This is a genomic window from Bacillus sp. FAU20 (genome assembly GCF_056033865.1).
On the sequence record NZ_JBVYHY010000026.1, the window covers coordinates 57,672 to 769,149 of the forward strand.

660 protein-coding genes, 57 pseudogenes, 2 riboswitches and 7 other annotated features (1 of these 726 running past the window's edge) are annotated in these 711,478 nt (G+C 33.5%); of the genes and pseudogenes, 509 read left to right on the top strand and 208 right to left on the bottom strand.

Annotated elements, in window-relative coordinates; all coding sequences use genetic code 11:
* The 12 genes and pseudogenes from AC0OM3_RS22175 to AC0OM3_RS22230 all read left to right on the top strand — a co-directional run.
* Positions 1-691, top strand: partial view of a penicillin-binding protein gene (locus AC0OM3_RS22175; RefSeq protein WP_001170954.1) — the 3' portion only. It extends 1,448 nt beyond the left edge of the window; only the last 691 of its 2,139 coding nucleotides appear in the window; its start codon lies off the left edge, out of view; it ends in the stop codon at positions 689-691.
* A gap of 190 nt (positions 692-881) precedes the next feature.
* Positions 882-1,478, top strand: a complete 597-nt coding sequence (locus AC0OM3_RS22180; protein ID WP_474213070.1) for a TetR family transcriptional regulator C-terminal domain-containing protein — start codon at positions 882-884, stop codon at positions 1,476-1,478.
* 84 nt (positions 1,479-1,562) lie between these two features.
* Entirely contained in the window at positions 1,563-2,384 is an 822-nt protein-coding gene (locus AC0OM3_RS22185; RefSeq protein WP_474213071.1) for an SDR family NAD(P)-dependent oxidoreductase, read from the top strand.
* 55 nt (positions 2,385-2,439) lie between these two features.
* Positions 2,440-2,698, top strand: a binding site (T-box leader).
* 66 nt (positions 2,699-2,764) lie between these two features.
* On the top strand, positions 2,765-3,997 hold the full coding sequence (locus AC0OM3_RS22190; protein WP_474213072.1) for an MFS transporter: 1,233 nt from the start codon (positions 2,765-2,767) through the stop codon (positions 3,995-3,997).
* A gap of 263 nt (positions 3,998-4,260) precedes the next feature.
* Positions 4,261-5,286 (top strand): serine hydrolase domain-containing protein, encoded by a 1,026-nt coding sequence (locus tag AC0OM3_RS22195; protein ID WP_474213073.1) that lies wholly within the window; start codon positions 4,261-4,263, stop codon positions 5,284-5,286.
* Positions 5,287-5,299: 13 nt separating this feature from the next.
* Positions 5,300-5,368, top strand: a pseudogene (locus tag AC0OM3_RS22200) (GNAT family N-acetyltransferase); the annotation flags it as partial.
* Between the two features lie 143 nt (positions 5,369-5,511).
* Complete coding sequence (locus tag AC0OM3_RS22205) at positions 5,512-6,144, top strand: VanZ family protein (protein WP_000281845.1); 633 nt, start codon at positions 5,512-5,514, stop codon at positions 6,142-6,144.
* Between the two features lie 87 nt (positions 6,145-6,231).
* Positions 6,232-6,738: a DUF3189 family protein gene (locus tag AC0OM3_RS22210; RefSeq protein WP_000639421.1), complete on the top strand. Its 507-nt coding sequence runs from the start codon at positions 6,232-6,234 to the stop codon at positions 6,736-6,738.
* 199 nt (positions 6,739-6,937) lie between these two features.
* Entirely contained in the window at positions 6,938-7,744 is an 807-nt protein-coding gene (locus AC0OM3_RS22215) for a DegV family protein (protein ID WP_474213074.1), read from the top strand.
* 294 nt (positions 7,745-8,038) lie between these two features.
* Positions 8,039-8,464, top strand: a complete 426-nt coding sequence (locus tag AC0OM3_RS22220) for a DUF4879 domain-containing protein (protein WP_000472916.1) — start codon at positions 8,039-8,041, stop codon at positions 8,462-8,464.
* Positions 8,465-8,852: 388 nt separating this feature from the next.
* The gene (locus tag AC0OM3_RS22225) at positions 8,853-10,076 is read left to right on the top strand and encodes a methyltransferase domain-containing protein (protein WP_000703275.1); all 1,224 of its coding nucleotides are present in this window, start codon (positions 8,853-8,855) and stop codon (positions 10,074-10,076) included.
* A 112-nt stretch (positions 10,077-10,188) separates the two neighbouring features.
* Positions 10,189-11,494, top strand: a pseudogene (locus AC0OM3_RS22230) (MFS transporter).
* A gap of 40 nt (positions 11,495-11,534) precedes the next feature.
* Here AC0OM3_RS22230 and AC0OM3_RS22235 read toward each other — a convergent pair.
* Positions 11,535-12,239 carry a hypothetical protein gene (locus AC0OM3_RS22235; RefSeq protein ID WP_000157646.1) on the bottom strand — a complete coding sequence of 235 codons (705 nt, stop codon included), beginning with the start codon at positions 12,237-12,239 and terminating at the stop codon, positions 11,535-11,537.
* A gap of 511 nt (positions 12,240-12,750) precedes the next feature.
* Here AC0OM3_RS22235 and AC0OM3_RS22240 point away from each other — a divergent pair.
* From AC0OM3_RS22240 to AC0OM3_RS22250, 3 genes are all read left to right on the top strand, one after another.
* The gene (locus AC0OM3_RS22240) at positions 12,751-13,551 is read left to right on the top strand and encodes a GNAT family N-acetyltransferase (protein WP_001107070.1); all 801 of its coding nucleotides are present in this window, start codon (positions 12,751-12,753) and stop codon (positions 13,549-13,551) included.
* Between the two features lie 45 nt (positions 13,552-13,596).
* Complete coding sequence (locus tag AC0OM3_RS22245; RefSeq protein WP_089148788.1) at positions 13,597-14,472, top strand: glycerophosphodiester phosphodiesterase; 876 nt, start codon at positions 13,597-13,599, stop codon at positions 14,470-14,472.
* 285 nt (positions 14,473-14,757) lie between these two features.
* Positions 14,758-15,603, top strand: a complete 846-nt coding sequence (locus AC0OM3_RS22250; RefSeq protein WP_000873745.1) for an SH3 domain-containing protein — start codon at positions 14,758-14,760, stop codon at positions 15,601-15,603.
* Between the two features lie 133 nt (positions 15,604-15,736).
* Here the strand turns inward: AC0OM3_RS22250 and AC0OM3_RS22255 are convergent, their stop codons facing one another.
* Positions 15,737-16,198, bottom strand: coding sequence for a DUF2306 domain-containing protein (locus tag AC0OM3_RS22255; RefSeq protein ID WP_046945048.1), 462 nt, complete (start codon positions 16,196-16,198; stop codon positions 15,737-15,739).
* 176 nt (positions 16,199-16,374) lie between these two features.
* Between AC0OM3_RS22255 and AC0OM3_RS22260 the strand changes: the two genes are divergently transcribed.
* Positions 16,375-16,905 carry a DUF4269 domain-containing protein gene (locus AC0OM3_RS22260; protein ID WP_000495166.1) on the top strand — a complete coding sequence of 177 codons (531 nt, stop codon included), beginning with the start codon at positions 16,375-16,377 and terminating at the stop codon, positions 16,903-16,905.
* Positions 16,906-16,949: 44 nt separating this feature from the next.
* Here AC0OM3_RS22260 and norG read toward each other — a convergent pair whose 3' ends face one another.
* The gene (gene norG, locus AC0OM3_RS22265; RefSeq protein WP_046945047.1) at positions 16,950-18,383 is read right to left on the bottom strand and encodes an efflux pump transcription regulator NorG; all 1,434 of its coding nucleotides are present in this window, start codon (positions 18,381-18,383) and stop codon (positions 16,950-16,952) included.
* 152 nt (positions 18,384-18,535) lie between these two features.
* Here norG and AC0OM3_RS22270 point away from each other — a divergent pair, with 152 nt between their 5' ends.
* From AC0OM3_RS22270 to AC0OM3_RS22340, 15 genes and pseudogenes are all read left to right on the top strand, one after another.
* Positions 18,536-19,450 (top strand): DMT family transporter, encoded by a 915-nt coding sequence (locus AC0OM3_RS22270; protein ID WP_000551614.1) that lies wholly within the window; start codon positions 18,536-18,538, stop codon positions 19,448-19,450.
* A gap of 138 nt (positions 19,451-19,588) precedes the next feature.
* Complete coding sequence (locus AC0OM3_RS22275; protein ID WP_474213075.1) at positions 19,589-20,950, top strand: family 8 glycosyl hydrolase; 1,362 nt, start codon at positions 19,589-19,591, stop codon at positions 20,948-20,950.
* Between the two features lie 107 nt (positions 20,951-21,057).
* Positions 21,058-21,681: pseudogene (locus AC0OM3_RS22280) on the top strand (nucleoside hydrolase); the annotation flags it as partial.
* Positions 21,682-21,758: 77 nt separating this feature from the next.
* A complete protein-coding gene (locus AC0OM3_RS22285; RefSeq protein WP_089148784.1) occupies positions 21,759-22,217 on the top strand; it encodes a GNAT family N-acetyltransferase in 459 nt (152 codons plus the stop codon).
* 30 nt (positions 22,218-22,247) lie between these two features.
* Entirely contained in the window at positions 22,248-22,595 is a 348-nt protein-coding gene (gene cutA / locus AC0OM3_RS22290; RefSeq protein ID WP_001160786.1) for a divalent cation tolerance protein CutA, read from the top strand.
* A gap of 16 nt (positions 22,596-22,611) precedes the next feature.
* The gene (locus tag AC0OM3_RS22295) at positions 22,612-23,058 is read left to right on the top strand and encodes an NUDIX domain-containing protein (protein WP_000836825.1); all 447 of its coding nucleotides are present in this window, start codon (positions 22,612-22,614) and stop codon (positions 23,056-23,058) included.
* Between the two features lie 199 nt (positions 23,059-23,257).
* On the top strand, positions 23,258-23,518 hold the full coding sequence (locus AC0OM3_RS22300) for a heterocycloanthracin/sonorensin family bacteriocin (protein ID WP_001071342.1): 261 nt from the start codon (positions 23,258-23,260) through the stop codon (positions 23,516-23,518).
* A gap of 100 nt (positions 23,519-23,618) precedes the next feature.
* Complete coding sequence (locus AC0OM3_RS22305; RefSeq protein WP_474213076.1) at positions 23,619-24,635, top strand: serine hydrolase domain-containing protein; 1,017 nt, start codon at positions 23,619-23,621, stop codon at positions 24,633-24,635.
* A gap of 31 nt (positions 24,636-24,666) precedes the next feature.
* A complete protein-coding gene (locus AC0OM3_RS22310) occupies positions 24,667-24,810 on the top strand; it encodes a hypothetical protein (RefSeq protein WP_000653685.1) in 144 nt (47 codons plus the stop codon).
* A 280-nt stretch (positions 24,811-25,090) separates the two neighbouring features.
* Entirely contained in the window at positions 25,091-26,299 is a 1,209-nt protein-coding gene (locus tag AC0OM3_RS22315; protein ID WP_000815138.1) for an L-lactate MFS transporter, read from the top strand.
* Between the two features lie 271 nt (positions 26,300-26,570).
* Positions 26,571-27,197 (top strand): cadmium resistance transporter, encoded by a 627-nt coding sequence (locus tag AC0OM3_RS22320; protein ID WP_000633412.1) that lies wholly within the window; start codon positions 26,571-26,573, stop codon positions 27,195-27,197.
* Between the two features lie 250 nt (positions 27,198-27,447).
* Positions 27,448-27,873: a GNAT family N-acetyltransferase gene (locus tag AC0OM3_RS22325; RefSeq protein ID WP_474213077.1), complete on the top strand. Its 426-nt coding sequence runs from the start codon at positions 27,448-27,450 to the stop codon at positions 27,871-27,873.
* A gap of 279 nt (positions 27,874-28,152) precedes the next feature.
* A pseudogene (locus tag AC0OM3_RS22330) lies at positions 28,153-28,586 on the top strand (NUDIX hydrolase).
* Between the two features lie 30 nt (positions 28,587-28,616).
* Complete coding sequence (dnaN, locus tag AC0OM3_RS22335; RefSeq protein WP_000394491.1) at positions 28,617-29,747, top strand: DNA polymerase III subunit beta; 1,131 nt, start codon at positions 28,617-28,619, stop codon at positions 29,745-29,747.
* Positions 29,748-29,970: 223 nt separating this feature from the next.
* Positions 29,971-30,894, top strand: a complete 924-nt coding sequence (locus tag AC0OM3_RS22340; protein ID WP_000721072.1) for a hypothetical protein — start codon at positions 29,971-29,973, stop codon at positions 30,892-30,894.
* A gap of 63 nt (positions 30,895-30,957) precedes the next feature.
* On the opposite strand, the gene AC0OM3_RS22345 is transcribed toward AC0OM3_RS22340, so the two are convergent.
* Positions 30,958-31,920, bottom strand: a complete 963-nt coding sequence (locus AC0OM3_RS22345) for an MBL fold metallo-hydrolase (RefSeq protein WP_001037077.1) — start codon at positions 31,918-31,920, stop codon at positions 30,958-30,960.
* A gap of 281 nt (positions 31,921-32,201) precedes the next feature.
* On the opposite strand from AC0OM3_RS22345, the pseudogene AC0OM3_RS22350 reads away from it, so the two are divergent.
* Positions 32,202-32,740 (top strand): annotated as a pseudogene (locus AC0OM3_RS22350) (hypothetical protein).
* A gap of 806 nt (positions 32,741-33,546) precedes the next feature.
* On the opposite strand, the gene AC0OM3_RS22355 reads toward AC0OM3_RS22350, so the two are convergent.
* The 6 genes and pseudogenes from AC0OM3_RS22355 to AC0OM3_RS22380 all read right to left on the bottom strand — a co-directional run bounded on the left by AC0OM3_RS22355 (position 33,547) and on the right by AC0OM3_RS22380 (position 37,876).
* Complete coding sequence (locus AC0OM3_RS22355; protein WP_000799802.1) at positions 33,547-34,362, bottom strand: YwqG family protein; 816 nt, start codon at positions 34,360-34,362, stop codon at positions 33,547-33,549.
* A 78-nt stretch (positions 34,363-34,440) separates the two neighbouring features.
* Positions 34,441-34,704, bottom strand: a complete 264-nt coding sequence (locus AC0OM3_RS22360; RefSeq protein WP_239460905.1) for a DnaJ family domain-containing protein — start codon at positions 34,702-34,704, stop codon at positions 34,441-34,443.
* Between the two features lie 21 nt (positions 34,705-34,725).
* Positions 34,726-35,904 (bottom strand): annotated as a pseudogene (locus AC0OM3_RS22365) (alpha/beta hydrolase-fold protein).
* A gap of 89 nt (positions 35,905-35,993) precedes the next feature.
* Positions 35,994-36,359: a hypothetical protein gene (locus AC0OM3_RS22370; protein WP_000800305.1), complete on the bottom strand. Its 366-nt coding sequence runs from the start codon at positions 36,357-36,359 to the stop codon at positions 35,994-35,996.
* Between the two features lie 281 nt (positions 36,360-36,640).
* Positions 36,641-37,012, bottom strand: coding sequence for a YxiJ-like family protein (locus AC0OM3_RS22375; protein WP_000765936.1), 372 nt, complete (start codon positions 37,010-37,012; stop codon positions 36,641-36,643).
* A gap of 12 nt (positions 37,013-37,024) precedes the next feature.
* Positions 37,025-37,876, bottom strand: a complete 852-nt coding sequence (locus tag AC0OM3_RS22380) for a patatin-like phospholipase family protein (protein WP_000789261.1) — start codon at positions 37,874-37,876, stop codon at positions 37,025-37,027.
* A gap of 179 nt (positions 37,877-38,055) precedes the next feature.
* Between AC0OM3_RS22380 and AC0OM3_RS22385 the strand changes: the two genes are divergently transcribed.
* A complete protein-coding gene (locus tag AC0OM3_RS22385; protein WP_000522472.1) occupies positions 38,056-38,433 on the top strand; it encodes a PH domain-containing protein in 378 nt (125 codons plus the stop codon).
* Positions 38,434-38,553: 120 nt separating this feature from the next.
* Here the strand turns inward: AC0OM3_RS22385 and AC0OM3_RS22390 are convergent, their stop codons facing one another.
* The 5 genes from AC0OM3_RS22390 to AC0OM3_RS22410 all read right to left on the bottom strand — a co-directional run bounded on the left by AC0OM3_RS22390 (position 38,554) and on the right by AC0OM3_RS22410 (position 42,342).
* A complete protein-coding gene (locus tag AC0OM3_RS22390; protein WP_000402628.1) occupies positions 38,554-39,027 on the bottom strand; it encodes a GNAT family N-acetyltransferase in 474 nt (157 codons plus the stop codon).
* A gap of 1 nt (position 39,028) precedes the next feature.
* On the bottom strand, positions 39,029-39,550 hold the full coding sequence (locus tag AC0OM3_RS22395; protein ID WP_000999056.1) for a YfiT family bacillithiol transferase: 522 nt from the start codon (positions 39,548-39,550) through the stop codon (positions 39,029-39,031).
* Between the two features lie 16 nt (positions 39,551-39,566).
* On the bottom strand, positions 39,567-40,094 hold the full coding sequence (locus AC0OM3_RS22400) for a GNAT family N-acetyltransferase (RefSeq protein ID WP_000409248.1): 528 nt from the start codon (positions 40,092-40,094) through the stop codon (positions 39,567-39,569).
* A 63-nt stretch (positions 40,095-40,157) separates the two neighbouring features.
* A complete protein-coding gene (locus tag AC0OM3_RS22405) occupies positions 40,158-41,480 on the bottom strand; it encodes an FAD-dependent oxidoreductase (RefSeq protein ID WP_000482046.1) in 1,323 nt (440 codons plus the stop codon).
* 82 nt (positions 41,481-41,562) lie between these two features.
* Entirely contained in the window at positions 41,563-42,342 is a 780-nt protein-coding gene (locus AC0OM3_RS22410; protein WP_001104297.1) for an undecaprenyl-diphosphate phosphatase, read from the bottom strand.
* A gap of 132 nt (positions 42,343-42,474) precedes the next feature.
* Here AC0OM3_RS22410 and AC0OM3_RS22415 point away from each other — a divergent pair, with 132 nt between their 5' ends.
* A complete protein-coding gene (locus tag AC0OM3_RS22415; protein ID WP_474213078.1) occupies positions 42,475-42,681 on the top strand; it encodes a hypothetical protein in 207 nt (68 codons plus the stop codon).
* A 57-nt stretch (positions 42,682-42,738) separates the two neighbouring features.
* Here AC0OM3_RS22415 and AC0OM3_RS22420 read toward each other — a convergent pair whose 3' ends face one another.
* The 4 genes from AC0OM3_RS22420 to AC0OM3_RS22435 form a co-directional block, all read right to left on the bottom strand.
* On the bottom strand, positions 42,739-43,119 hold the full coding sequence (locus tag AC0OM3_RS22420; RefSeq protein WP_001048941.1) for a nucleotide excision repair endonuclease: 381 nt from the start codon (positions 43,117-43,119) through the stop codon (positions 42,739-42,741).
* Positions 43,120-43,196: 77 nt separating this feature from the next.
* Positions 43,197-43,760, bottom strand: coding sequence for a GNAT family N-acetyltransferase (locus AC0OM3_RS22425; protein WP_000185960.1), 564 nt, complete (start codon positions 43,758-43,760; stop codon positions 43,197-43,199).
* 32 nt (positions 43,761-43,792) lie between these two features.
* Positions 43,793-44,365, bottom strand: a complete 573-nt coding sequence (locus tag AC0OM3_RS22430; RefSeq protein ID WP_196478408.1) for a YybS family protein — start codon at positions 44,363-44,365, stop codon at positions 43,793-43,795.
* Positions 44,366-44,566: 201 nt separating this feature from the next.
* Positions 44,567-45,997 carry a PQQ-dependent sugar dehydrogenase gene (locus AC0OM3_RS22435; RefSeq protein WP_474213079.1) on the bottom strand — a complete coding sequence of 477 codons (1,431 nt, stop codon included), beginning with the start codon at positions 45,995-45,997 and terminating at the stop codon, positions 44,567-44,569.
* A gap of 137 nt (positions 45,998-46,134) precedes the next feature.
* Here AC0OM3_RS22435 and AC0OM3_RS22440 point away from each other — a divergent pair, with 137 nt between their 5' ends.
* Both AC0OM3_RS22440 and AC0OM3_RS22445 read left to right on the top strand, forming a co-directional pair.
* Positions 46,135-46,392, top strand: coding sequence for a hypothetical protein (locus AC0OM3_RS22440; protein WP_000173572.1), 258 nt, complete (start codon positions 46,135-46,137; stop codon positions 46,390-46,392).
* Between the two features lie 91 nt (positions 46,393-46,483).
* Complete coding sequence (locus AC0OM3_RS22445; RefSeq protein ID WP_000026326.1) at positions 46,484-46,663, top strand: hypothetical protein; 180 nt, start codon at positions 46,484-46,486, stop codon at positions 46,661-46,663.
* A 189-nt stretch (positions 46,664-46,852) separates the two neighbouring features.
* Here AC0OM3_RS22445 and AC0OM3_RS22450 read toward each other — a convergent pair whose 3' ends face one another.
* The 8 genes and pseudogenes from AC0OM3_RS22450 to AC0OM3_RS22485 form a co-directional block, all read right to left on the bottom strand.
* Positions 46,853-47,512, bottom strand: coding sequence for a protein kinase family protein (locus AC0OM3_RS22450; protein ID WP_000026516.1), 660 nt, complete (start codon positions 47,510-47,512; stop codon positions 46,853-46,855).
* Between the two features lie 378 nt (positions 47,513-47,890).
* Positions 47,891-48,331, bottom strand: a complete 441-nt coding sequence (locus AC0OM3_RS22455; protein WP_001202585.1) for an NUDIX hydrolase — start codon at positions 48,329-48,331, stop codon at positions 47,891-47,893.
* 216 nt (positions 48,332-48,547) lie between these two features.
* Entirely contained in the window at positions 48,548-49,663 is a 1,116-nt protein-coding gene (locus tag AC0OM3_RS22460) for an NAD(P)/FAD-dependent oxidoreductase (protein ID WP_000844392.1), read from the bottom strand.
* Between the two features lie 127 nt (positions 49,664-49,790).
* Positions 49,791-50,444 (bottom strand): YdeI/OmpD-associated family protein, encoded by a 654-nt coding sequence (locus tag AC0OM3_RS22465; RefSeq protein ID WP_474213080.1) that lies wholly within the window; start codon positions 50,442-50,444, stop codon positions 49,791-49,793.
* Positions 50,445-50,704: 260 nt separating this feature from the next.
* The gene (locus AC0OM3_RS22470) at positions 50,705-51,472 is read right to left on the bottom strand and encodes an arylamine N-acetyltransferase family protein (RefSeq protein ID WP_000202737.1); all 768 of its coding nucleotides are present in this window, start codon (positions 51,470-51,472) and stop codon (positions 50,705-50,707) included.
* 190 nt (positions 51,473-51,662) lie between these two features.
* A complete protein-coding gene (locus AC0OM3_RS22475; protein WP_001058783.1) occupies positions 51,663-52,166 on the bottom strand; it encodes a MepB family protein in 504 nt (167 codons plus the stop codon).
* 108 nt (positions 52,167-52,274) lie between these two features.
* Positions 52,275-52,632 (bottom strand): annotated as a pseudogene (locus AC0OM3_RS22480) (DUF4180 domain-containing protein).
* 205 nt (positions 52,633-52,837) lie between these two features.
* Positions 52,838-53,530, bottom strand: coding sequence for an HAD family hydrolase (locus AC0OM3_RS22485; protein ID WP_000540720.1), 693 nt, complete (start codon positions 53,528-53,530; stop codon positions 52,838-52,840).
* Positions 53,531-53,972: 442 nt separating this feature from the next.
* On the opposite strand from AC0OM3_RS22485, the gene AC0OM3_RS22490 reads away from it, so the two are divergent.
* The 3 genes from AC0OM3_RS22490 to AC0OM3_RS22500 all read left to right on the top strand — a co-directional run bounded on the left by AC0OM3_RS22490 (position 53,973) and on the right by AC0OM3_RS22500 (position 56,968).
* On the top strand, positions 53,973-54,638 hold the full coding sequence (locus AC0OM3_RS22490; RefSeq protein ID WP_000800727.1) for a response regulator transcription factor: 666 nt from the start codon (positions 53,973-53,975) through the stop codon (positions 54,636-54,638).
* A 13-nt stretch (positions 54,639-54,651) separates the two neighbouring features.
* Positions 54,652-56,103 (top strand): sensor histidine kinase, encoded by a 1,452-nt coding sequence (locus AC0OM3_RS22495; protein ID WP_080029687.1) that lies wholly within the window; start codon positions 54,652-54,654, stop codon positions 56,101-56,103.
* A 328-nt stretch (positions 56,104-56,431) separates the two neighbouring features.
* Positions 56,432-56,968 carry a DinB family protein gene (locus AC0OM3_RS22500; RefSeq protein ID WP_001167136.1) on the top strand — a complete coding sequence of 179 codons (537 nt, stop codon included), beginning with the start codon at positions 56,432-56,434 and terminating at the stop codon, positions 56,966-56,968.
* A gap of 231 nt (positions 56,969-57,199) precedes the next feature.
* Here the strand turns inward: AC0OM3_RS22500 and AC0OM3_RS22505 are convergent, their stop codons facing one another.
* Positions 57,200-57,877, bottom strand: a complete 678-nt coding sequence (locus AC0OM3_RS22505) for an ABC transporter ATP-binding protein (protein ID WP_474213081.1) — start codon at positions 57,875-57,877, stop codon at positions 57,200-57,202.
* Between the two features lie 11 nt (positions 57,878-57,888).
* Entirely contained in the window at positions 57,889-59,319 is a 1,431-nt protein-coding gene (locus tag AC0OM3_RS22510) for an ABC transporter permease (protein WP_474213082.1), read from the bottom strand.
* Positions 59,320-59,890: 571 nt separating this feature from the next.
* Between AC0OM3_RS22510 and AC0OM3_RS22515 the strand changes: the two genes are divergently transcribed.
* Together AC0OM3_RS22515 and AC0OM3_RS22520 are read left to right on the top strand one after the other, a co-directional pair.
* Positions 59,891-60,892, top strand: a complete 1,002-nt coding sequence (locus tag AC0OM3_RS22515) for an alpha/beta hydrolase (protein ID WP_000577709.1) — start codon at positions 59,891-59,893, stop codon at positions 60,890-60,892.
* A gap of 593 nt (positions 60,893-61,485) precedes the next feature.
* Complete coding sequence (locus AC0OM3_RS22520) at positions 61,486-62,442, top strand: alpha/beta hydrolase (RefSeq protein ID WP_000857945.1); 957 nt, start codon at positions 61,486-61,488, stop codon at positions 62,440-62,442.
* 110 nt (positions 62,443-62,552) lie between these two features.
* Here AC0OM3_RS22520 and AC0OM3_RS22525 read toward each other — a convergent pair whose 3' ends face one another.
* From AC0OM3_RS22525 to AC0OM3_RS22560, 8 genes and pseudogenes are all read right to left on the bottom strand, one after another.
* A complete protein-coding gene (locus tag AC0OM3_RS22525; RefSeq protein ID WP_000164808.1) occupies positions 62,553-64,007 on the bottom strand; it encodes a pyridoxal phosphate-dependent decarboxylase family protein in 1,455 nt (484 codons plus the stop codon).
* Positions 64,008-64,062: 55 nt separating this feature from the next.
* On the bottom strand, positions 64,063-71,073 hold the full coding sequence (locus tag AC0OM3_RS22530; protein ID WP_474213083.1) for an amino acid adenylation domain-containing protein: 7,011 nt from the start codon (positions 71,071-71,073) through the stop codon (positions 64,063-64,065).
* A 32-nt stretch (positions 71,074-71,105) separates the two neighbouring features.
* A pseudogene (locus tag AC0OM3_RS22535) lies at positions 71,106-72,084 on the bottom strand (SagB family peptide dehydrogenase).
* An 855-nt stretch (positions 72,085-72,939) separates the two neighbouring features.
* Positions 72,940-75,498: a type I pullulanase gene (gene pulA / locus AC0OM3_RS22540; protein WP_474213084.1), complete on the bottom strand. Its 2,559-nt coding sequence runs from the start codon at positions 75,496-75,498 to the stop codon at positions 72,940-72,942.
* A 484-nt stretch (positions 75,499-75,982) separates the two neighbouring features.
* Positions 75,983-77,691 (bottom strand): annotated as a pseudogene (locus tag AC0OM3_RS22545) (M4 family metallopeptidase).
* A 340-nt stretch (positions 77,692-78,031) separates the two neighbouring features.
* Positions 78,032-79,984: a bifunctional metallophosphatase/5'-nucleotidase gene (locus tag AC0OM3_RS22550; RefSeq protein WP_001171080.1), complete on the bottom strand. Its 1,953-nt coding sequence runs from the start codon at positions 79,982-79,984 to the stop codon at positions 78,032-78,034.
* A gap of 510 nt (positions 79,985-80,494) precedes the next feature.
* The gene (locus tag AC0OM3_RS22555; protein ID WP_000379370.1) at positions 80,495-81,010 is read right to left on the bottom strand and encodes a DinB family protein; all 516 of its coding nucleotides are present in this window, start codon (positions 81,008-81,010) and stop codon (positions 80,495-80,497) included.
* 127 nt (positions 81,011-81,137) lie between these two features.
* A complete protein-coding gene (locus tag AC0OM3_RS22560; RefSeq protein WP_000869610.1) occupies positions 81,138-81,614 on the bottom strand; it encodes an AraC family transcriptional regulator in 477 nt (158 codons plus the stop codon).
* A 251-nt stretch (positions 81,615-81,865) separates the two neighbouring features.
* Between AC0OM3_RS22560 and AC0OM3_RS22565 the strand changes: the two genes are divergently transcribed.
* Both AC0OM3_RS22565 and secY read left to right on the top strand, forming a co-directional pair.
* The gene (locus AC0OM3_RS22565) at positions 81,866-82,333 is read left to right on the top strand and encodes a VOC family protein (protein ID WP_097987264.1); all 468 of its coding nucleotides are present in this window, start codon (positions 81,866-81,868) and stop codon (positions 82,331-82,333) included.
* 354 nt (positions 82,334-82,687) lie between these two features.
* Positions 82,688-83,992, top strand: coding sequence for a preprotein translocase subunit SecY (secY, locus tag AC0OM3_RS22570; RefSeq protein WP_000490135.1), 1,305 nt, complete (start codon positions 82,688-82,690; stop codon positions 83,990-83,992).
* A gap of 89 nt (positions 83,993-84,081) precedes the next feature.
* Here secY and AC0OM3_RS22575 read toward each other — a convergent pair whose 3' ends face one another.
* A complete protein-coding gene (locus AC0OM3_RS22575; protein WP_000234327.1) occupies positions 84,082-84,999 on the bottom strand; it encodes a DMT family transporter in 918 nt (305 codons plus the stop codon).
* 148 nt (positions 85,000-85,147) lie between these two features.
* Between AC0OM3_RS22575 and pdxR (AC0OM3_RS22580) the strand changes: the two genes are divergently transcribed.
* Both pdxR (AC0OM3_RS22580) and mleBCA read left to right on the top strand, forming a co-directional pair.
* Positions 85,148-86,581, top strand: coding sequence for a MocR-like pyridoxine biosynthesis transcription factor PdxR (pdxR, locus tag AC0OM3_RS22580; protein WP_000706795.1), 1,434 nt, complete (start codon positions 85,148-85,150; stop codon positions 86,579-86,581).
* A 497-nt stretch (positions 86,582-87,078) separates the two neighbouring features.
* On the top strand, positions 87,079-87,933 hold the full coding sequence (mleBCA, locus tag AC0OM3_RS22585; RefSeq protein WP_001290771.1) for a BCA family alpha/beta fold macrolide esterase: 855 nt from the start codon (positions 87,079-87,081) through the stop codon (positions 87,931-87,933).
* Positions 87,934-88,048: 115 nt separating this feature from the next.
* Here the strand turns inward: mleBCA and AC0OM3_RS22590 are convergent, their stop codons facing one another.
* Positions 88,049-88,384: a hypothetical protein gene (locus tag AC0OM3_RS22590; protein WP_001257760.1), complete on the bottom strand. Its 336-nt coding sequence runs from the start codon at positions 88,382-88,384 to the stop codon at positions 88,049-88,051.
* An 11-nt stretch (positions 88,385-88,395) separates the two neighbouring features.
* On the bottom strand, positions 88,396-89,565 hold the full coding sequence (locus AC0OM3_RS22595; protein WP_000025621.1) for a ParM/StbA family protein: 1,170 nt from the start codon (positions 89,563-89,565) through the stop codon (positions 88,396-88,398).
* A gap of 209 nt (positions 89,566-89,774) precedes the next feature.
* On the opposite strand from AC0OM3_RS22595, the gene AC0OM3_RS22600 reads away from it, so the two are divergent.
* Positions 89,775-90,179, top strand: coding sequence for a hypothetical protein (locus AC0OM3_RS22600; protein WP_474213085.1), 405 nt, complete (start codon positions 89,775-89,777; stop codon positions 90,177-90,179).
* Between the two features lie 44 nt (positions 90,180-90,223).
* Here the strand turns inward: AC0OM3_RS22600 and AC0OM3_RS22605 are convergent, their stop codons facing one another.
* From AC0OM3_RS22605 to sleB, 7 genes and pseudogenes are all read right to left on the bottom strand, one after another.
* The gene (locus AC0OM3_RS22605) at positions 90,224-90,760 is read right to left on the bottom strand and encodes a DUF1697 domain-containing protein (RefSeq protein ID WP_474213086.1); all 537 of its coding nucleotides are present in this window, start codon (positions 90,758-90,760) and stop codon (positions 90,224-90,226) included.
* A gap of 227 nt (positions 90,761-90,987) precedes the next feature.
* Positions 90,988-91,056, bottom strand: a pseudogene (locus tag AC0OM3_RS22610) (hypothetical protein); the annotation flags it as partial.
* 104 nt (positions 91,057-91,160) lie between these two features.
* Positions 91,161-91,673: a GNAT family N-acetyltransferase gene (locus tag AC0OM3_RS22615; RefSeq protein WP_003301495.1), complete on the bottom strand. Its 513-nt coding sequence runs from the start codon at positions 91,671-91,673 to the stop codon at positions 91,161-91,163.
* 11 nt (positions 91,674-91,684) lie between these two features.
* Complete coding sequence (locus AC0OM3_RS22620) at positions 91,685-92,041, bottom strand: hypothetical protein (protein WP_000976446.1); 357 nt, start codon at positions 92,039-92,041, stop codon at positions 91,685-91,687.
* 106 nt (positions 92,042-92,147) lie between these two features.
* Positions 92,148-92,744, bottom strand: coding sequence for a YhcN/YlaJ family sporulation lipoprotein (locus AC0OM3_RS22625; protein ID WP_000854053.1), 597 nt, complete (start codon positions 92,742-92,744; stop codon positions 92,148-92,150).
* 26 nt (positions 92,745-92,770) lie between these two features.
* Positions 92,771-94,111 (bottom strand): germination protein YpeB, encoded by a 1,341-nt coding sequence (gene ypeB / locus AC0OM3_RS22630; protein WP_474213087.1) that lies wholly within the window; start codon positions 94,109-94,111, stop codon positions 92,771-92,773.
* Between the two features lie 15 nt (positions 94,112-94,126).
* The gene (gene sleB / locus AC0OM3_RS22635) at positions 94,127-94,906 is read right to left on the bottom strand and encodes a spore cortex-lytic enzyme (protein ID WP_001249053.1); all 780 of its coding nucleotides are present in this window, start codon (positions 94,904-94,906) and stop codon (positions 94,127-94,129) included.
* Positions 94,907-95,051: 145 nt separating this feature from the next.
* On the opposite strand from sleB, the gene AC0OM3_RS22640 reads away from it, so the two are divergent.
* Entirely contained in the window at positions 95,052-95,384 is a 333-nt protein-coding gene (locus AC0OM3_RS22640) for a DUF3889 domain-containing protein (protein WP_474213088.1), read from the top strand.
* Positions 95,385-95,433: 49 nt separating this feature from the next.
* Here the strand turns inward: AC0OM3_RS22640 and AC0OM3_RS22645 are convergent, their stop codons facing one another.
* The 5 genes from AC0OM3_RS22645 to kynU all read right to left on the bottom strand — a co-directional run bounded on the left by AC0OM3_RS22645 (position 95,434) and on the right by kynU (position 99,901).
* A complete protein-coding gene (locus AC0OM3_RS22645; protein WP_474213089.1) occupies positions 95,434-96,057 on the bottom strand; it encodes a Pr6Pr family membrane protein in 624 nt (207 codons plus the stop codon).
* Between the two features lie 16 nt (positions 96,058-96,073).
* Positions 96,074-96,991, bottom strand: a complete 918-nt coding sequence (locus AC0OM3_RS22650) for a serine hydrolase domain-containing protein (RefSeq protein ID WP_474213090.1) — start codon at positions 96,989-96,991, stop codon at positions 96,074-96,076.
* Between the two features lie 119 nt (positions 96,992-97,110).
* A complete protein-coding gene (kynA, locus tag AC0OM3_RS22655) occupies positions 97,111-97,950 on the bottom strand; it encodes a tryptophan 2,3-dioxygenase (protein WP_000661972.1) in 840 nt (279 codons plus the stop codon).
* Positions 97,951-97,982: 32 nt separating this feature from the next.
* Positions 97,983-98,612: an arylformamidase gene (kynB, locus tag AC0OM3_RS22660; RefSeq protein WP_000858074.1), complete on the bottom strand. Its 630-nt coding sequence runs from the start codon at positions 98,610-98,612 to the stop codon at positions 97,983-97,985.
* Positions 98,613-98,614: 2 nt separating this feature from the next.
* A complete protein-coding gene (gene kynU / locus AC0OM3_RS22665; protein WP_046945025.1) occupies positions 98,615-99,901 on the bottom strand; it encodes a kynureninase in 1,287 nt (428 codons plus the stop codon).
* Positions 99,902-100,060: 159 nt separating this feature from the next.
* Here kynU and AC0OM3_RS22670 point away from each other — a divergent pair, with 159 nt between their 5' ends.
* Positions 100,061-100,672 carry a TetR/AcrR family transcriptional regulator gene (locus tag AC0OM3_RS22670; RefSeq protein ID WP_474213091.1) on the top strand — a complete coding sequence of 204 codons (612 nt, stop codon included), beginning with the start codon at positions 100,061-100,063 and terminating at the stop codon, positions 100,670-100,672.
* A gap of 35 nt (positions 100,673-100,707) precedes the next feature.
* Here AC0OM3_RS22670 and AC0OM3_RS22675 read toward each other — a convergent pair whose 3' ends face one another.
* From AC0OM3_RS22675 to AC0OM3_RS22700, 6 genes are all read right to left on the bottom strand, one after another.
* On the bottom strand, positions 100,708-101,145 hold the full coding sequence (locus AC0OM3_RS22675) for an NUDIX hydrolase (protein WP_474213092.1): 438 nt from the start codon (positions 101,143-101,145) through the stop codon (positions 100,708-100,710).
* A gap of 408 nt (positions 101,146-101,553) precedes the next feature.
* Positions 101,554-101,811: a DUF3977 family protein gene (locus AC0OM3_RS22680; RefSeq protein ID WP_000873843.1), complete on the bottom strand. Its 258-nt coding sequence runs from the start codon at positions 101,809-101,811 to the stop codon at positions 101,554-101,556.
* A gap of 112 nt (positions 101,812-101,923) precedes the next feature.
* On the bottom strand, positions 101,924-103,774 hold the full coding sequence (locus AC0OM3_RS22685) for a sigma-54-dependent Fis family transcriptional regulator (protein WP_000881382.1): 1,851 nt from the start codon (positions 103,772-103,774) through the stop codon (positions 101,924-101,926).
* Between the two features lie 313 nt (positions 103,775-104,087).
* On the bottom strand, positions 104,088-104,426 hold the full coding sequence (locus AC0OM3_RS22690; RefSeq protein WP_046945022.1) for an NIPSNAP family protein: 339 nt from the start codon (positions 104,424-104,426) through the stop codon (positions 104,088-104,090).
* Positions 104,399-104,995 (bottom strand): GNAT family N-acetyltransferase, encoded by a 597-nt coding sequence (locus tag AC0OM3_RS22695; RefSeq protein WP_000635684.1) that lies wholly within the window; start codon positions 104,993-104,995, stop codon positions 104,399-104,401. Before AC0OM3_RS22695 ends, AC0OM3_RS22690 begins: the two co-directional genes overlap by 28 nt.
* Positions 104,992-105,777 (bottom strand): DeoR/GlpR family DNA-binding transcription regulator, encoded by a 786-nt coding sequence (locus tag AC0OM3_RS22700; RefSeq protein ID WP_000493641.1) that lies wholly within the window; start codon positions 105,775-105,777, stop codon positions 104,992-104,994. The genes AC0OM3_RS22695 and AC0OM3_RS22700 overlap by 4 nt, the downstream gene beginning before the upstream one ends.
* 250 nt (positions 105,778-106,027) lie before the next feature.
* Here AC0OM3_RS22700 and AC0OM3_RS22705 point away from each other — a divergent pair, with 250 nt between their 5' ends.
* Positions 106,028-106,525, top strand: coding sequence for a hypothetical protein (locus AC0OM3_RS22705; RefSeq protein WP_000838471.1), 498 nt, complete (start codon positions 106,028-106,030; stop codon positions 106,523-106,525).
* A 58-nt stretch (positions 106,526-106,583) separates the two neighbouring features.
* Here AC0OM3_RS22705 and AC0OM3_RS22710 read toward each other — a convergent pair whose 3' ends face one another.
* From AC0OM3_RS22710 to AC0OM3_RS22725, 4 genes and pseudogenes are all read right to left on the bottom strand, one after another.
* Entirely contained in the window at positions 106,584-107,189 is a 606-nt protein-coding gene (locus AC0OM3_RS22710) for a class I SAM-dependent methyltransferase (RefSeq protein WP_003301475.1), read from the bottom strand.
* Between the two features lie 89 nt (positions 107,190-107,278).
* Positions 107,279-107,680 carry an Rrf2 family transcriptional regulator gene (locus AC0OM3_RS22715; protein WP_000877645.1) on the bottom strand — a complete coding sequence of 134 codons (402 nt, stop codon included), beginning with the start codon at positions 107,678-107,680 and terminating at the stop codon, positions 107,279-107,281.
* A gap of 85 nt (positions 107,681-107,765) precedes the next feature.
* Positions 107,766-107,933: pseudogene (locus tag AC0OM3_RS22720) on the bottom strand (DUF4085 family protein); the annotation flags it as partial.
* A 152-nt stretch (positions 107,934-108,085) separates the two neighbouring features.
* A pseudogene (locus AC0OM3_RS22725) lies at positions 108,086-108,540 on the bottom strand (DUF4085 family protein); the annotation flags it as partial.
* A gap of 220 nt (positions 108,541-108,760) precedes the next feature.
* On the opposite strand from AC0OM3_RS22725, the gene AC0OM3_RS22730 reads away from it, so the two are divergent.
* Complete coding sequence (locus tag AC0OM3_RS22730) at positions 108,761-109,357, top strand: hypothetical protein (RefSeq protein ID WP_000914454.1); 597 nt, start codon at positions 108,761-108,763, stop codon at positions 109,355-109,357.
* Between the two features lie 82 nt (positions 109,358-109,439).
* Here AC0OM3_RS22730 and lpdA read toward each other — a convergent pair whose 3' ends face one another.
* The 5 genes from lpdA to AC0OM3_RS22755 form a co-directional block, all read right to left on the bottom strand.
* Entirely contained in the window at positions 109,440-110,819 is a 1,380-nt protein-coding gene (gene lpdA / locus AC0OM3_RS22735; protein WP_000041209.1) for a dihydrolipoyl dehydrogenase, read from the bottom strand.
* 15 nt (positions 110,820-110,834) lie between these two features.
* The gene (locus AC0OM3_RS22740; RefSeq protein ID WP_474213093.1) at positions 110,835-112,034 is read right to left on the bottom strand and encodes a dihydrolipoamide acetyltransferase family protein; all 1,200 of its coding nucleotides are present in this window, start codon (positions 112,032-112,034) and stop codon (positions 110,835-110,837) included.
* 27 nt (positions 112,035-112,061) lie between these two features.
* Positions 112,062-113,096: an acetoin:2,6-dichlorophenolindophenol oxidoreductase subunit beta gene (gene acoB, locus AC0OM3_RS22745; RefSeq protein WP_474213094.1), complete on the bottom strand. Its 1,035-nt coding sequence runs from the start codon at positions 113,094-113,096 to the stop codon at positions 112,062-112,064.
* A 17-nt stretch (positions 113,097-113,113) separates the two neighbouring features.
* A complete protein-coding gene (gene acoA / locus AC0OM3_RS22750; protein WP_474213095.1) occupies positions 113,114-114,112 on the bottom strand; it encodes an acetoin:2,6-dichlorophenolindophenol oxidoreductase subunit alpha in 999 nt (332 codons plus the stop codon).
* Positions 114,113-114,281: 169 nt separating this feature from the next.
* Positions 114,282-114,761, bottom strand: coding sequence for a DinB family protein (locus AC0OM3_RS22755; RefSeq protein WP_000233784.1), 480 nt, complete (start codon positions 114,759-114,761; stop codon positions 114,282-114,284).
* Between the two features lie 165 nt (positions 114,762-114,926).
* On the opposite strand from AC0OM3_RS22755, the gene AC0OM3_RS22760 reads away from it, so the two are divergent.
* Complete coding sequence (locus tag AC0OM3_RS22760) at positions 114,927-115,772, top strand: SDR family oxidoreductase (RefSeq protein WP_474213096.1); 846 nt, start codon at positions 114,927-114,929, stop codon at positions 115,770-115,772.
* A gap of 76 nt (positions 115,773-115,848) precedes the next feature.
* Here AC0OM3_RS22760 and AC0OM3_RS22765 read toward each other — a convergent pair whose 3' ends face one another.
* From AC0OM3_RS22765 to AC0OM3_RS22780, 4 genes are all read right to left on the bottom strand, one after another.
* On the bottom strand, positions 115,849-116,232 hold the full coding sequence (locus tag AC0OM3_RS22765; RefSeq protein WP_474213097.1) for a DUF4181 domain-containing protein: 384 nt from the start codon (positions 116,230-116,232) through the stop codon (positions 115,849-115,851).
* A 272-nt stretch (positions 116,233-116,504) separates the two neighbouring features.
* Positions 116,505-117,341, bottom strand: a complete 837-nt coding sequence (locus AC0OM3_RS22770) for a PP2C family serine/threonine-protein phosphatase (protein WP_474213098.1) — start codon at positions 117,339-117,341, stop codon at positions 116,505-116,507.
* On the bottom strand, positions 117,325-117,825 hold the full coding sequence (locus tag AC0OM3_RS22775) for an HIT family protein (protein ID WP_474213099.1): 501 nt from the start codon (positions 117,823-117,825) through the stop codon (positions 117,325-117,327). The genes AC0OM3_RS22770 and AC0OM3_RS22775 overlap by 17 nt, the downstream gene beginning before the upstream one ends.
* Before the next feature lie 91 nt (positions 117,826-117,916).
* Positions 117,917-118,084 (bottom strand): glycine zipper domain-containing protein, encoded by a 168-nt coding sequence (locus AC0OM3_RS22780; protein WP_000508470.1) that lies wholly within the window; start codon positions 118,082-118,084, stop codon positions 117,917-117,919.
* Between the two features lie 217 nt (positions 118,085-118,301).
* Between AC0OM3_RS22780 and AC0OM3_RS22785 the strand changes: the two genes are divergently transcribed.
* Complete coding sequence (locus tag AC0OM3_RS22785; RefSeq protein ID WP_000283222.1) at positions 118,302-118,538, top strand: hypothetical protein; 237 nt, start codon at positions 118,302-118,304, stop codon at positions 118,536-118,538.
* 53 nt (positions 118,539-118,591) lie between these two features.
* Here the strand turns inward: AC0OM3_RS22785 and AC0OM3_RS22790 are convergent, their stop codons facing one another.
* The gene (locus tag AC0OM3_RS22790; protein WP_001084769.1) at positions 118,592-119,428 is read right to left on the bottom strand and encodes an ABC transporter permease; all 837 of its coding nucleotides are present in this window, start codon (positions 119,426-119,428) and stop codon (positions 118,592-118,594) included.
* Complete coding sequence (locus AC0OM3_RS22795) at positions 119,421-120,626, bottom strand: quaternary amine ABC transporter ATP-binding protein (protein ID WP_000370606.1); 1,206 nt, start codon at positions 120,624-120,626, stop codon at positions 119,421-119,423. Before AC0OM3_RS22795 ends, AC0OM3_RS22790 begins: the two co-directional genes overlap by 8 nt.
* Positions 120,627-120,797: 171 nt before the next feature.
* Here AC0OM3_RS22795 and AC0OM3_RS22800 point away from each other — a divergent pair, with 171 nt between their 5' ends.
* Entirely contained in the window at positions 120,798-121,655 is an 858-nt protein-coding gene (locus tag AC0OM3_RS22800) for a glycine betaine ABC transporter substrate-binding protein (RefSeq protein ID WP_474213100.1), read from the top strand.
* Between the two features lie 46 nt (positions 121,656-121,701).
* Here the strand turns inward: AC0OM3_RS22800 and clpP are convergent, their stop codons facing one another.
* A complete protein-coding gene (gene clpP, locus AC0OM3_RS22805; protein WP_000991610.1) occupies positions 121,702-122,283 on the bottom strand; it encodes an ATP-dependent Clp endopeptidase proteolytic subunit ClpP in 582 nt (193 codons plus the stop codon).
* A 21-nt stretch (positions 122,284-122,304) separates the two neighbouring features.
* The gene (locus tag AC0OM3_RS22810; RefSeq protein WP_474213101.1) at positions 122,305-122,991 is read right to left on the bottom strand and encodes an RNA polymerase subunit sigma-70; all 687 of its coding nucleotides are present in this window, start codon (positions 122,989-122,991) and stop codon (positions 122,305-122,307) included.
* 141 nt (positions 122,992-123,132) lie between these two features.
* On the opposite strand from AC0OM3_RS22810, the gene AC0OM3_RS22815 reads away from it, so the two are divergent.
* The 6 genes from AC0OM3_RS22815 (at position 123,133) to AC0OM3_RS22840 (ending at position 127,477) form a co-directional block, all read left to right on the top strand.
* Positions 123,133-123,453: a 2Fe-2S iron-sulfur cluster-binding protein gene (locus AC0OM3_RS22815; protein ID WP_001125388.1), complete on the top strand. Its 321-nt coding sequence runs from the start codon at positions 123,133-123,135 to the stop codon at positions 123,451-123,453.
* Between the two features lie 4 nt (positions 123,454-123,457).
* Positions 123,458-124,120, top strand: a complete 663-nt coding sequence (gene rpiA / locus AC0OM3_RS22820; RefSeq protein ID WP_001049985.1) for a ribose 5-phosphate isomerase A — start codon at positions 123,458-123,460, stop codon at positions 124,118-124,120.
* Between the two features lie 114 nt (positions 124,121-124,234).
* The gene (locus tag AC0OM3_RS22825) at positions 124,235-124,669 is read left to right on the top strand and encodes a GNAT family N-acetyltransferase (RefSeq protein ID WP_001190880.1); all 435 of its coding nucleotides are present in this window, start codon (positions 124,235-124,237) and stop codon (positions 124,667-124,669) included.
* 528 nt (positions 124,670-125,197) lie between these two features.
* Entirely contained in the window at positions 125,198-126,535 is a 1,338-nt protein-coding gene (gene brnQ4, locus AC0OM3_RS22830) for a branched-chain amino acid transport system II carrier protein BrnQ4 (RefSeq protein ID WP_000678504.1), read from the top strand.
* A gap of 65 nt (positions 126,536-126,600) precedes the next feature.
* A complete protein-coding gene (gene csaA / locus AC0OM3_RS22835) occupies positions 126,601-126,930 on the top strand; it encodes a chaperone CsaA (protein WP_001263019.1) in 330 nt (109 codons plus the stop codon).
* Positions 126,911-127,477, top strand: coding sequence for a DUF1572 domain-containing protein (locus tag AC0OM3_RS22840; RefSeq protein WP_000435826.1), 567 nt, complete (start codon positions 126,911-126,913; stop codon positions 127,475-127,477). The genes csaA and AC0OM3_RS22840 overlap by 20 nt, the downstream gene beginning before the upstream one ends.
* On the opposite strand, the gene AC0OM3_RS22845 is transcribed toward AC0OM3_RS22840, so the two are convergent.
* On the bottom strand, positions 127,450-127,755 hold the full coding sequence (locus tag AC0OM3_RS22845; RefSeq protein WP_002163956.1) for a hypothetical protein: 306 nt from the start codon (positions 127,753-127,755) through the stop codon (positions 127,450-127,452). The genes AC0OM3_RS22840 and AC0OM3_RS22845 overlap by 28 nt on opposite strands.
* 4 nt (positions 127,756-127,759) lie before the next feature.
* Positions 127,760-128,056 carry a hypothetical protein gene (locus AC0OM3_RS22850; protein WP_000770727.1) on the bottom strand — a complete coding sequence of 99 codons (297 nt, stop codon included), beginning with the start codon at positions 128,054-128,056 and terminating at the stop codon, positions 127,760-127,762.
* An 88-nt stretch (positions 128,057-128,144) separates the two neighbouring features.
* On the opposite strand from AC0OM3_RS22850, the gene spoIIP (AC0OM3_RS22855) reads away from it, so the two are divergent.
* The 5 genes from spoIIP (AC0OM3_RS22855) (at position 128,145) to AC0OM3_RS22875 (ending at position 132,932) form a co-directional block, all read left to right on the top strand.
* Positions 128,145-129,299 carry a stage II sporulation protein P gene (gene spoIIP, locus AC0OM3_RS22855; RefSeq protein ID WP_001079281.1) on the top strand — a complete coding sequence of 385 codons (1,155 nt, stop codon included), beginning with the start codon at positions 128,145-128,147 and terminating at the stop codon, positions 129,297-129,299.
* A gap of 255 nt (positions 129,300-129,554) precedes the next feature.
* Positions 129,555-130,052, top strand: a complete 498-nt coding sequence (locus tag AC0OM3_RS22860) for a GNAT family N-acetyltransferase (protein WP_000617569.1) — start codon at positions 129,555-129,557, stop codon at positions 130,050-130,052.
* Between the two features lie 11 nt (positions 130,053-130,063).
* Positions 130,064-130,804: a M15 family metallopeptidase gene (locus tag AC0OM3_RS22865; protein WP_000747650.1), complete on the top strand. Its 741-nt coding sequence runs from the start codon at positions 130,064-130,066 to the stop codon at positions 130,802-130,804.
* A gap of 23 nt (positions 130,805-130,827) precedes the next feature.
* The gene (locus AC0OM3_RS22870) at positions 130,828-131,274 is read left to right on the top strand and encodes an NUDIX hydrolase (RefSeq protein ID WP_474213102.1); all 447 of its coding nucleotides are present in this window, start codon (positions 130,828-130,830) and stop codon (positions 131,272-131,274) included.
* Positions 131,275-131,456: 182 nt separating this feature from the next.
* A complete protein-coding gene (locus AC0OM3_RS22875) occupies positions 131,457-132,932 on the top strand; it encodes an amidase family protein (RefSeq protein ID WP_474213103.1) in 1,476 nt (491 codons plus the stop codon).
* 49 nt (positions 132,933-132,981) lie between these two features.
* Here AC0OM3_RS22875 and AC0OM3_RS22880 read toward each other — a convergent pair whose 3' ends face one another.
* Positions 132,982-134,199: an MFS transporter gene (locus AC0OM3_RS22880; RefSeq protein WP_001245221.1), complete on the bottom strand. Its 1,218-nt coding sequence runs from the start codon at positions 134,197-134,199 to the stop codon at positions 132,982-132,984.
* Between the two features lie 274 nt (positions 134,200-134,473).
* On the opposite strand from AC0OM3_RS22880, the gene AC0OM3_RS22885 reads away from it, so the two are divergent.
* From AC0OM3_RS22885 to AC0OM3_RS22900, 4 genes are all read left to right on the top strand, one after another.
* Positions 134,474-134,902, top strand: coding sequence for an NfeD family protein (locus AC0OM3_RS22885; protein ID WP_000741974.1), 429 nt, complete (start codon positions 134,474-134,476; stop codon positions 134,900-134,902).
* Between the two features lie 2 nt (positions 134,903-134,904).
* Positions 134,905-135,873, top strand: coding sequence for an SPFH domain-containing protein (locus AC0OM3_RS22890; protein WP_000226252.1), 969 nt, complete (start codon positions 134,905-134,907; stop codon positions 135,871-135,873).
* Positions 135,851-137,098, top strand: coding sequence for a stage II sporulation protein P (gene spoIIP / locus AC0OM3_RS22895; protein ID WP_000613903.1), 1,248 nt, complete (start codon positions 135,851-135,853; stop codon positions 137,096-137,098). The genes AC0OM3_RS22890 and spoIIP (AC0OM3_RS22895) overlap by 23 nt, the downstream gene beginning before the upstream one ends.
* An 89-nt stretch (positions 137,099-137,187) precedes the next feature.
* The gene (locus AC0OM3_RS22900; protein ID WP_001166446.1) at positions 137,188-137,778 is read left to right on the top strand and encodes a histidine phosphatase family protein; all 591 of its coding nucleotides are present in this window, start codon (positions 137,188-137,190) and stop codon (positions 137,776-137,778) included.
* Positions 137,779-137,794: 16 nt separating this feature from the next.
* Here the strand turns inward: AC0OM3_RS22900 and AC0OM3_RS22905 are convergent.
* Positions 137,795-137,890: pseudogene (locus AC0OM3_RS22905) on the bottom strand (DinB family protein); the annotation flags it as partial.
* Between the two features lie 171 nt (positions 137,891-138,061).
* Here AC0OM3_RS22905 and alr point away from each other — a divergent pair.
* Entirely contained in the window at positions 138,062-139,237 is a 1,176-nt protein-coding gene (alr, locus tag AC0OM3_RS22910) for an alanine racemase (RefSeq protein WP_002182683.1), read from the top strand.
* A 30-nt stretch (positions 139,238-139,267) separates the two neighbouring features.
* Here the strand turns inward: alr and AC0OM3_RS22915 are convergent.
* From AC0OM3_RS22915 to AC0OM3_RS22925, 3 genes and pseudogenes are all read right to left on the bottom strand, one after another.
* A pseudogene (locus AC0OM3_RS22915) lies at positions 139,268-139,530 on the bottom strand (class I SAM-dependent methyltransferase); the annotation flags it as partial.
* Positions 139,531-140,400 (bottom strand): GNAT family N-acetyltransferase, encoded by an 870-nt coding sequence (locus AC0OM3_RS22920; RefSeq protein ID WP_061884090.1) that lies wholly within the window; start codon positions 140,398-140,400, stop codon positions 139,531-139,533.
* A gap of 23 nt (positions 140,401-140,423) precedes the next feature.
* Positions 140,424-140,585, bottom strand: a pseudogene (locus AC0OM3_RS22925) (nitrate reductase); the annotation flags it as partial.
* A gap of 379 nt (positions 140,586-140,964) precedes the next feature.
* Between AC0OM3_RS22925 and AC0OM3_RS22930 the strand changes: the two are divergent.
* On the top strand, positions 140,965-142,173 hold the full coding sequence (locus tag AC0OM3_RS22930; RefSeq protein WP_474213104.1) for a macrolide family glycosyltransferase: 1,209 nt from the start codon (positions 140,965-140,967) through the stop codon (positions 142,171-142,173).
* A 180-nt stretch (positions 142,174-142,353) separates the two neighbouring features.
* Positions 142,354-143,199, top strand: coding sequence for a YitT family protein (locus AC0OM3_RS22935; RefSeq protein ID WP_000755126.1), 846 nt, complete (start codon positions 142,354-142,356; stop codon positions 143,197-143,199).
* Positions 143,200-143,288: 89 nt separating this feature from the next.
* Here AC0OM3_RS22935 and pdxR (AC0OM3_RS22940) read toward each other — a convergent pair whose 3' ends face one another.
* The gene (pdxR, locus tag AC0OM3_RS22940; RefSeq protein ID WP_000348033.1) at positions 143,289-144,704 is read right to left on the bottom strand and encodes a MocR-like pyridoxine biosynthesis transcription factor PdxR; all 1,416 of its coding nucleotides are present in this window, start codon (positions 144,702-144,704) and stop codon (positions 143,289-143,291) included.
* A 129-nt stretch (positions 144,705-144,833) separates the two neighbouring features.
* Between pdxR (AC0OM3_RS22940) and AC0OM3_RS22945 the strand changes: the two genes are divergently transcribed.
* Positions 144,834-145,256: a GNAT family N-acetyltransferase gene (locus AC0OM3_RS22945; RefSeq protein ID WP_001101112.1), complete on the top strand. Its 423-nt coding sequence runs from the start codon at positions 144,834-144,836 to the stop codon at positions 145,254-145,256.
* Positions 145,257-145,430: 174 nt separating this feature from the next.
* Positions 145,431-146,557 (top strand): annotated as a pseudogene (locus tag AC0OM3_RS22950) (metallophosphoesterase).
* 20 nt (positions 146,558-146,577) lie between these two features.
* On the opposite strand, the gene AC0OM3_RS22955 reads toward AC0OM3_RS22950, so the two are convergent.
* Positions 146,578-147,204, bottom strand: a complete 627-nt coding sequence (locus tag AC0OM3_RS22955) for a DUF1648 domain-containing protein (RefSeq protein WP_061884092.1) — start codon at positions 147,202-147,204, stop codon at positions 146,578-146,580.
* A 136-nt stretch (positions 147,205-147,340) separates the two neighbouring features.
* Here AC0OM3_RS22955 and AC0OM3_RS22960 point away from each other — a divergent pair, with 136 nt between their 5' ends.
* From AC0OM3_RS22960 to AC0OM3_RS23095, 28 genes and pseudogenes are all read left to right on the top strand, one after another.
* Positions 147,341-147,907 carry a GNAT family N-acetyltransferase gene (locus AC0OM3_RS22960; protein WP_001181857.1) on the top strand — a complete coding sequence of 189 codons (567 nt, stop codon included), beginning with the start codon at positions 147,341-147,343 and terminating at the stop codon, positions 147,905-147,907.
* A gap of 6 nt (positions 147,908-147,913) precedes the next feature.
* Complete coding sequence (locus AC0OM3_RS22965) at positions 147,914-148,474, top strand: 2'-5' RNA ligase family protein (RefSeq protein WP_061884094.1); 561 nt, start codon at positions 147,914-147,916, stop codon at positions 148,472-148,474.
* Positions 148,471-148,956, top strand: a complete 486-nt coding sequence (locus AC0OM3_RS22970; protein WP_000221048.1) for a GNAT family N-acetyltransferase — start codon at positions 148,471-148,473, stop codon at positions 148,954-148,956. The genes AC0OM3_RS22965 and AC0OM3_RS22970 overlap by 4 nt, the downstream gene beginning before the upstream one ends.
* A 12-nt stretch (positions 148,957-148,968) precedes the next feature.
* Positions 148,969-149,486 (top strand): annotated as a pseudogene (locus AC0OM3_RS22975) (cupin).
* Positions 149,487-149,489: 3 nt separating this feature from the next.
* A complete protein-coding gene (locus tag AC0OM3_RS22980) occupies positions 149,490-149,918 on the top strand; it encodes a GNAT family N-acetyltransferase (protein WP_000635650.1) in 429 nt (142 codons plus the stop codon).
* Between the two features lie 298 nt (positions 149,919-150,216).
* The gene (locus tag AC0OM3_RS22985) at positions 150,217-150,513 is read left to right on the top strand and encodes a WXG100 family type VII secretion target (RefSeq protein WP_000918601.1); all 297 of its coding nucleotides are present in this window, start codon (positions 150,217-150,219) and stop codon (positions 150,511-150,513) included.
* Positions 150,514-150,639: 126 nt separating this feature from the next.
* Positions 150,640-154,458: a type VII secretion protein EsaA gene (gene esaA / locus AC0OM3_RS22990; protein ID WP_474213105.1), complete on the top strand. Its 3,819-nt coding sequence runs from the start codon at positions 150,640-150,642 to the stop codon at positions 154,456-154,458.
* Entirely contained in the window at positions 154,430-154,933 is a 504-nt protein-coding gene (gene essA, locus AC0OM3_RS22995; RefSeq protein ID WP_000595655.1) for a type VII secretion protein EssA, read from the top strand. The genes esaA and essA overlap by 29 nt, the downstream gene beginning before the upstream one ends.
* A 4-nt stretch (positions 154,934-154,937) precedes the next feature.
* The gene (locus tag AC0OM3_RS23000) at positions 154,938-155,189 is read left to right on the top strand and encodes an EsaB/YukD family protein (RefSeq protein ID WP_001007571.1); all 252 of its coding nucleotides are present in this window, start codon (positions 154,938-154,940) and stop codon (positions 155,187-155,189) included.
* Positions 155,190-155,262: 73 nt separating this feature from the next.
* Positions 155,263-156,462: a type VII secretion protein EssB gene (gene essB, locus AC0OM3_RS23005; RefSeq protein WP_000136609.1), complete on the top strand. Its 1,200-nt coding sequence runs from the start codon at positions 155,263-155,265 to the stop codon at positions 156,460-156,462.
* A gap of 27 nt (positions 156,463-156,489) precedes the next feature.
* Positions 156,490-161,001, top strand: a complete 4,512-nt coding sequence (gene essC, locus AC0OM3_RS23010) for a type VII secretion protein EssC (protein ID WP_474213106.1) — start codon at positions 156,490-156,492, stop codon at positions 160,999-161,001.
* Positions 161,002-161,013: 12 nt separating this feature from the next.
* Positions 161,014-161,436, top strand: a complete 423-nt coding sequence (locus AC0OM3_RS23015; protein ID WP_000510565.1) for a YwqH-like family protein — start codon at positions 161,014-161,016, stop codon at positions 161,434-161,436.
* A 3-nt stretch (positions 161,437-161,439) separates the two neighbouring features.
* Positions 161,440-161,736, top strand: coding sequence for a TIGR04197 family type VII secretion effector (locus AC0OM3_RS23020; RefSeq protein WP_000503885.1), 297 nt, complete (start codon positions 161,440-161,442; stop codon positions 161,734-161,736).
* Between the two features lie 20 nt (positions 161,737-161,756).
* A complete protein-coding gene (locus AC0OM3_RS23025) occupies positions 161,757-163,241 on the top strand; it encodes a T7SS effector LXG polymorphic toxin (protein WP_000034623.1) in 1,485 nt (494 codons plus the stop codon).
* A 29-nt stretch (positions 163,242-163,270) separates the two neighbouring features.
* Entirely contained in the window at positions 163,271-164,056 is a 786-nt protein-coding gene (locus AC0OM3_RS23030; protein WP_000267115.1) for a hypothetical protein, read from the top strand.
* A 136-nt stretch (positions 164,057-164,192) separates the two neighbouring features.
* Positions 164,193-164,654, top strand: coding sequence for a DUF5085 family protein (locus AC0OM3_RS23035; protein WP_000701786.1), 462 nt, complete (start codon positions 164,193-164,195; stop codon positions 164,652-164,654).
* On the top strand, positions 164,651-165,097 hold the full coding sequence (locus AC0OM3_RS23040) for a DUF5085 family protein (RefSeq protein WP_000582719.1): 447 nt from the start codon (positions 164,651-164,653) through the stop codon (positions 165,095-165,097). Before AC0OM3_RS23035 ends, AC0OM3_RS23040 begins: the two co-directional genes overlap by 4 nt.
* 289 nt (positions 165,098-165,386) lie before the next feature.
* A complete protein-coding gene (locus AC0OM3_RS23045; protein ID WP_000588631.1) occupies positions 165,387-165,632 on the top strand; it encodes a hypothetical protein in 246 nt (81 codons plus the stop codon).
* A 437-nt stretch (positions 165,633-166,069) separates the two neighbouring features.
* A complete protein-coding gene (locus AC0OM3_RS23050) occupies positions 166,070-166,366 on the top strand; it encodes a hypothetical protein (RefSeq protein WP_001177229.1) in 297 nt (98 codons plus the stop codon).
* Between the two features lie 50 nt (positions 166,367-166,416).
* Positions 166,417-167,016: a hypothetical protein gene (locus tag AC0OM3_RS23055; protein ID WP_231122443.1), complete on the top strand. Its 600-nt coding sequence runs from the start codon at positions 166,417-166,419 to the stop codon at positions 167,014-167,016.
* Positions 167,017-167,484: 468 nt separating this feature from the next.
* The gene (locus AC0OM3_RS23060; RefSeq protein ID WP_000267149.1) at positions 167,485-168,243 is read left to right on the top strand and encodes a hypothetical protein; all 759 of its coding nucleotides are present in this window, start codon (positions 167,485-167,487) and stop codon (positions 168,241-168,243) included.
* Positions 168,244-168,318: 75 nt separating this feature from the next.
* A complete protein-coding gene (locus tag AC0OM3_RS23065) occupies positions 168,319-169,122 on the top strand; it encodes a DUF3952 domain-containing protein (protein WP_000768465.1) in 804 nt (267 codons plus the stop codon).
* A 33-nt stretch (positions 169,123-169,155) separates the two neighbouring features.
* Positions 169,156-169,974, top strand: a complete 819-nt coding sequence (locus AC0OM3_RS23070; RefSeq protein ID WP_000044422.1) for a DUF3952 domain-containing protein — start codon at positions 169,156-169,158, stop codon at positions 169,972-169,974.
* A gap of 141 nt (positions 169,975-170,115) precedes the next feature.
* The gene (locus tag AC0OM3_RS23075; RefSeq protein ID WP_229163603.1) at positions 170,116-170,163 is read left to right on the top strand and encodes a hypothetical protein; all 48 of its coding nucleotides are present in this window, start codon (positions 170,116-170,118) and stop codon (positions 170,161-170,163) included.
* A 217-nt stretch (positions 170,164-170,380) separates the two neighbouring features.
* Positions 170,381-171,105 (top strand): annotated as a pseudogene (locus AC0OM3_RS23080) (hypothetical protein).
* Positions 171,106-171,203: 98 nt separating this feature from the next.
* Positions 171,204-171,973: pseudogene (locus AC0OM3_RS23085) on the top strand (hypothetical protein).
* Positions 171,974-172,035: 62 nt separating this feature from the next.
* Positions 172,036-172,811 (top strand): annotated as a pseudogene (locus tag AC0OM3_RS23090) (hypothetical protein).
* A 176-nt stretch (positions 172,812-172,987) separates the two neighbouring features.
* On the top strand, positions 172,988-173,761 hold the full coding sequence (locus tag AC0OM3_RS23095) for a DUF3952 domain-containing protein (RefSeq protein ID WP_061884100.1): 774 nt from the start codon (positions 172,988-172,990) through the stop codon (positions 173,759-173,761).
* Positions 173,762-174,192: 431 nt separating this feature from the next.
* Here AC0OM3_RS23095 and AC0OM3_RS23100 read toward each other — a convergent pair whose 3' ends face one another.
* A complete protein-coding gene (locus AC0OM3_RS23100) occupies positions 174,193-174,978 on the bottom strand; it encodes a GNAT family N-acetyltransferase (protein WP_061884101.1) in 786 nt (261 codons plus the stop codon).
* Positions 174,979-175,109: 131 nt separating this feature from the next.
* Between AC0OM3_RS23100 and ytfJ the strand changes: the two genes are divergently transcribed.
* The 4 genes from ytfJ to AC0OM3_RS23120 all read left to right on the top strand — a co-directional run bounded on the left by ytfJ (position 175,110) and on the right by AC0OM3_RS23120 (position 177,126).
* Positions 175,110-175,535, top strand: a complete 426-nt coding sequence (gene ytfJ, locus AC0OM3_RS23105) for a GerW family sporulation protein (RefSeq protein WP_000349986.1) — start codon at positions 175,110-175,112, stop codon at positions 175,533-175,535.
* 160 nt (positions 175,536-175,695) lie between these two features.
* On the top strand, positions 175,696-176,472 hold the full coding sequence (locus AC0OM3_RS23110; RefSeq protein ID WP_000014087.1) for an oxalate:formate antiporter: 777 nt from the start codon (positions 175,696-175,698) through the stop codon (positions 176,470-176,472).
* A gap of 51 nt (positions 176,473-176,523) precedes the next feature.
* Complete coding sequence (locus AC0OM3_RS23115) at positions 176,524-176,844, top strand: hypothetical protein (RefSeq protein WP_000761174.1); 321 nt, start codon at positions 176,524-176,526, stop codon at positions 176,842-176,844.
* A 69-nt stretch (positions 176,845-176,913) separates the two neighbouring features.
* Positions 176,914-177,126 carry a hypothetical protein gene (locus tag AC0OM3_RS23120; RefSeq protein WP_000798747.1) on the top strand — a complete coding sequence of 71 codons (213 nt, stop codon included), beginning with the start codon at positions 176,914-176,916 and terminating at the stop codon, positions 177,124-177,126.
* 28 nt (positions 177,127-177,154) lie between these two features.
* On the opposite strand, the gene AC0OM3_RS23125 is transcribed toward AC0OM3_RS23120, so the two are convergent.
* A complete protein-coding gene (locus AC0OM3_RS23125; protein WP_001253201.1) occupies positions 177,155-177,493 on the bottom strand; it encodes a hypothetical protein in 339 nt (112 codons plus the stop codon).
* A gap of 335 nt (positions 177,494-177,828) precedes the next feature.
* Between AC0OM3_RS23125 and AC0OM3_RS23130 the strand changes: the two genes are divergently transcribed.
* The 6 genes from AC0OM3_RS23130 (at position 177,829) to AC0OM3_RS23155 (ending at position 183,565) form a co-directional block, all read left to right on the top strand.
* Positions 177,829-178,509, top strand: a complete 681-nt coding sequence (locus tag AC0OM3_RS23130; RefSeq protein ID WP_000160041.1) for a class I SAM-dependent methyltransferase — start codon at positions 177,829-177,831, stop codon at positions 178,507-178,509.
* Between the two features lie 94 nt (positions 178,510-178,603).
* Positions 178,604-180,292, top strand: a complete 1,689-nt coding sequence (locus AC0OM3_RS23135; RefSeq protein ID WP_033672993.1) for a formate--tetrahydrofolate ligase — start codon at positions 178,604-178,606, stop codon at positions 180,290-180,292.
* A gap of 90 nt (positions 180,293-180,382) precedes the next feature.
* Positions 180,383-180,910 carry a hypothetical protein gene (locus AC0OM3_RS23140; RefSeq protein WP_000460219.1) on the top strand — a complete coding sequence of 176 codons (528 nt, stop codon included), beginning with the start codon at positions 180,383-180,385 and terminating at the stop codon, positions 180,908-180,910.
* 19 nt (positions 180,911-180,929) lie between these two features.
* Entirely contained in the window at positions 180,930-182,099 is a 1,170-nt protein-coding gene (locus AC0OM3_RS23145; protein ID WP_000588614.1) for a DEAD/DEAH box helicase, read from the top strand.
* Positions 182,100-182,316: 217 nt separating this feature from the next.
* A complete protein-coding gene (locus AC0OM3_RS23150; RefSeq protein ID WP_000375222.1) occupies positions 182,317-183,126 on the top strand; it encodes a sugar phosphate isomerase/epimerase family protein in 810 nt (269 codons plus the stop codon).
* A gap of 55 nt (positions 183,127-183,181) precedes the next feature.
* Positions 183,182-183,565, top strand: a complete 384-nt coding sequence (locus tag AC0OM3_RS23155) for a VOC family protein (RefSeq protein WP_000581467.1) — start codon at positions 183,182-183,184, stop codon at positions 183,563-183,565.
* A 45-nt stretch (positions 183,566-183,610) separates the two neighbouring features.
* Here AC0OM3_RS23155 and AC0OM3_RS23160 read toward each other — a convergent pair whose 3' ends face one another.
* Together AC0OM3_RS23160 and AC0OM3_RS23165 are read right to left on the bottom strand one after the other, a co-directional pair.
* Complete coding sequence (locus AC0OM3_RS23160) at positions 183,611-184,249, bottom strand: zinc dependent phospholipase C family protein (protein ID WP_000535631.1); 639 nt, start codon at positions 184,247-184,249, stop codon at positions 183,611-183,613.
* Between the two features lie 41 nt (positions 184,250-184,290).
* Positions 184,291-185,265 (bottom strand): quinone oxidoreductase family protein, encoded by a 975-nt coding sequence (locus AC0OM3_RS23165; RefSeq protein WP_000644654.1) that lies wholly within the window; start codon positions 185,263-185,265, stop codon positions 184,291-184,293.
* Positions 185,266-185,471: 206 nt separating this feature from the next.
* Here AC0OM3_RS23165 and AC0OM3_RS23170 point away from each other — a divergent pair, with 206 nt between their 5' ends.
* Both AC0OM3_RS23170 and AC0OM3_RS23175 read left to right on the top strand, forming a co-directional pair.
* Positions 185,472-186,050, top strand: a complete 579-nt coding sequence (locus AC0OM3_RS23170) for a sigma-70 family RNA polymerase sigma factor (RefSeq protein WP_000675554.1) — start codon at positions 185,472-185,474, stop codon at positions 186,048-186,050.
* Positions 186,047-186,727: a DUF3600 domain-containing protein gene (locus AC0OM3_RS23175; protein WP_000050698.1), complete on the top strand. Its 681-nt coding sequence runs from the start codon at positions 186,047-186,049 to the stop codon at positions 186,725-186,727. Before AC0OM3_RS23170 ends, AC0OM3_RS23175 begins: the two co-directional genes overlap by 4 nt.
* A gap of 57 nt (positions 186,728-186,784) precedes the next feature.
* Here AC0OM3_RS23175 and AC0OM3_RS23180 read toward each other — a convergent pair whose 3' ends face one another.
* From AC0OM3_RS23180 to AC0OM3_RS23190, 3 genes are all read right to left on the bottom strand, one after another.
* Positions 186,785-187,219 carry a hypothetical protein gene (locus AC0OM3_RS23180; RefSeq protein ID WP_001174540.1) on the bottom strand — a complete coding sequence of 145 codons (435 nt, stop codon included), beginning with the start codon at positions 187,217-187,219 and terminating at the stop codon, positions 186,785-186,787.
* 85 nt (positions 187,220-187,304) lie between these two features.
* Positions 187,305-188,237: an MBL fold metallo-hydrolase gene (locus AC0OM3_RS23185; protein WP_474213216.1), complete on the bottom strand. Its 933-nt coding sequence runs from the start codon at positions 188,235-188,237 to the stop codon at positions 187,305-187,307.
* Between the two features lie 136 nt (positions 188,238-188,373).
* Positions 188,374-188,583, bottom strand: coding sequence for a DUF3925 domain-containing protein (locus AC0OM3_RS23190; RefSeq protein WP_000844984.1), 210 nt, complete (start codon positions 188,581-188,583; stop codon positions 188,374-188,376).
* A 224-nt stretch (positions 188,584-188,807) separates the two neighbouring features.
* Between AC0OM3_RS23190 and bsaA the strand changes: the two genes are divergently transcribed.
* Positions 188,808-189,290 (top strand): glutathione peroxidase, encoded by a 483-nt coding sequence (gene bsaA, locus AC0OM3_RS23195; protein ID WP_000219442.1) that lies wholly within the window; start codon positions 188,808-188,810, stop codon positions 189,288-189,290.
* An 83-nt stretch (positions 189,291-189,373) separates the two neighbouring features.
* Here the strand turns inward: bsaA and AC0OM3_RS23200 are convergent, their stop codons facing one another.
* From AC0OM3_RS23200 to AC0OM3_RS23210, 3 genes are read right to left on the bottom strand one after another with little or no spacing between them, the layout of a single operon-like run.
* Positions 189,374-191,602, bottom strand: coding sequence for a transglutaminase TgpA family protein (locus AC0OM3_RS23200; protein ID WP_089148424.1), 2,229 nt, complete (start codon positions 191,600-191,602; stop codon positions 189,374-189,376).
* Entirely contained in the window at positions 191,599-192,813 is a 1,215-nt protein-coding gene (locus tag AC0OM3_RS23205) for a DUF58 domain-containing protein (protein WP_000827539.1), read from the bottom strand. Before AC0OM3_RS23205 ends, AC0OM3_RS23200 begins: the two co-directional genes overlap by 4 nt.
* Positions 192,813-193,775 carry an AAA family ATPase gene (locus AC0OM3_RS23210; protein WP_001135813.1) on the bottom strand — a complete coding sequence of 321 codons (963 nt, stop codon included), beginning with the start codon at positions 193,773-193,775 and terminating at the stop codon, positions 192,813-192,815. Before AC0OM3_RS23210 ends, AC0OM3_RS23205 begins: the two co-directional genes overlap by 1 nt.
* 505 nt (positions 193,776-194,280) lie before the next feature.
* Here AC0OM3_RS23210 and AC0OM3_RS23215 point away from each other — a divergent pair.
* Genes AC0OM3_RS23215 through narI form a run of 4 tightly spaced genes read left to right on the top strand, consistent with a single transcriptional unit; the run spans position 194,281 to position 200,686 of the window.
* On the top strand, positions 194,281-197,964 hold the full coding sequence (locus AC0OM3_RS23215; protein WP_046946374.1) for a nitrate reductase subunit alpha: 3,684 nt from the start codon (positions 194,281-194,283) through the stop codon (positions 197,962-197,964).
* On the top strand, positions 197,954-199,429 hold the full coding sequence (narH, locus tag AC0OM3_RS23220; RefSeq protein WP_474213107.1) for a nitrate reductase subunit beta: 1,476 nt from the start codon (positions 197,954-197,956) through the stop codon (positions 199,427-199,429). The genes AC0OM3_RS23215 and narH overlap by 11 nt, the downstream gene beginning before the upstream one ends.
* Positions 199,430-199,448: 19 nt before the next feature.
* The gene (gene narJ, locus AC0OM3_RS23225; protein ID WP_033703548.1) at positions 199,449-199,979 is read left to right on the top strand and encodes a nitrate reductase molybdenum cofactor assembly chaperone; all 531 of its coding nucleotides are present in this window, start codon (positions 199,449-199,451) and stop codon (positions 199,977-199,979) included.
* 17 nt (positions 199,980-199,996) lie between these two features.
* Positions 199,997-200,686, top strand: coding sequence for a respiratory nitrate reductase subunit gamma (gene narI / locus AC0OM3_RS23230; protein WP_474213108.1), 690 nt, complete (start codon positions 199,997-199,999; stop codon positions 200,684-200,686).
* A 136-nt stretch (positions 200,687-200,822) separates the two neighbouring features.
* Here narI and AC0OM3_RS23235 read toward each other — a convergent pair whose 3' ends face one another.
* Entirely contained in the window at positions 200,823-201,515 is a 693-nt protein-coding gene (locus tag AC0OM3_RS23235) for a Crp/Fnr family transcriptional regulator (RefSeq protein WP_000185188.1), read from the bottom strand.
* Positions 201,516-201,793: 278 nt separating this feature from the next.
* Here AC0OM3_RS23235 and moaA point away from each other — a divergent pair, with 278 nt between their 5' ends.
* The 8 genes and pseudogenes from moaA (at position 201,794) to AC0OM3_RS23275 (ending at position 209,424) form a co-directional block, all read left to right on the top strand.
* Positions 201,794-202,807 carry a GTP 3',8-cyclase MoaA gene (gene moaA / locus AC0OM3_RS23240; RefSeq protein ID WP_000544617.1) on the top strand — a complete coding sequence of 338 codons (1,014 nt, stop codon included), beginning with the start codon at positions 201,794-201,796 and terminating at the stop codon, positions 202,805-202,807.
* Positions 202,808-202,824: 17 nt separating this feature from the next.
* Positions 202,825-203,838: a molybdopterin-synthase adenylyltransferase MoeB gene (locus AC0OM3_RS23245; protein ID WP_001158152.1), complete on the top strand. Its 1,014-nt coding sequence runs from the start codon at positions 202,825-202,827 to the stop codon at positions 203,836-203,838.
* Between the two features lie 43 nt (positions 203,839-203,881).
* Positions 203,882-205,171 (top strand): molybdopterin molybdotransferase MoeA, encoded by a 1,290-nt coding sequence (locus tag AC0OM3_RS23250; RefSeq protein WP_474213109.1) that lies wholly within the window; start codon positions 203,882-203,884, stop codon positions 205,169-205,171.
* 44 nt (positions 205,172-205,215) lie between these two features.
* On the top strand, positions 205,216-205,686 hold the full coding sequence (locus tag AC0OM3_RS23255) for a molybdenum cofactor biosynthesis protein MoaE (protein ID WP_474213110.1): 471 nt from the start codon (positions 205,216-205,218) through the stop codon (positions 205,684-205,686).
* Positions 205,683-205,916, top strand: a complete 234-nt coding sequence (gene moaD / locus AC0OM3_RS23260; protein ID WP_000573686.1) for a molybdopterin converting factor subunit 1 — start codon at positions 205,683-205,685, stop codon at positions 205,914-205,916. The genes AC0OM3_RS23255 and moaD overlap by 4 nt, the downstream gene beginning before the upstream one ends.
* An 80-nt stretch (positions 205,917-205,996) precedes the next feature.
* Positions 205,997-207,166: a nitrate transporter NarK gene (gene narK, locus AC0OM3_RS23265; RefSeq protein ID WP_000841864.1), complete on the top strand. Its 1,170-nt coding sequence runs from the start codon at positions 205,997-205,999 to the stop codon at positions 207,164-207,166.
* A 616-nt stretch (positions 207,167-207,782) separates the two neighbouring features.
* The gene (locus AC0OM3_RS23270) at positions 207,783-208,700 is read left to right on the top strand and encodes an AEC family transporter (protein ID WP_000469521.1); all 918 of its coding nucleotides are present in this window, start codon (positions 207,783-207,785) and stop codon (positions 208,698-208,700) included.
* A gap of 304 nt (positions 208,701-209,004) precedes the next feature.
* Positions 209,005-209,424: pseudogene (locus AC0OM3_RS23275) on the top strand (STAS/SEC14 domain-containing protein).
* Between the two features lie 150 nt (positions 209,425-209,574).
* Here the strand turns inward: AC0OM3_RS23275 and AC0OM3_RS23280 are convergent.
* The 7 genes from AC0OM3_RS23280 to AC0OM3_RS23310 all read right to left on the bottom strand — a co-directional run bounded on the left by AC0OM3_RS23280 (position 209,575) and on the right by AC0OM3_RS23310 (position 217,040).
* On the bottom strand, positions 209,575-210,048 hold the full coding sequence (locus tag AC0OM3_RS23280) for a precorrin-2 dehydrogenase (RefSeq protein ID WP_000282585.1): 474 nt from the start codon (positions 210,046-210,048) through the stop codon (positions 209,575-209,577).
* Positions 210,041-210,751 (bottom strand): sirohydrochlorin chelatase, encoded by a 711-nt coding sequence (locus tag AC0OM3_RS23285; protein ID WP_151521994.1) that lies wholly within the window; start codon positions 210,749-210,751, stop codon positions 210,041-210,043. The genes AC0OM3_RS23280 and AC0OM3_RS23285 overlap by 8 nt, the downstream gene beginning before the upstream one ends.
* Positions 210,748-212,172: a uroporphyrin-III C-methyltransferase gene (locus AC0OM3_RS23290; protein ID WP_199717889.1), complete on the bottom strand. Its 1,425-nt coding sequence runs from the start codon at positions 212,170-212,172 to the stop codon at positions 210,748-210,750. Before AC0OM3_RS23290 ends, AC0OM3_RS23285 begins: the two co-directional genes overlap by 4 nt.
* 59 nt (positions 212,173-212,231) lie before the next feature.
* A complete protein-coding gene (nirD, locus tag AC0OM3_RS23295) occupies positions 212,232-212,549 on the bottom strand; it encodes a nitrite reductase small subunit NirD (protein ID WP_000616667.1) in 318 nt (105 codons plus the stop codon).
* Between the two features lie 15 nt (positions 212,550-212,564).
* The gene (gene nirB / locus AC0OM3_RS23300; protein WP_474213111.1) at positions 212,565-214,970 is read right to left on the bottom strand and encodes an NADPH-nitrite reductase large subunit; all 2,406 of its coding nucleotides are present in this window, start codon (positions 214,968-214,970) and stop codon (positions 212,565-212,567) included.
* Positions 214,971-215,178: 208 nt separating this feature from the next.
* On the bottom strand, positions 215,179-215,886 hold the full coding sequence (ric, locus tag AC0OM3_RS23305; protein ID WP_474213112.1) for an iron-sulfur cluster repair di-iron protein: 708 nt from the start codon (positions 215,884-215,886) through the stop codon (positions 215,179-215,181).
* Between the two features lie 203 nt (positions 215,887-216,089).
* Positions 216,090-217,040 carry an excalibur calcium-binding domain-containing protein gene (locus AC0OM3_RS23310; RefSeq protein WP_474213113.1) on the bottom strand — a complete coding sequence of 317 codons (951 nt, stop codon included), beginning with the start codon at positions 217,038-217,040 and terminating at the stop codon, positions 216,090-216,092.
* 208 nt (positions 217,041-217,248) lie between these two features.
* Between AC0OM3_RS23310 and exsG the strand changes: the two genes are divergently transcribed.
* Both exsG and AC0OM3_RS23320 read left to right on the top strand, forming a co-directional pair.
* Complete coding sequence (gene exsG, locus AC0OM3_RS23315; RefSeq protein ID WP_000395679.1) at positions 217,249-217,401, top strand: exosporium protein ExsG; 153 nt, start codon at positions 217,249-217,251, stop codon at positions 217,399-217,401.
* 218 nt (positions 217,402-217,619) lie between these two features.
* On the top strand, positions 217,620-217,829 hold the full coding sequence (locus tag AC0OM3_RS23320) for a hypothetical protein (protein ID WP_000824206.1): 210 nt from the start codon (positions 217,620-217,622) through the stop codon (positions 217,827-217,829).
* A gap of 96 nt (positions 217,830-217,925) precedes the next feature.
* On the opposite strand, the gene AC0OM3_RS23325 is transcribed toward AC0OM3_RS23320, so the two are convergent.
* Entirely contained in the window at positions 217,926-218,765 is an 840-nt protein-coding gene (locus AC0OM3_RS23325; protein WP_151521997.1) for an arylamine N-acetyltransferase family protein, read from the bottom strand.
* A gap of 553 nt (positions 218,766-219,318) precedes the next feature.
* Between AC0OM3_RS23325 and AC0OM3_RS23330 the strand changes: the two genes are divergently transcribed.
* The 5 genes from AC0OM3_RS23330 to AC0OM3_RS23350 all read left to right on the top strand — a co-directional run bounded on the left by AC0OM3_RS23330 (position 219,319) and on the right by AC0OM3_RS23350 (position 222,698).
* Positions 219,319-220,920: an esterase/lipase family protein gene (locus AC0OM3_RS23330; protein WP_001238694.1), complete on the top strand. Its 1,602-nt coding sequence runs from the start codon at positions 219,319-219,321 to the stop codon at positions 220,918-220,920.
* A 40-nt stretch (positions 220,921-220,960) separates the two neighbouring features.
* On the top strand, positions 220,961-221,179 hold the full coding sequence (locus tag AC0OM3_RS23335; RefSeq protein ID WP_000893485.1) for a hypothetical protein: 219 nt from the start codon (positions 220,961-220,963) through the stop codon (positions 221,177-221,179).
* A gap of 501 nt (positions 221,180-221,680) precedes the next feature.
* Positions 221,681-221,956 carry a stage V sporulation protein S gene (locus tag AC0OM3_RS23340; RefSeq protein WP_000427801.1) on the top strand — a complete coding sequence of 92 codons (276 nt, stop codon included), beginning with the start codon at positions 221,681-221,683 and terminating at the stop codon, positions 221,954-221,956.
* Positions 221,957-222,142: 186 nt separating this feature from the next.
* Positions 222,143-222,418, top strand: a complete 276-nt coding sequence (locus tag AC0OM3_RS23345) for a hypothetical protein (protein WP_225989081.1) — start codon at positions 222,143-222,145, stop codon at positions 222,416-222,418.
* A 31-nt stretch (positions 222,419-222,449) separates the two neighbouring features.
* Positions 222,450-222,698 (top strand): hypothetical protein, encoded by a 249-nt coding sequence (locus tag AC0OM3_RS23350; RefSeq protein WP_001008602.1) that lies wholly within the window; start codon positions 222,450-222,452, stop codon positions 222,696-222,698.
* Between the two features lie 91 nt (positions 222,699-222,789).
* On the opposite strand, the gene AC0OM3_RS23355 is transcribed toward AC0OM3_RS23350, so the two are convergent.
* Positions 222,790-223,428 carry an HNH endonuclease gene (locus tag AC0OM3_RS23355; protein WP_474213114.1) on the bottom strand — a complete coding sequence of 213 codons (639 nt, stop codon included), beginning with the start codon at positions 223,426-223,428 and terminating at the stop codon, positions 222,790-222,792.
* Positions 223,429-223,547: 119 nt separating this feature from the next.
* Between AC0OM3_RS23355 and AC0OM3_RS23360 the strand changes: the two genes are divergently transcribed.
* The 3 genes from AC0OM3_RS23360 to AC0OM3_RS23370 all read left to right on the top strand — a co-directional run bounded on the left by AC0OM3_RS23360 (position 223,548) and on the right by AC0OM3_RS23370 (position 224,901).
* A complete protein-coding gene (locus AC0OM3_RS23360; RefSeq protein WP_002025705.1) occupies positions 223,548-223,835 on the top strand; it encodes a nucleoside triphosphate pyrophosphohydrolase family protein in 288 nt (95 codons plus the stop codon).
* A gap of 46 nt (positions 223,836-223,881) precedes the next feature.
* Positions 223,882-224,199 (top strand): restriction endonuclease, encoded by a 318-nt coding sequence (locus AC0OM3_RS23365; RefSeq protein WP_089148427.1) that lies wholly within the window; start codon positions 223,882-223,884, stop codon positions 224,197-224,199.
* Positions 224,200-224,304: 105 nt separating this feature from the next.
* Positions 224,305-224,901, top strand: a complete 597-nt coding sequence (locus tag AC0OM3_RS23370; protein ID WP_474213115.1) for an HNH endonuclease — start codon at positions 224,305-224,307, stop codon at positions 224,899-224,901.
* 258 nt (positions 224,902-225,159) lie between these two features.
* Here the strand turns inward: AC0OM3_RS23370 and AC0OM3_RS23375 are convergent, their stop codons facing one another.
* Positions 225,160-225,411, bottom strand: coding sequence for a YolD-like family protein (locus AC0OM3_RS23375; RefSeq protein ID WP_016098449.1), 252 nt, complete (start codon positions 225,409-225,411; stop codon positions 225,160-225,162).
* 266 nt (positions 225,412-225,677) lie between these two features.
* Here AC0OM3_RS23375 and AC0OM3_RS23380 point away from each other — a divergent pair, with 266 nt between their 5' ends.
* Entirely contained in the window at positions 225,678-226,751 is a 1,074-nt protein-coding gene (locus tag AC0OM3_RS23380; protein ID WP_474213116.1) for a response regulator aspartate phosphatase, read from the top strand.
* Positions 226,748-226,873 carry a hypothetical protein gene (locus AC0OM3_RS23385; RefSeq protein WP_000709202.1) on the top strand — a complete coding sequence of 42 codons (126 nt, stop codon included), beginning with the start codon at positions 226,748-226,750 and terminating at the stop codon, positions 226,871-226,873. Before AC0OM3_RS23380 ends, AC0OM3_RS23385 begins: the two co-directional genes overlap by 4 nt.
* 319 nt (positions 226,874-227,192) lie before the next feature.
* Here the strand turns inward: AC0OM3_RS23385 and AC0OM3_RS23390 are convergent, their stop codons facing one another.
* A complete protein-coding gene (locus tag AC0OM3_RS23390; RefSeq protein WP_474213117.1) occupies positions 227,193-228,020 on the bottom strand; it encodes a hypothetical protein in 828 nt (275 codons plus the stop codon).
* Between the two features lie 109 nt (positions 228,021-228,129).
* Here AC0OM3_RS23390 and AC0OM3_RS23395 point away from each other — a divergent pair, with 109 nt between their 5' ends.
* From AC0OM3_RS23395 to AC0OM3_RS23415, 5 genes are all read left to right on the top strand, one after another.
* Positions 228,130-228,777: an HD domain-containing protein gene (locus tag AC0OM3_RS23395; protein ID WP_474213118.1), complete on the top strand. Its 648-nt coding sequence runs from the start codon at positions 228,130-228,132 to the stop codon at positions 228,775-228,777.
* On the top strand, positions 228,774-230,669 hold the full coding sequence (locus AC0OM3_RS23400) for an ABC-F family ATP-binding cassette domain-containing protein (RefSeq protein WP_474213119.1): 1,896 nt from the start codon (positions 228,774-228,776) through the stop codon (positions 230,667-230,669). The genes AC0OM3_RS23395 and AC0OM3_RS23400 overlap by 4 nt, the downstream gene beginning before the upstream one ends.
* Positions 230,670-230,744: 75 nt before the next feature.
* Positions 230,745-231,476: a Bax inhibitor-1/YccA family protein gene (locus tag AC0OM3_RS23405; RefSeq protein WP_001260655.1), complete on the top strand. Its 732-nt coding sequence runs from the start codon at positions 230,745-230,747 to the stop codon at positions 231,474-231,476.
* Between the two features lie 105 nt (positions 231,477-231,581).
* On the top strand, positions 231,582-231,836 hold the full coding sequence (locus AC0OM3_RS23410) for a DUF4318 domain-containing protein (RefSeq protein ID WP_000975138.1): 255 nt from the start codon (positions 231,582-231,584) through the stop codon (positions 231,834-231,836).
* A gap of 161 nt (positions 231,837-231,997) precedes the next feature.
* Entirely contained in the window at positions 231,998-232,333 is a 336-nt protein-coding gene (locus AC0OM3_RS23415) for a single-stranded DNA-binding protein (protein ID WP_000982014.1), read from the top strand.
* Between the two features lie 271 nt (positions 232,334-232,604).
* On the opposite strand, the gene AC0OM3_RS23420 is transcribed toward AC0OM3_RS23415, so the two are convergent.
* Complete coding sequence (locus tag AC0OM3_RS23420; RefSeq protein WP_000566284.1) at positions 232,605-232,934, bottom strand: hypothetical protein; 330 nt, start codon at positions 232,932-232,934, stop codon at positions 232,605-232,607.
* 139 nt (positions 232,935-233,073) lie between these two features.
* Here AC0OM3_RS23420 and AC0OM3_RS23425 point away from each other — a divergent pair.
* The 12 genes and pseudogenes from AC0OM3_RS23425 to AC0OM3_RS23480 all read left to right on the top strand — a co-directional run.
* Positions 233,074-233,148 (top strand): annotated as a pseudogene (locus tag AC0OM3_RS23425) (transposase); the annotation flags it as partial.
* Between the two features lie 281 nt (positions 233,149-233,429).
* Positions 233,430-234,557 carry a conserved virulence factor C family protein gene (locus AC0OM3_RS23430; protein ID WP_000692564.1) on the top strand — a complete coding sequence of 376 codons (1,128 nt, stop codon included), beginning with the start codon at positions 233,430-233,432 and terminating at the stop codon, positions 234,555-234,557.
* Between the two features lie 3 nt (positions 234,558-234,560).
* Positions 234,561-234,944 (top strand): thiol-disulfide oxidoreductase DCC family protein, encoded by a 384-nt coding sequence (locus AC0OM3_RS23435; RefSeq protein ID WP_089148431.1) that lies wholly within the window; start codon positions 234,561-234,563, stop codon positions 234,942-234,944.
* An 83-nt stretch (positions 234,945-235,027) separates the two neighbouring features.
* Entirely contained in the window at positions 235,028-235,462 is a 435-nt protein-coding gene (locus AC0OM3_RS23440; RefSeq protein WP_000063706.1) for a BrxA/BrxB family bacilliredoxin, read from the top strand.
* Between the two features lie 49 nt (positions 235,463-235,511).
* A complete protein-coding gene (locus AC0OM3_RS23445) occupies positions 235,512-236,288 on the top strand; it encodes a class I SAM-dependent methyltransferase (protein WP_000637452.1) in 777 nt (258 codons plus the stop codon).
* 40 nt (positions 236,289-236,328) lie between these two features.
* Positions 236,329-236,543: a binding site (T-box leader), on the top strand.
* A 45-nt stretch (positions 236,544-236,588) separates the two neighbouring features.
* Positions 236,589-238,277, top strand: a complete 1,689-nt coding sequence (argS, locus tag AC0OM3_RS23450; protein ID WP_474213120.1) for an arginine--tRNA ligase — start codon at positions 236,589-236,591, stop codon at positions 238,275-238,277.
* A gap of 112 nt (positions 238,278-238,389) precedes the next feature.
* Complete coding sequence (locus AC0OM3_RS23455) at positions 238,390-238,719, top strand: DUF2085 domain-containing protein (RefSeq protein ID WP_000621477.1); 330 nt, start codon at positions 238,390-238,392, stop codon at positions 238,717-238,719.
* 29 nt (positions 238,720-238,748) lie between these two features.
* Positions 238,749-238,967 carry a hypothetical protein gene (locus AC0OM3_RS23460; protein ID WP_000498604.1) on the top strand — a complete coding sequence of 73 codons (219 nt, stop codon included), beginning with the start codon at positions 238,749-238,751 and terminating at the stop codon, positions 238,965-238,967.
* A 116-nt stretch (positions 238,968-239,083) separates the two neighbouring features.
* Positions 239,084-239,569, top strand: a pseudogene (locus tag AC0OM3_RS23465) (methyltransferase); the annotation flags it as partial.
* Positions 239,570-239,946: 377 nt separating this feature from the next.
* Positions 239,947-244,149, top strand: coding sequence for a tetratricopeptide repeat protein (locus AC0OM3_RS23470; RefSeq protein WP_474213121.1), 4,203 nt, complete (start codon positions 239,947-239,949; stop codon positions 244,147-244,149).
* A gap of 92 nt (positions 244,150-244,241) precedes the next feature.
* Positions 244,242-244,482, top strand: a binding site (T-box leader).
* Between the two features lie 53 nt (positions 244,483-244,535).
* Entirely contained in the window at positions 244,536-247,637 is a 3,102-nt protein-coding gene (gene ileS / locus AC0OM3_RS23475) for an isoleucine--tRNA ligase (RefSeq protein ID WP_061884115.1), read from the top strand.
* A gap of 321 nt (positions 247,638-247,958) precedes the next feature.
* A complete protein-coding gene (locus AC0OM3_RS23480; RefSeq protein WP_000482279.1) occupies positions 247,959-249,470 on the top strand; it encodes a M36 family metallopeptidase in 1,512 nt (503 codons plus the stop codon).
* A gap of 107 nt (positions 249,471-249,577) precedes the next feature.
* On the opposite strand, the gene AC0OM3_RS23485 is transcribed toward AC0OM3_RS23480, so the two are convergent.
* Positions 249,578-250,057 (bottom strand): hypothetical protein, encoded by a 480-nt coding sequence (locus AC0OM3_RS23485; RefSeq protein WP_001167917.1) that lies wholly within the window; start codon positions 250,055-250,057, stop codon positions 249,578-249,580.
* 222 nt (positions 250,058-250,279) lie between these two features.
* Positions 250,280-250,492: a binding site (T-box leader), on the top strand.
* Between the two features lie 107 nt (positions 250,493-250,599).
* Between AC0OM3_RS23485 and aspS the strand changes: the two genes are divergently transcribed.
* The 3 genes from aspS (at position 250,600) to AC0OM3_RS23500 (ending at position 254,765) form a co-directional block, all read left to right on the top strand.
* On the top strand, positions 250,600-251,898 hold the full coding sequence (gene aspS, locus AC0OM3_RS23490; RefSeq protein WP_474213122.1) for an aspartate--tRNA(Asn) ligase: 1,299 nt from the start codon (positions 250,600-250,602) through the stop codon (positions 251,896-251,898).
* A gap of 209 nt (positions 251,899-252,107) precedes the next feature.
* Positions 252,108-252,356 (top strand) — a binding site (T-box leader).
* Positions 252,357-252,472: 116 nt separating this feature from the next.
* Complete coding sequence (locus AC0OM3_RS23495) at positions 252,473-253,813, top strand: sodium-dependent transporter (protein WP_000814540.1); 1,341 nt, start codon at positions 252,473-252,475, stop codon at positions 253,811-253,813.
* 46 nt (positions 253,814-253,859) lie between these two features.
* A complete protein-coding gene (locus AC0OM3_RS23500) occupies positions 253,860-254,765 on the top strand; it encodes an alpha/beta fold hydrolase (protein WP_074594794.1) in 906 nt (301 codons plus the stop codon).
* Between the two features lie 36 nt (positions 254,766-254,801).
* Here AC0OM3_RS23500 and AC0OM3_RS23505 read toward each other — a convergent pair whose 3' ends face one another.
* Positions 254,802-255,377, bottom strand: coding sequence for a nucleotidyltransferase family protein (locus AC0OM3_RS23505; RefSeq protein WP_046946357.1), 576 nt, complete (start codon positions 255,375-255,377; stop codon positions 254,802-254,804).
* A 34-nt stretch (positions 255,378-255,411) separates the two neighbouring features.
* Positions 255,412-256,209, bottom strand: a complete 798-nt coding sequence (locus AC0OM3_RS23510) for a lipid II flippase Amj family protein (protein ID WP_000028911.1) — start codon at positions 256,207-256,209, stop codon at positions 255,412-255,414.
* Between the two features lie 189 nt (positions 256,210-256,398).
* On the opposite strand from AC0OM3_RS23510, the pseudogene AC0OM3_RS23515 reads away from it, so the two are divergent.
* The 6 genes and pseudogenes from AC0OM3_RS23515 to AC0OM3_RS23540 all read left to right on the top strand — a co-directional run bounded on the left by AC0OM3_RS23515 (position 256,399) and on the right by AC0OM3_RS23540 (position 261,854).
* Positions 256,399-257,063: pseudogene (locus AC0OM3_RS23515) on the top strand (HAD family hydrolase).
* Positions 257,064-257,267: 204 nt separating this feature from the next.
* Positions 257,268-258,707: a GntP family permease gene (locus AC0OM3_RS23520; protein WP_046946355.1), complete on the top strand. Its 1,440-nt coding sequence runs from the start codon at positions 257,268-257,270 to the stop codon at positions 258,705-258,707.
* Positions 258,708-258,786: 79 nt separating this feature from the next.
* Positions 258,787-259,989, top strand: coding sequence for an iron-containing alcohol dehydrogenase (locus AC0OM3_RS23525; protein WP_001158671.1), 1,203 nt, complete (start codon positions 258,787-258,789; stop codon positions 259,987-259,989).
* A 171-nt stretch (positions 259,990-260,160) separates the two neighbouring features.
* Positions 260,161-260,855 (top strand): annotated as a pseudogene (locus tag AC0OM3_RS23530) (aspartate/glutamate racemase family protein).
* A gap of 88 nt (positions 260,856-260,943) precedes the next feature.
* Positions 260,944-261,417: an SAM-dependent methyltransferase gene (locus tag AC0OM3_RS23535; RefSeq protein WP_046946354.1), complete on the top strand. Its 474-nt coding sequence runs from the start codon at positions 260,944-260,946 to the stop codon at positions 261,415-261,417.
* Complete coding sequence (locus tag AC0OM3_RS23540; RefSeq protein WP_001223853.1) at positions 261,414-261,854, top strand: GNAT family N-acetyltransferase; 441 nt, start codon at positions 261,414-261,416, stop codon at positions 261,852-261,854. Before AC0OM3_RS23535 ends, AC0OM3_RS23540 begins: the two co-directional genes overlap by 4 nt.
* A 56-nt stretch (positions 261,855-261,910) precedes the next feature.
* Here AC0OM3_RS23540 and AC0OM3_RS23545 read toward each other — a convergent pair whose 3' ends face one another.
* On the bottom strand, positions 261,911-262,438 hold the full coding sequence (locus tag AC0OM3_RS23545; protein WP_000181773.1) for an HAD-IIIA family hydrolase: 528 nt from the start codon (positions 262,436-262,438) through the stop codon (positions 261,911-261,913).
* 29 nt (positions 262,439-262,467) lie between these two features.
* Positions 262,468-262,899, bottom strand: coding sequence for a GNAT family N-acetyltransferase (locus AC0OM3_RS23550; RefSeq protein ID WP_000009776.1), 432 nt, complete (start codon positions 262,897-262,899; stop codon positions 262,468-262,470).
* Between the two features lie 503 nt (positions 262,900-263,402).
* Between AC0OM3_RS23550 and AC0OM3_RS23555 the strand changes: the two genes are divergently transcribed.
* From AC0OM3_RS23555 to AC0OM3_RS23570, 4 genes are all read left to right on the top strand, one after another.
* Complete coding sequence (locus tag AC0OM3_RS23555) at positions 263,403-263,990, top strand: YpjP family protein (RefSeq protein WP_001134421.1); 588 nt, start codon at positions 263,403-263,405, stop codon at positions 263,988-263,990.
* Positions 263,991-264,096: 106 nt separating this feature from the next.
* Positions 264,097-264,732, top strand: coding sequence for an HAD family hydrolase (locus tag AC0OM3_RS23560; RefSeq protein ID WP_001175004.1), 636 nt, complete (start codon positions 264,097-264,099; stop codon positions 264,730-264,732).
* 1 nt (position 264,733) lies between these two features.
* Positions 264,734-265,120: a VOC family protein gene (locus AC0OM3_RS23565; protein WP_001094649.1), complete on the top strand. Its 387-nt coding sequence runs from the start codon at positions 264,734-264,736 to the stop codon at positions 265,118-265,120.
* A gap of 11 nt (positions 265,121-265,131) precedes the next feature.
* On the top strand, positions 265,132-266,064 hold the full coding sequence (locus AC0OM3_RS23570) for an aminoglycoside phosphotransferase family protein (RefSeq protein WP_000692076.1): 933 nt from the start codon (positions 265,132-265,134) through the stop codon (positions 266,062-266,064).
* A gap of 50 nt (positions 266,065-266,114) precedes the next feature.
* Here AC0OM3_RS23570 and AC0OM3_RS23575 read toward each other — a convergent pair whose 3' ends face one another.
* Positions 266,115-267,572: a serine hydrolase gene (locus tag AC0OM3_RS23575; RefSeq protein ID WP_000040029.1), complete on the bottom strand. Its 1,458-nt coding sequence runs from the start codon at positions 267,570-267,572 to the stop codon at positions 266,115-266,117.
* Positions 267,573-267,770: 198 nt separating this feature from the next.
* On the opposite strand from AC0OM3_RS23575, the gene AC0OM3_RS23580 reads away from it, so the two are divergent.
* From AC0OM3_RS23580 to AC0OM3_RS23600, 5 genes are all read left to right on the top strand, one after another.
* Positions 267,771-268,727, top strand: coding sequence for a thymidylate synthase (locus tag AC0OM3_RS23580; RefSeq protein WP_000679607.1), 957 nt, complete (start codon positions 267,771-267,773; stop codon positions 268,725-268,727).
* A gap of 19 nt (positions 268,728-268,746) precedes the next feature.
* Positions 268,747-269,235, top strand: coding sequence for a dihydrofolate reductase (locus tag AC0OM3_RS23585; RefSeq protein WP_000637212.1), 489 nt, complete (start codon positions 268,747-268,749; stop codon positions 269,233-269,235).
* Between the two features lie 155 nt (positions 269,236-269,390).
* The gene (pbpC, locus tag AC0OM3_RS23590) at positions 269,391-271,376 is read left to right on the top strand and encodes a penicillin-binding protein 3 (protein ID WP_001227260.1); all 1,986 of its coding nucleotides are present in this window, start codon (positions 269,391-269,393) and stop codon (positions 271,374-271,376) included.
* Between the two features lie 239 nt (positions 271,377-271,615).
* On the top strand, positions 271,616-272,251 hold the full coding sequence (locus AC0OM3_RS23595) for an FMN-dependent NADH-azoreductase (RefSeq protein ID WP_000170025.1): 636 nt from the start codon (positions 271,616-271,618) through the stop codon (positions 272,249-272,251).
* Between the two features lie 110 nt (positions 272,252-272,361).
* On the top strand, positions 272,362-273,081 hold the full coding sequence (locus tag AC0OM3_RS23600; RefSeq protein ID WP_000616574.1) for a lysophospholipid acyltransferase family protein: 720 nt from the start codon (positions 272,362-272,364) through the stop codon (positions 273,079-273,081).
* A 41-nt stretch (positions 273,082-273,122) separates the two neighbouring features.
* Here AC0OM3_RS23600 and trhA read toward each other — a convergent pair whose 3' ends face one another.
* Positions 273,123-273,779 carry a PAQR family membrane homeostasis protein TrhA gene (gene trhA / locus AC0OM3_RS23605; RefSeq protein ID WP_002163996.1) on the bottom strand — a complete coding sequence of 219 codons (657 nt, stop codon included), beginning with the start codon at positions 273,777-273,779 and terminating at the stop codon, positions 273,123-273,125.
* Positions 273,780-274,139: 360 nt separating this feature from the next.
* Between trhA and AC0OM3_RS23610 the strand changes: the two genes are divergently transcribed.
* From AC0OM3_RS23610 to AC0OM3_RS23625, 4 genes are all read left to right on the top strand, one after another.
* The gene (locus tag AC0OM3_RS23610) at positions 274,140-274,325 is read left to right on the top strand and encodes a twin-arginine translocase TatA/TatE family subunit (RefSeq protein ID WP_000492443.1); all 186 of its coding nucleotides are present in this window, start codon (positions 274,140-274,142) and stop codon (positions 274,323-274,325) included.
* A gap of 42 nt (positions 274,326-274,367) precedes the next feature.
* Complete coding sequence (gene tatC / locus AC0OM3_RS23615; protein WP_000390118.1) at positions 274,368-275,111, top strand: twin-arginine translocase subunit TatC; 744 nt, start codon at positions 274,368-274,370, stop codon at positions 275,109-275,111.
* A gap of 340 nt (positions 275,112-275,451) precedes the next feature.
* The gene (locus AC0OM3_RS23620; protein WP_000629011.1) at positions 275,452-275,703 is read left to right on the top strand and encodes a DUF2535 family protein; all 252 of its coding nucleotides are present in this window, start codon (positions 275,452-275,454) and stop codon (positions 275,701-275,703) included.
* Between the two features lie 154 nt (positions 275,704-275,857).
* Entirely contained in the window at positions 275,858-276,700 is an 843-nt protein-coding gene (locus tag AC0OM3_RS23625) for a DegV family protein (protein WP_001169470.1), read from the top strand.
* A 287-nt stretch (positions 276,701-276,987) separates the two neighbouring features.
* On the opposite strand, the gene AC0OM3_RS23630 is transcribed toward AC0OM3_RS23625, so the two are convergent.
* Entirely contained in the window at positions 276,988-277,962 is a 975-nt protein-coding gene (locus tag AC0OM3_RS23630; RefSeq protein ID WP_001129635.1) for an MBL fold metallo-hydrolase, read from the bottom strand.
* A gap of 335 nt (positions 277,963-278,297) precedes the next feature.
* On the opposite strand from AC0OM3_RS23630, the gene AC0OM3_RS23635 reads away from it, so the two are divergent.
* Positions 278,298-278,885: an SCO family protein gene (locus AC0OM3_RS23635; protein WP_000833333.1), complete on the top strand. Its 588-nt coding sequence runs from the start codon at positions 278,298-278,300 to the stop codon at positions 278,883-278,885.
* 34 nt (positions 278,886-278,919) lie between these two features.
* On the opposite strand, the gene AC0OM3_RS23640 is transcribed toward AC0OM3_RS23635, so the two are convergent.
* Positions 278,920-279,381, bottom strand: coding sequence for an Hsp20/alpha crystallin family protein (locus AC0OM3_RS23640; protein WP_474213123.1), 462 nt, complete (start codon positions 279,379-279,381; stop codon positions 278,920-278,922).
* A gap of 221 nt (positions 279,382-279,602) precedes the next feature.
* On the opposite strand from AC0OM3_RS23640, the gene asnB reads away from it, so the two are divergent.
* From asnB to AC0OM3_RS23690, 10 genes are all read left to right on the top strand, one after another.
* Entirely contained in the window at positions 279,603-281,504 is a 1,902-nt protein-coding gene (asnB, locus tag AC0OM3_RS23645) for an asparagine synthase (glutamine-hydrolyzing) (RefSeq protein ID WP_000333816.1), read from the top strand.
* Between the two features lie 93 nt (positions 281,505-281,597).
* Positions 281,598-281,957 (top strand): GNAT family N-acetyltransferase, encoded by a 360-nt coding sequence (locus AC0OM3_RS23650; protein ID WP_000627518.1) that lies wholly within the window; start codon positions 281,598-281,600, stop codon positions 281,955-281,957.
* Between the two features lie 51 nt (positions 281,958-282,008).
* Complete coding sequence (locus AC0OM3_RS23655) at positions 282,009-282,338, top strand: hypothetical protein (protein WP_000200462.1); 330 nt, start codon at positions 282,009-282,011, stop codon at positions 282,336-282,338.
* A 102-nt stretch (positions 282,339-282,440) separates the two neighbouring features.
* Positions 282,441-283,412: an N-acetylmuramoyl-L-alanine amidase gene (locus AC0OM3_RS23660; RefSeq protein WP_000779898.1), complete on the top strand. Its 972-nt coding sequence runs from the start codon at positions 282,441-282,443 to the stop codon at positions 283,410-283,412.
* Positions 283,413-283,651: 239 nt separating this feature from the next.
* A complete protein-coding gene (locus tag AC0OM3_RS23665; RefSeq protein WP_474213124.1) occupies positions 283,652-284,614 on the top strand; it encodes an ABC transporter substrate-binding protein in 963 nt (320 codons plus the stop codon).
* 127 nt (positions 284,615-284,741) lie between these two features.
* Entirely contained in the window at positions 284,742-285,617 is an 876-nt protein-coding gene (dat, locus tag AC0OM3_RS23670) for a D-amino-acid transaminase (protein WP_474213125.1), read from the top strand.
* Positions 285,618-285,715: 98 nt separating this feature from the next.
* Positions 285,716-286,363, top strand: coding sequence for a nitroreductase family protein (locus tag AC0OM3_RS23675; RefSeq protein WP_001105286.1), 648 nt, complete (start codon positions 285,716-285,718; stop codon positions 286,361-286,363).
* Positions 286,364-286,621: 258 nt separating this feature from the next.
* Entirely contained in the window at positions 286,622-287,110 is a 489-nt protein-coding gene (locus tag AC0OM3_RS23680; RefSeq protein WP_000713492.1) for a putative periplasmic lipoprotein, read from the top strand.
* Between the two features lie 125 nt (positions 287,111-287,235).
* Entirely contained in the window at positions 287,236-287,430 is a 195-nt protein-coding gene (locus AC0OM3_RS23685; protein ID WP_000136532.1) for a hypothetical protein, read from the top strand.
* A gap of 114 nt (positions 287,431-287,544) precedes the next feature.
* The gene (locus AC0OM3_RS23690; protein ID WP_000816794.1) at positions 287,545-288,093 is read left to right on the top strand and encodes a cysteine hydrolase family protein; all 549 of its coding nucleotides are present in this window, start codon (positions 287,545-287,547) and stop codon (positions 288,091-288,093) included.
* Here AC0OM3_RS23690 and AC0OM3_RS23695 read toward each other — a convergent pair.
* Positions 288,073-288,216: a hypothetical protein gene (locus AC0OM3_RS23695; RefSeq protein ID WP_002163998.1), complete on the bottom strand. Its 144-nt coding sequence runs from the start codon at positions 288,214-288,216 to the stop codon at positions 288,073-288,075. The genes AC0OM3_RS23690 and AC0OM3_RS23695 overlap by 21 nt on opposite strands.
* Before the next feature lie 225 nt (positions 288,217-288,441).
* Here AC0OM3_RS23695 and AC0OM3_RS23700 point away from each other — a divergent pair, with 225 nt between their 5' ends.
* The 7 genes from AC0OM3_RS23700 to adhP all read left to right on the top strand — a co-directional run bounded on the left by AC0OM3_RS23700 (position 288,442) and on the right by adhP (position 295,412).
* The gene (locus AC0OM3_RS23700; protein ID WP_001245051.1) at positions 288,442-288,879 is read left to right on the top strand and encodes an Hsp20/alpha crystallin family protein; all 438 of its coding nucleotides are present in this window, start codon (positions 288,442-288,444) and stop codon (positions 288,877-288,879) included.
* A gap of 293 nt (positions 288,880-289,172) precedes the next feature.
* Positions 289,173-290,066, top strand: a complete 894-nt coding sequence (locus AC0OM3_RS23705; RefSeq protein WP_000055370.1) for a mechanosensitive ion channel family protein — start codon at positions 289,173-289,175, stop codon at positions 290,064-290,066.
* A gap of 158 nt (positions 290,067-290,224) precedes the next feature.
* Positions 290,225-291,343, top strand: coding sequence for a two-component system sensor histidine kinase CasK (casK, locus tag AC0OM3_RS23710; RefSeq protein WP_000007230.1), 1,119 nt, complete (start codon positions 290,225-290,227; stop codon positions 291,341-291,343).
* Positions 291,344-291,357: 14 nt separating this feature from the next.
* Positions 291,358-291,999, top strand: a complete 642-nt coding sequence (gene casR, locus AC0OM3_RS23715; RefSeq protein WP_000694627.1) for a two-component system response regulator CasR — start codon at positions 291,358-291,360, stop codon at positions 291,997-291,999.
* Between the two features lie 203 nt (positions 292,000-292,202).
* A complete protein-coding gene (locus tag AC0OM3_RS23720) occupies positions 292,203-293,057 on the top strand; it encodes a MurR/RpiR family transcriptional regulator (RefSeq protein WP_001113484.1) in 855 nt (284 codons plus the stop codon).
* A gap of 163 nt (positions 293,058-293,220) precedes the next feature.
* A complete protein-coding gene (locus AC0OM3_RS23725) occupies positions 293,221-294,078 on the top strand; it encodes a PhzF family phenazine biosynthesis protein (RefSeq protein WP_474213126.1) in 858 nt (285 codons plus the stop codon).
* A gap of 293 nt (positions 294,079-294,371) precedes the next feature.
* Positions 294,372-295,412, top strand: a complete 1,041-nt coding sequence (gene adhP, locus AC0OM3_RS23730) for an alcohol dehydrogenase AdhP (RefSeq protein ID WP_046946346.1) — start codon at positions 294,372-294,374, stop codon at positions 295,410-295,412.
* A gap of 149 nt (positions 295,413-295,561) precedes the next feature.
* Here adhP and AC0OM3_RS23735 read toward each other — a convergent pair whose 3' ends face one another.
* A complete protein-coding gene (locus AC0OM3_RS23735; RefSeq protein ID WP_474213127.1) occupies positions 295,562-296,581 on the bottom strand; it encodes an ABC transporter permease in 1,020 nt (339 codons plus the stop codon).
* The gene (locus tag AC0OM3_RS23740; RefSeq protein ID WP_046946344.1) at positions 296,578-297,480 is read right to left on the bottom strand and encodes an ABC transporter permease subunit; all 903 of its coding nucleotides are present in this window, start codon (positions 297,478-297,480) and stop codon (positions 296,578-296,580) included. Before AC0OM3_RS23740 ends, AC0OM3_RS23735 begins: the two co-directional genes overlap by 4 nt.
* A 561-nt stretch (positions 297,481-298,041) precedes the next feature.
* Between AC0OM3_RS23740 and gntK the strand changes: the two genes are divergently transcribed.
* Genes gntK through gnd form a run of 3 tightly spaced genes read left to right on the top strand, consistent with a single transcriptional unit; the run spans position 298,042 to position 301,859 of the window.
* Entirely contained in the window at positions 298,042-299,580 is a 1,539-nt protein-coding gene (gene gntK / locus AC0OM3_RS23745; protein WP_000449996.1) for a gluconokinase, read from the top strand.
* Positions 299,581-299,594: 14 nt separating this feature from the next.
* Positions 299,595-300,944 (top strand): GntP family permease, encoded by a 1,350-nt coding sequence (locus AC0OM3_RS23750; protein ID WP_000260203.1) that lies wholly within the window; start codon positions 299,595-299,597, stop codon positions 300,942-300,944.
* Positions 300,945-300,962: 18 nt separating this feature from the next.
* The gene (gnd, locus tag AC0OM3_RS23755; protein ID WP_000765982.1) at positions 300,963-301,859 is read left to right on the top strand and encodes a phosphogluconate dehydrogenase (NAD(+)-dependent, decarboxylating); all 897 of its coding nucleotides are present in this window, start codon (positions 300,963-300,965) and stop codon (positions 301,857-301,859) included.
* 68 nt (positions 301,860-301,927) lie between these two features.
* On the opposite strand, the pseudogene AC0OM3_RS23760 reads toward gnd, so the two are convergent.
* A pseudogene (locus AC0OM3_RS23760) lies at positions 301,928-302,691 on the bottom strand (DUF2711 family protein).
* 139 nt (positions 302,692-302,830) lie between these two features.
* On the opposite strand from AC0OM3_RS23760, the gene AC0OM3_RS23765 reads away from it, so the two are divergent.
* The 12 genes from AC0OM3_RS23765 to AC0OM3_RS23820 all read left to right on the top strand — a co-directional run bounded on the left by AC0OM3_RS23765 (position 302,831) and on the right by AC0OM3_RS23820 (position 316,953).
* Positions 302,831-304,051 (top strand): glycosyltransferase family 2 protein, encoded by a 1,221-nt coding sequence (locus AC0OM3_RS23765; protein WP_000526227.1) that lies wholly within the window; start codon positions 302,831-302,833, stop codon positions 304,049-304,051.
* A gap of 34 nt (positions 304,052-304,085) precedes the next feature.
* Positions 304,086-305,240, top strand: coding sequence for a CgeB family protein (locus tag AC0OM3_RS23770; protein ID WP_000422329.1), 1,155 nt, complete (start codon positions 304,086-304,088; stop codon positions 305,238-305,240).
* 144 nt (positions 305,241-305,384) lie between these two features.
* Positions 305,385-305,921 carry an NADPH-dependent FMN reductase gene (locus AC0OM3_RS23775; protein WP_000780352.1) on the top strand — a complete coding sequence of 179 codons (537 nt, stop codon included), beginning with the start codon at positions 305,385-305,387 and terminating at the stop codon, positions 305,919-305,921.
* A 1-nt stretch (position 305,922) separates the two neighbouring features.
* Positions 305,923-307,152: an MFS transporter gene (locus tag AC0OM3_RS23780; protein WP_474213128.1), complete on the top strand. Its 1,230-nt coding sequence runs from the start codon at positions 305,923-305,925 to the stop codon at positions 307,150-307,152.
* A gap of 64 nt (positions 307,153-307,216) precedes the next feature.
* The gene (locus AC0OM3_RS23785) at positions 307,217-307,774 is read left to right on the top strand and encodes a YdcF family protein (protein WP_474213129.1); all 558 of its coding nucleotides are present in this window, start codon (positions 307,217-307,219) and stop codon (positions 307,772-307,774) included.
* A 100-nt stretch (positions 307,775-307,874) separates the two neighbouring features.
* Positions 307,875-308,822, top strand: coding sequence for an ABC transporter ATP-binding protein (locus AC0OM3_RS23790; RefSeq protein WP_000614074.1), 948 nt, complete (start codon positions 307,875-307,877; stop codon positions 308,820-308,822).
* A 3-nt stretch (positions 308,823-308,825) separates the two neighbouring features.
* Entirely contained in the window at positions 308,826-310,337 is a 1,512-nt protein-coding gene (locus AC0OM3_RS23795) for an ABC transporter permease/substrate-binding protein (RefSeq protein ID WP_000181011.1), read from the top strand.
* 213 nt (positions 310,338-310,550) lie between these two features.
* Positions 310,551-311,978: a basic amino acid/polyamine antiporter gene (locus AC0OM3_RS23800; RefSeq protein WP_000129445.1), complete on the top strand. Its 1,428-nt coding sequence runs from the start codon at positions 310,551-310,553 to the stop codon at positions 311,976-311,978.
* A 77-nt stretch (positions 311,979-312,055) separates the two neighbouring features.
* Positions 312,056-312,316: a hypothetical protein gene (locus AC0OM3_RS23805; protein ID WP_000391449.1), complete on the top strand. Its 261-nt coding sequence runs from the start codon at positions 312,056-312,058 to the stop codon at positions 312,314-312,316.
* A gap of 105 nt (positions 312,317-312,421) precedes the next feature.
* Positions 312,422-314,239, top strand: coding sequence for an AAA family ATPase (locus tag AC0OM3_RS23810; protein WP_474213130.1), 1,818 nt, complete (start codon positions 312,422-312,424; stop codon positions 314,237-314,239).
* A complete protein-coding gene (locus AC0OM3_RS23815; RefSeq protein ID WP_001178723.1) occupies positions 314,229-316,079 on the top strand; it encodes a hypothetical protein in 1,851 nt (616 codons plus the stop codon). The genes AC0OM3_RS23810 and AC0OM3_RS23815 overlap by 11 nt, the downstream gene beginning before the upstream one ends.
* Positions 316,080-316,356: 277 nt before the next feature.
* Positions 316,357-316,953 (top strand): hypothetical protein, encoded by a 597-nt coding sequence (locus tag AC0OM3_RS23820; RefSeq protein WP_000487795.1) that lies wholly within the window; start codon positions 316,357-316,359, stop codon positions 316,951-316,953.
* A 96-nt stretch (positions 316,954-317,049) separates the two neighbouring features.
* Here the strand turns inward: AC0OM3_RS23820 and racA are convergent, their stop codons facing one another.
* On the bottom strand, positions 317,050-317,592 hold the full coding sequence (gene racA, locus AC0OM3_RS23825; protein ID WP_000456019.1) for a chromosome-anchoring protein RacA: 543 nt from the start codon (positions 317,590-317,592) through the stop codon (positions 317,050-317,052).
* 354 nt (positions 317,593-317,946) lie between these two features.
* Here racA and AC0OM3_RS23830 point away from each other — a divergent pair, with 354 nt between their 5' ends.
* Together AC0OM3_RS23830 and AC0OM3_RS23835 are read left to right on the top strand one after the other, a co-directional pair.
* Complete coding sequence (locus tag AC0OM3_RS23830; RefSeq protein WP_000356249.1) at positions 317,947-319,302, top strand: hemolysin family protein; 1,356 nt, start codon at positions 317,947-317,949, stop codon at positions 319,300-319,302.
* Positions 319,303-319,434: 132 nt separating this feature from the next.
* Positions 319,435-320,859 (top strand): aldehyde dehydrogenase family protein, encoded by a 1,425-nt coding sequence (locus tag AC0OM3_RS23835; RefSeq protein ID WP_000716477.1) that lies wholly within the window; start codon positions 319,435-319,437, stop codon positions 320,857-320,859.
* A 102-nt stretch (positions 320,860-320,961) separates the two neighbouring features.
* On the opposite strand, the gene AC0OM3_RS23840 is transcribed toward AC0OM3_RS23835, so the two are convergent.
* Positions 320,962-321,354, bottom strand: a complete 393-nt coding sequence (locus AC0OM3_RS23840; RefSeq protein ID WP_000247560.1) for a YueI family protein — start codon at positions 321,352-321,354, stop codon at positions 320,962-320,964.
* A 237-nt stretch (positions 321,355-321,591) separates the two neighbouring features.
* On the opposite strand from AC0OM3_RS23840, the gene AC0OM3_RS23845 reads away from it, so the two are divergent.
* A complete protein-coding gene (locus AC0OM3_RS23845) occupies positions 321,592-322,725 on the top strand; it encodes a BA2291 family sporulation histidine kinase (RefSeq protein ID WP_000425086.1) in 1,134 nt (377 codons plus the stop codon).
* A gap of 33 nt (positions 322,726-322,758) precedes the next feature.
* On the opposite strand, the gene AC0OM3_RS23850 is transcribed toward AC0OM3_RS23845, so the two are convergent.
* Complete coding sequence (locus AC0OM3_RS23850) at positions 322,759-323,508, bottom strand: DUF4397 domain-containing protein (protein ID WP_000083286.1); 750 nt, start codon at positions 323,506-323,508, stop codon at positions 322,759-322,761.
* Positions 323,509-324,456: 948 nt separating this feature from the next.
* Here AC0OM3_RS23850 and AC0OM3_RS23855 point away from each other — a divergent pair.
* From AC0OM3_RS23855 to AC0OM3_RS23900, 10 genes are all read left to right on the top strand, one after another.
* Complete coding sequence (locus AC0OM3_RS23855) at positions 324,457-325,767, top strand: aspartate aminotransferase family protein (protein WP_474213131.1); 1,311 nt, start codon at positions 324,457-324,459, stop codon at positions 325,765-325,767.
* A complete protein-coding gene (gene atoD / locus AC0OM3_RS23860; RefSeq protein ID WP_000208101.1) occupies positions 325,764-326,462 on the top strand; it encodes an acetate CoA-transferase subunit alpha in 699 nt (232 codons plus the stop codon). Before AC0OM3_RS23855 ends, atoD begins: the two co-directional genes overlap by 4 nt.
* A complete protein-coding gene (locus AC0OM3_RS23865; protein ID WP_000525274.1) occupies positions 326,447-327,109 on the top strand; it encodes a CoA transferase subunit B in 663 nt (220 codons plus the stop codon). The genes atoD and AC0OM3_RS23865 overlap by 16 nt, the downstream gene beginning before the upstream one ends.
* Before the next feature lie 15 nt (positions 327,110-327,124).
* Positions 327,125-328,393 (top strand): peptidase, encoded by a 1,269-nt coding sequence (locus AC0OM3_RS23870; protein WP_202822642.1) that lies wholly within the window; start codon positions 327,125-327,127, stop codon positions 328,391-328,393.
* Positions 328,390-329,289 carry a putative beta-lysine N-acetyltransferase gene (gene ablB, locus AC0OM3_RS23875; protein WP_131249950.1) on the top strand — a complete coding sequence of 300 codons (900 nt, stop codon included), beginning with the start codon at positions 328,390-328,392 and terminating at the stop codon, positions 329,287-329,289. Before AC0OM3_RS23870 ends, ablB begins: the two co-directional genes overlap by 4 nt.
* Before the next feature lie 163 nt (positions 329,290-329,452).
* A complete protein-coding gene (gene rocR / locus AC0OM3_RS23880) occupies positions 329,453-330,838 on the top strand; it encodes an arginine utilization transcriptional regulator RocR (protein WP_080029637.1) in 1,386 nt (461 codons plus the stop codon).
* Positions 330,839-331,048: 210 nt separating this feature from the next.
* The gene (gene kamA, locus AC0OM3_RS23885; RefSeq protein WP_000902147.1) at positions 331,049-332,470 is read left to right on the top strand and encodes a lysine 2,3-aminomutase; all 1,422 of its coding nucleotides are present in this window, start codon (positions 331,049-331,051) and stop codon (positions 332,468-332,470) included.
* A complete protein-coding gene (locus tag AC0OM3_RS23890) occupies positions 332,467-332,739 on the top strand; it encodes a YokU family protein (protein WP_000995763.1) in 273 nt (90 codons plus the stop codon). Before kamA ends, AC0OM3_RS23890 begins: the two co-directional genes overlap by 4 nt.
* A 72-nt stretch (positions 332,740-332,811) precedes the next feature.
* Complete coding sequence (locus AC0OM3_RS23895) at positions 332,812-333,027, top strand: YozE family protein (protein WP_000750717.1); 216 nt, start codon at positions 332,812-332,814, stop codon at positions 333,025-333,027.
* 249 nt (positions 333,028-333,276) lie between these two features.
* The gene (locus AC0OM3_RS23900; RefSeq protein WP_000101499.1) at positions 333,277-333,939 is read left to right on the top strand and encodes a hypothetical protein; all 663 of its coding nucleotides are present in this window, start codon (positions 333,277-333,279) and stop codon (positions 333,937-333,939) included.
* A gap of 4 nt (positions 333,940-333,943) precedes the next feature.
* Here AC0OM3_RS23900 and AC0OM3_RS23905 read toward each other — a convergent pair whose 3' ends face one another.
* Positions 333,944-334,099 carry a DUF3930 family protein gene (locus tag AC0OM3_RS23905; protein ID WP_000431486.1) on the bottom strand — a complete coding sequence of 52 codons (156 nt, stop codon included), beginning with the start codon at positions 334,097-334,099 and terminating at the stop codon, positions 333,944-333,946.
* Positions 334,100-334,248: 149 nt separating this feature from the next.
* Here AC0OM3_RS23905 and AC0OM3_RS23910 point away from each other — a divergent pair, with 149 nt between their 5' ends.
* The 5 genes from AC0OM3_RS23910 to AC0OM3_RS23930 all read left to right on the top strand — a co-directional run bounded on the left by AC0OM3_RS23910 (position 334,249) and on the right by AC0OM3_RS23930 (position 336,992).
* On the top strand, positions 334,249-334,428 hold the full coding sequence (locus AC0OM3_RS23910; protein WP_000658451.1) for a YozD family protein: 180 nt from the start codon (positions 334,249-334,251) through the stop codon (positions 334,426-334,428).
* 110 nt (positions 334,429-334,538) lie between these two features.
* Complete coding sequence (locus AC0OM3_RS23915; RefSeq protein ID WP_000473371.1) at positions 334,539-334,721, top strand: hypothetical protein; 183 nt, start codon at positions 334,539-334,541, stop codon at positions 334,719-334,721.
* Entirely contained in the window at positions 334,721-335,542 is an 822-nt protein-coding gene (locus AC0OM3_RS23920) for a serine/threonine protein kinase (RefSeq protein WP_474213132.1), read from the top strand. Before AC0OM3_RS23915 ends, AC0OM3_RS23920 begins: the two co-directional genes overlap by 1 nt.
* Complete coding sequence (locus AC0OM3_RS23925; protein WP_000486610.1) at positions 335,524-336,279, top strand: sporulation protein; 756 nt, start codon at positions 335,524-335,526, stop codon at positions 336,277-336,279. The genes AC0OM3_RS23920 and AC0OM3_RS23925 overlap by 19 nt, the downstream gene beginning before the upstream one ends.
* Before the next feature lie 77 nt (positions 336,280-336,356).
* Positions 336,357-336,992 (top strand): phosphatase PAP2 family protein, encoded by a 636-nt coding sequence (locus AC0OM3_RS23930; RefSeq protein ID WP_000833370.1) that lies wholly within the window; start codon positions 336,357-336,359, stop codon positions 336,990-336,992.
* Here AC0OM3_RS23930 and AC0OM3_RS23935 read toward each other — a convergent pair.
* The 3 genes from AC0OM3_RS23935 to AC0OM3_RS23945 all read right to left on the bottom strand — a co-directional run bounded on the left by AC0OM3_RS23935 (position 336,982) and on the right by AC0OM3_RS23945 (position 339,339).
* Complete coding sequence (locus AC0OM3_RS23935) at positions 336,982-337,863, bottom strand: cation diffusion facilitator family transporter (RefSeq protein ID WP_474213133.1); 882 nt, start codon at positions 337,861-337,863, stop codon at positions 336,982-336,984. The genes AC0OM3_RS23930 and AC0OM3_RS23935 overlap by 11 nt on opposite strands.
* A 353-nt stretch (positions 337,864-338,216) precedes the next feature.
* Entirely contained in the window at positions 338,217-338,531 is a 315-nt protein-coding gene (locus AC0OM3_RS23940; RefSeq protein ID WP_000658788.1) for a thioredoxin family protein, read from the bottom strand.
* A 277-nt stretch (positions 338,532-338,808) separates the two neighbouring features.
* Positions 338,809-339,339, bottom strand: a complete 531-nt coding sequence (locus AC0OM3_RS23945) for a GNAT family N-acetyltransferase (RefSeq protein WP_474213134.1) — start codon at positions 339,337-339,339, stop codon at positions 338,809-338,811.
* Positions 339,340-340,221: 882 nt separating this feature from the next.
* On the opposite strand from AC0OM3_RS23945, the gene AC0OM3_RS23950 reads away from it, so the two are divergent.
* Together AC0OM3_RS23950 and AC0OM3_RS23955 are read left to right on the top strand one after the other, a co-directional pair.
* A complete protein-coding gene (locus tag AC0OM3_RS23950) occupies positions 340,222-340,548 on the top strand; it encodes a hypothetical protein (RefSeq protein WP_474213135.1) in 327 nt (108 codons plus the stop codon).
* Positions 340,549-341,072: 524 nt separating this feature from the next.
* A complete protein-coding gene (locus AC0OM3_RS23955; RefSeq protein ID WP_046946336.1) occupies positions 341,073-341,729 on the top strand; it encodes a DUF6944 family repetitive protein in 657 nt (218 codons plus the stop codon).
* A gap of 424 nt (positions 341,730-342,153) precedes the next feature.
* Here the strand turns inward: AC0OM3_RS23955 and AC0OM3_RS23960 are convergent, their stop codons facing one another.
* Positions 342,154-342,291: a DUF3956 family protein gene (locus AC0OM3_RS23960; RefSeq protein WP_000443219.1), complete on the bottom strand. Its 138-nt coding sequence runs from the start codon at positions 342,289-342,291 to the stop codon at positions 342,154-342,156.
* A gap of 203 nt (positions 342,292-342,494) precedes the next feature.
* Between AC0OM3_RS23960 and AC0OM3_RS23965 the strand changes: the two genes are divergently transcribed.
* The 4 genes from AC0OM3_RS23965 to AC0OM3_RS23980 all read left to right on the top strand — a co-directional run bounded on the left by AC0OM3_RS23965 (position 342,495) and on the right by AC0OM3_RS23980 (position 344,739).
* Entirely contained in the window at positions 342,495-342,893 is a 399-nt protein-coding gene (locus tag AC0OM3_RS23965) for a CHRD domain-containing protein (RefSeq protein WP_000464545.1), read from the top strand.
* A 191-nt stretch (positions 342,894-343,084) separates the two neighbouring features.
* On the top strand, positions 343,085-343,336 hold the full coding sequence (locus AC0OM3_RS23970) for a DUF3947 family protein (protein ID WP_000500095.1): 252 nt from the start codon (positions 343,085-343,087) through the stop codon (positions 343,334-343,336).
* 137 nt (positions 343,337-343,473) lie between these two features.
* Positions 343,474-344,010 (top strand): C1q-like domain-containing protein, encoded by a 537-nt coding sequence (locus AC0OM3_RS23975; protein WP_001278090.1) that lies wholly within the window; start codon positions 343,474-343,476, stop codon positions 344,008-344,010.
* A 153-nt stretch (positions 344,011-344,163) separates the two neighbouring features.
* Positions 344,164-344,739, top strand: a complete 576-nt coding sequence (locus AC0OM3_RS23980) for a complement C1q domain-containing protein (protein ID WP_000122944.1) — start codon at positions 344,164-344,166, stop codon at positions 344,737-344,739.
* 693 nt (positions 344,740-345,432) lie between these two features.
* On the opposite strand, the gene AC0OM3_RS23985 is transcribed toward AC0OM3_RS23980, so the two are convergent.
* Complete coding sequence (locus tag AC0OM3_RS23985; protein ID WP_000412557.1) at positions 345,433-345,627, bottom strand: hypothetical protein; 195 nt, start codon at positions 345,625-345,627, stop codon at positions 345,433-345,435.
* A 265-nt stretch (positions 345,628-345,892) separates the two neighbouring features.
* Between AC0OM3_RS23985 and AC0OM3_RS23990 the strand changes: the two genes are divergently transcribed.
* From AC0OM3_RS23990 to AC0OM3_RS24020, 7 genes are all read left to right on the top strand, one after another.
* Positions 345,893-346,483 (top strand): hypothetical protein, encoded by a 591-nt coding sequence (locus AC0OM3_RS23990; protein ID WP_000392280.1) that lies wholly within the window; start codon positions 345,893-345,895, stop codon positions 346,481-346,483.
* A gap of 479 nt (positions 346,484-346,962) precedes the next feature.
* A complete protein-coding gene (locus tag AC0OM3_RS23995; protein ID WP_000540657.1) occupies positions 346,963-347,967 on the top strand; it encodes a glycoside hydrolase family 25 protein in 1,005 nt (334 codons plus the stop codon).
* 192 nt (positions 347,968-348,159) lie between these two features.
* Positions 348,160-349,011 carry a peptidylprolyl isomerase PrsA gene (locus AC0OM3_RS24000; RefSeq protein WP_000727343.1) on the top strand — a complete coding sequence of 284 codons (852 nt, stop codon included), beginning with the start codon at positions 348,160-348,162 and terminating at the stop codon, positions 349,009-349,011.
* Between the two features lie 404 nt (positions 349,012-349,415).
* On the top strand, positions 349,416-349,634 hold the full coding sequence (locus tag AC0OM3_RS24005; RefSeq protein WP_000864279.1) for a hypothetical protein: 219 nt from the start codon (positions 349,416-349,418) through the stop codon (positions 349,632-349,634).
* A 249-nt stretch (positions 349,635-349,883) separates the two neighbouring features.
* On the top strand, positions 349,884-350,114 hold the full coding sequence (locus AC0OM3_RS24010; RefSeq protein ID WP_000050497.1) for a KH domain-containing protein: 231 nt from the start codon (positions 349,884-349,886) through the stop codon (positions 350,112-350,114).
* Between the two features lie 14 nt (positions 350,115-350,128).
* A complete protein-coding gene (locus tag AC0OM3_RS24015; RefSeq protein ID WP_000399419.1) occupies positions 350,129-350,290 on the top strand; it encodes a hypothetical protein in 162 nt (53 codons plus the stop codon).
* Positions 350,291-350,612: 322 nt separating this feature from the next.
* Positions 350,613-350,948 (top strand): YolD-like family protein, encoded by a 336-nt coding sequence (locus tag AC0OM3_RS24020; protein ID WP_001999741.1) that lies wholly within the window; start codon positions 350,613-350,615, stop codon positions 350,946-350,948.
* Between the two features lie 208 nt (positions 350,949-351,156).
* Here AC0OM3_RS24020 and gerPF read toward each other — a convergent pair whose 3' ends face one another.
* Entirely contained in the window at positions 351,157-351,372 is a 216-nt protein-coding gene (gene gerPF / locus AC0OM3_RS24025; protein WP_001141569.1) for a spore germination protein GerPF, read from the bottom strand.
* Between the two features lie 208 nt (positions 351,373-351,580).
* On the opposite strand from gerPF, the gene AC0OM3_RS24030 reads away from it, so the two are divergent.
* The 5 genes and pseudogenes from AC0OM3_RS24030 to AC0OM3_RS24050 all read left to right on the top strand — a co-directional run bounded on the left by AC0OM3_RS24030 (position 351,581) and on the right by AC0OM3_RS24050 (position 354,112).
* Complete coding sequence (locus AC0OM3_RS24030) at positions 351,581-351,916, top strand: hypothetical protein (RefSeq protein ID WP_000651907.1); 336 nt, start codon at positions 351,581-351,583, stop codon at positions 351,914-351,916.
* Between the two features lie 32 nt (positions 351,917-351,948).
* Positions 351,949-352,142: pseudogene (locus tag AC0OM3_RS24035) on the top strand (hypothetical protein).
* Positions 352,143-352,284: 142 nt separating this feature from the next.
* Positions 352,285-352,992 (top strand): SDR family oxidoreductase, encoded by a 708-nt coding sequence (locus AC0OM3_RS24040; protein WP_000823067.1) that lies wholly within the window; start codon positions 352,285-352,287, stop codon positions 352,990-352,992.
* Positions 352,993-353,131: 139 nt separating this feature from the next.
* Positions 353,132-353,785, top strand: coding sequence for a DUF6944 family repetitive protein (locus tag AC0OM3_RS24045; protein WP_001070042.1), 654 nt, complete (start codon positions 353,132-353,134; stop codon positions 353,783-353,785).
* A gap of 114 nt (positions 353,786-353,899) precedes the next feature.
* The gene (locus AC0OM3_RS24050) at positions 353,900-354,112 is read left to right on the top strand and encodes a YqaE/Pmp3 family membrane protein (protein ID WP_000990219.1); all 213 of its coding nucleotides are present in this window, start codon (positions 353,900-353,902) and stop codon (positions 354,110-354,112) included.
* A 67-nt stretch (positions 354,113-354,179) separates the two neighbouring features.
* Here the strand turns inward: AC0OM3_RS24050 and AC0OM3_RS24055 are convergent, their stop codons facing one another.
* Positions 354,180-354,386: a KTSC domain-containing protein gene (locus AC0OM3_RS24055; RefSeq protein ID WP_000777844.1), complete on the bottom strand. Its 207-nt coding sequence runs from the start codon at positions 354,384-354,386 to the stop codon at positions 354,180-354,182.
* Between the two features lie 470 nt (positions 354,387-354,856).
* Between AC0OM3_RS24055 and AC0OM3_RS24060 the strand changes: the two genes are divergently transcribed.
* Positions 354,857-357,355, top strand: a complete 2,499-nt coding sequence (locus tag AC0OM3_RS24060) for a transglycosylase domain-containing protein (RefSeq protein WP_001293948.1) — start codon at positions 354,857-354,859, stop codon at positions 357,353-357,355.
* A 391-nt stretch (positions 357,356-357,746) separates the two neighbouring features.
* Here the strand turns inward: AC0OM3_RS24060 and AC0OM3_RS24065 are convergent, their stop codons facing one another.
* A complete protein-coding gene (locus AC0OM3_RS24065) occupies positions 357,747-358,028 on the bottom strand; it encodes a hypothetical protein (RefSeq protein WP_000270088.1) in 282 nt (93 codons plus the stop codon).
* Between the two features lie 235 nt (positions 358,029-358,263).
* Here AC0OM3_RS24065 and AC0OM3_RS24070 point away from each other — a divergent pair, with 235 nt between their 5' ends.
* From AC0OM3_RS24070 to AC0OM3_RS24105, 8 genes are all read left to right on the top strand, one after another.
* Positions 358,264-359,409 carry an MFS transporter gene (locus AC0OM3_RS24070; RefSeq protein WP_000440667.1) on the top strand — a complete coding sequence of 382 codons (1,146 nt, stop codon included), beginning with the start codon at positions 358,264-358,266 and terminating at the stop codon, positions 359,407-359,409.
* Between the two features lie 15 nt (positions 359,410-359,424).
* Positions 359,425-359,715, top strand: coding sequence for a HesB/YadR/YfhF family protein (locus AC0OM3_RS24075; RefSeq protein ID WP_001222842.1), 291 nt, complete (start codon positions 359,425-359,427; stop codon positions 359,713-359,715).
* 395 nt (positions 359,716-360,110) lie between these two features.
* Complete coding sequence (gene mmgD, locus AC0OM3_RS24080; RefSeq protein ID WP_002041090.1) at positions 360,111-361,232, top strand: citrate synthase; 1,122 nt, start codon at positions 360,111-360,113, stop codon at positions 361,230-361,232.
* 98 nt (positions 361,233-361,330) lie between these two features.
* Positions 361,331-362,767, top strand: a complete 1,437-nt coding sequence (gene prpD / locus AC0OM3_RS24085) for a 2-methylcitrate dehydratase (protein ID WP_474213136.1) — start codon at positions 361,331-361,333, stop codon at positions 362,765-362,767.
* Positions 362,768-362,786: 19 nt separating this feature from the next.
* A complete protein-coding gene (prpB, locus tag AC0OM3_RS24090) occupies positions 362,787-363,695 on the top strand; it encodes a methylisocitrate lyase (protein WP_000312639.1) in 909 nt (302 codons plus the stop codon).
* A 152-nt stretch (positions 363,696-363,847) separates the two neighbouring features.
* Positions 363,848-365,557 carry an acyl-CoA dehydrogenase family protein gene (locus AC0OM3_RS24095; protein WP_000415987.1) on the top strand — a complete coding sequence of 570 codons (1,710 nt, stop codon included), beginning with the start codon at positions 363,848-363,850 and terminating at the stop codon, positions 365,555-365,557.
* A 16-nt stretch (positions 365,558-365,573) separates the two neighbouring features.
* Complete coding sequence (locus AC0OM3_RS24100; protein WP_000719411.1) at positions 365,574-366,464, top strand: NAD(P)-dependent oxidoreductase; 891 nt, start codon at positions 365,574-365,576, stop codon at positions 366,462-366,464.
* 22 nt (positions 366,465-366,486) lie between these two features.
* Positions 366,487-367,947, top strand: coding sequence for a CoA-acylating methylmalonate-semialdehyde dehydrogenase (locus tag AC0OM3_RS24105; RefSeq protein ID WP_000633347.1), 1,461 nt, complete (start codon positions 366,487-366,489; stop codon positions 367,945-367,947).
* 70 nt (positions 367,948-368,017) lie between these two features.
* Here the strand turns inward: AC0OM3_RS24105 and AC0OM3_RS24110 are convergent, their stop codons facing one another.
* Positions 368,018-368,650, bottom strand: coding sequence for a LysE family translocator (locus tag AC0OM3_RS24110; RefSeq protein ID WP_000572334.1), 633 nt, complete (start codon positions 368,648-368,650; stop codon positions 368,018-368,020).
* Between the two features lie 253 nt (positions 368,651-368,903).
* Positions 368,904-369,959 (bottom strand): enoyl-CoA hydratase/isomerase family protein, encoded by a 1,056-nt coding sequence (locus AC0OM3_RS24115; protein ID WP_000134923.1) that lies wholly within the window; start codon positions 369,957-369,959, stop codon positions 368,904-368,906.
* Between the two features lie 329 nt (positions 369,960-370,288).
* Between AC0OM3_RS24115 and AC0OM3_RS24120 the strand changes: the two genes are divergently transcribed.
* The 4 genes from AC0OM3_RS24120 (at position 370,289) to AC0OM3_RS24135 (ending at position 375,229) form a co-directional block, all read left to right on the top strand.
* Positions 370,289-370,546 carry a hypothetical protein gene (locus AC0OM3_RS24120; RefSeq protein ID WP_001119404.1) on the top strand — a complete coding sequence of 86 codons (258 nt, stop codon included), beginning with the start codon at positions 370,289-370,291 and terminating at the stop codon, positions 370,544-370,546.
* A 184-nt stretch (positions 370,547-370,730) separates the two neighbouring features.
* Entirely contained in the window at positions 370,731-370,970 is a 240-nt protein-coding gene (locus tag AC0OM3_RS24125) for a DUF2584 family protein (protein WP_000667346.1), read from the top strand.
* Between the two features lie 15 nt (positions 370,971-370,985).
* Complete coding sequence (locus AC0OM3_RS24130) at positions 370,986-372,143, top strand: exonuclease SbcCD subunit D (protein WP_000765150.1); 1,158 nt, start codon at positions 370,986-370,988, stop codon at positions 372,141-372,143.
* The gene (locus tag AC0OM3_RS24135; protein ID WP_001247455.1) at positions 372,140-375,229 is read left to right on the top strand and encodes an AAA family ATPase; all 3,090 of its coding nucleotides are present in this window, start codon (positions 372,140-372,142) and stop codon (positions 375,227-375,229) included. The genes AC0OM3_RS24130 and AC0OM3_RS24135 overlap by 4 nt, the downstream gene beginning before the upstream one ends.
* A gap of 58 nt (positions 375,230-375,287) precedes the next feature.
* On the opposite strand, the gene AC0OM3_RS24140 is transcribed toward AC0OM3_RS24135, so the two are convergent.
* Positions 375,288-376,424, bottom strand: a complete 1,137-nt coding sequence (locus tag AC0OM3_RS24140; RefSeq protein ID WP_474213137.1) for a site-specific integrase — start codon at positions 376,422-376,424, stop codon at positions 375,288-375,290.
* Between the two features lie 499 nt (positions 376,425-376,923).
* Between AC0OM3_RS24140 and AC0OM3_RS24145 the strand changes: the two genes are divergently transcribed.
* Both AC0OM3_RS24145 and AC0OM3_RS24150 read left to right on the top strand, forming a co-directional pair.
* Complete coding sequence (locus tag AC0OM3_RS24145) at positions 376,924-377,583, top strand: DUF3102 domain-containing protein (protein WP_474213138.1); 660 nt, start codon at positions 376,924-376,926, stop codon at positions 377,581-377,583.
* A 607-nt stretch (positions 377,584-378,190) separates the two neighbouring features.
* On the top strand, positions 378,191-378,898 hold the full coding sequence (locus tag AC0OM3_RS24150) for a hypothetical protein (RefSeq protein ID WP_474213139.1): 708 nt from the start codon (positions 378,191-378,193) through the stop codon (positions 378,896-378,898).
* A 459-nt stretch (positions 378,899-379,357) separates the two neighbouring features.
* On the opposite strand, the gene AC0OM3_RS24155 is transcribed toward AC0OM3_RS24150, so the two are convergent.
* Positions 379,358-379,609, bottom strand: a complete 252-nt coding sequence (locus AC0OM3_RS24155) for a TM2 domain-containing protein (RefSeq protein WP_474213140.1) — start codon at positions 379,607-379,609, stop codon at positions 379,358-379,360.
* Positions 379,610-380,318: 709 nt separating this feature from the next.
* Between AC0OM3_RS24155 and AC0OM3_RS24160 the strand changes: the two genes are divergently transcribed.
* From AC0OM3_RS24160 to AC0OM3_RS24200, 9 genes are all read left to right on the top strand, one after another.
* Positions 380,319-380,966: a hypothetical protein gene (locus AC0OM3_RS24160; RefSeq protein ID WP_474213217.1), complete on the top strand. Its 648-nt coding sequence runs from the start codon at positions 380,319-380,321 to the stop codon at positions 380,964-380,966.
* 133 nt (positions 380,967-381,099) lie between these two features.
* Positions 381,100-381,585 (top strand): hypothetical protein, encoded by a 486-nt coding sequence (locus AC0OM3_RS24165; protein ID WP_474213141.1) that lies wholly within the window; start codon positions 381,100-381,102, stop codon positions 381,583-381,585.
* Positions 381,586-381,907: 322 nt separating this feature from the next.
* On the top strand, positions 381,908-382,708 hold the full coding sequence (locus AC0OM3_RS24170; RefSeq protein WP_474213142.1) for a toll/interleukin-1 receptor domain-containing protein: 801 nt from the start codon (positions 381,908-381,910) through the stop codon (positions 382,706-382,708).
* A gap of 87 nt (positions 382,709-382,795) precedes the next feature.
* Positions 382,796-382,987, top strand: coding sequence for a hypothetical protein (locus AC0OM3_RS24175; protein WP_474213143.1), 192 nt, complete (start codon positions 382,796-382,798; stop codon positions 382,985-382,987).
* Between the two features lie 57 nt (positions 382,988-383,044).
* A complete protein-coding gene (locus AC0OM3_RS24180) occupies positions 383,045-383,329 on the top strand; it encodes a hypothetical protein (RefSeq protein WP_474213144.1) in 285 nt (94 codons plus the stop codon).
* Positions 383,330-383,331: 2 nt separating this feature from the next.
* Positions 383,332-383,517: a hypothetical protein gene (locus AC0OM3_RS24185; protein ID WP_086389086.1), complete on the top strand. Its 186-nt coding sequence runs from the start codon at positions 383,332-383,334 to the stop codon at positions 383,515-383,517.
* 54 nt (positions 383,518-383,571) lie between these two features.
* A complete protein-coding gene (locus AC0OM3_RS24190; protein ID WP_474213145.1) occupies positions 383,572-384,066 on the top strand; it encodes a helix-turn-helix domain-containing protein in 495 nt (164 codons plus the stop codon).
* Positions 384,067-384,364: 298 nt separating this feature from the next.
* The gene (locus AC0OM3_RS24195) at positions 384,365-384,583 is read left to right on the top strand and encodes a hypothetical protein (RefSeq protein ID WP_086423377.1); all 219 of its coding nucleotides are present in this window, start codon (positions 384,365-384,367) and stop codon (positions 384,581-384,583) included.
* A 129-nt stretch (positions 384,584-384,712) separates the two neighbouring features.
* A complete protein-coding gene (locus tag AC0OM3_RS24200) occupies positions 384,713-385,843 on the top strand; it encodes a site-specific integrase (protein WP_474213146.1) in 1,131 nt (376 codons plus the stop codon).
* A 204-nt stretch (positions 385,844-386,047) separates the two neighbouring features.
* On the opposite strand, the gene AC0OM3_RS24205 is transcribed toward AC0OM3_RS24200, so the two are convergent.
* Both AC0OM3_RS24205 and AC0OM3_RS24210 read right to left on the bottom strand, forming a co-directional pair.
* A complete protein-coding gene (locus AC0OM3_RS24205) occupies positions 386,048-386,641 on the bottom strand; it encodes a helix-turn-helix domain-containing protein (protein WP_474213147.1) in 594 nt (197 codons plus the stop codon).
* A 271-nt stretch (positions 386,642-386,912) separates the two neighbouring features.
* Positions 386,913-388,463 (bottom strand): hypothetical protein, encoded by a 1,551-nt coding sequence (locus tag AC0OM3_RS24210; protein WP_474213148.1) that lies wholly within the window; start codon positions 388,461-388,463, stop codon positions 386,913-386,915.
* 1,064 nt (positions 388,464-389,527) lie between these two features.
* On the opposite strand from AC0OM3_RS24210, the gene AC0OM3_RS24215 reads away from it, so the two are divergent.
* Positions 389,528-390,136: a recombinase family protein gene (locus AC0OM3_RS24215; RefSeq protein WP_474213149.1), complete on the top strand. Its 609-nt coding sequence runs from the start codon at positions 389,528-389,530 to the stop codon at positions 390,134-390,136.
* A gap of 365 nt (positions 390,137-390,501) precedes the next feature.
* Here the strand turns inward: AC0OM3_RS24215 and AC0OM3_RS24220 are convergent, their stop codons facing one another.
* Positions 390,502-391,413 (bottom strand): hypothetical protein, encoded by a 912-nt coding sequence (locus AC0OM3_RS24220; protein WP_474213150.1) that lies wholly within the window; start codon positions 391,411-391,413, stop codon positions 390,502-390,504.
* A 353-nt stretch (positions 391,414-391,766) separates the two neighbouring features.
* On the opposite strand from AC0OM3_RS24220, the gene AC0OM3_RS24225 reads away from it, so the two are divergent.
* On the top strand, positions 391,767-391,943 hold the full coding sequence (locus tag AC0OM3_RS24225; protein WP_474213151.1) for a hypothetical protein: 177 nt from the start codon (positions 391,767-391,769) through the stop codon (positions 391,941-391,943).
* A gap of 63 nt (positions 391,944-392,006) precedes the next feature.
* On the opposite strand, the gene AC0OM3_RS24230 is transcribed toward AC0OM3_RS24225, so the two are convergent.
* The 4 genes from AC0OM3_RS24230 to AC0OM3_RS24245 all read right to left on the bottom strand — a co-directional run bounded on the left by AC0OM3_RS24230 (position 392,007) and on the right by AC0OM3_RS24245 (position 394,257).
* Positions 392,007-392,705, bottom strand: a complete 699-nt coding sequence (locus AC0OM3_RS24230) for a hypothetical protein (RefSeq protein WP_474213152.1) — start codon at positions 392,703-392,705, stop codon at positions 392,007-392,009.
* Between the two features lie 14 nt (positions 392,706-392,719).
* On the bottom strand, positions 392,720-393,187 hold the full coding sequence (locus AC0OM3_RS24235) for a stress protein (protein ID WP_474213153.1): 468 nt from the start codon (positions 393,185-393,187) through the stop codon (positions 392,720-392,722).
* A gap of 226 nt (positions 393,188-393,413) precedes the next feature.
* A complete protein-coding gene (locus tag AC0OM3_RS24240) occupies positions 393,414-393,908 on the bottom strand; it encodes a PH domain-containing protein (protein WP_474213154.1) in 495 nt (164 codons plus the stop codon).
* A gap of 121 nt (positions 393,909-394,029) precedes the next feature.
* Entirely contained in the window at positions 394,030-394,257 is a 228-nt protein-coding gene (locus tag AC0OM3_RS24245) for a helix-turn-helix domain-containing protein (RefSeq protein WP_422424351.1), read from the bottom strand.
* Between the two features lie 146 nt (positions 394,258-394,403).
* Between AC0OM3_RS24245 and AC0OM3_RS24250 the strand changes: the two genes are divergently transcribed.
* The 12 genes and pseudogenes from AC0OM3_RS24250 to AC0OM3_RS24305 form a co-directional block, all read left to right on the top strand.
* Complete coding sequence (locus tag AC0OM3_RS24250) at positions 394,404-394,709, top strand: hypothetical protein (RefSeq protein WP_474213155.1); 306 nt, start codon at positions 394,404-394,406, stop codon at positions 394,707-394,709.
* A 14-nt stretch (positions 394,710-394,723) separates the two neighbouring features.
* Positions 394,724-394,849: a DUF3961 domain-containing protein gene (locus AC0OM3_RS24255; protein ID WP_422424347.1), complete on the top strand. Its 126-nt coding sequence runs from the start codon at positions 394,724-394,726 to the stop codon at positions 394,847-394,849.
* Positions 394,850-395,026: 177 nt separating this feature from the next.
* Positions 395,027-395,314 (top strand): hypothetical protein, encoded by a 288-nt coding sequence (locus AC0OM3_RS24260; RefSeq protein WP_474213156.1) that lies wholly within the window; start codon positions 395,027-395,029, stop codon positions 395,312-395,314.
* Positions 395,315-395,553: 239 nt separating this feature from the next.
* Positions 395,554-395,799 carry a hypothetical protein gene (locus tag AC0OM3_RS24265; protein ID WP_375231650.1) on the top strand — a complete coding sequence of 82 codons (246 nt, stop codon included), beginning with the start codon at positions 395,554-395,556 and terminating at the stop codon, positions 395,797-395,799.
* Between the two features lie 734 nt (positions 395,800-396,533).
* The gene (locus AC0OM3_RS24270; RefSeq protein ID WP_089148484.1) at positions 396,534-397,445 is read left to right on the top strand and encodes a hypothetical protein; all 912 of its coding nucleotides are present in this window, start codon (positions 396,534-396,536) and stop codon (positions 397,443-397,445) included.
* Between the two features lie 422 nt (positions 397,446-397,867).
* On the top strand, positions 397,868-398,095 hold the full coding sequence (locus tag AC0OM3_RS24275; protein ID WP_375231651.1) for a helix-turn-helix transcriptional regulator: 228 nt from the start codon (positions 397,868-397,870) through the stop codon (positions 398,093-398,095).
* On the top strand, positions 398,092-398,523 hold the full coding sequence (locus AC0OM3_RS24280) for a hypothetical protein (RefSeq protein ID WP_474213157.1): 432 nt from the start codon (positions 398,092-398,094) through the stop codon (positions 398,521-398,523). The genes AC0OM3_RS24275 and AC0OM3_RS24280 overlap by 4 nt, the downstream gene beginning before the upstream one ends.
* On the top strand, positions 398,520-398,762 hold the full coding sequence (locus tag AC0OM3_RS24285) for a hypothetical protein (RefSeq protein ID WP_474213158.1): 243 nt from the start codon (positions 398,520-398,522) through the stop codon (positions 398,760-398,762). Before AC0OM3_RS24280 ends, AC0OM3_RS24285 begins: the two co-directional genes overlap by 4 nt.
* A 291-nt stretch (positions 398,763-399,053) precedes the next feature.
* Complete coding sequence (locus tag AC0OM3_RS24290; protein WP_474213159.1) at positions 399,054-399,305, top strand: hypothetical protein; 252 nt, start codon at positions 399,054-399,056, stop codon at positions 399,303-399,305.
* Between the two features lie 2 nt (positions 399,306-399,307).
* The gene (locus AC0OM3_RS24295; RefSeq protein WP_474213160.1) at positions 399,308-403,120 is read left to right on the top strand and encodes a phage tail tape measure protein; all 3,813 of its coding nucleotides are present in this window, start codon (positions 399,308-399,310) and stop codon (positions 403,118-403,120) included.
* A gap of 121 nt (positions 403,121-403,241) precedes the next feature.
* Positions 403,242-403,604, top strand: a complete 363-nt coding sequence (locus AC0OM3_RS24300) for a cysteine-rich VLP protein (protein WP_205730624.1) — start codon at positions 403,242-403,244, stop codon at positions 403,602-403,604.
* A gap of 352 nt (positions 403,605-403,956) precedes the next feature.
* Positions 403,957-404,307: pseudogene (locus tag AC0OM3_RS24305) on the top strand (SbcC/MukB-like Walker B domain-containing protein); the annotation flags it as partial.
* Between the two features lie 100 nt (positions 404,308-404,407).
* Here AC0OM3_RS24305 and AC0OM3_RS24310 read toward each other — a convergent pair.
* Positions 404,408-404,581: a hypothetical protein gene (locus AC0OM3_RS24310; protein ID WP_001141665.1), complete on the bottom strand. Its 174-nt coding sequence runs from the start codon at positions 404,579-404,581 to the stop codon at positions 404,408-404,410.
* A 457-nt stretch (positions 404,582-405,038) separates the two neighbouring features.
* Here AC0OM3_RS24310 and AC0OM3_RS24315 point away from each other — a divergent pair, with 457 nt between their 5' ends.
* The gene (locus tag AC0OM3_RS24315; protein WP_000214801.1) at positions 405,039-405,338 is read left to right on the top strand and encodes an ArsR/SmtB family transcription factor; all 300 of its coding nucleotides are present in this window, start codon (positions 405,039-405,041) and stop codon (positions 405,336-405,338) included.
* Between the two features lie 58 nt (positions 405,339-405,396).
* Here AC0OM3_RS24315 and AC0OM3_RS24320 read toward each other — a convergent pair whose 3' ends face one another.
* The gene (locus AC0OM3_RS24320) at positions 405,397-405,582 is read right to left on the bottom strand and encodes a YkvS family protein (protein ID WP_000646581.1); all 186 of its coding nucleotides are present in this window, start codon (positions 405,580-405,582) and stop codon (positions 405,397-405,399) included.
* A gap of 458 nt (positions 405,583-406,040) precedes the next feature.
* On the opposite strand from AC0OM3_RS24320, the gene AC0OM3_RS24325 reads away from it, so the two are divergent.
* From AC0OM3_RS24325 to AC0OM3_RS24370, 10 genes are all read left to right on the top strand, one after another.
* The gene (locus tag AC0OM3_RS24325; protein ID WP_000750122.1) at positions 406,041-407,243 is read left to right on the top strand and encodes an L-lactate MFS transporter; all 1,203 of its coding nucleotides are present in this window, start codon (positions 406,041-406,043) and stop codon (positions 407,241-407,243) included.
* Between the two features lie 628 nt (positions 407,244-407,871).
* Entirely contained in the window at positions 407,872-408,657 is a 786-nt protein-coding gene (gene dhbA, locus AC0OM3_RS24330; RefSeq protein WP_001048435.1) for a 2,3-dihydro-2,3-dihydroxybenzoate dehydrogenase, read from the top strand.
* Positions 408,658-408,682: 25 nt separating this feature from the next.
* A complete protein-coding gene (gene dhbC / locus AC0OM3_RS24335) occupies positions 408,683-409,882 on the top strand; it encodes an isochorismate synthase DhbC (protein ID WP_001002065.1) in 1,200 nt (399 codons plus the stop codon).
* A gap of 12 nt (positions 409,883-409,894) precedes the next feature.
* A complete protein-coding gene (locus AC0OM3_RS24340) occupies positions 409,895-411,511 on the top strand; it encodes a (2,3-dihydroxybenzoyl)adenylate synthase (RefSeq protein WP_000960122.1) in 1,617 nt (538 codons plus the stop codon).
* Positions 411,512-411,535: 24 nt separating this feature from the next.
* Positions 411,536-412,429, top strand: coding sequence for an isochorismatase family protein (locus AC0OM3_RS24345; RefSeq protein WP_001007259.1), 894 nt, complete (start codon positions 411,536-411,538; stop codon positions 412,427-412,429).
* 33 nt (positions 412,430-412,462) lie between these two features.
* The gene (locus AC0OM3_RS24350) at positions 412,463-419,620 is read left to right on the top strand and encodes an amino acid adenylation domain-containing protein (protein WP_474213161.1); all 7,158 of its coding nucleotides are present in this window, start codon (positions 412,463-412,465) and stop codon (positions 419,618-419,620) included.
* A complete protein-coding gene (locus AC0OM3_RS24355) occupies positions 419,617-419,841 on the top strand; it encodes an MbtH family protein (protein ID WP_000184059.1) in 225 nt (74 codons plus the stop codon). The genes AC0OM3_RS24350 and AC0OM3_RS24355 overlap by 4 nt, the downstream gene beginning before the upstream one ends.
* Positions 419,841-421,271, top strand: coding sequence for an MDR family MFS transporter (locus tag AC0OM3_RS24360; RefSeq protein ID WP_000660201.1), 1,431 nt, complete (start codon positions 419,841-419,843; stop codon positions 421,269-421,271). The genes AC0OM3_RS24355 and AC0OM3_RS24360 overlap by 1 nt, the downstream gene beginning before the upstream one ends.
* 57 nt (positions 421,272-421,328) lie before the next feature.
* Positions 421,329-422,078: a 4'-phosphopantetheinyl transferase Sfp gene (sfp, locus tag AC0OM3_RS24365; protein ID WP_000573001.1), complete on the top strand. Its 750-nt coding sequence runs from the start codon at positions 421,329-421,331 to the stop codon at positions 422,076-422,078.
* Positions 422,079-422,103: 25 nt separating this feature from the next.
* Complete coding sequence (locus AC0OM3_RS24370; RefSeq protein WP_000959128.1) at positions 422,104-422,646, top strand: hypothetical protein; 543 nt, start codon at positions 422,104-422,106, stop codon at positions 422,644-422,646.
* A gap of 40 nt (positions 422,647-422,686) precedes the next feature.
* Here AC0OM3_RS24370 and AC0OM3_RS24375 read toward each other — a convergent pair whose 3' ends face one another.
* Positions 422,687-422,959, bottom strand: a complete 273-nt coding sequence (locus tag AC0OM3_RS24375; protein ID WP_001043905.1) for an HU family DNA-binding protein — start codon at positions 422,957-422,959, stop codon at positions 422,687-422,689.
* Between the two features lie 204 nt (positions 422,960-423,163).
* On the opposite strand from AC0OM3_RS24375, the gene AC0OM3_RS24380 reads away from it, so the two are divergent.
* Together AC0OM3_RS24380 and AC0OM3_RS24385 are read left to right on the top strand one after the other, a co-directional pair.
* Positions 423,164-423,931 (top strand): DUF3891 family protein, encoded by a 768-nt coding sequence (locus AC0OM3_RS24380; RefSeq protein ID WP_000577280.1) that lies wholly within the window; start codon positions 423,164-423,166, stop codon positions 423,929-423,931.
* A gap of 14 nt (positions 423,932-423,945) precedes the next feature.
* The gene (locus AC0OM3_RS24385; protein ID WP_000656270.1) at positions 423,946-424,470 is read left to right on the top strand and encodes a DinB family protein; all 525 of its coding nucleotides are present in this window, start codon (positions 423,946-423,948) and stop codon (positions 424,468-424,470) included.
* A gap of 100 nt (positions 424,471-424,570) precedes the next feature.
* On the opposite strand, the gene AC0OM3_RS24390 is transcribed toward AC0OM3_RS24385, so the two are convergent.
* The 3 genes from AC0OM3_RS24390 to AC0OM3_RS24400 form a co-directional block, all read right to left on the bottom strand.
* On the bottom strand, positions 424,571-425,764 hold the full coding sequence (locus tag AC0OM3_RS24390; RefSeq protein ID WP_000790911.1) for a S8 family peptidase: 1,194 nt from the start codon (positions 425,762-425,764) through the stop codon (positions 424,571-424,573).
* A gap of 232 nt (positions 425,765-425,996) precedes the next feature.
* Positions 425,997-427,364 carry an alanine/glycine:cation symporter family protein gene (locus tag AC0OM3_RS24395; protein WP_474213162.1) on the bottom strand — a complete coding sequence of 456 codons (1,368 nt, stop codon included), beginning with the start codon at positions 427,362-427,364 and terminating at the stop codon, positions 425,997-425,999.
* A gap of 107 nt (positions 427,365-427,471) precedes the next feature.
* A riboswitch (glycine riboswitch) is annotated at positions 427,472-427,592 on the bottom strand.
* Between the two features lie 185 nt (positions 427,593-427,777).
* Positions 427,778-428,377 carry a hypothetical protein gene (locus tag AC0OM3_RS24400; RefSeq protein WP_474213163.1) on the bottom strand — a complete coding sequence of 200 codons (600 nt, stop codon included), beginning with the start codon at positions 428,375-428,377 and terminating at the stop codon, positions 427,778-427,780.
* Positions 428,378-428,550: 173 nt separating this feature from the next.
* Between AC0OM3_RS24400 and AC0OM3_RS24405 the strand changes: the two genes are divergently transcribed.
* The 6 genes from AC0OM3_RS24405 to AC0OM3_RS24430 all read left to right on the top strand — a co-directional run bounded on the left by AC0OM3_RS24405 (position 428,551) and on the right by AC0OM3_RS24430 (position 436,091).
* Positions 428,551-428,883 (top strand): hypothetical protein, encoded by a 333-nt coding sequence (locus tag AC0OM3_RS24405; RefSeq protein WP_474213164.1) that lies wholly within the window; start codon positions 428,551-428,553, stop codon positions 428,881-428,883.
* 192 nt (positions 428,884-429,075) lie between these two features.
* Complete coding sequence (locus AC0OM3_RS24410; protein WP_000925182.1) at positions 429,076-429,696, top strand: YdbC family protein; 621 nt, start codon at positions 429,076-429,078, stop codon at positions 429,694-429,696.
* A gap of 185 nt (positions 429,697-429,881) precedes the next feature.
* Positions 429,882-430,589 (top strand): 23S rRNA pseudouridine(2604) synthase RluF, encoded by a 708-nt coding sequence (gene rluF, locus AC0OM3_RS24415; RefSeq protein WP_001222158.1) that lies wholly within the window; start codon positions 429,882-429,884, stop codon positions 430,587-430,589.
* A gap of 121 nt (positions 430,590-430,710) precedes the next feature.
* Positions 430,711-430,934 (top strand) — a binding site (T-box leader).
* 37 nt (positions 430,935-430,971) lie between these two features.
* Positions 430,972-431,194, top strand: a binding site (T-box leader).
* Between the two features lie 44 nt (positions 431,195-431,238).
* Positions 431,239-433,158: a threonine--tRNA ligase gene (thrS, locus tag AC0OM3_RS24420; RefSeq protein ID WP_474213165.1), complete on the top strand. Its 1,920-nt coding sequence runs from the start codon at positions 431,239-431,241 to the stop codon at positions 433,156-433,158.
* Between the two features lie 273 nt (positions 433,159-433,431).
* Positions 433,432-434,199, top strand: coding sequence for an ABC transporter ATP-binding protein (locus tag AC0OM3_RS24425; RefSeq protein ID WP_001275722.1), 768 nt, complete (start codon positions 433,432-433,434; stop codon positions 434,197-434,199).
* An 11-nt stretch (positions 434,200-434,210) separates the two neighbouring features.
* Complete coding sequence (locus tag AC0OM3_RS24430) at positions 434,211-436,091, top strand: FtsX-like permease family protein (RefSeq protein WP_000897849.1); 1,881 nt, start codon at positions 434,211-434,213, stop codon at positions 436,089-436,091.
* Positions 436,092-436,415: 324 nt separating this feature from the next.
* Here AC0OM3_RS24430 and AC0OM3_RS24435 read toward each other — a convergent pair whose 3' ends face one another.
* Entirely contained in the window at positions 436,416-437,153 is a 738-nt protein-coding gene (locus tag AC0OM3_RS24435) for a ZIP family metal transporter (RefSeq protein WP_046946324.1), read from the bottom strand.
* A gap of 155 nt (positions 437,154-437,308) precedes the next feature.
* On the opposite strand from AC0OM3_RS24435, the pseudogene AC0OM3_RS24440 reads away from it, so the two are divergent.
* Positions 437,309-438,176: pseudogene (locus AC0OM3_RS24440) on the top strand (MBL fold metallo-hydrolase).
* A gap of 146 nt (positions 438,177-438,322) precedes the next feature.
* Here the strand turns inward: AC0OM3_RS24440 and AC0OM3_RS24445 are convergent.
* Positions 438,323-439,276, bottom strand: a complete 954-nt coding sequence (locus tag AC0OM3_RS24445; RefSeq protein WP_116777596.1) for a nucleoside hydrolase — start codon at positions 439,274-439,276, stop codon at positions 438,323-438,325.
* Positions 439,277-439,297: 21 nt separating this feature from the next.
* A complete protein-coding gene (locus AC0OM3_RS24450; protein ID WP_061884134.1) occupies positions 439,298-439,891 on the bottom strand; it encodes a DUF2441 domain-containing protein in 594 nt (197 codons plus the stop codon).
* 203 nt (positions 439,892-440,094) lie between these two features.
* Between AC0OM3_RS24450 and AC0OM3_RS24455 the strand changes: the two genes are divergently transcribed.
* The 8 genes from AC0OM3_RS24455 (at position 440,095) to AC0OM3_RS24490 (ending at position 446,110) form a co-directional block, all read left to right on the top strand.
* Positions 440,095-440,580 (top strand): DUF2798 domain-containing protein, encoded by a 486-nt coding sequence (locus tag AC0OM3_RS24455; RefSeq protein WP_061884135.1) that lies wholly within the window; start codon positions 440,095-440,097, stop codon positions 440,578-440,580.
* Positions 440,581-440,750: 170 nt separating this feature from the next.
* Positions 440,751-441,176: a DMT family transporter gene (locus AC0OM3_RS24460; protein ID WP_061884136.1), complete on the top strand. Its 426-nt coding sequence runs from the start codon at positions 440,751-440,753 to the stop codon at positions 441,174-441,176.
* A gap of 20 nt (positions 441,177-441,196) precedes the next feature.
* Complete coding sequence (locus AC0OM3_RS24465) at positions 441,197-441,892, top strand: Crp/Fnr family transcriptional regulator (protein ID WP_061884137.1); 696 nt, start codon at positions 441,197-441,199, stop codon at positions 441,890-441,892.
* A 16-nt stretch (positions 441,893-441,908) separates the two neighbouring features.
* Positions 441,909-442,379 carry a DMT family transporter gene (locus AC0OM3_RS24470; RefSeq protein ID WP_061884138.1) on the top strand — a complete coding sequence of 157 codons (471 nt, stop codon included), beginning with the start codon at positions 441,909-441,911 and terminating at the stop codon, positions 442,377-442,379.
* An 81-nt stretch (positions 442,380-442,460) separates the two neighbouring features.
* Positions 442,461-443,354 (top strand): alpha/beta fold hydrolase, encoded by an 894-nt coding sequence (locus AC0OM3_RS24475; RefSeq protein ID WP_061884139.1) that lies wholly within the window; start codon positions 442,461-442,463, stop codon positions 443,352-443,354.
* Between the two features lie 399 nt (positions 443,355-443,753).
* Positions 443,754-444,212, top strand: a complete 459-nt coding sequence (locus AC0OM3_RS24480; RefSeq protein ID WP_061884140.1) for an NUDIX hydrolase — start codon at positions 443,754-443,756, stop codon at positions 444,210-444,212.
* Positions 444,213-444,932: 720 nt separating this feature from the next.
* Positions 444,933-445,340 carry a GNAT family N-acetyltransferase gene (locus AC0OM3_RS24485; protein WP_000431735.1) on the top strand — a complete coding sequence of 136 codons (408 nt, stop codon included), beginning with the start codon at positions 444,933-444,935 and terminating at the stop codon, positions 445,338-445,340.
* A gap of 116 nt (positions 445,341-445,456) precedes the next feature.
* Positions 445,457-446,110, top strand: a complete 654-nt coding sequence (locus tag AC0OM3_RS24490) for an MBL fold metallo-hydrolase (RefSeq protein WP_000401468.1) — start codon at positions 445,457-445,459, stop codon at positions 446,108-446,110.
* A gap of 122 nt (positions 446,111-446,232) precedes the next feature.
* On the opposite strand, the gene AC0OM3_RS24495 is transcribed toward AC0OM3_RS24490, so the two are convergent.
* Positions 446,233-446,856 carry a TetR/AcrR family transcriptional regulator gene (locus AC0OM3_RS24495; protein WP_000436039.1) on the bottom strand — a complete coding sequence of 208 codons (624 nt, stop codon included), beginning with the start codon at positions 446,854-446,856 and terminating at the stop codon, positions 446,233-446,235.
* A gap of 121 nt (positions 446,857-446,977) precedes the next feature.
* Here AC0OM3_RS24495 and AC0OM3_RS24500 point away from each other — a divergent pair, with 121 nt between their 5' ends.
* Positions 446,978-449,209, top strand: a complete 2,232-nt coding sequence (locus tag AC0OM3_RS24500) for an MMPL family transporter (protein ID WP_000716582.1) — start codon at positions 446,978-446,980, stop codon at positions 449,207-449,209.
* A 46-nt stretch (positions 449,210-449,255) separates the two neighbouring features.
* Here the strand turns inward: AC0OM3_RS24500 and AC0OM3_RS24505 are convergent, their stop codons facing one another.
* On the bottom strand, positions 449,256-449,438 hold the full coding sequence (locus tag AC0OM3_RS24505; protein ID WP_001060656.1) for a DUF4021 domain-containing protein: 183 nt from the start codon (positions 449,436-449,438) through the stop codon (positions 449,256-449,258).
* 200 nt (positions 449,439-449,638) lie between these two features.
* On the opposite strand from AC0OM3_RS24505, the gene catA reads away from it, so the two are divergent.
* The 4 genes from catA (at position 449,639) to AC0OM3_RS24525 (ending at position 452,793) form a co-directional block, all read left to right on the top strand.
* On the top strand, positions 449,639-450,289 hold the full coding sequence (gene catA, locus AC0OM3_RS24510) for a type A chloramphenicol O-acetyltransferase (protein WP_000668527.1): 651 nt from the start codon (positions 449,639-449,641) through the stop codon (positions 450,287-450,289).
* 334 nt (positions 450,290-450,623) lie between these two features.
* The gene (locus AC0OM3_RS24515; protein WP_000673978.1) at positions 450,624-451,148 is read left to right on the top strand and encodes a GNAT family N-acetyltransferase; all 525 of its coding nucleotides are present in this window, start codon (positions 450,624-450,626) and stop codon (positions 451,146-451,148) included.
* 37 nt (positions 451,149-451,185) lie between these two features.
* A complete protein-coding gene (locus AC0OM3_RS24520; protein ID WP_061884142.1) occupies positions 451,186-452,130 on the top strand; it encodes a GNAT family N-acetyltransferase in 945 nt (314 codons plus the stop codon).
* 153 nt (positions 452,131-452,283) lie between these two features.
* Positions 452,284-452,793, top strand: a complete 510-nt coding sequence (locus AC0OM3_RS24525) for a GNAT family N-acetyltransferase (RefSeq protein ID WP_000538742.1) — start codon at positions 452,284-452,286, stop codon at positions 452,791-452,793.
* A gap of 25 nt (positions 452,794-452,818) precedes the next feature.
* On the opposite strand, the gene AC0OM3_RS24530 is transcribed toward AC0OM3_RS24525, so the two are convergent.
* Positions 452,819-453,706, bottom strand: coding sequence for a DMT family transporter (locus tag AC0OM3_RS24530; protein ID WP_000841802.1), 888 nt, complete (start codon positions 453,704-453,706; stop codon positions 452,819-452,821).
* Between the two features lie 170 nt (positions 453,707-453,876).
* Here AC0OM3_RS24530 and AC0OM3_RS24535 point away from each other — a divergent pair, with 170 nt between their 5' ends.
* The 4 genes from AC0OM3_RS24535 to AC0OM3_RS24550 all read left to right on the top strand — a co-directional run bounded on the left by AC0OM3_RS24535 (position 453,877) and on the right by AC0OM3_RS24550 (position 456,545).
* Entirely contained in the window at positions 453,877-454,437 is a 561-nt protein-coding gene (locus AC0OM3_RS24535) for a helix-turn-helix domain-containing protein (protein WP_000581041.1), read from the top strand.
* Positions 454,438-454,470: 33 nt separating this feature from the next.
* Entirely contained in the window at positions 454,471-454,656 is a 186-nt protein-coding gene (locus tag AC0OM3_RS24540; RefSeq protein WP_000428904.1) for a hypothetical protein, read from the top strand.
* Positions 454,657-454,826: 170 nt separating this feature from the next.
* Positions 454,827-454,976 carry an aspartyl-phosphate phosphatase Spo0E family protein gene (locus AC0OM3_RS24545; protein ID WP_000417698.1) on the top strand — a complete coding sequence of 50 codons (150 nt, stop codon included), beginning with the start codon at positions 454,827-454,829 and terminating at the stop codon, positions 454,974-454,976.
* Between the two features lie 177 nt (positions 454,977-455,153).
* Positions 455,154-456,545 (top strand): protoporphyrinogen oxidase, encoded by a 1,392-nt coding sequence (locus AC0OM3_RS24550; protein ID WP_000860363.1) that lies wholly within the window; start codon positions 455,154-455,156, stop codon positions 456,543-456,545.
* A gap of 55 nt (positions 456,546-456,600) precedes the next feature.
* Here AC0OM3_RS24550 and AC0OM3_RS24555 read toward each other — a convergent pair whose 3' ends face one another.
* Positions 456,601-457,149 carry a hypothetical protein gene (locus tag AC0OM3_RS24555; protein ID WP_000275250.1) on the bottom strand — a complete coding sequence of 183 codons (549 nt, stop codon included), beginning with the start codon at positions 457,147-457,149 and terminating at the stop codon, positions 456,601-456,603.
* A gap of 310 nt (positions 457,150-457,459) precedes the next feature.
* Between AC0OM3_RS24555 and AC0OM3_RS24560 the strand changes: the two genes are divergently transcribed.
* On the top strand, positions 457,460-458,011 hold the full coding sequence (locus AC0OM3_RS24560) for a GNAT family N-acetyltransferase (protein ID WP_000885386.1): 552 nt from the start codon (positions 457,460-457,462) through the stop codon (positions 458,009-458,011).
* 42 nt (positions 458,012-458,053) lie between these two features.
* Here the strand turns inward: AC0OM3_RS24560 and AC0OM3_RS24565 are convergent, their stop codons facing one another.
* Both AC0OM3_RS24565 and cspD read right to left on the bottom strand, forming a co-directional pair.
* Entirely contained in the window at positions 458,054-458,239 is a 186-nt protein-coding gene (locus tag AC0OM3_RS24565) for a cold-shock protein (protein ID WP_000286203.1), read from the bottom strand.
* 86 nt (positions 458,240-458,325) lie between these two features.
* On the bottom strand, positions 458,326-458,529 hold the full coding sequence (cspD, locus tag AC0OM3_RS24570) for a cold-shock protein CspD (protein WP_000176366.1): 204 nt from the start codon (positions 458,527-458,529) through the stop codon (positions 458,326-458,328).
* Between the two features lie 392 nt (positions 458,530-458,921).
* Between cspD and AC0OM3_RS24575 the strand changes: the two genes are divergently transcribed.
* The 3 genes from AC0OM3_RS24575 (at position 458,922) to AC0OM3_RS24585 (ending at position 461,340) form a co-directional block, all read left to right on the top strand.
* Positions 458,922-459,818, top strand: a complete 897-nt coding sequence (locus AC0OM3_RS24575) for a CPBP family intramembrane glutamic endopeptidase (protein WP_061884144.1) — start codon at positions 458,922-458,924, stop codon at positions 459,816-459,818.
* Positions 459,818-460,477 carry an AAA family ATPase gene (locus AC0OM3_RS24580; RefSeq protein ID WP_116777498.1) on the top strand — a complete coding sequence of 220 codons (660 nt, stop codon included), beginning with the start codon at positions 459,818-459,820 and terminating at the stop codon, positions 460,475-460,477. The genes AC0OM3_RS24575 and AC0OM3_RS24580 overlap by 1 nt, the downstream gene beginning before the upstream one ends.
* Before the next feature lie 257 nt (positions 460,478-460,734).
* Positions 460,735-461,340: a PRK06770 family protein gene (locus AC0OM3_RS24585; protein ID WP_000846985.1), complete on the top strand. Its 606-nt coding sequence runs from the start codon at positions 460,735-460,737 to the stop codon at positions 461,338-461,340.
* A gap of 70 nt (positions 461,341-461,410) precedes the next feature.
* Here the strand turns inward: AC0OM3_RS24585 and AC0OM3_RS24590 are convergent, their stop codons facing one another.
* The gene (locus tag AC0OM3_RS24590; RefSeq protein WP_000425906.1) at positions 461,411-462,277 is read right to left on the bottom strand and encodes a LysR family transcriptional regulator; all 867 of its coding nucleotides are present in this window, start codon (positions 462,275-462,277) and stop codon (positions 461,411-461,413) included.
* A 129-nt stretch (positions 462,278-462,406) separates the two neighbouring features.
* On the opposite strand from AC0OM3_RS24590, the gene AC0OM3_RS24595 reads away from it, so the two are divergent.
* Complete coding sequence (locus tag AC0OM3_RS24595; protein WP_474213166.1) at positions 462,407-463,450, top strand: aspartate-semialdehyde dehydrogenase; 1,044 nt, start codon at positions 462,407-462,409, stop codon at positions 463,448-463,450.
* Between the two features lie 129 nt (positions 463,451-463,579).
* Here AC0OM3_RS24595 and AC0OM3_RS24600 read toward each other — a convergent pair whose 3' ends face one another.
* A complete protein-coding gene (locus AC0OM3_RS24600) occupies positions 463,580-464,011 on the bottom strand; it encodes a hypothetical protein (RefSeq protein ID WP_061884147.1) in 432 nt (143 codons plus the stop codon).
* Between the two features lie 284 nt (positions 464,012-464,295).
* Here AC0OM3_RS24600 and AC0OM3_RS24605 point away from each other — a divergent pair, with 284 nt between their 5' ends.
* Entirely contained in the window at positions 464,296-465,417 is a 1,122-nt protein-coding gene (locus tag AC0OM3_RS24605) for a C45 family autoproteolytic acyltransferase/hydolase (RefSeq protein ID WP_061884148.1), read from the top strand.
* Positions 465,418-465,468: 51 nt separating this feature from the next.
* On the top strand, positions 465,469-465,732 hold the full coding sequence (locus AC0OM3_RS24610) for a hypothetical protein (RefSeq protein ID WP_000921852.1): 264 nt from the start codon (positions 465,469-465,471) through the stop codon (positions 465,730-465,732).
* A gap of 95 nt (positions 465,733-465,827) precedes the next feature.
* Here the strand turns inward: AC0OM3_RS24610 and AC0OM3_RS24615 are convergent, their stop codons facing one another.
* Positions 465,828-466,730: a LysR family transcriptional regulator gene (locus tag AC0OM3_RS24615; RefSeq protein WP_046946310.1), complete on the bottom strand. Its 903-nt coding sequence runs from the start codon at positions 466,728-466,730 to the stop codon at positions 465,828-465,830.
* A gap of 156 nt (positions 466,731-466,886) precedes the next feature.
* Between AC0OM3_RS24615 and AC0OM3_RS24620 the strand changes: the two genes are divergently transcribed.
* The 5 genes and pseudogenes from AC0OM3_RS24620 to AC0OM3_RS24640 all read left to right on the top strand — a co-directional run bounded on the left by AC0OM3_RS24620 (position 466,887) and on the right by AC0OM3_RS24640 (position 473,119).
* Positions 466,887-467,576, top strand: coding sequence for an MOSC domain-containing protein (locus AC0OM3_RS24620; protein WP_474213167.1), 690 nt, complete (start codon positions 466,887-466,889; stop codon positions 467,574-467,576).
* Between the two features lie 258 nt (positions 467,577-467,834).
* A pseudogene (locus tag AC0OM3_RS24625) lies at positions 467,835-468,724 on the top strand (GNAT family N-acetyltransferase).
* A 33-nt stretch (positions 468,725-468,757) separates the two neighbouring features.
* Positions 468,758-469,354: a DUF1349 domain-containing protein gene (locus AC0OM3_RS24630; protein WP_001027685.1), complete on the top strand. Its 597-nt coding sequence runs from the start codon at positions 468,758-468,760 to the stop codon at positions 469,352-469,354.
* A gap of 221 nt (positions 469,355-469,575) precedes the next feature.
* Entirely contained in the window at positions 469,576-471,330 is a 1,755-nt protein-coding gene (locus tag AC0OM3_RS24635) for an ABC transporter ATP-binding protein (protein WP_474213168.1), read from the top strand.
* Positions 471,323-473,119, top strand: coding sequence for an ABC transporter ATP-binding protein (locus AC0OM3_RS24640; RefSeq protein ID WP_001243552.1), 1,797 nt, complete (start codon positions 471,323-471,325; stop codon positions 473,117-473,119). The genes AC0OM3_RS24635 and AC0OM3_RS24640 overlap by 8 nt, the downstream gene beginning before the upstream one ends.
* 667 nt (positions 473,120-473,786) lie before the next feature.
* Here the strand turns inward: AC0OM3_RS24640 and exsF are convergent.
* The 4 genes and pseudogenes from exsF to AC0OM3_RS24660 all read right to left on the bottom strand — a co-directional run bounded on the left by exsF (position 473,787) and on the right by AC0OM3_RS24660 (position 476,398).
* A complete protein-coding gene (gene exsF, locus AC0OM3_RS24645) occupies positions 473,787-474,290 on the bottom strand; it encodes an exosporium protein ExsF (RefSeq protein ID WP_001257879.1) in 504 nt (167 codons plus the stop codon).
* A 385-nt stretch (positions 474,291-474,675) separates the two neighbouring features.
* On the bottom strand, positions 474,676-474,960 hold the full coding sequence (locus tag AC0OM3_RS24650) for a DUF4183 domain-containing protein (protein WP_001123247.1): 285 nt from the start codon (positions 474,958-474,960) through the stop codon (positions 474,676-474,678).
* Positions 474,961-475,201: 241 nt separating this feature from the next.
* Positions 475,202-475,473: pseudogene (locus AC0OM3_RS24655) on the bottom strand (hypothetical protein).
* A 340-nt stretch (positions 475,474-475,813) separates the two neighbouring features.
* Positions 475,814-476,398 carry a LysE family translocator gene (locus tag AC0OM3_RS24660; RefSeq protein WP_001121277.1) on the bottom strand — a complete coding sequence of 195 codons (585 nt, stop codon included), beginning with the start codon at positions 476,396-476,398 and terminating at the stop codon, positions 475,814-475,816.
* A 106-nt stretch (positions 476,399-476,504) separates the two neighbouring features.
* Between AC0OM3_RS24660 and AC0OM3_RS24665 the strand changes: the two genes are divergently transcribed.
* On the top strand, positions 476,505-477,062 hold the full coding sequence (locus AC0OM3_RS24665; RefSeq protein ID WP_000391290.1) for a helix-turn-helix domain-containing protein: 558 nt from the start codon (positions 476,505-476,507) through the stop codon (positions 477,060-477,062).
* 360 nt (positions 477,063-477,422) lie between these two features.
* Here the strand turns inward: AC0OM3_RS24665 and AC0OM3_RS24670 are convergent, their stop codons facing one another.
* Entirely contained in the window at positions 477,423-478,046 is a 624-nt protein-coding gene (locus tag AC0OM3_RS24670; protein WP_474213169.1) for a BclA C-terminal domain-containing protein, read from the bottom strand.
* 217 nt (positions 478,047-478,263) lie between these two features.
* On the opposite strand from AC0OM3_RS24670, the gene AC0OM3_RS24675 reads away from it, so the two are divergent.
* Positions 478,264-479,301, top strand: a complete 1,038-nt coding sequence (locus tag AC0OM3_RS24675; protein WP_474213170.1) for a DUF4183 domain-containing protein — start codon at positions 478,264-478,266, stop codon at positions 479,299-479,301.
* 557 nt (positions 479,302-479,858) lie between these two features.
* A complete protein-coding gene (locus tag AC0OM3_RS24680; protein WP_474213171.1) occupies positions 479,859-481,187 on the top strand; it encodes an exosporium glycoprotein BclB-related protein in 1,329 nt (442 codons plus the stop codon).
* Between the two features lie 563 nt (positions 481,188-481,750).
* On the opposite strand, the gene AC0OM3_RS24685 is transcribed toward AC0OM3_RS24680, so the two are convergent.
* The gene (locus AC0OM3_RS24685; RefSeq protein ID WP_061884152.1) at positions 481,751-482,383 is read right to left on the bottom strand and encodes a cupin domain-containing protein; all 633 of its coding nucleotides are present in this window, start codon (positions 482,381-482,383) and stop codon (positions 481,751-481,753) included.
* A 229-nt stretch (positions 482,384-482,612) separates the two neighbouring features.
* On the opposite strand from AC0OM3_RS24685, the gene AC0OM3_RS24690 reads away from it, so the two are divergent.
* The 3 genes from AC0OM3_RS24690 to AC0OM3_RS24700 all read left to right on the top strand — a co-directional run bounded on the left by AC0OM3_RS24690 (position 482,613) and on the right by AC0OM3_RS24700 (position 485,170).
* Complete coding sequence (locus tag AC0OM3_RS24690; protein WP_000010319.1) at positions 482,613-482,918, top strand: luciferase domain-containing protein; 306 nt, start codon at positions 482,613-482,615, stop codon at positions 482,916-482,918.
* A 94-nt stretch (positions 482,919-483,012) separates the two neighbouring features.
* Positions 483,013-484,323, top strand: a complete 1,311-nt coding sequence (locus tag AC0OM3_RS24695) for a phytoene desaturase family protein (RefSeq protein ID WP_061884153.1) — start codon at positions 483,013-483,015, stop codon at positions 484,321-484,323.
* Entirely contained in the window at positions 484,301-485,170 is an 870-nt protein-coding gene (locus tag AC0OM3_RS24700) for a sigma-70 family RNA polymerase sigma factor (protein ID WP_000447142.1), read from the top strand. Before AC0OM3_RS24695 ends, AC0OM3_RS24700 begins: the two co-directional genes overlap by 23 nt.
* Before the next feature lie 32 nt (positions 485,171-485,202).
* On the opposite strand, the gene AC0OM3_RS24705 is transcribed toward AC0OM3_RS24700, so the two are convergent.
* Positions 485,203-485,361 carry a hypothetical protein gene (locus AC0OM3_RS24705; protein WP_001100984.1) on the bottom strand — a complete coding sequence of 53 codons (159 nt, stop codon included), beginning with the start codon at positions 485,359-485,361 and terminating at the stop codon, positions 485,203-485,205.
* Positions 485,362-485,666: 305 nt separating this feature from the next.
* Here AC0OM3_RS24705 and AC0OM3_RS24710 point away from each other — a divergent pair, with 305 nt between their 5' ends.
* The 4 genes from AC0OM3_RS24710 (at position 485,667) to AC0OM3_RS24725 (ending at position 489,865) form a co-directional block, all read left to right on the top strand.
* Positions 485,667-486,260, top strand: a complete 594-nt coding sequence (locus AC0OM3_RS24710; RefSeq protein ID WP_002094007.1) for an O-methyltransferase — start codon at positions 485,667-485,669, stop codon at positions 486,258-486,260.
* A gap of 314 nt (positions 486,261-486,574) precedes the next feature.
* Positions 486,575-487,687, top strand: coding sequence for a toxic anion resistance protein (locus AC0OM3_RS24715; protein WP_000137407.1), 1,113 nt, complete (start codon positions 486,575-486,577; stop codon positions 487,685-487,687).
* 24 nt (positions 487,688-487,711) lie between these two features.
* Positions 487,712-488,545, top strand: coding sequence for a DUF3974 domain-containing protein (locus AC0OM3_RS24720; RefSeq protein ID WP_000008360.1), 834 nt, complete (start codon positions 487,712-487,714; stop codon positions 488,543-488,545).
* Positions 488,546-488,713: 168 nt separating this feature from the next.
* The gene (locus AC0OM3_RS24725) at positions 488,714-489,865 is read left to right on the top strand and encodes a DUF6688 domain-containing protein (protein ID WP_000904387.1); all 1,152 of its coding nucleotides are present in this window, start codon (positions 488,714-488,716) and stop codon (positions 489,863-489,865) included.
* Between the two features lie 40 nt (positions 489,866-489,905).
* Here AC0OM3_RS24725 and AC0OM3_RS24730 read toward each other — a convergent pair whose 3' ends face one another.
* Complete coding sequence (locus AC0OM3_RS24730) at positions 489,906-491,465, bottom strand: glycoside hydrolase family 10-like protein (RefSeq protein ID WP_000636013.1); 1,560 nt, start codon at positions 491,463-491,465, stop codon at positions 489,906-489,908.
* A 226-nt stretch (positions 491,466-491,691) separates the two neighbouring features.
* On the opposite strand from AC0OM3_RS24730, the gene AC0OM3_RS24735 reads away from it, so the two are divergent.
* The 10 genes from AC0OM3_RS24735 to AC0OM3_RS24780 all read left to right on the top strand — a co-directional run bounded on the left by AC0OM3_RS24735 (position 491,692) and on the right by AC0OM3_RS24780 (position 501,218).
* Positions 491,692-491,997, top strand: coding sequence for a PTS sugar transporter subunit IIB (locus AC0OM3_RS24735; protein WP_000865909.1), 306 nt, complete (start codon positions 491,692-491,694; stop codon positions 491,995-491,997).
* Between the two features lie 11 nt (positions 491,998-492,008).
* On the top strand, positions 492,009-493,292 hold the full coding sequence (locus tag AC0OM3_RS24740) for a PTS sugar transporter subunit IIC (protein WP_001032290.1): 1,284 nt from the start codon (positions 492,009-492,011) through the stop codon (positions 493,290-493,292).
* A 77-nt stretch (positions 493,293-493,369) separates the two neighbouring features.
* A complete protein-coding gene (locus AC0OM3_RS24745) occupies positions 493,370-493,636 on the top strand; it encodes a hypothetical protein (protein WP_001021977.1) in 267 nt (88 codons plus the stop codon).
* A 22-nt stretch (positions 493,637-493,658) separates the two neighbouring features.
* Positions 493,659-494,831 carry an anhydro-N-acetylmuramic acid kinase AnmK gene (gene anmK / locus AC0OM3_RS24750; protein WP_061884154.1) on the top strand — a complete coding sequence of 391 codons (1,173 nt, stop codon included), beginning with the start codon at positions 493,659-493,661 and terminating at the stop codon, positions 494,829-494,831.
* Positions 494,828-495,727, top strand: coding sequence for a BadF/BadG/BcrA/BcrD ATPase family protein (locus AC0OM3_RS24755; protein ID WP_000876613.1), 900 nt, complete (start codon positions 494,828-494,830; stop codon positions 495,725-495,727). Before anmK ends, AC0OM3_RS24755 begins: the two co-directional genes overlap by 4 nt.
* A 132-nt stretch (positions 495,728-495,859) precedes the next feature.
* Positions 495,860-496,408, top strand: coding sequence for a glycerol-3-phosphate 1-O-acyltransferase PlsY (gene plsY, locus AC0OM3_RS24760; protein ID WP_000610866.1), 549 nt, complete (start codon positions 495,860-495,862; stop codon positions 496,406-496,408).
* Between the two features lie 70 nt (positions 496,409-496,478).
* Complete coding sequence (locus tag AC0OM3_RS24765) at positions 496,479-498,044, top strand: aminotransferase class V-fold PLP-dependent enzyme (protein WP_000523053.1); 1,566 nt, start codon at positions 496,479-496,481, stop codon at positions 498,042-498,044.
* A gap of 92 nt (positions 498,045-498,136) precedes the next feature.
* Positions 498,137-499,138, top strand: coding sequence for a bifunctional threonine ammonia-lyase/L-serine ammonia-lyase TdcB (gene tdcB / locus AC0OM3_RS24770; protein WP_000632956.1), 1,002 nt, complete (start codon positions 498,137-498,139; stop codon positions 499,136-499,138).
* Positions 499,139-499,370: 232 nt separating this feature from the next.
* The gene (locus tag AC0OM3_RS24775; protein ID WP_474213172.1) at positions 499,371-499,841 is read left to right on the top strand and encodes a MarR family transcriptional regulator; all 471 of its coding nucleotides are present in this window, start codon (positions 499,371-499,373) and stop codon (positions 499,839-499,841) included.
* 141 nt (positions 499,842-499,982) lie between these two features.
* On the top strand, positions 499,983-501,218 hold the full coding sequence (locus AC0OM3_RS24780) for an MFS transporter (protein WP_000021819.1): 1,236 nt from the start codon (positions 499,983-499,985) through the stop codon (positions 501,216-501,218).
* Between the two features lie 221 nt (positions 501,219-501,439).
* Here the strand turns inward: AC0OM3_RS24780 and AC0OM3_RS24785 are convergent, their stop codons facing one another.
* Entirely contained in the window at positions 501,440-501,769 is a 330-nt protein-coding gene (locus AC0OM3_RS24785; RefSeq protein ID WP_000415089.1) for a YkvA family protein, read from the bottom strand.
* A gap of 246 nt (positions 501,770-502,015) precedes the next feature.
* Here AC0OM3_RS24785 and AC0OM3_RS24790 point away from each other — a divergent pair, with 246 nt between their 5' ends.
* Positions 502,016-502,702 carry an MBL fold metallo-hydrolase gene (locus tag AC0OM3_RS24790; RefSeq protein ID WP_000691173.1) on the top strand — a complete coding sequence of 229 codons (687 nt, stop codon included), beginning with the start codon at positions 502,016-502,018 and terminating at the stop codon, positions 502,700-502,702.
* A gap of 372 nt (positions 502,703-503,074) precedes the next feature.
* On the top strand, positions 503,075-504,451 hold the full coding sequence (locus tag AC0OM3_RS24795) for a DEAD/DEAH box helicase (protein WP_002164013.1): 1,377 nt from the start codon (positions 503,075-503,077) through the stop codon (positions 504,449-504,451).
* Between the two features lie 1,359 nt (positions 504,452-505,810).
* Here AC0OM3_RS24795 and AC0OM3_RS24800 read toward each other — a convergent pair.
* Positions 505,811-506,023 carry a hypothetical protein gene (locus AC0OM3_RS24800; RefSeq protein ID WP_000033163.1) on the bottom strand — a complete coding sequence of 71 codons (213 nt, stop codon included), beginning with the start codon at positions 506,021-506,023 and terminating at the stop codon, positions 505,811-505,813.
* A 238-nt stretch (positions 506,024-506,261) separates the two neighbouring features.
* Between AC0OM3_RS24800 and AC0OM3_RS24805 the strand changes: the two genes are divergently transcribed.
* The 3 genes from AC0OM3_RS24805 (at position 506,262) to AC0OM3_RS24815 (ending at position 508,454) form a co-directional block, all read left to right on the top strand.
* Positions 506,262-506,399, top strand: a complete 138-nt coding sequence (locus AC0OM3_RS24805) for a hypothetical protein (protein WP_003301264.1) — start codon at positions 506,262-506,264, stop codon at positions 506,397-506,399.
* Between the two features lie 110 nt (positions 506,400-506,509).
* Positions 506,510-507,145, top strand: a complete 636-nt coding sequence (locus AC0OM3_RS24810) for a TetR/AcrR family transcriptional regulator (RefSeq protein WP_001223583.1) — start codon at positions 506,510-506,512, stop codon at positions 507,143-507,145.
* 64 nt (positions 507,146-507,209) lie between these two features.
* Entirely contained in the window at positions 507,210-508,454 is a 1,245-nt protein-coding gene (locus AC0OM3_RS24815) for an MFS transporter (protein ID WP_001111726.1), read from the top strand.
* A gap of 18 nt (positions 508,455-508,472) precedes the next feature.
* Here AC0OM3_RS24815 and AC0OM3_RS24820 read toward each other — a convergent pair whose 3' ends face one another.
* Complete coding sequence (locus tag AC0OM3_RS24820; RefSeq protein ID WP_131251300.1) at positions 508,473-508,946, bottom strand: CDI toxin immunity protein; 474 nt, start codon at positions 508,944-508,946, stop codon at positions 508,473-508,475.
* Positions 508,947-509,528: 582 nt separating this feature from the next.
* On the opposite strand from AC0OM3_RS24820, the pseudogene AC0OM3_RS24825 reads away from it, so the two are divergent.
* The 4 genes and pseudogenes from AC0OM3_RS24825 to AC0OM3_RS24840 all read left to right on the top strand — a co-directional run.
* Positions 509,529-509,780: pseudogene (locus tag AC0OM3_RS24825) on the top strand (IS3 family transposase); the annotation flags it as partial.
* A gap of 122 nt (positions 509,781-509,902) precedes the next feature.
* Entirely contained in the window at positions 509,903-510,613 is a 711-nt protein-coding gene (locus AC0OM3_RS24830; RefSeq protein ID WP_000787492.1) for a class I SAM-dependent methyltransferase, read from the top strand.
* Between the two features lie 119 nt (positions 510,614-510,732).
* On the top strand, positions 510,733-511,134 hold the full coding sequence (locus tag AC0OM3_RS24835; protein WP_000072393.1) for a VOC family protein: 402 nt from the start codon (positions 510,733-510,735) through the stop codon (positions 511,132-511,134).
* A gap of 12 nt (positions 511,135-511,146) precedes the next feature.
* A pseudogene (locus tag AC0OM3_RS24840) lies at positions 511,147-511,536 on the top strand (SAM-dependent methyltransferase); the annotation flags it as partial.
* Positions 511,537-511,690: 154 nt separating this feature from the next.
* Here the strand turns inward: AC0OM3_RS24840 and AC0OM3_RS24845 are convergent.
* Positions 511,691-512,536 (bottom strand): annotated as a pseudogene (locus AC0OM3_RS24845) (thiamine pyrophosphate-dependent enzyme); the annotation flags it as partial.
* Positions 512,537-512,788: 252 nt separating this feature from the next.
* On the opposite strand from AC0OM3_RS24845, the gene AC0OM3_RS24850 reads away from it, so the two are divergent.
* From AC0OM3_RS24850 to spoIISB, 5 genes are all read left to right on the top strand, one after another.
* Positions 512,789-513,271 (top strand): MarR family winged helix-turn-helix transcriptional regulator, encoded by a 483-nt coding sequence (locus tag AC0OM3_RS24850; RefSeq protein WP_000191914.1) that lies wholly within the window; start codon positions 512,789-512,791, stop codon positions 513,269-513,271.
* Positions 513,272-513,437: 166 nt separating this feature from the next.
* Positions 513,438-514,175, top strand: coding sequence for a 2,3-diphosphoglycerate-dependent phosphoglycerate mutase (gene gpmA / locus AC0OM3_RS24855; RefSeq protein ID WP_474213173.1), 738 nt, complete (start codon positions 513,438-513,440; stop codon positions 514,173-514,175).
* Positions 514,176-514,413: 238 nt separating this feature from the next.
* Entirely contained in the window at positions 514,414-515,151 is a 738-nt protein-coding gene (locus tag AC0OM3_RS24860) for a type II toxin-antitoxin system SpoIISA family toxin (protein ID WP_000624982.1), read from the top strand.
* Positions 515,152-515,263: 112 nt separating this feature from the next.
* Positions 515,264-515,392 (top strand): hypothetical protein, encoded by a 129-nt coding sequence (locus AC0OM3_RS24865; protein ID WP_046946297.1) that lies wholly within the window; start codon positions 515,264-515,266, stop codon positions 515,390-515,392.
* Positions 515,393-515,464: 72 nt separating this feature from the next.
* Positions 515,465-515,641, top strand: a complete 177-nt coding sequence (spoIISB, locus tag AC0OM3_RS24870; protein WP_000852629.1) for a stage II sporulation protein SB — start codon at positions 515,465-515,467, stop codon at positions 515,639-515,641.
* Between the two features lie 18 nt (positions 515,642-515,659).
* On the opposite strand, the gene AC0OM3_RS24875 is transcribed toward spoIISB, so the two are convergent.
* Positions 515,660-516,049: a YxeA family protein gene (locus AC0OM3_RS24875; protein WP_474213174.1), complete on the bottom strand. Its 390-nt coding sequence runs from the start codon at positions 516,047-516,049 to the stop codon at positions 515,660-515,662.
* A 211-nt stretch (positions 516,050-516,260) separates the two neighbouring features.
* Here AC0OM3_RS24875 and AC0OM3_RS24880 point away from each other — a divergent pair, with 211 nt between their 5' ends.
* From AC0OM3_RS24880 to AC0OM3_RS24890, 3 genes and pseudogenes are all read left to right on the top strand, one after another.
* Complete coding sequence (locus AC0OM3_RS24880; protein WP_474213175.1) at positions 516,261-517,730, top strand: aminoacyl-histidine dipeptidase; 1,470 nt, start codon at positions 516,261-516,263, stop codon at positions 517,728-517,730.
* A 245-nt stretch (positions 517,731-517,975) separates the two neighbouring features.
* Positions 517,976-518,786 (top strand): annotated as a pseudogene (locus AC0OM3_RS24885) (papain-like cysteine protease family protein).
* 25 nt (positions 518,787-518,811) lie between these two features.
* The gene (locus tag AC0OM3_RS24890; protein ID WP_000517278.1) at positions 518,812-519,414 is read left to right on the top strand and encodes a hypothetical protein; all 603 of its coding nucleotides are present in this window, start codon (positions 518,812-518,814) and stop codon (positions 519,412-519,414) included.
* A 241-nt stretch (positions 519,415-519,655) separates the two neighbouring features.
* On the opposite strand, the gene AC0OM3_RS24895 is transcribed toward AC0OM3_RS24890, so the two are convergent.
* Entirely contained in the window at positions 519,656-519,907 is a 252-nt protein-coding gene (locus AC0OM3_RS24895) for a response regulator transcription factor (protein ID WP_000827560.1), read from the bottom strand.
* Positions 519,908-520,281: 374 nt separating this feature from the next.
* Here AC0OM3_RS24895 and AC0OM3_RS24900 point away from each other — a divergent pair.
* The 15 genes and pseudogenes from AC0OM3_RS24900 to AC0OM3_RS24970 all read left to right on the top strand — a co-directional run.
* Positions 520,282-521,161 (top strand): annotated as a pseudogene (locus tag AC0OM3_RS24900) (helix-turn-helix domain-containing protein).
* A gap of 139 nt (positions 521,162-521,300) precedes the next feature.
* Positions 521,301-521,579, top strand: a pseudogene (locus tag AC0OM3_RS24905) (AbrB/MazE/SpoVT family DNA-binding domain-containing protein).
* Positions 521,580-522,104: 525 nt separating this feature from the next.
* A complete protein-coding gene (locus AC0OM3_RS24910) occupies positions 522,105-523,355 on the top strand; it encodes a hypothetical protein (protein WP_046946296.1) in 1,251 nt (416 codons plus the stop codon).
* Positions 523,356-523,422: 67 nt separating this feature from the next.
* The gene (locus tag AC0OM3_RS24915) at positions 523,423-524,181 is read left to right on the top strand and encodes a TSUP family transporter (protein ID WP_474213176.1); all 759 of its coding nucleotides are present in this window, start codon (positions 523,423-523,425) and stop codon (positions 524,179-524,181) included.
* Between the two features lie 252 nt (positions 524,182-524,433).
* Complete coding sequence (locus tag AC0OM3_RS24920) at positions 524,434-525,093, top strand: CatB-related O-acetyltransferase (protein ID WP_000876936.1); 660 nt, start codon at positions 524,434-524,436, stop codon at positions 525,091-525,093.
* 328 nt (positions 525,094-525,421) lie between these two features.
* The gene (locus tag AC0OM3_RS24925; RefSeq protein ID WP_046946294.1) at positions 525,422-526,735 is read left to right on the top strand and encodes a D-alanyl-D-alanine carboxypeptidase family protein; all 1,314 of its coding nucleotides are present in this window, start codon (positions 525,422-525,424) and stop codon (positions 526,733-526,735) included.
* Positions 526,736-526,827: 92 nt separating this feature from the next.
* Positions 526,828-526,980 (top strand): annotated as a pseudogene (locus AC0OM3_RS24930) (acyltransferase family protein); the annotation flags it as partial.
* 176 nt (positions 526,981-527,156) lie between these two features.
* A pseudogene (locus AC0OM3_RS24935) lies at positions 527,157-527,746 on the top strand (SGNH/GDSL hydrolase family protein).
* A 1,091-nt stretch (positions 527,747-528,837) separates the two neighbouring features.
* On the top strand, positions 528,838-530,091 hold the full coding sequence (locus AC0OM3_RS24940) for an MFS transporter (RefSeq protein WP_474213177.1): 1,254 nt from the start codon (positions 528,838-528,840) through the stop codon (positions 530,089-530,091).
* A 13-nt stretch (positions 530,092-530,104) separates the two neighbouring features.
* Positions 530,105-534,661, top strand: a complete 4,557-nt coding sequence (locus AC0OM3_RS24945) for an amino acid adenylation domain-containing protein (protein WP_474213178.1) — start codon at positions 530,105-530,107, stop codon at positions 534,659-534,661.
* Positions 534,662-534,663: 2 nt separating this feature from the next.
* Positions 534,664-541,134 (top strand): amino acid adenylation domain-containing protein, encoded by a 6,471-nt coding sequence (locus tag AC0OM3_RS24950; RefSeq protein ID WP_474213179.1) that lies wholly within the window; start codon positions 534,664-534,666, stop codon positions 541,132-541,134.
* Positions 541,131-556,013 carry a non-ribosomal peptide synthetase gene (locus AC0OM3_RS24955; protein WP_001255748.1) on the top strand — a complete coding sequence of 4,961 codons (14,883 nt, stop codon included), beginning with the start codon at positions 541,131-541,133 and terminating at the stop codon, positions 556,011-556,013. The genes AC0OM3_RS24950 and AC0OM3_RS24955 overlap by 4 nt, the downstream gene beginning before the upstream one ends.
* Positions 556,014-556,376: 363 nt before the next feature.
* The gene (locus AC0OM3_RS24960) at positions 556,377-557,081 is read left to right on the top strand and encodes a 4'-phosphopantetheinyl transferase family protein (RefSeq protein ID WP_061884170.1); all 705 of its coding nucleotides are present in this window, start codon (positions 556,377-556,379) and stop codon (positions 557,079-557,081) included.
* Positions 557,068-557,790 (top strand): thioesterase II family protein, encoded by a 723-nt coding sequence (locus tag AC0OM3_RS24965; protein ID WP_001172939.1) that lies wholly within the window; start codon positions 557,068-557,070, stop codon positions 557,788-557,790. The genes AC0OM3_RS24960 and AC0OM3_RS24965 overlap by 14 nt, the downstream gene beginning before the upstream one ends.
* A gap of 1 nt (position 557,791) precedes the next feature.
* Positions 557,792-557,866 (top strand): annotated as a pseudogene (locus AC0OM3_RS24970) (short-chain dehydrogenase); the annotation flags it as partial.
* Positions 557,867-557,967: 101 nt separating this feature from the next.
* Here the strand turns inward: AC0OM3_RS24970 and AC0OM3_RS24975 are convergent.
* Complete coding sequence (locus AC0OM3_RS24975) at positions 557,968-559,110, bottom strand: anion transporter (protein ID WP_000659270.1); 1,143 nt, start codon at positions 559,108-559,110, stop codon at positions 557,968-557,970.
* Between the two features lie 960 nt (positions 559,111-560,070).
* On the opposite strand from AC0OM3_RS24975, the gene AC0OM3_RS24980 reads away from it, so the two are divergent.
* From AC0OM3_RS24980 to AC0OM3_RS25050, 15 genes and pseudogenes are all read left to right on the top strand, one after another.
* A complete protein-coding gene (locus tag AC0OM3_RS24980) occupies positions 560,071-561,495 on the top strand; it encodes an alanine/glycine:cation symporter family protein (protein WP_000439288.1) in 1,425 nt (474 codons plus the stop codon).
* 124 nt (positions 561,496-561,619) lie between these two features.
* Positions 561,620-562,600, top strand: a complete 981-nt coding sequence (gene glsA / locus AC0OM3_RS24985; protein WP_000588633.1) for a glutaminase GlsA — start codon at positions 561,620-561,622, stop codon at positions 562,598-562,600.
* A gap of 233 nt (positions 562,601-562,833) precedes the next feature.
* Positions 562,834-564,150: an ATP-binding protein gene (locus tag AC0OM3_RS24990; RefSeq protein WP_000584815.1), complete on the top strand. Its 1,317-nt coding sequence runs from the start codon at positions 562,834-562,836 to the stop codon at positions 564,148-564,150.
* Between the two features lie 4 nt (positions 564,151-564,154).
* Positions 564,155-565,099 carry a response regulator gene (locus AC0OM3_RS24995; protein ID WP_061884172.1) on the top strand — a complete coding sequence of 315 codons (945 nt, stop codon included), beginning with the start codon at positions 564,155-564,157 and terminating at the stop codon, positions 565,097-565,099.
* Positions 565,100-565,647: 548 nt separating this feature from the next.
* The gene (locus AC0OM3_RS25000; RefSeq protein WP_000267086.1) at positions 565,648-565,782 is read left to right on the top strand and encodes a hypothetical protein; all 135 of its coding nucleotides are present in this window, start codon (positions 565,648-565,650) and stop codon (positions 565,780-565,782) included.
* Complete coding sequence (locus AC0OM3_RS25005; RefSeq protein WP_131251320.1) at positions 565,779-567,353, top strand: spore germination protein; 1,575 nt, start codon at positions 565,779-565,781, stop codon at positions 567,351-567,353. Before AC0OM3_RS25000 ends, AC0OM3_RS25005 begins: the two co-directional genes overlap by 4 nt.
* 26 nt (positions 567,354-567,379) lie before the next feature.
* Positions 567,380-568,471 carry a spore germination protein gene (locus AC0OM3_RS25010; protein ID WP_131251322.1) on the top strand — a complete coding sequence of 364 codons (1,092 nt, stop codon included), beginning with the start codon at positions 567,380-567,382 and terminating at the stop codon, positions 568,469-568,471.
* Positions 568,468-569,661 carry a Ger(x)C family spore germination protein gene (locus AC0OM3_RS25015; protein WP_000850038.1) on the top strand — a complete coding sequence of 398 codons (1,194 nt, stop codon included), beginning with the start codon at positions 568,468-568,470 and terminating at the stop codon, positions 569,659-569,661. Before AC0OM3_RS25010 ends, AC0OM3_RS25015 begins: the two co-directional genes overlap by 4 nt.
* 235 nt (positions 569,662-569,896) lie before the next feature.
* A pseudogene (locus AC0OM3_RS25020) lies at positions 569,897-570,046 on the top strand (DUF4046 domain-containing protein); the annotation flags it as partial.
* Between the two features lie 36 nt (positions 570,047-570,082).
* Positions 570,083-570,433, top strand: a complete 351-nt coding sequence (locus AC0OM3_RS25025; protein ID WP_474213180.1) for a DoxX family protein — start codon at positions 570,083-570,085, stop codon at positions 570,431-570,433.
* Positions 570,434-570,747: 314 nt separating this feature from the next.
* Entirely contained in the window at positions 570,748-571,566 is an 819-nt protein-coding gene (proC, locus tag AC0OM3_RS25030) for a pyrroline-5-carboxylate reductase (protein ID WP_001041304.1), read from the top strand.
* A 199-nt stretch (positions 571,567-571,765) separates the two neighbouring features.
* Positions 571,766-573,118, top strand: coding sequence for a branched-chain amino acid transport system II carrier protein BrnQ5 (gene brnQ5 / locus AC0OM3_RS25035; RefSeq protein ID WP_000066879.1), 1,353 nt, complete (start codon positions 571,766-571,768; stop codon positions 573,116-573,118).
* Positions 573,119-573,392: 274 nt separating this feature from the next.
* The gene (locus AC0OM3_RS25040; protein WP_474213181.1) at positions 573,393-574,808 is read left to right on the top strand and encodes an amino acid permease; all 1,416 of its coding nucleotides are present in this window, start codon (positions 573,393-573,395) and stop codon (positions 574,806-574,808) included.
* Between the two features lie 166 nt (positions 574,809-574,974).
* Positions 574,975-575,616, top strand: a complete 642-nt coding sequence (locus AC0OM3_RS25045) for a GIY-YIG nuclease family protein (protein ID WP_001292181.1) — start codon at positions 574,975-574,977, stop codon at positions 575,614-575,616.
* A gap of 166 nt (positions 575,617-575,782) precedes the next feature.
* A complete protein-coding gene (locus AC0OM3_RS25050) occupies positions 575,783-575,986 on the top strand; it encodes an alpha/beta-type small acid-soluble spore protein (protein ID WP_000897402.1) in 204 nt (67 codons plus the stop codon).
* A gap of 709 nt (positions 575,987-576,695) precedes the next feature.
* Here AC0OM3_RS25050 and AC0OM3_RS25055 read toward each other — a convergent pair.
* Positions 576,696-576,824, bottom strand: coding sequence for a hypothetical protein (locus AC0OM3_RS25055; RefSeq protein ID WP_000939299.1), 129 nt, complete (start codon positions 576,822-576,824; stop codon positions 576,696-576,698).
* A gap of 429 nt (positions 576,825-577,253) precedes the next feature.
* On the opposite strand from AC0OM3_RS25055, the gene AC0OM3_RS25060 reads away from it, so the two are divergent.
* The 14 genes and pseudogenes from AC0OM3_RS25060 to AC0OM3_RS25125 all read left to right on the top strand — a co-directional run bounded on the left by AC0OM3_RS25060 (position 577,254) and on the right by AC0OM3_RS25125 (position 594,629).
* Positions 577,254-578,483: a helix-turn-helix domain-containing protein gene (locus AC0OM3_RS25060; protein ID WP_474213182.1), complete on the top strand. Its 1,230-nt coding sequence runs from the start codon at positions 577,254-577,256 to the stop codon at positions 578,481-578,483.
* Positions 578,484-579,662: 1,179 nt separating this feature from the next.
* On the top strand, positions 579,663-580,982 hold the full coding sequence (gene hblC, locus AC0OM3_RS25065; RefSeq protein WP_000850233.1) for a hemolytic enterotoxin HBL lytic component L2: 1,320 nt from the start codon (positions 579,663-579,665) through the stop codon (positions 580,980-580,982).
* A gap of 60 nt (positions 580,983-581,042) precedes the next feature.
* The gene (gene hblD / locus AC0OM3_RS25070; RefSeq protein ID WP_000714435.1) at positions 581,043-582,263 is read left to right on the top strand and encodes a hemolytic enterotoxin HBL lytic component L1; all 1,221 of its coding nucleotides are present in this window, start codon (positions 581,043-581,045) and stop codon (positions 582,261-582,263) included.
* Positions 582,264-582,299: 36 nt separating this feature from the next.
* Positions 582,300-583,427: a hemolysin BL binding component B gene (gene hblA / locus AC0OM3_RS25075; RefSeq protein ID WP_000591969.1), complete on the top strand. Its 1,128-nt coding sequence runs from the start codon at positions 582,300-582,302 to the stop codon at positions 583,425-583,427.
* 376 nt (positions 583,428-583,803) lie between these two features.
* Positions 583,804-585,204, top strand: coding sequence for a hemolysin BL regulatory component HblB (hblB, locus tag AC0OM3_RS25080; protein WP_000976162.1), 1,401 nt, complete (start codon positions 583,804-583,806; stop codon positions 585,202-585,204).
* Between the two features lie 20 nt (positions 585,205-585,224).
* Positions 585,225-585,452, top strand: a pseudogene (locus tag AC0OM3_RS25085) (hypothetical protein); the annotation flags it as partial.
* Positions 585,453-585,882: 430 nt separating this feature from the next.
* Positions 585,883-588,288: a PAS domain S-box protein gene (locus AC0OM3_RS25090; protein WP_474213183.1), complete on the top strand. Its 2,406-nt coding sequence runs from the start codon at positions 585,883-585,885 to the stop codon at positions 588,286-588,288.
* Positions 588,289-588,648: 360 nt separating this feature from the next.
* A complete protein-coding gene (locus AC0OM3_RS25095) occupies positions 588,649-590,148 on the top strand; it encodes a spore germination protein (RefSeq protein WP_000802293.1) in 1,500 nt (499 codons plus the stop codon).
* Positions 590,149-590,168: 20 nt separating this feature from the next.
* Entirely contained in the window at positions 590,169-591,251 is a 1,083-nt protein-coding gene (locus tag AC0OM3_RS25100) for a GerAB/ArcD/ProY family transporter (protein ID WP_000815829.1), read from the top strand.
* Between the two features lie 2 nt (positions 591,252-591,253).
* Positions 591,254-592,333: a Ger(x)C family spore germination protein gene (locus AC0OM3_RS25105; RefSeq protein ID WP_000832856.1), complete on the top strand. Its 1,080-nt coding sequence runs from the start codon at positions 591,254-591,256 to the stop codon at positions 592,331-592,333.
* A 320-nt stretch (positions 592,334-592,653) separates the two neighbouring features.
* Positions 592,654-592,758 (top strand): helix-turn-helix domain-containing protein, encoded by a 105-nt coding sequence (locus AC0OM3_RS25110; RefSeq protein ID WP_131251330.1) that lies wholly within the window; start codon positions 592,654-592,656, stop codon positions 592,756-592,758.
* A gap of 1,071 nt (positions 592,759-593,829) precedes the next feature.
* Entirely contained in the window at positions 593,830-594,156 is a 327-nt protein-coding gene (locus AC0OM3_RS25115; protein WP_002181547.1) for an HD domain-containing protein, read from the top strand.
* Positions 594,157-594,171: 15 nt separating this feature from the next.
* Positions 594,172-594,345, top strand: coding sequence for a hypothetical protein (locus AC0OM3_RS25120; RefSeq protein ID WP_002164021.1), 174 nt, complete (start codon positions 594,172-594,174; stop codon positions 594,343-594,345).
* Positions 594,346-594,446: 101 nt separating this feature from the next.
* Positions 594,447-594,629 (top strand): hypothetical protein, encoded by a 183-nt coding sequence (locus AC0OM3_RS25125; protein WP_003301766.1) that lies wholly within the window; start codon positions 594,447-594,449, stop codon positions 594,627-594,629.
* Between the two features lie 108 nt (positions 594,630-594,737).
* Here AC0OM3_RS25125 and AC0OM3_RS25130 read toward each other — a convergent pair.
* Positions 594,738-594,860, bottom strand: a pseudogene (locus tag AC0OM3_RS25130) (vancomycin resistance histidine kinase VanS); the annotation flags it as partial.
* A 213-nt stretch (positions 594,861-595,073) separates the two neighbouring features.
* Here AC0OM3_RS25130 and AC0OM3_RS25135 point away from each other — a divergent pair.
* The gene (locus AC0OM3_RS25135; RefSeq protein ID WP_000655728.1) at positions 595,074-595,721 is read left to right on the top strand and encodes a lysozyme family protein; all 648 of its coding nucleotides are present in this window, start codon (positions 595,074-595,076) and stop codon (positions 595,719-595,721) included.
* Positions 595,722-596,027: 306 nt separating this feature from the next.
* Positions 596,028-596,534 (top strand): GNAT family N-acetyltransferase, encoded by a 507-nt coding sequence (locus AC0OM3_RS25140; RefSeq protein ID WP_000470141.1) that lies wholly within the window; start codon positions 596,028-596,030, stop codon positions 596,532-596,534.
* Positions 596,535-596,901: 367 nt separating this feature from the next.
* Here AC0OM3_RS25140 and AC0OM3_RS25145 read toward each other — a convergent pair.
* From AC0OM3_RS25145 to AC0OM3_RS25165, 5 genes and pseudogenes are all read right to left on the bottom strand, one after another.
* Positions 596,902-597,088 (bottom strand): annotated as a pseudogene (locus AC0OM3_RS25145) (hypothetical protein).
* 1,089 nt (positions 597,089-598,177) lie between these two features.
* Complete coding sequence (locus AC0OM3_RS25150; RefSeq protein ID WP_000878115.1) at positions 598,178-598,519, bottom strand: hypothetical protein; 342 nt, start codon at positions 598,517-598,519, stop codon at positions 598,178-598,180.
* 72 nt (positions 598,520-598,591) lie between these two features.
* Complete coding sequence (locus AC0OM3_RS25155; protein WP_474213218.1) at positions 598,592-598,759, bottom strand: EndoU domain-containing protein; 168 nt, start codon at positions 598,757-598,759, stop codon at positions 598,592-598,594.
* Positions 598,714-599,013, bottom strand: a pseudogene (locus tag AC0OM3_RS25160) (DUF3958 family protein); the annotation flags it as partial. The pseudogene AC0OM3_RS25160 and the gene AC0OM3_RS25155, both read right to left, overlap by 46 nt.
* Positions 599,014-599,081: 68 nt before the next feature.
* Complete coding sequence (locus AC0OM3_RS25165) at positions 599,082-599,354, bottom strand: TIGR04197 family type VII secretion effector (RefSeq protein ID WP_033690113.1); 273 nt, start codon at positions 599,352-599,354, stop codon at positions 599,082-599,084.
* 651 nt (positions 599,355-600,005) lie between these two features.
* Here AC0OM3_RS25165 and AC0OM3_RS25170 point away from each other — a divergent pair.
* Entirely contained in the window at positions 600,006-601,424 is a 1,419-nt protein-coding gene (locus AC0OM3_RS25170) for an S-layer homology domain-containing protein (protein WP_000680973.1), read from the top strand.
* Between the two features lie 135 nt (positions 601,425-601,559).
* Here AC0OM3_RS25170 and AC0OM3_RS25175 read toward each other — a convergent pair whose 3' ends face one another.
* Positions 601,560-602,114 (bottom strand): helix-turn-helix domain-containing protein, encoded by a 555-nt coding sequence (locus AC0OM3_RS25175; RefSeq protein ID WP_474213184.1) that lies wholly within the window; start codon positions 602,112-602,114, stop codon positions 601,560-601,562.
* Between the two features lie 164 nt (positions 602,115-602,278).
* Here AC0OM3_RS25175 and AC0OM3_RS25180 point away from each other — a divergent pair.
* The 8 genes and pseudogenes from AC0OM3_RS25180 to AC0OM3_RS25215 all read left to right on the top strand — a co-directional run.
* Positions 602,279-602,457, top strand: a pseudogene (locus tag AC0OM3_RS25180) (D-serine ammonia-lyase); the annotation flags it as partial.
* 90 nt (positions 602,458-602,547) lie between these two features.
* Entirely contained in the window at positions 602,548-603,051 is a 504-nt protein-coding gene (locus tag AC0OM3_RS25185; protein WP_046946283.1) for a DUF3902 family protein, read from the top strand.
* Between the two features lie 160 nt (positions 603,052-603,211).
* Positions 603,212-604,006 (top strand): peptidoglycan-N-acetylglucosamine deacetylase, encoded by a 795-nt coding sequence (locus AC0OM3_RS25190; RefSeq protein ID WP_474213219.1) that lies wholly within the window; start codon positions 603,212-603,214, stop codon positions 604,004-604,006.
* Between the two features lie 536 nt (positions 604,007-604,542).
* A complete protein-coding gene (locus AC0OM3_RS25195; protein ID WP_033673011.1) occupies positions 604,543-605,055 on the top strand; it encodes a hypothetical protein in 513 nt (170 codons plus the stop codon).
* Between the two features lie 764 nt (positions 605,056-605,819).
* Positions 605,820-606,092, top strand: a complete 273-nt coding sequence (locus tag AC0OM3_RS25200) for a hypothetical protein (RefSeq protein ID WP_000492688.1) — start codon at positions 605,820-605,822, stop codon at positions 606,090-606,092.
* Positions 606,093-606,299: 207 nt separating this feature from the next.
* Positions 606,300-608,267: a penicillin-binding transpeptidase domain-containing protein gene (locus tag AC0OM3_RS25205; protein ID WP_000737762.1), complete on the top strand. Its 1,968-nt coding sequence runs from the start codon at positions 606,300-606,302 to the stop codon at positions 608,265-608,267.
* A 494-nt stretch (positions 608,268-608,761) separates the two neighbouring features.
* Complete coding sequence (locus AC0OM3_RS25210) at positions 608,762-609,295, top strand: RNA polymerase sigma factor (protein WP_000438327.1); 534 nt, start codon at positions 608,762-608,764, stop codon at positions 609,293-609,295.
* Positions 609,285-610,112 (top strand): hypothetical protein, encoded by an 828-nt coding sequence (locus AC0OM3_RS25215; protein WP_001060765.1) that lies wholly within the window; start codon positions 609,285-609,287, stop codon positions 610,110-610,112. Before AC0OM3_RS25210 ends, AC0OM3_RS25215 begins: the two co-directional genes overlap by 11 nt.
* An 11-nt stretch (positions 610,113-610,123) precedes the next feature.
* On the opposite strand, the gene AC0OM3_RS25220 is transcribed toward AC0OM3_RS25215, so the two are convergent.
* Positions 610,124-611,884, bottom strand: coding sequence for a peptidoglycan D,D-transpeptidase FtsI family protein (locus AC0OM3_RS25220; protein ID WP_163051715.1), 1,761 nt, complete (start codon positions 611,882-611,884; stop codon positions 610,124-610,126).
* A gap of 383 nt (positions 611,885-612,267) precedes the next feature.
* Between AC0OM3_RS25220 and AC0OM3_RS25225 the strand changes: the two genes are divergently transcribed.
* The 7 genes from AC0OM3_RS25225 to AC0OM3_RS25255 all read left to right on the top strand — a co-directional run bounded on the left by AC0OM3_RS25225 (position 612,268) and on the right by AC0OM3_RS25255 (position 619,724).
* Complete coding sequence (locus tag AC0OM3_RS25225) at positions 612,268-614,400, top strand: peptidoglycan D,D-transpeptidase FtsI family protein (RefSeq protein ID WP_000662993.1); 2,133 nt, start codon at positions 612,268-612,270, stop codon at positions 614,398-614,400.
* Between the two features lie 221 nt (positions 614,401-614,621).
* A complete protein-coding gene (gene bla, locus AC0OM3_RS25230) occupies positions 614,622-615,548 on the top strand; it encodes a class A beta-lactamase Bla1 (protein ID WP_002164025.1) in 927 nt (308 codons plus the stop codon).
* Between the two features lie 260 nt (positions 615,549-615,808).
* Positions 615,809-616,651 (top strand): metallophosphoesterase, encoded by an 843-nt coding sequence (locus tag AC0OM3_RS25235; RefSeq protein ID WP_474213185.1) that lies wholly within the window; start codon positions 615,809-615,811, stop codon positions 616,649-616,651.
* Between the two features lie 214 nt (positions 616,652-616,865).
* Positions 616,866-617,117 (top strand): hypothetical protein, encoded by a 252-nt coding sequence (locus AC0OM3_RS25240; RefSeq protein ID WP_000548621.1) that lies wholly within the window; start codon positions 616,866-616,868, stop codon positions 617,115-617,117.
* 187 nt (positions 617,118-617,304) lie between these two features.
* Positions 617,305-618,030 carry an ABC transporter ATP-binding protein gene (locus tag AC0OM3_RS25245; RefSeq protein WP_001187072.1) on the top strand — a complete coding sequence of 242 codons (726 nt, stop codon included), beginning with the start codon at positions 617,305-617,307 and terminating at the stop codon, positions 618,028-618,030.
* On the top strand, positions 618,027-619,046 hold the full coding sequence (locus AC0OM3_RS25250) for an ABC transporter permease (RefSeq protein WP_001266725.1): 1,020 nt from the start codon (positions 618,027-618,029) through the stop codon (positions 619,044-619,046). Before AC0OM3_RS25245 ends, AC0OM3_RS25250 begins: the two co-directional genes overlap by 4 nt.
* A gap of 24 nt (positions 619,047-619,070) precedes the next feature.
* Entirely contained in the window at positions 619,071-619,724 is a 654-nt protein-coding gene (locus tag AC0OM3_RS25255; protein ID WP_001168190.1) for a TetR/AcrR family transcriptional regulator, read from the top strand.
* 121 nt (positions 619,725-619,845) lie between these two features.
* Here AC0OM3_RS25255 and AC0OM3_RS25260 read toward each other — a convergent pair whose 3' ends face one another.
* Positions 619,846-620,145 carry a WGxxGxxG family protein gene (locus AC0OM3_RS25260; protein ID WP_000728151.1) on the bottom strand — a complete coding sequence of 100 codons (300 nt, stop codon included), beginning with the start codon at positions 620,143-620,145 and terminating at the stop codon, positions 619,846-619,848.
* A gap of 234 nt (positions 620,146-620,379) precedes the next feature.
* Here AC0OM3_RS25260 and AC0OM3_RS25265 point away from each other — a divergent pair, with 234 nt between their 5' ends.
* The 8 genes from AC0OM3_RS25265 to AC0OM3_RS25300 all read left to right on the top strand — a co-directional run bounded on the left by AC0OM3_RS25265 (position 620,380) and on the right by AC0OM3_RS25300 (position 629,564).
* Positions 620,380-621,348, top strand: coding sequence for a YbgA family protein (locus AC0OM3_RS25265; protein ID WP_001248641.1), 969 nt, complete (start codon positions 620,380-620,382; stop codon positions 621,346-621,348).
* Positions 621,349-621,564: 216 nt separating this feature from the next.
* Entirely contained in the window at positions 621,565-622,710 is a 1,146-nt protein-coding gene (locus AC0OM3_RS25270) for an acyl-CoA dehydrogenase (RefSeq protein ID WP_000397279.1), read from the top strand.
* A gap of 15 nt (positions 622,711-622,725) precedes the next feature.
* Complete coding sequence (locus tag AC0OM3_RS25275) at positions 622,726-624,063, top strand: acetyl-CoA carboxylase biotin carboxylase subunit (protein ID WP_000486751.1); 1,338 nt, start codon at positions 622,726-622,728, stop codon at positions 624,061-624,063.
* A 25-nt stretch (positions 624,064-624,088) separates the two neighbouring features.
* The gene (locus tag AC0OM3_RS25280; protein WP_001987345.1) at positions 624,089-624,304 is read left to right on the top strand and encodes an acetyl-CoA carboxylase biotin carboxyl carrier protein subunit; all 216 of its coding nucleotides are present in this window, start codon (positions 624,089-624,091) and stop codon (positions 624,302-624,304) included.
* Between the two features lie 21 nt (positions 624,305-624,325).
* Complete coding sequence (gene mvaB / locus AC0OM3_RS25285; protein ID WP_061884184.1) at positions 624,326-625,237, top strand: hydroxymethylglutaryl-CoA lyase; 912 nt, start codon at positions 624,326-624,328, stop codon at positions 625,235-625,237.
* Between the two features lie 4 nt (positions 625,238-625,241).
* Positions 625,242-626,030, top strand: coding sequence for an enoyl-CoA hydratase (locus tag AC0OM3_RS25290; protein ID WP_061884185.1), 789 nt, complete (start codon positions 625,242-625,244; stop codon positions 626,028-626,030).
* 2 nt (positions 626,031-626,032) lie between these two features.
* Positions 626,033-627,574, top strand: coding sequence for an acyl-CoA carboxylase subunit beta (locus tag AC0OM3_RS25295; protein ID WP_000886746.1), 1,542 nt, complete (start codon positions 626,033-626,035; stop codon positions 627,572-627,574).
* Between the two features lie 49 nt (positions 627,575-627,623).
* Positions 627,624-629,564: an AMP-binding protein gene (locus AC0OM3_RS25300; RefSeq protein WP_000806507.1), complete on the top strand. Its 1,941-nt coding sequence runs from the start codon at positions 627,624-627,626 to the stop codon at positions 629,562-629,564.
* Positions 629,565-629,884: 320 nt separating this feature from the next.
* On the opposite strand, the gene AC0OM3_RS25305 is transcribed toward AC0OM3_RS25300, so the two are convergent.
* Positions 629,885-630,217 (bottom strand): hypothetical protein, encoded by a 333-nt coding sequence (locus AC0OM3_RS25305; protein ID WP_474213186.1) that lies wholly within the window; start codon positions 630,215-630,217, stop codon positions 629,885-629,887.
* A gap of 598 nt (positions 630,218-630,815) precedes the next feature.
* Between AC0OM3_RS25305 and AC0OM3_RS25310 the strand changes: the two genes are divergently transcribed.
* Both AC0OM3_RS25310 and AC0OM3_RS25315 read left to right on the top strand, forming a co-directional pair.
* A complete protein-coding gene (locus AC0OM3_RS25310) occupies positions 630,816-631,172 on the top strand; it encodes a hypothetical protein (RefSeq protein WP_000535575.1) in 357 nt (118 codons plus the stop codon).
* Positions 631,173-631,277: 105 nt separating this feature from the next.
* Positions 631,278-631,811 (top strand): GNAT family N-acetyltransferase, encoded by a 534-nt coding sequence (locus AC0OM3_RS25315; RefSeq protein ID WP_000990085.1) that lies wholly within the window; start codon positions 631,278-631,280, stop codon positions 631,809-631,811.
* A gap of 270 nt (positions 631,812-632,081) precedes the next feature.
* On the opposite strand, the gene AC0OM3_RS25320 is transcribed toward AC0OM3_RS25315, so the two are convergent.
* The 5 genes from AC0OM3_RS25320 to AC0OM3_RS25340 form a co-directional block, all read right to left on the bottom strand.
* A complete protein-coding gene (locus AC0OM3_RS25320; RefSeq protein ID WP_000136051.1) occupies positions 632,082-632,690 on the bottom strand; it encodes a hypothetical protein in 609 nt (202 codons plus the stop codon).
* A gap of 607 nt (positions 632,691-633,297) precedes the next feature.
* A complete protein-coding gene (locus tag AC0OM3_RS25325; protein WP_000376554.1) occupies positions 633,298-633,435 on the bottom strand; it encodes a DUF3956 domain-containing protein in 138 nt (45 codons plus the stop codon).
* Positions 633,436-633,772: 337 nt separating this feature from the next.
* Positions 633,773-634,789, bottom strand: a complete 1,017-nt coding sequence (locus AC0OM3_RS25330) for a D-alanyl-D-alanine carboxypeptidase family protein (RefSeq protein ID WP_474213187.1) — start codon at positions 634,787-634,789, stop codon at positions 633,773-633,775.
* A gap of 175 nt (positions 634,790-634,964) precedes the next feature.
* Positions 634,965-636,122: a sensor histidine kinase gene (locus tag AC0OM3_RS25335; protein ID WP_001243304.1), complete on the bottom strand. Its 1,158-nt coding sequence runs from the start codon at positions 636,120-636,122 to the stop codon at positions 634,965-634,967.
* Entirely contained in the window at positions 636,112-636,807 is a 696-nt protein-coding gene (locus AC0OM3_RS25340) for a response regulator transcription factor (protein WP_001038807.1), read from the bottom strand. Before AC0OM3_RS25340 ends, AC0OM3_RS25335 begins: the two co-directional genes overlap by 11 nt.
* Positions 636,808-636,999: 192 nt before the next feature.
* Here AC0OM3_RS25340 and yqeK point away from each other — a divergent pair, with 192 nt between their 5' ends.
* The 6 genes and pseudogenes from yqeK to AC0OM3_RS25370 all read left to right on the top strand — a co-directional run bounded on the left by yqeK (position 637,000) and on the right by AC0OM3_RS25370 (position 642,890).
* Positions 637,000-637,608, top strand: a complete 609-nt coding sequence (gene yqeK / locus AC0OM3_RS25345) for a bis(5'-nucleosyl)-tetraphosphatase (symmetrical) YqeK (protein WP_000964995.1) — start codon at positions 637,000-637,002, stop codon at positions 637,606-637,608.
* Between the two features lie 13 nt (positions 637,609-637,621).
* Positions 637,622-638,296: pseudogene (locus tag AC0OM3_RS25350) on the top strand (DUF3885 domain-containing protein).
* Positions 638,293-639,030: a phosphorylase family protein gene (locus AC0OM3_RS25355; protein WP_002164028.1), complete on the top strand. Its 738-nt coding sequence runs from the start codon at positions 638,293-638,295 to the stop codon at positions 639,028-639,030. The pseudogene AC0OM3_RS25350 and the gene AC0OM3_RS25355 overlap by 4 nt, the downstream one beginning before the upstream one ends.
* A gap of 188 nt (positions 639,031-639,218) precedes the next feature.
* Positions 639,219-639,467 (top strand): annotated as a pseudogene (locus AC0OM3_RS25360) (GNAT family N-acetyltransferase); the annotation flags it as partial.
* Between the two features lie 191 nt (positions 639,468-639,658).
* On the top strand, positions 639,659-640,033 hold the full coding sequence (locus tag AC0OM3_RS25365) for a hypothetical protein (protein WP_001059022.1): 375 nt from the start codon (positions 639,659-639,661) through the stop codon (positions 640,031-640,033).
* 175 nt (positions 640,034-640,208) lie between these two features.
* A complete protein-coding gene (locus tag AC0OM3_RS25370; protein ID WP_046946278.1) occupies positions 640,209-642,890 on the top strand; it encodes a M4 family metallopeptidase in 2,682 nt (893 codons plus the stop codon).
* 332 nt (positions 642,891-643,222) lie between these two features.
* Here AC0OM3_RS25370 and AC0OM3_RS25375 read toward each other — a convergent pair whose 3' ends face one another.
* Complete coding sequence (locus AC0OM3_RS25375) at positions 643,223-644,449, bottom strand: AraC family transcriptional regulator (RefSeq protein ID WP_474213188.1); 1,227 nt, start codon at positions 644,447-644,449, stop codon at positions 643,223-643,225.
* A 591-nt stretch (positions 644,450-645,040) separates the two neighbouring features.
* Here AC0OM3_RS25375 and AC0OM3_RS25380 point away from each other — a divergent pair.
* From AC0OM3_RS25380 to AC0OM3_RS25405, 6 genes are all read left to right on the top strand, one after another.
* Positions 645,041-646,702: an LPXTG cell wall anchor domain-containing protein gene (locus AC0OM3_RS25380; RefSeq protein ID WP_000719310.1), complete on the top strand. Its 1,662-nt coding sequence runs from the start codon at positions 645,041-645,043 to the stop codon at positions 646,700-646,702.
* A gap of 87 nt (positions 646,703-646,789) precedes the next feature.
* The gene (locus tag AC0OM3_RS25385; protein ID WP_074593703.1) at positions 646,790-647,593 is read left to right on the top strand and encodes a class C sortase; all 804 of its coding nucleotides are present in this window, start codon (positions 646,790-646,792) and stop codon (positions 647,591-647,593) included.
* 147 nt (positions 647,594-647,740) lie between these two features.
* Positions 647,741-649,696 carry a SpaA isopeptide-forming pilin-related protein gene (locus AC0OM3_RS25390; protein ID WP_474213189.1) on the top strand — a complete coding sequence of 652 codons (1,956 nt, stop codon included), beginning with the start codon at positions 647,741-647,743 and terminating at the stop codon, positions 649,694-649,696.
* Positions 649,697-649,854: 158 nt separating this feature from the next.
* Positions 649,855-650,415, top strand: a complete 561-nt coding sequence (locus AC0OM3_RS25395; protein ID WP_033690256.1) for a class I SAM-dependent methyltransferase — start codon at positions 649,855-649,857, stop codon at positions 650,413-650,415.
* Between the two features lie 240 nt (positions 650,416-650,655).
* Positions 650,656-651,135: an SRPBCC family protein gene (locus tag AC0OM3_RS25400; RefSeq protein WP_000559846.1), complete on the top strand. Its 480-nt coding sequence runs from the start codon at positions 650,656-650,658 to the stop codon at positions 651,133-651,135.
* A gap of 271 nt (positions 651,136-651,406) precedes the next feature.
* Complete coding sequence (locus AC0OM3_RS25405) at positions 651,407-652,219, top strand: MerR family transcriptional regulator (protein WP_000472626.1); 813 nt, start codon at positions 651,407-651,409, stop codon at positions 652,217-652,219.
* Between the two features lie 70 nt (positions 652,220-652,289).
* Here the strand turns inward: AC0OM3_RS25405 and AC0OM3_RS25410 are convergent, their stop codons facing one another.
* Together AC0OM3_RS25410 and AC0OM3_RS25415 are read right to left on the bottom strand one after the other, a co-directional pair.
* Positions 652,290-653,516: an MFS transporter gene (locus AC0OM3_RS25410; RefSeq protein ID WP_000673888.1), complete on the bottom strand. Its 1,227-nt coding sequence runs from the start codon at positions 653,514-653,516 to the stop codon at positions 652,290-652,292.
* 329 nt (positions 653,517-653,845) lie between these two features.
* A pseudogene (locus tag AC0OM3_RS25415) lies at positions 653,846-653,989 on the bottom strand (SDR family oxidoreductase); the annotation flags it as partial.
* Between AC0OM3_RS25415 and AC0OM3_RS25420 the strand changes: the two are divergent.
* The 5 genes and pseudogenes from AC0OM3_RS25420 to AC0OM3_RS25440 form a co-directional block, all read left to right on the top strand.
* Positions 653,986-654,120: pseudogene (locus AC0OM3_RS25420) on the top strand (winged helix-turn-helix transcriptional regulator); the annotation flags it as partial. The pseudogenes AC0OM3_RS25415 and AC0OM3_RS25420 overlap by 4 nt on opposite strands.
* 133 nt (positions 654,121-654,253) lie before the next feature.
* Positions 654,254-655,006 (top strand): class I SAM-dependent methyltransferase, encoded by a 753-nt coding sequence (locus AC0OM3_RS25425; protein WP_474213190.1) that lies wholly within the window; start codon positions 654,254-654,256, stop codon positions 655,004-655,006.
* Positions 655,007-655,085: 79 nt separating this feature from the next.
* Positions 655,086-655,919 (top strand): alpha/beta hydrolase, encoded by an 834-nt coding sequence (locus AC0OM3_RS25430; protein WP_033690253.1) that lies wholly within the window; start codon positions 655,086-655,088, stop codon positions 655,917-655,919.
* 117 nt (positions 655,920-656,036) lie between these two features.
* Positions 656,037-656,831, top strand: a complete 795-nt coding sequence (locus AC0OM3_RS25435; protein WP_474213191.1) for a VOC family protein — start codon at positions 656,037-656,039, stop codon at positions 656,829-656,831.
* Positions 656,832-656,947: 116 nt separating this feature from the next.
* Positions 656,948-657,705 (top strand): annotated as a pseudogene (locus tag AC0OM3_RS25440) (aminoglycoside phosphotransferase family protein).
* Positions 657,706-657,783: 78 nt separating this feature from the next.
* Here AC0OM3_RS25440 and AC0OM3_RS25445 read toward each other — a convergent pair.
* A pseudogene (locus AC0OM3_RS25445) lies at positions 657,784-658,099 on the bottom strand (protein kinase); the annotation flags it as partial.
* Positions 658,100-658,101: 2 nt separating this feature from the next.
* On the opposite strand from AC0OM3_RS25445, the gene AC0OM3_RS25450 reads away from it, so the two are divergent.
* Positions 658,102-658,914, top strand: a complete 813-nt coding sequence (locus tag AC0OM3_RS25450; RefSeq protein ID WP_474213192.1) for an AraC family transcriptional regulator — start codon at positions 658,102-658,104, stop codon at positions 658,912-658,914.
* A gap of 14 nt (positions 658,915-658,928) precedes the next feature.
* Here the strand turns inward: AC0OM3_RS25450 and AC0OM3_RS25455 are convergent, their stop codons facing one another.
* The gene (locus tag AC0OM3_RS25455; protein ID WP_474213193.1) at positions 658,929-660,620 is read right to left on the bottom strand and encodes a M3 family oligoendopeptidase; all 1,692 of its coding nucleotides are present in this window, start codon (positions 660,618-660,620) and stop codon (positions 658,929-658,931) included.
* 17 nt (positions 660,621-660,637) lie between these two features.
* A complete protein-coding gene (locus AC0OM3_RS25460; RefSeq protein WP_000779453.1) occupies positions 660,638-661,576 on the bottom strand; it encodes a DMT family transporter in 939 nt (312 codons plus the stop codon).
* A 127-nt stretch (positions 661,577-661,703) separates the two neighbouring features.
* Here AC0OM3_RS25460 and AC0OM3_RS25465 point away from each other — a divergent pair, with 127 nt between their 5' ends.
* From AC0OM3_RS25465 to AC0OM3_RS25500, 8 genes and pseudogenes are all read left to right on the top strand, one after another.
* Positions 661,704-663,083 (top strand): aminotransferase-like domain-containing protein, encoded by a 1,380-nt coding sequence (locus AC0OM3_RS25465; RefSeq protein ID WP_474213194.1) that lies wholly within the window; start codon positions 661,704-661,706, stop codon positions 663,081-663,083.
* Positions 663,084-663,189: 106 nt separating this feature from the next.
* Positions 663,190-663,498: pseudogene (locus tag AC0OM3_RS25470) on the top strand (helix-turn-helix domain-containing protein); the annotation flags it as partial.
* Between the two features lie 63 nt (positions 663,499-663,561).
* On the top strand, positions 663,562-664,524 hold the full coding sequence (locus tag AC0OM3_RS25475) for a helix-turn-helix transcriptional regulator (protein ID WP_001124115.1): 963 nt from the start codon (positions 663,562-663,564) through the stop codon (positions 664,522-664,524).
* 74 nt (positions 664,525-664,598) lie between these two features.
* Positions 664,599-665,228 carry a type 1 glutamine amidotransferase family protein gene (locus AC0OM3_RS25480; protein WP_474213195.1) on the top strand — a complete coding sequence of 210 codons (630 nt, stop codon included), beginning with the start codon at positions 664,599-664,601 and terminating at the stop codon, positions 665,226-665,228.
* Between the two features lie 351 nt (positions 665,229-665,579).
* Positions 665,580-666,074: pseudogene (locus tag AC0OM3_RS25485) on the top strand (MDR/zinc-dependent alcohol dehydrogenase-like family protein); the annotation flags it as partial.
* A 200-nt stretch (positions 666,075-666,274) separates the two neighbouring features.
* Positions 666,275-666,442, top strand: a complete 168-nt coding sequence (locus AC0OM3_RS25490; RefSeq protein WP_000348946.1) for a hypothetical protein — start codon at positions 666,275-666,277, stop codon at positions 666,440-666,442.
* Positions 666,443-666,633: 191 nt separating this feature from the next.
* Positions 666,634-666,900 (top strand): annotated as a pseudogene (locus tag AC0OM3_RS25495) (DUF421 domain-containing protein); the annotation flags it as partial.
* A gap of 217 nt (positions 666,901-667,117) precedes the next feature.
* Positions 667,118-667,747, top strand: a complete 630-nt coding sequence (locus AC0OM3_RS25500; protein ID WP_474213196.1) for a class I SAM-dependent methyltransferase — start codon at positions 667,118-667,120, stop codon at positions 667,745-667,747.
* Between the two features lie 253 nt (positions 667,748-668,000).
* Here the strand turns inward: AC0OM3_RS25500 and AC0OM3_RS25505 are convergent, their stop codons facing one another.
* Positions 668,001-668,702 carry a class I SAM-dependent methyltransferase gene (locus AC0OM3_RS25505; RefSeq protein ID WP_001079444.1) on the bottom strand — a complete coding sequence of 234 codons (702 nt, stop codon included), beginning with the start codon at positions 668,700-668,702 and terminating at the stop codon, positions 668,001-668,003.
* Positions 668,699-669,601 carry an SMP-30/gluconolactonase/LRE family protein gene (locus tag AC0OM3_RS25510; protein WP_000490520.1) on the bottom strand — a complete coding sequence of 301 codons (903 nt, stop codon included), beginning with the start codon at positions 669,599-669,601 and terminating at the stop codon, positions 668,699-668,701. The genes AC0OM3_RS25505 and AC0OM3_RS25510 overlap by 4 nt, the downstream gene beginning before the upstream one ends.
* Positions 669,602-669,745: 144 nt before the next feature.
* Here AC0OM3_RS25510 and AC0OM3_RS25515 point away from each other — a divergent pair, with 144 nt between their 5' ends.
* On the top strand, positions 669,746-669,916 hold the full coding sequence (locus AC0OM3_RS25515) for a DUF2197 domain-containing protein (RefSeq protein ID WP_000551042.1): 171 nt from the start codon (positions 669,746-669,748) through the stop codon (positions 669,914-669,916).
* A 185-nt stretch (positions 669,917-670,101) separates the two neighbouring features.
* Here the strand turns inward: AC0OM3_RS25515 and AC0OM3_RS25520 are convergent, their stop codons facing one another.
* Together AC0OM3_RS25520 and AC0OM3_RS25525 are read right to left on the bottom strand one after the other, a co-directional pair.
* Positions 670,102-670,485 carry a BA_1872 family lipoprotein gene (locus AC0OM3_RS25520; protein WP_000771814.1) on the bottom strand — a complete coding sequence of 128 codons (384 nt, stop codon included), beginning with the start codon at positions 670,483-670,485 and terminating at the stop codon, positions 670,102-670,104.
* Between the two features lie 284 nt (positions 670,486-670,769).
* The gene (locus tag AC0OM3_RS25525; RefSeq protein WP_001128399.1) at positions 670,770-671,198 is read right to left on the bottom strand and encodes a cell wall hydrolase; all 429 of its coding nucleotides are present in this window, start codon (positions 671,196-671,198) and stop codon (positions 670,770-670,772) included.
* A 149-nt stretch (positions 671,199-671,347) separates the two neighbouring features.
* On the opposite strand from AC0OM3_RS25525, the gene AC0OM3_RS25530 reads away from it, so the two are divergent.
* The 8 genes from AC0OM3_RS25530 to AC0OM3_RS25565 all read left to right on the top strand — a co-directional run bounded on the left by AC0OM3_RS25530 (position 671,348) and on the right by AC0OM3_RS25565 (position 680,422).
* Complete coding sequence (locus AC0OM3_RS25530; RefSeq protein ID WP_131250842.1) at positions 671,348-672,262, top strand: acetamidase/formamidase family protein; 915 nt, start codon at positions 671,348-671,350, stop codon at positions 672,260-672,262.
* A gap of 126 nt (positions 672,263-672,388) precedes the next feature.
* Positions 672,389-673,096, top strand: coding sequence for a response regulator transcription factor (locus tag AC0OM3_RS25535; RefSeq protein WP_131250844.1), 708 nt, complete (start codon positions 672,389-672,391; stop codon positions 673,094-673,096).
* A complete protein-coding gene (locus AC0OM3_RS25540; protein ID WP_163051746.1) occupies positions 673,093-674,076 on the top strand; it encodes a sensor histidine kinase in 984 nt (327 codons plus the stop codon). The genes AC0OM3_RS25535 and AC0OM3_RS25540 overlap by 4 nt, the downstream gene beginning before the upstream one ends.
* 442 nt (positions 674,077-674,518) lie before the next feature.
* Entirely contained in the window at positions 674,519-676,147 is a 1,629-nt protein-coding gene (gene abc-f, locus AC0OM3_RS25545; protein WP_474213197.1) for a ribosomal protection-like ABC-F family protein, read from the top strand.
* 20 nt (positions 676,148-676,167) lie between these two features.
* Positions 676,168-676,752, top strand: coding sequence for a GNAT family N-acetyltransferase (locus AC0OM3_RS25550; RefSeq protein ID WP_474213198.1), 585 nt, complete (start codon positions 676,168-676,170; stop codon positions 676,750-676,752).
* Positions 676,753-677,008: 256 nt separating this feature from the next.
* Positions 677,009-677,779, top strand: a complete 771-nt coding sequence (locus AC0OM3_RS25555) for an ABC transporter ATP-binding protein (protein ID WP_000404440.1) — start codon at positions 677,009-677,011, stop codon at positions 677,777-677,779.
* A complete protein-coding gene (locus AC0OM3_RS25560) occupies positions 677,754-679,685 on the top strand; it encodes an ABC transporter permease (RefSeq protein ID WP_474213199.1) in 1,932 nt (643 codons plus the stop codon). Before AC0OM3_RS25555 ends, AC0OM3_RS25560 begins: the two co-directional genes overlap by 26 nt.
* A 50-nt stretch (positions 679,686-679,735) precedes the next feature.
* The gene (locus AC0OM3_RS25565; RefSeq protein WP_474213200.1) at positions 679,736-680,422 is read left to right on the top strand and encodes a lipoprotein BA_5634 family protein; all 687 of its coding nucleotides are present in this window, start codon (positions 679,736-679,738) and stop codon (positions 680,420-680,422) included.
* A 76-nt stretch (positions 680,423-680,498) separates the two neighbouring features.
* On the opposite strand, the gene AC0OM3_RS25570 is transcribed toward AC0OM3_RS25565, so the two are convergent.
* Positions 680,499-680,840, bottom strand: a complete 342-nt coding sequence (locus AC0OM3_RS25570) for a DUF3914 domain-containing protein (protein WP_474213201.1) — start codon at positions 680,838-680,840, stop codon at positions 680,499-680,501.
* Between the two features lie 279 nt (positions 680,841-681,119).
* On the opposite strand from AC0OM3_RS25570, the gene AC0OM3_RS25575 reads away from it, so the two are divergent.
* The 9 genes and pseudogenes from AC0OM3_RS25575 (at position 681,120) to AC0OM3_RS25615 (ending at position 689,775) form a co-directional block, all read left to right on the top strand.
* On the top strand, positions 681,120-682,361 hold the full coding sequence (locus AC0OM3_RS25575; protein WP_474213202.1) for an esterase/lipase family protein: 1,242 nt from the start codon (positions 681,120-681,122) through the stop codon (positions 682,359-682,361).
* A gap of 87 nt (positions 682,362-682,448) precedes the next feature.
* Positions 682,449-683,474, top strand: a complete 1,026-nt coding sequence (locus AC0OM3_RS25580; protein ID WP_474213203.1) for a homoserine dehydrogenase — start codon at positions 682,449-682,451, stop codon at positions 683,472-683,474.
* Between the two features lie 89 nt (positions 683,475-683,563).
* Positions 683,564-685,012, top strand: a complete 1,449-nt coding sequence (gene pdxR / locus AC0OM3_RS25585) for a MocR-like pyridoxine biosynthesis transcription factor PdxR (protein WP_474213204.1) — start codon at positions 683,564-683,566, stop codon at positions 685,010-685,012.
* A 4-nt stretch (positions 685,013-685,016) separates the two neighbouring features.
* Complete coding sequence (locus AC0OM3_RS25590) at positions 685,017-685,931, top strand: D-alanine--D-alanine ligase (protein ID WP_474213220.1); 915 nt, start codon at positions 685,017-685,019, stop codon at positions 685,929-685,931.
* A gap of 73 nt (positions 685,932-686,004) precedes the next feature.
* Positions 686,005-686,110: riboswitch (TPP riboswitch) on the top strand.
* A 127-nt stretch (positions 686,111-686,237) separates the two neighbouring features.
* A complete protein-coding gene (gene tenA, locus AC0OM3_RS25595) occupies positions 686,238-686,927 on the top strand; it encodes a thiaminase II (protein ID WP_000144509.1) in 690 nt (229 codons plus the stop codon).
* A gap of 397 nt (positions 686,928-687,324) precedes the next feature.
* Positions 687,325-687,588 carry a DUF3937 domain-containing protein gene (locus AC0OM3_RS25600; protein ID WP_002082716.1) on the top strand — a complete coding sequence of 88 codons (264 nt, stop codon included), beginning with the start codon at positions 687,325-687,327 and terminating at the stop codon, positions 687,586-687,588.
* Between the two features lie 351 nt (positions 687,589-687,939).
* Positions 687,940-688,071: pseudogene (locus AC0OM3_RS25605) on the top strand (site-specific integrase); the annotation flags it as partial.
* Positions 688,072-688,278: 207 nt separating this feature from the next.
* A complete protein-coding gene (locus AC0OM3_RS25610; RefSeq protein WP_002164034.1) occupies positions 688,279-688,764 on the top strand; it encodes a hypothetical protein in 486 nt (161 codons plus the stop codon).
* A 309-nt stretch (positions 688,765-689,073) separates the two neighbouring features.
* The gene (locus AC0OM3_RS25615; protein ID WP_046946260.1) at positions 689,074-689,775 is read left to right on the top strand and encodes a pPIWI_RE module domain-containing protein; all 702 of its coding nucleotides are present in this window, start codon (positions 689,074-689,076) and stop codon (positions 689,773-689,775) included.
* Positions 689,776-689,813: 38 nt separating this feature from the next.
* Here AC0OM3_RS25615 and AC0OM3_RS25620 read toward each other — a convergent pair whose 3' ends face one another.
* The gene (locus AC0OM3_RS25620; protein WP_474213205.1) at positions 689,814-690,923 is read right to left on the bottom strand and encodes a site-specific integrase; all 1,110 of its coding nucleotides are present in this window, start codon (positions 690,921-690,923) and stop codon (positions 689,814-689,816) included.
* Between the two features lie 545 nt (positions 690,924-691,468).
* Here AC0OM3_RS25620 and AC0OM3_RS25625 point away from each other — a divergent pair.
* The 3 genes from AC0OM3_RS25625 to AC0OM3_RS25635 all read left to right on the top strand — a co-directional run bounded on the left by AC0OM3_RS25625 (position 691,469) and on the right by AC0OM3_RS25635 (position 693,088).
* Positions 691,469-692,620 (top strand): AimR family lysis-lysogeny pheromone receptor, encoded by a 1,152-nt coding sequence (locus AC0OM3_RS25625; protein ID WP_474213206.1) that lies wholly within the window; start codon positions 691,469-691,471, stop codon positions 692,618-692,620.
* Positions 692,621-692,657: 37 nt separating this feature from the next.
* Entirely contained in the window at positions 692,658-692,804 is a 147-nt protein-coding gene (locus tag AC0OM3_RS25630; RefSeq protein ID WP_474213207.1) for a complement C1q protein, read from the top strand.
* Positions 692,805-692,959: 155 nt separating this feature from the next.
* The gene (locus tag AC0OM3_RS25635) at positions 692,960-693,088 is read left to right on the top strand and encodes a hypothetical protein (RefSeq protein WP_000836783.1); all 129 of its coding nucleotides are present in this window, start codon (positions 692,960-692,962) and stop codon (positions 693,086-693,088) included.
* Between the two features lie 36 nt (positions 693,089-693,124).
* Here the strand turns inward: AC0OM3_RS25635 and AC0OM3_RS25640 are convergent, their stop codons facing one another.
* Positions 693,125-693,478 (bottom strand): helix-turn-helix domain-containing protein, encoded by a 354-nt coding sequence (locus AC0OM3_RS25640; protein WP_097961632.1) that lies wholly within the window; start codon positions 693,476-693,478, stop codon positions 693,125-693,127.
* A 200-nt stretch (positions 693,479-693,678) separates the two neighbouring features.
* Between AC0OM3_RS25640 and AC0OM3_RS25645 the strand changes: the two genes are divergently transcribed.
* From AC0OM3_RS25645 to AC0OM3_RS25695, 11 genes and pseudogenes are all read left to right on the top strand, one after another.
* The gene (locus AC0OM3_RS25645) at positions 693,679-693,870 is read left to right on the top strand and encodes a helix-turn-helix domain-containing protein (protein ID WP_000854271.1); all 192 of its coding nucleotides are present in this window, start codon (positions 693,679-693,681) and stop codon (positions 693,868-693,870) included.
* A gap of 56 nt (positions 693,871-693,926) precedes the next feature.
* Positions 693,927-694,193 carry a helix-turn-helix domain-containing protein gene (locus AC0OM3_RS25650; RefSeq protein WP_000522030.1) on the top strand — a complete coding sequence of 89 codons (267 nt, stop codon included), beginning with the start codon at positions 693,927-693,929 and terminating at the stop codon, positions 694,191-694,193.
* Complete coding sequence (locus AC0OM3_RS25655; protein ID WP_086398373.1) at positions 694,193-694,357, top strand: hypothetical protein; 165 nt, start codon at positions 694,193-694,195, stop codon at positions 694,355-694,357. The genes AC0OM3_RS25650 and AC0OM3_RS25655 overlap by 1 nt, the downstream gene beginning before the upstream one ends.
* Positions 694,358-694,414: 57 nt before the next feature.
* A complete protein-coding gene (locus tag AC0OM3_RS25660) occupies positions 694,415-695,482 on the top strand; it encodes a DnaD domain-containing protein (protein WP_474213208.1) in 1,068 nt (355 codons plus the stop codon).
* Between the two features lie 3 nt (positions 695,483-695,485).
* Complete coding sequence (locus AC0OM3_RS25665; RefSeq protein ID WP_474213209.1) at positions 695,486-695,764, top strand: AbrB/MazE/SpoVT family DNA-binding domain-containing protein; 279 nt, start codon at positions 695,486-695,488, stop codon at positions 695,762-695,764.
* Positions 695,757-696,117 (top strand): annotated as a pseudogene (locus tag AC0OM3_RS25670) (cell division protein SepF). Before AC0OM3_RS25665 ends, AC0OM3_RS25670 begins: the two are co-directional and overlap by 8 nt.
* 18 nt (positions 696,118-696,135) lie before the next feature.
* On the top strand, positions 696,136-696,303 hold the full coding sequence (locus AC0OM3_RS25675; protein ID WP_000754942.1) for a DUF3954 domain-containing protein: 168 nt from the start codon (positions 696,136-696,138) through the stop codon (positions 696,301-696,303).
* Between the two features lie 25 nt (positions 696,304-696,328).
* Positions 696,329-696,580 carry a hypothetical protein gene (locus AC0OM3_RS25680; RefSeq protein ID WP_000109497.1) on the top strand — a complete coding sequence of 84 codons (252 nt, stop codon included), beginning with the start codon at positions 696,329-696,331 and terminating at the stop codon, positions 696,578-696,580.
* Positions 696,581-696,600: 20 nt separating this feature from the next.
* A complete protein-coding gene (locus AC0OM3_RS25685) occupies positions 696,601-697,083 on the top strand; it encodes a nucleoside triphosphate pyrophosphohydrolase family protein (RefSeq protein WP_474213210.1) in 483 nt (160 codons plus the stop codon).
* Positions 697,084-697,098: 15 nt separating this feature from the next.
* Complete coding sequence (locus AC0OM3_RS25690; protein ID WP_474213211.1) at positions 697,099-697,386, top strand: hypothetical protein; 288 nt, start codon at positions 697,099-697,101, stop codon at positions 697,384-697,386.
* 2,180 nt (positions 697,387-699,566) lie between these two features.
* Positions 699,567-700,919 carry an exosporium glycoprotein BclB-related protein gene (locus tag AC0OM3_RS25695; RefSeq protein ID WP_474213212.1) on the top strand — a complete coding sequence of 451 codons (1,353 nt, stop codon included), beginning with the start codon at positions 699,567-699,569 and terminating at the stop codon, positions 700,917-700,919.
* A gap of 755 nt (positions 700,920-701,674) precedes the next feature.
* Here AC0OM3_RS25695 and AC0OM3_RS25700 read toward each other — a convergent pair.
* The 3 genes from AC0OM3_RS25700 to AC0OM3_RS25710 all read right to left on the bottom strand — a co-directional run bounded on the left by AC0OM3_RS25700 (position 701,675) and on the right by AC0OM3_RS25710 (position 703,769).
* Positions 701,675-702,139, bottom strand: a complete 465-nt coding sequence (locus AC0OM3_RS25700) for a hypothetical protein (protein ID WP_474213213.1) — start codon at positions 702,137-702,139, stop codon at positions 701,675-701,677.
* A gap of 191 nt (positions 702,140-702,330) precedes the next feature.
* The gene (locus tag AC0OM3_RS25705; RefSeq protein ID WP_046946249.1) at positions 702,331-703,062 is read right to left on the bottom strand and encodes a hypothetical protein; all 732 of its coding nucleotides are present in this window, start codon (positions 703,060-703,062) and stop codon (positions 702,331-702,333) included.
* 242 nt (positions 703,063-703,304) lie between these two features.
* On the bottom strand, positions 703,305-703,769 hold the full coding sequence (locus tag AC0OM3_RS25710; RefSeq protein WP_474213214.1) for an exosporium protein D: 465 nt from the start codon (positions 703,767-703,769) through the stop codon (positions 703,305-703,307).
* 2,698 nt (positions 703,770-706,467) lie between these two features.
* Between AC0OM3_RS25710 and AC0OM3_RS25715 the strand changes: the two genes are divergently transcribed.
* The 9 genes from AC0OM3_RS25715 to AC0OM3_RS25755 form a co-directional block, all read left to right on the top strand.
* Positions 706,468-707,124, top strand: a complete 657-nt coding sequence (locus tag AC0OM3_RS25715; RefSeq protein WP_046946247.1) for a DUF6944 family repetitive protein — start codon at positions 706,468-706,470, stop codon at positions 707,122-707,124.
* Between the two features lie 349 nt (positions 707,125-707,473).
* Positions 707,474-707,944: an ArpU family phage packaging/lysis transcriptional regulator gene (locus AC0OM3_RS25720; RefSeq protein ID WP_046946246.1), complete on the top strand. Its 471-nt coding sequence runs from the start codon at positions 707,474-707,476 to the stop codon at positions 707,942-707,944.
* On the top strand, positions 707,941-708,483 hold the full coding sequence (locus AC0OM3_RS25725) for a site-specific integrase (protein ID WP_046946245.1): 543 nt from the start codon (positions 707,941-707,943) through the stop codon (positions 708,481-708,483). Before AC0OM3_RS25720 ends, AC0OM3_RS25725 begins: the two co-directional genes overlap by 4 nt.
* Before the next feature lie 667 nt (positions 708,484-709,150).
* On the top strand, positions 709,151-709,549 hold the full coding sequence (locus tag AC0OM3_RS25730) for a DUF3942 family protein (protein ID WP_000096322.1): 399 nt from the start codon (positions 709,151-709,153) through the stop codon (positions 709,547-709,549).
* A 55-nt stretch (positions 709,550-709,604) separates the two neighbouring features.
* Positions 709,605-709,772: a hypothetical protein gene (locus tag AC0OM3_RS25735; protein ID WP_000526239.1), complete on the top strand. Its 168-nt coding sequence runs from the start codon at positions 709,605-709,607 to the stop codon at positions 709,770-709,772.
* The gene (locus AC0OM3_RS25740) at positions 709,772-709,996 is read left to right on the top strand and encodes a hypothetical protein (RefSeq protein ID WP_000422426.1); all 225 of its coding nucleotides are present in this window, start codon (positions 709,772-709,774) and stop codon (positions 709,994-709,996) included. The genes AC0OM3_RS25735 and AC0OM3_RS25740 overlap by 1 nt, the downstream gene beginning before the upstream one ends.
* Positions 709,997-710,477: 481 nt before the next feature.
* Positions 710,478-710,747, top strand: a complete 270-nt coding sequence (locus AC0OM3_RS25745; protein WP_229172754.1) for an HNH endonuclease — start codon at positions 710,478-710,480, stop codon at positions 710,745-710,747.
* Positions 710,748-710,749: 2 nt separating this feature from the next.
* Complete coding sequence (locus AC0OM3_RS25750) at positions 710,750-711,058, top strand: hypothetical protein (RefSeq protein WP_000587661.1); 309 nt, start codon at positions 710,750-710,752, stop codon at positions 711,056-711,058.
* Positions 711,059-711,165: 107 nt separating this feature from the next.
* Positions 711,166-711,478: P27 family phage terminase small subunit (locus AC0OM3_RS25755; protein ID WP_474213215.1), on the top strand; the 313-nt coding region annotated here is incomplete at its 3' end.

A 711,478-nucleotide genomic window follows, 5' to 3' on the forward strand; every position in this document is an offset into this window, starting at 1 on the left:
AGGAACTGGTACAATGTATAAAGTGGATGGTTATCCAATTGGAGGTAAGACAGGAACAGCACAAATCCCGAATCCTGAAAACGGCCGATATATGGAAGGGAAAGAGAATTACATTTTCTCCTTTTTAGGAATGGCTCCAATTGATGATCCGGAGTTAATCGTATACTTAGCTATTAAGCAGCCAAAGTTAAAAGGAGATGAGTATGGAGCTCAGCCTCTTGCTGAAATATTTAAACCTGTTATAAAAAACAGCCTTGAATATTTAAAGGTGAAACCGTATACCGAAAAACAAATAGCTGATGCAGCGAAACAATCTCAATTAAAAGTACAAAATTATGTAAATCAATCGATGGGTACAGCAGAGAAAAGTGTAGAAAAAGAGAAGCTACAGCCGGTAATTTTAGGAGAAGGAAAAATAATAAAACAATATCCACAGTCTGGCGAGGTAATGAGTGAAGGTGATCGTATATTTTTATTAGGGAATAACGCACAAATGCCAAATGTAAAAGGTTGGTCCATGCGTGATGTTATGTATTTCTCTAAGCTTTTGAAATTAGATTTGAAAACTTCTGGTACAGGTTATGTAACGAGCCAAAGTATTGAAAAAGGACAAGATTTACAAGAAGGAGATACACTAGAACTAGAATTAGAACCGCCGTTACAACCGTTAACAGAGGCGAATACGAATTAATTCAAACTTGTTGAAGAACCTATATCCAATAGGTTCTTTTTTAAAAATTTATGAGTAATTTCACGCACCGTATTTTTTAAGAAAATAATAAATAAGATTTTTAACAGTTACTAAAACAAAAAAACTTACATATATTGAAATTAGAACGATTGTTCAATTTTTTTATATTAAACGACAGAAGGAGTCTACATTGAATAAAAGACGATACGATAGCGATTTAGCCAAAGAAATAATAGCAGAGAAAGCGATAGAGTTATTTTCCTTAAAAGGGTATACAAGGACCTCAATTGATAACATTGCGAAATCCTCTGGTTATAGTAAAGGACATATATATTATCATTATAAAAATAAAGAAGAATTATTTGTTTATTTAGCTAAAGACAGTATGAGAAACTGGCACGATAAATGGAAAATAGTAGAAAAACAGTATGCAAATGCTACTGGGAAATTATATGGAATGGCTAAATTTGTACTTTATAATTACAAAACGCCGTTATTAAGGGCAGGGCAAGAGCTTGCCTCTGATCCGAGCACGAATCCTTCTACAGTAAGACAGCTTTATGGTTTAGCTGCTATCCCTTTAAAGGCATATCATAAAATTTTGGATGAAGGTATACAAAGTGGCGAATTTTATATAGAAAATGTTGAGGACTCCAGTCTTTTATTAGCTTCATGGCTTGGTGGTTTATGTCAATTCATTCATTCAATTGAAACAGAGAAATTAGAAGCTTTATTTGATAAAAGCATTACAATTTTTTTACTCTCTATTACAAACAAACATGTGTAGCGTTACAAGCGAATTAGAACGATTGTTCAAATTCTTACACTCGTCCGTTTTCATTATATGTATAAACAACAGGAGGTTATTTATATGGATGAGCAAAGAGTCGCAATTATAACTGGCGGCGCTTCTGGTATTGGTAAAGCTTTAGCCATTCAATTAGCAAATAAAGATATATTTGTAATTATCGCTGATATTAATGAAGTCTGTGGCCAGAACCTTGTGAATAATATAAAAAATAATAATCAACTAGCTAGGTTCGAATATTTAGATGTTACTAACGCTGAATCCGTAGAAAAACTTATTATAAAAATAGTTAATGAGTTTGGTAGAATTGATTATATGTTTAATAATGCAGGAATTGCTATGTATGGAGAAGTATACGATATGTCTTTGGGTGATTGGAAACATATTATTGAAATAAATTTATTAGGAGTAATTTACGGAACACAATTGGCTTACCAATTCATGAAAAAACAAGGATTTGGTCATATCATTAATACTGCTTCTGCAACTGGTTTAGGACCAGCTCCCCTTTGTACCGCGTATGCAACAACCAAACATGCTATCGTAGGTTTAACAACTTCATTACATTATGAGGCGGAAGAATACGGTGTAAATGTAAGTGTGCTTTGTCCAACTTTTGTAGATACACCCATATTTGAAAAATCAATTGCAATTAATATGAATAAGAATCAAATTATAAAACAACTAAAAACAAATAAGCCAATTTCAGCTGACAAGTTTGCTGAAATTGCACTGAAAGCTATTCATAAAAATAAATTAGTAATTTGTCCAATGCCATTAAAAAAAACGATGGACGTATTCTTTACTTTATTTCCTTATCTTCATAAAAAGCTAATGCGTTTCGTATGTCGAATTGGTCGTAAAGCAAAAATGACGAAAATGTAAATATCTGATTATTTTTTATTTACAGTTAAAAACAATTGTGATAATATGGGAAAAATCAAATGCAGTGAAGAGAAGAGTAAATAAAATGAATTTTTCACAGAGAGCTCCATTTAGCTGAAAAGGAGTAAAAATTCTTTATTGAACCAAGCCTCTGAGCAGCGCATCGGAACCTATTATTAGGGGATGGTGTGACGGGAGCTCCCGTTATAGAGCTATGGTATAAGCATGAGTTAGAATGCAGTACCTGATAAGGTTAATATGGTGACATATTAACAAACTAGGGTGGCACCGCGATGATAAATCTCGTCCCTAAGATTAAAAGTCTTGGGGGTGGGATTTTTTTATTGTTGTAAAACAATTTGGAAAGCGGGGGCCAAAAAATGAAAAACTTACTTAAAGATTGGAAATATCCTTTATTACTATTGTCCGGAGTTGGTATTGCGAATTTAGGGGCATGGATTTACTTAATAGCACTGAATGTACTTGTCTATCATATGGGCGGCTCAGCCTTAGCTGTTGCTGCTTTATATGTAATAAAACCATTAGCCACTTTATTTACAAACGCTTGGTCTGGGAGTATGATTGATCGTTTAAATAAACGGAAATTAATGATTCACCTCGATATATATCGTGCGTTATTTATCGCTATTTTACCTTTACTTCCGTCACTTTGGATTGTTTATGTATTTGTATTCTTTATAAGTATGGCCAGTGCAATTTATGAGCCAACTGCTATGACGTATATGACGAAATTAATTCCGGTAGAACAAAGACAACGTTTCAACTCATTACGTAGTTTAATAGGATCTGGTGCATTTTTAATTGGTCCGGCGATAGCAGGGATTTTATTAATTGCGAGTACACCAGAGTTTGCTATATATATAAATGCTATAGCATTTCTCTTATCAGGATTCATTACATTACTTTTACCTAATCTTGATAAGAAAAAAGATTCGGATACAACTAGTAATACATTATCCCTTACAGTATTAATAAAAGATTGGAACACTGTTATAAATTTTAGTAGAAAACATGTGTATGTCGTATGTGTGTATTTCTTATTTCAAAGTATGTTCGTATTAGCGACTGCTACTGATTCACTTGAACTATCGTTTGCGAAAGAGGTATTACTACTAACAGATAGTGAATACGGTTTTCTAGTTAGTATAGCTGGTGCAGGATTTATTTTAGGTGCTATAACAAATACAATTTTATCAAAGAAATTAGCACCTTCATTTCTAATTGGAATAGGATCATTATTTATTGCAATTGGTTATTTAATTTATGCTTTTTCAAATGTATTTTTAATAGCTGCTATTGGATTCTTTATTTTATCTTTTTCAATGGCATATGCAAATACAGGATTTTATACATTTTACCAAAATAATATCCCTGTTCATATGATGGGACGGATTGGGAGTATATATGGACTTGTTATTGCGATAGTAACAATCTTTATTACAATATTATCTGGTGTTGCGACTCAGTTCATTTCTATACAACTTGTAATTATTGTAGGTTCATTGATTATGTTATTTATTACTGTCGTCTTGTGTGTGTTTACTTTATTCCCATCACAATCTAAGTTGTATTCTACTGAATCAATAAAGTGAAACTTTAATCAGGGGGGCATCCCCCACTGATTATCAGCCCTCACCAATCGGGCTTTTACGGGCAGCAGGGTCCCCACTTAACTTCTTTGCTTTCGCTGAATTTTGAGATGGGGGTCTTACTGCCCACAAATAGCGGGATAAATTCGAAATGAACTTTGTGTTCTCATTAACAATTTATCGTATTTAATAAAAGGGTTCTTTCCCCTTTATATGGAAAAATCAATAAGGGGAAAGAACAATACCGAAAGATAAGGGTGGTTGTCGTGATAAAAACAAAAGATGAAATTGATAAAATTGTAAAAGAAATACAAAAGAAAATAAATTTCTCAGGGGTAGTTTTAGTGCAAAAAGAAAAAGACTTAGTCTATGAAAAAGCTTTGGGTTACGCAAACCAAAGTGAATGTATAAACAATACGATACAAACAAGATTTGGCATTGCCTCAGGATGTAAAATTTTCACTGCAATTGGCATCTGTCAACTTGTTGAAAAAGGTTTTATTTCTTTTCATACAAAATTAAAAGATTGTCTAGAGATAAAATTTTCAAACTTCGATGAAGATATTACAATACATCAACTACTAACGCATAGCGCTGGTATACCAGATTATTTTGATGAAAGTATTATGGATAACTTCGAAGATCTTTGGAAACAAACACCTATGTATCTATTAAAGAGCTTAAAAGACTTTTTACCATTATTCCAAAAAAGTAATATGATGTTTGCACCTGGAACTAAGTTTCACTACAACAATGCAGGTTTTATCATACTTGGATTAATAATAGAAGAACAGACGGGACTTAAATTTACGGAGTATATAGAAAAGAACATTTTTAATTCGATTGGCATGAATGATTCTGGCTATTTTTCGTTAGATAGATTACCAAGACATACAGCTCTAGGATATATAAAGGACGAAACCAACCAAAATTGGAGAACAAACGCCTACTCTATACCGATAAAAGGAGGAGCTGATGGAGGTGCATATGTTACTGCACCAGACATGCTGAAATTTTGGGCGGCCCTATTTAATAATGAAATTTTAGGAAAGGAATATACAAAATTACTTTTAACTCCCCACATTCAAGTAAATGATAAACAGTCGTACGGATATGGAATATGGATTGAAACACAAGAAAAGAACATTTTTAAATACCATGTTATGGGTTATGACCCAGGCGTGAGTTTTCGCTCGGCTGTATATCCAGACTTAGGCATTACATTGGTTATTGTTTCAAATAAATGTTCAGGGCCTGAAAAATTATTGACAGAAATCGAAAGAGCTTTTTAATTATATGGATATAAAAGAAGAGATACGAAAACAATTTAAACGGGTTTATGACTGTTTCTGTTTTGAAAAGTATTTTAGTTAATGAGTAACCCTTTATTTAGTAAATAAAGGGTTTTTGTAATTCTGCACAATTACATATGATTATATGGATTTTTAAATTAAAAAACATTACTATATAGTTGTAAATTATAACTATTAATTTATATGAAAGGATGTGTTAGTAATTTGTATATGATCAACGGTAGTTTGTTTATTATTTTAGGGGTTATTTGTTATTTAATTGTACGTGGAATATTAATTGTTACCAAAAATAAAAAACATGTGATTTGGTGGAAAGAAATAATAAGTTTTTTATTCGTGGTCTACATTTGCATGGTTGTTGCAGTAACTTTATTCCCTTTACCAATCGGTTTTCCTTCTAATCTTGAAAATTTGAATCGCTCGGTCAATATAATACCATTTGCATCAATTATTAAAGACATCAATCAAATTGGTAGTGCTTATGATGGAGATGCCCTATTTATGATTGGTCTAATTGTAAGAAATGTAGGCGGAAATATTTTATTATTAATGCCTTTAGGATTTTTAGCACCAATCCTATGGGATAAATATAAGAAATTCAAAAATACAATTTTATTAGGATTTTCTATATCAGCTAGTATTGAATTGTTACAATTAATTCAGTCTTTATTTAGTGGAGTGGGACGTATTACTGATATTGATGATGTGATCTGTAATGTTCTAGGTTCTATTTTTGGATATTGTATTTATAAAATACTTTTAAAACTATCTACTAAATTCAATATTCGAAAGTCAGAAAAAAATGATGGTAGTAATCTGGAATTTATTAATAAATGACATTGAAAATAAATTCATCCTGTGTTTAACGACACTGTGAACGGTAATACTAATTAACATTGAACTTTTACAACAAGGGATGATAATATGATATACATTTACACAGATTTTGGTGGAACACATACTACCTCACTAGCTGCAGCGTATCATTTAAATAAACTACCAACGGATCGCAAATTAACGAAAGAAGAAATTTTGAATGTAGATTACTTTAATAAATTGAAAACAGAAGATATGGGAAAAATTATTTTTCATGGGATCGATGAACATGGTCATCCTGTATATACGATTGGATGCGGCGCATCAAAAGTTGTTGTACCTGCGATGAAGCATTTAGGAGAAATCTTGCAAAAACATTATCAAAGTCATGAAAAAATTATTTTTTCTAATACATCACCAACCGTACCTTTACCAATGACTTTCGGTGGGCTGTTTTCTAGAAGGTTCCATATCGACTTTATTGGTGTACCGTTACTCGTATGGGGAGCAAAAATTTGCTGTGATAATATACAAAGGCTTGTTAGTTATACTAAAGAAGCTGGCCGATTAACGAATGATTATGTTGTAATTTTAGATAATGAAACCTTTAAATAGTATATGATAAGAAGAAAATCGAGCAAATTCCTTGATTTTCTTTTTTATTTGTGAAATAGACAAGAAATAGTCACAATTAATATGCATCTACTATAGCCAAAACAATAAAGTCCTGTTACTATTACAGGGATATTCTCTTTTCGTAACATAAATATATAGAAAAATCAGAAAAGAGGAATTGAATTAAGGGAGGAACAACATGAATCGTGTTGCTTGGATTACTGATAGTACAACTGCGAGTTTTAAAACAGAAGGAGATAACTTTGTTATCCCAATTGAAGTTATTATTGATGGTGTGTCGTACAAAGATTGTGAAGAAGGTGTGCGTGAGCGCGTTTATAATGCTTTGAACGAAGGTAAAACTGTCACTACATCACAGCCTAATATAGGGGAAATGGTAGAGTTATTTTCGAAATGCAAAGAAGAATATGAAGAGGGATTTGCAGTTGCTATTAGCGGAAAAGTAAGTGGAACCTATCAAAATATGAAGTTAGCTGCAGAAATGGCAGGTTTTCCGTTGAAGGTATTAGACAGTGAAACAACAAGTTATCCAATGGATGAACTAATTAGAAAAGCGAAATCGTTATACAATGATGGTATGACGTTACAAGATATACACAAAACATTAGTAGATGAAAAAAGAAGACCTTTCCACGTATTCCCGAAAAGTTTAAAAGGCCTTTACGCAAGTGGGCGTGTAAAAGGAGTTCAATTTTTACTTGGAAGTTTATTAAGTGTGAACTTAATATTAGAAGTAAAAGGTGGAGAGCTTTTACTTGAAAAAAAAGTTCGTAAAATCCAAAAATGTCGAGAATATATTAAAAATGAACTTGAAAAAGAATTACCAAAAGTACTTCACATGTTCCATGCTAACGATAAAACTGGAGCTGAAGAATGGATTGCAGATATTAGACAAGCATTTCCTGAAATGGATTTCAAATTATATCCATTACCAATTTCATTTGCGGTTCATGCAGGTGAAGGTACAATTGCAATTAGTTATTAAAGTAAAACCCGTGAATAATTCACGGGTTTTTTCATAGTGTCGGGAAAGACCTTATTATACTATAAGGTCTTTTGTACCTCTTAAAATGGCTTGAATAGCATTTATTTGAGATCATTAGGTAGTTAGAGATTGATGACTATCTTTAACGAAAAAAGTTGAAGTCATATTTTTTAATGTCAATAAATCAGAATCTTCTTTCTTTTATTTCTACAGTTACAATCTATTTACATATAATATTATTAGGATTATATTGACACTGAAAGAGAAAACAATAGATGGAAGGGGATGTTTTTTATGTTTAAAAAAGCAGCACTAGGGATTTCATCGTTAGCAATCACAGCGTTCGTCGGATTAGGAATGGCAACAGAAGCTTCAGCTGGACCAGCAGCACCACTTACTTCACTAAACGTCGTACAAGTAGAGTCTGAGCTAGGCGGGGTAGAAACAATTAATCAGAACAGCTTCAGCACATCGCGTAACCACGGGGGAAAATATTTATATATTACAACGAAAGAAATGGGCTATGGCCAAAACCCATTTGCTAAAATGAATGGTTCTAATGTAAAAAGCATTGATTCCACTATAATTGGGGGAAGACCAATCGTTGGCTGGTATTATAAATGGGATGCTTCTGGACACCAACAAGGAACCTTTGAGTACCAAAAGACATCTATAAATGCACCATTTAATACAATGCGTACGTCAATTTATATCCAATAATTTTGAAAGCGTTCGCACATATAGAATAGTAAAAAAGGTACTTTTAGGAGTACCTTTTTTTGATTTGAATCACGTTCATCTATATTTATAATCCCGATTCCACAGCAAGAATGCTTCCCATAAAACAAAATCCTAAACGTCTATAAAATTGATATGAACGCGTAGTACAAGTCCTCTACAATAAAAGTACGTAACCTTAAATATTTTCAACTCAATGAAAAAGGAGTAGCTAAACTTATATAAGTTTAGCTTAATGGGTATGTGGCGGAACCCTAAAATTAATTACAACTTTTTCATAGTATAAATAATTTTGCATAGGGCGATGAAAGGATTTCTTAAAATAATAAAGAAGTATGTATAAACAAATATATAAATGGTTGTGATTAGGATGAAAATCAGTAAGTTTGCAGAAGTAAATAATGTAAGTATAGATACGATTAGACATTATATGGACCTTGGACTTGTTATTCCTGAGAAAAAAGGAAGTCACTATTTTTTTGACGAGTATTGTCAAAAGGATATAGAACTTATATTAGAGTACAAATGGCTAGGGTTTAGCTTGAATGAAATTAAAGAACTGTTTCTTTATAAAAATTTAGGGAAATCTTTAGACTATGAAAAGGATATTTTTTATCAGTCTTTATTTAAAGTAAAATATGAAAAGATTGAACAAGAAATAAAGACCTTAGAGGAACGAAAAGATAAATTAAAGGAAGCGTTACATAATTTATCTATAGAAACTGAAATTTCGAGTTCAATTTTAGGGGTAGATTTAAAAGTACTCCATTTATTTAAATGTGTTAAGTGTAACGGAAATTTAATTCTTGAAGATGGCTTTATCAATAAAAATCAAATTATTGAGGGAAAGTTAATTTGTAATTGTGGTGAAGAATACGCGATTATTTCAGGGGTTTTAACAGCTGACAACTCATTGAAAGCGTATGAAAAGACATCACTTGAATATTCTATTTCGGATTATATCCATGAAACTGATACTGCTTTTTTGGAAAATGTTCAAAGAGGAGGAGAATGGGCGAAAAAGAAACTAATGCAACTAGATTTAAATGAAAAAATACTACTTGATTTAGGATCTGGTATTGGGTTCTTTTTACGAAATATTTATGAAGAACTACCAGAAGAGTGTTTATATATTGCTGTTGATCGAGATTTGAATAAACTTTTACTTTTAAAAGATTTAATTGAGAGAAGAAATGCGAAAAGAAATATTGTATTTATTTGTGCCGATTTTCTAAACATACCTATTCAGAGTAATTCTGTTGATATTGTAATCGATCAATCAGGTACAAGTAATTATAGTTTTGAACATGAGGAGTTTTTATTGCACGAATTAAATTCCCTTTTTAAACACAATTGTTATTTATTAAGTTCATTTATTTTATTTAATAAATTTAGTATAAATAGCCAAATTGTACCTAGACTCCGAGGGAATTTTACATCTGCAAAAGTAACGAAAGAAATCCAAAATTTACAGTTTCAATCGATTGATGAAAGTACTTCAAATTATTTAAAACGAGGCGGAAAGTACGAGGATTTCTTTGTTCAAGGAGAAGAAATTTATACATATTCATTTTTCGGAAAAAGATGGGGCTAACTCCATCTTTTATTTATTTTTCCTTAAAACTTTTCAAATCGTACATATTGCTATTGGGTTGACCCAAGAACTTACAATGTACGTAATACAAAGTTATGCAGGGGGAAAAGTGATGGGAAGTTTACGATTACATATAGAAAATAAAAATAGAAACCAAGAACTAAGAAATATTTGTTTATATTCAATTGCAAAAACAGTATCACTATTCGGTAGCTCTATTTATAGTTTTGCATTAGGATTGTATGTTTTACAAATAACCGGATCTGCGTTGAATTTTGCGATTACGCTCATATTAGGAACGATTCCAATGATTGTTATGAATCCATTTGCTGGTGTCATTGCTGATAAGGTTGATAAAAAAGAAACTCGTCGTTTGCATGGATGTACTAAGCGGGTGCTTATTAATAACTGTTTATATATTAAGCAACTATTATGGATTAAACTTATTCATTATTTATACTACTACCTTTCTTATGACAGTATTTACAACGTTTTTTGGAATAGGATTAGAGGCCGTAAAACCGAATATGGTTACTAAAGAACGGTTAATGAGTATTAATTCTATAAGTAAAATTATCGATTCTATATCTTTAATTTTAGGGCCTATGTTAGGGGGCATTGTTTTTGCAGTCTTTGATATGAAAACTTTTATAATTATTAACGGTATTTCATTTATCCTTTCGGCTATATCCATATTGTTTATAAACTTTAAATTGTGCGAGCAAAACATACATGAGGAATGTTCAATTAGAGAAATTAATTTTATTGAAGATATAAAGGAGGGATACTCTTACTTAATGGAGCGGAAAAGCTTAAAAAATACTTTTAGTATTTTAATTTCCCTTAATTTCTTTTTAGGCTTTGCTGTAACTGTTCCGTTGCCATACATTATTAACACAGTTCTCAATCTTAGTTCTAAGCAATTTGGTATGATTCAAGGGACATTTCCGATAGGTATGATAGTTGGTGCAATATTAGTAAAAAAGATAATTGATTGTTTTTCTTATTCTTATCTATTGAAAAAAATAAGTTTTATGTTGGCAATTTTTATGATAGTTTCAGGAATACCTGTTTTATTTAAATCTATTGTAGTAAATAATTTGGTATATGTTACTACGTATTGCATGATTATGTTCTTTTTAGGATTTATGATAGCACAAATTGATATTCCTTTAATGTATTTCATGCAAAATGAGATTCCTGAAGAATATAGAGGAAGAGTTCTTAGTATTGGATTAAGCATAGGTAAAATAATGCAGCCAATAGCACTTGCAATATCAGGACTATTATTAAATTACATGCCAGCCTATATGCTTCCCATTGCAGGGGGGATTGTATTTTTTATTTTGAATAAAATTTTAGCAAATAAGTTAAATTTAGAAATTCATTCAAAAGGGTATAGTGTTGAACATAATTAAATAATATCGAAATAGCGCAGGATGATGATCCTGCGCTTATCTATCGTAATTCAGCTGTTTTTCTAATGACAATTTTATCAATTTCATCTTCTTCATCACCGATAAATAACCCGCGTTCTTTTAAATATGCCTCAAAATATAAATCTGCTTCAGCGCGTTCGTCATATGGCTTTACAGAGAGAACGAAACCTAATTTGTTTTGTTCTTCTAAATGAGAAGTGGAGATGTAAGCCGGTACATTATGGCGTAAAAACAGTTCTTTAACCGGAATAATCATATCTTTCATTAATTTCGTTAGCATACCCATTTCAAACTCGAAATTAAAGCGATCTATACTAGATAAATCAGCGAATACTACACCGATAAAACCTGTATTAAATACTTCTTGATATTCTACATCTTTGTCATGGCCGCCGTAAAAATTCTTTTCGATCAAATAATTTACAAAATAAGCAACGCCATCACTTTGTTCAAATGGTTTCGTTGAAAGAACAAAGCCAATTTTCTTTTGTTTATGTAAATACACACATGACATGTATGCTGAAATGTTATGTTCTTTAAACAAAGCGCTTGTTGCTCCAGAGAGACCATCTAATACGTGATGAACAATTTGAAGTTTTTTACGAGCGAAATAATAGGATTTCTTTTGTAACTCCAATGTATCAATAAAGACAGAGCCGATAAAGCCTGTATTTGAAATAATAGGTGCTTGCTTTTTTCTTCCTCTGCGCTTTAATGAAGCCATTGTTAAAATCATCCCTTCATGTACGTTTAAAATAAAAAAGAACGTTTGTTCGTATATTTATATTTTACTATTAAAACGCTATAAAGTAAAGGGTTTTTAATGAAAATATAACAAAAAAGACACCTTATAAAAGGTGTCTTAAACACTGTAGGGAATAGGATTTACCCTAACTATTTATATTATGATACAGAAACAATCTCTTCTGTATCTTCTACATCTAAATGACAGTCCATAGTACGAACATCTTGATCTTCATGACTTCCGAAATAAATAGTAATTTTCATATGTATCGCTCCTTTATTCTAGGAATACCTAAAATAATTACTAGTAATGTTAATATTTATTATATACCACTTTTTTCATTCCGACAACGTTATATCATTTTTAATTATTTTAAACTATAGAGCACAATTTAAAGAGGTACTTTTTATAGAAAAAGGTAAATTTCTAATATGTTATATTTAATATAGAAGAATTCGAGTATTACTTTTTATGAAAAGGAGAACTATTGATGAATTATAAACAACTACTAATAGATAACTTTGCATATAAAACTTCATATGTTGCGCAATTTGTGACCGGAACGAGTATAAAAGAAACGAAAGATTATATTGCTGTTGATTGCGGATTACCTGCCGATACATTTAATATCATCACTCTACTAAACAATAATTTAACGGTAGGGATAGAGAAATTATATAAGGAGGTAGACTACTATAATCAAAAGAAATTTCCAATGAGTGTTTGGTTATGGGATGAGGAGCAAGAGCGGGATATAAAAAGCGAGTTAATTAAAATCGGTTTAAAAGAAGCGGAGCAAAATATCGCGATGGTAGCAGATTTAAAAACAATTTCTCCAACAATAAACATGCCAGTAAGTTTTACAATTCAACAAGCATCATCACCTGGACTAATAAAAAAATTTGGAAAAACGTTAGCTAATCTATTTGGCACATCAGAGGAAGGTATACATGTACAAGCATTCTATAATCAAATTTCTACTCTTGATTTATGGAACAGTGAGAATATGAAACTATTTTTAGGATTTTATGAAGGCGAAGTCGTAACTGTTGGTTCATTGATATGTTCAAAAGATAGTATTGGTATTTATGACATAGCAACGAAAGAAGAAATGAGAGGACGAGGATTCGGATCTATTATGTTCAATTTCCTTCTGCAAGAAGCACAAAAATTTAAAAATACGTATTGTGTATTACAAGCTTCACCCGATGGAATCAATATTTATAAAAAATCGGGATTTCAAGCTATCGGCAAAATGACTGTATTCGAAAATCGACATTTAATTAAGTAAATCATTCAAGTTAAATCGTCTTTATATAGGAGCTTATAAATCGTTATGAAAAAGATATATCTCGTTACAATAATTTGTGCCTTTATAGTAATAAGTATCTTTGTTTTTCAGAAAACAAATGAATATAAGTATAATAAGGCTATTAACCAATCAAATCATATAAAAAATATCGCACATAGAGGCGCTTCTGCGTATGCACCTGAACATACAATAGCAGCATATCAATTAGGACAACAAATGAATGGAGATTATATAGAAATTGATCTCCAAATGACAAAAGATGGACATTTAGTGGCTATGCATGATGAAACATTAAACCGTACAACGAATGGTACTGGGCTGGTGAAAGAGCATACATTAGAAGAAATAAAGCAACTGAATGCTGGCTCTTTTTTCAATGGAAAATATCCGAACTTAGCAAAGAAAGAATTTGAAAATGTTAAAGTCCCAACATTAACAGAAATTCTTGAAACGTTTGGGCATAACGCGAACTATTATATCGAAACAAAATCACCTGATGAATATCCAGGAATGGAAGGAAAATTATTAGAAATTATTAATCACTACGAAATACATGATAAAGTTATTATTCAATCGTTTAGTGAAGAAAGTCTACAAAAGATTCATAGCTTAAATAGTAATATATCCATAGTACAATTATTACCTTATAAAAAAGTAGTTCAATTAACAAAATTAGAGATAGAAAAGTATAAAATGTACTGCATAGGTCTTGGTATGAATTACAAATATATTGATTCAGATTATGTAAAGAAAATAAAGAAAAGCGGATTAGAAGTTCATCCATTTACAGTAGATAATGAAAATGATATGAAAAAGTTGCTTGCATGGGGAGTCGATGGAATGTTTACTAATTATCCAGATCATTTACATTCAATATTGGATTTGAAAAATCATGAATAAGTAGTGTTATTCATAAAGGGAAAATTTACACAACCTGTATACTAGGATTATCAATGCAAGAAGGCAGGTAGCATATAAAAAGAAAATACCAAAAACCGCAACTGGAAGACTTAGGTTGTGGTTTTTTTATTGCTTCCATTTCAGTTTACAAAGTTTGAAGCTAGAAGTGAAAACCTTTTTAGATGAATTGGCTTCTTATGTATTTGTACTTCGTGTCGTTCTAGGTATATGTACAACCCATGAGATGAATTTTGCATAGGATAATAGAAAAGGAGATGTTGCATATTGAAATACCACAATAGAAATGTAAGTAATCTGAATAAATTAGCGGATAATACGAAAGCTGCAGCTTTTAAGTGGTATCAGTACTGCATTAACAATGGTATTGAAGTGTTAATTTATGAAACAATCCGTACGGTCGAGCAACAACGTGAATATGTTCGTAAAGGAGCATCACAAACGATGCGCTCATATCACTTAGTAGGACAGGCATTAGATTTTGTTCCAATTCAGTCGAATGGTACAGAAGATTGGAATGGCTATAATAAAGAACCGTGGGCATCAGCAATTCGTTATGCTAAACAAATTGGCTTTGAATGGGGCGGTGACTGGAAAGGATTCGTGGATAGCCCGCATTTGCAATATAACTACAAAGGATATGGAACGGATACTTTTGGGAAAGGTGCTCAAAACGTAGTGACTTCTCCTCCATCGAATGATAGTGTAGGGGTTGCGTATATTAACGGTAGTAATGTAAATTTACGAAAAGGACCTGGTACTGGATACGGCGTTATTCGTCAATTAGGGAAAGGAGAGTCCTACAAAGTATTTGGAAAATCAAATGGCTGGTTAAATTTAGGTGGCGATCAGTGGATTTATAACGATCCATCATATATTCGTTATACGGGAGGAAATGTACCAACATCTTCACAATCATCAAACGATGGTGTAGGTGTAGTTACTATAATCGCTGATGTATTGCGTGTTCGTACCGGCCCAGGAACAAATTACGGCATTGTGAAAAACGTGTATCAAGGTGAAAAATATCAATCGTTTGGATATAAAGATGGTTGGTATAATGTTGGTGGAAATCAATGGGTTTCTGGTGAATATGTTACGTTTATAAAGTAAATATAAGAGCCGTCCTGTTGGGCGGCATTTTATTTTAAATATTCATAGGGCGAGCACTCATAATATTATTCGTGATACATAGAGTATAATTTTTCATTCTAATAATCAGAAAGTAATCAAAATGTAATTAATTTCAACTACGCTTTTTATATTTTTTTGATACACTGGCTACGAGGGGAATACCAATTAAGGTGGGTAAAAACCAAAACCATATTGGCGGAAGTAAATTTATAATAGGAATATGGATGCCGACATTTACTAAAAGTGCGGTGACTGCACCTATATAAGAACCTAACATACCTCTGATGTGGTGATGGAGCCAATTTTTCCAACGTTTTTTTCGTGCAAGGTATCCATAAATCGCAAATGAATAAGAGAAGATTGCTACATAAAATAAATATGCGACTTTATCCCAGTTGATAATGGATAATATTATTGCCGTAAGGGTAATGACAACATAGGATGCATGATATATTTCGCCCCATTCGGTATGTTTTCCTTTCTTCTTTTGGGTAACCATCGCTACAATACCAGTGATTAAGCATATTGTTCCAAATAGGATGTGTATGGTTAAAAGAATGTTAAAAATGCTCATAATAATTCCTCCTTTTTTATTTTTATAGTATTGCAGTATAGGAGAAAAGTTGAAAAATATAGTTAGTTCGGCTTAATATATTGAAATAAAGGTACTCCTAGAACAAAATCCAATGATTGAAATGTTTTCTTAAATTTAGTGAGATGATTATTACGTTAAGTGAAGGAGAGACTTCTATGTTTACATCTATTACATATTTACAATCGGGCAATGACAAGCAACAAAAAATATATGATGTTTTGAATAACCTAAACATCATGGAGGATTTAGCTTTATATAACCCCGTTCTTTGTGGGACAATCCCGATAAGAATTGATACTCCTCAATCTGACTTAGATATTGTAATGGAAGTATATAACTTTGATGTTTTTGAGCAGGAAATGAGATCTTTATATGGTTCTTATGGAGGGTTCAACATTAAAAAGAAAAAAATTAAAGGTACTGAATCGATAAAGGTGAATTTTGAATTCGAAGGTTTTGAATTTGAATTATTTGCTCAACCTAAGCCAGTGCGTAATCAAAATGCATATAGACATATGATAGTGGAGCACATGTTATTAATGCAGCATCCCCATATAAGGGAAGAAGTTATTCGCTTAAAGGAACAAGGTTTAAAAACAGAACCTGCATTTGCTCAAGTATTAAATATTGACGGAGATCCTTATGAAAAACTTATTTTATTAGGGCAGGAAATGAAATTGTGGTAAATAAGATACGTAAAAAAATCCTCCAAAAACAAAAGAGGATTTTTTTATGCCGTTAACTTTCGAATTAATTCACTGAGCAATTTAACCCCGTAAGTCATTTGTTCTGGAGAAGCATATCCATATGATAAACGAATGTACTGATCTGATTCTTCTTCATAAATACGTCCCGGGTTTAAAAGAATTCCTTTTGATAGTGCCTCTGAAAATAGTTTTTTCATCGGAATGTTATGCACAACCTTTAGCCATATAAAAAATCCACCACTAGGAATATCCCACGATGCAACATCTGCACAATACTTATTTAAAGCTCGTATCATTATTTGTCTTCGTTCTTTCAGGTGAATTCTTACGTTTGCTACATGGTCTTCATAAAAACCTTTATTTATCCATTCAGCAGCTACTCTTTGAGATAAAGAGCTGGATCCATAGTCTGTTTGCATTTTTATATCTGACAATCTATCAATAACAGGTTCTGGTCCGATTATCCATCCAATTCTAAGTCCTGGGGTAAGTGTTTTAGAGAGACTACCAATATATAATACATGTCCATGTTTATCCATTGACTTTAAAGGAGCTGGTGGTGATTTATCAAGCCATAACTCTCGGTAAATATCATCCTCGATGATAGGCAATTGCTCTTTTTCACATATTTTTAATATTTCTTTTCTTCGCTCTTTGGACATCAATATCCCCGTTGGATTTTGAAAACAAGGGATTGAATATAAAATATTATTTTTTTGACTATACTTAATTCGTTTTAATAAGTCGTTAGGTAAAATACCTTGATTATCCATTGATATACCGGATAAATTTATATTTGCTGATTGAAAAACATGAAGTGAATATAAGTAAGAAGGTTGTTCAAGTAAAACAGTTGATTTTCTATGTAAAAGACCAATTGATATTAATTGTAATGCTTGGAGTGCACCAGAGACTATTAATATAGAACCCGGTGATGCATGTATTCCAAATGATTTTACGTATTTGCTTATTGCTTCACGTAACGGATAAAAACCTTTTTGTTCTTCGTATCCGAAATAATCTAATTCCTCACTGACGTTTTTTATTATAGACTGCATAGTTTCAAGCGGGAAAAGATGAGGTGCAAGTTCACCTTTACTAAGATGAATAAGCGTTTTATTTGCTTCCACTTCATTTATTTCTCGCACCATTAACTTACTTGGTTTATGAATACCGGCCTTTACATATTCACTCCAATCGGGCGGGGGATTAGTTGCTAATAATGACCATGTATTATTTGTTACAATTGTTCCTGCTCCGATTTGTCCTTGAATTAAACCATCTGCCATAAGTTCATCTAGCGCAGTTATTACAGTACTTCGATTTACATGAAATAATTTTGCTAACTGCCGCTGACTAGGGATTTTACTTCCAATTGGCCATTCTCGGTTTTCAATTTTTTCTTTTATATAGTCTATTATCTGCCAATATTTAGGCACTTTTTTATCGGTTGTCATATAAAAAACTCCCTCGTTTATTTAAAAGATTCAAAGTGGTTGGTTTTTCCGATAAATAACTGGTTGAAGACATTGTATCAACTATTAAATATGATGAAAAGAAATAATTGGTAATTTAAAAATGGTTGGTTTTTTAGGGAAGGAGAGAAAACATGCATAATAAAAAATGGGATTTACGCATTATATGTGCTCACGCTTTTACAATTCTTATATGGGGAACTGCTTTTCCAGCAATTCGTATGGGGCTTGAATCTTATACGCCTGAACACCTTACTTTACTACGTTTATTAATCGCCTCATTTATACTTTTGTTATTTTCATTTATATACAAACTACGACTACCGGATTTAAAGGATATCCCAGCATTTTTTATATTTGGTGCTTTAGGGTTTACTATTTATCACATCGCATTAAACTACGGCGAAAAAACAGTAAATGCTGGATCTGCAAGTTTAATTATTTCAGTCACTCCAATAGTGACGGCAATTCTTGCTTCTGTTTTTTTGAATGAAAAAATGAAATTAAATGGCTGGATCGGTGGTGTAATGAGTTTTGCAGGAATTGTCTTAATTTCACTTAGCCAAGGCGACGCTATTCAATTAAATAGCGGGGGATTATTTATATTATTAGCGGCGATTTCAGAAAGTCTATTTTTCGTTTTCCAAACATCTTACTTAAAAAAATATGGCTTCTTACCATTTACCATATATACAATTTTGTCTAGTACTGTATGTATGCTTATTTTCTTACCCGGAGTTTATCAAGAAATACTAGCAGCCCCTCTTGAAGTTAACTTGAGCGTTATATATTTAGGTGTCTTTCCAACAGTACTCCCGTATATTACATTGGCCTATATTATATCTCGTACTGGTGCTTCTGAAGCAACAAGTTCTCTATATTTAACGCCAATAACTGCGTGTTTCATTGCTTGGATATGGTTAGGAGAAGTGCCAACTTTAGTTTCAATAATTGGCGGAGGAATTACTATACTTGGAATTGTGATTGCTCATATACCAGTATTAAGAAAAGAAAAACATAGGAATTTAGCAAATAATCAATCCGTATAATGTAATTCAATAATGATTTTATAATACTTTTTTATATAGTTTCTTTCTTATGTTGATAAATATAATATTTTGTATTTCAGTTAAATATTGTATGTTACATTTTATGTAGTAAGCATTTTAAAAGGAGATGACAACATAATGAATGGAAAAAGAAAAATTTTCACATGTATTTCTATTATAGGAATCGGACTAGCTAGTTTTTCTAATTCTAGTTTCGCAGCAAATGTAACGGACAATTCAGTACAAAATTTTATTCCCATAGTTAATCAACAAGTAGCTGCTGCAAAGGAAATGAAACCATTTCCCCAGCAAGTTAATTATGCAGGCGTTATAAAACCGAATCATATTACACAAGAAAGCTTAAATGCTTCTGTAAGAAGCTACTACGATAATTGGAAAAAGAAATATTTGAAAAATGATTTATCTTCTTTACCTGGTGGTTATTATGTAAAAGGAGAGATTACAGGTGATGCGGATGGATTTAAGCCACTTGGAACTTCAGAAGGTCAAGGGTATGGGATGATAATTACAGTATTAATGGCTGGTTATGATTCGAATGCTCAAAAAATCTATGACGGTTTATTTAAAACAGCAATAACTTTTAAAAGTTCTCAAAATCCTAATTTAATGGGATGGGTTGTCGCAGATAGTAAAAAAGCACAAGGTCATTTTGATTCTGCTACTGATGGGGATTTAGATATTGCGTATTCTCTTCTTCTTGCTCATAAGCAGTGGGGATCTAATGGAACAGTTAATTATTTGAAAGAAGCACAAGACATGATTACAAAAGGTATTAAAGCTAGTAATGTTACAAATAATAACCGACTAAATTTAGGAGATTGGGATTCTAAAAGTTCACTTGATACGAGACCATCTGATTGGATGATGTCACACCTTAGAGCATTTTATGAATTTACAGGTGATAAAACTTGGCTTACTGTTATTAATAATTTGTACGATGTTTATACGCAATTTAGTAATAAGTACTCTCCAAATACAGGACTTATTTCAGATTTCGTTGTAAAAAACCCACCACAACCCGCACCTAAAGACTTCTTAGATGAGTCAGAATATACAAATGCATATTATTACAATGCTAGTCGGGTACCATTGAGAATTGTAATGGACTATGCTATGTACGGCGAGAAAAGAAGTAAAGTCATTTCTGATAAAGTTTCTTCGTGGATTCAAAATAAAACGAATGGAAATCCTTCTAAAATTGTGGATGGTTATCAATTAAATGGATCTAATATTGGTAGTTATTCAACTGCGGTATTTGTTTCACCGTTTATTGCTGCAAGTATAACGAGTAGCAATAATCAAAAGTGGGTAAATAGTGGATGGGATTGGATGAAGAATAAGAGAGAAAGCTATTTTAGTGATAGTTACAATCTATTAACTATGCTTTTTATTACGGGAAATTGGTGGAAGCCTGTACCCGATGATAAAAAAACACAAAATCTAATAAATGATGAAATCTATGAAGGATACGATAAATAATCAAATTTGAGAATATTTACCTAAGAAAAGGAATTAGCATACGCTAGTTCCTTTTTATATCTTGTAAAACATTATCCATTTTAAACTTTGCATATGTATACTTGCTTTTATACAATTTTGGCAGTATTGCTGCGATTCTTATAAAGTACGGAAAAGATCTAACGATTGTTGATGTAGGAAGATTTATCTCGTTAGCAATTCCTTTTAATTTATGGAATGATTTAATGCTAAATGTAAAAGCAATATATTTCATGGGTGGTGTTTTTTTAGAAGTAGGAAACGTTACGCCGTTAGCAGAGGCAAATGTGTATGGAGATCCTATAGCAAGTAAAATTGTTTTCCATCAAGCAAAGAATTTATTAATATTCCCTTTAAATGTAACAAACAAAGCTGTGTTAACACCAAATGTATTTAGCTATATTCAAGCTAATACAAAGAATCCATTTCATATGATAATGAAACCAATGTATGATTACTATTTATCTGCATACCAAAAACTTAATCCATCTATCGAAGGACCTTTGCTACATGATGTGGTTGCAATAAGTGGATTAGTAAATCCAAGTTTTTTTGAATTTGTGCATCGTACAGTAAATGTAGATACATACGGAGATACGAAAGGACAAACATTTGCTGATTTCCGCCCTAGCTCTATATCTGAAGGGGCCCATATAGCATTAGAAATAGATGAACAAAAATTCATTCAAGATTTTATAAAAATCATGTTATAAGTTGTTGTCGAAAAAGGGAATTATTTCAATGCGTTGAATATAAAAATACATCCCTCTAGATAAAGGAGCTTACAATATTGAATGTCCAGTTAAAGGTTGTTACGAGAGAAAATTGGGAAGAAGCATTAAAGCTACAAGTTAAAGAAAATCAGTTGAAATTTGTTCCATCCGTAGCAGTTTCGCTTGCTAAAGTATATATAAAACCAGATGGTGACAATGTAGAGTACATACCATTCGCTATATACGATGGTGACCTTATGGTTGGTTTTGTAATACATGCAGTTGTAAGAGAGACATCGGATATGTATTGGATTAACGGATTTATTATTGATCAATCGCAGCAAGGTAATGGTTATGGAAAAGCAGCCTTACAAGAAAGTATTAATATAATAAAAAATACGTTTAAGGCGTGTAAAGAAATTAGATTAACCGTACATAAAGATAATATCTCTGCAAAGAAACTATATGAACGATACAGTTTCAAATCATTAGAACAGGAGTATGATGGCGAGCAAGTATATCGTTTATTCGTTTAACTATTAGGAAGTAAAGGCGTGAAATGAAATATGCAATTTACTGAAGTGAAAATTGAAGTGTTCATTCCTGAAGAATATATTGAAACATTAAGGGATGAATTAAATAAAATTGGAGCATGTAAAACGGGCGAATATGACCATTGTTTTTCCTATAGTTCAGTGAAAGGATATTGGAGACCTTTAGACGAGGCATCTCCTTTTAATGGAGAAATTGGTCGAATATGCGAAGGGCAAGAATGTAAAGTTGAAATAAAGTGTAAACGAGAACTTGTAAAAGATGCTCTTGAAGTTATTAATGATATTCATCCGTATGAAACACCTATGATTTATATTATACCAATACTAAATGACTATTTTGAGCAACTATACATTGAATAATTAGGAGGAATATCAATTGAAAAGTAAATTTCATCATATTGTACGAGCAGTCATGATAAAAGATGAAAAATTATTAGTTGCTGAATATATTGGCCATCATTATTTTTTACCTGGTGGCCATGTTGAGATTGGAGAATCAGCAGAGAATGCATTAATAAGAGAGTTAAGAGAAGAACTTGGAGTAAACTGTAGTATACAACAATTTTTAGGAGTCATAGAAAATCAATGGCAAGATAAAGAAGTGCTTCATCATGAAATTAACCACATTTTTGAAGTAGAGTCACAAGATTTACATACGGACTTACCACCGAAATCTAGCGAGTCTCATTTAGCATTTCACTGGATAGATTATAATAAAGAATCCTTAAATGATTATGAAATCATGCCAATGCCTTTAGTGAAGGAATTACTTGAAAGAAAGTTAAGTGATGAACTACTAAATTGTTGGATTAGTAATTTTTAAATCACTTTATTTATAGTAAATACGTCCATCGAATGAATATAAAGAAAATAGGCTCAAAAACAAGGTACATCACCTAGTGTAAGTTCATATTTTGTTGATGTACGTATTTAGTCTATAGCCTTGTTTCAATCTTGTTTACAAAAATATATAAACTTTAACGTTTGGGCGGAATTTAAATTTATAAATGGAGGGGTTCGTAATGAATCAATTTCAACATGAACTACAAACATTAAACCTTAATGATTATCAAACTGGTAATGTTGTGTATTGGGATCAACAACAAAGTCAATATCCATACTATTACATTCAAGACGATGCACGTCGTTGCGGAGGATGCGGAGGTTGTGGTGGACGCTGTGGCGGTTGTGGCGGCGGTAGATGTGGTGGCTGTGGTGGACGTTGCGTAGGTTGCGCTGGTTGTTTTGGTTGCTTTAATTGCTGGAACTGGTGGATTATTTAAATATATTACATCATTAATATTTTATATGAAAGAAAGGTGTAAACATTGTTTATACTTTTCTTTCATGCTGTAATTTTCGAACGTATTAAGGGGGATTTATTTGTATATATACGATAAGTTGATTTCTTGGGTAGAAAATATTAAAGAAAAAAATCATAGTTCTGCTACAGCACTTTGTATTATAAAAAATAATAAAATCGTACTAGAGCATTATAGTGGTTACCACTCAAATATCTCTACAAGTAAAAAAGTAACCGCGTCATCACAATTCAACGTTGCTTCTGCGAGAAAAAGTTATTTAGGTTTAATGGTAGCATACGCACTTTACGAGGGGAAAATAAACTCTATTGATGATGAAGCGACAAAGTATTTTAAAGACTTTGATTCTGCATTGCTTGGTAAAACAACGATAAGACATTTAGTAACACATTCGCACGGATTAGAAGAAACGAATGACGGGACAATTTTTCGTGAATTTGAACCGGGACAATCATGGGCATATAGAGATATTAATGTAAGAATGATGACACGTCTTATTTACCAGCTATATAACAAAAGTGTTCCTGAATTGTTAAAGGAGCGTGTGTTTAAACCTGCTAATTTTCAAGAAACAGGTTGGAGAGTTCAGCGAGATGAAAATTTAGTTGACGTTGTTAATAATCCAAATGAAGACGCAATTAGTGAAATTGGTACAGTAGATGACGGTACTGAAAAAAATCTGTTTGTCTCAGCTAGAGAATTTGCTTATTGGGGTAATCTTCATTTAAATCAAGGTGTGATAAACGGTAAACAAATTGTTCCAAAAGAAGTTATAAAAATCGCTACGAGTTTGCAGAGTCCAACATTTATAAACAAAGAGCTACCACAAAATGGGGTGTTTTGGTTCGTCCAAAATGAACCTGCACAATTAAGTGAGCTTGGTGAACGTATTCCAAAAGGGTCGTATCAAATATTAGGGATTACTGGACCGACTATTTTAGTAATACCTGAATATAATGTAGTTGTTGCAAAAATGTATAACAAAAGATATAACTACGGCGGTGATAATTACTTATATTATTTACGTGAATTTAGCAATTTAGTCACTGATACATTTAGTAGCGGTAATAGGGCATAATTAATCCTATAACAAAAAGGAGTGATTGAAAGTGAAAGATAAAGTGAGCAAAAATAAAAAACAAAATATAAAAGATGTAAATACAGAGCAAAATGCAATTTACAGCGATCCTAAAGATGCAGCAAATATGCAAACTGTACCGCAGCCGAAGGATTTTGATGAAATCGAATATTAATTTTTCATCCGACTATATGATGAATGAAAAATACGTCTTAAGTCCCATCACATATAATAAATTATTTGATAACATATATACATAAGCATTTGAAAATGTCTTATCTTAACAAAGCTTTCTTTAGAAACATTCGGTATAACCTGCAAAAAGGCACTTCTTTATGAAGTGTCTTTTTGTGTATATGAACTTAATTACCATTTTCCGTACAGTATCTTACAATTTATGATGGATATACTAACTGTGAAAATTCATGTCAAGATAAAAGAAGGGGACAGTTAGTATGAAACAAACTTCTATAAATCCGTTACTAATTGTTCTAGGTACAATCATTGTTCAAATTGGCCTTGGAACAATTTATACATGGAGTTTATTTAATCAACCCCTTGTAAGTAAGTTTGGATGGAATCTTAATTCAGTAGCGATAACTTTCTCCATAACAAGTTTTTCTTTATCATTCTCAACTTTATTTGCAGCAAAATTGCAGAAAAAATTAGGACTTCGGAAACTTATTGCTACTGCAGGAATTGTTTTAGGACTCGGCTTAATACTTAGTTCACAAGTTTCTTCCTTACCACTATTATATTTATTAGCTGGTGTCGTTGTTGGTTATGCGGATGGAACGGCTTATATTACATCACTATCTAATTTAATTAAATGGTTTCCAAATCGGAAAGGGCTTATTTCAGGTATATCTGTATCAGCATATGGAATGGGCAGCTTAATCTTTAGGTATATAAACGGAAATCTTATCGATAACCTTGGTGTATCACAAGCATTCTTATATTGGGGTATTATCGTGTTACTTTTAGTATTAATCGGATCGTTCTTCTTACGTGAGGCAATTGTAAGTAATGCTGTAACTGAAACATTACAAAATGACTATACTCCGCGTGAAATGATGCGAACGAAACAAGTATATCTCCTATTTTTTATGTTATTCACCTCGTGTATGGGTGGTTTGTATTTAATAAGTATGGTAAAAGATATCGGCGTACAACTCGTTGGACTTAGCGCAGCAACCGCTGCAAACGCCGTTGCTATGATTGCAATCTTTAATACAGTAGGTAGAATCATTCTTGGGACGTTATCAGATAAAATCGGCCGCATGAAAATTGTCTCTGCAACGTTTATTATTATAGGTTTGTCAGTCTTTACTTTAAGTTTTATTCCGCTAAATTACGGAATCTATTTTGCTTGTGTAGCAAGTGTCGCCTTTTGCTTCGGCGGTAATATAACTATATTCCCAGCTATTGTCGGAGATTTCTTTGGATTAAAAAACCATAGTACAAATTATGGGATTGTCTACCAAGGTTTCGGATTTGGTGCGCTTGCAGGATCATTTATTGGAGCGATACTCGGGGGATTTCAACCAACTTTCATTATAATCGGTGTTTTAAGTGTTATTTCCTTTATTATTTCAATATTAATTCGTCCACCAAATGCAGAAAAGAAAAAGGAACTAAAACATTTACATCGGAAAGTAGCTTAATACTAAAAAGAGTCCTAATATAGGTCTCTTTTTTTGTGTAGAGAGAATAGAGTTATTTAATTTAAAATGATTTGAGAAGCAATAAAGTTGTTTATTTCTTAATGAACTAAGTAGCAGATACGTAGAATATTCATATTGTTTTATAAAGGAACTAACATGTTGTTAAAAAACATTTAGAAAATTACAGTTAACCAACTTTGTGATGGAACGTGCACTTCATTCATAGACCATTATTTTCTTATAAGTTTACAATGAAAGTAGTTGGCTTATATTGATTACAACCATAATTTCTTCTGTTGTGGCATTCGCTACAACAAATATTGATGACATTTTTATACTGCTTGTTTTATTTTCACAAGTAAGAACAGAAGTAATTAGGAAAGAAGGTAGAGCTGTCCGCGAAAAAGTTATGAGAAAAAAACTTTATATTGTTATTGGACAATATTTTGGGTTTAGTATGATTGTTTTTCTAAGTATCGTTGGGTCTTTAAGCTCTTTTTTCATTCCTGTTTCGTGGATTGGGTTATTAGGATTCGTGCCAATTTATATGGGGGTTAAAGGACTGTTGTCACTTCGTTCTTATAAAAGTAATGAAGTTATCGATAACGTTACTGGTTCATTATTTAAAGTAGCTTCAATTACATTAGCTAATGGAGCTGACAATATTTCGATTTATATACCAATGTTTGCTAGTCAAACTCTTGAAACAAATATCGTTACATTAGTTATCTTTTTTTTCATGATAGCGATATGGTGTTTTATTAGCTACAAATTGCTAAAAGCTCCTATACTAGCTAAAGTACTTGAGAAAAACTGTTATATTATTGTTCCAATTGTTCTAATTGGTTTAGGAATGTTCATTCTTTTTCGCAGTGATACAATTGGACTATTCTCCTAAGGTGTTGAAATAACGGAAGTTTTCATAAAAAAGAATTGAACAATTTTAATATTTTTTTGAGCAATTACATTCATTGAGATTAATTGGATTCTACACAACGTATATAAGTCTTATTACAGATGAAATGTAGTAGGGCTTTTTTATTTTAGTGAAATGAAACAATTGTATTAGTCATCTACGACTATTATTTAGACAGGACATTAGAATTATGAAGTTGAATAGCTATCGTAAAAGGAGTGTGACACTTAAAATGAAAATAGTACAGCAGTGGGTACAAGAAGATAGTGATTACATAAGAGAGAAAGTGATTGAATACAATCAAAAATGTCTTGCAGATGAAGAAAAAACCCCTTCAGAGAAGGTTAGTTTCATAGTAAGAAATGAAAAAGAAGAAATCGTAGGTGGGGTAACAGCAATAATTTTTTGGCACCATGTACACGTTGACTTTCTATGGGTTTCTGAAGAATATAGGCATGAAGGCTACGGAAGCAAGTTAATAAAACTTATTGAAGAATTTGCAATTGAAAAAGGGTGTAGGTTAATTAATTTAGATACTTTTAGTTTCCAAGCTCCTGATTTTTATAAGAAACATGGATATAAAGTAATTGGAGTAAGTGAAGATCATCCGAAAGGACATAATCATTATTATTTAGAAAAACGGTTAAAAAGTATATAGAATTTGTTAACGTTAGTATTTGAAATACAAATGCAATAAGGGCGAGGTTAATATTAATTTCAGTATTAATTGAATCAATTTTTATACTAAAACTGCAAGAACGTACTTTGGATAATCTTCCTAAGGTACGTTCTTTTTTTATATCAGTAGCCTATTCTTATTAACTCCAACAATAGTGGTAAAGGCAAGACTTAACTAACTTATATATATTAAAAGGAGTTAATGGTAGAATGAATAGAAGACAGAAAATTCCTTTTATTTAAAATAGAGGAGGTACATATGAAAAAAGTTAATGTTACATACGCGATTTTGTACGATAAAACTAATGAAAAGATCTTAATGGTAAAAAACAAAGGGGAAAATGGTTCTTATTATACATTACCAGGTGGCGCAGTTAAACTAGGAGAAACATTAGAAGAAGCAGTAATTCGAGAAGTAAAAGAAGAAACAGGGTTACATATAAATGTAAACGGGATTTGTTCTATCAGCGAAGCCTTTTTTGAGGAAAGAGATCATCATGCAATTTTCTAGGCGAAATAATCGGCGGAGAGACATATATATCAAGGCCAAAAGAAATCGAAGAGATTACTTGGATGGAATTACATATAGCAGCTCCATATTTACGCATACCAGAACATTTACTAGATTTATTACAAAAGAAAGAAACAGTACCTTATTTTTTTAACGGAACAATCGTTCATCAATCTTCATAAAAATATTATCTTATGTAAGGCGGGGAAAACATGGAGTTTATCGTTAATCACAAACAATTCACTCAATCACTTTCAGAAGTCAACAAAGCAATATCAACAAAATCTTTAATTCCTATATTATCTGGTATAAAAATAACTGCAGATCAATCTGGAATTACTTTAATTGCAAGTAACTCGAATATTTTTATTAAAAAATTCATTCCTGTTTCAATTGAAGACGAAAAAATTGCAACTATTTTAAAGGCAGGAACTATTGTTGTACCTGCAAAGTATTTCATTGAAATAATAAAGAAAATGCCAAGTGATATAGCAATAAAAAGTAAGAATGAGCAAATTATTAAGATACAATCAGAAGAAATCACATTAAGTTTAAATGGATTTCCTGCAGATGAGTTTCCGAATGTACCGCTTATAGATAATCATGCAGAAATCAAAGTAGAGACAGAGCAATTGATTGAAGTATTTAAACAAACAGTCTTTGCAGTAGCAAAAAATGAATCTAGACCTGTTCTTACTGGGGTGCATATAGAGTTATCTAATAATAAGTTCATTTGTGCTGCAACTGACTCACATAGACTAGCTATACGCGAAACATTGCTTTCCTCAGATGTAAAAGCAAATTGTATTGTACCAAGCTCAACCATTAGTGAACTTCTAAAATTAATAAACGGCAATTCGGAATTCGTATATATCTACCTTTCAGAGAGTCATATTATATTTACGCTCGGAACAACTACATTATATTCAAGACTAATTGAAGGGAAATATCCTAATATTTCTAACCTTATTCCAAATGACTTTAAAACGATTATTAACATAGATAGAAAAAAGATATTACAAGGTGTAGATCGATCAAGTTTATTAGCAAGTGAATGGGCCAATAACAATGTTAACTTAGAAATCATAAACGAATCTACAATTAAAATTTCTTCAAACGCTTCTCAAATTGGGCAAATATCCGAAACGCAACAGATAGATGCGATTCAAGGTGAAAAACAATTAAATATATCTTTCGATGGGCGTTTTATGGTTGATGCTTTAAGAGCAATAAAAGAAGAAACGATTACTTTAAGCTTTGGCGGTTCTATGAGACCGATATTGATTGAAGCAGGAGAGCAATCTGCAGCAGTACATCTTATATCACCAGTAAGAGCTTATTAGGGATAGAGGAAGTGATTACATTATGTACAAGCAGACTTTTGTTTTATGAAATCATAAATTAATACATTATAAGAATGATGTATTAGTATAGCAAACAGTTTACTAAATCCTACATAATATAATTCAATCATAGACAAAGCAGCAATGGTAATCTGAAATACAAAGCAAAATAATAATAACCTAAATATAAAAGCCATAGATTAATCGATATGGGGTGAGTACGATGAAGAAAATAATTGTTTTACTCATTGGTATAGTTTTAATTATTTTTGCTTTTTATCAATACAACAAAAAAGATTATGCAGCTAAAAGTACTAACTTGTATGTAGAAAACTTTAAAGGGGAAAATGATTCAATAAAAATACAATCTGCTATTAATAAAGCAGAGTCTAGTAAAATTAAAACTGTATTGCTTGATGATAAAAAGTATAAAATCACGTCACCAATCATTGTTAAAAAAGGTGTGAAATTATTATTTGGTTATGGATCCCAATTTGTAGTTGAGGGAAACTTTAGAGTTTTAGAACTAGAGAAAAACGCATCCATTGAAGGAGCGTATATAGCTATTGACGATCCTAAATTTAACTCTGAAGTTATTTATTTAGACGGTAAAAATAAATATTATAACACTTGGAACAAAACACAAATAAAAGATATAAATATTATCAATTGGACGGAAACGAATAAAGGTACCGGAATTTCTTTATACTCTGCTGGAAAAGAAAATGAAATTTCGTTTGTTAACTTCGAAAATATTAAAGTTGTAGGAATGGAAACTGGACTGAAATTAGTAGCGAAAAAACCGAGCACCGGACAAGCTTGGATAAATGCCAATCGTTTTATGAACTTTTCTTTAGAAGACTGTGTAAATATGATTTATATGGATAGTCAAGTAACTACGCCAAATGAAATTAGTGGGAATCAATTTACAAACCTTCAAATACAGCCTTCAAATAAAACAAAAAGCGTTATACAGGTAAGTGGTCAACATAATGAATTTCATGGGATGGTGTGGGATTTAAATAAAATAAAACATGAAAACGAACTCATTGAACTGACTGATAAGAGTATGAATACAGTGGTTGAAATGTCCAGTGTACCAGCAAATAGAGTATTAGATAGTGGGAGATCCAATATAGTAAAATAAGTTTAAATACAGAAAAAAGAGCGAATTCTTTATAAGAGGATTCGCTCTTTTTATGTTTTAAAATTAAATTTCCTTCCACCAAGCTGATAAAGGATAGTCTGTAGATTTTAACGTAATAGATTCGCCAATTTGTGGTGTTGTAATTTTCACTCCTAAACGGTTGGCTTCTTGTGTAACACGTTCTATCGGGTCACTCCATTCGTGTAATGCTAACGTAAAAGCACCCCAATGAATCGGAAGAAGTAATTCTCCTTTAACATCAATATGGGCTTGTACCGTTTCTTCAGGCAACATATGAATAGCAGACCACCTCGGATCATATTGTCCGCATTCCATTAATGTAAGATCGAATGGACCGTATTTATCACCAATTTCCTTAAAGTGAGGGGCATAACCGCTATCACCACTAAAGAAAATTTTAGTCTTTTGACCAAGAATAAGCCATGAACACCATAATGAACAATCTCTATCTGTCATACCACGTCCAGAGAAATGCCTTGCAGGCGCACATACTAACTTAATATTATCAAACGTAATTTCGTCCCACCAATTATGCTCACTAATTTTACTAGGTGAAACACCCCATTTAATAAGATATTGTGCAACTCCAGTTGGAACATAAAAGTGCTTTGCGCGATCTTTTAACTGCATAATACTTTTGTAATTCAAATGATCATAGTGATTATGAGAAATGATAATCGCATCAATTTCTTGAAGGTCATCACGTTCTAAAGAAAAAGCACCACTATAGCGTTTACTATTAAACAAAGGAAATGGGGAAGAGGCATCTCCAAACATAGGGTCTAATAATAGTTTTTTACCTTCTATTTTCAAAAGAGAAGCAGAATGGCCAAACCATGTAACACTCTCAAACGATTCATTATCTTTATTTGATAAAACGATAGGCAAATCCTTTATAGGACGCAGCTTTGATTTCATTTTAAAGTAATCCGTCATTAAACTTATAATATCTTTCGGTTTAAAACTCATATCAGTATGAATTTGATTTGTATATTTCTTATTCATCAGTTCTCCTTTTTACGATTAACAATTTACGTATGTGGTTATTGTAGCTATTTGTAGTTTAAACTATATCATTTTACCTTTCATCATAAATTCGTCAAATTCATTATTCGTATCTATAAAGTACAAATCGCAAAGTGGCAGCTAAAACAAATATTAAGTACATGTTGTAAATTGTTTTTATTTAGTAAATTCCTTCTTATACGCAACAAAGAACATACGTTTCGTTGTGTGTTATAGAAGAAAATATGTCTCTAATAAAAGAAAGGAAGGAGAGGATGTAAGTGCACATAGAGCGAAAAAAGAAATCAAAATGTAAACTATCAAAAGCTGAAATCATTCATATGTATGCAGAAGGGGAAAGTACTTCAGAAATCGCGATGCTTGCTAATGTTTCTGCAAGGTATATTCGTATGGTTCTAACAGACAACAACGTTCCAAGGCGCGCTATAGGGAGCTGGAAGAGAAAGTATGACATAAAAGAAGATTATTTTAAAACTTGGTCAAATAATATGGCTTATATTTTAGGATTTATAGCAGCAGATGGTGTTATACAGAAAGAAAATCAATACAACTATTTTCAAATTGGATTTATAAAGACAAAGATATTTATTTGCATAGAAAATATGAAGTGTTTCAGAAAGAAAGTCTGAGTTTAGATCAATTACAAGATTGAAAATTAAAACAAACTCAAACTGCCGTTAAACAAAGAAAACAAAATTTCCTTGAAGAATATATGAAAAATAAATGTAATGCTACAACTTGTTCAAATTTAGAAATAAGCGAATCGGCTTTCAAACGTTGGCTAAAAAATGATAATTAATTTAAAAGAGATTATGAAAAGATTAAGTTAATTAAAGATAACTTATTAATTGAAATTGAAGCAATTGCTGTAGCAAACTAATTTTAAGAACTTATTCGTAATCATATCAATGCAATTCGTTTAATGCGTTCAGTTAAAACGAATTGCATTTTTTATTGTCTTAAATATAATTTATATCTGGAGACATTATCATCAACAACTCATAAAACAACAACAAATAAGCACACAATCGATTACACAGAATGAATCCGATGAAAAGGGAAGCGTAACAATCTAAACTAACATATAATAAGTTTATTACTTTTATCCAGTTAACATAATATATATTATAGGAAGTTATAGAAACAAATCGATTACAGGTATCAAAAACCAAGTAAACTATACTTAATGAGACGTAACAGAGATTTTTAGTGAGATTTACATGAAATCTTATCTAAACAAATTTCTTCAGTTTTTATCGTTTTTATTTGTTATAAATTCATCACAGCAAATCTTAATCAATAATCGCTTGAGATTTAACGAATCCAAATCATTTTTGATCGGCAAGAAATTTTTATACAGAAAAATTATTTCTATACAAAATATAAATTAGTGATTTTATTTTATGTTTTACTTAATGAATTGATTGCTATTTGCACACATTTTACAACTTTACATTATTTGTTGTTATTTCTGTTATTTAGGCTTGACTTTCATTACACTCATTGTTTTTTATTCTAGTTAACATAACGTTTATTTTTAATATAAAAAAATCTTCCCTTACCTTCAGGAAGATTTTTTGTTTGCTATTATTTTATTTATATCTTCTAGTAACAATCCCAATTGTAAATGACATTGGAAAAATCTAGATTTAACAGCTCTTCCTTACGTATAAAGAAATTAGCAACACCAGAATCTCCCCACATAATATTTAATGAATCGTCTGTATCGATTTGCAGCAATAATATGTCATGCTGTTGGTATTTTTCTTCCCATTCTCTCGGATCTGTCTGTGTGAAAAATGGATATCCGCCAATTTTATGTCCTTGATCTTTACATAAATCATCATACAGTTCGCCTAATTCTATATTATTTTCTTCATCAACAATTTCTTCCCAATCAATGTTATCACTAAAAATCATTTCAAATCGATAATCTCTTGGTGTTACTGGTTGATATGCCAACTCAAACTTTAGTTTTGCTGCTTCGGGTATGATAAAATTCTCTAAATCTAAAGTGTTTAAATAACTAAAATCAGTAATCACCTTAGTTAAATCCGCTGTGATTGTAGAATGATAAACAATTCGAAAGTCTTTTTGGCTTGTGGGATGATCAAAATCTGCTCCAAAAAGATCTTCTTCAGCACTTATGAAAAACTGTAACATTCCATGTTGAGGCATATGTTCAATGTTTGGTATTTCTTCAAGGTTTAACTGCGCAAGTAGCATCATAGGTTGTCCGTTTGAGTCTTTAGGATGCTCTTGATCTATAGGTAAATACGGATAACCACCAAACTTACTTTCAAAAAGGGTTGTCTCTGCTAATGTTCCAGACACTTTAACATACGGTTTCACACTTTCTTCTAAAATACTACGATACTGTTCTAGTTCTTTCGGAATTTGAAGTTGATACGTATTCTTCACTACATTTGCCTCCCTTTAGTAATGAATTGAAAATACCTAACTTAATTATATAGCAAGCGATAGCTTAATTGAAAATCGTTAAAAATCCATTTTCACCCTCATTCTAGGTAATACATGATTATTTTTCAAAGTTCTATACAGTTGCTTTTCAGGATTGTACGAAAGATCTTTATCTAGATTTAGAAGTTTCTCCTTACCAGGTAAATTATCAAAAGACCCTTTCTTTTTTGCTTCTTTTACGATAGAACTAATATGGTCCTCATACGTAAATGTCCAAACTTTCTCATCTTTTACTAAAATCTCTTGCTTTTTTAGTTTTTTATCTAGTTCTTCTTGATTCATAGAATCTCTCCTCTTTACATTTTATAGTAGCGTTTTTGTACGTTTCAATGCTTTCAATCCATCAAATAACTTTTCTCGCCACCAAATACCGTCATATCCGCCTTGAAACTCTTCATAAGTAATCTCTGGATACTCTTTTTCTTTTAAAGCTTTATACAGGCGTCTATTAGCCGTTAAAAGAGGTTTGTTTTCGAGTTCTCCTGCTGCAATATAAAAATGAGGTTGAGTCGCATTTAAATCTATAGATGAAATTTGATTTTCATAACCATCCTTTTTCCAATGCACGGATCCAGACATTGACAACACGTTTCCGAAAACATGTGGATTTTAAAGCGCTGCATAAAAAGCTGCTAGGTCACCAAGACTGAAACCAGCAATTGTTGTATGATTCCTTTCTTGATAAACGTGATACTTAGATTGAATCCACGGAAGTAATTCCTTCGTTAAAAATGCATTCATTTTATCGTTATAAGTTAGCTCTTCTAATCGATCGACAGGATCTATAGCAACAGCAATACACGATGGGATTTCTTTTTCGTAAATTAAATAATTAAGTGTTTTTGTGATTGAAAGGTCATTAATGAATGAATTCCCATCAAATACAATGAGAAGTTCTTGAAGATGTGAAGTGTGAGAATAATCATGAGGCGTATAAATATGAATTTTGCGTGTGTTATTTAAAATCGAACTATAAAAAGAATATGTTTCAATCTTTCCGGATGGATAATCATTTGAAGGAAAACGACTGCTATATTGCACCTCCATTCCTATGTTTAACACAGACGCTTTATTGGTACCTTCTCCAAATGTATTTCGATTAAATTGGTCTATTTCGTACTGTTCACTACGCTTTATCCAATCATTTTCGAAAACATCGTTTACTGAAAAATAGTACGTTGAAATAAAACTCTTATCCGTCCTAAACGTTACATACCAAATATCTGTCTGTAACAATCGTTGTAATTGATTTACAGACAAATCCCAACCAGGAAAACTACCGAATACATAAACGTTTTCAGTGTTTTGATCCCCTAACCATATATACGTTATAAGCTTATACTGATTATCTGCAGGGCATTGTTCTATTAGTGGCGTGTGATTTGACTTTATTTCATGCAAAAAAGTATAAAGAGCTTTTTCGTTTCCATTCTTTAATTGATTTTTAAGCTTCTCTAACTTAGGACTGATTATTGTAGTCACCTCTCTTCCTCCTTTGTAGTATTCTATATGTAGTTTTTTTCATTAGAATCCCTATATAAAAGTAGTCGTAAGTTATTTGTTTAGCGAAGTTATTTATTAGAAAAGTAATCAATTGCCTGAATAGAAAGTTCTAATGATTTTATTCTTCTTTCTAAAAGCGTTCTTTGAGGACTCCCAAGCTTTGACTTAACGTAAATCTTTTCAATTGATGGAAGCAAACCAATTAGAACATTACGAGCTTCTGCTAAATCTTCCTGAGTATAATGATGAGTTTCTTGCTTCCAAACACTTTCTAACATAGCTAAGCCGATACTAGCTGCTTTGAGTCTTTTTTTCACTAAAGTAGTATTTGATCCTTTTTGAGTCATCTGTGATAAGGCATTTTCAAGTTTACTAATTGTTGACTGTAAAGATTTTATTGATTCTACTTTATCTATATTTGATACGTTTTTCATGTTAATGTTATCCCTTCTATGTTGCTAACTTGTTTTGTTTAATGTTTAATGAAATCCTTAAAAGCTTGATTTCACTCGAAATATTTTAACATAAATAACTAACTGTATTCGAGTTGGACAATAACTTAAAGTAAAACAGCTATTCCTCTCTCCTCCCCTGCATCATTCTATTATATGTACTTCTTTCTTCTCATTAGAATTCCTATATAAACTAGTTGTTAATATTGAATGTTTTATGAACAAAAAAACGTACAAGTAATGTAACCTGTACGTTTTCGCTTTTATTCAGTAAGGTAATAAAGTAATAGCTTTCTGGTCTTCTCATAACTTATGAAATCTCTATACAAAATGGGATAATTCACAATTTCTGTTTCTAGAAAACGATATTGCGGAAACCACTCGAAAAACGATTTTCTTAACCACTTTATTTGTTGAAACGTAATGTTCTGTTCGTTTCCATTTAGTACAGAATTTAAAGTAGCTGCTGTATGCATCCAATAATGATTAAAATCAGCGTTTATACAGTCATCTTCGGTAAATTTACTTTTTAAATCTCGCTGCAATTTTGCTGTAGCACGATAAGGAAACGGTTTATGAAGTGGACTATGCATTTTCTGCAATTCCTTAAAAATAATTCGTTTTCCTAACTTCAACTTTCCACCCCTTTATTTCTCTATCCAATTTAATAAGTTTTCATAATGATATTGAGCATCGATATACCCAAGATTATATAGATTAACGAGCTTTTCCTTATTTCTTTCTATTCCGCTTATGGGAAGCTGTACACTTGGTTGAATTACATAAAAATTATCTTTTTGTTCTTCTCGATTCATATAAGATATCGTCTCATTATAAAAACGATAATGGTCTACTAAATTCTCTGCGATTTTCGGATATTTTCTATATAAAATTTTAGCCAGGCCTGAAAATTTATTTCGCTGCTTCTCATATCCTTCTGGCTTTGTCATAATGACAACGTTCTTTTCATAACCATCCTTTTGGGCTTTCAAAACTGGTATAGGGTCTATAATCCCTCCATCTAATAATTTTCGATTATTATATTCTACAGCAGGTGCTATAAACGGCACAGAGCTTGAGGCGCGAATGATTTTTAAAATATCATTTCCGTGTTCTGCTTTATTATAATAAATGGCTTGTCCTGATTCGCAATCAGTCGTCCCTATGACAAACTGTTCATTACAGTTTAAGAAAGTTTGAAAATCAAATGGTACAATTTTATTAGGTACTTCATCAAATAAAAAATCCATTCCGAATAATTCGCGTTTTCGAATCAAATTTCGATAAGATATATAACGGTGATCTGCTACTAGCTCTGTATTTACTTTCTTATTTCTCCCTTTTTGACGTGATAAATAAGTTGCTCCCATACAGGCTCCTGCTGATACGCCGACTACATACGGAAAGAATAAGTTCTTTTCCATGAAATATTCGAGTACACCTGCAGTATATAAACCTTTCATTCCTCCGCCTTCTAATACTAAACCTATATTCTTCATGCTATATCCCTCTGCTTCTTTTTTCTTAATTCCATATTAGCATAAGATTTTAAGATGAGGTTATATAAACTAATTACAACAATAACCAGAAACTACTAAAGTAAAGTCATAATATCTTTGAGAGTAACATGTTACAATATAAGTAATTCATTCCACATATATTAAAGGAGGAATTTAATATGGGGTTATTTAGCGGTATTTTAGGAAATGCATCAAATACGAGTTCTGAAAGTGTAGAACGTGATTTAGAGAAGATTATGCTAGACGATGAAAAAGTAGAGCATGCTTATAAATTAATTCGTGATCTAATCGTATTTACAAATCGTCGTCTTATTTTAGTAGATAAACAAGGAGTAACTGGCAAAAAAACAGAATACCATTCTATTCCTTATAAAAGTATTACACAATATAGCATCGAAACGGCTGGGCATTTTGATTTAGATGCAGAACTTAAAATTTGGGTGTCTAGTATGGAGGATCCAATTACGAAAGAATTTAAAGGTGACGATAGTATTTTAAGCATTCAAAAAGCGTTAGTAACCTTTACGACAAAGTAGTGGTTTTTGTATTTTTATTCATTTCAAAAATTAATAACCCGAGTATTTTGGAAGAATATACATTATTTTTGTATATTTAATCTTAAATAATGTAGAAAGGTAAAGCGTATTTTGTATGCTTTACCTTTCTTTTTTGTAATAAACAAGTGTAGTTTTATCATTTAATTCCTTTTTAGCTTCTGTTCTTTTATACTCCATCTTTTCATACAAAAAACAATTTTTCTCTTCTTCTAAAATAGTAGCAAGTTCCCAGCTCGTTGCTTCAGGAAACATTTCCTCAATTAATGTAAGTACCTTTTGGGCAATTCCTTTTCCTTGATAACTCGGGTGAATAAACATTGGACTGATCCAAAATTTAGAGGGTGTTTCTTTTTGTGAAATGCATATCGCTCCAACAAGATTCATAGCCACTATTATTTTATAGAAGCCACCGTCTACATGATTTATTCTACAAATAGTTTTTTCGATAGTTTCATTTGCTGGATTTGTTTCATAGTCTTTATATTTATGTAATAAAGAGCTAAATGAGTCTATTTGCATTTGAAATATAACTTCTGCATCAGTTTCTGTCGCCTTCTCTAATATAATCTCCATGTTACCAATTTAGACGCTTTCTTAAAGAAGTAATATGAGCGGTATGGTGACGACCATGCCATGCGTATAGTCCTATTGCAACAGCAAGTTTTGTTTCACCAGTTTCAGGATGGTTAAATGTCTTTTCTAAATCTTCAATTTTTAGAGAATATAACAGGTTAACCCATCTTTTATGTAATGAATCTAGCATTACTAGTGAAACATCTACCGGTAATTTTGAATCGGGTAACTCTGCCCACTTCTCTTCTTTATACGGCTTAATAGTTGGATTCTTTTCTGTCAGTGCTAATTTAAAGCGTATGTAGCTATTCATATGGCTATCAACGACGTGATGAACTACTTGACGTACAGTCCAACCTCCAATGCGATATGGTGTATCTAACTGCTTCTGATCTAAATCTTTAATTGCCTTTGTTAGTTCATTAGGTAAATCTTCAATTTCTTGAATCCATGTATCAATCATTTCTGCAGTTATAGGACGTTTGTATGTAAATTGGCCAATTGGATAACGTAAATCATTCATGAATAAGTCCTCCTTATTATAAGCGCGAAGTATTTCTCCAAATATAGTGTACAAACTTCACATGTTCTCCATGTAATTCTACAGATGTTACATCTGATTCGTTTTGATAAGAAGAAAATCCGCTTTTTTCTAGTACAATTTGTGATGCGAGATTATTAGTCGTTGTTTTAGCATGAACTTCAGTAATTTCATTATTTTTCGCTACATCTAAAATTAATTTTACGGCTGCTGTTGCAACTCCTTTTTTAGTAAATTTTTCTCCGACCCGATACCCTAGCGAACTAATTCGAGTTTCTGTATCTATATCTACTAAATTGATTCGTCCTACAATTTCTTTTTCTTCATTACGAATTAAATAAAAATAAGAATTTCCATCCACCTGTTCTATTAATAAATCGTCTAGTAGTTTTTGGAAATATTCAAATTCAAAATATTTTGAGCCACGATTTGGTACCATTGTTTCAAAAAAAGATTTATTCGTAAGTTCAAACGTATATAAATCCTTAGCATCTTGTTTCTTTAGTTGCTCTATGTATATTTCCATCCCGTATTCTCCTTCTTGATTTACTAAATGTTATACATTCTTTTTTAATCAATTATATTCCTGCTATTTCTTTCGATTAAGTAATACAGCTAGTAGCACTTTCGGATGAAAAAGATGAAATGGACTACGAATTAAATTCATCACTCGTACTAACCGAATATAAACATCAGAATTACTTGCAGATAGTCGATATATTTGTTTCGTATACCATAGCTGAAATTTTTGTTTTGTAGTTAATTCTCTCTTTAGTTGCGGGTGACGTGAAATTTCTGTTGTTGTCATATCCCAAGCGGTTTCTATTATAGTAGCTGCCTTTTTATAAAATTGTTGTGTAAATGTTTTATCAAGTTGTTTTCTATCTTGCAAAAGTAATTGCAATTGGTGAGCCTCCATAGCAGCAACTGAAATACCTTGGCCGAAAACGGGATCAAAACGACATTGCGCATCTCCAACAACTAATAATCCTTCTGGTACATTATTCACTAAATCAAATCGCCGGCGTACTTGATAAGGAATTTTGTATGTCTTTATATCAGTAATTCCCTCAGCCTTATTTAGGAAATCTGTAACATTAGAAATTGATAGGTTTTCAGCAAAATCATAAAACTCATCATCTGTTTGTGGTGCTTTCTCATTTGCGTATCCACTAAAAGTAACAAAATAACGATTATCTTCTATCGTTTGAATAAGAACACCATAAGGGTTATCAGGGAAACTCGGAGACATTAGCATGTTACAACAGTCTAACTCCTCATTTTCTTTAAGTTTGAACATTTTCGTTGCGTAAAATAAATCAATACGAACTTTCTCTTCTTTTACTTCAATTTCGTATTCTCGTAGCCACTCTATACTTTTCGAGCCAAATCCACTCGCATCAACTACAAGATCCGCATGAACTTCTTCTTGTGTGTCTGTCTCTAAATATTTAACTTTTACTCCACACACTTTGTTAAGCTTTGCATCTACCAATAACCCTTTAACCAATGTTCCATATTTAATAGTAATATTTGAAATTTGATGTATTCGTTTTTGAATATGCCATTCTAGCAAAGGACGACTTTGTTGAATCATATGTATTTCCCCTATGAACGGTTGTTTCCATAGACCGAATTGATTCCATTTCAAATCACGCGTAAAGTTGTTTATAATACTACCCGCTTCTATTAATTCATTCGTAATATTAGGAAACAATTCCTCAATTGCGATTTCTCCACCTTTTAATAACACATGAGGATGATTACTTTGTGGAACTCTTTTTATCGAAGACTTTCCATCCCATCTTTCACCAGCTTCTATAATGATTACTTCTTTAAAAGAAGTTGATAATGCTTTTGCTGCAAACTTTCCTGCCATGCTTCCACCAATAACGATAGCCTTATTAAACATATTTTCCCCCTTAATAAAAAGAGATCCTGCCTTGTATGAATGAAACAGGATCTTAAACTAATTAACTTCTTTATCATTATACTTAAAATACATCAGTAAATTGCAACATTAAAATTAAAATACCTAATCCCCATACGTAATACGCGAATACTTTTAAGGAGTGACGTTTTAAATATTGAATCATCCATGAAACAGCTATATATCCAAAAAACGCTGCTGATAACGTTCCGACAATTAAAGATGTACTAGAAATAGATTCTGCTTTCCCTTGAAAAACGTCTACAAATTGCAAAATGATAGCTCCGACAATCGCTGGCGTTGATAATAAGAAAGAAAAGTAAGCAGCAGTTTCGCGGTCCAACTTCCTCCATAATGCAGCGACGATTGTCATTCCAGAACGAGAAATTGCCGGAAAAATAGCAGCCGCTTGAAATGAACCGATAATAAATGCATCTTTATATGTAATGTCGTCCATTTTTTTACGACCATTCTTTTGTTTATCCGCCAAGTAGAGAAAGAATCCTGTCACTAAAAACTCCCAACCAATTGTAATACCTGTTTTTGAAATATCCTCAAAAAAATCTTTAAACAACAATCCGATTACAACTGCGGGTATCGTTCCGACAATAAGTAGCAGCATTAATTTTGAAAATGGATTTTTAATTAAATATATAAATTCTTTTTTGTAATAAATAAACACCGCAAGTAAAGTCCCAATATGCAGCATCGTATCTAAAAATAAGCCAGCCTCATCTAATCGGAACAAATGCCTTCCTAAATAAAGATGTCCGGTACTACTGATTGGTAAAAATTCTGTTAAACCTTGAATTATACCTAGTATGAAAGCTTCTAACCAATTCATGATGGTCTCCTTTCTCTTTTGCTTGTACCAATATATGAGGGTTAAATTTTCGATATGAAAAAAACTATATTTCTCTATGAATTTACTTTTCATTTATGGATATATATGTAAAGAGGATTAAGGAGGGTTATTATGTGGAAGCACAAAAAATTCGGTAATGTATTACTTTGGGTGGGCCCTATCCTTGTATTTTTAGGATTATGTATGACAAATGTTATTTTAGATATTCCTTTCTTTGAGGGAAAACATAAAACGGTTGGTATTGTACTTATATTTATAGGTGTAATCTGTTTTGTTGCTGCTAATCATTTGAAAAAAGGAGAAAGATATGAAGAATAAATCTAAATAAAAAACAATCCTGGCATATTAACTAGGATTGCTTTTTATTAATGTTGATTATTTGTAGAATACTTTATCAACGTTATATTTCGCTTTGTATTCATTAATGATATATGTTTCGTAAATTTCTCTTTCTGTTGGATCTTCTACGATACATGCATCAATGCGGTATACTTCATCACGGTGGTTTTTAATTGGTGAAACATTATCTTCAAAATGCTTCTTAATACGTTGTCTAATTTTACGAGCTTTACCTACGAAAAGAAGTTCGTCATTAATATTGTAAAACATAAAAATGCCGCCTTTATCTCTAGGGAACAAGTGGAAATCGATAAATCCATTAATTGGAGTAATGATTGGCTCGTCTCCTTTAATAACTTGTTTACGTTCAGTAATTGAAACATCAGCTTCAGGAATATTAATTTTAATCAAGTTCATTCACGTCCTCTTTTATTATAAAGATAAATAATAGCATACATAAGTAAGAAAAGCTATGCTCAAAGGCATATTTCATTTTATAATTCAAATATTATAGGTGTATCATGTAAACTTTTCTTCCAAATCATATGATCACTGGATTCTCCCCAGTAATCTTTCAATACATAGCTAGGTTTTCCAAACTTTTTTATCCATATACTTTGCGCATTTTTATATCCACTATCTAAACAATATTCTGTTATCCCTCTGCTAAGTAATGTAAGAAACATTGTATGTAGTAATAAACTCCCTATTCCCTTTCTTTGATACTCCGGAAGTATGAATACAGTTCCTATTTCATACAAATTTTTAAGTACACCACCTGTACAACTATTAATCAATGTACTTGCTGGACCGATTTCGATTGTTCCAATGATTTTATCGTTACTTGTATCAATTGCTAATAAAAAGTAACGACTTTCTCCGTTACTATCAAAATCACTTTTCAAATACTGCTTTTTTGAGTTAATTTCATTTTCTATGTCATCCAATAATTGTGACAATCCTTCATTTTTGTATGTATTCGTAATAACTATACGGAAAAATAAATATAGTTCATCTACATCATTCAAATTCGGTCTTCTAACTGCAACGTTAGTCATAAATTCAATCTCCAATCCTCATTATGCCATTATCAATACAACACTTTATATAATCTATTCATCATTATTCTGCAAAAACCTGCATAAATCCAACAGTATAGAAAGCTCATTATAAATATTGATAAAATAATTTTTATATCCATAGTTGTATGAACAGCAGGACCAAGTACCGGAAAGTGGAAAACATCGAGAACGATCATAATACCTATAAGTAGACAAGTTGCTGAAAAAGAAACAATCCAAATTCTCCTCTTTAATATTAAAAAAGATACTCCTAAGGCTAGACCTAATAAGCCTGTAGTAAAAGGAAAGACAATTAGTTCACTGGGCTCAATAATAAATAATAGAAAAATAGTAAGAACATAAGAAAGTATTCCCTCACGAATAGAATAGAAAATAGCAAAAAAAATCGGTAATGTCGAAAATGGACTAATGAGCAAACCTATACCAGGAACTAAGTTCCCAGCTGCTTGAAACATGGTGGCCAATGCACTCATCAAAGCTGTAAGTACTAACTTATTCGCAAGGGACAATTTTCTTTTATGAACAAAGCTCGTATCATGTTCTATCATCAGTTGATACCAATAACGTACAAACCAATTCATTAAAATACCCCCTAAAGATACCACATTCATTACTTTCTATATTATTCATACACTTATGGTTTATGAGTTGCTTTCTACTAGTTATAAATCACTATATAATAGATACTTATAGATTGAAGATTTTTAGGGGGACAAGTCAAGTTGTGCGTTTTGGAAGCAGAATAAACTCTTTATGTTTTTAAACTGAGAATTTATATCGTATCAAGGAATAATTTCAAAAATGGTACCTTTGTTAAAATCAGTTACTTTCATAGAACTGTAAACTCCTAAATATAATTTAGTTTGATCCGAATTTGTTCCTAAACTCATATAATAAGCTGGTTGCGTACCAAAATCATAATTGGTTTCAATAGCATGAAAGTCAGCATGTTTACCATCTGTACCTGCTCTAGTATAAGCTAAAACACCCTTAACTGGTGGTCGAAAATCTTCTTTCTTAGCAAGGTCAGTAAAAACAACGCTACCTGTTAAATTTGGAATTGCATTTCCCATATATGGCTGAACTCCTGTAAGTGAAGTTCCTCCAAACTTATCTGTTCTAGAATCTTTATGAAAATAACTAAGTAGAGGCAGAATACGCTTCACTGAAGTTTGTATTGTTTCATCATAATAAACCATTGTTCTCTCATCCAAAGCCTGATTTTCGGAACAATGTCGTATAAAAGAAGTAGGTAAATCCCCTTCCCATCCTCGCCACCCAAAATTGATAAAACCATCTTGATTGGGAGTTAACCTCATAAAATGCATTTGAACAAGTTCTGTAACTGGTATAGGTTTATATTGAACAAATGAAAAAACAGACTCTACAATATCCTGTCCGACATTTCCGGCGTATTTGATATATTGATTATAAAACCTTTGAAATGAAATGCCGGTTATATTACGTACTCCTTTTGCAACTACTGTAAGTGTTTCTTGTATAGATAAAGGAAGTTCATTAAAACGTGTAACTACAGGAGGGTTATTTATAAATGTATTTTTATTTACATCGATTTCAATTATTTTTCCTGCTATTTCCAAATCATCTTGACTTAAATTAAATGGATCATAACCTGATCCGCCATCTCCATTTGTAAAAACAAGTTTTCCAGTCTCAGGTGAAAAGTTTAAGCTATTGACTCCGTTATGATTAAAAAACGGGCGTTTTATATTAAGTAATGTTCTACGTTTTTGAGGTTGACCGTTTGATTGAAAAATCCATTCTTCAATTGTATCAATATGATCATATTGAGTATCTCTATTTACCCACTTTAAATTTAAAGTTTTAGGGTCACAAGGATTCGGTTTAAATTGTTTAGAAAGTGCACCTGGACCTTGAGTTCCAGCTACTGAATAATGAAGATAAAATAACCCATTTTGAAAAAAGTGTGGATGGAACGCAAGTCCAAGCAATCCGCGTTCATCATAACCGCTACTAGAAACACCTTCTTCAAATGTACCTAATTTAATAATTAGGTGACGAATATCTAAAAATGTCTTTATAACTCCGTCCCCTATGTAAAAAATCTCTCCTAATTGAGTTGCGATAAATAGTCTTTCGGTCGATTCACCTGAAAGTATCGTTGTTTTCAATACAGTTGGTAAATTTACGTTATGAACAATGGGTCGTAAACTAACTTTAACTTTTGTCAATTAACTGTACACCCCTTTTTACTCTTTTTTATAGAAGAATATGATTAGAGTAGTTCTGTTAGTATCAAATAAGTCGCATTCCTTTTTATTACAATTTTGTATATAATATAATTATCGATATATTAGGGGGATTAATTATGACACTCTTATTACAAATCATCGTACCACTTATATGTGCATTATACTTATTTACCCTCTATCATAACGGGAAGTATGGATCAGCTTCATTCATTTTAGCAGTCATGATAGGAATTTTCGGCTTAGAGAATTTCTTTCAATATGCTAGTCTAACAGATCATGCTATTTATCCATATTGGGGCAGTTTGAAGGCCGTTGTTATCGTTTTATCAGTCGTATTTCTATTTAAAAAAGGTGGTTTAACAGGAAAATATTGATTTTTAATGCGGTACCTATTTTCTTGTTAAATTGCTTTTATTTTATAAAAGAAGAAATATTTATGTAAAAACAAGAAGGGATGTGTTACATATGTCTATAAATATTATTTCAATAGTCTCTATCATAATATGGATTGTGTTAATTACAGAACTTATAAAACCTTCAAAAGAACAGAATGGACGAAAGATAGTAACTTTAGTAACTGCTGGTTCCGCATCAACACTTATTTTGACGGTTTCATTTATTCAAAATGTCCCATTTTGGAATTGATAGTGATATAACTAACAAAAATATGTATAAATAAAAAGATTAGGATTCATTCCTAATCTTTTTATATTTTGAGGTAGCACCATATCCCTAGCAAGCTAAGGTCTTGAAGTATCCCCTAAACAAAATTTAAAGTTTTTCTAAAGTTATTTATGTGAATTCAAATCGTTTTCAGGAACATATGTGGTTCTTTTATAATTTAAATTTCTTTTTAAACTTCTTATATTTTCTGTACGAACGTCTAACAATGTTTAACATAAAATACGGTATTTTAACAGTGAAAGGCAATTTATAAATGAAAGGAAAATAAAAAGTGAAATATGCCTTTTCTAGATCCCTCCACTTACTATCTTCTTTTGTTTTTAAGAAATCAGATACATCTACTACATATCCCCTTCCTTTTTCCATCATCACATTTTTCCCGTGAACATCACAAGGAGTTAATCCTTGTTCCCTCGCATACTCTAAAGCCTCATTGATATCAAGTATTACCTGCTTAGGAATTTTAATCCCCTTATGAATAGCATCGTATAAGGTAATTTCTTTTAAACGTTTCAATACTATGAAATTTTCTCCTTTATATATAAGCTTTGAATAAGAAGGATGATCTCCAATTCTTCGGTATACTTCTGACTCTTTTTCAATTCCTTCTCCTTCTCGCACGTAAACTTTCACTACCCAATCTTTGTATTCTCTGTGCATGAATACTGCGGCATAATTACCTGTTCCTAAACACTTCCAAAGTCTAGGAATATCTTTAACTACTACAGGCTCGAATTCATCCACACTTCTTATTCTTACCTCTTTTAATAATTCGTCCTTTATCAATCCCACAAAACTATTTATACTCATCATTCCCACTCCGGTTTTGCTAAAAGGGGCCCACCCACATTTTAACGAAAATATTACACTAAGCGAATTTTAGCATAAAACGATTCATCTTTCTTCTTAAAATAAAAAGCTGAATCGTTCTATTTGAACTGTTGAATACTTAATATTTATTCTGTTATTCATAGCCAAAAACCGTACGACATAAAAATGTTTTTAACTATTTTCATTTTATCAAAGTCAACTGTATAGGTTTTTTCTTAGTGCAAGTTCTCTTAGTTCATTAACCATGCCAAATCTATATTACTCTATTTTATAATCTAAAACATTGTTTAGAAGTGTAGCAAGGTTTTTTTAATTGTTCAATTCTTGTTCCACTAATATCTTTGTTAGCAAAAACTTTTATTGTTTTAATAGTCTTTTGTTTAATTCCCACAATGCTGTTTTGTTGCTATCCCATTTCAAAAGCGTTACTGCTTCCTCGAAGCATAACCATTTATAATTGAAGTGTTCTTTAGATAATGATATGTTTTTTGTAGGGACTTTAACTGCAAAAGAAAATTCTTTTATTACATAAACCTCTTCGCCCCAAAGGAATCCTCCAACTACATCCTCTACTGGTAGTGAAGACACAGAATCTAATTGTATATATGGACATTCTCTTGTAATACCAGCCTCTTCAAACGCTTCCCGTTTTGCTGATTCAATAGGAATCTCACCGTCTTCTCCGCCACCAGCTATTCCTTGCCAATAACCATAATCACTTCGTTTGAAAATAGCATATTGAATGGAATCGGCAGTTTTTATATAAGGAAATATCAATACTTGATATGGTGCTCTCATTGCTTAAGCTCCTCTCGAAAATAAGTTTTAAATAAATATAAATAAAGAGCCGACATCACAATTCTACATTATTAATGCAGGTTTATAATGTCAGCCCTCTATTTTTAAAGAATTTTATTTTTCATAAACAGGCTTACTCTTAACAGAGGAAAAACTGCTTATTCCCTGTCGAATATGTTTGGCATGGTTTTTTCTAAATGTTAGCAGTACCCTATATTATTCAATTGCGCCAGCAACATCATAATCATTTAAATCTAATTCAATCGTTTGTCCGAGCGCTAGTTTAGCAAGTTCCGCTCCTAGGTATGGACCAGCTGTTAAACCCGAAGCGCCTAATCCATTCGCAACGAGAATTCCTTCAAAGTTAGGTAGTGGTCCGATAACAGGTAAGAATCCTGGTGTGAATGGTCTGAATCCAACTCTCGTTTCAAGCATTGTAGCATTTTCTAAGCCAGGTGCAACTGCTAATGCCTTATGGAATACTTCATGTAAACCACCTGCTGTTACACGATGATCGAAACCAGTATCATTCTCATGTGTTGCACCAATTACGACATGCCCATTGTCAAACGTTAAAATATATTGATCGTTCGGTGGCATAACAACTGGCATATTTTCTGTTGCTGTATTTTCGATTTGCAGATGAACAATTTGTCCTTTTTGGAATGTAACTAAGAAATTAATTCCTAATGGGTTCAAGATTTCGTTCGCCCATGCGCCTGCAGTTACAATAACCTTTTCTGCTAAAAGTGTTTCATCGTTTACTGTAACTCCAGTAATATGATTTCCTTCACGGACTAATACTGCATCGCCTTTTATAAAAGTTGCACCATGTTTTTTCGCAGCACTTATTAATGCATTGCGTAATAATCTTCCATTTACTCGTGCAGCACCACTAATATGAACAGAACTATATTCTTCTGATAATGCCGGGAATAATTTTTTTGTTTCTTCAGCTGATAAGCGAGTGATTTCACCAATCTCTGGGGCATCTTCACGTCGTTTATAAGCTCGCTCTTCCATTTGATCTAACTTTTTCTCGTCAGTATGTAAACTAATTGCACCTACACGATTATATCCTGTGTCAGTTTCACCGTCTTCTTCTAATTGCTGAATTAACGAAGAATAGTAACGTGCACCGCCTTTAACAATTTTATACCATGCTTTATTACGACGCTGTGATAGCCATGGACATACAATACCTGCTCCTGCATCAGTTGCTTGCCCTAATTGTTGGCGATCCACGATAGTAACATTCGCACCTGCCTTAGCAAGATGATAAGCAGTAGACGCTCCTAAAATTCCAGATCCAACTACAATATACGATTTCATTTCAAACACCTTTTCTCTTTTTGCTAATTATATAAATATAAGAACATTCCTTAGTATAATGGAAGGAATACTTTTTTCAATGTACTCATCACAATTAATTGTTGCAGCATTGTGACTTTCTTAGTCATTATTTTTTCTTTTTACGGAATAATTCAATTGTTTTATAGCCTTGTGAAAGGATTTCTATCATTTTCTCTAGACGTTTTTCACGTGTTTTTTCTTGTTTCACAGAAAAAAGATTACGTGCCCAATCTTTTTGGTATCCAGGCGTTAAACTTTGATAAAACTTAAGTTCATTCGGATGATTAGCTAATAATGCTTCAACATCTTTAATTCGATCTGCATAATCGACAACACATTGACTCATAGCAGATGTTTTCGTTGTTTTTTTCTTCTCGCGTTTTAAACCTACAACAGTAAAGACTTCATCCATACTTACCATTCGTGCAAATTTAATATCGCTTTCTCCCACATAACCATCTTCTCCAACGTTTAATGCCGGAAACATCTCATCACGGTGAATAAACGTACTATAACGAGCATTACCTTTTTTCGGATATGCGAAGAACACGTAACCTTTTTCAATTAGTAATTCTTCATTACTAATAATAAAATTCGTTTGTTTCACCATTTCATCAAGCGTTTCTACAAATATAAAGATAGCATCGTGTTTTTTTGAGAATGCAGTTTCTTTACCTGTAAAAATGTCATAATTACTTGGTTCGTTAATAACGACCATATTTGTATACTTATTAAGTTTCAATTTATCAATAACTGACATATTAATCTTCCTTTACATTCAAAATTCATTGTACATACTTTTTCGTACTGTTCTAGTGTATTATATGTATTAAGAAAATCAAACTTTAAATCATATTATCCTGCTGCAAAAAAGCCAGTTTTTCATACATATGAAGAAGCTACGGAAATATTAAAAACATTAACTATACCGCAGTTTCCGAAACATATTAGACGAAAACCATTTACACCAAAAATAATAAAGATAGCCACTTCTGAATAAGTACCGGCTATCTTTATTATTCATAACTTAATAGCAAATAAAGTATATAAAAACTCTCTATATTGATCTTCTGTAATTTCACGCTTAGTTTTTTCCCCATGAATCATTTCAGTTAAACTTGTATTCGTTAATGAAATATGGCCGGAGTTCGTCAACTTAACTGCAATTGGTCCTTTATTAAAAATAGACTTCTCATCTTCTATCACTCTTCTTTGAACATCGTTTACTACTATCTCATCAATAATATGTTTATAAAAAGCATGACAAACTTTCCATTCTCCATCAGTATCTATTCTTTCTAAAACATAATTTCCTTTACTCGTATCTTTCCGTCTCACCCGGTACGAACCATTTTTTGAAGAAACAGACTCGCCAGTAAAAGGTACAGGAACTAGAGGTACTAACGAAGCTATACCTACATCAATTAAATACTGTACATTTTCATAAGTTAAAATAATTGTTATATGGCCATCCTCAAGTGCCCATGCACTTATATCATTTTTATAAACCGTACCCAATGCCAGTTGTACATCATAGCCACAGTCTTTTAAGAAATAGTAAAAAAGAGTATTTAATTCGTAGCAAAGTCCACCACGGGAACTAGTTAAAATTTTCTCCCGTAAGTTTTCCAGAGAGATTTGATTCGTATTTCGTGCTATAACATCTAAATTCTCAAATGGTATAGTGTGCGCAAACGAAAAGAGTATAGTAGGTAATTCTTCAAACTTTACTTCATTACGTTTTTTTAGATTTAATCTTGTGAAAATCTGATCTTGTAAACTTGTCATAATTAGCACCCCTTAAAAATTTATAAGTTTAAATAATATATGCTGATTGTAAATTTTAAGGGGCACTGTAACAATGTACATTTCATTTAACTGTACCGGTACAAAAATTACGATTCACGAGTTAAATTAATAGAAGGCGTCATTACAAATATCTTTTCTGTAATTACTTCTTTTCGGGGCAAACCAAAAGCTACGAATATAAATTTAATAGTTTATCTATAGGCAAATTATTACTATCACTTAAATCAACAAAATATTGACGTTGCCACGTTTGGCTCTTTTTAGCTTGATTGCTAACGGTGGTATCCCAAACAGGATAAATTCTCATTGCCATTTTCCCTGTTTGATTTTGTGTTCTCAATATTTTTTCTTTAAGAAGAATCTCTTTAGGAAAAATAAATTGTCCTACTTTATTATCAGCAATACAAGTGATTACTAATAAATCAGGAGCAGCTTCATAAGAGAAAGCTCTATTTCGCATATTTTCATCTTTCTCCCAAAAAGAAACAAATTGCCCAATTTTATTAGGAGTCAATTTTGATTTTCTAAAACGAATGGTTTTGTTATTTAAGTGGAATAAACATCCTGCATATTCTGCGTTTTGCTTTTCTTCTTTTAGATTCGTAATCATTAAATTGTTAGGTTTGTAAACTATATTGTTTAAATTTCGGATCGTATCATTAAAATTGTTCAAAAAAACTCCCCCTTTATTCATCTCTTAGTTTACCACAAACATCAGTTCTTCTATATTGTATATAATCATTAACTAAGTGAAATGGGGGAATTTAGCAGGATATAATTATTACTTTAATGTACTTAGTTTTTCAATTGCTTGTTGTTCAGTTGCTAAGTAAAAAATGTCATTCCCTTTATTACATTCATAAATAAAATCCTTTAAGCTTTTACTAGTATATATAGAGAAATCTCCAACAATAGCAATCTTTACCTTGTAGTTTATAAACTGTTGAAGGATATCGCCCGCAAGCCGTGTTTTTAGATCAAAGAAATCTTCACTTATTAAAGATTTATGGATAATAATATGTTTCGCATCTACCTCATATTGAACTGTTGCCATAGTATCTAATGCAGACTGAACATTCGATATTAATACCAATAACCGCAATATTGATTCCATCGATTACTACTTTCTTTATTTCCATAGTCTCACCCCTTTATAATTTACACAGTATGAGTAAAATTGTTTTACAAAACTTCGTATTAATCATAGATTAAATTAGCCTCAGCTATTAAAATGGCCTCTATTTTTTGTTGTAAATATATATTTTTTTATTACTAATACGGTCAATGAAATTAATGATAGTTCCTTTTTTTTTTATATTTTTGAATATATATATGGAATTACTTTTACTTGTTATAAAAATATTGTGGAGTAACATAACTTAACAAACTATCCAAAGTGTTAATCTCGGCATATGGTTGTATTTTGGTAGTATTCTTGATTTTCTGAGGGTTAAACCACACACCTTTTATATTTGCATTTTGAGGACCAGCAATATCCTTTTCTAAGTCATCTCCAACAAATAAAGTATTTTCCGGTTGTAAATTTAGCTTATTTAATGCTAGTTCGAATATACGTTTATCAGGTTTACTAAATCCCACTTCTTCAGAAATAATGATTGTTTCAAAATACCTATTTAAATTCGTGTTAAATATTTTAGCTTTTTGCCTCTGAGTTGAGCCATTTGTTATAATTCCAACTTTAAAGTGCTTCTTTATTTGATTTAAGAAATGAACAGTATTTTGGTCTATTGAAAAACATCTAGGGAAATTATTATTCCAAAAATCTTGGATGTAATTGCGTGGCAATCTATACTTCGGCGGGAATTCATCAAACAACGATTCTAAAACTATTGTTTTATCACACATGCCGTATTCCCTTTTATCGTATTCTTTGAAATTCTGTAACATGTTGCTTTTAGCCGCACCATCTACATTTTCATAACACTTTTCTAAAACAATTAAAAATAATGCCTCTACTGCTTTATCCCTATCAAGTAATGTATCATCTAAATCAAACAGCATCGCTTTATAACCCATCAAATAATTTCACAACCTTTCTCGCATGATTTAAATAATCCTTAGTTCACACCTTAAGCGTTTACTAAATTAGCAAAAAAACTCTAAAGTTTGTGACGTACACTCTATAATTTCGCTAACTTTTTTTATATTGAAATTCATTTCCGTTTCCCCTTCTAGTAAGTAGCGAAAGTATATGTTCACACAGTTTAAGAAATCACATACAGTTCCCAATATTATACATTAGTTTTTTAGAAATATAAATCGTTCAGCTTTTCATACGATAAGTTTTTTCAAGCATACAATTATTTTTTCATAAAAAGGAATATGGCTAATAATATTTTTTTGGAGAATACACATTCTTGAAAATGAAGCTAATACGTTAAACGTCCTATGAGGTTCCTATTGTATCTCCACATAAACTCCAGATAGTGCGGCTATAATGACTACCAGAGGTGATATTATGAAAAACTATCATATTCTCGTGGTAGAGGACGATCAAGAAATTCAGGAATTAATTAAACAATTTTTAATGACACAGCATTATACAGTGGTAGTCGCATCAGATGGACTAGAGGGTATGACACAATTTAATAAGCAATCGTTTGATTTAATTCTTCTAGATGTCATGATGCCCAATCTTAATGGGTTTGAAGTTTCTAAAATGATTCGAAGTCAGTCAAACGTACCAATTATTATGCTAACTGCGTTGGAAGAAGAGGAAGATCAAATGAAAGGATTCGACCTTGGGATCGATGATTATATAACAAAGCCCTTTTCATTTCATGTTTTGATTAGACGAGTCGAAGCGGTACTTAGAAGAAGTTATGATAAAAATGTAAATAATCATTTGATATTTAAAGAAGTGCGTATTGATGTGGATGCATATAGAGTATATGTAAATGACGTTGAAATTATATTAACGACAAAAGAGTTTGAAATTCTACAACTACTATTTCAAAATGAGAGAAAAGTACTCACAAGAGAAAATATCGTTGAAAAGGTTTGGGGTTACGATTATTTTGGAGAAACACGAATAATTGATACACATATTAAAAACCTACGCAAAAAATTAGCTATCCCTTATATTAAAACAATAAAGGGTATTGGATATAAAATTGATGAATAGTATTGTGAAACTCATGAAAATGAAGCAAATTACTTATAAACTCTTTATGACTACATCTCTCATTTTATTATCCTTTGCAGTATTGATTTATTTAACTTTATACTTCTTTCTCCCTACATTTTATGAGCAATATAAAACAGATCAACTTCAAACAGGGATAAACGAAATCATTGATAAGTCTAAAAATCTTACGTTTCAAGATGCGATACCACTTTTTGATGAATACGCCAAAAAAAATAATGCGATGCTTTATCTTCAAAATAAAGAAGGAGTAATTATTTACTCTCCTTCATTTTCTTTTATTCAAAGTGGTACGCAAAAAACAGTAGTTACTAAAGCAACACGATTCGAGAATACAAGTACCCTTAGCAATTCATATAACGTTACGAAACCAATTCAATTCCAAGATGGTAGTTTAACGCTTATAGTCTTTGCTACATTTCAACCGATTGATGAAGCTTCACAAGTTTTAGTACGCTTTCTCCCCTATATTAGTATCATTGTGCTCGTTATTGGTATAGGAAGTGCTTATTTTTATTCCAGGTTTATTACAAAGCCACTTATTTATATTAATGAAGGTGCACAAAAGATGGCAAATTTAGATTTCTCCGAAAAAATTGAGGTTCGCTCTACAGATGAGTTAGGAGAATTATCTAATAGTTTGAATGACATGTCTATTAACTTGCAACAAGCTATGTTTGATTTAAAAAAAGCAAATGAACAATTAAAAAATGATATTGAAAAAGAAAGAGAAATAGAAACAAAACGAAGAGAGTTTTTTGCGATTGTAGCACATGAATTAAAGTCTCCTCTTACTGTAATGAAAGGATACTTAGAAGGAATGATATACAATATTGGCCCTTATCAAAATCGCGATCAATATTTAAAGAAAAATCATCAAATTATTGAAAGTATGGAACAATTAGTTCGTGAAATTTTAAGCGTATCGAAATTAGAACAACACACCTTCAAACTAAAAGTAGAGGAAGTTAATCCTTCAAAGTTAATAGGTACAATCACAAAAGATCTCGAATTTTTTGCTTCTCAAAAAAGCATCGAAATAATAAAAGAAATTGATTCTGACCTTTCTATTTATACCGATTGTGCTCTTTTAGAAAAAGCATGTAAAAATATTATTCACAATGCGGTTATGTATTCACCACATAATGAAAAAGTCTATATAAAGTTAATTGAGGATTCTAAACAAGGTCAAATCGAAATGAAAATTATAAATACAGGTGTCAATATTAAAGATGAAGAGATACAACAAATTTTCAAACCATTTTATCGAATTGAAAAATCAAGGAATCGAAATACTGGAGGAAATGGTTTAGGGCTATATATTGTTAAACAAATTCTTGAAACGCTAGATATAAAGTATTCAATAAAAAATATGGAACATAGTGTACAATTTTGCATGAGTATTCCATTATCTAAACATAAAAACAAACAAACTCTCCTTTAAATAGGACGAGTTTGTTTGTTTTTGTAGTAAGTATAAATTTATTAACAGGTTTTTCACGTAATGGACAAATGCTGCTTCTTAAATGGCGATTATCATAAGTAGTGACAAACCGTATTCAATTTACATATTTATCTTCTACTATAGCAGCAAAAAAACGACATTCCGCTTAGCAGCAAATTAGATTCTCTTATTTGAGATGCATTTCATCTATGAAACTGAAAAGGAAGATGAAAAATGTATATTTGCCTCCATTTTTCAGATTAATTTGGAATTCTTTTATGGTAAGCTATATGTAAAGATTAAATATAAAACATAAAGGATGATTCGTATGCAAATAAGACCACAAGTAAGTGAATATAACTCCTATTATGCAACGTATACCAACTTGGTATCAGACGGAAATATCATACATATTCTAGAACAACAAATGAAGGAAACGAATCTTTTATTAAAGGGAATTTCTGATAGTGAGGGACTTTTCCGGTATGCTCCTACTAAATGGAGTATAAAAGAAGTAATGGGTCATATAGCAGATACAGAACGGATTATGGCGTATCGATTACTATCAATCGCTCGAGGCGAGACAGCAGAACTTCCAGGCTATAATGATGATATGTATGTTCTTAGAGCTGCTTTTGATAAGCAATCTATGCAAGATCTTCTTGAGAATTTAATAGTTGTTCGCCAATCTACCCTGCATTTACTTAGAAGCTTAGATAAAGAAGCTTGGTCACAAAGAGGAAATGCGAATAATTCTGAAGTTACAGTTCGTGCATTAGCATACATCATTGCTGGTCATGAGCTTCATCATCTTCAAATTATAAAAGAACGTTACCTTGGTTCTAATTTATATCCAGCAACTTAATATATTTCAAGAAAAAGAGTCCTATTTATGTAGGGCTCTTTTTCAGTATTTATAACGGATTAGCGCTTAGAACCATGGCAATATTATTAAAACGGGAACGACAAACTATTTTAACATTCAGTACAGGGAGACCATTTTGATTATGGCTTGATTTTATTATAAATCAAATATAAGCTTTTGAAAGGTCTGAATCTTGAAAATTATGTCAATTAAAAAGCTACGATGTTTATATTAGATTTCATTTACGACCAACTTCTTCTTACTTAAATACACTGCACGATCTGATTTTTTAGCAACCTCCTGTGAGTGCGTCACAACAATAATGCATTTATTCTCTTTATGTGCAAGTTCTTGAAATAGTTCTATTATATCCATTGCGGTGTCCTCGTCGAGGTTTCCTGTCGGTTCATCTGCAATCAGTAAATCAACATTACAAGATAGTGCTCGAGCAATTGCTACACGCTGTTGTTGACCACCACTTAGTTGCAGGACGTTTCGTTTCGCTTCAACTTCTGTGAGTCCTACCCTCTCTAATAATTGTAATGCTCTTGATGTTTTATTTTGCACTTTAACACCTGTAATTTCCATTGCTGTTAAGACATTTTGAAGAGCTGTCATATAGGTTATCAAATTATAAGATTGGAAAATTACAGATACATTTTGATTACGGTATCGATCCAAACCAATTTTTCTAATATCTTTGCCATTATACAGTACATAACCATTTTTAGGGACATCCAGTCCACAACCTAAGCTCAGGGTTGTGGTTTTGCCAGATCCGGATGGTCCTAAAATCGTGTAGAAATGACCTTTTTGAAAAGAAAAGTTAACATTATCTAGTATCGCTACATTTTTTCCATTACTTTCATAATAATAATCCAAATTTTTAAACTGTAAAATCGTCTCCATATCGAGCCTCCTCATTCATCTTTTAAAAGAATTTGTTTTGGGTTTAAACGTAGAATAGATAATGCTGGAAGAAGTGTTGCTATTATAGCAATAGCTAGTCCAATTCCACCCATTTTCCCTACATCTTCTCCTGTTACACTTACATCAATTTTATCAATTGGATCTTCTTTTTGATTTTGTAGAGTACCACCAGGTCCAGCCATCATTACAGTACCATTTTGCGAGGTATTTGTTTCTTCGCCTGCAGTAGCAATTTCATTCGACAGTAAATTATCCCCGATATATTGAGAAACTTTAGCTCCTGTTGTTATGGATAATCCAAATGCTAAAATAGCGACACACACTACTTCTACTACGAATTGCGCCATTAGTTTCCACTTTTTCTCTCCAATAGACAATAGAATTCCCATTTCTTTACGACGTCCTTTAATTGATAGCATAATGATTAATCCTAAAATAATTGCACCTGCAATCGATACAATATAAATAATCATTTGAGAAGTCGAAGAGATATTTTCGATAGGACCAATCATTTGCTTGTACAATGAATCATGCGCATCTAATTTATAATAATTAAAATCAATATTAGATTTTTTTGCTTCTTTTTTAAATGCATCAATATATTGTGGATCATTCAAGAAATACACGACTTGAACACTACTTATACCTGGGTCTACTTCTAATTTTTTTATAGTTGAATGAGGCATATATAGTTTATTAGCTGGATCCATAATAGGAGGAGCCTGTTGCCCCATTGCTTGCTCATTTGTTTCGTAAATACCGATAATTTCAACCTCAAGGGTTTCCTTCTTATCCCCTGATTGCACTTTAACTTTGTCTCCTGCTTTCAAATTGTTTAATTCCGCTAATCGTTTTTCCATTAAAGCTACATTCTTATCCTTCATTTGCTCTGTAATTGGTTTTCCATCAATGATTTTACTTTTTCCGTTTTTAAAGCTTTCTTGTAATGCAGTCTTGCGAACTCCCTCAATCATAAAAGAAGCATTCATATCTATTTCTGTACCAGAGCTTGAACCGCCTCGCGCAGCCGCCATTCCCACTTTACCTTTTCCTTCTTCTTCTCCTTCTGAAGCTCCTACTAGTTTAAGCCCATCAGAAATACCGAAAGTGTTAGCTATGTAATTATAATCTTTTACATACTTGGACTTCGCTAATTGATCTGTTTCTTTTGCATCGAGCTGCGGCGGATTTGGCATTTCTCCAGTTTCCTTAGCTTTTTGACCTAATTTGTCGAAATCAAGACCTAAAGTAACATCTACACCAAGTTTTTTTCTTGCAGCATCCGCTGCTTTTTTTGATGCATTTTGAATTGTGAAACCTGAAAGAACCAAATTTGTAACAATTAGAAAAACTGCCATCAAAATTAATGATGTTCCTATCCTTTTTTTCATACTGAGAATTGCTCGTTTCATAAAATTCATTTTTTCTTACCTCCTTGATATCTTGTATTCTACATAGGTTATCTAGAGTTTATATGGAGCTAATCGGTAGTTTAACGAGAGATATAAGGAGTTTATGTGTAGTTATTCATTTACCTGTTCAAGAAAAACTAGAACACAAATTCAAAAACGCAGTCGTTGTTGAACATTGGTAAGAAGTAGTCAATTTAAGAGAATTATAGAAAAAGAGGCTAAGGCTTGATTTAATGTATGTAACATGAAAGATATATTTATTATATAATTTCTATACAATAAATATATAGAAGCTGATTGTGAATATCTATATGGGAATTGTAAGGTTCCTCATAGAAATTACATCTTTTAATAAGAAAAGAAGCAAGTAAACATTCTTTTATATGGATAAGAATATTAACTTGCTTCTTACATTTTAGTATAAATTATCTATTGTAAGCTTTATAATATAATATACAAATTCATCACCTATTTTTATAATTCAAGCACCTACTAGTAGGAAAAGAAAATATTTCCTACTTAATTTAAAACATAAATTTTGTTTATGTTTTAAACAATATGTATTTTGGAGGAGGTTAATTTGATTTTTTCAAAACTCATTGATCGGTACGCCTTATATGATTTACACAAAAAAAGAAGTGTAGCATTTCAGTTTACTTCCCTTTCTAACACTTCATTAAATATAAAGAACATAGAATCTTTTTATAAAGTAAAACCATCACATTTTCATTTTGACATTAAGCATTCAAAGCAGGAAAATGAATACATGGTTGGGCAATTCAACTATAAAAGTTCGGTTCAATCCGGTGATTCACGCAACGACTCTGTAACTGGGGAATTATTCTTACATAAAAATGAAAATGCACCTCATGTTATCTTTGTTCACGGTTGGAGAATGGATTCTAACGAACGTGTGAAAAACATATTCCACGATCATATGACCAGCCTGAAGTGGAATATGTATTATTTCACTCTACCCTATCATTTTGAAAGAAAACCCGATCAATCCTTATTCAGTGGAGAGTATATGGTAAGTGCAAATATTGAACGAACAGTACAAGCAACTAGACAAGCGGTAGCTGATTTACGAGCTTTGATTAAATGGATTAAAGCAAATAAAAAGGGGCCCCTGATTCTAATAGGAATTAGTTTAGGCGGATTTATTACTAACTTAACCTCTCTTGTTGAAGAAGAAATTGATATGTTAGCATCCATTTTCTATGCAAATCGACTTTCTTATTCTATTTGGAATACAACTCCAGGTAAATTTATTAGAGAAGACTTGGAACATCATGGTGTTACGTATGATGATTTAATAGATTATTGGAAAATCACTGAACCGAGTCAAGCATTGCCAAAAGTAAAAAAAGAAAATATTTTATTAATTTCAGGTAAGCATGATCTATATGTGCATTCTGAGGATACAGACTACTTGTGGGAATCTTGGGAAAGACCTCCACGATATATTTATAAATGTGGGCATGCCGGGATCGTTCTTAAACGTAAAAAAATTGCAACTGATACTATTGATTTTATTCAAAATCGATTGAACTCCCCGCCCTTATCCAATGTCATGCCTTAAATCGCGAGATTACTAAGTACAAAATCTTATACTTATATTGTTATATTTTTTACTAGTCACCTTTGTAAATCTTCGTCCCCTAGCCTTACACGATTGAAAATGAAATAAAATAAATAACTAAGGAACTAATTTACCATATAGAAAAACAATGCTCAGCATTTTCACCAGTGATCGCTGTATATGCAATATTACATACAAAAATCTTTATTTGTTACGTTATTAATTTAAAAATAAATTATTCATCCATTAATCTATACCCTCCGTATTTACAGTTATGGATACCCTAATTACATATGAAAAGAGAGAAGAAACATTGGTTAGTTCTTCTCTCTTTGTTTATTTTTAAGATAACTATCTATAAAATTTTTCTAATGTACATAATTACAACGACATTAAAACACTTTGCTCTTAAATCCACTACTTGTATTACTGATTGCATGAAACTCCTTCTTGAGAAAGATTTTAATTTCTGAATGTTCTGTTGACTGTTATAACATATCCAATTTACAATTTAATTGTGGTGTTCTTTCACAATTAAACTACTTAGAATACACTTCATTTATTTGAAAACAATTACAAATAGAGGTGCTAAAATGAAAACTAGAGTAAATCCAGAATTATTACAAGGGTTAGAGATGTTTCCGGATCTCGATTTACGCCCAGAAAATTTGCAATCAATCAGAGAAGGAATAGCTCAAATGAGACCACCTACCGTTGTTGATGACTCTCTTTCTTTAACAGATAAAGTCATTGTTGGGCCTGATGATAATCCGTTACCATTACGAATTTATCGTCCAAAATCAAATCATGAATCTTTACCTGTCTTATTATGGATACATGGTGGAGGTTATATCTTAGGGTCTATAGATGATAACGATGATACTTGTATGAGGTTTGCAAAAGAAGCTAGCTGTGTGGTCGTGTCTGTAGACTACCGCTTAGCGCCTGAATACCCTTACCCAGCACCAATTGAGGATTGTTATTCAGCTTTAAAATGGATTGCTGATAATGCAAAGTCATTAAACATTGATTCGAATCGAATTGGGGTTGCAGGAGTAAGCGCTGGCGGTGGACTAACAGCAGCATTATCATTATTAGCCCGAGATCGAAAATATCCTTCAATTTGTTTACAAATGCCACTATATCCAATGATTGATGACAGAAATGATACACCTTCAGCGAATGAAATTAAAGAGGGATTTGTTTGGAACCAAAAGGCAAATGAAGCTGGCTGGAAAATGTATTTAGGAGAAATGTATGGAACGGATCAAATCCCTGCCTATGCAGCACCTTCTCGAGCTGAGGATTATAGTGACTTACCGTATACTTACACATTTGTTGGTCAATTAGATCCATTCCGCAGCGAAACATTAACCTATGTAAGCAAACTAGCACAAGCTGGTGTTGATGTGGAGTTTCATTTATATCCAAATGCCTATCACTGGTTTGAAGGGTTAAATCCAAATGCCGATGTATCTATTTATGCTGTGAACGAAATAGTACAAGCAATAAAAACTGGTTTCAAACGAGTATCCAAGGTTGAGGCTTAATCCCATTACAAGAGAAACACTTATAAATAGTATATATGTATTTATCATTTAAATATAATAGCCGATTCTAAATAAGAATCGGCTATTATATTTAAAATCCGCCTAATATATCAAGGTTGAGAAACAGATATAAGATGTTTAGGCGATGTGTTTATTTCCTCTGCTAATGCTTTTATGTTCATCATGATTTGAAGTATTTCTTCTTTTGTTGTCCTTGGGTTGATAGAGCAAAGTCGAATTACTACTTTTTCTTTTAATTTAGTCGTACTTAGCATAGCAAATCCTCTTTGATTAATTTCTTCCACCAATTTTTTGTTTATTTCATGAATTGTATCTGTAGATGTTAGCTCACATGGAATATAACGAAAAGTAACAATTCCTAATTGGGCAGGTGTTACTACTTCCCAATCTTTTTCTTTCCTTAAAAACTCTTCAACTTGTTCAGCTAGCATAATGCCATGATCAATTGCCTCACGAAAAGCTGTAACTCCGAATGCTTTAAAAGAAAGCCATACCTTTAATGCTCTAAATCTACGGGAAAGTTCAATTCCACGCTCTCCAAAATTCACTTTTTCTTCTATATTAGTTTCCGTATCCCTAATATACTCTGGGATCATACGAAACGTTTCGCTTAAATATTGACTATTTCGAATGAGTACACAACCAACATCATAAGGCTGAAAAAGCCATTTGTGCGGGTCTAACGTTAAAGAATCGGCACGATGAATTCCACTTAATAACTCCCTTCCTTTTTCACTGAGAATTGCTGCAGCCCCATAAGCCCCATCCACGTGTAGCCATATATCTTCATCACCACATAGATCAGCCAATTCATCGAGGGAGTCCACCGCTCCGCAATTCGTTGTCCCTGCATTAGCAATAACACAGAATGGTTTTTTCCCTTTTAATCGATCTTCTTTTATTTGTTTTCTTAAAGTACTAACTGAAATTTTTAAATCTTCATCTGTCTCAATTCGGCAAATTTGGTGCTGTTTAAAACCTAATACTTTAAGTGCTCGATCTACAGAAAAATGAGTTTGGTTAGAAAAATAAACAATCGCATTTTCTATGTCATTATTCAGCTTGACCTGTCTCGCTACAGTAAGTGCAGTCAAATTAGCCATGGAACCGCCACTGACAAATAGTCCTTCAGCTGAATCAGGGAATCCTAGCATTGATTTTAACCAGTTAATTGTCGTTAATTCAATTTGTTCGGCACCTGCACCTACTATCCAAGCTGTAGGAAATACATTAAACCCACTTGCTAAAAAATCTGCTAATACACCAACATAATTATTAGGACCTGGCACAAAAGCCATAAAATGAGGATGATCCACATGAGTAATTTGATTAAACACATTGTTATTAAGAAAATGAAGTAATTCTTTTGGATTAGATCCGTTTTCCGGAATCGTTTCAATTAGCTTGTCTCTAAAAATATTACTATCAATCGTTTCTGAAACTGGTTTACTTTTTAAATGATTCATATGATCAACAATCAAGTCAACCGCTTGATATCCTAACTGACGCATCTCTTCGGCTGATAACTGCAAGTTTTTTGTCATTTGGTTTACTCCTATTCTATTTAAAAAGGCGAGTTCTTGCTCGCCTTTTCATTTTTTATAATTTGTAATCACCAATTGCTTGTATTGGATTTTGAAGAATCATGTTGATTAATCCATGGATGTGATTTAATATTCCCTGTATTTTCTCTGCTTCATATACGGTTTGATCAAATCCAAACTTTATTGTAAGCTTTTCTTCAGGGAAGCACATAATTCCATACTTTACATGTGGCTCATCAACAACTGCGTAATCCGTGATAGCAAAATTTCTGTTTTCATTTGAAGAAAAGATTGCTGGATTAGTTGGATAGTTTTCAAAAACCCAAAGATGGTCAGTCAACTCAGTTTTTAATTCACTTTGCTTTTGTATATCAACAAATGAATAGTATGCATACTCATTACATTTCAATGTCTCTAGTTGTACCTTTTGCAGGAAGTCCACAAAAGATTGCGTTTCTGTCCATGCTAATCGGATAGGCAAAACATTTGTGAACAGACCGAACATATTTTCAATTCCTTCTACTTCGGGAGGTCTGACTGATACTAGATTAGGCAATACTACTTCTCTCGTTCCGTTGAATTTGCCAAGCAATATTCCCCATACAGCTAGTAATGCCGTATTCATAGTTATATTATTTTTAGTTACAAATGTCTGTAACTGATCAGTCAAATCCTTGTCTAATGTTAAATCCATAAAAGTGAAGTTTAACCCTTCACTTTTAGATGGGACTTTCTTTTTAGGAATACTAATTTTCTGATTGTATCCTGATAAATAATCTTGCCAAAAATGACGTGCTTTCTCATGATCTTGTGCCAAAGTCCAGTCTATGAATGTTTCAAAAGGTTTTACCATAGGTAACTCCGCCATAGTTCCCGCATTTGTAGTTTCGTAGAGCTGGAATAATTCGTCTATCAAAATGCTGACGCTCCACCCATCACATAATAGATGATGGGAACTCCAAATTACCTTATGCTCATTATTACCTAGTTGGAATATACAGAGACGTGTCATAGGTTCATCATTTTTGAATCCTCGACTTAAATTTTCATTCATCCACTGTTTTAGGAATTCTTGCTGTTCTTGTTTCGTCATCTCAATCAAGTTTTTTATTTCTGAATTTATTTGAACATCATATAGAACAGCTTGCCAAGGTTTTGCTTGTTCATCTTGCACAATTATTGTTCTTAAAGAATCATGACGATCAACTAATTGTTTGAAACACTGAATAAAGAGTTTAATATCCAACTCCCCCTCAAGTGCCCAAATTGTTTGTTCAAAATATGCATTTGTATCAGGTTCATTCGTAGCATGTTCATAAATAACTTCTTGGAAAGGTGCTAACGGGTAAATACGTTCTATTTTTATATCCGGCATTTTTTCTTGTATTTTGGTAAGTGTTTGTTGATTAAGTTGTTTATCTTTAATATTTAGTAATGTAGCTTTATTATCGTTCATTATGTTTACATCATTTGTTTGTGAACTTGAAAAATGGTCTAGCTTTTTAACAAATTGAACCATGTCCCTTAATATAGGAAATGAAAATAGATTTTTTGGTTCAAGCTCAAATCCTTGTCGATACAGTCTGACGGACACTTGAATCGCTTTTATCGAATCTCCACCTAAGGCGAAGAAATGATCATTTACTCCAACTTGATCTATTTTGAGTACTTCTTGCCAAATACTAGTTAATATTTTTTCCATTTCAGTTTTTGGAGCAATAAATACTTCATTTGTTTGTTTCTCGGGAGCAGGGAGCGCTTTCCTATCTAATTTACCGTTTGGAGTCAAGGGTAATTGGTCCAAATAAACAAAATAAGAAGGAATCATGTAATCTGGCAAGTGATCTCGCAAATGCTTTCGTAGTTCTGTTGTACTAATATTTTGCTCAGTTACCACATATGCAACTAAAAATTTTATTCCGTTCTCATCTGTTTGATCAATTACGACAGCATGTTCGACTTGTTTATAAGTTAGAAGACAATGAGCGATTTCTTCTAACTCTACTCGATACCCTTGAATTTTTACTTGGTAATCTTGGCGGCCTAAAAATTCAATATATCCCTCAGAATGCATTTTTCCACAATCTCCTGTTTTGTATATAAGACCAAAATCAGGATGTGACACAAACGCTTCATTTGTTTTCTTTTCATCATTTAAATATCCTTTAGCAAGGCCCACTCCCCCGATATATAAATCTCCAATTACACCAACAGGGCACATTTTCTTTTCATAGTTCAACACATAATACGTTTGGTTTGCCAAGGGCATCCCGTATGGAATACTATTCCAATGTGATTCCACCTGTTTGACCGGATAATAAATTGACCAAATCGATGCTTCTGTTGCCCCTCCTAGTGAAACTACTTCTGCAATCGGAAAATGTCGTTTTATTTTTTCTGGTAAAGAAAGCGGAATCCAATCTCCACTATGTAAAACTAAACGTAAAGAAGAATGTTCAAAATGAGAACCTACTTGATCCAATGCCAAATCCATGATTGCAGGCACTGTATTCCAAATTGTAATCCCTCTACGTTCGACAGTGCGGATTAATTCTTGCATGTCTCTCGGATCACGAATCATTACTAACATTGCACCTGTGCTTAAAGCTCCGAAAATATCGTATACAGATAGGTCAAAACACATGGAAGAGATACCAATAATACGATCATCTTCATTTACCTCATATTTTTGATTTATGTCTTGAATAGTATTTGTAACCGCTTGGTGAGTAATAATTACTCCTTTTGGTTTTCCTGTACTTCCTGAAGTGTATATAATATAGGCAATATCTTCTGGACCAGCAATAGAGGGCATATCTTCTGTTGTATAAAATGACAAATCATTTTCTTCATAAAGACTAGGTTCTAATAAAAGCTTGCATGAGCTATTTTTTAAAATATATGTTTGGCGATCTAAAGGATGATCGGGATCAATCGGAACATAAGCAGCACCTGCTTTTAAAATACCTAGCATATTAACAATTGTGTCAACTCGTCTTTTGGCTAAAAGACCCACTTTGTCACCAAGACCAATCCCCTGCTCTTTTAAGAATTGGGCAATTTGATTGGAGCGTTTATGAAGTTCCGAGTATGTTAACCATTTTTGCTCAAATACCACCGCTACTTCATTCGGTGTACGTTTTACTTGGTCTGTAAATAATTGATACAGAGTAGTTGAAGGTATTTTTTCTGTTGTTTCATTGTATTGTTCAATTAAAGTTTGATCCGATTCTTTCATCTGCAAAGATGTTATATCGCTTTGTTTCACCAATTGTTCCAATAAGTTAACAAATTGGGAAAACATTGCTTCTATCACATCAATATCAAACAACTCTTCAACATAATTCCAGCTAATTAATAACTCTCCATTTTTTTCAATTACTACATTATCCAAATACACTTGTGGAGTCCGAGCATGAATATAGCGAAGAGAACCAAGTTGTTCCCAAGAGAAAGCACCTGCACCTGCTAACATCGAGGTGAAAACGATTGGCATAACTGCTTTTGGCGTCATTTGATGATATCGAGTAAAATCTCGAATAAAGTTAACTCCATCGTAATGACGATGTTCAAGGCCATCTAATAAAGTAGCTTGCGTTTCTTTTACTCTAGTAAAGAAAGTTTGCTCTGGTTTTACATCAACATCCAACAAAATAAGCGATGTGAAATCTCCTACAATCTGTTCTACTTCATCATGAACAGGATAACGGTTAAATACAGTCAAATTAATTGCTAATCGACGTTGATTACTCCAATATGCCAACACATCACCATATATTGTACAAAGTAGAGCGGAAGGCGTTACCTCTTTCTCTTGTGCTAACTTTCGTAGCTTTGTCCATTTTTCATTGTCCAGGATTTTTGTAAGTGATTGGAATTTAGGAGTAGCAATCTCTGCTGGATCCTTTTTTAACAGCAAAGAAGGTGCAAACGGAAAGTCAGGCAGCTTACTTGTCCAATAATCTTTTGCTGTTTTATATTCTTCGCTTTGTTCCATTTCATCATAGATAAACATATAATCTTGAAAATCAAAAGATAAAGATTCTAATTTTTGATTTGGTTTATAATAATAATGCAACAAATCCTGTCCAACAATGTTCATGCTTGCTCCGTCCATTAATAAAGCATCGTATCGAAAACATAATAAATACGTGTCTTCTTTTAAAAGAAAAGCTTTCAATTCAAACAAAGGCCATTGTCCCAAAGGGAATACATGGTTAGTCATTCGAGAACGCTCTTCTTGCAAGCGAGCATTTTGATTCCTATCATCTAAATCTATGAGACTCACTATTTCAATCTCGTAATCAGGAACGCTTTGTAATATTTGCTGTTTTCCCTCTGGTAAAATTACAGCTCGCAACATTGGATGACGATGGATTACCTTTTGAAAACTTTTTGAAAGACGATTGATATCCAATGTTGTTTCATATTCAAAATATGTTTGAGGTGAAATACCACTTAATTCAAACTGTGAATTCCTTCCTAACATATACGCTGTCTGAACTTCTGTTAAGGAAAATGGATTAGATAAATCTTTAACATGAGTTGGTCTACTTTCAAAGTTTTCCTCTTTATGCTCTAACTTTACACAAGAACTCAGTTGAGCGATTGTGGGGTGTTTAAAAAAATCTGTTGTACTTATTTTTAAGCAGTCTTTTCTTAGTAAATTAATTACTTGAAGTGCTTTAATAGATTCTCCTTTTAATGCAAAAAAATTATCATGAATACCGATTCCCTCAATCTCCATAACTTTTTCCCATGCACACACTAATTTTTGTTCAATTTCATTGCGCGGGGCAACGTATGGGATTGATACATAATCCGTTTGTGTTATATCCAATAACCTTTTTCTATCCACTTTTCCATTTGGATTCAATGGAATCTCTTCTACCTGAATCATTTTTTCAGGAATCATAAACTCAGGTAGTTTATCACTTAAATATTTTCTGATTTCACCAAAAGACACCTTGTTATCCGATACATAGTAGGCAGCTAATAATTTCCTATTTCCATACACTTGATCAACAACGATAGCCTGGTTTATTTCTGGATATTCCCTTAATTGAGTTTCGATTTCTCTTAATTCAATCCGATACCCCCGAATTTTCACTTGATGATCCATTCGACCTAAATACTCAAGTTCTCCATTAGGCAACCAACGAACGAGATCACCTGTATGATACATCATTTCTCCTGCCGTAAAAGGACTCGGTACAAATTTTTCATCTGTCAGTTTACTTTTACCAAGATACCCTCGTGCTACCGCTACGCCAGCAATGCAGAGTTCACCAGGAATTCCAAATGGTTTTAATTGGCCATACTTATTCAATATATAGGAATGATAATTCGGATTTGGTTTGCCAATCGTAACTTCTTTGGAAGTGCTCAAGTCTTTTACTGTTGCGCAAATGGTTGTTTCTGTGGGACCATAGATATTTAAAATTATTGCTTCACTGATACAACGAATTTTTTCAACCAAACCAATGGAAAATGATTCTCCTGCTAATAAAATAGATTTTAAATCTTTTAGAAAATTTGCCCCTTCTGGATCACTCAAAATCACTTCCATTCGCGATGGCGTTGATTCCCATAAATCCACTTTATGTTTTTTGACCAAATGAGCCAATTCTTTTGTTGCAAACTGGTCCTCTGTAGCAATTACTACTTTTGAACCTTGCGTTAAAGGAAGACATATTTCTAACAAGGAAATATCAAAAGATACACTAGCAAGAAACAAGAATGATTGATTAGCTTTTACTTTTTCTCTCATTACATTTAAAAAATGAACTAGCGATTTTTGTTCTATCATTACCCCTTTTGGATTTCCTGTCGATCCTGATGTGTAAATAACATAAGCTAAATCATTAGGATTATGTTCTCGTACTAAATTACTTTCTTCACCTTGAAAAAGATGTTCTTTATCAAGATACAGTACTTCACCTGCAAATTTCGGCAATACTTCCTCTGTTCGCTTACTAAGTAAATATTTTGCTTGACTATCTTGTAACATATATTCAATTCGTTCAGTTGGGTAGTTAGGGTCTATTGGTAAATAGGCTGCTCCTGCTTTTAAAATCCCCATCATACCAATAATCATTTCTAATGACCGATCTACCATAACGCCAATAATACTTTCTTTTGAAACACCTTTACTTTGAAGAATAGAAGCCAATTGATTCGCTTTCTTATTCAATTCTCTATATGTCAAAGATTGATCATTACAAACAACAGCAATTTGATCTGGAGTTTTTAATACTTGCGCTTCAAACAAATCTTGAAATGATTGAAACAAGTCTATGCCTGTTTGAAAAGTATTCAATCCTTCTAACAACTCTTTTTCTCCTTCTGCAATAATACAAATATCTTTCAATGCCAAATTCGGATTTTGTGAAACTTGCTTTAAAACATAACAATACGAATTGGCAAACTGTTGCAAAGAAGAGAATGAACGGGACTTGCAAGAAATTTGAAATTCAAATTCATTATGTATTTCATTCCATTTTCTTCGTATCCATAGGACTAAATTATTCTCTGCGTATTCTTCTAGTGAATTTTCATTATGTAATCCTTCCATCCCGATTACAATTTGAAAAGGAGTTAAATTGTGTTTAACTAATAATTCAGAGAGCGGATACTCCTGATTTTCATACCCGAATAAAGTCGTTTGTTCAATCTCATTTACTAACTGTTTAAAGGTGTGATGCGGATGGATTTCACTTCCTAAAGGAATCAACTTATTAAGATTCTCACTTTGTTCAAGATTCTTTTCAATTATAGGAATACCAATAGTAATTCTTTCTTGATCTGTATAATGTGCCAAACAAACTCTTAAAGCGGCTTGAAACCAGCTAAATAATAATAAATCTTGAGACTTACTTATTTTTTGTATATTTTTACTAATTTCTACATTCACTATGACTTGAACGTACTCACAAGGTGTTTCTTTATTTAGTTGGTAATCGCTATTAAATACAGAAAAATCGAGAATCTCGGAAGATAATTGCTCCTTCCAAAACGCTTCTACTTCTTTATTTTCATGAATCGAACTTCGATCTTTAATGTGCATTTTTATCTTTATCCCCCTAATATTCATTTCTTCTACTCGTTAATTTTCAAGCCAACTTCAAGCCCATGGAGAAACACTTGATGGTTATCCAAACATAAAAATTGCTGAATCTCTTCAAATTTCATATGACCAACTGAACAAACCCCTAAATTTAATGTCTCAGCAACCATATTTAAGGTAGCAGTGATAATGCCTGACTCAATACAAGCAAATAAATATCCATCTGAACCGTATTTCGGAATGGAAGCGTTCGCATTATAAACCAAATAAACTGAGAATGCAGATTGAGTAAATAAATCTTGATTAATTAACTCATGATCACTTTTGATCACTTGATCAATGTTGTTTACAATCACAAGACTATTTTTTGATGGGTTATAATAATAAAATCCAGCTTTCATACCCTCTATACGTTTTGGTTTTATATAAACAAAGATATCAATGGGATAGAGCCCGCCTGCACTTGCGTAATGATAGTATATTTTTTCTTCCTTAACCTGTTTTAGAGTTGATAAGAATTGGGAAAATTCCGAAACAACCAATGTGTTCTTCCATTTCAAATTGATGATAAGACCTATGTTCCTTGATTATAGTGGGTAGCTCATCTGTTGTTTCAAGTTGAATTTCGGTTGACCGTGCAGCAACGTGCGTGCGATTTAATTGTTCACTCATATACTTATCTAACTCTTCTTTAGAAAAGCGAATCTGGTTGCTATATGGATTTGGAAAAATCTTTTCTTGTGAAGAAAATACTTCTCTTGGGTGTAATATGTTACTTACTAACACACGATTTTTTATCATGAGTTCTATGTTTTTTTGTGTCTCTTCTACATTTCCTAACGAAAAGCGCTCTACTAGTTCACTAATTTTCACACCTTTTTGAGCCATAAAATAAAAATCAGGAAACCACTCAGACAGAATACCTGTAAATCTCATTTCCCCTATCAAAACTTCATTATGCAACTTCTCCCAATGCTTAATCGGAGACCAGTAATAAATTTGTTCGCTCATATACTCCTCCATAAATGTTTAACTTATTTTTACAATGCACTTTTCCAAGCTACAAAAAATCATCATTTCTCTCATGAAGGTTATAACACGTAATTCAAGAGAATTTTGGGATAATAAAATAACATTTTTCTCATTATTTTTTTTTATTTCATCACAAAAAATGATTTTTTATTAGACATTTCACATCCTTTCCCATAGTAATCCAATAAGGTATAAACCATTTATAACATTGAGAATATTCATTTATTTTCAATGTGAAATTATTGTAATGGATTGGAGAGCAGTTGAATATAGTTATTAAATCAAATAATGTTGAGAAAGTTTTATTTATTATATCGATAAAATTTTATGATTCATTTTATTACAAATAGATTAAGAAAAGAGCTTTAAATTTTTCTTAAAAAGTTAGTGTAAAAATACAACATATTATTACATACAAAGAAGTTACTTACATATCATCTTCAAAATAGAGAAAAGACACCCTTCAAGGTGTCTTTTCTCTATTTTGATTCCATATACTTTTGGCGCCTTCGTTATTTTTAAACGGTTTATAGGAATTAATACAATTCGAACATCTAGCTCGTTATATGTTCGAGTATGTAATAAAAATTATATAAATTACGAATGGATTTCAGATAATTTTATCGATAAACGCAAAGATATATTCTACTCCTACGGTTACAATAGCAATAACCTATTGTTTATTTTTTATTAAATTGTAATATAATTACAGTATGTGAAATTATATTACATTAACTTTAAAAGCGAAGTGAGAATAATCTTCACTTCGCTTTTAAAGTTTGCAATCCTTATTAAATTTGCTCAATTCAGTATTTATTTCCACACTCTTCGCTTTTATTTAATCGGTTTTTCTGATTTTAAAACAATGGAACTTAGTGCAGGAATTTTAATTTTATTGTCATGTACAACATAAAGTGGTTTACTTCCCGCCTGCTTCCCGTCTACTAGTACTTTCCAAGGACCTTTAAATGGAAGTGTTATTTCAACAGCTTCTCTATTTGCATTGTGAGCCACTGTAAAGTATTCATGTTTATTCCCCTCTATTGTATAAGTTACAGTATTTTTCGGAGCATCAATAAATGATACGTGTGTTTTTATTTGATCTGCAGATGTCATTCGAAAAGCTGAGTACTTTTTGCGTAATTCTATTAAACCCTTCATATAATCTACTTCATTATTAAACGTTGCACGGCGCAACCAATCCATCTGGTTAATTGAATCTGGAGATTTGTAACTATTATGATCACCGTATTTCGTCCGCATAAACTCTTGCCCTGCATGTAAGAATGGAATTCCTTGTGATGTTAATAAAATCGAAGAAGACAATTTGTGCATTTGTTTTCGCACTTCATCGCTATCATCTGAATTAGTTAACTCAAGTTTATCCCATAATGTATGATTGTCATGTGCTTCCACATAAGTTAATACCTGTTCCGAATCTTGATAGGTAGATGAATTTTTATCGTAGTCAATACCTGCCGTAATCCCTTTTTTAATACGATCTTCCATGTTTTCCTTCCCATTTATAAAACCATTTTCCTTCTCCTCAAATACACTACCCTTCAATCCATCACGTATATTATCATTAAAATGAGCAATCCCTTTCATTTTCCCTGCATTTTTTTGATTTGCTTTCAGCTCAGCTGCAAGAGGTGTATTTAAATCCCATCCTTCTCCATGTAGTATAATAGAAGGGTCAATTTGATTAACAGCTTTACGTATTTCATTCATCGTTTCATAATCATGAATACCCATTAAATCAAAACGGAATCCATCTAAATTGTATTCTTTTGCCCAATATGTGACGGAATCTATCATAAATTTCCTCATCATTTTTCTTTCTGAAGCAGTATCATTTCCTACTCCAGTTCCATTTGCAAATGTTCCATCTTCATTGTAACGATAATAATAACCTGGAACTAACTTATGAAAATTAGATTCAGCAGCGTTATACATATGGTTATATACGACATCCATCACTACTCGAAGATTATTATCATGTAGTGTTTGAACCATTTGCTTTAATTCAGTTATTCGAACAATTGGCTCATAAGGATTTGTAGAATAGGAGCCTTCTGGAACGTTGAAATTTTTAGGATCATATCCCCAGTTATATTGCGGTTCATTTAAAGTCTCTTCATTTACAGAAGCATAATCAAATATCGGTAAAAACTGAACGTGAGTAACACCAAGATCCTTTATATGATCAACTCCTGTTTTTACACCTTCTGGCCCTTTTGTTCCTTTTTCTGTTACACCTAAATACTTCCCTTTCTGTTTAATACCACTTTCAGGTTGAATGGAAAGATCGCGTACATGTAACTCATAAATAATAGCATCTTCCGGATTTTTAAATTTTGGCTTTTTGTTTGCTTTCCATTTTTTCGGATTTGTTTCTTCTAAATCAACAACTGCACCTTTATCTCCATTTACAGAAGCAGCACGTGCATATGGATCAACTGCTTCAGTCCACTTATCACCAATTTTGACTTTATACGTATAAAAGAGCCCTTTTTGATTCCCCTTTAGTTCTGCAGTCCAAGTTCCTTTTTCACCTTTTTGCATGTTTATTTCAGTACCTATTTTATCACTCCATTTTTTATATGTAACCAACTTCGCTTCACTTGCAGTAGGAGCCCATACACGGAACTTTGTATATTGCGGAGTATATATATTTCCCAAATCATTACCACCATAATAAAATAAATTGTCGAATTCCTCGCTACGAATGACTTTACCGATTTCAGTATTTGTATCATCTAAGTTTTCAATTTTAACTTTGTATGTTTGTTTTAAATCAATTTTCTGTTCCGTAATTATTTTAACCTTATTAGTAACATCTCCACTGTTTATATCATAAGGAGTAATATTCTTAATTTTAATGCCTTCAATTTCAATTTTCTTTTCCTTAATATTAAACGGGACATTAGTCGTTACAGTAATTTCATGGAAACTATCAATAGTTGCTTTTTGAATTGAGAGATCCGATGAAGGCTTAGAGTTATATACTTTTTCATCACCCGAAAGAATCCATACTTCAGCACGACCGTCCTTTATATTTTCAATCCAACGATCTCCACCATCTTTTTCCCATTCATTTGTTCGAACTATAAATCCTACACGATTATAGTCACCTTCTATTTTTATCTTAGCGTATTTTCCAAATTCATCTTCACCAGTAAATTCATAAGATGTACCATTCGCATTTTCTCCCCATAACCAAAGATTCCAGTCTTTTGTATTTCCAAGCTTTTCTTTGTAATGAATGATAATTTCAGTTGTTTTTGAATTTGAAATTGCCTTCACACTCTGAAAGGAGAAAACAGATGATAACATAACGATTAAAGTAAGTAATAAAACTGTTTTGTTAATTAATCTTTTTATAATTTGCACCACATACACCCTTTCTTCAAATATTACTCTCGATTTAATATGTTTACACTACATAACACTGCTTAAATTAATCTAGAAATCTCTTTTACTTCACCTCCATATTGGCTATTTTCACGTATGTATTTCAATGACCTTTTAATACGAAAGCGTTTGCATTAATGGTTAAAAAAATAGATTTGTTTATACCTTCATATATTTGTAAATACTAAAAGATCAGGGAAATCATTTTAAAGCAATCGTTTGTTATCGCTTTCATTTTATAGACTTTCTATCAAGAGGTCAATATATTATTAATTTTCTGTTTTTATACACTTTAAACCTTATTTATATGTCGCTACTTCTTAAAGGTAAAGCGCCTCATTATTGCTTAGTCAGTTTATTTTCAACAATACATTGCTACGTAAAAAACAGCTAATATCCTTAAAATGATATTAGCTGTTTTTTCATAATGTTTTAATATACGAATGAGAACTATACTTCTAAATTATTTAATTTTTGCTGCATCAAATGCTTTTTGAACTGCTTGAACTTCAGCTGTATTTGCACCATATTTATAAGTTGCCACTCGAATACATGCTGATATTCAATTGTTTGAAATTAGAAGTCATGTTTAACTCATCTGTATTTGCATAAATAGAAAATATCAAACATTTTATCTTCACCAATTCCTTTAACAGTTACTCCGTTATGAGTTCCGCCTTTTGCAATGAGATACGCAACTTTATTAATAATACTTGAATTAAAATGAACACCGCCTTGATCCCATCCATTAAAATCGTTAAATTCACTGTAATCATCTGGAGAAGGTATCTCTTAGTGAAGATGGAACAGAAGCTGGGTTTTCCATATCACGGAAAATAGATCCCGTTTGTTCTCCCATTGTCCAGTTAAAGTTTCCATTATTTACGTATTTCTCAATAGATGTTCCCATAATATCAGATAGCGCCTCATTAATCGCACCAGATTCCCCGAAATATTCAAGATTAGATTCGCTAGAAGTAACAGCATGTGTAAATTCATGTCCAGCTACGTCATATGCTTTAACAATAGGATCGCCATATACAAGCATACTTCCATTATTAGCACTTAATGCATTCTGCCAATTTTTCGGATCATTCGTCTCTTCAGAATCCCAAGCGTGTACAACTGAAACTAATTTTTGTCCTTTATTATCAAAGCTATTACGCTTGTATTTATCTTTATAAAAATCAAATACTTTTGTTGCTAAGTAATGAGCACTTACTGCTTTTGGATCGTTAAATGTTGCCGAAGTACTAGTCGCTAATGTACCAGGATAATAGCTTTCTTCTTTAGTAATATCTCTGTAATTCACATCATATGTTTCAATGCCTTGCCCTCTTGTATAATCAGCAAGAGCATATTTGCCATTACTTTGTTTAGAGATACCAAATGAACGAGAAATACCTAAATCATCTTTTCCTGTTCCAATTAATGATGTAAGACTGCTTTGTTTACTTTTCTTTAAAGCGCCAACTAGTTTATCACTGGCTTTTAAGTTAGATTCTTGTACCATATTTTTTAACATATCACCATTTTGTGCATTTACTAAATAAGTACCAGAAATATAGTTTGGTGTTGCAGCTTCAAACGTAACTTGGTATGCATTTTTAGCTTGTCCATTATTTTCATCAACAAAAATAACCTCTTTAACTTCTGGCTCAGAAATAAACTTGATATCGTTCCCGTACTTCGTATAAATAAATTGTTTTGCTTCATCTTTTGATAGATTAATAGGTTTTTTCAATTCTTCTTGTTTTAGATTTTGCGCGCTATCACCTGAAACACTTTTAATAACACCCTTATTATCTACGTGCGCAGTTAATTGATGGCCATATACTTCTTTTCCTTCGTATGTTTGCTGCATACGCACAAGTGTAGTTCCATCATAACGAACCACGTTTTGTAAAGGACTTTATAATCTACTCCAGTTTCTCCATTGACTTGTTTTTGGGACAGAGCTTGTTCTGTTTTCTCCTTAAGTGCATCCTTTACTACATTTTCTGGTGCCTTTTGTGACGGCTGTGTAAGTTCACCCGAACGGAACGATTCCTCCTGAATTTGAACTTGTAGTTGATCTGTTTCCTCTGCATGACCTACCCCATATGGTGCCACAGCTGTTAAAGCCAATCCTGTTGTTAATGCTACCTTAGTTAATGTCTTTTTGTTTTTCATTATTTCACCTCGTATAATTTTTGAAATAGAAAGCTTGTACAAAGTATACTGTCTATTTCTGTCGGAAAAAAGAGAAAATACACAATTTATGTAACATTATGCAAAATTACATAAATTGTGGTCAATATTATAAATAATGAATGGAACACATATGAACATTAATTTGAATAAAAGAGAGTCCTTATAGGCGCTCATCCAATTGGTTAGTTATTAATTATCTATATTCATTCTAATAAAAGTATACTTAAATCTAAATAACAACATAAAAACCCACTCTTTACTACTGTAAGAGTGGGTTTCATGCTATTAAAATAACAATTACTATAAGAAACCTTTTAATTTATATTTTTTTAGTAATCCTACTAAGTTTTTTGTAAAATTCACCTTTTGTCTTTGCATGAATAAACTCATTTGGACTAATATTTACTTTTTGTGAGAGTGCTACAATCTCTTCTTTTGAAATTGAGTCTTTCGTATTTATAGATGCTATATTTGTGTATTTTCCGTCTTCTGTTTTTGGAATTTCTAAAATCCCTTTATTCACGAGATCAACTACAGCCTTATGCTCTGAAGAATGTAAATCTACACCAGTAATTTTCCAATTACGCATAACTTCTGGCGTGTATACACCATTCTTTACCTCTTTTAAATATGTAATAGCAAGGTTACGAATGGTTCCACCTGTTTCTCCAAATGCATTCTCTTGTTTAGATGACCAAATTTGTTCAAACTTACGCCCCTCTAAAGCTCCTCCTTTTGCCTGAAGAGCCTCCATTCTATATGCATTCATTCCCAGCGTCATAACATCGCTCATTTTGATTGGTTTGTTTGTACGAATAGAGCGTAAATTTGTAATTCTGCTTCCGTATGGTTTTGTTAAGTCAATTTCGTATTTTACTCCTCCAAAGAAATCGTTCGTACTGTATTTAGATGCACGGCGGGTTTTATCAAAACTAACGGTTACATCTCCGACACGAGATGAGTTAAAATATCCTGCTGCCCATTCCATATAGTCTTTTAAATCTTTTCCAGAAATCTTATATACTGTAATTTCTCCCAAGGCATATTGGTAATTGTACGCAATATCCTTTTTCTTAATAGGACCTGTATCTAAACGGGCATAATCATTATCAATTTGATGGGCTACTACATCTGCTTTACTGTAGTAGAGCATGACTTCATGAAAGAAATCTGATAAAGGTGTTTCTTGAATCTGAACACTTGGAATACCCTTTATTTCATTTTCAGGAACAAGATTTCTACCCTTTAATTGAGCGACTACAACATTTGCATCTCCTCTCGCATATTCGTGAAAAGGTGTTAATGTTTCTTCAAGTGTAGGATCAGATAATATCGTTGTTCCATCAGCATTTTTTACAGGTATAGCGGTAGCGGTTTTATCTTTTAAAACCAATTTCCCATCTTGCTTTGTAAAAGTAAGGTCAATACGTGAAATATGTGTTCCATATTTATCTGGTTCCGTAATAATTACGCCATTTACAACTTCTTTTTTTACAAGTTTATGCATATGAGCTGCAAAAATAGCGCTTAATTCCGGACAAGCATTTGCAATATCTTGAACACCAGTACCAGGGATACCATTCTCATTTTCTAATCCCATATGCATAACTCCTACCATTACATCTACTTTACCTTCTAATTCCTTAATTGCCTTTTTCGTCTCTTCTACCGGATTTTTCACCACTAAACCATCTAAGTGATCTGTCCCTTTTTCAAAATCACTAATCATTGGTGTATTCATACCAATAATCCCAACTTTAATTCCACCTTTTTCTACAATTGTATATGCAGGAAGAAAGCGCTCTCCATTTTCCTTATAAATATTTCCCGCTAACGTTTTTCCCTTATATTGCTCACTAACTTTTTTCAATGTATCTAATCCAAAATTGAATTCATGATTTCCAAATGCCCAGGCGTCATATCCCATTGTATTCATCGCTACCATCATTGGCGATTGTGGTTTATCGTTGAATAATTCTACTGAGTTTCCTTGAATTGTATCCCCAGCATCTACTAATATGGTATTTGGATTTTCTTGACGGACCTTCTTTATAACCGTATAAAGCTGCGTCAAACTTCCACTCATATTTGCTCCATCAAGCGCATAATCCCAAGGCATAAATCTACCATGAATATCTGCAGTACCTAACAATGTAATATTAACTTCAGATTCCTCAGCCTTAGAGATAGGTGGTTTGACTATTACTGCTGTTCCAAGCAGTAATAGAATTACAAAGTAACATACATAGTTCTTCCATTTCATTTTTTGCATAATAATAATATTTCTCCCCTTTTTGTACTTTCATAAAGTTGCTTGAACTTTAAAAATGTAACTTATTATTCAGGAAACTTCAACTACAAAAGATAATTTTGAAGGGGGTTCTGTTGCAAAAATAAAGAGAATAAATTGCATACATCCCCTGACAGAATACCCCTTCCTTAAGCGTGTGAAGAGTACTTTCAAAATAAGGACATATCATTCATCATCATAAAATCATTATTTCAATTTACTAAAATTCGCATATAAAATATGTTATGATGATTATTTTTTGAATTTCATTGTCGAAGTATTTCCTTCTCAATGAAAATACTTCCAAAAAAATAACCCCGCTCTTCATTTAAGACAGGGTTACACTTATACAGAAAATCGGATAGTTTCATATTTTCTTAAGCTTATTGGTTACTTTCAACTAATTTCATTCTATTTTTGTTTTCTTCTGAATCAATATGAATCAACCGTTTTCCCTGTTTATAATACGCATCAATAAATAGGGAATGATTTTTACTTTTCAATTTCACAAAGCAATTTTATCTCTTTTATTTGTGAAATATGACGCTGTTCATGTAAATAAATCAGTTCTATCCACTGATCAAGGGATAATTCTCCAAGAGCTGGATGCATCACTGCTTTTTTTGCTAATATAGACTCATCTTCTATTGTACTCAGGAAACGCATCAATTCTTTTCTCGATTCGTTTAGCATATTGAGCATTTGCTCCACTTCAAATGGTTCTATACTTGGTTCAATCATTTCTGGAGCTATAAACTTTTTCGTTCTATCTAATAAAATAGTGTGAATTTCTTTACGCTCATTTTGGGTACTATCTAACTTTTTTAATCCTGATGAAATAACTGTTATAACTCTCTCATCTAATAAAACTAAATGATGACAAACTTGTGCAATACTCCATTTATCCTTATCTGGTTTCCTATTAAATTGAGCATCACTCAACAAATTAATTTCCTCAACTAATTGATCTCTCGTTTCATAAAACTTGTCATTTACAAATGTATCCATGTGGATTCTCCTTCATTGCAACCTACATACTTAAATTCCTACGCTAGAAATATTATCTTCAAAAAAAGTTTTTCTTTCACTACTATTCCAATTTCATTTTAAAGCTACAAATGAAATTATTTGTTTTTTATATCTTTTTAATTGGCACAAATAAATTAACCTTTAACTTTCCGTCTAGATCTTCAGCAACATTATTTAAGCAAAACTCTAAATTATCTCTATCATAATCTGCATCATACTCACTATTTGGTAGCCACTCTGCATACATGTATTGATACGCTTCACTTAATTTATGAGGTTCATCATAGAACTGGTATAGACCATATGTACCTCCATCTAATCTTTTAAATTGCACATCATGATGCTTTTCTTTATCGAAGTTTTCAGGAATCGTAACACATGCATCATGCCGGCACTTATGACTTGCAACAAGTTCAGGATTATCCAATGATATTCCGATAAATGATTGCTCTGGTGGATACAGTTTATTTTCAATTGACCAATTCAGTAACTTTCCCCAGTGATCTTGCGGTTCAAAGTAGCTACCAGTTCGTCTTATATACGCTACTTCTAATGGTGGTAATTTTTTTATAACAACTTTCATTTATATCTTCTCCCCTATAAATATGTACACTGTTTAATTAGCTTTCTTTAACATTTATTCCTTCTTAAATAAAAAGAATTCTCTAATCATATAAAGTGAAACTTTAATCAGCGGGAGATGAATTTGAATTGAAATATAATTGATTACTATTACTACTAAAGTAGTATGTACTTTCATACTTTTATTTGATTTTACATTCTTTTTAAATCGATATATTAATTGTAAGAAAATAAAAAGGTGGAGGATTTTAATTGATTAAAGGAATATACGAAGCGCATTTACCAGTGAGTAATTTACAACAATCTATCGAATTTTATGAAAAACTAGGGTTGAAGTTAGCCTGGAGCGATGAATCAACAGCATTCTTTTGGATTGAGGATGGGAAAAGTTGGCTAGGATTATGGGCGGGCTCTGAATACGAAACAAAATATCATCCTTCTTTACGTCATATTGCATTTAGAGTTTCCTATGAGGATTTAAAAGAATCATTACATTGGTTACACTCACTTCAAATTAAAGCTGTTCCGTTTGGGAGTAATGAATCTATTGAACCATTTGTCCGTCCACATCAAGGTAATGCATCTGTTTATTTTATTGATCCAGATGGTAATAGCTTAGAACTTATTTGTCATATTTTTGTACCTAACGCACTAAAACATATAAATGATAAATTATCCTTGAAAGATTGGGAGACACTATTAGCTGACACATTTGAATGAATATTAGTTATAAATCATAATGGCTCACCTTTATTTTTATAACATGTATAACAATCTTGAATAATAATGTCCTATCAATTTATCATTAAATAAATGTAAAAAATGACCCTATTTATTCATTTTTAATGCGTATGTATGTACATTTGTTAATTTATTCGATATATTATGGGTATTGAATGATTACGTGAAGTGTATAGGTCGCTTATATAACACCTTATATTTTTATATCCGTGAAAACTACAAAGTGTATGAAAATCCATTTGTCAAATGAATTTAGTGCGGAAGGAGGTTTGTGGTTACTTCATAGGGTATAATAATCAGTTTTTTACTGATAAAAATATAGGAGGCGACATAATGTTTCGTACGATTTCAAATTTCATGAGAGTAGCTGAGATAAGAAGGAAAATCCTTTTTACACTAGCGATGTTAATCGTTTTTCGAATTGGCACGTTTATTCCAGTTCCTCATACTAACGCAGAGGTATTAAAAGTACAAGATCAAGCTAACGTTCTAGGTATGTTAAACGTATTTGGCGGAGGAGCATTGCAACACTTCTCAATCTTTGCTGTAGGTATTACACCATATATTACAGCTTCCATCATAGTACAGTTACTACAAATGGATGTTATACCTAAATTTTCGGAATGGGCAAAGCAAGGAGAAATGGGCCGTAAGAAATCAGCTCAATTCACTCGATACTTTACAATCATTCTCGCATTCATACAGGCCATCGGAATGTCTTATGGCTTTAATAATATAGCAGGTGGACAATTAATAACAGATCAAAGCTGGACTACATACTTATTTATTGCGACAGTTTTAACTGCAGGTACTGCATTTTTACTTTGGTTAGGCGAACAAATTACCGCTAACGGAGTTGGTAATGGTATTTCGATGATTATCTTCGCAGGTCTCGTTGCCGCCATTCCAAATGTTGCAAATCAAATTTATTTACAACAATTCCAAAATGCTGGCGATCAGCTATTTATGCACATAATAAAAATTGTTTTAATTGGACTCGTAATTTTAGCGATAGTTGTTGGTGTTATTTACATTCAACAAGCTGTACGTAAAATACCGATCCAATATGCAAAAGCTGTTTCAGGAAACAATCAATATCAAGGAGCAAAAAACACTCATTTACCGCTTAAAGTAAATAGTGCTGGTGTTATACCAGTTATCTTTGCTTCTGCATTTTTAATGACGCCGCGTACAATTGCGCAGCTCTTCCCTGATTCAAGCGTATCAAAATGGTTAGTTGCAAATCTTGATTTCGCACATCCAATTGGAATGACACTTTATGTCGGTCTTATTGTTGCTTTCACATACTTCTACGCATTTATTCAAGTAAATCCTGAACAAATGGCTGAGAATTTGAAAAAGCAAAATGGATATGTTCCTGGTATTCGTCCTGGTAAAGCAACTGAACAATATGTAACTAAAATTCTATACCGTTTAACATTTATCGGTGCAATTTTCTTAGGTGCTATTTCTATATTACCGCTCGTATTTACGAAAATTGCTACGTTACCACCTTCTGCTCAAATTGGTGGTACAAGCTTACTTATCATTGTCGGTGTAGCACTAGAAACTATGAAGACGTTAGAAAGCCAGCTTGTAAAACGTCATTATAAAGGCTTTATTAAAAAAGTGAATTAATTATAAAAAACACAGTTGGTTATTTTTCCAACTGTGTTTTTTATTTTATCAGTTCTGTAATTAATATACAGGGCTGTTGCTTTATTAAACTACATCTCCTTCTCTAATAACCGCCCTTTTTTGAAATAAGTCCGTAGTGTTGAACGATTGGCCAAAAATACACCAATCAATATAAGACAAGCCCCCATTCCCATTGTAGGATTTAAAGGTTCTCCTAAAATGATATATCCCACAATTATTGCAATCAATGGTGATACATATAACCACGTCGATGGAAATACTGGATTTGTTTTTGATAAGAGCCAGTAATATAATCCGTGGCCACCAATCGATCCGATAAATATGAGATATAAAATAGGCCATTGCACACTCCATGAAGTTAATACGGTTACATTGGGTTGTTCTACAATAATAGATGCGATTAGTAGTAAAATCCCTCCATAAAACATTTGAATACCGTTAATAAGAAATGGTGATACATTTGATAAATCTGAAAGTATTTCTTTCGAACGAATAGAGCCTATTCCGTAAAATAACTCCCCTATAACTAAAACAATACAAGCAATACTCCATATGAAACTTACTTGTTGATGCATTCCTGGTAAAGAAACAAATATAACACCTATTAGTGCAATAACTAAAGCAACGAGTTGTTCCTTTTGTAGCTTCTCCCTATTCCTCTTTGCTTGTATTAACAAGATCATCATTGGTCCCGTAGCAGAAAGAACAGCAGCTAATCCTGAAGAAATATACTGTTCTGACCAATATAAACTTGCGAATGTCATGAATGTTAAACAAAATCCAGCATACATAATGCGTTTTGAAAATATATGTGGCATAATTTCTTTTCGCTTGAATTTAAAAATAATCATAAGGATTATGCCTGCTAAAAAGAAGCGAATTCCTGCTGAAAACAACGGTGGCGCCCCTGCTTCAATTCCAATTTTTATCGTTAAAAATGTTGTCCCGAAAATAATACATACTAAAATGTAATTAAAAATGACCATTTTGCTTCCTCCTTTTTACTCTTAAAATGAGTATAGAGGGTATGGTGTATAACAGTGTATCGGTACATATAACAGTTACTTCAAGTTGTAGTTGATTCCCTATATATTTTTCGCTTTAATTAAGTTAAAAAGAAAAATAGGTGAACCTATGAAAATTGTATTGCGTAAAGAAACAAACATACCGTATTACAAGCAAATATATATGCAAATTGTTGACAGAATACAAAGTGGTATGCTTTCACATGGTGAATCTCTTCCTTCTTTACGTTGTATGGCCACAGATTTACAAATCAATGTATTAACAGTTCGCAAAGCGTATAAACAATTAGAAACCAAAGGGTATATACGCATCGAACAAGGAAAAGGTGCTTACATATATAAACGGGTAAAGAAAGATTTCAAACCAATTCCGTATAAATGGCAACAAACGAAAACGATTAATGTTATGCGTTCTCAATATGCAATGAATAAACACCGTAAATATTATGATTTTTCACAAGCAATTCTGTATCCTCGTCTATTACCAAATCCATTTTTGGCAGACGAAATGCATAAATTGCTGGATAAAAATCCAATGTTGTTAGCAACTTACGGGCCAGTTCAAGGCGATTATGAACTGCGAGTTGAAATAGCAAATTACTTACATGAACACCAGAAATTAGTGACAGACCCATCCCAATTATTAATTACAAGCGGAGCACAACAAGGAATTGATTTAATTGCTCAAACATTATTAAAACCTGGAGATATTGTATTAGTAGAAAGTCCGTGTTACAGTGCTGCGCTTGATGTTTTCATCAATAAAAGTGTTCAAATCATTCCCGTTTCTCTTGATAATCATGGAGTTCGCGCCGACTTAATTGATGATATTTGTCAAAGTAAAAATCCCGTTTTATTGTATACGAATCCAACCTTCCAAAACCCGACAGGTACAGTAATGAGTAAAGAACGAAGAGTGGAACTTATTGAACTAGCGGAGTTATATCAATTTTTTATCATTGAAGATGATTCTTTCGGGGAAATATATTTTGAGGATGCTATAGTCCCGCCTCCAATCAAAAGTTTTGATAAAGATGGCCACGTAATATATATAAAAGGATTTAGTAAAACGTTAGCACCAGGACTGCGTATCGCAGCACTTATTGCCGATGGTCCTATTTTTGAATGGCTATATGCAGTGAAAGGTTCAATGGATATCGGTAGTCCCTTATTAACACAAAAGGCACTTCTGCCGTTTTTACGTGCGGAACGTATGAAAAACCATTTAGAAAAATTACGTACAGCTTTACAAATGAGACGTGATTTAACAATTAATATATTATCGCCATTAAAAGAACTAAACTTTGAAATACCAAATGGAGGTTTTAATTTATGGGTGACACTGCCTGATTCGATAGATCCCTTTACCTTATTACAAAAAGCAAATGAAGTAGATGTCTCTTTTTTACCAGGAACAGCTTGTCTATTAAATTACGAAACAAATGATAACCAATTAAGAATTAGCTATTCAATGTTAAACGAGAAAGATATGGAAATTGGATTAGAGAAATTACATGATACAATACGAAAAAGTATTTGTTAGAAGCAATCTCACATTAGCCAACAATAAATAATACCCGAAAATGAAATTGTATAGTATGGGATATTATTTATTGTTGAGCTTTTTCGTTATTCTTAACAATCGGTTTTAAAACTTGTCTTTCTTTTAATTCTTCAACACTGCCATATTGATCAATAACAATTGCTTTCATTTCCTCTCCTCTCCTCCTTGCTGTTTATTTTAATAACATACAATTATTTCTCAAAATTTTTTGTCTTGAATTAACATATAATTATTTTTGGGGGTAATTATGTAAGAAGCATTATAAAGTGAAACTTTAATCAACCCTCGTCAATCGGTCTTTTTCAGGAAGTTGGTCCCCTCCCAACTTCTTTACTTTCCCTGAATTTTGAGATGAGACTCTTACCGCCCGGCAAATGGCAAATAGCGGGATGAATTACAATACGAATCTTACACACATCTTAGAATCATCCAAAACTGTTTTATTAATTAAATTCAAAAGAAATGGGGCTAACTATATGAGTGAAAAGATATTTAAAATAAATGGAATTGATATATGTACAGAAAGCTTTGGAAACCCTAAGAACCCTGCTATTTTATTAATTATGGGCGCTACATGTTCCATGGTTTATTGGGACGAAGAGTTTTGTGAGCTGTTGGCTAGTACGGGGAAGTTTGTTATTCGCTTTGATAACCGTGATGTTGGACGCTCTGTTGCCTATGAACCTAGAACTTCCAATTATACAGTAACAGATATGGCTGAAGATGCAATTGGAGTACTAGATGCTTATCATATTGATAAAGCTCACCTATTTGGTATGTCATTAGGTGGTATGATTGCTCAAATTGCCGCTGTAAAACATCCCGAAAGAATTTTGACGCTAACTTTACTAGCGACTAGTGTAATAGGATCTGATGACAATACTCGCGATTTACCTCCAATGGATGAAAGAATTTTAACACATCATGTAAATGGCACAAGTATAGATTGGGCAAATAAAAATGATGTGGCAGAGTATTTAGTTTCAGGATCTCGTCTATTATGTGGATCAGAACGAATATTTGATGAAAATAGAGTTTATAAACAAGTAAAACAAGAAATAGAACGCGCAAACAATTTATTAAGTATGTTTAATCACGCTTTACTTCAAGGTGATGATGCATATGAAGGTGTACTTCAATCCATACAAGCACCTACATTAGTTATTCACGGAACAGACGATACAGCACTCCCATTTGAACATGGCCTCGCACTAATTGGTGAAATTCCAAACTCAGTACTATTAACTCTTAAAGGAGCAGGCCATGAAAACCATCCAGATGACTGGGAAAGCATAATTAATGCTGTTTCTAAACATACATCTAAAATTTAGATAAATAACTAATGGAAGGGGCACAAATTGTATTGTGCCTCCTTCTAGTTACAAACAAAAACCCATCACTGTATTCGTATGTATAGTGATGGGGACTTTTTATACTTTTCTATGTTTAAAAAAATGGACAATCTAATTGATCAACAGATTCCCATAATTTTTTTTTTGCATTTTCGGTGGATGTATTTGTGTCTAGTGTCATGTTTTTAAAAGGGTTTACTTCGACTTTTAATAAGGATGAAGGCTCCACATATAATGAGAAAACATGGCTGCTTGGTAAAGCTTTTGAAACGTCAATATCTCCTACTTGTTTAAATAGTTGCTGTGCAGCAAAAAAGAAGAAATTAGTTGGATTTGATTGTTTATTCAGCCACGCAAGCATTTCAGGTGATACCGATTTATGAATATTGATTTTTACTCGATCACCACGTTTATATCGCCTAGATCGCATACTTCCACCAACTAACTTATCGTTAAGTTTGTAAATCCTAACTCTTTTTGCTTATGCTCTCTATATTTTGGTGAACAAGTATATACTAATAATCCTCGTGCATTTGTAAATAACGGATTATCTACAAAGATTACATTTTTGAGTCGTCCTTTTTGCTTTAAAATCATTTTTAAACTGTTTTTAATAATTACTGCACCCCCGCCATAAATAAACACGTATGGATCGTCTTTCATATCATCAATTTTGTTTATAATATCCGTTGCAACGCGCGCTGCTAAACCTAATAATGCTGGTTGTGATTCCTCAACTAATAATGCATTTCTAGGGTGTTTATCATTTAAATAAATTTGATTGAACTCTGTAATACTATCAATTGTCTTTGTTGGATACTTCCGGTTCCATCTCGTAATAATTTGTAGTAACGTTTCTTTCACACCATACGATAAACCCTTACTTAGTTGTGGTCTAAAGTTTACGCCTAGTGATACTACTTCTTCTGTCGTCCCTGCGCCAATATCAAAAGATAATAGTGTTTTATCAACAAAATCAATTTCTGACACTTTATTTTGTTCACATTCTATTTTATGTTTCACAACATTTCCTTCTTCATCGTATACAATGCCCCACGTCCCAGAAGCACCCTCAGGCAGGCATTTACAATACTCAATTGAAACATTAATTGTCACATCACGTCCGTTCGGATAATGGAAAATAACCTTATGATTTCCCATATAACGTTTTGCATTTTCAGCAGCTATTTCTTGTGTAATAAGCTGCATAGGAAGAGCGACAGATAAATCATAACGAATATTAATATGACTAGAAGTTGGACTTTGACGCATAGCGCTTACAGCTAAACCTGATAGAATTGTAATAACCATTAACTCATCAGTCGACTTATTCGATTTCTTCTCAACCTCAGTACCTTTTAATTGATCTTGGATGACTTTTTCTCCAACGATGTATCGTACATTATTTAACATTAACGATGGCGAACTTATAGTCACATCAATGTGGTTTTCTAATTCAGATAATGAGACATCTACCTCATCTAAGAGTCCTGTAGGCTCACCTATATATAAAGAATAAATACTCGGAATAAAAATAGGGTCTTGCCCTTTCACCATTAACTTCAAACCGTTGTTTCCTGCATCTGCACCAGCCTTTAAAAGTATAGACATAACTACCCCCTAAATTAATCTGACATCCCTTCCAAATATATGCGAGCCCATTCTTTTACATTCAAATGTATTGTAATTTTTTACTCATTACAAAAACAAGATATTACATAATTACGCATTGCGTGTAAAAAACATTTGACACAAAACTTTCCAAATTTTATACTATAGTTGTAAATAGTTTTTTACAATAGTGGAGGTGTTGTTCTAATATGAATCGTCATAAATTCATTTTAATAACAATCGTTTTATCATTAGTCGCAGTCCTTATACATGGTACCTATAAATACATCAATGAAGGTGTAATTTTAGGTGGAACCATTTTCTCAAGCGCTTTAATACTTAGCTACCTCCTTAATCATATTACATGGGGAGATCCCCGCGGTGTGTCAGAAGAAAGTCAAGATGAGATGGGACAACAAATTACATATAAAAGCTTTAAAATCGCATATTTTGTGCTTGTAGTTGTAATGTTCCTTTTATTAATCTTCTCCGAAGGATTTTCTATGGGAGCTAATTTAGATGGAGTAAAAAACCTCCCTCTGTTCATCGCAATTTGCTCTTCATTCTTTATTTATCCTATTGTCGAACTCATAGTTGCAAAACAATATAAATAAAAAGATGAGGTTTTCTACATGTAGAAAACCTCATCTTTTTATATTTACATACTCTCTACAATTGCTTTTAATTTATTCACAGTCCGCCAATTCCTAACTGTAGCTGGTGTATGTAACTTCTGAAACTGGTTCATTAATTTAGAATTACGAATGCTATTTTTGAAAAATAAATAAACGACCTTCTCATCTATATAGCAATCTTCAAGTTCACTTTTAAAAGTAAGCAATTGACGACTCTCCTCTTCAGAAAGTACATTAGCTAAAAAAGCAACATGAACACTTTCTCCTTCTAACAATAAATGAACTTCATACGGACATTGTTTAATAATATTTATAAATTCATCATATGTTCTTAACATGACTGGAACACCGAAATCAAATTCATTTTTTATTTCCGATTGTATTCGGTCTTTTAGAAAGTTTATATCTTCCTCAGATTCGAATACGATATTACCACTTTGTATATATGTTTTCACTTGTTTTAACCCTATTGATTCAAACACTCGTTTTAAATCAGCCATTTTGATTACTTTATGTCCACCGACATTGATTCCTCTTAGTAATGCAATATAAATTGTCATATTATTCCCCCCACAATAAAATGAACTTATCAATTGAATCGATTTCCCCACTCATATTTCTCGGATATTTGTTTTAATTCTTCTAACATATCATGAATAGATAATACCTCAAATAAAATAATAGATTCACTTGAAAAATGGTGATGATAATGATTTGGTTTATAATCTTTTAAATCATTTTTATAACTCCAAGTTGGGATGTTAAAAAAATCACAAACTAACACTGTAAGAAAAACTGCAATCCCAGTTTTAATCACTCTTCCCCCAACAATATACCATTTTCTATCTTGATTCATTTTTTATATCCTTCATTTCTGTTTCATTTTATATACATATATTATATATTGTTAAAATAAAAAAACCTACTACATGAATATTCAAGAGTAAGTTTTTTATCTCGTTATTCCATTATAGGTAAATGCATTATTATTTGTTGGCCAATTGGCCCCATTCTCCTAAAACCTTTATCTTGGAAGCCGACTTTTGCATATAAATTTTGTGCAGGAATATTTCTTTCATTCACAGCCAGTACAACTTCATTTTTTATTGGAAAATAACGTTTTACAAACTCTTCTAATAATAACAATGAATTTTTAGCGTATCCTTTTCTTTGTCTATTGTGATTAATAGAAAATGATGTTAAAAGTAAAGCATCCTCATTATCAGTGAACTTCTTTACTCTATCTCCTGTTTGCAATGCGAAAAGACCAACAGGTAACCCGTTGTAATCTAAAATAACAATCACGTTTTTTGTACGATCACTTTTTGCTTTCTCCAGTAATGCGCTTGGATCTGATGTAAACTGGACTTGTTCACTTGGTAAAGTAAATGTTTGTATAACTTCTTTATATTTCTCCTTATACGGAACTAATTGAATTTCCCCTGTGTGTATGTTCATGCTAAACTCTCCCATTTTTTAGCTTATTAACTTATACCTTGCTGTGCTTTTGAATGCACTCTTCCATCTAAAAAGGTAATTTCAACAAATGAATTTGGATCGTTCCCTTTCCAAGCAAAAATTTGTTTAATTTGTGTAGAATGCTCTACCCCTTCTTCTATAAGTAAATCTCCTTCAAAACCAATTAAATCTTTCACTTCTGTATAAGTCATTCCTTCATTTATACTCGAGAAATGATTTATATTGATAGACTCTTTCTGTTGCCTTTCCATCACAGTAGAAGAAGTTGCTGTTTGGTTTTTCACTTCTTTTCTCTGTTCACACGCTGTCATACTGAAACCTAAGCATAAACTAAACAATATACATGCGCTTTTTTTCATCATAACAGTTGTCCCTCCCATGATAATTAAACCATATATTCCCTTAAAAATAAACTGAATATTTAATATTATATTTAAAAACCTCGTACAATTAAGTACGAGGCTAATTTCATTTATTCAAATGATTATTTGATTGATCATCCTGTTCTTTTCTTAACTCTTGTTCTTCATCTTTTGGTAATTGTTTATCATTATCTTTAATTGGATTCGTTTCTCTATTTTCTATCATATCATTTGGAACTTGTGGCATTACTCGGCCCACAATAGCGGCTAATTCATCTAGTATACCTTCACCTGTTTTTCCTTTTTTAATTTGCTTTCCGATTTGTTTGAGGCGTTCATACGTATCAACATCTGCTACAACGACTGCATTAGCACCGTCAGGGTCATTTTTTAAACTTTCTGCAACAGAGTATTTAATTGATTCAACTCGAGTTCGATCAAGTTTTGCTTTTACATCAATACCTACAATAGCATATTTTCCAACAACGACCGCTGTTGCATCATTCACACCTGGCACACTTGCTGCTAAAGATGCTAAATGATCTGCTGCTTTTTCATTTGGCTTATTTGATTTATTCGTATAATTAACATTTTTCATTGAAACATTTTTTTGTTCCGGCTTTTCGTTTGGATTGTCTTTTTTTCCAATACTGCATCCAGTTATAACGAAGCAAAGCATCAATATATATATTAGAGTTTTCATTATTTTCACCACTTCACTATTAAGGTTTAATCATAAATTTTTTCAACAGCTTGCATTTTCTTTACCTTTTCCTCGGCCCCGTTATTAGCATTAATGAATATTTGGTACGTATCTTTTCCTAAAGTGCCTACAAATTCATAGCAAAGTACTTCATTATGCAAATCATTGACTACTAAAGCTTTACGTTCTTCCATAACTTTTACATCCGGATTGATTTTCTTTCTTGCTTCTGCTGCAGTTAGCTTTGCCGATGGAACTGTTCGCTTTTGATGTGACGCTAAGTATTCTTTTGCGGAGAACCCAACGATAGAACCATCATCTAAAGCAATTTTCATTTGGATTGCTTCTGGATAAATTCGTACTCCATTTTCATTTACTACATACGTAAATACACCAACATTATCATATTGAGAGCTATCATAAGGCTCCATATTATTAAACTTATGGTCCTTTAAAAATTTCAAACCTTTACTACCTGCATCGTTTAAACTAACTTTCTGTTCTTTAATTTCGCGGTTATTCATAACCCAAATTGGATATCCGCCTTTTCCGGTAATATCCATATAGAACTCATTGTTCGTTGCTTCATCTTTAATTTTCACACTATAGAAGGATTCTTTCGCACCTTTTCCGCTTTTCTCAACATCTACTTTTTCATTTCCTTTTAAATTCAAAAACGATTTGGCAATTTTCGCCGCTTCATCTTTAGAAATTGCCTTTCCTTCCGCTTCAAATCCACCTTTTTTATTTTTTTGCGCACTTGTAAAGGTCGGTCCGAAGTTTGTAGAAGAATATGATGTTACGTTTTTCTCTACAGTTTTCAATCCATCAATAATTGTGTTATCTGCTGGATCGCGATTTGATGCAAGTGCCATTTCTACATCCATCCAGCGTAAATTATTTTTCAAAACAAGATGTTGTACTTTTCTTAGTTCATCTTGTATATTTCCTGCATTTGAATATAAAGTTTGCAACGTTTTATATTCTTGCTCATTTAACGGTTCTTTTTCTAAATCACGAATGGCTGCACGGTAACTAAAATCACCGATATTCGCTAAAAATTCTTCCGTTTTATTAAATGGCATTAATGTTAAAGGAAGTTGCCCTACATCCGAGCGAGCTTCAGATGTTAAACGCCATACATCCGCTAATGCAGGTGATAAAGATGATCGTGAATTCATCGCAAGTGTTGTGCCAATTTTATCGTGTAATAAATCGACTTCGTATGCTAAATCATGGAATGCACGTTGATAGCTATTTTCCGCTCGAATTAAAACTGCATTTTTCTCTTGGTGCTCTTTATAGCCCCAATAGCCTGTTCCTACTACACCGACTGTTAATAATACAATGATAATACCTCGTAACATTGTCCCACCTCCACTCTATTTACAGAAAATATGTTTACCGATTTTTTTAATTTGTGGACGAGTCCAAATCCATTTACTAGTCGCAGTATCTGGATTGAAATAATATAAAGCATTTCCTGTTGGATCCCATCCGTTAATCGCATCTAAAACTGCTTTTTTTGCTGTTTCATTTGGCGTTAAATATATTTGTCCATCGGCTACCGCTGTAAATGCTCTAGGTTCAAAGATTACACCTGAAACAGTATTTGGGAATGACGCACTTGTAACACGATTCAAAATAACAGCAGCTACTGCAACTTGTCCTAAATACGGTTCACCACGTGATTCCCCGTATACTGCGTTTGCCATGAGTTGAATATCATTTTGAGAATAACCGTTCGGAACATTTGTCCCTTTATTTTGAGGTGGTTTATTCTCTTGTGCAGTGCCACCACTATTTCCTTTATTCGTTGTCGTCCCTTTATTAGCAGTTGACTTGTCATACTTCGTTGCTTTCACGAGCATTTGCTTCGTTTTAGCTCCAGCTAAACCATCAACGGGCAATCCGAATTTCTCTTGAAAATTCCGAAGTGCCCAGTATGTACCCCATCCGAAAACACCATCCACTTTTCCCGTATAAAATCCGTTATATTTCAAACGAGATTGCAGTTCAATGACATCTTCGCCAGATGCCCCTCTTTGAATGACTTGATTAGAAAAAGCTTCTACATTCTTTAGTTGTATACTACTGACCATTAAAGACAGTCCTATGAACGCAAGTAAAACTGCTATTTTAAAAATAGCCTTTTGGCGCATAATTTTTCCTCCTTAATTACGGAAATGATTTCTTGGTTATGTTTTGTAAAAGCCTCGCTTTTATGTAAAGAAGACAAAAAAATCCAAACTAATATCGTTGAAAAAATATGTAAACAATATACAAAAAAGATAAAAGGAGTTCATCATGAAGAAATTGTTAAAGCGTGTCGCACTTGTCATTCTGTTCCTAACAACATGTTCAAATATATATACAGGCTCATCAATTGTTCATGCGCAGCCGCCGTATGCCAAATGGGGTAAGCTGGCCGTAGAAAAGACGAAAGAAGAATACCCAAAAGCAGAAATTATTGACTATCTTCATATAGGTAGAAAACCAAAAACAGTTCAAATAACTGTTGAAAAATTTAAATTGTGGTTACGTGAAGATGGAAAAGAATATGGTGTTTTTGTTGATGTAGAATTTGAAACAAAGACGGAGAAATTTATAAAGATGTCGTTTCAGAAGACGAGTAGATAAAGTGAAACCCCCACTGTTAAAAACAGACACAGTGGGGGTTCTTGCATTTCTAAAATTCTTTTCTAAAGTTTCGATTCCCTAAAAATCTTACCAATATACAAATAGCGCCAATTACAACTGCTATCCCTATACTGTATAAAAGTACTTTACCATACCCACCTATTCTTGGATCAAAAAACGGATATGGATACCAATTCACGATTGGACCACGTACTAAGCTATATACCACATAAAAAAACGGGAATAAGAGCCAACTTGCAGATTGTTTCCAAGTGATTTTCTTAATAGGTGGATTTAAAATCCAATCTAAAAGCATTGTAATCGGCATGATATAATGTAGCACAGTATTTACCCATGGTATTGCCGTTTGAAGTGATTCTTCTAACCCTCTTAATAATAAAAAATAAATGAGTCCAGTCGTAAGTATGTATACCGTTGCTGCACCACGAAGTATACCAAACTGCTCTGAGCGACCAAATGTAGCTGTTCCGATACTACTTAAAAGGAGAATACATGCAACTAAAATGTTACTTTCGATAGTGAAGAAACTAAAAAAGTTAACTGGGTTGAACGGTTTCACTTGTGCCCGTATTATAAATTGCGTAATGATTGTACTAAATGCTAGAAGGCTTAAACATAGTCTAAATAAAGATAAAATTTTTTCATCTTTCATACATTCCCTCCTTTTCTTATATATAATTAGAATTTCCCTGTACATGCTCAATAAATAATTTTAACGGAACGAGCCCACGTTTTGGCATATGACTACTTATAATAGATACTACTTCTAATTGAGGAATGATAACGATGTATTGTCCGCCGTATCCCATAGCGAAATATATACAATACGGTATGTGAAATCTTTCGTTATGTAATACCCACCAGTGATAGCCATATGCGCCGACATGTTCATATGTTTCAAATTGCGCCCTGCTTGACTCTTCTAACCATTGCGCTGATACAATTTCTTTCCCATTCCAATATCCATTTTGTAAACATAATTTTCCTAATTTTAATAAATCGGTAGATTTCATTTTCATACCGAAGCCACCTACATATATACCCTGCGGATCTTGTTGCCACTCGTATTCGTTAATTTTTAATGGATCAAATAAATATTTCTTTGCAAACCGCTCTGTCGAAATTCCAGTAGCTTCTTGAATAATATAGCTCAGTAAATGAGAAGAACCTGAATTATAATTCATTTTTGTAGCAGGTTCTTCAATTATTGGCTTTTCTAATATGTACTGTACCCAGTTCTCTGATTCTACAAAGTCATTTGGGAATACTACTCCATTCCCAAACTCTTTCCAGTCCTCACCAGTAGTCATTGTTAATAAGTGATATAGCGTTAAATCATGTTTTTCCCCAGGTACATTTTCAATCCACTCTGTAATTGATGTATGTATATCATTTATATAGCCCTTATCAATTGCAATACCAATTAATAAAGATACGATACTTTTTGTAATCGAATTTATTTTATATAAGTTATTTGCACATTCGGGTGTTTTATAATACTCAGTTGTTAATTCCCCTTTTTGATAAACAAGAAATGTATTCACTTTTTTCTTTTCGAATTTATTTTCTAGTTGCTTGAAATCCAAAAACTTTACCTCCATTTAAATAGTTACTCCATTTATTATATCTTGTTCCTTCATTTTAAACATAATTGTGCTCAAATAAAAATAAACCTGTCAGCCATAATGAACTGACAGGTTTATTTTTATAATTTCGTACGAACATTCCAAAGCTCTGGGAAGAATTGTTGATCAAGTACTCGCTTTAAATAAGAAACACCGGAGGATCCACCTGTACCCATTTTATGCCCAATAATTCTTTCTACTGTTTTCATATGACGGAAACGCCATTGTTGTAGCCAGTCTTCAATATCAATCAATTTTTCAGCAAGCTGATATAAATTCCAATATTTTTTCACATCCGCATACACTTCCAACCATGCTGCTTCTACTGTTGCATCTTCTTCATAAGGCTGCGTAATATCACGGTTTAACACATCTTTATGAATAGGGAATCCTTCTTTTACTAATGCTTGAATCGCGACATCATATAGACTTGGTGCATGTAGCGCTTTATGAAGTCGTGCATGTAATTCTGGATCCTTTTCATAAATTTTTAATGCGTGTGGCGTTTTATAGCCAAGTGCATACTCAATCATACGATATTGATACGATTGAAAACCTGAAGCTTGACCGAGTGAATCACGAAACTCAATATATTCTGATGGTGTTAATGTCGCAAGAATATCCCAAGATTGAATAATTTGAGACTGAATTTTTGATACACGTGCTAACATTTTAAAAGCTGGTTGTAATTTATCTTGTTTAATAGATTCAACCGCCGCATTTAGCTCATGTAAAATGAGCTTCATCCAAAGCTCACTTGCTTGGTGAATAACGATAAATAACATTTCATCATGATGGTCCGATAATCTTTTTTGAGAAGATAGTAAACTATCTAATTGTAAATACTCCCCATACGTCATATTCTCTTTAAAATCCGTATGAATCCCTTTTTCCATAATTACTTTTTCATTTTCTTTCATATTAGCCAAACGCCCCTTTTATATGATTCTACTTATATTGGTCTAATAACGGCTCGAACTGGACTTCCATCTGCATCAGTTAATGCAAGTGGTAATGCAATAAGTTCATAATCACCGTCTGCTACATGATCTAGTACGACATTTTCTAAAATATGAATTCCATGTTTAAATAATTGATGATGCGCTGCTAATTCTTTATCATCTAGCGGATCAACTGATGGTACATCTACTCCGATTAAACGAATACCTTTCTCTGAAAGAAACGACGCTATGTCTGCACGTAAATGAGGGATCACCTCTGGAAATTCTTCAGCTTTTCCATGTGAAGATGTACGTAATAATAATCGTTCTACACCTTCTAAATGAAAGCTTTCTAATTCCTTTTTCCCGATGCTTTCAAGATTAGAAACGTCAATAATCCGTGCTGGGCCAACATAAACTTGAACATCTAAATCCAATACTTTCTTTCCATCATTATCAAAATGAAATGGTGCATCAATATGAGTGCCTGTATGAATACTCATCGTTAACTTTCCGACATTTACTGAGCCACTTTCTTCTTTTGACCATGAAACTTCATACGAGAACGGTGTGTCTCCTGGCCACGTTGCAATATTATTATTTAGCGGTTGTGAAATATCAATCCACTCTGATGTTTTCATATTTATGCCACAACCTCTCGCTTATTTTCAAACTGCTTATACTCTTCATTTTTCATAATTTTCTTTAATATTTGTACAGATTTCCACACTTCTTCGTATGTGTTATATAAAGCGACCGGCGCAAGTCTCACCCCATTTGGCGCTCTAAAATCTGGAATTACTCCATTTGCTTTTAGTGCTTTACATATACGTGCTGCTTCTGCATGCTCTAAATAAATGTGCCCGCCTCGTTTTTCATCCTCTAATGGATTTCCAATTGTAAATTCGAAATCTTTTAATTCATGTCCAATTAAATTCAGCATGTATCTCGTAATATGTAAAGATTTCTCACGTAAACGTTCAATACCAGCATCTTTGAAAATTTCAAGTGAACCAATTAATGGTGCTGTACTTAATACGTGCGGTGTACCAATTTGATAAGCACCTGCATGATCAGCAGCTGTTAATGTATGCTCCATATCAAACTGTTTATCTTTTCTAGAACTAAACCATCCAGACAATCCTGGCAGTCTATTAAAATGTTTACTATTTACATAAAGGCCTGCAACACTACCCGGTCCTGCATTTAAATATTTATAATTGCACCAAACAGCAAAATCGACATCCCAATCTTTGAAATGATGCGGAATAGATCCTATTGAATGGCATAAATCAAATCCAATGTGAATGCCGCATTTATGAGCTTCCGTTGTTAAACGTTTCATATCAAGAATTTGACCACTTCTATATAAAACAGAAGGTAATAAAATTAAAGCGATATCATCTTCCATCGCATGGATAATATCTTCTTCAGAAAGTGTTCTACCATCTCTGCTTTTCACTCTTACTAAATGCTCATCTGGATCTAATCCTTTTAAACGAATTTGACTTTGAAGTGCATATATATCTGATGGGAATGTTAATTCATCCGCAAGAATTTTTGTACGTATTCCTTTCGGCTCATAAAATGTGGCAATCACTTGGTGTATATTCGTCGTCGTGGAACCGGTTACAATGGTTTCTTCTGGTAAAGCTCCAATAAGAGGTGCAGTCAACTCACCTAATTTCTCCGAGAGAAAAAACCACGGATGCTCACCCTCTGTCCAGCCGTCAATGCCATACTCTTTCCATGAATCTAGCAAAATAAGTAACGATTTCTCTGCTCTTTTTGAAAGTAGTCCTAATGAGTTTCCATCTAAATATATCGTTCCTTCTTTTTTATAGAATTCAGTTTGAAAATCTTTCAGTTCATCATGTTTATCACATTCAAGCGCATATTCATAATTCGGTTGAAATAGTTCTTTATACATGGTGTCACCTTCTCTTAATTTTCTTTTTATTCTAACTAATTGAAATATATCACCTCAATTGATACGACGTCAATGATATTATGTCAGTTGACTTTATATATGAATTTCTTTTACAATACAGTTATATTTTCAGATATTTCAGTATAAAGAGGTGATTCTTTGAAAAACAGTACCCTTTCATCAAGAAAACACCGCTCCTTAGAAACGAAGAAGAAACTATTACACTCTGGTTACACTATTTTTATACGTAACGGATTTCAAAAAACGACAATTACACAAATTATTAAACATGCAGAAACCGGATATGGTACAGCATATGTATACTTCAAAAACAAAGATGATTTCCTAATTAGTTTAATGGAAGATGTTATGAATCGTTTTTATAATATCGCTGAACGCTCTTTTTCTCCACAAACAAAAGAAGAAGCACGTATAATGATCCAAAATCAAGTTAGAGCATTCCTGCAATTAGCAAATGAAGAACGCGCTATTTTGCAAGTTGTAGAGGAAGCGATAGGATTATCAAGAGAAATACGGCAAAAATGGGATGAGATTCGGGAACGTTTTATAAAAAGCATTAAACAGGATATTACATACTCTCTAGAAAGTGGATTGGCACAACCTAATTTAAATAAAGAGATTGTAGCACGCGGTTGGTTCGCGATGAATGAATCGTTTCTTTGGACTATTATGCAAAACGACAAAAAGATTAACTTAGAGGAAATTGTGTATTCGTTGACGGAGATGTATACGACGGGGTTATATAAATAGCACACCTGCAATAAATACGGTGTGCTATTTTACAACTATAAAAATATTTTATCTGGGTAAGGCAATGCTAAAAGGGGCTTTTCAGATAAAGAGAAATATTTTAGTTTTAACGATTCACCATCTATCGATTTCAACTCGCCACTAGTAAATTCACACTCAAACACAACAACAATATATTCTACTTCATCACCATTCGGATATATATGGCGGTACTTTTCTCCTCCAAATACTCCTTTTTGTTTTTTTACTTGTACTTCCAATCCTGTTTCTTCCCAAACTTCCCGAATTACTGCTTCTTCTGGAGTTTCCCCAAGTTCAATTGCTCCAGCTGGCAAACTCCAGTATTCTCCGCCAGGATATTGAAATAAGATTTCTCCCTGCTCGTTTTTAATAACTGCAGCTACACTTGGCATGAATATTAGTTCATGTCCTAATTGCTCCCGGATTTTTTTATAATATAGCGACATCGACATATAATTCTCTCCTAATCTATTAATAACTATATTTTCTGATATTTATTGCATAATATTCTTAATACAAACTTCTATATAGAAAGGATAAGAACATGTCGCAAGAAAAACTTGCAAACAAATTTCTATCATTTTTAAATACTATAAAACAACCGCTTAGCTTACATTTTTCAAATAAACTTATTAAAGCTCATCAAGAAAGAATAAAGTGGGAGACTTTAACTAAAATTATTGACTGGGAAAATGGAACATATCCTTAGCCCTTCTGAACTTACTTATTGGATAACAAAAAAATTTTGTATTGATAAAGAAATATATGAAAGAGCTATTGAGATTTCCACTAAAAAATCTTCAAATACTGAAAGTGGTACTCAATAGATTGAGTACCACTTTTACTTTACATGTTTTTAATTAGCGCACTTTTTCTTCAGCCATCCTACTCACAATTCCAACAATAAATTTATATTCAACCCTTCTCTTCTTATCTTTCTTAAAACCCTCTTTCGTATCAAAAATAAAACAAGTTTTCCGAAACCAAATACGTACGTATAAAGACTCAAAATAAATAGGTTTTATAATACCTCGTTCTTCAAATTCAGTTCCATCTTTATTTTCGGTTTCTGTTCGAACAAACCACCTATTCCCGATGCCAATTTCAATATACTTCACATAAGTCCCCCTTCCGGAAATTAATTTCTAACAATTCTATTATTTCCCCGGTAAGCGCACATTCCGACAGAACATGAGCCCACAAAGAAAAAGTAGATTACAAAAATCTATTTTATAACTTATATTTTTGCATTCGTTTATAAAATGTACTACGGGGTACATTTAATAGCTTTGCAGCTAACGAAACATTTCCATTTGTCTTTTGTAATGCTTCAATCATGCTATCACGCTGTATTTTTTCGCGAAAATGTAATGTCTGTTCTGTTTTAGTTTCAACTTGTAACTCAAGTTGTTGTTGATTTCCCATCATTGTTTGCAGCAAAAAAGCGACTTGCTTTTCGCATATTTCCCGTCCTTGCGACAAAATGTAAATACGTTCTAATACATTTACTAGTTCCCGAATATTTCCGGGCCATGTATGTTGTAAAAATTGATTGTATATACTCTTTGGAAATACAACATTCCAATTCTTCCGTTCGCAAAAGTGTTGTATAAAATATGGGATATCCTCTTTTCTTTCTATTAACGATGGAACATATAACGGATAAACGTGCAAACGATAATATAAATCTTGACGGAATTTCCCTTCTTCTACTAACCGTAGTAAATCTTTATGTGTGGCAGTAATAATACGAATATTTACTGGTACCTCTTTTGAACTTCCTATTGGAGTTATTGTACGTTCTTGTAAAACACGCAATAATGCTACTTGCATCTCTGGTGGTACTTCACCAATTTCATCTAAAAATAATGTTCCTCCGTTTGCTTGTTCAAATTTCCCTTTATATCCTTGACGTCGCGCACCTGTAAATGCACCTTCAGCATAACCGAACAATTCACTTTCCATTAATTCTTTAGGCAAAGAACCGCAGTTTACAGCTATAAAGGGCCCGTCTTTTCTTGGACTATTTTCATGAATCGCTCTCGCGACATATTCCTTTCCTACTCCTGTCTCACCACATACATACACACTAGCATCAGTCGGTGAAACAAGCTTAATTTCTTCTAGTGTGTGTTGAAATGCTTTACTTGTCCCGGTAACTCCTGGAAAAGTAATTCCTTTTATAAATGTGAGAGTAGAATATGTATTCATTTGTTTGTTTTCCTTTAAATACATACATTTCCCGATCATTCTTTCATTACTATATACCGGTATCTCTAATTTAGTTTCCAATCCATGGTGCACTAACTCTTCAAGTTTCATTCTTGACCAATTAGTTACTCGTTCCCGAACGCTCTTACTCGCAGAAACGATAACATCACGATGATTACAAATAACTACTTGTTCATCACTATCAATGACATCTAAAAAACGATGGATTAAGTGTAATTCATTTTGATGAACTCTTATGCTACATTCACGTTCAATCGCATGTGCAATTGAAGTTACCATACCGAGCATATATGGATGTGAAAATTCAATTGGACAGGAGAAATCTAGAATACCAATTAATTTCCCGTCATCGTTATGAATGGGAGCAGCCGCACAACTCCAGCTATGAGATACCACGGAGTAATGTTCAGTACCACTTATCATAATAGCTTCTTCAATTTCTAGCGCTGTTCCTATTGCGTTTGTCCCCACAGCTGCTTCCGTCCATTTTACACCTTCAATAAAATTAATATGTTTCGCTCGCTTTAACGTTTGTTTATTTCCACTTAACGATAGAACATAACCATCTGGATCGATTAATAATGCCATCATTTGTAGTTCATCAATGGTTTTTCTCATATTTTGTATTTGAGGTAATGCTATATCAAGGAAAATTTCACTCTTTTTCTTTTGTTCTTGAAAAAAAACAGAAGACAAAATTTTCTGACCTTTACTCATATGAGGATTCACATTTGCTTGTTTACATCGGTACCATGATTCTGAAATTCTTTCGTTTATACGGTTCGAATCAAGGACTCCTTCATCAATAAACTTTTTCCATGTATGTAAGTAAAACGGTGAAGCTAACATTGTATCATCTCCCTTTTAATTGTTTTGGAGATTTATAAAACATACTTTTATTATAAAACTGAATAAAAGCGTTTTCAATAAAACTAGAAAGACGACACAAATATGTTAATAATTTGAATATCCTAATGCATTTCTTTATTCTTTTTTAGTAGCACTATATTTTGTATAATGGACGCAAAGAAAATACATAACCAAAACCACTTTTGTGGATTACCATTTATAAAGAAAACAATCACGGCTATTGCAAATAAAATAGTGGATGCTAAACTAAAATATAATTTTGTTCTAATTTCTATTATCCCTCACCCCTCTGTTACTTTACAGTACATACTAACTCTTCATTTTTCATCTCTACTATGTACTCCTGTAAAACGTATTCTTTCCCGCCATGGTTTTCATACCATTCATGTATTCCTTTAATATGCCTCTCATCACTTCTAATTTTCGATTCTATTTCATTATACTGTTCATAACTATCATATTCCCATATGGCAAATACTTCAGACGTACCATTCTTATTATCTTTCATCCAGCGTCCTATTAGCCTAGAACCATGCTTTAATTGATTAGGTACGTTCGTATTATTGAAATGATCATTAAATACTTCTATGAATTCATTTTTCACTACATAGTACTTCCTTCTGTAAAACATACTTCTTCACCTCTTTCATGAAAAGTATTAGTAAATCTTCCCATCACTACCGTATTATAATACTTTCCATCCGATAGTCTTTTGTCATTTTTCAAAATGCCTTCTACTTCAAAACCTAATTTTTTATAAAGATGAATAGCTTTCTCGTTTGTCTCTAATACTTGTAAAGATATTTTATTCACTGCATTTTCGTCAGCCCATTTAATAGATTGTTGTAATAGGCTCTTCCCCATTCTATATCCCCAAAACTCTTTTAAAATGCAAACGCCAAACTCCACTTTATGAGATAATCTCTTAAAATTTGATCCTTCACATCTTGAAAATCCAACGATTCGATTGTGCACTTCTGCAACTAAAAAGAGATTCTTAGTCTCTTCACTATCTGTTTTTATTATTTTTTGAAATCCTAGATTATCTATAAATCCCTCTCCAGCATCTCTATCCATATTTTCAGTTTCTCCATCAATCTGAACTCTAATTTTCGATAACTGCTCAGCATCTTTCTCAGCTGCAGAACGAATTGTATAAGTTAATCCATTTATATAAAACTCTTGCTCTTTTACAATCATGTCAAACTCCTTTCAAATGAATATAATGGCGCTATTACAACTTGTTTACCTTGTTTCTCAAAGTCCTGAACAGTTTCTTTACTAGCCTCTTCGTCAGTTATAATAATGTCAATTTCTTTTAGAGACTCTCCTCTTATAAAACAATCTATTCCAAGTTTATTATGTGGAACTAAACAAATATTTCTTCTAGCAATTTCACTTACTCTTTTACTAAAATAAGCAACTTCAGGTGTTGCAGTACTAATACCTTGTAATGAAATGCCTCCACCTGTAGAGAAATAAAGATCAATAGAAAATCTACTTATCAATTCAGAGGCAAGTGTATCAGTAATATTCCCTGAAGGTTTTACTTTTCCGCCAATTAAATACGTATCAATATTCTTATATTCTCGTAGATAACCAGCTATTTCTATAGAATTCGTAATAACCGTAAATGATACTTCTGGTAAATATTTCAGCATCGCATTATGAACGGAAGCCCCACCAATAAAAATTGAATCACCTTCTTGTATATAAGATACCGCAACTCTTGCAATTGTGTCCTCATACATTGAGCTATCACTATAACGTTTAGCTGGTTCCGCAGCTAAGTTTCTCACTCGCGTAAGTTCAATTGCACCTCCGTGCGTTCTTTTTAATAAACCATCCTTTTCCATAATAGACAAATCTCTTCTTATAGAATCAATAGACATATCAAATCTTTCCGCAAGATCCTTTGCGATTACTCTTCCATCTGTATTAAGTAGCTCTAAAATTTTCTCTCGACGCTCTTCAGTAAACATGTTATCACCACCGTTATTGAAGATTCAGAAACTTAAACTTTATTTTAATTATATGCATGTCTCTTCTGTTTTACAATATTTTCAATTCTTATTTATTCCGTTTTATACAGTCTTCTTCCTCTTTCTATCCTGTTAACTTGACAACCAAATAAATATATATCTGTATATTACGCAAAAATACTTCCATTCACCTTTCTATTGATGTAAAATTATTCCTATGTTTTACTTTTTAATACAGAAAGGGATTACTATGAAATCATTAATCAAAACGACATGTACAGCATTATTATTTACTGGAATATTGACAGGATGTAATAGCAATACTACATCAAAACAAGAAAAGAGTGCTCTCGAAAAGAATGCAATGCACTATGGAGAAATAGTTAAAAACGAATACTATAGAGCGACAGTTGAAAATGCAAAGTTTGAAAAAATAGACAAAGAGCGGCGCCTTACTACTCGTGTTATGATTAATAATGTTCGGGACGATGGACAAACTATTGATCTTTCGGAAATAAAATATTTCATACAAGATGAAAAAACTGGTCAGAAATATGAAGGTGAAGCTCATCCGGTAGATGACGAGCACTATAAAAATGTTCCACACGAATTCTCTTTAACTACTGACGTTGTGTTTGAACTGAAAACTTCACCAAAAGATTTAAATAATATGTATTTATACATAGATAGCAAAGCTGCGCCGTTAACAAATACATATTGGAAGCTTGATAATTTAGTATCTAAATAGAAAGACCAGTCTTACATGACTGGTCTTTTACATTCATACATTTAACTTTCATTAACACTTATAATAATTTTCTAATAACAACTTGAATAACATCAGCTAAACCAGTGTGCCCTTTCCCTTCAATTCGCTCTTGTTCGCCATTAAAGAAATGAATTACCTTATGTTCTTCACACCAAGTAAGGATATCAATTGGATCATACAGCATATCAACATCTTTTGGTCCACCAGTACTATAGTTTATTTGTTTTTTTGAGTAAACTTCAAACATAATTAAACCACCAGGCTTTATCGTTTGTATCATTTTACCTAATATCATTTTTTTATAATCATCATGAAAATGTCCAAATACCATAATTGCTGCATCATATTCATTTTCTGGCAAACTATCAGCTAATAAATCTACTTTTTTTGTATGCACGTTTACGTTATGCTTCTCTGCCAATTTTTTTGTCTTCTCTAATCCATCTTCCGAATAATCAATAGCTGTTACTTCGTTCCCTTGTCTTGCTAGAAATACAGCATTTCTACCTTCTCCCTCCGCGAAAGCTATTACTTTATTGTGATTTGCTAAACGAAATGCTTGTTCTTTAATAAATGTATTAGGTTCTTCCCCGTAAAAATATTCATCTGATTTATATCGATCATTCCAAAATTTAGTCATCATCTTCTCTCCTTCTTCATATCATTTTCTAACTACAATTAAAGATATCAAAGAGTCTTTTTATCCTTAATTAATTTAAAAATAAAAGCAGATTAAAAATCCACTTTTATTTTTTTCGCAAGATCTACGATTTTTTGATTTCGTAACTCTTCTTCCATTTTCTCTTCTGCTGCAAGCATTACTTCATTAATTAAACATCCAGGTTTGTCATGTAAACAACATTCAAACAATGATGTTTTACCTTCAATTGCATGTATAATATCTAAAAATGAAATATCTTCCCAATTCTTACTAAGCGAGTAACCGCCCTTTGGACCAGATGATGAATGTATCATCCCTTCCTTCGTCAACTTAGTTAGTATTTTAGACAAGTACGTTGGTGACACATGTTGCATTTCTGCTAATTGGTGAACACTAACTAACTTATTTGGTGTAGCCTTTGCCAGAAAAAGCATTGTATGAAGAGCATAATTTGTAGCTTTAGAATATTTCATAATACAGCTCCTATTGTAGACTTCATGTATCTACAATAACTTTATTTTTTTATTATGTCAAACGTTTGTAATACTCCATACAACATTATTTCTTCACAAGTAATACATCTGCCGCGCAAATCGTCACTTCTCTAAATGGAGAGTCAAATCAAACACCTAGTTCAAAACCATCTTCAGTAAGAGCTATTTCATGATATAACCACCAAGCATTTTCAAAGTTTTCCGGCATAGAACACTTTGTTACTCCTATAAAGTGAAACTTTAATCAGTGGGGGTTTTGTTCATTTCCCACTGATTATTAGCTCTAACCAATCGGGCTTTTACGGGCAGTTAATTCCCACCTAACTTCTTTGCTTTCGCTGCATTTTGAGGTGGGTGTCTTACTGCCCGTTAATGCGGGATAAAAGTTATTTCAAGTTTATCAAATTCACTAAAAGTACCAATGCAATCTAATATGATAGACAAAATATCTTCTGACTTTCTCTTTACTACTTTAATTACACTATCTTGTAGTGATGTCTTGTGTAACTGAGCAACATTTGACGGAAGTTTTTTCTCAATGGAATTAAAATATTCTACGTATGATTGATCTAATTATTCCACTCTTTTCTCATAATCTGTTGACCACTCTCGCATACGTTTTTTCAATTCACCTGATGGGTACTCTGAATTAATTGTGATGTTTTGTATAATTGAGTATATCGATTCAGGAAGGAATTTTAATAAATCTATTTTCCTTTCCTCTATTTCTTCCTTTAAACTTTGTATATCCATTTCCGACCATTCTTTTATAGACTCTATAAAACTTAAAAATTCTAAAAATTTATTTTTTTATACCAATCTCTTGTAAAATATTTCAATGACACCTCTCCTAAAACATCTTTACATCCAGTAAAAACAATATATCCACTTATTATATCATTCCAATAACTATTTTTTCTAAAGAAAAAATGTAAAACTGTAAATATTCCGCCTATTATTTCTAAAACTTCAGAATATTTACAAAAGTATAAAATTATAATACATTTTAGCTGTACAAGATTCACCTGTACAAAAATCCAAACAAAAAGGGATGGTTATATGTTGAAGAAATTAGTAGCAGGTACATTAGTAGCGGGATTTGCATTAACTGGAGGACTAGGAGTAGCAAGTGCTGAAGAAAAAAGTAACACAATTAAGTCTTTTGATTATTTAAAAGTGGATGAACAGAACGTTAATTCACTTACAAAATTAAGTGATCAAGATAAAAAAGACATCCAAATTACTATGGTATTACCAGAGCAAAATGAAAATGGAGATTGGTTAGCTTACGGTTTTACTAGTAGAGAAACATTGGATGCTTATATTGAAAAGGATAAAAAAGCACTTAAAAATAAAATTAATCCTTTAGGTAGCGGCGCTGGTAGTACTGATTTTTATGAACATATAAATAAAGGTGGACAATACATTTACTGGAGCAGTGGCTTTAAAAACTTACCTTCTAGCTGGAACGACAGAATTTCTTCTGTAAGTACGGCTTCACCTTCTGCAAGTTATTCAACGACACTTTGGGAGCATACTTCTACACAAGGATATGGAAAAGGTGTTGTATTTAAACACGCTGATTGGTATGGTAAAACTGCTAATTTAGCTCCTGAATGGAACGATAAAACTTCAGCTATTGACGTAAAAAAATAATAGGATATTCAATTTCTTCCGTAAAAACTCAAACCACTATTCTCTTATTCATTTAGAGAATAGTGGTTTATTATAATTCCATTTAAGCATGTACAGCATGCCCTACTGCTTGCGATAGCGCTTCATGAATCGCTTCAGATAAAGTCGGATGCGCTGCAATATAATCTCTCATAATATCGGCAGTAACTTCCGTATGAATCATTACAGTTCCTTGACCAATTAGTTCGGTTGCACGTGGACCGATAATAGAAATCCCAACAATTTCTTGATATTTAGGTTCCACAATAACTTTTATTTTCCCCGTTTGTTCTCCAATAATAAGCGCTTTTCCGTTCGCTGTAAAAGGAAATTCTCCAATTTGTATGTCACCGTACTGCTCTTTTGCATCTTTTTCTGTTAGACCAACGCTAGCAATTTCTGGAGCGGTATACATACAACGAGGTACAGCATGATAGTTAACTTTTACATCTTCTCCGCTCGCGTGTAATGCTGCCGTCGTTCCTTCATGGAAGGCAACGTGAGCAAGCTGGATGCCACCAATTACATCACCAGCTGCGTAAATATGTGATACATTGGTTTGCATATGTTCATTTACAGAAATTCCTTTATTTGAATATTGAATGCCTGCTTTTTCTAAATCTAATTGTTGTATACGTGGTTTTCGGCCGACTGAAACGAGAACAAATTCTGGATTAACTTCTTGGATACTTCCTTCATATTCAAATAAAGCCTGCTTCTTATAACTATTTAATCCTTTTAAAGCTGCCCCTGTACATATTTTTACGCCATCAGTTTCTAGTTTTCCTCTTAAAATATGTGCGATATCTTCATCTTCACCAGGTAATAATTGTGGTGCCATTTCAATAATTGTAACTTTTGTTCCAAGACGACTATAAATACTTGCAAACTCGCACCCTATTACACCACCGCCAACGATTAATAATGATTTCGGTATATGATCTATGGACATTGCATGGCTACTATTTAAAACCCACTTTCCATCAAATGGAGCAAAGGGTAATTCAGTCGGTTCTGAACCTGCCGCTATAATGAACTGTTCTCCATCTACTACATCTTCTTTATCACCGTATGTAACTCGCACACGATGATCCGTTTCGAATTTCGCTTTTCCTTTTACAACTTTAATTTTATTTTTCTTCATTAAATATTGTATTCCTTGGACGAGTTGCATTACGATTTGTGATTTCCTTGCCTGTATTTGATCCCAATCAATTGATATACTTCCTGTATTAAGCGTAACCCCATAATCATTCGCTTTTCTCACAATGTCATGCACTTCTGCACTTTCTAACAATGATTTCGTCGGCATACACCCAACATTCAAACACGTTCCGCCAAGGTCAGCTTCATCAATAAGAGTGACCTCTTTTCCATTTTGAGCCGCGGTAATTGCCGCTACATATCCAGCTGGTCCGCCTCCAATTACAACTAATTTACTCATTCTCTCACCTTCTCTTTATAAAAGAATTGTTATAGGTTCTTCTAAATAATATTTAATTGTGCGTAAAAATGCAGCTGCTGGTGCACCGTCTAGTACACGATGATCGAATGTTAAACTTAAAGGTAACATACTACCTTTTTTTAATTTTTTCCCTTTATATACAGGAACATGTTCAATTGCGCCAATACCTAAAATACCAGTCTCAGGTGTATTTAATACAGGTGTGAAATATTCAATACCAAAGCTACCTAAATTACTAATTGTAAATGTCGTTCGGTGCATATCATCACTACTTAAGCTACCTGCTCGCGCCTTTTGTGCCATATCCTTAATCTCTTTAGACAACTCTACTAAAGATAAATTATTTGCAAAGCGAATAGCTGGAACGACTAATCCTTTTTCTAATGCGACTGCCATACCTAAATGAACATGTTCAAATTGATGAATTGCATCATCTATATAAGCGCTGTTCATTTCTTTATGATCCCCAAGCGCTAATATAACAGCTCGAGAAACGAAATCCGTAATGGTTAATTTGTTATCGTATCGTTTTTGTACAACTTCCGCTATTTCTTTATGTAAAGCAACTAAATCTGTAACATCTACTTTCATCGTTAAGGTTAATTGCGCACTATTTTGTAAGCTTGCTTGCATACGGTTTGCGATTGCTTTCCGCATACCAGTAACAGGAATTACTTTACTTTCTTCTTGTTCAAGTACTTCTGGGATTGCTACTCTTTCTTCAAGCGCCTTTAATACATCTACCTTTGTAATTCTTCCGCCGGGGCCTGTACCAACTAATGCCTTGAAATCCAGATTTTCAGACTTTGCAATTTTCTTCGCTACAGGTGAAATTTTAATTCTTTGCTTCGATACTTCTTTCCCATTTGGTTCTTGATTTTGTACATTTTGTACTTCTATATTAGATGTTTTTTCTTCTACAACATGTGTGCTTTCCTGCATTTCTACTTTTTCATTCGGTTTACCGATGTAGCAAATTACAGTACCAGGCGGCACTCCTTCATCTTCACTTACAGCTATATCAAGTACCGTACCATCAACTGGCGCTTCAATTTCCGTTTCAATTTTTTCTGAATTAATACTAGCAATCAGTTCTCCTTTTGCTACATTATCGCCTGCTTTAATATTCCAGCTCGTAATAATACCTTCTTTCATCGCCATACCTAACTTCGGCATTACAACTTCTACAGCCATGTTTCTCTCTCCCTTCACATCGTTTTATTACACATGTAATAAAGATTGGTCTCCAATCATTTCTGATACAGTTTCAATTACTTTTTCTGGCGTTGGCAAATACAATTTTTCAAGTGGTGGTGAAAACGGAACCGGCGTATGTGGTGCTGTAATTCGTTTAATAGGTGCATCTAACAAATCAAAACCTTTATCCGCTACAATTGCCGCAATATCTGTTGCCATACTACATCTTGGATTCGCTTCGTCAATGACGATAAGACAATTTGTTTTTTCAACAGATGATAAAATCGTATCTTCATCAAGCGGTGATAAAGATCGTGGATCGATTACTTCTACTTCAAGCCCCTTTTTCGATAATTGCTTTGCAGCTGCAAGCGCTGTATGAACTTGCTTTCCGATTGCGACAATTGTTACATCAGAACCTTCCCGTTTAATATCTGCTTTTCCTAATGGAATTGTATAATATCCTTCTGGCACTTCACCTTTCATATTGTAAAGTGTTTTATCCTCAAAGAAGATTACTGGATCATCATCTTCAATTGCTGCTAATAATAAGCCTTTTGCATCATACGGTGTGGAAGGAACAACAACTTTAATACCTGGTATGCTCGTAAATAATGCGTACAAACTTTGTGAATGCTGAGCTGCTGCACTAAAACCAGCGCCATGCATCGTACGTACTGTAACGGGTACTTTTGCTTTACCTCCAAACATATAACGGAATTTCGCACCTTGGTTTAATACTTGATCAAGACAACTACCAATAAAATCATTAAACATTAACTCAGCTATCGGACGTAATCCAGTTGCAGCAGCGGCCATCGCAGCTCCCATATAACCCGCTTCAGAAATTGGTGTATCCAATATACGATTTCGACCAAACTCTTGTACAAGTCCTTTCGTAACACCAAGAACACCACCCCAAGCTTCATCATCTTGCAGATGATCAACTTGTGCACCGCCTGCAACGTCCTCTCCTATTAAAATTACATTTTCATCACGGCGCATTGAGATTTTCATCGCTTCATTAATTGCAGTTGACATACTTACTGTTCTAGTCATAATTTTTCACCCTCCTCTTATTTGTAAGAAACGTATACATCTTTTAATAATTCTTCATCCTCTGGATATGGACTATTTTCACTAAATTCAATCGATTTTTGCACCGCTTCATCTACTGCCTTTTCCATATCTACAAGCTCAGATTCAGTTAATAAAGCTTCATGAATTAAATGCTTACGGAAATTCACAATTGCATCTTTTTCATTTAAATGTTCTTCTTTTTCTTCTGAAGTTTTATACGTTTGTGCTTCACCTTCGAAATGACCGTAATTACGATATGTCATACATTCAATTATTGTTGGACCACCGCCTTTACGCGCACGTTCTACTGCTTCTTCAGCAGCTTTATATACAGCTAGAAGATTTTTTCCATCCACTTGAACACCTGGAATGTTATAAGCTTTTGCACGATCCGCAATAGAATCACAACTTGAAGCATATTCAAATGTCGTTGCTTCACCGTAACCGTTATTTTCTGCGATAAAAATAACTGGTAACTTCCAAATCGCCGCTAAATTAACCCCTTCATGGAATGTTCCTTCATTATTTGCTCCGTCACCGAAGAAGCAAACACTTACATCTTTCGTTCCTTTATATTTAGCTGTTAATGCTGAGCCACAAGCAAGTGGGAAACCCCCGCCTACAATGCCATTTGCACCAAGCATTCCTTTATCTAAATCAGCAATATGCATGGAACCGCCTTTACCTTTACATAATCCTGTTGCTTTCCCGAAAAGTTCAGCCATCATACCATTTAAATCACAACCTTTTGCGATACAATGTCCATGACCTCTATGTGTACTTGTAATACTGTCACTATCCGTTAAGTGGGCACATACACCAACTGCTACCGCTTCTTCACCTGCGTATAAATGGACGAAACCTGGCAGCACGCCTTGCGCGAACAATTCATGTACCTTATCTTCAAACTTACGAATCTCTAACATTTTTTTATACATCCAACGAGCTTGTTCTTTCGTAATTTCATTCCCTTTACTTTCAGTTGTTTTTAACATGTCCAGCCCTCCTATTTTCTTGTTCGTCTGTTATATTGCAAGTACCGTGCCAAATTCTAATCCTTGATTTAATAGGTTTTCTCTTTTCTTTCATAATAAAAAAGTGGACAAAACGAGACATCTGTCTCGTTTTGTCCACTTTTGTTCACCTAATTTGAGAACTATTATCTTATTCATTATCAAAGCTCTGCTGTAATTTTCGGATGTAAATAATTTGCCCAATATGATATGCATTATGAGTTGTTACATTCGCTAACACTTCCCACCACTTTGCAGAAACAGGAAGTCCTACTACATCACTTTCAACCTTTTCTTCATTTATAAGATTTTGCCATTGTAACAGTTTTTCTAGTAGTTTTTCCCGTAATTCATCGAAAGTTTGATTATTTGAAAGCATAAAACTTTTGTTATTATCACCAATAGCGGGCACAGCATTCACATTCGATTCTTTATATCTAGTTTGCCACGTAGAATTCCAATACAATAAATGTTGTACAATTTCAGCTATACTGTTACTCTCTTCATTCGGTTTCCAGAAAGCTTCCCTCTCAGATAAATCTTTCACTGCATCTGAAAATGGGATATACCAACTAGGATCGTTTGCATTCGCCAACAATTGATCTGCTAATACATCCTTCACATGGACCATTTTTCTTCCCTCATTTCATTATCATATTAATATACACTACTCTATATACGCTCATTCCCTATAATCCCCTTTTTTACATACAAATTGATTTCATACTGAATGTAAGAATAATAGATTTTCTTATCATAACTCGTTATGATAAAAGAAAAAGAAAGCTGGCGGAAAATGAATAAAAAAATCGCAATAATTACAGGAGCCTCAAGTGGATTTGGACTATTAACTACACTCGAACTCGCAAAAAAAGATTATTTAGTTATCGCTACAATGCGGAACCTTGAAAAACAAGTGAACTTACTATCTCAAGCTACTCAACTCAACTTACAACAAAACATAAAAATTCAACAATTAGATGTAACCGATCAAAACTCTATACATAACTTCCAATTATTTTTAAAAGAAATACAAAAAGTAGACCTTCTTGTTAATAATGCAGGATATGCAAATGGGGGCTTTGTAGAAGAAATTCCAGTAGAGGAATACCGTAAACAATTTGAAACGAACCTATTTGGAGCTATATCAATTACCCGACTTGTCTTACCGTATATGAGAAAACAAAGAAGTGGAAAAATCATCAATATAAGCAGCATTAGCGGCCAAGTTGGATTCCCTGGTTTATCTCCTTATGTATCTTCAAAATATGCATTAGAAGGCTGGAGTGAATCGCTTCGCTTAGAAGTAAAACCTTTCGGAATAGATGTTGCTTTAATTGAACCAGGTTCTTATAACACAAACATATGGGAGGTTGGGAAACAACTCGCTGAAAACCAATCTGATACACCATCTCCTTACAAAGAGTATATGGATAAAATACAAAAACATATTAATAGCGGCAGTGATACATTTGGTAATCCGATAGATGTTGCTAATAAAATTGTAGAAATTGCTGAATCTAAGCGTACAAATTTACGATATCCAATCGGTAAAGGTGTGAAATTTATGATCTTTGCGAAGAAGATTCTTCCTTGGAGATTGTGGGAATATCTTGTTTTGAGGAGTTTTAGGAAGTTGTAAATAAAAAGAGTAACTATCAAGATAAATAATGGTAGCTACTCTTTTTAAATATTCATCATAAAAAAACAAAACGATATTAATATGTAGAAAGAGGATCAAAATAAAGTAACATTGAAACCATAAAAGCAAATGCAAAGAATCCAATTATAGAAAGAATATATTCCTTTGTTTCTCTGTTATACTTCCATTCCATCCATACGCGTAATAAGGAAATTGCTCCAAAATAAGTAAGTACAGCAATTCCTATATTAGCATTTTCTACTTTGAACAGATAAATAAAACTTACTATAAGATATATGATAAAAAGACCTATTGCTAATTTTACATGTAAACCATTTACATGTTTATATATCCAAACATTTCCCTTTGTCATATTTAATTTTTTCCTTAAAAACTTTTCTAAAAAATATCCTCCAATTATCATACTAATAACTATAATCCAAATAGTAGAGTTACCCATTGCATTCCCTCCTATTAAATTAATTATGTTTTCGTAACAAAGTGGACTATATAATTTTTAATGTTACGATAATATCTTCATTTTCTTTATGCTTACTTCTTTAGTAGTAGTTTTATCAAGACATGTTTTATGTATTGTACAACAACAATCTATTTCCCATCCTTTTCTTCGGGATGTATAACCTTTTTCTTGCTATTTTTTCAAAATGAATGTAGATAGTACTCATAAAATTAATAGAGTTATTTTTCTAATTGACAAAAAAACCTATCCTTTTATTTTCTTACTTTCATTTTCTCCGGCTGATCACTCGGATACGTAACATTCTCTTTATTTTCAACGTCCCAACTAATTATAGTCGCACTATCACGTCCCAACTGATGATGCACGTGTTCTAAAACATTGTGAATATTTTCTTTAAGTGTTTTATCATTTCTGTTAATAGTATTATACAAATTTACAGGTATTTCATATCGGCGTTCCCCGCATTCTAATACTCCATCTGTCACCATTACAATTCGGTTCTTTCCAGTACGTAATTCACGAATACCTGATGAATAGCAAGGAACAGGTAAATCAAATGTGTTTACATTTCCAATCCATTCGTAAAAATGACGTTGATTTAATGCATATTGTCCTAACTTATGTAACTCTTCATGAAATACATACACTAAACAATCACCGATAGAAAGCCACCATATATAATTTTCTTTCCTTACACATAGTAAGCAAGCTGTTTCACCTTTAATTTTTTTGCACTTTTCCTTAAATGAAGATGCCTGAAAAATTGTCAGTATATGATTTTCAACAGATTGAAACACTGTATTAATTGGTTCATTCAAAATTACTTTTATATTTTCATATTCTTTTTCGATTGTATTTACTACTAAATCAACACTTTCCGCACTATTATGTCCATCTAATATAGCTGCAAATTCCCAATCACCATTTGACCAAACTAACGCGCCATCTTCGTTCTTTTTTGCTCCGGCGCTTATATTCCCGCCGTATTTACCAAGTACAATATCACCATATTGCTTAACTGAAATTTCTCCTAAGCACATGTCTGTATTTCCAACCCATGAATATTGTCTATTATTTGTTATATGCATATTCACTCACCATATACTTTCGTATTCTTTCGCATAGTTTTTGGATTTTCTCTGCGTCACCATATGGCGCACCATTCCATTTCGCTACTTCAGTCGGTGACCAAAACTCTTTGGGTGTATTTGGATAACGCGGTATGATGTGCATATGCATATGTGGTACACCATTCCCTGAAACAAAAGCATAAATATGTTCTGCTCCCTCACTTTCTTTTAACGCTTTACTTACCCTACTTGTTATAAGTCCGAACGTTTTTGCTTCTTCATCCGTTAATTCAGCAAGGCCAAGTACATGTCTTTTTATATCTATCATGACATAACCAAGGTATGTTTCTTCATTATTCCAATGGACATGTCCAACATAAACGAGTTCATCTTCGTAAATAGCTCCACCTGGAACTATAATATTTCCTTTATGTTTTTTGCAAATGAAGCAGTTTTGTTCTACTTGATTATTTGTTGACATATCCATCACCTTCCTTTTCATATATAATATCACAAAAAAAGGAAAAACAGGTTTCGCATTCCGAATTTTCATTCTTTTTATACAATAATTTTTGAAATGAATTTACATCTCATTATTTCTTCAAAAACGCAATCCCAATTATAATCCCAATCACAATTCCGATTACTAAATTATTTGTAAAGTGCCCTTGAAATACACCAATTACAACCCCTATACCGACACCTATTGCCAAAGCATCATTTCTTTTTTTATTTTTAGCCAAAATTACATCTCCTCCCATCATTTCTCCCTAAATAACATACATTTACTTGAATGTATTAATATACGCACTATCTCGCTTAAATATTTCCCAAAAATGTACTGTAACGTCACATATAATATTTTCCATTTTCTGTACATACTCCTTTTATATTGGAAAATTTTCAAGTAACTATTAATTATACATAGGCATTTACTATAAGAAAGCTTCGTAATTTATTGAAGGAGGAACGATTCAAATGTATCCTCATTGGAATCCAAATATAAATCAACAGTATGTTTATTCCCCTCATCCCGCAAGGAATACATTGCATCATGATTCACAATATATGATGCAGCGTATTGCAAGTCTTGAAAATCAATTAACTAAATTAATCTCATTAATCGAGGAAAATAATCAATTAATTAAATCAATGGAACAACAAAAAAACCAAGTTTGTGCACCAGCTGGAGGTTCTGTTATCGTTCGTATGTGATCTGGATGCAATAAAAAACACACTTTGTATTATAAAAGTGTGTTTTTTATTCATTATTTTCTTTTCGTATGGAACCCTTGTGTAATTCGATCTAATATAATTGCGATTACTACGATAGCTAATCCAGCTTCAAATCCCATTCCGATATTAACTTGTGTTACAGAGCGATATACATCAACTCCAAGTCCTGGAGCTCCTACAAGTGATGCTGTTACAACCATCGATAACGAAAGCATAATGCTTTGGTTCACACCAGCCATAATCGTTCCGGTTGCAAGTGGTAATTGTACTTTAAATAGTTTTTGTGATGCCGTGGATCCAAACGCATTCGCTGCTTCAATTAAATCTTCTGGAACTTGTCTAATTCCTAAGTCAGTAAAACGAATTGTCGGTGGCATTGCAAAGATTACTGATGCAATAATTCCAGGTACTACACCTACTCCGAAAAATGTAATCGCTGGAATAAGGTATACGAATGCAGGCATTGTTTGCATAAAATCTAATGTTGGTTTTAAAAATTTTGAGAAACGTTCATTTTGAGATGCTAATATACCAATTGGAATTCCGACAATAATTGAAATAATAACAGACGTAAGTACGAGTGCTAATGTTTGCATCGTCTGTGCCCAGTAGTTAATATTTAAAATAAATAATAAACCGATCAGTGTAAAAATAATTAAAGATACCTTTCTCGTTGTGTACCAAATGAGGAAACAAAGGATGATAATCATCAATATGGCCGGTATTATTGTTAAAAAATTAGTGAGTAAATCAACGAATCCGCCGATAATATAAGAGAATCCTCGGAATAAGCCTTCAAGGTGCTCATATAAACTTGCAACAAATGAGTCGACCCATTCCCCTAATGGAATCCGCGGTATACTATTCATCGTCTTTCACCTCTTCCTCAATGTTTCCTGCAAGAGCTTGAATGACACTTTCACGTTTAATAATTCCTCTTAGCCTTTTCTTCTCATCGATTACTGGTAACGGATATTTCATCTCTGCCATTTTTGCATATGTCTCTTCCAGTAAAGTATCCAAATACACATGCGGAATATCATTAAGTAATAAATCAGCAATCGGCCACTGTTTTTGTACTGCTTTACTCGCATCATCCGCAGTTAATATACCTAAAAACTCATACTTTTTGTTTACAACATATACAGTTGAGACACCTGCATTCCTCATAATTTGAAGGGCTACACGAGGTCCACGATCAATTAATAAAGTTTCTGGTCGTTTTAAAATAGACTCAGCCGTAATTACTTTTCCTAAATTCACGTCCGCAACAAACTTTTCTACAAATTCATTAGCGGGGCTCATCATAATTTCTTCTGGTGTTCCAATTTGGACAATTTCTCCATCTTTCATTAATGCGATACGATCTCCAATTCGAAGCGCTTCATCTAAATCATGCGTAATAAATATAATCGTTTTTTCCATTTTATCTTGTAACTCTAACAATTCATCTTGCATTTCTTTTCGAATAAGTGGATCTAATGCACTGAATGACTCGTCCATTAGTAATACATCTGGATTATTCGTTAGTGCCCTTGCGATTCCAACGCGCTGCTGCATACCACCACTAAGTTGACTTGGGTAATTATCTTTATGATGATCGAGTCCTACTAACTGTAGCGATTCTAACGCTTTTTTCTCTCGCTCTTCAACCGGAACTCCTTGAATTTCTAAACCATATGCAACATTTTGTATAACTGTACGATGCGGAAATAGAGCGAATTTCTGAAATACCATACTCATTTTCGTTCTTCTTACTCTCCGTAACTCTTCTTTTCCCATCGTTGCGATGTCTTCACCATCTATGTATATATGACCTGCAGTTGGTTTAATCAATTGATTTAACATACGAACTAGCGTAGATTTCCCGCTACCAGACAAACCCATAATAACGAAAATCTCTCCAGAGTAAACTTCAAACGTTGCTTTTTTCACCCCAACGTTCATTCCTGTCTCTTTTAAAATTTCCGATTTACTTTTTCCTTCTTTTAATAAGGAAAGGGCTCTTTGCGGATGTTTCCCGAATACTTTTGTTACGTTTTCAACACGCACCTTTGTATTATCCATGTCACTACTCCTTTTCTACCCATCTATTCACATAGTGTTGCGATTTTACAAAGAAATATTACATAAAAATGACATTCATAAGATTTCTTTAAAATTCTCGTTTCCGTTCATAATAAGAATGCTTACTTATACATTTATTTTATAAGGCAAACGTTACTTAGGAGGTTTTCGATGCGAAAGAAAATTTGGTTTATATGCCTTGCATTATTTATTACTATGATTTTCACTTCATGTAATGCAACAAATGCAAATTCGAAAGGAAAAATTAAACTTGGTGTAACAAGTTGGAAAGAAAATATTGCAACCGCAAACATGTGGAAAGTTTTATTAGAAGAAAAAGGCTACAAAGTTGAACTTATGTATTTAGAAAAAGCCGCAATTTGGACTGGTGTCGCTCGCGGTGATGTTGATGCTAATTTAGAAGTGTGGCTACCCGTTACGGATAAACCGCTAAACGATCGTTATAAAGATGATATTGTTTTAAAATCAAAATGGTATGAAGGTACTGGTCTTGGCCTAGTCGTCCCTTCTTATATGAAAAACATTAACAGTATCGAAGATTTAAATGCACATAAAGGTGAGCTAGATAACAAAATTGTCGGAATCGAACCCGGTAGTAGTCTTATGAATTTAACGAACAAAGCAATGAAGGAATATGATATTAAACTAAAACTTGTCCAATCTTCTGAGGCTGCGATGATGAGTGAATTAAAGAAAGCATATACGAAAAAGAAACCAATCGCTGTTACGCTTTGGAATCCACATTGGGGCTTTTCGGAATTTGACTTGAAATATTTAAAAGACCCTAAGAAAGTATATGGTGAAAAAGATGACATTTATTACTCTGTTCGTAAAGGTTTCGAAAAAGACCATCCGGATATCATAAAATACTTTGACAAATGGAAGATGAACGATGAACAGCTTGGTACGTTAATGGTCCAGTTAAATAAAACGAAAGATCCCGAAGAAGCGGCGCGAAAATGGATTAAGAAGAATCAAGCGCTAGTTGATGAATGGGTAAAAGATTAATAAAAATAGGCTAGAGGGTTAGCATATCCTCTAGCCTATTTTTAACTTATTTTTTCGTAACAACGTCATCTACAATCCCATATGCCTTCGCTTCTTCTGCAGTCATAAAATAATCTCTTTCTGTATCATGTGCTACTCTTTCAATCGGTTGGCCTGTTTTTTCTGCAATCATTTTATTAATATCATGCTTTAACTTTAATATTCTTTTTGCTGTGATTTCAATTTCTGTTGCCTGACCTTGTGCACCACCAAGCGGTTGATGAATCATAATTTCACTGTTAGGGAGTGCAAACCGTTTTCCTTTTGCACCTGATAATAATAACAATGCACCAAATGATGCTGCAAATCCCATGCATAACGTTTGCACATCTGGTTTAATGAGATTCATCGTATCTAATATGGCAAAACCTGCTGTCGTTGAGCCGCCTGGGCTATTGATGTATAAAAATATATCTTTCTCGGCATCTTCCGCTTCTAAAAATAATAATTGCGCTACGACACTACTCGCTACTTGATCATTTATTTCTGAACCGATAATAATAATGCGGTCTTTCAATAACCTTGAATATATATCATAAGAACGTTCTCCTAATTTCGTTTGTTCCACTACATATGGAATTGCATTCATTTTATATCCCTCCAATAATTATTATGCTGCGTAAAGCATATAACTGTAGGAAGAAGGTTTTTTCACATTAAATAATAAGACTGGCTGTTTAGATGGTAACTTAGTAAAATCTATTGTCGGAAGAAGCTTCGTTAATAATTCCGGTCTTTCCTCACGAATAGATGTTACAACAACTTCAATATCCTCTGTGAATTCGACTATCTCAATCCCTTCTTCACTTACAGTTTTCAGCCTATTTCTACTCCGAAATAAAGAAGCTTTCACTGCACCTTCTGATACAGAACACACTTTAGCAATATCAGCGATACTATATTGAAAAACATTTTTTAATAATAAAATTGCGGATTGCTGTACATTTAATGAAGACAATACTTTCCCTACCATTTCATGCAAATCTGCAATGTTCTCATGTGGTTCTTCAAATGTGATTTGTTCTCTTATTTTTTCATAAACAGACTTAGACTTCATCTGATCTAACCAACGATTTCTTGCTATTTTATAGACGAGTGTCATACAAATATCTTTATTTCTATATTTTTGAAGCACTTTACACACTGTTTCTTGGGCGAGATCTTCCCCATCCCATTTGTTTTTCGTTAAAAAAGTACAGTATCTTTTTAACTCTCCATATTGTTCAATTAAAAAGTTTATATTTGAATGATTCATATCGATATGATTCTTTAAAACATGAGTTACTTTTGTGCACAAAATAACCACTCCTTTTCAGCGCTTACTTAATAAACGATTCAACATTAAAAAAAGTTACGGGGATATAAAAAATAATGTTTATGTTCAATAATTCGCGGTCATAAATATGTTATGTACAATTTTACGTGAGGAGGAACAAATTTGCCAAAATTAACAATTGAAGGTGCGGGAACTTTTGATGTGAAAGAAGGAACAAAGTTAGTATTAGCAATTGAAGATAGCGGTGTCAACATTCTTCATCGTTGCGGCGGGAATGCACGTTGCACAACTTGTAGAGTAGAAATACTAGCAGGTGATTTCTGTGAAGCAAGTGCGAATGAGAAACATGCAATGACGGAAAAAGGGATTGAAGATCATTTACGATTATCTTGTCAAATGCGCGTACATAAAGATATAGTCGTTCGTCCGGTACTTACAGTTGAAAATTCAGGTCTTGATGCCGGGCCGCGTCCGGCGGAATAAAGAGATGAATTTAAAACAGCTCGCTGGCGAATATGCCGCTAACTTTGTAAATGATGGCATGAAGATTGGGCTTGGTACAGGTTCTACTGTATATTGGACAATACAAAAATTAGGTGAGCGTGTAAAAGAAGGATTATCATTTCAAGCTGTACCAACATCAAAGGAAACTGAAGCATTAGCACATCAACTAAATATCCCCCTACTTTCGTTAAACGACGTACAAAGTCTTGATCTTACAATTGATGGAGCGGATGAAATTGATTCAAATTTACAGCTTATAAAAGGCGGTGGCGGTGCATTACTTCGTGAAAAAATCGTTGCCTCTTCCTCTAAAGAACTAATTATCATTGCTGATGAATCGAAACTTGTAACACATTTAGGTAATTTTCCATTACCTGTTGAAATCATCCCTTTTTCATGGAAACAAACCGAAAATAAAATTCAGTCTTTAGGGTGTCAAACAACGTTACGTTTAAAAAATAATGAAACCTATATAACCGATAACAATAACATGATTATCGATTGTATATTCCCTAATCATATTTCTAATCCTGCCCATTTACACACCCAATTAAAAATGATTACTGGTGTAGTTGAAACAGGGTTGTTTATAAGTATGACGAGTACAGCAATTATTGGCACTAAAAATGGGATAAAGAAATTGTAATAAAAGCTAACTTTTTAAAGTTGGCTTTTTAGTATGTTCTTCTTCTCTTAATAGTGCTTTATTATGATATACTAGGAAAACGCAAACTGATTACATAAGAAAGGACTGAACATTTTGCAATCCAAACTTATAACAGAACTTACTGATTTAGAAACTGCCTTTCATATTCGAAAAGAAGTATTTGTAAAAGAACAAGGTGTTCCTCTTACAGATGAATTCGATACATTCGATGAAATCGGAGAGCAATGTAAACATATTTTAGTTTATTATCATGATCTTCCTGTAGGCACAGGGCGTATACGATTTGTTGATGGTGTCGGAAAATTAGAACGTATTTGTATTTTAAAAGATTATCGTACATACGGATTAGGTAAAGTCATCATTCAAACGTTAGAAGAAATTGCTCGTAACGAACAAGCTACAAAAGTGAAGCTACACGGTCAAACACAAGCTGAAGGATTTTATAAAAAATTAGACTATCAAACTTCTTCTGATATATTTATGGAAGATGGCATTCCGCACATACTTATGACGAAAGTGTTATCATAATAAAAAGGGTAGTATATGAATCTTATGTATTCATACACTACCCTTTTTTATTAATAGAAAAGCGAATTCTCAAGATTCCCTTTTGCGGCACTTCAATTATGGATGGCTTTTGTTATGTTACGTGTGTAAAGTTATTTGAAAATAACGATAGGATAATAGGTGAGATTGTAACAATATTTGTGTAAGAGAATAAAAATGTAGATAATTTTGATTTTCAAAAAAATCAATTTGAAAATATGTTTTTATTTTGCAACTAAATATGTTACTATATGTGTGATAAAAACAAAGAGGTCTGACAACTATACTCCACGTAATAACACTCTAATGATTTAAAAATTCAAAAAAATCAAAATTCAAAACAGCAATTGTAATAATGATTAGAGTAAAAATAAGGGGAATGGAGAAATTATGGAGAAAGACACTGCTTTGTAAGGGGCATATTTTATCATCTTGAGCAGAGAGGAGGATGCATAGCATATTGTAAAATATAGAGATAAACAATGAAAAAGTGCTATGCAAATAAAGAGCATGAAGGGACGTTTAAGGCCAGGTGATACGGTAGCAATTGGTTTAATGCTATTTGCATTATTTTTAGGAGCAGGAAATTTAATTTTTCCGCCAGTTTTAGGTCAACAAGCAGGAGAGAATGTTTGGATTGCTACAATAGGATTCCTTGTAACGGGAGTCGGATTACCCCTACTAGCTGTAACAGCTGTCGCGTTTGTAGAGGGGGACTTGAAAGCGCTATCTTCTAGAGTCCACCCTATATTTGCGTTTATTTTCCCATTGATTAGTTATTTAGCAATTGGACCATTTTTCGCGATTCCTCGTACTGGAGCTGTTTCGTTTGAAATGGGTATGAAGCCGTTTTTATCAGAGGCAATGGTTTCAGAGTGGTACATGCTATTTCTTTTCACGATAGTTTTCTTCGGAATAACGTGGTATTTATCATTAAATCCATCTAAATTAGTGGATTGGTTTGGAAAGTTTCTTACACCATTATTAGTATTAATTGTCGCTGTTATTGTCGGAAAGGCAATCATTGATCCAATTGGAGAGCCAGCTACGCCGTTAGCTGCTTACAAAGAAAATGCTTTCTTTGGTGGATTTATTCAAGGATATTTAACGATGGATGCAATTAGCGCGCTCGTATTCGGAATTGTCGTCGTCCAAGTTATCCGCTCTAAAGGGATAAAAGAGAGTAGTCAAATTGCAAAAATAACAGTAGTATCAGGTATTATCGCTGTACTTGGTTTAACGTTAATTTATTTATCACTTGCTTATCTTGGTTCAACAAGCACATCACTTGGTATCTCAGAAAACGGTGGTCTTATTTTAACGAATGTTGTAAATGAGCTATATGGGACGAGTGGTAAAATTTTATTAGGGCTTGTTATTATACTCGCTTGTTTAACAACTTCTGTTGGGTTAACATCTGCGTGTGCGGGTTTCTTTACAAACTTATTCCCAAAACTTTCGCATAAAACGATTGTAACAATGGTATGTGTATTTAGTTTAATTGTATCTAACCTAGGTTTAACACAATTAATCGCAGTAACATTACCTGTGTTAATGATTATTTATCCAGTTGCAATTGTATTAATCGTACTTTCGTATTTCCATAAGTGGATTGGGAAGCGTAATACAATTTATATTGGAGCTATTTTAGGTGCATTGTTAATTAGTTTCTTTAACGGTTTAGAAAGTGCGAAAATTAAAATTGACGCGATTTCTAATGTACTACAAATGTTACCGTTATATAACGAAGGAATCGGATGGTTAATTCCATCATGTATTGGCGGGATTCTCGGTTTCTTCTTCTATAAATCAAATGAATCAAGTGAATTACAAAAGAAAGGTGCTTAGGCACCTTTCTTTTTTTAAAGGGGATTTTTGTATTTTGTCTAAGTAATAATTGGGGGGAATGATAAATGGCTAATTTTGAAGATTTTTTAAATTTGGATTTGAGAATTGGAACTGTAATACATGCAGAGGAATTTAAAGAAGCGAGAGTACCAGCGATTAAACTAGCAATAGATTTTGGAGAAATCGGGATAAAGCAGTCAAGTGCTCAAATTACGAAAAGGTATAGTCCAGAAGAGTTAATCGGTCAACAAATCGTTGCTGTTGTAAACTTTCCACCAAAGCGTGTAGCTGGATTCAAATCAGAAGTGCTTGTGCTTGGCGGCGTTCCTGAAGCTGATGATGTAGTGTTGCTTCAGCCTAATATGGAATTGCCAAATGGAACAAAAATTAGCTAGGGTGAAGGTAGGGGCTAATATGGATATCGGACGAGAATATTTACAATGTGCGATTTCGAACTTTAAAGCAATAAAGAAACAAGGAGAACGGGCACTTTCTCAATTATCATATGAACAAATACAATGGTCTTCTCATGAAGAAACAAATAGTATAGCGATTATTATTAAGCATCTGCACGGTAATATGCGTTCTAGATGGACGGATTTTTTTACGTCTGATGGTGAAAAAACAGATCGTAATCGAGATGGTGAATTTGAGGGATGCTATCATTCAAAAGAAGAAGCCATTATAGCTTGGCAAGAAGGATGGAAATATGTTTTTAATACGATAAATACTTTAACGCCGGAACACTTATTGAAGACGGTATACATTCGCGGTGAAGAACATACTGTCATGCAAGCAATTGAAAGGCAAATTTCTCATTATGCATTGCATATTGGTCAGATTATTTACATTGGGAAGATGTTAAAAGAAAATGAGTGGGAATGTTTAAGTATTCCGAGAGATCAGTCTGCGCATTATGTAGAGAAAAAACGTTCAACATAATAATAAGAAAGAAACCGATAAAAAATGGGGAAAAAGAAAGTCAGCCAAATAATAGATGGTTCTGTAATCATAAGAATACTGCCAAAAATAAGTCCATATACAATAAGAAAGAAATTGAAAAGTGTATTCAAAGGGAGAAATCGTGAGATGAACACTTGCTGTCCTTTATAACAATCACTGTGAAATAAATAAAAGCGGAAGTACCATGTGGCTGTAATAAGATCTTTCTTTCTCACAATTCTTTTTTTGCATGTATGACAGATAAATGGTGGTTGCATTTCATTACGCTCCATTTTTTATTTTCATAATAATGTGAGACAAAAGTAGGTACAAAGTGTATGTTCCTATATACGCTCCTGCAATAAGGAAAAATGGATTCAGTAAAATTCCATGAATGCTCGTCATGAAAACTAAATCTTGTATTAAAACATCGTATATATTAATGGAAATAATTATACCGAGTACATAAAGTGCCAAGTACGCAGAAATATGTAGCACAATAGAGATTTTTGGATGCTTAGCGGACAAATAAAAAATGAATGATAGAGCGATTGGTAATATTCCTATTAATAGCTTCAATTCATTTCACCTCATTAACAATATAGCCGAAATTTTAACGGTCTATTCTCTAGGGCTTGTACATAACTTGAAATAGAGAGGTGATAGTATGAATCGGGGCTTTTTTTTTATGAAGTTTACAAGTATGCGTAAGTTAGTTTTATTTGTTATTACTACAGTGCTAGCGACTTTTTTTCTTATTAGTCTGATGGTAACCTCTATGAAAGAGACGAAGTCAACGTATTTATATAATTGGTTAAATGAGTTATCGATGAATGGTTACATGTATGTACTTGGAAAAGAGAATCATTATTTTACACAGGAGTATCGAAATTTGAATCAAGATTTTTCAATTTCTTCTTTTCTCTTTTCTATGGCTACAAATATTCGCTTTAATGATATACGCAGTTTTGTCGGGAAAGAGCTCCCCGGGTTCGGTAAGTACGATACTGAAATTGTTATTGCGGGTGAGGGTACAAATTATTCTAACTTACCGATAGAGTCGAGTGTTCCTCTTGAAGAAGTAGTGAAGGAACGGACTAGTGGAACTGGACAAGCACCTAAACAAGATACGAATAAAGAGAAAAAACAGCCGTCCCAAACGACTGGAAAGAGACAAGTTGCGTTTATTTATCATACACATAGCTGGGAATCTTATTTACCTTTACTTAACTTAACGAATGACCCGAATCCGAATAAAGCAACGAGTTCTGTATCGAATATTTCTATGTTAGGAGACCGTTTCCGTGAACAACTAGAAGGTGAAGGGATTGGAGCTACTAACGATAAGAGTGATGTTGGTCAAAAGTTAATAAGTAAAGGTTTAAATAGTAATAGTTCGTATAAAATGTCACGAGAAATTGTGCAACAAGCTATGGCTGGAAATAAAGATCTTCAATACTTTTTTGATTTGCATCGTGATAGTGCCCGAAAGAATGTAACGACAAAAACAATTGGAGATAAATCATATGCAAAGCTTGCATTTGTAGTAGGGAAAGGAAATAAAAACTATGAAAAAAACTTACAATTAGCGACAGCTTTACATGAGGCGATTAATAAGAAATATCCAGGAGTGAGTCGTGGGGTCATTCAAAAAGGGTTCCAGACAGGAAATGGAATCTATAATCAAGACCTATCAGGACAAGCGATATTAATAGAAGTTGGCGGTGTAGATAATACGGAGGAAGAATTGAATCGATCAATTGATGCACTTGCTAAAGCATTTGGTGAATATTTTTGGCAGGCAGAAAAAGTGAATGGATAAAGTGAAACGTGAATTAGCCAGGACATCTATCGATAATTATTAGCTCACTTCAATTTTGGAAAAACGTAAGTGTAATGCTTGCGTTTTTTCTTTGTAATGGTGAGACGTCACAGAATAGACATAATTTGTCGGTGTTATAGTAATATCGAAATTTGTCAATTTATAGTAGGAGATTTACAAAGGGATTTTCGAGAAAGTAGAGAAAATCTTTTTATAAGGAAAACTTTTTATTATGAAACTGGTAGGGTGATTGAAGTGATTAGGGAGATCGAAATAGAAGATGCAGCATCATTTTTACAATTAAGTAAGCAATTAGATGAAGAAACGAAGTTTATGTTATATGAACCAGGAGAAAGAAAAACTACAGCTGAGCAACAAGAAAAAATAATCCATCGCTTTATAGAAAATGAATATGCAACAATATTTGTAGCAGTTGAAGATGAGAGGATAGTAGGTTTTATATTAGTGAATGGAAATAACATTCAAAGAAAGAGACATGTGGCAACCATTGTAATTGGTATTTTGCAAGAGTATAACGGGCGAGGTATTGGGACGAGATTGTTTAAAGAGGTTGAGAAGTGGGCAAAATTACATGATGTATGGCGTTTAGAATTAACAGTAATGGCCCACAATACAAGAGCTCAGACACTATATAAAAAAGCTGGATTTGAGAAAGAAGGTGTCAAAAAAGCTGCTCTTATTATCGATGGAAAGGAAATCGATGAGTATGAAATGGCCAAATTATTAAAATAAGAGGTCGTTATATGAAAAAAAGATGGGCACTACTCGGTATCGTAGCTGCAATAATTATTGTTGGAGTAGCAGGAATCAATTATAAAATGTATAAGGATAAGCAAGCGCGGGAAGTAAGTGTAAATAGCATATTTCCGAAAGCGAAAGAAACGATTGCTAATATGGATGGGGATATTGCGGTAATTAATAATCCGAATTCAATGCTTGTACTTGTGAATAAAAGTAGGCGTTTACCAGATGGTTATAGACCGCCAGATTTAGTTATTCCGAAAGTGCGCTACTCTAGTGAAGGTGATCAAGAAAAGAAAAAGATGAGAAAAGAGGCAGCGAGGGCGCTTGAGGAAATGTTCCAGCAAGCTAACAACGAGCGTATTTTTCTTTTTGCAGTTTCTGGATTTAGATCCTTTGATCGACAAAAAGCATTAAATACGATGTATAAAAAACAAGATGGGGAAGCAAAAACAGCAATGTCTAGCGCGGTTCCTGGCACAAGTGAGCATCAAACTGGATTAGCTATGGATATTACGTCTCAATCTGCTAAATTTCAGTTAGAGACGGTTTTTGGGGAAACGAAAGAAGGTCAGTGGCTTTCTGAAAATGCCCATAAATTTGGTTTTGTGATTCGATACACAAAAGCGAAAGAAACGATTACGGGCTATCGGTATGAACCATGGCACGTAAGGTATGTGGGAAATCCACAAGCTACATATTTGTATGATAATCAACTGACGCTTGAAGAAGTAACAGAGTAAATGATTGAGGGGAGAGACGTATAATGACGATGTTATATAAGAAAAAAGTACATGCATATATTACAAGAGAAAAAGAGGGGGTTATGCAATTACTTGTTTTTAAACATCGTGATATACATGAAGCTGGTATTCAAGTGCCAGGAGGAACGGTTGATGAAGGTGAAACGTTAGAAGCGGCTATATTGCGTGAAGTACAGGAAGAATCCGGATTGCGTCATTTATGCATAGAACGTTTTTTAGCAGATTACATCATACATATGAAAGAAAAACAGGAATATGAAAAACGCCACTTTTTCCATGTTACTTTACTAACAGATGTAAAGGATACTTGGGAACATATTGTAAGTGCTGATGAGGAAGATAAAGGATTAGTATTTTGCTACGAATGGGTTGATATTGCAAAATGCCCTGAATTAGCTGGGAAACAAGGTGAGTTTTTACATTTATTAGATGAAATATACACACAGTAACGTTAGAGTCTGAAACGAAGGTTAATCCGTTTCAGACTTTTTTTATTTTTCGGGAAATTAAAGGTGTTTAAATAAGGAAATTGAATTTCTTTAAAGGAATATTAATTTAGGATGTGTTGAGGTGAAAAAAATGAAAAAGTAAGGGGTATACGCTAAAAAATTTCATATAAGGGAGAATATAAATGGAAATTCAGTTTAATCCAATCTTAAAAAAGGAATTAACAATTCAAGATATTCAAAATGAAATGGAATCAGGAAAGTTAACTTCAAAAGAGCTAGTGATGTATTATCTTTATAGAATCGCAAAGTATGATCAAGACGGACCGAAAATCAATTCAATTTTAGAAATCAATCCAGATGCAATTTTTATTGCAGAAGCGTTAGATTATGAAAGAAAGACAAAAGGTATAAGGGGTCCATTACATGGAATACCTGTTTTGCTTAAGGATAATATTGAAACGAATGACTCCATGCATACAAGTGCAGGTACAATAGCTCTAGAACAAAATATAAGCAGTGAAGATGCATTTCTCGTTACTCAACTGCGAGAAGCAGGAGCGGTGATAATAGGAAAAACAAATATGACAGAATTAGCAAATGCAATGTCTTTTGAAATGTGGGCTGGATATAGTGCAAGAGGTGGTCAAACAATCAATCCATACGGAACGGGCAAGGACCCTATGTTTGTTGGCGGATCTAGTACAGGATCTGCGATAGCAGTTGCTGCTAACTTTACAGTAGTATCTGTTGGGACAGAAACCGATGCTTCTATTTTGAGCCCCGCTGTTCAAAATTCTGTAGTAGGTATTAAACCGACTGTCGGTTTAATTAGTCGTAGAGGAATTATTCCATTTACTTATTCGCAAGATACAGCTGGACCATTTGCTAGAACGGTAACCGATGCTTCTATTTTGCTAGGGAGTTTAATTGGGGTAGATGAGAAAGATGTTGCTACTCATAGAAGTGAAGGTAGGGGAGAGCATGATTATACAAAATATCTTGATGTTAATGGCTTAAATGGAGCGAAGATTGGTGTGTTTAACGCTGCATCAAAAGATTATTACGAAAATGGTGAGTATGATGAAAACTTGTTTAAGGAAACGATCCAAGTATTACGTAATGAAGGAGCGACAGTAGTAGAAAATATTGATATTCCTTCTTTTCATAGAAAATGGAGTTGGGGAGTTCCGCTTTATGAACTGAAGCATAGTTTAGATAACTATCTTTCTAAATTACCTTCTACTATTCCGATACATTCTATTTCGGAGTTAATGGAGTTTAATAAAAACATAGCAGAAAGAGCTTTAAAATATGGACAAACTAAGTTAGAGGGAAGAAAAGACTTTCCAAATACGTTACGAAATCCAGAATATTTAAATGCGAGATTAGAAGATATATATTTTTCTCAAGAACAAGGCATTGATTTTGCATTGGAAAAATATAATCTTGATGCGATACTGTTTCCTTCCTATATAGGTTCTACTATATGTGCGAAAGCGGGTTATCCGTCTATAGCAATACCAGCTGGGTATATGGAAAGCGGGAGACCTTTTGGAATTACGATTGCAAGTACTGCCTTTAGTGAAGGGATATTAATTAAGCTAGGTTATGCTTTTGAACAAGCGACAAAGCATAGAAAAATCCCCAACTTATCATGAATAGAATAAACAAAGAGGACAGGAATCCCTGTCCTCTTTGTTTTAGTGATTAAAGTGAAATATCGTTCTGCTCTGTCTTATGATATTTTAATAAACTAAAAGATAAACAAGCGGAACATAAAATAAGAATAGAAGCGATGATATAAATTGTACGAACACCGAACATATCAGTAATAATGCCAATGCTAAGCATAGATAGTCCAGAGGCTGTTGAAAGAAGTGCACCATGTGCTGTATACATTTTGGATAATAAAGCAGGGGCGACACTTGATTGTAAAACAGTCGTTTGGGAAATATCTCTAATTTGATAACATGGTCCCATTAGAACACATAGAAAAAGCGCAATAAATCCGCTGCTCGTCATACCGTATAAAAATGTAAGAATGCTAAATATAAGAGAGCCAATCGACATAGATCGTATTAAATTGTTTTGAATATAGGAACTCATTTTCCATGCTAATAGACCACCGATTAACGTGCCAACATAATAACTTGTATTAATATATCCCCACCATTCTTCGCCTTTATGAAGGATAGTCGTAACGTATGCCATCGTAATAGCACCAATCCATATTGTCCCTGCGAAAGTTTCGATTAAGTCCATATATGTAACGGTACGGAGAGAAGGATTTTGAAATAGGAGTTTCCAACCTTCCAATAAAATAGTACTTTTGGAAGAGGGAGAATCTGCTATTCTTTCAGTATGTATGGAACGTAATGAAAAATGTAATGCAATACATCCGAAAATCATTAAAATGTTATTAATCATGAGTGTAGAAGTAGCACCAATGAGAAGAACGACAATACTCGTAAATGAATAAGCAACGGCTTGCACAATTTGTGTTGAAAAGGAAAAGATACTATTTACTTTTACTAATTTTTCTTTCGGTGTAAGGCGCGGAAGAATACCATATAATAATGGAGCACTCCACCCACTACATAATGAAATGACAAAAATAAAAGTTAATAGAGCTATAATGTTTGTGGATAAGACCGGGAACAAAATCATTAATAATAGTAAAAAGACTGTTTTCAGCCATTGGAGCGTATATAACAACGTATAAGATGGAAAACGTTTTATTATAAGTGGTGCAGAGATGTTAGCAATTAGATTTGTGATAACTTGTAATAATGGAAAAAGAGCAGTAATAGTAGCTGATTTAGTTGCTATATAAATATGAGTTGTAATAATCATTACATATACGATGTCAGCGAGAGTAATGCATATTTTTGAACCTAAATAGTAGATTAGTGACAGGTTTCTCAATAAGAATATCACCTCTATAAAAAATAGTATTTAGTAATTAGAATAATTGTAATTTAAAAATTAAAATTTTTAAAGAATTTAATTTTTTGTCACTTTTTGAAAGGGATTTTCATGTATAATGAAGAATATATTGATATAGTATTATATTAATGATCATTGTAACAGTGAATATGTACAATAGCTTGTAGCGAACGCCCGAGTGTAAGAAAGGGCGGATAAACCATTCTTTTCTTCATATACATATAGAAAATGAGAAAGAAAGCGAGGGTTGCATATGGCTGCTTGGGTAATTTGGTTTATAATAGCTGGTATTTTATTTATCGCAGAAATGTTGTCGATTACATTTTACATGCTTTGGCTTGGAATTGGAGCTGTTGTCGGAGGTCTTATTGCTTTGTTTGCTCCTGATGCACTACTGTTACAAGTTACTGTTGGTGCAATTGTAAGTTTAACTTTGACATTCTTTACGAAAAGAATTTCAAAAAACTTTCGAGAAGCAAAAGGATTTACTGATACAGTAGATATGCTTGTTGGTAAAAAAGGGATCGTTATGCAAGCGATTACAAATGAAGCGAATGGTATTGTGAAAGTGGATGGAGATACTTGGACAGCTATTGCAGATTCTTCAATTGATGCTGGAGAAAAAGTCGTTGTTATAAAGAGACATAGTACTATATTACAAGTGAAAAAGGAGAGTGAATAAATATGGTAGCATTAACGTTAACGATTATATTCGCACTAATTGTAGTTACATTTATCGCATTAACAATTAAAATTATTCCTCAGCAAAAAGTTGGGGTTGTTGAAAGATTTGGTAAGTTTCAACGTATCATGCACCCAGGGTTAAATATTTTAATACCAATTGTAGATCGTGTTCGTGTATATCATGACTTACGCATTCAACAAACGAATGTACCACCGCAAAAGGTAATTACGAAAGATAATGTTCAAGTAGAAATTGATACAATTATTTTCTATCAAATTGTTGAACCAGAACTTGCGACATATGGTATTTCAAACTATGAATATGGTGTTCGTAATATTACTTCAGCAACGATGCGTCAAATCATCGGTAAAATGGAACTAGATGAAACGTTATCTGGTCGTGAAAAAATTTCAACAGAAATCCGCTTAGCGCTTGATGAAGCAACAGAAAAATGGGGCGTACGTATTGAACGTGTCGAAGTTGTTGATATTAACCCGCCAAAAGATGTGCAAGCATCAATGGAAAAACAAATGAAGGCTGAGCGTAATAAACGTGCGATTATTTTAGAAGCTGAAGCAGCAAAACAAGATAAAGTCCTTCGCGCTGAAGGGGAAAAGCAAAGTAAAATCTTGATGGCTGAAGGGGATAAAGAAGCGCGTATTCGCGAAGCTGAAGGTATAAAAGAAGCAAAAGAATTAGAAGCACAAGGGGAAGCACGAGCAATTGAAGAAATCGCAAAAGCAGAACAAAATCGTATTGAATTGCTTCGTGAAGCGAATTTGGATGAGCGTATACTTGCTTACAAATCATTTGAATCATTAGCTGAAGTTGCAAAAGGACCAGCAAATAAAGTCTTTATTCCGTCTAATGCAATTGAAACACTTGGTACTCTTGGGGCAATTGGAGAAATATTTAAAGAAAAACAAGCGAAGAAACTACCTTCAAATGATACAGGAAAAGAACAATAAAAGTGAGGAAGAGAAATGGGATACCATTTCTCTTTTTTTTGCGTATATTCCGAAAAGCTTGTACATATCCATGTATAAAGAAGGTGATGCAGTGAAAAAGTATGCAACTCGAATACATGGGAAGAAACTGATTTCGTTACTCCTTTTATATGCGCTAATAGTAATTATGATAGCGTCGATTTTGACGTCATTTTTACATACAATGAAATCGAATTATGCAAATCAATGGTTTGGAAAAGTATCGATGCAAGGTTTTGTTCAAATGATAGAAAGTGAGAATCGCTATTACGGATTTGATTATTTTAAGAAGAATAAAAGAGAGTCAGTTGGGAATTTAATGTTCTCTATCGCGACAGATTTGAAAATTAAAGATTTAAGAACATTCGTCGGTAAAGAAGTACCAGGTATGTCAAAGTATTATTCTAATATTATCGTAGCTGGGGAAGGGACAAACTTGACGAATATCCCAAATGAATCTAGTGTACCGATTGAAGAAGTAACGAAAGAACGTGAAATAGCAAAAGATAAAGTTACAGAAGCGGAAAAGAATAATCCGGTTCAGAAAAAGAACGGAGCGAAAAAAGGTGAAAGTGCAGTATATATTTATCATACACATAGCTGGGAATCCTTCTTTCCATTATTACCAGGGGCAACTGATCCATCTAGCCCAGATGTAAATGTGTCTTTACTAGGGAAACGTATGAAAGAGCAACTTGAAGGACAAGGAATTCCGGTAGTTCATGATAAAACGAATATGGGTGATTTATTAGCGAGTAAAAAGTGGGTATGGTATCAGTCATATAAAGCGTCTCATGAATATGTAAAAGAGGCATTAGCACAAAATAATAAAATTGCGTTTCCGATTGATATACACCGTGACGATCAGCGTAAGAAAGTAACAACAAAAGTAATTAACGGAAAATCGTATGCAAGATTATATTTTATAATTGGGATGGAAAATGAAGGCCGTGCTGAAAATGAAAAAATTGCAAGAGCGATCAATAGTTATTTAGATGAAAACTATTACGGATTAAGTAGAGGGATTTTTCCAAAGTATAAAAAAGATGGAAATGGCGTTTATAATCAAGATTTATCGAAAAATGCGATGTTAATTGAAGTTGGTGGTGTTGATAATACGTTAGATGAATTATATAACACAATTGATGTGTTAACAGAAGCGTTTAGTAAATATTATTGGAATGATGCGGAAAAAGTGAATGGATGAGGGACGGGAGACCGTTCCTTTTTTATTTTGGAATCTTAAAATGTGATATAATGGAATTTTATGAATGTTAAATAAAGGGGGAGAGAAACATGCAAATACTACTAATACGCCACGGAGAATCAGAAGCTGATATTTTACATGTGCATGAAGGACGAGCTGATTTTGAGTTAACTGAAAAAGGGAGACAACAAGTACAAAAACTTGTACAGAAAGTGAAAAAAGATTTTGCACCAGATTTCATTTGGGCAAGCACATTAAAACGCGCTCGTGAAACGGGTGAAACATTAGCAGAAGCAATTGGTTGTCCAATTCAATTAGAAGAGGAATTAATGGAGTTTAATAATGGAGTGCAAGCAGGCTTATCATTTGAAGAAGCAAAGAAATATCCAGAACCAAAGTTTCTTCATGATCGTTTTGAAAACGGGGAATCGTTTATTGAGTTTCGAATGAGAATAGAAGGAATCTTTTCTAAAATCGTGACAGAGAATACATATGACCGAATTGCAATTGTTGCCCATGGAGGCGTAATTAATAGTCTATTACGTGCATTTTTCAAAATGCCAATTTCAATGGACTACTATTTCAAAATGGGAGATACGGGAATAAGTTTAATTGAAATTGAGGGTGAACAAAAAACGGTGCATTTCATTAATGATACGAATCATTTGGACGGGATGTAAAGACTTATGTACAAAGTTGTATTTTTAAATCGTTTTCACTATATTGGTTAAGCATATAAATAGAAGTATCAATAGCAACTTTTAGTTGATGCAATGCAGATTGAACAAACATTGTAATTCTCCTCGTCTCCGTATATAATAGTTTCTTGAGGATATTATATCATACTCAAAATTCCGAAAATTCTAGTAGTTTGACTAGCATAATGAAAAGTATTATATTGTAAAAGGTCATATGAAACGTGAAATAGAATGGAATGCAATTATTGAGTTAGGAGTTAGACCAATGAGTTTGAAATATGGAAGAGATACAATTGTAGAAATTGACTTAAATGCTGTAAAACATAATGTAAAAGAATTTAAAAAACATGTAAATGATGAAGAAATTAAGATGATGGCTGCTGTAAAAGCGAATGGGTATGGCCATGGGGCAGTTGAAGTTGCCAAAGCTGCAATTGAAGCGGGAATACATCAACTTGCAGTTGCATTTGTAGATGAAGCAATAGAATTAAGAGAAGCAGGAATTACTGTACCAATTTTAATTTTAGGATACACACCAGTAGCGGCTGTAGAAGATGTAATTCAATATGACGTTATGATGACTGTTTATAGAGTGGAAGATTTACATGGTATAAATGAAATTGCAAACCGTCTTCAAAAGAAAGTACAAATTCAAGTGAAAATTGATACAGGAATGAGTCGTATCGGTTTACAAGAAGAAGAAGTTAAACCATTTTTAGAAGAATTAAACCGTATGGAGTATGTAGAGGTAGTAGGGATATTTACGCATTACTCTACAGCAGATGAAATCGATAAATCATATACGAATATGCAAACAAGTTTATTTGAAAAGGCTGTTAATACAGCGAAAGAATTAGGAATTCAAATACCATATATTCATAGTTCAAATAGTGCGGGATCAATGGAATTAAGTAACACATTTCAAAATATGGTACGCGTTGGAATAGGAGTGTACGGTATGTATCCATCAAAAGAAGTGGATCATTCAGTCGTTTCTTTACAGCCTGCGTTGTCGTTAAAATCAAAAGTAGCTCATATTAAACATGCGAAGAAGAATCGTGGTGTAAGTTATGGGAATACGTATGTAACAACTGGTGAAGAATGGATTGCGACTGTACCAATTGGTTATGCTGATGGTTATAATCGTCAATTATCTAATAAAGGCTATGCGTTAATTAATGGGGTTCGAGTACCTGTTATTGGCCGTGTTTGTATGGATCAGTTAATGTTGGATGTTTCAAAAGCGATGCCAGTACAAGTAGGAGACGAAGTAGTATTCTACGGTAAACAAGGTGAAGAAAATATCGCAGTAGAAGAAATAGCGGATATGTTAGGTACAATAAACTATGAAGTTACATGTATGCTAGATAGAAGAATTCCGCGTGTCTATAAAGAAAATGACGAAACAACTGCAGTTGTAAATATATTAAGAAAAAACTGAATCATTTCGATTCAGTTTTTTTATTTTTTTATTCATATCAAATGCGAATATACCCTCGTTATGTAATACGGAGTAAACTTTGTGAAACACACTTTTTAGTTCAACTAAATTAAACTATCACCGGCAGAGATGACCAGTCCCGCAACAAAGATCTAATATACGAGAGTAGGGAAGAGCATCTTGTAAAACGAGGCTGGATAGGAGTATTCAACAAAATGTCCCCAATGTTTATTATAGATGTCTGCTAAAATATCATAATTAGAATAAATTGTTTTTTTAACATATGTATTCACCTAAAAATTAATTAAATTATAATAGTCATGCCTCGTGTTAATTTCAAAACCACATTGTGTATATAGTTTTAAAGCGTGGATATTTTTCGTTTCGACGTCTAACTCAATTGTTGAAACTCCTTCTGTAATAAGAGTATGTACTATATTACAAAGAATATCTTTTCCGTATCCTTTACCTTGATAAGAAGGATGAACGGCGAATCCTGATAGTGTAGTAGATTGCTCTTGTTTAGAAACTGTAATTGTTCCTATCACTTTTCCAGCAATAAGGGCACTGTAAACTTGATGGGAAGATGAATTCATCATTTTTTGTAACCATGTAGCCGTATTTTCTACTGAATCACCAAAAGCTTTACTAGAAATTTCAATAAGATCAAGAAGTGATTCTGAAGGTGTAAGAGTAAGCTGTATATTATTATCTGTTGTTTTTTGAATTTCGTTTGTTTTGAACTCCATACTATATTCACTATATAAATATGGTAACTTCATATGTTTTACAAATTCATTCCCAGAAATAGAATCCCCATTAATAATAAGAAGAGCTTCATCTGTCTCTCTATTTTGTATTTCTTTCATTGCAGTTTGTAAAAGGATAGTTCCGAAACGTTGTTTTCTAAAATGAGGATGTACAAAGCCTATTAGTTCAAGCTTTGTTGGTCTTTCGAAATCATACATATTTAAAGCACCAATTAATTGAGTACCGTTATAAAGAAGAAAATCGTTTATATAATCTTCATTTCGATTTTTTAAAAAGTTGATATGTAAATCTGAAGAGTAATCAAGATTGTCTTGTTGCCCACAAATATAAGCCAAATCCTTCATTTGCTGTATTTCACTTTCTGTTACAGAACGCTTTTTCTGAATATCCATTGTATACTCCCTCTCATTTGTATTTAAAAATAGGATGGGTGACTTAACCATTTCTTTAATTCCACATTACCTTGCACAGATAACAGTCGGTATAAATAACGATAAGGCTGTCTATATTCTTCTAAGTGAGGAATAGACATAATTGTTTCGTAACCACTTTTAAAGGCATGCGCTTCTTTTTCTGTAAATTCTATAAATTCATTATATAGCAGATGATGAGTTATGAGGATAAAGATAAAAAGATTGAAAGCATACTTACATTTATAGTGAAAACTCATTAAAAATATTATATTTCTCTATTTTTGTATGAATTGTCTAAAAATAATGGTGGTAATACTTGAATGTAAGACTCGTATCTTTAAATCTATGAAGAGTAAAAGTAAAATTAAGCATTCATTTATAAGATTGTGAATCACAATAATGTAGACTATAGAAAATATTTCTCAATAATAAAATGAAGAGAAAAGCATGAAGAAGTAGAATGCATTCATTTATAATAGACTTAAATTAATTAATATAATTAATTGTTAATTTTATTATATTAATTGGATAGGAGAGAATGTTATGGCAAATGTACTCGTAATAAATTTTCCTGGGGAAGGTCATATTAATCCGACTTTAGCTATTGTAAGTGAGTTAATTCAGCGAGGGGAAACAGTTGTTTCTTATTGTATTGAAGATTATAGAAAGAAGGTTGAAGCAACAGGTGTGGAATTCCGAGTGTTTGAGAATTTTCTCTCTCAAATTAATATTATGGAACGAGTAAATGAAGGTGGGAGCCCTTTGACGATGCTATCTCATATGATTGAAGCATCAGAGCGTATTGTTACTCAAATTGTAGAAGAAACAAAAGAGGAAAAATACGATTATTTAATATATGATAATCATTTTCCAGTAGGACGTATTATAGCGAATATTTTACAATTACCAAGCGTTTCATCCTGTACAACGTTTGCTGTTAATCAGTACATTAATTTTCATGATGAGCAAGAATCGAGACAAGTAGATGAAATGGATCCATTATATCAATCTTGTTTAGCGGGAATGGAAAGATGGAATAAGCAGTATGGAATGAAATGTAATAGTATGTATGATATTATGAACCATCCTGGTGATATTACGATTGTATATACTTCAAAAGAATATCAGCCACGTTCAGATGTATTTGATGAATCGTATAAATTTGTAGGTCCATCAATTGCTACTCGAAAAGAAGTGGGGAATTTTCCTACCGAAGATTTAAAAAATGAAAAAGTGATTTTCATTTCTATGGGAACAGTTTTTAATGAACAACCTGGTCTATATGAAAAATGTTTTGAAGCGCTTAAAGATGTTGATGCGACAGTCGTATTAGTCGTTGGTAAGAAGATAAATATAAGTCAATTTGAAAATATCCCGAAAAACTTTAAATTGTATAATTATGTCTCCCAATTAGAAGTTTTACAGCATGCTGATGTATTCGTGACACATGGTGGTATGAATAGTTCGAGTGAAGCGTTATATTATGGTGTTCCATTAGTTGTAATTCCGGTAACAGGGGATCAGCCATTCGTTGCAAAACGATTGGCTGAAGTAGGGGCAGGCATAACACTTAATCGTAACGAGTTAACTTCTGAATTGTTACGTGAGACTGTAAAGAAAGTAATGGATGATGTGACGTTTAAGGAAAATAGTCGTAAAGTGGGAGAGTCGCTTAGAAATGCTGGTGGATACCAAAGGGCAGTTGAGGAAATATTCAAATTAAAAATGAAGCCGTACGTAAAGATTAAATAGATGTTAAAAACACACTTACTTTTAATTGGTAAGTGTGTTTTTAGTATTACGCGTTACATGTAGTACATAAAAATAGCGATAAAGGTGAAACTTTTCTGTATATAAATCGATACCTTTGAATTAGTAGTAAATTTACGTTAAAATAATACTAAGAAAATATATAAGTTTTGGGGGTAATGAATGAAGAAAGTATTTGAATACGTATTATTAACAATTGGCTCAATTATAGTAGCAGGTTCATTAGAGCTTATTTTAGCACCTAATGGATTAGTAGATGGCGGGGTAACGGCTATTGCTATTATGGCAAATAAAGTCGCAGGATTACCGCTTTATGGTGTGTTCTTAGGAATTAATATCCCAATTTTATTATTTACTGCAAAAGTAATGGGAAAGAAATTTTTTATCCGTACATCTTATGCGAATGTAGTTACAACACTCGGATTAATTTATTTAAAACCATTTCCAGCAATTACGACTTCTGAGTTATTAATTGTACTTTATGGTGGAGTACTGTTTGGAATTGGTGTTGGGATTGTTGTTAAAATGGGTGGAGCAATTGACGGTTCAGAAATGTTAGCAGTTTGGATGAATAAACACTTTAATGTACCGATTAGTACATTTTTACTTGCAGTAAATGCAGTTATTTTCATCTTTGTTGCCATTTTATTTTCAATCGAACAAGCGATGTTCTCGTTAGCAATTTTCTATATTGTTACGAAGATGATTGATTTTATACTAGATGGTATTAATCAAGGTAAGAGCGTTATGATTATTTCTGGTAAGAATAAAGAAATAGGCGATTTACTTATGAAAGAATTGCAACTATCTGTTACGTATCTACATGGAGAAGGTGGTTTTTTAGGGGAGCATAAGAGAATCATTTATTGCATTACAAACCGATTCATTTATCCGAAAATGAAAGATCTCGTTCTCTCTGTAGATCCAACCGCTATAATTGAAGCTTCCTATTCAACAGAAACGACTGGTGTGAAACGTCCGGGAAGGAAAGCTAGGTCAGGTGAATAACTAGAAGAAGGCTGTCCAAAAAGTTATTTTGGAACAGCCTTCTTTTTTATTTTGTTGAGTTGTTAACATGTTACAAGTTAAACCCACTGTTAACAAGTTTCCTTGCAACTAGGGAACCAAGCGTCTTTCAATAATATAGCCAACGTTTCAATTTTATTTTCCGGAATACTACCAAAGCCGAGTAATACGTATGATTCCTCACGTAAATCATTCACGAAATCATATGGAGAAAGTGGGTATAATTTAACGCTTTGTTTTTTAGCGGATTCAATCAGTTCATTTTCATTCATACTGTTATTTACACATAAGACAATATGAAGTCCGGACTGTTCGCCAAGAATTTGAACATTAGCCCCCATTTCTTTCGTAATGGATTTTACTAACGTATGATGTTTTCTTTTATATAGTGTACGACTCCGATTAAGGTGACGTTCCCAATTCCTGTTTTGTATAAAGTTAGCAAAAGCAAGTTGTTGTATTGTAGCGACTGTTTGTTTGAAAATTCCATGCAGTTCTTGATATATCTTTAAAAGGTGTGGTGGTAAAACAACATATCCCATTCGTAAAGAAGGTAAAAAAGATTTTGAGAAAGTCCCCATATAAATAACGCGTTCATTTGAATCAAGACTTTGTAAAGAAGGAATTGGCTTACCAGCGTAGCGAAACTCTCCGTCATAGTCATCTTCAATAATGTATCCATTGCAATCATTAGCCCACTTTAACAATTCTAATCTTCTAGATAAAGGCATAATAATCCCGAGTGGAAATTGGTGTGATGGTGTAACGTATGCGACATTGGAATTTGTATTGTATAAACTAGAAATATCAATCCCTTTTTCATCCAATGGTATGGGATGAATTTGTCTATCACAGCTTTTAATAATTGCGTGTATACGATGAAATCCAGGGTTTTCAATGCCGTATTCTTTTGTAGGGCCAAGCAGTTGAAGTAGTAGCCAGAGAAGTGGCTGTGTACCGGCGCCGATCACAATTTGATCAGGTGAAGAATGTACACCGCGAGAATGATATAAATATGTTGATATATGCTCTCGAAGAGCGAATTCACCTTGAGGATCTTCTTTGGCAAATAGTGCATTTTCGTATGTAAGTATGGATTCTTGTAATGCTCGTTTCCAATTTGTAATCGGAAATGTATTTTGATCAATAAGCCCTTGGCTACAATCATATTCAAATTTTTCTTCTATCAAATTGTTCGTCTTCTTTGCTGCATTTCGTTTGTTATTTGGGATAACGTCAATATCGAAATTTGCTACAAAAATACCACGTTTCGGTTTACTTTCTGCATAACCTTCAGCTAATAACTGTTGATAAGCTGATTCAACAGTAATGCGGCTAATATTAAGTTGTGATGCTAAATTTCTGTGTGAGGGTAGACGTGTGCCAACAGAAATAGTCCCTTGTATAATTTCAGCTTTTATATATTCGTAAATTTGCAAGTAAATAGGTGTGTTACTTTGTAATTGCAATGGGATAGTAAAATCCATATAAAACTCTCCTTTAAAACTGGCCTTATAAAAAACACTTAAACTGTCACTTAAGTGAAGGGCAGTTACTTTCTATAATAATGATATAACATTTAGAAAATTAAATAAATAGTTAGAGGAGAGTTAAAAATGAATGTTAAAGAAGTAGTAACAGAAGAGCAATTACATGAAGTATTACCTGTTTTACAGCAATTACGAATGAAACTTTCAAAAGAGGAAACAAGCTCTTTATTTCGAAATATGAAAGAAGAAAATTATAAACTATTTTCGCTGCGTAATGAGAATGATGAAGTTGTTAGCCTTGCAGGTGTAGCGATTTGTACGAACTTTTATAATAAGAAACACGTTTTCGTATATGACCTTGTAACAGCAGAAGCACATCGTTCAAAAGGACATGGGAAAGTATTACTTTCGTATATAGAGAACTGGGGAAAGGAAAACGGATGTGAGTCTATCGTCCTCACGTCAGCATTTTCAAGAATTGATGCTCATCGTTTTTATGAAAGAGAAGGGTATGATAAGGTGAGTTATTCTTTTTATAAAGAATTATAAAAAAATAAGAAGAAGCTGTCCTGCAAAAGTTGGGAACAGCTTCTTCTTATTTTTTAAGTTATTATTGAACCGTAAATAGGTTGTAAGTTATGGTATATGTATTTGAAAAGGTTATATAGTGTATTTTGTCGAATTGTTTTAATTTAATAAAGAGGATGATTGGAGCGCTTATACTTGAAAAAAATAAAGAAACTATCAATCCCTAATGATGCTAGAGTTATCGTCATATCTGATATTCATGGAGAATTAAATCTTTTAAAAGAAGCACTACATAAAGTTAACTTTAAAGATGAAGATTATTTAATTATTAATGGAGATCTTTGCGAGAAAGGACGAGATAGCGTAGGCGTAGTAAACTACGTTATGAATCTTGTAAAGAACAATTCAAAGGTTCACGTTGTTGAAGGGAATTGTGAAGTTTTAGTTGATGCTCTTCTAAATGAAAATCCTGGTCTTATTAATTATTTATGTACGAGGAAGCATTCAATTTTTAATGAATGGCTAGAGCAATTGGGTTTTTCAGTTCATGAGGGCACTTCAATTCGTGAAGTGAAAGAAGCATTGTTAAGTGAATTTTCACAAGAACTATATTGGCTAACAGAGTTGCCAACAGCGATTGAAACAGAAGATTATATTTTTGTGCATGCCGGTCTAGAAGATAGAGTAGATTGGAAAGAAACTGAGCGCAAAAATGCGATAGCAATGCCGGAGTTTTTCAATCAATCACATAAAGCAAATAAGTATGTAATAGTCGGTCATTGGCCTGTCGTGAACTATTCTGAAGAAGCACCGTCTAATAATCCAGTTATTGATAAGGAGAAAAAAATTATTGCAATTGATGGAGGAAATGCAATTAAAGAAGCAGGGCAATTAAACGTATTTATTATTCAGAGGAAACAAACGGGCGATACGTTTTCTTATACATATGTAGACTATTTTCCAGAGTACGAAGTAATAGCGGATTTTAATGCGAATTCAGAAATGCAGGGCGGAGTGACATATCCGTATTATTACATAGAGCCTATCGAGAAGATGCAAGATTACACCGTATGTAAACAAAAGGAAACGAATAATGTGCTCACTGTAAAAAATGAATATATGAAACAACTTAAGTCAGGTGAATATACAGTGAAAACCGATATTTCTTGTGCGCAAATAAGCGTTAGGAAGGGAGATATCGTTTCTCTCATTGATGATAGCTGTTCAGGATATGATTTAATTAAAAAGATGGCGTAGAGGGTTGGATAGAGAAAGGGATTTTAGTTGAGATAGAAAAAGTGAAAAATAAAACATTAAGCTGAAATAGGAGGGATATAACCTCCTATTTTTTTAAAGGAGTAGATTGCTTGCTGTCTTTAATAAGTAAATAAATCGTACTCGGCAGAATGATAAGCTTCATTCCTAAAAGAATTGCTAGTATAGCATAACCTCTATAGGGAGCAGAAACGATAAAAGGAAGTATCGCTAAAAAAATACCTGCTATCATCATTGAAATACTACTAATATTTGAAGCTCTTTTTTCAAGGTGCTTATCATTCCATTCTAATGAAACGGTTGATTTAGTCGTATCAATTTTGGAACTGAAATAACCTATTAATATAAATAAAAGCCCTAATGCTAAAAATATGAAATGATCAAGAGGAAGTGAAAAGCCAAGAGCGATGAGGGCGATGACAATATCGACAAAAAATAAGAATAGTAACATTGTGTTGCCGATCCAATGGAGAAATTTCTGGTTACTCGCTGCTTTAGATAAAGCTAAAAATACAAAGAATAAGAAGGAACATATAATTATATTTACGATTACAAAAGTGCTTTTATCCATTGTTGATGTAGGCGTTCCATTAAAGTCCCATTTCGTAACAATATTTGATGGTAAGAAGAAATATAGAATAATATTTGTCGTAACAATAGTGAGAAATAAAGCAATACTAAATCGATTCTTCACTGAATCACCAGCTTTCTAAATCAATAATTGGTATCTAATAACAAAATTATACAATATAATAAATGATATTAGTTTTGATTTTTCTGAAAAAATATTATAATTATATATGAAATAAAGAGGAATGCAGGAGGGAATTATGCAAAACGTTGTATTAAAGGGGAAGAAAGTTACAATTCGTACAATAGAAGAATCGGATATAAAAACATTATGGAATATCATATTTAAAGAAGAAAGCCCAGAATGGAAGAAATGGGATGCGCCATATTTCCCGTTCTCAATGCAAGAATACTCTTCCTATAAAGAGAAGATGCAAACTCGTTTGCAAGAAGAACCACTGTCAAATTTAATTATAGAAAATAACGGTCAAATTATAGGGACGGTCGGATTTTATTGGGAGCATAAACCGACGCGTTGGTTGGAGATGGGAATTGTTATTTATAATCCAACTTACTGGAATGGTGGCTACGGTACAGAAGCGTTAACGTTATATCGAGATTTATTATTTGAAAAGATGGAAATTGGTAGAGTAGGGCTCACGACTTGGTCTGGTAATGAACGAATGATGAAAGTAGCGGAGAAAATAGGAATGAGCTTAGAAGGTAGAATGCGAAAGTGTCGTTATTATAACGGAACATACTATGATTCTATTCGAATGGGCATGATTCGTGAAGAATGGGAAGCGCTATGTGTAACGAAGGGGTGAGAAAGATTGTACGCTATTATTGCTACATTTGATCGTGTGTTTACTAATAAAATTACAGAATTGCAAAATGAATTAACAAATGTAATTGGAACAAATCAATTAGCTGGAGTAGAACCTCATATAACGATTGCGGATTATAATGAGTTAGATGTTAATTTATATATTGAAAAATTAAAGGGATTTGTAGCTATTCAAGAAAACATGTCTACAGTCACTTTTCCTTCTGTTGGAATTTTTCCTACTAATGGAACGGTCTTTCTAGCGCCGACCGTTACCGATGAATTGTTAAAACTTTATTATTCTTATCATGATTATTTTAAAACTTTTCATGACAACCCAAATTCATATTACGTACCGGGAAAATGGGTTCCGCATTGTACAATTGCAAATAAATTACATACAAAGCAGTTTTTAAGTGTAATGGAATATATTTATGGAAAGTTTGATTTTGCAACAGCTTCAATTGAGAAATTAAAATTAATTAAGGTGAATTATGAAAATGGTTTTGCCGTTTCTTCTAGTATATTAGCAGAATATAATTTAAAGAGAATGGAGACATCGAGATGACATATATAATTAGAGAAATGAAGCAAGAAGATATTCATGCTGTACAATCAGTAGCAAAAATAGCTTGGCATGATACATATGAAGGCATTATTCCAAGAGAAATTCAAGACAGTTTTTTAGACGAGGCATATTCTGATGAAAAAATGAAATATCGTCTTAAAAATACGCATTTATTCGTTGCGGAAGAAGAAGGAGAAGTAATAGGGTTTGCGAACTTTTCACCTGTTAGACTACAAAATGAAGCGGAATTAGGTGCGATTTATTTGTTACCAGATCAGCAAGGAAAAGGGATCGGAAGTGCTTTATTACAAAAAGGAATTAAAGCATTAAATGGGATACGGAAATTGTACATACATGTAGAAGCAGCAAATGAAAAAGGAAAACGCTTTTATGAAGCGAAAGGTTTTGCTGAATTAGAGCAATTTGAAGAAGACTTTGAAGGACATATGATGCAGACAGTAAGGATGGTTTTATACGTATAAGGAGGACTAGTAATGAAAATTTTTGATTTTAGTGAAAAAGTAGGAAAGCACCTATCAGTATTTCAATCTAATTTCATCATGTCGAAAATATTAAACCATCGAGGAAATATACATATCGGTGCTATGCATTTACACGAGAATGGAATCATCGGTTATCCCGCATTAACGGGCAGTAAGAACCCTGCCTCAAAATTCAGCGAAAGCAAACAAGTTAGGTGGGGGATCAACTGCCCGTAAAAGCCCGATTGGTTTAACTAATAATCAGTGGGGGATGAATAAAACCCCCACTGATTAAAGTTTCACTTTATCACGAAGCAGTTGTATCTCAACTGCTTCTTATTGTGGATGGAGCAGGATATGTATGTGGGGTAAATAAAGAAAAGATAAAGATAGAGGCGGGACAAGCTGTGTTTTGGGAAAAGGGAGAGCTCCATGAAACAAGTACAGAACACGGATTAACAGCAATTGTTATGGAAGCGGAGAATCTTGAACAAGCGATAGTAATGCCTATTATTCAAGGGGAGTTGTGAAAAATGATTGTTAAGGCGAATCAAGAAGATACCAATGAAATATTAAAATATTCGGCTCAATCGCTTTTTGAAGGGACGAGAGGGAATTGTCAATTAAGTACCGAGAAAGCAATTGAGATTACAAAGCCGATTGTAGAAAAAGGAGCATACTATTTAATCGTTAAAGAAAAAAATAAAGTAATGGGATGGATATTAATAGGGGAAAATACAGACTATTTTTCTCGTGAAAAACTTGGATTTATATATGAATTGTACGTTTTCCCAGAATATCGCGGGAGAGGATTATCGCGAGAACTGATGGAAGCTGGTATTAAGGAATTAAAGGAGAAGTATTCAGAAATTCGGTTGAATGTATTTGCTGGGAATTTTGCAAAAGAGATGTACGAAGAGTTTGGGTTTGTTGAAAGGCAGGTAATTATGACTTTGAAGTGAGTAGAATAGTCTGAATGAGAGAAGAGAAAATAATGATTTAGTGGCTACTTTATCGCTGGAATTTAAAGCGAATAAGTATAAAATAGATGGTTTGCCTTTATTTTATAGTAGATTTATAGAGTGTGCTTAAAAAACAAATAAATTAGTATTATATAATATATCGTTATTATAGTAAAAGAGAAATTTTGGAAAAATATCATTTTTTTGTTTAGAAATTTTTAAATTATTGATATAATCAATTTGTAGAATTGATTATTGGTTAATTTTACTATTTTTTAATTTTAAGGGGGATTTAATAATGGCAGGACAAATTCGTATGTCACCAGAGGAGCTTAAATCGAAAGCGACTCGATATGGACAAGGTGCAAATCAAATTGAGGACATTTTACGTCAACTACAAAACTTACAAAATGAATTAAGAGGAGAATGGGAAGGTCGTGCTTTCGAAGGTTTTGACCAACAGTTCAATCAATTAAAGCCAAAAGTACAAAACTTCGCACAGCTATTACAAGAAATTAATATGCAGCTTAATAAAACTGCAGAAGCTGTTGCTAGACATGACGAAGATCTTTCTCGTAATTTCGGTCTACAATAAGACAGATAAAAAGAAATATATAATTTAGCCATGCAACCATACGTTGTATGGCTAAATTACTTTAAAACTAGAGTAAGATACGAAGTCTTTCATCAGATAGACTCGCAGTCGCAGGAGTGATAAGTAGTGAAAAAGTTCAAATGGAGCATCTTGTTGTTTATTATTTTAGCTCTTGTACTATCAACAGGGGTCTCCTATTTAGCATTAAATCAAAATGTTAAGAAAGCTAATGAGAATACTACACCAAAAATGACAGTTGCGTTGGTAAATGAAGATCAGGGCACTGTATTTGAGGGCAATAAAATAGCGTTTGGAGATCAATTTGTTAAAAATGTAAATAAAAATACGAAACAAGAATGGTACGTAGTTAGTCGCGGGGTAGCAGAAAATGGATTGAAAAATAATAATTACAATATGATGATTGTTATTCCAAATGATTTTTCTAGGAAAGCAGTTGCGATTGATTCAGAGATTCCGGAGAAATTAACTTTAAACTACAAAGTAAATGCAACTGGGAATAAGGATTTGAAAGCTGAGGCAGAAAATACAGCTTCTGTTATTTTAGAAGATTTCAATAAGCAAATAATCGACGTTTATTTTGCGAGTATTATCGGTAAGCTACAAGGTGCACAAGATAATATAGGTAAAATAATTGAAAAAGGAAACGTTCAAACAACTATGTATAAAAAAGATATACATAGTCCGTTAGCAAATTACACAAATCAATTTAAAACAGTACAAGATTATACAGGTGTTTCTGTTAATAGTTTCAAAGGATTTCAGGATGTTTTAAAAGGTTTCGGTCAAGCGTTAGATGAAGGGAATAAATCTAACAGTACGTACTTAGATGGTTTTAATAACTTTCAAAAAATGCAAACTGATAACAATTTATTAGCGAATAATTTCACAAATCAATTTAATCAATATATGAATGATATGAATACAGGCGATGCTTTAAAGCAATTAAGTGCATTGGAATCCGCTAATAAAATTATTTCAAATCAATTTACGTTTTCAGAGAAAGAACCGAATATTTTAACTGATGCTTCAGCGATTCAAAAATATTTAGCAGATGTAAAAAAACAAGTGTCTGAATATGATACAGAACTTGCAGGAAAGTTAGAAAGTGATATTCAAGATACGGTAATTAAGAAATTAAAGCAATCAATGTCGAATGATGGAAAGCAAGAAATCTTCATAAATACATTAATGAAACAACCAGATGTTCGAATAAAGAAACAAATCGAGAATTTAATTGCGAAATTACCTAGTTTAAACATGGAAGAAATCGGTCAAAGTGATTTACCAGATACAACGAAATTACAACTGCAAAATGTAATTCAATTTACAAAAAAATATAATAAAGAAAATAATTTTTATTATGATCCTGTAAATAAAATATCTTTAGGAAACGCCATTAAAGAAGTGAAGGATAGACTTTATACAGAGGGAATTACATTTAGTGATACTGCGAAAGTAATTAAAATGGAATCTCCGCAAATTTTGAAGATAAGTATTCCAGAAGAGTTTAAACTAGATGGAAGTACAGAAGCTTTATATATTGATGATGTGGATCGTACAAGTGACTTTCTACAAAGCGAAGCAGGAGAAATTACAATAGCTCCTCGTAATGAAGGGGATATAAAGATTAGCTTGCATGTGAAGCTAAAAGATCCAAACATCAATATAGATGTTTTCTCTCCTGTAACATGGCAGTGGGAATTGAGCGGGACTCATAAAAAAGAAACTAGTCCTGAAAAAGAAGAACCTAATAAAGAGGATAAAGGAACACAAACTGAAAATAGCAAGGTGGAAAATGTGGTTCATAAATCACAGTATGGCATAATGCCGTTAGTACACAATGCTAAAACGCCTATTATCAAAAAAATGGAAAACACAACAGGCAATAATGAAGGAAGCCAAGGAGGCGGAACAGGGAAAGACAACGGAACCGGAGGAAACCCAGGAGGCGGAACGGGAACAGATAACGGAACTGGAGGAAACCCAGGAGGCGGAACGGGAACAGATAACGGAACTGGAGGAAACCCAGGAGGCGGAACGGGAACAGACAACGGAACCGGAGGAAACCCAGGAGGCGGAACGGGAACAGATAACGGAACTGGAGGAAACCCAGGAGGCGGAACGGGAACAGACAACGGAACTGGAGGAAACCCAGGAGGCGGAACGGGAACAGACAACGGAACCGGAGGAAACCCAGGAGGCGAAACGGGAACAGATAACGGAACTGGAGGAAACCCAGGAGGCGGAACGGGAACAGACAACGGAACTGGAGGAAACCCAGGAGGCGGAACGGGAACAGACAACGGAACCGGAGGAAATCCAGGAGGCGGAACGGGGACAGACAACGGAACCGGAGGAAATCCAGGAGGCGAAACGGGGACAGACAACGGAACCGGAGGAAATCCAGGAGGCGAAACGGGAACAGATAACGGTAAAGTTATTGAAAGTACAACGAATCAAGTTGTACATCAAAAAGCAGAAGTATTAACAAAAAATATATCTAGTGCATTAATAAAAGAAGCAGTAGATACAGTCGAAAGTTATCAAGGTTTAATGAGCCTTTACGAAATGTATTATGGGATTGATTTAAGAACGAAAGATGTAGGTCCTAAGTTAGAAGAGGGAAGTTTAGATGCAATTGCGACGAATCAATCTTTGTACTACGTATTAAATAAACAAAGCTTAATTGATTTAATTTCAAATCTTGTTTCATCAAGTATTACTACAGAAATAAAGCAAGATATGTCAGGTTTAAAACAAAAAATAAACTCTTATCAACAATCTATTACTAGTGCGGATCAAAATTCTATGCTACTAGCGGAGAAATTAAATGGAACGACGCAACAAGCAACTAGTATGAATGAAAATTTAGGAGAGTATTTAAAAGGTTTAGCGAAATGGCGTGAGAATAGCTTAAAGCTAGTTGAAGAGCAGCAAGTATTAACAACAAATCATGCTGGTGAGCAAACAGCTATTTTATCGTTAGATTCTGGTATTAAATCATTAATGATGCAAAGTCAGTCATTGGTCGAAAGTTCGAAGCATAGTTTAGCAACTTCAGACGATGTATATAAAACATTTGATCAAATTAATGGACAAGCAAAAGAAATTCAAGACAGCGGAACGACAATTGTTTCAAAAGCTGATTTATTATTAAATGACTTTACGAAGAAAATGGAAGATGATAAATCATTCTCCAAAAACTTTACGAAAATTTTAGCCAATAGCCGTATTGGAGATCGTCAAAATGAGATGCTATATGACTTTTTAGCTAGTCCAGTTCAAAAGCAAAATGATGGAGTAATTGTAGCAGGAAATGCTTTTACACCATACTTAATTGTATTAACTTGTTTCATTGTTGCATTATTTACAGCATACGCAATTGCGAATCAAGAAAAGAAAAGAATGCAATCAGATCATTTTGAAGAGAAATTCTCATTAATTGATATGAATGTACCAACTACAGTAGTAGCTTTCGGTATATCAATTGTGGAAGGGATTAGTATAGGTATCATTTCTGGGCGTCTTTTAAAGTTTGGTCAGGATCAAAGTTTACTATGGATTGCGTTCATCACATTTATTATGATGGCGTTTGTATTAGTCTCAACCTACTTATTACGACAAATAAAAATGGTAGGAATGTTTATACTATTAGTATTTTTAAGCATGTACCTGTTTTTAACTGAGGCAGTTGGAAGTAAAGTAGATCAAATGTCGTCTGTCGGAAAGATACGTCAATTCTCACCGCTTCAGTATATAGAAAGTTTTCTAAATGATTTTATTAGTGGTAAAGATACTGGGAAAGTTATTTTTGTCGTATTGTTTGTAATTGCCATTATTGGATTGGTTAGTAATCTATTTGTATGGCATAAGAAATGGGAGGAAAAAGAAGTAAATGATCAAACAATGGAGCATAGTGGCTAAGTTATCATTTCTCTCTATCCTTTTACTGTTTGTCGCGCTACCGATAAGGAGCGCGGCTGACAGTTATCTTGGTGATGATGGGAAGATTAAGTTTAAAGTGGATCGACTTGAAGAAAGCGACCAAGAAAAAAATAAAAAGGAACATAAGGAAACAGAATTAGATAAAGCATCGATTGAGTTATTTAACAAAGATATAGAAGAAGAAATTGAGAAAAAGAAAAAGAAAGAACAAAAAGATATGGAAGCTTTGCGAGATTCTCTTTTTACAAAACCAAAAGAGAATAATAGTGTTAAAGATACGAAAAATAGTTTGTTTAGCAGTGAATACATTGTCAGAAAAAGTGCAGATGAAGTAGCGAGTAATGAAACAATGAATGAAGAGCCAATTAGTATAACAATAATATTATTATTTGGCGGCGGCATTCTACTTATTTGCATCGGTATTTATACGGTTCTTCGTAAAAGTTGGAGGTAAAGCGATGGCAATACAAACACATATCAATGTGACAGTAGATTTTAGTAAATGGAATGGAAATACATATGATTTGCGTATTCCGAATCATCAATCTATTAAATATTTATTAAAAAACTTATTAGATACGCTAAAGATTGATAATCATGAAGGTTCACATTTTGTAATTAAAGTGAAAAATAAGTCAATTGTTTTAACAGATAATGATCGTTTAATTGATCACCAAATAACAGATGGAGATATTTTGCAAGTTTTATAAAGAATATTTTTTACTTTTAGTTATTTGAAAATAAGTTATTACGGGTTATAAAGAAAAGGAGAAGAGGATAAACATGACGGAAAAAATAATTCAAATTGATGCAATGAACTATCAATTTCAAATAGAAAAAGAAAATTGGAAATTGGAGATGACCAAATCTCAAACACGTATAAAAGACTTCCGTCAATTCGATATAATTACGGGCGAATCATCTGAATTTGTACCATTAACAATAGAAGAAACGGATGATATGTTTACGTTTCTATATCAAGTAGATAAAAAATTACATAAGTGGGACGATCTTAGCCGTTTTGGAAGAAATGAGAAATTAAGACTACTTCGGAATGTTGCGCAGTTTCGTAAATATTTAAATAAACGAATCACGTTCTTTTTACATCCAGACAATATAGTTTTTAATGCTAATTTAATACCAAGTATTATACATAGAGGAATTCGAGATATTGTTCCGCCAACCCCGTTATTAGAAGAGCAATTTTTAACACAATATAAGTGTCTAATTATTGCTTTATTCTCCCAAAAACATAACTTTGATGATTTGTATGCTGGGTTACTAAAAGATGCAAAAGAAACAACATTTGAACAGACCGTTGCTCAAATGGAAAGCTTAGATGCATTACTGCAGTTTCTTGATGACAGCTTTGAGAAGGAACAAACAAAAACAGAAAAAAATATGCAGTTAGTACCTAAAAAAAGCTACAAATCATTTAAATACTTAGCTTTTTCCTTCATAGCGGCGACAGTTATTTTAGCTGCTCCTTTAATATATTTCACTTTTATAAAATTTCCTTATCAAAATAAATTGTTAGAAGCAAATGCAAGTTTCATAGCAACTGATTATGACAAAGTCATTACGCAATTGAATGAAGAGGAGTTTGAATCATTGCCGATTGCATCTAAATATGAGTTAGCATTTGCATACATTACAGCTGAAAAACTAGGTGAAGCTCAAAAGAAATCGATTATGAAAAACATTAGTTTGAAAAGTGATGAAAAGTATTTGCTGTATTGGATGTATAACGGAAAAGGTAATTTTGATAAATCATTAGATTTAGCTAAGACACTTGATGATCCTCAGCTTATTATGTACGGCCTTGTTAAACAAATTGAATCACTGAAAAATAATCCTGATTTATCAGGGGAAGAACGTGATCAAAAGTTAAAAACATATGAGCAACAATTAGATGAATATAAAAAGAAATATGGCAATTCATCAAGCGATAAAAATTTGTCGGACACAGAGAAAAAAGAGTAAGCAGTTGAAAAGGAGCAGTGAACACGGATGGAGCAACTATTAGTATTGACTTATGGAGACAAAATATATAAGTGCACATTACATCCAAATGAGCAATCAATAGTGTCGATTGGAAAAGAGTGGACAAATGATATTACGAATCCAAGTTTAGAACAAGAAATAGAGTTAAAGTGGAATAATGAAGTAAATGCTTGGATGGTACAGGATCAATTAATAGAATTTAATAAGGAAATTGAGATTGGGAAAACAAGAGATGTGAGCTTGAAAATCTTTATATCTATTGTTGGCACAACTAAAGTGTTTGATATCGGAACGAAACATTCTCTTACAGTGAGTCAAAACGATTACGATGATATTTCTATTACCGGGACTATTGTAGATTTAATGCTATCTCGCGAAACGTTGTACGATTCTTTTAAAGTGAACGTGTATGGCGGGGATGTATTTCATAATTATACGAAGTTAAAAGATAGCGTTATGTTGGAATCAGGAGACGTATTATATTTTGATGGTATTTTATTGGAGATTGGTAGTGAAGACATTCAAGTACTTTCTTCAGAAGATAAAGTGAAATCTGCGTTACCTATTTTAGTAGAATCAGAAACAAATTATCAAAGTGGTTATCCAGACTATCATCGTTCACCACGTATTATTTACCGTGAACCAGAAGAGAAAATGACAATTGCAAAGCCTTCAAGTATGCCATCAAAACCAACGGAGCATTTAGCAAGAATCATTGCACCTTCACTTGTCATGATTGTCGTAACTGTATTACTTGCTATTTTCATGAAATATGGAATGTTTATTATCGCATCGATTGCGATGACATTAGTAACAATCATTGTTTCTGTCACATCGTATATTAAAAATTTGAAGCAATATAAAGTCGACATTGTTGAACGAGATAAAAGCTATAGAGAGTATATAAAACAAAAAACGAAAGATTTACATGCAGAAAGTGAAAAACAGCGTCACGCATTACATTATCACAATCCAAATGTAGAAGTAATACGTAATATGGCAGTTCAAGTAAATCCTAGAATTTATGAAAAAACAATGTTACATCATGATTTCTTAACATTTAGCGTTGGAACAGGACAAGCTAATACGAGTTTTGAAATTCAATTTAATGAAGAAGAATTTAGTCAAACGAAAGATGAATTAATCGATATAGCACGTGAACTAAGACAGCGTTATCTATCATTGGAAGATGTACCAGTTGTAACAGATTTAATGAATGGACCAGTCGGTTATATTGGCCAACGCTCTTTAGTGTTAGAGCAATTACAATTATTAGTTGCACAAACGGCTTTATTCCATAGTTATTATGACTTGCAGTTTATTACTATTTTTCCGGAAGAAGAAAAAGAAAAATGGGATTGGATGCGCTGGTTACCTCATGGAAGTGTTCGCGATATAAATGTACGTGGATTTGTATACCATGATCGTAGCCGTGATCAAGTGTTAAATAGTTTGTATCAAATATTGAAAGAACGAAAATTAAAACTAGATGAAAAAAGTTCTACTAATGAAAAAATGTACTTTGCACCGCACTATGTCGTTCTCATTACAGATGAAAAACTAATATTAGACCATGTTGTTATGGAATTCTTTAATGATGATCCGAGTCAATTAGGTGTATCACTTGTATTTGTACAAGATGTTATGCAAAGTTTACCGGAGCATGTGAAAACGGTAATAGATATAAGAGATGCAAAACAAGGGAACATCATCTTAGAGCAAGGAGAGCTTGTTAACCGTCAATTTAAACTAAATCACGTACCGAAAGGGTTTAATTTAGAAGATATTTCACGGGCATTAGCACCATTAAATCATTTGCAAAACTTAAAAAATAGTATTCCAGAAAGCGTAACATTTTTAGAAATGTACGGCGTTGAAAAAGTAAAAGAACTGAATATCACAAGTCGTTGGGAGAAAAATGCAGCGCATAAATCTTTAGCTGTACCACTTGGATTACGTGGTAAAGAAGATATCGTAAACTTAAATTTACACGAAAAAGCACACGGACCACACGGATTAATAGCAGGTACAACAGGTTCAGGTAAATCGGAAATTATACAATCGTACATTTTATCTCTAGCAGTTAATTTCCATCCGTACGAAGTAGCCTTTTTACTAATTGACTATAAAGGCGGCGGTATGGCGAATTTATTCAAAAACTTACCGCATTTATTAGGAACAATTACGAACTTAGATGGAGCACAAAGTATGAGAGCGCTCGCATCAATTAAAGCTGAGTTACAAAAAAGACAACGATTATTTGGGGAAAATGATGTAAACCATATTAATCAGTATCAAAAACTGTATAAAGAAGGCTTAGTAAGTGAACCGATGCCACATCTATTTTTAATTAGTGATGAATTCGCGGAACTGAAGTCAGAACAACCAGAGTTTATGAAAGAGTTAGTTTCAACAGCGCGTATCGGTCGTTCGCTCGGAATCCATTTAATATTAGCTACGCAAAAACCGAGTGGTGTTGTAGATGATCAAATTTGGAGTAACTCGAAATTCAAACTAGCATTAAAAGTTCAAAATACGTCAGATAGTAATGAAATTTTAAAAACACCGGATGCTGCTGAAATTACATTACCAGGACGTGCTTACTTACAAGTTGGGAATAATGAAATTTATGAACTATTCCAATCAGCTTGGAGCGGAGCAGACTATGTAGAAAATAAAGAGGATAAAGAACATTTAGATGCAACAATCTATGCAATAAATGATCTAGGACAATATGAAATATTAAGTGAAGACTTAAGTGGACTTGGTAGCAGTAAAGAAGTAATAAGCGTACCATCTGAACTGGATGCTGTTATTGACTACATTCACGATTACGCAGAAATAAATGAAATTGAAGCATTAGCAAGACCGTGGTTACCACCACTTCCAGAAAGCGTATATTTACAAGACTTACATGCTATTCAGTTCAAAGAAGCATGGACGAAAGAAAAGAAACCATTACAAGCAACAATTGGTCTACTAGATCAGCCTGAATTACAATCACAAACACCATTAACACTAGATATTAGTAAAGACGGACACGTAGCGGTCTTCTCAAGTCCAGGCTACGGAAAATCAACATTCTTACAATCAGTCATTATGGATGTAGCTCGTCAGCATAGTCCGGAGCATTTGCATGTGTATTTATTAGACTTCGGAACAAATGGTTTAATGCCATTAAAATCTTTACCGCATGTGGCAGACATCATTACATTAGACCAAGTTGAAAAATGCGAGAAGTTTCTTCGTCGCATAGAAGACCTATTAAAAGATAGAAAGCAATTGCTAAGTAAATATGGCGTTGCGAGTCTTGAAATGTATGAGAGAGCTAGTAAAGAAGTATTACCAACAATATTAATTACGTTAGATAACTATGATGCTGTTAGAGAAGCTGGATTTGTCGAAGATTTTGAACGCATTATTGCACAAATTGTACGTGAAGGGGCAGCGGTAGGAATTCATTTAATGCTTACAGCTACACGTCAAAATGCATTGAGAGTACAAGTAAATACAAATATTAAACTACAAATTGCTCTATATATGATAGATGAGGCAGAATCTAGAGCGATTGTAGGAAGAACAGAGTTGAAAATTGAAGAATTAGCAGGACGTGGTTTAGTTAAAATTGACGAACCAACAATCTTCCAAACAGCTTTACCGACAGATGGAGAAGATGTCCTTACTCGAATTGAAAATATACAAGCTGAAGGAAAAGAGATGGATTCCTTCTGGGATGGAGAAAGACCGAAAGCAATTCCTATGGTACCTGAAGTTCTAGAATACAAAGAATTTATTGCATGGCCAGAAACAAGAAAAATTATTGAAGCAGGCAAACTAACATTTGGTGTAGAGACAGAAAACGTTACGCCTCTCGAATTAGATTTAACGGAAGCGTCTAATATTGTTGTAGGGGGAATTAAGAAAGATGAAGTTGAAAATGTAGTTCATCAATTCCTTCAACAGTTAGCAGACAGTGGACACTTTGACCTAGGTTTAATTGATACAAGAACACGAAATTTCTCAAACTATAGAGAGAGCGCTGCTTTATATGTAGCTGAAAAAACAGGAATTGAGAAAACGATTAAACAAGTTACAAACGCTTATAAATCGAGAGAAGCGGCGTTTAAAGAGGAGCAGGAAGCATCAAGTGAAACAGTGAACCCGGCAGAATTTATTAAGAAATTTAAGCCGATTGTAATCGTAATTGCAGATGTAAATGATATTTTAAGTAATTTAGAGGATAGCGATATATATAGTTTAGCGGAATTAATAACAAATGGTGCATTTATGGGCATCCACTTCGTAATTGGCTGTGATGTTGATTCAATTGACAGTCGATACGACTTAGTTTCAAAAACAATAAAAACGCAATCTCATGTTATTTTACTTAGAAAATCATCAGGCCAAATGGTCTTCGATGTATCTAATAAAGATTTAAGTAGTACAAAATTAAATCCATTTGAAGGGTATTTTGTTGAAAATCGTTTTGCTACTAGAATTAAAGTGCCAACTATTTAAGGGGGGATTTGCATGGGGATAGAGGAATTAAATAGTCAAAAATCTGGTTTATTAAGTAGTATAAGTCATCAACAAGGGCAATTGGCTGAACTACAAATGAAACTAAGAAGGCTAATAACTGCTAAAGGGAAATTTGTAAATAATCTTGAAGCAATTAAACAAAATCAAGAGCAGTTTAAGTCCTTAGAAATAAACGAGAGTAGTTGGAAAGGGCAAAGAGCAACTACTTTTAAAGAAACATATGAACAACAAGTCATTTCGAATTTAGGGAAGTTTATCGGAGAACTAGGGAGAGTGCAAGAAGACATCGATCAAGCTATACGGCGGCTTGAAAGAGAAATCGCTACATGTGAGTCTAGTATTCTTTCTCTAAGTAGAAGTGTTTCAATGGTTGACGCTAGTATTCAAGTAGAAGTACAGAAGGCGGGGAAATGATAAATGGGGGAAATTAAATTAAATAAAGGGGTATTTGATGCGAAAGTAAGTGATTTGAAAAGTGGTGCTAGTGATTTAGGTAAGACTAAATTTAATGGTATGCAGTTACATCGTACGAATTTAAGTAAACTGAAAAAATATTGTGAAGCGATTGAAAAGTTATCGGAAAAAGTGCAGCAATATGAACAAATACTACAAAAGGATATTAGTAGAATTCAGCAAACAGGACAAGAAATGGTTCAGCAAGATGAAAAGCTTGGAAAAGATTTGAAAGACAGTTCAGCTCACCGTGCTATGTAAAGGGATAGGAGGGGGAAAATATGAGCAAAATCATAGAGTTACAAGAAGTAAAAGAACTGCAAGAGCGGTTTAATTCAAGTGCTGAAGAGTTAAATCAACATTTGGAAACATTGCAGCAAAAAATAGAGGACTTTACACAAATTAACTCTTTTCAAGGGAAAGCTGCTGATACTATTAAGAATCATTTATCTACAGTTCATGGAGCTGTTATCACTGGATTTACAGTTACAACGGAAATGTTAAAAAGTCAATTTCAAAAAGCAATAGAGGAGTTTAACAGTGAGGTTGACAGTGATGCAGATGCAAAAATTCATGGAAGTTATTTGGATGATGTAAAGAAAAAAGTTAATGGATATAGTGAGGGATTTAGCCACTCTAATGAAGAGGCGAAAAAAACAGTAGGTACGATTAGTGACATCGTCGCAATTCAATATCCATCATCATCAAGCATCACTGAAGGCGCTGTAAAAAGCCAAAAAGAAATCAGTGAGACATTAGAAAAATTAGAGACTTATAACAGTAAGCAAAGTGACCTGCAAGAGTTTGATGAATTAATGCGTAAGATAGATGAGGGAATGCAACAAATAAAAGTGAATAATGGAAATTTGTCTATCGCTGCAATAGGGAAGCTTATATCTAGCGTGGCAATTGGAAATATCATTAAGGTAATGGCAGATACAATGACCAAATTCGACATTAGTGTTAAGGGAACTAAGGCTCTTTTAGCTTCCTATATACGCATGCATTATGTTAAAAAGAATTATGCTTTAGACGTCCTTTTTGATCCTAAAGGTCGAAAAGGGAAAGGAGTATATGAACTATCGACATTAAAGAAAGAAGATTTGGTTAAAGTAGCAAAAATCCTTACAATGGATAATAATGATGATGTTTTAGTTCGATTTATCAAGAATAAATTAGAATTTGAATTTGGTGATTTAAAAACAACAAATGCACAAATAAAAAAAGCAAGAAAAACCATTTTAAAATTACCAGAGTTTCAAAGTTATCAAGATTTCCACGTTGATTGGGAGAAGAAAGGATTGCCTACTGCAATTGGGGAGAGAGGATTGAGTGCATTTAAGACTGCTTATGCAGACGGTTTAAAGGATTTACATCCTGGAAAATGGAAAGAAATGTTTAAAGGTATGGGGAAACCGGCCACAGTATTGAAAGGAGCAGGTATTTTTGGGGCTGTTGTGTCAGTCGGAGGGAATGTTGTAGACGCTACTAAAGATGATGGTTGGCAGTTACATGATGTAGCTGATATAGCAACAGATTCAGCTGTAGATATTGGAGCAAATGCTGGAGCGATGGCCGCTGGTGCTGTAGCAGGGTCGTTTTTCCTTCCGCCGCTTGGAACTGTGGTTGGAGCTGGTGTTGCCGTAGGACTTACATGGGCAATTAATAAAAAATGGTCTTTTTTAGGAGGAGAAGACAATGCAATTGATCTTGCTAAAAAAGGAGTTAAAAAAGTAACACACAAACTTGGATCTATATTTTGGTAATAAGACTACAAGAAAGGTGCATATAGGTAATGTGGAATATAAAAGAAGAAGATTTAGATAAATTTCGGATGACATGTAAACGTCGATTAAGTCCTGAAGGTGCTTTTGGATTTATGATAGGAACAATAGTGTTTGTTTCAGTAATGATGTTTTTTCTTATTGGTACTTTAGTAACGTTTGGTTGGGACTATTATACTACTTTCTTTGAGAAAACAATCGTTAGAATGGAACTTGTGTTATATAGCTTACAAATAATTTTTTTAATTCTATATTCATTTCCAAAAGCTCGATTTAAATTTCAAAAGTTACAAACATTTGTTGTATTATTATATGCATTTCAATTAGGTACGATATTATTCACGGCTCTAATTCTTCCTGGAATGTCTGATTATACAATTGATCGAATTACATTAGTATATGTAGGTTTCTTATTTTTTGGAGCAGTGATTGTTCATATTGTGACAACGATTGATACGTTTAAACAGGCAAGTGAAGGTGCGTTTAGTATGAATGAAAGATCCGCTTCCTTTTTTAGTAAAACAAAAGGAACTATGATGAAAGTTGCTTCAATATACGCATTAATCCTACTTATTTTGATTTATTTTCATAATGATTATGCGTTTGATACTTTTATTGGGTATGTAATAGGTACTGTTTTAATGTATACGATAGCCATTGGTGCAGCTGAATTTCAGCTATTAGCGTATTGTAGATTTAAATTCCCTTCATTTAACATATCGTGGGAGCAACATAAAAGAGAGACTCCAAGATATCAAAAGAAAAATAAAAAAGGTAAATCAAAACGTAAGGCGTAAAGGAAATGAGTATAGTAGGTTTAAATGTTCGCCATTTACTATAATGTGGAAGGAATATGAAAGAGAGCGTAAGTGACATTTGAAGAAACAAAAGAATATATAGCCAAGAGAAAGAATAGTAAAAGGAGTAGGTATTATGAAAATTCAATATAAAGCATTATCACTTTTAAATTTAATTAGTATTACTCAAATTGTAAAAAAAGAAGATTGGTTATTACCTGCTATCGCACTGAGAAATCAAGTTGTTCATAATGGAATATATGCTGTAGGTCCTGTTCTTTTTAAATATCAGCCATTGGAAAATGAACCAGAGTACGGTGAATATACGTATTCTGTTCCAGTAAATGAGCGTGTTAAATTGGGAGAGAATTCTGCATATGAATACGTTGATGGATTAATTATTGAAGAGGCATTAAGTGTTCGATTTACTGATGAAGATGGTGATATTGAGGAGGCTTATAATTTAATACATGAGTTTGCAGAACAGCATCATATCAAGTTAGATAATGGTTTTTATCACGTATGTTTAGACGTATACGGTGACATGTGGCTAGATATTTATGCTCCTATTAGAGAAGTAGGTGAAACAATAAAATGATAATTGAAGGACAAAGTATTGCATATACAAATGTTGTTTCGAAAGAGTACTATTTTCATTACGAAGATATGGAAGAAGCAATTGAACATTTTATGTCAGAAATTGCAACAGAGAATTTAACAGTAAAAGGTCCGATGTTTTATGCTTTGAAAAATATACCATCTGATGAAAATATGTACGTTGAATTATTCATGCCAGTGAATGAAGATAAAATTCCAGCATCAGAAACACTTCAATTTAGGAGCTATTATTATGTTGATGAGATGCTCATGAAACGATATACGGGAGATTATGAAAAATTAACAGAGCAGGTATATGGTGAAATGCTTCTGTATATGGAGGATAATAATCTGAATTTAGCCTCGCCAATTTATCATGTGTTTAGCGGTGATGAGTCTTTACAGTATGTTGAAGTGAAGATTGCTGTATTTAATGAAGAATAATATTTTAAGCTTGTGGCTTTTAACATATGGAAACATCATGAAATATCATAAAAGAGATAGTTTTGAATAGGGTTTGGGGAAATATCATAAATAAAACCTTCTCTTCTCGTTAGAATGAGGAGGTTTTTCGTTCTCAAATTTATATGTAATTAACTTAATATTTCGACATGCGATTTTCAACGGGCTCATTCTGTATTGGTAGTAGTTACGTGCTATAGTTCGCTTTGTTGCTAGTTTGAAGGGGAAAGTTTATTCAAAAGTCAATTTGTAAAGAGGGGAAGGTGTTATTTTGATTAAGGATCGGAATGTTTCAGAAACAGAGCAAAGTTTTTTTCAAAGGACAATAGTATCTATCTATCAAGCGTTAGAATTTATAATGAAATATACAATGATTCTAATAATAATAATGTCAATATTTGTGATAATTGCTGCTGTTTATTTTAAAATATATGAGGGTATAGGGGCGGGTGTATTCCTCTTAATTTCGTCATTATTTGCATATTTGGTGTTTTTTAAGAAAAGTAAAAATGCCTAAATTAATAGCAAAAATAAAATTCCAAAGATTAACAACTATAATACGTTATTTGAAGAGGGAAAGTTTTGAATATGGCATGAATGTATAACAGTAAGAAAACCTTCTCTTTTCGTTAAAATGAGAAGGTTTTTATTTTTAATCTATATGATTTAAGTAAAGGTAGTTAAAGGTGGAAAACTTGGATATGGAATATAAAAAAAGAAGATTTAGATAAATTTCGGATGATATGTAAACATCGTTGGAGTCCTGAGGATGCTTTAGGATTTATGATAGGAACAATAAGGGAACGTAATGAAACTAAAAATGCCTAGAGTAACTGGTGACAGTATGAAGTTAAAGAGGAAAGCGAAGCAAGATTATGTGAATTATGAAAAGTCTTTTCATAATAATAAATCATTCTAAGGGAGCTGATTTGTTTTGAAGAATGGAAGATCAATTTGCAGCTAAGTTTAAAATGTGGCGGAGTAAGTTGGGGGAATCATAGACGCAAGAAAAAGAAACCGAAACAAATAAGAAAAGAAGCTGTTCAGATAAAACCGATAGTAGAAGAAAAACCACTAAAGAAGAGTAGCAACAAGTTGGTTGATATTCTCCTAGGTATTCTTCTTTTCCCAATTTTTATATGGGCTGTCTTGGAAGGTTCTACAACACAAGTAAGCAAAGGGAAGACTTTCCTTATTATCGTTTTCTTTCTCTTAATTACAATAGGGTTATCTATGATAGGAAACAAATAAGGGGGAGTTCAGATGTTTAAGAAGAAGGAGAAAAAAACATTTACGTTAGATTGGTAAACACACAAGGGGAAATCATTCGAGAGTTTAATTGTACAGAAAAAGACTTGCGAAAAGTAAAAGAAAATCGTACTGAAATTCGTTTGGTTGGAGATAACTCATATGAGATGGTAGCAACCGATGAACAACTAGAAAAATTAGCAAGAGCTGAAGCAGAAATTGAAGCGGAAATTAAGGCATGGGAAGACGCTTTAAATGAGAGTTTGGATGAACGCGAAGAAAGAGAAGCGAGACAGAAGGAATTGAAAGAAAAGAATAAATGGAGTACAAAGAAGAAAGTCATCGTATTTGGACTCATATTCTTTGTATTTATTGGATTACCTATTATCGAAGGGTATCAAAATAGTAAATTAGTTGAAGAAGGTACATCATTAAATGCAGAAATTGTAGGTAGGCATGTAGAGAAGGAATTCATGTTTACACACCCCACATTAGTAGTTGAGGTAGATGGTAAAAAGCATAATGTATGGGTAAGTGAAGAGACATATAACGGAGCAGAGTGGTTAGGTAGACTAAAAGTCATCAAAACAAAAGATGGTAAAGTTGAGAAAGACCCTAGATATGAGGGGGAAGACTTAATTACGAGTTATTAAGCAGTATGTTTTTAATATTCGCTTCTCTCAAATTAAATAACATTATTATTTGCAAAAATCGAATCCATTAAAATAAAAACAAATTTAAAATAACTGTAATAACCTCCTAGCATATTGTTGATGGGAGGTTATCACCTTTTCTGAAGATAAAATTAAAGAGCTTTATTATCTCGATATAATTGTGATGACAGTAATGTTTTTACTAAGTGAGTGCAGTTTCGGGGGAAACAAAAATAGAGTATGAGGGATATGCTTAAGTGAAAGAGAGAGAAGAATATTTAGAGCTTTTGAGGAGAAAGAAGGCTATTTGAACTATCAAAAGTATTCTGATTATGTACGGTAATTAATATAGAGATAATATTATCTGAATATAGTTACACAAAGATGAATGTACTTAAAAAGTTAGGAATGTAATGGGATTTTAGTGAATGAAAATTATTTAAACTGTATAGAAGGTGAAAAGTCAGGATGTGGAATATAAAAGAGGAAGATTTAGAAGCATTTCGGATGACATGCAGAAGGCGTTTAAGTCTTGAAGGTGCGACGGGATTTATGCTCGGAACGATATTTTATACTTCATTATTTATGGTTATTATTTTTATAGGAGGAATAGATTATTATACTACCTTGTTTGATAAGGTAATTGTTAGGATTGAATTAGTGTTATATGGTTTGCAAGTAATGTTTTTAATTCTATATTTATTCCCTAAAGCTCGTTATAAATTTCAAAAATTACAAACGCTCGTTATATTATTATATGCATTTCAACTTGGAACTATCGGATGCACGTTATTTGTTCTTTCTGGAATGATTGAGCATTCAATTGATCTCAATACACGTGTTTATGTAGGTCTATTAGTATTAGGTGGAATTATTGTTCATATTGTGACAACAGTTGATACATTTAAACAAGCAAGCGAAGGTGCATTTAGTAGTGGGGACAAATCAGATTCGTTTTTTAGTAAAACAAAGGGACATGTTATACAAGGTGCTGTAATTTATGTGTTAATTCTTCTTGTTTTGATTTATATAAATAATAATTACTCATTAAACACAATGTTTGGTTATGTTATGTGTAATGTTGTTATGTATGCAGTAGCCATTGGAGCGGCAGAATTCCAACTATTGGCGTACTGTAGATTTAAATTCAAGTCATTTAATATGTCATGGGAAGAGAATGAGAGAATGCGAAAGCGAAATACAAAATCTAAAACGAAAAGTAAATAAGGGTGAAATGTATTACTTTCCAAAAAGGAACATAATGAACTTAAAAATGCCTAGAGAAATCAACGGGGTGTCAGTATGAAGTTAAAGAAGAAAGCCAAGATGATGATAGTTCTGTCAATAGTATCAAGTTTATTAAGTGGATGTGGTTTTGGGGAGACGAAGATAGAGTATGAGAGATTAGTAAAGGCATTGGATGAAGGTGATATGAAGACGGTTATGTCTGCGAGTGATGATGGATATGCATATGTGAAAGAAGAGGTTAGGGATAGCACGTTTGGGGCGGAAAATGATAATCGCATTAGCGTTGTATATCAAACAACAGGAGGAGTATACAATATTAAAGAAAAAAAGTTCTATGGAACAACTTTGCAAGAAATTGCTAGTTCATTAAATAGTGAGCAAAAAAAAGAAGAGATTGTATATAGAACTAGTATTAAATATGAAGATAATCAATCAAAAAGTCCAGATCAAAATTTGGATGTTTCGAATGTTCGATTTATATTTAATAGATTAAAGGGAATAGATAGTTTAAGACCAAAAAAAGATAAAAAAAGATTTAGTGAGTCATCCAAGGTAACATATTACTTAACTGAATCGGAATTTCAAGAAATAATTAATAATAAGTTAAAGGTGGACTACGATAAATTTGATGAAGCAATATTATTAATGGAATTTAGTTCGGCGAAAGATTCAAAAGAAAATCCAATGGAATTCACTACAATAAGCATCACAATGGGATATGAAAAAAAGAATAAAGAAGGCCGATTAATAAGGCATGATCAAAAAATAGCAATCTATTTAAATACTAAAGAAGATAACGATAAAGCTTCTAAAACCCGATATGAGGAGTATAAAAAACAATATTTGAATAATAAGTAATGTATAAAATAAGGGGAAAGGTGTAGTTATGACATGAGTAAAAGGTTAGTTAAAAAAATAGTTATTGTAATGACAGTAACGTTTTTACTAAGCGCGTGCAGTTTCGGGGAAAAAATAGAGTATGAGAGATTAGTAAAGGCATTGGATGAAGGTGATATGAAAACGGTTATGTCTGCGAGTGATGATGGATATGCATATGTGAAAGAAGAGACTAGCGACAGTACTTATGAAGAAAAAGAAGATGGTGAACATAGCAGGATAATATATCAAACAACCCATGGAGTATATAATGTGAAAGAAGACGACTTATATGGGAAAACAACTCAAAAGGTTGTTACTGATATAAAAAATGATAAAAACGTTGGTAGTAATCAAAATTACAAAAAAGAAACGGTCTATAGTACAAATTTAAAAAATGAAAAATCCCGTTCAGTAGCCCAGGATCAAGCTATGAATGTTTCATATGTAAAATTAATGTTTAGAGGATTAAATGAACTTAGTAAATTGAAACCGAGTGAAGATACAAAAAGATCTAGTGAACCGAGCATAATAAGCTATGATTTAACTGAATTGCAGTTTAAAAACATCATGAATGATAAGTTAAATTTAAAATATGATAAATTTGATTCTGCAATATTGATGATTGAATTTAATACGCCTAATAATACAAAAGAAAATCAAATGAGAATAACACAAATAACAATATCGGTAAATTATGAAGAAAAAAAAGAAGATAAGCTTATAAAACGCAATCAAGAGATTTCAACATATTATCATACCAGGGAAGATAATAATCAAAGTTCCAAAAAAGAATATGTAAATTATGAAAAAGAGTATATAAATCAAAAATAATATATTTTAATTGAATTTTGAGAACGATAAATGTTGTGAAGATATGAGTAAAGGGGTAGTAAAAAATAGTTATTGTGATAACAGTTATGTTTTACTGAGCGCGTATAGTTTTGGTAAATCAAAATAGAGTATGAGAGTCTAATAAAGGCATTGGATGAAGGTGACAAGAAGACGGTTATACTTAATTGAAAGAAGAATATTTGGAACTTTTGAGGAAAAAGAACACTACTTGAACCATCAAAAGGCATTCTGATTAGATGATTATGGTAAGAAATATGGTAATAATATACCTAAAAGATTATGTGAATTTAGTTGTACAAAGATTTATGTACTTAAAAATGTTAAGAATGTAATGGGATTTTAGTGAATGAAAATTATTTAAACTGTATAGAAGGTGAAAAACTGAATGTGGAACATAAAAGAAGAAGATTTAGACAAGTTTCGAATGACATGTCAAGGTCGTTTAAGTTCTGAAGGTGCTGCGGGTTTTATGTTTGGAACAATATTTTATATTTCAATATTTATGTTTATTATTTTTGTAGGGGATTTGAATTACTACAATATTTTTTTGACAGAACTATTGTTAAAACTGAAATTGTGTTATTTAGTATTCAAATTATATTTTTAATTATATATCTATTTCCGAAAGCATGTTTTAAATTTCAAAAGTTACAAACGCTCGTTATATTATTATATGCGTTTCAGCTTGGAACGATATTATTTGTAGTTTCGATTGTCTCTGAAATGGCTGACAATTCAACTGGTAGGATGTATACTGGGCTACTATTTGTAGGGGCAGTTATTATTCATATTGTAGCAACGCTAGATACATTTAAACAAGCAAGTGAAGGTGCGTTTAGTAGTGGTGAAAGATCCACCTCTTTTTTTAGTAAGACAAAAGGAGCTATGATTAAGGGGGCTATAATATATGTATTAATACTACTTATTTTGATGTATTTTCAAAATGATTATTCAATTGATTTTTTTGTTATGTATGGAGTAGGAACTGTTTTAATGTATGCGGTTGCAATTGGAGCGGCAGAATTCCAACTATTGGCGTACTGTAGATTTAAATTCAAGTCATTTAATATGTCATGGGCAGAGAATGAGAGAATGCGTGGGAGAATTTGAAAACAAAATAAGAAATTCAAAATGAAAAATAAATAATATATTAATAGAATTTTAGTGTTTGAAAAATAATTGAAACGTATAGAAGGTGAAGAGCCAGGATGTGGAATATAAAAGAAGAAGATTTAGATAAGTTTAGGATGACATGTAATGATCGTTTAAGTCCTGAGGGTGCTATGGTTTTCTTTATTGGAGGGATAGTTTATACTTCAGTATTTATGTTTTTTATTTTTATGGGGGGGTGGATTATTATCATACTTATTTTGATAAAACAATTGTTAAAACTGAAATTGTTTTATATAGCTTACAATTCATCTTTTTAATTCTATATTCATTTCCAAAAGCACGTTATAAATTTCAAAAGTTCCAAACGCTCGTTGTATTATTATATGCATTTCAATTAGGTACAATAACATTTACAGCGTTAGTTCTTCCTGGGATATCTGATTATTCAATTGACCGAATGACTTTAATTTGTGTAGGGTTATTATTTGTAGGAGCAGCTATCGTTCATATTGTGACAACAATTGATACATTTAAACAAGCGAGTGAAGGTGCGTTTAGTAAGGATGAAAGATCCATCTCATTTTTTAGTAAAAGAAAAGGAGATGTGATGAAGTGGGCTACAATATATGCGCTAATCCTGTTTATTTTGATATATTTTCATAATGGTTATGGAATTGATGTTTTAGTTCTTTATGCGGTAGGTATTGTTTTACTGTATACAGTAGCCATTGGAGCGGCAGAATTCCAACTATTGGTGTACTGTAGATTTAAATTCAAGTCATTTAATATGTCATGGGAAGAGAATGAGAGAATGCGAGGGAGAATTCGAAAGCGAAATACAAAATCCAAATCGAAAAGTAAATAAGAGTGAAATAGAATTGAAGTAAATGGAAATTATTTAAACTGTATAGAAGGTGAAATGTCAAGGTGTGGAATATAAAAGAAGAAGATTTAGATAAGTTTCGAATGACATGTAATGATCGTTTAAGTCCTGAAGGGGCTACGGGTTTTATGTTTGGAGGAATACTTTATAGTTCAATAGCCGTTTTTTCTATTATTGTATCAGGTGGTTGGGAGTACTGTATGGTTCTCCTTAACATAGGGGTTGTTAAGCTAGAGGTGTTGGCATATGCTCTGCAAGTAATTTTTTTCGTGCTATATTTATTTCCAAAAGCACAATTTAAATTTCAAAAGCTACAAACAATTGTTGTAATATTAAATGCATTTCAAATGGCACTATATTACTTACAGTTTTAGTTGTTTCTGAAATAGCTAATAATTCAATGGATCGTATTACGTTGAATTATGTATGTTTGCTATATTTAGGAGCGGTAATTTTCCATATTGTAACAACAATAGATACATTTAAATTGGCAAGTGAAGGTGCGTTTAGTATGGATGAGAGGTCTGCTTCTTTCTTTAGTAAAACAAAAGGAAAGATGATGAAGTGGGCTACACTATACGCATTAATCCTTCTTATTTTGATTTATTTTCATAATGATTATGCGTTTGATACTTTTATTGGATATGTAATAGGTACTGTTTTAATGTATACGATAGCAATCGGAGCAGCTGAATTTCAGCTATTAGCATATTGCAGGTTTAAATTTCCGTCATTTAATAAAACGTGGGAGCAACATAAAAGAGAAACTCCAAGATATCAAAAGAAAAATAAAAAAAGTAAATCGAAACGTAAGGCATAAAGAAAGTGTGTATTGTAAGTTTTGATGATAGAAAAGTAATTATTTACAGGAGAGTATTTTAACTTTTAAAAGAAAATTTAATTATGTAAGGTGATTAAAGTGATTAGAAGGTTATCTGATCGAAAGTGTAGAGAGAGTAGTGTGATGATGAAATGAACAAAAAAAGGGTTTTTAAAATGATTAGTATCATAATAACAATCAGCTTACTACAAGCATGTAGTTTTTTTGAAAAAAAGATAGAGTATGAGCCATTTGTCAAAGCTTTGGATGAAGGTGACATGAAAAAGGTTATGTCCGCTAGTGATGATGGATATGCGTATGTGAAACAAAGAGGTATATATAGTACATATGAGCAAAAGGAAGATGGAGAGCACAGTAAAACAATTTATCAAACTTCGAAAGGTATATATAATACGAAAGATAAAAGTTTATATGGAAATACAACACAAGAAATTACCTCGAAAGTAGATAATAAAAATTATAGAGAAGAAGTTAATTATAGTACAAATATTAGTTATGAGAATGGACAGGTACAAAGTACGGATTCAAGTCTGGATGTTTCATACGTGAACTTAATTGTAGATCGTTTAAAAGGGATTGGGAAACTAAAGATGAAGCCAGGAGATGATATAAAAAAGTTTGGTCAGCCTAGTACTGTTGGATATAAACTAACTGAATCAGAGTTTCAAAGTATTATTAATGATAAGTTGAAAATACAATATGATGAATATGGTGGTGGATCGATCGCACTGCATATTGAGTTTACAAAGGGTTCAGAGCAGATATTGGAAGTAAGTATTGTAATAAATTATAAGAAAAGAAATGATGAAGGCAAGTTAGTAAAATACATATCACAAATACATACATCTTTTGATAGTCACCAAGGTAATAACCAAGATGCGAAACAGGAATATATTGATTTTAAAGCAAAGTATAATAAGACGCAGTAATATTTAGAAGGGCATTTGTACGGAAAGATAATAGCGACATAATTGTGATAAATGTTTCATAAATATAGTGGAAAGAATTTGAGGATAAACGCCCCAATTGCTGGAGTAGATGCAACAATTGGGGCGTTTATCCCGCTTTAATGGGCAGTAAGACCCCCACCTCAAAATGCAGCGAAAGCAAAGAAGTTAGGTGGGGGATCAACTGCCCATAAAAGTCCGATTGGTTCAACTAATAATCAGTGGGGGATGGAGAAAACCCCCCACTGATTAAAGTTTCACTTTATCTGTCTAAATTTAGTTTGAATGCATACCATTTTTTAGTTAGAGTCCTCGCTCCTCAAGTAGTTTCTTCATAATAACGGTGTGAAGTTTTTGTGTAATCGGCTTTTATTGCTAAGTTACAACTATTTTCGTTTATAGAGTATCTCTTATTATCGATACATCGTCCACATACCAATATCTTTAAACCCTAGTCGTTTATAAATTCGTCCAGCAGCTGGATTGTTATAAAATAAACAAAGTGTTCGGCCTTCTTTCGTAAAGTCTTGGATCATTTTTTGTAATATGAGTGAAGCGTAGCCATTTCCGCGATAATTCGGGTGTGTACATACACCAACTACCATAGCGGATAATGAATTTTCAGCGGAAGTAGAGGCGGATGCGATGATCACGCCATCTTTTTCAATATAGTATGTGCGTCCTGTATTTGTTTCGATAGCCTGCCTTAATATTTTCTCTGATTCATTAGTAGTCGGAAATTCAGCGATGTCACTTCGTAATTTCATAATTCGTTCTATATCATCGAGTGAGGCAAGTTTAATTGTTTCATAAATTGGTGTGTTAGGTAAGTTGTTGTCATTTAGACATTCGCAAAAATACATTTCATTTTTGGCGCCTAGTTGTACACTTGGAGCAGTTTCAAATCTTTCTACAATAGTTGACTTGCCAGAGAGTTTAAGTGGCTTATATGCGGAAAGAAGTGCCTCATAATCAGTGGTAACAAAGTCTTCTTTACTATATGGTATAAATGAATCGTGGAATCGGAGTAAAATTGATTTTAATGTTCCATTCTCTTTAAATACTCCCCATAGTTCTTGAAAATCTGTGTCATAACCGAAAGCTTCAATATCTCCAATAATAAACAAGTTAAGGGCTGCTTCTTCTTTTAGGTAAGCGAATACTTGTTCATGATCTTTCTTTGTTAATTTTCGCATCATAATGAATCGACCTCTTTTTTATTTTTCTAAATATTACAACTTAAGTTTTTTGAAATCAATATAAAATTTTATGTTTAGTTCACAAACTTTCGGAAAAACTAGGAAAGATATGACAAAGGAGGTTATGAACGGTGGATCATCCAATTCAAGGGTTAATGAAAGCAGCAATGGAAAATTTAAAAGAAATGGTTGATGTAAATACGATTGTTGGAGAGCCTGTTCAAACGGCTGACGGTGGTGTGGTGTTAACGGTTTCTAAAGTAGCGTTCGGTTTTGGAGCAGGAGGTTCTGATTTCCAAACGAATGATGGACAAAGAGCGAACGGTAACGCTGCATTTGGTGGCGGTAGCGCGGGTGGTGTTTCTATTACACCAGTAGCATTTCTTGTGGTGAATAAAGATGGAGTAAATATTCTTCATCTACAAAATGCGACACATTTAGCAGAAAAAATGATTGAATTAGCTCCACAAACAATTGATAAAATTCAATCGATGTTCCAAAAAGAAGAAAAGAAAGAGGGAAATCATCATCCTCAAAACCCTGATGAAATCCTTTAAAAACGCCTGCTTATGAGCAGGCGTTTTTTCTTGTAATCACTATGTAATAAAACACATGAAATTGTAAATAGTTTTTGAAGTTTTTTCTATGTTTCTAAAATTTTTCATGTTAAAATATGCTATAGAATTGAAACATATAAAACGAAGGTGGCTAGGTGCTTTGTCTGGAGGATCTGACCAAGTAAAGAATATGATATATATTAATGGTAATCGTCGAGGTCATTGTTTTATTACATCAGGAATTACGTTTAAAGAGTTTGCGAGTAACATCCCTTCACCGCTTCATCAAGTGTTGCTTTTGAAGCACAACTTCGAATGGACGGATTTTCATTATCATACTTTATTTGAATATGTTGAGGAAGAAAATATACATAAGTTAATTCAAGCAGAGATTGATGAATTTGATGAATTTTGTTGGGTAGATTTTGATGATGCAAGCGATTTAGATGAATTAGAGCCGAAAGAAATTGCAGAATTATTATATTTGGCTCACAAAAAAGAACCACTTGCAAGAACATTCTTTCCGCTGTTGAAAAATAGATTTGTTTATTTTTCACATGATGACGGATGGTACAACAAAGTGTATTATCGTAGAATTGCTGATTTTGTAGGAATGTTAAGTAAAGTCATTCCGTATAAACTCGGTGCTTTCGGTAAGAAACGTTTTTCTTTCTTCCAAAAATCAAAAATTTTCCCAGCGATTTCAAAAGAATTGATTATGGGACTTATTCCACTAATGGAAGATGGTCTTTACATAGATCTAGCAGGGAAGATTGAGTCAAGAAGAGGTCTTGAAATTCCGGTATATGTAGTTGGTTCGTATGAAAGTACGGATGAGGTGTTAGATAATATCGATGAATTGAAAGAGGAAGCAACAGAAACAGGTTGGCTCATTTTTGATAAGAAAGAACAAGAGTGGCAATGGGTTGTTGACTAAGAAAACTTGGCGTATGAAGTCAAGTTTTCTTGTCATTTGAAAGGAGTACAAATGAAGAAATATTATACAATTGTGGGTATTATAAGTATTATTCTCGTGGCAATATTACTTATAACTTGTCCGAAAGAATCAGATTTTAAAGTGTATGTACAGGATAAGTATGCATTGAATTGTAACGAGAGTAGTTTTGAATGCACGCAAAATGTAGATGGTAAAAAAGAAAAACTACAATTTGAAAGTACAGATGCACGAAATGGTGTATTCTTTATGACTGTAAAGCAAACATTTAAAACAGAAGCTGGTGTTTCAAAAGAATATAGCGGAGTAGGAATGTTTGGTACATTTCTTTTTGTTTCAGAGAAGACTTTCTAGTAATAGAAGGTCTTTTTTTTATGCTTATGTTCATATAGATGAAGTAAGACAAGCATAGGAGGGATAGCGATGAAGAATACATGTATCGTTTGCGGTGGTGAGGAGTTTTTTTCCTCAACGTTATATGCACGTACGAAACAAGATTGGGCATATGCGCCAAACATGTACCGTTTTGAAAAGGTTTTTATTGAGCATAGGGATGAAGAAAATTATCCAGTGTTTCAAGAAATTACAGCGAAACATTGCTGTGGATGCGGTCATATTATGTTGTATCACGAATGAACACACCAAGTATAACTTGGTGTGTTTTTTAAAACGCTGACAAAGCAAGGGGATAAAGTAAAGTAAATAAAACAGAAAAACTACCAAAACCAATTGCTGTATATCCAAGTGTTCTTGCTCCGAAATTGACAGCTAATAGGCCAACTAAAATTGCTAGGGAGCCGAGCGTAACTGGATAAAAAGCAATGGAGAATAACGAAAGAAATAAAGCGACATAGCCTACCATTGCGCCGGTATTTGTACCTTCTATTTCATTTGCAATTTCTTTACGCTTATGTCTAATTGGAATGCCAGCTGGTGATATTTCAGCAGCATACTCTTCGTTTTTTTCACCACTTTTAAAATGATGATTTCTCTTTCTTCGCATGTACATCCCTCTCTTTCAATTGGGTGTATCTATAGTATCTTTCAAAATGAGAAGAGCATGAGTATGAGTTAAACCCAAGTAAAGCAAAAAATGGAGAATACGTATTCCATCGTTAACATATCCATCTCCTATTGAAGATAGAGTGTGGGATTTTTTTCACTAGGACTGATTATCAGCCAGCAACAATTGGATTTTTATTAGCAGTTCTCTCCCATTAACTGGTCCGCATCCATTGAATTTTGAGGTAGGTGTCTTACTACAAGCGGGATAAAACAGGAATTTTGGAAAATGATGTAGAATGAAATGAGTGATAAAGCGTGAAGGTAGGGGAATGTATGACGAAATTTAATTGGCATGAATCAGCAGAAAAGAAATGGGATAGTAGTGCAGAGTTTTGGAATCAAAATAGTCAAGAGATGTGGGACAGCGGGAGTAGGAGCACAATTATTCCGTTTTTTGAACAATACGTGAAGAAAGAAGCACTAGTGCTCGATGTTGGTTGTGGTGATGGGTACGGTACATATAAATTAAGTCGCGCAGGCTATAAAGCAGTGGGAGTAGATTTATCGGAAGTGATGATTCAAAAAGGTAAGGAGCGCGGGGAAGGACCAAATTTATCTTTTATAAAAGGAGATCTTTCTGCATTACCATTTGAAAATGAGCAATTTGAATCAATTATGGCAATTAATTCTTTAGAATGGACGGAAGAGCCATTACGAGCGTTAAATGAAATAAAGCGTGTGTTAAAGAAAGATGGATATGCATGTATTGCAATTTTAGGACCGACAGCAAAGCCACGAGAGAATAGTTATCCTCGCTTGTACGGAAAAGACGTTGTTTGTAATACAATGATGCCTTGGGAATTTGAACAGTTAGCGAAAGAACAAGGTTTTAAAGTTGTAGATGGCATCGGCGTATATAAGCGCGGAGTAAATGAGAAGATGTTAGGTCAACTACCTACAGAGTTGCAACAATCGTTAACATTCTTATGGGTATTTATGTTAAAAAACGTATAAAGAAATGAAAGAATTTTTAGGAGGTAAATAAGTGCAGAAAATACAAAAAACTGATACAATATCATCAGAACCAATTAAAGGGGGACTAGGGTATATGACAACTACTACAACAGTGAAATCCGATATTGAAATCGCACAAGAAGCGAGTATGAAGAAGATTCAAGAAATTGCAGCTGATTTAAATATTTTAGAAGATGAATTAGAGCCATACGGGCATTATAAAGGTAAGTTATCTCTTGATATTTTTAAGCGCTTACAAGATGAGAAAGACGGTAAAGTTGTTTTAGTAACAGCAATTAACCCAACTCCAGCTGGAGAAGGTAAATCAACAGTAACAGTTGGTTTAGGTCAAGCTTTTAACAAAATTGGTAAGAAAACAGTAATTGCACTTCGTGAACCATCTCTTGGACCGACGATGGGATTAAAAGGTGGAGCAGCAGGTGGCGGTTTTTCACAAGTCGTACCAATGGAAGACATTAACCTTCACTTTACTGGAGATATCCATGCGATCACAACTGCCAATAACGCATTAGCAGCGTTTATTGATAATCATATCCAACAAGGAAACCCACTTGGAATTGATACACGTAAAATTGTTTGGAAACGCTGTGTTGACTTAAATGATCGTGCCCTTCGTAACGTAGTAATTGGTCTTGGTGGACCTGTACAAGGTGTACCACGTGAAGACGGTTTTGACATTACAGTAGCATCTGAAATTATGGCCGTGTTCTGCCTTGCAACAGATATTCAAGACTTAAAAGCACGTCTATCTCGCATCGTAGTTGCTTATAACTTTGCAAATCAACCTGTAACGGTTAAAGATTTAGGTGTAGAAGGTGCGTTAACACTATTATTAAAAGACGCATTAAAGCCGAACTTAGTACAAACGTTAGAAAATACACCAGCTATCATTCATGGCGGACCATTTGCGAATATCGCTCACGGTTGTAACAGTGTTATCGCTACAACAATGGCAGCAAAATTAGGTGATTATGTTATTACAGAAGCTGGATTCGGTGCTGATTTAGGCGCTGAGAAGTTTTTAGATATTAAAGCTCGTGCAGCTGGCATTAAACCAGAAGCAGTTGTTATTGTTGCGACGATTCGTGCGCTTAAAATGCATGGCGGCGTTGCAAAAGATCAATTAAAAGAAGAAAATGTAGATGCATTAGCAAAAGGTATGGAAAACTTACAGAAGCATGTTGAAACAATTCAAAGCTTCGGTGTGCCTTTCGTAATTGCAATTAATAAATTCATTACAGATACAGATGCAGAAGTTACATACTTACAAGAGTGGTGTAATGAGCGTGGCTATGCAGTATCCTTAACAGAAGTTTGGGAGAAAGGTGGCCAAGGCGGAGTTGACCTTGCTGAAAAAGTACTAAAAGAAATCGAAAAAGGTGAAAACAACTACGCACCACTTTATGAATTAGAATTACCATTAGAAGAAAAAATTCGTACAATTGCTCAAAAGGTATATGGCGCAAAAGATATTGAATTTGCTCCGAAAGCACGTAAGCAATTAGCTCAATATGAAGGAGAAGGTTGGAGTAACCTACCAGTTTGTATGGCGAAAACACAATACTCTCTTTCTGACGATGCAACAAAATTAGGTCGTCCATCTGACTTTATCGTTACAATTCGTGAGTTAAAACCATCTATCGGTGCAGGCTTTATCGTTGCGTTAACAGGTACAATGTTAACAATGCCAGGTCTTCCAAAACAGCCAGCAGCACTTCAAATGGATGTAAATGAAGATGGAAAAGCAGTAGGTTTATTCTAAAAGGTTGTAATTCATCTCGTTTATCTGTAAACTATATATACATCAAGTGGCGCCTTTCCATCGAAAGGCGCCTGTTTTTTGGAGGAAATTATGTTTGATCCAACTGCTTTTGACAATTTAAAAGTAATCGTAGAAGGTGCTGTGTATGATTTTGATCTACATGGAGATATTCTTGTAACAGATCGAAAAGATATGATGGATCTTGCTTCATTAAGTCGTATATATCATATCTCATTTCAATTAACAGAACCGTTTGAACCATTAGTAGAAGCAACATTTTCATTATCTGTGGATGCAAAGAACTTGTCTGGTGAAATACTAGAAGTGCCTCAGTTTACACCAGGTTGTGAGATGAAGCTAGCATTTTCATTCCCGTTAGAACAACCAGAAGTAAAATGTGAAGAAATTGAAACATTAATGCGTTCTATATGGGGAAAAGAAAGAATGATTATGCAGAAAGTTTCATACGAATATAATAAGCAAGCGATTTCATATCATAATAAGGTAGAGGTTCTATTTCAAAAAGCGATTACAGAAGACCATGTTGATGATTTAATAGCTGTTATTTCACACATGATAGAAACGGTGCGAACAATACAGCATTTTCTTCAAAAATAGAGATAAAGGAGAAAAACAAATGATAAAAGATATGCAACCATTTTTACAACAAGCTTGGGAGAAGGCTGGTTTTAAAGAGTTAACTGAAATTCAAAAACAAGCGATTCCAACTATTTTAGAAGGACAAGACGTTATAGCTGAATCTCCAACTGGAACAGGAAAAACATTAGCGTACTTATTACCCCTTTTACATAAAATTAATCCTGAAGTAAAACAGCCACAAGTTGTTGTTTTAGCGCCAACACGTGAACTTGTAATGCAAATTCATGAAGAGGTTCAAAAGTTTACAGCAGGAACTGAAATTTCAGGTGCATCTTTAATTGGTGGTGCAGATATTAAGCGCCAAGTTGAAAAATTAAAGAAACACCCAAGAGTAATTGTCGGTTCACCAGGCCGTATTTTAGAATTAATTCGTATGAAAAAGCTAAAAATGCATGAAGTAAAAACAATTGTATTTGATGAGTTTGATCAAATTGTAAAGCAAAAAATGATGGGCGCAGTGCAAGATGTAATTAAATCAACGATGCGCGATCGTCAATTAGTATTCTTCTCGGCGACAATGACAAAAGCGGCAGAAGATGCGGCACGTGATTTAGCAGTGGAACCACAATTAGTACGTGTAACACGTGCAGAATCAAAAAGCTTAGTTGAGCATACGTATATCATTTGTGAGCGACGCGAAAAAAATGATTACGTAAGAAGAATTATGCATATGGGCGATGTAAAAGCAGTTGCGTTCTTAAACGACCCATTCCGTTTAGATGAAATTACTGAGAAATTGAAATTCCGTAAAATGAAAGCAGCAGCTCTTCATGCAGAAGCAAGTAAACAAGAGCGTGAAGCGACAATGCGTGCTTTCCGCGGAGGGAAAGTAGAAATTCTACTTGCTACTGATATTGCAGCACGTGGTATCGACATTGACGATTTAACACATGTAATTCACTTAGAATTACCAGACACAGTAGACCAATATATTCACCGCTCAGGACGTACTGGACGTATGGGTAAAGAAGGAACTGTCGTGTCTCTTGTAACACCACAAGAAGAGCGTAAATTACTGCAATTTGCGAAAAAACTAGGCATTGTATTTACGAAGCAAGAAATGTTCAAGGGATCATTCGTAGAAACGAAACCGAAAGCACCAAAGAAAAAGAAACCAGCATTTACTGGGAAGAAAAAGCCTAGATAAATGATGGAGAAGGCGTAACTATTTGTAGTTACGTCTTTTTTGTTTGTAAACAAGTGATAATGGGAATTGTATTAGTGTTTTTAATGTGCCTATCATATATATGCTTCTACTGGGAGTATCGAAAAAAGGGTAGTTTATTTATTTGGTTTATACGAGGAAATAATATAAAAAAGTCGAATATTAAAATGATGCGAAATAATAAAAAGAAGGTACATATATGGATAGGAAATTAGGAATGTTTTTGAATACGAAATATATTGAAGTAAACGAAGGAATACAAAAAGCAAGGGAATGGGATTTAGAATATATTCAATTATATGCTATGAATCCGACTTTCAACTTAGCTAACATCTCAAAGATACAATGGAATACATTAAAAGAAAACTTATCTTTTAATGAGATTCAAGTCCCGTCATTAGCAATTAGCTTCGGAGAAAATGGAATAATAGGAACTGAAGCTGAATGTGTAATAGAGAGTTTTAAATATATTACTGATAAAGGGTTAAGGTTAGGAGCTAACATAGTAACAGCCCATATTGGGAAAATCCCTGAGGATGAAAATAGTGAGTACTATGATAAAATGCTACGTGTTTGTAATGAAATAGGGGACTTAGCGTTCAGATTTGGAGGATTCTTCGCCATTGAGACGGGATCTGAAAAAGCAATAGTATTAAAACGATTTTTAGAAACTGCAAACTCGAAAGGACTAGCTGTTAACTTTGACCCAGCAAATTTAATAAGTGATGTAAATGAAAATCCGGGAGAAGGTTTATTACTATTAAAAGATTATATAGTACAAACTCATATTAAAGATTGTAAAGAAGTGAAAAGTGATCGTTCAACTAAGTATATAGAAGTCGCAGCAGGGAATGGTGAAGTAGATTTCGATATATTCTTCAAAGTATTAGATAAAATTGGATTCGACGGATATAACATGATTGAAAGAAATGATTATTTTGATGAACTGGATGGGATGAGTCAGTCGATAAATTTTGCAAAGAAGTACATACCAACTCAAAAGGAATAACGATAGTATTTGTAGAAAGCTACATAGAATATAAAAACCATTAGGGGGAAATGTAATGATCCATAAAGTAGGACAAATTATGTTATATGTAAATAATCAAGATGAGGCAGTAAATTTTTGGACGGAAAAGGTAGGGTTTCATGTAGTTGCAGAGGAAGATAATAAGCAAGGAATGAGATGGATTGAAATCGCTCCGAAAAGCGGTGCAGAAACGAGCATTATATTACATAATAAAGAAGTTATTTCTAAAATGAGCCCAGAATTGAATCTTGGTACACCGTCCCTAATGTTCTTCTCAGAAAATCTTGATCAATTATATACAGATTTAACAAATAAAAATGTTACTGTTGGAGAAATGGTAACTATGCCTTCTGGTAAAGTGTTTAACTTTGCTGATAGTGAAGGGAATTATTTTGCGGTTATGGAGAAGAACCAATAATAATATTGCTATGTGAAAATCCCCCTCAAATATATTTGAGGGGGATTAAATTTTTGAAGTGGATTTTTCATTAGAGAGTTGTTTAATAAAAAATACTCCTTTTTCAATAGCTGTCTCAATATAGCCAACGATTTGGTCAAACGTAAATACTTGTAAGTCTTCATGCAAATGTTGCTTTGGATATAACATATCTTCAAAAAGATACTTTCGAAATTCTAAAACGTTTTCTTTAGAAACCTCTTCAATATCCACAATGTGAGCCTCTTGATTGAGAAGAGAGAAAAGCTGTTGTTCTTGATCGTAATGATGAAGCAACTTTGCATTTAACAATTTAAAATCGTTATAGTACAGGGGTGCGATAGTTTCGTCATTCTCTATTCTATTTTTTAGCCAAGGTAGAAAAAATCCACTTAGCCAATTATCATCGGCAATGAGGTGGGTATAATAGCCTAAAATAAATGGGGAATCTATATGTGATTCATATTTATGAAAAAATGAATCATAATCTATTCTTCTCGTATAGTTCTTCGTTGTACCGGCATAAAAATGTGAGGTTCCTTTTTCTTTTTTTGAATGAACAGCATCAGGGGCTACAGCTCCAAGTAAGAAAGAAGTCTTATCGTGAATTGATAGTTTCTCAGCAATACCACTAGCGATAATAACATGCATAATTCGTGATCCCATGAATGCCACCTCTGTTTCCAGTATTCATTTCAGGAAGAGGACTAAACAGTTAGTATTACTTTCCCTGTACTTTTTCTACTTTCGACCCATTCATGTGCTTTCCCTGCATTTTGAAGTGGAAAAGATTTCGTAGCCTTAATTTGTAAACGTCCGTCACGCAAATAACGGAAAACTTCATTTGCAGTTTCTTGGAGCAGTTCAGGACGCTTTTTTCGTGTGGTTCCAAAGCTAAAACCGAGTATAGAGCGGCAACTTGCATGTAAATCTTTCGTTTGAAAGTTACCAATTTCACCGCTAGCATTACCGAAATGAACGAGGCGACCGTAATAAGCAAGGCAGTTTAAACTTCTTTCAGAAACCGTTCCAGAAATAGAGTCTAAAATTACATCAACCCCTTTACCATTTGTCAGTTCATTGACTTTCTCTACAAAATCTTCAGCTTGATGACAAATAACATAATCAGCTCCAGCATCTAAAGCAATTTCTTTTTTTGCTTCACTTCCGACAATGCCTATAACTGTTCCAGCCTCTAATAGTTTAGCAAGTTGAATAGCAGTAGTGCCAATTCCGCCAGCAGCCGCATGAATGAGTACAGATTCACCTTGTTGAAGCCTTGCAACATTAGCGAGTAAATTATAGCTTGTAAAAGATACAATTGGACAAGCAGCTGCAGTTTGAAAATCGACTTCATGAGGTAAAGAAAAAGTAAGATTTTCGTTTGCGACAACGTATTCTGCGTAAGATCCATTTTGAGGAAAAGCGATGACTCGCTGTCCAGGATAAATATTTTTCACATGAGAACCGACTCGTTCTACAACACCAGCGACATCTATCCCTGGTATAAAAGGTAGTGCTTTATTTCCTTTTTTACCATAACGGGATTTAATATCGGCGAAATTTACACTAGTAGCAACAACGCGAATTAAAACTTGGTCTTCTGAAATAGTCGGCACATCCACATCTGTATATTTCATCACTTCAGGACCACCGAACGACGTTACAACGATAGCTTTCATCATATATCCTCCTAAATTTGACTATATAAATCATTTTAAATGTTCATTAGAAATTGGAAAATTATATAATAGTTATGTTTGATTATAAGTGAAGCTTATGAACTCAATGAATCATAATATTAATTTATATAAAAAAACTTTTAAAAAATCGAACGAAATATGAATTACCTGCCAATATATAGTGTAAGACAAAGGAGGGCTGGAATATGAAGGGTGAAATAGATTACGCACATTTAATTCAATTAACTTTATCAGGCAATAAAGAAGCGTATAGCGAATTGTATGATGTAACGATTCAAGAAGTATATAAAACAGCACATTTTTTAATTGAAGATAAAACGGATGTAGATGATGTCGTTCAAGAAGTATACATACAGCTATATGAATCGCTTCGTAAATATGATAGGAAGAAGCCATTTCGTCCTTGGCTAATTGGGCTTGCGATTAAACAAATTCATTCTTATAGAAGAAAGAGGTGGATGCGACTACGAATTATAAAAAAAGCAGAAGAGCAAAGAAAGCCAGTGCAAATTGATTTTTCTAACGATGTTGTAAGTAAAATATCAAACCAAAAACTAATCGAACTCATTCATAAATTACCGTATAAATTGAAACAAGTTATTATCTTAAGATACTTACATGATTATTCACAAGAAGAAGTAGCACAAATATTACATATTCCAATTGGTACAGTGAAATCTAGAATTCATGCGGCATTAAAGAAACTACGTCAAAAAGAGCAAGTAGAAGAAATTTTTTTAGGAGAGGTAGGGAATGTGAAATGAGTTTAGATTGTAGAGTTAGAGAATCTATACGAGAAGAAGCGAAGGGAATTGTTGCCCCGCCGGAGTTAAAAGAAAAAATAATTGTTCAAATCAAAATGAATCGCGGGGGAAGTAAGGTGAAGAGACGCCTGATCGCCGGAGTGCTTGCAGCAGCACTTTTAATCCCTACGACCGGTTTTGCATATCAATCTATTATGGCGGATGGTATATACGGTTCTTTTGAGAATTTAAAAAAACATGCTGGAGCGATGACATTAGAGGCGTACATGCGTTTTAGTGCAAAATTATTAGAAGCGAAAGATGAAATGGGTGCGAAGGAATATGAAGAGTTTACAAAAGAATTAAAAAAATTAACAGATGCAAAGCTTGCGTACGGAGATTCAAACGGTAATATTGATTACGATCAATTATCATCAGCTAAAAAAGAAGAAATGAAAAGAATAGAGATGGAGCTTCAGCCGTATTTTGATAAATTAAATGGCCATAAATCTAGTAAAGAAGTATTAACTCCTGAAGAGTATGAACAATATATGGAAGCATTAATGTCATATCAAACCGTATTAGTAAAAACGAAATCGAGTGGGGGGATAACAGTAGAAGAAGTACCTGAAGCGTACAAAGAAAGGTTTATTAAAGCGGAGCAGTTTATGGAGTATGTAAATGAAAAGGTGAGATAAGTAAAAAAGCTCAAAGCTTTAGCTTCGAGCTTTTTTTATTGAAAGAAAATAAAGCATTCAATTATATTTTTTCATCGCTGCATGATCCTTTTGTATAAAACAATCTAAAAGGGAATAACCAGCTATTAAACTAATAATCGTAACAAAAGTTGTATTTATTAGAATAATATTAACTAAATAAGGTAGGTATTCGCCAAGTGGTGAAAAGAGGAGTGCTGGGGAAAAGGAAATGAATAGTGTAGGCACTGTAATAGCGATAAATTTATCCGGTTGAAAGCTCCAATTTTGTTTACTCGTTTCGCGATTAATAGATTGAAGGAATCGTAATAAAATGCCGACTATAAGAGGGAAGAGTGTAAAGTAGAATAATTTTGGATAAACGTTAAAGTTCACTTGCGTGTCTGTATCTAAATAAAATTGAATTTTTACTCCTACAAATAATAATAAGACGATAAATAATGTGAAGCAGAGGTATAGCATTACTTTTTGCATTATATTCCACCATCCTTTACTCAAAATATATTCAAAAAAAGAAGAGATATACAATAACTACTGTTGTATATCTCTTCTTTTACTGTTAGTTAATAGTGGAGTTTGCTTTTTCTTGCTTCGTGAAATAATCAATAATGCCCATTGCGCTAATTTCTATATCTAAATGTAAAATATTATAAACGGAATGATCAGCTGGAACGTTTAACGTTGTAAGATGAGAAGAGATTTTATCCATTAACACAGTTTGTAAAGCTTTAGTTGCTTCATCGAAATCATTATACTGTTCAAAGACTTCCTTACCAGTCTGAATGAAAATAGGTAACCAATGTTCCAATTGATTGTATACTTCTGTAACATGAGAGGATGCGCCGTAATGACCGAAATAAATAGTATCTACATTCATGCTTTGAATGTGATTTTTAGAAGCAATCATCGCATCTGGTTGGAATTGTGAAGGGGACGTTGATGGTAGATATAACTCTACATCAACGTCTGCGAGTTCTCTATAATAAATTCCAATTGTATCGCCAGTAAAAATCCCGTTTGTTAATGAATCGTGAATGCTAATATGGTGCTTCGCATGTCCTGGTGTATCGTAAAATGTAAGTTTACGGTCTTCTGCAATTTGTAATGTATCACCATGTTGTACAATACGAACACGTTCTTCTTCTATAGGAAGAATGGGATCGAAAAGTTTGTCGAAATCTTCTTTGTATACAGCTTTTGCACCTAAAATAAGTTTTGTTGGATCAATCATATGACGAGCACCACGAGAATGCACATATAACGTAGCATTTGGGCACTTTTCCATCATTAAACCAGCTGCGCCAGCGTGATCTAAATGCACATGTGTAACGATAATGTTTTTAACATCGTTTAAATCAATATGTAATTGTTGTAAGCCGTCTAAAATATACGGAAGAGAAGGGGCTGCACAAGTTTCAATTAAAGTAATATCGTCACCTAATAAAACGTACGTACCTGTTCGTTCATTATGCTGTAAATCGAAATCATCAATAAGATATAGGTGAGAAGATAATTGCTCTACTTTTTTTCATATTTACCACTCCTTATATACTGCATGTTTCTATTATACGCTAAAATAGAAAAAAGGCAGAAAACGAAAGCTCGTCTTCTGCCTTTTTGTAATATTATTATTTCGTTTGTTGTTTATTAATAGACATAATGAACAGTCCAACAATCCCACCTACTAATGGAAGCATAATCTCTCCTGCTAAATTAAAGTAGGAGCTTAAGAATAAACCATTTACATCGATTACCCAGCCAGTAACATACAATAACATCATATATAGTACGAAATAAAACTCGCGATTTGAAATCGTTTCATGTTGTGCAGTTTTCATAATGGACACCATCCTTTTCTTTTATAATGGAATATAAACTGTCACATTTTGTTCACATTTCAATTGTAAAACTTTCCAAAATAAAAGTCTAGTATTTTTTGTCGAATTTTTGAACAAAAATAAAGCGCTATCATTTCAGCGTGTAAGTACGTAATAAGAGCTGTATATTCACGAATGTAGTATAGTATAAACATAGAATGATAGTGAAGAGAGGGGCAAAGACAATGACAGTTTATGATTTTTCAGCTAAAACAATTACAGGTGAAGAAAAGTCGTTAAGAGATTATGAAGGAAAAGCACTTCTTATTGTAAATGTAGCTAGTAAATGTGGTTTCACACCTCAATATAAAGGATTACAAGAGGTGTATGATAAATATAAGGACCAAGGACTAGAAATACTCGGTTTCCCTTGTAACCAATTTGGAGGACAAGAGCCAGGTACAGAAGCAGATATTACTAGTTTTTGTGAGTTAAACTACGGTGTAAACTTCCCGATGTTTGCAAAGGTTGATGTGAAAGGTGATAAGGCTCATCCTTTATATACCTACATGACAGAACAAGCACCAGGTTTACTCGGTATGAAAGCAGTGAAATGGAATTTTACGAAGTTTCTAATTGGAAAAGACGGGAAAGTAGTAGGGCGTTTTGCGCCGCAGACGAAGCCGGTAGATTTAGAGGTTGAGATTGAGAAGGTACTTGGAGAATAATTAGGAGTTTCACTTTATTAAAAAACGTCTCAAAGAACAATGTAGTTCTTTGAGACGTTTTCTTTAAACTCACATTTTCAAGATTAAATAACTGTATCAAAGTCATCTGATTTAGGTAGAGAAGCTGCTTTTTTCATAAGCACTTCCCATAAGTGTACAGATTTCTTCCATTCTTCTGCAGTCTGCCTCTGTTTATACATAGCGTTCTCATAACTGGCAGTAAGTTGTTGCATATCGGCCGAGTTGTAAAGTGTATCGATATGGAGAGCGTATTCTCGGAATGTTTGACTTTCACTCCGTGGTATGCCAATTCTCGCAAATTGTTTTAAAAGTGCACCGTAAGCTTTTTGATAAACACCATCATCTTTTCGGTATTTATAGAAATGAATAATAAGAAATGTCCTCCATATCATTCTAGTGGTGAAGAGAATGTATCCCATAATACTAATTAGTATCGTAGAGAGGAATACGTACCACCAAGAAAAACTAGTTTGAGAATTTGTAACCTTTTTAGTAGAAGCTTCTTCTGTATTTTCTATTAAACTTTTAAGTTTTGCTTCATTATTTCGTTGTTGTATTTGCGTGTTATTAGAATTATTTGCTTCGCTATTTTGTGAAATAGGAGCAGGCGTATTATTTATAAAATTATAGGGATTAGTAAATCCTTTTGTTGGTTCGAATGGAATCCATCCGTATCCTGGGAAATATACTTCGACCCAAGAGTGTGCGTTATCGTTCGTGATTGTATAAACATCCTCACCTTCTGCAGAGGCAAGTGTATTGTCAAGAGTTCCTTCTGTATAGCCTTTTACCCAGCGAGCAGGAATCCCGGCAGAACGAAGTAGTACAATCATAGACGTCGAAAAATTATTACAGTAGCCGCTTTTTGTATCGAAAAGGAATTGATCTACATAATCTTGGCTTTTGGCAGGGAATAAGACATTTGTTGATTCGTATGTAAAAGAGTTGTCTGTAAAGTAATTTTCAATAGCTAATACTTTATCATATCGGTTGTCTTTATCATTTGTAAGATTGACAGCCAAGTCTTTTACGCGCTGTGGTAATGACTTGGGAAGTTGTGTGTACTTTGTCATAAAATAAGGATTTGTTTCTTGACCTTCATTTGTTTTTACAGCTTTCAAGTTTTCTATGGAAAACTCAGGGATCTCATATGTTACTTTATACGAATGTAAAGTAGTAGAAGAGTCTCCATTCATTGTATAAATTTTTTCTGAAAACGGGTCAACACTGTATGATACATCAGAAGCAGCCTCAACTGATACTAATCCTGCTGGATAGGTAAGGTGAGGGTAACTTTTTTGCATGGTAATTGTTGCCTCAGTCGTTTTCGTTTTTGTATTTTGTTCGTACCAGCTTACGACGTCGTTTTTATTTTTAAAAGAAATCTTTTTCGGATTTTCAGAAATTTCCCAGCCTTTTCCTGTATAAAAATCTTTTGTTTCTACTCTCCAATATTGTTTGTTTTGCGTTCGTGCTGTGAAAACAATTGTAGGATCCGCCTTAAAAGGACCGCCTAATCGCGAGTCATCTAAACCATACCCAATTGTAGAAACTTTTTGTTCTTTACTTGCTTCAGATGTGTTGAATTTTAAAAAATCCATTGTGTTTGGCCATTGAGGGCCAAATTTTGGAGCAAAGTATGCAATGGTTGCTAATAATACGATAAATATTGTAAGTGGTCTAAGTAATTTTGAGATTTCTCTAGCATAATTTTGTAAGTGTTCACGTTCTTTTATTCGTTCTACTTGAAGAAGACTAAGCATAAAAAAGCCGATGACAACAGTACGAATAATAGCGTAGTTTGCATTGTATAAATGTAAGTTATGAAAAGTTGCGATATAAATAATAGTCAATACAAGGAATAGAAACCCACGTTTTTTATGAATAATCCAAAATGAAGTGAAAGAACTCAAAAACCAAAATGAGAGAAAAAATAAAACCGTCGGAAAAACTGGAGAAATATCTAGTAAATTCCCTTGGAAAAACAGGGAGGAATTTCGAAACATATCAGAAAAGAATGTTGTTAGCCAAGATGGATTTATAAAAGCATTTTTATAATATAGGGAATGAATGATAAATAAGACTGTGACAATTTTTATAGGAATCTGCCACCTCGTTTGAAAAAAAGAGAGAGCGAAGCAAATTCCTATAAATGTTACGAAAATATCTAATCTACCTACATTTGTAATACCTATAAGAGGTCTTATCCATTCTAGTAAAAGAAGAAATACACATGCATGCATGAAGAATCTGTTTGTATCCCACTTGTATTTTGCTTGTAATATCATCATTTGCTCACCTCAAAAAACACGTTTGTATACCGGTTTTCATAAACCGTGTTTACAAATATTTGTCGTTTTTTTAGAGTTTCTAGTATACTGAGTTCTCGGTGTGAAAGTTGATTCGCTTTTTCTTTCACGACAAAAACCATACATTTTCTATTTCTTATAGCAGCACAATCAGCCGCCTTTTGAATATCGGGAGAAAGATTACTGGTCACGAGTATAACCGTGACGGGTTCATAAATTTTTCTTAGTTCCATGTCTACACTCTGGGAGAGCGGAAATACACTGTCTGCTTGTACTTTTGCTAAATGACAAAGGATTTGTTGTAACTGCGTATCTCCATTGTCTAAAGGGAAAATGGTTTGTTCTTTTCCGATAGACACGAATGATGCTGGTGAATTTTGTTTCAAGACAGCCCTTACGATAGAGGCAGTAAATGTGACGACTGATTCGAATAGAGGAGACTCGGTTCTGTCTATGAATATCATAATATTATGGCTGCGCTGTTGTTCAAACTCTTTTGTCATAATATTGTTTGTTCGTGCAGTTGCTTTCCAATCGATCCATGAAAAGCGATCGCCAGGTTTATAGTCTCTGACACCGACCGAGATTGTAGAGTCTTTTGCTGAATTTATATTTGCTGAAAGCGCTCCTTGTTCGAAATGATTTTCCAATTGTCGATACGCTATATCTACATACTGGGGATAGACTAAAAATGTATCTGGAACTAAAAAAGTTACTTCTTTCTCCATCATGCCGAATAAATCGCCAGTTTTGACACGAACGCTTGAAAAAGTGTGCTCGCCTCTAGGGATTGTGTCAATAACATATTGAAACGAAATATTTCGTTTCAATCCTGGGAAGAGTACTACCTTATTCATCTTTATTTGTTTACAACTTATAAATTGTGGTGGCAGTGCATCTTCTATAACTAAATAAAGTAAGGGAAAAGGAAATTTTCTTTTTATTGTAATCGTGCTTACAAATTGTTCTCCTACTACATATCCATTTTGGTTTGTTATTCGCTTTACTTCAGCGTCCCGTAAAGCGTAGAAGGGGAGTAGTAGCGAATAAAGAGCAATGGGAATTATGCTGTAAAATAAAAACCAACTTACAAACCCTCCTTGAAACATAGCGTACACAAATGTTAAGACTAGGCATAAAGGGAGTAGCAATAACTTCATAACGTGATATAGCGCTCGCAGCATTCGTTTCATCAAGGGTTCATCGTCCTTTGAGTAGGCACGGTAGTTCGTGCAACGATTTTTGCGATAACTTGTTTGCCAGTTATTCCTTCAAATTTTGCTTCCATTTTTAGAATGAGTCTATGTGCTAAAACGTAAGGGGCTAAAAGTTTAACATCGTCTGAAATAACATAATTCCTGCCATGGATAAATGCATAAGCTTGTGAAGCTTTCATTAAAGCAATCGAACCACGTGGACTTGCACCTAACTGTATAGAACTGTACGTACGAGTCTGATTAACAAGCTTTACAATGTAATGCTTAATTGCTTTGTCCATACTTACTACCCGTACGCTTTGTTGTAAATAAAGTAATTCTTGTATTGTAGTAATGGTCTGTAATTGAGAGAGTGGATTTGTTTTTTCCATCCGGTTTAAAATTTCAAATTCTTCCTCTGGTGTAGGATATCCCATTTTTAGTTTCAATAAGAAACGATCGAGCTGAGCTTCTGGTAGAGAATATGTTCCTTCATATTCGACCGGATTTTGTGTAGCCATGACAAAGAACGGCTTTGGTAAAGGTCTTGTAATACCATCTATTGTAATATTGCCTTCTTCCATACATTCAAGTAAAGCAGATTGTGTCTTTGGAGATGTACGATTAATTTCATCAGCAAGTACAAAATTCCCCATAATTGGTCCAGGCTTGAACTCAAATTGGAGCTCTTTCGGATTATAAATAGAAACTCCTGTTACATCTGACGGCAGTAAATCAGGTGTAAATTGAATTCGCTTATAATCAGCATCAATGGATTTAGAAAGAGCACGTACTAGCATTGTTTTCCCGACACCAGGAACATCTTCTAATAGCACATGACCTTCAGCTAAGAGAGCTGTCAAAGCTAAGATTGTTTCTTTTCGTTTTCCGACCATTATTTTTTCAATATTATTGATTATTTTTTCTACAGTGGGATGTAATGAATCAAGCTGGGGCATCGTAATCCTCCTAATGTTATTATCGTTTTCTAATCCATTTAGTTGACATATTTCTAATTCTATATATAGATAGTAAAACTTCCACCTTTAATTCTGAGAATATTCAGATTATTTATTTTGATTATATCTAGTATAATTGTTTCCGTAACTAAGGGCAATACAGTAAATAATGATTTGTAGTTTTATGTAAAATGAGACGTGATATTAAAAATGACATTGAAGAAAAAATTCCTTACATACAATTTATATTCTTTTCTTTATGGCATTTTTGAAATAATATCAAAATTCTTTTTCTTTTGCAAAATAGTCGATACCTCAAAATACTATTCTCCTAATAATCACGATTAACCATAACCTTCACAACGGAACAAAAGGTTTTCTCACAAACTTATTTTCTACTGAATTTTTGACAATCTCTTGAACTGTGCGAAATGTCACATCTGTATTTTACAACCTCTCTTATAGTAAGGGTATGTAAGAGAGACGTATTAAAGGAGTGAACAGTATGAAGAAAAAACCTTCAGCACTAATGAGACGTTTAAAATATTTTTCACCAATAGATCGTTATAACGATAATCATACACAAGAAACATATGAAGATCGTGAATGGGAAAATGTGTACAGAAAGCGTTGGCAGCATGATAAAGTAATTCGTTCTACACATGGCGTGAACTGTACTGGTTCATGTAGTTGGAACATTTATGTGAAAGATGGAATTGTAACTTGGGAAGGACAGGAGCTTAACTATCCAACAACAGGTCCTGATATGCCTGATTTTGAACCGCGAGGCTGTCCACGTGGAGCAAGTTTTTCTTGGTACATTTATAGTCCACTTCGTGTGAAATATCCGTATGTACGTGGTGTTCTTTGGAATATGTGGCAAGAAGAATTACAAAATAACGAGTCACCATTAGATGCTTGGAAAAGCATTGTGGAAAACCCTGAAAAAGCACGAAAGTATAAGCAGGCACGTGGTAAAGGAGGATTCATTCGTGCGAATTGGGATGAAGTGTTACAACTCGTTTCAGCTTCATTACTGTATACAGTAATGAAATACGGTCCAGACCGAAATGTTGGTTTCTCACCAATTCCAGCTATGTCGATGTTAAGTCATGCAGCTGGTAGTCGTTTTATGCAACTTATGGGTGGGCCGATGCTTAGTTTTTATGATTGGTACGCAGATTTACCACCAGCTTCTCCGCAAATTTGGGGCGATCAAACAGATGTACCAGAAAGTAGTGACTGGTATAACTCTGGTTACATTATGACATGGGGTTCAAATGTACCGATGACGAGAACACCAGATGCTCACTTTTTAGCAGAGGTTCGATATAAAGGAACGAAAGTCGTTTCTGTCAGTCCTGACTTCGCTGAATCTACAAAGTTTGCGGATGATTGGATTAGTGTGAAACAAGGTACAGATGGTGCACTTGCGATGGCAATGGGGCATGTGATCTTACAAGAATTTTACGTAGATAATCAAGTGGAATATTTCACAAAGTATGCGAAGCAATATACTGATTTTCCTTTCTTTGTCACATTGAAACAAAAAGGAGATCAATTCGTTGCTGATCGTTTCTTAAACGCTGCTGATATTGGACGCGAAACGAAGTTAGGAGAATGGAAACCTGTTCTTTGGAACGAGAACACGAATGATTTTGCAACACCTCAAGGCACAATGGGCTCACGTTGGGATAACGAAAAGAAATGGAACTTGCGTTTAGAAGATGAAGAAACAGGTGAAAAGATTGATCCACGTCTTTCTTTACTTGGAATGGAAGAAACGATTGGAACGGTACAAATTCCGTACTTCTCTGATGATGGAAACAAAGTATTAGAACGTACAATTCCAGTGAAAAAGGTTATGACAGAAGAAGGCGAAGTGTTCGTTACAACTGTATACGACTTAACGTTAGCAAATTACGGGGTGAACCGAGGGTTTGGCGGACAAGAGCCGAAAGACTTCAATGATGATGTACCGTTTACACCTGCATGGCAAGAGAAAATGACAGGAGTGAAACGAGAACTAATTATTCAAATCGCTCGTGAGTTCGCACAAAATGCCGCTGATACAAATGGTCGCTCGATGATTATTGTTGGAGCTGGTATTAACCATTGGTTTAATTCTGATACGATTTATCGCGCAGTTTTAAATCTTGTTCTTCTCGTCGGGGCACAAGGAGTAAACGGCGGGGGATGGGCGCATTATGTTGGTCAAGAAAAGTTACGACCTGCAGAAGGATGGCAAACAATCGCGATGGCAAAAGATTGGCAAGGGCCACCAAAATTACAAAATGGTACGTCTTTCTTCTATTTCGTAACAGATCAATGGCGCTATGAAGATACACCTGTTGGACATTTAGCATCACCAATTGAAGGTAACTCACGTTATCAACATCACGGTGATTACAATGTATTAGCAGCACGACTCGGCTGGTTACCTTCTTATCCAACATTCGAGAAAAATGGAATTGAATTATATAAAGAAGCTGTTGCTGCTGGTGCAACAACGCAAGAAGAAATCGGAAAATATGTTGCACAAAAATTAAAAGAAAAAGAACTGAAATTTGCGATTGAAGATCCTGATAATAAAAACAACTTCCCGCGCAACTTATTCGTTTGGCGTGCGAATTTAATTTCAAGTTCTGGTAAAGGGCATGAATATTTCTTAAAACATTTATTAGGTACAACAAACGGATTAATGAATGACGATAGTGATTCATTACGACCAGAAGAAATTAAGTGGCATGAAGAAGCACCAGAAGGGAAGCTTGATTTACTCATTAATTTAGATTTCCGTATGGCTGGAACAGCGCTGTATTCTGATATCGTCTTACCTGCTTCAACTTGGTACGAAAAACATGATTTAAGTAGTACAGATATGCATCCATTTGTGCATCCATTTAATCCAGCAATCGGTTCACCGTGGGAAGCACGCTCTGACTGGGATATTTTCACTTCACTTTCTAAAGCTGTGTCAGATTTAGCGAAGAAAATAGATCTTGAGCCAATGAAAGAAGTTGTTGCAACACCACTTCTTCATGATACACCGCAAGAATTAGCGCAACCACTTGGCAAGATTAAAGATTGGAGTAAAGGTGAATGTGAACCAATCCCGGGTAAAACGATGCCACAAATTCATGTTGTTGAAAGGGATTATAAAACGATTTATGACAAAATGACAGCACTTGGACCAAATGCCGGAAAACAACCGATTGGTACGAAAGGGATCTCTTGGTCAGCAGAAAAAGAGTATGAGCAATTAAAGAGCAAATTAGGAGTTGTTCGAACGGATACTATTGCGAAAGGTTGCCCAGACATAAAAGAAGCAATCAATGCTGCTGAAGCGGTATTAACGCTTTCTTCTACAACAAACGGTCATATGGCAGTAAAAGCATGGGAAGCACTTGAAAAACAAACAGATCTAAAATTACGTGATTTAGCAGAAGAACGTGAAGAAGAATGCTTTACATTCGAACAAATTACAGCACAACCGAAAACAGTAATTACTTCTCCGGCCTTTACAGGTTCAGAAAAAGGTGGACGACGTTACTCACCGTTTACAACAAATGTGGAACGTCTTATTCCTTGGAGAACGATAACTGGTCGACAATCTTTCTACTTAGACCATGACATGATGAAAGAATTTGGTGAAATGATGGCAACATTTAAACCAATTCTGCAACATAAACCGTTCCGTAAGTCACGCCCTGAAGTAGAAGGGAAAGAGATTACACTAAACTATTTAACACCGCATAATAAGTGGTCGATTCATAGTATGTATTTCGATTCATTACCGATGTTAACGCTGTTTAGAGGTGGTCCAACTGTTTGGATGAATAAAGAGGACGCTGCAGAAGCTGGCGTTGCTGATAATGATTGGATCGAGTGCTTTAACCGTAACGGTGTTGTCGTAGCGCGTGCTGTTGTAACGCACCGTATACCGAGGGGAATGGCATTTATGCACCATGCGCAAGATCGCCACATTAACGTGCCTGGTACGAAATTAACAAGCACCCGTGGGGGAACGCATAATAGTCCAACCCGTATTCATGTTAAACCAACACATATGATTGGTGGATATGGCCAATTAAGCTATGGATTTAACTATTATGGTCCGACTGGGAACCAGCGTGATTTAAATGTTGTAATCCGTAAACTGAAGGAGGTAGATTGGCTTGAAGATTAAAGCGCAAGTCGGAATGGTAATGAACCTAGATAAATGCATCGGCTGTCATACTTGTAGTGTAACGTGCAAAAACACCTGGACAAATCGTCCAGGTGCGGAATATATATACTTCAATAACGTAGAAACGAAGCCCGGAATTGGTTATCCGAAACAATGGGAAGATCAGGAGAAATATAAAGGCGGCTGGGAATTGAAAAATGGTGAAATTCAGCTGAAATCTGGTTCGAAAATGAAACGTCTTATGAACATTTTCCACAATCCAGATCAACCAACAATTGATGATTACTTTGAACCTTGGAATTATGATTATGAAACATTAACAAATAGCCCGCAGCGTAAGCATCAACCAGTTGCTCGTCCGAAATCAGCAATTACAGGCGAATTTATCGACAAAATTGAATGGGGTCCGAACTGGGAAGATGATTTAGCTGGTGGACATATAACAGGATTACAAGATCCGAACGTAAAGAAAATGGAAGAAGAAATTAAAACAGATTTTGAAAACGTCTTTATGATGTATTTACCACGCATATGTGAACATTGTATGAATCCGTCTTGCGTATCATCTTGTCCATCTGGTGCGATGTATAAACGTGAAGAAGACGGCATTGTTCTTGTAGATCAAAATGCATGTCGTGCTTGGAGGTTCTGCGTATCATCTTGTCCATATAAAAAAGTGTATTTTAACTGGCAAACGAATAAAGCTGAAAAATGTACAATGTGTTTCCCACGTATTGAGGCTGGTATGCCAACAATTTGTTCAGAAACATGTGTGGGACGTATCAGGTATATTGGGGTAATGCTATATGACGCTGACAAAGTAAAAGAAGCAGCTTCTGTTGAAGACGAAAAAGATTTATATGAATCTCAGCTTACTGTTTTCCTAGATCCAAATGATCCAGAAGTAGCAGCTGAAGCGAAAAAACAAGGCATTCCTGAAGAATGGATTAAAGCAGCACAAGAGTCACCAATCTATAAAATGATTATCGATTGGAAAATTGCTCTGCCTCTTCATCCAGAGTACCGTACAATGCCGATGGTTTGGTATATTCCGCCGCTTAGCCCAATTATGAATATGGTGGAAGGGAAAGGCAGTAACTGGCAAGCAGAAGAGATTTTCCCTGCTATCGATAATATCCGTATTCCAATTCAATATTTAGCGAATTTACTCACTGCAGGAGATGAATCACACATTCGTCTTACATTGAAGAAAATGGCTGTTATGCGAACGCATATGAGAGCGCTGCAAATTAATAAAGAGCCAAATGAAGCTGTATTAAAAGAACTTGGTTTAACGAAACAGGATGTAGAAGATATGTATCGTCTTCTTGCTATTGCGAAATATAAAGATCGCTTCGTCATTCCGGGCACTCATCGTGAACAAGTGGCAGATTTATATAGCGAACAAGGAAGCTGTGGTTTAGCATTCGCAGGTGGTCCAGGCTCTTGTATGACAATTTCTTAAATAAAGGGGGCAGAAAATGATGAAACAAAGTTTACAAACTGCTTTTTCTTGTTCTTCTTTTCTTCTCTCCTATCCTGAACTAGGGTGGAGAGAAGCTGTAACTGAATTGCAAGAAGAGATTGAAACGATAGAAAAGGAAGAAGTTAAAGCATCACTTACAGCCTTTATAAAGCAAGCGCTAGATAAAACGAATGATCAACTCATTGATAGTTACGTATATACATTCGATTTTGGTAAGAAAACAAATATGTATCTTACTTATATGAACACTGGTGAACAAAGAGAAAGAGGTATTGAATTATTAGAGTTAAAGCAGCATTATAAAAAATCTGGTTTTGAAGTAACGGATAAAGAATTACCTGATTATTTACCACTTTTTCTTGAGTTTTTTGCAAATGCAAATGAGCAAGACAGTGAACCAATTATGAATAAATACAAGGAGAATATACAAGCATTACACGTTCAGTTAAAAGAAGCAGGTAGTATGTATGAACCAATTCTTGCGGCTGTTCTACTCGCTATCGAAGCATGGGATGTACAGAAAAATTAGAAAGGAGAGTTGTTAAAATGATGAATCAATTTCTATGGGTATTGTTTCCCTATATCATTTTTGCAATCTTTATCGGTGGACATATTTTTAGATACAACTATGATCAATTTGGATGGACATCAAAATCTAGTGAACTATTAGAAAAGAAAATGCTCCGAATCGGAAGTCTATTATTCCACTTTGGGATTATGTTCGTAATTGGCGGTCATGTTATGGGGATATTAATTCCAGAAGCTGTATACCGTTCGATAGGTATTTCTGAGCATACGTATCACATAATGGCAATTAGTTTCGGGCTTCCGGCAGGTGTTGCTTCTATTATCGGTTTAATTATATTAACGTACCGCCGCGTAACTGTAAAACGTATCATTGCAACGAGCACAAAGGGAGATTATATTGCGCTTATTTTATTACTTATCGTAATGTTAGCAGGACTTTCTGCAACATTTTTAAATATCGATTCAAAAGGATTTGATTATCGTACAACAATTGGCCCTTGGTTCCGAAGTCTCTTTATTTTCCAACCGAAAGTTGAATATATGACGAAAGTACCAGTATGGTTTAAAATTCATATTCTTGCAGGGATGGGTTTATTCGCAGTGTGGCCATTTACAAGACTAGTACATGTATTTAGTGCCCCAATTAAATATGTAAGCCGTAGTTATGTAATTTACAGAAGACGTATTCCTAATGAGTTGAAAAAATAATACTGCTGTAAACGGATAGGAGCTAATGGTTAAAACGAAACGAGGTCTAATATGGAAGGCCTCGTTTTTGTTTACATAGGGAATAACCGTTAATAAGTAGTTTAAATTGAAAAAAGATTAGCATCTAAATAAGATGCTAATCAATACTACAAACAGAAGCAGAGCAATCTTCACAAGCAATTTCACATTTTAAAAATTGTAAATCGTGAATGGTAATCTTTCCTTTATGAATAGAAATTGTACCTTGCTTTTTTAATTCATTTAACATTCGATTTACGCTTTCACGTGAAGTTGCACAGAAATTAGCTAGTTCTTGATTCGTTAACGGTAAATCGATGAGAATACCATTTTCTTTTAATACACCGTAACTATTTGTCATTCGAATGAGAGTAGAATATAAGGCACCTTTTTTGCCGTGTAACACTAAATCTCGGAACTTCGTTTGCATTCTTCTTAAATGTTCACTAATCCATTTCATAAATTCAAATACAAGAGCGGGTTTTTGGAGTAATGCTTTTTCTAACGCTTCACGCTTTATTACACCTACTTCAACATCTTCAAGACATTTTGAGTTTAATAAATATTTTGCATTATCCGTGAACAACGTTAATTCTCCAATAATGTCATATTCCGAACAAATTCGAAGTGTTAATTCTTGTCCGTCAGCACTAAGTTTACTAATTTGTACTTTTCCTGAGTGGATAATATAGAGTTCGGTTGCCTCCATACCTTCTTGAAAAATAAAACTGCCTTTTTTTATCTGCATTTTATATTCAACAGATGCAAGTAATTCCTTTAAATCTTGAGATAATTTCATACTGTTTGTCACAGCAATCACCTTTCTTCTTATAAGCAATACATTTCCTATTTTGAGTGTAAATATGTTGAAAATGCAAGAGCTATTTTAAAAATATAGTAAAATTTCAATGACCGTAAGGAGGAGAGACTGAAGATGTGAACAAAATGCGAACAGATTTGTGAAGAATTTTTGAATGGGGAAAGTGATGTGAGAAAAGTCACATTGAATTTGCAACTTATTTTTTATAATAAAGGCAAATAAAAAATTGAAAGCTTACTAAGGATTGCAGCAGAAAAGAAGGGATATAGATGCACGAAAAAATGAAAGATTCATTAGAACGGCCACTTCAAGATTTACGTATTTCAGTTATTGATCGTTGTAATTTTAGGTGCACATACTGTATGCCTGCTGAAGTGTTCGGACCTGATTATGCTTTTTTGCAGGAAGAGTTTTTATTAACGTTCGATGAAATAGAAAGATTAGCAAGATTATTTATAAGTATGGGAGTCAATAAAATTAGGCTGACTGGCGGTGAACCGTTATTGCGTAAAGATTTACCTCAGTTAATCGCAAGGCTTACAAAACTAGAAGGCTTAAAAGACATTGGGCTCACAACAAACGGAATTCATTTAGCGAAACAAGCTAAGGCGTTAAAAGACGCGGGATTAAAGCGTGTAAATATTAGTTTAGATGCGATAGAGGATCACGTCTTCAAAAAAATTAACGGAAGAAATGTAAGTACAAAACCTGTACTGAAAGGAATAGCAGCAGCAAAGGCTGCTGGATTAGAGGTAAAGGTAAATATGGTCGTAAAAAAAGGAATGAATGATAGTCAAATTCTTCATATGGCTCGTTATTTTAAAGAAAAAGAAATTCAGCTCCGTTTCATTGAGTTTATGGATGTAGGCAGTACGAACGGATGGAATTTTGAACAAGTGATTACGAAGGAACAATTAATAGAGAAGATTAATCGCGTATATCCGGTTGAACCTGTTACACCTCGTTATTTTGGAGAAGTTGCGAAATTGTATCGATATGTAGGGAGCGATGCAGAAGTTGGATTTATTACTTCAGTATCAGAGTCATTTTGTTCTTCTTGTACGAGAGCTCGTATTTCGGCAGACGGTAAGTTTTTTACGTGTCTATTTGGAACGAAAGGAACGGATTTGCGAACGCTTCTTCGAGAAAATATTTCTGATGCATCACTATTAAAAATTTTACAACATACGTGGCGATATAGAACAGATCGATATTCAGATGAAAGAACGGCGGATAGTACAAATAAACGTCAAAAAGTTGAAATGTCTTACATTGGCGGATAGCGAGAGGAGGATTTCCTATGCAAGAGCGATATTCAAGGCAAGTATTGTTTTCTAGAATAGGTGAAATGGGTCAAAGAAAAATAAGAGAAAAGCATGTACTTTTAATCGGTGCGGGTGCACTAGGAGCTGCGAATGCAGAAGCATTTGCTAGGATGGGAATTGGGAAATTGACAATTGCCGATCGTGACTACGTCGAATGGAGTAATTTACAGCGGCAACAGTTATATACAGAAGAAGATGCAAAGCAATGCAAACCAAAAGCAATTGCAGCAGCAGAACATGTAAGAAAGATTAATTCGGAAGTGGAAATTGTACCGGTTGTAACAGATGTCACAATGCGAGAAATAGAAGAGTTAACAAAAGAAGTGGATCTCATCATAGATGCGACTGACAATTTCGATACGCGCCTACTTATAAATGACATTTCACAAAAAGAAAATATACCTTGGATATACGGTGGATGCGTTGGAAGTTACGGTGTAACGTATACAATTCTCCCTGGGAAAACACCATGTTTTCGCTGTCTGATGGATCATCCTATGAGCGGTGCAACATGCGATACAGCTGGAATCATTCAGCCAGCTGTACAAATGGTCGTTGCTCACCAAATAACAGAGGCGATGAAAATATTAGTGGATGATTATGAGTCGTTAAGAGGGACGATGTTATCATTTGATATTTGGAACAATCAATATCTCTCATTAAAAGTAAATAGACAGAAAAAAAGTACATGTCCATCTTGTGGGAAATTACGAACGTATCCAAGTTTAACATTTGAAGCACAAATGAAAACGGAAGTGTTATGCGGACGGAATACAGTTCAAATCCGTTCAGGAATAAAGAGAAATCTTAATTTAACCGAAATTCAAAAACGATTACAAAAGAGTGTACATGTCAAAAAAACACCTTACTTACTATCATTTTTAATTGATGAATATCGTTTCGTTTTATTTATAGACGGTAGGGCATTTATTCATGGGACAAATGATGTGAAAATAGCAAAACGATTATACGCAACATATATAGGGTGAACAGAAAGTGAGCGTCACCTTATTGAAAAGAGGTGAAAAAAGAATGTTAGAAAAACGTATACCAATTCCAGTGGCAGAAGCAGTTGCGCGTGTAATGGAATATGCCTACCAAGGTGAAATAGAAAAGGTTTCTCTTATAGAAAGCTACGGTAGAACACTTGGAGAAGATGTTATTGCAGATCATGATGTTCCGCATTTTAATCGCTCTCCGTACGATGGGTTTGCGATTCGAGCGGAAGATACAAAAGAAGCGAGTAGTAGTAACCCCATTCAGTTTGAAGTAATTGGCGAAATTGGAGCAGGTTTTGTTTTTACAGAAGAAGTGAAAGAGTTTCAAGCTGTCCGTATTATGACAGGAGCAGCAATTCCGAAAGGGTGTAGTGCGGTTGTTATGTTGGAGCTAACGGAAGGGTTTGAAGAAAATGAAAAGACTTATATGAAATTGAAACGCTCCTTTATTGCTGGGGATAACATTTCTTTTAAAGGAGAAGATGTAAAACAAAATACCGTCCTTGTGAAAAAAGGTACTGTTATTAATCCTGGAGTAGCAGCACTTCTTGCTACGTTTGGTTATAGTTCTGTACACGTTATAAAACAGCCGGTTATTGGAATTGTAACGACAGGAAGCGAACTGCTTGAAGTACATGAACACTTAAAGCCAGGGAAGATTCGAAATAGTAACTCCTATATGATTGCTGCTCAAATTGAACGAGCTGGCGGAGTTGTACAGTATTATGGACAGTTCGCTGACGATATTGAGACGTGTTATAACACTGTAAAAAAAGCGATAAAAGAAGTCGATATTTTAATTACAACTGGTGGCGTTTCGGTAGGAGATTATGACTATTTACCTGCTATTTATGAGAGATTACAAGCAAATGTACTTTTTAGCAAAATAGCGATGCGACCAGGAAGTGTGACAACTGTAGCTGAGGTAGAAGGAAAACTACTATTTGGTTTATCTGGTAATCCTTCTGCTTGTTATGTCGGTTGTGAATTATTTGTTCGGCCAGTTATTCGAACATACTTGCATAGAAAAGATTCGCATGTATTTCGTGCAGAGGCGATTTTACAAAAAGACTTTCCAAAAGCAAACCCATTCACTCGTTTTGTAAGAGGAAAAGTGGAAATTGTAAATGGAAAATTGCAAGCGACACTAGTTGGTTTAGATAAATCTAGTGCAATTTCTTCACTTGCAGAGGCGAACGCATTTATTGTCCTGCCGGGAGGAACAAGGGGATTTGAAGCAGGAATAACTGTTTCGGTACTGTTATTAGAATCAAACGCTGGAAGTGAGTGGCCATGGGAAGAACCACTTCGGTCGTACAAATGATAGAAAAATAGATTGCTAACTTATATGAAGATAAGAGGTGCAAGATGACACATACGTATTATGAAGTGATTGATACAACTATTTCAATTGAGGAAGTTACAAACAAAGTAATTTGTCGTGAGTGCGGCGCAGTTACTACTTTCATTGGTACTGTTAGAGAATTTACGAAAGGCCGTCGTACGCTATATTTAGAGTATGTAGCATATAAAACAATGGCAGAAAAACAGCTTGAGAAAATTGGTACTGAAGTAGGAGAGAGGTGGCCTGGGACATTTGTCGCCATTACACATCGCATTGGTACATTACAAATTTGTGATCTTGCTGTTGTCGTCTCTGTTTCTACACCACACCGGAAAGCAGCCTATGAGGCGAACGAATATATTATGGAGCGTATAAAACAAATCGTTCCCATTTGGAAGAAAGAATTTTGGGAAGATGGTGAATCATGGATAGGTGATCAGTTAGAAAAGGTAGCATATGAGAATGATGAGCCTGGAAAGGGGATGAGAATATGATTGAAGTACTATTATTTGCACATTTACAAGAAGAAGTAAGTAAGTCAGCATTACACATAGATTGTGAAAATATTACGGTTGCTAAACTTAAGGAAGTGCTCATTAAGAAATACGACGTAGCGATTTCAAGTGAGATTATGGTTGCTATAAATGAAGAGTATGCAAATGAGGATGACATCATTCAAACTGGCGATGTTATAGCAATGATTCCGCCAGTGAGTGGTGGTTGATTCTTTTCAGCCTAATCATGTTAGGACGTGATTAGGCTGGAGGGAATGAATATAACTATGCATACATAGGAGGGAACAGGATGAAAAGTCCTAATTTTCAATTAAGTTTACAAACTTCTAATCTAGTTATCGGGTTTATGGTATGGGTCATTTTATCATCATTAATGCCTTATATTAAAGCGGATATTCCATTAACTGCGGGACAAATTTCTATGGTAACAGCAGTACCGGTTATATTAGGTTCTGTTCTTCGCATTCCAATTGGTTATTGGACAAATCGTTTCGGAGCAAGAAAATTATTCTTTATTAGTTTTATTCTATTATTATTTCCTGTCTTTTATATTAGTGTTGCCAATTCAATGATGGATTTAATTATTGGTGGTTTATTTGTCGGAATCGGTGGTGCTGTATTCTCTGTAGGCGTAACTTCTTTACCGAAATACTTTCCGAAAGAGAGTCACGGTTTTGTAAATGGTATATACGGTGTCGGTAACGCAGGAACAGCAATTACTTCGTTCTTAGCACCAGTTATCGCAACTTCAGTTGGCTGGAGAACGACAGTACAGTGTTATTTAGTTTTACTCGCAGCATTTGCACTTATGAACTTTTTATTAGGCGATCGTAAGGAGAAAAAGGTGAATACACCATTAATGGAACAAATAAAAGGTGTATATAAAAATGAAAAACTTTGGTTTTTATGTATCTTTTACTTTTTAACATTTGGATCTTTCGTCGCATTTACTGTATACTTACCAAACTTTTTAGTATCTCACTTCGGATTAGAAAAAGTGGATGCAGGTATGCGGACAGCAGGATTCATTGTACTTGCAACAATTATGCGGCCAATTGGCGGTTGGCTTGGTGATAAATTTAACCCATTTAAAATATTAATCTTCGTATTTATCGGTTTAACACTTTCAGGTATTATTTTATCATTCATGCCTAGTATGAACGTATATACTTTTGGTTGCTTACTAGTCGCATTTTGTGCAGGTATCGGTAATGGTACAATCTTCAAACTCGTTCCAATGTACTTCTCAGAACAAGCTGGTATTGTAAATGGACTCGTTTCAGCTTTAGGCGGACTAGGAGGGTTCTTCCCGCCGCTAATTTTAACATTATTATTCCAACTAACAGGTCATTATGCAATTGGATTTATGGCATTATCAGAAGTCGCACTTGCTTGTTTAATCATTACAGTGTGGATGTATAGTCAAGAAAAGCTGTTAGTGATGTTAAAGAATCATTAAAAAAGAAAAAGAGCCGTCCCGAAGTATTTTGGGATGGTTCTTTTAGTAATAGACTTCAACTTGTTTTTTATTGATATCTTAACAAATGTTTGTTTTCTAAAATATTGTGGTTTTTAAATAAAAAACAGAAGGGTAATGGAATTTTATGTTAAAAAATAGATATCAGATGTTATTCAATTAAAGGGCAGGTTAGCTCAAGCACAAAGATTAAACTAATTTTTAGAAAGCAAATATATCGAGAATGAAAATAATAACTTTTGAATTAAACGATGACTATTGATCGCTAACGAATCGATAAATAGTCGCTCCTTTCTAAAAGCTATCTATTAATATGTATAAAAATATATCAATAGCTTGAAATGTTCCGAAATTCAAAAAACATATAAAGGTATCTATAACAAGAAAAAACTGCATATTTTTTAGGACCAGATTTTTGGGTAAGGCTAATGGAGATTGTGAAAAAGTACACTTAAAATAAAGAATACAGTTTAGGTTGATAAGATAAAATTATGAATTTGTATAAATAATTCATAATTTTCTTTGTGAGTCATATTTGATATGTTAAAGAAAAGAGAGCGTTTAATCCAACTAAAATATATGTAGAATGAGGTTTTAAATGTTTATTTTCATTATATTAGACGTAATAGTGCCAATATTAATATTGATGCTAATTGGTGCAATCTTACAAAGGAAGTTCCAATTTAACTTAAAGCAGCTATCTACACTTATTAATTATTGCTTGATGCCAGCGGCTGTATTTGTGAATATATATGATATTAGTATAGAAACAGGTTTGTTGCTCCAGATCATGTACTATTTAATGTTTTATAGTCTGAGTCTAATGCTAGTAAGTCATTTTATTTCAAAAACATTAAAGTTAGAAAAAGGAGAAAGTGCAGCTCTAAAAAATAGCATTTCGTTAATGAATTCCGGTAATTATGGATTACCAGTAAGTCAATTGATTTTCAGTCACAATCCAGTGGGGGTTTCCATTCAGATTTTCATTGTGATTTTCCAAAACCTTTTAACTTATTCATATGGGATTTATAACTTACTATCAGCAACAAAAACAATCGGAGGTATTATTCAATCATTTATAAGACTGCCTGTATTTCATGCGCTCGTACTAGGGATTCTCTTTCAATCGTTTACAATTCAAATACCTAATTCTATCTTTCTACCTCTTAATCAGCTTGCGAATAGTTTTGTTGCCATAGCACTCATATTGCTAGGAGCACAATTAGCCAACATTAAGCTTAATTTTTTCCATAGAGTCATAACATGGTCTTTAATTGGAAGGTTACTGATGGGGCCATTATTAGCACTTTCCATGATCTACCTCTTAAACATTGATGGAATTGTTGCACAATCATTATTTATTGCAAGTTCTTTTCCTACTTCAAGAAATACATCAACTATTGCTATGGAGTATCAAATAGAGCCTGAACTACATGCACAAATCGTTTTATTTTCAACACTTTTCAGCATTATTACAGTAACTGTCGTTATTTATTTGTCATATATTTTGTTTTGAATATACGTTTAAAACCGAATGGATTTGAGGCGGTAAATGATGGATGGAAATCCCATTGATATGAGAGGAAAACAGTCTATGATATATTGGGGGGCGTTTACAATTGTACCGTGTCTGATAATCAAGTGGCTTAATTCAAAAAAAGGAAACTCGTTACGGGTTATTTCGTATGAAAATCTTTAAAGCATCTGCATATAGACTTGCGAAAAAAGACATAATTTCGCTTATAATTGACGTTACGTGAGCTTAGTTTGATAGCGATGGGGTGGGAGTGTCAAGTAAGAATTTTTTCTTTATTGATTTTATGCGGTTTTTTCGCAAAATTGTAACTAAGGGGGGATTCCAAGTTGAGTAAACAGAATATCAGCACAACAGTTTCAGGAGATATAATTGTTACCCATCTAGTTGGAAATATAAAAACAGATGATGTGTATGAATGGTTTAATGGTTTTGAGCAGGTTTGTCAGCAATTCATTTCTGAAGGGCGGAAATACAAATTGTTGGTGGATAGAAAAGGATACACGCCAAATCATTTTTCTGTTCAAAAAGTATGGAAAGAGAAGTTCTTCAATGAAATCATTTTGAATAACAGTACGGCAATTGCATTTCTCCTTGAAGAGGGGGAGATAATGGATTATTTACAACAATCTAATACGAAAGAATCTGTGAGATTTTTGATGATTATGAACAAGCGCTAATTTGGTTGAATGAATATCCAATATAAAACCTGTATTGAAGCAGTTGCCCTCAAGCAACTGCTTTTTTTGTCCGTAATTGTTGCCGTTATTTTTCTTCACAGATTCTTGTCCAATTGTTTGTCTGATCCTAAAAAACGTTTGTTCAAAGCTAATTACTATTTTAGCTAAGTGATAGATTACATTTTATGAGTACGAGAAAGTCTTTTTATAAGTTTAGCAAGGACAGAAGTTAATTCCTGTTTCATACGCTTCGTAAACGATGGGTCCTTACCTGAAGTTGAAATAGTGACAACATATTCATTATTTCTTATAACGCCAGGTGTGTGAAAAGATGATTCTGTACCATCACTTACAACGTTAACCCACTGGAAATCATGAGCGGCCTGTTTGACCATCATATTTACAGCGTGTTGATTTGTAGCTGCATAAATAAGGTGAGCATCTTTAATATCATCATTACTAAAAGCTTTTTGCTTCCAAGTAATATAAGAAAGTCCCTTCATTTCCTCGCAAATTTCTGGGCTGATAACGGTGACAAAAGCGCCTGTATCTTTTAATCCAGACGCTTTTCGATATGCAATTTTACCTCCACCAATGATAATGACCACTTTATTTTGTAGATTAAACATAAGAGGGTACATGTTATACATATATGCATTCCTCCATTCGTTCTAATAATGTTAACTTCATGTATGTATCAAACTGAAGACAGTTACAAGTCGTAACGTGATCATATTTTTTTGTATGCAATTTAATTTTTTGAAGTAATAATCCGGTAAAGAGAAGGTACGGCATGACATATACATGGGACGCAGTCGATGTTATAGCCTTGAGCTCAGCAGCAAAAGAGGGAGTTCCTTTCGTTAAAAAGGAACAGGATACTGGCATACCAAGTTTTCGTTCGACAGCTGCTCTGATTTGTTGTAATTCATGTATCGGTTGTGGATCACTACTGCCTCGTCCTACGAGTAAAATACTACTATTTTGCATTGACATAGCTTCACGTATTCTTTTCACTACAAGTTCCACCATATGTGGATGTGTACTAAAAGGAGGTACAACTGAAAATGTTATGTGTGGATATTTCTTTTGTAGTTGCTCTATTTCAAAAGGAATATCACGTTTATAGTGAGCTGCTGCAAATAATAAAACAGGTACAATCATTATTTCAGTTACTCCCTCTATTATCGTTTCTGTAACTGCATCCGAAATAGTAGGTGTCGTTAGTTCTAGAAAAGCTATTTTTTGAATTCTTTCGTTTCGCTCTTTCATAACAGATTGAATAAATTGAATGAATTGTTCATTACCTTCTTGTAGCCGGCTCCCATGTCCAACATATACAATTCCTTTCATTGTCTCACCATGTCTTTCTTCATAAGAGTTTCTTGTAATTGATGATCTACGTTATGAAACCCAACTTTATTTGCATAGTGTAAAGTTGGAACGTCGGTATACGAGAATGGGAGAGTAAGAATATTGATAAAGCCAAGGCGTTTTATTTCTGCTAGAAACGTATCAATAGAAGCACGACCTTCAAATACAATGCTATCCCATGAGAATTCAGAAAGAATACGTGAATGAATTTCATCGAAGCGATGATCAATTGTGTACTCATGAGTCATCATATAGGAACCAGCACCAATTTTTTCTTGAATAACAGCAATTCGGTTAATGTTTCGTCCTAAATAAATCGTTGAATTCGAAGAAAATTGCGCAGGTTTACTGAACAATCCATATTGCATGAGCTTTTCTTGAATAGAAAGGTTCATATACTGAAGTTCTGCCTGTAAGGAACGAATATCTTTATAATATTTACTGCATGATTGCATTAAGATGTCTACACTGTCAGCGGAACAAAATACAAGACGATCAACGTTAAAAATCTTATTGATTTGTTCAGAGGTTAATGTGTATTCTTTCTTTTTGAAAGTTGGAATTTGATATATTTCTGCACCGGACTCTTGTAACATTTGCTTTATTGCGCTTTTTTTATTTGTTGCAGATGCAAATAAAACTTTCTTGCTGTGCAATGGCTTGCGTTCTTTCCAAGAGATTTGATTACGTAAGGAAACGACATCACCAACAATTGTCATAGAAGGATTAGAAATATTCTCGTTTTTGACGATAGGAACAATAGTTGAAAGTGTTCCTGTGACAACGCGCTGTTTCCCTGTCGTACCCCATTCGATGACTGCTATTGGTGTATCTTCCTTTTTGCCTGCTTGTAGTAAATTTTCGCAAATTGTAGGTAAGTTTTTTATACCCATGTAGTAGGCGATTGTGTCGCTATTGTGGGATGAATTATATTTTCCATGATCGGTTAAAGGACCTTTCGCATGCCCAGTTAATAAAGTGACGCTATTACTATAGTTGCGGTGGGTGAGGGGGATGCCAGCATAGCTACTAGCGGCGATGCTAGATGTAATGCCTGGTACAATTTCATATGGAATGTTCGCAGATGCTAAAGTTTCTGCTTCTTCACCAACACGGCCAAAAATAGATGGATCTCCGCCCTTTAAGCGGACTACGATTTTTCCTTCTTTCGCAAATTGAAGGAGGTGGGCGTTAATCATTTCTTGTCGCATAGTATGATTCTTTGGCATTTTTCCGCAATAAATAAGTTCGCATGTTTCTTTTGTATAACTAAGAAAGAAAGGGTTTAATAAACGGTCATATAAAACGATATCTGCACGATTTAAACAATCTATCGCTTTCTTTGTAATAAGCCCTTCATCACCTGGTCCTGCACCAACTAAATATACATATCCGTTCATAATCGCACCTCATCTATTTTTATGTAAAAGGAAGCCAGGGGGAGGCTTCCTTTCGTAAATTACATGTATATATAAATATCCCCGTCAATAACTTCTACTTCATACGTTTGAATACAACCGTCATCAGGTTTTTGAACTTCACCTGTTAGTAATGAAATTTTCCAATCATGTAGTGGACAAAAGACGAATTCGCCAGACACAATTCCTTCTGCTAACGGTCCGTTTTTATGAGGACAACGATTTTCTACAGCTCGAACATCGCCATTTGAAAGGCGGAATAGGGCGATAGATATACCTTTCATTTGCACCTCTTTACCGATTTGAATAGGAAGGTCTTCTGCACGCATAATTTTTATTTTATCTTTCGTTTGTATCATATAAATCACAGCTCCTTATTTCACAGTTTCTACTTCATACATCGCTTTTAACGACTTCGTTTCTATTGCTTGTCCCCAAGCTTCTTTATATGTGCCACGAGCTGTTTGGAAGCGTTCATTTAGTGTAGTGACCATATTTGCATCTTGCAGTATTTCTTTTATGTGATCGAAGCCTAAACGCTCTGTCCAGTAGGCAGTACGCTCTCCGTAAATACCAGTTTCACGATAATATTGCATGTAAGCTGTAGCGATGCGAAGGACATCATCTTCAGTAGGGACAATCATTACAAAATCAGCTTCGCGTACTTCCGTACCACCATTTCCGCCAATATAAAGTTGGTATCCATTTTCGACACAAACAACGCCAAAATCTTTCGTCAGTACTTCCGCACAGTTACGCGGACAGCCCGTTACACCCATCTTCATTTTATGAGGTGTATCTACCATTTCTAATGATTGTTCAAGCAACATACCAAGTCCTAATGAATCTTTCGTACCGAAACGGCAGAAACGAGAGCCAACACATGATTTTACATTACGAAGAGATTTTGAATACGCATATCCAGAAGTCATATTTAATTCAGCCCATACGTTAGGTAAATCTTGTTTCTTAATACCGTATAAGCCAATTCGGCTCGCACCTGTAATTTTCACAAGTGGAACATCGTACTTTTTCGCAACTTCAGCAATTTTCATTAAATCATCAGCTGTTGTAACACCTCCGTACATGCGTGGAATAACAGAGAATGTACCATCGTGCTGGATGTTACCATTCATTCTTTCATTCACGAAACGGGATGATTTATCATCTTCATATTCTTCTGGAATCGCCATACGTAAATAGTAGTTTAAAGCAGGACGACATTTTGAACAGCCTTCTTCATGTACAAAACCAAGAACGTTTCGTACTTCTTTTGGAGATTTTAAACCTTTCTCATGAATGGCCGCTACGACTTTATCACGTGATAAAGGTGTACATCCGCACATACCGGTAGACTGCACAGAAGCATCAAAAGCATCTCCAAGTGTATGAGATAAAACTTGTTCTACAAGCGGACGACATTTACCACAAGACCCTGCGGCTTTCGTACAGCCTTTAACTTCTTCAAAAGTCTTTAACTCTTGTTCTAAAATGGCGTGAACGATTGTGCCTTTCGTAACACCATTACATCCGCAAATCGTGTCATCAGCACTCATAGTAGCAACGTTAAGTTCACTTTCTTCACCAGCTTTGTGAAGAATGGAAGCGGCTGTATATTCTTGTATATCTTCTTCTTTCTTTAACATGCTAAAGAGGCGTGTTCCGTCAGCTGTGTCACCATATAAAACGATACCGATGACTTTATTGTCACGAATTAATACTTTTTTATAGGAACGTTTACATTCATCAAAGATTGATATTGCTTTCGTTTGAGCATCTTCATAAATTTGACCAGCAGAGAATAAATCACAACCTGCAACTTTTAATTGCGTACCGACAATACTGCCCGAATATCCATCAGTTTGTAAATTTGTTATATGTTTTGCTAATATCGCACCTTGTTCATAAAGAGGAGCAACAAGTCCATATGCGATACCGTCATGTTCTGCACATTCTCCAACTGCATAAATGGATTCATCATTTGTTAGCATATAGTCATTGACTACAATACCGCGATTTACAATTAAACCAGCATCTTTTGCTATTTGCGTATTTGGGCGTATTCCGACAGCCATTACGATTAAATCGCAATCTACAACTTCACCATCTTCAAATTGAATGCCCTCAACATGGTCTGTACCAAGAATTTTTACAGTTTTCTTTTCCATTAAAAACTTCATGCCTTGGACTTCTAAATCTTCGCGCAGAAGAGAAGCAGCTTTCGTATCTAGTTGCTGCTCCATTAAGCTTGGCATTAAATGAACAACATGTACGTCCATTCCTAAGTCAATAAGACCTCTTGCCGCTTCTAGACCAAGTAACCCACCACCAATAACAACGGCCTTTTTCTTTTCTTTAGCGGTGTCTATCATAAATTGTGTATCTTCAATTGTTCGAAATCCTGTTACACCAGAGAGAGTGGAACCTTCTACAGGCAAAATAAAAGCACTAGAACCTGTTGCGATAATGAGTTTGTCATATGTAAGAGTACGATTTTTTTCTGTGATAATTATTTTTTCTTCTCGGTTAATACTTTGAACCCTTTCATCTGTATACAAAGTTATTTCATTTTCCTCATACCAACTATATTCATTCATAATGATATCTTGCATATTTGTTTTGCCTTGTAAAACATGAGAGAGCATAATGCGATTGTAGTTTGGATGTGGTTCATCTCCAAAAATAGTAATCTCATATGAATCACTATCATGTTTTAATATTTCTTCCATACAACGTATGCCAGCCATACCATTTCCGATCATCACTAAACGTTTTTTCATTTTCGTTTCCCCTTTTTATGTGAAGTATTGAACAAAGGATTATATTTCTATTATAGAAAATTTAAAAAGAGGGAGATGTGATATTTATCACATTTTTATAATGATTCACAAATTGTTAAAATTCGGATTTATTCGAGAGGGATGTGTATATTCTTTACCAAATGAAAAAACAGGACATAAGTATGTATACTCATGTCCTGCACTTGATTTATACTCTCGTAATTGCACGTGGAAATAAAATGTTATTTTCTAAATGAATATGCTCAAATAAATCAGACTCTAGTGCTTCAAGGCGTTGGTAAACAAGTCGATAAGTGCCGCAAGCTCCTTCTGGAGGAGTAAAGTCATTTGTAACTTTACGAAGCTCTTTAATAATGTTGCCTGCGTGGTTATGTTCATTTTCCAACTCATCTACTACTTTACGTAACTTCACATAGTTTTCTTCAGTTGGATTTTGTTCAAATTCTAAAATTAATGGAAAATTTTCTGTTTCTTCTTTAATTAAATGTTGTTCTAGTTCCATCTTTAGTTCATGAAATAGCTTATGAATTTGAGCTAAATGAGGCTGACTTGCCCCATGAACACGTACTACTTTTGTCACATACGGACTTAATTGTGGCAACTCTTCATTTAAATAGCGATGATGCTTATTTATAACATAATCAATCAATTCGCGATAAGAAGCATTTTTCCAATCAATTTCAGATTCATTTAATCGTTTCGTATTATGATAAAGCGTATTTAACTCTGTAAGCACTTCAGTAGCTGATAAATTTCTTTCATGAATTGCATCAATAAGTGGTTTATTGCCACCACAACAAAAATCTATTCTATATGATTTAAAAAGATCACTAGCTTTCGGGAATTGTGTAACAATCTCACCGACAATAGAAGTTTCAGTAAATGTATGTTCCATATGAATGCCTCCATAAAGTTTAAATGTAATATCTGAATTAAGAATAGCGATAAATTAAAATCTATGTAGTGATTGAAATCACTTATTCTGTGTCATTTTTGAGAATAATAATAAGAATGTTATTAAAATAAGGGGGGAAAGTAATAAGTGGTAATATTTTACGTTAATAAAAAAGAAGCTTAGTAAAAGCTTCTTTTTTATTATTATTTTTCACATGCAATTCCATCGCCATCACGATCAAGATGAGAGCTATAACCTGGTTGCCCTTTATGTAAAGGAGCTTTCCCAGCTGCTCTAACTGCAGCACAATTTTTGTAGTATGCACTATCAGTATTACCATTAGCTGGTTGTGTTTGAGCTTGCTGTGCTTTTTGCTCTTCTTGTTGCTTCCGATTTTGTTCGTCAGCTAGGCGTTTTTGTTCTTCTTGTTGTTTACGAGCTTGTTCATCAGCCTGACGTTTTTGTTCTTCTTGTTGCTTACGAGCTTGTTCATCAGCCTGACGTTTTTGTTCTTCTTGTTGTTTACGAGCCTGTTCATCAGCTAGACGTTTTTGCTCTTCTTGTTGTTTACGAGCTTGTTCATCAGCTAGACGTTTTTCATCCTCTTGCTTGCGAGCTTGTTCCTCGGCTTGACGTTTTTCATCTTCTTGCTTACGAGCTTGTTCCTCGGCTTGACGCTTCTCATCTTCTTGCTTTTGAGTTTTTTCGTCCGCCGCTTTCTTTTCTAGCTCTTTTTTCTGTTCGCTATCTTTTTGCTCTTCATTGTTAGAGGCAACTTTTGTACTAGTTGCTGTCGTTTTTTCAGAAGAAGGAGCTGAAATACCTAATAACGCAACAAAAATGACAAATAATACGGCTGTAATAATAAATTGTTTTTTCGCTACACCTGTTTTCTTAATAACAGATAAGATTGCTAGCACAAGGAAGAAAATAAATAAAACAAAACTTAAAATAGAAAAGAATTCAACAATTGGGTTATTAGAAGTTTCAGCACTAGTTATTATTGATACAATCGAAATCATAAAAAGAATAACGGCAGGACGACCATATTGTTTTGCTTCTCCATTTTTCTTAAAGAATGAAATGATACATAAAATTAAAAGAATAAAAGCAATAAAAAATAAAGCAGCACCAATATTACTCAAAATCGCCATTTTCATACCTCCATTTGTAAGATTTTTCTTATTGATTATATAGGAACTTATTGGATATTACACGTTTTATATAAATTTAGAAAATTAATATTTTTCCTAAACTTATAAACATTTATTTTGTATATAAGGAAAAATAGATGTATTTCCTATTACTTTTTGAAAGAGATTTCATAAATTATAGTATATCGATTGAAAGGAGGAGATTTGAATGGAATTTCAATTGTTGGTAACTTGTATATTACAAGAAGGTAATGCTTACTTTTTAGTAACGAAGGTAGACGATGTTATTACGTTAAAAGTACCGATTACTGCGGGAGTAGCAGGTTTATTCTTAGCTTTAGGTGTACCAAGATGTTCTTAATTTAAATCTCTATAGTAGAAGGGGAAGGGACATGCCTTCCTTTTCTATTATTACATAATATAATTATGTAAACTTAAATATCATATTTGTGATAGCACGTTTGAAATGGACATGCATATACTATAATGTTTCATTGGATGTTAGCGGTGAAAGGTAGTTTTAATAAGTGCATCCAGTGATGTTTTTAAGCTATGAAAATAAAAGAGGTGCTATTATATATGAAAAGAAAAACATTGGATATTCCAGTTACATTGCGAAGAGAGTGGTTTTTAATAGAGTTAGCTCATTTAACGAAAAAATATGGAATTGAAATTGCAACTAGCAAAATGGATGCTGCACCGTTTTTAAGAGATCAAGTTACGGAGTCAAAGATAGGGGAAGGGCTACAATACGATAAATATGATGATGAGTATATAATTGAAAATTAAAGGGTAACAACAAAATTAAATTAATTTATAACAAAATATAAAATAAAGCAGATTCTAAATATAGAATCTGCTTTATTATGAAATACTTGTAGTCAACTAGCCTCTTTCTAGTGTTTTTCCTACATATTTCTCTTGCGTTATTCCAAAAGAGTCACGAAGAATGCGAGCATAATCTTTAGATCCTATTGGTCGTTTATTTTTGGTGCCTTTAAAGGTTTCTGTATAATTTTTATTTGTTAATGATATGTGACCATAAGTAGTTAATTTACAAGTGATAGCTCCTTTATTAAAAGGAGATTCTTTATGCTCTACAATCACTTTTTGAATGTTATTCACTTTTTTCTCATCTATTGGATCTACAGTGAAAGCATAGCCTATTTTCCATTCGTTTGAAGGTTCAGATTGTAAGAAACTTGTAGATTCCCCGTTAGCTCCTTTTCTCATTTCTAAAATATGCGTACCTTTTCGAGTATTTTGCTTACGAATTCGATATTCTCCTGTTTGAGAGGAGATGACTTCTCCGTTAAAAGGGACTGGATGTAAAGGGAGATGAGATGCAAAACCTGCATCCACAACATAATCTTTATCCTCATGACTTAATATGATAATGACATGACCATCATCGGGTTTCCATTTATTACCGTACAGATCATAAACAGTACCGGCTACTTTGTATACTTGAAACCCACAATCAATTAAAAAATAATACAATAAGGAGTTTAATTCATAACACAGTCCACCTCGTTTTTGAATAAGTAACTTTTCTATTAAGTTATCTTTTGAGATATTTTTAATAGTACCAGCCATAATATCAAGATTTTCATAGGGGAGAATCATTCCCATTTTTAACAGAATTTCATCTAAATCATCAAATGTTATTTCTTTTGCAGGAATTTTTAAGCGTTTAAAAAACTCCTTTTGTAAATTGGTCATCATAAAGTATTCTCCTTTCTTTTAACAGAATTTTCTTCTGCTCACCGATAGGTTAGTACTTCTAAAAAGTTAATTCAAGTGCGCGGAAATTATCATAATATATGTTTCTGGAAATATGATTTTCTATTCGGAAATTTCAGTTTAATTTTTAATCGTAGGAAAGTCATATAATATAAGCTCCTTTAAAATTAGTTTGTATTTAATGAAAAGAAAGTACATATCTTTATTATATTTTTCAATAACTAACTAGTAATAAAATATTTTTTCACTAAAATTTTTTCAAGATTTGTATGCTTTATATAAACAATAATGATTTAAAAAATATCTGGGTGTAGCGAAGTTAACAATTATTGAGAAACTTTTTTGTCGTATTCTATCAAAAGGAAGAGGTAGAAACAAAGAGAATAACGAGAGTTAAGGAAGAGGGTATACAACTAGTAACCTTCTAAAAATAGGGCTAACATCTTTTTAAAATAAAAGATTAGCTATTATTAAGGAAGGGAAAATATAAAATATTATAAAGAACACCTTCTTTCAAAAAAATAGGGGGAGTAATATGCGACTGATGAGAAGATGTGTGGCCTTACTAATTGTATTTTTTATCATGGCTCCAACGATTAGCACAAATGTACAGGCAGAAGTTGTAAAAGAGCTTGGAAAGGGGTTTCCTGATACAGAAGTATTCACACCTGGAGAATGGTTTTTAGGCCAAAAACCAGCTAATTATGATGAGAATAAACCGCCAATTCTCTTTGTACAAGGAAGAAATGGTAATGCTGATAGTTGGTATGGAAAGACAGTATATCATGATATAAATGATATGTATGATTATGCTTTAAAAGCAGGCTATCAAACAGTGTTTATACAATTGTATGATGCAGCGGGGAAAGGTTCGGCTAGTCAGTGGGATAATGGAAAATTGTTAGCACAAAAACTTGAAGAGATATATAATCATTTCGGTAAAAAAGTTAATATTGTAGCGCATAGTAAAGGTGGTATTGATACACAAGCCGCATTAGTTGAATATGATGCGAATCGATTTGTTGGAAATGTTATTACACTTGCTACACCGCATCACGGCTCAAATTTAGCAGATTTGTCATATAGTTGGTGGGCAGGGTGGCTTGCTTCTATATTAGGTCAAAAAGATGATGGTACGTATTCGTTACAAATAGGTGAAATGGCAAAGTTTCGTTCAATAATAGATAACAACCCAGCAGCTAAATTAAACCGTTACTATACGGCTACTGGAACTAGCTGGGGACCAACATTTTCTGCATTATCTATGGGCGGGTTATATTTATCATCGTACGGTTCAAATGACGGACTAGTAAATGAATGGAGTGCGAAGCTATCGTACGGTACACATTTATTTACAGATTCCAGATTTGATCATGACAATATAAGAAAAGGATCAGCTGTTTTTGCACGAATTGAACCATATTTACGTACGACAAATGTGGGATTACCAGCTTTAGTAGCACCCAGCAATAGTTCAAATGAAAATCTAGAACAATTAAATACAACTTCAAATCAAAATATTTTAGGAGGCGAATTACCACAAAATCAGTGGATAGAGCAAAGTATTTCTGTTGATAAAAAGGCTGAAGGAATAGTTTCTGTACTAACTGCTTCTTCTGATGTAGAAGTACAAATGGTATCTCCAAAAGGAAAAATCTATGCAAATAAAGATAGCGCTATAACTACTGGTGAAGGCGAATCTTTCTTTAATGGGGCGACAATTAGAACATTTAAGTTTGATAAATTGGAAGTAGGCGAATGGAAAATCAAAATGATGGCGAAGCAGTCGAAAGATGCATATTTAGTTGTGAGCGATTACAAGGATGACGCACCATTTGTTCTTCGAATGCCTACAAAAGTTAAAGTAAATAAACTTGAGTATAAACTCAAAAAATCACCTGTAGCACCTGAAATGAAAGGGGATCTTTCCATAACAGTAAGAGTCGTTAATAAAGAAGGTAAGTTAGTCTCTGAATTTAATGAATTACAAAATGTTCATACGAATACATTTTCAGGTGCTTTGAAAGATATAAAACAACCGGGAGTATATAACGTTACGATGGATATAAAAGGGATGAATAAAGAAGGAAAACCATATAATCGTACGATTGTTAAGTCGGTTTATGTAGAGAAATAAGGAAGAATAAATAAGCATAATAAAAAAGTGCAGAAATCTTGTGTTAGAAAGAATTCTGCACTTTTTTATGTGGGGTGAGATAATAAAAGTTGAAGAAAACTGTTATTCAATAAAAAAAGATGCTGAAATAGCATCTGAATGTGAAGAAATAATATTACCTCCGATTCTTAATAAATTAAAACCATATAGTAGTATGTGGAAATTAATTGCAATTGGCATGTATGCTTGTACTATAAAAGGAAATAGATTTGGAATATAAAGCGGTCAAATAATGAAATGTAGTATTTGGGTATTACCTGTAACACCTTTTGAAGATGATAAGCTTCATAATTTGATAGAAAAATCAATGGAATTTCTAAATGGATTGAAGTAACAAGGAAACGTTTATCACGCTATTTTCCGAGCAGTAAGACTCCCACCTCAAAATTCAGGGAAAGCAAAGAAGTTAGATGGGGGATGAACTAAACCCCCACTCATTAAAATTTCACTTTACTATATTAATTTCGTCTGACAAAATAGCAATATTACCTTTAGCTGTATGGATGTTATCATTTGGTGAAGTTATGATATTTAATTGTATGTATATTAGATTATTTAGTTTATTTTTTATTTGCGTAGTTGAGCAGGAAGAAGTCAGAAAATATAGAATAATGTACATATGAAGCATCATTTGTTTTTGGTGTGAATAGTAATTAAAGATACGCTAAAATATTTAAAATTGTAACGAAAGAGAGATTAAATAATAGAAGGAGCAACTTACATGGAAAATATATTAAAGGTATCTTCAAAATCAAGCCCAAATTCAGTCGCAGGTGCAATAGCAGGAGTACTAAGAACAAGTGGTAATGTGGAAATTCAAGCGATTGGGGCTGGAGCTATAAATCAAGCGATTAAAGCAATTGCGATTGCAAGAGGGTTCGTCGCTCCAAGTGGTATTGACTTAGCTTTTGTTCCAGCATTTCAAGAGATTTCTATCAATAATGAAGAAAGAACAGCGATTAAATTAATTGTAGGCCCTAGAAAGAAAAGGTCTTAGTAGAAGAGAGTGTTACTATAAGGGAAAAAGGCCAATTGATTTCCCAGGTTAGATACGTTAGTTTATGTAACCGATTCTTGGGTGTGGACACGGCATTATACCGGACGCATGTCTGTTAATTTCTCCTTAAATTTAGCGCGTGTTCTAGATACTTAAAAATGCCAAATCCTTTGTGATATAAGGAATTTGGCATTTTTGATGTTTTTAAAAATAAACAACCCTAAAACTGCTCATTTAGAAGATTTAGTTTTAGTAGCGGCCATTGAACGTTTTTATGATAGTTTACCTGATAAATGGAGAGAAATAGTAGCAGACAATATTGATTGTGCTAGTTATGTAGATGGGAAATATGAAGCGCACGTTTTAATGGAAAATGGTATGGAAATAAAAATAGAAATCTTTTATGTGGAAGAAGACAAAGATGAAGAATGGATATATAAAGCTTATAAAGTTTTATTATAGAAATTTCATTTTCATACAAAGGGGAATTGATATGAATTTTGAAAACTTTGAAAAACAAGAGCAATTTAAACAGTTACAAAAAAATAATGTTGTAATTGTGAAATGGAAAAAAAGCGTAAGGCAGTACAAGGAATTAGGAGAAATCACACATCATAATTCTCACACAATTAATCGTATAAATGAATTGATTTTGAATGTACCTAGAAATGATTACTTTTCCATCAATAACTATTTAATAGGAGAATCGTGGGCAGAAGAAGTTTATGTAGTGAATCCATAAAAAGAGCAGCTAGCAAAAGCTAATTGCTCCAACCAGTAATATTATTCCAAAGAGTCCTTGCTTATAAAAGGACTCTTATTATTTTTAAATCTTACAGTTTATTTAATAACAGTTGCAGTTCTTCTTTACTCAGCCAGGGCTTCTTCCTATGCAGCACCCTATGACAATTAGCACATACCATTATAATATCCTCTACTTTGGTTACAGAGCCCTCTTTAAGCTCTGATACAGGTACAGTGTGATGACCTTCAATGAAATCTTTTCCTAATTCCCCGTATGCCTTATAAAAATCAAAACCACAAACTTCACAGAACAGCTTCCCACCATGTAGTTGTTTAAATCGCTCCTTAGCCAATTTAATTACTTTGCTGTTGCGCTCGTAGGATAGGTGTGCCTTAAGGATTTGTCTACCTTCAGCAAATGCTTCTTCGCCGTCTATTAAATCAGAATTACTATTATTATCGTAATCTCTTAGCCCCCACAAACCATTTCCTTTACCATTTACAGCATAAAATAAATCTTGCTCACCTTTGTAAATATCACATTCACTTGAATGTTGATAAATGGTCTTTCTAATTCTTGCAGCTATAGACTGTTCGTGTTGGTATCTATTCAAGTCAATTTTATTACGCTCCATAACCTTTGTTTTAATTTGATTCAGTGTTCCTGCTCCATCTAGTTCGGTTAATATTGCTATAATTTCATCTAACCATGAAGTGCTGTTGGACATACATATACCTCCTAATAAAACATATGTACTTATTTTTATTTTAATCTTTTACATTTATATATTCATATTTTTTTGCAATGGAAGTAAATGGTTATGTGTAATTATAGAAGAGTTTACCAATGAAAAGTAACTGGGGGATTCAAAAAATGAATCAAACTATTTTAGAGAAAGTCCTAAAATTTCGGGACGATAGGAACTGGAAGCAGTTCCACAACCCTAAAGATTTAGCTATTTCTCTTTCTTTAGAGGCGAGTGAGTTGTTGGAGAATTTTCAGTGGAAAAGCAGTGAGGAAGCTGTAGAAACAAAAAAAGAAGACATGAAAGATGAGTTGGCAGATCAATTGGATATTGATTTAGAAGAGATTATTATAAACAAAATAGAAAAAATAATAAAAAATATCCAGTAGAGAAATCTCGAGACTCTAAAAAGAAATATAATGAAATTTAAAAAAGGTGGAATTAAATATGTTATATCTTTTTACTGCAAGTAATGATAGTGCTATAAAAAATTTGGAAGCTACTATTGAAAAACCATATCCTATTTCTACATGTTTAGCAGATTTAGATGCCGATACAGTAACTAAACTTAAAGATAATGAATTACATGAGAATGTATGTATGTGGGGAGCAACTCCTGGTTCTTCAAATGTTGATAGATGGGAAAAGTTAAAAGAGGGTGACGGGATTTTAGCATATTCTAAAGGGGAATTTAAGTTTTTCGGGACAATTTTTGCTAAGACTCATAACCCAGATGTGGCTAGAAAAATTTAGAAAACAAACGATAATGATGAAACTTGGGAATACATCTATTTTATTAAGGACCTAAAACCTGTAAACATTAAAGCAATCGAATTCGCAGCTTTCTTTGGCTACAAATTGAACCATACACCACAAGGATTTACTAATATTGATTCAACAAAATTAGAAATTAAATTAGCAAAATATAAATCTATTGATAATATTATTAAAGCGTTGAATGAGAGCTTTATTCTTTCTGAGGATGAGCAAGAGGAAGATATGTATCAGGCTAATATTGATTCGGATTTTAGTAAAGTAAAGATTGCAGAAGAAGAGAAACCGGAAAATCGAAAAAAAACTAAAATGGAATCTGGTAGGGAAGTATGGCCTCGTGATCCGAAAAAAGCTAAACAAGCTATTAAACAGGCAGAATTTAAATGTGAAATAGATGACACACATGAAACATTTGTATCGGAAGCCAGCCGAAAAAATTATATGGAGGCCCATCATCTAATACCGTTAAGAATGCAACATGATTTTGAAAATAGTTTAGATGTTGTTGGAAATATAGTTAGTATATGTCCGAACTGTCATAGGTTGATTCATTATGGAAGAGACAAAGAGAAGAAAAAAGTTTTAGAACTTCTCTTTGAACAAAGAAAAGATTCTTTGAAGAAGTTCGGTATTGAGGTATCTCTCAAAGAGCTATTTGGATACTATGGAATTCTAAAATAAGAATATTCATAGCTATAGTGAAGGTAGAATGTTTCATACTTAAACATAGGTATTATTGTGATGGAAATTTAAATTTCGTCTTTTGAAAGTATCAATAATTTGTATTATTTTTATAGGGTTATATATTTTTCTTTTGCTCTGCTGTATAGCAGAGCTCTTTTTTGTCGTACAAAAGCCACCTATATATGTGAAGTGCACCCCAATTGTTAGGCTGTGTCTAACAATTGGGGTGCACTTCAGTACTGTCGGGCGGCTTCTTTAATTTATATTCACCAATTCATCAAACTTAAACTTAGTATTCAAACCAAAAGCATCTGTACAATATATAGTTTTCGTCATCGGTTCAATATGTAATACATTTATGTACATGTCTTGCACCATTCCATCACGATAGTATGAGGTATGTATTTCTTCTTCCTCGTGAAAAGATTGCATTAACGCTCTTTCTATTCGTTCCATAGTATCTTGTGTTAAAAAAGGTTTAGGTACTTTATATTGTTCCTCAAACATTCTATGTATTTCCTCGTATTGCTCCGGTATTGAAGCAAACGGTTAAATATACTACAGGAAAGCCGTTATATTCCATGATGTAATACCTCACTTTTGTTTTTTTAACTCCACTACAAACAAACGTGTGTTCTTTTTTGGGGTTTGAAAAGGGACCATTTTGTTAACATGAATATTCAAAAATATTTTTTTCAAGTTAGAATATTCAAAAACTTATTTATGCAAACAAGCATGTCATGATAACATTTAACAAAAGGGGGTAGAAGTAGATGAGTGTTGACATTATTTCTAAAGAAGAAATCACAAAATTATTAAACGACTGGTATCAAGCTATGATTTCACAACGTGTATTACAGTCTCAGAAAATAAAAGAAGATATTGCAAATAAAATCAATAATATTAAGGAAGACCAAACAATATTAGTCTACTACGCTTTATTGAATGCACGGTATAAACTGCTAATTCGGGATATGGATAGTACAAAAGATATTCTGGACAAAATCGAGCCTTTACCAGAGTCTACAGAAACATTTTTAGAGTACTATCATCATTTATTTAAAGCAATTTACGCTATTAATAAAGCAAACCATAGTGAAGCAAGAATGCAATTTGAAAAAGCTGAAACGTTTTTAGAGTACATGCATGATGAAATTGAAAAAGCTGAATTTAATTATTGGCTTGCAGTCCATTACTATCACGTATTAAAACCGATCTTAGCAGTTCAATTTGCTACAAAGGCGAATGAAGTATTTTCAATTAGTCCAGGGTATGAATTAAAAACTGCAGCATGCTTAAATACTTTAGGAATGGCACACATTCGACTAAATGAATTCGAAAGTGCAGAGGAATATTTACTTTCAGCACTAGGTACCTTCCAAAAATCTAATGATGAACTTCTTATTAAACGAGTTAAGCATAATTTAGGACTTTTATACGCAAGTCAAAACATGCCAGAGTTAGCAATTAAACACTTAGAGGATTCATTAGAAAATAACGCTAAAACTATGTTTCTTTTAGCAAGAGAACATTTTAAGTTAGGTTATAGTCATATCGCTAATGAATATATTGAGAATGGCTATAAGATTAGCGACTTATGTTATCGTCATCATTTCCGAATTTTAAAAGCAGTACATAACTATGTACCGCAAGAAGAATTAGAAAATGTGGTTATAGAAGGTATTTCGTATTTTGAAAAAGAAGAATTATATGAATGGGTAAAAGAATATGCTTCTCTTTTAGGTGAAATATTCTATGGTTCAGAAAATCACAGAAAAGCAAGCAAGTATTTGCACATCGCTTTAGATGCAGACAAAAATAGCATAGAAAGAAGGGCGCTAAAATGAAAAAAGCAATCTTATTAATGATGATGTTATCCGCTGTTTTTACTTTTGGTCTTACTAATGTAAAAGACATACCACAAAACGAAGCAATTGAAGTGTTTATGGATCATGGAGAACATATTTAAAACCTAAGGAAGAGGGCGCTTATAGTGTCCTCTTTTTAATATCTATTATTTATATGATGAGGTTGCAGGTACGTCTTTTGGTTATTGTTTGATAAACGTAAGATGTTTCTAAAAATGTGTATACAAAGGTGTAATTTTGTACTGTATATGTTCACATATTTGCTCACATTTTGTTCACGTACTATATAAAAAAGTATGAAAATCTATAAAAATAATTATTTCAATAAAATTTGTTTTAGATATTAAAAAGTGCCAAAACCCTTGTGGTATAAGGGGTTTGGCACTTTTGTGTTTTTTATATTTTATCAAATAAACAACCCTAAAACTGCTCATTCTTCTCCCAAGATTCAACGATATAATGTGCAATCGTCGGATTGAAGCCTTTACCAACTAAAAACATAATGGCAGCAACTTCTGTTAATGCGTGTTCGTGTGATGTATGTTTTGCTTCATTTAAACCGTAATCTACCCATGGTTTTACGAAATCTAGTACGGGTTTCTTGAAAGGTAAAAACTGTGTACCGACAACTTGTTGAATTTGTTGTTGTGTTGGTTCAGTAATTGGTCCAGGTGGCAATATTTGTGGTTGTGTAATGTCTAGTGTTGGTCCAGGCGGTAAAATTTGTGGTTGAGTTGGATCTATTGTTGGTGGTTTAGGTGGTGAGACACGTGCGTCGTAGTTTGGTTGATACATTTGTTGTTGGTATTGCGGTTGTTGTGGTTGAGTTGTGTATGGGTTTTGTGGTGCTGCATATGGATTTTGAGGATATTGTTGTTCTTGGTTTTGTGGTGCTACATATGGATTTTGAGGATATTGTTGTTCTTGGTTTTGTGGTACTGCATATGGATTTTGTTGATATTGTTGTTCTTGGTTTTGTGGTGCTGCATATGGATTTTGTTGATATTGTTGTTCTTGGTTTTGTGGTATTACATATGGATTTTGAGGATATTCATAATTTGGACGTGCGTCATATGGATTTTGTTGAAATTCAGTTTCTTGGTTTTGCGTTGTTGCATATGGGTTTTCGTCATATTGTGGTTCTTGCTGTTGTAACTCTTGTTCTTCGTATTGTTCTGTGTATCTCTGTTCTTGTTGTTGAGGATACAATGGTTGCCTTGGATAAGGCGGTTGATTATTATAGAACATGTTTATTCCTCCTTCATGATGATGCCTACCACCTAGTGTATGGGCGGACAAGAAAATATGTGATGAAAAAATGCGGGCGTGTTACAATAAGTAACTGGGTGAAGATAAAATGACAAAACAAGAAAAAATTCAAAAAACAATTACTTTTGTAAAACATATTTTAGAAAAAGATGCGAGTGGGCATGATTGGTATCATATTGAACGTGTACATAAAATGGCGATTTCTTTATCTGAGCAAGAAGGTGGAAATCGTTTTATAATTGAAATGGCAGCATTACTTCACGATGTGGCAGATGAAAAGCTAAATGAAAGTGAAGAAGCAGGAATGAAAAAAGTTTCTGATTGGTTAGAAGAGCTACGGGTTGAAGAAGAGGAAAGTAAACATATTCTTCATATCATCGCCAATATGTCTTATAAAGGTGGCCATGGCGGCACAGTAGAGTCACTTGAAGGGAAAATTGTTCAAGATGCGGATCGTTTAGATGCTCTTGGTGCAATAGGAATTGCTCGTACATTTGCATATGGTGGGGCGAAAGGGAGATTAATGTATGACCCAACTATTCCGCCGCGTGAAGAAATGACGAAAGAAGAATATAGAAAAAATAATGATCCATCTTTAAATCATTTTTATGAAAAACTTTTGAAATTAAAAGATTTAATGAATACGAATGCAGCAAAACAAGAGGCTGAAATTCGTCATCGTTATACGGAACAGTTTATTGAACAATTTATGAAAGAGTGGAATGCACAAATATGAAAATGTTAACTGTGGAGAACTTATCAAAATCATATGGGGAAAAGCCGTTATTTGATGGATTATCATGTAGTATTACAGAAGGACAACGTGTCGGAATTATTGGTGTAAACGGAACTGGTAAATCGACATTATTAAAAATTATTGCAGGATTAGAAACTCCTGATACAGGTGATATGACGCATTCACGTGGGTATACAATTAGTTATTTATCACAGCAACCAGAGTTTGATGAAAAACTGACAGTATTAGAGCAAGTGTTCCATGGTGATACACCTTTAATTCGTCTTCTTCGTGATTATGAAAAAGCACTATTAAATATTGAAAAAGATCCAAGTAATGAAAAAGTACAGGAACAATTATTTGCAGTGCAGCAACGTATGGATGCAATGAGTGCATGGGAAGCAAATGCAAATGCGAAATCTCTTTTAACGAAATTAGGAATTACGGACTTCACTGCAATTGTTGGGAACTTATCTGGTGGACAGAAAAAACGTATCGCAATGGCACAATGTTTTATTGAAACACCTGATTTATTAATTTTAGACGAGCCTACGAACCATCTTGACCATGAGACAGTTGAATGGTTAGAAGAATATTTAGCGAGATATACAGGTTCGGTATTACTTGTAACCCATGATCGTTATTTCTTAGATCGTGTGACGAATCGTATTTTTGAATTAGATAATGGTAAATTATATAGCTACGAAGGAAACTATAGTACATTTTTAGAAGCGAAAGCACTTCGTGAAGAGCAAGAATTGGCACAAGAATCGAAACGCCAAAATTTATATCGTCGTGAACTTGCTTGGATTCGTCGTGGTGCAAAAGCCCGTTCTACGAAACAAAAGGCGCGTATTCAGCGTTTTGATGAGCTAAAGGCACAAGAAGGACCAGCTGCAAAACAGTCAGTTGATATTGCACTAAGCGGAAGTCGTCTAGGAAAGAAAGTACTTGAGTTAAAAGATGTAACGAAAAAATTTGGCGATAAGACGGTATTACATAATTTTAATCATATTGTGAAACCGGGTGATCGTATCGGAATTATTGGGGCGAATGGAAGCGGGAAATCTTCCCTATTAAATATGCTTGCAGGTAAGTTATCTCCTGATAGTGGTGAAGTTGAAGTAGGACAAACTGTAAAAGTTGCTTATTATACGCAAGAAAATGAAGAGATGAATTTAAATCAGCGTATGATTGAATACATTAAAGAGATTGCAGAAGTTATTCATACGACAGATGGAAAAGTAATTGGTGCATCTCAAATGTTAGAACGTTTCTTATTCCCGACGCATTCACATGGTACACCACTTGGTAAACTATCTGGTGGTGAAAGAAGACGTTTATATTTATTACGTATTTTAATGGGAGAACCAAACGTACTTTTACTTGATGAACCTACGAACGATCTAGATACACAAACATTAACAGTACTAGAAGATTATTTAGAAGATTTCCCAGGTGTCGTTTTAACTGTATCGCATGACCGTTACTTCTTAGATAAAGTAGTAGATGAACTGTTCATCTTTACTGGTGGAGGCGAAGTGCGTGAGTTTTTAGGTAGTTATACAGATTATTTAGAAATGAAAAAAACGAGAGAACTTATGGAGAAAGCGGAAGTTCAAAAAGAGAAAAAAGTTGTAGAAGAAGCTCCAAAACAACAACGTAAACGTAAACTTTCATACAATGAACAGCGTGAATGGGAAACGATTGAAGATACAATTGCCGAACTTGAAGAGAAAATTGAGTCAATTGGAGAAGAACTTGCGAAAGTTGGATCTGACTTCACAAAGGCACAAGAATTATCTGAAGCACAGCAGAAAACAGAAGAAGAGCTAGAAAAAAAGATGGAAAGATGGAGTGAACTATCAGACATCGTTGAAGGATTAAAATAAAAACAAGCTGCATATATTGAAAAGTAAAGAGAAAAACTTTACACTATTGGTAGAACCTATTTTAGGAGGGAAAAAATGAGAACATCTAATCCAATGTTGAAAAAAGAGGCATTCCGTAAAGAGGGAGCAAGCGCTTCTGCGATGACGATTGGCGGAACAGTAGGCAAAACGTTTATTATGCTTATCTTGCTACTTGCAACGTCTGTCTATTCATACATACAGATGATGCAGGGGACGATGAAGATGCCAGTATTAATTGGTGCTTTAATCGTTGCGGCAATCATCGCATTCGCGTCTATGTTCTTCCCGCGTATTTCACCTTTTGGTGCACCAATCTATGCAGCGGTAGAAGGGGTTGTGTTAGGAAGTATTTCAGCAGTTTATACAATGAAATTTGGCGATTCTATCGTTTTAAATGCTGTATTACTAACAATCTCAATTCTATTTGCAATGTTAGTGTTATATGCAACACGCGTAGTAAAAGTAACGGATAAATTCCGTACAGGCGTTATGGCAGCAACACTTGGAATTATGGTTATGTATTTAGTCGTATTCCTACTAAATATGTTTGGTGTAACTGTTCCATACATTCACCAAGGTGGTACAATCGGTATTATTATTAGTGCAGTTGTAATTGTAGTTGCTGCATTAAACTTATTACTAGATTTCGATTTAATCGAAAATGGTGTACGTAGTCAAGCTCCGAAATATATGGAGTGGTATACTGCGATGGGACTAATGCTTACATTAGTATGGTTATACTTAGAAATTCTTCGTTTCGTTTCTTACTTTACGAAAAATGACTAATAAAAAAATCCTGCATGAAAAATGCAGGATTTTTTTATTTTCAAAGATATATTGAATGTATGGTATAATATGGATGATAGCAACTTGAAGTGAAGGAGATGGAATATGATGAAAGAGAAGAAGGGGATTATGAAAAAACTATTTTCTAAAAGTTTTTTCATAGAACTAGATGAAGCTTTAACGTATCCATCATCAAAAGTTATTACTTCAGCGATTGAAGGATATGCAACTGAATGCAATGAAAGACTAAAATTTGAGAGTAAAGTTAAACCGATTACTTTCTACTTAGAAAATGCAATGTACCGTGCTGAAATAAAGATGGCTCGCGGAGGATATTACATATCTTGTACTGAAGTGTAATAAATTTTGAAACCATACATGTTTGAACTATGTATGGTTTCTTTTTTTGTTTTGTAAGGTCTAAAATAATACTTTTTACTTATGGATATGTCATTTTGTGCTTTTTACCATTCAAACATTTCTCCTTACAATGAAGAAAAACATGTGAGGTGGTATAACTTATGATGAATCGAGTTGTATTAATCGGTAGATTGACAAAGGAGCCAGAATTATACTACACAAAACAAGGCGTCGCTTATGCACGAATATGTGTTGCGGTGAATAGAGGATTTCGAAATAGTTTAGGTGAACAACAAGTCGATTTTATTAATTGTGTCGTTTGGCGCAAATCGGCTGAGAATGTAGCTGAATATTGTAAGAAGGGGTCGCTCGTTGGGATTACAGGGCGTATTCAGACTAGTAATTACGATGATGAACAAGGCAAGAGAATATATAGAACTGAAGTTGTGATTGAGAGTATTACCTTTTTGGAGAGAAGGCGGGAGGGGGCATCGTAATAAAAGGTGATTTTAAGTAATAGCTTCGGAAAAAATTGTGGAAAGTATTTTAATAAACTTAAAGAAGGAGTACCGCCAGCTTTTTTGAAAAAACAAGTGAAGAGTATATAAAATTTTATAACGTTTTTTGGCTAATCCAGTAACAAACGAGAATCGTAAAACCCATCACAGGATAGGAATGTATAAAAAGATGAATCGAGTGATAGAAAATAAAAAAAGGATCCTTTCTGAGAGTAAGGAATCCCCTTTTTTATTGTTTCTTGCAAGTAAATTATTTAAATTCTTGTCTATATAATTTAAACGAATAAATAGCTCCAACGAAGAATACAAAGGTTTCAAATAATATAAAGATTTGACGGAAATTCTCAATATCTTTACCAACTAAAGAGATAAATATGCAATTCATTAGAATTTGAGTAGTAAACATACAAGAAATAATTTTTAAATAAATAGGATTTGTTCTTTCATCTGGTTTACCAATTTTTTTGTAAATAATAATAAGTGCAATTACTGAACCCAAAAATAGAAGTGCTGTAAGTCCTACAACGATATTGAAATTGCCTGTACTTTCTAACATCCATTTATTTAATAAATCAATCATTATTATCTTCCTTTCCTACATAAGAGAATATTTCGTTCTTCTTTTTCACTATAATAAAAAAAGAAAAAGGAAAACATCGAACTTTCTTACAAACATTCGTGTATTCTTACAGTTTTGTCATTTTGCAAATGTATTCATCGCCTTGTCTTTCACTATTTTCTTTGGAAAACATAGTGAATTACGAGAAAGAGCGCTACAAGATCAACTTCCGAGAACGAAAAATATGTAAATAAGCTATCCATATGGATAGCTTATTATATTTTTTGCTTAGCGTGTTTTTTTCAAAAATAATGGCGATGCCTCAAGAAATGGATAAAAAGTAAAAATCATCGGAAACGAAAGCTTTTAAAATCCCGTTCCTAATTTAAAATGTAAAAAGAATGAAATAGTATGGTAGCGGGAAGAAAGTAGTAAAATTAAGCATCCGAGTAGGAGTATAGAGTGATAACATGTTACAATACAGCTAAGAACATGCAATAAAGGAGAGTTTTTTACGTGAAGATTAAAGCAATTGAACCGACGCCAAGTCCAAATACAATGAAAGTTATTTTGAATGAAGTATTACCATCAGGAGCGCGTAATAATTATACAAATGAAAATAAAGAACAAGCACCAATGCAAGTGCAAGAAATTTTGAAAATTGAAGGCATTAAAGGTGTATATCATGTAGCCGACTTTTTAGCAGTGGAGCGAAATGCGAAGTATGACTGGAAAGTTTTATTACAACAAGTTCGTGCTGTTTTCGGCGAAGAAGTATTGGAAGAAAGTGAAGAACAACAACTTGCTCATTTTGGAGAAGTGAAAGTGTTTGTTCAAATGTTCTTTACAATTCCAATGCAAGTAAAGTTAACAGATGGAACGACGGAAGAACGTGTTGGTTTACCAGATCGTTTTAAAGAATCAATTATGAAAGTGCAAATGTCTGCACCAAACGTTGTAAAAGAGCGTAAATGGGTAGAACAAAGTACACGTTACGGTAACTTTGAAGAAATCGGGAAAGAAGTAGTAGAAGAGATTGTTGCTGCTTATTCAGAAGAACGTGTAAATGAAACGGTTAAAGAATTATTAAATCAAGCAGGTGCTGTTGAAGTAACGATTCAAAAGCGTGAGCCATATAAAGTAACAGAAGAGATGATGAAAGATTCTGACTGGAAAAACCGTTTTGCAGCATTAGAACAAATGGATCCTACTGAAGAAGATATTCCAGTGTTGAAGATGGCGTTAGATGATGAAAAAGTTTCAATTCGTCGTTTAGCAACAGCGTATTTAGGTATGGTAAAAGGTGATGAAGTATTACCGTTATTATATAAAGCTTTATTAGATCGCTCTGTAAGTGTTCGTCGTACTGCAGGAGATTGTTTATCAGATGTAGGTGATCCGGCAGCGATGTTCGTTATGATTAAATCTCTGAAAGATCCAAGTAAATTAGTACGCTGGCGTGCAGCTATGTTCTTATTTGAACTTGGAGATGAAAGTGCGATTCCAGCATTAAAAGCAGCGCAAGATGATCCAGAGTTTGAAGTAGCCATGCAAGCACGTCTAGCATTAGAGCGTATTGAAGGCGGAGAAGAAGCAAAAGGTTCTGTATGGAAACAAATGACGGAGTCTCGTAAAGGGGAATAATATATGATTGTTTTCTATGATAGTTGGTGTCCGATGTGTGCGGCCGTTGCAGAACGTACGAAAAAATTAGATAAAAAGGGTAAGATGGAATTTGTTTCATTTCGAGATGAAAATGTAGTTGAGAAGTATGAACTTTCTCAAGAACTACAAAGCAAGATGGAACAAAGATTGTATATTTTAAAACATAATAAGTGGTATGACGGTATTCAGAGCATAGATGTATTAGCAAAGGCCGTTCCATCTTATTGGTTTGCCGTTCCTTTTATAAAGCTATCTATCGTACTTGGTTTTGGAAGTAAAGTATACGATTATATCGCTAATAATAGAAAACTTGTTCCAGTGGGGCATTGCCGCGGTGGGGTTTGTGAAATCCCTACAAAAAAATGAAATCATCGTTATCTTTCTTTTGCACCTATTAATAGAGCGTGATATGATGAATTTGGAATGAAAGTTGAAGGAGAGATTACAAGATGTCAAATGCTTATGAAGAATACATGCGCCAAATGGTAATCCCAATGCGCCAAGAGTTAGTGCGTTCTGGGTTTGAAGAGTTAACTACAGAAGAAGCTGTAACAGAATTTATGGAAAATACATCAGGTACAACTTTAGTAGTTGTAAACTCTGTTTGTGGTTGTGCAGCTGGTTTAGCACGTCCATCAGCAGGTCAAGCGGTTGTTCGTGCTGAAAAACAACCTGATCATCTTGTAACTGTATTCGCAGGTCAAGATAAAGATGCTACTGCAAAAATGCGTGAATACTTCGGAGAAATTCCTCCATCTTCACCATCTATGGCATTATTAAAAGGAAAAGAAGTTGTTCACTTCATTCACCGTCATGAAATTGAAGGTGCAACTATGGACGAAATTATTACGAACTTAGAACAAGCTTTCGAAAAGAATTGCTAAAGAAGGGGGAGAGTAAATCTCCCTCTTTTCTTTATATAGAGGTGAAACAATGATCGTAACAACAGCAGGAAGAACGAATAAAGAAATGACAGATTATGCAAAGCAGGTAGCCGCAGAATTAAATCGTTCATTCGTTAAACGTAATGACATACCAGTGCATAAATTACATGAGCAGTATCAACAAGATGTGCTTGTCGTAGGGAAGAACCGATTAGCTATTTATCCGAAAGGTACGGAAGAATCGTTTTTCTTTCATCCGAACTCAGCGATGTTTCGTGTGAAAAGGTTAATGCGTGGAGAACACGATCCGTTTGTACAAGCCACGCAATTAGAGAGAGGAATGACAGTGTTAGATTGTACGCTCGGGATGGCATCAGATAGTATTGTAGCTAGTTATGTTGTTGGTGAAAGCGGAAAAGTAACAGGACTTGAAGGCAATGAGTATATGGCTTATATTATGGAAAATGGTTTGAAAACATGGTCTTCATCCGTTTCTGAAATTGATGAAGCAATGCAAAGAATTCAAGTAAAGCAAACGGAGCATTTTTCATTTTTAGCGCAATGTGAAGACAATAGTTACGATGTCGTTTACCTTGATCCGATGTTTGAAGAAACTGTCATAGAATCCGATGGAATTAAAGGATTAAAACACTTCGCTTTGTATCATGATATTACTGACGAAACAATTGCGGAGGCAAAACGAGTGGCGAGAAAACGTGTCGTTTTAAAAGATCATTTTCGTAGTTCTAGATTTGAAAAACACAATTTTCATGTATACAAAAGAAAAAGTGCTAAGTTTCACTTTGGTGTAATTGACCCTTGTTAATTGTTTGAAAAGATGTATAATAAGCAATAATTAATTAAATATACTGTCTGTGATGAAGAGAGTAGTCTTTTTTAGAAGGAAAGCGAGCTAGGGATGGTGTGAGCCTAGTACGGAAGAAAAAGATGAAGCGCACTTCGGAGATGCTTCTTGAACGAATAGTAGAGAAAGCCGAGGCCCCCTGTCCTCGTTATAAACGGGAAAGTGGTTCGTAACGAACAACAAGGGTGGTACCACGGGTTAAAACTCGTCTCTTTTTTAGAGACGAGTTTTTTGTGTTTTAAAAAATAAGGAGGTTGTATCATGGATTATAAAATGCAGTTTGCGGAAAGTTTATCTAATATTTTCACGAATGAATTAACGCAAAAACAAATTTTAGATTTAATTGAAACACCGAAACAAGATGAATTTGGAGATGCAGCGTTCCCATGCTTTTCATTAGCGAAGCAATATAAAAAAGCACCAGCTCTTATCGCAAAGGAAGTTGCTGAGAAATTCAATGATCCGTTTTTTACGAAAGTAGAAGCCGTTGGTCCTTATGTAAATTTATTTTTCAATCGTGAAACTGTAAGTGATGCAGTATTAAAAACAGTTTTAGCGGAGAAAGAAGAGTTCGGTCAAAACCACTTTGGCTGTGAAAAAACAGTAGTAATTGATTATTCCTCTCCTAATATCGCGAAACCTTTTTCGATGGGGCATTTACGTTCTACAATGATAGGAAATTCGCTGAAACAAATCGCTGAAAAATGTGGCTATGAAGTTGTAGGGATTAATTATATAGGAGATTGGGGAACACAGTTTGGAAAGTTAATTACGGCTTATAAAAAATGGGGAAATGAAGCAGTAGTTAAAGAAGATCCAATACGTGAGCTATTTAAGTTATATGTCCAATTCCATGAAGAGGTAAAAGACGACGAAGAACTAGAAGAAGAAGGACGTGCTTGGTTTAAGAAACTAGAAGAAGGTGATGAAGAAGCGGTAGAACTTTGGAATTGGTTCCGTCATGAGTCCCTTAAAGAATTTTCTCGCATTTATGAACTTCTCGGCGTAGAATTTACTAATTTTCAGGGAGAAGCATTTTATAATAATTTAATGGAAGATTTTATTGGGATTTTAGAAGAACATGAGTTGCTTGAAGAATCAGAAGGTGCATTAGTCGTTAATTTAGAAGAAGAAGGAATGCCGCCTTGCTTAATTAGAAAATCAGATGGTGCGACGATTTATGCAACGCGTGACTTAACGGCAGCTTTATATCGTCAAAACACTTATGGGTTTGATAAAGCGCTATATGTTGTTGGTCCAGAACAAAGCTTACATTTCAATCAATTTTTCACCGTATTAAAAAAACTTGGCTATACTTGGGTTGATGGTATGGAACACGTACCGTTTGGCTTCATTTTAAAAGATGGTAAGAAAATGTCGACACGTAAAGGAAGAGTTATTTTACTTGAAGAAGTACTCGAAGAAGCAATCGAACTTGCAAAACAAAATATTGAAGAGAAAAATCCAAACTTAAAACAAAAAGAAGTAGTAGCAAAGCAAGTCGGTGTTGGTGCAGTCATCTTCCACGATTTAAAAAATGAGCGTATGCACAATATTGAATTCTCATTAGAAAACATGCTGAAATTTGAAGGAGAAACAGGCCCGTACGTACAGTACACACATGCACGTGCTTGTTCTATTTTAAGAAAAGAAAGTGTAGAATTTGAAACATGTACATTTGCTTTAAAAGACGATCATAGCTGGAGTGTCGTAAAATTACTAAATAAATTCCCGCAAATAATTGAAGCAGCTTTCAATAAAAATGAGCCATCGTTTATTTCGAAATATATATTAGATGTAGCACAATCATTCAATAAATATTACGGTAATGTTCGTATATTAGAAGAGAGAAAAGAAAAAGACAGCAGACTCGCATTGGTTTATGCTGTGACGGTTGTATTAAAAGAAGGATTACGTTTACTTGGGGTGGAGGCACCTGAGGAAATGTAACATAGTAGTTAACTGACAAACTGGGTCTAGTATAAACCTGGTTTGTTTTTTTATTGGATATATATTTTTTTTGCAAAATCAATTAAAATCTTTTTAGAGAGGGTGATTCATATTGATTCGAACTTTTATTTTACAAATTCCTTGTCATAGAAGATTAGATAGGAGTTTTTTTAAACTACAAAAGTACATACCTTTATGTGCGCGTTGTACAGGCATGCTTATTGGTATTTTAATGTTTCCAATTTATTTTTATATGACACCTTCATTTCTTTTGGCAATCATACTATCATTTTTCGCTCAAATTCCGTTACTTATCGATGGGTTCACCCAAAAGTGGAAATGGAGAAGTAGCTCAAATTTGCTAAGAATAACTACTGGTGTATTAAGCGGTAATGGTATGGGATTATTCATTTCATCTACTGTTATATGGATATTATCTTAAGATATATAGTAATGGAGGTATTTACATAGATGTTCTGGATTTATTTAATTCTAATTTTTATTTCAGGCGGAAGTGGAATTGGTTTTATGACTCAAAATAAGTATACAGAAGCAATAATAGCTTTTGTTATTTGTATACTATTGTTTGGGCTACTGTATTATTATCTTAAAAGAAACAAAAGAAAGAGAAAAGCAGATTGTGACGATTTAGACTGTACGGATTGTTTTGATTGTGATTGTACTTGTTAAATTTTTCTTCCAAATAAAAAGCTAGTGTATTTTTAATAATACACTAGCTTTTTGCTTTGAAATTTTAAGAAAAGTGTAGGAATACGGCTATTATATAGAGAACTTTAGTTTTGTATATAAAAGGAGGCGGGAAAATAATCTGTTTTGAACCACATTGGATTTCTAATATGGCTTCTTATTTACTAGATGGGGAGAAACAATCGGAATTTATTCAGCTAGGTGTTTTGCAGAAATTATTTGAAAGTGATACGCAAAGAAATGGTAAAGATGGCAATATAGGCATGAAAATACCGATATATTTAAGTGAATTAGGTGTGAAAAATATTGAATGTAGAGTAAGCGATAAAGTGAACTTTTTAGATTTAAATATGCATCACAATGATAAAAACGATTTGTATCAATCATTAAAAGAAGAGGGGATTGCAGGTGATCCGGGTGATAAGCAACAATTTGTAGAACGTTTAATAGCCAGAGGATTAATATATGATAATGCGCTAGCTCAATATGAAGCTGAACTACGATTTTTTAAAATATTTCATGTGTATTCTTCTTTTGTATACGCTCCCAATATGAAAATTAAATTTGGTGACATAGTTTGTTAAAAGGTATGATGTATAAGGATTGTCGTTTAATGTCGATAAGTCGATATTCGACATATAATCGCTGATAAATGTTAAGAATCGGTCGATATAATTTGAAAATCGCCGATAAAATGAAAGAATCGCTGATATATTTGAATTATCGCCGAGATAATTTTATGTACTAATTTCAGCTTCTACAAGATTAAAATTGCATGTTACGTTATTCCATATAATTAAACAAAATACGGAGAAAAACAATCATTTTTACTATATTTTGTTATAAATTTGAATAATATTAATTAATACGATCCATTATAAGAGATTTTAGTTGAATACATACTATATGGTGTGTAAAATCTAAGCAAGTAGCAGTTTAAATATAAATTCGAGGTGAATGCATGCTAGATTTTAAGCAGTTAGAAACTTGTTTAAAAGACAAGAGATTTGTAGATGGATTACAGGAAATAAATAATGAAATTTCATATATAAAAGAAAAGAATACTTTATCCTATGTGAAGAATTGGCTGGCCAATATTCCTTCGCATAAGGAGCTCGATATATTAATTCGCCTTACTGATGAAGGGCTTATGCACCAATACAGTTCATTCCTCATTCGTTACGCTTATAAAAAATTCCCAAATATGAGAACGCTCTCTTTATATTGTGATGAGTTAATTGATGAGCGGAAAATTCTTGAAGCAGAGCAGTTGTTAAAATCTTCTTTAGAAGAGTTAAGTAAAGAAGAAATAGATGCAGATTTCTTAGCGAAAACATACTTTACGTTAGTACGATGTCTTTTAGAAATGAAACGAAACGAAGAAGCGTTAGTGTATATGCAAAAAGCAGAGGAGTACAGTATACGCGCAGTGTTTGATAAATGGGGCTACGTTTATATGCATACAGGTGAATGGGAGAAAGCGGAAGAACAATTTATTGCTGGCTTGCAGCATGAAGATTGTGAAGAGTTATCTACCTATTTATTATCACAATTGTATGCGAATAAAGGAGAACAAAAACGCGCGATACAGTTAATCGATGATGCAATTGTAAAATTCCCACAAGTACCATATTTTCATTTTGAGAAGATAAAGTATTTATTAGATTTAGAGCAATATGAAGAGATGTTAGCGGTAATAGATAACATAAATACTCAGCTGCCGTATCATGCCTATAATACTTACTTTATACATTTACGTGCAGAAGCACTGTACAAAATGAATAAATTTGCAGATTTACAAAAACTATTAAAAGAAGAAAAGAGTTTAAAAGAATCTTTATATCATAATTTAGAAAAAAATCCGGATGGAAAAAAGGTTCACTTGCCGATAGTTCCTATTGTACAAAAGGATAATTATTGTGTTCCGACAAGTTTAGAGATGATGTTGCGTATATGGGGAGAGAAACGTACACAAGATGAAATAGCAGAGTTTATTTTTGATATGACAGGTTCGAAGTTTTCAGATACTGTTTCTTATTTAGAAGAATTAGGTTATGAATATCGTTATTTTAAAGGGAATGAAGAGAATTATAAGAGACTGATTGACGAAGGAATTCCTGTTTTATTAAGTATAGATATTGAGCATGCTTCACACGTACAAGTTCTATCTGGATATGATGATACATTGCAAGCTTTCTATGTTCAAGATCCAAACTTTATAGAACCAGTTCTTGTGGAATATAGTAAATTACAAGAAAAATATCGTTATACAGGCTGTTTAGCAATCACGTTTGTTCCGAAAGAAAAGAAGGAGCAACTAGCGTTTCTAAGTGAGGAAGAAAATCGTTATTTTAAATCTATTTTTTCTCTTACGGATCATTTAGATGAACATGACAAAGAGGGGATTAGTAACTTAGTACAATTTTTAAAAGAAACGAGTGATAATCCAAATACGTGGTTATATACGATAAAGCACTTAGATGTTGAAGTAGATAAAGAATTTATTTTATATTGTATCGATAAGTTAATGGAAAAGTTTCCGAACTCGGACTTTGTTAAATTGCATGGTGCACAGTGTTTTATTCGTCTTCAGGAAGTAGAGAAAGCGGAGCAAATGCTGACAAGCGTTGAGACGAAAAATAATCGTGCTTTATATCATTTAATAAACGGAAGATATGCTTTTGAACAGGAAAGTTATCTAGAAGCGATTTCAAGCTTTCGTTCATCGTTACAATTAGACGCAGATCAGCCTATTGCTTGGAGTTTTCTCGCTTTATCCTATATGTATATTGATCAATCTGAAAAAGCATTGCAATACTCTCAAGTTGCGTTAGAGCGTAGTCCTGAAAGGTTCACTTTAACAAATCACGGTTTAATATTAATAGATTTAGAAAAATATGAAGAAGCATATGAGATCTTTAATGACTTGTTAAAAGAGTATAAATATGAAGCACATGTATGGTATGAACGAGCGAGATGTGCACATCAACTAGGAAAATTATATTTAGCAATAAAAGGGCTTAAAGTAGCGATTCATTTGGATAGTAATGCACCTTACATTTATACGAAACTTTCGGAAATATACGAATCTGATTTGAAGGATGAGGAAAGTGCGAAAGAAATTTTATTAAACGGTATTGAGAATTGTGATGATAAAGCACCTCTTTACGTAAAATTAGGTGACTATCATTTTCAAAATGATAGCTTGGAAGAAGCAGAAGTATTGTATAAGCGTGCTTTAGAAGAAAATGATGAGGATGTTTATTCTCACTTCGGACTTACACAAGTGTATATGGCAAGAGAACAATATAAGGAAGCAAAAGAATATATTCTTGGTCTTGAGAAGCAAATTGAAAAGAGCCAAGATTTCCTCATGAATGCAGGAATGGTTTTATGGGATGCTGAAATTGAACTTGGTGGAAATGAAGAAGGGTTTAAAGTAGCGCTATCTAAGTTAGAAAATGGTATAAAGAAAAGTGATTATAATGTAGCAAGTGCGTTAGATGAATATGTGAATCGAATTAAAGGAACGGAATTTGTACAACGAGGTATAGCATTTTTAAGAACGTTACACAAAGAAAGAAATGAAGTAAGTGAGTACGGTTGTTATGCAGGTATTTTATATGAATCTATTGGACAGTACGGCCAAGCGATGAAAAGATATAATAAGGCGATAGAACAAATGGAAACGGCATTACCGTATTACCGAATTGGCGAAACACTTATGGCATTAGGGCAATTGACGGAAGCAAAGCAGGCGTATGAAACATGTTTAGAGCTTGATGGGAATTTCGTAGGTGTACATTTACAGCTTGCGGAAATATACGAAAAAGAAGAAAACCGTTCTAAAGAACAAAGTCATATGGTTCAGGCGATGAAAGAAGAGCCGTTGCATATTAATATGGAATATTTGGCACAGCTTTCAGTAGATATGAATCTTCAGGAAGAATTGCTGACTGAACTAGAACAATTAGCGGACGAAGTACCTGAAATATGGCGTTTAGATGCGATTGCATATGTGTACGGAGCGATGAATGAAACAGATAAAGAACAAGCACAGATTGAATACGCGCTACAATTAGATGGTGAGCATATAGAAGTACTATATCATTATGCAAAAGTATTAGTGAAAAAAAGAAATGTAAAAGCAATTGAAGTTGCAATGAAAGTAATACAAAAAGATTTTGATAATGAACGTATATTTGATGTTTATGTAAAAGCAGTAGAGCAACATAAAAAATTGTCTAACATACGAGATTTTCTTCATACATTAAAGGTGAAAAAAGCAGAAAGAAGTACAGCATTCATGTATGCTGCAGCTGCGGTTACGGAAATATGGATTGAACGCCAGCTGCATGAACAGCCGAAACGATCTATCATTACGAGAGCTTTTTATCGTATGAAAAATCGTGCGAAAGAAATTTCAATGGTTACTATGATAATTGATTTATATGAAATCTCTTTAAAGTTAAATCCGAAAAATAGTATGGCAGCACAGCGATTTGCGCTATTTTATGAGAATGTAGAGATGAATAAAGAAGCAATAGAGATTCTACACACGTCACTAGAAAATAAATGGGATTATGACGTAGCGAAGCAACTTGCAAATCTTTTCGTTGAGTGCGAGGAAGAAGATATGTTAAGAGATGCTTTGGAATTAACGAAACAAATGGTTCGAGAACTACCAGATGATTATGATACTCTTCTTTTGCAAGCACAAGTATTCTTTAAAGCAGGGGAAGAAAGAAAAGCAGAAAAGATTATCTTACAATTAACAGAGCAAACACCGTTTGTAAGTAGAGCATTTCTTGCTTTAGGAGAAATATATCAAAGTCAAGAAAGGTTTGAAGAGGCAATTCATGTATTAGAAAATGCTTCTATACATCATCCAAATGAAACAGCAATTCTTCTTTCTTTAGCATCTTCATATCATGGTGCCGGCCAAACGATAAAGGCAGAAAAAATAACAAATGAAGTATTAATAATTGACGCGAGTGATTTGTTAGCAAGATATGATCGAGCTTGTTATTTAGCACAGTTAAATAGAAATGAAGAGGCGAAGGAAGAGCTTGAATTTGTCCTTCGTGAGGATGAATCGGGATTCTTTGCTGAACTTATTGAGGATGATGAAAATTTAGCAGCATTGCGAGAATTTGAAAAGTAATTGTATAAGAATAGGGAAAAAAGATAAGGATATATTTTGAATTAGTTGACAATTAGTTGCTAAATGGCATAAAATAACTTTTAACAAAGTATACAAATCTGAAGACGAGAAAGAGTAAAATAGTGAGCTGTTCTCCAGAGAGCCGGTATATTGCTGAAAGCCGGTGTGCAGACGTTATTTGAAAATCATCTCCGAGGAGCCGAGGCTGAAAGTAAGTAAGCCCGGACGGATGTCTACCGTTACAAAGAACACGTATGATAGTACGTTGCTAAGTGCTATTAGTGAAAAAGCTAATAGAATTAGGGTGGTATCGCGGGTAAACCCGTCCCTACTTTATAGGGACGGGTTTTTTATGTGCTTTAAAATATTCAAAGGAGTGATTGTATATGGAAAAAGTAGATGTAAAAGAATCAGCTGTAGGAAGAGAAATGCGAATTCGCAAACAGTGGAACGAACAAAATATTTTCGAACAATCAATTCAGAATCGAGAAGGCGCACAGTCTTTCGTATTTTATGAAGGACCACCAACGGCGAACGGACTACCGCATGTAGGTCATGCACTTGGACGAACAATTAAAGACTTAGTAGCAAGATATAAAACGATGGCTGGTTATAAAGTGTTAAGAAAAGCAGGATGGGATACACATGGTTTACCTGTAGAATTAGGCGTTGAGAAGCAACTTGGTATTTCTGGTAAACATGAGATCGAAGAATATGGCATTGAACCATTTATTCAAAAGTGTAAAGAGAGTGTTTTCACATATGAGAAGCAGTGGCGCGAATTCACTGAAAGTATTGGTTATTGGGTAGATATGGATGATCCATATGTAACTTTAAAGAATCCATATATCGAAAGTGTATGGCATATTTTGGGGACAATCCATGAAAAAGGATTGTTATATAAAGGACATAGAGTTTCACCATACTGCCCAAGCTGCCAAACCTCATTGAGCTCACATGAGGTTGCACAAGGGTATAAAACAGTAAAAGATTTAAGTGCAACTGTGAAGTTTAAAGTGAAAGATAGTAAAAATGAGTATTTCTTAGGTTGGACAACGACACCTTGGACACTTCCAGCAAACGTTGCGCTTGCTGTCCATCCAAATATAGAATACGTTAAAGCAAAACAAGAAAGTCATGTATACATTGTTGCGAAAGAACGTGTACAAGAAGTATTAAAAGAGAACTATGAAGTATTATCTGTTCATAAAGGCGAAGAATTATTAAACACATCTTATACAGCGCCATTTCCGATGAAAGAAGTTACAAATGGTTACCGCGTTATTGCAGCAGATTTTGTAACGGGAGATAGTGGTACAGGACTTGTTCATATTGCTCCAGCATATGGAGAGGACGATTATAGAGTTGTCCAAAGTGAAGGATTGTCATTCTTGCACGTTGTAGATGAAAAAGGTGAGTATACAGAGGCAGTACCATTTTTGAAAGGGAAATTTGTAAAAGATTGTGACGTGGATATCGTTCGTTATTTAGCGAAGGAAGGTTTACTGTATCATAAAGAAAAATATGAACATAGCTATCCGCATTGCTGGCGTTGTGATTCACCACTACTTTATTATGCAGGAGAAAGTTGGTTAATCCGAACAACTGCAATTAAAGATACATTTTTACAAAATAATGATTCTGTTACTTGGTATCCGGATCATATGAAACATGGACGTTTTGGTAAGTTTTTAGAAAATATGGTAGATTGGAATATTAGCCGAAATAGATATTGGGGAACGCCATTGAATGTATGGGAATGTGAAAGTTGTGATCATCAGTTCGCACCGAAAAGCATTGCCGAATTAAGAAAGCATAGTACGAAAGAAACACCAGAAGATTTGGAATTGCATAAGCCTTATGTAGATGAAGTGCAAGTCTGCTGCGGGAAATGCGGAGGCACAATGAATCGTACACCAGAAGTGATTGATGTTTGGTTTGATAGTGGTTCTATGCCATTTGCACAATATCATTACCCATTTGAAAATAAAGAGTTATTTGAAGAGCAGTTTCCAGCGGATGTTATTGCAGAAGGAATTGATCAAACACGCGGCTGGTTTTATAGTTTATTAGCAGTATCAGCACTATATACAGGAAAAGTACCGTATAAACGAGTGTTATCACTAGGGCATGTTTTAGATGAAGAAGGGCAGAAAATGTCTAAAAGCAAAGGAAATGCACTAGATCCAGTTGATTTAGTAGATAAATTTGGTGCAGATGCGCTAAGATGGGCTTTACTTGTTGATAGTGCCCCGTGGAATGCGAAGCGTTTTTCTGAAAGAACAGTACTGGAAGCGAAATCTAAATTTGTAGATACATTAGTGAATGTGTATAGCTTCTACGTTTTATATGCAAATTTAGATGAGTATAATCCGAAAGAAACGTATGATGTAAAGCTTACGAAATTAGACGAATGGGTATTATCAAGATTGCATAGTACAACGAAAAAAGTGAGAACTGCACTTGATGATTATCAATTTACGAATGCAGCTCGTGAAATTGCAGCACTTGTAGATGAAGTGAGTAACTGGTATGTAAGACGCTCACGTAATCGTTTCTGGGAATCTGGTATGAACGCTGAGAAAGCAGCTGCGTATGAGACACTTCATGAAGTGCTTGTAACAATTAGTAAATTAATTGCACCATTTACACCGTTTGTTGCGGAAGACATTCATCTGAATTTAGAAGGAAGAAGCGTTCATTTAGCCGATTATCCAGTTGTAAATGAATCACTACTTCAACCGAAATTAGAAGCGGAAATGGATGCTGTTTTACAAGTTGTTGAACTTGGAAGAAGTAACCGTAATCAGCATTCTTTAAAAGTAAAACAGCCGCTAGCAGAACTTGTATTACTTGAGCATAACGAGAATGATATGGATTGGGAATCTTATCGTGATATCGTTATGGATGAGTTAAATGTAAAAGCGTTCCATGTTGAACTCGATGAAACAAAATACACATCATATCAATTGAAGCTTAATTTTAAAACAGCGGGGCCAAAATTCGGTAAAAATGTGAATGCAGTGAATGGTTGGCTAAAACAATTATCACAAGAAGAAGTACAAAACTTTGTATCAACAGGAAGAGCAGTTTACGAAGCAACACTAGGAGAAGAAGTAGTTGTAACTGCTGACGATGTGTTAGTTGAGAAAGTTGCAAAATCAGGATTCTCTAATACGACTAACGGACAATATACAGTTATGTTAGATACGAATGTAACGGAAGAATTGTTACAAGAAGGAGTAGCGCGTGAATTCATTCGTGCGGTTCAAGAATATCGTAAACAGTTGAATTTACCAGTTAATTTACGAGTCGATATTATTCTTGATACAGAAGAAGAACTACAGCGAACGTTAACGAACCATAAAGATTTATTGGAAGAAAACTTACTCGTTAAACAATTTACATTTGGTAACTTAACGAACGAAGACGATGAACTTTCTTTAGGTGAAACAAAACTTAGAATTAAATTAAGTGCAGCTAATTAAAGAAAAAAGGAAGTTGGAATGATTCCAACTTCCTTTTTTGTATGATTAGAATTTATTTGACTATACATTCGATAGGACCACTAGCAATTGTCTTTTTTCATAGCGTACCGAACACAATACCGTAGGAATATATTTCTACAGTATTGTGTTCAATTCATACATAAATATTGAGAAAATTTCACTTACTCTAAATGGAAAGGTAATAGAAGTGTTCATAGAGAATTACTCGTAGATTCAATTTTTATCCATCCGTTTTGCGGGGAATGATTGCCTAGTGGTAATGGGATAAGGTTGAGCTACTTTATTAGGGGGAGTGGTTCTATGTTTAATAAAAAAATGGTGGCAATGGCAATGACTGTGCCGTTAGTAATGGGGACAATTTCTACGGTTTCGGCATTGGAAAAACAACAGCAAGTAAAGTTAGAAGCTTATTCACCGCAGAAAAAAGCAACTGAATATTTAAAAGAAAATGCTGCGCAGTATGGATTGAAAACAGATCTTTCAGACTTGCAATATATTTCTACAACAGAAACATCAGTAGCTTCATATGTTAGGTTCCAACAAGTTGTTAATGGTGCACCTGTATTTTCAAAACAAATAACAGTTACGCTTAACGGAGAGGGAAAGGGAGTACTCGCTGTTTCTGATTATCAGCCTGTTACAGGTGTGAAGGAAGTAACGACAAAAATTAGTGAAAAAGATGCAATACAAAAATCAATGGCGTATGTTGGAGAAGCAAGTGAGCAAAATTTATGGGCTCCTACAGATAAAGAGTTCGGATATATTGTTGAAGAAGGAATTGCTCGTCCAGTATATAAAGTTGTAGTCCATTCTAATAATCCATTTGGTGCGTGGGAAACATTTATTGATGCAGAAAATGGAAAGTTAATTAAAAAAGTTGATATAAACCGAAAAGTAGAAGGAACAGGAAAAGTATTTTTACCTAACCCTGTCGTATCAAGCGGGAGTTTAGTGGGATTAAAAGATAATAATGATGCAGATTCTACAGCGCTAACGAATCAATTAAAAACTGTTACTTTAAAAGGCTTAGATGGGACAGGTTTTTTAATTGGAGAGTATGTAACGATTTCTTCAAAAGCGAGAACAAAATCTACAAACTTACAATTCAACTATACACGTGCAAATGATAGCTTTGAAGATGTAATGTCATATTATCATATTGATACATTGCAACGTTATATTCAAAGTCTAGGGTTTAAAAATATTAATAATCGTTCGATTAAAGTGAATGTGAATGGAACAACAGCTGATAACTCATTCTATTCACCGACAACGAAAGCTTTAACATTTGGTACTGGCGGTGTTGATGATGCAGAAGATGCTGGAATTATCGCACATGAATACGGACATTCGATCCAAGATAACCAAGTTCCTGGCTTTGGTAGTTCAACAGAAGGCGGAGCGATGGGAGAAGGATTTGGTGACTTCTTAGGTGCTACGTATGAAGATGCTGTATCGACAACAGGATATGGAAAAGCATGTGTTGGAGAGTGGGATGCGGCAGCTTACTCTAGTTCAGATCCAACGTGCTTACGCCGATTAGATACGAATAAAGTGTATCCGAAAGATATAAAAAATCAAGTACATGCTGACGGTGAAATTTGGTCACAAGGTCAATACGAAATGGCACAAGCTTTTGGCCGTGATGTAGCAACAAAAATCATTTTACAATCACACTGGTCATTAACACCAAACTCTAAATTCAGTGATGGAGCGAAAGCGATTAAGCAAGCGGATGCTCTTTTATATGGCGGACAACATGCTGCTGATATCGATCGCATTTGGGCAGCGAGAGGCATTAGTACGAATTAATATAAAAAGTCGTGGCATTTATAAGCCACGACTTTTTAATTTGCTTAAGAGCTGGTACTAGTAAGTAAAGCTATATCAATGATAGTGTGAATATATCCGTATCCCATTTACTTTTTAGCTTCTTTAAAAACAAAATGCTCTTTAAATTTTCTAGATTCAACTTTTTGACCATTTCGCATCGATCGGAATGGGTGTTCTTGCCATGTAATAATAACATCAACTTCATCTGCTTTTGTAGCAACGGGTAAATTAGCGTGTTCAAATCCAGTTTTTCCACTTGCCAAACGACTTTCCTTTAGGGAAAAGAGTTCATATTTCGTTTTCTTATTTGGTTCGTTGCGGAATACTTCGACATTTACATTATATACTTCACTATTCCCGACATTCTTTACTGAAAAATGATATGTTTGAAATTCCTCTTTTTTAGCTTGAAGCATATTCTTGTTTGTTTTTTTCGGTTTATCAATATTCACTTGCCATTGATCAGAGTTTTGAGAGATTGGTAAAGATTTTGGTGAATAGGCATACGTTTCGTTTACTACAATTAAGCAAAACAAAAGGAGAAAGAAACTAATTGCTTTTTGCATATACACACCTCGCTTTAAAATTTTTATTAATATGCGTAAATGAATTAGTTTTTATGTAAAAATTGGAAAATATGAAAGGTGTAATTTTGGATTTAATACATAAGAATATGTATTACAAAATTAACTTTTCACACTTTAGAAGAAGTTAGGAGTTATAAAACCAGAATGTTTCAAAAAAAGCTTGCGTTTTATAAGGTAAGGAGTTAGAATACTCTGTAAATATAAAAAGTGATGATCAGGAAAAGTACATGGTGCAAAGGTCTACAGAGAGCAGCCGGTTGCTGGGAAGGTTGCGATACCGCATGATGGAAAGACACCTGTGAGTGTTGCTTTGAACGTGATTATTAGTAAAAGCAAACGGTACCTACCGTTATCAGGGCTAAGATAGTCAGTATGACAATTTGGGTGGTACCGCGGAAAAAATCCGTCCCTATTTTTATAGGGGCGGATTTTTGTATTCTTTGAAAGGGGGTGAGTGACCGTGGATGATGACGATGACAACAATAACGTAAATAAATATAAAATTACTGGAGGGAAAAATAATGGATTCAATAATGAAGCGTTCACTCACAAAAGAATGTACAAAGCAAAGTGGAAAGGTTGTATTACTTCAAGGATGGGTAAAAAAGATTCGACATCTTGGAAATGTTAGTTTTTTATTATTACGGGACAGAACAGGAGTAATTCAATGTGTATTAGAAAATGAATTGGCTGGATATAAAGTTGATGTAGAAAGTATCGTCCATGTAATTGGTGAAATAGTCGAGACGTCGAAAACAGAATTAGGTGTTGAAGTACTTGCTCATGAAGTGAAAGTAATAAACGGTGCAGAACCACTTCCATTTGAAATAAATAAAAAGAAGTTACAAGTTGGCTTAGATCAATTATTGAATGAGCGGGTACTCTCATTAAGACATGAGCGAACTGCAGCGATTTTTAAAGTAAAATCTACACTCGTTCAGAGCTTTAGTGAAGTTCTAATAGAGAACGATTTCACACGAATATTTACTCCAAAAATTGTTTCGCAAGGGGCAGAAGGAGGAGCGAATGTTTTTAAGCTTCCATACTTCCAAAGAGAAGCTTATTTAGCACAATCACCACAGTTCTATAAGCAAATGATGGTGGCTGGGGGACTAGAACGAGTTTTTGAAATTGCACCTGTATATAGAGCGGAACACCATAATTCTTCCCGTCATTTGAATGAATATATATCGTTAGACGTAGAGCTTGGATTTATTCATGATTTTTATGAAGTGATGCAACTAGAAACGGATGTTTTACGATATATGTTTCAACAAGTAGCAAAAAAATGTGAAAAAGAACTACAACTATTACAAATAGAAGTACCTGTTATTACTGAAATACCGAAAATCACATTGTTAGAAGCACAAGAAATTTTGAAAAGTAAGTATCGTAAAGAATCTCCTGTAGAGGATTTAGATACAGAGGGTGAGAAGTTACTAGGGAAATATGTGAAGGAAATATATAATAGTGAATTTGTTTTCATTACACATTATCCGAAAGAAGCGAGACCGATGTATACGATGCCGAATAAAGAGAATCCATCTATTACTGATTCGTTTGACTTATTATATAAAGGGTTAGAAATAACGTCAGGGGCACAGCGGATTCATAATCATGAAATGTTACTCGCTTCGTTTAAAGAAAAACGATTACATCCAGAGAAATTTCAATCTTATTTAAATACATTTCGATATGGTTGTCCACCACATGGAGGTTTCGGAATTGGGTTAGAAAGGGTTGTATATAAACTTTTAGAATTAACAAATGTACGAGAGGCTAGTGCTTTTCCGAGAGATTGTACTCGTCTTATACCGTAAAAAGAATCTTCGCGATTTTCGCGAAGATTCTTTTTTTATAGTTCGTTTGAAAAGGTGAAAATATAGACTATTTCTTTTGCTAATAAGCTTAGTAAAAGTCAGTTGAAATATGAACCATTTCGACAAAAAAAATCAATATATCCCTTGACAGTTACAAATATAACAGATATACTTCATAGTAATTTCAAAAGAAAATATATTCTAAATATTAAAATGTGTTGAATAGGAGTAGTAAGGTCATGTATTTGTACAGAGAGCTATGGGTTGGTGCGACATAGTCAAATGACATCCTGAACTCGCCTAGGAGCAGTAAGGTGGAACGGAATCACATTCTTAGTAAATCTTAACGGTTAACCTTCGATATTAGGTTTGTAATCAAACGATTACTACTAAGGTGGATTCATAATGGAATCAATAAGGGTGGTACCGCGTTAAGTAAATGGCTTAGCGTCTCTTTATATAGAGATGCTAGGCCATTTTTTTATTATATGGAAGAAGAAATGGAGGGTTTATTTGAATAGGTTTATAAAATTTATTTATTTATATAAAAAGATTTAATTAGGAGGAAAATGAGATGAAACAGACGGAGCAATGGACTTCGAAATTAGGTTTTATAATGGCGGCAGCCGGATCAGCAATTGGACTTGGTGCGATATGGAAGTTCCCTTATATCGCTGGGAAGAGTGGGGGAGGAGCGTTCTTTTTAATATTTATATTATTTACTGTTTTAATTGGACTACCGCTACTTATAGCTGAATTTATGATTGGACGCAGTACGCAGAAACAAGCAGTTGGAGCATTTAAAAGCATCGCACCAAATACAGGATGGCATTGGATTGGACGCCTTGGTGTTGGAACTTGTTTTATACTACTTTCGTTTTATAGTGTTGTAGGTGGATGGGTATTAATTTATTTATTCAGAGGAATAACTGGACAACTGATTACTCCAGGACAAAATTACGGTACATTATTTACTGAAACAATTGGGAATCCTGCTTGGGCTATTATGGGACATTTCGCTTTTATGTTCATTACGATATGGGTTGTATCAAAGGGTGTACAAAACGGAATTGAAAAAGCAAGTAAATATATGTTGCCAGCATTGTTCGTTTTATTTGTCGCTCTTATTATTCGTTCGTTAACACTTGATGATGCAATGAAAGGTGTGAAGTTTTTCTTACAACCAGATTTCTCAAAGATTACTTCGGAAAGTATTTTGTTCGCAATGGGGCAATCATTCTTTGCAATTAGTATCGGGATTTCAATTATGGTTACGTATAGTTCCTATTTAAATAAAAAAGAAAGTTTACCAAAATCAGCAATAACAATTGTTGGATTAAATTTATTTGTTTCATTATTTGCAGGTCTTGCTATTTTTCCAGCCGTATTTTCATTAGGAATGGAGCCAACAGAAGGACCTGGATTACTGTTTATCGTATTACCATCTGTATTTAGTCAAATCCCATTCGGTGGATTTTTCTTAACAGTATTTCTTGCACTATTTACATTTGCGACATTAACATCAGCATTTTCTCTACTAGAAACTGTTGTTTCAGCATTAGCAAATGGTGAACAAGAAAGAAGAACGAAATTATCATGGATGATCGGCTTCTGCATTTTCTTAGTAGGTATACCATCTGCGTTATCATTTGGAGTATGGAGTGATATTACGATTTTTGGAAAGAATATTTTTGATGCAGTAGACTTTTTATCTAGTAATATATTAATGCCACTTGGAGCACTATTTATTAGTATTTTCGTTTCATTCAAAATGGAGAAGAAGGTACTAGAAGCAGAGTTTTTTGTAGGTGGAAATTATGGAAAGAAAGTATTTACTTGTTGGGTATTTTTACTTCGATTTGTAGCACCGCTCGCAATCATTATCGTCTTTTTAAATGTAATAGGGATTATTTAACAATAAATGTTATAATATTCAGTAAAAAAAGAAGATGGTGATGTTTATGGCGAATTTGATAGAAACAGGAGAGTATATGAATATTAGAGGGAAAAAGCTATACGTTGAAACACATGGAAATCCTAAAAATAAGCCAGTCTTATACTTGCATGGTGGACCAGGAGAGAGTTGTTATGATTTTTCATTTCATCAAGCGGAACGTTTAAAAGATTCTCTATATGTAATTATGATAGATCAAAGAGGTGTTGGTCGTTCAGAAGAAATTACTGAAGACGAAGCTTTTGGATTAAATGATTTGATTGAAGACTGTGAGGAATTAAAAAAAGTATTACAAATTGAGAAGTGGTCTATAATTGGACATTCTTTCGGTGGATATGTAGCATTGCTTTATGCGTCGATATATCCAAGTTCAATAGAGAAAATAATATTTGAAGGACCAACTTTTGATTTTGCATTAACAAGTAGAGCTTTGTTGCAAAAGACAGGGCATTTATTAAAAAAGTATGGAAAAGAAGAAGTAGCAAAAGAGTGCTTTGCTTATTCATCTAGCGATGCTAGTTCAGAAGAGTTGTTAGAAGCTTATATAAGATTAAGCGCTGAATTAGAAGAAAAAAGAATGGAGATTTACAATAATAAGGAAGATAGGACAGATGAGAGTTTATACAGTGATGAAGAGTGGGAAATATTTTCAAATCGCTCCAAAATGCACTTTGATAGATTAAAATTAGAGGGAGCATGTCATACATCATTATTATCAAAAATAAAAGATGTACAAAATCTAATGTTATTAATTGTAGGAAAACATGATGTAGTAACGTGTGAAGAACAAATTAAAACATTTAATAAAGATGCCCGAAACGGCAAGTATATCGTATTTGAAGAGAGCGGCCATTCACCTCATTATGAGGAAGCAGATAGATTTGCAGAAACAGTCATACATTTTTTGAAATGAAGAAAAGGGTGCTTCTATAAATGAGAGGCACCCTTTCTAAATTTCTGAATATGTGATTGTGATGTTAGGCCACTTACTTTGCCAATTCTTTTTTATAACTCTGTTTTTGTACATATGTAATCGTTCTTTCGATTCAAGAAAGTGAGCTGTTGGTTTCACTTGTAAGGAAAGGACATCTTCAATACCACATGGGGCTGTTAAGATAACGTTGTTTAGTTCATCAAGTGTAACTCCTAAAGCCGTTGCTGTTTCAGGGAATTTAGAAATAGCATTAACAGAAGAAGAATATGGTGGCATATTATTCACTACATGCATACGAGCTTGATTTTTTACAGACCAAGGGATAGTAGCATCAATATTCATTAATTTCGTTTCTAATGATTGTTCGTATATCTCATCTTGATGTAGACTATCATAATAAATCACATCAACATCAGGCATAGCCGTTTTCGCTTCATAGTCATGTAAAGTATCCCAAATTTTAGAACGAACAAATCCGGCACAAATCCACCAATCAGGTAGCTCTAGTGATTTTGCCATTTGTAATACATTCATCATCCATTCGTCGTTTTCTATTAAGCGAATGATATCTTGTTCTGTTTGTATAGTCATTTGTTATCTCACCTGCTTTTTTTAGAGAGTAAATTTAATTCATAAGCTTTATAATCCATGTAATCCAGTAAGCACCTGGTATGAATAACAGTTGAGCTAGTAATGTACCAAAAAGTCTAGAAATCATTAGCCAAGCATACATTTTACTCATTGCTTCAGCACCTTCTTCTGATTGAAGAGCTCGCTCTGTTAAAAGAGCAATACGTGGATCTAGTAGCACTGTTAATAAAATAGTAGCAAAACCATTAATAAGACCGGAAGCTGTAGTGGCTTTTGTTGCGAAAGCTGGAATTAAAAAAGAAGCATATAGTGCGGAAAGAACTCCCGCTGTATAAATAGCAGTAGCAAACATGTTAATAAGCATAATACGCTTTGGAATACCACCGATACGCAGTCTATGAATCATTTCTAACTTTGGAAAGCGGACATATTTTTTTGTGTACTTTAATTTTTGAATGTTATTCGTTTTCATCATTCGAATGAAAGAACCGTCTGTTTCAAAGTTTTGAATGACATATCCAAATAGTTTTGTCAAAGTTGGATACAGTATAATCGCAAGCAATGTACCGATAGAAGCAGATAATAGTACAAGACGTATAATATGCTCTAAATCAATAGAAGGATCTAGTTTTGCTTCGTCCACAATCCCGCCAAGTAAAAAGGCTTGTAGTAAGTTTGACGTTCTTGAAATGAGTAATACGATTCCTACGACGGATAATGCGACAGCAATCTTCTTTAAACGAACCCCCGCTAATCGAATACTATAAGAGCTTGTTTCAACTGCGTGAATCACAATTGTGAAAGCCATTATAAAAATTAACGTAATTGACATTTGTTTCACCAGTTTCTATTAAAATAATTGTAACTTTTTTACTTTATCATATCTATCGTATTTTGTAACTGAAAGTATGTGACATATGGAAATTGATTTTTCGAAAAATAGATAATGATAGTATAATAGGGAGAAGTGGAAGAGATGTTAGCACTTATTTATACCGTAAATTAAGTGGAGGAATGAAGCATGTATAAAACATTTCTATTTGATTTAGATGGAACTTTAACGGATCCGAAAGAAGGGATTGTAAACTCGGTTTTATATGCATTAAAAAAAGTAGGAATTGAAGAAGTACATATAAGTGAGCTAGATTCATTTATAGGTCCTCCTATTCAGCAATCATTCATAGAGAGATATAATATGAGTGAAGGAGAGGTTGAGCGTGCTGTTTTTTACTTCCGTGAGTATTTAAAGCAGCGTGGATTGTTTGAAAATAATGTATACGAGGGGATTCTGAAGCTCTTGCAACAATTAAAAAGTTCAGGGAATCGCATATCCGTAGCAACTTCAAAGCCACTGTATTTGCGAAACAAGTTATAGAGCATTTTCAATTAACGAATTATTTCGAAGACATCATTGGAAGTAATTTAGATGGTACGAGAATAAAAAAAGAAGAAATAATTGCTCATATTTTACAAACACATGAAGAACTAAATAAAGAAGAAATGATAATGATTGGTGATAGAAAGCACGATATAATAGGTGCAAATCAGAATGGAATTGCTTCAATTGGTGTTTTATATGGCTATGGCTGTGAAAAAGAACTGACTGAAGTTAGTGCGACCTACATAGTGAAAGATGTTGAAGAACTGTATCATTTTTGTGTAGAGAAAAATTTAATACAGCAGTAAATATAGATTCTAGCAATCCCTTTATAACGTATGACGATGAATTCGTTTCTGTTTAAAGGGATTTTTCATATGTAATCGAATAATTATAATTAGACATTTTTAGCATAAAAATTTGTATGAATAAGAGGAGGGATGTCAGAATTAAAAGGTTAGTAGAAATTTATCAATAAAATTTTGAATATTCTGTTTAATGGAGGGGTAAAATTGGAGTTAGTTATTATATTATTAGCACTAAGTTTACTTATGTTCGTAGCATACAGAGGTTTTTCTGTTATTTTATTCGCGCCGATATTTGCATTATTTGCAGTATTTTTGACAGAACCTAGTTATGTATTACCTTTCTTTTCTAATATCTTTATGGAGAAAATGGTTGGATTTATAAAATTATATTTTCCTGTGTTTTTATTAGGAGCAATATTTGGAAAAGTAGTGGAAATGTCAGGAATTGCAGATTCTATCGCAAAAACAATTATTGAGTTAGTTGGTGAAAAACGTACTATATTAGCGATTGTATTAATGGGGGCTATTTTAACGTATAGTGGTGTTAGTGTGTATGTAGTAGTGTTTGCTGTTTATCCGTTCGCAGCTAAGTTGTTTCGACAAGCTAATATTCCAAAGCGTTTAATCCCTGGAACGATTGTTCTTGGAGCAGTAACGTTTACAATGGATGCGCTACCTGGATCACCACAAATTCAAAATGTAATACCTACAACATTTTTTAAAACGGATATTTATGCTGCACCGATACTTGGGATTGTAGGAGCAATTTTTGTTCTTACATTAGGTTTACTATATTTAGAGAGTAGACGTAAGAAGGCAAAAGCAGCAGGTGAAGGATATTTTGGTTTTAATGATGGAAATACTGAAATGGCAGCATCTTTGCAAGTAGAACAAAAAAATATGCCATTAATTAATAACATTGAAATCACAAGAGCACAACAACTTATTGCATTTATACCACTTATTTTAGTAGGTGTAATGAATAAAGTGTTTACTATTATGATACCGAAGTGGTATCCAAGCGGTTTTGATTTTTCTGCAATTGGTATGAAAGCATTTGGAAAAGTAGAATTAAGTGCAGTAGTAGGAATTTGGTCTGTAGAATTGGCACTTATTATAGGGATCTTAACAACGTTATTATTATATTGGAATCGAGTAGTAACAGGTTTCCAAGCTGGATTGAATACAAGTATTGGTGGAGCGCTACTTGCAACGATGAATACAGGAGCTGAGTTTGGATTCGGTGGTGTCATTGCAGCACTTCCAGGCTTCGCAATTATGAGAGATGGCATCTCTGCTACTTTCACAAATCCGTTAGTGAATGGTGCAGTAACGACGAATATTTTAGCTGGAATTACAGGTTCGGCATCAGGAGGAATGGGAATAGTATTAAGCGCAATGGGAGATAAATTTATTGCAGCGGCCAATCAATTTGATATTCCATTAGAAGTTATGCACCGTATCGTATCAATGGCATCAGGAGGAATGGATACACTACCACATAACGGGGCTATTATTACTATTCTTACAGTAACGGGATTAACACATAAACAGTCATATAAAGATATATTTGCTATTACTATTTTGAAAACGGTTGCTGTATTTTTAGTTATCGCATTCTATACTTTAACAGGACTCTATTAAAAAATTTGAATCGTAAAGATTCATCAAATCGATAATTTATATTATAAAATATTAATTAGGATAAGAAGGGGTGGGGGACTTGCAAGAGGTTTCTGAGTTTCGTATGCCAAAGTCGGTATTATATGGAAGGAATTCGCTTGAAAAACTGGGAGAACAATCAAAAAAGTTAGGGAAAAGAGCTTTTATAGTTACTGATACAATTATGGAGAAATTAGGATATGTTGAAAAGTGTATGCAACAACTAAATAAGAAAGGTATTACTGTTAGTACATATAATAAAGTGGATGCTGAGCCTACAAATATACACGTATTAGAAGCGTTATCTCTTTGTAAAGAGGAAAAGTGCGATTTTATTATTGGTATTGGTGGTGGAAGTTGTATTGATGCTGCGAAAGCAGTAGCGGTTTTATATACAAATGGTGGAGAAGTTGAGGATTATGTCCAAAAGGATATTGAAATAGAAAACAATCCACTACCACTTATTGCAATTCCAACAACTTCTGGTACTGGTTCGGAAGTTACAAGTGTAGCAGTAATTACGAATAAAAAAACAGATGTAAAAATGATGATGAAGCATCCTAGTTTTATACCGAAAGTAGCAATTATAGATCCAGTTTTGACAAGTTCGTTACCACCACAAATTACGGCAGCAACAGGAATAGATGCGTTATGTCATGCGATTGAAGCTTATATTTCTAAATTTTCACAACCACTTACAGATGTACTTGCTCTTTCAGCTATTGAAAGTATTATGAAATATTTACGTATAGCATATGAAGATGGACGTAATATGGAGGCAAGAGAAGCGATGATGATTGCTTCCTTACAAGCTGGAATTGCATTTTCTAATGCATCAGTTACATTAGTTCATGGAATGTCAAGGCCAGTGGGAGCATTATTTCATGTACCGCATGGAATATCAAATGCCATACTATTACCTACAGTGTTAGAGTTTACGAAAACAAGTGCAGTGAAAAGGTTAGCAAAAATTGGACGTAACTTAAATAAGGATTTGTATTCGAATTCTGATGAGGAAGTAGCAGACTATACGCTTTGGGAAATAAAAAAGCTTTGCTATGATCTTCGTATTCCAAATTTAAAAGAATACGGAATCGATGAAATTGAATTTGAAAATGCTATCTCTAAAATGGCATCAGATGCAATTGAAAGTGGTAGCCCAGCTAATAACCCACGTGTTCCATCATATGATGAAATCAAAGAGTTGTATCGAGAGTGTTTTAATTATAAGTATAAAGAATTTATAAAAATATCAGATCATTAATTTCAGAATATTCTATAAAAATTTCCTTGGAAATGAAAGTACAATTATTCTATATTTACGTTAAAACAAGACCTTATATTCCAAACTTAAAGTCTTGTTTTATTGTGTATAATATACATAATAAAATGTTGTTATTAGTTTTATAAAAAAGTTTAGGTAGGTGTTGTTTATATGAAAACGATAGGTCTTATAGGTGGTATGAGTTGGGAATCAACTTCAGAATATTATCGAATTATTAATGAAGAAATAAAAGAGAGATTAGGAGGGCTACATTCAGCAAAATGTTTGATTAATAGTGTGGATTTTGAAGAGATTGAACGATGTCAGTCTAGCGGAGATTGGGATGGTGCTGGAGAAATTCTAGGAATGCGGCATATTCATTACAAAAGGGAGGAGCAGACTTTATAATTATTTGTACAAATACAATGCATAAGGTAGTTGGAAAAATAAAGGCGAAAATTGATATTCCAGTCTTACATATTGCTGATGCAACTGCAAAAGAAATTAAAAGAAAAGACATTCAAAAGGTTGGTCTGCTTGGAACTAAATATACAATGGAGCAAGATTTCTATAAGTCACGTATAGAAGAAAATAATATAAAAGTAATAGTACCATCAGAAAAAAATAGAAAAGAAATAAATAAAGTAATATATACAGAATTATGTTTAGGAAAAATAGTATCTCAATCTAGAGAATATTATAAAAGAGTCATCGAAGAGTTAGTGCAAAAAGGAGCACAGGGAATCATATTAGGTTGTACAGAAATAGGATTATTAATAAAGCAAGAAAACGTATCTGTCCCGATATTTGATACAACTCATATACATGCAATTGAAGCAGTCAAGGTAGCTCTAGATAGAGTATAATTATATTATGTAAACTTGATTCGTATATCTGGAAAACATTCAGAAAATATTTTATAATGTAAGTGGTTACATTTAAGGGGGAATGCGTATGTTTTCAGTTCAACCAATCGCATTTGTACATAATGAAAGAAAGGAAATAAAAGATGATGAGTGGGGAGAAGTAAGATCCTATATTACTTTAACTGAAATGTATGCAGAAGAAAGTATACAAGGGATTGAAGATTTTTCTCATATTGAAGTTGTTTTTTATTTTCATAAAGTAACTGACGAGCAAATTCAGTATTTTGCTAGACATCCTAGAAATAATAAGGATTATCCTGAAGTAGGTATTTTTGCACAGCGCGGGAAAAATCGTCCGAATCGCATAGGTGTAACAATTGTCAAGATGATCAAAAGAGAAGGTAAATCAATTATTGTTGAGGGATTAGATGCTATTGATGGCACTCCTATATTGGATATAAAACCAATAATGAAAGGGTTTATGCCGACAGAAGAAATACACCAGCCTAAATGGGCAACGGATATAATGAGACAGTATTGGAAGGGGAATGGAGTAAAATGAGAATATATGAGGCAACAATTGCAGATTTAGATGGACTAGCATCAGTTTTTAATAACTATCGCATATTTTATAGACAAGATTCTGATTTAGAAGGGGCAAAAGTATTTTTACGAAATCGAATTGAGAGAAAAGAGTCCGTTATTTTCGTAGCAGTTGAAGACGGCGAATATATTGGGTTCACGCAACTATATCCATCATTTTCTTCTATTTCAATGAAAGAATTATGGATTTTAAATGATTTATTTGTACAAGCGGCGAAGCGTGGAGCCGGAACAGGTAAAAAATTATTAGAAGCTGCTAAAGAATACGCATTAGAAAATGGAGCAAAAGGTGTAAAATTGCAAACAGAGATTGATAATTTATCAGCACAACGATTATACGCTGAAAATGGCTATTTGAGAGATAATCGTTATTTCCATTATGAATTAACGTTTTAAATAATAATAGATTAAAAGAGGCGCTTTCATTTTGAAAACGCCTCTTTTAATTTGTATTATAGTTGATTTAAAATCCAGTTTGTTGCATCTTCAAAGTTATCTGCAATGTAGTTTGGTTCAATATGTGCCCATTTGTCTCGGTACGTATGCAAAGCATCATACCCAGCGCCTGTTCGGACTAGAATCGTTGTCGCATTTACTTTTGCCCCTGCAACAATATCAGTCCAGCGATCGCCAACTACAGCACATTGTGTTAAATCAAGTCCATGTTTTTTTGCTGCTTTAAGCAGCATGCCTGTACTTGGTTTACGGCATTCACAACCATCACCGTGTTTATGAGGACATACATAAACATCATCAAAACCGAAGCCTTCTAATTCTTGTACAAAATCGGCTACAGTTGCTATTCCATCTGCGATACCAGGTTGATTTGTGAAAGAGAAAATTTTTATATTTTTAGCTTTTAGTTTTTGCAAGGATGTTTTTGTGAATGGAAATAATGAAAAAGATCCTGGATAATGTATTGTAGTGTCACCACCAATTGTACCGTCACGATCAATGAAAATTGCTTTAATGTTTGTCATAGTTATAGTCCCTTCAATTTATAAGTAGTTTAAAAATGTTTTACAAATCGGTAGCCATTTACCTCATAGCCTAATTTTTTGTAAAAAGGATGAGCTTCTACTCTTTTTGTTCCACTAACTAGCCATGTGCCAATGCAATTATGTTTCTTTGCTAATTGTTCTGCATAATCCATCAAAACTTGTCCAATGCCTTTACGTCGTATGTTAGAATCAACGCTAATAATTGAAATCTCTCCATAACGTGTTACATCTTCTAAATTTTCACGTATACGAAATCCAAGTAATCCAAATATAGCTTCTTCTTCCTCGTAAACATATAAAAAATCAAACGGACTCATTTGTACGAATTGTAATCGATTGTTCATATCTTCATAGGAAATAGAGGAACCTTTTAATTCTTTCGTTAAAGAACAAAGTGCGTCTATATCATCTATCGTTGCTTCACGAATTTGAAAAGACATATTATCCACTCCAATAAAATGTAATCAAACATTTAATATTCTGTTAAAAAATGTTTTTTCCTGCCATAAAAATAAATATTTTATAATGATATATAGATAGTTATATGTTATTCTTTTCCTTGATTGTAACAGTTATATTTTTACAGTTTTATTTATTGCCAGCTGTGGTAGGCAGTGTTGTTTTTATTTTATTAATTGTATGGATTGTATTTCTACCATTAAAAAAGAGCCATTGACGGCTCTTTTTCTAGTCTGTAACACATTGATAAATAAAATATACTAAAACGAGTATACTTGCGGCGGAATACATGACATCTAAAGTCATCTGATCGCCTCCTTATTGTTGTTGTATTTTTATTGTATGAAATCTTACAATTTCATATTCAAGTGAAAAATATGTGAACGTTAACAAAATTGTAAAGTGCAAAAATTATAATCATTTTGTATAATAGAAGAAACCACCGTTATATAAAAAATAATGAGTGAAAGGGGAGGGAACATAAATGCCAAATTGGTTTAGAAAAACCTTAGTCGCATTAATTACCGTATTTACATTTGGTTTAGTGACGCCTCCTTCCATATTACTTGATAATGCCAAAGCTGCGGACAAGCCTACGAGCACAGCTGGGCAACAAAGTTTGGAGAGCACGTCCTATACATATGAAGAAACGAATGACAGGTTAACCACCGATACTTTTATTACTTATGCAATGCAAGAAGCAGAGAAGCAGTCGATGCAAAAGTTTGGTACTAAAATTGGTCCAGTAATTGAAGATGAATTTAAAGATGTAATATTACCAAAAATTGAAGAGGCAATTGCTGAGCTTGCTAGTGATGTACCAGAAGACTCACTACAATCATTAGCGATTTCTCAAAAACCAGCTGGTGGAAATAATGAAAAGATTTTTCACGTCTACGATACGAAATCAGGAAATGATTTATTGCGTTTCCATGTAAGAAGAGATCATCCGCCGCAAGATGGTTATTATTTTAATTTCCATTATCACCGTTTTGATGATGGATACTCTGGACATCATGAGTTAGGAAATATTTATTGGAATACAAATGTACCGCCGAAATGGTTGTCTTAAAAAGAACAAGAGAAAATCTTGTTCTTTTTTATTTTTATAGAAGGGACAGACAACTATGTTGTTGAATAACATAGGTTTAGAAAAAAGAAGCAAAAGGAGTATGGAGATGCAAAAATATATTGTTTTTGACTTTGATGGCACATTAGTAGATTCACAAAATATATTTGTACGGATTTATAATCAACTTGCTGAAAAACATGGGTATAAAGCAGTAAAGGAAGAAGAAATTGAGCATTTACGTAAATTAACGATGCCAGAGAGATGTAAACAACTTGATGTACCACTGTATAAATTACCGATATTAGCGTTGGAATTTTATAAATTATATCAGCCTGCTATAAAAAATCTCGTTTTGTTCCATGGAATGAAAGATGTATTAGATAAACTACATAAAAAAGGCTACGGAATTGCAGTCATATCATCGAACTCAGAAGAGCATATTCGGGCTTTTTTACACAAGAATGGTATCGAAAATATTCAAGAAGTGTATTGTTCTAAAAATTTGTTTGGTAAAGATAAAATGATAAAAAGGTTTTTAAAATCGAAAAAAATAACAGAGAAAGATATGTTATACGTTGGTGATGAACAGCGAGATGTAGCAGCGTGTAAAAAGGCTGAAGTGAACGTAATTTGGGTATCTTGGGGATATGATGTTATTGAAACAGTGAAAAAAGATGCACCAGATTATATGGTTCATAAGCCGATGGAAATTGTGGAAGTAGTACAAGGAGCGTATTCTTAATATGAATACACTTCGAGCAGGCATTCATCATATTGAATTTTGGGTAGCGAATTTGGAGGAGTCCATTTGTTTTTATAATAAGTTGTTTTCCATAATTGGATGGAGAAAGTTAAATGAAGTAGCATATAGCACAGGAGAAAGTGAAATATATTTTAAAGAAGTAGATGAGGAAATCGTAAGGACGTTAGGGCCTAGACATATTTGTTATCAAGCTATTCATAGAGAGGTAGTTGATGAAGTAGCAGATTTTCTTTCTAGTACGAAAGTGAAGGTAATACGTGGTCCAATTGAAATGAATCATTATTCGGAAGGTTACTATACGATTGATTTTTACGATCCAAATGGATTTATTGTAGAAGTTGCCTATACACCAAATGCAGAAATGTAAGGGGAATAGATATGAAGATAATTACAGCACGGCAAAACAATATACAAATTGTAAAAGATGCAGTGGATATTAAAGAAATTTCTAAAGGTTTTTCGCCTGATAAGAAATATATAATTACGAGTGCGAATAATGAAAAATATTTATTGCGGACAGGCGATATAAAAGAGTATGAAAGAAAGAAAATAGAGTTTCAAATTTTAAATGAAATGCAAAACCGTAGTGTGCAAGCACAAAAACCAATTGAAATGGGTTTGTTGGCAGAAGAAGGTTTATGCTATGGTATCTTTTCATATTTAGAAGGGGAGGAGGCGAAGAAGCTATTGCCTACGTATTCACCAAAAGAACAATATGATATTGGTATAGAGGCAGGAAAAGATTTAGCAAAAATGCATACATATGAAGCTCCTAATGATATACTTCCATGGTATGAAAGAGCAATGAAGAAACATAGTAAATATGTAGAGGCATACAAAACATGTGGAATAAAAATAAAAAATGATGATAAAATCATAAAGTTTATAGAAGAAAATGAAAAATATTTAAAGAACCGCCCGAATCGATTTCAACACGATGATTTTCACTTAGAAAATATAATTGTACGGGATGGAAAATATGTAGGTGTTGTTGATTTTAATGGCTACGACTGGGGCGATCCACTTCATGATTTTGTAAAAATTGCACTGTTTGCAAGGGACATTAGTATTCCGTATTCAATCGGACAAATAGAAGGATACTTTAATAGGAAAATACCAGAGGAGTTCTGGAAATTATACACGGTGTATGTTGGCATGACAGTTTTCTCCTCGATTGTCTGGACATTACGAGCAGCGCCGCATATGTTAGATGATATGTTAGAGCGTCTTACTATAGTTTTAGAGGATCATAATAACTTTGAGTTATCGAAGCCAATTTGGTTTCAACTAGATAAGATTGATAAGGAATAGAAAAGGTAGGTGTAATTCGCACCTACCTTTATTTTTTACCATCAAAATACTTATTTAATTTTCTTAAATGTAAGCGGCTGAGTACTTAATGTAGCTGGTACATATAACTGAAGGGATGGGAATTCACCACTTACATTCATTTCATAAGCGAATAATAAGCTCATTTTCATTTGGAATAAGTCAACTTTTGCAGAGAAGATGTCGTAATGATGATGCCCTAATTGAATATCCATTTCCATAAATTGTACATATAACGAATCATCTCGTTTGTATACTTGTAATGTTCCGTATGCAGGATGTTCAAAAGTACCAGTATAATCCTCTAACTTGTGCGAAGGTGTAGTCCCTTTAATTTGTTCAGGGAGGGATTCAGTTGCTTCTTTCATCATTTCCTTCATTTTTTTAGTATCTTCTACAGCACGTTTATGCCAATCAATGGATTCTAATTCAAGTAGTTCGTCATAAATTTGATTAGCCAGATAAGTAGGAAGTAATGTTCCTCCAGCATTCGTTAAAATGACAAGGCCTATGTTTTCTGTTGGTATGAATGAAACAAGCGCTGAAAATCCATCGATATTACCGCCATGATGAATCACTTTTTTACCACGATAAGCGCTAATAAACCAACCAAGACCGTAACTATTTAATGGAGATTCAGGGAGTGATAAAACCGGTTGATCTGGAATTGAATTGTGTGGTGTATACATTTGTTGTAATAATTCAGAGGAGATTAATTCATGATCTCCAAATTTTCCTTCATTTAAGTGGAGAAGTACCCAATTTGCCATATCTTCAATTGTAGAATTAATACACCCAGCAGCGCCAACTGTATCGATGTTATGGAATGGAACTTCTTTTATTTCACCTTCATTTTCAACGTAAGGTAAAGCATAATCATCTGTAGTTTGTGAATCTGTAACAGAGAAGTTTGTTTGATTCATATTTAAAGGCTCTAAAATATGTTCTGTAGTGTATTGCTCCCACGTTTGATTTGTAATGTTTTCAACAATGTAGCTAATTGTTGCATACATTAAGTTGTTATATAGAAATGCAGTCCGGAACGGTGCATCAAGTGGTAAATGTTTTATTTTTTCAACGAGATCTTTTCGAGATAAGGAAGAACTGTACCAAAGGGCCTCATGACGACTCACTCCAGTTCGATGAGAAGCTAAATCCAGTCCTGTAACTTGTGAGCTAGCAAGTAGTTCAGATAAAGTAAAGTTAGGTATATAAGACTGGATAGGGGTATCCCAATTAAACTTTTTTTGCTGTGCTAACAAACTTAATGAAAGTGTGCCAAATGCTTTCGTTGAGGAACCGATTGCGAATCGAGTATTCGGTGTAACAGCCTCTTTTGTTACTATATTACGATAGCCAAAACCTTCTGAAATAATAACGTCACCGTCTTTTATAACAGCGACAGCAGCACCAGGAACATTTAAATCCTTCATCATTTTTTCAACCGTTGTTTGTAAAGAAGTCATAACAGGCGTTCCAAGTTTAGACATACTTCTAACCTCCAAATATAAATTTTGTTCTACCGCACTATACTTTCGGTAATAGAAAATGAAAACCTTTTAAAATATGGAAACTTAATAATTTTGTAAGAATTAATGTAAGAAATTTTATTAATTAAGATTATTAAATTTACCATTTTTCATGTTATGATAAATTGCATATACGATTGAAAGAAGGTTTTCCTACATATGAAACATGCTGAAAATGAATACTTAAATTTATGCCGCCATGTAATGGAACATGGTACGAAGAAAGAAGACCGTACAGGGACAGGCACTGTATCTGTATTTGGATATCAAATGCGTTTTGATCTAAGTAAAGGTTTTCCTTTATTAACAACAAAGAGAGTACCGTTTCGCCTTGTAGCAAGTGAACTGCTTTGGTTTATGAAAGGTGATACAAATATTCGCTATTTATTGCAGCATAATAATAACATTTGGAATGAATGGGCGTTTAAGAGCTGGGTAGAAAGTGATGAGTATACTGGTCCTGACATGACTGATTTTGGTCTTCGCTCACAACAAGATGAAGAATTTAAAGTACAGTACGATGAGCAAATGGAATTGTTTAAAAAGAACGTTTTAGAAGATGATGAGTTCTCAAATAAATATGGTTATTTAGGAGACGTTTACGGTAAACAGTGGCGTGCTTGGAAAACGACAGCTGGTGAGACACTTGATCAATTAAAAGATGTAATTGAAATGATTAAAAAAACACCAGACTCACGTCGTTTAATCGTTTCTGCTTGGAATCCTGAAGACGTACCAAATATGGCATTACCCCCTTGTCATACATTATTCCAATTTTATGTAGCGGACGGAAAACTTTCTTGTCAGCTATATCAAAGAAGTGGTGACATATTCCTTGGAATTCCATTTAACATCGCAAGTTATTCACTACTAACACATTTAATTGCACATGAATGTGGTCTTGAAGTAGGAGAATTTGTTCATACAATTGGAGATGCACACATTTATACGAATCATTTTGAACAAGTAGAAAAGCAATTGGCACGTGAACCACGTCCATTCCCGAAACTTACATTAAATCCAGATGTGAAATCTGTTTTCGATTTTGAAATGGAAGATTTAACGATTGAAGGATACGATCCGCATCCAGCAATTAAAGCACCGGTTGCAGTATAATTGTAGAGGAGATGAAAAAATGATTGTTTCATTTATGGTCGCTATGGACGAAAATAGAGTAATTGGTAAAGATAATAATTTACCTTGGCGTTTACCGAGTGAATTACAATACGTGAAGAAAACAACGATGGGTCACCCGCTTGTTATGGGAAGAAAGAACTATGAAGCGATTGGTAGACCACTGCCTGGAAGACGTAATATTATTGTAACTCGTAATGAAGGGTATCATGTTGAAGGCTGTGAAGTTGTTCATTCTGTAGAAGAAGTGTTCGAACTATGTAAAAATGAAGAAGAGATTTTTATTTTTGGCGGAGCGCAAATTTACGATCTCTTTTTACCTTATGTAGACAAGTTGTATATAACAAAAATCCATCATGCATTTGAAGGAGATACATTCTTCCCAGAAATGGATATGACAAATTGGAAAGAGATTTTTGTAGAAAAAGGTTTAACGGATGAAAAAAACCCGTATACGTATTATTACCATGTATATGAGAAACAACAATAATAATAAAGATTGATGTGAGAATTCACGTCAATCTTTTTATTTATATTCACCAATATAAGTTTATAGATGAGATTCGATAGTGCTATAATGAGAGGTAGCATGTAAAAATGCTAAAATTTTCAAAAGTACTAATATAGAAAGAGGAGGAGAATCGATTGAGAAAGATATGGGGGATTCTTTTTCTTTGCTTAACATTCATGTTAGTTGGATGTGGTAAAGAAGAAAAACCACAAGAAGTGTTTGATACATATGTAAAAGCGTGGAATAAACAAAAATTTGCAGATATGTATGATCAACTATCAAAAAATGCAAAAAAAGATATTTCAAAGAAAGAGTTTACTGAAAAATATGAGAAAATTTATTCTGGTATCGAAGTGAAAGACTTAAAGGTAGAAACAGGGGAAGTAAAAGAAGATAAAAAAGATGAAGGCCCTGTTCCTTTTAAAGTAAGCATGGATACAGTTGGTGGTAAAATTACATTTGGTCATGAAGCAAAAATGGTGAAAGAAAAAGATGGAGATAAAGAATCTTGGAAAATAGATTGGACTCCTGATTTTATTTTCCCTGGCATGACGAAAGATAGTAAAGTGCGTATGCAGACAACACAGCCAAAACGTGGTGAAATATACGATCGTAATGGAAAAGGTCTTGCAACGAATGGGAAAGCTTCTGAAATCGGATTGATTCCTGAAAAGTTAGGCGATACTGCTCCGCAAACGAAAGAAACAGTAGCGAAGTTGTTAAATATGTCTGTAGAAGAAATTGATCAAAAATTAGCTGCTAAATGGGTAAAACCAGGGTATCTCGTACCAATTGGAATTTTGCCTGAAGGGGCAACACAAAATACGTACATTGATTTACCAGGTGTTTCAACAAAACCTGTAAATGTTCGTACATATCCGTTAGGGGAAGCGGCAGCTCATCTGACTGGTTATATTGGAAAGGTAAATGCTGAAGATTTAAAAACGCTACAAAAGAAAGGCTATCAAGCTGATGATCCAGTTGGTAAAGCTGGTTTAGAGCAAGTATTAGAGGAAAAGCTACGCGGTAAAAAAGGTGGCCGTGTCTTTGTAGAAGATGCGCAAGGAAAAGAAATTAAAAACTTGGCAAAAACAGATGCTGTTGATGGAGAAAATGTAACTTTAACTATTGATAGTGTTGTTCAAGAAAAAACGTATAATGAAATGAAGGGCGAAGCTGGTTCAAGTGCAGCAATTAATCCGAAAAGTGGAGAAACAATTGCACTAGTAAGTAGTCCAGCATATGATCCTAATATAATTGCACGAGGGACATCAAAGGCACAACGCGAAGCGTGGAATAATGATCCGAAAAAACCAATGACAAATCGCTTTACACAATTGTCGGTACCAGGTTCTGTATTTAAACCTATTACAGCTGCAATTGGTCTTGAAACGAAAACGATTGATTCAAAAGAAGAGTTGAAAATTGAAGGATTAAAATGGACAAAAGATTCTTCTTGGGGTAATTACTATGTAACGCGTGTGAAAGATGCAAATCCGATTGATCTTGATAAGGCGATGAAATACTCGGATAATATTTACTTCGCACAAGAAGCTTTAAAAATCGGAAAAGACAAGTTTATGAGTGAAGCAAAAAAATTCGGATTCGATGAGAAACTACCAATTGAATATGGATTCCCTGCTTCTAAAATTGCAAATGACGGTATTAAAAATGATATTCAAATGGCAGATACAGGATATGGACAAGGACAAGTATTAATGACTCCTCTTCATTTAGCTTTAACGTATGCGCCAATTGTAAATGATGGAGCGATTCCGTCACCGTATATTATTAAAACAGATAAACAACCAAAAGCTTGGAAAGAAAATGTAATTTCTAAAGGAAATCAGGATATATTAAAAACTGCAATGACGAAAGTAATTAATGATCCAGATGGTACAGGGAAAATTGCTAAAATTGATGGCATGACTCTTGCTGGAAAAACAGGTACAGCGGAATTAAAAGTATCAAAAGAGGCCGAAGGAAAAGAACTAGGTTGGTTCGCTGCATTTGATTTAAATTCACCAGATGTGGTCATTACAATGATGATTGAAGATGTAAAAGGTAGAGGTGGAAGTAACATTCCAGCTGAAAAAGTAAAACATGTTTTTCAAAAATAATATGTAATAAAAGACTATCTCTATAATTTATAGAGATAGCCTTTTTGTGTGAGAAGTCTTAATATCTGTATACTAAATTTTAAAGAAACAAAATAAATCATTAACTTACGAAAAAAAAGTAGCTATTTTTTATTGACATCGATTGAAACTTTTTGTATCATACTTACATAAGGTAAGTTATTAACTTTCGAAAAATAAATCTTGAATTAAAGATAAAGAGAAAAAAGGGAGAGAATACAATGACAAAAGTACTATTTATTACAGCAAATCCAAATTCAGCAGAAGGTTCTTTCGGAATGGCAGTAGGGGAAGCTTTCATCGAAGCTTATAAAAACGAACATCCACAAGACGAAGTTGTAACAATTGATTTATTCAACACTACAGTACCAGCAATTGATGCAGATGTATTTGCTGCTTGGGGTAAATTTGCAGCAGGTGAAGGCTTTGAAGCTTTAACTGAAGTTCAACAACAAAAAGTAGCAGCAATGAACACAAACTTAGAAACATTTATGAATGCAGATCGTTATGTATTCGTAACTCCAATGTGGAACTTTAGCTATCCACCAGTAGTAAAAGCATACTTAGATAACGTAGCAATCGCAGGTAAAACATTCAAATATACTGAAAATGGTCCAGTCGGCTTATTAGAAGGTAAAAAAGCACTTCACATTCAAGCAACAGGTGGTGTATATTCTGAAGGAGCATACGCAGCTGTAGACTTCGGTCGCAATCATTTAAAAACTGTATTAGGATTTGTTGGTGTAAATGATACTGAATATATTGCAGTTGAAGGTATGAATGCAAACCCTGAAAAAGCACAAGAAATTAAAGAAGCCGCAATTGCTAATGCTCGTGAATTAGCAAAACGTTTCTAATATAGAATGCTTAAAAAGTCCAAACACTTGCTGTTTGGACTTTTTTTCTTCTTTTTCCTTCGTTTGTCTAGTATAATGAAGGTCGGAATGATAATAGGTGGGGGTTCTGTATGATTCAAACGTTTTTTAAAATCTTTTATTTAATTTTAATTGTAATTGCGATTACACCAAGAATGTGGCGTCTTAAAAGACAAGTAAATATGATGGCGCCAAAAGAAAAAGATAATGCTGTGTACAAAACGACAAATTGGTTTGGTAAGAAAATGGTACGTGTAGCTGGAGGGACAGTAGAAGTTAAAGGACTTGAAAATGTTCCGAAAGACAAGCCGGTACTAGTTGTAAGTAATCACCAAAGTAATATGGATATCCCTGTTTTACTAGGTTATTTAAATAAACCAATTGGATTCGTGTCAAAAGCAGAGATTAAAAAGTTCCCAGTTGTACCAACTTGGATGGAACTGATGAATTGTGTATTTATGGATCGTAGCGATCGTCGTCAATCTCTTAAAGCAATTAAAGATGGAATCGAACTATTAAAGAATGGACATTCTATCGTAATTTTCCCAGAAGGAACGAGAAGTAAGGGTGGGGAAGTTGGAGAGTTTAAGGCTGGTAGTTTCCATCTTGCAGTAAAGTCAGGTGTAGCAATTTTACCTGTAACGTTAGATGGTACATATAAGATGTTTGAAGCGAATGGAAATCGTATGAAGCCAGCTCATGCAATAGTAACAATTTCTAAGCCGATTACACCTGAAGATTATGCGAATATGGATATTAAAGAATTAACGAAGCATACACAGGAAGTTATCGCATCACAATTACATAAGTAATAAAAAAGGTTTCAGCTTATAGTAAGCTGAAACCTTTTTTATTATGCTGTAGGTAAGACATAAAAGAGTACACAGAAGAACATCATCGCACTACCACCTAAAACGAAAAGATGCCATATGGCATGGTTGAAAGGTAGCTTTTCCCAAAGGAAGAATATAGCTCCGACAGAATATAAAATTCCTCCTGCTAAAAGTAGTGAAAAACCATGTCCAGTTAGATTTTCATAAAGTGGTTTAATGGCAACGATTATGAGCCAGCCCATAATGATGTAACATAAAGTTGATGCCTTTATAAAGCGACGTACAAAGAAAATTTTGAAGATGATACCTCCGATTGCAAGTGTCCATATAATAGCAAGCAACGTCCATCCTAATGGCCCACGAAGTGTAATAAGTAGAAAAGGAGTATACGTGCCAGCAATTAATAAGTAAATGGCTGAATGATCTAAAATAGTAAATACTTTTTCTACTCTAGGATGATGAATGCTATGTAGCAACGTTGAAAACAAGTACAGTAAGAACATGCTTACACCATAAACAGTAAATGCAACTACAGCTGATGCGGTACCATGCTTTGAAGCATGAATAATCAATATGATTAAGGCAGGGATGCTTAAAATGGCACCGATACCATGTGTAATTGCATTTGCAATTTCTTCTTTTACAAATTGGGTCATTCGTGTCATTTTTTCAGTCATAATGCAAATCCTTTCTACTATCATAAAGTGAAACTTTAATCAGTGGGGGGCATCCCCCACTGATTATTAGTTGAACCAATCGGGCTTTTACGGGCAGTTGAGCCCCCACGTAACTTCTTGGCTTGCATTGAATTTTGAGGTGGTGGTTCTTACTGCCCGTTAAAGCGGGATAAAATAATATGTCATTTCCCTTACCATATCATACACAAGAGCAATAGAAAATGAAATTTGTATAATTGATTATATTTTTGAATTTTTTTGACAAAAGACAATGGATTTGTTGACGTTTTCAAACTTTTTTGACAAAATAAAATTATGTAATAGTAGGACAAGGAAACTACTAATAAAGGGGATGGGGAAATGTTTTCAAATATTGGCTTTCCAGGGTTAATTTTAATTTTAGTAGCAGTACTCATTTTATTTGGACCTAAAAAATTGCCGGAAATCGGGAAGGCTTTAGGGGAAACGTTAAAAGAGTTCAAAAAATCAACGAAAGAATTGACAGATGACGCATTTCAAGAAAAGGAAAAGAAAGAAAAAATGTAGTGTATTTTCCTTGTAATGGATAAATAAAGTGTGGTGAACGAGATGGAAGATCGGGAAATGAGCGTAGTAGAACATATTGTTGAGCTTCGAAAAAGAGTAATATATACGGTGTTATCCTTTGTACTATTTTTAATTATTGGATTTACTTTTACAAAGGATATTTATTTTTGGCTTGTAAAAGATTTACCAATGAAATTAACTGTTCTCGGTCCAAGTGATGTATTGTGGATTTTTTTCTCGATTGCTACAGTATTTGCTATCGTTTGTACAATTCCTTTTGCTGCTATACAAATTTGGTTATTTGTAAAACCAGGTTTACATCCAAATGAACAAAAGTTGACAATAATGTATATACCGGTATTGTCTATATTATTTATTGCAGGTTTATGCTTTGGATATTTCGTTGTAATGCCGTTTTTATTTCATTTTTTAACTACGATAGGTAATGAAATGTTTAATACGATGTTTACGACAGAAAAGTATTTTCATTTTGTTCTTAATTTAACAGTTCCATTTGCTGTAATTTTTGAATTGCCTGTAGTAGTAATGTTTTTAACGAGTATTGGACTATTGACGGCGGAACTTCTAATAAAAATAAGAAGGTATGCTTACGTAGCATTGATTATCATTGCGTCGTGTATATCACCGCCAGATTTTTTATCTCATAGTTTAGTTGCGGTACCGCTTATTTGTATTTATGAAATTAGTATTGCTTTATCAAAGATTGTTAGTAAGCGAAAAAAGAAAAGAGAAGAAGAAATTCAGTCGAAAAGTGCCTCGTTATAAAGGCACTTTTTTTATTTATTTGTTATACTCTAGCTATAAACGTATACAATATAGAGAAGAAAAAAAATATAGAATCTCCAAAATTTAGACAAACTTTGCGCTTTTATAAGTTTATACTAAATATATTAAGCAATATACGGATAACGAGTCCTCGTCTTATTAGAAATTTAGGATGAGGGATGGATTAGGTGGAGATGAATAGAGTATAAATCTTCTAACCATAAGGACTACAGAGATTGTCTAAGGATACTTTTGTATTCATGGGAGTCGCCACTTTAAACAACGTGTTACAAGCGTAAAGTAGAAGTTCAAAAATCCAATGAAAAAGAGGATTGATATTGTGATTACGAAAAGTTTTTATTTCACTCATTCAACAGGGGATTGTATTAAAATATTTGAAATCCCTGTCCTACAGGCACAGCATCCATTATCGTTTCTAATTCAGTCTCGTCTTCAATTATTTATTGCAAAAATTCAAAAACAAAAACACCCAAGATTTTCATATTCTTTCCGTGAATATTTACAAAAATGTTTGAAGTGGAATGATTATTTAAATGTATATAAAACAAATACCCTTGAAAAAAATGCATGATACGAAGTACGGACAGGGTTAGTAAACTCTGTCTTTTTCATTTTAGGTATGAAAATATAATTAATTTGATGAAATTTCGTTCCAAATTGTTGAAAGCAATGGGAATACTAGTATAATAACAAGGAGAGCGTATTGGAAAGGGAAGAAGTATAGTATGCAAAAAATTAAAATTGTAACAGATTCAACGGCAGATTTATCACAAGACGTAATCGAAAAATATGACATTCATGTTTTACCATTATCAATCTCTGTAAATGGACAAACATATTTAGATCGCGTTGATTTACAACCTGACGAATTTATTGAAGAAATGATTAAATCAGAGGAATTACCAAAAACATCACAACCAGCTATGGGTACATTTGTAGAAATGTATGACAAGCTAGGGGAAGATGGAAGCGAAGTCCTTTCTATCCATATGACAAGTGGAATGAGCGGTACTGTAGCAACTGCAAATAGCGCTGCATCAATGACCGATACAAAAGTAACAGTTGTTGATTCTCAATTTATTACACATGCTTTAGCATATCAAGTAATTGAAGCTGCAAAAATGGCAAATGACGGACGCTCACTAGAAGAAATTTTAAAACGTGTAGATGAAGTAAGAAAGAATACTCGTTTATATGTAGTAGTGGATACATTAGAAAACTTAGTGAAGGGTGGACGTATCGGTAAAGGAAAAGCGTTTATCGGTTCGCTACTTAATATAAAGCCAATTGCTAGTCTTGAAGACGGTGTTTATAATCCTGTAACGAAAGTTCGTAGCCAAGGCCAAATTGTAAAAACATTAGCTAAGTTATTTGAGCAAGATACGGCTGGAAAAGTTGTAAAAGCTGTTGCAATTCCGCATGCGAAAGCAATTCCTTTAGCTGAAAGTATGAAAGCGGCGGTTGAAAAAGTGAGTGGATTTGCTCAATCAGAAATTTTCTATACAACGCCTATTATTAGTACTCATACAGGTCCGGGCGCAATCGGATTTATGTATTTAGCAGAGTAATAAAAAAGCTACTTGAAAATATATTTCAAGTAGCTTTTTTATGTAAATAGAAAGTAAGAAATAAGAAGAGCTACACAGGCACTACCGCTAATGATATAGCGAGTCTGTAAATATTCATTCATAGAAAACACCCTTTATCCCGCTATTTGCGGACAATAAAACTCTCTACCTCAAAATTAGCTGGAGCAAAGAGGTAAGGTAGCGGGCTGCCCGTAAAAGCTTGATTATTTGCCTTCACTATAGGATTTTCTATATTATATGTTGGATATAGAAAATCAGTCATTACGTTACACATGTAAAGTTTCAATTTTTTCGTTTATTTGCTTATCATTTGTTGCGTTACTATAAATAAAAGTTTGGCCTAAAAAGAGTACATGCAGTTGTTCCCATGGTAACATGCGCAAATTCCAATTATTTCGAAGTCTAGTTATTGCCTCGCGGGGTGTTTCATCGGCGAGTGCAAAAGCTCCGTAATGCATCGGTATAAAATGCGTAGCGTTTAAATCTAAATAAGCTTGCACGGCCTCTTCAGGTGAAACATGAGATACTTTCATAAACCATTCTGGTTCATAAGCGCCAATGGGCATAAGAGCAATATCAATTAAAAAGCGTTCACCAATTTCTTTGAAACCTTGGAAATAGCCACTGTCGCCACAAAAATATATGGTTTCCATATTCGTTTCATTATCAATAATCCATCCGCCCCAGTGAGACGTATTCATATCAAATAAGAATCTTCTTGTCCAGTGCTGAGCAGGTACGAAGTGAAAAGAAACTTCGTTAATTATCGTACTTTCCCACCATTTATACTCTTCTACATGTTTAAATTTCTTACGAGTAAATAATTTTTTTAATCCAATAGGTACAAGATATAGAACATCATCATTCAACTGACGAAGAGTTGAAAAATCTAAATGATCATAATGACCATGTGAAATAAGGACAATATCAATTTTAGGTAGTTCTTCTATAGAGAGTCCAGGTTCGGTAAGTCTTGGAACTAGCTTTAATTTATTAGCCCATACTGGATCTGTTAATATATTAAGTCCATTCGTTTGAATAAGAAAAGTGGAATGCCCAATCCATGTGACAGTCGTTTTTTCAACATTGCTTTGCAAAAATGCACTTTGTTTAACGGGTGATTGTTCTACTAAGAAAGAAAAATCTTTTTTGTTTTGCTTTCGTTCTTTACGCCAGCGTAAAAAAGAGCGAATTGATTTTTTTGTACTAACATTATCCATATTTTCATAGCGCTTTGCCATAAACATCACCTCATTTAAAATCGTTGTATTTGTATTGTACCGAAATGTTGTTAAGGAATACAGTGTAAAACATGGATTAATGTTTAAGGAATTGTTAAAAAATAGGGAGAGGTATTTACAAAAGTAACAATAAAATTAGTTTTATCAATTCTATTTAGAGAAATAATAGTAAAAAAATATATTTTGTCTAGTAATTCGCTTGAAATAAAGAAGTAACATGCGTAAAATCGTACGATTTCGTGAACAAATGTAGTAAACAATTTTCTCGTAGTGTTAACTTTTGTTATTATAAACATAACCTATTTAAATTTAGGATAGAGAAAAGAGGTTTATAAATGAAGCGTTATCAAAAAATAATTGGTCTTATGGTTGTATTTTGTCTCTTTGTACTTGCCGGATGTAGTGAATCAGGTTCAAAGCTTCGTAAACCATTAAATTGGGATTTAGAAACTTTCCAATTTACAAATCAAGATGGAAAGCAATTCGGTACAAAAGATTTAAAAGGGAAAGTTTGGGTTGCAGATTTTATGTTCACAAATTGTCAGACAGTTTGTCCGCCAATGACTGCAAATATGGCCAAGCTGCAAAAGATGGCAAAAGAAGAGAAATTAGACGTTCAGTTTGTTTCATTTAGTGTAGATCCAGACCTTGATAAGCCAGAAAATCTGAAAGCTTTTATTCAGAAGTTTACAGAGGATACTAGTAACTGGAATTTATTAACAGGTTATTCGTTAGAAGATATTACAAAGTTTTCAAAAGATAATTTCCAATCACTTGTAGATAAGCCGGAGAACGGTCAGGTCATACATGGTACATCATTTTATTTAATTGATCAAAACGGAAAAGTAATGAAAAAGTATAGTGGCATTAGTAATACGCCATATGAAGACATTATACGTGATATGAAGCGATTAGTGGATTAAAAATAAGGGTGCATAGCACCCTTATTTTTTTGCATTAGTCTATGGATAAAATGTCATGTTGCTGGGGAAGTTTCGGCGCTCGAATTTCTAATACGCCGTTTTGATAAGAAGCTTTTGCCGCTTTTTTATTAATTGAATACGGTAACTTAATCAATCTTGATGCTTCTGAAATGGAACGTTCTCGGCGATAATAGTTATGGGATGTTTGTTCTTCTTCCTCTTCAAGTATCTCTTCTTTTACAGAGACTTTTAAGTATTCACTTTGTATTTCAATTTGAATTTGTTCTTTTTGTATACCTGGTAGTTCAGCTGTAACAACGAGTTCTTCACCAACTTCATATAAATCTACAGGGAATGTTAATAAACGGTTTCCTTTTTGGAAAAAATGATTTAAATCAGCGATTACATTGCGAAGAGGTGTTTGCTCGAAGAAATCATCAATTTGCTTTAAGTAATTACGAACCGGTGGGCGAGAAGAATCTTTTTTTTTCTTCACTCATGGTATTCCCTCCTAGAAATCAATTTGCAATATCATATGACAAAAGCGGAGAAAGGTGAGTGCCTAGTTTTCATGTTTTCATAAAAAATTGTTAAAAATGTGAAATGGAGTGATTTTTTTATAGTTTTTGGTCGCCATATTCAGTTGATTATGCTAGTATAAATAGGGTTGATATAGTAGTATAGAGACAGAATGAAAACTGAAAGAGGGTAAGAAGTATGTGTGGTTTTGTAGGATGTTTATGTGAAAACCCTAGAGAGTTTTCAGAAACAGAAAAACATCAATTTGAAAATATGAACACGATGATTTTCCACCGTGGTCCAGATGACGAAGGATATTTTCGTGATGAACATGTACAATTTGGCTTCCGCCGTTTAAGTATCATTGACTTAGAGGCAGGACATCAGCCGCTAACTTATGAAAATGATCGATATGTAATTATTTTTAATGGTGAAATTTACAACTATGTAGAATTACGTGAAATGTTACTTGAAAAAGGTGCAACGTTTGCAACGCAATCTGATACAGAAGTTATCATTGCATTGTATGCACATATGAAAGAAAAATGTGTAGACTACCTTCGTGGTATGTTTGCATTTATGATTTGGGATCGTGAAGAAAAGAAACTTTTCGGTGCACGTGACCACTTCGGTATTAAACCTTTATACATCGCACAACAAGGTGATACTACATTCTTCGCATCTGAGAAGAAAAGTATTATGCATGTGATGGAAGATAAAGGCGTTAATCCAACGTCACTACAACATTACTTTACGTACCAATATGGTCCAGAGCCAGAAACGTTAACAATTGATGTTAATAAAATCGAGCCTGGTCATTATTTCGTAAAAGAAATCGGTAAAGAGATGGAAATCCATCGCTACTGGAAACCTTATTTCAATGCTTCAAGTGCAACGAAAGAGGAGCATATCCAAGCGATTCGTGATGTGTTATATGATTCAGTAAAAGTGCATATGCGTAGTGATGTACCAGTAGGTTCATTCTTATCTGGTGGTATCGATTCATCTATCATCGCTTCTATCGCAAGAGAAATGAATCCAAATCTTTTAACATTCTCTGTTGGTTTTGAGCAACGTGGTTTCAGTGAAGTTGATGTTGCGAAAGAAACTGCTGAGAAATTAGGCGTTAAAAACCATAACGTATTCATTTCAGCGAAAGAATTTATGGATGAGTTCCCAAAAATCATTTGGCATATGGATGATCCTTTAGCTGATCCAGCAGCTGTACCATTGTACTTCGTTGCGAAAGAAGCACGTAAACATGTAACAGTTGTTCTTTCAGGTGAAGGCGCAGACGAGCTATTTGGTGGTTATAACATTTACCGTGAGCCAAACTCACTAAAAATGTTCTCTTACATTCCTAGCCCAGGTAAGAGCGTTCTAAAAGCATTAAGTGGTGCTCTTAAAGAAGGGTTTAAAGGTAAGAGCTTCCTAGAGCGTGGATGTACACCAATTGAAGAGCGTTACTATGGGAATGCTAAAATCTTCCGTGAAGAAGAAAAAGCTGAATTAATGAAGTATTACAATGAAAGTGTTAACTATATGGATATCACGAAACCATTGTATAATGAGATTAAAGATTATGATGATGTAAGTAAAATGCAGTACATTGACATGTTCACATGGTTACGCGGTGACATTTTATTAAAAGCTGATAAAATGACAATGGCAAACTCATTAGAACTTCGTGTACCGTTCTTAGATAAAGAAGTATTCGATGTTGCATCTAAAATTCCAACTGAATTTAAGATTGCTAACGGAACTACGAAAGCTATTTTACGTGAAGCAGCACGCGGAATCGTTCCAGATCACGTATTAGATCGTAAAAAACTTGGATTCCCAGTACCAATTCGTCACTGGTTAAAAGACGAAATGCATGATTGGGCTATAAATATTATAAACGAAAGTAAGACAGAGCATTTAATCGACAAACAGTATGTATTAAACTTACTGGAAGCACATTGTGCAGATAAAGGCGATTATAGCCGTAAAATTTGGACTGTACTTGCGTTTATGGTATGGCACCAAATTTATGTTGAGCATAAATACGATACGAATAAGTTCCATGAAGAAACAAAACGTGCGTATAGCTTAGTTTAAATAGAAAAACCTTAAGATCGCATACGGTCTTAAGGTTTTTTTCATAAATAGGAAGTATTATTGATACAATAATAGTAAAAGGATGGACAACATATGATTACGTTTGAGAAAGTTACTGTAGAAAATGAAAGCGTTGTTAAAGAAATGTTTAAATCGCATAGTTTAGGTGAGAAAAAGGTACAGTACTGTGTAAAAGTTGATGATACATATATTGGTGTAATAGATTATAGTGTACAAGAGGAACAGGCTGTTTTATCACAGCTAATTATTCATTTTGATTACCAAGGTTACGGTTATGGTACAAATACGTATTTTACATTTGAAGAAATGATGAAACAAAGAAATGTGAAAGAAATAAAAGTGCTACAAGAGAAATTAACAGAAAAGGCGAAGTCTTTCATAGAGAGTTTTGGTTTTGCTTCAGAAGATGAAGAGTATGTAAAGAAAATATAACGATGATTATTTATGCGATACAATAAACATAAGGCAGGTGGATGTATGACGATGACTTCTGGTCTTGTATTAATTGGAGGGTGCTTTATAGTAGCAGAATTATGTCATATAATCATTCGGAAAAGAATGAGTAAGAAAAAAAAGCCGTATGAATTACAATACGTCTCTGTCTTTTTCATTATGTTTTGTATGCTTAGTACATTACAAAATCTAATGAACTTTCCACCACTTTTAAATGTTTTTTTAAAGTTCGGTTTACTTTATAGTGGTGTTGGAATAGCACTTTTATTTATTTTATTTTGCATACGTTATGTTCACTATCAATCGTATATATTTATTTTAAATTGGTTAAAGCAAGATGATAGAAACCGCCTTACATAAGGCGGTTTTTTTATTTGCAATTGTAACAGAACTTGTACATTTCACATAAAATAGGACGAGTAGAAATGCAAACATATTACAAGAAAGGGGCGGGGCAATAAAATGAAACTTGTTATAGACGCAGGGCACGGTGGATATGATTCTGGTGCTGTTGGTAATGGTTTAGTAGAAAAAAACTTAACACTTCAAATTGCTAGACGCGTTCGAGACATTTTAACGGTAAATTACCCAATTACAATTAAAATGACACGTGATAGTGATGTGTTTATTTCTTTATCGGAACGTGCTAATATTGCTAATGCTTTCAGTGCGGATTATTTTATTTCATTTCATATTAATAGCGGCGGGGGTACAGGTTTTGAAAGTTATATTTATAATGCGTTATCCAATACCAGCACTGCATATGCAAAGCAACAAAAAATGCATACAGCTGTCAATCCTGTATTAACAAAATACGGTCTTCGTGATCGAGGAGCAAAAAAAGAAAATTATGCGGTATTAAGAGAAACCACAATGGATGCAATTTTAACTGAGACTGCTTTTATTGATACAGCGTTTGATGCAAATTTATTAAAAAATCCACAATTTATTGAAGATCTAAGTCAAGCGTATGCAAATGGAATAGCAGCTATTTTTGGAGTAGATCCAAATCCACAACCGACACCTCAAACGAAGGGAATCGCTTATATTCTTGGGAAAAATGTAAATTTAAGAAATGGTCCATCAACTTCTTCCTCAGTTATTCGTCAATTAAATTCTCCAGAATCTTACGTTGTATATCAGGAAAGTAACGGATGGCTAGATTTGGGGAATGGACAATGGGTGTATAATGATCCTTCTTACATTAATTTTGTAAAGACAAGCAACAGTGATGGAAGCCCGATTGGGGTTGCATATATACAAGGGATGAATGTAAATTTAAGAAGTGGTCCATCAACTACATCTGCAGTTATCCGCAAATTAAATTCTCCAGAATCTTATTTAGTATATATAAATGAAAATGGTTGGTTAAACCTTGGTGGAAATCAGTGGGTATATAATGACCCAGCATATATTAAATATACTCAATATTAGGAATTAAAATGATAATGCAATATGGATGCGTATTCTTGTTATGTATAACAAGAATACGCATTTTAATAACAACATTTATTTTCATACTTATGCACTATGTTTTAAAAAGAAACATTAGAAAAGCGGATAGAATCTAAATAGTATATATTAAAAAAGTTTTCTGATATACATTGACAATGTATGTAACATCCATTAATCTTTAATTGTTAATGATAATCGATTTCATCTAGGGAGGACATATGATACATACTAAAAAACTAATTATGTTCTGCATTACGATACTCATGGTTGTAATTGCAGGATGTAGTAAAGAAGAGAAAAAAGAAAATAATATATCAGCGAAAGCAAAAGATTCATATACGATAAAGCATGCAATGGGTGAAACGATAGTAAATGGTACACCTAAAAAAGTTGTTGTTTTAACAAATGAAGGCGCAGAGGCTCTCCTAGCTGTGGGCGTAACGCCAGTGGGGACTACGAAACCACGTGCTGGTGATGAATGGTATCCTCATATAGCGAAAGAGTTAAAAAACACGGAAGTTGTAGGAACTGAACGTGATATTAATTTAGAGGCTGTAATGAAGCTTAAGCCAGATTTAATTATCGGAAATAAAATGCGTCATGAAAAAATATATGATCAGCTAAAAGAAATCGCACCAACTGTTTATGCAGAAACATTACGCGGTGATTGGAAAAAAAACTTTACACTTTATACAAAAGCTGTAAATAAAGAAAAAGAAGGGCAGAAAGCTCTTGATGATTATAAAAAACGTATTGAAGGAATGAAAGAGAAGTTAGGCGATAATTTGAATTCTAAAGTTTCTATTATTCGTTTCGTACCAGGTGACGTTCGTATTTATCAAAAAAACTCATTCTCGGGCGTTGTTTTAAATGATATTGGATTTAAACGACCACCATTACAAGATAAAGATGATTTTGCGATAAAAGGAATTACAAAAGAGCAAATTCCAAATATGGACGGAGACTACTTATTCTATTTCACGTCTGATAAAGATGCAGATAAGAATAATGAAGGAAATTCGTTAGCAAAGGAATGGATAGAAGATCCACTCTTTAAGCAACTACAGGCTTCTAAAAATAATAAAGTATTCCAAGTAGACGAGGTAATCTGGAATACAGCAGGCGGTATTAAAGCTGCGAACCTTATGTTAGATGATATTGAAAAATATTTCCTTAAATAAATGATAAAATACATCACTTTTACGAAGTGATGTATTTTTTTGTTTGTGAAAATACAGAAAATTCCTTCTTTCAGGTTGTCATAAGTTGTACAATAAAATCAATCATGTGATAAAGGAGTGGGGAAGAATGAAAGCTACTCATAAAGATTGGATCTTGTTTAATGGGAGAATGATTAATACGAAGGAAGAACAGCCGATGGTCGCATTAGAAGAGCGAGGCTTCCAATTTGGTGATGGGATTTATGAAGTATTTAGACTATACGACGGCAAGCCTCATTTATTAGATTTACATTTGAAAAGATTCTTTAACTCTATGGCAGAAATAAAACTAATTCCACCATTTACGAAGGAAGAATTAGTAGAAGAGTTATATCAAATGATTGAAAAAAATCAATTTCAAGAAGATGGGAATGTATATTTACAAATATCAAGAGGTGCACAACCGCGCAATCATGTATATGAATCAGATTTACAACCGACATATTTTGCAAATCTTGTTTCGTTCCCAAGACCAGTTGCTTCAATGGAGGCAGGGATTAAGGTGACAGTAGAAGAGGACATCAGGTGGAAGTTTTGCCATATAAAATCTTTAAATTTGCTTCCTAATATCATGATCAAAAACAAAATAAATGAACAAGGTTATCAAGAAGCAATATTAGTACGAGATGGTATTGTGACTGAAGGATGTCATTCCAATTTCTTTATCGTGAAGAATAATAAGTTAATTACACATCCAGCGGATCATTTCATTTTACATGGTATTACACGTCACTACGTAATTACATTAGCGAAAGAGTTACATATCGATGTAGAGGAACGAGAGTTTTCATTACAAGAAGTATATGACGCTGAGGAGTGCTTCTTTACAGCGACGCCACTTGAAATATTCCCAGTCGTTCAAATTGGTGATGAACAGTTCGAGGCTGGTGAAAGAGGACCAATTACGAAAAAACTACAAGCTGCATACGAAGAGAGTATTCGTTTGTTTAAATTGACAAATTAATCATGAAGAAAAAAGCTGGTATTCTTCCGGCTTTTTTTCATGATATAATTCAAGCATAGGACAAGTTTTGAAAACGCTGTAAAAAGGGGATTTAATATATGAATTATGAAGATTTTAAAGAAGTAATTCACGGAAGACGAAGTGTTAGAAAGTTTACAGATCAAGAAGTATCTACTAATGATATAAAAGAAATAATTGATTGTGCTCGTTACGCACCGAGTGATACCAATTCACAAACGTGGGAATTCTTAGTTATCATGAATCGAGAGAAGATTAAAGAAATTGAACAAATGACATGGGATGCATTACATAAACTTGCGGCAAAAGCAGCAGAAAATGGAGAAGAGAAAGCAGGGAAATTACTTACACGTTCTTTCGGACCATATGCAACAGCTTTCTCGGAGGCACCAGTATTAATCGTATGTTTGGCAACACCATATGAATCAAAGTTCCGTGAAAAGATATTTGATCCAATTGCTTTTGTTCCAAATTCAGTTTGGGAAGAAGAAGGCATTAAGAGTAGTTGTTTAGCGGCACAAAACTTAATGTTAGCTGCACATGCAAAGGGGCTTGGTACTTGTCCAATGACAGGGCCAGTATTGCTAGCTCAAGATGAACTGCGCCAATATTTACAAATTGAGCTTGAAAAACAAATAAATATGGTTATTTCACTCGGATTTCCGAAAGATAAACCGAAGAAACTTCCAAGAAAAGAAGTAGATGAGATTACAACGTTTGTTTTTTAATTGCTGTATAGAAAAGACATTGAACTAACAATGTCTTTTTATTTTTGAGGGTATGTAATTCATATGTTGGGCTAAAATGATAGATAAGAGGAAATTACTATTTATTTCATAAAAAAAATTAATGTTCTATTAAGGAAAGTATGATACATTAATCGTGAGCAAGATTCTATTTGTTCATGAAAGTGTTGAAAGTAGTCTCAAAATTTAAAAGTTATTTTTGTATAATAAATTATAATGAAGTTACAGGGGGGATGAATTTTGAAAAAATTCATAATCACTGGATTGTCTGTATTGTTATTAGTTGGTTGCGGTGCTCCACAGGAAAAAGAGGACGCGCAATCAAAACAGGAAGAACAAGTTGTAAACGCAAGTGATGAGAATATGGTTGAATTTCCTGAAGGAGCAATGTCAATTGGAGAAGGGAAAGTAAAAGTTATTACTCCAGATGGTACTTCAGAAAACGGCAATATACCGACTGTATTCATCAAAAAGGATACGTTAATTCAGCAAGTTGAATTAGAACTTTCTAATTTTCAAAGTGATAAAGAAACATTCGTATTTGTAGATCAAATGTATACGGATAAACATCAAGTAACTAGTACAACGCAGACAACAGTGCAGTTAAAAGAAAAAACGCTGGAAACAGGTAGTCATACAATTACTGCAGTTCAGTATGAAAACAATGACCCGAAAGGAAAGGTTATTAGTTTTAATCAAGCAACATTTGAGACAAAACCAGCGTCTTAATATGAATAAAAAGTACATTACTCAAAAAGTAGTGTGCTTTTTTGTTTGGACTAGAGTGTGCAAGAGTGAATAACTTATTTCATTTTCTAATACGATTAAATAGGAAGTAATCACTTGTTACTACTATGACAGAGAAAGAGGTTGAAGATGTGAATCGGTGTATTCGTATCATTTTGATTAGCCTAATGATGGCAGTAATTTGGTTTACGATACAAGAGATGATTCAAGCTACGCTCAATTATCAAATTCATGACTTGTTAATAGGAGCTATTTGTTTTACCATTGTTTATCTATTATATGATAAACTCGGACTAAGGTAAGTTTCAGAAGAAAAATGTAGGTATTTCATTTAAAATGTCGAATAGTACACATGATGTCGTAATAACAAATTTTCTATTGTTTACTGTGAAACAGAAGAAGGAGAGATGGTGGTTATGAAACGAGCTCTTATTAATATTGATTATACATATGATTTTGTAGCGAAAAAAGGTGCTTTAACTTGCGGAAAACCAGGACAGGAAATTGAGAAGGAAATTGTACATATAACGAAGCAATATATTGAAAATGGAGATTACGTTGTCTTTGCTATTGATAAACATGAAGAAAATGATGTATATCATCCAGAATCAAAGTTATTCCCGTCTCATAATATAGCTGGTACAAGTGGAAGAGATTTGTTTGGTGAATTACAAGATGTGTACGAAACATATAAAAATGCAGAGAATGTATATTACATGGATAAAACACGGTATAGTGCATTTGCTGGAACGGATTTAGAGATGAAGCTAAGAGAAAGAGGAATTGAAGAGGTTCATCTTGTAGGGGTATGTACTGATATTTGTGTTCTTCATACAGCAGTAGATGCGTATAATAAAGGGTTTAAAATTGTTGTTTATGAAAAGGCAGTTGCATCTTTTAATGCGCAAGGACATGAATTTGCACTTGGACATTTTAAATCTTGTTTACATGCAGAAGTGAAATAAAAAAAAGGCCTTTAAAAAGGTCTCTTTTATTTGTCCTTGTTCATTGAAAACAGCTACCGCAACGCCTAATAAATTGAGTGGTCTTGATCCGACAACTTTTCTAAGTTCTTCAATATATCCCATTGTATGTAACCTCCGTAAGAAAAAATAAGAGCAAATAAACTATTCGTTATTATGTAAATATATTCCTCTTTATAAGGGGAGAGATGACATATAACTTATTTGTGTTATTTGGTAAAATATACATCAAAAAAGGTCAAACAAAATCTTTGACCTTTTTTGACCAAGTGTTATAATAAAGGCAGAAAGAGATAATCTTTCATTCATAAATAATAAGGAGGAAAAAATATGCGTAATTTATTTCCAGAGATAACAAAACGTCAAAATGGTATTTTTGATTTTGGGCCTTCTTTATTAGAAGGGATGACAGATGCTTTCTTTAAGCCACTGAACATGGATACTTTTAAAGTAGATGTTCATGAGCAATCTGATAAATATACTGTGAAAGCAGATTTACCAGGTTTTCAAAAAGAAAACATTCAAGTTGATTTTGAACAAGATGTATTAACGATTCAAGCAACTAACCATAATGAAGTAGAAGAAAAAAATGAGAATGGCACATATATTCGTAAAGAACGTTCTATAGGTTCTGTAACTCGACGCTTTAGTTTTAAACAAGTTGAGGCAGAAAATGTTAGAGCAAATTATAAAGATGGCGTACTGACAATAGAATTACCAAAATTGAAAGAAGAAAAAAACAGTAAGACAACAATTAACATCGAATAAAAGAGCTGATGATTTCAGCTCTTTTTTGTACTTAGTTAATAAATTAATTGAAATCTTAATGAGTAGAATAAAGTTGTAATATTAAAAAAATCACTATTAGCTCCCTTTAGATTATTAAAAAGGGTATATTTAAAGGGAAAGGAAAAAGAACACCTAGACATACTGTTTAAAGTGAATTAGTAATAGAGTCAAAATACATAGTAAGGGTAGTGGCATTTAAGATTAGGATAATAGATTTTTCTAGAACAAACTTAGGCGATTACGAATTTTTTAATTAGTAAGGAAGTGGTTAAATGAGCTTATTAACGCATACTGAAGAATTTTTTAATTATGTAAGAGAGTTTTTACTTTTAAGATTTTTACTATTTGCTTTAGTTTTAATCATTATTTCTTTTGTAATAAACCGTATTATTGATTGGTTTTTTAGGAAATCAAGCTTTTTTGATGAAGAGGTAGAGCAGACGATTCAAAGTGTAATTCGATCTATTTTTAGATATATCATTATCATCAGTCTTATCATATATTTAATTAGCCAATTTGTAGATATAAAAAGTATTATTGCAGGTGCAGGGATAGCTGGAGTTGTCATCGGTTTTGCTGCACAACAGATGCTAAAAGATGTTATATTAGGCTTTGCAAGATTAGCGGACAAAGAGTTTCGGGTTGGTGATTTTGTAACTTTTAACGGAACAAATTCAGGAACTATTGAAGAGATTAGTATTCGTTTTATGCAAATTCGTGAATGGTCAGGAAAACTACTTACCATCCCGCACGGAGAGATTAGAACGATACAAAATTTTAATAAAGGATGGATGCGTGTAATTGAACGCATCACGGTAAGTTATCAGGAAGATCCAACAAGAGTGAAGGAATTATTAGAAGAAGTATGTGTTATATGCAATGAAAAATTGAATCAAACTCTTTATAGAGTAGAGGATGAGGCTGTTGAACCATTTAAATACGTCGGTGTTACAGACTTAAATCCTAACTTGAAATATGTTGGGTATGAATTTTGTATTACAGGTTTAATAAAGCCAGAAGATTATTTTGAAACTTCTAGACAAGTAAGATTTGAATTAATGTCTATGTTCCATAAAAATCAAGTGCAAATGCCAGCAGCGAATATGGTTGTTACTACTGAAGGCTTACAGCATATCCATGGTGGACAATCTTTATCGGACAGCTAAAGTAGAATCATTTGTTAACAAAAATTTTGCTTCCAACATTGGATAGAATAACAATAATAAAATGATTGATATAAAGAAAGGGCTGAAGGAATTCGGTTCTTTTTTTATTTATAGAATTTAGAAATTTCTTAATGTTATAATTGTAGTTGGTGATGAGAATGAGCTTTGAAGAAAAAGAGATGCATCGTTTAGAAGCATTAAAAGAAATTGCTGAATTATTAAATGAAGCAACAAACTTACAGGATATGTTAGAAAAAGTGTTGCATACATTGTTACAAGTTATGAATTTACAAACAGGGTGGATATTCTTTATTGATGAAAATGGAAAGCACAGCATGCTTGTAGACGAAAATTTACCAGAGGCTCTTACGTGGCAAGAGAAGAAGCCGATGTGTGAAGGAAACTGTTGGTGTGTAGAACGTTTTGTGAATGGGAGATTGGAAAAAGCGACTAATATTATTGAATGTAAGCGAATAGAAGATGCAATTGAATGTAATTGGGGAGAGACAGAAGATGTTACACATCATGCGACAATTCCGCTTAGGTCTGGATTGGAAAAATTCGGTCTACTAAATGTGGCTGCACCTCACAAGACTCATTTTTCAGAGGAAGAGTTAGCGTTATTAGAATCAATTGCATTTCAAATTGGAACGACAATACAACGTATTCAATTAGTTGAGAAAGAACGTAAATATGTAGTGGTAGCGGAAAGAAATCGACTTGCACGTGATTTACATGATTCAGTAAAACAATTGTTATTTTCTATTATGCTAACAGCGAAAGGTACTCTGAATATGACGCAAGATAGAGAATTGCAAGAGATGTTAAGTTATATTGGAGAATTATCACAAGAAGCATTACAAGAGATGACGCTATTAATTTGGCAATTAAGACCTGAAGGATTAGAGAAAGGATTAGCAGAAGCAATTCAAAATTACGGGAAGTTATTAGGAGTTCAAGTGGAAGTTCGAATTGATGGGATGGTTTTAATTGGGGATGAAATAGAAGAAGTTTTATGGCGTATTAGCCAAGAGGCGTTACATAATTGTAAAAAGCATGCTTCGTGTGAAAAGGTACATGTTCTTTTAAAAATAGAAAATAACCAGTTACATTTTTACATAGAAGACAATGGAATAGGATTTATACAAGAACAAGTAAGGGAATCAGCACTTGGTCTGAAAAGTATGAAGGAACGTATTCAGTTAATGAAGGGATCGTTTCAAATTACAACAGAGCTGAAAAAGGGTACAAAAATAGAAATTCAATTGCCGATTTGAAGGGGAGAATAAGGTTGAAGATTAAACTGCTACTAGTTGAGGATCATCATATCGTTCGAAGAGGACTTGTATTCTTTTTGAAAACGAGAGAAGAATTTGAAATTATTGGGGAAGCGGAAAATGGCGAAGAGGCATTACATTTCGTGCAAAAAGAAAAACCGGATGTCGTACTAATGGATGTATCGATGCCGAAAATGGATGGAATTGAGGCAACAAAACGTCTAAAGCAATACGATGAGACGATAAAGGTACTTATATTAAGTAGTTTTTCAGAGCAAGATTATGTTATACCAGCACTTGAAGCTGGAGCAGATGGTTATCAATTAAAAGAAGTACAACCTGAACAACTTGTCGCTTCTATTATTGCAGTATATCAAGGAAATGCGAATTTTCACCCGAAAGTAACACCTGCATTAATAGGGCGTTCCGCAGTAAAGAAGGAAATAGAAAATCCTTTTTCAATGTTAACGAAAAGAGAGCAAGAGGTACTTCGCGAAATTGCGAAAGGAAGAAGCAACAAGGAGATTGCAGCAGAACTTTATATTACAGAACAAACTGTGAAAACACACGTTTCAAACGTTTTAGCTAAATTGGAAGTGGACGATCGTACGCAAGCCGCATTATACGCAGTTAAACATGGGGAGAATTATTCATAAGTATGAATAATTCTATTATATCGTATGACAGAATACATAGGAGCAATTAAATTTATAGTAATCCCTAATATAGGTTTTTCTTCTTTCAATAATTAGGTACAATAAAGTGAAACTCTAATCAGTGGGGGACCATCCCCACTGATGATTAGTTTAACTAATCGGTTTTTACAGGATAAAGCTACGATGGAAGGGGAGGATATGCTATGCCTGATACAAGAAGTGGGATTGGAAAGATTCAGGCTTCGTTAAATGGTTTATCACCGAAATTGCGAAGTATTGCCGAACATATTTTGAAACATCCACAAGATGTTGTACATAAATCTATTACAGAATTAGCTGAAGTTACGAGTAGTTCCGAAGCTACGATATTCCGCTTATGTAAACACCTTGGTTTGCAAGGTTTTCAAGATTTAAAGATTACATTAGCTCGTGAAATTGTACATACACCGATGCAAAATATTCATGAAGAGGTATCAGCAGAAGATAGTATGGTAACTGTTGCTAAAAAAGTTTTTCATTCGCATATTACAGGACTGCAAGATACTTTACATTTGCTAAATGAAACGGCACTTGAGCAGGCTGTACGAGCCTTGCAAGAAGCAAGTCGAATTGAGTTTTATGGAAATGGTGGCTCTGGTATTATTGCAATGGATGCGTATCATAAGTTTATGAGAACGGGTATTTCTTGTATCGCTCATACTGATTCGCATTTTCAAATTATGGGAGCAGGTTTACTCTCAAAAAACTCAGTTGTTATTGGTATTTCTCATTCTGGTAGCAATAAAGGATTACTTGAAGCATTAGAAGTAGCGAAAGCAAGAGGGGCCAAAATTATTGCGATTACGAGCTATAAGAAATCAGCATTAAGTCAACTTGCTGATATAACGTTATATACATCAACACGTGAGACTGAATTCCGCACAGAAGCAAGTTCATCCAGATTAGCACAGTTAAGCTTATTAGATACTTTGTATGTAGGGTTGTCGTTGCAGCGACAAGAGGAAACTCTAAAAAATTTACAAAGTATACGTGAAACGATTTCGATGAAGCGAATATAAAAAAGCTCTTCAAATGAAGAGCTTTCAGACTGTAGACAAACTATTTTTGGAGAGTTCAAATGCTAAAAGTAGTTTGTCTCTTAATCTATAGATAATTTATCCAATGGCATTTATATGTAGTGCTTTCTATACTACAATTTACTATAAGTGAGGAAGGTGTCTTATGAAAATATCTGTTTATGTTGCAAGTGCATTTAGCAAGGATCATAAAGGCGGAAATAAAGCAGGAGTGGTATTTATTGAGGATACATTGACCACTACTCAAAAAATGGAAATAGCCAAACAACTGGGCTATGCGGAAACCGCATTTATATCAGAATCTGAACTTGCTGATTATAAATTTGAGTATTTTACACCGAAAGAAGAAGTTGATTTATGTGGTCATGCCACAATTGGCTCTTTCGCGATACTAATGCATTTAAATAAACTTTTCAGGAATCGCTATACGATTGAAACGAACAGCGGTGTTCTTACTATTACTATAAAAGAAGACATTATATTCATGGAACAAAATAAACCGATATTCTATGATGTTGTATCTCCAAACGAGTTCACCGACTGTTTTGATAGTAAAGATATAGACAATAAATACCCAATTCAAATTGTCTCCACGGGCTTAAAAGATATTTTAATTCCTATAAAAAGCGAAACACAATTACATGCACTGCAACCTAATTTTGAAAAAATTAAAGAAATCAGCAAGTATTATAATGTTGTCGGGATGCATCTATATACTTTTAATGACAATCGAATTATATGCAGAAATTTTGCTCCGCTATACGACATCAATGAAGAAGCAGCGACTGGAACTTCGAACGGTGCATTAGCTTGCTATCTTTATGAACAGGACTACTTGAAAAAAGAAGTCTATGTATTTGAACAAGGGTATTCTTTACACTCGCCTTCTGAAATATTAGTTAAATTAGCAACCAATAGCAAAAATAAAATAGAAAAAGTTTATGTTGGTGGCAAAGGATATTACTGTGAAACTAAGTGTTTACATGTAGAAAATATTGAGTGAAGAGCTTTTTTATCGGTGAGAAGTTTGTTAATTTATTTTGTTTTAGAAATATGTGACTTACTTATAGTCAATGATAAACTCTCATTTTTAAAAATTTAAAATAAAGACCGATTTGTGTAATAATTCAAATATTGTTCATAATTTCACAAGCTGTTTATGAAGTGTCATGTTATGATGAAGATGTAATGATGATTGAACACTTAAATTTGGTACAATAACTAGCCAAAGTAGTGAAGAAAGTAGTTGTGAGATAAACTCATTAAAATGCTAAAACACTAAAGGGGAGATCACATATGAAAGCAGTAGTGGTTAATAAAAACAGCAAAGCAAACATCGAAGTGATTGAAAAAGAATTACGTCCGTTACACTCAGGTGAAGCGTTAGTAGATGTAGAGTATTGTGGAGTTTGCCACACTGATTTACACGTTGCAAATCATGATTTTGGTAACACTGATGGCCGTATTCTTGGTCATGAGGGTGTAGGTATTGTTACGAAAATAGCTGATGATGTTACTTCACTAAAGATAGGTGACCGTGTAAGCATTGCATGGATGTTCCAATCTTGTGGACGTTGTGAATATTGCGTAACTGGTAGAGAAACATTTTGCCGTGAAGTTAAAAATGCTGGTTATTCAGTGGATGGTGGTATGGCTGAACAATGTATCGTTACAGCTGATTATACGGTAAAAGTACCAGAAGGATTAGATCCTGCTCAAGCATCATCAATTACTTGTGCTGGTGTAACTACATATAAAGCTATTAAAGTATCAGATATTAAACCTAGTCAACCTATTGTAATCTATGGCTGCGGTGGATTAGGTAACTTAGCTATCCAATATGCTAAAAATGTATTTGGTGCAAAGGTAATCGCAGTAGACATTAATGATGACAAATTAGCCTTAGCAAAAGAAGTTGGTGCTGATATGACTATCAATCCAATTTCTCAAGGTCCTGCTGATAAAATTGTGCAAGAGGAGTTTGGTGGCGCTTATGCTGCGGTAGTAACAGCAGTCTCTAAAGTAGCCTTTAACTCAGCAGTTGATGCAGTACGTGCTTGCGGTAAAGTAGTTGCAGTAGGGCTACCAGTAGAAACAATGGACTTAAACATCCCACGACTTGTACTGGATGGAATTGAAGTAGTTGGTTCTCTAGTTGGTACTCGTAAAGATTTGGAAGAGGCGTTTATGTTCGGGGCAGAAGGAAAAGTAGTGCCGGTTGTTCAAACTTGTTCTCTAGATAAAGTACAAAATGTATTCGAAGAAATGGAACAAGGTAGAATTCAAGGGCGTATGGTAATTGATTTTAAAAAACATAATAATTGTGATTGCAAATAATTCACTTTAAATATAAAAAGCATGAGTCTAGCAAATACATGTAAAAAAGTTAGACAGCATAAGAAGATGATCCCTGTATTTAATAGGAATCATCTTCTTTATTTTCTAATAATATCAATGCAAATTCATACTTGATTAATGAGAAATGATTAAAGGTTTACTTTATTTGCAAACGAAAAAGAATCTTTATGTTTAACAAATTTTTTATGATCTGGAACGTTTTGAATTGCTACAATTTGCGAATCTCTTGCTTTCAGTGAATCTTGAATCCCGATGGTCATAAGCTTAATAAATAGAATCGTAATAAAGAATGAAGCGAGAGTATAAAAAATAATCCACCATGAAAGATTCATTTCATTACGATTTAATCCAATAAGGCCTGCCCAATCATTAGATAGAGAAACAGGTTTGAGCACTCCGTCATAGAGTTCACGCATTTGTATGCCGCCAATTACAATGTTAAGCAACGCTAAATGGATAACGAGTATGAGTGTTTGGACGATATGTTCCATAAATAATACAAATAAGCGGCCAAGTAATAAGACTCGTAAGTGTTTTTTAATAATATGAAAACGACTAGCCCCCAGTAATTGTGAACTTAAGATGTAATCTTGTTTCATAAATTCATCAACCTCTGAGGATATGTATAAAGAAAGTGTAGGCAGAGCGACAAAAATAAGTACGAGTACTTGATAAAACGTAAATGAAATATTTGGATCTACCCCATCAGCATTTGATGTAATTATAATATTAACGGGCGTGATGAGTATGAATGCGATAAATAGAGTTGGAATATAATAAAAAACTTCTGAGCATGACTGGAAAAATCTCTTGAGTTTTGGAGCAAATAAACTTAAGAGGATTCCTATACATGTTCCGCATAAAATTCGAAAGAAGCTAATTGCCACGGCTAATAAAATAGTGAATTTTGCTCCTTCTACAATTTGTAAGAAAACAGACTCTCCAAAACGATCAGATCCAAAAGGTGGAATTAACGATGGCGGAAAGGGGGCCTTTCCAAGTAATTCGTTATTGTCATTGTAAAGTAACTGAGGAGGTTTTGGGATGTTATCTTTAAAGAACCAACTATAAATAAAACTAGCTGAAATAAGTATGAATAGATAAGCAAAGCCGATTAAAAAGCGTTTTGATTTCCAAATAGATTTCATAATGATACTCCTTTCAATTGCTTTTTCCATCTATTCATCATGAATGAGGCTATTTGGAAAATGGCGTAAAATGGTAAAATTATCATAACAAGTATGATAAATGCAGCTGGAGGTGAAACAAACGCCTTATTAAATAAAAATTGAATAATGCCTTCCATATTAAAAACAAATTCTAAAATGAATAAATTAGAAAGTAAGAAAACAAAAATTGTTTTTAAATGGTGGAAGAAGTGGATAGATATATTTTTGAATAAATGGATGCATAGTATATAACTTGAGGTAAGGCCTTTTCCATATGCAACCTCTACGTAATGTTTTCCTTGCTCTTCTTTTATGTATAACACCATCATCCGAAACATTTGTAATGTAGGTAAGACAGCTAATGATAAAATAGGGAGTAAATAAGCTCGATTTTCATTAAAAGAAATAATAGTGACAGGAGATTCCCCAAATTTCTGAAGTACCCATATGAAAAATATTTGCAAACAAATCATCATCATCATATCAGGGACAGCTTCTAATATGAACACAATTCGGTTTATCCATTTTTTTATATAATCTTTTGCTAAAAAATAAAAAAATGCCATGCTAGATGATAAAAAGAGAGCAAGAAAAAAGGCTGAAAATAATATAGTAAATGAATATAGGTAAGGTTCTAAAACAGTTGGAAATAATGGTGTTTTTTTGAAATGGCCAAACTTCGGGTCTGATCCTATAATCACTAATGATTCAGGGGAAAAAACCTGTTTTAACATAGTAACGGTCTGATTAAAAAAATAAATTGGTTGAAAGGTAAATCCTTGTTGGGTGATAAATAAATAAGGTAAATTTAATAATAGTAAGAGTGATAAAAGAATTGATGAAAGCTTAATTGTGAATTGAGATATTTTATTTAACATTAAATCCCTCCGACATCTTTTTACAACATTATACAATAAATTCCGTGTTATTGTTTTTATTTTTCTGAAAAATAAAAATACTTTTTGGTTTTATAGTATGCAAGATATATTTACAAGATAAAAAAGGGTTAGTAGGGGGCCGCGCTCTATGTTTATCAAGATAAAAGACTAGTGAACCTAAAACAATAAATAAGAGCAAAATGCACAGAATTCTCATTCTGCGGTTAGTTACTTTTCTTGGTTTGATGGTGATGTTACGTGACCGCTAAAAATGAATATTGTTTTTCAACTCTTTCTTCAAGCAAATAAGTAGAACGTATGGAGGACTATGTATGTGTTGTTAATGGGAGGAAAGAGTGTATTGCGTAACGAATATAACGTAAGTTTACCGCATGGAAAAGCTAAATGTAGTATATAAGTGAAATGGAATGAGGGGATTTATTTTTTGGTACGAAAAAAATTTTCTCTGTATAACTTGATAAATGAAAAAATATTTTATATACTAATTCATGTAAACGGTTTACTAAATCGTATTTTGCTAGAAATGAAGGGAAGATTCGCATGGAAACAAGGGGGAGAGTAATCGGGATTGATATCGGTACCACAAGTACAAAAACGGTTGTGTTCACAGAAAAAGGAAAAGTCATTGCATCACATGCAATCGATTACCCAATTATTCAACCGAATGTAGGATGGGCTGAGCAAGATCCTGATGTAATATGTGCCGCTGTATACAAAAGTGTAAGCGTTGCCATTGAAAAAGGTAATGTATTACCAGAAGATATTTCTTCAATCGGTATTAGTACAGCTATGCACGCATTAATTGCAGTAGATGAAAATGGTGCGCCATTAACGCGTTCTATCATTTGGGCAGATAATCGAAGTACGAAGCAATCAGAAAAATTATTACAACAAATGAATGGGCATGAAATTTATAGACGTACAGGTACACCGATTCATCCGATGTCACCACTTTCTAAATTGTTATGGATGAAAGAAGAGGAACCAGAGTTATATACAAGTGCCTATAAATTCATTTCCATTAAAGAGTATGTGATTTACCAATTATTTTCACGCTACGTAGTTGATTATTCGATTGCTTCTGCTACGGGGTTATTTAATTTAGAAACATTAAACTGGGATGAAGATGTTTTAACTATGTTACATATGTCACCAGAACAATTATCAACCCCTGTACCAACTACATATATTTTATCAGGTATGAAGCTAGAATTAGCACAGAAGATGGGGATAAGTGCAGAAACACCAATTGTCATCGGAGCAAGTGATGGGGTTCTTGCAAATGTAGGAGTTGGTGCGATATCACCGGGTGCGGCTGCAATTACGATTGGAACGAGTGGTGCGGTTCGAACAATCTCATCAAATATAAATACAGATGAGAAAGGGAGAACGTTTTGTTACGCATTAACAGATGAGCACTGGGTAATCGGTGGTCCAACGAATAACGGTGGAATATTACTGAGGTGGTTACGTGATGAATTTGGTAGTCCAGAGCAAGAAGTAGCAAGAAAGCTCGGCATTGATCCTTATGATTTATTAATTAAATATGCAGAAAGCGTACCAGCTGGAGCGGATGGACTATTGTTCTTACCTTTCTTATCTGGAGAACGCGCACCTTACTGGAATGCAAATGCTCGTGGTACATTCTTTGGAATCAATCTTCAACATAAGCGAGAACATTTTATACGTGCAGTGATGGAAGGTGTTTGTATGAGTGTATATTCAGTAGCACTCGCAATCAGGGATTGTACAGGGCCACTTACTGAAATACGAGTTTCAGGAGGGTTTGCAAAATCTGCATTTTGGAGACAAATGTTGTCCGATATGATGGGAAAAGAATTGCTTGTACCTGAAAGTCATGAAGCATCTGCGCTTGGGGCAGCAGCAGTTGCTTTGTATGCTGTAGGAAAAATTGATTCTCTTGAAGAGGTAAAGGATTGGATTGATATTGTCCATCATCATGTACCGAATAAAGAAAATACGGCTATATATTTAGAAATGTTTTATATGTATGAACGACTTTACAATCGCTTGAAAGAAGAATTTGATTGTATAGCTGCTTTCCAACGTAAACAATAGGGGGATTGGGAGAAATGGTAGTTGGGATCGTACTAGCGGCAGTTGTCATACTACTTTTACTTATTACGGTAGTAAAATGGCATCCATTTGTCGCATTAATTTTAACAGCAATTGGTGTAGGATTAGCAATGGGAATGCCTTTAATTGGAACTTCACCAAAAGATCCAGGGATTATTGATTCTATTAAACTAGGGCTTGGTAATACGTTAGGATTTTTAGCAATAGTTTTAGCACTAGGAACGATGCTTGGAAAAATGATGGCCGAATCTGGTGGTGCTGAACGTATCGCTAACACATTAATTAATCGTTTTGGAAAGAAACGAGTTCATTGGGCGATGATGTTCGTTGCATTTTTAGTAGGGATTCCGGTATTTTTCCAAGTTGGATTTGTACTATTAATTCCGTTAGTATTTACAATTGCGTTAGAAACTGGGGTATCACTTATTACAATTGGTATTCCGCTAGTAGCAGGACTGTCAGTCGTACACGGACTTGTTCCACCGCATCCAGCGGCAATGGCGGCAGTTGGTATTTTTAAAGCAGATGTAGGGAAGACAATTTTATATGCGTTAATTGTCGGACTTCCAACTGCAATTATTTCAGGTCCACTTTACGGGAAATGGATTGGTGCTCGTATACATAAGGAAGTACCATTAGATATAGCGGAGCAATTTATTGAAAAAGATAATAAAAAAGAGCTTCCTAGCTTTTGGAATACATTGTTTACAATTTTACTTCCAGTATTTCTTATGCTTGGTGCATCAATAGCAGAAGTTGCATTAAATAAAACGAGTCAACTAGCACAAGTATTACACTTTATTGGAGATCCGATTGTGGCTTTATTAATTGCAACCATTTACTCTTTCTTTAGTCTTGGATATGCAAAAGGTTTCTCAAAAGATAAAGTGTTACAATTTACAAATGATTGCCTTGGACCTATTGCAAACATATTGTTAGTGATTGGTGCAGGCGGTGCATTTAATAAAGTATTATTAGATTCTGGAATTGGAACGACAATTGCAGATATGGCGAAAGAATCACATATTTCACCGATATTATTAGGGTGGGGAATTGCGGCACTAATCCGAATCGCAACTGGATCGGCAACTGTTTCTATGATGACAGCAGCTGGTATTGTTGCGCCGATTGCAGCAAGCACACCAGGTGTAAATGTTGAATTATTAGCACTTGCAACTGGTGCAGGGTCATTAATTTTATCACACGTGAATGATTCAGGATTTTGGATGATTAAAGAGTATTTCGGAATGACTGTGAAAGAAACGTTATTAACATGGACTGCAATGGAGACTATATTATCTGTAGTAGCACTTGGGCTAATTTCGATATTAAATATATTTGTATAGAATAGGAGATTGATTAATATGAAACTAGGTTTAATTGGATTAGGAAAAATGGGATTCCCATTAGCTGAACACTTACATGAAGACAAGCATGAAGTAGTAGTATACGATGTAAATAAAGAGCTTGTTGAAAAGGCAGGAAAACTAGGAATTACTGCACGTCATACATTAAAAGAAATGATTGCTGAACTAGAAGCTCCTCGTACAATTTGGGTAATGGTGCCTGCAGGAGAAGTTGTAGAGTCAGTATTAAAAGATGTTTATCCGTTATTAGATGAAGGTGATATCGTTATTGAAGGCGGAAATTCATTCTATAAAGATACGTTACGCCGTGCTGAAGAAGCAAAAAGCTTCGGATTACATTATGTAGATATCGGTACATCAGGCGGTGTAGAAGGAGCTAGATACGGTGCTTGCTTAATGGTTGGTGGAGAAAAAGAAATTTACGACCAATTAGAACCTTTATTTAAAGATTTAGCAGTAGAAAATGGCTATTCTTATGCTGGCCGTGTTGGTAGTGGTCATTTCTTGAAAATGGTTCATAACGGTATTGAGTACGGCATGATGCAAGCAATCGCTGAAGGATTTGAAGTACTAGATAAGAGTGACTTTGATTTTAATTATGAAGATGTTGCAAAAGTATGGGCGAACGGATCAGTTATCCGTGGTTGGTTAATGGACTTAACTGAAAAAGCATTTGCAGAAGATCCGAAACTAGATGGCATTAAAGGTGTAATGAACTCTTCAGGAGAAGGAAAATGGACTGTTGAAACTGCACTTGAACTTCAAGCTGCAGCACCAGTTATCGCTATGTCATTATTTATGCGCTATCGTTCTCAGGAAGATGATACATTCCATGGAAAAGTAGTTTCAGCACTACGTAATCAGTTCGGTGGACATGAAGTTGTGAAAAAATAAGGATGTTTTTGAAAAGAAACTTGTGCATAAGCGCAAGTTTCTTTTTTATAGTTTAAGAAACTACTAATTTAAAAATACCAATCAATCATCGTTTTTTTGTCACAAATGACAGCTTCAACGTTCATTGAATGAACAATATATTCTATATTTTCTTCTTTAGCTAATAATAAGGTTATAAAGGAATTAAATATACTCATAAACGCATACTCATTATCTTCGCCAGTAATAATTAACTCATTATTGCTAATGTCCCAAATATCTAATGGAGTAGTATTATCTACCGCTAATAATCCGTTTGTATCAAGAATTGGTTCAGAGAAATATAAATTTTTTGCACCTTTAGAACCGAGGAGTTTAAGTAATTTATGTAATAAAAATATAGACGTATAATCTTCTGTTGGATAATAAAGATCTTTTTTTAAGTTTGAATATAGCTTTTCAGCTAAATCCTCTCTTTTATATTCTTCTGTAAAAGCACCAATGGAAGTCAACATGGCCATTGCTAATTCTGCGTATGAATGTAATCCACTATAAGACATCATTTCCTTCCAAGAAACGGATTTCCCATTATGAACGATTTCTTCAGCGCTAGGATAGATGTGCTCATATGGTCTTTTTCTCACAGACTTTTCCCATCCTAAAGGCATTTGGACAAAAGGGTGTAGCAATATAGCTGCAGATTTACAGGTGCTTGGTAGTTGTTCTAAAATTGGTGATTTGTCATCTAGCCAAATGTAATCCAACAAAATATAACCTCCTCTTAGACTTTGAAATGTACGGATTCCCGCATTATGTTTTTTGTATTGATTGTATCAAATATAAAGCGCTGCATGAAATATGTCCCAACATAAAAGTAAGAATAAATAAAATGAAGTTTTCATAAATAGTAAAAGGGTGCTTATGTCATCAGTATAGCTAAGAAATGTTGTTACATATGAGAAGAGCGTGTTAATAAAATATGAGGTGGTTAAATGGGAAATGAGCAAGTGAAGTCTGTAAAGGAAGAAAAAAAGTTATGTCTTTGTATGATCGTCAAAAATGAGTCTAGAATTATGGAAAGATGTTTAAATGCAACAAAATCAATTGTAGACTTTGTTTCTATTTGTGATACTGGATCGACGGATAATACGCCTGAAATTATTGAAAATTGGTGTAAGGAAAATGAGATACCTGGGACGGTTCATCATGAGCCGTTTAAAAACTTTGGTTATAACAGAAGCTTAGCTGTTTCGTTAGCGCAAAAAACATACCCAGAAGCAGATTATTTATTAATATTAGATGCAGATATGATTTTAGAGGTTGGTCCGAATTTCGATAAAACGAGCTTAACGGAAGATCATTATCTTACACTGCAATATGATGTTCATATTAAATATTGGCTTACGCGTCTTTTAAAAGCTTCTTTACCATGGAAATCTGTCGGTGTTACTCATGAGTATTGGGATATAGATCGTTCAAAAGTTGGAGCGAATTACAATACGAGGGTAGCTCGGTTAGAGACTCTTGTCGTGAATGATCCCGGAGATGGCGGGAGCAAAGCTGATAAATTTGAAAGAGATGAGAGGTTGTTGTTACAAGGAATAAACGACCCAGAAACAACGCCAGATTTGCATATAAGATATTTATTTTATTTAGCTCAGACTTATTTTCATTTAAGTCAATTTGAGAATTCAATTAAATGGTATAAAAAACGAGTGGAAGCAGGAGGATGGGTTGAAGAGGTATTCTATTCGTTATTGCGAATAGGATTTTGTTATGAGCAGTTAGCAAATCGTTCAGCAAATAAACAAAATGAAGTGACAGATGCTGATGAAAAAGAAACTGTTAAAGGGCAAGAAGAGCAATATTTAGCATTAGCTGTTTTTTATTTTCAAAAAGCTTGGGAATATAGACCAACCCGGGCTGAACCATTATACCAACTTGCAAGGTTGTATCGATTACGATCTCAAAACAATATTGCTTTGATGTATGCTCTGCAAGGGAAGGAAATTCCTTTTCCAAAGGATGATCTACTATTTGTAGATTATCATGTGTATGATTACTTATTTGACTATGAAATTTCTATTAGTGCTTTCTATATACCTCATAAAAAACATTTAGGAGCGGTGTCGCAGAAGTATTTGGAATCGATAAAAGAAAAGATTCCATTTCATATAGCAAATATAGTAGAGAATAATGCGAAATTTTATTAAATACATTTTCGGTTAAAGGAGTAGTGGAGTAATCATGGAATTAATGCGATGGGCGATTGAACTAGGAGAATCGGTGCATGGAAATACGTATGAAGAATTGATGCCACTACTAGACTATTATTATGATCGTGATCATTTAAAAGCGTATTGTATCGCAAATCTTCTTTTAAACATGGATGTATTAGATGAGGATCGGGAAAGAATCGAATTAAGAAGATGCATCGCTGCTTATTATGCTGGATTATATAAAGTAGCAAGAAAACATGCAAATGAGTTGGTACTTAAACATCCAGATGTAGATTTATATAAAAATAATTTAAGATTAATGGAAGTTTATTTGAATAAAGAATATGATTATTGTCTTTTTATATGCCCAAAGACATACGGTAGTTTCATAGATGTTGCGCGAGCTTTAAAGTGGCGGTTGGAGCAGGAGGGAAATACCGTAATTATATCAGAAACAATACTGGAAAATGTAAAGAATACAGTTGTTTTTGGAGCACATACATACGCATATAACCCGAACCTTCTTCCGAAAGATGCAATTATTTATAATTTAGAACAGCTATACGAAGGAAGTCCATATGCGCACCCCCTTTATTTAATATTATTAAAAGATAGAGTGATTTGGGATTATAGTAAACAAAATATAGAATGGCTTAAACAAAAAGGGGTAGGAAAAGAAATAAAACATGTAGAAATGAACTATGCTCCCACTTTGGAAATAAAAAAAGATGCATTTGAAGATGAGATTACTGAAGATATTGATATTCTGTTTATAGGTGCTCTTAATCCGAGGCGGCAAGCTATTTTTGACCACCTAAAAGCGGTTGCGCCGAATTTAAATATAGTTTTTAAAAATAATGCGTGGGGAATTGTTAGAAATGAATTGATTGCTAGAGCTAAAATTATATTAAATATTCATTTTTACTTATCAGGAATTCTTGAAACACCTCGCGTGTCTTATGCAGTCGCAAATAAGAAATTTATTATTTCCGAAAATAGTAATCCAGAAGATGAGGTAGAGTGGCCAGGAATTGTATTTACTCCGTACGAAAAAATAATTGAAAACGTAATGAAATATATAGAATTACCAGAAGAACGGAAAAAATTAGCGGAAAAAGCATATAATCATTTTGAAGCAAATGAAAGTTTAGGTACGTTGAGTCTGAGAGATGAAACAAAGTAATTGTACGAAACTCATACGAAAGTATGAGTTCTTTTTTGTTTATCATACTATTTTATGAAGCAAGTTAACTCTTTATATTGTGTTTTGTATAGAAATTTCTGATAATATATAAGTAGAACTTGAAAACAAAGGGGAGAAATAATCATGAAACTAGTTGTTATTAACGGTACACCAAGAAAATTTGGTAGAACTCGCGTGGTGGCGAAATATATTGCGGATCAATTTGAAGGGGAATTATATGATTTAGCAATTGAGGATTTACCTTTATACAATGGAGAAGAGTCACAACGTGATTTAGAGGCAGTAAAAAAATTAAAAACGTTAGTGAAAGCTGCGGATGGGGTTGTATTATGTACACCAGAATATCATAATGCGATGAGCGGTGCGCTGAAAAACTCTTTAGATTACTTAAGTAGTAGTGAATTTATTCATAAACCAGTTGCGTTGTTAGCGGTTGCTGGTGGCGGTAAAGGTGGAATAAATGCATTAAACAGCATGCGAACGGTCGCTAGAGGTGTTTATGCAAATGCAATTCCAAAACAAGTTGTGCTTGATGGATTACATGTGCAAGATGGTGAACTTGGGGAAGATGCAAAACCATTAATTCATGATGTAGTTAAAGAATTGAAAGCATATATGAGCGTATATAAAGAGGTGAAAAAACAACTAGGAGTGGAGTGATATGTCCTCACTTTATCATGATTCTCGCTTGTATTACATTCTAGGAGCCAATAGTCTATCTGCTATTGGTTCCGGGATTGTTATGATAACGATTCCTTGGCTGTTAATTAAAGAGAGTGGAGGAGAGACAACATTTGGTTATGTTTCTATCATTGCAACCCTCATTATGTTTTTATTAACACCATTCATTGGGCAAAGTATTGATCGTTTTTCAAGAAAATCTTTATTGCTATGTAACGAAGGAATCGGAATAGCCGTAATCGGAATAATGGTTATATGGGGATTTGCTGGGCAACCTTATCATTCTATTCACTATATTCTTATTTATATAGCCGGATCATTCTACTATTTATTATTTTATCCTACAATATTTGCGTTCAACCAAGAGATATTTCAAGCAGAACATTATAAAAGTTTAAGTGGAACGATGGAAATACAAGGACAGTTAACACAAGTTATTTCTGGAGCGGCCGCGAGCTTCTTAATTGAAATTGTATCTTTGAAGTGGATTTTGTTAGTAGACATGTTAACTTTTGCTGGAGCATTTTTTCTTTTCTTATGTATACCGTACGTAAAGAAAAAAGAAGTGAAAAGAAAAATAACATTTAAGAAGCAATTGTTTGAAGGAATTCACTTTATGAAAAAATGTCCTAAGCTCTTTTGGTTCTTACTGGCCACTTATATGCCGTTTATAGGTGTCATGATGGCAAATTATTTAATACCAGTGTATATTTCGGATATACTAAAAGCCAATGCCTCTGTATACGCAATAGAGGGCACGATGTACGGTGTCGGAGCGGTTGTTGCAGGGATCTGTATTCCACTCATAATGAAATATATCAAAACAGAAGTTTCAATCGTTATGACGATGTTCATTTATGTAATTTCAATTACTGCAATGAGTATTGAACCTTCTGTATTGTTTTTATATGGACTAGCGATTTTTCATGCAATTGGAAATGCGGGTACAAGAGTGGCGAGAAATGTATTGATGATGGAGGAAATTCCAAATGAAGTAATGGGACGTGTAGACAGCTTATTTCGCCTAATTGGTACTGGAATACGAATTGTATTATTAATGTTGTTTACAGCGGGTGTATCTAAAGCCGGAGAAATGCTTCCATTTTACGTATTAAGCTGCATATTGATCTTCTCATTAGGAATAGCTATTTATTATGTACTATCACAACGTAAAGTAGCGGCGAATGTTTCTAATAAATCAATCGTTTAAAAAAACACTTCTGCCTCCCTTTCTTTTTTTATATAATAAAAAGAAAGGGAGTGCAAACTTATTTATGAACAAATGGATCTTTCTTATAATTTTATTATTACCGCCACTATATATCATTTATATGACGTTTAGAATGAACAAAGTTGCTCGTGAAAAGTTGAGCTATCACTCTCTGTACGTTCTTATACTGGGTGCAAAGTTATTTGGAGATAGACCGTCTTTATCTCTTCAAAATCGTTTGGATGTAGCGTTGGAGTATTTATTTTCCCATCCTGAATCGAAAGTAATTGTTTCAGGTGGTCAAGGAGAAGATGAAGATATACCGGAAGCTCACAGCATGAGAAACTATTTAATGGTACACGGTATAGATGAGAGTCGTATTTTAATAGAAGATCAATCTACAAATACGTATGAAAACTTAAAGTTTAGTATGGATTTATATAATGTGAAACATGCAGTAGTTGTAAGTAATACGTATCATTTATATCGAACGAAAATAATTGCAAAGCGTTTAGGCATGAAGATGGAGGCACTAGCTGCTGAAACACCAATTCGTTCTAAGAGAAAAATGTATGTTCGCGAATATGCTGCTATTATGAAAACAATATTGTTCGACCGTTAGAGCTCAAATGTGAGCTCTTTTTTAATTTAAAAGCGTATCATTTGAAATGAATGCCATATTCCATCAAAATAAAGGAAACAACAGTAAAGGAGTTGTATTTGTGATTCAATTTAATCATGTGTCAAAATCGTATGAAGATGGCACGAAAGCAGTGGATTCATTGCATTTAGAAATTAAAAAGGGAGAATTTTTTGTTCTTATCGGTCCGAGTGGTTGCGGGAAAACAACGACAATGAAGATGATTAATCGTTTAATCGAAACGACTGAAGGATCGATTTTAATCGATGGAAAAGATATTCAACAATATAATATAAACGAATTACGTTGGGATATAGGATACGTGTTGCAACAGATTGCTTTGTTTCCTCATATGACAATCGCTGAAAATATTGCAGTTGTTCCTGAAATGAGGCAATGGAGCAAAAAGGAAATAAAAGCACGCGTCGATGACTTGTTACATATGGTTGGATTAGATCCGGATATATATCGAGATCGTATGCCTGATGAATTGTCAGGAGGACAAAAACAACGTGTCGGTGTCGTGCGAGCATTAGCCGCAAACCCGAAAATCGTTCTTATGGATGAACCATTTAGTGCGTTAGATCCATTAAGTAGGGAACAGCTTCAGAAGGATATTGTACAGTTGCAAAAAAAGATTCAAAAAACAATCGTGTTCGTAACACATGATATGCAAGAAGCATTATCACTTGGAGATCGTATTTGTATTATGAAAGAAGGAAAAGTTGTTCAACTAGATACACCAGAAGGAATTATACATAATCCGAAAAATGAATTTGTAGAGGAGTTCATTGGAAATCATGGGCGAACTTGGTATGAGGGGAAAAGTGTAGCAGATGTATTGCCACTTGATCAAAGTGTGCAATTAGAAGGGCAGGCGCTATCATTACATTCTTCCTTACAAGAAGCACTAGTTCGTGTGCGTGATGAAGAGGTCGTTCCAGTTGAAGAAAACGGTCAATATATTGGAGCGTTAACAAGTCGTCATATTGTCAATTACATTGTTGAACAAATGAAGGAAAGAGGCTAAACAGTGACTAATTTTATACAAACGTTCCAAGAACGAAAAATAGAATTACTAACTGCATTAAGTGAGCATTTACAAATATCGCTTATTTCATTATTTTTTGCAGTAATTATAGCAGTGCCACTTGGCATCTTATTAACAAGAAAAGAACGAATGGCTGAATTTATAATAGGAACTTCTGCAGTAATGCAGACAGTGCCATCACTTGCATTGCTTGGACTCTTAATTCCGTTAGTAGGAATCGGAAAACTTCCAGCGATTATCGCATTAGTTGTGTATGCACTATTACCTATTTTACGAAATACATATACAGGAATAAGGGAATTAGATGAATCTCTAATAGAAGCCGCGAAAGCTATGGGGATGAATAGTTGGAGAAGATTGTGGAAGGTAGAACTTCCTCTTGCATTGCCAATTATTATGGCCGGTATTCGTACAGCGATGGTATTAATTGTTGGAACGGCTACATTAGCAGCTCTCATTGGTGCTGGTGGGCTCGGTAAGCTTATATTATTAGGTATAGATCGAAATGATCATGCACTTATCATTTTAGGGGCCGTACCAGCCGCGTTACTCGCTTTATTCTTTGATATAGTACTTCGCATACTTGAACGACCGAAACGCTCTTCTAAGCGTGTTATATTGATGATATGTATTGTTTGTATAATGATTGCTTCTCCATTTCTTTGGAGTACAGAAAAGAAAGATATTGTTATTGCGGGCAAACTTGGATCAGAACCTGAAATTTTAATTCAAATGTATAAGCAGCTTATTGAACAAGATACAGATTTACACGTACAATTAAAACCAGGTCTTGGGAAAACAGCATTTGTATTTGAAGCGTTGAAATCAGGGGAAGTAGATATATACCCAGAATTTTCAGGAACAGCTTTATCTACTTTCGTGAAAGAAGAACCAAAGAGTACAAATCGTGATGAAGTATATGAGCAGGCTCGCGTTGGAATGGAAAAGAAATATAATATGATTATGTTGAAGCCAATGGAGTATAACAATACATATGCACTAGCCATGCCGAAAAAAATAGCAGATCAAAAGAATATAAATACAATTTCTGATTTAGGGAATGTTGCGCAGGAAGCCAAAGTAGGATTTACATTGGAATTTGCTGATCGTGAAGATGGTTATAAAGGAATGCAAAAATTATATAACTATAAGTTCTCGAATGTTAAAACGATGGAGCCGAAGCTGCGTTATAGCGCAATTGAATCTGGAGATGTTAACGTAATTGATGCATATTCAACAGATAGTGAATTGGAGCAATACGGACTGAAAGTGCTAAAAGATGATAAAGGGCTATTCCCACCTTATCAAGGAGCACCATTATTAAGAAAAGAAACGTTACAGAAATATCCTGAACTTGAAAAGGTATTAAATAAATTATCTGGAAAGATTACAGATGAAGAAATGCGAAAAATGAATTATGAAGTTAACGTAAATGGTAAAAGTAGTGAAGAAGTCGCAAAACAATTTTTACAAAAAGAGAATTTACTTCGTTAAATTTACAAGGAATATACAAATTTATATGTTTGAAATGACCGTTCATTACAAAATGAGCGGTTTTTTTGTGCATACTTATACATTTTTTCAAAAAAGTATTCCATTTTTGCTCATTTTCTTTTAGAATAAGTAATGTTTTCCTGAAAAAATATAAGAGAAACGTCTATTAGAGAAAAAGGTGACTTTAATAGTTGAACGAACATAACACCTAGAATGACAGATGGGGTGGTACAAATAGAAAAGAAGTTAGGATTTTTTCCATTAATCGCATTAGTAGTTGGAACAATGGTTGGTGGCGGTGTTTTTAGTTTACCGCATGATTTAGCAGTAGGAGCAAACAGTGGTGCAATAATAATTGGCTGGTGTATTACAGCGATGGGAATGATTCCCCTTGCGCTCGTATATCAAACGTTAGCAAGACAAAAACCGGAACTTGAAGGTGGAATTTATAGTTATGCACGTGCTGGTTTTGGTGAATATATTGGATTTAATAGTGCTTGGGGATATTGGCTAGCAGGAATCTTAGGTAATGTCGCAACAATTATGTTACTGTTTAGTACATTAGGTTATTTCTTTCCAATTTTCAAGGGAGGAAATAATGTTGCGTCTATCGTTGGGGCATCACTTTTATTATGGACACTTCATTTTCTAATTTTATTTGGGATCCGTGAAGCTTCTATTATGAATGTTATCGCAACAATAGGGAAGTTAGTTCCAATCGTTTTATTTATTGTTGTAATGGTAACAGCCTTTCGCTGGGACACATTTACACATGATTTTTGGGGAGAAGGAACGATCTCACTTTCCGCTATACTTGGTCAAGTGAAAAATACAATGCTTGTAACACTTTGGGTTTTCATTGGAGTTGAAGGAGCGGTTGTATTATCTGGAAGAGCGAAGAATAGTCGAGATGTTGGTAAGGCAACAGTATTGGGACTTATTTTAGTAATGTCCATTTATATTTTAATTTCTGTCCTGTCAATGGGAGCTATGACAAGAGGCGAACTTTCTGTGTTAGAAACTCCGTCAATGGGACATGTATTAGAGCACGTTGTTGGTCCATGGGGTGCAGTTGCGATTAACATCGGATTAGTTGCTTCACTTGTCGGTACATTAATTGGCTGGTTTTTACTTGTTTCTGAAATTTCTCATGTAGCAGGAAAAGATGGCGTATTTCCGAAAGTCTTTACGAAAACAAATAAAAAGCAAACACCACACATGGCATTATGGATTTCAAATGGTGTTGCCCAAATTATATTTATCATCGTTTTGTTTTCGGAATCAACATATCAAATTATGTATTTCATTGCATCAACATCAATTTTATTACCATATTTATTATCAGCGTTATTCCAATTTAAATTAGTCATTACAAACGAGCTAAGGGACGCTAAATTCAAAAACGGAGCGTTAGCTTTAATTGCTTCTATTTACTCTGTATGGCTTCTTTATGCAGCTGGTTTAAAGAATTTACTACTCGTTTCAATTGTGTATGGAATTGGAATTATTGTTTACACGTTTGCAAGAAAAGAACAAGGGAACCGTTGCTTTGCAGGTGCAGAGAAATATGTGATGTGGGCAATTATTATTGCGGCTATCACATCACTGTATATGTTATTAACTGGAAATATAAAAATGTAAAAAGTCCTTTTCATTTAAAGGGCTTTTTTCTTCGTTTAGAGAATATTTACTACATAAGATATTCAGGAGGGATGAGAATGGAAGAAAAAGAACAGTTGTCTAGAATAATTGATTTAGCTAGTGAGTTAAGGAAAGTATTAGTGCAAGAATCTTTTTTTAATCATCATCCTGAACTGAGAGGAGTCATTGAAAATTTAGCAAGTTCTGTTGAAAATTTGGCGGAATTACAAACAAGTAAAGATGAAAACGCTGAAGATCGATTACGTTACGTACTTGCGAAAATGAAAATTGCTCATAATGCAATTTTACAAGAGAAAAAAGCATTTCCTTCTCATTAATATAAGTTTTCATTTTGAACCTGGCGGATAATGTCAGGTTTTTTATTTCTAGTTTTTCGTTTCTTTCATACACTAAGAATAGTATGAAAAAAGAAGGTGACTATGGTGAAATTACATAAAGCTCTTCAACCAAGTTTTATAAAACGAATGTACTATATGAGATTTTTAGGGAAATTTACAAAAGCTGAGAAAGAGAAGAGTGGAGAAAATTTCTTTGTACAATGCTTATCGCCAATACCATTCACTTTACAGGAACAATTTGCAAATGAACTATATGTATTTGAAGGGTTATGTAGCAATAAAAAGAATGAAAAAATCTTTTCGGAATTAAAGAAGAGGAAATTAGAAAAGCAATTAGTAATGTTTCGTCTTTATTATGAAAGAGGAAATGTATACGTGGAGTTAATATGTACAGAAGAACCGAAAGAAATAGCAAGTAGCTATAAAATGATTCCGGCACCTAAAGTTACAAATAATAAAAAAAGAGAATCTTTAGAACGAAAACTTAGCAACGGTTATTTATCATTTCTTATGCCAAAATTTCCGAAAGACTTTGAGTCTCCCGAATTATTGTGGCACGATGGAAGACTGTATGGAAACATATCTTTAAAGTCATCAATTAGCTCAATTGCCTATTTTGAACAGAAACGTGAATGTAAATATATAAACTGCAGTGACTGGACGAAGTATGTAGAAATAGCGGTAGAAGATCAATTATATTTTGTAAGTGATCATGTGTATGAGCACTTACAAAAACGAATGCATGAAGAAGGTAAGCTAGTTGAAGTAGAGGATATAAAAGTGCAAAAAGATGAATGGGAATGGGATGAGCGTGAATCGTCTTTTTTACAGTATGTACAAAGTATGGTGCATAATAAAGGGTTATATTTGGATGAAACGGATATTTATAATTTCCATATAAGTGTAAAAACAAATATGTTAACGATTCTTGGTGGTATACCGGGTGTTGGGAAATCGCGTTTTGTGCAAACTTATGCAGAAGCATTAGGATTACAGTATGGGGAAGAGTTGGTTTGGATTCCAATTTCGCCATCGTATCAAGAACCACTTGATTTACTTGGTTACCTTCATCCAAATGGTACTTTTATTGAAAGTGAAACGAAGTTAGTTAGGACGTTAATGAAGGCGAAAGAAAATCCAAATCAACTGTATATAATCGTTTTTGATGAAATGAACATGTCTCATATTGAGCATTGGTTTACTCCGTTTCTATCTGTTCTTGAACTTGAAACAAAAAATCGTATTTTAAACTTGTATGAGGGTGTACAGGACATAGAGAGTTCAATTCCATCAACAATTGAAATTGGAGAAAATATTATATTTGTAGGTACTGTGAATTTTGATGAAACAACGAAAGAGCTCTCTGATCGATTATTAGACCGAACGAACCTAATAACGTTACAGAAAATTCCGTTTTGTGAGATGGGCCTGGAACAGGGGAAAGTCGTATTACATCCACCTTTGAAAGTAACAGCGGGAGAATTTCGGATAAATTGGATGAGAAATAAAGCGATGATTGAAGTATTTTCTGAAGAAGAATTAGAGCTATTAGATAAGTTGCATGTCGTATTGTCATCACATGACGCGTCTAAGGGAATTTCTTTCCGATGTGCAAATGCAATTGCGACTTATTTGCAAAACATACCGTTCCAAAATAACCATACCTATATGATCAGTAGAGAAGAGGGGTTTGATTTACAAATAAAGCAGCGTGTATTGACGAAAATCAGAGGGACCGAAATGATGGTTGGGCCTTTACTTTCTGAAGAAGCAAAAAGGGGGGCGACCTTAGTACCTCTTTTGCAATCTGCACTTGCTAACAGAGTATCTACATTTGAACACTCTTTAGCATATATACGAGAAAAACGTAGAGAACTGGAGTTGTATGGATATGCAAAATGAAGGGCGTTACGAAACAAAAATCGTTGATACGAATGAAACGCTCCCTTTTGTATTAAAGCTAATCATTGGAAATGAGGGGAAAGGAGATTATATTTTATTAAATCGTCTTTGTACATCTACTACAGCATTAGTTCAATGTATTTATAAAGTACAAGAATTAAAACCAATAAGATTGCAGTACAATTATGAAATCCCAATGAATATTACTTTTATATGGAATAAAGTATATGAGGGACAGAAAAATATAAAAGAGGCTCAATATGAAATAAATGAAAAAAAACAAAGAGTATTAATATATGAACATGGGAAAACAGAATTCTTTTATCCATGGCGCTGTGGTCTATACCATTTTGAAGTGCGTATAGAAGATACAACGTATTATGGCGCATTTCAAATCGTACCGAAAAATTTTTTTGATGATCAATTTGAAATGATTCAAGACTATGTGAAGTCAATTTTAAATGAGTTGATTTTGGATAGAGGTTACTATAAAAAGACTTTCTCTGCACTTAGCGATATTGAGGATTCTTCTTATTTAGTGTTACTTAGAAAGTTACCCCAAAAAATGAAAATGATAAAGCCAATTTTTAAGAAAATAGAATCAAGCTCAAAATTTATAAATGAATATAAATGGGAAGGAAAAGAGCGAAAGCCAACAAGAAAAGGAACTATAGTGGCAGAACGAAAACCTTATGCCAAACATTATAATCGTAAGTTTATGGAACAAAAAAATAGTAAGGAAAATGCATTTCTTAAATATAAAGCGATGCAATTTTATCATTATTTAATTGAAGCTAAAAGCTTTTTACGTCAAACAATTGAAATCTTAGAAAGAGAAAAAAAGAAAAAATCAGAAGAGTTTCAAGCTGTAAAAACGATTATACAAACAATTGAGCGTAATGGATCAGTAACCGATAGAGAGAAGCAAAAATATAAAAATATACATTTACTAAAAGAAGCCGATTTACGAAAGAGCTCAATGAAAATACAAGAATATAAAATATTGGCGCATATTGTACATGAAAATGTACAATACTTTCAAATGTTAATGCACTCTTCGTTTTGGAGGGAAGTTACTGAAACAAGTAATATGAACTTACATGATTTACCGATACCACATCAACAATTACTACATCATTTAGAAGTACTCCCGCAATATACGGATCAATCTCCATCGTTATTATTTGTTTATAAGCCAACGTTTTTAGTGTATGAATATTACGCTTTTTTTATCGTTATTTCAATTTTAGAGCAAATTGGTTTTGAGGCTAGAAACTCCATTCGTGAACAAATACAAGAACATTTTTATGTAGATGGATTACAAGATGGAACGACAGTAGTTTTAGAACGAGATGATATAAAGGTGCATGTCGCATTTAATGACTTAATTGAAACACATCCTCTTATTGCATTAAGTAAAGGTAGTAATTTTTACAATGGTGAGGATACGAAGAAGCCAGATATTCGCTTAGACTGTTATGTAAAAGAAGGTGGGAAATACGTATATAAATCTTCTATTATTATTGAAGTGAAGTATAGTCCAATGTACAATATTTTTCAGCACGTCGGAAATACGAAAGCAACTGAGCAAATGTATAAGTACTGGTCTATAAAGTATGTAGAAGAACAGGATGGAAAGCGAGTCTATTATCGAAGGTCAATTTATGAAGTCATTTGTGTATATCCAGGAAGCCATATGCATAGCAAAAAAATTGAGTCTGGATGCGGTGTTTTCTTGCAGTTATATCCATATAAGACGAAACAAGGGGAAGAGAAATTAGCTGGAAAACATGGGATGGTACAAATTTTTGAAAAATGGTTAAAAAGCATTAAGAAGTAAAAGAAATCCTTTTTCATAAAGGATTTCTTTAGATTAAGAAGAATTATATGCTGTATGGAAAGAAACATAATGTAATTTAGATTTGAAAAGTGATACAAATGTGTTATTAAAAGGAATGTGAGCGCGGGATAAAAGTCGATTAAATTGGAATCTAATTCATTTTGCAGAATATAATAAGTCATAAATATTTTTAGTTGCATACGAAGATTTGTTCTTATATGATAGATGGTGAAAGCGTTATCAAAAAACAGAGCGGCGATGGGAAAGGCGGTTAAATATGTTCCAGCGTGTTCAAACAAAGGAAGAACATTTTGGGTTCGAACAACTATGGGGAGATTTTTGTGAAGAAAGAAACTTAATGTTCGTAGAACGTAATTTAAATCCATCACGATTTTTATTAATAGAAGATGAACATCCTATTGGTACAGTAGAATGTATTAAGTATACGGTACCTGAGCAATCGAATTCTGAGTTTTTCTATCCGTTTTCTAAAAATGATTTAGTAAAAGATTTGAAGAATGTGTATGAAATAGGCAAGTTAAGTATTTCGAAAACGTCTCGTGGGAGAGGACATTTCAAAAGGCTAACAGCTATTTTATTTATACATGCGTTAGAAACAAAAGCTGAATGGTACATTGCAGCAGTAACAAAAAGAATGTATATGTATTTACTTACACTTGGTTTTCCAATTGAACCGATAGATAATCCATTTCAGTTTCATGATACTTTACAAGGTGTACCAGTAAGAATTCATGCTCGAAAAGGGGTTACGCATTTGTATTCTTTAAAAGAATTTCGTGATGTGATTCAAGGGAATGCTCATGCACAGGCATTAATTGCAGAATACAGTAAAAATATTATGTTAACGAAATAAAGCGAAGTGAATATGTATAATAAAGAGAATAATATTTGTATAGGATATAACTCTTCATTAAAAAAGACCCTTATTATTTTAATAAGGGTCTAAAAATTATAATCCAAATATACTAAAAATCATTTTGCGGCGCTTCGGTTTCTTTTCTCGTTCATATGTTGGTTTTGAATCAGGAGTAATATAAATGGGTTCTTCTTTCGTTAGGGCAGCTTCTAACTTTTGAATTCGCTCTAACATTTCCTCCATTTCACGACGGTGTTGTAAAAGTTGGTACGTGACGACATCATTTGCCTTATCTTGCATTTGTTCTTCCATTCGATCAAGTCTTCTCGTAATAGTGTTTAATTGATTAGTTAATTGCTCAAAATCATTCGATGATATGTTTTGAACAATTGTATTAACTTGAGTTTTTAATTCCTCAACCTCATCTGAGGAAGCTTTTTGAGTAGATTGAGAATTTTGAGATTGCTCTATTTGAAATCGATGGTGTTCTAACATTTGATCGACATCCTCTTGTGTGAAAATAAAGTGGCCATATTTGTTTTTCTCTATCGTAAGATTTAATTGTTGCGCGATCCGAACAACAGCCTTTGGGCTAACACCTAATTTCTTTGCGATAAATGGTGTTTTATATTCCAAAATAATCCCTCCTATATATATCCTGTTGAATGATTTCGAGCTATAAAGTAAGTTCCCTTCTAGTGCGACAAAAGAAGTGTGGAATCGGCAAAGAAAGTGTTTTTTCACGAAATTAAGTTAAGAAGAATAGTTCGTTTAAATAAAAATGTCTTATCGTAGCATTTAGAATAATTTGACGAGTGTAAATGAATTAGATTATCATAATGATAAATATCTTTTTTATGTATGCATATAATATATAAAAAGGTGGTTGCTAATGTAGAATTTTGTTAGAGTATTAGAATGCTTACTTCACTTGAATAAAATTAAGTAGGAGGTGGCTTCCTTGCTTACAATGTAAGTAAGGAAAAGTATTTGGACATATATAGTATAAGTATAGTGATTGTTTTAATTGCCTTAACGGCATTTTTCGTTGCAGCAGAATTTGCAATTGTTAAAGTGAGAAGTTCACGAATTGACTATTTAATTGCAGAAGGAAATAATCGTGCAACATCGGTCAAAACAGTCATTACAAACTTAGACGAATATCTATCTGCTTGTCAGCTGGGAATTACTGTTACAGCTTTAGGAATTGGGTGGTTTGGTAAACCTGCGTTAAAGCAAATGTTTGATACGCTTTTTGCAAATTGGAATATCTCTACTCAACTAGCAGACATTTTTGCTGTAATTTTAGTGTTTTTGTTAATTACTTTTTTACATGTTGTAATAGGGGAATTGGCCCCAAAAACATTTGCAATTCAAAAATCTGAACAGGTGAGTTTACTTGTTTCTAAGCCGTTAATTTTCTTTTATCGTATTGCATTCCCATTCATTTGGCTATTAAATGGTTCAGCTCGAATCATTACGAAGCTGCTAGGGCTGAAACCGCCGAAGGGGCATGATGAGGTACATTCAGAAGAAGAATTACGGTTGTTAGTTTCAGAAAGTTATAAAAATGGTGAGATTAATCAATCTGAATATAAATATGTGAATAAAATTTTTGAATTTGATGATCGGATTGCAAAAGAAATAATGGTACCTCGAACTGAAATGAATATTATAAGTAAAGAGATGCCTGCTGAAGAAGCTTTGCAAAAAATGTCTCGTGAAAAATATACAAGGTATCCAGTTGTTGATGGCGACAAAGACCATGTAATAGGTTTTGTGAATTTTAAAGATATTTTTACTGAATTTGTACAACATAAAGCTGCTAATAAGAAGACAGTAGAGCAATATATGAGACCAATTATTTTAGTTATCGATTCTATTCCAATTCATGATTTGTTTTTAAAAATGCAAAAAGAAAGAACACATATTGCTATATTGATAGATGAATATGGTGGAACATCTGGACTTGTTACTGTTGAAGATATTCTGGAAGAAATTGTTGGAGATATTCAGGATGAGTTTGATACGGATGAGCAGCCAGAAATTCAAAAGGTTAGTGAAACGAAGACGATACTAGAGGGAAAAGTACTTGTTAGTGAAGTGAATACGTTATTTGGTTTAGGGATTGATGATGATGGTGTTGATACAATCGGTGGTTGGATTTTAACGAAGAATATAGAGATTGCTGAAGAAGATTCCATTGAAATTGAAAATTATAAGTTTTGTGTGAAAGAATTAGATGGACGATATATAAAAAGATTAGAAGTTACAAAGATAGTAGAATCGATTGTTATTTTAGAAGATGAAAAACAAATTTCGTTACAAGAGCAAATTAGCTCGTAAACTCTGCTATATAGCAGAGTTTTTTTGAGCATAATGTTTTTTGAGGGATAGGGGCTATGATACAATGAAATAAGTCAGTTCTTTCACTAGGTGAAATATTGTTGTATACATATATTTGGAAGGAGAAGAAGTATGAAAAAGCATTTATATATAAATGGAGATTGGAAAACTGTAAACACGTATAAACCATTATACGCACCATATTCTGAAGAAACATTAGCGGAAATTGCACAAGGAACGGAAGAAGATGTAAAAGAGGCTGTTACTGCTGCAAAAAATGCAATGACAAAAATGAATAAATTATCTGCATATGATCGTGCGACTATTTTAGAGAAAGTTGCACAAAAAATGGATGAAAGAAGAGAAGAATTTGCAGAGATTATTGCAAAAGAAGCTGCCAAACCAATACGTGCTGCAAGGGGAGAAGTAGATCGTACTGTTCAAACGTACAAATTTGCAGCTGAAGAAGCGAAGCGTATATATGGTGAAACATTGCCATTAGACGCCGCACCTGGTGCGAATGGGCGTATTGCATATACAATCCGAAAGCCGATTGGGGTTATAGGGGCTATTACACCATTTAATTTCCCATTAAATTTAGTAGCGCATAAAGTTGGACCAGCAATTGCTGCCGGAAATACAGTTGTATTAAAGCCAGCTGATCAAACGCCATTATCATCTTATGCATTAGTTGAGTTATTTAAAGAGGCAGGATTGCCAAATGGAGCTTTAAATATCATTTCTGGCCCTGGCTCCACGGTTGGTGAGGCAATCGTCAAAAATGATTATGTTGCTTCTATTACTTTTACCGGAAGTCCAAAAGTTGGAATCGGAATAAAACAAAAGGCTGGGCTAAAACGAGTTACGTTAGAACTAGGCTCAAATGCTGCTGTTATTATTGATGAAGATGTAGAGTTAACAGATGAAATAATTGAACGTGTAAAATGGGGAGCATTTGTTAATAATGGGCAAGTTTGTATTTCCGTACAACGTGTTTTTGTACATGAAACGAAAATACATGAATTTCTTTCGAAGCTAAAGAAAGCGATGGAATCAGTTGTTGTTGGTGATCCACTGCTTGAGGAAACGGATGTATCAGCTTTAATTTCAAAAAAAGATGTAGAGCGAATTGATATGTGGGTTCAAGAAGCAATTAAGGAAGGAGCAACTGTTTTATGCGGTGGTAAAAAGCAGGATGCAAGAATTTTTGAACCAACTGTATTAACAAATGTTCCAGATCATGTATCTGTGCAGTGCCAAGAAGTATTCGGTCCACTCATGACAGTAAATACATTTAAAGAATTTGATGAAGCGATTGAGCAAGTAAATAATTCGCGTTACGGCTTACAGGCAGGGGTATTTACAAATAATTTATTTAAAGCAATGCGTGCAATTGATGAGCTAGAGGTTGGTGGTGTCATGATTAATGATATTCCAACGTTCAGAGTAGATCATATGCCTTATGGTGGCGTGAAAGAAAGTGGCACGGGGCGCGAAGGAATTAAATATGCAATAGAAGAAATGACAGAAATGAAATTAGTATGTATTAAAAAATAAAGTAGAAAAACTTAAAACTTGCGCTAAAAAACGAGTAGGAAATGTTTACGATTCCATACTCGTTTTTTACGCTTCTAGTAACTATTTAATTAAGTGTAACTTTTACTTCATTTCTTGTTTGAAAATAGTATCTTCTACATAAATTTGTTCTTTATCTACAGCAGTAGCATGAGTTAATACTAAACCGATTGGTGTTTTTGTATCTTTATTTTGAACAATTGTAAAAGGAACATTTTTTTCGTTTGCTAATTTAATGTATTTTGATAAATGTGGGTAAGCAATGCCACCATTTAGGAGGAGTTGTAATGATTGAGAAGAGCGCATGCTACCCGCCACTTCAGAGTATACATTACTTTGCATTACTTGACCGATCGTTAAAGCGATTTCCACACGCTCACGTAATGTAGTTAAATACATATTACGTTCTTCTGGTTTGTTTTGCTTTTGGCCGTAAATGCCTTCTTGGAGATAATCTTCCACATTTTTATTTACCATATTTTTCACACCTTTCATTTTCTATTGTACGCAAGAATTAAAAATGATGCAAAAAAAAGTCGTTTTGACTAAGGAAATAATGAAAATATGTGAAGGAAAAAGGGGATTTACATACAATTAGTTAAATAAGAAAGAAAAAAATAATTTTATCAACAGAAATTAACAAAATGTGACAAAAATCTATTAACGAATCTTATTTTTTGTGTTAATATTCAAAATATAAAGGGTATTCGTCGTATGGAAATGGAGGGAATGGAGGTTTTTCCAATCGATAAGGATATTAAAGAAATATTTTGTTCACACTTGAAAAACAATAGGCACCAATTCGTAGAGAACTGGAAAAACAAAATGATAATTTCCGAAAAAGATCCATTTAAACTAGAAGTAGTTCAAAATGGAGAGGATTTACTAGAGTTAATTATCGAACTTACTATGGAAGATAAAGATATAAATTATCTTCAACCGTTATGCGAGAAAATTGCTATTGAACGTGCTGGAGCAGATGCGAATATTGGAGATTTTGTTTATAACGCAAACGTGGGAAGAAATGAACTTTTCGAAGCGATGTGTGAATTAGATGTTAGTGCTCGTGAATTGAAACCAATTATGGCAAAAATACATACTTGTTTTGACAAATTAATTTATTATACCGTTTTAAAATACTCGGAAATTATATCGAAGAATTTAGAGGAAAAACAGCAATATATTAACGAAACACATAAAGAAAGACTGACGATTTTAGGACAAATGTCAGCTAGTTTTGTACATGAATTTCGTAATCCGCTTACTTCCATTATGGGGTTTGTCAAATTATTAAAGGCAGATCATCCGAGTTTATCGTATTTAGATATTATTTCGCATGAATTAGACCAATTAAATTTTCGTATTTCGCAATTTTTACTCGTATCGAAAAAAGAAATGTGGAATGAATCGGAACGGTTTTGGCTTAATGACTTGTTTCAAGACATTATACAATTCTTATATCCGAGTTTGGTCAATGCGAATGTTTTGATTGAAAAGAACTTACCGTATCCAATTCCGCTTGTTGGTTATCGAAGTGAAGTGAGACAAGTATTTTTAAACATATTAATGAATTCAATTGATGCTCTTGAATCAATGAAAGAAGAACGAAAAATTATCATCGATGTATTTGAAGAAGATCAAGCTATTCGAATTGTGATAAAAAATAATGGACCAATGATTCCAGCTGAAAATGTAGAAACGATTTTTGAACCATTTGTAACTACTAAAAAGTTAGGAACTGGTATTGGATTATTTGTATGTAAACAAATTGTGGAAAAACATAATGGGTCCATTATGTGTCGATCAGATAACGATTGGACAGAATTTCAAATTGCATTTCAAAAATAAACAGTCTACACCAAATGAATGGTGTAGACTGTTTTAATTTGTGAGTATGACGGCTTCTAATTTAGGATCTTTAGTTGAATAACCTACTATTGAAATTGTATAAATAACATTTGGTTCAACATTGAATTTCGGTATAGTCAGTAAAACGTTTTTATTATCTGCGAGTGAAATTTCAATATCTGCTGTACCAGGGCTAACTTGCAAAAAATCTGTTATTTGTTTAAAGAGTACATTTTCAAATAAATGATCCCCATCTTTTAAATCTACATTTACAACAGGGGTATCTGGAGAGAAATGTGCAAAGCGTATTTTGGCTTGACCAGCTGGTAAATGTGTATTATCAAGTATAGGTTGTAATTGTAGGTGATTGTCACTATTTATTGCAGCAAGAGTATAAGTATGATTTCCCATTATTGGTACCAGCGCTGAAAAGATTGGAGTTTCATTTCCGACAGGAACAATATCTATACGGTATTTACCTTGTACTAATGATAAATAAGGGCTGAATTGCTTAAATGAAATATTTTTAATAACTTTTTGTCCGTTTACTAAAATGTCAACAGCCGGTATATTTGGATTGGCATGAAAAATTCTTATATGTGAAGGTAAAGCAGCTTCTTGTGAATCTCTTGTTTCATACGCCTGTACAAGTTTTGATAGTGCATCGTAATATTTCATATATAATTCTATATATTTTTTAGGATTACGAAACTGATAGTAACGTGCGAGCTGTTCGTATTGTGTAACTTCTTGTCCATATTTTTCGATTTCAGATTGAGACATGAACATTCCTCCTTTGTCATCATTAAAACTATATGCGAAGCAAGAAAGCGGTTATGCGAAAAAAATGATTTTATAGAGGGGAAATTAAAAATTGACAACAAATATGTTGTCATAAAGAGGTGCTGGTGCTTATGAGTATTTCGCAGAGTAAAGCAGTACATATGACTGTATGAAAGTAAAATAAATGCCAAATTGTAAGTGCATTTCAATTAACATATAGAATACATGTCCAAAAATCGCTAGAAAACTAGGGATTTTTTTAATTATAGGCAAATACACATACAAAGTGATAATTGTCCTACATAAATTATAAAGGAAAGATAATTTAAATCTGAGAAAAGGAGTGCCACTTCGGGATAGGGATATCCCGATAGTAATTGTGAATGAAGTTATGAAAAGATTTTGTGTTATAAGCTGTAGGATGAATTTGTAAACTTCATTTTTCTATTTATTTTAGCAATTGACAGTATTAACCCATAAGAGAGCGTCATGACGAACTGATTAGTGTGGTTAATCGGTTCTTTTTTTATAGTTTAAAAATGAAAAGTTTACATAATAAATAGGAATTTGAATTGATTAGTAAGGTGGGGTGTCGAAATTTGTTTTAAAATATGCAATTTAAAGTAGGATAATAGGAAGGAGTTTAACGGGAGTTCCGTCGAAGTGTACAGAATGTCGGCATTTAAGGACAGCTGACATTATGCTATAAAAACATTTGGTGATGTAGTCATTTCATATAAAAGGGAGGGTTATTTGGGCGTATAGAAAAGGATTGGTCTTCGTTTAGAGTTCTGAATTTTCTGTTTTATAAATATTTTTAAGCACTCATTTGTATATTTTATAATAGTTTTTTGATAAATTCACTGCTTTTGCAGAGGATTCTTTTTTATGAAAGAAACGTCAATTTTCTTCATATATATATACAAATTGGAGAAATGGGGGAGCGCTATGCGCGATTACTTAATTAAACCACTTGTTGGTCAGCCGTATCCAATGATTTCACATGGAAAAGGTGTTTATTTGTATGATCAAAATGGCAATAAATATTTTGATGGTTCGTCAGGAGCAATTACGGCAGGTATTGGGCATGGCGTAAAGGAGATTGCAGACGTTATTAAAAAGCAAGCTGAGGAGATTGCTTTCGTTTATAGATCACAGTTTACGAGTGAACCAGCTGAAAAATTAGCGAAGAAGTTAAGTGATTTAAGTGTAGGAGATTTGAACTGGAGTTTTTTTGTAAATAGTGGTACGGAAGCGAATGAAACAGCTATGAAAATTTCAATTCAGCATTTTCAAGAGCGAGGTATTCAAGGGAAACATAAAATTTTATCAAGATGGATGAGTTATCACGGCATTACGATGGGTGCTTTATCGATGTCTGGTCACCCACTACGTAGACAACGTTTTGTATCTATTTTGGAAGACTATCCGACTATACCAGCTCCATATTGTTTCAGATGTCCTGTTCAAAAGGTATATCCAACTTGTCAGCTGGCATGTGCGACTGAACTAGAAAGATCAATTGAAAGAATTGGTGCAGAGCATATTGCTGCTTTTATTGCTGAGCCGATTATCGGAGCAGCTGGAGGCGCGGTTGTTCCGCCGAAGGACTATTATAAAGTCATTAAAGATATTTGTAATCATTACGATATTTTATTTATTGCGGATGAAGTAATGACTGGGCTTGGTCGTACTGGAGCATGGTTTGCGATGGAGCATTGGGGTGTAGAGCCGGATATTATGACACTTGGTAAAGGGTTAGGAGCGGGATATACACCGATGGCAGCGACAGTTGTAAGTGATCGTGTTATGGAACCAATATTACGTGGATCACGTTCAGTAATGAGCGGTCATACGTTAAGTGCAAATCCCTTGTCTGCAGCAACGGCTTTAGCTGTTATTGAATATATGGAGAAACATAATCTCCCTGAAAAAACAGCAGAAAAGGGAGAGTATTTAATAAAAGGCTTACAGAAAGTTCAGCAACAATCGACAATCATTGCTGATGTGCGCGGAAAAGGGTTGCTAATCGGAGTAGAATTGCAACCGTTTACAAAAGCGTCAGAGCTTATTTCAGTTGCAGCTAAAAATGGGCTACTTTTATACCAAGCCGTTTCAGGGCAAGCAGGAAAAGAAGATAGTGCACTGCTTGTAGCACCGCCAATGACAACTACATATTCCGAGTTAGATGAATTACTTTCAATTTTCTCTAAAAGTGTGGAAGAGATGATGCAAAAAGGAGGGCATAGTATCGCATGACAACTATTACAAATACATTCGGTAAATTAAAAGAAATTGAGGAAGTAATTTCTTTGTTCCATGATGATATGACATTAATGTTTGGGGGATTTGGAGGGATTGGATCCCCTCCATCTTTAATACAGGCAATTTTAGAAAAAGGCATTACAAATTTAAATTTGGTTGGAAATGACACTGGATTTCCTGATGTAGGTATCGGTCGTCTTGTTACAAATGAAAGAGTTAAATCACTAATTACTTCTCACATTGGCTCCAATCCAAATGCAGGAAGGCAACTAAACGAGGGAAGATTACAAATTGAGTTTTCTCCGCAGGGAACATTAGCAGAGCGCATTCGCGCTGGTGGCGTTGGTCTTGGTGGTGTTTTAGTTGATGTTGGTGTTGATACGATTGTGGAAGAGGGAAAACGAACAGTTGAAATGGATGGTAAGACCTACTTAGTTGAAACAGCGTTAACTGCTGAAGTTTCAATTGTATATGCGAAAAAGGCAGATCCGTTTGGTAACCTTGTATTTGACAAAAGTGCACGAAATATGAATCCTCACGTAGCTATGGCTGGGGATATAACAATTGTAGAAGCAGAAGAAATAGTTCCGCTTGGAAGTTTAGATCCAGAGGAAATTGTCGTTCCAGGTGTTTTCGTAAATTATATTGTACCGTCGGAAGGAGTGAACTGGAAATGGGTATGGGCGTAGAAGTGAGGGATAAGATTGCTAGGCGAGCGGCGAAAGAAATACAAAATGGCATGATTGTAAATTTAGGTATTGGCATACCATCGCTTGTACCAAATCATTTGCCTGACGATATAAATGTTATGTTTCATGCGGAAAATGGAATCGTCGGCATGGGACCAACGCCAAGTAAAGGGAATGAAGACGAAAATTTGTGTAACGCAGCAGGTTTACCAACTTCTCTTATAACAGGAGCGAGTTATTTCGATAGTTGCACAGCGTTTGGTATGATTCGAAAAGGTTTGCTAGACATAACGATTCTTGGTTCATTACAAGTAAGTGAAAATGGTGATTTAGCAAACTGGATTGTACCTGGAAAACGTGTTCCAGGTATTGGTGGAGCAATGGATTTAGCACAAAAAGCGAAGCGGGTCGTTGTTGTGATGAATCATGTTGATAAGTACGGAAATGCAAAAATTGTTTCAGAGTGTACATTGCCATTAACTTCAAAGAAATGTGTAGATTTAATTATTACTGATATGGCAGTCATGGAGGTAACTCCGAGTGGACTTATATTACTAGAATTAATGAGCCCATACACAGTAGAAGATGTAAAACGACATACAGAAGCTGATTTTCAAATTAGTTCTAACTTACTAGTAATTGAATGAAGGGAGATGTAATATATGGAGCAATTAAAAAAGCAAGTTTGTGATTATATTGAGAGCCATGAAGAGGAAAGTGTGAAATTTTTAAAACGATTAATTCAAGAAAAGAGCGTATCTGGTGATGAAAGCGGAGCGCAGGCAATTGTGATTGAAAAATTACGTGAATTAGGTTTAGACCTTGATATATGGGAGCCTTCTTTTTCTAAAATGAAAGATCATCCTTATTTTGTATCACCCCGTACAAGTTTTTCAGATAGCCCAAATATTGTAGCAACTTTAAAAGGAAGTGGCGACGGGAAATCTATGATATTAAATGGGCATATTGATGTAGTTCCAGAAGGGGATGTGAATCAGTGGGAACATCATCCTTATAGCGGTGAGAAAATAGGAAATCGTATATATGGCCGTGGAACGACGGATATGAAAGGCGGAAATGTCGCACTTATGCTTGCGATGGAAGCGATTATTGAATCTAACATTGAATTAAAAGGAGACATCTATTTTCAAAGTGTAATAGAAGAGGAAAGTGGCGGAGCTGGGACATTAGCAACTATATTACGAGGATATAAGGCAGATGGTGTCATTATTCCAGAGCCTACTAATATGAAGTTTTTCCCGAAACAACAAGGTTCCATGTGGTTTCGTCTACGTGTAAAAGGGAAAGCTGCACACGGTGGAACGCGCTATGAAGGGGTTAGTGCAATTGAAAAAAGTATGTTTGTTATAGAACATGTAAGAAAGCTAGAGGAGAAAAGAAATAGTCGAATTACAGATCCGTTATTTAAAGGAATTCCGATTCCGATTCCAATTAACATTGGGAAAATTGAAGGAGGGAGTTGGCCAAGTTCTGTTCCCGATGAATTAATTTTAGAAGGAAGATGCGGTGTTGCGCCGAATGAGACTATAGAGGCGGCAAAAGAAGAGTTTGAGAATTGGATTGTTGAATTAAACGATGTGGACAATTGGTTTGTTGAAAATCCGGTAGAAGTAGAATGGTTTGGAGCAAGATGGGTTCCTGGTGAATTAGAAGAAAATCATGAACTCATTACAACACTTCATCATAACTTTGTTGAAATCGAAGGGAACGAACCAATTATTGAAGCATCTCCGTGGGGGACTGATGGAGGTTTATTTACACAAATTGCAAACGTACCAACAATAGTATTTGGTCCAGGAGAGACGAAAGTAGCACACTATCCAAACGAATATATAGAAGTTGATAAAATGATAGCTGCCGCAAAAATTATTGCATGTACATTACTAGATTGGTGTGAGGTGAAAAAATGAAATACTATGAATCTTTTAGAGAACAGACGAATTGTTATACAGTAGAAGGTGTTTTAGATTATTTTAATAAACGTATCCGGGTAGATCACTATACAGGAAATGTTGAAAGTATTATACAGACAATTGACGAACTAGCAGAGAAACATTCTTTCACTAAATGTATTATTAAAGGAAAGGGAGAGCATGTTTCAACATGGCTCTCTTTCGGTTTTTTGTTGGAAGCAACGATACCTCATTATTTTCAAGGACACGATGCATACTTTTTTGTGAAATATAATAATGATGAAAGACGAAATAGTATGCATTGGACTGAGGAAGATACTATATTAAGCGGTGTAAAAGGGAAAGAAATAAAAGAAAAAGTAGTTCCAGAGAAATTTTTGCTGAGAAAAGCGACTGAAGAAGATGCAGAAGAATTAGCAATTGTATTCGGAAAAGTGTTTGAAGTGTATCCGACACCTTTAAATGAAGCGAGTTATGTATTACAGACGATGAAAGAAGACGATACAATTTACTACGTATATGAATTTGAGGGGAAAATTATTAGTACAGCATCTGCAGAAATGAACATAAAGGAAGGGAATGCAGAATTAACAAATTGTGCTACTTTACCTGAATATCGTAAACATGGATTTATGAAAAGTTTACTAATTAAATTAGAGGAAGAGCTTCGAGAAAGATCTATTTTCTGCTCCTATACAATTGCTCGATCGCTTTCTTTCGGAATGAATGCTGCCTTTCATCAGTTAGGCTATACGTATACAGGAAGACTGGCGAATAATTGTTACATTTTCGATAAGTTGGAAGATATGAATATATGGGTGAAAAATCTATCTAGCTATTCGAAAGCAGTAAAAATTTCGCCTCAAAATTTAGCTGTAAAGCAAAACAGTTAGGTGGAGCTGGGTGTTCGAAAAGCCGTACTAATTAGAGTCTCGAGTTATCTAATGAAAATATAAAATTGATCAAAATTATAGAACGGAATCGTCATGCTTACAATCGCACATAGGTATGCCGAAAATTCGGCATATAATTGCCGGATTTTCGGCAAGAGGGGGGATGACATTGCTAGCAGTTTCGACACAAGAAGTCATTGAAGCGATTTTGGGCAGTATTGATGAGGCTATACACGCTGTAGATGAGAATGGAATTACAATATTTTATAATTCTGTAGCTGCAAAACACGATGGATCGAAGATTGAAAAAGTGTTAGGGAAACATCTGTTAGAAGCGTTCCCGTCTTTATCAAGGGAAACGAGTACATTGATGAAAGTACTAGATACAAAAAAACCTATCGTACATCAAGTACAGCATTATCAAAATTTAAATGGTGAAGATGTTTGTACAGTAAATACGACATTACCTATTTTTATAGATGGGAATATTGCTGGGGCTGTTGAAATTGCAAAGGATTACTCTACAATTCAAAAACTTACTGACACAATTGTTGATTTACAGTCGAAAATAAAGCGATCATCTAGAAAAAAAGTGATTAAAAAGCACGCTGCATTTGAGACGATAGTGACAAATGATACGCGGTTTAAACAGACGAAAGAGTTAGCACAAAAAGTAGCACCAACAGACGCGAATGTTTTAATATATGGTGAAACAGGAACAGGAAAAGAACTGTTCGTACAAGCAATTCATGAAGCTTCTAAAAGAAAAAATAAGCCATTTATTGCACAAAACTGTGCAGCTTTACCAGAGTCGCTACTAGAAAGTTTATTGTTTGGAACGACAAAAGGAAGCTATACAGGAGCGATTGAAAGAGCTGGGCTATTTGAACTGGTTGATGGTGGTACATTATTTTTAGATGAACTGAATTCAATGCCTCTTGATTTGCAGGCAAAAATGTTACGAGTGTTAGAAGATGGAGTCATTAGAAGAATTGGTGATAATAAGACGAGAAAAGTAGATGTTCGTGTTATTACCGCGATGAACCAGCCTCCAGAAATATGTTTACGAGAGAATAAAATTCGCACGGATTTATATTATCGCTTAAACGTATTTTCATTATATATCCCACCGCTTCGTGAAAGAACTGAGGATGTACTATTATTAGCATCTTATTTTTTGAAAGAATATAATAAAAGTTATAAAAAAGGTGTACTTCAAATTGATGAGGAAGCGAAAGATAGACTGCAAGCTTATCAGTGGCCTGGAAATGTCCGGGAGTTAAAACATACGATTGAACATGCTGTTATTATTGCAGAAGGAAATACATTAACAGCCAATTGTTTACCACGTATATTTCGGAAAGAGACGTTTTCGAAGAAGAAGGGTATAATGCCACTTAGAGAAGCACTTCATCAAACAGAAAAAGAATTGATAGATCAAGCGTTGATTGAAACGGAAGGGAATATATTACAAGCCGCAAAAATGTTGGGTATCCCTCGTCAAACGCTTCAATATAAACTGAGCAAGTACGACAAAACCGCCGAATAATCGGCGGTTTTTATGTGTTTGCACGAATAAAAGAGCGTTTACATATATAAATAGTAATGAATATGATGTTAAGTATTGATTTCATACAACGCTTAAAAATATTTTTTCGCTTATGTAATAGGGTTCTCCGCACAATTACTTATCAACAATGTAAAGTTGGCATAACTATTGCTTATATAAAGAATGAGCGTATAAAAAGGGGGAATAGCAATGTTACATGATGTATACAAACCAAATCGTCACTGGAAGGATATCGAATTATGGAAAGATGTTACTGAAGAGCAATGGAATGATTGGGTTTGGCAATTAACGAATACGATCAAAACGTTAGATGACTTAAGAAAAGTGATTAACTTAACACCTGAAGAAGAAGAGGGCGTTAAAATTTCAACGAAAACGATCCCGTTAAACATTACACCATACTATGCTTGGCTAATGAATCCTGATGATCCACGCTGTCCGATTCGGATGCAATCAGTACCGATTTCGGAAGAGTTATATAAAACAAAATATGATTTAGAAGATCCACTTCACGAAGATGAAGATTCACCAGTTCCAGGGCTAACACATCGTTATCCAGACCGTGTACTATTCCTGGTAACAAATCAATGTTCTATGTATTGTCGTTACTGTACACGCCGTCGTTTTAGTGGACAAATTGGAATGGGTGTACCGAAGAAACAATTAGATGATGCAATTACTTATATTCGTGAAACGCCACAAGTACGAGATGTATTAATCTCAGGTGGTGACGGACTTCTAATTAACGATAAAATTTTAGAATATGTATTAAAAAATTTAAGAGAGATTCCGCATGTTGAGATTATTCGTATCGGAACGAGAGCACCAGTAGTATTCCCACAACGTATTACAGAAAATTTATGTAACATTATTAAAAAATACCATCCAGTATGGTTAAATACACATTTCAATACATCTATTGAAATTACTGAAGAATCGAAAAAGGCATGTGAAATGTTAGCGAATGCTGGTGTTCCAGTCGGAAACCAAGCAGTAATTTTAGCTGGTATTAACGACAGCGTTCCAATTATGAAAAAACTTATGCATGACTTAGTAAAAATCCGTGTACGTCCATACTACATTTATCAATGTGACTTATCTGAAGGTATCGGTCACTTCCGTGCACCAGTATCTAAAGGTCTTGAAATTATTGAAGGTTTACGTGGACACACATCTGGTTATGCTGTTCCGACATTCGTTGTTGATGCGCCAGGTGGAGGCGGTAAAATTGCACTTCAACCAAACTATTTAATCTCACAAAGTGCAGATAAAGTTGTACTTCGTAACTTTGAAGGTGTTATTACGACGTATCCAGAGCCAGAGAGCTATATTCCAGGAAGAGCGGAAGGATACTTTAAAGAGATTTATCCGAACTACGAAGAAAAACGTTCAGATGTTGGTATCGCAGGTCTTATGAGCGATAAGAAATTTAACCTCGTTCCAGACGACTTACAGCGTATGAACCGTCGTAAAGACTACGAAGATAATGATACTCATGCATCTTTAAAAGATAAACGTGATAAGCGCGATCAATTAAAAGATAAAAAATATCAAGCACAAATGGCTAAATTAGAAGAAAACGACAAAAAAACTGAGGGTGATGCAGTATGAATTGTATGTGGTGTGACAGTACAGAAGCGAAAGAAAGCTTGAATACTGTATATTGGGAATTACCAGATGGTACGAAAGCCATTGAAATCCAAGAGACACCATGTATTTCTTGTTCCTCGTGCGGGATGGACTATCAATCAGACCATACAGTAAAAGAAATTGAAGATCAATTATTCTTAATTTACACGAAAGATTTACCAAAACAACTAACATATGAAGAATTAATGGGAAGACCACGTCTATTAAAAAGAAATTATTTCGACTTTTAACCAGCTTTTATGCTGGTTTTTTTCTTTTTTGCCTTGTATAATGTACCCAAGTTAGAAAGGTAGGGAATATTTTTGAAAAAGACATTTTACCATTATATGATGAAGCATCGTGCAGCTTTATTTAGAAATGAAATTTCAGATTTAGCAGAGGCGATGTATGATGATTTAAGTTTTCCGAAGCAATCTGAAGACTATGATGAAATTAGTTCATACTTAGAGTTGAGCGGAATGCTAGAAAGTATGTCTATATTTGATGAAGCCTGGGATTTATACATACAAGATAGATAAAAACTATTTGAAAACATACAGAATACATTACTTTATTTAAAGTGAAGTATTCTGTATGTTTTTTATTATGAAATTTGTTGATTTGAAGCTAGTCTAGTTACTAGCTTTTTTTTGAGTGTAATGTAAATTTTATAAGATTATATTTTTTATTGAAAAAATTTATGAATATAAGCTTCTGTGATAAGCGTTTTTATGTAGGTTGCATATACTGATATCAAAATCACGACGTCAAAAAAAGGAGAGATAGAGATGGCAAGAAAAAAACAACCTAAATACAACGTAGGGGACATAGTCGTGATTACGCTATATGGAACCGTTGGGAAAATCACAAATATGAAGGTTTTAGATGGAGTTTATGTATACGAAGTCAATAATCACGATGGCTTTTACGTAGAGCAAACATTGCAGCACGTTACAGAGCAAGATATGAAAAAGGGCGATACGGAGTGGATTGAATTAAATTATAATTTTACGTTTGGTGATCTTGTGCAAGTAACTGGATATGATAAAGATGTTTTCCGTATTGTTGGTTTTCGTACAGAAGTATGGAGATATAAGAATGACGCATGGGAAGATACAATTTATGAATTGTCACGGATTACGGATGGTGAATGGTTAGAAGCGGATGAATCAGATTTAACGTTACTCGCCAATGCTCAAACGGCAAATGCAATTTTGAAGAAAATGAAACAAGATAAAGCAGGTATGAATAAATTAGATTTAGGGAAGTTAAAGTCAATTAACAACTCGAAAAAAGTGAGTGTTAAGACGAATCGTCAAGAAATCATTGATGGATTACTTGATATTTATAACGATTATCAATTATTGTTCGATACATTTAAAGATGAAGAATATAAAATTGTAATGGATGTTGTTCATAATTATTTAGTTAAATTGACAGAGAAAAAATAGTTAACTAGAAAGAGAGAATAAATTGAACAACAACATATGCAGTATAAGGTATGCCTACAACTATTAAAAAAATAAAAAGCCACTTTATAAGAGAGTCTGCCCATTGATCTTCATGCATGAACTCTTCTTTTGTTTGTCCCACTTCATATTGATTTTCCATTATTATTTCCCCCTTTGAATAGCTTGTACTACAATCGTATGTATCTCGTCCAAAGGTTATGACCTATAAAAAAATAAAATCTATTTTTCTAATCTCATATACATAATTTTGAGATTTTTTCATAAAACAGAAATAAAGGAGTGATGCTCATGAAGGAAATTGAAGTCGTGATTGATACGGAAGAGATTGCGGAGTTTTTTTATGAGCAACTAATTGAAAGAGGGTACGTCCCAAAACGAGAAGAAATTGAAGATCTCGCAGATATTACATTTGAGTATTTATTAGAGAAATGCATGATTGATGAAGTTTTTGATGAAGAGGATGAATGAAAGTAACGACGGGCATAACTCGTCGTTTTTTACTCTTTACAAACCTGTCACAAATATAGTCAATAATTATTGGTATAATGAAAAGGAAATTTTACTCAAGAGGTGAAGGAATGTTCAAAAAAATTATTGATTCTTTATTAGGAAAGAAAAAATATCGTTCGTATTCAAGTAGTGATTATCGTCGTAGAGGGCGCTCGTATTCAAGTAGCGATTATAAACGACGTTCATCTGGTTATGGACATCAACATTATAAAAGAAAACGTAAAAGCCGTAGCTTCTTTTCAAGCAGCTGATGAAATGGCGTCGTGTACTAGCATTATTTGATAGACCACTGCGAAAAAATACAATTGTTGCAGAGCGTTATAAAATTGAATCAGTAATTGGAATGGGCAGTTATGGGGTTACATATGTCGTTAATGATTTACAAATAAATAGATATAAAGTCTTAAAACAATTAAGACAAAGTAAACAAAGATATGAGTCTGGTAGAAGATCATTTGAACAAGAGAAAATGATTTTACAAACATTAAATCATCATGCAATTCCTAGTCTATATGATCATTTCCTATGGGAGAAAAAGAGCTTCTTTGTGATGGAGTACATGCCTGGTAAAAATTTTGAAGATTATATTTTCATAGATGGGTATGTATATACAGAACGTGAAGTTTTTGAGATTTTATATGAAATATTAGAAATTGTATCGGTGTTTCATAGTGAAGGCATTATTCATCGAGATTTACGCATTCCAAACATACTAATGAAAGAAAATCAAATTAGTATTATTGATTTTGGATTGGCTAAATGGAAAGGTGAGGATGATGAGCGAGCTACAACTTACGAAGGTGAACAAGCTTTGATGCGAGAAGTTCACTTTCGTAGCGACTTTTATGCGCTCGGTCATTTCTCATTATTTTTATTATATGCAGGATATGAATCTAATGAAAAACAGGAAAAACCATGGTACGAAGAATTAACTTTGGAACATTATACTCGCGAAATGCTTATGCGAATGTTACAAATAAAAACGCCGTACTATAAGAATGTACAAGATTTAAAACAAGATGTAGCTTCTGCTTTAGAAAGGATGGAGACTCCATGTTTCAAAAGTTTTTAGCAAGCGTTGGTATTGGAAGGGCAAAGGTAGATACTGTTCTTGAAAAAGATGAGTATATTGTTGGGGAAGAAATAGTTGGAAAAGTTCATATAACTGGAGGTTCAGTTAGCCAACAAATTGAAAGCATTTACTTAACATTATCGACGTCGTATGTACGAGAAGTGGATGATAAAAAAGTAACAACAACATATGATTTAGAGCGAGTACGCTTAACCGAACCTTTTTCTGTAGAACCGAATGAAACAGTTGACATTCCATTTTCTTTTCCAATGCCAATTGAAGCACCACTTACACTTGGTATGAAAACGGTTTGGATTCATACAGGTCTTGATATTAAACGTAGTATAGACCCAAGTGACCGCGACTACGTTCAAGTGTTACCCAATGCATTATTAAGTAGTGTTTTAGATAGTGTAAATGAATTAGGGTTTAAAGCACGTCATATAGAATGTGAAGAATTACCGCATCGATTACGTAAGCAAGTTCCATTCGCACAAGAATTTGAGTTTATTCCGGTTTCTGGAGAGTACTATGGGAAATTAGATGAATTAGAATTATTAATCTTGCCACGTGCATACGACCGATTAGAAATAATTATGGAAGTAGATAGAAAATCACGTGGATTAGCTGGTTTATTCGCTGAGGCACTTGATCTTGATGAGAAGGTGATTCGTTTTACCGTAACAAGAGAAGATATCCCTGAGATGAAGCAAAAAATTAATAATTATATTTTTTAATAAACTATGCATAAAAAAGAAATGGAGAGGAAAACTAAAACAACCGCTCCATTTTTTTGCATAGTGAGGTTATGTATGTGAAACGATATCGACATTTATACTTGCTAAGTTTTACGTTACTCATTTGTTTTGTCGTATTATCACTTTCGTATCATACCGCTTGTATTGAGAACTTTGACAATATAGTCGCACATTTTATTCAAAGCTTTCGAAACGATTATTTGACGACCTATTTTACTTGGGTGTCTTTTATCGGTTCCAAAAGAATATATTTTCCATTACTCATTATTCTTGTAATGTATTTTCTCGTTAGAAAAAAGTTGCTTAGTGCGTTGCTTCTAACAATTAATTACTACGGATCTCGTTATTTAAACAGTATGCTTAAACTATGGTACGAACGAGCAAGACCTGATGTCACGCAGCTTGTTACTGCAACTGGATATAGTTTTCCGAGCGGTCATACGATGAATGCTACTGCTTTTTTAGGATTTATTGCATACGTCACAATTACTGAAGAGCGTATTTCGTTGCATAAAAAATTGTTAATTATTCTTATAGCAAGCTTTGTTGTATTATCTATTTCAGTTAGCCGAATATATCTTGGCGTGCACTATCCATCTGACATATTAGCAGGATGGGCAGCCGGCGGTAGCTGGCTCGTTTTATGTGTTATATTCCATAAAACGTTTATAAAAAAAGAACCTATGTCATAATAGGTTCTTTTTTCATTGGCTCAACATGAATGTGTGCATGGTAAATTCCAAACTTTTTGCGAAGCATAGCTTCGATGTTGTCGGTAATACAGTGACTTTCTCCAACATCCATACGAGCATCTACTTCAATTGTAATATCAACGTACGTTTGATTCCCGTACATACGTGCTCGAATATCTACAATGTTTTCCACACCGCCAATATGCTCAATAGCATCAGCGTATTCTTCCATTTTATCAGGATCAATTCCATCTGTAAGCATATGAGAAGATTCTACGAAAATCTCCCATGCAGTTTTACAAATAATAAGACCGACAATTAAAGCGGCAATAGGGTCTAAAATAGGCATTTGGAACTGAGAACCGACAATACCTACTACAGTACCAATACTTACGAGTGCATCTGATAAGTTATCCTTTGCAGCGGCTTCTAATGATTTACTTTTTGTTCGTGCTGCAATTTTTTTCGTATACAAATACACGCAATACATAACGACAGCAGAAAATAAAGCAATCCATGCAGCGAGTACATTAGGCGCTGCGTGTTTCGGATTTAAGAAAGATTGAATGGCACTAATAACAACTTCTAATCCGACTGTTGCCATAATGAAGGAAGCAACAAGTGATGCGATTTGTTCGGCCCGCGAATGCCCATACGGATGATCTGGGTCACGAGGTTTACGAGATATTTTTAGACCAATTAATATTGCTAAAGAAGCACCGATATCCGTTAAGTTATTTAAACCGTCAGCACGCAATGCGCTAGAGAGGGTAATATAACTGATGATGATTTTCATAGAGGATAAAAATATGTAGGCCATAATGCTGACAATAGCACCTTTATCAGCTTCTTTATGAGAAAGAGTATCCATTTTAATCACTCACCTTTCTTTAAAGGAATTTCTTTCTATAAATAGAGTATCAAACGAAAGTCGTGTGGGTCTATACAAACATTGTTGACGTTTTATAGCTTTTTAAGAAGGGGATAACAAAGTTTCGTGAAGGAAAAATATGTTGAAAAGTACAAAGTCAGGGTGTGAACCTAATTAGAGTTTATTTACTAAAGAGATAGGAGGGTAGATGGATGAAGAAGCGAATACTTTTCTTACTATGTACTATTCTTATAATGACAGGGTGTAATTCATTAAACGATGAAAAACATCAAAAGATAATTGTGAAAACAGATGAAAGCCCTCTGAAAAATATTTTCCAGAGGGCTTTTATTTTAGTATGCTTCTAAAAACTCAGTAACTTGCTCTTCAGTTTTTGCATTAGCACTATGTAAGTGGCCTAGCTTCTCACTATTTTGGTATACAAGTAAACTTGGAATACCCATTACTTGATACTCTTCAGCGATACTTGGAAACTCATCTTTATTAATAGAATACCATTCAAATTTATTGAACTCTTCCATTACATCTCCGATAAAGTTGTCCATACGTACGCAATCTGGGCACCATGTAGTAAAGAACTTAACAACTACAGGCTCCTCGCTTGCGATGATGTCTTTGAATTCTTGTTCTGTTTTAATTTCTTTCATAAGTAAAACTCCTTTCAATATTACACGAATTTATATGCAAAATTCGTATTTGCAAACATGTTGCAAACTTATTATTTGTTTTTTAGTTTTGTAGTTCGTTCACACTTATAAAACTGTATTTTAAATTGTATATAACATGACTGCACTTCTAAGTGTGAAAATAACGGAACCTCACTTTACTTTATAAGCTTTTTCCAGGATTGTGTCAAACTTCTGAATTTTATACAGCAATTAAAGAAGCCCACACTTTGATTGAGTGTGGGCAGAGTGACTAAAATTAATCGCTTATTAATTTCGAATAGATATTTAAATCGATAAGCTTTCCAGCTGATTTTTCGCTCTTTCTCAGAGTCCCTTCAAAAGTAAAGTTTAATTTTTCTAATACCTTTATGGAATTTACATTTGCAGGTTCAACTTTTGCTTCAACACGATATAGTTTTAAATGTGTAAAAGCATAATCTAATAAAGAGGCTATTGCTTCAGGGGCATATCCTTTACCCCAAAATTTTTTTGAAATATCATAACCAATCTCAGTCTTTGAGTTTTCAAAATCTAAGGAATTATAGCCACATGAACCGATAATGTGATTAGATTCTTTTTCAATAATAGTAAAACGTATAGCTTTATTATTTTGAGCGAGTTCGTTAAGAAATTGAATCATATCTTTTGCCTGGCTTTCATCGGTGAAATTACTTATATTCATGAATTTAGTAATATCAGGATCAGACCATATTTTAAACATACTTAATGAATCAGATGCTTTCATTTGCCTTAAATATAATCGTTGTGTGTGTAGTTCAGTAATCAATACTTTTACCTCCGTTATGTTGTAAGAATAGGTAGTTTAAAAATATTGATATCTGCGCATAATTCAGTCCCTTCTAGATTAATTAACTTTTATTATACAAGAAAATTACTACAGTGAACAAAGGCGTTAATTGGTTTAGCTATTTTCTATAATTGATGGAATCAGAGAGACAAAGGAACATGGTTTCAGTGGATTTAAAGATTTTAGCCCGCTATTTGTGAGCAGTAAGACCCCACCTTAAAATTCAGCAGAAGCAAAGAAGTTAGGTGGGGGTCGGGCTGCCCGTAAAAGCCCGATTGGTAAGGGCTAATAATCAGTGGGGGATGAACACCCCCCATTGATTAGAGTTTCACTTTATTCAATTCTTTAACAAACCCCTTATCTGGAAATTAAAGAACGCCTTGGGAGAAAGGCGTTCCATGACCAAGGAATGTATGGAAAATGATACTAAATGATTCATAATGAGATGATCATAAGTATTGTATGTATTTCTCTAATGTATGTGAAGTCTTTATTTCATAATATCGAAAAAGAACATGCATATAAGCATGCTCTTTCACAAGAAAGATAGATTTCTATGAGTGGATGCCTCCATACAATAATATATGCTTGTCCAGTTAAAAGGTGAAAAGTTTTATTAAAATCGTTATTTCAATGGAGAAGCCCTAGGATTAGGAGGCTAGGGCTTCAAGTCATGGTATATCTCACACGAAATTATAAAAAGAAAAGAACGTATTGAAGATAACACATGAATATTTCATATTTTATTATAAAAACTGTATAAGGCTAGAATTTATATAAATGTAATGGAAATTAATTAATAAAAAACTTTATTAGGGATTTGCCTTAATCATTTATAACAGTCAAGAATATTTATAAAATATGACTGTAGAAACAGGTCCGATTTTTATAACGATGGAGGGAATTGGTGTGGACATAACTCAAAGTATGGCCAGAATAGTGGTTAATGGGAAAGATATTCCGTTTACTTCAGTTAGAACTTCAATATGGAATCAAGGACCTGTAAATGATTTAATTGTTTCGACAAATCGGAGAGTCGAGGAGTTTTATCAATTTATGTGGTCACAAGTGCCAGTTACGCTCACAATGTATTTTCTTCAGGGAGCGGACTTGATGAGATTTGCTAGAATTGTTGGAATCGATCAAAGTGTAATGGGAGAATATATATATCATTTCTTTTGGGGATAAAATGAATTTAAAGCAGTTTAATAGCTGTTTTTTTATTTTATAGAGACATGATTCGAAGGCGAAGAATATGTATGGCTAGGAAGAGTAGTTTAGATCGTGATATAGATAAATTATTATCGCTTCTAAGTTTTTAAAAAATTTTCAAGAAAATCGGGAGGTTCTAATTGGATATATATCAACGCTTAGTTATTAATAGGAAATATAATGAAGGTTAAAAAGTTTAATGGGAATTTATTTATTTTTTCCAATCATAAAATGCGCAATTTATGTGAAGAGAATAATGACTAGTAAGTGGTTTAATACATTTAAAGATAGGAACATAAAAAAAGCGGTGTTAGTAATATGTATTATACAAAACAATGTAGAGAAACGATCAATATATAGGTGTTATTTTTAAGGATGTTTGTTTTTATAAGACAATATAATAAAGAAGGAACAGGTTAAGGGACAGTTTGAATTTCTAACAGAGAGCTGTGTGATTAAATAGGATAAAAGTAATTATTTAATGTTGGGATAGGTTATAAATGGAGAACCAATTAAAAGAAATATTTGGTGCATTGATAGCAGCTATAGGTACAATAACTTCCGCTATTGGAAGTACACCGTTCTATTTTATAAGCAGTAATGTAAGGGAGAATCTGAATATATATGGAAACACATTGCAAGCAGTTGGTAACGCTTTAGAGGCTGATGGTCAAGGGGAAATTTCCTTTGAAAAAATTGGAAACGAAATCCAATCAATTGGTAATGTAACTGTAATATCAGGGTTAGTTATTGATTTTACAGATGAAACAAAAGTTAAATTAGTTATTTCTGGAAATTGGGCGCAGGCTTTAGGAGGACTTACAGCATTAGCAGATGAATTTGAAGATACTTCAGATAAAGATGAGTCTTTTAATGTTGTAGGAAACTTATTGCAAGCTATAGGAAATTCCTTGCAAGCGATTGGAGGGATATATGAGCTAAAAAGTATTAGAAGAGATCGGCAGGATAGTAAAGAAAATCTAGTAAATGATACAGGGGAAATTTTAGACAATCAAGCAAATAGTCAACCGGATAAAAAGAAAGAAGGCCAGTCAATAGATACCATAGGAAGTTGGATCCAAGCCGTAGGTTCTGTATTTTCATTAATTGGACAAATACGTGAAGAAAGTGAGGAGTTAGAAGGGAGCGATAAATAGACTAGTTGTAAAAGAGCCTCACATATTGCGCATATTTGATAGTAGGAAAATTTTTTATTGAATGCTAAGTTTAAAATTATATGATGCAGTAAGTAAAAAGGGTTCAAGGAGTATTAATAGTTTAATAAAAAAGAGCGGTTAGCAAAAGCGAAAAGTTTTCATGAAAACTGGTAATAGAAACTGCTTTTTAGAAAAATAACATATACTTATTGAAAATGGAATACAGGAGTTCGTATTGTAGGTTTTGCATATGGCTATTCGTTCTCAGGAATTACACGTGAATTAGTAGGATTGTTAGTTTAGTAGTAATGAAACTTATGACGAATATTTCGATAGATACCATTATCCAAGTGGTGTCTTTTTTATTGTTAAGGAATAAATAAAAAAGAGAGTTTAAACCCTCTTTTTTATAATTATCTAACTATTATGCGCAAATTGGAATTCCTAATGCTATTAGAGTCAATGCTACTTGAAGAGAAAGCTCTAATCTAGCAATTTCGATTCCAGCAACTGAAACCACTAAAAGAGGTTGTCCATTAACGAACAAAACACAACTTTCCATGCTTACGCCTCCTTTCTAGTAATCTAATATAGTATATGGATTAAACTTTAAAAGTGTAATAGTTAAATGTATGAATTTAATATAATTAATAAATTAAACTATTATATTTAATAAATTAAAATTGACCTAACAGCTGCTTTTTTGTCACTTTATAAGAAGGGTCAGAATATATTAGAAGTATAAAAATTATAGGAGTGATAGATATGTTCTTTGCAAAATTGCGTGGTAGAAATGAAGTTCCACCAGTAGAAACAGATGCTCGAGGAGAGGGTTTCTTTAAATTAAGTCGGGACGAGCTTAGCCTAAGGTTCAAGTTAGATTTATTCAATATAGAGGATGTAGTAGCTGCCCATCTGCATCTTGGATTAAAAGGAACGAACGGCCCTGTTGTAGCTTTTTTATTTGGACCGATAACAAATCCAGTTTCAATAGAGTGCGCAACTCTTACGGGAATGATTACTCAAGAAGATTTGGTTGGACCGTTAGCGGGTCAAACATTAGGCACTCTTGTAAATGAGATTATATCTGGAAACATATATATTAATGTTCATACAGTACAACATCCTAATGGTGAAATTCGTGGACAACTAAATTATTGCTAATGAATAATGGTAGTAGGAAAATTTAGCGAGAAACAAAAAGCATCCGTTGAGGGTGCTTTTATTTGGAGAATGATATTTATATTAAAAATGTTTAAACTTAATAAAAGCTAGTGAATTAGCTTTCAGCACTCACTGAAATATAGAATCATAACATACTTTGTAATAAATTATACGGAAGTGAGTTGAAAATCATGTTTTATTCATATTTTAATTCTGAAACTGGTATGCGACCAGCGTATGGTACATCTATAACGTATAGTGGAGCACAAAGTACAGTCCAAGCTATTCAACAAGCATTGCAAATGCAACAACAATTGCAAATGCAGCAGCAAGGTGTACAACCGTATTATTCATCCGTAGAGTATTTTTACCCAGTACATCATGTTACACCGTACGGAAGTTCTTTTCTTACTATTCCATATGGAACTGTATACAACTTATAACTAATAAGGAATGAAGTGGTGTATATAAATAAGGGTGCAGGTTAATAGCGCCCTTATGAATAATAAAAATAGCTAGTCCAAACCTTATAAATCAATCTTACATAATATGTAGTAATAAGTTTGAAAGGGGAATTAGTATGTCTTGTTATTACTACTGTAAGTATTGTAAGGAGTATAAAAAGAAGCTTCATGATTGTTGTAAGAACACTAGTAAGTGCCATGATAACAAGGACAATCTTGTTAGAGCATCGGCATTTAGAGCTAGAAATACAGTAAATCAAAATGTTCCTGCTAATACTTTTGTGAAAGTGTTATTTCAAAATGAACAATTTGATTTAGCGAATGAGTATAATCCAGCAACATCTATTTTTATGCCGAAGACTAAAGGAGTATATTCTATTATTGGAACGATTGGTTTCTTTCCAAACGATCCAACTTTAAATTATAGAGCGCGTGTAGAAATTCGTGTGAATGGAAACGCAGCGATAGCTATAGATAATGACTTTTTTGGTCCAATAAGTTTTGGAAATGTAGTAAGTGTTTCGACGATTGTTCAATTGAATGCAGGGGATGAAGTTGAGATTTATGCACAAAGTAGTATAGATGGAGTTTTAAGTCCTTTAGAAGATGGTGCACATTTTGAAGCAGCAAGATTTCCTTCGCCGATTAAATAAAGTCATTAAACATTGAGTTTACAGAAGCTTAAAGGTAAATCCTCACCGAAATGGTGAGGGTTTTTTACTCTATTAAAAATAGTAACAGGTCGTCCAAGCTATTCTAATCTATATAGCATACTATATAAAAATAAGTGTAAAGGGGGACTAACTATGTCTTATTATTACTGTAAGTATTGTAAAGATTACAAAAAGGAAAGTCATGATTGTTATAGAAAAAGTAGTAAATGTGATAGGAAGTATGTAAAGGTGAAGTGTTGTGATGATAAGAAAGAGGAGCTTGTAAGGGCATCGGCATTTAGAGCTGTGAATACAGTTAATCAACCTGTTCTAGCAAATACTCCTGTTAAAGTATTATTTCAAAATGAACAATTTGATCTAGCGAATGAATATAATCCAGTAACATCCATTTTCACTCCGAAAACTAGAGGGGTATATAGTGTATTAGGAAATATAACATTTTCTCCAAATGATTTTAATGTGAATTACAGAGCTAGAGTAGAAATTCGTGTAAATGGAAATCCAGCAATAGCGATAGATAATGATTTCTTTGGAACAGGAGTATTTTTTAATAATGATGTTTCAGTAACTACTATTCTTCAATTAGAAGCAGGAGATTCAGTTGAAGTTTTTGCAGAAAGTAGTATTGCGGGCGTAATTGTACAAAATGTTAATGGTTTAAATACGGTTCACTTTGAAGCGGCAAGATTTCCTTCTCCAATTAAATAAAACAGATCATTAAATGTTTTTTAGTAGGTTTAGTTAATCCCCTTACCAAATGGTGGGGGATTATTATTGTTTTTCTAAAATATATAAGTAAACAGGTAAAGTGTAGTTTAATTTGTAGAGGCTTTAACCTTATTCAGATAATGAAAAAAATAATATGTAAATAAGTAACATGCTTCTGAAAACTCAGTGTTAGTAAGTTTACTAGTTTTTTTATAGAACAAGAAAGACGAAATACATAAAAGATCGTATCGTTACGTTTTTTCTTTACTATATAGAAATTACATATTGAACATAAACTTGTGTAGGGAATGCTAGTACACTGAAAAGAATAACATAAAGGCGATTACACTATATAAAAACAAAATCAATCCTAAGATGAGTAGTATTGGATGCAGCTTGAACATATTTGACCTCCTTGAGTACATAAAGAATTTTAATATATTGTTGGTCAATTTAGAAGGGGACGGTTACATAAAAAAGAGCATACATAATAAGTACGCTCCAAAGAAAGATAGGTTTTATGAGTGGATAATCTCCATACGATAATATATGTCCTTTTAATAAAAACGTGTAAAAAATCAATGAATTATCAATGGAATATCATAAAATGAGTAATTTTAGTCTAGGAATGCAGTCATTTTCTTTCTCAGTTATTTTAGGTAACAAAGTTGTGAAAATCGTGCATTATGCGGACTAACAACGGGATAACGATCGTACTTCAGTTACATATTTCTTAAAGTCTGGATATTGCGTGATAGTTTGACATTTTGGGGTGCATAGTTGATTAATAATAGACACATTTGTAATTACTTCGTTACAAGGACCGAAAAATGTAACTTTTAGCTTTGAATTTGGTGGGATTTTGAACACGATAGGCTTTTTTTCCATGAAATCAGCTCCTAATATTGAGTATTATAATTTAATGGATATAGAGTCGTATTAGTATAATATGAAATTTCAGTGGATTTGCTTATAATAAAGAATTTCATAGTAGTAAAAGTGCTTAAAGATGTAAAAGGGAAATTGAGAATGCGAAATAAAATGTTTAATTAATATAATCAATAAATACGAAAATAGTTAATATAACTAATACATTTTTTAATTTGTTACATATTATGTTAGTAAGAATGGTATAAGGAGGTAATATAAAGTAGTGGAAGAAAATGTACAAGCTCAGCTTTCGCCACCGTGGATCACATATTTTAATGAATTGAAAAATTCAATAGGTGCTGATCCAACTGTTACAGTTGGGCCACTTATTCCTGTTGGTGGTAATTATATTATTTTAGTGCATGCGTTAAGCAACGAAAAAGCGAGAGCATTAGCAACGCTTTTAAAATCTTTTGTACAATTTGGGAATGTAAGTGTGACAGTTATTGTAACGAATAATGAGAATGAAATTGTAAATCCATTTCCTTGTCCACTAGATGCATTTGAAATAGCTCATTTATTTCAAGTAGCACTAGAAAATAATCCTTATTTTGAACAAGTTGTGGTACAGCCTCAGTTCCCTGGCGGACCGAATGTTGTCTTTCCGGTTTTCGCTGCGGAAGTCATTCAGTTTTTCAATGACGATATTTCTAACTTATGTCAAACGTTTACAGGTGTTGCTGCCAATGTATTTCGTGATGTAATGAATGATGAGATTTGTGGTATCCCAATTCTATTTTCCACAAGTTGTGTTATGAGCAGTGAAAATCAAGAATTACAAAATACAGATTTAGCACCAAAGTTGTTTTATTAAACTGTAAAAAGACATTTTCATTAATAGAAAATGTCTTTTTTTATGCACCAATAGTGTTCAGGTTGGAAAATTGTGATTTAAAAGGAGTAAACTTCAATTAATTAAAATTTTTCTAAATCTCAAATTTCATGTAGAGGTAGTAATTTTGACTTAAGAATATATAGAAAATGAGGGATGAAATTTTTTAGTTGAAAGGAAATCGATACTGAAAGTTATAACTTAATAATATAGGGGATTTTTTCTAATATATGTAAAAATGATTGGTAGGACGAGATTACATAATAAATGAATAGTAGGGTGTATTTCGAATATTTTATGTGGCATACATGTTAAAGTTTATAGAAATATTTCTGAAAGAGAATATATTTTGAAAAACGGTAAAGATTCTTTTTACTTATATTATAGATAGCTAGTTTTAGAGAGCTGAGGCTTACAATAAAACTAGCTATGAATAGGACATTCAAAAGGAGCTGGAATGTATGGGGTATATTGTAGACATTTCAAAATGGAATGGAACTATCAATTGGGATATTGCAGCATCTCAGCTAGATTTAGTGATTGCTAGAGTTCAAGATGGCTCTAATACGGTGGATTTTATGTATCAAAATTATGTTAGTGAAATGAAAAAGCATAGTATCCCATTTGGTAATTATGCTTTTTGCCGTTTTATATCTATTGCTGATGCGAAGAAAGAGGCGCAAGATTTTTGGAATCGTGGTGATCAATCTGCTAAGTTTTGGGTAGCGGACGTAGAAGTTCAAACGATGGCAGATATGCAAGGCGGGACACAGGCATTTATTGATGAATTACGCCGTTTAGGTGCGGAAAAAGTAGGATTATATGTAGGGCATCACACGTATCTATCATTTGGAGCACGTAATATTGAAGCTGATTTCGTATGGATCCCTCGTTATGAAGGGAATAAGCCAGCATATTCATGTGATATGTGGCAATATACGGATTCAGGGAATGTTCCTGGGATTGGGAAATGTGATCTGAATCGATTAGTAGGAAATAAGTCACTTTCTTGGTTTATAGATTCCAACAAAGCAAATCAATCTAACATAGTGTATACACAGCAACCGAATGGCATTGGTATTGCAGTTTCGAAATATCCTGATGGATATGGAATAAATTTATATGAAAACCCCATGAATCCCCAATTTACAGGTACACTCACTCAGAAAATTCCATATTTAATCTTAGCAGGTTATTGGGGAGGCGGTGAGCAAGATATGATTTGTTTAGGGAACGATAAGCAGTGGGTATATTTAAAACATTTTAATGTGAAATGGTTTTATGCAACTTCAAAATATCCTGTCGGTTACGGAGTAAATTATTATGAAGAGCCTGAATGTATGAATTATAAAGGAAACATAGATGGATCGAAATCTTTTCGAGTGTGGGGTAGAGTGGGAAATGCGGTAGATATCGGGCAGAATAGTTGGATACCTGAAAAACATGTAATTATTAAGCAACTATAGAAGCTATATTTTTTTGAGAATTATATAAAGAGTCTTCTTACTATGCATAGTAAGAAGACTCTTTATATTTAAAAATGAAAATACATGATACATAGTCAACTCATATGAAATGAATTACATGTAGAAAACACACTGTTTTCACAATGACTGTGTATAGTTAATTTGCATAATGATAAAAGTGAGGTATTTGAATTGAAAAAGAAGAAAATATTTATTGGAACAATTATTTCATGCATGATGCTAGCATTATCTGCATGTGGTTCCTCAGACAACGTAGTAACATCAAAAGTAGGAAATGTTACAGAGAAAGAATTAAGTAAAGAATTACGACAACAATATGGAGAAAGTACTTTATATCAAATGATGTTAAGTAAGGCATTGTTAGATAAATATAAAGTTTCAGATGAGGAAGCAAAAAAGAAAGTAGAAGAAGCAAAAGATAAAATGGGCGAGAACTTTAAATCGACTTTAGAACAACTTGGGTTGAAAAATGAAGATGAATTAAAAGAAAAAATGAAGCCAGAAATTGCATTTGAGAAAGCGATTAAAGCAACAGTTACAGATAAAGATGTGAAAGATAACTATAAACCAGAAATGAAAGTAAGTCACATTTTAGTGAAAGATGAAAAAACGGCTAAAGAAATAAAGGAGAAAGTAAATAATGGTGAAGATTTTGCTGCCTTAGCAAAACAGTATTCAGAAGATACTGGTTCAAAGGAACAGGGCGGGGAAATATCTAGTTTTGCTCCTGGGCAAACAGTGAAAGAATTTGAGGAAGCTGCGTATAAATTAGATGCAGGCCAAGTAAGTGAGCCGGTTAAAACAACTTACGGTTACCATATTATTAAAGTGACGGATAAAAAAGAATTGAAGCCATTTGATGAAGTAAAGGATAAAATTCGTAAAGATATAGAACAACAAAGACTACAAGATACGACAGGTAAATGGAAACAACAAGTAGTCAATGATTTATTGAAAGATGCTGATATTAAAGTGAATAATAAAGAATTTAAAGATACATTTAAATTTCTAGAAAAGAAATAATGACTGTAATCATAATTAGAAAAGGGAACTCATATAGAGTTCCCTTTTTCTAATTAGTGTGTGAGTTATAAATAGATAGTAAGACAATACAATATTACATTTAAATATTAAGAATTACAATGGGAAATTATGGATTATAATTATTTCAACGAAAGTGAATATTCTAAGGTTTTCATTATGCAAGTTTATTACATATATTTACTCTTTAATAATGGATATCGAACATAATTTAAAAAATAATACATATAATGTTTTTGAATAAATATTTAACATGGATAATTAGTAAAAAGCTGAGCATTCGATTGGAAAGGATGTTCTTTTTCATATGAAAATTTTAGGATAAAGAATGAATTGTTTTAAACGCGTCATTTACCACATCAATAAATTAAGGTGGTGGAGAATATATGAAAGTAATCTTTCAAGGAGAGGGCGGCGCGAAAATTTTTGAGTCATATGATGAAAATGTAAGTGATTTATTAGCTATATTAAAAGAAACGAAAGGGATTAAAATCGGGATGGTTGAGTATAAAGTGTTAAAGTACGAACTTAATTATTTTCGTCATCCGAAAAAAGCGGATACAGAGAGAGAGTTACATATAATAGTACAACCTAAGTATATGTAATAAAATATAATAATAAAAATCATTGATTCAGTTTTGTAAAGTTCCATAGAGTATGTAAGAAAAGAGAGTGTTGTAAATGCTCTCTTTTCTTATGCTTTGTGAGTTCGTTCATCATAGTATATGTTTTCAGTTATAGATGGTTAATAAACGATAAAAATTTAAAACTTTTTCGTTTAGGCAGGGATTTTATATTTGAGTAAATAAATATACTATGAAGTATTTTTTATACGAATACTGGAGGAGTATAAAATGAGTTTAGCAAGTTACATAGGCTGTAATATAGAAATTCCGTTAACGGATCCGGATTCTAATAATCTAATTGTTTTTGGACCGTGTTTTTCAGATGAAAGTATGCTTGAAATTGTACAAGATTATCAATTCCAAACAAATTACACGTATGAGGTTTCAACTAGTTGGGGAATTGAACTTGTCGAGTGGCAAAATGTAAAGGAAAAAAAGAAGCGAAAGAAAAACTTTTAACTTTATGCAAGATTATGGAAGGTTATTTGGAAGATGGAGACTATTTCGAATTATGTAGTTGTTGGGTTGGTGATGAAGATAAGGAACGAGTAGGGGAATTGAACTTAAAAATAAATCATTTTAATATAGATGAATTATGTATTCCAGAAAGAACATTAGTTAGGATAGAAAAATAAGCTTTGAAATATTTTTTAGAAAAAGGCGATTTCACTTTGGGTGAAGTCGCCTTTTAGTTGTTATATGCATGTTATATAAGAAATGAGAAGTTTATTTGATAAAGGAAAAAAGTATGGAGATAAATAAAATTATGTTTTTTGTTAAGAAATAATAAGTATGGCTCTTCTCAAGAGAACGTAAGTTCGTGTATAATAAGAACGAATGTTCTTTTAAGAGGTAACCTAATTATAGTTTAGAAGTAAATCCGAGTTTAGTGAGTATTAAAAATAACTAAGGGATAGTATGGCTAAATAAATGTATAAATGATCAAGGAGATAAAAAATGAACGATGTAAAGATACAAAAAGAAGAAAGAGAGTGGGTTCCGTTTACAGTAATGTCCGAACAACTTTTAAATATGAGAAAGATTATTGGAGAGAAATTAAAAGTACAAAAACCGCTTTTAACAAATGAAGCAAAAGAGAGAATTTCTGATAAATTATTAACGTCATTATTGTCTGAGAAAGAAATATTGGTAACATATTTTGAAGATGGTTACATACTAACAAGCTACATGACTGTTGTACATATCAATCCGGTAAAACAAATTGTAATTTGTACAGACGCCTTTTATAAAACTTACGTATTTAACGCTATGGATATTATTGAAATAACGTAAAAGAAGCTGAATATTAAATGGCAGCTTCTTTTATTTCTGATTTATGAGACAAATAATACAAGAAAAAGCAGCTAGCTTCGTGCTAGCTGCTGAGCCCCAGGGAAAGGGAGAAAAAGATAGGGTACTCCAAAATCAACAAGAGCTGTCAAACAGCCTGATTATAGTATAGACAAATTAAAATTTTCTATACAGAAAGTTGAACATAAGATTAGGCTGTACCCACTTGGTTTTGATCTGCAAGGTCAGAATCAAATGTATTGGTCGCGCTAACACCGCTAAAAGTATTAACAACAAAACCAACGTTTGATGCGCCGGAACCATTATAAGCTTTCGTATTTTCTTTCGGAGATACGTTGTAGAAATCACCTAAGTTAAATGATCCATTGCTATTTTGTACAACTAAATTTCCTACAACTGAGGGCATAATTTTCACCTGCTTTATAATAAGTTGTTAACATTACTATATGGAGTTATAGTCCAGATGGTTCATACAATAAAAATTGTGGAATAGTAAAACGTTTGGAGCGTGGATTTCAATAAAAGTGTGTTAAAATTAATATAATAAAGTTGAGTATTTTTTTTTAAAAATTTTGTATAATTGATATATATGAAAATAAAGGAGGCAAAATGTAATGAAAGATATTATGAAAAAAGTTGATTTAACAGATGCCAAATCAAGTAATCTTGTTGCATTAATTTATAGTAATGAAGTTATATTAGTTGAAGACGCATTTTGTCCAAATGAAATAAAATTAAAGTTTAATGAAATTGCAATTTTATCTGCAATTAAAACAGCTCATATTGCGAAAGTGTCTATTAGGAAAGAACTTGAAGCGCTTTTTCATGACACGGGTGTTATATTAGTGAAACAAAATGTTGATTATGGCAGTAGCCAATCTATTACCATGCATTTTGAGCAATTTAAAAAATTGCAAGATGAGATTGAACATTTAAATAAAAGTATGTAATAAAGCAGCTAAATAAAGGTTCTATCATAAAGGTGGAATGTGTTGTATTGAAAAAGTGGTTTAAAAATTATTTGGGTGAATCGCATTGTAAACATAAATATATTTTTATTAAGAGGCAGGATAATGAGGATTTTAAAAAAGGATTTACCAGTGTGAGAAATGTGAAAAAGAGAAGTTGAAATGTAAAAACAATAATGAAATAAACAATGAATTTTTAGATATATAGCAAAAAGTAACCATGATGGTTACTTTTTTTGCTTATGTATGCAATATCAAAACCATTACTAAAGTATGAGTTGAGTTGATACTATAGTAAATCGCTGAATAAAAATGAAGAGAGTAAGATATAGGGAAGGAGGATGAGAGAAATGAAGCGAAAAGAAATTAGTAAATCTGTAATTATTACAGGTGTGACACAAGGGTTAGGACGTGCGATGGTTGATCGATTTCATGAATTAGGGTGGAACATATATGGTTGTGGACGTTCAAAAAATAAAATTGAAGAACTAAAAAAACAGCACAGTAAAATACATGATTTCCAAGTAATTGATGTTTCAGATTCTCAGCAAGTTAATAACTGGGCAAATTATATACTTAATAGACATACGGCTCCCGATCTGATAATAAATAATGCATCGATTGTAAATCAAAATGCACAACTTTGGAAAATTACGGCTCAAGAATTCGAAAATGTAATGAATGTAAACGTGAATGGTGTAGTAAATGTAATAAGAGCGTTTGTTCCCGCAATGGTATCTAGGAAAGAAGGAATTATCATTAATATGAGTTCTAGTTGGGGGAGAGAAGGTGAAGCTGAGCTTGCGCCATATTGTGCCTCGAAATTTGCAATTGAAGGTATCACTAAATCTATGGCCCTGGAATTACCCCATGGCATGGCTGTAGTTGCTTTAGATCCTGGAGGGAGTATTAGTACTCCAATGCTGAAGTCATGTGCGCCACAATATATAAATGAATCGCCTACACCTGAAACTTGGTCACATAAAGCAATTGAATATATATTGAATATAACAATAGATAAAAATGGAGATTCATTGACATGCCCAGCATGCATATAAAAAGCACCTTTAAGGTGCTTTTTATATTAGTAGCACATTATATCATTCACAAAATTACATCTGAAAAATAAAATAAAAGATTAAGGGTGAGATTTGTTTGTTTTGAAAGCTTTAGAAAATATTTGAATAGGTGATAAAAATGAATCCAAGCAGTTTAAAAGTGACAGGGGCATGGTTTCAAGTAGGGGGGAATCTTACAGCTGCTATTGGAACGACAAGAGGATTTATTGGAGAAGAGAAAGTTGAATCGGAACTTGTTATTGTAGGAAGCTCATTACAAGCCCTCGGGTATATATTACAAATCATTGCGAGCAATTATGATGATGGGGAAGAAAAAAGAGAGAATCAAAGTAAATTACTTGATCAAATAGGAATTGAGTTATTAGCATTAGGAAATATATCAAATGTAATAGGAATATATTTTAATATAAATGAACAATTGAAAGAAAATGATTATCTTATCATTACAGGGAACAGTTTACAATCGATTGGTGCTTTTCTAGGAGTAGAAGCAGCTTTGGTGGATATAAATGTATTACAGAAAATTATTATACTGGGTAACTCCATGCAAAGTTTAGGAGCTGGATTACAAGCGTATCAAGGTGTTTTAAATGTATTGAAAGATGAGAAAGAAAATAAAGATAGTATTTTTGATAAGAAGGATGAGAGAATCATTGCACTCATTGGTATTTGGATACAAGCGACAGGAACGTTAATTTCCGCAATTGGAATAACTGCAATAGAGGAAGAAAATAGGCTAGAAAACAATGAAAAGTCTGAAATACTTATATAAATAGAAGGAGATACATTGATTTTAGAGGCAGGTTAAGATTAAAATGGTAGTAGGTTTTTTTGCGTATATTTTGAAAAGTGATATATAAAATACAAAATAAGGAGTTTTCAAGGGATGATGTATTTATTAGCAATTTTTCTTCCACCTGTTGCTGTATTATTTTGTGGAAAACCAATTCAGGCAATCATAAATTTCATATTAACATTAATATTTTGGGTTCCAGGGGTTATACATGCAATTCTTGTAGTGCATGATAAAAAAGCTGATCGGCGTTTGAAAAAACAAATTCAAGCATATGATGAAATTAATAAGAGGAATCGAAGATAATTCATCTGCAAAATGTTTTTAAAAGAAAGGAGGGTTAACCTCCTTTCTTTTTTAGTGGGTGTTAAGTTTAAATTTTTGTGTGGCGGAAAGAATTTTTAATGTAAGTATTATGATAATAACTTTTAGATTGTGCATGTAATAGGCCAGTATAAATGCTTTCTGGTACATTAAAGAAATCATACATACCATTCTTTAATTGGATTCGCAAAATCATAGAAAAAGGATTATAACCAACAGCAACTATATTTTTTGAGGTAACCGGAGATAGCTTCATTATTATGCAACTCCTTATTTTTCATTTTTAATAATTCTTTGTAGGCAACGGTATTGTGGTGTTGAAATCTTTATAATTAAAGAGGTATTATACTTATATGCAATATATTAAATATTTGTTATACGTAATTATAAGGAAGTTCACACGAAGTACATATCGTTGTGCTATTTTTATTTCACCTTTGATTTATAAATAAGAAAATATTGACCATTTGAAAAAAAAGGTATATTATTTATACGAGGTATTAAAAATTCACTTTTTACATTCTATGCTTAGAGGGGCAGCGTTATTAGGAAAAATAGAAGTGAAAATAGTTTGTATAAGAAGTATTCTAAAATTTATAATCTGTGAATTAGGAAAATATTGAATGCTCCAGGTCAATATACTTTCTTAATCAAATTCATTTTAGAAGGTGACCTCAATATTTTTAAGTAAATCAACGGGAGAATTGAAAGGCAGGAGAAAGTAACATGTCAGAAAATTATCGTTCTCGAGAGGAACGACGACAAGTTAAAAAGAAAAAACAGCCAGCTTCTAAAACACAAAAACCAAAAGGTAAAACATCATTCTTTCGCAAGTTTTTAATTACTTGTTTATTACTTGGTATTGTTGGTTTAGTGGCGGGGGTTGCTACCTTTTTCGTAATGATTAAGGACGCACCAAAACTGGAAAAAGCAAAACTTGTTAATCCGTTATCCTCAAAAATTTATGATAAAAACGGGGATTTGGTATATGAATATGGAAAAGAAAAAAGGACGAATGTTACGTATGATCAAATACCTAAATTAGTAGAAAATGCATTTTTAGCGACAGAAGATTCACGTTTTTATGAGCATAGCGGAGTAGACTTTAAAGGTACTGCCCGTGCTGTTTTAGTGAGTCTTAAAGGAGATTATGGCTCTCAAGGTGGAAGTACGATAACGCAGCAAGTTATTAAAAACTACTTCTTATCAATGGATAAAACACCAAAGCGTAAGGCGCAAGAAATATATCTAGCTTATAAACTAGAACAACAGTATTCAAAACATGAAATATTAGAGATGTACTTAAATAAAATTAACTTAGGTAATCGTTCATATGGTATCGCAACAGCAGCACAAAACTACTATGGTAAAGAATTGAAGGACTTAACATTACCAGAAGTTGCGATGCTTGCAGGTTTACCGAAAGCACCGAATAACTATGATCCAACGAAAAAAGAAAATGTTCAAAAAGCAACAGAAAGAAGAAATGTTGTTCTAAGTTTAATGAACCGACATGGATATATAACAAAACAGGAAATGGAAGAAGCATCAAAAGTTGACGTAGAAAAGGGGCTTAAGCCTGCAGCTCAACTACAAACAATGCCATACCCTGCATTTATGGATGCAGTTGTGAAAGAAGTAGAAAAAGAATTACCAGATGCTAATATCGGTTCTGACGGTTTAGAAATTTATACAACGTTAGATCCGAAAGCACAGAAACTTGCTGATAATATTTTAAATAATAATATCATTGATTATCCGAACGATAAATTCCAAGGTGCATTCACATTTATGGATACGAAAACAGGAGAAGTTCGTGCTATAGGTAGTGGCCGTGGAGAAAATAAAGCTGTATTTAAAGGGCATAATATGGCAATTGAATTAGATCGTGCAGCTGGTTCAACGATGAAGCCGATTTTCGATTACGCTCCTGCAATTGAATATTTAAAATGGGCTACGTACCATCAAATTGATGACTCTCCATTTAAGTATTCAACGGGTCAAGAAGTTCGAAATGCAGATAGAAGTCATATGGGCCCTATTACAATGCGTGTAGCATTAGAAAAGTCACGAAATATCCCAGCAATTAAGACTGCGAAAGAAGTGGGAATTAATAAATCAAAAGACTTCTCTGAGAAATTAGGAATTACATTTAATGCAGCACCGACTGAATCAACAGCGATTGGTACAAATGAAGTATCACCAACTGAAATAGCGGGCGCTTATGCGGCATTTGGTAATGAGGGTAAATATACGAAACCGCATTTTGTTAAGAAAGTCGTTTATCCAGATGGTAAGTCACAAAGTTTTGGACAAAAACCAAAACAAGTTATGGCAGACTCTACAGCATATATGATTACAGATATGCTTCGTTCTGTAGTTACATCAGGTACTGGTACAGCTGCAAATATAGCATCTTTAGATGTAGCTGGTAAAACGGGTACGACAAACTACTCATCAAAACAATTAGCTCAATATAAAATTCCAGAAAGTGCAACTCGTGATAGTTGGTTTGCTGGATATACACCGCAATATACGATGGCAGTATGGACTGGGTATATGAAAGATGGCAAAGACGAGTATATTAGTAGTAAAAATACGAAAATTGCACAGTTGATTTTTAAAGAAATGATGAGTGAAATGGCTACAGATAAATCACGCTTTAAAATGCCAAGTAGCGTTATTCAAGAAGGTAGTGAGCTACGTATAAAAGGTGAAAAACGTGATTCATCGCCAAATACTAGCGTACCGGATACAACGGAGCAACCAAAACAAGATCAACAGCAAAAAACTGAAGAAGAGAAAAAGCAAGAAGAATTAAAGAAACAAGAAGAACTGAAAAAACAAGAAGAACAAAAGAAACAAGAGGAACTTAAGAAGCAAGAAGAACAAAAGAAACTAGAAGAGCAAAAGAAACAAGAAGAAGAAAAGAAACAAAATGAACAAAATAACGGAAATGGTCAAGGAACGACACCTCCAGCGAATAACGGAGGAGGCCAAGGAACGACACCTCCAGCGAATAACGGAGGAGGCCAAGGAACGACACCTCCAGCAAATAACGGAGGAGGCCAAGGAACGACACCTCCAGCAAATAACGGAGGAGGTCAAGGAACGACACCTCCAGCGAATAATAATGGAGGTCAAGGAACTCCAACCCCACCTGCAACAGTACAACCAAATAATGGTGGAAATGCAGGAGAGGTTCCTGCCAATAATGGACAATAAGAAAAATTTATAGAAAAGTTTTCAAAAAGCACTTAAGATTTGTGGAAATTTACAATCTTAAGTGCTTTTTTCATTTTGCTACAGAAAATGTAATGTTAAGGGCTGGATAGAAGAAAAAGAGTGAATTAACGTAAAGAGAGAAAAGTCTACTTGCAAATGATGGTATGTGTTGGTTATCCTGCAAAGGGACTAACTATGATGAATCATATAAAGTATTAAATAAGTAAAAATTATATTCAAATCTTTAATAAATGTCTTTCTTTAACGGTTACTTTAGTTTGAAAAACAATTAAAAAGTCGAATTTCTTATTTAAGGAATTCGACTTTGTTATGTTAAAACTGGATTAAAGGTTCGCCTTATTAAAATGTAGGGGTAATACAGTGAAAGCTATTAAATGTTAAACGTACCATGAAAATTTTGAAAAAAAATTGAAGGGAAATGATAAAAGACTTGAGTCGGAGGTAGTGGAGGATAACTATGGCTATGAATGGGAGTACTACTGGGGTGTGTACCATGATGCCAAAATGATGGGGTAACTTGACCGGGAATTTGATATTGCTGCCAAGTTGCGGGAAGTTCAATTCCTACATCGGAGCTAGCTGTATGAACTGCAGGAACATGTATCCCAGGAGTCGAAGGAACTACGGCAGTTACTCTTAATAATACCCACATAAAATATTCACTCCTAAGTTGTGTTAATAAATTAGTATATTCTTTTCACACGTATAAAGGTACATATATAGGACTTTCGTTTAAAATATGCGTACAAAGTCTTAAGACTAATGTAAGCTGATGGTGGACTATTTAATATGAAAAGATACGTCTATTTGAGGAGGGAAAAGAGATAAAAAAAATATACAATGAGGGTGTTAATCGTAATATTTTACGAGTGTATGGAGGTATTTTTATGGAACGATTATGGACGAAATCATTTATTCAAATGACTTTCGCAATGTTATTTTTATTTACAGGATTTTATTTACTTGTTCCAACGCTCCCGCTCTTTATTAAAGAGATAGGCGGCAATGAATCGCAAGTTGGACTTATGATGGGGATGTTTACAATAGCTGCTGTTGTAATACGACCGATTATTGGAGGAATGTTAGATCAATATGGTAGAAGATCCTTTATTATTTTCGGACTCATCTTTTTTGGCTTAACGATGTACTCCTATAATATAGCATCGACTATTGTCCTTTTAGTTGTTTTACGTGTTATTCACGGAGTAACATGGGCTGTTTCTACAACAGCTGTTGGAACAGCAATAACGGATATTATTCCAGATTCACGCCGCGGTGAAGGTATGGGTTGGTATGGGATGGCGATGACAATTGCAATGGCGATTGGACCTATGATTGGATTATGGGTTGTGCAAAATTATTCATTTGATGGTCTATTTTTATTAGCGACGTTGTTATCTTTTATGGCAGTTGTATTATCATTAATAACGAAGATCCCATTTACGCCACAAAAAGAAAAAGGGAAAATTCAGCTATTTGAGAAATCCGTATTAACAATCACGATTGTAGTATTCTTTTTATCGTTTGCATATGGAGGAATAACAACCTTTTTACCGTTATTTGCATCATCAATTCATGTAAACCCGGGAACTTTCTTTCTTGTATATGCAATTGCATTAACAATTGTAAGACCAATTTCAGGGAAACTATTAGATAAGTATGGAGAAGTATTCATCATACTTCCAGCATTATGTATTACTATTTTAGCTATAGTTGTTTTAACTATCTCAAATGGTTTGATAGGTGTAATTATCGCAGCAACATTATACGGTATTGGATTTGGTTCAGCGCAGCCAGCTTTGCAAGCGGCAATGCTTACAATTGTCGATCCGAGTAAAAGAGGAGTTGCAAATGCTTCATTTTTTACAGCGTTTGATTTAGGAATCGGGTTAGGTGCTATTTTACTTGGAGTTGTTTCACAAATGTTTGGTTATCGTATTTTATTTTCAGGGAGTGCAATTTCAGCATTGATAGCCTTAATTATTTTCGTCTTCTTTGTAAAACAACGATTAGGAAAAAAAGAGTTTGCGTAAACTGGAGGAATAAAGATGAGAATTTCAATTGATCGTAAAGCTCTGCAATGGTTCCAGGAAGAATTACGTATAAAGCACGGTGAATCTGTACGTTTTACTGTAAGGTACGGAGGGGATAGTTCAATTCAGCCCGGATATTCTTTAGGGGTTGTTGCTGAGAAACCCGATGGCGAAATAGTGTCAGTTGAGAAGGAAGGTATTATATTTTTTGTAGATTCTGATGATCTTTGGTATTTTCAAAACTATGATTTATTTGTAAGTTATCATGAGGAAATGGAAGAAATTCAATTTAATTATGTAAAATAATAACTTTATTAAAAATGAATAAGTTTTATATAAAAATTATATTTAAGAGATAGTGAAATAAATATCATATAGTAACGAGCTGTATTTATGTACAGCTCGTTTTTTCTATTTCTCAAATAAAATTAGAATAATTGTATATTTGGCGGTGTTATATGAAAAATCTTTATATCTTGTTTTTGAAAATACGCAAAGAAGTCTATCCTTTCTTTATAAAATATAAGAATTATTTTCAAAAAATTGTATTGTTACAGTAAGAAAAGTGTAGGAAACTTATCATTATAAAATAAATTGAAATCTTCTAAAAACTCTGATACATTGAAATAGAAATGTAGTTTCACAATATTATAAAGGCTTACAGTTATGTGCACGAAGATCTATTAGGATTGGAGGAAATAATGATGAAAGCTGAAGAGAAATTTTCCCCGGGATTAGATGGTATAGTGGCAGCGGAGACGAAAATCTCGTTTCTTGACACAGTAAAAGGTGAAATTGTAATTCAAGGGTATGACTTAATCGAACTCTCAAAAACAAAAGAGTATTTAGACATTGTGCACCTTTTATTGGAGGAACACCTACCGAATGAAGATGAAAAAGTAACACTTGAAAAGAAATTAAAAGAAGAATATGCAGTACCAGAAGGTGTATTCAACGTACTAAAGGCATTGCCTAAAGAGACGCATCCCATGGATGGATTACGTACAGGTGTGTCAGCGTTAGCTGGTTACGATAATGATATCGAAAACCGCTCGTTAGAAGTGAATAAAAGCCGAGGGTACAAGCTGTTAAGTAAAGTGCCAAACATTGTAGCGAATAGCTATCATATTTTAAATAATGAGGAGCCAATTGAACCTCTTAAAGAATTATCTTATAGTGCGAATTTCTTCTATATGTTAACTGGTAAAAAACCAACTGAACTTGAGGAAAAGATCTTTGATCGTTCCCTTGTTTTATATAGTGAGCATGAAATGCCAAACTCTACATTTACAGCTCGCGTTATTGCATCAACACAATCAGATTTATACGGTGCTTTAACAGGTGCAGTTGCATCTTTAAAAGGAAGTTTACATGGCGGTGCAAATGAAGCGGTTATGTACATGCTTTTAGAAGCTGGTAATGTTGAGAAATTTGAAGAGTTATTACAGAAGAAACTATATAACAAAGAAAAAATTATGGGCTTTGGACACCGTGTTTATATGAAGAAGATGGATCCAAGAGCACTTATGATGAAGGAAGCTTTAAAACAGTTATGTGATGTAAAAGGTGATTATACACTATATGAAATGTGTGAAGCTGGAGAAAAGATTATGGAAAAAGAAAAAGGAATTTATCCAAATCTTGATTATTATGCAGCTCCAGTATATTGGATGTTAGGTATTCCAATTCAACTTTACACACCAATCTTCTTTAGCTCTAGAACAGTGGGGTTATGTGCGCACGTTATTGAGCAACATGCAAATAATCGTTTGTTCCGTCCTCGTGTAAATTATATTGGCGAGCGACATGTACTTAGTAAATAAGAACAACTGGGGAGTTGTTAGCGCCGCCCGCCAGATGGGTGTTTGACCGACACCCATCATTAATAATAACGAATTTTCGACAGAAAGGGAAGAATAGCATGATTAAAACAAATGAAATTAAGCAAAAAGATGCATTATTAGAAGAGATTACCGATTATGTATTAAATAAAGAGGTTACTAGTGCAGAAGCATTCAGTACAGCTCGTTACGTATTACTTGATACACTTGGATGTGGAATTTTAGCACTGCAATATCCAGAATGTACGAAATTACTAGGACCAGTTGTGCCAGGAACAATCGTGCCAAATGGTACACGTGTACCAGGTACGTCTTATGTACTAGATCCAGTAAAAGGTGCATTTAATATCGGATGTATGATCCGTTGGTTAGACTATAACGATACTTGGCTTGCAGCAGAGTGGGGACATCCATCTGATAACCTAGGCGGAATTTTAGCAGTTGCAGATTATATTAGCCGTGTTCGTATTTCAGAAGGAAAAGAAGCTTTAAAAGTACGTGAAGTATTAGAAATGATGATTAAAGCACATGAAATTCAAGGCGTGCTTGCTTTAGAAAACAGCTTAAACAGAGTTGGTCTTGACCATGTATTATATGTAAAAGTAGCAACAACTGCAGTAGTTGCGAAAATGCTTGGCGGAACACGTGAAGAAATCTTTAATGCATTATCACATGCGTGGATTGATAATTCTAGTCTTCGTACATATCGTCATGCTCCAAATACGGGCTCACGTAAATCATGGGCTGCAGGCGACGCAACGAGCCGCGGTGTTCATCTTGCAATGACTGCTCTAAAAGGTGAAATGGGTTATCCAACAGCATTATCTGCGCCAGGATGGGGATTCCAAGATGTATTATTCAATAAACAAGAATTAAAATTAGCAAGACCACTAGAGTCATATGTAATGGAAAATGTATTATTTAAAGTGTCATATCCAGCAGAATTCCATGCACAAACGGCTGCAGAATGTGCAGTGAAGTTGCATTCGGAAATTAAAGAGAGATTAGATGAAATTGACCGTATTACAATTACAACTCATGAATCAGCAATTCGTATTATTGATAAAGAAGGTCCATTAAATAACCCAGCTGATCGTGATCATTGTTTACAATACATTACGGCAATTGGTTTATTAAAAGGAGATATCGTTGCAGACGATTATGAAGATGCAGTAGCAAACGATCCACGTGTAGATGAATTACGTAATAAGATGGTTGTTGTTGAAAACAAACAGTACAGTTTAGATTACCTTGACCCGAACAAGCGCTCAATCGCCAACGCTGTTCAAGTTCACTTTAAAGATGGCACAGTAACAGAAAATGTGGAATGTGAATATCCACTTGGTCACCGCTTCCGTAGAGACGAAGCAATTCCAAAAGTTGTTCAAAAATTCACTGCAAATATGGCAGGTCATTATTCTAGTAAGCAACAAGAACAAATTCATGAAGTTTGTTTAAATGAAGAAAAACTAGAAAATATGAATGTAAACGAATTTGTAGATCTATTCTTAATTTAATAATAGGGGGGAATTTAGAATGGCTTGGGTTGTGAAAAAGCAGTCAACACAAGAGGAGCTTGCGAATCGATTCCGAGCTTTAGTAGAAGCAAATGAAATTTTGCAAATTCCAGGTGCTCATGATGCAATGGCAGCTCTTGTTGCGAAAAATACAGGTTTTTCAGCTCTTTATTTATCAGGAGCTGCTTATACTGCAAGTAAAGGCTTACCAGATTTAGGTATCGTGACGTCTACTGAAGTGGCTGAGAGAGCAAGAGATTTAGTAAGAGCTACAGACTTACCTGTTCTTGTTGACATTGATACAGGATTTGGTGGTGTACTAAATGTGGCGAGAACAGCTGTAGAAATGGTGGAAGCGAAAGTAGCAGCTGTCCAAATTGAAGATCAGCAATTACCAAAAAAATGTGGACATTTAAATGGTAAGAAACTTGTTACTACAGAAGAATTGGTTCAAAAAATTAAAGCGATTAAAGAAGTTGCACCGAGCTTATACATTGTAGCACGTACTGATGCTCGTGGCGTTGAAGGATTAGATGAAGCAATTGAAAGAGCAAATGCATATGTAAAAGCAGGTGCAGACGCAATTTTCCCTGAAGCGCTTCAATCAGAGGAAGAATTCCGTCTATTTAATAGTAAGGTAAATGCACCTTTGCTTGCGAATATGACTGAATTCGGAAAAACTCCATATTATAGTGCAGAGGAATTTGCGAATATGGGTTTCCAAATGGTTATTTATCCTGTAACTTCACTTCGCGTTGCAGCGAAAGCGTATGAAAATGTGTTTGCTTTAATTAAAGAAACAGGTTCTCAAAAAGATGCACTTTCTAATATGCAAACGAGAAGTGAATTATACGAAACAATTTCATATCATGACTTTGAAGAGTTAGATACTGGTATTGCAAAAACAGTATTATCAGAAGATCAATAGATAAAGCAGCGAAGGCGATGAAAATACATCTTTGGCAAAATAAAATGCTTGATGTGAAAAATCATCGCCTTCTATTTTCAAAAAAGATATTCCACTCATCGTAGACGAGCATAAGCAAAAAGCTATGAAAGCCGAATGATAGGGGGATACATATGGAGAAAACGAAGTTACCATGGGATGAATTTTTTTCACTTAATAAAGATATAAATCATACTTACTTTACACCAGAAGATTTTTCAGGTGATGAAGATTTAATCGCAAAAACGACAGAACAATTCGTTAAACAAGAAATTGTTCCACAAATGGAGAATATTGAACAACATAACTATAAAGTTTCTCGTCAATTATTTGAGAAAGCTGGGGAACTTGGATTATTAGGCATTGAGGTACCAGAAGATTATGGCGGGTTCGAGTTAGGAAAGGCTGTCTCAGGTCTTGTAGCAGAGAAAATGGGTTACGCTGGTGCGTTTAGCGTTTCTTTTAATATACACGCTGGTGTCGGTACATTGCCTTACATATATTATGGAACGAAAGAGCAAAAAGAAAAATATTTACCGAAAATCGCATCGGGAGAATGGATTGGGGCTTATGCTTTAACAGAGCCAAATGCTGGTTCGGATGCATTAAGTGCAAAAACAAGCGCCGTATTGAATGAAGAGGGAACAGCTTGGAAGTTAAATGGTGAGAAGCAATGGATTACAAATGCTCATATGGCAGATGTATACGTTGTTTTTGCGAAGACAAATAAAGGAATGACAGCGTTTATTGTCGAAAGAACATGTGAAGGTGTATCTATTGGATTAGAAGAAAAGAAAATGGGGATTAAAGGTTCTTCAACAGCGACTCTTATTTTAGAAGATGTTGTCATCCCTGCTGATAATGTTTTAGGGGAAGTTGGGAAAGGGCATCACGTAGCCCTTAATATTCTTAACTTTGCTAGACTTAAACTTGCTTTTGGAAATATTGGAACAGCAAAACAAGCAATTGGTTTGTCGGTTCAATATGGAAAAGAGCGAAAACAGTTCCAAACGGAATTAGTAGACTTTACGATGATTCAAGAGAAAATTGCAAATATGATCATTGCTACATATGGAGCCGAAAGTGCAGCTTATCGTACAGCAGGTGTAATCGATGAAGCAATTCATGAGAGCGATGAAGATCTTATGAAGAAAATGTCCCAATTTGCAATTGAATGTGCACTGAATAAAGTAAATGCTTCTGAAACACTTGCTTATATCGTAGATGAAGCTGTACAAATTCATGGTGGTTACGGTTATATGCAAGAGTATGAGGTAGAACGATTATATCGTGATGCAAGAATTAGTCGTATTTTTGAAGGAACGAACGAAATTAATAGATTAACAGTTGCTAAAATGTTAATGAAACAAATCGAACAATTAGAAGACACTGAAGTAGAAAGTAATGTAGCAAATGTAGAAAGAAACCATCGTTACATTTTATTAGCGAAAAAATTGTTGAAACAATCTTTGAAAACGCTCTCTAAAACTCCAGGCCTAAAAATTGACCAAGAACAAGAATATTCACGTGTAATTTCAAATATGTTGACGGACGTGTACGTCATGGAATCAGCGTTTTTACGTACGAGAAAAGCGGTACGTAAAAATGGAGAGGAAAAAGAACGTACGAAGCAACTAATAACGGATGTTATTTGTGAAGAAGGATACCGTAAAGTAGAAGAAGCGGCGATCTCTGTACTTTCAGCGGCTGTTACAGAAGAACAAGATAGACATGTGATTTTAGCTGAAATCCGTCAATTATTAGTGCCTTTATACACGAACGTATTTACGAAGAAGAGAGAAATTGCGAAAGCTATTATAAATCGCGGGAAATATATTGTGTAAATAGGAGGAAAGCGATATGAAAAAGATTGGTTTTATCGGTTTAGGTAACATGGGCCTTCCAATGTCAAAAAATCTAGTTAAATCAGGTTACACAGTATATGGCGTGGACTTAAATAAAGAGGCGGAAGCGTCCTTTGAAAAAGAAGGCGGAATTATCGGTCTATCAATCTCAAAACTAGCAGAAACATGTGATGTAGTTTTTACAAGTTTACCTTCACCTCGCGCTGTTGAAGCGGTATATTTTGGAGCTGAAGGATTATTTGAAAATGGTCACTCGAATGTAGTTTTCATTGATACAAGTACGGTATCGCCGCAGTTAAACAAACAGTTAGAGGAAGCTGCAAAGGAAAAGAAAGTAGACTTTTTAGCAGCACCTGTGAGCGGTGGTGTAATCGGAGCCGAAAACCGTACATTAACGTTTATGGTTGGTGGATCAAAAGAGGTATATGAGAAAACGGAATCTATCATGGGCGTACTAGGCGCGAACATTTTCCACGTTAGTGAGCAGATTGATAGTGGTACAACTGTTAAGTTAATTAATAACTTATTAATTGGTTTTTATACAGCTGGTGTGAGTGAAGCTTTAACATTAGCGAAAAAGAACAATATGGATTTAGATAAAATGTTTGATATTTTAAATGTAAGTTACGGTCAAAGTAGAATTTATGAACGTAATTATAAAAGTTTTATAGCACCTGAAAACTATGAGCCAGGATTTACTGTGAACTTATTGAAGAAAGATTTAGGATTTGCAGTTGACTTAGCTAAGGAAAGCGAACTCCATTTACCGGTAAGCGAAATGTTATTAAACGTATATGACGAAGCGAGTCAAGCTGGATATGGTGAAAACGATATGGCTGCTTTATATAAGAAAGTTAGCGAGCAATTAATTTCTAATCAAAAATAAATTATACAAAGGAGAGAATACAATGATTACAACTGAAATTAAACGAGTAAAAAATCACATTAACGGTGAGTGGGTTGAATCGACAGGTACGGAAGTAGAAGCAGTTCCAAATCCAGCGACTGGAAAAATTATCGCTTACGTTCCACTATCTCCAAAAGAAGATGTTGAAAAAGCTGTTGAAGCGGCAAAAGCAGCATTCGAAACATGGTCTAAAGTACCAGTTCCAAATCGTTCAAGAAATTTATATAAATATTTACAGCTATTACAAGAAAACAAAGATGAGCTTGCAAAAATCATTACGCTAGAAAATGGTAAAACGCTAACGGATGCAACAGGTGAAGTACAGCGTGGTATTGAAGCGGTAGAACTTGCAACATCTACGCCAAATTTAATGATGGGTCAAGCACTTCCGAATATCGCTAGCGGAATTGATGGATCAATTTGGCGCTACCCAATCGGAGTTGTTGCTGGTATTACGCCGTTTAACTTCCCGATGATGATTCCGTTATGGATGTTCCCACTTGCAATTGCTTGCGGTAATACATTCGTATTAAAAACATCTGAAAGAACGCCACTTTTAGCGGAGCGACTTGTAGAATTATTCTATGAAGCAGGATTCCCAAAAGGCGTATTAAATTTAGTACAAGGCGGAAAAGATGTTGTAAATAGCATTTTAGAAAATAAAGATATTCAGGCTGTCTCGTTCGTTGGCTCTGAGCCGGTAGCACGTTACGTATATGAAACTGGTACGAAACACGGAAAACGTGTACAAGCGTTAGCAGGTGCGAAAAACCATGCGATTGTAATGCCAGATTGCAATCTTGAGAAAACAGTACAAGGTGTAATTGGATCTGCATTTGCAAGTAGTGGAGAGCGCTGCATGGCATGCTCAGTAGTAGCAGTAGTGGATGAAATTGCTGATGAATTCATTGATGTATTAGTAGCAGAAACGAAAAAATTAAAAGTAGGCGATGGCTTTAACGAAGAGAACTATGTTGGACCATTAATCCGTGAATCTCATAAAGAGCGCGTTTTAGGCTACATTAATAGCGGTGTAGCAGATGGGGCAACTTTATTAGTAGATGGCCGTAAAATTAATGAAGAAGTTGGAGAAGGTTACTTTGTAGGTGCGACAATCTTTGATGGCGTGAATCAAGAAATGAAAATTTGGCAAGATGAGATTTTTGCTCCAGTATTAAGCATTGTACGAGTTAAAGATTTAGAAGAAGGTATTAAACTAACAAATCAATCTAAATTTGCAAATGGTGCAGTTATTTATACGTCAAACGGTAAACATGCACAAACGTTCCGTGATAATATCGATGCTGGTATGATCGGTGTAAACGTAAACGTTCCAGCACCAATGGCATTCTTCGCATTTGCAGGAAATAAAGCGTCATTCTTTGGTGATTTAGGTACAAATGGTACAGATGGCGTTCAATTCTATACACGTAAAAAAGTTGTAACTGAGCGCTGGTTTTAATATAAAATAAACAGTCAAATTAGTTATTAAATGAAAACCACCACTATTAATAGTGGTGGTTTTCATCTTGTTAATTACTTTTTTCAAAAGCAAGTTTAATACCAAAACCAATTAAGACGACTCCCGTTAACCCTTGAATATAACGTTGCGTCTTCGGTTTTTTCATAAAAGCACTAATTTTATCAATTAAAAATATATAAAAAGCGAACCAAATGGCTGTTAAAACGAGGTAAGTAAGGCCCATTACGAGTAGTTGGATAAACGTATTATGATTTGGATTTAAAAATTGCGGTAAAAACGTTAAAAAGAATACTGCAACTTTAGGGTTTAATAAATTCGTAAGAAACCCTTGTCGAAAGCAAGAGGTGTGTTCATCTTCATTATTCAAAGATATATCGTTCGTATCAATGCCTTCTTTATTTCTTACTGCTAAAAGTGCTTTAATACCAATATAAATTAAATATAGAGCCCCAACGTACTTGAAAATAGAAAATAAAAGAGCTGACTTTACAATAAGTGCAGAAAGACCAATTACAGCAGCTAAAGTATGAATTAATAGTGCAACACATGTACCAAACACTGTTTTTACTCCGCCGACTTTACCAGCAACTAATGTATTTTTTGTAGCCATTGCTGTATCAGGACCAGGTAAAATAATAAGACAAATAGACATAATGATGAAAAGAAAATAATTTTCAATCATAGTCGCTCCTCCTTTTTTATTTTTAGAATATTTGATTAAAAATAGTGTAGCATATATTTGGATTTAATAAAATTAAATTTTATTAAAAATCATTAAATAAAAAAGGCTATATAGTAGCTGTAATTACACTACTATATAGCTTCGATTTTATACTGCTATTTGCGGGTAGTAAGATTTTCACCGCACAAGATTTAGCTGAAGCAAAGAAGTTAGGTGGGGGATGAACGAGACACCCCCTCATGACAGTTTCATTTTATGCATTAAGTAAGTTAAAGAAACGATTCACATCTTCTTCTGAAACGTCACTTAACTGTTTATATTTATAATTCGGATTTTGATCTTTATCAACGACAACGGAGCGTACTCCTTCGAAGAAATCTTCATGTCTCATGAAATTTTTAGCAAGTATAAGGTCCGTAGCGAAACATTCTTTAACGGATTTATCTTTTCCATCAATAAACTGTTTTAATGTTACTTTTAGTGAAATAGGGGATTTTGATAACAGTGTTTCTTTCGTTTTTAGAGCAAAGGAACTTTCATCTTTCTCCAATGAATGGATGATTTCTTCAATTGTATCGAAAGCAAAATGTGAATTGATTACTTCTATTGAAGGAGCAAGCTCGCTTTCTAAGTTTGGAGCAGTTGCAAATGTACGAATAACTTCTTTTAAATTAGTATGTACATCATCTTCTTTATGCCAATTTACACTTTCAAGTTCAGTAAGAAACTTTGGTAATGAATCAGATGTCATAAAGTAATCAGCAGCATTAATAAATAATACGTCAGAAGCTTTTAAAATAGATGCTGTTAAAGCAACGAATCGTCCTGTATATCCAGGCGCTTTATTTAAGAAATATGCAGCTCCGACGTCTGGGAAGAAGCCGATATTCATCTCTGGCATTGCCCATTTCGTACGCTCAGTTACAATGCGATACTTCGCACCATTTGTAAGACCGACACCACCACCCATTACAATTCCATCTAAACAAGCAATAATCGGTTTTGTATATTGATAAATATATGTATCAATTTCATACTCTTCTTCAAAAAAACGTTCTGCATGTTGCAATGCCACTTCATTGGAACGCGCTTCATAAAGAGTTTTAATGTCGCCGCCTGCACAAAAACCTTTTGTGCCAGCTCCTTTTAACACGATAAGTGCAATACGCTCATCGTGTTCCCATTCTTTCAGTTTTTGTCCGATAGGCTGTAACATGTCATAAGATAAAGAATTAAGTGCTTTTGGACGGTTTAAAGTAATTGTCGCAACGCCGTTTTCACTAACAGAAAATAAAACGTGTTCAGTCATAATGCTTCCTCCCTTACATATCTTCTTATTCTTAATTCTTGATATGTACTGAAATGTCCTTTATAAATTTTGTCAAAAGTTGACGGTAAATATTAATTTGGTCACTGCATATTTTGACGAGTTATCTTTGCAGGATTTCAGAGACTGAGGGGGAATATTACAACATTACTGTAAGTGTAATTATTTGAAGTTATAATGATAAAAGCGCTATTATATAGGTGTGAAATGTTCATTATCAATTCTAAAAGTGTGTTTGAAGAAAAAATAAATCGTACAATTGTAATAAAAAATTTTACACTGAATTAGAAATAGAGAAAGGAGAAATCGGAATGCCAGGACCTTTACTATTGTCGGTTATTATTTTGTCTTTTTTAATGATAGGAATAACGCAGTATTTTCATCATACAGATACGACAGAAGAAGTGAAGGATAAAGTACGTCTTGTATTTCCGATTTTTATAATATCTATTTCATTCTGTATTTTATTAAATAAAGATGGGTACATTGTCGCAGTGTTCTCATTTTTCGTCGCAATCGTTTTAATTACCGTTTTATATTATGTAATGAAAGACTTTATACAAAAATAAAGATGTCATAATAGGCATTTTTATTTTGGGGAAAATATAAAATTTCACATACCGTATTTTATATAAAATACATAAAACATATAACAATAGAAAAGTGTGTACTTTGCTGTGTATGTACTTGTCAATCTTGCATAGCCACTATACTATTAAAATGTAGAGATTATAAAAAGGGGTTGTATCTATCATGAAATTTGAGATGCACACAAAAATTATTTCAAATGAAAAAGAAGTAAGATTACATATTGAAGAAAATATATTTCAATTAATATTGGATGGTTATCACTTATTTACAGTTCAAGAAATATTGCCTTTATATAAATCAAATGAAGAAAGAATTGGAAGTGCAACGATATTGAAGCTAGAGTGGGAGAACGGAAAAACTACAATAAACTATCAACTCGTTTCACTAAAATCAGTAAATTAAAAGGAGTAGAAAAATATGAAGTTATTTCATACAGCGGATTGGCATTTAGGTAAGCTTGTTCATGGCGTGTATATGACTGAAGACCAAAAGATTGTATTAGATCAGTTTGTACAGGCTGTTGAAGAAGAAAAACCAGATGCTGTAATTATTGCAGGGGATTTATATGATCGAGCAATTCCACCTACAGAAGCAGTAGACTTATTAAATGATGTGCTGCAAAAAATAGTTATTGATTTACAAACACCAGTTATTGCAGTAGCTGGTAATCATGATAGTCCGGATCGTATCCATTTTGGAAGTAGTTTAATGAAAAAACAGGGCTTACATATTGCAGGTCAATTTCAATTCCCGTATGAACCTGTTGTACTAAATGATGAATATGGAGAGGTTCACTTCCATCTAATACCGTATGCAGACCCAAGCATAGTGAGGCACGTGTTAAAAAATGAAGACGTACGTTCTCATGATGATGCGATGCGCATTTTTATGAATGAGCTCTCTGAAACGATGGATAAAGAAGCTAGACATGTATTTGTTGGACATGCATTTGTAACTTCTTCAGGAGAAGCGGAGGAGAATACAAGTGATGCAGAACGACCACTTTCAATTGGTGGTGCTGAATATGTAAATAGTCATTATTTTGATAAGTTTCATTACACAGCGCTTGGACATTTACATCAAGCGCATTTCGTACGTAATGAGACGATTCGATATTCAGGTTCACCACTTGCCTATTCAATTTCTGAAGAGAAACATAAAAAAGGTTATTACATTGTAGAACTGAATGAAACTGGTGAAGTAGCAATTGAAAAAAGGTTACTTTCACCACGTCGCAAAATGCGAACAGTAGAAGCGAAAATAGATGAATTATTACAGCACCCAGTAAGTGAAGATTACGTATTTGTAAAATTATTAGACGAAAACCCCGTCTTACAACCAATGGAGAAAATACGATCTGTATATCCAAATGCAATGCACGTTGAAAGAGCGATGCAAAGGCGAGAACTAACAGATACAAATGAAGTAACTGTTTCAAGACATAAAACGGATGATTTATCTCTTTTAAAGGCTTTCTATAAAGAAATGAAAGGGTTAGATTTATCAGAAGAGAAAGAACGCCTATTTATAGATGTATTACAAACAGTGCAAGAACGGGAAGGTGAACGAGGATGAGACCGATTCAGCTTATTATGACAGCATTCGGGCCATATAAACAGAAAGAAGTAATCGATTTTGAAGATCTTGGAGAACATCGTATTTTCGCTATTTCTGGGAATACAGGAGCTGGAAAAACAACGATTTTTGATGCGATTTGTTATGTGTTATATGGTGAGGCTAGTGGAGAAGAACGTAGTGATACGAGCATGCTTCGAAGTCAATTTGCTGATGATAATGTTTATACAAGTGTTGAACTAACCTTTCAGTTAAAAGGGAAACGCTATGAAATAAAACGACAACTTGGACATAAAAAACAAGGGAACAAGACGATCACAGGACATGCAGTAGAATTATATGAAGTAATTGATGAAGAGAAGGTTCCAGCCGTTGATCGTTTTCATGTAACGGATGTAAATAAAAAAGTAGAAGATTTAATTGGTTTAAGTAAACATCAATTTAGCCAAATTGTTATGTTACCCCAAGGGGAATTCCGAAAACTATTAACATCTGAGACGGAAAACAAAGAAGAGATCTTACGTCGTATTTTTAAAACGGATCGTTATAAGTTAATGCGTGAGTTACTTGACCAAAAACGAAAACAATGGAAAGACGTCTTACAAGAAAAGCAGAAAGAGCGAGAGTTATACTTCCGCAATGTTTTTAAATTACCAATCCGTGATGGAGCATTATTAGAGACTTTAGTGGAACAAGAACATGTAAATACGCATCAAGTAGTAGAAGCATTAGAACAAGAAACAGCTGTGTATAAGGCAGAGGTTGAGCAATTACAAGTAGAACAAGATGTTCAAACGAAGCAATTAAAAGATGCTGAAACACGTTTTCATGCAGCGAAATCTGTAAATGATAAATTTATAGATTTACAACAAAAGAATGAGAAATATAACACTTTACAAGAGAACCGTGCAGCAATTGAAAGGAAAGAAAAATTCTTTAAACGTGCGGAACAAGCAAAGCGCTTATTACCATTTGAACAATGGTATGAAGAAGCGATGCAAAATGAGCAGAAAGCTGAAAGTTTGTTAAAACAGATAATTGTCAAACAAGAACAGATAATGAATAGTTTTGAACTTGCTCAGGAGAAGTATGAAGTAGTAAAGAATAAAGAAGCTGAACGAGAAGAGGCTAAAAAACTTGTTCAAAGATTAGAAGAGTTACAAGCGATTATTGCATCATTAGCTGAGAGAAAGTTGAATTTACAAAATGCCGAAATTCAAATAGGGAAATTAAAAGAAAGTATGCAAAAGTTGGATCAACAACTAGAAGAACATACAAACCAAAAACAGAGAATGTCTGATGAAATGCAGCAATTAGAACAAGCACTTGAGCAATATGTAGCTAAAGTGGAAGAACTAACGAATATGCGAGAAGATGCAAAAGTTTTAAAGCAAGCATATGATGTTTGGCAAGAAAAACAAAAATTCGAGCAAGAAAAAGAAGCGGCAAATAATAAAATGCAAGTGGCAGTTCGTGCATATGAAAACATGGAGCGCCGCTGGTTAAGTGAACAAGCTGGTATATTAGCTCGTCATTTACATGACGGTGAATCTTGTCCGGTATGTGGTAGTACGAATCATCCTCAAAAAGCTACAGAGCAAAGTAATGCGATCGATGAAAAAGAGTTAAACGATTTAAGAGATAAGAAGAACATTGCTGAAAAATTCCATGTGCAAGTAGAGGAGAAATGGAATTTCTATCGACTACAATATGAACAAGTGATAGAAGAAGTTGTGAAGCGTGGCTATAACTCCGAAAAATTAGTTGAAACATATAGTGCACTTGTTCAAAAAGGAAAACAATTAGCAGCAGACGTTAATACGTTAAAAGCAAGTGAAGAAACACGTAAGCAGATTGCTGCGAACATGAAAAGCGTAGAAGAAAAAATAGAAGAACTTCAGAAACAAAAACGAGAAGTGGAAACAATGCAGCACCGTACAGAAATCGAGTGTATGCAACTTCGTACGTCATATGAACATGATAAACGAAATATTCCAGAAAACTTACAAACAGTACAAGCTTGGAAAGCACAGTTTAATCAAGCTATGCAGGAACTTAGGTTAATGGAGGACGAATGGAAGAAAGTCCAGGAAGCGTATCAGCATTGGCAAAATGAAAATATACGTATTCAAGCTGAACAAAAAGGTGCTTCTAATCAATTTGAAAGTGCAAAATTAAAGAAAGAAGAGACTTTCGCACGCTTTATGAAAGAGCTAGAACAAAGCGGGTTTACAGATCAATTCACGTATAAAGAAGCCAAATTAAGCGATGCCGAGATGGAGATGTTACAAAAAGAAATTCAAGGTTATTATTCATCGCTTGAAGTACTTGCAAAACAAATTGAAGAGTTAAACTCAGAATTAAAAGATAAAGAGTATATGGATATTACATCTTTAGGTGAACACATAAAAGATCTAGAAATTAATCTCGATATAATTAAAGAAAAACGTCAACGTGCGCAAAATGCGGTAACATATATTTCTGATTTACATGAAAACATTAGACGTATTGACGAACAAATTCACGAGGAAGAAAAAGCCTTCCAAGAACTAGTTGATTTATATGAAGTAATGAAAGGTGATAACGAAAGTCGTATATCATTTGAACGTTACATCTTAATTGAGTATTTAGAACAAATTGTTCAAATCGCAAACGAACGACTACGTAAATTATCAAATGGACAATTTTATTTAAAACGAAGTGAGCGAGTTGAAAAAAGAAACCGCCAAAGTGGATTAGGTTTAGATGTGTACGATGCATACACTGGCCAAACGCGCGATGTAAAAACATTATCCGGCGGAGAGAAATTTAACGCATCACTTTGCCTAGCGCTAGGAATGGCAGATGTCATTCAAGCATATGAAGGCGGTATTTCCATCGAAACGATGTTCATCGATGAAGGGTTCGGTTCATTAGATGAAGAATCATTAACGAAAGCAGTAGATGCCTTAATTGACCTACAAAAATCAGGCCGATTTATCGGTGTCATTTCACACGTACAAGAGCTGAAAAACGCAATGCCAGCTGTATTAGAAGTAACGAAGCAGAAAGATGGATGTAGTCAGACTAGGTTTGTGGTGAAGTAAGCTTAGTTCACCGTCGATTCTTCCACTCGTTTTTTCGAAATTTTAAGGCCGAGTCACACTAGCGGTCACACTTTTCGAATACTTCGTCGAGCTTTTCAGCTACAGAACGTTGCATATCAGGTAACACGTGACTGTACGTATTTAATGTCGTACCTATATCAGCGTGACCAAGTCGTTCTGAAATTAATTTTACATTAACGTTTTGTTGAATTAATAGTGTAGCGTGAGTATGTCGTAAATCATGGAATCTTATTCTCGGTAAGCCGAGTTTTTCGGTTACATTGTAAAATGATCTTCGTATGCTTCGAGAATCTAAAGGTTTCCCATATTTCGAGGGGAGAACTAAGTCTAAGCCGGTGTATTTATCACCGGCTTTTTCTTTTTCATATTCGACGAACTTTCGGTGTGTTTTTAATTCTTCTATTAAAATCTTCGGAATATGAATTGTACGTATACTCGTTTTAGTCTTCGCTCCATACTTTAATTCCCCACGCTCAGACAACGTTTGTCTGACAAAAATTCTATTGTTTTCAAAGTCGATATCTTTCCAGCGTAGCCCCAAAATCTCACCTTGACGCATTCCAGTAAATATCGCAATTGAAAAACTAATACGAAATCTCGTAGTGTTCTTCATTGTCTTATTCCCACTCAAAAAGTAATTTACCTGATCCAACGTCCATACTTCCATTTCAGTTTTAATTATTCTAGGTAAAACAACATCGGTTGCTGGGTTATTTTTTATAAGTTTAAGTACTTTAGCTCTTTTCAAAGAGGTTCTGATAAAACTGAAAGCTAAATTTATTGTACCTTTTGAGTAATAATTCTCCTCTATTAACGTGTTGATGTAATTTTGTAGATGCATTGTTGTAATGTCTTGAATCCTCAAGTGTCCGAGACGAGGTTTTATTATATTTAAGTAATGCGTGTAATTTGCTCGAAAGGTACATTTTTGAAGCTGATTTTGCCTTTCTTTAAACCACTGTTCCATAAATGCTTCGTATGACATATGGGAAAGCTTAAGAAAATCATCGTTAAGATAATCAGCCTTTAAGAGCGTCATTTCTTCATTTGCTTCTCGTTTAGAAGCGAAACCTCTACGGCGTATCTGTTTACGCTTGCCTGTCATTGGATCTTTAATAGCGAAGACAAAATCCCATTTACCTGTATCTTTATTTTTACTTACTGTACCACTCAATCTTATGTCCTCCTTTAAAAAGTCATAAGAAAGAGGTTATATCTTCCATTACCTGTATTCTAAGACTAAAGTCACAAAATGTATAGGGGATATATAGTAGAAAAATGTCAGTTAGGTAATCTAGCCTTGAGAAAATACGGTATATACGATTCTACCGATCAGTCAGCTAACAATATTCGGAAATGAACCGGAATCTATCAGTCCATGTGATGTGTAACCACATATGGTGACCTCCACACATGGTTGTAGTTCACACTAACAAGAACTAACTCTTAACAAGAACTAACTCTTAACAAAAACTAACTCTTAACAAGAACTATCTTTTAACTAGAAAAAGATTAAGAGCTAAAACCTTGAAGTCTATTTCTAGCGAAATATCCTTCCATCATTAATATATTCAGCGGTAATTACTTATATAAAAGAACACCGCTAATAGATGATGATATCCAACAAGCGTAGGCGAAGTTGTTAGGTTTTAAATATTAAGGAGGTGTTATTAATGAGTAATAATTTAATAGAGTTATCGAACGATATTAATATAATAACCGCTGAAATAAATAGCTACAAACAAATCGCTGGTAACGCTATTTTTGAAATAGGGAGAAGGTTAAAGCATGTTAAAGAAAATGATCTAGTGCATGGGGAATATATTATATGGCTTAAGTCGATTGAATTTGACCGTAAGACAGCAGCGAAGTTTTTACAAGCCTATGAGCAATTGTCAAATGTCGCGACGTCGCGACATTTACCTACTGGAAAAATATTCGAAATTATATCATTACCAGGAGAAATTGATCGACAGGAATTCGTAAAGGAACCACATACAATCCCGTCAACCGGCGAAACCAAGACAGTAGACGAAATGACGGTCCGTGAATTACGTGAAGTAAAAAAGGCGTTGAAACAAGCCGAAGAAGATAAACAAGTACTCGGTCAACTACTAACAGAAGAACGTAATAAACAACCAGAAATCGAATACGTAAAAGACACCGAATCAGAAGAACAATTACGTTTGTATCGGGAACGTTATGGGGATATATCCGAAAATGTTTACAGGATTACGAACGAAACTGAAATTTCCGGAATGGTAATGGAATTTTCGGAGCACACACGTGACTTCATCAAGCAGTACGCATTCTTAAAACAATTACGAAGGTGAGTTTCATGCGTTAAACAGGCGATCTAAAGCCGAGTATGAAAGTACGCTGAATGCCTTACGGGATTTCTTAAACGATGTGCAACGCGTAGTAGAATATTCGAAAACTAATGAGCAAGTAATTAGCCATCCTTTCAGTCATGCACCTAACTATAAGTATTATTACGGCTTATTACGGAATGTGGGGCGGTGGTTAGGTATTATTTCCGTTCTTATATTCCTTACGTATTTATAGGTTGCAGAAAGTGGCGAAATCGTGCGGGTAAAAGGAAAAAAATATATAATTATTTGAAAGACATAGCGGAGAAGTATCGATGAAAGTAGCGGAAGAATACGGGGTGGACAGACGTAACTATAAACCTCCGGTACGTAGGAAGCGTACGAGGAAAGAAACGTGGCAAATCGATAGGGACGCGAAGTCTAGAAACGAGGAGAGACGGAGGGCATATCGGGAGTTTACGCGGGTGCAATCAGTTATAGCGTATGTAATTTAGAGATGCTAAATGAAATAAGATTATTTACCTATTTATATTATTCATATGCAAGAAAAATGGTAGTATGTTAGAGAGTATAATCACAATAGAGAGATTGAAAAAGAGGGGATATCTATATGTTTAGAGCGATGATTCAGATTACATCAGCAAAAATAAAATTACACCATTTAAGCAGATATGCTAACGAGATGGAAAATACAAATATATTCAGAGTAGAAGAAATAGAAAGGTTTAGAGAAGAAAATGAGGGGAATCTAGCAGATGGAAATGAGGAAAATTGGGAGCCATATATAGATGAGTTACATGAATATGGAATAGTATTCCCAAGTTTATTAAGGTATTCGGTAATATTATCAACGTATTCTGTTATAGAAGAAACCTTAGTGGGGATAGTTAAATCTCACATGACTAATTCATTTAGCCGTGAAGATATCAAAAAGTTAAATGGGGATTTTCGTAACAAGATGAATAGCTACGGAAATAAAAACGCTAGCTTGTTGAAAAAGTTAGAAAATTATATGTGTAAAGAAATGGAAATTAACTTGTGTTTTAGTCAAAAAACATGGAAATTTATCATGGATTTAAAAACAATTCGTAATAACATTGCACATAATAATGGAAGAATATATGAGGACCAAAACCCTGATAGAGTAGTAAAGGTAATGCAATCATTTGGTTTAATACCTCCTTTATCTGATGAAACCCCTGATAAAGACTCTGATGAACAAAAAGCTAGAGAAATAGAAATCACGAAAGATTTTATTCCTCATATGATTAATCAAGTAGAATGTTTTTTATCATCACTACTAAAAGAGGTGGAATAAGTTAAGTAAATTGATCTTACTATGACTGCTGAAAAAGCGGTCTTTTTTTTATAAAATACTACCCCTATCCTGACTTGTCGTATAGCAGAGAGATACGTCTAACACAGGTAAGGTAATAAGTATATAGTGTCGTAACGAGGTAAGACGGGGATAGTAGCGGGAGTTTACGCGGGTGCAGGCGATAAAAGTATATAACGAAAGAGCTGGTTTCGTGCAGATAAAAGTGGAATTGGATGGTAATATTTCGAAAATAACTACGTATTTTGGAGGGAGATAGTTTTGCGGAGTGGCGTAAGACGTTCTTTTCCGGTAGATATTTTGTATTAAACGCTCATGAAACGAAAGGTAACCTGTGCGTTGATACTCATAAGATTAAGTACGTTGAATGTATCGATTAGAGGTAAGAGAGGTGGTATAAAAAAAGAGACTAGGTTTTTAGCCTAGTCTCTTAATAGTATCTTATTCAGCTTTTGCTTCTCCATGAAGTGACTTATTATTATAAACTCGTAATAGTGCAGAACGTTCCAATTCATCAGTAGTTGCGTGAATCATTGAAGGAATTAAGAATAGATCAATAAATGCCCAGATACCTGAAAAAATACCCAGTGTAAAGATAGTTAAAATAATCATAAAGCAAGCTGATACAGGTTTACCTAGGTAAAATCGGTGTGCGCCCAATGCCCACAAAAATATGTTTAACAGATATGCCACACCATAGATTTTTTTTACTTAGCTACTTCACTTTGTACTAGGATTAATTCTTGTGTTGATAGTTTTTGCTTAATTGCCATGTTCAAGCCCCTTAAGTTTTTATGTTTATAAAAATTAATACATCTTTATATAATGTTATAATTATAAATTAGTGTAAAGAAATAACGATACAATAGAATTAATAAGGTAATGAATAAAATAGCTTTTTTATAACAACCAGGAAAAAGATAATATGTCGGAAATACTGACTTTTGTACTTTGGCTATTTGCAGGTGAGATCGCTTTATATTTAATCGTTCGGGTGATTATTCTAGTCGTTAGAGTACTCGTGGTTGGGGGCACGAGTTTATAAGGATGTAAGTGAGATCTCGTAATAAAGAACGGCAAATGAAGTACCGAGAGTTTACGAGAGTGCAGATGGTTAAGGTATTCAATGAAAGAAAGTATGCTAACAAGATTATAATATTAGAAGTTTTTAAGCATACTGCTATATAGAATACACTTTTTGTCTAGAGATTCATATATTGTTATTAGTGTGAGGTTAATTAAAGTATTAAATTATAAAATATACAATTTTACCTTTTGTTACGTTAAAATATTAATATATAACCAGAAGAATTAGTTATAAAAGGAGGTTGGTTTATATGGAAAAAGAGAGGAAGAAGAGAGAAAAGAAAGGTGGATCACTATAAAATTTCTTTTGGAAAAGATGTTGGTAGAAGTCTTTATGTTAGGATTGGCTGCCTTCGTTGTATATACAATTATTAAGGAAATGTACGATGTAGATTTGATTTTATTAATAAATTCTACTTTAAAGTCATTTCCTGGGGATAATGTAATTCTCATTATGATATGTTTAATTATGGGTATAATAATTAAAAATTTTTATAAACGCTATAAGTTTCTTGAGTTTTTAGATTTTTTAGATCGATTGAAAACGAAATCTGAAAATCCAAAAGCTCGTATTGAAGGTTGTATTGCAGAGGTAAACGGAAAAATTGATTCGTTAAAATTAAAAGCTGATATATTAAAATCTTTTTCTCCAGTTCCAATTATACTTCTATTTATTGGAAGTTTATTTGAAAAAGGTACAGTTATTAATTTAAATTCCTACAGTTTGATAGTTTTAGCTACAGTGTTATTTTATTTTTGGTGGTTAACAAATGTTTATAATAAATTCTCATCCGCTAGGAGGGAACTTGCTCTTTATGAAAAAAGTTTGATTCAAATTGAAAATCCAGATTTCTTTTATAAGAAAATTAGCAGCTCAATACCCTCTCATAAAGATGTAGATTATTTACAGAGAGATATCAGTGAATTGAGAAACCCATTAATTCAAAATAAAAAAAGAGAATAACGATAGTGTGAATTGGTAGTAAAGCGGATGAATTATTTTTACATAGAGCTATAGTGAATAGAATAGATTTCATATATTACCATTTTTAGGTATAATAGTTTAGTTGACTAATATATGTGAAGGTGGCTTTTTTATGAGTTTTGAATGGGACAAAGTATTACCTAGTGTTATCGGAGCATTAACTGGCGGTACCATGTCATTATTAGGGTCGTATTTTTCTGCGAGAAGACAAGCGGAAAAAGAGGAAAATCGTAGGAAGTATGAAGAGAAAAAGGCTGAGAAACTGGCTTTAAATTCCGTAAAGAATGAGATTGAGCATAACTATATACGTTATAACCATTTCAAAAAATTTATGGACGATATAAAAATGCCGACATTTAATTTCAAAAATCACGACTCAAACATTGGGTTAAAAATGGATAAGTGGGATAAACATAGTGACGTTATAGAAAGCATTGAAGATATTGACTACTTAAAAACACTACATGCTATATATATGAATATAAGTGCAGATATAACCAATAAAACTACTGATTTAAAAAGACTAGAGTATATGATTAAAACGACAAAAGAAATGTACGATAAGCTTAACAAAACTATACAAAATAATTATAAATAAACTATTTAAAAACATGTAGTATAGAGAAGAGAGTCCATTGTGGCTCTTTTTTTTGTGAAACAATCCAATTTATTCTTTGCTCATAAAATTTAATAAAGGCTTCTGAAATTATCAATGAAAAGCACGTGATTGTAGATATCGTCGGAAAATTATTTTGTATTCTATATAGTTTACATGCCTACTGCTTAATATCTATATAGGTATAGTTGTTCACCAATTATTAGTTTGTGGTAAAATATTACTTGGAATGAATTTCTTAGAAGTTAATAGAAATATTCTACATTTATACAATAGTATTATTGCTTAGAGGAGAGGAAGTTAAATGGACGTTTTAAAGAGGTTAACAATTGAGATTGAAGGGATTTATGGAACTATTGCAGATTATACTAGTAAACCACATATTAAGAATGTAACAACACAATTAAGGAGAGCAGTCAAAGAGAGACAGATAGAGGATATCATATATTTATTACAGGAAGTTGACCGTTGGTATGAAAAAAATCAATCAGCAATACAGACAAATAGTTATGTCTACAATAAAGAGGATCACATCGAATTAGAGAAAAAAATAAAAGAATACATCGTTGAACTTATAGAATACAAAGAGGAAACCCCTCAAGTAACTACTGAACAAGTTACGGAGAATGCAAAACATAAAATATTTATCAGTCATGCTTCAGCAGATAAGGAAGTTTGTGATGCATTTGTGGATATATTAGAAAACCTAGGTGTTCCAGAGGATGAGATACTCTATACTTCATCGCCAAGGCATGGGGTTCCAGGTGATATGGATATTTTCGAATATTTAAGAAGTAATATATCTAGTGGGATAACAGTTTTTTATATGCTATCTGATAATTATTATAAAAGTGCGTATTGTTTAAATGAGATGGGTGCCGCATGGATTACTCAAAACGATTCTTCCACTTTTATACTACCAAACTTGACGGTTGGAATAAGAGGCGTTATTGATGGTAATAAAAAAGCATACAACCTGTCTGAACCGCTAGAATTAATTCAATTGAAAGGGAAAATACTAGAGGCATTTGGTGGGAAAATTTCCGAAGCAAAATGGGAAGAAGTTAAAAGCGAATTTTTAGGAGTAATTAAAGGTCAAGCATAGATTTTATTTTTTACTACTAATTTCTATCCTCTAATTATTTATTACCGTTCACCCTTTACGTATTATAATCGAAGAGGAGACGATAATATGGTAGATAACTATGCGATTGAAATTAAAGACACGAAAAGCAGAACGTACTTACTTTGCGAAGAAGGTAGCACTGAAGTATTAACGTTCGCTACATACGGAGAAGCAGACGATTATAATTACGAATTTGAAGACACATTAACCGACGGACTTGCGAGCCGCGTCGTAAATACATACGAATACTTTAACTAAGCGAGCCTACAGGTTCGCTTTTTTATTTTACTTTAATTTAACGGAGGTTTTAATTTAATGAAGTTTACAGAGCGAGAACGACATTTAACTAAAATGCTATTACTAATGGATAGATCATGTAACAAACTTTCGGACAAATTAACGAATTTATTTGGCGGCGACTCATATGTAGCTATCGAATTAGTAAAAGATGATTTTATCTTTGACGCATTAGAGATAGGAACGTCCGATGCGGCGGTAAATATCGTAATGGATTACATCAACGGGAAATTAACATTAGATCATGCCGTCGATGAAATTGAAAAATTACTAACACTGTTCGAAGAAAAGGACGTGATTTAACTATGAGTAAACAAAACGAATTTTTCTATTGCTATTCACCAGTATTACACGTCTTCCTAAAGGAACGAGGGCAACGGTATACATGTGCGGGACTTAACGAAAATACGCTACGTAAGTTCTGGCAGTATTACCGTACAGAGGAGTTAGATAGTTTATTAACGGAATGGCAATCGAATAAGCCTAAGTAATTTAATTTTACGTTTACTTTATGTTGAATAACTTATATGCGGAGGACGATATGTATGTCGAATAAATTTGAGTATTTAGCAAACGAAGCTATCCAACGAAAAGAATACGCAATGACGCCAGGGAATGGATTAACGGGTAATGCACCGATTCCACACGACCTTTGGCGTCGGATTATTCCAATCGCTAGAGAGTACGATAAGGCCAACGCGTCTATTGCGCAGTTATATTCGTATCTACTTGCGTATGTAAACGGCAAGAAGGACAACGATCGTTATATGAGTGCGTTTCCTTCGGTTGATAAAATAGCGGAGGAAACGGGCATTGGACGGAATAGGATTGCGAAATTATCCAACGTTTTGGTAGCGGTTGGCTTGATTAAAACAGCGTATGACTATACGACTAACAAACGAGATAAATTATACTTTCCGTTGTATTATTCGTCCTTTACTGACGATGAGATTAGACGGAATTTAGACGAGTTATATCGTAAATCACTCTACAGTGATTTAGGTCGATCACCGAGGAGTGACTTAGGTAAATCACTGTAGAGTGATGGTAATAATAACAAACGTAATAATAACGAACTTAATAATAACAAACAAAAGATTAAGAGAGTGAAAGTATAAGTACTATTCGGTAAGTATTCACTAACGTTCATACTTACCGGTAATCCTTTTCTAACGAAAAGAATTACTATCTTATATATTATCGATAAAGTACTTATATAAAAGATACGCCGCTAATGTATTGAGAAATACATAAGGATATTAAACTTCAAAGGATTCTCCGTAGATAAATAGAAGTATGTTCATATCTGTTTATATTGAAAAGGGAGAGTTGGTTGGTATGATAAGTTTTGGGATTAATTTACGTACTATCATAAGTTATACGCAAGTAAGTAGGAATCGTAATAATATAAAAATACTAAGTAAGTTGGGCATAAGATTATTTGATACGAACGGTGAACCGTTACCTGTTTCGGAGGTTAATCAAGAATTAATGACGGCATTAAAACGTCAAGACATAAATAAGCAACGATATATAATAAGCCATTTAGAAGGATAGAAAATAGGGCATTATTCGGCGTCTCTTAAATAGAGGCGTTTTTATTTTGCGTAGTAAGGAGGATGTATTCTTTTCTCTAAGAGGAAAACGATAAAATACTACGAAAGTAATATAGAGGAGGGATGGCGAGTGAAAGGGAGCGTTTTATTCGATAAGAGCAGAGAGAGTTGGTACTTTTCATTTGATAGAAAGAAGGATCCGTTCACAGGAAAGCGTCGACAAGTGAAGCGAAGGGGCTTTACTTCTAAACAGGAAGCCTACGAAGCGATGGTGAAATTGCAAGCTGAAATGCTAGACGAAGAATTTCCGGATCTATCGACGATGAAATATGGTATATATGTTGATGAATGGATGAAGGAGCGTTCATTTTATCTGCAAAAGTCAACGTTCGATATCCATAAGACGTATATAAAAAATGTAATTAAACCACGTATTGGTCACTTTGGATTGCAAAAGATTCAACCAATACATATGCAATCATTCGTTAATAATTTAGCTATGGAAACTAATTATTCGGCTTATACAGTTCACCTTATATTCCGAATAGTAAGTGCTTCGTTAAAAAAGGCGCAGGTTTTAAAGCTTATTAAAGAAAATCCTACCATAGGAATTACATTACCTAAGATAAGAAAAACAGAGAAAATAAATGTATGGACGTTAGAGGAAGTAAACCATTTTATAAATGAGGGTAAGAATGTTTATCGTCCTACTCGATTTTATATTGCCTGTGTCATCGCATTACTGACGGGTATGCGTCAAGGCGAAATCATGGGGCTACGTTGGAGCGACATCGACTTCGAAAATAGGATAATTTACATAAGACAAACGTTAACTCAGACTGGAGAAATTAAAGTAGGTGCTAAAAATAACGCAAGTGTACGTAATGTACATTTTCCGATAAAACTAATCAAAGAGTTAGAGCTACATCGTGAAACGATAAAGAAAGAACGTGAATCCTACGGTAGAGATTACGAGAATAACGATCTAGTAATATGTACACGTAAAGGAAACCCGTTAATACCTAGAAATGGTCGCATAGAATTCTATAACTTAACGGAGAAACTTGGACTACCTAAGATACGATTCCATGACCTACGCCACACGCACGCAACTATGCTGATTCAACAAAATGTTAATGTAAAGCTGATATCAGAACGGTTGGGGCATACAGATATACAAACGACGCTTAATACGTATAGTCATGTGCTACCGAACATGCAGCGTGAGGTTGCAGAGAAGTTGGATGAGATATTTGGATAAGTAAGAGACTACGGAGTGGTAGAACGTAAAGAAACAGTCCGCACAGAAGGGAAGTTACGTGGAGGAAACGGTCACAATGTTTACGTTATAAAGTCGGTTGTCACTCCGGATGTCCTACCGGAATTGTCATCGCGTAACGAAGTTACTTATAAAAAAGAGCCGCTTGAGATAGCGGCTTTAATCATTATATGCTAGTTTCAGGAATCACTTTACTGTTATGAATTCATTTACAAGTTTAGCTCTACCCTCTTTTGGATACGCGTGTCTTTCTAGAAATTCTTGATGCCACGTTCTATCCTGGACGTTTAAATCCTCTATTTTATAGCCTAAATAAGCGTTCAGTTTATCGCGATTCAATTCGATTCTATAAACTAATCCTTTATAAGGAATATTGATCGAAACGTTATCTAAAAACGAAAACTGGCGTAGTAGGCGGGCGCTTTCTTGAGTTAGTATTTTATTAATCTTGTCGCCTGTTTCGAAGTATTCTTCGTATGATTTAGCGTCATTGCCTGTTTTTTCATTTAGTGCAACATATTCTTCGAAAGAATTAACATATTGAATGTTGACGTTTTTAGAATCCTCGCTTATGCATACGTCCTTTAGAAATGGGCTTCCTTGTATATTCTTTATGTACAAACGTAATGCGGGATGCCCTTGTGTAGCATCGATTACCCACGTTTTCCCTATCTTTTTTGATAGTACATCACCTTTTGCGCATAGATTTTTTATGTATCCAGGCGATAAGTTCCATAAAACTGCTGCTTCTTCAACCCCAATTACTTTATCTAAAATCATTCGATCCCTCCTGTTAAGTGCGGTAACGCACGTTTTATTGTTATTTAAATGTTAACATGCGGTATCGCATTTGTAAATGATTAAATGTGTGTAAACTATCAATTACGAAAAAACTCTGAGCATCTGGATGGCAGATTAGAGTACGTCCAATTTTCGAGTGAAGTCCGTCAGAAATACTTGTATTAAAAAACGAGGCTATCTTAAGCAGAAGCCCCGTTCATCTTGTCTATTAAGTATAGATAGTAAGGTAAAGGTTAGTATTGAAATATTATTAAGACTCGTCAAATTTTGTACCTTGATAGTCAACTTTTATTAAAATGAATGTAAGTATATGCATTAACCGAGCAAATATCTCGATACCTACTTCTTGCGAATTAACATTATAATGAGCTAAATTATTCCTTAAGTTAAGTCCATATTCCTTGTTTACCAAAAAGTACTCCATCGTCTCAATTTCTTCATTAGTAAAGATTTCATTAAGAACATTATTACTGTTTATATCTAACATCTTCCCTAACGTAAATGTCGCCTCTTTAAAAATGCCTGATACTCCATATAACAACTTAAGTATTAATTCCCTTAATAACCTTTCGATTAGTTGTGCTAAAAATGAGGAAGCTAGAAAATAATCTTTCTCATTCACAAATTTTTCAAGTTTTTTTATATCTGTTTTTAAAAATTCACTTATCCCTGTCAGACCTTCAACATCAATTACAAGTTTTAAGAATTCATCCCAAAATACCGCCTTATAGTTAGTAATAAGGTGTATAGTCTCTAACACCATTAGTGTTTCGAAATAATGGAAATTCATCATAAAAGCAACATTCCCGTATTTTTCATGTTTTATTCCTTCCATATTTGAAACATAATCAAGTAGTCCTTTCGATTCTTTATTCTGATATTGCATAAATTGATAGATGGGGAAATTTTCTTTATAAATAAGAAGGTAAAACTTGTCTCGAAAATCAGTGTACAAGCTTTCCAAATCTGCAAACTCTTTCGAGGATATTTCATACTGCATACCTGATTCTTTTAAATTTGCATCGAAGGTTTTTTCAGCCTCCTCAAGTTTATCTTTTAACTGAATTTCACCTTCCAAGCCAAGTATTTTAAATCCTAAAGTATCTCTAAGCATTTTCACTTGTTCCACGTTGGTCAAATTTTTAAATTCTTCTAATTCAAAAAATCTATATAATTCCATCTTGAATTCATTGAATGTTTCCTCAAAGTGTTTTCTTATTTTCAAAGCAATCTCTATTTGTGTCTCATATCTTTTTATAGATACAGGAAATAATATCCTATTAACCATTTTTAAAGTTAAATCATTTAAATTCTTTTTCTTGGTATACCCAAATAATTCGTTAAAATACCGTTCTACTAACAATAATTTTGTGTGAGTTATGATTTCATCCCATACCTTAATCGCACCACTAAAACTAAGACAAATCTTGAGTGTTGTTTTTTGGAGGTTGTAATTATCTTGTTTAAATATATCTAATACATTTTGATTTATATATAGTAATAATTTTTTTCTGATTAGTTTCTGATCAACATTGCTCTCCTCAAGTATTTTGTAAAAATCAATTAACGATCCTGAAAATTCTTGTACATTCATAGTTTCAATTAATGGCTCATAATCAAGAATAACTTGAATTTTTAATATATCTTCATAATCCTGAATTGTTAATATTTCTTTATTTGCTTTTTCAATTAGAAGCTCTACAAACCCTTCATTCTTCAGGTCATTTGCTAATTTTTCTATATAATATCCTGTTGCGGCGTCCTTTAGTCCATAAAATTCTAATGCATATTTCTGTAACACACTCTCACCTCATTATATTCTTAAACCAAAATTCATAACAGATAATAGTCAACTAAACCATTATACTTAAAAGTGGTAATATATGAAATTAACTCCATCTTTTTTCCTTCTTTTTACGCAATTCCTATATACCTTCTTGTTCCCCATTATTTTCTTGAGTTCTCGTTTAACTATATGTCCCCCAACACTCTTCTCCACGCACGGAAGCCGTGCATCGCAACTACTGTAATATCTAACGATGGGAAATGGCGATTTTCCTTCGTATATACAGAAGCATTTACAATAACGACTTCCCAATCGTTCCCATTTCGTCAGTTTTCCGGTCCATACATACGCCCTCTAACCAAATTTCAATAAGGAACTATAATGCAGATAATTCGCGACATATAAGGAATAAATAGGTTGTATCGACTATAGTACGGTATAGTAATTTGCGACTTTTACCAGACGAAAGGATCAGCCGGACTTGCGCCGATAATTTTTTCGATAGGAACAAGTCACAATGTAATCGTTAATTGATTTTCGCTAATATATCGTTGAATCCTCGCTTTTATTCGAAAATTCTAGTGTTTTATCGTTACGGTTCGTTGTGATTTTCACCAGCTTTCGGCTTGTTATATGCAGCCATTCGGAAACTTTTAACGTACATGTAAAGCGGTCTATTTTTCCGCTCTATATAGAAGGAAAGGGATACGGGAGTTTACAACGATTTACATTTCGCCAGTCTCCGCCGTCTGGTAGACACCCAATCGGAACTTTCGGAAGAGGTGTTATTTCGGGGCATATATTAGAAGAAACTCGTTTAGTAGCTTTCTTAATACTTCCAATTTCATCAGCCTAACCCCTCTGGAAGAGACGTGCCTCGAAAACCTCAGCCCTGCCGTCCCGTTACCTCCGTTCATAAAAGTATACCTTTACGAACCACCGATAACGTGTTGATTATTAAGTGAAGAATCGTTCGTTTAATGTGGTAGATGATTTTATGGACGTTCACCTAATTCGTTGACTTTTACGAACGTTTATTTTACAATCGAGTCAAACGTGACGGAAAGGAAGTAAGGGGAATGGCGGAGAATAGAAAAATCGGATACGTAAGGGTAAGCGCTAAGGATCAGAACGAAGGTAGACAGTTAGAAGCGTTAAAGAGATTGGGAATTTCGGAGCGTGACATATACGTAGATAAACGGAGCGGTAAAGACTTCGAACGACCGGAATATCAGACGCTTAAACGTGTGTTACGTAAAGGCGATATATTATACGTTCATTCACTTGATAGGCTAGGACGTAATAAGGATGCGATATTAAAAGAATGGAACGAGATAACACAAGAGATAAAAGCGGACATTATCGTAATTGATATGCCTCTGCTAGATACAACGAAGTACAAAGATAGCGTCGGTACATTTGTAGCTGACTTGGTACTACAAATATTATCGTGGATTGCAGAAGAAGAACGTAAGAAGATACGCACACGACAAGCGGAAGGAATCGCCAACGCACGTAAGCAGGGGAAAGAACTAGGTAGACCGAAAGCACCGATTACAGATAAGTTTATTGAAGCATATAAACGATGGAAAGAGGGAGAAATAACGGCCGTTACAGCAATGAAAGAGGCGAAAGTAGGTAAGACAACGTTTTATAAATTAGTAAAAGAATACGAAGCAAAATTATAGTCGGTAGATAATACCGGCTTTTTTTAGGGGGCGGGGGAGGACTTCGGAATTTTGGTTCGCCAGGTGCCTGCAAAATCCGTGCAAAATTTAAAACTTCAGGTCTAAATCACTAGATAATACTCTACGTTTTAGAGTATATAAGCCGTTTGGAAAGTGTTTGTATTACTTCGGATATACGTACTCGATTTCGTTGATAATTCTCTAGGAAAAATGACCTTAAAACGTATTATATCGACGCTAAAGTTAACGTGAATAGATCACCACAATATAAAGTGCACAATTCTACATTACAGCTAGCCCAACTTATGTTACTGTGCGTTAATATGTACGTAAAAAGACCGCCTATTATGGGCGGTCGATTTTTTTTATTTTATTACTACTCCGCCAGCGACACCAGATAGAGTCATGGCATCCGCGATTGTATTTACGTTTGTTTCTGGGGTTCCATAGAATGCATCTAAAGCTCCGATAAACCAATCAGCATCAACTGTAACTGTGTAGCCATTAGACTTCCAGTTACTGATTAGTCGGTTTGTTAATGTTCGTTTCTCTGCTTCGGATAACTTTAGCCACGCTTCACCCTTACTGTTTGCATCAACAGTTGTAGTCTGAACTTCATTTTGTTTAGGTTGTTGTACTTCTTGTTGCTCGCGTTGTTCTTGTTCTCTTTTTATTTTAGCTCGTTCTTGTTGTGCTTCTTGTTCAGAAAAGCCGTTTTCAATAGATATTATATTTTTTGTGTCAATGTCAATTTTATATTTATCGTAAGAAATATTGTGAATTTTTACTAATTTATCTCCGCTATATTGTTTTTCTACTTCATATTTACTTCCAAGTTTATCAATGAGATGTTTATTTGTAGAAGTATATTCTGCAGTTGAAACATCAATAAGTATTTTCACATAGTATTGTCCGTTTTCGACAAGTTGTGACGGGGAAATAGTTGTTTGTAATTTACCATCTTTAAATACCTCACTACTTGTAGCGGTATAATTGTATTCATCTGATTTATTTGAACGGTATACTTTTATGGTTGCTTTTGTAGAATCAGGAATATTGGTAGTTAAGGATAATTTGAGTTTATTTGTCTCCTTATTATAATCTAACGTATCTAATTGTGCGGATAGTTTTTCTTTTTGTGGTTCAGAGGTAGTATCTTTAACTTTAGTAGATGACTCTGTATTCGATGCCGGTTTATCACCGAATATTACTTTAATAGAGAAACAAAAAATTATAGCTATAAAGACAACTGATATGACAGTCCTAGTTTTAATCAAAACTTCATCTCCTTTTCAATATATAAAATACATAATTAATAAATATAATAATATAACGTTTTTGAATCGAAGTAAATATTTCCATGTGTTTTATATAAAGATATTTAAGTAATAATAATTTGAATTTTAGACAGTATTGAAAAAAATCTTATCTAATATTTTCTTAAAAAGCCTTCTAAAAGAACGTTATTTGTACGGATGCTTTCCGTAACAAACGAACATTTAAATTTATCAATATTATTGACGTAGAGTAAATGTACGCTAAAATTCTTCATACTAGCTTAACGGTGATTTAACGGTACTCTGCTAAACTTAGTTGTATAATTATTACATAACGACAAAGGAGACGAAATATGACTAGTTCCCTATACGAAATATCAATGCCAGGTTACGAAGAACTAAAGTGGTACCCTATCGAAGTAAAACGAGGGAAGCAGACGTTTCAATTCGAAGTATATCGCTCGGATAACGGAATATCCGTATATTTACATCTGAAAGCGCATGTGTTGAACGAGATGGAAGGGAATTGAATACGAAAAGAAAACCGCCTGTGAAGGGCGGTCGATTTTTTTGCAATTACAATCAGTTCTTATTCATTCATGAGTTTCAGGTTCTATAAGAGCGGGGATAGGTGATGATTTTTTTCTGTTTGTTTCTAATTGATCACCAAGTGTATCAGCTGCACCTGTTAAAAAGCCCATTAAGTCGTGCATACTTTCTTTTAAATTTGATAGGCAAATTGGTTCTCGATCATCGCCTAAGTTTTCTAGTTGTTCTATCGGTAATTTTCCTTCTTTCGCCTGTTTACGTTTGGGCTTTGTAAGGGGATAACGAAAAGTAAAAGACAAAGGATCGATTTCTGCAAATTCTTTTATATAATTATCAATTTGTTGTATCTTACCGTCGCCATGTTCCTCTATATCTTTTTTGAATAACTTATTAATAATAATTTTTACTTTATCCCAAAGTTTATCTACCTCATGCCCAAAATCATTCATTATTTCCAACGCGTCCTTTGTAGTATTGGTTTTTAAACTTTCATCAAGTAATATTATTTGTTTTAGTTTTAATTCTAAAGCTTGGCGATATGAAAAAATAATAGGGTAAACTAATCGATCTCCTTTATGTGCATGGTAATTTGCACTTGAATCATCTATCAGGCATTCAGCCGCATCCATATATCCTTTTGAGTACAAGTCCCAACGTGTGTGGTAATAATGGCTGTGAGGAACCCATGTAATCCATGCGTTTGATTCAAAAGGCCCTTCTTTAAATAATTTTCTATTTACCATTGGAATCCCCCTTATTATTTTACTAGTTTATCCATTACCGCTTTATACTTATTGAACTCCTCATCCTTCATATCGCCATTCATTTGTAACAGGAAGTTACCTTTTGCGTATGTATGCGAAAATAGCATAGGAGCTGAGTTTCCTAATTCATCGTAATACTTCTTTGCTTTCTCTAAGTCTTCTTTTTTAGTAATCTCGAATAATCTACCGCCTTTATCTCCTCCAAGTGCCGGTACTACAATACGTTTCCCTTCTTTACGCATATTACCGAACTCTTTTTGTGGTAGATCAGTAGGATTTTCGGCTTCTAGCCCAGTATTTTTAAACTCAGTAATGATAGAATTTACCGTTACCTTCGTTTCTTTCTTTTCTTTTTTTGCTTCTTGCTTCGGCTCAGCGGATGATTTTTCGCCACCACTACTACACCCAGTTAAAGAAGCTAATGATAAACATAATGCTCCAACGACTAATATCTTTTTCAAAGTGAACCCTCCCTAAAGTATCTTATGAGTTTAATTATAACAACTTTTGGATATATTTTCCTACCTGTATTTAATGCTTCAAAGAGGTTCATTGTATGCCGCATGTTTCTTCGCGGGACCAAATTAATACCTATTTAGAAAATCTGTTGTCAAAATGATACCTAAAAGGTGCGACGTCTCAACATTTCTACATAAAAAAGACACCCATAATAGGCGTCCTTATTGATTATATACCTAGTAATTGTTTTTTCTTTGCTGAAAACTCTTCCTCTGTAAGTATCCCTTGATCTTTTAACGAGGCAAGTTTTGCGATTTGGTCAGCGACGTCATGATTGTCTGCGCTCGCAGCAACTTGTGCTCCTGTTTCTTTCTTTTGAATACTTTCTTTCACTATTTCAATAAATTTGGCAATATCGCCGCCGTTAATCCATTTCATTTTAACTTTATTTCCAGACGCAAAGAAATTGATGGAGTGTCCCATAAATCCTTTGCTTACCTCGATTGAACTTATGTTTGTATATGGAAATACTTCCATATCATAACCGAACATTTTCTTTGTATAGAACACTACACGCTTTTCAGTTGCTATGAAAATACCATTTCGAACTGAATCACTTTTCATCACTTTTGTTTCATAAGCACCTAAAATAACTGCTAATACTTGCTCAGTTGGCTCTAAGTGCTCTTTAGCAGCTGATAACAATTTGTCAATCTTCGCCATAATAATAGTCCGCACCTTTCAATATAAAATATGTATACGATTTTAGTATATCAAAAATAAATGAGCTAATCTTACATATTTTTTAATTATTTTCCATTTTAAAGTAAATAAAAAGAACGTCTTATTTGACGCTCTCCTCATCTTTTACAATCTCAAATAATTCTCTAATATCATCTATTTTGAAATGATCAGCTACTTTAGCGAGTGTCTCAATATTTACTCTCTTAATTTCTCCCTTACACAGTTCATTTACTGTTGAAGGACTTACCCCTAATATATCTGCAAGTTTGTTTTGGCTTGTTTTCTTTTCTGTTAATACCTCTTGTAACTTTATTTTGATTTTCCTCATTAATAAAAAGCCCCCTATTGTTTGTTACTATCAATTATAAAAGTATTCGGTTAAACTGTAAAATAAATATTGACATTCGGTTAAACCGAATATAAAATGTAATTAAATCATTCGGATAAACCGAATAAAACGAGGGGGAATGTAAAATGGACGTATCAAACATGAAACAAGTATCAGTAAAGGTAACTATCGAAAATTACGACGGCAGTACCGTTATATTCACCGAAAAGGGGCTGAAAATCAGTGATACATTAATTCTTAGTGTTTATGAAGCTGGCGTATCTATCAACAAGTTTCACTACGATCAAACAGGCGACATAGTTCTAGATGAAGAGATACTCGATTTGCAAGGTGCAGTCGATGACTACGGACTTAACTTAGAAGAGATTAGTAACATGAACGCTATCGAATTCTTGTTGAAAATTGCAATATTAACAAAGGATTTGCATTAATGGAGGCGTGGAAAATGTTTAAAAAAGTGAGTGATTATTTTGGGATAGAGACTCAGTCAGACGGATTATGGTTCTATGGAGTCTTTGGTGTAGGCGGTACGTTATTTTTAATCGACATGGCAATTGCGTATATTTTATAAAAATCGAACAGGTGAAGCGTGAGGTTCATACGTCGGTTGGCAGGACGTTATGAGCAAGCGCTCTTGAATGATGACACGAGATGGTATGGAGTTGTTTGTAGCTGGCACCTCTTACGATTGTGTACCATTTCGGCACAAGCTCATCGGCCTACTTATTTATTAAAGGGGGAAAAGAGAGTGGAATTAAAAGCAGGCGATGTATTTTGTATGGAAAGACAATTTCCAATCGATGATCATTATGAAACTTGCATGTTAGAAGGCATGATGTTAAATGAGGAACTATTTTTAACGGCAGATGAGTACCATATAGGCGTATATGACTTTCAAACATTTTTGGATACGAAGGATTTGAGTGATAACTTTCTCGGAATCCATATTTATAGTAAAAGACCGCTATCTATTAAGGACATTAGTCAGTTTAAAAACAAAAGCGTCATCGATTTAATCTTATATTACGTAAGATAAAATAGTTAACGAGAAAGAACATCGAACGGCAAACGGTGTTCTTTTTTTTTGCGTTTATTTAATTGGAAAGTGTGCGAAAAGAACACGTTACGCGACTTAGTAAGCATAATCGGAAATTTTATCACGTTTATGTGCGCAGTGAGGGACCCACTCGCGTCATACAAAGTGTAAGGGGTAAACGTCACAAAAAAATTTACGGAAAAGCGGGGATTTTTTTACTTTTGAAAGGAGCGGCTAAATTGGATAGAAACGCAGCTAAACAAATAAGGGAAGAAATTCAAGAAGAAACAAGGCGTGAAAAGATGGAACATCAACTAAAGGAAGCGATCGTCAAGTATACAGAGGGAGAGCAAACAATTGATGAAGTGATGTATTCGCTACTACATCAATCAAGTCAAATAGGAGCAAGGTTACGGCAGAAATCAAAGAAATTCATAATCGGAAATTTTGATATAAAGGTTCGATATGTAAAATTTATTGACTGAAGAACTTTGGAAATTCGTCGTAGAAAGTCCAAGGCGCTTCGAGGAAATAATGAGCTATCGGGTTAGTAATAAGGAGATTATGGCGGATGCTTTTAGCGATTTGAAGTCCGTTATAGAATTTGTGCCAAAAGGTATCCACCATAACTAGGAGGTGTAGCTGTTAACAGATTCCGCAGTAATAGCAACAGCTTGCAGCACTTCCTCCGTTTCTTCTACATCGACGATAACATTCCCAACCGTCATTAATTCCACCACCATAGGTATGAAACGGATATAGGTTTGAACTGTAAGGTGTTGCTTGACTTAAGCCATAAGGTACTATAGGTGTTTGGTAAGCGGTGGGTATTAAGTAGGGATAGGTAGGAGCTGAAGTGGGTGGGTAACATGATATAAGGCAATAATCATAATCATGACCCTTTGATTGACAAGACTCCATGCAAGTTGGACGACGGAACATGTATATCACTCCTTGGTTTAAATTAATTATTTTATAGTCTATTGAATTCCGCGCCAATTAGATGATTGTCTTTTCGTAAATAGGTAGTTGTCTAAGTCGATGGGAATATTAGTTAAGAGAGAGTTTATGCACGCATCTTGTACTATGCCTTGAAACGAAAGGTAATATGTAGTGTTTATTTTGTAACAAAAAACATGTATATACACATTTCAAGTTGAAAAGTCGGTGCCTAGGGCGATTCGACATGCCCGATTATTTTAATCGGAGGTAAATGTGTATGTATGAAATTATTACCGCAGAAGAAAAAGGAATTGTTGTACGAAATGAGGAAAGAGATGCAAAGTTTTTAAAGCAACAGGAAGCGAATCAGCTATTTTTAACGTTTTTCGGAGATCAAATTATAAACGTTTTACAGGCGTATTTTGACGACGATTTCCAGTATCGAGCCAATGAGTTACAAGAGGGCGTAAAAAATCTACGTCGTTTTCATCGTAAGGAATGGCTATATCTAATTGAATTAGCATCTTCGAATATTCCCGATTCGGTATTACAGGAAACATACGGAGCGGTAGAAATACGACATATTGCTTCGAATATTAAACCGAACAAGATTAAAGAATGTATCATTTGTGGGAAGGTTTTTTACGATGCTATGCCTGGGGGTAAGAAAACATATTGCTCAAGAATGTCTATCGTTAAGAAAGGTAGAGTAACAAGTTGTGAAAGGGAAGTAAGTAATAGACGTGCAAGAGCATGTTACAACCGTGAGCGATTCGGGGTCTCTACCCACGATTATCACAAAATAATAAGTATCTATAAGTACGAAAAACTATTCGAACCAACCTTAGAAACACTGGAAGCACTCATTCATAATAAATCGGAATTTAGTAACGATCCACAAGATATTGTTTGTGGTACGAAAAGAACGCATGTAATTTATCGTAAGCGTAGTAAGGGGAATTATCCGCTTCAGTTTATGAATGGAAAAGAAGGAAAACATAAACGCAAATTACTATTAGAGTTATCACGAGAGATTCGAAAGGAAGAGATGAGAGATTCCGGAGGTACTTCTATATTTAGAGTTAATTTAATCGAAGGTAAGAAAGAAGAAAACTTGAATTTTACGTTTAAAGGAAAGATGTTGCCGATTAAAGCAGAAAAGAATTTACCGCCAAAAAGAAATTTGTAAAAAAATAAAAAATTTTTGCGTAACCCCCTCTGTATTCGTTAGAAAACGGACTAATAGTGAAGGGGCAGTGGGCTTGAGTATCTAGCGCTAATACTTAAGCAGTATTTCAACGACGGTTATTCGTTTAACTGTCGTTTTTTTATTACACTAACTTATCGCTAAATAATAAGACCTGGCAATCGACTTTTCCGCTTCGCTCCAAAGTCGTTGCATCTATCATTATTATCGCTGATATATACATTATCGGTAAATTAATTATGAAGTCGCAAGGGTTTAATTATTAAGTATTGTTTTTCTCTTTATCTTCTAATTTAATACGTATGTTTAATTTTCAAGTCTATCGTTTTGATAGTCTCTTTTTTATTTTTAGGTGAAGTTATCATATTTATTAATAGGTTTTGTTAAAAGGAGTGATTAGAAAATTGAAGATCGATGGAAAAATGATTCGCTTATTACGTTTATCAGAAGAACTGACCCAGGAGCAACTAGCAGAACGACTAGGTATAGGTGCGGTTACTACTATTTCAAATGCTGAGACAGGATATCGAAAAGTGAGCGATTCGTTGAAAGTAAAGCTAATTAAGGCGTTCAATTTAACGGAAGAAAAAATCGAGGAACTGAAATTGATGGGGAAGGTGATTTACACGTGATTGGTAAAATTTCAAATACCGTAATTGTAGATTTTGCAGCTTTACGTATTCAAAACGGAGCATACATCGCAGGCGCAGCGATAGACTTTTTAAACTTCGATGATGAAGAAAAACGTATTTACACTCCGTACAAGGTAGCGAGTCTTTACATCAATGATACGGAAGTAAATTCAATGAGGAAGTGTATCAAGTGGTTATTAAAACGATTGTCAAAAGAAGTTCTGGAAGGCGTTACACAAATTATATTTCGTTCTGACTTACCTCATCTTATTTGCAATAGATATTACCGAAAAGAAATCGAGAGTTTAACTAACGCTGAGGTTTTTATTAAACATGTCCCTATGTTGGGCAACAAACGAAACGAGATTCGGTTATTAGCAAACGATGCATTAATCCGTAAAAACAGTGTGATAGGAGAGATTAAATGAAAGAGGTAATGGCAAATGTAAATGTAAAAACGCATCCGGTAATAGGGCTCACGGTGTCTTGGCAAATTCTCGATATAGAAAGTGGAGAAGTAATAAGGGATTATGCTTTTGCCCGATATAATTTCGAGATTATCTCAACAATGAATGAGGTGATTCAAGAAATCATTGGTGTGTGTAATGAATATGAGCTACGACTGATAGACATTCAAATGAAACGGAGGGAATTATATGAAACGTGAAATCTATCGTGAAAAATCTAACATAATAATAAGGGAACCAATTTCAAGAGGAAACAGAAACTATAATCTACTATAGTGAAGGCTGTTTTGAAATTTTACTTCCTGAAGAAACTATTTGGATCAAGGGAGAGGAAGGATGTAATGTGTTGCACAAAACATAAAAGGTTAGGAATGAATAATGATATTTAATTTCGAGTCTTGTTAGCTTAAAGGAAACATTGGTAAAGCTAATATACAAGAAGTCACTTTTCTGTGGCCTCTTTTTTTATCCAAAATTAAGGAGTGGATTATATGAACACAATAGAGAATTTGAAAGAAATGGAAAGACTAGCAACGGCATTAATGAAAACATCCGAGTCACCAGAGACGAAGTATCATATCGGCAGGCTGTTACAACTTTTCGGGAAAGAAGCGGAAAATTTCGGGAAGTTAAACCAGGCATTAAGCGGTGAACTAGCTGAATTAGAAGTGTTACGAGAATTCGTTAAGACGCAAGGACTGCAAGTAAACTTTGAATCTTACAAGAAAATCGGGAGCAGATAGTCATGTCTACAAATCGTGTAGAAGTACAATTACTAGCAGATATCTCTAATTTACAAAGAGGTATGCAACAAGCTACACAAGCGGTACGCGACTTTCATCAAGCTGTACGTCAACCAATAAATATACCGGCACCAAGGATGCCAACAATTCCGCCGATACCTAGACCAGCACCTCCGCCACCGCCTGATATGTCAGGTTGGCAACGGACGTTTCAAAATGTAGGTAACGGAGTACAGAATATGGGGCACAGAGTTCAATCAGTCGGTCAAAGCATGACGATGGCTTTTGCACCAGCCGCCACTGCATCAGGATTTTTCCTAGGTCGTATGGTGAAAGATGCTATGAATTTTGAATCTGAGACTCGTAGAGCTGCGATGTTAACGGGTGGTAGTTATAACAAAGTTAAGAAAGATATTTTAGAGATGGCGACCACTTCGGTGTACTCAACTGGGCAAGTAGCCCAAGCATATGCCGAATTAGGAGCGAAAGGGTTTGACGCAGCAAAAGCAACAGCAGCATTACCAGGAGTACTTGTTGCAGCTGCTGCATCGGGTGAAGACCTCGGACTTGTAGCAGATACAGTTACGAGTGCGCTTAACGCATTCGGGTTAGAAGCAGATAGGAGTGGCCATGTTGCTGACGTTTTAGCCCAAGCGGCCAATCAGTCGGCAGCAGGCGTGTATGATATGCAATATGCATTTAAGTACGCGGCAGGTCCGGCAGCACAATTAGGTATCTCTATGGAAGAACTCGCAGCTTCTGTTGGTATTATGTCTGATAATGGTATTCGTGGAGAGACGGCCGGTACAGCGCTTCGGGCATCATTGCTCCGCTTAGTTAAGCCACCCAAAGCCGCTGCAAACGAGTTGAAGCGACTAGGGGTAACCGTTACAGATCAACAAGGAAACATGCGTCCCCTAAGTCAAATTATAGGTGATTTACAAAAAGGCATGGAAGGTATGACAAAAGCCCAAAAAGGAGCGGCGTTAGCTACCATCTTCGGGACTGAAGCTGTTTCCGGTATGATGGCACTAGTTTCTGCAGGTCCTGACGCTATCAATAAGATGACAGACGCCTTAGTAAAAAGTGATGGGGCGGCAGCCGCTGCAGCTAAAAAAATGAACGAAGGTTGGGCGGGCGCAATAAAAGAAATGCTGTCAGTAGTCGATACTGCATCAAAAGCTTTTGTAGACGCATTGGGACCCGCAATTATCTTTGTCGCAAACAAGGTAAGAGACTTAGCGAATTGGTTTACAAACCTCTCTAAACAGATGAAAACAGTCGTTGCAACAACAGCGGTAGCAATGACCGCGTTTTTAGCAATAGCTACTGTTGTTGGGATAATGATAAATGCTATAGGAGCCACCTTACTAGTATTTGGAAAGTTATTTCTAGTGATAGGTAAGTTAGGTTCACTTATCAGCGTATTAGTTGAAGGAATAACTATCTTAGGGACTATAATCGGTGCGCTTTTAGGGCCAGTTGGTATTGTAATCGCAGCTCTTTCTCTACTAGGAACAGCACTTGTCCAACTATACAAACACAACGAAACGTTCCGTAACGCAGTAAATAGCGCTTGGGAATCGATTAAAACTACAACTATATCAGCCGTGGAATCTATGAAAGCGGCATTTGACTCATTTGGTGCGTATCTTGCAACAATCCCCGCTAAATTTACAGCGATGGGCGTTGCGATAGGTACTTTTTTTAGTCCCGTAACCGCTAAGCTAAGCGGTATCGGTCAGAGTATAAGTGGAGCTTTCGGTTCAGCTATTGAAGGATTAACCGCTAAGTTTTCAGGGATGGGAGCAGCGATTTCACCGGTTGTAGATTTTATAAAAGCCTCGTTCTCATCAATCGGTAACACAATCGCTACACTAACACCATTAATTGTACGTTTAGGATTATCGTTTTTAGGTGTGTCTGGTCCTATCGGTTGGGTTATCGCTATTGTCGCTTCATTAGGCGCTACGATTTTTAAACTTGTGAATACGAATGATCAGGCAAAAGCAGCATTGATGTCAGCTTGGGAATCGATTCAGAGTGTATTTAGCACGGTTGCTTCCGTCATCATGCCGATAATTACTTCATTAGCACAAGGTTTTATCGACGCATTCGCGCCGTTAGCACCAGAGTTTCAAAAGATCAGTCAAGTCATCATGGAAAGTTTCGCATCGCTACAGCCAGCATTTGCAGAGTTAGGTGCGGCATTTGGCGAGCTAGGTTCGACTATCATGAGTCTTTTTGGAGACGTCGTAAAACAAGTAATGCCGGTAGCAATGGATTTATTTAAGCTATTCGGAGAAAACATTCAATTAATCATGCCTATGGTTACGGATCTAATGAAACTATTCGCTGATACAACGATTGAAATCATGCCTGCAATTACGCAAGTAGTCCAGGAGCTATCTCAAATGTTTTCAGAATTAGCGGCTGAAGTAATGCCGATGCTTTCACAAGTGGCACAAGAAGTGTTTCCTACGATATTAAGCGTTATTCAAACATCGGTTGGTGTATGGGTAATGCTTATAAAAACTTTCGGTGAAATTCTTGTAATTGTAGCGCAAGAGATGATACCGGTCATACTTACGGTTGTTCAAGAGGTATTTCCTATCATTCAATCGATTATTGAGACGGCTATTCCTATAATCATAGAAATTATTAAATTGTTCGGTGAGATTATAACGATAGTTGCGACGACTGTAGTTCCGCTTATATTGCAAGCGGTGCAAGAGGTCTTTCCGGTAATTCAAGCAATTATTCAGGCTGTAATTCCTATAATTTCAGCATTGTTACAAGGTGCAGCCGAGATTATTAAAGGCGTATTAATTCCAGCAATTCAATTCATTTTACAAATCGTGCAGGCCGTATTCCCAGCGGTAATGGGTATTATTAAATCTGTTATCGGCATCATTACCAACATTATTAAATTATTTACGTCGATATTGAAAGGTGATTGGAGCGGTGCGTGGGATGCGGTTAAGGGAATTACGTCAAATGTGATGTCGTTAATAAAGAGTATTATCGATGGAGCGATTTCTTTAATAGGTGTAATCGTACGTAACGGGTTGAATTTAGTCCAATCGATTTTCTCTAGCGTATTAAATGCGGTATGGAACGTAGTCAAATCTATATTCGAGGGAATACGTAATGTGATTTCATCAGTAATTTCAGCGGTTGGAAATATCATTTCTGCGGGGTGGAATGCAGCTAGTTCCGCAACCTCTAGTATCCTAGACGCAATGTCTAATACAATCTCGAACATATGGGATAACATAATCTCGTTCTTAAAAGGGATTAACCTATTGGATATCGGTAAGAACATCATGGAAGGTATGCTAAATGGTATAACTTCGATGGCTAGTCGTATTTGGGACAAGGTAACCGAGATAGGTAACGGTATTAAGGACAAGCTTACCGGAATATTTTCGATTCATTCTCCTTCACGTTGGATGCGCGACATGATCGGCGTAAACATGATGCAGGGTTGGATTAACGGTGTTGACGGAATGAAAAGTTCGGTGCAACGTACGACGCAACAGATGGCGGACTGGATGAAACCGGAGATGTTAGCGGTGGATACAGGTGCTTCCATACCGAGAGGAGTAAGCGGGTTAGGTGCGTATCAATCAGCTAAACCAACGCCAAGCATGTATAAGCCGAGTCAATACGGTAATCCAACGTCAAGAGATAAGCAACCAGCGTATATTAACGTCCAACTCGGTAAACAAGAGTTTGCGAGATTCGTTGACGATATTACAGGCGAGCAAGAAGCGGTTAAAAGGCGTAGAGAGGTATTTAAAGGAGGGCGGTAGATTGTTAGTTTTTAATGGAATTAATTTAGAAGAATACTTTAAGTAATTATTAAGGCGTGTCTTTCCATTACGGAAGGGCACGTCGTTTTTTATTTGGGTACAAATGAAAGGAAGCGATATTATGAGAGCAGAAACTAAAGTCAAACGATTAGTAAGGGAAACGTGCGCTTGTTACACTCCGAAAGAAGGTAATTGTGTTTACCAGGCGAAATGCCCGTTCCTACAATCGATGTATTATCGCGATAAAGAAGTAAAATTCGAAAGCAAACGCTGTGAATACTTTGAAACGTACGTATTACCGGCTGATAAAGAATTATACGCATTGTACTTTAACGAAGGTCGGAGCGGTAAGGTATGCGAGGTGTGTAACGATTATTTTATCGCTAAAGGCAATCGAGCTAAATACTGTGACGGATGTCGTGACGGGGTGCGTAAGAGACAAGCACGAGAGCGTATGCGTAAGTATAATCGGAAAATAGGATAGATATTGACACAATAGGATGGTAGAAATACGTTATAAGTCTAAATTTTACTGATAATACTCTCGTTAAAACGAACGGTACATATTAGGTCGATTAATTATGTTATGATACGGTTAATCGTAATCTATTACGTAAAATTCTCAAATCTTATGTTGGAAGTGTAAGAGATAGAGACAGTAGGCTAACTTCGTTGATCAAAATAAAAAGCGCAGGAATCCCTACGCTAGTTAAAGGAAGATATAAACTCTTGTCTTGTAACAATTTATTATATAAATTTTACTGTGCTAGCGGTCACACTAGCGGTCACACTTTGTGTAAAAATCCTTATCAAACGTCCTCCACAAAGCCTTTTGTATAGCGGTTTCCGTGTACGATGCATACACTGGCCAAACGCGCGATGTAAAAACATTATCCGGCGGAGAGAAATTTAACGCATCACTTTGCCTAGCGCTAGGAATGGCAGATGTCATTCAAGCATATGAAGGCGGTATTTCCATCGAAACGATGTTCATCGATGAAGGGTTCGGTTCATTAGATGAAGAATCATTAACGAAAGCAGTAGATGCCTTAATTGACCTACAAAAATCAGGCCGATTTATCGGTGTCATTTCACACGTACAAGAGCTGAAAAACGCAATGCCAGCTGTATTAGAAGTAACGAAGCAGAAAGATGGATGTAGTCAGACTAGGTTTGTGGTGAAGTAAGCTTAGAGAATGGAGTAGGGAATCTACCGATACTTTTAGTCTCGTATGTAATAAAATAAAACGTCGTCTCTTCATTGGAGACGACGTTTTATTTATATATCTATGAATTATCGGAAGAAGGCGGCGTATTCTCCAAACGATTATAAGCTTGAAAAGCTGAAATTGCCGATATAGCCCCGCCTACTAAAAATAAAGTCGATCCTCCAACTAAGATGATATGACTGACATATGTTTCCGGTGCTTCTTCGACTTCTTCTTGTAACGCTGTAGGCATATGAATTCCCCTTTATAAAAGTTGCTTTATTTCGCTATTTGCCGTGCAGTAAGACGCCCATCTCAAAATTCAGCGGAAGCAAAGAAATTATGAGGGGGGCAGGTTGCCCGTAAAAGCACGATTGGTGAGGGCTGATTAAAGTTTTACTTTATAAATAGTATATACAAACGCCTAAAATGTGTTAAAATAACTGATGATTTTATGCAGTGAGTAATTAGATGAGTAGGATGCGAGTGGCTAAATAAATCTTCATCACAAATTTATGTGAACTTCACATAGAGCACATATTAACATTGTATTATGTACATGTACCAAATAAATAAATAAAGTGAATGTAAGTTCTGTTTTCAAAAATTTAAAATCCTTTTATTTCTATATAAAAGTTTTAATCAAGGGTTTTAAAAAATTTGGAAATAGATCTTATGAATATGGAATTCATATAAAAGGGGAATGTCTTATGACAACATATACGAGTGAAATGAGAAAAACTTTAGTTTCAGAAGAAGATGTAGATATTTTAAAAATTATGGCGCATCCAATCCGACTGCAAATTGTAAATGAATTAAGTACGAGAAAAACTTGTAATGTAACACAATTAACAGAGTTACTGAATATTCCGCAATCTACTGTTTCACAACATTTATCAAAAATGAAGGGTAAAGTGTTACGAGCAGAGAGAAGAGGTTTAGAAATTTATTATCATATTAACAATTTAAAAGCGAGTAAGATTGTTAATGTTTTAGGGTATATAAACTAGTGAAATATTTTTATATAAAATAGCCCCTGCTGTTGAGCAGGGGCTATTTTGTGTTGTTTTATGTATTTGTATTTAAAACTTTATAGTTTTTATGATTTACAATTGTTCGATCAAATTCAAAAGTACCACCGCTTACATTTGTAATTTCAACTAAGACCGATTCAGTATAAAGTTTTAATACAGATCCTGTAATCTTTAAATTATTTCGTTGAAAAAGTATAGTATCCCCTATGTTTGCTTTCATAGTACCTCCTCATTAAAGACAGAAATTTTTTTATTATATATATTAAACCACGGATAGATATATTAGTGAATATTTAGTTTTATTTATCAAAAAAATATTTGTTGTCTATGTGTGCAGAATTAAAAGAGGTTTTAACAAGACGTATTAAAAATGCTTTCATTATGATGGAATTTGTTTGTTAAATCTTCACATTTTAATAAACAATTATAAGCGTATAAAGAAAGTCAGGCTTTTGAATTGACTTAATAAAACCGTTTCTTTAATAAATAGTTTTTTGTATTTCGTCCTTCATTTTCTGTAACTGATTCCATGTTTTTGACGCTCTATCTTGTAAGTGCTTACATAAATGAAAACATCTTATACAATGAAGGTGTCAAATCAAAAGAGGTGACCAAAATGAACATAAAAAAAGTAAATTTAGCGAATAGCATTGAAATAGAAAGAGGGGGCGGAAAGATATGAAAAAATCAACTGTTAATCCATGGCTTGTTGTCCTTGGCACAGTTATAGTACAGATGGGGCTTGGGACGATATATACATGGAGTTTATTCAATCAGCCTTTAGTTAGTAAATATGGTTGGAGTCTTAACGCTGTTGCGATAACTTTCTCAATTACTAGTCTTTCTTTAGCATTTTCAACTTTATTTGCGAGTAAATTGCAAGAAAAATGGGGACTTCGTAAACTTATTATGATAGCTGGATTAGCATTAGGACTAGGATTAATACTTAGTTCACAAGCATCCTCACTAATATTATTTTATGTACTAGCGGGAGTTGTTGTAGGTTATGCAGATGGTACAGCATATATCACTTCACTATCAAATTTAATAAAGTGGTTTCCAGAGCGTAAAGGTTTAATTGCTGGTATTTCTGTCTCTGCATATGGTTCAGGTAGCTTAATCTTTAAATACGTTAACGCACAGTTGATTGAATCAGTTGGTGTATCCCAAGCATTTATATACTGGGGTTTAATTGTTACAGCTATGATTGTAATTGGTGCTTGTTTAATCCATCAAGCTGCAGATCAAGGAGCAGTTCATGAAACAAAAACTAAGGAATACACAACGAAAGAAATGTTAGGCACAAAACAAGTATACTTATTATTTATCATGTTATTTACATCATGTATGAGTGGCTTATACTTAATTGGTATGGTAAAAGACATTGGTGTTCAACTTGTAGGACTTAGCGCAGCAACAGCAGCTAATGCGGTGGCTATGGTTGCAATCTTCAATACATTAGGTCGTATCATTTTAGGACCATTATCGGATAAAATTGGGCGTTTAAAAATCGTTACTAGTACTTTTGTTGTTATGGCGAGTTCAGTCTTAGTTCTAAGTTTTGTAGATTTAAATTATGGTATTTACTTCGTATGTGTAGCAAGTGTAGCGTTTTGCTTTGGTGGAAATATCACTATTTTCCCAGCTATTGTTGGTGATTTCTTCGGTATGAAAAACCATAGTAAGAACTACGGAATTGTGTATCAAGGGTTTGGATTTGGGGCGCTTGCAGGTTCCTTTATCGGTGCACTTCTAGGTGGATTCAAACCAACGTTCATGGTAATAGGTGTATTATGTGTCGTGTCATTCATTATCGCAATTTTAATTCAAGCACCTAAGCAGAAAAAAGAAAAAGAAGAAGAGTATCGCAGCGTAGCATAAGTATACAAATCTTCTATAACACTATGATTACGAAAAAGCATCCTATTCTATTAATTAGGATGCTTTTTTTATGAGTTATTTTAACAAGGTTAAATTACTTTTGGGATTTTTATAGATGTAAAAGTGAGTGGAATACCCATTTGGAATATAATAAATTGATACATCGTATTCGAAATATATATTAAATCTTAAATGACAAAAAAGACATTCATTAGTATTTGTAAGATATATTTTCAGAAAAATATTGAGAAAATATATACTTGAGTTTTTCATAAAGCATTGTAAATGAACGTATCTCTAGTTTAGTTTCTTCAATTTTAAAAAGAGGACTTTGAATTTTATTTATAATATAAGTACTTTTAATGCGTTTACATATGATTTTATTAAGAAGCATTAAAATGGTTTATCTGAAAAATAAAAAAAGATTGACAAGTTTATTGAGAAACATTATCATTTCGGTGTAAGATGGTAAATGAAAAACATTATCAATAAAATGAATTTTAAAGTAATGCGCACTTGACCAATTAGTTTAGTAAGTGTATTATTTTTTACAACACAACTGATAATGAAAATCAATATCATCGGTGTTACTTAATGAAATTAATGTTTATGTGAAAGGATAGAGAAAATGAACTTAGGGGAATTTGATGGGCAAACAGTTTTAGTAACAGGTGCAGCACAAGGCATAGGCAGTGTCGTTGCCAAAATGTTTTTAGAAAGAGGAGCCAAAGTTATTGCGGTTGATCAAAATGAAGAGGGGTTAAATGTACTCTTAAATCAAAATGAATTAAATAATACACGTATGAAAACGTTTCGTTTAGATGTGAGTGATAGCGCCGCTGTTGAAGACATGGTAAATCATATTACAAATGAAATAGCGCCAATAGATATTTTAATAAATGTTGCAGGGGTTTTACGTATGGGACCAATTCATTCGTTAAGTGATGAAGATTGGAATAAAACATTCTCTGTAAATACGACAGGGGTTTTCAATATGTCCCGAGCGGTAAGTAAAAATATGATGTTAAGAAAATCGGGGGCAATTGTTACAGTCGGTTCAAATGCGGCAAATACGCCAAGAATGGAGATGGCTGCGTATGCTGCGTCAAAGGCCGCAACGACGATGTTTATGAAATGTTTAGGACTAGAGCTTGCGGCATACAATATACGCTGCAACTTAGTTTCTCCAGGTTCTACTGAAACTGAGATGCAAAGATTACTATGGGCTGATGAGAATGGAGCTAAAAATATAATTGCTGGTTCTCAAAATACATATAGACTCGGAATTCCATTACAAAAAATTGCACAACCTTCAGAAGTTGCTGAAGCAGTGTTATTTTTAGCCTCAGATAGAGCGAGTCATATTACAATGCACAATTTATGTGTCGATGGCGGTGCTACGTTAGGAGTTTAATAAAAATTCAGGAGGTTATTATATTATGAATGAACATATAGCTGTAAAGGAATTGTCAGAAAAACTTTTAGATGATTATAAGACTGAATCTTCATTCTTTTTCGCTTCACCAACTCGAACGATATTAACAGAAGGAGAGTTTACTACAGTAAAGCATCGTGAAATTGAAAGTTTCCCAGAGCTTGTGCAAACGACATTAAGTAATGCGAAACAAGCTGGAAATCCAAATCCTATCGTTGTGGGTGCTTTGCCATTTGATCGTAGAAAAGAAGTCCAACTCATCGTACCAGAATATAGCAGAATTTCTGAGCGGTTACAATTGGATACAACAAATCAGCTTGAAACAAATGAGAACGCAACATTTGAAATGACGCCAATGCCAGACCCTGAAGTTTATATGAATGGTGTGAAGCAAGGAATTGAAAAAATACAGGACGGTGATTTAAAGAAAATCGTTCTATCCAGATCGTTAGATGTTAAATCTTCCGAAAAGATTGATAAGCAAAAACTTCTGCGAGAATTAGCAGAGCATAATAAGCATGGTTATACATTTGCTGTGAATTTACCGAAAGATGAAAAGGAGAACAGTAAAACGCTAATTGGAGCAAGCCCTGAATTACTTATTTCACGTAATGGTATGCAAGTTATTTCTAACCCGTTAGCTGGTTCAAGGCCACGTAGTGAGGACCCAGTAGAAGATAAAAGAAGAGCAGAGGAATTACTTTCTTCTCCAAAAGATTTACATGAACATGCGGTAGTAGTGGAAGCGGTTGCCGCTGCACTTCGTCCGTATTGTCATACATTACATGTTCCAGAAAAGCCATCAGTTATTCATAGTGAAGCGATGTGGCATTTGTCTACAGAAGTGAAAGGTGAACTTAAGGATCCAAATACTTCTTCTTTACAATTAGCAATTGCCCTTCATCCTACGCCAGCAGTTTGCGGAACTCCGATGGAAAAAGCAAGAGAGGCTATACAGCATATTGAGCCATTTGACCGCGAGTTCTTTACAGGAATGCTAGGATGGAGCGATTTAAATGGAGATGGAGAATGGATTGTTACAATTCGTTGTGCTGAAGTACAAGAAAATACACTTCGTTTATATGCAGGAGCTGGAGTTGTTGCTGAGTCAAAACCAGAAGATGAGTTAGCAGAAACATCAGCTAAGTTCCAAACAATGCTAAAAGCTTTAGGGTTAAGAGATAGTTCACTTAATGAAAAATAGGGGGAAGAAAGAATGCTAGTAGGTTATACAGAATGGCCAAAAGAATTTGCCGATCGTTACCGAGAAGCAGGATGTTGGCTTGGTGAAACATTTGGAGGAGTGTTAAGAGAGCGAGCTGAGAAATATGGAAATCAAATCGCGGTTGTAAGCGGTAAGACGCATATAACGTACAGTGAACTTAATAAAAAGGTAGATCGTTTAGCAGCAGGTTTACTGAATTTAGGAATAAAGAAAGAGGACAGAGTTGTAATCCAGTTACCTAACATTATCGAGTTTTTCGAAATATGTTTTGCGCTATTTAGAATTGGAGCGCTTCCTGTCTTTGCACTACCTTCACATCGAAGCAGTGAAATTAGTTATTTTTGTGAGTTTGGCGAGGCGAGCGCTTACGTTATTTCAGATAAGGCTCTTGGTTTTGATTATCGAAAACTAGCAAGAGAAGTGAAAGAGAAAGTGCCAAATTTACAACAAGTCATTGTAGTGGGAGAAGAAGAAGAATTTGTGAACATAAATGATCTGTATATGGATCCCGTCTCATTACCAGAAGTTCAGCCAAGTGATGTTGCGTTTCTCCAATTATCAGGAGGGACAACAGGACTTTCTAAATTAATTCCTCGAACGCATGATGATTATATTTATAGTTTACGTGTTAGCGCTGAAATTTGTAATTTAAGTGCAGAGAGTGTCTATATGGCCGTTCTTCCAGTAGCACATAATTACCCGATGAGCTCTCCTGGAACATTTGGAACTTTCTATGCAGGTGGAAAAGTTGTGCTGGCAACTGGGGGTAGTCCGGATGAGGCATTTGCACTTATCGAAAAAGAAAAAGTTACGATTACTGCTCTCGTACCGCCATTAGCAATGATATGGCTTGACGCTGCATCTTCTCGTAATGCTGATTTATCGAGTCTAGAGGTTATTCAAGTAGGTGGTGCTAAGTTTAGTGCTGAGGTTGCAAAACGTATACGCCCTACATTTGGATGTACGTTACAGCAAGTATTTGGTATGGCGGAAGGATTAGTGAACTATACAAGATTAGACGATCCGGAAGAAATTATTATTCATACACAAGGTAGACCAATGTCTGCACTCGATGAAGTACGAGTTGTTGATGAAAATGACAACGATGTAAAACCTGGCGAAGTAGGTAGTTTATTAACACGAGGTCCATATACAATTCGTGGTTACTATAAAGCCGAAGAGCATAATGCCCGATCATTTACAAAGGATGGGTTTTATCGCACAGGTGATCTTGTAAAAGTAAATGAACAAGGATACATCATTGTAGAAGGAAGAGATAAAGATCAAATTAACCGTGGTGGTGAGAAAGTTGCTGCGGAAGAAGTTGAAAATCATCTATTAGCACACGATGCGGTCCATGACGTAGCAATTGTATCTATGCCTGACGATTATTTAGGTGAACGCACCTGTGCTTTTGTTATAGCTCGCGGACAAGTTCCAGCAGTAAGTGAATTAAAAATGTTTTTAAGAGAACGTGGTATAGCGGCTTATAAAATTCCAGATCGAATTGAATTTATTGAATCATTCCCGCAAACAGGAGTCGGAAAAGTCAGCAAAAAGGAACTACGTAAAGTCATTGCTGAAAAACTTATTACAGTAAAACAATAATAAAAACCGGAAGGAAGTGATTAGATGGCTATCCCATCTATTTCAGTATATAAAATGCCAATTGAATCAGAACTACCAAAAAATAAAGTGAATTGGACACCAGATCCGAAACGTGCAGTACTTTTAATTCATGACATGCAAGAATATTTTCTTGATGCATATAGCGATAAAGAATCACCAAAAGTAGAACTTATTTCAAATATTAAAATGATAAGAGAAAAATGTAAGGAACTTGGTATACCAGTTGTTTATACAGCACAACCTGGTGGACAAACGTTGGAACAACGAGGTTTATTACAAGACTTTTGGGGTGACGGTATACCTGCTGGACCAGATAAAAAGAAAATTGTTGATGAACTTACTCCTGATGAGGATGATATATTCCTAACAAAATGGAGATATAGTGCATTTAAAAAGACAAATCTATTAGAAATTTTAAATGAACAAGGAAGAGATCAACTCATTATTTGCGGTATTTATGCGCATATTGGCTGTCTTTTAACAGCTTGTGAAGCATTTATGGATGGTATAGAGCCGTTCTTTGTAGCAGATGCAGTTGCTGATTTTTCACTAGAGCATCATAAACAAGCATTGGAGTATGCATCTAATAGATGTGCAGTAACGACATCAACAAACCTACTGTTAAACGATTTACAAAGTGTAAAAGATGATGAGAGTGAAGGAATCACTATACAGGAAGTGCATGAACTAGTTGCACAACTACTTCGTGAGCCAGTAGAGAGTATTGATATTGATGAGGACTTATTAAATAGAGGGCTTGATTCGGTCAGAATTATGAGTTTAGTAGAGAAGTGGCGTCGTGAAGGGAAAGAAATCACTTTTGCAGATTTAGCAGAACGTCCAACTGTTGCAGGTTGGTACAGTTTACTATCTTCACAAACAGCACAGGTGCTGTAACAAATAGACTACATAATAAAGGGGTAGTAAAGAATGCCTAACAGTCAAAAGATTCGTCATTCGTTATCATCTGCGCAGTCTGGTATGTGGTTTGCGCAACAATTAGATCCGCTTAATCCAATTTACAATACTGGAGAATATGTAGAAATAAACGGAAATATTCATCAAGAAATTTTTGAATTAGCTGTACGTAAAGTTGTAATGGAAGCAGAAGCACTTCATGTTCGCTTCGAGGAGGATGAAATTGGCCCATGGCAAGTTATTGAAGAATCACAGTTTCATATGCATTTTATTGACGTTCGTAAAGAAGAAAATCCTGAAGAAGCTGCTAAAGTATGGATGAAAAATGATTTATCTATGCCAGTCGATTTGAAAAAAGATACATTATTTACTGAAGCACTTATTCAAGTTGAAAATAATCGTTTCTTTTGGTATCAGCGCATCCATCACATTGTGATGGATGGCTATGGATTTTCACTTCTTAGCCAAAAAGTAGCGAATGAGTATACATCACTTATAGAAGAAACAAACAAGAATGAAAAGCCATTTGGTTCTCTTACAAAGGTCGTGCAAGAAGATATTGAGTATCGTGAGTCTAAAAAATTTCAGGAAGATCGTACTTTTTGGTTAGAAAAATTTGCGGATGAACCAGAAGTTGTAAGCTTGGCAGAGCGAGCACCGAGAACATCAAATGGATTTTCACGAGAAACAGCTTATTTATCTAGTTCTAGCACGAAAACTTTATTAGAAGATATCAATATTTCGTTAACAAGTTGGCCGGAATTCATTGTCGCTGTAACAAGTATTTATATGCATAAGTTAACAGGTGCAAATGATATTGTTTTAGGTTTACCGATGATGGGACGTCTAGGTTCGGTATCTATTCATACACCAAGTATGGTAATGAATTTAGTGCCACTTCGTATTACAGTAACTCCAAATATAACTCTTGCGGAATTATTGCAACAAGTTTCTAAAGAAATCCGAGATGTACGTCGCCATTATAAATACCGTCATGAGGAATTAAGAAGAGACTTAAAGTTACTAGGTGAAAATCAAAGGTTGTTTGGACCGTTAGTGAATGTTATGCCTTTTGATTACGGGCTAAATTTTGCTGGAAATCGTGGTATTACGCATAATTTATCAGCAGGACCTGTCGATGATTTATCAATAAATGTATATAAACGTTTTGATCAAAATGAGCTAATGATTCATTTTGATGCAAATCCTGAAGTATATAATGGCGCGGAGCTAGCATTGCATAAAGAAAGATTTATGAATCTATTTGAATTAGTAGTAAATAATTATGAGAAAAACGAGTCGATTGGAAAAATAAACATTACTCTGCCTGAAGAAAATCATAAAGTTTTATTGGAATGGAATGAAACGAAGGAAGACGATGAGTTAATCAGTCTGCCTATATCATTTGAAAAACAAGTGCAAAAAAATCCCAATAAACTAGCCATTACTTGTGACGGTGTAAACCTTACGTATAAAGAGCTAAATGAACGAGCGAATGAACTAGCACATTATTTAGTAGAAGAAGGAATGCGACCAAACCAGTTTGTAGCTTTAGTATTCCCTAGATCAATAGAAATGGTAGTTAGTATGCTAGCAGTCTTAAAGGCTGGTGCAGCGTATTTACCAATAGATCCAGAATACCCAGCAGAAAGAATTAATTATATAGTAAATGACGCAAAACCAGTTTGTATCATAACACATTCATCTGTTTCATCTAAGTTAGTTATAGAAAATGATATGAAAAAAATTGTATTAGATGAAGAAGAAACGAAACTAGCGTTACATACATATTCTCGTATGAATATAGCATGTAAGAATGATGTATCACTTTTAAACCCAGCCTATACAATATATACTTCAGGCTCAACAGGAAACCCAAAAGGTGTAATTGTTCCTATGAGAGGTTTAAGTAACTTTTTAATGGCTATGCAACAAAAATTTTCATTACATGAAAATGATCATTTATTAGCAGTTACAACGTTTGCATTTGATATTTCTGCACTAGAAATTTATTTACCTCTTATTAGTGGTGCAAGTTTAACAATTGCACAAAAAGAAGACATACAAGAGCCATCAGCATTAGCGACACTTTTACAAGAAGAAAGAGTGACAATTATGCAGGCTACACCGACGCTTTGGCAGGCGTTAGTAACTGATTATCCAGAGAAGCTACAAGGGCTAAATATACTTGTTGGTGGTGAAGCTCTTCCAGAGCATTTAGCAAATAAATTAAAAGAATTAGGTTGCTCAATAACTAATTTATATGGACCAACTGAAACGACGATTTGGTCTACTTTCATGAACATTGATGAAGGTGAAAAGGGTATACCTCCTATTGGAAAGCCAATTTGCAATACAGAAGTGTATGTATTGGATGCAGGGTTACAACCAGTTCCACCTGGAGTTATTGGGGAATTATATATTGCAGGGGAGGGACTTGCAAGCGGATATTTAGGAAAACCTGAGTTAACAGCTGAACGGTTTATTGCAAATCCTTATGGAGAATCAGGGAAGCGCATGTACCGTACAGGAGATCTTGTGAAATGGCGTAGTGATGGTGCGTTAGAGTACATTAGTCGCGCAGATCATCAAATTAAAATTCGTGGATTCCGAATTGAATTAGCTGAAATTGAAACGGTATTACAACGACATGAAAATATTCAACAAGCGGTAGTAATGGTACGAGAAGATCGTCCAAATGATAAACGCATCATTGCGTATATCGTTGCAGAAGAAAAGGAACCGATTAATCTTTCAGAAATTCGTTCTTATGTTTCAGAAAGTTTAGCGAATTATATGATACCATCGGCATTTGTTGTGCTAGAAGAATTACCATTAACGCCAAATGGTAAGGTTGACAGAAAGAAATTACCTGCTCCTGATTTTAATGGAATGAACAATGAGAGAGTTGCTAGAAATCCGAAAGAAGAAATATTATGTGATTTATTTGCAGAAGTACTTGGTGTTTCTCGAATTAGCATTGATGATAATTTCTTTGAAATGGGTGGACATTCACTTCTCGCATCTCGTTTAATGGCAAGAATTCGTGAAACGTTAAGTGTGGAATTAGGAATCGGGAAACTATTTGAATCACCAACTGTTGCCGAACTGGCGAAACAATTAAACGATGCAAAAAGTGCAAGACCAGCTATTCAGAAAGCAAGTAGGCCAAATGAAGTTCCACTTTCATTTGCACAGCGCAGGTTATGGTTCTTAAATTGTTTAGAAGGTCCAAGTCCTACTTATAATATTCCGCTAGTCATTCGTATGAATGGAATATTGAATCGGGAAGCATTACAAGGTGCTTTTTATGATGTAGTTGAGAAACATGAAACACTTAGAACAATTTTCCCTAACGTATTAGGTAGTTCCTATCAGAAAATTTTAGATATGGAAAACTTAAATCTAGAAATGGTTATAACTAATACATGTAAAGATGAATTAGAAAGTGTACTTTCAGAGGCGGTAAGATATAGCTTTAACCTCGATTTTGAGCCGGCAGTTCGTTTGCAACTTTTTACAGTGAGTGAAAACGAACATGTATTATTAATTCTATTACATCATATTATAGGTGATGGCTGGTCATTACAGCCGTTAACGAGAGACTTTACAGCGGCGTATAAAGCGCGATGTCAAGGTGACAGAGTTCAGCTGGAGACACTTCCCGTTCAATACGCGGATTATGCACTTTGGCAACAGCAATTGCTAGGTGATGAAACGACACAAGAGAGTCTTATTTCAACACAATTAGATTTTTGGAAAGAAGAACTTAAAGGTTTACCAGACCAAATGGAGTTACCTACAGATTTCCAGCGTCCAATTGAGACGAGTTACCGCGGGGAAACAATTCATTTTCATATAGATGAAGAAATGCATAGTAGGTTAGTAGAGCTTGCACGTGAAAATGGAGCTAGTTTGTTTATGGTATTGCAAGCAGGGCTTAGTGCACTATTTACAAGATTAGGTGCAGGCACTGATATACCAATTGGAAGTCCGATTGCTGGAAGAAATGATGATGTACTCTCTGATATAGTCGGCTTATTTGTAAATACATTAGTGTTACGTACAAATACATCAGGAGATCCAAGTTTTAAAGAATTATTGAATAGAGTAAAGCAGACAAATCTTGCAGCTTATGAAAATCAAGATGTTCCATTTGAACGACTCGTTGAAGTGTTAAACCCAGTGCGTACTCGAAATAGTCATCCGCTATTTCAAGTTATGTTAGCTTTCCAAAATACGCCAGAAGCAATCTTTGATGCCCCGGATATAGAAGCGAACCTTGAAATTCAAAGCGTCGGTTCTGCAAAATTTGACTTAACATTTGAAATTAGTGAGAGTAACGGGGGGGACGGTACTCCGAACGGTTTACATGGATTACTAGAGTTTAGTACCGATTTATATAAACGTGAAACGGTTCAAAAACTAATAGAACGATTCATTTTGTTATTAGATGATGCAGCGAAACATCCGGATCGATCCATTGGCAGATTAGAAATATTAACTGTAGCAGAGAAAAATACAGTGTTAGAAAAGTGGAATGGTGGTTTTCAAATTGCACCAGAAATGACATTGCCACAATTATTTGAAAAGCAGGCTCATATAAATCCAAATTCTATTGCTGTTGTCTTTGAAGATAAGAAATTAACTTATGAAGAGTTAAATAGAAAAGCAAATAAAATAGCTCGATTCCTAATAGCAAAAGGGATTGGTCCTGATCAACTCGTTGCTTTAGCGATGCCAAGATCATTAAACATGGTTGTAAGCTTATTAGCTGTTCTTAAAGCTGGTGCTGGATACCTTCCGTTAGATCCAGATTACCCAGCAGACCGTATTTCATTTATGCTACACGATGCGAAACCATCATGTGTTTTAACGAATTCAGAAGTGGAAATTGAATGTAATGAGGCACTAAAAGTTTTAATTGATAATGTAAAAGTAATAGCAGAAGTTGAGAAATATAGTGAAGACAATATTGATGAAGTGGAACGTATTAAGCCATTATCTCCATCACATATTGCTTACGTTATTTATACGTCAGGGTCAACGGGTAGACCGAAAGGCGTTATGATACCTCATCAAAATGTAGTAAGACTTTTAGGAGCAACTGATCATTGGTTCCAGTTTGATGAAAACGATGTTTGGACGATGTTCCATTCATATGCTTTTGATTTCTCGGTTTGGGAAATTTGGGGACCTTTATTATACGGAGGGCGTTTAGTTGTAGTGCCACATACTGTAAGTCGCTCACCGAAAGAATTTTTACAGCTTCTTGTTAAAGAAAAGGTTACGATTTTAAACCAAACTCCATCAGCGTTCTATCAATTGATGCAAGCAGATCGTGAAAATGAAGAGATTGGCCAAAAATTATCTTTACGATATGTTGTTTTTGGAGGAGAAGCACTTGAGCTAAGTCGCTTAGAAGAGTGGTATAGTCGACATCCTCATAACGCACCAAAGCTTATTAATATGTACGGTATTACGGAGACGACAGTACATGTTAGTTATATTGAATTAGATGAAACTATCGTCTCTTTACGAGCAAATAGTTTAATTGGGTGCAGTATACCTGACCTTAAAGTGTATGTGTTAGATAACTATTTACAACCAGTGCCACCTGGAGTAGTTGGAGAAATGTATGTTGCAGGTGCAGGGCTTGCGCGTGGATATTTAGGAAGAGCAGGATTAACGGCTGAACGCTTTATCGCAGATCCATTTGGCAAGCCAGGTACAAGAATGTATCGTACAGGAGACTTAGCTCGCTGGCGTAAAGATGGGACGCTAGATTATATAGGACGTGCAGATCATCAAATCAAAATTCGTGGATTCCGAATTGAATTAGGAGAAATAGAAGCAGTCATAATGAAGCACCCTAAAGTTGAGCAAGTAGCCGTTATTGTACGGGAAGATCAACCAGGGGATAAACGGTTAGTTTCTTATATCGTTGCATCAAATAATGAAGCGATTGATACGAATGAAATGCGTCAGTTTGCTAGTGGTAGTTTACCAGATTATATGGTTCCATACGCTTTTGTAGTAGTAAATGAGTTACCTTTAACTCCAAACGGTAAATTAGATAGAAAGGCATTGCCAGCTCCAGAATTTATTGCATCATCTTCTAGTCGTGGTCCAAGAACACCGCAAGAAGAAATGTTATGTGACTTGTTTACAGAAGTGCTAAGTGTACCTCAAATTGGAATTGATGACGGATTCTTTGATCTTGGTGGCCATTCACTCCTTGCAGTGCAGCTTATGAGCCGCATGAAAGAGGCGCTTGGAGTGGAACTAAATATTGGTACTTTATTTGCAGCACCGACTGTTGCAGGGTTAGCTGAAAGACTTGAGATGGGGAATGGTCAAAGTGCACTTGATGTGTTGCTTCCATTACGAGCAAGTGGGGATCAATTACCACTATTTTGTGTACATCCAGCTGGTGGATTAAGTTGGTGCTATGCAGGACTTATGAAATCTTTAGGAACAGATTATCCAATCTATGGTGTACAAGCACGAGGTATTGCTAAAAATGAAGAACTTCCAAAAAGTTTAGAGGAGATGGCGGCGGATTACTTGAAACATGTTCGTGAAGTACAGCCTTATGGACCATATCGTTTACTAGGTTGGTCGCTTGGAGGAAATGTTGTGCATGCAATGGCGGCGCAATTACAAAATGAAGGGGAAGAAGTAGAATTACTCGTTATGCTTGACTCTTATCCTGGACACTTCTTACCGAATACGGAAGCGCCTACTGAAGAGGAAGCGTTAATCGCATTACTTGCTTTAGGCGGATATGACCCAGATAACATGGATGGTAAACCACTTACAATGGAAAGTGCAGTTGAAATCCTTCGTAAAGATGGAAGTGCATTAGCAAGTCTTGAAGAAGAGACTATATTGAACTTGAAAGAAACATATGTAAATTCAGTAGGGTTGTTAGGGAAACATGTACCGAAAGTTTATAACGGAGATATCTTATTCTTTAGATCTACTGTTATACCAGACTGGTTTGATCCTATTTCTCCAAATACGTGGCTAAATTATTTAGATGGGCAAATTGTGCAGCACGATATTGATTGTAGACATAAAGATCTATGTCAGCCAGGTCCACTTACGGAAATTGGACAAGTATTAGCGAAATATTTGCAGAATAAGAAAGGGGTAAGTAGAGTATGACGAATCCATTTGAAAATGATAATTACACATATAAAGTATTAATAAATGAGGAGGGCCAGTATTCTCTCTGGCCTGCTTTTCTCGATGTACCTATTGGCTGGAATGTCGTATATGAAGAAGCTAGTAGGCAGAGTTGCTTAGAATATGTTGAATATAACTGGAAAGATTTGAATCCACAAGGTAATCAAGTTCGCGAAAAAACATTAGTAGGAAAACGATAATGAAAGAAAAACTAAATCCAAAAGTAGTTGTAAGTATCGTTTATATAACTGCGATGTTTATGGCTGCGATGGACGCAACGATTGTAAATGTAGCACTGCAAACGATAAGTAGAGAACTACAAGTACCTCCATCTGCAATGGGGACGGTTAATGTTGGGTATTTAGTTAGTTTAGCTGTTTTCCTTCCGATTTCTGGTTGGTTAGGAGATCGTTTTGGTACGAAAAGAGTGTTTTTAATTGCTCTTTTCGTATTTACAATTGCATCTGCTTTATGCGGAATGGCTAACGATATTACTTCATTGAATATTTTCCGTATTATTCAAGGTGCTGGCGGAGGGCTTTTAACACCGGTTGGAATGGCGATGTTATTTCGAACATTTTCACCAGAGGAAAGACCGAAGATTTCCCGGTTCATTATACTTCCAATTGCTGTAGCACCAGCAATTGGTCCTATCATCGGTGGTTTCTTTGTAGATCAAATGTCTTGGCGTTGGGCATTTTATATTAATCTACCGTTTGGAATCGTTGCATTGCTATTTGGACTTCTATTTTTAGCAGAACATGTTGAAAAATCAGCTGGTCGCTTTGATTCGCTCGGCTTTATTTTATCAGCACCAGGATTTGCGATGCTCATATATGCACTCAGCCAGGGACCATCAAAAGGGTGGATTTCTCCAGAAATTATGAGTACTGGGATAGTTGGGGTTGTATTCATTACATTGTTTATAATTGTAGAACTGAAAGTAAAGCAACCGATGTTAGATTTACGCTTATTAAAAGAACCAGTCTTTAGAAAGATGAGCCTTATATCATTATTTTCATCAGCTGGTTTATTAGGAATGTTATTTGTTTTTCCTCTTATGTATCAAAATGTGATAGGAGTTTCTGCACTGGAATCAGGACTTACGACATTTCCAGAGGCGATTGGATTAATGATTTCTTCACAAATTGTACCATGGTCATATAAGAAATTAGGAGCTCGAAAGGTAATTTCTATTGGATTAATTTGTACCGCGGTTATCTTTGTTTTATTAAGTTTTGTAAATCACGATACGAATCCGTGGCAAATCCGGGCATTATTGTTTGGTATCGGTATTTTCTTAGGTCAATCTGTCGGTGCGGTTCAATTTTCTGCCTTTAACAATATCACGCCGCCTTCTATGGGGAGAGCGACTACTATATTCAATGTGCAAAATCGACTAGGTTCAGCAATAGGAGTAGCGGTTTTAGCTAGTATACTAGCTGGTTTTGGAGGTAATAACGTTCAATCCGATTTTTTACCATATCAAGCAGCATTAATTGGGTCAGCAATATTTTTGCTCATAGCACTACTATTTTCTTTACGTATTTCCGATAAAGAGGTAATGTCAAAGAAGAAAGAAAAAACATTATCTGTATCAGAAAAAGAGAAAGTACTTGTCAATGAATAACAATATACGTATGCTTTTTTATGAAAATTGATATTCGTTGAATAAAGGAGAGTTTACATGATAGAAAGTAAAGTTGTAGATTCTATTCCAACTTTGAATGAGAATGATTGTCAAATATGGTGGGCAAGAATTTCGGATTTACAATCATGGCATTACAATTTACTAAATGATATAGAGCGAGAGAAAGCAAATTCGTATCATCATTCGGCAGATCGAGCTCGTTTTATAATAGGTTGCGTAATAAGTAGATTAGTTCTCGGCAAGATACTTTCTATGTCACCAGTCCAAGTACCAATTGATCGAATGTGCTCAGTATGTAAATTGCAGCATGGAAGACCACAATTACCAGAAGGTATGCCGCAATTATCCGTTTCGCATTCAGGTGAGTGGGTTGTCGTTGCATTTACAAAATCCGCACCTGTTGGCATAGATGTAGAACAAATGAATCCAAGTATAGATGTTATGAAAATGGCAGAAGGTGTATTAACAGACATTGAAATAGCGCAAGTTATGAAACTGTCAAATGAACAGAAAATAGAAGGTTTTTTAACATATTGGACTCGAAAAGAAGCGGTGCTGAAAGCGACAGGTGAAGGACTAATGATTCCACCAGTACATATTACAGTATCAGCTCCAAATGATCCTCCAAACTTGTTGGTTTTTAAGGATAGACAAGAGTTAGCAAGTAATACAATGATGGAAGATGTAAGGCCTAGTTTAGATTATAGGGCTTCTGTTGCAATATTCAGTAAGGAAGTGACTGAAATTACGCAATTAGACGCAGCAGCACTTTTAAATCTTAAATAAAAAAATTACAGAAGAGGTGTTCCTCATGTTAGTAGCGGAAAATAGAAAGAATGAATTCACTTATAATGTACAAGCAATTAAAAATATTTTATTTTCTGGAGATACATCATCCATTCATGCTTTAGAAAAGCTTTTAAATGATACAGTTCAGTTTGATGTTCTTGAACAAGAGGCACTTGGTAGACAGTACATTCCGAAAGAAGCAAAGAATTTCTTTGATAAAGATGGAACATTTCTTTACCGTGTATCTAATGTTAGTTATAAAGGAAAGGTGTTATCTGAAAATCTAATTTTTGCAGACACTTCGTTTTTACCGGACGCAATAAAGAGTGAATTAGAGAGTGGAAATATTCCTGTTGAAAAGCTTATAGAAAAGATGGAAGTAAGAAGAAACGTATTATATGAAGGATATCAGCCATCTGGAAATATTATTGAATTGTTTGATGGATGTTCTGTTACAGCGAATGTGTATCCAACTAGAAAGTATCAAATTGTAAGTAACTGCAAATGTGTATTTTATATTTGTGAAGTGTATCATGCAGAGAATATAAAGCGATTGCTTAAATAAAAACAAGAAACCAGCCTATAAAATGGCTGGTTTCTTGTTTTTATTTAACAGCTTCTTTTAATTCTTTACCCGCTTTAAATGCAGGAACTTTACCAGCGGCGATTTGAATTTCTTCGCCAGTTTGCGGATTACGTCCTGTACGAGCAGATCTTTCGCGTACTTCAAAAGTTCCAAACCCGATTAGTTGAACCTTATCTCCAGATTGTAATGCATTAGCAATTGTGTCAAATACGGATTGTACAGCTGCAGAAGCGTCCTTTTGAGAAATATCAGCTGATTGGGCTACGTTTTTAATTAATTCTGTTTTGTTCATGTTTTCACCTCATAAAAAAATTTTTGGAATGAATGTTTTAGTATAATAGATAGTAAAGATAAAGCTATCACTATGATTAGAAAGAATACTATATAATTATGTTAATTTCGTTGCAAGAGACTGAATCCCTTCTATTATTTAGGGATTAATTAAGAATCGATGCATATAAAAAGCTTTAATATGAGGATGAGGGGGAGTATACGAATGATTTTTCGTGAAAAAAATGAGAAGGAAAGTATTTTAATTCGTCAACATGATCATGGTTTTTTAGCTGGAGAGATTGCAAAGCATATAAAAGAAGACTTTTTTGAAGATAAAACATATTTAAAAGAAACAGTTGATGCAATATATGAGCATGACAGAGGATGGATAGAGCTTGATAAAGTACCAATTTTGAATGATGCTAAAAATATTCCATATACATTTATGGATTGTCCAAGCCCATTACGTTTTGTTTTTTATACGATTGGGTTGAATGAAATTGAAAATTCTAATCCATACGGGGCATTGCTTTGTAGTAAACATTTTTTATCATTTCCACTAAACGAGGAAGATGAAGAAATGATGTCATTTTATAAACATGAATTAGAACGACAAAAAAGAATTTTGAAAACGTTAACAAAGGAACAGTTTGCAATGTTCGATAAGCATTATAGATTATTAAAGTTTTGTGATGAACTTTCTTTATACGTATGTATGAATAAGCCTGGTGTCAAAAAGAAAGATGAAATTGACTTATTTAAAGATGGTTTTGAAGGAACAGAAATGTTTAATAGTAAAGAGGAGAAACTTATTCAAGCTGAATGGGTGGACGAGGAAACAATTCGGATTACACCATTTCTATTTCAAACGGAATTTTATACGTATGTAAAATATAAAACGATAAATAAGCATGAAATGAAAGAAAAAGGGATTGCAAAGGCTGATAGAGAATCAGAAATGAAGAAACAAACCATTCGTTTCATACAATAAGGAGGTAATATAAATTGAAAGATTATATATTAAAACAGTGTGATTACCATGCTTGGGCTAATACTAGATTATTCAATCGATTAAAAGAGTTACCAAACTATGAGACAATTTTTAATGAGCAGATACAGAGTGTATTCCCATCCATTAAGGATACTTTTGTGCATATTTATATTACAGATCAAGTGTGGTTACATATATTGCATGGTAAAAGTATGAATGAAGCAATACAAGACCGAGAAGATTTACGAAAACAAATTGAAACTAAATCGTTACATGAATTAGAAAAAATGTTTGAAAACATGGCAAATCAATATAAAGAGTTTTTAATTACAATACAAGATGTGAATGCTGTATTTGTTATTGAGAATCCATACGTAGGGAAATTAGAAACTTCGATTTTAGAATTAGTGCAACATGTCGTAAATCATGGTACATATCATAGAGGAAATATAACAGCGATGATCCGTCAACTTGGTCATTCGTCGACAATGATGGATTTTGTACTGTATTTACATATGGTTAAAAAGCAGGGAGAGTAATATAGTTTGTAAGAAGGAGAGGCTGTAATTGTAGAAGTCTCTCCTTCTATTTTATCCGGCATTAATGGTAGATCGACCGATTAAAATTTTACTTTATTTATTAAGAAGCTTTATTTTCTTGTAATTGCTTAGCGTATTGTACAGCCTTATATGCATTGACTCTACCATTTTTCCAGTACGTACCTGTACCACTAATTTTATCAGAAGTTGACTCAATAATTTGGCGGATTTGTGTATTGCTATATCCTTGATTTGCTAAAAGAGCAGCGACTCCTGCAACATGAGGTGTTGCCATAGATGTACCACTTAATGATTGATACGTGCTTCCTTTATATGTTGAATATATATTTGAACCTGGTGCTGCAACATCTACCCAGCTACCATAAGTAGAAAATGAAGATTTTCTATCTGATTGATCTGTAGAAGCAACTGCAATTACTTCGCTGTAATAAGCAGGGTAATTAGCTTTTGTGTTTCCAGCATTTCCAGCAGCTGCAACTATAACAGAGCCTTTATTCCATGCATATTGAACGGCTTGTTGTAATGCAGTACCACCATTTGGAGCTCCTAAACTTAAACTAATTACTTTTGCACCCGAATCAGCAGCTTCTCGAATACCTTGCGCTACAGCATCAAGAGTACCACTTCCTTGATTATCTAATACGCGGACAGCATAAATTGAAGTTTGTGGGGCAACACCAGCAATTCCGACACTGTTATTTGTAAGTGCTCCAGTAATTCCAGCGCAATGTGTACCATGACCATTACCATCATCAGATGTATTGTCATTATCAACATAATCATGCCCGTAAATTACTTTCGAAGCCAAATCAGGGTGTGATCCTTGGACTCCTGTATCAATAATAGCTACTTTTACACCAGGATCACTTCGTTGGCTATCCCAAGCCTGTGGAGCTTGAATCTTTTGCAATCCATATTGATTTTTAAAATATGGGTCGTTTGGAGTCCAAAAGGCGTGAACGTAATAATTCGGTTCTGCATATTCCACATCTGGATTATTTTTATAACTCTTTATTTTTTCTTTTACAGTACCTTTCGAAAATTGTACGACTTCAAAACCTAACTTATCATCTTTAGATAAGACATTAGCTCCGACAGATTTATGAAAAGATTGCACATTACTTAAAGATGCATTTTGCTTGAACTTAACGATTAATTGGTTAGGAACGTAATCAGTAGATGAAGTTTCAGCACTTGAAGTATTTGTGTTAAAGAAGAAACCACCAATAATAAATGACAAAACAGATAGGAAAGCAATGATTTTGTTTTTCAAAAGATTTTTCCTCCCTTTTCTTGGATGAGTTTTTCAGCGACTCTTTAATGTCGCATTCCTTTTCAACTATATAGTTAGACCATACGATTTATGACATTTATGTGAAAAACTTTTGGAGGAATAAAAAGGAGTAAACATTGATATAAATATATTTTTAATGACAGTAATTAAGTAAAAGAGGGGATGAAAAAAGGAATGCTCAACATGTATGAGTCATTCCTTTTTTCATAGATTAACTTGCCTGTTTTTTATTATTTTCTTTCAATTTCTCTGCTTGTAAAAAGCGATTCGTTTCAGCAACAACAATACTACTTAATCCAATTAGACCAATCAAGTTTGGAATTGCCATAAGTCCATTTGCAATATCAGCAAATGTCCATACGATTCCTAGTTTTAAATTAGCACCAATTGCAATCATGACAATAAAGATTGCTTTATAATATTTAACTGCACTTTCTCCGAATAAATAAGCTACACATTTTTCTCCATAATACGACCAGCCTAAAATAGTAGAGTAGGCAAATAAAATAATTGCGATACCGAGAATCATACTACCAGCAGTACCGAATACAGATTGGAATGCAAGTGTTGTAGCTTCAACGCCAGTTTTACCAGATTTCCAAGCGCCTGTAGTAATTAATACTAGTCCTGTAATTGTACATACAATAAACGTATCTAGAAAAGTACCAGTCATTGAAACTAAAGCTTGCTTTGCAGGCGAATCAGTTTTTGCAGCCGCAGCAGCAATTGGTGCACTCCCTAAACCAGCTTCGTTCGCAAATACACCACGCGCCATTCCGATTTGGATAGCTGATGCAACTGTTGCCCCAATAAAACCACCAGCAGCTGCCGTACCATTAAATGCACCAGAAAAAATAAGTGAAAATGCTTCTGGAATTTGGTCGTAGTGATAGAAAATAATTATAAGACCAGCAATTATATAAAAGAAAGCTTTTATCGGAACGACATAACCCGTCACTTTCCCGATTTTTTTTACACCGCCTAAAATAACAATTGCGATTAAAAATGACATTACTATACCAGTTAAAGCAGGAGGGAAAGAGAAATTAATTCGCATTGCCTCTGCAACTGAGTTAGATTGCACCATATTACCAATACCGAAAGAAGCAGTTGTACCAAATATAGCGAATAATATAGCAAGCCATTTCTTACCTAAACCACGCTCTAAATAATACATTGGTCCACCTGAATATTCACCATTTTCATTACTAACACGGTATTTCACTGCAAGTATTGCCTCGGCATACTTTGTTGCCATACCGAATAAAGCGGTAATCCACATCCAAAATATTGCACCAGGACCACCAATTGTAACAGCTGTTGCAACACCAGCGATATTTCCCATACCAATCGTTGCGGCCATAGCTGTCATAAGTGCTTGGAAGTGACTAATATCTCCAGAAGAAGAGGTATCTTCTGATTTTTTAAATGCTAGTTTGTGAGCGTATAATAGTTTACTAAACTGTAAACCTTTCAAACGCACTGTGAGAATGATACCAGTTCCAACGAGTAGCAACAAAGTTGGTAATCCCCACACGTATTGATTCATTTGTTCTAATACTTTACTTACTGTCTCCATCTTTATTCTCCTTTATTTAGAAAAAATAAAAACCACTTCAAGTAAATGAAATGGTCTCTGGAGAAACAAGGGATAGAAAAATAAACCGATACAATCGGCTTTTTCTTTCGCTTGTCTCTGTCCTTTTACCTGAGAGATTATCCGCTAAAGTAGCGGATTTGCTCCTTCGGTGCTCGTTTTCCTCCGCGCTCTATGAAAGCGAGAGGGAGTCTCTCCAGAGATTCGTCCCCATGCAGTTCTACTTGTAACCAAGACCTGAGAGTTTCAAAGTTGGTATAACAACTTTTTGCCCCGTCGGTAGATCAATAGACCTTCTCCTGAATGGTTCATCCGAATTATAAAATTTATAAACACATTGATTGTAAATCAATAAAAACATTATAGACATACAAATTGTGAATTGCAATCATTTTTTATTTTAAAATAGTAAATAGTTTTATTTTTTTTGTAATTCCTAATTTATCTTTAACTTCATTTAAAGTAGATAAAGCGATGACAATATGTTGATCCGCAAGTCCTAAAGCTTGTTTTGTTTTTTCAATAGTTTCATTGGTTGGAGTAGAGTTATTTGCTCCGTCTATAATTAAATTTGCTGCATTTTTCATGAAATTTGATGCGGATTTAAACTGAGTTGTGAATTGAAGTAGTTGTTTTTGTATATCTATATCTGTTATGTTTTCTTCAATTTTAAGCGTGTCTATTTCGTTCATAATTGTTTCGTACTGCTTCGAAACAGCACTCATTGTAACTAATAGTTTATTTCGATCTACTGAATCTCCATTCGTGTTAATCTCTTCCCAGGCAGGTAACCAATCTTTTTCGATGATGTCATTATAATGAGTAGTCAATTCATTGATTTTAGGCTGTAATTTAGTTTTGAAAGTTTTTGTATCCGCTGTTTCTACAGTTGCTTTTTCATTGTTATTTTTAACATTAGTAGCGTAGAGAATCGTACCGAAAATGATGAAAATAGAAATAACAACTGTCCATTTAGTAAAAAGTAATTTCTGCAATATGTAACGCCTCCAAAATTTAAAAACTTATAATTATAATATATAACAATAATGTTGCTTAAAGTAGAGAAAATAGGCTAGAAATAATTTAAATTATTTCTTTTCTATACATAAATAATTAAAGTTAGTAAAATGATGAAAGTTATATGCGAGAAAAGAGGATTTTAGTGAAAATGAATAGAAGAAAATTGGTTTCAAATATTTCAATGGCTATGTTATTAGTTGGTTTAATTGCATTCATATTTATGGATAAAGAATCTAAAATTAAAGGTTTTCCAGTACCAATGTCAGCAATTCATATTAACGATGATAAGGAAGAGGACTATCAATATATAAGTGTAATGCCTATTACAAAGGCCAGTGGATGGGAGAACTTAGGGGAAAACGGGCATACTGTTACTTTTAAAAAAGGGGAGAGGAATGTAACTGTAATACATTATCCGGGAGAACTATCGTATTATTTATTTGAGAAAAAGGTGAATATGGGAGATAAGATAAAGATGTAATTCGTTAAGGGTTACATCTTTTTTTTGATTCTGAATTATTTGAAATAAAATTAGATAGATGGTTTGATAGATGTAGTGATAAATATGATAAGTTCTATATGTTGATAAAAAGCATCGAAGAGACCATAAAAATATTATGTAAATTAAAAGTTGTAAGTGGAAGATAAATTATATCTTAAGGGGGAATTAAAAATGTTACTAAAAACAATTTACTGTCAAGTGGAAGAAGAGAAAAAAGAGTTATTTTCAAACGCACAAGAAAAATGGCGCGATATACAGCATCTAGATGGATTTCATGGACAATTTGGTGGATGGAATAAAGATGAGGCATGTGTATTTACTTTATGGGAAAATCGAAATGCATATCAATCATTTATGAATGGTGCTCACGATACAATTTATTTAAATAGTAATCAAGAGGATACGTTTCTTTCATGTGAAATTGAATTATTTCAAACGTTGTATGATATAACTGATACGCATTTAAAAGACGTTGTTACAGAAGGATCATTCGTAAGAGTTGCTATATGTGATGTAAAGGTGGAAAAGGAAAATCATTTTTTACATAAGCAAGAAACAATTTGGAATAAAGGAATGGAAAAAGCAAAAGGAATGTTAGGTGGAGTAGTTGGGAAGTCTTTAAAAAATGAAAATCGTTACATAGTGTTAACGTATTGGAAAGATGAAAAGACGCATCAACATTATGTGGACGAGATTTTCCCAGATTTATATAAATTAGCTAATATTCATGAAGATACAGAAGAGATAAAAGGAAAACAAGCTGTATGTAAGGAAGAATGGCTTGTATATTAAACAAAGAAAAAGTGCATAAATGAATGTATAATAAAGATATTTTCTTATAAACAAGTAATTAATAGAAGACGTTATATACCCTTTCATGTTAATATATTTAAGTTATAATAGGAGGCTTACCCTTTTGTATTGTACGGTAGAAGCAGTGTGAGCTTGAAATTTTTTTAGAAAAGGATGTGCCTAATTTGCGTATCAATAAATTTATTAGTGAAGCTGGAAAAGCGTCTCGACGTGGAGCGGATAAACTAATTAATGAGAGAAGAGTAATTATTAACGGTAAGGTTGCAAAAATTGGTGACCAAGTGAACCCAGGTGATGATGTACGAGTAAATGGAGAGCAGCTTCGAATTGCTCGAGATCATGTATATATCGCTTTAAATAAACCAGTAGGTATTACATGTACGAGTGAAAAAGCTGTAAAAGGTAATATTATCGATTTAGTGAACCATCCTTTACGAATTAGTCACATTGGACGTCTTGATAAAGACTCAGACGGTTTAATTTTGTTAACGAATGATGGTGATATTGTTAATGAAATTTTACGTGCTGAAAATAAACATGAGAAAGAATATATCGTTTCAGTAGATAAGCCTATTACACCTGATTTCTTAGAAAAAATGGCAGCTGGTGTGAAAATTTTAGGAACGAAAACACTTCCTTGTGAGATCACACAGTTATCAAAATATGAGTTCAAAATTATTTTAACACAAGGGCTAAATCGTCAAATTCGTCGTATGTGTGAAGCTTTAGGTTATCAAGTATACACGTTAAAACGTACGAGAATTATGAATATTGAATTGAATAATTTACCCGTTGGACAGTGGAGAGATTTAACGAAGAAAGAGAAAAGACGTCTATTTGCAGACTTAAATTACGAACCACAAGATTGGTAAAATTGTGAAGTGAAACCAAAAAAATTTGGTTTCACTTTTTTAAATTAAATAAATAATTTTTTTAAACACTTGCAAAAATAAAATGAATAAGATATATTAAATAACAATAAATGGATGTTTTACAAAAGCGAAGAAAAGGACACGAGTTATTTTCCCCGGTTATACAGAGAAGGAAGGAAAGCTGAGAACTTCCTAACGCAGAAAAATAACTTACCACCTTAGAGCTGCACTAGGGAAACGAAGTATCTAGTGCCGTGTAAGCGACGTTATCGCAAAAGAAGCCATTATGTTTTTTGTGATGGGAATCTGGGTGGAACCACGGATATAAGCATATTCGTCCCTATATTTAGGGATGAATATGCTTTTTTTGCATTCAATTTCATAATAAGCGAAGAAAAGGACACGAGTTATTTTCCCCGGTTATACAGAGAAGGAAGGAAAGCTGAGAACTTCCTAACGCAGAAAAATAACTTACCACCTTAGAGCTGCACTGGGGAAATTAAGTATCTAGTGCCGTATAAACGACGTTACCGTAAAAGAAGCCATTGTTTGTTCACAATGGGAATCTGGGTGGAACCACGGGTATAAGCACGCTCGTCCCTATTTTAGGGATGAGTGTGCTTTTTATTATGAAATGGAGAGATGAAAAATGAAAGAACAAATGATTGAAATTAAATTTCCAGATGGTAGCGTGAAAGAATTTGTAAAAGGAATTACTTTAGAAGAAATTGCGGGATCCATTAGCAGTAGTTTGAAAAAGAAAGCAGTCGCGGGGAAAGTAAATGATGGATTATATGATTTACGCCGAAATATTGAAGAAAATGCGGAAGTGGAAATCATTACTATAGATTCAAATGAAGGGGTAGAAATTGCAAGACACTCAGCAGCACATATTTTAGCGCAAGCTGTAAAAAGAATGTATGGTGATATAAATCTTGGAGTAGGGCCTGTTATTGAAAATGGATTTTATTATGATATGGATCTTCCAAGTAGTGTAAACATGGAAGATTTACGAAAAATCGAAAAAGAAATGAAAAAGATCACAAATGAAAATATAAAGATAGAACGAGTTGAGGTTTCTCGAGAAGAAGCAGCTAAACTGTTTCAAGAAATGAACGATCTCTTGAAATTAGAACTTTTAGAAGCAATTCCTAGTGGGGAAAGTGTAACACTATATAAACAAGGTGAATTTGTAGATCTATGCAGAGGACCACATTTACCGTCAACAGGCTATTTGAAAGCCTTCCAATTAACTCACGTTTCAGGTGCATATTGGCGAGGAGATAGTAACAATCAAGTGCTTCAGCGTATATATGGCGTTGCATTCTCTTCTCAAAAAGAATTAGAAGAGTATTTACATTTCGTTGAAGAAGCAGCAAAGAGAAATCATCGCAAATTAGGTAGTGAGCTGGAGTTATTTATGTTTTCTGAAGAGGCTCCTGGAATGCCATTTTATTTACCGAAAGGACAGATTATCCGAAATGAATTAGAAGCATTTTTAAGAGAAATTCAAAAAGAGTATAAGTATCAAGAAGTACGCACTCCGTTCATGATGAACCAAGAAGTATGGGAGAGATCAGGGCACTGGGGACATTATAAAGATAATATGTATTTCTCTGAAGTAGATAATAAAAGTTTTGCATTAAAACCGATGAACTGTCCAGGGCACATGCTTATGTTTAAAAATAAATTGCATTCTTATCGTGAATTACCGATTCGTATGTGTGAATTTGGTCAAGTACATCGCCATGAATTTAGTGGTGCATTAAACGGGTTATTAAGAGTACGTACTTTCTGCCAAGATGATGCACATTTATTTGTAACTCCAAAACAAATTGAAGATGAAATTAAATCAGTAATGGCGCAAATTGATTACGTATATAAAACTTTTGGATTCGAATATGAAGTAGAGCTTTCTACTCGTCCAGAAGATTCAATGGGTGATGATAAATTATGGGAGCAAGCAGAAGCAGCATTAGAAAATGTATTACAATCGCTAAATTATAAATATAGACTAAATGAAGGTGACGGTGCATTTTACGGGCCGAAAATTGATTTTCATATTAAAGATGCTTTAAATAGAAGTCACCAGTGCGGAACAATCCAGCTTGATTTCCAAATGCCAGAGAAATTTGATTTAAATTATATAGATGAAAATAATGAAAAGAAAAGACCAGTTGTTATTCATCGGGCAGTTTTAGGTTCATTAGATCGCTTCTTAGCGATATTAATTGAGCACTTTGGAGGTGCGTTCCCGGCATGGGTGGCACCAGTTCAAGTGAAAGTCATTCCAGTTTCAAATGCAGTACATGAACAATATGCCAGTGATGTTGCACATAAATTAGCACAAGCTGGGATTCGTGTTGAACAAGATGCACGAGATGAAAAACTAGGATATAAAATAAGAGAAGTACAAATGCAAAAAGTACCGTATGTTCTTGTTATTGGCGATAAGGAAATGGAAAAAGGAGCTGTAAATGTACGTAAATATGGGGAAGAGAAGTCAGAAGTTGTTGCGCTAGATGTATTTGTGGCAAGTATTGAAGAGGAAATAAAGAATAGAAAATAAAGAATAGAAAATATTGATGGTAAAGAACACACACTATTAGAAATTAGTGTGTGTTCTTTTTTATCTTACAAAAATGTAAGGTAAATGTAAGCGAAATCGAGGGAACGAGTTGTAGAAAAATGAGAATATGAAGTAGGAAATAGGAAATAGATTCATGTTAAGGGTGTAACTCTTATTGAATGAATAATTAAAAAATTATTAAGGATTTACATGACAAAATAATAAGAAATATGTGAGAAATTAATTTTATACAAAAGGGATGGAGTGAAAGAGATGTCAGCAAATGTAGTTACTGTAGAAAGTGTAGAAAAAACGTATGGAAAAAGAAATGAGAATCAGTCAAAAGCATTAAGGGGTGTATCGTTAAGTATTAAAGAAGGAGAATTTGTCGGGATCATGGGACCTTCTGGGTCTGGAAAAACGACGTTACTTAATGTGATAAGTACACTTGACCAAGCGACAGGTGGTAGTGTGACGATAGCTGGTACAAATATTACTTCTATGAAGGGCAATGCGTTATCTGATTTTCGCTCTCAAAAATTAGGTTTCATTTTTCAAGATTTTAATCTACTAGAAAACTTATCAATTTATGAAAATATAGCTTTACCACTTTCTTTGCAAGGCGTACCATCAAGTGAGATTACTGGGAAGGTAAATGACGTTGCGAAGAAATTAGGCATCACTGAAATTTTAAAAAAATATCCGACGGCTGTTTCTGGAGGACAAAAGCAAAGAACAGCGGCAGCACGAGCTTTAGTACATAATCCAGCAATTGTATTAGCAGATGAACCGACAGGAGCGCTTGATAGTAAAAATGCAAAAAGTTTATTAGAAGCGATGCAAGATTTACATGAAAATCACAATGTAAGTATTTTAATGGTTACACACGATGCATTTAGTGCAAGTTATTGTGAGCGTATTTTATTTATTCAAGATGGTCTTCTTTATAAAGAATTAAATCGTCAAGGCACTCGAGAGAATTTCTATCAAGACATTTTAGGTGTGCTCGCTCATATGGGCTCAGCTGCTGAGTCTAAGTAGGGGGCGAAACTATGTTATTTAAATTATCACGTCATAGTATGAAAAAGATGTTAAAAGATTATATGGTTTTACTTATTGGCCTCGTTATTAGTATTAGTATTTTCTACATGTTCCAAACGATGGCGATGAATAGTGAATTTACGAAAGATAATAGCCTAATTAGTAGTATTAGACTCGTCTTTTGGGTAGGTGCAATACTATTATCTTTCATTACTGTATTTTATATTATATATGCCAACTCTTTCTTACTCACGTTAAGAAGAAAAGAACTCGGTATGTACATGATGCTTGGTGCAAAAAAGAAAAAAGTAGCACAGTTATTATTTATTGAAACATTCGGTATGGGTATTGTCAGTATTATTATCGGTATTTTAGTAGGGATGTTACTTGCAAGTGTAGCAGGAAACTTTTTAATGAATGGAATGGAAATTTCAGCAAAAGGTAGTTATGCATCTGTATACACACCAGCAATTTTAGTTACAGCTATTTTCTTCTTAATACTATTTTTCATTACTGGCTTAATGAACGGTGTCCGATTGTTACGTAAAACTGAACTAGAGTTAATTCGTGAAGATGAAACACTAGATGAAGTGAAGAAAAGTAAAACTCGCATTATAATAATGACAGTACTTGGTGTATTACTAGTAAGTACAGGGTACTATTTTATGATCAATGTAAAAATATATGCTGAATTAGGTTTTATTATAGCAACCATCGTTACAACACTTGGAACATATTTTATCTTTAGTTCATTACTCCCATTTTTTGTGATGAAAATTAAGGGGAATAAAAAACGAAATGAAACGGGCTTAAATAGTTTTACATATGCACAGCTACGCTTTCGAGTAAATAGTTTATCGAGAGTATTAGGTACTGTAGCGATGTTAATTGCATTAGGCGCAGGTGCGATGACGGCAGGTATGGCTTTCCAAAAAAATGTAGGTATTATGACAGACTTTTCTCGTGTATATGATGTTGTAATTCATGATCCGAATGATCAAGACAAAGCTGCCTTAAAAGAAATGGAAATTGTTGAAGAAAGCAAGTACAACTATAAAGTAGATGGAGAAGCGGTTTATTATTTACGTAACGACTTAACTGCGAAACCACCACTTGTTTCAGACCATTTTGATACAAAAACGTTAAAAGAGCCTGTTCGTAAACGTGTGACTGAACCTTTAACTGAACCTGTATATTCAGCTTTAGAGGCTCCTGAATTAGCAAAATTCCCTCATATGCCAAAGGATTGGGAAGACGCAGTTGTAAGAGAGATACAAATTACGCATAATCAATTTAGCGGAAAACCAGTAAGAATTGCAGACGAAGAGCATTATAAAGGAATTCAAGGAACAGAACACACTGTAACATTAGCAAAAGTAGATGATATGAAAAAATATAAACCGTTATTGATCGAAATAGACAAGAGACAAAAAGCACAAATTGAAAAAGCAACAGGTGAAAAGGTAGACTTATTTACGAAAATGACAATTTATCAGTTTATGAACAGCTTCATGAGCGGAACAATGTTTATGGGATTTTTCCTCGGAATTGCCTTTTTAGCAATGATGGCAAGTTCCCTTATGTTCAAAATATTAACAGGTGCTTCTCGTGATGTACGCCGTTATGAAATGTTACGAAAAATTGGTGTAAGACGTAGTATGTTAACGAAAAGTATATATAAAGAAATTTCATATTTATTTATCTTCCCAGCGATCATTGGCATTTCTCACGTATTAGTAGGGCTTAACTTATTCAGCTTTATATTAGTTGACCCGTTTGTAAAAGTATGGGTGCCGATAGGGATTTTCTTAGTCATTTATTTCATGTATTACTGGATAACTGTTCAACTTTATAAAGGTATGGTAATGCCGAAAGAAGAAGTAGCTAAATAGTTTATGAAAAGAGTCCTTGTGTTGAGAATAAGGGCTCTTTTTTATGTTTTTTATAAATAAGGAAAAGATTGGATAATGGTCGAAAAATATAATATTATTTCTAATAAATTACTAAAATGATAATGTTTTAGTAAGAGAAACGATCTGAAGTATGAAAGAAATACTACAGTTAGTTGGAAACAAAGTGTATGCACGTTTTTTCTAGGGAATATTTTAGAGCGAATTAGTTCTATAATTGTTGGAATTATTCTTTCTATAGAGAGATAGAAAGAATAAAAAAGATAGCTGAAAACAAATTGTTTTCAGCTATCTTTTTTGTTTAATTTAGTGATGTCCAGCTAGTAGAGTAAACGCTATTATTAGGAGAAAACCACTAGTTGCCCACATTAGAAATGTAAGGAAAGAGAGCTGTTTCTTAGCTTTCCAAAGCATTTCATGAATTGTGACATATCCAAGTGAACCGATAGCACTTCCCATAATGAGCCCTTGCAGATGAAGAGCTTTTCCTTCCATCAAAATTCCAAAAACTGTGCCAGTACCGAGAATAAGAGAAAGTAATAAAGTCGTTAATAAAAAGGAAATATATTTATGTTTTGTAAAAAGAAATGGAATAATTAAAGCTAATCCTTCTGGAATATGGTGAACGACAATTGCTATTAAAAAGGGAATGGCAGAGTCATTATGATTTATAAAAGCTGTACCTAACGCAAATCCACTAGGTATATTATGAATAAATATAGCGAAAGAGAGAAAAAGGAAGGTTTGCCATGCTTGTTGATCTTTTTTATGTATCATTGGATGGTGACAATAGTTATCTAATAAGCTCATAACTAAAATACCGATAGCTATACCAAGTATAGGCCCAACTATTTCGTAGCTTGAAAATGTTTCAGGAATAATTTCAAGGGATAAAAGCCCAAGTAAAATACCACCACATAATGCGTATAAACGATGCATCTTTTCTTCAATAAGTTGGCGTGTTGCTACTCCAACAGCACCTCCTAATAGTAATCCACCGAACGAAAAAAATGTTACAATCATTGGAATCCATAAACGTTCCATAGTATCACACTCCGATTCTATTCCCTTATTTTTAGCTTACGAAAAGGAAAGTTAGATTAGTCCAAGTAATTGTGTTTGATTATAGAGAAAAAAGTAGTGATTCGTTATAATTTATATATTAATTTTAAGTGAGAAAATGAAAAGGGGAATTGGTTATGCAACAAATTAAAAAAATAGGAAACTCATTTTGGTATATGACACCTGTTTCTGAAACAGATAGACCTATCTTAGGAATGGTCGTTGGACAAAAAAAAAACGTTAATGATTGATGCAGGGAATTCAGAAGAACATGCACAATTATTTTTAGAAATGTTAAAAGAACAAAATGTATCGATTCCTGATTTTGTAGCACTAACGCATTGGCATTGGGACCATATTTTTGGATTATCCGTATTACGGAATGCATTAACTATTTCGCACGCTGAAACGAAAAAAGAAATGCAGGCAATAGTATCTTATGAATGGACAGATAAAGCGTTGGATGCACGCGTGAAAGAGGGTACTGAAATTGAATTTTGTGCGGATTGCATCAAGAAAGAGTTTGAAGAAAAAGCGAGAAATATTAACATTATTCCTCCAACCTTAACGTTCCAGGATCAAATGGAATTAGACCTTGGTGAAGTGACATGCGTGTTAAAACATGTGGGCGGAGATCATGCACATGATTCTGTTGTTATGTACATAAAAGAAGAAAAGATATTGTTTTTAGGAGACTGTATATATGCAGATATTTTTTCTTCGAAGTGGAACTATACGACGAAAAGAACGTTTGCATTAATAGATGAATTAGAGAAATTTGATGCTGAGACATATATTCTTTCTCATGGGACAGCTATAAATCGAGAAGAGTTTTTACAAGAAATTCATTTGCTAAAAACAGTAGGAACATATACAGAAGCTTATAAAGGCGATGAAGAGAAGATAAAGGCAGCGTATAAACAAGAGCTAGATAGAGAATTGAATGAAGATGAGCTAGAAACAATAACGTATTTTGTCAATGGTTACGAAATGAATAATCTGTAAGACACTACATTAATCAAATATAATTAAATTGCACAAAAAGAGTATTGAAATTTAATTCAATACTCTTTTTAATAGTTAAATATCTAGTTACAACCAATTTCTAAAATTAGGGCTCGTTATCTGAAGTTATATCACTTTATAGGGGTTCAGATAGAAGCTTTCTTTGCTAATTCAGTAATATATTCAAAGAAAGCATCATGTTTTACATCATAAACGACATTTACAGGTCGTCCATTAGCAGCTTCCTCTGTACGTCCTTGGCTTGGTCCGTATGTATGAACGATACTATTAATTGTTTCAGTTTTTGCAAGGTTAGTGTTTCCGACAAGCGCGGTAGTTAGTACATCCCATAAATAGTAAGTAGAGTTCGTTGAGAAGTGAACCAGAGGGGGAACCATTGCATAGCATTGACCAAGGAAATCCATACCAATATACTTTCGTTCTTTTGCCCACTGTTCACGTATGTTTATAGTTAACGGAACTTGGTTTGTACTTTCTAGTGTCACTAAGTCGATTTTAATTTTTGCATCCCATACACGAGCCACTGCTTTAGGGTCCCAAAACGAATTCCACTCAGCTGTTCCATCATGCTCTGGTTCATGTACATTGCCTGCTGTAAGAAATGTACCACCCATCCAAACGAGACGTTCAATTTTATCTTCGATTATGGGAGCTTCATATAATGCACGAGCAAGGTCAGTTAGGGGCCCAGAAAATAATAAAGTTGTTTTTCCTTCCGTTTGTAGAAGTATTTCTATTAAATGATGATGCGCGGGTTTTGCCGCCACGGGTGTTACAACTTTTCCAGACTCATTTAAAATTGGTAAAGCATCTACATAAAATGCATGCATCCGCCAGTCTTTTGGAAACGGGTTTTGCCCGCGAGAGTTTGAAGCGGCTACTGCAATATTACCTTTGCCGAAGCGATCGATAATTTTACGACTGGCAGACATTGCGGGTTCTAAATAGCAGTCTGCTGGGATAACAGATACACCGGTAAGCTCAACGTTTTCCATTTGAAGTAATAAAAATAATGAAATTAAATCATCTACGCCGCCATCATGATTGAAGTACACTTTTTTCTTCATTGTAATCTCCATCCTATATGATTTAGTTAGAAATTAAATATGAATTGAGGAGAAGTCATCAACAATTTCCACAACTTCAATTTCTCCATTAATCAGTAGCTCAGGAAGCTCATTTCTAATATTTCCTTTCCAATACTCTCTAGCTTGTTCGAATTTTTGAGAAAAAGGAATACCATCTTCTTTCGGTAAAAGATTACCGTCACCTTCAAAAGAACTTCCGATTACTCGTAGTTTAACAATCTGTAAAACTTCTCGATTGTAAGAATCAAATAATGCTTTCCATTTTAAAGCATCTTCATAGCTTTTAGCAGCATATAAGCAAGATAACCTGGAAGGGTATTTAGGGAATTCTTGTAGTCTAACCATTTCTGCAATTGTTTCTCTAACTGTTTGATCTATATAACTCATAATTACTTTAGCATTTTCATTATTTATATGTAATTCTTCATTTTTATAGTGATTATTTAAAATTTGTATGCCATCTTCACCACTAGCATTTAATTGTTCTCTTTCAAAAAAGAAGTGATATAGAGTATTGTGTTGATTTTTGTTAACAGGAATGATTTGTCCGATATGCATTTTTTTCTTTGTTACGATATGATATACGAAAAATTCTTGTTCATTCATGGTTCTCCTCCTAGTAGTAATGTTTAAATTTAGTAATTCAACATCGAAATATATAAAACCTTTATAAGTAAAAGTTAGAATTTGAGATGAAAGTAAAGAGAATATATGAAAACGTTTTAAGTTTGTTCACAAAATGTTCACTTACGAAGGGGTTTCCAATGTCGATATAATGACAAAGAATCAAAGAGAAAGGATGATGAAATTTGCCAACAACAAGAAAGGAAAACCTCCAATTTGGCATGATGATGTGCCTTGGGATGGTTATCGTAATGACGTTTTACAATTTACTAATGAATGAAGCAGGAGGACCAATTTATATTAAAGAGATTGCATTAGAACTATTGATTGGATTTATTATTGCGCTATTAATTGAAATATGTATCGTTGGACCTTGTGCGAAAAAAATTGTATTTATGTTACCATTTGATAAATCTAAGAAAATAAATATTATCGTTGCGATGGCGACAACTATGGTAATCGGAATGGTGTTCTTTATGTCATTTTTCGGTATGACTATGATGCATTTACATGGTGGACTACAAGGAGATTCATTTGTTTCAATTTATGTTTCAATTTTTATTAAAAATTTCATAATGGCATATCCATTACAATTAATTATTATGGGACCGCTTGTGCGTTTCTTATTTGCAAAGTTTGTTATGAAAAAGAAATCTTTTAATGTAGCGTAATTATAATTTGAAAAACATTATATGCAAATAAAAACCACATCTCGCATTTTTGAGGTGTGGTTTTTTGTTCATTCCTAGTTATTTTCATAGTGATGTGACATTTGTCCTTTTGCCATTATAGGATTATAGCTTTTAATTAAGTCAGAAATAAAAGATGAGGAGATGATTTTTTGAAAGGTATTATATTTGCTATTTTTGCGGGGATATTTATAACACTTCAAGGAACCTTTAATGCGAAACTTAGTTCACATATCGGTATATGGTCGACGAGTATTATAACCCATTTAATTGGATTCATTATTGCAACAACTGTATTTTTGTTAAAGAAAGAAGAGAAAATAACGGATTTAAAGAGTGTGAAAAAAATATATTTAGCAGCGGGTGCATTTGGTGGATTCATTATTTGTGCAGAAACTATGGCGATATATTCATTAGGAGTTACATTGACAGCTGGTACACTAATGGTTGCTCAATTGTTAACGGCAACAGTTATTGAAATGAAAGGACTGTTTCATATAAAAAAGATACAGATGGAGAGATATCATATTGTGGGAACAATAGTAATGATTATAGGTATTGTTGTATTTAATATGTGAATGAAAGGGGGGAAATGAATATGTGGGATAGATCAAGTTTAATTACGCATTATTTAAAAAACAATAAAACGCTCGAGTTATTTTCAGAAATAGATACAGCGTATTTTCAAATAAATCACTTTGAAAAAGGCGAGCTTATTTGCAATATAGATGACGAAATGGATCGTTTATATTTTGTTGTTAAAGGTAAAGTAAAAGTTTATACGATTACACCTGAAGGGAAGAAACTAATTCTTCGCTTTATCAATCCATTGGCCATTGTTGGTGATATTGAATTAATTCAAAATAGCAAAGCACATAATGTCGTTGAAGCTTGTTCAGATGTTGTAGCAATCTCTATTTCTAATACGGTTATTAGAAACAAGTTATTACATGATCCTATATTTATGAAGTTCTTGCTTAAAAACATTGCGAACACGTTAAAAATATCGACTCGTTTTACTGCTCTTAATTTACTGTATCCTGTAGAAGTACGTGTAGCTAGTTATTTACTTTCAATTTCAACAGATAGTAACGGGAATATGTATAAAGGGGATTTGGATGCAACTTCGGTAACGAGTATTGCAGATTTTATAGGGGTAAGTTATAGGCACGTAATTCGGGTATTACAAAGATTTTATAATGAAAAACTAATTGAAAAGAGTAATGGAGTTATTGTAATTAAGGATTTTTCTAGAATGAAGGAAGTCGCTAAAGATAATATATATGAGCAATGAAAGGGAGAGGAAGATTTTGATTGGATTTAGTTTAGCCATATTAGCAGGAATATTAATTAGCTTACAATCTGTTTTTAATGCAAAAGTAAATGAAAATGTAGGACAGTGGTTAACGACTACATGTGTCCTTGGAATAGGTCTCATTAGTTCTATTCTATTTTATATCATTACAGAAAACAGTAGTAACATTAAAGTGTATACTACAAATTATTTGTTTTATGTAAGTGGACTGTTTGGCATCGGGTTAATTATTTGCATAATGGGTGCAATAAAGAGCTTAGGTCCAGCATATACGGTGCTAATTAGTCTTATTACTCAATTGGTTGTTGCGTTATGCATTGATACATTCGGATTATTTGGAATGGAGAGCATTCCATTACAAGTAAATAAATTAGTTGGTATAGGTTTATTAATTGTGGGAGTAGGAATTTTTAAAAATCTATTTTTGAATAAGAAAGCTATTCATATAAATGAGGATAGTGTCTAAAGAATATAAAGGGAAAAAGTGTGAATGGTCAGAACTTATACATTTAGATAGTAATAAGTGAGCGATGAGGAGAGAGGATAAATGAATCAGTTAATGTTGCAAGATGGTGTACACTATTTGAAAATCAATGGGGTATTGCATTGGTGTAAAGTTGCAGGGGCAGCTCATAATACAGTTCCTCTCATTATTGCACATGGTGGTCCAGGTGGCAATCATTATGTATTCGAAAGAACACTTGGGTTGAGGTTAGAAGAGAATATGACTGTTGTTTATTATGAACAAAGAGGATGTGGTAGAAGTGAGGCACCACAAGATGACGGTGAGTACTCAATCAATACTCTAGTCGAAGATTTAGAGGAATTAAGAAAGCAATTACATGTAGAGAAGATAAATTTGTTAGGATATTCTTTTGGTGGACAACTTTGTTTAGAGTATGCTTTGAAATATCCGAAAAATGTTGAACAAATGGTATTACAAGCACCATCGTTAGATGATTTAAATGATATGTATACTGTGCAGATAGAAGGTTTTCTACAAGTAACGAAAGGGGAAATGAAAGAAGAAATATTGATAATAAGTAAGTCAGAAATTCCTTTAAAAGAAAGGTATAATCAAGTTTGGAGTATAGTTGATACAAAAGCTGTAGATCGATTATTGTTTAAAAATGAAGAATTTGCAAAGCTAAATCGGAGTCTTTGGGAGGAAAGTCAGTTAAGTAATACAGGGAAGATGAGCAAAGTTATTTTTGGAACAAAATCATCTTTACCGCTTATTGAGCGTATTAAAGGTTTAGAAATTGATACGTGTGTCATAGTTGGAGCGCATGACTATAACACGGGTGTAGGAATGAGTTATAGAATAACGAGACAATTGAAAAATGGTAAACTTGTTATATTTGAAAATAGTGGACATTTCCCAGATATCGAGGAGACGGATAAAGTATGTGAAACGATTATTGAGTTTTTGGAACGATAGGGAGGATCGCTAGTATTTCAGAAAACCCTCAAGCTAAGAGTATACGAAATTTTATACAGTTTTTCGGATAATTCAATAACAAACGAGATCCATAAAATGGAACCAGAATAGAAATTTATAAAAAATGTATAGATCCCTAGAATAAAAAAGGAGGAATTCTTATGAGAGTAAGTGTTCCTCCTTTTCCTTGCTACCAATAATGATACGTTATGTTAAACAGTCATGAATAAGTATTCATCCCTATTTTCATTGTTTATAAGTGTAATTGCTAATGGTACAATCAGGATGATATAGGAATATCATCCTGATTGTGTTTTATGGAACATCATTTCTGATAATCAGTACTGCAATGGGACAAAATAACTTTCTATGAAATTATTTATATTGGAGCTGAAACACATGGATTATATAAGTTATTTAAGAAATATGGTTGGACATGAAAAAGTAATTATGGTGGTCGCAGGTTGTTTTGTGGTGAATGAAAAGAATGAAGTACTTCTGCAATTACGATCTGATAATGGGAAATGGGGACATCCTGGCGGGTTTATGGAATTTGGCGAGACAGTTGAAGATACAGCAAGAAGAGAAGTGTTTGAAGAAACTGGTTTAAAATTAGGAAAACTTGAATTTTTTAATGTGTATTCTGGAAAAAAATACGAAAAAAAGCTATCTAACGGTGATCAAGTTGCCTTAGTGAAATTAACTTATATTTGTAAAGATTTTCATGGAACATTACATACTGATAACGAAGAAAGCTTACAGCTAAAATTTTTTCCCCTAGATAACTTGCCTGAACTATGGCAAAATCAACAAGAAGTTTTCGATGATTTATTAAAGTTTATGAAAATAAAAAACTAATTCCCCCTCCTTTTTTGATATTATTTTACTGCCTATGACGATAATTAGATAAATAATCTATCCTTATGGGCAGCTTATTGTAATTTTTTATTTGGGTTATTTTTCTTCAAAAATGCATTGGATTTTCATAGAAAATTGTGATGTGATGAAAATTTTAGCTAGATGGTTATGAACTGGTACCCCATAATAAAAAAGCAAGAACATTTTGTACATATCAAATATGTTCCTGCCTTTTGTTTTATTAAGATTAACATCTATGACTTAAAAATAAATTTATTGATTTTGAAGTTATGTGGATTGAATTCGATGTGTTTGAGTAGTGGTTTTAGGCGACGAGAATATAACCGAAAATAAAATATTACTAAACGTATATAACTAATGAATACAATGTCTTTTTCAGTTATTAAGTTGTAAATCATTTTATGATAAAATCTTTTACATAATTTAATAAAGGGGTAGTATTCAATGGGTTATTTCTCAAATGGTTTATTAGTTTTGTTTGTGCTAATCGTATGCAGTTGTATATTTTTTGGTTGATAATATAATGAGAGTCTTATATAAAAGAAGTTATCTTAAGTGAGATAACTTCTTTTTATTTTATATTGAGAAGGAATTCTATCTTTCTTATTGAAGTTTGTTCTAGTTATTTTTACATCGATCAGATTTGTGTAAAGGGAATTTTATGAAATAAAAACAAGCCTGAGAATAGGGAGTATTGACATGGAAAATAGTATACGCTACACAAGTGAACATCCTACAGATTTTAATGGATTATTATCCTTATACGAATCTTTAGGATGGAATTCTCTTAAATTAACGGTTAACGAGTTAGAACGAATGTGTAAGCAAAGTTGGTATGCAATTTATGTTTTTGATGATAAGAGGTTAGTAGGGATGGGGCGTGTCATATCAGATGGAGTCATAACAGGCATTATTTGTGGAGTTGGTGTATTGCCAAAATATCAGTCTAGTGGCATCGGAAAAGAAATAGTGAAACGATTAATCCAGCACTGTGAACAAAATAAGGTTATTCCACAACTTATGTGTGTAGAAAAATTGCAATCTTACTATGAATCTATAGGGTTTGAAGCATTCTCTATTGGGATGACAAAACATATTATAAGATAGAGGTGCTTTATCCCGCTATTTGTCGGGTAGTAAAACCCCACGGATTAAAGTTTCACTTTATATTTTCAGTTTACTCGTACATATTTTCAAACTTCAATATAAAGGAGAATGGCTGTATGGAGATTGCTAAAGGGATAGAAATGTTACAACTTGAATTTCAAGAATTTGTTATTCATCCAATTCTTTTATGGGATGATGAAATGGCAGTATTAATAGATACGGGTTTCCCAGGACAAATTGAAGATATACAAGTAGAGATGGAAAAGATTGGGGTATCATTTGATAAGTTAAAAGTCGTGATTTTGACGCATCAGGATATTGATCATATAGGTAGTCTGCCAGAATTGTTGCAGCGCTGTCGAAGTAATATTAAAGTTTATGCGCACGAACTAGATAAGCCATATATCGAGGGGGATTTACCTTTATTGAAGGACGGAAATGTAGAGAACCGCCCAAAAGGAAAAGTGAGTGATACTGTGATTGACGGGCAAGAACTTCCGTATTGCGGTGGAATACTAATTCTTCATACTCCAGGGCATACTCCGGGTCATATTAGTTTATATTTGAAACAAAGCAAAATTCTTATTGCAGGAGACTCTATGTATAGTGTGAATGGGATGTTAGGAGGAATTCACGCCCCAACAACTATAAATATTAAGGAAGCAAAGCAGTCTTTGAAGAAGTATTTAAATTTACATATTGAATCTGTAGTTTGTTACCATGGGGGATTAAGTAAGGAGAATATAAATGTTCAACTTCAAAATTTGTAAAGTTAAAATGGAGTTTTTTGTTAAGTGACGTTGAAGTATAATCTGATTATTAGTATATAAATAAATTATAAAAGAGCATGTTTGAAAAAATTAAACATGCTCTTTTATTAAAGTAAATCAGTTTAATATGAATGACCTAACCCATTCCAATAAAAAGAAACGATTTCTTGTGCTAATTCATCTATATTTGCCAGAATAGGATTGTGATTTTCATCTTTAAAATTCCCAATTGATAATAAAGATACGAAAGCATGAGCCACAAATTTAGCGTTTCCTTTCGGAATTTCTCCCATGTGCATCGCAGTATCGAGTGCTTTTTCTAGCACTTCATACATATTATTTTCAGCATTTTTTAATTCCTTCAATTGTTCTTCAGATAACGACAGTTTAGCATCTTTCATAAAATTTTTCATATCAATATCCATCGTTGCGTGTAAGTAAACTTTGGCGAAGTCTAATAATCTTTCTTCTAAAGTTTTGTTTGTAGAGAGTATTTGAGACATATTCTCTCGTATACGTATCATCATTTGGGTCATAGTAGCGGTAAATAAATCGGCTTTTGTTGAATAGTAATAGTAGACGGTTGCTTTCGTAACACCACAAACTTTTGCGACTTCATCCATAGAAACGACTTGATAATTTTGTGTAAGAAATAAGCGAGTTGCCACTTCTAAAATGGTTTCTTTTGTAGATTTTGTATTTTTATTTTGACGTGGCCTTCCGAGAGGACGTTGTTTTTGTTCCAAATCCATTCGCTCCTGACATTTATTCTTGAGATAATTATAACATAATTTTCAATCATTCTTGATTAATTAACCTACCAGTATATATAATTAATAATGAAGGAAAAAAGGAAGGTGGGTTTTTATGAAAAAGCACCCGTTACATATGTTAGGGAGGCTTGTAGCAGGAAAAAATACGCAATGGATCACTTTATCGGTGTGGGTTCTTATTACATTATTACTTTCATTTACGTTACCACAAGTAAACAGTACGAAAGAACCGAATCCAAAAAATTTACCTGAAACAGCTATGTCACAGCAAGCGGAAGCGCTTATGAAAAAAGAGTTTCCGAATAATGCAGGGAATCCGTTGTTAGTAGTATGGTATAGAGATGGTGGATTACAGTCACAGGATTATAAACTCATACAAGACGTTTATAAAGAGTTAAAAGTTAGTCCTTTAAAAGAACAATCAACGTTACCACCATTTGATACAATCCCAGAGCAAGTATTATCAAAAAGTGCATCAAAAGATGGTACATCGTTTGTTACACCGGTATTCTTTAATAAATCTGCTGGTACGGATATATTAAAAGGAAATCTTGAAGAGTTTAGAGAAATAGTGAATAGTAAGGTGGATGAAGATCCATTTAAACAAAAAATAAGTGAATCTGGTTTACATGTTCGATTATCTGGACCTGTAGGTATTCAAACGGATGCAGTTAGTTTATTTAGTCAAGCAGATGTGAAATTGCTAGTGGCTACAGTACTACTAGTGTTAGTTTTGTTAATTTTACTGTATCGTTCACCAATTTTAGCGATTTTACCTATACTTGTTGTTGGCTTTGCATACGGTATTATTAGTCCTACACTCGGTTTTTTAGCTGATCACGGATGGATTAAAGTAGATGCCCAAGCAATATCAATTATGACAGTATTATTGTTTGGCGCTGGAACGGACTATTGTCTATTTTTAATTTCGAGATATAGAGAGTACTTGTTAGAAGAAGAAAGTAAATATAAAGCATTACAACTTGCGATTAAAGCTTCTGGCGGTGCAATTATAATGAGTGCGTTAACTGTTGTACTTGGTTTGGGAACATTATTACTTGCTCATTATGGTGCCTTTCATCGATTTGCAGTACCATTTAGTGTTGCTGTATTTATAATGGGAATCGCGGCTTTAACGATTTTACCAGCACTATTATTAATTTTCGGTAGGATTGCATTTTTCCCGTTTATACCGAGAACAACTTCAATGAATGAGGAGTTTGCAAGAAAGAAAAAGAGGGCTGTAAAAGTTGAAAAATCAAAAGGCTCCTTTAGTAAAAAACTTGGAGATGTAGTAGTACGAAGACCGTGGACAATAATTATGCTAACTGTGTTTGTATTAGGTGGATTGGCTTCGTTCGTACCACGTATTCAATACACATATGACTTATTAGAATCGTTTCCAAAGGATATGCCTTCTCGTGAAGGGTTTACGTTAATTAGTGATCATTTCTCAGCTGGTGAACTAGCACCAGTAAAAGTTGTTGTTGATACGAAAGGAAAAGAGCTTCCTATTAAACAAGAACTAGAGAAATTTTCTTTCATAAATACAGTGAAAGAGCCAAAAGAGGGAAAAGAAAATAAGCAAATACAAATGTATGAAGTTTCTTTAGCGGAAAATCCATACTCAATTGAAGCGTTAGATCAAATTCCTAAATTGAAAAGTAATGTAGAAAAAGTATTAAAAGATGCTGGGATTAGTAATGCTGAAGAGCAATTGTGGATTGGTGGAGAAACAGCTTCATTATATGATACAAAGCAAATTACTGAACGTGATGAATCAGTAATTATTCCAGTAATGATTAGCATTATCGCTTTATTATTACTTGTCTACTTACGATCGGTTGTTGCGATGATTTATTTAATTGTAACTGTTGTCTTATCATTCTTCTCAGCGTTAGGAGCAGGATGGATATTACTTCATTACGGTATGGGAGCGCCGGCCATTCAAGGTGCGATACCGTTGTACGCATTCGTATTTTTAGTTGCTTTAGGTGAAGATTATAATATCTTTATGGTTTCAGAAATATGGAAAAACAGAAAGACACAAAATCACTTGGATGCAGTAAAAAATGGTGTAATACAAACAGGTAGTGTTATTACATCGGCAGGTTTAATTTTAGCAGGAACTTTTGCAGTGTTAGGTACACTTCCAATTCAAGTATTAGTTCAATTTGGTATTGTAACTGCAATTGGCGTATTACTAGATACGTTTATTGTAAGACCGTTACTTGTACCCGCAATTACAGTTGTGTTAGGCCGATTTGCTTTTTGGCCAGGTAAACTTTCAAGAAAGAGTGAAGAAATACAAAAGGTGGATGCATAGTTAAAAAAGCCAAGGGTATTTTCCTTGGCTTTTTCAATGTAGTTAATTAATTTTTTGAAGTCAAATCATCAGCTGCAGCGTGATCAGCATCTTCAATTGTTGTTTCGGGCATTCCGTATAAGCCGTTCATTGCTTGTTCTTCAATAGTAAGGTTTGCAGTATTATTATTTTGAATAGATGTAGTATTTTCAGTAATATTTTCTTTTTTATTCATATTTTTGTTATTCATGTATGTATCCTCCAAATTTCATTTGATTTATCTATAGTATGTGGATGGATTTCAAGAAATATGTGAATTGATTCTTACATATGTTATATAATTAAATAAATAATTAGGGTGAAATGTAAACTGTTAGGAGTGAACAATTATGGTGAAAGCAAGGGAAATAGCCTTCTAAAATAAAAAGAAAATTTTAGGAGGCTATTAGAATGAAGTTTCATGTAATTGATAGAGAAGATTGGAATAGAGAGCAGTATTTTGAGCATTATTTAAAGTTGAAATGTACATTTAGTATGACTGTTAATGTTGATATCACGATGTTATTAGAGGAATTATATCAAAAGGGAATAAAATTTTATCCCGTTTTTATATATTTAATTTCTAGAGTAGTAAATAATCATAAAAAATTTCGAACATGTTTTAACGATGAAGGAGTTTTAGGCTATTGGGAGGAAATGATACCGAGTTATACAATCTTTCATAAAGATGATAAGTCTTTTTCAAGTATATGGACGGATTATTCAAGTGATTTCCGCACTTTCTATAAGAATTATGAAGACGATATGAGATGCTATGCTAGTGTTCATGGTTTTTTCACGAAAGAAAATATTCCACCTAATGTATTTCCGATTTCTAGTATACCTTGGACTAGTTTTACTGGATTTAATCTTAATATTAATAATGATGAAAATTTTCTATTGCCAATTATAACTTGTGGGAAATATTTTAATGAAGGAAACAAGGTTATGCTACCAGTTTCATTGCAAGTACATCATTCGGTTTGTGATGGATATGATGCGAGTCAATTTATAGAAGATTTACAGCAGTTAAGTAATACTTGCAACGAGTGGCTTAAATAATATTTAATTTTTAATTATATAAAGTGAAACTTTAATCAGTGGGGGTTTTGTTCAGCCCCCACTGATTATTAGCCCGACCCCCACCTAACTTCTTTGCTTTCGCTGAATTTTGAGGTGGGGGTCTTACTGCCCAGCAAATAGCGGGATAAAATTGAAAATGAATAAAAGAAGAGACCATGTTGGTATTACATGGTCTCTTCTTTTATTCATTAATACTAAGTAATTGTGGAAAATATAGGGTGATTTGTAGTTTAATAGTAAAGAGAGTGATTAGTATTAATTTTCTTTGTTTTTAAAATTTTAAGTATATAAATGTTTAACAGGGGGGGATAAAGTGAAATTCGTAAGCATTAAAAAAGATGAAATCTTAATTGGGGATATGGCAAAATTGTATTGTAAAGTATTTGAGAAAATAAATTTCAATGAAATGATCGAGCGAATGAATAGGCATATAGAATATACAGGTTTTAAAGGTATAGTAGCAATAAATGATGAAAATGAAGTAGTTGGCTTTACTTATGGTTATCGCTCAATGGAGGGACAGTACTATAATCAATTAATGAGAGAAGCGTTACATCTAGAGCAAGTAGACGAATGGTTACAAGATTGTTTTGAATTTGTAGAGTTAGCAGTCCACCCACAATATCAAAATGAAGGTCTTGGAACGAAATTACATAATGAATTACTAGAAGGGATTCCAAATAGAACGAGTGTTTTAACAACACAAATAAACAATGAAAAAGCACGTTCGTTATATGAAAGATTAGATTGGATAAATGTATTGGAGCCATTTCATCCAAGTACAAATGATGTTCCATATGTAATAATGGGAAAAGCATTAAAAACAAAAGTGAATTGATAATTATGCCATTCACAAAAATGGTTGGTTTGTAATAATGAAGGGGAAAACGAAAATGACGAGAATATCTATAGAAAAAGCTACAATTTTAGATGCTGAGAAATTAACAGAAATAATGAAAAGAACATTTGATGCAGAAGCAAAACAATGGCTATACGGCCAAGATGATGTCATTGATTATAACATTCAACCGCCAGGGTATTCTTCAGTTGAAATGATGGAATATTCCATTGAAGAATTGGATTCTTTCAAAGTTGTAATGGATAAAGAAATAATTGGAGGGATAATAGTTACGATTTCTGGTAAGTCGTACGGTCGAATTGATCGTATTTTTGTAGCTCCTGTTTATCAAGGAAAAGGAATTGGATCACATGTTATGAAATTAATAGAAAAGGAATATCCAAACATAAAGATTTGGGATCTCGAAACATCTAGTAGACAAATTAATAATCATCACTTTTATAAAAAGATGGGCTACCAAATGATTTTTGAATCGGAAGATGAGTATTGTTACGTGAAAAGAATAAAAACAAGCTCAAACAAAGAGAGTGTAGTTACAAATAAAGATATGAAAAATAGTCAATACGAAAACTGTAATTTAGCAAATACAGGGTATTATCAAGTGAATTTAAAAAACAGTTCATTTGTTGGTAACAATATAATGAATACGAATATGAGTAATTGCAATGTAAGTCAATCAAAGTTTAGAAATATAAATTTTAGAAGTTCATCATATGCAGATTTAAATCTTTCTGGCAGTAAATTTAATTTGGTGACTTTAGGTGGAGTACAATTCAAAAATACAAGTCTCGGAGATGAGAAGGAACCTATTGTATTCGATAAATGTGACTTGGAAGGTAGCACCATAAGTAACAGTAATCTGAAAAATATTGAAATAGAAAATTGTGATATAGTCGGTATGGAAATAAATGGTATTCAAATTGAAAATTTGCTTAATTTATATAGCAAGGTGAAAAGTTAATCATATAGATATGTTGTTAATCTTTTTGGAAATTAAATATTATATCGGAATAATTATGTAAAAATGACATAAAGAAATACGGACGAGAAGGTCATTCATGAACATTTCTAGAATACACACAAATATATTGTTATTTATATGGAGGAGAGAAAGATGGGGGTTAACGTTAGAGCAGTAGAAATACAAGATGCTAGAGCAATTCATTGTATATGTATACAAGATGACGTTTTACCGTATATGGTTTTCTTACCTAGCATGCGTGTAGAAGCTATGGAAAATAGAATTCGAAATTTAGCACCAAATCAATTTGAATTTGTTGCAGAATATGATGGAGAAGTTGTTGGATTTGTAAGTTTAACACAAAGTCCAGGCCGAAGATCTCATTCAGGCGATTTATTCATTGGGGTAGACAGTGAATATCATAATAAAGGAATTGGGAAAGCACTTCTTATGAAGATGCTTGATCTGGCTGATAATTGGTTAATGTTAGAGAGAGTAGAACTAGGTGTGTTAGAAACGAATCCAAAAGCAAAAGCTTTATATGAAAAATTTGGATTTGTAGAAGAGGGGGTAAAGATAGGGAATTTGAAAGCTCACGGAAAGTTTATTAATGAAATTATGATGAGTCGTTTTAGACCGAATGGTTTAATTGTACATAATTGATAGTTAAAAGCATGACAGTATACTGTCATGCTTTTTCATTAGAATTTGGCTGTAATAAAAATAATGCTAAACCAATAAAAATAACGGCAATTCCTAGTCCTTGTTGTAAAGAAATGGTCTCATGTAATATAAAGTACGCTAGCATACAAGTGCCAATTGTTTCACCTAAAATACTCATTGAAATTACAGTAGCACTCATCCATTTTAATAACCAATTAAAAATGGTTTGTCCTAAAATTGTAGCAATGAAAGCTAATCCAATAAAGCACAACCAAGTTTGTGTAGAGTAATGGATGAAAGATTCTTGTTGCGTGAAAGCAAATATGCCAAGAAAGCCAGCACTACTTCCATAACTAATTACCGAATAGGGTATAAGTGACAAATCTTTACGGACGTGTTGGCTAATGAAAAAATAAGCAGTAATGATACCAGCAGCGATAAATGCTAAAATATCTCCATATAAAGCTTCTCCACTAATTTGGAAATCTTGCCAGCCAATGATGATACTACCTGAAATGGCGATGAGGCAACCAATAACCGCTCCTTTCGTAAATCTCTCCTTAAATAAAAAATAACCACCAATTATTGAGAACAAAGGTTGTAACGTTACGATAACTGTAGAGCTTGCTACAGAAGTATATTGTAATGATTCAAACCATAGTACATAATGTGCAGCTAAAAATAGCCCAGATATGAATCCGAATGTCCATTGTTTTTTCGTTAAAGTTTTTAGCTCATTTCGACTATTTTTATTAAATAGTAATAACGGTAACAGGATCAGTGTGGCAAAGAATAATCGGTAAAAAGCAATGATTGTCGCAGGAGCAGCTGCCAATTTTACAAAAATTGCTGAAGTTGATAAGGCGAATACACCAAAAAATAAGATGAAATATGAAAGAATAGGTGATTTCAAAGTTTGTCCCTCCGATAGATTGTTTATTATAATAAACTTAGTGCGATATAATATACAAAGGTAAGTATATAAGTCCCGGAGATAATAGGAAAGGATTATTTGCCTTTGTTTAGTATGTCAGCACAAAGACAATGAAATATGCATTATGATGGACGAAAGGAAGTTTTACTATGATACATGATAGGCTTGGACAAACGGTATTAAGTTATCGTAAGAAAAATAATATGACAATTCGTGAATTCGCTGAGTATGCAGGGATTAGTACATCACTAATTAGCCAAATTGAAAGAGGACATGCTAATCCTTCTTTAAATGTTTTGGAGTTAATTGCAAAAGCATTAAATGTACCGCTGTTTACACTTTTTATTAACGATATTGATACAGATTCGCTCATTTCCAAGAAAAAAGATCGAAAAAAAGTATATCGGGAAAACAATGATCACATTGTATATGATGTATTAACACCTGATTTTATGAAAGCACGTATTGAAATGCTAATGATGGATTTAAATAAACAAGCAAACACAACAGAAAGCCATTATTCCCATGAAGATAAGGAAGAGATTGCTGTTATTATGAAAGGGGAAGTATACGTAGAATTGGAGGGAAAAGAATATTTTTTAGAAGAAGGCGATGTTGTACGTATTCCACCAAATGTGAAGCATCGATTTTTGAATAAAAGTGATGAATCGAATCACATTTTATTTGTCCTGACACCATCTTTAGGATGAAAATATAGTGATTTTAATTAGGGGAGAAAGAAAATGGAAAACAAAAGTATTTTAAAAGGCGGCCTTTCAATTATTTCTCAATGCAAAAAAGAAACAAATGATATTTGGCATGCGCATTTTGGAGCAGCTGCAATTGCTAGTTATTTTAATCATATAAAGAGAGCTCCAAATTATAAAGATATAACATTAGAAAAATTCCGGTATGTTATTCATTCTTAATGAACTTTAATAATCTGAAAAAAGAAGCTTAATCTAGTTTCTTTTTTTGTTAGTAGTATATTATTTTTTCAAATATGTAAGATTTTACATGCGTATTTTACTTTTACTAATTATGTAAGTAGGCTATACTGAAATACATACATTTTATTTTTGGAGAGATGTAAAACGACATGGAACTAGCGAAATTGGAAAAAGTAATTGAAATAAAAAAAGAAGAACTTTTATATTTAGTATCGGATTATGGAATTCAACATGAAAAAGTATTGGCATTGAGTCAAGAACTAGACAAATTAATCAATTACTTTATGTTTTTAAAATAAAGAGAACTATGACGGGGTTTGTAAATGTTATAGTTCTTTTTTATTAGGTAATTTGAAAATATATTCAAATATATTGTCTAATTTCTTACAGAATGCGCAACTTGCTAGTCGAATATAAGGACTTTTGGTTATAATAAAAAGGAATTATTAATTGTATCGGTTAGGAGCGCAGCACATATGAAAACAGTTGTTGTTATCGGTGGAGGTATAACGGGACTTTCTACTATGTTTTATTTAGAAAAATTAAAAAAGGATTATAATATCGATTTAAATTTAATTCTTATTGAGAAAGAAGAGTATTTAGGTGGTAAAATCCATAGTGTGGAAGAAAAGGATTTCATTATGGAGTCAGGAGCGGATTCAATCGTTGCTCGTAATGAATATGTTATGCCACTTGTAAAAGATTTAAATTTAGAAGATGAAATGGTATATAATGAAACGGGTATTTCTTACATATATTCTGAAAACATGTTACATCCGATTCCTTCTGATACTATATTTGGGATACCTATGAGCGCCCGGTCGCTGTTTAGCAGTACGCTAGTCTCAACGAAAGGGAAAATCGTAGCTTTAAAAGATTTCATAACGAAAAATAAAGAGTTTACGAAAGACACATCACTTGCTCTATTTTTAGAAAGTTTCTTAGGGAAAGAGTTAGTGGAAAGACAAATTGCTCCTGTGCTTTCAGGCGTATATTCTGGTAAATTGAATGAGCTTACAATGGCATCTACATTACCATATTTACTGGATTATAAAAATAAGTATGGAAGTATTATTAAAGGTTTTGAAGAGAATAAAAAACAATTTCAATCAGCAGGAAATAAAAAATTCGTATCATTTAAAGGTGGACTATCTACGATAATTAATCGCTTAGAAGAAGTGCTGACTGAAACTGTCGTAAAAAAAGGTGCTATAACGACGGCTGTAAGTAAACAAGAAGATCGATATGAGATTTCTTTTGTAAATCATGAAACAATACAAGCTGATTATGTTGTTTTAGCAGCTCCACATGATATAGCACAAACTTTATTACAGTCTAATGAGTTAAATGAGCAGTTTAATACATTTAAAAACTCATCTCTTATAAGTATTTACTTAGGATTTGACATACTAGATGAACAACTACCAGCTGACGGCACAGGGTTTATTGTAACGGAAAACAGTGATTTACATTGTGATGCTTGCACATGGACAAGTCGAAAGTGGAAACATACATCGGGTAAACAAAAATTATTAGTAAGAATGTTTTATAAGAGCACCAATCCGGTATATGAAACAATCAAAAATTATAGTGAAGAAGAATTAGTACGAGTTGCTTTATATGATATTGAAAAAAGTCTCGGAATTAAAGGTGAACCAGAAGTAGTCAAAGTTACAAATTGGAAAGATTTAATGCCGAAATATCATTTAGAACATAATCAAGCGGTTCAAACATTGCAAGAAAAAATGACGAATCTTTATCCAAATGTATATTTAGCTGGTGCCTCATATTACGGTGTCGGAATTGGTGCGTGTATTGGAAATGGAAAGAATATAGCCAATGAAATAATGGCTACATTAAATAAATAATACTGTAGAATAAATAAAAACTGTCCCTTCAGCAAAATGGAGGAACAGTTTTTATTTATTTTATTTGAATCGAAATTGTATTGTTTTTTACATTGTTTTCTTTTATTGTTAATGTTATTTCTCCAGACTCTTTAAATGAATACGGTGATAGTTGATAAATATCTTTTATATCATGTTTTTCTTGTAATTTATTTACCGGTATTGATACGATATTTGGCTTCCATGTTTCTTGTTTTCCTGAAGGATATTCTATAAGTATTACCGGATTTTTTAACTGTATTGTTTTCCAAGAGACGAAATATAGTTGTACTTCTGTATCTTTTTTTAATAATTCTTCGGAGAAATAACCGAATTCGCCTACATTACCGAAAACAGTATAATTTTGATTTTTTAATTTAATATCTAAATAACTAGGTTGATATGTTACTGCATGATAAGTTCCATATGAAAGTGAGAGTATGGCAGCGATTAAAATACCGATTGAAAATGTCCTAAAGCTATTGCCTTTAAAGCTAGTCATCATGAATGAGTTTGGTGTGAATTTTTTTGCGAATAAAAAAATAAGTAATATGAGTAAGAGGGATAAGCCGATGAATATATACATAGGAAATTTACACCTCCACAATAAAAAAATACATTAACTATATTTTACCATAAATATATGGGGTAGGGTGGTTGTTTAGAAGGAGAAAATGAAGAAACAATTTCTTTACAGTTCTTGATAATTTAAAATTAGATTTATGGAAATTATAGCGTCATGTTTGATTGGCAATCAGAAGGTATCCAATTCGTGTATATAGAATAAAGAGGGAATGCGCCATTAGAAATGTTTGATTTATGGAACAATAAGGACTTTACTAATTATACATATTTTTTCTGATATAATGAACGAGTAGAGAGAAAGGAGTGATCCTATGGCATTTCCTATATTAGAAACCGAACGCTTACGTTTAGTTGAAATAGAACAATCTTATTGTCAAAAAATATATGAAATCTTTTCATTGGATGAAGTGACGTGTTATTACGGTATGAATTCTTTTACGGAGTTTGGACAAGCTTCACGTATGATCGAATCTTTTTCAAAAAATTACTTTGAGAAAAAGGCAATACGATGGGGAATTGTGTTAAAAGAAACGAATGTTTTAATAGGAACAATTGGACTAAACAATTTACAATTATGGAGCAAACGATCTGAGATTGGATATGATCTGCATCCTCATTATTGGGGAAATGGTTATGCTTCAGAAGCAGCTCGAGAAATTATTGATTATGGATTTAAAGATTTAGGTTTGTTTAGAATTGGAGCTATTACATATCCTGAAAATGTTACTTCTTGTAGAATGTTATCTAAAATTGGCTTCCAAAAGGAAGGTCTATTGCGCGGATATATTCATCAAGGAAATAAGCAACACGATGCATTATTGTATTCTATAGTACGAACTGATATTGAGGACATAAATTTATAATAAAAAAACCTCTTAATTAAAAGAGGTTTTTTTTATTATAAATTAACCTAATTTAGGTAATAAACGTTCTCCGCTTTTCATGCTACTTTTACATAAAGGGCATTTAGGCTCTTCTTCAAATGAAAAGTTCTTTCTCATCCATCCTAAACAATCCTCTGATTCACATTCCCAAACAGGGGTTTGTTCTGGTGGTACTTCTGCTACATCGTTCTTTCGATTGCGATACATGTAACCACTCCTTTTATGTAAAAAATTTTAGTTATATATTAAAAAGGTTGTTAACCTTGCTGGTAACAACCTTTTTATTGTTTGAATTATAGCTTTACAACGTTTTTAGCTTGAGGTCCGCGGTTACCTTCTTCAACTTCAAAGCTAACTTCTTGACCTTCGTCAAGAGACTTGAAGCCGTCGCCAGTGATAGCTGAGAAGTGAACGAATACATCGTTACCGTCTGCAACTTCGATGAAACCGAAACCTTTTTCGCTGTTAAACCATTTTACTTTACCTGTTAATGTCATGGTAATGCCTCCTAAAAGTAGAAAAATTACAATATGATCGGCCTTATTTGAATGAAAATAAAATTTCACATATTATCAAAAACCCATAAGGAGTACAAACTGTCCCTGATTGATACTTGATAATATGCAAAGAAAATATAGTGTTAAATTGACCTTAATTACTATCTTACAACAAATGGTGGGAAATAGCAAGTGCTGGTAATACCACTGAGTAATCTGGGTGATAATAGTAAAGGCACAAAGGCACCTCTTTTATTTATATATTATTCCTAATTTGGATTTATGCAAAATCATGTAAGAAAAACTTAGAGTAAATATTAATAATGTATTTTTTATAGTAAAATATGGATGTTTACTGTTGGTAGTTAAATATTATAAAAGGAGAAAAGAAAGTGAAAAATAATTCATTTTTAATAATTGAAGCAGCAAAAGCAGGGAGAAAAAAGGTCCATCCAGTCTTTGTTGTAATATTAGCCATTATATTTTTGACTTTAGGCGAACTTTTTATGTTATTTATGTTATTTTTACCGAAAGCTGAAACGATATTCATGAAAGGTATTTATGACAATGTTAGAATGGTGTTAACGTTTGGCGGAGCTATATTTATTTTATTTATATGGGTTCGTTTTGTAGAAAAAAGACCTTTTTCATCCATTGGCTTTTGGAAAGAGAAATGGATGAGAAAGTATTTAAAAGGTGCGTTAATAGGGTTTTTATTTATTTCAACGCCAGTTATTCTACTATTATTAATGGGGAGTGTGAAATTGCAAGTACAACATATTACCTCAACAGTGATAGTAGGAATAGTAGGATCTCTAGTTGCATTTTTAATACAAGGGGCAACGGAAGAAATTATTGTACGAGGTTGGTTATTCCCGGTTCTTTCTGTTAGAAGTCGTATATGGGTTGGAATAATTGTAACTTCATTTTTATTTGGATTTCTTCATCTGCTTAATCCAGGAATTACAATATTATCTATATCGAATATAATATTAGTGGGTGTTTTCGCAGCTTTATATGTATTGAAAGAAGACGGTCTGTGGGGAATATGTGCATGGCACTCAATTTGGAACTGGGCTCAATATAATGTATATGGTTTTGCAGTTAGTGGCACAACTGTATATTCTACTCCAATTTTTAAGTCTATAACAAATGGACCAGAAACATTGCATGGAGGCACGTTCGGAATTGAAGGTAGTATCATTACAACAATCATGCTCACTATTGCTTCAATTGTTTTATGGAGAAAGTTATGGGGAAGAAAAGTGAAACAACGAAATTTTAGTTAATGAAAGAGGGAGAAATTATGGGGATAATAGCATTTGAGGGAGCAAGCGCTGTTGGTAAAAGTACCACGTGCCGTGAATTAGAAAAGAATTATGGTGCTTATATAATACCTGAAGTGAATTCTTTATTTGAAAGGCCAAAAAATGAACATAGAACATGGTATTTTGAAAAACAAGTTGAGCGCTGGAATATAGCTGTTCAGAAGTCAGAGCAATATGAATTAGTAATACTCGATGGCGATATATATCAGCCACTTAGTTATAATTGGTGTTTTCATTTTGATATATTTAATCAGCCATTATCTTTAATAGAAAATTTTTATAAAGAAAAGATGATAAATAGGGAAATTGGTTTTCCAGATCAATATTTTTATTTATATACGAACGATGAAGAACTTAGAAAACGGAAAGTATCTGATGAAACGAAAAGAAGGAGAAACTTTGAAAAACATTTACATATATCAAAATCGTTTCAGCGTTATTATGAAAATTTAAATACTGTTACAGATGGGTATTGTAAATTAATTGAGGCAAAAAGTGTAAGAAATAATGAATTAGAAATAGTGAGAAACTCAAAAAATTTGAACGTGTGTGAAGAAGGACGTTTTGATGTTTCGAGGTTAGATGCTATTACGAAGTGGTTAAAAGAAAATCGTGCATAAAGTAAAAACAACGAGTGTTGTAGAACGCAATCGTTGTTTTTTTGTTTCTTTATAAATATAAAGGAAAAATTTGTAGAATATTTTCAATATTTAACAGAATAATCTTTTAATTTAAAAGGAAAAGAAATACAATATGAGGAAGTATATATAAATAATATGATAGGGGATGGGATGCGATATTTGGAATGAAGTAACAGTTTTTATATAAGAAATAATTAGGTAGTCAGAACAGAGAAATTTGGGAGGAAACAAGCGAGATGAAAACATTTTTGAAAATAATAGGTGTTATAGCTGGTATGGCGGTAATTGGAGTAGGTTTAACATATGGTATGCTGCATTATTTAAATAATAGTAAACCAGCTGCGAAAAAGGCATCACCAGCTGCTCCAGCAGTAGAAGTATTAGCTGATAGTAACGTAAAAGCAGAAGATGCAAAGCTTTTAGAAAATGGAAATTATTCATTGCCGAATAGTGGTTTTAATAAAAATTTTAAATGGACAGATGAGAACATACAGACAGCATTACATGAAATGGCACATCAAAAAGCGAAAGCTGATCAAAAGTGGGGCTATATTTTTATTACACAAGAGCGGATTGAAAGCTTAATTGATATTGTAAAGAGTAATGATCTTGTACAGGGAAGTACATATGTAGAAATTTTAGAACGATGGAAACAAGGAAAATATGAAAAGGTTGATGGGGATCATAATAAGATTTGGAAATTACAAAGTGGGAATTTAGGAGAAGGAAAAGGAGTAATGTCGGTAGCTGAGCAAAAAGAATTAATTAATCAAGTGTTTATGAACAAAGGTACATATTCAGGTAGTAAATTAATTGCAGGTGGGGGACAGACTAATAAATAGTATACTAATTAATGAAAGAGAGTAATTGCTTATTAGGCAATTACTCTTTTTCTATGTACGTCTTAATATTTTAGTCTCGTTCAAGTAAGGAAAGGAACGATTGTAATACCGGGGAAATCCATCTAGATTTATGATAGATTACATAACTTTGAATAACTGTTGGAGTTTCGATAGGTTGAAAACATAGTTGTCCTTTTTGGCAACTTTCTTGTACAACGATATAAGGAAGAATTGAAATGCCTAACTCACACATAACGGATTGTTTAATGACTTCAACATTGGAAGTTTCAAATGTTTTAGCTGGAATATTTCCACTTTGACGTAAAAAACGATCTACCATTGGCCTATAGCCGCAGCTTTGTTCTGTAAAAATGAACTGGGTGTCCTGTAATAACTGGAATGGATTTGTATGTGCAGAGGAATAAGCTGGTAAAATCCATCCAAATGTTTCATTACTAAAAGTACGCGTAATAAAATCATTATGTTCTATACTTTCTCCAATTATGAAGACAACGTCTGTTTCTCCTTCACGTAATTTTTGTAATGCTTGTTCATTTGTGTTTGTTTCAAGTACGATATTTACTTTTGGATTTTTCTGTTTGTAAGTACGTAATAATTGTGGTAATCGGTATACCGCTAATGATTCATTAGATGTAATACTTAATGTACCTTCTAAATAATCTGTATTTTGGGGGATTTCTCGCGCTTTTTCATATATTGAAAGTAATTCTAATGCATAAGGATGAAATTGATGACCTGCTTTTGTAAGTAGCACTTTTTTCCCTAACCGATCGAAAAGAGGAATATGTAAATCGTTCTCTAAAGCTTTCATATGTGCTGTAACAGTAGATTGCGCATAACCTAGCGCATGCGCAGCCTTAGAAAAATTACCATACTTCACAATGGCGCAAAATGTTTTAACATGTCTCATTTCCATAAGTGATCCCTCTTTTATTATCATGATTTGTGAATGATTATATCATGTATTTTAATTTTCCAAATGATTAAATTCTGTATAAAATGAAATTGTAGAAATATTCATTCAGGTGATATTGGAGGAGAAAAGATGAAAAAAAAGGGCTATCATGTAGCTGTTGTTGGGGCTACAGGTGCGGTAGGGCAAAAAATTATTGAACTGTTAGAGAATGAAATGAAGTTTAATATAGTTGAAGTTACATTGCTTTCGTCAAAACGATCCGCTGGTAAGAAAGTAAGATTCAAAGGACGAGAGATAATTATAAAAGAGGCAAAAACAACTAGCTTTGAAGGTGTAGATATTGCCTTTTTTAGCGCTGGGGGAGAAGTATCTAGACAATTTGTAACTCATGCAGTTTCTAGTGGTGCGATTGTAATTGATAACACAAGTGAGTACCGAATGGCACAAGGTGTACCGCTCGTTGTTCCGGAAGTGAATGCGCATACTTTAAAGCAGCATAAAGGTATCATTGCAGTTCCAAATTGTTCAGCATTACAGATGGTAACATCACTTCAGCCGATTCGAAAATCATTCGGTTTAGAAAGAATCATCGTTTCAACATATCAAGCCGTATCGGGTTCTGGCATTCATGCGATTCATGAATTACAAGAGCAGGCTAAGTCTATGCTTGCTGGTGAAGAAGTGAAAAGTAATATATTACCGGCGAAAAAAGATAAAAAACATTACCCAATAGCGTTTAATATACTGCCTCAAGTAGATATATTTACAGACAATGATTTTACTTTTGAAGAAGTAAAAATGATTCAAGAAACGAAGAAAATATTAGAAGATGAAAACCTGAAAATGGCAGCTACTTGTGTACGTGTTCCAGTTGTATCAGGGCATTCAGAATCGGTTTATATAGAACTGGAAAAAGAAGCAACCGTTACGGAAATTAAGGAAGTATTAATGGATGCACCAGGTGTTATTTTGCAGGATAACCCTAGTAAACAGCTGTATCCAATGCCATTATATGCAGAAGGGAAAATAGATACATTTGTCGGAAGAATACGTAAAGATCCTGATATGCCAAACGGATTCCACCTCTGGATTGTTTCTGATAACCTATTAAAAGGTGCGGCTTGGAATTCAGTTCAAATCGCAGAGACTTTAGTAGAAAAGGGAATACTTTAATCTAGTTTGAAAAACCGGGGAATCGATAATCATTTTCCGGTTTTTATCCCGCTATTTGCTGGGCAGTAAGACCCCCACTGATTAAAGCTTCACTTTATTTAATAATTGTTTTCTTTATTTCGCCCAACTTTAATTTAAATTAGTCGTTATTGAATTTTTATAAATATCTACTTTATGTGCAGTGAAGCGTAAGGTTTTGGATTCTGCATGAATTGTTAGGTTAATAATAATCGATAACGGCATTTCGACCGTTTTCACAATATCTTCTATAGCAATATACTCATTTTCTGCTTTGTTATAATAAACAACAGAACGAATTACTGCCTCGTTATTTTCAATGTCAATTTCACACATCATAGGGAATTTTTCACCATTATGTAAGAATAGTTCGCCTAGTACGATTGAACCGTTTAGCTCCTCTGTAAAATTAGTAGTTGCTGCTGGTTTTACCCATGTTTCGTCATGTTCTTCGTTTTCCTCTTCATCTATTGCCCATTCCCAAATGGGGTTTTGTTTTAGGTCTTCAATAGTTAATTCATCAATTGGTTTGCAATTGCTCATACATAATTCTCCTGTTGCTTTGATAAATAAGTTTCTTAATCTCAAAAATTAGATGATTGCTTAAGAGTAAGTTCAATATAGTATTTTGCTCATTTGATATTAAACTATTTTATTTTGAAGTAAAGCTTCTGTAGCAATATTAACAAAAAAATAATTATTTAGTAAATAATTATTAGTGGAGGTTTTAAAGTGGCATGGAGTTAAGGTAAGGTAGTAAAAAACATCAAGAATGAATGGGATTCATTTGGTACGATATGGATATGTTTAATAAGAGGGGGAATTTGATGTATCAAGTAAAGGGGTATTTTTCATCGCTCAAAGGAAGTCATTATGAAATTGGTAAGCAACAAGGTGAATTTGTGAAACAACATTCTTATCTTATTCCGCAATTTATAGAACAAGAAAACTTAATATCGCATAACCATTGGACAGAATCTAGAAATATATTAAATCAATATTGTTCTGGAATTAATGAAGAAATTGAAGGTTTTTGTGAAGTGTTAAAAATTCCTTCAAAAAATATGATGTATTACTATCAAACACTATTGAAAGCAGGTTGTAGTCATTGTGCAGTATTACCTAAAAAGACAGATTTAACTCACACTTATGTATTAAGAAATTATGATTTGTCACCAGTAATAGATGATATGCGTTTTTGCTCGACGCATGTTGAAGGTGCGTATGCACATAGTGGCTTTTCTACTCAATATTTTGGTCGAACAGAAGGGGTTAACGAACATGGATTATCTGTTACATTTTCAGCATGTGGTCAACCAGTAGGAAACATTGCAGGTTTAAGAAAGCCAATGGTAAATGGTTTACAGTGTTTTGCGGTAATTCGATTGTTGTTGGAGAAATGTAAAAATGTGCAGGAAGCTAAATCACTAATAGAAGAAATACCAATTGCTAGTAATATTAATTTAATAGTAGCTGATCCTTTAAACGCAGCACATATTGAAATATTTGACGGTCATAAATCCACAACAACGATTGATGGTGACAACCAAGCTTTTATTGTATCAACAAACCATGCAGTTAGTTCATCAATTCAGAAATTAAATAATAGGAAATTAGAACAATCTACAAAGAGATATCATGTTTTACATGAGCATTTAAATGGATATGAACAAGTGAGCATAGAGTCTTTAAAAAAGTTAGTAGAAGAATATCCTGATGGACTGACTGTACATAACTATGAAGAATGGTTTGGAACTTTACATTCTGTATTATTCGATTTACATGATCGTACAATGAAGATTTGTTTCGGATCACCACTTTTAAACGACTGGTACTCATTGAAAGTTGGAGGAAGTATGCCGTTTTCTGAGGTGAACGTGAACTTTAAAAATAAAACTTATACTGACTTTTGGAGGGAAGATAAGAATGAATTGATGCCTAAAAGATAAATGAGATAAGATGATAATGAAGAGAGTGCATTTACACTGGAGGGATTACCAATGCTAAAAGTTATGTTACCATTTATTCTTATCTTTTTTCTTGTCATTGCGATGTATATTGCTTATCAAAAGAGAAAAAAAACCGGGATAAAAGGATTGAAAAGTGCGTTAACTTCTATTTGCTTCTTTTCACTCGCAATTTTAAATATGTTTGCATATTGGTTTCACTTTGGCGGTGCTTTTACTTGGTTATTTTCAATTGTATTATTGCTAGTTGGTGCATATTTTACTAAATATATTCCAATATCTAAAAAGGTACATTAAAATCTATAAGAGTTTAATATAATGTTTACTTTGTTTTGAAAAGAGATTATTCTACTAGATCGTTGTGAAACGGTTTCATAGGATAATCTCTTTTTTTAGTTTTGGAAAGAACTTACTGTGCTTTTTAGTTGTTCAATAAATTCTTGAGTTGCAGCACACATATATTTATCTTTTCTATAAATTAACCCTATTTCAATTGTTGGAGTAGGGTTTTCTATTTTAATAGCTTGAATGTTATTATTTTGTAAAAAGTCTATATATGGTTTGGGTAACACTGTAATTCCCATTCCTTTGGAAACCATTTGGATTAAAGATTCCATCGTGCTAATTTCTAAAATTGGTCTTGGTTTAAAGTTGAATTTTTGACAATAAGATGTAATTAGTTCGGTTAAAAAGAAATTTTTAGGTAAAAGAATTAAAGGATAGTTCTGTAATTCAGCAATAGATACATGATTACGTTCAGCTAATCGATGACCAGTGGGCACGACTAATGTAAGATCGCTTTTGTATAGAGGGATAGAGATAATCTCTTTATCTTGCACTGGGAGAAATGTAATTCCAATATGTAGTTCGTTTTGTAATAATTTTTTACGAATATCTCCTGTACGAAGCCCTAATACAGAAAGCTCTATATTAGGATATAAATTATTAAAATTTAAAATAGCTGGTGGTAGTAAGTAATTTACAACGGTTAACAAAGCCCCTATTGTTAAGGAACCTTGCTGTAATCCGTTTAGGTCTTGAATAGCTGAACGAGCTTGTTCGACTTCATGAAAAATGGTTTTACTATGTGATAATAAAATCTTCCCTGCTTCAGTTAGAGATATTTTTTTACCAATTCGATCGAAAAGTGGCATTCCTACTTCATGCTCTAATGCACGTATTTGTTGACTTAGAGAAGGCTGTGAAATATTTAATTTCTCAGCTGCTTTTGTGAAATGTAATTCTTTTGAAACAGCTAAAAAGTATTCAAGTTGTCGTAATTCGATTGAAATCACCTCAAGTATAATAATAGGTTATACCTATCATTATTATATAAATAATTGAATTGAACAATGATTTTAGAGGTTTTATAATCATCTTTAAATAACAGAGAGGGTTGTAAAAATTAATTGAGAGAAAATACATGTAACACCTTTAAAGGAGGAAATAGAATGGCTAATGAATATCAATTATTATCTTTAAATATAGGATTACCAAAAGAGGTTACATACGGCGGAAAGGTAATTCATACAGGCATAAATAAGAAACAAGTAAAGGAACCGGTATATTTATCCTTTGTAAAATTTAATGGGGATGGACAAGCTGACTTAGTTCATCATGGAGGAGTAGATAAAGCAGTTTGTGTTTATACTGGTGATCACTATCCATACTGGGAAAAAGAATTGAATCAAGATCTTGTATATGGGGCTTTCGGAGAAAATATAACAGTTAGTAGTATGAGCGAAGAGGATGTTTGTATTGGTGATACGTTTGAGCTAGGACAGGCAATCGTACAGGTAACACAACCAAGGCAACCTTGTTTTAAATTAGCAAAAAAATATAATATTCCAAAGTTACCACTATATTTTCAAGAAACAGGATATACAGGATTTTATTTTCGTGTATTAAAAGAAGGATGGGTATCATCAGTCGACACCTTAAAAAGACTACAGTCTGATCCAAAAGGTGTTTCAGTAGCATTCGCTAACCGTATTATGCATAAGGAAAAACAAAATATTGAAGGGGTAAAAAGGATATTAGAAGTAAATGCACTTTCAAATAGTTGGAGAAAGTCTTTTGAAAAGCGTATAAGTGGAGAAGAAATTAATACGAAGGAAAGACTTGAAGGGATAAAAGAATAAAAATATTTTATTATAAATAGTGTATTTCTATTAGTAAAGGCTAATTAGAAAGCGCTATTTTTATAAAATAAACTAATTAATATCCGAAAATCTTAATATTTTTTTATTCGACTTATTTTCAAATAGTCGAAACATAAAATTAATTAGACTTTTTTTTTATGTTTTATGATAGTATATTGATTGGTAAGACCTCTATTTTTAAGAGTAGGTCATATAAGTATATCTAATTTAATGGAATTTAACATTTGGAGGTACAGCATGGGGAATGTTGAAAAATTGGCAAGTCTTCTAATAGAAGAACCGAAAAGAGAGCAGTTATTTCCTTTATTTGAAGAAGTGTTTGGAATTATAACTCAAACATTGAATGATTTTTCGGATAAAGGATATTGGGATGATACATATAAAGCTTTATCATTTTTACAAGAAGATAAAGTGATTGCAAATGTTGCGGCATTTTCACTCCCATTATTAATTAATGGTGAAAAAATAAATGCGGCGGGTATTCAATCAGTCAATGACACACCCTAATTTCCGTAGACAAGGGCTAATGACACAATTAATGAGTAAAATGATAGAAGAAATTGATAAGAAATGTGAATGTGCATTATTGTTTACGGAAAAACCTGAACTATATACAGCATTTGGATTTAAAGTTGTGCAGGAATATTTGATGACTATACCATATGATAAAAATATTAATAATAACCATTCACTACTTAAAAAGTTAGATTTCTATAATATAGAGAATAGACAGTTAATACATGAAACTATTGATAGTAGCCAAAGACTTTCAAATAGTTTTTCAACTTTAAACTTCCATCCTTCATTTTATTTGAATATGTATGATTCAGAATGGAATGAGAAACTGTATTATTCAGAGAAACTAGATGCTTTAATCGTTTATGAAGTAGACAATGAAAAGTTGAAATTATTTGGAGTATTTGCGCCAGTACTTCCGGTTTTAGATGAATTATGTGGAGAAATCAATGAAAGGTTTACGGGAAATCGAATTTTATTTTTCTCCGGATCAATTAGGGGTTGAGGATGTACAGTTTACAGAATTACAGTCTAGCAAGTATTTAATGGTTCGAAGTGATAAAGAGTTAGATTTTAAAGGTTATAAATTCCCAGTATTAGCGGAGTTTTAAATGTCTATATAAATGCTTTGTTATGGAGGAGCTATGAATATATCGTATATACCAGAAAGTATTGAGCAACTCACTATAATGAATGTACCTGAATACTATAAAATTAATGACAATCATGCGTTTATTGTCCGTTCGAAAGCAGAAACCGATTTTTGGCTTAAAACACATTATGGTTTTGAAGTAATGAATGGTCATGTATTTTATAATGAGATGATGACAGACTTTCAAGCTGAAGTTCAGTTACGTATGAATCCAAATTCAAAATTCGATCAAGCAGGTCTTTTTGTTATGATTTCGGAGAACTGTTGGCTGAAAACTTCATTAGAATATATTCCAGATGGTCCATCTCACTTAGGTGCTGTCGTAACGAATAATGGATATTCTGACTGGTCAACGCAAGATTATCCAACTGAAGCAGCTAAGCAACAACTTCGTTTTCGCATTATTCGAAAACGCGGTGATTATACAATATATGTGAAAAAGAGCCATCAATGGGAACAAATAAGAATCGCTCATTTAATGGAGGATATAGGGAATGAGCCTATTAAAATAGGTTTTTACACGTGTAGTCCTTCTAAAAATAAGGGATTTGAGACTGAGTTTTTAAATTTTACAATTGAAGAAATATAGATGAAAAACCGTATTCTTTTTATTAAGAATGCGGTTTTTGTATTTACATAATATAAAGCATATGTATTGACCAGAAAGTCATTAATACTTATCATTTAATAATGTTAAATATTAATTTACATAATATAATAGAAGTAATGAAGAAATTGCAAAAAATATCGCTTAAATAAGGAGGGATATGAATTATTCAGTGGTAATTTCATAGGAAAAGGAGATTATGTATGAAATCATTTCGTAAGTTATTACAGTATTTAAAACCATACATGTTCTTCGCTATTATTGGACCGCTATTTATGGTACTTGAGGTTGCGATGGACTTAATTCAACCGACTATTATGCAACATATCATTGATGTTGGGATTGCAAATCGGGATTTAAATTATGTAATAAAAATGGGGCTTCTTATGATAGGAGCAGCAGCACTCGGTTTAGTTGGAGGGCTTGGGTGTATGATGTATTCTACAAAAGCAGCTGTTAATTTCGCTACAGACATACGAAAAGATGTGTTTGCGACAATAGAAACATTTTCTAGTAATAATCGTTATTCATTTGGAACAGGTAAATTATTAACGATTGTGACGAATGATATCACTTCCATCCAATCGGCAATGACAATGACATTACGTGTTCTCGTTCGTGGTCCGCTGTTGTTTATTGGAAGTATAATTATTGTTTTTGTAACAGCGCGAGAGTTATTTCCAATATTACTTGTAGTTATTCCAATTTTATTACTTGCGATTATTTTAATTGCAAGCAAAGCAAGTGGTACATTTAAAAAGGTGCAAGAGGCATTAGACAAAGTCAATACAAAGTTACAAGAAAATTTATCTGGTGTGCGTGTTATAAAAGCGTATGTAAGACAAAAATATGAAATCGCTCAATTTGGAAATGTAAATACAAATTTAACGAAGATAAATATTCGAGCTGTGCAGCTTATTACTTTAATGATGCCAATCATTATGCTAGTTGTAAGTGGCGGGATTGTCGCAACATTATGGATTGGTGGAGAAAAAGTATTCAATGGAACGCTTCAAGTAGGAGCGATTTTGGCATTTATTAATTACTTGAATATCATTTTAATGTCACTTATGTCGATTAGCATGGTATTTATTCAAATTGCGCGAGCTTTTCCATCTGCGGATCGTGTACAGCAAGTGTTAAATACAGAGGTTGATATTATAAGCGGAGCGAATGCGATCGAACCTGAGAAAATCGAGGGGAATATTCAATTTAAAAATGTTAGTTATAGCTATACGAAAAATAATGAATACGTTTTAAAAGATATTTCGTTTAGCATACAAAAAGGTGAAAAAGTAGGGATTATTGGATCGACTGGAAGTGGTAAATCTACCTTAGCGAAGCTGTTACCACGTCTATATGATGTTGATCAAGGTGAAATATGTATAGATGGAATAGATGTTAAAACATATGATTTGCAAAAACTCCGTGCTTCAATAGGGTTTGTACCTCAGAAGGCTTTGTTGTTCTCAGGTAGTATAGAAGAGAATTTACGTTATGGTAAAGAAGATGCAACACATGATGAGCTGGAAGTAGCAGCTGCATCAGCTTGTGCGACTGAGTTTATCAATAAGCTGGGAGAATCTTATCAATATAATTTAACACAAGGTGCGACAAATTTATCAGGTGGACAAAAACAACGTCTATCAATTGCAAGGGCACTTGTGAGAAAACCACCGATTCTCATATTAGATGATTCTACATCAGCAGTTGATGCGAAATCAGAGGCTACTATTCAAACAGCTTTAAAAACAAAATATAAAGGCACAACGACTTTATTAATTGCGTCCAAAATTTCTTCCATAATGGATGCGGATAAAATACTTGTATTAGATAATGGTGAATTAGTTGGCAATGGTACACATGAACAATTATTAGAACAAAGTGAGGTTTATCAGGAAATTTATCTTTCCCAAGGTGGTAATTTGCATAAAGAAGGTGGGGAAGAACATGCGTAATTTTCAAGGGCAATTTGCTAATAAAGGTGGACGAAACACGCCAAAGATGGGGAAAGCTAAAAATGCTCAAGGAACTGTAATGCGGATATGGAACTATATGGGCTATCAAAAAGCTGCTCTTATGTTTGTTATATTTCTAGTCGTTGTTACTACTTTACTTGGATTATTAGGTCCCTATTTTATGGGAGTCATTATAGATCAATATATTGTACCGAAAGATTTAAGTGGTACAGCAAGAATGTGTATGTTACTTATCGCGATTTACGGTGTAACTGTACTTTTAACATGGTTACAAACATTTGTCATGATTAACGTTGCATTAAAAACAATTCAAAAAATAAGACAAGATATTTTTGAGAAAATCCAAACGCTTTCTTTACGGTTCTTTGATGTGCGTTCTCAAGGTGATTTAATGAGCCGGGTGACAAATGATATAGATAATTTGAATCAAGCTTTGACACAAAGTGTTGTACAAATTATTTCATCAGCGTTAACTTTTATAGGTGTAACGATTGCGATGTTCGCTTTAAATTGGATTTTAGCAATTGTAACTTTAATTACAGTACCTATTATGTTTTACGTTACAAAAAAACTAGTTGCATATAGTGGTAAAAACTTTGCGAAGCGTCAAAAAGATTTAGGTGAATTAAATGGATTTATTGAGGAAGCAATTACAGGTGCGGATGTTACGACGTTGTACGGAAAAGAAAAAGAAACTGTACAAAATTTCAATAAAATTAATGAACAGCTAAGAGTTTCAGCTACGAAGGCTGATACATTTTCAGCTTTTATTTTTCCAAGTATGAACTTTATTAATAACTTAGGTATGGGGCTTGTCATTGGGACTGGATCAGTTATGGTCTTAAACGGAATGACAACAGTAGGTGTTATTGCAGCTTTTATTAATTATTCTCGTCAATTCTCAAGACCGTTAAGTCAATTTGCGACTTTAATGAATACAATTCAAGCGGCAGTTGCTGGTGGAGAACGTGTTTTTGAGATTATGGATGAGGTACCAGAAATTCAAAATAAAAAAGACGCATTTGTTGTACAAAATTTACAAGGGCATGTTGCACTTGAGAATGTTTCATTTGGCTATGCAGAGAATAAAACGATTTTAAAAGAAGTGAGTCTTAAAGCGCAGCCAGGAGAGACAATTGCTTTAGTTGGTCCGACTGGATCAGGGAAAACAACAATCATTAATTTGTTAACTCGCTTTTATGATATACAGCAAGGACAAATTCATATTGATGAAAAAGATATAAAAGATTATGATATTAATTCTTTACGAAGTAAAATAGGAGTAGTTTTACAGGATACGTATTTATTTGCTGGTTCGATTATGGATAATATCCGTTATGGACGCTTAGATGCTACTGATGAAGAAGTCATCACTGCAGCCAAGGCAGCATCTGCACATTCTTTTATTAAGCATTTGCCAAATCAATATGAAACAGAAATTGCTTCAGAAGGATCGAATTTAAGTCAAGGACAAAAACAACTTCTTGCGATTGCACGAGCAATTTTAGCAGATGCAGATATATTAATTCTCGATGAAGCGACATCTAATATTGACACAAGAACAGAATTACAAATACAAGCAGGACTAAATAATTTAATGAGAGGTCGCACAAGTTTTGTGATCGCTCATCGACTTAAAACAATTGAAAAAGCAGATCAAATCCTTGTTATAAAGGATGGAAGAATTTTAGAAAGAGGGGATCACGAATCTCTTATGAAAGATAAAGGATTCTATTTTGATTTGTATACGAGTCAGTTTAAAATATAGTAAAAGCATTGATATGTTGCGGTTTCTCTTGAGAGGAGAAACCGCATTTTTTATATTTATAAATATTACTATTCAAATAGTTTTTCACTACATGTTTTAACAGTATCCTCCTGCATTCCAGGCAAAACATGTGAATAGCGATTTAATGTTATGAACATATGTTTATAACTGAAGTGTTCACTTACAGTCTTTGGATGTATACCTTGTTTCAAAAGTAGCGTAGCATGTGTATAACGTAAATCATAAAATTGAACCTTAAAAATTGGAATTTAAATAAAAAGAGCACTGTTAAAAGCGCTCTGAGACAAACCATATATTTAGAGAGGAATCAAGATAATATATGGATATTGTGTGAGAATGTTGTAGGTTTTAATTAAAAATAAAGCACACATATAAGTGTGCTTTTATGAACGCTTTAGATTTGTATGACTATATAGTCATACAATAAAATATGCTTGTTTGATATAAATGTGTGTAAAATCTATAAAAAGATATTGTGTATAAGGAACATATTAAATGTTAATTAGCCAAGTCTTTTGTTTTTATCCTGTTATTTGCCGGGCAGTAAGACCCCCACCTCAAAATTTAGTGGAAGCAAAGAAGTTAGGTGGGGGCTGGACTGCCCGTAAAAGCCCGATTGGTGAGAGCTCATTAAAGTTTCACTTTATTAACGAATTTGCGCAACTGTTAACGCTGCAGAACGAATATCTACTGTACCTATTACTTCAACGGGGACAATTTGAATTAAATCACCAGGGTTTAAGTTAATTAGAATGACACCACTTGATACATCGACTTCACCAGTTCCGATAATATTAGAACGGACTGCGGTTCCGGATCCTGCAATAACATTAGTCGATGAATTTAATGTCAAGAAAAAGCGTGCTGCTTCCGGGGCTACTGGAACGTTATCAAGGCTAATCGTTAATGTATAGCTAATTTGATAAATACCAGCTACCTGAATTTTAATACCAGTTCCAGTACTAATTGTATCATTGATTACAGGGACAGTAATGTTAGGATTTGGGCCTGTACTAGGTAATAGTAGTGGTGTAAATAATGTTGCAAATTGAGGTGAAGTAGCATTGAAGGCAAAACCTAGGGCAGGTAGTGTACTAGATGCTTGTGCTTCACAATTAAAATTAGCGAATTTACGAATGGATGAGCGCATATTTTCACTCCTTTCTTGTATTTAGATTTCGTGAGTATTAACTTCACATTTTGGACAAGCATAATACAATATATGAAAATTTATAGTAGATAGTGCATAAGCGTTACTATTACGGATAAAGCTATGAATAATAATAAATACTATATGGAAAAAGCAGTTAGCTAATTTAGCTAACTGCTTAGTAGGTTCTCCAAGAGCAAATAGACGAAAAATTATTGCGCTATATAAAAGATCACTATAGATAAGTGCTCTTTTTGAGAGTGAGTATAAATTTCTATCATTCTATCTAGTATATGCACTGTATTATGTAGTTGCTACTAAAATTGATATGAACTTTTAAAATTAGAGGTTTCTTTTAATGAAACCTCTAAAAAGACAACTAAAGTTACGTTATAGTAAATTCAATTGCGATAGGAGTGCCTCCATCTAGGACAGCTCCTCCTACAATAGTAGCAGCTGTAGTAGTTACACCAGTAATAGTATCACCTGTTTGAATAACACCATTAATATAAAGTGTTAAAAAGGCATATGAAGCAGGGAATGTTGTTACAGCACCAGTGTCATCAGTGAAGTCTGTGTTAGCAAAAGTTAAATCTGCTCCAGCAGCAGTTCCTGTTGCTGCTGTACTTACAAATCGTCTTCCAGCTATAAAAGGTTTAACGATAGGCATTTATATTCACCCCTTTTTGAGAATTAACTCAGACAAGTTTTTTTGAAAGTTTTGTCCTGTATCGTATATTATGCTGTGCTTCTACTAAGAGATACGGCTTGTATACTAGTAAATAAATATAATTATTATGCGTTTTACAAGTTAGATTCTTATAAGTAATTAAGTGATTAAGGTTGGATTTTGTATATGGTACGTTCAGGTTAAAAAAGAGCTCTTTTAGAAAGAGCTCTTCATCAAATTATTATCTTAGTGTTGGAGGGAAACTGGCGGCCTCAGTGACAGATGGTAGAAATAATTTACGTGGTATTGTAATAAATTCAAGCGCAATTTGCTTTGGATAAAAAAATATTTGAGTTAAATCTAGAGCATGTATTAATAGTATCATGAAGCTTGTAAGAATTATAAAACTACCCCAAAAGAAACTTTTTGAAGTATTGCGAAAATCTTTTATTAAAGAAAAGAATGAAAAAATGCGGTAACAATGAGAATTAAAAATTTATACTTATCAGACATTGTGATCCTCCTAAAGAACAGTAATTTATATTATAACGTATTTTTTTTTCTATAATTATAAAAAGATTTTCAAATGCCTATGTTGTAGACTTATTGTTTTCATTTTGCATACAATCGTATAATATTAAATTGAATAATATTGAAGAGCTTTATTAAGCTAGCGTCACAAAACAAAATTAATATTATAAAGTGAGAAACATTCTAGTTTATTTCGTAGTCCCAATCCATAAATTAGAACTACGAAATGGATTATTAATAAAAACATTTTAAGATTATTATAATAATGATGTGGTGTATACAGAAAAGAGGATGAAAAAAAGCATCCAGAATGAGTTGATAGCTAGTGGATAACAATTGAAATAGCACTGAAAACTAATAAAACAGCCATAATGATGTTAAATAATTGATTATGTTTTAATAAAAGTTTTTGAAACATGGAACCAAAAAGGCTCCAACTAAATGTACTCAGTAAACCGACTATACCTAGAAATAATGAGAAAAGTAGAAAACTTGAATATGAATTGTAGTAAGGGAGTATAAAAGTAGAGACTACTGTGAGTCCGAATAATATTCCTTTAGGGTTAAAAAATTGAAGGAAAATACCCACTGTAAATAAGTTTTTATTATTTTTTTCATTGTGATCTGCACCGCCTTTACTAGTGATTATTTTAAAGGCTAAATATAGCATATACGTGACACCTAAAATTTTTAAAGGAAATTCAATTATAGGGACAATATTAATTAATACAATATTAAAGAAACTACATAAAGAAGTGAGGATGAAAAAACCGAATGCTACTCCAAAGCAAAAGTTTATGCTTCTCTTTAATCCATGTTGATTTGCGTATGTCATAGCTAAGAAATTGTTAGGACCAGGTGTGAAGCTACTTATAAATACAAATAACAAAAAAGAAAATATAGGCATTTCAACCTCCTTATTTTTTGTGTGTTATAATGACCAAAAAGAACAATATAACGTTTTTATTATACATAACGGTCGTTATATTGTATACAGTGTAGGAGTGTTTTTTATGGAAGAAATTCAACTTATTCTGGCAAAAAATTTAAAATCAATACGTGAAAAAGAAAAATTAAGTTTAGAAAAGGTCTCTCAATTAACAGGTGTAAGTAAAACAATGATTGGACAAATAGAAAGAGGAGATTCAAGCCCGACAATAACGACAATATGGAAAATTGCTAATGGTTTGAAAGTATCCTTTACCTCTTTAATCAATAATCCAAAGCCTGATACGAAAGTAGTTTTACGAAATGATGTTCAAGTATTGTCTGAAGACAATGGGAAATATAAGGTGTATCCCTCATTTCCTTTCCAAGATGATAGGAACTTTGAAATCTATATGGTTGAAATTGATACAGAAGGGAAATTAAGTTCAGAAGCGCATAAAGAAGGAACAGAGGAGTTTATAACAGTATTTGAAGGGGAATTGACAATTGACATAAATGATTGTCAATATACGTTAAATAATGGAGACTCAATTCGCTTTAAGGCGGATAGACCGCATACTTATACTAACTCAGGAAGAACATTAACTCGGTTAAGTATGACTATTTATTATCCAGCTTTATAAGCTGGCAATAATATGAAGAGTAAAAGTGTATTGTTAAAACCATCTATAAGAGATGGTTTTATTTTTTTGAATATAAAAAAAGACACTCAATTGAGTGTCAATATAGTATTGCTCTCGCGTATAGGATTGGAGATGTTCCTCAAATACATATTGAGATGGTCTGTAAAAAAGAAACAATCTTCATCTTTAATGTAACATCGACATGGGGGAAGTGTAAATTGATAATATATATACGGAAAATTTAGTATAGATGTTTTCTACTATGGATATAGTACAATTTACTTTTATTACGTAATCACTATCGTAATATTTACCAATTGAGTATTTAGGTTGTTTATTATAAAAAGAATGAATCATTTTTTAATCAATTCGTATAATTGTAAGAGAGGCACCTGTTGATCCACCTCCAACTAAATTCACGACAGATAATATACCAAATAATTGTAGTGAAATTGTATTACCAGCATTTAAATTAGTAATTAAATTATTACTATAATTTGAAGTTGATAAAGCGGGAGAAAAAATAGAGCCAGGAATTGGCGTAGAAGCGTTTAATAGTAGTCTAGTTCCAGCAAGTAGAGCGGTTGTCGTATTAACTTGATAGGTTAAATGATATCTTCCAGTTACAGGAATTGTAAATACGTCATTTGAAGCGTTAACTGTAAAATTACCAAGACTTTGGTTATTTGAAAGTGGAATGTTTGTTCCTCCTAATATGACTGAAACAGGACCACCTGATGTATTATTAGCGAACATAGAGTTTGTTGTAACGATAGACCCAGTAATGCCGGTAGGCCCAGTAGACCCAGTAGATCCAGTACTGCCGGTAGGCCCAGTACTCCCAGTAGACCCAGTACTGCCGGTAGATCCAGTATTCCCGGTAGGCCCCGTAGGTCCAGTAAGCCTATAAGGGAAAATAATGTCAAGAGCCATTGATATTAATTCCTTTTTTCTAATTTCATTATTATCTTGAATATAAATCACCTCAACTTTTTAAATAAGAATGTTATAGATTTAGTACTTTTTAAATAGAATGATTAATTTATTATATTAATTAAAGCGGTTATAGCAACGGTAAAATGTTTAATATATGTAATAATTCTTTGGGAAGAAAAAAAGAGAATAGTTATAAATTTTTTCTTTAATGATAGGGTCATAATGATGTGTATGAATTAAAAAACATGTGGAATGAGGTATTAAATTGAAACGCAATGACAATTTATCATTGAATAAGGGGATGATAGGACCAGAAAATATTGGACCTACCTTTCCGATTCTTCCACCAATTTATATTCCAACCGGAGAAACAGGACCGACTGGACCAACAGGGATAACAGGCCCAACCGGAATAACAGGAGCAACCGGAGAAACGGGGCCGACCGGAATAACAGGCCCAACCGGAGAAACGGGGCCGACCGGAATAACAGGCCCAACCGGAGAAACGGGGCCGACCGGAATAACAGGAGCAACCGGAGAAACGGGGCCGACCGGAATAACAGGAGCAACCGGAGAAACGGGGCCGACCGGAATAACAGGCCCAACCGGAGAAACGGGGCCGACCGGAATAACAGGCCCAACCGGAGAAACGGGGCCGACCGGAATAACAGGAGCAACCGGAGAAACGGGGCCGACCGGAATAACAGGAGCAACCGGAGCAACAGGCCCAACCGGAATAACAGGTCCAACTGGAGAAACGGGACCGACTGGAATAACAGGCCCAACCGGAGAAACGGGGCCGACCGGAATAACAGGCCCAACCGGAATAACAGGCCCAACCGGAGAAACGGGGCCGACCGGAATAACAGGAGCAACCGGAGAAACGGGGCCGACCGGAATAACCGGAGCAACAGGCCCAACCGGAATAACGGGACCGACCGGAGCAACAGGCCCAATTGGAATAACAGGTCCAACTGGAGAAACGGGACCGACTGGAATAACAGGCCCAACCGGAGCAACAGGTCCTACTGGGGGTATCGGTCCTATAACCACAACCAATTTGTTATATTACACTTTTGCAGATGGAGAGAAACTTATATATACAGATGCTGACGGGATACCTCAATATGGTACAACGAATATTTTGTCTCCTAGTGAAGTTTCTTATATTAATTTGTTTGTTAACGGAATACTACAACCACAACCATTATATGAAGTGAGTACTGGTAAATTAACTTTATTGGATACGCAACCACCATTGCAAGGATCTTCAATTATATTACAATTTATCATTATTAATTAAAAGGACAGATCCTTAATGAAAAGGAATCTGTCCTTTTTTGTTTTATATTTAAATAGTTAAAATTAAGTGAAGGTACATTCAATTACTAGCTGTCATAAATGGTTGAATGATAGGAATTTTAACTTCAATCCTTTCCACAGTGTATTGGAATAAAATATAAAATGAATTTTTCAATATATTATATGAGAGTCCTCTATAATACAAACGGCTTCATGTTTAAAAAGAGAACACAATCTTAGTAAAGAAATAATGTATATTTATATAAAAAAATGGCACTGTTAATTGTTGAGTATATTCAAATTAATATGTGTATTTAAACCTAAGAGATAAACGTGGAAAAATAAAATAAACCCGTAAGTTTAGGTATTTAATCTAAGCAGTCAATTATTAAAAACATATAATTAATATGTGAGTCATGAACATAATTAAATAACGTTTTTAAGTTTAATTATATTTCATGTTTCCTATTTTAAGTCAATATATAACATGTTTTTTTACAACTTTATGATCCTTATAATAGGAAAAACTCAAATATAAAACAAGTAAGGAGGACATAAATGACAAACAATAATTGTTTTGGTCATAACCACTGCAATAATCCGATTGTTTTCACTCCAGATTGTTGTAATAATCCACAAACAGTTCCAATTACTAGTGAGCAATTAGGTAGATTAATTAGTTTACTAAACTCTTTAATAGCGGCTATTGCAGCGTTTTTTGCAAACCCAAGTGATGCAAACAGATTAGCTTTACTCAATTTGTTTACTCAACTATTGAACTTACTAAATGAATTAGCACCTTCTCCAGAAGGGAATTTCTTAAAACAATTAATTCAAAGTATTATCAATTTACTACAATCTCCTAACCCAGATTTAGGTCAATTGCTTTCTTTATTACAACAATTCTATAGTGCTCTTGCACCATTCTTCTTCTCTTTAATTATTGACCCTGCAAGTTTACAACTTTTATTAAACTTATTAACTCAATTAATTGGTGCTACTCCAGGAGGAGGAGCAACAGGCCCAACAGGTCCAACAGGTCCAGGAGGAGGAGCAACAGGCCCAACAGGTCCAACAGGTCCAGGAGGAGGAGCAACAGGCCCAACAGGTCCAACAGGTCCAGGAGGAGGAGCAACAGGTCCAACAGGTCCAACGGGAGACACAGGTCTAGCAGGAGCAACGGGAGCAACAGGTCCAACAGGAGATACTGGAGCAGCAGGCCCAACAGGTCCAACGGGAGACACAGGTCTAGCAGGAGCAACGGGTCCAACAGGAGCAACAGGTCTAGCAGGAGCAACAGGCCCGACAGGAGCAACAGGTCTAGCAGGAGCAACAGGCCCGACAGGAGCAACAGGTCTAACGGGAGCAACTGGTGCAACGGGAGCAACTGGTGGCGGAGCTATTATTCCATTCGCTTCAGGTACAACACCAGCTCTGTTAGTTAATGCGGCATTAGCTAATACAGGAACTCTTCTTGGATTTGGATTTAGTCAGCCTGGCATAGCTCCAGGTGTGGGAGGAACTCTCACAATACTACCAGGTGTTGTAGGTGATTATGCATTTGTAGCACCACGTGATGGAATTATCACGTCATTAGCAGGATTCTTTAGTGCAACAGCGGCGTTAGCTCCATTAGCACCTGTTCAAATTCAGATGCAAATATTTATCGCACCTGCTGCAAGTAATACGTTTACACCAGTAGCACCACCTCTATTATTAACACCAGCATTACCAGCAATAGCAATTGGTACTACAGCAACAGGAATCCAAGCTTATAATGTTCCAGTAGTTGCTGGGGATAAAATATTAGTATATGTTTCATTAACAGGAGCTAGTCCAATAGCTGCAGTTGCCGGATTTGTAAGCGCAGGTCTTAATATCGTCTAATTTGTTACAATGTTAATAGGAAATTAAACAGGTGTTCGTATATAGTCCTTCCTAATAAATTTAGGAAGGACTATATTTTTGGGGGAAATATGTAATAAATTAAATGAACAATTACTCTTTGTTAAGTTCGTATAAAAAAGTATAATTTCCCCTTTCTTATTTAAGGAATAAATTATGTAACTTAAAAAATTTCAATCAGCAAAAAAAGATGAATTCTTTTAAAAAAGAATTCATCCATAAAATAAACTATTTATTTTTATTGCAGTTACATCCTTTTTTCTTTACATAGCCTTGCTGAGTTAAGTCTCTTTGCGATTGGGAATTGGAAGATTGCGAATTGGAAGATTGAGAGGATGCTGAAGAGCTACTATTTTTATTATAAGAGTAGTTTTTTCGATAGTTATAATTACTCATAGTACTATCACCTCCAATTTAATATATAAATATTATATGTATGTACACTATCAATTGTTACTATTATTAATAGGAAGAGAAGATACAATAAAAAATCTCCTCGGTATTTTCCTAGGAGATAAATGATGATTCTTTTGAAAAATTATAAATTAATAACCCCAGTAAAGAGGAAAGTAATAAGAGTCTTGGCAATACGGATTATGTTGTTGAGCGGGGGGCTGGGGTGGATAATTTTTCATTTCGCGGTTTTGATTACAGTTTGCCGGAGGGCCAATTACAGCAGTTGATTGGATAGGAGAAACCGCTTGTTTCCATTGTTGTTCATTGAGACAATAAGTATGGGCCATCATATGAGCAGGAGTTAATCTTAAAATGTCAGAACCGAAAATAACTTCTGGCGTTGGGGCATTGAAAATAGCTAATAAATGAGTATTATCTGCTGTAGAAATTTCATAATGCCACCATGCTTGTGGAATGTTGGCAACTTGCCCGGGTTTTATCGGTAAGTTTAATATTTGATTCGTAAATGGATTAAGTAAAGAAACAACAGCAGACCCTGAAATACAATAAACAAGTTCAGCTGCATTTTGATGAATATGTGGCTCTACAACATTTCCTGTACTTAAATAAATATCTAATAATGAAGTATTTTCTAAAGTATTTAATTGTTTAATACCAAGTACATTTATATAATTTTTGGCATCTTTCCGAAAAAAATTACTTTTATTTACATCATAAGTAAAATTGGTTGAGGGGGAGGTATAGTCGATGTTGGCAGTCAATTGTATTACCCGCCTTTCTATAGGTAAGTTAGGTTACAAAATTAGGATATGTGTCTAGTCTTTATTTTGTGCTGTTGTCGGTAGCTTAATAAATTCACTTATTCCATAAAGAATAAGGTGTTAAGACTAAACTATATTCGTATTCCCATTCATACTTTGGATTGATGGAAAAAAGTAATGAAAATGTTAATTTAAAATTACATCAATCATTTATAAGGAGTGAATGTTCATGTCATTTAGTGAAATGATTAGAAATGAAGTACTCAGCTGGGCGGGTGTTTCTGAAAAACCGCATCGATTTGGTGGTATTGAAATAAATTATGGTAAGAAAGAACTTGGGCATCTTCATGGTGATAAATTAGCTGATTTACCATTTCCGAAGTTAAAGAGAGATGAATTAGTGAAGCAAGGATTGGTAAAACCACATCACGTATTACCTGAATCAGGATGGATCAGTTATTATTTAAAGAGTGAAGAGGATATTCCATTTGCAATTGAGTTATTTCGTATGCAATATGATCGAATTAAAAAGTAATGAAATAAAGTAGGGTAATAAAAATTTATTTTTATGTCACATCCCTCCTTAATCGTTCGTCTTGTATGTAGAACGATTGAGGAGGGATTTTATTATGGATACATTTGATATAGCAATTGTTGGCGGTGGGCTTGCTGGATTAACAGCATCTATATATTTAGCGAAAGCTGGAAGGAAAGTGATTGTATTAGAAAAGTCTAGTCAATTCGGTGGCCGAGGGATGACTATAAATAAAAATGGAATCTGCATGAATCTTGGTGCACATGCTTTATATAGAGGCGGGACAGCGTTTATAACTTGTAATGAGCTCGGTATGAATCTTCCAGGTGGAATACCATCTACAAAAGCACATGGAATATGGAAAGGGGATATATTCACTATCCCAACAGATTTTTACTCAATTTTATCAACACCACTACTTTCTTGGTCTGCAAAAGTACAATTCTCACGTCTTATGATGCGTTTAGGAAATTTAGATGTAGGAGAAGTTCCGAAAATGAGTCTAACTACATGGGCAGAAAATGAAATAAAAGATCCAATGGTTCGCAATATATTTTATGCGCTATGCCGGACAACAACATATACGTTTGCTCCTACAATACAATTAGCATCATCTGTACTAAAGCAAATACAGCTTTCTATAAAAGAGGGGGTGGTTTATGTAGATGGTGGTTGGGAGACGATAATAACAAAATTAAGAGCTATAGCGAATGATATTGGGGTACAGTTTTTGGCTAAAAAGCATGTTGTGGAAATTGAGCATTCCGAAGATAAACAAAGAATACATTGTGTTGATCATGAGGTTTTTGAAGTAGGCACAGTTATCGTGACGACTCCGCCGAAAGAAGCTTGTAAAATAATAAAAGGTGCAGAAGGAACAAGTTTGCATAGATGGAGTGAACAATCGGTACCGGTTACTGTTGCTGCATTAGATATTGGCTTGAGACAATTACCCAATCCTACACATCAATTTGTATTAGGATTAGATCAACCTATATTTTTCACAAATCAATCGAGAGCAGCTAAATTAAGTGAAGATGGATCAATTGCAGTGAGTCTAATTAAGTACCATAATCCTGTGCTAGAGATGAATCATATTCATGAAGATAAAGAACAATTGGAAAGTACGATGGAGTTGTTACATCCAAATTGGAAAAGAGAAGTTGTTGCACAGCAATATTTACCGAAAATAACAGTAGTACATGATTTTCCTCATATTGACCGTGTTGAAAAACCGGGCCCTAATATACCTGAAATGCCAGGTGTTTATGTTGCAGGAGATTGGGCAGGGCATGATGAAATATTAGCTGATGCTGCGGTAGCAAGCGGGAAACGTGCAGCGTTACACATTTTAAAGCAATATGAAAGTGAGGCAGTTCATCATGGAAACGGAGCAGTTATATGAAGCGTATCAACCATTATTATTTTCGTTAGCATACAGAATCCTTGGGAGTGTTATGGATGCTGAGGATATCGTTCAAGATGTATTTATCTCGCTAAATAATATAGAAGATCCTCAATCTATAGAAAATATGAAAGCATATTTATGTAAGATGGCGACAAATCGTTCAATTGATAAATTACGATCGGCAGCGCATAAGCGTAACGTGTATGTAGGGATGTGGTTACCAGAGCCAATTGTAGAAGAGAGTGATGAGCCATCAAAGTCTTTTATAATGAAAGAATCCCTTTCCACCGCATATTTATTACTTTTACAACAGTTATCTGAGGTAGAAAGGATTGTTTTCATATTAAGAGAGGTTTTCAGTTATGAATACGAAGAAATAGCTTCAATTGTTGATAAGAGTAGTGTGAACTGCAGGAAGATCTTTCAACGTGCTCGAAAAAGCATGTTGGAGAAACCGAAGCAATCAAAATTAAGCACGGAGAAAATGGCTTCTTATGTTGAAAAGTTTGTATCATCATTACAGTGTGGGGATGCGGAAGGTATGTTAGAAGTATTAAAAACAGATGCTATACTCAAAGCTGATGGTGGCGGTAAAGTTACGACTGCGATCAATCCGATTTATTCTGCAGATCGAATTATACGTTTGTTCTTTGGGATTGCACAACGATTGACAGAAGAGTACACTGTTGATTTCAAAATGGTAAATGGTATACCAGGAGTTATAGTTACAATAAATAATAAAGTAACGTATGTTCTTTCGTTTGCATTTGAGGATGAGAAGATTTCAAATATTTATATGATGGTTAATCCTGAAAAACTTATGCATTTAAATGTAAAAATATAAAAAAGCGCATTTCTTCAGAAATGCGTTTTTTATTATTTTTCTAACATTTCAAGAGGTACATCTTTTTCGCCGGCTACCTCAAATTTAATTTCCCCGTCTTCTTCATAAATACGTGTAATAATCGGTATAGTAATCATTAATTTTTTATGCTGCTTTCGTTTTCGAGCAGCATCTAAGCTAATAACGTTCATTTGTAAGCATCCTTTCTTCTGGAAATATATAAACAAAGAAAATGCGTCCGAAAAGGGCGCTTAATTGAATTTGAAATACCGATTCATTTAAATGGGGTTTATATAATTTAATAACTGCAATTTTAATATGAAATAATATGAATGGAATAATTGCACGTAGAAATTAACTTTACCAAAAAACGAAACAATATGCTATAAAAAATTATAAATCTTTGTCATATAACAGGAAAAAGGTTTTTGTTTCGCATATAATAAAAAGTAGACGGGCAGCAAGAGCTTTTTTCATCATATTGCTTGGAAAGGCGATGAAAAGAATGGATACAGTAGATTCATTATTATTGCAACTTGAACAATATGGAGAAGAGCATGATCGAAATAAAAAAACAAGGGAAGAAAAATTACGGAATGTTTCTCGTGAGATGGGGCAATTTTTATCAATTTTAGTAAAAGGGTGTAATGCAAAAAACATCTTAGAAATTGGAACTTCTAATGGTTATTCTACATTGTGGTTAGCTAATGCAGTAGAAGAAACAAATGGAAATGTAACAACTGTAGAGCTTTCTTCAGAACGAGTTGGAGAGGCACTTGTCAATTTTGAAAAGGCAAACCTGTTACAAAGAATCGATATTCATAATCAAGAAGCAGGGGCATTTTTAGATTCACAATTAGATCATTCATTTGATTTTATTTTCCTAGATTCAGAGCGCACGCAATACATGTGGTGGTTTGAGCATATAAAACGTATGTTACAACCAAAAGGTTTTCTTGTTGTTGATAATGCAACTTCTCATGCGAGTGAATTAGATGAGTTTATAAAAATGATTGAAGAAGATGATACGTTTGAAACGGTGTTATTAGCGTTTCAAAAGGGAGCATTTGTAGCTCGCAAAAATAAATAGAAGTGAGTGTAATAGAATTATCACATTGAAAACGGGTGAATGTCAAAAGATTGAGTGTAGCACGATTAAAAGAACATAAATTATTTAGGAAATATATGAAGAATCCGCCTTCAGCATGTAGTTCTCTAGGTCTTAAGTCTGAGGAAAATTATGTTGATTACAGGTATACTTATAGTAAGAAACAGGGAATGACTGCATAAACAGACATTTCTAAAAAAATCGATTTCAAGCAGTCAGAATGTATATGAAATACGATATAATTGATGAAATATAGTGCATATAAATTCGCACATATAAATAAAGGAGCGATTTTGTTGACTGAACTCGAGAAAAAAGAACCTGTATCCATTGTGAAAGATAATAATGTAGAAGTAGTAGTTGATACAGTTATAAAAGATGAAGAATTAGAGGAACTAAATAAAGAAGCTGATCTTTATGTACAAAAGTTAAATAGCGAGCAAAATACAGATTTATCAAAAGTATTGTCTCAGCTAGGAGATTTAGGGGATAAAGAGCAACAAGCAGCAGGACAAACGTTATCAGCTTTAAAACGCCCTGTAACAGCGATGATGAATGGGAAAAATGAAGAAATTCCAAATACATTGTTAGAATTACGAAAAGTGGTATCAGAGCTTGATCCCAATTCACTTAAAGCAAGTGGTATGAAGAAAATAATGTTTAAAGTATTCAAGAAAAATCCACTTGAAACATACGTGCATAAATACCAATCTATAGATAAACAAATCGAGGAAATTATTAGATCCCTTCTAATTGGCCGTGATAACTTACAAGAGGATACAGTTGGTCTTGAAATGTTAAAAGAACAATCGCACGATAAAATTCATGCGCTTGATAAACAAGTATACTTAGGGAAAAAGCTTGCTGGCATGCTTGAAGCTGAGAAACAAAACCCAGAGCGTCAAAGAGATATTCCGTTAATTAACGATGCGTTAGAAAAGATACTTGTACGTACACGTAATATGCAGCAAGCGAAAAGTGTATTATTACAATCGATAGCTTCTGTAGACATCATTAAGAAAAATAACGAAAAGTTAACAGAGGCAATACGAAATGCAATTACGATGACGCAAAACGTTGTAACAGTTTCAGCTGCTATTCAGCTAGCATTAACGAATCAACGTAAAACAATTGACGCTGTAAATGCGACGAATGAAGCAATTGAATCGATGGTATTAAGTAATTCTCAAGCGTTAAAACAAAATACAGAAGAGACGACGAAATTGCTTGAAAATCCCGCTATTAGCATGGATAAATTACGTGAATCATTCCAAAATGTGTTCGCTGCAATTGAAGCATCTGAAAAATCGTCAGAACGTATTATCGAGTCAAGTAAGAAGTTCGTTATTGAACTAGACACATTTAATGATGAGATGAAGCAGAAACTCATTCAGCGTCCAAGGAAATAACGGATTATTAGAGGAGGTGAACAAATGAGTTTCATTCAAACAGTACTATTACTACTCGGTACATTGCTTTTAATAGCATTTACTGTTGTTGTTTTAGTCGTATATTTCGGACGGAAGTTGTATTTTTCATGGGCGAAGCCATATAAAAGAGCGCAAGATTCTTTAGATAAGTTATCAAACAAATCAATACCGTTTCTACAAGAATTTACACAACATCCACTGTTTTATCGCTGGATTCGCACTGAAGGAAAGAAAGAACAAAATACATTAAATACTCTATTTTGTGCATCAGGTCAACGTACGAGAGAACAAGTCTTCTCGATGTTACCGAAAGAAAAGCAGAAAAAAGTGCATGTAATGGCAAAAACTACGAAAAAGTTTACGAATGAAGATATCGATGTGGCTGCGATGAAAGTGAAAGATTTCTTAAGACAAGAAACACAACAAACTGTAAAACCGACAGACTTATCATTTTACAAATTGTATTTTTATGACCGTTATCCAGACGCATTAAATACAATTCAAGCGTATAAACGCTCAATAAATCCTTCATTACAAAGAACGGTTGATGATATTACAATTTCAGTATTGAATGCACTTCCGTACTATCAAGAGCAACGCATGTTTGAACAACAACATAAACTTGAAACGTTCTTAATGAAAGATTTAACGGCCATGTTATCGTTGGTAGTACAATTACCACCTTCACAAAGACCAGAGAAGGAAGAAGAATTGAAAATCTACTTGGAAAATTTCCAAAAAGAAATGGAAGTAGTAGAGCGAGATATTCGCGACTCAATTGATCACGATTTAAATGTGAAGATGAGAGCAGCGACTGAGAAGTTTAAGAATAAATAGAAGAGATCGCCTAAAAAGTTGAATGTTTCAGCTTTTAGGCGTTTTTTTTTTGAGTTGAGAGAGTGTAATCTTTTGTGAAATTGTATATACAAACGTTAATAAGTGGTAAAATATAGAGTGTTTTTTTATACTTTGTGTAAACAATTATTATAAAAGGGGTATGATATTGTGCTAATTGAGTTAGTCATACTATTTGTAATTCTATTTTTATTTCTTGGCTACCCTATTAGTAAAGCATGGGATAGTTTCCAATTGAAGAAGGAGAATTCCTCAAGTATACTAAAGTTCGAGCCACAGGAAATATTATCAATAGGTTTGAGTTATTTTATCTTTGGTTTAGGTATTATGTGGAATGCAAATGATGTAAGAGCAGGAATACCATTACATAAATTCGAAAAGAACGGAATGATGTCTGATCAATATGCTTCTTTAGCACATGACCACATTGCGATAGTAGTTCTTTTAGTTATTTTAGGTGGAGTTTCGTATTGGAGATTAACAACAGGCTTAATAAAACTTTCACCAATATTTTATATTTTTTATAGTACTTTAATGATAGTAAACATTGTATATACATTCATCTATATTACTCATACAGGCTCTGCTTTTTATACGGAATTAGGAGGATTGAGATACATTCCAGTCTTTTGTATTCAAGTTGGAATGCTTGCATTTAGTCTATTATTCTTAGCTAAATTAAGAAATACATTAGGTTATTTCATACAATCTCAGAATGAGAAAGATTATACGCAGAGCAACAGAATTATATTATTGCTGTATCGCATTTCTTTTGGATATCAAAAAATGGCTACAGTCTGGATGATAAGTTTATTTCCTGTCTTGTTAATTGTTCAATTTATTTTAATACTGTTTGGCCAAAAACCAGATAGTTTTATAAGAGTGTTTATGGAAACAAGTAGTTTTAATTATTCTAAGATTCCCGCCCCAAGTCCTCAAATTGTCTCCGGGGATGGGCATTATTTATGTACAGTTTCTGTGAAAGGTCATAAAAACATCGTTAAGCCATTACGAGCAGGAATTAGGCATGGGGAAAGAATTACAGTTAATCGACAGTTATTAATTGCGAACGCTTTTGAAAATGTAATTGAGGAGCGGGTACCAAAATGTCATAAAGTTATTCGTAATTTTTATGATAAATACGGTTATCCAATTAGTAAACATATTAATACGAAATGGTCGGCTGATTTTGTTTATATTTTAATGAAGCCACTAGAATGGTTCTTCTTATTTGTACTTTACACAGTAGATAAAAACCCTGAGAATAGAATTCATATTCAATATAGTGAACTACGAAAATAAAAGTAAGAGCCCGCATTCAAAAAAATGCGGGCTCTTACTTTTATTTTGCTTGAATAGTAGATTTACTAGAAGCCACACTTTCATTATGCAATCGATCAACTGCAGTTACGACATACGTATACGTTTCTCCAGAAATAGCGGTTTTATCTACATAAATTTCTCCAAGTTTTGTTTTTCTTACAGTAGTAAGTAAATTTTTGGGGTTTTGTATATCTACTTCATTTTTCCCATTCGTGCGGTAAATAGCGTAATAAGCAGAATCATTATCTCTATTGTCAATGATACCGATTGCAATACCTTCATTTCTTGGAATGGCACCTTTTAAAGTCGGTTGTTTTGGTGGATCATGATCAAGCCAAGGCATAGGCGGGATTAATGCAGGATATTTATATATGTCTTTTGAGAGTCGATCTTTAACTCCAAGTGGATTGTTATTAATATCTTTTAAGCTAAAATGCATACTACCTTTTATTTCAGGATATAGCCGGTTTAATGCAATTTGTCTCGGATATTCTTCTGGATCAGACCAAGCAGGGACGGAGTTATTATTAATTTTATAGGCCGCTTGACCGATGTATAGGTGAATCGGTTTGTTATTTGTTTCTTTAACCCACCAATCTACTAATATGTCATATGCAGCTGGGGTGAAACCTATATTCCAATATATTTGCGGTGTAATGTAGTCAATATATCCTTTTTGTATCCACTCACGTGTGTCAGCATAAAGGTCATCATAGTTTCTTTGGCCTGCGGTTGTGTTAGAGCCAGTCGGATCGTCAGCTATATTTCGCCATACGCCGAACGGACTAATGCCAAACTTTACATATGATTTTTCTTGTTTTATAGCAGTATTTAAATCTTTTACAAGTTCATTTACATTGTTACGTCGCCAATCTTCTATATTTGTAAATCTACCGTTATTATATGTTTCGTACGTTTTCTGATCTGGAAATTCTTCACCGGCTACTTTATATGGGTAAAAATAATCATCCATATGCAGCGCATCAATATCGTAATTTTGTACGATTTCTAAAGCACCTTCTGTTATAAATTTTTTCACTTCCGGAATACCAGGATTGTAATATAACTTTCCACCATAAGGTACAACCCAATCGGGATGTTGCCTTGCAGGATGATTATTTGATAATCGATTTATATCGGTATGATTCATCGTTATTCGGTATGGGTTAATCCAAGCGTGGAATTCTATATTTCTTTTATGAGTTTCTTCAATCATAAATGCGAGCGGGTCATAACCAGGATCTTTTCCTTGTGTCCCCGTAATGTATTCAGACCAAGGACCGTAATTTGAAGGATAGAAAGCATCAGCAGTTGGTTTAATTTGTACAACAACTGTATTCATACCAGTGCTTTTTACATCGTCTAATAATCGTATAAATTCTTGTTTCTGTTTTTCAATGGGTAAGCCAGTTTTTGAGGGCCAATCAATATTCAGAACAGATGCAATCCATACAGCACGTAATTCGTGTTTTTTGTATGCAGTATTTACTTCAGCATAAGTAGAGTGAGGGGGAATGAAAGAGAAAGGGATGAACAAGATGACGATACAACATATCATTAATAAACGTTTAACGATCATTTATACGCCTCCTATCATATGATTAGTTAAAATAATATCTGAGGCGAGGTTGACCTTGCAATAGAGAAAATTACATATTGAAACATTAATTTAATAGGGGAAATATTTATAATGAAATTTACTTTCATTATAAATAAATTCATTTACTACTTCATATGCTTGTTAGTAAAGTGAAACTTCCTTTCATTTGAAGGGTAATAAATTATAAGTATAGGAGGATTAACAAATGAAAGTTTTGTTCGTCTGTTCTGGAGGAATGTCCAGTGCAATTGTTGTAAACGCTTTAAAAAAAGAAGCGGAGAAAAATGGTGTGAACATGGAAGTGCATGCAATTGGAACGAATGAGGTAGAGGAAGAAGTAAAGAATGGTTGGGATGTTGTAATGGTTGCACCACAAGTTAGACACCGATTTGACTCTGTAAAAAAATTTGCAGAAGAGGAGTCTATTCCGTGTGGTATCATTCCGCCGCAAGCATATACGCCGCTTGGTGGAGCGACTTTATTAAAGACTGTAAATGATTTAATTCGTTAGGGGGAACCGTTATGAATAAGTTTGTCACGTTTCTTGATAAAAACTTATCTGGACCGATGGCAAGACTTTCTGAACAGAGACATTTACAAGCAATCCGTGATGGAGTTATTTCAGCATTACCATTTATCATCGTAGGAAGTTTCTTTTTAATCGTAGCATTTCCACCATTACCGAAAGATAGTTTCATATCCGTTTGGGCATTAAAGAATCAAACAAGTATATTAATACCATATCGTTTAACTATGTTTATTATGTCTTTATATATAGCATTTGGAATAGGATATAATTTAGCGAAGAGTTATAAGTTAGATGCTTTATCGGGAGCTCAGCTTGCAGTATGTTCACTACTTTTAACATTAACTCCTGAATTAATTGATAAAAAAGGATTCATGCTTCCGATGACAAATCTCGGAGGGCATGGACTATTTGTGACTATGATTGTTTCTATTTTATCAGTTGAGATTTTAAGGTTTTGTAAGAAGAACAACGTAACGATTAAAATGCCAGAACAAGTACCACCGTCAGTATCGCGTTCGTTTGAAGCACTTATACCTGCTGCATTCGTTATTATTATTATGAGCCTTATTACAGTTGTTTTTAAAGTTGATGTACATTACGTAGTGGATAAATTAGCCGCACCGTTAGTCAAAGCTGGAGATAGTTACTTTGGCGTCATAATACCTGTATTTTTAATTACATTTTTCTGGTCCTTCGGAATACATGGTGTATCGGTTGTAGGTACTGTAGCAAGACCGCTTTGGGATGTATATCTAGGAAAAAACGGTGAAGCTGTAGCAAGTGGTGCGAGTCAATTTCCATTTATTGCACCAGAACCGTTTTATCAATGGTTTATTTGGATTGGTGGCTCGGGAGCAACATTAGGGCTTGTGTTAGCGATGATCGTATTTGGTCGGTCAAAATATTCGAAAGCATTATCGAGAACATGTATTGTTCCTGGGATTTTTAATATAAATGAACCGGTTATATTCGGTTTGCCGATTGTATTAAATCCAATTTTAATTATTCCTTTCGTCATTACGCCGCTAGTAACAGCGACTATTGCTTATGCCGCAACGGCAATGGGTTTTGTAACGCCAACTCATATTATGCCACCATGGACATTACCAGCCCCAATTGGTGCATATTTAGCTACAGGTGGAGATTGGCGTGCTATTGTATTAGTCTTAATAAATATAGCTATATCATTCCTTATTTATTTACCATTCTTTAAAATGTACGACAAAAATATGCTTGAAATTGAAAAGCATGGTGACGGGGAATCTGTTAATCCTTAATCTGCATGCTGTTATTTTGAGTGATAGACTTCTGTCTATCACTTCTTTCACATTAAAACCAGTAAGGGGGGAATAAAATGAATATAAAATTTAGTTATAAAGGTGTATTTTTATTATTATTTGGAGTGATTTGTTCAAATTTACTTTTTGTCCCTTTATTAGGCATGCTAAATCTATCGCAAATGCATAGTATATGGCTCGTTACAAGCATTGCGGCAAGCGTTTTGCTTACGATAGTTGTTTCTTTCATCGATGGGTCGTTTGCATCGAAAGCTCAATTGTTTTTTAGATTTATATTGTTTTCGATTGGTTGTACGTTGGTTACTTACATGATTGTTTTTTAGTAAATAGGAGGTCATGCACGTTATGTATATTGCAGGGGTAATGTCCGGTACATCATTAGACGGAATAGATGTAGCACTCGTTCATATAGAAGGAAGCGGTGTAGATTCTAAAATTGAACCCATCTATTTTACTACAGTTCTATTTTGTAATGATATAAAAAATGAGATCCAACAAGCGTTATCAATTGAAACTTCGAATGTCCAACTTATATGTAGTTTGAATTTTAAACTTGGTTTATTCTTCGCCAATGCTGTAAAGGAAGTTTGTAAAGAGGCCAATTTTCCTTTGAGACAATTAGATTTAATAGGTTCTCACGGACAAACGATTTATCATCAGCCAAAGCAAGAAGGGAATATTATTTCTTCAACATTGCAAATTGGGGAACCAGCAGTAATAGCATATGAAACGAACACGACGGTTATCTCGAATTTCCGAACAATGGACATGGCGGCAGGGGGACAAGGTGCACCACTTGTACCATATTCAGAAGTTATTTTATATCAGCATCAAACTAAAAATAGACTGCTACAAAATATTGGTGGGATTGGGAATGTTACAGTGCTTCCAAGTAAACGAAGTAATGAGAGTGTTATTGCTTTTGATACGGGACCAGGCAACATGGTAATCGATGAAGTATGTCAAAGATTATTTCATGTACCATATGATCAAAATGGTTGGATTGCAAAGCAGGGGGTAGTTGTAGATGAAATTTTAACATACTGTATGAACCATCCATTTTTGAACATGAAACCACCAAAATCAACAGGTAGAGAACAGTTTGGAGAATCGTTTGTGACTGATATATTGAATCGATTTAAAAAGCATAGTAAAGAAAATATATTGGCAACTGTCACGATGTTTACAGCATGTTCAATTATTCATCATTATAAGGAGTTTATTTTGCCGTATTATGAAATTGATGAGGTGATTTTAGGTGGTGGTGGAAGTTATAATAATACACTTGTTGAAATGTTACGGAATGGATTAAGAGAAGAGAAATGTAGCATATGTATACAAGAAGATATTGGTCATTCTTCAGCAGCGAAAGAAGCAATTGCGTTTGCTATTTTAGCAAACGAAACGTATCATCGTAATCCGAGTAATATGCCGAGCGCAACAGGTGCTAAGAATTCCGTAATTTTAGGGAATATAACATTCCCTCCATACGCAGATGAAAATGAGGCGAACATATGAAGTATATGATTGGAGTAGATGGCGGGGGAACGAAGACGGAGGCCATTGCATTTGATCAAGATGGAAATGAAGTTGTAAGAGGTACGAGCCGATTTGGAAATGTATTAATAGATTTTGATCAGGCACTGTTGCATATTATGGAAGCAATTGATCAATGCCAGAAGAGTTTAATAAATGGGCATTGCGTTTGTATTTGTTTAGGAGTAGCTGGTATAAGCGGAGCGAATACAAATGAATTAACATTACGTTTTAAAAAGAAATACGGAACAAAAATTGAAATTTTTAATGATGCAATGATTGCGCATGCAGCAGCTTTAAAAGGTAAGGATGGAATATTAACTATAGGTGGTACAGGTGCAATTTGTATCGGAAAGAAAGAAGAAGTATATCAGTATAGCGGTGGATGGGGACATATTTTAGGAGATGAGGGGAGCGGATATTGGATTGCATTACAAGCTTTAAAGAAAATGGCAATTCAGTTCGATCAAGGAATCAGTCTTTGTCCATTGAGTTTGAATATTCAAAGGCAGTTTCAACTTTTGACACCGTCTCATATAAAAAGCTTAGTATATACTTCTTCTAAAGATAAAATTGCAGCAATCGCGCCATTAGTTATTCAGGAAGCGAGAAATGGCAATGATGATGCGCATGAAATTATGATGCAAGCTGGAAAGGAATTAGCAAGGATTACAGTAAATGTTTATAACAAGTTGAACTTTAAGTACTCAACGCCAATTGCAGTAAGTGGCAGTATATTGCGTTTAGTTCCTGAAATATTTGCTGTATTTCAGAAATGCTGTGAAGAAAGTATGAAAGAAATTACATTCGTATCACAAGCAGAAATGGCAGTGAAAGGAACATATTATTTAATGAGGGATATATATTTTAAAAAATAGTGTATGAGAATTTTTGTATGATTTGTAAAAATATGATGTTAAAATGTATAAAGGGATGTATGTTAAAAACGTACAATATACGTAGTAATTGAATATTGTATATGTATTCCCATGTAGAAAGTGAATGATTACATGATTAATAGTATGCAGTTTTTATATTTGGTGGCTTCTTATTTAATTGGAAACATATTGACCGCTTATATAGTAACAAAATTGAGACATAACGTTGATATTAGGGATGAAGGAAGCGGAAATCCTGGCGCAAGAAATATGGGGCGCGTATATGGAAAAGGGTATTTCATCGCTACATTTTTAGGTGATGCGATTAAAGGGGCAATAGTTGTTGCTGTAGCAAAATCTCTTTTTAAAGATCCTACATTCGTAATGTTAACATTATTGGCCGTTATTATTGGACATATTTACCCAGTTTTATTTAAAGGCAAGGGCGGTAAAGGTATTTCAACATTTATAGGAGGACTAATCGCATTTGATTATTTGATAGCGCTTACCCTCTTAGGCATTTTTATTGTATTTTATTTAATATTTAAAGGGTTTACGAAGCCAGGACTAATTACGATTGCTTGTTTACCAATTTGTATGATTCTTTATTCTTATTCTATTGTTACCACTATATTAAGTGGAATGATTATTGTACTTATTCTATATGTAAATCGAGAATAAAATGAATGTTTAATAAGTGGAGATAATCTCCACTTATCATTTTTTATTAAATAGATAAAGGAGATAAGGCATGGGGTTAATTTATAAAGTTGCTGATCAAGATTGGGAATTTGAAAGTATACATAAATTAAATTATAAAACTTTTGTGGAAGAGATACCACAACATGAAGAAACGAAAGACCGGTTTCGTATAGATCGGTTTCATAAAGAAAATACATATTTAATTTGTTTAGATGAGGATAGATTAGTAGGTATGGTCGCAGTGCGGGGAAAACGACCATTCTCGTTAGATTATAAAATCTCAAATTTAGATGTTTATTTGCAAGAGCATGGAGAAAAAGTGTATGAAATTCGTTTACTTTCAGTAGAACGTGAATATAGAAATGGAAGAGCGTTGTTAGGATTAATTCGTTTTCTACATCGTTATTTGCTTCTAAACGGATATGAATTAGCACTCATTTCTGCAACAACACGTGAACTAGCTTTATATAAGCAAATGGGATTCAAATCTTTCCATACGTTAGTTGGTACAGAAGAAGCAACCTTCCAGCCAATGTATGTTACTCCTGCTATGTTTGAAGAGTCGAGTGTTGGGGGGATTATGACGAAAGAATATACGTTTTTACCTGGTCCAGTAGATATTGAAGAGAATGTTCGAAAGGCATTTTCTACGCGGCCTATTTCGCATCGATCTAAGTCATTTCAAGTGACAATGGACAATGCGAAAAAACGGTTACTTCACATGACAAAAGCAAAACATGTACAGCTTATGTTAGGAACAGGGACGTTAGCAAATGATGCGATTGCTTTACAGTTACGTTCTTTAAAAGGGAAAGGACTAATATTAACAAATGGAGAATTTGGAAATAGATTAGTTGGACATGCAAAACGAGCTTGGTTACATTTTGATACGTATAAAAAAGAAATGGGAGAACCGTTTATTTATAACGAATTAGAAGAAATAATAACAACTGGAAATTATGAATGGCTTTGGTTTGTTCATCATGAAACATCTACTGGAATGTTAAACGATTTAGACGAGTTAAATACTCTTTGTAACGAGAATCAAATGAAACTATGTGTAGATTGTATAAGTTCAATTGGAGCAATACCATTAGACCTGAAAGATGTGTATTTTGCAAGTGGTGTTAGCGGTAAAGCGATTAAATCATATACCGGAATTTCTTTCGTTTTTCATAACCACATTGTAAAAATAAACGAGGCTGTGCCGGCCTATATGGACATTGGCATGTATGAAGAAAATGAAAGCATTCCATACTCACAATCATGGAATTTAATTTACGCATTGCAAGAAGCGTTGAAGAGATTTGAAGATGAAAAGGCATTTGTAAAAATTAAAGAGACATACGATTATGTTGAAGAAGTTATTACTGATATGGGGTTAAAGCTTGTTTCACCTAAAGAACATGCCGCGCCAATTATACTTACTATTGTATTGAGCGAAGATCATTCTTCTAAAGTAGTAGGCGATGCGTTAGCATTACAAGGATACATTGTTCATTATGAGTCATCTTATTTGCAAAAGAATAATTGGATTCAAATTGCATGTTTAAATCATTATAAAGAACGCGATATGAAGAGGATGTTAAATTGTTTGCAAATGTGTTTATTTTAGAGTGGGGTACATATATAAAGACTTTTTCTTTTCGTATAAAGGAGCTAAGACTTACGAAAACTTAGGAATAGAACATTGGAAGAGGTGTAAGTATGATAACTAGAAAACTACCATTACATATAGACGATATTAAAAAAGCTCACAAAATTCTAGATAGAAATGCTCGTAAAACGCCATTAGTAAAATCTTTTTACTTGACTAGTAAAACGGGCGGAGAAATTCATTTGAAATTAGAAAATATGCAATTAACGGGTTCTTTTAAATTTCGTGGCGCATTTAATAAAATGTCGCGGCTCACGGATCAAGAAAAAGAAAGAGGTGTAATTGCATGTTCAGCAGGTAATCATGCACAAGGAGTTGCATTATCTGCTCATTTACTCGGTATTAAGAGTAAAATTGTTATGCCAATTTCTGCACCGCAGGCGAAAGTTGAAGCAACTAAAGGATATGGATCTGAAGTAATTTTACATGGTGAAACCTTTGATGATGCAAAGGCAAAATGTGAAGAAATTATAAGGGAAACAGGTGAAACATACTTACATCCATATGATGATGTAGAGGTAATGGCTGGTCAAGGTACAATTGGATTAGATATTCTTGATGATATGTGGGATGTAGATACTGTCATTGTACCAATAGGTGGAGGCGGAATTATTTCTGGTATTTCTGTAGCATTGAAATCTTTTAATCCATCCATTAATATAATTGGTGTCCAAGCAGATAATGTTCACGGAATGAAGGCATCTTACGATAAAGGCGCAATCGTAGAACATTATGAGGCGCCTACTATTGCAGATGGTTGTGCAGTTAAAATACCAGGCGAATTAACATTTGAAATTGTAAAAGAATTAGTAGATGATATTGTAACTGTATCAGAAAAAGAGCTGGAAGTAGCGATGAAAGATTTATTACAACGTGGGAAAGCTGTTGTAGAAGGTGCAGGTGCGTTAGCAACTGCTGCACTTCTTGCAGGAAAAGTTGATAGCTATACAAAAGGAAAAAAGGTAGTAGCAGTTATATCTGGTGGGAACGTGGACTTACAGCGCATATCGAGTGTATGTGAGCACTTTTTTGTTGCTAATGAAGTAAAATAGTTTTATGAAAGAAGAGCTAAGAGAAATAATTTTAGCTCTTACTTTTTGTCTACCGTTTACTGTAAGTAGCAATAAACTTGCAGAATTTTCCGTTTAATTAATTGTATTATTTAAGCGCCAATTTTTGCACATATCTTTAATGTTACAATAATTATTTCAATATTGTCGAAACGTAAGCAGAAATTTAATATAATAGTCTTAATGTGCTAATGAGCGGTGAGGAGGGCAGGTCATGAATAAAGAAGAACAGGTCATGAACGGTTTCAGGGAATTATATAATAAGCTGGTTTGGCTTAATAAAGATAAGATGGAAGAAGGTCTTAAAGGGTTTAAGTCTTCTGAAGTCCACTGTATTGAATATATTGAAAACAATGCAAATTCTAACGTGACACAACTCGCAGAGGCTTTTTATGTGACTCGTGGTGCTATAAGTAGAATGACTAAGAAGCTCATACAAAAAGGCCTTGTTGAAAGCTACCAAAAGTCAGAAAATAAGAAAGAAATTTATTTTAGACTTACCGAACAAGGGAAAGAAATTTATAAAATCCATGAAGATCTGCACAAAGAGTTTCAAGAGCGGGATAAAGCTGTATTTGAGCAAGTAACTGAAGAAGAATTCAACAGTATAATTAGCTTTGTGGAAAAGTATAGTAGACATTTGGATGCCGAAATAAAGAAACAAGGTATACATATTAAATCGTAAGACATTTTAAGAATAAATGGCAGCCTTACTCTAATATGAGAATAGGCTGCTTTTTTATTATTTTATTTTGTTGACTAATCAACAAAATGGAGTTATTATTTTGTTGACAAAGCAACAAAATATTTTAAGGAGAGAAGTCAAATGTCTATATTTAGATCACAAAATGAAAGGGAAACTGAAAAAAGCATAGATAAACATGCTTTACTATTCGGACTTATTTCTGTATTTCTTTGTGGTATAGGTTTCAGTATCATCATGCCTGTAGTCCCATTCTTAGTACAACCATATACAAGTAATCCGGAAGAACAAGCATTAGTTGTTACACTACTAACTTCCGTATATGCCGCCTGCGTGTTTTTAGCTGCTCCAGCACTCGGGGCTTTAAGCGATAAGTATGGCCGTCGTCCATTACTTTTAATATGCTTATTTGGTTCTGCAATCGGGTACTTAGTTTTTGGCATAGGAGGAGCTTTATGGGTACTATTTGCTGGACGGATAATAGAAGGTATAACAGGTGGGAGCATAAGTACTATCTTCGCATATTTTGCAGACATCATTCCAAAAGAGCAGAGAACGAAATACTTTGGATGGGTGAGTGCGGTTGTAGGTGCGGGAACTATTATTGGACCAACTCTTGGGGGCTTACTTGCAAAGTTTGGTCATTCTGTACCATTATACTTTGGAGCGTTCATAACTTTATTAAATGTTTTATATGGTATGAAATACATGCCTGAGAGTCTTGACAAAAATAACAGGTTAAAAGAGATTACTTTTGTAAGGTTAAATCCTTTTGCACAGCTAGCAAACATACTTTCCATGAAAAATTTAAAATGGTTACTTGTCTCAGCGTTTTTACTTTGGATACCTAACGGATCTTTACAAGCAATTTTCACGCAATTTACAATGGATACTTTTAGTTGGAAACCTCCATTAATCGGACTTATGTTTTCAATTTTGGGCTTTCAAGACATTGTTTCACAAAGTTTTATAATGCCAAAGCTTTTAATCAAGCTTAGTGATAAACAAATAGCAATTCTTGGGATGGTTTCGGAGATTATAGGATACAGTTTTATTGCGGCATCAGCTTTGCTTTCACTCTATCCACTACTTATCGTTGGAATGCTGATGTATGGTTTTGGGGATTCAATTTTCGGGCCTTCATTCAACGGGATGCTTTCAAAGTCTGTCAGTTCTAGTGAACAAGGAAGGATTCAAGGTGGAAGCCAATCTATTCAAGCTTTAGCAAGAATGATTGGTCCTATTCTTGGAGGACAAATCTATGTATCACTTGGTCATGCCGCACCTGCTTTTATGGGTATGATTCTTATAGTAGCGGCAATAGCAGTTTTGTATAAGGGGACACATGCAACTGTATAACAGATAGATATAAGAACAAATAAAAGGGAGTCAGAACTTAGGAACAAGTGCTGACGCCTTATTTGTTTACGGTTTGAGAGCTAAGAGAAATACTTTTGTTTAGGGATTTATTCTGCTATGCTCTCATGGTGAAGGGGAATATTCAGTGAGGTGGAACTATCATTAATTACAGTTAGCTTTATTTGAAAGTAAAAAGGTAGGTAAATGACTAGATAATTTCATTATGCTTGTGCTGAAGTAAATAATGATTCCATCTTTACTTTGCTCTTTTCTCGAATTTCAGCATCTGCGTGTCTCATAACGTATTTATGCGCTACAGCGATTGCTAAAACATCATCTAATAAGCCAATCCCAATAATAGCAGCTATATCTGGAATGAAATCGATTGTTAATACGTAATAAGATAAAGCGGCTAATATTATGAATTTCGCCTTAGTAGGTAATTCTTTCTTTTTCATTGTGTAGAATAAAATAATACTTTCATATACGCTAGATTTACCGAGGTTTACAGAGCTTTTTTTGAACTTTTTCCAAAGTGTCTGTTTCTCCATATAAACACTCCTTTTACAAAATATAGATTTTTTAAAAGGATGGACAAAGAAGTGAGAGATTAATCAATTTTATTGTTTTTCTTAATTATATATTTCCATAAAAATAGGGGATTACCTGTTTAAAATAATATAATGTGGATTATACAATGATTCACATTGTTCCGTTACATAGTATATATATTGTAAAATGTATGTGGATGATTTAGTTATTATTATGCATTTTATAAGCGGTATGGGGGAAGAAAAATGAAAATAATAGAACTACCAATTGAATTCGAATTTAACGGGCAAAAACAATGTGTTTATCCAAGTTTAATTATAGTACATAATGAATTAACATTAGTCGATACAGGATATACAAGTTTTTTACCTTTAATTGAAAATGCAATATTAAAACATGGATATGAGATGAAAAACTTAAAAAATATAATTATTACTCATTATGATGATGATCATCTAGGGGCTTTATATGATTTCAAAGTGAAATATCCTCACATTAATATTATTGCTAGTGAAATTGAATCTAACTATATTAGTGGTGATATAAAATCAGAGAGGTTAGTTCAAGCTGAAGAAATGTTAGAACGTATGCCAAATGAAGAAAAAGAATTTGGTAAATGGTTTATACAACAGTTAAAAAATATAAAACATATTTCCGTCGATGAAAAAGTGCATGATGGTCAAATGATTTTGAATAATGAATGTCAAATAGTAGCGACGCCAGGACATACTTCGGGGCATATTTCATTATATTTTCCGAATTTAGATTGTGTAATTACGGGAGATGCGGCTGTTCAAGAGAATAGTGAGTTAGTAATAGCTAATCCGAATTTTTGTTTAGATATAGAAAAAGCGAAACAGTCTTTAAATAGGATTAAAAGTTTTAAAGCAGCAGAGTATTATTGCTATCATGGAGGAAAGCTTACTGTATAAACTAATGAAAACCGGTCTTTCCTAAATCGAAAAGATCGGTTTTTTAGTTCATATATTTTGCGATTTCGAGCAAATCAGTAACATTATATTTCGGTAAAATTGAAATATATATGTAAAGAAGAATATATATAATTTGAGCAAGAGTATAGGGGGGAGAAGATGGGTTCGTTATTTGATGTAATAGCAAAATTAAGAAGTTCATTTTGTCTTCTACTAACATGGAAGCATTAATAAAATCTGAGAAAAAGCAAAAAGAATTTGTTCGTCTAGTACACGATGAATATAAAAAAAGAAGATAAGAATTTTTTTATTTTTCATATTTGGCGAAACAAATGGTACAATGAAAGCTAATGTGAAAAATAAGGAAAAGAAGTGGTCTATTTGAAAAACTTTTTAGAATTAGGAATTAGTGAAACTTTTAATCATACATTACGTGAAAATGGAATTACAGAAGCAACACCAATTCAAGAGAAGGCAATTCCTGTTATTATGTCAGGTAAAGATATTATTGGGCAGGCGAAAACAGGAACGGGTAAAACGTTAGCATTCGTGTTACCGATTTTAGAAAAAATCGATCCAGCGTCTAGTGATGTTCAGGCTTTAATTGTTGCACCAACAAGGGAACTAGCACTGCAAATTACAACTGAAATTAAAAAAATGCTTGTTCAAAGAGAAGATATTAATGTACTAGCGATATATGGTGGACAAGATGTTGCGCAACAGTTGAGAAAATTAAAAGGTAATACACATATTGTTGTAGCAACACCGGGACGATTATTAGATCATATACGCCGTGAAACAATTGATTTAAGTAATCTTTCAACAATTGTATTAGATGAAGCGGATCAAATGCTTTATTTTGGTTTCTTATATGATATTGAAGATATTTTAGATGAGACACCAGGTAGTAAACAAACGATGTTATTCTCAGCAACGATGCCAAAAGATATTAAAAAATTGGCGAAGCGTTATATGGATGAACCGCAAATGATTCAAGTACAAAGTGAAGAAGTAACAGTTGATACAATTGAGCAGCGTGTCATTGAGACGACAGACCGTGCAAAGCCAGATGCACTTCGTTTTGTTATGGATCGTGATCAGCCATTTTTAGCTGTTATTTTCTGCCGTACAAAACTTAGAGTAAGTAAACTTTATGATAATTTAAAAGGACTAGGTTATAATTGTGCTGAACTTCATGGTGATATACCTCAAGCGAAACGTGAAAGAGTTATGAAGAGTTTCCGCGAAGCTAAAATTCAGTACTTAATCGCAACGGATGTAGCAGCTCGTGGACTTGATGTAGATGGTGTAACGCACGTATTTAACTTTGATATCCCTGAAGATGTAGAAAGTTATATTCACCGCATTGGCCGAACAGGACGTGCAGGTGGATCAGGTCTTGCAATTACGTTCGTTGCAGCGAAAGATGAAAAACATTTAGAAGAAATTGAAAAAACGCTTGGTGCACCAATACAAAGAGAAATAATTGAACAACCAAAGATAAAACATGTTGATGAAAATGGAAAACCGGTACCAAAGCCGGCTCCGAAGAAATCAGGTCAAAATCGTCAAAGAGATAGCCGCGAAGGTTCAAGAAGTGATTCAAGACGTGATTCCAGAAATAGCTCAAGAAGTGGTTCAAGAAATAGTTCGAGAAATAGTTCTAGAAATGAAAATAACCGATCATTTAATAAGCCAAGTAATAAAAAAGGTAGTACAAAGCAAGGTCAGCAAAGGCGTGGTCGTTAAATAGTTATAATTGTAAAAGAGTCGCAAAATATTGTGGCTCTTTTTTTGTTTGTATACAACAAGGATGATGGCAAGAAAAAACAAAAATTTCATTCACCGTATTTGAAATTTATAAAGGAAATTTTATAGTCCAAAACCATTAGAGCAAGGATATTACTATCATTCAGCAGAACACTTTGATTAAAAGAAAAGGTATTGAAGCGAGCGAGTATTTTCATTACACATTCTGCAATTATCGAAATAGAACAAGAGAAGTTTATGAAGGATTAAACTCGTATTGGTGTACGATTGTTGGAAACTGGAAAACTAATTTGTTAGTTTTGATCGATGAGGAACTCGAGAAGCACCACTGCCATCCTTATGGGGAAATTGCTTATGACGATGAAGGTAATGTAGTGATAATATGCGAAATAAGAAAAAAGGACTAGCAGTCGTACCTGCCGTCCTTTAATAGGAGAAAAAGTAATCTTGTTTAGAACTACGCATAAACAGAAAATCTGCTTGTAATTAGTTTTACCCTAAATATACATGTCTATACAAAAAAGGGATAAGTAAAAGATACTTATCCCCGGAAGGGAAATCCCAAGCACCAAAATGGCTCGTATTGGTCTGCAGGTTCAAAAGTAGTATATGTAAAACGAAAAATCTCATACAAAAAGCAGACAACGATTTTGGTTGTCTGCCAGTGAGCTCAATGAGTTAGCTAATTGTGATAATTTGCATCCCCATTGCGAGAAGAGTGAAGCTGCTAGTTCAAACAGCTTGTTGGTATTATTTTCGATTTCTTAAAAAATATACAGAGAAAGCAGATAAGTGAAGAACCTACCTGCTTTTGCTGTAACAAAAGATAAGAGGTATTAGCCGTGGACACGGCGGCTTGAAAATAGTATGTATTTTTATTTAAAAAATATTCAAGGGGTGAAGAAACATGGAATGTTTAATAAAGGTGTTTGTTTTATTAATCAGTTAATTAATAAAACAAAATAGTTATTTGGGAGAAAGGGAAAATGAATATGAGATGAATTGAAGCTGTTGAAGAATTACTTGAAGTGATGAAAGAATGCTTTTGGAACGGAACATCTTTAAAGGGGAAGCTAATGATTTTAATATTGTATCTTGGCTGATTGAAAAAGCGACGCGTAAAACAAAATAAAGATTTCATTTTGTAGCAATGGAGAATAGATATGTGTACTTATTGGGGGAAAGTAGATAAAGAGTTCTTTAAGAGGCAAGAACCGGAACAAAATAAAAGAGCGGCTAGCAAAAGCTAACTGCTCAATACTCAATACAAGGAGATACAGAGAAGACTACTTTAAATGAATGTTGGCATACAGCCTACATACAGTATTGACCGAATGTTTATTTTAAATTCAATTTATTTAAAGTAAACATCCCAACAGATAAAATGGTTGCGCCTGCTACAGAACCTAGCCAGTCTCTCCAACCTAATGTATTTAAAGATGCATCTGTTAAATCCGTAATTAAGAAGATAGCAAACATTAATACACCAAATGTTAAGCATCCCCAAAATGTTTGCAAATATTTAATCATCTTCTTTCGGAATTTGCTCATATAAATCACCCTTATTAATAATTTATATTTTTATAAATAAATTATCGCATGTGCAAAAATTAAAAGTGCGAAATATGCAATATTACATATTGGAACTCAACAAAATACTCCATTGATAAGTACATAGATCGAACGGAGGGGAACCGTATCGTATGAATCAATTGTCATTTTTTGAAGTCATCGATGTAAAGGAGATGCGCTGACTTGTGGTGAAGGAGCTGAAAAACTACAAAGTGTTGTGCGTCTGGATAAAGAATCGAGAAAAATAGGATCAAGCGGAGGGCATCGTTCTTTTCCTAAAATGAAAGGTGACGATAAGAAACATGAGATACGTTTTAAACAAATTGAGCGGACGTTAAAAAATAAAAATTTATAAAGGAAATGGAAAGTATGGTGTTGTATATGTACGATAATAGGAAACTTTTTGCAAACTAAACATATAATTTTAATAGACCGACAGTCGGTCTGGTGGGAAGGAGAACTTGAATGCGAATTGTAAAGGAGTATGAGGAGCGTAGAAAGGAAATTTTAGAAACAGCTGAGCGTTTGTTTCTTACGAAAGGTTATACGAAAACAACCGTGAATGATATTTTAAAAGAAATTGGTATAGCAAAGGGGACGTTTTATCATTATTTTAAGTCGAAGGAGGAAGTAATGGATGAAATCATTATGAGGATTATTAAAGAGGATGTCACTAAGGCGAAAAGGATTGTCTCCAATCCCGATATCCCCGTTTTAGATAAGTTATTTAAAATTTTAATGGAACAATCACCAAAATCAGGAGATGTAAAAGAAAAAATGATCCAACAATTCCATCAACCAAATAATGCAGAAATGCATCAGAAAAGTTTAGTGCAATCCATTATACATTTATCTCCTGTATTAACGGAAGTTTTAGAGCAAGGAATAGAAGAAGGCATATTTTATACTCCATACCCACAAGAAACAATTGAATTATTACTCTCTTCAGCACAAGTCATATTTGATGATGGTTTATTCCAGTGGAAAACGGAAGAAATGATGAGAAGAGCTAAGGCTTATATTAAAATGATGGAAGTATCTGTTGGAGCGAAAGAAGGGTCCTTTAATTATATGATCGAGGTTTTAATGAAACAGAAATAGCTTTTTTCTGTTTGGGTATTATAGACCGGCAGTCGGTCTATGCTAAATGAAGGATGTGATGAGGATGCCAGCAAGTATTCAATCTTCCTTGAAAGATTTTCACTTAATGGTAAGTGGTCAAATTATTACTATTTTAGGTTCAACACTATTACGTTTTGCACTGTCTTTATATGTGCTAGATATAACAGGACGTGCCGATATATTTGCAGGGTTATATGCCGTAACGAGTATCCCGTTTTTGTTAGCTCCTCTTGGCGGAGCGATAGCAGATCGTTTCAACCGCCGTAATGTAATGGTCATTTTGGATTTTATAAACGCTGCTATTGTATTAAGTTTTATAGTTTTGTTATTAACTGAATCGATATCTATTTTATTGATTGGAACAATTATGTTTTTACTAGCAGTCGTTAGTGCAATGTACGCACCAGTTGTTATGGCAAGTATTCCGCAATTAGTTCCAGAGAAAAAGTTAGAACAAGCAAACGGTATCATAAATGGTGTGCAAGCATTATCTAATATAGTTGCTCCTGTATTAGGAGGAATATTGTATGGCATAATTGGTTTGAAAATGCTCGTAATAACAAGTTGTCTTGCTTTCTTTTTATCTGCGATTTTAGAAATGTTTATTACAATGCCATTTATAAAAAGAATACAGGAAGGCCATATCGTACCTACACTTGTAAAAGATATGAAAGAAGGTTTTCTTTATGTTTTAAAGCAACCTTTTATTTTGAAGGCTATGTTACTTGCAGCTTTACTAAACTTAATTTTGACACCGTTATTTGTTGTCGGAGGACCTATTATGTTACGAGTAACTATGCAGAGTAGCGATATGATGTATGGAATTGGAATGGGATTAATTGATTTTGCAACCATATTAGGGGCATTGTCAATCGGTTTCTTTGCTAAAAAGTTACAGATGAAAAGATTATATAATTGGATGTTTATCATAGCTTTATTAGTAATACCAGTGGCACTATCAGTTACACCGTTTACTCTTAATTTAGGATACTATCCACCATTTATCCTCTTTATACTTTCTTCTCTTCTAATCGCAATGATTATGACAATTGTATCCATCTATGTGATTACTGTAGTCCAAAAGAAAACACCAAATGAAAATCTAGGAAAAGTAATGGCAATTATAACAGCGGTATCTCAATGTATGGCACCAATTGGGCAAGTCGTATATGGTTTTATGTTTGAAGGATTCAGTACGAAAATTTATTTACCTATATTAGCTATTAGTTTCATAATGATAATAATAGCGGTGGTGACGAAGAAAATATTAAGAAATGAAGGGAACTAGCTTCATATGCTTAGAGTATTAGCGAAACCCAATCCTAATCAATTCTTCATCATTTATTTCAATTACGAATCTATATTCTTTGTCTAATAGCCAGTAATAAAAACTGACTGCATCAACGTCAACTAGTGATTGGAATACTTTATCAAGATTTGTACTTACTACAGGGATTTCATAGTTATCCCATATTATAAAAATCTGTTCGTCAAAATCTAGTTGGTTTGCTCTAATAAGGGAAATTAGTTGTTCTTTGTTCGAAGCTATGAATTGATTATCTATCTGTTCCCAATATATTCTTCCCGAGACAGTTATAGGAAATGAATTAATTAAAATAGTAGCAATCTGCTGGCTTTTTTCTTGGGAGAAAATGAGAGTTTCGTTTCCTAGGGATTCAAGGCATTCACTAAACAAAGGGTTTGTGTCATTGTTGTTTTTGGTTTTCAGTGCTCTTAACTTTTGTCGCAATTTCCATTGTCTTGACGATCTATCATCCATTTTTAACATTCCTTATACAATTATTTAAGAATGAGTATAGCATATAAGGGAAGTCTTTATGAAAAGGAACTTTTTAAATATAAATTAAACAAAAGCGTTATTTGAAAAAAAAGCCTTTTAAGGAAAGATAAGAGGCCATCAAAAAATATAACAACATAAAAAAATATATTATGTTTATACAATTTGAAAAGTTGATGGAAATAATAAAATGTATAAAATTCTTATAAAAAAAGCCCTAGGATTAGGGGATCTAGGGCTTCCTCTGTTGGTATATCTCACACGACATTATAAAAAGAAAAGAACTTAATGAAGATAACACATGAATGTTTCGTAAATGTATCAAAAAAAGTGAACAAAAGCGTTATTTTAAGGAGCATGATATATCATCAAGGGCTTTATAAATATAACTATACATTCGGTAAAAGAGATATCTTGGATTGTATTTTTGTTTCCAGTTCATAATAAGTCCCCCTTATACAAATAGTTTAATTATATTATACAGTTATTAATGCGAATGTTAAGAAACCTTGATATGAATTAAGGTGAATTTAAACAAGTTACAACGAACAGTGGACTTAAGGGATAGAAGAGAAAATAAAGGATGTTTGTCTTCGGCATAAATTACGATATGGATATCGAAGAGTGACCGCAACTCTTCGGAAAATGGGGCTGTGTGTAAATCATAAAAAAGTATTATGAATCATGAGGCAAAATCAGATTCTCTCAAAAGTTGGTCGAAAGAAAAAGAAATATATCAGTGGTGCGGAGCCAGTAGTAGCCCCTCATCGATTGGAACGCCAATTCGATGCATCCGCACCAAATGAAAGGTGGTTTAGGTATTTTGATAGGTGTCCCGTTTTCGGGGTTCACTTCAAAATGTAGGAGTTTTTTCTTTGTTTGAAAGTTCAAAAAGATATATAATAATTTTCTGACTATTAATTTATGGAGGGGTGTTAATGAAAAATGAAACGTTACACACACAAGAAGACATTTTAAAAATGCTTGATTCATTATTAAGACCTGCAGAACCATTTTGGAATGAATTTTATGAGAATAGAGAAAAGGATGTTCCATTTTTTGAAAATGTTCCAGATGAGAACCTAGTTTCGTATATACAAAAAGAGAGAGTTTCAAAAGGGAAAGTATTAGAACTTGGGTGTGGTCCAGGTAGAAATGCCATTTATTTAGCGACTCAAGAATTTGATGTAACAGCAGTGGATTTATCTGTAGAAGGTATTAATTGGGCTAAAGAAAGGACATTGGCAAAAGGGGTAGAAATTCACTTTATTTGTGATTCAATTTTTAATTTAGAGGTTCAAAACGAATTTGATTTTGTATACGATTCGGGCTGTTTGCATCACATTCCACCGCATAGAAGAATAAATTATGTGGATTTAATTAAAAACTCATTAAAATCGGGTGGTTATTTCGGATTAACATGTTTTGCGGCAGGCGATTTAGATGAACGAAATGGATCAGAAATAACAGATTGGGATGTATATAGAGGATGGAGTCTACAAGGTGGTCTTGCATACTCGGAAGAAAAGTTAAGAGAAATATTTAAAGAATTTGAGGTAATTGAGATTAGAAGGATGAAACAAATGAAACAACCGAATGAAATGTTTGGAGAATCATTTCTTTGGACAGCATTATTTAAGAAGAAATAAGAGAGTAGATAATTGACAAACTCAACGTTTTTATAGACAATACACTTATAGGAATGTACGTTCGATTTCGTTAGCCGACGTATGTTTTACATAAATACATAACAAGGAGCTGTCTCCATATGAGTAACACAAAAATTACTACGTTTTTAATGTTTGAGGGCAAAGCTGAGGAAGCGATGAATTTTTATACGTCGCTATTTGATCAATCAGAAATTATTAGTATTTCTCGCTACGATGAAAATGGACCTGGTAAAGAGGGAACTGTAATTCATGCAACTTTTACGCTAAATGACCAAGAGTTTATGTGTATTGATAGTTATGTAAATCATAATTTTACATTCACTCCAGCTATGTCTCTTTATGTAACTTGTGAGACAGAAGAAGAAATTGAAACGGTCTTTCATAAACTAGCGCAGGATGGAGCAATTCTTATGCCGTTAGGTTCTTATCCGTTTAGTAAAAAGTTTGGCTGGTTAAATGATAAGTATGGTGTCTCTTGGCAGTTAACTCTTGCTGAATAAAAAAGAAAAAGTGTAGCTTATTTGTTTGTAAAAGATGTTCATCTTGTATGGAATGAAGTTTCTAGCGTTTTAAAGAATAAAGGTATTCTTATTGCTGGATTTACAAATCCGTTACTATGGATTTTTGATGATAACGAAGAGCAAAAAGGTATTCTTGATGTTAAACATTCAATTCCTTCATCAACGTTGGATTATTTACCAGAGGATGAAGTTCAAGATTACATCGATTCAAATCAAACAATAGAATATGCGCATACTTTAGAAGACCAAATCCAAGGCCAAATTGATGCTGGTTTTGCTATAACAGGTTTTTATGAGGATGATTTTGGTGGAACAAGGATATTAGATAAGCATATTAAAACATTTATTGCGAAAAAAGCTATAAAGTTAAAGATGGATTAAGAATTTTTGCTTGTCGCACAGGGTGTTAGTCGAAGAAGGCTCTTAAAATAGAAAAGGATGGTACTTTCCATCCTTTTCCTTTATGTATTTTGAGGGTCGAAACTATTCTCAAAACAAGTTTTACACTACCAATTGTATAATTAGTTTTTTTATATTAAGAATTTTGCTGACCGAATCTTTTCCCGAGTTTAGCTAACAATTCAGGTTGATCGCTTTGGCTCATTATTACCTCAATAAAGATAAGTTGATTCTTATTAAAAGTTATATTTGTTAAGACTTCTGTTAACTCTGTTTCATTCTCCACTTTAAATGTTAGGCTTTTTTCTTCTGATCCGAATAGGTTCGGCAAGTTAGTATAATCCCACATCTGTATGTCATTATATGGTTGGTTTTGGCCGTGAATGGCACGTTCAACAGTGTATCCGTTGTTATTGATTAAAAATATAATCGGTTTTAAATTTTGACGTAGTATAGTTGATAACTCTTGGGCAGTTACTTGGAAAGAACCGTCACCAATAATTAAAATGTTGAGCCGTGATAAATTGGCGACCTGTGTACCAAGTAGAGCGGGCAGTGTATATCCGATAGATCCCCATAACGGTTGTCCTACATATGCAGTGTTATTAGGTAGAGGGATAGCAGCACTACCAAAGAAAGGTGTTCCTTGCTCTACAATTAAGATGTCGTTTTCTTGTAAGAAATGGTACATTTGCTGCCAAAAACGTTTTTGTGTGACCATTTGTGATTTGGGATTGAACTCTTCAGTAAAAAGAGATGATTTTAAAATAAATGGCTTAACGTCAAGAGTATCTTTATTACGATGCTCAATTGAATCACTTAAATGTTGTAAAATATCCTGCATTACAACTGGACCGTATTTTTTATCTATAATTTTCACAGCGTAGGGATGGATTTCTATAACTTGTTCTTTTGTAAAACCTTGTGTGAAGCCGCCTGTAATAGTATCAGTTAACTTCACACCAATACTAATAATACAATCCACTTTAAATTTTCATGTGGTACTACATCATCTAAAAAGCAAGATTATAATCACCAGGAACCCCGAATGTATGTTCAATTCCTAATTCGTGTAGTCTATCCAATAAATATGTACTTACAGTATATTGTTTTTTCAAATGAATCACCTCCTAATTATGCAATGAATGTTTCAATAGACTAAACAAGTTCTAATGCGTTGATTAAAATATTCATTACTAGATTGTGGTATAATTTACATACAGGGGGAAAGTAGATGACACAACATAAAGAAGAACAGATGAATGAGGCATTAGCATTATTTTATTTTGCATATAAAACATTTACTGAAAAGCCAGATGAAATTATAAAAGAATATGGCATTCAACGAGTACATCATCGAATTTTATTTTTTATCGCACGTTTTCCAAGGATAAGTGTAAATGAGTTATTATCACTATTAGAAATAAGCAAACAAGCTCTTCACGGGCCGCTACGTCAACTTGTGGAAAAGGGCTTAATTGAGAGTAATGAAGCTATGCATGATCGCCGTGTGAAACAGTTGTCTTTAACAGAACAAGGTGCAGATTTAGAGAAAAAACTGAGTGATGTACAAAGACAACAAATGGGTGCTATTTTTTCAAAATTTGGTGAATCATGTGAGGACAATTGGCACCAAGTTATGAATGAAATGGCAAATAGCCGATCAGGTTTTGATGCTTGGATATCGAAACGGGAAATACCAGTCGATCAAAAATAATGAAAAAGCTTCTGTTTTTATCGTTTGAAAAAGAATAAATTTTATCCATACATTTGGCAACTATCGTTTGGTCATAGAATGAATGGATAAAAAGATACATTACTAGATACTTTATACGTGTACGCAATGGAACAATAAAATTCACATTTCCGAAAGGGGAATTTTAATGATAAAACTTGTACTTATTCGTCACGGGCAAAGTTTATGGAATCTTGAAAATCGCTTTACTGGATGGACAGATGTTGATCTATCAGAGAATGGATTAAGTGAAGCGAGAGAAGCAGGAGCAATATTAAAGAAAAACGGATATACTTTTGATGTGGCTTATACATCTGTATTAAAACGTGCAATTCGGACGTTATGGATTGTACTTCATGAGATGGATCTTACTTGGGTCCCAATACATAAATCTTGGAAGCTAAATGAAAGACATTATGGTGCATTGCAAGGGTTGAATAAAGATGAAACTGCTCAAAAATATGGTGAAGCGCAAGTTCATATTTGGAGAAGAAGTGTTAATGTAAGACCACCGGCTCTTACTGAAGACGATTCTCGATATGAAGCGATTGATCCAAGATATAAAACACTCAAAAAAGGTGAATTTCCGTTAACTGAATGTTTAGAGGATACGGAGAAGAGAGTACTTGCTTATTGGCATTCAGAAATTGCGCCGACATTAAAAAGTGGTAATAAAGTAATTATTTCATCACACGGTAACACAATTCGCTCGCTAGTAAAATACTTAGACAACCTTTCAAATGATGGTGTAGTTTCATTAAATATTCCAACTAGCATTCCGCTTGTTTATGAATTAGACGAAAACTTACGTCCGATTCGTCATTATTATTTAAGTATGGATGGAGAAGTACCTGAAGGCGAAATTCCGAAACATATTTCTTTTTAATACGAAAATTTGAAATGAATGCTTGTCTACATATACAATATAGACTCATGGTAAAGTAAAATTTTAATCAGTGGGGGTCTTACTGCCCACAAATAGCAGGATAAAAGACGTGGCACCTTCTAATATATATGCAATGTAGCTAAATTTAGAAGCTTGTCCACGTCTTTTGTCATAAAGAGAGCAGCTTGCGCATGTAATGGTATCGTGAGTAGTTTTTGAATGGAGGGTGATGTGATTAATGATCTCTAACATTCGAATTGGCTTATTTGTTTTAGCGATTGTCTTTGTAGTCCTTGTTTTCTTTTATTGGAAAAATGAGGAGTTGTACGAGGAGAAAAAGCAACGTATTAGAAAGACTTGGTATGGTTTGTTTATCATATCTGTCACCGTGTATTTCATGATAAAAGGAATCGATTTAACCCTTTGGAAGAATCTTTTAATGTTTACTGCAATGGTTATTTTTGTTGATATTGCATTCATTTTAACACCTAATATTTCAGAAATATGGGGTGCCAAATTTAGCGATATTGGCAAGACAGTTCAATCAATAAAACGATCATTAATTGCATCTAAAGCGAGAGGAGAAATATACACGACAATTATTCAAAATGTTAATCCATCAGTTTTCGGTACGATGGAATGGCATACGGAAGAGGAATATACAAAGAGCTTAAATGCATTTTTAGATTCATACGGGGAAAAGATTGGCGCGAAAATTGTTGTTTTTGAAGCCGCGAAGGAATTAAATACAAACTTTCGTGGTATTCGCTCGCAATTTAGTATTATCGTTCCGTTAGAACATATCGAGCAATTGAATGAGCAGAAAGCGGTACAAGTAGAAAATGTCGGGATCATACCAGCAAAAATAGTAAGTGACGTTTTCATTGTTATTGATGGAAAGAAAAATAACCTGCAAGATCGGGATTTTGAAAATGTATATAATTTAACAATACATCATAGTTATTTTAGTAAATAAGGACAGAATCTTTTTCTGTCCTTATCTTCTATACATAAATTAAAAACAAAATCCGACAAAGTTGAATAAAATTGGACAATCATTCCTACACTAGCATGTAGAGGTGATTGTAGTGGTAAAAAATTATGACAATGATTTTTTTAAAGAAGGTAACGAAGATACAACAGATTTCTCTTTAATAAAAGGGGATACGTTGCAGCAAGTAGAAGAATTAGAAGAAGAATTAAAAAGAAAATCATAAGTGTACACTCTTTCTACATTTGCTATATAATATAAATAAAAGGTTGTATCTTTTTGAAAAGGGGGAGAAGAGATGGCTGAAGTCAATGTACAAAAGTCTTCGTTTTTTAAAGAAAAAAAAGAAGAATCCAATACAGATTTCTCTCTTGTGAAAGGTGCATTAACGGAGAATATAAATCGGTTAGAGAAACTGATGAATAATAGTAGTTCAAAATATATACAGGTGAAAAGAACAAAAGAAAATGCATAGAGCATTTTCTTTTGTTTTTTATTTAATAGTAAACTTATCTTTTACTTTTTTAGGTGAATCTGTTTTCTGAATCTCTACATAGGACTTTACTTCAATTGATGATATTTCATTTTTGCTATTATCATCTTGATCTACATAGAGGCGTAAAAACGCGTCTTCATTTAATTTATGGTCGTTTTCTTTTTTTGTACTTCTAAATGTAATTTGTTTTTTGACGCCATCTTCATCATATGCGGGCAGCGTATAGTTTCGTAAGTTTCTACCATCTACTTTTTCGATATTTCCTTCGCCTTTTATCTGCATGTAATATACATCTTTAGCAATTCTATTTAGTGACGCTCTCTCACAGCTAATAGTAAAACTAGAAAATAATAAACATAGTGTAATAATTGTTAAAAACTTTTTCATTTTCTTTATCTCCTTCAAAGTGTGTCTTTAAAAAATATACGTCTATTATTTAATAAGAAAAATCGATATAGCTTACAACGCCCTTACAATGTTGTAAGAGTGTTGTACATAAAATGAACAATAAAAGTAAAAAGAAAGGTAAAATAATGAATCATGGTATAATGATATGAGACTTACATATTATTTTGCCATTTGGAGAGGAGCTTGAAAAATGTATTCTACATTAGAACAATTAACAAAGCACCCTGTATTTTATCATTTTGCAGAAATTTCAAAGATTCCTAGAGGATCAGGTAATGAAAAGGAAATTAGTGATTATTTAGTGGGCTTTGCAAAACAGCGTAATTTAGAAGTTATTCAAGATGAAGCATTAAATGTCATTATTAAAAAAGAAGCAACAGCTGGTTATGAAAATGTACCAGCTATTATTATTCAAGGTCATATGGATATGGTTTGCGAAAAAAATCAAGCAACAGTACATGATTTTGAAAAAGATCCGATTCAATTACGAATCATTGGGGACATGTTATATGCAAATCAAACAACATTAGGTGCTGATAATGGTATTGCAGTTGCGTATGCATTAGCTTTATTAGATTCAAAAGAAATTCCGCATCCAGCACTTGAAGTCGTTATCACTACTGAAGAAGAAACGACAATGGGCGGGGCTTTTGCTATTGATCCAAATCATTTTGAAGGAAAGATATTTATAAATATTGATTCTGAAGAAGATCACAAATTACTTGTAAGTAGTGCAGGTGGTGCGAAAGCTGTTGAAACAATTCCCGTAATTTGGGATGAAACGCCAGAGAATATGGATGCATACCGTCTATATGTTGGCGGTCTAAAAGGCGGACATTCTGGTATGGAAATTGATAAACAACGAGGTAATGCGAATAAAGTATTAGGACGAGTATTACGTGATTTATCAGCACATACAGAGTTTAACATAAGTGAAGTTCACGGCGGATTAAAAACGAATGCAATTCCGCGTGAAAGTGTAGCTACAATTTTAATTCGTACAGAAGATATAGGGCAAGTAGAAGAAAAACTAGAATCATGGACACGTGTATTACAAGAAGAAATGCGATCTGTTGATCCAGATGTTCATGTGACACTGACAAAATTGGATGAAACAGTTGAAAAAGTATTTGCTAAAGAGACACAAAAGCAGCTTATTTCATCATTATTCTTAATTCCGAATGGCATTCAAAGTATGAGCATGGATATTAAAGGTCTTGTAGAAAGCTCAACAAATTTAGGCGTTATTGAAACGTTGCAAGATGAAATTAAATTACGTAACGAAGTGCGAAGTTCTGTAAGTAGTTTAAAACAACATGTTGCAGAAGAAATCAAATATATTGCTGAATTAGTTGGTGCTACATTTGAAATAGAGTCAGAGTATCCAGAATGGCCATACAATCCAAACTCACAAATTCGTAATTTATTTGAAAAAGTACATCAAGAAAAATACAATAAAGAAATTGAAATCTTCGCTGTACATGCGGGGATTGAGTGTAGCGCATTCGTTCAAAAGATGCCTGAATTAGATGCAATTTCATTCGGACCAGACATTTTCAACGTCCACACTCCAGATGAACATATCAGTATTTCTTCTGTAGTGAATAACTGGGGATTCTTCATTGATGTAATGAAGGGTACGAAAGAATTAGCTAAGTAATAACGATGAAATAAAAAGGAGCCTATAAAAATTTATAGGCTCCTTTTTTGTATTGGAATTTATCAAGCTATTTGCCGGGCAGCCCGATTGGTTTAAATAATAATCAGTGGGGGATGAATAAAACCACTACTGATTAAAGGTTCACTTTATGAGAAGTCATTTTTCGTTAGTATGTAATATTAAGCTTGAACAATTAATAAGGATGAATTGTTGATGTTTTTTAGTACTGATGAAGGGGTGGAGAAATGAAGGAAAGAAAGCATTTTATTGTTTGTATGTTTTTATTGTTTTTCACATTTAGTTTTATTGGTGTTCAGAAAATAATAGCAGAAGAAGTTGAATTTTCAGGAACAACAGCTCCATTGAATGTAAATGTTAGAGAGGCAAAAAGTTTAAATGCAAATATTGTAGATGTGATTCCCGGAAATACAAAAGTATCTTTTAAAGGATGGGAGTATGGTGAAACGGTTAAAGATTATTGGACAGGAAATTTAGATAATCGTTGGTTTTATTATTTTAAAGATGGAAAAAAAGTATATGTAACGTCAGCGTATATTAATGGAAATCCTCCAAATACATCAATAGATCGGTAAATTATCTGTACCTAACATATTACAAGAAAGGTCAAATTGGTGTTGGGCAGGCACTTCGGTTTCAGTTTTAAATTATTTTGGGAAAACTCCTTCACAAGATCAGTACGTTAGGTATGTTAAGGGTGGATCATATAATAATCCTGCAACTTCACGTGAAATACAATATGGATTATCCGGATATGGGGTTAGCTCAGCTATAAGTTCTGGAGCAAAATCGTATGATTGGTTCAAAAGTCAAATTAATAGTAATCAGCCGATGATTGCACTCATTATGTGGCAAAATGGAGCTAACATCGGACACTTTCTAGTACTTGATGGATTTTATAAAGGGACAAATGGAACAGATTATATAACGTACATGGACCCTTGGTATGGTGATCATTATAATCATAATTTCAGTACGTTCCATAACAATAATAATTTTTGGTGGAGTGAAACTGTTTATAATATCCATGCAAACTAATAATATTAAAAGCGGGGGTTCATAAATGGGAAAACTACTTAAGCTTGTGATACCGTGCATGTGCTTAATGACCGTTATTATTTTCGCTAGTAAAATTAGTTATGCATCAAAAAATAAAAGTGAATCAGTACAATCGATCGCATTAAAAGATTATCAATATAGTAAGGGAAGTTCTTCTGAAAATTTAAGTTTTGAAAAAATAACAACATCTCCATTTTCGTTACCAATCTATGAAACAATTTCAGCACAGCAAATTTTAAATAGCTCTGAATTTAAGCATTTACTATTACCAACAAATGAAAAGCTATGGTTTATTATGAAGGGTGAGCAGCCAGAAGGACTAATTGTTGCGAATGATATTGAACCGATTCGAACGGGCGGAGAAAATAAAAGTAAAGATTTATATGGATTATATAAAGCAATAAAAAATAATACAAATGAAACAAAAGATATTAGTTATTTCGAATTTGAAGGGCAAGGAATATTGGTAGTAAATCAAAATAATGATCAAGAAATATACCTTAGTAAAGGTGCCGCTGCCATATTAAAACTTCCTGCTGGTCAAAAAGTATTGAGCAGTGAAGTAATACAGAAAATGAAAGAGAGAATTGTAACTGGTTTTGAATAGTGAGAATGTCTGATTTTTTTTTGTTTATACAAGGTTGAATAGGGAACAGGATTAATGGTAGCATTAGGGCATCTTTACTGTTTGAAACCTAGTAGTGTATATAAAAAGGTTAGAGAAGTTAATTCTCTAACCTTTTTATATTAATGTCTGAAATTTAAAAAGTGATGGAGTAAACCAAATAATAAAAGTATGTCTGCTCTTATATTTTTATTTGCAATTTAAACTCGTTATATTCCGCTATCTATTGTACAACCTTTTTACATAGTTGAATTTTTTTATTTGAAAATAAGGGTGCATCTATAAAACCATAATGATAAACTAAAATACCTAATTCCACTCTAGAATTAATATGCCATTTTTCTTTAATATGATTAATTATCGTTGAAATTCTTCGAGGGGTAACATATATTTTTTTGGAAATTTCTGCATCTGTATATCCTTTTGCTACATAAATAGCCACTTCTAACTCTCTTTCGGTCAACATTCTTTTCATAAAATACGCTCCTTCGAAATTATTTATATAAAAATCAAAAGAAACTATTAAAAGAAATAAAGGTGAAAAATCATATTTATTTTAATCCGGCTATTTGCGGGTAGTAAGACTTCCACCTCAAAATTTAGATGTGGCAAAGAAGTCGGACTCCCTGTAAAAGCCTGCCTGGAGTGGACTAATAATCAGTGGGGGGATAAAACTCCCCTTAATTATTAGTGAACCATATTTTAATAATTTCTCGTATTGTGATACAAGTTTGTAAAAGAAACTATAAATCCATATAATTAGTAATTATAACTATATTAATTTTACATTACATTAAAAGTTGGAAAATATTCTTATACTCATAAAGTGTTACATTTGAGGGAGGAAATATGGAATTCTACAATCTTGGTATTATTATTAAAGAACTTAGAAAGAAAAAAAACATGTCACAATCTGAATTATGTCATGGAATATGTTCACAAAGTCAAATTAGTAAGATAGAAAAAGGTATTATTTATCCATCTAGCATATTGTTGTATCAATTATCTGAAAGACTTGGTATTGATCCAAATTATATATTTGCACTAACTAAAAATAAAAAAATAAAATATATTGAAAATGTAAAATGTGTAATGAGAGATTGTGTGAAACAAAAAGAATATAATGAGCTTTACGAAATAGTGAAAAAAGAGAAAAACGAAAATAATTTCCAATCAAAAGAAGATAAACAATTTCTATTATGGCATGAAGCGATTGCTATATATTATGTAAATGGAGCAACAATTAATGCTTTTGACATTTTAAATAGAGCACTAAAACAAACTTTAAGTAGTAGTAACTTTTTATCAGAGAAAGAAATAAGCATAATGAATTCAATCGCTATAATACATGCAGAAAATGAAGAGTATGAGAAAAGCATAAATATATTAAAACAAAGTTTAATTAATTTTAATAAGATAGAATTCCCTAGAGAAAAAGAAATCAAATTAAGACTCATTCATACGTTAACAAAATGTTTACACCTTGCAAATCAACATGAAGAAGCGATGAAGTATAGTGAAATAGGTATAAAATTAGCCATAAATATGAATACTTTATACTTATTAGGTGAATTATTCTTTGAAAAAGGTGCAATTTTATTAAAAGTTCAGCACTCTAACTAAAGTTGGTTTAACATACATAAAAAAGGCATTATTTATATTTGAACTAACAGAGAGAAAACAATATATAAAAATGATCAAGGAAAAATATATTAAAAATCAAAAATAAACGAGAAAGAATTCTAACATAAACTATTCCTAATTGTTATTTATTCCTAAAAAAGTACTGTAATACGAACTATTCCTAATTGTTGTTTATTGCTAAAATAAATACCGTAATATTAGATAAATATAAAGGGTGGCATTTTATGAAATCAAGAGGAATTACTCGTAAAGCAGATAGTATGGGGCGTATTGTTATTCCAATGGAAATAAGACGGAGTTTAGGAATTGTAGAAAAAGATCTCTTGAAATGTTTATAAGAAGAGGAGCAGATTATTTTACGAAAATATCAATCTCCAAGAGCTTGTGCACTTACAGGAGATATTTCAGACAGCAATATTTCGTTAGCGAATGGGAAGATTATCGTAAGTCCAAACGGTATGGAACTGTTAATAAAGAAGTTACAGCAATATCTTTTAAAGTAAAAGGTAAGTAAGAACCTTAAAATAGAATATACTTGGAAAAAGTTCTCTATTCATTTAGGGGGCTTTTTTATTGTTATCAATAAAATTGAGAAGGCCGTAGTTGGTTCAATGAAATACGGATTACCTTATGAATAGTCTGACTATTTTTTATAAAAAAACTATTTATTTACATTTTTTTGTTTCGTGTTATATTTTTAATGTTAACATAGTTGTATTGAAAATTCTGATTTTGGAATTTCGGAGAACCTTTCGAAAATGAAATACTCTTAATTGAATGTGAAAATCATATAAACATAGTTTGAAAGTAAAGTATGAAAATGAATCAGATTTTCAAATTAAATTTGCCAAATCAATGGAGGTTCGTGGGGGAAATGTAACTAAGAAGAAATCTCTTATACTCCACGTTTTTTATTTGTAAATCGGTAATTCTAATAGCTCTGACGAAAAGTAAAGGAGTAAAAAAGAAGTGGATAGTTTGTTTAATAGAAGATAGGGTGTAAAAAATAAAACAACGGAGGTTTTATAATGAATAAAGGAATACTGCAGATTACGGAAATTGAAGAAATTACTATTCCTAATGTATTGAATGATAAAATGAAGAGTTTGATAGACAATGAATTGAAAACCCATAATCCCTATACTTGTGATCAAGAAATAGCAGCATATTTTTCAAAAGAGTGGCTTACTTGTTTGATTGAATACTCAATGGAAACTCCGAATTCAGATATAAAAAAACTACTACATATGATAAAAGTAGCGAATTGTGGTGGGAACGTACCGCCTACTCTTATTAAAAATACTCCATGTGATCCTATGGAAACCCTATTACCTGGAGAAAATCGCAAAGGTTTTAATTATGGTGAAGACGAAAACGATAGAATGAAAAAATATTTTTATGCAGAATGGGTGACATGGCTTTTTGCCACACTTTTTAATTATGATGCTTTAATTCATCCATCCGAACATGCAGGGAAAAATAGATTTCATCTCATTTCCCCTTTAAACAACGATGAAGTTTTGCGAAATGTCGGTGCAAGCACCGGTGGCGGGAACTTTTATCAACATAACGATGCCACAGTGTATACAGATATGAAAGACCAGTCAGATATTGAAGCGAGATTGAATACATTCAATACGAATTTAGAAATTGTATCAAATAGACTTAATAAATCCGTGGAACGAATAGTGTCTGAAATTACTTGTGGAAAATTTACTAGAGTTGATGCTCTTTTATTAAAAGGAGTGTTAAATTTAAAAACTCAAACTCATATTGGAACCCCAAAATTACTTCAAAAGCATCTTGAAGAAAATTTCTTCAATAAAGATGACATATTGGCGATAAGTAAAATGCCTATTGCTCATATCGCAGGAATGGCTGATGGTGAAATATCTGGATTTGTAGGGGAAATAAACCAAATTATATTTTTAGATGATAATGGTGATATTATTGCAACTTGTTTGAATGGAGCAGAAAATAGATTGATTTATGTGGGAGAAAGTGAAGAAGAAAAATTGAAATTTGACATGTTTTTAGAACTCTTACGAACAACGCCTACTTATAAGGTTCCACTTACATCTGAAGATTTATTAATTATACCAAATTCATACTATGGTAAACAAACAAATGTAACTCATGGTAGGGAAAGGTTATCTGGGGAAGAATATAAAATCCCGATTGGAAATAATAAATACGGAAGAAGAATTGTTTGCAGGCAATACGTTTCCAGCCGATTACGTGATCAGAAAGAAAGTTACTTTACAGATATTATTAACTAGTTTAAAGAGAGGAGGGACGATGGGGAGGTTTGGAGTATAATAGCTCAAGCCTTCCCATATTCTTTGTATGGATTTTACTATTGAATTACTCATATTACTATTTTTAGTAGCTGTAATAGCAGGGTGGATAGATACGATTGCTGGAGGCGGTGGTATGATAACTATCCCGATAATGTTATTAGTAGGTATGTCTCCTTCTGTAGCGATAGCAACTAATAAACTGCAAGGGAGTAGCGGAACTCTCATGGCGACAGTGTTTTTTATTAAGAAGAAAGAAATTAATCTTAAAGAAATGCGTTTGTCCATCTTAATGACCTTTTTTGGATCAGTTTTGGGTGGATGGCTTGTTTTACAGATACGAGCAGAATATCTAATTATGATATTACCTTTTTTACTTGTTTTTATTGGCATTTATTTTCTATTATCTCCAAATATAGCAAACGAAGATCGACCGAGAAAAATAAGTATGTTGTTGTTTGCGTTAACAGTGGCTCCGTTAGTGGGATTTTATGATGGTTTCTTCGGCCCAGGAACAGGTAGCTTGATTGCTTTAGTATTCATTCTTTTATGTGGATATAGTGCTACACGGGCAACTGCAAATGCTAAGATTTTGAATTTTACTAGTAATTTCGCTGCTTTGTTGTATTTTATTATTTTTGGCCAAATCGATTGGACAATTGGATTGATTATGATGCTTGGTCAAATTATAGGGTCATATATTGGGGCGAAGATGGTGCTTACAAAAGGGACGTCATTAATACGACCAATAGTGGTTATTGTTTGCTTTGTCATGGCAATTAAGATTTTTTTACAAAATATGAACTAAATGTAATGAATATAGTGTTTGTATCGAAGTTAGATTGTTTTCATGTTGTTATTGCAGTATTACACTGTTTAAGATGTGTTCAAAATTAAACAATTTGACTAGTGTAATGTATTGCGTTATGCTTTTTCTAGTATAAAAGAAAGGCTTGAAGATAATGATTCGTCGTTTGAGAAAGCTAAAAAATGTAGCAGTCGTAGTAAGCTTCTAAGTAAATTATAAAATCTACTATACTTAGAAGCGAGGAATAAAGTTATGAAGTATCCATTATTTAATCATTGGTCAGAAACAAAGTATATAAAAGATATAGTAACAAATCCACTCATTGAAGTAGGAGAGTACTCCTATTATTCAGGGTATTATAGTCATCAAAATTTTGAAGATGGCTGTGTAAGGTATTTGTGGGGAGATGCTAAGTCCCAAGCACTGTTCAATCCAATTGAACAGATGGGATGGCACCTTGACAAACTCATTATTGGGAATTATGTTTGCATTGCAAGTGGGGTAGTCATTTTAATGGGTGGTAATCATAATCATCACTCAGAATGGATTACAGTATATCCATTCGCTGAGCAAATTAAACAATCATATGAACCTAAGGGAGATACAGTCATTAAAAGTGATGCTTGGATTGGAATGAATGCTATAATAATGCCTGGCGTTACTATTGGTGAAGGTGCAATTGTTGCTGCAGGATCTGTCGTAAGTAAAGATGTTCCGCCGTATACAATAGTTGGTGGAAATCCTGCTAAGGAAATAAAGAAACGATTCACTGATACAGAAATAAACATGTTAATGGAAATGCGTTGGTTTGATTGGGATAGGAAATTGATTGAGAAGGCAATTCCGCTGTTATCTAGTCCATCCATCGAATCATTATTTGCTTTTTATAAAAATGAAGTGAAAAATAAATAAATCAGTTAGAAAAACTACATCCAGTATAGGGTGTAGTTTTTTATTTTTTGTAAATGTGGAACAAATGTATTATTTAGATTGTCTATTAACTGTAATCCTAAAAAATATGAAAGTGTGAATCATTTTGAAAAATATAAGGGGATTAAAAATAAGGATATGTGTGGAAATACAAAGTATTAGCGCACCTAAAAGTGTCGGATGAGATGGTCTATATGAAAGCGATTCTAACGTTTTATATGTATATACAATTTGAGAACACTGTCTATTTTTTTGCGGGATTATGTTAGAATAACGCTTTTTAAGTACAAAGAAATTGGAGGTAACAGAAGTGAAAGGTATGTTTTGCAAGAGAGTTATTGCAATAGTAACAGTGCTTACAATATTTTGTAGCATGGTCGTTACAATTGGAAGAGCAGCAGCGGAAACAGTTCCTGCTATAGACGTTGAAGCAGGATCAGCAATTTTAATAGAAGCAAATTCCGGAAAAATTTTATATGAAAAAAATGCAGATGAATCATTGGCAATTGCTAGTATGACAAAAATGATGAGCGAATACTTAGTTCATGAAGCGGTGGATAAAGGAAAACTTAAATGGGATCAAAAAGTTAAAATCTCTGAATATGCACATAAGATTTCGCAAGATCGTTCACTATCAAATGTTCCATTAGAAAATGGTGGCTCTTATACGGTAAAAGAGTTATATGAGGCAATGGCAATTTACTCTGCAAATGGTGCAACAATTGCTTTAGTTGAACAGATTGCTGGTAAAGAGGTCAATTTTGTAAAAATGATGAACGATAAGTCAAAAGAGTTTGGTATGAAAGATTATAAGCTTGTAAACTCTACCGGCTTAACAAATCAAGATTTAAAAGGATATCATCTAGAAGGGACAACTCTAGACGAGAAAAATAAAATGTCTGCAAGGGATTGTGCAATTTTAGCACAACGTCTTATTCAAGATTTCCCCCAAATATTAAATACAGCAAAAATTCCTAAAAAAACATTTCAAGAGGGTGGTAAATATCCAATTGATATGGCGAACTTTAATTGGATGTTAAAAGGTTTAATTAAGCAATATGAAGGTGTAGATGGTTTGAAAACAGGAACGACTCCAGAAGCGGGAGATTGTTTCACTGGTACAGTAGAAAGAAATGGTATGCGCCTAATTTCTGTAGTGATAAAAGCAAAATCTCATACGGCACGTTTTGATGAAACAAAGAAATTATACGATTATGGATTTGCGAATTTTGAAGTGAAGAATGTCTACGGAAAAGATTCAGTAGTAAAAGGGCATGAAACAGTTCGAGTAGCAAATGCAAAAGAAAAAGATGTAGTAGTTCAAATGAAACAAGCTGTTTCGCTTCCAATGCCGAAGGGCAACAAAGACATTTATAAAAAAGAATTTAAAGTATCGAATACGGAACAAGAAGCCCCTATTAAAAAAGGTGTAACAATTAGTAAAATGATTATCTCGTCTAAAGATAATACAGATCCTGGGTTCTTATCAGGTAATTCATTACAAATAGACCTTGTAACAAAATCTGATGTGGAACAAGCAAATTGGCTTACACGTTTTATACGTAAAACAGGATCTTTTTTTAGTGGTATGTGGGATCGTGCGATTGATATAGTAAAAAGCTAATTTTATAGGATACAACTAAATATTAGTTTGAAACAAAAGGTTTCAAAGCACTATAGATTCTTATGTGGATAGCTTGGAATGTCAGGGTGTAATTTTTTCTTCTTACTTTGTGCATTGCAATGACACTACTTTTTTCTATAGTTTTGTATCATTTAATCGAAAAGAAATGTATCAACTGGGCAAAACAAAGAACAACAATTTTTTTGAAAAAAAGTATAATTCCTAGGGAGATTTTATTTCTTTAGTAAATATACGAATATGACCGATTCCTTAGTATACTTGGGAATCGGTCAATTTTGGATTCTAAATGTAAATATAGTAAAGTGGAATATAATTGAAATCGAAAACCACTTAGAAATAACAATTACGGTGTGAGCTATTGTATAGTATAGATATATTTAACAATAAAGGGGGAATACATATGTGGAAGCGATTTGTAGCAATTGGTGATAGTTTTACAGAGGGGATAGGGGATGAAGTTGAGGGAATTGCATTAAAAAGCTGGGTAGATCATTTTGTTCAACTGTGTGAAAAGATATAGAATATGCCAATTTTGCAAAGCGTGGGTTAGTAACTAAAGAAATTCGCTTGCAGCAATTGGAAAAGGCGTTAACTTTTAATCCAAATTTGATTAGTCTCATTGCAGGGGCAAACGATGTTTTAAAAGGACGTTGGAATCACGATGTATATAAGAACGATATGGAATTTATGATAGATACATTAAGTAAAGCAGGGGCGGATATTATTATAGCAAACCTTCCCGATTTTACAGTTAGGCTTCCTTTGGCTTCTGAAAAAAAACAAGTAATAAAAGAACAATTATTAGAGGCAAATGAAGTTATACATTCACTGAGCAGAGAGTATAAGCTTCATCATGTTGATTTTTGGAATCATCATCTAGTTAATGACAATACGCTTTGGTCTAAGGATTTAATTCATCCAAACTCAAAAGGATATGTAAAAGTTGCTGAATTGATTTTTAGTAGTTTGCCTGTACAGAAGACAAAATAATAGTTTGTAATTTAACAAATATGATATTAATTGTATTTAAGCTATGTTTTTTAATAAATGGAAAGAACTAAACATTTAGCAAACAAAGCGTATCTACGATATATTTCTAAAGTAGTGTACAAATACAGAATTACAAGAAAAGATTACCTACGGAAATAGGTGATCTTTAAACATTCTTATACCTAAATTAATATATTAGATTACTAAATAAATTCGTACTACATAAAAATTAAGTTCTTTTATAGAAAAACTGATGATACATTAGCATAAAATATATTATATCTTACAAGAGATTCATAACAACATTATATAATAATATAGTCAAATTATATTTTAGGGATTTATCCCGATTGTGTATAATGTGTAATTTTTTTGAAGCAGTAATGTCTAATAGATTAAATAGGTAGTAAATGTATAGGTTCAATACTATATGATTCAATCTTTGTTATGAGTGCATTAGTAATTGTTAGTATTATATTTTTAATATCTATTTTAGTTATTGGAATTAATTTGAATAGAAAATATGTAGGATAGAGAAAGGTACATATACTTTAATGTATATGTATCTTTTTATTTAGTAGGATTTATAGTCTCTATAAACTATTATGTTAATAAAATTAAAAAACTTTATTCTTAATATCCCTATGGTTAAAGCTATCTATAAAATGAAAATATAACTAAATAATAGTTTTGTTATGATTTGTGGATTTGGTTTTTTATCCGAATTTTCTGATTCAAATATTTCAACTTTATGAATATAGTAGGTGAAATATTTGTGTGATAGTATTTGAGATAGAAAAAAGCCAACTTTAAAAAGGATGTGAATTGAATGTGCAAACAACTGTAAATGGTTATATTAAGGTAATGTTTAACTAAGGTAAAGGTCTATTTTGTAACAGTTGATATAAAGACGAAGAAATAGGTGCACTCTTATTTATCAGACTATTTAAAATATGAGAAACCTTGAGATTAGTCTAGGTTTTGACGAAGTTAAATTCTAGGTGAAATCTTTATAATGATTAATTAGGTTTAATAAAGGGGTACCTTATACGCAAAGGTGTTTATATTAGTAACCTAAGGAGCTTGCTTTTATGAAAACTACTGATTCAAAAGGCCTATTAGGAAATAGGGTTTATTTACAAGTTTTCTCTGCTTATTCATTGCTTATGCTTGGTGTTTTTATTGATATGTTAGCGATTATGACTATAGTTGGATTTGAATGGGAAGTAGATCCTACTATGATTGGATTGATTCCTGTTGCATACGCACTTCCAGGAATTATTTTTGGCTCATGGGCAGGTGTTATTGCAGATCGTTTTAGAAAAATTCCAATTATGATGTTCTGTAATCTAATGGTTGGTCTAATAACGATTGCTCTTTTATTTGTACAAGATATCCACTGGCTCTTAGTAGCATTAATGATTCGTTCCATTTTTATTGTTTTCTATTATCCTGCACAGCAAACACTAACAAGACAGATTGTATCCCCGGATTTGCTTACTAAAGCAGTAAGTATCAACGGAATAGTAGAGCAGGGTACCAAAATAGTAGGCCCGCTTATAGGGGGGATGTTGCTGAGTTGGTTTCAACCAGAGTTCTGCCTCATTATAAGAGCTATAAGTTGTTTATTAGCTACCTTAGTTCTGATACCCACAATAAAATTTAAAGAAACTATATCGAAAGAATTTGTTGAAAAGCAAAAACAAAGTACTTGGACCGCTTGGGTACAAGGATGGAGTTATGTGTTATCTAATCGGATAATATTATCAACTATGATTTTCGTTACAATAGCCATGGCAGTATTACAATTAGTAGACTCACAATTTCCAACTTTATTTAAGAGCTTATTCCCACATGATAAAAGTAAAATGGGATATATCATTTCTATTATTGGTCTTGGCGGAATACTTGGTGCATTACTAACTCAGAAATTAAAACAATTTCAATATGGCTGGGTAGTATGTGGAGGTATGGTTTTAATGGGAATTGGTTTTGGCGGGATCGGTTTGATAACGCCCAGTACGGTCTTCGTTTTGGCCTACTTAATTAGTTTTATCGCTGGTATTGGAAGTGGGCTGATGCTTGTATCTAATCAAGTCATTTTACAAATAGAATCCGATCAAGATCAAGTAGGAAGAGTATTTGGTATTCAAAGCAGTTTAACAAACGCAGTTCTAATTATTTCTCCTGCTATGAGTGGCCCATTAGTGCATTTGTTTGGAGTAACTCAACTCTATGTTTATGGAGGGGGTGGGCTTGTTATTATTGGAGTAATTGGAGTTTCACTGCAGAAATATTTATGGGCTAAACATAAACACGAACCTATAAGAGCAAATAATTTTTGAAGGGGAGATTTTTATGACCAATGAGGAATGTTATCCATTAAGCCATCCGCAGCGAAGAATATGGTATACAGAAGTTATTCATTCTGATAAAGGAATATGTAATTTAAGATTTTTATTTAAACTTCATCGGAAAATGAATTATTCAAAATTAAACCAAGTTGTGAATCGCGTTATCAGTGAAAATGACGGTCTGTGCATTAGGTTAAAAGAAAATGGGCATCAGGAACCAAAACAATATTTTATTAAACATGAAGAACAAGAATTTGAGTTTTTTGATTTCAGTAATGTGGAGAATACAAATTTGCTTGAGGAATGGATTGAGCAGAAAACAAAAGAAACGTTTACATTATTTAATTCAAATTTATACTATTTCGCTTTAATAAAATTAAACGATAATGAATGTGCAGTCTTTGGAAATGTTCATCATATTATTATGGATGGTTTATCAATTCAAATATTTACTGAGCAAATTGCAAAATATTATTATGAAATGCATAACGAGAATGAGGAAGGCGAAATTAAAAATTCATATGTTCAATTCCTGACTAATGAACAAACATACTTGAATAGTAGTCGCTTTCAAAAAGATCAAAAATTCTGGTTAGAGGAATTTAAAACACTGCCATCTGTGACTGGATTGAAGCCCTATAATACGTACCAAGTTAGTACCAAAGCATCACGTGAGACATTTATATTAACGGAGCATTTGAAGAGAAAGATAGAAAAATTTTCTGAAGATTACAAAATTAGTTTATACACTTTTTTTGTTGCTGCTTTCTCGTTGTCCATGTATCGGTGGACTTTATCGCTTGATATTGGTTTAGGAATGGCTTACGGCAACCGTATGACTAAAATGGAACGAAAATTGATTGGAATGATGGTGAGTACCGTTCCTTTAAGAATGGATATTGATCCAGAAGAAGAAGTACTTTCATTTATTAGTAGGGTGTCCAGAAAACAAAGCAAATTATTGAGACACCAGAAATATCCATTTGATTTGTTGTTAAAGCAGATTAATAAAGAGAATAATAGTAATGTGAGACTTTTCGGAACTACGATTGATTATAGGGATCGCGATGAAAGTGGTGACTCACTATGGATTCCAAACCATGAAGAGGTACAAGATTTTGCAGTGCATATTGAAAATCTAATTGATATTGACTCTTTACATGTACATATTGATTATCGTGAGGAGCTATTTTCTAAGGAAGAGATAAAACGGTTTTTTAACGTGATGTTAGCGATAATGGAAAACACTTTTGAAAAACCAAAGCAGAAGGTAGCTGAAATCGAAATCATTTCTGATGAAGATAAAAGAAAAAGTTTAGTTGAGTTCAACAATCCTAAGCTGGATTTCCCATCTCAAGTAACTATTCATGAATTGTTCGAACGGCAAGCGTTGAACTATCCAAGCGATATTGCAGTTACGTATGGCAAAGAAAAAGTTACTTATAGGGAGCTTAATGAACGCGCAAATCAGTTAGCTCATTATTTGCAGAAAAAGGGAGTAAGACCTGATACTTTAGTTGGACTGTGTGTTGAACGTTCCCTCGAAATGATTGTAGGTATTTTAGGAATTTTGAAGGCTGGTGGGGCTTATGTTCCACTTGATCCAACATATCCAGAGCAGCGACTTCAATATATTCTAGAAGATGCTAGCATTCAGTTATTCGTAACGCAAGAAAGTTTAAAAGAATTGAAATGTTTACCAGAAAATGTTAAGTCGATTTTCCTGGATCGTGATCAAGATGAGATTGGGAAAGAAAGTAAGACTTTGCCTGTTTCTGATGTCGGTCCCAAAAATCTGGCATATGTAATCTATACTTCGGGATCAACGGGAAATCCAAAGGGCGTTATGATAGAGCATCACAATGTCATTCGGTTATTTAAATCGACGGATTGTTGGTATCAATTTAATGAAAAAGATACTTGGACGCTTTTTCATTCGTATGCATTTGATTTCTCAGTATGGGAAATTTGGGGAGCATTATTATATGGTGGAAAATTAGTTGTTGTTCCGTACTGGATTAGTCGATCACCTAAGGATTTTTATCAATTATTGGTGGAGGAAGAAGTCACAGTTCTAAATCAGACACCTTCCGCATTTCGACAATTAATACGAGTGTGTGAACAAGAAGATAAGAATAAAAATTTGCAGCTGCGTTACGTAATATTTGGCGGAGAAGCGTTAGAACCTATTAGCTTGTTACCGTGGTTTAAAAGGTATGGGGAGAAAAAACCACAGTTAATTAATATGTATGGAATTACAGAAACTACAGTTCATGTTACATATTATCCAATTACTTTAGATGATGTGCAGCATGCTTCAAGAAGTAATATTGGAAAGCGGATTCCCGATTTAGAAGTGTATATACTAGATGCTTATCAACAACCTGTTCCTATAGGTGTTGATGGTGAACTTTATATTGGTGGAGCAGGATTGGCACGTGGGTATTTAAATAGACCTGAATTAACAGCAGAGCGTTTTATATCTCATCCATTTAGTAGTGATCCGAAAGCAAGATTATACCGGACAGGAGACTTAGCGAGGTATTTGCCAGATGGGAATCTAGATTATCGTGGAAGAATTGATCATCAGGTTAAAATACGTGGTTTCAGAATTGAGATTGGGGAAATTGAGTCTACTTTACATACATATGCATATGTAAAAGAGGCAGTTGTAATTGTAAGAGAAGATCAGCCGGGTGATAAAAGATTAGTAGCATATGTTGTAGGAGATGGAAATGTAGATGCGTGGAGAGAGTATCTTAAAGCGAAACTACCAAGTTATATGGTTCCTGCGGGATTTGTGGCGATGGAAGCTATTCCACTTACAGCTAACGGTAAAGTTGATCGTGAGGCCTTACCTATGCCGGAGAAAAAGCAGATTAATAGTGAATGTGTTGGCCCTCGGAATAGTAACGAACAGATACTAACTACCATTTGGAAGAGAGTATTAGGTGTTAAAAAGGTGGGAATCTATGATAATTTCTTTGAAATTGGTGGCGACTCAATTCTCAGTATTCAAATCATATCTCAAGCAAGTCAAGTGGGGTTAAAACTTACTCCAAAGCAAATGTTTGAATGCCCAACTATCGCTGAGCTGGCACAAGTGGCTATAGAAACGCAGGGAGTACAAGCGGAGCAGGGAATTGTGATAGGTGATGTGCCTCTTACTCCAATTCAGTGCTGGTTCTTCGAGCAAGAACATCCACATACAGAGCATTGGAATCAATCAATGCTTTTAAGAGTAAAAGAAAGATTGGATGTGAAGTTACTAGAGGAAGCGATATTAAATTTACTGAAACATCATGATGCTTTACGTTTCCGGTACGAACAGTTACCAAACGGAACGTGGAGGCAGAGAAATGAAGGGACTGATGAGCTGTCAGTACTCCATGTTGTAAAACGGAATCAAGTTAATGAAAAAGAGTGGAATAAAATAATACAAGAAGAGATGAATATTCATCAAGCTAGTTTCAATTTAATTACTGGTCCGTTAATGAAAGTAGTGTACTTTGAAGATAACTTGACTGAAAATGATCGAATATTCTGGGTGATACATCATTTAGTAGTAGATGGAGTGTCATGGAGGATTCTATTGGAAGATTTACAGGTGGTATATAACCAGATGAAACAAGGTCAAGAAATTCGCTTACCTGCGAAAAGTACATCTTTTAAAGAATGGTCTGAACGACTTCAGACATACAGTGATTCGGGTATTTCAAAAGAAGTAAAGGATTATTGGAATGAACAAGTAGAAAAAGAAACGATGAAAATTCCAATGGACTATCCAATACAAGAAACGACAGAAGAATCGATGGATCAAGTGACGAGGACTTTAGGAATAGAAGAAACACAAGCATTGTTTCACGAAGTTCTAGTCACTCATAAGACAAGGATTGATGAGGTACTATTAACGGCATTAGGACAAGCTATCGTCGATTGTACAAATCAGCAAACCGTTTCTATTCATCTAGAAGGACACGGGAGAGAAGAGATGATTGAAGGTATTGATTTATCAAGGACAGTGGGCTGGTTCACGAGTATTTATCCCGTTCATCTCAATTTTCAAGGAACTCAGACACCTATTGAAGGGTTAAAGGCAGTCAAAGAGCAATTGCGTCGAATCCCAAATCGCGGAGTTGACTATGGTATTTTACGTTACTTGAATAAAGGATTACTTCCGTTTTATCAGCAAAAGCCTTCAATAAGCTTTAACTATTTGGGCCAATTTGATCAGGTGTTTTCAAGGGACTCTTTGTTTATGCAAGAGACAGGATTTACATTTTTAGATCATGCTCCAGATTCCAAACCATCTCATCTAATTGATGTTATCGGAATGGTGAAAGATGAAAAGTTACATTTTATTTGGATGTATAGTAGGGAACAGTTTTCTAAATTAAAAATTCAAGTGATAGCAGATGGTATGTTGAGGCATCTTCGTCAACTTATAAATAAACCAACAACAGAGTCTGCTTTTACGGTATCAGATTTTGCTGATGCAGAGGATCTTACGGAAGAAAGCTTGAGCCAAGTATTACTTAAATTAACAAAGAAGAGGGTGTAAAAATGGGAGACGTTATTGATATATATGGTTTATCACCTTTGCAAAAAGGAATACTGTTTCATACTTTATACGATCAAGATGATGAACATTCTTTTTCCTATATTGTACAAGTAGGTTTCTTGCTCGGGGGGCAATTGGATGTTGATACTTTTGAAAAGGCTTGGGAATATGTTATTAATCGACATGAGGTTTTACGTTCAGTATTTGTATGGGAGGAAGTAGAAAAGCCACTACAAGCGGTTTACCAACGTCTTCCTTTTACTATTCATCAAGAGGATTGGAGCACCTATCCACATGAGGAAAGGGTGAAGAAATTACAACAGTTTTTGAATGTAGATCGTAGAAAAGGATTTTTATTGGATGAAGCACCATTGATGAGAGTCACTGCGATTAAAGAAGCAAAAGAGGAAACGAGAATTATTTGGACACATCATCATATTTTGCTAGATGGATGGAGTGTATCATTGGTCTTTAGTGAAGTGATGGAAGTTTATCTCAAGATGATAAAGGGAGAATTATTGACTCTTCCTAAATCTCTTCCTTATAAAAAATATATCCAGTGGATAAATAAACAAGATCAAAGTCAAGCAGAGGAATTTTGGAAAGAAGAATTAAAAGGGTTCTATGCACCTACGCCATTAGCAATGGAAAGAAAGGATCAAGGACAAGAGAAGGGCTATGGAGAGTGTGTTTATCAAGTATCTGAGAAACTTACTGAGAAGTTACAAGAGTGGGTACGAAATAGTCGATTAACGTTGAATACGTTAGTACAAGGTGCATGGGCTTATTTGATGAGTAGGTATAGCGGTGACAGTGACGTCGTATTTGGCGTAACTAGCGCTGGACGTCCTACTGATTTAATGGGAGCAGAGAATATGGTGGGGCTATTTATTAACACATTACCTACCAGAATTCGATTAACGGATAATACATCAGTAGTAGATTGGCTTCGTAAAATACAAATGAAAGAAATGGAACGAAGACAGTATGAGTATAATTCGTTGATAGATATTCAAGGCTGGAGTGAGGTTCCGCGAAATAGCTCCTTATTTCATACCTTGTATGTGTTTGAAAATTATCCAATTCAAGGTGAGAGAAATGATGATTTAAGATTACTAGATGTTACAAGCACGGAACAAACAAATTATCCTTTAACACTCATTGTAATGCCCGGTAAGAAAATTACTTTAAAGTTGATGTATGATCGAAGCTATTTTAATGAAGAAACAATAAATCTGATTCAGAATCACTTATTGCAAATATTAATTCAGATGACGAAGAGCCTAGATTCAAAACTATTTGAAATTACTCATTTAACAGAAGAAGAACAGATACAGTTACTAGAGGAATGGAATCATACTCAATTTAATTATTCGGCTGAAGGCATGATTCATACGATGTTTGAGGAGCAAGTTAAAAAAACACCGGAAGCAATCGCGGCTAGTTACGAAAATGAACAAATTACCTATAAAGAGTTGGAGAAGCGTGCAAATCAGCTAGCTCATTATCTACAAAAGCATGGTGTAGGCCCAGAGTCTCTAGTTGGGGTATATATGGAACGTTCATTACAAATGATGATAGCGTTATTAGGTATTCTAAAATCAGGAGCAGCGTATGTTCCACTTGACCCTACTTATCCAGAAAGTCGACTTCGATATATATTAGAGGATGCTGGAATCGAAGTACTAGTGACGGAAGAAAATTCTAAAAATTTGTTTGTATCTGAAAAAATAGAAACGATTTGTATGAATAAAGATTACACTGCAATTGAAAAAGAAGAATCAACCCCATGCATAAGTGGTGTAACAGGAGAAAATTTAGCGTATGTTATGTATACTTCAGGATCTACAGGGAATCCAAAGGGAGTAATGATTGAGCATCATTCAGTAATTAATTATCTAGAATGGATGCAACATAAATATCCGCTTTCTGAAAAGGATGTGGTCTTGCAGAAAACGCCATTCTCATTTGATGTCTCTGTTTGGGAATTGTTTTGGGGCATTCACGTTGGTGCAAGTGTATCTTTCTTACCTCCAGGTGGAGAAAAAGATCCTTCTATTATAGCTGAAGTGATTAAACAACATCAGGTTACTATAGTTCAATTTGTACCTTCGATGTTATCTGTTTTCTTAGATCACTTCAATCATATTGAATTGAACATGAATTGTTCCTCTGTACGCCATGTATTTTCTGGTGGAGAAGAACTAAGTTCAGGGTTAGTTAGACGATTTCAGCAGAAATGGAATTATAGTGGACAAGTGAAATTAACCAACTTTTATGGACCAACTGAAGCCACTATTTATGTGAATGCATTTGATATCCAGCCTAATCAAGAATTTGTTTCTATTGGGCAGCCAATACAGAACACGCAATTATATGTATTAGACCAAAACCAACGCTTGCAATCAATAGGAACTGAGGGTGAGTTATATATTGGTGGTGCTGGTTTAGCGCGTGGATACTTAAATCGTCAGAATCTTACTGCTGAAAAATTCATTTCGCACCCATTTCGATTGGGGGAACGACTATATAGAACAGGAGATTCAGTAAGATATCTAACTGATGGAAATATAGAATTTATAGGTAGAATGGATCATCAAGTCAAAATGCGTGGTTTTAGGATTGAATTAGGAGAAATTGAAGCAACTTTAGAAAAATGTTCGTTTATTAAAGAGGCTGTCGTATTAGTTAGAGAAGATCGTCCAGGTGATCAACGATTGGTTGCATATGTAATAAGCGATGGAAATACCGAGGAGTGGAGAGAGTATTTACAAAACCAATTACCGAATCATATGATTCCAGCGCACTATATAGAGTTAGAACACTTCCCGCTTACTCCGAATGGGAAAATTGACCGAAAGGCCTTGCCAGCACCTGATGAGCAAGCTATTGAAGATTTAAATGTGCTACCTCGGACGCCATCGGAAGAGCTTATTGCCTCGGTTTGGAGTCAAGTGTTAGGAACAGAAAATATTGGCATTCAAGATTCCTTCTTTGAACGTGGTGGGCACTCTCTACTTGCTACTCAAATCGTCTCTAGATTGCAAGAACTGTTCCAAATTAAAATTCCATTACGTGAACTTTTCAAGCACGATACAGTGGAAGCATTGGCGAAACGAGTGGATCAGTTACGAAAAGAAGATAAAAAACAAGAGGTTGCTCCTCTTGTACCTATGAAACGAGAAGAAGTTATCCCACTTTCCTATGCGCAGAAACGTCTATGGTTTATTGATCAATTAATGCCAAATAGTGCTATGTACAATATTCATGCAGCGTGTCGCTTAACAGGTAAATGGTCAATTGAAGCATTGGAGGTCGGATGGAATCAATTGTTGGAGCGTCATGAATCATTAAGGACGACAATTCTAGAACGAGAGGGTGAACCTTTTCAACAAGTTCAATCTCCTGTGTTCAGACATATTCCTCAAACGAATCTAACAGATCTTTCTTTGGAAGATAGGGAAAGAGAAATGAAACGCCTTATTCAAAACGAGGCGGAGGCACCATTTCATTTTGGACAAGGTCCTCTAATTCGAACACGCATATTGAAAGTGGACAGGGAAGAATGGGTTCTCATTTGTACGATGCATCATATCATTTCAGATGGATGGTCAATGGGAATCTTACTTAAAGAATGGATGGCTTTTTATGAAGGAGCACTAACCGGAAAACCAGTGGAATTGAAGGAGTTATCTATCCAATATGCAGATTTTGTCATGTGGCAGAAGGAATGGCAAAAAGAGGAGAATTTGAATCAGCACCTTCAATATTGGAAGGAAGAATTATCTGGGGAACTACCGATTTTACAATTACCGATGGATCGTCCACGACCTGCAGTTCAAACCCATCGTGGTGCAAGTCAGTCCTTAATAGTGGCGAATTCCCTACAGGAGAAGCTCAAAGATTTAAGTTTGCAAGAAGGATGCACTTTATTTATGACATTGATGGCAGCGTATCAAAGCTTCCTTTCTCGTTATACAGGACAGGACGACATTATAGTTGGAAGCCCAATCGCTAATCGAAATGTGAAAGAGATTGAGGGATTAATAGGTTTCTTTGCAAATACGTTAGTTTATCGAGCTGATTTCAGTGAAAATCCGACGTTCCAAGAACTTTTGTCGCAGGTAAGAAAAAAAGCGCTAAAAGCATACGAGCATCAGGACATCCCATTTGAGAAAGTGGTAGAATCCGTAAAACCTGAACGGAATACAAGTCATTCACCAATATTTCAAACTATGTTTACTTTACAGAATATGAAACAAGAATTTCTTCAGCTATCTGAAAGACAAATGGAACTCATGGAAAGCCATGCTTCTGTTGCCAAATTTGATTTGAGTTTATTTGCTTCTGAGACGGAAGAAGGATTATCACTAACCTTTGAATATAATACTGATTTGTTTAATGATACAACCATTGAACGTATGACAAGTCATTTTAAACATTGGTTAAATCAAATTGTCTCTCATCCAAAATGTGTCCTATCAGAACTGAATATGTTATCGAAAGTAGAATATAAGCAACTACTAGAGGAATGGAATAAATCGCGTGTTATAGATATGGAAGAAAGTACGATTCATACAATGTTTGAAGAACAAGTGGAAAAAACACCAGAAGCAATTGCAGTAGTGTGCGAAGATGAAGAACTAACATATCGAGAGTTGGACGAACGCTCGAATCAGTTGGCACATTATTTACAAAAAAATGGTGTAACATGCGAATCATTAGTTGGGATTTGCGTTACACGTTCATCCGAGATGATTGTCGGTCTCTTAGGGATTATGAAGGCAGGAGGAGCATATGTCCCAATTGATCCAACGTATCCGGAAAGTCGACTGCAGTACATTTTAGAAGATGCTCAAATAAAGGTACTGGTGACACAGGAAAAGTTACAACAAAAAATGGTTATACCTACATTCGTCAACGTCATTTGTATTGATCGTAATCGAGCAGAAATAGAACAAGAAGTTACTACGGTATGCACGAGTGAAGCGACGGGTGATAACTTAGCTTATATTATCTATACTTCAGGTTCCACGGGAAATCCAAAGGGAGTAATGATTGAGCACAGAAATACAGTAACAATGATTCATTGGGCGCATCATACGTATTCTCGAAAGGAATTAGCGGGAGTATTAGCTTCAACTTCACTATCTTTTGATTTATCCGTTTTTGAAGTATTTGTTCCCTTAACGATGGGTGGTAAGGTGATTGTCGCTGAAAATGCTCTACATCTAGACAAGTTGTCTACCAAAGGTGTGACTTTGGTTAATACTGTGCCATCGGCAGCAAAGGAACTGGTTCGAGCAAAAACAATTCCTTCTTCAGTAAAGGTAATGAATTTGGCTGGAGAACCGTTACCATATCCGCTTGTTCAAGATTTATACGAGAGAAGTACGATTGAGAAGGTGTTCAACTTATATGGACCGTCTGAAGATACTACGTATTCCACGTATATGGAATTAGAAAAGGGTGTCATGCATAGGGTACCACCAATTGGTAAACCAATCTTCAATACAGAAGTATATGTATTGAGTGCTGAACAAAAAATGGTTCCAATTGGTGTAGTTGGTGAGTTGTACATTGGTGGATCAGGGTTAGCACGTGGATATTTAAAACGCCCTGACTTAACGAAAAATCGATTTATAACGCATCCGTTTAAAGAAGACGAGCGAGTATACCGGACTGGAGATCTAGTAAGGTATTTGCCGGATGGAAATTTGGAGTATGTTGGACGAATTGATCATCAGGTGAAAATTCGTGGGTTCCGGATTGAACTAGGAGAAATCGAAGCGGTATTACAAAAGCATACATTAGTTAACGAAGCTATTGTGATGGTGCGGGAAGATTATCCTGGCGATCCACGTTTGATTGCCTATGTTGTAGGAGACGGGGATGCTCAAAAGTGGCGTGATTATCTCAAGGAACAACTACCAAACTATATGATTCCATCCTATTTTGTTGGATTAAATGCATTTCCACTCACTCCTAATGGGAAAATTGATAGGAAGGCTTTACCAGCACCAGAGAAGCAGGAGATAGCAAGTTGTTATATTGCTCCTCGTACGTCTACGGAAAAAACAATTGTTTCGATATGGCATGAAGTTTTAGGTATGGAAAACATCGGAATTCAAGATTCGTTTTTTGAAATTGGTGGACATTCATTACTTGCTACGCAAGCTGTTTCCAATCTTAAAGAGGCTTTTGGAATCGAGATACCATTGCATGATTTATTTATATTTCATACGGTGCAGCAATTGGCAGAACAGATTGATCAATTGCTCGATAACAAAAATCAAGAAATGCAGAATGATAGTAAGGAGAATGTAAGTCTTCAAGACTATATTCAAAAAGAAGCAGAAGTCAGTAATGATGAAGAATTACTAGAACTGCTTAAGCAATTAGAAGAGCTATCAGAGGAAGAAGCACATGGGATATTCGAGAGTAATTTGATTGAGGAAGGGGTAAAAAAATGAGAAGTGATTTACTTGCAAAGCTGAGTTCACTTTCTCCTGAGAAGAGAGCATGGCTTCAGAAGCAAATGCAAAAAAAGGAGAATAAAGAAGCACTCCCGTTGTCTTATGCACAACAACGTTTGTGGTTTATGGACAGATTTAACCCAAACAGTTCTTTATATAATATTCCAACAGTATGGCATCTAAAAGGAAATTGGATACCTGAAGCATTAGAGAAGGGATTCAATCGACTCATTGAACGTCATGAATCATTACGAACTGTTTTTAAAGAAATAGGAGAACAGCCTGTGCAACAAATTGTCGAATTCCTTCCTAGAGCATTACCTGTAAGGGATTACTCTCAACTTCCTCTAGAAGTAAAAGAAAAAGAGGTAAATAGTTTAATTGCGAGCGAAGCGCAAGAACCATTTGATTTAATGAATGGTCCTTTAATTCGTAATCAGCTTGTTCAATTAGAGAAGGATGAATGGTTATTACTGTGTACGATGCATCATATTATTTCTGATGCTTGGTCCATTGGTATATTCATGAATGAATGCCTTGCTTTCTATGAAGAAGAAACGGGTGGAAATCCTGCTAAATTAAGTTCATTATCTATTCAATATGCAGACTTTGCGAAGTGGCAAAAGGGGTGGTTGCAAGGTGATGTGCTAAATCGTCAGCTTACGTATTGGCAGGAAGAATTGTCTGGTGAGCTTCCTATCTTACAACTGCCAGTGGATCGACCTCGACCGGTTAAGCAGACTTACTCTGGGGCTGCGCATCACGTGATTTTTCCTTATAAATTGCTCAGTCAATTGAAGGATATAAGCCGACAAGAAGGATCCACTTTATTTATGACTTTAATGGCCGCATACCAGAGCTTTCTTGCTCGTTATACGGGACAAAAAGATATTCTAGTTGGTAGCCCGATTGCAAATCGGAACCATAAGGGAGTAGAAGGATTAATTGGTTTCTTTGTTAATACGTTGGTTTATCGATCAGATTTGAGTGGCACCCCTACCTTTCGGGAGATTTTGAACCAAACAAAGAAAAAAGCGTTAAAAGCTTACGAATATCAAGATATACCATTTGAAAAAGTGGTAGAAGCTGTGCAACCTGAACGAAGCATGAGTCATTCCCCTATATTTCAGACCATGTTTACGCTACAGAATATAAAACAAGAACGACTAGATTTGCCTGATAGAAGTATTGAAATGGTAGAAAGTAATATGTCTATTGCTAAATTTGATTTGAGCTTAACTGCCTATGAAGTGGAAGAAGGTCTATTCGTCTCATTTGAATACAACACGGATTTATTTGATAGTAGTACCATTGCACGTATGGCAGGACATTTTGAGAACTGGCTAAATGAAATCACGTATCATCCAGATGAATCATATACAAAGCTGTCAATGTTATCGGATACTGAGCAAAAACAACTCCTAGAAGAATGGAATGATACGGACGTAGTTTATGGTCATGATTGTATGATTCATGAGCTATTTGAGCAGCAAGTTGCACGGACACCTGACGCAGTGGCGGTAGTTTATGAGGGTGGAAAGCTAACGTATCAAGAACTAAATGAAAAATCGAATCAATTGGCACATTTTCTACAAAAACGAGGTATCGGACCTGAATCATTGGTTGGTATATGTATTGAACGTTCTCCTGATATGATTATCGGTCTCTTTGGGATTTTGAAGGCAGGTGGGGCTTATGTCCCACTGGACCCAAGTTATCCTGAAAACCGCCTGAGATATATTTTGGAGAATTCACAAATTCAAGTGCTGTTAACAAAAGAGGCACTACAGGACTGGTTACCTAAAGATATTCAAGCAATTTGTTTAGACCGGGATCAAGTGATGATTTCTAAAGAGAGTAATTTAGCTCCGGTAAGTGGAGTAACAGCAAATAACTTAGCCTATATTATATACACTTCGGGTTCGACGGGAAATCCAAAGGGGGTAATGATTGAACATCATTCCGTTATCAACCGCCTACAGTGGATGCAGAAAAAATACCCATTGTCCGAGGAGGATACAATCCTACAAAAGACACCGTTTTCATTTGATGTTTCTGTATGGGAATTATTTTGGTGGTCATTTGTAGGAGCACGTGTTTGTTTACTTCCACCAGGAGGAGAGAAAGATCCTGCGGTGATTGAGGAGTATATTGAACGATATCGCGTGTCCACCATACACTTTGTTCCGTCGATGTTATCTACTTTCTTAGATTATATGGAACTATATAATTCGAAAAGGGATGTATCGTCTTTAATTCAAGTTTTTACTAGTGGAGAAGCGTTAAACACTGAGCATGTTCGCCGGTTTAAGGGGATCTTTTACAATGTTCAGCAAACAAAGTTAATTAACTTGTATGGTCCTACTGAAGCGACTGTGGATGTGACTTATTACAATTGTGATTTAGAAAAAGAAGCAATGATTATTCCGATTGGTCGTCCAATTGATAATACAGAGTTGTATGTGTTAGATCAATATCAACAAGTAGTCCCGATTGGTGTGGCAGGGGAACTTTACCTTGGAGGAGTAGGATTGGCACGTGGCTACTTCAATCGACCGGATTTAACTACTGAACGTTTTATTCCGCATCCTTTTAAGGACGGGGAACGATTATATCGAACGGGTGACTTGGTGAGATATATGAATGATCGTAACTTAGAATATATTGGAAGAATAGATAACCAAGTTAAAATTAGAGGATTCCGAATTGAATTGGGAGAAATTGAAGCAGCTTTACATGATCACTCATCTGTAAAAGAGGCAGTCGTGTTGGTGAAGGAAGAACGACCAGGAGATAAGCAGTTAGTAGCTTATGTAGTGGGTGAAGGGGATGCTGGAGAATGGCGTGAATATCTCAAGAAGCAATTACCACATTATATGGTTCCGGCATACTTTTTCCAAATTGAAGGTATGCCACTCACTCCAAATGGTAAAGTGAATCGGAAAGCATTATTGGAATTAGAAGAACAGTTCATAAGTGAAGATATTACTTCATCACGAACACCAGTGGAGGAGCTCATCGTTTCCGTTTGGAGCCAAGTGTTAGGAATAAAAAATATTAGTGTTCAGGATTCCTTTTTTGAAATCGGTGGTCATTCACTACTAGCTACTCAAGTAGTGTCACGTTTACAGAGAATTTTTCAAATCGAATTACCAGTACGTGAACTATTTGAATATACAACGGTGGAGTCACTGGCAAAGCGATTAGAACAGTTACGTAAAGGAGATAAAAAACGAGAGATTCCGCCACTAATACCAATGAAACGAGGAGAAGCTATTCCACTATCTTATGCCCAACAACGTTTATGGTTTATTGATCAATTTACACCTAATAGTGCCCTTTACAATATGCCAATGGTATGCCGTCTTACAGGGAATTGGCTACTTGAAGCATTGGAAACGGGATGGAATCAACTAATAGAACGTCATGAATCACTGCGGACGGTCTTTCAAGAGGTGAATGGTCAACCCGTACAGCAAATTGAACCGTATGCTTTTCAATCAATTCCGAAAACGGATTTAACTATGCTTTCTTCTGAAGATCAAGAAGAAGAAGTTAAACGTTTAATTCAACAAGAAACAGAAGTACCATTTGATTTAACAGAGGGTCCATTAATCAGGACAAGTATTTTGCACGTGGGAGAGGAAGAATGGATACTCCTTTGTACTCTACATCATATCATTTCAGATGGATGGTCAATGGGAATCCTACTTGAAGAATGGATGGCATTTTATGAGAAAGCAACGGATGGAAAGGTAGCGGAACTTGAACCATTACCGGTTCAATATGCCGACTTTGCTCAGTGGCAAAAGGGATGGCTAAAGGAGGAGGTGCTTGATCAACAACTCCAATATTGGAGGGAAGAATTGTCTGGGGAGCTTCCTGTACTCCAACTTCCTGTGGATCGCCCGCGTCCCGCAATACAAACACATCACGGGTCGACATACACTCTGGTTCTGCCAAGCACGCTACATGATAAATTGAATGAACTTAGTCGAAAAGAAGGGGCTACACTCTTCATGACGCTTTTAGCTGCATATCAAAGTTTTCTATCTCGTTATACGGGACAAGAAGATATTCTGGTCGGAAGCCCAATTGCGAATCGGAATTATAGAGAAATTGAAGGACTAATTGGTTTCTTCGTTAACACGCTGGTTTATCGAGCTAATTTGAGTGGTAGACCGACATTTCAAGATGTACTGTATCAGGTTCGTCAAAAGGCATTGAAGGCGTATGAATATCAAGATATTCCATTTGAAAAAATTGTAGAAGTTGTGCAACCGGAGCGAAGTACAAGTCATTCGCCAATTTTCCAGACTATGTTCATCTTGCAAAATATGAAACAAGAGTTACCGGTGTTATCTAGTAGAAGTATTGAAATGATAGAAAGCCATAGTCCAATTGCAAAGTTTGATTTAAGTGTAATGGCAGTTGAGACGGAAGAGGGATTACTTTTTACTTTTGAGTACAATAAGGATTTATTCAATGCTACTACTATTGAACGGATGGCAGGACACTTTGAGAAATGGCTACATGAAGTTTCTCATCGCCCACAAAATCCGTTGCATGACCTGAGCATGCTATCAGAAACCGAGCGTACTTTGTTATTAGAAACATGGAATGACACTGTAATGGAAATGTCTCATCAGGGTCTTATTTGCGACAAATTTGAGGAGCAAGTAGCAAGGCGTCCTGATGCGATTGCGGTAGTTGATCAAACAAAACAGTGGACTTATGGTGAATTGGATACACAAGCAAATCAGTTGGCAAATGTTTTACAGCGAAAGGGAGTAGCTCCAGAGTCAGTGGTAGGGGTTTATCTTCCGAGATCAGCTGAGCTGATGGTAAGTTTACTAGGCATTTTAAAAGCTGGTGGAGCTTATGTCGTTTTAGATCCGTTGTATCCAAAATCAAGGTTAGAATACATGATTGAAGATGCAGGAATTCAATTTGTAGTGACGGCGGAAGGACAAGACGGACATTTCGCACACGTCGAAATGGTGAGGTTAGAAGAATTAACGGTGGAAAGCGTAATCGCACCTACACGTCAAATAAATCCAGAGAACTTAGCCTATATTGTTTATACCTCTGGTTCTACAGGAAAACCGAAGGGTGTAATGGTTGAATATCGCTCATTAATGAATATGGTTTCTTGGCATCAGGAAGTTTATCATATTTCAGCAGAGGATCGTGCGACTCAGATTGCAGGGGTTGCTTTTGATTCGGCTGTCCAGGAGATTTGGCCGTATCTAACTGCTGGCGCAGCGCTCTACTTGTCAACAGAGGAACTGAGAATTAATCCAGAAGCACTAAGGGACTGGCTCATTGATTCACGAATAACAGCTAGCTTTGCACCTACGCCTATTCTGGAAAGACTCTTGAAATTATCTTGGCCAGATAAAACGGATCTTCGTTTTATCATTACTGGTGGGGATCAATTAACGCAGTATCCATCTAACGATATTCCTTTTGCGGTAATTAATCAGTATGGTCCATCGGAGAATACCGTTGTTACCACAGATTGTTATGTACCTGTAGGAGTGACAACAGGTACGCCATCGATTGGTCGACCGATTGCGAATACAGAAGTTTATGTGTTAGATTCTCATCTTCAGCTAGTACCAACTGGTGTAATTGGAGATCTCTATATCGGAGGGAAGAGTCTTGCACGTGGATATGCTAATCGTCCGGATCTTACAAAGGAAAAATTTATTCCACATCCTTTCAAGTCAGGAGAACGTCTCTATTATACAGGAGACAAAGCAAGTTATCTTTCTGATGGTAATCTCCAGTTCCATGGACGTATAGATGACCAAGTGAAAATTCGTGGTTTCCGGATTGAATTGGGAGAAATAGAAGCTGTTTTGCAGGCGCATTCTTCTGTGAAAGAAGCTGTTGTATTGGTGCGAGAGGATAATCAAGGTGATAAGAGATTAGTAGCTTATGTAGTTGGTGAAGGAAGTGTCCATGAATGGCGAGAACATCTACAAACACATTTACCTAATTACATGGTTCCAACAAACTTTATTGAGATGGAATTTTTACCACTTACACCGAATGGAAAACTTGATTTGAAGGCATTGCCTATACTTAGTGAACAATCCGCTGAAAATACTGTATACCCAAGAACTCCGCTGGAAGAACTTATTGCTTCAGTGTGGAGTCAAGTGCTAGGAATAAGAGACATTGATGTTCAGGATTCTTTCTTTGAGCTCGGTGGTCACTCTCTACTTGCTACACAAGTGGTCTCACGCTTACAGGAAGTCTTTCAAATCAAATTGCCAGTACGTGAACTGTTCGAATATTCAACGGTCGAGGCATTATCGAAACGAATAGATCAGTTACGTAAGGGGAGCGAAAAACGAGAAATTCCACCATTGATGCCGATGGAACGAGGGGGAAATATTCCACTGTCTTATGCCCAACAGCGCTTATGGTTTATTGAACAATTTGCACCTAATAGTGCACTTTATAATATGCCGATGGTATGCCGGCTTACAGGGAATTGGTTACCTGAGGCATTGGAGTTGGGATGGAATCAGTTGATAGAGCGTCATGAATCTTTGCGGACTGTATTTTATGAAGAGGATGGCCATCCTGTGCAGCAGATTCAAACGTACGTTTTCCGTCCGCTTCTGCAAATGGACTTAAATAAGCTTTCATTAGAGGAGCGAGAAAGAAAGTTGGAGCAATGGATTCAAACTGAAGTCGAATCTCCATTTGATTTAGAACAAGGGCCATTATTCCGTGGGAAACTCATAAGAATTTCAGAAGAAGAATGGGTTCTTCTGTGTAATATGCATCATATTATCTCGGATGGGTGGTCGATGGAAATCTTGCTTCAAGAATGGATGGCATTTTATGAGAATGCGATTGGTGAAAAACAAGCAGAGCTGGAACCACTACAAGTTCAATATGCCGATTTTGCTCAGTGGCAAAGAGACTGGTTGAAAGATGAAGTACTATATCAACAGCTTGCATATTGGAAGGAAGAATTATCTGGTGAGTTACCAGTCTTAATGTTGCCAATGGATCGTCCGCGTCCGCCAGTGCAAACCCATCATGGATTAACTCATAATGTTTTGTTGTCACGCTCATTACTGGATAAATTAAACGAACTAAGTCGTCAAGAAGGGGCCACACTTTTCATGACCTTATTGGCATCGTATCAAAGTTTCCTTGCTCGTTATACGGGACAAACGGATATTATTGTTGGTAGCCCAATTGCAAATCGAAATTATCGAGAAATTGAGGGGCTGATTGGTTTCTTTGTCAACACTTTGGTTTATCGAGCTGATTTAAGTAATGCACCGGCATTTCAAGAGTTGTTGTCTCAAGTGCGGATAAAAGCATTGAAGGCGTATGAGTATCAAGATGTTCCGTTTGAGAAAATTGTAGAGGTTATCCAACCTGAACGAAATACAAGCCATTCCCCGATTTTTCAAACCATGTTTACTTTGCAAAATACGGGACAGAAGCTACCAGAATTACATGGAAGAAATATAGAAGTAATGGAAAGTAATGCTCCGATCACTAAGTTTGATTTAAGTTTAACTGCTGCAGAAGTGGAAGAGGGTTTATTACTTACTTTTGTTTATAGAACTGATTTATTTGACAGCTTAACTATTGAATCCATGGCTGAACATTTTGGGAACTGGTTGAATGTAATCGTGGAGAATCCTGATAAATCATTAGCTAAGTTGCCTATATTATCAGGATTACAGCAAAAACAGTTGGAGGAGTGGAATAATAATAATGTAGCATATCCACAGGAAAGTACGATTCATCAGCTGTTTGAAGAGCAAGTAAATCGTACACCTGATGCGGTAGCAGTGGTAGATGAAAAACAGCAGTTAACATATCGAGAGCTGAATGAAAAAGCTAATCAATTGGCCCACTATCTTCAGCAATGTGGGATTGGGACTGAATCATTAGTTGGAATTTGCTTTGAGCGTTCAGTTGAGATAATTGTTAGTATTATGGGGATCTGGAAGGCTGGAGCAGCATATGTTCCATTGGACCCATCATATCCAGAAAGTCGCCTACGATATATTTTGGAGGACACTGAAATTCAAGTATTAGTTACGAATGAGTCATTGGAAGGCTGGATACCCAAAGAAGTCAAGGCAGTTTGTCTAGATAGGGATCAGGCAATGATTTCAAAAGAAAGCATTCTTTCACCAAAATGTGAAGTAACAGGAGAAAACCTAGCGTATGTTATCTATACTTCGGGATCGACGGGGAATCCAAAGGGTGTCTTGATACAGCATCATTCTGTACTAAACTTGTCGCATGGTTTACAAAAAGAGGTTTTCGAACATGAGATACCATCTAACATGCATGTCGGTTTAAATGCGTCAATTGCCTTTGATGCATCTATTCAGCAATTACAAATGCTGCTTTATGGTTCAAGTTTGTATATTATTCCGAATGAAGTACGAAGTGATCCGGAACAGTTTGTAGCTTATATTAGGGAGAACAAGTTAGCAATCTTTGATATAACGCCTTCAATGCTTCAATTACTTATAGATGCCGGATTGTTAGAAACGTACGATGGCGTTCATGTTCCAAGTAAGGTATTGGTTGGCGGCGAAGCAATTATGCCGTCATTATGGGAACAGCTAGTAGAGACTGATAAAATGGAGTTTTATAATGTATATGGTCCTACAGAATGTACGGTTGATGCAACATGCTATCATATTAAAAAAGATAGTAAGAGAGTAACAATTGGGCGTCCATTGCCTAACATCCAAACTTATGTATTAGATAGAAATAGGTTGCCAGTTCCAGTTGGTGTGATGGGGGAACTTTATATCGGAGGAGCAGGTCTAGCAAGGGGGTACTTGAATCGTCCAGAGTTAACATCCGAACGATTTATTTCTCATCCATTCAAAGAAGGCGAGAGGTTATATAGAACAGGTGATCTTGTGAGATATCTTCCTGATGGTAATATAGCCTACTTAGGAAGAATAGATAATCAAGTGAAGATTAGAGGATTTCGAATTGAACTTGGAGAGATTGAGTCGACCTTACAGGAGCATTACTTAGTAAAAGAGGCAGTTGTAATGGTTAGGGAAAATCAGTCGGGAGATAAGAGGCTGGTAGCTTATGTAGTGGGCGAAGGCAGTTTAGAAGAATGGCGAGAGTATCTTAAAACAAAACTGCCAATCCATATGATACCTTCCTACTTTGTCGAAATGAAAGAATTACCGCTAACCATAAATGGAAAGGTTGATCGGAAATCGTTACCTATACCAGATTATCAAGGAACAAAAGAAGGATACGTGGCCCCAAGAAATGAACGTGAACATAGGCTTTCTATCATTTGGGAACGTGTGCTAGGTTCAAAACGTATTGGTATGAATGATAACTTCTTTGAAATTGGTGGGGATTCAATTCTTAGCATTCAGATTGTCTCGCGCGCGAAGCAAGTTGGTTTACAATTGACACCAAAACAAATATTTGAACACCAAACGATTGCTGAGTTGGCGCAAGTAGTCAAAGAAGAACAAGGTGTACAAGCTGAACAGGGAATTATAACTGGAGAGACGATACTTACACCTATTCAGCAAAGGTTTTTTGCACAAAATCATCCTAACCCACATCATTGGAATCAATCCATGTTCTTTAGAACGAAAGAGAAATTGGACATAGGATCACTGGAAAAGGCGGCAGGTAACCTTCTACTTCATCATGATGCTCTGCGTTTAAGATATGAACGTTTGCCTAATGGGGTTTGGAAACAGTGGAATGAAGGAATAGAAGAACAATTGATGCTTACTGTCATTTCATTAGACGAAGTGCCGGAAGCTGATTGGCATCAGGTTATTCAAAAAGAGATTAATGTTGCACAAGAAAGTTTGAATTTACATGATGGTCCGCTAATGAGAATGGTGTATTTTGATGAAGGTGAGCACGCTGGCCGATTATTTTGGACAATTCATCATTTAGCCGTGGATGGTGTTTCTTGGCGAATTTTATTGGAAGATTTGCAAACAGCATATACGCAAGTAGTCCAAGGGCAGAAAATTCAATTACCTATGAAGAGTACATCTTTTAAAGAATGGTCGGAGAAATTACATCATTACGCTGAAACTGGACTATCAAAAGAAGTGCTACATTACTGGGAGGAGCAGGCTGAACAAGACGTAGTTAAATTGCCGGTAGATGGTACTATAAGTAATCCAGTAAGCGCAGTAACTGAGGAAATTACTGTGGTGTTAAATGAGAATGAGACCCGTATGTTATTGCAAGAGACTTTAAGCACTCACCGTGTCCAAATCAATGAAGTATTATTAGCAGCATTAGTACAAGCTACGGCAGCATGTACGGGGCAGCCGATATTGAGCGTAGATTTAGAGGGACATGGTCGAGAAGAGATTATTGAAGATGTTGATTTATCGAGAACTGTGGGATGGTTTACAAGTATTTACCCAGTTCATTTAAATATTACTAGTGCTAATACGCCAATTGAAGCATTAAAAGCAGTTAAAGAACAAGTTCGCAAAATTCCTAATAAGGGTGTTGATTATGGGGTGTTGCGTTACATGAACGCAACAATGTGTGAGCAATTAAGCTCCCAATATACACCGTCTATTAGTTTTAACTATCTTGGACAATTTGACCAAATGTTTTCTAGCGATGCAATGTTTATTCCGGAGAACGAATTTAAGCGTTTAGATCATGCAGCCGGTTCCAAGCGATCGCATGTAATTGATGTAATTGGGGTTGTAACGGATGGAAAACTTCAGTTCACTTGGGTATACAATGTTGGACAATTTGCCAAATCAACGATTCAAAGTATTGCACAGAATATGCTATATCAACTGAGTACATTGATTCAATTTTCAGACAGAGAATCTGCACTGACCATTTCGGATTTTGCAATGGCTAATCTTAGCCAAGAAGGTTTGACAAATGTACTAAACAAAATGCATCGCGGAAAGAACAATCAGATTACTGATTTATATCCACTATCACCTTTGCAAGAAGGTATGATTTTCCACACATTGCATGACCAAGGGGATGAACATGTTGCACCGTATATAGTGCAATTGAGTTTTATGATTCGAGGAAAAATGAATATTCCTACATTTGAGCAGGCGTGGAAATCTGTAATTCAGCGGCATGAAATTTTTCGTACAGCATTTGTATGGGACGAAATTGAAGAACCTGTACAAGTGGTGTATGAAAATATCCCATTTAAAGTGAACAAAGAAGACTGGCGTACAATGACAAGTGAAGAGATAGAGGAAAAAAGAAAAGTCTTTTTGGCATTAGATCGAAAACAAGCCTTCCAATTTGATGAAGCACCATTGATGCGGGTAACAGTCATTCAAGAAGGTGAGGAAGAATATCGGATTGTTTGGACCCATCACCATATTTTACTGGATGGATGGAGTTTACCATTAGTATTTAATGAATTACTTACAGTCTATCAGAAGAGAATGAATGGAGAAGCTGTGAAGTTACCTAAGTCCTCACCATATAAGAAATATATCCAATGGTTAAGAGAGCAAGATAAGGAGCAGGCGGAACAATTCTGGAGAGAGAAGCTAAAAGGTTTTACTGCGCCAACTTTGCTGGGCTTAGAAAATAAAGAGGAAGAAAAAGGTTACACAGAGAAGGTTACGTATTTATCAGAAGAGCAGACTCAAGCGTTACAAGGATGGGCGAAACGCAATAAACTTACTTTGAGTACAGTAATTCAAGGTGCATGGGCATATCTCATGAGCCGATATAGTGGAGAAAATGACATTGTTTTTGGTGTAACAAGCTCAGGGCGTTCTACGGAGATTATTGATGTTGAAAACATCGTAGGTCCTTTCATTACAACGTCACCGACGCGAATTCAATTGGTGGATGATATAAAATTAATAGATTGGTTGCAGAAGATACAAGAGGAAGAGATAGAAAGAAGACAATATGAGTATGCTTCTTTGACAGAGATTCAGGGGTGGAGTGAAGTTCCTAGAGGAATACCGCTGTTCAATAGTTTATATGTGTTTGAAAATTATCCAGTGAAAGAGGAGTCTTCAGAAAATCTGGAAATTGGTGAATTGGAAGGGGTAGAACAAACCCACTACCCATTAGGGTTAGCTGTAGTTCCAGGAATCCAGTTATCGTTAAAGTTAATGTATGACCGTAGTAAGTTTAATAGAGTAACCATTGAACGAATGCTGGGTCATTTACACCAAGTGTTAATGCAAATGCTCAAAAACATTGATCAAAATCTATCGGAGCTAGTATATATTACGGAAGCTGAACAAAGAAAGCTATTGGAAGAATGGAATAATAATACTATATCCTATCCACGTGAGAATGCAATCCATCAACTATTCGAAGAGCAAGTAAATCGTACGCCTGACGCGTTGGCAGTGGTAGATGAAAAACAGCAACTAACATATCGGGAGCTGAATGAAAGAGCTAATCAATTAGCCCATCATTTACAGAAATGTGGAATTGGGACAGAGTCATTAGTTGGCCTTTGCTTTGAGCGTTCAGTTGAGATGGTTGTTGGTCTAATGGGAATTTGGAAGGCCGGAGCAGCCTATGTTCCATTAGATCCATCGAATCCGGAAAGCCGCCTACAATATATTTTAGAAGACACGGGAATTAGAGTGTTAGTTACAAATGAGGTATTACTAGGATGGATACCTAAAGACATTAAGACAGTTTGCCTAGATAGGGACCAAGCAATGCTTTCTCAAGAAAGCAAACTTTCACCAATATGTGAGGTAACAGGGGAAAACTTAGCGTATGTTATCTATACTTCTGGTTCGACAGGGAATCCAAAGGGGGCTTTAGTACAGCACCATTCTGTAATAAACCTATCCTATGGTTTACAAAAAGAAGTTTTCTCACATGAGATACCTAGTAATATGCGCGTCGGTTTGAATGCGTCAATTGCCTTTGATGTATCTATTCAGCAATTACAAATGCTGCTTTATGGTTCAAGTTTATATATTATTCCAAGTGAAGTTCGCACTAATCCAGAACAATTTGTGTCCTATATTAGGGAGAATAAATTGGAAATGTTTGATATGACACCTTCATTACTTCAATTACTAATAGATGGAGGATTGCTAGAAATAAGTGCTGATGTTCATGTACCAAGTAAGATATTAGTCGGTGGTGAAGCAATCATGCCGTCATTATGGGAACAGCTAGTAGAGACCGAAAAAATTGATTTTTATAACGTATACGGTCCTACAGAATGTACGGTTGATGCAACATGCTATCATATCAAAAAAGATAGTAAGAGAGTTACAATTGGACGTCCGTTGCCGAACGTGCAAACTTATGTATTGGATAAAAATTTGTTACCTGTTCCAGTTGGTGTAACAGGTGAGCTATATATTGGTGGTGCAGGTATAGCGCGAGGATACTTGAATCGTCCAGAATTAACAGCAGAGCGATTCATCTGTCATCCATTTAATGAAGAAGAGCGTTTATATCGTACGGGAGATTTGGTTCGTTATTTACCTGATGGTAATTTAGATTACTTGAGAAGAATTGATAATCAAGTGAAAATTAGGGGCTTTCGTATTGAACTTGAAGAGATTGAAGCGAGTATAGAGAGGCATCCATTGGTAAAAGAAGCAGTAGTTTTGGTGACAGAGGATAAATTAGGAGAGCAGAGATTGGTTGCTTATGTAGTTGGAGATGGTAGTATGCATGAGTGGCGTGAGTATCTCAAGACACAAGTACCAAATTATATGGTTCCCGCACACTTTATAAAGGTAGACGAGATTCCTCTTACACCGAATGGAAAAGTTGATCGAAAGGCATTGAACAGTTTAACAATTCAAAGAGAAAATAATTTGTCTACACCAATCATTCCAAGGGATGAAATTGAATATCAGTTGATTAAAATCTGGCAGGATGTGTTACAGATAGAAGATGTCTATGTAAATGATGATTTCTTTAATAGAGGGGGACATTCTCTCCTTGTAATTAAATTGATTTCAAAAATTAAGGAGAAGTTTGGAAAAGAGATTAAGGTGTCTACATTGATTAAGAATCCAACATTGGAAGGAATCGCATGCCTTATTCGTGATAAGCATGATATGACGAAATCAGTAGCAGGGCTAGTTCCACTACAAGAATCAGAAAAAAGACCTTTCTTCTGTGTTCATCCGTTTATGGGGAATGTATTCTGTTACATTCAACTAGCAAGATTACTTAAGAACCATTGTTCATTTTATGGTTTACAGAATCCTCTTATAGAAAAGGGAGAAATTGATGAATTGACCTTGCCGGAAGTAATTCAACTTTACATTGAAGAAATCAAACGTGTTCAGCCAGAAGGCCCATATCGTCTTGGAGGATGGTCTTTAGGCGGTGCAATTGCTTATGAAATCGCAACTGTGTTAAAGAATCAAGGTGAGGAAGTTGAGTTGTTGGTACTCATGGATACTAAAGTACCTTCAAAGCAGGACTATAAAACGAGTGAGGATATGCTCTCATATATATCTAAGCATTTCATTCCTAGAGATCTTACTGAGCAGGAAGGAGGCCTCGTCCATCAACAAGATATGCTTGTGGAGCGATTAATTATTGAAGGCGTACTCCCACCTGATGCAGATCTTATGAATTTGAAGCAAGTTATCAATGCTCATAGGAAATGCCTGAACATAATGGCAGAGCATGACTTGATACCATACTTTGGGGAAGTTATCTACTTTAGTGCTGAGGAGGGAAAAGAGTTGTTTACAGATTGGGGACCTTTATTAAAAGGAAGAGTAAATAAGTATTCTGTCCCTGGATCACATGAAGAAATAGTGAGCTCCCCGGCAGTTGAAAAGATAGCTAAGTACCTATTAAATGAATTTGAAGGGATAAAAGAGAAATCCATTTTATTAACGGAAAAGTAGAGAGTATAAAAGATGCAACGCAATGAACGAAAAGGGTAGACCAATACCTGCATATCAAGTGCAGGGAATAATGAATATATTAAGAGCATTACTTTTTAAGGGGATAATGTAAAAAGTAATTGGTAAAGACGTAGAAATCTTTATGAGTTATTCATAGTATGATGTAAATACTATGAAATCTTTGTAATAGAAGCGAATGCCTGATGATATTACTGAGGGAAGGTGCATATTTTCATTGATATGTAAATATGCACCTTTTCTATTGTATTTGCAATTTAATAAAGTTAATTTGAATTTATGTAACGCACATATATGAAGCCATCCTTTAAAAAAAGGAAGTGATTTATCATACACATTCAAGCTGTGAAAATACCAAAGAATATTGAAAGTCATTTGTTTAAGCAACTTAGTAACTTGGTTTCAAATGAGAAGAAAGAACGAATGAAGCGTTTATTAAACTCATGCGACATTAATAGAACTTTGATAGGGGATTTACTAATCCGATCTCTAATCTGCCAAAAGTATAAAATTAATAATGAAGAAATTAGATTTATATATAATGAGTATGGAAAACCTTTTGTTGAAAATTTTTCTGACTTTCATTTTAATCTGTCACATTCAGGAGAATGGGTGGTTTGTACTACTGCTAATTTTAATGTGGGTATTGATATAGAAAAGGTTTCAGAGATAGAGGCTCTTAAATTAGCAAATGAATTTTTTTCAGAGGAAGAATTTTATGATATATCTAATATAAATTCTGATGAACAAATTAATTATTTTTATGATTTATGGACATTAAAAGAAAGTTATATAAAAACGATTGGAAAAGGGCTTTATATCCCGTTAAATTCATTCTCTATAAAAAAAGAGTCACCAACTTTAATTTCATATAAGTATATACCTCAAAACTTTTACTTTAGACAATATAACATTGAGCCAAATTATAAGATATCTGCTTGTGCAACAAGGGATGAATTTCCGCAAGAGATAATAATTAAAGACATTTATGCAATTTGCCAAAATATATACAAATTTGAAAGTAAGGAGAAAATCAATGCAGAAGACTAAACTTTTTTGCTTTCCACATGCTGGGGGATCTGCGTTTAGTTACGCAAAATGGAAAAATCACTTTAATCCATATATTGAGGTAGTCCCGATAGAGTTAGCTGGTAGAGGATATAGAATTGAAGAAAACTTGTACCAAAGTATGGAAGAGGCAGTAAATGATGTCTACAATAAAATAGTTATGCAGATAGATGATTCGCCCTACATTCTATTCGGGCATAGCATGGGAAGTTTGATTGCCTATGAAGTAGCAAGAAAAATAAAAGATTCTAAAAACGTATCGCCTGAATTTCTTGTTTTGTCCGGTAGAAATCATCCAAATAGTAAAATAAAAAATATCCGACATAATCTTTCTAATGAGCAATTTAAAAGAGAAGTTATTGCAATGGGAGGTACACCATCCGGGGTACTTCAATCAGAAGAATTAATGGAGATTTTTCTCCCAATTCTAAGAGCAGATTTTAAAATTGTCGAGACATATATTCATGACAATAATATACAACCATGTGATATTGATTTTCTTATATTTAATGGGGAAAATGATGAATTTACTACATATGATCAAGTAATAAAATGGGAGCAATATACAAGTAGAACGTGTACTCTTCATTCTTTTGAAGGTAATCATTTCTTTCTAAATGAAAATATTGAAGAAATAGCAAAGAGTATTATAAGAAAGTTAGATTCTAAAAGATTATCAAATAGTTTTTAGAGGTTTTCTTTCATCATCAGACAGTCGTTGGATAACTGGTGAGTTAATTGATGTAAGGGGTGGATCTTGCTTATAATGCTAATTGTAAGTATTATTTACTTTAAAATCAAAACTTTCTCAATTTAATGTTGAGAAAGTTTTGGTTTTTATTATTCTAGTAGTAATCACTTTTTAAAGTTATAGAAATTTAAAAATAAAGTATTGTATACATGTAAGTATGATTAAAAATGAAAAGTTGTAAATGCTAAATTTAATTAAATACGCCTTACTCTCTTTAACATTGGCCTGAATGAATAGTTTATAGGAGATTACACTGGCTAAAGATGCGATAATTGTTCCAAGCCCTCCAATATTTACTCCTAGTAATAAAGCTTTCCAATCAGAAGTAAAGTTTGATAGAAGAATTGAAGTAGGAAAATTGCTAATCAATTGACTCAAAAATATGGAACTAAAGAAGACTGAAGTATCTCCTCTTAAATTAGCGCGAGCAAAGGTCCCCAGCGCATCAGAATGAGAAATGTTTCCAATAAAAATAAAAAAACAGACAAAGGTTATTAGAAGAAAGTAATCAATCTTTAATAGTAAGTTTCTATCTAACGTAAAAGCTGCCATCAATGTAACTATTAGCGCAATGTAATAATTAATGAAACCAAAAATAGATGCAATGATAGTGATAAGTATCAAAATCCAGATGGTAGCTTTTTTTCGATTCTTCACGGTAATAACAGGTAGTTCTATTTTTAAATCTGTTTTTTGAAGTTTTTGAGTAAATATAAACAACAAACTAATTCCAAGTACAGCTAAAAGCAGGATTGAACCTAAAAATGGGATGAGCTTAATTCCATAGTAAGAATATAGATATAAATTTTGTGGGTTTCCCATAGGCATCAAGCTACTACCGATGTTTGCCGCAATTGTCTGCAGGATGATTGTATCCATCATGTTCATTTGTGTTTTTTTACTAATGACAAGTGTTATTGGTACAAAAGTGAGGAGAGCAACATCATTTGTTACAAACATGGAGCAAATAAAGCATAACAAAATTAGAATAATAGATATTGACCTGCTGTTATTGCATTTATTTAAAATCGCAACGGCAAGTTTGTCTAATATCTTTAGTTGTTCCAAGGCCTTAATGGCCACCATTAGATTAAATAAGCTAATTAACACTTCAAAGTTAATATATTCGACCTTTGGCGAATGTATGAAGCAGCTTACAATTGCTAGTATCAGTGAAATGGTAAGTACTAAATCCTTTTTTAAAAATTCGAATTTCATAAGGAGTCTTTTTTTATTTTGAACGAATACTATTTCTTTCACAATACACCACCTGTAATCTATGTTAGTAAATATACGTTTTTTGGGATAACTCGATATTGCTAGAAAAGAGGATGTCATAAGGTCCTAAATAAGAGTTTTGTAATGTTTCATCCCTTCAACAAAATCCTTTTTTTCTTAGTGTCTTTCATGTTGCAAATATGTGCAATATAGACGAATCAAACTAGGGGGATTAATTGAGAAAACAAATGTTTTTTGTATGATACCATAAATAAATTAAATGTTTTATTTTTTAAATATTCTTATAATATCCCGTTGATTCTTGATTTCAAATACTTTATATGAACTTCTAAAAGAGAAAAAATATGCATGTTTTTATGAAGAAAATAGAGGCTTGTCAAAGGTTAGGTAGAACAGCATCCGCGATGTTTGGATACTGTATAAAATTCACAAAATCTCACTGTTTTTTAGATGAAAAATCTTAAAATATTTTTTTGTTTTTATAAAAATCTGTACTTTTTCGTAACATTCTGTACTTTTAATTATAAATTAAAGACAAGCTTCTCTTAGTTGAAGATTGAAAGCGCTTTATAGATTTTTCGTGAAGTTTTTATCTAGCCTATTTTTGAGATTAGTAGTGAGAAAGGAGATATTTCCATGTTCTTGAGAAAATTAACAAAAAACCACTTAATCACTATTGATTATTATGATTTAAATGTAAATCACCGGTAAACGAAACAAACGTAATAGTACAACAACAATAGTGGATAAGAATATTAGTTTTGCAGAAAGGGATAGAGCATCGTGTGTATAATCGATAATTTTTTTGAAAATTTGGGTTTTTAGGTGCATGTTGCGATGTTTGCTTAAACAGGCCAATTCTATTCATATAGAAAATTTTTATCCTTGTTGTATTTGAATATGAATGAGGTATTTATGCCACGGAATATAGGTGATTTTATATAGATTATGATAGATAAATTTTTGGTATGGAGTGATAATATGGAAAGATTTTTTGTAGAGTTAGTCGGATCAACAAATGATTTTTTATGGTCTAAATTGTTAATTATTATGCTTGTTATTTGCGGAATTTATTTTACATTTAAATTGAATTTTGTACAGTTTCGAATGTTAAAAGAGATGGTCCGTGTATTAATGGAGGGAAAAAGTGGTTCTAAAGATCAAATCTCTCCTTTTCAAGCGTTTTGTATTGGTATGGCAGCTCGCGTTGGAACAGGGAATATTACAGGAATTGCGATTGCGATTGCATTAGGAGGTCCTGGAGCTGTATTTTGGATGTGGATTATTTCTATTATTAGCTCGGCATCCAGTTTTGTTGAAAGCACATTAGCACAGATATATAAAGTAAAAGATAAAACTGGTTTCCGCGGTGGGCCATCCTATTATATGGAAAAAGGGTTAAATAAACGTTGGATGGGAGTATTATTCTCTATTTTAATTACAATTACTTTCGGTCTTGTATTCAATTCAGTACAATCAAATACAGTTACAATTGCTTTTCAAAATTCATTTGGTACAGATCGTTTAACAGTTGGGATAATCATGGCCATTGCTTTCGCCGCGATTATCTTTGGTGGTGTACAACGTATTGCAAAAATGGCTGAATACAAGGTGGTATTTTTAGCGGTATTATACATTGGAGTTGCATTATTTGTTGTAGTTACCAACATATCAAAAATGCCGGAAGTTCTTTCTCTTATTGTTCAAAACGCATTTGGTTTTAAACAAATAGCAGGAGGTTCAATTGGTGCAGCACTTATGAATGGAGTTAAACGTGGTTTATTTTCAAATGAAGCTGGTATGGGAAGTGCACCAAACGTTGCTGCAACAGCAACAACAAGTCATCCGGTGAAACAAGGACTGATTCAAGCATTTGGTGTATTAACCGATACACTGATCATTTGTACTAGTACTGCCTTTATTATTTTGCTGTCTGATGCATATAAACAACCGGGGTTAAATGGTATTGCACTTACACAAGCAGCATTAAGTGAACACATCGGTTCTTGGGCATCGGGTTGTCTTGCTATCTTTGTCTTTTTATTTGGATTTGGTGCGTTAATTGGCAACTATTATTATGGTGAAACAAATATTCGCTTCTTACATACAAGTAAAGTGTGGTTAATGACATACAGAATAAGTGTGTTGGCTATGATTGTATTTGGTTCTGTTGCAAAGGTTCAAATTGTATGGGATTTAGCGGACTTATTTATGGGATTTATGGTTATTATTAATTTAATTGCTATTACCTTACTTTCAAAAGTAGCATTTGCGGCGTTACAAGATTATATAAACCAGAAAAAAACTGGTAAAGATCCTGTTTTTTATAAAGAAAGCATTAAAGGACTTGAAAATGTTGAATGTTGGGATAGTTATGAGGAAACTTCAAAAAAGAAAAGTGTGTAATAAGAAAGATATTCAGACTGCAATGTGTCTGAATATCTTTCTTGGTTCTAGTGCAAATATTATTGATGATATTAAAGAAAAAATTATTCTATATAAAGTTAATAGTACGGGGGAATATTGTTAAATGATAAAGGATTCTATCGTTCAAATTGAGGGTCAAGAAAAAGTTTGCTTAGATCAATGGGTAGCTCATTATCGAACGTATGCAGCTAAGGGACGAAGCGCCAGTTATATTCCCGCTCTGGGGGAAATAAATGTATCGCAGTTAGGGATTTGTATAGTAAAGCCAGATGGAACAATGATAAAGTCAGGAGATTGGGAGGTACCTTTCACATTACAAAGTATATCAAAAGTAATCGGGTTTATAGCCGTTTGTTTAAGTCGTGGTATTTCTTATGTATTAGAACGAGTTGACGTAGAGCCAACTGGAGATGCCTTCAATTCGATTATTCGTTTAGAGATACATAAACCAGGAAAACCTTTTAATCCTATGATTAATGCTGGAGCGATTACGATAGCTTCACTTTTGCCAGGGATATCGGTGAAAGAAAAATTAGAATCTCTATACGTATTAATTGAAAAAATGATAGAGAAGCGTCCTGCTATTAATGAAATAGTATTTCAATCAGAATGGGAAACGGCTCATCGTAATAGAGCTTTAGCATACTATTTAAAGGAGAATGGTTTTCTAGAATCAGATGTGGAGGAGACACTAGAGGTTTACCTAAAACAATGTTCAATTGAAATAAATACAGAAGATATTGCCTTAATAGGGCTTATACTAGCACATGATGGATATCATCCTATTCGCAAAGAACAAGTGCTCCCTAAAGAAGTAGCTAGGTTAACAAAAGCTTTAATGCTTACTTGTGGAATGTACAATGCTTCCGGGAAATTTGCTGCTTTTATTGGATTACCAGCTAAGAGTGGGGTATCCGGCGGAATTATGACACTTGTTCCCTCAAAATCTAGGAAGGATTTATCGTTTCAAGATGGATGTGGTATTGGTATTTACGGACCAGCCATTGATGAATATGGGAATAGTTTACCAGGAGTTATGTTGTTAGAACATATTGCAAAAGAATGGGATTTGAGTATATTTTAAAAAGGAGCACAAATATTTTGGTGTTAGAGCGAGTCCAAAAGTGTTCAGGCCATATATTGTGTCTGAACATTTTTGAGTTATAAAGTATCTTTCTAAAGTAGAAGACTGTAATGAATACTCACAATCTGTAATACTTTCGTTTATATCTTATTTATTAGTTTTTGAAAAAAATAGAGTAAGTGTTGTATTAATACAAATAGGTTTGTATACTGACTGTTAGGCGAAAGTGGGAAGTGATTATTTTGAATCTTAGTAATTTAGTAAAAAAAGACATCTATATTCTTGTTTTAATGATACTTACAGTACCCTTAGTAGGTGAAATAAAGTCATTTCCCTTAAACGAAACATTTAGAATGAGCTTTGGTGCACCGACATTTTTCTTTTTTTTGTTATTGTTTCGACGAGTTCCAGCATTTTTACCGGGTTTTTTAACAGCAATAGTCGTTGTAGTATTTCGTATGTCAATGGATGTAATAATAAAGGGAAATATGGATTGGTTAGCCGCTTTTCATACTCACTATCCTAGTTTTTTCTTTTATTTTACGTATTCGTATCTCTTTCATTTAGCAAAAATTAAACGTTTTTATCATCAACCACTAATGATTGGTTTGATTGGTTGCGTTATTGAAATATTGTCAGACTGTGTGGAATTAATGATTCAATATTTCGTATTAAAAACATCGATCACATCCGAGGCAATAAATGAGATCGTTGTTATCGCATGTTCCCATAGTTTTATAGTTCTAAGCTTTTTCAATATGATGAAATTGTATGAAGCGCAATCAAGGGAGAGACACATAAAGAAACAAAATGAACATATGCTTATGCTCATTTCTAATTTATATGAAGATGCTGTTCATTTAAAAAAAACATTACAAGATACTGAGAATATAACAAAAAAATCCTATGATTTATATAAAACCTTAGACTCTTTTGAGCATAAACAGATGGATTTTCAGTTTCAGGATTTAAGGCAACAGGCATTACAAATTGCTGGTGAGGTGCATGACGTTAAAAAGGATAATCAACGTATTTTTGCGGGACTTTCAAAACTAATTTCTGATGAAAGTTTTACAGATTATATGTCTGTACATGAACTAGTAAACATCATTATACGGGCAAATACGAAATATGCACGGTTGCTAGAGAAAGACATCCAATTTGTATATAAAATTGATGGTGTGCATCCTCATTATCATATTTATACAATCCTATCTATTGTAAATAATATCGTGACAAACGCTGTAGAGGCTATCCAAAGTATGGGAACCATTATAATTGACATTAATAAAGACCATCATTTCGTTGAATTTCGAATAGGAGATAACGGTCCAGGTATTTCTTCAAAATATAAAGATTCAATTTTTGAGCCTGGTTTTACTTCTAAATATGATGGTTTAGGCAATCCATCGACAGGCATCGGACTATCGTATGTTAAAGAAATGGTCGAACAACTTGAAGGTGATGTTACGCTTGAGGACAGAACCGAAGGAAGAGGATCAATTTTTATAATTAGATTAGGGATTGATCATATAATTTCGAAAGGGTGATTCTATGTATTTTTATATAGTAGATGATGAAAAAGCGGTTCGTTCAATGTTGGCTCAAATTATCGAGGATGAAGATCTTGGAGAGGTTATAGGAGAAGCTGAGGATGGTTTATCTTTAGAGAAATACATGCCGATCCTTAAAAATATAGACATTTTATTTATTGATTTGTTAATGCCGATTCAAGATGGAATAAAAACAATTCGTCAAATAAAGCCTTCGTTTAAAGGGAAAATCATCATGGTCTCTCAAGTAGAATCAAAAGAATTAATTGCTGAAGCTTATTCGCTTGGCGTTGAATACTATATTATTAAGCCAATTAACCGGATTGAAGTATTAACAGTTGTCCGGAAAGTCATTGAAAGAATTCGTTTGGAAAAATCGATAAAAAACATTCAAGAATCGCTTAATACGGTACTAAAATTGGATAGTAATTCAAGTGCGCAAGAAAAATACCGTAATGAAAAACATTTAAATACTTTTAATCATTTTCAAAATTCCATTCATTTTCTTTTGTCGGAATTAGGAATAGCCAGTGAAAATGGAAGTAAAGATTTAATGGATATGCTAGATTATTTATATAAATATGAACAAGATAACACGTTGGAACAAGGTTTTCCCTCACTAAAAGAGATTTTTATGAATTTAGCTCAAAAAAAACTTGGGGATTCAGCTGAAGATACCGAATTAAAAAGGTTCATAGAAGCTTCCAAACAACGGATTCGGAGAGCAATTTATCAATCATTAAACCATTTAGCATCTCTTGGACTTACTGATTTTTTAAACCCGAAGTTCGAAAATTATGCTTCTAGATTTTTTGATTTTACTACCGTAAGGAGAAAGATGACAGAATTGAATAATGAACCAACAGTACCTGCTCGTATTGATACGAAAAAATTCATTCAAGTTCTTTATTTTGAAGCAAAACGAATACACTTGGAATTAAGATGATAAACTCTTGCTCATTATCATTTTCAATTAATAGATTGATAGTTGTTTTCATGTTATTTGTTTTATATAGTTTTTCTAAGAGAGTATTTTCCTTTCTTTCATATCATTTTTAAAATCAGAAAATTCCGTATCGATTTGGTAGAAATGTACTAACTTGGAACAAAAGAATATGTATTTCTTACACATTAATATTCATTTAAAAACGAGTATTTCCAAAATAAAATATAACTACATAGTAAGTTGAATTTAAAAAAAGATGCTATCTTCTAGCATCTTTTTTTCTTTTAGAGAAAATATCATTCATACTTATATTATTTGAAATTCAAATGCAGGCATACAAATGAAGGAAGAGGAGATAATATTTAACAAATTATAATTAAAAATGGTATTTTAGGTCAGAAATGTTTTTATACTAACTAGGTTATTGGTACTAAATAAGTATAATGTCTCGCTTTTCTGCTCTTTAATCTTATCGTTATTTTTTATTAAGTACATATCGTTCTTTAGAAATTTCAATCCTAACAGAGTATATAAATTGGGTGATAAACATGTGGAACATAATTACTTCTTATTTTCCAGATTGGAAAGTCTTTGTACAAGCTTTTATTTTGTTTTTAATTCCGTATACTATCTCAAGATTTTTTCATTGGGTTCGTATGACAGAGAAAGAGTGGGAAGAATGAGTTGGTGGAAGTCAAGAGACAAACAAGTGAAGAAAAATAATATTCAAAGTAAAACGAAACAAGAGTATAAACCTTCTCAAAATGCAACCGTTCATTTCACAAACGATTTTGCCTCTAACTTAGAACTTATAAATCAACAGATCGGACATAATTCTGATGTTCGCTTTCGGAAGTTTAATATTGGACGCACAGATATTCAAGCTGGGATCATTTTTGTTGATGGTCTATCAGATAAAGAGATCATTGACAAACATATTATGAAATTACTAATGGATGATTTTTCTGACGAATATAAAAATGAATCTTCTTATGTGGAGGGGACTGTTTCAAAAGAATATATTAAAAATAAAGTTCTTACAATTAGTGAAGTAGCAGAAGTCCATTACATAAAAGATGTGATATCCAAAGTATTGATAGGTTCAACAGCTCTTTTAATTGATGGTTTAGCAGATGTGTTTATTCTTGGTACAACAAAAGCAAATAAACGAAACATGGAAGAACCAGTATCAGAGGCATTAGTCAGAGGGCCACGGGTTGGTTTTACTGAAGTATTAAGTGATAATACCTCACTTTTGCGACGGCATTGTGCAGATGAGAACTTATCATTAGTAAAGCTACCAGTAGGAGAACGTGCAAAGAAAGAATTAGTTGTCGCATTTATTAAAGACCTTGCTAGTACAGAATTGGTGGAAGAAATAAAAAACAGAATTCAGAAAATTGACATAGACAGTGTACTCGAATCTGGTTATATAGAGCAACTCATTGAAGATAATTATCTCAGTCCTTTCCCGCAGATTCAAAATACAGAACGACCTGATCGTGTTATTAGTGCTTTGATGGAAGGCCGAGTAGCTATTTTGTTAGATGGAACACCATTTGTTTTAATTGCTCCAGTTACATTTAGTATGTTGCTGCAATCACCAGAAGATTATTATGAAAGGTGGCTTCCTGGTACGCTTCTCCGCTTATTACGCTTCATGACAGCTTTTGTTTCATTATTTGCTCCAGCACTGTATATTTCTTTTATTTCATTTCATCCAGGATTAATTCCCACCAAGCTAGCTATTTCTATTATCGGATCGCGAGAAGGAGTTCCTTTTCCCGCTTTAATCGAAGCGTTGATTATGGAAGTAGCCATCGAAGTTTTACGAGAAGCAGGTTTACGTCTGCCTAAACCGATTGGACCTGCAATGGGAATTGTGGGCGGTTTAATAATTGGTCAGGCTGCCGTAGAAGCAGGAATCGTTAGCCCAATAATGGTTATCGTTGTTGCGGTAACAGCTATTTCTTCTTTTACTATCCCACAATATAGTGTGGGAATTACGTTACGCATTCTTCGTTTTGTAGCTATGTTTTGTGCTGCGATATTTGGATTGTATGGAGTTATTCTCTTCTTTCTTTTACTTTGCAGTCATTTAGTGAAACTGAAAAGTTTTGGCGTTCCTTATACTAGCCCTGCTGTTCCGTATCGATTTAGTGACTGGAAAGATTTTATGGTTCGCATGCCATTAAAAATAATGAGACGTAGACCAAAAATAATGCATACTAAAAAAACTATCCGCAAAAAGTAGCTGATGACGAAAGGAAGTGGCCTTCAGTGATTACTAAATCCCAAGACCGAATAACAACTTCGCAAGCAGTTGTTATTATTGTAAATTACATACTTGGAACAGGAATCCTCACTCTGCCCAGAGCATCTGTGGAAAAAGTGAAAACACCAGATGTATGGCTAAGTGTGATATTAGGTGGAATACTCGCAATGGTTTCAGGAGTAATCATGGTCAAATTAAGTCAAGGATTCCCAGAAAAAACCTTTTATCAATACAGTCAAGAAATTGTAGGGAAATGGATAGGCAGGTTGCTTAGTTTTCTTATTGTAGGTTATTTTCTTACAACCTCAGCTTTTCAAATTCGTTCAATGGCAGAAGTAATAAGCTTTTTTTTGCTCGAAGGAACTCCTACATGGGCTATTATTATGCCTTTTATGTGGATAGGTCTTTATTTGATTATGGGTGGTATTAACTCAATTGCACGGATGTTTGAAATAATATTCCCTATTACTGTTTTTATTTTTTTAGTCATTTCCTTTATGAGTATCGGAATATTTGAGATAGATAATCTCCGTCCCGTATTGGGTTTTGGGATTAAACCAGTGTTAGATGGGATAAAAACAACGTCTCTCGCATATACAGGTCCTGAAATTATGTTAATTCTTTTGGTGTTTATGGAACAACGAAATAAAGCAGTAAAAGCTATTTTAGTTGGAATTTCTATTCCGTTAATCTTTTATGTAATAACTGTTGTAATGGTCATCGGTGCATTATCAATTGATGGGGTTGTAACAAGAACATGGCCGACAATTGACCTTATGCGCAGTTTTGAAATTTCTGGTTTGATATTTGAACGTTTTGAATCTTTACTACTTGTAATATGGATTATGCAAATATTTGCTACCTATACGATTAGTTACTATGCAGCTGCATTAGGATTAGCCCAACTCTTTAAAAAGAGTATTCATCCATTTATTTTTGCTTTGATTCCAATCATTTACATCATTGCTATGACTTCGAAAAATATAAATCATTTGCTTAAATTGGGGGATATGCTCGGTAATGCTGCTATATTTTTATTTGGTTTACTGCCACTGCTCCTTCTTATTATTAAGCGATTAAAAGGAGGAATAGTGTGAAAACGAAATTTAATTATATGCGGTTCTATTTGGCTTTGTTATCGATGCTTGTGCTCCTATTTTTAACAGGATGTTGGAGCAGTAAAGAAGTAGAAGAGTTGAGTTTAACTGCAGGTATAGCACTAGATAAAGGGAAGGATTCAACAATTGAGAAAGAGGATGAGGAAGGAGGATATCCTAAAAGAAATCTTATAACAGCTACTTATCAAATTGTTAGTTCGCAAGCACAAAGTAAAGGAAACGGACAACAAAAACGGTATATAAATGTTTCTGAGACCGGTGATTCCATTCATCAAATTGTTCGGGAGCTTTCATTGAAAAGAGAGAGCGAAATGTTCAGCCCGCATTTAAAAAACATTGTTATTAGTGATAGTCTTGTACGTACATACAGTTTAGAACAATTACTTGAACAGTATCTCCGTGACAATGAAGTTCGGCTGAGCTCTATGATCTTAATTAGCAAGGGGCTAGCGAAGGAGGTACTGGAATCAAACAAAAAAGGAGAAATCCCAGCATTTCGTTTGTCTGGAATTGCAGATAATAGAAATAGAACAACAAGGATTTTGGCTCCTGTATCGCTCGCTAAATTAGAAGGAAAGATGCGGTCAGGGTCCAGTTTTCTTTTGCAAAATGTAATCTCGATGAATGGGGAAACAAAATTTGCAGGAGCTGCTGTAATTAAAGGGAAGACAAAAAAATTGATGGGCTTTTTAAATGAACAGGAATTGGAAGGAGTAGTATGGATAAACGGAAAAAGGAATGGTGGTGTGATAAAAACTTTTGATAAAGAATCAAAGAAACTCATTATATACGAAATAAAGTCAATAAAAAGCAAAATCATACCACATGTTAACGGAAATAATATTTCCTTTGATGTAAACATTGAATCAGAAGGACGTTTGTCTGAAAATTGGGTGCAACCAGGAAAAGATTTTGAAAATGAATTTTTAAAAAGGGAAGAAAAAGCTATTGAAAATGAAGTAAAGCACTTAGTACATCATGTTACAAAAAAAATACAAAAAGAATATCAAGTCGATATTGCGGGTTTTGGCAACCAATTAAGAATTAAACACCCGAGAACATGGGAGGAAGTCAAAAAAGATTGGGATCGAACATTTAGTAAGGTACCGATTAAATATCATATAAATGTAACTATACAAGATTATGGAGCGTCAAGTTTAAAACGGTGAGACGTCTTAATTGACCTTATATTTACACAAAAACAAAAAGTTACAAAAATTTTAATTTGAAAATTTTTGTAACTTTTTGTTTTTTTATGTCCTTCTTATTATAGATTAAAGAAATGATTTTACCCTATACATTTCTTTTACGTTATAAAAGTAGATCACAATAGTTACTATTGGCGTTTTATTTAACGTTAGGAAAGAGGAATCGTTATATGTCTTGAATAGGAGGGAGTTTGAAGTGCAAGCGAAAGCAGTGCAAATAAAAGAAATCTATCAAGAAATATTAGACGGTAAAAGAAGTAGGTTTCCACCGAATACATGGAAAGAAGATAGCAATAGAGAGTTATCTAAAAGGGTCACAAAATATTTAATTGAAACAATTTTAAAATAGAAATTAACAAAGTCTTGAAAGGAGAGAGTTTAAATGATGATTGTTCTTCAGGTAGTTTTAGCAGTTTTTATTGTAGTAGGGGGATTCATAAAAATTTTCCGTATATCTTTTCAGGTAGAACATTGGCAACGATATCAATATTCATTATGGTTTATGTCTATAATTGGTTTTGTTGAAATTGTTGGAGCAATAGGTATAATCGGTGGTATTTGGAATCAATACTTAGCGATAGGAGCAAATACATTATTAGCAGTTCTCATGATCGGAGCCATTCATGCTCATATTTTTCGAGCAAAACAATCTATTTTAATGATAATTCCTGCATTACTTTGTTTCATACTATCTACGGCGATAATTATTTGGAACTTAAATACATTTTCTTAAGCGTAACTATAAATTTTGAAAATAAGTAATTATTAGAGGAATATGTAAGCTCTATTTAAAATGGTGAATAGTTAAAGAATATTAATTCCGAAAAATCATCACCATTTTACTCTTGTTTTTAATAGTTCTATGAATAGAAAGTCTCTACATTTTTTAAATGCATGCTTGTAAAGTACATACAAAAGTATAGCTCATTATAGGAAGGAGAATTTTTAAATTCTATTGATAAACCCAGTAATTGTAATAGCCCTAACTTAGAATAATAATTTCAAAATCAATAAAGTTTAGAATAAAAGGAGCAAGATCAAATTATTATGAATAAACAAATAGGATTTATCGGATGTGGAAACATGGGTATTGCTATGATAGGTGGGATGATTAATAAAAATATAGTGTCTCCAAATCAAATAATTTGTTCAGATTTAAACGTCAGCAATTTAAAAAATGCTAGTGATAAATATGGCATAACTATAACTACTAACAATAATGAAGTCGCTAACAGTGCTGACATTTTAATTTTATCAATTAAACCAGACCTATACACATCGGTAATTAACCAAATAAAAGACCAAATAAAAGATGATGTAATTGTTGTAACTATTGCTGCAGGAAAAAGTATTAAGAGCACTGAGAATGAATTTGATAGAAAGTTAAAGGTTATTAGGGTAATGCCTAATACACCGGTACTTGTTGGGGAAGGAATGTCTGCATTATCTTTTAATGAAATGGTTACAGAAAAAGATATAAAAGAGGTACTAAATATATTTAATATTTTCGGCCAGACGGAGGTCGTAAATGAAAAACTAATGGATGTTGTTACATCTATTAGTGGTTCTTCTCCAGCATATGTGTATATGTTTATAGAAGCCATGGCAGATGCTGCTGTACTTGACGGTATGCCGAGAAAACAAGCTTATAAATTTGCGGCTCAGGCTGTATTAGGTTCTGCAAAAATGGTATTGGCAACGGGAATACATCCAGGTGAATTGAAGGATATGGTTTGTTCTCCAGGTGGAACGACGATAGAAGCTGTAGCAACACTAGAAGAAAAAGGTTTAAGAACAGCTATCATTTCAGCTATGAAACGTTGTACGAAAAAATCTATGGAAATGTCTCGTTTAACTAGTAAGTGAGAGGCTTTGTTTAGGCGTAACTTCACATCCATTAATGTAAGTAGTTATTTAAATTGAAAATTTGTTGCTATTCTCTTATAGGGAGCGGGGGCATACATTGCCTTCCGCAACGGTGCTCTAGGGTATAATTAAATAGATTAATATATAAATTATAGGAAAAATAAAAAGTGTATACAAATGTATAATCGGAGGAGTTGTTATGTCAAATAAAGTTCCTACTTCCTTTATCATTATTATAGGATTGATGCTGTTTGCATTGTTTTTTGGAGCAGGAAATTTAATTTTTCCACCTATGCTTGGTCAAATGGCTGGAAATAATGTATGGATAGCCAATGCAGGCTTTTTAGTTACTGGAGTTGGTTTACCATTGTTAGCAATAACAGCATTTGTTTTTTCAGGTGAAAATGATTTGCAATCTTTAGCTAGTCGTGTGCATCCGGTGTTTGGTATTGTATTTACGACCGTTCTCTATCTAGCGATTGGCCCCTTTTACGCCATCCCTAGATCTGGTAATGTATCGTTTGAAATTGGAATTAAACCTTTTTTATCACATGATGCAGGTCCTGTTGCCTTAACTGTATTTACAATCTTATTTTTTACAGTTACATGCTTGTTATCCCTTAATCCTACAAAGATTATTGACATAGTTGGGAAAATTTTGACTCCTATCAAATTGACTGTTATTGGGATGCTCGTAGTTGTGACTTTTATTCATCCAATTGGAAGAATTCAAGCGCCTATTGAATTGTATGCATCAGATTCATTTTTTAAAGGTTTTCAAGAAGGATATTTAACATTAGATGCCCTTGGAGCTTTTGTTTTCGGAATCATTATCGTGAATGCAATTAGAGAAAAAGGGGCTACGACTAAAAAGCAGCTTATGATTGTTTGTGTAAAAGCAACGGCTATTGCTGCTACACTTTTAGCTCTTATTTATACTGCCCTTTCCTATATGGGCGCTTCTAGTGTAGAAAAACTAGGTCGTTTAAATAATGGGGCTGAAGTTTTAGAAAAAGTTTCGGACTATTACTTTGGTTCGTATGGTGCAATTTTCTTAGGTGTAATGATTATAGTAGCATGTTTAATTACAAGCGTAGGACTTATCACTGCTTGTTCTTCTTTTTTTCATAAATTATTTCCAAAAATTTCTTACAAAAAACTTGCTATTATTTTGTCTGTTTTCAGTACACTAGTTGCGAATATAGGGTTAACACAATTAATTAAGATTTCAATCCCTGTATTAATAACTATGTATCCAATTGCTATTACCTTAATATTCCTAATATTTTTACACTCTGTATTCAATGGTAGATTTGAAGTATATCAAGGGAGTTTGATATTGACATTTATTTTTAGTTCGTTAGATGGATTAAAAGCTGCTGGAATAGAAAGTGAAATAATACATAATTTTCTTGAACATTTTCTTCCTTTATATAGTGTAGGTTTAGGGTGGGGGGTTCCGGCTATTATAGGCGGTGTATGTGGGTATATTGTTAGTGTATTACGGAAGAAAAATAACTTAAGTTCTAGTGAAACTCAATTAAATAAATAAATTATTTTTGTTTATCATACCATTATCGAACATACAAAACTAATTATCTCTTTGGAATGACAAAATCTTTTATTTATATCTTTGGAGGTAAATTGAATGAGTTATAACACATTATAGCTGATGTTTGTTGAACAGTGGAGGAAAGAGAAAAAATAGAATGTTACAAATTTATTTAACGTAAAAGAAATATTATAAGACTATGTAATAACTAAGTAAATTTATATACACCAATAATGAGAAGAGCAAACCTTATTTTAAAGGGGATACAGAGAATATGAGTAAGTTATTAAAAAAGAAATCCGTTACACAATTGTTAGAGCATAATCAAAGCAAGACCTTAACGAAAACATTAGGAGCATTTGATTTAATTATGTTAGGGGTAGGCTCAATAATTGGAACGGGCGTTCTTGTGTTAACTGGATTAGTAGCAGCAAGAGATGCTGGTCCAGCAGTTATTTTTTCATTTGTACTTGCAGCAATTATATGCGGATTTATAGCATTATGTTACGCAGAAATTGCTTCCACACTCCCGGCATCTGGTAGTGTATATACGTACTCATATGCAACAATTGGTGAGTTTGTTGCTCATCTAGTAGGTTGGTCTTTACTGTTAATATATATCGTGGCAACAGCGGCTGTCGCTGCTGGATGGACAGGCTATTTCCACAATTTAATAAAAGGATTTGGATTAGAGATACCTAAAGCTCTAGTAACGATCCCTTCACATGGTGGTATTGTAAATCTACCAGCAGTAATCATTACATTGATATTAGCATGGATGTTATCCCGTGGTACGAGGGAAAGTAAACGAATCAATAATATAATGGTATTGATTAAAATTGGTATGATTTTATTGTTTATTACAGTTGGTATATTCTATGTAAAACCAATGAACTGGGTACCAATTGCACCATACGGTTTAAGTGGGGTTTTTACGGGTGGAGCAGCTATTTTATTCGCTTTCACGGGTTTTGATATATTAGCAACTTCAGCAGAAGAAGTAAAAGATCCGAAACGTAATCTTCCCATCGGTATTATTGCATCATTAATCATATGTACAATTATTTATGTTATGGTATGCATTGTTATGACAGGAATGGTTTCCTATAAAGAATTAAATGTTCCTGAGGCAATGGCTTATGTAATGGAAGTGGTAGGACAAGGAAAAGTCGCTGGTGCAATTGCTGCAGGTGCTGTAATTGGCCTTATGGCTGTTATTTTTTCAAATATGTATGCGGCAACACGAGTTTTCTTTGCAATGAGTCGTGATGGATTGTTACCGAAATCATTTGCGAAAGTTAATAAGAAAACTGGAGCACCCACTTTTATAACTGGATTGTCAGGAATAGGGAGTTCTATAATAGCTGGGTTTATTGATTTGAAAGAATTGGTTAATTTAGTTAATATCGGTAGTTTGGTGACGTTTGCGTTAGTTTGTCTATCAGTTATTATTCTCCGTAAATCACACCCAAATTTAAAACGTGGATTTATGGTACCTTTTGTACCTGTATTACCAAGCGTTTCAATTGTTTGTTGTATGTTTTTAATGCTAATTTTACCGTTAAGAACATGGATGTACTTTAGTATTTGGATTACTATTGGGGCAGTCATATATTTCTTTTATTCGATAAAACACAGTAATTTAAATGAGGAAACGATCTCGAAATTACATGATAAAATTGCGAGATAATAACGAGAGAAAATTGTATTAATAATCATATTGATAGTTGAGTAACATAGAAGCAGTTTTTTGATATTTAGCAAGAAATAAAATGAAAAATCCTAGGACAGCTGAGTGCCTTTTTTAGAAACCTTGCCTGTTTTTCATGATTTAAAACTAATAAGGAGAGGAAAGTATGAGTGAATTGCATTTTATGAGTCTAGAAGAACTGGATAATGAATTAGAAAAAGATGACAGTGGTATTTATTTTATTAGAGATTATAATGACAATATTATTTATATAGGTAAGGCTTTTAGTATAAAAAGTAGAGTATTAGCTCATTTTAATAGTTATTCCAATATTAAGGAATATGTACATTTATTTAATAAAGTAGCGTATCTTATTGAAGATAGCTTGTTAAAACGCTCATTGTTACAAGTTACTTATATGATTAAATATAAACCAGTATTAAACAAAGAAGTCCAAAAAGAATTCCCAGAGTTATATACTCAATACATTAAGCAAACAAATAAAAAATCCATGTTGTTAGAAATGGATGAAGCTAAAGAAAAAAGGAATGAGTTAAAGAATAGATTAGTAAAATTAGTAGGCGGAAAAACTATGTTTTATGACATAATTTCTCTGTTAAACAATGGATATAACTATCATGTTCTCGCAAAAGTATTGAGCATAGAACTTCAAACTTTAATTATAATGAAAGAACACCGAAACAAATTTCCGATACCACATAATTATAAGAGGACAATAAAGCATCAAGATATAATGTATGCTTTATCTGGAAAAAAGAATTTAAGTACTTCAAGGTTAAACACTTAACTTTAAAGTAGTAAATTCGTAGCTTTTGTAGCTTTTATTGTTATATTGAAATGCAATGTACATTTGTGTTTCAAATTCAATTGGTAGAATAAGGGGAGGGAAAGGGTTCCCATAAAAGTACTAGAAGAAATTAGGTTACTCATGCGTAAATAGCATAATTAGGCACATGTTATTTATAAATATTCAAAGATACGAAAGTAATACAAATGAAATTCTTATTTCTGCTACTACAAGTACTATTGAGCAAATGAAGTATGAAATTGCTTTTGAACTAGGAGTCACACTGGGACCTGATACATCACATCATCTGCAAATGGTTCGGATCGGTGGAGAGATTACAAAACGCTTAGTTCGAATGGCTGAAAAATAGTTAACAGGTCAATATAGATTACACTAAGAAAATAATCCGTATATATACGGATTATTTTCCTTTAATTTACAAAAAAACAAATTTCGAAATTGAAAAGACCTATCAGATTCCTTTGTAACAATCTTTTTTAGTTATGTTAATGACATAGGTATCTAAAGGTGATAAATTCGGTATGAACGATGTATGAGCCCTTAAAAGTATTTTGGTGTTATTTGCAATTTTAATTCTATAATACTTAAGCTGATATAATAAAATGTTTTATGTCTAAATCGATATAAAATAATAATTATTAAGTGATATTTCTTTTTTTATAGAATAAGTAAAAACTGATACTGTAGTAATTACTGTTTTGAGATCAATTTACTGTGTACCTTAATTATTGAAGTTTTTTGTTGATTAACAACTATTGTATTTGGAAATTAATAATAAGTTTATCCCGCTATTTGCCGGGCAGTAAGACCCCGATTGGTATGGGCTAATAATCAGTGGGGGATGAACAAAACCCCCACTGATTAAAGTTTCACTTTATGTGATACGGTAATAAAACTAGCTAGTTTGCTATTCTTAGTATTTGTAAAGTCTATATATTTTTTCCTCTTTTGTGGAAAGTAAAACTAATGTTACGACCAGTAATATAGTGTCATTTTTTGAATATTCCATTCGTTTTTTATTTTTAGTTGATGAAAAGACCTTTCTCTCAATTAAATGTTTAATTGAGTACTTGAATTTCCTCTACCTTGTATTTTTCAAAGCATAGTGCTTCAAAAATAGCCGTATCGCTTTCATCTGTTTCCAATTTCACAACTTCTTTATTATCTTTTTCTAAAATTTGGAGCAAAATAGTTTTTCAGTTTCACATTTAAATTAGCAGTATTTATTTTTTGAATTCAATTTGTATAAATGATTGAATTGGAACTTTGACTGTTATTTCTTGCGGTGGTACAGTATCTCCTGTAACTTTCGCTGCATTTTAAACCTTTTTCCAGCTTGGTCCTCGCATTGACTACCACTGTATTTTGTAGTACTTCACTGTTTTCTCAAGTTCAATAATTATATCTTGTAGAATTAAGAAAAGAACTTAGTGTATTTCATTTACTTATCTACTCTGATATTTAGATGCTAACTACAATTAAATAATATATGATTTTTATAAAAAAGATATAGTAATATTTTGTTGTGAATTGTACTAATTTGATATTTTATAGTATTATTTGTCATGAATTATATCTAACAGAATATATTTTATGGATCTATAAAGGAGAATGTAATGAATACTTCTATCGATATACAACACTTGTGTGATCTTGCACATAAAGCATTTAATGCCCCTGTACATATTTTATCTGCAGACAGAAAAATTTTATATCATTCTACATCTGATAATGTTTGTAGTCCTTTTTATTCTTCAAAAGAAGAACATCTTAATGATATTTATCAAGAAAACGATCCCTTTAACTTGCCACTTTTCCGAAGTAACAACTATCTTGAAAATTTTGTTCTAATTCATATAGAAAATCATGATGATATTAAAGGGACTATTATAATCGGTCCTACTATACATCCAAAAGATTCAGATGATATGATGATAAAATTTCAGAAAGAATTTAAATCAAATGATAACATTCAAGAAAGACTTGCCTATTATCAGTGTTTATCTGAGATTAAAAAAACTACATTAATTGATATGGGAATTTTATTACATTACATGATTTTCAATGAAAAGTTAGATGTAGATATTGTCTTGGAAAAAAATAGAGTACTAGAGGAAATTCCTAATAAAAATGTGAAACCTGATTTATATATTTTAAAACGCCGACAAAACAAACCTAAAACGCACAATATGGCATTAGTAAATGATTTCTTTTCGACTATTAAAGAAGGAAATAAAAAAAAGTTAATACAGTATATGTATGCGGTTTCGCAAGAAGATGTTGAACTTATGCTAATAGAGGATCCGCTCAGGAATCAAAAAAACCTTGGAATTATTGCGATTACCTTAGCCACTCGATATGCAATAGAAGGAAACCTGCCACCAGATATTGCTTTTGCTCATAGTATTTTATATATACAAACCCTAGAACAATTAGATAATGTAGAATCTGTAAAGCGATTGTCAGGGGACGCTTTACGTACCTTTGCAGATCGTGTGAAAGAATACAATGCAAAAAAGTATTCTTACGCGGTTACTACATGTATAAAACATATTAATAAAAATGTTTACGATGGAATATCTCTGAATGAACTTGCTAATCAATTAGAAATTACGCCTACTTATCTGTCTAAACTATTTAAAAAAGAAATGGGAATCACTTTCAGCGAATATATTCAAAGGGAACGAGTGGAAGAAGCAAAAAAATTATTAACACTTACTACTTATTCTTTATCAGATATCTGTGCTTGGCTTAATTTTAATGACCAAAGTTATTTTATAAGAGTTTTCAAAAAAAATACTAGTATGACTCCTAGGCAGTACCGTGAAAAATATACAGTAATATAAGCTTGTTATCTGCTGTCTCCAATGTAAAGACTTAAACATGGGTATAAGTATCCTAAAAAATAAAAATTCACTAACCATTATTTTGCTAAAGGAAACAAAAAGATAGAAGGCTGCAAAGTGTTTCAAGGAGGCTTTGCAGCTTTTTTGTAATTTAGAACCTACGTTTATAACGAAGATAAGTTTATAGATTAATATCTTTATATTAGATATTTAATAATGATGATATCAGGATGTTTTTTAAAAAAATCAACAATATAACATATATTACTAAATATATCTACATTTTATGCAATTATACATAACTAAATAAAGGTAAAAAAGTATAAAAAAACCTATTATATTATTCTATAAGTATTTTTTCTAAAATAAAATTTCTTGGTTGAGCTAAAATAGTTATTTTTAACCGTATACACATTAATTTGTAATCATTACAATTACAGAAATGAAATTTACGAATAACTATATTTATATAATTTTTTTGGTTCATATTTTTATTTAACAGTAAATTATCGAGCATAATCGACAAAATTTTTCTATTTACGCATTGAAAATTTAATGTTTTAATGAACAACATAACTGGTATGACCAGACAGAAAGGAGAAGGTTACGCTAATAGGAATTATAGTGAAGTTATAAGTAACATTATGTCTTTGATAATTTTCTGAATAGTAAATTTATTTACAAGAGGTCAAGAATCAAATTGGTAATAAACGTGTTCTAAGTTTCTGCATAACAAAAGTGAAGTTATTCCGCAATAAAAGTATAAGCAATGTACAGTATAATTTCACCTTTTGTTGTCTAGTAAGGAGTTTGCTGACAAAACTAAGAGGGATATTATCAAATTAAAATTAAACAATGTTATGACAAGATTAACTGTAAGCATTGGTTTATTGATCCTCACGATTCTGTAAGTTAAACCGCAACTTTAGGAAAGAATTAATAATTTACTACTCATAAGGTGCCTGATTCAAATATAGTTAATAAATTTTTGTTATTTATATTTAAAAAAATAGAGTATCGAAATGAGAGATAAATAAAATCCTTACATCCTATTAGAAGTAAAAAACAACGATATTAACGTATCTGAAAGATTTCTCCTTCTTATCCAGTTTACAAAGAGAGCGGTCGTACAAGTTATATGAATTAAGTTATAAAAACAATGGTAAAGGAGTGTACGGAATGAAAACTAAAATAATGACAGGATTATTAGTCACATCCATTGTAACTGGAGCAACTATTCCTATCAATACTCTCGCAACACCAATCGTTCAAGCGGAAACTCAACAGGAAGGCATGGATATTTCCTCTTCATTACGAAAATTAGGTGCGCAATCTAAATTAATCCAAACGTATATTGATCAATCTTTAATGAGTCCTAATGTACAGCTAGAGGAAGTCCCAGCTTTAAATACCAATCAATTCCTAATCAAACAAGATATGAAGGAATGGTCATCGGAACTCTATCCACAGTTAATTCTATTAAATTCAAAAAGTAAAGGGTTTGTAACAAAATTTAAAAGTTATTACCCGGCATTAAAATCGTTTGTAGACAATAAAGAAGATAGAGAAGGGTTTTCGGATAGACTTGAAGTACTTCAAGAAATGGCTATGACGAATCAAGAAAATGCGCAACGACAAATCAATGAATTAACAGATCTTAAATTACAGCTTGATAAAAAATTAAAAGATTTTGATACTAATGTGGCAACTGCGCAAGGCATACTAAGTACAGATGGAACAGGAAAAATAGATCAGTTAAAAAATGAAATATTAAATACCAAAAAAGCAATTCAAAATGATTTACAGCAAATTGCATTAATACCAGGGGCTTTAAATGAACAGGGATTTGCTATATTCAAAGAAGTTTATAGTCTTTCAAAAGAAATTATTGAACCAGCTGCGCAAGCAGGGGTGGCAGCGTATAACAAAGGAAAAGAAATTAACAACTCTATTCTAGAAGCTGAGAAAAAAGCAGTGCAAGAAGCAACAGAGCAAGGTAAAACTGCTCTAGAGATTGAATCAGCAAAAAGAGCAGCTCGTGAAGCAATTGAGAAAAGCAAACAAGGTGAAATAGCAGCCGCAGCCGCAGCAAAAACACAAGAGTATGACCTGATGAAGGTCATTGATACCGAAAAGATTAAGAAAACATTTGGCGTTTTTGCTGAAGTAAATAAATTAACAGCAGAACAGCGAGCATATTTAGATGATTTAGAGAAACAAAATCAAAAAATATATGATTTAACAACGAAATTATCAATAGCTGATTTACAAAAATCAATGCTTCTTCTTACACAAAATGATTTGCATACGTTTGCAAATCAAGTAGATTTAGAACTTGATCTACTAAAGCGCTATAAAGAAGATTTAAATCTAATAAAAAATAGCATTACAAAATTATCTACTAATGTTGATACAACTAACGAGCAGTCTCAAAAAGATACATTAAGACAATTAAAAAATGTAATAAGTTACCTTGAAGAGCAAGTATATAAATTTTGATATTACGTTTTTGGAAATCTATAAAGAGTATAAGTATTTAGCGAAAGAAGGAGAATAGTCATGAAAAAATTTCCATTCAAAGTACTAACTTTAGCTACATTAGCAACTGTTATAACTGCTACTACCGGTAACACTATTCATGCATTTGCACAAGAAACGACCGCTCAAGAACAAAAAGTAGGCAATTATGCATTAGGCCCCGAAGGACTGAAGAAAGCATTAGCTGAAACAGGGTCTCATATTCTAGTAATGGATTTATACGCAAAAACAATGATTAAGCAACCAAATGTAAATTTATCTAATATCGATTTAGGCTCAGAGGGGGGAGAGTTGCTCAAAAATATTCACCTTAATCAAGAGCTGTCACGAATCAATGCAAATTACTGGTTAGATACAGCGAAGCCACAGATTCAAAAAACTGCTCGTAATATTGTAAATTACGATGAACAATTTCAAAATTATTACGACACATTAGTAGAAACTGTACAAAAGAAAGATAAGGCAGGTCTAAAAGAGGGTATAAATGATTTAATTACTACAATCAATACAAATTCAAAAGAAGTTACAGATGTGATTAAGATGCTACAAGACTTCAAAGGGAAACTATATCAAAATTCTACAGATTTTAAAAATAATGTTGGTGGTCCAGATGGGAAAGGTGGATTAACTGCAATATTAGCAGGTCAACAGGCAACGATTCCACAACTTCAAGCTGAAATTGAGCAACTTCGTTCTACTCAGAAAAAACATTTTGATGATGTATTAGCATGGTCAATTGGTGGTGGATTGGGAGCAGCTATTTTAGTTATTGCAGCTATTGGAGGAGCGGTAGTTATTGTTGTAACTGGCGGTACAGCAACACCGGCTGTTGTTGGTGGACTCTCGGCTCTTGGTGCAGCTGGTATCGGTCTAGGAACTGCGGCTGGTGTCACAGCATCTAAGCATATGGACTCCTATAATGAAATTTCTAACAAAATCGGAGAATTAAGTATGAAAGCAGATCGTGCTAATCAAGCAGTTCTTTCGCTTACTAACGCGAAAGAAACATTGGCATATCTATATCAGACTGTAGATCAAGCGATATTGTCTCTAACAAATATTCAAAAGCAATGGAATACAATGGGCGCAAATTATACAGATTTACTGGATAATATCGATTCTATGCAAGACCACAAATTCTCTTTAATACCAGATGATTTAAAAGCCGCTAAAGAAAGTTGGAATGATATTCATAAAGATGCAGAATTCATTTCAAAAGATATTGCTTTTAAACAGGAGTAGAACTGAAATTTAAAACCTAAATTGGAGGAAAATGAAATGATAAAAAAAATCCCTTACAAATTACTCGCTGTATCGACGCTATTAACTATTACAACCGCAAATGTAGTTTCACCAGTAACAACTTTTGCAAGTGAAATTGAACAAACGAACAATGGAGATACGGCTCTTTCTGCAAATGAAGCGAGAATGAAAGAGACCTTGCAAAAGGCTGGATTATTTGCAAAATCTATGAATGCCTATTCTTATATGTTAATTAAGAACCCTGATGTGAATTTTGAGGGAATTACCATTAATGGATATGTAGATTTACCTGGTAGAATCGTGCAAGATCAAAAGAATGCAAGGGCACATGCTGTTACTTGGGATACGAAAGTAAAAAAACAGCTTTTAGATACATTGAATGGTATTGTTGAATACGATACAACATTTGACAATTATTATGAAACAATGATTGAGGCGATTAATACAGGGGATGGAGAAACTTTAAAAGAAGGGATTACAGATTTGCGAGGTGAAATTCAACAAAATCAAAAGTATGCACAACAACTAATAGAAGAATTAACTAAATTAAGAGACTCTATTGGACACGATGTTAGAGCATTTGGAAGTAATAAAGAGCTCTTGCAGTCAATTTTAAAAAATCAAGGTGCAGATGTTGATGCCGATCAAAAGCGTCTAGAAGAAGTATTAGGATCAGTAAACTATTATAAACAATTAGAATCTGATGGGTTTAATGTAATGAAGGGTGCTATTTTGGGTCTACCAATAATTGGCGGTATTATAGTGGGAGTAGCAAGGGATAATTTAGGTAAGTTAGAGCCTTTATTAGCAGAATTACGTCAGACCGTGGATTATAAAGTAACCTTAAATCGTGTAGTTGGAGTTGCTTACAGTAATATTAATGAAATGCACAAGGCGCTTGATGATGCTATTAACGCTCTTACTTATATGTCCACACAGTGGCATGATTTAGATTCTCAATATTCGGGCGTTCTAGGGCATATTGAGAATGCAGCTCAAAAAGCCGATCAAAATAAATTTAAATTCTTAAAACCTAATTTAAATGCAGCGAAAGACAGTTGGAAAACATTACGAACAGATGCAGTTACATTAAAAGAAGGAATAAAGGAATTAAAAGTGGAAACTGTTACTCCACAAAAATAGGGAAATATTAATTCTGTTGTAAAGTGAACTAAAACATAGAAAGTCTATGATTACACTGTTAAACAGAAAAGTAATAATTGATAAATCCTTATATAACAGAAAGGCGGAGTCTCATTAAAGACTTCGCCTTTCAATTATATATAAGTATGATTCTAATAAAAGAATAACCTTGTAGTTTAATTGCTTTTTTTAAATTTGCAACAGAATCGGTTAATTTGAAGCTGATTATATACATTTTCTTTAATACTTAATGATTTGAAGACTGCTAAAGAAAGTTCAAACGATACTGATAAAAGAGGTAGAACTTATTTTGAAAGACATCGCTTTTTAATAAGATTAGAACTTGAAACCATACCCTATATAGGAGGAATACGAAATGATGAAAAAAATCCCTAATAAACTACTCGCTGTATCAGCGTTTTTAACTATAACAACTACTTATGCAGTCATACCACTAGAAACTTTTGCAATTGAAATTGAACAAACGAACACTGAAAATATGTCTCTTTCAGCAAATGAAGAACAGATGAAAAAAGCTTTGCAAGATGCTGGTTTATTTGCAAAAGCTATGAATGAATATTCTTATTTGCTAATTAATAATCCAGATGTGAGTTTTGAAGGAATAACTATTAATGGAAATGCAGATTTACCTAGTAAAATTGTACAAGATCAAAAGAATGCAAGAGCACATGCTGTGACATGGAATACACAAGTAAAAAAACATCTTTTTGATACATTGACAGGCATTATAGAATACGATACAAAATTTGAAAATCATTATGAAACATTAGTAGAGGCGATCAATACTGGAAATGGAGATACTTTAAAAAAAGGGATTACAGATTTACAAGGAGGAATTCAACAAAATCAAAAGTCTGCAAAAGCATTAATAGAAGAATTAATTCAATTAAAAAATGCTATTGGAGAAGATGTTAGAACATTTGGAAGTCATAAAGAGACATTGCAATCGATTTTAAAAAACCAAGGTGCTGATGTGGAGGCTGACCAAAAGCGTCTAGAGGACCTTTTAGGACAAGTAAAATATCAGAAAGACATAGAATCTAAGGGATTAGACATGGTGAAAATCCCCTTTATTCCAACCTTGATTGCTGGTGGCATAATGATAGGTGATGCAAGAGGTAAGTTAGGTTGGCTAGAACCTGAATTAGCAAAATTGCGTCAGACTGTAGATTATAAAATAACATTGAATCGTGTAGTTGGAGTTGCGTTTCATAATATTAGTGATATGCATAGTATGCTTGATAGTGCTATCACTGCTCTTACTTATATGTCTACGCAATGGGAGGATTTAGATTCTCAATATTCGGGTGTACTGGGACATATTAGTAAAGCTGATCAAAAAGCTGATCAAAATAAATATAAATTCTTAACCCCTAGCTTGAATGCAGCGAAAAACAGTTGGAAAACATTAAAAACAGATGTTGTCACTTTGCAAGAAGGGATAAAAATTGCAGAGAAAAAAGAACAGGATTTTTTGAATCAGCTTCGTCCATCAAACGTTTTCTACTTTTATAAAAAAATTCATAACGCATACACTTTTGAAATAAAGACTGGAACAAATGCGCCAAATGCGTCTTATAAAGTTATGAATTTAACTAAAAACACTGTTCATAATATGTGGAGTGGAGGGGCTAATACTAACATGTGGGCTGATTGGCTTTCATTCAATCCAAATGATGAATTTGCGGTAGTAGCAGTAGTGGATGGTAAGGAATATGTTGTGTATAAAGACAAAGTACAAAATATAATGAACTGAATCTGAAAGTAAGGAAGTAATTGGAGCTGGAGAATAAACTAGACACCAAGTTAATTGAAAAATCTCCTTATATCCTAGAATATTTTGCTCAAGAAAAAGAATTTGTTCAGCGAAAAAGTAAATATTGAACCAAGGAGTTAGTTGTATTATGTGTATGGTTTTACCGAAATGTTTCAAGTACATTACTCATACAATTATGTAGTTATCCTGAAGCATCTACAGGTGTTCTTATCGACCTTGAAGAACTACTTAGCTTCCTAAGTGGAGTGACTTTATGCAAAATTAAGTGAACGTTTTTGTACATAGATTAGTTGACATTTATATAGATTTTTTCCATTTTCAAAGATAGTTTTGTTTTTTATGTTATTTTTCAAAAATTACTGTTGAAGTTTCTATATTCATGACTCAGCATATAATCATTGTTTGATGAAATGACATACCACGTCCCTTAGAGTTTCATACGTATTACGATAACTTAAAGAAAAAAGATAATAGTAGTCAACGGTTACTATTATCTTTTTTGAACTATTTTTCATTAAAATATCTCATCTGCTGTGCTCCTTATTTACGTTTCCAGATTTTATCCTAGTTTAAAATTTATGCATTTGAACTGTTTATACAATTTGTAGGATTTTTAGCTTTTTTGTCGAATACACTTAATTCAAGGAGGGACATTACATGATTATTAAAGATTATTTCATCAACCTTTCTATTTTTTCTTTATTAGTTAGCGCAGCAATATTTATTCAAGTGTTTACAATTAATTCTAGTCGATATTTCGAAAAGCTCTATGGAGGGATTATTGCAGTTACGTTAATGTTCTTTTCTTTTCCATACATGGGATTTTCCTACGATCTTCGAGTTGTTCCTCTTATTCTATCTTTTATTTACTTTGGTCGTATTGCTGGTTGGATTACGTTAATTAGCATAATTGTAATGCGTATCTTTTACACTGGAGGGTATTGGGAACCTCCTGTGATTGCTTATTTAGGTATGGGGATTCTATTTTCTACCTTTAAAACTTATTTTAAAAAACTACGTCCTTTTAAAAGTGCATCGTTATATTTTTCTGTTTTTATTGGAATAAAGTGGTTAGTTGGCGTATTATTTAATACTACATTACTTTACACAGGAGGCCTATTATATATAGCGTTAGGACTTTTAATTGGGCTATTCCTTATGGAAGCCTACCAGAGATTGTATTATTTAACACAGGACTTATCTAAAATGAATCGAGAATTAAAAAAATCGAAGCAAGAACTTGCAGATACCGTACATGAGCTTCAAGGAGGAATTTTTAAATTTAAAAAAGTGGATAAGCACTTTATACACACTTTATGTGATGGACAGTTTTATTATCAAAACGGATTTTATTCTGAACAGGTGGTAGGAAAAAGCTTACGTACTATTGATGCTTCTATTGTTCCTCCACATTTAGTTCCACAATTGATGAAGTACTATCTTCAGGCATGGGAAGGAAAAGAAATTATATTTGAATTACCTTGGCCAAATGATAAAACTATTATTCTTATTGCGCTTAGGCCAATTAAACGAAATGGACAAGTTATTGAAGTTGTTGGTTCTACAGTTGATATAACCGAAAGGAAAAAGGTAGAATCAGAATTAAGCGCTACCAAAGAATTATTGGAATCATTTATAAAGCACAATCTAGATGCTATTACCATTTCTGATCGAGAAGGGCATATTTTACAAGCCAATAAAGCTTATGAAAAGATATTTGGGTGGTCATCACAAGAAATCATAGGTAAGAGATTACCTTGTGTACCAGATTTTTTAATGGAAGAATCGCTCAAAAATATTCAGAAAATTCTAACAGGTGAATCTGTGTTTACTAAATTAGAAACTGTTAGACAAAGGAGCGATGGGAGTCTTCTTGATGTTAGTCTGACAGTTTCTCCTATACTAGATGTAAGAGGAAATGTGATAGCTTTATCAGCAATATGTAGAGACATCTCTGAAAGAAAACAAGCAGAAAGAGAACGGCATCGATTACACCGGCAATTAAGAGATAGTGAAATGAAGTACCGTGCACTAATCGAACAAGCAACTGATGCGGTATATGTAGTAGAGCTGAATGAAGATAATGCTCCAAGTCGATTTATTGAGGTGAACCCTGTTGGGTGTAGAAGATTTGGATATAGTAGAGAAGAGTTGCTCTCATTATCATTTTCAAATATAGTACCACAAGATTCTCAAATGATCGTAAGGCTATTAGAAAAAATTAAAAAGGGACAAACTTCCTTCACTTTGCAAGATGAATATGTTTTTCCAACAGGAAAAGTAATAACAACTGAGTTTAGTGTTCGTGTTTTTAACTTAAATGGTAAAAAGGTTTTCCTAAGTATTTCTCGTGATATCACTGAACGGCTAAAAACAGAAGAATTATTACGAAAATCTGAAAAACTTGCTGTTGTAGGACAATTAGCGACTGCAATGGCTCATGAGATTAATAATCCATTAACTGCAATGAAAGGGTTCATGCAATTACTAAAATCAACAGAAAATGAGAATAATCAGGGTTATATTAATATAGTATCATCAGAGATTGAGCGTATAGAGAGCATTACAACTGAATTTATGGCGGTAGCCAAACCACAGGTGGTAAAAATACAACATAATGACATTAGTGTGCTAATGGATCAAGTTTTAATGCTACTACAACCTCAAGCAATGATGCATAATATAAAATTTAGAATCGATCTTAACCCTGGTATTCCATTGATTTCATGTGAAGGAAATCAATTAAAACAAGTATTTGTTAATATATTAAAAAATGCAATTGAATCTATGCCGATGGGAGGAGAAATTCTCATTCAATTAAATATACTTGATAATAATCAAGTAAGCATTCGTTTTATCGACGAAGGGTGTGGGATTCCAAAAGAACGTATACCATACCTCGGAGAACCTTTTTATAGTATTAAAGAAGAGGGGATTGGCTTAGGGTTAATGATCTGTTATAAAATCATTGAAACACATCAGGGAAAGATATTTATTGAGAGTGAAATGAATAAGGGGACTATAGTTGAAGTCACTCTCCCTATTTGTACACTTCAAAATTAAGATATTCTCTTACTGAAATTTTTTAAGAAACCATACAGAATGTAATGCTAATGTTACTTAATGAAATAATAAAGAGAAGAACACTGGTAAATGTACCCTATAGAATAGACACTTGAAAAAGCCTGTTATAAAAACATCCTTTCTTTAGAACCAAAAGAAAGGATGTTTTTAATATTGTAATTTTTCTTGGGGACATTTCAAATTTTTACTCGTAATACATTTTTTAACTAATTTTGGTTAAGTTAGTTAAAAAGGTATTATTTTTAATGAGCATATTGACATATAAATATCCCTCATTTTTAAAATAGAAATTTCTAAAAACTATATATAGGTTCTTTTTGAAAGGAAGGGTATTATCAATTGAAACCACATGAAAAAGTACCTGTTCACTCTATAAAATCTTTGCAGGAATTAATGCAATTACTAAAAAAATCTAAAGATTTTATAACGTTGGAGATCGCTTCAAACAAATCCTCTATAGTCATTTCATATTTTAGAACCTTAATCGATGTAAATATATTTCATGAAGAGGTTTTAACTTATATAAAAGAGAAGAGCTTCGATTCATTACAAGATATTCGGTCTGTCTTACCCTTTGAAAATTCAAAAATAACAAATCAAATGGAAGATATTCAGGATAGTATTTTAAACGGCTATATACTTATTCAGTTCGATACAGATAAATTAAATGGCTTGTTAATTAATGTGGCAAAGAAAGAAAAAAGAGATATTACAAAAGCTGAAATTGAATACAATATTGTGGGTCCACAAATCGCGTTTGTTGAAGATTTAGATGTAAACTTAAATTTAGTACGTAGAAAGCTTCCAACACCTTATTTACAAATGAAGGAATTGAAAGTAGGCGCGCTATCTAACACAACCGTTGCGATTGTATATATTGAGGGAATTGTAAATGATCAAAATCTACAAGAAATTATAAAACGGGTGAGTCTAATAAAAACAGACCACGTTTTGGATAGCACGTATTTGATTCAGTTAATTGCAGACAACCCGAATTCTATATTCCCTCAATTTTTGAATACAGAACGTCCGGACCGTGTGGCAGCTGTATTAGCAGAAGGGAAAATTGCACTTTTTGTAGATGGCTCGCCTTATGCTATCACTCTTCCAACAACATTAATTGACTTTTTTTCTACGACAGAAGATTACACCATGCCTTGGATTATGGCCTCATTTTTTCGACTGTTAAGGATTTTTGCTTTTATCTTTTCTGTTTTAACGACTCCATTATATGTTTCGATCTTAACATATCATTATGAGCTAATTCCAAAAGAACTTCTTGAAACGTTGATTATATCGAGAAGTAAAGTACCTTTTCCTCCAGTCATTGAAGCACTTTTTTTAGAAATAACGATTGAATTACTGAGAGAAGCGGGGACACGTTTACCAACTAAAGTGGGTCTAACTGTCGGTATAGTAGGGGGTATTGTTATTGGACAAGCATCGGTAGAGGCAAGTCTTACAAGTAACGTACTTATTATCATTGTTGCACTTTCAGCTCTTAGTTCATTTACAGCACCAATATATCGAATTGGTAATACAATTCGAGTAATTCGTTTTCCTTTTATAATAGCTGCACACCTGTTGGGCTTATTAGGAATTGTTTTAACAAGTTCTTTACTTTTAGCACGCTTATTACGTACAGAATCATTAAGACGTCCTTATTTGTTTCCTTTTTATCCTACACGCCCTACAGATTGGAAAGACAGCATTATCCGTTTGCCAATCTCAGCGATGTTCCGACGCCCAATTTTTTCAAGATCTAAACAGCGTTTTCGTTTTAATCCAGAAGAGGTAGAGAAAAATAAAATCAAATCACGAAATGATTTTGATGATTGAAATTAACAGGGAGGAGCATTATGAAACAGGTCCCAATTGAGTATCAAGTCTCTCCATATATGGTGTTTTTTTTAATTATTACTATACAGATGGGGGTTGGTATGCTTGGTTTTGAAAGGATTAGTGCAAAATTAGTTGGAAATGATGCGTGGATTAGTACGCTACTTTTTGGAATATCTGTTAATCTTATGATTTGGATCATATATCAGATTTTAAATCAGGGTAATGGAGACATCATTGCAATCAATCAAGACGTACTTGGAAAATGGATTGGTGGATTGTTCAACTTCATTTTTTTATCCTATATTGTATTGTTAGGTGCAACAACACTACATACTTATATCGAAGTAGTACATGTTTGGATGTTTCCTTCCATTTCATCTTGGGTTATAGCTGGGGCTTTTTTAGGCTTATGTTATTACATTGTGACTGGAGGATTTCGTGTAGTTGCCGGAATTGGCTTCTTTGGAATCGTTATCCCAAGCATTCTAATCTTCACATTTTTTTATCCTTTGCAGTATGCAGATTTTCGAAATTTATTTCCAATTGCACAGCATTCATTCCTAGAAATTATGAAAGGAATGAAAGGAAATATGTTTAGTTTTTTTGGATTTGAAATGTTATTGTTGTACTACCCATTTATTAAAAAGGCAAGAAAGTCTCAAAAATATGCGCACTATGCAAATTTAGTAACGACTATTGTCTACACATACCTTATGATTTTAACTCTTGCGTTTTTTAGTGAAAAACAACTCGCGAGCGCGATATGGGCATATTTAAGTATGATTAAAATTATACAATTTCCCTTTATAGAGCGGTTTGAATACATTATTGTTTCTGTTTGGGCTTTTTTTATATTACCTAACGTTTCCTTTACATTGTGGGGAGTAAGTCGTGGTATAAAAGAGGCGCTGGGGATAAAGCAAAAATATGTTTTGCCAGTTATCATCGTATTCATCTTCGTTTTATCATTTTTCTTGAATAACCGTAATAAAATTAACTTATTAAATACTTGGACAGGTCAAATTGGCTTTATATATATATATGTATACTTACCTGTACTATGGCTAATTCAAACCGCCAAAATAAAGTTAAGGAGATAAACATGAAGCGATGGATACTTTTCATTATAGTAAGTGTCTTCTTAATAGGTTGTGCTAAAACGAAAATTGTGGATGACATTGATTTAGTTCAAGTTGCGGCATATGATACTGAAGCAGAAGGTAAGCTAAAAGGAACCTTTGCGATTTCAGCTTATAAAGGAGGGGGGGAAGGTGAAACGAAAATCTATTCAGCATCAGGCCAGACTGGTAGAGAAGTTCTTGCAAGAGCATCCGAAAAATCTTCTGGACCTCTAGAGTTGGGTCAATTGCGTGTGATTATATTTAATGAAAAAATAATTGAAAAGGGAATGCAGGAAATTTTAGAGACTTTGAACCGAAATCCTAGTGTAGGAAATGCAATTTATTTAGCAATTACAAATGTAAAAGGGGAATCACTATTAAAGGGGAACTATTCTAAAGAAAAAGAAATTTCTTCCTATCTATCCTCTTTACTGGAGCAAAATATGGACAACGGAACGCAGCCAAAAACAAATTTTTTTATGTTTTTAAACCAACTTAATGATGATGCGAGAGATTCATATTTACCGATGATATCTAAAAAAGGTAACGTGTTGGAGTTAAATGGAATAGCACTTTTTAAAAGATGTAAAATGGTTGATAAAGTGAACCCTAAAGATTTATTTGTATTTAAATTGTTGACAGATAATTTTAAACAAGGTACATACCAATTCAAATTACCTGGTTCTTCAAATACTTACGCCACGATAGAGAATATAAAAGCTAGAACAAAATATAAGATGGAGGGGAATAGTAAGCATCCATTCGTAAATGCTCATATTCAAGTTAAAGCTGAAATTCAAGAATTTACAAAAACAAAAAATCTAGATAATCCTAAAGAAATAAAAAAATTAGAAAAAATTATGGAAACAGAAATAGAAAAAAAGGCAACTACATTGATAAAGAGATTTATTAAAAAAGACACAGATCCTATAGGACTTAGGAAGCTTGGTAGAACTCACGTAAGAAAATGGAACAGTCAAGAATGGGAAGAATCCTATAAACATTTACGTTTTCGTGTAACAGCTGATGTAACAGTAACCCAATCTGGTGTTACAGAATAAATAAATCAAATAAGATATGGAAAATTTCAATAAAAAAATATAGTCTCGCAGGAGATTAGGGAGAAGAGAAACTATTAACAAAGTATTTCATAAACATTAAGATGCTTTGTTAATAGTTTTTATACTTTTATAGCCAATATCACCTATGGTAAACATTAGCATTCCATCACGTATAACTTCATAAGCTTTAGATTGATGACAATGTATGACGTCCCCAGGAAGCTATCTTATTTGTTGGACATACATAAAATGTTACTCCACTGTCTTTCAAATATATGTTTATTGTATAAAAGACACATGCCGAAATGGAACTGAAATGAATGATAATTAATAAAGCATATAACTCTCGTATCTATCCAAATAAAACACAAGCAACTCTAATTGTAATACTATATGGGAACATTATTAAATTTGAACGATATTAACAGAAATTTGTTGATAATTAGTTAAAAAAGTATTGTACGATTAAATGCAGTATGTTACAGTTGTGTTACAAAATTATTACTCAGTGTTAAAAATATTTCTGTTTTGTTTCTTGTAATTTTTGTATTGTTACAAAAAACTATAGATGTTTTTATGTGTATAGGAGTGTGTGTAGTAAAGAGTCTGAGTAAAAATACGTGCACACTTTAAATTTCCTTTCTGTCTGAATGAAGAAGACTACCAACTAATTAAGGGGGTTAAAGTAACAACTTTAAATACAATGTGCTTCCTTTCCCACACACAATTTAGTACATATTTAAAGTACAGCCTAGTTGCTACACAGACTCTTGTACATATAAACATTAAGGTGAAATAGAGATAAGGATTTATTACATAATAAGCATTACTTAGCTAAACGTAAAAATATTATCTGTGCATTTTTATGAAATGTTAAAATGCCTAGATGATATTTTTTGAAGATTTCTTGGATATGTTTATGAATAACAATTTCTAATACTTAATGATTCTCTACAACTAAAATATCCGATAATTTATGTAATTGGATTTATAAGGTGTATGTACATTCACTTATATAGGGAAAATGAGGTTTTTCATATGAAGTATAGTTATAAAGTGTTTATATTTATTTGGACAATGATTTTATTGTTTTTTCTACTTTATTATGGTTACAGTGAAATTTCCGAAACTGAGCAAGTGCCAGTCATAACAATCAAAAAATAGAAGTAAAAAATATTGAGAAAACCAAATGAGATAAAAGCAGATACAGTAGAAAGACTACTACAGGAAGTAATTAATCGTACGAAGTTAGATGAAATATTGGAAAGAAAAACTTTAATGGAAAATAGGTTGATTGCTGCTTGGGGAGAAAATTATAAATTTCATAATCGGTATAAAGATATTCATGAATTATTCAGAGGTTACCATTTACACTACCTTAGGAAAAAAAGGATGTGTTAACGAGACACCCTTTATATTTAAGTAACGATTCAAGCCAATAGATTACATAAAACCAGAGCGGATTATGTATCGTCTTATTCGAACTACAAGAAACCATGAACGAACAAGTAAAGCGGGACTTACAGCAAACTGTAATGGTGAACCAGGAGGGGACGCATGGGTGTGGTGTTCAATTTGTCATGAAGAACATCCCGTTCTTTTCTGATATGTTTCAATATGATCAAGGAAACCCCTATCATTCCTTACCATTATGTCAGCACACATATATGGTATACGCTCATTTAACAGAGAATTATGTAGGGGAAGATTTATTTCTTCTGCAAAGTGCTGCAGCACTCCATGATACAGGTAAACCGTTTGCTGTGTATTTAAAAAGCTCAAAGGGTACTATTCGTATTACGGTCATGAATAGTACCCTTTGAGCTTGCCACTTTTTAATGGAACTTGGTTTCGAGTGGGAGTTTATTGAGAAAGTATTAATGATTACAGAGTTTCATATGAAGGTGTTACATGGGGGGAAAGAGGCAGCACGTGAAATCTATCATTACTGCGGTGATGAGATGATTACGAAATTATATTTTTTCCGAGATGCAGATGCATTTGCGAAGTAGAGAGGTGAAAAAAAGCTTGTAAAATATCCACGAATATTGCACGTTCCTTGGTCGATAGGGGTACGATAAGGGTAACAAGTGATGACCGTGTTCTACAAAATATGGACGTATTTGAAACTCAAGATGTGGTCGCACTAGAAAAGTTAGATGGTGAAAATACATTCCTTTATAAAGATGCTATTCATGCAAGGTCGTTATCAAGTGATCATCACCCATCGAGAACATGGGTAAAAACGTTACAAGGAAGTCTGGGATATAGAATTCCAGAAAGACGAGCTCTCTAAGAAAGCAAAAGAAAAACTAGGTGTAAAATAATCAGTTATTTGTGATGGTGGATTCTCCTAGGTGGAGGGTTTACCGTTTTTTATTATATGTTACGTTGTAGTTTTTATATAAAGCATATTGAAAAGATAGGTTAATTCTTTTGGAATGATATCTCCATAATTAATAACTTGTACAATAACTTTTCAATTATCACTAAATCCATTCATATCAACAAATTGTCCCACATATCCCTTTGTAGCAATATCTTTTAAAGTAGGCTAAAAAATACCCTTTATTTTATCTTTATCTTATCTTTACCTTATCTTTAAATTTTTATATTAAACTTGAAACCTTAAAGTATTGATGTATAAGTCTAAAAGGGTGGGAGATAGATGTTCATTACATAGTTTATGTATAACCAATTACCTTTGAAAAAATTGAATTTCTTATACGAGGAGGAATATATGAAGGATACAAGTAAAAAACAAATTATAAAAGTGTTCCTTATTAGTATTTTAGGTTTAGGAACAATACTTGGAATGCTATATTTTAATCATAAAACCAATATTCAACAAAATAAAGCGCTAGCCACCGAAAAACGTGTATTGCAATATGAGTCTACCTTAAAAAAAGAATTAGAAAAATATAATTTAGGAGAGAAAACACCAATTTTATTAGGAATTATGTATCAAGAGAGTAGAGGTGAGGGAAACGACCCTATGCAGTCATCCGAATCACTTGGATTAAAGCCAAATGAAATTCAAGAGACAAGCTTGAGCATTAAACAAGGGGTAAAGCACTTTGCTAAAATGTACAAGTATGGAACGGAAAAAGATGTTAGCATGGATACAATTATTCAAAGCTATAATATGGGGCCAGGGTATATTGATTTTATTGCTAGTCAAGAAATTAAACAACACTCGGAGGATTCGGCCAAAAAATTTTCTAAGATGAAAGTTGATCAAAATCCAGCAATGTACACTTGTGGTGGAAATAAAAATAATTTTAGGTATCCATATTGTTATGGTGATTTCAAATATGCCACAAAGGTAAATGAAAAAACAAAACTTATTGAAGAACTTCTTCAAAATGTACATAGCTCTTCTAAATAAGTTGCAGAATGAAATATAATGATACCGTCAGTTATTAACAATAATAGCTAAGAAAAAACTATTTTATTTATTAATTCACATAATTTTCAAAAATAAATTCTGTAGATGTTAATATTTGTTATATAATATATTTGTCAAAGCATTACCCTTGAAGTTTCTACGGTCAATCTGTAAGATAGTTTGTTTGTCCCTTATATTCACCTTAAACTAAAAAGAACTTGTAGAGATTCCTACAAGTTCTTTTTGTTTTAAGGGTTAAATGTGGGTTTCAAATATAATTGTAATTTTTTGAGGGGGGGAAAGTAAATGTTTATAAAAACAGAAAGGTTATTGATACGAAAATTTGAGTTCAAAGATTGGCCAGCTGTTCATGAGTATACATCAGATATCAATGTTATGAAGTACATACCTGAAGGGGTTTTTACTGAAGAAAATACAAGAAACTTTGTGAATGAAAACATTGGTGAAAACGCTAAGAACTTTCCTGTAGTATTAATAGATAGGGATATTCTGATTGGTCATATAGTTTTTCATAAATATTTTGGTGAGCATACTTATGAGATTGGTTGGGTGTTCAATTCAAAATACTTCAATAAAGGATATGCTTCTGAAGCAGCACAAGCTACACTGAAATATGGCTTTAAGGAAATGAAATTACATAGGATTATAGCTACATGTCAGCCACAAAATATTCCATCATATCGAGTGATGGAGAAGATTGGAATGAGAAGGGAAGGTTATTTTAGGAAGTGTATACCACATGGGAATGAATGGTGGGATGAATATTATTACGCTATTTTAGAAGAAGAGTAGTGTTTCAGAATGCATTATTTAAATTGACACTCTTATTCCTAAAGAGGCAAGTTTGACTATCTTTCGTGGGGATTCTTGCTACTAAAGGCGAAGTCTATTTCCGGTATCGCTGACGTGCAAAACTTTGTATAATCTGATCTTATCTCTAAATCACAACTGTTACCCCATCATCATCAAGTTAAAGTTTCATTTTATTTTGCTAACTTGATGGTGATGTGACGTAACCTTAATTATTTAAAAATTTTAAAAAATCCCCTTAATCATGTTAAAGGGACCTTGATCACGCAAATGATCTGTAAATCAATTTATTTTTGATAGACAGATCATTTGTATGATAATTTTTATAAATAATTGCTAAATAGTGAATTTACATAAATGCTTTTAGAAGTTCTTGAATTAATGGGATAGCTCCACCTATAAATTTTAAAACTGCCATTGCGATTTCCATATTATTCTCTCCTCTTTTTTCGTATTAAGATGTGATAAATCTTTATAACATTATTATAGTAAGCGCTTACAATTAAAACAATACATTTTCGTATGCAATATTGCATATTTATACATTAGATCTCTATTATTCATTTTTTAATGGTACTATAGCGAGGTGAGAGTCTTTAAAGGTTCTCCTTAATAGGAGGAAATATGGAAAGAGTGCAAGCGATTTACAGTAATCAAAAATTTAAGAGTTGGGTTAAACAGGTATTAGCTGTAGGAGGAATAATAGGGTGCTGCTATTTGGTGTTATATGTTTTCTGTTTCTTAGTTATCATGTAAATGTCATACAACTAAACTAGTAGAGTCTTGCCTAGAGAGGTAAGGCTCTTTTATTGTAGTATCTGGAGATGAGCAAACTAGATACAATACCTCTCAGGTTTTTCAGATCACTTTGCATGGTTCCTTGTTTAGAACACTAATCACTATCATTGAAACTAAATAAACGTCTTTTAAAAGTTTCAATTTATATTGAAAACAGAATTCTATTGATAAAAAATATGTTTTTACTAGATACATATTAAAAAGACAAGCATAAATTATATTAGACTTTGGTAAAGTCTTTTTGATTTTGAAAAGGATTTAATTCTTACTTATAGATTTGATTCCTTTTTATATACCATAATCCTTATATTGATACATAAATATAATATAGTAATAATCATTTAAAAGCAAGAATTTTAGTAGCGGTACGTTCACACATCCATCAACTTAAGATTTTAAAGTAGCTCTTAAACAAAAAATTCTTTTTTTAATTGATTAATAGTAAACAAGAAAGGTTGGCAAATTAACAACTAAGAGATTTCTTCAGGTAAGCTAATAAGGAGTTATTACAGAACAGTGCAGTAGATTTTGCATTAACGGCTGAGGATGCAAAAAAGGCCCTTGAAAGAAAAGGGGAATATATGAAAGCTCTACAGCTTACAAGGTGAAAAAGAAACTCATTTTAAAACTGTTTTTAACATTTTATTCTTGTACCGGAAAAACATGGGAGGTTAAGGGTGGTAGTTTACATTTAATGAGGGATAAGCAAAAATAATTGTTAACAATATTAAGTGCAGCATCTTAATTGTAAAATCTTTTATATCCCTACCTTTGATTTTATTGAGTTTAGCATCTATGATCTAAATATCACAGAAGGTAGTTTTCTTTTATACTTCTATATCTTTCCCTTCTGCTACTACTGTATCTCGCCACAACACAAGTAGTTTTCTAAATTCAGAGGTCTCAATTTTACATTGGTTATTTGGAGCACTCATAAATAAGTTAATAGCACTGGTGTAATTAGGTTCAATGTAGACTGCTGCTACGTTCCCTTCTATTTCATATTGCGGAACTTTTTTGTCTACTACATTATCTAAAATTTGTATATACTCATCTGCTTCATCATCTAAAATATCTTCCAAGAAATGAGAAATTATAGAAATTTCTTTTGGCAAACGTATTCTTAATCCGCCAAGCCCATCACGATAAAATTCGTATGTATATTTCATTTTTTACCTCCTAGTATAAACAGGATATGCTGTTATTATCTCATTATTTTGTATAATCATTTCTACTTTAAATCAGTGGGATGTTTGTCCTACATATCTAACTGTATCGACTTGAATCTTATTATCGTATGCTTCTTTGATAGAATCAAGTATCTGTACTCTATCCCAATCCTTAGGGAAAAATGAAGAAAGCGCATTTTTTGTTTTTCTTGAATTAATATTTCCTTTTGTTCTTCTAATTTATAAGAAAGGCTTCTTTCAATTTGTTGAGTGTCTAATTGTATATTGGTAAAAAAGCGAAAGAGTTCTTTATCACCATGCCATGTTTCTAAAATACGATGAAAAAAGCGATGGCTGCGTATTTTTAATTCTTGAAAGTCTGCTTCTGCTTGTTCTTGTATTTGTATTGCGCGTTGATTTTGGTATTGTTCCTCGGATAGATTCATTAGATTTCGACTCAAGACCTTCATTTTTTGTTCTATTTCTTGATTCATTTTTTCCGCCTACCTTTTTGCTTATATATAAGTTAATAGAAGGGATAAAGGAAAAATTCTTAAAAAAGCTAAAAATTCTTCTGTAATTCGTTGTCCATTCGTTCAAACTCTGTTGCTACAGACTGTATATTGTCAATGGATTGCTGAAAGGCAGCAAGAAATTGTCTAGTTAATTCTAAGGCTTGTTGGTTTGCTTCCTGTGCTTTGGAATTAACGGTTAAAGTTGTACGCGTTGCGTGCGTTATTGATTTACCTGTTGCATTTTGAATTGCGTCAGAAGCTGATCTCATTTGAGTAGCAATTTGTTCAGCTTTTAGAACATTACTTTGAAAGATTGCCATTATAATATAACTCCTTACTTCAATATGTTTTTTAATAGTAAAAAGAAAGGGCTATGTATTTTATTATGTTTAATATTAAATTAGCAGTATTTTCATATGTTTTAAAACATAGCCTTATATTAATTTGTTTATCCATAAAATGGAATACGATATTGATTATACCAATAAATCACTAGATTTATTTAGGCTAATTTTAGCTTTCATACAAAATAATTCATTTTATAATGAATTATTTTGTAGCCTAGAAGGATAGTAGAGCTGTGGAAATACAAAAATTAATGAAAGAGTTTGAAATAGCCCCTAACTCTGCTGTTGCAGCAATTCACAAAATCAGAATAGAGTTATTGGAGAGCAGTATAAAAATAAATCAACCAAGGAATGGAACTTGAGTAAATAACAGAGCATATAAGAGGGAAAGTATGAAGATTTGGCAATAAAACTTTCTGATTTATACATAAGTCAATTATAAATCAATGCAAATATTATGCATTTTTGTAAAATAAATTCATTGACACTTGTGTATATAAGTAACTATACTCGTTACATCAAATTGAATGAGTGATAATACGATTTTATTTTTATTACAAACATGTAAATATAAAAATAGAAAATCTCAATTTGATAAATACAATGGTAGAGGTGTTTATTTTAATGAAGCACAAATTAATTGCAACAGGTATCCTTGCAGGAGCTATATTATCCTATTCTTCTAATATTTTAGCAGATACTCATAAATTCCCTGATGTTCCTGCCTGGGCTGATAAATCTGTTAATTATTTAGTTAATAAACAGGTATTGAATGGTTATCCAGATGGAACTTTTGGTTCAAATGACTCATTAGACAGAGCTTCGGCTACAAAAATTATGACAAAAGTTTTAGGGATACAAATTGATCCTAATGCAAAACCATCTTTTACAGATTCACAAAACCACTGGGCTACTCCTTATATTGCTGCTGCTGAAAAAGCCGGTATTGTTAAAGGGGAAGGTAATGGAATCTTCAATCCATCCGGAAAAGTAACTCGCGCTGCTATGGCTACGATGCTAGTAAATGCATATAAACTACAAAGCACACCAAATCATAACGAGCAGGTTAAATTTGAAGATTTAAAAGGGCATTGGGGAGAAAAATATGCTAATATTTTAATCGGTTTGAAAATTTCTAATGGTACTGAGAACGGTTGGCAACCAAATAGATTTATAACACGTGCGGAAGCTGCTCAACTTACTGCAAAAACAGATATGTTACAACAAAATTTAAACGATGAAAAAGAGGTTATTACTGCTACGTCATATGAAGATCTAAATTTAACAGTAGCTTCGAAAATTACAGCTCAAGAGATTGATAGTTTTATTGCAAAATATCATTCAGATAGTCCCTTAGTTGGACATGGGCAAGATTTTATCAATGCGCAAAATCAATATGGCGTGAGTGCTCATTATTTAGCGGCGCATGCGATTTTAGAATCTGGATACGGAAAATCAGAAATCGCATATCAAAAACATAATTTATTCGGTCTACGTGCATATGATGGAGATCCGTTTAAATATGCGAAATATTTACCAAGCTACGGCGATAGTATTGCTTATAACGCTAATTATGTACGAGAAAGATATTTAGAAGAAAGTGGTATGTATTATAACGGGCCAACATTAACTGGCATGAACGTGAAATATGCATCAGATAAAGGCTGGGCTAAAAAAATTGCGGGTATTATGGAACGTATTAAACCGTTTCGTGCAGAAGACTATACATATGCAAAAAAATTACCAAAGAATGCTGAAACATTAGATGTCGACGCGTTATCTAATGAAATTCCGTATAAAATGTATGCAAACGGTTCAAGCTCAAATGTTGTATCATCAGCTACTTACTATCAGGTACCTTATCCATTTAATTTAAAAATTAAAAGTAGACCAGATGTAGCTGTCGAGGAGAATAAAGTTGGTACAGTAACTCCTGGAACAACCATCTTTATTTATCGTGAAGATCCAAATGGATGGGTAGAATTCTCTTTTGAAGCGAATGGAGAAAAATACTGGACATTAAAAAATAAATTAAGTATGTAATTAAAAAGATATATTTCACTACTTTTAATCTCATATAATTATGAGACAAGTTTTTTACTTTCTTACAATAAAGTTATTTATACAAGAAAAGTTAGAGAATTATTTTCTCTAACTTTTCTTTGCTAGTATTTGAAATTAAAAAGATGGTGGGGTTACTCCAAATATAACAGTGACTTTGTTTAAAGAAGTGTTTTCCCATTTATGTTTTGCATAAGGTGGGATTTTAACGCTATCACCTGTATTGAGAAGTAAAACCTCATCATTTAGATGTAGTTTTACTTGTCCTTCCATAATAAATGCTATTTCTTCCCCTTTATGCGCCACAGGCTGCATAGATGAAGCAGTTTGAGGTAACAGATTCATTAGAGCCAATTCTAGTGATCCATCTAGATTAGGAGATAATAGCTCATACGAAACATTGCCGCTTTCAGGAAAAGTTATTTTTTTTCTTTGGTTAGCTCTTACAACTAATTCTTCTGTATTGGTATCCTCTAAGAAAAAATTAAACAATGGAATATTTAATGCTACAGAAATTAATTTTAGTGTTTGTAATGATGGATTTGTGATTCCTTTCTCAATCTGACTTAACATGGAAGGTGTTATATCAGCTAACTCTGCTAAACGTTTACTAGTTAATCGGGCACCTTTTCTAAATGCCATAATTTTTTGACCAACATTAATATTGTTCATATATGTAACCCCCTTTAAATAAGTAATAAAATTAAATTTTAATTAATTTTATTTACTTATACTTAATATATTGTTAATATATACTTAATTATAATAAAGTATGATTAATTTTAAAACATCATATGTACATATGTCAGCAGCTGCTTCTCGTTTGAATAATACATATGCAAATAAAAGTTGCTGAATCTCATCCTCTATTTGTATATCTACTATGTGGAGTAGGATATGGTGATGTTTATTGTATGAAGATCATGTACATGTATTTTTTGCTGTAATTCCCCATTCTTCGTATATGCTATTAGGTATGATGACCGGATTATTTGATGGTATTTCCATACAAGATTCTGAATGAAAAGAATTCTAATAAGTAAAGAACAACTTAAGAGTAAACATCAATGCTGTATTATAAAATTTTTAAGGAAGTGAAAATATTATGAAATCAGCTTTAAATAGTATTATGATCTCCTTGATTCTTGCAGTAGGAGGGATCATTGCGTTTTTGTTTAATTTAATGGGAAATCAAGATTGGGTCTTGAATTGGGTAGGGGTATTGCTGGCATATCTATCTTTAAGTATTTTAATAGATTTATATAATGAAACTGTGAATTATAAAACATTTTCTAAAATACTAAAAAGAACTTTGTTTATTTCCTTTAATGTTACAGTATTAGGAATAATAATAGGGATAACATACCAACTATTAGGAAAGTGGAATCTTACTATAATGATGTATTATTGGTTGATAATCTTATTACTACATTTAATTACTGTAATAACATTGGTCGTCCTGGTATTTGTAAATCGAAATGATAAAAATTATAGCTTACTATATAAATTTATTATACTTTTAAACATTTTCCTTACCTTAGGACCAGTATTATATCCTGTGGTTCTAACTATTATAGGAAATGGCATGAACGCTAGTGCAGGCCACTAACTTTCACCTAAATAGATTATTAAAACGATTAGTCCAAAAGTGAGTTTGGTTAAGCTAATGAATCTATAAGCAAATAGAATAATAAAAATAACAACATAAAGTGGGATAATAAGATAGGAAGAGAATTATAATATGAAAATTAAGCTTAAGAAAAAAGAGAATTATAAGTGTATTGTTGTCTATTACATTAGTAGCAATAGGATATTACATGTTTCAATCTATTACGAATCCTAAGCTGGTAAACGCGGAAGAGGCAAGTAGTGTTCAACAAGTGAGCAGTCTACCTAAAAATGAATTGAAAAAATCCATACCTAATCGTTTTGATGGTAAAGAAAGAAAAGTTGCATATTTAACTTTTGATGATGGACCAGGAAAATATACAGCTAATCTATTAGATGTATTAAAGAAAAATGATGTGAAAGCAACATTCTTTTTAATTGGCGGTAATGTGAAAAGGTTCTCAGATTTAGTGAAACGAGAGCATGTAGAGAACCATTATGTGGGCATGCATAGTATGACACATAATTTTAAAAAGCTATATACCAATCAGGAATATGTGAAGGAAATGAAAGAGGATCAATCTTTAATTAGAAATGTTATTGGAAACTCCCCGAAATTAACACGCCCACCATATGGATCAATGCCTGGATTAAATGAATCACTTCGAAATGAGGTGGTCGGAAATAATTTAAAAGTATGGGATTGGACAATTGATTCTCTAGATTGGAAATACAATAAATTACCTGTGGATGTAGCAGCCGCAAAAATTGTTCAAAATGTCTTAGCAGGTGCGACGTCTTCAAAGGAAATTGTTTTAATGCACGATATTCATCCACAATCTGTTGCGGCTGTTCCAGCAATTATAAAAGGATTAAAAGAAAAAGGGTATGAATTTGAAGCTTATGATGAGAACAATCATCTTCCAATAAACTTCTGGCATGATAGCCGGATATAAAAGTATTATCTGGTATCATTAAACAGAAATTGCAGATCTAGTCTGGAAAGATATGTTTGTTCGTCTGGAAAAATATTAGTTTGAAGTGAAGAAGTCCTACGAAGAAATAGTAACAGAAGCGGTATTAAATCATAATTGGTTCCATTTCAACAGGCTCCAAATCCGACAGTAATTTTGTTCTGTTTATTTATGAGGTAACGGAAGGGAATTTAGAAGAACTTGCTACAATTGCTCATTAGTATACATACAATCACGGCATTGTAGAAGAAATAGGATAACAGAAGAACACATACGGTTCTAAATTAATATTACGTGTGTTTTTATACATACATTCCTCATTTAAATGTATATGTTGAATATATAGATATATAGTGATATAATGTGAATTAGAAACTCGCGTGTTTCAAATACAACATTTTTATCTTCTTGATGACCTCTTATCTTTCCGTAAGAGGTCTTTTTTTATGCCTCCTTATTGCATAGCCGTTAAAATACTATGAAAAGATACTAGAGACTACTACACTATGACATTCATGTTGAAATCTTATCAAACGTTATCTCACTTGTATGCATTAGGACTAGGCTGGAGACTTTGGAATAGAGAGGATGTAATTTCATGGTGTGATAGGTTGATCGAAGCAACTGATTACCCACCATATGAAATTATAGAGATATCCTTAATGTCTAAAGAAAAACGGATATATATAGAATCGGCTTTACTATCATATAGCCGCATAGTTGATGAAAAACACTCGGTAAACATCCTTCTTTCAGTCTTAAATGAAAAGTTAGTAGCTCAGAAATGGAATGTAAAACAAGCTCTTACCTGCTCCACTCGTTTACTAGTAAACAGTGGCCTGTATTGGGATGAGGAATATTTTAATTTATACAGTCTGGATGATAGCTATGATATAGTACAGAAAGGGCTCCATTTTAATAAAGAAGATGTGATTTCTGCTTATATCGATACATTAGGTGCTTTTCGCGTCCATTTTAACGAGTTTGAAGATCTCTATTTACAAGTCATGAAACAGAAGTGGCAAGTGTAGAAGGCAGGAAAAGGAATCATTGAATCGTAAGAGTTACTTCCTGTATTTATCACCAAATTTATCTAGCTAAGACAAATCTGTCTTGGCTAGATAAATTTTTGTCTCTTAATAACTTAATTCTATCATCTTTAATTTTTCCGACAGCAAGCAAAGCTAGCGGTTTTTATGCATAATCAGACGCTTGTAAAGGAGAATCACTATATAAATTTTTACCAGAGAGTAATTTATTTAACTAGTAGAAAAAGGAAGGGGCCTATTTGGCTCCTTCCTTTTTCTCATACATAAAGCTTGTTGACAACTTATGAAATAATAGCATTCATCGCTATTAAAATATAGCACTAAAAGCAATTAAGCGGATATGTAATTATACATATCCGCTTAATTACATGGATGGGAACAAAACTATTTATCTCTTCCGGTATGGAAACAAATAGATTTAGGTTTACTTAGGGTAAGAGGACCTGATCACTGATTGATGGTTAAACCATATTTCTACATATCTGAAACAAATTATTTTATTGGATTGTATGTTAATAGGGTGAGGGCTTTATAAAAGTTAGATTGTTCCTTGGTTTCATGCTCTTGATTTTACTTGAAGTACGCATTGGAAAACTACATTTAGCATCATTAATACAGAAACCGATAAGATTATAAAGACAAAATTATTTTCAGATTTAATTACCCCGGTTCATGTAACGAATGATGGGAAAGTATTGATAGGGCATACATGTTTCCAGAATAAGAATGGAGAGAGAACAAGAAATATGTTTTCTCCATCACCAGGGTATGTTTCTGTTCTTGATGGAGAATCGTTAAATGTGTTAGGTACAATAGAAGGAGATTTACTCCCAATTATAATGCGTTCTTTTACGGACGTAACGGTTAGATACGTTTCTAACCTTAGATCAAGGACAATAAGTATATTAGATTTAGTTGATTATAAGAATGTTCATACCATTAAAGTTAATCCAGGAGATCGAAATGCAGATCCTTCTGTAAATCAAGGAGCTCACGGTATAGCATATATAGAAAGATAAAATAAGAAAACACTATACTTTCTGTAGAAACTGACAGAAAGTATAGTGTTTTTTTGTATCTATTGATTACTGATGAATTCCAATTAGGTCTATTTTTTGTAAATATGGAACAATGTCATTACTTACACTGTCTATTAAGCGTTAAAACATTTTTTATTAAATAAATTAAGAAAGGAATCATCATTTTTAACTAAGGGAGAGATTGAATTGAAAAAATTATGGATGCTGCTTTTCGTTTGTTTCGCGGTTATGTTGGTAGGATGTAATAAAAACGAACCGCCAAAACAAGCATTTGAAGAATATATTAATTTATGGAATGATAGAAAATTTGCAAATATGTATGATCAATTATCAGATCATGCTCAAAAATCGATTTCTAAAAAAGAATTCACAGAAAAATATCAAAAAATCTATGAGGGGATTGGAGCTAAGAATTTAAAAGTTAAAATGAAAGGAGAGAATACGAAAGATAAAGAGCTTTTTCTTTTTGAAGTTAAGATGGATACGGATGTAGGACCAGTTTCATTCATCCATGAAGCAAAACTTGTGAAAGATAAAGAATCTTGGAAAATAGATTGGACACCGGACTTCATTTTTCCAGGAATGAAAAAAGATTACAAAGTACGTATGCAAGTAGAGCAAGGAAAACGCGGAGAAATATATGATCGAAATGGAAAAGGGCTTGCAACGAATGGTAAAGCGACTGAGGTTGGAATTATTCCAGAGAAACTAGGCAAAACAGCAGCGCAAACGAAAGAAATAGTAGCACAATTACTTGATATGTCTATAGAAGAGGTCGAACAAAAGCTCACAGCGAAATGGATAAAACCAGACTCCTTTGTACCAATTGGAATTTTAAAAGAGGGAACCAGACAGAATGATTATATTGAATTAGAAGGAGTTTCATCTCGCCCAGTAAATATTCGTACGTATCCATTAGGTGAAGCAGCGGCACACTTAACTGGATATATAGGAAAGGTGAATGCGGAGGAGTTAAAATCACTTCAAAAACAAGGTTATCAAGCAGATGATTTAGTAGGTAAGACCGGTTTAGAGAAAGTGTTAGAAAATAAATTGCGTGGTGAAAAGGGTGGACGCGTATTTATAGAGGATGAGAAGGGGAAAGAGATTAAAAACGTAGCAAAAAAAGAAGCAAAAGAAGGAGAAACTGTTACGTTAACAATTGATGCTGCAATTCAAGAAAAAATCTTTAATGAGATGAAAACTGAAGCAGGATCTAGTGCAGCGGTCAACCCTAAAACGGGTGAAACAATCGCACTTGTAAGTAGCCCTGCTTATAATCCAAATATAATAGTTAGAGGAGCATCGAAAGCCCAACGAGAAGCATGGAGTAACGATTTGAAACTACCAATGATGAATCGCTTCACGCAAGCATTTGTACCAGGTTCCGTATTTAAAACGATTACAGGTGCAATTGGTTTGGAAACAAACACAATAAATCCAAAGGAAGAATTTAAAATTCAAGGATTGAAGTGGACAAAAGATTCATCTTGGGGAAATTACTATGTCACGCGTGTAAAGGATGCAAGTCCAATTGATTTTGAGAAGGCAATGAAGTACTCTGATAATATTTATTTTGCTCAACAAGCTTTGAAAATGGGAAAAGATCAGTATGTAAATGAATTTAAAAAGTACGGATTTCATGAAAAATTACCAATCGAATACGAATTTCCTATTTCAATCATTGCAAAAGATGGGATAAAAAACGATATTCAACTAGCAGACACGGGCTATGGACAAGGACAAGTATTAATGACGCCACTTCATTTAGCATTAACATATGCACCGATTGTGAATGAAGGGAATATTCCGTGGCCACACCTTTTAAAAGAAGTAAAAGTAGCGGGGAATTGGAAAGAAAATGTGATTTCTAAAAAGAATCAAGAGATATTAAAGAGTGCATTAATCAAAGTCATTAATGACCCTGATGGCGCGGGGAGAATTGCAAAGGTTGATGGTGTTACGCTTGCTGGTAAAACCGGTACGGCAGAACTGAAAGAGTCTAAAGAAGCAGACGGAAAAGAACTGGGATGGTTCGCAGCTTTCGATGCAAATGCGCCAGACATGATTGTTACCATGATGATTGAAGGTGTAAAAGGAAGAGGAGGAAGTAACGTTCCAGGTGAAAAAGTAAAACATGTATTTCAGAAATAAAACTTAATTATAAGGTGAATTTTTTTCACTACATTTATCCCGCTATTTGCCCGTAAAAGCCCGATTGTTGAGGGTGGATTAAAGTTTCACTTTATTATATGTTTGCTTAACTCAAAGATATAAGTTGGGGAAAATATAGAACAATTAAATTTCAAAAAAGCATTCTTTCTAATCGAGAATGCTTTTTTGCTGCGACTATAGAAAATTGATACCTTATCTTTATTTTCATTTCTGAAAAGTTGGCATTGCTAATGGTAAATAGAAGGGAATAGCAAATTGAAATGGACAAGTAGAGTGTTACGTTAAATTCAAAAAATAGATTATTGTGAGTGGATTTTTATCATTGTATGCTTTACTTGTTTTTTAGTAGTATTATTCTGCCTGAAAAAAGATAAACAATGGAACAAATGAAACTTGTATCTTGTCTATATATTGAAACCATAATAAAAGTGAGGGCAGTTTTATGTTTATTCAAATAAGTTTGAGGTGTGGAAATGGAACAGACGTTTATTGAAAAGTGTAATCATGATGAGCTGGACTATGTTATAAAAGACTATTGGCAAGATGTATGGAATTATTCATTTATTATTACGAAAGATCCACACTTATCAGATGATATCACGCAAGATGTATTTATAAAGGTGTTTAAAAATTGGAATTCATTTCGAAAGGAGTCATCTATTAAAACGTGGATTTTAAAAATCACAAGAAATACGGCAATAAACTATTTGAAATCCTCCTATTTTAAAAGGATATCTTTAATAGGATTTTTTAGTGACGATAAGCAATCCCTGTCAGCAGAACAAGAATTTTTTAAGCAAGAAGAAATGAATGATGTGTGGAAGGTGGTATTAGAACTACCTAAAAAGCACCGTGAAATAATTATATTGGATGCAAAATATGAATTATCTTATGAAGAAATGGCTGAAACATTAGGAGTATCCATTGGAACTGTAAAATCGAGATTAAGTAGAGCGAGAAGTAAGGTTTCAAAATTAATAGGGGAGGGTAGTAGTGATGAACAATAAACAAAATCCTGACTGGTATAGAAAAATAAAAAAAGGCCCAATGGAGAATCGTAAAGATGAAGAAGAATTTATTTCTAAAATAAAGCAGTCTATATACGAAAATAATGAAGTGGATTTTGTAAAACATAAAAGACCATTTCGTAAAAAAGCATTACCTATTGTAGTTGTTTTGGTTTGTACAATGTTATTTTTCATTGTTCAACAACCTTGGCTTGATGATAATAAATCACCGGTACAAAGTAGTACTCAAATTAAGCCTAAAACAAAAGATGAGTCTGCTCAAGATTCATCATTAAAACAATTTATGAATGAACTATATCAAAGTACGAACTCAAAAAATGAAAATGAATTGTACAAAGCGTTAAATGATGAAGTTCTATTTAAAGGGAAGAGTTATAAGAAGGATGAACTGAAGTTTGATGAAGATATCTTTCATGAGTTGCAAGTCGCCCTTACAATGGGAGGAGAGTTTGCCAAAGATACAAAGCAAGTATATAAAGTACCAAGTGGATTGACAGAAAGTAATCAACCAAACCAAGCGCATTTTATATATGCGACTGTTACTGGAAATAAAACAAAAATTTTAGCTGAACCAAAGCGAGAATCACAAGTTTTATATGAAGTATCTAATGAAATGGTAAAAGCTTGGATTCCAGAAAAAGTACAGAATAATGGATATATAAAAGTTTCGACAATTAACGGTAATACTGGATATGTACAGAAAGAGTACGTTTTAACTGATATTAAATATTCATTTACATTCGAAAAGAATAATGAAGGTATATGGAAAATAATAAATATAAATTCTATATGGTAAAAGAGGAAGGTTCACTTAAATGAACCTTCCTCTTTGTTTTTATTGTCTTTTTGAAGAGTATTCCAGTACTCTAAAATTTCTGATGTAACGAGAGCGGCAATGTTTTTTTCTGAATTACTACCAAGGATAACGACAGAAACGGCAATTTGTGGATCTTCCGTAGGAGCATACGCAATGAAAAGAGAGTGATTTATCATTCTTGCTTGCTCATTTGGAAAACCTGTAATACCTGTTTTACCTGCGACGTCAAAGGGCAACTTTTTAATTTCCTCTATATTTTGACTCATCCCACCTTGCACGACACTCCAAAAGTTCATCGGGTAACGATTTGAACTTTCTAAAATGGGTTTAAACTTTTTGGTTTCCTTACCATCTTGACCAATAATCGCACTTACGATTTGAGGTTTATATTTGTCGCCTTTACTTGCCAAAGTTGCTGCATATTGAGCGAGTTGAAGAGGAGTATGCACTTCATTTCCTCCCCAAGAGGCATTTAATAATGCTGAAATCCCATTTTCAAATTTATTAGATGGATGGAATTCATATTGTCCGTCTTCTTCAAAGGGTAAATCAATCCCAGTTTTAGAACGTAGGCCGAATTGCATTAAATAATCTGTCCATATATGTGCCACTTTTTCTATATTACCATTATTTTGGTTGAATAAGGGCAGAGCTACTTTTGCTGTCATAAATGTGTTAGATGAATTAATGATAGCCTGCCTCGGTGTAATCTCCCCTGTTGGTGTTCCAGGCGCATTCGTAATGTTATTTTGATTATCATACTGAAAAGTACCTTTATCTAAATAAGTATCTTCTGGTTGAAAAAGCTTTTCGTTTAATCCAATTAAAATAGTAAGTGGTTTTATAGTAGAAGCCATATTTACATAAGATTCACCATACTTTAATTTTTGAATTGCTTTATTTTGCGAAAGAGATTTAATGTTTTCTTTTCTAGAAGATACATGTGTATTTAATATATTTGGATCAAAAACTACCGAGTTGGCCATAGTTAAAATTGCGCCAGTTTTTGCATCGCTCACTATAGCATAACCAGCTTTAGCATCAGGTGTTTTCTTAATTTGAGATTTTAATGCTTCTTCTGCCTTTTGCTGCAACTCAGAGTCTAAAGCTAGCCGCACGTCTTTTCCTTTTTGTACTTTTTGAATGTTCCATAAGAACTTTTTATTATTCAATTTAAAAATAAGAGTTTTGCCTTGTTTTCCTTTTAAATCATTTTCATATTGCAGCTCAATCCCGTTTTTTCCAACAGCCATATGCTTTGAATTAAGGTCATTTTCTACATACCCAATTACTTGTGAACCAATTTCGTGTTTAGGGTAATATCGAATCCATTCATCTTTAATTATTACATTATTGGGTTTGTTTTTGTTTATGAATGCAAGTTCATTCTCATTTATATCAGAGTATAACGGTATATCATTCATAGTCTGCTTTTTACAAGATTGTTGTAATTGAGATTTTATGTTCTCTGTAGAAATATCATGTTGAAACTCGCTTGAAAATTGATTGAAAAAAGCTAATGTGTTTGATGTATCTTGTTTCGATAGCTTTTCATCATTAGAAGTGCAATATAGAGACTTAACTTTCTTATTTGTAGCTAGCATTACACCATTTTTATCAAAAATCTTTCCTCTTTCAGCTGAAGAAGTTGCGATAGTAATTGAAATGAAGTTGATTTTTAATAAAATCAGTAAAATCAAACCTACAATAGAAAGAACCGCAAAAAATCTCCATCTTCTTGTATGTAACATATAACCCTCCCTTATGTAGCCTATTTCATCTTATATTTAATTATTTTTTTTGTAAATGTGGAACAACTTTATTGTTTAGGTTGTCTATTAAGTATTACAGCATGAAGAAAGGAATAATTAGCATGAAAATTTACTAGCAAGTTTATATGTAAGTTTAATAAGAGTCATTATACAGTTTAGCACTTCTAATGCAAGTGGCAAAAAAATAGAGAGAAAACAAGAAGGGAGAGTTATTAATTTCGTAGCTAAACGAAAAGGAATGGTTGCTTACAAGGATTAAGCAAAAAATTGAGGCGATATTTATAACCGATTATCGGTATCTAATATATAAGGAATGCTTTTAGTATTTGTAGCAATTCCTGAAAGGATTAAATGGAGGATTTATGAAAGAACAAAAAGGCAAGAAGCAGAAGACATATATATCTATTCGATTAAATATAATGTTCCTTTGCATATTTGTACTATTCTCAGCTATTATTATGCAGCTAGGAAAGGTACAAATCGTTGAGGGAGAGGCTTATAAGAACCAAGTGGAAAGTAGTCAAAATGCAATAACTAGTATTCCAGTTCCACGTGGACAAATTTTAGATCGAGAAGGGAAAACAGTTGTTAATAATAAATCTCTTCGCACAATTACGTATACAAGGGTGAAGGGAATTACGAGTGAAGATACTTTAAAAACAGCAAAAGACTTGGCGAAAGTACTTGAAATGCCTGAACAAGATATAAATAAATTAACAGATATCGATAAAAAAGATTTTTGGATGCAGTTGAATTCGAAACGTGCGGAGGCAAAGATTACTAAGAAAGATATAGAAAAGTTTAAAGAAAAGGGTATAGAGGGAAAAGAGTTAGATAAAAAAATAGAAGACTTAAGACGAGGTCGTGTTACAGAGGTAGAATTAGCAGAATTAACAGCACAAGATTTAAAGGTGTTAGCTATTAAAAGTAAAATGAGTTCAGGTTATCAACTAACACCACAAATCATTAAAAAAGATGTAACAGATGAAGAGTATGCGCGGATAAGCGAAAATCTTGCGGATTTTCCAGGAGTAGATGCAACTGTTGATTGGGAACGTAATTATGTAAACGGTAATTTATTTCGTTCTGTATTAGGAAATATTACGAGTAGTGAAGAAGGATTACCGAAAGAAAATTTAGATTCTTATTTAGTACGTGGATATAACCGTAATGATCGTGTTGGAAAAAGTTATATTGAACAACGATATGAAGATGTATTACACGGCACAAAAGAAGAAGTGAAAAATATTACTGATAAATCAGGAAACATTGTTAACACAGAAATAATCTCTAAAGGAAAAAGTGGTAATAGTTTAACATTAACGATTGATATGGAATTACAAAAGAAAGTTGAAGAAAGTATAGAGAAAAACTTGAGAGCTTTTAAGAGTTCAGAGCCACTGCTCGATCGAGCTTTTGTTGTCATGACGAATCCAAATAACGGACAAATTTTATCAATGGCAGGCAAAAAGATTGTAGAAAAAGAAGGGAAAATAGAGGTTGAGGATTTGGCATTAGGAAACATGACAACTTCGTATGAGCTAGGGTCAGCTGTAAAAGGTGCTACTTTATTAACTGGATATGAGACAGGGGCAATACATCCAGGAGATCAATTTTATGACGCACCGATGAAATTTAAAGGTACACAAGTTAAGAAATCGTGGAATGTATCCGGATTTGGTAATATTAATGATTTACGGGCTTTACAAGTATCTTCGAATGTATACATGTTCCAGACAGCTTTAAAAATTGCGGGAGTCAATTACGTACCAAATGGCTCATTAGATATTAAACAAGGAGCATTTGATACGATGCGCTATTATTTCAAGCAATTTGGTTTAGGTGTCCCAACAGGTATTGATTTACCGAATGAAATAATTGGACAAACGAGAAAAGTAGATAGTCAACCTGGTTTTTTACTAGATTTTTCTATCGGTCAGTATGATACGTATACGCCGTTGCAATTAGCGCAATATATTTCAACGATTGCGAATGGTGGTTATAGAATGCAACCTCAAATTGTACAAGAAATACGAGAACAATCAATAAAAGAAGAGGTTGGCAAAGTTATACGTTCCATAGAGCCTGTCGTATTAAATCGAATTGATATGAAGAAAGAACATATTGATCGTATAAAAGAAGGGTTTAGATGGGTATTCCAAGAAGGTGATGGAACTGGCGTGAAATATTTCAAAAACGCGCCATATAAACCAGCAGGAAAGACAGGAACAGCCCAAACTGTATATGGTGGAGATGACCCGATTGGCAGAAATGCAAAAGGAGAACGTATGGAATGTTACAACTTAACGTTAGTTGGATATGCTCCATATGATAATCCGGAAGTAGCATTTTCCGTAGTAGTTCCATGGCTTCATGATGATAAAAATGGAATTAATTCTATAATTGGAAAGGAAGTTTTAGATGTATACTTTGATTTGAAACAGCAACGTATACATGCTGAATCTACTAGTACAGGTAGTTCTAAGCAAAATTAGAATACTTTTCTCAGGGAAGAGAACCTGTTTATATAAAGCCATTTATAAGTAAAAAAATGAAATATGAAATAAGAGATAGTGGCGATCATAGCTACTATCTCTTATTTTGTTAATAACTCTTATACTAGCTATAAATTTTTTTCAGTTTATGGAACAAATTTGGTTCGGTGATTGTCTATTATGTGTACGTATAAAAAGGTGCTAAAAATTTGGAAGGAATGATGATTTTGAAAAATAAGAGGATGCTAAAAATAGGAATATGCGTTGGTATATTAGGTTTAAGTATTACAAGCCTAGAAGCTTTTACAGGAGAGTCACTGCAAGTTGAAGCGAAAGAAAAGACTGGACAAGTGAAACATAAAAATCAGGCAACGCATAAAGAGTTCTCTCAACTTGAGAAAAAATTTAATGCTCGATTAGGTGTATATGTGATTGATACTGGTACAAATCAAACAATCTCTTATCGACCTAACGAAAGATTTGCCTTCGCATCAACTTACAAGGCTTTAGCCGCGGGAGTATTACTACAGCAAAACTCAATTGATTCATTAAATGAAGTAATCACATATACGAAAGAAGACTTAGTGGATTATTCACCTGTTACAGAGAAACATGTAGATACTGGAATGAAACTAGGAGAAATTGCTGAGGCAGCTGTTCGTTCAAGCGATAATACTGCAGGGAACATTTTATTTAATAAAATAGGAGGACCGAAAGGATATGAAAAAGCGCTTAGGCATATGGGGGATCGGATTACTATGTCTGATCGCTTTGAAACAGAATTAAACGAAGCTATTCCAGGAGACATTCGTGACACTAGTACAGCGAAAGCTATTGCTACGAATCTTAAAGCTTTTACGGTCGGAAATGCACTTCCAGCTGAAAAACGTAAAATTCTTACAGAGTGGATGAAAGGAAATGCTACAGGGGACAAACTTATTCGTGCAGGCGTACCAACTGACTGGGTAGTTGGAGATAAATCAGGTGCTGGCAGTTACGGGACAAGAAATGATATTGCTATCGTTTGGCCTCCAAATAGAGCACCAATTATCATCGCAATTTTATCTAGTAAAGATGAGAAAGAGGCAACCTATGATAATCAACTCATTGCAGAGGCAACTAAAGTTATAGTTAAGGCTCTTAGGTAATAGTATTTTAGTTTTCGCATTTTTAACATGAAAGTATTAAAAGTATAAAGTTAGAAAACGACTCTTTTCTTGTGATAAGAGTCGTTTTTGTATTCTTATTATTAAAAAGGTAAAAGTAAAAATATAACGAATATATATGACATATCTCATACGAAATTTCATGTACTGTATTATTTTATTAATTTAAATAAATTTCAAGAAAGTATAATATAATTCAGTTAGCATATAGAAGTGTTTGATGAGAATGTAAAGGAGAAAATATGAAAAAGAAGATTAATAGAATTGTAATGATTATTTGTATATTAGTAGGTTTTACAATCTTTTTATATTTACAGAACAATTTAATAAGTATAACTGAGATTAAAATAACCTCTAGTAAAATACCATCCTCTTTTAAAGGGTATAAAATTCTACAAATTTCAGACTTACACAATAAAAAATTTGGCGATAATCAAGATGTGTTAATTCAAAAAATAAAAAGTATAGACCCAGATATTATTGCAATTACGGGTGATTTAATTGACAGTAAATCATACGATGCAGAAGTTAGTATGCAATTAATACGAGAAATGGTAAAGAAGTATCCTGTATATTTTGTGACAGGAAACCATGAACAATGGTCTGGAAAGTATAACAGTTTAGAAAAAGAGTTGAAGAAATATGGTGTCAATGTTTTAAGGAATGAACATGTAGGCATTCGAAAGGGTGAGCAAGAGATAAACTTGCTAGGTATTGATGATCCAGAGTTTGGTACTGGAAACCGTGATGAAGGAAATATTATAATAGATGAAATTAAAAAAGCAAAAATTGAAATGCAGCCAGAGAGATATAATGTATTATTATCCCATAGGCCTGAATTTATAAAGGAATATACGAATGAGAGGTTGGATTTGGTTTTATCGGGACATGCTCATGGAGGGCAAGTTAGATTGCCATTTATCGGTGGATTAGTTGCTCCAAATCAAGGTGTTTTACCTAAATATACAGCAGGTTTATATGTAGAACAAAATACATCAATGGTAGTGAGTAGAGGATTAGGAAATAGTATCATTCCGCAAAGAATTTTGAATAGGCCAGAGATTGTAGTCGTGCAGTTAAATTAAGCTGTACGATTTTTTTATACAAAAGTGAGTAAAGAGATTTTATGTATTTTGCAGGAGTTAACATTACAATTTTGTTAAAAATTTTCTACGTTACATAAAGTAACAAAATTTGACCCTGATTGTTTGTTATAGTGTAAATAATCAAAAAACTTAAAAATTGTCGAGTGAAAATTGTGATAAGTAATTCATGTAAAAAACTTAAAGGGGTGTACACATGCATAAAGAATATGAAATTGAAGAATACACGGCGATTGAGGAACAAATACATTATTATTGTAAATGTTTATTAGTAAGTCATCCTGATCAAATAATAAAGTATTTAGAAAAAAGATTAGAAAAATATGCAGAAACATTACAATATGCACATTTATATCCTGACACAGTTATTTTACCGTTACAGCAATTAGTTATTGAATATTCTTTAGATGTTGCTAGAATTCGGAAGTATATGAATTTAAAAACGTAAAGTGAAATTTATAGTTTAAATGAAACAGAGTCGGCTTTAGGAAATGAAATTCTAATGTCGACTCTGTTTCATTGTTTAATATCGTTGATTGAACATACATACTAATCAATGAAGTTTGACATATAATTAAGCAAGGGTAAAATAAAAGTGAGTACTCACTCATTTCATTGGAAAAGGAGGATGAAACGTGCAACAACCTTCAATTATTTTACGGACTGTATCAAAAAGTTTTGGAAAAAAAGAAGTGTTACACAATCTTTCATTGCAAGTTGAAAAAGCAGAAATTTTTGGTTTTGTTGGACCTTCTGGATCGGGGAAAACAACGCTCATTAAAATGATTGCAGGTATTAATGAGGCAACGAAAGGTGAAGTGCTTGTTAATAATACTAATATGCCTAATTTAAATGAAATGAAAAGAATTGGTTATATGGCCCAGGCGGATGCATTATACGAAGAATTGTCAGCATATGAAAATGCAGATTTTATAGCAACGATGTATGGACTAAAGGGAAAACGTAAAAAGACAAGAATTGCACAGGTTTTTGAACTTGTACAATTGTCACAGTATATGAAAAAGCAAGTACAACAATTTTCAGGTGGAATGAAAAAACGCTTATCATTAGCGATAGCACTCCTTCACGAACCAGAAATATTAATTTTAGATGAGCCTACAGTGGGGATAGATCCACTTCTTAGAAAAACAATTTGGGAAAAATTTTATGACCTTAAAAAGAAAGGTACAACGATTATTGTAACGACGCACATTATGGATGAAGCTGAATTTTGTGAGCGTCTAGGGTTAATTAGAGAAGGGAAACTAGTTGCGGTTGGAACAACTGAAGAATTGAAAAAACGCGTGTCATCTGGACGGATTGAAGATGTCTTTTTGCTGGAAGAGGTGGCTCCGTCATGAGAGTTACTGGTGTAATTATACGTATTATTCGTCAATTTTTTCGAGATAAGCGTTCGTTAGCAATGATGTTTGGAGCACCGATGTTATTACTTTGGCTTTTGTCACTAGTGTTTACACAGAAAGACTATATACCGCAAATTGCTGTTGTTGATATGCCCGCTCAAATAGTAAAAGTGATGAAAAATCAAGAAGCGTCAATTTATGAATACAGTAAGGAAAAGGCGATTTCTGAGTTGGAAAAACAAAAGGTAGATGCAGTATTTCGTATAGAGAATGGAAAAATGAAACTTCTGTTGGAAGGTAGTGATTCGTCAAAAAATCGTGCTGTACTTCAAGTATTGCAAAAAAGCACAGAGAAGAATGATGTATCGATTATGAAACCTGAAGTAAATTATTTACATGGCTCTAAAGACTTTACGATGTTTGATGGGCTTGGTCCTGTATTAATTGGTTTCTTTACATTTTTCTTTGTATTTATATTATCAGGTGTATCTTTCGTAAGAGAACGTTTAAGTGGTACGCTAGAAAGGTTATTATCCACCCCAGTAAGAAGATGGGAAATAGTCGCAGGTTATATTATTGGTTTTGGATTCTTTGCCTTTATACAATCCATTATTATCGTAAGCTTTTCCGTTTATATTTTAGATTTATACGTAGCTGGCTCCATATGGCTAACGCTACTTATTACATGTATGCTCTCTTTAACTGCACTAACATTAGGTACGTTTTTATCGACATACGCAAATAATGAATTTCAAATGATTCAATTTATACCGCTTGTTATTGTGCCACAAATCTTCTTTTCTGGATTATTTCCAATGGAATCTATGAACAAGTGGCTACAAATGTTAGGGAAAGCATTTCCACTCACATACGGCGCTGACGCAATAAGACAAGTGATGATTCGGAATCAAGGGTTTACAGAGATTGCATTAGATCTTACTGTGTTATTACTTTTTTCACTATTATTTGCAGTAGGAAATGTATTTGCTTTAAAGAAACATCGCAAAATATAATAATGACAAAAAGGAGCTTTATAAATGCAGAAAGATTGGCTGGAGGAATTAATAGCTGCAACTAATACGGATAAACGAAATGAACGTCAAATGCGAATATTAGAGGCGGCTGTTGATATGTTTGGAGAAAAAGGATACGCTTCAACTTCAACAAGTGAAATTGCAAAGCGTGCTGGTGTAGCGGAGGGAACCATCTTCCGCTACTATAAGACGAAAAAAGATTTATTACTAGCGGTCGTAATGCCAACTTTAACTAAGTTCGCTGCACCATTTTTCGTACAAACCTTTGCAAAAGAAATATTTAAATCGGAGTATGAATCGTATGAAGGACTTTTAAGGGTTGTAATTCATAATAGATTTAAATTTGCTCAAAAACACTTTCCTATGATAAAAATATTAATTCAAGAAGTACCATTTCAACCAGAACTGAAAAATGAAATACAGCAATTAGTAGAAACAGAACTGTTTTCACATTTCAAAAAGTTGATTGTGAAATTTCAAGAAGAAGGGGAAATAATTGAGATACCACCATCTTCCGTATTACGTCTTACTTTATCAGCTGTATTAGGTTTATTATTAACACGATTTTTATTATTGCCTGAAGAAAAATGGGATGATGAAGCGGAAATTGAAAATACGATTCAATTTATATTGTATGGATTAACTCCACGAATTTAATCGTTGAAGTGTGAATTACATACATTACTTTTAAGTGAAAATAAATCGCCTTTAAAAAGGCGATTTATTTTCATTATATATTTTTGATAAATAAGTACTTGTTTAATAAAAACATTCTAAATCAGCGTGTTTCTTTGTCTCTTCTTCTAAGACCTAATAATCCTGCTAGTCCTAATAAACCAAGCCAAGCCCAATTATTATTTCTATCACGATTATCATTTAAATCATTTGTTGTATTTACATTTCGAGTTCTCACATCATTATTAACTCTGTCTAAATTATTGTCATTTACTCGAGTTGAAATATCAGTGTTATTAACTCTGTTCATATTATTTCCATCGTATTCAGCTTGCGCAGATGTACCTAAAAACATAATAGATAGTGCTAAAACACTTAAGATTGATGATAATTTCTTTTTCATAACAATCCCTCCTTTCTTAATAATTAAGTTCTCCGAAGCATGTGTGTATTATTCATTTCACAATATCTAAACCCTCATTAAATAGAGCGCACATTTATAGAAAATAGAGTTGAATGATTGTTAATATTTCATTGGATATATATTTCTCATAAAAATAAATGCATCAAACTTTGCTTAAAATGTTAATCTTAGTACAATTTATATTATACGGACTAGCAATAAGGAGGTAATGAGATGCGACAATTTGCAAAACCTACAATCGTCGTAAGTAAATGTTTAGAATTTGATGCTTGTCGTTATAATGGAGAGATGATTCCAGATGTAACAATACGAAATTTGCAGCCATTTGTTACATTTATACCTGTTTGTCCAGAAGTCGAGATTGGATTGGGGACTCCTCGAGAAACGATACGAATTGTAGAAGAAAATGGTGAGAATAGACTTGTGCAACCGTCGACACGAGAAGATGTAACTGAAAAAATGGAACAGTTTTCAAATGACTTTTTACAAACGATACCGGATGTGGATGGTTTTATTTTAAAGAATCGTTCGCCAAGTTGTGGTACGCGCGATGTGAAAATTTATTCTGGTTTTGAAAAAGCACCAGCAAAGGGAAAAGGATCAGGCTTATTTGGCGGAGCAGTAATAAAAAAATTTTCGCATCTTCCTATTGAAGAGGAAGGCAGATTGTCGAATTTTATTATTAGAGAGCATTTCTTTACAAGGCTATTTACAATCGCATATTACAAAATGATTAAACATAATAAAAATATGAAAGACCTTGTATCGTTTCAGTCGGACAATAAATATTTATTTATGGCATATAATCAGGTGAAACAAAAGGAATTAGGGCGTATAATTGCAAATCACAAAAATGAAAAGATTGAAGTGGTATTTGAAAACTATGAGAAGACTTTATATGAATTATTTATGCGCACACCCCGTTATACATCGAATGTAAATGTATGCGAGCACATTTTTGGATATTTTAAAACAAAGCTAAAAAAACAAGAAAAAGATCATTTTATAGAACTGTTACAAAAGTATGCAGAAAAGAAAATACCACTTAGTAGTTTACTTACAATTTTAAAATCATGGGCCATTCGATTTGATGAGAAGTATTTATTAAGACAGACGTATTTCGAACCATATCCTGAAGCATTAGTAGAAATTTCTGATTCAGGAAAAGGTAGAGATTATTAAACAATAAATTACATAATTCGACACAAAATCTCCTATGTTGTTGTAGAACAATGTAGGAATTTTTTTGTGCATTAGTACAGAATCTGTTTTAAAATTAAGTTATGACAGAATTATAGCAATTGTCTAACTAATACTTTTGTCTTTTAAGTTGTTATGTTTGTAGTAGAAACTCGCACGCTGTCGAAACTCAATATTCGATAAGGGGTGTGTAGCGGAATGGAATTTACTCTAACTCGCGAAAAACAAATGATTAAAGAAATGGTACGTGACTTTGCTGAAAAGGAAATCGCACCGAAAGCTGTATATTATGACAAAACTGCAGAGTTTCCATATGAAACATTTCAAAAAATGGGCGAACTAGGATTACTAGGCATCCCATTCCCAGAAGAGTATGGAGGTTCAGGTGGCGATACGGTATCGTATGCGTTAGCAGTTGAAGAAATTGGTCGCGCTTGTGGTGGCACCGGTTTAAGCTATGCTGCAACAATTTCATTAGGTGCTTCTCCAATTTATTATTTCGGTACAGAAGAACAAAAACAAAAGTATTTAGTTCCAATGGCGTCAGGAAAAACATTAGGTGCCTTCGGATTAACGGAGCCGAATGCTGGATCAGATGCAGGTGGTACTCAAACGAAAGCGGTATTAGATGGTGATGAGTATGTAATCAGTGGTGAGAAGTGTTGGATTACAAACGCAGAGTATGCAAATACCATTATTGTAACCGCTGTCAATGGTATTGAAGAGAATGGTAGAAAACGCATTTCAGCATTTATCGTACCTACTACTAGTGAAGGATTAACGATTTCTAGTCCTTATGATAAAATGGGCGTTCGCGCTTCTAATACTTGTGAAATCGTACTTGATGGTGTTCGTGTACCGAAAGAAAATATTCTTGGTGATGTAAATAAAGGTTTTAAACAATTTTTATATACACTTGATGGAGGACGTATTTCAATCGCAGCATTGGCAGTTGGTATTGCGCAATCAGCCTTTGAACGTGCATTGCAATATGCGAAAGAACGTCAACAATTTGGAAAGTCAATTTCTAATTTCCAAGCGATTCAATTTAAATTGGCTGATATGGCGACTGAAGTAGAGTTAGCTCGTAATTTAGTACATAAAGCAGCTTGGTTAAAAGATAACGATAAACCTTTCGGCAAAGAAGCGGCAATGGCAAAACTATTTGCATCGGAAGCGGCAAGCCGTATTGCGAATCAAGCAGTACAGATTCATGGTGGATATGGGTATATGCGTGAATATGAAGTTGAACGACATATTCGTGATGCGAAACTATTAGAAATTGGTGAAGGAACTTCTGAAATTCAACGTCTCGTAATTGCTAGACATTTAGGATGTAGATAAAAGGGAGGAATCACTATGTTTCAAAAAATATTAATTGCGAATCGTGGAGAAATCGCTGTTCGTATTATGAAAACTTGTCAAAAACTAGGCATCCGTACTGTTGCTATTTATTCTGAAGCAGATGAAAATGCCCTTCATGTGAAAATGGCAAATGAAGCTTACTTAGTAGGTGGACCGCGTGTTCAAGAAAGCTATTTAAACCTTGAAAAAATTATTGAAATAGCTAAGAAGACAAATGCAGAAGCAATTCATCCGGGTTATGGTTTATTATCAGAGAATCCGTCTTTTCCGGTTCGCTGCAAAGAAGAAGGAATCGTATTTATCGGTCCTTCAGAAGAAATTATTACGAAGATGGGAAGTAAAATTGAATCACGTATCGCAATGCAAGCAGCAGATGTCCCAGTAGTCCCAGGGATTACTACAAATATTGAAACTGCTGAAGAAGCAATTGAAATTGCAAAACAAATTGGTTATCCATTAATGCTTAAGGCATCCGCAGGCGGCGGAGGCATTGGTATGCAGTTGATGGAAACTGAGCAAACGCTCACCAAAGCGTTTGAAAGTAATAAAACAAGAGCGCAAAACTTCTTCGGTAACGGAGAAATGTATTTAGAGCGATATATAGCAGATGCGCATCATATTGAAATTCAGCTTTTAGCAGATACACATGGTAACACAGTGTATTTATGGGAGCGTGAATGTTCGGTACAGCGCCGAAATCAAAAAGTAATCGAAGAAGCACCCTCACCATTTTTAGATGAAGGTACACGAAGAGCGATGGGAGAAGTTGCTGTACAAGCTGCCAAAGCACTTGGCTATACAAATGCAGGTACAGTTGAGTTTCTTGTAGATGATCAGAAAAATTTCTATTTCTTAGAAATGAATACGAGATTACAAGTAGAGCATCCAGTGACAGAAGAAATTACGGGATTAGACCTTGTAGAACAGCAACTCCTTATCGCAAGTGGAGAGAAACTATCATTTACTCAGGATGATGTAAAACGTAGTGGTCATGCCATTGAAGCTCGTATTTATGCAGAGGATCCGAAAACATTCTTCCCATCACCTGGGAAAATTACAGATTTAACATTACCGTCAAATGTACGGATTGATCACTTCTTAGAAAATCATGTAACGATTACACCTTTCTATGATCCAATGATTGCGAAAGTCATTGCACATGGCGAGACTCGTGAAGAAGCAATTTCGAAATTACATGATGCTCTAGAAGAATTAAAAGTAGAAGGTATTAAAACGAACACTCCAATGTTACTGCAAGTTTTGGAAGACGAAGTGTTCAAAGAGGGTATTTATACAACGGGTTTTGTAACGAAACAGCTCGTTAAAAAATAAGATTTAACAATATTAAGGGGGAAAAATGATGACGAAAGTATACGCATCGATGGCAGGAAACGTTTGGAAGATTGTTGTAGGAGTAGGGGACACAGTAGAGGAAGAGCAGGATGTCGTCATTTTGGAATCTATGAAAATGGAAATTCCAATCATTTCAGAGGAAGCCGGTACAGTTATGAAAATTAATGTGCAAGAAGGCGATTTTGTAAATGAAGGAGATGTATTATTAGAAATTGAATAGGGAGATATAGGGGGAAGCGAATTGAAACTACCTAATTTTGCTGTCATTAAAGAAGTAGGACCACGTGATGGTTTACAAAATGAAAAAAAGATTGTTGGCACAAAAGATAAAGTAAAATGGATTCAACTACTTACAGAAGCAGGATTGTCGTATGTTGAAGTTTCCTCATTCGTTCACCCAAAATGGGTACCAGCATTAGCGGATGCAAATGATGTGTTTTCTGAGCTGAAAAGGGATCCCAATGTTACATATGCTGCGCTTGTTCCGAACCAAAATGGTTTGGAACGAGCTTTTTTGCAAAATGTAGATGAGGTGAATGTTTTTTTATCAGCAAGTGAATCTCATAATAAAAGTAATATTAATAAATCGATTAAAGAAGCATTAGTTGTAATTGAAGATATAACAAAACAGGCATTATTCGAAGGGAAAAAGGTAAGAGGTTATGTTTCTACTGTATTTGGATGTCCTTATGAAGGGGATATAAGTCTCGCAGCAGTTGACGAATTATGTAATCAGCTATTTTCATACGGTATTTATGAAGCATCTCTTGGTGATACGATTGGTGTAGCAAATCCGTTACAAGTAGAGCAAGTATTAGAACATTTATTAAAGAAATATGATGCTTCGCAGTTTGCAATGCACTTCCATAATACGTATGGAATGGCTCTGGCGAATGTAGTTAAGTCATTAGAATATGGTATTACAACATTTGATAGTTCTTGTGGTGGTCTTGGTGGATGCCCATATGCACCAGGAGCATCAGGCAATGTTGCAACTGATGACTTAGTTCATATGCTCCATAAGTTAGGGGTACAAACGAATATTGATGAAGAGAAGTTATTGAGAGCGAGTCAATTTATTCAAAGTAAATTAAATATCCAATTACCGAGTCATGTGTATAGAGCGCTTCAACATAAAACGATAAGTAGGTGAGAAGATGCTACAATTACAAAACATTTCAGTTGATTACGTAACACCACACGTTGTAAAGATTTCATTAAATCGTGAAAGACAAGCAAACTCATTATCTTTAGCGTTATTAGAAGAGTTGCAAAACATACTAACTCAAATAAGTGAAGAGTCAAATACTCGTGTAGTTATTTTAACAGGGGCTGGTGAAAAAGCATTTTGTGCCGGAGCTGATTTAAAAGAACGTGCTGGCATGAATGAAGAACAAGTTCGCCATGCTGTTAGTATGATTCGCACTACTATGGAAATGGTTGAACAATTACCACAGCCAATTATTGCTGCTATAAATGGAATCGCACTTGGTGGTGGTACGGAATTAAGTTTAGCTTGTGATTTTAGAATTGCTTCAGACACTGCAAGTCTTGGTCTTACTGAAACGACACTTGCAATTATACCAGGAGCAGGTGGTACACAGCGCTTACCGAGATTAATTGGTGTTGGTAGAGCGAAAGAATTAATTTATACAGGTAGACGTATTTCAGCGCAAGAAGCTAAAGAATATGGTTTAGTAGAATTCGTTGTACCAGCTAATTTACTTGAAGAGAAAGCGATTGAAATAGCAGAGAAAATTGCTAGTAATGGACCTATTGCTGTTCGATTAGCAAAAGAGGCAATTTCAAACGGTATTCAAGTTGATTTACATACCGGATTACAAATGGAAAAACAAGCGTATGAAGGTGTAATCCATACGAAAGATCGAATAGAAGGATTACAGGCATTCAAAGAAAAACGCAAACCGATGTATAAGGGGGAGTAAATATGTTAGACCAAAAACAACAATCTAATTCATTTGAAGAACGAGTTGAAACAATTAAACAAGGCGGGGCACCGAAATATCATGAGCAAAATAAAGCAAAAGGAAAATTATTCGTTCGAGATCGTTTAGCGCTTCTATTTGATAATGGCGAATATGTAGAAGATGCATTATTTGCTAACTGTGAACAAACAGGCTTACCTGCGGACGGCGTTGTAACGGCAACGGGTAAAATACATGGTCGTACTGCGTGTGTAATGGCCAATGATTCTACTGTAAAAGCTGGATCATGGGGATCACGCACAGTTGAAAAGATTTTACGTATTCAAGAAACAGCTGAAAAACTACGTGTTCCGTTATTTTATTTAGTCGACTCTGCTGGAGCGCGTATTACAGATCAAGTAGAAATGTTCCCAGGGCGCCGCGGTGCAGGAAGAATCTTCTATAATCAAGTGAAGTTATCAGGTAAAGTTCCTCAAGTATGCTTATTATTTGGACCTTCTGCAGCTGGTGGTGCGTATATTCCAGCCTTTTGTGACGTTGTAATGATGGTAGAAGGAAATGCATCTATGTATTTAGGATCTCCTCGTATGGCTGAGATGGTTATCGGTGAGAAGGTAACGTTAGAAGAGATGGGCGGAGCTCGTATGCATTGCTCTGTATCAGGATGCGGAGATGTTTTATGTAAGACCGAAGAAGATGCGATTACACAAGCAAGACAATATATTTCATATTTTCCAAACAACTACTTAGAGAAGACTCCATTGGTTACACCTCAAGAACCGAAACAATTCGAAAAAACATTAGAACAAATCATTCCAGAAAATCAAAATGCGCCTTTCAATATGAAAGATCTCATTAATAGAGTTATTGATGAAGGTTCTTTCTATGAAGTGAAAAAATTATTTGCTCAAGAACTAATTACAGGCTTAGCACGTATTGATGGTAAGCCAGTTGGTATTATTGCAAATCAACCTCGTATGAAAGGCGGCGTATTATTCCACGATTCAGCTGATAAAGCTGCTAAGTTTATTAATTTATGCGATGCATATCATATTCCATTATTATTCCTTGCAGATGTACCTGGATTTATGATTGGTACAAAAGTAGAGCGTGCCGGTATTATTCGCCACGGTGCAAAAATGATTTCTGCAATGAGTGAAGCAACTGTACCTAAGATTTCTATCGTTGTTCGTAAAGCATATGGCGCTGGTTTATATGCGATGGCAGGTCCAGCATTTGAACCAGATTGCTGCTTGGCATTACCGACAGCCTCTATTGCAGTAATGGGTCCAGAAGCTGCGGTTAATGCTGTATTTGCAAATAAAATTGCAGCTTTACCAGAAGAAGAGCGTGCTAGCTTCATTGCTGAAAAACGTGAAGAGTATAAGAAAGATATTGATATATACCACTTAGCATCAGAGATGGTGATTGATGGTATTGTTCATCCAAACAATTTACGTGAAGAGTTAAAAGGACGTTTCGAAATGTATATGAGTAAATATCAAGTATTCACGGATCGTAAACATCCTGTATATCCAGTTTAAAAGCCTTATTTAGGGCTTTCTTGCTCAAAAAGTTAAGGAGGGGAAAACATTGAAACAAGCAGTTTGGTTTCCAACAGAAGAGTACAAGGGAAAAACACGTTTATATGGTTGGATGAAATCATTGGGATATGAAGACTATGAAACTTTTTATAATAAATCTATTGAGGAAACAGCTTGGTTTTGGGGAGAGGCAGAAAAAGCAGTGGGCTATCAATGGATGAAACCTTATACAGAAGTGTTAGATTTAGAAAATGGTACACCGTTTGCACAGTGGTATAATGGCGGAACATGTAACGTTGTAGAATCAGCTTTATCCCGCTGGCTTGCGGATGAAGAGACGAGAATACAGCCAGCACTTCAGTACGAAGGGGAAAATGGAACTTCAAAATCATTTACATATGAAGAGCTTGACAACTGGGTAAGCCGTGTTGCAAATGGTTTGAAACACGCGGGTATTGAGAAAGGTGACCGTGTAACAATTTATATGCCAATGATTCCAGAAACAGTTGTTGCGATGCTAGCTGTAATGAAAATCGGAGCAATTATTTCACCAATATTCTCAGGCTTTGCGTCTGATGCAGTTATGACACGTGTGCAAGCGGCAGGTTCAAAAATGATTATTACCGCAGATGGATTTTCACGCCGAGGTAAAATTGTTTCTTTAAAAGATGAAGTAGATAAAGCTTGTGAACATTGCCCAACTGTTGAAAAAGTTGTTATCGTTCGTCATGCAGGAAATGATTTTACACCACATAACTATGACTTTTCGTGGAGTACGCTAGAAAAAGAAAAACCATTCATACATGCAGAGGAAATGCAAAGTGATGATCCATTAATGCTCATTTATACATCAGGAACGACTGGTAAGCCGAAAGGAACAGTACACACGCATGCAGGATTTCCTTTGAAAGCAGCTTTTGATGCAGGATTTGGAATGAATATTAAACAAGGTGATCGTGTATTATGGGTAACTGATATGGGCTGGATGATGGGGCCGTTTCTATTATTCGGTTCACTCATTAATGGAGCAACGATGGTTATGTACGAAGGTGTTCCAGACTTCCCAGAAGCAGACCGGTTATGGGAGACAGTTGATAAATATGAGATTACTCATTTAGGTATTTCGCCAACGTTAATCCGAGCATTAATGGCAAAAGGTGATGAGTATGTCAATAAACATTCTTTAAAGAGTTTGGAAGTATTCGCATCAACAGGAGAACCTTGGAATCCTAATCCATGGATGTGGCTGTTTGAAACAGTTGGAAAAGGAAATGTCCCAATCTGTAACTACTCAGGTGGAACTGAAATCTCTGGTGGGATTTTCGGTAATGTTCTTATTAAGCCAATAGCACCGATTAGTTTTAACGCATCTTTACCAGGAATGGCAGCTGTCGTACTGGATGATCAAGGTAAACCAATTCGAGATGAAGTCGGAGAATTATGCTTAGAGAAACCTTGGGTAGGTATGACGAAAAGCTTCTGGGAAGATGATGAACGTTACGTAAACACATATTGGTCGCGTTTTGAAAATAAATGGGTCCACGGTGACTGGGTCATTTACGATGGTGAACAATATATTATCACAGGGCGTTCAGACGATACGTTAAATATTGCAGGTAAACGTATTGGACCTGCTGAATATGAATCTATTCTTGTGAAACATAACGATGTAATTGAAGCTGCTGCAATTGGTGTACCTGACGAAGTAAAAGGTGAAGTTTGTCATTGTTTTGTAGTATTAAGAGATCATGTAACATTCACAGAAGAGTTAAAGAAAGAATTAATGAGTTTAGTAAACTCTCATATTGGAAAAGCGTTGTGTCCTAAAGACATCCACGTTGTAGAAGATTTACCGAAAACACGTAACTCTAAAGTAATGCGCCGTGTTATTAAAGCAGCTTACTTAGGAAAAGAATTAGGTGATTTGTCTTCACTTGTAAATCCTGAAGTAGTTCCGTTTATTCAGGGGTTACAGTCTAGTAAATTATAAAATTAGAAAGGAGCTCTATATAAATAGAGCTCCTTTTTTATGTTTATAAAAAGAAAAAAGTGAATTTGATGAAGAAGAAAAATTTTACTATTAGTGTTAAGTATGTTTTTTAGTTTTAATCAAAATACGATATTATGGAATGTCTATTCAATGGAGAAATACTATTTTACAACAACAAGGTGATGACAAAGCGTGACTGCTTATATGTCTGTTTAAACCTTTACGTGTTCATATATAAAAAGCTGACTATACTCAGTCAGCTTTTTATATATTACATTCTAGTATTTATCTCGCTATTTGTCAGGCAGTAATGCCCCCACCTAAAAATTCAGCGAAAGCAAGGAAGTAGGTGAGGGATCAACTTTCCGGAAAAGTCTGATTGGTTCCAAAAGACATATTCTTTCCTTTAAGTTGACATTAAAAATATTACCAATTTTTTCTTTTACAATGGCAACAAATAAAGAAACATTTACAACGACACTTATTTCGTTTAGAACTCCAATCATCATCACGATGACACTTTTCTTTAGATTTCCACCAATCATCATTACAATGTTTTTCCTGAGAACTCCAATCGTCATCACAATGACACTTTTCTTTAGATTTCCACCAATCATCATTACAATGCTTTTTCTGAGAACTCCAGCAATCATTTTTCCAGGACATTCATTTCTACCTCCTTTCAATAGTGTTCATATTATTCTATGTTTTAATAAAAAAATGGCTTGTTTATTAACCTACTATTTTATTTTTATATGATAGAGTGTTTTCTACTCGGTATAGAGTTCATACAAACTATGCTAATTTTTAAGAGATAGTGGAGGGAACTACTACTAGTTATGGTATTTTTCAATAAACATTTGTTGAAGAAAATGTTCTGATTACAAATAATATCTTATTTTCGAGTACGTTTTTTAAAATGTATATTTTACGATAACAAAGGAAAAATCCATGAATAAAGTCTATGTATATATGAGTTAATGGGAAAATCTAGTGTGTTTTTAAGAGGCGTCTTATTTAAAAGAAAAAAGATTTATTTTAAAAAGTGGTGTCTAAACATTAAATGAAGTAGGACTAAACTCACCTGCCCTAATTAAACAAGCTTTTAATTAGGGCAGGTCTGTTTTTATAATGAATAATGAAAAGAAAGTTTGGTACAATTGTTTGTTTTTTTCTTTTTATGTGTTTGCCTCGTACCCTTTTAAGCTAATGGACATACTTTACTAATAGAAAGGATTAGGAGGTGAGGTATTGGGTTCTCGATTTAATAATTGTAAAAAGAAATGTACATGTAAACAAGATGATTGTTGGGAAGTATTCGAAGAGTGTAAAAAAGAACAGCATGAGAAATGTGATAATTCTTGTGTACAAGGAATTAGAGATGAACTTAAGAAATTAATTAATCGAACAGTTCAAATTAATACAGAGGGACGTACTTATGTAGGTACTGTCTCGTCTGTAAGTTGTGATGTAGTTAGGCTTGCGGCTATTCCTGGATCGGTTGCAGTAATTATTTCCATTTGCAAAATTGAAGCAATTTTCCCACCTGTTACAACGGTTACTGCTGACTTTGATTTTAATGGTATTGATGTAGCAAACAAAGCATAATTATGTTGCTTTTTTGTAAAGCCATTCACATGAATGGCTTTATTTTAATTTCATATAAAAGGAGAATATATTCTTTATATAGAAATAAGTTTGAGGTTATAAAGCATGATGTACGAAAGGAGCAAGGAAGTGATTAAACTAGAAACCTTTAAAAAATCTGATTTTAAACAATTAATAAATTGGATTAATTCCGAAGAATTTCTAATACAATGGTCAGGTAATGCCTTCACATTTCCTTTAGACGAACAGCAATTAGAGAAGTATATAGAAAGTGCAAATACATTCGCTTTCAAAGTGGTAGATGAAGAGACTTCAGACGTTATTGGTCATATTTCGCTTGGGCAAATAGATAATATTAACAAGTCCGCTAGAATTGGAAAAGTATTAGTTGGTAATACGAAGATGAGAGGACGTTCTATAGGAAAACATATGATGAAAGAAGTACTTCATATTGCTTTTGACAAATTAAAACTACATAGAGTAACTCTTGGTGTTTATGATTTTAATACGTCGGCTATTTCATGTTACGAAAAAATAGGATTTGTAAAAGAAGGATTATTAAGAGAGTCGAAAAAAGTAGGGGAAACGTATTGGAATTTATGGGAAATGAGTATGTTAGAATATGAATGGAAGAAGTAGTAACAATAGTGATTTATAATTATATTATGTTAACAAAAGGGGGTTGGTGGATATAGTGGATAATAAAACAAAAATTATTTCAGTTGCAGCTGTTTCAGGGGAGAGCTAGTATATTAAAACTGAGAAAGAAACCATTTTTGAAAAAGGCCCACCTGCATTGTTTCTGAGGAATAAGAGGACGAGCCCTAATTAAACGAAACTGAATGAATCTGTAAAAATTGTAACTAAAGTATGCATCAACAAGGTATTGAAAGGGATGAATAGTAAACTTTACAGATTATTCCATATATAACAAAACTGGTTAGCTTCTGATTTAAGCGCTACTAAATAATTATTATTAATAGAGTTATTCGTATACATTCTGTTCTTTTGGATGTTAAGTACCGTATAATTCACATCGTTTCGTTCATTTGAAAATGTTGATTCATTTAATAGTGTAAGTGTCGAGTTAATGTTGTATTTATCAATTCGCTCTTTTTTTCCTTTAAAAAACAGTTTGATAAGATGTGGCTCATTATTAATGAATAAGCCAAGTTCAGGCGATGAACGGACGATTAAATCATCTGATTTCCAATATGATTTACCTGGATCAAACCAAGAGATTTCTTTATTTTTAATGAATTTTTTGTATTGCTTTATGACATCAATGTAGTTTTGTTTTTTTTTCTGATCAACCGTTTGTACTAATGTTTCAAAACATTCAAAAGGTAGTTTGTTTTGATGAAATTTAATAACAGTTTCTCGTAATTGTTTCCAGTAATCAAAAGCTGGTTGATATTCAGGTTGGGATTTTAGATTTTTTATAAAGGTTGTTTTAGCTGTACTACCTTTCAGTGTGAAGTCTAAAAATTGTGTAAGCCCTACTTTAATTTCTGTCATATTACATCACCCTTCCAAACATTATTCATTTAATAATAGACGAAAAACCCTACACTTTTAAAGAAATGAGCTAGATGCTAGAAAACCTAATGTCCATGCACAATAGATACGGGAAAGCCAATCCGTAAGTATAAATGATGGACCATCCAATTGAAGATAAATTAGATAATGGTTACCAGGTGATAGGTTATTAATATAATCGGATAGTGAGGCGAGTTTAAAAGATAACAATATAGATTATTTAGCTTGGATTTGAGAAAAAAGTGCATGGGAATAAAGAGGGATATAGGGAAATGAGCCCTCATCAAAAAATATAAGTTGGTATCAGTATACCGTAGAGAATGAGTGTATAGAACATACAAGTAAAAGTATTGGCTAGCACACTTAAAATAAGCCGTATAAAGAGTTAATCATTGTGTGCTTTGATTATATAATGTCGCGAAATAAATAGTGTGAAGGACAGCTATCTTAGCAAGTGTTTCATGTAACGTTCATATACTTTAATTTTTTATAATTAATTAAATTTGAATTTTGTTTGTTGTTAAGAAAAGGTGAGAAGAAAATAAAAAAAGAGGGCTAATGCCCTCTTTTTCTTTTAATTTGGTAATTAATCACAGATTGGTATCCCAAGCACTCTTAGAGCTAATGCTACTTGAAGGGAAATCTCTAATCTAGCAATTTCAATACCAGCTACTGAAAGAACTAAAAAAGGTTGTCCGTTTACAAATACAACGCAACTATCCATAGTTAAGCCTCCTTTCTAGTAATCTACTATAGTATATGAATGGAACTTTAAAATGTAATAGTTCAATTGTTGGATTTAATAGAATTAATAGATTAACCCATTTAAACTAAACAAACGAATACAACGAAAGGAAGCAGAGATGGATGTATGCCTCAAAAAACATAGGTTTTAAGACATGTAATGGGATATGAAATTCATCATATTGGTCAGCTATCTATATGGGCGAGGGAGTTAAACTAGCAATTTGTTTCAGCAAATTTGATTGGACGAGGATGATAGAATTAAAAACCGACTTGCATCTCAAACGCAAGTCGGTTTTTATATATAAGAAGATTTCTTAATTGAAATCTTCGGATTTTTTTTGACGTATATGTAAAAACATTAAAATTGTAATTATAAAGAAAACCAATAATGTTTGTATGATCAAATTTTTAAACTGAAGCAAAACTGCCCAAGATGTAACAGCATCTTTAAACGCTTGGAGTGCAGAGCACGAGGAAGGATCAAAACCATACTGTAGTAACTTTTTTGTTTCAATAAATGAAATGTTTTCTTCATCTGCATCTAATATTACTGAAATTAGTCTAGTGTCTCCTAGTTTTGCTGTACTGACAAAACTATAATTACCGTTAGTTGAAAAACTAGTTTGTAAGCCATCAACACCTTGAAGTTTAATGTTTTCATTAAGGGAATATATCATTTTATTCGTATTGAAAACCTGGGAATCTTTGAAGGTAAATTGGTAAGAGGTTAGTTTCGTAATATTCAATACATCTGGAAAATCTTTTACTAATCGTGCTGCTAGTTTAGCTGCATCTATTGCTGTTGTAGTTGATTGTTTATTTGTATCATTATTAATTCCAGTAGAGTTTAGAAATGGAGATGGTTGTAATAACTTTAGTTCTTTTGCTTTTTTATTCATTAATATTGTAAAGTTATCTTCATTTCCAGCAATGTGTTCTGCTAGAGCGAGTGCAGAACGATTATTCCCTGCCAGTAGCAATGCATGAAGTAAATCACGAACCGTTGTTTTATCATTCGATGTTACTTGTATAGGGCTTGTTTCTACTCGGGAAACTTCGTTACTTATTTGTACGAAGTCATCTAACTGTATTTTTCTATCATTTAGTTGCTCCAATACGATATATTCTGTCATTAATTTAGATAAAGCAGCTGATTGTACTGGAGTTTCTTCATTTTTTTTATAAACAATTTCACCTGAATTAGCATTTATTAAAATAGCTGATTTAGCTTGAATAATGGGACCATTTACATAAAGATAAAAATATAAAACGATAAGTGCAGTAATAAAAAAAGATAATAATAAAATAGCGAATTTCTTTAAGAATTGCATAAGCGATCCTCCTATTATGACATCAATACTAGTATTGTAAAAAGGAATGCTTAATTAGGAAGAAAGAAAAGGTAAAGAATTTCTAAAGAATTATAAAGGATTATTAAATTTTGGGTGTTAATGGAAAAAGTTCAATTTCTTGTATGATAAGAAATTGAACTTTTTATTTATAATATTAACATTTGTATGGGAGTAGTTTTACAGTGAATGTTGTTTTTTCATCATCACTATATACTTCAATTGTTCCTTTATGCAATTCGACTATACTTTTTGCAATAGCTAATCCAAGTCCAGATCCACCAGTGTTTGTAGAGCGAGATTTCTCAACGCGATAAAAACGTTCAAAAATATGAGGTAAATCCGTACTAGGAATAGGTTGTCCGTAATTTGTTATATCAATTGTAATCATATTATTGCTTTCATAAGCAGTAAGGTCAATATAGCGACCTTCGCTTCCATAAGCGATAGCGTTTATAATAAGATTTTCAAACACACGCACTAATTTTTCACCATCAGCTAATACCATGAGCTTTTGAGATGGGAAAGAAGGTCGACATTCTATATTTGCTTCTTGAAATTGTATACGGAATTGAACAGTTAATTGCCCAAGTAACTCTACTATGTCAATAGGGACAGAATACAAGCTTAACTCTTTATTTTGAACACGTGTATATTCGAACAAGTCATTCATTAATGCATTAAGACGAGTTACTTTATCGTAAATGACTTGAATATAGTATCGCAATTCTACTTCATCTCTATAATTATCATGATGGATTAAATTTACGTATCCAACTATAGAAGTAAGGGGAGTGCGTAAGTCATGTGATACATTTGTAATAAGTTCACTTTTTGCTTGTTCCGCTTGTCTTTCTTCATCAATGGAGACTTTTAATTGTTCAACAATTTCATTGACCCCGATTGCTAATTCTTCTAGATAATTATGATTTACAATAGAAACTTTATGATTGAAGTTTCCATTTGCAATATAACGAATTTCTTCTATCATTTTTTTAATACAAGTTTCATAATAAAGTTTTTTCTCGTGAAGATAAAAAATGTAAAGATAGGATGAAAAAATAGAAAATAAAAACAAATAAGATACAATCATCATCCATAACGATTCTTTAATCCCTTTATACTTTTCATAACCAAAAATTCGAATGAATTCTTTACCAAGTTCAGTTAGAGTAAGTGAACTCTCAATTACACTCGTAACGAGGCGATAAATAATTAACTCAGTAATAGGCGTGAGTGTGATAGCTAATAAGAGCCAAAAAATAAGTTTCCATTTAGGGATATCTTTTAATATATCAAATGCTTCATTTCTCAATTTTATAGCCAACTCCCCAAACAGTGTGAATAAATTTTTCTCCATTTATTACTGTTTCAAGTTTATCCCGTAAGTTGCTAATATGAACCATTACAGTCTTATTTGAACCGTAACCATCTTCATTCCAAACGCGTTCAAAAATTTCTTCTGAACTAAATACTCTTCCTGTATTACTTGCAAGTAAATATAAAATATCGAACTCAATAGAGGTTAATTTAATATACTCTCCATTTACTTTAACAGTATGATTATGTTTGTGTATTTCAACAGAGCGAATACGAATAATACCATCTTCATTCTTTTGCGAAGTAGCGTTTTGGAAAGAGGATCTTCGTAATAAAGCTTTCACTCTTGCTACTAATTCTAATGGATTGAATGGCTTGATCATATAATCATCGGCACCTGTCATAAGACCTAATATTTTATCCATATCTTCTGCTTTTGCACTAAGCATTAGAATTGGTACAGTATTATTTTCACGCACTTCCTGACAAACTTCTAATCCGTTTCGCTTTGGCATCATAATATCCAAAATCATAAGGTCAACTTCATATGTAGAAACCTTTTGCAATGCTTCATCGCCATCATAAGCTTTATAAATGTTATAGCCTTCATTTCGCAAATAAACAGCAAGTAATTCAACAATTTCTTTATCATCATCAATAATTAATATGTTTTTATTCATTGTGTAGTTCCTTTCCTTACAAATCATCAACACTACTATAATATCAAACATTTATGTACTTGTAGTGACGATTCTGTATAAAATTTCATGTAACGTATTAAAAAGGAGTAAAAAGATTAATAACGAATATAAAATAACGAGGATATTTATATTCTATATTATACTGAAAGTTAGTTGTGAGGGGGATTTGTTATGCTGTATGACGATATATATTCATTTACTGCAACGGGAAAAATAGAAAATGATATTCAAGTTTTTTTACTAAAATATAATAAAGAGTTTACATATAAACATTCAATTTGTGTGGCAAATGTGGCAAAAAAGATTGCAGAAAAGTTTCACGTAGATAAAGAAAAAGCAGCAATTGCAGGATATTTACATGATATTAGTGGCATTTTTCCGAACGAGGAGCGGATTGCAGTTGCTGAAGAATTTGGGATAGAAATAGTGGAAGCAGAAAGAAAGTTTCCTATGATCATTCATCAAAAACTATCGAGAGTAATCGCAAAAGAAATATTTAAAGTAGAAGATGAAGAGATTTTAAATGCAATTTGTTGCCACACAACGTTGCGTAAACATGCAACGAAGATGGATTTAGTATTATTTGTTGCAGATAAAATAGAATGGGATCAAAAAGGGACACCACCATATTTAATAGAAATAAAAAAAGGATTGGGAAAATCTTTGGAAAAAGCAGCTTTTGTATATATTTCATATTTGTGGGAAAGGAAAGATATATTGAAAGTTATACATCCATGGCTAGAAGAAGCATATTGGGATTTAAAAGGAATTGTACAGTAGAAAGGACAAGGAAATGCAATTAAAAGAATATATGAATCAAACATTTCCAGGAGTTACATTAGTACCCTATTTATATTCTTAATGGGAAAATCATTTACATTTTGATTTTGGAAAAGATAAATATCAAATTGTAGAAGGAACCGACAATTTAAATACGGAATACTTTTCTCAACTATATACATATAATAAATTCTTATTTGAAGACATATTTTCAAAAGAAGATGTAGTGTTTGTAGTGACAAATGTTTATAGATTTAAAAAGGAAAATATAAAAACTCCACAGAAAATAAATGTATACAATAAATATATTAAGAAAAGAGATTTAAGATTTCATATAAGATAGAAACGTTACCGTTTTTATTTGAAGATGAAGAAGCAGATTTATATTGTACATATCATTTTTCTTTACAATGCCTTGCGGAACATATTAAATATGAATCGCTTATACAAGTTGTTAATCATGAGGATTTCTTTGATCTATATCCTCGATTTGGACGAAAAAAAAGAAATTTCTTATCCAGATGTATTTCTCATAAATGCAACGAAAGATATTGTCATGTTTATGTATGATGATAGAGGATGTGAAGTAATTGCGAAGAATAAAGAAATAATACGAGATTTATATAAGAAATACAAAGAATGGATTCCAGATTATGAACGAGAAAGTATAGATAACTTATTTAAATGACAATAGGGGAAGTGAAGCGTGTAATGAAACGTATTGCAATTGTATCTGCATGGGAACCAGAACTGACGTATTTGCATCAACATTATCCAAGTGAACGTGTTGAAAAAAGAGCTGCTTGGGAATTTCATTTTCATACTATTAATGAGCTGGAAATTATATCAGTTGTTACTGGTGTTGGTAAAGTAAGCTGCGCTAGTTGTGTACAATTGTTAATTAGTGAGTTTCAGCCAGATGAGTTGTTTATGACAGGAATATGCGGAAGTTTATCAAACAAAGTGAAAAACGGTCATATTGTAGTCGCACTAAACGCAATACAACATGATGTTACTGCTGCTGGTTCAGGGGAAGATGTTTTTAATTTATATAACGGTAGAACAGCACCTATTGAAACAACAAAATCACTTGTAAGAAGAATAAAAAAAATACGATCGTATGATCCGATCCATTTCGGTACATTTTTATCAGGAGATCAACGTATTCGTAGTTCGGAAATGAGATATTTACTCCATACCGTATATGGAGCATTAGCAGTTGATCAAGAATTAGCAGCTTTCGCCTATGTATGCCAAATAAATAAAAAACCATTTCTCTGTTTAAAAGCTGCTTCAGATCAAGCAAATGATAAAACGAAAGAAGAACAAAAAATCTTTAAAATGCTAGCATGTGAAAGAGCATGTGAGCATTTAATTGCTTTTTTACGTGTTTATGAGATTAATGTAGTAAATAATAGATAGTTTGTTATAAAACAAATTAAGAGTGAGTTATATGTAGGGAAATGTCCGTTCATTTCAAATAAAGAGCTGAAATTTATAATAGATGGAATATATTATATGGGTACATGTTTAGTTTAATACAAGCAATTGGAGGGCAATTTTATATGATTCAATATAAAAGGTGTAGTGATGTAAATATTGATTTAGTATATGTCGATAATGACTTAAAAGGCTCTCTATGCGTAAATGAACGAGGTAAAATTAGTTTTATTTTCGTAGACAAAGGTTATAGAAATATTGGTGTTGGGATGAAATTATTACAAGTAGCAAGAGAAGAATTAAATTTATCAAGTTTATCAATTGGGTTTCCTAACAATAATTTATTGGAGGGTTTTTTAAAGAAATGTGGATTTGAAAAGAATTCTTTAGCGCAATATGAAATGTATTTATTACTCTAAGAGCGGAAAGATTTATTCTTTTCGTTTTTTATTTAGCCGTTATGTTGGTAAATGCTCCGCAATTATAATTTGTAATGAGAGGGATTTTGTTTATCCTTAAGTTATTTTTTTAATTGTCAATTTTATGCTAATAATTTTCTTTGTATAATATTCTAATTTTATGTAGAATAGATACGATGGGAGGGGATGAAATGAATAATGGATTAAAGTTTAAGATTTTTGAATTGCATTGTCTCGTTCAAAAGACTTATTCTGATATTAAAATAGCATGTGATATTGCTATTTATCAAGAAAACACTTCTAAATATTTAATTTCATTAGGATTTTTAAATAAATCATATATGACTTATATAGAAGCAAAAAGATTCTATCGTGAAAATGAAGAACTTGTAAGTGTAGAATTTGATAATTTCTTTGATATGTATGATAAATTAGAAAATGAATTAAAACAAGTTATTTCAACTGAAGATAAAAATCCTTCATTGCTACATAGCAGACTTGATCAGTTTCAGCAGAAAGTTGAAAATATAAATGACCTAATAAAAGTATTGCAAAATGCTCGTTAATGAATGCTTTTTTCTTTTTTGTATAGAAATTATGTATTAAAAACATTTTAGGGATATTACATATTGAAGAGGTGGCTTTTGTAGATTACAAAAGTCATCTTTTTATGTTAGGAATAGATTGTATACATTTTAGCAGTTTCATATAAATAATAGAAATTTATACGAGGTAAATATCATGGGAAATAAAAAAGAAATAGCTATAGTTGCATTAACAACAGGATTCGTTTTAACAAGTGTAACACCATATGGAGTAGGTCATGCAGAGGAACCTGGTCAAATGCAAGTTGAAATTCAAGAGGATTCGTTCCGTACAGGTGATCTTACACAACCATCAAAAAAGGCGCCAGAGAATGTAGTGAAAGATGCACTTAAGGAAAATACAGAGCATGCTTTGTCTCCAAAACAAGTTAGTGCAGAAACAGGAGTAGATTACAAGGTTCTTCAAAAACGTGGTTCTTATGATGGAACTACACTTGTGCGCATGCAACAAATATATGAAGGAAAAGAAGTGTATGGCCACCAGTTGACTGCTCACGTAGATAAAAAAGGTATTATTAAAAGCATTTCAGGAGCTAGCGCACAAAATTTAACACAAGAAGATTTAAAGAAACCTATTAATTTATCAAAAGAAGAAGCGAAACAATATATTTATAAAAAGTACGGAAACGACATTAAATTTATTTCTGAACCAGAAGTTAAGGCGGTTATTTTTGTTGATGAAAATCATGGGCAGGCTAGCAATGCATATCAAGTTACATTTGCTGCTACAACACCAAATTATGTATCTGGAACTTATTTAGTGAATGCTCATAATGGCGATATGTTAAAAGATATGGTACAAGAATCAAGTTTGAAAATAAGTGAAGAGTATGTTGAATCCGTTAAGGAAAATAAAACTAGCAATTTCACATCATTAACTGGAACAGGAAAAGATGATTTAGGCGTAACTCGTACATTTGGTATTTCTAAACAGACCAGTGGGAATTATGCGCTTGCTGATTACACAAGAGGGCAAGGAATTGAGACATATGATGTAAATTATAGAGATATTACAAATGAAGAAAGTTATTATCCTGGCATACTAGCAACTAGCGCTTCAACAACATTTAATGATCCAAAGGCGGTAAGCGCTCATTTCTTAGCAACAAAGGTATATGATTTTTATAAAGAAAAATATAAGCGTAATAGTTTTGATAATAAAGGAAAAAAAGTAGTTTCAGTGGTACATGCATGGGATTCTGGAGGAACAAATGATCCTGAAAATTGGGAGAATGCATTTAGTACTAATATTAATAACATTAGTATGCTTTTATATGGAGATCCTATGGTAAAAGCGTTCGATATAGCCGGTCATGAATTTACACATGCAGTTACATCAAGTGAATCTAACCTTGAATTTTCAGGAGAATCTGGGGCAATTAACGAGGCATTATCGGATATTATGGGAACGGCTATAGAGAAATACATAAATAATGGGGAATTTAACTGGACAATAGGAGAACAAACTGGATCGACTTTTCGTAATATGAAAAATCCAACTGCAATTAATTTTTCAGAAGGACTACCGTATCCCGATGATTATAGTAAATATAATGATTTAAATGGAGAGGATTATGGAGGCGTTCATTTTAACTCAAGTATTATTAATAAAGTTGCGTATTTAATTGCACAAGGCGGTACTCATAACGGTGTAAATATAAATGGTATTGGTGAAGATAAAATGTTTGATATTTTCTATTATGCAAATACTGATGAATTGAACATGACTTCTAATTTCTCTGAATTGAAATTGGCATGCCTTAAAGTTGCAACTAATAAATATGGAACGAACTCAATTGAAGTTCAAGCAGTCCAAAATGCTTTTGATGCGGCAAAAATTCCAGGAACAGTGAAAGAAAACGAAAAAACAGCAGAAAATCAAGCTCCAGAGTTAACTGTGCCGTTTACCATTACACTACGTGTAGGTGATACGTTTGATCCAATGAGAAATGTAAAAGCTGTTGATAAAGAAGATGGTGATTTAACAAATAAAGTAAAGCATAAAGGCGATGTAGATACTTCAAAACCAGGTACATACATTGTGGAATACTTGGTTGTTGATTCCCAAGGGAGAACTACAACGGCTAGACAGACTGTAATTGTAGAGGGAAATGGAGAAATATTAGATTTAGAACCTAAATTAACAGTGCCTGTTGGAGCGACAATGCATGTAGGAGATTCATTCGATCCAATGATAAAAGTAAAAGCTATTGATAAAGAAGACGGCGATCTTACTTCTAAAGTAAAAGTTGATGGTGGAGTAGATACATCTAAAGTCGGTACTTACGTATTAACGTACACGGTTACAGATTCTAAAGGTCATGAAGTAACGGCGAAACAAACTGTAACGGTTAAAGTTAGAGAAGAAGTTACAAATGAAAAACCAATACTAAAAGTACCTGCTACAACTTCAATTACTGAGGGTGATCAATTTGATCCGTTGGTAGGGGTATCAGCTACTGATAAAGAGGACGGTGACCTTACTTCTAAAGTAGCGTATGAAGGAACTATAGATACAACTAAAGCTGGTACTTATGAAATAATATATAGTGTCAAAGATTCCATGGGTAATGACGTAAATACAAAACAAAAAGTATTAGTGAAAGATAAAGAAACTAGCAAAGCTAATGGCCTTGCTAATAAGGCAAATAAGAGTAATATCTCAAACAACAGTAATAGCGATAAAAAAGAGTATACATATAAGGAGCTTCCAAAGACGGGTGTAAGTACAAATAACAGTGCAGCAATCGGCATATTGATGATTATTACAGGCACAGTACTCACTTTTGTTCGCAAATTTAGAAAGATACAAAAATAATAGTAGGGATTATTCGTTTGAAGAAAAGAGTTCATTATTCAGAAGAAATAAAGTAGAAAGTAAGTAAAACAAAATATGGATTTTTTACTTAATAAGATTTTAGTAGTTAAGCGGTGCATTTGGCTTCTATAAAAATTTGTAGTTGGATCATGTTCTGTCTACAAAACTACATTACATAAAAAACACGTTACTATTCTCATTAAAATAAAAGAATAGTAACGTGTTTTTTGGTTTGGAAAAAGCATAAATCCTATAGTTCATGAATCTGGGAGTGCTTCTAATCTGCCATTGATGAGTTACTGAAAACATTTTGTTTTAATGGAAGTTTCACTCTAAATGACAACATGAGATTTTCGATATTTACCAGGTGTTTCATTGGTGAATTTTTTGAAAATTTTAGTGAAATAACTTTGATCGCTAAAATTAAGCGAAGCGCATATGTCTGATAAGGGATAGGTGGTGAAAGTTAATAATTTCTTTGCTTCTTCGACTCGTTCACGTTGAATGTACTCAATTAATGAAATACCGACCTCTTTTTTAAATAATATAGATAAATAATCTGAATTCACATTTGCAAATTTAGCAAGTTGTTTAACAGATATTGGATTGTAAATATTTTTAAAAATATAGTTTTTGCAAATAGCAATAGTCTGTGAATGTTGCTGTGTTTTTTGTGCCTTTACACGGTCTGCAAAGGTGCAAAAAGCATTTTTTAATAAATCCCAAACAGATTCTTTGTCTTTTAAATCTTCTGTTCTTTGAATATGTAAATCATAAATTTTGTAAGCAATCCCAGATGGAAGTCCCCCTTTTATCGCATATCTAGTAGCGAGCGTGATGAATGAAATACAAATGTTTTTATGACGTCTTAATTGATGGAATGAAGATAAAGATGAAAGAGTCTCTTGTTGGAATTCGTAATAATATTTGAGTACGGTTTCTTTATCGCCGTTTTCTATAGATCTAAGTAGTTGCTGCTCTATATATAAATTATGATAAATGGATTCGTCTTTTTGCATTGAAATATATACATCTTCGTTTAAGATTCTGCTATGACTTATATGAACTGAGTCACTGTTATTTGAAAAGGTGCTTACATCTGAATTTTTTTTATAGAGAATGTTATAAAACAATATTGCTATATTTACAAAGAAATTTTGATCTTTCACTGACAATGAAAAATAACGGTCTCTTGTTCTTTTATAATTCGGAATAAAATTAAGGTTACTATCCACTTTACTTGTAGAAAAATTTACATGTGCCATGGGCCCAATAATAATAGTACCGTTCACCATATAATCACTCTTTATGTGAATTAAAATGAAGTGCCCTAGATGTTCGTGAGTTCTGAAGATGGGAGAATTATATGTATCATTTCTTTGAAAAAGCATATGTAACTGTTCTATTTTTGATGTATACAACGAATGTGAAGCATTTTTTGATTTAAATTTTAAAAGAATATTGTTGTTACAATCTAAAAAACAAACTGGAATTTCGAAAGATTGGAAAAACATATTGCAAATGTACTCTATCTCAACTAGACTGAGCTTTTTAGTCATATTCTTCCTCCTTACAGTTATGCGTGATAGTTGAATAATTATATATTCCTTTTTTCATAAGTAGAAACGGAAAATCTTTATCAATAAAAAATATAAATAAAAGTTATAAACTTCTAAGAATAATACCATAATTTAACATGAATAGCACATATTATTTGAATATACAGGTAATAGTTTTGGACAGTAGCGTAAAATATGAATCGTCACACTTATTTGTTGGTTATTACTTATATGTATCAAAAAAGGATTAAGATTGGATTTTAAATAGGGATAGGAAGGGAGAAATGAATGGATTGACAGTAAGTGATTAGTCGAAATTAGCAGTGAAAGCTATTATGTAACAATGTAATAAGTCTTGAAGTAGAGATATGAGGGTAATTCAGGGGAGAAAATTACATATATCATGCAGAGAGACAACGTAATAATAGAAGATAAGAAAAGTGAATAAGTGATTGTAAACAATGGATTGTTGGACGACTATGTTTTATGTTATTGGTTTAAATCTGATACTTGGCACACTATTGCTTGTAAGAAGGTAATAGTAATAAAGAAATTTTTAAAATGATAGAAGTAGTAAAGGGGATAAGAGAAATGAAAAAAATATTTAGTGTGCTTTTAGTGTTATTCTTAACATTTTCTACATGGTCTAGTGTATTAGTAAAGGCAGACTCACCATCTAAAGGTACTTTAACGATTCATAAGTATGAACAAGAAAAAGATGGAGCGCAGGGACTAGAAGGTAATGGTTCTGCAAATCAAGAGGTGCCAAAAGATGTGAAACCATTAAAAGGTGTAACGTTTGAAGTGAAAAGGGTTGCTTCTTTTGAAAAAATTTCAAACGATGGGAAAATCGTAAAAGAAGACGTGAAACCTGTAATGGGAGCCACTCCAAATCAAGTAGTAACAGATGATAACGGACAAGCTGTATTAAAAGATCTTCCGCTAGGACGTTATGAGGTGAAAGAAGTGGCAGGACCTCCACATGTTAATCTAAACCCCAATACGTATACAGTGGATATCCCATTAACGAATAAAGAGGGTAAGGTGCTAAACTATGATGTTCACATGTATCCCAAAAATGAGATTAAACGTGGTGCAGTGGATTTAGTAAAAACTGGTGTAAATGAAAAAGTATTAGCAGGTGCAGTATTCTCTTTATTTAAAAAAGATGGTACAGAAGTGAAAAAAGAGTTAGTAACAGATGCTAATGGTCATATTCGCGTGCAAGGATTGGAGTATGGTGAATACTATTTCCAAGAAACAAAAGCTCCGAAGGGCTACGTAATAGATCCAACTAAACGTGAGTTTTTTGTTAAGAATTCCGGAACAATTAATGAAGATGGAACTATTACTTCTGGTACAGTAGTTAAATTAGAAGTGAAAAACTATGAAGAAGCAACTATTGATAAAAAGATTAACGCAAAATTGGAAGCGTTACCAATAAATCCGCTAACTAATTATAATTATGATATTAAAACATTAATTCCTGAAGACATTAAGGAATACAAAAAATATGTGGTAACAGATACTTTGGACAATCGTTTAGTGATTCAAGGAAAGCCAATCGTGAAAATTGATGGAGCAGAAGTAAATGCAAACTTTGTTGAGCTAGCTATAGAAGGTCAAAAAGTAACAGCTACAGTAAAAGATTTCACAAAATTAGATGGTAAAAAAGAATTTCATTTGCAAATTAAATCCCAAGTAAAAGAAGGGGTACCATCTGGTTCGGAAATTTTAAATACAGCAAAAATTGATTTTACAAATAAAAATGATGTAATGGGAGAAAAGGAGTCTAAACCTGTAGTTGTTGTTCCAACAACTGGAATAATTGAGTTAACAAAAATTGATGGTGCTAATAAGAATAAATTAAAAGGTGCAGAGTTTGTACTTAAAGATCATAATGGAAAAATAGTTGTCGTAGCAGGAAAAGAAGTAACAGGTGTATCTGATGAGCATGGTGTTATTAAATGGTCTAACATTCCATATGGAGATTATCAAATTTTTGAAACGAAAGCACCGACATATACAAAAGAAGATGGTACAAAAGCTTCTTATCAATTATTAAAAGACCCTATTGATGTAAAGATTAGCGAAAATAATCAAACGGTTAAATTAACGATAGAAAATAATAAAAGTGGATGGATTCTTCCGGTAACGGGTGGTATAGGAACGACTCTTTTTACTGTAATAGGCCTTACTTTAATGCTTACAGCGGCACTTGTTTTCTTTAGAAAAAAATTTGCTAGAAATTAAGATTTTAGGAACATGTAACTATATGAAAAGGGGAGAAGCAAAATGCTTTCCTCTTTTCGATATTTAAGCATATACAGAGGTGGAAATATGAAACGAAATCTTGTTTTGGGGGGTATTTTTTTATTTGGATTAGGTATTTTTTTATATCCTACTATTAGTAATTGGTTGGCGACCCGTGCACATTATTCTGAGATTAGCTCTTACGATAAGAAGATTAAAGCGCTACAAAAGAAAGAAGTCGAACGTAGGGAAAAAGAAGCAGCCGAATATAATAAACAAGTTCAAACTTCCATGAAAACATTTACAGATCCATTTTCTGAAAAAAAAAGTAATCATCAAGCGTATGCTGATGCGTTAAATTTAGGAGATGTAATGGGGTATATTGAAATATCGAAAATTAATATAAAACTGCCAATCTATCAAGGGACCTCTGAGGAAGTATTGAGCCGCGGGATAGGTCATTTAGATTTTTCTTCGCTCCCGGTAGGTGGAGAAAATACCCACACTATTTTAACAGGGCATCGTGGTTTACCATCAGCAAAATTATTTACAGATTTAGATAAGTTGAGTGAAGGAGATCTTTTTTTTATTCATTCTTTAGACAAAGTTCTTGCTTATAAAGTAAATCAAATTAAAGTAGTGTCACCACATGAAACGGACGATCTACAAATTGTAGAAAATAAAGATTATACAACTTTAATTACGTGTACGCCTTATGGAGTAAACACCAATAGATTGCTAGTTCGAGGTGAGCGTGTGGAGTTAAACGAGAAAGAAAAACAAAAAGTGAGTACAGAGATATTTATATTTAATAAGTGGACTGTAATAGTTACAATCCTATTGTTATGTGTGCTTCTAGTCGTAATTTATAAGAAAAAGTTAACTCGATAGAATGTATTTATCCTGCATTAATGGGAAGTGGGACCGGAAATTCAAAGATAAGTAAAGACGGTATATAGGGGATGAAGTAAATCATCATTAATAAAAATTCATTTTATTCGACTATAGAAAAAAACGGTAAAGGTGGGAACAAAGGAATTGAGGCTACGATTAAAGCTGGTAAGTATTCATTTTATTGTTTTGTTAATGTTAAGTGTAAGTTTTGTCGTATATGTACCAAAAGAAGCATATGGATCCACGACTACCTTAGAAGGTCTAGGAGATATATCGCGTTATAATGCTGTTATCTTTGGTAACCATAAAGCAATAGGTGGCGACATTGAAGGAGCAATTGCAGTTCAAGGTGATATGGATGCATCGGGGTATACGATTGTAGGTGCAGCAGCAGGAACATCTAATATAGTAGGTGAAAAATGGGTTGATGAGAGATATCCGTCCTTGTTATTGTCTGGAAAACTAAAAAAATCAAGAGAAGAATCTTTTATCATTCAAAACGGAATAGTCGTAATGACAAAAGAGAGTGATCCAGATCGCATCATACAACCTTCTTATGATCGTATCGTTTATAAAGAAAAACTAGAAATTGACGCGAAATTTAATGAATTTCGCAATATAGTGAACCAAGTTAGTAAAAATGCAGGTCAATATAAAACGAATGCCCCAATTCCAAATATGAGTCATGGAATCGGAAAAGATATAAACAATCCTAATATTTATGTTTCATCAGAATTGACAGAGAAAATCAATGTAGATATAAGAGATGTATTTTTGCCCAATGCTAAGGACAAAGATTTAATTGTAATGTATTCAGATGCAATAGAAGTTACATTTAAAAATGGGTCTATTCTATATGACACGAATAATATTGGAAAGGCTACAGATATAGTTCCTACATCACAACCATATTCGCCTAATTCCCCGTTTACTGAGCTATATGGGAAAATGATTTGGGTTTTTCCAAATGCGAAAAAAATTACAACAGAGGGATATGGTGTCGTTGGGAGTGTGTTTGCTCCCAATGCTGTATTAGAAACAAAAGGCGGTTCGATTAATGGACAAGCATTTGTCGGTGCGGTACAACAAACTGGTGGATTTGAATTTCACAATTTCAAATTTAACTGGCAACATTGGAACAAGCCTAGTATAGGAAAAGTGAAAATAAAAAAGGTTGATAGTAATAATGATAATAAAAAATTGGTGGGAGCAAAGTTTCATATAGAAGATTCAAAAGGGAAAATAGTTGGAGAACTAGTAACAAATGAAGAAGGAGAAGTAATATCAAAAGACTTACCAATAGGAAACTATACCTTAGTGGAAGTAGAAGCACCTAAAGGTTACGAATTATTAAAAGAAAAAATAACTGTAAAAATAGAAAAAGATGCAGTAGTAGAAATTAAAATAGGAAATAAGAAATTGCCCGATCCAATGGGGAAAATGAAGTTAGTGAAAGTAGATACGGGAGATAAAAATAAAAAGCTAGCAGGGGCAAAGTTTCATATAGAAGATTCAAATAAAAAAGTAGTTGGGGAGTTAGTAACAGATGAAAAAGGAGAAGTAATATCAAAAGACTTACCAATAGGAAACTATACCCTAGTGGAAATAGAGGCACCTAAAGGCTATGAATTAGTAAAAGATAAAATAGCTGTAAAAATAGGAAAAGATACAGTAGTAGAAATTAAAATAGAAAATAAGAAATTGCCAGATCCGACTGGGCAATTTGAAATTGAAAAAGTTGATGATAAGGATAGTGAATTAAAGCTAAAAGGCGCTGTATTTCAAGTGTTAGATAAAGAAGGGAAAGAAGTTAGTAGATTAATAACGGATGAAAAAGGAAAGGTAATTTCCAACCAATTAGCAATTGGAAAGTATACGATTAAAGAAATAAAAGCACCGAACGGATACATGTTACTTAGGGATCCAATAGAAATAGAAATTACAGAAGCAGTAAAGACACAAAAAATAACAGTGAAAAATGCGAAGAATAATTGGGTAATTCCTAATACTGGTGGGAGCGGAACAACAATTTTTTACGTAATTGGTATTATGCTAATGTTTGGTGTGCTATATTTCTGTAAGAAAAATCGTATATTATGAACTAATTTTATAGAGTTAGACAGATCGTTGCGTTAGAGAGTTTTAGGGCATGAGTTCGGTATTGTACTGGACTCATGGTACTACATTTGTTGAAGGAGGAAGGATAATAGTAAACATAGAATATATTAATGAATTAAAATGTTTAAGAGGTGAACATGGTGGCAATAAAACAAGACGAAATTAAAGTAGTTGTCGGAGCTGGAGTGTTTAATAATAATCCAGGCTGGATTCAAACGCAAGAAGATGAACTTAACTTACTAGATAAAGCTACGTGGGAAGAAAGATTTGAATACAACTCTATTTCAGCTATTTTAGCTGAGCATGTATGGGAACACCTTACTTTTGAAGAAGGTGTAAGAGCAGCTGAAATCTGTTATGAATTTTTAAAACCATCTGGTCATATTCGGTGCGGAGTCCCTGATGCATTCTTTCAGGATGAGGTATATCAAAATATAGTTCAAATAGGGAGACCCGGTCCAAAAGATCATCCAGCAGCAAGTCATAAAATCGTTCATAATTATAAAACATTAACGAAAATGTTTGAAACTGCTGGATTCGAGGTAGTTTTACTTGAATATTGTGATGAAAGTGGTCGGTTTTATTACAATGAATGGGATGCAAACGACGGTGTTATTTTCCGTTCGAAAAGGTATGATTCTAGAAATAAAGGCGATAAACTTGGTTTTCCATCGCTAATTGTCGATGCGATTAAGCGCTAATCATTCAACAAAAAAAGGAGTTAATCCTATGATTTCATAAGTCGCAAATGCGGCTTTTTTATTTGTACGTAAATCTATATTTAATTTTCAATACTATATAACTCGATTTAGAAAATATTTAAGTTTTTCTCAGCGTCATTCACTTTAAATTAACACTTCGTTGACATAAATATTTATTTTATATTTATATTCGTGTAAAATGAAATGGGAACATATATTCTGTATAAGGGGGCAATCAAAATGATAGCTGAAATTGGGAAACTAACTGATGGATATATTGTAAAATTTGAACGCGAATTTCCATATACGGTAGAGGAAGTTTGGTCTGTATTAACAGAAAACAGTAAGCTGAAAAAATGGATGTCCAATTTACAGATTGAAAGCCTTAAAACTGGTGGAATAATAAAGTTCGACATGATGGACGGTTCATTCATAAATATTGATATTTTAGAGTGTCAACTAAACTCAGTACTTGAATTTACTTGGGATAAAGACCGTGTCCGATTTGAAATACATAAAGAGGAAAATAGTACTCTTTTATTCCTTAAAGAGTACATTAATGAATTAACAGATCATACACCGAGAGATATAGCTGGTTGGCATATTTGTTTAAATCTTTTTTCTTGCGTTTTAGAAGGAGAAGAGAAAGAATTTTCTAAAGATGAATGGCAACAATGGTTTGAAATATACAAGGGTAAGATTCATGAAGTTAGAGGGTAATTACATAATAGGTAATATTCATTATGTAATTATTATATTGCAAATATGTTTTTAATGAGAAATAAGAATAGAGGTTCATATGAAGGTAAATCAATTGATTGCTAGTCGCGATCGAATCAATAAGTGAATTTTTATAACCTAAAGAAGGAAGAGGATATAAAAGTAAATAAAGAAATATAATTCAAACGTTATAAACAGTTGACCCTCACACAATGTCATTGTTTAAAATAAAGTTGAGCTTCAAAGTAGATGTAACTTATAGGAGGAAATCATGTTTAAAATAGGGGATTTTTCAAAACTATCTTCCATTAGTATACGAATGTTGAGACACTACGATAAAGTGGAATTACTACAACCAGTAAAAGTCGATGAGCAGAGTGGATATCGATTTTATTCAGCAGACCAATTAAAAAAAGTAAATCAAATTCAAACGTTAAAAGCTATGGGGTTTAATATTGCTACCATCAAAGAAATAATAGAATGCGATAATATAGATACCATAAAAGAGCAATTTTTTAATCGTAGTGCTCAAATTAAAGAAGACATGAATAATCTCCAAAAACAATTACGTCTCCTCGAAGACTCAATGAAAACGATGAGAGAGGATGTTGTTGAGATGAATTATCATGTTTCCATAAAAGAAATTCCAGAAAGAACTGTAGCTAGTGTTAGAAAGATTATTCCATCGTATAATTGCGAAGGTGATTTATGGAGTATATTAATGCAAGAAATTCAAATGAAAAATATTAGTATTGCCCATCCGAGTTATAGTATTGCGGTTTTCCATGATCGTGAATACAAAGAAAATGATGTAGATATAGAAATACAGCTAAGTATTCTTGGTAAGCACGAAAATACAAAAGACGTTACATTTAAAAATATGAAATCAACCAATGTAGCTTCTATAACAGTTAATGGAAGTTATGAACAGATGACAGCTGTAAATGAGGCTGCAGCAAAATGGATTGAGACAGAGGGTTACAAATTAGCAGGCCCGATGTTTAATATTTATCATGTGAGCCCAGCAATGGAATCCGATCCTAATAAGTGGGTTACAGAAGTTTGTTATCCAATAAACAAATAAGTAATAAAAAAAGGCATGTTTTATGCCTTTTTTATTTTATTAATATCTCGAAATATATAAATCTTAATCTTTACAGTTTTCGTATCGGACTATATAAGGCAATAAAGACTTCAATTATTTTAGTAAAAGCAGCTAAAGCAAATATAAATACAGGATTGTAGGCTGAAATAATTCCACCTACTAATGCCCCCAATGGCATAGATAATCGTGTAAGTACACGAGAAAAACCTAAAACACGTCCTTGCAAATTGGATGGAACAGTTTCCTGCCGAATTGATGTAACAATCGTATTCCATGTGATATTACATGTCATCGCGATTCCGAAAGCAATTCCGGGAGCAAGCCAATATGTACTCCACAAAGCAAATGTTAACCCAAGCGCTCCTAAAAATAGGAGTAAAGGAATAAGTACACCACGTCGAAATTTCTTTTCTAAAGGAACGGCAATTAAGCTTCCTAAAAGCCCACCTATTCCTATTAAAGTATAATTATAGCCACTTTGTGCGGAGGTAAGATTTAATGTCGATAATAAATAATACATAAGTACACCTAAAACAGCACTTGCTCCAAAGTTACCTACCATAGCTTGAAGTGACAAAGCTATATTTAACCGATCATTTTTGAGCCATTTAAAACCATCAAACAAATCATTTAGTACATTTTGCAATGTTTTTTTATCAGTATTCTTTTTATTTAAGTTTTTCATAGAAGGTAATATAATCACAGCAATTAATGTAGCAATAAATGAAAGAACATTAATCCAAAGTACTTGAAAGCCGCCAATAAAAGATATGAAAAGCCCAGCTATGATTGGACCAAACAAACTAGCCAATTGATTAACCATTTGATATAAAGAATTAGCCTTCGTTAATGATGCACCTGCGATGTGTGGAATGACTGTAACAGTTGTTACATCAAAAAGCATGGACATAACTGCTAAGATAAAAGTAATTACGTATAAATGCCAGACTTCTAATAGATGTAATGCATGTAAAATTGGTACGAAACTTACTAAAATAATATTGGTAATATCCGCCATCCAAAGTAACTTTTTTCGATCATATCGATCAACTAGTACACCAACTAAAGGGCCAAATAAAACGATTGGCAATACATTAACAGCAAATAAAGAACTCATAATTACAGCTGAACCAGTTAATTGATAGGCAATCCAAGGCAGTGCAAAAGTATATAGTGAATCCCCGATTCGTGAAATGAGTAAACCAAAAATAAAAATCTTGTATTCTTTTGAAAAAGTTGTCTTGATAGTTAATCTTCGTTCTTGTACAAATTTCACAATTGTATGACCTCCCTTTTTTATAGAGGAACTTGAAAATAATCCGTCCAATACGTATTAAATATAGAATTCTGTAAGAAGTTGTTGAATCCTACTTTATAATATTGATTTTATATAAAATTGTAGGGAATAGAAATTAGGGCGGTTTTTATGCGAGGAGGCGGAATGATTCGAGAACAAAAGGGGTTGCTGGATAAAGAGTTAATCTTACGACCTTTTCCACAACTTTTGTTTTAGCAGAACTAATAAAAGAGAATCCTATATTACTTCAGCGATGTTTAAATTAGCAACAAAAGCCACTGTAATAAGGGGCTTTTGTTGCTAATAATTTAATGATATGTGTACCCTCCATCTGGAAATAATACATTACCCGTAGTAAAACTATTTTGCATTAAATATAGAACAGTATGTGCAATTTCATTATTATGGCCAGGCCTTTTTACAAGAGAAAGAGATTTATAAGATTCATAAGCATTATCAAGAAATACCACCTAAAGTAGAATATAGCTTAACTGAACATGGAAAAACAGTCAGTACTGTTTTGGATAGTATTTGTAGTTGGGGAAGAAGACATTTAGAACATATAGTTAAAGATAAACTATAAAATTATTATGTAAACCAAATGTAGTGCGAAGTTAAATGTTGTTTTAATAATTTTTATTTTATAATATATAATTAAACAGTGTTGTAGGTTATATTACATATTTAATTTATTTTTACAAAGGGGAAGTAATAAGATGAACAAATTAGAGTATAAAAGCTTCTATGATAAAGTAGGAAGATTAAATGGATGGGATTTTAGCAAAATAAAATGTGAAACTGTAGGAGATACATGGGACTTTTATAGTGAGGTAAAAGAAAGGTGTAAACCATCACATATTTTACTTGATGTTGGTACAGGCGGAGGAGAAAATGTACTTAACATAGCATCTTCGGCTAAATTGTTAATTGGAATTGATAATTCTAACGGCATGATTGAAACGGCACATTCTAACTTGAAAAAATCAGGTGTACAAAATGTTGAGTTTCTTCAAATGGGTTCTGAAGCTTTAACATTTCCGCATGCCCATTTTGATATTGCTTCAAGTTGTCATGCTCCGTTTCTAGCATCTGAGTTAGCAAAAGTAATGAAAAAGGGTGCCTTTTTCTTAACACAACAAGTAAGTGAGAATGATAAATTAAACCTGAAAGAAGCATTTGGCAGAGGACAATGCTTAGGTGAACGAGATGGCACTTTAAAAGAAAAGTATATGGATGAACTTATTAGTGCAGGATTTGATCTCGTGCAAGTACGCGAATATGATGTTACTGATTATTACAGTACGCCTGAAGATCTTATTTTCTTATTAAAACATACACCTATTATTCCTAGATTTGGAGAAGAGGAAGAGGATTTTACTATTTTACAAAAGTTCATTGAAACGAATAGTTCTGAAAAAGGGATTCGTACAAATTCAAAAAGATTTATGATTATCGCTGTTAAATTATAATATATTTTAGTGTAAAAGCTGCTTTTCATTTAAAGAAAAGCAGCTTTTTGTGTGGAAAAGAATGCAGGAAATGAAGGGTTTGAAACGTTACTATATTAACAATGAAAAATTAAACGTACATATTACTGAATGGGGGAATAAGGATAAACCTGTTATTTTTTGTTTACATGGATTAGGAAGTACGAGTTTAAGTTTTATAGAAATTGCTGAGGAATTAAAAGAAGAGTATAGATTTATCTCCGTTGATGCACCTGGACATGGTAAAACACCGCCCTTTGAAAGAACGGAAGATTATGAGATGCCCAATTTAGCAAATTGGTTAAATGAAATAATAAATGAATTGAGAATCGAACACTTTTATTTTCTATCACATTCATGGGGAAGTTTTGTAGCGTTATTTTATTTGTTACATCATCCAGAAAAAGTACAAGGAAGTATTCTTATTGATGGTGGATATCAAACAAAAAGGCTTCAAGAAGAAACGTTGGGAGAAGAAATTGCTTATTATAAAAAGGACTTTGATGAATACGTTTTTAATAATTGGGACGAATTTTTCAAAAGTGAAAAAGAAGCTTATACTAGGTGGTCTTCATTGTTAGAAGTTGCTGTAAAGGACCTAGGGGTCGAAATGGATAATAAAGTATGGTGGCATGCCAGGGGGAATACAGCTAGTAATATAATAAGAGGTATGCATAAAGATGAAACGATAGATATATATGAGAAGCTGCCGGCTAATATTGTATTACTTCGAGCTACAGTTCCACAAGTTTGGGCGGATTATAGAGATAAGACAGTAAATGTTTTCAAAGAGAAAACGGACAGTATAGTAAAAGTAATTCCTGATACTACACACATGTTGCACGGGGATAAACCAGAAATTGTTATAGTAGAAATAAAAAATAATTGGAGCTAACATATTCATACTAAAGTTGTAGTTTCTATATAAAAAATCCACCCTTCCGTTTGATTTTATCTATTTATAAGTGTAATACAATACGAATAGATAATAAGAAATGAGGGGGAATGTAAAGTGATTACACATATATCAGATATAAAACTACAAACGGTTTCCATAGAAGGGGTAAAACAAGTTTATAAGGACATATTATCTTTTCCAATAAAAAAAGAAACAGCATCCTTCATTCAATTTGAAGTAACTCCTTATACAACAATTAGTTTTCAAGAAGTGTATGAACCAATTGTACCTGCACATTTTGCTTTTGAAATCCTATATTCAAAATTTCATGAAACAGCAAGATGGCTTGAGAAGTCTGGATTACTCATTGCGAAATGGAAAGATGGTCATATAATTGATGAAGAGGATGGTCGATTCAATTTATACTTTAAAGACGGAGATGGAAATCTACTCGAAATTATCGCGCATAGTTATGTTAAAGAAGATGTATTAGTACCGTATTCACCTTTAAACATTTTATATGTAAGGGAAATCGGTCTTCCCGTTAAGAGTGTACCTGTTTTTAGGGAATGGCTGAAATCAAATCTAAATATGAAAACGATGGAAGATGGGGATATTTTTAACTTTGTAGTTGGTGGCACTGCTTATGTCGTCGCAACTTGGTGGCAGCGACCTTGGATTCCAATCGCGATGAAAGCTCTATCACCGAAAGTACACGTTTCTTTCGGAACAGCAGACGTCGCATTTTTACAGCGAATCCAAAATAACTTTAAGAAAAATGGTGTATCATTTGAATGTAAATGTAATGAAGTATCATTTATTGAGCAAGGATATACATTTTCAATTGTGCATACATCAGAGTTTCATTCTGATATTCCTAAACAATTAAACTTACCGCTTTCTATTTAAGAATGAAAAGCGGTAAGTTTTTTGTATATTCGTGAAGAAGGTTTTAACTAGGGTTATAGTGAATGTAAAGAGAAGTACAAGGTGTTATTTTAATTTATGTTAAGGGGAGAAATGAAGTGGTTTTAGGTAATCCGATTGCAAAAGGAAATACAGCAGAAATTTATTTAACTGATGATAAGGTTGTAAAATTATTTAAAGATTACCTCTCAGATACAGAGTCTATGAATGAAGCAAAAAAACAAAAATATGCGTATTTATGCGGGCTGCCAGTTCCAAAAGTATTCGAAGTGACAAAGATACAAAATAGACAGGCAATTATTATGGAATATGTAAAAGGAGAGAACATTGGTGATCTCCTGCTTAATAATTTGAATGAGGCAGAGCGTTATATCGGCCTTTGTGTTATGTTAATGAGCAAAAAAAGATCCATGCTATACGTGTGAATACAGATGAAATGGAGTTAATGAGGAAAAGGTTAGAGCGTCAAATTAAATCTGTACATAAATTGGATGAAAGCAAAAAGAAGAATATATTACAAAAATTAGATTCTATTACATTTGATTTTAGGCTATGTCATGGAGATTTTCATCCATTTAATTTGATTTTGAGTAAGGAAGAGAAAGTGAAAGTTATAGACTGGGTAGATGCAAGTTCAGGTGATATTCGCGCAGATGTATTTCGAACATACTTGTTGTACTCACAATCTTCGGTAGAATTAGCTGAGATGTATTTACATATATATTGCAGTCGTACCGTCTTATCAAGAGATGAAGTTTTTCAATGGGCTCCTATTATTATTGCAGCTAGATTTTCTGAAAAAGTATCACCGCAAAATGAAGTGTATTTGAAAAGATTATTGAATCAGTATTTATAAGTCATAAAAAAGGCTGTCAGCAAATTAATAAATGCTGTTGTTTAACCAAAGTTTCCTTATAGTAAAACAATAGCATTCTTAAATGTTGATATAGGTATACTTATTTTCGATCTTCATCCTATAAAGGTTCATAATCCGTACTTGTTCCTCCGTTAATTCTTCTTTATCCCAATACATATGTATTAAGCTATATTCAAAAAATCTCCTTTAATTTAATAAATAATGGAAACTTGTCTATCATCTCTTTTGGTAGTTCATTTTCCTCTTGATAGCCTTCAAATAGTGCTTTTGTAATAGAATACTCATAGTCAACGATATTTCCATTTCCAGCAAATGAATATTCTATCGCACTATAAATAGGAACGGCTAAATCGAATATGTAAAAATGTTTTTGGAATGAATCCAAGAGAATATCAACCTAACAAAATGTCTATTCAATCATTTCTTACACTAAATTTAAATAAAGAAGGGGCGTTTAATATGAACATTTCTAGAAAAATAGAGGTTGAACAGTTGCGAAATAGGAATAGTGAGCTATTTGATAAAGATGTACTTAACATATTGAATGGTCAAATGATGTGTGAAGAATTTAAAACGGAGAAGCTAATGGGTGAGTCTGATTATGCCCCATTTAACGAGGCCATGTGTGTAAATAGCGCTACTGCACAAGTTTTTGATGAAGAGTTTATTAAAATAAGAGCAGAAGGTCATAACAGTTCAGTCGAAAATTATGCAAAAAAAGTTATAGATCCGTTAGAAAATCTATTTGCGAAAAAGTATAAATGTATTGTTTTATGGTTTGATGAAGATATGTTTTGCCAAATGAATCTACTTACTATACTTTCATATCTTGAACAGTCTTGTTATGAAGGGAAAATATATTTAAATAGTTTTAGAGAGGATGAATTTAAAGTAAGTCAACTTGAACTAAAATTAGGGAGTTATTCTACTATATACAATGAAGTAATGGTGAATCATAAAAAAACATCCCATAAAGTACCACCTGTAATGTATCAAGCTATAGATTTATATTTAAATATGTTAGGAGAAGATAATATTATAGTGAAATTCATCAATAAAAATAAAGATTTATCAACTCAGGAATTATTATCAAAGTTGTTTCAATTTTTTCCAACAATTGGATATGGTGATGCTCAGTACATAGAATTGATAAATAAAATAAAGAAGAAAGCTGAACCTAAAATATAGGAACAGCTTACTTCTTACAATTGTTCAAGTGACTCTAATTCGTCCTCTACAAATAACATTAGTTCTTTAATCGTTTCTCCAGAAAAATCAAAACGAATTCCAGCCGCTTCATATATTTCCGGTAAAGATTTAGAGCTACCTAATGATAAAGCTTTTTTATAATTTTCTATTGCTTGTTTAGGATTTTCTTTATATTGTTTATACATTTGCAACGCACCAAGCTGTGCAATAGCATATTCGATGTAATAGAATGGTATTTCGAATATGTGTAATACAGGTAACCAGCCAGTTGCGATCCAATTTTCATACCCTTCGATATTTACGACGTTTGATTGGTAAGTGTTATGTAATTCTAAATATTTTTCGTTTCTTTCCTTAGCAGTATGATTAGGATTTTCATACATCCAATGCTGGAATTGATCAACGATAAGCATTGGGGGTAAATATTTAACAATATCTTTAAAGAAATCTAATTTTGCTTTTATAAATTCTTCACTATTATCATAAAATGTACCCCAATATTCCATCGAAAATAATTCCATCGTCATGCTAGCGAGTTCAGCTGATTCAGAAGGGATTTCTAAATATTTTTGTAGCTCTAACTGCTTCATACATTCATTATGAATACTATGACCCATTTCATGGAGGAAAATAGTAACATCATCATGTGTATGATTGAGATTCATGAAAATGAAAGATAATCGAGAAGCAGGCAAATATTCGCAAAATCCTCCTGGCGCTTTTCCTTTACGACTTTCTAAATCTAAGCAATTATTTTTATGCATACGATTCAGTAGTATAGAAAATTCAGGGTCTAGTTTATGTAAAATATAAGAACTCTTTTCGATTAATTCACTCGCGTCTTCAATTGGTTTTAATGCTTTTTGATTTGGTGCGGTTGCTTTTAAATCCCATGGACGAAGACTATCTACTTGAAGTTCAGATTTTTTCTCATTAAATATTTTATCGATAAGTGGTACTACGTATTTACGAATAGATTCAGCAAGCTCATAGCAATCATCAGGCGTATAATCAAAACGTTCATGTTTTTTAAACATATAATCACGATAATTATCTAATTGAATATTTTTAGCCTTTTGATGACGGATTGCGATTAATTCATTTAATATATGTTGTAATGTATCTTCAACAGATAAGAATGTTGCAGAAATGAGCGTTTTTGCTTTTTTTCGTATATGACGATCTGGATCTTGTAAGTAAGACTGTAGTTCAGTAACTGTTTTTTCTTCACCGTCCCATTGTGCAGTTAAACCACCTGTAATTTCGAAGTACTCGGTTACTAGTTTATCTTCAGTTATCTCTAAATCAATGTTCTTTTCACAAAATAATGTTTGCGCATTCTTAATTCTTTTGTCTAGTAAGCTATACTTTTTTACATCAAGTTCCATTCGAAAAGGTGACTCTAAATATTTATTATCAAATGAATTTTGATAACGTTTCAAAAGAGGGCGTACATATTGTTGATCATATTCAAAAGTATCTTTTATTTTTTTATTATTTGTATTACATTGAAACGCGATATAGTGCGATGTTAATTGTTCTTCAATTTCCCAAATGACTGTAGATTGTTTTTTTAACCAGTTTTCAAGCTCTAGCTTTGAAGAAATCTCTTTATTTAATAAAGTAAAAAGAGTCTTTTCTAATTCTAGAACGTTACTAATATCAATTGTATTTAAGCGCTGCATGACATATCCCTCACTTTTTATTTACTTAAGGAAGTATTCTTCTTCTTTACTACAATCCCTTTTTTTACTAAGAAGTTTGTGCCCACTACTCCAAGAACAATCAAAATTGTTCCGATGATGTGATAGTATGCGATTTGTTCATGTAAGAATACAACACCCGCGATAATTGTAATAAGTGTAGATAAATTGCTAAAAACACTTATTTTAGCTGCTTCAATATAAGATAAGGAATAGTTTAATAGCAATGCCGTCAGCAAGGACGATAGTAACCCTAAATATAAAATTGAGATAAGAAATGTTCCATTCGTAAAAGGTTTAAAGTATACCGTTATTGTACCTTTACTTATATGGCTGGCGATTGCGATTAAATTAAAGCTAATAAAACCGATTACTGTCATAGTGTAAGTTAAATCCATTAGTTTGAATTTCTTCGTCATTTTTCGAGCTAACACATTATAGAAAGCAGATGATAATGCCGATAGCAAAATAAGAATAACACCTATGAAACTAGTTTCATGAGTTCCTATACCATTCATGATAAATATATAAATGACACCAATGACAGAAATGAGTACAGAGATTTTTTGCCATGTATTTGTATACTCTTTTAAAAAATAGGAAGCTAACATCATTGTAAATATAGGAATCGCCGCTTGTATAATTCCCGCCTCAGAGGAACTTGTATACAATAAGCCAAAAGCTTGAAAAGCAAAAAAAAGTGCTGGATAAAAAAACGCAATTGGTAAAAGAGAAAGTATGTTTTTTAATGATATATTTAACTTTACGAATCCAAAAATAATCGGAATATTTGCTGCTATGAAAGCAACTGTAAAACGATGAGCCAGAGTATCAAGAGGGCTTGTAATGGTTAGTGTTAGTTTCACGAATAAAAAGGAAAATCCAATAATAAATGAATAGAGTAAAGCTGATAAATATGCCTTTGTTGTAAGTTTCATAATTTCACCTCATAGTAACTGATTTTTTACTGGCCAGTATACGTACATATTAATCTTTCTGATCTAGTGCTACAATGTGAATAAATACAAACTGTACCGGTACAAAATAAACGTAAGAGGTGTCATAATGTATAAGTATTTACATGTTTTAAATGATTTAGAAAACATGATTCAATATGGAGAGATAAAAGAAGGAAAGAAATTACCGTCTATACGGTCACTCGTTATGCAATATAAGTGTAATAAGGCAACAGTTATACGTGCACTTCACGAATTAGAAAAGCGTCATATTATTTATTCCGTGCCTCAGAGTGGATACTACGTTGTTAAAAAATCAGGGAGTACCATAGAAAGTAACGAGATAATTGACTTTGCCTCTTCAGCACCAGATCCAGATGTTTTTCCATATTTAGATTTTCAACATTGTATTAATAAAGCCATTGATACATATAAAAATGACTTGTTCGTATATGGGACGCCAAAAGGTTTACCGTCTTTAATTCCGGTCATTCAAAAACAATTAGCAAACTATCAAGTCTTCACTAAAGAAGAAAATATTTTTATAACGTCAGGTGTACAGCAGGCGCTAGCAATATTAACTTCTATACCATTTCCAAATGAAAATGAAACGATATTAATTGAACAACCAACATATCATCTATATATTGAATATCTAGAAATAAACCAAATTCCTGTAATTGGTATTAAACGTATGAATGAAGGGATTGACTTAAATGAGTTGGAACGTATTTTTCGAACAGGTAAAATAAAATTCTTTTATACAATACCAAGATATCATCATCCGCTTGGAACTTCTTATTCTAAAGATGAGAAAGAAAAAATCGTATTATTGGCTAAGAAATATAATGTATTTATAGTGGAAGATGATTACTTAGCAGATTTAGAAACGGATTCGAAAGCTGATCCGTTATATAGCTTGAATCATAATAATCATGTCATATATTTGAAAAGTTATTCGAAGATTATTTTTCCAGGTTTACGAGTTGGTGTAGCAGTTATTCCACCGATTATTGCGAATGCTTTTTATACATATAAAAAAATTTTAGATATTGATAGCCCAATGATATCTCAAGCTGCTTTAGAAATTTATATAAAGAGTGGCATGTTTGAACGTCATAAAAATAAAATTAAATCTTCCTATCACGATAGATCTAAAAAATTAGCAGAAACACTAGAAAGAACTCATAGTGAAAACCCACTTTTATTCACATATAAAAAGCATAATACAATTGGAATTCATACTTGTTTAAAATTACATAAAACGAGTATTTCAGAAATGTTTTTCCAAAGACTAAGTGAAAAACAAATAAGTATTGATACAATTGATAAAAATTATGTGAGAGGTTTTCCGCAAGAAAGACTATTAAAGTTAAACGTATCGAATGTAAAGGAAGATAGGATTGAAGAAGGAATTCGTAAAATAATAGAGGAAATCAAACAATTGGAACATATAACCTTCCAATTTAAAAAAGAAAAAAATGAATAAGTAGCTTTGTTGTGAGACGCAAAATAATTCTTTTGTTTGTGTGTATCGCTATAATAATTGAATTTATTTTTGTAACTGAATATTATAATAAGGATGATAATTATAATCCTTCAAAGATACATGGCACGATTTATTAGAAGATAATTCCTAAAGCCAATGCTTAATTAAGGTTATGGCGGGTGTAAACCAATTAGAACGTGATCTGATCCGTACGTGGAAACATAAAGGGATTGAGCTGAATAAGAAAGAAGGAAAATTTAAAGGTCGGTTAAAGAAATACCATAAAAATCATGCAGGGATGAATTATGCAGTAAAGCTTTATGAAGAGGTAGATATGAATGTAAATGAAATTTGTGAAATTACAAATGTGTCTAGGGCCTCATTATTTAGAAAGCTATCGGAAAGGAACAGTTGATGAGTTATACTAAAAATCAGAAATATATAATAAGGGATAAATTCCATAGAGAGGTGGAATTACATGCCTAAAATTGATAATATGTTAGCGATTCTATGGATGCTTCGCTCAGATAAAAAAATTACTGCAAAACAAATTTCAGAAAAGTTAGAGATGAATATAAGGACTGTGTATCGTTATATTGATACAATTTCAACAAGTGGTGTACCTATAATTTCAGAACCAGGACATAACGGTGGATACACGTTATTAAACAATTTTATTGAGGCTCCTCTTTTTTTTGATTTTGAAGAGCAAACTTCACTATTTCACGCTGCTGTTTTTGCAGAAGAAGCCGGATATTATGGAGGTGAAGCATTAAATAGGGCCATTTCAAAACTAAGTAAATACTCAAATCAAGAGCAGGAAGCAAAGATAAACCGACATTTAAGTAGTCTAGAAGTAATAAGTCGATTTAGTTCATCCTCTATGGAACATTTTTTGAAGGAGTTGGAGCAGGCCGTAACTGATGGGTATTCAGTAAAAATTCTTTATTATAAAAGTGGGAAAAAGCAATTAAATTATAGATTGGTCGATCCGTACAGAATTATCTATTGGAATAATAAGTGGTATGTGATTGGATTTTGTCATCTTAGGAATGATATCCGTAGTTTTAGGGTAGATCGAATTGAAAATTTAATGCTAACCGAAAATAAGTTTAACCGGCCAGAAAATTTTTCAGCACGTGACTTTTTTATAAAAAATCTTCTTCCAACTATAGAAGATAAGGAAGGGATTATTTCTTTGGTTATTAGTGGGGATAAAAGTGTATTGGATGATATTTGCCAACATTGGTTTTTAGGGCATTATTTACAAGTGCGAACTTCAAATCAAGCAGTTTTTCTTCTTGAAAAAGATATGATACATACATATGTACCTTATTTACTTTTACCGTACAATAAATCTATTAAAGTTATTGAGCCAATAAGTCTTAAGAAAAGACTTATTGAAGTTCTGTCGGAATTAATAAAATTTCATGAAGTATGATAACTTCCCTGACGTTAACTGTCAGGGAAGTTATATTATAATATCCATATCAATTGTGATTGGAGTGATATGGGATGCAAACAAAAAAAGTTTTTCTATATGTATTTAATACAATGTCGGACTGGGAATATGGATATTTAATTACCGAACTAAATTCAGGAAGATATTTTAAAAAAGATTTAGTACCTTTAAAAGTAATTACAGTAGGAGCTAATAAAGAAATGATTACTACTATGGGGGGACTGAGCATAAAACCAGATATTTCCCTTGATGAATGTACTTTTGAGAGTAAAGATCTTTTAATTTTACCAGGAGGGACTACTTGGAGTGAAGAGATTCATCAACCTATCTTGGAAAGAGTTGGCCAAGCTTTAAAGTTTGGTACTATTGTTGGTGCAATTTGTGGTGCAACTGAGACCCTTGCAAATAGGGGATACTTAGATACTAGAAAGCATACAACTAATAATTTAGAATACACTAAAATGGTATGTCCTAACTATAAAGGAGAAAAATTCTATGAGTTGAGATCTGCGGTATCTGATGCGAACTTAGTTACTGCATCAGGAATAGCTCCTCTGGAATTTGCGATGGAAGTACTGAAAAAATTAGATGTATTTGCACCAGATACATTACATTCATGGTTTAACCTAAATAAAACTCACAAACCTGAATACTTCTTTCAGTTAATGAATTCAATAAATTGATGAACTAAAAAATCAACTAAGCAGATTTATATTTGTTTAAATAGTAACCATGCTCTAGACAATGTCAAAGCATGGTTATTGAATATAACTTAAAAATGGTTATAAAGTAATGAAAATTCCTTAACTTTGTATATTCGTATTTTCCTGACGTTACCTCTATAAAAGGAAATATGATAACAATCATATACCGAAAGTGATAGAACTGAGTTATAAAAAGTAGAAGAAAAGTGTTATGTTAATAATTTTTAGAGCACCCAATTGTTGAGTGCTCTTTTTGTTTAGGACATAATTGTTTTAAATGGAAATAAACTACCAATAGATGATATCTTTAAAGTATAGCATTTATTTTGAATGGGAGTTATTGGTTTACTCGCTTGTTATTTCTTAAAATCCTATGTAGGTGTTGAGCATGTGGATGTTGTTGAGCCAAATAAAAATAGAAGAGAATTTGCAAAGAAGTTTGGTGCGAAAAACCTCTTTGATTCAGAAAAACAAATAATAGAAACATATAATTACGGTTTGGAATGTTCTGCTACAAATAGAGGGTTTCACACATTACAAAAGGCTATTAATAGTAATAGAGCGATATGTATTCTTTCTGATGGTAATATAGAAGACTTAACATTAACCGCCGAATTTTATCGAAAAGAATTGAAAATCATTGGTTCAAGTGATGGATATGGTTACCAAAAACATGCAGATTGGTTTTTTAGTCAAATAGAACAGACGCCATGGATAGAAGAGATTTTTCAATATGAAATTCATTATACTGCACTTGAGAAATGTTTTGAGGAATTAAGTCAAGGAATAATTACTCCTTTAAAAGTATTTGTCTCATATGAATAAAATGACAACGTACTTGTCACGTAGCTTACATATATTTTGTCATTAATATGATAATAAAACGAGGAGTAGCATGTACGTGTTAATTTTTAATAGGCACAACGGGTTGTTGCTCTTTCATTATGTACAAATCGTATATTATCTTTCTCAATGTACATATTAAGTAAAGTATTTAATATCACGTACATAAAAGGCGGGGTTATATGGATGGAAATAAGAAAAATGAAGAATTGAGTAAATTTAAGAAACAATGGTTTAATGAAGATAATCAACCAGTAGCTGGTATAGAGCTAGCTTTACCGCCTGATATAGGCAGCATGTTAGACTTGAAATCAGTTGATGATAAAAGTGGAGAAAGTAATAATGAATAAGTTTAATCTATAAGCATCCATTTGGGTGCTTTTGTTTTTTTGACAATAGAAAATAGATCATCAAATTCTTATTGAAAAAAAGTGGATCTAAATAGATCCATTTTCTATATATGTAAGTTTTAATTTTCACCAAAAAGTTTAAAGTGCATCTAGCATGCTAATAACATTTACCATTAAAGGATTGGGCTATTATGCATATTATTGTTGAAAGCATTACTTTAATTCTCACTGGGATTCTTGCATTAAAAATGACAGGTAGTAAATCTGTTAGCCAAATGACAAGAGTTGAAATCATTATAGTAGTATCAATTGCGCGTATTATTATAGAGCCTGTATTAAGTAGGAAAGTAGTCCCATCTATATTCGCGGCCATCATATTTGCAAGCATACTACTTATCATTCATTTCTTTGAATTGAAATCAAGGGAGGTGGAACAATTTCTAAATGGAAGTAGCATTGGCTTTTTTTATTTTCTACAAGCGTAAGGATTAATAAAATAGGGTGGATTTTAAACCAGTCATTATAATAGATATAGACTTATAATTATGCTATATTCAATGGACCTAAAGTGAATGTGGTAAAAAATTAATTTGGCATAGGTAGCCGCAGTGTAAAAGTTGATAAGTTTTTAATGTGATACTAAAAATGAGATGAAAACAAGGAGATAGAAACATAATGGAATTTTGGGAATCAAGTTTTATTGAGAAACAAACAATGTGGGGATTTGAACCTACAGAATTTGCAATTTTGACAAAAGATTTTTTTCTAGAAAAGAACATTAAGGACATATTAGTTCCCGGTATTGGATATGGTAGAAACGCAAAGGTATTTATTGAAAATAGTATAAATGTAACAGGTATTGAAATTTCGAAAACAGCGATCGATTTAGCAAGAGAAAACGGACTAGAAGATGTTAGTATGTATCACGGTTCAGTAAAGGAAATGCCTTTTGATAATAAACTGTATGATGGGATATTTAGTCATGCACTTCTTCATTTGTTGAATGGACAGGAAAGAGAAAAATTTATTGAAGATTGTTATAATCAGTTAAAACCAGGTGGATATATGGTTTTTACAACTGTTTCTAAAAAAGCTCCCATGTACGGAAAAGGAAAACAGTTGGATAAAGATTATTATGAGATAATGGAAGGTGTAAAAATGTTCTTCTATGATTCTGAATCTATAAAAAAAGATTTTAATCAATATGGATTAGTACAAGTTTCGGAAATTGATGAACCAAATAAGAACATAGTAAATAAACCTTCAATCAATTTCTTAATGATAAAATGTAAGAAAGAACGATAACTAAAAGTTATTAAGAATGATTAAAGATGTTTATATATTGATTATGCACAAATAAAAAGGACAAGCATATAATATAAATACCTTTTAACTTTAAGTAACCTTAACTTTCGTTAATAGGGTATCTCAAAATCCCCAAAAGAGCACTTGCGGAAACAAGTGCTCTTTTATTTTTTTGTTTCATAAATATTTATACTTGTAAATTTCGTGCAATAAAAATAAATCTGAGAGAAATAACCATATCTTTATTATACGATTATTTCTGAACTACAAACGTTATAGCATTTGTTTTTAATTGAATGTGTCTTTCATTACGAACTATATTATAAGCTAATTCTTTTATTTCAACTTTTACTTCTTTCCATCCTTTATAAATGCTTTTTAATAGACGTATCATTTCTTCGGTTGGGAGATTAATTTCAATTAAAGCTTTTACTTCTTCATTCGTTTTTAAAACAATTTCTTGTATGTTAGAGTTAATAATTAAACAATTAATACCGCCGTTTTTTGTACCTCTTTTCATAGATTGGAGTACATTTTTAAAATCTTCTTCTGATTTGACATGTTCCAAACTTGATACTGCAACGATATAGTCATAAGTATTAGATCTAATATGATAGTTTTCAATTGCTGCTTGTTCTGTTTTTATAACCTCGAATACGTCATGTTCTTTGCTATAAATTTGTAGCTTTGTTAAAGCGGAATCAAGTAAATCAACACATGTAACAGTTCCGCTAGCATTTTTAATCTTTTGTGCAATTGGAATGCTATTTCTACCGACGCCAGAGCCAAGATCAAGCACTTGTAATTTGTTTTTCTCTTCAAAGTAGTCCATTAAATCAATAACTGTTTTAACCGGCTTGTGAAGCCAAGATCCAGTTTCAAATAGTTTATATTGTTCATAGCAAAGATCGTGATATTCCTTTTCTTCTTGTCTTATGTAATCGATACGGTTCATATTGTGTCAGTTCCAATATTTTCATTACAAAATGAATAGGTGGGGCAGCCTTTAACATTTGTTTGAATTCGAAAAATACCACCAGCATGTGGATACTGTTTTAATTCGTCATCCGTCATTCTTGTTCTGGCTGTTGTAACATATAAATCAGTTAAGTTAGGCCCACCAAACGTACATGATGTTACATATAACGCAGGAATTGGAATACTTAATATTTGTTCTCCAGTAGAGGGATTCCATCTAGTTATTTTTGAACCTCCCCAATGTGCAATCCATAAACAACCTTCTTCGTCAATTGTCATACCATCAGGTAGACCGTCATTTTCAGAGAAAATGATTACATCACTTGGATTATGAATTTCTCCAGTACGTATATTATATTGATAGCGAACCACTTTTTTAGTAGGTGTATCTATAAAGTAAAGGTATGTATGATCAGGTGACCAAGCCATTCCGTTTGAAGTATTTACATGTGAAATTTTTTTCTCTACACTTAAATTATTATGTAAACAATATAAGGAACCTGCAGCATTCATACCGTATGTATCTGTAGTACCTGCCCAGAAACGACCAGCGGGATCACATTTTCCATCGTTAAAACGATTTTCTATTAAATGTTGTTCGGGGTCAAAAATATGTGTCAGTTTTTCTGTATTTACATTAATAGAATAAAAGCCGTTTTCCATAGCTAAGAGTAGTACATCCTCTAAATATGGAACAACACAGCCAATTTGTTGATTGAGAGCAATTACTCGGTTCGTATTAGCGGTAGGATTGTATATGCATAATTTTCTCTCCATAATATCAACCCAATATAAAAGTTGCTTTTTTTCATTCCAACATGGTCCTTCAGCTAAACTTGCTTTAGCATCTAAAACTAATTCTATATCACTGAACAAGATGTTCACCTCGCGTTATAAGATATTAATATAATTCGATAAGAATAGAGGTAAACCTTTTAGTCAGAGGATATTAAGATTTATACTGTAGAAAAATGACCTTCTCACAAGTGATTAAAAAAGTGTATAAACAAGGAGAGGAAAATGCATATGATGTTTTACGAAATTGTTTGCTTTTCTTGTAAGAATATATTTCGTGTTTACGAAGGTAGTGAAAAATATAAGCGATTTAAAGAGAAACCAAAAGGGGCATATTGTTGTGATGAGTGTAGCCACAAAATTCAATTAGAAGCGATAAAGAATTTTTTTAGGTAATTAAACTAAAATTCCGGAAATCATAACTTAATTTTTATTTTAGAAGATTTTTTAAGAATAATGTCTAAATATAGAATGTAAATAAAGATGAAGTATACACAAAACAATTCGTTTAATCGATAAGTATATATTATGAAAATTGAGTTATAAAAAAAACGGCAAGCTAGAATTCGCTTGCCGTTTTTTTATAGTTTTGTATGTATTTGTATACCTTTTGCTTTTTCTTTTTCGTTCTTTACGCGTACAATTAAATTATAAGATCCAGATTTTGGTGCTTCAAAAGAAAGTAAACCTTCTTTTTGAGAAGTGACTTCTTCTTCGTAAATGACCTTATCGTCTTTAGTGATTTGTAATAAAATTGTACCCTCTTCAACGGTTGCATCAAAAGGGAATTGTACATTTCCTTGTTCAGTTTTGATCGTTTGTACATCGTAATACCCTTTCAGGGAGCCAATGTTTAAAGTTGTTTCGCCGTTTTTTTGAACCTTGGTGACTTTTACTGCTGTATTACCACATGCGCTTAATAATACAACAAGAGTTAGAATGAGAAATAAACGTAGTAATTTCATAGTGATCCCCTTTTTATCATTATAAAATTTTTCCAATGCGTAAATTAGTTTATCATTTTTTTATAAACAAATATATATATTAAAACTAAAAGTTGTTATTTAGTGATAATCTCTTATATACCATTTGGTTTCTATTAGTCTAAGAAACTTCAGTACATGTTGAATATTCAATTAATAAAATGTTATAGGAGTTAAATATTTTATCTTACTATTAGATTACTTGAATAAAAAGAAAACACCGAAAGTATATATAAAAGCAGGTACTTTCAGTGTTTTCTTTTTTACTATCGTGAATACATTTTCGGACATTCATCACCACTTGGTTCATAAAAACAATGGCTTTTAAACTGTCCTACAAATGGCTGGTTATACCATTCAGGTGAACAAGCTCCAACTGGACGGAAATACCAAAGTGCCCATCGTGCGGGCCAGCGCCATTCACCTTGCAAAACTTTTCGTGCGATTTCTTTTTCTGATTCACGAGCGCGTTGGTAAAAATACCCGTATTGTACTGCTTCGAATCCGCCGGGGCTTTGATATACAGCGTCGCGTACGGTACGGAGTTGTTTGAAATCTAAGCAATCACAAAATACACGGTTTACTACAACGCATCCAACTAACTCCTCACCTTGGCGACCTTCGCCTTCAGCTTCAGCACGAATTAAACGAGCTAGTAAATCAACATCACTTTCGTTGTATGGAATAAGGGGCATAGCAATACCACCTTTCTGTTATAGTAAAGATTGTATGTTATAAAACAATCTGCGTGCTTTTTTACATAAAAATAATATTAACTTTAAGAGGAGCTTGTATAAAAAAAGCTAATTAGTAATAGTAGATAAATATAAAAGGGAGAGGTATTATGTATCGAATTCATAAAGACCATATCATTTACTCAATGTCACCAGATAATCAGCCTTGTATCGAAGTAGAAATAGGGAGTCGTCTTGTATTTGAAACATATGATTGCTTTGAAAATCAAATTGATTCTGAAGATGTTGCGTTTCAAGAATTAGATTGGAACCGAATTAATCCAGCGACTGGTCCAGTATTTATTAATGGTGCAGAACCTGGTGATATATTAGTCGTAACGATTGAAAAAATTAAAATTGCAGAGCAGGGCGTTTTAACTACAGGTGCAAACCTTGGTGTAATGGGGGATGAGTTAAATGAAAATACAGTGAAAATTGTCCCAATACATAACGAACATGTTTTGTTTTCAAGTGAACTACAAATCCCGATTAATCCAATGATTGGTGTTATTGGTACTGCGCCGAAAGAAGAGAGCATTTCATGTGGCACCCCGCATGATCATGGTGGAAATATGGATTGTAAAGAGATAAAAGAAGGGACGACATTGCTATTACCTGTAAATGTTCCTGGTGCTCTATTAGCATTAGGCGATTTACACGCAGCGATGGGGGATGGTGAAATTGGTGTTAGTGGTGTAGAGGTTGCTGGTGAGGTAACTGTAACAGTTCAAATTATAAAAGAAAAGAAATGGCCGTTACCAATGGCTATTCAAAAAGAAAAAATGATGACGATTGCTTCAGAGAAATTGTTAGATGATGCAGCAAATCGTGCTGTACGTAATATGGTGACATTTTTACATGAAGAATTAGCAATGTCTAAAGCTGATGCAACTCTTTTATTATCGGCAGCAGGTAATTTAAAAGTTTGCCAAGTTGTGGATCCGCTGAAAACAGCGCGTATGGAACTAGGAATGGATTATGTGGAGAAACTAGGATTTACTTTTAGTAAATTTCATATTAAATAGATAAGGGACGAAAAAGGATACTTTTGTATAAAAGCATCCTTTTTTAATTTACTGATTTTGTGAAAAGAGGTAGTATTTATTTTATATAAGTATATTTGAGATTGTGCATTAAAAAGGAGTTCAATAATGGTCAAAATTATGATTGTAGAAGACGATATGAAAATTGCAGAACTATTATCGACACATGTTGCGAAATATGGTTATCAAGGAGTTATTGTATCGGACTTTCAAAATGTATTAAACATTTTTTTAGAAGAACAACCAGAGTTAGTTTTATTAGATATTAATTTACCGAGTTTTGATGGGTACTTTTGGTGTCGTCAAATTCGGGGAGTTTCAACATGTCCGATACTATTCATTTCGGCCCGTGAAGGCACGATGGATCAAGTTATGGCGTTAGAAAACGGTGGCGATGATTTTATTCCGAAGCCTTTTCATTATGAAGTTGTAGTGGCGAAAATTCGTAGTCATTTAAGACGTGCATATGGAGATTATGCACCGAAATTAGAAGAACGAATGATTGAACAACAAGGTCTTTGTTTATATCCCGAAAGACTTGTATTGAAACTTAGAAATGACGAGATTGATATAACGAGAAACGAAGCCATTTTATTAGAGACATTAATGAAAAATTATCCGCGTGTTGTGAGTAGAGAAGTGTTACTTAATAAATTATGGGATAGTGAATCTTATGTTGATGATAATACATTAAGTGTAAATACAACACGTGTGCGTAAAAAGTTACAAATGTTGCATATAGAAGGTGCGATTGAAACAATTCGTAGTGTTGGATATAGATTTCATATTACTTGGGATAATGGTATAGAAAAATGATAAGGTTGTTTATACGTGATCATATACCACTTATTTGCTTTACCATAATTCAACTACTAGCTATATTTCTCGTATATTGGTTTGATGGGCATAATCATATTACAACGGCGTTATATGCAATGTTTCTAGGTGTTTTCTTTATGGGAAGTTATTTAATGTTTCGTTATTTTACACATCGTTCTTTTTATGAGCGCTTAGCAAACCCCATGCAATCTTTGGATGAATCTGTTCAAAAATCTGATTTTGCAGCTGTATCGGCTGCTCTTCAAGAATTACTTGAGGTGCAATATAGACATTATCAAAATCAGCTGCAAATGCAAGAGAGAAAAAATAATGACCATTTAACCTTTATGAATCAGTGGATCCATCAAATGAAAACACCTTTATCTGTAATAGAATTAATTACACAGGATGAAGTAGATTCACGTTTTGAAAGTATAAATGAGGAAACTGATCGATTAAAAAAGGGATTAGAAATGGCTCTGTATGTCGCACGTTTAGAAGCGTTTACACAAGACTTTTATGTAGAAAGGGTACAACTACATAAAATAGTGAATGATTCGGTACATGAACATAAACGATTCTTTATCCGGAATTTTGTATATCCAGAGCTTGAAATTGATAAGGATATTACTGTAGAAAGTGATGTGAAATGGTTACAATTTTTAATCGGACAAATACTATCGAATGCGATTAAGTATTCATCAGGTAGTAGAGAAAAGATTAAAGTGAAAGCTTGTAAGCAAGGTAATACAGTTGTGCTTGAAATTATCGATAATGGTGTAGGAATACCAAAGCAAGATTTACCAAGAGTCTTTAAACCTTTCTTTACAGGAGAAAATGGTAGAGATTTTAAAGAATCAACAGGGATGGGACTATATCTTGTATATGAAATTACAAAACAATTAGGTCATAGTGTAGAGATTCATTCAGAAGTTGATAAAGGTACGGCAGTACGAGTAATATTTTTTAATGTGTAAAAATTGATCAAGGCTAAAGAACTTTGGAGATAAGTTTTTTAGCCTTGTTTTGTATTTTTTTTTAAGTTTTCATATGAATAAACGATACAAATTAGTAAAAATTAAAGATACGAGCACATGAAATTGTAGAAATGAAAAATAATGGTTTTTGTAGTACAAATAATAATATTTACGCATACAGTATTATCATGGTACAATATGGTTACTAATGACGGAAAGGAATGATGGGTGGACGATGATTAACTAATCTTATTTTTAAATGTTGAAATTCAATAAATTTCAATTTCTAAAAAATAGGATTAGTCTGCCCAATTTCCATAGAACGGTATTGCTATTTATGTTACGTAATAGCTTATTTGGGTGTGAATATTTTAACGACTAATCCTGCCAAATTTATTTGGGAGGATTTTTTTATTCTCCCTTAATGAAAGGGATCGGTATTATGAAAGAACTATTAAAATTAAATGATGTTTATGTTGAAATAAAAGAAAATATGTTGTTAGAGAAAATGAATGTGACAGTAAAACAAGGGGATGTTATCGGATTAATTGGTAAAAACGGTGCTGGTAAATCAACGTTACTTCAATTAATAAATGGAAAGATTGAGCCTTCAAAAGGGATTGTTGAATGGCAGCAAATAAATATGACAACCGCATATGTTGAGCAAGAAATAGAATCTTTTATTAGTAACGATGTAATTGCAAAAGAAGCAGAACTGCTTGCGAAATGGGGCGTGCCAACGAACGATTTTCATACTTTAAGTGGTGGTGAAAAGCTGAAAATTCGATTAGCAAAAGGATTTGCTGAAAATCCTAATGTCTTAATATTAGACGAACCGACAAATCATTTAGATGAGATCAGTACGGGATTTCTCATTAAACAAATAAAAAACATGAAAGGTACAGTTATTGTTGTATCGCATGATCGATATTTTTTAGATGTTGTCGCAACAAAAATATGGTCAATTGAGGACAAAAAATTAATTGAGCATAGTGGTAATTATACGAGCTACATGAAAGCACGTGAGCAAAGAAGGAAGTCGCAGCAGCGTGAATATGAAAAGCAGCAAAAAAAGATAGAACAAGTAGAAACACATATAAAAGAATTGAGTTCATGGTCACAAAAGGCACACGCGCAGTCTACAAAACAAGAAGGTGTGAAAGAATTCTATCGTGTAAAAGCGAAGCGAATGGATGCACAAGTGAAGTCAAAACGAAAACGACTCGAAAAAGAGCTGGAGAAAACGAAAGTAGAACGTGTGAAAGAAGAGTATTCAGTTGAGTTTTCTATTCAAGCGAACAAAAAAGTAGGAAAACGCTTTTTAGAAGTAAAGCAATTAAAAAAAGACTTTCATGGGAAAGTATTATTTGAAAACGTTAATTTTACAATTCAGCACGGTGAGAAAGTTGCGATTGTTGGACCAAACGGTAGTGGGAAAACAACATTACTGAAGATGATTATGGGAACGGAAACTGCTGAAGGAGAAATATGGATTTCACCTTCAGCAAACATCGGCTATTTAACACAAGAAGTTTTTGATTTACCCCTTGATAAAACACCAGAAAATTTATTTTTTAAAGAGACGTTTGAAGAAAGAGGAAAAGTCCAAAATTTAATGAAACATTTAGGATTCCAAGCGTCTCAATGGAAAGAGCCGATTGAGCATATGAGTATGGGAGAAAGAGTAAAGTGTAAGCTAATGGCTTATATTTTAGATGAAAAAGATGTACTCATTTTAGACGAACCGACGAATCACTTGGATCTACCTTCACGTGAACAACTTGAAAATACATTAGCTGAGTATAAAGGAACATTAGTAATTGTATCTCACGATCGATATTTTCTGGAGAAAACAACTAACACAAAACTCGTGTTTTCAAACAATACGATACAAAAGCAGCTAGAAGAACCTACTAAAACAAGAGATGATATTGAAGAGCTACGTTTAACGTTAGAAACAGAGAGACAAGAAGTATTAGGAAAATTAAGCTTTTTAACTTCTAAAGACAAAGAATATAAAGCACTGGATGAACGGTTTATTGAACTTACGAAGCAGATTAAGGAGCTATAACGTAAGTAAGGGGGATTAACATGGGAGAAGAGAGATTCACTAAGTTATTTAAAATAGATTGTAGAGATATATACTTGCAAGAGTTTACTGTCAAAGATGCAGAGAGTATTTATAAAATAGCAAATCAACCGGAAATAGCAAAATTTTTACCAGACTGGAAATCAACGAAAGAACAAAGGGTGGATTGGATTGCAGATTATGAAATACCAGCAAACAAAGCATTTCTTGATGCAGTGAAAACTACGAATAACATAGATAATCATATGTTAAAGCTAGGAATATTTAAGAAAGCTACAAATCAACTCATTGGATGGTGCTGCACAGGTATGAAAGAAGAACTTGCTTCACCAAACAGAGAGATAATGTATGCTATCTCAAATGAATATCAAAATCATGGCCATGCTACAAAAGCGACTAATGGTTTAATTGATTATTTGTTTAAAGAAACAAATTTAAATGTCCTTAACGCAATTGCTTTAATTAACAATGTAGCATCAAATAAAGTTATTGAAAAATGCGGGTTTATTTATAAGAGCCAACAGAGGATAGAAAATCAAATATATAATCATTATATATTGAGAAAATCTGAGTGGATAAAAATATAACGTTTGGTAGTAAAAGACCGATAGCAATCGGTCTTTTCTCATTTATATAATAAAGATTTATTATACATTATATTTCCTACTACTATACAATTATTATAAGATAGTTATGCGTTAATTTTAGTTTGAAATAATTATGTTGTCAGTTTTTTTAGAAATCTTACAAGCGTGTAAGGTAAATGAAAGATGAATCAATATGAGCTGTAAGATAATTCATTTACACTTTATAGTGAGTAGTGGAAATGAAGGGAGAATATACATGGAAATTTTACAGGCTAAAAGTATTAGTAAAGTATATAAAGGGAAAGTACCTTATAAAGCATTAGTAGATATTGATTTATCAATTCAAGAAGGTGAATTTGTAGGAATTATGGGTCCATCAGGTAGTGGGAAAACAACGTTATTAAATATGGTATCTACTATTGATTCTCCATCATCGGGAGAAATATTTATTAATGGCACAAATCCTTTTCAATTATCATCAGAAGAATTAGCGTTATTCCGCAGAAAACAATTAGGATTTGTTTTTCAATCATTTAATCTTCTTAGCACACTTACTGTAAAAGAAAACATCGTATTGCCGATGACTTTAGATGGTGTTTCCGTGCAAGAAATGAACAAGCGATTGGAAGAGATTGCAGAGAAGTTAAATATTACAGATATATTGAATAAAAGAACGTTTGAAATATCAGGGGGACAAGCTCAAAGAACAGCAATCGCTCGTGCGATCGTTCATAAGCCGCAATTATTACTTGCAGATGAACCAACAGGGAACTTGGACTCTAAATCTTCAAATGATGTAATGGAGATGCTTGATACTCTAAATAAAGAAGAAAAAGCAACGATGATGTTAGTTACACATGATCCGTATGCAGCGAGCTTTTGCAGCCGAGTAATCTTTATTAAAGATGGTCAACTATATAACGAAATTTATTGTGGTGAAAGTAGGCAAACTTTTTATCAAAAGATTATGGATGTCCTTTCTTTGTTAGGAGGGAAAAGGCATGACTTTTCGTCAGTTCGCATTTAATAATATTTTTCGTAATAAGCGTACATATGCTGCCCATTTTTTAAGTAGTGCATTTTCTATTATGATTTTCTTTACGTATGCTCTTTTATTATTTCATCCTGATTTACAAGGTGAGTTGAAATCGACAAGTGCAACAATAAGTGCATTTGGTACATTGGGATTTTTAGTTTCGCAAGGATTGATTTTTGTATTTTCATTTTTCTTCATTTTATATTCAGTTAGTTCGTTTTTAAAAACGCGTAAGAAAGAATTTGGCGTTTTATTGATGCAAGGTATGTCAATGAGACAGCTTAAGAAATTATTATTAATTGAAAATATGTTGATTGGACTTGGTTCAATTTGTATAGGGATTTTCATTGGACTCATATTTTCTAAACTAGTCTTATTGATAAGTGCAAGTGTATTAATGATTAATAATGGTTTACCTTTTTATATACCAGTGCGGGCTGTATTATTAACAGTTATCACATTTCTTTTCTTGTTTTTAATTGTTTCATTATTTACATTTAAAATGATAAAAGTAACGGAACTTGTGGAACTTATTCGAGCAGAGGAAAAGCCAAAAGCTGAACCGAAATCTTCAGTTTTATTATCGCTACTTTCTTTAATTAGTATAGGGTATGGATATTTTTCAGTATTTCGCTTCATACCAAGTACCAATTTTATTACGCTTGGAATAGGTGTGCTCCTAGTAATTATAGGAACGTACTTTTTATATACACAGTGTAGCGTGTATATATTGCGCCTTGCTAAAAGGAGGGACTCTTTCTTTTTAAAGAGAACAAATATATTAACATTTTCTGAATTAATTTACCGTATGAAAGATAATGCAACGATGTTTTTTATAGTATCTATTGTTTCAGCAGTTGCATTTACAGCAATTGGTACAACAGCCGCAATTGGAAATAGGGATTTGGTAAGGATGACAAATCCCTATACATTTTTGTATGGAAGTCTTGAAAATGACAAAGTATTGAATAAAAATCTTTCTATTATAAAAAAGCACCTTTCTGATGCTAATATTCCGTATCGAATGGCTTCATCTTCATATATATACACAGAAAATGGCGTAAATGTAATGAAGTTAAGTGAATACAACGATCTTGCTAAAGCACTAGGTTATCAACAAGAAACAATTGAAAAAGAAGATGAAATTTTATTAATTCCTGGAGTCGTATCACAAAAACAAGAATTTAAAAATGGCGAGTATAAAAAGAATATAGAAGTCATTCAAGGTGACTGGACAAAGACATTTCATGTGAAAAAAGCTGTAGAAAATTTAGTTTTACCACACGATTCTAGAACTATTTATATCGCTGTTCAAGATCAGGTATATGATGGAATGCCTCTTACTAGTGACCCAGTTAATAAAGAAATTCCATATCGTACTTACGGATTTGTTGTAGATGATTGGATAAAAACGAAAGAGATTTCCAATCAATTAAAGAGTATATTCGATAAAGATCTTAGGGACAGAGATTTCTACTTTGAAGCTTTAACATTAAACTTGTTGGAAGCAAAGCAAAAGAATGGTTTATTACTTATGGTAAGTATTTTAGTCGGAATCGTCTTCTTTACATTCGCTGCTAGTTTTATTTATTTCCGATTATATACAGATTTGGATCGCGATCAGCAGCAATATAAAATGATTTCGAAAATGGGATTAAGTAAAGGTGAGTTAAAAAAAGTTGTAACGAGACAGTTATTATTAATGTTCTTTTTACCAATTGTCGTTGCAGTGATTCATACTGTAGTCGCTTATATAGCATTACAGCAATTAGTCGATTTTTCTATCATAAATAGCTCTATCGTTATTTTAATTTCATTTATATGTATACAAGTTTTATATTTCTTTATAACCCGTTGGCGTTATCTGCAAAAGCTTTATAAGGTTATGGAGCAATAGAATTTATTAGCTTGTAAGACTACAATAAAGTATGTAGAAAAATGAACTGTATGATGAAAGGAAACGAGATGAAAAGAATTTTAACTATTTTTATGTTAACGATACTACTATTAATAAGTTTTAGTGCATGTTCTAAAAAGGAGAATCCATTTCCTGCAAACGGTGTATTAATTATTGGAGATGAAAATAATATTTCACCAATTATTAATCGTTATCAGGAAATTACGAAAGAAAATGAAGTATTTTCTGTGAAAAAAGGGGAAGTTGGAAATGGAAATGTCTTAATTTTAAATGAATCTACAGCACAAGCATTGATTAAAGAAAAACTTTTTCGAAAACAAGATAATGGCTCCAATTATATTATAGATACGTTACCGAAATTCCCAAAAGAAGGAGCACTATTATTTACAAGTGAAGCCGATATGACTATGAAAAGTATTAAAATAGGAGGGGAAGAGATTCCTGTTACATACAATAGTGATGCTTGGATAGGCAACAATCGTAAATATTCAACGGAATGGTATATGATTATAGCAAAAAATAGTGTGTATAAAGAAATAAAGGCAAATGAAATGAAAATGCATCTTCTTCATTTGAAAAAATCTCTAGGTGACGAAAAACCTAAAATGTCAACAGATAATACATTGATTAATGAAAATGTCAAAGTAAAAAAGTTAATTAAAGGTTTGGAAGGAGAAGTATCTTTTCAATTCGTAACGATTGGCGAAAAACCTTAAAAAAGAGTTCGAAGTTGATAAAAATTTCATCAGTTTCGAACTCTTTTTAGTTTATAGACAAATCAATTATTATGCTTTACATTACTTCATTTAATCGAGTCTCGTTTGTTCCCTCAATCGCATTTGAATTTTGAACTGAATTATTTTGGGCTTCTTTTTCTGTACGAGCCTTTTGTAGCATTTCAAGGATGATCCATAAAGGAACACCTTTATCCTTTAACATCTTCCATAAATCTAATTCATTAAATTTATGCTCAGGCTGTTTCATTTCTTTTTCAGATGAACGAATATCAAACTTGATAGGATCATTTACTTTCTTACTTTCAAGTTTACTAGAAGAGATAATATTATGCTCAAGAGTAGATGGAGTTATTTTAGTAGGTTGAGATAATGTATGAATATTTGATCCAATTTGCATGCTTTTTCCTCCTTTTCAAGCAATGAGATTAGTTTTCTTATGATTTTTAAATCTTTTTAACATGAGGAAACTATATCTAATTATAAATCCTAATAAATAGATTTACAAGTTATATTGTAAAAAGTAAATATTTACTTGAATTAATATTTATCAACATTTGTATATGTTTTCTATATATACAACGTATATAAAATACTTTACATTATGTTTAAGTTGTTAAATTATTCTGTTAATTTTTTAAAAAGAAAAATGTAAACGTTTTATTAGGGGGGAGAAAATATGGGGAAGTTATTTTTAAAAATATGTTTTTTTGCATTAGTGACCGTATGTTCATTCGCAGCGAAAATATCATACGCTGAAGAGAGGCAGCAAAATAATTATCCTATCATATTGGTGAATGGATTTGCTGGATGGGGTAGAGAAGAAATGCTTGGCGTAAAATATTGGGGTGGTGTTTATGATATACAGGAAGATTTGAAACGAAATGGTTATACGGTACATACCGCAGCTGTTGGACCTGTTTCTAGTAACTGGGATCGTGCATGTGAATTGTATGCACAAATTAGCGGTGGGACAGTAGACTATGGTGCAGTACATGCTGAGAAACATGGACATAATCGTTTTGGCAGAACTTATAGTGGTTTTGCGCCGAATTGGAGTGAAACAAATAAAGTTCATTTAGTTGGACATAGCATGGGTGGACAAACGATTAGAACATTAGTACAGCTATTAAAAGAAGGTAGTTTTGAAGAAAAGAATTATGTGAAAAATCATCCAGACACCAAAATATCACCACTATTTGAAGGCGGAAAATCATATGTTCATAGTGTTACAACATTAGCAACCCCTCACAACGGTACAACACTTGCGGATGGTAGTCTTCTACTGCCGTTTGTTAAAGATTTACTCATTACAGCTGCAAGCTTTGGGGGAAACAATAATTTATCATTATATGATTTTAAATTGGATCAATGGGGTATAAAGAAGAATGCTGGAGAGTCCTTTTTCCAATATAGTAATCGTATTCTAAATAGTTCACTTTGGAAAAATACAAAAGATATAAGTCAATGGGATTTAAGTACAGATGGTGCAAAGAAGTTAAATAATTGGGTAAAGACGCAACCAGATGTGTATTATTTATCCTATAGTGGACATGCATCACAAGCAGCACCTATAACAGGTTTACATTTGCCTCATATAACGATGAATAAAGTGTTAATGGGAAATGCATTTTTCTTAGGTTCTTATGCGAGATATGAAGAAAACCGTCCGCTAGTTGATACTTCTTGGTGGCAAAATGATGGTGTAGTAAATACAAATTCTATGATTGCACCATCTTCTAATGTTACTGTAAATAATAATGAGTCATTACAGATTGGAAAATGGAATCATATCGAAACGAAAGCGAATTGGGACCATCTCGACATGGTAGGGTTAAGTGTTTCAGACTCGTTAGGTTTTTCTAGCATTCAAGAGTTTTATAGAACAATTGCTGAAAAGCTATCACGTTTACCGAAATAGGTAATAATAAAGCGCTCTCGATGGAATTCGAGAGCGCTTTATATTATATTGAAAGAGGGATTTGGTAGAAAAATATGGGGGGATATTATGAAAATTCAAGTTGTATTATCAGGATACGGAACAGTAGGCAGAGAGTTTATAAAATTATTAAATGAAAAATATTCATATATATATGAAACATATGGGATTCAATTAGTTGTAAGTGGCGTATTAGGGAGAAATATTGCAATACATAATGAAGACGGCTTATCACTTCATCATTTATTAATGTATGGTGGCGGTACCGCTGCAATTGAAAAATATTTAGAGTATCATCCGAAGGAACGTGCAACAACTAGCATAAGTGGTACTGTATTGGTAGAATCAACAGTTACAAATCTTAAAGATGGAAATCCAGGGAAACAATATATGAAACAAGCGATTGAGAAACAGATGGATATAGTAGCAATTTCTAAAGGTGCGCTCGTTACAAACTGGAGAGAAATAAATGAAGCAGCAAGAGGCGCAAATGTACGAATTCGATATAGCGGTGCAACAGCCGCTGCACTACCGACACTAGATATCGGACAATTTAGTTTAGCTGGTTGTAGTATTGAAAAAATAGAAGGAATATTAAATGGAACAACTAATTATATTCTTACGAAAATGTATGAGGAAGATATGACATTTGAAGAAGCACTGAAAGAAGCACAAAATAAAGGAATTGCTGAGACAAACCCTATATTAGATATAAGTGGTTCAGATAGTGCGTGTAAATTGTTACTTTTGACAAACCGCTTAATGGAAACAGAGAAAACACTTACTGATATACATATAAAAGGAATCGAGCACGTTACAAAACAGCAAATTCGAAATGCTAAGGAACAACATAAAATTATTAAATTAATAGCATCAACATATAAGGATGAGGGTGGCAATATCAATTTAAATGTTGAACCGTGCCAAATAGAAAAAAAACATCCGTTAGCAAAAGTAAATGGAACTGAAAAAGGAATTACGTTCTTTACAGATACGATGGGACAAGTTACTACAATTGGTGGGGCTTCTAATCCAAGAGGCGCTGCAGCTGCAGCTTTAAAAGATGTAATTAACTTATATCGAAAAGATTTGTAAGACTGTACCGCCCTTTATAAAAAATACATATGTCGTGGACCTTTTGAGAATGAAATAAATATGCAAAAATGATTGCAGGGGGGAAGAAATTGTTTAAGGATTTTAAAGTTGTTAAAGATCGTCCCGTTTATATTCAATTGAAAGATTATTTGAAGAAGATGATTATGAAAGGGCATTTGCTCGGGGATCAAAAAATTCCATCAACAAGAGAACTAAGTGAATTACTAAGCGTGAGTAGAAACACTGTACTCGCTGCTTATGCAGATTTAGAGCAAGAAGGACTCATTTATGCAGTTAAAGGAAAAGGGAACTTTGTTGCGAAGGTGGATATATCTAACACTTCGTCTGTTGAAATAGATTGGAAAAATAAACTTAATACAGTGACCGCATTAGCGGATGAATTAGATTTAATGAAACATGGTGTTCGTTGGGAAAAGGGAATGATTGTTTTTAATAGTATAGCCCCGGATGAGAAGCTATTTGATGTTGAAAATTTCAAAAGAGCTTTTCTTACTCGTATGTCCATTGAAGGGGACATCGTATTGAACTACGGATATGCAAAGGGATATAGACCGTTAATGAATTATTTACTTCATTACATGGAAATGAAAGGTGTAGACATTTCAAATAAAGATATTCTAATTACAAATGGATTTACAGAAGGATTGGATATTGTACTCTCTTCTTTATCAAAAAAATCCGGTCGTGTCATTTGTGAGAATCCAACTCACCACGCTGCACTTAAGCTTTTCCGTTTACATGGACTTGAAGTTCATGGGATTGATATGCATGAGGATGGTATTGATACGAATGAAGTTGAAAAAAGTTTGCGTGAAAAAGATTTTGATTTTGCTTATTTAATTCCTTCTTATCATAATCCAACTGGTATTGTTACGAGTTCAGAGAAAAGAACGGAATTGATGAGGTTATTCTCAAAATACAACGTTCCTATTATAGAGGACGGATTTAATGAAGAACTACGTTATTCAGGTTCACATTTAGCTCCATTATTAACTTTTGCTGGAGCTGGCAATAATGTGATTTATATTAGTAGCTTTTCAAAGGTACTTTTCCCTGGTTTACGTGTAGGCTGGATTATTGCAGATAAAGAGCTGATTCATTATTTAGAAAGCGTAAAAAGAGCAAGAACGATTCACACATCTACGCTAGATCAAGCTGTTCTGTTTCAATATTTACATGAGGGATATTTTGAAAAATATTTAAAAAAGGCAAGATCTGTTTATAAGAAAAAATATGAGTTAGCTGTCGGGACATGTAACCAGTACATTCCTTTTAAAAGAATGACTGGAGATGGTGGACTTCATTTATTTATAGAGCTAGAAGAGCATATGAACGCCCGCACACTTTTACAAAAGTGTTATGAGAAAGGCGTTACGTTTTCACCTGGAGATGTTTTTTACTCTGATGGAGAAGGAGCGAACACTTTCCGATTAGGATTTTCGCGCTTGAAAGAAGAAGCAATAGTTCGGGGAATTAAAATAATTGGTGATACATTAAAAAATGAAATTTGGAGTTGAGAAAATGAAAATCGGTGTTATTATGGGCGGGGTATCGTCTGAAAAACAAGTTTCAATTATGACGGGGAATGAAATGATTGCTCATTTAGATAAAAATAAATATGAAATAGTTCCAATTACATTAAATGAAAAAATGGATTTAATTGAAAAAGCGAAAGACATTGACTTTGCGTTGCTCGCATTACACGGAAAATACGGAGAAGATGGGACAGTTCAAGGAACACTGGAGAGTTTAGGGATTCCTTATAGCGGAAGTAATATGTTATCTAGCAGTATATGTATGGATAAAAATATTTCGAAAAAGATTTTACGTTATGAAGGTGTAGAAACACCAGATTGGATTGAACTTACAAAAATGGAGGATCTAAAGCTTGATGAGTTAGATAAGTTAGGATTTCCATTAGTAGTAAAACCAAACTCTGGCGGATCGAGTGTCGGGGTGAAAATCGTTTACAATAAAAATGAATTGATCTCAATGCTAGAAACTGTATTCGAATGGGATTCTGAAGTAGTAATTGAGAAGTATATAAAAGGTGATGAAATTACATGTTCAATTCTGGATGGAAAACAGTTACCTATAGTTTCAATTCGACATGCAGCCGAGTTTTTTGACTACAATGCAAAGTATGATGATACTAGTACAGTTGAGGAAGTTATCGAACTTCCAGCAGAAATTAAGGAACGTGTAAATAAAGCGTCACTTGCTTGTTATAAAGCATTAAAATGTAGTGTTTATGCAAGAGTTGATATGATGGTGAAGGACGGAATTCCATATGTAATGGAAATTAATACATTACCAGGGATGACACAATCAAGTTTATTGCCAAAAAGTGCAGAAGCAGCGGGAATTAGTTATAGCAAACTATTAGATATGATTATTGAAACATCATTAAAAGTTAGAAAAGAAGAAGGATTTTAAGGGAATTATATAACTAATTCTTTTGACAGTTTCACGAAGTATGCTATGATGAATACATTATAAAAATAAAATATTTATCCACTAGGGGGGCCTTTTATAGGCTGAGATCAAATGTGATTTTGAGACTCTTAGTACCTGATCTGGTTAATGCCAGCGTAGGGAAGTGGGAAAGACGTTGCTATTTAATGAGTAAATAAATACTGTCAATTTCACTTTCTTTACGCCTGTAAAGAAAGTTTTTTTATTTTACAGCTTTAATAATTGTGGATAAATACTTATATTTTATACATTATTGGAGGGATTTAAATGACTTTTTCACAATCATTACGTAAAGAAGTAGATTCAATTTGGGAAGCGAGTTTTAACCATCCCTTTGTAAAAAAACTTGGTGAAGGAACGTTAGATTTAGCTAGTTTTCGCTATTATGTGCTTCAAGATTCATATTATTTGAGTCATTTTGCTAGAGTGCAAACTTTAGGAGCTGCAAAAGCTCTTGAATTAGAGACGACAGCTCGTATGGCACACCATGCTCAAAATACATATGAGGCCGAGTTATCTTTACATGAGAATTTTGCTAAAAAGCTAGGGATAACAAAAGAAGAAAAAGATAATTTTATTCCTGCGCCAACTGCATATGCGTATACTTCACATATGTATCGTGCTGCCTATGAAGGACATTTAGGAGATATCATTGCAGCAATTTTACCTTGTTATTGGTTGTATTATGAAATTGGCGAACGCTTAAAAGAGTGTCAGCCGGAAGAGCCAATTTATAACGAATGGATTTCTGCTTATGGATCTGATTGGTTCCGTACGCTAGTTGAAGAACAAATTACACGTTTAGATACTATCGCTGAAAAAGTAACAGAGGCAGACCGCAAGCGTATGAAACAGCATTTTATTATTAGCAGTCAATATGAATATTCATTTTGGGAAATGGCTTATACATTAGAAAAGTGGCCAGTGGATACAGACGTAAAAGACGTAATTGGATAAAGAATAGAAGTAATGTTATAGATAGGTATGGATCATACCTATCTATATATTTTTTCTTGTTAAATTTGCGTAAAGTTATTAGTGCTACGGATATGGCGAAATAGAATATCGATAAGTTAGCTCATTTAATTGTCTACGAATTAACTGGATAAAATTCTGTCACACTTATTTTACAATCAAAGAACGTAAAGATTGGTGGTATGAAGTTAAATAAGAAAAGAAACCGGCTCTGTTAATTGTAACGGATTTACTTTTTCTTTACGGGAATTTCTAAATCATCATGGAATGCTGTTCATACAATATGCAAATATGCATATTGTATCTTTTTGAGTTCTTTATGTGTTAAAATTAAATATAGGGATATGGAAATATAAAGAAGCAAAAGCAGGAATATCCAATGAATTTTGAGAGGTGTTATATGTTTACAAATAAGAAATTAATTCGATTTGGTTTATCTTTGTTTGTGTTTTTAGGGATAATTAATTTTACAATAAGCTATTTCCAAACATATCTTGAAACAGCAGCAGATATCAAATGGGTAATTCCAGAAATTTGGAAAACTATTTTGCTAGATGTTCCTCAAGGTATACTTGTCCTTTTAGGCGCAATTGCTTTATATGATTTCACAAAAGAGGCATCACAAAAAGACGCATCAATCTAAGTGTGTCTTTTTTGATTAGCAATTTCATAGAGAGTTTTGCTGGAGAAATAGAAAAAAAAGCCCTAATCAGGGCTTTTTTTTGTAGAAATTTCTTAACCATCATAGAAACCGGTTACTAGGAGGTGTTGGCATTTATAGTACAGAAAAATCTAAGCGGCAGACGGAAATATATAGGAAATGGCACCATAATTATTGAGAAATTAATTGAACTTAGTAAGTATAAAGATATGAAACTAGAATTTATATTTTTTAATTTTTATTTATCCCACCAATCGGGCTGTCCGTAAAAGCCCGATTGGTGAGGACTAATAAAAGTTTCACTTTATCAATTAAAAAACATTAGTTTTATATATGTACGTGCCAACAAAGAATATAGCCATTATTAATGGATATATTCAATCATTCAAGTGAAAGAGTAACAATAAGATATATAGGTGTAATCAAGATGTGATGGATAAAGCAATGACTAGATTTAAAATCTAATCATTGCTTTTTTTATGGTTTTACTATCAAATATCTGTCTAGATTAGCGATTGATTTCTTCTAGCTAATGAATTTATTACAACTTTGTAAGGTTAATGTAATGTTAATCGATAGTAAATGAAGATGCTTGAGTGTAATTTAAATAAGATTAAAAAGTACTGTTTATCTATAAAATAATTGGGTAAATAATATGTAATTAGGAAGTGTATGAATATGATTGAACTAAAATCTATTATCCATTCGTATAAACTAAAGAGAAAAATAGCTAAAGATTTATACGGAAAAAGAGATGAATTGACACTGTTATTAAATGAATTTAATAATATGAAATGTACAGTAACATCTGAAAAGAAGAAAAACAATATATTATCTCGTTTGCAACTAATTTATCAAAATATGAAATTAGATAAGCAGTACCCTCTAGCAGTTGCTTTTGATAGTAAATTATTGGAGCGGTTAGAAAAAGAATCTCTACATACTATTGAGGATGGTGTAACATGTCTACATTTAATGTTAGATATGAATTATGAGAAAATAAAACAATATGGGTCGAGTACAAGTAGGTCATTTGTTCCATTATCGCAGTCTTCTATTTGTCTTGCTGATTGTATTTGTTTAACAGGATTTGTAGTAGGTTTACTAGGAGCAATTTCATTTGGAGGATTCATGTTATCTATATGTTCAATTACATAAAGGTTAATATTTGTAAAAAGGGCACCGATTTAAGGTGTTCTTTTTTGTTTTTCTGTAAAGTTATTGTAAATGATAAGTACAATACATCACATAAAATGTATAATTTAAATGTATTGAAATACAAATATACAGAGGTGTTGTAAATGATAATTACTTTAAATTTTTAAAAGAGTTGTTTTGATAAAATTTTATTTATATAAACAGTTTTTACTTTTCTTTTAAATACTTGGTTTGAATGGATTAGATTAAGTAACTATTGTTCTAGCATTTTGATAATCAAGACAACTACAGAAAGGAAGGAATCATTTTATGAAAAAATTAAGGCTGTTAACATTTGAAAATATAGTAGAACCCCTTTTAAATGAAGAGGTATCATTTATATACTTTCCTATTGAATGGCTTGACATCGTAGAGATACATTATAAGACGTTTTTATTAACGAGTAAGTTGAAACGTTTAAATGAAAGATTGTATGATATGTTTTCCGATATATTGTTTATTCAGCATAATCCGTACGTATTAAATGAAAATACACCATGGATTGTATCGAAAGAACCTATTAAACAAGAGCAGCTCGATTATATTTTTCAAAGTTGGTATGAGATTATTCATGATTGGAAGCCAAATAGATTAGTAGAGCCACCAAAATATGAATGGCAATCCGATTTGATTTCTAATTTGCCAGTACTACATGATAATGAAACGTATTCTAAGTGGGTGCCCGCTTTAATCTCACATATTTTTTGTGAGCGCCCTATATATTTAGAAAATACAAATGAAGAAGAAATCTATTTTTCTCCTCTTAGATCACAAAATATTTGTGAGGCGATGTCAGGACCGATAAAAGATGAAAAAACAGAAGATTTTTTCTCCTATGTATATCGATTCGAATGCATAACCCGCGGTGGTGAGAACGCTCCATTATTAAATATTTCAATAGGGATTCGGAGATTTTATCAAGAATATAAGATGATAGGTCAAACAAACCTTGATATGACAACGTTTGTTTGACTTTTTTTGATAAAATGCAAACATTTTGCAAACATAGGTTATCCAAAGATACTTTTACCGAAGTTTTTAACTGCTTCTTCCTGCATATTCGGTAAAACATGAGAATAGACACTTAATGTCATTGAAATATCTGTATGACCTAATCGCTCACAGATGATTTTAGGGTTAACTCCTTGTTTCAATAGTAGAGTTGCGTGTGTATGTCTTAAATCATGGAATTTAATTTCTTTTATACCTACTTTGTGTGTCATCCTAATGAAACATTTTCTGAAATGTGCTCTTTTTATTATTCTTCCAAACTCATTACAATTTATTAAATCTTGATCTAGATAAGAAGAACCAAACCTTAATTTCTCTTTATTGATTAAAATTTTATGTTTTTTTAAGGCTGCTATTGTTTCATTAGGTACAGGAATTGTACGTTTTGATGAATTTGTTTTTGCAGTTTTTTTGATTTTATTGTCATGACCGGATGTTTGATTTATTGTAACAGTATGTTTTTCAAAATCAATATCCTGCCATCGTAACCCTAGAACTTCTCCCAGACGCATACCTGTAGTTATTGCAAGTAGATACCCAATATGATATCGTGATTCTTGTGAATGAGCTAAAAACTTTTTTACTTCTTCCTCTGTCCAAGTCTGGATAGGGGTTTTTTCTTTTTTAGGTATCTCAGCAAAATCTGCTGGATTTCGAGAAATAATATTTTGTTTTACGGCTAGGTTTAAAGCGCTCTTTAAAATTCTATGCATAAGCAGAATAGAATTGTTTGCAATCCCTTTATCTATCGCAGTCTTATAACATTTTTGAATGTGTATAACATTTAATTTATGGAGCGCAACCATTCCTATACTAGGTATAACATGTTGGTTGATAAATGCCTTATAGCCAGCAAAGGTACTCTTTTCTATGCTCATACTTTTAATTTCTAGCCAATGATTTAGATAATCTTTTAACGTGACTTTAGATGGTTCTATAAAAGTTCCTTCATTCAACTCTGTAATCTTCTTTGCCACATCGGCCTGTGCTTCTTTTTTTGTCTTATATCCAGAAAACCACTTCTGTCTTCTTTTTCCTGTCTCTGGGTCAGGACCGATATCAATAACGATGCAATATTTATTTCCTCTTTTTCGAATATGTCCTTTCACTTAAAACACTCCTTCATTTTGTTTTGAATCATGTTGTATAAGTCTAGTTGTAATTTTGCTGCTATGAAAATTACATGTTTGGACATATCAGCGATGGGTATATTTTACCATATAAAAATAAATTCAGTTATAGTGCAGGGTTTCATTTGTTGTTAAACAATAGTGAAATGTCTACTCTGGTTATTAAATGCAATATTGCATATTTTTTTAGGGGGTCTAAAAAACAAGGAGTATATTAATATTTTTAACTTTCTCAAGTATTTTCAGAATATGAGAGAATAGATGTTTGGATTATTTGTGATAGAATATTCTTAATAATATAATTTGACGGAACAAAAAAGACCCATAGCGTGTGTAATTGTGCTGGGAACACTTTTACACCGTTTGCCCTAATTGTAGTAGGGAAAACATTTGCCATGAGCCTTTCAGTTACGACTATGCGTAACATATACGGCTAGTATAACACAACTTTTAGATGTAATTCATCATTAAGGTGCGTTTTCATGATAGGGAAGTGTGTCTTGTTCCAATAAGGGGGACAAAACATGTGGAAAGCTCTAAATCAAATTGAAAAAGAGTTATGTGCAGCTGGAATAAGGAAAAATAAACTAGCAAATTATTGGGGAGTTAAGCCAAGTACTGTTACAAAAGTTTTTAAAGGTAACACAGACATGAGTTTTGGCTTCCTTTCTAAGACAGTCATCCTATTAAACAAAGGCATACAGGTTCAAGAAAATTTATTAACAGATTATATATATATAACGAAACCAAAATCAGAAAACTTACGTGAGGCAATGGAGGATTTAGCTTTAAGGGGAAAGTTTAATCTATTAATTAATATTATAAATAGTGAATCACAATCAAAGATAGCAGAAAATAGAGAATTTGCTAATGTGTATCGAATTATATATAGACGATATATAGGTGAGATCGATGCTACACAGTACCATAAGGCATTAAGCCTCGAAAGTAAATCAATAAGAACCTCAGAGATGGAAGTGTTAATTGAAATTTTATTATGTCAGGCGCAATATCAATCGGGTAATTTTACTTCTTTAAATGAGCGATTAAAATCTCTTGAAATAAAAATAAATAAAATAAGTAATAGGTACATTCGAGAATGTTATAAATTACGATATAAAGAAGCCATTGCCGTTACTTCATTGCAGGGTGGTGAAGTCATTGAAGCAAGGAATGTTAGCATGGAACTATTAGATGATCTTGAATGGGATAACTTTTTTTCTTTTCCAAAAGTAAATGCATATTTAAAGTTAGGTGAATCGTATATTTTTTCATCGAATGAATATGAGAAGGCAAAATATTATTTGGAAAAGACTCTTGAAGTGATAGGGGATAGTAAGATTAATGGAATTGAGAGAAAAAGAAAAATGGTGCAACATACATTATCATTTCTAAAGATTCATCATGATAAAGAAATTAGTAGCTCAGATGTTGTTCATTCAGGTGAACTAGCATATTTAAGGATTAAACAAGGTAAGAGGATTGAAGCGAGAAGACTATTGAATCAATTAAAAGAGAAGAATGGAAGGTTAACAGACATACAGACTACATATTTAGGTTTAACATATGAAGGTACTAAAAAAGAAGAGTTAATGAAACGTTCTCTTTTGATGTGTCAAAAATCTGGGAATATATTTTATTCGAATTTACCAAAAATACACTTGGGTTTAATTTGAATAATTGGTATAATTGTCTTCGGAAAGAGGTGAAATAATGAAGAAAATAATTACAATCATTCCTGCGCTATTAATAGCTGCTACATTATTCATTAACACTGATTCTGTAAAAGAAAAACCTAGTACAAATGATTCAAAACCTACAATTCAACACATGATGGTTGACCCTGGTGGCGGCTGGTAAAATACATAATAAAGGTTTATATATATTACAAATGACATCGTCTTAATTGGCGATGTCATTTGTAGTTTTAGGAGAAATTTCTTTTTTTGCTGAAAGAAGAAAAAAGAAATTATTGTAAAAAAAATACAAAAACACAAAGAGGGAGATCGAAGAAGATGAAGAGCAAAGAAGGGGAAGTTAATCTAATTAAACAAGCTTTATTACTTTTGCAAGAAGAGGATAATCCAAAAGAGAAATTATTTTCTATTTGTTTGAGTGAATCCAAAAAAGAAAAAGTTATGTAAAAAAGACTATCTAACTTTTTGGATAGTCTTTTTACACTACATATTTCCTTTAGATTTTTCGTAGTTCACAAACATCTCTAATTGCTCTAATGCTTTTTTTCGTTGTTCTTCAGGTAATTCATTAATGATCTGAAGAATTTCGTGTGCTTCTTTTGTTAACTGTAAGTCTTCGCCCGCTGTTAAATCTGGTGAATCAGATAAACCTAACAAATAATCTGTTGTTACTTTTAAATAATTTGCTATCTTCTGAAGTGTACGTGTACCGGGTGCTTTTTTTCCCTCGACATAATTATAAACAGAAACATGACTAACACCAATTGCATCAGCTAACTGTTGTTGGGTGATGCTCTTCTTTTCAATTAATGATTTCAATCTCTCATGACTAAACATAATAAAAAACACCCCAAGTTTATTTTATATGAAATTATTTTTTCTTAATTACTATTATGGTGTCACACTGTCATTATATATTAACTATCAGTTAAGTGGAAAGGTAATTTTTTTGAAAAAAATTTTGGGAAACACTTGAACTTAACTTTAGGTTAAGTTATTATGTAATTAACAACAAAAACGGAAGAGAGGAGTTGTTTATGAAAACTCTAAAGCAGCTACGTGTAGAACAGGGATATACATGTAGGGAAGTAGCTGAAGCCGTGGGTATTACTGAAGTTTATTATTGGTATATAGAAAACGGGAAGCGTCGACCTTATTATGATTTAATTGTGAAAATCGCTGAGTTTTTTAAAGTGAAGTTAGATGCAATTAAAATTTTTTGCCCATAACTTAACCTTAAGTTAAGTTATGTTTGGTTAAGTAAATTAGAAAGGAGCAAAACAAAATGGGATTAGATCAAATCATTAAAGAGTCAATCCGCGAAGTTGTTCGCGAAGAAATTCAAGCAGCTTTAGCTTCATTCCAACAACAATCACAACCAAACAAGGTAATGAGGGTGAAAGAAGCAGCTGCTTACCTCAATATAGCAGTTTGTAGAATGTATGAATTAGCAAATCACCCACATTTTCCAGTGATTAGAGAAGGACGTAAATTACTTTTCTTGCAAAAGGATTTAGAAGCTTGGCTTGAAGCACAAAAGGAGGTGATCTAGTGGAAGATACAACATCATTAGCTATATTAGCGATATTAATTGCATGTGGTTCATGTTTATTTTACATAACTTATGAGCCGATAAAGCAATGGGCTTGGAGTGATGTGAAGCAAAGTAAAAAGACCCATGGCAGTGGGTCCTTTTCAAAAAATAAGTTGTTATAAGTATACCACGGAAAGTAGGGAAATAGCACATTGGTTTTATGAAAAGGAGTGAAAGCTATGAACAACAAGGTATTACAAATAGGGCAAATAAATTTTTGTGGCAATGTTATAGATCATGGATGGTTTAAAACACTTACATTAGATAATGGTAAACCTAATATTGTTGCAATTACTATCTTAGGAGAAATTGTTTATTGGTATAAACCTACTGAAGTAAGAAGTGAAGAATCTAGTCAAGTTCAATATAAACAAAAGTTTAAGGCAGACACGCTTCAAAAGAGTTATCAACAATTAGCGGATTCATTTGGATTTACAAAAAGACAAGTAAAAGAAGCATGTGACTTTCTGAAAGAACGTGGACTTATAAAAATTGAATTTAGGACGATTCTTGTTAACAGAACTAGGTGTAATAACGTTATGTATGTTGAACCTGTACCTGAAATGATTCAGAAAATATCTATTATGTATTGGGGAAATGGTAACCCTCCTACACTGAAAAGTAATAGCCCTATTACTTTAGAAAGCAGGAGAGTCTTACATTCTAAAGCAATACCCTCCTACGATAAAACGAAAGAGTCTCTTACACTAGAACGTAAGACAAATACAGAGATTACTACAAATATTACTACAGAGATTACTACAAATATAAATGATGATGATGCTACTTCATCTCAGAAATTAATTGATCAAGAATTTAAAACTAGTTACAACTTTTTACTTGAAAATGGGATTCCGTTAAGTGAAATTGCAATTCAAGAATTAGGTGAGTTTTGCGATAGATTCGGTAATGAATTAGTTATTCACGCTGTTAATAAAGCAATTGATGAAAATGTACCAAAGTGGAGATATATTCGCAGTATTTTAATTAGTTGGGAAAAGGAAAAAGTAAAAACATTAAATGATGTTGCTGCTTTAGATACTCGATTTGAAATGAGTAAGAAAAACAACAAACATACTGGTAAAGGTTATTCCAAACGAACGGAAGTTGTACCGGATTGGTTACGCAAACAAGAAGAACAAGAGCCAATACAGCAGCCACAGCAAGCTTCAAACGAGGATCTCGAGGATAATAAGAAACGTTTGGATGAGATTCTAAATAAATATAAAAATACTAAAGGGGAGTAAGGTATGAAAAACACAGGTGTTGCAAGAAAAGTCGATGAGCTAGGTCGCGTAGTAATTCCGATAGAGTTACGCAGAACTTTAGGGATTGCCGAAGGAACGGCACTAGATTTTCATATCGATGGTGAAAACATTGTTTTAAGAAAACATGAAAAGTCATGCTTTGTAACCGGTGAAATTTCTGAAACCAACATAGAGTTGCTAGGTGGCCGAATGTTTTTGAGTAAGGAAGGGGTAATTGAATTACTGGATCTTATTCAGAAGAGTGGGCTGGCACATGCCTAAGCAACTAAACATTTTCGATGTAGATCCAGCAATTTGTGAGTTCGATGTAATGAAAGCCAATGTTAAGAAAGGAAATGGACGCGTTACATATGCAGATGTACGTGTCCAAGTTCCTAAGAATGCAAAGTGTACGGATGAATTACCACGCACAACTAAACAAGATGATCGCTATGACATCTTTGAGCAATATGTAATGGCAATATGGAAGATTTCAAAGAGCTGTAGATAAGTTTTTCAATTGGGATACAGCTGAAGAATTGTGTAAGGCAGCAAGGGATAAAAAAGAAATAATTCCGGTAAGGGTTTATTTAGGAAGTGGCTTTAAACCTAATGTTGTTGAGTACATGAGGTAGTAAAAGGGAGATGGGCATATGAAAAAAGTAGAAATTGATGTTAGTAACAACAAGCTTTTAATAGTAAAGGATGGAAATGTTACAGCATTCAATCCACCGGAGAGTGGTTTTGGTGAACAAGTTGCTGTTTGGATAAACGGTAAAGTTGATCGTGTAGATACTAAGTTTACTGAAAAGGTAAAATAATTATTTTTAGAAAGTAGGTTCGCTTATGAGTGTAGCGAGAAATCATGAAGCGATGAAGGAATCACGGTTGAAGGTATACATCGCTTTAGAAGAAGCTAACTTCATTTGGGATGAAAGAGATGTAGTTCGTTTTCGTAAAATGTGGAGTCAAGGTATGAGTTTGCCGAAGATGGCAAAAGCATTAAGGAGACATCAAGCGGAGGTTGCTCTCCTTGTAATAGATCAGGCTGATAAGTATTTAATTGAAAATCGTCCGATAGGATTAGGAATTTGCTAAATAGGAAGGGGAAATCAAAAATGAACATTATGGAAAATGGTGTATTAGAAGCAACTAAATTAATGAGTGAAGTAAAAAATGAGGGTCAAGTTATAAATGAAGCTACAGTTTTACAGATTGCAAGTATCTTATCGATTGATGAATTAAATGATTATCAGGAAGCAACTTTACGAACTTGGAATAACAAAACTGATTTTAGAGGACGAGTTTCAAATGCAGCTTTAGGACTTACAGGCGAAGCTGGTGAAGTTGCCGATATTGTTAAAAAAGCAATTTATCACGGACATGGTTTTCAACCATCGCATTGTCCAGGAGAAGAGGACGGAAACACTTATAAGTTAGCCTTAGAGCTTGGAGATATTCTTTATTATTTATCAATTATGGCGCATGAACTGGGATATACGTTACAAGATATTGCTGAAATGAATATTGCAAAATTAGCTAAAAGATATCCAGATGGTTTTAGTCGAGAAGCAAGTCAAGCACGTGTAGATGTAAAGTAAGACAAAATTTGAAATTTGTATAAAAAACGAAATATAAAATTGTGGCCATTAAAAATTCGAAAGCAAAATACGAACGAAATCATCAACTTTAATCCTTATATATTCGTAGTTTGGAAAGATGGCGTGAAAATGAAAAGTAAAGATTATCAAAAAGGATATTTGCGAGGGCAATTAGATGAGGCGGAAATTACTTATAAAAATATAGTTTCAATTATGGATGACATGATTGAAGATCCAACTCAATTCACTTTGGAGTGGATCAGTGAGCTAGAAAAGTTTTTAAAGAAGCATGGCAGATTATAAAACAAGACAAAAGCGTTATTATATAGTGATGCAAAAAGAGTACATATCGAATATGTACTCTTGAAAAAGGGAAGTGTAAATAAGTTATGAAACACTATACTACAACATATGCTTGTCTCATTTAAAAGTGCAAGGAATATGATAAAATAGTTATTGTATTGAAGAAAAACATGCACAAAAAATGTGCATGTAAAATAAAAAGCTATGTCTTGTCTATTTAAATATATGCTTTGTTTATATAAACCGTGAGTATGTTTGAGCAAAATGGTTATTTATTAGCAAATATAAAGAGCGTTTTTTTAAACGCTCTATGACCAAAACTAATATTGAAAATGAATGCCACATGATATTTTATGTATGTTTTTATTGAATGTGCAGTTTTTATACAAAAACGATATTGCGTTATGAAAAATAAAAAGGACAGTTAGTTACACTAATTGTCCTATGCATAAGAAGAATTCGATGGCTATTCATCTTGCACTTTGATGTATCTATAGTATTAACATATTTTCAAAAGTTATTCTTTAAACTAAGAAACAGCTAGCTAAAAGCTAACTGCTTAGTCCCAAGGAAGAGGAACGGTTTATTAGGTCTAAGGTTGAAATAAGGGTTTTAGATGTTAAGACCTAAATATAGTATGGATTTCACTTTAGAAATTATGCATATAAATTTTATTCTTGTAGAAATGGTTAAAATACAAAGCAGCTAGTTCAGTGAACTAACTGCTTTGCAATCTAAAAGAACAATACACATACACGCTATGTTTTGTAACTTAAGATTACAGTTATAGTATAAACAGTATTGTAGAATATATATATAAAATGAAAACTTTTGTTAGCACAACGAAGCAGTCAGCTTAATTTGCTAACTACTCGTTGTATAAAGGTTAGGCCCTACAAGTACAGATATGTAACTTGAAGTTACAGTTATAGTATAAACGTAATTGGAAATGTTATTCGGGAGTAAAAAGGAACCTGAATTTTATTTTGTAACAAAAACTTAGTCAAAGAGCAATGTATATAAGTGCCCTTTGACTAAGCTTTTATGAAATGAAGTTTGAATACCTTTTCAATATTAAGGTATGACAAAAATGCTTCGTTGGTGAAGCCGATATAAAAAAGAGCGCTCGTTTACGGCGCTCTAAAGATAGGAGGTAACTAATTCTGTGAACATAACGAACTTACTAACAATGTATGTTGTATGCAAAAAATAAGAACAAAAAAGCTAACTGCTCCAATCTTAAAGAAATATTAACTGAAATGTCTTAGAAGTTTCTGTACTTAAAGTATATTTAGTGTATTAAAAAAGGATTCTTCGAAAAATTTCTTTTCTCGGAGTAAATATTCAATGATATTATTTAAGGTTTTAAGAAATTTTATTGGAAATTGTTCAAAAAAGTATACAGATTTCATATAAAATTGTTGAAATAAAAAAGAGCACCATTATATGGTACTCTTTTATGAATCAGTAAACCATTTAAATATTGTTGATGTTTGTGAGTCATGAACAATTAAATGGTTTAACAAGTAAGGATTCAAGATAATGTATGTAAGATGAGTATAAGTTGTTACAAAGAAATAAAAAAGAGCACCATTATATGGTACTCTTTTGTGAATCAGTACACCATTCAAATATTGTTGATGTTTGTGAGTCATGAACAATTAAATGGTTTAACAAGTAAGGATTCAAGATAATGTATGTAAGATGAGTATAAGTTGTTACAAAGAAATAAAAATTAGTCAGCAAAAGCAAAATGATTAGCTCTTAATGGAAAATGAAATGCATTATTAGAAACTCTTGATATAAACAACTAGGTTGTGAAGATTAAACTTTTTCAAAAAACTTCATTTGATATTACTCTAGAATGGCATTATTGAACTTATAAATTAATATATCTTTTCGTTTATTGACAAAATAAACACGTTGATAGGAGTAATAACGTATTCCCTTAAAAATACGCTTTTTCATTAGGGAATTAATCTAAGCACTAGATAAATAGATGCGTATACTTATATTATGTGAGTTGTGAAAGTAATTAAGCTGAATTTTTATAGTTTAATTATTAGTAACTATTTTTATTCTAAGAAAAATGAATATTTAAAAATATTCAACACTATTACAATTGAGTGTTTCTTAGTATAAGAGTATTCTCTCAAAATTATTAAATAAGGAGGAAATAAATGAAACATAATGATTGTTTTGATCATAATAACTGCAAGCCGATTGTTTTTTCAGCAGATTGTTGTAAAAATCCACAGTCAGTTCCTATTACTAGGGAACAATTAAGTCAATTAATTACTTTACTAAACTCATTAGTATCAGCTATTTCAGCATTTTTTGCAAATCCAAGTGATGCAAACAGAGTAGCGTTATTCAATGTGTTTAATCAATTTTTAATTTTCTTAAATTCCTTATTACCTTCCCCAGAAGTTAATTTTTTGAAACAATTAACTCAAAGTATTTTAGTTTTATTACAATCTCCAGCTCCTAATTTAGGACAATTGTCAACATTATTGCAACAATTTTATAGCGCCCTTGCACAATTCTTCTTCGCTTTAGATCTTATCCCTATATCCTGCGACTCAAATGTTGATTCTGCAACTTTACAACTTCTTTTTAATTTATTAATTCAATTAATCAATGCTACGCCAGGGGCGACAGGTCCAACAGGCCCAACAGGCCCAACAGGCCCAACAGGTCCTGGAGGTGGAGTAACAGGTCCAACAGGCCCAACAGGTCCTGGAGGTGGAGCAACAGGTCCAACGGGAGCAACGGGTCCAACAGGTCCAACAGGAGCAACAGGTCCAACAGGCCTAACAGGAGCAACAGGCCTAACAGGAGCAACAGGCCTAACAGGAGCAACAGGTCTAACAGGAGCAACAGGCCTAACAGGAGCAACAGGAGCAACAGGAGCAACAGGTCCAACAGGTCCAACAGGTCCAACAGGTCCAACAGGTCCAACAGGCCTAACAGGAGCAACAGGCCTAACAGGAGCAACAGGCCTAACAGGAGCAACAGGAGCTGGAGCGGTTATTCCGTTTGCATCAGGTGGACCAGTAGCATTAGCAACTGTTTTAGGTGGATTGGCAAACACAGGAGCACTTCTTGGATTTGGAAGTTCATTCTTCCCAGTAATTGTCCCACCTGGTGGTCCAATTACTATAGGTCCTGTACCTCCAGTATTTGATTTTGCATTTGTAGCCCCTCGCGCAGGTACAATTACTTCGTTAGCAGGCTTCTTTAGTGTAAGTGTAGCGGTTGCTTTAGCATTAGGAAGCATACAAATTCAAATGCAGTTGTACAGCGCGCCAGCAGCAAGTAATACTTTCACTCCAGTAGGTGTACCATTACTATTAACACCAGCATTTAGTGGTCTAATTGCTATCGGTGCTACTTCAAGTGGTATTGTTGGAGAAGCAATTGCGGTCGCTCCACAAGATAAGATATTACTTGTTGTTTCATCAACTACACCTGGTTTCGATATAGCTACTGCTATTACAGGATTCGCAAGTGCGGGTATAACATTCGTATAATCGCTTATAAGTTTCTTGTTTGAAAACTTTGAAATAAGAAAAGAGAATGTCAAAAAAGTATCCAAAGATTAACTTTTGAAGACATTCTCTTTTTTTAATATTTTTTATTTTCGGTACTATACTATATTTTATGTTTAATGAAAATGATTAAATATGCTATGAGAATGTGATGTGATTGTGTTAAATTAAATGATCACTGCTAGTAAATTACATAGTAATAGACATAAAAGATGCACCAAGTAGGTGAAGAAATCCCAGCTACGCAGTTCGATACGTGGCTGGGACAATTTGAATTTTATTAATAAATGGGGAATGAGAAATGGCTATTGAAGCACATAAATGTAATGTTAAAGGGTGTAATGGTCTTGTAGTTTTCGAAAATGCTGGTTATGATTAGCAAAATCCAGACACAATTAAAGGAGTTTATGCATTTGATGATCCTTCTTGTAACGTTTGTAGAAAAGAATTTTTAGTAGTTCCCAGCTATGCTGTCATTGATTTTGATGAAGAAAAAGGAGATTTTGAAGAAATTGAATCAGCTTGTATTACTGAATGACAGAATCAAAAATTTTAATCAAAGCGTTATTTTATTATAGATAAATAGGTGACTCAGCAATTGTGTCAGCCGAGTCACCCAATATTATTGGTCTAGAAAATATTCTTTTTCTATATGTAGTTATAGTGAGTTTTTAGAGGTTAACTCCAAACCGCAGTTAAAGGACAAAGAATTTTATTTTAGAAAGTATTAGATTTAACTATGTTAATGCTACAACAGCAAGAGTTAAGCCTAACGTATTTAATGTATTAGAATATGGTCCTACATTAACAGTAAGAGTACTTGTTATACCTAAAGGTGTAGTGAAAATAGCGGGTGCTGATACAGAAGTGAATCCTGCAGTATATCCCAGAGAAGTACCAGAGCCAATGATTGGGTTATTATTAAGATACATAGTGATACCTGCCGAATTACCTCCTGGTTGAATGATAACTTGCACTTCATAGATTGCCAAATAGGTTCTTCCACCTTCAAGTAAAACAGTTGTTGGTGGTGTGAATGAGATTGCCGTACCATTAGAATTTACCACGGTATCTAATGGAATCGCAGAATTTACAGAGACTATTGATGGGGTAGTTTGAACAACATTTAAACTGTTAGCCGTGGGGAATGGACAAGTGCAAGGTTTGTGAATGTTAGAGTTGTTATCATTTTGGTAATTCACAAATAATCAAGCTCCTTTGCGTAAGATAATTTTTATCCTATATAGAACGTAGCTTTTTTGTATCTAAGTTATTTTTAATAAATTTTTAAAAATAAATCGAATATTGTTGGTCAGTCGACTCATAAAAGTATTGGATACTCTGGGATTTCAAAGTGTATCTGATAAATATATATGAATGTTTTTTAAGGACATTACTGTAAGTTAGGAAAACATAAATCTGGAAATAAAACTTGATATTCCGGGTTTAACCGAAGATCAGTAGTTGAGGTTGTAAAGTGTATATAATTTTTTTCTAATTTATCTAGTGTTGCCAGATGATGAGTACCTAAGCCACGCTGGATGCTATGTTTAGAAAGAGTAGGCCCAATTTGTAATTTTCGGTTTTTCATAGCTGTATTCCAGGGGCTGTAAAAGAATTTTAAAATGAAAGCAGGATACATGTAAACGATAAATGGATGAGGTGACCAATGCCGCCCTGCCCAATAGTTACCATGCGAATAATGGTGGATTAATCTACCGCCATAGTATGGAGCAGGTGGATTAGGGGGGATTATTCTCCCATGATAACGCTGTTTGACAAGGGGAATTCCGTATCTCGGATTGGTATAACCGTGAGCAGGGTCATCCACCATCAGAATAGTCCTAATAGCATACATGTTTTGCCCTAAAGTGGCAAGAGATGAGAAAAAGGCTTCCTTATCAACACAGCAAAGAAATTCAGTGGTATTTAGCACCATTTTCCATCCCGTAATTTCTTTTTCTATGTTCATTACTTCTTGATCAACTAAAATGGCATCAAACTCTAATACCTTTGATTCACGGATTTCCCAATGAGGTGCAAATAATTTGCATAATTCAACCGAACGATCAGTAGACCCACGATTAATAAGAATGCCATGATCAAATAATTTTGTGTGGTGCATTAACCACCACGGAAGCAGATACTCTTCGTTATAAAAATGAGAAATTAAAGTTGTGTTAATAAAAATTCCTCCTTTCAAAATTTTGTGGAATATATCCTTATTTAGTAAGATATGTTACATGATCTAAAAAGAATGAAGAAAGATTTTTAACAAAATAGTTATTTTAATAAAAAACGGGAAAATGAGGGGAGTGAAAGGAAAAGACCCCTTAATATAAAGGGGTCTTCTGGTGATTTAATATATCAATTACATTCGTGGTAATATTCATCACATGAATCGTTATTATCGTTACAGCATATACAAAATGTTTTTTGAACAAATAAACTAACTACACTAGTAGAACCTTCCTGCTTTGTAAGAGTAAGACTTTGAAAATCTTCAACTTGAAATATTTTTGTTTGAACAGGTTGTAATGTAGTAGTAATTGGTACGCTAGATCTTCTTGTTAGAATAGTTACTTGAACGGGTGCACTCATACCGACAACGAATAACTGAATTAATGTTTTATTATGATTGTTTGTAAAATCCTCAAATACAGTTTGTGGAGCGGTGGTTTCAAGGAAAACAGATACAGGTATATTTCCATTTTCATTTTCTGCAGAACCAGCTATCTTATGAGTTTCAATAAAACAGTTGTTTTTTTGATTGTTGGAATGCGATTGGTTTTTATAATATTTTTTACCCTCTTTATAAAAGTAATCAGCCATATGAATTTAAAGCTCCCTTCTTTTAGATATCTATATAGTCTATTTAATAAAGCGAATTAGTGCTTGTACAACATAATAAAATCCGCTCTCATAATTACCTGGAAATGTTATTTAAAAATTAAAGAGCGCCATTCAAGACGCTCTCGGATAAAAAATAATATTGAAAAAGAATACCACATGATATTTTATGTATGTTCTTAATACATGTGCAGATCTTTCTTTTGCACAACAAAGCAGCTAGTTAATAAAACTAACTGCTTGTTGTACAAAAGAAACGCTGCGCTTACAGAAATAGTTTGTAACATTAAGTTACAAAAATAGTATGAACAGGGTTAAAAATGTTATTCAGAAGTGAAAGAAAAAAATAAAAAAGAGCACCATGCATAAGTGCTCTTTAAGATAGGAGGTAACACTTTGAGCTGAATGTTTAGGTTAAAATTATATGATGTAGAAAAGGAATAAGACCTAAAACTTATTTTTAACTAAATACAAAAGAGCAGCTAGCATAGGCTAACTGCTATAAGAATATTACATCCACGAATTTAAGCGGTATAAATATTTCGTGAGTTTTGTATAGCATGGACGAAAATATCAAGTTTATGTAACAAAAATTAAAATAGAGCAGTGATTTGCATTAACTGCTCTATTCAATACAACCTGGGTAAGAAGCAGGTTGTATTGAGATTAGTATTAGCAGAATATTATATTTTATTCAGTTCTTTAACAATACCCTTATTTAGTAACAAATAAAGAGCACCGTAAAAGGTGCTCCATGGCCAATTCTGAAATAATCATGAGTATTGTATGTACGTTTCTAGTATAGGTGCAGCTTTTATATAAAATATTTAGTTAATATTTAAAGAGCGCTTTCCTAAAGCGCTCTTTCCCAAAATATAAGTTGAAAGAGGAAACATGACATTATATGCATGCTGTTTTAGAGTGGTGTATGTCTAAAGCTTTATTTTTTATGACCGCTTTAGATTTGTATGACTAGATAGTCACCATACAACAAAATATGCTTGTCCAATTTAAACGTGAAAGGTTTTTAGCAAAAACGCTATTTGGTATGTAAATATAAGAGCACTTCGAAAAGTGCCCTTCTGTAACGACTATCTACTTTAAAAAGAAATGATGCAATATATCATATGAAATTATGTGTATTAAGTTGTTTGTATTTTATATAAAAATTTCATTTTGTATTAAGTTGGAATATAAAAAGAGCACTTAGTAAAGTGCTCTCGTGACGAGCCTCATTTTATAATGACTATTTTATAAAGAAAGGAACTCAGAATATTTTATGAAGTTATTTTCGGTTAAGTGTGTATCTTTCATAAAAAATTTTATTTTATAGAAAATGAAAAAGAGCATCGTTTGTAAATGCTCTTTGACCAAAACTTTCAGGAGAAAACAAGTAATGTGAGTTCACTCACTATAAGGTATGCATAATATTTTTTCTTGTGTAGTGAATATAAAAAAGAGCACCTTTATATGGTGCTCATACGATAGGAGGTAACTTTTTGAGCTAACTGCTGAGGTTAAATTTATATGTTTTATCAAGAAAAAAAGAACAAAATTTCATTATTATTTCAATGTAAAAGAGCAGCCAGAAAAAGCTAACTGCTCACCTCTCGACCAAGAGAGCTAGAGTGGAAAGAATTTAAAATAACCTTTTAAATTGTTTCATAGTATTGGAATAAAATGGGGTTATATTCACTTAATACTTAAATTAGGAAGTTCAATAATTGAATGTATCTATAGCATAGAGCGGATCTCAAAATTTTTTCAAGGTGAATAAAGAATGGGTACTTATTGGGAAAAAGGTAGTCAAGGAGTATTTCAAGAAGCGAGAGTTGTAACGCAATAAAAAAGCAGTTAGCAAAAGCTAACTGCACAGTGAATAAGAAGTACACAATGGTCATTCGTATTCAACCTTGGTGTACTTATATTATTAACATGTTCTAGAAATTTATTCAATAATAGAGCAGCTAACAAAAGTTAACTGCTCGCGTAAGGAAATCAGAGAAAAGATTACCGTGTCATTTATAGTATTGACAGAATGTTGAGTTCTATTCAAGTGTAGAAACTCTCTTTTAAAAAAGGATATGATTTATCCTAGCAATTCATATAGGGTATACGTACATGGGCGAATTTACTAATATTATAACGCAATAACTCACTGTTCGAGATGTTAATGTTATTATTTTTTTGTGAGGTAATTACATTTGTAAATCGGGAGTAAAGTTAGAACTGAATAAAATAATCCTTTTAATATGAGCGGTATGTAACTTAAAGTTACAGTTAGAGTATAAACAGAATTGGAAGAGTTATATGGGAATAGAACTTAATGAAAGGTTTATTTTAAAAGAAAGTGGTGATACAAATGCATATCTGTCCAAAATGTTTAGATTGTTTCGCTGATCAGTATGAGTTATTTGAACATTTAACATTGTGTGGAGCGGATAATGATTCTTAAGTATTTTAATAAATTTAAAGATGTAGTTGGTATATAAAGTTGATTCAGTAATATGTATAAAATCAATATAGAAGTACGTTTAACAAATTTGCATAATTCCTAAAAATTACTTTTATAATACTTTATTATAAAATGAGAAAGTAAAGAGTAATTTAAAATTATTAACAGTCAGGTGGGGAATTGAATAGGATTATATTAATTACTTAATGCTGGGATATGTTTTAAATGGAAAACCAATTTAAAGAGATATTTGGTGCATGGGTAGCAGCAATAGGAACTATTACTTCCGCTATTGGAAGTACGCCTTTTGATTTTATAAGCAGTAATGTAAGAAAGGATTTAAATGTTTATGGAAACGTATTGCAGGCTGTTGGAAATGCTTTAGAGGCTGATGGTCAAGGAGAAGTGTCGCTTGAACAAATCGGTAATGAAATTCAATCAATTGGTAATGTTACTGTAATATCCGGATTGATTATTGAGTTTAAAGAAGAAACACAAATTAAATTAGTGATTGCTGGGAATTGGACACAGGCTTTGGGTGGACTTACAGCATTAGCAGATGAATTTGAGGATACATCCGATAAAGATGAATCCTTAAATATTATAGGAAACTTATTACAATCAATTGGGAATTCATTACAGGCAATAGGAGGTATTGAAGAATTAAAAAGTATCAGGAATGAGGACCGGTCTAATAAAGAAGGTAATGTAAATGATGTGGAGAAAGATATAGACACTCAGGTAAATAAAAAAACTAATGAAAATGAAGAAGGGAAACTAATAGATATTATAGGAAGTTGGGTTCAAGCAGTTGGTTCTGTAATTTCATTAATTGGACAAATACGTGAAGAGAGTGAGGAATTGGAGGGAAATGATGAATAGAGTGATTTAATAAAACAGTTAACAAATAATTATTTTAAAGTAAAAGCAAACAGAATATAGTCCGGCTAGAAAACTAGAGGACACCAATTCATTAAAGCAGCAATTAAAGCTGTTTTAGGAATAGGTGTCCTTTTTATTTTGAAAAGGGAGATGGGGAGATGAGGGTGTTAAAGGATTAGTTACATGAATGGAAAAATCAATCCAAGCAAGGAAAGAAGAAAAATAAGACAAAACCAAAAGAGAAATTAAGTACTCGTGAAATTGAGGATTTAATGGGGATGCATAGACCTTGTTATGAACGAAGACGCGGAGCATTAAGACAAAAATAATAACAATGGAGGAATTAAATATGAATAAACAATTATCATTTAAAATGCCAATCGTGGATGGGAAAAGGACAAAACAAGGAATTGAAAAAGTGTTCAGCCAGTATCGTACATATTTAGCAACAATGCCATGTGATATGCTACCAAAATTGACGCCATCATATTCTATTGTTCCTCCATCAACTACAAACAAGTGTAATAGTTCAACTGAGAATATCGCAATTGAAAGAATTAAGTATGAACAAGAAAGAAAAGAATTTATGAGTTGGTTGTATGATGCTGTGAATCGCCTAAGAGATGATGAACGGGAGGTCATCGTGAAATTTTATATGGAAGATGATATTGGATATGATCCCGATATCTGGATGGATTTAGGTATAGGCAAAACAAAGTATTATAAGTTAAAAGGACGTGCGATATTACGTTTAGCTTTCAATCTAAAGAAAGAGGTATATCTAAAAATATGTAGACAAAAAGAGGAGCAAAGCGTATGAACATTGTACAGCCAATTCGTGATAAAGAAATGATTAAAGAACTAAAAGAATATTTTAAGGAACAGAATGAACGTAATTACATTCTGTTCCTTCTTGGTATTAATACAGGATTACGCATTTCAGATATTCTACGTTTGCGAGTACGTGATGTTGAAGGGTGGAATATTTTTATTCGCGAAAAGAAAACTAATAAGATCAAAGATGTGAAGATGCCTTCAGATTTAAAGAAAGCATTAAGGGATTATACAAAAGGAAAACCGAAGAATGAATTTCTTATTAAAAGTAGGAATGGAAAGAATAGGCCTATTACAAGATCGATGGCATATGTCATATTGAATCAGGCAGCACAAGAATTTGGCTTAGAACGTATTGGAACTCATTCGCTAAGAAAGACCTATGGGTACCATCATTATAAACAGTTTAAAGATGTAGTTGCATTACAACAAATGTTAAACCATACAGATCAAAAAGAGACTTTAAGATATATAGGAATTCAACAAGATGCATTAAATGATTATCAAAGGAAATTTAAAATCTAATTCCTTTATTTTTTTATCATTTATTTAATTAGCCTTAAACTGAAAGTGTCAAATTCATTTTGATGAAATACTGGAAAGCTTGATAGCTCTAAGAAAATACAGGATAGGCTAACTCAACACAATCCAGATTATAGCTAATTCATTTCCTAGGATTAAAGAACATATTTATTCAAAACTATGCGAAAAGAGGCTGAAAAACGATGTAAAAAAATGCATAAATAAAAAACGCGAACTATTTGTGAACTATCTGCGGACTATTTGCGAACGATTTACGGACACGTTTTGGTTTTTAACATGATATATTTGTATTGTGAGAAGTGGCGGAAAACACAACTCACTATGTTGTTTCTAAATTTCTAAACGGCTTCATAATGACGGCACATAAAATCCGAAACCAGCAGATGGTACTGATTGAATGTCACCGTTAATAAGGAGAGCTTTTGCTCTTCTTCCAGTTACTTAATAATGTACGAGCGGTTTGATGGGGCAACATTAGGTGATTGGAAGAAGGATAAAACTTCATTTACCGTATTCATATTTTGAAGGAAGAATAAGTAGCGCAATGTTGCTCTTTTGTTGATTTTCAATAAGACTCTAAATTCTGAACATGATACAATTGTATTGGTTTATAAGTTTAATATTAAATGTAGAAAGGGTTGTGGAACGGATGAGTAGTTTAGATCAATTCATTGAAAGAGTAAAGGTAGTTGTGACTGCAGATGTAGAAGAAAAGATATTACGCGAAAAATACAATCAGGTAATACTTCCATGTATGAAAAAAATTGAAGAAAGTTTAAAACAAATAGATGGATACGATTACTTTATTTCTACATCGAATGAGAATTCGGAACTAAGAATACAAAATGTAAAATTTAGAGTTAGAGTGGACGAAAGTACTAATACTATTAAAGTGAAAAAAACAACAGATACATTCATACATGAAGATTTGGACGAAATTATTTTACAAGAAGGAAAACTATTCAGTAAAAACCGTGAAGAAATATTCACTGAAGGCATATTGGTGGAATATTTGAATGAGGCGTTTGAGGGGATTTTAGGTCAATAATTTATTTTAAAAAAGCATCCATTCGGGTGCTTTTTATTTTTGAGGAGGATGAATGATGGGGAACGAAACAATAGTATTTAAATCAACGTATCCACACAAGATTGATCCAAATAAAATCAAAACATTAGATGATGTGATTCAAATTTTAAAAAGAGTTACTCTACATGTTGATGATGAAGGATTAAAAGGAATTGAACATTTGATTTTAAAGGATGATGAATAGTGGAATTAAATAAGCTTGAAAAAGCAATGGTCATTGGAATAATCCTTCGCGCTCTTCGTAGCAAAAAGAAAATAAAACAGTATGTGGGATTAGAAAGGTTACCAGATGTCATTCAAGTGTTAGATGAGTTACAAGAAAAAGCAACACTTGAAGAAAAGGAAGAAGCTGTAACAAGTGTAACCAAAAAATTATTGGATGATTTGTTAGAGAAAGATAAGGGGTGAGTAAATGAAGAGCCTATTAGGAATGTGGATTGCTCAGATTAGATGGGCTAAGAGATATTATAAAAATGGATTGCTCTCATATTTTCTACATAAATTCGGGATTATTAAAAGTCCTACACTTTCTTTGATTGTAGTTTATACATTCAAAGAAGATATCTTTTTTTGGAGAAAGTTAAGAAAGGGTTGAGGAGATGGAAGATGTAATTGAGACTAGATTAAAAGAGTTCTATAAGTTATATGAAGCGTGTAAAGTAATCAGCAATTGGATTCGAGATAATTGGGAATCAATAATGGAAATGGCTAGAGCTTTTACACAATGCCTAGATTATGACTATGAACCAACAACACCTAAACAAGTATATGGATATTTTAGACATAAAGTGATGAAGTCACAGGTTATAAATCGCAAGCCTAGATGCATAAGAGCGAGGACGGTGTGTTAACAATGGACTATATTAAGCTCATAAGAGAAGGTAAGCTTATGAAGTTCTATAAGTCTAAAGAATGGAGAGCGCTGAGGCTAAAGGCTTTACAGCGTGATAATTGTGAATGTCAGATGTGTAAGTCAAAAGGTAAATACAAAGCTGCTGAGAATGTGCATCACCTTAAAGAAGTGAAGACACATCCACACTTAGCAATGGATTTAGATAACCTGCAATGCTTATGTATTCGATGTCACAATGAAGTACACGATCGGTTAGATAAGGTTGAGAAGAAGGTACCTAAGTTCATGAATGAGGAACGGTGGTAGCTATGATTATTGTGGATGGTAGTTGGACATTTGATACTGACTTAATGATTCAATACGCTGAGAAGGACGAGCGTACGTCATATGAGCGCGACATGCTTAATCAGTTCCGAAAGTATGCTTACTGGCGTTACTGCCAAATAAGAGATTGTGTGAACCCAAGAAAGTGCAAACGACTTAAACTTAATGATGTTAGAGAAAGATTGCAAGAAGAAGAGAATTTAATATTTACAACAGACATGCTAAAGATTTCTAGTGAAGAAGTCTTTTTTATTTTGGATTTTATTGAAACTTACTTTGAATTAGTTTCTTAAACACCCCCCGGTCAAAAAGTTCGGCTTTTAGTAGGAGGACCGTTCAACGGGGGGAGGAGATGGGAAAAAATATTTTTTGAGATATCAAATTAAGAGGGGGGGTACATGTGCAAAAACTATCAAAGAAAGCACAAATCAAACAAGATTTATTACAACAATTGGAAAATGCTAATTTGAATGGTATGCACTATGTTGACCTTGTCGACGATTACATAACATTGTTCGATACGAAAAACAAATTAGCGAGAGAAATTAAAAAGAATGGACCAATGATTGAATGGCAGAATAGTGAAAGCCAAAAGGGAATGAAAGCTAATCCAGCTACGAAAGAATTTCGTGAAACCAATAAGCGTATGACGGACTTATTAAAAGTGCTTGGTTTAAAAGAACCTGTATACGATGGAAGTAATGATGACGATG

What these genes read in the sequence shown, in the direction of transcription:
- AC0OM3_RS22185 (WP_474213071.1), top strand. Translation starts at nt 1,563, where the DNA reads ATGGATGAGCAAAGAGTCGCAATTATAACTGGCGGCGCTTCTGGTATT.
- AC0OM3_RS22190 (WP_474213072.1), top strand. Translation starts at nt 2,765, where the DNA reads ATGAAAAACTTACTTAAAGATTGGAAATATCCTTTATTACTATTGTCC.
- AC0OM3_RS22210 (WP_000639421.1), top strand. Translation starts at nt 6,232, where the DNA reads ATGATATACATTTACACAGATTTTGGTGGAACACATACTACCTCACTA.
- AC0OM3_RS22215 (WP_474213074.1), top strand. Translation starts at nt 6,938, where the DNA reads ATGAATCGTGTTGCTTGGATTACTGATAGTACAACTGCGAGTTTTAAA.
- AC0OM3_RS22220 (WP_000472916.1), top strand. Translation starts at nt 8,039, where the DNA reads ATGTTTAAAAAAGCAGCACTAGGGATTTCATCGTTAGCAATCACAGCG.
- AC0OM3_RS22225 (WP_000703275.1), top strand. Translation starts at nt 8,853, where the DNA reads ATGAAAATCAGTAAGTTTGCAGAAGTAAATAATGTAAGTATAGATACG.
- AC0OM3_RS22235 (WP_000157646.1), bottom strand. Translation starts at nt 12,239, where the DNA reads ATGGCTTCATTAAAGCGCAGAGGAAGAAAAAAGCAAGCACCTATTATT.
- AC0OM3_RS22240 (WP_001107070.1), top strand. Translation starts at nt 12,751, where the DNA reads ATGAATTATAAACAACTACTAATAGATAACTTTGCATATAAAACTTCA.
- AC0OM3_RS22245 (WP_089148788.1), top strand. Translation starts at nt 13,597, where the DNA reads ATGAAAAAGATATATCTCGTTACAATAATTTGTGCCTTTATAGTAATA.
- AC0OM3_RS22255 (WP_046945048.1), bottom strand. Translation starts at nt 16,198, where the DNA reads ATGAGCATTTTTAACATTCTTTTAACCATACACATCCTATTTGGAACA.
- AC0OM3_RS22260 (WP_000495166.1), top strand. Translation starts at nt 16,375, where the DNA reads ATGTTTACATCTATTACATATTTACAATCGGGCAATGACAAGCAACAA.
- norG (WP_046945047.1), bottom strand. Translation starts at nt 18,383, where the DNA reads ATGACAACCGATAAAAAAGTGCCTAAATATTGGCAGATAATAGACTAT.
- AC0OM3_RS22270 (WP_000551614.1), top strand. Translation starts at nt 18,536, where the DNA reads ATGCATAATAAAAAATGGGATTTACGCATTATATGTGCTCACGCTTTT.
- AC0OM3_RS22275 (WP_474213075.1), top strand. Translation starts at nt 19,589, where the DNA reads ATGAATGGAAAAAGAAAAATTTTCACATGTATTTCTATTATAGGAATC.
- cutA (WP_001160786.1), top strand. Translation starts at nt 22,248, where the DNA reads ATGCAATTTACTGAAGTGAAAATTGAAGTGTTCATTCCTGAAGAATAT.
- AC0OM3_RS22300 (WP_001071342.1), top strand. Translation starts at nt 23,258, where the DNA reads ATGAATCAATTTCAACATGAACTACAAACATTAAACCTTAATGATTAT.
- AC0OM3_RS22315 (WP_000815138.1), top strand. Translation starts at nt 25,091, where the DNA reads ATGAAACAAACTTCTATAAATCCGTTACTAATTGTTCTAGGTACAATC.
- AC0OM3_RS22325 (WP_474213077.1), top strand. Translation starts at nt 27,448, where the DNA reads ATGAAAATAGTACAGCAGTGGGTACAAGAAGATAGTGATTACATAAGA.
- dnaN (WP_000394491.1), top strand. Translation starts at nt 28,617, where the DNA reads ATGGAGTTTATCGTTAATCACAAACAATTCACTCAATCACTTTCAGAA.
- AC0OM3_RS22340 (WP_000721072.1), top strand. Translation starts at nt 29,971, where the DNA reads ATGAAGAAAATAATTGTTTTACTCATTGGTATAGTTTTAATTATTTTT.
- AC0OM3_RS22345 (WP_001037077.1), bottom strand. Translation starts at nt 31,920, where the DNA reads ATGAATAAGAAATATACAAATCAAATTCATACTGATATGAGTTTTAAA.
- AC0OM3_RS22360 (WP_239460905.1), bottom strand. Translation starts at nt 34,704, where the DNA reads ATGAATCAAGAAGAACTAGATAAAAAACTAAAAAAGCAAGAGATTTTA.
- AC0OM3_RS22370 (WP_000800305.1), bottom strand. Translation starts at nt 36,359, where the DNA reads ATGAAAAACGTATCAAATATAGATAAAGTAGAATCAATAAAATCTTTA.
- AC0OM3_RS22380 (WP_000789261.1), bottom strand. Translation starts at nt 37,876, where the DNA reads ATGAAGAATATAGGTTTAGTATTAGAAGGCGGAGGAATGAAAGGTTTA.
- AC0OM3_RS22385 (WP_000522472.1), top strand. Translation starts at nt 38,056, where the DNA reads ATGGGGTTATTTAGCGGTATTTTAGGAAATGCATCAAATACGAGTTCT.
- AC0OM3_RS22390 (WP_000402628.1), bottom strand. Translation starts at nt 39,027, where the DNA reads ATGGAGATTATATTAGAGAAGGCGACAGAAACTGATGCAGAAGTTATA.
- AC0OM3_RS22395 (WP_000999056.1), bottom strand. Translation starts at nt 39,550, where the DNA reads ATGAATGATTTACGTTATCCAATTGGCCAATTTACATACAAACGTCCT.
- AC0OM3_RS22400 (WP_000409248.1), bottom strand. Translation starts at nt 40,094, where the DNA reads ATGGAAATATACATAGAGCAACTAAAGAAACAAGATGCTAAGGATTTA.
- AC0OM3_RS22405 (WP_000482046.1), bottom strand. Translation starts at nt 41,480, where the DNA reads ATGTTTAATAAGGCTATCGTTATTGGTGGAAGCATGGCAGGAAAGTTT.
- AC0OM3_RS22410 (WP_001104297.1), bottom strand. Translation starts at nt 42,342, where the DNA reads ATGAATTGGTTAGAAGCTTTCATACTAGGTATAATTCAAGGTTTAACA.
- AC0OM3_RS22415 (WP_474213078.1), top strand. Translation starts at nt 42,475, where the DNA reads ATGTGGAAGCACAAAAAATTCGGTAATGTATTACTTTGGGTGGGCCCT.
- AC0OM3_RS22420 (WP_001048941.1), bottom strand. Translation starts at nt 43,119, where the DNA reads ATGAACTTGATTAAAATTAATATTCCTGAAGCTGATGTTTCAATTACT.
- AC0OM3_RS22425 (WP_000185960.1), bottom strand. Translation starts at nt 43,760, where the DNA reads ATGACTAACGTTGCAGTTAGAAGACCGAATTTGAATGATGTAGATGAA.
- AC0OM3_RS22430 (WP_196478408.1), bottom strand. Translation starts at nt 44,365, where the DNA reads ATGAATTGGTTTGTACGTTATTGGTATCAACTGATGATAGAACATGAT.
- AC0OM3_RS22440 (WP_000173572.1), top strand. Translation starts at nt 46,135, where the DNA reads ATGACACTCTTATTACAAATCATCGTACCACTTATATGTGCATTATAC.
- AC0OM3_RS22445 (WP_000026326.1), top strand. Translation starts at nt 46,484, where the DNA reads ATGTCTATAAATATTATTTCAATAGTCTCTATCATAATATGGATTGTG.
- AC0OM3_RS22450 (WP_000026516.1), bottom strand. Translation starts at nt 47,512, where the DNA reads ATGAGTATAAATAGTTTTGTGGGATTGATAAAGGACGAATTATTAAAA.
- AC0OM3_RS22455 (WP_001202585.1), bottom strand. Translation starts at nt 48,331, where the DNA reads ATGAGAGCACCATATCAAGTATTGATATTTCCTTATATAAAAACTGCC.
- AC0OM3_RS22460 (WP_000844392.1), bottom strand. Translation starts at nt 49,663, where the DNA reads ATGAAATCGTATATTGTAGTTGGATCTGGAATTTTAGGAGCGTCTACT.
- AC0OM3_RS22465 (WP_474213080.1), bottom strand. Translation starts at nt 50,444, where the DNA reads ATGTCAGTTATTGATAAATTGAAACTTAATAAGTATACAAATATGGTC.
- AC0OM3_RS22470 (WP_000202737.1), bottom strand. Translation starts at nt 51,472, where the DNA reads ATGACAAGTTTACAAGATCAGATTTTCACAAGATTAAATCTAAAAAAA.
- AC0OM3_RS22485 (WP_000540720.1), bottom strand. Translation starts at nt 53,530, where the DNA reads ATGGGTTATAAAGCGATGCTGTTTGATTTAGATGATACATTACTTGAT.
- AC0OM3_RS22490 (WP_000800727.1), top strand. Translation starts at nt 53,973, where the DNA reads ATGAAAAACTATCATATTCTCGTGGTAGAGGACGATCAAGAAATTCAG.
- AC0OM3_RS22495 (WP_080029687.1), top strand. Translation starts at nt 54,652, where the DNA reads ATGAAAATGAAGCAAATTACTTATAAACTCTTTATGACTACATCTCTC.
- AC0OM3_RS22500 (WP_001167136.1), top strand. Translation starts at nt 56,432, where the DNA reads ATGCAAATAAGACCACAAGTAAGTGAATATAACTCCTATTATGCAACG.
- AC0OM3_RS22505 (WP_474213081.1), bottom strand. Translation starts at nt 57,877, where the DNA reads ATGGAGACGATTTTACAGTTTAAAAATTTGGATTATTATTATGAAAGT.
- AC0OM3_RS22510 (WP_474213082.1), bottom strand. Translation starts at nt 59,319, where the DNA reads ATGAATTTTATGAAACGAGCAATTCTCAGTATGAAAAAAAGGATAGGA.
- AC0OM3_RS22520 (WP_000857945.1), top strand. Translation starts at nt 61,486, where the DNA reads ATGAAAACTAGAGTAAATCCAGAATTATTACAAGGGTTAGAGATGTTT.
- AC0OM3_RS22525 (WP_000164808.1), bottom strand. Translation starts at nt 64,007, where the DNA reads ATGACAAAAAACTTGCAGTTATCAGCCGAAGAGATGCGTCAGTTAGGA.
- AC0OM3_RS22530 (WP_474213083.1), bottom strand. Translation starts at nt 71,073, where the DNA reads ATGCACATTAAAGATCGAAGTTCGATTCATGAAAATAAAGAAGTAGAA.
- AC0OM3_RS22550 (WP_001171080.1), bottom strand. Translation starts at nt 79,984, where the DNA reads ATGCAAAAAATGAAATGGAAGAACTATGTATGTTACTTTGTAATTCTA.
- AC0OM3_RS22555 (WP_000379370.1), bottom strand. Translation starts at nt 81,010, where the DNA reads ATGGATACATTTGTAAATGACAAGTTTTATGAAACGAGAGATCAATTA.
- AC0OM3_RS22560 (WP_000869610.1), bottom strand. Translation starts at nt 81,614, where the DNA reads ATGAAAGTTGTTATAAAAAAATTACCACCATTAGAAGTAGCGTATATA.
- secY (WP_000490135.1), top strand. Translation starts at nt 82,688, where the DNA reads ATGTTTCGTACGATTTCAAATTTCATGAGAGTAGCTGAGATAAGAAGG.
- AC0OM3_RS22575 (WP_000234327.1), bottom strand. Translation starts at nt 84,999, where the DNA reads ATGGTCATTTTTAATTACATTTTAGTATGTATTATTTTCGGGACAACA.
- pdxR (WP_000706795.1), top strand. Translation starts at nt 85,148, where the DNA reads ATGAAAATTGTATTGCGTAAAGAAACAAACATACCGTATTACAAGCAA.
- mleBCA (WP_001290771.1), top strand. Translation starts at nt 87,079, where the DNA reads ATGAGTGAAAAGATATTTAAAATAAATGGAATTGATATATGTACAGAA.
- AC0OM3_RS22590 (WP_001257760.1), bottom strand. Translation starts at nt 88,384, where the DNA reads ATGCGATCTAGGCGATATAAACGTGGTGATCGAGTAAAAATCAATATT.
- AC0OM3_RS22595 (WP_000025621.1), bottom strand. Translation starts at nt 89,565, where the DNA reads ATGTCTATACTTTTAAAGGCTGGTGCAGATGCAGGAAACAACGGTTTG.
- AC0OM3_RS22600 (WP_474213085.1), top strand. Translation starts at nt 89,775, where the DNA reads ATGAATCGTCATAAATTCATTTTAATAACAATCGTTTTATCATTAGTC.
- AC0OM3_RS22605 (WP_474213086.1), bottom strand. Translation starts at nt 90,760, where the DNA reads ATGACAATTTATATTGCATTACTAAGAGGAATCAATGTCGGTGGACAT.
- AC0OM3_RS22615 (WP_003301495.1), bottom strand. Translation starts at nt 91,673, where the DNA reads ATGGGAGAGTTTAGCATGAACATACACACAGGGGAAATTCAATTAGTT.
- AC0OM3_RS22620 (WP_000976446.1), bottom strand. Translation starts at nt 92,041, where the DNA reads ATGATGAAAAAAAGCGCATGTATATTGTTTAGTTTATGCTTAGGTTTC.
- AC0OM3_RS22625 (WP_000854053.1), bottom strand. Translation starts at nt 92,744, where the DNA reads ATGAAAACTCTAATATATATATTGATGCTTTGCTTCGTTATAACTGGA.
- ypeB (WP_474213087.1), bottom strand. Translation starts at nt 94,111, where the DNA reads ATGTTACGAGGTATTATCATTGTATTATTAACAGTCGGTGTAGTAGGA.
- sleB (WP_001249053.1), bottom strand. Translation starts at nt 94,906, where the DNA reads ATGCGCCAAAAGGCTATTTTTAAAATAGCAGTTTTACTTGCGTTCATA.
- AC0OM3_RS22640 (WP_474213088.1), top strand. Translation starts at nt 95,052, where the DNA reads ATGAAGAAATTGTTAAAGCGTGTCGCACTTGTCATTCTGTTCCTAACA.
- AC0OM3_RS22645 (WP_474213089.1), bottom strand. Translation starts at nt 96,057, where the DNA reads ATGAAAGATGAAAAAATTTTATCTTTATTTAGACTATGTTTAAGCCTT.
- kynA (WP_000661972.1), bottom strand. Translation starts at nt 97,950, where the DNA reads ATGAAAGAAAATGAAAAAGTAATTATGGAAAAAGGGATTCATACGGAT.
- kynB (WP_000858074.1), bottom strand. Translation starts at nt 98,612, where the DNA reads ATGAAAACATCAGAGTGGATTGATATTTCACAACCGCTAAATAATAAT.
- kynU (WP_046945025.1), bottom strand. Translation starts at nt 99,901, where the DNA reads ATGTATAAAGAACTATTTCAACCGAATTATGAATATGCGCTTGAATGT.
- AC0OM3_RS22675 (WP_474213092.1), bottom strand. Translation starts at nt 101,145, where the DNA reads ATGTCGATGTCGCTATATTATAAAAAAATCCGGGAGCAATTAGGACAT.
- AC0OM3_RS22685 (WP_000881382.1), bottom strand. Translation starts at nt 103,774, where the DNA reads ATGTTAGCTTCACCGTTTTACTTACATACATGGAAAAAGTTTATTGAT.
- AC0OM3_RS22690 (WP_046945022.1), bottom strand. Translation starts at nt 104,426, where the DNA reads ATGTTTTACAGAAGGAAGTACTATGTAGTGAAAAATGAATTCATAGAA.
- AC0OM3_RS22695 (WP_000635684.1), bottom strand. Translation starts at nt 104,995, where the DNA reads ATGATTGTAAAAGAGCAAGAGTTTTATATAAATGGATTAACTTATACA.
- AC0OM3_RS22700 (WP_000493641.1), bottom strand. Translation starts at nt 105,777, where the DNA reads ATGTTTACTGAAGAGCGTCGAGAGAAAATTTTAGAGCTACTTAATACA.
- AC0OM3_RS22705 (WP_000838471.1), top strand. Translation starts at nt 106,028, where the DNA reads ATGAAATCATTAATCAAAACGACATGTACAGCATTATTATTTACTGGA.
- AC0OM3_RS22710 (WP_003301475.1), bottom strand. Translation starts at nt 107,189, where the DNA reads ATGATGACTAAATTTTGGAATGATCGATATAAATCAGATGAATATTTT.
- AC0OM3_RS22715 (WP_000877645.1), bottom strand. Translation starts at nt 107,680, where the DNA reads ATGAAATATTCTAAAGCTACAAATTATGCTCTTCATACAATGCTTTTT.
- AC0OM3_RS22730 (WP_000914454.1), top strand. Translation starts at nt 108,761, where the DNA reads ATGTTGAAGAAATTAGTAGCAGGTACATTAGTAGCGGGATTTGCATTA.
- lpdA (WP_000041209.1), bottom strand. Translation starts at nt 110,819, where the DNA reads ATGAGTAAATTAGTTGTAATTGGAGGCGGACCAGCTGGATATGTAGCG.
- AC0OM3_RS22740 (WP_474213093.1), bottom strand. Translation starts at nt 112,034, where the DNA reads ATGGCTGTAGAAGTTGTAATGCCGAAGTTAGGTATGGCGATGAAAGAA.
- acoB (WP_474213094.1), bottom strand. Translation starts at nt 113,096, where the DNA reads ATGACTAGAACAGTAAGTATGTCAACTGCAATTAATGAAGCGATGAAA.
- acoA (WP_474213095.1), bottom strand. Translation starts at nt 114,112, where the DNA reads ATGTTAAAAACAACTGAAAGTAAAGGGAATGAAATTACGAAAGAACAA.
- AC0OM3_RS22755 (WP_000233784.1), bottom strand. Translation starts at nt 114,761, where the DNA reads ATGGTCCATGTGAAGGATGTATTAGCAGATCAATTGTTGGCGAATGCA.
- AC0OM3_RS22760 (WP_474213096.1), top strand. Translation starts at nt 114,927, where the DNA reads ATGAATAAAAAAATCGCAATAATTACAGGAGCCTCAAGTGGATTTGGA.
- AC0OM3_RS22765 (WP_474213097.1), bottom strand. Translation starts at nt 116,232, where the DNA reads ATGGGTAACTCTACTATTTGGATTATAGTTATTAGTATGATAATTGGA.
- AC0OM3_RS22770 (WP_474213098.1), bottom strand. Translation starts at nt 117,341, where the DNA reads ATGCATATAACAAATAATAGACAATATTCATGGGTTGGAAATACAGAC.
- AC0OM3_RS22775 (WP_474213099.1), bottom strand. Translation starts at nt 117,825, where the DNA reads ATGAAAAGGAAGGTGATGGATATGTCAACAAATAATCAAGTAGAACAA.
- AC0OM3_RS22780 (WP_000508470.1), bottom strand. Translation starts at nt 118,084, where the DNA reads ATGGGAGGAGATGTAATTTTGGCTAAAAATAAAAAAAGAAATGATGCT.
- AC0OM3_RS22785 (WP_000283222.1), top strand. Translation starts at nt 118,302, where the DNA reads ATGTATCCTCATTGGAATCCAAATATAAATCAACAGTATGTTTATTCC.
- AC0OM3_RS22790 (WP_001084769.1), bottom strand. Translation starts at nt 119,428, where the DNA reads ATGAATAGTATACCGCGGATTCCATTAGGGGAATGGGTCGACTCATTT.
- AC0OM3_RS22795 (WP_000370606.1), bottom strand. Translation starts at nt 120,626, where the DNA reads ATGGATAATACAAAGGTGCGTGTTGAAAACGTAACAAAAGTATTCGGG.
- AC0OM3_RS22800 (WP_474213100.1), top strand. Translation starts at nt 120,798, where the DNA reads ATGCGAAAGAAAATTTGGTTTATATGCCTTGCATTATTTATTACTATG.
- clpP (WP_000991610.1), bottom strand. Translation starts at nt 122,283, where the DNA reads ATGAATGCAATTCCATATGTAGTGGAACAAACGAAATTAGGAGAACGT.
- rpiA (WP_001049985.1), top strand. Translation starts at nt 123,458, where the DNA reads ATGAATTTAAAACAGCTCGCTGGCGAATATGCCGCTAACTTTGTAAAT.
- brnQ4 (WP_000678504.1), top strand. Translation starts at nt 125,198, where the DNA reads ATGAAGGGACGTTTAAGGCCAGGTGATACGGTAGCAATTGGTTTAATG.
- csaA (WP_001263019.1), top strand. Translation starts at nt 126,601, where the DNA reads ATGGCTAATTTTGAAGATTTTTTAAATTTGGATTTGAGAATTGGAACT.
- AC0OM3_RS22840 (WP_000435826.1), top strand. Translation starts at nt 126,911, where the DNA reads ATGGAACAAAAATTAGCTAGGGTGAAGGTAGGGGCTAATATGGATATC.
- AC0OM3_RS22845 (WP_002163956.1), bottom strand. Translation starts at nt 127,755, where the DNA reads ATGCAACCACCATTTATCTGTCATACATGCAAAAAAAGAATTGTGAGA.
- spoIIP (WP_001079281.1), top strand. Translation starts at nt 128,145, where the DNA reads ATGAATCGGGGCTTTTTTTTTATGAAGTTTACAAGTATGCGTAAGTTA.
- AC0OM3_RS22865 (WP_000747650.1), top strand. Translation starts at nt 130,064, where the DNA reads ATGAAAAAAAGATGGGCACTACTCGGTATCGTAGCTGCAATAATTATT.
- AC0OM3_RS22870 (WP_474213102.1), top strand. Translation starts at nt 130,828, where the DNA reads ATGACGATGTTATATAAGAAAAAAGTACATGCATATATTACAAGAGAA.
- AC0OM3_RS22875 (WP_474213103.1), top strand. Translation starts at nt 131,457, where the DNA reads ATGGAAATTCAGTTTAATCCAATCTTAAAAAAGGAATTAACAATTCAA.
- AC0OM3_RS22885 (WP_000741974.1), top strand. Translation starts at nt 134,474, where the DNA reads ATGGCTGCTTGGGTAATTTGGTTTATAATAGCTGGTATTTTATTTATC.
- AC0OM3_RS22890 (WP_000226252.1), top strand. Translation starts at nt 134,905, where the DNA reads ATGGTAGCATTAACGTTAACGATTATATTCGCACTAATTGTAGTTACA.
- spoIIP (WP_000613903.1), top strand. Translation starts at nt 135,851, where the DNA reads ATGATACAGGAAAAGAACAATAAAAGTGAGGAAGAGAAATGGGATACC.
- AC0OM3_RS22900 (WP_001166446.1), top strand. Translation starts at nt 137,188, where the DNA reads ATGCAAATACTACTAATACGCCACGGAGAATCAGAAGCTGATATTTTA.
- alr (WP_002182683.1), top strand. Translation starts at nt 138,062, where the DNA reads ATGAGTTTGAAATATGGAAGAGATACAATTGTAGAAATTGACTTAAAT.
- AC0OM3_RS22920 (WP_061884090.1), bottom strand. Translation starts at nt 140,400, where the DNA reads ATGGATATTCAGAAAAAGCGTTCTGTAACAGAAAGTGAAATACAGCAA.
- AC0OM3_RS22930 (WP_474213104.1), top strand. Translation starts at nt 140,965, where the DNA reads ATGGCAAATGTACTCGTAATAAATTTTCCTGGGGAAGGTCATATTAAT.
- AC0OM3_RS22935 (WP_000755126.1), top strand. Translation starts at nt 142,354, where the DNA reads ATGAAGAAAGTATTTGAATACGTATTATTAACAATTGGCTCAATTATA.
- pdxR (WP_000348033.1), bottom strand. Translation starts at nt 144,704, where the DNA reads ATGGATTTTACTATCCCATTGCAATTACAAAGTAACACACCTATTTAC.
- AC0OM3_RS22945 (WP_001101112.1), top strand. Translation starts at nt 144,834, where the DNA reads ATGAATGTTAAAGAAGTAGTAACAGAAGAGCAATTACATGAAGTATTA.
- AC0OM3_RS22960 (WP_001181857.1), top strand. Translation starts at nt 147,341, where the DNA reads ATGCAAAACGTTGTATTAAAGGGGAAGAAAGTTACAATTCGTACAATA.
- AC0OM3_RS22970 (WP_000221048.1), top strand. Translation starts at nt 148,471, where the DNA reads ATGACATATATAATTAGAGAAATGAAGCAAGAAGATATTCATGCTGTA.
- AC0OM3_RS22980 (WP_000635650.1), top strand. Translation starts at nt 149,490, where the DNA reads ATGATTGTTAAGGCGAATCAAGAAGATACCAATGAAATATTAAAATAT.
- AC0OM3_RS22985 (WP_000918601.1), top strand. Translation starts at nt 150,217, where the DNA reads ATGGCAGGACAAATTCGTATGTCACCAGAGGAGCTTAAATCGAAAGCG.
- essA (WP_000595655.1), top strand. Translation starts at nt 154,430, where the DNA reads ATGATCAAACAATGGAGCATAGTGGCTAAGTTATCATTTCTCTCTATC.
- AC0OM3_RS23000 (WP_001007571.1), top strand. Translation starts at nt 154,938, where the DNA reads ATGGCAATACAAACACATATCAATGTGACAGTAGATTTTAGTAAATGG.
- essB (WP_000136609.1), top strand. Translation starts at nt 155,263, where the DNA reads ATGACGGAAAAAATAATTCAAATTGATGCAATGAACTATCAATTTCAA.
- essC (WP_474213106.1), top strand. Translation starts at nt 156,490, where the DNA reads ATGGAGCAACTATTAGTATTGACTTATGGAGACAAAATATATAAGTGC.
- AC0OM3_RS23015 (WP_000510565.1), top strand. Translation starts at nt 161,014, where the DNA reads ATGGGGATAGAGGAATTAAATAGTCAAAAATCTGGTTTATTAAGTAGT.
- AC0OM3_RS23020 (WP_000503885.1), top strand. Translation starts at nt 161,440, where the DNA reads ATGGGGGAAATTAAATTAAATAAAGGGGTATTTGATGCGAAAGTAAGT.
- AC0OM3_RS23025 (WP_000034623.1), top strand. Translation starts at nt 161,757, where the DNA reads ATGAGCAAAATCATAGAGTTACAAGAAGTAAAAGAACTGCAAGAGCGG.
- AC0OM3_RS23030 (WP_000267115.1), top strand. Translation starts at nt 163,271, where the DNA reads ATGTGGAATATAAAAGAAGAAGATTTAGATAAATTTCGGATGACATGT.
- AC0OM3_RS23035 (WP_000701786.1), top strand. Translation starts at nt 164,193, where the DNA reads ATGAAAATTCAATATAAAGCATTATCACTTTTAAATTTAATTAGTATT.
- AC0OM3_RS23040 (WP_000582719.1), top strand. Translation starts at nt 164,651, where the DNA reads ATGATAATTGAAGGACAAAGTATTGCATATACAAATGTTGTTTCGAAA.
- AC0OM3_RS23060 (WP_000267149.1), top strand. Translation starts at nt 167,485, where the DNA reads ATGTGGAATATAAAAGAGGAAGATTTAGAAGCATTTCGGATGACATGC.
- AC0OM3_RS23065 (WP_000768465.1), top strand. Translation starts at nt 168,319, where the DNA reads ATGAAGTTAAAGAAGAAAGCCAAGATGATGATAGTTCTGTCAATAGTA.
- AC0OM3_RS23070 (WP_000044422.1), top strand. Translation starts at nt 169,156, where the DNA reads ATGAGTAAAAGGTTAGTTAAAAAAATAGTTATTGTAATGACAGTAACG.
- AC0OM3_RS23095 (WP_061884100.1), top strand. Translation starts at nt 172,988, where the DNA reads ATGATTAGTATCATAATAACAATCAGCTTACTACAAGCATGTAGTTTT.
- AC0OM3_RS23100 (WP_061884101.1), bottom strand. Translation starts at nt 174,978, where the DNA reads ATGATGCGAAAATTAACAAAGAAAGATCATGAACAAGTATTCGCTTAC.
- AC0OM3_RS23115 (WP_000761174.1), top strand. Translation starts at nt 176,524, where the DNA reads ATGAAGAAATATTATACAATTGTGGGTATTATAAGTATTATTCTCGTG.
- AC0OM3_RS23120 (WP_000798747.1), top strand. Translation starts at nt 176,914, where the DNA reads ATGAAGAATACATGTATCGTTTGCGGTGGTGAGGAGTTTTTTTCCTCA.
- AC0OM3_RS23125 (WP_001253201.1), bottom strand. Translation starts at nt 177,493, where the DNA reads ATGCGAAGAAAGAGAAATCATCATTTTAAAAGTGGTGAAAAAAACGAA.
- AC0OM3_RS23130 (WP_000160041.1), top strand. Translation starts at nt 177,829, where the DNA reads ATGACGAAATTTAATTGGCATGAATCAGCAGAAAAGAAATGGGATAGT.
- AC0OM3_RS23135 (WP_033672993.1), top strand. Translation starts at nt 178,604, where the DNA reads ATGACAACTACTACAACAGTGAAATCCGATATTGAAATCGCACAAGAA.
- AC0OM3_RS23140 (WP_000460219.1), top strand. Translation starts at nt 180,383, where the DNA reads ATGTTTGATCCAACTGCTTTTGACAATTTAAAAGTAATCGTAGAAGGT.
- AC0OM3_RS23145 (WP_000588614.1), top strand. Translation starts at nt 180,930, where the DNA reads ATGATAAAAGATATGCAACCATTTTTACAACAAGCTTGGGAGAAGGCT.
- AC0OM3_RS23150 (WP_000375222.1), top strand. Translation starts at nt 182,317, where the DNA reads ATGGATAGGAAATTAGGAATGTTTTTGAATACGAAATATATTGAAGTA.
- AC0OM3_RS23155 (WP_000581467.1), top strand. Translation starts at nt 183,182, where the DNA reads ATGATCCATAAAGTAGGACAAATTATGTTATATGTAAATAATCAAGAT.
- AC0OM3_RS23160 (WP_000535631.1), bottom strand. Translation starts at nt 184,249, where the DNA reads ATGGGATCACGAATTATGCATGTTATTATCGCTAGTGGTATTGCTGAG.
- AC0OM3_RS23165 (WP_000644654.1), bottom strand. Translation starts at nt 185,265, where the DNA reads ATGAAAGCTATCGTTGTAACGTCGTTCGGTGGTCCTGAAGTGATGAAA.
- AC0OM3_RS23170 (WP_000675554.1), top strand. Translation starts at nt 185,472, where the DNA reads ATGAAGGGTGAAATAGATTACGCACATTTAATTCAATTAACTTTATCA.
- AC0OM3_RS23175 (WP_000050698.1), top strand. Translation starts at nt 186,047, where the DNA reads ATGAGTTTAGATTGTAGAGTTAGAGAATCTATACGAGAAGAAGCGAAG.
- AC0OM3_RS23180 (WP_001174540.1), bottom strand. Translation starts at nt 187,219, where the DNA reads ATGCAAAAAGTAATGCTATACCTCTGCTTCACATTATTTATCGTCTTA.
- AC0OM3_RS23190 (WP_000844984.1), bottom strand. Translation starts at nt 188,583, where the DNA reads ATGAAAACTGCACAACATGAAACGATTTCAAATCGCGAGTTTTATTTC.
- bsaA (WP_000219442.1), top strand. Translation starts at nt 188,808, where the DNA reads ATGACAGTTTATGATTTTTCAGCTAAAACAATTACAGGTGAAGAAAAG.
- AC0OM3_RS23200 (WP_089148424.1), bottom strand. Translation starts at nt 191,602, where the DNA reads ATGATGATATTACAAGCAAAATACAAGTGGGATACAAACAGATTCTTC.
- AC0OM3_RS23205 (WP_000827539.1), bottom strand. Translation starts at nt 192,813, where the DNA reads ATGAAACGAATGCTGCGAGCGCTATATCACGTTATGAAGTTATTGCTA.
- AC0OM3_RS23210 (WP_001135813.1), bottom strand. Translation starts at nt 193,775, where the DNA reads ATGCCCCAGCTTGATTCATTACATCCCACTGTAGAAAAAATAATCAAT.
- AC0OM3_RS23215 (WP_046946374.1), top strand. Translation starts at nt 194,281, where the DNA reads ATGAAGAAAAAACCTTCAGCACTAATGAGACGTTTAAAATATTTTTCA.
- narJ (WP_033703548.1), top strand. Translation starts at nt 199,449, where the DNA reads ATGAAACAAAGTTTACAAACTGCTTTTTCTTGTTCTTCTTTTCTTCTC.
- narI (WP_474213108.1), top strand. Translation starts at nt 199,997, where the DNA reads ATGATGAATCAATTTCTATGGGTATTGTTTCCCTATATCATTTTTGCA.
- moaA (WP_000544617.1), top strand. Translation starts at nt 201,794, where the DNA reads ATGCACGAAAAAATGAAAGATTCATTAGAACGGCCACTTCAAGATTTA.
- AC0OM3_RS23245 (WP_001158152.1), top strand. Translation starts at nt 202,825, where the DNA reads ATGCAAGAGCGATATTCAAGGCAAGTATTGTTTTCTAGAATAGGTGAA.
- AC0OM3_RS23250 (WP_474213109.1), top strand. Translation starts at nt 203,882, where the DNA reads ATGTTAGAAAAACGTATACCAATTCCAGTGGCAGAAGCAGTTGCGCGT.
- AC0OM3_RS23255 (WP_474213110.1), top strand. Translation starts at nt 205,216, where the DNA reads ATGACACATACGTATTATGAAGTGATTGATACAACTATTTCAATTGAG.
- moaD (WP_000573686.1), top strand. Translation starts at nt 205,683, where the DNA reads ATGATTGAAGTACTATTATTTGCACATTTACAAGAAGAAGTAAGTAAG.
- narK (WP_000841864.1), top strand. Translation starts at nt 205,997, where the DNA reads ATGAAAAGTCCTAATTTTCAATTAAGTTTACAAACTTCTAATCTAGTT.
- AC0OM3_RS23270 (WP_000469521.1), top strand. Translation starts at nt 207,783, where the DNA reads ATGTTTATTTTCATTATATTAGACGTAATAGTGCCAATATTAATATTG.
- AC0OM3_RS23280 (WP_000282585.1), bottom strand. Translation starts at nt 210,048, where the DNA reads ATGTATAACATGTACCCTCTTATGTTTAATCTACAAAATAAAGTGGTC.
- AC0OM3_RS23285 (WP_151521994.1), bottom strand. Translation starts at nt 210,751, where the DNA reads ATGAAAGGAATTGTATATGTTGGACATGGGAGCCGGCTACAAGAAGGT.
- AC0OM3_RS23290 (WP_199717889.1), bottom strand. Translation starts at nt 212,172, where the DNA reads ATGAACGGATATGTATATTTAGTTGGTGCAGGACCAGGTGATGAAGGG.
- nirD (WP_000616667.1), bottom strand. Translation starts at nt 212,549, where the DNA reads ATGATACAAACGAAAGATAAAATAAAAATTATGCGTGCAGAAGACCTT.
- nirB (WP_474213111.1), bottom strand. Translation starts at nt 214,970, where the DNA reads ATGAAAAAACGTTTAGTGATGATCGGAAATGGTATGGCTGGCATACGT.
- ric (WP_474213112.1), bottom strand. Translation starts at nt 215,886, where the DNA reads ATGGAACATACATTTACTGAAACTTCTATTGTCGGTGAGATTGTTACA.
- AC0OM3_RS23310 (WP_474213113.1), bottom strand. Translation starts at nt 217,040, where the DNA reads ATGGCGATTTTGAGTAATATTGGTGCTGCTTTATTTTTTATTGCTTTT.
- exsG (WP_000395679.1), top strand. Translation starts at nt 217,249, where the DNA reads ATGGAATTTCAATTGTTGGTAACTTGTATATTACAAGAAGGTAATGCT.
- AC0OM3_RS23320 (WP_000824206.1), top strand. Translation starts at nt 217,620, where the DNA reads ATGAAAAGAAAAACATTGGATATTCCAGTTACATTGCGAAGAGAGTGG.
- AC0OM3_RS23325 (WP_151521997.1), bottom strand. Translation starts at nt 218,765, where the DNA reads ATGATGACCAATTTACAAAAGGAGTTTTTTAAACGCTTAAAAATTCCT.
- AC0OM3_RS23330 (WP_001238694.1), top strand. Translation starts at nt 219,319, where the DNA reads ATGCGACTGATGAGAAGATGTGTGGCCTTACTAATTGTATTTTTTATC.
- AC0OM3_RS23340 (WP_000427801.1), top strand. Translation starts at nt 221,681, where the DNA reads ATGGAAAATATATTAAAGGTATCTTCAAAATCAAGCCCAAATTCAGTC.
- AC0OM3_RS23350 (WP_001008602.1), top strand. Translation starts at nt 222,450, where the DNA reads ATGAATTTTGAAAACTTTGAAAAACAAGAGCAATTTAAACAGTTACAA.
- AC0OM3_RS23355 (WP_474213114.1), bottom strand. Translation starts at nt 223,428, where the DNA reads ATGTCCAACAGCACTTCATGGTTAGATGAAATTATAGCAATATTAACC.
- AC0OM3_RS23360 (WP_002025705.1), top strand. Translation starts at nt 223,548, where the DNA reads ATGAAAAGTAACTGGGGGATTCAAAAAATGAATCAAACTATTTTAGAG.
- AC0OM3_RS23375 (WP_016098449.1), bottom strand. Translation starts at nt 225,411, where the DNA reads ATGTTTGAGGAACAATATAAAGTACCTAAACCTTTTTTAACACAAGAT.
- AC0OM3_RS23380 (WP_474213116.1), top strand. Translation starts at nt 225,678, where the DNA reads ATGAGTGTTGACATTATTTCTAAAGAAGAAATCACAAAATTATTAAAC.
- AC0OM3_RS23385 (WP_000709202.1), top strand. Translation starts at nt 226,748, where the DNA reads ATGAAAAAAGCAATCTTATTAATGATGATGTTATCCGCTGTTTTTACT.
- AC0OM3_RS23390 (WP_474213117.1), bottom strand. Translation starts at nt 228,020, where the DNA reads ATGTTCTATAATAATCAACCGCCTTATCCAAGGCAACCATTGTATCCT.
- AC0OM3_RS23395 (WP_474213118.1), top strand. Translation starts at nt 228,130, where the DNA reads ATGACAAAACAAGAAAAAATTCAAAAAACAATTACTTTTGTAAAACAT.
- AC0OM3_RS23400 (WP_474213119.1), top strand. Translation starts at nt 228,774, where the DNA reads ATGAAAATGTTAACTGTGGAGAACTTATCAAAATCATATGGGGAAAAG.
- AC0OM3_RS23405 (WP_001260655.1), top strand. Translation starts at nt 230,745, where the DNA reads ATGAGAACATCTAATCCAATGTTGAAAAAAGAGGCATTCCGTAAAGAG.
- AC0OM3_RS23410 (WP_000975138.1), top strand. Translation starts at nt 231,582, where the DNA reads ATGATGAAAGAGAAGAAGGGGATTATGAAAAAACTATTTTCTAAAAGT.
- AC0OM3_RS23415 (WP_000982014.1), top strand. Translation starts at nt 231,998, where the DNA reads ATGATGAATCGAGTTGTATTAATCGGTAGATTGACAAAGGAGCCAGAA.
- AC0OM3_RS23420 (WP_000566284.1), bottom strand. Translation starts at nt 232,934, where the DNA reads ATGATTGATTTATTAAATAAATGGATGTTAGAAAGTACAGGCAATTTC.
- AC0OM3_RS23435 (WP_089148431.1), top strand. Translation starts at nt 234,561, where the DNA reads ATGATTGTTTTCTATGATAGTTGGTGTCCGATGTGTGCGGCCGTTGCA.
- AC0OM3_RS23440 (WP_000063706.1), top strand. Translation starts at nt 235,028, where the DNA reads ATGTCAAATGCTTATGAAGAATACATGCGCCAAATGGTAATCCCAATG.
- AC0OM3_RS23445 (WP_000637452.1), top strand. Translation starts at nt 235,512, where the DNA reads ATGATCGTAACAACAGCAGGAAGAACGAATAAAGAAATGACAGATTAT.
- argS (WP_474213120.1), top strand. Translation starts at nt 236,589, where the DNA reads ATGGATTATAAAATGCAGTTTGCGGAAAGTTTATCTAATATTTTCACG.
- AC0OM3_RS23460 (WP_000498604.1), top strand. Translation starts at nt 238,749, where the DNA reads ATGTTCTGGATTTATTTAATTCTAATTTTTATTTCAGGCGGAAGTGGA.
- AC0OM3_RS23470 (WP_474213121.1), top strand. Translation starts at nt 239,947, where the DNA reads ATGCTAGATTTTAAGCAGTTAGAAACTTGTTTAAAAGACAAGAGATTT.
- ileS (WP_061884115.1), top strand. Translation starts at nt 244,536, where the DNA reads ATGGAAAAAGTAGATGTAAAAGAATCAGCTGTAGGAAGAGAAATGCGA.
- AC0OM3_RS23480 (WP_000482279.1), top strand. Translation starts at nt 247,959, where the DNA reads ATGTTTAATAAAAAAATGGTGGCAATGGCAATGACTGTGCCGTTAGTA.
- AC0OM3_RS23485 (WP_001167917.1), bottom strand. Translation starts at nt 250,057, where the DNA reads ATGCAAAAAGCAATTAGTTTCTTTCTCCTTTTGTTTTGCTTAATTGTA.
- aspS (WP_474213122.1), top strand. Translation starts at nt 250,600, where the DNA reads ATGGATTCAATAATGAAGCGTTCACTCACAAAAGAATGTACAAAGCAA.
- AC0OM3_RS23495 (WP_000814540.1), top strand. Translation starts at nt 252,473, where the DNA reads ATGAAACAGACGGAGCAATGGACTTCGAAATTAGGTTTTATAATGGCG.
- AC0OM3_RS23500 (WP_074594794.1), top strand. Translation starts at nt 253,860, where the DNA reads ATGGCGAATTTGATAGAAACAGGAGAGTATATGAATATTAGAGGGAAA.
- AC0OM3_RS23505 (WP_046946357.1), bottom strand. Translation starts at nt 255,377, where the DNA reads ATGACTATACAAACAGAACAAGATATCATTCGCTTAATAGAAAACGAC.
- AC0OM3_RS23510 (WP_000028911.1), bottom strand. Translation starts at nt 256,209, where the DNA reads ATGTCAATTACGTTAATTTTTATAATGGCTTTCACAATTGTGATTCAC.
- AC0OM3_RS23535 (WP_046946354.1), top strand. Translation starts at nt 260,944, where the DNA reads ATGTTTTCAGTTCAACCAATCGCATTTGTACATAATGAAAGAAAGGAA.
- AC0OM3_RS23540 (WP_001223853.1), top strand. Translation starts at nt 261,414, where the DNA reads ATGAGAATATATGAGGCAACAATTGCAGATTTAGATGGACTAGCATCA.
- AC0OM3_RS23545 (WP_000181773.1), bottom strand. Translation starts at nt 262,438, where the DNA reads ATGACAAACATTAAAGCAATTTTCATTGATCGTGACGGTACAATTGGT.
- AC0OM3_RS23550 (WP_000009776.1), bottom strand. Translation starts at nt 262,899, where the DNA reads ATGTCTTTTCAAATTCGTGAAGCAACGATAGATGATATAGACGCACTT.
- AC0OM3_RS23555 (WP_001134421.1), top strand. Translation starts at nt 263,403, where the DNA reads ATGCCAAATTGGTTTAGAAAAACCTTAGTCGCATTAATTACCGTATTT.
- AC0OM3_RS23560 (WP_001175004.1), top strand. Translation starts at nt 264,097, where the DNA reads ATGCAAAAATATATTGTTTTTGACTTTGATGGCACATTAGTAGATTCA.
- AC0OM3_RS23565 (WP_001094649.1), top strand. Translation starts at nt 264,734, where the DNA reads ATGAATACACTTCGAGCAGGCATTCATCATATTGAATTTTGGGTAGCG.
- AC0OM3_RS23570 (WP_000692076.1), top strand. Translation starts at nt 265,132, where the DNA reads ATGAAGATAATTACAGCACGGCAAAACAATATACAAATTGTAAAAGAT.
- AC0OM3_RS23575 (WP_000040029.1), bottom strand. Translation starts at nt 267,572, where the DNA reads ATGTCTAAACTTGGAACGCCTGTTATGACTTCTTTACAAACAACGGTT.
- AC0OM3_RS23580 (WP_000679607.1), top strand. Translation starts at nt 267,771, where the DNA reads ATGAAACATGCTGAAAATGAATACTTAAATTTATGCCGCCATGTAATG.
- AC0OM3_RS23585 (WP_000637212.1), top strand. Translation starts at nt 268,747, where the DNA reads ATGATTGTTTCATTTATGGTCGCTATGGACGAAAATAGAGTAATTGGT.
- AC0OM3_RS23595 (WP_000170025.1), top strand. Translation starts at nt 271,616, where the DNA reads ATGACAAAAGTACTATTTATTACAGCAAATCCAAATTCAGCAGAAGGT.
- AC0OM3_RS23600 (WP_000616574.1), top strand. Translation starts at nt 272,362, where the DNA reads ATGATTCAAACGTTTTTTAAAATCTTTTATTTAATTTTAATTGTAATT.
- trhA (WP_002163996.1), bottom strand. Translation starts at nt 273,779, where the DNA reads ATGACTGAAAAAATGACACGAATGACCCAATTTGTAAAAGAAGAAATT.
- AC0OM3_RS23610 (WP_000492443.1), top strand. Translation starts at nt 274,140, where the DNA reads ATGTTTTCAAATATTGGCTTTCCAGGGTTAATTTTAATTTTAGTAGCA.
- tatC (WP_000390118.1), top strand. Translation starts at nt 274,368, where the DNA reads ATGGAAGATCGGGAAATGAGCGTAGTAGAACATATTGTTGAGCTTCGA.
- AC0OM3_RS23625 (WP_001169470.1), top strand. Translation starts at nt 275,858, where the DNA reads ATGCAAAAAATTAAAATTGTAACAGATTCAACGGCAGATTTATCACAA.
- AC0OM3_RS23630 (WP_001129635.1), bottom strand. Translation starts at nt 277,962, where the DNA reads ATGGCAAAGCGCTATGAAAATATGGATAATGTTAGTACAAAAAAATCA.
- AC0OM3_RS23635 (WP_000833333.1), top strand. Translation starts at nt 278,298, where the DNA reads ATGAAGCGTTATCAAAAAATAATTGGTCTTATGGTTGTATTTTGTCTC.
- asnB (WP_000333816.1), top strand. Translation starts at nt 279,603, where the DNA reads ATGTGTGGTTTTGTAGGATGTTTATGTGAAAACCCTAGAGAGTTTTCA.
- AC0OM3_RS23650 (WP_000627518.1), top strand. Translation starts at nt 281,598, where the DNA reads ATGATTACGTTTGAGAAAGTTACTGTAGAAAATGAAAGCGTTGTTAAA.
- AC0OM3_RS23655 (WP_000200462.1), top strand. Translation starts at nt 282,009, where the DNA reads ATGACTTCTGGTCTTGTATTAATTGGAGGGTGCTTTATAGTAGCAGAA.
- AC0OM3_RS23660 (WP_000779898.1), top strand. Translation starts at nt 282,441, where the DNA reads ATGAAACTTGTTATAGACGCAGGGCACGGTGGATATGATTCTGGTGCT.
- AC0OM3_RS23665 (WP_474213124.1), top strand. Translation starts at nt 283,652, where the DNA reads ATGATACATACTAAAAAACTAATTATGTTCTGCATTACGATACTCATG.
- dat (WP_474213125.1), top strand. Translation starts at nt 284,742, where the DNA reads ATGAAAGCTACTCATAAAGATTGGATCTTGTTTAATGGGAGAATGATT.
- AC0OM3_RS23675 (WP_001105286.1), top strand. Translation starts at nt 285,716, where the DNA reads ATGAATTATGAAGATTTTAAAGAAGTAATTCACGGAAGACGAAGTGTT.
- AC0OM3_RS23685 (WP_000136532.1), top strand. Translation starts at nt 287,236, where the DNA reads ATGACAGAGAAAGAGGTTGAAGATGTGAATCGGTGTATTCGTATCATT.
- AC0OM3_RS23690 (WP_000816794.1), top strand. Translation starts at nt 287,545, where the DNA reads ATGAAACGAGCTCTTATTAATATTGATTATACATATGATTTTGTAGCG.
- AC0OM3_RS23695 (WP_002163998.1), bottom strand. Translation starts at nt 288,216, where the DNA reads ATGGGATATATTGAAGAACTTAGAAAAGTTGTCGGATCAAGACCACTC.
- AC0OM3_RS23700 (WP_001245051.1), top strand. Translation starts at nt 288,442, where the DNA reads ATGCGTAATTTATTTCCAGAGATAACAAAACGTCAAAATGGTATTTTT.
- AC0OM3_RS23705 (WP_000055370.1), top strand. Translation starts at nt 289,173, where the DNA reads ATGAGCTTATTAACGCATACTGAAGAATTTTTTAATTATGTAAGAGAG.
- casK (WP_000007230.1), top strand. Translation starts at nt 290,225, where the DNA reads ATGAGCTTTGAAGAAAAAGAGATGCATCGTTTAGAAGCATTAAAAGAA.
- AC0OM3_RS23720 (WP_001113484.1), top strand. Translation starts at nt 292,203, where the DNA reads ATGCCTGATACAAGAAGTGGGATTGGAAAGATTCAGGCTTCGTTAAAT.
- AC0OM3_RS23725 (WP_474213126.1), top strand. Translation starts at nt 293,221, where the DNA reads ATGAAAATATCTGTTTATGTTGCAAGTGCATTTAGCAAGGATCATAAA.
- adhP (WP_046946346.1), top strand. Translation starts at nt 294,372, where the DNA reads ATGAAAGCAGTAGTGGTTAATAAAAACAGCAAAGCAAACATCGAAGTG.
- AC0OM3_RS23735 (WP_474213127.1), bottom strand. Translation starts at nt 296,581, where the DNA reads ATGAAATCTATTTGGAAATCAAAACGCTTTTTAATCGGCTTTGCTTAT.
- AC0OM3_RS23740 (WP_046946344.1), bottom strand. Translation starts at nt 297,480, where the DNA reads ATGTTAAATAAAATATCTCAATTCACAATTAAGCTTTCATCAATTCTT.
- gntK (WP_000449996.1), top strand. Translation starts at nt 298,042, where the DNA reads ATGGAAACAAGGGGGAGAGTAATCGGGATTGATATCGGTACCACAAGT.
- AC0OM3_RS23750 (WP_000260203.1), top strand. Translation starts at nt 299,595, where the DNA reads ATGGTAGTTGGGATCGTACTAGCGGCAGTTGTCATACTACTTTTACTT.
- gnd (WP_000765982.1), top strand. Translation starts at nt 300,963, where the DNA reads ATGAAACTAGGTTTAATTGGATTAGGAAAAATGGGATTCCCATTAGCT.
- AC0OM3_RS23765 (WP_000526227.1), top strand. Translation starts at nt 302,831, where the DNA reads ATGGGAAATGAGCAAGTGAAGTCTGTAAAGGAAGAAAAAAAGTTATGT.
- AC0OM3_RS23770 (WP_000422329.1), top strand. Translation starts at nt 304,086, where the DNA reads ATGGAATTAATGCGATGGGCGATTGAACTAGGAGAATCGGTGCATGGA.
- AC0OM3_RS23775 (WP_000780352.1), top strand. Translation starts at nt 305,385, where the DNA reads ATGAAACTAGTTGTTATTAACGGTACACCAAGAAAATTTGGTAGAACT.
- AC0OM3_RS23780 (WP_474213128.1), top strand. Translation starts at nt 305,923, where the DNA reads ATGTCCTCACTTTATCATGATTCTCGCTTGTATTACATTCTAGGAGCC.
- AC0OM3_RS23785 (WP_474213129.1), top strand. Translation starts at nt 307,217, where the DNA reads ATGAACAAATGGATCTTTCTTATAATTTTATTATTACCGCCACTATAT.
- AC0OM3_RS23800 (WP_000129445.1), top strand. Translation starts at nt 310,551, where the DNA reads ATGACAGATGGGGTGGTACAAATAGAAAAGAAGTTAGGATTTTTTCCA.
- AC0OM3_RS23805 (WP_000391449.1), top strand. Translation starts at nt 312,056, where the DNA reads ATGGAAGAAAAAGAACAGTTGTCTAGAATAATTGATTTAGCTAGTGAG.
- AC0OM3_RS23815 (WP_001178723.1), top strand. Translation starts at nt 314,229, where the DNA reads ATGCAAAATGAAGGGCGTTACGAAACAAAAATCGTTGATACGAATGAA.
- AC0OM3_RS23820 (WP_000487795.1), top strand. Translation starts at nt 316,357, where the DNA reads ATGTTCCAGCGTGTTCAAACAAAGGAAGAACATTTTGGGTTCGAACAA.
- AC0OM3_RS23835 (WP_000716477.1), top strand. Translation starts at nt 319,435, where the DNA reads ATGAAAAAGCATTTATATATAAATGGAGATTGGAAAACTGTAAACACG.
- AC0OM3_RS23840 (WP_000247560.1), bottom strand. Translation starts at nt 321,354, where the DNA reads ATGGTAAATAAAAATGTGGAAGATTATCTCCAAGAAGGCATTTACGGC.
- AC0OM3_RS23845 (WP_000425086.1), top strand. Translation starts at nt 321,592, where the DNA reads ATGGAAATGGAGGGAATGGAGGTTTTTCCAATCGATAAGGATATTAAA.
- AC0OM3_RS23850 (WP_000083286.1), bottom strand. Translation starts at nt 323,508, where the DNA reads ATGTCTCAATCTGAAATCGAAAAATATGGACAAGAAGTTACACAATAC.
- AC0OM3_RS23855 (WP_474213131.1), top strand. Translation starts at nt 324,457, where the DNA reads ATGCGCGATTACTTAATTAAACCACTTGTTGGTCAGCCGTATCCAATG.
- atoD (WP_000208101.1), top strand. Translation starts at nt 325,764, where the DNA reads ATGACAACTATTACAAATACATTCGGTAAATTAAAAGAAATTGAGGAA.
- AC0OM3_RS23865 (WP_000525274.1), top strand. Translation starts at nt 326,447, where the DNA reads ATGGGTATGGGCGTAGAAGTGAGGGATAAGATTGCTAGGCGAGCGGCG.
- AC0OM3_RS23870 (WP_202822642.1), top strand. Translation starts at nt 327,125, where the DNA reads ATGGAGCAATTAAAAAAGCAAGTTTGTGATTATATTGAGAGCCATGAA.
- ablB (WP_131249950.1), top strand. Translation starts at nt 328,390, where the DNA reads ATGAAATACTATGAATCTTTTAGAGAACAGACGAATTGTTATACAGTA.
- rocR (WP_080029637.1), top strand. Translation starts at nt 329,453, where the DNA reads ATGACATTGCTAGCAGTTTCGACACAAGAAGTCATTGAAGCGATTTTG.
- kamA (WP_000902147.1), top strand. Translation starts at nt 331,049, where the DNA reads ATGTTACATGATGTATACAAACCAAATCGTCACTGGAAGGATATCGAA.
- AC0OM3_RS23890 (WP_000995763.1), top strand. Translation starts at nt 332,467, where the DNA reads ATGAATTGTATGTGGTGTGACAGTACAGAAGCGAAAGAAAGCTTGAAT.
- AC0OM3_RS23900 (WP_000101499.1), top strand. Translation starts at nt 333,277, where the DNA reads ATGGCAAGAAAAAAACAACCTAAATACAACGTAGGGGACATAGTCGTG.
- AC0OM3_RS23905 (WP_000431486.1), bottom strand. Translation starts at nt 334,099, where the DNA reads ATGGAAAATCAATATGAAGTGGGACAAACAAAAGAAGAGTTCATGCAT.
- AC0OM3_RS23910 (WP_000658451.1), top strand. Translation starts at nt 334,249, where the DNA reads ATGAAGGAAATTGAAGTCGTGATTGATACGGAAGAGATTGCGGAGTTT.
- AC0OM3_RS23915 (WP_000473371.1), top strand. Translation starts at nt 334,539, where the DNA reads ATGTTCAAAAAAATTATTGATTCTTTATTAGGAAAGAAAAAATATCGT.
- AC0OM3_RS23920 (WP_474213132.1), top strand. Translation starts at nt 334,721, where the DNA reads ATGAAATGGCGTCGTGTACTAGCATTATTTGATAGACCACTGCGAAAA.
- AC0OM3_RS23925 (WP_000486610.1), top strand. Translation starts at nt 335,524, where the DNA reads ATGTTTCAAAAGTTTTTAGCAAGCGTTGGTATTGGAAGGGCAAAGGTA.
- AC0OM3_RS23935 (WP_474213133.1), bottom strand. Translation starts at nt 337,863, where the DNA reads ATGGATACTCTTTCTCATAAAGAAGCTGATAAAGGTGCTATTGTCAGC.
- AC0OM3_RS23940 (WP_000658788.1), bottom strand. Translation starts at nt 338,531, where the DNA reads ATGAAAGAAATTAAAACAGAACAAGAATTCAAAGACATCATCGCAAGC.
- AC0OM3_RS23950 (WP_474213135.1), top strand. Translation starts at nt 340,222, where the DNA reads ATGACTGTAGAAACAGGTCCGATTTTTATAACGATGGAGGGAATTGGT.
- AC0OM3_RS23955 (WP_046946336.1), top strand. Translation starts at nt 341,073, where the DNA reads ATGGAGAACCAATTAAAAGAAATATTTGGTGCATTGATAGCAGCTATA.
- AC0OM3_RS23960 (WP_000443219.1), bottom strand. Translation starts at nt 342,291, where the DNA reads ATGGAAAGTTGTGTTTTGTTCGTTAATGGACAACCTCTTTTAGTGGTT.
- AC0OM3_RS23965 (WP_000464545.1), top strand. Translation starts at nt 342,495, where the DNA reads ATGTTCTTTGCAAAATTGCGTGGTAGAAATGAAGTTCCACCAGTAGAA.
- AC0OM3_RS23970 (WP_000500095.1), top strand. Translation starts at nt 343,085, where the DNA reads ATGTTTTATTCATATTTTAATTCTGAAACTGGTATGCGACCAGCGTAT.
- AC0OM3_RS23975 (WP_001278090.1), top strand. Translation starts at nt 343,474, where the DNA reads ATGTCTTGTTATTACTACTGTAAGTATTGTAAGGAGTATAAAAAGAAG.
- AC0OM3_RS23980 (WP_000122944.1), top strand. Translation starts at nt 344,164, where the DNA reads ATGTCTTATTATTACTGTAAGTATTGTAAAGATTACAAAAAGGAAAGT.
- AC0OM3_RS23985 (WP_000412557.1), bottom strand. Translation starts at nt 345,627, where the DNA reads ATGGAAAAAAAGCCTATCGTGTTCAAAATCCCACCAAATTCAAAGCTA.
- AC0OM3_RS23995 (WP_000540657.1), top strand. Translation starts at nt 346,963, where the DNA reads ATGGGGTATATTGTAGACATTTCAAAATGGAATGGAACTATCAATTGG.
- AC0OM3_RS24005 (WP_000864279.1), top strand. Translation starts at nt 349,416, where the DNA reads ATGAAAGTAATCTTTCAAGGAGAGGGCGGCGCGAAAATTTTTGAGTCA.
- AC0OM3_RS24010 (WP_000050497.1), top strand. Translation starts at nt 349,884, where the DNA reads ATGAGTTTAGCAAGTTACATAGGCTGTAATATAGAAATTCCGTTAACG.
- AC0OM3_RS24015 (WP_000399419.1), top strand. Translation starts at nt 350,129, where the DNA reads ATGGAAGGTTATTTGGAAGATGGAGACTATTTCGAATTATGTAGTTGT.
- AC0OM3_RS24020 (WP_001999741.1), top strand. Translation starts at nt 350,613, where the DNA reads ATGAACGATGTAAAGATACAAAAAGAAGAAAGAGAGTGGGTTCCGTTT.
- gerPF (WP_001141569.1), bottom strand. Translation starts at nt 351,372, where the DNA reads ATGCCCTCAGTTGTAGGAAATTTAGTTGTACAAAATAGCAATGGATCA.
- AC0OM3_RS24030 (WP_000651907.1), top strand. Translation starts at nt 351,581, where the DNA reads ATGAAAGATATTATGAAAAAAGTTGATTTAACAGATGCCAAATCAAGT.
- AC0OM3_RS24040 (WP_000823067.1), top strand. Translation starts at nt 352,285, where the DNA reads ATGAAGCGAAAAGAAATTAGTAAATCTGTAATTATTACAGGTGTGACA.
- AC0OM3_RS24045 (WP_001070042.1), top strand. Translation starts at nt 353,132, where the DNA reads ATGAATCCAAGCAGTTTAAAAGTGACAGGGGCATGGTTTCAAGTAGGG.
- AC0OM3_RS24050 (WP_000990219.1), top strand. Translation starts at nt 353,900, where the DNA reads ATGATGTATTTATTAGCAATTTTTCTTCCACCTGTTGCTGTATTATTT.
- AC0OM3_RS24055 (WP_000777844.1), bottom strand. Translation starts at nt 354,386, where the DNA reads ATGAAGCTATCTCCGGTTACCTCAAAAAATATAGTTGCTGTTGGTTAT.
- AC0OM3_RS24060 (WP_001293948.1), top strand. Translation starts at nt 354,857, where the DNA reads ATGTCAGAAAATTATCGTTCTCGAGAGGAACGACGACAAGTTAAAAAG.
- AC0OM3_RS24065 (WP_000270088.1), bottom strand. Translation starts at nt 358,028, where the DNA reads ATGTGGGTATTATTAAGAGTAACTGCCGTAGTTCCTTCGACTCCTGGG.
- AC0OM3_RS24070 (WP_000440667.1), top strand. Translation starts at nt 358,264, where the DNA reads ATGGAACGATTATGGACGAAATCATTTATTCAAATGACTTTCGCAATG.
- AC0OM3_RS24075 (WP_001222842.1), top strand. Translation starts at nt 359,425, where the DNA reads ATGAGAATTTCAATTGATCGTAAAGCTCTGCAATGGTTCCAGGAAGAA.
- mmgD (WP_002041090.1), top strand. Translation starts at nt 360,111, where the DNA reads ATGATGAAAGCTGAAGAGAAATTTTCCCCGGGATTAGATGGTATAGTG.
- prpD (WP_474213136.1), top strand. Translation starts at nt 361,331, where the DNA reads ATGATTAAAACAAATGAAATTAAGCAAAAAGATGCATTATTAGAAGAG.
- prpB (WP_000312639.1), top strand. Translation starts at nt 362,787, where the DNA reads ATGGCTTGGGTTGTGAAAAAGCAGTCAACACAAGAGGAGCTTGCGAAT.
- AC0OM3_RS24095 (WP_000415987.1), top strand. Translation starts at nt 363,848, where the DNA reads ATGGAGAAAACGAAGTTACCATGGGATGAATTTTTTTCACTTAATAAA.
- AC0OM3_RS24100 (WP_000719411.1), top strand. Translation starts at nt 365,574, where the DNA reads ATGAAAAAGATTGGTTTTATCGGTTTAGGTAACATGGGCCTTCCAATG.
- AC0OM3_RS24105 (WP_000633347.1), top strand. Translation starts at nt 366,487, where the DNA reads ATGATTACAACTGAAATTAAACGAGTAAAAAATCACATTAACGGTGAG.
- AC0OM3_RS24110 (WP_000572334.1), bottom strand. Translation starts at nt 368,650, where the DNA reads ATGATTGAAAATTATTTTCTTTTCATCATTATGTCTATTTGTCTTATT.
- AC0OM3_RS24115 (WP_000134923.1), bottom strand. Translation starts at nt 369,959, where the DNA reads ATGACTGAACACGTTTTATTTTCTGTTAGTGAAAACGGCGTTGCGACA.
- AC0OM3_RS24120 (WP_001119404.1), top strand. Translation starts at nt 370,289, where the DNA reads ATGCCAGGACCTTTACTATTGTCGGTTATTATTTTGTCTTTTTTAATG.
- AC0OM3_RS24125 (WP_000667346.1), top strand. Translation starts at nt 370,731, where the DNA reads ATGAAATTTGAGATGCACACAAAAATTATTTCAAATGAAAAAGAAGTA.
- AC0OM3_RS24130 (WP_000765150.1), top strand. Translation starts at nt 370,986, where the DNA reads ATGAAGTTATTTCATACAGCGGATTGGCATTTAGGTAAGCTTGTTCAT.
- AC0OM3_RS24135 (WP_001247455.1), top strand. Translation starts at nt 372,140, where the DNA reads ATGAGACCGATTCAGCTTATTATGACAGCATTCGGGCCATATAAACAG.
- AC0OM3_RS24145 (WP_474213138.1), top strand. Translation starts at nt 376,924, where the DNA reads ATGAGTAATAATTTAATAGAGTTATCGAACGATATTAATATAATAACC.
- AC0OM3_RS24150 (WP_474213139.1), top strand. Translation starts at nt 378,191, where the DNA reads ATGTTTAGAGCGATGATTCAGATTACATCAGCAAAAATAAAATTACAC.
- AC0OM3_RS24160 (WP_474213217.1), top strand. Translation starts at nt 380,319, where the DNA reads ATGTTGGTAGAAGTCTTTATGTTAGGATTGGCTGCCTTCGTTGTATAT.
- AC0OM3_RS24165 (WP_474213141.1), top strand. Translation starts at nt 381,100, where the DNA reads ATGAGTTTTGAATGGGACAAAGTATTACCTAGTGTTATCGGAGCATTA.
- AC0OM3_RS24170 (WP_474213142.1), top strand. Translation starts at nt 381,908, where the DNA reads ATGGACGTTTTAAAGAGGTTAACAATTGAGATTGAAGGGATTTATGGA.
- AC0OM3_RS24175 (WP_474213143.1), top strand. Translation starts at nt 382,796, where the DNA reads ATGGTAGATAACTATGCGATTGAAATTAAAGACACGAAAAGCAGAACG.
- AC0OM3_RS24180 (WP_474213144.1), top strand. Translation starts at nt 383,045, where the DNA reads ATGAAGTTTACAGAGCGAGAACGACATTTAACTAAAATGCTATTACTA.
- AC0OM3_RS24185 (WP_086389086.1), top strand. Translation starts at nt 383,332, where the DNA reads ATGAGTAAACAAAACGAATTTTTCTATTGCTATTCACCAGTATTACAC.
- AC0OM3_RS24190 (WP_474213145.1), top strand. Translation starts at nt 383,572, where the DNA reads ATGTCGAATAAATTTGAGTATTTAGCAAACGAAGCTATCCAACGAAAA.
- AC0OM3_RS24195 (WP_086423377.1), top strand. Translation starts at nt 384,365, where the DNA reads ATGATAAGTTTTGGGATTAATTTACGTACTATCATAAGTTATACGCAA.
- AC0OM3_RS24205 (WP_474213147.1), bottom strand. Translation starts at nt 386,641, where the DNA reads ATGATTTTAGATAAAGTAATTGGGGTTGAAGAAGCAGCAGTTTTATGG.
- AC0OM3_RS24215 (WP_474213149.1), top strand. Translation starts at nt 389,528, where the DNA reads ATGGCGGAGAATAGAAAAATCGGATACGTAAGGGTAAGCGCTAAGGAT.
- AC0OM3_RS24225 (WP_474213151.1), top strand. Translation starts at nt 391,767, where the DNA reads ATGACTAGTTCCCTATACGAAATATCAATGCCAGGTTACGAAGAACTA.
- AC0OM3_RS24230 (WP_474213152.1), bottom strand. Translation starts at nt 392,705, where the DNA reads ATGGTAAATAGAAAATTATTTAAAGAAGGGCCTTTTGAATCAAACGCA.
- AC0OM3_RS24240 (WP_474213154.1), bottom strand. Translation starts at nt 393,908, where the DNA reads ATGGCGAAGATTGACAAATTGTTATCAGCTGCTAAAGAGCACTTAGAG.
- AC0OM3_RS24245 (WP_422424351.1), bottom strand. Translation starts at nt 394,257, where the DNA reads ATGAGGAAAATCAAAATAAAGTTACAAGAGGTATTAACAGAAAAGAAA.
- AC0OM3_RS24250 (WP_474213155.1), top strand. Translation starts at nt 394,404, where the DNA reads ATGGACGTATCAAACATGAAACAAGTATCAGTAAAGGTAACTATCGAA.
- AC0OM3_RS24255 (WP_422424347.1), top strand. Translation starts at nt 394,724, where the DNA reads ATGTTTAAAAAAGTGAGTGATTATTTTGGGATAGAGACTCAGTCAGAC.
- AC0OM3_RS24270 (WP_089148484.1), top strand. Translation starts at nt 396,534, where the DNA reads ATGTATGAAATTATTACCGCAGAAGAAAAAGGAATTGTTGTACGAAAT.
- AC0OM3_RS24285 (WP_474213158.1), top strand. Translation starts at nt 398,520, where the DNA reads ATGAAAGAGGTAATGGCAAATGTAAATGTAAAAACGCATCCGGTAATA.
- AC0OM3_RS24290 (WP_474213159.1), top strand. Translation starts at nt 399,054, where the DNA reads ATGAACACAATAGAGAATTTGAAAGAAATGGAAAGACTAGCAACGGCA.
- AC0OM3_RS24295 (WP_474213160.1), top strand. Translation starts at nt 399,308, where the DNA reads ATGTCTACAAATCGTGTAGAAGTACAATTACTAGCAGATATCTCTAAT.
- AC0OM3_RS24300 (WP_205730624.1), top strand. Translation starts at nt 403,242, where the DNA reads ATGAGAGCAGAAACTAAAGTCAAACGATTAGTAAGGGAAACGTGCGCT.
- AC0OM3_RS24310 (WP_001141665.1), bottom strand. Translation starts at nt 404,581, where the DNA reads ATGCCTACAGCGTTACAAGAAGAAGTCGAAGAAGCACCGGAAACATAT.
- AC0OM3_RS24315 (WP_000214801.1), top strand. Translation starts at nt 405,039, where the DNA reads ATGACAACATATACGAGTGAAATGAGAAAAACTTTAGTTTCAGAAGAA.
- AC0OM3_RS24320 (WP_000646581.1), bottom strand. Translation starts at nt 405,582, where the DNA reads ATGAAAGCAAACATAGGGGATACTATACTTTTTCAACGAAATAATTTA.
- AC0OM3_RS24325 (WP_000750122.1), top strand. Translation starts at nt 406,041, where the DNA reads ATGAAAAAATCAACTGTTAATCCATGGCTTGTTGTCCTTGGCACAGTT.
- dhbA (WP_001048435.1), top strand. Translation starts at nt 407,872, where the DNA reads ATGAACTTAGGGGAATTTGATGGGCAAACAGTTTTAGTAACAGGTGCA.
- dhbC (WP_001002065.1), top strand. Translation starts at nt 408,683, where the DNA reads ATGAATGAACATATAGCTGTAAAGGAATTGTCAGAAAAACTTTTAGAT.
- AC0OM3_RS24340 (WP_000960122.1), top strand. Translation starts at nt 409,895, where the DNA reads ATGCTAGTAGGTTATACAGAATGGCCAAAAGAATTTGCCGATCGTTAC.
- AC0OM3_RS24345 (WP_001007259.1), top strand. Translation starts at nt 411,536, where the DNA reads ATGGCTATCCCATCTATTTCAGTATATAAAATGCCAATTGAATCAGAA.
- AC0OM3_RS24350 (WP_474213161.1), top strand. Translation starts at nt 412,463, where the DNA reads ATGCCTAACAGTCAAAAGATTCGTCATTCGTTATCATCTGCGCAGTCT.
- AC0OM3_RS24355 (WP_000184059.1), top strand. Translation starts at nt 419,617, where the DNA reads ATGACGAATCCATTTGAAAATGATAATTACACATATAAAGTATTAATA.
- AC0OM3_RS24360 (WP_000660201.1), top strand. Translation starts at nt 419,841, where the DNA reads ATGAAAGAAAAACTAAATCCAAAAGTAGTTGTAAGTATCGTTTATATA.
- sfp (WP_000573001.1), top strand. Translation starts at nt 421,329, where the DNA reads ATGATAGAAAGTAAAGTTGTAGATTCTATTCCAACTTTGAATGAGAAT.
- AC0OM3_RS24370 (WP_000959128.1), top strand. Translation starts at nt 422,104, where the DNA reads ATGTTAGTAGCGGAAAATAGAAAGAATGAATTCACTTATAATGTACAA.
- AC0OM3_RS24375 (WP_001043905.1), bottom strand. Translation starts at nt 422,959, where the DNA reads ATGAACAAAACAGAATTAATTAAAAACGTAGCCCAATCAGCTGATATT.
- AC0OM3_RS24380 (WP_000577280.1), top strand. Translation starts at nt 423,164, where the DNA reads ATGATTTTTCGTGAAAAAAATGAGAAGGAAAGTATTTTAATTCGTCAA.
- AC0OM3_RS24395 (WP_474213162.1), bottom strand. Translation starts at nt 427,364, where the DNA reads ATGGAGACAGTAAGTAAAGTATTAGAACAAATGAATCAATACGTGTGG.
- AC0OM3_RS24405 (WP_474213164.1), top strand. Translation starts at nt 428,551, where the DNA reads ATGAATAGAAGAAAATTGGTTTCAAATATTTCAATGGCTATGTTATTA.
- AC0OM3_RS24410 (WP_000925182.1), top strand. Translation starts at nt 429,076, where the DNA reads ATGTTACTAAAAACAATTTACTGTCAAGTGGAAGAAGAGAAAAAAGAG.
- thrS (WP_474213165.1), top strand. Translation starts at nt 431,239, where the DNA reads ATGAAAGAACAAATGATTGAAATTAAATTTCCAGATGGTAGCGTGAAA.
- AC0OM3_RS24425 (WP_001275722.1), top strand. Translation starts at nt 433,432, where the DNA reads ATGTCAGCAAATGTAGTTACTGTAGAAAGTGTAGAAAAAACGTATGGA.
- AC0OM3_RS24430 (WP_000897849.1), top strand. Translation starts at nt 434,211, where the DNA reads ATGTTATTTAAATTATCACGTCATAGTATGAAAAAGATGTTAAAAGAT.
- AC0OM3_RS24435 (WP_046946324.1), bottom strand. Translation starts at nt 437,153, where the DNA reads ATGGAACGTTTATGGATTCCAATGATTGTAACATTTTTTTCGTTCGGT.
- AC0OM3_RS24445 (WP_116777596.1), bottom strand. Translation starts at nt 439,276, where the DNA reads ATGGAGATTACAATGAAGAAAAAAGTGTACTTCAATCATGATGGCGGC.
- AC0OM3_RS24450 (WP_061884134.1), bottom strand. Translation starts at nt 439,891, where the DNA reads ATGAATGAACAAGAATTTTTCGTATATCATATCGTAACAAAGAAAAAA.
- AC0OM3_RS24465 (WP_061884137.1), top strand. Translation starts at nt 441,197, where the DNA reads ATGTGGGATAGATCAAGTTTAATTACGCATTATTTAAAAAACAATAAA.
- AC0OM3_RS24475 (WP_061884139.1), top strand. Translation starts at nt 442,461, where the DNA reads ATGAATCAGTTAATGTTGCAAGATGGTGTACACTATTTGAAAATCAAT.
- AC0OM3_RS24480 (WP_061884140.1), top strand. Translation starts at nt 443,754, where the DNA reads ATGGATTATATAAGTTATTTAAGAAATATGGTTGGACATGAAAAAGTA.
- AC0OM3_RS24485 (WP_000431735.1), top strand. Translation starts at nt 444,933, where the DNA reads ATGGAAAATAGTATACGCTACACAAGTGAACATCCTACAGATTTTAAT.
- AC0OM3_RS24490 (WP_000401468.1), top strand. Translation starts at nt 445,457, where the DNA reads ATGGAGATTGCTAAAGGGATAGAAATGTTACAACTTGAATTTCAAGAA.
- AC0OM3_RS24500 (WP_000716582.1), top strand. Translation starts at nt 446,978, where the DNA reads ATGAAAAAGCACCCGTTACATATGTTAGGGAGGCTTGTAGCAGGAAAA.
- AC0OM3_RS24505 (WP_001060656.1), bottom strand. Translation starts at nt 449,438, where the DNA reads ATGAATAACAAAAATATGAATAAAAAAGAAAATATTACTGAAAATACT.
- catA (WP_000668527.1), top strand. Translation starts at nt 449,639, where the DNA reads ATGAAGTTTCATGTAATTGATAGAGAAGATTGGAATAGAGAGCAGTAT.
- AC0OM3_RS24520 (WP_061884142.1), top strand. Translation starts at nt 451,186, where the DNA reads ATGAAGGGGAAAACGAAAATGACGAGAATATCTATAGAAAAAGCTACA.
- AC0OM3_RS24525 (WP_000538742.1), top strand. Translation starts at nt 452,284, where the DNA reads ATGGGGGTTAACGTTAGAGCAGTAGAAATACAAGATGCTAGAGCAATT.
- AC0OM3_RS24535 (WP_000581041.1), top strand. Translation starts at nt 453,877, where the DNA reads ATGATACATGATAGGCTTGGACAAACGGTATTAAGTTATCGTAAGAAA.
- AC0OM3_RS24540 (WP_000428904.1), top strand. Translation starts at nt 454,471, where the DNA reads ATGGAAAACAAAAGTATTTTAAAAGGCGGCCTTTCAATTATTTCTCAA.
- AC0OM3_RS24545 (WP_000417698.1), top strand. Translation starts at nt 454,827, where the DNA reads ATGGAACTAGCGAAATTGGAAAAAGTAATTGAAATAAAAAAAGAAGAA.
- AC0OM3_RS24550 (WP_000860363.1), top strand. Translation starts at nt 455,154, where the DNA reads ATGAAAACAGTTGTTGTTATCGGTGGAGGTATAACGGGACTTTCTACT.
- AC0OM3_RS24555 (WP_000275250.1), bottom strand. Translation starts at nt 457,149, where the DNA reads ATGTATATATTCATCGGCTTATCCCTCTTACTCATATTACTTATTTTT.
- AC0OM3_RS24560 (WP_000885386.1), top strand. Translation starts at nt 457,460, where the DNA reads ATGGCATTTCCTATATTAGAAACCGAACGCTTACGTTTAGTTGAAATA.
- AC0OM3_RS24565 (WP_000286203.1), bottom strand. Translation starts at nt 458,239, where the DNA reads ATGTATCGCAATCGAAAGAACGATGTAGCAGAAGTACCACCAGAACAA.
- cspD (WP_000176366.1), bottom strand. Translation starts at nt 458,529, where the DNA reads ATGACATTAACAGGTAAAGTAAAATGGTTTAACAGCGAAAAAGGTTTC.
- AC0OM3_RS24580 (WP_116777498.1), top strand. Translation starts at nt 459,818, where the DNA reads ATGAAAGAGGGAGAAATTATGGGGATAATAGCATTTGAGGGAGCAAGC.
- AC0OM3_RS24585 (WP_000846985.1), top strand. Translation starts at nt 460,735, where the DNA reads ATGAAAACATTTTTGAAAATAATAGGTGTTATAGCTGGTATGGCGGTA.
- AC0OM3_RS24590 (WP_000425906.1), bottom strand. Translation starts at nt 462,277, where the DNA reads ATGGAAATGAGACATGTTAAAACATTTTGCGCCATTGTGAAGTATGGT.
- AC0OM3_RS24595 (WP_474213166.1), top strand. Translation starts at nt 462,407, where the DNA reads ATGAAAAAAAAGGGCTATCATGTAGCTGTTGTTGGGGCTACAGGTGCG.
- AC0OM3_RS24600 (WP_061884147.1), bottom strand. Translation starts at nt 464,011, where the DNA reads ATGAGCAATTGCAAACCAATTGATGAATTAACTATTGAAGACCTAAAA.
- AC0OM3_RS24605 (WP_061884148.1), top strand. Translation starts at nt 464,296, where the DNA reads ATGTATCAAGTAAAGGGGTATTTTTCATCGCTCAAAGGAAGTCATTAT.
- AC0OM3_RS24610 (WP_000921852.1), top strand. Translation starts at nt 465,469, where the DNA reads ATGCTAAAAGTTATGTTACCATTTATTCTTATCTTTTTTCTTGTCATT.
- AC0OM3_RS24620 (WP_474213167.1), top strand. Translation starts at nt 466,887, where the DNA reads ATGGCTAATGAATATCAATTATTATCTTTAAATATAGGATTACCAAAA.
- AC0OM3_RS24630 (WP_001027685.1), top strand. Translation starts at nt 468,758, where the DNA reads ATGAATATATCGTATATACCAGAAAGTATTGAGCAACTCACTATAATG.
- AC0OM3_RS24635 (WP_474213168.1), top strand. Translation starts at nt 469,576, where the DNA reads ATGAAATCATTTCGTAAGTTATTACAGTATTTAAAACCATACATGTTC.
- AC0OM3_RS24640 (WP_001243552.1), top strand. Translation starts at nt 471,323, where the DNA reads ATGCGTAATTTTCAAGGGCAATTTGCTAATAAAGGTGGACGAAACACG.
- exsF (WP_001257879.1), bottom strand. Translation starts at nt 474,290, where the DNA reads ATGCGCTCATCCATTCGTAAATTCGCTAATTTTAATTGTGAAGCACAA.
- AC0OM3_RS24650 (WP_001123247.1), bottom strand. Translation starts at nt 474,960, where the DNA reads ATGCCTATCGTTAAACCTTTTATAGCTGGAAGACGATTTGTAAGTACA.
- AC0OM3_RS24660 (WP_001121277.1), bottom strand. Translation starts at nt 476,398, where the DNA reads ATGCCTATATTTTCTTTTTTGTTATTTGTATTTATAAGTAGCTTCACA.
- AC0OM3_RS24665 (WP_000391290.1), top strand. Translation starts at nt 476,505, where the DNA reads ATGGAAGAAATTCAACTTATTCTGGCAAAAAATTTAAAATCAATACGT.
- AC0OM3_RS24680 (WP_474213171.1), top strand. Translation starts at nt 479,859, where the DNA reads ATGACAAACAATAATTGTTTTGGTCATAACCACTGCAATAATCCGATT.
- AC0OM3_RS24690 (WP_000010319.1), top strand. Translation starts at nt 482,613, where the DNA reads ATGTCATTTAGTGAAATGATTAGAAATGAAGTACTCAGCTGGGCGGGT.
- AC0OM3_RS24695 (WP_061884153.1), top strand. Translation starts at nt 483,013, where the DNA reads ATGGATACATTTGATATAGCAATTGTTGGCGGTGGGCTTGCTGGATTA.
- AC0OM3_RS24700 (WP_000447142.1), top strand. Translation starts at nt 484,301, where the DNA reads ATGGAAACGGAGCAGTTATATGAAGCGTATCAACCATTATTATTTTCG.
- AC0OM3_RS24705 (WP_001100984.1), bottom strand. Translation starts at nt 485,361, where the DNA reads ATGAACGTTATTAGCTTAGATGCTGCTCGAAAACGAAAGCAGCATAAA.
- AC0OM3_RS24710 (WP_002094007.1), top strand. Translation starts at nt 485,667, where the DNA reads ATGAAAAGAATGGATACAGTAGATTCATTATTATTGCAACTTGAACAA.
- AC0OM3_RS24720 (WP_000008360.1), top strand. Translation starts at nt 487,712, where the DNA reads ATGAGTTTCATTCAAACAGTACTATTACTACTCGGTACATTGCTTTTA.
- AC0OM3_RS24730 (WP_000636013.1), bottom strand. Translation starts at nt 491,465, where the DNA reads ATGATCGTTAAACGTTTATTAATGATATGTTGTATCGTCATCTTGTTC.
- AC0OM3_RS24735 (WP_000865909.1), top strand. Translation starts at nt 491,692, where the DNA reads ATGAAAGTTTTGTTCGTCTGTTCTGGAGGAATGTCCAGTGCAATTGTT.
- AC0OM3_RS24740 (WP_001032290.1), top strand. Translation starts at nt 492,009, where the DNA reads ATGAATAAGTTTGTCACGTTTCTTGATAAAAACTTATCTGGACCGATG.
- AC0OM3_RS24745 (WP_001021977.1), top strand. Translation starts at nt 493,370, where the DNA reads ATGAATATAAAATTTAGTTATAAAGGTGTATTTTTATTATTATTTGGA.
- anmK (WP_061884154.1), top strand. Translation starts at nt 493,659, where the DNA reads ATGTATATTGCAGGGGTAATGTCCGGTACATCATTAGACGGAATAGAT.
- AC0OM3_RS24755 (WP_000876613.1), top strand. Translation starts at nt 494,828, where the DNA reads ATGAAGTATATGATTGGAGTAGATGGCGGGGGAACGAAGACGGAGGCC.
- plsY (WP_000610866.1), top strand. Translation starts at nt 495,860, where the DNA reads ATGATTAATAGTATGCAGTTTTTATATTTGGTGGCTTCTTATTTAATT.
- AC0OM3_RS24765 (WP_000523053.1), top strand. Translation starts at nt 496,479, where the DNA reads ATGGGGTTAATTTATAAAGTTGCTGATCAAGATTGGGAATTTGAAAGT.
- tdcB (WP_000632956.1), top strand. Translation starts at nt 498,137, where the DNA reads ATGATAACTAGAAAACTACCATTACATATAGACGATATTAAAAAAGCT.
- AC0OM3_RS24775 (WP_474213172.1), top strand. Translation starts at nt 499,371, where the DNA reads ATGAATAAAGAAGAACAGGTCATGAACGGTTTCAGGGAATTATATAAT.
- AC0OM3_RS24780 (WP_000021819.1), top strand. Translation starts at nt 499,983, where the DNA reads ATGTCTATATTTAGATCACAAAATGAAAGGGAAACTGAAAAAAGCATA.
- AC0OM3_RS24785 (WP_000415089.1), bottom strand. Translation starts at nt 501,769, where the DNA reads ATGGAGAAACAGACACTTTGGAAAAAGTTCAAAAAAAGCTCTGTAAAC.
- AC0OM3_RS24790 (WP_000691173.1), top strand. Translation starts at nt 502,016, where the DNA reads ATGAAAATAATAGAACTACCAATTGAATTCGAATTTAACGGGCAAAAA.
- AC0OM3_RS24800 (WP_000033163.1), bottom strand. Translation starts at nt 506,023, where the DNA reads ATGAGCAAATTCCGAAAGAAGATGATTAAATATTTGCAAACATTTTGG.
- AC0OM3_RS24810 (WP_001223583.1), top strand. Translation starts at nt 506,510, where the DNA reads ATGCGAATTGTAAAGGAGTATGAGGAGCGTAGAAAGGAAATTTTAGAA.
- AC0OM3_RS24815 (WP_001111726.1), top strand. Translation starts at nt 507,210, where the DNA reads ATGCCAGCAAGTATTCAATCTTCCTTGAAAGATTTTCACTTAATGGTA.
- AC0OM3_RS24820 (WP_131251300.1), bottom strand. Translation starts at nt 508,946, where the DNA reads ATGGATGATAGATCGTCAAGACAATGGAAATTGCGACAAAAGTTAAGA.
- AC0OM3_RS24830 (WP_000787492.1), top strand. Translation starts at nt 509,903, where the DNA reads ATGAAAAATGAAACGTTACACACACAAGAAGACATTTTAAAAATGCTT.
- AC0OM3_RS24835 (WP_000072393.1), top strand. Translation starts at nt 510,733, where the DNA reads ATGAGTAACACAAAAATTACTACGTTTTTAATGTTTGAGGGCAAAGCT.
- AC0OM3_RS24850 (WP_000191914.1), top strand. Translation starts at nt 512,789, where the DNA reads ATGACACAACATAAAGAAGAACAGATGAATGAGGCATTAGCATTATTT.
- gpmA (WP_474213173.1), top strand. Translation starts at nt 513,438, where the DNA reads ATGATAAAACTTGTACTTATTCGTCACGGGCAAAGTTTATGGAATCTT.
- AC0OM3_RS24860 (WP_000624982.1), top strand. Translation starts at nt 514,414, where the DNA reads ATGATCTCTAACATTCGAATTGGCTTATTTGTTTTAGCGATTGTCTTT.
- spoIISB (WP_000852629.1), top strand. Translation starts at nt 515,465, where the DNA reads ATGGCTGAAGTCAATGTACAAAAGTCTTCGTTTTTTAAAGAAAAAAAA.
- AC0OM3_RS24875 (WP_474213174.1), bottom strand. Translation starts at nt 516,049, where the DNA reads ATGAAAAAGTTTTTAACAATTATTACACTATGTTTATTATTTTCTAGT.
- AC0OM3_RS24880 (WP_474213175.1), top strand. Translation starts at nt 516,261, where the DNA reads ATGTATTCTACATTAGAACAATTAACAAAGCACCCTGTATTTTATCAT.
- AC0OM3_RS24890 (WP_000517278.1), top strand. Translation starts at nt 518,812, where the DNA reads ATGGGAAAACTACTTAAGCTTGTGATACCGTGCATGTGCTTAATGACC.
- AC0OM3_RS24895 (WP_000827560.1), bottom strand. Translation starts at nt 519,907, where the DNA reads ATGAAAAGAATGTTGACCGAAAGAGAGTTAGAAGTGGCTATTTATGTA.
- AC0OM3_RS24910 (WP_046946296.1), top strand. Translation starts at nt 522,105, where the DNA reads ATGAATAAAGGAATACTGCAGATTACGGAAATTGAAGAAATTACTATT.
- AC0OM3_RS24915 (WP_474213176.1), top strand. Translation starts at nt 523,423, where the DNA reads ATGGATTTTACTATTGAATTACTCATATTACTATTTTTAGTAGCTGTA.
- AC0OM3_RS24920 (WP_000876936.1), top strand. Translation starts at nt 524,434, where the DNA reads ATGAAGTATCCATTATTTAATCATTGGTCAGAAACAAAGTATATAAAA.
- AC0OM3_RS24940 (WP_474213177.1), top strand. Translation starts at nt 528,838, where the DNA reads ATGAAAACTACTGATTCAAAAGGCCTATTAGGAAATAGGGTTTATTTA.
- AC0OM3_RS24945 (WP_474213178.1), top strand. Translation starts at nt 530,105, where the DNA reads ATGACCAATGAGGAATGTTATCCATTAAGCCATCCGCAGCGAAGAATA.
- AC0OM3_RS24950 (WP_474213179.1), top strand. Translation starts at nt 534,664, where the DNA reads ATGGGAGACGTTATTGATATATATGGTTTATCACCTTTGCAAAAAGGA.
- AC0OM3_RS24955 (WP_001255748.1), top strand. Translation starts at nt 541,131, where the DNA reads ATGAGAAGTGATTTACTTGCAAAGCTGAGTTCACTTTCTCCTGAGAAG.
- AC0OM3_RS24965 (WP_001172939.1), top strand. Translation starts at nt 557,068, where the DNA reads ATGCAGAAGACTAAACTTTTTTGCTTTCCACATGCTGGGGGATCTGCG.
- AC0OM3_RS24980 (WP_000439288.1), top strand. Translation starts at nt 560,071, where the DNA reads ATGGAAAGATTTTTTGTAGAGTTAGTCGGATCAACAAATGATTTTTTA.
- glsA (WP_000588633.1), top strand. Translation starts at nt 561,620, where the DNA reads ATGATAAAGGATTCTATCGTTCAAATTGAGGGTCAAGAAAAAGTTTGC.
- AC0OM3_RS24995 (WP_061884172.1), top strand. Translation starts at nt 564,155, where the DNA reads ATGTATTTTTATATAGTAGATGATGAAAAAGCGGTTCGTTCAATGTTG.
- AC0OM3_RS25000 (WP_000267086.1), top strand. Translation starts at nt 565,648, where the DNA reads ATGTGGAACATAATTACTTCTTATTTTCCAGATTGGAAAGTCTTTGTA.
- AC0OM3_RS25005 (WP_131251320.1), top strand. Translation starts at nt 565,779, where the DNA reads ATGAGTTGGTGGAAGTCAAGAGACAAACAAGTGAAGAAAAATAATATT.
- AC0OM3_RS25025 (WP_474213180.1), top strand. Translation starts at nt 570,083, where the DNA reads ATGATGATTGTTCTTCAGGTAGTTTTAGCAGTTTTTATTGTAGTAGGG.
- proC (WP_001041304.1), top strand. Translation starts at nt 570,748, where the DNA reads ATGAATAAACAAATAGGATTTATCGGATGTGGAAACATGGGTATTGCT.
- brnQ5 (WP_000066879.1), top strand. Translation starts at nt 571,766, where the DNA reads ATGTCAAATAAAGTTCCTACTTCCTTTATCATTATTATAGGATTGATG.
- AC0OM3_RS25040 (WP_474213181.1), top strand. Translation starts at nt 573,393, where the DNA reads ATGAGTAAGTTATTAAAAAAGAAATCCGTTACACAATTGTTAGAGCAT.
- AC0OM3_RS25045 (WP_001292181.1), top strand. Translation starts at nt 574,975, where the DNA reads ATGAGTGAATTGCATTTTATGAGTCTAGAAGAACTGGATAATGAATTA.
- AC0OM3_RS25050 (WP_000897402.1), top strand. Translation starts at nt 575,783, where the DNA reads ATGTTATTTATAAATATTCAAAGATACGAAAGTAATACAAATGAAATT.
- AC0OM3_RS25060 (WP_474213182.1), top strand. Translation starts at nt 577,254, where the DNA reads ATGAATACTTCTATCGATATACAACACTTGTGTGATCTTGCACATAAA.
- hblC (WP_000850233.1), top strand. Translation starts at nt 579,663, where the DNA reads ATGAAAACTAAAATAATGACAGGATTATTAGTCACATCCATTGTAACT.
- hblD (WP_000714435.1), top strand. Translation starts at nt 581,043, where the DNA reads ATGAAAAAATTTCCATTCAAAGTACTAACTTTAGCTACATTAGCAACT.
- hblA (WP_000591969.1), top strand. Translation starts at nt 582,300, where the DNA reads ATGATAAAAAAAATCCCTTACAAATTACTCGCTGTATCGACGCTATTA.
- hblB (WP_000976162.1), top strand. Translation starts at nt 583,804, where the DNA reads ATGATGAAAAAAATCCCTAATAAACTACTCGCTGTATCAGCGTTTTTA.
- AC0OM3_RS25090 (WP_474213183.1), top strand. Translation starts at nt 585,883, where the DNA reads ATGATTATTAAAGATTATTTCATCAACCTTTCTATTTTTTCTTTATTA.
- AC0OM3_RS25100 (WP_000815829.1), top strand. Translation starts at nt 590,169, where the DNA reads ATGAAACAGGTCCCAATTGAGTATCAAGTCTCTCCATATATGGTGTTT.
- AC0OM3_RS25105 (WP_000832856.1), top strand. Translation starts at nt 591,254, where the DNA reads ATGAAGCGATGGATACTTTTCATTATAGTAAGTGTCTTCTTAATAGGT.
- AC0OM3_RS25110 (WP_131251330.1), top strand. Translation starts at nt 592,654, where the DNA reads ATGATAATTAATAAAGCATATAACTCTCGTATCTATCCAAATAAAACA.
- AC0OM3_RS25115 (WP_002181547.1), top strand. Translation starts at nt 593,830, where the DNA reads ATGAACGAACAAGTAAAGCGGGACTTACAGCAAACTGTAATGGTGAAC.
- AC0OM3_RS25120 (WP_002164021.1), top strand. Translation starts at nt 594,172, where the DNA reads ATGGAACTTGGTTTCGAGTGGGAGTTTATTGAGAAAGTATTAATGATT.
- AC0OM3_RS25125 (WP_003301766.1), top strand. Translation starts at nt 594,447, where the DNA reads ATGGACGTATTTGAAACTCAAGATGTGGTCGCACTAGAAAAGTTAGAT.
- AC0OM3_RS25135 (WP_000655728.1), top strand. Translation starts at nt 595,074, where the DNA reads ATGAAGGATACAAGTAAAAAACAAATTATAAAAGTGTTCCTTATTAGT.
- AC0OM3_RS25140 (WP_000470141.1), top strand. Translation starts at nt 596,028, where the DNA reads ATGTTTATAAAAACAGAAAGGTTATTGATACGAAAATTTGAGTTCAAA.
- AC0OM3_RS25150 (WP_000878115.1), bottom strand. Translation starts at nt 598,519, where the DNA reads ATGAAATATACATACGAATTTTATCGTGATGGGCTTGGCGGATTAAGA.
- AC0OM3_RS25165 (WP_033690113.1), bottom strand. Translation starts at nt 599,354, where the DNA reads ATGGCAATCTTTCAAAGTAATGTTCTAAAAGCTGAACAAATTGCTACT.
- AC0OM3_RS25170 (WP_000680973.1), top strand. Translation starts at nt 600,006, where the DNA reads ATGAAGCACAAATTAATTGCAACAGGTATCCTTGCAGGAGCTATATTA.
- AC0OM3_RS25175 (WP_474213184.1), bottom strand. Translation starts at nt 602,114, where the DNA reads ATGAACAATATTAATGTTGGTCAAAAAATTATGGCATTTAGAAAAGGT.
- AC0OM3_RS25185 (WP_046946283.1), top strand. Translation starts at nt 602,548, where the DNA reads ATGAAATCAGCTTTAAATAGTATTATGATCTCCTTGATTCTTGCAGTA.
- AC0OM3_RS25200 (WP_000492688.1), top strand. Translation starts at nt 605,820, where the DNA reads ATGTTTTCTCCATCACCAGGGTATGTTTCTGTTCTTGATGGAGAATCG.
- AC0OM3_RS25210 (WP_000438327.1), top strand. Translation starts at nt 608,762, where the DNA reads ATGGAACAGACGTTTATTGAAAAGTGTAATCATGATGAGCTGGACTAT.
- AC0OM3_RS25215 (WP_001060765.1), top strand. Translation starts at nt 609,285, where the DNA reads ATGAACAATAAACAAAATCCTGACTGGTATAGAAAAATAAAAAAAGGC.
- AC0OM3_RS25220 (WP_163051715.1), bottom strand. Translation starts at nt 611,884, where the DNA reads ATGTTACATACAAGAAGATGGAGATTTTTTGCGGTTCTTTCTATTGTA.
- AC0OM3_RS25225 (WP_000662993.1), top strand. Translation starts at nt 612,268, where the DNA reads ATGAAAGAACAAAAAGGCAAGAAGCAGAAGACATATATATCTATTCGA.
- bla (WP_002164025.1), top strand. Translation starts at nt 614,622, where the DNA reads ATGATTTTGAAAAATAAGAGGATGCTAAAAATAGGAATATGCGTTGGT.
- AC0OM3_RS25235 (WP_474213185.1), top strand. Translation starts at nt 615,809, where the DNA reads ATGAAAAAGAAGATTAATAGAATTGTAATGATTATTTGTATATTAGTA.
- AC0OM3_RS25240 (WP_000548621.1), top strand. Translation starts at nt 616,866, where the DNA reads ATGCATAAAGAATATGAAATTGAAGAATACACGGCGATTGAGGAACAA.
- AC0OM3_RS25250 (WP_001266725.1), top strand. Translation starts at nt 618,027, where the DNA reads ATGAGAGTTACTGGTGTAATTATACGTATTATTCGTCAATTTTTTCGA.
- AC0OM3_RS25255 (WP_001168190.1), top strand. Translation starts at nt 619,071, where the DNA reads ATGCAGAAAGATTGGCTGGAGGAATTAATAGCTGCAACTAATACGGAT.
- AC0OM3_RS25260 (WP_000728151.1), bottom strand. Translation starts at nt 620,145, where the DNA reads ATGAAAAAGAAATTATCATCAATCTTAAGTGTTTTAGCACTATCTATT.
- AC0OM3_RS25265 (WP_001248641.1), top strand. Translation starts at nt 620,380, where the DNA reads ATGCGACAATTTGCAAAACCTACAATCGTCGTAAGTAAATGTTTAGAA.
- AC0OM3_RS25270 (WP_000397279.1), top strand. Translation starts at nt 621,565, where the DNA reads ATGGAATTTACTCTAACTCGCGAAAAACAAATGATTAAAGAAATGGTA.
- AC0OM3_RS25275 (WP_000486751.1), top strand. Translation starts at nt 622,726, where the DNA reads ATGTTTCAAAAAATATTAATTGCGAATCGTGGAGAAATCGCTGTTCGT.
- AC0OM3_RS25280 (WP_001987345.1), top strand. Translation starts at nt 624,089, where the DNA reads ATGATGACGAAAGTATACGCATCGATGGCAGGAAACGTTTGGAAGATT.
- AC0OM3_RS25290 (WP_061884185.1), top strand. Translation starts at nt 625,242, where the DNA reads ATGCTACAATTACAAAACATTTCAGTTGATTACGTAACACCACACGTT.
- AC0OM3_RS25295 (WP_000886746.1), top strand. Translation starts at nt 626,033, where the DNA reads ATGTTAGACCAAAAACAACAATCTAATTCATTTGAAGAACGAGTTGAA.
- AC0OM3_RS25305 (WP_474213186.1), bottom strand. Translation starts at nt 630,217, where the DNA reads ATGATTGCTGGAGTTCTCAGAAAAAGCATTGTAATGATGATTGGTGGA.
- AC0OM3_RS25315 (WP_000990085.1), top strand. Translation starts at nt 631,278, where the DNA reads ATGATGTACGAAAGGAGCAAGGAAGTGATTAAACTAGAAACCTTTAAA.
- AC0OM3_RS25320 (WP_000136051.1), bottom strand. Translation starts at nt 632,690, where the DNA reads ATGACAGAAATTAAAGTAGGGCTTACACAATTTTTAGACTTCACACTG.
- AC0OM3_RS25325 (WP_000376554.1), bottom strand. Translation starts at nt 633,435, where the DNA reads ATGGATAGTTGCGTTGTATTTGTAAACGGACAACCTTTTTTAGTTCTT.
- AC0OM3_RS25330 (WP_474213187.1), bottom strand. Translation starts at nt 634,789, where the DNA reads ATGCAATTCTTAAAGAAATTCGCTATTTTATTATTATCTTTTTTTATT.
- AC0OM3_RS25340 (WP_001038807.1), bottom strand. Translation starts at nt 636,807, where the DNA reads ATGAATAAAAACATATTAATTATTGATGATGATAAAGAAATTGTTGAA.
- yqeK (WP_000964995.1), top strand. Translation starts at nt 637,000, where the DNA reads ATGCTGTATGACGATATATATTCATTTACTGCAACGGGAAAAATAGAA.
- AC0OM3_RS25355 (WP_002164028.1), top strand. Translation starts at nt 638,293, where the DNA reads ATGACAATAGGGGAAGTGAAGCGTGTAATGAAACGTATTGCAATTGTA.
- AC0OM3_RS25365 (WP_001059022.1), top strand. Translation starts at nt 639,659, where the DNA reads ATGAATAATGGATTAAAGTTTAAGATTTTTGAATTGCATTGTCTCGTT.
- AC0OM3_RS25370 (WP_046946278.1), top strand. Translation starts at nt 640,209, where the DNA reads ATGGGAAATAAAAAAGAAATAGCTATAGTTGCATTAACAACAGGATTC.
- AC0OM3_RS25375 (WP_474213188.1), bottom strand. Translation starts at nt 644,449, where the DNA reads ATGACTAAAAAGCTCAGTCTAGTTGAGATAGAGTACATTTGCAATATG.
- AC0OM3_RS25380 (WP_000719310.1), top strand. Translation starts at nt 645,041, where the DNA reads ATGAAAAAAATATTTAGTGTGCTTTTAGTGTTATTCTTAACATTTTCT.
- AC0OM3_RS25385 (WP_074593703.1), top strand. Translation starts at nt 646,790, where the DNA reads ATGAAACGAAATCTTGTTTTGGGGGGTATTTTTTTATTTGGATTAGGT.
- AC0OM3_RS25400 (WP_000559846.1), top strand. Translation starts at nt 650,656, where the DNA reads ATGATAGCTGAAATTGGGAAACTAACTGATGGATATATTGTAAAATTT.
- AC0OM3_RS25405 (WP_000472626.1), top strand. Translation starts at nt 651,407, where the DNA reads ATGTTTAAAATAGGGGATTTTTCAAAACTATCTTCCATTAGTATACGA.
- AC0OM3_RS25425 (WP_474213190.1), top strand. Translation starts at nt 654,254, where the DNA reads ATGAACAAATTAGAGTATAAAAGCTTCTATGATAAAGTAGGAAGATTA.
- AC0OM3_RS25450 (WP_474213192.1), top strand. Translation starts at nt 658,102, where the DNA reads ATGAATCCAAGAGAATATCAACCTAACAAAATGTCTATTCAATCATTT.
- AC0OM3_RS25455 (WP_474213193.1), bottom strand. Translation starts at nt 660,620, where the DNA reads ATGCAGCGCTTAAATACAATTGATATTAGTAACGTTCTAGAATTAGAA.
- AC0OM3_RS25460 (WP_000779453.1), bottom strand. Translation starts at nt 661,576, where the DNA reads ATGAAACTTACAACAAAGGCATATTTATCAGCTTTACTCTATTCATTT.
- AC0OM3_RS25465 (WP_474213194.1), top strand. Translation starts at nt 661,704, where the DNA reads ATGTATAAGTATTTACATGTTTTAAATGATTTAGAAAACATGATTCAA.
- AC0OM3_RS25475 (WP_001124115.1), top strand. Translation starts at nt 663,562, where the DNA reads ATGCCTAAAATTGATAATATGTTAGCGATTCTATGGATGCTTCGCTCA.
- AC0OM3_RS25480 (WP_474213195.1), top strand. Translation starts at nt 664,599, where the DNA reads ATGCAAACAAAAAAAGTTTTTCTATATGTATTTAATACAATGTCGGAC.
- AC0OM3_RS25490 (WP_000348946.1), top strand. Translation starts at nt 666,275, where the DNA reads ATGGATGGAAATAAGAAAAATGAAGAATTGAGTAAATTTAAGAAACAA.
- AC0OM3_RS25500 (WP_474213196.1), top strand. Translation starts at nt 667,118, where the DNA reads ATGGAATTTTGGGAATCAAGTTTTATTGAGAAACAAACAATGTGGGGA.
- AC0OM3_RS25505 (WP_001079444.1), bottom strand. Translation starts at nt 668,702, where the DNA reads ATGAACCGTATCGATTACATAAGACAAGAAGAAAAGGAATATCACGAT.
- AC0OM3_RS25515 (WP_000551042.1), top strand. Translation starts at nt 669,746, where the DNA reads ATGCATATGATGTTTTACGAAATTGTTTGCTTTTCTTGTAAGAATATA.
- AC0OM3_RS25520 (WP_000771814.1), bottom strand. Translation starts at nt 670,485, where the DNA reads ATGAAATTACTACGTTTATTTCTCATTCTAACTCTTGTTGTATTATTA.
- AC0OM3_RS25525 (WP_001128399.1), bottom strand. Translation starts at nt 671,198, where the DNA reads ATGCCCCTTATTCCATACAACGAAAGTGATGTTGATTTACTAGCTCGT.
- AC0OM3_RS25530 (WP_131250842.1), top strand. Translation starts at nt 671,348, where the DNA reads ATGTATCGAATTCATAAAGACCATATCATTTACTCAATGTCACCAGAT.
- AC0OM3_RS25535 (WP_131250844.1), top strand. Translation starts at nt 672,389, where the DNA reads ATGGTCAAAATTATGATTGTAGAAGACGATATGAAAATTGCAGAACTA.
- AC0OM3_RS25540 (WP_163051746.1), top strand. Translation starts at nt 673,093, where the DNA reads ATGATAAGGTTGTTTATACGTGATCATATACCACTTATTTGCTTTACC.
- abc-f (WP_474213197.1), top strand. Translation starts at nt 674,519, where the DNA reads ATGAAAGAACTATTAAAATTAAATGATGTTTATGTTGAAATAAAAGAA.
- AC0OM3_RS25550 (WP_474213198.1), top strand. Translation starts at nt 676,168, where the DNA reads ATGGGAGAAGAGAGATTCACTAAGTTATTTAAAATAGATTGTAGAGAT.
- AC0OM3_RS25555 (WP_000404440.1), top strand. Translation starts at nt 677,009, where the DNA reads ATGGAAATTTTACAGGCTAAAAGTATTAGTAAAGTATATAAAGGGAAA.
- AC0OM3_RS25560 (WP_474213199.1), top strand. Translation starts at nt 677,754, where the DNA reads ATGACTTTTCGTCAGTTCGCATTTAATAATATTTTTCGTAATAAGCGT.
- AC0OM3_RS25565 (WP_474213200.1), top strand. Translation starts at nt 679,736, where the DNA reads ATGATGAAAGGAAACGAGATGAAAAGAATTTTAACTATTTTTATGTTA.
- AC0OM3_RS25570 (WP_474213201.1), bottom strand. Translation starts at nt 680,840, where the DNA reads ATGCAAATTGGATCAAATATTCATACATTATCTCAACCTACTAAAATA.
- AC0OM3_RS25575 (WP_474213202.1), top strand. Translation starts at nt 681,120, where the DNA reads ATGGGGAAGTTATTTTTAAAAATATGTTTTTTTGCATTAGTGACCGTA.
- AC0OM3_RS25580 (WP_474213203.1), top strand. Translation starts at nt 682,449, where the DNA reads ATGAAAATTCAAGTTGTATTATCAGGATACGGAACAGTAGGCAGAGAG.
- AC0OM3_RS25590 (WP_474213220.1), top strand. Translation starts at nt 685,017, where the DNA reads ATGAAAATCGGTGTTATTATGGGCGGGGTATCGTCTGAAAAACAAGTT.
- tenA (WP_000144509.1), top strand. Translation starts at nt 686,238, where the DNA reads ATGACTTTTTCACAATCATTACGTAAAGAAGTAGATTCAATTTGGGAA.
- AC0OM3_RS25600 (WP_002082716.1), top strand. Translation starts at nt 687,325, where the DNA reads ATGAATTTTGAGAGGTGTTATATGTTTACAAATAAGAAATTAATTCGA.
- AC0OM3_RS25610 (WP_002164034.1), top strand. Translation starts at nt 688,279, where the DNA reads ATGAATATGATTGAACTAAAATCTATTATCCATTCGTATAAACTAAAG.
- AC0OM3_RS25615 (WP_046946260.1), top strand. Translation starts at nt 689,074, where the DNA reads ATGAAAAAATTAAGGCTGTTAACATTTGAAAATATAGTAGAACCCCTT.
- AC0OM3_RS25625 (WP_474213206.1), top strand. Translation starts at nt 691,469, where the DNA reads ATGTGGAAAGCTCTAAATCAAATTGAAAAAGAGTTATGTGCAGCTGGA.
- AC0OM3_RS25630 (WP_474213207.1), top strand. Translation starts at nt 692,658, where the DNA reads ATGAAGAAAATAATTACAATCATTCCTGCGCTATTAATAGCTGCTACA.
- AC0OM3_RS25635 (WP_000836783.1), top strand. Translation starts at nt 692,960, where the DNA reads ATGAAGAGCAAAGAAGGGGAAGTTAATCTAATTAAACAAGCTTTATTA.
- AC0OM3_RS25640 (WP_097961632.1), bottom strand. Translation starts at nt 693,478, where the DNA reads ATGTTTAGTCATGAGAGATTGAAATCATTAATTGAAAAGAAGAGCATC.
- AC0OM3_RS25645 (WP_000854271.1), top strand. Translation starts at nt 693,679, where the DNA reads ATGAAAACTCTAAAGCAGCTACGTGTAGAACAGGGATATACATGTAGG.
- AC0OM3_RS25650 (WP_000522030.1), top strand. Translation starts at nt 693,927, where the DNA reads ATGGGATTAGATCAAATCATTAAAGAGTCAATCCGCGAAGTTGTTCGC.
- AC0OM3_RS25660 (WP_474213208.1), top strand. Translation starts at nt 694,415, where the DNA reads ATGAACAACAAGGTATTACAAATAGGGCAAATAAATTTTTGTGGCAAT.
- AC0OM3_RS25665 (WP_474213209.1), top strand. Translation starts at nt 695,486, where the DNA reads ATGAAAAACACAGGTGTTGCAAGAAAAGTCGATGAGCTAGGTCGCGTA.
- AC0OM3_RS25675 (WP_000754942.1), top strand. Translation starts at nt 696,136, where the DNA reads ATGAAAAAAGTAGAAATTGATGTTAGTAACAACAAGCTTTTAATAGTA.
- AC0OM3_RS25680 (WP_000109497.1), top strand. Translation starts at nt 696,329, where the DNA reads ATGAGTGTAGCGAGAAATCATGAAGCGATGAAGGAATCACGGTTGAAG.
- AC0OM3_RS25685 (WP_474213210.1), top strand. Translation starts at nt 696,601, where the DNA reads ATGAACATTATGGAAAATGGTGTATTAGAAGCAACTAAATTAATGAGT.
- AC0OM3_RS25695 (WP_474213212.1), top strand. Translation starts at nt 699,567, where the DNA reads ATGAAACATAATGATTGTTTTGATCATAATAACTGCAAGCCGATTGTT.
- AC0OM3_RS25705 (WP_046946249.1), bottom strand. Translation starts at nt 703,062, where the DNA reads ATGCACCACACAAAATTATTTGATCATGGCATTCTTATTAATCGTGGG.
- AC0OM3_RS25710 (WP_474213214.1), bottom strand. Translation starts at nt 703,769, where the DNA reads ATGGCTGATTACTTTTATAAAGAGGGTAAAAAATATTATAAAAACCAA.
- AC0OM3_RS25715 (WP_046946247.1), top strand. Translation starts at nt 706,468, where the DNA reads ATGGAAAACCAATTTAAAGAGATATTTGGTGCATGGGTAGCAGCAATA.
- AC0OM3_RS25720 (WP_046946246.1), top strand. Translation starts at nt 707,474, where the DNA reads ATGAATAAACAATTATCATTTAAAATGCCAATCGTGGATGGGAAAAGG.
- AC0OM3_RS25725 (WP_046946245.1), top strand. Translation starts at nt 707,941, where the DNA reads ATGAACATTGTACAGCCAATTCGTGATAAAGAAATGATTAAAGAACTA.
- AC0OM3_RS25730 (WP_000096322.1), top strand. Translation starts at nt 709,151, where the DNA reads ATGAGTAGTTTAGATCAATTCATTGAAAGAGTAAAGGTAGTTGTGACT.
- AC0OM3_RS25735 (WP_000526239.1), top strand. Translation starts at nt 709,605, where the DNA reads ATGGGGAACGAAACAATAGTATTTAAATCAACGTATCCACACAAGATT.
- AC0OM3_RS25745 (WP_229172754.1), top strand. Translation starts at nt 710,478, where the DNA reads ATGAAGTTCTATAAGTCTAAAGAATGGAGAGCGCTGAGGCTAAAGGCT.
- AC0OM3_RS25750 (WP_000587661.1), top strand. Translation starts at nt 710,750, where the DNA reads ATGATTATTGTGGATGGTAGTTGGACATTTGATACTGACTTAATGATT.